Annotated in this window: 721 protein-coding genes, 19 tRNA genes, 2 other RNA genes, 16 pseudogenes and 3 riboswitches (1 of these 761 only partly in view); of the genes and pseudogenes, 405 read left to right on the top strand and 353 right to left on the bottom strand. The window is 63.0% G+C overall.

The window, feature by feature from the left end:
* From AB656_RS03695 to AB656_RS03650, 10 genes are all read left to right on the top strand, one after another.
* Positions 1 to 526, top strand: partial view of an ABC transporter ATP-binding protein gene (locus AB656_RS03695; RefSeq protein ID WP_051905313.1) — the 3' portion only. Its footprint begins 344 nt before the window's first position; 526 of the gene's 870 nt are visible here — the last part of the coding sequence; its start codon lies off the left edge, out of view; its stop codon occupies positions 524 to 526.
* Positions 523 to 1,347: an ABC transporter ATP-binding protein gene (locus tag AB656_RS03690; RefSeq protein ID WP_033503718.1), complete on the top strand. Its 825-nt coding sequence runs from the start codon at positions 523 to 525 to the stop codon at positions 1,345 to 1,347. The genes AB656_RS03695 and AB656_RS03690 overlap by 4 nt, the downstream gene beginning before the upstream one ends.
* Before the next feature lie 123 nt (positions 1,348 to 1,470).
* Positions 1,471 to 3,390, top strand: a complete 1,920-nt coding sequence (recQ, locus tag AB656_RS03685; protein WP_033503719.1) for a DNA helicase RecQ — start codon at positions 1,471 to 1,473, stop codon at positions 3,388 to 3,390.
* A 145-nt stretch (positions 3,391 to 3,535) separates the two neighbouring features.
* Positions 3,536 to 4,018, top strand: a complete 483-nt coding sequence (locus AB656_RS03680; RefSeq protein WP_033503720.1) for an S-ribosylhomocysteine lyase — start codon at positions 3,536 to 3,538, stop codon at positions 4,016 to 4,018.
* Positions 4,019 to 4,239: 221 nt separating this feature from the next.
* Positions 4,240 to 4,857, top strand: coding sequence for a type I phosphoribosyltransferase (locus AB656_RS03675; RefSeq protein WP_033503721.1), 618 nt, complete (start codon positions 4,240 to 4,242; stop codon positions 4,855 to 4,857).
* An 80-nt stretch (positions 4,858 to 4,937) separates the two neighbouring features.
* Positions 4,938 to 6,296 (top strand): alanine racemase, encoded by a 1,359-nt coding sequence (gene alr / locus AB656_RS03670; protein WP_033503722.1) that lies wholly within the window; start codon positions 4,938 to 4,940, stop codon positions 6,294 to 6,296.
* Between the two features lie 93 nt (positions 6,297 to 6,389).
* Positions 6,390 to 6,848: an Ohr family peroxiredoxin gene (locus AB656_RS03665; RefSeq protein ID WP_033503723.1), complete on the top strand. Its 459-nt coding sequence runs from the start codon at positions 6,390 to 6,392 to the stop codon at positions 6,846 to 6,848.
* Between the two features lie 86 nt (positions 6,849 to 6,934).
* A complete protein-coding gene (locus AB656_RS03660; protein ID WP_033503724.1) occupies positions 6,935 to 8,218 on the top strand; it encodes a deoxyguanosinetriphosphate triphosphohydrolase in 1,284 nt (427 codons plus the stop codon).
* A gap of 60 nt (positions 8,219 to 8,278) precedes the next feature.
* Positions 8,279 to 10,393 carry a DNA primase gene (gene dnaG / locus AB656_RS03655; RefSeq protein WP_033503725.1) on the top strand — a complete coding sequence of 705 codons (2,115 nt, stop codon included), beginning with the start codon at positions 8,279 to 8,281 and terminating at the stop codon, positions 10,391 to 10,393.
* 43 nt (positions 10,394 to 10,436) lie between these two features.
* On the top strand, positions 10,437 to 11,138 hold the full coding sequence (locus AB656_RS03650; RefSeq protein ID WP_033503825.1) for an HAD family hydrolase: 702 nt from the start codon (positions 10,437 to 10,439) through the stop codon (positions 11,136 to 11,138).
* Between the two features lie 115 nt (positions 11,139 to 11,253).
* Here the strand turns inward: AB656_RS03650 and AB656_RS03645 are convergent, their stop codons facing one another.
* Both AB656_RS03645 and AB656_RS03640 read right to left on the bottom strand, forming a co-directional pair.
* On the bottom strand, positions 11,254 to 12,033 hold the full coding sequence (locus AB656_RS03645; protein WP_201777337.1) for an ABC transporter permease: 780 nt from the start codon (positions 12,031 to 12,033) through the stop codon (positions 11,254 to 11,256).
* Entirely contained in the window at positions 12,030 to 12,965 is a 936-nt protein-coding gene (locus AB656_RS03640; protein WP_033503726.1) for an ABC transporter ATP-binding protein, read from the bottom strand. Before AB656_RS03640 ends, AB656_RS03645 begins: the two co-directional genes overlap by 4 nt.
* A 153-nt stretch (positions 12,966 to 13,118) precedes the next feature.
* On the opposite strand from AB656_RS03640, the gene AB656_RS03635 reads away from it, so the two are divergent.
* A complete protein-coding gene (locus AB656_RS03635; protein WP_033503727.1) occupies positions 13,119 to 13,793 on the top strand; it encodes a response regulator transcription factor in 675 nt (224 codons plus the stop codon).
* A 99-nt stretch (positions 13,794 to 13,892) separates the two neighbouring features.
* A complete protein-coding gene (locus tag AB656_RS03630) occupies positions 13,893 to 14,876 on the top strand; it encodes a sensor histidine kinase (RefSeq protein WP_052201414.1) in 984 nt (327 codons plus the stop codon).
* A gap of 57 nt (positions 14,877 to 14,933) precedes the next feature.
* Here the strand turns inward: AB656_RS03630 and AB656_RS03625 are convergent, their stop codons facing one another.
* A complete protein-coding gene (locus AB656_RS03625) occupies positions 14,934 to 15,959 on the bottom strand; it encodes a threonine aldolase family protein (protein WP_033503728.1) in 1,026 nt (341 codons plus the stop codon).
* A gap of 184 nt (positions 15,960 to 16,143) precedes the next feature.
* On the opposite strand from AB656_RS03625, the gene AB656_RS03620 reads away from it, so the two are divergent.
* Positions 16,144 to 16,707 (top strand): RBBP9/YdeN family alpha/beta hydrolase, encoded by a 564-nt coding sequence (locus AB656_RS03620; protein ID WP_051905311.1) that lies wholly within the window; start codon positions 16,144 to 16,146, stop codon positions 16,705 to 16,707.
* A 151-nt stretch (positions 16,708 to 16,858) separates the two neighbouring features.
* Here the strand turns inward: AB656_RS03620 and AB656_RS03615 are convergent.
* Positions 16,859 to 16,934: transfer RNA gene (locus AB656_RS03615), tRNA-His, on the bottom strand.
* A gap of 196 nt (positions 16,935 to 17,130) precedes the next feature.
* Here AB656_RS03615 and AB656_RS03610 point away from each other — a divergent pair.
* Both AB656_RS03610 and AB656_RS03605 read left to right on the top strand, forming a co-directional pair.
* The gene (locus tag AB656_RS03610) at positions 17,131 to 19,314 is read left to right on the top strand and encodes an efflux RND transporter permease subunit (protein WP_051905310.1); all 2,184 of its coding nucleotides are present in this window, start codon (positions 17,131 to 17,133) and stop codon (positions 19,312 to 19,314) included.
* Positions 19,311 to 21,464: a hypothetical protein gene (locus AB656_RS03605; protein WP_033503729.1), complete on the top strand. Its 2,154-nt coding sequence runs from the start codon at positions 19,311 to 19,313 to the stop codon at positions 21,462 to 21,464. The genes AB656_RS03610 and AB656_RS03605 overlap by 4 nt, the downstream gene beginning before the upstream one ends.
* A gap of 17 nt (positions 21,465 to 21,481) precedes the next feature.
* Here the strand turns inward: AB656_RS03605 and AB656_RS03600 are convergent, their stop codons facing one another.
* A complete protein-coding gene (locus AB656_RS03600; protein WP_033503730.1) occupies positions 21,482 to 22,381 on the bottom strand; it encodes a YwiC-like family protein in 900 nt (299 codons plus the stop codon).
* Positions 22,382 to 22,548: 167 nt separating this feature from the next.
* Here AB656_RS03600 and AB656_RS03595 point away from each other — a divergent pair, with 167 nt between their 5' ends.
* From AB656_RS03595 to AB656_RS03520, 16 genes and pseudogenes are all read left to right on the top strand, one after another.
* Positions 22,549 to 22,908: a DUF488 domain-containing protein gene (locus AB656_RS03595; protein WP_033503731.1), complete on the top strand. Its 360-nt coding sequence runs from the start codon at positions 22,549 to 22,551 to the stop codon at positions 22,906 to 22,908.
* 545 nt (positions 22,909 to 23,453) lie between these two features.
* On the top strand, positions 23,454 to 23,825 hold the full coding sequence (gene rpsL, locus AB656_RS03590) for a 30S ribosomal protein S12 (protein WP_033503732.1): 372 nt from the start codon (positions 23,454 to 23,456) through the stop codon (positions 23,823 to 23,825).
* A gap of 2 nt (positions 23,826 to 23,827) precedes the next feature.
* Positions 23,828 to 24,298, top strand: a complete 471-nt coding sequence (gene rpsG, locus AB656_RS03585) for a 30S ribosomal protein S7 (RefSeq protein ID WP_033503733.1) — start codon at positions 23,828 to 23,830, stop codon at positions 24,296 to 24,298.
* 26 nt (positions 24,299 to 24,324) lie between these two features.
* The gene (gene fusA / locus AB656_RS03580; RefSeq protein ID WP_033503734.1) at positions 24,325 to 26,451 is read left to right on the top strand and encodes an elongation factor G; all 2,127 of its coding nucleotides are present in this window, start codon (positions 24,325 to 24,327) and stop codon (positions 26,449 to 26,451) included.
* A gap of 190 nt (positions 26,452 to 26,641) precedes the next feature.
* Positions 26,642 to 27,841 (top strand): elongation factor Tu, encoded by a 1,200-nt coding sequence (gene tuf / locus AB656_RS03575; protein WP_033503735.1) that lies wholly within the window; start codon positions 26,642 to 26,644, stop codon positions 27,839 to 27,841.
* A 213-nt stretch (positions 27,842 to 28,054) separates the two neighbouring features.
* Entirely contained in the window at positions 28,055 to 28,618 is a 564-nt protein-coding gene (gene efp / locus AB656_RS03570; protein WP_033503736.1) for an elongation factor P, read from the top strand.
* 13 nt (positions 28,619 to 28,631) lie between these two features.
* Positions 28,632 to 29,216 (top strand): annotated as a pseudogene (nusB, locus tag AB656_RS07605) (transcription antitermination factor NusB); the annotation flags it as partial.
* A 217-nt stretch (positions 29,217 to 29,433) separates the two neighbouring features.
* Complete coding sequence (locus tag AB656_RS03560) at positions 29,434 to 30,462, top strand: DUF1672 family protein (protein WP_033503737.1); 1,029 nt, start codon at positions 29,434 to 29,436, stop codon at positions 30,460 to 30,462.
* 122 nt (positions 30,463 to 30,584) lie between these two features.
* Entirely contained in the window at positions 30,585 to 31,811 is a 1,227-nt protein-coding gene (gene carA / locus AB656_RS03555) for a glutamine-hydrolyzing carbamoyl-phosphate synthase small subunit (protein ID WP_081924866.1), read from the top strand.
* On the top strand, positions 31,804 to 35,175 hold the full coding sequence (carB, locus tag AB656_RS03550; RefSeq protein WP_033503738.1) for a carbamoyl-phosphate synthase large subunit: 3,372 nt from the start codon (positions 31,804 to 31,806) through the stop codon (positions 35,173 to 35,175). The genes carA and carB overlap by 8 nt, the downstream gene beginning before the upstream one ends.
* A gap of 143 nt (positions 35,176 to 35,318) precedes the next feature.
* The gene (gene gmk, locus AB656_RS03545; RefSeq protein ID WP_051905309.1) at positions 35,319 to 35,981 is read left to right on the top strand and encodes a guanylate kinase; all 663 of its coding nucleotides are present in this window, start codon (positions 35,319 to 35,321) and stop codon (positions 35,979 to 35,981) included.
* A 96-nt stretch (positions 35,982 to 36,077) separates the two neighbouring features.
* Entirely contained in the window at positions 36,078 to 36,365 is a 288-nt protein-coding gene (gene rpoZ, locus AB656_RS03540; protein ID WP_033503739.1) for a DNA-directed RNA polymerase subunit omega, read from the top strand.
* 81 nt (positions 36,366 to 36,446) lie between these two features.
* Positions 36,447 to 37,667 carry a methionine adenosyltransferase gene (metK, locus tag AB656_RS03535; RefSeq protein WP_033503740.1) on the top strand — a complete coding sequence of 407 codons (1,221 nt, stop codon included), beginning with the start codon at positions 36,447 to 36,449 and terminating at the stop codon, positions 37,665 to 37,667.
* Positions 37,668 to 37,684: 17 nt separating this feature from the next.
* Positions 37,685 to 39,931: a primosomal protein N' gene (locus tag AB656_RS03530; protein WP_033503741.1), complete on the top strand. Its 2,247-nt coding sequence runs from the start codon at positions 37,685 to 37,687 to the stop codon at positions 39,929 to 39,931.
* A gap of 187 nt (positions 39,932 to 40,118) precedes the next feature.
* Complete coding sequence (gene fmt / locus AB656_RS03525) at positions 40,119 to 41,090, top strand: methionyl-tRNA formyltransferase (RefSeq protein ID WP_033503742.1); 972 nt, start codon at positions 40,119 to 40,121, stop codon at positions 41,088 to 41,090.
* Positions 41,091 to 41,217: 127 nt separating this feature from the next.
* Positions 41,218 to 42,048, top strand: a complete 831-nt coding sequence (locus tag AB656_RS03520; protein WP_033503743.1) for an inositol monophosphatase family protein — start codon at positions 41,218 to 41,220, stop codon at positions 42,046 to 42,048.
* Positions 42,049 to 42,180: 132 nt separating this feature from the next.
* Here the strand turns inward: AB656_RS03520 and AB656_RS03515 are convergent, their stop codons facing one another.
* The 12 genes from AB656_RS03515 to AB656_RS03460 all read right to left on the bottom strand — a co-directional run bounded on the left by AB656_RS03515 (position 42,181) and on the right by AB656_RS03460 (position 54,520).
* Complete coding sequence (locus tag AB656_RS03515) at positions 42,181 to 42,465, bottom strand: HU family DNA-binding protein (protein ID WP_033503744.1); 285 nt, start codon at positions 42,463 to 42,465, stop codon at positions 42,181 to 42,183.
* A 157-nt stretch (positions 42,466 to 42,622) separates the two neighbouring features.
* A complete protein-coding gene (locus tag AB656_RS03510; RefSeq protein WP_033503745.1) occupies positions 42,623 to 45,061 on the bottom strand; it encodes a lysylphosphatidylglycerol synthase transmembrane domain-containing protein in 2,439 nt (812 codons plus the stop codon).
* On the bottom strand, positions 45,058 to 46,503 hold the full coding sequence (purB, locus tag AB656_RS03505; protein WP_033503746.1) for an adenylosuccinate lyase: 1,446 nt from the start codon (positions 46,501 to 46,503) through the stop codon (positions 45,058 to 45,060). The genes AB656_RS03510 and purB overlap by 4 nt, the downstream gene beginning before the upstream one ends.
* A 73-nt stretch (positions 46,504 to 46,576) precedes the next feature.
* Positions 46,577 to 48,025 (bottom strand): esterase/lipase family protein, encoded by a 1,449-nt coding sequence (locus AB656_RS03500; RefSeq protein ID WP_033503747.1) that lies wholly within the window; start codon positions 48,023 to 48,025, stop codon positions 46,577 to 46,579.
* Positions 48,022 to 48,312: a hypothetical protein gene (locus AB656_RS03495; protein ID WP_033503748.1), complete on the bottom strand. Its 291-nt coding sequence runs from the start codon at positions 48,310 to 48,312 to the stop codon at positions 48,022 to 48,024. Before AB656_RS03495 ends, AB656_RS03500 begins: the two co-directional genes overlap by 4 nt.
* A gap of 111 nt (positions 48,313 to 48,423) precedes the next feature.
* Positions 48,424 to 49,005 (bottom strand): DUF6466 family protein, encoded by a 582-nt coding sequence (locus AB656_RS03490; RefSeq protein WP_033503749.1) that lies wholly within the window; start codon positions 49,003 to 49,005, stop codon positions 48,424 to 48,426.
* Complete coding sequence (locus AB656_RS03485; protein ID WP_033503750.1) at positions 49,002 to 50,033, bottom strand: vWA domain-containing protein; 1,032 nt, start codon at positions 50,031 to 50,033, stop codon at positions 49,002 to 49,004. The genes AB656_RS03490 and AB656_RS03485 overlap by 4 nt, the downstream gene beginning before the upstream one ends.
* Positions 50,030 to 51,118: a vWA domain-containing protein gene (locus AB656_RS03480; RefSeq protein ID WP_033503751.1), complete on the bottom strand. Its 1,089-nt coding sequence runs from the start codon at positions 51,116 to 51,118 to the stop codon at positions 50,030 to 50,032. The genes AB656_RS03485 and AB656_RS03480 overlap by 4 nt, the downstream gene beginning before the upstream one ends.
* A gap of 5 nt (positions 51,119 to 51,123) precedes the next feature.
* Complete coding sequence (locus AB656_RS03475; protein WP_033503752.1) at positions 51,124 to 51,672, bottom strand: hypothetical protein; 549 nt, start codon at positions 51,670 to 51,672, stop codon at positions 51,124 to 51,126.
* Entirely contained in the window at positions 51,669 to 52,619 is a 951-nt protein-coding gene (locus AB656_RS03470) for a DUF58 domain-containing protein (protein WP_033503753.1), read from the bottom strand. Before AB656_RS03470 ends, AB656_RS03475 begins: the two co-directional genes overlap by 4 nt.
* A complete protein-coding gene (locus AB656_RS03465) occupies positions 52,616 to 53,686 on the bottom strand; it encodes an AAA family ATPase (protein WP_033503754.1) in 1,071 nt (356 codons plus the stop codon). Before AB656_RS03465 ends, AB656_RS03470 begins: the two co-directional genes overlap by 4 nt.
* A 48-nt stretch (positions 53,687 to 53,734) precedes the next feature.
* Complete coding sequence (locus tag AB656_RS03460) at positions 53,735 to 54,520, bottom strand: uracil-DNA glycosylase (protein WP_081924865.1); 786 nt, start codon at positions 54,518 to 54,520, stop codon at positions 53,735 to 53,737.
* Between the two features lie 154 nt (positions 54,521 to 54,674).
* Here AB656_RS03460 and AB656_RS03455 point away from each other — a divergent pair, with 154 nt between their 5' ends.
* The 3 genes from AB656_RS03455 to groL all read left to right on the top strand — a co-directional run bounded on the left by AB656_RS03455 (position 54,675) and on the right by groL (position 57,803).
* Positions 54,675 to 55,337 (top strand): LytR C-terminal domain-containing protein, encoded by a 663-nt coding sequence (locus tag AB656_RS03455; RefSeq protein WP_033503755.1) that lies wholly within the window; start codon positions 54,675 to 54,677, stop codon positions 55,335 to 55,337.
* A 145-nt stretch (positions 55,338 to 55,482) separates the two neighbouring features.
* Entirely contained in the window at positions 55,483 to 55,689 is a 207-nt protein-coding gene (locus AB656_RS03450) for a cold-shock protein (RefSeq protein ID WP_033503756.1), read from the top strand.
* Between the two features lie 497 nt (positions 55,690 to 56,186).
* Positions 56,187 to 57,803, top strand: a complete 1,617-nt coding sequence (gene groL / locus AB656_RS03445) for a chaperonin GroEL (RefSeq protein WP_033503757.1) — start codon at positions 56,187 to 56,189, stop codon at positions 57,801 to 57,803.
* Positions 57,804 to 57,973: 170 nt separating this feature from the next.
* Here groL and AB656_RS03440 read toward each other — a convergent pair whose 3' ends face one another.
* Positions 57,974 to 58,267 (bottom strand): WXG100 family type VII secretion target, encoded by a 294-nt coding sequence (locus AB656_RS03440; RefSeq protein ID WP_033503758.1) that lies wholly within the window; start codon positions 58,265 to 58,267, stop codon positions 57,974 to 57,976.
* 82 nt (positions 58,268 to 58,349) lie between these two features.
* Here AB656_RS03440 and AB656_RS03435 point away from each other — a divergent pair, with 82 nt between their 5' ends.
* Genes AB656_RS03435 through AB656_RS03425 form a run of 3 tightly spaced genes read left to right on the top strand, consistent with a single transcriptional unit; the run spans position 58,350 to position 61,646 of the window.
* Positions 58,350 to 59,132: a TPM domain-containing protein gene (locus AB656_RS03435; protein ID WP_144418923.1), complete on the top strand. Its 783-nt coding sequence runs from the start codon at positions 58,350 to 58,352 to the stop codon at positions 59,130 to 59,132.
* A 4-nt stretch (positions 59,133 to 59,136) separates the two neighbouring features.
* Positions 59,137 to 59,883 (top strand): response regulator transcription factor, encoded by a 747-nt coding sequence (locus AB656_RS03430; RefSeq protein WP_033503759.1) that lies wholly within the window; start codon positions 59,137 to 59,139, stop codon positions 59,881 to 59,883.
* Positions 59,880 to 61,646, top strand: a complete 1,767-nt coding sequence (locus AB656_RS03425; RefSeq protein ID WP_051905307.1) for a HAMP domain-containing sensor histidine kinase — start codon at positions 59,880 to 59,882, stop codon at positions 61,644 to 61,646. Before AB656_RS03430 ends, AB656_RS03425 begins: the two co-directional genes overlap by 4 nt.
* 152 nt (positions 61,647 to 61,798) lie before the next feature.
* Here AB656_RS03425 and AB656_RS03420 read toward each other — a convergent pair whose 3' ends face one another.
* The 3 genes from AB656_RS03420 to AB656_RS03410 all read right to left on the bottom strand — a co-directional run bounded on the left by AB656_RS03420 (position 61,799) and on the right by AB656_RS03410 (position 64,269).
* Positions 61,799 to 62,143, bottom strand: a complete 345-nt coding sequence (locus tag AB656_RS03420; protein WP_033503760.1) for a hypothetical protein — start codon at positions 62,141 to 62,143, stop codon at positions 61,799 to 61,801.
* A gap of 64 nt (positions 62,144 to 62,207) precedes the next feature.
* Positions 62,208 to 63,071, bottom strand: coding sequence for an ATP-binding cassette domain-containing protein (locus AB656_RS03415; RefSeq protein ID WP_033503836.1), 864 nt, complete (start codon positions 63,069 to 63,071; stop codon positions 62,208 to 62,210).
* Between the two features lie 37 nt (positions 63,072 to 63,108).
* Positions 63,109 to 64,269 carry an ROK family transcriptional regulator gene (locus AB656_RS03410; RefSeq protein ID WP_033503761.1) on the bottom strand — a complete coding sequence of 387 codons (1,161 nt, stop codon included), beginning with the start codon at positions 64,267 to 64,269 and terminating at the stop codon, positions 63,109 to 63,111.
* Positions 64,270 to 64,510: 241 nt separating this feature from the next.
* Here AB656_RS03410 and AB656_RS03405 point away from each other — a divergent pair, with 241 nt between their 5' ends.
* From AB656_RS03405 to AB656_RS03375, 7 genes are all read left to right on the top strand, one after another.
* The gene (locus AB656_RS03405; protein ID WP_033503762.1) at positions 64,511 to 65,686 is read left to right on the top strand and encodes a substrate-binding domain-containing protein; all 1,176 of its coding nucleotides are present in this window, start codon (positions 64,511 to 64,513) and stop codon (positions 65,684 to 65,686) included.
* Between the two features lie 112 nt (positions 65,687 to 65,798).
* Entirely contained in the window at positions 65,799 to 67,355 is a 1,557-nt protein-coding gene (locus tag AB656_RS03400; protein ID WP_033503763.1) for a sugar ABC transporter ATP-binding protein, read from the top strand.
* Entirely contained in the window at positions 67,352 to 68,581 is a 1,230-nt protein-coding gene (gene mmsB, locus AB656_RS03395; RefSeq protein WP_033503764.1) for a multiple monosaccharide ABC transporter permease, read from the top strand. Before AB656_RS03400 ends, mmsB (AB656_RS03395) begins: the two co-directional genes overlap by 4 nt.
* Before the next feature lie 111 nt (positions 68,582 to 68,692).
* A complete protein-coding gene (locus tag AB656_RS03390; RefSeq protein WP_033503765.1) occupies positions 68,693 to 68,938 on the top strand; it encodes a hypothetical protein in 246 nt (81 codons plus the stop codon).
* 204 nt (positions 68,939 to 69,142) lie between these two features.
* Complete coding sequence (locus tag AB656_RS03385) at positions 69,143 to 69,532, top strand: cold-shock protein (RefSeq protein WP_033503766.1); 390 nt, start codon at positions 69,143 to 69,145, stop codon at positions 69,530 to 69,532.
* A gap of 128 nt (positions 69,533 to 69,660) precedes the next feature.
* On the top strand, positions 69,661 to 70,740 hold the full coding sequence (locus AB656_RS03380; protein WP_081924955.1) for a DUF3027 domain-containing protein: 1,080 nt from the start codon (positions 69,661 to 69,663) through the stop codon (positions 70,738 to 70,740).
* Positions 70,741 to 70,835: 95 nt separating this feature from the next.
* Positions 70,836 to 73,478 carry an ATP-dependent Clp protease ATP-binding subunit gene (locus tag AB656_RS03375; protein ID WP_033503767.1) on the top strand — a complete coding sequence of 881 codons (2,643 nt, stop codon included), beginning with the start codon at positions 70,836 to 70,838 and terminating at the stop codon, positions 73,476 to 73,478.
* Between the two features lie 252 nt (positions 73,479 to 73,730).
* Here the strand turns inward: AB656_RS03375 and AB656_RS03370 are convergent, their stop codons facing one another.
* Positions 73,731 to 76,391, bottom strand: a complete 2,661-nt coding sequence (locus tag AB656_RS03370; protein ID WP_051905306.1) for an energy-coupling factor transporter ATPase — start codon at positions 76,389 to 76,391, stop codon at positions 73,731 to 73,733.
* A 28-nt stretch (positions 76,392 to 76,419) separates the two neighbouring features.
* A complete protein-coding gene (locus AB656_RS03365) occupies positions 76,420 to 77,025 on the bottom strand; it encodes an ECF transporter S component (RefSeq protein WP_081924863.1) in 606 nt (201 codons plus the stop codon).
* Between the two features lie 5 nt (positions 77,026 to 77,030).
* Positions 77,031 to 77,168: riboswitch (FMN riboswitch) on the bottom strand.
* 310 nt (positions 77,169 to 77,478) lie between these two features.
* On the opposite strand from AB656_RS03365, the gene AB656_RS03360 reads away from it, so the two are divergent.
* Positions 77,479 to 78,474, top strand: coding sequence for a glycosyltransferase (locus tag AB656_RS03360; RefSeq protein ID WP_033503768.1), 996 nt, complete (start codon positions 77,479 to 77,481; stop codon positions 78,472 to 78,474).
* A 105-nt stretch (positions 78,475 to 78,579) separates the two neighbouring features.
* Here AB656_RS03360 and AB656_RS03355 read toward each other — a convergent pair whose 3' ends face one another.
* Positions 78,580 to 79,320: a histidine phosphatase family protein gene (locus AB656_RS03355; protein ID WP_051905305.1), complete on the bottom strand. Its 741-nt coding sequence runs from the start codon at positions 79,318 to 79,320 to the stop codon at positions 78,580 to 78,582.
* 121 nt (positions 79,321 to 79,441) lie between these two features.
* On the opposite strand from AB656_RS03355, the gene ppgK reads away from it, so the two are divergent.
* Entirely contained in the window at positions 79,442 to 80,242 is an 801-nt protein-coding gene (ppgK, locus tag AB656_RS03350; protein WP_033503769.1) for a polyphosphate--glucose phosphotransferase, read from the top strand.
* 60 nt (positions 80,243 to 80,302) lie between these two features.
* Positions 80,303 to 81,463 carry a pyridoxal phosphate-dependent aminotransferase gene (locus AB656_RS03345; RefSeq protein WP_033503770.1) on the top strand — a complete coding sequence of 387 codons (1,161 nt, stop codon included), beginning with the start codon at positions 80,303 to 80,305 and terminating at the stop codon, positions 81,461 to 81,463.
* A gap of 50 nt (positions 81,464 to 81,513) precedes the next feature.
* Here AB656_RS03345 and AB656_RS03340 read toward each other — a convergent pair whose 3' ends face one another.
* Entirely contained in the window at positions 81,514 to 83,733 is a 2,220-nt protein-coding gene (locus tag AB656_RS03340; protein ID WP_144418922.1) for a hypothetical protein, read from the bottom strand.
* 83 nt (positions 83,734 to 83,816) lie between these two features.
* Between AB656_RS03340 and AB656_RS03335 the strand changes: the two genes are divergently transcribed.
* From AB656_RS03335 to AB656_RS08005, 7 genes and pseudogenes are all read left to right on the top strand, one after another.
* Complete coding sequence (locus AB656_RS03335; protein ID WP_052122807.1) at positions 83,817 to 87,281, top strand: hypothetical protein; 3,465 nt, start codon at positions 83,817 to 83,819, stop codon at positions 87,279 to 87,281.
* Positions 87,282 to 87,304: 23 nt separating this feature from the next.
* The gene (ligA, locus tag AB656_RS03330) at positions 87,305 to 89,908 is read left to right on the top strand and encodes an NAD-dependent DNA ligase LigA (RefSeq protein WP_051905302.1); all 2,604 of its coding nucleotides are present in this window, start codon (positions 87,305 to 87,307) and stop codon (positions 89,906 to 89,908) included.
* Positions 89,909 to 90,056: 148 nt separating this feature from the next.
* Positions 90,057 to 91,214 (top strand): Mrp/NBP35 family ATP-binding protein, encoded by a 1,158-nt coding sequence (locus AB656_RS03325; protein WP_033503771.1) that lies wholly within the window; start codon positions 90,057 to 90,059, stop codon positions 91,212 to 91,214.
* A gap of 150 nt (positions 91,215 to 91,364) precedes the next feature.
* The gene (locus AB656_RS03320; RefSeq protein WP_033503772.1) at positions 91,365 to 92,042 is read left to right on the top strand and encodes a hypothetical protein; all 678 of its coding nucleotides are present in this window, start codon (positions 91,365 to 91,367) and stop codon (positions 92,040 to 92,042) included.
* Between the two features lie 655 nt (positions 92,043 to 92,697).
* Positions 92,698 to 92,937: a hypothetical protein gene (locus tag AB656_RS03310; RefSeq protein WP_144418921.1), complete on the top strand. Its 240-nt coding sequence runs from the start codon at positions 92,698 to 92,700 to the stop codon at positions 92,935 to 92,937.
* 10 nt (positions 92,938 to 92,947) lie between these two features.
* Positions 92,948 to 93,103 (top strand): annotated as a pseudogene (locus tag AB656_RS08180) (ATP-binding cassette domain-containing protein); the annotation flags it as partial.
* The gene (locus AB656_RS08005; RefSeq protein WP_414630302.1) at positions 93,030 to 93,497 is read left to right on the top strand and encodes an ATP-binding cassette domain-containing protein; all 468 of its coding nucleotides are present in this window, start codon (positions 93,030 to 93,032) and stop codon (positions 93,495 to 93,497) included. The pseudogene AB656_RS08180 and the gene AB656_RS08005, both read left to right, overlap by 74 nt.
* Before the next feature lie 79 nt (positions 93,498 to 93,576).
* On the opposite strand, the gene AB656_RS03300 is transcribed toward AB656_RS08005, so the two are convergent.
* From AB656_RS03300 to AB656_RS03280, 5 genes are all read right to left on the bottom strand, one after another.
* Positions 93,577 to 94,884 carry an MFS transporter gene (locus AB656_RS03300; protein ID WP_033503775.1) on the bottom strand — a complete coding sequence of 436 codons (1,308 nt, stop codon included), beginning with the start codon at positions 94,882 to 94,884 and terminating at the stop codon, positions 93,577 to 93,579.
* Between the two features lie 80 nt (positions 94,885 to 94,964).
* Positions 94,965 to 96,401: a type I glutamate--ammonia ligase gene (glnA, locus tag AB656_RS03295; protein WP_033503776.1), complete on the bottom strand. Its 1,437-nt coding sequence runs from the start codon at positions 96,399 to 96,401 to the stop codon at positions 94,965 to 94,967.
* Between the two features lie 136 nt (positions 96,402 to 96,537).
* Positions 96,538 to 97,269 carry a DUF4191 domain-containing protein gene (locus AB656_RS03290; protein ID WP_033503777.1) on the bottom strand — a complete coding sequence of 244 codons (732 nt, stop codon included), beginning with the start codon at positions 97,267 to 97,269 and terminating at the stop codon, positions 96,538 to 96,540.
* Between the two features lie 43 nt (positions 97,270 to 97,312).
* Positions 97,313 to 98,815 carry an FAD-dependent oxidoreductase gene (locus AB656_RS03285; protein WP_052122808.1) on the bottom strand — a complete coding sequence of 501 codons (1,503 nt, stop codon included), beginning with the start codon at positions 98,813 to 98,815 and terminating at the stop codon, positions 97,313 to 97,315.
* Positions 98,816 to 98,905: 90 nt separating this feature from the next.
* Positions 98,906 to 99,526, bottom strand: a complete 621-nt coding sequence (locus AB656_RS03280) for a DUF3043 domain-containing protein (protein ID WP_033503778.1) — start codon at positions 99,524 to 99,526, stop codon at positions 98,906 to 98,908.
* A 76-nt stretch (positions 99,527 to 99,602) separates the two neighbouring features.
* Here AB656_RS03280 and AB656_RS03275 point away from each other — a divergent pair, with 76 nt between their 5' ends.
* From AB656_RS03275 to AB656_RS03265, 3 genes are all read left to right on the top strand, one after another.
* A complete protein-coding gene (locus AB656_RS03275) occupies positions 99,603 to 100,979 on the top strand; it encodes a dipeptidase (protein ID WP_033503779.1) in 1,377 nt (458 codons plus the stop codon).
* 233 nt (positions 100,980 to 101,212) lie between these two features.
* A complete protein-coding gene (locus tag AB656_RS03270) occupies positions 101,213 to 101,866 on the top strand; it encodes an ECF transporter S component (protein ID WP_081924861.1) in 654 nt (217 codons plus the stop codon).
* 19 nt (positions 101,867 to 101,885) lie between these two features.
* Positions 101,886 to 104,405, top strand: coding sequence for an ATP-binding cassette domain-containing protein (locus AB656_RS03265; protein ID WP_033503781.1), 2,520 nt, complete (start codon positions 101,886 to 101,888; stop codon positions 104,403 to 104,405).
* A 123-nt stretch (positions 104,406 to 104,528) separates the two neighbouring features.
* Here the strand turns inward: AB656_RS03265 and AB656_RS03260 are convergent, their stop codons facing one another.
* On the bottom strand, positions 104,529 to 105,149 hold the full coding sequence (locus AB656_RS03260; protein ID WP_033503782.1) for a superoxide dismutase: 621 nt from the start codon (positions 105,147 to 105,149) through the stop codon (positions 104,529 to 104,531).
* Between the two features lie 237 nt (positions 105,150 to 105,386).
* On the opposite strand from AB656_RS03260, the gene AB656_RS03255 reads away from it, so the two are divergent.
* The 6 genes from AB656_RS03255 to tyrS all read left to right on the top strand — a co-directional run bounded on the left by AB656_RS03255 (position 105,387) and on the right by tyrS (position 112,807).
* Positions 105,387 to 106,292 carry a TrmH family RNA methyltransferase gene (locus AB656_RS03255; protein ID WP_033503783.1) on the top strand — a complete coding sequence of 302 codons (906 nt, stop codon included), beginning with the start codon at positions 105,387 to 105,389 and terminating at the stop codon, positions 106,290 to 106,292.
* A 65-nt stretch (positions 106,293 to 106,357) separates the two neighbouring features.
* The gene (pheS, locus tag AB656_RS03250) at positions 106,358 to 107,422 is read left to right on the top strand and encodes a phenylalanine--tRNA ligase subunit alpha (RefSeq protein WP_033503784.1); all 1,065 of its coding nucleotides are present in this window, start codon (positions 106,358 to 106,360) and stop codon (positions 107,420 to 107,422) included.
* Between the two features lie 7 nt (positions 107,423 to 107,429).
* Positions 107,430 to 110,033, top strand: a complete 2,604-nt coding sequence (gene pheT / locus AB656_RS03245) for a phenylalanine--tRNA ligase subunit beta (protein WP_033503785.1) — start codon at positions 107,430 to 107,432, stop codon at positions 110,031 to 110,033.
* A 170-nt stretch (positions 110,034 to 110,203) separates the two neighbouring features.
* On the top strand, positions 110,204 to 110,743 hold the full coding sequence (locus tag AB656_RS03240; RefSeq protein WP_236681905.1) for a hypothetical protein: 540 nt from the start codon (positions 110,204 to 110,206) through the stop codon (positions 110,741 to 110,743).
* Positions 110,744 to 110,824: 81 nt separating this feature from the next.
* Positions 110,825 to 111,382: an arginine repressor gene (locus AB656_RS03235; RefSeq protein WP_033503846.1), complete on the top strand. Its 558-nt coding sequence runs from the start codon at positions 110,825 to 110,827 to the stop codon at positions 111,380 to 111,382.
* Between the two features lie 102 nt (positions 111,383 to 111,484).
* On the top strand, positions 111,485 to 112,807 hold the full coding sequence (tyrS, locus tag AB656_RS03230; protein ID WP_033503787.1) for a tyrosine--tRNA ligase: 1,323 nt from the start codon (positions 111,485 to 111,487) through the stop codon (positions 112,805 to 112,807).
* 123 nt (positions 112,808 to 112,930) lie between these two features.
* Here the strand turns inward: tyrS and AB656_RS08080 are convergent, their stop codons facing one another.
* Positions 112,931 to 113,749 (bottom strand): hypothetical protein, encoded by an 819-nt coding sequence (locus AB656_RS08080; protein WP_236681904.1) that lies wholly within the window; start codon positions 113,747 to 113,749, stop codon positions 112,931 to 112,933.
* Between the two features lie 90 nt (positions 113,750 to 113,839).
* Here AB656_RS08080 and AB656_RS08075 point away from each other — a divergent pair, with 90 nt between their 5' ends.
* The 4 genes from AB656_RS08075 to AB656_RS03210 are packed head-to-tail and all read left to right on the top strand — an operon-like array spanning position 113,840 to position 116,963.
* Complete coding sequence (locus AB656_RS08075) at positions 113,840 to 114,889, top strand: tetratricopeptide repeat protein (RefSeq protein ID WP_236681903.1); 1,050 nt, start codon at positions 113,840 to 113,842, stop codon at positions 114,887 to 114,889.
* Positions 114,886 to 115,956, top strand: a complete 1,071-nt coding sequence (locus AB656_RS03220; RefSeq protein ID WP_033503788.1) for an HAD-IIA family hydrolase — start codon at positions 114,886 to 114,888, stop codon at positions 115,954 to 115,956. Before AB656_RS08075 ends, AB656_RS03220 begins: the two co-directional genes overlap by 4 nt.
* 10 nt (positions 115,957 to 115,966) lie before the next feature.
* The gene (locus AB656_RS03215) at positions 115,967 to 116,173 is read left to right on the top strand and encodes a hypothetical protein (RefSeq protein WP_033503789.1); all 207 of its coding nucleotides are present in this window, start codon (positions 115,967 to 115,969) and stop codon (positions 116,171 to 116,173) included.
* Positions 116,166 to 116,963, top strand: coding sequence for a TlyA family RNA methyltransferase (locus AB656_RS03210; protein ID WP_081924860.1), 798 nt, complete (start codon positions 116,166 to 116,168; stop codon positions 116,961 to 116,963). The genes AB656_RS03215 and AB656_RS03210 overlap by 8 nt, the downstream gene beginning before the upstream one ends.
* Positions 116,964 to 116,975: 12 nt before the next feature.
* Here AB656_RS03210 and AB656_RS03205 read toward each other — a convergent pair whose 3' ends face one another.
* Positions 116,976 to 117,656, bottom strand: coding sequence for a hypothetical protein (locus tag AB656_RS03205; RefSeq protein ID WP_033503791.1), 681 nt, complete (start codon positions 117,654 to 117,656; stop codon positions 116,976 to 116,978).
* A 306-nt stretch (positions 117,657 to 117,962) separates the two neighbouring features.
* On the opposite strand from AB656_RS03205, the gene AB656_RS03200 reads away from it, so the two are divergent.
* Positions 117,963 to 118,036: transfer RNA gene (locus AB656_RS03200), tRNA-Arg, on the top strand.
* 150 nt (positions 118,037 to 118,186) lie between these two features.
* On the opposite strand, the pseudogene AB656_RS03195 reads toward AB656_RS03200, so the two are convergent.
* Positions 118,187 to 119,315: pseudogene (locus AB656_RS03195) on the bottom strand (IS1249 family transposase).
* Between the two features lie 245 nt (positions 119,316 to 119,560).
* On the opposite strand from AB656_RS03195, the gene AB656_RS08205 reads away from it, so the two are divergent.
* The 8 genes from AB656_RS08205 to AB656_RS03160 all read left to right on the top strand — a co-directional run bounded on the left by AB656_RS08205 (position 119,561) and on the right by AB656_RS03160 (position 128,564).
* Positions 119,561 to 119,683 (top strand): transposase-like zinc-binding domain-containing protein, encoded by a 123-nt coding sequence (locus AB656_RS08205; protein ID WP_420796587.1) that lies wholly within the window; start codon positions 119,561 to 119,563, stop codon positions 119,681 to 119,683.
* A gap of 115 nt (positions 119,684 to 119,798) precedes the next feature.
* Complete coding sequence (locus AB656_RS03185; protein ID WP_051905299.1) at positions 119,799 to 120,497, top strand: hypothetical protein; 699 nt, start codon at positions 119,799 to 119,801, stop codon at positions 120,495 to 120,497.
* A 332-nt stretch (positions 120,498 to 120,829) separates the two neighbouring features.
* On the top strand, positions 120,830 to 121,564 hold the full coding sequence (locus tag AB656_RS03180) for a hypothetical protein (protein WP_033503793.1): 735 nt from the start codon (positions 120,830 to 120,832) through the stop codon (positions 121,562 to 121,564).
* The gene (locus AB656_RS08175) at positions 121,506 to 121,847 is read left to right on the top strand and encodes an amidase domain-containing protein (protein WP_081924859.1); all 342 of its coding nucleotides are present in this window, start codon (positions 121,506 to 121,508) and stop codon (positions 121,845 to 121,847) included. Before AB656_RS03180 ends, AB656_RS08175 begins: the two co-directional genes overlap by 59 nt.
* 151 nt (positions 121,848 to 121,998) lie before the next feature.
* On the top strand, positions 121,999 to 122,394 hold the full coding sequence (locus AB656_RS03175; protein ID WP_033503794.1) for a hypothetical protein: 396 nt from the start codon (positions 121,999 to 122,001) through the stop codon (positions 122,392 to 122,394).
* A 1,546-nt stretch (positions 122,395 to 123,940) separates the two neighbouring features.
* Entirely contained in the window at positions 123,941 to 124,903 is a 963-nt protein-coding gene (locus AB656_RS03170; protein WP_033503795.1) for a 3-hydroxyacyl-CoA dehydrogenase family protein, read from the top strand.
* A 1,673-nt stretch (positions 124,904 to 126,576) separates the two neighbouring features.
* Positions 126,577 to 127,269: a hypothetical protein gene (locus tag AB656_RS03165; RefSeq protein WP_051905298.1), complete on the top strand. Its 693-nt coding sequence runs from the start codon at positions 126,577 to 126,579 to the stop codon at positions 127,267 to 127,269.
* Positions 127,270 to 127,550: 281 nt separating this feature from the next.
* A complete protein-coding gene (locus AB656_RS03160) occupies positions 127,551 to 128,564 on the top strand; it encodes a zinc-binding dehydrogenase (protein ID WP_033503796.1) in 1,014 nt (337 codons plus the stop codon).
* 147 nt (positions 128,565 to 128,711) lie between these two features.
* On the opposite strand, the gene AB656_RS03155 is transcribed toward AB656_RS03160, so the two are convergent.
* The 3 genes from AB656_RS03155 to AB656_RS03145 form a co-directional block, all read right to left on the bottom strand.
* Positions 128,712 to 129,314 (bottom strand): Ltp family lipoprotein, encoded by a 603-nt coding sequence (locus AB656_RS03155; protein ID WP_051905297.1) that lies wholly within the window; start codon positions 129,312 to 129,314, stop codon positions 128,712 to 128,714.
* Positions 129,315 to 129,466: 152 nt separating this feature from the next.
* Complete coding sequence (locus AB656_RS03150) at positions 129,467 to 130,423, bottom strand: LysR family transcriptional regulator (protein ID WP_033503797.1); 957 nt, start codon at positions 130,421 to 130,423, stop codon at positions 129,467 to 129,469.
* 284 nt (positions 130,424 to 130,707) lie between these two features.
* Complete coding sequence (locus AB656_RS03145) at positions 130,708 to 132,333, bottom strand: NAD-dependent malic enzyme (protein WP_236681902.1); 1,626 nt, start codon at positions 132,331 to 132,333, stop codon at positions 130,708 to 130,710.
* A 293-nt stretch (positions 132,334 to 132,626) separates the two neighbouring features.
* Here AB656_RS03145 and AB656_RS03140 point away from each other — a divergent pair, with 293 nt between their 5' ends.
* From AB656_RS03140 to mmsB (AB656_RS03115), 6 genes are all read left to right on the top strand, one after another.
* A complete protein-coding gene (locus tag AB656_RS03140) occupies positions 132,627 to 134,090 on the top strand; it encodes a DASS family sodium-coupled anion symporter (protein ID WP_144418919.1) in 1,464 nt (487 codons plus the stop codon).
* Between the two features lie 162 nt (positions 134,091 to 134,252).
* Positions 134,253 to 135,020, top strand: coding sequence for a copper homeostasis protein CutC (locus tag AB656_RS03135; RefSeq protein WP_033503798.1), 768 nt, complete (start codon positions 134,253 to 134,255; stop codon positions 135,018 to 135,020).
* Between the two features lie 162 nt (positions 135,021 to 135,182).
* On the top strand, positions 135,183 to 136,529 hold the full coding sequence (gene xylA, locus AB656_RS03130; RefSeq protein ID WP_033503799.1) for a xylose isomerase: 1,347 nt from the start codon (positions 135,183 to 135,185) through the stop codon (positions 136,527 to 136,529).
* A 286-nt stretch (positions 136,530 to 136,815) separates the two neighbouring features.
* A complete protein-coding gene (locus tag AB656_RS03125; protein WP_033503800.1) occupies positions 136,816 to 137,928 on the top strand; it encodes a substrate-binding domain-containing protein in 1,113 nt (370 codons plus the stop codon).
* Positions 137,929 to 138,011: 83 nt separating this feature from the next.
* Positions 138,012 to 139,571: a sugar ABC transporter ATP-binding protein gene (locus tag AB656_RS03120; protein ID WP_033503801.1), complete on the top strand. Its 1,560-nt coding sequence runs from the start codon at positions 138,012 to 138,014 to the stop codon at positions 139,569 to 139,571.
* 41 nt (positions 139,572 to 139,612) lie between these two features.
* The gene (gene mmsB, locus AB656_RS03115; RefSeq protein ID WP_033503803.1) at positions 139,613 to 140,878 is read left to right on the top strand and encodes a multiple monosaccharide ABC transporter permease; all 1,266 of its coding nucleotides are present in this window, start codon (positions 139,613 to 139,615) and stop codon (positions 140,876 to 140,878) included.
* 600 nt (positions 140,879 to 141,478) lie between these two features.
* On the opposite strand, the gene AB656_RS03110 is transcribed toward mmsB (AB656_RS03115), so the two are convergent.
* Entirely contained in the window at positions 141,479 to 142,996 is a 1,518-nt protein-coding gene (locus tag AB656_RS03110) for a xylulokinase (protein ID WP_033503804.1), read from the bottom strand.
* Positions 142,997 to 143,224: 228 nt separating this feature from the next.
* Here AB656_RS03110 and AB656_RS03105 point away from each other — a divergent pair, with 228 nt between their 5' ends.
* Entirely contained in the window at positions 143,225 to 144,481 is a 1,257-nt protein-coding gene (locus tag AB656_RS03105; RefSeq protein WP_033503805.1) for an ROK family protein, read from the top strand.
* Between the two features lie 35 nt (positions 144,482 to 144,516).
* On the opposite strand, the gene AB656_RS03100 is transcribed toward AB656_RS03105, so the two are convergent.
* Entirely contained in the window at positions 144,517 to 145,413 is an 897-nt protein-coding gene (locus AB656_RS03100; protein ID WP_033503806.1) for a carbohydrate kinase family protein, read from the bottom strand.
* A 141-nt stretch (positions 145,414 to 145,554) separates the two neighbouring features.
* Positions 145,555 to 146,880 (bottom strand): ROK family transcriptional regulator, encoded by a 1,326-nt coding sequence (locus AB656_RS03095; protein WP_081924858.1) that lies wholly within the window; start codon positions 146,878 to 146,880, stop codon positions 145,555 to 145,557.
* A gap of 185 nt (positions 146,881 to 147,065) precedes the next feature.
* Here AB656_RS03095 and AB656_RS03090 point away from each other — a divergent pair, with 185 nt between their 5' ends.
* Positions 147,066 to 150,602: a glycoside hydrolase family 2 gene (locus tag AB656_RS03090; protein WP_033503807.1), complete on the top strand. Its 3,537-nt coding sequence runs from the start codon at positions 147,066 to 147,068 to the stop codon at positions 150,600 to 150,602.
* 1,088 nt (positions 150,603 to 151,690) lie between these two features.
* On the opposite strand, the gene AB656_RS03085 is transcribed toward AB656_RS03090, so the two are convergent.
* Entirely contained in the window at positions 151,691 to 152,203 is a 513-nt protein-coding gene (locus AB656_RS03085; RefSeq protein WP_033503808.1) for an NUDIX hydrolase, read from the bottom strand.
* Positions 152,204 to 152,317: 114 nt separating this feature from the next.
* A complete protein-coding gene (locus AB656_RS03080) occupies positions 152,318 to 153,889 on the bottom strand; it encodes an aminopeptidase P family protein (RefSeq protein ID WP_033503809.1) in 1,572 nt (523 codons plus the stop codon).
* A gap of 223 nt (positions 153,890 to 154,112) precedes the next feature.
* On the opposite strand from AB656_RS03080, the gene AB656_RS03075 reads away from it, so the two are divergent.
* Together AB656_RS03075 and smc are read left to right on the top strand one after the other, a co-directional pair.
* Positions 154,113 to 155,534 carry a bifunctional folylpolyglutamate synthase/dihydrofolate synthase gene (locus AB656_RS03075; protein WP_033503811.1) on the top strand — a complete coding sequence of 474 codons (1,422 nt, stop codon included), beginning with the start codon at positions 154,113 to 154,115 and terminating at the stop codon, positions 155,532 to 155,534.
* A complete protein-coding gene (smc, locus tag AB656_RS03070) occupies positions 155,534 to 159,262 on the top strand; it encodes a chromosome segregation protein SMC (protein WP_033503812.1) in 3,729 nt (1,242 codons plus the stop codon). The genes AB656_RS03075 and smc overlap by 1 nt, the downstream gene beginning before the upstream one ends.
* A 134-nt stretch (positions 159,263 to 159,396) precedes the next feature.
* Here smc and AB656_RS03065 read toward each other — a convergent pair whose 3' ends face one another.
* The 4 genes from AB656_RS03065 to AB656_RS03050 all read right to left on the bottom strand — a co-directional run bounded on the left by AB656_RS03065 (position 159,397) and on the right by AB656_RS03050 (position 163,865).
* Complete coding sequence (locus AB656_RS03065) at positions 159,397 to 160,110, bottom strand: aspartate/glutamate racemase family protein (protein WP_033503813.1); 714 nt, start codon at positions 160,108 to 160,110, stop codon at positions 159,397 to 159,399.
* Positions 160,107 to 161,351 carry a carboxylate--amine ligase gene (locus AB656_RS03060; protein WP_033503855.1) on the bottom strand — a complete coding sequence of 415 codons (1,245 nt, stop codon included), beginning with the start codon at positions 161,349 to 161,351 and terminating at the stop codon, positions 160,107 to 160,109. The genes AB656_RS03065 and AB656_RS03060 overlap by 4 nt, the downstream gene beginning before the upstream one ends.
* 5 nt (positions 161,352 to 161,356) lie before the next feature.
* On the bottom strand, positions 161,357 to 162,961 hold the full coding sequence (locus AB656_RS03055; RefSeq protein ID WP_051905296.1) for a UDP-N-acetylmuramoyl-L-alanyl-D-glutamate--2,6-diaminopimelate ligase: 1,605 nt from the start codon (positions 162,959 to 162,961) through the stop codon (positions 161,357 to 161,359).
* A gap of 142 nt (positions 162,962 to 163,103) precedes the next feature.
* Positions 163,104 to 163,865 carry an exonuclease domain-containing protein gene (locus AB656_RS03050; protein WP_033503814.1) on the bottom strand — a complete coding sequence of 254 codons (762 nt, stop codon included), beginning with the start codon at positions 163,863 to 163,865 and terminating at the stop codon, positions 163,104 to 163,106.
* A 131-nt stretch (positions 163,866 to 163,996) separates the two neighbouring features.
* Here AB656_RS03050 and AB656_RS03045 point away from each other — a divergent pair, with 131 nt between their 5' ends.
* Entirely contained in the window at positions 163,997 to 164,644 is a 648-nt protein-coding gene (locus AB656_RS03045; protein WP_051905432.1) for a sigma-70 family RNA polymerase sigma factor, read from the top strand.
* Positions 164,645 to 164,718: 74 nt separating this feature from the next.
* Positions 164,719 to 165,021 (top strand): hypothetical protein, encoded by a 303-nt coding sequence (locus AB656_RS03040; protein ID WP_236681901.1) that lies wholly within the window; start codon positions 164,719 to 164,721, stop codon positions 165,019 to 165,021.
* 234 nt (positions 165,022 to 165,255) lie between these two features.
* On the opposite strand, the gene AB656_RS08170 is transcribed toward AB656_RS03040, so the two are convergent.
* From AB656_RS08170 to ybaK, 3 genes are all read right to left on the bottom strand, one after another.
* The gene (locus AB656_RS08170; protein ID WP_099327425.1) at positions 165,256 to 165,330 is read right to left on the bottom strand and encodes a 50S ribosomal protein bL37; all 75 of its coding nucleotides are present in this window, start codon (positions 165,328 to 165,330) and stop codon (positions 165,256 to 165,258) included.
* Positions 165,331 to 165,436: 106 nt separating this feature from the next.
* Positions 165,437 to 166,399: an aldose 1-epimerase family protein gene (locus tag AB656_RS03035; RefSeq protein WP_081924857.1), complete on the bottom strand. Its 963-nt coding sequence runs from the start codon at positions 166,397 to 166,399 to the stop codon at positions 165,437 to 165,439.
* A gap of 351 nt (positions 166,400 to 166,750) precedes the next feature.
* Positions 166,751 to 167,260, bottom strand: a complete 510-nt coding sequence (gene ybaK, locus AB656_RS03030; protein ID WP_033503817.1) for a Cys-tRNA(Pro) deacylase — start codon at positions 167,258 to 167,260, stop codon at positions 166,751 to 166,753.
* Positions 167,261 to 167,308: 48 nt separating this feature from the next.
* Here ybaK and AB656_RS03025 point away from each other — a divergent pair, with 48 nt between their 5' ends.
* A complete protein-coding gene (locus AB656_RS03025; RefSeq protein ID WP_051905295.1) occupies positions 167,309 to 167,905 on the top strand; it encodes a DedA family protein in 597 nt (198 codons plus the stop codon).
* 131 nt (positions 167,906 to 168,036) lie between these two features.
* Here the strand turns inward: AB656_RS03025 and gap are convergent, their stop codons facing one another.
* The 3 genes from gap to AB656_RS03010 form a co-directional block, all read right to left on the bottom strand.
* Positions 168,037 to 169,095 carry a type I glyceraldehyde-3-phosphate dehydrogenase gene (gene gap, locus AB656_RS03020; protein ID WP_033503818.1) on the bottom strand — a complete coding sequence of 353 codons (1,059 nt, stop codon included), beginning with the start codon at positions 169,093 to 169,095 and terminating at the stop codon, positions 168,037 to 168,039.
* Between the two features lie 188 nt (positions 169,096 to 169,283).
* Entirely contained in the window at positions 169,284 to 169,739 is a 456-nt protein-coding gene (locus AB656_RS03015; RefSeq protein ID WP_236681900.1) for an arsenate reductase family protein, read from the bottom strand.
* A gap of 7 nt (positions 169,740 to 169,746) precedes the next feature.
* Positions 169,747 to 170,535 (bottom strand): thiamine diphosphokinase, encoded by a 789-nt coding sequence (locus AB656_RS03010; RefSeq protein WP_033503819.1) that lies wholly within the window; start codon positions 170,533 to 170,535, stop codon positions 169,747 to 169,749.
* Between the two features lie 253 nt (positions 170,536 to 170,788).
* Here AB656_RS03010 and msrB point away from each other — a divergent pair, with 253 nt between their 5' ends.
* The 11 genes from msrB to AB656_RS02950 all read left to right on the top strand — a co-directional run bounded on the left by msrB (position 170,789) and on the right by AB656_RS02950 (position 180,926).
* The gene (gene msrB, locus AB656_RS03005) at positions 170,789 to 171,757 is read left to right on the top strand and encodes a peptide-methionine (R)-S-oxide reductase MsrB (protein ID WP_033504943.1); all 969 of its coding nucleotides are present in this window, start codon (positions 170,789 to 170,791) and stop codon (positions 171,755 to 171,757) included.
* A gap of 772 nt (positions 171,758 to 172,529) precedes the next feature.
* Positions 172,530 to 173,276 carry a translation initiation factor IF-3 gene (infC, locus tag AB656_RS02995; RefSeq protein WP_051905294.1) on the top strand — a complete coding sequence of 249 codons (747 nt, stop codon included), beginning with the start codon at positions 172,530 to 172,532 and terminating at the stop codon, positions 173,274 to 173,276.
* Entirely contained in the window at positions 173,257 to 173,451 is a 195-nt protein-coding gene (gene rpmI / locus AB656_RS02990; RefSeq protein WP_033504945.1) for a 50S ribosomal protein L35, read from the top strand. Before infC ends, rpmI begins: the two co-directional genes overlap by 20 nt.
* 64 nt (positions 173,452 to 173,515) lie before the next feature.
* Positions 173,516 to 173,899, top strand: coding sequence for a 50S ribosomal protein L20 (gene rplT, locus AB656_RS02985; RefSeq protein WP_033504946.1), 384 nt, complete (start codon positions 173,516 to 173,518; stop codon positions 173,897 to 173,899).
* A 122-nt stretch (positions 173,900 to 174,021) separates the two neighbouring features.
* Entirely contained in the window at positions 174,022 to 174,948 is a 927-nt protein-coding gene (gene xerD / locus AB656_RS02980; protein WP_033504947.1) for a site-specific tyrosine recombinase XerD, read from the top strand.
* A 130-nt stretch (positions 174,949 to 175,078) separates the two neighbouring features.
* Entirely contained in the window at positions 175,079 to 175,918 is an 840-nt protein-coding gene (locus AB656_RS02975; RefSeq protein ID WP_033504948.1) for a ParA family protein, read from the top strand.
* Positions 175,915 to 176,727: a segregation and condensation protein A gene (locus tag AB656_RS02970; RefSeq protein ID WP_033504949.1), complete on the top strand. Its 813-nt coding sequence runs from the start codon at positions 175,915 to 175,917 to the stop codon at positions 176,725 to 176,727. Before AB656_RS02975 ends, AB656_RS02970 begins: the two co-directional genes overlap by 4 nt.
* The gene (gene scpB, locus AB656_RS02965) at positions 176,724 to 177,413 is read left to right on the top strand and encodes an SMC-Scp complex subunit ScpB (protein WP_081924856.1); all 690 of its coding nucleotides are present in this window, start codon (positions 176,724 to 176,726) and stop codon (positions 177,411 to 177,413) included. Before AB656_RS02970 ends, scpB begins: the two co-directional genes overlap by 4 nt.
* A gap of 91 nt (positions 177,414 to 177,504) precedes the next feature.
* Positions 177,505 to 179,430: a translational GTPase TypA gene (gene typA / locus AB656_RS02960; RefSeq protein ID WP_033504950.1), complete on the top strand. Its 1,926-nt coding sequence runs from the start codon at positions 177,505 to 177,507 to the stop codon at positions 179,428 to 179,430.
* 168 nt (positions 179,431 to 179,598) lie between these two features.
* Complete coding sequence (locus AB656_RS02955) at positions 179,599 to 180,021, top strand: alcohol dehydrogenase (protein ID WP_144418917.1); 423 nt, start codon at positions 179,599 to 179,601, stop codon at positions 180,019 to 180,021.
* A gap of 134 nt (positions 180,022 to 180,155) precedes the next feature.
* Entirely contained in the window at positions 180,156 to 180,926 is a 771-nt protein-coding gene (locus tag AB656_RS02950) for an NAD(P)-binding domain-containing protein (RefSeq protein WP_081924855.1), read from the top strand.
* On the opposite strand, the gene AB656_RS02945 is transcribed toward AB656_RS02950, so the two are convergent.
* The gene (locus tag AB656_RS02945) at positions 180,923 to 181,201 is read right to left on the bottom strand and encodes a DUF6725 family protein (protein WP_033504952.1); all 279 of its coding nucleotides are present in this window, start codon (positions 181,199 to 181,201) and stop codon (positions 180,923 to 180,925) included. The two genes, AB656_RS02950 and AB656_RS02945, sit on opposite strands and share 4 nt — an antisense overlap.
* Before the next feature lie 64 nt (positions 181,202 to 181,265).
* Here AB656_RS02945 and AB656_RS02940 point away from each other — a divergent pair, with 64 nt between their 5' ends.
* From AB656_RS02940 to AB656_RS02865, 16 genes are all read left to right on the top strand, one after another.
* Positions 181,266 to 182,228, top strand: a complete 963-nt coding sequence (locus AB656_RS02940; RefSeq protein ID WP_033504953.1) for a tyrosine recombinase XerC — start codon at positions 181,266 to 181,268, stop codon at positions 182,226 to 182,228.
* Positions 182,229 to 182,430: 202 nt separating this feature from the next.
* A complete protein-coding gene (locus AB656_RS02935; RefSeq protein ID WP_033504954.1) occupies positions 182,431 to 184,083 on the top strand; it encodes a peptide ABC transporter substrate-binding protein in 1,653 nt (550 codons plus the stop codon).
* Positions 184,084 to 184,184: 101 nt separating this feature from the next.
* Positions 184,185 to 185,846, top strand: coding sequence for a peptide ABC transporter substrate-binding protein (locus AB656_RS02930; RefSeq protein ID WP_414630301.1), 1,662 nt, complete (start codon positions 184,185 to 184,187; stop codon positions 185,844 to 185,846).
* An 839-nt stretch (positions 185,847 to 186,685) separates the two neighbouring features.
* Positions 186,686 to 188,347: a peptide ABC transporter substrate-binding protein gene (locus AB656_RS02925; protein ID WP_033504960.1), complete on the top strand. Its 1,662-nt coding sequence runs from the start codon at positions 186,686 to 186,688 to the stop codon at positions 188,345 to 188,347.
* 495 nt (positions 188,348 to 188,842) lie between these two features.
* Positions 188,843 to 190,495 (top strand): peptide ABC transporter substrate-binding protein, encoded by a 1,653-nt coding sequence (locus AB656_RS02920; RefSeq protein WP_033504961.1) that lies wholly within the window; start codon positions 188,843 to 188,845, stop codon positions 190,493 to 190,495.
* A gap of 128 nt (positions 190,496 to 190,623) precedes the next feature.
* Positions 190,624 to 192,288: a peptide ABC transporter substrate-binding protein gene (locus AB656_RS02915; protein ID WP_034983436.1), complete on the top strand. Its 1,665-nt coding sequence runs from the start codon at positions 190,624 to 190,626 to the stop codon at positions 192,286 to 192,288.
* Positions 192,289 to 192,434: 146 nt separating this feature from the next.
* Positions 192,435 to 194,093: a peptide ABC transporter substrate-binding protein gene (locus AB656_RS02910; protein ID WP_034983434.1), complete on the top strand. Its 1,659-nt coding sequence runs from the start codon at positions 192,435 to 192,437 to the stop codon at positions 194,091 to 194,093.
* A 92-nt stretch (positions 194,094 to 194,185) separates the two neighbouring features.
* Entirely contained in the window at positions 194,186 to 195,850 is a 1,665-nt protein-coding gene (locus AB656_RS02905) for a peptide ABC transporter substrate-binding protein (RefSeq protein WP_034983488.1), read from the top strand.
* 192 nt (positions 195,851 to 196,042) lie between these two features.
* A complete protein-coding gene (locus AB656_RS02900) occupies positions 196,043 to 196,969 on the top strand; it encodes an ABC transporter permease (RefSeq protein ID WP_033504123.1) in 927 nt (308 codons plus the stop codon).
* Between the two features lie 23 nt (positions 196,970 to 196,992).
* Positions 196,993 to 197,982, top strand: coding sequence for an ABC transporter permease (locus AB656_RS02895; protein WP_051905291.1), 990 nt, complete (start codon positions 196,993 to 196,995; stop codon positions 197,980 to 197,982).
* Positions 197,983 to 197,995: 13 nt separating this feature from the next.
* Complete coding sequence (locus AB656_RS02890; RefSeq protein WP_033504161.1) at positions 197,996 to 200,017, top strand: dipeptide ABC transporter ATP-binding protein; 2,022 nt, start codon at positions 197,996 to 197,998, stop codon at positions 200,015 to 200,017.
* Between the two features lie 95 nt (positions 200,018 to 200,112).
* Positions 200,113 to 200,901: a DUF3710 domain-containing protein gene (locus tag AB656_RS02885; RefSeq protein WP_033504122.1), complete on the top strand. Its 789-nt coding sequence runs from the start codon at positions 200,113 to 200,115 to the stop codon at positions 200,899 to 200,901.
* Positions 200,902 to 200,905: 4 nt separating this feature from the next.
* Positions 200,906 to 201,649 (top strand): DUF3159 domain-containing protein, encoded by a 744-nt coding sequence (locus AB656_RS02880; RefSeq protein ID WP_051905290.1) that lies wholly within the window; start codon positions 200,906 to 200,908, stop codon positions 201,647 to 201,649.
* Positions 201,650 to 201,726: 77 nt separating this feature from the next.
* Positions 201,727 to 202,986, top strand: a complete 1,260-nt coding sequence (locus tag AB656_RS02875; protein WP_033504121.1) for a class I SAM-dependent RNA methyltransferase — start codon at positions 201,727 to 201,729, stop codon at positions 202,984 to 202,986.
* Positions 202,987 to 203,025: 39 nt separating this feature from the next.
* Positions 203,026 to 203,667, top strand: a complete 642-nt coding sequence (locus AB656_RS02870; RefSeq protein ID WP_033504120.1) for a type 1 periplasmic-binding domain-containing protein — start codon at positions 203,026 to 203,028, stop codon at positions 203,665 to 203,667.
* Positions 203,664 to 206,147, top strand: coding sequence for an HAD-IC family P-type ATPase (locus AB656_RS02865; protein ID WP_033504119.1), 2,484 nt, complete (start codon positions 203,664 to 203,666; stop codon positions 206,145 to 206,147). Before AB656_RS02870 ends, AB656_RS02865 begins: the two co-directional genes overlap by 4 nt.
* 95 nt (positions 206,148 to 206,242) lie before the next feature.
* Here AB656_RS02865 and AB656_RS02860 read toward each other — a convergent pair whose 3' ends face one another.
* Positions 206,243 to 207,109 carry a Bax inhibitor-1/YccA family protein gene (locus AB656_RS02860; protein WP_033504118.1) on the bottom strand — a complete coding sequence of 289 codons (867 nt, stop codon included), beginning with the start codon at positions 207,107 to 207,109 and terminating at the stop codon, positions 206,243 to 206,245.
* Positions 207,110 to 207,304: 195 nt separating this feature from the next.
* Between AB656_RS02860 and AB656_RS02855 the strand changes: the two genes are divergently transcribed.
* Positions 207,305 to 208,144 carry an aldo/keto reductase gene (locus AB656_RS02855; RefSeq protein ID WP_161788284.1) on the top strand — a complete coding sequence of 280 codons (840 nt, stop codon included), beginning with the start codon at positions 207,305 to 207,307 and terminating at the stop codon, positions 208,142 to 208,144.
* A gap of 108 nt (positions 208,145 to 208,252) precedes the next feature.
* Here the strand turns inward: AB656_RS02855 and AB656_RS02850 are convergent, their stop codons facing one another.
* The gene (locus AB656_RS02850; RefSeq protein WP_144418916.1) at positions 208,253 to 209,098 is read right to left on the bottom strand and encodes a GTP pyrophosphokinase; all 846 of its coding nucleotides are present in this window, start codon (positions 209,096 to 209,098) and stop codon (positions 208,253 to 208,255) included.
* Positions 209,099 to 209,170: 72 nt separating this feature from the next.
* Between AB656_RS02850 and miaB the strand changes: the two genes are divergently transcribed.
* The 10 genes from miaB (at position 209,171) to AB656_RS02800 (ending at position 219,612) form a co-directional block, all read left to right on the top strand.
* Positions 209,171 to 210,616, top strand: a complete 1,446-nt coding sequence (gene miaB, locus AB656_RS02845) for a tRNA (N6-isopentenyl adenosine(37)-C2)-methylthiotransferase MiaB (protein ID WP_033504158.1) — start codon at positions 209,171 to 209,173, stop codon at positions 210,614 to 210,616.
* On the top strand, positions 210,600 to 211,625 hold the full coding sequence (gene miaA, locus AB656_RS02840; protein WP_033504116.1) for a tRNA (adenosine(37)-N6)-dimethylallyltransferase MiaA: 1,026 nt from the start codon (positions 210,600 to 210,602) through the stop codon (positions 211,623 to 211,625). The genes miaB and miaA overlap by 17 nt, the downstream gene beginning before the upstream one ends.
* Positions 211,626 to 211,724: 99 nt before the next feature.
* Positions 211,725 to 212,291 carry a MerR family transcriptional regulator gene (locus AB656_RS02835; protein ID WP_081924852.1) on the top strand — a complete coding sequence of 189 codons (567 nt, stop codon included), beginning with the start codon at positions 211,725 to 211,727 and terminating at the stop codon, positions 212,289 to 212,291.
* 67 nt (positions 212,292 to 212,358) lie between these two features.
* Complete coding sequence (locus tag AB656_RS02830; protein ID WP_033504115.1) at positions 212,359 to 215,181, top strand: FtsK/SpoIIIE family DNA translocase; 2,823 nt, start codon at positions 212,359 to 212,361, stop codon at positions 215,179 to 215,181.
* Positions 215,182 to 215,254: 73 nt separating this feature from the next.
* Positions 215,255 to 215,872: a CDP-diacylglycerol--glycerol-3-phosphate 3-phosphatidyltransferase gene (pgsA, locus tag AB656_RS02825; RefSeq protein WP_051905289.1), complete on the top strand. Its 618-nt coding sequence runs from the start codon at positions 215,255 to 215,257 to the stop codon at positions 215,870 to 215,872.
* A complete protein-coding gene (locus AB656_RS02820) occupies positions 215,869 to 216,426 on the top strand; it encodes a CinA family protein (protein WP_033504114.1) in 558 nt (185 codons plus the stop codon). Before pgsA ends, AB656_RS02820 begins: the two co-directional genes overlap by 4 nt.
* Positions 216,427 to 216,526: 100 nt before the next feature.
* A complete protein-coding gene (locus tag AB656_RS02815; RefSeq protein WP_033504113.1) occupies positions 216,527 to 217,045 on the top strand; it encodes a helix-turn-helix domain-containing protein in 519 nt (172 codons plus the stop codon).
* 96 nt (positions 217,046 to 217,141) lie between these two features.
* Positions 217,142 to 217,375, top strand: a complete 234-nt coding sequence (locus AB656_RS02810) for a DUF3046 domain-containing protein (protein ID WP_033504112.1) — start codon at positions 217,142 to 217,144, stop codon at positions 217,373 to 217,375.
* A 175-nt stretch (positions 217,376 to 217,550) separates the two neighbouring features.
* Complete coding sequence (gene recA, locus AB656_RS02805) at positions 217,551 to 218,738, top strand: recombinase RecA (RefSeq protein ID WP_033504111.1); 1,188 nt, start codon at positions 217,551 to 217,553, stop codon at positions 218,736 to 218,738.
* 340 nt (positions 218,739 to 219,078) lie between these two features.
* A complete protein-coding gene (locus tag AB656_RS02800; protein WP_051905428.1) occupies positions 219,079 to 219,612 on the top strand; it encodes a regulatory protein RecX in 534 nt (177 codons plus the stop codon).
* Positions 219,613 to 219,638: 26 nt separating this feature from the next.
* Here AB656_RS02800 and rnpB read toward each other — a convergent pair.
* Positions 219,639 to 219,994: RNase P RNA component class A (gene rnpB, locus AB656_RS07510), an RNA gene on the bottom strand.
* A 166-nt stretch (positions 219,995 to 220,160) separates the two neighbouring features.
* On the opposite strand from rnpB, the gene hpf reads away from it, so the two are divergent.
* The 3 genes and pseudogenes from hpf to AB656_RS08215 form a co-directional block, all read left to right on the top strand.
* A complete protein-coding gene (gene hpf, locus AB656_RS02795) occupies positions 220,161 to 220,829 on the top strand; it encodes a ribosome hibernation-promoting factor, HPF/YfiA family (protein ID WP_033504109.1) in 669 nt (222 codons plus the stop codon).
* 336 nt (positions 220,830 to 221,165) lie between these two features.
* Positions 221,166 to 223,724, top strand: a pseudogene (gene secA / locus AB656_RS02790) (preprotein translocase subunit SecA); the annotation flags it as partial.
* 141 nt (positions 223,725 to 223,865) lie between these two features.
* A pseudogene (locus AB656_RS08215) lies at positions 223,866 to 224,054 on the top strand (SEC-C metal-binding domain-containing protein); the annotation flags it as partial.
* Between the two features lie 87 nt (positions 224,055 to 224,141).
* On the opposite strand, the gene AB656_RS02785 reads toward AB656_RS08215, so the two are convergent.
* Positions 224,142 to 224,696 (bottom strand): hypothetical protein, encoded by a 555-nt coding sequence (locus AB656_RS02785; protein WP_033504154.1) that lies wholly within the window; start codon positions 224,694 to 224,696, stop codon positions 224,142 to 224,144.
* 63 nt (positions 224,697 to 224,759) lie between these two features.
* On the opposite strand from AB656_RS02785, the gene AB656_RS02780 reads away from it, so the two are divergent.
* Positions 224,760 to 225,440: a lysophospholipid acyltransferase family protein gene (locus AB656_RS02780; RefSeq protein ID WP_033504106.1), complete on the top strand. Its 681-nt coding sequence runs from the start codon at positions 224,760 to 224,762 to the stop codon at positions 225,438 to 225,440.
* Positions 225,441 to 225,536: 96 nt separating this feature from the next.
* Here AB656_RS02780 and AB656_RS02775 read toward each other — a convergent pair whose 3' ends face one another.
* Positions 225,537 to 227,693 carry a Stk1 family PASTA domain-containing Ser/Thr kinase gene (locus tag AB656_RS02775; protein WP_033504105.1) on the bottom strand — a complete coding sequence of 719 codons (2,157 nt, stop codon included), beginning with the start codon at positions 227,691 to 227,693 and terminating at the stop codon, positions 225,537 to 225,539.
* 159 nt (positions 227,694 to 227,852) lie between these two features.
* Positions 227,853 to 228,962 (bottom strand): polyprenyl synthetase family protein, encoded by a 1,110-nt coding sequence (locus AB656_RS02770; RefSeq protein WP_033504104.1) that lies wholly within the window; start codon positions 228,960 to 228,962, stop codon positions 227,853 to 227,855.
* Between the two features lie 183 nt (positions 228,963 to 229,145).
* On the opposite strand from AB656_RS02770, the gene AB656_RS02765 reads away from it, so the two are divergent.
* The 4 genes from AB656_RS02765 to AB656_RS02750 all read left to right on the top strand — a co-directional run bounded on the left by AB656_RS02765 (position 229,146) and on the right by AB656_RS02750 (position 238,720).
* Complete coding sequence (locus AB656_RS02765; protein ID WP_052201413.1) at positions 229,146 to 229,784, top strand: DUF4192 family protein; 639 nt, start codon at positions 229,146 to 229,148, stop codon at positions 229,782 to 229,784.
* Positions 229,785 to 229,938: 154 nt separating this feature from the next.
* A complete protein-coding gene (locus tag AB656_RS02760) occupies positions 229,939 to 231,366 on the top strand; it encodes an RNA polymerase sigma factor (protein WP_033504152.1) in 1,428 nt (475 codons plus the stop codon).
* A gap of 50 nt (positions 231,367 to 231,416) precedes the next feature.
* Positions 231,417 to 233,807 (top strand): DNA gyrase subunit B, encoded by a 2,391-nt coding sequence (locus tag AB656_RS02755; RefSeq protein WP_051905285.1) that lies wholly within the window; start codon positions 231,417 to 231,419, stop codon positions 233,805 to 233,807.
* 65 nt (positions 233,808 to 233,872) lie between these two features.
* Positions 233,873 to 238,720: an ATP-dependent helicase gene (locus AB656_RS02750; protein ID WP_033504103.1), complete on the top strand. Its 4,848-nt coding sequence runs from the start codon at positions 233,873 to 233,875 to the stop codon at positions 238,718 to 238,720.
* A 24-nt stretch (positions 238,721 to 238,744) separates the two neighbouring features.
* On the opposite strand, the gene AB656_RS02745 is transcribed toward AB656_RS02750, so the two are convergent.
* Positions 238,745 to 241,363 carry a DNA gyrase/topoisomerase IV subunit A gene (locus AB656_RS02745; protein WP_033504102.1) on the bottom strand — a complete coding sequence of 873 codons (2,619 nt, stop codon included), beginning with the start codon at positions 241,361 to 241,363 and terminating at the stop codon, positions 238,745 to 238,747.
* 127 nt (positions 241,364 to 241,490) lie between these two features.
* Between AB656_RS02745 and AB656_RS02740 the strand changes: the two genes are divergently transcribed.
* Positions 241,491 to 242,714, top strand: coding sequence for an alkaline phosphatase family protein (locus tag AB656_RS02740; protein ID WP_033504101.1), 1,224 nt, complete (start codon positions 241,491 to 241,493; stop codon positions 242,712 to 242,714).
* Positions 242,715 to 242,740: 26 nt separating this feature from the next.
* On the opposite strand, the gene sepH is transcribed toward AB656_RS02740, so the two are convergent.
* Entirely contained in the window at positions 242,741 to 244,165 is a 1,425-nt protein-coding gene (gene sepH / locus AB656_RS02735) for a septation protein SepH (RefSeq protein WP_051905284.1), read from the bottom strand.
* Positions 244,166 to 244,353: 188 nt separating this feature from the next.
* Between sepH and AB656_RS02730 the strand changes: the two genes are divergently transcribed.
* The 3 genes from AB656_RS02730 (at position 244,354) to AB656_RS02720 (ending at position 247,582) form a co-directional block, all read left to right on the top strand.
* Entirely contained in the window at positions 244,354 to 244,647 is a 294-nt protein-coding gene (locus tag AB656_RS02730) for a DUF4193 domain-containing protein (protein ID WP_033504100.1), read from the top strand.
* Positions 244,647 to 245,138, top strand: a complete 492-nt coding sequence (gene dut, locus AB656_RS02725; protein ID WP_033504099.1) for a dUTP diphosphatase — start codon at positions 244,647 to 244,649, stop codon at positions 245,136 to 245,138. The genes AB656_RS02730 and dut overlap by 1 nt, the downstream gene beginning before the upstream one ends.
* Before the next feature lie 92 nt (positions 245,139 to 245,230).
* Positions 245,231 to 247,582 (top strand): RelA/SpoT family protein, encoded by a 2,352-nt coding sequence (locus AB656_RS02720; protein ID WP_033504148.1) that lies wholly within the window; start codon positions 245,231 to 245,233, stop codon positions 247,580 to 247,582.
* A 102-nt stretch (positions 247,583 to 247,684) separates the two neighbouring features.
* Here AB656_RS02720 and AB656_RS02715 read toward each other — a convergent pair whose 3' ends face one another.
* Complete coding sequence (locus tag AB656_RS02715; RefSeq protein ID WP_033504098.1) at positions 247,685 to 249,190, bottom strand: DUF349 domain-containing protein; 1,506 nt, start codon at positions 249,188 to 249,190, stop codon at positions 247,685 to 247,687.
* Positions 249,191 to 249,281: 91 nt separating this feature from the next.
* On the opposite strand from AB656_RS02715, the gene hisS reads away from it, so the two are divergent.
* The 6 genes from hisS (at position 249,282) to AB656_RS02685 (ending at position 256,193) form a co-directional block, all read left to right on the top strand.
* The gene (gene hisS, locus AB656_RS02710; protein WP_033504097.1) at positions 249,282 to 250,682 is read left to right on the top strand and encodes a histidine--tRNA ligase; all 1,401 of its coding nucleotides are present in this window, start codon (positions 249,282 to 249,284) and stop codon (positions 250,680 to 250,682) included.
* A gap of 42 nt (positions 250,683 to 250,724) precedes the next feature.
* Positions 250,725 to 252,521 (top strand): aspartate--tRNA ligase, encoded by a 1,797-nt coding sequence (gene aspS, locus AB656_RS02705; RefSeq protein WP_033504096.1) that lies wholly within the window; start codon positions 250,725 to 250,727, stop codon positions 252,519 to 252,521.
* Between the two features lie 84 nt (positions 252,522 to 252,605).
* A complete protein-coding gene (locus tag AB656_RS02700) occupies positions 252,606 to 253,418 on the top strand; it encodes an amino acid ABC transporter ATP-binding protein (RefSeq protein WP_033504095.1) in 813 nt (270 codons plus the stop codon).
* A gap of 39 nt (positions 253,419 to 253,457) precedes the next feature.
* On the top strand, positions 253,458 to 254,309 hold the full coding sequence (locus AB656_RS02695; protein ID WP_051905283.1) for a glutamate ABC transporter substrate-binding protein: 852 nt from the start codon (positions 253,458 to 253,460) through the stop codon (positions 254,307 to 254,309).
* Positions 254,310 to 254,987: an amino acid ABC transporter permease gene (locus AB656_RS02690; protein WP_033504093.1), complete on the top strand. Its 678-nt coding sequence runs from the start codon at positions 254,310 to 254,312 to the stop codon at positions 254,985 to 254,987. It abuts the gene before it with no gap.
* Between the two features lie 6 nt (positions 254,988 to 254,993).
* Positions 254,994 to 256,193 carry an amino acid ABC transporter permease gene (locus tag AB656_RS02685; RefSeq protein ID WP_081924849.1) on the top strand — a complete coding sequence of 400 codons (1,200 nt, stop codon included), beginning with the start codon at positions 254,994 to 254,996 and terminating at the stop codon, positions 256,191 to 256,193.
* A 158-nt stretch (positions 256,194 to 256,351) separates the two neighbouring features.
* On the opposite strand, the gene AB656_RS02680 is transcribed toward AB656_RS02685, so the two are convergent.
* Both AB656_RS02680 and AB656_RS02675 read right to left on the bottom strand, forming a co-directional pair.
* Positions 256,352 to 258,364: a beta-N-acetylhexosaminidase gene (locus AB656_RS02680; RefSeq protein WP_081924848.1), complete on the bottom strand. Its 2,013-nt coding sequence runs from the start codon at positions 258,362 to 258,364 to the stop codon at positions 256,352 to 256,354.
* 61 nt (positions 258,365 to 258,425) lie between these two features.
* A complete protein-coding gene (locus AB656_RS02675; protein ID WP_033504092.1) occupies positions 258,426 to 259,562 on the bottom strand; it encodes an ROK family transcriptional regulator in 1,137 nt (378 codons plus the stop codon).
* 592 nt (positions 259,563 to 260,154) lie between these two features.
* On the opposite strand from AB656_RS02675, the gene AB656_RS02670 reads away from it, so the two are divergent.
* The 8 genes from AB656_RS02670 to AB656_RS02635 all read left to right on the top strand — a co-directional run bounded on the left by AB656_RS02670 (position 260,155) and on the right by AB656_RS02635 (position 273,867).
* Positions 260,155 to 261,354 (top strand): MFS transporter, encoded by a 1,200-nt coding sequence (locus tag AB656_RS02670; protein WP_033504091.1) that lies wholly within the window; start codon positions 260,155 to 260,157, stop codon positions 261,352 to 261,354.
* Positions 261,355 to 261,407: 53 nt separating this feature from the next.
* On the top strand, positions 261,408 to 262,436 hold the full coding sequence (locus AB656_RS02665; protein WP_033504090.1) for an alpha-L-fucosidase: 1,029 nt from the start codon (positions 261,408 to 261,410) through the stop codon (positions 262,434 to 262,436).
* A gap of 893 nt (positions 262,437 to 263,329) precedes the next feature.
* On the top strand, positions 263,330 to 264,898 hold the full coding sequence (locus AB656_RS02660; protein WP_033504089.1) for a type I restriction-modification system subunit M: 1,569 nt from the start codon (positions 263,330 to 263,332) through the stop codon (positions 264,896 to 264,898).
* Positions 264,895 to 265,821: a restriction endonuclease gene (locus AB656_RS02655; RefSeq protein WP_033504088.1), complete on the top strand. Its 927-nt coding sequence runs from the start codon at positions 264,895 to 264,897 to the stop codon at positions 265,819 to 265,821. The genes AB656_RS02660 and AB656_RS02655 overlap by 4 nt, the downstream gene beginning before the upstream one ends.
* Positions 265,818 to 266,408, top strand: coding sequence for a restriction endonuclease subunit S (locus tag AB656_RS02650; protein ID WP_052201412.1), 591 nt, complete (start codon positions 265,818 to 265,820; stop codon positions 266,406 to 266,408). Before AB656_RS02655 ends, AB656_RS02650 begins: the two co-directional genes overlap by 4 nt.
* Entirely contained in the window at positions 266,405 to 269,512 is a 3,108-nt protein-coding gene (locus tag AB656_RS02645; protein ID WP_033504086.1) for a type I restriction endonuclease subunit R, read from the top strand. Before AB656_RS02650 ends, AB656_RS02645 begins: the two co-directional genes overlap by 4 nt.
* A gap of 204 nt (positions 269,513 to 269,716) precedes the next feature.
* A complete protein-coding gene (locus AB656_RS02640) occupies positions 269,717 to 272,353 on the top strand; it encodes a DEAD/DEAH box helicase (protein WP_081924846.1) in 2,637 nt (878 codons plus the stop codon).
* Between the two features lie 86 nt (positions 272,354 to 272,439).
* Positions 272,440 to 273,867, top strand: coding sequence for a replication-associated recombination protein A (locus AB656_RS02635; RefSeq protein WP_033504084.1), 1,428 nt, complete (start codon positions 272,440 to 272,442; stop codon positions 273,865 to 273,867).
* 77 nt (positions 273,868 to 273,944) lie between these two features.
* On the opposite strand, the gene AB656_RS02630 is transcribed toward AB656_RS02635, so the two are convergent.
* The 6 genes from AB656_RS02630 to AB656_RS02605 form a co-directional block, all read right to left on the bottom strand.
* The gene (locus tag AB656_RS02630; protein WP_051905279.1) at positions 273,945 to 274,385 is read right to left on the bottom strand and encodes a MarR family winged helix-turn-helix transcriptional regulator; all 441 of its coding nucleotides are present in this window, start codon (positions 274,383 to 274,385) and stop codon (positions 273,945 to 273,947) included.
* A 184-nt stretch (positions 274,386 to 274,569) separates the two neighbouring features.
* Positions 274,570 to 275,625: a Gfo/Idh/MocA family protein gene (locus AB656_RS02625; protein WP_051905278.1), complete on the bottom strand. Its 1,056-nt coding sequence runs from the start codon at positions 275,623 to 275,625 to the stop codon at positions 274,570 to 274,572.
* Positions 275,622 to 276,122, bottom strand: coding sequence for a very short patch repair endonuclease (locus tag AB656_RS02620; RefSeq protein WP_051905277.1), 501 nt, complete (start codon positions 276,120 to 276,122; stop codon positions 275,622 to 275,624). Before AB656_RS02620 ends, AB656_RS02625 begins: the two co-directional genes overlap by 4 nt.
* Before the next feature lie 12 nt (positions 276,123 to 276,134).
* The gene (locus tag AB656_RS02615; protein ID WP_033504082.1) at positions 276,135 to 276,674 is read right to left on the bottom strand and encodes a peptidylprolyl isomerase; all 540 of its coding nucleotides are present in this window, start codon (positions 276,672 to 276,674) and stop codon (positions 276,135 to 276,137) included.
* A 65-nt stretch (positions 276,675 to 276,739) separates the two neighbouring features.
* Entirely contained in the window at positions 276,740 to 277,111 is a 372-nt protein-coding gene (locus AB656_RS02610; protein WP_033504081.1) for a YccF domain-containing protein, read from the bottom strand.
* Positions 277,099 to 277,947: a TetR/AcrR family transcriptional regulator gene (locus tag AB656_RS02605; RefSeq protein ID WP_051905276.1), complete on the bottom strand. Its 849-nt coding sequence runs from the start codon at positions 277,945 to 277,947 to the stop codon at positions 277,099 to 277,101. Before AB656_RS02605 ends, AB656_RS02610 begins: the two co-directional genes overlap by 13 nt.
* A 234-nt stretch (positions 277,948 to 278,181) precedes the next feature.
* On the opposite strand from AB656_RS02605, the gene AB656_RS02600 reads away from it, so the two are divergent.
* The 16 genes from AB656_RS02600 (at position 278,182) to AB656_RS02525 (ending at position 297,532) form a co-directional block, all read left to right on the top strand.
* Complete coding sequence (locus tag AB656_RS02600; RefSeq protein WP_033504080.1) at positions 278,182 to 279,906, top strand: MFS transporter; 1,725 nt, start codon at positions 278,182 to 278,184, stop codon at positions 279,904 to 279,906.
* Between the two features lie 399 nt (positions 279,907 to 280,305).
* Positions 280,306 to 281,997, top strand: coding sequence for an NAD+ synthase (locus AB656_RS02595; protein WP_081924845.1), 1,692 nt, complete (start codon positions 280,306 to 280,308; stop codon positions 281,995 to 281,997).
* 95 nt (positions 281,998 to 282,092) lie between these two features.
* Positions 282,093 to 282,311, top strand: coding sequence for a hypothetical protein (locus tag AB656_RS02590; protein ID WP_033504079.1), 219 nt, complete (start codon positions 282,093 to 282,095; stop codon positions 282,309 to 282,311).
* Positions 282,312 to 282,462: 151 nt separating this feature from the next.
* A complete protein-coding gene (gene pflB / locus AB656_RS02585; protein ID WP_033504078.1) occupies positions 282,463 to 284,841 on the top strand; it encodes a formate C-acetyltransferase in 2,379 nt (792 codons plus the stop codon).
* Between the two features lie 181 nt (positions 284,842 to 285,022).
* Complete coding sequence (gene pflA / locus AB656_RS02580; RefSeq protein ID WP_033504077.1) at positions 285,023 to 285,904, top strand: pyruvate formate-lyase-activating protein; 882 nt, start codon at positions 285,023 to 285,025, stop codon at positions 285,902 to 285,904.
* Between the two features lie 71 nt (positions 285,905 to 285,975).
* Positions 285,976 to 287,268, top strand: a complete 1,293-nt coding sequence (locus AB656_RS02575; RefSeq protein WP_033504076.1) for an HRDC domain-containing protein — start codon at positions 285,976 to 285,978, stop codon at positions 287,266 to 287,268.
* A gap of 81 nt (positions 287,269 to 287,349) precedes the next feature.
* Positions 287,350 to 288,756, top strand: a complete 1,407-nt coding sequence (gene tig, locus AB656_RS02570) for a trigger factor (RefSeq protein ID WP_033504075.1) — start codon at positions 287,350 to 287,352, stop codon at positions 288,754 to 288,756.
* Between the two features lie 197 nt (positions 288,757 to 288,953).
* Positions 288,954 to 289,556 carry an ATP-dependent Clp protease proteolytic subunit gene (locus AB656_RS02565; protein WP_033504138.1) on the top strand — a complete coding sequence of 201 codons (603 nt, stop codon included), beginning with the start codon at positions 288,954 to 288,956 and terminating at the stop codon, positions 289,554 to 289,556.
* Entirely contained in the window at positions 289,546 to 290,217 is a 672-nt protein-coding gene (locus AB656_RS02560) for an ATP-dependent Clp protease proteolytic subunit (RefSeq protein ID WP_033504074.1), read from the top strand. Before AB656_RS02565 ends, AB656_RS02560 begins: the two co-directional genes overlap by 11 nt.
* Before the next feature lie 167 nt (positions 290,218 to 290,384).
* Positions 290,385 to 291,770, top strand: a complete 1,386-nt coding sequence (clpX, locus tag AB656_RS02555) for an ATP-dependent Clp protease ATP-binding subunit ClpX (protein WP_051905274.1) — start codon at positions 290,385 to 290,387, stop codon at positions 291,768 to 291,770.
* A gap of 41 nt (positions 291,771 to 291,811) precedes the next feature.
* A complete protein-coding gene (locus tag AB656_RS02550) occupies positions 291,812 to 292,729 on the top strand; it encodes an NAD kinase (protein WP_033504073.1) in 918 nt (305 codons plus the stop codon).
* Complete coding sequence (gene recN, locus AB656_RS02545; RefSeq protein ID WP_033504071.1) at positions 292,729 to 294,459, top strand: DNA repair protein RecN; 1,731 nt, start codon at positions 292,729 to 292,731, stop codon at positions 294,457 to 294,459. Before AB656_RS02550 ends, recN begins: the two co-directional genes overlap by 1 nt.
* Before the next feature lie 45 nt (positions 294,460 to 294,504).
* Positions 294,505 to 295,194 carry an HAD family hydrolase gene (locus tag AB656_RS02540; protein WP_051905273.1) on the top strand — a complete coding sequence of 230 codons (690 nt, stop codon included), beginning with the start codon at positions 294,505 to 294,507 and terminating at the stop codon, positions 295,192 to 295,194.
* 183 nt (positions 295,195 to 295,377) lie between these two features.
* The gene (locus AB656_RS02535; RefSeq protein ID WP_033504070.1) at positions 295,378 to 295,758 is read left to right on the top strand and encodes a GntR family transcriptional regulator; all 381 of its coding nucleotides are present in this window, start codon (positions 295,378 to 295,380) and stop codon (positions 295,756 to 295,758) included.
* Positions 295,759 to 295,796: 38 nt separating this feature from the next.
* Positions 295,797 to 296,807, top strand: coding sequence for an ABC transporter ATP-binding protein (locus AB656_RS02530; RefSeq protein ID WP_081924844.1), 1,011 nt, complete (start codon positions 295,797 to 295,799; stop codon positions 296,805 to 296,807).
* A complete protein-coding gene (locus AB656_RS02525) occupies positions 296,804 to 297,532 on the top strand; it encodes an ABC-2 transporter permease (protein WP_033504069.1) in 729 nt (242 codons plus the stop codon). The genes AB656_RS02530 and AB656_RS02525 overlap by 4 nt, the downstream gene beginning before the upstream one ends.
* A 270-nt stretch (positions 297,533 to 297,802) precedes the next feature.
* Here the strand turns inward: AB656_RS02525 and AB656_RS02520 are convergent, their stop codons facing one another.
* Both AB656_RS02520 and AB656_RS02515 read right to left on the bottom strand, forming a co-directional pair.
* A complete protein-coding gene (locus AB656_RS02520) occupies positions 297,803 to 299,821 on the bottom strand; it encodes an ABC transporter ATP-binding protein (RefSeq protein ID WP_033504068.1) in 2,019 nt (672 codons plus the stop codon).
* Positions 299,818 to 301,635, bottom strand: a complete 1,818-nt coding sequence (locus AB656_RS02515) for an ABC transporter ATP-binding protein (RefSeq protein WP_051905272.1) — start codon at positions 301,633 to 301,635, stop codon at positions 299,818 to 299,820. The genes AB656_RS02520 and AB656_RS02515 overlap by 4 nt, the downstream gene beginning before the upstream one ends.
* Positions 301,636 to 301,908: 273 nt before the next feature.
* Between AB656_RS02515 and glyA the strand changes: the two genes are divergently transcribed.
* From glyA to AB656_RS02450, 13 genes are all read left to right on the top strand, one after another.
* Positions 301,909 to 303,210: a serine hydroxymethyltransferase gene (gene glyA / locus AB656_RS02510; protein ID WP_033504067.1), complete on the top strand. Its 1,302-nt coding sequence runs from the start codon at positions 301,909 to 301,911 to the stop codon at positions 303,208 to 303,210.
* 86 nt (positions 303,211 to 303,296) lie between these two features.
* A complete protein-coding gene (locus AB656_RS02505; protein WP_081924843.1) occupies positions 303,297 to 304,631 on the top strand; it encodes a glutamate-5-semialdehyde dehydrogenase in 1,335 nt (444 codons plus the stop codon).
* Complete coding sequence (locus AB656_RS02500) at positions 304,628 to 305,284, top strand: phosphoribosylglycinamide synthetase (RefSeq protein WP_193786712.1); 657 nt, start codon at positions 304,628 to 304,630, stop codon at positions 305,282 to 305,284. Before AB656_RS02505 ends, AB656_RS02500 begins: the two co-directional genes overlap by 4 nt.
* 56 nt (positions 305,285 to 305,340) lie before the next feature.
* Entirely contained in the window at positions 305,341 to 306,051 is a 711-nt protein-coding gene (gene nadD, locus AB656_RS02495; protein WP_081924948.1) for a nicotinate-nucleotide adenylyltransferase, read from the top strand.
* Positions 306,052 to 306,128: 77 nt separating this feature from the next.
* Positions 306,129 to 307,142 (top strand): ribose-phosphate diphosphokinase, encoded by a 1,014-nt coding sequence (locus AB656_RS02490; protein WP_081924947.1) that lies wholly within the window; start codon positions 306,129 to 306,131, stop codon positions 307,140 to 307,142.
* A gap of 91 nt (positions 307,143 to 307,233) precedes the next feature.
* Positions 307,234 to 307,304 (top strand) — tRNA-Gln (locus tag AB656_RS02485).
* 67 nt (positions 307,305 to 307,371) lie between these two features.
* Positions 307,372 to 308,169, top strand: a complete 798-nt coding sequence (locus AB656_RS02480) for an HAD-IIA family hydrolase (RefSeq protein ID WP_033504128.1) — start codon at positions 307,372 to 307,374, stop codon at positions 308,167 to 308,169.
* On the top strand, positions 308,166 to 309,587 hold the full coding sequence (glmU, locus tag AB656_RS02475) for a bifunctional UDP-N-acetylglucosamine diphosphorylase/glucosamine-1-phosphate N-acetyltransferase GlmU (RefSeq protein WP_033504065.1): 1,422 nt from the start codon (positions 308,166 to 308,168) through the stop codon (positions 309,585 to 309,587). The genes AB656_RS02480 and glmU overlap by 4 nt, the downstream gene beginning before the upstream one ends.
* 68 nt (positions 309,588 to 309,655) lie before the next feature.
* A complete protein-coding gene (rsfS, locus tag AB656_RS02470) occupies positions 309,656 to 310,063 on the top strand; it encodes a ribosome silencing factor (RefSeq protein WP_033504064.1) in 408 nt (135 codons plus the stop codon).
* Positions 310,060 to 310,797: a histidine phosphatase family protein gene (locus AB656_RS02465; protein ID WP_051905270.1), complete on the top strand. Its 738-nt coding sequence runs from the start codon at positions 310,060 to 310,062 to the stop codon at positions 310,795 to 310,797. The genes rsfS and AB656_RS02465 overlap by 4 nt, the downstream gene beginning before the upstream one ends.
* A gap of 484 nt (positions 310,798 to 311,281) precedes the next feature.
* Positions 311,282 to 312,313 (top strand): hypothetical protein, encoded by a 1,032-nt coding sequence (locus tag AB656_RS02460; protein ID WP_051905269.1) that lies wholly within the window; start codon positions 311,282 to 311,284, stop codon positions 312,311 to 312,313.
* 351 nt (positions 312,314 to 312,664) lie between these two features.
* Positions 312,665 to 313,306: a 50S ribosomal protein L25/general stress protein Ctc gene (locus AB656_RS02455; RefSeq protein WP_033504063.1), complete on the top strand. Its 642-nt coding sequence runs from the start codon at positions 312,665 to 312,667 to the stop codon at positions 313,304 to 313,306.
* A 718-nt stretch (positions 313,307 to 314,024) separates the two neighbouring features.
* Positions 314,025 to 315,152 carry a branched-chain amino acid aminotransferase gene (locus AB656_RS02450; protein ID WP_033504061.1) on the top strand — a complete coding sequence of 376 codons (1,128 nt, stop codon included), beginning with the start codon at positions 314,025 to 314,027 and terminating at the stop codon, positions 315,150 to 315,152.
* Positions 315,153 to 315,461: 309 nt separating this feature from the next.
* Here AB656_RS02450 and AB656_RS07805 read toward each other — a convergent pair whose 3' ends face one another.
* From AB656_RS07805 to AB656_RS02440, 3 genes are all read right to left on the bottom strand, one after another.
* Positions 315,462 to 316,523 carry a hypothetical protein gene (locus AB656_RS07805; RefSeq protein WP_144418914.1) on the bottom strand — a complete coding sequence of 354 codons (1,062 nt, stop codon included), beginning with the start codon at positions 316,521 to 316,523 and terminating at the stop codon, positions 315,462 to 315,464.
* A gap of 723 nt (positions 316,524 to 317,246) precedes the next feature.
* Positions 317,247 to 317,507, bottom strand: a complete 261-nt coding sequence (gene rpsT, locus AB656_RS02445; protein WP_033504060.1) for a 30S ribosomal protein S20 — start codon at positions 317,505 to 317,507, stop codon at positions 317,247 to 317,249.
* 83 nt (positions 317,508 to 317,590) lie between these two features.
* The gene (locus AB656_RS02440) at positions 317,591 to 318,181 is read right to left on the bottom strand and encodes a GNAT family N-acetyltransferase (RefSeq protein WP_051905268.1); all 591 of its coding nucleotides are present in this window, start codon (positions 318,179 to 318,181) and stop codon (positions 317,591 to 317,593) included.
* 454 nt (positions 318,182 to 318,635) lie between these two features.
* Here AB656_RS02440 and lepA point away from each other — a divergent pair, with 454 nt between their 5' ends.
* The 17 genes from lepA to AB656_RS02355 all read left to right on the top strand — a co-directional run bounded on the left by lepA (position 318,636) and on the right by AB656_RS02355 (position 340,737).
* The gene (gene lepA, locus AB656_RS02435) at positions 318,636 to 320,510 is read left to right on the top strand and encodes a translation elongation factor 4 (protein WP_033504467.1); all 1,875 of its coding nucleotides are present in this window, start codon (positions 318,636 to 318,638) and stop codon (positions 320,508 to 320,510) included.
* A 383-nt stretch (positions 320,511 to 320,893) separates the two neighbouring features.
* Positions 320,894 to 322,276 (top strand): radical SAM family heme chaperone HemW, encoded by a 1,383-nt coding sequence (gene hemW / locus AB656_RS02430; RefSeq protein ID WP_081924946.1) that lies wholly within the window; start codon positions 320,894 to 320,896, stop codon positions 322,274 to 322,276.
* Between the two features lie 306 nt (positions 322,277 to 322,582).
* Positions 322,583 to 322,945 (top strand): tripartite tricarboxylate transporter TctB family protein, encoded by a 363-nt coding sequence (locus tag AB656_RS02425; RefSeq protein ID WP_414630300.1) that lies wholly within the window; start codon positions 322,583 to 322,585, stop codon positions 322,943 to 322,945.
* Positions 322,946 to 323,524: 579 nt separating this feature from the next.
* Positions 323,525 to 323,782, top strand: a complete 258-nt coding sequence (locus tag AB656_RS07800) for a hypothetical protein (protein ID WP_144418913.1) — start codon at positions 323,525 to 323,527, stop codon at positions 323,780 to 323,782.
* Positions 323,782 to 324,909, top strand: coding sequence for a tRNA (adenine-N1)-methyltransferase (locus tag AB656_RS02415; RefSeq protein ID WP_033504464.1), 1,128 nt, complete (start codon positions 323,782 to 323,784; stop codon positions 324,907 to 324,909). The genes AB656_RS07800 and AB656_RS02415 overlap by 1 nt, the downstream gene beginning before the upstream one ends.
* Complete coding sequence (locus AB656_RS02410; RefSeq protein WP_033504462.1) at positions 324,906 to 325,475, top strand: SixA phosphatase family protein; 570 nt, start codon at positions 324,906 to 324,908, stop codon at positions 325,473 to 325,475. Before AB656_RS02415 ends, AB656_RS02410 begins: the two co-directional genes overlap by 4 nt.
* A gap of 131 nt (positions 325,476 to 325,606) precedes the next feature.
* Positions 325,607 to 327,925, top strand: coding sequence for a 5-methyltetrahydropteroyltriglutamate--homocysteine S-methyltransferase (metE, locus tag AB656_RS02405; RefSeq protein WP_033504461.1), 2,319 nt, complete (start codon positions 325,607 to 325,609; stop codon positions 327,923 to 327,925).
* A gap of 135 nt (positions 327,926 to 328,060) precedes the next feature.
* A complete protein-coding gene (metF, locus tag AB656_RS02400) occupies positions 328,061 to 328,939 on the top strand; it encodes a methylenetetrahydrofolate reductase [NAD(P)H] (protein WP_033504495.1) in 879 nt (292 codons plus the stop codon).
* Between the two features lie 682 nt (positions 328,940 to 329,621).
* A complete protein-coding gene (locus tag AB656_RS02395; protein WP_051905267.1) occupies positions 329,622 to 333,011 on the top strand; it encodes a bifunctional [glutamine synthetase] adenylyltransferase/[glutamine synthetase]-adenylyl-L-tyrosine phosphorylase in 3,390 nt (1,129 codons plus the stop codon).
* 204 nt (positions 333,012 to 333,215) lie between these two features.
* Positions 333,216 to 334,172 (top strand): aspartate carbamoyltransferase, encoded by a 957-nt coding sequence (gene pyrB / locus AB656_RS02390; protein ID WP_033504492.1) that lies wholly within the window; start codon positions 333,216 to 333,218, stop codon positions 334,170 to 334,172.
* Positions 334,172 to 334,591 carry an aspartate carbamoyltransferase regulatory subunit gene (locus AB656_RS02385; RefSeq protein ID WP_033504460.1) on the top strand — a complete coding sequence of 140 codons (420 nt, stop codon included), beginning with the start codon at positions 334,172 to 334,174 and terminating at the stop codon, positions 334,589 to 334,591. The genes pyrB and AB656_RS02385 overlap by 1 nt, the downstream gene beginning before the upstream one ends.
* Positions 334,592 to 336,118 carry a dihydroorotase gene (locus AB656_RS02380; protein WP_236681898.1) on the top strand — a complete coding sequence of 509 codons (1,527 nt, stop codon included), beginning with the start codon at positions 334,592 to 334,594 and terminating at the stop codon, positions 336,116 to 336,118.
* Positions 336,106 to 337,197: an orotidine-5'-phosphate decarboxylase gene (gene pyrF / locus AB656_RS02375; RefSeq protein WP_033504458.1), complete on the top strand. Its 1,092-nt coding sequence runs from the start codon at positions 336,106 to 336,108 to the stop codon at positions 337,195 to 337,197. Before AB656_RS02380 ends, pyrF begins: the two co-directional genes overlap by 13 nt.
* Before the next feature lie 2 nt (positions 337,198 to 337,199).
* Positions 337,200 to 338,024, top strand: a complete 825-nt coding sequence (locus AB656_RS02370; protein ID WP_033504490.1) for an iron-sulfur cluster-binding protein — start codon at positions 337,200 to 337,202, stop codon at positions 338,022 to 338,024.
* Positions 338,009 to 338,965, top strand: coding sequence for a dihydroorotate dehydrogenase (locus AB656_RS02365; RefSeq protein ID WP_033504457.1), 957 nt, complete (start codon positions 338,009 to 338,011; stop codon positions 338,963 to 338,965). The genes AB656_RS02370 and AB656_RS02365 overlap by 16 nt, the downstream gene beginning before the upstream one ends.
* The gene (gene pyrE / locus AB656_RS02360; protein ID WP_051905266.1) at positions 338,956 to 339,693 is read left to right on the top strand and encodes an orotate phosphoribosyltransferase; all 738 of its coding nucleotides are present in this window, start codon (positions 338,956 to 338,958) and stop codon (positions 339,691 to 339,693) included. The genes AB656_RS02365 and pyrE overlap by 10 nt, the downstream gene beginning before the upstream one ends.
* A gap of 99 nt (positions 339,694 to 339,792) precedes the next feature.
* Positions 339,793 to 340,737, top strand: a complete 945-nt coding sequence (locus tag AB656_RS02355) for a thioredoxin domain-containing protein (RefSeq protein ID WP_051905265.1) — start codon at positions 339,793 to 339,795, stop codon at positions 340,735 to 340,737.
* 39 nt (positions 340,738 to 340,776) lie between these two features.
* Here AB656_RS02355 and AB656_RS02350 read toward each other — a convergent pair whose 3' ends face one another.
* The 5 genes from AB656_RS02350 to AB656_RS02330 form a co-directional block, all read right to left on the bottom strand.
* Positions 340,777 to 341,700 (bottom strand): LysR family transcriptional regulator, encoded by a 924-nt coding sequence (locus tag AB656_RS02350; RefSeq protein ID WP_033504456.1) that lies wholly within the window; start codon positions 341,698 to 341,700, stop codon positions 340,777 to 340,779.
* A gap of 55 nt (positions 341,701 to 341,755) precedes the next feature.
* Complete coding sequence (locus AB656_RS02345) at positions 341,756 to 342,541, bottom strand: 2,3-bisphosphoglycerate-dependent phosphoglycerate mutase (RefSeq protein ID WP_033504454.1); 786 nt, start codon at positions 342,539 to 342,541, stop codon at positions 341,756 to 341,758.
* 45 nt (positions 342,542 to 342,586) lie between these two features.
* Positions 342,587 to 344,563: a bifunctional ADP-dependent NAD(P)H-hydrate dehydratase/NAD(P)H-hydrate epimerase gene (locus tag AB656_RS02340; protein WP_081924842.1), complete on the bottom strand. Its 1,977-nt coding sequence runs from the start codon at positions 344,561 to 344,563 to the stop codon at positions 342,587 to 342,589.
* 479 nt (positions 344,564 to 345,042) lie between these two features.
* A complete protein-coding gene (locus AB656_RS02335; protein ID WP_033504453.1) occupies positions 345,043 to 346,644 on the bottom strand; it encodes an ABC-F family ATP-binding cassette domain-containing protein in 1,602 nt (533 codons plus the stop codon).
* Positions 346,645 to 346,762: 118 nt separating this feature from the next.
* The gene (locus AB656_RS02330) at positions 346,763 to 347,704 is read right to left on the bottom strand and encodes a TspO/MBR family protein (protein WP_033504452.1); all 942 of its coding nucleotides are present in this window, start codon (positions 347,702 to 347,704) and stop codon (positions 346,763 to 346,765) included.
* 263 nt (positions 347,705 to 347,967) lie between these two features.
* On the opposite strand from AB656_RS02330, the pseudogene uvrA reads away from it, so the two are divergent.
* The 7 genes and pseudogenes from uvrA to secG form a co-directional block, all read left to right on the top strand.
* Positions 347,968 to 350,853 (top strand): annotated as a pseudogene (gene uvrA, locus AB656_RS02325) (excinuclease ABC subunit UvrA); the annotation flags it as partial.
* 132 nt (positions 350,854 to 350,985) lie between these two features.
* Positions 350,986 to 353,409: an excinuclease ABC subunit UvrC gene (gene uvrC, locus AB656_RS02320; protein WP_051905264.1), complete on the top strand. Its 2,424-nt coding sequence runs from the start codon at positions 350,986 to 350,988 to the stop codon at positions 353,407 to 353,409.
* 201 nt (positions 353,410 to 353,610) lie between these two features.
* Positions 353,611 to 354,465, top strand: a complete 855-nt coding sequence (rapZ, locus tag AB656_RS02315; protein ID WP_236681914.1) for an RNase adapter RapZ — start codon at positions 353,611 to 353,613, stop codon at positions 354,463 to 354,465.
* A gap of 194 nt (positions 354,466 to 354,659) precedes the next feature.
* Positions 354,660 to 355,607 (top strand): DNA-binding protein WhiA, encoded by a 948-nt coding sequence (whiA, locus tag AB656_RS02310; RefSeq protein ID WP_033504449.1) that lies wholly within the window; start codon positions 354,660 to 354,662, stop codon positions 355,605 to 355,607.
* A gap of 135 nt (positions 355,608 to 355,742) precedes the next feature.
* Complete coding sequence (locus AB656_RS02305) at positions 355,743 to 356,948, top strand: phosphoglycerate kinase (RefSeq protein ID WP_033504448.1); 1,206 nt, start codon at positions 355,743 to 355,745, stop codon at positions 356,946 to 356,948.
* Positions 356,949 to 357,044: 96 nt separating this feature from the next.
* Positions 357,045 to 357,839: a triose-phosphate isomerase gene (gene tpiA / locus AB656_RS02300; RefSeq protein WP_033504446.1), complete on the top strand. Its 795-nt coding sequence runs from the start codon at positions 357,045 to 357,047 to the stop codon at positions 357,837 to 357,839.
* Between the two features lie 75 nt (positions 357,840 to 357,914).
* Positions 357,915 to 358,163, top strand: coding sequence for a preprotein translocase subunit SecG (secG, locus tag AB656_RS02295; RefSeq protein ID WP_033504445.1), 249 nt, complete (start codon positions 357,915 to 357,917; stop codon positions 358,161 to 358,163).
* Between the two features lie 523 nt (positions 358,164 to 358,686).
* On the opposite strand, the gene tal is transcribed toward secG, so the two are convergent.
* On the bottom strand, positions 358,687 to 359,796 hold the full coding sequence (gene tal, locus AB656_RS02290; RefSeq protein ID WP_033504444.1) for a transaldolase: 1,110 nt from the start codon (positions 359,794 to 359,796) through the stop codon (positions 358,687 to 358,689).
* 75 nt (positions 359,797 to 359,871) lie between these two features.
* A complete protein-coding gene (tkt, locus tag AB656_RS02285; RefSeq protein ID WP_033504442.1) occupies positions 359,872 to 361,974 on the bottom strand; it encodes a transketolase in 2,103 nt (700 codons plus the stop codon).
* Between the two features lie 262 nt (positions 361,975 to 362,236).
* Between tkt and hrcA the strand changes: the two genes are divergently transcribed.
* Both hrcA and dnaJ read left to right on the top strand, forming a co-directional pair.
* Positions 362,237 to 363,334 (top strand): heat-inducible transcriptional repressor HrcA, encoded by a 1,098-nt coding sequence (gene hrcA / locus AB656_RS02280; protein WP_033504441.1) that lies wholly within the window; start codon positions 362,237 to 362,239, stop codon positions 363,332 to 363,334.
* A 122-nt stretch (positions 363,335 to 363,456) separates the two neighbouring features.
* On the top strand, positions 363,457 to 364,590 hold the full coding sequence (gene dnaJ, locus AB656_RS02275; protein WP_033504440.1) for a molecular chaperone DnaJ: 1,134 nt from the start codon (positions 363,457 to 363,459) through the stop codon (positions 364,588 to 364,590).
* 114 nt (positions 364,591 to 364,704) lie between these two features.
* Here dnaJ and AB656_RS02270 read toward each other — a convergent pair whose 3' ends face one another.
* Positions 364,705 to 365,499: a fructosamine kinase family protein gene (locus AB656_RS02270; RefSeq protein WP_033504438.1), complete on the bottom strand. Its 795-nt coding sequence runs from the start codon at positions 365,497 to 365,499 to the stop codon at positions 364,705 to 364,707.
* A 142-nt stretch (positions 365,500 to 365,641) separates the two neighbouring features.
* On the opposite strand from AB656_RS02270, the gene AB656_RS02265 reads away from it, so the two are divergent.
* Positions 365,642 to 366,517 (top strand): undecaprenyl-diphosphate phosphatase, encoded by an 876-nt coding sequence (locus tag AB656_RS02265; RefSeq protein WP_033504436.1) that lies wholly within the window; start codon positions 365,642 to 365,644, stop codon positions 366,515 to 366,517.
* An 81-nt stretch (positions 366,518 to 366,598) separates the two neighbouring features.
* Here AB656_RS02265 and AB656_RS02260 read toward each other — a convergent pair whose 3' ends face one another.
* Entirely contained in the window at positions 366,599 to 367,510 is a 912-nt protein-coding gene (locus AB656_RS02260; RefSeq protein ID WP_051905263.1) for a class I SAM-dependent methyltransferase, read from the bottom strand.
* A gap of 245 nt (positions 367,511 to 367,755) precedes the next feature.
* On the opposite strand from AB656_RS02260, the gene AB656_RS02255 reads away from it, so the two are divergent.
* Positions 367,756 to 368,097 carry a hypothetical protein gene (locus AB656_RS02255; RefSeq protein ID WP_033504435.1) on the top strand — a complete coding sequence of 114 codons (342 nt, stop codon included), beginning with the start codon at positions 367,756 to 367,758 and terminating at the stop codon, positions 368,095 to 368,097.
* 48 nt (positions 368,098 to 368,145) lie between these two features.
* Here the strand turns inward: AB656_RS02255 and AB656_RS02250 are convergent, their stop codons facing one another.
* Positions 368,146 to 369,642, bottom strand: a complete 1,497-nt coding sequence (locus AB656_RS02250) for an MDR family MFS transporter (protein ID WP_033504434.1) — start codon at positions 369,640 to 369,642, stop codon at positions 368,146 to 368,148.
* A gap of 380 nt (positions 369,643 to 370,022) precedes the next feature.
* On the opposite strand from AB656_RS02250, the gene AB656_RS02245 reads away from it, so the two are divergent.
* From AB656_RS02245 to AB656_RS07590, 17 genes are all read left to right on the top strand, one after another.
* A tRNA-Gly gene (locus AB656_RS02245) sits at positions 370,023 to 370,095 on the top strand.
* A 30-nt stretch (positions 370,096 to 370,125) separates the two neighbouring features.
* Positions 370,126 to 370,196 (top strand) — tRNA-Cys (locus AB656_RS02240).
* Positions 370,197 to 370,217: 21 nt separating this feature from the next.
* Positions 370,218 to 370,289 (top strand) — tRNA-Val (locus AB656_RS02235).
* A 58-nt stretch (positions 370,290 to 370,347) separates the two neighbouring features.
* Positions 370,348 to 370,423 (top strand) — tRNA-Val (locus AB656_RS02230).
* Between the two features lie 162 nt (positions 370,424 to 370,585).
* On the top strand, positions 370,586 to 371,437 hold the full coding sequence (locus AB656_RS02225) for a PAC2 family protein (RefSeq protein ID WP_033504433.1): 852 nt from the start codon (positions 370,586 to 370,588) through the stop codon (positions 371,435 to 371,437).
* A gap of 98 nt (positions 371,438 to 371,535) precedes the next feature.
* Positions 371,536 to 373,578 carry a threonine--tRNA ligase gene (thrS, locus tag AB656_RS02220; RefSeq protein WP_033504432.1) on the top strand — a complete coding sequence of 681 codons (2,043 nt, stop codon included), beginning with the start codon at positions 371,536 to 371,538 and terminating at the stop codon, positions 373,576 to 373,578.
* Between the two features lie 78 nt (positions 373,579 to 373,656).
* Positions 373,657 to 374,328 carry a CDP-alcohol phosphatidyltransferase family protein gene (locus AB656_RS02215; protein ID WP_033504430.1) on the top strand — a complete coding sequence of 224 codons (672 nt, stop codon included), beginning with the start codon at positions 373,657 to 373,659 and terminating at the stop codon, positions 374,326 to 374,328.
* Between the two features lie 6 nt (positions 374,329 to 374,334).
* Complete coding sequence (locus AB656_RS02210; RefSeq protein WP_051905262.1) at positions 374,335 to 375,342, top strand: phosphatidylinositol mannoside acyltransferase; 1,008 nt, start codon at positions 374,335 to 374,337, stop codon at positions 375,340 to 375,342.
* Entirely contained in the window at positions 375,329 to 376,540 is a 1,212-nt protein-coding gene (locus tag AB656_RS02205; protein WP_051905422.1) for a glycosyltransferase family 4 protein, read from the top strand. The genes AB656_RS02210 and AB656_RS02205 overlap by 14 nt, the downstream gene beginning before the upstream one ends.
* A 118-nt stretch (positions 376,541 to 376,658) precedes the next feature.
* On the top strand, positions 376,659 to 377,414 hold the full coding sequence (locus AB656_RS02200) for a YebC/PmpR family DNA-binding transcriptional regulator (RefSeq protein WP_033504429.1): 756 nt from the start codon (positions 376,659 to 376,661) through the stop codon (positions 377,412 to 377,414).
* A gap of 6 nt (positions 377,415 to 377,420) precedes the next feature.
* Entirely contained in the window at positions 377,421 to 378,002 is a 582-nt protein-coding gene (gene ruvC, locus AB656_RS02195; protein ID WP_033504428.1) for a crossover junction endodeoxyribonuclease RuvC, read from the top strand.
* 65 nt (positions 378,003 to 378,067) lie between these two features.
* Complete coding sequence (gene ruvA, locus AB656_RS02190; RefSeq protein ID WP_033504426.1) at positions 378,068 to 378,679, top strand: Holliday junction branch migration protein RuvA; 612 nt, start codon at positions 378,068 to 378,070, stop codon at positions 378,677 to 378,679.
* A 98-nt stretch (positions 378,680 to 378,777) separates the two neighbouring features.
* Complete coding sequence (ruvB, locus tag AB656_RS02185) at positions 378,778 to 379,782, top strand: Holliday junction branch migration DNA helicase RuvB (RefSeq protein WP_236681913.1); 1,005 nt, start codon at positions 378,778 to 378,780, stop codon at positions 379,780 to 379,782.
* Between the two features lie 69 nt (positions 379,783 to 379,851).
* Complete coding sequence (locus AB656_RS02180) at positions 379,852 to 380,322, top strand: preprotein translocase subunit YajC (RefSeq protein ID WP_236681896.1); 471 nt, start codon at positions 379,852 to 379,854, stop codon at positions 380,320 to 380,322.
* 83 nt (positions 380,323 to 380,405) lie between these two features.
* Positions 380,406 to 380,990, top strand: coding sequence for an adenine phosphoribosyltransferase (locus AB656_RS02175; RefSeq protein WP_033504425.1), 585 nt, complete (start codon positions 380,406 to 380,408; stop codon positions 380,988 to 380,990).
* Positions 380,991 to 381,005: 15 nt separating this feature from the next.
* Positions 381,006 to 382,406 (top strand): cell division protein PerM, encoded by a 1,401-nt coding sequence (locus AB656_RS02170; RefSeq protein WP_144418912.1) that lies wholly within the window; start codon positions 381,006 to 381,008, stop codon positions 382,404 to 382,406.
* 370 nt (positions 382,407 to 382,776) lie between these two features.
* Positions 382,777 to 383,178, top strand: a complete 402-nt coding sequence (locus AB656_RS07590; protein ID WP_236681895.1) for a DUF3017 domain-containing protein — start codon at positions 382,777 to 382,779, stop codon at positions 383,176 to 383,178.
* Here AB656_RS07590 and AB656_RS02165 read toward each other — a convergent pair.
* Positions 383,134 to 384,243 carry an MIP/aquaporin family protein gene (locus AB656_RS02165; protein WP_144418911.1) on the bottom strand — a complete coding sequence of 370 codons (1,110 nt, stop codon included), beginning with the start codon at positions 384,241 to 384,243 and terminating at the stop codon, positions 383,134 to 383,136. The two genes, AB656_RS07590 and AB656_RS02165, sit on opposite strands and share 45 nt — an antisense overlap.
* Before the next feature lie 110 nt (positions 384,244 to 384,353).
* Between AB656_RS02165 and AB656_RS02160 the strand changes: the two genes are divergently transcribed.
* The 7 genes from AB656_RS02160 to AB656_RS02130 all read left to right on the top strand — a co-directional run bounded on the left by AB656_RS02160 (position 384,354) and on the right by AB656_RS02130 (position 391,797).
* Positions 384,354 to 385,127, top strand: a complete 774-nt coding sequence (locus AB656_RS02160) for a pseudouridine synthase (RefSeq protein WP_033504424.1) — start codon at positions 384,354 to 384,356, stop codon at positions 385,125 to 385,127.
* Positions 385,124 to 387,286, top strand: a complete 2,163-nt coding sequence (gene der, locus AB656_RS02155) for a bifunctional cytidylate kinase/GTPase Der (RefSeq protein ID WP_051905257.1) — start codon at positions 385,124 to 385,126, stop codon at positions 387,284 to 387,286. The genes AB656_RS02160 and der overlap by 4 nt, the downstream gene beginning before the upstream one ends.
* An 813-nt stretch (positions 387,287 to 388,099) precedes the next feature.
* A complete protein-coding gene (locus tag AB656_RS02150; protein WP_201777335.1) occupies positions 388,100 to 389,716 on the top strand; it encodes an acetolactate synthase large subunit in 1,617 nt (538 codons plus the stop codon).
* Between the two features lie 445 nt (positions 389,717 to 390,161).
* On the top strand, positions 390,162 to 390,395 hold the full coding sequence (locus AB656_RS02145; RefSeq protein ID WP_051905256.1) for a MerR family transcriptional regulator: 234 nt from the start codon (positions 390,162 to 390,164) through the stop codon (positions 390,393 to 390,395).
* Between the two features lie 12 nt (positions 390,396 to 390,407).
* Positions 390,408 to 390,587: a hypothetical protein gene (locus AB656_RS02140; protein ID WP_051905255.1), complete on the top strand. Its 180-nt coding sequence runs from the start codon at positions 390,408 to 390,410 to the stop codon at positions 390,585 to 390,587.
* A 96-nt stretch (positions 390,588 to 390,683) separates the two neighbouring features.
* Complete coding sequence (locus AB656_RS07585; RefSeq protein WP_081924839.1) at positions 390,684 to 391,097, top strand: flavodoxin family protein; 414 nt, start codon at positions 390,684 to 390,686, stop codon at positions 391,095 to 391,097.
* 100 nt (positions 391,098 to 391,197) lie between these two features.
* Positions 391,198 to 391,797 (top strand): flavodoxin family protein, encoded by a 600-nt coding sequence (locus AB656_RS02130; RefSeq protein ID WP_051905253.1) that lies wholly within the window; start codon positions 391,198 to 391,200, stop codon positions 391,795 to 391,797.
* A gap of 901 nt (positions 391,798 to 392,698) precedes the next feature.
* On the opposite strand, the gene AB656_RS02120 is transcribed toward AB656_RS02130, so the two are convergent.
* From AB656_RS02120 to AB656_RS08060, 12 genes are all read right to left on the bottom strand, one after another.
* Positions 392,699 to 392,771: transfer RNA gene (locus tag AB656_RS02120), tRNA-Arg, on the bottom strand.
* Positions 392,772 to 392,897: 126 nt separating this feature from the next.
* Positions 392,898 to 395,318, bottom strand: a complete 2,421-nt coding sequence (gene yicI, locus AB656_RS02115) for an alpha-xylosidase (protein ID WP_033504420.1) — start codon at positions 395,316 to 395,318, stop codon at positions 392,898 to 392,900.
* Positions 395,319 to 396,176: a carbohydrate ABC transporter permease gene (locus tag AB656_RS02110; protein ID WP_033504419.1), complete on the bottom strand. Its 858-nt coding sequence runs from the start codon at positions 396,174 to 396,176 to the stop codon at positions 395,319 to 395,321.
* 3 nt (positions 396,177 to 396,179) lie between these two features.
* Positions 396,180 to 397,088: a carbohydrate ABC transporter permease gene (locus AB656_RS02105; RefSeq protein WP_033504468.1), complete on the bottom strand. Its 909-nt coding sequence runs from the start codon at positions 397,086 to 397,088 to the stop codon at positions 396,180 to 396,182.
* Between the two features lie 223 nt (positions 397,089 to 397,311).
* A complete protein-coding gene (locus tag AB656_RS02100) occupies positions 397,312 to 398,628 on the bottom strand; it encodes an ABC transporter substrate-binding protein (protein WP_033504417.1) in 1,317 nt (438 codons plus the stop codon).
* Between the two features lie 139 nt (positions 398,629 to 398,767).
* Positions 398,768 to 399,796, bottom strand: a complete 1,029-nt coding sequence (locus AB656_RS02095; RefSeq protein WP_033504416.1) for a LacI family DNA-binding transcriptional regulator — start codon at positions 399,794 to 399,796, stop codon at positions 398,768 to 398,770.
* Between the two features lie 711 nt (positions 399,797 to 400,507).
* Positions 400,508 to 400,933, bottom strand: coding sequence for a family 1 glycosylhydrolase (locus tag AB656_RS07795; protein WP_236681894.1), 426 nt, complete (start codon positions 400,931 to 400,933; stop codon positions 400,508 to 400,510).
* Positions 400,875 to 401,489 (bottom strand): carbohydrate ABC transporter permease, encoded by a 615-nt coding sequence (locus AB656_RS02090; protein ID WP_236681893.1) that lies wholly within the window; start codon positions 401,487 to 401,489, stop codon positions 400,875 to 400,877. The genes AB656_RS07795 and AB656_RS02090 overlap by 59 nt, the downstream gene beginning before the upstream one ends.
* 220 nt (positions 401,490 to 401,709) lie before the next feature.
* Positions 401,710 to 402,075, bottom strand: a complete 366-nt coding sequence (locus AB656_RS08070; RefSeq protein ID WP_236681892.1) for a carbohydrate ABC transporter permease — start codon at positions 402,073 to 402,075, stop codon at positions 401,710 to 401,712.
* Positions 402,076 to 402,638: 563 nt separating this feature from the next.
* Positions 402,639 to 403,238 (bottom strand): extracellular solute-binding protein, encoded by a 600-nt coding sequence (locus AB656_RS08065; protein WP_236681891.1) that lies wholly within the window; start codon positions 403,236 to 403,238, stop codon positions 402,639 to 402,641.
* A gap of 15 nt (positions 403,239 to 403,253) precedes the next feature.
* Entirely contained in the window at positions 403,254 to 403,382 is a 129-nt protein-coding gene (locus AB656_RS08135) for a hypothetical protein (protein WP_269078544.1), read from the bottom strand.
* Between the two features lie 225 nt (positions 403,383 to 403,607).
* Positions 403,608 to 403,937, bottom strand: coding sequence for an extracellular solute-binding protein (locus AB656_RS08060; protein ID WP_236681890.1), 330 nt, complete (start codon positions 403,935 to 403,937; stop codon positions 403,608 to 403,610).
* Between the two features lie 180 nt (positions 403,938 to 404,117).
* Here AB656_RS08060 and AB656_RS02075 point away from each other — a divergent pair.
* Positions 404,118 to 405,244, top strand: a pseudogene (locus AB656_RS02075) (IS256 family transposase).
* 85 nt (positions 405,245 to 405,329) lie between these two features.
* On the opposite strand, the gene AB656_RS02070 reads toward AB656_RS02075, so the two are convergent.
* Positions 405,330 to 405,403: transfer RNA gene (locus tag AB656_RS02070), tRNA-Pro, on the bottom strand.
* A gap of 159 nt (positions 405,404 to 405,562) precedes the next feature.
* On the opposite strand from AB656_RS02070, the gene AB656_RS02065 reads away from it, so the two are divergent.
* The 7 genes and pseudogenes from AB656_RS02065 (at position 405,563) to AB656_RS02040 (ending at position 413,445) form a co-directional block, all read left to right on the top strand.
* Positions 405,563 to 406,993: a UTP--glucose-1-phosphate uridylyltransferase gene (locus tag AB656_RS02065; protein WP_033504415.1), complete on the top strand. Its 1,431-nt coding sequence runs from the start codon at positions 405,563 to 405,565 to the stop codon at positions 406,991 to 406,993.
* A 160-nt stretch (positions 406,994 to 407,153) separates the two neighbouring features.
* Positions 407,154 to 408,641: pseudogene (locus AB656_RS02060) on the top strand (WYL domain-containing transcriptional factor); the annotation flags it as partial.
* 93 nt (positions 408,642 to 408,734) lie between these two features.
* Positions 408,735 to 409,115 (top strand): annotated as a pseudogene (locus tag AB656_RS08210) (WYL domain-containing protein); the annotation flags it as partial.
* Positions 409,116 to 409,170: 55 nt separating this feature from the next.
* On the top strand, positions 409,171 to 409,485 hold the full coding sequence (locus tag AB656_RS02055) for a hypothetical protein (protein WP_033503488.1): 315 nt from the start codon (positions 409,171 to 409,173) through the stop codon (positions 409,483 to 409,485).
* Positions 409,486 to 409,560: 75 nt separating this feature from the next.
* Positions 409,561 to 412,233 carry a DEAD/DEAH box helicase gene (locus tag AB656_RS02050; RefSeq protein WP_081924838.1) on the top strand — a complete coding sequence of 891 codons (2,673 nt, stop codon included), beginning with the start codon at positions 409,561 to 409,563 and terminating at the stop codon, positions 412,231 to 412,233.
* A 98-nt stretch (positions 412,234 to 412,331) separates the two neighbouring features.
* Positions 412,332 to 412,679 carry an RNA polymerase-binding protein RbpA gene (locus AB656_RS02045; protein WP_033503486.1) on the top strand — a complete coding sequence of 116 codons (348 nt, stop codon included), beginning with the start codon at positions 412,332 to 412,334 and terminating at the stop codon, positions 412,677 to 412,679.
* Positions 412,680 to 412,713: 34 nt separating this feature from the next.
* Positions 412,714 to 413,445, top strand: a complete 732-nt coding sequence (locus tag AB656_RS02040; protein ID WP_033503526.1) for an HAD hydrolase-like protein — start codon at positions 412,714 to 412,716, stop codon at positions 413,443 to 413,445.
* A 259-nt stretch (positions 413,446 to 413,704) separates the two neighbouring features.
* On the opposite strand, the gene AB656_RS02035 is transcribed toward AB656_RS02040, so the two are convergent.
* The 17 genes and pseudogenes from AB656_RS02035 to AB656_RS01955 all read right to left on the bottom strand — a co-directional run bounded on the left by AB656_RS02035 (position 413,705) and on the right by AB656_RS01955 (position 428,804).
* The gene (locus tag AB656_RS02035; RefSeq protein ID WP_051905250.1) at positions 413,705 to 414,352 is read right to left on the bottom strand and encodes a MerR family transcriptional regulator; all 648 of its coding nucleotides are present in this window, start codon (positions 414,350 to 414,352) and stop codon (positions 413,705 to 413,707) included.
* Between the two features lie 142 nt (positions 414,353 to 414,494).
* Positions 414,495 to 414,932 carry an FHA domain-containing protein gene (locus AB656_RS02030; protein WP_033503484.1) on the bottom strand — a complete coding sequence of 146 codons (438 nt, stop codon included), beginning with the start codon at positions 414,930 to 414,932 and terminating at the stop codon, positions 414,495 to 414,497.
* A 6-nt stretch (positions 414,933 to 414,938) separates the two neighbouring features.
* Positions 414,939 to 415,580 carry a DUF881 domain-containing protein gene (locus tag AB656_RS02025; protein ID WP_236681889.1) on the bottom strand — a complete coding sequence of 214 codons (642 nt, stop codon included), beginning with the start codon at positions 415,578 to 415,580 and terminating at the stop codon, positions 414,939 to 414,941.
* Between the two features lie 132 nt (positions 415,581 to 415,712).
* Complete coding sequence (locus AB656_RS02020) at positions 415,713 to 416,045, bottom strand: small basic family protein (protein ID WP_033503482.1); 333 nt, start codon at positions 416,043 to 416,045, stop codon at positions 415,713 to 415,715.
* A gap of 5 nt (positions 416,046 to 416,050) precedes the next feature.
* Positions 416,051 to 417,004, bottom strand: coding sequence for a DUF881 domain-containing protein (locus AB656_RS02015; RefSeq protein WP_033503480.1), 954 nt, complete (start codon positions 417,002 to 417,004; stop codon positions 416,051 to 416,053).
* Positions 417,001 to 417,618, bottom strand: a complete 618-nt coding sequence (locus tag AB656_RS02010) for a CDP-alcohol phosphatidyltransferase family protein (protein WP_033503478.1) — start codon at positions 417,616 to 417,618, stop codon at positions 417,001 to 417,003. Before AB656_RS02010 ends, AB656_RS02015 begins: the two co-directional genes overlap by 4 nt.
* Positions 417,619 to 417,669: 51 nt before the next feature.
* The gene (gene rpe, locus AB656_RS02005; RefSeq protein WP_193786711.1) at positions 417,670 to 418,344 is read right to left on the bottom strand and encodes a ribulose-phosphate 3-epimerase; all 675 of its coding nucleotides are present in this window, start codon (positions 418,342 to 418,344) and stop codon (positions 417,670 to 417,672) included.
* 1 nt (position 418,345) lies between these two features.
* Positions 418,346 to 419,257 carry a prolipoprotein diacylglyceryl transferase gene (gene lgt / locus AB656_RS02000; RefSeq protein ID WP_033503520.1) on the bottom strand — a complete coding sequence of 304 codons (912 nt, stop codon included), beginning with the start codon at positions 419,255 to 419,257 and terminating at the stop codon, positions 418,346 to 418,348.
* Between the two features lie 109 nt (positions 419,258 to 419,366).
* Positions 419,367 to 420,533: pseudogene (gene rlmN / locus AB656_RS01995) on the bottom strand (dual-specificity RNA methyltransferase RlmN); the annotation flags it as partial.
* A 578-nt stretch (positions 420,534 to 421,111) separates the two neighbouring features.
* Positions 421,112 to 422,107: a phosphatidate cytidylyltransferase gene (locus AB656_RS01990; RefSeq protein WP_033503477.1), complete on the bottom strand. Its 996-nt coding sequence runs from the start codon at positions 422,105 to 422,107 to the stop codon at positions 421,112 to 421,114.
* Between the two features lie 49 nt (positions 422,108 to 422,156).
* Entirely contained in the window at positions 422,157 to 422,711 is a 555-nt protein-coding gene (gene frr / locus AB656_RS01985) for a ribosome recycling factor (RefSeq protein ID WP_033503475.1), read from the bottom strand.
* 45 nt (positions 422,712 to 422,756) lie between these two features.
* Positions 422,757 to 423,515, bottom strand: coding sequence for a UMP kinase (gene pyrH, locus AB656_RS01980; RefSeq protein WP_033503473.1), 759 nt, complete (start codon positions 423,513 to 423,515; stop codon positions 422,757 to 422,759).
* 174 nt (positions 423,516 to 423,689) lie between these two features.
* Positions 423,690 to 424,538 carry a translation elongation factor Ts gene (gene tsf / locus AB656_RS01975; protein ID WP_033503472.1) on the bottom strand — a complete coding sequence of 283 codons (849 nt, stop codon included), beginning with the start codon at positions 424,536 to 424,538 and terminating at the stop codon, positions 423,690 to 423,692.
* Between the two features lie 64 nt (positions 424,539 to 424,602).
* The gene (rpsB, locus tag AB656_RS01970) at positions 424,603 to 425,460 is read right to left on the bottom strand and encodes a 30S ribosomal protein S2 (RefSeq protein ID WP_033503471.1); all 858 of its coding nucleotides are present in this window, start codon (positions 425,458 to 425,460) and stop codon (positions 424,603 to 424,605) included.
* Between the two features lie 249 nt (positions 425,461 to 425,709).
* Entirely contained in the window at positions 425,710 to 426,192 is a 483-nt protein-coding gene (gene def / locus AB656_RS01965) for a peptide deformylase (RefSeq protein ID WP_033503516.1), read from the bottom strand.
* 8 nt (positions 426,193 to 426,200) lie between these two features.
* On the bottom strand, positions 426,201 to 428,216 hold the full coding sequence (locus AB656_RS01960) for an AMP-dependent synthetase/ligase (protein WP_033503469.1): 2,016 nt from the start codon (positions 428,214 to 428,216) through the stop codon (positions 426,201 to 426,203).
* Positions 428,217 to 428,255: 39 nt separating this feature from the next.
* The gene (locus tag AB656_RS01955; RefSeq protein ID WP_152593106.1) at positions 428,256 to 428,804 is read right to left on the bottom strand and encodes a hypothetical protein; all 549 of its coding nucleotides are present in this window, start codon (positions 428,802 to 428,804) and stop codon (positions 428,256 to 428,258) included.
* A 203-nt stretch (positions 428,805 to 429,007) separates the two neighbouring features.
* On the opposite strand from AB656_RS01955, the gene AB656_RS01950 reads away from it, so the two are divergent.
* Positions 429,008 to 430,639 carry a type 1 periplasmic-binding domain-containing protein gene (locus tag AB656_RS01950; RefSeq protein ID WP_033503465.1) on the top strand — a complete coding sequence of 544 codons (1,632 nt, stop codon included), beginning with the start codon at positions 429,008 to 429,010 and terminating at the stop codon, positions 430,637 to 430,639.
* 47 nt (positions 430,640 to 430,686) lie between these two features.
* Here AB656_RS01950 and AB656_RS07930 read toward each other — a convergent pair whose 3' ends face one another.
* The 16 genes from AB656_RS07930 to AB656_RS01875 form a co-directional block, all read right to left on the bottom strand.
* Positions 430,687 to 431,016 (bottom strand): M23 family metallopeptidase, encoded by a 330-nt coding sequence (locus tag AB656_RS07930; RefSeq protein ID WP_161788279.1) that lies wholly within the window; start codon positions 431,014 to 431,016, stop codon positions 430,687 to 430,689.
* A 553-nt stretch (positions 431,017 to 431,569) separates the two neighbouring features.
* Positions 431,570 to 433,336: a pyruvate oxidase gene (spxB, locus tag AB656_RS01945; protein WP_033503463.1), complete on the bottom strand. Its 1,767-nt coding sequence runs from the start codon at positions 433,334 to 433,336 to the stop codon at positions 431,570 to 431,572.
* 208 nt (positions 433,337 to 433,544) lie between these two features.
* Positions 433,545 to 433,617 (bottom strand) — tRNA-Asn (locus AB656_RS01940).
* Positions 433,618 to 433,769: 152 nt separating this feature from the next.
* On the bottom strand, positions 433,770 to 434,093 hold the full coding sequence (locus AB656_RS01935; protein ID WP_033503461.1) for a transcriptional regulator: 324 nt from the start codon (positions 434,091 to 434,093) through the stop codon (positions 433,770 to 433,772).
* The gene (locus AB656_RS01930; RefSeq protein WP_033503459.1) at positions 434,090 to 434,785 is read right to left on the bottom strand and encodes a hypothetical protein; all 696 of its coding nucleotides are present in this window, start codon (positions 434,783 to 434,785) and stop codon (positions 434,090 to 434,092) included. Before AB656_RS01930 ends, AB656_RS01935 begins: the two co-directional genes overlap by 4 nt.
* Positions 434,786 to 434,941: 156 nt before the next feature.
* Entirely contained in the window at positions 434,942 to 435,985 is a 1,044-nt protein-coding gene (tsaD, locus tag AB656_RS01925; RefSeq protein ID WP_033503457.1) for a tRNA (adenosine(37)-N6)-threonylcarbamoyltransferase complex transferase subunit TsaD, read from the bottom strand.
* Positions 435,978 to 436,508: a ribosomal protein S18-alanine N-acetyltransferase gene (gene rimI / locus AB656_RS01920; protein WP_081924834.1), complete on the bottom strand. Its 531-nt coding sequence runs from the start codon at positions 436,506 to 436,508 to the stop codon at positions 435,978 to 435,980. The genes tsaD and rimI overlap by 8 nt, the downstream gene beginning before the upstream one ends.
* Complete coding sequence (tsaB, locus tag AB656_RS01915) at positions 436,508 to 437,311, bottom strand: tRNA (adenosine(37)-N6)-threonylcarbamoyltransferase complex dimerization subunit type 1 TsaB (protein ID WP_051905249.1); 804 nt, start codon at positions 437,309 to 437,311, stop codon at positions 436,508 to 436,510. The genes rimI and tsaB overlap by 1 nt, the downstream gene beginning before the upstream one ends.
* Entirely contained in the window at positions 437,308 to 437,907 is a 600-nt protein-coding gene (gene tsaE / locus AB656_RS01910; protein WP_051905248.1) for a tRNA (adenosine(37)-N6)-threonylcarbamoyltransferase complex ATPase subunit type 1 TsaE, read from the bottom strand. Before tsaE ends, tsaB begins: the two co-directional genes overlap by 4 nt.
* Complete coding sequence (gene holA, locus AB656_RS01905) at positions 437,904 to 438,884, bottom strand: DNA polymerase III subunit delta (RefSeq protein WP_033503456.1); 981 nt, start codon at positions 438,882 to 438,884, stop codon at positions 437,904 to 437,906. Before holA ends, tsaE begins: the two co-directional genes overlap by 4 nt.
* Before the next feature lie 4 nt (positions 438,885 to 438,888).
* Entirely contained in the window at positions 438,889 to 440,856 is a 1,968-nt protein-coding gene (locus AB656_RS01900) for a ComEC/Rec2 family competence protein (protein ID WP_033503454.1), read from the bottom strand.
* On the bottom strand, positions 440,853 to 441,461 hold the full coding sequence (locus AB656_RS01895) for a ComEA family DNA-binding protein (RefSeq protein ID WP_051905247.1): 609 nt from the start codon (positions 441,459 to 441,461) through the stop codon (positions 440,853 to 440,855). The genes AB656_RS01900 and AB656_RS01895 overlap by 4 nt, the downstream gene beginning before the upstream one ends.
* Before the next feature lie 216 nt (positions 441,462 to 441,677).
* Positions 441,678 to 444,659 (bottom strand): leucine--tRNA ligase, encoded by a 2,982-nt coding sequence (leuS, locus tag AB656_RS01890; protein ID WP_033503452.1) that lies wholly within the window; start codon positions 444,657 to 444,659, stop codon positions 441,678 to 441,680.
* Between the two features lie 82 nt (positions 444,660 to 444,741).
* Entirely contained in the window at positions 444,742 to 445,611 is an 870-nt protein-coding gene (locus tag AB656_RS01885; protein WP_033503451.1) for a transporter substrate-binding domain-containing protein, read from the bottom strand.
* Positions 445,612 to 445,621: 10 nt separating this feature from the next.
* Positions 445,622 to 446,572, bottom strand: a complete 951-nt coding sequence (locus AB656_RS01880) for a magnesium transporter CorA family protein (protein WP_033503450.1) — start codon at positions 446,570 to 446,572, stop codon at positions 445,622 to 445,624.
* Between the two features lie 376 nt (positions 446,573 to 446,948).
* On the bottom strand, positions 446,949 to 447,992 hold the full coding sequence (locus tag AB656_RS01875) for a D-2-hydroxyacid dehydrogenase (RefSeq protein WP_081924832.1): 1,044 nt from the start codon (positions 447,990 to 447,992) through the stop codon (positions 446,949 to 446,951).
* A gap of 165 nt (positions 447,993 to 448,157) precedes the next feature.
* On the opposite strand from AB656_RS01875, the gene AB656_RS01870 reads away from it, so the two are divergent.
* Positions 448,158 to 448,230 (top strand) — tRNA-Ala (locus AB656_RS01870).
* 140 nt (positions 448,231 to 448,370) lie between these two features.
* The gene (locus AB656_RS01865) at positions 448,371 to 450,410 is read left to right on the top strand and encodes an AMP-dependent synthetase/ligase (RefSeq protein ID WP_033503448.1); all 2,040 of its coding nucleotides are present in this window, start codon (positions 448,371 to 448,373) and stop codon (positions 450,408 to 450,410) included.
* 66 nt (positions 450,411 to 450,476) lie between these two features.
* On the opposite strand, the gene era is transcribed toward AB656_RS01865, so the two are convergent.
* The 6 genes from era to AB656_RS01835 all read right to left on the bottom strand — a co-directional run bounded on the left by era (position 450,477) and on the right by AB656_RS01835 (position 455,906).
* On the bottom strand, positions 450,477 to 451,490 hold the full coding sequence (gene era / locus AB656_RS01860) for a GTPase Era (protein WP_033503446.1): 1,014 nt from the start codon (positions 451,488 to 451,490) through the stop codon (positions 450,477 to 450,479).
* A gap of 74 nt (positions 451,491 to 451,564) precedes the next feature.
* A complete protein-coding gene (locus tag AB656_RS01855) occupies positions 451,565 to 452,950 on the bottom strand; it encodes a hemolysin family protein (protein WP_033503444.1) in 1,386 nt (461 codons plus the stop codon).
* On the bottom strand, positions 452,947 to 453,510 hold the full coding sequence (gene ybeY, locus AB656_RS01850) for an rRNA maturation RNase YbeY (RefSeq protein WP_033503442.1): 564 nt from the start codon (positions 453,508 to 453,510) through the stop codon (positions 452,947 to 452,949). Before ybeY ends, AB656_RS01855 begins: the two co-directional genes overlap by 4 nt.
* On the bottom strand, positions 453,507 to 454,622 hold the full coding sequence (locus AB656_RS01845; RefSeq protein WP_033503440.1) for a PhoH family protein: 1,116 nt from the start codon (positions 454,620 to 454,622) through the stop codon (positions 453,507 to 453,509). The genes ybeY and AB656_RS01845 overlap by 4 nt, the downstream gene beginning before the upstream one ends.
* A gap of 27 nt (positions 454,623 to 454,649) precedes the next feature.
* Positions 454,650 to 454,997 carry a histidine triad nucleotide-binding protein gene (locus AB656_RS01840; protein ID WP_033503438.1) on the bottom strand — a complete coding sequence of 116 codons (348 nt, stop codon included), beginning with the start codon at positions 454,995 to 454,997 and terminating at the stop codon, positions 454,650 to 454,652.
* Between the two features lie 120 nt (positions 454,998 to 455,117).
* On the bottom strand, positions 455,118 to 455,906 hold the full coding sequence (locus AB656_RS01835; RefSeq protein ID WP_033503506.1) for a 16S rRNA (uracil(1498)-N(3))-methyltransferase: 789 nt from the start codon (positions 455,904 to 455,906) through the stop codon (positions 455,118 to 455,120).
* Between the two features lie 183 nt (positions 455,907 to 456,089).
* Between AB656_RS01835 and AB656_RS01830 the strand changes: the two genes are divergently transcribed.
* Positions 456,090 to 456,180 (top strand) — tRNA-Leu (locus tag AB656_RS01830).
* Between the two features lie 289 nt (positions 456,181 to 456,469).
* Here AB656_RS01830 and AB656_RS01825 read toward each other — a convergent pair.
* A complete protein-coding gene (locus AB656_RS01825; RefSeq protein ID WP_033503436.1) occupies positions 456,470 to 457,285 on the bottom strand; it encodes a DUF1648 domain-containing protein in 816 nt (271 codons plus the stop codon).
* 88 nt (positions 457,286 to 457,373) lie between these two features.
* Positions 457,374 to 457,685 carry a metalloregulator ArsR/SmtB family transcription factor gene (locus AB656_RS01820; protein ID WP_051905246.1) on the bottom strand — a complete coding sequence of 104 codons (312 nt, stop codon included), beginning with the start codon at positions 457,683 to 457,685 and terminating at the stop codon, positions 457,374 to 457,376.
* Between the two features lie 174 nt (positions 457,686 to 457,859).
* Here AB656_RS01820 and AB656_RS01815 point away from each other — a divergent pair, with 174 nt between their 5' ends.
* The gene (locus AB656_RS01815; RefSeq protein WP_033503434.1) at positions 457,860 to 458,714 is read left to right on the top strand and encodes a TrmH family RNA methyltransferase; all 855 of its coding nucleotides are present in this window, start codon (positions 457,860 to 457,862) and stop codon (positions 458,712 to 458,714) included.
* A gap of 48 nt (positions 458,715 to 458,762) precedes the next feature.
* On the opposite strand, the gene hemH is transcribed toward AB656_RS01815, so the two are convergent.
* The 12 genes from hemH to AB656_RS01755 form a co-directional block, all read right to left on the bottom strand.
* Positions 458,763 to 459,707 (bottom strand): ferrochelatase, encoded by a 945-nt coding sequence (gene hemH, locus AB656_RS01810; RefSeq protein WP_033503432.1) that lies wholly within the window; start codon positions 459,705 to 459,707, stop codon positions 458,763 to 458,765.
* A gap of 4 nt (positions 459,708 to 459,711) precedes the next feature.
* Positions 459,712 to 460,527 carry an MFS transporter gene (locus AB656_RS01805; RefSeq protein ID WP_330218332.1) on the bottom strand — a complete coding sequence of 272 codons (816 nt, stop codon included), beginning with the start codon at positions 460,525 to 460,527 and terminating at the stop codon, positions 459,712 to 459,714.
* Between the two features lie 37 nt (positions 460,528 to 460,564).
* A complete protein-coding gene (locus tag AB656_RS01800) occupies positions 460,565 to 461,896 on the bottom strand; it encodes a uracil-xanthine permease family protein (protein WP_033503430.1) in 1,332 nt (443 codons plus the stop codon).
* Between the two features lie 169 nt (positions 461,897 to 462,065).
* On the bottom strand, positions 462,066 to 462,509 hold the full coding sequence (locus AB656_RS01795; protein WP_144418975.1) for a metal-sulfur cluster assembly factor: 444 nt from the start codon (positions 462,507 to 462,509) through the stop codon (positions 462,066 to 462,068).
* An 11-nt stretch (positions 462,510 to 462,520) separates the two neighbouring features.
* Positions 462,521 to 463,129: a Fe-S cluster assembly sulfur transfer protein SufU gene (gene sufU / locus AB656_RS01790; protein WP_033503428.1), complete on the bottom strand. Its 609-nt coding sequence runs from the start codon at positions 463,127 to 463,129 to the stop codon at positions 462,521 to 462,523.
* Positions 463,130 to 463,201: 72 nt separating this feature from the next.
* Positions 463,202 to 464,473 carry a SufS family cysteine desulfurase gene (locus AB656_RS01785; RefSeq protein WP_033503426.1) on the bottom strand — a complete coding sequence of 424 codons (1,272 nt, stop codon included), beginning with the start codon at positions 464,471 to 464,473 and terminating at the stop codon, positions 463,202 to 463,204.
* 93 nt (positions 464,474 to 464,566) lie between these two features.
* Positions 464,567 to 465,346 (bottom strand): Fe-S cluster assembly ATPase SufC, encoded by a 780-nt coding sequence (sufC, locus tag AB656_RS01780; protein WP_033503425.1) that lies wholly within the window; start codon positions 465,344 to 465,346, stop codon positions 464,567 to 464,569.
* A 1-nt stretch (position 465,347) separates the two neighbouring features.
* Positions 465,348 to 466,574: a Fe-S cluster assembly protein SufD gene (gene sufD / locus AB656_RS01775; RefSeq protein WP_033503423.1), complete on the bottom strand. Its 1,227-nt coding sequence runs from the start codon at positions 466,572 to 466,574 to the stop codon at positions 465,348 to 465,350.
* Position 466,575: 1 nt separating this feature from the next.
* Positions 466,576 to 468,030: a Fe-S cluster assembly protein SufB gene (gene sufB / locus AB656_RS01770; protein WP_051905419.1), complete on the bottom strand. Its 1,455-nt coding sequence runs from the start codon at positions 468,028 to 468,030 to the stop codon at positions 466,576 to 466,578.
* Between the two features lie 471 nt (positions 468,031 to 468,501).
* Complete coding sequence (locus AB656_RS01765; RefSeq protein WP_033503421.1) at positions 468,502 to 470,163, bottom strand: CTP synthase; 1,662 nt, start codon at positions 470,161 to 470,163, stop codon at positions 468,502 to 468,504.
* Between the two features lie 96 nt (positions 470,164 to 470,259).
* Positions 470,260 to 472,851 carry an excinuclease ABC subunit UvrA gene (locus AB656_RS01760; RefSeq protein WP_158336154.1) on the bottom strand — a complete coding sequence of 864 codons (2,592 nt, stop codon included), beginning with the start codon at positions 472,849 to 472,851 and terminating at the stop codon, positions 470,260 to 470,262.
* 153 nt (positions 472,852 to 473,004) lie between these two features.
* Entirely contained in the window at positions 473,005 to 474,630 is a 1,626-nt protein-coding gene (locus tag AB656_RS01755) for a bifunctional shikimate kinase/3-dehydroquinate synthase (RefSeq protein WP_269078543.1), read from the bottom strand.
* 190 nt (positions 474,631 to 474,820) lie between these two features.
* Between AB656_RS01755 and AB656_RS01750 the strand changes: the two genes are divergently transcribed.
* The gene (locus AB656_RS01750) at positions 474,821 to 475,312 is read left to right on the top strand and encodes a prepilin peptidase (RefSeq protein WP_033503417.1); all 492 of its coding nucleotides are present in this window, start codon (positions 474,821 to 474,823) and stop codon (positions 475,310 to 475,312) included.
* A 41-nt stretch (positions 475,313 to 475,353) separates the two neighbouring features.
* Here the strand turns inward: AB656_RS01750 and mltG are convergent, their stop codons facing one another.
* The 7 genes from mltG to rpsD all read right to left on the bottom strand — a co-directional run bounded on the left by mltG (position 475,354) and on the right by rpsD (position 482,122).
* The gene (gene mltG / locus AB656_RS01745; RefSeq protein WP_033503416.1) at positions 475,354 to 476,541 is read right to left on the bottom strand and encodes an endolytic transglycosylase MltG; all 1,188 of its coding nucleotides are present in this window, start codon (positions 476,539 to 476,541) and stop codon (positions 475,354 to 475,356) included.
* A complete protein-coding gene (gene ruvX, locus AB656_RS01740; protein WP_033503415.1) occupies positions 476,534 to 477,016 on the bottom strand; it encodes a Holliday junction resolvase RuvX in 483 nt (160 codons plus the stop codon). The genes mltG and ruvX overlap by 8 nt, the downstream gene beginning before the upstream one ends.
* Positions 477,017 to 477,027: 11 nt before the next feature.
* Positions 477,028 to 479,706 carry an alanine--tRNA ligase gene (gene alaS / locus AB656_RS01735; protein ID WP_033503413.1) on the bottom strand — a complete coding sequence of 893 codons (2,679 nt, stop codon included), beginning with the start codon at positions 479,704 to 479,706 and terminating at the stop codon, positions 477,028 to 477,030.
* 105 nt (positions 479,707 to 479,811) lie between these two features.
* Positions 479,812 to 480,060 carry a hypothetical protein gene (locus AB656_RS01730; RefSeq protein WP_033503412.1) on the bottom strand — a complete coding sequence of 83 codons (249 nt, stop codon included), beginning with the start codon at positions 480,058 to 480,060 and terminating at the stop codon, positions 479,812 to 479,814.
* Positions 480,060 to 480,497, bottom strand: a complete 438-nt coding sequence (locus AB656_RS01725) for a DUF948 domain-containing protein (RefSeq protein WP_051905243.1) — start codon at positions 480,495 to 480,497, stop codon at positions 480,060 to 480,062. Before AB656_RS01725 ends, AB656_RS01730 begins: the two co-directional genes overlap by 1 nt.
* 91 nt (positions 480,498 to 480,588) lie before the next feature.
* On the bottom strand, positions 480,589 to 481,260 hold the full coding sequence (locus AB656_RS01720) for a histidine phosphatase family protein (protein ID WP_033503410.1): 672 nt from the start codon (positions 481,258 to 481,260) through the stop codon (positions 480,589 to 480,591).
* Between the two features lie 235 nt (positions 481,261 to 481,495).
* Entirely contained in the window at positions 481,496 to 482,122 is a 627-nt protein-coding gene (gene rpsD, locus AB656_RS01715; protein WP_033503408.1) for a 30S ribosomal protein S4, read from the bottom strand.
* A gap of 385 nt (positions 482,123 to 482,507) precedes the next feature.
* Here rpsD and AB656_RS01710 point away from each other — a divergent pair, with 385 nt between their 5' ends.
* From AB656_RS01710 to AB656_RS01695, 4 genes are all read left to right on the top strand, one after another.
* Positions 482,508 to 483,314, top strand: a complete 807-nt coding sequence (locus AB656_RS01710; RefSeq protein ID WP_051905242.1) for a TetR/AcrR family transcriptional regulator — start codon at positions 482,508 to 482,510, stop codon at positions 483,312 to 483,314.
* A 209-nt stretch (positions 483,315 to 483,523) separates the two neighbouring features.
* Entirely contained in the window at positions 483,524 to 484,876 is a 1,353-nt protein-coding gene (locus AB656_RS01705; RefSeq protein WP_033503407.1) for an MFS transporter, read from the top strand.
* A 660-nt stretch (positions 484,877 to 485,536) separates the two neighbouring features.
* The gene (locus AB656_RS01700; protein WP_033503492.1) at positions 485,537 to 486,877 is read left to right on the top strand and encodes a nucleobase:cation symporter-2 family protein; all 1,341 of its coding nucleotides are present in this window, start codon (positions 485,537 to 485,539) and stop codon (positions 486,875 to 486,877) included.
* Between the two features lie 153 nt (positions 486,878 to 487,030).
* On the top strand, positions 487,031 to 488,224 hold the full coding sequence (locus tag AB656_RS01695) for a CAP domain-containing protein (protein WP_033503405.1): 1,194 nt from the start codon (positions 487,031 to 487,033) through the stop codon (positions 488,222 to 488,224).
* 113 nt (positions 488,225 to 488,337) lie between these two features.
* Here AB656_RS01695 and AB656_RS01690 read toward each other — a convergent pair whose 3' ends face one another.
* Entirely contained in the window at positions 488,338 to 490,989 is a 2,652-nt protein-coding gene (locus AB656_RS01690) for an ATP-dependent helicase (protein ID WP_033503403.1), read from the bottom strand.
* 171 nt (positions 490,990 to 491,160) lie between these two features.
* Positions 491,161 to 491,388: a hypothetical protein gene (locus AB656_RS01685; protein ID WP_033503401.1), complete on the bottom strand. Its 228-nt coding sequence runs from the start codon at positions 491,386 to 491,388 to the stop codon at positions 491,161 to 491,163.
* 231 nt (positions 491,389 to 491,619) lie between these two features.
* On the opposite strand from AB656_RS01685, the gene AB656_RS01680 reads away from it, so the two are divergent.
* On the top strand, positions 491,620 to 492,207 hold the full coding sequence (locus AB656_RS01680; protein ID WP_033503400.1) for a xanthine phosphoribosyltransferase: 588 nt from the start codon (positions 491,620 to 491,622) through the stop codon (positions 492,205 to 492,207).
* 19 nt (positions 492,208 to 492,226) lie between these two features.
* On the opposite strand, the gene AB656_RS01675 is transcribed toward AB656_RS01680, so the two are convergent.
* The 4 genes from AB656_RS01675 to AB656_RS01660 all read right to left on the bottom strand — a co-directional run bounded on the left by AB656_RS01675 (position 492,227) and on the right by AB656_RS01660 (position 497,002).
* Positions 492,227 to 493,411 carry a MalY/PatB family protein gene (locus tag AB656_RS01675; protein WP_033503398.1) on the bottom strand — a complete coding sequence of 395 codons (1,185 nt, stop codon included), beginning with the start codon at positions 493,409 to 493,411 and terminating at the stop codon, positions 492,227 to 492,229.
* An 82-nt stretch (positions 493,412 to 493,493) separates the two neighbouring features.
* A complete protein-coding gene (locus AB656_RS01670) occupies positions 493,494 to 494,642 on the bottom strand; it encodes a PTS sugar transporter subunit IIC (RefSeq protein ID WP_144418908.1) in 1,149 nt (382 codons plus the stop codon).
* A gap of 113 nt (positions 494,643 to 494,755) precedes the next feature.
* Positions 494,756 to 495,748, bottom strand: coding sequence for a D-2-hydroxyacid dehydrogenase (locus AB656_RS01665; RefSeq protein ID WP_033503397.1), 993 nt, complete (start codon positions 495,746 to 495,748; stop codon positions 494,756 to 494,758).
* Positions 495,749 to 495,841: 93 nt separating this feature from the next.
* The gene (locus AB656_RS01660; protein ID WP_033503396.1) at positions 495,842 to 497,002 is read right to left on the bottom strand and encodes an aminotransferase class I/II-fold pyridoxal phosphate-dependent enzyme; all 1,161 of its coding nucleotides are present in this window, start codon (positions 497,000 to 497,002) and stop codon (positions 495,842 to 495,844) included.
* 391 nt (positions 497,003 to 497,393) lie between these two features.
* On the opposite strand from AB656_RS01660, the gene AB656_RS01655 reads away from it, so the two are divergent.
* Positions 497,394 to 498,311, top strand: a complete 918-nt coding sequence (locus AB656_RS01655; RefSeq protein WP_033503395.1) for a glycosylasparaginase — start codon at positions 497,394 to 497,396, stop codon at positions 498,309 to 498,311.
* Between the two features lie 387 nt (positions 498,312 to 498,698).
* On the top strand, positions 498,699 to 499,523 hold the full coding sequence (locus tag AB656_RS01650) for an oxidoreductase (RefSeq protein ID WP_033503343.1): 825 nt from the start codon (positions 498,699 to 498,701) through the stop codon (positions 499,521 to 499,523).
* A 32-nt stretch (positions 499,524 to 499,555) separates the two neighbouring features.
* Here AB656_RS01650 and AB656_RS01645 read toward each other — a convergent pair whose 3' ends face one another.
* Complete coding sequence (locus tag AB656_RS01645) at positions 499,556 to 500,164, bottom strand: NAD(P)H-binding protein (RefSeq protein ID WP_033503341.1); 609 nt, start codon at positions 500,162 to 500,164, stop codon at positions 499,556 to 499,558.
* Between the two features lie 28 nt (positions 500,165 to 500,192).
* Complete coding sequence (locus AB656_RS01640; protein ID WP_033503339.1) at positions 500,193 to 501,236, bottom strand: zinc-binding dehydrogenase; 1,044 nt, start codon at positions 501,234 to 501,236, stop codon at positions 500,193 to 500,195.
* A gap of 521 nt (positions 501,237 to 501,757) precedes the next feature.
* Between AB656_RS01640 and AB656_RS01635 the strand changes: the two genes are divergently transcribed.
* Both AB656_RS01635 and AB656_RS07790 read left to right on the top strand, forming a co-directional pair.
* Complete coding sequence (locus AB656_RS01635; protein ID WP_033503337.1) at positions 501,758 to 502,228, top strand: hypothetical protein; 471 nt, start codon at positions 501,758 to 501,760, stop codon at positions 502,226 to 502,228.
* A 133-nt stretch (positions 502,229 to 502,361) separates the two neighbouring features.
* Positions 502,362 to 502,982 (top strand): hypothetical protein, encoded by a 621-nt coding sequence (locus AB656_RS07790; protein ID WP_144418907.1) that lies wholly within the window; start codon positions 502,362 to 502,364, stop codon positions 502,980 to 502,982.
* A gap of 327 nt (positions 502,983 to 503,309) precedes the next feature.
* Here AB656_RS07790 and guaA read toward each other — a convergent pair whose 3' ends face one another.
* Complete coding sequence (gene guaA / locus AB656_RS01625) at positions 503,310 to 504,872, bottom strand: glutamine-hydrolyzing GMP synthase (RefSeq protein WP_033503333.1); 1,563 nt, start codon at positions 504,870 to 504,872, stop codon at positions 503,310 to 503,312.
* A 366-nt stretch (positions 504,873 to 505,238) separates the two neighbouring features.
* Between guaA and AB656_RS01620 the strand changes: the two genes are divergently transcribed.
* The 3 genes from AB656_RS01620 to AB656_RS01610 all read left to right on the top strand — a co-directional run bounded on the left by AB656_RS01620 (position 505,239) and on the right by AB656_RS01610 (position 511,089).
* Positions 505,239 to 507,713, top strand: coding sequence for a phosphoketolase (locus AB656_RS01620; RefSeq protein WP_033503331.1), 2,475 nt, complete (start codon positions 505,239 to 505,241; stop codon positions 507,711 to 507,713).
* 272 nt (positions 507,714 to 507,985) lie between these two features.
* Entirely contained in the window at positions 507,986 to 509,674 is a 1,689-nt protein-coding gene (gene pta / locus AB656_RS01615) for a phosphate acetyltransferase (protein WP_033503394.1), read from the top strand.
* Between the two features lie 188 nt (positions 509,675 to 509,862).
* A complete protein-coding gene (locus tag AB656_RS01610; protein ID WP_033503330.1) occupies positions 509,863 to 511,089 on the top strand; it encodes an acetate/propionate family kinase in 1,227 nt (408 codons plus the stop codon).
* 137 nt (positions 511,090 to 511,226) lie between these two features.
* Here the strand turns inward: AB656_RS01610 and AB656_RS01605 are convergent, their stop codons facing one another.
* Complete coding sequence (locus AB656_RS01605; RefSeq protein WP_033503329.1) at positions 511,227 to 512,315, bottom strand: hypothetical protein; 1,089 nt, start codon at positions 512,313 to 512,315, stop codon at positions 511,227 to 511,229.
* A gap of 229 nt (positions 512,316 to 512,544) precedes the next feature.
* On the opposite strand from AB656_RS01605, the gene AB656_RS01600 reads away from it, so the two are divergent.
* The 3 genes from AB656_RS01600 to AB656_RS01590 all read left to right on the top strand — a co-directional run bounded on the left by AB656_RS01600 (position 512,545) and on the right by AB656_RS01590 (position 514,734).
* A tRNA-Pro gene (locus tag AB656_RS01600) sits at positions 512,545 to 512,618 on the top strand.
* A gap of 357 nt (positions 512,619 to 512,975) precedes the next feature.
* Positions 512,976 to 513,605 (top strand): TetR/AcrR family transcriptional regulator, encoded by a 630-nt coding sequence (locus AB656_RS01595; protein ID WP_081924825.1) that lies wholly within the window; start codon positions 512,976 to 512,978, stop codon positions 513,603 to 513,605.
* Positions 513,606 to 513,693: 88 nt separating this feature from the next.
* Positions 513,694 to 514,734: a DUF5692 family protein gene (locus AB656_RS01590; protein ID WP_051905241.1), complete on the top strand. Its 1,041-nt coding sequence runs from the start codon at positions 513,694 to 513,696 to the stop codon at positions 514,732 to 514,734.
* A gap of 309 nt (positions 514,735 to 515,043) precedes the next feature.
* Here AB656_RS01590 and AB656_RS01585 read toward each other — a convergent pair whose 3' ends face one another.
* The 5 genes from AB656_RS01585 to AB656_RS01565 form a co-directional block, all read right to left on the bottom strand.
* Complete coding sequence (locus tag AB656_RS01585) at positions 515,044 to 515,694, bottom strand: NUDIX hydrolase (RefSeq protein WP_236681888.1); 651 nt, start codon at positions 515,692 to 515,694, stop codon at positions 515,044 to 515,046.
* 65 nt (positions 515,695 to 515,759) lie between these two features.
* Positions 515,760 to 516,698: a Nif3-like dinuclear metal center hexameric protein gene (locus AB656_RS01580; protein ID WP_051905239.1), complete on the bottom strand. Its 939-nt coding sequence runs from the start codon at positions 516,696 to 516,698 to the stop codon at positions 515,760 to 515,762.
* Between the two features lie 77 nt (positions 516,699 to 516,775).
* Positions 516,776 to 519,691: a DNA polymerase I gene (gene polA / locus AB656_RS01575; protein ID WP_033503327.1), complete on the bottom strand. Its 2,916-nt coding sequence runs from the start codon at positions 519,689 to 519,691 to the stop codon at positions 516,776 to 516,778.
* Positions 519,692 to 519,717: 26 nt separating this feature from the next.
* Complete coding sequence (locus tag AB656_RS01570) at positions 519,718 to 520,350, bottom strand: ANTAR domain-containing response regulator (RefSeq protein ID WP_033503384.1); 633 nt, start codon at positions 520,348 to 520,350, stop codon at positions 519,718 to 519,720.
* 59 nt (positions 520,351 to 520,409) lie between these two features.
* Positions 520,410 to 520,483, bottom strand: a tRNA-Leu gene (locus tag AB656_RS01565).
* A gap of 135 nt (positions 520,484 to 520,618) precedes the next feature.
* Between AB656_RS01565 and AB656_RS01560 the strand changes: the two genes are divergently transcribed.
* On the top strand, positions 520,619 to 521,212 hold the full coding sequence (locus AB656_RS01560) for an NUDIX domain-containing protein (protein WP_033503325.1): 594 nt from the start codon (positions 520,619 to 520,621) through the stop codon (positions 521,210 to 521,212).
* Positions 521,213 to 521,321: 109 nt separating this feature from the next.
* Here the strand turns inward: AB656_RS01560 and pyk are convergent, their stop codons facing one another.
* From pyk to AB656_RS01530, 6 genes are all read right to left on the bottom strand, one after another.
* Positions 521,322 to 522,764, bottom strand: a complete 1,443-nt coding sequence (gene pyk, locus AB656_RS01555; RefSeq protein WP_033503324.1) for a pyruvate kinase — start codon at positions 522,762 to 522,764, stop codon at positions 521,322 to 521,324.
* Between the two features lie 153 nt (positions 522,765 to 522,917).
* A complete protein-coding gene (locus AB656_RS01550) occupies positions 522,918 to 523,919 on the bottom strand; it encodes a TerC family protein (RefSeq protein ID WP_033503323.1) in 1,002 nt (333 codons plus the stop codon).
* A gap of 74 nt (positions 523,920 to 523,993) precedes the next feature.
* The gene (uvrB, locus tag AB656_RS01545) at positions 523,994 to 526,105 is read right to left on the bottom strand and encodes an excinuclease ABC subunit UvrB (protein WP_033503322.1); all 2,112 of its coding nucleotides are present in this window, start codon (positions 526,103 to 526,105) and stop codon (positions 523,994 to 523,996) included.
* A gap of 38 nt (positions 526,106 to 526,143) precedes the next feature.
* Positions 526,144 to 526,776, bottom strand: coding sequence for a dephospho-CoA kinase (gene coaE, locus AB656_RS01540; protein ID WP_033503320.1), 633 nt, complete (start codon positions 526,774 to 526,776; stop codon positions 526,144 to 526,146).
* Between the two features lie 135 nt (positions 526,777 to 526,911).
* On the bottom strand, positions 526,912 to 528,438 hold the full coding sequence (gene rpsA, locus AB656_RS01535) for a 30S ribosomal protein S1 (protein ID WP_033503318.1): 1,527 nt from the start codon (positions 528,436 to 528,438) through the stop codon (positions 526,912 to 526,914).
* Positions 528,439 to 528,569: 131 nt separating this feature from the next.
* On the bottom strand, positions 528,570 to 529,478 hold the full coding sequence (locus AB656_RS01530) for a bifunctional methylenetetrahydrofolate dehydrogenase/methenyltetrahydrofolate cyclohydrolase (protein ID WP_033503316.1): 909 nt from the start codon (positions 529,476 to 529,478) through the stop codon (positions 528,570 to 528,572).
* Between the two features lie 151 nt (positions 529,479 to 529,629).
* Here AB656_RS01530 and AB656_RS01525 point away from each other — a divergent pair, with 151 nt between their 5' ends.
* Positions 529,630 to 530,514: an ABC transporter ATP-binding protein gene (locus AB656_RS01525; protein WP_033503315.1), complete on the top strand. Its 885-nt coding sequence runs from the start codon at positions 529,630 to 529,632 to the stop codon at positions 530,512 to 530,514.
* Positions 530,511 to 531,362, top strand: coding sequence for a metal ABC transporter permease (locus tag AB656_RS01520; protein ID WP_033503314.1), 852 nt, complete (start codon positions 530,511 to 530,513; stop codon positions 531,360 to 531,362). Before AB656_RS01525 ends, AB656_RS01520 begins: the two co-directional genes overlap by 4 nt.
* Positions 531,363 to 531,515: 153 nt before the next feature.
* Here the strand turns inward: AB656_RS01520 and AB656_RS01515 are convergent, their stop codons facing one another.
* The gene (locus AB656_RS01515) at positions 531,516 to 532,142 is read right to left on the bottom strand and encodes a CarD family transcriptional regulator (protein WP_033503312.1); all 627 of its coding nucleotides are present in this window, start codon (positions 532,140 to 532,142) and stop codon (positions 531,516 to 531,518) included.
* Positions 532,143 to 532,373: 231 nt separating this feature from the next.
* On the opposite strand from AB656_RS01515, the gene AB656_RS01510 reads away from it, so the two are divergent.
* The 4 genes from AB656_RS01510 to AB656_RS01495 all read left to right on the top strand — a co-directional run bounded on the left by AB656_RS01510 (position 532,374) and on the right by AB656_RS01495 (position 536,356).
* Positions 532,374 to 533,111 carry a response regulator transcription factor gene (locus AB656_RS01510; RefSeq protein WP_144418972.1) on the top strand — a complete coding sequence of 246 codons (738 nt, stop codon included), beginning with the start codon at positions 532,374 to 532,376 and terminating at the stop codon, positions 533,109 to 533,111.
* A gap of 13 nt (positions 533,112 to 533,124) precedes the next feature.
* Positions 533,125 to 534,267 carry a sensor histidine kinase gene (locus tag AB656_RS01505; protein WP_081924824.1) on the top strand — a complete coding sequence of 381 codons (1,143 nt, stop codon included), beginning with the start codon at positions 533,125 to 533,127 and terminating at the stop codon, positions 534,265 to 534,267.
* A gap of 69 nt (positions 534,268 to 534,336) precedes the next feature.
* Complete coding sequence (locus AB656_RS01500; protein WP_236681887.1) at positions 534,337 to 535,011, top strand: LexA family protein; 675 nt, start codon at positions 534,337 to 534,339, stop codon at positions 535,009 to 535,011.
* A complete protein-coding gene (locus tag AB656_RS01495) occupies positions 535,004 to 536,356 on the top strand; it encodes a Y-family DNA polymerase (RefSeq protein ID WP_051905238.1) in 1,353 nt (450 codons plus the stop codon). The genes AB656_RS01500 and AB656_RS01495 overlap by 8 nt, the downstream gene beginning before the upstream one ends.
* Here the strand turns inward: AB656_RS01495 and AB656_RS01490 are convergent.
* A complete protein-coding gene (locus AB656_RS01490) occupies positions 536,353 to 537,069 on the bottom strand; it encodes a ComF family protein (protein WP_051905237.1) in 717 nt (238 codons plus the stop codon). The genes AB656_RS01495 and AB656_RS01490 overlap by 4 nt on opposite strands.
* 140 nt (positions 537,070 to 537,209) lie before the next feature.
* Positions 537,210 to 538,031 carry an HAD-IIB family hydrolase gene (locus AB656_RS01485; RefSeq protein WP_051905236.1) on the bottom strand — a complete coding sequence of 274 codons (822 nt, stop codon included), beginning with the start codon at positions 538,029 to 538,031 and terminating at the stop codon, positions 537,210 to 537,212.
* Positions 538,032 to 538,133: 102 nt separating this feature from the next.
* On the opposite strand from AB656_RS01485, the gene AB656_RS01480 reads away from it, so the two are divergent.
* The gene (locus AB656_RS01480; protein WP_033503309.1) at positions 538,134 to 538,568 is read left to right on the top strand and encodes a metallopeptidase family protein; all 435 of its coding nucleotides are present in this window, start codon (positions 538,134 to 538,136) and stop codon (positions 538,566 to 538,568) included.
* A 24-nt stretch (positions 538,569 to 538,592) separates the two neighbouring features.
* Here AB656_RS01480 and AB656_RS01475 read toward each other — a convergent pair whose 3' ends face one another.
* Positions 538,593 to 540,164: a DUF5719 family protein gene (locus tag AB656_RS01475; RefSeq protein WP_051905235.1), complete on the bottom strand. Its 1,572-nt coding sequence runs from the start codon at positions 540,162 to 540,164 to the stop codon at positions 538,593 to 538,595.
* The gene (locus AB656_RS01470) at positions 540,161 to 543,382 is read right to left on the bottom strand and encodes a glycosyltransferase family 2 protein (protein WP_033503308.1); all 3,222 of its coding nucleotides are present in this window, start codon (positions 543,380 to 543,382) and stop codon (positions 540,161 to 540,163) included. Before AB656_RS01470 ends, AB656_RS01475 begins: the two co-directional genes overlap by 4 nt.
* Positions 543,383 to 543,684: 302 nt before the next feature.
* Between AB656_RS01470 and AB656_RS01465 the strand changes: the two genes are divergently transcribed.
* The 4 genes from AB656_RS01465 (at position 543,685) to AB656_RS01450 (ending at position 548,984) form a co-directional block, all read left to right on the top strand.
* Entirely contained in the window at positions 543,685 to 545,136 is a 1,452-nt protein-coding gene (locus AB656_RS01465; protein WP_051905234.1) for an LCP family protein, read from the top strand.
* Positions 545,137 to 545,218: 82 nt separating this feature from the next.
* Positions 545,219 to 546,574, top strand: coding sequence for an LCP family protein (locus tag AB656_RS01460; protein WP_051905233.1), 1,356 nt, complete (start codon positions 545,219 to 545,221; stop codon positions 546,572 to 546,574).
* Between the two features lie 78 nt (positions 546,575 to 546,652).
* A complete protein-coding gene (locus tag AB656_RS01455; RefSeq protein WP_051905232.1) occupies positions 546,653 to 548,635 on the top strand; it encodes an FtsK/SpoIIIE domain-containing protein in 1,983 nt (660 codons plus the stop codon).
* A 73-nt stretch (positions 548,636 to 548,708) separates the two neighbouring features.
* Positions 548,709 to 548,984 carry a WhiB family transcriptional regulator gene (locus AB656_RS01450; protein ID WP_033503305.1) on the top strand — a complete coding sequence of 92 codons (276 nt, stop codon included), beginning with the start codon at positions 548,709 to 548,711 and terminating at the stop codon, positions 548,982 to 548,984.
* A gap of 142 nt (positions 548,985 to 549,126) precedes the next feature.
* On the opposite strand, the gene AB656_RS01445 is transcribed toward AB656_RS01450, so the two are convergent.
* Entirely contained in the window at positions 549,127 to 550,629 is a 1,503-nt protein-coding gene (locus AB656_RS01445) for a sensor histidine kinase (RefSeq protein WP_033503304.1), read from the bottom strand.
* Between the two features lie 164 nt (positions 550,630 to 550,793).
* Here AB656_RS01445 and trhA point away from each other — a divergent pair, with 164 nt between their 5' ends.
* Entirely contained in the window at positions 550,794 to 551,690 is an 897-nt protein-coding gene (gene trhA, locus AB656_RS01440; RefSeq protein WP_052122805.1) for a PAQR family membrane homeostasis protein TrhA, read from the top strand.
* Between the two features lie 90 nt (positions 551,691 to 551,780).
* Here trhA and AB656_RS01435 read toward each other — a convergent pair whose 3' ends face one another.
* The 12 genes from AB656_RS01435 to AB656_RS01380 form a co-directional block, all read right to left on the bottom strand.
* Positions 551,781 to 552,260, bottom strand: coding sequence for a GreA/GreB family elongation factor (locus AB656_RS01435; RefSeq protein WP_033503302.1), 480 nt, complete (start codon positions 552,258 to 552,260; stop codon positions 551,781 to 551,783).
* Between the two features lie 219 nt (positions 552,261 to 552,479).
* Entirely contained in the window at positions 552,480 to 552,887 is a 408-nt protein-coding gene (locus AB656_RS01430; RefSeq protein WP_033503300.1) for an FKBP-type peptidyl-prolyl cis-trans isomerase, read from the bottom strand.
* An 86-nt stretch (positions 552,888 to 552,973) separates the two neighbouring features.
* Positions 552,974 to 553,056: transfer RNA gene (locus tag AB656_RS01425), tRNA-Leu, on the bottom strand.
* 26 nt (positions 553,057 to 553,082) lie between these two features.
* Positions 553,083 to 554,102 (bottom strand): Ppx/GppA phosphatase family protein, encoded by a 1,020-nt coding sequence (locus tag AB656_RS01420; protein WP_033503298.1) that lies wholly within the window; start codon positions 554,100 to 554,102, stop codon positions 553,083 to 553,085.
* 87 nt (positions 554,103 to 554,189) lie between these two features.
* The gene (locus tag AB656_RS01415; RefSeq protein ID WP_033503364.1) at positions 554,190 to 554,792 is read right to left on the bottom strand and encodes a DUF501 domain-containing protein; all 603 of its coding nucleotides are present in this window, start codon (positions 554,790 to 554,792) and stop codon (positions 554,190 to 554,192) included.
* Positions 554,793 to 554,842: 50 nt separating this feature from the next.
* Positions 554,843 to 555,421: an FtsB family cell division protein gene (locus AB656_RS01410; protein WP_051905231.1), complete on the bottom strand. Its 579-nt coding sequence runs from the start codon at positions 555,419 to 555,421 to the stop codon at positions 554,843 to 554,845.
* A gap of 97 nt (positions 555,422 to 555,518) precedes the next feature.
* The gene (gene eno, locus AB656_RS01405) at positions 555,519 to 556,814 is read right to left on the bottom strand and encodes a phosphopyruvate hydratase (RefSeq protein ID WP_033503295.1); all 1,296 of its coding nucleotides are present in this window, start codon (positions 556,812 to 556,814) and stop codon (positions 555,519 to 555,521) included.
* A 90-nt stretch (positions 556,815 to 556,904) separates the two neighbouring features.
* Positions 556,905 to 560,468: a transcription-repair coupling factor gene (mfd, locus tag AB656_RS01400; protein WP_033503294.1), complete on the bottom strand. Its 3,564-nt coding sequence runs from the start codon at positions 560,466 to 560,468 to the stop codon at positions 556,905 to 556,907.
* A complete protein-coding gene (pth, locus tag AB656_RS01395) occupies positions 560,458 to 561,057 on the bottom strand; it encodes an aminoacyl-tRNA hydrolase (RefSeq protein WP_033503293.1) in 600 nt (199 codons plus the stop codon). The genes mfd and pth overlap by 11 nt, the downstream gene beginning before the upstream one ends.
* Before the next feature lie 75 nt (positions 561,058 to 561,132).
* Positions 561,133 to 564,390 (bottom strand): UPF0182 family membrane protein, encoded by a 3,258-nt coding sequence (locus AB656_RS01390; protein ID WP_033503292.1) that lies wholly within the window; start codon positions 564,388 to 564,390, stop codon positions 561,133 to 561,135.
* A gap of 54 nt (positions 564,391 to 564,444) precedes the next feature.
* Positions 564,445 to 565,617: a glycosyltransferase family 4 protein gene (locus tag AB656_RS01385; protein ID WP_033503291.1), complete on the bottom strand. Its 1,173-nt coding sequence runs from the start codon at positions 565,615 to 565,617 to the stop codon at positions 564,445 to 564,447.
* Positions 565,614 to 566,246 (bottom strand): NAD(P)H-dependent oxidoreductase, encoded by a 633-nt coding sequence (locus AB656_RS01380; protein WP_033503289.1) that lies wholly within the window; start codon positions 566,244 to 566,246, stop codon positions 565,614 to 565,616. Before AB656_RS01380 ends, AB656_RS01385 begins: the two co-directional genes overlap by 4 nt.
* Before the next feature lie 180 nt (positions 566,247 to 566,426).
* A riboswitch (M-box (ykoK) riboswitch) is annotated at positions 566,427 to 566,586 on the top strand.
* A gap of 294 nt (positions 566,587 to 566,880) precedes the next feature.
* Between AB656_RS01380 and AB656_RS01375 the strand changes: the two genes are divergently transcribed.
* The 5 genes from AB656_RS01375 to AB656_RS01355 all read left to right on the top strand — a co-directional run bounded on the left by AB656_RS01375 (position 566,881) and on the right by AB656_RS01355 (position 571,779).
* On the top strand, positions 566,881 to 568,650 hold the full coding sequence (locus AB656_RS01375; protein WP_033503288.1) for an ABC transporter permease: 1,770 nt from the start codon (positions 566,881 to 566,883) through the stop codon (positions 568,648 to 568,650).
* 108 nt (positions 568,651 to 568,758) lie between these two features.
* Positions 568,759 to 570,135: an ABC transporter ATP-binding protein gene (locus tag AB656_RS01370; protein ID WP_051905230.1), complete on the top strand. Its 1,377-nt coding sequence runs from the start codon at positions 568,759 to 568,761 to the stop codon at positions 570,133 to 570,135.
* A 44-nt stretch (positions 570,136 to 570,179) separates the two neighbouring features.
* Positions 570,180 to 570,629, top strand: coding sequence for a fluoride efflux transporter FluC (locus AB656_RS01365; RefSeq protein WP_051905229.1), 450 nt, complete (start codon positions 570,180 to 570,182; stop codon positions 570,627 to 570,629).
* A complete protein-coding gene (locus AB656_RS01360; protein WP_033503286.1) occupies positions 570,626 to 570,994 on the top strand; it encodes a fluoride efflux transporter FluC in 369 nt (122 codons plus the stop codon). The genes AB656_RS01365 and AB656_RS01360 overlap by 4 nt, the downstream gene beginning before the upstream one ends.
* Before the next feature lie 146 nt (positions 570,995 to 571,140).
* Positions 571,141 to 571,779 (top strand): NAD(P)-dependent oxidoreductase, encoded by a 639-nt coding sequence (locus tag AB656_RS01355; protein WP_144418905.1) that lies wholly within the window; start codon positions 571,141 to 571,143, stop codon positions 571,777 to 571,779.
* Positions 571,780 to 571,882: 103 nt separating this feature from the next.
* Here AB656_RS01355 and ychF read toward each other — a convergent pair whose 3' ends face one another.
* From ychF to AB656_RS01340, 3 genes are all read right to left on the bottom strand, one after another.
* Complete coding sequence (gene ychF, locus AB656_RS01350; protein ID WP_033503284.1) at positions 571,883 to 572,971, bottom strand: redox-regulated ATPase YchF; 1,089 nt, start codon at positions 572,969 to 572,971, stop codon at positions 571,883 to 571,885.
* Positions 572,972 to 573,028: 57 nt separating this feature from the next.
* Complete coding sequence (gene proC, locus AB656_RS01345) at positions 573,029 to 573,829, bottom strand: pyrroline-5-carboxylate reductase (protein WP_033503280.1); 801 nt, start codon at positions 573,827 to 573,829, stop codon at positions 573,029 to 573,031.
* 102 nt (positions 573,830 to 573,931) lie between these two features.
* The gene (locus AB656_RS01340) at positions 573,932 to 575,278 is read right to left on the bottom strand and encodes an alpha/beta fold hydrolase (protein WP_033503278.1); all 1,347 of its coding nucleotides are present in this window, start codon (positions 575,276 to 575,278) and stop codon (positions 573,932 to 573,934) included.
* A 181-nt stretch (positions 575,279 to 575,459) separates the two neighbouring features.
* Between AB656_RS01340 and AB656_RS01335 the strand changes: the two genes are divergently transcribed.
* Both AB656_RS01335 and AB656_RS01330 read left to right on the top strand, forming a co-directional pair.
* Positions 575,460 to 578,012: a sensor histidine kinase gene (locus AB656_RS01335; RefSeq protein ID WP_034982832.1), complete on the top strand. Its 2,553-nt coding sequence runs from the start codon at positions 575,460 to 575,462 to the stop codon at positions 578,010 to 578,012.
* A gap of 200 nt (positions 578,013 to 578,212) precedes the next feature.
* Complete coding sequence (locus tag AB656_RS01330) at positions 578,213 to 578,908, top strand: response regulator (RefSeq protein ID WP_236681911.1); 696 nt, start codon at positions 578,213 to 578,215, stop codon at positions 578,906 to 578,908.
* Between the two features lie 142 nt (positions 578,909 to 579,050).
* Here the strand turns inward: AB656_RS01330 and AB656_RS01325 are convergent, their stop codons facing one another.
* Positions 579,051 to 581,699, bottom strand: a complete 2,649-nt coding sequence (locus AB656_RS01325; protein WP_033503277.1) for an ABC transporter permease — start codon at positions 581,697 to 581,699, stop codon at positions 579,051 to 579,053.
* A gap of 22 nt (positions 581,700 to 581,721) precedes the next feature.
* Positions 581,722 to 582,609: an ABC transporter ATP-binding protein gene (locus AB656_RS01320; protein ID WP_051905416.1), complete on the bottom strand. Its 888-nt coding sequence runs from the start codon at positions 582,607 to 582,609 to the stop codon at positions 581,722 to 581,724.
* Between the two features lie 370 nt (positions 582,610 to 582,979).
* On the opposite strand from AB656_RS01320, the gene AB656_RS01315 reads away from it, so the two are divergent.
* The 4 genes from AB656_RS01315 (at position 582,980) to AB656_RS01300 (ending at position 587,632) form a co-directional block, all read left to right on the top strand.
* Positions 582,980 to 583,858 (top strand): pyridoxamine kinase, encoded by an 879-nt coding sequence (locus AB656_RS01315; RefSeq protein ID WP_033503276.1) that lies wholly within the window; start codon positions 582,980 to 582,982, stop codon positions 583,856 to 583,858.
* Between the two features lie 170 nt (positions 583,859 to 584,028).
* Positions 584,029 to 584,511 (top strand): YraN family protein, encoded by a 483-nt coding sequence (locus AB656_RS07575; protein ID WP_081924820.1) that lies wholly within the window; start codon positions 584,029 to 584,031, stop codon positions 584,509 to 584,511.
* The gene (locus AB656_RS01305) at positions 584,511 to 586,052 is read left to right on the top strand and encodes a YifB family Mg chelatase-like AAA ATPase (protein WP_033503275.1); all 1,542 of its coding nucleotides are present in this window, start codon (positions 584,511 to 584,513) and stop codon (positions 586,050 to 586,052) included. Before AB656_RS07575 ends, AB656_RS01305 begins: the two co-directional genes overlap by 1 nt.
* Positions 586,049 to 587,632 carry a DNA-processing protein DprA gene (locus AB656_RS01300; RefSeq protein WP_051905227.1) on the top strand — a complete coding sequence of 528 codons (1,584 nt, stop codon included), beginning with the start codon at positions 586,049 to 586,051 and terminating at the stop codon, positions 587,630 to 587,632. The genes AB656_RS01305 and AB656_RS01300 overlap by 4 nt, the downstream gene beginning before the upstream one ends.
* A gap of 23 nt (positions 587,633 to 587,655) precedes the next feature.
* Here the strand turns inward: AB656_RS01300 and AB656_RS01295 are convergent, their stop codons facing one another.
* On the bottom strand, positions 587,656 to 588,018 hold the full coding sequence (locus AB656_RS01295; RefSeq protein ID WP_033503273.1) for an MGMT family protein: 363 nt from the start codon (positions 588,016 to 588,018) through the stop codon (positions 587,656 to 587,658).
* Positions 588,019 to 588,114: 96 nt separating this feature from the next.
* Between AB656_RS01295 and AB656_RS01290 the strand changes: the two genes are divergently transcribed.
* From AB656_RS01290 to AB656_RS01280, 3 genes are all read left to right on the top strand, one after another.
* Positions 588,115 to 590,013, top strand: a complete 1,899-nt coding sequence (locus tag AB656_RS01290) for an FAD-binding protein (protein WP_033503271.1) — start codon at positions 588,115 to 588,117, stop codon at positions 590,011 to 590,013.
* A 112-nt stretch (positions 590,014 to 590,125) separates the two neighbouring features.
* Positions 590,126 to 591,094 (top strand): succinate dehydrogenase/fumarate reductase iron-sulfur subunit, encoded by a 969-nt coding sequence (locus AB656_RS01285; RefSeq protein ID WP_051905226.1) that lies wholly within the window; start codon positions 590,126 to 590,128, stop codon positions 591,092 to 591,094.
* A 24-nt stretch (positions 591,095 to 591,118) separates the two neighbouring features.
* Positions 591,119 to 591,796, top strand: a complete 678-nt coding sequence (locus tag AB656_RS01280; RefSeq protein ID WP_033503270.1) for an O-methyltransferase — start codon at positions 591,119 to 591,121, stop codon at positions 591,794 to 591,796.
* 48 nt (positions 591,797 to 591,844) lie between these two features.
* Here the strand turns inward: AB656_RS01280 and AB656_RS01275 are convergent, their stop codons facing one another.
* The 3 genes from AB656_RS01275 to AB656_RS01265 all read right to left on the bottom strand — a co-directional run bounded on the left by AB656_RS01275 (position 591,845) and on the right by AB656_RS01265 (position 595,338).
* Positions 591,845 to 592,624 carry an LOG family protein gene (locus AB656_RS01275; RefSeq protein WP_236681910.1) on the bottom strand — a complete coding sequence of 260 codons (780 nt, stop codon included), beginning with the start codon at positions 592,622 to 592,624 and terminating at the stop codon, positions 591,845 to 591,847.
* Between the two features lie 112 nt (positions 592,625 to 592,736).
* Complete coding sequence (locus AB656_RS01270; RefSeq protein WP_033503268.1) at positions 592,737 to 593,042, bottom strand: YhbY family RNA-binding protein; 306 nt, start codon at positions 593,040 to 593,042, stop codon at positions 592,737 to 592,739.
* A gap of 202 nt (positions 593,043 to 593,244) precedes the next feature.
* Positions 593,245 to 595,338 carry a M12 family metallo-peptidase gene (locus tag AB656_RS01265; RefSeq protein WP_158336153.1) on the bottom strand — a complete coding sequence of 698 codons (2,094 nt, stop codon included), beginning with the start codon at positions 595,336 to 595,338 and terminating at the stop codon, positions 593,245 to 593,247.
* 241 nt (positions 595,339 to 595,579) lie between these two features.
* Between AB656_RS01265 and AB656_RS01260 the strand changes: the two genes are divergently transcribed.
* The gene (locus tag AB656_RS01260; protein ID WP_144418903.1) at positions 595,580 to 597,334 is read left to right on the top strand and encodes a DUF6287 domain-containing protein; all 1,755 of its coding nucleotides are present in this window, start codon (positions 595,580 to 595,582) and stop codon (positions 597,332 to 597,334) included.
* Complete coding sequence (locus AB656_RS01255) at positions 597,327 to 597,644, top strand: hypothetical protein (protein ID WP_033503264.1); 318 nt, start codon at positions 597,327 to 597,329, stop codon at positions 597,642 to 597,644. The genes AB656_RS01260 and AB656_RS01255 overlap by 8 nt, the downstream gene beginning before the upstream one ends.
* Positions 597,645 to 597,850: 206 nt before the next feature.
* Here AB656_RS01255 and AB656_RS01250 read toward each other — a convergent pair whose 3' ends face one another.
* Both AB656_RS01250 and AB656_RS01245 read right to left on the bottom strand, forming a co-directional pair.
* The gene (locus tag AB656_RS01250) at positions 597,851 to 598,090 is read right to left on the bottom strand and encodes a hypothetical protein (protein ID WP_033503262.1); all 240 of its coding nucleotides are present in this window, start codon (positions 598,088 to 598,090) and stop codon (positions 597,851 to 597,853) included.
* 507 nt (positions 598,091 to 598,597) lie between these two features.
* Positions 598,598 to 598,792, bottom strand: coding sequence for a helix-turn-helix domain-containing protein (locus AB656_RS01245; RefSeq protein ID WP_051905225.1), 195 nt, complete (start codon positions 598,790 to 598,792; stop codon positions 598,598 to 598,600).
* A 2,067-nt stretch (positions 598,793 to 600,859) separates the two neighbouring features.
* On the opposite strand from AB656_RS01245, the gene AB656_RS01240 reads away from it, so the two are divergent.
* Entirely contained in the window at positions 600,860 to 601,189 is a 330-nt protein-coding gene (locus AB656_RS01240; RefSeq protein ID WP_033503259.1) for a hypothetical protein, read from the top strand.
* Positions 601,190 to 601,582: 393 nt separating this feature from the next.
* Here the strand turns inward: AB656_RS01240 and AB656_RS01235 are convergent, their stop codons facing one another.
* Positions 601,583 to 602,623, bottom strand: a complete 1,041-nt coding sequence (locus AB656_RS01235) for a hypothetical protein (protein ID WP_144418902.1) — start codon at positions 602,621 to 602,623, stop codon at positions 601,583 to 601,585.
* Between the two features lie 359 nt (positions 602,624 to 602,982).
* On the opposite strand from AB656_RS01235, the gene AB656_RS01230 reads away from it, so the two are divergent.
* The 3 genes from AB656_RS01230 to AB656_RS01220 all read left to right on the top strand — a co-directional run bounded on the left by AB656_RS01230 (position 602,983) and on the right by AB656_RS01220 (position 606,104).
* On the top strand, positions 602,983 to 603,915 hold the full coding sequence (locus AB656_RS01230; RefSeq protein ID WP_033504991.1) for a hypothetical protein: 933 nt from the start codon (positions 602,983 to 602,985) through the stop codon (positions 603,913 to 603,915).
* Positions 603,916 to 603,923: 8 nt separating this feature from the next.
* Positions 603,924 to 604,448 carry a hypothetical protein gene (locus AB656_RS01225; RefSeq protein WP_052201410.1) on the top strand — a complete coding sequence of 175 codons (525 nt, stop codon included), beginning with the start codon at positions 603,924 to 603,926 and terminating at the stop codon, positions 604,446 to 604,448.
* 258 nt (positions 604,449 to 604,706) lie between these two features.
* Positions 604,707 to 606,104, top strand: coding sequence for a 3'-5' exonuclease (locus AB656_RS01220; protein ID WP_051905224.1), 1,398 nt, complete (start codon positions 604,707 to 604,709; stop codon positions 606,102 to 606,104).
* Between the two features lie 177 nt (positions 606,105 to 606,281).
* On the opposite strand, the gene AB656_RS01215 is transcribed toward AB656_RS01220, so the two are convergent.
* The 3 genes from AB656_RS01215 to AB656_RS01205 form a co-directional block, all read right to left on the bottom strand.
* Positions 606,282 to 606,851, bottom strand: coding sequence for a PASTA domain-containing protein (locus tag AB656_RS01215; RefSeq protein WP_158336152.1), 570 nt, complete (start codon positions 606,849 to 606,851; stop codon positions 606,282 to 606,284).
* Positions 606,852 to 606,921: 70 nt separating this feature from the next.
* Positions 606,922 to 607,320: an ImmA/IrrE family metallo-endopeptidase gene (locus tag AB656_RS01210; protein WP_033504582.1), complete on the bottom strand. Its 399-nt coding sequence runs from the start codon at positions 607,318 to 607,320 to the stop codon at positions 606,922 to 606,924.
* A 21-nt stretch (positions 607,321 to 607,341) separates the two neighbouring features.
* Entirely contained in the window at positions 607,342 to 607,779 is a 438-nt protein-coding gene (locus tag AB656_RS01205) for a helix-turn-helix domain-containing protein (RefSeq protein WP_144418901.1), read from the bottom strand.
* Positions 607,780 to 608,189: 410 nt separating this feature from the next.
* Between AB656_RS01205 and AB656_RS07785 the strand changes: the two genes are divergently transcribed.
* Positions 608,190 to 608,480 (top strand): hypothetical protein, encoded by a 291-nt coding sequence (locus AB656_RS07785; protein WP_144418899.1) that lies wholly within the window; start codon positions 608,190 to 608,192, stop codon positions 608,478 to 608,480.
* 227 nt (positions 608,481 to 608,707) lie between these two features.
* Here AB656_RS07785 and AB656_RS07925 read toward each other — a convergent pair whose 3' ends face one another.
* On the bottom strand, positions 608,708 to 608,878 hold the full coding sequence (locus AB656_RS07925; RefSeq protein ID WP_156097183.1) for a hypothetical protein: 171 nt from the start codon (positions 608,876 to 608,878) through the stop codon (positions 608,708 to 608,710).
* 89 nt (positions 608,879 to 608,967) lie between these two features.
* Here AB656_RS07925 and AB656_RS01195 point away from each other — a divergent pair, with 89 nt between their 5' ends.
* Positions 608,968 to 609,177, top strand: coding sequence for a hypothetical protein (locus AB656_RS01195; RefSeq protein WP_033504586.1), 210 nt, complete (start codon positions 608,968 to 608,970; stop codon positions 609,175 to 609,177).
* A 13-nt stretch (positions 609,178 to 609,190) separates the two neighbouring features.
* Here the strand turns inward: AB656_RS01195 and AB656_RS01190 are convergent, their stop codons facing one another.
* Complete coding sequence (locus AB656_RS01190; RefSeq protein ID WP_033504587.1) at positions 609,191 to 609,745, bottom strand: bZIP transcription factor; 555 nt, start codon at positions 609,743 to 609,745, stop codon at positions 609,191 to 609,193.
* Positions 609,746 to 609,916: 171 nt separating this feature from the next.
* On the opposite strand from AB656_RS01190, the gene AB656_RS01185 reads away from it, so the two are divergent.
* The 14 genes and pseudogenes from AB656_RS01185 to AB656_RS07775 all read left to right on the top strand — a co-directional run bounded on the left by AB656_RS01185 (position 609,917) and on the right by AB656_RS07775 (position 616,913).
* Positions 609,917 to 610,261: a hypothetical protein gene (locus tag AB656_RS01185; RefSeq protein ID WP_144418898.1), complete on the top strand. Its 345-nt coding sequence runs from the start codon at positions 609,917 to 609,919 to the stop codon at positions 610,259 to 610,261.
* Positions 610,258 to 610,452 carry a hypothetical protein gene (locus AB656_RS01180; RefSeq protein WP_033504589.1) on the top strand — a complete coding sequence of 65 codons (195 nt, stop codon included), beginning with the start codon at positions 610,258 to 610,260 and terminating at the stop codon, positions 610,450 to 610,452. The genes AB656_RS01185 and AB656_RS01180 overlap by 4 nt, the downstream gene beginning before the upstream one ends.
* A gap of 150 nt (positions 610,453 to 610,602) precedes the next feature.
* A complete protein-coding gene (locus tag AB656_RS01175; protein WP_033504590.1) occupies positions 610,603 to 610,890 on the top strand; it encodes a DivIVA domain-containing protein in 288 nt (95 codons plus the stop codon).
* On the top strand, positions 610,877 to 611,017 hold the full coding sequence (locus AB656_RS07920; protein ID WP_156097182.1) for a hypothetical protein: 141 nt from the start codon (positions 610,877 to 610,879) through the stop codon (positions 611,015 to 611,017). Before AB656_RS01175 ends, AB656_RS07920 begins: the two co-directional genes overlap by 14 nt.
* Positions 611,010 to 611,438: pseudogene (gene ssb, locus AB656_RS01170) on the top strand (single-stranded DNA-binding protein); the annotation flags it as partial. The gene AB656_RS07920 and the pseudogene ssb, both read left to right, overlap by 8 nt.
* Positions 611,431 to 611,646: a hypothetical protein gene (locus tag AB656_RS07780; protein WP_144418896.1), complete on the top strand. Its 216-nt coding sequence runs from the start codon at positions 611,431 to 611,433 to the stop codon at positions 611,644 to 611,646. The pseudogene ssb and the gene AB656_RS07780, both read left to right, overlap by 8 nt.
* Before the next feature lie 120 nt (positions 611,647 to 611,766).
* Positions 611,767 to 612,753: a helix-turn-helix domain-containing protein gene (locus tag AB656_RS01165; RefSeq protein WP_051905222.1), complete on the top strand. Its 987-nt coding sequence runs from the start codon at positions 611,767 to 611,769 to the stop codon at positions 612,751 to 612,753.
* On the top strand, positions 612,750 to 613,355 hold the full coding sequence (locus AB656_RS01160; protein ID WP_033504592.1) for a 3'-5' exonuclease family protein: 606 nt from the start codon (positions 612,750 to 612,752) through the stop codon (positions 613,353 to 613,355). The genes AB656_RS01165 and AB656_RS01160 overlap by 4 nt, the downstream gene beginning before the upstream one ends.
* Positions 613,352 to 613,606, top strand: a complete 255-nt coding sequence (locus tag AB656_RS01155) for a hypothetical protein (RefSeq protein WP_033504593.1) — start codon at positions 613,352 to 613,354, stop codon at positions 613,604 to 613,606. Before AB656_RS01160 ends, AB656_RS01155 begins: the two co-directional genes overlap by 4 nt.
* On the top strand, positions 613,603 to 614,610 hold the full coding sequence (locus tag AB656_RS01150; protein WP_033504649.1) for a DNA-methyltransferase: 1,008 nt from the start codon (positions 613,603 to 613,605) through the stop codon (positions 614,608 to 614,610). The genes AB656_RS01155 and AB656_RS01150 overlap by 4 nt, the downstream gene beginning before the upstream one ends.
* Complete coding sequence (locus AB656_RS01145; RefSeq protein WP_051905221.1) at positions 614,607 to 614,981, top strand: HNH endonuclease; 375 nt, start codon at positions 614,607 to 614,609, stop codon at positions 614,979 to 614,981. Before AB656_RS01150 ends, AB656_RS01145 begins: the two co-directional genes overlap by 4 nt.
* A 15-nt stretch (positions 614,982 to 614,996) precedes the next feature.
* Positions 614,997 to 615,476 (top strand): hypothetical protein, encoded by a 480-nt coding sequence (locus tag AB656_RS01140; RefSeq protein WP_033504594.1) that lies wholly within the window; start codon positions 614,997 to 614,999, stop codon positions 615,474 to 615,476.
* Entirely contained in the window at positions 615,473 to 616,204 is a 732-nt protein-coding gene (locus AB656_RS01135) for a hypothetical protein (protein ID WP_033504595.1), read from the top strand. Before AB656_RS01140 ends, AB656_RS01135 begins: the two co-directional genes overlap by 4 nt.
* Positions 616,205 to 616,346: 142 nt before the next feature.
* Positions 616,347 to 616,913 (top strand): hypothetical protein, encoded by a 567-nt coding sequence (locus AB656_RS07775; protein WP_144418895.1) that lies wholly within the window; start codon positions 616,347 to 616,349, stop codon positions 616,911 to 616,913.
* Positions 616,914 to 617,222: 309 nt separating this feature from the next.
* On the opposite strand, the gene AB656_RS08055 is transcribed toward AB656_RS07775, so the two are convergent.
* Together AB656_RS08055 and AB656_RS07915 are read right to left on the bottom strand one after the other, a co-directional pair.
* Positions 617,223 to 617,420, bottom strand: coding sequence for a helix-turn-helix transcriptional regulator (locus AB656_RS08055; RefSeq protein ID WP_033504596.1), 198 nt, complete (start codon positions 617,418 to 617,420; stop codon positions 617,223 to 617,225).
* Complete coding sequence (locus AB656_RS07915; protein WP_158336151.1) at positions 617,413 to 617,565, bottom strand: hypothetical protein; 153 nt, start codon at positions 617,563 to 617,565, stop codon at positions 617,413 to 617,415. Before AB656_RS07915 ends, AB656_RS08055 begins: the two co-directional genes overlap by 8 nt.
* A gap of 267 nt (positions 617,566 to 617,832) precedes the next feature.
* Between AB656_RS07915 and AB656_RS01130 the strand changes: the two genes are divergently transcribed.
* The 18 genes from AB656_RS01130 to AB656_RS01045 all read left to right on the top strand — a co-directional run bounded on the left by AB656_RS01130 (position 617,833) and on the right by AB656_RS01045 (position 631,106).
* Positions 617,833 to 618,018 carry a hypothetical protein gene (locus AB656_RS01130; RefSeq protein ID WP_033504598.1) on the top strand — a complete coding sequence of 62 codons (186 nt, stop codon included), beginning with the start codon at positions 617,833 to 617,835 and terminating at the stop codon, positions 618,016 to 618,018.
* The gene (locus tag AB656_RS01125) at positions 618,002 to 618,349 is read left to right on the top strand and encodes an HNH endonuclease (protein ID WP_051905220.1); all 348 of its coding nucleotides are present in this window, start codon (positions 618,002 to 618,004) and stop codon (positions 618,347 to 618,349) included. The genes AB656_RS01130 and AB656_RS01125 overlap by 17 nt, the downstream gene beginning before the upstream one ends.
* Before the next feature lie 156 nt (positions 618,350 to 618,505).
* Positions 618,506 to 618,982 (top strand): recombination protein NinG, encoded by a 477-nt coding sequence (locus AB656_RS07910; protein ID WP_152593114.1) that lies wholly within the window; start codon positions 618,506 to 618,508, stop codon positions 618,980 to 618,982.
* A complete protein-coding gene (locus tag AB656_RS01115) occupies positions 618,954 to 620,396 on the top strand; it encodes a terminase (RefSeq protein ID WP_033504600.1) in 1,443 nt (480 codons plus the stop codon). The genes AB656_RS07910 and AB656_RS01115 overlap by 29 nt, the downstream gene beginning before the upstream one ends.
* Before the next feature lies 1 nt (position 620,397).
* A complete protein-coding gene (locus AB656_RS01110; protein ID WP_051905219.1) occupies positions 620,398 to 621,912 on the top strand; it encodes a phage portal protein in 1,515 nt (504 codons plus the stop codon).
* Positions 621,839 to 622,999 (top strand): VG15 protein, encoded by a 1,161-nt coding sequence (locus AB656_RS01105; protein ID WP_033504602.1) that lies wholly within the window; start codon positions 621,839 to 621,841, stop codon positions 622,997 to 622,999. The genes AB656_RS01110 and AB656_RS01105 overlap by 74 nt, the downstream gene beginning before the upstream one ends.
* Positions 622,981 to 623,253 carry a hypothetical protein gene (locus tag AB656_RS01100; protein WP_033504603.1) on the top strand — a complete coding sequence of 91 codons (273 nt, stop codon included), beginning with the start codon at positions 622,981 to 622,983 and terminating at the stop codon, positions 623,251 to 623,253. The genes AB656_RS01105 and AB656_RS01100 overlap by 19 nt, the downstream gene beginning before the upstream one ends.
* Before the next feature lie 87 nt (positions 623,254 to 623,340).
* Entirely contained in the window at positions 623,341 to 623,871 is a 531-nt protein-coding gene (locus AB656_RS01095; RefSeq protein ID WP_033504604.1) for a PspA/IM30 family protein, read from the top strand.
* A 21-nt stretch (positions 623,872 to 623,892) separates the two neighbouring features.
* A complete protein-coding gene (locus AB656_RS01090) occupies positions 623,893 to 624,777 on the top strand; it encodes a phage major capsid protein (protein WP_033504606.1) in 885 nt (294 codons plus the stop codon).
* A gap of 1 nt (position 624,778) precedes the next feature.
* Positions 624,779 to 625,102, top strand: a complete 324-nt coding sequence (locus tag AB656_RS01085) for a hypothetical protein (RefSeq protein ID WP_033504607.1) — start codon at positions 624,779 to 624,781, stop codon at positions 625,100 to 625,102.
* 1 nt (position 625,103) lies between these two features.
* Positions 625,104 to 625,523, top strand: coding sequence for a Gp19/Gp15/Gp42 family protein (locus AB656_RS01080; RefSeq protein WP_033504608.1), 420 nt, complete (start codon positions 625,104 to 625,106; stop codon positions 625,521 to 625,523).
* Complete coding sequence (locus AB656_RS01075; protein ID WP_033504609.1) at positions 625,510 to 625,830, top strand: hypothetical protein; 321 nt, start codon at positions 625,510 to 625,512, stop codon at positions 625,828 to 625,830. Before AB656_RS01080 ends, AB656_RS01075 begins: the two co-directional genes overlap by 14 nt.
* Before the next feature lie 3 nt (positions 625,831 to 625,833).
* Positions 625,834 to 626,079 carry a hypothetical protein gene (locus AB656_RS01070; protein ID WP_033504610.1) on the top strand — a complete coding sequence of 82 codons (246 nt, stop codon included), beginning with the start codon at positions 625,834 to 625,836 and terminating at the stop codon, positions 626,077 to 626,079.
* Positions 626,076 to 626,477, top strand: coding sequence for a hypothetical protein (locus AB656_RS01065; RefSeq protein WP_033504612.1), 402 nt, complete (start codon positions 626,076 to 626,078; stop codon positions 626,475 to 626,477). The genes AB656_RS01070 and AB656_RS01065 overlap by 4 nt, the downstream gene beginning before the upstream one ends.
* 67 nt (positions 626,478 to 626,544) lie before the next feature.
* Positions 626,545 to 627,246 (top strand): phage tail tube protein, encoded by a 702-nt coding sequence (locus tag AB656_RS01060; protein WP_193786710.1) that lies wholly within the window; start codon positions 626,545 to 626,547, stop codon positions 627,244 to 627,246.
* A 110-nt stretch (positions 627,247 to 627,356) separates the two neighbouring features.
* Entirely contained in the window at positions 627,357 to 627,743 is a 387-nt protein-coding gene (locus tag AB656_RS01055) for a hypothetical protein (protein WP_033504613.1), read from the top strand.
* 113 nt (positions 627,744 to 627,856) lie between these two features.
* Positions 627,857 to 628,120: a hypothetical protein gene (locus AB656_RS01050; protein ID WP_033504614.1), complete on the top strand. Its 264-nt coding sequence runs from the start codon at positions 627,857 to 627,859 to the stop codon at positions 628,118 to 628,120.
* A gap of 43 nt (positions 628,121 to 628,163) precedes the next feature.
* Entirely contained in the window at positions 628,164 to 631,106 is a 2,943-nt protein-coding gene (locus AB656_RS01045; RefSeq protein WP_051905218.1) for a tape measure protein, read from the top strand.
* Positions 631,107 to 631,340: 234 nt separating this feature from the next.
* Here the strand turns inward: AB656_RS01045 and AB656_RS07905 are convergent, their stop codons facing one another.
* Positions 631,341 to 631,487 carry a hypothetical protein gene (locus AB656_RS07905; protein WP_156097181.1) on the bottom strand — a complete coding sequence of 49 codons (147 nt, stop codon included), beginning with the start codon at positions 631,485 to 631,487 and terminating at the stop codon, positions 631,341 to 631,343.
* 500 nt (positions 631,488 to 631,987) lie between these two features.
* Here AB656_RS07905 and AB656_RS01035 point away from each other — a divergent pair, with 500 nt between their 5' ends.
* The 7 genes from AB656_RS01035 to AB656_RS01005 all read left to right on the top strand — a co-directional run bounded on the left by AB656_RS01035 (position 631,988) and on the right by AB656_RS01005 (position 637,208).
* Complete coding sequence (locus AB656_RS01035; protein ID WP_144418894.1) at positions 631,988 to 632,971, top strand: hypothetical protein; 984 nt, start codon at positions 631,988 to 631,990, stop codon at positions 632,969 to 632,971.
* 5 nt (positions 632,972 to 632,976) lie between these two features.
* The gene (locus tag AB656_RS01030) at positions 632,977 to 633,552 is read left to right on the top strand and encodes a hypothetical protein (RefSeq protein ID WP_033504617.1); all 576 of its coding nucleotides are present in this window, start codon (positions 632,977 to 632,979) and stop codon (positions 633,550 to 633,552) included.
* A 389-nt stretch (positions 633,553 to 633,941) separates the two neighbouring features.
* Positions 633,942 to 635,075: an SGNH/GDSL hydrolase family protein gene (locus AB656_RS01020; RefSeq protein WP_033504619.1), complete on the top strand. Its 1,134-nt coding sequence runs from the start codon at positions 633,942 to 633,944 to the stop codon at positions 635,073 to 635,075.
* A gap of 251 nt (positions 635,076 to 635,326) precedes the next feature.
* Entirely contained in the window at positions 635,327 to 635,698 is a 372-nt protein-coding gene (locus AB656_RS01015; RefSeq protein WP_033504620.1) for a hypothetical protein, read from the top strand.
* Positions 635,695 to 635,847 (top strand): hypothetical protein, encoded by a 153-nt coding sequence (locus AB656_RS07900; protein ID WP_156097180.1) that lies wholly within the window; start codon positions 635,695 to 635,697, stop codon positions 635,845 to 635,847. Before AB656_RS01015 ends, AB656_RS07900 begins: the two co-directional genes overlap by 4 nt.
* A 67-nt stretch (positions 635,848 to 635,914) precedes the next feature.
* On the top strand, positions 635,915 to 636,913 hold the full coding sequence (locus AB656_RS07770; protein ID WP_051905216.1) for a peptidoglycan recognition protein family protein: 999 nt from the start codon (positions 635,915 to 635,917) through the stop codon (positions 636,911 to 636,913).
* A gap of 10 nt (positions 636,914 to 636,923) precedes the next feature.
* A complete protein-coding gene (locus AB656_RS01005) occupies positions 636,924 to 637,208 on the top strand; it encodes a holin (protein ID WP_201777332.1) in 285 nt (94 codons plus the stop codon).
* Between the two features lie 66 nt (positions 637,209 to 637,274).
* On the opposite strand, the gene AB656_RS01000 is transcribed toward AB656_RS01005, so the two are convergent.
* The 3 genes from AB656_RS01000 to AB656_RS00995 all read right to left on the bottom strand — a co-directional run bounded on the left by AB656_RS01000 (position 637,275) and on the right by AB656_RS00995 (position 640,179).
* Complete coding sequence (locus tag AB656_RS01000) at positions 637,275 to 638,576, bottom strand: site-specific integrase (protein WP_033504621.1); 1,302 nt, start codon at positions 638,574 to 638,576, stop codon at positions 637,275 to 637,277.
* 154 nt (positions 638,577 to 638,730) lie between these two features.
* Positions 638,731 to 639,128: a transfer-messenger RNA gene (gene ssrA, locus AB656_RS07560) on the bottom strand.
* 208 nt (positions 639,129 to 639,336) lie between these two features.
* Positions 639,337 to 640,179 (bottom strand): sugar-binding transcriptional regulator, encoded by an 843-nt coding sequence (locus AB656_RS00995; RefSeq protein ID WP_158336150.1) that lies wholly within the window; start codon positions 640,177 to 640,179, stop codon positions 639,337 to 639,339.
* 76 nt (positions 640,180 to 640,255) lie between these two features.
* On the opposite strand from AB656_RS00995, the gene dtd reads away from it, so the two are divergent.
* Positions 640,256 to 640,741 carry a D-aminoacyl-tRNA deacylase gene (dtd, locus tag AB656_RS00990; protein ID WP_033504622.1) on the top strand — a complete coding sequence of 162 codons (486 nt, stop codon included), beginning with the start codon at positions 640,256 to 640,258 and terminating at the stop codon, positions 640,739 to 640,741.
* Positions 640,742 to 640,755: 14 nt separating this feature from the next.
* Here dtd and AB656_RS07555 read toward each other — a convergent pair whose 3' ends face one another.
* The 12 genes from AB656_RS07555 to mraZ all read right to left on the bottom strand — a co-directional run bounded on the left by AB656_RS07555 (position 640,756) and on the right by mraZ (position 655,786).
* Positions 640,756 to 642,075, bottom strand: coding sequence for a cell division protein FtsQ/DivIB (locus tag AB656_RS07555; RefSeq protein ID WP_081924815.1), 1,320 nt, complete (start codon positions 642,073 to 642,075; stop codon positions 640,756 to 640,758).
* On the bottom strand, positions 642,072 to 643,697 hold the full coding sequence (murC, locus tag AB656_RS00980) for a UDP-N-acetylmuramate--L-alanine ligase (RefSeq protein WP_051905214.1): 1,626 nt from the start codon (positions 643,695 to 643,697) through the stop codon (positions 642,072 to 642,074). Before murC ends, AB656_RS07555 begins: the two co-directional genes overlap by 4 nt.
* Before the next feature lie 110 nt (positions 643,698 to 643,807).
* Entirely contained in the window at positions 643,808 to 644,992 is a 1,185-nt protein-coding gene (locus AB656_RS00975; protein ID WP_033504623.1) for a UDP-N-acetylglucosamine--N-acetylmuramyl-(pentapeptide) pyrophosphoryl-undecaprenol N-acetylglucosamine transferase, read from the bottom strand.
* A gap of 77 nt (positions 644,993 to 645,069) precedes the next feature.
* The gene (locus AB656_RS00970) at positions 645,070 to 646,374 is read right to left on the bottom strand and encodes an FtsW/RodA/SpoVE family cell cycle protein (RefSeq protein WP_236681886.1); all 1,305 of its coding nucleotides are present in this window, start codon (positions 646,372 to 646,374) and stop codon (positions 645,070 to 645,072) included.
* Positions 646,355 to 647,785, bottom strand: coding sequence for a UDP-N-acetylmuramoyl-L-alanine--D-glutamate ligase (murD, locus tag AB656_RS00965; protein WP_033504666.1), 1,431 nt, complete (start codon positions 647,783 to 647,785; stop codon positions 646,355 to 646,357). The genes AB656_RS00970 and murD overlap by 20 nt, the downstream gene beginning before the upstream one ends.
* A gap of 77 nt (positions 647,786 to 647,862) precedes the next feature.
* Positions 647,863 to 648,966 (bottom strand): phospho-N-acetylmuramoyl-pentapeptide-transferase, encoded by a 1,104-nt coding sequence (gene mraY / locus AB656_RS00960; RefSeq protein ID WP_033504624.1) that lies wholly within the window; start codon positions 648,964 to 648,966, stop codon positions 647,863 to 647,865.
* Positions 648,963 to 650,498, bottom strand: coding sequence for a UDP-N-acetylmuramoyl-tripeptide--D-alanyl-D-alanine ligase (locus AB656_RS00955; RefSeq protein WP_033504667.1), 1,536 nt, complete (start codon positions 650,496 to 650,498; stop codon positions 648,963 to 648,965). The genes mraY and AB656_RS00955 overlap by 4 nt, the downstream gene beginning before the upstream one ends.
* A gap of 127 nt (positions 650,499 to 650,625) precedes the next feature.
* Positions 650,626 to 651,720, bottom strand: coding sequence for a hypothetical protein (locus AB656_RS00950; protein ID WP_034982995.1), 1,095 nt, complete (start codon positions 651,718 to 651,720; stop codon positions 650,626 to 650,628).
* Positions 651,721 to 651,778: 58 nt separating this feature from the next.
* A complete protein-coding gene (locus tag AB656_RS00945) occupies positions 651,779 to 653,551 on the bottom strand; it encodes a peptidoglycan D,D-transpeptidase FtsI family protein (protein ID WP_033504670.1) in 1,773 nt (590 codons plus the stop codon).
* A gap of 107 nt (positions 653,552 to 653,658) precedes the next feature.
* Positions 653,659 to 654,183 (bottom strand): cell division protein FtsL, encoded by a 525-nt coding sequence (gene ftsL / locus AB656_RS00940; RefSeq protein ID WP_236681885.1) that lies wholly within the window; start codon positions 654,181 to 654,183, stop codon positions 653,659 to 653,661.
* Positions 654,184 to 654,185: 2 nt separating this feature from the next.
* Positions 654,186 to 655,226, bottom strand: coding sequence for a 16S rRNA (cytosine(1402)-N(4))-methyltransferase RsmH (rsmH, locus tag AB656_RS00935; protein ID WP_236681908.1), 1,041 nt, complete (start codon positions 655,224 to 655,226; stop codon positions 654,186 to 654,188).
* Positions 655,227 to 655,270: 44 nt separating this feature from the next.
* Positions 655,271 to 655,786, bottom strand: coding sequence for a division/cell wall cluster transcriptional repressor MraZ (mraZ, locus tag AB656_RS00930; protein WP_033504626.1), 516 nt, complete (start codon positions 655,784 to 655,786; stop codon positions 655,271 to 655,273).
* A gap of 341 nt (positions 655,787 to 656,127) precedes the next feature.
* On the opposite strand from mraZ, the gene AB656_RS00925 reads away from it, so the two are divergent.
* Positions 656,128 to 658,398, top strand: coding sequence for a HelD family protein (locus AB656_RS00925; RefSeq protein WP_033504627.1), 2,271 nt, complete (start codon positions 656,128 to 656,130; stop codon positions 658,396 to 658,398).
* Positions 658,399 to 658,435: 37 nt separating this feature from the next.
* On the opposite strand, the gene nrdR is transcribed toward AB656_RS00925, so the two are convergent.
* Positions 658,436 to 658,912, bottom strand: a complete 477-nt coding sequence (nrdR, locus tag AB656_RS00920) for a transcriptional regulator NrdR (protein ID WP_033504628.1) — start codon at positions 658,910 to 658,912, stop codon at positions 658,436 to 658,438.
* A 61-nt stretch (positions 658,913 to 658,973) separates the two neighbouring features.
* Positions 658,974 to 659,327, bottom strand: a complete 354-nt coding sequence (locus AB656_RS00915) for a LysM peptidoglycan-binding domain-containing protein (RefSeq protein WP_236681884.1) — start codon at positions 659,325 to 659,327, stop codon at positions 658,974 to 658,976.
* 147 nt (positions 659,328 to 659,474) lie between these two features.
* Between AB656_RS00915 and lexA the strand changes: the two genes are divergently transcribed.
* On the top strand, positions 659,475 to 660,212 hold the full coding sequence (lexA, locus tag AB656_RS00910; protein WP_051905212.1) for a transcriptional repressor LexA: 738 nt from the start codon (positions 659,475 to 659,477) through the stop codon (positions 660,210 to 660,212).
* An 83-nt stretch (positions 660,213 to 660,295) separates the two neighbouring features.
* On the opposite strand, the gene AB656_RS00905 is transcribed toward lexA, so the two are convergent.
* From AB656_RS00905 to hflX, 3 genes are all read right to left on the bottom strand, one after another.
* A complete protein-coding gene (locus AB656_RS00905) occupies positions 660,296 to 661,279 on the bottom strand; it encodes a cation diffusion facilitator family transporter (RefSeq protein ID WP_081924813.1) in 984 nt (327 codons plus the stop codon).
* A gap of 80 nt (positions 661,280 to 661,359) precedes the next feature.
* Positions 661,360 to 662,322, bottom strand: a complete 963-nt coding sequence (locus tag AB656_RS00900) for an L-lactate dehydrogenase (RefSeq protein WP_033504629.1) — start codon at positions 662,320 to 662,322, stop codon at positions 661,360 to 661,362.
* A gap of 191 nt (positions 662,323 to 662,513) precedes the next feature.
* Positions 662,514 to 663,959, bottom strand: a complete 1,446-nt coding sequence (gene hflX, locus AB656_RS00895) for a GTPase HflX (RefSeq protein WP_033504677.1) — start codon at positions 663,957 to 663,959, stop codon at positions 662,514 to 662,516.
* 280 nt (positions 663,960 to 664,239) lie between these two features.
* Between hflX and AB656_RS00890 the strand changes: the two genes are divergently transcribed.
* From AB656_RS00890 to AB656_RS00880, 3 genes are read left to right on the top strand one after another with little or no spacing between them, the layout of a single operon-like run.
* The gene (locus AB656_RS00890) at positions 664,240 to 664,902 is read left to right on the top strand and encodes a class I SAM-dependent methyltransferase (protein WP_081924940.1); all 663 of its coding nucleotides are present in this window, start codon (positions 664,240 to 664,242) and stop codon (positions 664,900 to 664,902) included.
* Entirely contained in the window at positions 664,899 to 669,008 is a 4,110-nt protein-coding gene (hrpA, locus tag AB656_RS00885) for an ATP-dependent RNA helicase HrpA (protein WP_033504632.1), read from the top strand. Before AB656_RS00890 ends, hrpA begins: the two co-directional genes overlap by 4 nt.
* 1 nt (position 669,009) lies before the next feature.
* A complete protein-coding gene (locus AB656_RS00880; RefSeq protein WP_193786709.1) occupies positions 669,010 to 670,020 on the top strand; it encodes a hemagglutinin in 1,011 nt (336 codons plus the stop codon).
* Here the strand turns inward: AB656_RS00880 and AB656_RS00875 are convergent.
* The 11 genes from AB656_RS00875 to AB656_RS00825 all read right to left on the bottom strand — a co-directional run bounded on the left by AB656_RS00875 (position 670,002) and on the right by AB656_RS00825 (position 683,964).
* Positions 670,002 to 671,339, bottom strand: a complete 1,338-nt coding sequence (locus tag AB656_RS00875; RefSeq protein ID WP_033504679.1) for a glutamine synthetase family protein — start codon at positions 671,337 to 671,339, stop codon at positions 670,002 to 670,004. The genes AB656_RS00880 and AB656_RS00875 overlap by 19 nt on opposite strands.
* A gap of 127 nt (positions 671,340 to 671,466) precedes the next feature.
* Positions 671,467 to 672,168, bottom strand: a complete 702-nt coding sequence (locus AB656_RS00870) for a hypothetical protein (RefSeq protein ID WP_033504633.1) — start codon at positions 672,166 to 672,168, stop codon at positions 671,467 to 671,469.
* Between the two features lie 93 nt (positions 672,169 to 672,261).
* Positions 672,262 to 675,825, bottom strand: coding sequence for a DNA polymerase III subunit alpha (gene dnaE / locus AB656_RS00865; protein WP_033504634.1), 3,564 nt, complete (start codon positions 675,823 to 675,825; stop codon positions 672,262 to 672,264).
* 154 nt (positions 675,826 to 675,979) lie between these two features.
* Complete coding sequence (locus AB656_RS00860) at positions 675,980 to 676,903, bottom strand: RluA family pseudouridine synthase (protein ID WP_033504636.1); 924 nt, start codon at positions 676,901 to 676,903, stop codon at positions 675,980 to 675,982.
* Positions 676,900 to 677,448 carry a signal peptidase II gene (locus AB656_RS00855; protein ID WP_051905211.1) on the bottom strand — a complete coding sequence of 183 codons (549 nt, stop codon included), beginning with the start codon at positions 677,446 to 677,448 and terminating at the stop codon, positions 676,900 to 676,902. Before AB656_RS00855 ends, AB656_RS00860 begins: the two co-directional genes overlap by 4 nt.
* Positions 677,449 to 677,464: 16 nt before the next feature.
* On the bottom strand, positions 677,465 to 678,817 hold the full coding sequence (locus tag AB656_RS00850; protein WP_033504637.1) for a DivIVA domain-containing protein: 1,353 nt from the start codon (positions 678,815 to 678,817) through the stop codon (positions 677,465 to 677,467).
* A 158-nt stretch (positions 678,818 to 678,975) separates the two neighbouring features.
* Positions 678,976 to 679,269: a YggT family protein gene (locus tag AB656_RS00845; RefSeq protein WP_033504638.1), complete on the bottom strand. Its 294-nt coding sequence runs from the start codon at positions 679,267 to 679,269 to the stop codon at positions 678,976 to 678,978.
* Between the two features lie 46 nt (positions 679,270 to 679,315).
* A complete protein-coding gene (locus AB656_RS00840) occupies positions 679,316 to 679,807 on the bottom strand; it encodes a cell division protein SepF (RefSeq protein WP_033504639.1) in 492 nt (163 codons plus the stop codon).
* A 46-nt stretch (positions 679,808 to 679,853) separates the two neighbouring features.
* Entirely contained in the window at positions 679,854 to 681,062 is a 1,209-nt protein-coding gene (gene ftsZ, locus AB656_RS00835; RefSeq protein ID WP_051905414.1) for a cell division protein FtsZ, read from the bottom strand.
* Between the two features lie 201 nt (positions 681,063 to 681,263).
* Complete coding sequence (gene dusB / locus AB656_RS00830) at positions 681,264 to 682,427, bottom strand: tRNA dihydrouridine synthase DusB (RefSeq protein ID WP_033504640.1); 1,164 nt, start codon at positions 682,425 to 682,427, stop codon at positions 681,264 to 681,266.
* A gap of 19 nt (positions 682,428 to 682,446) precedes the next feature.
* Positions 682,447 to 683,964: a glycine--tRNA ligase gene (locus tag AB656_RS00825; protein WP_033504641.1), complete on the bottom strand. Its 1,518-nt coding sequence runs from the start codon at positions 683,962 to 683,964 to the stop codon at positions 682,447 to 682,449.
* Positions 683,965 to 684,083: 119 nt separating this feature from the next.
* Positions 684,084 to 684,185, top strand: a riboswitch (TPP riboswitch).
* A gap of 61 nt (positions 684,186 to 684,246) precedes the next feature.
* On the opposite strand from AB656_RS00825, the gene AB656_RS00820 reads away from it, so the two are divergent.
* The 4 genes from AB656_RS00820 (at position 684,247) to AB656_RS00805 (ending at position 688,996) form a co-directional block, all read left to right on the top strand.
* Positions 684,247 to 684,621: an MTH1187 family thiamine-binding protein gene (locus tag AB656_RS00820; protein WP_051905210.1), complete on the top strand. Its 375-nt coding sequence runs from the start codon at positions 684,247 to 684,249 to the stop codon at positions 684,619 to 684,621.
* A 217-nt stretch (positions 684,622 to 684,838) separates the two neighbouring features.
* The gene (locus AB656_RS00815; RefSeq protein ID WP_033504643.1) at positions 684,839 to 685,891 is read left to right on the top strand and encodes a LacI family DNA-binding transcriptional regulator; all 1,053 of its coding nucleotides are present in this window, start codon (positions 684,839 to 684,841) and stop codon (positions 685,889 to 685,891) included.
* Between the two features lie 216 nt (positions 685,892 to 686,107).
* Complete coding sequence (locus tag AB656_RS00810; RefSeq protein ID WP_033504644.1) at positions 686,108 to 687,403, top strand: MFS transporter; 1,296 nt, start codon at positions 686,108 to 686,110, stop codon at positions 687,401 to 687,403.
* A gap of 72 nt (positions 687,404 to 687,475) precedes the next feature.
* Positions 687,476 to 688,996: a glycoside hydrolase family 32 protein gene (locus AB656_RS00805; protein WP_033504645.1), complete on the top strand. Its 1,521-nt coding sequence runs from the start codon at positions 687,476 to 687,478 to the stop codon at positions 688,994 to 688,996.
* A 92-nt stretch (positions 688,997 to 689,088) separates the two neighbouring features.
* On the opposite strand, the gene AB656_RS00800 is transcribed toward AB656_RS00805, so the two are convergent.
* The 7 genes from AB656_RS00800 to AB656_RS00770 form a co-directional block, all read right to left on the bottom strand.
* Entirely contained in the window at positions 689,089 to 690,516 is a 1,428-nt protein-coding gene (locus AB656_RS00800) for an amidohydrolase (RefSeq protein ID WP_034983414.1), read from the bottom strand.
* Between the two features lie 91 nt (positions 690,517 to 690,607).
* Positions 690,608 to 691,816, bottom strand: a complete 1,209-nt coding sequence (locus AB656_RS00795) for an MFS transporter (RefSeq protein ID WP_081924939.1) — start codon at positions 691,814 to 691,816, stop codon at positions 690,608 to 690,610.
* A 186-nt stretch (positions 691,817 to 692,002) separates the two neighbouring features.
* A complete protein-coding gene (locus AB656_RS00790) occupies positions 692,003 to 693,433 on the bottom strand; it encodes an amidohydrolase (RefSeq protein ID WP_034983412.1) in 1,431 nt (476 codons plus the stop codon).
* Between the two features lie 179 nt (positions 693,434 to 693,612).
* The gene (locus AB656_RS00785; RefSeq protein ID WP_033503863.1) at positions 693,613 to 694,407 is read right to left on the bottom strand and encodes an isoprenyl transferase; all 795 of its coding nucleotides are present in this window, start codon (positions 694,405 to 694,407) and stop codon (positions 693,613 to 693,615) included.
* Positions 694,404 to 695,141, bottom strand: a complete 738-nt coding sequence (recO, locus tag AB656_RS00780) for a DNA repair protein RecO (RefSeq protein ID WP_033503915.1) — start codon at positions 695,139 to 695,141, stop codon at positions 694,404 to 694,406. The genes AB656_RS00785 and recO overlap by 4 nt, the downstream gene beginning before the upstream one ends.
* A 144-nt stretch (positions 695,142 to 695,285) precedes the next feature.
* Positions 695,286 to 696,938 (bottom strand): alpha/beta hydrolase family protein, encoded by a 1,653-nt coding sequence (locus tag AB656_RS00775; protein WP_033503865.1) that lies wholly within the window; start codon positions 696,936 to 696,938, stop codon positions 695,286 to 695,288.
* Positions 696,939 to 697,083: 145 nt separating this feature from the next.
* The gene (locus tag AB656_RS00770; RefSeq protein WP_033503867.1) at positions 697,084 to 698,784 is read right to left on the bottom strand and encodes a hypothetical protein; all 1,701 of its coding nucleotides are present in this window, start codon (positions 698,782 to 698,784) and stop codon (positions 697,084 to 697,086) included.
* Between the two features lie 154 nt (positions 698,785 to 698,938).
* Here AB656_RS00770 and AB656_RS00765 point away from each other — a divergent pair.
* Positions 698,939 to 699,012: transfer RNA gene (locus tag AB656_RS00765), tRNA-Val, on the top strand.
* Between the two features lie 182 nt (positions 699,013 to 699,194).
* On the opposite strand, the gene AB656_RS00760 is transcribed toward AB656_RS00765, so the two are convergent.
* Together AB656_RS00760 and AB656_RS00755 are read right to left on the bottom strand one after the other, a co-directional pair.
* Positions 699,195 to 699,611 (bottom strand): DUF3052 domain-containing protein, encoded by a 417-nt coding sequence (locus tag AB656_RS00760; protein ID WP_033503868.1) that lies wholly within the window; start codon positions 699,609 to 699,611, stop codon positions 699,195 to 699,197.
* A gap of 80 nt (positions 699,612 to 699,691) precedes the next feature.
* Positions 699,692 to 700,651 (bottom strand): S16 family serine protease, encoded by a 960-nt coding sequence (locus AB656_RS00755; protein WP_081924809.1) that lies wholly within the window; start codon positions 700,649 to 700,651, stop codon positions 699,692 to 699,694.
* Between the two features lie 126 nt (positions 700,652 to 700,777).
* Here AB656_RS00755 and AB656_RS00750 point away from each other — a divergent pair, with 126 nt between their 5' ends.
* Complete coding sequence (locus AB656_RS00750) at positions 700,778 to 702,433, top strand: zinc-dependent metalloprotease (RefSeq protein ID WP_033503870.1); 1,656 nt, start codon at positions 700,778 to 700,780, stop codon at positions 702,431 to 702,433.
* A gap of 90 nt (positions 702,434 to 702,523) precedes the next feature.
* Here AB656_RS00750 and AB656_RS00745 read toward each other — a convergent pair whose 3' ends face one another.
* Positions 702,524 to 704,053, bottom strand: coding sequence for an ATP-dependent helicase (locus AB656_RS00745; RefSeq protein WP_051905209.1), 1,530 nt, complete (start codon positions 704,051 to 704,053; stop codon positions 702,524 to 702,526).
* 216 nt (positions 704,054 to 704,269) lie between these two features.
* Here AB656_RS00745 and AB656_RS08000 point away from each other — a divergent pair, with 216 nt between their 5' ends.
* Complete coding sequence (locus AB656_RS08000; RefSeq protein WP_051905208.1) at positions 704,270 to 706,063, top strand: phosphotransferase; 1,794 nt, start codon at positions 704,270 to 704,272, stop codon at positions 706,061 to 706,063.
* Positions 706,064 to 706,150: 87 nt separating this feature from the next.
* Positions 706,151 to 706,375 carry a DUF3107 domain-containing protein gene (locus AB656_RS00735; protein ID WP_033503871.1) on the top strand — a complete coding sequence of 75 codons (225 nt, stop codon included), beginning with the start codon at positions 706,151 to 706,153 and terminating at the stop codon, positions 706,373 to 706,375.
* Positions 706,376 to 706,446: 71 nt separating this feature from the next.
* On the opposite strand, the gene AB656_RS00730 is transcribed toward AB656_RS00735, so the two are convergent.
* Positions 706,447 to 707,397 (bottom strand): PHP domain-containing protein, encoded by a 951-nt coding sequence (locus AB656_RS00730; protein WP_236681883.1) that lies wholly within the window; start codon positions 707,395 to 707,397, stop codon positions 706,447 to 706,449.
* A 96-nt stretch (positions 707,398 to 707,493) separates the two neighbouring features.
* Here AB656_RS00730 and AB656_RS00725 point away from each other — a divergent pair, with 96 nt between their 5' ends.
* From AB656_RS00725 to AB656_RS00715, 3 genes are all read left to right on the top strand, one after another.
* Positions 707,494 to 708,144 (top strand): vitamin K epoxide reductase family protein, encoded by a 651-nt coding sequence (locus AB656_RS00725; protein ID WP_033503872.1) that lies wholly within the window; start codon positions 707,494 to 707,496, stop codon positions 708,142 to 708,144.
* A 233-nt stretch (positions 708,145 to 708,377) separates the two neighbouring features.
* Positions 708,378 to 709,160, top strand: a complete 783-nt coding sequence (gene murI, locus AB656_RS00720) for a glutamate racemase (RefSeq protein WP_033503873.1) — start codon at positions 708,378 to 708,380, stop codon at positions 709,158 to 709,160.
* Between the two features lie 161 nt (positions 709,161 to 709,321).
* On the top strand, positions 709,322 to 710,173 hold the full coding sequence (locus AB656_RS00715; protein ID WP_081924808.1) for a patatin-like phospholipase family protein: 852 nt from the start codon (positions 709,322 to 709,324) through the stop codon (positions 710,171 to 710,173).
* A 23-nt stretch (positions 710,174 to 710,196) separates the two neighbouring features.
* Here the strand turns inward: AB656_RS00715 and AB656_RS00710 are convergent, their stop codons facing one another.
* On the bottom strand, positions 710,197 to 713,070 hold the full coding sequence (locus tag AB656_RS00710; RefSeq protein ID WP_033503874.1) for an ABC transporter ATP-binding protein/permease: 2,874 nt from the start codon (positions 713,068 to 713,070) through the stop codon (positions 710,197 to 710,199).
* A gap of 756 nt (positions 713,071 to 713,826) precedes the next feature.
* On the opposite strand from AB656_RS00710, the gene AB656_RS00705 reads away from it, so the two are divergent.
* Together AB656_RS00705 and AB656_RS00700 are read left to right on the top strand one after the other, a co-directional pair.
* Positions 713,827 to 714,768, top strand: coding sequence for an aldo/keto reductase (locus AB656_RS00705; protein WP_033503875.1), 942 nt, complete (start codon positions 713,827 to 713,829; stop codon positions 714,766 to 714,768).
* Between the two features lie 57 nt (positions 714,769 to 714,825).
* The gene (locus AB656_RS00700) at positions 714,826 to 716,031 is read left to right on the top strand and encodes a MalY/PatB family protein (RefSeq protein WP_033503876.1); all 1,206 of its coding nucleotides are present in this window, start codon (positions 714,826 to 714,828) and stop codon (positions 716,029 to 716,031) included.
* A gap of 156 nt (positions 716,032 to 716,187) precedes the next feature.
* Here AB656_RS00700 and ileS read toward each other — a convergent pair whose 3' ends face one another.
* The 4 genes from ileS to AB656_RS00680 form a co-directional block, all read right to left on the bottom strand.
* Positions 716,188 to 719,541 carry an isoleucine--tRNA ligase gene (gene ileS / locus AB656_RS00695; RefSeq protein WP_033503877.1) on the bottom strand — a complete coding sequence of 1,118 codons (3,354 nt, stop codon included), beginning with the start codon at positions 719,539 to 719,541 and terminating at the stop codon, positions 716,188 to 716,190.
* A gap of 320 nt (positions 719,542 to 719,861) precedes the next feature.
* Positions 719,862 to 720,857: a ribokinase gene (locus tag AB656_RS00690; protein ID WP_033503921.1), complete on the bottom strand. Its 996-nt coding sequence runs from the start codon at positions 720,855 to 720,857 to the stop codon at positions 719,862 to 719,864.
* A gap of 616 nt (positions 720,858 to 721,473) precedes the next feature.
* Complete coding sequence (locus AB656_RS00685; protein ID WP_236681882.1) at positions 721,474 to 722,550, bottom strand: LacI family DNA-binding transcriptional regulator; 1,077 nt, start codon at positions 722,548 to 722,550, stop codon at positions 721,474 to 721,476.
* Positions 722,551 to 722,642: 92 nt separating this feature from the next.
* A complete protein-coding gene (locus AB656_RS00680) occupies positions 722,643 to 724,919 on the bottom strand; it encodes an exo-alpha-(1->6)-L-arabinopyranosidase (RefSeq protein WP_236681881.1) in 2,277 nt (758 codons plus the stop codon).
* Positions 724,920 to 725,265: 346 nt separating this feature from the next.
* Between AB656_RS00680 and AB656_RS00675 the strand changes: the two genes are divergently transcribed.
* Entirely contained in the window at positions 725,266 to 725,829 is a 564-nt protein-coding gene (locus tag AB656_RS00675; RefSeq protein WP_033503924.1) for a TetR/AcrR family transcriptional regulator, read from the top strand.
* Positions 725,830 to 725,844: 15 nt separating this feature from the next.
* On the opposite strand, the gene AB656_RS00670 is transcribed toward AB656_RS00675, so the two are convergent.
* The 4 genes from AB656_RS00670 to AB656_RS00655 form a co-directional block, all read right to left on the bottom strand.
* A complete protein-coding gene (locus AB656_RS00670; RefSeq protein ID WP_236681880.1) occupies positions 725,845 to 728,145 on the bottom strand; it encodes a glycoside hydrolase family 3 N-terminal domain-containing protein in 2,301 nt (766 codons plus the stop codon).
* 46 nt (positions 728,146 to 728,191) lie between these two features.
* The gene (locus AB656_RS00665) at positions 728,192 to 730,315 is read right to left on the bottom strand and encodes a beta-galactosidase (RefSeq protein WP_236681879.1); all 2,124 of its coding nucleotides are present in this window, start codon (positions 730,313 to 730,315) and stop codon (positions 728,192 to 728,194) included.
* A gap of 94 nt (positions 730,316 to 730,409) precedes the next feature.
* Entirely contained in the window at positions 730,410 to 731,765 is a 1,356-nt protein-coding gene (locus AB656_RS00660) for a glycoside hydrolase family 30 protein (protein WP_033503880.1), read from the bottom strand.
* Positions 731,766 to 731,875: 110 nt separating this feature from the next.
* Positions 731,876 to 733,210 carry an MFS transporter gene (locus AB656_RS00655; protein WP_033503881.1) on the bottom strand — a complete coding sequence of 445 codons (1,335 nt, stop codon included), beginning with the start codon at positions 733,208 to 733,210 and terminating at the stop codon, positions 731,876 to 731,878.
* 301 nt (positions 733,211 to 733,511) lie between these two features.
* Between AB656_RS00655 and AB656_RS00650 the strand changes: the two genes are divergently transcribed.
* On the top strand, positions 733,512 to 734,129 hold the full coding sequence (locus AB656_RS00650; RefSeq protein WP_033503882.1) for a TetR/AcrR family transcriptional regulator: 618 nt from the start codon (positions 733,512 to 733,514) through the stop codon (positions 734,127 to 734,129).
* 210 nt (positions 734,130 to 734,339) lie between these two features.
* Here the strand turns inward: AB656_RS00650 and AB656_RS07550 are convergent.
* Positions 734,340 to 738,515: pseudogene (locus AB656_RS07550) on the bottom strand (acyl-CoA dehydratase activase-related protein); the annotation flags it as partial.
* A 288-nt stretch (positions 738,516 to 738,803) separates the two neighbouring features.
* Positions 738,804 to 739,676, bottom strand: a pseudogene (locus tag AB656_RS08165) (BadF/BadG/BcrA/BcrD ATPase family protein); the annotation flags it as partial.
* Between the two features lie 276 nt (positions 739,677 to 739,952).
* Here AB656_RS08165 and xseA point away from each other — a divergent pair.
* On the top strand, positions 739,953 to 741,275 hold the full coding sequence (xseA, locus tag AB656_RS00640) for an exodeoxyribonuclease VII large subunit (RefSeq protein ID WP_081924935.1): 1,323 nt from the start codon (positions 739,953 to 739,955) through the stop codon (positions 741,273 to 741,275).
* A gap of 90 nt (positions 741,276 to 741,365) precedes the next feature.
* On the top strand, positions 741,366 to 741,677 hold the full coding sequence (locus AB656_RS00635; RefSeq protein ID WP_051905206.1) for an exodeoxyribonuclease VII small subunit: 312 nt from the start codon (positions 741,366 to 741,368) through the stop codon (positions 741,675 to 741,677).
* Between the two features lie 77 nt (positions 741,678 to 741,754).
* Here AB656_RS00635 and AB656_RS00630 read toward each other — a convergent pair whose 3' ends face one another.
* Entirely contained in the window at positions 741,755 to 742,774 is a 1,020-nt protein-coding gene (locus AB656_RS00630; RefSeq protein WP_236681878.1) for an endonuclease/exonuclease/phosphatase family protein, read from the bottom strand.
* Positions 742,775 to 742,933: 159 nt separating this feature from the next.
* Here AB656_RS00630 and AB656_RS00625 point away from each other — a divergent pair.
* Positions 742,934 to 743,006, top strand: a tRNA-Arg gene (locus tag AB656_RS00625).
* Between the two features lie 292 nt (positions 743,007 to 743,298).
* On the opposite strand, the gene AB656_RS00620 is transcribed toward AB656_RS00625, so the two are convergent.
* The 11 genes from AB656_RS00620 to AB656_RS00565 form a co-directional block, all read right to left on the bottom strand.
* Entirely contained in the window at positions 743,299 to 744,150 is an 852-nt protein-coding gene (locus AB656_RS00620) for an AraC family transcriptional regulator (protein ID WP_051905204.1), read from the bottom strand.
* A 242-nt stretch (positions 744,151 to 744,392) separates the two neighbouring features.
* Positions 744,393 to 745,727 (bottom strand): ABC transporter substrate-binding protein, encoded by a 1,335-nt coding sequence (locus AB656_RS00615; RefSeq protein ID WP_033503883.1) that lies wholly within the window; start codon positions 745,725 to 745,727, stop codon positions 744,393 to 744,395.
* A gap of 88 nt (positions 745,728 to 745,815) precedes the next feature.
* Positions 745,816 to 747,912, bottom strand: coding sequence for a beta-galactosidase (locus tag AB656_RS00610; RefSeq protein WP_033503884.1), 2,097 nt, complete (start codon positions 747,910 to 747,912; stop codon positions 745,816 to 745,818).
* 64 nt (positions 747,913 to 747,976) lie between these two features.
* Positions 747,977 to 748,951, bottom strand: a complete 975-nt coding sequence (locus AB656_RS00605; protein ID WP_033503885.1) for a carbohydrate ABC transporter permease — start codon at positions 748,949 to 748,951, stop codon at positions 747,977 to 747,979.
* The gene (locus AB656_RS00600) at positions 748,948 to 749,784 is read right to left on the bottom strand and encodes a carbohydrate ABC transporter permease (RefSeq protein WP_033503886.1); all 837 of its coding nucleotides are present in this window, start codon (positions 749,782 to 749,784) and stop codon (positions 748,948 to 748,950) included. The genes AB656_RS00605 and AB656_RS00600 overlap by 4 nt, the downstream gene beginning before the upstream one ends.
* A 464-nt stretch (positions 749,785 to 750,248) precedes the next feature.
* Positions 750,249 to 753,620: a DUF5107 domain-containing protein gene (locus tag AB656_RS00595; protein ID WP_051905203.1), complete on the bottom strand. Its 3,372-nt coding sequence runs from the start codon at positions 753,618 to 753,620 to the stop codon at positions 750,249 to 750,251.
* A 559-nt stretch (positions 753,621 to 754,179) separates the two neighbouring features.
* Positions 754,180 to 758,736 (bottom strand): discoidin domain-containing protein, encoded by a 4,557-nt coding sequence (locus tag AB656_RS00590; RefSeq protein ID WP_033503887.1) that lies wholly within the window; start codon positions 758,734 to 758,736, stop codon positions 754,180 to 754,182.
* Positions 758,737 to 761,194: 2,458 nt separating this feature from the next.
* Positions 761,195 to 762,208 carry a LacI family DNA-binding transcriptional regulator gene (locus AB656_RS00585; protein ID WP_051905201.1) on the bottom strand — a complete coding sequence of 338 codons (1,014 nt, stop codon included), beginning with the start codon at positions 762,206 to 762,208 and terminating at the stop codon, positions 761,195 to 761,197.
* 118 nt (positions 762,209 to 762,326) lie between these two features.
* Positions 762,327 to 763,610 carry an oligosaccharide MFS transporter gene (locus AB656_RS00580; RefSeq protein ID WP_033503888.1) on the bottom strand — a complete coding sequence of 428 codons (1,284 nt, stop codon included), beginning with the start codon at positions 763,608 to 763,610 and terminating at the stop codon, positions 762,327 to 762,329.
* A gap of 91 nt (positions 763,611 to 763,701) precedes the next feature.
* A complete protein-coding gene (locus tag AB656_RS00575) occupies positions 763,702 to 764,694 on the bottom strand; it encodes a glycoside hydrolase family 43 protein (protein ID WP_033503889.1) in 993 nt (330 codons plus the stop codon).
* Between the two features lie 1,156 nt (positions 764,695 to 765,850).
* Entirely contained in the window at positions 765,851 to 766,198 is a 348-nt protein-coding gene (locus AB656_RS00565) for a MerR family transcriptional regulator (RefSeq protein ID WP_033503891.1), read from the bottom strand.
* 80 nt (positions 766,199 to 766,278) lie between these two features.
* Here AB656_RS00565 and AB656_RS07545 point away from each other — a divergent pair, with 80 nt between their 5' ends.
* From AB656_RS07545 to AB656_RS08150, 3 genes are all read left to right on the top strand, one after another.
* Positions 766,279 to 766,653: a carboxymuconolactone decarboxylase family protein gene (locus AB656_RS07545; RefSeq protein ID WP_081924805.1), complete on the top strand. Its 375-nt coding sequence runs from the start codon at positions 766,279 to 766,281 to the stop codon at positions 766,651 to 766,653.
* A gap of 229 nt (positions 766,654 to 766,882) precedes the next feature.
* Positions 766,883 to 767,242 (top strand): DUF1516 family protein, encoded by a 360-nt coding sequence (locus AB656_RS00555; RefSeq protein WP_033503933.1) that lies wholly within the window; start codon positions 766,883 to 766,885, stop codon positions 767,240 to 767,242.
* 544 nt (positions 767,243 to 767,786) lie between these two features.
* Positions 767,787 to 768,209, top strand: coding sequence for an alpha/beta hydrolase (locus AB656_RS08150; RefSeq protein WP_330218336.1), 423 nt, complete (start codon positions 767,787 to 767,789; stop codon positions 768,207 to 768,209).
* A 68-nt stretch (positions 768,210 to 768,277) separates the two neighbouring features.
* Here AB656_RS08150 and AB656_RS00550 read toward each other — a convergent pair whose 3' ends face one another.
* Positions 768,278 to 769,159 (bottom strand): LysR family transcriptional regulator, encoded by an 882-nt coding sequence (locus tag AB656_RS00550; protein ID WP_033503894.1) that lies wholly within the window; start codon positions 769,157 to 769,159, stop codon positions 768,278 to 768,280.
* 166 nt (positions 769,160 to 769,325) lie between these two features.
* Here AB656_RS00550 and AB656_RS07755 point away from each other — a divergent pair, with 166 nt between their 5' ends.
* From AB656_RS07755 to AB656_RS00535, 3 genes are all read left to right on the top strand, one after another.
* Entirely contained in the window at positions 769,326 to 769,880 is a 555-nt protein-coding gene (locus AB656_RS07755; RefSeq protein ID WP_144418893.1) for a cyclophilin-like fold protein, read from the top strand.
* Positions 769,881 to 770,049: 169 nt separating this feature from the next.
* Positions 770,050 to 771,114: a zinc-binding dehydrogenase gene (locus AB656_RS00540; RefSeq protein ID WP_033503895.1), complete on the top strand. Its 1,065-nt coding sequence runs from the start codon at positions 770,050 to 770,052 to the stop codon at positions 771,112 to 771,114.
* A 385-nt stretch (positions 771,115 to 771,499) separates the two neighbouring features.
* Positions 771,500 to 772,405 (top strand): DUF3737 family protein, encoded by a 906-nt coding sequence (locus tag AB656_RS00535; RefSeq protein WP_051905199.1) that lies wholly within the window; start codon positions 771,500 to 771,502, stop codon positions 772,403 to 772,405.
* Between the two features lie 135 nt (positions 772,406 to 772,540).
* Here AB656_RS00535 and AB656_RS00530 read toward each other — a convergent pair whose 3' ends face one another.
* The gene (locus tag AB656_RS00530) at positions 772,541 to 772,744 is read right to left on the bottom strand and encodes a hypothetical protein (RefSeq protein ID WP_033503896.1); all 204 of its coding nucleotides are present in this window, start codon (positions 772,742 to 772,744) and stop codon (positions 772,541 to 772,543) included.
* Positions 772,745 to 772,858: 114 nt separating this feature from the next.
* Here AB656_RS00530 and AB656_RS00525 point away from each other — a divergent pair, with 114 nt between their 5' ends.
* Positions 772,859 to 773,527: an SOS response-associated peptidase gene (locus AB656_RS00525; protein ID WP_033503897.1), complete on the top strand. Its 669-nt coding sequence runs from the start codon at positions 772,859 to 772,861 to the stop codon at positions 773,525 to 773,527.
* 65 nt (positions 773,528 to 773,592) lie between these two features.
* On the opposite strand, the gene AB656_RS00520 is transcribed toward AB656_RS00525, so the two are convergent.
* From AB656_RS00520 to pepN, 3 genes are all read right to left on the bottom strand, one after another.
* On the bottom strand, positions 773,593 to 774,246 hold the full coding sequence (locus AB656_RS00520; protein ID WP_033503898.1) for a peptide deformylase: 654 nt from the start codon (positions 774,244 to 774,246) through the stop codon (positions 773,593 to 773,595).
* A gap of 114 nt (positions 774,247 to 774,360) precedes the next feature.
* Positions 774,361 to 775,737 carry a phosphoglucosamine mutase gene (gene glmM / locus AB656_RS00515; protein ID WP_033503899.1) on the bottom strand — a complete coding sequence of 459 codons (1,377 nt, stop codon included), beginning with the start codon at positions 775,735 to 775,737 and terminating at the stop codon, positions 774,361 to 774,363.
* A 169-nt stretch (positions 775,738 to 775,906) separates the two neighbouring features.
* On the bottom strand, positions 775,907 to 778,537 hold the full coding sequence (gene pepN, locus AB656_RS00510; protein ID WP_033503900.1) for an aminopeptidase N: 2,631 nt from the start codon (positions 778,535 to 778,537) through the stop codon (positions 775,907 to 775,909).
* A 685-nt stretch (positions 778,538 to 779,222) separates the two neighbouring features.
* Here pepN and AB656_RS00505 point away from each other — a divergent pair.
* The 5 genes and pseudogenes from AB656_RS00505 to AB656_RS00485 all read left to right on the top strand — a co-directional run bounded on the left by AB656_RS00505 (position 779,223) and on the right by AB656_RS00485 (position 784,913).
* A complete protein-coding gene (locus AB656_RS00505; RefSeq protein WP_051905198.1) occupies positions 779,223 to 779,807 on the top strand; it encodes an aldo/keto reductase in 585 nt (194 codons plus the stop codon).
* A 534-nt stretch (positions 779,808 to 780,341) separates the two neighbouring features.
* Positions 780,342 to 780,916: pseudogene (locus AB656_RS07540) on the top strand (Rossmann-fold NAD(P)-binding domain-containing protein).
* A gap of 99 nt (positions 780,917 to 781,015) precedes the next feature.
* A complete protein-coding gene (locus tag AB656_RS00495; RefSeq protein WP_033503901.1) occupies positions 781,016 to 782,254 on the top strand; it encodes an argininosuccinate synthase in 1,239 nt (412 codons plus the stop codon).
* Between the two features lie 73 nt (positions 782,255 to 782,327).
* Positions 782,328 to 783,872 carry an argininosuccinate lyase gene (argH, locus tag AB656_RS00490; protein ID WP_081924804.1) on the top strand — a complete coding sequence of 515 codons (1,545 nt, stop codon included), beginning with the start codon at positions 782,328 to 782,330 and terminating at the stop codon, positions 783,870 to 783,872.
* A gap of 120 nt (positions 783,873 to 783,992) precedes the next feature.
* On the top strand, positions 783,993 to 784,913 hold the full coding sequence (locus tag AB656_RS00485; protein ID WP_051905196.1) for a Tle-like phospholipase domain-containing protein: 921 nt from the start codon (positions 783,993 to 783,995) through the stop codon (positions 784,911 to 784,913).
* A gap of 119 nt (positions 784,914 to 785,032) precedes the next feature.
* Here AB656_RS00485 and AB656_RS00480 read toward each other — a convergent pair whose 3' ends face one another.
* From AB656_RS00480 to AB656_RS00455, 6 genes are all read right to left on the bottom strand, one after another.
* The gene (locus AB656_RS00480) at positions 785,033 to 786,919 is read right to left on the bottom strand and encodes a ribonuclease J (protein ID WP_033503905.1); all 1,887 of its coding nucleotides are present in this window, start codon (positions 786,917 to 786,919) and stop codon (positions 785,033 to 785,035) included.
* 214 nt (positions 786,920 to 787,133) lie between these two features.
* Positions 787,134 to 788,492, bottom strand: a complete 1,359-nt coding sequence (locus AB656_RS00475; RefSeq protein WP_051905195.1) for an MFS transporter — start codon at positions 788,490 to 788,492, stop codon at positions 787,134 to 787,136.
* Complete coding sequence (locus AB656_RS00470) at positions 788,489 to 789,175, bottom strand: GNAT family N-acetyltransferase (protein WP_144418892.1); 687 nt, start codon at positions 789,173 to 789,175, stop codon at positions 788,489 to 788,491. The genes AB656_RS00475 and AB656_RS00470 overlap by 4 nt, the downstream gene beginning before the upstream one ends.
* 185 nt (positions 789,176 to 789,360) lie before the next feature.
* On the bottom strand, positions 789,361 to 793,785 hold the full coding sequence (locus AB656_RS00465) for an ATP-dependent DNA helicase (RefSeq protein ID WP_033503906.1): 4,425 nt from the start codon (positions 793,783 to 793,785) through the stop codon (positions 789,361 to 789,363).
* Positions 793,782 to 798,392: a PD-(D/E)XK nuclease family protein gene (locus tag AB656_RS00460; protein WP_052122810.1), complete on the bottom strand. Its 4,611-nt coding sequence runs from the start codon at positions 798,390 to 798,392 to the stop codon at positions 793,782 to 793,784. The genes AB656_RS00465 and AB656_RS00460 overlap by 4 nt, the downstream gene beginning before the upstream one ends.
* 97 nt (positions 798,393 to 798,489) lie before the next feature.
* Complete coding sequence (locus tag AB656_RS00455) at positions 798,490 to 799,254, bottom strand: tyrosine-protein phosphatase (RefSeq protein WP_033503907.1); 765 nt, start codon at positions 799,252 to 799,254, stop codon at positions 798,490 to 798,492.
* A 201-nt stretch (positions 799,255 to 799,455) separates the two neighbouring features.
* Between AB656_RS00455 and AB656_RS00450 the strand changes: the two genes are divergently transcribed.
* The 5 genes from AB656_RS00450 to AB656_RS00430 all read left to right on the top strand — a co-directional run bounded on the left by AB656_RS00450 (position 799,456) and on the right by AB656_RS00430 (position 812,166).
* Positions 799,456 to 801,390, top strand: a complete 1,935-nt coding sequence (locus AB656_RS00450; RefSeq protein WP_051905191.1) for a serine/threonine-protein kinase — start codon at positions 799,456 to 799,458, stop codon at positions 801,388 to 801,390.
* A gap of 118 nt (positions 801,391 to 801,508) precedes the next feature.
* Positions 801,509 to 806,899 (top strand): Ig-like domain-containing protein, encoded by a 5,391-nt coding sequence (locus AB656_RS00445; RefSeq protein ID WP_081924802.1) that lies wholly within the window; start codon positions 801,509 to 801,511, stop codon positions 806,897 to 806,899.
* 1 nt (position 806,900) lies between these two features.
* Positions 806,901 to 808,268 carry an AAA family ATPase gene (locus tag AB656_RS00440; protein ID WP_051905189.1) on the top strand — a complete coding sequence of 456 codons (1,368 nt, stop codon included), beginning with the start codon at positions 806,901 to 806,903 and terminating at the stop codon, positions 808,266 to 808,268.
* Positions 808,265 to 809,512 carry a DUF58 domain-containing protein gene (locus AB656_RS00435; RefSeq protein ID WP_033503908.1) on the top strand — a complete coding sequence of 416 codons (1,248 nt, stop codon included), beginning with the start codon at positions 808,265 to 808,267 and terminating at the stop codon, positions 809,510 to 809,512. The genes AB656_RS00440 and AB656_RS00435 overlap by 4 nt, the downstream gene beginning before the upstream one ends.
* A 413-nt stretch (positions 809,513 to 809,925) precedes the next feature.
* Positions 809,926 to 812,166, top strand: coding sequence for a transglutaminase-like domain-containing protein (locus tag AB656_RS00430; protein WP_033503909.1), 2,241 nt, complete (start codon positions 809,926 to 809,928; stop codon positions 812,164 to 812,166).
* Here AB656_RS00430 and AB656_RS00425 read toward each other — a convergent pair.
* From AB656_RS00425 to AB656_RS00385, 9 genes are all read right to left on the bottom strand, one after another.
* Entirely contained in the window at positions 812,063 to 816,268 is a 4,206-nt protein-coding gene (locus AB656_RS00425; RefSeq protein ID WP_236681877.1) for a DNA-directed RNA polymerase subunit beta', read from the bottom strand. The genes AB656_RS00430 and AB656_RS00425 overlap by 104 nt on opposite strands.
* A gap of 102 nt (positions 816,269 to 816,370) precedes the next feature.
* Positions 816,371 to 819,904: a DNA-directed RNA polymerase subunit beta gene (gene rpoB, locus AB656_RS00420; RefSeq protein WP_033503910.1), complete on the bottom strand. Its 3,534-nt coding sequence runs from the start codon at positions 819,902 to 819,904 to the stop codon at positions 816,371 to 816,373.
* 413 nt (positions 819,905 to 820,317) lie between these two features.
* Entirely contained in the window at positions 820,318 to 822,447 is a 2,130-nt protein-coding gene (locus AB656_RS00415) for an isopeptide-forming domain-containing protein (RefSeq protein WP_033503911.1), read from the bottom strand.
* Between the two features lie 267 nt (positions 822,448 to 822,714).
* Positions 822,715 to 823,356, bottom strand: a complete 642-nt coding sequence (locus tag AB656_RS00410) for a hypothetical protein (protein WP_144418890.1) — start codon at positions 823,354 to 823,356, stop codon at positions 822,715 to 822,717.
* 109 nt (positions 823,357 to 823,465) lie between these two features.
* Positions 823,466 to 824,353: a 2-hydroxy-3-oxopropionate reductase gene (gene garR, locus AB656_RS00405; protein WP_033503913.1), complete on the bottom strand. Its 888-nt coding sequence runs from the start codon at positions 824,351 to 824,353 to the stop codon at positions 823,466 to 823,468.
* A 96-nt stretch (positions 824,354 to 824,449) separates the two neighbouring features.
* The gene (locus AB656_RS00400; protein WP_034983406.1) at positions 824,450 to 825,598 is read right to left on the bottom strand and encodes a glycerate kinase; all 1,149 of its coding nucleotides are present in this window, start codon (positions 825,596 to 825,598) and stop codon (positions 824,450 to 824,452) included.
* A gap of 53 nt (positions 825,599 to 825,651) precedes the next feature.
* Positions 825,652 to 826,554: a dihydrodipicolinate synthase family protein gene (locus AB656_RS00395; protein WP_033503948.1), complete on the bottom strand. Its 903-nt coding sequence runs from the start codon at positions 826,552 to 826,554 to the stop codon at positions 825,652 to 825,654.
* A gap of 43 nt (positions 826,555 to 826,597) precedes the next feature.
* Positions 826,598 to 827,887, bottom strand: coding sequence for an enolase C-terminal domain-like protein (locus tag AB656_RS00390; protein WP_269078542.1), 1,290 nt, complete (start codon positions 827,885 to 827,887; stop codon positions 826,598 to 826,600).
* A gap of 87 nt (positions 827,888 to 827,974) precedes the next feature.
* Entirely contained in the window at positions 827,975 to 829,315 is a 1,341-nt protein-coding gene (locus tag AB656_RS00385; protein WP_052201406.1) for an enolase C-terminal domain-like protein, read from the bottom strand.
* A gap of 172 nt (positions 829,316 to 829,487) precedes the next feature.
* Here AB656_RS00385 and AB656_RS00380 point away from each other — a divergent pair, with 172 nt between their 5' ends.
* Complete coding sequence (locus AB656_RS00380) at positions 829,488 to 830,675, top strand: CdaR family transcriptional regulator (protein WP_051905188.1); 1,188 nt, start codon at positions 829,488 to 829,490, stop codon at positions 830,673 to 830,675.
* Here AB656_RS00380 and AB656_RS00375 read toward each other — a convergent pair.
* The gene (locus tag AB656_RS00375) at positions 830,672 to 831,922 is read right to left on the bottom strand and encodes an SLC13 family permease (protein WP_201777331.1); all 1,251 of its coding nucleotides are present in this window, start codon (positions 831,920 to 831,922) and stop codon (positions 830,672 to 830,674) included. The genes AB656_RS00380 and AB656_RS00375 overlap by 4 nt on opposite strands.
* Positions 831,923 to 832,300: 378 nt before the next feature.
* Here AB656_RS00375 and AB656_RS00370 point away from each other — a divergent pair, with 378 nt between their 5' ends.
* A complete protein-coding gene (locus tag AB656_RS00370; RefSeq protein WP_033504827.1) occupies positions 832,301 to 832,723 on the top strand; it encodes a GNAT family N-acetyltransferase in 423 nt (140 codons plus the stop codon).
* Positions 832,724 to 832,767: 44 nt separating this feature from the next.
* Here the strand turns inward: AB656_RS00370 and AB656_RS00365 are convergent, their stop codons facing one another.
* Positions 832,768 to 833,679, bottom strand: a complete 912-nt coding sequence (locus tag AB656_RS00365; RefSeq protein WP_051905186.1) for an HhH-GPD family protein — start codon at positions 833,677 to 833,679, stop codon at positions 832,768 to 832,770.
* 78 nt (positions 833,680 to 833,757) lie between these two features.
* On the opposite strand from AB656_RS00365, the gene AB656_RS00360 reads away from it, so the two are divergent.
* Complete coding sequence (locus tag AB656_RS00360) at positions 833,758 to 834,411, top strand: tRNA (cytidine(34)-2'-O)-methyltransferase (protein ID WP_081924799.1); 654 nt, start codon at positions 833,758 to 833,760, stop codon at positions 834,409 to 834,411.
* A gap of 6 nt (positions 834,412 to 834,417) precedes the next feature.
* On the opposite strand, the gene AB656_RS00355 is transcribed toward AB656_RS00360, so the two are convergent.
* Positions 834,418 to 835,461: a LacI family DNA-binding transcriptional regulator gene (locus AB656_RS00355; RefSeq protein ID WP_033504828.1), complete on the bottom strand. Its 1,044-nt coding sequence runs from the start codon at positions 835,459 to 835,461 to the stop codon at positions 834,418 to 834,420.
* Between the two features lie 248 nt (positions 835,462 to 835,709).
* On the opposite strand from AB656_RS00355, the gene AB656_RS00350 reads away from it, so the two are divergent.
* A complete protein-coding gene (locus AB656_RS00350) occupies positions 835,710 to 837,485 on the top strand; it encodes a glycoside hydrolase family 13 protein (protein WP_033504829.1) in 1,776 nt (591 codons plus the stop codon).
* A 33-nt stretch (positions 837,486 to 837,518) separates the two neighbouring features.
* A complete protein-coding gene (locus AB656_RS00345) occupies positions 837,519 to 838,790 on the top strand; it encodes an MFS transporter (protein WP_033504830.1) in 1,272 nt (423 codons plus the stop codon).
* A 106-nt stretch (positions 838,791 to 838,896) separates the two neighbouring features.
* On the opposite strand, the gene galK is transcribed toward AB656_RS00345, so the two are convergent.
* From galK to AB656_RS00270, 15 genes are all read right to left on the bottom strand, one after another.
* Positions 838,897 to 840,156 carry a galactokinase gene (galK, locus tag AB656_RS00340; protein ID WP_033504831.1) on the bottom strand — a complete coding sequence of 420 codons (1,260 nt, stop codon included), beginning with the start codon at positions 840,154 to 840,156 and terminating at the stop codon, positions 838,897 to 838,899.
* Positions 840,157 to 840,250: 94 nt separating this feature from the next.
* Positions 840,251 to 841,543: a galactose-1-phosphate uridylyltransferase gene (galT, locus tag AB656_RS00335; RefSeq protein WP_033504832.1), complete on the bottom strand. Its 1,293-nt coding sequence runs from the start codon at positions 841,541 to 841,543 to the stop codon at positions 840,251 to 840,253.
* A 41-nt stretch (positions 841,544 to 841,584) separates the two neighbouring features.
* On the bottom strand, positions 841,585 to 842,427 hold the full coding sequence (locus AB656_RS00330; protein ID WP_193786708.1) for a DeoR/GlpR family DNA-binding transcription regulator: 843 nt from the start codon (positions 842,425 to 842,427) through the stop codon (positions 841,585 to 841,587).
* Between the two features lie 232 nt (positions 842,428 to 842,659).
* A complete protein-coding gene (locus AB656_RS00325) occupies positions 842,660 to 843,364 on the bottom strand; it encodes a polyprenol monophosphomannose synthase (protein ID WP_051905184.1) in 705 nt (234 codons plus the stop codon).
* Positions 843,365 to 843,770: 406 nt separating this feature from the next.
* Entirely contained in the window at positions 843,771 to 845,984 is a 2,214-nt protein-coding gene (locus tag AB656_RS00320) for a transglycosylase domain-containing protein (protein WP_033504833.1), read from the bottom strand.
* A 77-nt stretch (positions 845,985 to 846,061) separates the two neighbouring features.
* The gene (locus AB656_RS00315) at positions 846,062 to 846,778 is read right to left on the bottom strand and encodes a Crp/Fnr family transcriptional regulator (RefSeq protein ID WP_033504834.1); all 717 of its coding nucleotides are present in this window, start codon (positions 846,776 to 846,778) and stop codon (positions 846,062 to 846,064) included.
* A gap of 134 nt (positions 846,779 to 846,912) precedes the next feature.
* Positions 846,913 to 848,148 (bottom strand): lipoate--protein ligase family protein, encoded by a 1,236-nt coding sequence (locus AB656_RS00310; RefSeq protein WP_051905183.1) that lies wholly within the window; start codon positions 848,146 to 848,148, stop codon positions 846,913 to 846,915.
* Positions 848,149 to 848,169: 21 nt separating this feature from the next.
* On the bottom strand, positions 848,170 to 848,550 hold the full coding sequence (locus AB656_RS08050) for a TM2 domain-containing protein (RefSeq protein ID WP_236681876.1): 381 nt from the start codon (positions 848,548 to 848,550) through the stop codon (positions 848,170 to 848,172).
* A 961-nt stretch (positions 848,551 to 849,511) separates the two neighbouring features.
* Positions 849,512 to 851,992, bottom strand: coding sequence for a S9 family peptidase (locus tag AB656_RS00300; protein ID WP_034983051.1), 2,481 nt, complete (start codon positions 851,990 to 851,992; stop codon positions 849,512 to 849,514).
* A gap of 7 nt (positions 851,993 to 851,999) precedes the next feature.
* A complete protein-coding gene (locus AB656_RS00295) occupies positions 852,000 to 853,232 on the bottom strand; it encodes an App1 family protein (protein WP_081924795.1) in 1,233 nt (410 codons plus the stop codon).
* Between the two features lie 12 nt (positions 853,233 to 853,244).
* On the bottom strand, positions 853,245 to 853,655 hold the full coding sequence (gene gcvH, locus AB656_RS00290; RefSeq protein WP_033504835.1) for a glycine cleavage system protein GcvH: 411 nt from the start codon (positions 853,653 to 853,655) through the stop codon (positions 853,245 to 853,247).
* Positions 853,656 to 853,738: 83 nt separating this feature from the next.
* On the bottom strand, positions 853,739 to 855,547 hold the full coding sequence (locus AB656_RS00285) for a L,D-transpeptidase (protein ID WP_051905181.1): 1,809 nt from the start codon (positions 855,545 to 855,547) through the stop codon (positions 853,739 to 853,741).
* Between the two features lie 152 nt (positions 855,548 to 855,699).
* Entirely contained in the window at positions 855,700 to 856,737 is a 1,038-nt protein-coding gene (nudC, locus tag AB656_RS00280; RefSeq protein WP_033504836.1) for an NAD(+) diphosphatase, read from the bottom strand.
* Between the two features lie 27 nt (positions 856,738 to 856,764).
* On the bottom strand, positions 856,765 to 857,628 hold the full coding sequence (locus AB656_RS00275; protein ID WP_051905180.1) for an alpha/beta fold hydrolase: 864 nt from the start codon (positions 857,626 to 857,628) through the stop codon (positions 856,765 to 856,767).
* Between the two features lie 206 nt (positions 857,629 to 857,834).
* Entirely contained in the window at positions 857,835 to 858,464 is a 630-nt protein-coding gene (locus AB656_RS00270) for an NUDIX hydrolase family protein (protein WP_033504838.1), read from the bottom strand.
* A gap of 154 nt (positions 858,465 to 858,618) precedes the next feature.
* Here AB656_RS00270 and trxA point away from each other — a divergent pair, with 154 nt between their 5' ends.
* Complete coding sequence (gene trxA, locus AB656_RS00265; RefSeq protein ID WP_033504839.1) at positions 858,619 to 858,975, top strand: thioredoxin; 357 nt, start codon at positions 858,619 to 858,621, stop codon at positions 858,973 to 858,975.
* Positions 858,976 to 859,165: 190 nt separating this feature from the next.
* The gene (locus tag AB656_RS00260; protein ID WP_033504840.1) at positions 859,166 to 860,176 is read left to right on the top strand and encodes an aggregation-promoting factor C-terminal-like domain-containing protein; all 1,011 of its coding nucleotides are present in this window, start codon (positions 859,166 to 859,168) and stop codon (positions 860,174 to 860,176) included.
* Between the two features lie 403 nt (positions 860,177 to 860,579).
* On the opposite strand, the gene AB656_RS00255 is transcribed toward AB656_RS00260, so the two are convergent.
* A complete protein-coding gene (locus tag AB656_RS00255; RefSeq protein ID WP_033504841.1) occupies positions 860,580 to 861,980 on the bottom strand; it encodes an NCS2 family permease in 1,401 nt (466 codons plus the stop codon).
* A gap of 255 nt (positions 861,981 to 862,235) precedes the next feature.
* On the opposite strand from AB656_RS00255, the gene AB656_RS00250 reads away from it, so the two are divergent.
* On the top strand, positions 862,236 to 863,021 hold the full coding sequence (locus tag AB656_RS00250; protein WP_033504842.1) for an acetoin reductase: 786 nt from the start codon (positions 862,236 to 862,238) through the stop codon (positions 863,019 to 863,021).
* A 107-nt stretch (positions 863,022 to 863,128) separates the two neighbouring features.
* Here the strand turns inward: AB656_RS00250 and AB656_RS00245 are convergent, their stop codons facing one another.
* Positions 863,129 to 864,133, bottom strand: coding sequence for an AEC family transporter (locus AB656_RS00245; RefSeq protein ID WP_033504843.1), 1,005 nt, complete (start codon positions 864,131 to 864,133; stop codon positions 863,129 to 863,131).
* Positions 864,134 to 864,914: 781 nt separating this feature from the next.
* On the opposite strand from AB656_RS00245, the gene AB656_RS00240 reads away from it, so the two are divergent.
* Together AB656_RS00240 and AB656_RS00235 are read left to right on the top strand one after the other, a co-directional pair.
* Complete coding sequence (locus tag AB656_RS00240) at positions 864,915 to 867,263, top strand: RCC1 domain-containing protein (protein ID WP_158336149.1); 2,349 nt, start codon at positions 864,915 to 864,917, stop codon at positions 867,261 to 867,263.
* Between the two features lie 269 nt (positions 867,264 to 867,532).
* A complete protein-coding gene (locus AB656_RS00235) occupies positions 867,533 to 868,477 on the top strand; it encodes an AEC family transporter (RefSeq protein ID WP_033504981.1) in 945 nt (314 codons plus the stop codon).
* Positions 868,478 to 868,541: 64 nt separating this feature from the next.
* Here the strand turns inward: AB656_RS00235 and AB656_RS00230 are convergent, their stop codons facing one another.
* The 3 genes from AB656_RS00230 to AB656_RS00220 form a co-directional block, all read right to left on the bottom strand.
* Positions 868,542 to 869,864, bottom strand: coding sequence for a Maf family nucleotide pyrophosphatase (locus AB656_RS00230; RefSeq protein WP_033504980.1), 1,323 nt, complete (start codon positions 869,862 to 869,864; stop codon positions 868,542 to 868,544).
* Positions 869,865 to 869,905: 41 nt separating this feature from the next.
* Positions 869,906 to 871,702 carry an arginine--tRNA ligase gene (gene argS, locus AB656_RS00225; RefSeq protein ID WP_033504979.1) on the bottom strand — a complete coding sequence of 599 codons (1,797 nt, stop codon included), beginning with the start codon at positions 871,700 to 871,702 and terminating at the stop codon, positions 869,906 to 869,908.
* A gap of 683 nt (positions 871,703 to 872,385) precedes the next feature.
* A tRNA-Arg gene (locus AB656_RS00220) sits at positions 872,386 to 872,461 on the bottom strand.
* Positions 872,462 to 872,566: 105 nt separating this feature from the next.
* Between AB656_RS00220 and AB656_RS00215 the strand changes: the two genes are divergently transcribed.
* Positions 872,567 to 873,196 (top strand): CYTH domain-containing protein, encoded by a 630-nt coding sequence (locus AB656_RS00215; RefSeq protein WP_033504978.1) that lies wholly within the window; start codon positions 872,567 to 872,569, stop codon positions 873,194 to 873,196.
* Positions 873,197 to 873,268: 72 nt separating this feature from the next.
* Here AB656_RS00215 and AB656_RS00210 read toward each other — a convergent pair whose 3' ends face one another.
* The 3 genes from AB656_RS00210 to AB656_RS00200 all read right to left on the bottom strand — a co-directional run bounded on the left by AB656_RS00210 (position 873,269) and on the right by AB656_RS00200 (position 876,856).
* Positions 873,269 to 874,228, bottom strand: coding sequence for a tetratricopeptide repeat protein (locus AB656_RS00210; RefSeq protein ID WP_033504977.1), 960 nt, complete (start codon positions 874,226 to 874,228; stop codon positions 873,269 to 873,271).
* 103 nt (positions 874,229 to 874,331) lie between these two features.
* Entirely contained in the window at positions 874,332 to 875,360 is a 1,029-nt protein-coding gene (locus AB656_RS00205; RefSeq protein WP_033504976.1) for a DUF8094 domain-containing protein, read from the bottom strand.
* Positions 875,357 to 876,856, bottom strand: coding sequence for an ICP22 family protein (locus AB656_RS00200; RefSeq protein WP_051905520.1), 1,500 nt, complete (start codon positions 876,854 to 876,856; stop codon positions 875,357 to 875,359). Before AB656_RS00200 ends, AB656_RS00205 begins: the two co-directional genes overlap by 4 nt.
* Positions 876,857 to 876,935: 79 nt before the next feature.
* Here AB656_RS00200 and AB656_RS00195 point away from each other — a divergent pair, with 79 nt between their 5' ends.
* Entirely contained in the window at positions 876,936 to 877,889 is a 954-nt protein-coding gene (locus tag AB656_RS00195) for an FKBP-type peptidyl-prolyl cis-trans isomerase (RefSeq protein ID WP_033504975.1), read from the top strand.
* 135 nt (positions 877,890 to 878,024) lie between these two features.
* Here the strand turns inward: AB656_RS00195 and nrdH are convergent, their stop codons facing one another.
* The 10 genes from nrdH to atpB all read right to left on the bottom strand — a co-directional run bounded on the left by nrdH (position 878,025) and on the right by atpB (position 886,383).
* Entirely contained in the window at positions 878,025 to 878,270 is a 246-nt protein-coding gene (gene nrdH, locus AB656_RS00190; RefSeq protein ID WP_033504974.1) for a glutaredoxin-like protein NrdH, read from the bottom strand.
* A 261-nt stretch (positions 878,271 to 878,531) separates the two neighbouring features.
* Complete coding sequence (nucS, locus tag AB656_RS00185) at positions 878,532 to 879,287, bottom strand: endonuclease NucS (protein WP_033504973.1); 756 nt, start codon at positions 879,285 to 879,287, stop codon at positions 878,532 to 878,534.
* An 11-nt stretch (positions 879,288 to 879,298) separates the two neighbouring features.
* On the bottom strand, positions 879,299 to 879,586 hold the full coding sequence (locus AB656_RS00180) for a F0F1 ATP synthase subunit epsilon (protein WP_033504972.1): 288 nt from the start codon (positions 879,584 to 879,586) through the stop codon (positions 879,299 to 879,301).
* Positions 879,587 to 879,588: 2 nt separating this feature from the next.
* On the bottom strand, positions 879,589 to 881,076 hold the full coding sequence (gene atpD, locus AB656_RS00175) for a F0F1 ATP synthase subunit beta (protein ID WP_033504971.1): 1,488 nt from the start codon (positions 881,074 to 881,076) through the stop codon (positions 879,589 to 879,591).
* An 8-nt stretch (positions 881,077 to 881,084) separates the two neighbouring features.
* Entirely contained in the window at positions 881,085 to 882,017 is a 933-nt protein-coding gene (locus tag AB656_RS00170; RefSeq protein WP_033504970.1) for a F0F1 ATP synthase subunit gamma, read from the bottom strand.
* A 3-nt stretch (positions 882,018 to 882,020) separates the two neighbouring features.
* Positions 882,021 to 883,664, bottom strand: coding sequence for a F0F1 ATP synthase subunit alpha (atpA, locus tag AB656_RS00165; protein ID WP_033504969.1), 1,644 nt, complete (start codon positions 883,662 to 883,664; stop codon positions 882,021 to 882,023).
* A 49-nt stretch (positions 883,665 to 883,713) separates the two neighbouring features.
* Positions 883,714 to 884,541: a F0F1 ATP synthase subunit delta gene (locus tag AB656_RS00160; RefSeq protein ID WP_033504968.1), complete on the bottom strand. Its 828-nt coding sequence runs from the start codon at positions 884,539 to 884,541 to the stop codon at positions 883,714 to 883,716.
* A 60-nt stretch (positions 884,542 to 884,601) separates the two neighbouring features.
* A complete protein-coding gene (locus AB656_RS00155; protein ID WP_033504967.1) occupies positions 884,602 to 885,144 on the bottom strand; it encodes a F0F1 ATP synthase subunit B in 543 nt (180 codons plus the stop codon).
* 66 nt (positions 885,145 to 885,210) lie between these two features.
* Positions 885,211 to 885,438 (bottom strand): ATP synthase F0 subunit C, encoded by a 228-nt coding sequence (gene atpE / locus AB656_RS00150; protein ID WP_033504966.1) that lies wholly within the window; start codon positions 885,436 to 885,438, stop codon positions 885,211 to 885,213.
* 132 nt (positions 885,439 to 885,570) lie between these two features.
* Complete coding sequence (gene atpB, locus AB656_RS00145) at positions 885,571 to 886,383, bottom strand: F0F1 ATP synthase subunit A (RefSeq protein ID WP_033504965.1); 813 nt, start codon at positions 886,381 to 886,383, stop codon at positions 885,571 to 885,573.
* A 295-nt stretch (positions 886,384 to 886,678) separates the two neighbouring features.
* Here atpB and AB656_RS00140 point away from each other — a divergent pair.
* Positions 886,679 to 886,755, top strand: a tRNA-Met gene (locus AB656_RS00140).
* A 137-nt stretch (positions 886,756 to 886,892) separates the two neighbouring features.
* On the opposite strand, the gene AB656_RS07995 is transcribed toward AB656_RS00140, so the two are convergent.
* Entirely contained in the window at positions 886,893 to 887,294 is a 402-nt protein-coding gene (locus AB656_RS07995; protein WP_033504964.1) for a helix-turn-helix domain-containing protein, read from the bottom strand.
* Between the two features lie 100 nt (positions 887,295 to 887,394).
* Between AB656_RS07995 and AB656_RS00130 the strand changes: the two genes are divergently transcribed.
* Positions 887,395 to 888,465 (top strand): hypothetical protein, encoded by a 1,071-nt coding sequence (locus AB656_RS00130; protein ID WP_144418888.1) that lies wholly within the window; start codon positions 887,395 to 887,397, stop codon positions 888,463 to 888,465.
* Between the two features lie 390 nt (positions 888,466 to 888,855).
* On the opposite strand, the gene AB656_RS00125 is transcribed toward AB656_RS00130, so the two are convergent.
* Complete coding sequence (locus AB656_RS00125) at positions 888,856 to 889,443, bottom strand: NADPH-dependent F420 reductase (protein ID WP_033504856.1); 588 nt, start codon at positions 889,441 to 889,443, stop codon at positions 888,856 to 888,858.
* Between the two features lie 148 nt (positions 889,444 to 889,591).
* On the opposite strand from AB656_RS00125, the gene AB656_RS00120 reads away from it, so the two are divergent.
* The 3 genes from AB656_RS00120 to AB656_RS00110 all read left to right on the top strand — a co-directional run bounded on the left by AB656_RS00120 (position 889,592) and on the right by AB656_RS00110 (position 891,594).
* Positions 889,592 to 889,879: a LysR family transcriptional regulator gene (locus AB656_RS00120; RefSeq protein WP_033504857.1), complete on the top strand. Its 288-nt coding sequence runs from the start codon at positions 889,592 to 889,594 to the stop codon at positions 889,877 to 889,879.
* Positions 889,880 to 889,893: 14 nt separating this feature from the next.
* Complete coding sequence (locus AB656_RS00115; protein WP_033504858.1) at positions 889,894 to 890,496, top strand: LysR substrate-binding domain-containing protein; 603 nt, start codon at positions 889,894 to 889,896, stop codon at positions 890,494 to 890,496.
* A 216-nt stretch (positions 890,497 to 890,712) separates the two neighbouring features.
* Positions 890,713 to 891,594 (top strand): hypothetical protein, encoded by an 882-nt coding sequence (locus AB656_RS00110; protein ID WP_033504859.1) that lies wholly within the window; start codon positions 890,713 to 890,715, stop codon positions 891,592 to 891,594.
* Positions 891,595 to 892,001: 407 nt separating this feature from the next.
* Here the strand turns inward: AB656_RS00110 and AB656_RS00105 are convergent, their stop codons facing one another.
* Together AB656_RS00105 and AB656_RS00100 are read right to left on the bottom strand one after the other, a co-directional pair.
* Complete coding sequence (locus tag AB656_RS00105; RefSeq protein ID WP_051905522.1) at positions 892,002 to 895,937, bottom strand: LPXTG cell wall anchor domain-containing protein; 3,936 nt, start codon at positions 895,935 to 895,937, stop codon at positions 892,002 to 892,004.
* A gap of 106 nt (positions 895,938 to 896,043) precedes the next feature.
* Complete coding sequence (locus AB656_RS00100) at positions 896,044 to 896,997, bottom strand: hypothetical protein (RefSeq protein ID WP_051905523.1); 954 nt, start codon at positions 896,995 to 896,997, stop codon at positions 896,044 to 896,046.
* A 286-nt stretch (positions 896,998 to 897,283) separates the two neighbouring features.
* On the opposite strand from AB656_RS00100, the gene AB656_RS00095 reads away from it, so the two are divergent.
* The 4 genes from AB656_RS00095 to AB656_RS00080 all read left to right on the top strand — a co-directional run bounded on the left by AB656_RS00095 (position 897,284) and on the right by AB656_RS00080 (position 900,422).
* Entirely contained in the window at positions 897,284 to 897,775 is a 492-nt protein-coding gene (locus AB656_RS00095; protein ID WP_033504860.1) for an inorganic diphosphatase, read from the top strand.
* 216 nt (positions 897,776 to 897,991) lie between these two features.
* The gene (locus AB656_RS00090) at positions 897,992 to 899,215 is read left to right on the top strand and encodes an ArgE/DapE family deacylase (protein WP_033504861.1); all 1,224 of its coding nucleotides are present in this window, start codon (positions 897,992 to 897,994) and stop codon (positions 899,213 to 899,215) included.
* Positions 899,216 to 899,328: 113 nt separating this feature from the next.
* The gene (locus tag AB656_RS00085) at positions 899,329 to 899,775 is read left to right on the top strand and encodes a DUF3290 domain-containing protein (RefSeq protein WP_033504862.1); all 447 of its coding nucleotides are present in this window, start codon (positions 899,329 to 899,331) and stop codon (positions 899,773 to 899,775) included.
* Positions 899,776 to 899,777: 2 nt separating this feature from the next.
* Positions 899,778 to 900,422: a DUF421 domain-containing protein gene (locus AB656_RS00080; RefSeq protein ID WP_201777330.1), complete on the top strand. Its 645-nt coding sequence runs from the start codon at positions 899,778 to 899,780 to the stop codon at positions 900,420 to 900,422.
* 49 nt (positions 900,423 to 900,471) lie between these two features.
* Here the strand turns inward: AB656_RS00080 and AB656_RS00075 are convergent, their stop codons facing one another.
* Positions 900,472 to 901,293, bottom strand: coding sequence for a hypothetical protein (locus AB656_RS00075; RefSeq protein ID WP_051905524.1), 822 nt, complete (start codon positions 901,291 to 901,293; stop codon positions 900,472 to 900,474).
* Positions 901,294 to 901,518: 225 nt separating this feature from the next.
* Between AB656_RS00075 and AB656_RS00070 the strand changes: the two genes are divergently transcribed.
* The 5 genes from AB656_RS00070 (at position 901,519) to AB656_RS00050 (ending at position 908,958) form a co-directional block, all read left to right on the top strand.
* Entirely contained in the window at positions 901,519 to 902,370 is an 852-nt protein-coding gene (locus AB656_RS00070) for a winged helix-turn-helix transcriptional regulator (RefSeq protein WP_081925024.1), read from the top strand.
* A 77-nt stretch (positions 902,371 to 902,447) separates the two neighbouring features.
* Positions 902,448 to 903,143, top strand: coding sequence for an endonuclease III (gene nth, locus AB656_RS00065; protein ID WP_081925025.1), 696 nt, complete (start codon positions 902,448 to 902,450; stop codon positions 903,141 to 903,143).
* A 51-nt stretch (positions 903,144 to 903,194) separates the two neighbouring features.
* Positions 903,195 to 904,724, top strand: coding sequence for an ABC transporter substrate-binding protein (locus AB656_RS00060; RefSeq protein ID WP_033504863.1), 1,530 nt, complete (start codon positions 903,195 to 903,197; stop codon positions 904,722 to 904,724).
* Between the two features lie 123 nt (positions 904,725 to 904,847).
* Positions 904,848 to 907,604 carry a valine--tRNA ligase gene (gene valS / locus AB656_RS00055; protein ID WP_033504864.1) on the top strand — a complete coding sequence of 919 codons (2,757 nt, stop codon included), beginning with the start codon at positions 904,848 to 904,850 and terminating at the stop codon, positions 907,602 to 907,604.
* A gap of 358 nt (positions 907,605 to 907,962) precedes the next feature.
* Complete coding sequence (locus AB656_RS00050) at positions 907,963 to 908,958, top strand: alcohol dehydrogenase catalytic domain-containing protein (RefSeq protein ID WP_201777329.1); 996 nt, start codon at positions 907,963 to 907,965, stop codon at positions 908,956 to 908,958.
* A 128-nt stretch (positions 908,959 to 909,086) separates the two neighbouring features.
* On the opposite strand, the gene rho is transcribed toward AB656_RS00050, so the two are convergent.
* The 9 genes and pseudogenes from rho to AB656_RS08045 all read right to left on the bottom strand — a co-directional run.
* A complete protein-coding gene (gene rho, locus AB656_RS00045; protein WP_033504865.1) occupies positions 909,087 to 911,021 on the bottom strand; it encodes a transcription termination factor Rho in 1,935 nt (644 codons plus the stop codon).
* A 269-nt stretch (positions 911,022 to 911,290) separates the two neighbouring features.
* A complete protein-coding gene (locus tag AB656_RS00040) occupies positions 911,291 to 912,880 on the bottom strand; it encodes an NAD(P)/FAD-dependent oxidoreductase (RefSeq protein ID WP_033504866.1) in 1,590 nt (529 codons plus the stop codon).
* 139 nt (positions 912,881 to 913,019) lie between these two features.
* Positions 913,020 to 913,331, bottom strand: coding sequence for a DUF2469 domain-containing protein (locus AB656_RS00035; RefSeq protein WP_033504867.1), 312 nt, complete (start codon positions 913,329 to 913,331; stop codon positions 913,020 to 913,022).
* Positions 913,328 to 914,629: a GNAT family N-acetyltransferase gene (locus tag AB656_RS00030; protein WP_033504868.1), complete on the bottom strand. Its 1,302-nt coding sequence runs from the start codon at positions 914,627 to 914,629 to the stop codon at positions 913,328 to 913,330. The genes AB656_RS00035 and AB656_RS00030 overlap by 4 nt, the downstream gene beginning before the upstream one ends.
* Before the next feature lie 91 nt (positions 914,630 to 914,720).
* A complete protein-coding gene (gatB, locus tag AB656_RS00025; RefSeq protein ID WP_033504869.1) occupies positions 914,721 to 916,217 on the bottom strand; it encodes an Asp-tRNA(Asn)/Glu-tRNA(Gln) amidotransferase subunit GatB in 1,497 nt (498 codons plus the stop codon).
* Between the two features lie 21 nt (positions 916,218 to 916,238).
* Positions 916,239 to 917,777: an Asp-tRNA(Asn)/Glu-tRNA(Gln) amidotransferase subunit GatA gene (gene gatA / locus AB656_RS00020; protein WP_033504870.1), complete on the bottom strand. Its 1,539-nt coding sequence runs from the start codon at positions 917,775 to 917,777 to the stop codon at positions 916,239 to 916,241.
* A gap of 3 nt (positions 917,778 to 917,780) precedes the next feature.
* Positions 917,781 to 918,077, bottom strand: coding sequence for an Asp-tRNA(Asn)/Glu-tRNA(Gln) amidotransferase subunit GatC (gene gatC, locus AB656_RS00015; protein WP_033504871.1), 297 nt, complete (start codon positions 918,075 to 918,077; stop codon positions 917,781 to 917,783).
* 67 nt (positions 918,078 to 918,144) lie between these two features.
* Positions 918,145 to 919,221: a YML083C domain-containing protein gene (locus tag AB656_RS00010; RefSeq protein ID WP_033504872.1), complete on the bottom strand. Its 1,077-nt coding sequence runs from the start codon at positions 919,219 to 919,221 to the stop codon at positions 918,145 to 918,147.
* Positions 919,222 to 919,970: 749 nt separating this feature from the next.
* Positions 919,971 to 920,894 (bottom strand): annotated as a pseudogene (locus AB656_RS08045) (ATP-binding cassette domain-containing protein); the annotation flags it as partial.
* 495 nt (positions 920,895 to 921,389) lie between these two features.
* Here AB656_RS08045 and AB656_RS08160 point away from each other — a divergent pair.
* Positions 921,390 to 922,451: pseudogene (locus AB656_RS08160) on the top strand (RCC1 domain-containing protein); the annotation flags it as partial.
* Positions 922,452 to 922,746 lie beyond the last annotated feature (295 nt).

Genomic DNA, 922,746 nt, shown 5'->3' with positions numbered 1-922,746 from the left:
GCTGAGCCGTGCCGAGCGGGCGCAGAGGGTCCAAGACATGCTGGAACGGGTGGGTTTGGGCCCTGAAATAGCGGGCAAGTACCCCAGCCAGCTCTCCGGCGGTCAGCTCCAGCGGGTGGCCATCGCCACGGCCCTGGTCACCGCCCCTAGGCTGATTGTGGCCGACGAGCCTACGACCGCCTTGGATGCGATCACCCAGCGCGCGATTATCGACTTGCTGATTCGCCTGGTGGACTCCAGCGGGGCCTCCATGCTCTTTGTCACCCACGATTTCTCCGTGCTGGCGCGCGCCTGCCGGACCTCCTACGTGCTCGACCAGGGGCAGGTCGTCGAGCACGGTCCTACCAGCAGACTGCTGGCACATCCGCAAGCCGAACGCACCCGCAGCCTGGTCCGGGCCGCCGCGCAATTGAGCTTGGACCCAGTTCTCGGGGGAGTGGATGGAGGCTTTGGCGCGGGCGGGAACTCAGGCGCAGACGCGGACATGGCCGTGCGGTTCAGCGCCGGGCGAGGAGGCAGGCCATGAGTCAAGGCACGGGCCATGAGCGGCGGATCGTCATATCCGGCCAAGGCATCCGTAAAACCTTCGGCGGTCGGCAGGGCGGCAGCCAAGCTTTGCAAGAGGTATCGGTCAGCCTGGGGCAAGGGGAGTGCCTGGCCTTGGTCGGAGGCTCAGGCTCGGGCAAATCCACGCTGACCCGCATCCTGCTAGGGCTTGAAAGCCGCGATGCCGGGAGCGTGTCCTACCAGGGCCAACCGGTGGACGGCCCACGCAGCAGCGGCTACCAGGCGTTGCGGCGGGAGTCGGGGCTGATCTTCCAGAACCCCTTCGCCTCCCTCGACCCACGGTGGAACGCCCTGCGCTCGGTCAGCGAACCTCTGCGCATCCACGCCCGTGAGCTGGGCTTGGGCCGGGCGGCGATCCGCAGCAGGGCCATGCAGGCTTTGGCGGACGCCGGCCTGGATCCGGGTGAATTCGCCGGGCGCTATCCAGCGGACTGCTCGGGCGGACAAGCCCAGCGCATAGCCATAGCCCGCGCCCTGGTGGCCGACCCCCAGCTGATCGTGGCCGACGAACCCATGTCCTCCCTGGACGTCTCCGCACGTCTGGGCGTTCTGGAGGCCTTCAAGACGGTCCGCGCCCGCCGGCCACGGACGGCCATCCTGATGGTCTCGCACGACTTGGGCGTGGTCCAGCATATGGCCGACCGCATCGTGGTCCTCCACCAGGGCCAGGTCGAAGAGGAGGGGCCCGCCGACCGGGTGCTGTCCCAGCCCGGATGCGCCTACACGAGGGAGCTGATCGCCGCCGCCTCCGCACCCGGCTCCTCAGGTTCGGCCTCTTGAGAATCGCGCGCCCTTCGGCCCCTTGTGAATGCGACTTGTCCACAGGCGCGCCTGGGACCCATGGTTGCGCACATCGCGGACTGGGGGCGCGCCTGGGTGGTTAGGGTCATAGACTCGTGAAGTATGACAGACATGGATCAGGCTCTCGCTGCGCTCAAGCAGTATTTTGGCTACGAGTCCTTCCGACCGGGCCAAGCGGGCATGGTCAAGGCGATTCTGGAAGGCCGTGACTGCCTGGGCGTCATGCCCACCGGCGCCGGAAAGTCCATCTGCTATCAGATTCCCGCCACCCTGTTGGATGGCATCACGATCGTCGTCTCGCCGCTGGTCTCGCTGATGCGTGACCAGGTGGACGGGTTGGAGGACGCTGGCATCCACGCCCATTTCGTCAACTCCACACAGACCCCGGACGAGCAGGCGCAGGCGCTCGCCCAGGCCGCCCAGGGCCGCTGCAAGCTCCTGTACGTGGCGCCCGAGCGGCTCAACGCACCACGGTTCGTCGCCTTCGCGGCCCAGGCCAGAATCGACCTGCTGGCGGTCGACGAAGCCCATTGCGTCTCCCAGTGGGGGCAGGATTTTCGGCCTGCGTACTTGGGCATCGGCGACTTTATAGCCAGCCTGCCCGTCCGGCCCCGCGTGGCGGCTTTCACCGCGACCGCCACCGAACGGGTGCGGCGCGACATCGTCTCCATGCTGGACTTGCGCGACCCCTACCAGGCGGTGACCGGCTTCGACCGCCCCAACCTCTTCTTCGACGTGGTCAAGCTGGAGACCAAGGCCAAGGACCGTTGGGTGACCTCCTACGCCAAGGAGCACGGCCAAGAGTCAGGCATCGTCTACTGCGCCACCCGCAAGGAGACCGAGGCCCTGGCCGCAGAGCTGAATCAAGCCGGAATTCCTGCCGCCAGCTACCACGGCGGCATGGCGCCGGCCGCCCGAGACGACGCACAGGCCGCGTTCGTCAACGACGAAGTGCAAGTCGTGGTGGCCACCAACGCCTTCGGCATGGGCATCGACAAGTCCAATGTGCGCTATGTGATTCACCACAACATGCCCGAGTCGATCGAGGCCTACTACCAGGAGGCCGGCCGCGCCGGGCGAGACGGGGAGCCGGCCCGCTGCACCCTCTTGTGGAACGAGGCGGACATCGTGACCCGCCGTCGCCTGCTCGACATGGATTCAGGCAACGACCAGCTCACCGGCGAGGAGGCCGAGGTAGTGCGAGCCAGCCGCCGACGTCTGCTCAACACCATGATTGGCTACTGCCGCACCACCGATTGCCTGCACGCCTACATGCTCCGCTACTTCGGTGAGGAGATGGAAAATGGAGCCGCGGCGCAGGTCAACAGCCAGGCGGACGAGCAGGCCAAAAGCGGCTGCGGCAACTGCTCCAACTGCCTGTCCACCTTCTCCACCGTGGACGTGTCCGACCTGGCTCGTGCCATCTCCCGTTGCGTGCACGACGTGGGCCAGCGCTTCGGCTCAGGCAAAATCGTGCAGGTCCTGGCAGGTTCCAAGTCCCAGGACCTGCTCAGCCGGGGGCTGGACCGCTGCCCCTCCTACGGCGCCTTGGAAAACGTGGGCGCGGCCCGCATCCGAGACGTGCTCAACCAGATGGCCTCGGACGGTTACCTGACCATCACCGAAGGCCGCCTGCCCCTGGTCCAGTTCGGCCCCAAGGCCGGCGAGACCGTGAGCCCGGACTTCCACTACGAGATCAAGCAGGTGCGCCGGGCCGAGCCCAAGGGCGCGGCCAGAGCGTCCGGCGCAGTGTACGGCCGCACGACCGCGCTGGCCGAAGGGGAACCGGAGCCTAGCGAGGAGGAGGGGCGTCTCTTCCAGGCCCTGCGCCAGGTGCGCACGCGGATAGCCCGCGAAATCGGCAAGCCGCCCTACATCGTCTTCTCCGACAAGACCCTGCGCGACATGTGCAGGCGTCGCCCGGTTAGCGAGGAGGCCTTCCTGGAGGTCACCGGCGTAGGCGAGCACAAGCTGGAGCTCTACGGACAGCAATTCCTGCAAGCCCTCCGCGAGTTCTCCTGACGGTTTCGCGGGCTCGCGGGCGGCGCAGGACCGGGCGTGGGTCCAGGGCTGGCGGGGCGCGTGCTTAGTATGGAGTTAGGGAACCCGGCGAGCAGGTGGCGCCGGCGGGAACGAAGATGAGAACATGCACGGAAAGGACTGCATCATGGCAGAGAAACCGGTAGTTGAGAGCTTCCAGCTGGATCATACCAAGGTAAAGGCGCCTTACGTGCGCCTAATCGACGAGGAGGAGGGGCCCAAGGGCGATGTCATCTCCAACTACGACCTGCGTCTGGTTCAGCCTAATGAGCACGCGATTCCCACCGCTGGACTTCACACAATCGAGCACACGATCGCTGTTTTGCTGCGCGAGCGCATCCCCGGTTACATCGACTGCTCGCCTTTCGGCTGCCGCACCGGTTTCCATCTGCTGGCCTGGGGCCGCCACTCCACCGAGGACGTGGCCAAGGCCCTGAAGGAGTCCCTGGAATTCATAGCATCGGAGGCCACTTGGGAGGACGTGCCGGGTACCGAGATCACCTCTTGCGGCAACTACCGAGACCACTCGCTCTTCTCGGCCAAGCAATGGTGCCGCGACATCGTGGATGCCGGCATCTCCTCCGACCCCTTTGAGCGCAAGGTGGTCTGAGGCTCTTGCGCTAGGCGGGCGCCCCTGCGAGCCAGGGCGCCCGCCTTTCGCATACTCTGGGGGCATCCTAGGTGCGATCACCGGGATTTATTCCCCGGTTCGCTTACTGCGGACGGGCACCGGCAGGCCATGACGGTCACTAGACTTTTATGTTCGGCGCGGGCCGACCACAAGGGACGGGCGGCGCCGGCAGGACTCTACGATTAAGAAAGAGGTGCCCCTTGCAGGTTTTCAACCCCGCGCAGCGTTGGCTGCGTCACGCCGGCATGGATGATACCGCGTCGATCGAATCCGTCTTCGCCCGGGCCCGTCAGGCTATGGTTGAGGCTGGCAACCCTAATCAGTGGGGGGCCAAGTATCCCTATCCGGACACGATCAGCGGCGACATCTCGGGCAGGCACGCCATGCTTCTGGTCGACGACATGGCGGACGGCGCTCAGGCGGCGCCGGGAGCGTCGGTCGAGCGCCCCGAGTTGGAGGAACGCCGGGGCGAGCATGAGCGCGTGATCGGCGTCTTCGCCCTGTTCGACGGTGTGGACCCTGCCTACGGGCAGATTGAGGGCAGTTGGCTCGATGACGACCCTTACATGACCGTCCACCGGGTGGCCTCCTCAGGAGAGGCCAAGGGCGTCGCGGCCGACATTCTCTCCTGGTGCATGCGTCACCACAGCAACGTGCGTGTGGACACCGGGCTCCAGAACCACGCCATGCAGCACATCCTGGAATCCAACGGTTTCACCCGCTGCGGCCTGATCACCATGCATGACAGCCGCGACCCGAGCACGGAGCACACGCGCATAGCCTACCAGCGCCACGATAGGCCAGGCGCGCAGGTCTGATCGGGGCCAAACGTGCCGGTATCGTCACGGTCTAGGGGCCGGCGGCATGTCAGCGACTCGCTTGTCGCACAATGAAAACCATGAGTTTGAACGCGGCGCCCCAGTGGGATTTTTCATCCGAAGAAGGCAGGGAGAACTATCAGCGGGCTCTGAAAGCCTACCCAGGGCAGGCCATCGTGGACCTCTCCGCCCTCAAGGCGAACATGGCCAAGCTGGTCAGCTGGGTCTCCGCTTCAGGTTCGGGCGCTCAAGTCATGGGCGTGATCAAGGCCGACGCTTATGGGCACGGGCTCATTCCCTCGGCCTTGGCGGCCTTGGCGGGAGGAGCCACCTGGCTGGGATCAGCCCAGCCCCGGGAGGCGCTGCTGGTGCGTCGCGCGGGCATCGGGCCCGAGCGCTGCCGGATTCTGGTGCTCATGTACAACGGGACCACAGCCCCCCTGGGCGAGTTGATTGCGCACGACATCGACATCTCGGTGGGCTCCTTGACCGGTATCGCGCAGGTGGCTAAAGCGGCCGAAGAGCTGGGTCGTCCCGCCCGCGTCCACGTGGAGGTCGATACCGGTTTCGGTCGCAACGGCTTCGCCCCCGACCGGTTCGACGAGGCTCTGACCGCCCTGAAGACGCATGCTGGCAGGGGCGAGCTGGAGGTTGTGGGCCTGTGGAGCCACCTGGCCGTGGCCGACATGCCGAATGTACCAGGCTTCGTCGCTTCCACCGATGCTCAGGTCAAGGCTTTCGAGGACTTCGACGATCGGATGCGGGCCGCCGGTCTGGAGCCCCGGGTGCGCCATCTGGCGAACACGGCCGCCACCCTGTCCCGGCCTGAGATCCACTACGAGCTGACCCGGCCCGGCATCGGCTTCTACGGCTATGAGCCCGACCCCTCGATGGGCGTCCCCGGTGACTACCAGCTCCAGCCGGCTATGACCCTCCAGGCCCAGCTGGGCACGGTCAAGGACCTGCCAGCCGGCCACGGCATTTCCTACGGGCGCACCTACCTGACGCAGGGCGCCACTTCCACCGCCATCCTGCCCCTGGGTTACGCGGACGGCATCCACCGCTCCGCCTCCGGCTTCGACCGCTCCGGTGCTATGGGCCGTGAGCACCTGGGCGGTCCGGTGCGCCTGATGACCAAGCAGGGGCCCAGATTGGCGCGCGTCAGTGGCCGCGTCTGCATGGACCAGTGCGTGCTCGACCTGCGATCCCGGGCCCGAGACTTGGGCGTGGCCGAGGGCGACACGGTCGTCTTGTTCGGTCCGGGCCGCGGTGAGGCCCAGGTCGAGCCCACCGCCGACGACTGGGCGCGCAGCGCGGACACGATCAGCTACGAGATTTTCACCTGCCTGCGCAATCGCATTCCCCGCCTCTACCTGCACGCGGCCCAAGCCCTGCCAGCCGAGGACCTGCGCCTGCTGGACCCGCGCGCCCTCCTGTGAACGCTTGGAGCCCGGAGGCGCGCTTAGCGCCTGCTGGCGTAATCGGCCGCCGACCCCTTGCATTCAAGGTCGAAAGGTGGTGGACTGAAGGATATGAGCACATATACAGGTAAAGAACTAAGCACCATCTCCTACACCGCCGTCGCCGAGGTGGTCGGCGGCCGCAACGGCCACGCCGAAAGCCACGAGCCCGACCTTTCCCTCGACCTGGACACCCCGGTGGCCATGGGCGGCAAGGGCCAGGGCACCAACCCCGAGCAGCTCTTCGCAATCGGCTGGGGCGCCTGCTTCCAGGGCGCTATGGGCCTGGCTGGCAAGGAGCTGCGGGTGGCGGCCACCAAGCTGGCACGCAGCAAGGTCAGAGTCTCGATTTCATTTGGCGATGAGGGCGAGTCCTTCGGCATCAAGGCCAAGATCGAAGTCAACCTACCAGGAGTGGACCGCGACCTGGCTGAGCGCCTGGTGGACCGCACGCAACAGCTGTGCCCCTACTCCAAGGCCACCCAGGGCAACGTGCCCACTGAGCTGGTCGTTGTTGACTCGCTGGACTGACCCGCCGGCCCGTCGCCGCTAAGCTGGAGTAAAAGCCATGGCGGAGCTGTGGCGCTGGAGGGGCCTGAGTCGCAGGAGGCGTGTCGATGATTACCACCGAGGACGGCGAGCAGGTGCTGGTCGCTGAAGGCTATAGCGCCCAAGACGAGGAGCGCTGGGCCCCTGAGCCGCCTAAATCACAGACCCGCACAGCCTTCGAGCGCGACAGGGCCCGTCTGGTTCATTCCTCGGCCCTGCGCAGGCTGGGCGCCAAGACGCAGATTTTGGTGGCCGGTTCCGACGATTTCGCCCGCACGCGGCTGACCCACACGCTGGAAGTGGCCCAGATAGGCCGGCAAATCGGCGAGATGCTGGGCTGCGATCCTGACGTGGTGGACTGCGCTTGCTTAGCTCATGATTTGGGTCATCCACCTTTCGGCCACAACGGGGAGCGCGCCCTGGCCCAGATTGCCAAATCGATCGGGGGGTTCGAGGGCAATGCGCAGACCATGCGCCTGCTGACCCGTCTGGAGTCCAAGATCTTCCATCCAGATGGTCGGCCGGCCGGCGTCAACCTCACTAGGGCCGCCCTGGACGCGGCGGTCAAGTACCCCTGGACCCTAGCCGAGGCCTCCCAACACCCCAAAGGGGAGCGGAGCCTCAAATACTGCGTTTATCCGGACGACGAGGATGTCTTCCGCTGGCTCAAGCAGGGCGCGCCCCTGGGCGTCACGCCGATGGAGTGCCAGGTGATGGATTTGTCGGACGATATCGCCTACTCGGTACACGACGTGGAAGACGCGATCGTCGGCGGCTCCTTCAATCCGCTGGCCCTGGCTGACCCGCGCGTTATGGACGGAGTGGTCGAATCGGCCCGCTCCTGGTACGGCACTCAGTGGGACCCTGACCTGCTGCTGGTGGCTCTGGAACGGCTCAAAACCAAGCTTCCCATCCATTTCAACGGCTCCAGGCGGGCCCTGGCACAGCTCAAGAACCTGACCTCCTGGCTGATCGGGCGTTTCGCCAGTTCGGTGGAGCGCGCCACCCGCGAGCGCTATGGACCGGGTCCGTTGACCCGGTACTCGGCCACGGTCGTCATTCCCGAGTCCACCTCATACGAGATCGTGGCCCTCAAGGGCATCTCGGTCTACTTCGTCATGGCCCCTCGTGAGCGCTTGCCCATTGACGAGGAGCAGCGGCGGATCGTCACCGACCTGGTGGATGTGATGATGGCCGACTCACCCCGCCCTTCGGATGCCCTGGAGAACTCCTTCCTGGAGGACTGGGTCCAAGCCACTAACGACGACGAGCGCCTGCGCGTGGCCATCGACCAGGTAGCCTCCCTGACCGACGGCTCCGCACTGGCCCTCCACTCCCTGGTTTGCGCTTAAGGAGCGGACCTTCCTCGCTCGGTGGAACGCTCTTCCGCGCTCGCAGGTAGGCTGGAGCGTATGGCCGGTATCATCAAGAAGGAAGACATTGAGAAGGTGCGCGCCAGCGCGGACCTTTACGAGATCGTATCGGCGACCGTGACCCTGAAAGCCTCGGGGTCGGGAACCTACATGGGTTTGTGCCCCTTCCACAACGAGAAAACACCCTCCTTCTCAGTGCGGCCCTCCCTTGGCGTCTGGCATTGCTTCGGCTGCGGCCTGGGCGGCGACGTTTTCGACTACATCGAGCAGACCGAAGACGTGCAGTTCGGCGACGCGATCGAGATCCTGGCCGACAAGTACCGGATTGAACTGCACTACGAGAACGCCCGCCCCTCCAGCCACCAGGGCTCGACCCGCTCCCGCCTCCTGCAGGCCAACGAGGAGGCCCAGCGCTACTTCGTCTCCCAGATCATGACTAAGGAGGCCCTGGCCGCCCGAAAACTCCTGGCCGGCCGCAACTTCTCCCAGGCTGACAGCGCCCGTTTCGGCTGTGGCTACGCCCCGCGCGGTTGGGACAACCTGGTTCGTCACTTGGCCGCTAAGGGCTTCACCCAGCAGGAGATGATCGACGCCGGCTTGGCCCGGCGGGGCCCGCGAGGGGTCTACGACTACCTGCGCGGCCGCGCCACCTGGCCCATCCGCGACTCGGCTGGCCGCACCCTGGGCTTCGGCGCCCGCCGCCTGTACGAAGACGACAACATATCGGCCAAATACTTGAACACGCCTGACACCGAGCTCTACCACAAGAACCAGGTGCTCTACGGGATCGACCTGGCTAAAAAGTCCATTGCCAAGAAGCGCCAGGTGGTCATCGTCGAGGGCTATACGGACGTGATGGCGTGCCACCTGGCCGGAGTGGACACCGCAGTCGCGACATGCGGCACGGCCTTCGGTGAGGAGCACGCCAAGATCATCCGCAGGCTGATTTCCGATGATGCGCTCGGAGGCATCCAGTTGGTCGGCCCGATCCAAGGCTCCCGCGTCATCTTCACTTTCGACGGGGACGCGGCCGGGCAGAAGGCCGCCTTGCACGCCTTCAGCCTGGACGGCTCATTCCTGACCCAGACCTTCGTGGCCGTAGCCCGCGACAACCTGGACCCCTGCGACCTGCGCATCAAGCATGGCGACGAGGAGGTGCGCGCCCTGGTGGCGAACGCCACTCCCTTGTACGATTTCGTGATCAACGCGGCGGTCAGCATGTTCGACACCCAGTACACGACCGGGCAGATGGGGGCGGTTAAGGCCGTCGCCCCGGTCATCGCCCAGATTCGAGACCGCTCCCTGGTCGGCATGTACACCCGTAAGACCGCCCGTCGCATAGGCGTGGACCTGGACCTGCTCACCCGCGAGGTCCGCCAGGCCCGCCGGACCCTGCAAGTGCGTGACGAGGACGCCTACGCCCCCGGCCGCCGCAACTATCAGGAGGATCTCCGTCACCGGCCCAAGCCGGACCCCTACGCTGACCCGACGGCCCGCCATGCCCTGGTCAGCGGCGACGCGGCCAGGCAGGACTACTACCGGGTGGACGATTCGGTCTTCATCTGCGAGCAGCAGTTCATGGGCCTGCTCATCCAGATTCCCCGCGCGATCGACCCGGCTTTCTTCGACAAGCTGGGTGACGACGACTTCGACGTGCCCCTCTTCCGTTCCCTCTACCACGCCATCCAGGCGGCGGGCGGACTGCCAGGGGAGGATGTGCCCCAGGGCCTATGGATGCACAACCTGTCCAAGGCCGCCGGCCCCATGCTCCAGTCCGCGATCAACGAACTGGCGGTCATGCCCCTGCCTCTGCCCCAGGCTGAGGGCCAGGAACCGGCGCCTTCTGGAGGTTTCGGCGCCCGTGGCGACCAATCCGGCCAAGGCGCCCCGGGGCCGGGCAGGCAGGAGGGCCAACCGGCTCCCAACCCGGCTGCGGCCCAGCTGCGCGCCGCCACCCCGGAGGAGAAGCAATACGCGACCGAGCTGCTGGTGCGGCTCCTGGACGCTGGCTACATGCGCCGGATCGCGGCCAGTAAGCACCGGATGAACCAACTACCGGACGGGCAGGAGAAGTTTGAGCTGCTTGGACGAATCACCCAGTTCGAGGCCGCCCGCAAGGAGCTGCAAGACCAGATCTACAACAACTCATTATGACGGGCCCTAGTTTCGGACCAGAGAGGCCTTTACCATGGAGGATATGAGCGAACAGCAGCGAGAGCAGGCCCCCTTACCCAAAGCCGTCTTTTGGGACATGGACGGCACTTTGATTGATTCGGAGCCGTACTGGCACGCCAGCGAGCAGGAGCTGGCCCGGGAGCACGGCGGTGACTGGAGCGAGGAGGACGGCTGGCGGTGCTCGGGCAAGCCCGTCGTCCAGGTGGCGGAGGCCATGCGCGAGCGGGGTGTGGATTTACCGGTCCCGCGCATTCAGGCCCTTATCGAAGAAGGCGTCGCCCGGCGCGAGCGCGAGCGGATGCCTTGGATAGACGGGGCGGTTGATGTGTTGAAGGCCCTGGCCGCGGCTGGCGTGCCCTCGGTCCTGGTCACCTCCTCGCCCCGACGCATAGCCGAAGCGGTCGTCGCGCAGGCGCCGGCTGGCGCTTTCGTTGGCTTCACCTGCGGGGATGACGGTCTGCCCATGAAGCCCGACCCAGCCCCCTACCTGCACGCCGCCGAGGTGGTGGGCATTGACCCGGGGCGGATGGCGGAGTGCGTGGCCTTGGAAGACTCCATCACCGGGCTGAATTCGGCCGCTGCGTCCGGTGCGACCACCCTGGCCTTCACTGGCGCCAGCCCTGGAGGCGCGCCCGATGGTCCCCAGTTCGCTTCCTTCGACTCGTACGCCGGGATTACGCCGCAGGTCTTGGGGGAGTATGCGGCTCGGAGGCAGGCCGAGTAATAAGCGTTACCGTGCCGCTGAAGGATGAGGGCGGGCGCCGGACGCTGCCGGGGTCGGCACCCGCCCGTCGCATAAGCGGCGCCTCGCGGCTCCCGCAGTTTGCAGGGCCAGGCCGTCACAGCTCCTTATCGCGGATAATCAAGGCCGAGCCCATGATCGTGAAGGCAAGCACTCCCACCGACACACCGATGTAGGGCCACAAATCCCCTATCTTAATGGTGGACAAAGCCACGTTCGTGGCGACCGTGACGAAATCAACATACTTGAGCCAGGTCCAGTGGGCGAATTCCGTCAGCATGGCGACGGCCAGCGGCCAGGCGACGATCACGATGGCCGGGATGATCGTCGAGCCTGTTGCCACCAGGAGGATGATCCCCAGGCTGAAGATAACCGAGATGAAGAAGACGACGGCAACGGTCACGACCGCCATGTCGCCGGCCAGTCTCCCAGCGCCCTCGCCCAGGCCGCGACCGGCCGCCAGGCTGGCGACCAGACCGGTCAAGTAGTAGACCAGGGTCAGGCAGAGCATGTCGACGAGCATGACCGTGTACTTGGCCCCGATGAACTGCAGGCGGGAGATGCCGGAGATCAAGGTGTTCTTGTAGGTCTTCTGGGAGAACTCGTAGCCGATGACGATCACGAAGAGGGCGATGTAGGCGTAGAGCAGGACAGAGGTGGACATGGTCAGCGCTTTGACGCTGGTCAGCGCCGACCAGTGGGAATGGGTGATCTGCTCCATCTGCTGGGCGCTGGATTCATCCGAGACCATCATGCCGCCCACCTGCTGGGTCAGGGTCAGCAGGAGGCTGAGCCCAATGGTCAGGGCCAACAGCGCGTAGCAGCCGATTGTGCGCGTCTGCCGGTAAAAGTCCGCTCTCATCTGGTTGATCATCATTGCGCTCCTTCCTTGTCCGCCTGCCGCTGCTTGGCCAGGAGGTTCAGGTAATACTGCTCCAAAGACCCCTCCCGCCGGCTGAATCCTTCGACCATGACGCCCCCCTGCACCAGCATGAGGTTGATGCGGCCCGGGTCGGCCCCGTCCGAGCGGATGAACAGGTGGTGGTCGTCGCTCACTTCGAAGGGGCCGATGCCTGCCGTGTCTAGAATCCGCGCCGCCAGGGGCGCCTTGTCCACGCTGACGAGGAGACCGGCCTGGTTGGCTTCGTCCAGTTCAGAGCGGCTGATTTCCTTGACCATACGGCCCTTGTGGATGATGCCGAAGCGGGTGGAGACCTGGTAGAGCTCGCTGAGGATGTGGCTGGAAATAAGGATGGTGGTCTGCCGCTCTTCGTTCAGCCGCTGCAAGAGCCGGCGAAATTCCATGATGCCCGAGGGGTCCAGCCCGTTGATGGGCTCGTCAAGAATCAGGAAATCAGGGTGGTGGAGGATGGCCATGGCCAAACCCAGCCGCTGACGCTGACCTAGGGAGAGGTGCTTGGCTTTGGTTCTCCGTTTTTCGCCCAACCCTACGAATTCAATGGCCTCGTTGATGTCCGCCGAGCCGGGCAGGCCGTGCTGGATGGCGGCGACTTTGAGGTTTTCGTCCACGGTCAGGGAGCTGAATGCGGCCGGGCTTTCGATGACGGCGCCAATCCGGCTCAGGGCGCGTCGGCTGGCCCCGCCGCTCTCCCCGAAAAGGCTGATTGAGCCGGATTGCATGGGGCTCAGGCCGCAAATCAGCCGCATCAGCGTGGTCTTGCCTGCGCCGTTCTCGCCGATGAGCCCGTAAACGTCGCCCCTGCGGACGCTCAGGCTGACGTGGTCCAGGGCCGTGAACCGACCGAACTTCTTGCCCACGTCGTGGATGTCGAGCGCTGTCTGCGTCATGCGTTGTCCTCTCTCTTGGCCTATGGGACCAGACTAGGGGCGGTTCCTCAAGCGCTTGGCTAAGAAAGCATTAAGGAAAGCTAAAGTTTCGCCACCCTCCATCCGGCGGGTTAGAATGCCCGTGAGTCCCATACGAGCGGAAGGAAGGCCCCGATGACGAGGATTCTGGTCGTGGAGGATCACCGGGACATCCAAAATCTTCTGGCGGACGTGCTGGGCGCCGACTATGAGCTCTCCCAAGCCCTGAGCGGGCCGGAGGCCATAGCCAAGTTCAGCGAGAACGAGCCGGACCTGGTGCTCCTGGACCTGATGCTGCCCGGTGTGACCGGCGAAAGCGTCCTGGGCTGGATTCGTAAGGTGTCCGCGGTGCCGGTCATCGTCCTGACCGCCGTGCAAGACAAGAGCCGGACCGTGGCCCTGCTCCATAAGGGCGCCAACGATTACCTGACCAAGCCTTTCGACATCGACGAGCTGCGGGCGCGGGTCGAGGTCCAGCTGCGCGGCAGGTCCGATCCGGGGCAGCGGGAGGGGCGGTGCCTGTCGTTCGAGGACCTCACCCTGGACTTGGACGCCCACCAGGTCAACCTGGGGGATTCGCCCGTGCCCCTGCCGAAGAAGGAGTTCGCCCTGCTGGCCTTGATGATTAAGCGGCCCCACCAGGTCTTCGACAAGGCCAGCCTGTACGAGGCTGTTTGGGAGCGGTCGTATATCAATGCGGAGAACACGCTCAACGTGCACCTAAGCAACCTGCGCACCAAGCTGAACGAGGCCGCGGGCCGCCCGAGGTTCGTCGTCTCGGTTTGGGGGATAGGGGTGCGCCTTGTCTGAGGACTTTTGCCCGCATGGTGCGTTCGATCCGATGCGCTGGTCGCCTGGAGGGGGAGAGGGCATCGGCTTCGGTCGGCTCCGGGAGCGGGGAGGCGCACGGTGATTGAGGCTATGCTGCTGGCGTTCGCTGGGGTCATCATCGTCGCCCTGGCGGTCGCTCTGGGGCTGCTCGTCGGCGACCTGCGCAGGATTGTGCGGGATTTGGAGTACATCAATGGCGCCGCGACCAACGCCACAGTCACCGCCAACACGGGGTTTGGGCTGACCCGGCGGCTGGTGGGGGCGGTGAACGCGAACCTGGCCCAGACCCGCAGGCTGCACGACCAGCGTTTCAACCAGGAGTTGCGCATCCGCCGTATGCTGACCAACCTGACCCACGACATCAAGACCCCGTTGACCGTGGCCCGGGGCTACGTGCAGCTGCTTGGCGAGCGCAGCGTGGGCGCATCCGCCGGCGCAGGTGGGAACGCAGGCCCGGGCCCTGGCATGGCGGCTGTCGCGGATGTCTGCCATAAGGCATCGTCGAGCCTGGATTCGGTGGACTATTACCTGCATTATTTGATGGACTTCAACCTGATCCAGGAGAAGAGCGAGGGTCTGAGCCTGAGCCGGGTGGATTTGTCCTCGCTGGTGCAGGAGGACCTGTTCGCCGCCTTCGACCACCTGACCGGGCGGGGGGTCGTGGTGGAGCCCGACATCGAACCTGGGCTCAGGCTCACCAGCGACGAGACCCTTCTCCACCGCATCATGCAGAACCTGATCGGCAACTGGCTCAAGTACGCGGTCAGGACCGCCAGTGTGAGCCTGCGCCGGCAGGGGGACGGGTGCATCCTGCTGCGCATGACGAACGAGAGCGAGCAGCCCTATGTCGGCGCCAACCAGCTGCTGAAGCGGTTCGGGACCGCGGAAGCTGGGCGCTTGCGCGAGGACAGTTCCGGCCTGGGTCTGAGCATCGTGCGGGACCTGGCGGCCACCGTGGGCGGTAGGATGGAGGTCGAGACCCAGCCTGGCGTCTTCAGCGTATCCATCCGCCTGCCTGACCAGCTGCATCCAAGCGTGACCGCGTCCGAGGCCAGCGATTAGGCGTTTGCCGGATTGTGCCGGCTGCTGGGCTGGTGGCGCGTCGCCGGTGGTGGAGGGTTACAGGAGAGCGGCCAGGGCTTGGGCGTCTTCGGTCTTGGTGGCCCAGGAGGTGGCGAAGCGTATGACCGTGTGGTTGGCGTCACGGCGCTCCCAGAAGTCGAAATTGACCTGGTGCCTGAGCTCCTCCATCTTGGAGTTTTCCAAGACCACGAACGTCTGGTTGGTGGGGGAGGCGTTATAGAGCTCGTAACCCTTGCTGCGCAAAGCCTGGCGGATGATCTCGGCCGTGTCGATGGCCTGGTGGGAGATGCGGGTGTAGAGGCCGTCGGTGAAGAGGGCGTCGAACTGGACGCCCAGCAGGCGGCCCTTGGCCAGCAGCCCTCCCCGGCGCTTCATCATGGTTTGGAAGTACTCGGGCGCGTTGGCCTGGGGGAAGACCACCGCCTCGCCGCACAGGGCCCCAACCTTGGTGCCGCCGATGTAGAAGACGTCGGCCAGGTCGGCGATGTCCTCCAGCGTCACGTCCGCTCCGGGCGCCACCAGACCATAGCCCATCCGGGCGCCGTCGATGTAGAGGGGGATGCGGTACTCGTGGCAGACGTCGCTCAATTCGGTCAGCTCCGCCTTGGAGTACAGCGTGCCGTATTCGGTGGGCCAGGAGATGTAGACCATGCCGGGGAAGACCATCTGCTCGTGGTTGGCGTCCGCCCAGAAAGTCTCCAGGTACTCACGCAGGGACGGGGCCGGCAGCTTGCCGTCCACCTGGGGGATGGTGAGGACCTTGTGGTCGCTGGCCTCGATCGCGCCGGCCTCGTGCACGTTCACATGGCCGGTGGAGGCCGCCACCACGCCCTCGTACTGCTTGAGCATGGTCGAGATGACGATCTGGTTGGTCTGCGTGCCGCCGGAGATGAAGAAGACCTGGGCGTCCGGCCTGCCGCAGGCCCGTGCGATTTTCTCCTCGGCCGAGCCCGTGTACCGGTCCTTGCCGTAGCCAGGCAGCTGCTCCCTGTTGGTCTCCACCAGGCGCTGCAGCACCTCAGGGCAGGCCCCTTCAGAATAATCGTTGACAAAGTTCAGCATTTTTGAGTCCTTTCGGCAGCGCCTGGCGTGGCGCGTGGCGCTCGCTGCGACCAGTCGGCGCAGGGGTCGGGCGCGCTTGTGCTTCCTATCATTCTACTTACAGGCTTCAGCCAGTATGGGTTCGAAAATTTGTTCTACTATTGGTAATGCGTGCGTACCTCAACCCATCTGAAGGGAGCTTGGCGTGAATGCCATAATCTTCCACGGATCGACGCCGTATGCCTCCGCCGATAGGTACTGGTATTGGTGGCTGGCTGGTGAGCTGGGGGAGCGTGGAATGGATGCGGTCGTTGCGGATTTGCCAATGATGGACAGGGAGCCTTTGGGGGATACGTTGTTCGCTGCTCGTACCATGGACTTGCGGATCGACGCCGGCACCATTCTGATCGGGCATTCGGCGGGCACCAATCGTATCTTCTCCATACTGGAACAGGCGGATGTGCAAGTACGCGCCACCTATCTGCTCGCTGGGTACTGCACGCCTAAACCAAACCGATGCCTGACCTTGAAGGACTCTTACGACTGGAGGAGGATCAAGGACCATGCCGGCGAGGTCTACCTCTTCAACTCGTTTGATGACCCATTCGACTGTGACGAGCATCAAGGCCAACTGTTGTTCGACCACCTTGGCGGCACCTTGATCCTCCGCTCCGACGGCCACTTCTTCCAACCGACCCAACCCCTCCTGCTCAAGCAGCTGGAGCAGCCCGACCAGCCCTCTGCCGCAGCGCAGGAAACCCAGGGGTGATGCGGCGTGAGCACGTGCGGCGAAGTTAGGCGCGCGCGAATATGGTTTTGCAAATTATGGCACACAAATGGCACACAAGAGTTGGTGCCCGAAGCTGGATAATAGGCAAAGCGAAACCCCCTAACCCGTTGCGGGAGTAGGGGGTTTGTGGTGGGGTGGCTAACGCGGCTCGAACGCGCGACCTCCTGAACCACAATCAGGTGCTCTACCAACTGAGCTATAGCCACCATGTGCTCTCACGCTTAGCTGCGGTCGAGCGACAAGAAACTACTGTACACGATGGCTTGACATAGCGCGCCGGAGCGTCGCGATTGGGAGCGGACAGCCTTACGCGGGCAGCGAACGTGCCGGCTTTCATGAATCGAAAAAAGCGTCTAGCGTGATTACCGGGGAGCTGTGTTGCCACTGGGGGCGAGGAGGCGGATGTTGCGGGCAGTGGATTTATGCAAACGGTTTCTGCGGCACCGTAAGGCCGTTGCGGCCGTTTTCGCCCTCTTTACCGCCCTGTGCGCCCTCTGTTATCCGCTGGTGAAAGTCAACTACTCGATGGTGGACTACCTGCCGAGCCAAGCGCCTTCGGTCGTGGCGCTCAAAGACATGCGCTCGGCTTTCGGTTCGGGCATCCCCAACGCGCGGCTCTACGCGGAGGGCCTGGACCCTTACCAGGCTGACCGCCTGTCGCGGGATTTGGCCGACGTCGAAGGGGTCACCCAGGTCATGTGGCTGGGGTCTGCCGTCGATAATAAAGAGCCCGTCCAAGTCCAGGATGCGCGCGTGGTCAAACCGTGGAAGCGGGGCGACGGCTACCTTTACCAACTGACCGTGGACGCGGCTCGCGCTGTGCCCGCCTCCAGCGCCATCCGCCAAGTCGCTTGGAAGGCCGGCGCCAAGCAGGTCAGCCTGGATGGCGAGGTGGCCACAGCGGCCGACACCGAGGTCTCGACCTCGAAGCAGGTGGTCCAAATCATGCTGGTCGCGATCGCCATCGTGATTCTGATTCTCCTGCTCACCTCCCACTCCTGGTTCGAGCCGGTCATCTTCCTGCTGGTCATCGGCGCGGCCATCATCATGAACATGGGATCGAACATCCTCCTGCCCGACATATCCTTCGTCAGCCAGATCTGCGGCGCGGTCCTCCAGCTGGCGGTTTCGATGGACTACGCGATCGTGCTCCTGCACACCTTCCGAAGGCAGGAGGCCCTACGCGCCGACCCGGAGGAGGCGATGGCCTACGCGATGGTAAAGGGGTTCTCCGTGGTCCTGTCCTCGGCGGCGGTCACCTTCTTCGGATTCCTCTCGCTGACCGTCATGCGCTTTGGCGTAGGCGTGAACATGGGCCTGGTCCTGGCCAAGGGCATCGTCTTCAGCTTCCTGTCGGTGATGCTGCTCATGCCCTGCCTGATTCTGCTCATGCTCAAACCGCTCAAGGCCTTGGAGCACCGTTATCTGATGCCCTCTTTCGGGGGTTTCGCGCGCTTGTGCCAGCGGGTCATGATTCCCGCCGCCCTGGTGGTCGTGGCCCTGGCCCTGCCCTCCTACCTGGCCCAGAGCCGGACTAATTTCGTCTACGGGTCGTCGGACTTCATCAACCCCGCCAGCCAGCAGGGCCGGGAGTCGGCGCGGATCAGTCAGGTTTTCGGACAGGAGGAGACCTGGGTGGTCATGGTGCCCGAAGGCCATTGGGCGAAGGAGCAAGCCACGCTGGACGACCTGAAAGCCATGAACCATGTCAACTCGGTCACTTCTTACATCACGGTCGCCGGCCGCGCCACCCCGGTCCAGGTAGCGCCTGAGGCCACGCTCAAGCAGGTGATGAACCACGGCTGGTCGCGCATGGTGGTCTCCCTTGACGTGGAGTCCGATTCCGACACGGCCTACGATATGGTCTCATCGGTCCGCCGCCTGCTGGCCAACCGCTACGGCTCCGACTACCGTCTGATCGGCTCGACCGTCTCCTTATACGACCTGCGCGATACGGTCCGTCAGGATTCCTTGAAAGTCTCGCTCTTCTCAATCGGCTCGATCGCTTTGATCCTGATGTTCATGACGCGCTCGTTGACCATACCCCTGGTTGTCCTGTTGGCCATTGAGGCTTCCATCTGGATGAACCTGGCGGTTCCATACTTCACTGGGCAGACCATTAATTACATCGGCTACCTGGTCATCGACTCAGTCCAGTTGGGCGCGGCCGTCGATTACGCGATCATCTACACCCGCGAATACTTGGAGCGCCGGGCCCAGGTCGGCGCCAAGGACGCCAGCCGCCAAGCCATCCAGGGCTCGGCCATCACGATACTGACCTCCTCGTCAATCCTGGTGTGCGCTGGGGTGGCCGTCCGGCTGATCGCCACGAACGGCGTCATCTCCGAGCTTGGGACCCTCCTGGCCCGGGGCGCTTTCTTCGCCATGGTCCTTATGTTCCTCCTCCTGCCCTGCCTGCTTCGCGTTTTCGACGGACTTATTCGGCACACCTCGATCGGGCTGCGGTTCGCGACGGCCTCCGGGCAGGGCGGCGAGGCGGGTGGGCGACTGCCTGACCCTGGTGAGCCCGGACGGCTGGGGACCCTGGGAGCTGCGGCGGTACCACAGGAAGGAAGGCAAGGATGATGAAGTCAATCATTTCGGTGCGGCGGGCCTGGCGGGCGGGCGTGGCTGCTTTGGCCGCTTGCCTAGCCTTAGCGACCGCCCTGTTCGCGGCGGCGCCGACCGCAGGGGCCCGCTCCGGCGGGGGGCAAGTGGCGGGGCAACCAGCTGTGCAAGAGGCGGGCGCGACGCGGTCCAGCGGCTCTGGTGGCAAGGATGAGGTCATCTATGTCAAGGCTTCGTCCACAGGCCAGACCCAAGGCGTCTATGTGGTCAACTCCTTCAAGCCCGGCAAGGCCAGGAGAATCAGCGACCTCGGCTCCTACCAGTCTGTCACCAACCTGACCACCGACGAGCGGCTGGCCGTAGCCGATGGCGCGGTCTCCTTCACGCCCGCCGCCGATCAGCCCTTCTACTACCAGGGGAATCTGCCCGCTTCCACGCGTCTGCCCTGGCGATTGCGCGTGGACTTTCGGCAGGGCGGTAAGGTCCTCAAACCCAGTCAGGTGGCCGGGGTGAATGGCGACTTGGACCTGACGTTGACGGTCAGCGGCGAAACCGGGGCCGGACCCGTCTCCGACTTCGCGACGGGCTACGTCCTGCAAGCCCAGGGGACCTTCCCCCAGGACGCCTTCGAGGTCACGGATGACGGTGGTGCGACCTTGGCTCACGCTGGCGGCAACACGGTTCTGGCGGCGATGGTCCTGCCGGGCCAGTCCAAGGCTTTCCACATCTCAGGTAAGGCCCACGATTTCCACTACTCAGGTTGGCAGGTCTCGGCCATGCCTTTGAACATGGCCCTGAATGTGAGCGATGAGGACACGACCCAGCTTAGTGAGCAGACGGGCCAGCTGGAGGGGGCGACCAGTCAGTTGGCAGGTGGCGCCGGCAGCCTGGCGGCGGGCGCTCAGGCCCTCCAATCGGGCGCGGGGTCTCTTTCCCAAGGTTCCGGAGCTCTGCGAGCCGGGTCGAAGCAGCTGGCAGGTGGTATCTCCAGCCTGGGCGACGGCCTCAAGAGCGCGGGTCGGGGAGCCGGAGCCCTAAGCGAAGGCTCGTCGGCCCTGGCCCGACAGCTGTCAATGTCGAGCGGTAACCCCGCGTCGCCCACTTTCAGCGACGGCTGGAGGAGCCTACGCTCCGGCATCGTCGCAAGCCAGGGCGGAGCAGGCTCACTGGCCCAAGGTCTGGCCCGCTTGAATGCTGGTTTGAACACGGGCGATCCCAACAGTGGACAGCCATCCCTCGCTGCGGCCGGGCGGACTCTGGCAACCGGCAGTGGGCAGTACCAGCAGGGGCTCCAGCAGGAGCATCAGGCCCAGGTGACCGCTGCCCAAACCGCCGCCGCTCGGCTGACTGCGGCCCAGGGAGCATATCAGACCGCCTTGTCCGCCTTCGCCGCCTCTCCGAGCGATCCGACAAAGCTGGCCGCGCTCAACGCTTCGGTGCAGGCTCTTTCCGCCGCTTCGGCGCAGGCGGGCGCGGCCACGGGAGCCAGCCAGGCGCTCGCTCAGGCATCCAACCAGTACGGCCCGTTGGCCACAGGCACAGGAGCTTTGAACGCTGGAATCCAGTCGGCTGCCCAGGGTGCGGCGACCGCTTCGCAAGGCGCCCAGGCGCTTTCGCGGGGCATGGGGCAGCTTGCTGAGGGTTCGGCCCGTCTGGACGGGCAGTTCGATGCCAGCCGGCCCGGAAGCCTGGCCTCGGGCGCCGTCCAACTCGACCAGGGTCTGGGCGCTTTGAGCGGTGCTTTAGGACAGGCCTCGGGCGCGCCCATGGATGCCTTGGGAACCGGGGCTGGGTCGCTGGCAGGGGGAGCGGCCCAGGTGGACGCTGGTGTCAAGTCCTTGAATTCGGCTCTGGGCGCCGCTGGAGTTGGCGCGCAGGCTCTGGCCGATGGGTCTGCCCAGCTGGCACAGTCGGTGCAAGGGATGGACCGGAAGGTCCTGGACGGCATCCAACAGGCGATTGACAAGAAACTGGGGGTCGGGTTCAAGCCCCACTCCTTCGTGGCGCCTGAGAACACGAATGTGAATAAAGTACAGTTCACCTACCTACTGGAGGGTGTGGAGCGGCAGGCGTCGAAGGAAGGGAAGGACCAGCAAGCCCGCCCAGCCAAGGACCCCAATGGGCAGTCATTCATGGCCAGGGTCAAAGGCCTCTTCGCCAGTAAGTGAATGCGTGGCGCTCGCGCTCAAGCAAGGGCCGAGGCCAAGGCCAGCGCCAGCGCGAAGACCACTAGCGAGGCCACGGCCTCCACGGCCCCTACTCGAGCCGGTTTCCAACCTTGTGGCGCCAGCGGCGGTATCGCTGCGGCGCGCGCCAGCAGGAGCAGTGCCACCAGGGGAGGCCAGGGTCCTAGGATCCGCGTCAGCGGTAGGCTGGCGGCCACCAACAGGATATTCCATCCTACCGAAGCCAGGTAGTAGGTGCGCTTCCCGCGCTCGCGGATCATGGTTTTAACGAACAGTACGGAGCCGAACTCACCGAGAGCGAAGACGATGGCGGCAACCAGGCCTGCGGCCGGCAGCGCCTGCCTGGTCAGCGGGCCATCGGCGAAGCAGTAGACCGCCGGATTGCCCTGGCAGGCCCAGTAAGTTCGGCCCGCGCTTCCGCTCGCTTGGAGCGTGGCGGCCGGGGCGTCGGTGAGCGATGAAGCCATCAGACAGGTGAGGGAGGCGGCGATGACCGCGTCCGCGTCATTCCATAGGGAACGCTCCCGACGCAGGTAAGCGGCCAGGAAAGAGACGACGGCCAGCAGCAGGTAGACGGGGATCCAGCGGGATAAACCGGGGGCCGCCACCAGCAGACAGATGCCAAGCAGGGCCGTCGCCCCCGCGTATGTCAGCGCCGGGGCCTGGTAGCGGCGGGCCAGGCGGGAGGCGATCCAGCGGGCGACGGTGAACTGGGTGCAGTAAGCCAGGGTCCAAGCGAGCAAGAGCAAGAGGCTGTGCCAACTCAAACGGGCTATCAGGCAGCCGCCCAGGGTCGGTAGGAGGGCCATGACCCAGGCTCCGGGTTGGGCGGGCAGCCACAGGCGGGAGCGCCGCGCCCGCGCCTGACCGGAAGTCGATTGATGGGATGAAGTGACCATGCTGCCTCCTCGCGGTGTGGCGGATGGGTCTGCTTCACACTGTAGGTTCGCGTGATTGAGCTGGCAAGGGGTGGGGGATGACTGCCCGGTCGGCGCGTCGCGGCGCTGGTGGGCTCTTGGCTGGCGCCGTCCCGGGCGTTACGATGGGCCGTAGGAGGCGGGCTGACATGGGCGAAGTACGGATTAAGCGGGTTTATGAGGCCGCGGACAAGGCGGATGGGTTCAGGGTGCTGGTGGATCGGCTCTGGCCCCGAGGCCTGTCCAAGGCTAAAGCGGGCTTGGACTTGTGGCTCAAGGAGGTTGCGCCTAGCGCCGATTTACGCCGGTGGTGGCATCATGACCCGGAGCGCTTCGACCAGTTCGCCCAGCGCTACCAGGCAGAGCTGGACGCCAACCCCCAGGCCGTAGGGCAACTCCTGGACCTGGCCTCATCGCAACCCACTCTGACCCTGCTCTATGGGGCCAAGGACAAGGAGCTCAACCAGGCCATCGTCCTACGCGCATACCTGGAGCGACGCCTGGGCTGATGGGCCGTCCATGGTTTGATTCGCGTCCGTCGGCGGGTCTTACGGCGGTGGCGGACGGGTGACGCGATCGCCGGATCGCTCTATGACTTCATAATGGGGGCTCGCTCGCCCTGGGTGAGTCTGGGGCCAGGTGGGAGATGCAAGGCCGCCATCGTGTCGTCGCCCCGGTTGATGTCCAGGTCCCCCTACGGGAGCTGTCGTCTCCGGTCAAGCCCAGAATGCCTTCGCGCTTGGCCCGCCAGCGGCCGTTCCAAGGAGCCGATAAGCGCGATGAGCTCGCTGGATGCGGTAGGTGGGGGGACGTGCTATATTAAATATTGTGTGTGCCAGCGGCATGCCTTATGTGACAGGGGTGGACGCTGGGATATTCCGCCAATCCGTATGATCGCGCGCAGCAATGCGGCCAGCGAGAGGGTTGCGGACCATCGGGCCGGTGGACTGTGGCTGCTTTTACTCCCCGAACGGGTTCGGTTGGGTCGGAGCTGCAGGGTGGCGGCTTCACGAACGGCGAACAGGTAAGAAATCCAGGAATCGGAGAGAATCAGTTGCCAACAATTGAACAGCTCGTCCGTAAAGGACGCAAGGCCAAGAAGAGTAAGTCAAAGACTCTGGCCTTGAAGGGCAGCCCGCTGCGTCGCGGCGTCTGCACCCGTGTGTACACCACCACCCCCAAGAAGCCGAATTCGGCGTTGCGTAAGGTCGCCCGTGTGCGCCTGAGCTCCGGCGTCGAGGTCAGCGCCTACATCCCCGGCGAAGGCCACAACCTGCAGGAGCACTCCATCGTGCTCGTGCGCGGTGGTCGTGTCAAGGACCTGCCGGGTGTGCGCTACCACATCGTGCGCGGAGCGCTCGATACGCAGGGTGTCAAGGATCGCAAGCAGGGTCGTTCCCTGTACGGAGCAAAGAGGGCTAAGTAAGCATGTCACGCAAAGGACCAGCTAAGAAGCACCAGCTGCTGCCCGACCCGATCTATGGTTCGACGGTCGTCGCGCAGCTGATCAACAAGATCCTCCTCGATGGCAAGAAGTCCATCGCCGAGGACATCGTCTACTCGGCTTTGGAGCAAGTCAAGGCCAAGACCGACCAGGAGCCCGTCGCGGTGTTGAAGCGCGCCCTGGACAACATCCGTCCCTCCCTGGAGGTTCGTTCCCGCCGAGTCGGCGGCGCCACCTACCAGGTGCCTGTCGAGGTCAAGCCCAACCGCGCGAATACGCTCTCCCTGCGCTGGCTGACTGACTTCAGCAGGGCCCGCCGCGAGAAGACCATGGCCGAGCGTCTGGCCAATGAGATCCTGGACGCCTCCAACGGCCTGGGTGCCTCCGTCAAGCGGCGTGAGGACACGCACAAGATGGCTGAGGCGAACAAGGCCTTCGCCCACTATCGCTGGTAAGCCAAGAGAGCGAGAGAACTAGGATTATGGCACAAGACGTGCTCACGGACCTCACGAAGGTCCGCAATATCGGCATCATGGCTCACATCGATGCCGGCAAGACCACCACGACCGAACGCATTCTGTACTACACGGGCGTGAACTACAAGATCGGCGAGACCCACGACGGCGCCTCGACGATGGACTGGATGGACCAGGAGAAAGAGCGCGGCATCACCATCACGTCCGCCGCCATCACCGCCTTCTGGAACCGGCAGTCCCACGACCCCGAGAACCGCTACCAGATCAACATCATCGACACCCCCGGCCACGTGGACTTCACGGCCGAGGTGGAGCGCTCTTTGCGCGTCCTCGATGGCGCTGTGGCGGTCTTCGACGGCAAGGAGGGCGTGGAGCCCCAGTCCGAGACCGTCTGGCGGCAGGCCGATAAGTATGGCGTGCCCCGCATCTGCTTCATCAACAAGATGGACAAGCTGGGCGCCGACTTCTACTACTCGGTGGACACCATCAAGGAGAAGCTGGGCGTCAAGCCCCTGGTCATGCAGCTGCCCATCGGCGCGGAGAACGACTTCCGCGGCGTCGTGGACCTGGTGCGCATGGTGGCCTACTACTGGAAGGACGGCCAGGATCTGGGCGCCCACTACGAGACCATCGACATCCCCGATGACCTGAAGGATCGCGCCGAGGAATACCACACCCAGCTGATCGAGGCCGTCGCCGAGTCCGACGAGGCCCTCCTGGAGAAGTACCTGGGCGGCGAGGAGATCAGCCAGCCCGAGATCCGCACGGCCGTGCGCAAGATGACGATCGCCCAGGAGGCCTTCCCAGTCTTCTGCGGGTCCGCCTTCAAGGACAAGGGCGTGCAGCCCATGCTCGACGCTGTGGTGGATTACCTGCCCAGCCCCGAGGATGTACCCGCGATCAAGGGTTACAAGGTCGGCGACGAGTCGGTCGAGATCGATCGTAAGCCCACCGTGGACGAGCCCTTCTCCGCCCTGGCCTTCAAGGTCGCCACCCACCCCTTCTACGGCAAGCTCATCTACGTGCGCGTCTACTCCGGCAGGGTTGCCCAAGGCGATACCGTCCTGGACTCCACCAAGGGCAAGAAGGAGCGCATCGGCAAGCTCTTCCAGATGTCCTCCAACAAGGAGAACCCGGTCGACGAGGCCATCGCGGGCAACATCTACGCCTTCGTCGGCCTGAAGAACGTCACGACCGGCGATACCCTGTGCGACGAGAAGGACCCGATCGCGCTGGAGTCCATGACCTTCCCGGATCCTGTGATCCAGCTGGCCGTGGAGCCTAAGACCAAGGCCGACCAGGAGAAGATGGGCATCGCCCTCCAGAAGCTTTCGGAGGAGGATCCCACATTCCAGGTCAAGACCGACGAAGAGTCCGGCCAGACCCTGATCTCCGGCATGGGCGAGCTCCAGCTCGACATCCTCGTGGACCGCATGCGCCGCGAGTTCCACGTGGACTGCAACGTGGGCAAGCCTCAGGTGGCTTACCGCGAGACCATCCGCAAGGCCGTCATGAACCAGGAGTACACCCACAAGAAGCAGACGGGTGGCTCCGGCCAGTTCGCGAAGGTCCTCATGAACTTCGAGCCCCTGGACACCGCCGAAGGCGAGACCTACGAGTTCGAGAACAAGGTCACCGGAGGCCACATCACCAAGGAGTTCATCCCCTCGATCGATGCAGGTGTGCGCGAGGCCATGGAGTCCGGCATCCTGGCCGGCTTCCCGGTCGTGGGCGTCAAGGCGACCGTCACCGACGGCCAGATCCACGAGGTCGACTCCTCCGAGATGGCCTTCAAGATCGCTGGCTCCATGTGCTTCAAGGAGGCCGCCCCCAAGGCCAAGCCCGTCATCCTGGAGCCGATTATGGCCGTTGAGGTGCGCACCCCCGAGGAGTACATGGGCGATGTGATGGGCGACATCAACTCCCGTCGTGGCTCCATCCAGTCCATGACCGATGCCACCGGTGTCAAGGTCATTGATGCGAAGGTGCCGCTGTCCGAGATGTTCGGCTACATCGGCGACCTGCGGTCCAAGACCCAGGGCCGCGCCATGTTCACCATGCAGATGGACTCCTACGCAGAGGTTCCCAAGACGGTCTCCGATGAGATCATCAAGGCCCAGCGCGGCGAGTGAACCTCGCCTGAGCCCAGACAGGGGGCGGGCTTGAACCCGCCTCCTGTCACCGGTTGGCGCTATACTCTGTAACGCTGACTGGGCGGAGGGCATAAGTGGCGAACATCCCAATTACCCAGTAATATGTAGCGAGTGTCTTGTGCGTGGTTCGCACAGGCAAACTACGAAACGTCCAGGAGGACAAAACACAATGGCAAAGGAAAAGTACGAGCGGACTAAGCCGCACGTGAACATCGGCACCATCGGCCACGTCGATCATGGTAAGACCACTCTGACCGCGGCCATCTCCAAGGTGCTGCATGAGGAGTACCCGGACATCAACCCCGAGTACGATTTCGATCAGATTGACGCCGCGCCTGAGGAGAAGAACCGCGGCATCACGATTAACATCGCGCACATTGAGTACCAGACCGAGAAGCGCCACTATGCGCACGTCGATTGCCCTGGCCACGCTGACTTCGTGAAGAACATGATCACCGGTGCCGCTCAGATGGATGGCGCCATCCTCGTGGTCGCCGCCACCGATGGCCCCATGGCCCAGACCCGCGAGCACGTCCTGCTCGCCCGTCAGGTCGGCGTGCCGAAGATCCTCGTCGCCCTGAACAAGTGCGACATGGTCGACGATGACGAGCTGATTGAGCTGGTCGAGGAAGAGGTCCGCGATCTCCTGGACGAGAACGGCTTCGACCGCGATTGCCCCGTCATCCGTACCTCCGCCTACGGCGCCCTGCACGATGACGCCCCCGATCACGACAAGTGGGTCCAGACCATCAAGGATCTGATGGATGCGGTCGACGATTACATCCCCACCCCTGTCCACGATCTGGACAAGCCCTTCCTGATGCCCATCGAGGACGTCTTCACCATCTCCGGCCGCGGCACCGTGGTGACCGGTCGTGTCGAGCGCGGCAAGCTGCCCGTCAACTCCAACGTGGAGATCGTCGGCATCCGTGACACCCAGTCCACGACCGTCACCTCGATCGAGACCTTCCACAAGCAGATGGACGAGGCCGAGGCTGGCGACAACACCGGTCTGCTCCTGCGCGGCGTTGGCCGTGAGGATGTCGAGCGTGGCCAGGTTGTGGCCGCTCCCGGCACCGTGACCCCCCACCACAAGTTCGAGGGCGAGGTCTACGTGCTGACCAAGGATGAGGGTGGCCGTCACTCGCCGTTCTTCTCCAACTACCGTCCGCAGTTCTACTTCCGCACCACCGACGTCACCGGCGTCATCACGCTGCCCGAGGGCGTCGAGATGGTTCAGCCCGGCGACCACGCGACCTTCACCGTCGAGCTGATTCAGCCCGTCGCTATGGAGGAAGGCCTGACCTTCGCAGTCCGCGAGGGTGGCCACACGGTCGGTTCAGGCCGTGTCACCAAGGTGATCGAGTAGTACCAGGACAGTAACGGCTGACGGCCTAGCGGCCGTCCAAGGCCCCGGAGCGCTCAGTGCGCCCGGGGCCTTGTTTCGTTTGGAGGAACGGCTCCGCAGTGGTGTTCACCTGCCGTGGCATAATGAACAGGTATGCGCGCCGGCAGCCCTGCGGGGCCCTGAGGCGTTTCCAGAAAAGCGTTGCAAAAGCGAGAAAAGAGAAGGTGGCAAGCAGTGGCGCAGACTTCCAATGACATCAAGAATGGGTCGGTCATCAACCTGGACGGCAAGCTGTGGACCGTCATCAAGTTCCAGCACGTCAAGCCCGGCAAGGGTCCGGCTTTCGTGCGGACGACGATCAAAGACGTGCTTTCAGGCAAGATCGTGGACCGTACATTCAACGCGGGCATGAAGATGGAGTTCGAGACCGTCGACAACCGCTCCATGCAGTACTCCTACCGGGACGGCGACGCCTTCGTTTTCATGGACATGTCCACCTACGAGCAGGTGAACATCCCGGAGGCTCTGATCGGCGATCAGGAGCGGTACCTGCTGGAGGGCACCGACTGCGTGATCTCCTTCCATGACGGCACCCCGCTGTCCGTGGAGCTTCCCGCCTCCGTGATTCTGACCGTCACCCAGACCGAGCCCGGCGTCCAGGGCAACCGTTCCAACGCCGGCACCAAGCCCGCCACCGTCGAGACCGGCGCCGAGATCCAAGTGCCCCTGTTCGTGGGCGAGGGCGAGAAGGTCAAGGTGGATACCAGGGATGGTTCATACCTGGGCCGCGAGAACTGAGGGCCCAACTTAGATGGCACGATCCACGGCCCGTAAGCGGGCGTTGAACACACTGTATGAAGCGGATGAGAAAGGGCAGGACATCGAATCCCTGCTCCAGGAGCGCATCAAGCGCCCCGGGGCCCAGACGCCACTGCCTGAGTATGCAATCCAGATCGTGCACGGCGTGGCCAAACACTTCGACGACATCAATCGGATCCTGAACGAGCGCTCGACCTCCTGGCCGGTGCGGCGGATGGCGGTGATTGACCGCAACATCCTGAGAATCGCCTGCTGGGAGATGCTCTATAACCCGGAGATACCCAGCAAGGTGGCCATTGACGAGGCGCTCACCCTGGCCAAGACCCTTTGCGATTCGGATACGCCGGCCTTTGTGCATGGCTTGCTCTCGGCCGTCGAGCGCGATCAGCCGTCCCTGGAGGAGGATGCAGACGCGGCCCGGAAACGCGCCGAAGAGGCCGCTCGCATCTCCGATTTAGCCGAGGCGGAGGCCGCCCAGGCTGAGGCCAAGCAGTCCGAGGCCGCAGAATCTGAAACTGAAGGCTCCGATCCTGGCCGGGCGGAAGGCGCGCAGGCCGAAGCTTCCGGGCCCGCCGCCAGCGAGACCGCGGCAAGCCAGGCTGAAGATGCCGAGGCGCCGGCCGAACGGCCTGACGAGGCCGCCTCCCCCGGTGCCTCCTTGGATGATCTGAGTTTGGAGCTTCCCCCCGAACTGGGCTGAGATCCCAGCGTCCCGCCCGGGCTTCCAAGCTGCTGGTCCGGGCCGAGCCTGGGAATCGACGGGAGTTGGCTGCGTAATAGGGGATGGTCGAGTCATGACAGGTTCAGCGCGAGGCTTCAAACCCCTCCTGCGCCGTGGCGTCGCCCTGCTGTCCTGCCTGCTGGTGGTGGGGCTGCTGAGCGGTTGCTCGCTGGGCGGCATCGAGATCCGCATGGGACGCTCCAAGCCATCCGACGGCTCCACCATGCGGTTGCCGGAGAAGGTGGCCATGACCCCGGTGCAGGACTACACCGGTGGGGGCTTCAAGCCTGAGGACTCGGATAGCATGCGCCAGCCGGTCCAAGACCAGCAGGAGGAGATCAAGCGGATGGTGGTCTCCTATATGCACGACCACTGGAACACGGAAGTGAAGGTGAACGCGGTGTGGCCTACCAGCAGCGGAGCCCAGGTGAACGTGTCCTGCGCCGACCCGCAGTTCACTGTGGCGGTCCAGGTGAAAATGGACAAGCAAGGCCACATCAAAGGCGATCCGGAGGATCTCTGGCAGAACATCAAGGCCTCCATCATCAGCGGCCTGTACTACCGGGCCTGGCAGCAGGAGTACGACCAGTTCAACGCCTTCCTGGGCGGCGAAGCCAAGGCGCTCGGCCTGCTCGGCCTGCGGCCTGAGGCCATTTCCAAGACCCGCTCAGCGGGATACGAGACGCCCTGGCTCTATTTGCAGTTCGAGGGGCCCGACTTTGACGACATCATCAACGCGTACACGAGCGGCGAGAACCTGAGCGCGCAAAGGCTGCGCCCCATGTTCGAGCAAGACATCCTCAACACCGAGCAGAGCGACAACCTGGGGGAGCGGGGCAGGGTCATGGAGACCTCCATCCAGATGTACGCTCCTACGAAGAAGCTGCCGCCGCAGTCGAGCGTGGACCGGGTGGAGCGGGACCTGACCGTGTGGGCGAAGTCGCACACCCTGCCGCCCACCGGTTACACGATCAAGATTTTCGGCAATTCCATAGCGAACTGGTCGGGGATGCCGGACGGCGACAGCGTCAACACCGGCGAGGAACAGAAGGCCAACGGCACCCTGGACACCAGGTACCTCTACTTCAACGGCAATCACTGATCCTCGCCTGCCTCTCCGCGTTCGTCGCATGCGCGCGAAAGCCTGGCATTCGGCCGTTCATCGCCTGATCCAGGGCCCACAGTAAAGTTACTGCGAACATCCGCTGCGATTAAGGGGTTTGGGTGAATCTACAAGATGCCAAAGCCATTGCAGCCGATCGTCATCTCAATCAATTGGCCCTCTTGCTCCTGGAAGACGGTCAAGCGTACGCAGGTGACTCTTACGGCGCACTGGGCCAGACATACGGTGAAATCGTGTTTACTACGGGGATGACGGGGTATCAGGAAACGCTGACGGACCCCTCCTACGACCATCAGATCGTGGTGCAGACCTTCCCCCACATAGGAGATACCGGGGTCAACGGGCAGGACGGTGAGTCCGGCCGGATCTGGGTTTGCGGGTACGTGGTGAGGGAACCCTCGCCCAGGGTCAGCAATTGGAGATCCGAAGGCTCCTTGGACGATGATTTACGCGACCAAGGGGTTGTGGGCATCAGCCACATAGATACGCGCCGGCTCGTGCGGCACCTGCGTTCAGCGGGCGCCATGCGGGCCGGTATTTTTTCCGGCCCGACGCTCCTGGCCGAGGATGGCCGGCCGCTGACAATCGCCGAACTCCTGGATCGGGTGAGGCGGGCGCCCAAGATGGCCGGCGCCCACCTGACCGATGAAGTCAGCGCCGCCGCAGCCTACACGATTGAGCCCAGCGGCCAGTGGCAAGGAAAGTCCCCACGTTGCACGGTGGCGGCCATGGACCTGGGCATCAAGGCGATGACGCCCCAGCTTCTGGCTGAACGGGGCTGCCGGGTGCACGTGCTGCCGGCCAGCAGCAGCCTGGGGGAGATCGAGGCCCTGGAGCCGGACGGCGTCTTCTTCTCCAACGGTCCGGGCGACCCCAGCGCGGCCGAGCGGGAGACGGCCCTCCTGCGCCAGGTCTTGGACGCAGGCCATCCCTGCTTCGGCATCTGCTTCGGCCACCAGCTCCTGGGGCGGGCCCTGGGATTAGGGACCTACAAGCTCAAGTTCGGGCATCGGGGAGTCAACCAGCCAGTCATGGATCTCAAGACCGGCAAGGTGGCGATCACGGCCCACAACCACGGGTTCGCAGTGCGGGCCCCGATTGGCGAGGCCTTCCAGGCCCCGTATGATTCCGGCCGCTACGGACGGGTCCGCGTCTCCCACGTGGACCTGAACGACCAGGTGGTCGAAGGCCTCGAATGCCTGGACATACCGGCCTTCTCCGTGCAGTACCACCCGGAGGCGGCGGCCGGCCCGCACGACGCCGGCTACCTGTTCGACCGTTTCGTGGATTTGATGATCAGCTCAAAGGGGGACGCGGCCCATGCCTAAGCGCGAAGACATCCATTCAGTCATGGTCATCGGCTCCGGGCCGATCGTCATCGGCCAGGCCGCGGAGTTCGATTATTCGGGCACCCAGGCCTGCCGGGTCTTGAAGGAGGAGGGCATCCGGGTGATCCTGGTCAACTCCAACCCGGCCACCATCATGACCGACCCTGAACTGGCCGACGCCACCTACATCGAGCCGATCGACCGCGACATCCTGGAGCGGATCATCGCCAAGGAGCGCCCCGACGCCCTCCTGCCCACGCTGGGCGGGCAGACGGCCCTGAACGCCGCGGAGGAGCTGGGGCGCGCCGGGGTCTTGGAGCGCTATGGGGTAGAGCTGATCGGCGCCTCACTCCAGGCCATCGACCGAGGCGAAGATCGGCAGATGTTCAAGGAGGTGGTCGCTGCCGCAGGCGCTGAATCAGCCAAGTCCCGCATAGCCCACAGCCTGGAGGAGGCGGACGCTGCCGCCGCCGAGCTGGGCTTCCCGCTCGTGGTTCGTCCCTCCTTCACGATGGGTGGCCTCGGTTCGGGCATAGCCCACGACCATGAGGAGCTTCATCGGATCGCCGGGGCCGGCATCCACTATTCGCCCACAAACGAGGTCCTGCTGGAGGAGGGCATCGAAGGCTGGAAGGAGTACGAGCTTGAGCTCATGCGCGACCGCAAGGACAACGTGGTCGTCGTCTGCCCAATCGAGAACGTGGACCCTGTAGGGGTGCACACCGGCGACTCCGTGACCGTGGCCCCGGTCTTCACGCTGACCGACCGCGAGTACCAGCGGATGCGGGACATCGGCATCGCGATCATCCGTGGCGTGGGCGTCGAGACCGGAGGCTGCAACATCCAGTTCGCGCTCAACCCGAGCAACGGCCGCATCATCGTCATCGAGATGAACCCGCGCGTCTCCCGTTCATCCGCCCTGGCTTCCAAGGCCACCGGTTTCCCGATCGCCAAGATCGCCACCAAGCTGGCCCTGGGTTACACCCTGGACGAGATCTCCAACGACATCACCCGCTCCACCCCCGCCTCCTTCGAGCCGGCCATCGACTATGTGGTCACCAAGGTGCCCCGCTTCGCCTTCGAGAAGTTCCCTGGCGCCGATGACGCGCTGACCACCTCGATGAAGTCGGTGGGCGAGTCCATGGCCCTGGCCGGTTCCTTCCAGGAGTCCTTGGGCAAGGCCATGCGCTCGGTCGACAAGCGCAACATGGGCTTCTCCTGGGAGGGCGAACGACCCGACCGGGCTGAGGTCGACAGGCTCCTGGAAGCCATGGCCAGGCCTACGGAGCGGCGCTACCTGTATATTCAGAGGGCCTTTTGGGGCGGTGCCAGCGTCGACGAGGTCTTCCAAGCCACGAAAATCGACCCTTGGTTCCTGGAGCAGATCAGCCAGATCAACCAGCTGGCTTTGGCGGTGCGCGAGGCTGACTTCCTGGACGATGACTTCATGCGCCGGGCGAAGAGGGCGGGCCTGTCCGATTTGCAAATCTCCCGCCTGAGGGGGATGGGCGAGCAGGGCGAGACGGTGATCCGTGAACTCCGCTGGAACTACGGGATCCGTCCGGTCTACAAGACCGTGGACACGTGCGCGGCCGAGTTCGACGCAGCCACCCCTTACTACTACTCGACCTATGCCGAGGAGAGCGAGTTGAAGCCCCGCGATCGCGAGGCGGTCATCATCCTGGGTTCGGGGCCCAACCGGATCGGGCAAGGGGTGGAGTTTGACTACACTTGCGTGCACGCGGTCCAGGAGCTGGGCCGGGACTACGACACGATTATGGTCAACTGCAATCCCGAGACCGTTTCGACCGATTACGATGTGTCCGACAGGCTCTACTTCGAACCGCTGACCTTCGAGGACGTGCTGGAGATCTACCGGGCCGAGCTGCGAATGGGTCCGGTCAAGGGGGTCATCGTGCAGCTGGGCGGGCAGACGCCCTTGTCCCTGGCGGCCCGGCTCAAGGAGGCTGGCGTGCCGATCCTGGGCACCAGCCCCGAGTCGATCGACCTGGCGGAGAACCGTGAGCTTTTCGGGCAGGTCTTGGAGCGCGAGGGCCTGAACGCCCCCCGCTACGGCACGGCCATGTCGCTGGTGGAGGCCCAGCACGCGGCCCACACCATTGGCTACCCGGTGCTGGTGCGGCCCTCCTACGTGCTGGGCGGGCGCGGTATGGAGATCGTCTATGACGACGCCCAGCTGGGCAAGTACGTGGAGCGCGCCCTGAGTCAGGCTCAGGCGGATACGGTGGTCTCCGGCCGGCTGCCTTCGCCCTTGCTGATCGATAAATTCCTGCAAGACGCCATCGAGATAGACGTGGATGCCCTTTACGATGGGCGCGAACTCTACATCGGCGGCATCATGGAGCATGTGGAGGAGGCCGGCGTGCACTCGGGCGACGCCTCCTGCACCTTGCCTCCTTCCACGCTTTCGGACAAGCAGATCACCCGCCTGCGCGAGGCCACGCTGGCTATAGCCGAAGGCTGCGGGGTGAGGGGCCTGCTCAACGTGCAGTTCGCTTTCATGGCCAACACCCTGTACGTGATCGAAGCCAATCCGCGCGCCTCGCGGACCGTGCCGTTCGCCTCCAAGGCCACCGGCACGGCCCTGGCCAAGGCCGCGGCCCGGATCATGGTGGGTGAATCGATTGCTGACCAGCGCGCCCGTGGCCTCCTGCTGCCCAGCAATGACGGAGGGACCAGCCGACCTGGGCAGCCGGTGGCGGTCAAGGAGGCGGTCCTGCCCTTCAAGCGCTTCCGCACGCCGGTGGGCAAGAGCGTGGACGTGCTGCTGGGGCCGGAGATGCATTCGACCGGCGAAGTCATGGGCTTCGACCGGGACTTTCCCCACGCCTTCGCCAAGAGCCAGCTGGCCGCCTACCAGGGAGGGCTGCCGACCTCCGGCAGGGTCTTCCTGTCGGTCAACGACGCCGACAAACGCCAGCTGCCGATGATCGCCAGCCGCCTGCACGAGCTGGGCTTCTCCATCTGCGCCACCCAGGGCACTGCTTCAGTCCTGCGCCGATACGGGATCGACGTGGCCTTGGTCGGCAAAATCAGCGACAGCCCCGAGGCCCGCGAGCCCCAGGATCCTTCGCTCAAGCGCCTGGGGAGCAATGCGGTGGAGCTGATTGAGCAGGGCGCGATTGACATGGTGCTGAACACGCCTTCGACCCGGGACTCCCGCTCCGACGGCTACCTGATCCGCGCGGCCGCAGTGGCCGCCGACCTGCCGCAATTCACGACGGCCACCCAGTTGTCGGCCGTTTTGATGGCGATTGAGGCGGTCAAGCAGGGCGACTACCAGGTCATGAGCATCCAGGAGCATGCCCGCCTCCTCTTCGAGTTGGAGAAGGAGCAAGGCTAAGGGATTGCGCCGCCCCACGCCGGTTCGCTGGCCCAGCGTAGTCTTGAGGTAAGGCCAAGCGGGGCCACCGTCGGGTTGTAAACCTGGCTGTGGCACTGCGGCCGTTAAACAAAGACACATACGGCGGGGAGTGAGCAGTGGCGATGGGCAGGACGGTGTCGACGAGGACGGCAGGCGGCGATCAGGCGGCGCAGGCCCCAGACCTGGGGGACGAGCAGGGCTCTCATGCCCGTCGGCGCCTGGTCGTGCTCACCGGCCCCACAGCCGTGGGCAAGGGTACCGTTGAGGCCCGCCTGCGTCAGGTCCATCCGCGGGTTTGGGTTTCGGTGTCCGCCACGACCCGGGCCCCACGCCCTGGTGAGCGTGACGGCGTCAACTACTGGTTCATGAGCGAGCAGGAGTTCGCCCGTCGTCAGGCGGCGGGGGAGTTCCTGGAGACCGCGCTGGTCCACGGCATGTCTCACTACGGCACCCCCTTGCAGCCGGTCCTGGATCACATGGCCCAAGGCGTGCCGACGATTCTGGAGATTGACCTTCAGGGGGCCCACCGCGTCCGCCAATGCGCGGAAGGCCTGGGGCTGGACGTGGTCTACGTCTTCCTGGCGCCCCCCTCCTTCGACGACTTGATCAAGCGCCTGGACGAGCGCGGAACCGAGGACGCCCAACAGCGGCGCAAGCGTTTGGAGACCGCCCGGGTGGAGATGGCCAGTCAGGGCGAGTTCGACGTCGTCATCGTCAATGACACGGTCGAGCAGGCGGCGGACGCCCTGTGGAGGGTCATCGCGGGGGAGTATGGACTGGACTGACTACGCCGAGCGCACCAGCTGCGCATAAATCGAGGCGGGGCGGTAAAATCGTCGAAGTTGAACAGACATGCACCCACCGCATAGGAGAATCATTTCATGGCATCTTTTGGCACTGAGCCGCAGCCCCAGGGTTTCGCTAACCCCTCTATCGACGAGCTGATGGAGCACACCGACTCCCAGTACGCGCTCTCGATTTTCGCCGCCAAGCGCGCCCGGCAGATCAACTCCTACTTCACCCAGCTCAACGAGGGCCTCCTGCAGAACGTGGGTCCCTTGGTCGAGTACCAGAACCAAGAGAAGCCTTTGTCCATCGCCTTCCGCGAGATCAACGAAGGGCTCCTGGAGGAGACCCTGGGCGAGGATGACCTGACCGAAGGCAACTAAAGCCTGGCAGGCATTGGGGGCAGGCGGGTTAGGCACGCCTGCGGACGGGATGTGCAATAGAAGGAGTGTGGGGTTTCACATATGGCAGAACGACGGTTGATTACAGCTGAATCGGTGACCGAAGGCCACCCGGACAAGGTCTGCGACCAGGTTTCGGACGCGATTCTGGATGACCTGCTCGCCCAAGACCCGCATTCGCACGTGGCGGTCGAGACCTCCGCAGCGACCGGTCTTTTCTTCGTGTTTGGTGAGGTCAGCTCGGCCGGCTACACGGACATCCAGCAGCAGGTCCGTTCGGTTCTGCGCAGGATCGGATACACCAGCTCCCGGATCGGCCTGGATGCCGACTCCTGCGGTGTCACCGTCTCGATCAGCGAGCAGAGCCCCGAGATCAACCAGGGCGTGGCCCGCCTCCAGGGCGCTGAGGAGAGCGTCGCCACCCGCGAGGAGCGCTACGAGGTGCAAGGCGCCGGAGATCAGGGCGTCATGTTCGGTTACGCCTGCGACGAGACCGACGTGCTGATGCCCCTGCCTATCTACCTGGCCCAGCGCATGGCATACCGGCTGGCCCAGGTGCGCAAGGAGAACATCGTCCCCGGTCTGCGCCCTGACGGCAAGACCCAGGTGACGATTGAATACGACGAGAACGACCGGCCCGTGAGCGTGGAGACCGTGCTGATCTCCACCCAGCACGACCCGGACGTCAAGCGCGACTGGCTGGAAGAGCAACTGCGGCGCGAGGTCATTCAGCCGGTCCTGGATGAAGTATGCGGACGGACGGTGGAGCACGGCAGCTACAGGCTCCTGGTCAACCCGACCGGTTCGTTCGTCCTCGGAGGCCCAGCGGCTGACGCTGGTTTGACGGGGCGCAAGATCATCGTCGACACCTACGGTGGCGCGGCCCACCATGGCGGCGGCGCCTTCTCCGGCAAGGATCCGACGAAGGTGGACCGCTCCGCGGCCTACGCCTCCCGCTGGGTGGCCAAGAACATCGTGGCCGCAGGCCTGGCCCACAAGGTCGAGGTGCAGGTGGCGTACGCGATTGGCGTGGCTGACCCGGTTTCGGTCAATGTGGAGACCTACGGCACCGAGCAGGGCGTCACGCGCGAGCAGATTCAGCAAGCGGTGCGTAAGGTCTTCGACCTGCGCCCGGCGGCCATCATCGACGAGCTGGACCTCTTGAGGCCCATCTACTCCAAGACCGCCGCATACGGACATTTCGGCCGCACCGACCCGGACTTCACTTGGGAGCGTACCGACAAGGTGGACGAGCTGAAAGCAGCGGTGGCCGAGCTCGCCTGATCTTATGAAGGAGGGCCTTGAGCCAACCTCAAGCCGAGCAGCTGGCGCTTGACGGGCTGGCGCCTCCGCGCCGCCGTCCTTCGCGCAAGAGGGTGCCGCACGCGGCCGCAGGGCTTCCTATCGCCCGGGTGGTCCTGGACGTGCAGGCACCCCACTTGGGGCGGACCTTCGACTACCTGGTGGATGAGCGGGACGACGAGGCCGCCAAGCCTGGTGTCTTGGTCCGCGTTCGCTTCGGCAGGCAGCTGGTGAACGGTGTCATCTGGGCCCGCTCCCAACACAGCGACGCCCCTACCGAGGCGCTCAAATTCATCGAGCGGGTGGTGGCCAAGCAGGTGGTGGTCTCCGCCTCCATGCGCCGGGACATCGCTGCCATCGCCAAGGCTTACGGGGGAACAAGAGCTAACATCCTGCGTCTGGCGCTGCCGCCCAGGGTAGCCCGAATCGAGCAGGAGCAAGAGGCCCTCGCCCTTGCGGCGGGCGACGGGAAGCCCGCGCGGACCCAGCGCCCTGGGGATGGCCTGGAGACCCTCGGCAGACGCTTGCAGGAGGCTTACCCGGGGCTGACGGGTTTGGACGATGCGCTGGGCTTCCCTGGTTTCGCGTCATTCGTCTTAGACGCCCTGCCTGGCCTCGGAGGCCGGGAGCGAGTGATGGCTTGGGCGTTGGGCACGGCTCTGGGAGCGGGCAGGCAGGCAGTGGCCGTCTTACCTGATGCCCGGCACATGGCAAGCCTCTCTCAAGCCTTGCAATCATTGGGCTTGAAGCCATTCTCCCCAGACCCGGACGGCCAGGGGGGCTGGTCGGGAGACTTCGCCCTGATGGGCTCGTCCATGCCTCCGGCGGAGCGTTACCGCTCCTACCTGGCCCTCGCCACCGGGCAGGTGCCCTGCATCATCGGCTTGCGGGCCGCCATGTACGCTCCGGTCGAAGGCCCGGCCCTCTTCATGATTCTGGACGATGCGGCCTATCAGAGCGCCGACGGGATGACCCCCTACGCCAACGCCCGCGGCGTCCTCCGCTTGCGGGCGAAAGCCCATCGGGGCGTCTTTCTGAGTTTGGGGCACGCCCGCTCAGCCCGTTCCCAGTGGGAGTGTTCGCCGGAGGCGTGGGAGGCCGCATCCGGCGTCACCGGTCCCATTCAAGCCATCGAACCTGAGCGCCGGGCAGTCGACGCGCGGATGCCCTGGGTGCGCTGGCTTAATCGCCAAGAGCTGGCCAGGCTTGCCGACCCGGCCATCGGCGCCCGCGTCCCCCACACAGCGGTCGCCGTGCTCGTCAAGGCCTTGGAACTCGGTCCCGTCCTCCTTTCCATTCCCCAAGACGGCGTGACCCAGTCCCTCTCTTGCGCTTCCTGCCACCTGCAAGCCCGCTGCCCGCGCTGCGCGGGACCCCTGTCCGCCGCAGGCCGGGGGCGGGCGCCCCGCTGCTCTTGGTGCGGCGAGGCCGCCGTGAACTGGCATTGCAAGACCTGCGGCTGCGAACAGCTGCGGACCGTGCGGGTAGGCGCGGCCGGCACAGCTGCGGAGCTCCGCCTCCTCCTGCGCGGCGTTCCCATCGTCATCTCCACGCCCAACCAGCCCCGGGGCATCGTCGAATCCATCGACCAGCGCCCCCGGCTGGTCATCTCCACGCCCGGGGCTGAGCCAGTCATCACGGCCCCAGGCTCGATTCCGGGGTCGGTCGGCTACCAGGCCGTCGCGATCCTTGACGCTTGGACCTCCCTGTACGCGCTTGGCATTGATGCCCGTTTGGACACGCTGACCGCGTGGATGCGCGTGGTAGCGCTCTGCAAGCCCCGAGCCGAAGGCGGACAGGCTTTAATCCTAGGGGAAAGCGACCCGGCCCTGGCGCAAGCCTTGATCACTTGGCGGCCGGACCTGCTGGCGGCGGCTGAGCTGGATGACCGCTCCCAGGCTGGACTTCCGCCTAAAGTCGCCACGGCGACGGTCTGGGGCGGTCGTGACCCGGTCATGTTCGCCTTGGACGCGATTGGGGCTCTCGCCGGTGGTGACCTGCCTCCGATCCTCGTGGGGAAGGAGGAGGTTCCCGGTCTGATGGGGCCGGTCCCGATACCAGCCGAGTCCAAACTCACGGACCGGGCCCTCGATGGAGTGGGCGACCGGGTGCGCGCCCTGGTGCGCGTGCTGCCCGAGCGTCGTGACGAGTTGGCAGAGCGTCTGCGGACCGCAGTCAGCGCTTTCGCGGCTTCCAGGGGGCGTGGCGAGCTTCGCTTCCGCATGGACCCCAAGGATCTGACCTGAGCCTGCCGTATCACATGGCCTTAAGCGTCGAGGGCGCATGATTGCATGAGGGCATTGCGGCTTCGAGGACCCCATCGTTCAGAACCGCGCTAATCGAGATGGGCGCGGGCATCCCGCAGGCCCGATGAGCCGCCGCCAAACCCAGGGGGCGGAGCGGCGCATAACTATACATGAGAGGGGTATGGCAATGAGTGAACCCTTGAGCATCCTATTCGCAGGCACGCCGCAGGTGGCGGTGCCGGCCCTACGGCTTCTGGCCGGGGACCCCGAGCACTTCCATATGGCTGCTGTCCTGACCCGGCCTGATGCGCCCCAAGGTCGAGGCAGGAGGTTGGCGCCTAGCCCCGTCAAGCAGGCGGCCCAAGAGCTGGGGATTCCCGTGCTGGAGTCCAACCCGCGTGACCCTTCATTCCCCGAAGAGGTCAAAGCGACCGGTGCCACTTGCGGCGCGGTCGTGGCTTACGGGCGGATTCTGCGGCAGCCGGTCTTGGACGCCCTGGACTATGGCTGGTACAACCTGCACTTCTCCCTCCTGCCCTTGTGGCGGGGGGCCGCGCCGGTCCAGCGGGCGCTCTGGGCCGGTGACCGGGTGACCGGAGCGACGGTCTTCCGCCTGACGAAAGGTATGGACGAGGGGCCGATCCTGGCTCAGTCGACACTGGAGATTGGCCCCAGGGAGACTTCCGGGGAACTCCTGGGGCGGCTTTCCGAAGATGGGGCCCAGCTCCTGGCCGCCAGCCTCCAGGCGGTCAGCGAGGGCCGCGCGCAGCCCCAGCCACAGCCCCAGGGAGCCTACGAGACGGCTGACAAGATCAGTGGCGAGGACGCGCATATCCGTTTCGACAAGCCCGCTTTCGCCGTGGACCGGCAGATTCGTGCCTGCACGCCCGAGCCCGGCGCCTGGTGCCTCCTGCACGAGGGGGAGGGCGACCAAGGTCTGACCCTGCACGTGCTGCAAGCCCGCCCGGCCCAAGCCGACCAGCGGGCGCCCGAAGGTCTCGGGCCCGGCCGGTTGGCGCTGGGTAAGAGGGCCGTCTGGGTGGGCACCAAGAGCGAACCCTTGGAGCTGCTACAAGTCAAGGCTGCGGGAAAGAAGGCCATGAAGGCGGCGGACTGGGCCCGTGGCGCCCGGCTGAGCGGTCAGGCTTTCTGCGACTGAACCAGTCGCGCTTGCGGCCTCGCCGGCCCTGAGTAGGATTCCAAGTATCACCCAGGCCCAACCTTGGCGCGACAGGCCGCCTCCAGCGACGCCAGCCGGCGCAGGCAATAAGAGAGGCTTTCAGCATATGGAATTGCGTGAGTTGACCATGCGGACCGCGCGCATAGCGATCGAAGCGGGCCGGCATGCCCTCCAAGACCAGATCAACCCCCACGATCTGCGCAATCCTGTGGGCGCCGACGGCGGCTCCCGCTTCGCCTCGGAGATCGACGAACGGCTCATCCGCTATTGCCGCTCCAAAATCGTCGCCTCGGACCCCTGCGACGGCTTCTGGGAGGAGGAAGGCAGCGACCGCAAGCCTGGTGGCCGTTACTGGTGCTTGGGCCATATCGATGGCTCAATCAACTACGTGCGCAACATGGCTGAGTGGACGATCACGGTCTCCCTGTTCGAGGTCGGCGAGGACGGGCTGGCCAAGCCGATTCTGGGCGTGGTCCACGCTCCGGTCCTGGGCTTGACCTATCTGGCGGCGCAGGGCCAGGGGGCCATCCGCGTGCGGAGGACCGCCGTCGGTGACAAGCGCGAGAAGATCATGCCTTCCACGAAGCGTGAGCTTAAAGGCTCGGTCGTCAGCTTCGGCATGTCATATTTTCCCAAGGAGTCCGAGCGCGCCCTGAAAACGGTCGCGCAGATGGCGGGCCGCCCCGCCGACATCAAGCGCGTGGGCCCCACCTCCCTGGACCTGTGCCGGGTGGCCGACGGCTCCTACGACGCTTACTTCGAGCCCATGCTCCACTCTTGGGACATCCCGGCGGTCTCGGCAGGTGCGGTCGTCGTCTGGCAGGCCCAGGGCAGGCTCAGCCAGTGGAACGGTCAGCCGGTCTCCTGGGAGCACAACAACGATGTGGTCGCCTCCAACGGGCTGATTGACCGCGAGCTCTCGCGCTACCTGCGCTGAGCGCGAGGGCCCGCACCGAGGGCCTTGATGAGGGGGAGGGGCGACGGCGTGGGCGCCGCTCTTCCGGCAGGAGCATAGTAAAAGCGCCCATCCCCCGCGAGGAGGGTGGGCGCTTTGGCTGAACTGTGAAGGTTACTTGTTGGACACAGCCTTCTTCAGCAGGGAGCCGGCCGAGATGCGCACGCCATAGGAGGCGGGGATCTTGATGGTCTCGCCGGTGCGCGGGTTGCGACCCGTGCGGGCGGCGCGCTTGACGCGCTCAGCGGAGAAGAGACCGGTGAGCTTCAAGCCCTCGCCGGACTTCATGGCCTCGACGAAGACGTCCTGGAAGGCGTTGACGGCGGCCTCCGCCTGAGCCTTGGTCAGGTTCGACTTCTGCGCGATCTTGGAGACCAGATCAGACTTGTTGTATGCCATAGAAGTATCCTTCTTGTTCAGGGGCCCCACAATTTTGACCGGGAACCCAACGTTCATGTCTGATATTAGCGCAGTTTGGTCGGGAATGCCGTATTTGCGCGGTTTTTGCTGGTATTTTCACGACTGCTGCGCACAGTCGGCCTCGGAAAAAGGCGCATCAAATCAGGTTTCGTTTGCCGAGCCAACTCATGGCCGTCGCTCCCAGGGGGATGCGCAGCCAATAGGTGACCAGGCGGAAGACCAGGGTGGCGGAAATGGCCACGGCGGAGGGGACGCCGGCCAGGCGGAAGGCCGAGAACAGGACCGCCTCAATGGCGCCTAGGCCGCCGGGCGTGGGCACGGCCGAGCCCAGCGTGTTAGCCAGCAGGAAGACGAAGGTGGTTTCAAACACATTGGTATGCCATCCGAAGGCCATCAAGCTGGCCCAGAAGCTCAAACCCAGGGAGGCGGATTGGATGACCGCGCCCAGGGCGGCGAGGGCCAGGCGACGGGGCTGCGTGAGGACGTCAACCAGCTGCCGGGCGTAGGAGGCCACAATCGGCAGCAGTCGTTCGACAATCATCCGGCGGGTGTAGGGAATGGCCATGGCCAGGGCGGTTACGATGGCGACCACGCCAATCACGATGACCAGGGTGTTGGTCGGAATCATGCCAGAAAGGGTGTTGCGACCGGTGAACAGGCCGATTACGACCAGAAGCAGGAAGGTGGTGGCGAACTGGACCGCCACTATAGCGCTCATGATCGCGGTGGCCAAGGTGTTGTTGTATCCGTTGCGGCGCAGGTATTGGAGGTTGACGAAGGCGGGGCCCACGCCAGCCGGCATCGAGACCGAGGTGAACGAGGAGGCCACCTGCGAGATCAGGATGGTCAACGGGTGACGCTTGTCACGGTCAATGAAGACGCCCAAGGTCAGGGCGCAGCCGACCCAGGTCAGGCAACCGAAGCCGAAGGCCATGCCCGCCATCCAAGGATCGGCGTTGCGCGCCGCTTCGATGACCTGCTGGAGGTTGAGTTGGGTGATGACGACGACGACCGCGACGACCAGAAGGACCAGAGCCAGGAAGGAGCGCAGGCTGAAACGGGAGAGGACCACCGGCCCATCCTGTGCCGTGGTGTCGGTCGGGGCCAGGGCGCGCACCGCCTCCCTGAGTCCGGTCAGGGTCTGCTTGCTCCACTCGCCCTGGGCGCGGGTGGCCTTGGGCACAGCCACCATCTGGATGAAGGGAATCAAAGAGATCAGGGTCTTGTCCCCCCAAGCGCTCCGGGCGGTTTGAATGGCGGTATCAGTGCCGATGCGGGAGGCGGCCAGAGCCAGCAGCTGGACTTTGTCCAAGGCCATGTTCGCGGAGGACGAGGCGGGGTCCCCGTTCTGCCAGCCGGCCAGCAGGGCGCGCCCCTCCTGATCGCGGGCCAGGGCGTCAGGGGTGATGCGTCGATGGGTGTAGCCACGGGCATGGGCCTGGGCTAGGTAGTCCATCAGGGATCGGGCGTCTTCCTGGCTCATCTGGCCTGGTCCGATCGGATTCAGGCGCTCGTCGTCGCGTAGGACGAAGACCGAGGATTCACCGTTCTCGGCTAGGCCGTAGGGGTGCATGGCGGGCAGGCCTAGCTCACGGAGGCCGAGGAGCATGGCCATGTGGTGCTGGTTGGAGTCGCGTACCGAGCGGTCGCGGCGCATGGAGACGCCGGAGAGTTTGATCCACTGCCACAGCTGCATCAAGTATCCGGCGGTATGGAGTTGCCCGTCTAGGACTGAAACCGTGTACGTCTGACCTTGAACGGTGCGCGCTTGATAGATGCGTGAAGACTCCACCAGGTCATCGTCAAGGGTGGGCTCCAGGAGGTTGCCTTCTTCGCTGGCTGAGGCCGTGCGTGTCAGGCTGACCACTTCGAGACCGATCGACTTGAGCGTCTGGACCAGATCGGCTCCCCAGACGCCCTTGTTCTGGGTACCGGCGGCGAAGCGGATCACCATGCCGACCGACCGGCCCAGCAGGAGGGAGACTAGGACGGCGCTGATTGAGTTGGCTGAGATGACCACCATGATCAGGGCGACGATATAAAGGGCGTTCCAGCCCCACTTGACCGATGAGCGCATGCGCTGGGGTCCGGCGGCGCTTAGGAAGGCCGCCAGGCCCGCGTACATGTCCGGCAGGAGGACAGGCGAGCCGATCGCCGACTGGGAGCTGAAGGCGTTGATCAGCTCCAGGGAGGTGGAGTGGACGATGAGGGTGGAGGCTATCCAGATGATCCCGTAACCGCAGAAGAGGGCCAGCGGGGCGGTGATGGACTGGAGCCATTCGCGGCTGAAAAGCAGATGGACCAGCACGGCGATGACGACGGCGACGGTGACCGTCTGCTGGAGCAGGGCGGTGGGCACGTCGGCCAGCCAGTCCATCCGAGAGCCGGCCTTGTGCACGTCGGATTCGACGCCGGAGGCCACGCCGCGCAGGTAGACCGCAATCAGGCTGATTATGGCAATCGAAACCAAGCCGGCCGTGGCCCGGATCAGGTCGCCTAGGTCGTGAACCCGGCGGGGGGGCGTGTCCTCTATGTGCGGGGCTTGGTCGGTCCGTGTTTTGGGGCTGTCCTTCATAGGCGCTCGAAATCCACCAGCTCGTCGGCCAGGCCCGTGTAGGTGGCCGGGGTCAGTTGGGCCAGCCGTTCTTGGGCTTGCGAGTCCAAGCCCAAAGCCCGGATGAAGCCCTCGACCTGGGCTTTGCCAATAGTCTTGCCCCGCATCAGCTCCTTGACCCGCTCGTAGGGCTGGTCCATGCCGGGCCGGCCTTCCAGGGCGGCGGCCCTCATCGCGGTCTGAATCGGCTCGCCCAACACCTCCCAGTTGTCCTCCAACTCGGCCTTCATGGCCTCTTGGTTGGGGTGGACCGATCCCATGCCGACGGTCATGTTGTCCAGGGCCAACAGGCTGTGTGCCAGGGCCGAGCCGATGTTGCGTTGGGTGGAGGAATCGGTCAGGTCACGCTGCCAGCGGCTCTCGCTCAAGCTGGTGGCCAGGCTGTCCAGCAGGGCGCAGGAGACTTCCAGGTTGGCCTCCGCGTTCTCGAAGCGGATGGGATTGACCTTGTGGGGCATCGTGGAGGAGCCGGTGGCCCCCCTCACTGGCTCCTGGGCGAAGACCCCCCGCGAAATGTACATCCACATGTCAACGGCCAGGCCATGCAGGATTCTGTTGGCGTGGCTGATGGTCGAGTAGAGCTCGGACTGCCAGTCATGGGATTCGATTTGGGTGGTCAATGGGTTCCAAACCAGGCCCATGCGGCCAGTCACGAACGCTTGGGACAGGGCGATCCAGTCCACTTCGGGGGCCGCCGCCTGGAAGGCACCGTAAGTGCCGGTGGCGCCATTCCACTTGCCTAAGTACTCCTGGCTCTGGATTTGCTTGAGCTGCCGGTGCAGGCGGTGGGCGTAGACAGCCAGCTCCTTGCCCAGGGTGGTGGGCGTGGCCGGCTGGCCGTGGGTCATGGCCAGCAAGGGCAGGGACCGGTGCCGCTGGGCCATGCTGGACAGAAGGTCGACCAGGCCTTGGGCAGCGGGCGTCCATACCCGCTCCACAGCGCCTTTGATCGAACGGGCGTAAGCGACGTTGTTGATGTCCTCGCTGGTGCAGCCGAAGTGGACGAGGGGCTTGAGCCGGCCCAGCCGCTCGCCGCCCTTCAGGCTCTGCGGGGCCTGGTCCAGCTGGAGGTCGATGTAGTATTCGACCGCCTTGACATCGTGCCGGGTCTTGGCTTCGATGCCGGCCAGAGCCTTGATGCCATGCTCGCCGAAGTCCTCCGGTATGGACCGCAGGTAGGCCTGTTGGGCCGGGCTCAGGGGTTCCAGACCTTGCAGGACAGGCTGGAAGCCGTTCTCCTCGCAACCGCAGGCCAGGAGGATCATCCATTCGACCTCGACCCTGATCCGCTCCCGGTTCAGGGCCGCTTCGCTCAGGAATTCAACTAGGGGCGCGGTCTGCCGACGGTAACGCCCATCCAACGGGCTCAAGGGGATTGCTGGTTCAATGGTGGTCAAGTCCATGCCCCCTAGACTACGCGAGAGCCTCAACCGCTGCGACCCTCACGTCGCGCCCGGCTGGCCGTTTCCGGGAGGTTTAATGGCCCATCCGGCCCTGGTAGTACATGGTGCCCTCAAGACTGCCTTGGGTGATCTGCCTGAAATGGCGGTCATGCCGGTTCAAGGCCGGAGTGCCTTGGCTTGCGGCATTCTGCCAGGCCGCTCGTTGGTAGCTCATCCCATGCGTTAATTCGGCCTGCGTGCCGCTATGGGGGACAGGGGTGCCGCTGGCACCGGAGCTGCCGCGCACGGTGAGCCAGCTGTCGCGTTGGGGGTTGCGGGAACCGTCGAGGCTGGAGACCAGCTCATCATCCATCTCCACGGATGTGACCCAGGTCTTGGAGGGCACCGGGTGGTTGGCGATCGGCGAGCCGGCGGTGACCACATGGCTGATGTTGTAGCGCCCGCCCAGGTCCGACGCCACCGCCGCGGCCACGATCCCTCCCTGGGAGTGGCCCACCAAGGCCACCTGGTCCTTGCTGCCCACGCCGGCCCGCTCCAGGGCTTGACTGACCAGGCGGGCGGAAGCGGCCCGTTCGCGCTGGTCACCCCGGGAGCTCATCAACTCCAAATTCTGCTCCCAGCCCATCGGCGAGTCGGGCTTGCCGTCGGTGCCGGGGATGGTGACCACCCATCCGATGCTGCCGTCCGTGTGCCGGTACTTTTGGACCGCGACCGTGCCGTAGCCGATGCCTTTGCCGCCGTCGCCAAGCGTTTGCAGATTGGACAGGGCTTCGCTTATTGAGCTGGACCGACTCAGGAATCGCCCTTGCGGCTCGACTTGGGTGACCGTCAGTTTGTCGCCCTGCACCAGGCGGGTCAGCGCCGAGGTCAGGATGGAGAACTTGCCTGAGATCGCGTTTACGCTCCCCCTCGGCCCTTGATCCTTGTCGTCGAGGATGACGCCAAGGGGCGAGGAATGTTTCAGCCAACCCGCCAGACCGTTCAGGAAGCGCTCCTGGCTGCCTCTGGTGCGGTGGGACACGTCGGCCCAGTTGATGTGGAGCCCGGTTCCTGCGCGCAGGCTGCTGTATGCCGATCCAGCGATAGCCATCGCGGCGGCCGAGGAACCGCACACGAGGGGTTCGGCTTGGAAGGCCAGGTCCAGAAGTTTGGAAATAAGCGAGCTCGTCCGATCCTCGGCGCTTGAGTACAGGGAGTAAGCCGTGATCAGCCCATCCGCGATCGACGACAATTGGTCCGACAACCGATGGAAGGCGACGCTGTGGTCATCGCCGCGCTGGGAGAGGAGGACGAAATCGAAGTCGGCGTGGCCGGGGGGAGTGGGGGCCAACATGCGGCAGGGGGCAGACAGGAGCCTTCCGCTCTGGGTCATCATCTCGCTCCTGAGCGAACCCCAAGCGCTGGCCGCTGCCTTGAGGTCGTCGCCGCCGGCGCACAGGGCTTTCGCCGCTGCGCAGAACTCAGCCAGGTCGGCTTGGCTCAGGCCATGGCCGCTGATCGTGGACGTGATGGACTTGCTCATGAGCGCGCCCTGCTCGCAGCCGCGGCCGTGCCTTCCAGTAAGCCCTCCTGACCGCGGGCCGATTCGGCCGCTCGCCCCAGCGCGGCTCGGAAGGCTTCGCCCGCCTGCCCCTGCCAGTCCAGCGCCTGGGCTGAACCTATGGCGGTCTCGGTCAGGTTCAGGGCTTCCTGGCTGCGACGCACGGTCTGGGTCACGATGTCTTGGCTGTCCTGCACGATGCCGTGGCAGGCGCAACCGGCTGCGCCCTGCTCAAGGGGGTTGGGCCCGGTTCGATTTATGAATCTCATGGTCCCATTCCACCCTGCGGGAGGGCGCAGGGCGACCTCGCCCGGACAATGTGGTCGAATGTGGCGGTCAGCGCGCTCAGGGCCTGTGGTCGAACGTGCGGGAGGGGCGAATCACCAGGGTTTGGCCTGCTGGCCGCTAGGGGAGGAGGGCTTGCTCGTAGGGGCGGGAGCGGCGGATTGAAGGTCCTGGTTGCGCTTGAGCATCTCTTCGACCTTCCGCCTTTGCTCGTCGCTCAGTCCCTGTTGCTCTTGGCTTTGCTTCCTCTTGGCTCCCGAGGCGTTCTGTCCCTGCTGGGCCTGCGAGCCGTTGGACTGCTGCTGGTCAAGCTGGTCCAAGGCGGCGGTCAGCTGACGGGAGAGAGCGGCGTTGCGGTCGATGGCCTGCCTGGTGCCGGGAAGGAGGATTGCGCGGCCCTGTCCTGCCTGGCCGAAGAGATCGTCCACTTGCCCCTGCGCGACCTTCAATTTGCTGGCATCGGCGGTGGGTTTGGCCGCTTGGCTCAGGTTTTCGCTCAGGGCTGCGGACGCCTGGTTGTAGGAGCTGACGGCCTGAGCGTTCCATAGGGCGATCCCGCTGACGACCAGCAGGGCCAAGGCTAGGACGCCGAGGATGACCCGGAGCCTGAAAGTGGCGCGGGGTTCGGGCCCGTTCCCGGTCATCGCGCGGAGTGAGGATTGATGGCCGTCGTTCATAAGAGCCTCCTCGACGTGCGGATCCAGTCGACCATCTCCCAGGCCAGCAAGGCCAGGAGAATCAGGGCCAGCGGCCAGACGCAGGGCGTGACCCGGGTTCGCTCGCCGTGGGTCACCTGCACCCGATAGCGTTGAGCGGTCTTGACCGCAGGGCCGTCCTTGAGCGTATGGCTGGCGTCAATCGGCAGGTAGTGACCGCTCATCTCGTCGGCCATCGCTTTGAGCTGCCCCTCATCCATCTTCGAGATGCCCGGTTGCCCGGTGGCTGGGTCCTTGACCCAGTCCTGGGCGCCGGTCTGGGCCCCCTGCCTGGGCGTACGCGAACTGACCGGCACCTTGCCACCCTGTGCGGAGCCGACTCCCAGCGTGAAAGCATCATCCAAATAAGCCCGGAGCGTGGAGAATGAGCGTCGGCTCTTGGCGGAGGTCTGCTCTCCATCGGTGATCAGGTAAAGCACGATTCTGTCATCGGGGTGACGGTCCTTCGTCTCCTTCAGACTCAGCACCAGCGGGTCGAGCGGCGCATCCAGGCTTGAGCCGGCCGACAGGTCGGTGGGCTCGGTCGTCAGGTTCCTGGCCCAGTTGCCCAAGGCGCGGCCGTCCGGGGTGAGCGGCAGATCCAGGGTGCCTGAGGAGCCGAAGCGTACGGCCGCGAAGGAGGCGTCCGGGTAGGACTGGGTGATGTCGGAAACGGCCCGCTTCGCGGCGTCCAACCGGCTGATGGTGTCCTGGGAGCCGTAGTGGGCGTCTTGGACGGCCATTGAACCAGTCACATCGACCGCTACATAGACGTCGGTTGCGTTAACGGCCTGGTTCCTGGTCGTTTGGACCTGGCTCGGCGTCAGTACGATCAGGGCCATGACCAGGGCGATCAGGCTGCGCCGGCCCACAGTCAGCCAGCTGGCGTCGTAGCTGGCGCGCTGCCTATAGCGGAGTATGGGCCCGCAGACCGCAGCCGCAAGCAAAAGGGCGGTCAACACGCCGCCGGCGATCCAGCCCAGGGAGGGGGCCAGCGTCCATCCGTTCATCGCTTCAGCCTCCAAACCGCGATCAGGTAGGCGCCCAGGGCCAGGCTCAGGGCCAGGGCCCACCAGCGCGGGGTGTCGACCAGGCTTGAGCGTCGGATGGATTGCAGGTCGCCCCCATGCCGACGTTCAATGCGCTCCACCAGCGAGGCGATCGAATCAGCGGAGCCTTGCAAGAGGAAGACTCCACCTTGCCCCTCGATCAAGGCCCGCATCTGCTGGGTGGGGGGGTCGCCCTCGCTCTGCTTTGGCCCCGAGTAAAGACCGTCCACTCCGATGCCGGCGGCGTGGGTGAGCTCCAGGGCCTCCTGGAGCGTGTAGGTCGGATTGCCTGAAACCACGTTGTCGGTGGCCAGCACGATCGAGGACGAGCGGGTCTTCGCGGCGGCGCCAGCGCCATTGACGCTGGTGGAGAAGCCGGGCAGCATGGCCGCGCAGGAGACCAGGCCATCCCCGATCAGGGAGGTGGTGTCCTTGCGGTCCTGCGTGCCTTCCAGCCAGTCCGAGATGGCCTGGTACTGCTTGTCGCTCATCTTGTCGATGTCATCCTGGCTTTGCACTCCCTTAAGGATGGTGTCCGCCTGCTTGAGCTGGCGGGTCACCAGGTCGTAGTCGTCGGTCAGCGGGAAGACCGTGCGCGAGGTGGAGTTGAAGATGCTCAGGGCTATGCGCTCGCCGTGGAAGTCGTTGACCAGGTTCAGGTAGGCTTCGATCACTTGGCGGTCGTAGGGCAGGGTGGAGCCGGAGACATCCAGGCAGAGCACGATGTCGCGGCTTCTGCCGGTCTCCCTGTTCCGGTCCACGTCGGAGGGACGGGCGGCCAGCAGCGTGGTAAGGACCAGGCTCAGGGCGAGCAGGAGCGCGCCTAAACGGTTCATCCTCCGCCAGAGCCGGACCGCCTTAGCCGCGGTTTCGGTCTTGAGGTCCTCGTCAAGGCTCCACACGCTGGCCGTGCCTTGCCTGGGATGGTCTTTTGCGCTCGCCGCCCCCCGCCTCCGGGTCAGAAGGAGCGTGGCTGACGCAATCACGATGAGGGCCAGGCCCAGGGCCGCGATGAGCCAGGGCCAGCGCCAAGTCAGGTTCGCCATACCAGTCACCGCCAACCTTCCACTAGGGCCGAAGCCCACTGGGCGGCCTGGGGCACCTGGGCCTCATAGGCCTGACGGTTGACGCTGGGGTCGGCGAATTCGGGCGGATAGAGAGCGGCGATCGTCTGCCGCAGGAGGTCGAGCTGCCTTCGGTTGCTCCGGGTGCGGGGCTGTCGGCTTAATTCGGCCAGGGTCCGGGCGGTCAGGTCCTGGCCGCTGGCCTCTGAGGCGAACGCGCGCACGATCTCCGCCAGCTGGCTCATGGCTTGGGATTGGTCGATGCGTCCCTGAGCGTGGTCGGTCACCACCTGGTCGATGCGTGTATGCCAGCGTTCCTTGCTTGGGGCTGTCACATGCTTGGCCTGGGGGGTGGGCGCGGCCTTGCGCGGCTTGGAAAGGACGACAATCAGCGCAGCAAGGCCCAGCGCCAGTAGCAGGCACAGGCCTCCCGCGACCAATAAGGGCCGCCAGGTGTCCAACGGAGGCAAAGGCTTGCCCTGGGGAAGGGCGGCCGTAAAGGGGCCCGCCTGGGCGGCTAGCAAGGCCGGGGTCATAGGGCGCCTCCTGCCGTCAGCCAGCTGGGCGCAGCCGAAGGGCCCGAGGCCGCAAGGGCCGTGGACAGGAGGCGAACGAACTGGTTGAACATGCCTTGGCTGGAGCCGGAACGAATCAGCGTGGCGCCCGACCGGGCCAGGTCGCGTTTGAGTGCCAGCGCCTGGTAGTGCCGGTGGGTGTCCACATCCTGACCTTGGCGGGCCCCGCGCAGGAAGGCGGGCACCTGGCGGCTGCTGGAGGCGTCCACCACCCGCGGGAAGCCGGAGGCAGGGGACAAGGGGTTCACGGTGGCGACGCTGACCACGCTGAGCGGATGGGTGCGGCCGAGGGAACGGATGGCGTCCATCTGCCCTTCGCCAATCGCCGTCTCGTCAGTGGCCAGGACCACCAGGGCGTTCCGGTCGCGCACCCGCAGGGCGTAGTCGAGGAGGGCGTCCAGATTGCGTCGGGCCTGCATGGGTTTGCATAGGGCTTGGTCGAGTGTCCGCTCAAACATGGCGAATCCGCCCCGGCTGGGCAGCCTCCTGATGGATTCGGCGTCTGCCATGACCAAGGAGACCTCGTCCGATCGACGCAGGGAGAGGGCGGCGAACATCCTCAAGGCATTGGCAGCGACGGTCGCCGCGCTCTCTCCGGAGGGGGTGGTCGCCCCCATTTGCGCGCCAGCGTCCATCAGGAGCCACACGCGGCTGGTGGTCAGGCGCTCGCGCTCGGTGATCATAGGCCGGCCCATGCGGGCGGAGGAGCGCCAATCAATCAGCCGGGACTCGTCCCCGGGCTCGTAGGGCCGCACGCCCAGGTAATCGTAGCCGGAGCCACGCTCGCCCGAAGGATGCTCACCTTCCAGGATTCCCAAGGCCCGTCGCACGGTCGGGAGGCTCAATTGGGTGCTCAGGGCCTCGATCTTGCGGCGGATGGGGTCCTGGTTGGGTGCGGGCCGAATCATGGGGCGGGCACCGTTTCCAGAATCGTATCAATCACTTGTTCGCTGGTCACCCCATCCGCCATGGCCTCGAAGGTCAGTAGGATGCGGTGGCGCAGGACTTGGTGGGCGAATTCCTTCAGGTCCTCGGGTATGACGTAGTCGCGGCCGCTTATCAGGGCGTGGGCTTGTCCGATCCTGACCAGGGCGATTGAGGCTCGGGGGCTTGCACCCAGGCGGACGCGGGAAGACAGGCCCTGGATGGGCCGGCTCCCGGCGCCTCGGCTGGTGGCGGCGATGTCGACCGCGTACCTCATGATCGGCTCGGCCACATGCACCCGGCGGGCAGCCTGGCGCAGGAAGAGCACGTCATCCAGGGACAGCATGTTCCGCTGGTCCGCCTGGGGCATGTCGGTGCCTCGGCTGGTCAGCATGTGCAGCATCCGCGTCTCTTCATCGGCGTTCGGATAGGTCATGACCGCTTTCATCATGAACCGGTCCATCTGAGCTTCGGGCAGGTTGTAGGTGCCTTCCTCCTCGATGGGGTTCTGGGTGGCGATGACCATGAAGGGCTGGGGCAGGGGGTAGCGCTGGCCGCCGATCGTGGTGGCCCCCTCGGCCATAGCCTCCAGCATGGCGGACTGGGTCTTGGCGTTGGAACGGTTGATTTCGTCCAGGAGCACGAAATTAGCGTGGATGGGCCCTAGCTGGGTGGAGAAGGTCTGCCTGGAGAAGTCGAAGACCTGTGTGCCTACCAGGTCGGATGGCATCAGGTCGGGCGTGCACTGCACCCGCTTGAAGGAGCCCGAGACGGAGGAGGCCAGGGTCTGGGCGGCCGTGGTTTTGGCCAGGCCTGGCACTGATTCAATCAGGATGTGGCCGGAGGCGGCCATCGTGACCAACAAGGCTTCGCGCAGGTCGTCCTGGCCTACCAGGGTGGAAGCGAAGCGGGAACGGATTTGGTCGGCTAACGCGCTGGCCCTTGCTAAGTCGTCCCGGCTCAAAGGAGTGGGCGAGGCCGCTGCTCGAGGCATGGCGGCACTGGCCGACGTGGGAGTGCCGGTGTTTTGTCTGGGAGGGAATAAAGCCATAGGCAGTACTCTAGCGGTCTTTCTTGACGAAAGGGACCCCGCCGATTCCTAGCGCAGCCGCCAATCCACGGGCTCAGCCCCCATCGAGCGCAGGGCTTCGTTGGTCCGTGAGAAAGGCTTGGAGCCGAAAAAGCCATAGCGGGCCGACAGGGGTGAAGGGTGGGGCGATTTGATGACGTAAGCGTTGGTCAGCAGGGGCTCGAGGCTTTGCGCCTGCCTGCCCCACAGGATCGCGACCAGGGGTTTGGGCTTGCCATGCGGGTCCTTGCGGGCGTTCAGGGCCCGGATGGCGGCGTCGGTGACTTCCTCCCAGCCCTTGCCTCGGTGGCTGGCGGGCTTGCCGACGCGCACCGTCAGGCAGCGGTTGAGCAGGAGGACGCCCTGGTGGGTCCAGGGGGTCAAATCGCCGTTGGTGGGACGGGCTACGCCGAGGTCGGAGACCAGTTCGGTGAAGATGTTGCGCAGGCTTCCGGGCACTGGGTCCACATTCGGCTCCACGCAGAAGCTCAGTCCCACCGGATGGCCGGGGGTGGGGTAGGGGTCCTGGCCCACGAGCAGGACCTTGACCGAGTCGAAGGGAATCGTGAAGGCCCGAAGGATGTTCTTGGAGGCCGGCAGGTAGCGGTGGCCTTGGGCCAGTTCGGAGCGCAGGAAGTCCCCCATCCGGTGAATCTGAGGCTCAACGGGGGCGAGCGCCCGCGCCCAGCCTGGTTCGATGAGCTCGGACAGGGGCTTACGATTGGCTGCCGGGCCACCTCCCGTCGTCGATTCAGTGGTTTGCTGGTCCTGCGTCTTCGGGTCTTCGGGCTCGTTAAAGAGCCCCGCTTGTTCCATCGGCTCCATATGCTGTAACTATAATGTGTCCAATCAGCGATTGCCGGGTGGGCCTTTCGGACTGCTGACCGGGCTGACTATTAGACTGTGCCTTATACGTGTCCGGAGGATGCACGCCTTGGTGCATGGCGGACGGACGGAGGAAGGTCGGTCTATGGCAAGCAAACGCGACGAGAACGCCGGTTACCAGCCGTACACGCCGGACGAGTTCGATGACCCGCCGGAGGGGCCGGTCGGGGTCCACCGTGGCCCGCGCTCGCTCGCCGTTCGGGTGGTCCCTGTCATCGTCATTATCCTTTTGGCCGTCTTGTGCGGCTTGGGCGCTTGGACCGTCGTCTCTGGTGGCAAGATGCCCTGGCAGCACCAGCAGACCAGCTCCGCCAAGGTTGACCAGGTCCGCCGTAAAGTCGAAGCCGGGCGGGCGAAGAGCAATGGGGCGCAGGGCCAGCAAGGCAACGAAAGCAAGTCCCCGAGCCAAGCAGCTCCCTCCCAGTCGGCCCAGCCTTCGCCTGCGGCCAGTCAGACTCAGCAGCCAGCGCCGGCTCCTGTGGCCAATAAATCGGCTCAGGTGCGGGTGATCAACGGAACCTCAATCACCGGTTACGCCGCTAGCAGACGCCAGGCCTTGGTCTCCGCCGGCTATACGAGCGTCACCGCGGACAACCCGACAGGGCAGCTGCCCCCGGCCAGTGTCGTCTGGTACCAGAACGAGAGCGACAAAGCGACCGCCGAGGACGTGGCGAAGACGCTGGGCATCGCCAGCGTCCAGCAAGTTCCAAGCGCGTCGGCCCCTATCGTCGCGGTCCTGCGCAACTGAACCGGGAGCGGTGGGAGAGTGGAAAATCGCGGTCCCGCTTCGGCGTTTCTTCCTACTGGTCGGATAAACTGAAAGAGCTGATTTGGCAGCTGCGGTCAGTTTCGTATCTGCTGTGACACAGCGATTTATATTAAGGAAGTTAGTTATGGCACAAGGAACTGTGAAATTCTTCAGCGATCAAAAGGGATATGGTTTCATCACCCCCGATGATGGCAGCGAGGACATTTTCGTCCACTACTCTGCGATTGACTCGCCGGACTCTCACAAGCTTCTTCATGAGGGCGACAAGGTTGAGTACGAAGTCGAGAGGAGCGCGAAGGGTCTGCAGGCCACGACCGCTCGCGTGATCTGATTCTTTAGCAACGGGCCCTACTTGGGATTCCCTGCAGGCTCCGGCTGGTGCCGGGGCCTTTTTCGTGCCCGCGGACGACCCCGGCTCGGTCACGGTCGTGTCTTCGCCTGGACTCTGGATATGCCGTTGCGGTGGGTGCGGGTTTTCGGGCTCGGCGTCGAACCCCTGGAGTGAGGCCGTGCTTTTCCGTGGGCTCGGGTGGACGGAGCGGCGGACGGGCACGTTTTTCTCGGATTTCCGACAGCTTTGGCGCGAAAGCCCATCCAGATGCGCCGCCCCGGGTTTGGGCCGCTCATTGAGGTCAAAGGTGATGCGGTGCGACCGCGGTTCTCGCCGCAAGCGTATTCGACTGGGCGGGGTTGGCACTCGGAGTCGTCGAGTGCTAATCTCGTGCTTAGCACTCGAAGCGTGAGAGTGATAAGTCGGCAGCTGACGGCTGGCCCTTCGCTCCCGCCCAGGGTGGACATGAACACTCAAGCCATGTTGGAGGATTACAGATGGCAAAGATCATCGCGTATGACGAGGAAGCCCGCCAGGGAATGCTCGCCGGCCTGGACAAGCTGGCCGACACCGTCAAGGTCACGCTGGGCCCCAAGGGCCGCAACGTCGTGCTGGATAAGTCCTACGGCGCTCCGACCATCACCAACGACGGCGTTTCGATCGCCAAGGAAATCGACCTGGAAGATCCCTACGAGCGCATCGGCGCCGAGCTGGTCAAGGAAGTCGCTAAGAAGACCGACGACGTGGCCGGCGACGGCACCACGACCGCTACCGTCCTCGCTCAGTCCCTGGTGCACGAAGGCCTGAAGAACGTGGCCGCCGGGTCCAACCCGATCGCCCTGCGTCGCGGTATCGAGAAGGCCGCTGACGCCATCGTCAAGGAACTGATCGCCGAGTCCAAGGATGTCGAGACCAAGGAGCAGATCGCCGCCACGGCCACTATCTCCGCCGCTGACCCCGAGGTCGGCCAGGAAATCGCCGAGGCCCTGGACAAGGTCGGCCAGGACGGCGTCGTGACCGTCGAGGACAACAACCGCTTCGGCCTGGACCTCGAGTTCACCGAGGGCATGCGTTTCGACAAGGGCTACATCGCCCCCTACTTCGTGACCAACAACGACGACCAGACCGCCGTGCTCGATGACCCCTACATCCTGCTCACCTCGGGCAAGGTGTCCAGCCAGCAGGACGTGGTTCACATCGCTGAGCTGGTCATGAAGACCGGCAAGCCGCTGCTGATCGTGGCCGAGGACGTGGACGGCGAGGCGCTGCCCACCCTGATTCTGAACAAGATTCGCGGCACCTTCAACTCCTGCGCGGTCAAGGCCCCTGGCTTCGGGGATCGCCGGAAGGCCATGCTGCAGGATATGGCCATCCTGACGGGCGCCCAGGTGGTGTCCGATGAGCTGGGTCTGAAGCTCGACTCCATCGACACCTCCGTGCTCGGCACCGCCAAGAAGGTCATCGTCTCCAAGGATGAGACCACCATCGTCTCCGGCGGCGGCTCCAAGGAAGAAGTCCAGGCTCGTGTGGCCCAGATTCGCGCCGAGATCGAGAACACCGACTCCGATTACGATCGTGAGAAGCTCCAGGAGCGTCTGGCCAAGCTGGCCGGTGGCGTGGCCGTCATCAAGGTCGGCGCCGCCACCGAGGTGGAGGCCAAGGAGCGCAAGCATCGCATCGAGGACGCCGTGCGAAACGCCAAGGCGGCTGTTGAGGAAGGCCTGCTGCCCGGTGGTGGTGTGGCCCTGATTCAGGCTTCCGCCAAGGTGGAGTCCACTGTCAAGCTCGAGGGCGATGAGGCCACTGGCGCCGCTATCGTCTTCCGCGCCATCGAGGCCCCGATTAAGCAAATCGCAGAAAACTGCGGTCTGTCCGGCGATGTCGTCATCGACAAGGTTCGCACCCTGCCCACTGGTGAGGGCTTCAACGCCGCCACCAACGAGTACGTGAACATGCTGGACGCCGGCGTGGCCGACCCGGTCAAGGTGACCCGTTCCGCCCTGCAGAACGCGGCCTCCATCGCCGGCCTCTTCCTGACCACTGAGGCTGTCGTGGCCAACAAGCCTGAGCCTGCCGCTCCGGCTGCCCCGGCCAACCCTGACATGGGCTACTGAGCCTGAAGCTTCCTGCATAGGGCTTAAGGGGTCGTTCCTAGACGGCCCCGTACACGACCCCGGTCGGATTCGCGAGGCCAACGCGATGGCGCTGGTCCGGCGAATCCGACCGGGGTCTTCTGCGGCTGCCGGGCTCGTCCGGCGACCGGGGGGTGAAAAACCGTAGGGTCTCAGGAGGATGCGAAGAGCCGGGCCGCTTGGGCTTCGGCGTCCGAGTAGACCGAGGAGGCCTGGGTCAGAGCGGATTGCATGCCCTCCAAGGCCTGCTCCATCTGCTGTTGGGCGCTGCGCCACTGGGCCGCGACCGCGTTGAACTGGCTGGCCGCTGCGCCGGTCCACACCGATTGGAGATTGTCCAGGTTCGAGTACATCCCGCTGACTGCGTCCCTGATTGACGCGATCGAGGAGGAGACGGCGGAACCCGCGGACTGGATCTGTTCTGAATCCACTTGATACTGAGGCATGAAGCCTTCCTTTCTTTTGTGACTTTCGTTCGTACGCTGGGCGGCCTCCAGCCCTTCCATATCTGCCGCTACAGTGGACCCTATGACGTGTGAGGACGGTGGATGCGGTTTGCGGGAGCATGTGGTCGAATGTGGGACTCGCGCGGGCGATGTGGATAAGCGTTCGCCCCGGGTCAGGGGCAATCAGCTCTTCACGGCCTTTTTCGCCTGCCTTCTGGTCGTGTTCATGGTTTTGCTGTCCCTGGTTGTCCCAACTGCTTCCGCTAGGGCTGCTGGCTCCACCGGCGAGAAGGGGGAGGTTGGCGCCCTGACCGACCAGATAACCGATACCCAGAACCTTCTGGGATCGAACGTCGGCGCGGTCACTGACGCTATTAATGAGACCCAGAGCAAGACCGGCGTCCATGTTCGCCTCCTTTACCTGCCCTCCTTCTACCCGGGCAGCAACCCGGACAAGTGGGCCAGCCAGGTCTTGGAATCAACCAAGCCACCAGCGAACACGGTCCTTTTGGCGGTGGCCTCGAAGGACGGCAGACTGGTCGTGGCGGTCTCCGCCAACTCCGACGCTTGGCTCAAGGAGCAGTCCACCGTCGATGACCTCTCCCAGGCGGCTTTGGGTCCCATCAGCGACAAGGATACGCCGGACTGGGTGGGTTCCGCCCAGGCGTTGATGCGCCAGGTTGATCGCTCCAAGAGTGACCATGAGCGGCGGACGACCCTGCGTTGGGTCGCTGTCGGCGGGGTGGTCTTGGCCTTGTTGGTGGCAGCGGCGGTCATCTGGTGGTTCCGTCGGCGTCGCCAAAGGAAGCGGTTGGGACGTCACAGTGAATATACAGGAAACGCTCAGGAGCAGGCGGCACGCTAGAGTTATGAGCAAGCCTATTGAAGCATCCATCGTTGTGGTGGACGACGAGCCATCCATTCGGGACCTTCTCGTCGCTTCCCTGCATTTCGCCGGTTTCGAGGTGACGACCGCAGCCTCGGGATCCGAAGCCATCGAAGTGATCGAGCGCACGCAGCCGGACCTGATTGTGTTGGATGTCATGCTGCCCGACATCGACGGGTTCACTGTGACCTCCCGCATCCGGCAAGAGGGCGTCTCCGCCCCGATTCTCTTCCTCACCGCGCGCGACGACACGCAGGACAAAATCATGGGACTCACAGTCGGTGGCGACGATTACGTGACGAAACCCTTCTCCCTGGAGGAGGTGGTCGCCAGGATTCGCGCCATCCTGCGGCGCACCCACGAGCAGGCTGAGGATAGTCCGATCCTGCGCGTAGGCGACCTGGAGATCAACGAGGACTCGCACGACGTGACCCGAGCTGGTCAGCCGATTGAACTGAGCCCCACTGAATACAAGCTTTTGCGCTACCTGATGGACAATGAGGGACGTGTGTTGTCCAAGGCGCAGATTCTCGACCATGTCTGGCAGTATGACTGGGGCGGCGACGCCGCGATCGTCGAATCCTACATCTCATACTTGCGCAAAAAAGTGGATGGCGTCACAGTTACCGGTCCGGACGGCCGATCCAGCAAGGTTGAGCCGCTGATTCAGACCAAGCGCGGCATTGGTTACATGATTCGCGGCCCTAAGGGCTCTATGGACGAGCGATGAGCGCTCAAGGCCGCGATTCCTTGCACGCCTCTCCGGTCGCCTCGACCGCCGCGCCGGAGGGCCAGGGCACAGAGGAGGGCCAGTCCCGTCAGAGGCTGCTGGATTCCATACCCCTGACCACCAAGCTGATTGTCTCCATGTTGGTCCTGCTGGTTGTGGGCACACTCGGCATTTCCCTGGCCATTCGCCAGATGGCGGGCACCTATCTCCTGCAAAAGACCGACACCCAGCTGATTCGACAGGCCAAACTGGGCATCCGCAACGCCACCCTGCTCAACCGCGAGGACTTAAGCAAGCATGGGCTGGGGCCCACTGACTACTTCCTGCAAGTGCGCGACAGTAACATGGTCATCATCTCCGACGACCTGAACCCCATGCGGGTCAACGGCGTGGTGTCCGTCCCCAAGCTGCCGGCCGACGGCCAGGATGGTGGCGTGCAGATGGGGCAACCATTCACCACGCCGGCGGTGATCAGCAAATCCACTGACGGGCCCGTCGACCGAGACGGCCTTAAACGCGCCAACGCCCCCTGGCGGGTGGTGGCCATGCGCTGGAGCCTGGACGACCCGGGCGGCATGGGCGTCAGCAAGGGGGTCTTGTTCATAGGCCTGTCGTTGGGCGACCAACAAGACACGATCCATGCTCTGACCCAATACTGCTGGATGGTCGGCATCCTGATCGTGCTGTTGGGGGCGGTGATCGCGGCCCTCCTGATTCAGAATACGCTGGCCCCGCTTAAACGCATGGAGAAAACCGCGGCCAAGATTGCCGCCGGCGATCTTTCCAGGCGCATCCCAGCTGGTCCTGTCAACACCGAAGTCGGGTCCCTGGCCGCCTCCCTCAACGCCATGCTGGCCCGGATCGAGCGTAGTTTCCGTGAGCAACAGGCGACCACGGAGAAGATGAAGCAGTTCGTCTCCGACGCCAGTCATGAGTTGCGTACCCCCTTGGCCGCCATCCATGGCTACGCCGAGCTCTACCGGATGCAAAGGGAGCTGCCTGGCGCCCTGGAGCGGGCCGACGAGTCGATTGGGCATATCGAGGCCTCTTCCACCCGCATGACCGAGCTTGTCCAGGACCTCCTCTCCCTGGCCCGGATGGATGAAGGCAGGGGAGTGGATACCAGCCTGGACGTCAACCTGACCTCCTTGGTCAACGACGCGGTGGATGACCTGCACGCCTTGGACCCCGACCGCGAAATCACCCGTGGTTTGCTGGACCTTCCAAAGGGCGGCGGCAACGCATTCGTCTTCCGTAAGGCTCCTTGGGAGCGCATCGACTTGGTCGGCGACCCCACCCGTCTGCGGCAGGTGGTGACCAACATCATCGGCAACGTCCACCGCTACACCCCACCGGACAGCCCGGTCGAAATCGGCTTGGGCCGGATTTCGCTGCCCTGGGAGTCGGGGCGGTTGACTTTCATGCCGCCCAGCGAAGACTCCTTGGACGCCCTGATCCAGGCAGCCGGTCCTGCTGGTGCCGACAACGGTGGTGATTACGTGATCATGCGCTTCAGCGATCACGGGCCCGGCGCTAGTCAGGAGGCCTTACCTCGCCTGTTCGAGCGCTTCTACACCGCCGACCCGTCCAGGGCTCGACTTAAAGGTGGCACCGGACTGGGACTGGCAATTGTGCGCTCGATTGTGAAGGCCCACCAAGGCCTCATCTGCGCTTCGGCCACGCCCGGCGGTGGCCTGACCTTCACTGTGGTGCTGCCGCAGGGGCGAGTGGATGCCGCCACGCCACAGGGGGACGCTGACTGAGTTAGGCCCGCTGAGTGGATCCAGAGGCTGCTTTGGCGGGTTTCTTATACGGCCATTCCGCCGTTCACTAGAGAGTAGGAGGCGCCCGCCGTGGTCTTGTTACCGCGGCGGGCGCTTTGTGAGGGATGCCACCGGAATAAATGCCCCCCTGCTCAGCGCTTGCCGGTTTTGCCCTTCTTAGTAGTGCGTGACTTGTGTTTCTTGCTGGTGGGACGGCAGACGGGGAAGCGCTTGATGATCCACGCGTACAAGGGCGGTATGCGCACCAGGCCGACGCCGGCGATCATGGCGATGATGAGAGCCCAGGAGGCGGCGTCTTGGCGGGTCAGGATGAGTGCCAGCACGCCGCAGAGCCCGATGAACCCGGTCATCTGTTGCATGCGCTGCTGGCGGTCGCTCAACTGCTCCTGCTTCCAGGGTAAGGCCCCGAACAGGCCACCGATGACCAGGCCGGCCATAGTGGAGCAGATGATGATGGTGAGGTCGAAAGTGGACATATGGCGGTTTCCTTACGATCGGTGGTAGGAGGGTGGATGGGCGGCGCGCAGTCTCTCTGGTCGGTCAGCCACCCTCCCCGGTCCGGGATATGGCGGCTTTGACGCGCATACTCCTGTCGATCAGCATGCGCCCCTGATGGTCGGTCCGCTTGCGCTTGGTTGGATGGGCGCCGGGCCCCTCGCCGTCGGTGTCGACGCCAGCGATTTGGGCGATGATCTCTTCGTAGCTGGTGTCTTCGGTGTTGTGCACGCCGTTGATCCGGCCCTGGCGCAACACGACGATGCGGTCCGCCACAGCGAACACGTCCGGGAGGTCGTGGCAGATCATCATGACCGAGCGCCCCTCGGTCCGCAGCCGTTTGATGTAGGTGAGCACCTCGGCGGTTTGCATGACGGATAGGGAGGCCGTCGGTTCGTCCAGCAGCACCAGGCTGGGGTTGTTGAGCAAAGTGCGGGCTATGGCCACCGTCTGACGCTGCCCGGTCGAGAGGGAGGCGATGGACTGCCCGATGCCAATCGAGGAAGCGAAGGTGTCCAGAATCCTGCGTGAGCGTGAGCGCATGGCCTCGTCGTCACGGATGCCAGCCCTTCTGGTGAGTTCTCGGCCCAGAAAGAGGTTGTCCGAAACGTTGAGGTTCTCGCAGAACTCCTGCCCTTGGAAGACGGTGCCGATGCCCATGGAGTCAGCTTCATGCACATTGCTGATTGTTACCGGCCCGCCCCGCCAACGGATATCGCCTTTCGTGGGTTGGTACAGGCCGGCGATGACCTTCATCAGTGTGGACTTACCGGCGCCATTGTCGCCGACCACAGCGACCACCTCCTGGGGGAAGATGGTGAAGTCCACTGATTTGAGTGCTTCGATGAACCCAAACCGCATGGTGATGTCGCGGAGTTCCAAGAGTGGTGTGTTAGCTGTTTGTGTCATGTTCCGCCTCATCATTGGCACGCCATCCACCGTCGTCTCATGCTGGTGGCCTGTCCTCTCTGTCCATGACGAGCAGGGCGGCCCCCAGTGCCGGCGCATCCAGTGGATATTGAGAGGATACCACTTGTATAGGGGTCAAAGCGTTAGGGAACAGCAAGCGCTGGAGCGCCTCGGCCAGGGGGTCCAGGAACATGTCGCCGGCGGTGGCCAGCCTGCCGCCGACCACGACGAGTTCGGGGTCCACCGATATGCACAGATCCGCGGTCACCGTGCCGATGCGCACGGCCGCGTCCGATATGACCCTGCGGCAGCCGGGGTCGCCGGCCAGTGCGGAGCCGACCAGGTCTTCCAAGGTCATGTTGCCGTGGGTCACGCTGAGCAGGGAGATCAGCCGTTCCTCGCCAACGACGGTGTTCAGGCATCCGCGGTTGCCGCAGGCGCAGATTGAGCCCAGGGGGTCGACCTGGATGTGCCCGATCTCCCCGGCCAATCCGGTCACACCGCGCATGAGGGAGCCGTTAACCATGATTCCGGCCCCAACGCCGCTGCTCGCGTCAACGTAGATGAAATTGCCTTTGCCGACCGTGGCGCCCATCCTGAACTCGCAGATGGCGCCCGCATTCGCGTCGTTGTCCACCACCACCGGCACTTGCAGCGCAGTTCCGAACGGACCGGCTAGATCGATGCCGTCCCAGCCGGGGAGGATGCCGGGGACGGCGATGACGTGCCGGATGGAGTCGACCGGGGCGGCGACGGTCAGGCCCACGCCCTTGATTTCGTTGGGTGAGGCGCCGATGCTGTGCACAGTCTCGTTGATCAGGATGATAGCTCGCTCGATGGTGGTATCGGCCTTGTGGCTGAAGGCGAGGGGGAGCCGGTGGCTGGCCAGGATGGTCTTGGAGTAGTCAATCACGTCGATCAGGAGTTCGCGCTCACCGATGTGCACGCCTACGAGTAGCCCGTCCTTGCGGGCTGGCGCTACCAGCGTGGCCCTACGCCCGTTCCGTATGGTGTTCTGCGTCTCCAGGCGCCGCTCGTCGACCAGTTGGCGCACCAAGGTGGACACAGTGGCAGTGGACAGCCCAGTGGTCTCTGCCAGTTCCACTTGCGTCATGGCGCCGAACCTGGTGATCGCCTCCTGGATCAAGGCACGGTTGCCCTCCCGTAGGGAGCTTTGAGAACCGAATGCACGTGCCATGACACTCAAGTGTAGCGCTTTCGCGGGCGGTTGTTGGGGTTGCCTAGGTGCACAGGATATCGCGGGGGGAAAGGGGCAGCGGTATTGTATTTGGTTTTAAAATGCAAAACCAGTTTATAGGCGTTATTGAGTTTGACAACTTAACATAAAGCGATACTCTTATCTTTATGCCCGCCATCTCATCGGGGGGCTGGCAAGCGCAGGTGCTTGTCCGAACAAGATGGGGAAAGAGAGTACAAAGATGCACTTGACCAAGAAAGCGTTCGCGGTGGTCGTGGGTGTCGCCGCCTGCCTGTCGTTGTCGGCTTGCAGCCACACCCGTGGAGGCCAGTATGCGGACGGGGCCCAGGGAGGCATAGAGAAGGGCGCCACCATTGGCATCTCCATGCCAACCAAGTCCGAGGAACGTTGGAACAAGGACGGCAACAACCTTAAGAAGAAGCTGGAGGCGGCCGGTTACAAGGTCATCCTCTCCTTCGCTGACGATAAGCCCGCCCAGCAGAACGCCGACATCGAGAATATGGTAAACAACAACGCCAAGATCGTGGTCGTGGCCTCCAAGGATGGCACCGCTGTCGGCCCGGCCGTGGAAAAGGCCCACGACGCCGGCGCCAAGGTCATCGCTTACGACCGCCTGATCATGAACACCAAGGCCGTCGACTACTACGCTACCTTCCAGCTGGAGCAGACCGGTGTGTTGGAGGCCAACTATCTGATCGACAAGCTTGGTCTCAAGACCGGCGCCAAGGGCCCCTTCAATGTGGAGCTCTTCTCTGGCTCGCCCGACGACAACAACGCCAAGTACTTCTTCAAGGGTGCCTGGCAGCTGTTGCAGCCCTACTTCAAGTCCGGCGTGCTGGTGAGCCCCTCCAACCACGGCGGCGGCGTAAACAAGGACTTCAAGCTTTCGGATTGGCAGAAGATCTCCGTGCAGTCGTGGAAAGCCGAGCAGGCCCAGAAGGATATGGAATCCATCCTGGATTCCAGCTACGCGCATGGTGAGAAGCTGGATGCGGTTCTCAGCCCCTACGACGGCATCTCCCAGGGTGTGATCAACGCCATCCAGTCCAAGCGCCCCGACATGCAGCCTGGCGGCGCCAACTGGCCCTACATCACCGGCCAGGACGCTATGGAGATCGCTGTGGCCAACATCGCCAAGGGCACCCAGGGCCAGACCGTGTTCAAGGACGTGAACAAGCTGGCCAACGCCGTGTACGACATGGTGATGGAGATCGCGCAGGGCAAGAAGGTCACCGGCCTGAACGGTAAGTTCAACAACAACACCATCGACGTGCCCTCCGAGTTGCTCGACCCGCAGAACATCACCAAGGACAACCTGCCCGACCTGGTTAAGGCGAAGTATCTCACCCAGGATCGATTCGACAAGCTGGTCTCGGGCGACGTCGCTGCCCAATAGCCGCTGAGGCGGGGCGGTCTGGGATGGAGGCCGCCCCGCCATCCCGGCCCCGCGGCGCGCATCGCGTCAGGTGCCGCCGCCGGGCGTATTCAGACCAACAAGGAGTGATGAAATGTCTGATTCAGACACCATTTTGCATATGGATGGCATCACCAAGACATTCGGTCAGGTCACCGCCTTAAGCCAGGTGAACCTCTCCGTGGAGCGTGGCGAGATCCACGCGATCTGCGGTGAGAACGGCGCGGGCAAGTCCACCCTGATGAATGTGCTTTCTGGTGTGTATCCGTATGGAAGTTACACCGGCACGATCAGCTTTGACGGCAAGACGTGCAAATACCGCAACATCAAGGACTCCGAGGCCGATGGCATCGTCATCATCCACCAGGAGCTGGCCCTGAGCCCCTACCTGTCGGTGGCCGAGAACATTTTCATCGGCAACGAGCAGGCCAAGGGCGGCGTAATCGACTGGAACGCCACGCGTTCCGAGGCCAAGCGGCTGATGGAGCGGGTGGGGCTTCCCGACGACCCGGACACCAAGATCATGGACATGGGTGTCGGCAAGCAGCAGCTGGTCGAGATTGCCAAGGCCCTGTCCAAGAACGTCAAGTTGCTCATCTTGGACGAGCCCACCGCCGCCCTGAACGACGAGGACTCCGCCCACCTGCTGAGCCTGGTGCGCCAGCTGCGCGACGAGCACGGGGTGACGTGCATCATTATCACCCACAAGCTCAACGAGGTGGCCCAGATAGCCGACAACGTCACGATCATCCGAGACGGCTCGACCGTGGGGACCATGTTCGTGACCAAGGAGACGCCGCTGGACCAGGACGAGCTCATCCGCAAGATGGTGGGCAGGCCTCTGACCAACCTGTATCCCGACCATCCAGCCAACAAGCCCGGTCCCGAGTATTTCCGGATCGAGGATTGGACGGTCCACCACCCGCTCGACTCCAGCCGAGTGGTGGTCGACCACGCCAACATAGAGGCCAGGTCCGGCGAGATCGTCGGTCTCGCCGGTCTGATGGGCGCCGGCCGTACCGAGCTGGCCATGTCCGTGTTCGGGCGCTCCTATGGTTCGGGCATCTCCGGCTCGGTCTACATCAAGGGCAAGAAGGTGAATCTGCCCAATGTGCAGGCCGCCATCGACGCCGGACTGGCCTACGCCACCGAGGACCGCAAGGTCTACGGGCTCAACCTGCTGCAGAACATTCGCGAGAACGCCTCCATGGCCTCCCTCAAGCGCATGAGCAAGAACGGCGTGATGGACGACAATGAGGAGGTCAAGGAAGTCGAGAAGTACCGGCGCGAGTTCCGCATCAAGTGCCGCGACATCGACGAGGGCGTGGACACGCTCTCGGGCGGTAACCAGCAGAAGGTGGTGTTGTCCAAATGGGTGATCGCCGACCCGGACATCCTCATCCTCGACGAACCCACCCGAGGCATCGATGTGGGCGCTAAGTATGAGATCTACGAGATCATCGACCAGCTGGCCGATGCCGGCAAGGCCGTCATCGTCATCTCGTCCGAACTGCCCGAGCTGATCGGTATATGCGACCGCATCTACACCGTCAGCCAAGGCGTAATCACCGACAACGTGGATAAGAATGGATTTACCCAGGAATACCTGATGAAGGGTATGACCAAGGAAAAGGAAGTGGCAGTATCATGAGCTCGGCAACCGCAAGTCCGGCCAGCCCGGCCAAGCAGAAGCAGGAGGGCAATGGCCTCCTGGCGACCATTGCCAACAACGCCCGGCAGTACGGCATCGTGGCGGCGTTGCTGGTCATCGTGGTGGTGTTCGAAGTGCTGACCAAGGGCGTGCTTCTCAAGCCCAACAGTTTCGTCTCGCTCATCCAGCAGAACGCTTACGTGATCATCCTGGCCATCGGTATGGTGATGGTCATCATCGCCACCCACATCGACCTGTCCGTTGGATCGCTAGTGGCCTTCATCGGCGGCGTGTGCGCCATCCTGATGGAACGGCAGGGCGTCAACTGGATGCTGGCCATCGTGGTGTCGCTGCTGGTGGGTGTGATCATCGGCATGTGGCAGGGCTTCTGGGTGGCCTACGTGGGTATCCCCGGCTTCATTACCACCTTGGCTGGCATGTTGATCTTCCGTGGCCTGGCCACTGTCATCGTTGGCGAGTCTGTCCCGATCACCTCCGATGCTTTCCGCGGTATCGCCCGCAACTACTTGCCCAACATCTTCGGATTCTGGGGGCAGTTCGACGGTCTGACGGTCGTGGTCGGTCTGCTGTGCATCGTGGCCTACGCCTGGAGCCAGCTGTCCAAGCGCCGCAGGGCCGAGAAGGTTGGTCTGATTCCCGAGCCCATGAGCCTGACGATTATCAAGATCGCCGTAATCTCCGTGGCCATCCTGTTCGTCACCTACCTGCTGGCCTCCTCAGGTAACGCCACTCAGGGCGGCATCCCAATCATGCTGGTCATCGTGGGCGTGCTGGTGCTGGTCTACAACTTCATCCTGACCCGCACGGTCTTCGGCCGTCATGTCTACGCCGTGGGTGGCAACCGGAAGGCCGCCATTCTCTCCGGCATCAACACCAAGCGTGTTGACTTCATCCTTTTCGTCCACATGGGCTTCCTGTCCGCTGTGGCCGCCATCTGCATGCTCTCCCGCCTAGCTTCGGCCACCGCCCAGTCCGGTATGGAGTTCGAGATGGATGCCATCGCCTCCTGCTTCATCGGTGGTACGGCCGTGGCTGGCGGCGTCGGCACCATCCCCGGTGCTGTGGTCGGCGCTTTCGTGATGGGTGTCATCAACCAGGGCCTGTCGATTATGGGTGTGGACACAGCCATTGTGAAAACCATCAAGGGCCTGGTGCTCCTGCTGGCCGTAGCGGTCGACATCATCTCTAAGCGCAAGAAGAGCTGAACCGCGCCCCGAAGGCGCCGCTAGCGTCGATGCTCGGGTCTGGAGTGGTGACACCGGTCCAGACCCGGCCGGTCGGGGCAATGGATTAGGTGCATGAGGAAAGGAACGCACATGAAACTTAATGAGCGATCGCGGGCCAGGCTATACGGTTTCACCGCTGTGGCCTGTGCGGTCTGGCTGATCCAGTCCTTATGGGAGGCGTCTCGTGACGGTACTCTCCTTACCTGGTCCACGGCCGTCTTTTCCCTGTGCCTGCTGCTGGTGACCGCCTACACGGCGTATGAGGCAGTCAAAGGCTGGGGCGCCCCGGCAGCCCGTAGTGAGGATGACGAACGGCGGGAGGACGGGGAACGGTGACGCTCTGAGTCCCTATTCACGTTGGCCGCCGTAACCCCCGGGTTGCGGCGGCCAACGCATCTGTAGGGGCGGGAGGCCCGTCGCTTTGGCGAGTGGGGCGCTTACTCTATCAGGGATACTGTCTGAGATAGACTGGTGGTATTACGGCGGTGGGGCGCAACAGGCTCGCCCGCTACGAGCCTATGCAACTGAAGGAGAGTAGTCATGCCCAGCGGGAAAGTGCGTTGGTACGATGCCAAGCGCGGCTTTGGATTCATAACCGGAGACGAGGGGGAGGATGTGTTCCTGCCGGCCTCGGCCCTGCCCGCTGGAGTGCAGACCCTACGCAAGGGCACCCGGGTGGACTTCTCCGTGGTCGCAGGCCGCAAAGGACCTCAGGCCATGGATGTCCAGCTGGTCGGGTCCGCCCCCTCTTTGGTCAAGGCGACCCGTCCTCAACCGGACGACATGGCCGCGATCGTTGAGGACCTGATTAAGCTGCTCGATTCGGCGGGTGGCCACTTGCGCCGTCACCGCTACCCGGCGGACGAGGAGTCGCGCAAGCTGGCGGCCCTGTTGCGCGCGGTGGCGGACGACTTCGACGTGCAGGTCTAGCGGCTGACTGCGGGCGGCCTGAATGGGCGGTCCGAACGGTTGGTCAAGCGGTCAGCGGACGACAAAGACGATGGATAATGACGGGTGCCTTGGCTCTGGCGGTCGAGGCGGATGGCGAAGGTGTGGCGATGCCCCAAGATCAACGTGACCCCCAGGACCTGGCTAGGGACGTGGCCCTGTCAGTAGCGTCCGATCCCAGCGAGGTTGGTGACTTCATCGGCTCCAGCGAGGGGGAGGATGGGGTCAGCGAATTCCGTTTCGCCTCCCTCATTAAGGGCTATGAGGGTTGGCTGTGGTCGGTCACCCTCTTCCACGACGCCGAGCTGGATCGATGGACGGTCGATGAGTCATCCCTGGTCCCTGGTTCAGACGCCATCCTTCCGCCGGCCTGGGTGCCTTGGAAGGACCGCTTGCTTCCCTCCGACCTGTCGGTGACCGATGCGATGGGCACCGAGAAGGACGACCCTAGGCTTGAACCGGGCCTCCAGCCGGGCGACAAGGGCTACGAGTCCGCCGCGCAAGACGAAAGCGAGAGCCAGGGGAATCAGAAGGACGCTGAGCAAACCGTTCAGGGCTCGCAGGAGCTGGTCGACGCCGGTGGCGCGATTTTCAAGAAGGCTGGGGATCAGCCCGACCAAGCGGACGAGCGAAGCGACCAGGGCGAACAGGATGAGGCTGAACGGGACTGGCTGCGCGCCTCCAAGCAGGACCTGGATTCGGCGGTCGAGCGATTCGCCCTGACGAGGCGGCACGTCTTGAGCCCCCTGGGCAGGGCCCAGACCGCTAAGCGCTGGTACGAAGGACAGCGGGGGCCCAAATCACTGTCCACGCGCACTGCCAAAGGCGCCACCTGCGCTTCCTGCGGTTTCATGATCCCTATTCAAGGCGAACTGGGAACCATGTTCGGCGTCTGCGCCAACCGTTGGAGCCCGGACGACGGCAAGGTCGTCGCCCTGGACCACGGCTGCGGCGAGCACTCCGAGATCGACCCGCCGCAGGCGCCCCCGCTCTGGGTGCAATCCGCTCCGGCCTTTGACGACCTCCATATCGATGTGGTCCGCCAGGCTCCGCGCGAGGAACGGCCCGAGGTGGAGTTGATCGAGCAAATCAGCAACGAGGGGCCCGAAGAAGCCGAAGACGACGCCCAAGAGAGCCCCCACAGCGAGCCGGAGACCGTTCGCAGGCGGCGCAGGACCAAGCGTCAGTAGGGTTTTTGCGTTAAGAGCGCAATAGACGGCGCCGGGTGAATATTCGTCATCTCAAATCGGTAGAGTGAGTAGCAGTCTTCTAGGGAAGGACACGTATGTTTGAGCGGTTTACCGACCGTGCGCGGCGCGTCATTGTACTGGCGCAAGAAGAGGCCCGGGCCCTTCAGCACAACTATATCGGCACTGAGCACCTGCTTTTGGGCCTGATTCGCGAAGGCGACGGTGTAGCCGCCAAGGCGCTCGCCTCCAAGGGAGTTGAGCTGGAAGCCACCCGCAAGCAGGTGGAGGAGATGATCGGCAAGGGCAACGCGGCGCCCAACGGGCACATCCCGTTCACCCCGCACGCCAAGCAGGTGCTGGAGCTCTCCCTGCGTGAAGCCTTGCAACTCGGCCACTCCTACATCGGCACCGAGCATATCCTCCTGGGCCTCATCCGTGAGGGTGAGGGTGTGGGCACCCAAGTTCTGATCAAGATGGGTGTGGACCTGGGCGATTTGCGCACGGCCACGATTGACATGATCCGCGGCAGCCACGAAGGCTCCGGCTCCGACAAGGGCGACCTGGCGAACGCCGGTGGCATCCAGGACAAGCGTGGGCAGACCGGGTCCGCTATCCTGGACCAATTTGGCCGTAACCTGACACAAGAGGCCGCCGAAGGCAAGCTGGACCCGGTGATTGGTCGCTCCAAGGAGATTGAGCGCGTCATGGTCGTGCTCTCCCGCCGTACCAAGAACAACCCGGTCCTGATTGGCGAGCCTGGCGTGGGCAAGACCGCCGTCGTGGAGGGGCTGGCCCAAAAGATCCATGAGGGCGATGTGCCCGAGACGCTCAAGGATAAGCAGGTCTACTCGCTGGATCTGGGTTCCATGGTGGCCGGTTCGCGCTACCGCGGTGACTTCGAGGAGCGCCTGAAGAAGGTCCTGAAGGAAATCAAGACCCGTGGCGACGTGATCCTCTTCATCGATGAGATTCACACGATCGTCGGCGCTGGTTCGGCGGACGGCGCCCTGGGCGCTTCCGACATGCTGAAGCCCCTGCTGGCCCGCGGCGAGCTTCAGACCATCGGCGCGACCACGACCGAAGAGTACCGCAAGTACATTGAGAAGGACGCGGCCCTGGAGCGGCGCTTCCAGCCCATCCAGGTACCCGAGCCTACGATCGCCGAGACCATCGAGATCCTGAAGGGTCTGCGGGAGCGCTACGAGCACCACCACCATGTGACCATCACCGATGGCGCCCTTCAGTCCGCCGCCGAGCTCTCCGCCCGCTACATCCAGGATCGCAACCTGCCGGACAAGGCCATCGACCTGGTGGATGAGGCTGGCGCCCGCTTGCGCATCAAGCGACTGACCGCTCCGCCTGAGCTCAAGGAGCTGGACGCCAAGATCTCCAAGGTCAACGACTCCAAGGACCAGGCCATCAAGGACCAGGACTTCGAGAAGGCCGCCGAGCTGCGAGACAAGCAGGAGAAGCTGGAGGCTGAGCGCAAGGAGAAGGAGAAGGCCTGGCACGAGGGCGAGTCCGACGTCAAGATGGTCGTGGACGAGGATGTGATCGCCGAGGTCGTTTCCTCAACCACCGGCATCCCGGTCTTCAAGCTTACCCAGGCCGAGTCCAAGAAGCTCTTGGGCATGGAGGCCGAACTCCACAAGCGCATCATCGGCCAGGACGAGGCGGTCTCCGCCCTGTCGCGTTCGATTCGCCGCACCCGCGTGGGACTCAAAGATCCCAAGCGGCCCGCAGGCTCCTTCATCTTCGCCGGGCCGACCGGCGTCGGCAAGACCGAGCTGGCCAAGGCCTTGGCCCAGTTCCTCTTTGACGATGAGGACGCCCTGATCAGGGTGGATATGTCAGAGTTCTCGGAGAAGTACGCGTCCTCGCGTCTCTTCGGCGCGCCTCCGGGGTACGTGGGCTACGAGGAGGGTGGCGAACTGACTGAAAAGGTGCGTCGCAAGCCCTTCTCCGTGGTGCTCTTCGACGAGATCGAGAAGGCTCACCCTGACATCTTCAACACCCTCTTGCAGGTATTGGATGATGGACACTTGACCGACGGCCAGGGAAGGACCGTGGACTTCAAGAACACGATCATCATCCTGACCACTAACCTGGGCACCCGCGACATCGCCAAGGCGGCCAACACCGGCTTCAACCTGGGCAACAACACGGAGACGTCTTACCAGCGCATGAAGGATCAGGTGACCAGCGAGCTTAAGCAGCAGTTCAGGCCCGAGTTCCTGAACCGTCTGGACGACATCATCGTCTTCCAGCAGCTGACCGAGCCCCAGGTGCGCCAGATCGTGGACCTGGAAGTCAAGAAGCTCAACGACCGGCTCTTCGAGCGCCACATGTCGCTGGAGCTGACCGACAAGGCGAAGGACCTGCTCGCCGAGAAGGGCTTCGACCCACTCTTGGGGGCCCGCCCCTTGCGCCGCGTCATCCAACGCGACATCGAGGACGCCATGTCGGAGAAGATCCTGATGGGCGACCTGACCGACAACGAGTCGGTCATGGTGGACGCTGAGGGCGAGGGCATCCTGGGCGAGTTCACTTTCAAGGGCAAGCCCTTCGACGGGCCCAAGCACGCGGCTGATTCGGATGGGCGCGAGCCGGAGCTGGTGGGGGCTGCCGTAGCCACGCCTGACGCTGACCTAGCGGCTGACGAGGCTCAAGTTGACAGGCTGGAGGCTGGACGGAATCCGTCAGAGACCGGAGAATCGCAGGGTGACGGCGCTCAGTGACTAGTCCCCGGTAGGCGGGGAGCGAGATCCTGAGACGTACGCAGAGGGTCGCGACGAGTAATTCGTCGCGACCCTCTGCCTGTACTCAGGCTCGTTCAAGATATGCGCAGGCGAGGCAGCTGAGTGGGCATGCCCTCGTCGCGGGGGTGTCTCCCCGTTGCTGGTGGCGCCCTCCAACGAGGCTGTTTCAGGCGTGCTTGGCAGTGGTGTCCTCGGTCCCTCTACCCAGCCCTCTGCCAGCTTCCGCTGTCTTTAAAACAACCCGAGGGCAATCAGGGCGAGTACGTAAGCCAGCATGAGGGCTATGAAGGCCATGTCCGTCTTGCCCAGGGAGAGGAGGCGGTAATGAGTGCGTCCACGCCCGCCCTCGTAGCAACGGGCGTCAAGGGCCCGGCTCAGGTTGTCGGCGTGGCGAAGGGCCCCAGCGAAGACTGGGATGGTAATCGCCATGGTCGCATGTAGGCGCATGGAGGGACCGCCGGATTCGATTGAACCGCCTCGGGCCGCCTGCGATTCGATGATCGATCGCATCTCCTGGTCCAACGTGGGAATGAATCGAAGGGCCAAGGAGAGCACCATCGCGATTTCGTCGGTGTGCAAGCCCAACCGGGTCAACGGTTTGAACAGCGAGGCGAAAGCGTCTGTCATCTGCGTGGGAGTCGTGGTCTGGACCAGCAGGGCCCCCAGGAGGACGATCAAGGTGAAACGGCAGGAGTAGAGCACGGCCACCCAGATTCCACCTATGGTCACCACGAGCGGTCCCCAACGGCCCAGCTCATGCCCGCTGCGGGTGACCAAGAGGTTCAGGACGGCTAGGAAGACCATCAAAACCAGGAAGGCCCTGACCGAGCGCAGAATCGAACGCATTGGGGCCCGGGCGGCCGCGAACAGGGCGGCCGTCGCGCATAGGCCAAGAAGGAGCTGGAGAGGCGTGCTGATGAAAAAGGCGGTCAGCATGGCCAGCAGGAAAGTCACAATCTTGGCCCTGGGGTCCAGGCGGGCGACTAAAGAGGGCCGGGTTTGGCTGGCTGAGCGGGTCCCGGCATTCGTGGAATCCAGAGGGGGGACCGGACTGGTGGAAGCGCCCCCGCCTGCCGCATTCCCGACGCTCGCTTTGGCTGCGGTCCCTTCTGCGACTTTGACCAGCCCATCCGCATCCGCTGGACTGTTTTGTGATTGTGCGCCCAGTCCCTCTTCGCCTGTCGGACCTGCCTTTTTCTGCAGGCTATGGGGAGCATTCTCCAGGAGCAGGTGGTAGTTTTCGAGAACGTCGGCTGTGGCGCCGAAGGACACGACCTGGCCCTCCTCCAGCAGGAGGGCCAGGTCGGCCAGGTTCATGGCCTCCCGCTCGGAGTGCGTGTTCAGTACGATGGTGACCCCTTTTTGGCGCAGGAGCTCCAGGAGATTCATGATGCGGCTGGCAGCCTGGGGGTCCAGGCCAGCTGTCACTTCATCCAGCACGAGCACCTGAGGGGTGCAGGCCACGACTCCTGCGATGGCGACTAGACGCTGTTGGCCGCCGGACAGGTCAAAGGGGGAGCGGTCGGCTAGATTGGAGATGCCTAATAGATTCAAGGCGTCATCCACCCGCTGGTTCACTTCGGCTTCGCTCAAACCCATGTTGCCCGGTCCGTAGGCCACATCCTGCGCTACCGTGTCCGCGAAGAGCTGACGCTCCGGGTATTGCATCACATACCCCACCCGCGTCCGGAGCTTTTTCAGGTTCCTGCGCTGTTGCCGCTTGCCCTGAGGCGCGTCGGGCCCGGCCAGAGGCAGGCCAGCCACCCGGACACTGCCCCGGCTGGGCTTCGCCAGGGCGCAAATCAGGCGGGCCAGGGTGGACTTGCCTGATCCGTTACGGCCTATCACGGCCAGGGCGCGTCCCGCCTGGAGCCGCAGATTCACCCTGGTCAAGCTGTCCTTACTGGCTTGGGGAAATCGGAAGGATACGTCGGACAGTTCGATTGCCAACGCAGCCGCCTGACCAGTGCCTTGGGCGCTCGCGGAGGCGGCGAGGGAGGCTGAGCTCTCGGTCAGGAGGTCGTGGGCCGGACCAGCTAGGCCGTCCCGGCGGGCGCGCTCGGTGCTCCCAGGGTTGATGGCGGACAGGTCCGTGCGTGTGAGCACGTCTTGCGGTTTGCCTTCTGCCGCTAGCTGGCCGTGGTCAAGCACAAGGAGACGATCGGCCTGCTCAGCCTGGTCCAACAGGTGGGTGATATGGACCACGGCCGTGCCGCTGGCGGTCAGACGGCGCATAATCGCCTGGATATCGCGCCGACCGTCCGCATCGAGCATTGCCCCAGGCTCGTCTAAAACCATCATTTTCGGGCCCATAGCCAGGCTTCCGGCCACGGCCAGGCGCTGCTGCTGACCGCCGGACATGCGGGTCGGGTCTCCGCGCGCGCTTGCTTCCATGCCGACCTGGTCCAGTGCTGCAGGCACGGTCCGTAGCATGTCCTGGCGCGGCATGCCCAGGTTCTCCGGGCCGAACGCCGCATCGTCCTCAGCCACCGTGGTGACGATTTGATCCTGGGGGTTCTGAAAGACCATGCCGATGCGCTTACGGGCTTGGCGGTAGGCGTCCGCGTCCAGGAAGCGCTCCCGGCCCTTGCCGTTGGCGAAGACCTGTCGGCCCATCAGCTCGACTTGGCCTAGGTCCGGTGCGGCCTCCCCGGATAGGATCCGCCCCAGGGTGGATTTGCCTGACCCGTTCGCCCCCAGGATGCACAGGAGCTCGCCTGGTCGGACGTCGAGCGTCACGCCGTCCAGGGCCCAACTGGCCCCGCCGTCGTATGAGAAAGACACATCTTTGAGGCGGGCGAGAGCGTCCTCGCCCGCTGGTTCGTCGCCCGCTGGTTCGTCGCCCGCTGGGTCCGCCCCCTGCAGGAAACGCGCGTCGTTGATGACCGTCATGCTTGACCGCATGCCCGTTTACGCGTGGCTACTTGTTGACCAAGACAGAGATGGGCTTGTAAATCAGGAAGGTGACGACGCCGTGGATGGCGAACTTCGTCAGGTTGAAGGGTAGGAGAATCGGCACGATCATGGCCAGCACCGCGTTCATGGACATGTGAGCGTAAAGGGGGGTGATGACCACATTGCAGGCGATGGCCGCAAGGACGGCCAGCACCGCGCCGCACACAATTCCGACCAGGGCGCCTGCGCGGCTGCGCATCCGCCGGTAGATCAGGGCCGCAGGCACGCTCAGGGCCAGGGCCACCACCATCGAGATGATTGCGCCGAAGGGGTTGGTGAACAGATGGGGGAGGAAGCCCAGTACCGAGACGATGGCTGCGGCGGCCGGCCCGAATGCGAAGCCGCATACCAGGACTACGATGCCCGAGGGATCGTACTTGAGCCAGGGCGCGGCCGGGAAGATGGGGAAGGAAAAGAAGCTCAGGACCATAGTCAGGGCCACGAACAGGGCGTAGATAGCGATGCGCTTGGTGGACCAGCGGCCGGATCCGCCGATACTGGTCGAGTGGGCGTCGCGTAAACGGTCCCTGCCATCGGAGGGCTGCTGCTGATTGGGATTGGATACACTCATAGAGAGCCTCGTTTCTTCCATCCGGACTGTGACCGTTGGCTTCGGATTCTCACCGACATCCACCGCTTGCGCGGGTCGCGGGCTCCTGAGTGACGTGACTCAGCTACCGCCAGTAAGGAATTTCACCTTCCCTGAAACTTGGAACAGCTGTCACTATAGCAGTAGCGATCTAGGCAGTCAACGGCTCATCGCCTCGCTCCACTCCTTGCTGGCTTGGGGGTTCGCCGGGTGTGGCGGTGCCGCAGCATGACCGGGTGGCCCCATCCTGTCTTGAAGACCTGGGAAGTTGCGGGCGCGATCGGGTTCGGTGATGTGGTCAGGCCCGGGGCGCGTACGCTGGACCGGAGCGCGACGTCTGCTCGAACTTGTCGTCATCGGCGCGGCCGGTCCGGCCGAGCCTGGGGGGTGGGCTGGCCGGGGTGAAAAGTTGCGGGGCGGTGCCACAATGTGGTTATGACACAAGATTTGAGTAAGGCGGCCATCGTCGTCGTCACCTATAAGCGCCAGGAGTTGCTGGCGAACCTGTTTGACTCCATCCTGCAGCTGACCCAGGCCCCCTGGCGGATTGTGGTGGTGGACAACGAGAACTCAGCGGAGACCCGGATCATGGTCGAGCAGTTCTCCGCTCGCGCGACCGGACGCTGGGGCAAGACCATCATCGATGCCGACGGCAAGCAGGAGCGAGTGGTCTATGTTCCTCAACAACGCAACGGCGGCGGCGCGGGCGGGTTCTCGGCCGGCGTCAAGAAAGCGTACGAACTGGGCGCCAACTGGTTCTGGGTGATGGACGACGACGTGGCTGTGGAGCCCAAGGGCCTGGAACTATTGGCCAAGTGGACCGATCGCTACCAGGTGATTCAAGGCGCACGGCTGGACTACGACGGCGGCCCCTTCTACTGGCAGTACCGTTTCATAACCTCTTTGGGCATACCCGACCCTGTGGCCCCGTCCGCCTTTGGCCCCTCCGGGCGGAAGGCCATGAACACCATGTGCTTCGAGGGCGCTTTCTTCTCCCGCAAGGTCGTCGAGGAGATCGGGCTGCCCGATCCGCGCTTCTTCATCTATTGGGATGACACGATGTACGGCTACCTGGCGAGCAAGGTCACGCAGCCGGTCGCGGTTTCGGACGTCGTAATGCGCCGCACTCGTCCAATCGCCAACTGGGACATGGGGGGCCTGCGTCAGCTCAACTCCACCTCGGACATGAATCGTTACCACATCATGCGCAACCGTGGTTACATGGCCCGTTACTTTATGGCCCATGGGGACTACCGGCCGGCCATGTTCGCCCTGGGCACGGCGGCGACCGCCGTCAAGGAGCTGATCCGGCTGGTGGCCGTGGACCGCAAGAGCCTGTTCAGCGGCGTGCCGCAGCTGGTGCGTGGCTGGCTGGATTCGCGTAAGCTCCTGCATGATCCGGACTGGAAACCTATGCCGCCGCTCAAGTAATGCATCAGGGATGGCAAGGGCCCCGCCAGCGTGCAGATGATGACGCTGGCGGGGCCCTTGGCCGCGCAGGGCGTCCGGCTGGCGGATGCGCTTACGATGGGCAGCCTAGTTCTGGCCGCGCTCGAAATACTTGGTCGAGGCGATTTCGCCGTCAATCGTGAACTCGCCGTGCTGGTAGACCAGACGGGTGACCGAGTTGTTGAGGAAGGGCGGGAAGGGCTTGCCGTCGTTCTTGATGGCGGTGAGGAAAATCTCGATTGAGGAGCCGGAGGAGACGACCAGCACGTTGCCTCCGCCAGCTTGCTCGCGCTCGCGGCCGATCCTGGTCAAGGCGGCGGCCATGCGTTGGGCCACCTGGTCGCTGGTCTCCGCGCGGTCGGCCGGGTCCAGGTTCGTGTCGAGACGGTTCTCCTGGTCCAGTTGCGCGATGCGGTCCTGGAGTTGGGCGGCCGCGTCCCAGCCAAGTTCGGCACGGGCTTCAGCCAGGCGCGCGTAGCCTCGGGGGCCGAAGATGGCCTGCATCAGGTCGGCGGATGGGAAGCCTTCGTAAGAGCCGAAGTTGGCTTCGCGCAGGTCGGGATCGATGCCCACCTGGATTTCGGCGTTGTCGGAGTAGTCCAGGGCGTTGCGGCAGGTGCGCCACTGGCGGGTCAGCATGCCGGCCCAGGCCGCGCTGAAACTGATGCCGCTCAGTCCTCGTCCCAGCTGCTTGGTCCCTTCCACGCCTTGGTTGGTTAGGGGGAAGTCCGACCAGCCTTGCATCAGGCGCATGGCATTGGCGGTGGTCTCCCCGTGGCGGGTTAAGTAGATGGTGACAGGGTTCGTGCTCGTCTGTTCTAGGGCCATGCATTCATGTTCTCTCGCCCGTCAGACCAGGCGCGTCGCCGGGCGGGTGGTCTAGGGGGAGCGGGTGCGCTACAATGCGTATCGTACCGGTTCGATACGCAGACGGCGAAGGAGCGAGCGGATGATTGAGACAGCCCAGGCTTTTGGCATTGACATCGGTGGATCCGGCATTAAGGCGGCCCCGGTGGACCTAGTCGCCGGGGACTTCGCTGAGCCCCGCAAGAAAATCCTGACCCCTGAGCATTCGACCCCCAAAGCCGTCGGTAAGGTGGCGCGCAAGCTCCTGGACCAGTTCGAGGTTCCTGAGAGCGCGCCGGTGGGCGTCGCTTTCCCCGCCCCCGTCAGGCCTGGGCACCCAATCGACTTCATCGCCAACCTGGACCAGGCTTGGCTGGGCCAGGACGTGTGGGAGGTCTTCTCCGAGGCATGCGGCCGACCTGTTTCGGTGGTCAACGACGCTGATGCGGCCGGCCTGGCGGAAGTGCGCTATGGTGCGGCGAAGGGCCAGGATGGTCTGGTCATTGCCACCACCTTGGGCACCGGCATCGGCTCGGCGCTGATATACGACGGCGTGTTGATACCCAACTCCGAGCTGGGCCACCTGACCCTGGAGGGCAAGGACGCTGAGCGCTACGCCGCCTCTTCGGTGCGCGATGTGAAGAAGCTCTCTTACAAAAAGTGGGCTGCCCGCCTGACCAAGTACTACCAGATGCTTGAGCGCTACTTCAGCCCTGACTGTTTCGTAGTAGGCGGCGGGGTCAGCAGGGTCAGCGAGAAATTCCTGCCCTACATCAAGGTAGACACCCCAATCGTGCCCGCCAAATTGCGCAACCAAGCGGGCATCGTCGGCGCCGCTTATTACGCCTCCTACATCGACGAGCAGGTCAAGGCCAAGGCCGGCCAGCCCACGGTCGCCCGGTAGGGGCAACCTGGAACGGAATCGGGGGCGCGGGGCCTCTGACCGCGAAAGGTGGGAGGCCATATGAATGCGCCATTCTCCGGGAGGACGGGGCCCAGCCAGCCTAACCGCATAGCCCTGGCCCAGGCCCAGGCGGTCGCGCGAGGGCAGGCGCCGATTCCCCTGAACGACTCCAACCCTACCCGGCATGGGCTCACGTTGGACAGCCTGCCCGGCGTGTACCGAGCCGAGCCACGAGGCCCTATCGAGCTGCGGCTGGAGCTGGCGCGTTTCCTGGGGCAGCGGGGAACGCCGGTGGACCCAGACGACCTTTACCTGCTCTCATCCACCTCCCAGGCTTACTCCTGGCTGATGAAACTCCTATGCGACGCAGGCGAGGCGATCCTGGAGCCTCGGCCCGGCTACCCCCTGATCGAGTCGATAGCCAGGCTGGAGTGCGTGCAGGCCTTGCCCTACCAGTTGAACTACGATGGCTCCTGGACCATCGATTTGGCCGGGGTGCGCACCGCCCTGGATGGGCCGGACGGGGCGAGGATTCGCGCGATCGTGCTGATCAACCCCAACAACCCTACCGGCTCATACCTGCACCCCCAAGAGCGGGAGGCGCTGATTGGCCTGGCCCGCAGCCGAGGCTTGGCCATCATCGCCGACGAGGTCTTCTTCGACTACCAGCTGGACCCGCTGCCGGGCCGCAGGCGGTTGGCGGGCGAGGAGGGAGCGCTCACTTTCGCCCTTGATGGGCTCTCCAAGATGCTGGCCGCCCCTCAGGCCAAGCTGGGTTGGATTCAAGTCTCCGGTCCCGCTGAGCAAGTGGCCCAGGCAAAAGCGCGTCTGGACCTGATAGCCGACGACTACCTGCCGATGAGCCAACTGATCAGTCAAGCCGCTCCGGGCCTGTTGGCGCAGGCGTCGGCCCAGAGCGAGCGGGTCCGCGATCGGTGCGTAGGCAATCTGCGCTACCTGGGCCAGGCTCTGGACGGCCGCCCGATCTCCCTGCTCAGGGCCGAAGGCGGGTGGAACGTGCTCCTGCGATTCCCGGCCGTGATCGACGAGACGGAGCTGGTTGAAAGGCTGATTGAAGGCTACGGCTACAGCGGGCAGCCTGGCTACTTTTTCGACATGCCCTCTAACGGATACTTGGCCCTCTCGCTCCTGCCCGAACCCCAGGACTTCCGTGCCGGGCTCGAGGCGATCATCAGCGCCGTAGACGATTTGCTGGGCTGAGTCATCGGTTCGCCGTTCGGATTGGCTGGTGGGGCTGGTTCGCTGGCTGGTCAGAAGGCCGCGAACCAAGAGGCCACCTGGTCGAACAGGGGCTGGCCCTCCAAGGCGGTCAAGCAGGAGAGGACGCAGGTCAGCAGACCGAACAGGAGGCAGGCCAAGGCGATCAGACGCAGGACTCGCCTTTCGCGGCCTGGCCGGCGGGCATCGTGGCCTAGGGCTTGAGCTAGGGGCAGGCCGGCGGCAAGGGCCAACAGGCAGGAGAAATCCAACATGTAGCGGGGGTTCAAACCGCCCATGTAGGCGGTGAAAGCCAGGAGCGCCGCGGACAGGCCCAGCAGGACCTCCAGCAGGGGGACGGCAAAGGTCTCCTCCAGTGGTTCGCGCACACGCCGGAAGGCAAGCAGGGCCAGTGCCAGGGCCAGGATTGGGGTCAGGGCGAACAGGCCGCCGAGGCCGGGCTCCGCGTACTGCCAGACCGGTAGGGGGGCGGGGAAGCGCTGGACGTAGGGGAAGGCCTGGGAGCCGGTCAGGGGTTGGAAGAGGTAGTAGAAGACCAACCAGGGTAGGTTGCTGAGGGGCGGGCGATAACGGTTCAAATCCACGACGGTGATTTGGTGGCGGTTGCCGAAATCCAAAGGGGAGCCGAAACGCCAGGCGTTATAGGCCAGCAAGGGCAGAGCGACCAGGACCACGGGCAGGAGGGCGGCGGGCAGGATGGCGGCCGAAAAAGCCGGTTCGATGGTCAGCGGGTCGTCCGTGCGCTGGGAGGCGGAGAGTGGGTTGGTCCGCCGCAGGCCCTTCGACATAGCCTTGATCTCGGGCGCGAATATGGGCAGAGCCAGAAGCCCCCAGGCGATGAAAGTCTGTCGGCAGCCCAGGGTGGCGCCAATGGCCAAGGATCCCGCCGCCAGGCGCGGCAGGCTCAGGCGGACCTCCTGGGCCGTTAGGGCCAGGCACCCCTCCAGGTTGTCCTCGGCCCGCCAAGGGCGGGTGCGGCCACCGCTGACGGGCCGCACCCGCCTGGCTCCCAGCCAGAGCCACAGGCCAAGCGTGGACAGCAGAATGGACGCGTCGAAGGGGATTGCGTAGAAGTCATCCCGGTACAGCAGGTAGGTCAATTGGGAACCGGTCAGGAAAGTCAGCAGGGCAAAGGCGCATGCGCCCAGGCTGGCTCCAGGCACATAGCGGCGGATCAGACGCACCAGCAGGAGGGACCCGGTCAGCGTGAACCCGGCTACTAGGATTGCGGCTGCGGCAGGGGTGGGCAGCATGAGTCCGCCGGGCACGAACAGGCTGGTCAGGGCCCGGTAGGGGGCGAAGAGCAGGAGGGCGGGCAGGGGGCCGAAGTAGGAATACCAGTGTCCCTGGTAAAAGGCGTAATCCCAATAGATCGGACCTTGGCCAGAGGCGAGCAGGCGCTCGCGCACGGCCACGCTGTAGGGGTTGGGCGCCTGGGCCAGACCCTGGGCAACGGGCAGGTCCAGCCAGGGGCGTCCGGCAAGTATGGTGTCGGCCAGATGGCCGTACTGGTTGAAGTCGTAGGTGTAGGAGCCGGGCTCGTGGAAGTCGCCGGGCACGAAGCCCCCAATTTGGATCACAACGGTCCAGGACGCCCACAGTCCCACCGGTGCCATGGCGAGCCAAAAGGCCAGGCGCTGGAGGCGCGAGCCGGTGTCCAGGTGGATTCGCCAGAGACGGGAGTTGGGGAGGAAGGCGATGACCAGGGCCGCCACCAAGGCCATCAGCCCTATGCGGGCAGGGCGCAAGGCGAAGGGGACGCGTGGGTTGACGATCAGCCCGGACACGGCGACCAGGGACCCGCGAGCTTCTGATATCCACAAGCGGGCCTGGGCCGGTTGGGCGACGTTGCTGCGGTTCCTCAAGTAATCGGAGGAGGGGGAGGAGCTCAATGTGGCGGTGCCGGCTGGCGTCCAGGCTTGGCCGCCAGGCGCTCGCAGGTCCAGGCGGACATGCACCCGCTCCAGCATGCGCTCGGACCCGTTGGCGCCCGCCCCGCCTTGCAGGACTTGGAGATACTCCAATGGTTGGGTCTTGGACGAAGTCTCAATCCAGGCTTGGGTGGGATCGGAGACTTTCAAGGCTCCGCCGGGAAGCCTGACCAGGCCTGGGCCCAGGCACGCCGGGGCTGGCCCCTGGTCCGCTGACGCCCCGCCAGTGGCCAGGGAGCGCCAGTGGGGCATGTTGAACAGGCAGCATTCCAGCAGGACGATCAAGGCCAGAGCGGCCCAGACGCTTTTGCTCTTTGCCAAGGCCACCAGTGGGCGGGGTAGGGGTGTATGCACCCCTTTATTCTATAAGCGGCATGTCTGGATTGGCGGGGAGAATGGACGACATGGTCACGAGCAAGGCAATACCAGGCGGCATGGCGGATTTTGGGCGCAGGATGACGCGGCGGCTGCGGGGAGCGGCTGGGGCTCTCCTCGGGCGCCACGAAGATGGCGGGTCCGCCCAGCCCTTGCGTGAGGCGCTTCAGGATGCGGCCAAGGCGGCCGCTGAATCAGGCCGGGGGGTAAGCCCCCAGCAGGTGCGTGACTTCCTGGGCCACCGGTCCCGTCCCATCAGCCCCTTGGCCAAGAGGCGGATCTTGCCCCACATGGATGGGGTCCCTGAAGGCCTCGAATTGGGCTGGGTGCAGGAGCCTGCAGTCCACGGCTCCGGCTTCCGCCTGGGTCTGTTCACCGATCGGAACCATTTCGCGCAGGTGGCCTTGGCGGACGGAAGGGGACGGGTCTTCGCCGGTGAGCGGGAAGACATGGACACCCACGGCATGGAGCCGGTTTTCATGTTCGGCAAGGAGCGCCAGGTGCGGCTCCCGCTCGGTCCGCGCTTCGGGTTGGAGACGGATTCGTCCGCGCAGGTCGTGCAGGCCGTGCAGGGGGGCATCGTCGGCCAAGATGGGTCCGACCGCATGCGTTGGCTGGCCTCCTGGCTCAAGAGGGGCAACCGTTACACCTTGGAGCAGCTGCGCCCAGACCTGCCGGCTGATCTGCGCTATGACCTGGAATACCGCGACGCGATTGCGATTTCCTTCTTCTCCGCTTACCTGCTGCCGAGGATCGGCGGTAAGCCCATGGGCTTCGGCGCTGGCAACATCTTCCGCAGGCTCAACCGTGAGGCGCCTATGGGGGCCATCCGCCGCAGCGTGGGTGACGCCGTCCGTGCGCGGGCCGAAGGGCTGCGCACCTCCGGTCTGGAGGATTACTTTGGCGATTTGATGCGGGAGGCGGGCGCCTTGAGCCCTGTGTCGGGCCTGGAGGCGGTTCATGGCGCCGAGCCCATGCACTTGTATGCGTCCTCGTATTCCGGGGCCTACATGTTCTCCTGGGAGAACGGCTTGGAGCTTTCCGCCGCGCTCAGGGCGCTGCGTATAGAGGGCAACCTCAACCGCTTCGCCGCGGTCTCGGCCTGGTTGGAGCGCAACTGGCGTTTGGGCGTTTACCCGGTTGAGGACACGGTTACCCGGGTGCAGGCCGCCCAGCTGGATCAGGCGCTCTTGGAGGATCCAGCCATCAGCGCCCTGCAAATGGAAGAGGATCTGCCCCGTGATTTCGACCCGGTCAGCGATGACGGACGGCAGCCCGTCATGGGCTTGTTCTCCGCGGCGCGACGGCAGGCCTCAGAGCTGGCCGCCAGGCAGCCCGACCCGGCCGGCCCGCCGAACCATAGGCCTGGTCGCGCCAAGGGCGCCGGTGGATCCGAGTGGGTCTACCGGCAGACCTTCTCCCGCCTGCTGCGCAGTCTAAGGTTGCCTTTCCGCTTCGACGTGGAGTTCCGCTCAAACCTCAAGCGCGGCCAGGTGGCGATTGCTTTCACCAGCGCCGGCCGGACCATGATGCCCTCCTCCCGCTTCGACGCGGCCCACAGGGGTTGGGTGGACTTGGAAGAGGGTGAGCGGGCCGCGATGAGCGCCGACTACAACTTGCGCGTTGGGCTGATGATGGCGGCTCTGGCCTTCGGCGCCGACGACGGGGTGGGCCAGGTCTGGCTCCATATCGATTCCCTGGGGTTGGAGGAAGCGCAGGCTCAGCAAGACACAGCGATTGCGGAGATGATGAGCCAGGCCTTGGCGGCTTTCGAACAGGCTCGGACAGGCGGCCTGCCGGCGACCGGCTCCAAGGCCGACCCCAAGGATGGGGATGTGCACGGCGACCCCAACCATATAATCGCTCACGAGCAGCCTGCGGTCTCCGCGGCCCAGGGCCAAGAGCCGGGCGAAGGGGTGCGTGATTCCATGGGCCAAGAGCCTGGCGGCGAGTCCGCCCAGGGCGTTAAGCCCGGCCAGGAGGAGTCTGAACAGGACCTCAACTCCCAGTTCGCCGACCTGATGCAAGGGTTGGACTTGGACTCCATGGCTTTCGCCGGGCCGGACATCGTCGGTCAGCCGGGCGGGGGTCAAAGCGAGGAGGGCGACTCGGACGCGCCTGAGGGGCAAGGCGGGAGCGACCCCCTGTCCGCAGCGAAGAGCAACCCAACCGTGCGCAACCTGGTGACCGTCACCTTCACCCGCGAGGTTTTCCTGGCCCGTCTGCGCCAGTACGGGCTGAAGGACCCCAAGGCCTTCTACCGCCTGTTCGACGCGGCCATGGCGGTCGATGGCACAGGCGGTCTGGAACCGGTCGAAGCCGTCTTCGACATGCGCGATGAACGCTTCGCCCCACGCGGCTCCCAGGACGAGCCTGAGCTGGAGGACTTCCCCTTCGACGGAGCGGCCGCCGCCATCCTGGGCGCCAGCGGCGCTGAAGGGCTTTCAATCCAGCGGGCCGACCTCTTGGAACGCGCCATGGCCGACTTCCGCCGGCTGGAAGCCAAGCATGGCGAAGGCCCGGCGGCCAAGGCCCAGCAGGCTATGGAAACGGTCAAGACGATTGGCGACCCGGAGTTGGCTGACCTGGCCGACCAAGTCACCTCCTCCCTGATTGATGGGAGGGAGGTGCCCGACCTCTCCTTCGACCTGTCCGAGCGCTTGGACCAGGAGCGGGTCAAGGCCCGTGACTTACTCTTTTCCGGCGACCCGGCCGCCGCCTTGAAATTGGAGGAGAACGTTGTGAGCGGTCTGGACGAGCGGTTCGCCGTCAGCCAGGACCCGCAAGCCGTGCCCTGCTACTTCAACTCCTACGCGGAGCGTGTGGTCTACAACCGCCTGTTCGCGACGCCGGGCGAGCACACCCTGCTGATTCCCGACAACCTCTTCTACGCCCACCTGGAGCTGGCCGACATCCTGGTCCAGCTCAAGCAGGGGCCGCAGGCCTTGAAACACCTGAACGCCATGGTTTCCTACGCTCCCGCCTACCCCCTGCCCCACCTGAAACTGGCTGTGCAACTGGCCCGTGAGGAGGACTGGGCCGGCGCCCGGGCCGCCACCTTGAACGCCCTGCAGGTGGCTTTGGACCGTTCCGATGCGGCCTTCGCATACTACCGGCTCGCCTACGCCGCTTGGATGCGCGACGAATTCGACCTGGCCGCGGCCGCCTACATCATGAGCGAGCACATCAGCCCAGGCCGGGTCTCCGCCCTCCAAGGTGAGTTGGAAGAGCTGACCGCGCGGGCCGATTCCCAGTGCATCCCAGTTCCCAGGGATTACGAGGACGCGCGCAGGGTCCTGGCTGAGCAAGGAATCCCGGTCTGGCCCCACACCAAGGTTGAGCCGATAGTGCGCCAGGCGGCACGCGTGTGCGTGGACGCCGGTCTGTTCGTGCCGGCGCGCACCCTGTCCATGGCCGCGGCGCGCATGAATGACGAGCCCAGCGACGGCTTGGATATGGTAGAGGTGCAGTTCCTGCAATCACTGAATGCGTGAGCTCCTAAGGAGGAAAGTTGACGATGACGAGGACGGGCCAGGCGATGCTGGGATCCGATGAGTGGATTTCCGCTTTGCAAGCGGATGATGCGGATGCGATGAAGCTGGGCCAGTTGAACCTCTCCAGTCTGACAGCAGCCCAGGCCCAACGGCTCTGGGCCCGCTTGGCCTCCTGGGTGGAGGCGGACCAGGTCGCCTACTACGTCAACGATTCACCGGTCTCATCCGACGCGGCCTACGACGCTCGCATGCGATGCTTGCAAGCCCTGGAGAGTGAGTTCCCCTCCCTGGACACGCCCCTTTCGCCCACGCACCGAGTCGGCGGTTCCTTCTCCAACGACTTCACCTCCGTGCGCCATCCCAGTCAGATGCTGAGCCTGGACGATGTCTTCTCAATCGATGAGCTGCGCGAATGGTACCGGGGGGTGCGCAAGGAACTGGATTGGCCTGAAGGCAAGCGGCTGCCGATGAGCGCCGAAGTGAAGATCGACGGTCTGGCCCTGAACCTGATTTACCGCAACGGCGTGCTGATTCAGGGCTTGACCCGAGGTGACGGCGTCACAGGCGAGGACATCACGCTCAATGTGCGTACGATTGGTTCGATCCCCCAGAATCTGGGCGGCGATCGGGCTGATATTCCCGATTTCGTGGAGGTGCGCGGCGAAGTCTTCATGCGCTTCGAGGATTTCGATGACCTCAACCGCGCCCAAGAGGCCCAGGGCAAACCCCCCTTCGCCAACCCCAGGAACGCGGCCGCAGGCTCCCTGCGCCAAAAGGACCCGCACGTCACGGCCCAGCGCAAGTTGAGCTTCTACGCCCACGGGATCGGCCGACTGACCTGGGGGGCTGAGCATCCCGAAGGCACCCACGATGAGGTGGTCGATCAGACCCAGGCCTACGATCTTTATAAGAAGTGGGGCATCCCCGTCTCCCCCCACAACCGCCAGGTGGATTCCTTCGATCAAATCCTGTCGATGATCGACTATTACGGTAAGCACCGGGGTGATATCGAGCATGCCTTGGATGGCATCGTCGTCAAGCTGGAGGACAGGGACCTGCAACGCCGCCTAGGCGCCACATCGCGCGCGCCGCGCTGGGCCATCGCATACAAGTATCCCCCCGAGGAAGTCGACACCGAGCTCTTGGACATCACCGTGCAGGTGGGCCGCACTGGTCGCATCACGCCGGTGGCGATTCTGAAGCCGGTTTACGTAGCCGGTTCCACGGTTTCGCGCACCACCCTGCACAACCCTTCCGAGGTCAAGCACAAGGGGGTGTTGATCGGCGACACGGTCGTGGTTCGCAAGGCCGGCGATGTGATTCCCGAGCTGGTCGGGCCAGTGCTGGACAAGCGCCAAGGCCGCGAGGACACCCTGCGCGAGTTCGTCATGCCCGAGCGCTGCCCTTCCTGCGGAGCCAAGCTGGCCCCGGCGAGGGAGAACGACAAGGACATCCGCTGCCCGAACGTGGAATCCTGCCCGGCCCAGCTGACCGAGCGAATCATCCACATGGCCTCCCGCAAGGCCTTCGACATAGAGCACCTGGGGGAGCAATCGGCCACCGCGTTGACGAACCCGGAGGAGAACCGGCCGGATTCGGTTGATGTCTACGCGCCTGACCTGCGGGCCCAGGTCGTCCGCCCTGGCGAGGAGCCTGAACCTTACATACCGCCGGCAGGCGTGCGGCTGCCGCCCGTCCAGGAGCCGGTGCTCAAGTCCGAGGCCGGGTTATTCTCGCTCAAGGTCGAGGATTTGAAGGACATTGCGGTCTGGCGGCAGGTGCCGATCATCGAGGAGCGCCGGGTGGAGGGCGACCACTGGCGCACTGTTCGCCGTAAAATCGGTGATTCGGGCCTGTGGTACAGGGTTCCTGCCTTCTACAACCTTCCCAAGCCCGCAGCGGGCAACGCTGGAGCCCCTGGTGATTCCGCCGTGTCCGGGGTCGCTGACCATCCCGAGCAGGCCGAAGGCGCGGCCATGAACAGTGTTCCTGGCGAACAGGAGGCAGGCTTCGCGGGGGATGAGGGGCAGGGGCAGCCCGCCCGCAACACCCTGCTGATGCTCAAAGAGATTGATAAAGCGCGCTCTGTGGACCTGTGGAGGGTGCTGGTGGCCTTGTCTATCCGTCACTTGGGCCCCACTTCGGCCCGGGTCATCGCCCGCCGTTACACCAGTCTGGACGCACTGAGTAAGGCCGATGAGAAGGATCTGGCGGAGTTGGACGGGGTGGGTCCCGAAATCGCGCATTCGGTCTTCTCTTGGTTCACTGGCGCCAGACGCGAGGGCGACTGGCGGGGCAAGATCCTCAAGGCCTGGACCGCTGCCGGTGTGGGCTGCCATACCGAGCGAATCGACCAGCCGCAGGTTCTGGCCGGGATGACCATCGTCGTGACCGGCAGTCTGAAAGGCTTCACTAGGGATTCGGCTAAGGAGGCCATCATCGAGCGTGGGGGGAAGGCCACGACCTCGGTCAGCAAGAAGACCACGTATGTGGTCGTCGGCGCCGACCCTGGCTCCAAAGCCGCTAAGGCCGAGGCCCTGGGAGTGGCGATGCTGGACGAGGACGGCTTCCGCAGGCTCCTGGAGACCGGCAGCCCCGACCCGGGCGCGGATCAGACCCAAGATTGAAAACGCATCCGGTAACAGTTCGCGCCAAGGCCTGGCGCGCTCATGGCGACCGCTATAGGGTGGGTGCCGTGAGCGCTTCGCGCGCTTGGAGCGTCATCCGCTCATCCAGCGCAAGTCGAGCCGACTGCTGGACGCACGAAGGAGGACCATGCTCGTCCAATCAGACCTAGAGGCCTTCGCCCGCCGCATCAAAAGCGATGTCTTCGCTCGTCTCAGCAAGGTCATCGACCCGGAGCTGGGCCGCCCAATCACCGACCTGGGTATGATCACCGACATCCTGGTCGAACCCGCGACCGAGGGCCCCGCTCAGATTGGCGGTCCTGACCTGCCGGTCTTCGACGTCACCATCTATGTGGAGCTGACGATCGAGGGCTGCCCCCTGACCCGGGCCATCGCGGACCGGATCGACGCCGCGGTCTCCTCCTACACCAAAGCCATCCTGCGCCCCCACCAAGAGGTCTCCTCGATGAGCGCGGACAAGCTTCAATCCCTGGTCGACCAGCTCAAGGCCGAGCGACGGTCCAACCCCTTCACCAAAGCGGGCTCCAAGACCCGGATCTTCGCCATCGCATCGGGCAAGGGGGGAGTAGGCAAGTCGTCGGTCTCAGCCAATCTGGCCGCCACATTCGCCGCCTTGGGCTACGACACGGCGGCCATCGACGCGGACATTTACGGATTCTCCCTGCCAGGCCTCTTTGGCGTGCACTCCCAGCCCACCAACCTGAACGGTATGCTGATGCCGGTCACCGCCTGGGGGGTCAAACTCATCTCGATCGGCATGTTCGCCGGGTCCGAGCGGGCCATCCTCTGGAGAGGGCCCCGGCTTCAGCGCTCCCTGGAACAGTTCCTGACCGACGTGTGGTGGGGTGAGCCCGATGTGCTGATCCTGGATCTGGCCCCCGGTACCGGCGACATGGCCATTTCCGTGGCCCAGGCCCTGCCCAACGCCGAGCTGGTGGTGGTTACCACCCCGCAACCGTCCGCCTCCGACGTCGCGGTGCGCTCGGGCCTGGTGGCCTTGCAAGTGCCGATCCGGGTGCGGGGTGTGGTGGAGAACATGGCCTGGTACGAGCACGAGGGGGAGCGTCTGCGCATCTTCGGTCAGGGGGGTGGCCGGCGGGTGGCCGACCGGTTGACTGGCGACCTGGGCTATGAGGTCCCCCTTCTCGCTCAGCTCCCCCTGGAGACCGATTTGCGAGAGGCGGGGGAGTCCGGCCGTCCGGTCGTGCTTGGCGAGGACGGGAAGCTGGCCCCAACTCCTATGGCAACCGCTTTCAAGGCCCTGGCCCACCGATTAATCGCCTGAGGTGGATGCTGCCAGGGTGGGTCGGTTCGGTTCCCCGGGACGAGACATCGACGGGTGCGGCACGGCCATTGGCTTTCAATGATGGACGAGACGCGTTGTGCTGTAAACTGGGCCTGAAACAGTCTGATCAAAGGCGAAAGGGACGGACGAATGAGCGAACGGCACGGGGGGAAGGCTGGGGCTGATGGACATCGGAGGAAGGTCATCATCGTAGCCGTGGCGGCAGTGATCCTGGCGCTGGTGGTCCTGCTTGGAGCTTGGGGGATTTCGGTTTCCCACGCCAACGCCCGGGCACAAGCCGAGCGCGAGGCTTCGGCGTCCGCTTCCGCGTCGGCGTCCAGCTCACGGGCGGCGGCCAAACGCAAAGCCTCCGCGCAAGCCAGCGAATCCGCCGCAGCCAAGGCCAAGGAGTCAGCCGCCCCCGCTGCCACTAGTGGCGGCCCCTCGTCGGCCGGGCAGCCCGACCCGCTCGCCCAGCCTAATCCAGGCGGTGAGTGCGTCCAATACCAAGGTGCATACACGAATTCCCTAGGGCAGACGGCCACGCTGGCCCCCAACTGCTCGGTCAGCGCGCCCGATTTCGCCGGTCATGTCACCTCCGTGCAACTTGGCGCGCCTGGAGCGTCCGGTCAAGTCGCCGGCGCCCTGGAGATTGAGTTGGAGCCTAATCACAACCACGCGATGGCCTACACACTCTTCCCTGCCGGTGTGGGAGCGGGCTATCCCGGTGAGGACGTCAGCCATGCTAGGTTGATCAACCATTCCGGCGGCCCGGTGTCAGCCATGTCCTATCAAGACTTCATACAATCCGCCTATATGCTCCGCTGACCATGGATTCAGCCCTGTCGGCTGCCTTCGGGCGTCCGCCCTGGGCGTGGACCCGGCCCATCTGGAGTCTATTTCGCTCCCAACAAAGTCCCAGATAAGCCCCAGCGGGCTTCCGGCTAATGTCGGGACGATTCCCGGTTCCTCCTCAATAGTGTGAATCCGGTAGGTAAGTCGCGATCCCGAGCGGCGACACGAACGAAGGGACGCAAATTGTACATCTTTGCCAACGCGCTCAAAAACATCTGGCGCAATAAGGGCAGGAACCTGCTCTACGCCCTCATACCCCTGGCCATCATCGTGATCTGACGACGGGAGCGATGATCCGCGGGGCCTCGGGCCGATCTGATAGCAGGCTACCGCAGCCAGTACGGGCCAAGGTGACGCTCTCGCAGGACTTCGACACGATGGGTCCGGGCAAGCAGCAGACAGGAGGGCCGCCCAGCCCCTAGCAAGTGGCGAACTTCGGCAAGTCCAGCCTGCGAGTCTCCGGCATCTACGCCGACGGCACCACGAGCGATCAATCCATGCCATTTAAAGATGCATTCAGCAACCGAAAGAACGAGATACTGACCTCCCAAGGACGCGGCCCTGGGAATCGGGGCGGCGGCCACCCAGCCGGGCGCGCAGTCCATGCTCTCCAGCCAGCAGGCGTCATATGAGGCCGACGAGAAAGCGAAAGTCAAGCAGCCGGGCGAGGGCGGGCACGGTCGTCATGGATGCCCACGCCGAGGGTCCGGTTCAAGTCGATTCAGCCAAGATCAGGACCGGCCTGGACAGCTGGTCCGCCTGGCAGAGCGTGGGCGTTTCGCTGGGCATCGTCCTGATAACCAGTCTGGTGAGCGTGGCGGCCACCACCCGCCTGGAGCCCAGAAGCATTCTTACGGAAGGAAACTAGAGGGAGCAGCATGAGCGTTTTAGCATTGGATAAACTGTCATATCACTATGGCAAGTACAACAACCAGGTGCTTAAAGGCGTGGCCGCCTCCTTTGACGAAGACGAGCTGGTCCCGATCATGGGTCGCTCCGGCGCGGGCAAGACCACACTGCTCTCGCTGGTTTACGGCCTGGACACCGCCGCGCCCTGGACAACATCGTGCTCTCCATGCAGATTTCCGGGGTCAAGAGCGCCGACAAAAGGGCGATGCCCTAGCCCTGTTGGCCAAGCTGGGTATCGACGAGACCACTACCAAACGCAAGGTCCTGCGGATGTCGGGCGGTGAGCAGCAGCGGGTGGAAATCGCCTGGACCCTGGCCCTCTGCCCGGACGTGATCATTGCCGACGAGCCCACGGGGAACCTGGACAAGGAATCCGAACGGACCATCATGGGTATCCCGGCCGGGCTTGCCCACCAACGAAGCAAGTGCGTGCTGGTCGTGACCCACTCCCAGGCGGTGGCCGCCTATGCGGACCCATACTGGCGACAGCATGAGGATAGGCTGGAGCGCAAGCGCTGAACCAGGCCGTGCGGATCTTCCCTATCGCAGGTGAGCATGCAGGCGGTGGGAAGGTGCGGCATAAGCGCTGGAATGGGCTTTACATGGTTGGCGCGCCGTCCTGGACGGGGGGATCGGCAGATACGCGCAGGGCCATGAGCCAGGGCATGGAGAAAATCAGCAGGGCGATCGCGCAGATGGTGAGCAAGGGCAAGGGGGCGTGGAAGCGCAGGATCAATGAGGCGAGGGCGGGACCTACGATGTAACCGACCGCCTGGGCGGTGTTGAGGATGCCGAACAGACGGCCGCTGAAGCGCGGGCCACCCAGCTTGGCCGCCACCACGGGCTGGGAGATGCCTAGCAGGACCTCACCCATGCCGAAGACCGAGACACCCAGGCAGGCGATGAGCAAGGCGGAGGCTGCGGTGTTCCGGCTCAGTCCGAAGTCGACCAGGAGCCAGGCCCCAGCCCAGCACAGTGGGACCGCGCGCAGGAGGGCGACGTGGTTCTTGCTCTTGAGCCGGGGCAGGAGGATTACGTTGAAAATCACCACGGCCGAAGTGTTGACAACATCCACCAAAGCCAGGGACCAAGCCGGTATTTGGGAATCCGAAATGATTGTGGTGACCAGTCCAGCGTCGATCTGGGAGTAGCCGAAAATATTCATGAACAGGGCTGCCATGGTCAGCATCCCCATCGTCAGCAGGAGCTGGGGCAAGGGGCCCGTTCCGGGGGCTGGGGACTTGGACCCGCTGGACGGGACGGATGAGTTGGGCAGCGTCACTTGCTCCGACCGCACCATCCTGCTGGCGGTCAAGGCGCGCAGCTGGTAGCGGTGTTCCAAAATGACCAGCGCCACCACCATGAACGCGAAACCGAGGGCTCGGCCGGCGAAGCTCAGCCTGTAAAGCATGTCCGAGCCGTTGGCGGCTATCAGCCCGCCCAGGGCCGCGCCCAGACCTACACCCAGGTTCATCTCCGCCTGGTTGATGCCGTAGACGATTGAGTGGTCGGCCTCGCTGGAGATGTGGGTCAGAATGCTCGTCCAGGCCGTCGCCTGGCTGACGCCTAGGCCTGAGATGAAGGAGGCGATCAGTGCGAAAGCGAAGGTTTGTGAGAGGCAGAAGGCGATCGAACCGGTGATGGCCAGGGCCATGGTCAGGTACATGGCGGTCCAGGCCGAGCGCTTATCGGACAGCCAGCCGACGATGGGGTTGGCGATTAGGGCGCCGATGGCGCTGCAAGTCACGGTCAGCGGAGCTTGGCTCATGCTCGCACCCAGGGAATGGGTGGCGAACAGCAGTTCGATGGCCCAAACCAGGCCCGAACCGATGCTGCAGACCAGGTCGACGATGAGCATGGAGCGCAGGTAGACCGGCAGACTCATGAATTCCCTCAGCCAGCGCATGCGCGTCATCCTCCCTTACTTTCGAGACTACAAGAAACCCCCGATCGCCGGACTGGGGGTTGACTTACCGCGAATCTGTTTTAAATGTGGAAATAGAGCTCATACTCCAGTGGGGTGGGGGCCAGACGCGACCGGTCGATCTCGCCGCGCTTCAAATCCAACCATGTCTCAATCAGGTCCTCGGTGAACACGTCACCCTCGGTCAGGAAGTCGTGGTCCTCCTCCAAGGCGTCCAGGGCTTCGTCCAAGGAAGCAGGCACCTGCTTGATTCGGTCGTGCTCCTCTGGAGGCAGTTCATACAGGTCCTTGTCAATCGGCTCCGGAGGCTCGGTATGGTTCAGGATGCCGTCGATACCAGCCATCAGCTGGGCGGAGAAGGCCAGGTAGGGGTTGCATGAGGGGTCGGGGGCGCGGAATTCAATGCGCTTGGCCGCTGGCGAGGTGCCGGCCAGTGGGATCCTGATGGCCGCCGAACGGTTCCGGGCGGAATAGACGAGGTTGACCGGGGCCTCGTAGCCTGGCACCAGGCGCTTGTAAGAGTTCAAGGTGGGGTTCGTGAAGGCCAGCACCGAGGAGGAGTGGGCGATAAGCCCTCCCACGTACCAACGGGCGATGTCGGACAGGCCGCCGTAGCCCTTCTCGTCGTAGAAGAGGGGGGAGCCGGAACGCCAGAGGGACTGGTGGCAGTGCATGCCGGTGCCATTGTCACCGGCTATCGGCTTGGGCATGAAAGTGGCGGCTTTGCCGTTCATGGCCGCCGTCTCGTGAACCACGTATTTGTACTTCATCAGGTCGTCGGCCGCGCGGGTCAGCGTGTTGTATCGGTAGTTGATCTCCTGCTGGCCGGCGCCGCCCACCTCGTGGTGGGAACGCTCCAGGATCAGCCCCACTTGCTGGAGGTTGGCGACCATGTCGTCTCGCAGGTCCTGGTAGTGGTCGGTGGGTGGCAGGGGGAAGTAGCCACCCTTGACCTTGTTCTTGAAGCCGATGTTGGCCGAGCCGTCAGCCTCGGTGTCCAGACCGGAGTTCCAGGGGGCCTCGATGGAGTCCACCTCGTAGAAGGAGCGGCGCATGGAGTTCTCGTAGCGCACCTTGTCGAAAAGGAAGAACTCGGCTTCGGGGGCGAAGGAGGCGGTGTCCGCTATGCCGGTGGACCTGAGGTAGGCCTCCGCCTTGGAGGCGGTCTGCCTGGGGTCGCGCGAGTATGGCTCATCGGTGACCGGATCGACGATCGAAAAGACCACGTTCATGGTCTTGTGCTTGCGAAAGGGGTCGATGTACGCGGTCTCAGGGTCGGGCACCAGCTTCATGTCCGATTCGTTGATGGCCTGGAAGCCCGCGATCGAAGAGCCATCGAAAGCCATGCCATCGGTGAAGGCGTTGTCGATGAACTCGCTGGCCGGCACCGTGATGTGCTGGAGCACGCCTATCAAATCAGTGAAGCAGATTGAAACGTACTCCACGCCCTCCTGATCGATGAGCGCCTGACAATCTTCCTTCGTCTTCAGCTCGGTCATCTGACCGCTCCTTTCGTAGCGAAACGCAATAGCCAACAGTCTAGGAGCGCGGTCCACGCGCACACGCGAACAGGAGGTTACGGGGATGTTTCCAGGCACGCGGCCCTGACGCTGGCCAAGATGGGGAGGGCCGGCTTTACTTACCGCGCAGGGCCCTGCGCGAGACGTGGACCTTGGTCGGGTCCATCCCCTTGGGCATGTTCAGCGAGGATTGGCGCAACTGCAAGGTGTTCAGTCGGGCTTTGAGCTGGTTGAGCTCCTCCGCGGTCAGCTTGGCCTTTTTGCGCAGGATGGCCTTCTGCAATTTCTCCAGGGGCACTTGCTTGTCGCCGTGGCCGACGGATACCTTGTAAATCGGGATGGCCGAGCCTTGGGTGATCCGCTTGACCTTGTCCTCTTCACGGCCCATGGCCCTCATGACCCGGCCGTAGTCGCCCTCGCCCACCAGGTAGACGCCGGTGCGGCCGCAGCCCCGCCAAATCGCGTCCTTGGTCTTGGGGTCGATCCAAATGGGGTCCTGGGAGAAGGAGAAACCGGCCTTGGAGATGTTGGCCAGGATGGCTCCGGCAGCGCCGGGACGCCCATCCATTTGCCGGTACCCTACGCGGTCCGAGCGGCGGGTCAGCGTGATTGTGGCCAGCAGAACGCCCAGCATGACGCCCAGGAGCATGGTCAAGGTCCACGAGAGCCAGCCAACCTTGAAAATCAGACAGCCGACGAGGGCGACCAGCACGGGTAGGAGGAAAGCGGCGGCTAAATACCAGGGCAGCGCTTTATCGTCGTTGTAGGTGAAAGCGAAAATCTGCCGAATCTGGGCAACCGTGCCGGTCTTCTTTTTTTTGTCCTTCTTCTTCGTGTCTCGCGCCATGCCATCCTCGTCATATCGTCAGGGTTTCATTCAGGAGACTAGTCTACCGCATGTGCAGGGGCCGTCCATCGGCCTTGAGCATGGCTTCGCCCAGAGTCTCGCTGAAGGTGGGGTGGGGGTGGACCAGCCGGGCGGCCTGGCTGACAGGCGTCCGGGCGCCCACCAGCTGCTCGGCCTCGGCGATCAGCTCCGTGGCTATGGGGGAGACCATATGGACCCCGACGACGACCGGCTCGGCCTGAATCCCCTGGTCGGCGGCGTCCATGGGTCGGGCGGTGATCAGGGAGAGCGCGCCGGCTTGGCCGCTCATATGCATCCGAGCGTTGGCCAGCATAGGGTAGGGGGTCTCCCTTACGTCCGTGAAACGACCGCTGTCCTTCGCCTGTTGACGGGTGTAGCCCACGCAGGCGGCCTGGGGGTGGGAGAAGACCACCTGAGGAATTGTGGCCTCGTCCACCGGTTCAGGGTCCAGCCCTGCGATGGCTTCGGCGATGACGATGCCCTGCTCGAAGGCCCGGTGGGCGAAGTGCAGGCCGGGGGTGATGTCCCCCAAGGCCCAGACGCCGGGAACCGTGGTGCGTCCCCAGGGATCTGTGGCGACCAAGCCGCGCTCGGTCAGTTCGATGCCCTGTTCGGCGAACCAGGGGGCGTCCGTGTTCGGGCTGCGCCCTATGGCCAGGAGGGCCTTGTCGGCCTTGATGATCTCCGACTCGCCCTGCCCGGCAGCGGCGTCCGAAGGCTTGGAGCTGATGGCTAAGCCGCCTTGGGGATCCGGGTTGATGGAGGCGCATTGGGAGCCTGTGACGACCCGGATGCCCTGGCGTTTGAGTTCTCGGGTCAGCGTGGAGCCGATGCGGCGCTCCCAGCCTGACAGGACCCGGTCCCGGCGAATAATCAGGGTCGTCTGGGCGCCTGCGGCCTGCCATATGGAGGCGAATTCCACGGCCACGGCGCCGGCACCGATGATGACTGGGCGTTCAGGGAAACGCTCCAGGGCCAGAGCCCGGTCCGAATCCAAAACGTCGCCGGAGAAGGGGATTCCAGCCAGGGGGGTGGGACGCGAGCCGGTGGCGATGACGACGTTTCGCGCGCTCAAGCGACGTTTGGGCCCGTCCTGGCAGCTGACCTCGACCGCGTCGGGGGCGATCAGGGCGCCTGAACCATGGATGACGCTCACGCCTCGTTGGTTCAGGAGCTGGCTCAGCCCACCGGTCATGGCATCCACGCTGCCTTGTTTGAAGGCGTTGAGCTGGGGGTAGTCGATGCCCCGATACTCCACATGGACGCCTATCTGTCTGGCGTGCGCAGCTTCGGCGATGGCATCGGTGGCGGTGACCAGGGCCTTGGTGGGGATGCACCCTCGGTTCAGGCAGGTGCCGCCGACCACCGGGTCCCGCTCGACCAAGGCCACGCTTGCGCCCAACTGGGCTGACCGCAGGGCTGTGGCATAGCCGCCGGGCCCGGACCCTAGGATGACCAGGTCGAAGGCGTCCTCGCCGTCCTGATCGCCAGTGGCTGACTGCTTGTGCTCCGCTTGTGCGTCCATGCGTTCATCATAGGCCGTCCTCCACGGACTGGTCCAGGGTTGCGCTCCGGGCTTGCGACGGGGCTTGAGGCCAGGGCCAGCGGGTTGGGGTCACTCAGGCCAGTGGCCGCGCGTGGGGTAGCGGGGCTTGGGGACCCGCCAGCGTCGGAACTGCCAGGCGCGCATGCAAGCGTAGGAGGCGGAGCGAGAGCCTTTGGCCACGGCGCGCTCGCCGAACTTGTCAATCAGCCGCCTCTTGAGCTTGCGCCACATGACGAACAAATCGAGGATGACTGCGATGATGTAGGCGTACATGACGATCATGGAGGCTGTGTAGAGCTGAGGCCAGGCCATCAGCGCGACCATCGTGATTATGAAGAAGAAGATGATGGCAGGCATCATGAACTCGGCGACGCCGAAGCGGGCGTCCACATAGTCGCGGATGTAGATGCGCCAGGGCAGGCGCTCGGCCTTGGGCATGTGGGCGACATCGCCGGTGCGCATGGCCTCGTATTCGGCGTCCTCCCTGGCCCGCAGCCGCGCTTTTTCGGCTTTTCGGCTGGCCTTGCGGTCTTTGGGGACCAAGGGGCGCAAGTTGCGCTGTTCGGCCTGCCGACGCTTAGGAGTGGGCTTGCCTTTGCCTTCGGTCTGATTCGCGCCGTCCTGGTCTGAGGGGCTTGACTCTTCTGTGGAATCGTCGGAATCACGGCCCTTGAATAGCTTCCATGTCATGCGAACAGGTTACGGTGAAGTCTAGACGCGGGTGGGCGCCAGGGGCTTGCCCGGCACTTATTTGCAGGAGGCGGTCATGGCAACCCTAAGCGCGCAGGATCTCCGGGATCGGGTCGAGGTTGATTGGACCAGGATTGTGGAGCTGCTCAGCCAAAAAGTGGCCCTGCGCTCGGTCTCGGCCGAGGGCATCACCGGCGAGCACATGAAGCGATCGGCCCAGTTCGTTGCCCAGGAGCTCAGCCAGCTGGGCGTGGATGCCCACGTGGTGCAGGCCAGCAACGCCGACGGCACCCCTGGCGCCTTCGAAGTGGTCGGTTCCAAGATGGTGGACCCGGAAGCCCCCACCGTCCTGCTCTACGCCCACCACGATGTGCAGCCGGCCCCTGACAACGGCCAGTGGCTGACCGACCCCTTCACCGCCAGCGAGCGGGGCGACCGGCTCTACGGACGGGGCGCGGCTGACGACGGCGGCGGCATCGCCATCCACTCCGGCGCTCTCAAAGCTTTGGGCGAGGATTTGAAAGTCAACATCAAGGTCTTCATCGAAGGCGAGGAAGAGATGGGCTCGCCCTCCTTCATCCCCTTCATCGAAGCCCACCGCGGCGAATTCGAGTCCGATGTGATCATCGTGGCCGATTCCGGCAACTGGGCCCCCGACCTGCCCAGTCTGACCACCTCCCTGCGCGGAAACCTGGACTTGGACGTCTCGCTCAAGGTTTTGGAGCACCCGGTCCACTCCGGTCAGTTCGGCGGGCCTGTCCTGGACGCCAATACGCTGGCGGCCATGCTGATCGCCTCCATGTACGACGAGCAGGGCGACCTGGCGGTGCCGGGAGTCAAGGCCGACCAACCAATCGGCGGATTGCAGCGCGACATGGACGAGTCCCAGGTGCGCGCCGACGCCGGCATTGTGGACTCCTACCAGCTGGCTGGCACCGGTTCCCTGGCCTCCCGCCTGTGGACCAAGCCCTCGGCCTCGGTCATCGGATTCGACGCCCATCCGGTTGATGGCTCCTTCAATGTGATCGCGGACACGGCCCGCTTCCGCATCTCCTTGCGTACTGCCCCCACCCAGGAGCCGGCCGAGGCCGCGCAGGCTTTGACTGACTTCCTGGTTTCCCACGCCCCCTTCGGCGCCCAGGTGAGCGTCGAGCAAGTCGACGCGGGCATGGGCTGGGCCATGGACGCCGATTCGGCCGCGGTCAAGATTGCCGAGGAGGCTATGGAGGAGGCATTCGGCGTTCCCCCGGTCAACAAGGGCGAGGGCGGCTCCATCCCCTTCATCCCTGAGCTCAAGCGCATCTTCCCGGCCGCCGATGTCCTGGTCACTGGACCGGAGGACCCACAGGCCAACGCCCATAGCCCGAACGAGTCCATCAGCCTTAGCGAGCTGAAGAAGAACATCGTCACCGAGGCCTTGATCCTGGATAAATTGGCCCAAACCGAAGCCTGAACGCACGACCTGCGCACAGCCCCCGTTTGACAAGCCCGCGCCCTAGTATGGGAGCTGACACGGGGGCTGCGTGCTACCGGACCTGCGGGTGCGGCGGCGTGCGGCTGAGATGAGGCCCAGCCTCAACCGGACGAACGTATACCGGGTAATGCCGGCGCACGGATGTCACTTTCCCGTGCCTTATTAGCATGCGCGCCGCGAACGGCGGAGCGATACGACGAAAGGCACATATCATGGCGCAAGCGTATTCAAACGGGGGAGAGCCCCCGACTTCCTCAACCCCAAGTCGTACGGGTCGTTTCCGCTGGCGGGTGGCCGATATAGCGGTGGCCTCGGTCATCGGCGTGGCTTCGGCCTTGATTTACTGGCTGGTGGCCATGCTTGTGGCGGCCCCCACCCCGATCCTGGAGGGGATCGTTCCTGGCCTGGCTGGGGTGTTCAACGGCCTTTGGCTCTTCGCTGGACCCCTGGCCTTGGTCATCGTCCGCAAGCCCGGCGCCGGCGTGTACGCGGAGGTCGTCGCGGCCGTGCTGGAAGCCTTGCTGGGCAGCCAATGGGTGCCGGTTGAAACCTTCCTTATCGGCCTGCTGCAAGGGATCATGGCCGAGCTGGCCTTCCTTTTCTTCGCCTACCGGGTCTGGAACCTGGCCACCACCCTGCTCTCCGGCGCCCTTTCGGCTGTCGGCTGCTGGCTGTACGTCTTCCTGACCAACCTGCAGGCCATCTCACTCACCGGGCCCTACGGCCTGGTCTGCTTCCTGACGACGCTCGCTTCGGGCCTGCTCTTCGCGGGATTCCTGGTTTGGCGCCTTTACCTGGCGATCGCCCATACCGGCGCTTTGGACCGGTTCGAGTCCGGCCGCCTGGCGCGCTCGGACCGTCGGTGACCCGGCAGGAGGCGGAGCCATGAGCGCCAAACTCGCCCCCCTGGGCCAGCCAGCATCCTTGGAATTCCGGGGATGGGGGTATAAGCATGCCTCGCGCTCCTACTTCTCCGTCCAGGATTTTAATCTCAAGATCCCGGCCGGCCAGCGGGTCCTTCTCCTGGGAGCCTCCGGCATCGGTAAGTCCACCCTCCTCCAGGGCGCCGCTGGGCTCTTGGGGGCGGGCGGCGATGCCGGGAAGGGCGAAGGGGTCGCGGTGGAGGACAGCGACGGCGGGCTGCGGCAGGGTCGGATCCTGATCGATGGCCTGCCCGCTGACCAGGGCCGGGGCCGAGTGGGTTTGGTCCTGCAGGACCCAGATGCCCAGGCCGTCTTCCAGAGGGTCGGCGATAATGTGGCGTTCGGTCCCGAGAACATGAACCTGCCCCGGGAGCGCATATGGTCGCGTGTGCAAAACAGCATGGCGGCCGTAGGCCTGGAGGACCTCCAGCTCCACCGGTCGGTCACCCACTTGAGTGGCGGGCAGATGCAGCGGCTGGCCCTGGCGGGCGCCTTGGCCATGGAACCGGGCGTGCTGCTCTTGGATGAGCCGACCGCCAACTTGGATCCAGCGGGCGTCGGCCAGGTCGTGGGCGCGGTCCGCCAGGTCCTGGAGCGCCGAGGATCGACCTTGCTCCTGGTTGAGCATCGCGCCGAGCCTTGGATCGACATGATCGACCGTGTGGTGGTGTTGGGCCTGGACGGGGGAGAAGACGCCAGAGGCTTCAGGCGCACGCTCGTGGTGGCCGACGGTTCGCCATGCCAGGTATTCGGCCGCGCTGATTTGGATTTTGCCGGACTCGGCGTCTGGGTGCCTGAACGCTATGCCCGGCCCCAGGATGCGGTCAAGCCCATTCACCTGGCGGGGGAGCCTTCATACCCAGCTGATCAGGGTGCCGGTCCGCCGCTCCTGTCAGCCAAAGGCCTATTCATAGGCCGCAAGGGCGCCGCGATAGCCCAGGGCATCAATCTGGATTTCAGGGCGGGCCAAATCACCGCCCTGGTAGGCGGCAACGGGGCTGGCAAGTCGACGCTGGCCATGACCCTGGCTGGGTTGCTGGAACCGGTGGCCGGACAGGTGGAGGCATCAGCCCTTCTACGAGGAGAAGACGGGCCCCAGAGCCCTGATCCCGGCTCTTGGCGGTCCAGCGACCTGGCCAGCCGCATCTCCTACGTTTTCCAGAACCCTGAGCACCAATTCGCCCGGGGCTCGGTCCTGGAGGAAGTCATGCTTTCTCCGCTGCGTTCCGGGTTGGATCGAGGGCATGCCGAGAAAACGGCCCATGCCTTGCTCAAGCGATTCCGCCTGAGCCAGTACGCCCACGCCAACCCCTACACGCTCTCGGGCGGTGAGAAACGACGGCTGACCGTGGCCTCGGCCCTGGCGGCCGCCCCCCGCGTCCTGATCCTGGATGAGCCCACCTTCGGTCAGGATCGGGCCACCTGGGCGAGCATGGCCGAGCTGATCGCCGCCCTGAGGTCCCAAGGGGTTTCGATCATCGTGGTGACTCACGACCGTGAGCTCGTCCAGGCCCTGGGCGCCCGGGTGATTGAGCTGCGCCCGCGCGGGGATTCCGCCGTGTGGACGACCCGCAACCTGGACCGATTCCCAGGAGGGGGCGACGCTCAGGAGCCGTTCGGCGGCCCTTCGAACGCCTCAAGCGCTCCAGGCGCAGAGCCAGGCGGGGTGGTCGTGCCGGTGGAGGCGATGGGCGAGCGGATCGAGGATCCGCGCCCGGCCTCCCGGTCGGCCGCCATCGCCTCGCTCAACCCCTCCATCCGTCTGATCGGCGCCTTCCTGCTGGCCCTGCCGCTCCTTTTCAGCCTGGACTGGGTTTCGGCCCTGACCGCGCTGGTGATGGAGGCGGTCCTGCTGACGGCTGCAGGCTTCACGCCTTGGAGGATCGTGCGTTCCACGTGGCCCCTCTTCGTGGGGGCTCCTGGATCGGCCATCGCCGTTCTCCTGTATGGCAAGTCCGGCGGGGCGCAGCTCTGGCAGTGGGGGCTCATGCGCGTCACCGAGCGCTCGGCCCAACTGGCGGGCGCCACGGCCTTGCGTATCCTGGCCATCGGCATCCCGGCCATCATTGTGATGCTGGGGGTGGATGCCACAGACCTGGCCGACTCCTTCAGCCAAGTCCTGCGCCTGCCCGACCGTTTCGTCTACGGCGGGCTGGCCGGTCTGCGCCTCTTCTCGGTCCTGCAGGACGACTGGGCGGCCCTGACGGCCTCCCGACGCTCACGTGGGCTGGGAGACGAGAACAAGGTCAAAGCCTTCCTGCCCCAGGCGTTCGCTCTGCTGGTCCTGTCGATCCGCCGGTCCACGACCCTGGCCGAGGCGATGGAGGCGCGCGGTTTCGGTGGCCCAGGCCCGCGCTCCCATGCCAGGGTCAGCCGGGTCCACCCGCGCGACTGGGCCTTCCTGGCCATCTGCCTGGCCATACCGGCGGTCAGCCTGGCCTTGGCCTGGTTCTGTGGCAGTTTCGCTTTCTTCGGCGGCTGATCCCAGGTAGGCGAAAGCCCGCCGCCCAGGCCTTGCGGCCTAGGCGGCGGGCTTTCGCCAAAGTTACGACAATGACATGGTCGGCAGTCCAGCGTGTCCTTGCCAGTTGAGCTTGAACAGAGCCTATTTGACCAGGGTGGTGTTCAGGGCGCGCACCTCGTCGAAGCGGTTGGAAGCGTCCTGCCAGTTGACGATGTGCCACCAGGCTTTGACGTAGTCGGCCCGCACGTTCTGGTAATCCAGGTAGTAGGCGTGCTCCCACAGGTCGAGCATGACCAGCGGGTAGATGGTGACCGGCAGGTTGCCCTGGTGGTCGTACATCTGCAGAGTGACCAAGCGCTCGCCCAACGCGTCCCAAGCCAGCACAGCCCAGCCTGAGCCTTGGATGCCTGCGCACATGGACTCGAAGTAGGTCTGGAATCCTTGGAAGCCGCCGAACTGCTCCTCGATCGCGGCCTTGAGCTCGCCAGTAGGCTCTTGATCGTTGGCTGGAGCCATGTTCTTCCAGAAGATGGTGTGGTTCTTATGCCCGGCCAGGTTGAAGGCCAGGTTCTTCTCCAGCAGGTTGGACTGGGCCACGTCGCCGGATTCGGCGGCGTCGTGGATCTGCTCCAGGGCTTGATTCGCGCCATTAACATAGGCTTGGTGATGCTTGTCGTGATGGAGCTCCATGATCTTGCCGGAGATGTAGGGCTCAAGGGCCGAATAATCATATGGCAGATCAGGCAGTGTATAAACAGGCATGAACGCCTCCTTTATTCTTGAGATGTCGCCGTATGAGCGCCTTCGCTCGACGCGCATAGGACAGAGCATGTCTGTATCACGCAAGTCGATTTGGCTTGTCCCTATAGCCTATCAGCAAAGGCGGGTCCTGCCAAGACCGCAGAGCCTGCTTCTTCCGTGATGTATGCCACATGCGCTGCATGCGGCAGCGCTGTGGCATGGCGCGGCTTTGGCCTGGACGGTCGCTAGAGTGGGCCTATGCCCGAAAACCGCGAAGTCATCGATAATCCACGCTCCGATAGGGTCCGTCGCGTAAACGATTTGGCCGACCGCCGCCAACGCCAGCGCCACGGGCGTTTTCTGATCGAAGGGCCCCAGTGCGCACGCGAGGCCGTGGCTTGCCGCCCCGACGCCCTCATGGACCTCTACATAGAGGTAGGCCCCGGCGATGGGCTGCAGCCGGTCAGTCCCGCGGTGGCCGCGATTCGCGACCAGGCGCGTTCCCAGGCCCCGGGCGTGTACGTGCATTATGTGACAAGCAGGGTCATGCAGGCCATATCCAAGAACGCCCAAGGCATCGTGGGCGTAGGGTCCCTGGAGGCCATGCGGGATGACCTGGACGCGCTCGCCGCCGATTGGGGGGAGGGCGCAGAAGCGGCCGCCGATGACAATGAAACCTTGATCGCAGCGCTTTGGCAGGTGCGCGACCCTGGTAACGCCGGTGCCGTCATCCGCGCCGCCGACGCCGCCGGCTGCCAGGCCGCGCTCCTGGTGGATGAGTGCGTGGACCCCTTCAATCCCAAGGTGCTGAGGGCCACGGCCGGGTCCATCTTTCACATCCCCGTGCTGCCTGTCAGCACTGACGAGTTCTTCGTTCGCTGCCGTGGCTGGGAGTTGCCTGTGCTCGCCGCGGACATTTATGGCGCGCACGGCCGTCAGCCCCAAGCCTTGCCTGACTTCCTGGCGCGGTCCCCCTCCGGCGCCGCCGGCCGGGCCGTCCTCTTCGGCAATGAGGCCAGGGGGTTGCCCGAGGAGGTGCTGGCCCGCGTCGACGCGATTGTCTCGATTCCGATTTACGGGCGCGCCGAATCCTTGAACCTGGCGACTTCGGCCGCGGTCATGCTTTACGCCCTGGCTATGTCGAGTCGTCTTGAAAGAATGTGACCACAGTGAAAAGACTGGAATGACGGCAGTTTTCGTGGGGTTTTCCCTGCGGGGAAGGGCTCAAGTTGGCAGATGCGCAATTCGATCCGGCCGCGGTGACCGATGAAGTGGCCGAAGGCATCCAGGAGGTCCGCGAAGCTTCCGATTTGGAGGAGCTCAAGGCCCTCAAAGTCAAGTACGCGGGGCCAGGATCAGCTATGGCGCAGGCCAGCCGGGCGATAGGCTCCCTTCCTGGCGATCAGAAGAAGACGGCCGGTCAGCTGATGGGCACGCTCAAGGCCGACTTCGGCCGCGCCTACGGTCTGCAGGAGCAGCGGCTCCAGGCCCAGGCTGAGCACAGGAAGTTGCAGGCCGAGCGGGTGGATATGACCCTGCCGGTGGACCGCCGGCCGCTGGGCGCGCGCCACCCCTTGTCCAAGCTGATGGAGGACGTGGAGGACTTCTTCGTCTCCATGGGCTGGCAGATCTCCTCCGGGCCCGAGGTGGAAAGCGAGTGGTACAACTTCGACGCCCTGAACCTGGGCCCTGATCACCCGGCCAGGCAGATGCAGGACACCTTCTACGTCAAGGGCAATCAGGCCAAGGACGCCGCAGGGTTCGTGGGCTCCAACCTGGTCTTGCGCACGCAAACGTCCAGCGATCAGGTGCGCGGGTTGATTGAGCGCGGTGTGCCGCTCTACATCGCCAGCCCGGGCCGCGTCTTCCGGACCGACGAGTTGGACGCCACTCACACCCCGGTCTTCCACCAGTGCGAGGCCCTGGCCGTGGACGAGGGCCTGACGATGGCGGACTTGAAGGGCGTGCTCGACAAGCTGGCCGTGGCCATGTTCGGCGAGGGCGCCAAGACCCGCCTGCGCCCCTCCTACTTCCCCTTCACCGAGCCTTCGGCCGAGATGGATCTGTGGTTCCCCGACAAGAAGGGTGGCCCAGGCTGGATTGAGTGGGGCGGTTGCGGCATGGTCAACCCGAACGTGCTGCGCTCGGCCGGCATCGACCCTGAGCGGTACTCGGGCTTCGCTTTTGGCGTGGGTATGGAGCGCACCCTGCTCCTGCGTCACGACATCAACGATATGCACGACCTCGTTGAGGGCGATGCGCGCTTCAGCGACCAATTCGTGATGGGGGAGTGATTCAGACATGCCGATGGTTGACATTGATTGGTTGAAAGAGCATGTGCAGGTCCCCGAAGGCCTGACTTATGAACAATTGGCCAAGGACCTCGTCAAGGTTGGCCTTGAGGAGGAGGAGATTCACCGCTCCACCGTCACCGGCCCGATCGTGGTCGGCTACGTGGTCTCCGCCGAACCCGAACCCCAGAAAAACGGCAAGGTCATCAACTGGTGCCAGGTCGACGTGGGCCCTGTTTACAACGCGGTTGACGAGGCCGGGAACAAGGTGCCGCGCGGCATCGTTTGCGGCGCGCCCAACATGGCCGCTGGCGAGAAGGTCGTCGTCACCCTGCCCGGTGCCGTCCTGCCTGGTGATTTCCGCATCGAGCCCCGCAAGACCTATGGGCATATCTCGGACGGCATGTGCGCTTCCGAGCGCGAGCTGGGGCTGGGCTCGGACCATGATGGCATCATCCTCTTGCGCAAGTACGGTTTTACCAAGGAGGAGTGCGCGGCGCTGCAACCCGGCGATGACGCGATGGGGCTCCTGCACCTGAACAATCCGGTGCTGGAGATCAACATCACGCCCGACCGTGGCTACGCCCTGTCCTACCGGGGTGTGGCCCGCGAGTACCACCATTCGACGGGCGCGGCTTACACCGACCCGGTGGCCGAGCTGGACGCCAAGCTGAGCGCCCATGCCGACGCTTCTCAGGCTCCGGTTCAAGTGGAGATCGACGACCAGGCGCCCATCCACGGCCAGCCGGGTTGCGATCGTTACTACCTGCGCGCTGTGCGAGGCTACGAGCCTGGTTCGCCCACTCCCAACTGGATGCGCCGTCGGCTGGTTCGCGCCGGCATGCGCTGCATCTCCCTGCCGGTGGACGTGACCAACTACGCCATGCTTGACCTGGGGCAGCCCCTGCACGCCTACGATATGGATAAAATCGAGGGCCCGATTGTGGTGCGTCGGGCCAAAGCGGGGGAGCGGCTGACCACCCTGGACGGCAAGGACCGTGAGCTCAACCCGGAAGACCTGCTCATCACCGACTCCCCGCAGGGTAAGCGCGGATCGCGCGTGCTGGGCCTGGCTGGGGTAATGGGCGGTCTCTACGGCGAAGTGACGGCGGAGACCCGCAATATCCTGATTGAGGCGGCTCACTTCGACACGGTCTCAATCGCCCGTACGGCCCGCCGCCACAAGCTGCCTTCCGAAGCGTCCAAACGTTTCGAACGTGGGGTGGACTGGCGCATGCAACCCGCCGCTGCGCAAATGGTGGCCGATCTGCTGGCCGAATACGGCTCGGCTCAGCCGGACGCCGTGGCCGTGGACGTGGACCGGACCCATGACCTGCCTGGAATCGACTTCCCCATAGCGGACGTCAAACGCTTGGTCGATTTGGACGCCCCAGTCGAGCGGATCGTGGATATCCTGACTGATGTGGGTTGCAAGACGGAGCCCAGGGGTGAGGGTCGGCTGATGGTCACCCCGCCTTCCTGGCGCCCCGACCTGACCCAGTCCTGCGACCTGGTGGAGGAGGTGGCTCGTTTGGTGGGCTACGACCAGATACCGGTGAGCGTGCCCTCCCCGCATGTCGCCGGACGGGTGGGGCTGACTGAGGAGCAGCGCCGCCAGCGCTGGGTGGCGGACACCCTCGCCGAGTACGGGTTGACTGAGGTCCTGAACTACCCCTTCGTAGGACCAGAGGATTTCAAGGCCTTCGGTTACGAGGAAGATGACCTACGGGAGGTCAGCGTGGAGCTGGCCAACCCCCTGGCCGCCGATCGCCCTTACCTGCGCCGCGAACTCTTGCTGCCCCTGGCTAATACGGTTCAGCGCAACATTCGTCGGGGCAACGAGGATGTGCGCCTCTTCGAGTTGGGTTCCATTTATCTGCGGGATCCCCAGGCGCCGTCGATTCCGGCCCTGCCTGGCGGCCGCAAGCCTAGTGAGGATGAGCTGCGCGCTTTGGATGCAGGTCTGCCCACCCAGCGTTTGCATGTTGCTGCCCTGCTGACAGGGAACGCCTTGAACGACGGCTGGCTGGGGGATAAGCGCCCGGTGGACTGGACCGACGCGGTGGAATCCGCCAGGCGGGTCTTGGACCGCCTGGGAGCCGATTACCGGCTGGAGCAGCCGGCAGCTGAGGATGCCCCCCAACAGTGGCATCCCGGCCGGGTGGCTCAGGTGATCGTGGCAGAGGGCAGGGCTATAGGCGTGGTCGGTGAGCTTCATCCCCGCGTCAACCAGGCTTTGGGGTTGCCGGAGCACACGGCGGCTTTCGAGCTGGACCTGGATGGTGTCTTCGAGGGCTTGGATTTCAAGCCCCTGCAAGCCAAGCCCATCTCCACTTTCCCGCCCGTCAAGCAGGACCTGGCTTTCACGGTGCCTGATTCGGTCGACGCCGCCCAGTTGAGTGAGGCGATTGAGGAAGCGGCTGGCGATTTGCTGGAGTCGATTCAGCTCTTCGACGTGTTCACCGGCGACCAAATCGGGCAGGGGGTCAAATCCCTGGCCTTCGCGGTCACCTTCCGCGCGCCCGACCGTACGCTCACCTCTCAGGAGAGCGAGAAGGTGCGCGCGGCTATTGTGGAGAGGACCGAAGCCCTCGGCGCTCGGCTTAGGGCATGAGCGGCCCCGCCCGCCGCGCCTGGCGCGGTAAGATGCGAGGAGCGTAAGGAGCCAGCACGGATACAGATTACAAGAGCGGCGGCCAGCAAGGCCAGCCTCAGGCGCAAGGCCAGACCACTTCTTCTATCCAGCCTGCCTATGGGCAGAGGGTAGAGCCTGAGTACGGCGCTATGTCCAGCCAGTACCCAGGCTGGAACCCTTACATCTATGGTCAGCCTGAGCCCGAGTCCAGCCAGGGCGGCCAGGAGTCCGACAATCGGCGGCCCGTTCCTGCGGCCTTGGGGGGCCGTCCCGGTCAGCCGCCGCAGGCCCACCAGGGGCCGCGGGACGCGCAAAGGGGGCAAGGCGCCCCGGGGAAGCGCCATGGCAAGCGCTTTCTCAATGGCATCGACCTTGATGATCCCTCGCAGAACCCAGCTTACGGTCATTGGGATCCTTATGCGGTCATCGCTTTCATCATGGCCCTCTTCCTGCCGGTGCCCCTGCTGTCGGCCCTGATGGGTGGCATCGCCATCTACCGGACCAGGACCTTCCGCATGAAAGGCTTCGGGCTGGCCGTGGCGGCGGTCGTCATCAACCTGATTTACACCTGTCTGGTGGCTTGGATGGCACTGTCCGGCATGAGCGCCGATGCCTTCTACCAGCAGATGATGCAGTCCCTGATGCCTGGTCAGGGAGGTGGGGGGTCGAGCGACCAGCTCACCACCTGAGACGTCCTTGCTGTGGCTTCCGCCGCTTCGGCTGCCGGCGCATAGGTATTCGTCAACCGGTATGGTATGTACAGTGAATACATGCATGACGAGGAGGCAAGCGTGCGACCTGCAAGCAAAACGGCCCGGCTGGACGCGATTCGCCAGCTGGTGGAACAAGGCCAGGTCACTTCCCAGCAGCAGCTAGTCAAGCTCTTGAATTTGCAAGGGATTGAAGTGACTCAGGCAACCTTAAGCCGGGATTTGGAGGAGCTGGGCGCGGCTAAGATTCGGTACCCCGACGGCGCCCTGGCCTACTGGATTCCCGATGCGGCCGACCAGGGCCTGTTGGGTGCGGCGGCCGTGTCCATGGGGTCGCCCAGTGAGCCTAATAAGACCGATTCGTATTTGACCCGGGTACTGACCGGGCTGATCACCTCGGTCAAGCGGGCCGGGAACCTCTTGGTGGTACGCACCCCGTCGGGAGCGGCCCAATACGCGGCCAGCGCCTTCGACCGGCAGCCCCTGCCCGGGGTACTTGGCACCATAGCCGGAGACGACACGGTCCTGATTATCGCTGCCGACGACGCAGCCGCCGAGGAGCGCAGCGCCTGGCTTTTGAATCTGACATCCAGCCAAGCGGAGAAGCCCGAGACCTGATCCTGGCGCCAGGCGCGCAAGGCTTGCGGTGTCGGCCTCATCTGCGAAAATAAGGCTGTCCCGACTTCATATACGAACACGTCGATAGGGAGCAGTTGTCTCATGGCTAAGGTCACCAATTTCAAGGAAGCGGGCTTCGATTCGCTCTTTGAGGAACTCACATGGCGAGGGCTGGTCGCCCAGTGCACCGATGAGGATGCGCTCGCCGAGCTCTTGGCTGGAGGACCTGTCACGTATTATTGCGGCTTCGACCCTACCGCTCCTTCCCTGCACGTGGGCAACCTGGTCCAACTGCTTAATATGCGTCACATGCAAGCGGCGGGGCACCGCCCCATAGCCCTGGTGGGTGGGGCGACTGGACTGATTGGCGACCCCAGGCAGTCAGGCGAGCGCACACTCAACCCCAAGGAGACCGTGGCTCGTTGGGCCAAGCGCCTCCAGGTCCAAATCGGGCGTTTCCTCGAAGCTGGGGGCTCCAACCCGGTGAGGTTCGTGTCCAATTATGAGTGGACCGGCTCCATGAGCGTTATCGACTTCCTGCGCGACGTTGGCAAGAACTTCCGCATGGGCACCATGCTGGCTAAGGACACGGTGGCGCGTCGGCTCAACTCCGACGAGGGCATCTCCTTCACTGAGTTCAGCTACCAGGTCTTGCAGGGCAACGACTTCCTGGAGCTCTTCGACCGCTATGACTGCCGCCTTCAGCTGGGCGGCAGCGACCAGTGGGGCAACCTCACCTCAGGGCTCGACCTCATTCACAAGGTGCGGGGCGAATCCGTGCAAGTGATGACCAGCCCGCTGATCACCGACTCCCAGGGCAAGAAGTTCGGCAAGTCCGAGGGCAACGCGGTCTGGTTGGACCCGACCATGTTCTCCCCTTACCGCTTCTACCAATTCTGGTTCAACCAGCCCGATAGTGAAGTGGTCAAGCTTCTGAAGACTTTCACCTTCCTGCCTAAGGCCGAGATTGAGCGCTTGGCCGGCGAGGTCCAGAGCAATCCTGGGGCCCGTGAAGCTCAGAGGGTCCTGGCCTGGGAGGTCACCTCCTATGTCCATGGCGATAAGGCGGCGCAGGGCGCCTTCGACGCGTCCGGTGCTTTGTTCGGCCGTGGCGCGGCTTTGACCGACTTGGATGAGGAAACGCTCGAAGGGGCCCTGCAAGGTCTGATGGTGGATGATGGGCAAGGCGGCAAGGCATTCGCTCAGGCCGCTTCCGGCGATCGCTTGGTCGACGCGGCCGTGAGCGCAGGACTGTTCGCCTCCGTCTCCGAGGCCCGGAAAACCATTAAGTCCGGCGGTGTCTACCTGAACAATGAGCGGGTGGATGATCAGGGGCGCCAGCTGGGTGATGAAGACTTCCTAAGCGGCCGTTTCGCCCTGGTACGTAGGGGCAAGAAGGCCTTGGGCGCGCTCGAACGGCGCTGACGCAGCTCGCTGGGCGAGGAAGAACGAGGGGCCGGTTCCGTCGGCCCCATTTGACTATGAGGATGTGACATGACAGACGAAGGCAGGGGCGGCCGCGGCCGTGCAGGCGGCGACGGCAGGAACTCACGCTCGGGTTACGGGCACTCGGGGGGCGGCCGTTCCGGTGGTTTCCACCGCGGCGGGCAAGGACAAGGTCACGGCGGTTATAGGGGTCATGGCTCGGACGGCGGCCGTTCCAATGGCCATGGCTACGACCATCCTGACGCCAGGCGCGGCGGGCAGCGGTTCGACCACGGGAACTCCGACGGCAGGCCCAGGCGCGACGACCGCCGGGGCTACCGGGGGCATGACGATAGGCGCGGCGGTTACACGCCTTACGACCATGACAATCGCCGCAAGCAGTATGGCGAGCGGGATTCGGATGACCGTCGTGGCGGTTTCCGTCGTGATGACCGGGGTGGCAACGACCACGGACGTTATCAGGGTCATGGCGATGATCGCCGCGGTGGCTACAAGCGGTACGACCGTGACGATAAGCGTCAGTCTTATGGCAATCGGGACCGCGATGACCGTCGTGGCGGTTTCCGTCGTGATGACCGGGGTGGCAACGACCACGGACGTTATCAGGGTCATGGCGATGATCGCCGCGGTGGCTACAAGCGGTACGATCGCGACGATCGCCGCCAGTCCTATGGCAATCGAGGCCGCGACGATGGGCGTGGCGGTTTCCGTCGTGATGACCGGCGCGGCGACGACCACGGTTACCGTGATGGAGGCAGGGATCGCTCCTACGGTGATCGGCGTCAGGGAGGTCAAGGCCACGGCTACGACCGGAGCCGCGACCAGCAGCACGGCGAACGGCGTTCCGGCTGGCAGAATCGTCGGGATTCCGGCTCTGACCGCCGCCAAGACCGCAGGTTCGAGCGCAGCGGGCGTGACCACTTCCAGGATGGCCCCCGCCGCAACTCGGACGGGACGGTCTCTTATCCCTCGCAGAACCCGTACACCGACCCGAGGCCGGACGAGCCGAAGATGCCCAAGGGCTTGGAATGGTCCATGCTTTCCAAGGACGATAAGGTGCGGCTGCGCGGCCTGAGCAAGGAGCACGCGGAGAACACCGGCCTGCACATCCTGGCCGCCTACGCTTTGGAGGAGTCTGACCCCGAGCGGGCCTTGGCCCACGCCAAGTGGGTGGCCAAGCAAGCCTCCCGGGTGGACATCGCGCGCGAGACGCTGGCCCTGGTGGCCTACCGGCAGGGCGACTATAAACTGGCCCTCAAGGAGTTCCGTACCGCCTACCGCATGAACGGCTACACGGACTACCTGCCTTTCATCGCCGACTGTGAACGCGGTCTGGGCCACCCCCGCAAGGCCGTCGAAGAAGCCACGTCCGAAGCGGCTAAAGAGTTGCGCGGCGAGTCCAAAGCGGAGATGTTCCTGGTCTATGCAGGCGCCCTGGGCGACCTGGGCCTGTGGGACAAAGCCATCGAGACCGTGCGAGCGCTGGCCCGGGCCAAGGGTCTGTCCGGCGATTACCTGATGCGGGCCCTCCAGGCTGAGCAGAACTTCCTGGAGCAGATCGGACGCGCCGACGAATCCCACAAGCTGGACCCGGTTCTGGATCGCTTGGAGGCCGAGTACGCCGAGAGCGACGAAGATGAGGAAGAGCAGGAGATCATCGTCGACAACGACCTGGAGCACGCCACCGCTTCCATGCTGGAGGACCTGGACATACCGCTGTATGGCGGCGAGGATGAGGCTGAAGACGGGCAGGCTTCCAACCAGGAGGATTCGCCGGAGACACTCGGCCAGGCCGAGCCGGACCAGGACGACACGGCCCGGGCTAGCGCGGCCGAATCCGCTGGTTCAACCTCTGAGCCAGATGCTGAACAGCCGGACGACCAGGCTACGGATGGGGCCGCTGTTGACGCTGCCGAATCTGCCGTGAGCGAGTCCCCGCGCGTGCCTGCCGCGCCTGATCAATCCGCGTCGGAGCCTGGGGCCGAGCCTGAGCCGCCGAGCGAGACGAACATTCCCGCTGCGGAGAGCGGAGAGGATTGGACGCAGGAGGACCAGGCATGACTGCCGGCTTCCTTAAAGGTACTGACCTGCCGCTGAGCCAGACCTACCGGCTGGCCTTGCTGGACTTGGATGGCGTCGTGTACCGGGGCGCGGACCCCGTGGAGCATGCGGCCCAGGGCATCAAGGCGGCCGTCCAAGCAGGCATGGCGATGGCCTACACCACCAACAATCCCTCCCGCTACCCGTCCGTGGTGGCCGACCAGCTCAGAGGCTTCGGCCTTGCGCTGTCCGATGACCAAGTCATAACCTCCGGCATCGTCGGCGCCCGCATGTTGCGCAAGCACCTGCCCGCCGGCGCAAAGGTTCTGGTCATTGGAGGCGACCACTTGCGCGACGAAATCCGCGCAAATGGCATGCGAATCGCTGACTCCAGCGACGATGACCCCCAGGCGGTCATCCAATCTTGGTACCCCGCGTTGACCGGTGAGGACCTGAACCAGGCCTGTTATGCGATTGAGCACGGAGCCCGCTACTTCGTGACCAACCGTGACTTGACCATCCCGAGGGAGCGCGGCATCGCCCCAGGTAACGGCGCCCTGCAATTGCCGGTCATCGCCGCCACCGGCCAGGAGCCCGAGGACTCAGCTGGCAAACCCGAGCCCGCCATATACGACGAGGCCCGCCGTTTATTCTCTACTAGCGACGAGCCGGTCCCCGCGGCCGACTCCCTGCCGGTAGGGGACCGCTTGGACACGGACATCGAGGCGGCTGACCGCGGTGGCTATGATTCCCTCGTCGTCCTGACGGGCGTGGCGACGCCTCAAGCGATCATCACCGCACGCCCGGATCAGCGGCCTACTTATATCGCCCAAGATCTCCGTGGCCTTACGCGACCACAACCCGAGCCGCTGGCCGACGCCGACGGGGCATGGACCTGCGGGGGCAGTCGGGCGCGCTTGGACGACGGGGCTGTGACGTTAACGTCCGTGGACGAAAACGGCAAAGCGCTCGATCCGGCCAGTCAGCTGGATGCTTTGCGCGCCGCTGCCTGCGCGGTCTGGTCAGCCATGGACGATGGCCTGGACCCCAGCGGTCTGAGCATCCCCGATTTCCACCTGAACCAGTGAGGCTGGCGTCATGAGCGCAGAGGCGACCCCCATGGAACCGTCCGCCCAAGGCGTGGCGGCGGCGTCCCCAGCGGGCGTGGACGAGGCTAGGGAGGCCCTCTTCCGGCGCTACCCGCAACTGCGGGCGGTCGTTGATTCGCCGCCCGAACAGCAGGTTGACGCTTACCGCACGGTGTTGGGCGAGTTGCAAAACCGCCTGCGTGACTTGCATGAGTGAAAGGCCTGAAGTGACAGCTTCCGCTCCCGAACAATGGCCGTCATCGAGGCCAGCCCGCCGCTTGGACCAGGTTCTGGCTCTCCGAGGACTGGTCGATTCGCGCTCGCGGGCCACCGCCCTGATCAGGCAGGGGGCTGTCCGGGTCAATGGCGAGGTCTGCCGCAAGCCCTCCCGTCTGGTTCAGCCGACGGACCTCCTCCAGGCCGACAAGGGCGACGATTACGTCTCCCGAGGCGCTTTCAAACTCCTAGGCGCCTTCCAAGCCTTCTCCGCTTCTGGCCTGCCTGAGCCCAGGGGCAAGCTCTGTCTGGACATCGGGGCGTCGACGGGCGGATTCACGGATGTGCTCCTGCGGCGCGGTGCCCAGCGAGTGATCGCCCTTGACGTAGGTCATGACCAATTGGACCCACGGTTGGTTGGCGACGAGCGTGTGGTTGAGCTTAGCGGAGTCAACATCCGACAGGTTGAGGCGAGCGACCTGCCCTTCCAGCCCGAGTTCGTCGTTTCCGATGTCTCCTTCATTTCCCTGACTTACGTGATTCCGGTGATCGCCCGAGTCTCTCGTCCCGGCGCCCAAGTGATCTTGTTGGTCAAACCTCAGTTCGAGGTGGGGCGCGGCAAGTTGGGCCACGGCGGGGTGGTTCGGCAGGAGGGGCGGCGGCAGGAGGCCCTGGCCCGGGTGGAGCTCAGCGCGACTGAGCATGGTTTCTCGGTGCGTGGCCGAGCTCCTTCGCCTATCGCTGGCACCCACGGCAATGAGGAATACCTGCTCTGGTTGACCCGGGCCTGACCATAGGCCCGGTTAATGCCCAGCCACGTGTTTGCGTTTGGGGCCGCCTTGGATCAGCACGGCGGCTGATGACTGGTCCATGGTCAGCGTCGTCAGGCAGACGGCCTCGCGTACCAGGGACCCCTCTCTGAGCTCGGCCTCATACGCCTGGAGCAGGTGGCAACCGCAGCGATGGATGTTCGCCTCCCGGCAGATGATCATCGGCACCCGTGAGGCGCGGACCATCCATTTGACGTGTTCCAAGGGCACGACCTTGGGATGCATGTTCCTTATCGTGACGTTCGAGGCGAGCATGGTCTGAGCCTGCACAACGCCCAGGATGTCGATTTGCCGTGCCGCGACCCATCGCTGCCCTTCCATCAACCCGGTGAATTTCAACGTCTGTTTGACGACGATATCGCCTTCGGTGCGTATCAACCCTTTGAAATCAAGCCGGGCGGTCCTGATGCTGCCTTCGCCGAGGATTCGGCCTTGCCCCGAGAGACTACCGGTCTTGAGTTCGCCGGTCGGCAGCTGGAAGGAACCGTCAATCACCAGGGTTCCACCGCATATGTTCGCGCAAATCAGGTCACCGGTCACATGCATACTTTGAAAATGAGTGCCGGGTTCCACGAAGACCCGTCCGCCTGTCTCGATATGCCCGTACATGCCCCGCTTAACCGTCCCGCCGTGCATGAGTGTGAGGTTCTGCATAGGTATCAGTGCTCCATCCCTTAGTTCTAAGGCCGGCGCATCCCCTACTCGTTTTATCGCCGGCCGCATCCACATTGATACAGCATCGGTTCCCCCCGTCCCGAGTCCCCGAAAATGAGGTAAACACTATGCTATCCCTATAGCGTCATCGCCTGGAAGTGGATAACCGGTTCGTAGTTAGTCTGCTTACGCGCTCTTTTCGCGTGCAACCCAGGTTGACGGCCAACGACACACCCACTTGGATAGAGCGGGGGGTTGCGCTATTATAGGGGAGTTGTCGCGGTGAGCTTATCGCCACAGCAACATGCGCCAGTAGCCCAGCGGATTAGAGCAGCTGACTACGGATCAGCAGGTCGCAGGTTCGAATCCTGTCTGGCGCACAAGAATTCAATGGTTCCAAGGCTTCACAGCCTCGGGACCATTCTTGTTTTTGGACGCGGGCGCATTTCGGGCACATTGCTTGTGCAAGGTACCCTCCTGGCTTACTCCGGCCGTACCGTGTTGGGGTTATACGCCATATTGTGTGCGGGTTAGTCTGTGCCGTTGGGGTATCTGACGGGTGTGTGGAATTCGTTCCAGTCGATGGCTCGTGGTGTTCGGGCATGCCGGTGGTTGCGTGCAGGCCTTGCTGGCTGTGTTGCCAGGCGAGGTTGTTGGGTCGTTCGAGGTCCTGGTCGTTGTAGGCGTTGTTGACGAGCCAGGCGTCGCTTTGGGGCATGGCGGTGTGTTGGTGGCACACCAGCAGATGGCCCGTGTCTCGCGTTCCAGGCTCAGGCCGTTGTGGTTCCTGAGCATGGTTCTCAGCTGTTTGTTCCATGATTCGAGCAGGTTGTTGGTCGTGGGTACGGGACTCTGGCACTGGTCGGCCATGGCGATGAAGGTGCCCATGGTGTCCTCTTTGATCCTGCGGTTGAGGAGGTTGCGGGCCTTGACCAGCCGTTGGTGGGTGTCGGCCTGGGAGCCGTCCCCGTGGGTGCTGGTCTCCTTGAGCCACTGGTGCCACGTGGTCTCCCGGTCGTTGTAGCCCAGCAGCCATTGCCTCATGCGGTCCCCGTCCTTGACGTGGCTCAGGGCGATGGCGATGCGCCGCAGCTGTCTGCCGGCCCTGAGCCGTGGTCTCATGCCGGTTAGGGTGGTGACGTTCATGGCGATGTGGAACAGGCGGCGCTGCGTGGACGTGCCCGGCCAGATGTGCCGCATGGCCTTGGCGATGCCGCCGCCCCCGTCGCATACTAGGACCCTGGGCGCGGCGATGCGGCCCATGAGCAGGCCCCAGGCCACGCTGTCCTCATGCCGGGCCATCCTCCAGCCAATCACATGGCCGTCGGCCACCGCGATCAGGACCACGGCCCGCCGGTGCAGCCAGATCCCGTCGACCCGCACCACGTCATGATGCTCCCAGACCAGGGGTACGGGCGGCATCAGAGACCACATGAGTCGGTTGCGCCGCTGCTGGGTGCGCGCGCTGACCGGGCCCTCGCTTAGCGTCCGTTTGGAGAACAGCCAGTCCAGGCCACTCCTCAGGTCGGCGGCCCGCCGGTCATAGGTGCGGCTCGTCGAGGAGCCGCACTCCTCGCACCGCCATCTGGTGCGTCCCACGCTGGTGGCGCCGTTGGTGCGCATCCTCCCTCCGCAGGCGGGGCAATCCGGTGTGTTCATGCCTTCCAAGCCAAGCAGACACATTCGAATTGGCACAACGCATACTGGCACAAGGGCTTACATGGTGAAAACGCGCACAAAATGGACACCCCAGAAAGTCCGGGTTAAGTAGCGGAATGTGGGTCTAATGGTGCTTGTTGGGCCTTGTGGGAGTAGGTGTGGCGGGCCGGTGTTAATGGTTGGGGTGTTGATGGGTGGGCCTGCTTGACTTTTGCCTGGCTTCGTGGGCTGGTTCGCTGGGGCGCATGGTCAGAAGGAAATCAGCCAGGGCCAGGTTGTGCCCGGTATGCGCAAGGCCCATGAGGAAGAAGGGCCGGACGGCCTTGGGCAGCCAGCGGTGGAAGTGCGGCCCGTGCTCTGCCCCCTGAGCGCGACCGCGCCCCGGGCCGGCACCGGACGCTCGGCGTCCTTCAGGCTGTTCCTGCACTGGGTGTCGGGCAGGCGCTCCATGGCCGACCTGGCCGCGGACGCCGGGGTGAGCCGGTGGGCCCTGGCCAGGCGCGTGTCCTGGTGCTGGGACCTGGAACCCGCCCTGCCCCCGGTGCGCGCAAGGCACCGCAGCCTGACCTGCGACGGCGACAGGGGCTGCCTGGCCCAGGTCGGGGCGAGCTGGCCCGGCACCCGGGTCCAGCGCTGCCTGGTCCACGTGATCCGCGACCCCCGCAGGGGGCCGCCTCCTGGCTGGCCCTGCTCAACCATCGGCACCTGGAGCACGGCCACAGCATCAAGGAGAGGGCCCTGGCCTCGGGGGACCCCCACCACCCCAAGGCCCTGGCCGGCAGGAAGTGGCGGTGCACCCACGAGCGGCCGCGCCGTGCCCACCTGCGCCTGGACCAACTCAACCGACAGGGATCCTTGCTCGCCTTCACCGACCCCGACCTGACTGGCAAGGGCCCCGTGCAGGCCACCAGCGACCTGGTCGGGTCCATCAACGCCGCCGTGCGCGGGCGCACCGGCTGCAGCGAGGAGCACGTGAGACGCATCGTGGAACGGACCATATACCTGGCCGGCCCCGGCCCCGATCCCATGTCCATCATGAGGCAAGGACCCAAACCCGCAACCAGGAAAAGACAGGAGGAGCGACCATCGCCCTACGGCACCGCCACCATCGCCGAGGAGGGACTCCACACCAGGAAGGGATGGGCCGGACGAAGCGCATGGCCCCCAACACACGGCCTATAGGCCCAACACACCGGAATCAACCAACCAAAAAGCCCACGTTTTGCTACTTTATCCTCATATTAATGCGGTTTCCGGTCAGGTGAGGTTATGCAGGATTCAGGGCAAGAATTTCGTGATTCCTACCATACTATGATTGCTTCTTTGCTCTTTGCTGTTAACTATGATAGAGGAAAAACGTTTTTTATTTTTTCTAGACCATATTTAAGAGATATAATAAAACTATAGATAAAGAAGCAAGGCTTTAACTACACTTTGATATAGTGGTAGCGTCTGCTGACGAGGTTCTCAATGAGTGAGTTCTCTGCCGCAGATGCTAGTAGAAAGAATTAATTATGATTAACATGGGGAGAGCGAAAGTTGTCAGCATCGTGGTGGCAACAGCTCTACCTGTGGCACTTGGCGGGCTTGTGCTTGCTCCTGTTTCAGCAAGTGCTAGTGAACCTGAGCTGGATCGGAATCAGATTTCTGTGCTATTGGGTGGGTATGCGTCACAGATAAAGGATAGCTATTCGGGTATTAGTCTGAGGACGCTTTCGGAGGATAAGCAGTCTCAATTGGCAGCCGAGAACAGCTCGTATAAAGACGTCGCCCAGGATGCCGGCATGAAGGTGTATGACGCTCAGGTGTCGACTAGTGTGGTGTCTTCTGAGCAGGTGGGTGACGGCTATGAGACTGTGGTGGATATGACGTCTAATGTGAAATTGGTTCCTGCAGCGGGAACCGACATCACTATTGCTGGCGAGCATAGGGATCACCTTGATTCGAGCTTTACTGATCGGCATGTCATTACCCTTGGTAAGGATTCATCCAATCCTGCCCCTTATTCGGTGGTTTCGGATGAAATTGTTGATCCGTTGGAATCGGATGATGGAACGGAACCTGAAGCAATTAATACCCCAAATTCGATGCCTAGCGGCAATATGCGTTCGGCACCATATGCGAAGGATATGTTTACCAACAAAGCCGGTCTGAACTATATCAGGATGATGCAGTACGCGGAGCAATGGACTGCGACTGATAGAAAATCCAGACTTTCCGATATACAAGGAAGAGGGGCATGGAGGTAATTGCACTAATTTCCTTTCTCAGGCGGTCTACGCTGGCGCCCTTCGGACGGCGTGGGGGTCATCTTTGGATGTGAAGAATGAGAAAGTGTGGACATGGAACCTTGCTGGCATCGCCCACGCCTCTCGTACATGGTCTGGCGCACAGATGAATTACACCTATATGCGTTACCATTCCGGCGCTTTCACTTCCGAGTCGAATCCTTATCGTGTCGGCGGGGTGGGCTTATCTACGCGAACCTCGGCAACGGCCCTGATGGCTTCAACCACGCCATGGTGGTGGTAGGGAACACGTCGGGCGCGAACTCCGTCCCGGTTATTTGCCAGAAGTCACGGAATCAGCACGATATGCTTTTCAGTGAATCCGTGCGACGTGCTCCTGCAAACACCAGCTGGGCTGGCTTGCAATGGAAGGCTGATTAATTAGGCTCTAAGTTATGCGCAAGAAACGTTTGAAAATGGCCTTTTGCTGCGGACTGGTTTATCTGTTGTGTTGGGCTGTGTCTTTGTTTGCGCTTCATCAGTCTAATGATGCGCTGCTGGATGCTTTTCATGTCAACGATGAGGCTCATATGTCCGCCGGCCTGGCACAGGACGTTGTCAGGCGGGAGACTTTCGATGAGAATTCTCCCGCTTTGCGATGGGAATTTCCTTTGGAGCCGAAGGTTGACAGGTCGAAAGCGGTTATGTCCTTTTCGCCGTCTGTCTGGGATTTGTGGTATCGCACATGGGAAGAGCATGAGGACAAGTGCAAGATTGATGAAAGTACGTTGAGCTACTTGGCCTACATCACCCAGATAAACAGTGATTTCAAACAATATCGGCAGCACTGACTGTGGGAGGTTGTCTCCACAGTCAGTGAGACGCTAGTGAACTTGGTAATCTCGGAGGGGTATGGTTGGAGCACGGAGTGATATCGGCCAAGACTTGGAGGAGTATAGTTTTCTCTGGCTTATCGTATTGTTCAGCGCGTCTGGCCCATTCCAGTTCAATGGGAAGCTCCACAATGCTTGTGGAGAACAGGCTGGCGTCTAAAAACCAGCCTGTCCAAATATGACCTGTCGAAGAGCTTTGGGAGCCTTGTCAGAACGGGAAGCGAGCCGCTTTGTTGCGGCCCGCTTTCTCCGTGTTTGGCAAAGTTGTCCGCAGAAATAAGGCATACGAACAAAAAAGATTTAGTGTACGTCCGAGATTGCCCTCCGCGGAACAGGGACAAGTATCAATCTCCTGTAGACCGTGAGGTCCAACAAGTTGTTCTTGTGCTGTGAGCTATGGCCTGAGTTCGACGTAGATTACGCTGAACGGGGTATCGTCTACGCTGAACCCAGTCCATAGTCGGTGTGACCGAATCCAATCGGGCACATTTCGGGCACATTTATACACTAACGTACCCGTTTCAGTTAGTACTTGGAATCTGCTAGTATCGGCAGTATTCTAAGCGTAATTAGTAACAGTTAAGGGCAGCTAGCATGTACGCATACAGCAGCCTTTCTCGACAGCAGGTCGCAGGTTCGAATCCTGTCTGGCGCACCACAGCGAAAGCCCTCTGGAAACATTAGCCTTCAGGGGCTTTTTCATACCCTCGGGAACCGGACGAAAAACGCCAGGCGCGCGGTAAGTGTACGGCTGTATGCAAAACGCAGATTCCCATACGGCGGGCCGTAATAACCGGGGGAGGGGAAGCCCCGTGGGAAACGCGACAGCCGCCCAGCACACGGAAGAATCCCGTCGAAGCGTGGCCGCTTATATGTGTGGCGGGTTAGGTGAGGCTAGGTGAGGTTAGGCCAGCTGGTGTTCCCCAGCCGTCTGCGCCGCCTTGCGTGTAGGAGAGCGTTCCATCCGTGGACGGGAGGGAACGATTCCTCCGTGCGCTGCTCGGTTTCGCTCCACTTGGTTCCATCCGTGGACGGGAGGGAACGATGACTTCCCACAGGCTTTGACTCCTCGATTGATGGATTCGATTGATGGATATTGGGCAAGTTCTCGGTTTGGGGGCTACGGACGATGAGTATGGTGCTTTGGAACCGTGTCTTGGGCATGCGGGGAGGACCCCACGCGGGTTTTAAGCGTAGGCCTCGCTGTGCCACCGGTACGAGCCGTTGGAGTGTCTGGCTGGGTCCGTGGAATCCGTTCCGGTCCATGACTGCCGTAGTCGTCGGGTCCGCCCGCCCCAGGCCCGGTCTCCTGGTTTTGGGCGGGTTACGGTCGGTGGCGTTCATCCTTTGGTGAGGACGGTGGAGGGGCGTGGCGTTTTTCATGTGGCATTGCCGTTCGTCGGCGCGGCATGGAGCGGGGCACCGTCAGCAAACGCCGGAAGGACGATGGTCTCGAAGGCCTACCATGGAGACGTACGCATTCACGGAAGAAAGGACTTCACTGATGAACGTGGAGGATATCAAGGTCATCGGCAATATCGGCGCTGGAACCATGGGGCATGCGACCGCGCTTCAATTCGCTATGAACGGCTACGCGGTCAAGCTGGTCGACAGCAGCCAAGAAGCCCTGGAGAGAGGAACCGCCCTCATCGAGCATGACCTTGACACCTTCATCCAGGCGGGCTTGGTCCAGGAGACGGAGCGGCAAGCCATTCTTGATCGTATCCGGTCCGGCACGGATTATGCGGCCTTGTCGGACGCGGACTTCGTGATCGAGTCGGTCCTGGAGGACATGGGCGTCAAGCGTGAGGTTTGGGCCAAGGTCGAATCGGTGGTATCCGAACAGGCGGTCCTTGCCACCAACACCTCGGGGCTGAGCCCCTCGGCCATCGCGACCGTCCTCAAGCGCCCCCAGCGCTTCCTGGTGGCGCACTTCTGGAACCCGGCCCAGCTCATGCCCTTGGTCGAAGTGGTTCCCTCCAAGGAGACCGATAAGGCCGCGGTCGATCTGACCGTCGAGCTCATCAACGGGATCGGCAAGCACGCAGTGGCTTTGTCCACCGAATCCTTGGGGTTCGTCGGGAACCGCATCCAGGCTGCCGTGATCCGCGAATGCATGAACATCGTCAACCGTGGAATAGCGACACCGGAAGCCGTGGACGAGATCGTCAAGTACAGCCTTGGGCGTCGCTGGAGCGTCCTCGGGCCCATAGCCAGCGCCGACCTGGGTGGCCTCGACATCTTCGACGGCCTCTCCAAGTACATGTATGCCGACCTGGACAACAACGCCGGCGAAGACCCGACCCTCAAGGCTAAGGTCGCCGAGGGGCACTTGGGCGCCAAGACCGGGCAGGGCTTCTATTCTTGGCAGGGTGCGGACAGCCAGGCCCTTATCCAGGAACGCGACAGGAGCCTTCTGAAGGCTCTGGTCGACGACCAGAAGAACGGTGGGGCGCAAGAGCGGTGAGCCCATGCTCCTGCCTGCCCTCACCCGCTGCTTCGGTGCAGCGGGTGGGGGCAGACGCAAACCTCGACAAGACAGCGAATTCACCGTTCCGCCAAACCCCATGTGGGGGGGCAGTCTGTCGGTAGCATGGCGAATCCTTGGGCTTGAACAAGCGCATCGGATTGGCGCCCCGCAGTAGCCAAGATGCCGCTAAGGGGAAACAGCGCCTCCCTTAGATGGTTCGAATGCGCTGGAGGTAAATCATCGAAAATGGGCTGCGGGCAAATCGGCGAACCGTTCTATTCCATCAAGAGACAAGATAACGTTTTCCTACCATTGTCCTGTAGCTTAAAGAAAACGTGTTGGCTCGCATCCCGCACCACCCTGGAGGCTTCCATCAGGTATACCTCAATATGACCGGATCTGATCAACTCCCACTCCGCTGACATCAGCTCCCAGCATGACCGCAACCGTCAATCGGCTTTCGGACTTGAATGGGTTGCCCCAAGCAGGTCAAACGACAATGAATCCGAAACTGAGAGTCAACCGCGCCTTTTCTCCGGCGTCCAGTGCTATGCGCAGTGCGATAGGGATACCAACGGTCCCCCCGGAATGCACTGTGCAGTGCCTTCTAAGAAGCCTGGCACGACTTACCAAGACGGGACCGGCACAGTCCAGCGGCCCCCGGTCTTGCTTATGATGGCGGTATTCCCATTCTTAAATCAGGGTAACGAACCAGGCGGAGTCGCTATTTCACCAACGTAATCAGCGGCCAGCAGCACGTTAGGGTAGTTCGTCTCGGACTATGGGCGATGAATGCGGTGTTTCGGAATTCTGTTTCTGGGGTTGTGGGGATTAACCGTGTGGTTGTGGGTCTTGGGTTTTGAGCCGAGGTCGGGTTGCGTGATCAGTCGCGCTGTCAGGGTGTCTGGTTGGGGCGACGGTCTTGGTAAGCATGATTGGATTGATGCGATGCCATGCGGTACCAGCAGGCGGCGTCCGGTGGTGGTCGACTATCACTATGGGTCCCCTCACTGATGCATTCGGTTTCCATATTGGGATGAAGCCCATCGCCTGTTTTGCAGCGCAACGTCCCTGATCCAATATTGCAACTACAAAATGAAGCTCCACAGCTCTGATGCGGCGCGTACCGAAAGCTGTTGGGCTTTGTGACTCATTCCTCTGGCGCCGTGGCGTCCTCTTAGTGGATGTCGTAGGGATGGCCGTTCCTGAGATGGGTCCATTGACTGCTTCCAGGGTTGTAGACCAGCCGGTTGGCCATGGGGCCTAGGCTTTTTCGGCCCGGTTCCCAGCCTATGGGCCCGGCGATGAGCTTGTTGGGCCCGGCAGGGAAGCCTGGTCACGCTTGCGGGGATTGCTTTTCCCCATCCCTTGCGTCGATGAGGAAATCGGGGGCTAGGAGCTCTGATATGGCGACGGCCGTCCGTCTAAAAAACTGAATTCAGGCCAATCAAACAGGGCTGAATATGGTATTTGCTTTGCGCGTAAGGCTGATTTTCACAAATTCCGCCAGATCATGACGGTTTTGTCCGTCGTCGCGGATTCGTCCTGGTCCTACACAACCATTTGCGTGAGCGGGCATGTCTGATGGTCTAGGCTGGTTCCCGTAGATACGGCAGGTTTTTCATCAAAATGTGCGGTGGATCGATGGATGCTCGGATAAGGAGGCTGATGTGAAGGGATTGATTCTGGTCGCGTCCCTATTGGGGGACTGGCTCCTGTATACGTTCCCTCTCTATCAGGGGCTCATGGAGTTGGGGGAGTATGACGAACTCATGGACCGCTATGGGAGGGTCAGCAAGCGGCGCCAGACGGTGTCGGCCTGGTGGTGGCTGATACCGATCATCAAGGTCCATATGGAGAGGAAACGGGCCGTCGGCATTCTCGGTGAGCTCTCGAAGGGCAGGCACGAGCGCGAGAAGGTCATGGGATTCATGCACAAGGCAACCGCCTGGTTCTATGTGGCGCTTGCGGGTTGGCTGAAGATGGCCGTGTCCGCGTATGAGCTGCTTGAAGGGTTCAGGCTTGAGCCCATGATCCCTATGCTTATCGCTTCCGTCCTCCTGTTGACCGCGGCCGGCATAGCCAATGTCTACTACCGAATCAGCGATCGGCATAGGTGGAACGTGGAGCATCGTCTCAGGACCGCCGAGCGCCCTGAACGAATCAGCAGGCGCGAGCGCGAGCGCGCCCGTGAACGCGAGCGCGACCGTGAGCGTGAGCAGGCCCATGAGCGTGAGCGTGCCCGCGCGCGTGACCGTGAGCTTGAGCGTGAACGCGAGCGTGAGGGCGCCCATGAGCGTGCCCGTGAGCGTGCCCGCGAGCGCGAGCTCGAGCGTGAGCGCCGCCGCTCCTCAAAGCGCTAAGGATTGAGGCGGTTTGTGGGAGCTGGAGTAGGAAGTCCGTCCCCCTCTCTTGGTGGGCTGATATCGTATCCCTGATACCGAACCGGCGAACGCGTCAATCAAGTCCTTTCTTGCTTGGATGCTGCCCGCCTTGGCTTATTGGAGCGCGGCCCGTTGGGCCAATGGGCCAGCCTGCGACGGTCGGCGTGCGGGCTTAGAGTGGGATGCGTGGCTGTGATGCCAGTCGAATCGGGCGACGGAAGTTATGGTTAGCGCCGGGCGCCGTAACGGAAGGAAGACCAGTGAAGGCTGTATACGCAAGCGGTGTATCCGCCGATAATCCGCTCTCCATGCTCAAGGTGGGGGCCATGCCCGATCCTGTGGAACGCGAACTGTGGTCCACCGTCTCGGTGAAGGCCGCCAGCCTCAACCATCACGACCTCTGGAGCCTGGCTGGCGTAGGCCTGTCCAAGGACGCCACGCCTATGATCCTAGGCACCGACGCCGCAGGGGTGCTGGACCAGGATCTTCCAGCGCCCGGCGGACACGGTCTGTCGGCTGGAAGCCCTGTCGTCCTCTACACCCTGGTCGGCGGCGACCAGGCTGGGGTGGGGCCGGGGGAGAGGCGCAGCATCCTGTCCGAACGCTACCCCGGGACCATGGCGCAGCGGGCGTCGGTCCCCAGTGCCCACCTGCTGCCCAAGCCGCCGAACCTGAGCTTCGGCGAGGCTGCGGCCTTAGGGACAAGCTGGCTCACCGCCTATTCCATGCTCTTCTCCGCAGCCGCCGTTAAACCAGGCGACAGCATCCTGATTCAGGGAGCTGGTGGTGGCGTCTCAACGGCCGCCCTGCAGCTGGCTCACGCTGCGGGGATTGAGGTCTTCGTCAGTTCGCGCTCGCAAGACCATAGGGATAAAGCGCTCAGCCTGGGCGCCGACCTGGCCGTGGAGACTGGCGCCAGGCTGCCGCGCAAGGTCGACGCGGTCATCGAATCGGTCGGGGCCGCGACCTGGTCCCACTCGGTCAAGTCGGTGCGCCCGGGTGGCGTAATCGCAGTGTGCGGCGCCACGACCGGCGACCAGCCTGGGGCCGAGCTGACCCGCGTTTTCTTCCAAGATATCCGTATCGTTGGCAACACGATGGGGTCCTTAGGGGATTTCGCTCGCCTCCTGCGCTTCGTCGAACATGCCGGCATCCACCCCGTCATCGACTCCGTATATGCCCTGGATCAAGCGCCGCAAGCCTTCAGCAAGCTGGCCGGGGGAAGGGTCTTCGGCAAGATCGTCCTGGATGTGGACGGCGCCGACCAGCGGTAACCCTCAGCTCTAGTCAGCACCGCGAATCTCGTGCGGGCGCTTTGTCCCAAGCTGGGGTGGATCCTGCCTCGTTCCGCGCACGCTCACGGGCGCGGTCTTGCGCACGAACGGCGGCAAGAGAGGGAGGGCGCGCTTCGCGGGCTGCGGTTAGTGATCCTCGCTCAGGATCGAGTCGACGATCTCCTTGGGGAAAAGCTGGTCGAGCGCGTACTCGGCGTCAGCCGGCGTGAACTTGTAGTGGGCGTTGGTCAGTCGTTTCATCAGGACTTCGGGATCATGCACCCCCTGGGACTGCAGCTGCTTGGCTATGAAGAGCGCGTTCTCCGGGTAGTTTGCCTGCACGTGCTCAATCGCGTACTGGGCCTCGTCCTGCGAGTATTTATCGCGTTTGGAGGTCAGCTGGTCGCGGATGCCTTCTTCCGACAGATGCATGCTATCCGCGTACTGCTGTGCTTTGATTGCGGCCTCCCGGTAGGAGGCGGGCAGAGGGGTTGGCGCAGGCTTGTGCGTGTGCTTGGGGGAGGGGGATTTGGTAGGGGTTTGGGAGTGGGTCGCCGAGGCGATGATGGAGGGGATATTGACGACATCGCTCTGAGCGATGAGGAAACCAACCAGGGCCAAGATGATGAGCAGAATCTTCCAAACCCGGGAAGGACGCAGGTGGGACTTTCCCTCTTTCTCAAGGGTGGCAGCCTCGATTTCGGGAGCAGGTGGGACCTGGGTGGTGGGGGGAGAAGGAGGAATTGACATTGCTGTGCATGCCCTCTTTCTGCTCGTTGCCCTCTCAACGGATGGCACCCTTCGTTCTCATACTAGCGCGTAAGGGGGCCGAATCCTTTACCGCCGGCCTGATGATATCCCGAGGCCCGGTTTTGAGGTGACGCAAGCGCCGAGCCCGAGGCTCAGGAGGGGGTGGAGGCGGAGAGCTGGCACCGGGCGTAGTCGTTGAACGCCTTGAGGCCGGCTTCTTCCTCGGGCGCGATGTAGCGGCTCTGGTCGCGGAAGAGGAAGATGTTGAACTGGGGGGCGTTCGGGTCAGTGAAGGGCAGGAATTCCAGGCCGTCTCCTCCCTCCAGGCCTGCTGAGGTGATGAAGCTGAACGCGATGCCGGCTTCGGCGATCGTCTTCAGGGTTTCCACGTCCCCGACCTCGATGATCCGGGAGGCCGGCACGTGCCGGCGCAGGAGACTTTCGGCGGCTTGCGCGTGGATGAACTCATGATTCAAGGTCACGAAGCGGACCGACTCGGGTAGGTCGTCCAGGTCGTCCGCGCGCAGGCCGTGGCTGAACTCGCCGCCGACGAGTTGCTCCAAAGCGCTGTGGCTGCCTGCCAGTCCGAAAGGGTAGGAGACCATGCTCACGGTCAGGACGTCTGGTATCGAGAGCCGGTCCTGCACCGAGGCGACGGTCCCGTAATCGACCTGGTGCTCGCGCATCTGCTCCAGGAGGCGACCGGACCCGACCGTGCACAGGGAGACGGGGCCGGTCAGCAAGGTCGAAGGGAGGGGTTGGTCGCCTGATTGCCAAGCCAGCAAGGAGGAAATGATGGGAGGCATGCCGATTCGCCAGGTCCGGGTCCTGCCGGTTTCGCGTACTGCGGCGCCCATGCTGTCCAGTTCAGCCAGAATTTGCTTGACGTGATTGACGGCGACCTGTCCTGCCGCTGTGAGCTGGATGCCGCCAGCCCCGAAACGACGGCGCTCCACCAGGGACTTGCCCAATTGTCTCTCCAGCCTCTTGATGGCCAGAGAGACCGAGGGTTGGGAGATATGGGCCTGGTAGGCGGTCTCGGTGAAGCTGTGGTTGCTGGCCAACATGGCCAGAAGCTCCAAATCGCGTATGCTCGCTACCTGCGCCATCCTTGTCACCTGCCTCTCATGCGTGCTAGCATCCCCCGGCTTAGCCTGGTTCTCTGTCGCGGCAACTGGCGCGGCGCCCCTCGCTGGCCGCCGGGCCTGAACCTACCTTCAATCGTAGCGTCCTGAGATGCCTGCCTCTGCCGGATTTTGGCGGTTAGCGCGACGATGTGGGCGGGGCCCATCACTTATGCCGCATAGTTCCCAAAGCAAGTGGCCTCCCCTGCTTCTCAGGGGAGGCCACGTACGCGACTATCCGTTTTACCTGGTTCAGGAGGGTCTGTTCGTCAGTCCTCGAAAGACCAGCGGGCGTCAATCACAGCCTTGGCCACATCCGCCACAGGCTCCCTGTTCAGGCCTTCGTCCACTGCCTGCTGGGCCACGGCGGTCGCCACCCGCTGCGAAATCTCCTTCAGGTCCTTGACCGCTGGCAGGACTGCCGCGCCCGGCTGGTTGGCATCAATCATATCTGAGATGGCGTAGGCGCCGGCCAGCAACATACGGCGGCTGATGCGCTTGGCCTTGGCCACGATCGCCCCAAAGCAGATACCCGGGTACATCAGCGCGTTGTTGCCCTGGCCGATGTAGTAGGTGACTCCCTGGTAATCCACTGGGGCGGAGGGGGTTCCGGTCGTGACGAAAGCCTTGCCGTGGGTCCAGGCGATGATGTCCGATGCTTTGGCTTCAGCCAGTTCGGTGGGGTTGGAAATCGGGCAAATTAGCGGGCGCTCCACGTGGGAGGCCATCGCTGTGACGACCTCTTGGGTGAAGGCTCCAGGTTGTGTGGAAGTGCCTACAAGCACCGTTGGCTGGAAGACATCGACGGCTTGGGGCAGCGAGCGGGTGTCGGTGATGGCCGGGAACTCGCGGGGGGTGCGAGCGTACTTCTTTTGGCCCTCGGTCAGGTCGTCCTGGTCGGAGATGATCATACCCTGGCGGTCGAAGAGCATGACCGAACGGCGGGCTTCCTCCGCGTCCATCCCGTGGTTCAGAATCAGGTCGTCCACAATCTGGTCGGCGATGCCCACGCCTGCGGTGCCGGCGCCGTAGATTACCGTGCGCGTGTCCTTGGGCGCCAGTCCGGAGATGCGACGGGCCGCTAGCAGGGCCGCCAGCACGGTAACGCCTGTGCCTTGGATGTCATCGTTCAGGGTCAGAATCTGGTCCTGGTAGCGCTTGAGGATTGGGGCGGCCTCGGGCCGGCCGAAGTCCTCCCAGTGGATGAGCGCGCCAGGGTAGCGTTTGAGGGACTCCTGCACGAAGGTTTCGATGAAGTCGTCGTACCGTTGGCCACGCACCCGTTCGATGTGGTTGCCGACATAGTCGGGGTTGTCTAGCAGCTCCTTGCGGTTGGTGCCCACGTCCACCATGACCGGCAGCACGTGCGAGGGGTCGATGCCAGCAGCGGCCGTATAGACCGCTAGCTTGCCTGTCAGAATTTCGGCGCCCTGGGCGCCCCAGTCGCCGATGCCGAGGATGCCTTCGGCGTCGGTGCAGACCACCAGGTCGATTTCGCGGCCCTGGGCGTACTGGTCCAGCGCGGCGCCGATCCGGTCGGGGTGCTCGATCGATATGTAGGCCACGTCCGATCCGGAGTAGTACTTGTCGTACTGCTGGATGGACTGGGCCACGGTGGGCGCGTACACGATGGGCATGTACTCGGTCAGGTGCTTGTCCATGGAGCGGTAGAAGAGGTTGCGGTCCGTGCGGCAGATGCTCATCAGATACAAGCGCTTGGCCAGGTCGGTAGGCTCCTGGAGGAAGCGCTCGTACACAATTTTTTCCTGCTGATCGGGCGACTGGACGGAGGCTGGCAGCAGGCCGTCCATGCCCAGCTGCTTGCGCTCGTCGGCGGTGAACCGCAGGCCCTTGTTGGCATAGGAGTCATTGAGGGTATCGAAACCGGTCATCATTCACACACCTTTGCTGGTTTACGGTCGCGCCCCTTCGCGCAACCTTGATACCCAGCAGCCTAAAAAAGCCGAATGGTGAGCGCAAATAAGCTATTTCAATGTGAGCAAAAAGGCGTTAATTCGCGCTTTTGTGCGTTTTTGAGCGGCGTGTGGGAGGAGTTGACTATATAAATGATTCCTATTTGTGCGCTCTGATTCTAAAGGATATGGTGAGTGAATTCTTCCGGCCGGCGGCAAAGAAGCGCAGCCGGCGGGGCATCCGCATGACACGTGTGAATATGAAGGAGCTCACCATGTCGAATACAGATAAGCAGCAGGCTGTCGAGCCCGAAGCCAAGCCTGCGTTTAACACCGGGCAGCTGGTGCGCTCGCTGATTTGCGTGGGCGTCGGCCTGGTCATCTTCCTGATTCCGCCGCCCCAGGGGCTCACCGGCCAGGCGATGCACATGCTCGGTGTGTTCGTCGGCACCATTCTGGGTCTTATCCTCCAGCCGCTGCCCACTTCGTCGGTCGCCATCATCGGCATGACCGTGGGCATGCTTACTGGCGCCTTGGATGTCAAGAAAGCGGCGTTCGCCGGTCTAGGGTCGCCCTCCATCTGGCTGATCGTGGCGGCCTTCTTCATCGCCCAGGGGTTCGTGTCCACGGGCCTGGGCCGGCGGATTGCGCTGATCTTCCTCTCCATGCTGGGTAAGTCCAGCCTGGGCATCTCTTATGGCTTGGCGGCCGCCGATTTGGTGCTGGCCCCGGCAACGCCCTCGAACACGGCCCGTTTGGGAGGCATCCTCTTCCCAATCATCACCTCGGTTTCCGACGTGCAGGACTCCACCCCCAAGTCGGATGAGTCCCGCAGGAAAATCGGCGCCTTCCTGGCCCTGACCGCCAATAACGTCAACGCCATCACCTCGGCCATGTTCGCCACCGCCATGGCGGCTGGCCCGGTGGTCTTCCAGCTGGCGCAGAAGGCGGGCGTCTCCATTAACTGGGGCATGTGGGCCCTGGCCTGCATCGTGCCTGGCCTGGTCTGCCTGATCGCCATCCCGGCGCTGATTTACAAGCTCTTCCCGCCCACCATCAAGCACGTGCCCCAGGCACAGGCCGACGCCAAGGCCGAGCTCAAGGAGATGGGACCGCTCTCCATGCATGAGTGGATCATGTTGGTCACCTTCATCGTGATGCTGGTGCTCTGGGCCACGGGTTCAATCTTCCATGTGGAGGCCACCACGGTCGCCTTCCTCGGTGTTGCCGTGCTGCTGTGCACCAAGATCATCACTTGGAACGACATGGTTTCCAATAAATCCGCCTGGTCCACGCTGATCTTCTTCGGCGTGCTGGTCGGCATGGCGCAGCCGCTCAACGACTTGGGCGTCACTGGCTGGGCTGGCAAACTGATCGCCAACCTGGTCCACGGTATGCCCTGGATGCTGGTGTTGGCCATCCTGACCGTCTTCTACTTCATCATCCACTACATGTTCGCCTCCGAGCTGGCGCAGGTCGCCGCCATCTACACGCTCTTCCTGGGTGTGGCCGTGGCGGCCGGCGTCCCTGCCACCGCAGCGGCTCTGATGCTGGGCGTGGCTTCGGGCCTGATCGGCGCTATGACTCATTACGCTTCCGGGCCCGCTGCGCTGATTTACGGCGCCGGTTACGTCAAGACATCGGAGTTCCTGCGCATAGGTTTGATCTGCGGCCTGGTGACCGTCGTTGTCTTCCTGACTATCGGCATGGGCTGGTGGAAGGTTATCGGCATTTGGTGAACCGAATGGCCGCAGCTTGCGCCATTCGCTAGTCGGACATGGGTTCGGAAGCGAAGTGCCCGCATCCGGGCCCTTGCGCTGTCTGCTCCTTGTCCGCGTTGCTTGCGAGCCTGGCCTGGGGATATGGTTGGAGGCGGATGATTCTGGCGGGAGGCGGTTCCGATGGCGGGCGCGACAGTGAAGCTGGAGATAGCGGTGCAGGACGTGGCTGGAGCGCGCGTGGCTCGTGACGCGGGGGCTGACCGGGTGGAACTGTGCATGGCCTTGGGCGCTACTGGGGGGCTGACGCCAAGCGAAGGGCTGGTTGACCGCTGCGCGAGGGTGGGGCTGCCTGGGGGAGTGCAGGTCTTGATTCGTCCGCGCGGTGGTGATTTCGTCTATGGCGAGGACGAGCGTGCGGTGCAGGAGGCGGATGCCCGCTTGGCGATCAGGGCAGGTGCCGCGGGAATCGTGACCGGCGCCCTGTACCCAGGTGGCGGCTTGGACAGGGAATTCGCGGCGCGCATGGCCGATTTGGTCAGGAGCGAGGAAGCGGTGGTCGGAAGGCATGTGGACTTGACCTTCCATCGGGCTTTCGACGCGGCCCAGGATCGTTCCGAAGTATTGGAAGCCTTGATTGGGCTGGGCTATGACCGTGTGCTCACTTCAGGTGGCGCCCCTAGCGTGCGTCTGGGGCTCAAAGAATTGACCCGCCTGGCGGGGCATGCCGATGGGCGTATCGAAATCATGGCGGGCGGAGGGCTGAAGCCTGAGGTGATCGCCCCAGCGCTCGCCGCCGGGGTCGATGCCATCCACCTGTCCGCCCGCCGTCTGGTCACTTCCTCAGGAGGTCCTGGTGGTGGAGGCGCGTCCGCTCGGGTGGAGCAGACCGACCCGGAACAAGTCCAGCGGGTCGCTGAGGTCTTGGGGGCGGCGCTGAGCCGGGGCTGACTCCTGAAGGCGGACGGCTCTTGGTCTTCCTGGCGGATCCGAAAAATGTATGTTCAGATGGTTAATTCAATGAATTGACAAAAGGCAGTCAGCGCCCTACCATAGGGATGACGGGGCGTAAGGCGCCGCACACCAGGATTTCCAAGTGCAAAGGAGCATCCCATGGGTTTGTGGGACATTGACAAGATCGAGTACGTGGGCCGGTCCGCCGGCGTCCAGGAAGGGCTGGGCTTCCATTATTACGACAAAAACAGGGTGGTGGCCGGCAAGCCGATGAAGGATTGGCTGCGCTTCGCCGTCGCCTGGTGGCACACCTTCAATCAGGGATTGGTGGACCCCTTCGGGGACCCCACCGCAATCCGTCCGTATTACAAGTACACTGACCCGATGGATCAGGCCTTGGCGAAGGTGGATTACGCTTTCGAGCTCTTCGACAAGCTGGGCGTTGAATTCTTCTGCTTCCATGACCGCGACCTCGCTCCCGAGGGGGAGACCCTGCGCGAGTCCGACGCCAATCTGGACAAGGTGGTCGATAAGATCGAAGCGAACATGAAGGACTCCGGGGTCAAGCTCCTGTGGAACACGTCCTCGCTCTTTACCAACCGCCGCTTCGAGGCTGGCGCAGGCACGTCGCCTTTCGCTGACATCTACGCATACTCGGCCGGGCAGTTGAAGCACAGCCTGGAGATCGGCAAGCGCCTGGGCGCCGAGAACTATGTGTTCTGGGGCGGCCGCGAGGGCTACGAGAACCTGTGGAACACGCAAATGAAGCGCGAGCAGGATCATATGGCCAAGCTCTTCCACATGTGCGTGGACTACGCGCACGAAATCGGGATGGACGCTCAGTTCCTCATCGAGCCCAAGCCCAAGGAGCCCACCCTTCACCAGTACGACTACGATGCGGCCACGACGATCAACTTCCTGCGCACCTATGGCCTGGATAAGGACTTCAAGCTCAACTTGGAAGGCAACCACGCAAACCTGGCCATGCACACCTACCAGCATGAGATTCGTGTGGCGCGCGAGGCCGGATTCCTGGGTTCGCTGGACGCCAACCAAGGCGACAAGCTGATCGGTTGGGACATGGATGAGTTCCCATCCGACCTGTATGAGACCACCGCGGTGATGTGGGAGGTCCTGGCGGCCGGCGGCATCGGCCCCCACGGCGGGCTCAACTTCGACGCTAAGCCCAGGCGCACCTCCTTCACCCCTGAGGATCTCTTCCGCACGCACGTCGTCGGCATGGACTCGTTCGCCGCCGGCCTCCTGGTCGCCGCGAAGATGCACGAGGACAAGTTCATCGAGAACCTGCAGGCCCAGCGCTACTCCTCCTTCGATTCGGGCATCGGCAAGAGCGTGGAGGAGGGCGAAGCCTCGCTGGCCTCCCTGGAGAACTACGCAATCGACAAGCCCCAGTCCGAGCTGCTTGACTCCTGCCACGCCGATCACCTGGAGTCGGTCAAGGCCACCATCAACAACTACATGATCGAGGCATTGTCCGAGGCCTGAGCCGCTGCGGCGGCGCGGTGAGTATATTTAGCTGTTACTTGCCGCGCCGTCCGGCATGTCTGTATACAGCCACGCTCTCGTCATTGGGGATGGAAGAGTGCGAGTAGTCCTTGCTTAAACGAGCGAGGAAGGCGGATGCAGCTACGTACGTCAGTGCTTTTAGGCAACTCTCGTAGCAGTTAGTTAAATCAATAAATAATATGCTATACCTGTGTAATAGCCGAATGAATGAGTATCGGCTATTGCGGCAATAGGTCACTCCTAATCAAAGGTGAAAGGGAATGCGATGAAAAAACTGGTAAAGGCAATTGGCATCGCCGCCATCGTGGCATTGTTGATTCCGGCCTCAGCGTGCGGCGCTTCCAGGGGAGGCTCGGGCGAATCTGCTTCCGGTGGTGACCCATCGAAGGTCACTATCGGTATTTCCATGCCTGAGCAGCAGTTGGAACGCTGGCAGATTGATGGCGACAACCTGAAGAAGCAACTGGAAAGCTATGGGTACAAGGTCACTTTACAGTTCGCGGATGGAAAGACGGATCTTCAGTCTTCCCAGATTCAAAATATGGCGAACCAGGGCGCTAAGTATGTGGTTATAGCTTCCATTGACGGTACGGCTACCGGGGCTGCAGCAGAGCAAGCGGCAGCTAATGGCGCCAAGGTCATAGCTTACGACAGGCTAATCATGAATACCGATGCTGTCGACTATTACGCGACTTTCTCGCTGACCGATGTAGGCAAGATGCAAGGCGAGTACATCGTGGATAAGCTGGGTGTGAAGGAAGGTAAGAAGGGCCCCTTCAACGTTGAACTCATGTCCGGCTCTCCAACCGATAACAATGCTAAATACTATTACGAAGGCGCTTGGTCTGTGTTGGAGCCATACTTTAAGTCAGGAGTGTTCAAGGCAAAGTCCGGCAAGGTGCCAGGCTCCGTTAAGGATTGGCAATCCATCGGCATTGATAATTGGGATCGCCAGAAGGGGCAAGCGGAGATGGAGAACCGCATTAACTCCTTCTACAACGATGGCACGAAACTGGATGCCGTGTTGGCTCCCAATGATGCTATAGCCCTGGGCACTGTCAATGCCGTCGAGGGCGCAGGCTGGAACTACTTCCCGATTATCACAGGACAGGATGCTGAAAAGGCCAATGTGCGCGCCATCGTGCAGGGCAAGCAATCCATGACGGTCTACAAGGATACGCGCAAGCTGGCTAAGGCCACCGCCGCTATGATCAAGGATTTGGTCGATGGCAAGACGCCCAAGGCCGCTGGCAAGTTCAACAACGGTAACAAGGATGTGCCCTCACAGTTGCTGACGCCCGTTTCCGTGGACAAGAGCAACATCAAGAAGGAGCTGGTTGATTCCGGCTACATCTCCGCGTCTGACGCAGGTATGTGATAGCGGGTGATCCCGCTCGCGGCGCGCCGAACCTTTACGGGGCGGCGCGAGCGGGAACCATTGAATTGCACAAGGAGACGAATGTGAGTACTGAGCAAGATGTGATTTTGCAGATGCGTCATATCGTGAAGCGCTTCGGACCGGTCACGGCTCTGGACGATGTGAATATCACAGTGAAACGCGGGCAAATTTTCTCGGTGTGCGGGGAGAACGGCGCAGGAAAATCCACGCTAATGAATGTGCTGTCTGGGGTGTACCCATACGGAAGCTACGAGGGTGAAGTGGTGTACGACGGGCAGACTTGCCAGTTCAACACCATAAGGGACTCGGAAGCCAAGGGCATCGTCATCATTCACCAGGAGCTGGCCCTCGTTCCGTACATGTCGATTACAGACAACATATTCCTCGGCAACCCCATCACGAAAGAGGCGGCCATCGACGATACCGCTCAGCGGAAGGTGGCATCAGAGGCCCTGCAAGCTGTGGGGCTGGATGAGAACCCGGACACGCTCATAGCCAACATCGGTGTGGGCAAGCAGCAGTTGGTCGAAATCGCTAAGGCGCTGACCAAGAATGTTAAACTGTTGATTCTTGATGAGCCAACAGCGGCGTTGAATGATGAGGATTCCGCGCATCTTCTGGGCCTCATCGACGATTTGCGTCGTAACAAGGGCATCACGGCCATCATCATCTCTCACAAGCTCAACGAAATCGCGGAATCGGCGGATGCCGTGCAAGTCATTCGTGACGGCAAAACCATTTCCCATGTTGATATCGACAAAGAACATCCGCTTGACCAGGATCTACTCATTCGGGACATGGTGGGTAGGCCTTTGACTAATCGCTATCCTGAACATGAGTCCTCAATCGGGGAGGAAGTGTTCCGGGTGGAGAACTGGAGGGTCCATCACCCATTGGACGTCGAACGTCTGGTTGCAAAGGACGTTTGCTTGAACATGCGGGCAGGCGAGATCGTTGGTCTTGCTGGATTGATTGGCGCTGGCAGGACCGAGACCGCCATGAGCATCTTCGGTCACCAGTACGGCGTCAAAGCCTCAGGCCATCTGTATATGGGAGGACAAGAGGTTTCGTTCCCAACTGTTCGCTCGGCTATCGACCACGGAGTCGCATATGCAACCGAAGACCGCAAGACTTATGGGCTGAATTTGATCAAATCCATACGCGAGAACACGTCGTTGGCATCTTTGAAAGCCATGAGCCATGCCGGTGTCATAGATCGGGAGCGAGAGGCGCGTGTGAGCGAGGATTATCGCAAACAGCTGCGTATCAAGACCCCGAGTATTGAGGTACCCACCGGTAATCTTTCTGGCGGTAATCAGCAGAAAGTAGTGCTTGCTAAGTGGATGGCCACAAATCCCAAGCTGCTGATTCTTGACGAACCAACGAGAGGCATCGATGTAGGCGCAAAGTACGATATTTACGAAATCATCGATCAGCTAGCCGACAAGGGCAGCGCGGTTTTGGTCATATCCTCCGAACTGCCTGAATTGTTGGGTATCTGCGATCGGATTTACACCATGAGTCAGGGCATCATCACGGCCTGCCTTGATGCTAAGCGCACCAACCAAGAAGAGTTGATGCGGTTCATGACATCCAAAGAGCCTATGCAACAGGCTGTCTGAACCAACGTGCGTTCTCATAATCAGTGAAAGGAATATTCGTCATGTCATCCTCAACCGTCTCACCTTCTGCGCCTGAGAACAGTGCCGGACAGATGCGGAAAAATGGCGCATCAGGTAGCGATCCGAAGGAAGCCTCCATTAAGGAGCTATTGTTCGGCAACGTTCGCTCGTACGGTATTTATCTCGCGCTAATCCTCGTTATTATCATCTTCCAGATACTGACGGGCGGGCGTCTGCTCTTCCCTAACAACGTAGTGGCCCTCTTCCAGCAGAACGCTTATGTTCTGATAACCGCTATCGGCATGCTCATGGTAATCATCGGTACGCATATCGATTTGTCAGTCGGCTCTGTTGTGGCCTTCATCGGAGGCGTGGGAGCCTATGCGATGAAGAACTGGGGCATGAACTGGATTCTGGCCGTAGCGTTCATGTTGCTGATAGGGTTGGTCATCGGCGCTTGGCATGGGTTCTGGGTGGCCTATGTTGGAGTTCCTGCTTTCGTGACGACCCTAGGCGGCATGTTGATCTTCCGTGGTCTTGCCACGGTGGTTGCAGGAGAATCCATACCGTTGCAGTCCCGTCCCTTCCGCGCCATAGCTAAGGATTACCTACCTAACATCTTCGGTTTCTGGGGTGGATTGGATGGGCTGACCATTGTTGTAGGCCTAGTAGCCATCGTCCTGGTGGCCGTCAGCCAAATACGCAAGCGCCGTAAAGCTATCAGCGCGGGATTGACGGCCGAGCCGATGGGCTGGGTGATTCTGAAATGCGCCATTGCAGTGCTGGCAATAGGATTCGCGACCTATCTCTTCGCCAGCTCCGGTAATAGCACCCAGGGTGGCATTCCCATCGTGCTGGTCATCATCGGCCTGCTGATTGGCATTTATTGGTTCGTGCTGAACCGCACTGTCTTCGGCCGTGACATCTACGCTGTCGGTGGCAACCGCAAGGCGGCCATGCTCTCCGGTATCGACACGCGGAAGGTGGACTTCAAGATTTTCTTGAACATGGGTCTCCTGACCGGTATTGCAGCCATAATCACGCTGTCCCGGTTGGCTTCGGCAACTGCCGCGACAGGCCAAGAGTTCGAGATGGATGCCATCGCAGCTTGCTTCATTGGTGGTGCTGCTGTTGCCGGTGGCGTTGGAACGATTCCTGGCGCTATGGTCGGTGCTCTCATCATGGGTGTACTCAACCAGGGCCTGTCGATTATGGGAGCTGATGCCGCCATAGTCAAGACGATCAAAGGTCTCGTCGTTATCGCCGCTGTTGCTTACGACTTGATCAGCAAGCGCAAGAAGGCCTAACGGCGATTGTGGGGTCTATAAGATCCCGCTTGTCGAATATGATGGGTTGCCGCACCAGTGCTGCGAAGGTGCGGCAACCCTTCTGCCGAATATCAGGGAATGTAGGGCTACATACAGCCCTCTCAAAGTAGGGCGGATGCAATGAAAACCATTACTATGCAGATGCGATTGTATGCCTGCGCCAGTGTCGCCTGCATACTCTGGTTGGCGCAGTCGGTGAAAGACAGTTATGTTGATGGGTCCTTGTGGAGTGCGTCGAATCTTTTCCTGTCACTATGTATCGCGGCTGCGAGCGCATATACAGGGGGTAGGGCCTTTGTCTTGTGGAGACGTCACAAGCGAGAGGAAACGCGTGCGTCAGGCAATACGCCGCAGCAAGGGGATAAAGTAAGCCATGCTGCTGCGGCGTCCGACTGCGACGAAAATGAAGGCCAATCCGATGCGGAAGGTGCTGCAGGCCGGTAGTCACCGCGGACGTTCCCGCGGTCATTGAATCTGAGGTGATGGTTTTACGGCGTGGATCGTCCTGCCATCTGTATCAACAATGCCCGGCAACGCAAATTTGTGTTGCCGGGCATCGCTTCTTTTGCGGTTAGGTGCTCATCCGCGACAGTGGGTGTATTGGGCGTAGACGGTGGGGGTGGGGGCGGCGGTAAGCGTGCTTTCGATGCGGACGGGCCAGGCTGGGGGCTGGGGTGAGTCGGAAAGCGCCCAGGCGGCTTGGCGGGCGGCCCCTATGGCCACGTACTGGTCGGGCTGGGGCAGGAGGACGCTCTGGCCCAGAATCTGCGGGGCGTAAGCGCGCACGGCCGGGGATTGGGCGCCGCCGCCAATCAAAAGGATGCGTTTGACGCTCGTGCCCAGGCGTTTGAGCAGCTCCAGGCAGTCGCGCTGTGAGCATAGGAGGCCTTCCACGAAAGCCCGGGCTAGGTTCTCGCGCGTGGTGTTGGCCATGGTCATGCCTCGGAGGCTGGCCGTGGCGTCGGGGAGGTTAGGGGTGCGCTCGCCATCGAAGTAGGGCACGAGTGTGATGCCGTCGGCGCCGGGGGTGGATTGGGATGCCAGGTTTGCTAAGCCTTCGTAATCCACGCCTAAGGCGGCGCATCCGGCATCCAGGATTCGTGAGCCGTTAATGGTGCAAGCCAGGGGCAGCCAGTGGCCGGTCGCATCGGCGAAACCCGTCACTGCGGCGCTCATGTCGTAAGCGGGGACCGGGCTGATGGCCGCCGCCACCCCGGAGGTGCCCAAGGATATGGAGACATCGCCCACTTCCATTGACAACCCTAAGGAGGCCATGGCGTTGTCGCCGCCGCCGGGGGCTATGATGCAGCCGCCGGGCACGTTCCTTCCGGCGATGGCGGGGTCAGCCAGGCAGGCGGTCTCATGTGGTCCCAAGACGCGTGGCAGCAACACGCCCTGGGCCAGTTCGGCGGGCAAGGCCAGGGCCAAGATATCGCGCCTGTAGGAGTCGGATACCGAATCGAAGTAGCCTGTGCCCGAGGCATCCGAGCGGTCGGTGCAGAGCGCGTCCAAGCCTACGCCTGCGGAGGGTTGCGCGCTGGCCGGACCATGCCCGGCGATTCTCCAGCTCAGCCAATCGTGGGGCAGGCAGATGGCCGCGATGCGGCCAGCCGCTTCGGGCTCATGCTGGGTTACCCAAGCCAGCTTGGTGATGGTCAGCGAGGCGACGGGGGAGGATCCGACGGCTTTCACCCAGCGTTGCTGGCCGCGTTGGATGGGATCGGGGGAGAAGTCGGCTTCGGTGGGGTTGTTGAAGTCAATCGGCGCCTGGCCGACCTGCTCGATGAGGACACGGGCTTGCGGTGCCGAACGGGTGTCGTTCCAGAGTAGCGCGTCGCGCAGGACTTGACCGCGCTCATCTAGGAGCACCATGCCGTGCTGCTGGCCGCCTACGGAGAGCGCGGATACGTCGTCTAGACCGCCGGCTTGTGTCGCTGCCTGTTGGAAGGCGCACCACCAGGCTTCCGGATTGACCGAGGTGCCCTCTGGGTGCCGGGCTTGTCCGAAGCGCACCTGCTCACCGGTCGCCGCATCGCTGACCCGCACCTTGCAGGATTGGGTGGATGTGTCCACGCCTGCTACCAGTATCCGTCCCATGACACCCTCCTTGCCGCGTTCTGGTCCATGCCTTATCAGCTATGGTAGGCCTCGGTCAGGATAATTGTTCAATCGTCGAATTAAAAGCTATTCGGGGGTGACTTTGGCAACCGCGAGCAGGTGCGTTGGCCGCTATGAAGGAGTTTGGCGGCGCCGGGACTTGGTGGTGTGAGAATATGGAGAGCAGGGCGCGATGCGGGCCGCGGCTCGGAAGGGACAGGCGTATTCATGACTTCACTGCGCAGCATCAACCAGGAGGACTTGCGCAACCACAATCTTTCGGTCATCATCGATAGCATCTTGCGCGCGCCAACGCCCTTGAGCCGGGCGGACCTGGCCAAGGTCACCGGGCTGACCAAGGCCACCATGTCCTTGCTGGGCGGGATGCTTCTGGCCCAGGGCGTGGTGCGCGAGACCGAGCCTGACGCCTCGCAAATCACTTACGGGCGGCCCAGCAAACCCCTGGCCATCGCGCCCGGGCGCTGGGCGGGCATCGGTCTGCAGGTCAATACAGATGGTTATGGCTGTATGGCTTTAGATTTGTCTGGGCGGCCTGTCAACACGGTCTGGGTGGATGATGACATGCGCCAGGCTGACCCTGACGACATTTTCGCCAAGTTGGACTGCCTCAGCCGGCCCATTGAAAGCGGCCTCGCGGAGGATGGCTACCGCATGGTGGGCGCCGGACTGGCTCTGCCTGGCCTGGTCGCCGATGGCAAACTCCTGCTGATGGCGCGGAACCTGGGCTGGGAACGTCTGGACCTGGGCAGGTTCAGGCTGGTGCGCCGACTGGACCCAGTGGTAGGCAACGAGGCCAAGATGGCGGCCTTGGCGCAGATTCCGGGGTACGCCACTCCCAGGCCAGCGCCCAAAGCCAGCAACGAAGGTGCCTCCAAGCCGCTGACCCCTACCGATTCCTTTATCTATATCTCAACAGACATCGGCATCGGTGGCGCGGTTGTGCGCGGCGGTGCCGTCGAGCCTGGAGATCACGGCTTCGCTGGCGAGCTGGGCCATGTATCGGTCGATTTAAACGGCCCCACGTGCCGCTGTGGGCGGCGTGGGTGCCTGGAAACTTACGCAGGTAGAAGGGCCTTGGTTGAAGCTGCGGGTATAGCTGGGGGCGATGATGCGGTCAGCCCCAAGGCCGCGACCGAGCTTTACCGGCGCTGGCAGGAGGGCGATGCCGAAGCGGCCGACGCGATTGACAGGGCCCTGGACGCGCTGGTGTCGGTCATGGCCTCGGCCATCAACTATTCGGATGTGGACACTGTGATCCTGGGCGGCTTCTGGTCCAAATTCGGCGGCGTTCTGGCTCAAAGCCTTCAGGACCGGTTGGCCTCCCAAGTGTTGGCCAGGGATCGGATCAAGCCGCGGGTCATGATGTCTAAAGAGGCCCGTCAACCTGCTCTCAAAGGAGCCGCTGAAATGGGGCTACGCCGCTTCATTGGCGACCCCCTGTCCTACTTCGACCAGCAGGCCTGAGTGCCAAATCCAGGCTTGCTGGTCGTTCAGGAGGTTTACTCGCCCTGCTGGGCCAGGTAGTCGGGTATTTGCTCAGGGTAGGCGGGCCAGGCGCCGGACTGGGTGCAGACGAAGGCCGCGGTGTTCACGGCCGCCCGATGGGCTTGGGCTAGGGACTTGCCTTCCAAGCGGTTGGTCGCGAAGGTGCCGGAGAAGGCGTCGCCCGCTCCCACCGTGTCGGCCACGGTGACGTGCGGGGTGTTGAGCTTGGAAGAGGAGCCGTCCCGCAGAAAAATGGTCGAGTAGTCGCCGCCGGCCGTCAGGATCACGGTGTCCATCTCGTAGTGGTCGAAGAACCAGCGGACCGGTTCGGCGTCGCTCTCACCCGGGATGTGGAACATGTCGCGCAGGACGACCAGCTCCACGTCGTTGATCTTGAACATGGTCGCCATGCCCAGCAGCTGTTCGATTAAATCCTTGCGGTAGTAGGCGCCGCGCAGGTTGATGTCAAAGAAGCGCATGGCGTCGGGGCGGGTGGCCTCCAAAAGTTGGCAGAAGGTCCGCCTGGACTGCGGGCTGCGCATCCCTAGCGTGCCGTAGCAGATTGCGTCGGCTCGACCGGCTAGCGCCTCCAGCTCATCCGTCAGCTCCATGTGGTCCCAGGCCACGTCCTCCTTGAAGACGTAGCGGGGGATGCCCTCGGTCAGCTGCACTTCCACCGTGGAAGTGGGCCACTTATTGTGTTGGAGCAGGGCCTTCACCCCGGCCTGGGCGACCGCGTCCTCAAGCTCCCGGCCTAGCTCGTCTCGGCCTACCGCGCTGATTGCGTATCCTTGTGCGCCGTTCTTGCTGGCGTGGTAGCTGAAGTTCACCGGGGCGCCACCCGCCCTCTTGCCGGAGGGGAGCACATCCCACAGAATCTCCCCGAGGCTCAGTACGATTGGTTGCTGCATTGCGGGTTTCCTTTCCTTGCCGCGTCGTGCGCCGGACTTGGCTCACCGCCCTGTGCCGCGCTGCGCTGTTCACTGCTCGTCGCTCACCATTGTTTTCGCGCTCTGCCGTTCCTGTATTCGTGGATTTCGTCATGCGTTACGTCATGGTTGGCTCTCCTTCGCTGGACGTATCACGGGTTTGTGCCCCGATTTGCCCGCCCGCTGTTTGCTTAGCGAAGCATATGCTGTGGGCGCTTGGAGGAAACGGTCGACGGCTACCGCCGCCGCCCCGAGCAGGGTGGCGTCCGCTGGCAGGCTGGAGAGGCAAATGCGGGTGCTTTGCCGAAGCTCGGGCAGGGCCCGTTCGCTTACGATCCGCCGCACGGTGTCCAACAATGGCCGTCCGGCTCCAGCCACCAGGTCGCCGATGACGATGCGTGAGGGGTTGAAGGCGTTGATGATGGATACGCACCCGTAGCCCACGCAGGTGCAGACCCGCTCCAGCAGTTCGCTCGCTGGCTCGTCGCCTTGGGCGGCTCGTTGGAAGAGGAGCTGGCAGGCCTGGGCGTGGTCCAAGCCACCGACCTGGGGGAAGCTGCCTGAGTACTCCGGCGCGCACATGGTTTCATGAATGGCGACGGCGGAGCAGTAGCGCTCCAGGCAACCGCGATTGCCGCACTCGCACGGCCGTCCGTTCACGTCGATCGAGACGTGGCCCAGCTCCGTCGCGCCGCCGCGCTCGCCGTTGATGAGGCGGCCGGACTCAATGACGCCAAGCCCCACGCCCTCGCCCACGAGATAGTAAGCAAGGTTCGTGGCGGCGGTGGGGCGCGCGGCCGGGCCGTTCGGACCGGTGAGTCGAGGCGTCCGGTGGTCCGGCGCGAAGAGGTTTTGGGCCAGAGCGCCAGCCCGGGCGTCTTGCTCGATGAATGTAGGCACCGGGAAAGCCTGGCTGAATTCGTTGAGGAAGTTCACCCCCCGCCAACCCTGCATGGAGGTGACCAGCGCGATTCGTCCTTCGTGGCGCAGGTAGGGGCCGGGGACGGCCATGCCGACGGCGATGATCGAGGGGTCGGCCGCCAGGACCTGGTTCACCTGGACGGTGACGGCCTGGACGGTGCCGGGGATATCGCGATCGCTCATCAGTGGCAGTGCCCCCTGCTGCAGGGGTTTGCCAGCCAGGTCGAAAACGCCCCAATCCACCCGGCTTCTGGCGAATTTGACGCCAATCACCCTGTACGCGGCGGTTTTGAGCGCCAGGCCGATTGAACGGCGGTGGCGGGCTCCAGGTAGGTCGCCGGTCTCGGTCACCAGCCCCGACTCGATCATGCGGGCCACCAGCTTGGAAATGGCGGGCGCGGTCAGCCCTAGCGCCTTAGCGATGTACGCCCGGGAGAGGATTCCACACTGGTGAAGGAGCCGGGCGATGCGTGCCTGGTTGGCTTCAGCGATTGAGGATGGTGCGCCGAAGGTGGCGTGTTTGCTCATGCCTGCCTCCTTGCGCGCGGTGGACCGCTCAGTCCGAATGTAACGTTGTTTATATAGTAACAGCGTTACCGCATGCTTTCAACCCAGCACTCGCTGATTTATCGGAGTCGGCCCATGCCGGTAGATTTAGAGTCAATCCAGTCCGCTCTTGGCGGGTCGGTTCGACGACAAAACGGGGAAGTGGCATGTTCATCAAGCGCTACTACGAGGATCCTTCCACCCTTCATCTAGGCTGCGAAACGCCTCGGGCGTACTTCGTGCCCGATGAGATCGGCGCAGACCGACGTGGTGAGCGCCGGGAGGGCTCACCGCGCTTCCTCAAGCTGGACGGCGAGTGGGCCTTCCGCTACTACCCGAGCATCCATGCGCTCGACGACGACGTGTCCCAGGCCGCCGCGGACGGCTCCAGGGCCTTCTTCCAAGCTGACTTCGACACCGCCCAGGACGCTGGCCCCGGCCTCTATCAAGCCATCCCGGTGCCCTCACTCTGGCAGTGCGAAGGTTACGGCCAGCAGCAGTACACGAACGTCGAATACCCCTTCCCCTTCGACCCGCCGCGAGTGCCCGAGGACAATCCCTGCGGCGTTTATCTGCGAGATTTCGACTATGAGCCCAATGCCAAGGCGCCTCGCGCGTTCCTGAACTTCGAGGGGGTGGACTCCTGCTGCTATGTCTGGCTTAACGGCGCATTCGTCGGGTACAGTCAGGTCTCCCATTCCACTTCCGAGTTCGAGGTCACCCGGCTGTTGAGGCCCGGGCGCAACCGGCTGGCCGTGCTGGTGCTCAAGTGGTGCGACGGCTCTTACCTGGAGGATCAAGATAAATTCCGCATGAGCGGCATCTTCCGCTCGGTCTACATTCTGCGTCGGCCACAGGCGGGCATCCGCGACTATTTCGTGCGCACCGACCTGGCCGGCGATTTCGGCTCAGCCACGGTCAGGGTTGATTTGGACTTCCTGCGTGCGCAAGGGGCCGACGTCTCTGCGGGCAGCGGTGCGGATCAGGGCCAGGCCTGCCAGGTGGAAGGCTCCCTGTACGACCCTGACGGCCGCCTGCTGGGCCGCGCCCAGGCGGTGGCCTCGGATGAGCAGGGCAAGTCCCACCTGGAGTTCGCCGTGCAACACCCCGTTCTCTGGAATGCGGAGGAGCCCAGCCTCTATCGGCTGGAGCTGAGTTCGCTGCCTGCCAGGCAGCCCCAAGGTTCGGCCGCGGACCAGCCCTGCGAGGTTATCACCGACTACGTAGGACTGCGCGAGGTCAGCGTCAAGGGCGGCGTGGTCTTGGTCGACGGGCTGCCTATCACGATTCACGGGGTCAACCGCCACGACTCCGATCCTGCCACGGGCTTCGTCATATCGCAGGAGCAGATGATGAAGGACCTGCGACTGATGAAGGAGCATAATGTCAACGCCATCCGAACCTCCCATTATCCGAACGCTCCGCATTATTACGCCCTCTTCGACCAGCTGGGCTTCTATGTGATCGCCGAGGCGGACATCGAAGCCCACGGCATCGATGCGCTCTACAGGCAGCAGGGGAGCGAGGAGGCGGACCACTGGAATGGTTTGATCGGAGACGATCCCGCCTTCGCTGAGTCGATTGTCGACCGGGTGGAGCGCAGCGTTGAGCGCGACAAGAACCATCCCAGCGTCATCATTTGGTCCATGGGCAACGAATCCGGCTATGGGTGCGGGTTCGAACGGGCCCTGGCCTGGACCAAGCGGCGGGACCCCAGCCGCCTGACCCACTACGAGTCCGCCATTCATGGCGCTGCGCGTGAGGGGTTGGACTACTCGAATTTGGATCTTCACTCGCGCATGTATCCCAGCATCGAGCAGATTGACGACTACTTCGAGACCGGCGGCGCACACACGCCGCACACCCATTGGGCGGTCGCCTCCAACGGGGACGATGGGCAGCGGGGGAGCCGGCCTTACTTCCTGTGCGAATACTCGCATGCTATGGGCAACGGCCCGGGTGATTTAGAGGACTATTTCCAGGCTTTCCAACGGCATCCAGGTCTCCTGGGCGGTTGCGTCTGGGAGTGGTGCGACCACGCGATCGACGCCGGGCGCGCCAAGGACGGGCGCAAAATCTACCTCTATGGCGGCGATCACGGGGAATACCCGAACGCGGGGAACTTCTGCATGGACGGCCTGGTCTACCCGGACCGGAGGCCGCGCACGGGTTTGAAGGAATTCAAGAACGTCTTCCGCCCCGCCAGGGTGGTGGACGTTGACCAGGATTCACGCACGTTGACCCTGCACAATTACATGGACTTCGTCAACCTCGCTGACTATCTGACGATTTCCTGGACCTTGCTGCGCGACGGTGAGCCCTTCGAGCGTGGCTACTTCGGGCAGGGGACTTGGTGGGCCGGCGAGGATGATGTTGCAGGCTTCGAGGAAGGGGCTGACTTGGCTGATGTCGTCGGTGGCGGCGATGCCAGCACCAGCATAAGCGGCGCCCTTGGTGGGTCCGTCGACCCAGAAGACCTGTTGCTCGATGCCATCGACTGCGGTCCCGTGCCCTCAATCGAGCCGAGGGGCCAAGGGCTCCTGCGACTGCCTGACTCGCCTTTGCCAGACACCGGCAAGCTGACCCTCCTGCTGGAGTACCGGCTGAACAAGCCTCAAGGCTTACTCCCGGCAGGCTTCGCCCTGGGCTTCGACCAGGTGGATGTAGCTGTAGAAGGCAGGAGCAACCATGTGCTCACGGCCTTAGCTGACCGCTTCCAGTCCTCGGTGGGTCAAGGTGACGTGAGCGCCGGCGATGACCCAGCTCCTCAGACCGGTTCGAGCTCCGCTGCAGGCCTAGGCTCAGTCGCAGCACCTCTCTCCGGCACCCGTCTGAGCGGCTCTACGCCCACCTTGGGGGAGACCTCTTCACTGCTGGCGGTGGAAGGGGAAGGCTGGCGTTACACCTTCGACAAGCGCACCGGTCTGCCCGCGTCTATGGACTTCGCCAACCGTCACCTGTTGGACCGGCCCATGGGACTCAACATTTGGCGGGCCCCCACAGACAACGATGCCCAGGTCAAGCAGGAGTGGCGCAAGGCTGGCTATGACCGCGCCTACGCCCGTTCCCTGCAGACCGAGGCTGCCCTGGATCCCCGCACGGGAACGGTGAGCGTGAGTTCCGAAATGCTCCTGGTCGCCCCGGTGATCCAACCAATCGCACGCATTCATGCGGACTGGTCCATCACCGCCCAGGGCGCGCTCAGCCTGTCCATGCGCGTCCGCCGCGCCCCCGCCTTCCCCTTCCTGCCCCGGTTCGGCATCCGCCTCTTCCTGCCCAAGCCCATGAACCGCGCCAGCTATTGCGGCTACGGCCCTACCGAGTCCTACGCGGACAAGCACCAAGCCGCCCACTATGGCGTCTTCACCTCCACGGCCCCGGGCTTGTTCGAGCCCTACCTGAAACCCCAGGAAAACGGCTCGCACTGGGCTTGCGACTACCTGCAAGTGGAGTCCCTGGACGCCGCCCTGACGGTCCTGTCCGAGCACCCCTTCTCTTTCAACCTCTCCCCATACACCCAGGAGGAGCTGACCACCAAAGCCCACAACTACGAGCTGGAAGAGGCTGCATCAACGATTCTTTGCCTGGACTACACTCAATCCGGCCTAGGCTCCAACTCCTGCGGCCCCGCATTGCCCGACCGTTACAGGCTGGATGCTACCGATTTCACCTACACCCTTCACCTACTGCCCCAGGCGAAGTGAGAATTTGCTGCCGCGGTGTTCTTTGGTTAAGAGTGTAGAGAGGGTTCGGTTTTAGCAAGTCATGGCATCTCGCTTCGTAATCCTGCCTTGGTCTTAGAAGGGGTGATACGCCTGATTTTATGTAGAGATTCCCGCTATATCAGTACAAGTATTCAGTCGGGTAATTTACTGGTAGACGTTAGTGCCTTGATTATGGGGATATATCTCTTGAGAATGGGGATTCGGATGGAACGCCCATGTTTTATGAGGCCGTGCGGCCATAGAGTTAGTTGATGATTGAAGGACTCAAAATGCGCTAGAAGATGAAGCATCGTCTGCTGCAATGACAAGTGGGAGACGAATCCCACTCAAGTGTGGCAAAATCGCTCTAGCGGAGCCACCCGCTTTCTTTTCATAACCTGGAGCACGAAACAGACCGCATTGGTCGATTGCTATTCATGATCATTTTGATGCGGCTTTCAATCAGGATAGTGGCCCTGATGAGGGAAGGCTGTCGATTATTCACGCCAACATGAGGGTTCTGGTGATGGCAACCACTAAAACTGTTGGTTGTGTGAATCGGGATCTTGCCCGCGTGCTTTGCAGTTGGAAACTGACCACGACTGAGTGCACTGGCTATAGAGGTGAGACATGAGATGGGAATATTCTGCCAAGATTTGTCCCATGCTTCGAGGCGGTTTGGCAAAGCGCATCTCATGGGAAACCTGTGAGCTCCGTCGCCATACCAGGGATACAGACGGAGAAGTCTGTGGCAGTAGTCGATTCCCGTACTTTTTCGGAGATTCTCGCGCTTCCTTTGTTTATGATTTTCTGAGTGATGGTTGTGGCACTGCTTAGAAGAAGACATTCGATCCAGAGCAGTCATGTGTTGCTTTTGAGAAGTCCACCAACGTCTATGAGTTTGGCAATCGGCTTGTTCAAAAGCGTCGGGAATCAGCAAATGCTCAGGTAAGCCCTGAATCAGGCGCGCAAAATCCTCAACATTATAATCCTGGTCTGCGGGGGAACCCGCGGCTTTTTTTATCAAGCGGGCGCAGCTGCATATGTTCGACCTTTTGGATTTTCTGTGTGAAGTGATTGGCCAGGATTCACCGGCCGCCGGCGAAGAGGGCGCTGGGGTCGCCGCCGGCGGCGTTTTCTAGGTAGTGTTGGACCAGGGCCATTCGCTCCACGGTAGTTTTGGCCAGGGGAGAAGGAAGATGCTTGGGGTCGAACCAGCCGACCTCCAGGCTCTCCTCATCTCCTACGAACGGCTCGCAGTTGCCAGCAGGTGCGGGTTCGCACAGGAAGCAGTGGTCCATGTACATGGCACGGTCGCCGTTGGCGTAGGTCAGGACCTCGCTGGAGGACTTGACCGAGACCAGGGCGGTGACGACCACATCCACGCCTGTCTCCTCCTTGACCTCGCGCACCACGGTGTCGGCGGGCTCCTCGCCGGGCTCGTTGATGCCGTAGACCAGGGCCCACTCGCCGGTGTCCGAGCGCCGGCCCAGCAGGATGCGCCCGTCGGGCCGGCGCACGTAGGCGGTGACGCCGTTGAGCCAGAGCAGGTCGTGGCCGATTTTGGAGCGCAGGGCCAGGACGAAATCGGGAGTAGGCATCAGAGTCTTCTTTCCATACCCGGACCCGCCCGGAATTCCCGTCGAGCCGCAGGATCCGGGCGGACCTGAATTTGACCTGCCCGTGAACCTGCGGGGTAGCTGGTTTGTTGCGATTTACCGGTCTTGCTTGGCCTGCTGGGCCATCCACGCCTCCACCTCGTCCACGGTCTTGGGAATCTGCTTGGAGAGCCAGACCGGCCCGTCCTCCGTCATGAGGACATCATCCTCGATGCGCACGCCGATGCCTCGGAACTCAGGCGGCACCAGCAGGTCGTTGTCCTTGAAGTACAACCCTGGCTCAATCGTGAAGATCATGCCGGGTTCGATGGCCGCCCCCTGGTAGGACTCGTAGCGGGCCTCGGCGCAGTCGTGCACGTCCAGTCCCAGGTGGTGGGCGCAACCGCAGGCGTGCCAACGGCGGTGCTGCTGGCCTTGGGGGGAGAGCGACTCCTCCACGGAAACCTTGAGGATGCCCCACTCGTGCAGGCGGGTGGCCAGCACGCGCATGACCGTATGGTGGATATCCGAGTATGTGGCGCCAGGCTGGGCCGCCTCGAAGGCGGTCTGCTGGGCTTCCAGCACGGTTTCGTAGATGCGGCGCTGGATGGGGCTGAAGTGACCGCCCACCGGGAAGGTGCGGGTGATGTCCGCCGTATAGAGGGAGTTGACCTCCACGCCGGCGTCAATCAGGAGCAGGTCGCCCTGGCGAACGGTGCCGTTATTGCGCATCCAGTGCAAGACCGGAGCGTGGGAGCCCGAGGCGATGATCGAACCGTAGCCTACGTCGTTGCCCTCCTCGCGGGCGTTGGCGTTGAAAGCGCCTTCCAACATGCGCTCCGAGCGGGGCTTGCCGACCACTTCGGGCAGGCGGCTCAGGATTTTGTCGAAGCCGTCCTTGGTGGCCGCGATGGCCTTGCGCATCTCGCCCACCTCATAGGCATCCTTGATCATGCGGGCCTCGGAGGCGAACTCCTCGAACTTGTTGTCGGAAGCCACCCCCTCATCCGGGCTGCACTGCCCCTTGGCCTTGCGCACCGCCTCCACCTGGGCGGTGACGCCCTGGTCGGTGTGGCGCAGGACCCGCAGGCGGACGGACCCGTCATCGGGGCCCACGCCAGAGGCGATCGCGCTTTCGAACTCGGCGATGTCCCGGGTGGGCAGGCCTGTCATGACCGAGAGTTCCTGGAGCCCGGCGCGCGGGCCCACCCAGTACTCGCCGTACTGGGAGGAACGGTAGTAATCGCGGGTGGACTGGTCGGCCCGAGGGTGCACGAACAATTCCGCCTGGTGGGTCGCTCCCGCCTGGGCTTGCGCGGAGTCGGCAGGCAGCGGGTCCAGGACCAGGATGGCGCCCGGCTCCAAGTCCTCTCCCAATCCTGTGTAATAAGCGAAAGCTGAGTCGGGGCGGAAGGGGTAGTCGTTGTCGTTGTTGCGGGTCTTATAGTCGCCGGCCGGGATGACCAGGCGTTCGCCGGGGAAGCGCTTACCGAGCTTGGTCAGGCGCGCGCCGATGTACTGGGAGGACTCCAGCGGCTTGACGGCGGCCTCTTGCTCGCCCCAACCCTGGGTCATGAACTCTTGGAAAGTCGCTGAATTAGGGCGCAGGGTGCGGTTGTTCACCCGGTCCGCCATGTCCTGCTCGTTGATGTCCACGTCCGACTCGTCCGGCGTTGTGCTGCCTGCCATGCCATGCCTCCTTGATATGCGCTTGGGGATTGGACCGCGCCCAATTCGCGTCACCTGCCAGCTGATAGGGCCCATCCTAGTTGCACCAGGCGAACTCGCCGGTCTTAGCCTGGGGCCGAGCCGGGCGGGCGCGGACCTGGGAGCCACTTAGAATGGGATTCAGTCATAAAAAGTACGAGAGGCGCGGGTTCTTACGCGCCAGTCGGAGGCGAGAGTTCCGGTTATGTCTTATGAGCATCCCAACAGCCAGGGTCGCAGCATCCGCGAGGTGGAGCGGGAGATCATGGCTCGCCCGGCCGAGCACAACACGACCAATCTGAACCTGGACCGAATGCGAGCCATCCTCGACCTGATGGGGAACCCCGAGCGTTCCTTCCGCGTGGTCCATATCACCGGGACCAACGGCAAGGGGTCCACCGCACGCATGACCGAGGCCATCGCCAGAGCTTACGGCCTGCGCACCGGCCTGTACACTTCGCCCCACCTTGAGCGGATCAACGAGCGGATCGCGATTGATGGGCGCGAGTTGAGCGATGACGACTTCGTCGACGTTTACGAGCAAATCAAGGATTTGGTGGCGATCGTCGACGCCAAGAGCGCCCAGGAGGGCGGTCCGGCCATGAGCTTCTTCGAGGTGCTGACCGCCATGGCCGTTTGGGCTTTCGCCGATGCGCCGGTGGATGTGGCCGTAGTCGAAGTCGGCATGGGGGGCATGTGGGACGCGACGAACGCCCTGGACGCGGATGCCGCTATCATCGGTCCGGTCGACATGGACCACATGCAGTGGCTGGGCGACACGGTCGAGCAGATCGCCACGGAGAAGGCCGGCATCATCAAGCCTGGTTCCACGGTCATCGTCGGCCCGCAGCCCCACGAGGACGAGGTCATGCCGATCATAGAGGCGGCGGCGCGCGAACGCCAAGCGTCCGAGATCCTGCGCGACGGGCGCGAGTTGGAGGTCGTGGCCAGGCAGCCGGCCGTCGGCGGGCAAGTCGCCACCCTGCGCACCCCCAACGGCACTTATGAGGACCTGCCAATCGACAAGTTCGGCGACCACCAGGCCCACAACGCCTTGTCCGCCTTGGCTGCGGCCGAGGTCGTCGCCCCGGTCAACGGAGCTTTGAACTCCGACCTGGTGGCTGAGGCCTTAAGCCAGGTCAAAGTGCCCGGACGGATAGAGCAGGCGCGCTCCTCGCCCACAATCATCATTGACGGGGGCCACAACCTCAATGCGGCCCAATCCCTGCGCGCGGCGATCGAGGAGAACTACAGCTTCGAGCAGGTCGTCGGCGTCGTCGCCATGATGCGCGACAAGCAGGTGGAGGAATACTTGGGCGTCCTGGAGCCCTTGCTCAGCCAGATCGTGGTGACCGAGAACTCCTGGCGGGAGCGGGTCATGCCGGCCGAAGAGCTGGAGGTCATCGCCAAGCGGGTCTTCGGCCCAGACCGGGTCTTGCGTCGCGATGCCCTGCCCGACGCCATCCAAACAGCCGTGAATCTGGTGGACGAGCAAGACGAGCTGGGCGTCGGCTATGGGCACGGAGTCCTGATTTGCGGGTCCTTCGTCACAGCTGGCGACGCGCGCGCCCTGTTGAAGGAGCACATGAGCCCCGACCTGCGCAAACCCAAGGCGGAGAGGGCCTGATGTACCTCAAAGAGCTCAGCCTGCGAGGGTTCAAATCCTTTGCCGCACCCACAACCCTGCGCTTCGAGCCGGGCATCACCGCCGTGGTGGGCCCCAACGGTTCGGGCAAATCGAACATAGTGGATGCCCTGGCTTGGGTGATGGGTGAGCAGGGGGCCAAGGCCCTACGCGGCTCCTCGATGGAGGACGTGATTTTCGCCGGTACCTCCTCGCGGCCGCCCCTGGGCCGGGCTCAGGTGAGCCTGACCATCGACAACTCCGACCGCACTTTGGGCATCGACTACACCGAAGTGACGATCTCCCGCACCATCTTCCGCAACGGGGGCTCGGAGTATGCGATCAACGGCTCGGCCTGCCGCCTGCTCGACATCCAGGAGCTTCTGTCGGACACAGGCTTGGGCCAGCAGATGCATGTAATCGTCGGCCAGGGGCGGCTGGATGCCATCCTGCGCGCCGACCCCAGCGGGCACCGGGCCTTCATCGAGGAAGCCGCCGGCATCTTGAAGCACCGCAAGCGCAAGGAACGGGCCTTGCGTAAGCTGGCTAACACCGACGACAACCTCGCCCGCCTGGATGACCTGCTGTCTGAAATCCACAGGCAGCTGGGTCCACTGGGGCGGCAGGCCCGGGTCTCGCGGAGGGCCGACGGCATCGAAGTCAGCCTGCGCGATGCCCAAGCGCGGATTTACGCGGAGGACGCTGTCAAAGCCAGGCAGTCCCTCGACGACGTCCGGGAGGAGCTTGGCAGGGTCAGGGAGGAGCTGGCCGAGCGCCAGCGGCATCTGGCTCAGGTGAAACTGAGAATCGAGCAGGTGGAAGCTCTGAGTCAGAAGTCCAACCCGCGGATCAGCCGGATTAACCAGGTTTGGCACGACCTGACCCAGCTCCAGGAGCGCTACAGCTCCTTGATCTCCCTGGCTGGTGAACGAGCGCGTTCCTTGCAGGGGCAGATGGAGGGCGCTGGACAGGGGCCCGACCCGGAGCTCCTGGCCCGCAGGGCCGAGGAACTCGACGCCCAGGGCCGGCGGCAGGCCTCCCGCTTGGAAGAGAGCCGGCTGACCTTGGACCAGGCGGTGGAGGTGAGGGCCAGCCAGGAGCAGCAGTTGGCCGCGGCCCGGCAGACCCTGACCGAACTGCAACGCACGGCCCGCCAGCACGATGCCCAGTTGACCAGCCTCAAGGCCCTGGTCGCCAAGGAGGAGTCCGCTCTGCAACTGGTTGAAGGGCGCCTGTCCGACGCCCAAGTCCAACGTGACGCCGCAGCTGCTCAGTTGACCCAGGCCCACGAGCAGGAGGAGTCCCTGGAACTTGAAGCCCAGGCCGGGGCGGGACAGGGCGAAGACGGCCTGGCGGCCCAGGAGGAGGCCGAAAGGGCCCGCGCCGCCGCCAGGCAGGGCTTGAATGACGCCCAGGAGACCCAGCGCAAGATCAACTCGCAGAGAATAGCGCTCGAAGCCAAGGCCGACGCGCTGAGCGACACCTTGGAATCGCGCTCGGCCTCGGAGCGGCTCTCCGCTGAAGGCGGCGTGCGAATGCTTGGCCGACTGGCGGACTTCATCCAGGTGGAGGAGGGGTGGGAGGAGCCTGTGGCTCACGCCCTAGCCGACTATTCAGGCGCGATTGTGGTCCGCGACGGGCAGGGAGTCCAACATGCTTTGGAGAAGGCCCACCAGGACAAGCTGGGTAAGGCCGTGCTGCTGACTCCCCTGGACGTGGGGCACGAGCAGGGGCAGGACCTCGGGCAGGCCCGCGCTCCCGCCAGCACCGCGCGGAGGGATCGAATTCGCAGCGCCGCCAGTTTGGTCAGCGCCCGATCCGATGTGCTTGACTCGAATCAGGCCCAGGGTGTGCTGGCGGCTGTCCGCCTCCTGCTGTCCCGTACAGCCGCGGTGGAGACTGGCCGTGATGCCATGGAACTGCTGGCATCCGCAGGCTCCACAGCGAAGGGGGCCTGGGACGAAGTGCTGACCCGTGAGGGGGACGTGTTCACCGCTGTCGGTGCCATTGGCGGATCTGGTCCAGCCACGAGTGATTTGGCCTTGGTCGCCCGGAGGGACAAGGCCTTGGCAGGGGCGCAGGGATTGAGCGGGCAGTTGGATGCCGCCCAGAAGGCCGTGGACAGGGCTCAGCAGAGCTTGACCCAGGCTGAAGACAGACTGGAGGAGGCCAAAGCCAAGAGGACCGAAGATCGGCTCAAGGCTGAGCAGGGCGCCAAGGCCCTGGCGTCCGCCAGGACGCTGACCAGGCAGCAGGAGGCGCGGCTCCAGACGGCGGAGCATCGCATCGAGGTACTGGGGTTGGAGGTCAAAAGCCACCAGGCCAAGTTGGAGGATCTGCAAGGGACGCTTCAACAAGCCGAACGTTCCGGATCGGAGCAGGTCAATGTGGACGAGTTGACCGAGCGGGCCCGGCGGCTGGAGGAGGCCCTGGACCAGGCCCGTGCCGCCGAGATGAAAGCGCAAATGGCTTGGAACGACGCTAAGGGCAAGGGTGAATCACTAGCGCGGCAGTCGCAACTTCTGCGCACCCAGGCCCAGGAGGCGCAGCAGCGGCGGGAACGGGTGGCTCGGCTCAACCAGGAGCGGGCGGAGCGGATCAGCCTCCTGGGCGAAGTGGGCCACGACGCGCGCGCGGTCGTAGGACTGTTGGCAGCCAGCCTTGAGCAAACGGTGGAGGAACGCGATCGCCTGCAATCCCAGGTTTCCTCCCATGACAGCGAGCTCAAGGACCTGCGGACCCAGCGCGATGGCCTAGAGCCGCAGGTGGAGGTCCTGCGGGCCAAGGAGCATGACCTTGATGTGAGCCGGGAGCGTCTGGCCACCCAGTCCGGTCAGTTGATTCAAAAAATCAGCGACGACTTGGGTATGGGTGTCGATGAGCTGATTCGGGACTATGGGCCCGAGCGTCCTGTACCGGTATTGGATGAGACCGGGGCACCGGTCCCGATGTCTGGCTCGCTGGAGGAACACCGGGAGAATGCGGGCAACGACCAGAAAGGGGCAGACGCTCTCGCCGGGCATGTGCATGTCGGGGCTTGCGAGACCGTGCCCTATGTGCGCGAGGAGCAGATCAAGCGGCTGAATAAGGCCAAGCGTGATTTGGCCGCCCTGGGGAAGGTCAACCCCCTGGCTGCCGAGGAGTACGAGTCCTTGAAGGCGCGCAACCAGTACCTGAACGACCAGCGCCAGGACGTGGTTAGCTCCCGGGACGATTTAAAGGATTTGATCAAGGATCTGGATCGGACGATGATCGACGTCTTCAAGTCAGCCTTTGACGATACGGCCGCTGCATTCGAGCAGATGTTCGCCACACTCTTCCCGGGGGGCAAGGGGAGACTGCGTATGGAAAACCCGGACGACCTGCTGACCACCGGCGTGCTGGTAGAAGCCAGTCCGGCCGGCAAGAAGGTCAAGCAGCTCTCCCTCCTGTCCGGCGGCGAGCGTTCGCTGACGGCCTTGGCCCTCCTCTTCGCCATCTTCACGGCCCGACCCAGCCCCTTCTATGTGATGGACGAGGTGGAGGCGGCCCTGGACGACGTGAACCTCTCCCGCCTGCTCAAGGCCTTCAACCAGTTGCGCGAGCACGCCCAGCTGATCATCATCACCCACCAACAGCGCACCATGTCAATCGCTGACGCCCTGTACGGGGTGACCATGCGGGCCGATGGTGTGACGGCGGTCATCTCCCAGAAACTGGCCCAGGGCCAGGAGGCCCTCGCCGGCGACTGAAACGCGAACACCGCGCTGAGCGCCTCTAGAGCCTGGGCCGGGCTGTGGACCGATTGCCAAGCGCATTGACGGATCGGGTCAGAGCCGAGGCTTGAGGGCCAAGGCCGCAGCGTTGACAGCCAGGCGCTGGCGGTCTACTTGCCCTGCTCCGCCTTAGCCCGACGCACCACCAGGTCCACGGTGACCGCTTGCGCGTCGACAATCGGCAGCTCTGGCAAGGGGAAGGCCTCGTTCAGCGCCGAGAGCTCGGTGCAGCCCAGGAGGACTGCGTCGCAGCCGCAGCCATCCAGTAGTTCGTGGATTACGCCCTCATAGTGGCCCCGATCGAGCCTGCCGCCTTTGACGTCCTCGTAAATCAGCGCGTTCACACGCTCTTGCAGACCGTCCCCAGGCTCCACCAGCTGGTAGCCTGCGTCCTTGGCCAGTCGGCGGTAGAGACCCGAATCACGGGTGCCTTCGGTGCCCATGAACCCCAAACGGGGGTGATTGGCCGCAGGGTAGTGCTCGCTCGCCCACTCTATCGTTGTGCGGGGCATATGGATGATCGGCACGCTCGTGCCCGCTTGGAGCCGCTCGTGGAAGTAGTGGGCCGTGTTGCAAGCGATCACGATGAAAGAGGCGCCCATGTCGCTGGCCTGCCGCACATCCTCGGCCAGGGCGGGGTAGGGGTCCGGCTGGTTGTGGTCGTTGATGTAGGCAGTCCGATCAGGTACCGAGGCGTCGTTGAAGACCAGATAGTTCAGGAAATCCTGGTCGCGGCCGGCGCCGGTAGCCCTGTCCAGGGTCCGGGTGAAGCTCTCAGTCGCCAGCGTCCCCATGCCGCCTAGGATGGCGAAGAAATTCCTCATCGCAAATCCCCCTTCCGCCTGAAATACTGCTTATAGCGCTTCTTGTAAATGCTGAACATGTGCCGGATCATCAGCCAGCGCAAGGGCGACATGTCCCGCCGGTACTCCAGGGTGGTGCCCCAGTCGCCGCGCTTGATCATGTCGATGCCTCGGCTCTTATCCTCGCCCGGCTCAATGTAGTTGGTGAAGATGGACTTGGGGATCTCCATCCATAGCTTGGAGCCCCGCGCGTACAAGGTGCGCCCGTCGAACGGGGCGTCCTCCACCAGGTCTTGCACAAAGTAGGTAGCCAGGTTGGCTCCATTGAGGGTCACGAAGTAAGAGGAGCGGCCCTGGCGCAGGTTGATCTCGAAGAGCTTGTAACGTCCGTCGCGCTCGTCGTATTTCATGTCGAAGTTGGCCACGCCCTGGTAGCCGATCGACTCCAGGAAGGCCTTGATGGGCCCGAACACTTTTTCCTGGTAATCGGGGATGATGGCCGCGTAATTGCCCACCGCCTCCGGGGTCGGGTCCTCCAGCAGGGGATGGCCCAGGCACATCATCCGCACGCGATGGTGCTGGTCCACGTAGGCGTTCAGGACCCTCATGCGGGAGTCGTCGCCGGGGATGAAGTCCTGGATGATCATTTCGCCAGTGTATCCGGCTTCGTAGGAGCGGCGAATCGTGGTCTCCAGCTCCTGTGGATCGTCGATGATGAAGGCTTTCTTGCGGCCTGGAAAGTTCACCGAGAGCCAGGCGTCAGAATCAGCCGGCTTCATGGCAACGGGGTAGTTGAAAGGCAGGTTGCGGTAATCGCCGCGTTCCACGCCCTCCGCGTCCAGGCTGATCGTGGCAGGGTGTGCCAGCCCGTGCTTCTCGCACAGCTGGTAGAAGGAGGATTTGAGTGAGAGCTGTCGGTTGAGTTCCGGCCTCAGGGTGTTGAAGGCGTAGTAAGGCTCCAGCTGCTCGCGGGCGCCGGCCAGTAGGTTGGCGTAGGTGTCGCCGCAGGGGATAAGGAGCAAGCGAACGCCGGGCCGTTCGCGCTGCATCCGCTGAGCGTATTCTCTCAGGGTCTGAACGAATGCCGCCGGACGGTCGAAGCCTGGAACCAAGTGCACGTCAATGATTCGGCTGTACTTGGTGGGGCTCAGCTGGAAATGGGCGAAGGCTGTGGAGGTCATGCCGTAGGCCTCGTGGAAGGCCCGGGCCATGCCGTAGGCGTTGATGTCGGAGCCTAGGATCACTGGTTGGAAGTCGCTCATGGCGCTCACTCGCTCGCTTTCTCTTGCTGGGTTTGGGGGTCGCCGGATTTGAGCAGGCGGGCCAGGACGTGGTCGTCGCCTTCGTAGGGCACATGCTTGCCCTGGCGCTTGATCCATCGCTCCTCGCCCTTGCCGATGACCAGGATCGCATCCAGACGCTCCGGGTGGCTCTGGGCTCCTCTCACGGCCTCAGCTATGGCCTCGCCTCGGTCCTGGATGATTGAGGCGTCCAACTGAGGATTGGTTACGTTATCCATCATCTGTTGGCAGATGCTTTCCGCAGGTTCGGACGCCAGCTCGGTGTCCTCCTCGGTCAAAATCAGCCGGTCGACCCTGTATTGGGCGGCATCGACGATCTCCTTGCGCCGGTCCACGGCCTTGCCGCCGGCTGATCCGGTGACCAGGGTGATCGACAGGGGCTGCCCGCCGTACTTATCGTGGACGAAGTCCAGGACGGCGCTGGTGGAGGCGTAATTGTGGGCGTAATCCACATAAGCCACAATCCCCGGCGCGCTCAAGCGCTCCATGCGTCCGGAGATGCGCACCTGGCTCAAGGTCTGGAGGTCGGATTCGCTCATCGGCACGCCTAGGGCATCGACGATCGCCAGGGCTGCGGCCGCGTTGGCCCCGTTGAACAGGCCGTCCATGGCCAGTGTGAAGGAACCGGCTGGGTGGCCCTGCCGGAGGGCTTGGAAGGCGTTGACGCCGGGATTCCGCCGGTCGACCTGAGCCACCCAAGTAGCGGCCTGCCCAGGATCGGTCCCGGATGGACCGGTCCCCGCGTCCAGGGCGAACGTGGTGATTGGAATGCCGGCCTTCGCCGCGTCCTCCTTCACCAGTCCCTCATAAGCGTGGTCGGCCCCCAAGACCAGGAGACGGCTGTTATAGGCGATCTGCCGCTTGCAGTACAGGTAGTCCTCGAAGGTAGGGTGCTCGACGGGGCTGATGTGGTCGGACGAGATGTTGAGGAAGGCACCCACGTCGAAGGTCAATCCGTGGACTCGGTCCACCTTATAAGCCTGCGAGGAGACCTCCATGACCATGTAGCGCATACCCGCGTCGGCCGCCTGCCTCATCATGCGGAAGAGGTCGAGGGACTCGGGCGTGGTCAGCTCGGACTCGGTGTAGGTGCGCCCGTCCAAGCAGTTGTCCACGGAGGATAGCAGGGCCGCCCGGCCGCCTGAGGCCTGAGACAGCAAGGCCTGCACGTAGTACGCGGTCGTGGTCTTGCCTTTGGTGCCGGTGATGCCCACCAATTTGAGGAGCTCCTGGGGGCGGCCGTAAAACTCGGCCGCCAGCAGGCTCATGGCCTGGCGAACATTCGAGACGATAAGGCCCGGGGCCTGCGTCCGTTGGGAGAAGTCCTCCTCAGCCAGGTAGGCGGCCAATCCGGCCTGGTCCAGACCATCCATGAACCGAGCCTGGAAGTGGCCCTTGCAGCACAGGAGGGCGCCTGGGCCCACTTGCCGGGAGTCGTAGGTGATCGAGGTGAAATCCTGATCCGCCGACGGCCCCTGCGCCGACAGGGTCCACCCCTCGGGCCCGATCAGCTCCCGCAGAAGCCCGTGGTCCTTGAGGATTGCGAGTGCTGAATTCAAGCTAAGTGCCATGCTCTGCTAGTGCCTCCTGAGTGCTGGATTCGCTCACAGTCTACCGCCGGGCCTAGGCCTCGTCGGCGTCTTTGCTTCACCTGGCGCGTCCGTGTCTTCCTGCGCTCGTGGGCCGACACCAGCCTGGTCCGTCGCGGGGTGGTTAGAGCCAGCTGGCGTTCATCATCCGCCGCCTGTTGCCCCGTGCTTGGGCCCAACGTTGGTAGGATTCGCACCAGTCCGCATGGGCCTTGCGCTGCCAGTCCATCAGCTCTCCCAGGGTCAGATGGGCGACTTGCGGGTAGAGCGTCGTCATGGGCTTGACCAAGTCGACGGCGGCGATGGTGTCGGCTGCGGCGTTATGGAAGTTGCCCCGGGGAACCACCCCGTAGTACTCGCAAGTGTATGAGAGGGACCGGCGCCCCCGGCGCTTGGAGACGGCCCGGTCAATGACCAGGGGGTCCACGACCAGCATGGAGTCGGTTTCGAACGGTTGCAACTCGCCTTCGCACCAGCGGGTTATATCGCCGTTAAGCATTTGGATGTCGAAGGGGGCGTTGTAGGCCAGAAGCGGGATGCGCTTGGCCTGGGCTTGGGCTATCAGACGGCCTATTTGTCCGATTGCTTGCATCGGCTCGTCCCCATGCTCGGACAGGTACTCGTTCGTGAAGCCGTTGACCTTGCTGGCTCCGGAACTGATGCTGCGGTGGGGGTTGATTATCCATTCGGCCACCATGTCGCCCTCGAAGCCCAGAGCCGGGTTGCGCAGGATCAGGCAAGCCGATACGATGGCATCTTTGCCCGGTGTGACTCCGGTGGTTTCGGTGTCCAGGCCCAGGAGCCAGGACTCGGCCAGACTGGTCTGATCGTCCTGCTGGCTGGCTGCGGTCAAGTGCTGCTCAAAAGCGGTAAGCGTGTCGGACATACTGCCTATTCTCCTTCTCTCATCTGGCAAAACCCGCCGATGGTCCGCGGTGTCCACAGAGATGGCACAATGGAAGTGTGGCGGAACTGTCTGAGCTGGAGGGGCGCAAGAGGCGCTTCGAACAGCTCGCTATGCCTGCGGTCGACGTGCTGTACCGGCAGGCCATGAAGCTGACCAATAACCCCGAGGACGCACAAGACCTGGTGCAGGACACCTTCGAGCGTGGCTTCAAGGCCTTTGACCGGTTTGAGCCCGGCAGTAACTTCGAGGCTTGGATGACCACGATCGAGCGTAACGCTTTCTTCAATCAGTACCATAAAGCCAAACGGCGCCCCCAACGCGCGAATGGCTCAACCGGCGAATACAACGACTGGGATATTTACTCAGCTTCTGAGCATAGCTCTGAAGGCTTAAAGTCGGCTGAGCAAGAATATTTGGAGACTTTCGCGCCCGAGGAGATCATGGCAGCCTTGAATACGCTGAGTCCGGAGCGCCGGCGGGTCTTCATCGACGCGGCGATCGACGGAAAATCATACCAACAGGTGGCCGATGAGCAGGGCATTAAGATCGGCACTGTGATGAGCCGGCTGAACCGCGCGCGCACCCAGCTCAAGCAGGAGCTGCAAAAATACGCGGCGGAACGCGGGTACGGCCTGGAATCCGGCGCGAATGGCGACGGCGGCGGTCGCAAGGCTTTAGCGGGCTCGACCAGCTCAATCGCAACGGCTGACACGGACCCAGGACAGGGTCCGAAGGGGCATAGGGCCGACACGCCTTGAGCGGAACGGTGCGAACGGGGCTTAAACGGGTTTACGATAATTTATCAGGAAACACACAGGCGGAAGGGGTAGCGATGGTTGCGCGCATCGAGATGAGCCATTACTCCTCCAAGGACAGGCAGGTCAGCGTGACCCACGCCAGCCTGCGTATCTCCGCTGTGGGGTCCGGCGAGAGCGCCCTTCCTGGTGACTGTTTCGATCCGCGCGCTTGCTGCGATGAGCAGGAGCGGCGGCTCATCGAGGAGTTGCGCGCCTATCTGCGTCCCCAAAGCGCACCGGCCTGTTTGATTGAGCGCCTCCAGCGCATGTTCGACACCTTGGTGGAAGCCCCTGAAGAGGATGGTGAATTGGACCGCACGGCGCAGCGTTCGGTCTGATGGCGGGCGTCGTTCGTTGGGCAGCGTGAAGCCGCTTTTCCTGGGCGGTTAGCGGATTTCAGGCAATCGTTCGGCCGATTCCTTCTCCCTTGGTCGGCTAAGACTCACGGCTAGCGGCGGCTTCCGGCTTCCGAGGCCCCCCCCCCCCCGAACCGATACGACGACGCCCGCGGATTCAAGTGCTGTGATTTGAATCCGCGGGCGTCCTGCCATTCGCTCAAGTGGCGAGCGAAATCAGGTGTTTGGCCGCTTGCCGTGGTTGGCGGCCTTCTTGCGGCGATCCCTGCGCTTGCGTCCGCGCATGCCCATGATGGACTCCTTTGCTGCTGATCGAATAAGCCTCGACATAGTATCGCACAGGCTCCCGACCGCCGCCAGCCGTTAGGGGGATGCGGACGGGAGCCTGCGGTTGGAATCAGGCCTGCTCAGCCCGGTATCCGACCTGGGTGGTGTAGGTCTGGCCCGGCTCCAGGGCCACCAGATCCTTACCGGTCCGGAAAGCGTTCGCATAGGCGGTCATCGGTTCAACGGCCACGCCGGCCGGGCGGAAGGAGGCATCGAAGCCGGTGCCGGTGCAGACCTGCCAGGCGTTGATGGTCTTATCCCCCCAGAGGGTCAGACGGATGCCGTCCGGACGGGTCAGAACCGCCGCCGAACGCCCCTGCCTGTCACGTTGTGGGTCGCACCAGGCGTCGTCGAAGGAGCGGCCCTTGAGGCTGGGGCCGTCGGTGAGGTCGTAGTCGCCCTGGACGGTCTCCTCGCCGGTGGGAATCAGCCTGTCGTTGACGCGCACATGGGTGCGGCAGGGCACCAGCAAGGAGCATGCCTCGTTGTCGGCCTGGATCGCGTCGCCGCGGTGGTCTTGACCATTGGACAGCCAAGGGTGGATTCCGAAGGCCCAAGGGGCGCGTTCTCCGCCTTGGTTTTTGGCGCTTACAATCATGGTCAGCCCATCCTCGTCCAGGACGTAGGAGACGGTGACTAGGAGGTCGAACGGGTAGTAGGGCAGGGAGGGTGTGCGCCAGGACAGGCTGACGCTGGACTCGCTGAGCTCATCCAGCTGCCAGTAGTACCGGTAACCGTAGCCGTGGATGGCTGTGCCACGCTCATGCTCGTCAATCGGCATGTGGTAGGTCTTGCCATCGAAGCGGTATTCGCCGTCCTCGATCCTGTTGGGGAAGGGGACCAGGACGCACCCGTTGGAGCACGGAATCGCCTGATCCTGCCTGAAGGAGGCGATCAGGTCCTTGCCACGGTATCGCAGGACCCGCAGTGTGGCTCCCTGCTGGGTGACGATCGCCTGGTAATCCCCGTGCGAAATCGAATACTGTTGCCCGGTCCTTGGCATCACTGCCTGCTTGGCGTCCTCGCTCATCATTGACCTTCCCAATAGGAGAATGCGTTACCGCTCACATTCTACCGTCGCCTCCCCTCCTTCCGCCAGGCTTGTTTCGCGCGTGTGGACGGTTCCCCGTTCGCCCGCCGGTCGGTCGGTCTTCAAGCGCACGGTGCCTGGTAGGTTCCGCCTGACGCTTACCCCAGGCTTGGGGGTGTCGTTCCGTCTTTACGCAGGAACGTCGCGGTCGACGGCAACCATTACGTCTCGGCAGAGCGGGCTCGTTCGGCAACCCATGGGCATGAGGCGCCGCCCAGTCCAATCTTTGGTAGCCTTAGGGGCAGCGCCATCTTCCACTGTGTCAGCACAAGGCGCTTACGGCTTGGATAGCGGTCAGTCACAGGCCAGGGGAGCGGTGCTGGCCCCCAACAAGGCGATCAGATCGCCCGGCGAGACCGCCACGTCGAAGCCGCGTTTGCCACCTGAGACTAGGATGCGGTCGAAGGCCAGGGCGCCCTGATCCAGCACCGTACGGTGCTCGCTGCGCTGTCCGAAGGGGGAAATGCCGCCAACGACATAGCCGGATTCGCGTTCGGCCGTGCGTTGGTTGGCTAGGCGGGCCTTCTTGGCGCCTACCGCTGCGGCCAGGGCCTTGAGGTTCAACCGTCCTGACACCGGTACGATGCCGATCACACGCTCGGAGCCTGTGTCGGCCATCAGGGTCTTGTAGACCTGGCCTGGGTCCATCCCCAGCTTAGCCGCCGCTTCGGCGCCATAGCCGCCATCCATATGGTCGGCCGAATGCTCGTATTCGTAGGGAGTGAAGGCCACGCCTGCCGCCTCCAACTGTGCCACCGCCGGGGTGGAGGCATCCGTCCCCTGTCGTTTCGATCTCTTGCCCATGCCTGTATAGTAAGGCTCAGTCGCCTACATCGGGAGGGAAGTGGGGGCATGGAGGCCTTCAATGCTTGGCTCCTGGCCACGGTCTCTTTGGGCTGGGGGTTGTGGGCGCTCGCGTTCGCGGCCTTTTTCGATGCTCTGATCATCCCCATCCCCACCGAGCTGATGGTGCTTGCCCTCGCTTCGGCCTATCGGTCCACCGGGGCTCCCGCGCCCTGGTCCGTCTTCGCGGTTTGCGCCCTGGCCTTCGCGGGGGGAGACGTTTGCACTTATTGGCTGGGCCGGTCGGTGCCCCTGCGCAGAATCGTTTTCTTCCGTAGCTCCCTGGGCAAATCGGTCGTCTCCTGGGCCCACCGGGCCTTCGAATACGGTGGAGGATTCTTCACCGTGGCCTCCCGGTTCGTGCCCTCGGGGCGCACGGTCATCAACCTGATCGCCGGGGCCGCCCGCTACCCCCTGGCCCGCTACTTGCCTCTGGCGGCCTTGGCTGGGTTCCTCTGGTCGATTTACATGTGGACGCTAGGCTACCTGGCCGCGGGCTGGCTGTCCGATAATCCCTTGGCGGTCATGGGCCTGGGATTCCTGGCTGGCATGGTCGTCGGAGCGGCCTGCGACGCGGTCATGAAGTTGGTCTCCCGCGCTCGCTGAGGCTCCGGGCGATGGGGTTGCAGGGGTTTTGGATATGCGATGGTAAAAGGCGGTAAAGGCAAGGGCCCGGCCACGCTGGTAATTCGCGTGGCCGGGCCCTTGGGCTTGACTGTATCAGTCAGCGCTCATGCTTACTTGGCGATCTTGGCGAAGTAGAGCAGGGTGCGGATCATGTTGCAGGTGAAACCGTACTCGTTGTCGTACAGGGAGACGGTGCGGACCAGCTGCTCGTCACCGGCGTTGTTCACGTCGGTCTGGGTGCCGTCGATGACGCCCGCGTGGGTGTCACCGATGACATCGGAGGAGACGATCGCATCGTCGTTGTACTCGTAGTACTCGCAGTCGGCGGGGAAGGCCTTCTTGAAGGCGTCGTTGATCTCCTCGACCGTGACCTTCTTGTTCAGGATTGTGGTCAGCTCGGTGACGGAGCCGTCAGGCACGGCCACGCGCTGGGCGTGACCCTGGAGCTTGCCGTCCACGGAGGGGATGACCTTGCCGATGGCCTTGGCGGCACCGGTGGAGTGCTCGATCGTGTTGATCGCGGCGGCGCGGGTGTTGCGCGGCTTGGAGCCCTTGGGGCCGTCCAGGAGCATCTGGGTGCCGGTGTAGGCGTGGATGGTGGTCATGTATCCGATCTTGATGCCGAATTCGTCGTCCAGCACCTTGACCATCGAGGCCATGGAGTTGGTGGTGCAGGATCCGGCGGACACGATGTTGTCGTCGGGCTTCAGGATGTCTTCGTTCACGCCGTAGACCACGGTGGGGGTGGTGGCGTCCTTGGCCGGAGCGGAAATCAGAACCTTCTTGGCGCCAGCGTTCAGGTGGGCCTGAGACTTCTCGGCGGAGGTGTAGAAGCCGGTGCATTCCAGCACGTACTCCACACCGTCGTTCTTGACCCAGGGGATGTTGTTGGCGTCCTTCTCGGCGTAGACCTTGTACTCCTTGCCATCCACGACAATGGCGTCGTCGGTGGCGGAGACCTCAACCGGGCTGCCGTCGTCGTGACGGAAGCGGCCCTGGGTGCTGTCGTACTTGAGCAGGTAAGCCAGGATGGCTGGGGTGGTGAGGTCGTTGATGGCCGCGACCTCGATGTTGCCGGCCTCGCCGCCACGGGCCTGAAGCTCGAAGATGCGACGGAATGCCAGGCGACCGATACGACCGAAGCCGTTAATACCAATCTTGACTGTCATGTATACTCCCTCAGACTCTGACCAGTCGCCGGCCTAATGTGAATCGGCCAGCGGCGGTCATTTGTTGCTAACGACTCATATTCTAACGCTCAGCATGTACTTCCACCTTGCGAATATCTTTCTTGTGAGTCCTTCTAAACGAACATTCAAAATGTGGTAATTTGTTGTGGCTTTCCATGTTCATTCGCTCAATTCTTGTGCGGCTGGGCGTTAAGATGACCCTCCCAATCGCTCATGCGGAAGCCCACAAGAACCTGCCCGTCGTCCACCAGAATCGGGCGCTTGACCAGCATGCCGTCGGTGGCCAGCAGATGGAGGGCCTCGTCGTCGCCCAGGGCGTCGGGTCGCTGGTCCGCTTCCAACCGCCGGTAGGACATGCCCGAGGTGTTGAAGAAACGCTTGACGGGCAGCCCGCTGAGTTGCCACCAGCGTTTGAGCTCCTCGTACGTGGGGTTGTCTGTCTTGATATCGCGCTCGACGTAATCCACCCCGTGCCCATCCAACCAGGCGCGGGCCTTGGCGCAGGTTGAGCAGCGCGGATAGCAGATGAATAGGGTTTGCGCGTGGTCGGCCATGGTGAACGCTTCCTTGTATGTGGTGGCTGTGGTTAATCGCTTATCTACGTTGCCGGAGCCGCCCGGCATGCGGGGTTCATGCGTCGCCGGGCGGCTCCACTGGTCTGATGCGGTTGAGCCGGGCCGAGGGCGAGGTGTCCAGTGGGCCCAGATTGCCAGCGGGTTCCAGACTGGTGTGCCAGCTGGGCCTGGGCGCGGACAGCGGGTAGCTGACGATCAGACTGCCCTGGCCCACTTCGATCCGAGCCGGATGGCCGTCCAGGAACTCGTTGCTGACCCCGGAACCGCAGCTCATGCCCTGGTCCAGTTCCGCCCGCTCCAAGCCGTATTTGAGTCCTGTTTCGCTGACTTCGCGCGAGATGTCGGAGGCGGAGAAGACCGAGACCATGCGGCCGTCCTCCGGGCTGGGCCACCAGGCGGGGAAGTCCAGCCGGCCGTCGCGAATGACGGTGAGGGCCAGTCCATCGCCTACCAGCACCCCGTGGCCACCGCTCTGGGCCAGCAAGCATAGGCAGGCCACGTTCGCGATCGAATGGTCGATTCTGCCGCCCAGCCCGCCCAGGATGGTGAAGCGACGGAAGCTGCGCGCCCAGCCGAGTTTGAGGGCCGCCTGCATGTCGGTGTCGTCTTTTTCGGCCGGCAGACGAATGACACCGCCATCCGCTCCCTGGGGAGGAGAGGAGATTGAGTCGAAATCTCCCACGATCAGGTCGGGCTCCAGTCCCGCGGCCCGGGCCCGGTCGGCGCCGCCGTCCGCCGCGATTACCAGGCCGTGGCTTTCTAGGCACCCCGGTTCGGCCAGGCTGTCGTAGTAGTCGCCTGCGCCGAACACCAGGCAGACATCCCTGCCGTTTGCCTGAGACATTCCCGCCTCGCTCTCCGCTCGCCCTATGCCACCGTCCCACGGCTGGCGCCCTATGGTTCCCAGCCTAGCGAGTGGGGGCGGAAACCGGCAGGGAGGGGTGGCGGGGGCCTGTGAGGGGAGGGGGGCACGGGCGGCTATACGAGAGGGTGTGGGATGGAAGGATAGTGGGAGCCGTGACGGAATACGGGAGGGGTGGGAGCTGTTGTGCGGGTACTGGGCTGGAGGAGCTGGCGCAGAAGCGAGGGGATGAACGATGAGCGAAGTTAAGGCACGCCAATTGGAGTCGGCCTACCTGGCGGGTGGCTGTTTCTGGGGGCTTGAGCGCTATCTGCAGGGCGTGTCCGGAGTCCGTTCCACCCGGGTGGGATACGCGCAATCGCGAGTGGAGTCGCCGAGCTACGAGCAGGTGTGCGCGGGCGGCACGGACGCGGTCGAATGCGTGGAGGTGGTTTACGACCCCCAGATGCTGACCTTGCGTACGCTGACCCTGCTGTTCGTGGATGTGATCGACCCGTTTTCGCGCGATCGGCAAGGCAATGACCGCGGGCGGCAGTACCGGTCCGGCATGTATTGGGAGCCGGACCGCCGGGCCGAGCAGGAGCCAGTGTTCCGACGGGCGCTCAAGCAGCTGGCTGATAGGGAGGGGCGCGAGCCTGTGGTGGAGGTGGAGGAGTTGCGCAACTTCTACTTGGCTGAGGAGTCCCACCAGGACTACTTGCGCAAGCATCCGGATGGCTACTGCCACATATCCGCCGATCGGATCGCCGGGGTGGCCAGGCGGCAGCGGTTCATCGAACAGATCTGGGCGCTGGACCCCCTGCAGTACCGAGTGACCCAGCAGGCGGCCACTGAGCGGCCTTTCGAGAACGCTTACGACGCTGACTTCCGTCCGGGCATTTACGTGGACCGGGTGAGCGGAGAACCGTTGTTCTCCTCGGCTGACAAGTTCGACGCGGGCTGCGGCTGGCCCTCATTCTCCAAGCCCATCAATCGGCGGTCGTTGACCGAACGCAAGGATTTCAAGCTGCTGGGCAGACCGAGGATTGAAGTGCGCGCCCAGGCTTCCGACTCCCACCTGGGCCATGTGTTCACAGACGGGCCCCGGGAGCTCGGTGGCTTGCGTTACTGCATGAATTCGTCGGCCCTGCGCTTCATTCCCCGCGAGGACATGGAGGCTCAAGGGTATGGCGCCTATTTGGAGGTCGTGGACCGCGCCGGGTGAGCTGGTGGCCCTCGTGGCCCCGTCGTCTTCCTCGAGCGTGCGTCGCGCCCTGGCTGACGCACTATACTCAGACGCAAGCCAGCGATGCGCGGATGGCGTCCAGCTCAAAGCAGAGCGACGCCATTCACCGTGTCCCGCATATTGGCCCAGGCCAAGGACCAGGGAATTATAGAGTTCACAGTCAATCGCGAGGGTGATTCGGCCCTGGAGCTGCGGCAGCGGTCGCAGGAGAAGTTCCGGGTGCATGCGGTGGTGGTTGGCACCGGTGAGATTCTCGATGTGTCCCGGCGGCGGGTGGCTGTCGGGGACGCGGCCCAATCCTTGTTGTGGAAGATGGCCTCGTCCGATATGGTCGTTGGAGTCGCCTGGGAACGTACTACGGAGGCGCTGTCCTTGCAACTCATTCCCAAGCACCTTTCAGGTGTGCGGATTCCGCAGCTGCATGGGTTCGGTAGCGCGCTACGACGTTCGTGGTCCTTTGCGGGTTCAATGATGTTGGGCCAGCCTCCTTCGTCGCGCCTTGGGCGTGGGGAGGGGGGAAGCGTCGGGAAACCCTGTCCGTCTTCTTGTGCTATAGTGATTCCAGGCTTGAGCAATCAAGAAAGCGGAACTTCCCACCTGGGGGCCTTTTACGGCTCCGGGTTGATGAGATCGGACCTCGTCCGGTGACCAGGGCACTGCCCGAAGGCGCCGCGTCCAGCTGCATGGACGCATGACCCGGTCCATCTTCGGGAGCTTCGCGGCAATGTGAGAAGCAGCGGTAGAAGGAGTCATCATTAGCGAAGAACCACGGATTAACGACGACATACGGGCATCCCAGGTGCGTCTGATCGGTCCGAACGGCGAGCAGGTGGGGATTATCGCGACCTCGGTCGCCCTCAACCTGGCCAAGGAAGCCAGCCTCGATTTGGTCGAGGTGGCGCCTCAGGCCAAACCCCCGGTGGCCAAGCTCATTGACTACGGAAAGTACAAGTACACCGAGAAGGTCAAGGCCCGCCAGGCCCGTCGCAACCAGACGGCGGCCGAAATCAAGGAGATTCGCTTCCGCCTGAAGATCGACGAGCATGATTTCCAGGTCAAAAAGGGCCATGTGGCCCGCTTCCTGTCCGCAGGCGACAAGGTCAAGGTCACGATTATGCTGCGTGGCCGTGAGCAGCGCCGGCCGATTGGTGGCGTCGAACTGCTCAAGCGCTTGGCCGATGAGGTCGCTGATTTGGGTTCGATCGAGTCTTCGCCCAAGCAGGAGGGTCGCAATATCATCATGACCCTCTCGCCCAAGGGCAAGAAAGTCCACACCCAGTCCGAGCAGCGCCGTCGCGGCAATCAGGCCCGAGCCGAGCGTCAAGCCCGGCAGGCCGCCCGCTTGGCCGCAAAGCAGGAGGGCCAGGGGGCTAAGGTCCAGGCTGAAGGAGAGGCGCAGGCCGAGGTGGCCCGAATCGACTCCGAGCCGGACGACAAGCAGACTTCCACGAAGAAGATAACATCCAAGGAGGGCAGCAATGCCGAAGATGAAAAGTAATTCCGCCGCATCAAAGCGGGTCCGCGTCACTGGCACGGGCAAGCTCATGCAGGCTGGGAGCAGCATGCGCCACAATCTTGAGCACAAGTCGGCCCGCAAGCGCCGCGCCCTCTCGCGCGATGCCGTGCTTGCCAAGAGCCAGGCCAAGAACATGAGGAAGATGCTGAACAAGTAAGCCGCCGAGCTGAATGAGCATCATCGGTAAGTCTCAAGAGATCTTAGAAAGCTGAGGAAAGAACATGGCACGTGTCAAGAGGGCAGTAAACGCGCATAAGAAGCGTAGGGTCGTACTGGATAGGGCTTCGGGCTATCGTGGACAGCGCTCCCGCCTCTACCGCAAGGCCAAGGAACAGCTCCTCCATTCCTACAACTACAACTACCGCGACCGCAAGGCCCGCAAGGGTGACTTCCGCAAGCTGTGGATTCAGCGCATCAACGCTGGTTGCCGCGCTCAGGGCATTACTTACAACCGCTTCATCCAGGGCCTGCGCCTGGCTGGCATTGACCTGGACCGTCGCGCCCTGGCCGAGCTGGCGGTCTCCGACATCGACACCTTCAACGCGATAGTGGAAGAGGCTAAGAAGGCTCTGCCCGCCGATGTGAACGCGCCCGTCGCCGCCTGAGCCACGGCTCAGCGCAGAGTCAGGCCTTAAGGGCCGGACGATTGGAGCCCCGCCTTGCGCGGGGTTTCCGCGTATTCTAGGCCAGTGTTTGGCTGGATGAGCAGGGGATTACAGTGAGCTCCATGAACGGGAACCCCACAGAGCTTAGCGGATTGACCGAGCAGTTCATGGTCCATACCGGCGTCGAACGCGGCCTGGCTCCGGCCACCGTCCAGGCCTACCGCGGCGATTTAGCCCTTTACACGGCGTGGTTGCGCGGGCGTGGCAAGGGTGATGTGCGGCGGGTGGAGCGCAGTGATGTGCAGGATTTCCTGGCTTCGCTCGACGGTGAATCCTCTGCCAGCAAAGCCCGCAGGCTAGCCGCCGTCCACGAGTTCCACCGCTTCGCCCTGGGCCAGGGGCTTGTGGACGTGGATGTCTCCCAGGGCGTCAAGGCTCCCGGGGGGGCCTCGCGTCTGCCCGATGTGCTCTCAATCGACGAAGTCTCCCGCCTCCTGGCCGCCGCTGCGGTCCCCGGGGACGAGGATCCGGTGTCGTTACGCGACCGGGCCCTGCTGGAGTTCATGTACGCCACTGGTTGCCGGGTCAGTGAGGCCGTGGGGGCCGACCTGGGGGACTTGGACCTGGCGCAAAGCTTGGTCCGGCTGACGGGCAAGGGGTCCAAGCAACGGCTGGTGCCGGTCGGGTCCTACGCCCGCCGGGCCCTGGAGGCCTACCTGTCCGTGGGCCGGCCCGGCTTGGGTCGCAAGGCGAGCAAGGCACCGGAGATGAGCGCCGTCTTCCTCAACAAACGGGGCCGCCGACTGTCACGCCAGTCGGTCTGGCAGGTGGTCCGGCAGGCCGCCGACCGAGCCGGCATCGACCGACCCGTCCATCCTCATACCCTGCGTCACTCGTTCGCCACCCACCTGATTGAGGGGGGCGCGGATGTGCGCACGGTCCAGGAGCTGCTGGGACACGCTTCGGTCACGACGACCCAGATATACACCCATGTGAGCCCCCAGCGCCTTATCGAGGCCTACCAGACCGCCCATCCGAGGGCGCGTTGAGGTAGGGGGGCGAATATACTGAAAGCGTATATAGCGGAGGATGAGGGGCTTGGGGCTTGGTGGGAGTCGGTTCTGACTGGCTTGGAAGCGCCGGAAGCCACTCCTTAACGGATGTTGGTAGTGTAAAGGTATGCCTACGGATTTATTAGGACGCGAATACGAGACGTTCGCAGCCCCCCGGCCGCTCAGCCAGCATGGCCCGGCACGGGTCATAGCCATGTGCAATCAAAAGGGCGGGGTCGGCAAGACGACTAGTTCGATCAACATAGGCGGAGCCTTGAGCACTTACGGGCGCCGGGTGCTGATTGTGGACTTCGACCCACAAGGGGCCGCGACTGTGGGCCTCGGCATCAACGCCAATAGCGTGGAGAACACTATATACACGGCTCTGTTCGATCCGAGCCTGGACGTGCACGAAGTGGTCATGCACAGCCGCTTCGACAACCTGGACATCATTCCCGCCAACATCGACCTGTCGGCCGCCGAGGTGCAGTTGGTCACCGAGGTGGGGCGCGAGCAGGTCCTGGCTTCGACCCTGAAGCCACTGATCGACGAGTACGACGTGATCATCGTGGACTGCCAGCCTTCGCTAGGCTTGCTGACCGTCAACGCCCTCACCGCTGCCGACGGGGTCATCATTCCTGTGGCCGCGGAGTTCTTTGCTTTGCGCGGGGTCGCCTTGCTCATGCAGTCGATTGAGAAGGTGCGCACCCGCATCAATCCTGACCTTCAGGTCTACGGGGTCCTGGTCACCATGTACACCCGCACTCTGCACTCGGATGAGGTCCTTCAACGAATTTATGAGGCTTTCAAAGACAAGGTGTTCCATTCGGTGATCACCAGGTCGATCAAGCTGCCGGACGCCACCGTCTCAGGCGCGCCAATCACCATGTACGCCCCCCAGCACAAGACGGCCAAGGAGTACCGGGAGGTGGCCCGGGAACTGGTCGCGCGCGGCATCGTGGCGTGAACGACCAGCGTGAGGCGGCCCCAGGATTCTCGGTTGAGCTCGATGTCTACCAGGGTCCTTTTGACGCTCTGCTCGGCATGTTGGCCAACCGGCGGCTGGAGCTGACTGAGGTCTCCCTGGGAGTCATCACCGAGGAGTTTCTGAGCTATGTGCGGCGGCTGGACCTAGCCCAGAGCATGGATGAGGCAAGCTCCTTCCTGGATGTGGCATCGATTCTGGTGGAGGCCAAGTCAGCGGCTCTACTGCCTGACCGCAGCGGTCAGGCAACTGACGAGCAGTCGATGGAAGCCCTTCGCGAACGCGATCTCCTCTTCGCACGCCTCTTGCAATACAAGGCCTTCAAAGAGGCCGCCGAGCGCTTTGGCGATCAGATGCAGGAAAACGTCGCCGCATATCCCCACCCAGGTCAGGTGGACGCTGATATCGCGGCGGCCCTGCCAGCCTTGGTTTGGACGACGACTGGGGAGCAGCTGGCGCGTCTGGCGGCGCGCGCCTTGGCCAACGCGCCGGTCAGCGAGGTCGCTGTGGCCCAGCTCCACGTGCCCCTGGTGGACTTGCGAGAGCAGGCCCGACTGGTGCGCGACCGGCTGGTCCAGGCGGATGGAAGGCCGGTGGCGTTCGCCACGTTGATTGCGGACGCCCACAGTCGGCTGGAAGTCGTGGGCCGTTTTCTGGCCGTACTGGTGCTTTTCCGCCAGCAGGACCTGCAATACAAGCAAGCAGGGCCATTCGAGCCTCTCTCCCTACGCTGGGTCGGCGGTCCAACGAGCGAGTGGCTGGAGCGGATGAGCGAGGAGGATTTCGCATGAGTGAGCAGGAGCGGGCGCGGCCCCAGGAGGACCCGGAGGATCACAGGGCAAAGCCTCTGAACCCAGCCGATTTCCCTGGTGGCCTTGACGCCTGCCTTGAGGCTGTTTTAATGGCCGTCGACCAGCCCCAGCAGGCTCAGGATCTGGCTTGCGCCCTGCAAGCCGGGGCGGCAGAGGTTGAATCCTGCCTGGAGGGGTTGAGCCACCGCTTGGAGCGGGAGGGGCATGGCTTCCAGTTGCGGCGTTCCGCCCGTGGCTGGCGCTTCGCTACTTTGCCTGTCTACCAACCGGTAGTCGCTGCCTTCGCCACCCAGGGGCAAAGCGCTCACCTGAGTCAGGCCGCGCTGGAGGCTTTGGCGATCATCGCCTACAGGCAGCCCATCACCCGAGCTCAGGTGGCGGGCATCCGAGGGGTCAATTCGGACGGGGTCATCCGTTCCTTGCTGGTGCGTGGCCTGGTAAGGGAGGAAGGGTTGGATCCTGAGAGCCGTGCCGCCCTGCTGGTGACCACGGGGCTTTTCTTAGAGCTTATGGGCGTGGATTCGGTCGACGAGCTGCCTTCCCTGGCTCCTTTCCTGCCGGATGAGGGCACGGCGGTCCAGGAGATGGCGGCCTTGCGTGGGGTTCGGCCGGACCAGGGGAGCGGCCCTGGGGTCGTTCCTGATCATGGGCAGCGGCAGGTTTGAAGCGATGCTGTACTTTTCTGTCACCTGATGCGCGTATCATTGCGAGGGTTTGTCTGCCAAGAGTTGAGCAGCGTTTGAGAATGAGGTTTTGATGGCGGTTCGTGGAGATATTCGTAACGTAGCAATCGTGGCTCACGTCGATCACGGTAAGACGACTCTGGTGAATGCCATGCTGCAGCAGTCGCACGTCTTCTCCGAGCGCGAGGAGGTGCCCGACCGTGTCATGGACTCCAACGATTTGGAGCGTGAGAAAGGCATCACCATCCTGGCCAAGAACACGGCCGTCAAGTACACAGGCCCGTTGGCGGCTGAGTTGAACGAGCCTAATGGCATTACGATCAACGTCGTTGACACCCCTGGACACGCCGATTTCGGCGGCGAGGTCGAGCGCGGCATCTCGATGGTTGACGGCGTCGTCCTGCTGGTCGATGCCTCCGAAGGGCCGCTGCCCCAGACCCGCTTCGTCTTGCGCAAGGCCCTGGAGGCCAAGCTGCCGGTCATCCTGTGCGTCAATAAGGTGGACCGTCCCGACGCCCGCATCTCCGAAGTGGTCTCCGAGTCCACCGACCTTCTGCTGGGCCTGGCCCAGGATGTCTCCGAGGAGGGCGTGGACCTGGATTTGGACTCCTTGCTGGACCTGCCGGTCATCTACTGCGCGGCTAAGGCCGGCAAGGCCTCGGTCAACCAGCCCGCCGACGGTGGTCTGCCTGACAACGATGACCTGGAGCCCTTGTTCGATGCCATCCTGAAGAACATTCCAGCTCCCGTGTACGAGGAAGGCGCCCCCCTGCAGGCGCACGTGACCAACATCGACGCCTCGGACTACCTGGGTCGCCTGGGCCTGGTCCGAATCTATAACGGCACCCTCAAGAAGGGAGCCCAGTACGGCCTGTCCCGTGTGGATGGCTCGGTGGAGCGCTTTAAGCTCACTGAGATCCTACGCACCCAGGGCCTGGATCGCGTGCCTGACGAGGAAGCTGGACCCGGCGACATCGTGGCTGTGGCAGGCGTGGACGACATCATGATCGGCGAGACCATCGTCGACCCCGACGACCCCAAGCCTCTGCCCCTCATTCATGTGGACGACCCCGCCATTTCAATGACTTTTGGCACCAACGATTCGCCGCTGGTCGGAACTGAGGGCAAGGACCACAAGCTGACCGCACGTATGCTCAAGGACCGCTTGGACCGCGAGCTTATCGGCAACGTCTCGATTAAGGTCCTGCCCACCGATCGACCGGATGCTTGGGAGGTGCAGGGTCGCGGCGAGCTGGCCCTGGCCATCCTGGCAGAGCAGATGCGCCGCGAGGGCTTCGAGCTGACCGTGGGCCGCCCGCAGGTGGTCACGCAGATGATTGACGGCAAGCTCAACGAACCTATGGAGTCCGACACGATTGACGTGCCCGAGGAGTACATGGGTGCGGTCACCCAGCTGATGGCGGACCGCAAGGGTCGGATGGACTCCATGTCCAATCACGGCTCGGGCTGGGTGCGTATGCAGTTCACGGTTCCTTCCCGCGGTCTGATAGGCTTCCGCACCGCTTTGCTCTCCGCCACCCGTGGCACCGGCATCTCTTCATCCATTTCAGCCGGGTACGCCCCCTGGGCCGGTGAGATCTCCACTCGTCAAAACGGCTCGATGGTGGCGGATCGTGCTGGCAAGGCCAGCCCCTACGCCATGCAGAAGCTCCAGGCACGTGGCAACTTCTTCGTCTCGCCCCAGTCCCCGGTCTACGAGGGGCAGATTGTCGGCGTGACCAACAAGCCCGGCGATTTGGACATCAACGTCACCCTGGAGAAGCATATGACCAATATGCGCTCCTCCACCGCCGACGTGTTGGAGACTCTGACCCCTCCCATTCAGATGAGCTTGGAGGAATCTTTGGATTTCGCCAACGACGACGAGTGCGTAGAAGTGACGCCCGAAGCGATTCGCGTTCGCAAAATCATCCTGGACCGTGACGCCTGGTACAAGTGGAACGCCCGCCAGCGCAGGGCCAACCAGAAGCAGAAGTAAGCGCTTCCGGCGGGTCCGTCCGGCAGGTTCGCCTAGAACCGCGCCAAACGGCGGGGCTCCAAGCCCCGTCCGACCTGGGGCGGTTTTCGCTGTCCAGGCGTCCACTGGTAACCGCCCGCTCCTGACGGACCCTTGGCCTGGTTGGCCTCTAGGGATAGGCTGGCGGACATGAGTCATTCACAAGAGAAGACCACGCCCATGGCGCTTACCTATCTGGCAGCCCTGGCTTTGGGCGCCGTATCCGGTCTGGTCGGCACCTTGGCCCACCGCAGCGGGGCCGTGGGGTCGCTGCCCTACGGCCTGGTGATTGCCTTCCTGATTTTGGCGGCTTCCTCCTGGTGGGCGAGGTCCTGGGCTGGCGCGACCGGATTGGGCTTGCACTTGGTGGGCGCCTCCTGCCTGATTTGGTTGCTGATGGGTCGCGGTCCGGGCGGCGACGTCCTGGTGCCAATCGGCAGCCCCGCTTTCATTGGTTTCTTCGACCGTCATGCGGGTAGGATTTGGCTGATCGGCTCCCTGGTCCTCCAACTGGCGGTCCTCGTCGCGCCCAGGCGTTGGTTCATGGTTACGCCCGTTTCTGGCAGGCGGTAAGCGTGAATGCTTTCAATGCGTACAGCGGCCTGAGCCGACAAGGTGCGCTGCAAGGGGAAGAGGGGCCGTCAGGCGCCCGCTCTGTGGCTTGTCCGGCCCATCGCGCGGCGGCTTCAGGCGGGGGAGTTTACGACATGCATCCGCTTCCAGGCATGGCACCCTCGCCCATCCTTACCTCGGCCCATAAGGTCGGTGTCGTGGGCCTGGGGCCTATTGGCTTGGCTTTGGCTCAGCGCCTGACCGGCCGGGGCCGTTTCGTCGTAGCCTGGGACCCGGACGTCCAGTCCGGACAGTCCGCGCCAAGCGACGGTATTCGCATGATGAGATCTTTGGAGGAACTGGCCTCGGGTAAACCAGATGTCCTCGCCCTGGCTGTCGAGTCGACGCTTCTGCCCTCGATCCTCACAAATGTGGCCCCCGTCCTGGCTCAAGCCAGTGTCTTGATCGACCTGAACCGTAATCAGACTCAGGCGCGCAAGCGAGTCATGGCTGTCGGTTTGCAGGACCAGTATGTCGGCGCTCACCCTATAATAAGGGAGAACGCGGTGCGGCCCCTTGACCCCTTCAACGACGCGGTCTGGGCCCTATGCGTCGATCGGGGCACGGATTACAACCGTTTCCTGACCGTGGCCGACATGATCACCCAAGGCCTGGGCAATCCGTTGATCTGCATGGACGACAGCACCCACGATCGGCTTACAGCCGTTGATTCGCAACCGCTGACGGTCCCTGGCCAGGCTCAGGCCGAGCCCCCTGCCGCAGAGACCTCCATTCTGGAGTTGGACGAGCGTGGCTGGCAGGGGCAGCTCCAGGATTCGGCCCGGCGAGGTTGGCAGGTAACGGCTTTCACCAGCGTTCACCAGGCTGTGCTGTCCCGGTGCCCGCTCGGACTTGCGCAAGCTTAGGCAGGGTCTTCGGCGCTTCCTGGGGCCATCGCGCCCTTCCGGCGCTCGGGTATGGGCTTAAGGGCAACGATGGTGCTCGCGTCGATCGAGACCTCTTGCTCTGGCCGTCTGCCGTTCGCGGTCGCATCCCTCGTCACGGCGAGGGTTCGCCCATTCCAGGAACGTACGTGACCTATGTAGTCCCTGAAGGCCATGCGCCCGTTCGGCTGGTCGGGGGCTTCGGCGACGCGGACCACGAGCCTGGCCCCGGTGGGTATCTGATCTGGTAGTCTCATATCGCTCCTTCCGTCGTTATTCTATCGGGCTGATTACAATGGGATGCGCAACAGGAGGCCCACTATGCGCTTCGACGAGCACCTAACCGCTTTCACGGCCTACCTGCGCCAGGTTGAGGGTGAAAGCCCCAACACGATCAAGGCCTATCGCGCCGATGTCCAGGAGTTCCTTGCGCTGATTGAACGGCGCGGTTTGACCAGCCTGGACCAGGTCAGCGTCGAGACGCTACGTTCCTGGATGGCTCATGAGGATCGGACCCACTCGCGCTCGACCATGGCCCGCAAATCCGTGGCGATTCGCCGCTTTTTCGCTTTCCTAGCGGACCGCGGCGTCATGCGGAGCGACCCGGCTTCGGCACTCGCCACCCCGAAGATTCCCGAGCGCCTGCCACAGGTCCTGAGCGAGGACCAGGCCGCCCGCATGATGGATGAGGCGGGCAGCGGGATAGACCGGGCTGACCAGTCAGCCAGCGCATCCCAGGCAGACCGTCGCAGGCAAGCGCTGGCTGTCAGGGATAAGGCCATCGTCGAACTCCTCTATGCCACTGGTATGAGAGTAGCCGAGCTGACCGGCCTGGACCTGGGCGATGTGAACTGGGAGGCCCGCACGGTCACGGTCATGGGCAAAGGCTCCAAGGAACGAGTTGTGCCTTTCGGTCTGCCCGCCGCTAAGGCCCTGCGCGCCTGGCTGGATCAGGGCAGGCCCAGCTTGGAGGCCGCGAGCGGTCGGAAGGCGGACGATCCGTTGGCGATCCGCCCCCTCTTCCTTGGGGCCCGTGGCGGTCGAATAGGCCAGCGCCAGGTGCGGGAACTGGTTCATCGTATTTCCGTCCAAGCCGGGTTACCGTCCATCTCCCCGCACTCCTTGCGGCATTCAGCGGCCACCCACTTGCTGGATGGCGGTGCGGACCTGCGCGAGGTTCAGGAGATGCTGGGCCATTCCTCTCTGCGCACCACCCAGCGTTACACGCATGTTTCCATCGGACAGCTCCGCCAACGCTACGATTTGGCCTTCCCGCGCGCTTAAGCGCCGCCAGTAAGGATTGGCGCTTGACAAGGTCGTTCGTCCGAATAGTGGATGGATTCAGTCCCCGTAACATGCATGTCATACACTTTCATGCACCAAGCGGCTATACCCCCGTCGTCTTCGGTTGTTAAGCGTCGCAGTACCCTCTGCACGCACGGAAACCTTTCGACATCGTCCCCCATACCGAACGGGAGTCGCAATCATGTCCCCTCGCGGAAAGAAAATGGCCCTTGTGGCCTCGGCTTGTGCCGTAGCCATGTCCTTTAGCGCTTGCGGAGGATCGTCCAATTCCAGCTCCTCTCCTCAGGCTGGCGATCCTAACGCGATGATTCGCGTGTTCTCGGCAGAGCCGCAGAGCCCACTGATCCCAGGCGATACCAATGAGGTGGGCGGCAGCAAGCCTGGCAACCTCATGTTCTCCCAGCTGGTGGCCTTCGACCCTGACGGGAAGGCCGTCAATGAGGTGGCCGAATCGATTAAGCCTAACGCCGACAACACCGCATACACCATCAAAATCAAGCCCGGCTGGACCTTCACCGACGGCACGCCTGTGACTTCGCGGTCTTTCACCAGGGCTTGGAGCTATGTAGCGAACTCGGCTAACGCTATGAAGGATTCCAGTTCCTTCGCCACCATCAAGGGTTACAAGGAGCTGCAGGGCGCAGGCCACAAGGGCGATGAGCAATTGGAAGGCCTTAAGGTCACAGATGACCGCACTTTCACTGTGGACCTGAACCAGCCTGACTCCACGTTCGCGATCAAGGTGGGTTACCTGGCTTACGCGCCTTTGCCTGAGTCCTTCTACAAGGATCCGAAGGGGTTCGGCGAGCATCCGGTGGGTAACGGCCAGTACAAGTTCAAGTCCTGGGAGCACAACAAGTCGATTCAGGTGGTGAAGAACCCCGACTACAAGGGTCAGTTCAAGCCGCGCAACGGGGGAGTCGAGTTCGTCGTCTACACCTCAGGGGATTCGGCCTACGCCGATGTGCAGGCCGGCAATCTGGACCTGGTGGAGAACGTTCCCACCTCCGCCAGTAAGACCTTCACCACCGATTCCTCGGTACAGTCCTACAACAAACCGGGCGCGGTCATCGAAAAGTTCACAATCCCCGCTGGCTTGGAGCACTTCAGGACGGACCAGGAGGAGGGCCGTCTGCGTCGGCAGGCCATCTCAATGGCAATCGACCGTGAATCCATTTGCAAGAAAGTGATCAACGGCACGGCCACGCCTGCAGCCGACTTTACCTCGCCCAGGATTCCCGGCTTCACCAAGGACCTGAAGAACGAGGGGAACGTCCAGTTCAACCCCAAGAAGGCCAAGGAGCTTTGGGCCAAGGCGGATGCCATTTCGCCCTGGCCGGCGGACCATAAGTTCTCCTTCACCTATAACGCGGATGGCGATCATGGCCCCATCTACAAGGCCGTGGCGAACATGGTCAAGACCAACCTCGGCATTGATGCGCAGGACACGCCGATACCAACCTTCCAAGAGCTGCGGCAGAACGCGGTGGGCCGCAAGATACAGGGGGCCTTCCGCACTGGTTGGGCTCCCTCGTACCCCTCGCCGGAGGACTACCTGACTCCCAACTTCGCTTCGGTTTCCGCCGAAGGCAAGGGCTCGAACGATGGCGACTATAAGAACCCGGAGTTCGACGACCTGCTCGACAAGGCGGCAGAAGCGAGTTCCGCCAAGGATGCCAATGCTTTGTACGCCCAGGCTCAAGGCCTGCTCCTGCGGGACTTGCCCAGCATCCCCTTGCATAATCGCAACGCTAATGCTGTGGCCTCCAAGCAGGTCAAGTCCTTCCGGATAAGCTGGCAGAACATACCTGTCTACTGGCAAGTCACCAAGTAGACAGGTGCAGGTCCCGGGGCCGCTTCGCGCATGAGCGGCCCCGGATCGGCAGGAATCATGCGTACTAGGTCTAGTGATTACAAGAATGAAGGGAAGTCCTCGTGACCCATACCATCCGCAAACTCGCCGCCGCAGCGACGGCTTGCATCGCAACCCTGTCCTTGGCTGCTTGTGGCGGCTCTTCGGCGTCTTCAGGAGCTGATGACCAGGGTGATGCCTCGGCTGTCATTACCGCTTACGACACGGAGCCTCAGGGGCCGCTGATTCCCGCTGACACCAACGAGCGAGGAGGCAGCAAGCCCCTGTCCCTGATTCTCGCCCGGTTGGTGGCCTTCAGCCCGGACGGTAAGGCCGTCAACGAAGTGGCCGATTCGATCAAACCGAATTCCGGCAACACCCAGTTCACGGTCAAGCTCAAGCCGGGTTGGAAGTTCTCCGATGGCAGTCCAGTGACCGCGCAGTCCTTCACCAAGGCCTGGAGCTATGGGGCCAACGTGGCCAACGCACAGAAGAACGCGAGCTATTTCTCCACGATCAAGGGGTATGACGATCTGCAGAAGTCTGGCGTCAAGTCCGATGAACAGCTGTCGGGTCTGAAGGTCCAGGACGATTTGACCTTCATCGTCGACCTGTCCGAGCCTGACTCGATTTTCCCGATCAAGGTGGGATACAACGCCTTCTCGCCCTTGCCTGAGTCCTTCTACAAGGATCCGAAGGGCTTCGGTGAGCATCCAGTGGGCAACGGCCAATACAAGTTCAAGTCCTGGGAGCACAACAAGTCGATTCAGCTCGTGAAGAACCCCGACTATAAGGGCCAGTTCAGGCCGCGTAACGGGGGCGTGAACTTCATGATGTACACAGCCAACGACTCCGCTTATTCGGACATTCAAGCCGGGAACCTGGATGTGATGGAGAACGTGCCATCTTCAGCCAGTAAGACCTTCACCACCGATTCCTCGGTTCAGGCCTACAACAAGCCCGGATCAGTCATCGAATCCGTTGGAATCTCGGGCAACCTGGATCACTTCAAGCACGATGAGGAAGGCATCCTGCGCCGGCAGGCCGTCTCCATGTCGATTGACCGTGACGCGATCTGCAAGAAGGTGCTTAACGGCACCGCCACGCCGGCTAAGAGCTACTCGGCCCCCACGATCCCCGGATACTCCACCTCGCTGAAGAACTCCGAGAACATCAAGTACAACGCGGCGAAGGCCAAGAGCTTGTGGCAACAAGCCGACAAGATCTCCCCCTGGCCCACGAGCGCTAAGTTGGACTTCACTTACAACGCCGATCAGGGCTTCGGGCCGGTGTACAAGGCCTTGGCGAACATGGTTAGGACCAACCTTGGCATCAACTGCGAGGATGTGCCCATCCCCACCTTCCAGGAGTTCCGGCAGAACGTGACCGAGCGTAAGATTCAGGGCGCTTACCACGCCGGATGGTCGCCTGACTACCCGTCGGTGGAGAACTACCTGAACCCGATCTACGGTTCCGCCGCAGCGGACGGCAAGGGCGCCAACGACAGCGATTACAAGAGCAGCCAGTTCGACAGCCTGATGAACCAGGCGGCCAAGGCAACTTCCCAGTCTGAGGTCGAGTCCTTCTACGACCAGGCACAGGGGGTTCTTCTCCACGACCTGCCCGGCATCCCGGTCTACTACGCCAACGCCAACGGCGCAGCGGCAAAGCAGGTCAAGGGCTTCTCGATCAACTGGCAGAACTTCCCTGTTTACTGGCAGATGAGCGTCCCGTCCTCCAAATGAGCGGACCCAGCAAAGAGCATAAAGGTAGTACGCTCGTGCCATAACCCCTTTCCGCCCGGCCCCAAGCACCTGCTTGGTGCCGGGCGCTGTGGTGTGTTCCGTCTTGAAAGAACCAGGGCCGTAGCCTATTCAGTGAGGAGCGGAGGGAAATGCTGGAGTTCGGCTTTGCTCCGCGCGCCCCGGCTGTTCTCGCGTCTGGAGCATTCGTGAGGTAAAAGCGCCAAAATGGCTGGTTGCTGCGGGGCACCACCATTGCCATGGGCAACGCGGGTTATGTCCGTCTCAGGCGCGTGCCGAAGCGAGCGGGGTGGGCCTGGCGGAGCAATGCGTCGGGACTCACCTTACGACCGGCAACGAACGCCCGAGCTGTGCGGCCAGTGACCAGGATCCCTTGGAGGAAGCGCCCTGGGCCCAGGGCGATGTGAGCCGTCGCGGACTGTGAACGATATGGCTGCTCAGGGCATAGGGAATCGCCTCATCCGCCTGGATGACAGCACTTACGATAGGGGCCAGCGTGATGCGCATCCTTCAATTAGTGGGCATGCGTGGGCGTTACGACTGAGTGTTTTCGCGGGCTTAAGTCTCCCCGTTCAATGCCTGTCGCGTATAGGTGGGAACGGTCATTCGCCGCACGAAAGCCGCCCGCGAATGAGCATGGGATGACGACTCTTGAAAAGAAACTGTCCAACTGGTGGACACTTTGCCCTCTTTCGTAACGATGATTGTCTACTGTGACCCCTAACGAAACAACAGGAGAGTTCTTTCTGCATTTTCGTTGGTGGTTGGGGGAGACCAGCCATATTCGGCAGTCACACACCTGAGAAGAAGAGGATGGTTTCGTGCACAACACTAAACAGAAGATAACGATTACCGCCGCAGCCTGTATCGTGGCCCTATCCCTGGGCGCCTGCGGAAGTGCGTCCGAAGGTTCGGACTCCTCGGCGAAATCCGATTCCAACGCGATTATCACCGCGTTTGATACTGAGCCTCAGAACGGGCTGATTCCAGGGGATACCAACGAGCGTGGTGGCGGCAGGCCCAGCTCCATGCTTTTCTCTGGCCTGGTGGGCGTCACTCCAGACGGCAAGTCGGTCAATGAGGTGGCTGACTCGATAACCCCGAGCGCTGATAAGACCCAGTACACCGTTAAGCTCAAGCCGGGTTGGAAGTTCAGCGACGGCTCTCCAGTCAAGGCTTCCTCCTTCACCAAGGCCTGGAGCTACACGGCTAATGCGGTCAATGCGCAGAAGGGTTCCAGCTTCCTCTCCCTGATTAAGGGATACGATGAGCTGCAGGACACCAACATTAAATCTGACGCCCAGTTGAGCGGTCTGAAGGTTATTGATGACCTGACGTTCACCGTTGATTTGACCCAGCCTGATTCCGTATTCCCAATCAAGGTGGGCTATGATGCCTTCTTCCCGCTACCTGAGTCCTTCTACAAGGACCCGAAGGGCTTTGGCGAGCACCCGGTGGGTAATGGTCCTTACAAGTTCCAATCCTGGGAGCACAACAAGTCCATTCAGTTGGTAAAGAACCCTTATTACAAGGGTCAGTTCAAGCCTCGCAACGGCGGCATCACCTTCAAAATATATACGTCCACCGACGCCGCTTACGCCGATATTCAGGCTGGGAATCTGGACTTAATGGAGAACGTGCCCGCCTCAGCCAGCAAGACCTTCACCTCTGATACGAACGTGCAGTCCTTCAACAAGGCTGGTTCCAGTATCGCCGCCGTGGCCCTGCCCTCTAACTTGGAGCACTTCAAGGAAGATCAGGAAGGCATCCTGCGTCGCCAGGCCATCTCCATGTCCATCGACCGCGAGTCCATCTGCAAGAAGGTGCTCAACGGCACCGCTTCCCCAGCGGCCTCCTATTCGGCGCCCACGATTCCCGGATACACGACGGATCTGGAAAACTCCGGCAACATCAAGTACAACCCGAAGAAGGCCAAGGAGCTGTGGGACCAGGCAAACAAGATTTCCAAGATTCCTGCCGACTACAAGCTCACCTTTAGCTACAATGCCGACGAGACCAGCTACAAGTCGGTCTACAAGGCCGTGGCGAACATGGTGAAGTCCAACCTGGGCATCGACACAGAAGATGTGCCCGTGGCAACCTTCCAGGAGTACCGTCAGAACGTGACCGCTCGTAAGATGACTGGTGCTTTCCACGCTGGCTGGACCCCAGACTACCCATCGGTGGAGAACTACCTGCACCCGATCTATGCCTCTGACTCGGCTGATGGCAAGGGAGCAAACGATACCGACTACAAGAACCCCGAATTCGATGACTTGATCAAGCAGTCCGCTAAGGCCGCTGACAGCAAAGAGGAGAACGCCCTCTACGCCAAGGCTCAAGGCATCCTTTTGAGGGATATGCCCGGTATTCCGCTCTACTACCTGAACCGCACTGGCGCTGCCTCCAAGCAGGTGAAGGACTTCACCATGAGCTGGCAGAACTACCCGGTCTACTGGATGGCTAGCGTCACCAGCAAGTAGACTCTCTCCTCAAGTCTGACCGGTCACCTGGGCCCTGGGGCTCCAGTGGCCGGTCAGCTTGCCTGTGGAGCTGCCTGTAGTGACGGAAGCGGCTCCAAAGTCTTGAGTATGACGGCTGTGAGCTGAAATCCAGAACACGGCAGAAACGTTTTCGTAACATTGCTGAATCCTGCCGCTCCTTAACCCAGATAGCGGAAAGTGAGCTGTGAGAGTCCTATAAATGCTCCTGGCAAAGAGGGTGTAAAGCCTTGAAAACCTCACGGGCGCAGCTTGTCCGCTGGCGGCCTGTGGTTCCTTGGTTTATGGACCAGATCCTCTCGCCCAACCCTTGCGAGAGCACTGAGAACATGTCTTGCGAACGAAACATTTACGTAAGAGAATAGTTGAATTAGCTTCATGGGCTAGGTGCAAGCCTAATTCGTGGGGTGAGGCCAAGTTTCCATCCTGGGCGCACAAAGCCGCAGGGTGTTGGACTGAAGGAGAAGAAGCACAGTTATGAAGAAGAGCCCGAAGCTCACCATAGTTGCAGCGTCAGCTTGCGCGCTATCATTAGCGCTTGCAGGTTGCGGCGGCACGTCAGGCCAGGACGACAAGTCTAGGGTCTCTAGTGTTGATGCCATCATTTCTGCTTACGGTTGTGAGCCCGCGAAGCCGTTGATTCCCTCCGATACGGGGGAGGCTTGTGGTGGGAACCCGCTCGATATGATGTTCTCCAAGCTCGTGCGCTTCGATAAGTCCGGCAAGGCTCACAATGAGATCGCCAAGGAAATCAAGGCCAACGCGGACATGACCCAGTACAAGGTCACGATCAACGACGGCTGGAAGTTCTCCGACGGCACGCCGGTCACCGCTTCCTCCTTCACCAAGGCCTGGTCCTGGGGCGCCAACGTCAACAACGCACAGCTGGATGCCTCTTTCTTCGACAACATCCAGGGCTATGACGAGGCGCAGGCCAAGGGCACCCCGGCGAATGCCCAGCTCTCCGGCCTCAAGGTCCTCGACGACCATACTTTCACGGTCGATCTGAAGTCCCCCTCATCCACCTTCCCGATTCAGGTGGGTTACACCGCGTTCGCCCCGCTGCCCGAAGTCTTTTACAAGGACACCAAAGCCTTCGGCGAGAAGCCTGTGACGGTCGGTCCTTACAACTTCCAGTCCTGGGAACACAACAAGGCCATCAAACTGGTCAAGAACAAGGGCTACAAGGGCACGGCCCAGGTCAAGAACGGCGGCCTGGAATTCCGCATCTACACGGATGTGGACGCTGGCTATGCGGATGTGCAGGCCGGCAACTTGGACGTCATTGACTCGATTCCCACTTCGGCTCAGAAGACCTTCCAATCCGATTCCACAGTTCAGGCCTACAACGAGCCCGGTTCGGTGACTCAAGGCTTCACGATCCCCTCCTTCATGGACCACTTCAAGGAGGACCAAGAGGGCCGTCTGCGTCGGCAGGCCATCTCGATGTCGATTGATCGTAAGCAGATCATCGATAAGGTCTTGGGGGGCATGGGTACCCAGCCCACCGATTTCACCGCGCCTTCAATCCCCGGCTACTCCAAGGATTTGAAGGGCTCCGAAGTCCTGAAATACAATCCCAAGGAAGCCAAGAAGCTTTGGGCCCAGGCGGACGCCATCTCCAAATGGCCCGCTGACCAGACCTTCAAGCTGGCTTACAACTCGGACGGCGGCGCCAAGGACACCTACGACGCAATCGCCAATTCCATCAAGAACACTTTAGGCATCAAGGCCGAAGGCACCCCTGTTCCCACCTTCTCGGAGTTCCGCAACAACGTATCCGCCCGAAAGTACCACGATGCCGTCCTGCGCTCCTCCTGGCAGCCTGACTATCCTTCGCCCGAGAACTACCTGAAGCCCCTCTACGCCTCTTCGGCGGCGGACGGCAACGGGTCCAACGACGGCGATTACAAAAACCCCAAGTTCGATGACATGCTCACCCAGGCGGCTCAGGCCAAGAGCGTGGACGAAGCCAACAAGATTTATCAGCGGGCCGAAGGGCTCCTGATGGAGGATTTGCCGGCCGTCCCGATTTACTACGCCAACGCCAAGGGCGCAGCGGCCAAGAACGTGAACGGGTTCACGATGAATTGGAAGAACTTACCTGTCTACGAGGAACTAACAAAATAATTCCGTAGTAGTCGGGTGGTGGCGCTTGGTCCGCGGGGAGCGGTCCAAGCGCCGCGTATAAGAAGGCGGTAACCTCCGCTTTCGCCAGCAGCAAAAGAAGATGTACCTGACAAAGGAAGAAGATCAAGATGAAGAAAGCCTCAGCGTTTTCACTTGTAGCTGCTTCCGCATGCTCGCTGGCTCTCGTGCTCAGCGGTTGCGGGGGTTCGAATGAATCCAGCGATAAATCAACGGATGCGAACCAGGCGTCGGACAGCAAAGCGATAATCAGCGTCTTTGGTTCCGAGCCGGCAAAACCGCTGATTCCCTCCGACACTAATGAGGTGGGCGGCGGCCATCCAATCGGGCAGATGTTCTCGACCCTGGTCCGCTTCGACACCAAGGGCAAGATGGTCAACGAAGTGGCCAAGGAAATCAAGCCAAACGCTGATATGACCCAATACAGGATCACGATTCAGGATGGTTGGAAGTTCTCGGACGGCACCTCGATCACCGCGACTTCCTTCACCAGGGCTTGGTCTTGGGCGGCTAATGCCGCCAATGCCCAGGTAGCCTCCGATAGCTATAGCGAAATCAAGGGGTTCGATGAACTTCAGCAAAAGGGTGTTGCCGCTGATGCCCAGCTCTCCGGCCTCAAGGTTGTCGATGACCACACCTTTACGGTCGATTTGAACGCCCCTTCCTCCACCTTCCCCGTCAAGATAGGCAACGGCCCGTTCGCCCCTCTGCCTGATAGCTTCTACAAGGACCCCAAGGCCTTCGGCGAGAAGCCTGTTTCCAACGGGCCGTACAAGTTCCAGTCCTGGGAGCACAACAAGTCCATTAGGCTGGTCAAAAACCCTTACTACAAGGGTGGCATCAAGGTGAAGAACGCGGGCATCGAGTTCCGTGTCTACTCTGACCCGTCAGCTGCTTATGCGGATGTGCAGTCCGGCAACCTTGACGTGCTCGACACGATTCCCTCCGCGGATGTCAAGACCTTCCAGACCGACAACATGGTCCAGGCAGTGAACACCCCTGGTGCCGTCATTCAACAGTTCACGATCCCCTCTTACATGAAGCACTTCGGCGAGGGCAAGGAAGGCAAGCTGCGCCGTCAGGCGATTTCGATGTCGATTGACCGCAAGCAGCTGCTCGACAAGGTGTTGGGCGACACCGGCACTGTGGCCACGGACTTCATCGCTCCTACGATTCCGGGTTCCTCCAAGACCTTGAAGGGCGAGGATGTGTTGAAGTACAACCCGACGAAGGCTAAGGAGTTGTGGGCTGAGGCCAACAAGATCTCGGCTTGGTCCGATTCGGATACGTTCAAGATGGCCTACAATTCGGATGGTGGTCACAAGGAGATTTACGACGCGCTCGCCAATTCGATCAAGAATTCGCTGGGCATCAAGGCCGAGGGCAACCCCCAGCCCACGTTCAGTGAGTTCCGCAACAACGTTACCCAGCGTAAGTTCACCGATTCGGCCTTCCGTTCCGGCTGGCAGCCTGATTACCCCTCGCCCGAAGACTACTTGAAGCCGAACTACTCGACTGGCGCGGCCGATGGCAATGGTTCGAACGACGGTGATTACAAGAACCCGAAGTTCGACGAGCTCTTGAAGAAAGCGGCTTCGGCTAGGAGCGTGGACTCCGCTAATAAGCTCTTCCAGCAGTCCGAGGAGATCCTCCTGGAGGACCTGCCGGTCGTGCCGCTCTACAACGCTAACTCCAAAGGTGTTGCCGCTAAGAACGTGCACGGCTTCACCTTCAATTGGCAGGGCATCCCCGATTATCCGAGCATGACTAAGTAACCCTGGATGGAGTGGGAGGGGGGAGGGGTAAACCTCCTCCCTCCCAGACTGAATTCTTGCGCGGCGCGGTTCAGGCGTCGGGGGCGCATATTACAACCACGCCGCGCATGTTCATGTGAAGTTCACATGCAGTAAGGAAGGTAATCATGATAAGGAAATCACGCACGGCGGTTTTGCTGGCGTCAGCCTGCTCAATCGCAATCGCCTTGAGCGCTTGTGGCGGTTCGTCGGATTCCGGCAAGGCGTCTGAATCGCCGGAAGGGTCGACGGACGCGATGATCAGCGTTTTCGGATCCGAGCCGGCCAAACCGCTGATCCCCTCGGATACCACCGAGGTGGGCGGCGGGAACCCGATGGACCTGCTTTTCTCAGGACTGGTTCGCTTCGACTCCAAGGGCAAGACTCACAACGAGGTCGCTCAGGAGATCAAGCCCAACGCGGATATGACACAGTACACGATTACCCTGAAGCCAGGTTGGAAGTTCACTGATGGCACTCCGGTCACCGCTTCCTCCTTCACTAAGGCCTGGTCGTGGGGCGCGAACGTGAACAACGCCCAGCTGGGTTCCAGTTTCTACGGCGTTATCAAGGGATTCGACGCCTTGCAGGCCAAGGGCGTGCCAGCGGACGCGCAGCTGGAGGGCCTCAAGGTTCAGAACGACCATAGCTTCACGGTTGAGCTATCCGTTCCCTCTTCCACCTTCCCGACCCAGCTCGGCATGTCCTACTTCGCTCCGCTGCCTGAGTCCTTCTTCAAGGACCCCAAGGCCTTCGGCGAGAAGCCGGTCTCTGACGGGCCGTACAAGTTCCAGTCCTGGGAGCACAACAAGTCGGTCAAACTTGTGAAGAACAAGGATTACAAGGGCGACACGAAGGTGAAGAACGGCGGCATCGAGTTCCGCTCATACACAGATCCGACCGCTGCCTATGCGGATGTGCAGTCCGGCAACCTTGACGTGCTCGACACGATTCCCTCCGCGGACATCAAGACCTTCCAGACCGATTCCCAAGTCCAGGCCGTAAACGAACCTGGTCCCGTCTTCCAGGATTTCACGATTCCTACCTACATGAAGCACTTCGGTCAGGACAAGGAAGGCAAGCTGCGCCGTCAGGCGATCTCGATGTCGATTGACCGCAAGCAGCTGCTCGACAAGGTGTTGGGCGACACCGGCACTGTGGCCACCGACTTCTCGGCCCCTACGATTCCGGGTTCCTCCAAGACCTTGAAGGGCGAGGATGTGTTGAAGTACAACCCGACGAAGGCTAAGGAGTTGTGGGCTGAGGCCAACAAGATCTCGGCTTGGTCCGATTCGGATACGTTCAAGATGGCCTACAATTCCGATGGTGGTCACAAGGAGATTTACGACGCGCTCGCCAATTCGATCAAGAATTCGCTGGGCATCAAGGCCGAGGGCAACCCCCAGCCCACGTTCAACGAGTTCCGCAACAACGTGTCGGCCCGTAAGTTCACCGATTCGGCCTTCCGTTCCGGCTGGCAGCCTGATTACCCCTCGTTGGAGAACTATCTGCAGCCGATCTACTCCACGGCCGCGGCCGATGGCAATGGTTCGAACGACGGCGATTACAAGAACCCGAAGTTCGACGACCTGCTCAAGAAGGGTTCGCAGGCCAAGACCGCGGATGAAGCCAACAAGTGCTTCCAGCAGTCCGAGGAGATCCTCCTGGAGGACCTGCCGGTCGTGCCGCTCTACAACGCTAACTCCAAAGGTGTTGCCGCTAAGAACGTGCACGGCTTCACCTTCACCTGGAAGGCCACTCCCGACTACACGAATCTGACCAAGTAGTCCCCGCCTCTGGATGGGAGGGCGGCGAATGCCACCTCCCATCCAGAGAACCATCCCACCCAAATCCCTGATTGAGAAAGAATGATTCAATGATGAGGAAGACCAGCCTGACCGCCTTGACGACCTCCGTCTGCTCTTTGGCATTGATTTTGAGCGGGTGCGGTAGTTCGAATAACGCTAATAATGACAACAACCCACAGGCCGGCAGCACTACGGACGCGATAATCAGCGTCTTTGGTTCCGAGCCCGCCAAGCCCCTGATTCCTTCGAACACGAATGAGGTGGGCGGCGGCAACCCGCTGGACATGCTTTTCTCCAAGCTCGTGCGCTTCGATGACAAAGGCAAACCTGTCAACGACATCGCCAAGGAAATCAAGCCCAACGCCGACATGACCAAGTACACGATCACCATTAAGGATGGGTGGAAGTTCACCGACGGCACTCCAGTCACCGCTTCCTCCTTCACTAAGGCTTGGTCCTGGGGCGCCAACGCGGCCAATGGGCAGTTGAGCTCCAGTTTCTTCAACCCAATCAAGGGTTTCGACGACTTGCAAGCCAGTGGTGTGGATCCTTCCGCACAACTCTCAGGCCTTAAAGTACTTGACGATCACACGTTCACTGTGGAGCTGAACGCTCCTTCTTCGACCTTCCCGATCCTGGTGGGCTACACCTCGTATGCCCCTCTGCCCGAGGTCTTTTACAAAGACACGAAGGCCTTCGGCGAGAAGCCCGTCTCGGTAGGACCTTACAAATTCAAGTCCTGGGAGCACAACAAGTCGATTGTCCTGGTCAAAAACCCGGATTACCAGGGAGACATCAAAGTCAAGAACGGTGGTCTGGAATTCCGGAACTACACCGATCCAACCGCGGCCTATGCCGACGTACAGTCCGGCAACCTGGACGTGATGGACACCATCCCTACATCCGCTTTGAAAACCTACATGTCTGACCAGAGCGTGCAGGCAAAGTCTGAGCCGGGTTCGGTTTTCCAATACATCACCATCCCTTCGGCCATGAATCACTTCAAGGAGGACGAGGAAGGTCGCCTTCGTCGGCAGGCCATCTCCATGTCTATTGACCGTCAGAAGATCATTGACAAGGTTCTGGCAGGCACCGCCAAGCCCGCGACGGACTTCATCGCTCCGCCCATCCCTGGATACTCCGCTTCGCTCAAGGGCGGTGACGTCTTGAAGTACAATCCGAAGAAGGCCAAGGAGCTCTGGACGAAGGCGAATGCCATATCGCCCTGGGCGCCCAACGATTCCTTCAAGATGGCCTATAACTCAGACGGCGGTCACAAGGATATATACGACGCGATCGCCAATTCGATCAAGAACTCCTTGGGCATCGACGCGGCCGGTTCGCCCATCCCGACTTTCTCCGAGTTCAACGGCAACATCACCCGACGCACCTTCGCCGCCAACGGCATGGCGTTCCGCACGGGTTGGCAGCCGGACTACCCGTCCCCGGAGGATTATTTGAAGCCCAAGTTCGCTTCGAGCTCGGCCGGCGGTCATGGCTCCAATCATGGGGACTATAAAAACCGGCAAGTCGATGATCTTTTGAACCAGGCCGCCGCAGCCAAAAGCACAGACGCGGCCAACAAGGTTTTCCAGCAAGCCGAGGAGATCCTACTCAAGGACCTCCCGACGATTCCCCTCTATTACGCCAACTCCAAAGGGGTGGCCGCCAAAGGGATTCACGGCTTCGCTTTCACTTGGAAGGGGACCCCGGTCTACCCTGATTTAACGAAATGACAGGCAGGGGCTGGCCAGCGCGCATGACCTGGACCAGCCCCGACAGCCTGAGACAAGCGAGCTTTCCGGTCGGCGTTTCCGCCATTTCGTAATGTTTCCGGTTAAGTGCTGCTGCTACACTGCAAAAAGTATTTTCATGCGGGCGGAGCTTACATGCACACCCTGCCCGCGAATTGCAAAGGAGAAAAGCCGATGGGCAAATATCTTCTGCGTCGAATTCTGCAGATGATTCCCGTTGTTCTCGGTACGACTCTGTTGATTTACGCGCTGGTTTTCGCGTTGCCTGGTGACCCTGTCGCCGCGATGTTCGGAGACAAGCCGGTCAATCAGGCCGTAGCCGCCCAGATACGATCGGAATACAACCTGGACAAGCCATTCTTCGTCCAGTACCTGCTCTTCCTGAAGAATGCGCTGACCCTGAACTTCGGCAAGACCTTCGCAGGCCAGCCAGTCATAAGCGTGATCGGGCGAGCCTTCCCGGTAACAATCAAGCTGGCGCTGATGGCCTTTGTCTTCGAGGGGATCTTCGGCATTCTCTTCGGCATCGTCTCCGGCCTCACCAAAGGCAAGTGGTCCGATCAGATCATCCTGATCATCTCCCTCCTGCTGATTTCAGTGCCTACCTTCGTCACCGGCTTCATCCTGCAGTACCTCTTCGGCGTGAAGTGGCACCTCCTGCCGGCTACGGCCGGCGCGTCGCCTGGCTTCATCGACCTGTTGATGCCCGCCATAGTGCTTGGATCGGTCTCGATGGCATCGATAATCCGACTGACCCGCACTGAGATTTCAACAAACATCTCAGAGGACTACGTGCGCACCGCCCGAGCCAAGGGCATGAGCGACTTCCAAGTCACCGTTCGCCACGTCCTGCGCAACTCGCTGATCCCTGTGGTCACCTACCTGGGGGCCGACATCGGCGGTCTGATGGGCGGCGCGATGATCACCGAGCGCATCTTCAACATCCAAGGCGTGGGCAATACGCTCTATCAGGCCATCTTGCGCGGCGAGGGCACCTTGGTGGTCTCGATCGTGACGATCATGGTGATGATCTTCGTATTGTGCAGCCTCGTGGTCGACATGCTCTATGCGGTGCTTGATCCGCGCATCCGGTACGCGTGAAGGGTGAAGGATTGATGACAGACATGACAATGAACAGCGCAAGCCGCGACTCAAACGCTGAGGTCTTCTTTCCAGACCCCTTGCCAGGACAGGAGCGTTTCGTAGCGCCCCTGGACCAGACCCCCCTCAAGGATGTTGACTCGATCAACGAGGCGGTTCCGGCCACCAGCATGTGGGCGGACGCTTGGAAGACCCTGAGGCGAAACCCCATATTCATCATCTCCGCTGTCTTGGTAATTTTCGTGCTACTGGTAGCGCTCTTCCCGGCGCTTTTCACCAAGCAGAGCCCGGTCTCCTGCAACCTGCAGAACTCATTGGAGGGCGGTGGCTCCGGTCATCCGTTCGGATATGACCTCCAGGGCTGCGATGTGTACTCCCGCGTGATTTACGGCGCCCGCACCTCGGTCTCGATCGGTGTGGCGACCACGATTCTGGTAACCATCATGGGCGGCTTGGTAGGTGCCATCGCCGGCTTCTGCGGCGGCTGGGTGGACGCGGTCCTGAGCCGTGTGACCGACATCTTCTTCGCGATTCCTATGCTCCTGGGCGCCATCGTCCTCCTGCAGATGTTCCGCACCTCGACCTCCATCTGGAAGATCGTCTTCACCCTCACCCTCTTCGGCTGGGTGAACATGGCCCGCATCACCAGAAGCGCGGTCCTTGAAGCCAAGAACCTGGAGTTCAACACGGCTTCGACGGCCTTGGGCTCCTCGCCTATACGCAACCTTTTCCGGCACATCATCCCTAACTCGCTGGCTCCGGTCATCGTGATGGCGACCATGTCCCTGGGCTCCTACATCGTCTCCGAGGCCACCCTGTCCTTCTTGGGCATCGGTCTGCCTTCGTCGGTGGTCTCCTGGGGTGGCGACATCTCGACGGCGCAGAACCTTCTGAGGACCAATCCTTCCGTGCTCTTCTATCCATCGGCCGCCCTGGCCATCACCGTCCTCGCCTTCATCATGATGGGCGACGCGGTCAAGGACGCCCTGGATCCGAAGAGCCGTACGGCGTGAGTTGGAGAACAGCATGAGTGAACACAGTCAAGCAGACAGCATCAAAGCCAAATTGGCCCAGGCGCAGGTGGAGGGTGGCCCCCTTCTCGATGTCAAGGACCTCCAGGTCGACTTCAACGCCGACGGACGCTCGGTGCATGCGGTCACCGATGCCTCCTTCAACGTCTACCCCGGTCAATGGGTGGCGATTGTGGGGGAGTCCGGCTCAGGCAAGTCCACCTCCGCTATGGCGGTCCTGGGCCTGCTGCCGGGCACCGGCAAGGTGATCGGCGGCTCGATGAAGCTCCATGGCAAGGAGCTGGTCGGGCTGAGCAAAAAGGACTATGAGCAGGTGCGCGGCCAGCAAATCGGCCTGGTGCCTCAGGATCCTATGAGCAACCTGAACCCGGTCTGGAGGATTGGGACCCAGGTCAAGGAGGCTCTGGTCGCCAACCATATGGACGTGACCCGAGAGAAGCGTTCACAACTGGCCAAGATGCTCGCGTCCTCCGAGGACGTGACCCTGAAAAACCAGGACGATGAGCTCTTCATCGCCTCGAAGGACCTGCCGGAACTGCTCAAGGCGGCTCGGGAGGCCGTCATCAACGCGGGCAAGTCCGACGTCGATAAGGCTATGGATTACTTCAAGTCGGAGTGGGATCCCGGCTCCGAGACCCGCTGGGGCGTGGCTAAGGATTTGATCGGCGCTGGCGTCAGCGACGAGGAAGCCTGGTCGATCGCCAAGCAGTACGTCAAGGGTTCCGATACCGCCGACCGTATTGCAGGCCTCCTGTCCGAGGCCGGTCTGCCTGATGCCGCCACACGCGCCCGCCAGTACCCGCATGAGTTCTCAGGCGGTATGCGCCAAAGGGCCCTGATCGCGATGGGCCTGGCCTCGCGGCCTGACCTTCTGATCGCGGACGAGCCCACATCCGCCTTGGATGTGACTGTTCAGAAGAAGATTCTGGACCACTTGCAGGGTCTGACGGACTCCCTGGGCACCGCAGTGCTCTTCATCACCCACGATTTGGGCTTGGCCGCCGAGCGCGCCCAGCACATCGTGGTGATGTACAAGGGGCGGGTGGTCGAGTCCGGACCCAGCCTGGAAGTGCTGCAGCACCCCCAGCACCCATACACCAAGCGTTTGGTCGATGCGGCTCCCTCCTTGGCCTCCCAGCGGATCATCTCCGCTAAGGAGCGCGGCCAGGATGCTGAGAGTTTCATGGAGCACCACGCCAAGGGTGAGCAGACCCTGGAGAAGAGCGAGCATATCATCACAGTGGAGCACCTGACCCGTGAGTTCAGGCTGCCCCGCCGCATGGAGATGTTCAAGGCAGTGGACGATGTGTCCTTCTCGGTCAAGCGTGGCACCACGCTGGCCATTGTGGGCGAGTCCGGCTCAGGCAAGTCGACCGTGGCGAACATGGTCCTCCACCTGCTCAAACCCTCCTCCGGTAAGGTGATCTACGAAGGCAGCGATACCGCATCCTTCAACTCCCACCAGATGCTGGACTTCCGCAGGCATGTACAACCGGTCTTTCAGAACCCGTACGGTTCCCTGGACCCCATGTATTCCATCTACCGCTCCATCGAGGAGCCCTTGCGCATCCACGGCATCGGCGATAAGAAGAGCCGGGAGAAGCGAATCAAGGAGCTTCTGGAGATGGTGGAGATGCCATCCTCAGTCATGGGGCGTTACCCCAATGAGCTGTCCGGCGGCCAGCGTCAGCGCATCGCGATCGCCAGGGCCATGGCGCTGAACCCGGATGTGATTATCTGCGACGAAGCCGTGTCGGCCCTTGACGTGCTGGTCCAGGACCAGGTCCTACGGCTTCTGAACGACCTGCAAGCCGAGCGTGGGTTGAGCTATCTGTTCATCACTCACGACTTGGCCGTGGTCCGCCAGATTGCGGATGAGGTGGTTGTCATGCAGCACGGACGGTTGGTTGAGCACGCTACGACAGACGAGGTCTTCGACCACCCCCAGCAGCAATACACCAAGGACCTGCTGGATGCCATTCCAGGCGGCAAGTTGAGCCTTGGTCTGGACGACTAGGTAGTTAGCGGAGGAAGCGGGCTGGCCCTGTTCGGGGTCGGCCCGCTTCTTTGCTAGGCTGGTAACGGTTGTGGCAGGAAAGAAACGAGGAAAGCATGGGATTGTTCGGTTTCGGCAGGAAGCGGAAGGCGGCTCAAGACGAGGATCACGGCGAAGCGGCAGGCAAGGCCGACGTTGAGGACCCTGAGCAGGATGCACGCCTGACAGGCCAGGAGCGGGGTGTGGACCGCGGCCCGTGGGATGTGAACGACGAGGACGTGATTGACTACGACGATTATCTCGACATCGGCTCGATCTTTTTGCCTTTCCTCCAAGGCGTGCAGCTCCGGATTAAAAGCAGCCGAGAGTCCGGCGAGATCCTAGCCGCCACGGTGACCTTCGGCAAGTCAAGCCTTGAACTGGAAGCCTTCGCCGCCCCCAAGACCCTAGGCCTGTGGGATTTGATGCGTTCCGACCTGGCGAAGGCGAATTCCCAGGCTAAGGAGGTCGAAGGCGTCTTCGGCCATGAGCTCCTCCTCCCAGTGACCGTCAAGGGTAAGGGAATGATGACCCGGTTCGTGGGTGTCGATGGGCCACGCTGGATGCTGCGCGGCATCTTTTCCGGCCCGGCCACTAAAGGCGGCAAGGAGAAGGAGACCTTGGACCGTTACTTCATGGACGTGGTCGTAGACAGGGGCGAGGAGCCCCTGGCGCCGCGCGACAGAATTCCCATGCACGCTCCGGTCTCACCGGCCGAGCGTGCCGCGGCGAAGGCTGAGGATGAAGGTGCCGGCGAAGGCGAGGCGAAGATTCCTGATAAGCCGACGGGACCTTTCGACTCGGACCAGCAGACGGAAGTGAAAACCACGCTCTCACGTGGACCTATGTTCTCGGAGGTGCGCTGACACAGTGAAGGAGCCTGGGCGGACGGGTTTGGCGGCGGTGGCCTCGGACGACTTCAGCGTCTATCGGGCGATTGGCGGTTGGCGGGGAGCCGTAGAATCGGTCCTGCCTGGTCTGGTTTTCCTGCTGCTGTTCATCACCAGCGGTGACCTCAAAGTCACCGTCCTGGTCTCCGGCCTGCTTGCTCTGATCCAGCTGGCGCTGCGCCTGATTTTTCGCCAATCCTGGCTGGGCGCCCTGACCGGACTGCTCGCCGTGGGCATCTGCTTGGCCTGGGCCTGGTTGAGCCGCGATGCCCGCAGCTATTATTTACCCGGTTTCATCACTAATGTCGCTTGGATCGTGGCCCTGGCTTTGACCATGGCATGCCGGGCACCGGGAGTGGGCTTGCTGGTCGAATACGTCCGTCGCCCGATCCTGGCCGGCTGGCGGGAGTGGCTGAATGCTTGGCGGCGGGACCCGGAGCTCTATAAGGGCTATTGGCTTGCCAGCCTCATGTGGCTCCTCTTGTTCGCGGCGCGCCTGGCAGTGCAGCTGCCCCTCTACCTGAGCCATCGACTGGCTTGGCTGGGCACGGCCAGATTGGTCATGGGCCTGCCCTTGTTCGCTTTGGGCATATGGCTGACCTGGCTGCTCTTGGCCGGCCCCTTCCATCGGCGCAAACTCGCTGAGGAAGCGGAACGGACAGGGCAAGCGGGGCAAGAGAGGCAGACGGGATCGACCGAGAAGCCGGATCAGGTCAGCCGGTAAGGCTGAACGATAATCGCAGCGGGCTGACGGAAGGCCCGCTTGGACGCAGCCATAGGTTGCAGTGGGGGAGTGCTTTCATGCCGGAAACCGTTCGAGTCGAACGTTACGCGGATCAGGGTCGGTGCGTGGGCCACCTGGACGGGCGCGTCATCTTCCTGCGCTTCGCCCTGCCGGGTGAGCTGGTTGAAGTCAGTGTTGATCAACCGGTTAGAGCCAAGGCGCGCTTTCTGACCGGCGAGGTGACCCGAGTGATTGAGGCCAGCCCGGATCGCGTGACCCCCGCTTGGCCGCTCGCCGGGCCGCTGGCCCAGGAAGGGGGCGTTGGCGGTGCCGACTTGGTGCACGCCGGCCTGCCTGCCCAATTGGCTTGGAAACGAAGCTTGATTGAGCAGCAGATGCAGCGGATGGGTCATGTGGACGCCTCGGTCGAAGTGGTCCGCGCACCCGGAGATGAGGAGGCTGGCGGCCTGCACTGGCGCACCAGGATTGACCTGATCGCCGATGAGCAGGGCAAGCCCTCCATGAGGCGGCGGGAATCCCATGAGCGCGTGGCGATAGACGCGATGCCTTTGGCACGGATCGAGCTCAACGATTTGGCCACCCAGCTGGGCGTATGGCGGGGCGGATTCGAACCGGGTTCGTCGATTCGGCTGGCCTTGCCCCAGCATGAGCGTGACGGTCAGGACGGGAACTACGCTTTACTGGTGGATGACAAGGTCAAGGCAGGCCGTCGCAAACTTGAGGAGCACGTCGAAGTTCAAGGCCGCGATTTCACCTATGAGGTGGATGCCGCTGGATTCTGGCAGATTCACCGACAGGCGCCGGCCCTGCTGGCTGACGCGGTGCTGCGCGCTGTGCAAGGTGGGTTGCAGGCTCAGTCGGCCCAGGTCATCTGGGACCTGTATTCGGGTTCCGGGCTCTTCAGCCTGCCCCTGGCGACCATGGCCGGTGAACATGGCCGCGTTCTCGCGGTCGAGGGATCACGTGTGGCGGTAGCCCAAGCCAGGTATAACGCGCAGCGGGCAGGCTTGGACAGCCGAATCGAAGCCCTGGCCGGCGATGTGGCCAAGAGGATCACGGGCAGGATTCCCCAAGGGTTCGAGCGGCCGGATGCAGTCGTGCTCGATCCTCCGCGAGCTGGAGCCAAGGCGGCCGTTTGCCGGCTCATCGCGGACAGCGGCGCCCCTCTGGTCGTCTACGTGGCTTGCGACCCGACCAGTCTGGCCAGGGACACGGCCACCTTGACCGCTGCGGGCTACCAGCTCGCCTCCATCCAGGCTTACGACCTGTACCCGATGACCCACCATGTGGAGACCCTGGCTGTCTTCACCCGGTGAGCTCACCAGCGTTACATGACCTGGCTAAAATGACGGCTCATGAGCAAGCGCGACAGGTTGGATGGGTTCAGTGGGCTCTTTCGCCCAGCTCTGGCCCTCCTCTGCTCCTTAGCCCTGCTGGGGGGCCTCGCAGGTTGCGCGCCGCGTGACCGAGCCGTCGGCGACAGCTGGCGGCAGGGGGTGAGCGCTGAGCATGACGGGCCGGATCGTTCGGCCGTGCTGGTGGCCGTAATCGGCCCTGCCAACGCGGAGCGGGATTCGCGCTGGCAGGACCTGAGCCGCAGGCTCTTCCAATCGCTGGAGAGGGCCGGGATGCACGCATACTACGCACCGGCCTGGGATCAGGCAGGTCAGGAGCAGGGAGTGCGCGATGCGGTCGCTCGCAGGGTCTCCCTGATTGCGGTTGAGCGGCCAGGGGCGGGGGATTGGTCCCGGAGCCTGATTCTGGCCAGAAACAAAGGAGTCCCGGTCGTCGTCCTCGACGGCGGACAGGAGCCCGGGGACACCACCCTATACGCGGCGCGGGTGGATATCGATGAGGGCTCACCCAGCGCGCGGCCACTGCCCAGCGTCCTGCAGACCATAGCGGATGACCGCCAGCATGCCCGTCGGCTTGTGGCAAACTTGAATGATGAACCGACCCAGCGCACATCGCCGGATCAGATGGAGGCGAAGCAGTGAGCGTAGCGCAAGGACCCACACCCTCTTTCCCTCAGGTGGACCTGCCTGGCCTGAGCCAGAGCGAGGTTGACGAACGAACCGCTGCAGGACAAGTTAACGTCTCCGAAGACCATTCGTCGCGGACGCTCGGGCAAATCATACGCTCCAACGTATTCACCCTCTTCAATGGGATCATCCTGGCGGCCATGATCGTGGTCCTGGCGACCGGACAGTGGAGGGACGCGGTCTTTGGGGTCGTGATCATCATCAACACTGGCATCGGTGTGGCCACAGAGCTCAAGGCCAAGCGGACCTTGGACAAGCTCTCCATTTTGGTGGCTTCCGACTACTACGCTCATCGGGGCGGCCGGAATGTGAGCGTGCCGCACGACTCACTGGTGGTCGGCGACCTTCTGTGGGTGCGCTCCGGCGATCAGGTGCCCGCCGACACCCGGATCGTGAAGACATGGGGCCTGGAGCTTGACGAGTCGATGCTGACTGGCGAGTCGCGCACCGTGCGCAAATCGGAGGGAGAGCAGGCCTATTCGGGTTCGACGGCCGTCTCCGGCTTGGCCCTGACAGAAGTCAGTGCGGTCGGAACCTCATCGTATGCGGCTAAACTGACCGCTCAGGCCAAGGTTTACAAGAAGACCCATTCCGACCTGAATGAAGGAATCAACACAATCCTCAAGGCCATGACCGTCGTCGTGGTGCCCCTGTGCATCCTCTTGGTCTGGACCCAGATGCGCACGGTCGGAGGCTTCCAAGAGGCCATGACGACCGGCGCCTGGCGAGGGGCCGTGGTCTCAGCCGTGGCGGGCGTGGTCGGCATGATCCCCGAAGGGCTCGTCCTGCTGACTTCCCTGAACTTCGCCCTGGCCGCCATCCGCCTGGCCCGTCAGAACACCCTGGTCCAGGAGCTGGAATCAGTCGAGACCCTAGCTCGGGTTGATGCGCTCAACCTTGACAAGACAGGCACAATCACCGACGGCGGTATCGTGTACGATTCCCTGACCGTGCTGGGCGAGGACCAAGGGTTGCAAGCACCGCCGATGGGGCGTCAGCAGGAGTTGGAGCAAGCCCTCGTGGACGTGGCCCAGGAGGAGAATCCCAACGCCACCGGTTCGGCCATTCTCCAGGGCCTTTCGTCGTACCGGCTCTCGGACCAGGTGGGGGAGCGGGTGCCTTTCTCCTCAGCCCGCAAGTGGTCGGCGGTGGCCTGGAAGGAAGGGCCAAGCTGGTACTTCGGCGCGCCTGAAGTCTTGTTGGCCTCACAGAAGGGCGAATACCCACTGGTGGAGGCGGCGGTTCGGGCGCTGGCCGATCAAGGGTTGCGGGTGCTGATGCTGGCTTCACGCGAGAGTGGGGCGCAGGAGCCAACCCCCTCCTTGGAGGACTCGGGCCTGCCGCAGGACCTGCGGCCAGCGGCCCTGATCACCTGTTCCGAAAGCATTCGTGAGGACGCTGAGCCTACCTTGACCTGGTTCCGTGAGCAGGGGGTGCGCTGCCGGATCATCTCCGGTGACAACCCCGCCACGGTCGCAGCGATCGCAGGCAAGGTGAAACTGACTGGAGATCGCCCGCCTAAGGCCATGGACGCCCGTGAGCTGCCCTCCGATACGGCCCAGCTGGCCCGGGTCTTGGAGGATGTGGACGTGCTGGGCCGGGTGCTGCCCGACCAGAAGAAGGCCATCGTCCAGGCCCTGCACCTGGGTGGGCGCACCGTGGCCATGACCGGCGACGGGGTGAACGATTCCCTGGCCCTGAAGGAGGCGGACCTGGGGATAGCCATGGGCAATGCGGCCCCTGCCACTAAAGCCGTGGCGCAGGTGGTGCTGGTGGATTCCAAGTTCTCCCACCTGCCCGATGTAGTGGCCCGGGGCCGGCAGGTCATGGCCAATATGGAGCGGGTTGCCGGGCTGTTCCTGGTCAAGACCGTCTACTCTGCCCTGATTTCACTGGGCGTGGTACTGACCGCCATCCCCTTCCCCTACCTGCCCAGGCACATTACGTACATCGGCGCCTTGACCATTGGCATGCCGGCCTTCTTCTTGGCTCTGGCACCCAACACCCGTCGCTATAAGCCGGGCTTTCTCAAGCGGGTGGTCGCCTTCGCCCTGCCCGGCGGCATCGCCACGGCGCTCGTAGTGCTGGCTATGGCCTGGTCCTTGCCCCCTGCGATGGGTTGGAGTCTGTCCATCCCGAGCGACCTCTCCCAACTGCGTACGGTCTGCGCGATTGTCCTGTTCGCGATGGGCATCCTTGTGCTGGCCAGGGTGGCCCAGCCGCTCAACTCCTGGAGGGGGGTCCTGGTCGCCCTCTTCGCGGCAGCAGGCGTCATCGGCGCCTTCATCTCCCTGGTGGCACGCTTCTTCGCGATCGTGATCCCCTCGGGCCGGTCGGCGGCCGCTACGCTCGTGGGGTTGATCGTGGGGTGCGCCGCTATGGCCCTGTCCGTAGGGTTCCTGCCTAAATACCTGGATAAAGTACTCAAATTGTGATCCCGGCAAACCAGCCCAGGTAACGGCTGAGCCCGTATCCCTAGCGGGATGCCTGGGTTACGGGCTCAGCCTTATATCCTCTGTTTGTGCAGCGCTCAGTTCTTGGAGCTGAAGAGCTGGAGGATGTAAAGGAAGAGGTTGACGAAGTCCAGGTAGAGGTTCAGGGCGCACAGGATCGATACCCGTTCCACCATCTGCGTCCCTTGGTTCTCATAGGCCGAGAAGATAGCCCGTGTCTGCTGGGCGTCGTGAATCGTGAGCGCGGCGAATAGAGCGATGCCCAAGGCGGCGATCACCTTCAAGGCCGTGTTCGAAGGCGCGATGAACATCAGGACGACCTGCACCAGCAGGAGGGAGATCAGCCCAGCGAACAGGGCTGGCCCCCAACCCAGCATGTTCTTACGGGTGGTCAGGCCCAGCATGGTCAGGACGAAGAAGAAAGCCGAGCAAGACACGAGGGTGACTAAAAGCGTGGGTACCGAGTAGGTGGCGAACAAGGAACTCAGGGTCAGCCCCATGAGGGCGGCGTATGAGTAGAACATGACCCTGCCGGTCGATGGCTTCATCCGCATGACACGGGCGGACAGAACCCAGGCGAACGCCACCTGGGCGACGCACAAAGCCACCCAGCCGAGACTGCCGGTGGCGTATACGAAGCTGTACAGCAGGCCTGAGGCGTAGGTCAGGTAGGCCACAGCCGCAGTGACCAGCAGGCCCACGGCCATTTGCGCGTATGCCTTGGTCATCGAGTTATGCTCCGCGCGCTCGTATGAATACGTAGGCTCGGTCAGGATGGCCGCGCTCCCGTCCGGCTGGCGTACGTACTGGGACCCGTAAGGCTGACCCTGCATGTTTTGCTGGAAGTATGGCTGCTGGCCCTGGTTCTGGTAGGGCTCTTGGGTGGGGTAGGGCTGGCCCTGATAGGCCTGATCAGAGTTTTGAGGCTGTCGACCGAATGTCATGGGCTCCTCCTTCAAAAACGGATGCGGCGCGGAGGGCGCCGCCTGCGAGCTCAAGCTTAGTGGCGAATCCTTACTGACGCCTGGGAATGCGCTGCCACCGAACATCGGGTCCCTGGCGGGGTACGGGCTCATGGCATACGATGGCAGGGAAGGCCGATACCGGCGTCGACAGCGAGGAAGACGAGGAGCATGGCGATGAGCGAAAGCAACGAACAGCCAATGATAACGCTGAACAATGGGGTGCCGATTCCGCAGCTTGGGTTGGGGGTCTTCCAGACGCCCGAGGGGGAGCAGACCGCCAACGCCGTGCGCTGGGCCCTCCAGGCCGGCTACCGGCATATCGACACGGCGAAAATCTACGGGAATGAGGCTTCGGTGGGCCAAGGGCTGCGCGAATCCGGACTTAAACGGCGCGAGGTCTTCCTGACCACTAAGCTGTGGAACGAGGACGTGCGGGCGGGCCGGGCCAAGCAGGCCTATGAGGAGAGCCTGGACCGTTTAGGGGTCGACATGATCGACCTCTACCTGATTCATTGGCCGGCCGAAGGTTGGCAGCAGGCATGGGAGGACATGCAGGAGCTCTACCTGCAGCGGCGCGTGCGGGCCATCGGCGTATGCAACTTCCAACAGCACCATTTGGAGGAGCTTCGCTCAATCAGCGATGTCAAACCAGCGGTCGACCAGATCGAGTCCTCGCCGATATTCGTCAACCAGGAGCTGATCGACTACGCGAACGGTGAATGGCGCGTTGACGTTGAGGCGTGGAGCCCGCTAGGCGGCACCGGCACCCACCTGCTGGAGGACCCGAGGCTGGTTTCGATTGCGGCGAAATACAGCAAGTCCCCGGCCCAGGTGGTCATCCGGTGGCACCTGCAGCGGGGTGTCATCGTCATCCCCAAGTCCGTTCACCAAGAGCGGATCGAGAGCAACTTCGATGTCTTCGATTTCCAGCTCTCCGATGAGGACATGCAGGCCGTGTCAAGCATGGACACCGGTCAGCGCGTAGGCGCGGACCCGGACCACTTCGACTTCTGATTCATGCAGGACGGGGTCGGGCCGGTCTCCCCGCGCCCCACCGCGCTTCGTGAGGCCGGCCCGACTTGGTCTCGGTATGGGGCTGATCCCGGTTATCGCGTCAGGCCCTCACTCCGTTGCGGCCCGGCGCTGTTCCTTCCCCTCTGACCGCAAACGCTCCAGGCGCTCGTCATCGCCCTCCTGCTCCTGGGGGGAACCGGATATGTCGCGGTGGATGGACTGCATCTGCACTTCGATGTTCTGCAGGGAGCGGGCGCAGTCCAGCAGGGTCTGCGAGTGCTCGGCCAGACGGGAGTCGGGCAGGTCGGACTTATAGCGTAGCTGGTGCTCCAAACTGGCCCAGTAGTCCATCGCGATCGTGCGGAATTGCACTTCGACCGGCGTGTAGTGGGGGCCTGAGGTCAGAAAGACCGGGACCGCGTAAATAATATGCAGGCTTCGGTAGCCGTTCTGCTTGGGGCCGCGAATGTAGTCCTTGACCCTGAGGACCTGGATGTCGGACTGATCGGACAGGTAGCGCGAGACGGAGTACACATCGTCCCGGTAGTTGCAGATGACGCGTACGCCTGCCACGTCGAAAATATGGTCGCGCACCGATTCCACGGTGATGGGCAGCTGCCGGCGCTCCAACTTGCCGATCAGCGAGTTGGGGGACTTCAGACGGCGCTCCATGTGGTGGATCGGGTTGTGGGAGAACTGGACTTGGAACTCCGAGTCCAGGACCTCCAACTTGGTGGAAATCTCCCGCATGGCGCCCTCGTAGACCTGCATCAGGTCCACGAATTCGATGATGTCGTCAGTCGTTAGCTGCGCTTTATGCTCCTCGTCGAGCGCAGCCAGACGCTGCCGTAGTTCGGATGTGTTGATCGCGCTGCCGCGTTCAAGTATCACATTCGCCTCCCAGATCGTGCGGGGCCGGCCCGGCTCGCCGACGGCGACCGTGGACCAGCTCATCCCATTATGCAACCGGCCCACGTCTTAGCCTGCGAATCAGCTGGCAAAGGTCTGGCTGTAGAATCGGCCACTATGGATGAAGGCATGATGACGCCGGCCGAGCGTGGGATGGCGCTCGCTGAGGAACCCGACGGTCCGCGTGGCAAGGGGCTCTACTACGTGCGCACATTAGGCTGTCAGATGAACGTTCACGATTCCGAGCGAATCGCCGGCGTGCTCGAAGCCCAGGGCTACCGTCCAGCCAGTCTGGAACAGGCGCGGGCCTTGGACTTGGACCTCCTGGTGCTCAACACGTGCGCGGTCAGGGAGAATGCCAGCAAACGCATGTATGGCACGATCGGCAAGTGGGCCCGTCTGAAGCAAGCCAACCCGCAGGCGCAGATCGCTGTCGGCGGTTGCATGGCGCAGAAGGACCGCGAGCGTATCGCCCGGAGGGCGCCTTGGGTCGATGCGGTCTTCGGCACCAAGAACATCGGCGACCTCCCCGGGCTCTTGGACCGAGCCCGGGGGCAGCACCGTCCACAGGTCCAGGTGTCCGATCGCTTATCCGCATTTCCCGCCGACCTGCCTGCGGTCCGCGGGTCCAAGTCTTCGGCCTGGGTGGCGATTTCGGTGGGCTGCAACAACACCTGCACGTTCTGCATCGTGCCGCAGGTGCGCGGGCGGGAGAGGGACCGCCCGCTCGGCGACGTCCTCGCCGAAGTGGAGCGTTGCGTGGCGGCAGGGGCCAAGGAGGTCACCCTCCTGGGGCAGAACGTTAATTCCTATGGATACTCGATGGGCCAGCGCGATGCCTTTTCCCGGCTCCTGCGCGCCTGTGGAGGGGTCGAAGGCTTGGAGCGCGTGCGTTTCACCTCCCCTCATCCGGCTGCGTTCACCGACGAGGTGATTGCCGCGATGGCCGAAACGCCCAATGTGATGCACCAGCTGCACATGCCCCTGCAGTCCGGCTCCGACAGGATTTTGCGGGCCATGCGCCGCTCCTACCGCAGCGAACGCTTCCTATCGATTTTGGACAAGGTTCGGCGAGCCATGCCGGACGCTCAGATTTCGACCGATGTGATCGTCGGTTTCCCAGGTGAGAGCGAGGAGGATTTCCAAGCGACGATGGACCTGATGGGCCGGGCCAGGTTCTCCTCGGCCTTCATCTTCGAGTATTCGCCCAGACCGGGTACGCCGGCGGCTGCTATGGAGCAGGTGCCCAAGCCGGTGGTCCAGGAACGTTTCGACCGGCTCCTGGCCCTGCAGGAGCGCATCACCCAGGGGAACCTCGACTCGTTCGTTGGCCGGCGCGCGGAGGTGATGATCGCCCAGCGTCAAGGCCGCCGTGATGGTATGACCCACCGGGTGACCGGGCGTGAGCGCGGTGGGGTCTTGGTCCACGTGGGCGTGCCTGAAGGGCAACCGGTCCCGGAAGTGGGCGATTTGGTGGCTTGCACGATCACCGGTGCCGGCAAGCACTATTTGACCGCTGACCCAGATCCGAGCCAGGGGCAGGCCTATGCGCTCAGCCATTGACGAAAAGGGCGGGGCGCCACCCATCATCTCGATCGTCGGGCCGACGGCTTCAGGCAAAACGTCCTTGGCCGTGCGGCTGGCCCAGGCCCTGGGCGAGCAGGGGGAACGGGCGGAGATCATCAACGCCGACCCCTATCAGATGTACCGCGGGATGGATGTGGGAACCGCCAAGCCGAGCGCCGCTGAACGGGCGGCTGTGCCCCACCATCTGATTGACATCATCGAGCCTGAGGAAGCCATGTCCGCCGCCCGCTTCCAGACCCTGGCCCGGGCTGCCATCGCCGATTTTCGCGCCCGTGGGATCCGCCCGATTTTGGTAGGCGGCTCCGGTCTGTACGCGCGGGCCGCGATTGATGACATCGCTTTTCCTGGCACCGATCCGGTTGTGCGCGGCAAGCTGGAGGAACGGGCTCGGAAGGAGGGGCCGGGCGTCCTTTTCAAGGAGTTGGAGGAGCGTGACCCAGCGGCAGCCGCCCGGATGGACTCGCGTAACGCTCGGCGCACGATTCGTGCTCTGGAAGTTATGGAGATCACGGGCCGCCCCTACTCGGCCGGCTTGCCCCAGTACCGTTACCTGCTGGCGGCGGTCCAGCTGGGTCTGGACGTGGACCGGGAGGCTCTGGACCGAAGGATTGGCCAGCGCACGGAACAAATGCGCCAAGGCGGGCTGATCGAAGAGGTCCGCGCCCTCCGCCCCCGCTTGGGCGCGACGGCCTCACGGGCTTTGGGCTACCAGCAGGTGGAGGACTTCCTGGATGGGGCGATCAACGAGGATGATGCCTTCGACTTGATCGCGCGCAAGACCCGTCGCCTGGCGCGTAAGCAGATGGGTTGGTTCGGCCGCGACCCGCGCGTCCACTGGTTGGACGCTTTGGCTCCCGACCTGCTTGAGCGGGCCCTGGCTGTGGTCGCGGCAGCCGACAAGGATGATGGATCGAAGCGTGATGGGTCCGACGATTCGGTCATCAGACACCCCTTAGGTTCGCTGGTAGCGCACGACGGCGCTTGAACCCTGCGAGGCGCGAGTCCCGGGCTTGGGCCCTTGGCGGCCGGCGTTCCCTGATTTCATCGTTTGACTTCAAGTGCTTGAATTTTATAGACTCCGATTATGACCTCTTTCGCCGCCGCTGAAGCGCCTGCCGGGGCGCCGACCTCTCATACCATCCGTGAGGCTTCGCTGATGTCGGGCCTGCCTGAATCGACCCTGCGCTACTACGAGTCGATTGGCATTGTGGGACCGATCGAGCGCGATCCGAGCAGCGGGCACCGCGTGTACTCCGACGAGGACCTGGACCTGCTGCTGGCAATCTCCTGCCTGAACGTGACGGGGATGCCCCTGAGCCGGATGCGCGAGTACCTGGCGAACCGGAGCCAGGGGGCTCAACGTGCCGGCGAGCAAGTCGAGCTCCTGGCCGAGCAGGCCCGCCAGTTGGACCAGGAGATGGCAGAGCTCGAACTCAGGCGCCGTTATGTACAGGTCAAAACCCACTATTGGCAGGCTCTGGGCCAAGGCGACCCGCAAGGCGCCCAGGAGGTCCTGGACCGTGGGACCGATGTCGTGAACGCCATTCGTTCCTTCGCCCGCCAGCGCAAGGGTGCCCTGCGCCAGGCCCCGGTTTGCGACGAGCCAGCGAAGTCGCGTGCTCAGGGGGCCACGGCGGCCCAGCCTCGTTAGGATTCTTTGTGCAAGCAGGGCCCATGGCACGCCATGGAGGACCCATCGCGGGTAGTCTGGGAAGGCTATGACACGAATGAACGCCTCAGACAAGCGCAGGGAACAGACCCAATCGCATCCCAAGACCAAGGGTTCGGCCCAAGGCCGGAACCGTCGTCCCTCGTCATCCCAAGAGGAGGACGAGGAGGCGGAATCCGGCTGGACCAAAGCCATCCTGTGGTTGCCCCGAGCTTTGGGCAAGGCGGTGCGGGCCCTGACCGGCGATACACGGTACGACCCCGCCTACAGCAGGGATGGTCTGTGCTTCCTGATCCTGATCGCAGCCATCCTCTTCTGCGCCTCCGAATGGTTCAGGGTGGATGGCGCCCTGGGCCGTGGGCTGCATTTCGTCGCCTCCGCCGCCCTGGGCCTGCCCTCGGTCATCCTGCCGGTCGCGTTGATCTGGGCCTTCTGGAGGCTGATCGCCCACTCTGGTAAGGGTTCGGGCAATGTCCACTCGCTGGGTGGCTTGATCCTCCTGCTCTGGTCGGTCTGCTCAATCCTTGACATCGTTATGATTTCGTCGATTCGCGGCTTCGACTTGGATGCGATTCGCCGCTCCGGGGGCCTGCTGGGATTCGTTGTCGGGTCGCCTTTGGCCTGGGGGCTTTCCCCTGTTTTCGCGACGATCATCTTCGCCCTGGTGGGTTTGTTCTCCCTCCTGCTCATCTTCCAGGTCCACATTGATGCCTTCCTGCGTCCGGTGTCCGCATGCTTCGGCGCCAGACGGGCGGATAAGGAAGCGGAGAGTGAGGGTGACCAGGAGCTCTTCCCCAACGAGGTGAGGGTGGGGCAGGAGACGCTGGCTTCCACGCCGGGCGTTCCCAGCCGCCTTGAAGGCGAGAAGAAGGGCGACACGCCGGCTCAGGGACCTTCGCCGCGCCGGGGGTGGCTCTCCCGTCTCCTGCACCGGGGTCGTAAGGGCCAGGGGCAGGACGGCCTGGACCACTACGAGGCCGACGATCCCTTCGACAAGGCGGCACAGGTACAAGGGCAGGCAGATCTGGTCCGCCTGGAGCCTGGGTCAAGTGCCGGCATGGAGCCAGTAAGCACGACTGCTGCCGAGGCCATGCCGGCGTCTGTGGCCGGCTCGGGTCCCGCTTTCCCGGGATTCCAGGACGCCGCCACCAGTTCCCTTCCGGCCGAGCCCGCGGCCCCTACGGTCACGCCAGCCCAGTTGTCCGGAGTAGGGGCAGCGGATCCTTGGGCCGCTGCGGCGCAAGCGGTCCGTGAGCTCGACCAATCGGCCGCGGGGGGCGTTGATGGTGGCCAGCGGGCTGACAGCCCGTCTGGGGCCACGGGGAGCGGAAGTCAGGAGGAGGATGAACCTCAGGCCCCCTATGTCCTGCCTTCGACCGACCTGCTGGTCCGGGGCAAGCCTCATGCGGCCCGGACCCAGGCTAATGACACGGTGATCAAGGCCCTTCAGTCCACTTTCCGCCAGTTCGACATCGACGCTACGGTGGTCGGCTTCCTGCGCGGTCCCTCGGTCACCCAGTACGAGGTGGAGCTTGGGCCTGGCGTGAAGGTGGAGAAAGTCACCAATTTACGACGGAACATCGCGTACGCGGTGGCCTCCTCGGATGTGCGCATCCTCTCGCCCATCCCTGGCAAGTCGGCCATCGGGATCGAAATCCCTAATGTGGACCGCGAGATCGTCCACCTGGGCGATGTGCTGCGCTCCCAGGAGGCCCAGGGCGACGACAACCCCATGCTGACCGCCGTGGGCAAGGATGTGGAAGGCCACTTCGTGACCGCCGATCTGACCAAGATGCCCCACCTACTAGTGGCCGGCGCAACCGGGTCAGGTAAGTCATCCTTCGTCAACTCCATGCTCACCTCCGTGATCATGCGCGCCACCCCCGAGCAGGTGCGGCTGATCCTCGTCGACCCCAAGCGGGTGGAGCTTTCGGCCTACGCGGGCATTCCCCACCTGCTCACGCCCATCATCACCGATCCCAAGAAGGCGGCGCAGGCCCTGGAATGGGTGGTCAAGGAGATGGACGCCCGCTACGATGACCTTCAATTCTTCGGTTTCCGCCACGTCAAAGACTTCAACCAAGCTGTTCGTGCGGGCAAGGTCCATGCCCCCGCCGGTTCCAATCGCAAGGTGGCGCCCTACCCCTACCTGCTGGTGGTGGTGGACGAGATGGCCGACCTCATGATGGTCGCGAAAAACGACGTGGAGTCCTCCATCCAGCGCATCACCCAGTTGGCCCGCGCCGCCGGCGTCCACCTGGTCCTGGCTACCCAGAGGCCGTCGGTTGATGTGGTGACCGGTTTGATCAAGGCCAACATCCCCTCCCGGTTGGCTTTCGCGACATCCTCCTCGACCGACTCGCGCGTGATTCTGGACGCCACGGGGGCCGAGACCCTGATCGGACAGGGCGACGCGCTCTTCCTGCCGATGGGCCAAGCCAAGCCCACCCGCGTCCAGGGCGCCTGGGTCTCCGAGTCCGAGATCCGCAAGGCCGTGGACTTCGTGCGCACCCAGCGCAAGCCCAAGTACCGCCAAGACATCGAGCAGATGGCCCAGGGCGAGGAGCGCAAGAAGGAGATAGCCGAGGACATCGGCGATGATATGGATGAGCTCCTTCAGGCTGCGGAGTTGGTCATCACCACCCAGTTCGGATCCACGTCCATGCTTCAGCGCAAACTGCGGGTTGGCTTTGCCCGGGCCGGCCGTCTGATGGATCTGCTGGAGTCGCGGGGGATCGTGGGGCCCTCCGAGGGTTCGAAGGCCCGGGAGGTGCTCATTCAGCCGCCGCAGCTCCAAGAGGCCCTGGCTTTCATTCGCGGCGACAGCGCGTCAATCGACCAAGCGCAGCCGCAGGGGGTGGATGCCGGCTGATTGTTCGCTCGGGGCTTTCGTTCTGGACGGGCGCCTAGGGTAGGATGTGCTGGTAGACACTCAAGGAGAGGTAATGCGGGATGATTCGCGGTCCAAGACGGACGGGCGCAGGCATAGCCTGCTCGATGGGTGGAGCAGTCCTCCCAATATCGTGACTTATGCCCGCATCGCGCTTGTAATCGTCTTCATTATCGTTGACATCCAAGCCGGGCCTTGGGGGGAGCGCGGCGTAGGCCGGCGCTGGGCGGCCACCATCCTGTTCATCGTGGCGGCTTCCACCGATAAGCTCGACGGGTACCTGGCTCGCAAGTACAACCAAGTCACCGAGCTGGGCAAGTTGATGGACCCGATCGCCGACAAGCTGCTCATCTGTTCGGCCTTGGTCGTCGCTTCGGTCTTCGGCGAGATCTGGTGGCTGGTCACCGCCCTCTTCCTGATTCGGGAGTTGGGCATCACCATCATGCGTTTCTTTGTCATTGACGCAGGCGGCCAGGTCATCGCCGCCTCCCAGGTTGGGAAGTTCAAGACCTTGTTCGAATGCGTCGGACTGGCCTTGCTCTTGGCCCCGCTGGGCCGCTTGGGCGTCTGGTATGTGATTTCGGCCAGGGGAGTGATTCTCCTGGCCCTGGCCCTGTGCTTGTACTCGGGCTTCGAGTATGTGCATGGCGTCCTGACGGGAGGTCGGCGATGAGTGAGCAGCAGGAGGGTTTGGCGACCGAGGTTCTCAATGCCTGTAGGAGGGCCGGGCTCTTCCTGGCTGGCGCGGAGTCGCTGACCGGGGGTTTGCTGGCCGATGCCTTTGTGAGTGTGCCTGGCGCCTCGGATGTCTTTTTGGGCTCGGCGGTCACTTACGACATAGAGGCCAAGGCCTCCATTCTGGGCGTGGATTCGGCCTTGCTGGCTGCGCACGGTGCGGTCCACCCCAAGGTCGCTGAGCAGATGGCCCTGGGCGCCGCCAAGGTTTACACACAGCCGGGGCGTGAAGGACGGGTGGTCGGCATGGCCACGACCGGCGTGGCCGGTCCTGGCCCCGATGGCGACCAGCCCGCCGGCCTTGTCTACATAGCGTTGGCCCTGCCCATTGGCTTCCTGCCCCAGTCGCAGGCCGCTGGCCTGGTTGTGGACGGCTACCACCTGCGCTCCTTCGAGCTGCGCTTGACGGGCTCCCGGCAGGAGGTCCGGCGAGGCACCGTTTCGCAAGTGCTCTTTCGTTTGGCGCAGTCCTTGGGCGCATCCGTGAGATAGGTCACAGGGCAAGCCCCTGGGTTTCATGCTGGGAATAATTCCCTGTCCCTATCGTTTGTGCCTGGTGATGATGAATACACCACAGGCGAAAGGGGATGCTATGAACAAGGCAGAGACCGTGTTGACCAGGTCCGAGGACAGGTTCAAGCTGAGTGCCACGGCTCCCACCCAGGACAGGAACGCTCGCGTGCGGGATTTGACGCCAGCGCAGCGGCGCGCCGTCGCCTTCGCTCAGCAGCAAGTGCTGCGGGCCAAGGCGGCCAAGAAGGCAAAGGAAGAGCGTCAGGCGAGTCTGAGCAAGATGTGGATGCAAGAAGATGGTGTGAGCGCCAGCCAGCAGGACGAAGCGCAGGGGCAGGATGATCAGCGTGAGGGCCAGGGGGTTTCGCTCCGGCAGGCTCTGGGCCATGTGCTGCGCGAGCTGCGTACCAATGACCACAAGACCCTGCGTGAGGTCAGTGAGAAGGCCGGCGTCTCGCTCGGCTACCTCTCCGAGGTCGAGCGTGGGCAAAAGGAAGCCAGCTCGGAGTTGTTGAGCTCTATCGCTGAGGCCCTCGGGTTGGGTGTGCCCCAGACCTTGCGTCTGGTGGCCGATTACCTGGAGACCCATCAGGGCTGATGGCGCGGTCGGGCGCCGATGACTGCGGCGGGGCGTGCGGTTCTTGAGAGCCGGATGCCCCGCCGTGTTCGTGCTTAAGGGTGAAAGGGAGGTGCAGTGAGGGAACGTGAATTCTGGACCTTGCTGGAGGAGGTCTTCGGCCGCGTCTACGGGCGGAGTTTAGCCGAGGACCAGCGCCTGGCGGCGTTGGATTCCATGACGGTTTACGAGGCCCTGGAGGCGGGTGTGGAACCCCGGGTCGTCTGGAACGTCCTGTGCGACCAGATGGAGGTCCCCGATCCCCAGCGTTGGGGCAAGGACCATAACGCGCCGCCCCTGCCGGCCGCCTGAGGTCATTTCGAACATTTGTTCGCATCTTCGGGTATGCTGGTAGCTGTCACGAGGGGTGGCCAAGCGCCGGCGGCGGGGGTTGATCACGTTCGACCACATTGCGCGAACAGCTGGCCATGGGGTCGAGCCTTCGTTTAGGGTGGGCCTGACGAAACGATTGATGAAGGAGAGCCAGATGGCACATCAGACCAACAGCAAAGCCAAGTCCAAGTCCAAAGTCGAGGATGTCGACGGCATGGATCCGCGGCGCAAGGCGGCCCTGGACACGGCTCTGGCGCAGGTGGAGAAGAATTTCGGCAAGGGATCAGCCATGCGTCTGGGCGACAAGCCGGTCCAAGACGTGGAAGTGATCCCCACTGGTTCCCTGGCTCTGGATATGGCTTTGGGCATCGGTGGCCTGCCCAGGGGCAGGATTGTCGAGATTTACGGACCGGAGTCCTCCGGTAAGACAACCCTGGCTTTGCATGCGGTGGCCAATGCCCAGAAGAACGGCGGGGTAGCGGCCTTCATCGACGCCGAGCACGCGTTGGACCCGGAGTACGCCCGCAAGCTCGGCGTGGACACCGACTCGCTGATCGTCTCGCAACCGGATAACGGCGAGCAGGCACTGGAAATCGCCGACATGTTGATCCGCTCCGGCGCCCTGGACGTGATCGTGATTGACTCGGTGGCGGCCCTGGTGCCCAAGGCCGAGATCGATGGCGATATGGGCGACAGCCATGTCGGCCTGCAAGCCCGACTGATGAGCCAGGCCCTGCGCAAGATGACCGGAGCGCTCTCCCAGGCCAACACCACCGCCATCTTCATCAACCAGTTGCGCGAGAAAATCGGCGTTTTCTTCGGCAGCCCCGAGACCACAACCGGTGGCAAGGCCCTGAAATTCTACTCTTCGGTTCGCCTGGACATCCGTCGGATTCAGACCTTGAAGAACGGTGACGAGGCCGTGGGCAACCGCACCAAGGTCAAGGTGGTCAAGAATAAGATGGCTCCGCCCTTCAAGATCGCCGAGTTCGACATCCTCTACGGGGAGGGCATCTCCAAGGAAGGCTCGGTCATCGACATGGCCCTCCAAGCCAATGTGATCAAGAAATCCGGTTCCTGGTTTACCTACGAGGGCGACCAACTGGGGCAGGGCCGGGAGAACGTCCGCCAATTCCTGAAGGACAACCCAGGGCTGACCCAGGAGATCGAAGACAAGGTCAAGATCGCCTTTGGTTTGAAGCCCAAGGCGGAAGATGGGGGCGCCGACGCTCAGGGTGGTGGAAACCAGCCTGCTGCGGTTGCCGATGCATCGGGGATTGAGAAAGCGCCGACCGAGGCCGGCTCGCCCAGTGCCCCTGTTCTGACGGCCCAGGCGGTCTGAGGATTCAATCGTGATTGAAGCGGCGGCCTTCCTTAAGGAGCATCCCCAACTGATCACGGAGCCGAAGGGGGATCCCACCCAGGGCGGTTCTGATGCCGCCCCCGATGACGACGCGACTGATTCGTCTATTTCCGGGCTTTCCTCCACGCGCAGCCGGGACGCTTCAGGCCCAGGTAGCCAGAGGGGTGCAGGGACAGGTGAAATCAAGTTGCCTCCGGCGAGGGGCGGTGGGCATTTCGGCGTCAGTGCAGCTGAGGATGGCCGCAATGCAGGTGTGCCTGCGGGCGGCCATGCTGGCGGACGTTCATTGAAAGGCAAGCATGGACGGCGATCTCAACGCTTGCCAAAACGCGGTGGGTTCGGCGCCCGAGGCTCAGCGACCGCCGGTGATGGCCCCCGTGACCCTGCGGATGCCGACGCCTGCCGTGAGGCCGCTCTGACGCTTTTGGACGCCGCCGCGCGCCCTCGTAAGGCGTTGGCCCAACGCCTGGCTGGCAAGGGGTACGACGAGCTTGTCATCGAGACGACGGTCAGTCGGTTGGAAGAGCTGGGCCTGGTCGATGACGAGGCCTACGCCGAGGGCTTCCTGCGCTACTGCTTAAAACGAAACCTTGGCGAGCGCGGGGCGGTACGCGAGATGGTCAGAAAAGGCCTGGAACGCCCCCTGGCTGAGCAGGTGGTGGCGAAGGCCGTCAGGCAGGGCCTCTTCATCGATTCGGCCTATGAGCTGGGGAGGAAAGTGGCCTGCAAGACCCAGGGCATGGACTTGCAAAAACGCAAGCGTCGGCTTTGGGCTGCCGCCGGACGCAAGGGCCATAGCCCGGAAGCCATCCGCCAGGTGGCGGCGGATTTGTTCACCAACGAAGACCTGTAAGGGGCTTGCTGCCCATGGGGAGATGAAGCGTGAGGCCCCTCATACCCCGGGTTCTGTCGTCCCCGAAGGGACGGATGGCCATCCATCTCGACCTGACGTCGCCGCCAGGCTCCAGCGGCCTACCCGAAGGCGGGGCGAGCAACCCTTGATGCCTTCTGCTTGGCCTTGCTCCCGATGAGGCTTGCCATGCGACTCCTGTTACCAGGAGCCCGGTGGTCTCTTACACCGCCCTTTCACCCTTACCCGCCTTGCGGTGGGCGGTCTGCTCTCTGTTGCGCTCTCTCTCAGGTCACCCTGGGCGGACGTTATCCGCCATCGTGCTCTGTGGAGCCCGGAAGTTCCTCAGCGGCCAGGAAGCCGCCGCGGCCATCGAGAGACCTCACGCCCCATCAGCATAGCCGATGGGGCGTGACCGCGTGTCATCAAGCGGGGGTCCTGCCTGCGGCCGGCAGGTTTCATCGGCTACAATCGGGGTAAGCCGGGATGTGTGGCAGCATCACCGGTCCCCGCAACGGGCCCGTCCCGTTCCTTGATGCAAGGAGGTCCACATGGACATCGTCATTACCGGACGCCATACGCAGATCAAGCAGAAGTTCCGTGACGTCGTCGAAAGCAAGATGAATCGTGTGACCGCTATCGCCCCCGACGCCCAGCGCGTCCAGGTCGTACTGACCCATGAGGGCAACCCCCGGCAGGCTGATTCCGCCAAGCGCGTGGAGCTGACAGTAATCGCCGGCAAGACCGTAGTCAGGGCTGAAGCATCCTCAGCCGATGAATTCGCGGCCCTGGACAGGGCCTTGGATAAGCTCACCCTGCGCTTGCGCCGCACCCGCGATCGCCGCAAGGACCACCGTCGTGGCCTGGAACACGCGCCACTGCCGATGGAGGTTGAAGTCGAGCAGCCCCAGGAGCCGGCCGAGGCCCCTAACCCCGATAACTCAGCCCAACAGGACGCTATGGCTTCCGACTTGGGCCCGGGGGAGTCGGTCGAAGTCCAGGTGGGCGACACTCCAATCGTGATCCGTCGCAAGCTCCACATTGCCGAGCCCATGTCGATTGACGAGGCCCTGTACGAGATGGAGTTGATTGGTCATGACTTCTTCCTCTTCGTCAACAAGGAGACAGGCCGACCCTCAGTGGTCTACCACCGTCACGGCTGGTCCTACGGCGTCTTCGAGATTGACACCCCCGAGAACGTAGCCGGCGGCAAAAAGTAACGACTGAGCAGGATCAGCGGGGCATTCCGCTGGGCCTCGCATTCACGGCGCCCAGGCGGGCAAGCCCGCTTGGGCGCTTCGCATACGCGCCAATCGCGCATGGGCCAGCTCACGACCGGGCTGGCATCCGAATAGTCATGAAGGCCTCGGCGTCATCGGGGTCAGCCCGGGATGGTCTGGTTGGAAGCCGCATGCGTTCGGGGCCGAGAGCTGGACCCACCGCCGGCCAGTCGAGAAAATCCGCCTCGTCGCGTAAGATGGGGACGGCTTTGGTCTGACCTGGGGTGAATCAGGCAGGTCCTGGGTATTGTTGGGAAGAACCATAGGGAGCGCAACGTGGTAGCAGTCTTGGACAAAGTCCTACGCATGGGCGAGGGGCACCAGCTTCGCAAGCTTGAGGGCGTGGCGAAGGCGACCAACGCTTTGGAGGATGAGATCTCCGCCTTGAGTGACGAGGAACTCAAGGGCCAGACCGCCAAGTTCAGAGAGCGCCTGGACAGGGGCGAAAAGCTGGACGACCTGATGCCCCAGGCTTTCGCCACAGTGCGTGAGGTCTCCAAGCGCACCCTGGGCCAGCGGCACTTCGATGTGCAGCTTATGGGCGGCGCCGCCCTGCACTGGGGCAATATCGCCGAGATGAAGACCGGTGAGGGCAAGACCTTGGTCGCCACCCTGCCCGCCTATCTGAACGCCTTGTCCGGCGAAGGCGTGCACGTGGTCACCGTCAATGATTACCTGGCCTCCTACCAGTCCGAGCTTATGGGCCGCATCTTCCGCTTCCTGGGCATGAAGGTCGGTTGCATCATCACGGACCAGAAGCCCGCTGAACGCCGCAAGCAGTACGAGGCCGACATCACTTACGGCACCAACAACGAGTTCGGCTTCGACTACCTTCGCGATAACATGGCCTGGGACAAGGCCGAGCTGGTCCAGCGCGGCCACCACTACGCGATCGTCGATGAGGTGGACTCCATCCTGATTGATGAGGCCCGTACCCCTCTGATCATCTCTGGCCCGGCCGAGGGTGACGTGACCCGTTGGTACCGGCAGTTCGCCAAGCTGGTTCCCCGGCTGACCCGTGACGAGGACTACGAGGTCGACGAGAAGAAGAAGGTCGTCGGCATTCTCGACCCGGGCATCACCAAGGTCGAGGACTACCTGGGCATCGATAACCTGTATGAGCCTGGCAACACCGCCCTGATCGGCTACCTTAACAACGCCATCAAGGCGAAGGAGCTTTTCCTGAAGGACCGCGATTACGTGGTCCAAGGCGGCGAGGTCCTGATCGTCGATGAGCATACGGGTCGCCTCCTGCACGGCCGCCGCTACAACGAAGGCCTCCATCAGGCCATTGAGGCCAAGGAGGGTGTGGAGGTCAAGGCCGAGAACCAGACCTTCGCCACCATCACCTTGCAGAACTACTTCCGCATGTACGACAAGCTGGCGGGCATGACCGGTACGGCCGAGACCGAGGCCGCCGAGTTCATGAACACCTACAAGCTGGGCGTGCTTCCCATTCCGACCAATAAGCCCATGGTTCGCAAGGATCAGGACGATTTGATTTACCGGACTAAGAAGGAGAAGCTGGCCGCCATCGTCAAGGATGTGGCCAAGCGTCACGCCAAGGGGCAACCGATTCTGCTGGGCACCGCCTCGGTCGAGTCCTCCGAGGTCGTTTCCTCCCTGCTGGACGTGGCTGGCATTGACCACCAGGTCCTCAACGCTAAGCAGCATGCGAAAGAGGCCGGGGTCGTGGCTGTCGCAGGCCGCAAGGGCGCCGTCACCGTCGCCACGAACATGGCAGGGCGAGGCACCGACATCATGCTGGGCGGCAACGTGGAGTTCCTGGCTGATGCCAAGCTCAAGGAGCAGGGTTACTCCCCGGACGACACGCCCGAAGAGTATGAGAAGCTCTGGCCCGAGACCTTGGAGGCCGTCAGGGAGCAGGTCAAGGACGAGCATGAGGAGGTCGTCGGGCTCGGTGGCCTGTACGTGCTGGGCACCGAACGCCACGAGTCCCGCCGGATCGACAACCAGCTGCGCGGTCGTTCAGGCCGTCAGGGCGACCCGGGCGAGTCCCGCTTCTACCTGTCGCTGGAAGACGACTTGATGCGCCTGTTCAACACCCAGCTGGTGGCGCGAGTCATGTCCAAGGGTATGCCTGAGGGTGAGCCGATCGAGTCCAAGTCCGTCTCCAAGGGCGTGCGCAACGCTCAGAAGTCGGTGGAGTCTCGCAACTACGAGATTCGCAAGAACGTGCTCAAGTACGACGACGTGATGAACAAGCAGCGTAAGGTCATCTACGCCGAGCGTCAGGCCGTGCTCCAGGGCGAGGACATCAGCGATGACATCCACCGCTTCATCGCCGACACGATCGGCTCCTACATCCACGGTGCCCAGAACGGCTCCGACAAGCCCGCGGACTGGGATTGGAAGGGGATGAGCGAAGCCCTGGGCGGCCTGTGCGGGATTAGCTTGAATGAGGACGATGCCAAGGATTCCTTGGGTAAGCTCAAGGGCGATAAGGCCGTCAAGAAGCTGCTGGATCAGCTGGTCGAGGAGGCGGACGGGCTTTACGCCAAGCGCGAGGAGGAGCTGGGCGCCGACTCCATGCGGCAGCTGGAGCGCAGGGTCGTCCTTTCCGTCCTGGACCAGAAGTGGCGAGAGCACCTCTACGAGATGGACTACCTGAAGGACGGCATCGGCCTGCGCGGCATGGGCCAGCGCGACCCCCTGGTCGAGTACCAGCGCGAGGGCTTCCAGATGTACAACTCCATGATCGACGCGATCAAGGAGGAGTCCGTCCAGCTTCTTTACAACGTGGATTTGGGCCAGGTAGCCGAATCCGAGCGTGCGATGGCCGAAGCTCAACGCCAGCAAGAGTCCAACGAGTCTGACCAAGAGGATAGCGAGGACATCAATTACGAGTCCCCGGCAGACCCGGACGCTGTTGATGACGACGCCGATGAACGGGCCACTGCGGCCGACCAGGACCGTCAGGAGCACGGTGAGGGCGAGGATAGCGAGGAAGCGGCTGGTCCCGTGGGCCCTGCCCCTCTGAGCCACGCCGAGCAAGCGGTCCCCGCCAGCAAGCGGCCTAAGGCTGAGGAAGAGCACACGCCCTGGGCCGACGGGCGCACCTTCCCCGGCACCTCGCGCAACGCTCCTTGCCCCTGTGGCTCCGGGCGTAAGTACAAGATGTGCCACGGGCAGAACGAGCAGTAAAGCAGCTCGCTAGTTAGCGGTCGATACCAGCAGGTCCCCTCCAGCGAAACCGGAGGGGACCTGCTTTATTCGTACGCCTTATCGGGCTCAGACCCGGGCTCCGTCATCATCCGGAGCGCGACGCTGGCGGAAGTCCCGACGCCCCGCGATTAGCCCAGCTATGCCGATCAGGGTGCACAGTCCGAAAACAGGCCCTAGGACGGACGGCGGATGGGGCAGGAAGAGGGAGGCGGCCAGGCCCAGGACCCCTATCAGGGTGAGAACCGTGTAAAGGATGCCAGTCGCCTTGGGGGCGCCTAAGTCCGGGTTCGGCGGAATGAAATCGGAGCTCTGGTCCATGACCTCATCCACATCCAGCCAGCTGGAGGAGAAGTCGCGCGGGCCGCGTCCTGCGCCTGGGCCACTGTCAACAAAGGCCGAACGGTCCAAATCCGAGGCTTTCAGGGCTGCCTGCTTGTCAGCCTTACGCGCCTTGCGCTCGAACTTGCGGGCCGTTGAGGAAGCTTCCACGTCGCCCAAATCCTCGCTGTGAGCCGCCAGGAAATCCTGCCAGTCGTCGCCGGTTCGACCGTCACCGCCGCGGTGAATCCCGGAAGGCGTTTTGGGCTTGTCATCGCCGTTGCTATCCTTGTGCTGGGTCATATACCCAAGAGTAACCGCGGCGGAAGTCATCCGCCACCCTGACTGGCCGACAAGGGAGGCTTTGTGCATTATTGGTTCTTCGTCAGGCTCTTAGGTCCCCTGGCCCGCGCATGGCTCCATCCGGATGTACGCGGTGTGGAGAACATTCCCAAGTCAGGACCGGTCATCATCGCATCCAACCACCTGGCCGTCATCGATGATGGCCTCCTGCCGGTGGCTTGCCCACGGATGATTCACTTCATGGCCAAGTCCGAGTACTTTACAGGCAGGGGTCTGAAAGGCCGCTTCAAGAAGTGGTGGTTCAGCTCGGTGGGCGTTTTCCCGGTGGACCGCTCGGGCGGTTCCAAGTCGTTGGGCGCACTGGAGAGGGCGCGCGGGATCCTTGAGCAAGGGCATATTTTCGGCATCCACCCTGAGGGTACCCGCAGCCCTGATGGTCGCCTCTACCGGGGGCACACCGGCGTAGCGCGCCTGGCCTTCGAGACCGGCGCCGTGATTGTGCCTGCCGCCCTGATCGGCACTAGGGAGCTTCAACGGCCCGGCAAGACCCTGCCCAGCCGGGGTAAGACCACGGTGATTTTCGGACGCCCCATCCGCGTGCCTCGCGAATCGGTCAACCAGCTGACCCACGAGGAGATCAGGAGGCTGACCGACCAGGTCATGCATGAGATCGACCGGATGAGTGGGCAGGAGTACGTGGACATCTACGCCCAAGTGGTCAAGAAGAGGATTCCGTCCAACTGAGGTCGCTCCGCCACCTGCCAGTGCGGGAGGTGCCGCGCACGGGCGCATGTCCGCTGACACATTCGCCTGGGGCCGGGGTTGGCCTACGAGCGTGCCTCAGACCACGGTGAGGGTGATGACGGTGGGCTTGCCGTCAGTGCCATGCAGGCGCACCTGCTCGCCAGGCCCCGGACTCTGCAGTCGGACCGTGTGCGACAGGTCGCCTAGGGGGGCCGAGATATTGACCTCCAGCCCGAGATCTTTCAAGGCCTTGCTGGCATCATTCTCGTTTTTGCCGCGCAAGTCGGGCAGGGTCACCATCTGCGGGCCCTTCGAGACCACGAGGTCAACTTGATCGCCCCAGTGCAGGAAGTCACCCGCGTTGTGGGAGGCGGAGATGATCTGCCCGGAGGCGATGGTGTCCGACCACTGCTCCGAATAGTTCGTCTTGAGTCTGAGCTCGTTCAGGGCCTGGCTGGCATCATCCCGGTTCTTGCCGACCACGGTGGGCATGGTCACCGGCATACGTCCCTTGGAGAGCGTGATGCTGACGGTTTCGTTGTGCTTGGTCGTGCTTCCAGGGGCCGGGTCCACCCTCAGGGCCGCGCCTTCGGGCACGTCCATCGAGTACTCGTCATTGGCATCCTGGTGGTTGATCTGGCTGAAGCCCGCCTGTTTCAGTGCTTCCAAAGGGTGCGCGCCAACCTGTGAGGATGGGACAAGGATGTCTTGGGGAATGGTTGCCATCTTTACCCCGCGCGAGACGATCAGGCTGACTTCGCCCCCGCGCTTGCTCACCTTGTCGTCCGCCTGGCCCGGATTGGCATCGATGACATGGCCCTGAGGCACAGTGTCCGAAAAATCATTCTTGATCGTGTAAGGGATGCCGGCTACCTTAAGGGTCTGCTCGTAGTGGGCGGCGTCGGCGCCCTTGATCGAGCATGGCTGGCCCTCCTGGCAGGAGACATCATTGGGGCGGGGGAGCTTCCAGTAGGACCCGGGGCCGCGGAAGTACCACCATGCGCCGCCGCCACCGCAGGCGGCCAACAGGGCCAGGATGACGATGACGACGATGGCGACCCAACGGCCGCGCCGATGGGTGGGTTTGCTGTCCATCTCGCCCAGCTCCTGGACCGCGGTCATCGGCGCGGTCTGCCGCTTGGTTGAAGGCGAGGCCGCGGCGTACCGGCGGGTTGCGCTGGGATCCTCATCCGTACCCGACCTGAGTGAGCCTTCGTCGAAGGCCACCGTGGGCTCGTCCGCGTCGGCGAAGAGGTCATCGGCCTGATCGCCCTGCTGATCCTCTCCGCCGGTGGTGCCAGGCTCCGCCGCTGCCGCCCGGACTGACGTGCCCGCGAGCGCAGGTTTGTCCGCTGATTCGGTCGGATCGGCTGGCATCAACCGGTAACGCCAGGCTTCCAGGTCCAAACCAGCCATATCCTGTTTGAGCTCAGCCAGGGCCGCGCTGGCCTCCGCAGGCCGGTCCTCCTGCTTGCGGGCCAAAAGCCTCGAGACGAAAGCGGACGCGGCCGGGTCGATGCCGGGGCAGACCTGGGATAGAGGTGGCACATCCTCGTGGACGTGCTTGAACACCACGGTCACCGGGTTATCGCTGACGAAGGGGACCGATCCGGTCAGCATCTCCCAAGCCACGATCCCCACCGCGTACAGGTCGCCTTGCGGGGTGGCCAGGTTCTGTTCGATCGTCTCCGGCGGCAGGTAGGCCGCGGTGCCCAGGAGCATGCCGGTGGAGGAAAGGGTGGCCTGGGAGGCGGCCCTGGCCAGGCCGAAATCCGTGATCTCCACGTGGCCCCGGTCGTTGATCAGAATGTTCTCCGGCTTGATGTCGCGGTGCACGACCCCGGCCTCATGGGCGGAGGCCAGACCATCCAAGACCTCGGAGACGATGCGGATGGTCTCCTTCAGCGTGAACGTGCCTTGCTGGTTCATCTCGTAGCGCAGGTTGACCCCGTGCACGTACTCCATGACCAGGTAGTCCAGGCCGTCCACTTGCCCGGTGTCGTAAACCTGGACGATATGGGGGTTGGCGATCGCTGCCGCCGAAGTCGCCTCCCGGCGGAAGCGCTCCTCGAACTGGGCCCGGTGAAGGCCTTGAGCCAGCTGGGCATGCATGATTTTGACGGCTACATGCCGGTTCAGCCGTTGGTCCAGGGCCTCATAGACCGTGGCCATGCCGCCCTCGGCGATTTTGCCAATGATGCGGTATCGGCCTTCGATGATTCGACCCGTGTTCGCCTCTGCCGCTTGACTCATAGTCGTATCGTATGGCCTTCCTGGATGCGTGGAGCGTTCTAGGACCTCTTCTTGGCGAAAAATCCACCCTGGGCGGCCCTGGGCCCCGAACGAGGCCAGGCCCGCGTTCAGGCCCTGTCCTTTATGCTAGCGCCTGGTCTTGGCAGCGACCAGGGGCGCTTAGGGCAAAAATCGGTCACAGGCCTTGGCCAGCACCCGACCGCTGGCCTCGTCAAGGTTCAAAACCGCATTAAAATCGCTCAGGGCTTGCCCTGCCTCGGCCCTGAGCGTGGCAATGCGCTCACTGGCACGGTCGATCGCCCCGCTGGAGCGGAAGAGGTCAGCCGCCCATCGCACGTCCTCCTGGCTTCGGGCCGGAGCCTGGTAGATATCGCACAGGCGGGACCGCTCACCGTCGCTGGCCGATTCGAGGGCATCTGCCAGCAGAACGGTGCGCTTCCCCTCGCGGATGTCCCCGCAGGCGGGTTTGCCGGAAGCGGCGGAGGGTTCGGTCACATCGAGCAGGTCATCGGCCAACTGGAAGGCCACGCCCAGGCCGACGCCCAGCTTCCGGGCCAAGCTCCGGGACAATTCGGGCTCGCGGCCGGCGGCAAGGAGGCCTAGCTGGAGGGGGGCGACCGTTGTGTAGGAGGCGGTCTTGGCCTCTATGGTCGCCAGGGCGGCCTCACGCAGGCTCCCCGGGTCTTCCAACGGCAGCGACTCCATAGCCAGGTCCATGACCTGCCCTTGGTCCACCTGCCCCTCCATGGCGAGGAAAGTTTGCCGGCAAGCGTGTGGGTGGGGCAGACTTTCGCAAGCTTGGTCAGCGCTGGCGCTCGCGGCCGCCGCGAGCAGGTCACCCATGAGCAGGGCCAGGGAGGAGCCGGCGCGCCGCCCGTTCGAGCCCATGTCCCCGGTCAGCCCCGACCAGTCCTCGTTCAGCGCTACCTGCGCGGATGGCTGACCTCGTCGCAGGTCGGCTTGGTCAATCAAATCGTCGTGGACAAGGACGGAGGTCTGGAAGAGCTCCAGCGCGCAGGCTAGGTCCAGGACCGGTCGCTCCAAGCGGTCCGCATCCGCTGTGGACGCCGCAACAGCTTGGCAGGTGTCCAGGAGGAGCAAGGCCCGCAGACGCTTGCCGCCATGGCTGGAGCGCAAAGCCTGGCGGCGCACCCTCTCGATGGCCTGCCGGGGCAAGCCGGAACTCCGCCCCGCCCAGGCGTCAAGAAAGCCCGAGACCAGGTCTAGCGCACGTTCAGTGACTTTTCGCGCCATTCGCTCGTCTGTCATGCCACTGAGCCTAACGGCAAGGGTGGCCCCAGGGGAAGGGACGAGACTGGTTAGCCACATTCGACCACATTGGTCTGGCGGTTAGGGAGGACATGTCGCCGCGTGCCAAGCTGGGCGGAGCGGACGGCCGGGCCTATGGAGCCTGGTCGAGTCGGTGGCTAGCGTCATGAAAGGCGGCGAGTTATGGATGCAGCGAGTCAGGGAATTCAGGCGAGCGCGGACCAGTGCGGGATGGAAGAGAGGATGAGCCAGCTCCTGGGGCGTTACCGGCGTGAACGGCGCGAACGGGGTGTGCAGGAGGCTGACCGGCGCTGGATGGAGCGGCCCCTGCGCGTCTGGGTGGACGGGCTCGGGCAGGCTCCTCCCGAAAAAGCCAGTCTGGACGTTGCCTCGATGATGGACATCGGGGTCGCCATCGCGCAGACCATGACCATCCGCGACGCTATCGTCATCTCCATGCTCTGCCCTCGCTCCCGGTTGGAGGGGTCCGATTTGATTAACCTGTGCGCAAGGCCTGATCTGGATGAGAGCGTGCGCTTCCTGTGCCGTTGCCTGGATTCAGCCTTCACTGATCCAGCCGTCCGTCCCGACCGCCCCCGCTGTCAGGCCGGGCTGGTCATGCTTGATCAGATGGCGCGAGGGCTGCCGGGCGCCTTCCAAGTGCAGCCCCTAGCGATCATGGCCTATGTGATGTGGTGGATGGGGAGGGGCGACGCCATGGACTGCGCGCTGAGGGCCTTGAGCTTGGACGAGGGTTGCACGCTGGCCTCGATCATCCTGGCGGCCCTCCGCCATCAAGTGCGTCCGGCTTGGGCAGGGTAGGGGTCGTTAAAGTCCGGATGGTGGAACAGTCCTGGCGAGGCGGGAATAATCGTCCGGTTGAAATGGTTCACTGTAGTAGTTGACGATTTGCCCTTGCCTGAAGTGCGCCTCAGCGCGGGCGGTGGGATGAGCGGGAATGTTCAGGAGGAATAAGTTGGCCACGAAGGACACGACATCCGGCGATAGCGAGCGTAGCGGGCAGGAGGAGTCCGGTCAGGTGGCTGCTCCCGCGAAGACCAAGGCCCGCAAGGTCCCTAGCAAGGGTGGGGCCAAGTCTTCGTCCTCCTCCACTCGGAAGGCCAAAGGCTCATCCAAATCAGCCGCCTCCTCCAGCAAGGCTCGATCCTCCAAGACCACCACTAAAGCCACGGTTAAGACCAAGGCCTCAAAATCCAGCGAACACGACGAAGCCCTGGAGGACAAGGCGCCAGAGGAGCTGGAAGAGGACCAGGAGCTTGACATCGACGATTTGGAAGAGGGCCAAGAGGACCAGGTCGAGGACGAAGAGCCGGACGGCGAAGTTGACGGCAATGAGGACGAGGAGGAGAGCCCCAAGCCAGTGGTCACGCCTCCTGACATCAAGGGCGCTTTCGTGGTCTCCGACTCCGACGATGACGAGAACGTGACCCCCTCCGGCAATCCCAAGCGTCGCGTTGTCACCGCCGGGGCCACCGCGGACCCAGTCAAGGATTACTTGAAGCAGATTGGCCGCGTCTCGCTGCTGAACGCCGAACAGGAGGTGGACCTCTCCGAGCGGATCGAGGCTGGCCTGTACGCCCAGCACCTCTTGGACACCGAAGGCGAGGATATGACCTTCAAGCGTAAGCGCGAGCTCAAGTGGGCCGCCAACGACGGCAAGAAGGCCAAGGACCACCTGTTGGAGGCCAACCTGCGTCTGGTGGTCTCCCTGGCCAAGCGCTACACAGGCCGTGGAATGCTCTTCCTGGACCTGATTCAGGAGGGCAACTTAGGACTGATCCGCGCCGTGGAGAAGTTCGACTACACCAAGGGATACAAGTTCTCCACCTACGCCACCTGGTGGATTCGCCAGGCCATCACCCGAGCCATGGCGGACCAGGCGCGCACCATCCGCGTGCCCGTCCACATGGTCGAGGTCATCAACAAGCTTTCCCGGGTCCAGCGGCAGATGCTGCAGGACCTGGGCCGTGAGCCCACGCCCGACGAGTTGGCCCGTGAGTTGGACATGCCGGTCGAAAAGGTCCAAGAGGTCCAGAAGTACGGCCGTGAGCCCATCTCCCTGCACACCCCTCTGGGCGAGGACGGTGATTCCGAGTTCGGCGACCTGATTGAGGATACGGACGCCATCGCGCCTTCGGACGCCGTGGCCTTCTCTTTGCTCCAGGAGCAGTTCAAACAGGTGCTGGAGACCTTGAGCCCGCGTGAGGCCGGCGTGATTAAAATGCGCTACGGCCTGGAGGACGGTCAGCCTAAGACCCTGGATGATATCGGCCGGGTCTACGGGGTCACGCGCGAACGCATCCGTCAGATCGAATCCAAGACCATGTCCAAACTGCGCCACCCCTCGCGTTCGCAGACCTTGCGTGACTTCCTGGACCAGTGATCTAGGCGGTCGGCGTATAGGAGAGGACAGGGATTACAGCGAAGAGGGTTATGTCACAGGCAGGACGGGACACCAAAGCCGCGAAAGCGCAGGAAGAAGCCTACAGCGCGGATTCTCTGACCGTGCTGGAGGGCTTGGACGCGGTACGCAAACGGCCGGGTATGTACATCGGCACGACCGACAGCCAAGGCCTCATGCATTGTCTCTGGGAGATCATCGACAACTCGGTGGACGAGGCGCTGGCCGGGGCCTGCGACGAGATCACAGTTACGCTCCACGACGATGGGTCGATCGAAGTGGCCGACAATGGCCGCGGCATCCCTGTCGATGTGGAGCGTAAGACCGGTCTGTCCGGAGTGGAGGTGGTGCTGACCAAACTGCATGCCGGCGCCAAGTTCGGCAACGCCTCCTACACGGCGGTTGGCGGTTTGCATGGCGTGGGCTCATCAGTGGTGAACGCCCTAAGCTCCCGGCTGGATGTGGAAGTCGACCGCGGCGGCAAGACCTACCGGATGGAGTTCCACCAGGGACATCCGGGGGTGTACACGGAGGAGGATGGCCAGCGCCCTTCGCCTGATTCCCCCTTCAAACGCACCCGAAAGGGCAGGCCCACCCAGCTGCGCGTCGTGGGCAAGGTACCGCCCAAGCGGACCGGAACCCGTATCCGCTACTGGGCGGACCCGGAGATTTTCAACAGCACCGCCGAATTCAGCTACCAGCAGCTGATCGACCGTGTGCGGCAGACCAGCTTCCTGGTGCCAGGGCTCAAGATCACTGTCATCGATGAGAACATCCAGGAGACGGGGGACCCTAGCAGGGACGAGCTGCTGGAGGTCGACCAGCCTGTGGCTCCAGCGGGCGAAGACTCCCAGGCTGTCCAGGAACAGGCGGCTGGGCCTCAAGCCGAGGCGGCCGAATCAGTTGATGAGGCTGAGGACGCAACCTTCGCTGGAGCTGAACCTGCGCCGAACCAGGACGAGTCGGGTGAGCCCCCGCTTGGGCGGGACCTGCCGGAAGCCGGGGTCGAGCTGCGACCCGTGAACCCCGCAGGCCATAAGCGGGTGGAGGAGTTCCTCCACACAGGCGGCGTGGTCGATTTCGTGGACTACCTTTCCAACGGCGAGCCGGTCAGTGACATTTGGCGCATCCATGGCGAGGGCTCATACCAGGAGGAGACCCAGAAGGTCGGGCCGAACGGGGAGCTCCACGCCGAACGGATCGAGCGGGCCTGCGGGGTGGATATCGCCCTGCGCTGGGTCAACGACTACGACTCCACCATCCGCTCATTCGTCAACGTGGTCGCCACCCCCGGCGGCGGCATGCACGTGGATGGTTTCATGAACGCGATGACCCGGCAGGTGCGCAAGGTCATGGAGGCCAACGCCCGCAAGCTCAAGGTCAATCTGAAAGACCCGCACGCCAAGATCGAGCGAGACGACGTGCTGGCCGGACTGGTCGCCGTGGTCACCGTGCGCATCGCCGAGCCGCAGTTCCAGGGGCAGACCAAGGATGTCTTGGGCACGGCCCAAGTCAAGCCAGTTGTGACCAGGATGACCGACGACCAGTTCGGTCAGATGATCTCCGGCTCCAAGCGCGGGTTCAAGGAGCAGGCCGGCCGGGTCATGGAGAAGATCGTCGGCGAGATGCACGCCCGCATCCAGGCCAGGAAGACCAAGGAAGTGACCCGGCGCAAGAACGCGCTGGAGTCCGCCTCGATGCCTTCCAAGCTCTCGGACTGCATGCCCGGCAACGACGACATCGCCGAGCTTTTCATCGTGGAGGGCGATTCGGCCCTGGGCACGGCAAAGGCCGCCCGCAACTCCGCCTTCCAAGCCCTGCTGCCTATCCGCGGCAAGATCTTGAACGTGCAGAAGGCATCGATCTCACAGATTCTGGGCAACAAGGAATGCGCTTCGATCATCCAGGTGGTGGGCGCCGGTTCGGGAGCGAACTTCGACATCTCCCAGTCGCGGTACAACAAGGTGATCATGATGACCGACGCCGACGTGGATGGGGCCCACATCCGCATCCTCCTGCTCACCCTCTTCTACCGCTACATGCGCCCGCTGATCGAGGAGGGTCACGTCTACGCCGCCGTGCCGCCCCTGCACCGCATCTCACTGGCCGGCAAACGCAAGGGGGAATACCTCTACACTTACTCGGACGATGAGTTGGAAGGCAAGTTAGCCGAGCTGCAACGCCAGGGGATCGCCTACAAGGAAGACATCCAGCGTTATAAGGGCTTGGGGGAGATGGACGCCGACCAGCTGGCCGACACGACCATGGACCCGCGCACCCGGATGCTGCGGCGCATCCGCATGGAGGACGCCGAGCAGGCGGCCCGGATCTTCCCCCTGCTGATGGGTGATGAAGTGCCGCCGCGCAAGCGCTTCATCGTCGAGAACGCAGACGACTTCGATCGCACCAAGATCGATACCTGACCGTCGGCTCATGGACCACTCGCGGCTGGCCTGCTACCGGGTGCGAGCGTGAGGGGAGGGTAAAGATGAGCGAGTTGAACAAGGCCCTGGCCGCTTTCTCACCGCAGACCCAATCCTGGTTCCTCCACGCCTTTGGCCAGCCCACGCCCGCCCAGGAGGCTGCTTGGCCGGCCATCCGCTCGGGCGCGAACTCGCTGATTGTGGCGCCGACCGGTTCTGGGAAGACCCTGGCCGCCTTCCTTTGGGCCATTGACCAGCTCATGAGGCGGCCGCCAGCCGGCGAGGCGGCGGCGGTCAAAGACAAACCGGGCGTGAGCGTCCTTTACATCTCGCCTCTGAAAGCTCTGGGCGCGGATGTGGCGCGCAATCTGGAGACACCGCTCGCCGGCATCGCCGCGGCCTACCAGGAGGAGGGTCTGGAGGCGCCTACGGTCAGCGTGGCTGTGCGCTCAGGCGACACAGATACCAAGGGACGACGAGCCATCGCGGCCCATCCGCCGGACATCCTGGTCACCACCCCCGAATCCCTCTACCTGCTGCTCACCTCCAAGGCCCGCAAGATCCTGACCAGCGTCAGAACCGTCATCATCGACGAGATTCACGCCCTTGCCGCTTCCAAGCGCGGAGTCCACTTGGCCTTGAGCCTGGAGCGTCTGGACCTGCTGACCGGGCGGCCCGCTCAAAGGATCGGCCTGTCGGCCACGGTCCGCCCAGTAGAGCGGGTGGCTGCTTTTCTGGGAGGCTGCCGGCCAGCCGACGTCGTTGCACCCGCTTCGCCATCCCGTTTGGACTTGCAGGTGGTCGACCCTGTGAAGGACATGGCCGACCTGGACAGTGCGCCCGCCTCGGGCGGGGGCGACATGGAAGCGGGGAGCGCTGCGGGTGAGCGCTCGATTTGGTCGGCGGTCGAGCGCTCCATATTCCAGGCGGTGCTCGCCCATCGTACGACTTTGGTCTTCGTCAACTCCCGTGGGCAGGCGGAAAGGCTGACCGCTCGCCTCAATGAGCTGGCCACTCCGGCGCCCGCCCCCGCTTCTGCGGCAAGCGAAGGTTTGGCGGGCTCCCAAGGCAAGGACGGGAGCGGCGTTCATTACGCATCGACAGGGGGATCCATCTCCCAGCGTGTGTGCACCAGCTCGAGTCCCATTGCGATGGCCCACCATGGATCAGTCTCCAAGGAGCGCCGGAGGATGATTGAAGAAGCCCTGAAGGCAGGTGACCTGCGCTGCGTCGTAGCCACGTCTTCCCTGGAATTGGGCATAGACATGGGAGCGATCGACCTGGTCATCCAAGTGGCTCCGCCCCTATCCGTAGCTTCCGGCTTGCAACGTGTCGGACGGGCGGACCATCAGGTGGGAGCCGAGTCGCACGCCTTGATTTACCCGCTTAACCGCCGGGAGATCCTTGGTGCGGCCGCCAGCGTCGAGGCCATGCTGGAGGGCGCGATTGAGCCCACTAAGGTGCCCGACAACCCGCTGGATGTGTTGGCCCAGCAGACAGTGGCAGCCGTCTCGATGGATGACATGGCGGTTGATGACTGGTACCACGTGGTCAGGCAGGCTGCGCCCTACAGCCAGTTGGACCGGGCTGTATTCGAAAGCGTCCTGGCCATGCTCGCCGGTGTTGGCGCCGATGAGCGCTTTCGCGCTTTCCGTCCGTCCTTGGCATGGGACCAGCGATCCGGCGTCCTGTCGGCCAGGCCCGGCGCCCAGCGCTTGGCCGTCACTTCGGGCGGCACGATACCAGACCGTGGCAGCTACACGGTGGTCTTGCCCCAGGAGGAGACGGGCTCTGGCCGAGCTCCTCGGAGGGTGGGGGAGCTGGATGAGGAGATGGTTTACGAGTCGAGGGTGGGCGACATCATCACCTTGGGCACCAGTTCCTGGCGCATCCAGCAAATCACCAACGACCGGGTCATCGTCCAACCGGCGCCTGGCCGTTCCGCCCGCCTGCCCTTCTGGCACGGCGAGGGTGTGGGCCGCGACGCTGGTTTCGGCCGTCGTTTGGGTCGGCTCACGCGCGACCTTGCGGCGGGACTGATTCCGGCATCCCAGTCTCCAAGGGGGATGGCGGGATTCGATTCCAGGACCAGCCGACGGTTGTCCCGGGCTGGCGTGGACGCCAACGGACAAGGTAATCTGGCCTCTCTCTTGGCCGAGCAGGAGGGGTCTACCGGCCTGCTGCCCAGCGACCGGGAGCTCCTGGTGGAGCGCTGCAAGGACGAAGAAGGCGACTGGCGGATCATCCTGCATTCCCCCTATGGCGCCCGGGTCCACGAGCCCTGGGCCCTCGCCATCAGCGCCAGGCTCAAGCGGGAGCGGGGCTACGACGGTTCCGTCTACGCGTCCGATGACGGCATCGTCATGCGCCTGGCTCAGGAGGATGGGGATTTGCCGGCCGAGGATTTATTCGTCTTCGACCCCGACCGTTTGGAGGAGGAAGTCCGCACGGCGGTAACCCAGTCGGCCCTCTTCGCTGGGCGCTTCCGCCAGGTGGCCGCCCGCTCCCTCTTCATGCCCAAGGCCCAACCTGGGCGCAGGGTGCCTCTCTGGCTTCAACGACTCCGGTCCTCCCAGCTCCTCCAAGCCGCCCGCGAGCAAGGCAGCTTCCCCTTGCTCGCGGAGACCATGCGCGAGTGCCTGGAGGATGTCTACGACCTGCCCTCCTTGCGGACCCTGATGAAAGCCTTGGAGTCCGGGCAGGTGGGGCTGGGTGATGTGAGCACCAGTACTCCCTCGCCATTCGCGACCGGGCTCTTGTTCGGCTATGTCAGCGCTTACATGTACCAATACGACTTGCCCCAGGCCGAACAAGACGCCGCCATGCTCTCCCTGGATTCCGTTCTCCTGGCCAAGCTGATCGGCGGCTCACAGGTTCAGGACCTGATTGATCCCAGTCAGGTTGCCACCCTTGAGGCTGACCTGCAATGCCTGTCTCCGCACAGGCGCAAGAAGGACGCGGAAGGGGCGGCTGACCTCCTGCGTTCGCTAGGGCCTCTGAGCCTGAAGGAGCTCTCGGCCCGGCTCAAACCCGCTGACGAGTCCGGCTCGCCCGGTGCGGGGGACGATCGCGGCAGGGCGCTTGGGTTCCTGGACCGGTTGCACGAGCAAGGCAGGGCGCGTTCGGTCACGGTCGGGGGTGAAACCTACTGGGCGAGCCCCGATGACGCTGTGCGTCTGGAATCGTTGCGAGACGGGCGGGAGGACGCCCCGAAGGCCATGCGTGAGCTGACCCTTGTCTACGCTGCCACTCACGGGCCCTTTACCAGGCAAGATTTGGTGGAACGCTACGGGTTTGACCCCTCGGCCCTGAGCCGGCTCTTGGCCGACCTGGAGGGGGAGGGGCTGATTATGCAGTGGCGGTCCACTGCCGCTCAAGGCTCCAATGGAGGACCTGGCAACGAGCGCGGAGCGGGACGGCAATGGCTTCACCAGAGGGTTTTCCAATCCCTACGTTCGCGTTCCTTGAAGCAGGCACGTCGGGCTGTGCGACCGGTGAAGCCCGCAGCTTACAGCAGTTTCCTACTGAAACGGCAGGGGGTGGGTCCGCTGGGCCGAGGCCGCTACCGGGGTGCCTCAGGCCTTCTGAGTTTGTTAGAGGTTTATGAGGGGGTCTACCTGCCGGCCGACATGTGGGAGAGCAGTTTTCTGCCGACGCGGGTGGCTGATTACGAGCCGGCGATGATCGACGAGCTCCTAGCCGCTGGAGACCTTATCTGGTTGGGTCGCAGGCAGGCAGGCGAGTCGGTCGGCTCCCTCGCTTGGTACCTGTCCGATTCACCCCTCCTGGCCCTCCCAATGTCACGGGCGGTAACGGGAACCGGGGGAGCGAAGCACGGGCAAGGTGAGGCAGCCGTTGCCACGGACCTGGGCCAGGATTCCTCCCAGCCTATCCTCAAAGCTCTCGCCGCTGGCGGCTCTTACCATTTCAGGCAGTTGGAAGCCATCTGCCAGCAGGGTGGACCTGAGTCGCTGGACCCCGAGCGGCTTGCGGTGGCCCTCTGGCGCTTGGTCTGGCAGGGGAGGCTGACCAACTCCACTTTGGCTCCCATCCGACAGCTTCTGGGCGAGCGAGCAGCGCGTCACCCCAGGCCGAGCGCCAGCCTGCGCCGCAGGGCCCGGGCGGCTGTCAATCCTCGGACGCTGGCGGGGGGCCGGTCCCTGGCTGGCGCGGACCGCGACCAGCGTTTGCTCCAGGCGGCCTCACAGGGCCTATGGTCCCTGCCTCAGGCGGTGGCGATGGGCCCGTCCCAGCCAGCGGCGACCGAAGACTTGACCCGCCAGGCATTGGAGGCCGCTCAGCAGGTCCTGGACCGCGACGGGCTTGCGACCTCACCGACGGTCAATCAGCAGGACGCGCCCATGCGGTTCACTGACCTCTATCCGGTATTCAAGCGCATGGAGGATGCTGGACAGCTGCTGCGGGGAGCGTTCGTGCAAGGCTTGGGACCCACCCAGTTCGCTGAGCGCGAGGTGGTCAGCGCGCTTCGGGACCAAGCGGGGGAACCCTCCTCGCGGACGGGTACGGAAGCTGGGACGGCCCTGGTGATTGATTCCCGCGATCCAGCAAACCTCTATGGTGGCGTATTGCCCTGGCCGCCACTGGCTGAGCCCAAAGGCTCCCAGGTTGTGCGCCCTAGCCGCAGGCCCGGCGCGCTGGTCGCCTTCTGGCAGGGCCGACCCGCCCTCTACGCGGGGGTGCAGGGTCGTCACCTGCTCGTTTTCGAAGGCGTAAACCAGCCCGGACTGGAGCGGGCCTGTGAAGAACTGGCGGTCTGCCTGCGTTCCCAGCGACGACCCGCCTCATTCAAGGACGTCAATGGCCTGCCGTTCCAGGTCGCCTCGCCAATCAGCCGGAGCCTCCAAAATGCCGGATTCACCTTCGGCCCGCAGGGCATGAAGCTCTACCGCTAGAAGGAAGCGGCAGAGCCGGCCGATTCAAGCGACGTAGGCGATTGGCGCCGCCAGGTCCTGTCCTGAAGCATCACGGCGCATATCCACGTCAGGTAGGTCGACCGGACGGCCCGAGGCGGTCGAAGCGCGCAGGGGCCAGGGGCCTACGCAGGCCAGGATCAACTGGTCCTGCCCCTTGAGGAAACGCTGGGAGCGCACGCCGCCGGTGCCGCGCCCCTTGACCGGGTACATCTGCAGGGGGGTGACTTTAGCGGCGCCGTTCTCAGTGCCCGGCAGGGCCTCGCCCGAACCCGCCACAGTCAGGACCACGGCCCCGGACTGGCTGGTTAAGCCGTTCTCTCCCTCGCGATAGGTCCAGGAGACCTGCCCCGCGGGCACGACCGCGAAGGCGGCCACCTTGCGGCCCTCGGCCAGACGGATGCCGGTCATGCCAGCAGAAGTCCTACCTTGCGGGCGAACCTTGGCGGCCTCGTAAGTGAGCAGGCAGGAGTCGGAGGAGATGAGGACCATGCGGTCGTCATCGGCCGCTGGAGCCGCGAACAGGAGACTGTCGCCCTCCTTCAGGTCGATAATCGACCAGGAATCCATCGTGCTGGGGGAGACGCGGTTCCAACGCTTGACCACGCCTTGCCGGGTGCCAAGCCCTAGCGGGCGTTGGTCGGACAGGTCAATCGCGGCCACAGTGCGTTCACCCTCGACCGGGCTGGTCGAATGAGTGCCGCCAATGAGCTCATCGGCGCGCACTCCGCCTGCCAGGCTCAGCGAGGTGGTCATGGGCACCTGGGGCAGGTCGGCCACCGGTGCCGTGACCAGACGGCCAGCTGATGTGACCAATGCATAGTCGGCCAGCGTGTGGGTGACGAAGATGGAGACGATTTGATCGTCGTCTGCCCGTCCATCGGCTGCGGATCGGGCGCGCCATAGGTCAAGGGCCCCCTCGCCTGAGCGGGCGATCAAGCCGGACGCGCTCAGCAGGAGGGTGCAGGGCTCGTCCTTGACCTGCATTGCGACCGGGTCCGCGGTCGAAGCGGCCTTTGCGCTGACCGTGGCCAAGCCCAGGTCGGAGGTTCGTTCGCCCTGGGTGAGCTTGGGATCGGACCCGCCTTGAAGGGCCACGGGCTCCAGATCGCCGGAAGGCTCCGCGTCCAGGATGACGGTGCGCCGTGGGCTGCCCCAGGCCTGGACCGCCTGGTCCATCTCGTCTACCACCACTTTGTCGAGTTCGGCGGCGGAACTCAGAATCAGCTCCAGGGCCTCCAGCTGCTCTTTGAGTTCGTCGCGCTCGCCCTCCAACTCGATTCGGCTCATCTTGGTCAGTCGGCGCAAACGGAGCTCCAGGATGTATTTGGCCTGGACCTCGTCCAGGTCGAAGACCGCCATCAGGCGTGTCTTGGCCGTGTCGGCATCCTCCGAGGTGCGAATCACCTGGATGACCTCATCAATGTCGATCATGGCCAGGAGCAGGCCCTCCACCAGATGCAGGCGCTCCTGGGCGCGCTGCTTACGGTACTTGGATCGGCGGTGCACGACCTGACGGCGGTGCTTGATCCAGACCTCAAGGAGTTCCTTCAGACCCATCGTGTGGGGGCGGCCATCCACAAGTGCCACGTTGTTGATTGTGAAGGAGTCCTCCAAGGGGGTGTACTTGAAGAGCTGGGCCAGTACCTTGGCTGGGTCGAAACCGGATTTGAGCTCAATGACCAACCGGGTGCCGTTGTGCCGGTCGGTCAGGTCAATCGCGCCGGAGATCCCCTCGATCCGGTGGTTCTTGACCCCCTCGGAGATGCGCTCCAGAACCCGCTCGGGTCCCACCATGAACGGCAGTTCGGTCACGACGATGGCCTTCTTGCGGGCGGTCACGTTCTCGGTATGGGTCACGGAGCGGGTCACGAAAGCGCCGCGGCCGCTCTCGTAGGCCTGACGGATGCCCTCGCGCCCCACGATCACGCCCCCGCCGGGCAGGTCGGGTCCAGGCAGGTAGGTCATCAGCTCATCCAAGCTGGCCTGCGGGTGGGTCATTAGGTGCTTGGCCGCCGCGACCACTTCGCCCAGGTTATGGGTGATCATGTTGGTGGCCATGCCCACGGCGATGCCGGAGGAACCGTTGACCAGCAGGTTGGGGATGGCCGAGGGCAAGACGGTCGGCTCTTTGAGTTTGTTGTCGTAGTTAGGAGTGAAATCGACCGTATCCTCGTCGATATCGGCATTCATGCCGAGCGCTGCGGACGCCAGGCGGGCCTCGGTGTAACGGGAGGCCGCAGGGCCGTCGTCGAGGGAGCCGAAGTTGCCATGGCCATCCACCAGGGGTAAACGCATGGCGAAAGGCTGGGCGAGGCGGACCATCGCCTCGTAAATCGAGGAATCGCCGTGGGGGTGGAGCTTACCCATCACCTCGCCGACGGCGCGTGCGGACTTCATGTAAGGCTTGTCGGGCGTGAGCCCCATCTGGCCCATCTGGTAGATGATGCGGCGCTGGACCGGCTTCAATCCATCCCGGGCGTCCGGCAGGGCCCGGGCGTAGATGACCGAGTAGGCATACTCCAGGAAGGATTTGCTCATCTCCTCGCCCAGGGGCGTTTCAACGATGTGTTCCTTGATCTGCCGCATGTCGTACCCGGGGTTGCTCTTGCGATGCGATGCCATATACTGCCAGCTCCTGCCTTGTGCGTCCGCTGCCCCATAATAGCGGCAGCCAGACCCAAGGCACTGGTCCGACCGCCGCCCGCTTTTTCTAGCTGCGCCTGATGCGAACTCGTGGTTGAATGGGGGTATGGCTGATTTTTCATGCATGGGCGACCTGACCGACTTGGCAGACGACATCACTTACGGGGATGGGTCCGGCCCCGCAGCCGGCCGTGGGCAGGCAGCTCACCTCTCCTCTGTCCTGCCGGCTCTCTCCTCGGTCCTGGGCGTGCCTGTCTCCACCCCTGTTCACCCGGACCCCGCGGCCTTGCAAGAGGTCCTAGGCCTGCCGTCCGCCCGGTCCGCGGTTGTGGTCTTGGTGGATGGGCTGGGTTATTGGAACCTAAAGCGCCGCCTGGGGCACGCTCCCTACTTGCGTTCCTTGCTGTCGCAGGAGGCCAACGACAGGCCCATCGCCACTTGCCTGCCTTCCACGACGGCCGCGGCCATGGGGGTCTTCGGCACTGGCACCTGTCCGGGCCTGACCGGCATGGCCGGTTACACCCAGCTCAACCCGAGCAACGGCGAGTTGAGCCAATTGATTCAGTTCCGCAACGCCCTGGAGCCCGAGGACATGCAACGCCAGCCCACCATATTCGAGCGTCTGAAGGCCCAGGGGCTGCGCGTCACTACGTCAGGTCTGCCCAAGTTCGCTGACTCTGGCCTGACCCGCGCAGCCCTGCGGGGGACCGATTACATTGTTGGGCGAACCTCCACCCAGCGGGTTTATACGGCCGCTAATGCCGCCAGGGAACCTGGCCTGACCTACCTCTATTTGCGCGAGGTGGATAAGGTAGGGCATTCCTACGGCTGGGAGGGCGACGAGTGGGTCGCGGCCCTGGAGCAGACCGACGCCGACCTTGCCCTCCTGAGCCGGTCAGTACCAGCGGGCACCGTAATCGTCATCGTCGCTGACCACGGGATGGTCACAGCCGACCCGAACCTGCGCTTCGATATGGCCGAGCGGGAGGACCTTCAGGCCGGGGTCAGGTTGGTGGGCGGCGAGCCTCGTCAGGTCATGCTCTACTTGGAGGAGGGCGTTGACCCTGAGCTGGCAGCGCAGCGTTGGCGCGAAGCTTTAGCTGGTAGGGCGCTAGTGCGTACCAAGGCCCAAGCGCTCGCCGCAGGTCTGTTCGGCCCGGTGGAGGCGCGCAATGAGCCGGTTATCGGTGACCTGCTGATTTCCTGCATAGGAGGCACCACTTTGGTGGACTCGCGCACGCAGGGCGAACAGGCTACCTACATGCCCGGCGTGCATGGTTCACAGACCTATTTGGAGACTGACATCCCCTGCTTGGTGGACTTGGTTTAGGGGAGGGGGGGCAAGGACAGCAGGGGTCAGTCCCCGAAGAGGATTTCGTCCCAGGAGGGGACGGCTGAGCGGCCGGATTTCTTGTGGGGGCTACGGGTTTCCGGCTCTTCCCTGACACGCCGGGATTGCGCGTGCCCTGGCTCCTGGACCGCCTGCTCAGTCCCCTGAGGGCTGGTCGCCCCAGGGGACTGGGGCGCTGCATCTGGTTGGCTGGAGTTGGCTGATGTCGCCTGGGACGGAAGCGCCGCGCTGGAGCTGACTGCTGGTTCCGGCGCTTGGGCCTCGCCCTTGGGGTTGTTGCGCGAGGAGACTTTAGGCTTCTTTTTCGCCTTCACCCGCTTGCTTCCCCCGTACATCCAAGCGGTCAAGGCGCTGGGCTCGCTGGCCGACGACCCGGCGGATTCCTCCTCCCGGTCCTCGGTGCTGGTTTCGGCTGGGGGAGGCGCGGGGTAGCGCTGGTCCTCCGGGGCTGCGGCGGCTTCATCGTCCTTCTGCACCCCTTGACCGGTCTGAACCTGAGCCCTTGGGGACGCGGGTGCTTGAGCGGCGGGTTGGAGGGGAAGCGCCTGCTCCTGTCGACCTGCCGCCGGCTCGGATTGCGCCACAGTCACGGGTTCGGTTTCGGGCGCCGGTTCGGTTTCAGATGCCGGCTTGGGCTCAGTCGCCGGTTCCGGCTCGGCCTGGTCTTCAGGGGCGGGCACTATGTTCATTTCTACGGTCTGTGTCTGGGCATGGTCCGTCCGCTGGGCCAGGGGGCCATCATCGGTAGGGTCTTGGCCGCGAGGCGCCTGCACCGGTGGCAGGGGCGCGTATCCGTCCTGCGCGGCGACGTCCTCGGGCGTGGGCGCCGGGGCCGGCATGAAGGCGTCGGAACCTTCCAAGAGCTGGCGAGCCGGGGTGTTCAGGCAGGTGATCGTGTTCTCTTTCATATTCCAGGTCCAGTCGGCCTGGATGGCTTGCCCTCCCGCCTGGAAGGACGCGCGTATCTTCCAAGGCCCCTGGCTTCGGCGTGTCGCGGTCCACGACACGGCCCCCAGCGGCACATTGGCGGCGTCCAAGGCCCGGCTGATGGCTTCCTCATTGGAGTATCCGGCCCCGCGCTTGGGTGAGGACATGGAGAGGAACTGCTCGATAGCGTACTTTTTCTCGACCTCGATCGGGCTCGCGAAACGCCGTACCAGAGCTTCGTTCACAGCGAACTCCTGGGCTACGCGCTCGGTGGAGGTGCCAGCTCGAATCGCGGTTTGGATCGCGGAGATGGGCAGGGCGGCCGAGGCTTGTGGGACCGGCGTGCCGTGCTCCTCCTCCAGGACCTGCTTGGCTTCAAGAATGGCGCGATCCAGGGCGTTATCGACGGTGACAGCGAACAGGCCGCGCTCGCACTTGAACACTAAATCGCCCTGATCGCTGACGTGATCGAAGCGGGCTGTCCTGATCTCTTCCTGAGGCATGCCGCCACCTTCTTTTCCCATGCTATGAGCGTCCCTCCACTATTGTGCCCTATAGGTGGTATTTTACGAGCATCGTATTCGTGTATCCTATCCGCAGTATGGCCGTGTATCCTATGAGCGGCAAAAGGGGCTGCCGGGCGCGAGCCGGCGGACGTGGCGGAAATGGTTCATGACTGAAAGGACGTGCGATGGCACAAGACTACGATTCCCCGCGCGAGAAAGACGAGGACGAGGCTTCGATCGAGGAGCTCGGCAAGAAGAGCCAGGAGGCGCCCGCCGACATTGACGACGATGAGAACGCCATCGCCGAGGATTACGAGCTGCCCGGCGCTGACTTGAGCAACGAGGACTCTTCGGTGACTGTGATCCCCATGCAGGGAGACGAGTTCATCTGCTCGGTCTGCTTCCTGGTCAAGCACCGCTCCCAGCTGGCCTACATGACCAAGGACGGCCAGCCTGTGTGCAAGGAGTGCGCCGCCTGATGACGACTGACGGCGCAGCAGCCAACCCTCAGGGCCTGAGAGTCCTGATTCAAGCAATGGGATCCGGGCCAGGCCCTGGCGAGGACGACCTGGGCGCATACCTGAGCTATGCCCTGGAGGGGGATGCCGGCGCCGACTTGCGCGCCCGGGAGCCGTTGACCTTAGCCCCCTTCCAGCGGGCCTTGGTGCCCACTGGAATCGCCCTGGCCCTGCCAGCTGGTTATGTGGGCCTGGTCCACCCCCGTTCGGGTCTGGCGGTCAAGCAGGGGGTCACGGTCCTGAACGCGCCGGGGACGATTGACGAGGGCTACCGAGGGGAGATCAAGGTGCCCCTGATCAACCTTGATCCCGAGCGTACAGCGGTCTTCCAGAGGGGCGAGCGAATAGCCCAGTTGGTCATCCAACGGTACGAGCACGCCGATTTCCATCAGGTCGAGCACCTGCCTGACTCCGAGCGCGGCGACCGGGGCTTCGGGTCGACCGGCCTGTGACTTGTCCGCAGGATGGTGGAACCGGTGCCCGTATGCGATTAGCTCGTGTAGGATAGGTGCACATCATCGGCGAGAGGAGTGACATGGCCGCTATGGAAGGCAGAGTGTGCGACAACGATGTCAGTAGGGAGGGCTCCGGCTCCTCCTCGCGCGCGCTCGGCTGCGAGATTTCCAGCGACCCCCTCAACCCCCTCCAGCCGATTGCCCAGGCCTGCCGGGGCCACCACCCGGGCGTGGACCTGTCCATGCTGCCGAAGGCCTACCAGCGTGCGGTCAAGCAGCACGCCAACCAGCGGCGCAAGTCCGGCGAGCCTTACATCATCCACCCCCTCGCCGTCTCCCAGATACTGGCCGATTTAGGCATGGGACCCACGGTGGTCTCGGCCGGGCTCCTGCATGACACGGTGGAGGACACCGATTACACCTTGGACGAGTGCCGCAAGGAGTTCGGCGACACCGTCGCGGGGTTGGTGGACGGCGTGACGAAGATTTCCAAGATGGACTACGGTGACCTGGCCCAGGCCGAAACCATCCGCAAGATGATAGTGGCCATGAGCCGGGATGTGCGCGTGCTGGTGGTCAAGCTGGCCGACCGCGTCCACAACGCCCGCACCTGGCGTTACGTCAAACCTTCGTCGGCCCAGCGCAAAGCGCGGGAAACCTTGGACGTCTACGCCCCGCTGGCCAACCGCCTGGGCATGAACGCCATCAAGACCGAGCTGGAAGAGCTTAGCTTCAAGACCCTTTACCCGAAGATATACAACGAAATCGTGGTTTTGGTCTCAAGGCGGGCCGGTCAGCGCGATGTCTACCTGAAGCAGATCCTCGACGAGATTCACGAGGACTTGGACGCCCAAGGGGTCCAGGCCTATGTGACGGGCCGGCCTAAGGATTACTTCTCCATCTACCAGAAGATGATCGTGCGTGGGCACGATTTCGAGAACATCTACGACTTGTTGGGCGTGCGCATCATCGTGGACTCCATTCGTGACTGCTACGCGGCCCTGGGCGCGGTCCATGCGCGGTGGAGCCCTGTGCCTGGGCGGTTTAAAGACTACATCGCCATGCCCAAGATGAACATGTACCAGTCCTTGCACACCACAGTGGTGGGTCCGGGGGGCAAGCCGGTCGAGATTCAGATCCGCACCTGGGACATGCACCGCAGGGCCGAGTTCGGCATCGCCGCCCACTGGAAGTACAAGGAGAACGGGCAGGCGGGACGAGAGCTCTCAGCCCCTGACAAGACCGACGTCAAGCGGGAGCGCAGCGAGCAAGGCGGGTTGAGCGAGGCGGACAACCTCAAGTGGATTCAGCAGTTGGCCGACTGGACCAGCGAGACGCCGGATTCCAACGAGTTCCTCGGCTCCCTCAAAGACGACCTGGGCGCGGCTGAGGTCTACGTTTTCACGCCCAAGGGGAAGATCCTCTCGCTGCCATCCGAGTCCACGCCGGTTGACTTCGCCTATGCCGTCCACACGGAAGTGGGGCACCGCACCATGGGCGCACGGGTCAACGGACGCCTGGTGCCCTTGGATACCAAGCTGGAAAACGGTGACACCGTCGAGATCCTGACGTCAAAATCGGATACCGATGGCCCCTCCCGCGACTGGCTCTCCTTCGTCAAATCCCCAAGGGCGCGCAATAAGATCCGTCAGTGGTTCAGCAAGGAGCGCCGTACCGAGACGATCGAGGAAGGCAAGGACGAGCTGACCCGGGCCATGCGCAAGCGCAACCTCCCGGTATCCGCCCTGGTCACGCCCGAGTCGATGATCGGCGTGGCCGACGAACTCAGCCTATCCGGTGAGGAAGCGGTCTACGCGGCCATCGGAGACGGCCAGGTGTCCACACAGAATGTCATCTCACGCTTGGTCCACGATGTGGGCCGAGCCGTGGTTGAGGACGAAGTGGAGCAGGAAGCCCTGCCGCTGAGCCAGGTGAGCCGGGCTCATGCGGTCTCTTCCTCCGAGGGCATCTCAGTCAAGGGCGTGGACGACGTGTGGGTCAAACTGGCCCGCTGCTGCACGCCGGTCCCGGGTGACCGCATTGTCGGGTTCATTACCCGCAACCAGGGGGTCTCCGTCCACCGGGACGACTGCCAGAACATGCTGGACTTGCAGAAGCATCACCCTGAGCGGATCGTGGACGTGGCCTGGTCCAGCAACCAGGGGACTTTTATGGTCAAGGTGCAGGTGGAGGCTTTGGACCGGCCGCACCTGCTCTCGGACATCACCCAGGTTCTGGCCGACCACGGGGTCAACATCCTGTCCGGCTCACAGACCACCGGGCGCGACCGGGTGGCGGTCAACCAGTTCGTCTTCGAGATGGCGGACCCCCAGCACTTGAACACACTCCTGTCCGCGGTGCGTAAGATCGATGGCGTTTTTGACGCCTACCGAATCACCGGCGCCAAGGATTCGTCCTCCTCGCGTATGCGCAAGGTCTGACCGTTAATCAGGCTGAGGATTCAGTAGATACGGATAGGCCCGGCCCCCGCTTGATAGTGGGGGCCGGGCCTATCTCGCGTACGGCGCCGACCGCGTCGCACCCTACTTGACGGCCTTGAGCCACTGCTCCTTGGTGGCTTTTTCGGCCTGCAAGGCCTGCTTCTTGGCCGGGTCGGCCTCCTGAGCGATCCGCTGGTCCAACTCAGCGAGCTGGGACTCCAGCTGGGTCTCGAAGGAGGACTTGCGGGCGTCGGCCTCGGGGTCGGAACGTTGCCAGACGGCGTCCTCGACCGACTTGATTTGCCGATCCACCGCGTCCAGGCGGCTCTCGATCCGGTGCATGTCGGCCCGTGGCACGTAGCCGATCTGGTCCCACTCCTCCTGAATCCTGGCCAGGGCCTGGCGGGCTTGCTTGGCCGCTGATTCGTCCTTGACCGGGAGCAGCGCCTCGGCGCGGGTCAACAGCGCCTCCTTGGCTTTCAGATTCTCCTGCTCGTCGGTGGAGGTCTTCTCACGGTCGGCTTGACGGGCGTTGAAGAAGACGTCAGCGGACTGGCGGAAGCGCGCCCACAAGGCGTCGTCTTCGTTGCGTCCCGCGCGCCCGGCGGCCTTCCAGCGGTCCATCATCGCATTGAATTCCCTGGAGGTGCCTCCCCAATCCGTGGAGTCCTTGATCGCGTCGGCCTGGGCGATGATCTCCTCTTTGATCCGCTTGGCCTCGGCCCGGTGGGCATCGCGTTCCTGGGCCCACTTGCGCCTGGCCTGGTTGAAGGCGGAGCGAGCGGAAGAGAAACGCTTCCAGAGGGCATCGGCGTGTTTCTTATCGATGCGGATCGTAGTGCGCTGGTGGGTCTGCCAACGCTCAAAGAGGTCATGGAACTTGTCCGCCGTCTGCCGCCAGTTCGTCTGGTCCCCCAGGCCAGCGACGATGGCCTCGGCCTCTTCGACGAGCGCGGTACGCTCCTGAATGGCCTTGTCCAGGGAGGCCTTACGCTCCTCACTCAGCTGGGCCTTCTTGGCTTTGCCCTCGTCCTCCAGGGTGCTCAGTTGCTGACGCAAGGCCGCGATGTCACCGACCACCGCCGGCTCCTTGGTCTCCTCCTGGAGGGACTTCAGTGATTCGTCGATTTCCCGGGACTTGATGTTGGCGGCCTTGAGCCGGGTGGCGAACAAGTCCAGCCTCTCTTTGAGGTCAAGGTAGCGGCGGGCGTAGAGTTCCAAGGCCTCGTCCGGGCTGGCTGCGTCCGGGAATTGCCCGACCTCGCGTTCGGCCTCGCCCTCACGGACGAACACCGAACCCTGTTCGTCCACCCGGCCGAAGGCTTCCGCGGCCTTGAGCTCATCCGCGTTATAACTGGGCGCGCTGGGCGTTGCGGGGATGTGCGGAGTCTTCTTGGCGAAGGCCGCGGGGGAGGGGGCTCCAGGCTTTGGCGCAGTGGGCTGGGCGGGTTGAGCGCCCGCTTGGGACGGGGCCGCCTCCTCCTGCTGGTCGCTTGGGGCGGGCTGGGGTGTTTGAGCGGCGGCCGGGACAGTCTGCTCGCCTTGCCGCTGATTCTGCCTTTCGGTCGCAGGGGTGTTCTCGGGTGTGGTGACAGTCTCGTCGGCCATTGCCAGCTCCTTTAAGCTTGTGAGGTGGAGACGGGGGGAAGCACCGCGCGTTAGCGCCACTTCTCCCCTCTACCTCCTATTATAGGGAGCTATGGCTAAAGGCGCATCATTATCCGGATTTCCCGAGTGGCTCCCCTCCCAGCGGGTGGTGGAGCAGACCATGATTGACACGCTACGGCATGTCTTCGAGCTCAACGGCTTCGTGGGCATCGAGACCAGGGCGGTCGAACCCGGCTCCTCCTTGCTCAAAAAAGGCGATACCAGCAAGGAGATATATCTGCTGAGCCGTTTGCAGGAGGTGGGGCACGAGGACGGTAAGCCGGTCGAGGACCGTTTGGGGCTCCACTTCGACCTGACCGTGCCCCTGTCTCGCTACGTGCTGGAGCATTCGGGGGATTTGACCTTCCCCTTCAAGCGCTGGCAGATTCAAAAGGTATGGCGTGGTGAGCGGCCCCAGGAAGGTCGTTTCCGTGAGTTCGTCCAGGCCGACATCGACGTGATCGGCAATGGGGAGCTGCCTGACCACTACGAGGTGGAACTGCCCTTGGTGATGGTCTCCGCCCTCGAGGCGCTCCGCCCCTACGGCTGCCCCAAGGCCACGGTGCACGCCAACAATCGCAAGCTCTCAGAAGGCTTCTACCGAGGCTTGGGCCTGACCGACATCGAGGGCGTCCTGCGCGAGATCGACAAGCTTGACAAGATCGGCCCTGATGAGGTCTGCAAGCTCCTGGTCTCCCAGTGCGGGGCCAGCCAGGCCCAGGCTACCGCTTGCCTGGAGCTGGCCGGGCTGACCGCCGACGACGGCGAGGAGCTCAGGGATGGATTCGACCGCCTATGCTCCAGCCACGGCATCGAGGAGGACAGCCAGTCGTACGCTCTGGCCCGGCAGGGGCTGGACACCCTGGCCATGATTGTGGACGAAGCGGCTCGAATCCGCCCCGGGGCCGTCGTCGCTGACCTTAAAATCGCCCGCGGCCTGGACTACTACACCGGCTCGGTCTATGAGACCTTCCTGGAGGGTGCCGAATCCTTGGGCTCCATCTGCTCAGGCGGCCGCTACGACAACCTGGCCTCCCAAGGTTCGCGCGTCTACCCGGGCGTAGGCCTGTCGATAGGACTGTCCCGTCTCCTGTCCTACATGCTCTCCCAAGCCGGGGCCCATGCGTCACGGGTGTCCCCGGCGGCGGTCCTGGTGGCGGTCTGGAATGAGGATGACCGCTCCCGCAGCAATCACATAGCAGACGCCCTGCGCCAGCGGGGGATCGCAGCCGATGTGGCCCCTACCGCCGCCAAGATCGGCAAGCAGATCAAATACGCCGATCATCTGGGCATCCCCTACGTCTGGTTCCCGGCCCAGCCCGGTGACGAAGCTGACGGGGACCAGGTCAAGAACATCGTCACTGGCAGTCAGGAGCCCGCGCAAGTCGTGTCGTGGACGCCGGATAGCCTGTTTTCCCAGCAGAGCGTGCAATCACTGTCTGACGCAGACTGACCGCAGAGGGCGGGCCCAGCCTGGATGGAGGAACGAGGAAGCATGAGCCAGTCGGCTTACAGAACCCACTACGCCACTGAAGTCACCGAGAAGGAGATCGGGCATGCAGTCACGGTCGCTGGATGGGTGGATCGGCGCCGGGATCACGGCGGAGTGGCCTTCATAGACCTGCGCGATCGGACAGGCCTGGTCCAAATCGTCATCTACGACGAGGAGCAGGCGCGGCCCTTGCGTTCCGAGTATGTGATTGAGGTGACCGGCGAAGTCCGCGCCCGCCCGGAAGGCAACGACAACGAGCACCTGGCCACTGGGCACATCGAGATCGTCGCGCAGTCCATCACCGTCCTGGCCAAGTCCGACGCCTTGCCCTTCCAGGTGTCCACAGCCCTGGAGAACGAAGCGGAGAATAAGCTTCCCGGTGAGGACATCCGGCTGAAGTACCGCTACCTGGACCTGCGTCGCCCCTCCATGCAAAGGACCATCCGCCTGCGCTCGAAAATGAGCGCCGCGGCACGGGCGGCCCTGGACAAGATGGATTTCTGCGAGATCGAGACGCCCACTTTGATCAAGTCCACGCCTGAGGGGGCGCGCGACTTCTTGGTCCCGGCCCGCCTGGTGCCTGGGTCCTGGTACGCCCTGCCCCAGTCTCCACAGCTGTTGAAGCAGCTGCTGATGGTTGGCGGTTTTGAGCGCTACTACCAGATCGCCCGCTGCTACCGTGACGAGGATTTCCGAGCCGACCGCCAGCCGGAGTTCACCCAGTTGGACATCGAGATGTCCTTCGCCTCCCAGGATGACGTGATGGCCATGGCCGAGCAGGTCATTGCCGCGATTTGGAAGGCCGCGGGCTACGAGGTCAAGTTGCCGATTGGGCGCATCTCCTGGCAAGACGCTATGGATAAGTACGGCTCGGACAAGCCCGACCTGCGCTTCGGTAACCAGATCGTCGAGATGACCGACTACTTCAAGGACACACCGTTCCGTGTCTTCCAGGCTCCCTATGTAGGAGCTGTCGTCTTTGAGGGCGGGGCCAGCCTGCCCCGTCGGCAGTTCGACGCCTGGCAGGATTGGGCCCGCCAGCGTGGGGCCAAGGGTCTGGCCTACGTGCAGTTCTCCGGCGGTGGAGAGCTCAAGGGCCCAGTGGCCAAGAACCTTTCAGCCGCCGAGCGCGAAGGGTTGCAAGCGGCGGTGGGCGCCAAGGACGGGGACGCGGTCTTCTTCGCCGCTGGCCCGCGCGCCTCCTCCCAGCTGCTCTTGGGCGCGGTGCGTGTGGAGATCGCCCGCAGGCAAGGACTCCTCAAGCCTGACGAGTTCGCCCTGACCTGGGTGGTGGACTTCCCCCTGTTCAAGCCCACCGACGACCCGGATGACGATGATGTGGCTGTGGGCCACTCGAAGTGGACCTCCATGCACCACCCGTTCACTATGCCCTCAGCTGACTGGATCGACCGTTTCGACCTGGACCCTGAGCATGCGATGAGCGATTCCTACGACATCGTGTGCAACGGCGAGGAGATCGGTGGCGGTTCGGTGCGTATCCATCGCACCGACATCCAGGACCGGGTCTTGAAGGTCCTGGGAATCGGTGCACAAGAGGCGCAGGAGAAGTTCGGCTTCCTGCTTGAGGCCTTCAAGTACGGTGCGCCGCCCCACGCCGGTATCGCCTTCGGATGGGACCGCGTGGCGCAAATCCTGGCTGGGGTCGGCTCGATTCGCGACGTCATCGCCTTCCCCAAATCCGGTGGCGGCCAGGATCCCATGACCGGAGCCCCAGCTCCGATTCCGCCTGAGCAGCGGGCTGAGACCGGTGTGGACTACGACCCGGAGGCCGAGCAGTAGTCCTTCAACCCTGCAGCCGGTCGTTTACGCGCCTGTAATCGAAAGCCCCGCGCCTGTTACCTGCTATGGCTACAATGCTGATATATGAGCGAATCCAATACACAGCAAACGGCGGCGGGGCTTGCGCCCGTTCAAGCCGTGCAGGCGGACTCCGAGGGCGCTCGGCCGCTGGTGGAGCTGGCCCATGTCGAGAAGCACTACGGCCGCCTCCATGTTCTGAAAGACATCAACCTGCAGGTCTGCCAGGGCGAGGTCCTTGTCGTGGTCGGCCCCTCCGGATCCGGCAAATCAACCATGTGCCGCACAATCAACAGGCTGGAATCCATCGACTCGGGAGTCATCCGGATCGATGGCGAACTCCTGCCTGAGGAAGGCAAGGACCTGGCCCGACTGCGGGCCGAGGTGGGCATGGTCTTCCAGTCCTTTAACCTCTTTGCGAATAAGACCATACTGGAGAACGTGACCCTGGCGCCGATCAAGGTGCGGCACATGGCCCGCAAGGACGCCGAGGACTATGCCATGGACCTTCTGGCTCGCGTGGGCGTGCAGTCCCAGGCTTCCAAGATGCCCTCCCAGCTCTCCGGCGGCCAGCAGCAGCGCGTCGCCATCGCTCGCGCCTTGGCCATGAAACCGAAGATCATGCTCTTCGACGAGCCGACCTCGGCCCTCGACCCGGAGATGGTCAACGAGGTCCTGGACGTGATGATCGAGCTGGCCCAGGAGGGCATGACGATGATTTGCGTCACACACGAGATGGGCTTCGCCCGCAAGGCAGCCGACAGGATCGTCTTTATGGCGGATGGGCGCATCCTGGAAGAAGGCAAGCCTGACGAATTCTTCGACCACCCCCAGAGCGAGCGGGCCCAGGAATTCCTCTCCAAGATCCTGACCCACTGAGTTTTGGCGCTAATGTATGAGACGAGAGAAGACGAACGGATGAGCAGTACGGTATGGAAGCTCAGCGCGCGCGGGCGGGCGGTGGCGAAAGCCCTGCTAGCGGCCTTGTGCGCCCTCGCTTGCGTCTTCTCCCTGACGGCCTGCGGGTCGGACAAGGAGGAGGGCAAGATTCGGATAGGCATCAAGTTCGACCAGCCGGGCCTGGGCTTCAAGAAGTCCGGCACCTATGTGGGCTTCGACGTGGACGTGGCCAAGTACATCGCCAAGAAGCTCGGCTACAGCGAGGACGACATCATCTGGAAGGAGGCCCCCTCCAAGCAGAGGGAGGCCATGCTTCAGAACGGCGACGTGGACATGATCCTGGCCACGTACTCAATCACTGACGAGCGCAAGAAGGCCGTCTCCTTCGCCGGCCCCTACTTTGTGGCGGGCCAGGACCTGATGGTGCGCACCGGTGAGACCGGCATCAAAGGGCCCCAGGACCTGAACGGTAAGCGCCTGTGCTCGGTGACCGGCTCCACTTCGGCGGTCACAGTCAAGGAGCGGTTCGCCTCCCAGGTGCAGCTGATGGAGCAGCCTGGCTACGCCGAGTGCGCCACCGCCCTCTTCTCCGGCATCGTGGACGCGGTCACTACCGACGACATCATCCTGGCGGGCCTGGCATCGTCGGCCCGCGGCCGTCTGCAGCTGGTCGGCAAACCCTTCACCCAGGAGTATTACGGGGTGGGCATCAAGAAGGGCGACAAGGCCTTGGCTACCAAAATCAACGCCGCCCTGAGCGAGATGATCGCCAACGGTTCCTGGCAGCGTGCCCTGGAGGAGAATACCCGGGGCGCGCACTTCAAGCCGGACCTTAAATACAACCCTCCAAGGCCGAAGGAGGGCGAGTAAATGGGAGCCATCATCCAACTCTTCAGCGAGTACGACATCCCAGGAGCCTTCCTGGTCAACATCGAGCTGACCCTGTGGTCCGCCCTCTTCTCCCTGATCCTAGGCATCATCCTGGTCATCATGCGCATAGCCCCGGTCTCCTCGCTTAGGAAGGTGGCTTCGGGCTATGTGGAGTTCTTCCAGAACATGCCTCTGACCATCATCATGGTGTTCATGGTCCTTGGGGCCTTCGCACAGCTCAAGCTGAGTTTCTCGGACAAGTTCTCGGTCAACTTCTTCTGGCTGGCGGTTGTTGGCCTTTCCTTGTACACGGCGGCTTTCGTCTGCGAGTCCCTGCGCTCAGGCATCAACACGGTGCCCTTGGGCCAGGCTGAGGCGGCTCGGGCCTTGGGTCTGAGTTTCACCCAGTCGGCCACCCAGGTGATCATGCCCCAGGCTTTCCGTGGATCGGTGGCGCCCTTGGGCAACACTTTCATCGCCCTGCTCAAGAACTCGACCGTCGCGGCCGCCGCCTCCGTGGCCACTGAATCCTCCTCCCTGATGAGCGAAATGATTGAATTCCATGCCAACTCGATCGTCGCCATCTTCCTGATTTTCGCCCTGGGATACGTAATCCTGGTCCTGCCGGTCGGGGCCTTGACCACCTTCTTATCCAACAAGCTAGCCGTCAGGAGGTGATTCACCTTGGCCAAGTTAAATAATGAAAGCTCCCTCCTGTTCGACCAACCAGGGCCCAAGGGCTTGCGCAAGATTAAAATCGTCAACTGGATCGCGGCCGTGGTTTTCGCCTTGATCGTCGTTCTGATTCTCTTGCGCCTGCACAATCCGCCGGATGGCGAGAACCAGCTCGCATGGGACCTGTGGAAGCCTGCCTTGGACACCGAAGCCTGGACCGACTTCTACCTGCCTGGTCTCTGGCTGACCATCAAAGCCTCGATCGTGGCGGTGATCGGCTCGGTCGTTTTCGGCTTTCTCTTCGGCATCGGCCGCCTCCTGCCCTCTGTGATCGTGCGGGCGGTCTCGGGGGTCGTCGTGGAGTTCTGCAGGGCCGTGCCTGTCCTGATGCTGATGATTTTCTTCTGGCGCTGGTTCGCATTCTCCGGCGTCAGCGAGGCCTCCTACTGGGCCGTGGTGCTCGCCTTGATTCTCTACAACGGTTCAGTCGTGGCCGAGCTGGTCCGCTCCGGCGTGGGCAACCTGCCCGGCGGCCAGAGGGAAGCCTGCTTGGCTTTGGGGCTGACGCAGACCCAGTCGCTGATGCAGGTGGAGGTGCCTCAGGCCGTCTACGCCATGCTGCCAGCAGCGGTCACCCAGCTGGTCGTCGTGTTGAAGGACACGGCACTGGGCTCGATCATCATGTACACCGACCTCCTTCAGGAGTCCCGGCGTCTGGGTTCGATGCACTTCAACATCCTCCAAACCCTGGTCGTGGCAGCTGTCATCTACTTTGTGGCATGCTCCTTCCTGTCCAAGTTGGCGCGAATCCTGCCAGAGCGCATGCAGAAGCGCACCGCTGCCCCTGCAGCGCCGGTTGATGTCGAACCGGTTCCGCCCCTGGCCATTATGGACGCCTCGAACGTCAACCAGATCGCGGTCGCCAAAGAGGTGGATCAGGACCGCTTCGGCGGCGCGCCTCTCCAGCACCATGTGCATCATCGCGGAACAAACGCCTCCATCCGTCACTGGCGGGAGACGCGGTACATGCAAGGCTATGATGACACCCACCTGGAGTCACAGGCGGAGGCTAAGGCCCACGGAATCACCGATTTCCTACGCAGCAAGCTGTCGCGTCAGGAGGGCGCAGGCCAACGCGATTCAAGCCAGCATGGTGAGAACCACGACGACGAGGGTCCATCCGGTCAGGATGACGGCGGAAAGCGTTAACGGCGGGGCAGATTCAAGCGCTGGCATTGCCTATGGCGAAAGCGGCGGCTCGGGGTTAGCCAGAGAGTGAGGAACTCCTGGATGAACCCCGAGCCGCCGTTCATGCATCAGGAGGCCGACGCCTGACTTCGGCTGGTGCCGCGAGGTGGGATGGGTGTTCAACCTTGACGGAGCATGTCAGCGAAGGCCCAGACCACGGTCGCCACCTTTCTCAGCTCGGCCTCGCGGCTCACTTTCCGCCAGCGGGACCGATAGGCCTCGAACCATGTCTCCAGGCCTCCCGCCAGAGCCCGCGCCTCGCTCTCACCAGCTCCGCTCGCATCCGCCAGCAGACCCTCACGCCGGGCCAGCTGCCAGCCCAGCAGATTGAAGAGACGCTGCCCCTCAATCGCCAGCTGGAGAGGCTGGCCCGCAGGGCTCTTCAAGGAAGAGGCCAGATCGCGCGCCGCCTGACTCAAACGGTCATTGGTCTGCGGCACGGCGGTAAGGGAGTCGGCCGAAATCTCCAAGTAGCGGCGGCGGGCGCCGGCTAAACCGGTCTGATCGGCCCCTTGCCAGGCCTGCTGTCCCTTGATCAGGCCCACAACCCGGCTCACATCCTGGTTGATGCCACCCTTGCCGTCGTCCAACTCCAAGTAAGTGACCAAATCGCTCCAGGAGAAGGCTTGGCAGGTGCTGGCATGCTCCAGGGCCGCCATGCTCGCTCCGGACCGGTCTGCAAAGAACAAGCTGGTGATGGCACGGTCGCACGAGCGCTGGTCCTGGCCCTGGGTGTCCCAGGAGCACTGGGCGCTGTAGGCCATGCCAGGCAGGGACATGACTGGATCGTTGATATGACCGTAGTCACCCCAATCGGTCACCATCGAGCCTACGGCGCCGTATCGCTGGCCGTAAGCGGACAGGCGGGAGATATTGGACCAGGCGTCGGACACACGCGGCAGCAAACCGTTCCACGCTTGCACCGCGGAGCACACGTACTGAGGCAAACCCATATCGGCCACCAGCTTGACCTTGCTGTCATCCACCCTTGGACTGTAGAGCCAGTTGAGCAGGAGGCAGCTCTTGGGCAGACGAGGCAGGATCGCGGGCATCGAGACCGCGATGTCGCCCCAGAACATGGGCTCTCGGCCCTGGGAACTCAAGTGGTCGCACAGGCGGGTCAGGTAGTCAGCGTAAAGCTTATCGACGCCCACCTGGTCAGCCAAGGGCTTTGAACGGCCTCGGCCCAGGTCGAAAGTCTCATCGCCGCCGATGTTGAATTGGCGGCTGGTGAAGAGCTGGGCGTAGGCGTCGATGATGGCGGTGGAGAATGCGAAGGAATCAGGTTCCGCCACGTTAAGCGTATGGTGCTCCTGGCGTTCGATGAAGGAGAAGGGCCGGTCCGCGTCTTCGGGGAATTCGCCCAAGCGGCGCAGTGTGCGGGTGCGCAGGTTGACGTAGTGATGGCCGAAGGTGGATAACGAGGGGACCAGCTCAATTCCCTGCAAACGGCAGTAAGCATCCAGGTCGATGATGTCCTGCGGGAGCAGGGGGGAGCAGCCTCGCCAGGATTCGCTCATCCCATCGAAGGCGAACGCGTGCTCCACGTAGAGTTGGAGCTGGTTGTACTTGCATAGCGCCAGCGCATCGACCCACCCTTTGAGGCAGTTCATGGTGGGGACACGGCCACGGGTGACGTCCAGGCTGTAGGAACGCACCGGGAAGACTGGTGAGTCCTCAATCGTCAGGCAGGGCAGGAGAGCGCCGGTCTGCCGCAGTATCTGGCGTAAGGTTTGGACCGCATAGCGCAGCCCGTCCAGGTCGCCGCCCAGAAGGCTGATGGGCGCCGACGATGCTCCTTCACCAGCTGGGTGCCCGCCGATTGTCAACCGGTAGGCCTGCTTGCTCAGTGAAGGGTCCAAGCCCAGGGTCAGGTCCGCTGACCATAGGCAGCCTTGGGCATGATCCCAGGAGTAGCTGCAAGCCGCTTCGATTTCGTCGGTCAGTTGCTCGGCGAGCAAGGCCCCTGTCTGGCAGGACTGAGCGTCCATAGGCCCTTGGTAGCACACCCGCCCCTGGAAGGGGAGGAGGAACTCCCCACCGGTGGCCGTCAGCGATCGCGGGCGGGGAATCAGGGCCAAACCCGCGTCCGGTGCGCAGGCTGTCGGCGGTGCTGGATTGTGAGGTGTCATGGGTCATGCCTTCTTCCCGTTGGGCTTGGTCTGTGCGCTTTCCCCATAGCGCGAGTCGGTCCTAAAAGACGCCTAGGCGCTCGCGGAGCACGCCGGCCACGCCGCCCAAGGCGGCGGCATCCGAACCCAAGGCTGAAGGGCGGACGCGCACCGCTTCGATGAATCGTGAACGCACCCGGTCGTTGATGGTGTTCTGGACCGTTTCCAGCATCGTCGCGGTCGCGATGGACGCGGGACCGGCCACGACGATGTCGTCGATATTGGTCAACGCTACCGGCATTGACAGGGCGGAACCCAGGGCTTGACCAGCCAGGGTTATGATCTCTTCGCGCCGTTCGGGCGCTTGGGCTATCCTGGCGGTCAGTGATGGCACCGAGGTCGTGGTCTCCAGACAGCCGCGTTTGCCGCAGGCGCAGGGTATGCCGTTCTCGTCGATAACGACGTGCCCGATCTCGCCGGCTACATAGTGCGACCCGTGCACGATTCGGTCGTCGATTAAGACGCCTGCCCCCACGCCGCGGGCGATTTGGACCAGGATCATGTTCGCCGGGCCACCTCCGAAACAACGTTCGCCGAAGACCGCGCTGTCCGCGTCATTGGCCAGGCAGACCTCCAGGCCGAGCCCCTCGCGCAGAGCCTGGGCCAGGCTCAGGTCGGCCCAGCCGAGGTTGGGGGCGGCCAAGACCCTGCCTGCCGTGTCGACTGTGCCAGGGCTTGCTATGCCGAGGCCGAGGATGGGAGCTTTGGACTGGTCTTGCAAACGCTTGCACAAGTCCATGATTGGGTTCAAGGGCATGGGCTTGGCATCAGGCGCCGGTATGCTGGCGCGGGCCAGCACGTGGCCTTCCAGGTCGGTCAGAATGCCCTTGAGGGTGCCCGCCTGGGCCAGGTCAAGTCCAATGACGTTCATGCCCTGGACTTGGATGCCGACCAGTAGGGCGGGCTTACCGGGCTTTGAGGAGGGCTTGTAGCCGCCCTCGACCAGCAGGCCATCATCAATCAGGGTGGCCACCACATCCGAAACCGACACCTTGGATAGGCCAGTGATTTTTGCCAGGTCAGCACGGGAGCGCCATCGGTTCGGGTAGAGGGCGCGCAGGACGGCGCGGCGGTTGCTGCGCCGGATATCCGAGGGCAGCGAGGCCAACCGATGCCTGCCGCTTGCGGCGTTGTGGCCTGTGGATGTCCTTACGCTCATCGGGCTCGCCCTCCTGTCCGCCTGCGTTCGTCGCATGAGACTACTCTACCGAGTCCGCGTAACACGTACCGGGAAGGTGGCGGCATCCGCTCAGTAGGCGGCTGAGTCATCGCTCATAGGAACGCGTAATCAGCTTTCGTGCTTCGACGCGGGGGGGGGCGCTCCGCTGGGCTCTCGTTCGCGGCAAGCCTTCCGAAATCGCCCGGCATGGGTGGAGCCGCGCCAGCCTCAACCGAATAGCCGCCCCAAGGCGTCTTTTGGCCAGCTGTTCCGCTTCGGGGCGCCATCGTGCGGCAAGGCCGGGAATACTATGGGTTTCGGACCGGTCCGGGGGAGGTGTCTCCTGTCTGCGTGGGTTGTTTCCGCAACCCCTCGTTCGCCCGTCAGCTGTCCGTCACTGCAGTGCTTACGCGGCCGCCGTCGTTTTGCTTGGCATATGCAATAAGTATATAATCTTTACTATTCCTGGAGTGGGCTACAGGGCAAAGATGACTCGGTGGTCGGAACCATGGTTGGAAGAAGGCAGCGAAGCAATTCCGCTAAGGCTATCCATGCGATGAAGCGATGATCGTCATACCTGAAAGGAACATAAATGAGAACGGGCGACAAACCGGTGAACACCAGTTCACCTTTGCTGATGCTGGGCGTTTTGTCCATATCTTTCCTGATGTCGGTGTCCAATGCAGTGTCCGGGACAATACCGCTGATGAAACAGTACTTCTCGAATATCTCAGAGGCGAATGTCGAGCTGCTCGTGGTTATTCCCACCGGCGGCGTCCTTCTGGGGACTGTGGTCAGCGGCCTCATCTCGAATAAACTGGGCAAGAAGTACACCGTACTGATGGGGCTGATCGTCTCCCTGATCTTCGGCGTCATACCTGCGTTCTTCTACAGCTACCCCGCCATATTCCTCTCCAGGGCCATGTTTGGCGTAGGCATGGGTATCTTCACGCCCCTGAGCGTGTCCTACATCACCGACATCTTCCCTGAGCGGATCAGGAACAGGCTCCTTGGTTGGAGGAATTCCGTCGGAGCCATTGGCGATGCGATCATGCTCTTCATCGCGGGCTTTTTGATCAACGTCTCCTGGCATGCGACTTACCTGGTGTTCCTCTTCCTGATCGTGCCGATTGTGCTGGTCGCCCTCTTCGTGCCCAAGCGGCTCGACCGTGTCACCGTCGAAGAAGGCAAGGAGGTCGAGGAAGATTCGGACATCAGGCCTTCCACCAATGGCGGCGTCATTCAACTGGCCATCGTCTTCCTCTTCGTCTGCCTCTTCTACTCGTCGATTTCCTTGAAACTGGCCAGCCACATGGTTGATTCCCATATCGGTTCCGCGGCTGACGCCACCAGGATCTTCGGATTCCTGGTTCTCTGCTCGATCGTTTCGGGCATTGCCTTCGAACAATTGGCTAAGTGGTGCGGCAAGGCCACGGTCTTCATCTTCGAGATGCTGACGGCTGTGGTGCTGATCGCCATGCCTTTCGCCAACTCCATCCCGGTCCTGCTGGTCCTGGTCCTGGTGGCGGGCTTCTGCAATGGCATCATCAATCCGGCCCTTACGGCCAGGATGGTGGCCTATTCGCCGAAGGGGTCAATGAATCTGACCACCTCCATCATCCTGATCGGCATCAACATTGGTTCGCTGGTGGCGCCGTACTTCTTCCAAGCGCTCGGCTTGATCCTGGGCAACAGGGATTCCGGATTCATGATTCTGTGCGCTGGAGTCTGCTACATCCTGTTGGCCTTCTATGACGTCTTCATCGTTAGGAAGGACAAGCTGACCATTTGATTGGTCGTATGGGCAGGCAGGTTTCCGCGATTCGGGAAAGAGGTAAGCAAAGTATGATCGATAACACTGAGTGGTTCAAGCAAGCCAAGTACGGCATGATGATTCATTGGGGCCTGTACTCCCTCCTTGGCGGGGAGTACCAGGGGCGTTCATCCAGCAATTACGCTGAGTGGATCCAGTCGAAGCTGCAGATTCCGAACAAGGACTACGAGCGTTTGACCCGGGCCTTTAATCCAGTCTACTTCGATGCCGACGCCATCGTGGATCTGGCCAAGAGGTGCGGAATGCAGTACCTGGTGGTCACGACCAAGCATCATGACGGATTCGCCATGTACCGGTCACTGGTGGACCCCTACAACGTTTACGACGCCACACCCTTCCATCGGGACGTGATAGGGGAGCTCTCCCTGGCTTGTCGCAAGGCCGGCCTTCGCTTCGGTCTCTACTACTCGCAAGACCTTGACTGGCACGATCCTGATGGCGGAGGCTATCTGTCGAACGACATCGAGACGGCCGGCACGACTTGGGACAACAGTTGGGACTTCCAGGGGGAGAAGGACTATCAGCGGGCATTCGACCACAAGATCCTCCCGCAGATCGAGGAGATCATGAGCAACTACGGCGATATCGCTGTTGCCTGGTTCGATGTCCCCATGACCCTAAGCGATGAGCAGAGCCAGACCATCTATGAGACGGTCAAACGTCTCCAACCAGACTGCCTGATCAATTCCCGACTGGGCAACGGTCGTTACGATTACGTCTCGCTGGGGGACAACGAGATCCCTGACGACGATGACGCCAGCGTCAAGACCGTGGACGACGGCTCGGTGGACTACAATTCCATCGTCGGTTTCAAACCTTCCAAGCTGGGCCTGTACGAGACCGCCGGGACCATCAATGATTCCTGGGGCTTCTCCTATCACGACCAGAATTGGAAGAGCGCGCAGACCATCCACGCCTATAAGAACCATCTGAATAAGTACGGAATCAACTACCTGCTCAATATCGGGCTTGACGGCCTCGGCAGGGTGCCCATGGCCGCCGAGAAGGCTCTTCTTGGTGCGCGCGCCTTGGAAGCATAAGCTGCTGATTCCTTGGAATTAGCGGGTGACCCTGTGCTGGAAGGCGTGATGCCGGACAGCGCGGGGTCTTGTCAGCACGAGGTCCGGTCGATGCCCACGGGAGCTCGGAAGCGCTTCACCGTGATCGGGCTGAATCTGAGGGCGCTCCATCGCGGGTGGCAGGAGGAGGCCCGTGCAGACAGTTGCGGCATTCGGCGGCTGCGCAGTCACGCACCGCTAGTCGTGATTCAGCGCCCTAATGGCACACCCCCGGACCTCGGTGCACCTGGGTTTCCTTCAGTGCCGGGAACTCCTGATTGGAATGCGTAATCCAGGCGGCTGCCAGAGCGCGACCCTCGAATACCGCGGACGATATTTGCAGCCTGGCGAACCAAGGCGGATCAGCTTTGCCTTGCGGAGCCTTCCCAGACCCCCACCGGCCATGCTCGAAGACCGTCAATTCACCGACGGAGGAGGAAACTCGAGCTGAGTGAATGCGTCCCCTTAATGTTTCGCCGACACAAGGCTCAGGCAAGCAAGTGCCGCCGACTTGCGGCGATCGCCAGGCGTGCGTTGGCCAGCCCCGCAAGAAGTCAGACGACCGTTAAGGAGCAGGCCGGAATCCAGTCAAAGTTCGTGGGCTCATGGGGCCGGGCCCAGGGAGCAGGCTTCGCAATTATTCTAGTCCGCCGAACAATCCATCTAAGAACCCACCGAAGCATATTGGAAAGAACTCGGCGCCTGACTACCCCGCCGCCCTTCCCGGCGCGTATGGGCTGGGAGAAGGAGGAGCCAACTACGGTAAAAAGCTAACAAGTCATAAGATGACCTTATTCTGAACTCTGTTGTTCGGTTGGGTCTACTCCAATCCATTTGAACGATGAGGTATCGACTTATAAGGGAAGAAGGACTAGATGGCGCGTGGCTCCAAGGAAGCAGAGCGTGCAGAGCTGCATAAGACGATTTGGAAGATGGCCAATGAGCTGCGTGGGTCAGTGGACGGCTGGGATTTCAAATCCTATGTGCTGGGCCTGCTGTTCTATCGCTTCATCTCGGAGAATCTGACGGTCTACCTCAACAAGGGCGAGCGCGAAGCCGGCAACACTGATTTCGACTACGCCAAGATCACTGACGATGAGGCTGAATTCGGACGGGCTGACACGGTACAGGAGAAGGGCTTCTACATCCTTCCCTCCGAGCTGTTCGCAAACGTGCGAGCCAAGGCCGAGACCGACGAGAATCTTAACGAGACGCTCGAGCGGGTCTTCAAGAACAGCGAAGGCTCGGCAGTGGGCACTCCCAGCGAGGATGACCTCAAGGGCCTTTTTGACGATCTTGATGTCAACAGCAACAAGCTCGGTCCCACCGTCGCGGACTGCAACAAGAAGCTGGCTCGACTCCTTAACGCCATCGGAGACATGCAGTTGGGAGTCGATGAGGGCACTCAGATCGACACTTTCGGTGACGCCTATGAGTATCTGATGAACATGTACGCCTCCCAGGCCGGTAAGTCGGGTGGGGAGTTCTTCACTCCGCAGGAGGTATCGGAGCTTCTGGCCCGCATCACCGTGGTCGGCAAGACCGAGGTGGATGGGGTCTATGATCCGGCGTGCGGGTCCGGTTCCCTCCTGCTCCAGTTTGCCAAGGTCTTAGGAGAGAGGAACGTCCATCGAGGTTTCTTCGGTCAGGAAATCAATCTGACCACCTACAACCTGGCACGCATCAACATGTTCCTCCATGGCATCAACTACGAGAAGTTCGATCTGGCGCATGGAGACACCCTGACGAACCCCGCCCATTGGGATGACGAGCCCTTTGAAGCCATCGTGTCGAATCCGCCTTATTCCATCCATTGGGAGGGCAAGAACAATCCTCTGCTCATCAACGACGAACGCTTCGCGCCCGCAGGGGTGCTGGCCCCACCTTCCAAGGCCGACCTGGCCTTTACCATGCACATCCTCTCATGGCTGTCCACAGACGGTACGGCGGCCATTGTCGAGTTTCCGGGCGTGCTCTACCGTGGTGGGGCTGAGCGCAAGATACGCAAGTACCTGGTCGACAACAACTATGTGGATACGGTGATTCAGCTGCCGTCGAACCTCTTCTTCGGCACCACCATAGCCACCTGCATCATCGTGCTCAAGAAGTCCAAAAGAGACAATGGCATACAGTTCATCGACGCCTCCGACCAGTTCGAGCACTCAGGCAACCAGAACAAGCTCACAACCGATAATCGTCAGCAGATACTGGATTGGTACACACAACGCAAGGATGTGGAACACCGCACCAAGCTGGTCCAAAATTCGGAAATCGGCGAGAACGAATACAACATCGCCGTATCCAGCTACGTGCAGCCAGAGGACACCAGCGAGCACATCGACATCCATGAACTCAACCAGCGCATTGACGAGATAGTCAAACGCGAGCAGGCGCTGAGAACGCAGATAGACGCAATCGTGGCGGATTTGGAGGGCTCGGCATGACAGGATTACCGACTTGGGAACAGTTCATCCACCCGGTCCTGGCTGTTTTATCTACTGGAGAGACTCTTCCAGTCCATGAACTGCGCCATAAAGTAACAACGCTCTGCGCATTAAGTGATTCACAAAAAACGGCAAAGCTCTCTTCTGGTCAGCCAGTTGCCGAAAATCGCATAACCTGGGCCGTATCGTATCTCAATCGTGTCGATGCAATTGAGAGGCCATCTCGTGGGCAATACAGAATTACTGAAATCGGCCACACCTTACTTAAGCAGTATCCAGTAGCCATCACCGAAAAAGACTTGAGGGCCTTAGCGAAGCCTGACGATAATTGGTGGGTACGAAAAGGCGCTACCGAAATCATTGAAGATACCGCAGTTCCGAAAGCGAACCGTCTGAGTGACTGTACAGCATTAGACCCAATCGAGATGATCGAGGAAGGTGTCGAGCGCATCAATAGCGATGTGGCTGCCGAGCTGCTTTCGATGATTCAATCACGAGAACCGGCCTTCTTCGAATATGTCGTTATGGACCTTCTCATTGCCATGGGATATGGTGGCACGCACGGAAAAGGGACAGTTACTCGGCTGACCAACGATGGTGGCATTGACGGAATCATCGATCAGGATGCCCTTGGGTTGAGTAAAATCTACATCCAGGCCAAACGATACGGAAGCACTAATTCCGTGCACCGTCCGGAAGTGCAAAGTTTTGTCGGGGCATTGAGCGGTAAGGCTGACGGAGGCCTGTTCATCACCACCAGCAGCTTTAGCTCAGGGGCGGTCCAATATGCCCAGGAAGTTCCAAGCCGGATCATTCTGATCGACGGCAAACGGCTCACTCAACTCATGATTGCTTACGGCATTGGAGTGGAAACAAAGGAGACGGTAAAGGTTGTACGAATCGATGAGGACTATTTCGCATGAGCAGAATCAATGACCTTATTCAAGAACTCTGCCCAGACGGAGTTGAATTCAAACCACTTGCCTCGTTGGGCCGGAGAAACCACGGAACCCAAATTACTGCAGGTAGGATGCGCCAACTTGCGAATCAGCCAGGCCCCTTACGAATATTCGCCGGAGGCGAGACGATCGCGGATGTCCGAGAAGATTGCGTTCCCCAAAAAGATATTATCAATGAACCAAGCATCATCGTTAAATCACGTGGTCACATCGGTTTTAGCTATTATGACAAGCCATTTACCCATAAATCGGAACTTTGGTCCTATAGTCTGCAAGATTCATGCGTGGACCAAAAATTTGTTTACTACTTTCTACTCACCAAGGTTAACCGATTACAGCAGCTGGCCGAATCAACTTCTGTCAAAATTCCACAACTGAGCGTAAAAGACACCGACGATTTGCCCATACCAGTTCCACCTCTGGAAGTGCAGAAGGAGATTGTACGGATTCTTGACTCATTCACCTCGCTGGAAGCAGAGCTGGAAATGAGGCACAAGCAATACGAATATTACCGGGATCAGCTGTTGACTTTTAAGGAGTTGGGGGCATGAACGAAGCAGCCGCATATCTGATTGATCCGATTGCCTTGTCTTCGGAGAGTACCGTCGTTGCCGAATATGAGGCTCCGGCTGCTGAGCAGGCTGAATACCAGTCGGAGGCCGAGCTCGAGAAGGAGTTCATCCGAATCCTACAATCGCAGGCATACGAGTATCTGCCCATACACACCGAGGACGATCTGATCTCCAACCTCCGTGCTCGGCTCGAGGATCTGAACCATATCGTCTTCACCGACGAGGAGTGGGAGCGGTTCTTCAAGACCAGCATCACCGACAGCAACGAGGGCATAACGGAGAAGACGGTGCACATCCAGCGTGACAGCGTTCAGGTGCTCCGCCGAGACGACGGCAGCAGCAAGAACATCATGCTGATCGACAAGAAGGACATCCACAACAACAAGCTTCAGGTCATCAACCAATACGAGGTCCCCGGTCAAGCAGACGGAGGTAAGGCCAAGTACTCGAACCGGTATGATGTGACCATCCTCGTCAATGGTCTGCCTTTGATCCATGTGGAGCTCAAGCGGCGGGGCGTGGACCTGCGGGAGGCCTTCAACCAGATCAACCGCTACCAGCGTGATTCCTTCTGGGCTGGGTCCGGCCTCTTCGAGTATGTGCAGATCTTCATCATCAGCAACGGCACCCTTACCAAGTACTACTCCAACACCACACGGCGTCAGCAAATCGGTGAGGCTGCAAAACAGGGCAAGTCGACGCGGAGGCAGACCTCCAACAGCTATGAGTTCACCAGTTGGTGGGCGGATGCCACCAACAAACCGATCATGGACCTGCGCTCCTTCACCAAGACCTTCCTGTCGAAGCACACCATTCTGAACGTCCTGACCAAGTACTGCGTCCTCACCGCCGACAACCTGCTGCTGGTCATGCGCCCCTACCAGATCGTCGCCACGGAGCGCATCCTGCGGCGCATCGTGCAGTCCACCAATTACCGCAAGCTGGGCACCAGAGCAGCAGGTGGCTACGTCTGGCATACGACGGGATCAGGCAAAACCCTGACCAGTTTCAAGACGGCGCAGTTGGCAACCCAGATGGCCGATGTGGACAAGGTTCTCTTCGTTGTCGATCGAAAGGACCTCGACTACCAGACCATGCGGGAGTATGACCGTTTCGAGAAGGGGGCCGCGAATTCCAACACCTCCACCAAGGTGCTCAAGAAGCAGCTGGAGGACTCCAACGCCCGCATCATCATCACAACCATTCAGAAGCTGTCGACCTTCATCAAGGCCAACCCTGACCATCCGGTCTACGGTCAGCATGTCGTGATCATCTTCGACGAGTGCCATCGCTCCCAGTTCGGCGACATGCACACCATGATCACCCACGCCTTCAAGCGATACAACCTCTTCGGTTTCACTGGCACACCCATCTTCGCCAAGAACTCAGGAACCGGCGGCAAACCCAAGCTCAGAACGACCGAACAGGCCTTTGGCGACAAGCTTCACACCTACACCATCGTCGATGCGATCCGTGACAAGAACGTCCTTCCCTTCCGCATCGACTACGTCGACAGCATCGGGGAAGGAAGGGTGACGGATACCCAGGTCGCCGGAATCGACACCGAGCGGGCATTGCTCGACAGCAGACGAATCTACCAGATCGTCAGATACACTCTCGATCACTTCGCCCAGAAGACCAGACGGATGGACAGCTACCAGCATTCAGTGGTGACCAACATCGAGGATGTGATTGTCTCCCATCGCAAGGTTGAGGAAATCAAACAGTCCCGGCGGGTGCATGGGTTCAACGCCTTGTTCGCCACAGCCTCCATTGAAGCCGCCAAACGCTACTACATCGAATTCCAGCATCAGCAGGCCGATCTTGCCCCGGACCAACGGCTCAAGATTGGACTGATCTACTCCTATGCACCCAACGAGGCGGAAACGGACGGCATCCTGGACGACGAGGATTGCAGCGCCCAGGCCCTAAGCAAGGATGACCGTGACTTCCTCGAAGACGTCATCGCTGACTACAACGACATGTTCCAGACGAGTTACGACACAAGCTCAGAGAAGTTCCAGAACTACTACAAAGACCTCTCCATGCGGCTGAAGAACCGCGAGATCGACATGGTCATCGTGGTCAACATGTTCCTCACCGGCTTCGATGCGACCACCTTGAACACGCTCTTCGTCGACAAGAACCTGAAGATGCACGGACTGATCCAGGCTTTCTCCAGGACCAACCGAATTCTTAACTCCGTAAAGACATACGGCAATATCGTCTCTTTCCGAAACCTTGAGAAGGAAACCGATGAGGCTTTGGAACTCTTCGGCAACAAGGACGCCCAAGGCATCGTGCTGCTCAAGCCCTTCAAGGACTACTACGAGGAATACAAACAAAAGGTCCAGGAGCTGCTCGGTTCCTATCCGATAGGGCAGCGGATAGGGAGCGAACAGGAGCAGAAGAACTTCGTTGGGCTCTTCGGCAGCATCCTCAGGTTGCAGAACATCCTCACCAGTTTCGATGACTTCGAGGGTCAGGAGATCCTGTCCGAACGGGAGAGCCAGGATTACCGGAGCGTCTACCTGGATCTATACTCGACTTTCCGGTCAGCAGAAAAGGCCGACAAAGAGAACATCAACGATGATCTGACCTTCGAAATCGAGCTGGTCAAGCAGACCGAGGTGAACGTCGACTACATCCTCATGCTGGTGGACAAATACCGGCAGAAGCATGGCAACGGCGAGGACAAGGAGATACGAACCGAGATCAACAAGGCCGTCTCAGCCAGCCCTTCGCTGCGCAACAAGAAGGATCTGATCGACGCCTTTGTCGGTTCGGTATCCATGAATGGGACGGTGGATGAGCAGTGGCGAACCTTCCTCAACCGCAGACGTCAGGAGGAGCTTCAGTCCATCATTGATGAAGAGCACCTCAAGGCTGAACCGACGAAGCAGTTCATCAAGGAGTCTTTCCGTAACGGCACCTTGCAGACAAGCGGCACGTCCATTACGGCCATCCTTCCGCCCATCTCACGATTCGTCGCCAGGGGAGGCCTTGGAGAGAAGAAACAGCATGTCATCGACAAGCTCAGCGTCTTCTTCAAACGATTCTCCGGATTGGGACAAGACGAATAGATGGCCCTTGATGACCTAGGCCGTCCAGGATCAAAGAAACGATATCCACTGATGGAGAGGGCGTCGAACCGCCTGCCCCGGTTTTCATAACCACGTGTTTTTTTAACGCCTCGAGGCGCGGCGACGTTCGCGCTCAAGCTCGCGTTCCTGGGCGCGTTCGCGCTCCAGCAGGGTCTGCCCGGGGCTCTGGCTAGACTTGAGCCTATGTCTGTTTCCCGGTCTTTCCCATCCGCTGCCTCCCCCTCTCAGCCCCCATCAGGTCCAGCGGGAGAGGATTTGACGTCGCCTGGCGCCTTGGCGACCCTGGTCCCTGCCTCAGGTGAGGCCAGGAACCTGAGCGAGGACGACCTCTACGAGCGCTTCTTCGACTGGGTCCGGGCCAAGGGGATAGAGCCTTGGCCGCATCAGGAGGAGGCGGTCATGGACCTCCTGGCCGGCGATCACGTCATTCTGAACACGCCTACCGGATCAGGAAAGTCGATGGTGGCGCTGGCCATGCACTTCATCGCCCTGTGCACCGGCCGCCGTTCCTATTACACCGCGCCCATCAAAGCCCTGGTATCGGAGAAGTTCTTCGACCTGGTACGCGATTTAGGCCGCGACAACGTCGGCATGATCACCGGCGACAGCCGCATCAACGCGGACGCTCCGGTCATATGCTGCACAGCGGAGATCCTGGCCAACCAGGCCCTGCGCGAGGGCCGGTCGGCGGACGTGGGCTGCGTGGCAATGGATGAATTCCACTTTTACGGCGACCCAGAGCGGGGCTGGGCTTGGCAGGTGCCCCTGCTGACGCTTCCCGATACGCAGTTCCTGCTCATGTCCGCCACCCTGGGCGATGTGAGCGCGATCGCGGATTCCCTACGCGAGCGCACCGGGACCGAGGTGGACGTGATCGCCGATGCGCCCCGGCCCGTGCCCCTGTCCTACCGCTATGTGGACACGCCTCCAGCCACCACCGTCGACGGTCTGATCACACAGCGGGACACGCCGATTTATATCGTTCACTTCTCCCAGGATGCGGCCCTGGAAACCGCGCAAGCCCTCTCCAGCTCCGGGGTGTCCAGCAAGCAGGACCGTGAGAGGATCAAGGATGCCATAGCCGGCACCAAATTCACGACCGGCTTCGGGAAAATCCTCTCCCGCCTCTTGCGCACCGGGGTGGGCGTCCACCATGCGGGAATGCTGCCACGGTACCGGCGCCTGGTCGAGCAGTTGGCCCAGGCCGGGTTGCTGCCGGTCATCTGCGGCACCGACACCCTAGGTGTGGGCATCAACGTGCCTATCCACACCGTGCTTTTGACCGCCCTGACCAAGTACGACGGCAGCCGGATGCGCCGTCTGCGCTCACGCGAATTCCACCAAATAGCCGGGCGGGCCGGACGGATGGGCTTCGACACCCAGGGCTTGGTCGTGGCCGAGGCGCCCGAGTATGAGATCGAGAACGCACGGGCCCTGGCCAAGGCGGGAGACGATCCGAAGAAGCTCAAGAAGATCAAGCGCAAGAAAGCGCCGGAGGGTTTCGTCGCCTGGAGCGAAACCACCTTCGACCACCTGATTTCCTCCCAGCCTGAGACCTTGAAGGCTCGGTTGAAGATCACCCATTCGATGGTCCTGAACGAGGTGGCCCAAGGCGGCGACGCGCGCGCTCGCGTGGACCAGGTAATCGACGATTCCCTCCAGACCCCCAGGGAGAAGGAGGACCTGCGCGCCAGGGCCGATGAGATTTTCCAAACTTTGGAGGATTCCGGCGTGATCGAGGTCCTGACCGGTCGGGATGGGCGGCCCGACTACGACACGACCGTCGACCTGCCTGAGGATTTCGCTCTGGACCAGCCACTCTCGCCCTTCCTCTTGGCAGCCCTGGAGTTGCTGGACCCGGATTCGCCTGACTACGACATGGACCTGATCTCGATGGTCGAGGCCACCCTGGAGGACCCCCGCCAGGTTCTGCGTGCCCAGCAGCGGCAGGCGCGCGACGCGGCGATGCAGGAGATGAAGGCCGAGGGCATGGACTACGAGGACCGCGTGGACAAGCTCCAGGAGGTCACCTACCCCAAACCCTTGGAAGAGCTGCTAGGGCAGGCCTTCGACCGCTATCGGCGCGATGTGCCCTGGGCCAACGACTTCGAACTGAGCCCTAAGTCAGTTTTGCGCGACATGCTGGAGACCGCCTCCGACTTCAACTCCTACATAGCCCGCTACGGCATTTCGCGCTCCGAGGGGACCCTTCTGCGCTATTTGTCGGATGCATACCGCGCTCTGAGCCGTACCGTGCCCGACGAGATGTTGGACGAGCGCCTGGACGACGTGATCGCCTGGCTCGGGCTGGTGGTGCGTTCGGTCGACTCCTCCCTGGTGGACGAATGGGAGGCGGCCGGGCAGAGCGCGGTTGGGCCAACCGCCGACTTGAACGCGGCGCCGCCCCAGGGGGAGGGGCAGGTGGTTCAGGACCGCCGGGCCCTGCGGGTCCTGGTGCGTAACGCGATGTTCCACCGGACCGAGCTCGTCGCCTTCGACCACCCCCAGGAGTTGGCCCGGTTGGACGCGGATTGGGGTTACGGCTTACGCGCTTGGCAGGACGCCTTGGATGACCTGTACGAGGCGCACGAGGCAATCAATATCGACGAGCAGGCGCGCTCGGCCGATTTCCTCACCCTGGAAGAGTCCAAGGAGCAATCCGAACACGTCTGGAAGGTCCGTCAGGTCTTCGATGATGTGGAGGGCGATCATGACTGGGGCATAGCCGGGGTAGTGGACCTTGACGCCACCCAGGCTGAAGGGCAGGCGGTCTTCATCGATTACCAGGTAGGTCCCATCGAGGACTTGCTCGAGATGTGAGCGCTTGACGACTTGTGCGCACCGGCACTGGGCGTACGGGGCGTTTAGACTGGTGTTGGTTCCTCGGAGGGAGGCTGGCGATAATCATGGTAGACGATTTGTTCAGCGCTGCCGAAGCGCCCGACGAGCACACCCTGCCCCTTGCGGTGCGGATGCGGCCGCGGACGCTGGAAGAGGTCGTAGGTCAGGACAAGGCCATAGCGCCCGGCACCCCGTTGGAACGCCTGGCCAGGCCAGGGGCGTCCGCCCAGCAGCGCCTGACCGCGCCGGCTTCGGTCATCCTCTTCGGCCCTCCGGGGGTAGGCAAAACCACCCTGGCTTACATCGTGGCCCGACAGTCCGGGCGAGCTTTCCGGGAGCTGTCCGCGGTCACATCCGGTGTCAAGGAGCTGCGGGCCCTGTTAACCGAGGCTCGCGAGCGTCTGGTTTCCAGCAGCCAGGAGACGGTACTGTTCGTGGATGAAGTCCATCGCTTCTCCAAGTCCCAGCAGGACGCCCTCTTGCCTGCCGTGGAGAACCGAGACGTGACCCTGGTGGCCGCCACCACCGAAAATCCCTCATTCTCTGTTATCTCGCCCCTCCTCTCCCGCTCCGTCGTTGTCAAACTGGAGGCCCTGGAGCCGGTCGACATAGGCGACCTGATTGACCGGGCCGTCGCAGACGAGCGCGGCCTTAAAGGCGAAGTCAGAGTCGATCGGGGCGCGCGGGAGCGCATCGTCTCCCTGGCTGGCGGCGACGCACGCAAGGCACTGACGGTCCTGGAGGCGGCCGCCGGGGCTCTCACTGGCGACAAACCGCGTAAGAAAGGCGCACGCAAGCCTGTCATCAGCGAGAGCGTCGTCTCTTCGGTGATGGACGTGGCGGCGGTCAGGTACGACAAACAGGGTGACGATCACTACGATGTTGCTTCGGCTTTCATCAAGTCCATGCGAGGCTCGGATCCGGACGCCGCCCTGCACTACCTGGCCAGGATGATTCGGGCGGGGGAGGACCCCCGCTTCATCGCACGGCGGATCATGATCGCCGCCGCCGAGGAAGTGGGCATGGCCGCCCCGCAGATTCTCCAGACCACCGTGGCCGCCGCCCAGGCTGTGGCGATGGTGGGCATGCCCGAGGCCAGGATCATCCTGTCCGAAGCGGTCATCGCGGTAGCCACGGCCCCTAAGTCCAACGCCTCGTACATGGCCATCGACCAGGCGCTAGCGGACGTGGATGCAGGGCGTATCGGCCAAGTCCCCCTCCACCTGCGTAATGCACCGACCAAGCTGATGAAGCAGTGGGGCAACAAGGAGGGCTATCGCTACGCCCATGATTGGCCGGGCGCGGTGGCCCCCCAGCAATACATGCCGGACGAGCTGGCTGGTCGCGTTTACTATCAGCCCAACGACCGAGGCTACGAGCGGGAACTGGGCCCCCGCCTGGAACGGATCCGGGCCATCCTCAACGCTGACACGGGCTCCAAGGGCGCCGGCCAGGATCACCAGGGAAGCGACGGCGCTAAGGGGTCGGACTAGACGTCCCCGGCCACTCGCGTCCGGGGCCTATCCGACTTCGCGTGGAGGGAACCCACCCAACCTTGGGTGGCTGAGGATTAACGGGTTTCGGCCAGGAGCCTTTGGCTGACCGACGCCAGACCCTGGTAGAGGGACTGGGGGTCCATGCCCGGCTCCTGCTGGAAGAAGCGCGCCCACCAGGCGTTAATCGCCTGAATTTGCTCTTTGGATTGCTTGACGCCCTGCCGGGTCAGCGTCACCACTTTGGCGCGGCGGTCCGCTGGGTTGGCCTGGCACGAGACCAGCCCCTGCTCCTCCAGGGCCTTCACGTCCCGGGCCAGCAGGGAGGGGTCCACGCCCATGAATCCAGCGATTTGCCGCTGGCAGAGGCCGAGGTGGTCATAGAGGAACATGAGCAGGTCGCTCTGGGTGCCTGTGCAGCTGGGATTGACGATCTTCTTCTTGTATTCAGCCTTGGATTGCCTGTAGATGCTGGCGATATAGACGCTGATCATGTGGTATTGCTGCTGCTTGGCCATAGCTATGATGGTCCTCCCCCGATGTGTGGCCGGTTCCTCGCGCTAAGCGGCACCGTGGTTCCTGGAACCGTTCCAGCACCGCCTCCCCTCGGCGAGTGCGTGCCATTCGATGAATGAGTCCCCGAGTTTACCTTACCTCGTACCTGTCTGTAACCCCGGCGCGACTGTCAGTGTCGGATCAACTTCAACGGGAAGGGCGCTCAAAGGGGAAGGACATCCCCCAGATTCCACGGATTCGATCCATGAGCTCCATCATCCGCAGGGTGTCGGCATGGGGCATCTGCGGGCACTCGCTAGCCCCGTCCAGAATCGCTCGCGCGGCTGCGGCGACTTCGTACTCGTAGCCGGTCAGCTGGGCTGGCACGGACCGGTGAGCGACCAGCTGGTGGTCTGCGTCGTATACGTCTATGCCCTCGATGTTATTGATGTTCCGACAAACCAGATAGCCCTCAGTGCCCCAGATCGCGCCTGAGCGGTCGGAGGCCATGGTCATGGAGGAGGCCGCCAGCCCCATCGTCCCATCGCGGTAGAGCAACGTGGTGGCGTTGTGCTCGTCTACCCCGGTGGGATGCATCAGAGCCGTTGACTCCACGCGGTCGAGGGGCTTAGGGCCGAAGACCATATCCAGGAAGTTGAGCGGGTAGACGCCCACGTCCAGTAGGGCGCCCCCTGCCAAGGCCGGGTCGGTCATCCTGGGTTTATGGGTGGTCGGGTAGCACAGGTTGGCCGATGCGGCTTTGACTTGTCCAATCGCGCCCGATTCGATGATGTTGTCCACGATCTTGCGCGAAGGCATGTAGCGCGTCCAAATGGCCTCAGTGCACAGCAGTCCCAGCTCGCGGGCTTCATCCAATACGGGTCCGGCTTGCGCCGCGTTGGCGGTGAAGGACTTCTCGACTAGGATGTTCTGACCCGCCTGGAGGCAGGCATGCGCTTGTTCGGCGTGAAGGGAGTGCGGCGTGGCGATGTAGACCAAATCCACGTCCGGGTCGTCCAGGAGCCCCTGGTAGGACCCGTAGGCCTTGGGTATGCCGTGCTCTTTGGCGAAGGCCTCGGCCCTCTCTTCGGAGCGTGAGGCTACAGCCCACGGCTCCACCAGCCCTTGATAGCGCTTGTCCTGCGCCATTCGCGTCAACGTATCAGCCATATGTTGGGCGATGCGTCCGGCCCCCAGAATAGCCACTTTGACCCGCAGGCCACGCTCGCTGGCCTGCGTCCCCATGCCATTTAATGCACTCATACTGACCCCTTGTCTGTCTGAGTGGGCTTCTTTGGGCCGCCGTCTTCTTCTTCTTCGGGGCCCGTCCCGGTGATGGCCTTGTAGAGAGCCTCCAGGCTGGCTTGGCGCCGGTCCGGTTTCAACTCGCACTCCCAGATGGTGAAAATCCGCCAACCTTGCTTGGCTAAGGCCGCTCGCTGTTCTTGGTCACGTTCCCGGTTGCGCAGGAGCTTCGCCGCCCAGTACTCCACGCGCGACTTGGGTAAGGAATAATTCTCGCAGCCTTCGTACAGGTGCCAGAAGCAACCATTGACGAAGACCATGGCCCGCCATTTGGGAAGGACCACGTCCGGGTGACCCGGGTAGCGCTTATCGTTCTTGCGAAAGCGCAGCCCCTGCGCGAACAAATACGAGCGCACCATGCGCTCAATCGAAGTGTCCTTGCCGCGGATGCGGGACATCGTGTAGGAACGGGTGCCGCGGGGGAACTTGCTGCCGCCCCGCCCGAGCGTAGTCAAGCGTCGCGGTCTCTAGAGGATTTCGATCGTTTCGATCATGACCGGTTCCAGCGGGCGGTCAGAGCCGTCCGTTGCGGTCTGGTCCAGGGCATCCACCACCTTTTTGGAGGGCTCATCCGCAACTTGTCCGAAGATCGTGTGATGGCCGTCCAGCCAAGGGGTGGGCACGCTGGTGATGAAGAACTGGGAGCCGTTGGTGCCGTGGGCGCGGCCGGTGCGCGGATCGCGGCGCAGGCCGGCGTTAGCCATAGCCAGCTTATAAGGCTCAGCGAAGTTCAGCGAGGGGTCGATTTCGTCGTCGAATTCGTAGCCGGGGCCGCCGGTGCCGGTGCCCAAGGGGCAACCGCCCTGAATCATGAAGTCCTTGATGATCCGGTGGAAGGTCAGGCCGTTGTAGAAGGGGTCCTGCCGGGTTTCGCCGGTGATTGGATCCTTCCACTCCTTGGAGCCGGAGGCCAGGCCCAGGAAGTTCTCCACGGTCTGGGGGGCTTTGTCGTCGAAGAGGTCCAGGCGGATGTCGCCTGCGGATGTATGCATGATGATAGTGCTCATGGTCTTTATTCTCCCACTGCCTTGCGACCCGCAGACAGCGCTTGGGTTTGATGAGGACGGGCCGCTCAGTACAGGCGCTTGGATACCCGCGACCCGAAAGGCATCAGAGCCAATTGGGCCATTTTGATCGACTGGATGCCAAAAGGTATGCCGATGATCGTGACTATATTCGCAAGGCCGGCGACCACGTAGCCGACAGCCATCCACCAGCCGACCAGCAGCACCCAGATGACGTTAGCCAGGATGGAGCCCAGACCGCCTCCGTAGGTCACGGTCTTGCCGAAGGGCGACAAGGTCAGCTTGGCCATCTTGAAGGCCTGGACACCCAGCGGGATGCCGACCACGGTCAGGCACAGGAGAACGCCGACGAGGGCCCATCCCGCCGCCAGCGCCAGGCCGCCAAGTATGAGCCAGATGATATTGCCTATGAGTCGCATGATGCGGTCCCGCCTTCCTTTTCGCTCCTACCCGCAGCAGGGCCATCGGCCGCTGATAGTTGGTCAACAGGTTCAAGGCCGGGCGCATTCCCGCTCGTTCCAGCGCCAGGATCGGCCAAGGTCCTGGTGACCGCGCTGACCGAGGCCAACACGTCGGCCACTATGCGCCCGTTATCCTGGCTTTCGCCCCGCCCGCCCTGAGGGTCCGCGGGCCGGTTCGGCGGGGTGCCCTGCGCACTCTCCTGGGCATCAATTAGCCTCATGCCGGATTGCACCAAGCCTCGCGTGAGCTCCACGCCGGTCTGGGCACGATCCGGCACGAGCTCGCGCCAGGCTTCGACCAGGGGATCGTTGACCAAATGGTAAAAACGGATCATGGCTTGGCGGGGATCGTCCCGGCCGGCTTCCGTGTCGGAGGCGATGTCGTCTCGCCCCGGTTCGCTGGAAGCGTACAGGAAGCTCCTGCGCAGGCTCTCGTCGTCCACTGCACCGAACAGGTCCATCAGCCAGCTGTGCCCGTGAGCGACGGCCTGGCGCAAGTTGGCCTCGGCCCAGGCCAGGATCACACCATCCGGGCGCTCCCGCCCCTCCAGGGCCTGGTTCAAAGCCTCGGCCCACGAGGGTAGGCGGCGCACCAGGACCATGTCGGCCAGTTGGTCCGCGTTGGAGGCGTAGCGGTAAAGGGAGTTGCGGGCTATGCCGGCGCGCTCGCTGACTGCGCCCATGGTCAGGGCCTGCCGTCCGCCGGACTTGAGGAGGGACTCAGCTGCATCCAGGATCAGCCCTTGCAGGCGTTGGCGGTGCTCGCCCAGGCTGGCTTCCTTGATCTTGGGCATAGCGCTCCCTTCCTCGGGTCCGGCCCACTTGCGGCATCTAAGGCGATTTTAGGACGACCCCCCTATGGAGGCGCTCCTCGTCCCCGGGTCGGCGGGTTCGGTGAGCGTTGATTTGCCTGGAAGCGGATGGAAGGGGTATTGTCGAGCCTGTTAGCGACAATGTGTCGCAAAACATCCCCTCGCTGCGAACGGTCCCACGCTGCGGCCAGGGGAGATGCGCTCGGTGCGAAAGGGATGCACAAAATGGAACAAGCCCAGATGCAAGCGGCTGCTGAGGTCAGTAAGCCAGCGCAGGCAAGTCAGTCGGTGCGGCAAGGGGAGCCTAAGCCGCCGTGGAAAGCCCTGTGGGTGCTCGCTCTGGGCCTGGCGATGATCGTCTTGGATTCGTCCATCGTGAACGTCTCCATCCCCGCCATCATCTCCGCGATCCATATCGACCTGACCGATGCCCAGTGGATCACGGCCCTTTACTCGATCGTCCTGGCCGCCCTGCTCCTGCCTTCGGGTCGATTGGGCGATATGTACGGCCGCAAGCGTCTCCTGCAGGTAGGCACCGTGGTCTTCGTGGGCGGCTCCCTGCTCGCGGCCTCCTCCCAGACCGGCACCGTCCTGCTCCTGGCCCGCGTGGTCCAAGGCATCGGCGGCGCCCTGGTCATGCCTTCCACCTTGTCTTCCGTGTCAGCCAATTTCCGTGGCAAATACCGGGCCACGGCCTTCGGCGTCTGGGGCGCGGTCATGTCATCAGCAGCCGCCATCGGACCTCTTATGGGAGGCCTGTTCACCCAGACCATCGGTTGGCGTTGGATTTTCCTGGTCAACTTGCCCCTGGGCGCTATCGTCTTCGTCTTCTCCATCCCCTTCGTGCCAGAGTCCAAGGGACAGGGTCGCGGCGAAGGATCCAGCCTGGGCCTGCTGTCCGATGTCGGCGGCATCCTCCTGTCCGCGTTCGGCTCGGCATTCGTGATCTTCGGCCTGATTGAGGGCGAGACGTACGGTTGGCTCAGGCCGGCCAAGTCCCTGTCTGTCGGCCCGATCACCTGGTCGCAGTCCGCGCCGATTTCGATTATCCCTGTTTGCCTGGTTCTCGGTCTCGCGCTCCTGGCCTGGTTCGCCGTGCATGAGCTCAGGCGCAAGAGCGGTGGCCGCCTGGTCATGCTTGATGTGACCCTCTTTAAGATCGCCACCTTCGGTTGGGGCAATTTCACCGCCGCCATCATCAACGCCGGTGAGTTCGTCGTCATCTTCACCCTGCCGCTCTACCTGATCAACGCCCGCTCCCTCAACACCCTTCAAACGGGCGGTATCATCGCGGTCCTGGCCCTGGGCTCCATCGTCTCCGGCGGCATGGCCCGCTTCGTTTCCGCAAAACTGGGCGCGGGCGGCACCGTCCAGCTCGGGTTGGTCCTGGAGATGGTGGGAGTCATCGCTGCCATCGCCACGATGGGCGGCTCCACCCCCATATGGCTGCTTATGGTCGGGCTGGTCATCTACGGGCTAGGCCTGGGCTTCGCCTCCGCCCAGCTGACCAGTCTGGTTCTCTCCGGCGTCCCCATCGCCCAATCCGGTGAAGGCTCGGCCACCCAGTCCACTATCCGCCAATTGGGTACGGCCCTGGGCGCCGCCGTCTCGGGCACGGCGCTGTCGGTTGCGGTCGGATTCACCACCCCAGGCAAGCTCGCCTCCATTCCCGGCCTGCCCTCCAGCGCCCGTGATGGCTTGGTCGCCGCTGTTAAATCCTCCGCCGGCAACATGATTTCAGGCATGCGCGCTCAGGGCACCCACGGCGAATTGGGCTCCCTGGGACCCCAGGTCACCAGCGCCCTGACCTCAGGGTTCATCGAGGGCGGGCAGCTGGCCATGACCTTCGCCTGCATCCTCCTCCTGGTCGGTCTCTTGGCCTCCATCAAGGTTCGCCGCGCCGCCGAAGCCGTGGACTCCGCCAAGGCCGCTTCTAAGTAAACCTGGGGCTGACAGCGAAAAACCCGGCCTCTCTTGCGTCCAGCGCAAGAGGTCGGGTTTTCTCGCATCCGCCGTCCTGCGTTACCAGGTTCTCGACGCTTCGCGACGCCCTATTCCCACGAATGCATCAATGCCGAGTTCGCTGAGGGCCGGGCGGGGCAAGCCTTCCAAGTCCGCTCCAAGCGTCCGCCGTCCATGGGAATGTGCAAGGACGAGAATGCGGGAGCCCCGTTTTGGTCGATGCGTCGTTTCATGCGCATTCCTTCCGCTTGCCGCAAGCGTAGAGCGAGGTGTCGGTTTGCCGGCATGGGGCCGCTGGCGATCCTCCCTGCCTGGCCGTCACGGCAGAGAGGTACCGGAGGAAGGCTTGACAGGTAGCCCAGAAGGTAGGCTGGGAGTATGACACGAGTGGATGAATTCGAACGGGTGGAATACGGGGTCGCCGGAAGCAAGCGGAGCCTGAAGATGGCTTTGGCGCAGATAGATACGTGCGTGGGTGACCTGGACGGTAACGCGGCCAAGGTCCTGGAGTACGCACGGCGGGCGGCGCGGGATGAGGCGCGGCTTGTGGTCTTTCCCGAGATGACGCTGACCGGGTATCCGATCGAGGATCTGGCGCTGCGCGCCACATTCCGACGCGCGGCCTGGGACAAGGCCAACGAGCTAGCAGGACAGCTCAGCGAACAGGGGCTGGGGGACCTCTATATCGTAGTAGGCACCGTGGGCACGGACCACGAGAAGGATCTACCGCGTAACCGGATGGTGGTGCTCCACGATGGCGTGGTCTGGGCGGGCTATGACAAGCACTTCCTGCCTAATTACGGGGTCTTCGATGAGTTTCGCATCTTCTCGCCTGGCCAGCGCTCGGTCGTGCTGACCATAGACGGGCAACGGATCGGCGTGGCCATCTGCGAGGACATCTGGCAGGACGGGGGGCCAATTCAGGCTCTCGCGGGCCGAAACCTTGACCTCTTGCTCACCATCAACGGCTCGCCCTACGAGGAGGGCAAGGGGCATGTACGTCGCGAGCTGGCCGAACGCCGGGCCCGGGAGGTCGCCGCCCCCGTGGCATACGTCAACCAGGTGGGCGGCCAGGACGATCTTATCTTCGACGGCGGATCCTTCGTGATTGACCAGGACGGCCGGCTGCTGGAGCATTCGCCCCAGTTCCGCGAGGACCTGTGCTACTGGACCCTACCCGCGGCGGGGGAGAGCGCGCAAGTGGGCTCCCAGCTGACCCCCGACATGGACGGCGACGAGGAAGTCTACCGGGCCTGTGTGCTGGGGCTCAGGGATTATATGGCCAAGAACCATTTCACTGGGGTTTGCCTGGGCTTGTCAGGCGGGATTGATTCGGCCCTCGTGGCCACCATCGCCGCGGACGCATGCGGGGGCTCGAACATTTGGGGCATTTCAATGCCCAGCAGGTATTCCTCCGACGGCTCCAAGGATGACGCGGCCGACTTGGCCGAGCGGCTGGGGGCCCACTACGAGGTACAGGCCATAGAAACCCTCTTCTCCGCGTTTCAGGATCAGTTGAACTTGACGGGCGTAGCGGCCGAGAACCTTCAGGCACGCATCCGTGGCGTCATCGTGATGGCCTACTCCAACGCGAAGGGGCTGCTGGCGCTTGCCACCGGCAACAAGTCCGAGCTGGCCTGCGGCTATTCCACCATCTATGGAGATGCCGTCGGCGGTTACGCGCCCATCAAGGATTTGTTGAAGACGCGGGTTTGGCAGTTGTCGCGCTGGCGGAACGCCCAGGCCAAGGCGGCTGGCGAACCTGAACCGATTCCGGTCGCTTCGATCACCAAGGCCCCCTCGGCCGAGCTGCGCGAGGGTCAAAAGGACTCTGATTCCTTGCCTGATTACGGGCTCTTAGACAAGGTGCTGGAGGCCTACATTGAGAAGGCCCATGGCCGCGCCGACCTGCTGGCCGACGGGTTCGACCCGAAGACGGTCGACACTGTCATGCGTTTGGTGGACCGGGCCGAGTGGAAACGTCGCCAGTACCCGCTGGGGCCCAAGCTGACGGCCCTGGCCTTCGGCCGTGATCGCAGGCTTCCGGTCACCAATGCTTTCGCTGAATGAGACCAGAGGATAGCGCGTGGACCCCGTCAGGGGATGGCCGCGAAGTGAAGTTCGTCCGGGGCTCAATGGCGTAGTGCCAGGGAAAGGAAGTGCGCATGGTGAGTGAGCAAAAGGAATGGTTTTTCAATACGGCAACCGGTCAGGCCGAGCTTGGCAAGGTATCACCGGGGGAGCGGAGGATGGGTCCTTACCCGACGCGGGAAGCGGCTCTGGAAGCTTGGAAAATAGCGCAAGAGCGCAATGAACGCTGGGAGGAGGAGGACCGGCGCTGGCGAAATGACTGGAGCGACGAACGGGGCAGCAAAGGGCAATAAGGTGAGGTTGTCAATAAAAAATACGGAATTTGCCCTCTAGTGTGATAAACCTCACGGCATTATGGGCCTCATTCAAAGGCGCCGCCTCATATAATGAGAGCTGAAGGCAGCAGCGTGAAGACGCGCGCTGACACGTCAACAAGGAGTTGCAATGACAGCAGTTGATACGAAGACGGCCGTCTCTCCCGAGGAACTTCAAGCGAAGGCTTGGAAGGGCTTCAAGGGCGATGACTGGCGGAAGGACATTGACGTCCGTGACTTCATCCAGGAGAACTACACGCCATACACCGGCGATGAGTCCTTCCTGAAGCCTGCCACCGAGAAAACCAAGGCTCTGTGGAAGTACTTGGACGACAACTTCCTCGCCGTGGAGCGCAAGCAGCGCGTCTACGACGTGGACACTCACACTCCGGCCGGCATTGACGCTTTCCCCGCCGGCTACATCGATGGCAAGTCCGCCGAGGATACCCAGGACAACGTCATCGTCGGTCTGCAGACTGACGTACCGACCAAGCGCGCCATGATGCCGAACGGTGGCTGGCGTATGGTTGAGCAGGCCATCAAGGAAGCCGGTAAGGAGCCTGACCCTGAGGTCAAGAAGATCTTCACCCGCTACCGCAAGACCCACAACGATGGCGTGTTCGATGTCTATACCCGCCGCATCAAGGTAGCTCGCCACAACAAGATTCTCACCGGTCTACCGGACGCATACGGCCGTGGCCGCATCATCGGTGATTACCGCCGCGTCGCTCTCTACGGCGTCAACGAGCTGATTGCCCGCAAGCAGGCCGACAAGGATTCGATTCCTTACCGCAACGACTTCACCGAGGACGAGATTGAGCATTGGATTCGCTTCCGCGAGGAGCACTCCGAGCAGATTAAGGCCCTGAAGCAGCTGCTGAACCTGGGTCAGGAGTATGGCCTGGACCTGTCCCGCCCCGCGCAGACCGCCAAGGAAGCCGTGCAGTGGACCTACATGGGCTACCTGGCCTCCGTGAAGAGCCAGGACGGCGCCGCTATGTCCATTGGTCGTCTTTCCGCCTTCTTCGACATCTACTTCGAGCGTGACCTGGCCGCTGGCCTGATCGACGAGACCGATGCCCAGGAGATCATCGATAACATCGTGATGAAGCTGCGCATCGTTCGCTTCCTGCGCACACGCGATTACGATCAGATTTTCTCCGGTGATCCTTACTGGGCCACCTGGTCCGACGCCGGCTTCTCCGACGACGGCCGTCCACTGGTCACCAAGACCTCCTTCCGTCTGCTCGCAACACTGACCATGGATCACCTGGGGCCCGGGCCTGAACCGAACATCACGATCTTTTGGGATCCGAAGCTGCCTGAGGGCTATAAGCGCTTCTGCGCGCGTATCTCCATCGATACCTCGGCCATTCAGTACGAGTCCGACAAGGACATCCGCGCCCACTGGGGTGACGATGCGGCCATCGCTTGCTGCGTCTCACCGATGCGTGTCGGCAAGCAAATGCAGTTCTTCGGCGCTCGTGTGAACTCTGCCAAGGCTTTGCTCTACGCAATCAACGGCGGCCGCGATGAGATGACCGGCATGCAGGTGATCGACAAGGGCATCATCGACCCGATCACGCCCGAAGCCGACGGGACTCTGGACTTCCAGAAGGTCAAGGACAACTACGAGAAGGCTCTTGAGTGGCTGTCCGAGACCTACGTCGAGGCCCTCAACATCATCCACTACATGCACGATAAGTACGCCTACGAGTCCATCGAGATGGCTCTGCACGACAAGGAAGTGTACCGCACCCTCGGTTGCGGTATGTCCGGTCTGTCGATCGCCGCGGACTCCCTGTCCGCCATCCGCTACGCCAAGGTCTACCCGATTTATAACAAGGACGCCAAGGGCACCCCGGAGTACGTCGAGGGCGCTGACGACGATTTGGTCGTCAACTACAAGACCGTCGGCGAGTTCCCGATTTACGGCAACGACGATGATCGCGCCGATGACCTGGCCAAGTGGACGGTAGCCACCGTCATGGGCCAGATCAAGAAGCTCCCGGTCTACCGTGGCGCTGTCCCCACTCAGTCGATTCTGACCATTACCTCCAACGTAGAGTATGGCCACAACACCGGCTCCTTCCCCTCCGGGCACAAGAAGGGCACGCCGTACGCACCCGGCGCGAACCCTGAGAACGGTATGGATTCCCACGGCATGCTGCCCTCGATGTTCTCGGTCGGTAAGATTGATTACGATGACGCGCTGGACGGCATCTCGCTGACCAACACGATCACCCCTGACGGCCTGGGCCGCGACGAGGATGAGCGCATTAAGAACCTGGTCGGCATCCTGGATTCCGGTAACGGTCACGGCCTCTACCACGCGAACATCAACGTGCTTCGCAAGGAGCAGCTGGAGGACGCCGTGGAGCATCCTGAAAAGTACCCGCACCTGACCGTGCGCGTCTCCGGCTACGCAGTCAACTTCGTCAAGCTGACCCGTGAGCAGCAGCTGGACGTCATCTCCCGCACCTTCCACCAGGGAGCTGTGGTCGACTGACATCCGGCCTGATGCCAGCTAGCCTGGCGCTGGCATTGAGCAGGAAGCTCAAGTAAGCAGTAAGGGGCGGGGCCCGTGGCTCCGCCCCTCTTTTATCGCCGTACCCGACCTATCGTTGGTTCCAATCTTGATATAGTGGTTCCCGGTAGCAGCCGGACGCAAGGACGCAGGGAGGCAGTTGATGACTCAAGGCACGCAATTCCGCACGACGAAGCCGCACATGCTTAAAGAGTCGAAGGTCTACCAAACCCAAACCTTAATGGGTGGTCTCTCGGGCTTTGAATCGCCGATCGGCCTGGACAGAAGGGACAGGATCGACGCCCTGCGCACCGGTGACATAGGCTTCGTGCACTCCTGGGACATCAACACTTCAGTCGACGGTCCGGGCACCCGCATGACCGTCTTCATGTCGGGCTGCCCCCTGCGCTGCCAGTACTGCCAGAACCCCGATACTTGGAAGATGCGCGACGGCCAACCGGTCTACCTGCAAGCGATGATCGACAAGGTCGCCCGTTACGAGGACCTCTTCAAGGCTACAGGCGGTGGCATCACCTTCTCCGGCGGCGAATCGATGATGCAGGCGGCTTTCGTCTCACGCGTCTTTCGCGCGGCCAAGGAGATGGGCGTCCACACCTGCTTGGACACCTCCGGCTTCCTGAACCGCAACTACACCGACGAGATGATCAAGGACATCGACCTGTGCCTCCTGGATGTCAAGTCCGGCGATGAGAAGACTTACAAAGAGGTCACCGGAGGCACCCTGGCGCCCACGATTGAATTCGGCAAGCGCTTGGAAGCTGCAGGCTCCAAGATTTGGGTCCGCTTCGTCCTTGTGCCCGGTCTGACGGATTCCGTCGAGAACGTTGAGAATGTGGCCAAGGTCTGCGAGCAATTCCGTGGCGCTATCGAGCATATCGACGTGCTGCCCTTCCACCAGCTGGGTCGGCCCAAGTGGCACGAGATGCGCATCCCCTACCCCCTGGAGGAGAAGAAGGGACCCTCGCACGCTTTGCAGGACAGGGTCAGGAAGCAGTTGGAGGACCACAGTTTCGTCGTCTACTGAAAGCACTTTCAGGCCTCGCGCTAAGCTGTGTACACCGTAACCGATAGGCCCCAGAGAGGCGTAAGAAGACGTTGGCCCTAGAGCGAGAATCACATCTGCTGCCAGAACCCCGGGAGGGTGTACCTGATGTCATAGACGGCTTGGACGCCTTCCGCTTGATGTGCGAGGAATACTCGCAGGCTGAGGGCCCTTTGGCGGCTGATGCCGAACGGGCTTCAGGGTTTCGGTACAGCCAGGAGGATTACCTGGTCCAATTCAAACGCGAGGGCGCAGGCATAGCCTTGGTCGACCCTGTGGCGGTGGAGAAGGCAGGCGGCTCCTGGCAGGACTTCAATCAGGCCGTGGGCGACGCTGAGTGGATCATCCACGACAGCCGACAGGACCTGCCTGGTTTCGTGGACATCGGCATGGCTCCTCGTGCCCTGTTCGACACCGAGCTGGCGGCTCGGATGCTGGGCCTCAAGCATGTGAGCCTGGCAGCGGTCACGGAGCATTACCTGGGCCTCACCCTGGCCAAAGAGCACTCCGCCGCCGACTGGTCGTACAGGCCGTTGCCACGCGATTGGCGTAACTACGCCGCCCTGGATGTGGAGCTCCTGATAGAGCTGGACCAGGCCATGAGTCGTGAGTTGAAGGCTCAGGGCAAGGATGAGTGGGCGCAAGAGGAGTTCGCCTGGCTCCTGGTTGACGGCGCCAAGCGCAAGGACCGCGGCGAGCAACCCTGGCGGCACATATCCCATATCAATGTCCTACGCAAGGATCGCCGCGGACTGGCCGTTGCGAGGGCCCTGTGGACCGAGCGTGACCGGCTGGCGCGAGAATTGGACATATCGCCCTCCCTGCTGCTGTCGGATGCCGCGATCATCGAGGCCGCGCGTATGAAGCCGCGCAATGGTCGCCAGTTCCGCGCCATTCGATCCTTGAATGAGCGGGTGCGCATGCGCACCGGTGGCGAGCAAGACAAAATGTTTGAACGATACGCCCCGATTCAGCGCTCAGTAAAGCCCTCGGTCTGGAGGCGCGCCATCCTGCAAGCCCTGCAAGAGGGGGAGGACGAACTTCCCCGACCGCCCAAGCCCCGACACGGCAACGGGGAGGAGGGCAAGGCGCCGCGTTCAATGAAGGTCTGGCAGCGCCATCCGGCGCGCTACGCCCGCCTATGCGCCGCTCGCAAGGCTGTAGCGACCATTGCCCAAGACGTGCGAACCCCGGCGGACGTGATCATCAAGCCCCAGTACCTGCGGGATTTATGCTGGAGGGATGAGCTCGTCGGCGGGGATGTGGCGGCGTTTCTGGCCGGTGAGGGCGCGCGCCCCTGGCAGGTCGGTCTGGTCAGCGAGTCCGTAAGTAGCGCTATTATGTAACGGTTGCTGAATTGGCAGGGAACTGGCAGACATCGGCAGATCAACCGGTTGTGATACGTACGTGATGAATTGGAGCGCAGCGTGAAAATCAGCGTCAGGAATCTTGAGCCTACCAAGGTCAGGCTCACCATCACCGTCGACAGGGATGAGTTCGATCCTTACCTGGACGCGGCCCGCAAGGAGATCGGCAAGCAGGTCAACGTGCCTGGCTTCCGCAAGGGGCATGTGCCCGGCCCGATCATCGACCAGAGGATCGGTTTCGCGGCCGTCGTCGGCGAGGCCATCAACCATGGCGTGCCCGAGCTTTACTCCAAGGCCTTGTCCGAGAAGCAGATGCACGCCATGGACCAGCCGCAAATCGACGTGAAGGACGTGCCTGAGTCCGCCAAGGACGACACCAAGCTCAAGTTCACCGCTGAGGTGGAGATTCGTCCCCAGTTCGACCTGCCCGACCTGGAGGGCATGGAGATCGAGGTAGCCAAGCCTGAGGTCACCGATGAAGACGTGGACAAGCGCCTGGACAATCTGCGCAAGCGCTTCGGCACGCTCGTCTCGGTGGACCGCCCGGCTCAGAAGGGCGACTACGCTTCGATCGACCTGGAAGCGGTGATCGACGGCGAGTCCGTGGACTCCCAGCAGGGCGTCTCCTATGAGCTTGGTTCCAACACCATGCTGGACGGTCTGGATGAGGCTTTGGACGGCCTGTCCGCCGGCGAGGAAACCACCTTCGACGGCACCCTGGAAGCGGGCGACCACCAAGGCGAGAAGGCCCAAATCAAGGTCAAGGTCAACTCGGTCAAGGCCGAGGAGCTGCCTGAGCTGGACGATGACTTCGCCAAGGAAGCCTCCGAGTTCGACACCCTGGACGAGCTCAAGGCGGACGTGCGCAAGCAGTGCGAGACCGATGCCGAAGGCCGTCAGGCCACCGATGCCCGTGATGCCTTCATCGCCAAGCTGGAGGACGGTCTGGATATTCCGGTGCCCAAGGGCATCAAGGAGTCCATGGTCGCCGATCAGCTCAAGAATGGTGGCAAGGGCGCCGATTCCGCCTCCAAGGAGGAGAAGGACGAAGCCGAGAAGAACGTGGAGAAGGAGCTGCGCGACCAGATGGTCTTGGATGCGCTGGCTGAAAAGCTTCAGGTTTCGGTCACTCAGGTGGATGTGACCAACTTCCTGGCCTCCATCGCCCAGCAGTACGGCATGGATCCCTCCGCCTTCATCAATGCGATCGTACAGAACGGGCAGCTGGGTTCGGCCGTGCAGGAAGTCGGTCGTTCCAAGGGAATGCTTGCCGGTATGAGGGCCGTCACCTTCAAGGATTCCGACGGCAAGGCCCTGGACCTGTCGCGCTTCCTGGGCGAGGATGAGGACGACGCCGCTCAGGCTGAGGCCGAGGAGGACGAGAGCGTGCAGGCCGCTTCCGCGGCTGCCGCTGTGGCCGACCAGATCAGCCACGAGGATTCCAACGAAGGCGATAGCCAGGAGTGAGCTTGGCCGTTCGCGGACGGTGAGTGTGTGAGGGCCGCGCCTAGCGTGGACCGAGGTAGCCTCGGTTTTGCGCCAGGCGCGGCTTTTGCGCAAGAAGCGCAACGTCCGGCGCGGGTCGCCGCAAGGCGGTAGGCTCGAAACATGGAATGCACATCAAAGGAGACACGGTGAGCAATACTCTTGCAACTCTGCCCGTCATGGAGGAGGGGGAGGCGCCATCGCCGACCGACCCCATTTTCAACCGCCTGCTGAAAGACCGCATCATCTGGCTGGGCGACGAGGTCAAGGACGCTAACGCAAACGTGATTTGCGCTCAGATGCTGATGCTTGCGGCCGAGGATCCCAAGAAAGACATCTGGCTCTACATCAACTCCCCAGGCGGTTCCATCACTGCTGGAATGGCGATTTACGACACCATGCAGCTAATCGAGCCCGACGTGGCCACTGTGGCGGTCGGCATGGCCGCTTCGATGGGACAGTTCCTGCTGTCCTCAGGCACCAAGGGCAAGCGCTTCATCACCTCCCACGCTCGCGTGCTGATGCACCAGCCTTCCGGCGGGGTGGGCGGCACGGCCACCGATGTGCGCATTAACGCCGAGCTGATCATGGACATGAAGAAGACCCTCTCGCAGTTGACCGCCGACCAGACCGGGCATACGGTCGAGGAGATTTACCGCGATAACGAATACGACCACTGGTTCAACGCCCAAGAGGCGCTGGAATATGGCTTTGTCGACAAAATCGTGACCACGCATGGCACGATGAGGTCCGACAAGGGGGGAGTGAGACATGGCATCTGAAGAAGCACGATTCGTAGCCCGGGCCCAGCGCTTGGCGGGACCTTCCGGAAGGGCCGCCCTGAGCCCCCAGAGCCGGTATGTCCTGCCTCAGTTCGAGGAGAAGACCCCCTACGGGTACAAACGACAGGACCCTTACACCCGCCTGTTCGACGACCGAATCATCTTCATGGGCGTGCAGGTGGACGACACCTCGGCTGATGACATCATGGCCCAGCTCCTGGTTCTGGAGAGCCAGGACCCCAACAGGGACGTGATTATTTACGTCAATTCGCCTGGTGGGTCGATGACGGCCATGACCGCCATTTACGACACCATGCAGTACATCAAGCCCGACGTGCAGACCGTTTGCCTAGGGCAGGCTGCCTCAGCGGCAGCGGTCCTGCTGGCGGCGGGGACCGAGGGCAAGCGGCTGATCCTGCCGAACGCTCGCGTGCTCATCCACCAGCCTGCGATGGAGCAGGACTTCGGCAAGGCCACGGAGATCGAGATTCAGGCTCGTGAGATGCTGCGCATGCGTGAATGGCTGGAGGAAACCCTGGCCAAGCACACTGGCCAGGATATCGAGAAGATCCGCAAGGACATCGAGGTCGACACGATTCTGACTGCTCAGGCAGCCAAGGAATACGGCATGGTTGACGAGGTGCTGGAGCACCGCAAGTAAGCCGCGTTGAGCGGCTGGCAAGCCCCCCGCCGGGGAAAGGACCCGGTCCGGGGGCTTCCTTGTCCCCGGTGGATAGGCAGGCGCATTCGACCACATGGCACTGAGGCCTGGTCGTGGGTGGGAGACGTCGCGTAGTATGGATGTGCTGGATGGCAGGAAGGAGAGCTATGGGGCGCGTCGTCAGTTACAACGAGGGGCTGTTCCGCTGCGATTTCTGCGGTAAGAGCGAAAAGCAGGTGGGACGCCTGATCAAGGGGCCTTCCTCCGCCATTTGCGATGAGTGCGTGGCCCTATGCGTGCAGATTCTGTCTGAGGATCAGGCCAAAGGCCAGCGGTCCGAGCAGCACGAGTTGCCGGTTCCTTCCAGCATTTTCGCCTACTTGAACCGTTATGTGGTAGGTCAGGAGGCAGCTAAACGCACGTTGTCCGTGGCGGTCTACAACCACTATAAACGGGTACGGATGGACCGGGATCGGGCCTTGGCGAGTATGAGCTTGTCCGCCGCCGCGATTGAAACAGGCGGAACGGAGGCTGGGGACATCGGCGTCAGCAAGGCGGACCGGAGCAATGCGCTGGAGCAGGTGGAGGTGGACAAATCCAATATTCTGCTTCTGGGGCCAACTGGGGTCGGTAAGACCTACCTGGCTCGTTCCTTGGCGCGGATGATGAATGTGCCGTTCGTCATCACCGATGCGACTACGTTGACCGAGGCCGGTTATGTGGGCGATGACGTGGAGACGGTGCTCCAACGTTTGATTCAGGCTGCCGACGGCGATGTGGAGCGCGCTCAGCAGGGCATCATCTACATCGACGAGATAGACAAGATAGCTCGCAAGTCAGGGCAGAACACGTCCATCACACGCGATGTCTCAGGCGAAGGGGTGCAGCAGGCCCTCTTGAAAATCATCGAGGGAACGGTCGCCAATGTGCCCTTGGAAGGTTCCCGAAAGCAGCGTGAGCAGGAGAGCGTTCAGCTGGACACGCGTGGGATTCTTTTCATCTGCGGCGGTGCATTCGTCGGTCTGGAGGATATCATCCAGGACCGCTTAGGCTTGCGGGAGTCCGGCTTCGCCGCGCCCAGCCGAGACCAGGAGCTGAACCGGGAGCAAATTCTTCAGCAAGTGAATGCGGACGACTTGGAAGCCTTCGGACTCCTGCCGGAATTCGTCGGGAGACTGCCTGTCGTCACTACTTTGGGGCGCTTGGACCAGGACCAGCTGCGGCAAGTGCTGACCCAACCGGACAATGCGTTGGTCAAGCAATACCAGCGCATGTTCCTGGACGACGGAGTGGATTTGTCCTTCACCGAGGGTGCTCTGGAACGCATCGCCCAAATCGCCTTCCAGGCCGGGGTGGGAGCGCGAGGTTTGCGCGCGATCATCGAGCGGACCTTGGAGGGGACCATGTTCGAGATTCCTGAGCTGCAAGGTGTGACCGGCGTGGTGGTGGATGCTGAGGCGGTGGACGGGCAACGGCCGCCCCGGTATCTGCTGGAGGAGCAGGCGAACCCGATGGGCGAGTTTCGGGACCAGCGGCTCGCTTCGGGCGCGTAGGCGGCTGGGCCTGGGCGGCGTAGCGAATAGTAAGGAGAGGGATGATGGGCAGAAGGAAAGCCGTTGTGGTGACCCACCAGCGGGTGCGTTCCGGCCCCATTGTGGTCGAGGCCCTAGGGCAGCTGGGCCAGGCGGGCTTCGATGTCTCCATCATCGATAACAGCGAGGCGCCTGCTTTCGGCCAGCCCTGCCAGCGGGTGGACGAGGACACCGAGATCGTCATCGTCCTGGGCGGGGACGGCACGATTCTGAGGGCGGCTGAACTCGTCAAGACCTCCGGTGTGCCGATCTTAGGCGTCAACCTGGGCCATGTGGGCTTCCTGGCGGAATTCGAGAGTTTTCAGATCGAGGAGGCCATGAAACGTGTGGCGGATCACGACTACTCGCTGGATGAGCGCATGGTCGAGCATGTGGACCTGTGGTTGCCCGGAGCGGACAAGCCTTTGGAAGACTGGGCCTTGAACGACATGACCCTAGAGCGCTACGACCGAGGCAAGATGATTGAAGTCAGCGTGCGGGTGGACGATGTGGAGATGTCCTCCTACGGCTGCGATGGTGAGATAGTCGCTACTCCGACCGGCTCCACAGCATACGCCTTCTCTGTGGGAGGTCCGGTGGTGTGGCCGGATGCGCAATCCTTGCAAATGGTGCCAATCGCGGCGCACGCCCTCTTCGCCCGGTCGCTGATCATCGGCCCGAGCTCCGAATTCTCCATCGATTTACTGGAGGACTCGCCTTCGGATGGGTGGATATGCTGCGACGGACGCCGGCAGCTCATGGTGCCCCGAGGGTCACGGGTGCAGGTGCGCCGTTCGCGCGATGTGCTCCGCTTGGCCCGCCTGTCCGGGGTGCCGTTCACCCAGCGTCTGGTGAGTAAGTTCGACTTGCCTGTCGTTGGGTGGCGGGAGCAGAGCCGCAAGGCTCAAAGCACCGGGAATGGCCCAGGGAAGGGACTGTGATGCTGGACGAGTTGGAGGTGCGCGACCTGGGGCCCATCCGTCACGCCCGCCTGGCGCCGGCCGCGGGCATGACCGCCATCACGGGGGAGACCGGGGCTGGCAAGTCCATGCTCTTGAACGCGATAGGTCTGATTTCCGGTGCGCTGGCCCAGAACGCCCGGGTGACGCCTGGGCGGGAGACAGCCTGGGCCCAGGGTATCTTCGACCTAGGCCCCGGATCGCCTGCTCTGGGGTTCGCGGAAGAGGCGGGTCTGGAGCCTGAGGAAGGTTTGCTTTACCTGGCTCGGTCGGTGCCGGCCCAGGGGCGCTCCAGGTCTTTGGCCAACGGTCGTACCGTGCCGCGTTCCCTCTTGACGGATTTGAGCGAGCGCCTGGTGACCATCCATGGACAGTCAGACCAGATGCGCATGGCTTCGCCCGCTCGGCAGCGTGACTTTCTGGACGCTTACGCGGGAGATCAGCCTCAGCTCGATGCTTACCGGGCGGCATGGGAACGTGCGCAGACCTTGACGAAAAAGCTGGATAAGCTTCAGGAACAGCAGGCCGGGGTCATTCAGCAAGCCGACTACCTGCGCCAGTCGATTGAACGGATCGACTCGGTGGACCCCCGGCCCGGTGAGGACGCAGATCTGAAGGAGCAGCGGGACAGGATCGAGCACGGCGCGCAGATCGCCCAGGGGGTCACCGGTGCTCTCAGCGCCTTGGATGCCTCCCAGCTGGATGTGGACGTGGAAGCGCCCAGTGTGGCCAGTCTGGTGGAGCAAGCCATTCAATCCCTGCAATCCACAGGGGTCAACGACCTCTTTGAGGACAGTCTGGCCCGCTTGCGTTCCATTAGCGCGGACCTATCGGATCTGGTCTTCAACCTGACCCGGCAGCTCGACAGTGAGGGAGGGGCCGGTGACTTGGATAAAATCAACGCCCGCATCCACGACCTCGAAGAGCTTAAAGGCCGTTGGGGGCCATCAATCGAGGATGTGATTGCTTGGCGGGACAAGGCCCGGTTCGATTTAGAGGATATGGACGCTTCGCCTGAGCAGATGCAGGCATTACGGGAGGAGAGGCAGGCGGCCCTCCAAGCCGCGGCTGAAGCTGGGAGGAATTTGAGCGCTAAGCGGTCTGCCGCCGGTCGCACCCTGGGATCCAAGGTGGGTAAGGAGCTCGGCGCTCTGGCTATGGGGGGCGCGGCCTTGGACGTGCGTGTGCGGCCTCGGTCCGATGGGGGCATGGATGCGCATGGGATGGACGAAGTGTCCTTCCTTTTCACTCCTTTTCCCGGGTCCCAGCAGTTGCCGATGGGCTCCTCCGCATCGGGTGGCGAGCTCAGTCGGCTCATGCTGGCTATGGAGCTGGTCGCGGCTGACGCCAAGAACGTCCAAGGCGGGAAGGAAACCGCGCAGGATGCAACGAGCGGCGCTCGGATGACGTTCATCTTCGATGAAGTGGATGCCGGCGTGGGAGGCAAGGCGGCCGTGGAACTCGGCAAACGTTTAGCGCGACTGGCTACGAGTTCCCAAGTCATTGTCGTCACCCACCTTGCCCAGGTGGCCTCATGGGCTGATCGACAGTTTGTCGTCGCCAAAGGGCAAGGGGACTCCGGGGTTCAGACCCAGGTGCGGCAGGTGGACGGCGGGGATCGGGAGCAGGAAATCGCCCGCATGTTGGCGGGCAGCGAGTCCCGCACTTCGATTCAACATGCTCGGGAGCTCCTGGCCGCCAGCCGTCTCTAGCTTTTTATGAGTCGAATACTTCGGCTTGACGGGGAGGTTGTGGGCATGGGCCAGTCTGGGCGGACTGACGGATGCGGGCTCTGCAATAAGGGCAAGGGCGCCATTTTCGACTTGGATGGCACTCTTTTGGATTCGATGGGTGTATGGCTGGAGATCGACCGCCGATTCTTCGAGCGCCGTGGCCTCGGCATGCCGGCGGATTACGCGTCGACGGTCGCTTCCATGCAGACCGACGCGATCGCTCGGTACACCATTGACCGCTTCGGCCTGGACGAACGGCCGCAGGCCCTTGTGGACGAGTGGGAAAATGACGCTCGGATTCTCTACGCCACTGCTGTGAAGCCTAAGCCTCATGCCGTAGGCTACCTGCGTGCTCTCAAGGCCACTGGGGCTCGGCTGGCTGTGGCTACCAGCCTGCCTCACAGCCTGCGGTGGGTGGCCTTGGAACACGCCGGCATGGCCGATTGCTTCGATTGCGCATGCAGCGTGGATGACGCGGGTTCGGTCGGCAAGGCGGAGCCCGATATCTACCGGCTTGCCGCCCGTCAGTTGGGGGTGGAGCCTACGGATTGCACGGTTTTCGAGGACCTGCTGCTGGCCCTTCGTTCCGCGAGGAGCGTAGGCATGAAGGTGTGGGCCGTGTATGACGATTCCTCGGCGTCTGACTGGGGGCGCATCCAAGCCGTGGCCGACGGCGCTATTCGCGACTTCTCCCAGGCGCCCGCCTGCCTGTAAGGAGTGCGGAACTGGGGTCGCGCCTCGCCAAATGGAGCCGATTCCGCTAACTGTTATGCAGTTGACTTGCACAGTTGCTTCTACTGTTATAGAGTTATGTATGACAGTAAAACAGTAGTACGTCGCTTACCAGGTACGCAGGGGCGTCTGCTGTCTGCCGACTTTTAACGGAGGGGGGCTTGGATGAAACTGATCATCTCATCCGTGTCCGGTGAACCCATCTATCAGCAGATAGAGGACCAAATTCGCTCTGCCGTCCTGGACGGCAGCCTGCGGGCGGGGGAGTCGCTGCCATCCTTGCGCTCCCTGGCCAAGGACCTGCGCATCTCGGTGCTGACCGTGACCCGGGCCTACAACGAACTCGCCCAGGAGGGCATCCTGGAGAACATCCAGGGCAAGGGCACGTTCGTCTTGGACCGGAGCAATGAACGTATGCACGAACGGTTGGTCAAGCAGGTGCGCTCGGACCTCGACAATGCGGCGCAAGCCGCGCGGGCCGCGGGAATCGGTGGGGACGACTTGCACGACTTGCTGGACCAGGCCATGGCGCAGTTGGATTCCTGAAGCTGAACTTGGGAAGCGAACACCAGAAAGGACAAAGCATGAACGAGAGGATGCGAAACCAACCCGCCTACGCCCTCCGCGTAAATGACGTAGGCAAACACTACCGGCGCACCAAGGATGAGGCTGAGGGGCATTCGTTCAGCCTCAACGATGTTACCTTTGACCTCCCCATGGGCTACATCATGGGGCTCATCGGTCCCAATGGAGCCGGAAAGTCCACGTTGATCCGACTCATCCTCAACATGATCACGAGGGATCGGGGGACCATCGAGATCCTGGGCATGGATAACATCGCTCATGAGGAATCGGTCAAAGCCCAACTGGGAGTGGTGTTCGACACCTCCTACTTCGTGAACCTGTGGACTGTGGACACCTGTGGTAAAGCCATGGCGCCCCTGTACCCGACTTGGCAGGAGGACGCTTTCCGGCAGTACCTGGAGCGCTTCGGGCTCGCTCCCAAGAAGAAGGTCAAGGATTTGTCCCGCGGCATGCAGATGAAACTCATGCTGGCCGTGGCTTTGAGCCATGACGCCAGGCTCCTGGTCCTGGACGAGCCTACAGCCGGTCTGGATGTGCTGGCCCGGGATGAGCTGATGGACCTCCTGGCCGACTACATCGCCGACGGCCAGCACTCGGTCCTCTTCTCCTCCCACATCACCTCCGACCTGGAGCGGGTCGCCGACTTCATCACCTACATCAACGGCGGCTCCCTCTGCTACACCGGTCCGCGTGACGAGTTCGAGGACGCCTTCGTCCTGATCCACGGGGCTCCCGGCGACCTGACAACGGCCCAGCGGCGGTTGGCGGTCGGTGTCCGCGAGTTCGCCACTGGCTTTGACGCGCTGGTGGCGGCGGAAAATGCGCAAGCCTTCCTGACTGCGGAAGGGGGTCGCCATGCAGTCGCTGGACCCGATGCAAGCCGCTATAGCCAGGAACGCCCGGAATTTGATGACATCATGCGCCTGACCAGCGAGCGGGTGTCCGATGGAAACAGCAAGGGAATCCGTGAGCAACTACCTGAAGACGAGCGACAGGAGGTACGGTTATGAATGGCATCATCGCGCAAGTCCGACTCGACAATAGGCGGTTGGAGTCCTACGGCAAAGTGTATGGGATTGCGCTGATCATCGCCCTGCCTGTCATCATGGCGCTGGTGATGGGGTTATCGGGTGCGAAGACCACGGAATCCGTCGACGGGATGTTCGGCGGCATCTGCGGGAGCGTAGGCTGTGTGACGGCTTTGTACAGCATGTACCCCTTCTTGGTAACCGAACAATCCGGAGACATCCGCTTCGATGGAATGATTCCTATCTCACGCTCACGGCAAGTGCTGGGACGCTACATCATGTCAGCCTTCGACCTCTTGGCCTACCTGGTTGGGATCCTGCTGGTGCCGGTCGTGTTCGATCTCACAGGTACCGCCCTGGATATGCCGGTCGTGTTCGATCTGACAGGTACCGCCCTGGATATGCCGGTCCTGGCGGTCTGCGGGATCTGCTTATTGACGGTCTTGCTCCTGATCTGCATCTTCCTTCCACTCCTGTATCGGTTCAACAGCATGAGCGTCTTAAAGGGCATGAGCCTGTCACTGATCGGATTAGTGGCCTTGGGCTTCCTGATTTCGCGCATCCCGCAGGATTGGGCTGCCCGTATCGCCGTTTTCCTGACCACCAGCGTCCTGCGTACGGTCATTCTCGGTGTCCTAGTGGCTGTCCTCGCTGTCTTGATCTCGATAGCCTGCTCCCTGCGCATCTACGGCAAGAAGGAGCTATGAGGGCCGTTAGATAGCAACAGGGCGGAGCAAGCGTCGATATACGCGCACCAGCAGGGCCGATAACCCAACCCCCATAAAACCCGTTGAGCAATTTTGGGCACAAGCGAACGCGAAAGTGGCGATTGAAAGGTTTAAGCTGTTCGCTTCTGCCCAAAATCCCATTCAAGTCGGGCGCGGCAGCGCGGAGTGTCGCTGGTGGGCTCCGCATATGGTTGTGCCCGCCGGGTGGGTCCCGGCGGGCACAACCATATGCGGTTAACCGCACAACGGTTATTCCAATTCGAAAGCTCCGGTGTAGAGCTGATAGTACTCGCCGTGCTGCGCGATCAATTCCTCGTGGTTGCCGCGTTCGATGATGCGTCCGTGGTCCAGGACCATGATCACATCCGAGTTGCGCACTGTAGAGAGTCTGTGGGCGATCACGAAAGTGGTGCGGCCTTTCATCAGCGCGTCCATGCCCTCCTGGACGACCTCCTCGGTACGGGTATCGATGGAGGAGGTCGCCTCGTCCAAGATCATCGCCGGTGGATCAGCCACGGCGGCGCGGGCGATTGAAATCAGCTGGCGTTGGCCTTGGGACAAGCCGGAGCCATCGCCCTCCAGCACGGTCTGGTAGCCTTTGGGGAGCATGCGGATGAACCCGTCCGCATTGGTCAGCTTGGCGGCCTCGATGCATTCCTCGTCCGTCGCGTCCAAGCGGCCGTAGCGGATGTTGTCGAGCACGGTGCCGGTGAAGAGGTTCACGTCTTGCAGGACGATGCCGAGGGAACGGCGCAGGTCAGGCTTGCGGATGTTCTTGACGTCGATGCCGTCATAGAGGATCTGCCCTTCCTGAATGTCGTAGAAGCGGTTGATCAGGTTGGTGATTGTGGTCTTGCCTGCGCCTGTAGCACCCACCAGGGCCATCTTTTGGCCGGGCTTGGCGAACCAGGTGATGTCGTGCAGGACCGGCTTGGCTGGATCGTAGCCGAAGGTCACATCGGTGAAGCGCACGTCTCCCTTGAGCAAGGTATAGCGTCCGTCGGGGGAGGTGACCGCGACCTCTTTCGCTTTCATCGCCACCTGCCGGGCATCGCCTCTGAGTTTGGCGGCTGCAGCCAGGGAACGGGTTCCGTCGTCGTCGTCGGCTCGCTTCCAAGCCCAATGACCGGTCTCGTAATCAACTTCCGTCATCGTGCGCTCATCAGAGCCCAACTCCACCGAGACCAACTGCACGCTCCCGTCGTCGGTTTCTACGGGCTCATCCATCAGTGAGAAAATCCGGGAGGCGCCGGCCAGGGCCATCATGACCATGTTGAACTGCATGGAGACCTGGCCGATGGGGTTGATGAAGGAGCGCGAAAGGGTCAGCAGGGAGATGATCGTGCCCAAAGTTAGGGGGCCCGCCCCAGACAGGCCGAAATTGCCCCAACCGAACACACCGGCCAGGCCGCCTAGGATCGCCAGGATCACGTAGAGCATGTAGCCCATGTTGCCCACTACAGGCATGGTCACGTTGCCATAGGTGTTCGCTTCGGCGGCCGCCTCGAACAGCTCTTCGTTACGGGCCTGGAAGTCGTCGGCGGTGGTGCGCTCATGGTTGAAGACCTTGACCACTTTCTGACCGTTAACCGCCTCCTCGACGAAGGCGTTGACCTGGCCGATCGCCCGTTGCTGCTTGACGAAATACAGGCCTGATCGGGTGACGATCCCGCGTACGATGACAATCAGCAGCACGCTGAAAGCCAAGGTGAACAGGGTGAAGGGCACTGAGAGCCAGAGCATAGAGGCCAGGGCGGCCAGAGCCGCGATCGCGGAGGAGAACATCTGCGGGAAGGACTGGGAGATCGCCTGGCGCAGGGTGTCGGTGTCGTTGGTGTATCGGCTCATCGTGTCGCCGTGCTCATGGGAGTCGAAATAGCGAATAGGCAGATGCTGCTGGTGGGCGAACATCTGATCGCGGATATCCCTGAGAGTGCCCTGCTCCACCTTGACGATCAGCCAGGACCACAGCCAGGAGCAGAAGGTGCCGACCGCGTACAGGCACGCCATCAGGGTTAGCATACGGATCAGGGGAGCCCAGTTAGGATTATCGGCACCCACCAGAGGCAGGATGTAATGGTCGATCAGCGTCTGGAGGAAGAGGGCCGAGGCGGCCTGGGAAGCCGCCGAGACCAGGATGCATACGACGATGACGGCCACCTGCCACTTGTAGTGCAGGATGTAGGAGAAAATGCGCTTGCTGGTTCCTGGTGCGGCTTTCTGCATGGCCGGACGCCCCTGGCGCTTATCTGCTTGTTGCTGGCTCATGCCCGCACCTCCTGCCCAGGCTCGCTGGTCTGCGATTCATAGATGGAACGGTACTCGGAGCAGGTCTTGAGCAGCTGCTCGTGGGTGCCCCTATCCAGGATGCGCCCGCCGTCCAAGACGACGATTAAGTCGGATTGCTCAACCGAGGCGATCCGCTGGGCGATGATGATTTTGGTCGTTCGAGGGATTTCCTCGCGCAAGGCCGTTCTGATGAGTTGGTCGGTCTTGGTGTCCACGGCGGAGGTGGAATCGTCCAGTATCAGGATCTTTGGTCTCTTCAGCAGGGCCCTGGCAATGCACAGGCGCTGGCGCTGGCCGCCCGAGACGTTCGTGCCGCCTTGGTCGAGCATCGTGTCGTATTTATCGGGGAATTCCTGGATGAAGGAGTCCGCTTGGGCCAGTTTGCAGACCCGCCGCAGCTGCTCGTCGCTGGCGTCCGGGTTCCCCCAGCGCAAGTTCTCGGCGATTGTGCCGGAGAAGAGGACGTTCTTCTGCAGGACCATCGCCACTTGGTCACGCAAGGCCTCCAGGTCGTATTCGCGCACGTCGTGTCCGCCCACTTTGAGCGTGCCCTGGGTCACGTCGTACAAGCGGGGAATCAGCTGGACCAAGCTCGACTTGGCTGACCCCGTGCCGCCGACGATGCCGATGGTCTGTCCGGACGTGATCGACAGGCTCACATCGTCCAGGACCGGTTTTTCGGAGGAATTGGAGTAGCGGAAGCCCACATGGTCGAATTCCACCGATCCGTTGGGCACCTCCATCACCGGGTGGGCGGGGTTCTCCACGGTGGAGCGCTCCACGAGGACCTGGCAGATGCGCTCCGCGGAAGCCTGTGAGATGATGACCATGACGACGATCATCGAGATCATGTTCATGGCCATAAGGATCTGCATGGTATAGGTGACCAGGGCGGTCAGGTCGCCGGTGGTCAGGCCGTGCGCCGCGTTGTTGCCAGAGGCGACGATTTGCTGGGCGCCCAGCCATGAGATCAGGATTAGGGCCGTGTAAATGCAGAAGTTGAGCAGGGGGACCGTGAAGCTCATGATGTGCTCGGCCCTGCAGTAAGCCCGGTAGATGGCCATGGAGATGCGGCTGAACTTGCGCTCCTCGTGGTCCTCGCGGTTGTAGGACTTGACCACGCGGATGCCTTGCAGATTCTCCTCGACCACGCCGTTGAGCCGGTCGTACCTATGGAAGACCCGCTCGAAAATCGGGTGGACCCATACGGACAGGCCGATGAGCCCGATGCCCAGAATCGGGATGGCAGCCAGGAAGATCATCGAGATCGAGTGGGAGATGCGGAAGGAGAAGAACCAGGCGACGATCACCATGACCGGCGCACGCACCCCGACGCGGATGATCATCTGGTAAGCGTATTGCAGGTTGGTCACGTCCGTGGTCAGACGGGTGATAATCGAGCCTGTGGAGAAGCGGTCGATGTTGGTAAATGAGAAGGACTGCACCTTGTCGAAAAGGTCATGGCGCAGGTTCTTGGCGAAGCCGGCCGAGGCGATGGCCGCATACTTGCCCGACATGAAGCCCGAGAAGAGCGAGACCAGCGAACAGCAAACAAGAATAAGCCCGAATTTGGCGATGTTCGGCATGGAGCGGGCGGAGACGCCGTAGTCAATCAGGCCGGCCATGACCGTCGGGATTACGATTTCCAGGACGCTCTCGACGAAGACGTATGCTGGAGCGAGCCAACTGGCCTTCCGATACTCACGCAGGGAGCGCAGCAACGTGCGCACCAAATGCTTCGGCCGCTCCTGCACGTCCGTGATTACGGCCCCTTTTTCTGTGGCTTCGCTCACAACCCCTCCTCTTTTGCTCCCGCTTTGTATACAATCGCCACAGCCGAACGCCTCCAGCGCGAGGGTACGCCCCTAGGGCGGTAGCCAGTTCGGGTGCAGAGGAGCCTTAGGACCTGCGCAAGGACTGGAGAACGGCTCTTTCGATCACTGTGCGAATTTCGCGCCGTAATCAATGCAAGCAATAAGTAACAGTATATGGATTCGGCAGACAGCGCGGGCCAGGTTTCGGCCCTGGATACCAGCGTCGTAAGCGATATGTAAGGAGACGCAGGAATGACAGACAGTAGGGAGCAGGCGACTGAGGCGTTCACCATGGGGATCGGACAGGCCGATCCCCAGATAGCCGCTCTGCTGGAGGCTGAACTGAAGCGGCAGCGCGGGGGGCTCGAGATGATCGCCTCCGAGAACTTCGTGCCTAAGGCCGTGCTGCAGGCCCAGGGCAGCGTGCTGACGAACAAGTACGCGGAGGGCTATCCCGGTAGGCGCTACTACGGGGGATGCGAGTTCCTGGATCAGGTGGAGGAGCTGGCGCGCAGCCGCGCGTGTGAGCTCTTCGGGGCTGAGTACGCCAATGTTCAGCCTCATTCAGGCGCCCAAGCCAACGCTGCGGTATACCAGGCGCTGGCCAAGCCCGGCGACACAGTGCTGGGCTTGGCCCTGGACCACGGCGGGCACCTGACGCACGGGACCAGGATGAACTTCTCCGGCCGTTTCTACAAGGCCGAGACCTACACGGTGAATCCGGACACCTACCTGATCGACCCGCAGATCGTGCTTGAACGCGCCTTGCAGACGCATCCCTCCGTGATTATCGCCGGTTGGTCCGCCTACCCCAGGATCGAGGACTTCCAAGCTCTGAGGCAGGTGGCCGATCAGGTGGGGGCCAAGCTGTGGGTGGACATGGCGCACTTCGCCGGACTGGTGGCCGCTGGCCTCCACCCCTCGCCGGTGCCTTGGGCGGACGTCGTCTCCTCCACGGCCCACAAGACTTTGGGAGGGCCGCGCTCCGGCTTCATACTGGCCCGGAGCGCCTATGGCAAGGTCTTGGATTCAGCCGTTTTCCCAGGTCAGCAGGGCGGTCCGCTCATGCACGTAATCGCAGCCAAGGCTGTGGCCTTCAAATTGGCGGGGACGAGGGCTTTCCGAGAGCGGATGTCGCGGACCTTGGAGGGCGCGCGGATCATCGCCGACCGCCTGAACGGGCGAGACCTGGCCGAACGCGGCGTGAGCGTGCTGACCGGAGGCACCGACGTCCACCTGGTCATGGTGGACTTGCGAGCCAGCGAGCTCAGCGGCAAGGAGGCCGAGGACCTCTTGGCCCGCGTGGGAATCGCAGTCAACAGAAACACGGTCCCCTTCGACCCACGGCCGGCATCGGTCTCCTCGGGCTTGCGCATCGGCACGGCCGCCCTGGCTACGCGCGGTTTCGGCCCTGTTCAGTTCGAGCGCGTCGCCGAGATCATCGCCCAAGCCCTGGTTGCTGGACGGGACGCTGACGTGGAGGGCCTTAAAGCCCAAGTGGACGCGCTCGCTCAGGACTTTCCCTTGTACGAAGGCCTGGATCAGGTCGGGTGAGGCAAGGCGGGGCGCTGGCAGGGATACAATCAGAGACAAACCGGAGCGTAGCGCGTGCGGCGAAGCTAAGGAGGCCCACGGAAGTCATGGAATCTCATGCGGATTACGGGGACGACGGGTCCGGCCTGGCTCATGACCAGGAGGTCATGGACCGCGTGTGCGCTTTGGCTGATCGGGCGGCTCAAGCCCAAGCGGGGTTGGCTCAAACCGACGGGGAGGCCAGGCGGGAGTTGCTCGGTGTCCTGGCCGACGCCTTGCTCGCCGGAGCCGATGCCATAACCCAGGCCAATCAAGAGGACATGGATGAGGCCTTCGCTTCGGGCATGGATCAAGGTCTTCTGGATCGTTTGCGCTACGACCGCGAGCGCGTAGCCGCCTCGGCCCATGCCATGCGTCAGGTGGCCGACCAGCCGGACCCCCTAGGACGGGTCGTGCGCGGCCACCGGATGCCCAACGGTTTACGCTTGGAGCAAGTACGCGTACCCCTAGGCGTGGTTGCTATGGTTTATGAGGCCCGGCCCAATGTAACCACGGACGTGGTGGCCCTCTGCCTCAAATCCGGCAATGCCGTCCTTCTTCGAGGAGGCCATGCCGCCAAGCGCACCAACCAAGCGATTGTGGATGTCTTGCGCCAGGCCCTGGCGGACCAAGGCCAGAGACCGGACCTGGTGGCCAGCGTGGACCAGTACGGCCGGGCGGGCGCTCGGGCCCTGATGGAGGCGCGCGGACATATCGACCTGCTGGTGCCCAGGGGCGGCAGGGCGCTGATCGCCAGCGTGGTCGGGCACTCAAAGGTGCCGACGATCGAGACCGGGGCCGGCAACGTGCACATATACGTGGACCGTTCTGCGGATTTGGATCAGGCTATCCCCATCATCATGAACGCCAAGGTACAGCGCGTCGGGGTCTGCAACGCCGCCGAGAAGCTGATTATCCACCGCGATGTCGCGGCCCGCTTCCTGCCGCGTATCGCGCAGGCCCTGACAGGTGCCCATGTGGAGCTCCGGTTGGACGCGATCAGCATGGATTTGCTCGCCGCTGATGGGGGCGACCTGCCGGACGAGCTGGTTAGGCGGGCGAATTCCGAGGATTGGGACCAGGAGTACCTGGCCTTGCGCATGGGTGTCAAGGTGGTCGATTCGATCGAGGAGGCCATCGCCCACATCAATGCGCACTCCACCGGCCATACGGATGCCATCCTGGCCCAGGATTACGCGGCGATCGAGCATTTTTCCAGCCAGGTGGATTCGGCGGTGGTCATGGTCAACGCCTCCACCCGCTTCACTGATGGAGGCGAATTCGGTATGGGGGCCGAGCTGGGCATTTCCACCCAAAAGCTCCACGCCCGCGGACCGATGGGGCTGGATGAGTTGACAACGACCAAATGGATAGGCTACGGGACAGGGCAGGTGCGCGCGTGAACGGAACCATTGAACAGCTCAAGGCCAAGGAGGCGGGCAATCCGAAGATCTGGCTGAGGGTTGCCTCCGAACGGCTCAGTCAGCTACGATACGTCTACCTGGTGCAGATCGAGGACGGCATTCCTAGCGCGAACCAACGCTCTTGCTTGGAATACGCGGACGCTGTCCTGATCGGCTGGCCCGATGAGGACGCCGACCAGGTGGTGGATCTGGCTGATGGGGAGCTGGATCAGGTGCGTGAGATCATCGCCGAAATGGAGGGGAAGATTCCAGGCTTCCGTAGGCTTGAGCGTGAGGGGAGGATTGATGATCTCTCCCGTTCCCTGGTCACGATCACTGAGTGCGTGGCCCAGGTGCGCCGCCACTTCCAGCCCGACTTCCCCTTGCCCACTTACCGGGAGATTCATCAGGTGGTGCAGCAGGAGTGGAATGAGGATATGAGCCGCATCGACCCGGATCAGGTCACCTCGCCCCAGGAGGTCAAGCAGATGCAGGAGCACCCGGAGCAGGAGGAGACCAACAGCCACGTAGGCACGGGGCTGGCTCAGGGGCAATCAGACCAGGACGGGGCGAGGTCTGATGGGGACGTCGCCGCCACAGACCGGGCGGAAGGGCCTGATGGCGCCGTCGCGGGTCACGCGGGGGAACGGTGAGCGTGGAAGCTTCCAAGGCCAACCGTCGTCCGGCGGCGCCTCCCATCGAGCGCCGGATGGCCCAGCTGAACCCGCAGGAGAGCGCAACCGACCAAGGGGCTGGCCTGGCGTCGGCGCGGCCAGCCCACTCCAAGCGCTGCCGTCGACGCAGGCGGGTGGGCATCATGGGAGGCACCTTCGATCCGATACATAACGGGCACTTGGTCGCGGCCTCCGAGGTGGCTTGGGTCTACGACCTGGACGAAGTGGTTTTCGTGCCCACCGGCAGGCCCGTTTTCAAGCTGGACCGGGAGGTGACCAGCGCGGAAGACCGCTACCTGATGACTGTAATCGCCACAGCGTCCAATCCCAAATTCACGGTTTCCCGGGTTGACATCGACCGTCCGGGTGTGACGTATACCATTGACACCCTGCGTGACATTCACGCCATGCGACCTGATTGTGAACTCTACTTCATCACAGGCGCCGACGCCGTGGCCGAGATCATGCGCTGGAAGGAAGCCAACCAAATGTGGTCCCTGGCCCGCTTCGTGGCCGTCTCCAGACCCGGTTACTCCTCATCGCTCAAAGGCTTGGAACTACCGGCCCACACCGTCGACATGATTGAGATCCCGGCTCTGGCGATCTCCTCGACTGACGTACGCAAGCGGGCCGCCCGCGACATGCCGGTTTGGTACCTGGTGCCCGACGGCGTGGTCCAGTACATCAACAAGCATGGGCTCTATCGGGGTAAGCCGCGACGCTCGAGAGGAAGCGGGCAAAGCTGACACGGCCGCGCCGATCTGTCACCGTCGCTGGCTACCATGGAGTCGTTGCTTCAACGACACCAACGTTTGGAGATATGGTGAGCACAATCCTCAAAGGCAGGCCCGGCAAGAACCTCATCCTGGTGACAGGCAGGACCCACCGTAAGCTGGCCACCGATGTAGCCGACCAGCTGGGCATCGAGGTCCTGGAGACCACAGCGTACGACTTCGCCAACGGTGAGATGTATGTGCGGTACACGGAGTCGGTGCGCGGGGCGGACGTATTCGTCCTGCAGAGCCACGCCGACCCGATTAACAAGTCGATCATGGAGCAGCTGATCATGATTGACGCTCTCAAGCGCGCATCAGCCCGTTCCATTACCGCGGTCTGCCCCCTGCTGGGCTATTCTCGCCAAGACAAGAAGCACCTCGGTCGAGAGCCCATCTCCTGCCGGTTGATGTTTGACCTCTTCAAGGCAGCCGGCGCCGACCGCATCATGTCCGTGGACCTGCACGCAGCCCAATCCCAGGGCTTCTTCGATGGCCCTGTGGACCACTTGATCGCCATGCCGGTCCTGGTGGACTATGTTCGCGACAGGCTTGACCTAGGCAACGCGGCGGTCGTCTCCCCGGACGCCGGGCGCATCCGTGTGGCCGAGCAGTGGGCCCAGCGACTGGGTGGGGTCCCCCTGGCCTTCATTCACAAGACCCGTGACATCACCCAGCCCAACAAGGCGGTCGCCAATCGGGTGGTCGGTGACGTCAGGGGCCTGGATTGCGTCCTGGTTGATGATTTAATCGATACCGGCGGTACAATCGCCCAGGCTTGCTCGGTTCTGCGCGAGGCGGGCGCCAAGTCCATCACGGTCGTCGCCACGCACGGGGTCATGTCCGGCCCCGCCGTGGACAGGCTCAAGGCCTGCGACGCCCGCGAGGTGGTCCTGACCGACACCGTGCCGATTCCCGAGGAGAAGCGTTGGGACGGGTTGACCGTCCTCTCAATCGCACCCCTGCTGGCCTCAGCCATTAAAGCGGTCTTCGAGGATGGCTCGGTGGCCCGCTTGTTCGACACTTACCCGGCCCACCACGGGCAGGGATTCCTATTCGCCTGAGACCAGCCTCTGGATTCGGCGCTCGTGTCGCCGCCCGCGTGGCGAATCCAGGGGGTATGACATAATGATGTACGGCAGGGAAACCTGTCCTTCCCCCATGGTGTAATGGCAGCACACGGGTCTTTGGAACCCTTAGTCTTGGTTCGAATCCAGGTGGGGGAGCTTGCAGCTCGCCGATCCCTTCGGGGCAGGCCCCGGGCAGGACGGCGGCCGACTGAAAGGACACGGTTTGGCAGTCAAACAAATTGAGACTTGGCTCACAGACATGGACGGCGTGCTCGTCCACGAGAACACAGCTCTGCCGGGAGCGGCGGAATTCATAGAGACCCTCAAGCAGAACGACCGGCGTTTCCTGGTGTTGACCAACAACCCCATCTACACGCCCCGCGACCTCTCCGCCCGTTTGGGGCGCTCCGGCATTGACGTGCCCGAGGAGAACATCTGGACCTCCGCCTTGGCGACCGCCGACTTCTGCGCGCGCACCATCCCCGGCGGTTCCGCTTACGTGATCGGCGAGGCGGGTTTGACCACCGCCCTGCACGAGGCCGGCTACATTCTATCCGACCAGGACCCGGACTACGTGATCCTGGGAGAGACCCGCACGTACTCCTTCGAGTCGATTACCACAGCCATCCGGCTGATTCTGGGCGGCGCCCGCTTCATCTGCACCAATCCCGACGCGACCGGCCCCAGCGATTCGGGCATCTTGCCCGCCGCGGGTTCAGTGGCGGCCCTGGTGACCCGAGCCACCAACCGTGAGCCCTATTTCGTAGGCAAGCCCAACCCGATCATGTTCCGCACCGCCCTGAACCGGGTGGGCGGCCACTCGGAGACCACCGCGATGATCGGCGACCGAATGGATACCGACGTGGTGGCTGGCGTCGAAGCAGGTTTGAACACCTTCCTGGTCCTGACAGGCATCACCCACCGCAAGGAGGTGGAAACCTTCCCCTTCCGCCCTGATCGCGTGGTTGATTCCATTCAAGACCTGATTCCGATTGCTCAGAGCGGGGAAGTGGAGCTTTGAGCGCTTCGCAAGCCCTGTCAGCGGCCATTATCCTCGCTGCGGGTGAGGGCACCCGTATGCGTTCCTCCAAGCCCAAGGTCCTGCATGAGCTGGCTGGCAAGACTTTCCTGAACCGGGTCATGGATTCAGTGCGCCAGCTCGAGCCTGGCATCATGGGCCTGGTCGTGCGCTACCAGGGCGAGAGGGTGGCTCAGGCGGCCCGTTCCTACGACCCTGCTGTGAGCGTCATCCAGCAGGACGAGATACCAGGTACCGGCCGCGCCGTACAGTGCGCCTTGAACGCGCTGGAGGGTCACGTGGATCCGAAAGGCAGGGTGCTGATCGTCGCCTCCGACATGCCCTTGCTTGACGCGGGCACCTTGCGAGACCTGGTGGACCAGCATGTCAGGCTGGGGGATGGGGCCACGATTCTCACGACCCGCTTGGACGACCCTACGGGCTATGGGCGCATCATCCGTGACCAGGACGGGCAGGTCCTACGCATCGTCGAGCAGAAAGACGCCACCGGCACCGAGCTGGCGGTCACTGAAGTGAACACCTCGGTCTACGTTTTCGAGTTGGACGTGTTGACTCAGGCGATTGCCGGATTGAACAACCGCAACGAGCAAGGCGAGTTCTACCTCACCGATGCCTTGGAGGCCGCCCGTCGCCTGGGGCGTGTGGGAGCTTACCCGGCGCCTGACCCGCTGAGCGTGGAGGGGGTTAACGATCGCGTCCAGCTGGCCCACTTGGCAAAGGCTCACAATCGCCGCGTATGCGAGCGGTGGATGCGCGAAGGGGTCACGATTCTGGACCCAGAGACCACATGGATCGACGATGAGGCGCGCATTGGGCGCGACGCGACGATCCTGCCCGGCTGCTTCCTGCAAGGGGGAACCAGGATCGCTGATGAGGCGGTCATCGGCCCCTACACTACGCTGATCGACGCTGAAGTGGGACAAGGGGCCACGGTGGAGCGCTCCCGTGTGCAGGGCAGTGTGATTGGCCCGAAGGCGACCATAGGCCCTTGGACTTACTTGCGGCCCGGCAATGAGCTGGCCGAGGGAACCAAGGTCGGCGCTTTCGTGGAGATGAAGAAGGCCAGCATCGACAAAGGCACCAAGGTGCCGCACTTGAGCTACGTGGGCGATGCGCATATAGGCGAGGGAAGCAATGTTGGCGGTGGCACGATCACCGCCAACTACGATGGTGTCCATAAGAACCGCACCGAAATCGGCGCTGGAGTCCACGTGGGGGCGGGCAATATGCTCGTCGCTCCGGTCCACGTGGGCGACGGCGTCACCACAGGCGCCGGCGCGGTAATCCGACATACGGTGCCGGACGGGGCGATGGTGTACTCCGAAAATTCCCAACATGTTGTGGAAAACTGGAAACCAGCATGGGAGCGAGGTGCCGGCAGCGGAGCGGACTCCGAATGAGGGGAGTGGACGCGATAGGATAAAAACCAGCGGGATGATCGGTCCCGCTCTTACTGAAAGGTGGGCCTGTGCCGGCTCTGCAGGAATCAATAGACGCCGTTCGAGTGGCTGCTAAGGCCGCTAACGATGGAAAGGCTATGGACATCATCGCTTTCGATGTGTCGCAGCCTTTGGCAATCACTGACATTTTCATGGTCGCTTCGGGCGATAATGAGCGCCATGTGCTTGCGGTCGCTGACACTATCGAGCGCCATTTGCACGATGAGCTGGGTCTGACTCCCCAGGCCAGGGAGGGTTTGGACGAGGCTAAGTGGATTCTGCTGGATTACTCGGACTTCGTCATCCACATCATGCATAGGCAGGCACGCAAGTTCTACGATTTGGAACGCTTGTGGAGTGACTGCCCGCCGGTGCCTTTGGACCTGGAGCACCCCCTTTCCACCGGTGACTTTGACCAGAAGGCGAGCCGGGCGTGAATGAGGTGAGCGAAGCGTCGGCGGCAGGCAGGCACGTAGGTAGCATCACTTTAGTTCGTCATGGGCAAACAGACTACAATGCCGTCCACCGTATGCAGGGGCAGATCGACATCCCCTTGAATTCGGTCGGGCTTTGGCAAGCCAAGCAAGCCGGTGAGGCGCTCAGGCAGGACTACGTAGAAAACAAGCCGGACCGCAAACAGCTGGTCATCGCCTCCGACCTGGCTCGCGCCTACGCGACCGCCCAGGCTTTCGCTGAGCCCCTGGGACTGACGATTCACGCGGATCAGCGGCTCAGGGAGCGTAGTTTTGGCTCCTGGGAGGGCGAGACTGCGGAAGACGTGCGCGAGCGGTGGCCTGAGGATTTTCACTCCTGGATGCTATCCGGCGGCGGCGAACTCAAGCATGGTGCCGAGCCCAAGAGCGCTGTGGGGCAACGTGGCCTGGAAGCCTTGGAGGACTGGATTGGTAGCGCCGGTGAGGACACCGACCTGTTCGTCTTCACTCACGGCTCATGGATCGCGCAGACCATTCAGACCCTGATGGGCATCAGCCAGGTCCGCCCGGACTTCGCGAGCCTGGGATCCATGCGCAACGCCCACTGGGCCAGGTTCGTGCCGAGGGCGTTGGAGGATGGCCACTTGCGCTGGAGTCTGCTGGACTACAACCGCGGGCCGGTCATCGCGCGCCAGGTCGACTGGAGTGATCCGAACGACGCCGTGAGCTTGGACTAACTGGCTTTCGCCCAGGGTCTTGCTGAGGTATCGCGGGGGTTGGCTTCCTGGATTGTCCTTGCAGGGGGTCGCCTAGCGCTTGCACAAGTTTTCTTGGAACAAGCATCAGCTTTCCCGCCCTTGACTTTCTGGCGCCCAGGCTTGTTCCGCAGCCGTTTCATCAGCGGCGATTCAGATTATTTCCGTTGTCAGATACTTCTTCGAGGTACCTGCCGTTGAGCGCGTGGGATGCGAAGAGGCTGAGAAAGCGGCGGTTTATTGCATCGTGGCTCACAGGGTCGTGGATGCGATGAATAGGGGGAAGCAGGCTTCTCCCAGCCCTGGTCAGTTTCGGACTAGCTACGGATAATACCGGTGGGCTATGATGGGCCAGCGGTGCAGGTCAAGCTGGCCTACCGTAGTCGGCTCGCTCATGAGCACTTGGTAGCGGTCGTGTTTGGGCATATTCGCACGGGTCTTTGTGGCTGTGAGGAAAGGAGTGAGAGTGAAGAGGTTCTTTCACGATCTATCTTGGGCGCAAGTGTTCGCTGGAGCACTGGCGGCGGTCACTTCCTTTTTCCTATCAGCGAAGATTGGCATCGCTGGTTCTGCCATCGGCGTAGCGGTCGGTTCCGTGGTTTCCGCTGTTGCCTCCCAGATTTACAAGAACGTGCTGGATGCCTCCACGCATAAGCTCCAAACCACTGTGATTGGCGCGGATGGAGAAGAAGACGCCGGGTCCGATGCGGTGGATGCAGGAAAGGACGGAGCCCATGATGATGCGAGCGCTACCACGGTGCTGCCTCCTGCCCGCGGGCGGGCAGGCACGCTAGGAGACGCGCGGGCGGCGACCGGCAAGACAGGCGCCGATACGGGCGCATCTGGGGAGACAACTGTCCTGCCAGTGATCGATGGCAGCGATAAGACGACGGTCATGCCTGCCGTTGGCGCGGGACGTACCGCTTCGAGTGCGAAAACCGGTGGCGCGCGCACAGCCCGCTCGGCTCAGTCCGGTCCGGCTGGCCTCGCGGGTTCCGGTGGTGCTGCCAGGAACAGGCCTGCAAGCCATCTGTTGCAGAATTCCCAGGTTCAGCGCAAGAAGCGGATGGTCATCATCGTGTCGGTCGTCAGCGCTCTGATTGCGGTACTCATTTCCGCTCTAATCATCAATGCGCTGACCAAGGGGGAGGGCACCGACCACGTGGTCCGCGATATTGTCCGCCCCAACCAAACCGTCCAAACGCCTGCGCCAAGCTCAACAGCGCCCGATCAGTACGGTAACGGTTCTTCGCCTTCCACTGAAACCACTCAACCCCAGGAAACCCCCAGCGGCGCCCCCTCTCCCTCGTCCTCGCCGACGATGGGTGGTGAAGGCAACGGCAACGGCGCGTCTCCTCGCCCCAGCCAGACAGCGCAGCCTTCGCAGCAGCCCAGCCAAACGCCCAGCCCGAGCGACAAGCCGTCTTCCACGCCGCAAGTGACGCCGACGCCCAGTCAGAGTGGCAATGCGGCCAAGGTTACGTCCGACGAGAAGTGAGGGGCGGCGACGCGCGACATAGGCATGAATGGACGCGCAGGTTGACGCGTGGCTTGCCAGCAGGGATGAGGATCCCCCCCCCCCGCTCGAGCCCTATCTGTTGACCGGTGCTTGTTCCAACGCAGGTCGATTCGCTGATTGTTGCTCTTGATTGACCTACTGACAATGATTATTGGGTGTTCCAGGTCTGGGCGCTATGCTATAGTTCAGTAGTTGCTTTGGCGAGGGATGCGACGCACTCGCGTTCATCCGTTATCGACTCGGCGTTGTTCGCAAGCTCCTTTTGGCTGGCGACGGGATACGGCGCGTCGATGCGTCAGACCGTTGGCTGTACTGATAAAAGGAGACGACATGGCTAATACGATTACCCTCGAGGGTGAAGAGCGTACCGAGTTCGGTAAGGGGGCCGCTCGCCGAATGCGCGTTGCCCAGCAGATTCCCGCTACTATTTATGCAGGCGGTGCCGAGCCTTCCTTCGTGAAGCTGCCGATGCGGGAGACCACGCTGGCGTTGCGTCGCGCCAACGCCCTGTTTACGATTAAGTTCGGCGACGAGACCAAGATGGCTGTCGTCAAAGACGTGCAGCGTAACCCTGTCAAGCGTCAGGTGGAGCACATCGACTTCTATGAGGTCCGTGCGGGCGAGAAGGTCGTTGTGGAAGTTCCGGTCTTCATCAGCGGTGAGACCAAGGGCGCTGCTGTTGCTTTCATCGACATGCAGAACCTCCAGATTCGCGCCGATGTGGCCAACCTGCCTGAGCGCATTGACGTCAGCGTGGAAGGCCTCGCCGATGGCGACAAGATTCTCGCCAAGGATCTGAAGCTGCCCGAAGGCGCTGAGCTGGTTATCGATGATCCTGAGGATTCCGTCGTAACCGTTGAGGTCCCGAAGGAAGAGTCTGTAGAAACGCCGGAGGCTGCCGCCGCCGAGGGCGATGCCGCCGCGGAGAATGCCACGGCCGACGGCGCTGACTCGAGCGACAAGGCCGAGTAGCCGAAACATGCGGGTCACCGAGGCATCCTAACAACCGCCGTTCACATAGACCCGTCATCGCTCTCAATCCTCGGGGGCCGCACAACGACAAGCGCGGCCCCCGAGCGCATTCCACCCCCCTCATACACCCCTGTACCCCCCCCCCTCCCTGCCCCAACCCCATACGCACCCACGCCCCTAGCCCCTTCAATGCGCAAATCCCCACAGTCCTCGCTAGCCTCACGCCCCACGCAACTGTCGCGACTAACAACTGCAACCTTCCTTATCATTTTGGGCAGGTCTTCACTGAATTCAGTGGATTCATGACTATTTTCGTGAGGAATTACCCAAAAACGCAGAATGCCGGCTGTCGGCTTCGAGCCCTCGTAAGGGAGCCGCGCGAGGGCACGCCCATTCCAAAACCGGCATTTTGGGCAGATGCTCATGAAAACTCATGATTGTCCTCCTGTTTTCGTGAAGAATTGCCCAAAATGCAATCAGAAGGCTCGCTGGGGTGAACGTAATGACGGGGTGAGGCGGGCAAGCGGAGTTGGAAGTTGAGGAACGGACTTAATGAGACTTTACGTTTTGAGTATGAGACGGTTATGGTCAACATGTGGACTATTCCGATGTGCTCTTCCAGGCTGACGCCTAAGATGCACCTTATACCGGCGAATCGCCACAAGCGTAGGGCCAGGTCTGTATCTGCAACTTCCTATTTGCTGAGAAGAAGTGTCACATGACTAGCCAATCACATCATGATCCAGAATATTTGAGCGGACTCGCGTCAACGTTTGAGGTCGTGCCTAACGAGCACCCAGCCTCCGATGAACAGCGCGAGGCAATGATTGACAAACCCGCTTTCGGACAGCTGTTCTCCGACAGTATGGTACGTATGACATGGAAACAAGATGGAGGCTGGTCGGATAGGAAAGTAGAAGCCTATGGCCCGTTGAAATTGGATCCTGCTGCAACGGTCTTGCACTATGCGCAGGAAGTGTTCGAGGGGCTGAAGGCCTATCATCATGCCGACGGTTCTATCTGGTTGTTCAGGCCGGATGCCAACGCTGAGCGCTTTCAAAACTCATCGAAGCGCCTCGCTCTGCCGGCCTTGAGCACAGAGGACTTCCTGGGTTCGGTCGCCGCGCTTGTGAAGCAGGATGCGGCCTGGGTGCCAACAAGGCGTGAGTACACGCTTTACTTGCGCCCGTTCATGTACGCATCCGAGTGCTATCTCGGCGTCAGGGCACCGCATCAGGTGGATTACTGCGCCATCGCCTCACCATCGGGACCTTACTTCCCGGGCGGTGTGAAACCGGTCAGCATCTGGGTGGAGGACAGGTGGTTCCGCACGGGTCCGGGTGGCACGGGATTTGCTAAGTGCGGCGGTAATTATGCGGCTTCACTGGTTGGGGAGAATCGTGGGGCTCAACATGGTTGCGAACAGGTTTGCTTCGTTGACGCGGCGTCCGGCACCTACTTGGAGGAGCTCGGCGGGATGAACATGTTCACCGTCCATAAGGACGGACACTTAGAGACGCCAAGCCTAACGGGAACGATTCTACCGGGCGTGACGCGTCGCTCTGTGATTCAGCTCGCCCAAGATGAGGGGCATGCGGTGACTGAAACTATGATTGGGTTGACCGACTTGCTCGATGACATTCGTAGCGGGGAAGTGACTGAAGTATTCGCTTGCGGTACGGCCGCAATCATCACCCCCATAGGACGGTTCAAGTCTGAGAACTTTGATGAAACCGTTGCGGATGGGGGCTCGGGGCCCTTGACCATGCATCTGCGCGACGAGCTCCTTGGCATTCAACTAGGTGAGGGGGAAGATCCCCATAATTGGATGTGGCGCGTCTGCTGATTCCGCCGTATTCAGGGTGGGGGCTAAGCGTTGGCACGCGCTGCCGGCTTGGCGCCCCACCTTTTTCGCAGATGCGCTTCTGCCGTACCCTGCTATTTTTGCGCCGCTTGACAAAACTCCAGAACAGGAGTGTGGGAACAGCAGGGGCCGGTCAGGCAGTCGTTCCAATTAGACTGCCCGCTCCGGGCAGAAATTCAGAAGGAACGTATGGTTTCCATTTCCGGGGGTTTGCGCCGTGCCCTAAAGTTCGGACGGTTTGGCGGCCGTCGGCTGTCATGGCTGCGTGCTTGCCTGAGTTGACGGTATTGGCTAGTCATGCCGGCCCAACAGGTGTGGGTCTGATCCCAGCAGCTGCCGAATAAACGGTGGACCTCCTGGTTCTCCGTTTTCTCTGAGATCAGTTGATCGTCCAATCGCGGTACTCCCGCCGCATCCAGTTTTCGTTGCACTAGAATCCCATGCCTTTCTTGTATGTGCTTGTAGGAGAAGCGAACAATCACATAACCCAACAGTGATAATTCCGTCTCCCTGTCTTTTCTCCTTCAAAATCACATCAGCCACGGAACCGCCACCTGTCATGGCTGGATTGATGTACTTCTCCCGGCCATCCAGTTCACCGGCGACCAATCGGCCATTCCTGGTGGTCCACAGGAAGTCGAGCCGGAGCCTCTTGCCTGCTTGGAAGGGGCGCTCGACCGAGACTTGTTGTTTGGGAGCCGCATACCCCCAGCCATCGAAGCGGGCTCGGGCTATGGACTCGCCGCCGTTTTCGCTAAGAGGCCCTGCTTGCGCGAAGACATAGAGCGCACGATCCCTGCCCCAGGTGTGGGGCCGTGCGTTGGCGTAGGCTTCCAGTTGGCGGCGTTTCACCCCGTACAACCTCATGGCCGTTTCACAGATGGCCAGAGCATTGCCGTAATCCAGCCGTCGAGCGCAGTCATAGACTGTCTGCACGAGCGGCGTTACTGATACGCCATTGCGTTTCTTGGGTTTCGGGACCAGGCAGAAGTGAGATTTTATGCTGCCGCCGACGCGGACATGAGTGTGGTTCTTAGCTGCGACATGCATTTGCGCATGCAGGAAAACTGTTTCCGTCAGTCCCCAGACAAGCGCTGCGGATAGGTAGCAGAATGTCCACTCTGGCCGGCGGCGAGCTGTGGCGCGGATCAGGTGGAGGGCTTGCTCATACCGTGTCAACGAAACCCAATAGGGCGTTGGCGCATACAGATGTGGTTTGGGCCGCTTAACGCTGCCTCGTTTAACGGCACGAAGCAGGCGCATGCGCTCGCGGTTCGATGCAGGCACAAGGCAGCATCTTCTGCTCTTGGACAAGAGTCCGAGCTGTTCGACGGATGCTTGGTTCGTATTCATGGGTTTGAGTCTATGGGTGGTTCGAAGAGAGTTCCAAATCGTCCTGACCAATGTGGTCGAATGTGGATAAGTCCACCCATTCGGGCATTCAAGCCACGTTTCCCGCTCACTACCTTTTCTTAGGCAACCGATATATGCGGGTACTCTGCGCCGAACTCCCTGTGCATTGTTGGACTATCCCGAGAACGGATGTTTAGGGGGTGGTCTTTTTTAGCATTTTGGGCGGATCGTCACGTGATAGCTCAGGCTGTAACGTTTCACTTGTGAGGAACCGACCAAAATAGTCGCGAAGAGAGGGTTACAGAGGATTAGCGTTATTGGATTGACTGCGCGGCGAATCCGAGGCGATTTCTTCGGCGAATGGTAACGTGCCTTGTTGGAGACCACGGTTTAGCAAGCGTTATCAATTGCCCGCAAGGGCAGCGTAAGGAGAATTGCGCTTGCTCTTGGACAACGGCTACTAGTTCGTTGGGGCATTCATGGGCGCTGAACCGGCTTTGTGACTCATGTTTCGCTTGTTCTCGATTTGCTGATAAGTAAGCGGTGCATGCCTTGTAGGTACCATTATCGTGAATTCGAATCTGTAATAGTGAGCATATGAGCAGAGTTGGCTCTCATATGTGGCCTTCCAGACATAAGCTCGAGCGCCATAGCCATTGGTGGTACGACAAAGGCGCCCACCCCGTACGAGGAGTGGACGCCTTTGCTGGAAGACTGCAGCAATCACATAGCGTTGATAGCGGTCGCGAGGCCGGACTTGCGATTGGCCGCCTGGTTGCGGTGGATGACACCCTTGCCAGCCGCCTTGTCCAGGCGCCGAGCTGCGACCGAGAAAGCGGACTGCGCGCCCGCCTTGTCGCCTTCGTCAATGGCCTTGCGGACGCTGCGGATGGAGGTCTTGATGGCGCTCTTGACTTCCTTGTTGCGCAGATGCGCTTTCTCGTTAGTGCGAATCCGCTTCTTCTGCGATTTAATGTTTGCCAATGTTGCTCCAAACGACATGTGCTACCGATACAGACGAAAAATAATACTACCATGCGGCCTGGAAAACCAGGGAACGATAGCGATCAGCAATCAGGTTGGGCGCAAGACACCTCCATACTGACCGCACTGAGGCGAAGGCCTAGCTTCTCGCAGAAGGAGATGGCGCTCTCGTTCGCTGCGGAAAGATTGACGGTGAGCTTGAATAAGCCGTTGCGGTTAGCCCACTGCTTCGCCTCGGTGAGCAATGATTTTCCGATGCCCTCGCCTTGGAAGCGCTGATCCACACACAGCTGGCTGATATAGCCGCATGGACGGCCGCTGGTGGGGTCCGGGCGGACTGAAAGGTTGATGAAGCCAATGATCCTACTGCTCTGGCCTTGGACTCGCGACGGATTTGGCTTAGTCCTGGGTGGGTTGGCGCTGCCTGCTGGCTCGGGAGAGGATTGAGGGGGGACTATTCGCTGCAATTCCTCGGCTGAATCCGCAACGGCGACAATGATGGAGTCATCGTCCTGTTTGCGCTCGTCCATAAGTTGTTCAGCGAGGAGCTGACGTTCAAAAAGCTTGTAGTCGAGCATGCTGAGACCTAGCGGATTCCCGCGCACGGCTATCAGTTCAGCTAACTCGAGTAGACGAGCATCGTCTTCATGCTTGCGGTAGGGCCTCAGTCTCATTCTTTTCTCCTTTGCGGGACACGATTATTCTATGCCAGAGCAAAGCCATGCGAGCCGAATCTCGACTAACTAAATCCGTGATGCGGCTTGCTTTATTTCAAACCAGGGGAGTGCCGCGCTTAGATCTCAATCGGATAAGGCTTCTCTTCTCTGCCCAATCAGGTCATCTGTCGCTCAGCCAACCGAGTATGACCGCGCAACTGGTATTTTGGGCAATTCGTCACGGTACACAGGCAAATGAAACGATTAACTAGTGAGGAGCTGCCCAAAATGTAAACAGAGTCATTTTTTTTTGGGGGGGGGGGGGAAGGGGTAAGGGAGAGTCGGGTTTTTGAGAGGATGAAAGGAGTGCCGCACTTAGTCGTCGTTTAGGGAAGAAAAGCATTGGACTAAGGGAAAAGCCTAGGGCTCGGGATAGGATGAGTTGTTCGAGCATTGCGAGGAGAGGAGCCCGGTGGTTACCTTTACCAACCAGCCAGGATTCACTAATCAGGCGCTGATTCGCAACTTTTGCATCATCGCGCACATCGACCACGGCAAATCGACGGTTGCCGACCGAATCCTCCAACTGAGCGGAGTGGTATCGCAGCGGGAGATGCATGATCGCTTCCTCGATCGCATGGACATCGAGCAAGAGCGTGGTATCACGATTAAATCTCAGGCCGTGCGGGTCCCGTGGGTGAAAGACGGCGTCGAGTACACTTTGGGCATGATTGACACGCCGGGCCACGTGGACTTTACCTACGAAGTGTCGCGCGCGCTGGAGGCATGCGAGGGGGCCGTCCTGCTGGTGGACGCCACGCAAGGCATCGAAGCGCAGACCTTGTCGAACCTCTACATGGCGATCGACCACGATCTGACCATCATCCCTGTTCTCAATAAAATCGACCTGCCGTCAGCGGAGCCCGACCGGCATGCCGAGGAAATAGCGAATCTCCTCGGTTGCGATACCAGCGAGGTGATGCGCGTCTCCGGGAAGACCGGCGAGGGGGTCCGCGAGCTCCTCGACCGTATCGTTACGGAAGTCCCGGCGCCAAAAGGCGACCCCGCCGCGCCGGCGCGGGCTTTGATCTTCGATTCGGTATACGACTCTTATCGCGGCATCGTCACCTACATCCGAATGGTGGACGGGGAGCTTAAAGCCAGGCAGCGGATTAGGATGATGAGCCTGGGCACCGTGCACGACCCCGTGGAGTTGGGTGTCATCAGTCCGGACATGATAGCCACCAAAGCCTTGGGCGCCGGCGAAGTTGGTTACGTCATCACCGGCGTCAAGGACGTGGCCCAATCCAAGGTGGGAGACACGATCACCCTCGAATCCCGGCAGGCGGATGAGCCGTTGCCGGGCTACCGGGACCCGCAGCCGATGGTCTACTCGGGGCTCTTCCCAATCGATAACGCGCAATTCCCTGAGTTGCGCGAGGCGCTCGACAAGCTCAAACTCAACGATGCGGCCCTGGTCTACGAGCCTGAGACGTCTGTCGCCCTGGGCTTCGGCTTCCGCTGCGGATTCCTGGGTTTGCTCCACATGGAGATCGTTTCCGAACGCTTGAGCCGGGAATTCGGACTCGACCTCATTTCCACCGCTCCGAACGTGACTTACCAGGTGACGATGGAGGACGGTTCGGAGCACATGGTGAAGAATCCCAACGAGTTCCCGGAAGGCAAGGTCAAACGTATCGTCGAACCTGTCGCCGCTGCGGATATCATCACTCCCAAAGAGTTCATCGGCGCGGTCATGGATCTCTGCCAGGACCATCGTGGGCAGATGGGGACCATGGAGTATTTGAGCCCGGAACGGGTTGAAATGCACTACCGGATGCCGTTGGCGGAGATTGTTTTCGATTTCTTCGATCAACTCAAAAGCCGCACCAAAGGCTACGCGAGCCTGGATTACCACGAGGATGGCGAGCAAGCCGCCGACCTGGTTAAGGTGGACATCCTGATTCAAGGGGAGAAGATCGACGCATTCTCCTCAATAGTCCACCGGGATAAGGCTTATACGTACGGCGTTATGATGACCAAGAAGTTGCGCGAGTTGATTCCACGCCAGCAGTTCGAGATTCCGATTCAGGCCGCGATAGGTTCGCGCATCATCGCCCGAGAGACCATTCGGGCGCTCCGTAAGGATGTGCTGGCGAAATGCTACGGCGGCGACATCACTCGAAAGAGGAAGCTGCTGGAAAAGCAGAAAGCGGGTAAGAAGCGGATGAAGCTCCTCGGTCATGTGGAGGTGCCACAAGAGGCTTTCATCGCGGCTTTGAGCACCGGCGAGGCGGAGGACCGGGACAGCAAGGACAAGATTCGAGCGGCGCAGAAGGACCAGTGACCAACCCTCTGGGGCGGTTACGGTCATGGTGCAATCAGGACGCCTCGAGCTCGTTGTGGTTGATGCGAAGGCTGTGATTGCCTTGGTTTGCCTTGTTGGATTAATATGCAATCGGTTGAGGTTGGCTGTCCCGCCGCCTGCGCTCTACCCCCCCTCCCCCGTCGCTCGGTGCATGCTGCCGTATTTGACGGTAAACCTCTCAACTGCAATATTTGGGCAAGTCCACACGTTCCTGAGACCGAAAACGCGTATTTTCGTGATGAACCGCCCAAAATGGGAAAGAAGCAGGCACGTGGGGATCGGCGGAGGAAGAGGGAGGGGAAGATGACAATGGGTGAGGCGGATATGAGGGGCTGGACGTGGATGAATGGAAGATGGTGAAGATGAAGCGACAGCAAGACGCTACGGCGAGACAGGCGGCGAAGCCATTCGAATTGTATATTCATGTGCCTTTCTGCCTGCGGCGGTGCGGGTACTGCGATTTCAACACGTATACCGCAGTCGACTTGGGTGAAGGAGCCAGCCGAGGTGGTTATGCGAGTGTGGCGATCCGGGAGATGCGACTGATCCGCGATTGGCAAGAAGAGCACGGGCTCGTGGAACCCGCACTGTCGAGCGTGTTCTTCGGGGGTGGAACGCCTACGGTTCTGCCGGCGGAGGATTTGGTGCGTATGCTCCATGCGGCACGGTCCCTCTGGGGTTTGCAGCCGGACGCGGAGATCACGACGGAGGCCAATCCAGACACCGTCGACGAGCGCTACCTCGCCCAACTCGCCCAAGGCGGTTTCACCCGTGTCTCTTTCGGTATGCAATCGGCTGTGCCACGCGTCCTGCGCATCCTGGAACGCACGCACACCCCAGCTAATGTGACCGCGGGGGTTGCAGCCGCACGCCGTTTGGGATTGGAGTGCAGCGTTGACCTGATTTACGGAGCCCCGGGCGAGAGCATCGACGAGTGGGAACAAAGCGTGCAGGAGGCGCTCTCCTTGGGTGTCAACCATATTTCGGCATATGCGCTCACCCTGGAACCAACGACGAAAATGGGCCGGCAGGTCGCGGCAGGTCAACTGGCCCATCCTGATGACGATGACGAAGCCGACAAGTACGAGCTGGCGGATGACTTGTTCCAAGCGGCGGGGCTGCAATGGTACGAAGTCTCCAACTGGGCGCGGCCTGGCCATGAGTCGCGTCATAATTTAGGCTACTGGCGCAACGTGGATTGGGCCGGAATCGGACCTGGAGCCCATTCGCACTATAACTGGATCGAGCTGGATCCGGTTTCAGAGATTTCAGAGACTGGCGGCAGTGCTGGCGGGAGGAGCGAGGAAGGTGCCTGGCGCAAAACCGGGCAAAGAGGGGACGACGGTTCAGGCGAAGGTCCGCAGGCGTTTCGCTTCGCTGGTCCTTCACCCGCCGCGGACTGCAGCAAAGTTGCTGGGGAGTCCGTCCGCGTTTGGGATATTCGGCATCCGAGGGCCTGGGCGAGAGCGGTGAATCAGGAGCGCCAGCCCTGGTCTGGCGGCGAAGTGATTGGACCCCGCGAACGACTCGAAGAGGGCGTGATGCTGGGATTACGGATTCGTGAAGGACTGTCACTGGAAAAGCTGGAGCGCTTAGCGGGCGGGCGCTTGGACTTACGCCGGCTCGCGCCTGCTTTACATGGCGGGCTGGCGCAGGCGCGTGGTGGGCGAATCGTACCAACACGCCGCGGCCGCTTGCTCAATGACGATTTGATCGCTGACGTGCTAGAAGCGGTTGGCGCTTAAGGGCGCGGGTCCGCTGCCGGTTTCTTGCAGGGTAAAGCATGGCCTCCGCTGTGAGGTCCGGTTTGGGCGCCGTCGGGGATTTACCCTTGTCTCGCGGTTTGGGGTCTGGTCTAATATTATGCTTACGCGAGGCCTTCCCCGTCTGCTCGTCGGGGCCAAGGTCTGCTAGGCAATACCGGGGAAGAGCTTACTAAACGTGGAGGCGATTTGATGTCGAACCGTGCTGAACGGCGGGCACGTGCGAAGAGCGCTCGCAGGGGAGATGGGGACCAATACACGCGTGGGGCGATGAAGAGCCGCCGGGGCATGTTGGACGAGCAGGCGTTGCAGGAGAAGGCTCGCAGACTGGCCGCGGGCGATAACGGGGAGTGGAAACCCAGTGGTCGTAATGATTTGGCCCCGGTGGCGGAGCAAGTTGATCCTAGTCTGCGCGATCCGAAACTGGTCGAGAAGCCGCGTTCGGTTCGGCATTGGTTCCGCCTGCTCAGCTGGTGCTTGATCGTGCTTTCGATTATCGCCTTCCTGGTTGCGATGTGGGTTCCGAATATGCCGATGTGGGCCATTATCACGATTTGCGCGGTGTTCACTGTCGGTGTCATCAGCCTGTTCTTCGTTGGTGGTTCGTATAAGGAGAACCCGCGCTTGGATTCGTACGGCACTGCCGTCTGACAGCCAGTCGGCTTGGACTTGCTCGGGCCGCGAACCGCACTAGCGGTGTCGCGGCCCTTTTTCTTCTCCGTAAACGTCGCCCGGTACATCTCGCTCGATCTCCGCCCGGGGCTCCGAAAGTCGCCTATGCGACTCTGCTTCCGACGCGGTCTGGCCGGAGCTCCCTCCTCGTGTTTCTTTTTGGGCAACTCCTCACGGAATCAGGCATTATTCACAGGAAAATCGTGAGGGGGCTGCCCAAAAATGGAATATTGCCGATGCGGGGCTCGCTGATTGGGCTTATGGTGCGCACGGATTGAGTCGGCTCCAACATCGCGCGGGCATATCACCTTGGGTCTTGGCTCGGTTTTCATGATGTCTTATTTTGGGCAGCTCATCACATTTATCGGGCTGAATGTGCCTTTCTGCGTGAGGGGATGCCCAAAATAGGAAAAGATGGTGTGGGGATGTGGGGAGGGATTTGGCGAGCAAATGAGGATGGGGTGGGTGGAGCTCAGGGGTATGCTGGTCATAGTTTCTTACGCGGCATCCCCTCCGCTGGGTGTGCGGATTCGTCCGGGCGGGGTAAGGAAAGCGACGGTGGTGTTCAAGAAGTTGGCAGATGATCCGGTGTTGCGGGTGCGACGGCTTTGGCTGCTGCCCTTTATAGGGTGCGTGCTGGATGGTTGGGCTCGTCGTTTGGTTGACCCTCCGCTGTGTTTCAATGGGTTCTATGGCGGAGTTTCCAGCAGACGCGAGGCGGGCAGCTGGCAGGCTCCCCGTGAACGGTTTGCGCAGGTGGAAGGCTTGCCCGCCTGGCGTGGCAATGCGCGGTTCATGAACGGAGGAGAGAACTGATGGCAGTACGCCGCGGACCTGTACGGGCGGGTGAGAAAGTCCAGCTGACCGATCGCAAAGGCAAGATGCTCACCCTGCTGTTGGAACGAGGCGCGGTGACCCAAACCGACCGCGGCTTCTTGGCGCACGACAGGTTGATCGGACTGAGCGAAGGCTCGCTCGTATCAACGATTTCCGCCCAGGAACTCAAGGCATGCGGCAATAGCGATCCTGCCGGCGAAGCAGGGAACGATCCGCGCAAGCCGTGGAAATCAGCGCGAGCGGTTGGCGGATGGGTCTACACCATGATGCGGCCCAGGCTGTCAGACTTCCTGCTCTCCATGCCCCGGGGCGCTCAGATCATGTACCCCAAAGACATAGCCCAAGTCCTTCTGGCTGGCGATATTCGCTCAGGTATGAGGGTCCTGGAATCTGGAGCCGGGTCAGGGGCCATGAGCATCGCACTACTGGATGCCGTGGGCTCGCAAGGCGGGCTGACCACCATCGAACTGCGCGCCGAATTCGCCCGCGTGGCTGTCGGCAACGCCACCGTCTACTTTGGCGGTAAACCCGACTGCTGGGACCTGCGCGTCGGCGACTTTGACCAAGTGGCGCCCCTCCTGCCCGCAGGCGCATACGACCGAATCGTCTTGGATATGTTGGACCCTTGGAACCGTTTGGATGCAGCCTGGCGGGCCCTGGCCCCCGGGGGCGTGCTGACCGCTTACGTGACGACGGCCACCCAGCTGGGCCGCCTGTCCGAAGCCTTGCGCGCCAGCGGCTCCTGGACAGAACCGGAGATAAGCGAGACCCTGGAACGCGGGTGGAAGGCGGACGGGCTCGCCGTACGTCCGCAGCACCAGATGATCGGGCACAGCGGATTCCTGGTGGTGACCAGGGCGATGGCGGCAGGTTTCCAAGCGTTGCACAAGCGGGAGCGCGGCAACAAAAATGTGCACGCAGACATCGATCAAACCATCCCGGAGCAGCCGAATATCCAGGCAAGCGCGGGCGCAGGTGCCGATGGAGGCTGGTCCGATTTGAGCCTGCGCGACATTTCCGACCGCAAACTGCGTAAGGTCCTACGCGACTTGGAGCGGCAGGAGGCCCAAGTCGAGGCCGCCGCACGCAGACAGGAGGAGCCATGAAGGTGGACCCGCAGGCGCTTGCGGACCAAGCGAAGAGCTCCGGTCACTTGTTGCTCATCATGCGTCATGCTCAAGCCGAGCCGTGCGGCGCAGGAGGGGACCGCTCCAGGCCCTTGAGCCTGCAGGGGCGGAAGCAAGCGGAAACAGTAGGACGCAGCCTGTCTGCATTGGGTCTCATCCCTGATCGGATCGCGTGCTCCGGCGCATTGCGAGCCAGGCAGACCCTCGACCTCATGCTTAGTTCCTTCGGCGATGGGCCTTCGGTGGACTACCGGGAGAGTCTCTATACGGGCGGCACCCAGGGCCTCTTGGACGAGCTCGTGGCCTCGAAGCAGGAGGAGCGCTTCCTGCTGATCGTCACTCATGAGCCCTCCGTCTCCTATTGCGCCCAACTCTTTGCCGATCCGGCAAGCGACCAGGGCGCTCTAGGGCTTCTTGGTCTGGGCATGCCGCCTGCCTGTGCGGCTGTTCTTGCAGCGGCTCAGCCCCTGCGGGACTGGAGCCCGTCCACGGCTGATTTGCTTGGGACAGTCGGGCCCAACGACCTGCGCAAGTACCCTGTGTGACTCCTACCCCCCCCCTGAAGTGCTGGGGGTATAGGGCCGGCTTATGACGACATCATAATTCTCCTAATTACAGGCCCAGCCGCGCCGCTGCTAGGCTGACTCCTAGCCACTAGCGCAGACTTGGAGGGTCTATGTCTTTGATTACATCCGTCGTTGGGTTCCCACGTATCGGCGCGCATAGGGAGCTGAAGAAAGCCATAGAAGGCTACTGGAAAGGCCGCACGGATCTGGATGAAGTCCGCTCCACGGGCAGGGCCTTACGGGCTTCGCATTGGCGGATACAGTCAGATCAGGGCGTCGATCTGATTCCCAGCAACGACTTCTCCTACTATGACCAGATGCTGGACACCGCTATCCTTCTTGGCGCCGTGCCCACCCGGTATCGGCGGCTGGGGCTTGCAGAGGAGGACACCCTGTTCGCGATGGGGCGCGGCTACCAGGGGCCTCAGGGCGATGTGACCGCGCTGCCGATGAAAAAATGGTTCACGACCAACTACCACTACCTGGTGCCCGAGATCGAGGATTCCACCCGGATTCAGCTGAGCTCGACTAAGCCTTTTGACGAGTTCAAGGAAGCCAAGGAGCTGGGGCGTATCACCAAACCGGTGCTGGTTGGTCCCTACACCTTCTTGAAACTGGCACGGGGCCCGCAAGGTCAGCGCCTGGATTATCGTCACGAATTGATTGATTCGGTTGCTGCGGTCTACGCCGAGGTGCTGACGCGATTCATCGATCTGGGCGCCGAATGGGTGCAACTGGACGAGCCCTACCTGGTCCTGGACAAGCAGGACGGCGACATAAGCCTATTCAAGTCGCTCTACGACCGAATCATGCCCGCGCGACACAATGGCAGCGGGGCCGTGAAACTCCTCCTGCAAACCTACTTCGGGCATGTGGACGACTGCTACGAGGTGCTGCAGAGCATGGGATTCGACGGAATCGGACTGGACCTGGTCGAAGGGCGGGAAGGCAATCTCGCCGCTCTGGAGCGCTGCGGGGTCTCGCAGGGGACCACGATCTTCGCCGGAGTGATTGGCGGTCGCAATATTTGGCGCAATGATTACGCCCGATCCCTGGGGCTGCTAGACGCGGTAGGGCGGGTGACTGACCACCTGGCGGTCTCCACCGCTTCCTCCCTCCTCCACGTACCCTTCAGCCTGGATGGCGAGGACGGTCTGGATGAACCCGTTCGGCGGCATTTCGCTTTCGCCGTTGAGAAGCTCGGCGAGCTTAAGGAAGTCTCCGATCTGGCGGATATGGACGATGCGGGCCGACGGGCGTCCCCGGCATTGGCGGGCAACCAGGTCCTCTTCGACGGATCCCGCGTGCAGGCCGACCCCGTCGTAGCGGAGCGGATCGCAGCCCTGCAACCGCAGGATTTCACCCGCCAACCAGCCCGCGCCGAGCGCCAGCGCCTGCAGAGAAGCGCGTTAGGTCTGCCCATGCTGCCGACCACGACAATCGGCTCCTTCCCGCAAACCGCCCAGGTCCGTGCTGAACGGGCGCGCCTGCGCAAGGGCGAGATTGGTCAGGAGGAGTACGACGCTTTCATCGCTGGGGAAATCGACCGCGTCATCGCCAAACAGGAGCAAATCGGCTTGGATGTGCTCGTCCATGGCGAGTTTGAACGCAACGATATGGTTGAATACTTCGGACAGAATCTTAACGGTTTCCTCTTTACTCGTAATGCTTGGGTTCAATCCTATGGCACCCGGTGCGTCAAGCCGCCTATCGTGTGGGGGGATGTCTCGCGGGCTCGACCCATCACGGTGCGTTGGTCGGCGTACGCTCAGTCCCGCACCGATCATGTGGTCAAGGGGATGCTGACCGGTCCGGTGACGATGCTCAACTGGTCTTGGCCAAGGGAGGATGTCAGCCACGAACTCCAGACCCAACAGCTGGCCCTGGCCATACGCGACGAGGTGCTGGATTTGCAAGCGAGCGGCGTCAAGGTCATCCAGATTGACGAGGCCGCCCTGCGAGAGAAGCTGCCCCTGCGGCGGTCCGACTGGCATTCGTCCTATCTGGATTGGGCGATCCCCGCTTTCCGCCTGGTCCATTCCGGCGTTGACCCGACCACGCAGATTCACACGCACATGTGCTATTCGGAATTCAATGACATCATTGAGGACATTGATGCGATGGACGCTGATGTGATCTCGTTCGAGGCTTCCCGCTCCGACTTGACTGTCTTGGACGCGATTCAGGCGGCCCACTTCGAGACCGAGGCTGGTCCTGGCGTCTACGATATTCACTCGCCGCGCATCCCCTCCCAAGGGGAGATTGAGGAGCGAATCAATCTCATTCTGGGGAAGATGGATGCCGGTAAGGTGTGGATCAACCCGGACTGCGGGCTCAAGACCCGAGGCGAGGCTGAGACTTGGCCCAGCTTGGAGCATATGGTGGCCGCCGCCAAGGCTGTGCGGGCGAGACTGGCGGTGGAGCGCTGATTCGGCGCTTTTCGGTCGGGGAAGGGTGGCGCGCAGGAGGCGTCACTCGCCCCGGCCTGCTGTGAGGGTGAAGGCGCGCGGCGGCGCGTAGGGCTTTTCGGGCCCGTTCCGCTCGTATGCAGGAGAGGTATGAATATGCATCAACCGATTTTTTCATTGGAGGTCTTCCCCCCTAAGCGCGACGCCGCTGTGGGGACGATTTACGACACTTTGGACGGCCTTGAGGAACTCGAGCCGGACTTCATCTCAGTGACTTACGGCACCGGCAGGCAGTCGGATCGTACCGCAACCGCGCGCATTTGCCGGACCATCCGCCAGGGGTATGGCATATCAGCCGTTGCTCATTTGACGGCCCAGTACTCGGATGAGGGCGTTGTCCGCGAGGCTTTGGATATGTTCGAACAGGCTGGTGTCTCAGCTGTCCTGCTCCTGCGAGGGGACTGCGTCCAAGGGCGGAAACCTGCTGGGGTGTTCACCCACGCCTGTGATTTAATCGCCTACGTGCGCCGAACTAAGCCGAATCTGCGGATTTCGGCTGCCTGCTATCCTGAAACGCATCCTGAGGCCGTCTCCCCAGCTGAGGACATTCGGCATTTGAAGGAGAAAGTCGATGCTGGTGCGGATCATCTGATCTCCCAGCTCTTCTACGATAATGAAGACTTCATGCGCTTCTTGGATCGGGCACGGGAGGCTGGCGTCTGTGTCCCGATCGAGGCGGGCATCATGCCGATTACCAAAGCCGCCCAGGTGCGTCGCATGAGCTCGACCTGCGGATTCCGGATACCTCCCGCCGCGGAGCGCTTGCTGGATAAGTGGGGCGGAGACACCGAGGCGTTGCAGGAGGCCGGCATAGCTTACGCCTCCCAGCAAATCAGTGATTTAGTCGCCCAAGGCGCGGACGGAATCCACCTTTACTCGATGAACCAGCCTGTAGTCACCCGGCGCATCTGGCGCAACGTCCGTGCCCTCTTCGCCAAGGTGCCCTGCGACCAGCTGGAGTTGGGCAAGTCCTGACCGCTCTGCGCCTCGAACCTACTCAACCGCTATCTGCGCGTCGTCGTTAGCGCCTCCAGGCGGTTGAGCACCCACAACGCTGAAATTCGCCAAATTCCTCCGCCCGTGCCATCCCTAAATTCATTTTGGGCAAGTTCGCACGTAAATCAGCGACATCAGGCTTGATTCCGTGAGGATTTGCCCAAAATAATTATTGGGTTCGCGGCTCAGGGTGGAGGTTAGCCAGGGAAGGGGGCCTCGAAGGCAGGATGCGTGCTTTGGCACAGCAGATACTTGAGGGCATGCTTAGTGGATTTATCGAACAGACCCAGCTTTAAGGACGCGCCTTACCAGCAAACGGGCTTGATGCCCGTTGGTTGTTATGCCCTGAGCCTGTCGCGTCGAAAAGAGCGGCGGCAATGCCCGGTGATGATTCGGAATGCATTTTGGGCAGGTCCTCACGTTTTTCCTTCGAAATCCATAAGAAAACGTGAGGACCTGCCCAAAATTATCGGACGGGGCTTTGGAAGGGTTCGGGCGGGTTGGGGAGGGGATTGGTGTGGGAGGGGATGATGGACGATGAGTTGTCGGGCTGGGGTTGGATTGATTGGGTGGGGGAGACGGATATATTGGTGAGTATTCGGTAGAGGCGGGGCAACGGGATGAACCGCGCGACCGGTTCGAGAGTGGGAGGCGGCTGACGATGGTGGCGACGGGAGAGGATGGAGCGGCGGGCGATCTGAATTCGGTCAAGCTTATTCGCGCGGGGCTGCGCAATGTGGGGCGGGCCCGGCGGGAATTGGACAAGCTCGCGCGTTTAGGGCTGGGCTCCCAGGGCGTCGATTTACTGTTAGAGTACTTGGGCCATGCCTGCGACCCTGACAAGGCGCTGGAAGCCCTGACGCACATAGGGGAGGAAAGCGCAGGCCCCGGGGCGGTGACTGGTTGGGCCCTCGACGGGAGTGAAGCGCAGGCCTTGCAGGAACACGGCGGCGGAACCACGCCTCTTGAGCCCTCGGGCGTAAACAGTGCGCTCGCGGTTGGTCCATCATCCCCGGCTGGCGCTACTCCACTTAAATCCCCCAACTCCTCGCACCTGGGCGGCGCCATTGCGCCAGCTCCTTCGCTCCCTGGCGTCGCCCCCGCGCCCGCCTGGCCCGGCAGCGGCATTTACGAGCCTGGGATGCAAGGGGTTGGGACTTCCGTTGTGGGCGCGGAGGCCAACGAATATGGCTCGGAACTGAGCATGAGTCACTTGGCTCGGAGGCCGGAGGCCTTGAATCGCCTGGTGTTGGTGCTCGGAGCCTCGCAGGCTATGGGGAGGCTGATGCAACACCGGCCCGCCCTGGTGGCGGCAGCGGCCCATGGGCAATTGGGCGGGGCTAGCTTGCGTCAGGAGGTGGCGCATGCCGCCGGCGCAGGCAAGAGGATTAACTACGCCCCAGCCGTCAGTGCGCTCAGAGCAGGTTACTATCGGCGGCTGGCGGCGATCATGGCGGATGATTTGAGGGCCCGGGACCCGGTCGCCGCCCAGCCCCAGGTCAGCCGCGCCCTGTCGGACCTGGCCGGCGAAACCTTGGACGCGGCCTTGGCGATTGCCCGCCGTAAGGTGCCAGGGGCGGACTCCTGCCGTTTCGCGGTGATCGGCATGGGAAAGCTCGGCGCCCAGGAGCTCAACTACGTGTCGGACGTTGACCTGATTTACCTGGTCGAGCCAGCGGGGCCGGAAACCGGTTCCAGCGCGCACGACCTGGTGGAGACCGGCAGCGCCATAGCCATGGCTCTCCAACGAATCTGCCAATCGGTCATTCCCGGTGTCGTCGAGCCGCCCCTGTGGAAGGTGGACACCGCCCTGCGACCGGAAGGCAAGGACGGTCCCTTGGTGCGCACCCTCGACTCCCACCGCGAATACTACGGGTCATGGGCGGATAACTGGGAGTTCCAGGCCCTGCTCAAGGCCCGTCCCGTGGCTGGGGACGCGGACCTGGGCGAGCGCTACCAGGCCATGTGCGACGAGCTGGTCTGGTCCGCCTCGCAGCGTCCCAATTTCGTATACGACTGTCAGGAAATGCGCTCGCGGGTGGAGACGCTGATCCCAGCCAAGCTCAAGGACAGGGAGATCAAGCTGGGCGCTGGGGGCCTGCGTGATGTCGAGTTCACCGTGCAGATGCTCCAGCTGGTCCATGGCCGTACCGATTCCAGTTTGCGCGTCAGGTCCACGCTGGACGCCTTGGACGCCCTGGCGGCTGGCGGGTACATCTCCTCCCACCACGCTCGCCGCCTGGCCGCTGATTACCGATTCGAGCGTGTCTTGGAGCATCGTCAGCAGATGTGGCTGCTCAAGCGCACCCACCTCTTCCCGGACCTGGGTTCCCATAACCAGGGCGGCCTCAAATCGCGGCGCAAGCTCACCCTGAAGGATTTGGAGAGCAATGAGGAGCTGAGCCGGCTGAGCCGGGCTTTCGACCTGCACCCGGACGAGCTGGTCGACCGCTACGACCGCACCCGCCGTGAGGTCCGTCGGCTCCACCTGGCCATCTACTTCCGTCCCATGCTTCCAATCGAGGCCCAGCTAGACGATGACGAGGTGAGTTTGAAGCCCGAGGCCGCCAAGGAGCGTTTCGCGTCGATTGGCTTCGCCGACCCGGATGCCGCCCTCCGCCACGTCCAGGCCCTGACTCGGGGGCTGACCCGGTCGGCTAAGATCAACCGCATCCTCCTGCCCGCTGTATTCGCCTGGCTGGGAGCGGGGCAGGATCCGGACATGGGACTGCTGGGTTGGCGCACCCTGGAGGAACGCTTCGGCAACAAAAGCACTTACCTAGGTTTCCTGCGCGACTCCTCCTCGGCCGCCCGCCGACTCTGCCACGTGCTGGCCAACTCCCGCTACCTGTCAGGCGCCCTGTGCAAGTCTGTGGAATCGGTCACCTGGCTGGGGGATGACCACCTGCTGGAACCCAGAGGCTTGGACTCGCTGACCATCTCGTGCGACGCTTACCTTCAGCGGCACGCCGACGATATGGCCGGTTTCGCTGACGCTGTTCGCGCCATGCGCCGGCGGGAGATTGAGCGAATCGGCCTGGGCTGGTTGAGCCGGGTGAACGACGAAAGCGCCTGTCTGGAGGGGATGAGCGACGTCCACGACGCGATGATGCAATCATCCCTGGACTGGGCCCTGCAAAACCAGAAGCGGCAGCAGGGTCTGGACCACGCGCCCGCCCGAATCTGCGTGATCGCTCTGGGGCGCTACGGCGGCAGGGAAGTGAACTTCAACTCCGATGCTGACGCCATGCTGATTTACGAACCTGCGGCGGAGGCTGACGATGCTCAGGCCGGTGCCTTCGCCCGGGCCGTTTCGGATGACTTGCGGGCCATTTTGGGTTCAATGACCCTGAGCCTTGAGCCCAAGGTGGACTTGGATCTGGATTTGCGGCCCGAAGGGAAGATTGGGCCTATTGTGCGTTCCTTGGAATCCTGCCGGCGCTACTACCAGCAGTGGTCGGCGGTTTGGGAGCATCAGGCCCTCCTGCGAGCCCGTCGAGCCGCGGGAGACGAGAATTTGGCCGATCGCTTCCTCTTCGAGGTGGCCGATCCCCTGCGTTATCCGGCTTCGCCCCCATCCGTGGAGCAAGTGGCCGAGATCCGCAAGCTCAAAGCCCGCATGGAAGCTGAACGCTTGCCGCGTGGTGTCCGTCGCGATCGCCACCTGAAACTGGGCGCCGGAGGGCTCTCGGACGTGGAATGGACCGTCCAGCTCTACCAACTCGAATACGCCGGCCAGTGCCCGGGCCTGAGGACCACATCCACGCTTGAAGCCCTCGACGAGTTGAAGGAACTGGGGCTCATCGCGTCGAAGGACGCCAAGACCCTTCGGGAAGGCTGGCGTCTGTGCACCGGCGCCAGGAACGGCTCCTATCTGTGGTCAGGGCGGGCCAGCCAGGCCGACATTCTGCCCGACGACACTTACACCCTGGGAGCCATGGCCGTTTACCAAGGCTATCCCGCCCACCGCGGAGCCGACTTCGTCAACCAGCTCCTGGCGGCCATGCGCCGCTCGCGCGAAGTGATGGTCCGTCTTTTCTACGGCCAATGACTCGCCGAGGGAAGCGGCTTATCCTACGCCTCGCCGGCTTGGTCGGCCTCATGGAGTACTGTGGTACAGGTCACACAAGGTGGCCACCTTTTCGGGAAAGGTGCGCCGTTGTCTGAACGACGGGTAGGCCCCAAGGTTGGGCAGGATAAGTTCTCTCCGCATTCCAAACATCAGCGAGCTGGATCGACGCGATCGATCGAGTCCCTGTCGGGCACCAGTTTGGTGACCTTGGACGATATGGGGCTTGATCAAATCCGGGATTTGATCAGCCGGGCCGCCTACATCGACGGCCATCGTCGGCAAGTGGCTAAGACCTGTGAAGGAAAGGTCTTAGCCACTCTTTTTTATGAGCCGTCCACGCGCACGCGCCTGAGCTTCGAGACAGCCATGCTGAGGCTGGGCGGCCAGGTGATCGGTTTCGCCGGAGCCCAAGTGTCCTCCGCCTCCAAGGGTGAGACCATTTCCGACACCCTGAAAGTCGTGTCTAACTACGCCGATCTGGTGGCTATCCGCCACCCCAAGGAGGGTGCGGCGCTGGTGGCGGCCAGGGCGGCCAGCGTGCCGGTCATCAACGCAGGCGACGGTGGGCATATGCACCCCACGCAGACGCTGGCGGATCTGGCTACCATCCAAGCCCGATTCGGCAAGCTGACCGGTTTGACCGTCGGCTTGTGCGGCGATTTGACCTTTGGCCGCACCGTGCACTCCCTTGTCGAGACGCTCAGCCGCTTCGGGGGCGTCCGCTTCGTGCTGATCAGCCCTGACGAGTTGCGCTGCCCTAAGTACGTGCTCGACCGGATCGACGCCTCGCCAAGCTGCGAGTATGAGCAGACCAGTGACCTGCTCAGCGTGATTGGAGACCTGGACGTGCTCTACATGACCCGCGTCCAGAAGGAGCGCTTCTTCAACGAGGACGATTACCTGCGCCTGTGCGACACCTACATCCTCGACAAGGACAAGCTCGCACACGCCAAGCCAAGCATGGCGGTCCTCCACCCGCTGCCCCGGGTCAACGAGATCGCCCAGGAGGTGGACCAGGATCCGCGAGCGGCGTACTTCCAGCAGGTAAAGGAAGGGATGCTGGTGCGAATGGCCCTGGAAGCGGCCCTGTTGGGTGATGAGCTGCCTGGATACCAGGCGTGGAAGGAAGTGGAGGCCTGATGGAAGTCACCAGCATCAACCGAGGCGTAATCATCGACCATGTGCCTGCCGGCAGGGCGCTTAAAGTCTTGCATTACCTGGGTTTGGACCCCACCAGAACACGCCTGGCGCTGATCATGAACGCCCCGAGCGAGCGCTTCGGCTCCAAGGACATCATCAAAATCGAAGGTGGCTCCGAGCTGAATCTGACGGTCCTGGGCTTCGTCGCCCCTCAAGCCACTGTCAACCGTGTGGAGGACGGGCGGATTGTCGATAAGTGCAGCCCTGAACGGCCGGAGCACCTGACTGGCGTGATCCGCTGCATCAACCCGCGCTGCGTCACCACCGTCGAGACCGGTCTGATCCAGTCCTTCCACCTGGACAGCGTTGGCGGTGGAGTCTACCGCTGCGATTACTGCGATGAGAAGGCGGAGCTTTAAGTGCGCGCGGACCAGGGGTCGGACGCCCCCAACCTGCTGCTTCGCGGCCTCAAAGCCTGGGATACCGGCCAAGGCTTGGACCTCCTCCTGCCTTGGCCTGATGTGGAGCGTTTCGCCGCAGGTGCGGACGAGGTCCAAGCTTGGCGGAGGCTGGGCGAGCGCGCGCAGGGCCGGACCCTTGCGGTCGATCTGACCGGGGCTCTCTTGGCCCCGGGGCTGGTCGACCCCCATGTCCACTTCCGCGATCCCGGCGGCACCGACAAGGAGGATATGATCACTGGCTGCTCGGCGGCCGCGGCCGGCGGTTATAGTTCGGTCCTGATCATGCCCAACACCCAGCCGGCTATGGACGGGCCCGAGGTCATCGGTTACCTCCAGGGGTACGAGTCGGAGCGTGGCCGCCGCCTGCCCGTAGGCTACCGTTTGTGCGCGGCGGCCTCGCGGGACCGAGAGGGGTTGGTGCCGAACCCGCCCTCCGCTTGGGCCGACTATCTGCCGGGCGGTCCCGTGTCCCAGAGCGATCCGAACGCGGCCCTGCACCCGGTAGTGGCCCTGAGCGACGACGGTGCCGCCGTGACTGATGGCATCGCCGAGCAGGTCGCCCTCTCCGCGCGGGCCGCGGGCATTCCCCTCCTGGACCACTGCGAGCGCCACCGCACGGGATTCATCAACCAGGGGCCGGTCTCGCGCAGACTGGGTCTGGAGGGGGTTCCGGCCTCCACCGAGCTCGCCATCGTCAACCGGGACATCAAGCTGGCCCGGACCACTGGCGCGCGCATCCACCTCCAGCACGTGTCCACCGCTGGCGCCTTCCAGGCCATACGCGAAGCCAAACGGCAAGGGTTACCGGTCAGCTGCGAGACCGCGCCCCACTACCTGGCCCTGTCCGACGAGGACGTGCCACGCCTGGGAGCCATGGGAAAAATGAACCCTCCCTTGCGCTCCGAGGCGGACAGGCAGGCCAGCCTGGAGGCGATGGCCGACGGGACCGTCGACATGATCGCCACCGACCACGCCCCCCATACCAGGGCGGAGAAAGAGCGGGGCCTGGAGTCAGCGCCCAACGGGGTCATAGGTCTGGAGAGCGCTTACGGGGTCTGCCACAGCGTTTTGGTGGACGGAGGGTGGATCGACGAGGCCAGGCTCATCGAGCTGATGAGCCTGGCCCCCGCGCGATTAATGGGCATGGCATCCACCGACATCGGAGCCATCATGCACAAGGTTAACGGCCAGAGGAGCCAGGAGGGGGCCTCAGCGCCTGTGCTTGACCTCACGGCCGATGCCCAGGCAGCCCAGGCGGATCTAGTCGTCCTGGCCCCGGAAGAGTCGTGGACGGTAGAGGCCAACCGTTTCCTGTCCAAAGCCCGCAACACCCCCTTCGAGGGGATGACGGTGAGCGGCAGGCCGCTCATGACGATCGTCGGAGGGCGACCGACGCACTCAGTCATCAACCCGAAGGCGTTCAAGGCAGTCGTTGCCCAGGCCCCGAGGAAGAACCCGGAAGGAAGGCAATCATGGACCGCTTAGCCGCAGCCATAGCCGGTAAGGAAGGCAACCCCAGCTTAGTGGGCTTGGACCCACGGCCCGCCCTCCTGCCCGACCAGCTCATACGCCAGGCCGTGGAAACCACCCGCGCCAAGTCGGGAATCCCTGACTTGACCCCCGCCGGCGTTGACGACCTGGAGCCCGACGATCGCAGGCGCCTTGACGAATCCTGGGCCTATGAACTGGCCCAGGCCTACGTACGTTTCAATCTGTCGGTCCTGGACGCGGTGGCCGACCTGGTGCCAGCCGTCAAACCCCAGATCGCCATGTACGAGGCCCTAGGGGCTCCCGGCATCGAGGCTTACCTGTCCACCTGCCGGGCCGCTCGGGAACGGGGGCTCTACGTGATCGGCGATGTGAAGCGAGGCGACATCGGATCAACTGCGTCCGCCTACGCCTGCCACCTGTCCGGTCTTCCCCTGACTTGGGGCCAGGCCTGTCTCCAAGTGGAGGCAGGGACGGACCCGGCCCATCGGGAGGCCCCCGCCCCCTCTCCCTGGCAGGAGGACGCGATCACCGTCAACCCCTACCTGGGTTCCGACGGCATCGAACCTTTCGTGCAGGCTGCGCAGGCCCACGACAAGGACATCTTCGTTTTAGTGCGCACCTCGAACCCATCCTCCAGCCAAATCCAGGAACTCCCCCTCGCGGATGGGCAAGAGGGGCGCAACCTGTGCCAGCGGGTCGGCGAGCTAGTGGAGGAGTGGGGGGCCTCCAGCGTCGGTTCCTGCGGCTATTCCCGTATCGGTGCGGTCGTGGGCGCAACTCAGCCACAGGTGGGAGCGCTCTTGCGCCAAGCTATGCCGCACACCTTCTTCCTGTTGCCGGGCTATGGGGCCCAAGGCGGAACGGCAAAGGATGCAGCGGCCATGTTCGGGCCGGACGGGTCCGGCGCGATAGTCAACTCCTCCCGGGGCATCATAGGCGCCTGGAAACGCAGCGGATCCTGGAGCCCCTCGCTCAGCCTGGAGGTGGCCTTGGGACTGGTCTCCTCCGAGGCTCGGAAGGCCGCTGTGACGATGAAAACAGAACTGACCCAAGCCGTGAAGGAGACCAAGTGAGTATTCAAACGACTCAGTTCAGACCTACCGAACAGGTGGTCGCCCAAGCCCAGGCGGAAGGCAAACGCCCAGGCAGGCGCACCGCTAAGGTCAGCGCGGCGCTCAGCCTGGAGGGCGGCGCGGCCCGGCTATTGACCGTCCGCGACCCTTACGCGGCCAGGACCGCTTCGGCGGGCCAATTCGTCAATCTCTATGCTCCCGATCCCTCGGCCATGCTGCCCCGCCCCTTCGGCGTCGCGAGGACTGACGGCGACGAGCTGGACTTGGTCTATCAGGTAATCGGTCGGGGGACCGCCGCGCTCGCCCGCCTGAAGCCGGGCGATGAAGTTGACCTGCTGGGGCCTCTTGGCAGGCCGTACGACCTGAGCCGACCAGGCGACTACTTGCTGGTCGGTGGCGGTTTGGGCGTTCCTCCGCTGATCGCGGCTGCCCAAGCGCTGAGCCAGCGGGCTGACGCTCGGGCCATAGCCGTCTTCGGCTACCAGAATGAGCGATTCGCGGACCCTCTGGTGGCAGCCAGCGCTGACCGAACCCTGTCGATCAGTGAGCCGGAGGGCGATGTCATCACGCTCTTGGACCGTTTCGAGCCCCAGCTCGACCCAGCCAGATCCGCGATCATCTCCTGCGGGCCGACAGCGATGATGAAAGCGGTGGCGGCCTGGGCGGCTGCCCGTTCGATCCCCGCACAGTTCAGTTTGGAGGAGCGGATGGGCTGCGGGTACGGAGCTTGTGTGGCCTGTGCTGTGGACACAGTGGACGGCAGACTCAAGGTCTGCGCGGACGGACCGGTCTTCACCGGAGAGCAGTTAGGATGGACGAACGCATGAGCATGGATGGATTCGACCCCCTGGAGCCATACACTTACCGTCATCCCACACAGGTGGCTGGGGTCGTCTGGAAGAACCCGGTCGGCGCGGCTTCCGGCACCTTCAAGCTCGATGCCTGCCAAGACTTCTACGATGTCAGCCAGCTGGGAGCCATATCCACGAAGGGCGTCTCGCCTGTAGCCTGGGAGGGTAATCCCACCCCGCGTACCGCAGAGTCGCCATCTGGCATGGTTAACGCGGTGGGCTTGCAGAATCCCGGGGTGGACGACTACCTGGTCGACGAACTGCCCAGGTTGAAGGACCTGGGAGCCTTGGTGGTGACCAACGTGGCCGGGCACAGCGACGACGACTACGCGCAAGTGGTGGCTAAACTGGCCGACTCGCCGGCCGACATGCTGGAGATCAACGTCTCCTGCCCTAACGTCACGCACGGAGGCATGTCGGCCGGCACCGATCCAGTCGGTCTGGAACGTCTCATCAGCCGGCTCAGGGCCATGACCGACAAACCGATGGTGGTCAAACTCACGCCGAATGTGACGGACATCGCCGCGGTCGCGCGCGCCGCCGCGAATGGGGGAGCGGACGCCTTGAGCCTAATCAACACCCTGGTTGGTATGAGACTGGACACGACCACGGGCCGGCCCATCATCGACAACGTCACCGGAGGGGTTTCAGGCCCCGCAATCCTGCCGATCGCATTGGCCTGCGTATGGAAGGTGCGCCAGGCCCTGCCCGAGATGCCCATCATCGGCATGGGCGGCATCGCCAGCGGCTCGGACGCGCTCGAATTCCTCTACGCGGGGGCCAACGCGGTCGAGGTGGGTGCGGCCGCCCTGGTGGATCCTGTGGCGCCGGTGCGCATAGCGCGGCAATTGGACGAACTGCTCGACCAGCGACCCGAGCTGGCCGAAACCTTAGAGAAGGGATCATCATGGAAGTAAGCGTGAACGGACAGGCAAGCAAGGGCGACGAGGGGGAAGAGGGGCTGTCCCAGGCCTTTACCCGTTTCCTGTTGAGCAGCGGGGCCCTGCGTTTCGGCGACTTCACGCTGAAGTCCGGTCGGCGCTCGCCGTATTTCATCAATGCGGGAGCTTTCAACGATGGCGCCAAGATTGCGCTCCTAGGCGAGTTCTACGCCCGTCGCATCCTTAAAGGCGTGCGCGATGGCCAGCTTCCCGGCGACTTCGGCACAATCTTCGGCCCGGCCTACAAGGGGATACCCCTGGCCGTTTCGACCGCCATCGCCCTGAGTTCGGCGCACGGCCGCACGGTCGGGTACACCTTCGACCGCAAGGAGAAGAAGGACCACGGGGACGGCGGCTCCTTCGTCGGCGCCCCGCTCGAAGACGGGATGCGGGTGCTGCTGGTGGACGATGTGATGACCGCCGGCACTGCGGTGCGCGAGTGCGTTCCCAAGCTCAAGGCCGCCGCGAACGTGCAGGTGGTGGGCCTGGTCATCAGCGTCGACAGGATGGAGGTGGCCGACGACTCGGGGCGCTCGGCCGTCGAAGCGGTCATGGATGAGCTGGGCTTCCCCGTCCTTTCGATTGCTAACGTGGGCCAGGTCTTCCAAGCCGCCCGGGGCATGCAGGATGAACAAGGAAGGCCTGTGATGAATGAGCGACTCTACGAGCGTGCCCAGGCCTACCTGGAGCGTTACGGGGTCTGATTCAAGCTGGGGCGGGAACCGCGAGCGACTTGCCAAGGTGCTCAGGTATCATCATGGCAGGGAATCAGGAGCTCATGACGCAAGGAGACAGGACCTACGATGGTACAAGAGCCCAACGTCGACAAACAACCTGATCGCAGTGAAAGCGGGGACGACGGAGGGAGCGTGAGCTCATCTCATCGGCGGCTCTTGACTGTACTGGCGGCTGTCCTGGTCCTGGCGGCCCTGGTCGCGGTCGGCGCGTTCGTCGTTCACCGGTCCGGTCACGGGGGCGGAGCCGAGCCCGCCGCTACGACCACCGGCGCCCCGACCAAGAACGACGCTTACCAGGCCCTAGCCGCAGTCAGGGTCAAACCCTCCAAAGCCGACGACCTAGGGGGCATCCTGGTCAGCAAGGAGGGCGTGGGCAAGCCCATCAGCGCGGTCCCGACCGTTGACATCTACATGGACTTCCTCTGCCCGCCCTGCGGCCGCCTCCACCGCTCCTTGGACCCCACGCTGATCGCTATGGTCAAGGCGGGCCAGATTAACCTGGGCATCCACTTCCTGGACTTCCTGGACCAGCAACGCTCCGACCAGTACTCCACCAGGGCCGCTTCCGCCGCCGCGAGCGTGGCCCAGGAGGACCCGGAGCGTTTCTTGGACGTGGTGGCCTCCTTCTACAAGCAAGACTTCCAACCCAGCGAGCAGGGCGGCGCCGACGTGAGCGACGACCAGATCGCCAAGCGGATAATGAGCGTAGGCGTGCCTGAGGCTGTCGCCCGTAAGGCCGCCAGCGGCGAATACCGCGAATGGGTCCACCAGCTCAATGACTACACGATCACCCGACATGAACTGGAGAACCCTGAGGGCGAAAGCAAAGGCAGGCTTTCCACACCCACGGTGATCATCAATGGCGTCTTCATGCAAATCAGCCATATCAAGCCAGGTGATGACGAAGCCCGCAAGGCCTTGTGCCAGGCCCTGGGTTTGGATGAGAACCAAGTGGGCCGAGCCGGTTCCTTGCCTTCGATTGGTGGTACGGGCCGACCGCATCAGATGTGATTCGTTTCCTCGCGGCTGACGGCTTTCCCCCCCCCGCCTTCAACCAATCAATTCGAAACCGTGGTGGGTGATGACCTCGCCCAGCTTGTCCAAATAGAGTTGTGCCGCTTCGGGTGGTTTGGTTCGCTCGTTGTTGATCCACCCCAGGAGCATGGTCTCATCCGATTCCAGCGGGATGGTCGTGATCTTCTCGGTGTTCAGGTCCTCGTTGTCGATGCCGGTGCACACCGTGTAAGCGTTGAGCCCGACGATGAAGTTGAGCATGGTCGCGCGGTCCGACACCGTTATTTGCTGGGGGGAATAGTCGGGCCAAACCGGCTCCTCGGCGAAATAGAAGGATCCTTCGTCGCCCTGCTCGTATTGGAGGAAGGGGTATGGCTCCAAGTTCTCCATGGTCAGTCGGGAGCGGCCCGCCAGCGGGTTCCGGCGCGAAATGAAGACGTGGGGCCTGCAGCGGAAGAGCGGGTGGAAGACCAGGTGCTTCTCCCTCAGGAGCTTGGTGATGACCCGCTTATTGAAGCCGGACTGGTAGATGATGCCGATCTCCGAACGCAAGGAGGCCACCTGGTCGATGATATCCCGGGTACGGGTCTCCCTGATGGTGAACTCGTACTCATCGGCCTCAATCGAATTGATCATCTCCACGAACGCTTCGACCGCGAACATGTAATGCTGGGTGGAAACACGGCACAGTTGCTTGCGAGGCTTTGTCTGCTGGTACCGTTGCTCCAAGAGGCCCACCTGGTCCAGGACCTGGCGGGCGTAGGTCAGGAATTCGGCGCCGTCCACGGTCAGCGCGATTCCCTGGGAGTGGCGGGTGAAGATTTCGACGCCCAGCTCGCCCTCCAGCTCTTTGACCGAGGAAGAGAGGGCAGGCTGGGAGATGAAGAGCTCGTGGGAGGCTTCGTTCATCGAACCGCACTCGACGATTTTGATGATGTACTTGAGCTGGAGGAGGGTCATGGGCCCAGTATAACGGCGGGGGAGGGCCTGCCTGCGCCGTCTGCGATCCTCCGGATCAAGCCTTGCCCAGCGCTTCTACCTGCGCCATGCCCTTTCGAGCCGCATCCGGGTCCAGGTAGCGGCCAGACCCGACTGGCTCCGGTTCCCTGCTCTGATCCGTCTCGAATTCATAAACCATCGGCACTCCGGTGGGTACGTTGATGGAGCGGATGTCCTGGTCGGAGACCGCTTCCAGCCCCTTGACGACCGACCGTACGACGGAGCCGTGGGTGACGACCAGCACCGTCCTGCCCTGGGCCAGCAAGGGCACGATTCGCGCACGCCAGTAAGGCTCCAGCCGCTGGCCTAGATCCTTCAGGGACTCCGAGGCAATCGACGCCGGGTCCAAGTCATCCAGACCGTCGGCCCACGGTTTGCCGTAGCGAGGGTCCTGGCCCTGCCAGTAAGGCGATGAGGGGTCAAGGGCTGGAGGCGCCACATCGTAGGAGCGGCGGTAGGTGGCGAAACGCTTTTCGCCGTACTTGGACAGCATGTCAGGACGGGTCTGCCCTTGGAAGGCGCCATAGTGGCGCTCGTTGAGCCGCCAGGTGCGCTGGACCGGTATCCAGAGCCGGTCGATTTGGTCCAATAGCAGGTTGGCTGTGATGATCGAGCGACCGAGGAGGGAAGTGAAAACCACCTCCGGCTCCAGACCATACTCCTTGATCAGCTGGCCTGCTCGTTCCGCCTGCCGTCGCCCCTGCTCGCTCAGAGGAACGTCCACCCAGCCGGCGAACCGGTTCACCTGGGGCAGGGTCCACTCGCTCTGCCCGTGCCGCATGATAATCAAGCGCCCACGCATGTTTCCTCCTTTTACCTTCCTCTAAGGCTTTTCCCTAGAAATTCCCTAGAACCACAACGAATCAATGCCAGCCGAGGCGGCCTGGCCGAATTCCGCAGGCCCTGCCCAGCCAGCTTGCAACAGTGCCCAGTCCGCCGGGCCATCCGCGGGTATCCCGTCAGGGGCATCTGCGTCATCGTCCGCGTCGTCCTCCCCCTGGCTCGTGTACGGCAGGGCCAGCAGGAGGCCTTGCGCCTCCTCCAGATGCGACACGATATCGGTGGCGTGGATGGGGTGGCCCAGGGGACTCCAGGGTCCAGCCCCCTTGGACTCAGCCTTCCAGCCATCCTGGGCCCTTTCCAGGAAGTCGGATGGGTTCTCGGGGTCGTAGACAAGGGGCTGCCGCCAACCGCGCTGAAGCCCACCGGAAGCCAGCGAGCCCGCCAAGCCGTGCAGGAAAGCGCCGGAAGCCGCGATTGGGACGGTCTGCCAGGGCTCCTCCTCCAAGCGGTCAGCGGCGCCGGCCAGCGTCGCGCCAAGAACGCCGGCTAAGACATCCCCTGAACCCGCGGTGGAGAGCCAGACGGGGCCGAAGCCGGTGGTCATGACCCGCATCCGCCCCTCCTGATCCTCGCCGACTATTATGCTGACGGCCCCTTTCAACAGGACCGTAGCTCCGGTCAACTCCCAGGCTTTGATGGCCCAATTCAGGGGTTCGGCGGCGATGTCCGAGGCGCTGAGACTCTCGCCGCAAGAGTTGAGAAGCTTGGCCAGCTCGCCAAAGTGGGGGGTGAGCACCAGGGTAGGGGGCGTCTTCCCCCCAGGCAGGAGGTCCAGGGCGCCCGCGTCGGCCACAGCCGGAATCTCGGTATCGCCCTCGGAGTCCTCATCTGATGGTCTGGCCGCGAAACGGGTCCGCAGGATGCCTCCGATGGTCTCGCGTTGGGGTTCCTCGTCGTTGGCTGCTTGCTCGGTGGGCACGCCTGAGCCCAGGACCAGGGATTGGACCCGGCCAGGGCCGCTCACCGCTTCGGGCAAGGCCGCTAGCACCGCGTCAGTGGGTCTGCTAGGGCCCATATAGCGCACCATGCCCGCGCCAGCCGCGGCCGCAGCGCGGGTCGAAAGGATCGCGGCGCCAGGGTAGCGCTCCGAACCAGTGACCAGGCCGACCACCCCGCGCGTGTACTTGCTGTCGTCGATGCGGGGGGCGCGTATCACGTCGGCGGCGCCTTGAGCCGTCATGGCCTCAACGTCGGGGCGGATCGAGTCCAGGTCGAAGCCGAAGTCGACCAAGACCGTCCTGCCGCAGGTGTACGCGGCGGGAGGCAGGAGGCAGCAGGGTTTCAAAGCGCCGAATGTTACCGTCACATCAGCTGGTATATAGGAGCCAGGCAGGCTCCCATCGTCCACGCCTATGCCTGAAGGCAAGTCCACCGCCAGGACCAGCGGCCGTTTGCTTTTGCCGTCCTGGGGGATGCCGACGTCTGGGGCCAGGCCGCCGTCCGCCTGCCCAAGCTCGCAGGCCAGGGCGTCAGCCACCCCGTGCAGGGCCCCATTCAGGCCGATACCGGTCATGGCGTCGATCACCAGGTCGGCGCTCCGAGCCAGACTTACCGCCTGCTCCAGTCTTTCCGCCGCCTCATCCGCGGACGCAGGGGCGTCCGAGCCGGGGATGTCGGAATCCTGGCTCAGGGCGAGGACAACCCCACCGGCTTGAAGGAAAGCCGTCAGCCCCTGATCGTGCAGGTCGTTACTCGTGGCCACGGCGGTCACGTCTGAACCTGCTGAAGCAAGCAGGGCGCCCGCGTAAAGTCCGTCGCCGCCGTTGTCCCCTCCGCCTGCCAGGAGGACGACCCGGGCCTGGTCCAGCTCCATGCCGGACATGGCCAGCAGCAGTCGTGCATTAAGAGCGACGGCTTTCGCGGCCATCCTCATCAGCGGCACGCCATCGTCCAGCAGGGGTCGCTCCAGGGAGCGCACCGTGCTTGACTGATAGGCCGTCGTCGTCAGTTTGTCCAACACCCAGCTCTCCTCGTTCGACATCCGTGCGTCCTTCCCCTTGCTGATGACTTCCAGGGCGGCTCATTCCACCCCTACCACCACTCTATCCGGCTTGCTGGCCCGCGGCACGCGCTGGCCCGTGTCAGTCGTCATCATGCCGCGAGCTCCGTGGAAAGGGACAATGAGATACCGGTGGTCGCCTAGCGAGTCGCCTTGGCTGTGACCGTGCCCTCCCTGTGCTGGGTTGATTGAGTGGTCGCACCGTCCTGGGGCCCTTTGCGCATCACGGCCTACGCGGCTCCGGGCTAGGCTTGTGAAGCTCCGACGCCGTATCCTTCGGCCCAGATGCGCCGTCTGGCCTGCGCTCACGGATGATTCGACCGTGGGGGCCTCCTGCGGGACGGCATGGTGGCGCTTCCGATTGCGGCCGCCGCCACACCGGCTTCCTCCCGACGCTGGTTATGTTCCCTGTCGCCGATCAGGCCTTGCGCGACAGGCGGGGCGCTGGGGTAAACCGCCGCCTATTCTTCGGCCACGAGGTCCAGGTAGCTGTCGTTCCACAGGTCCTCATCCCCGTCGGGCATCAGCAGGACCCGCTCCGGGTTCAGGGCCTGGACGGCCCCCTCGTCATGGGTCACCAGGACGATAGCGCCCTCATACTTGGCGATGGCCTTGAGAATCTCCTCGCGTGAGGCTGGGTCCAAGTTGTTGGTGGGCTCGTCCAGGAGGAGGACGTTGGCCCGCGATGTCACCAGGGTGGCCAGGGCCAGGCGGGTCTTTTCGCCGCCGGAGAGCACCGAAGCCGGCTTCATCGCGTCGTCGCCGGAAAAGAGGAAGGAGCCTAGGATGGTCCTGGCTTGGGTGTCGTCCAGGTCCGGGGCCACGTGCTGGAGGTTCTCCAGAACGCTCAGATCCTCTTCCAGGGTGTCGTGCTCCTGGGCGAAGTAGCCGATCTTGGCCCCGTGCCCCAGTTCGACCTCTCCGGTATCCGGCGTCTCGATGCCGGCGAGGATGCGCAGGGTCGTGGTCTTGCCGGCGCCGTTGTAACCCAGGATGACCACGCGTGAGCCCTTGTCGATGGCCAGGTTGATGCCGGCGAAGACGATATTGGAACCGTAGGCCTTGGAGATCTCTTTGGCCATGATCGGCGTTCGCCCGCAGGGCGCGGGCTCGGGGAAGCGCAGGTCAGCCACTTTCTCGCCCCGCTCGGCCTCCTGGGTGCCTTCCAAGAGGCGCTCGGCCCGGCGCATCATGTTCTGGGCGGCCACGGCCTTGGTCGCCTTGGCGTGCAGGCGGATGCCTTGTTTCATCAGGCGGTCGGCCTTCTTTTCGGCCACCTCGCGCTCCCGCCGCCGGCGCTCTTCGTCAACCACCCGCTGCTTCAGGTAAGCTTTCCAGCTCATCGAATACATGTCGATGCGGGAGCGCTGGGCGTCCAAGTGCCAGACTTTGTTGACGGTCTCGTCCAGGAGCTCGGTGGAGTGGGAGATGACCAGGAAGCCGCCATCGAATTTCCTCAGGTAGTCCTTGAGCCATTCGATCGAATCGGCGTCCAAGTGGTTGGTGGGTTCGTCCAGGATCAGCGTGTCGGCACCGGAGAAGAGGATGCGGGCCAGCTCCACCCGGCGCCGCTGACCGCCGGAGAGCGTCCCCAGTCTCTGATGCAAGGTGTCCTGGCTCAGCCCCAGGCTCTCACCCATCACGATGGCCTCCGACTGGGCTGCGTAGCCCCCGGCTGCGTCAAAATCTTGCTGGGCTTTGTCGTAGCGCCGCATGGCCTTCTCCATGACCTTGAGATCGGGGCTGGTCATCTCGGCCTCGGCCTTGCGCAAACGCTTGATGATCGAGGCGATCTCGCGGGCGGACATGACCCGGTCCAGGGCGGTCTGCTCTGGGTCGCCAGCGTGCGTGTCCTGCGGCAGGTAGCCCAGCTGCCCGCTCACCCGCACGGACCCTGCCGATGGCAGCATATCGCCGGTAATCACCCGGGTCAGCGTGGTCTTACCGGCGCCGTTGCGCCCCACCAGGCCGATGCGGTCCCCTTTGGACACGTGGAAGTCGGTGGCTTCGAGCAGGAGGCGGGCTCCTATGCGAATCTCAAGTCCCTGTGCCTCTATAGCCATGCCTTGCCCGACGCTTTCTCTGAAGTGGATGTGCGGGTCGGTCCGCGCGTCCCAGCTAGGCAACGCGGTCCCAATCCCCGCCGACCATCATAGCGAAGGGGCTGATATGACCTTGTGCTCAGCGGCGAACAAGCTTGAAGGTGCTCCAAGGGAAGTAGGCCAGCGCTTCGCCCAGAGCGGTCAGGGCGATGACCAGAACGCCCACGGCCACGCTGCGCGAAAGGATGTTGATGCCGATGGCCAGTCCCGACCATAGGAGCACCAGGCCGCAAACCCAGTCACCCGCCTTCTGCTGCATCAGGAAGACGGCGATGAGGAGGAGCACCAGCAGAATGACTACAGTGAAGATTTGTATGATATCCGATACTCCTCCGGAGAGCACCTGCACTGTGTAGCAGGCGTTCAGCAGCGTGGCTATCGTCAACCAGGAGGCGTACAAGGACAGGGGCGTCCAGTCCAAGATGCGGGCCGCCTTGGCCGTGTCTTCCTCATGCTGATCCCGGCGGACGATTCCGTAGAGGACCCATGTCAGGGCGGTCAGGACCACGATGATCAGGAGGCTGGCCGTGAAGGCCCGGAAATGCCAGCAGGCCAACCAGGCGATGTTGAGGGCGCAAGTGGCTACGAACAGCAGGCCAGACAAGCTGAAGGGCAGGGGGCCCAGGGCTTTTCGGGATGGGCCTGCCAAGCAAAAACGAATCAGCCAGAGGGCAAGGACTATGTAGATGAGCCCCCAGATGGCGAAGGCCCAGCCAGCGGGCATGAACCAGACGTTGCCTTCGTGGGCGACCTGTCCGACGTTGACGCCGTTGAGGTGGAAAATCTCGGCATAGCCGTTGAAGGCAACCATGATCAACCAGGCGGCCCATAGGACGATGCTCTCGATCAGCCTACGGTGCTTGGCGTGCGCGTCGTCGGCCCGAGCGACCGAGCCCTCGGCCTGGCGTTCGGATTCCAGGGCGGATGGGGTCCTGGACTCTTGAGCGCGAACGCCCTGCCCCGACCCCGCCTTGGGCGTCGTGGATGCTTCTTTTTGCTCCGATGGACCATACGTACCCATGTCTGCTCCTTCCACCGGGGCTGCCCCTCAGCCCCTGCACTACTTCCCTCATACCATCCTAGCGGGGGCTGGCCCCTTGCCGTCCGGAGGCAGCCAAGCGCCCGCCGGCCACCCCTTCGCTATAATCGAACGCTTGTTCGAAATATCGGAGCAGATGCGGTACGATGTAATCTCTGGAGCAGTCGGATTGAAGGAACGGGATGAAGCAAGTGCAGCAGCCGAACGTGACCGAGGGCCAATCCCAAGCAGCCGGAGGACCGAGGATGATCCCCGGGGACGGCAGCCTGATCGCGGACCTCACGGATTTGCCCAACGACCGCAAGATCGTCGTGCAAGGGGCCCGGGCCCACAATCTGAAGAACGTCAACTTGACCATTCCTCGCAACAAGATGGTGGTTTTCACCGGTTTGTCCGGTTCCGGCAAGTCCTCCCTGGCTTTCGACACGCTCTTCGCCGAGGGGCAGCGGCGCTATGTGGAGTCCCTGTCGTCATACGCCCGTCAATTCCTGGGGCAGATGGACAAGCCGGACGTGGACTTCATCGAAGGACTGAGCCCCGCCGTCTCCATTGACCAGAAGACCACCAATCGTAACCCACGCTCGACCGTGGGCACGATTACCGAAGTCTACGATTACTTCCGTCTGCTCTTCGCCCGCACTGGCATACCCCACTGCCCAGTCTGCGGGGCAGAGGTTCGCGCCCAGACGCCCCAGCAGATCGTGGACGCGCTGATGGCCAAGCCGGAGGGGACCCGCTTCCAGATTCTTGCGCCCATCGCACGTGGGCGCAAGGGCGAGTTCGTCGAGACCCTGGGCCTTTTACGCTCTGACGGCTACGCCCGAGCCATCATCGACGGCCAAGTGCACCAGCTCTCGGACGACATCAAGCTGGCCAAGCAGAAGAAGCACACGATTGAGGTGGTCGTGGACCGCCTGGTGGTCAAGAGTTCGGTCCGTCAGCGTCTGACCGACTCGGTGGAGACCGCCTTGAAACTCGCCAAGGGTCGTATCGTCGTCGATTTCGTGGATTTGGACCCCAAAGACAAGGACCGGCGACAGCCCTTCTCCGAGAACCGGTCTTGCCCCAACGGGCATGAGCTGGAGCTGGATGAGATCGAGCCCCGCACCTTCTCATTCAACGCACCCTACGGAGCCTGCCCGGCCTGCACGGGCCTCGGGTTCAAACTGGAGATTGACCCCGATCTGGTGGTGCCGGACCCCGATAAGTCCTTGAAGGACGGGGCCGTGGAACCTTGGTCGAGCACCAAGACCCAACAGCGCTTCTATGGTCACATGCTTGACGGCCTGGCTGAGGAGATGGGCTTTTCCACATCCACCGCTTGGAAGGACCTTCCGGAGGATGTGCGGCAGGCGGTCCTGTACGGGCGCGACTTCAAGGTGAAGGTCTCCTACCGCAACCGCTGGGGGCGCTTGCGCGAGTACACGACCGGCTTCGAGGGCGTGGTGCGAACCCTGATGCGTCGTCGCGATGAGACGGACTCCGATTCGATGAAACAGTACTACGAATCCTACATGCGGGAGGTGCCTTGCCCGGTTTGCCTGGGCAAGCGGCTCAAGCCCGAGGTCTTGGCGGTCACTGTCGATGGGCTCTCGATAGCCCAGGTGTGCGACATGCCCATCTCCCAATCCTGCGAGTGGGTTGAGGGGCTGCACATGGACGGGGCCCAGGCTAAGATCGCCGGTGAAGTCCTGAAGGAGATTCGAGCCCGCCTGCGCTTCCTGAACGATGTGGGGCTCAACTATCTGACCCTGTCGCGCGCGGCCGCCACCCTCTCCGGAGGCGAGGCCCAGCGCATCCGCCTGGCCACGCAAATAGGTTCAGGCCTGGTGGGCGTGATGTACGTGCTCGACGAGCCTTCAATCGGTCTTCACCAGAGGGATAACGAGCGTCTGATCGCCACCCTCAAGCACCTGCGCGATCTGGGCAACACCTTGATTGTGGTTGAGCACGACGAGGACACGATCCGGGAAGCGGACTGGTTGGTGGACATCGGCCCGGGGGCTGGCGAGCACGGGGGAGAGGTCATCTACTCAGGGCCGTCCAACGGTCTGACCCAGGCCAGGCGCTCGATCACCGGCGACTATATCGCCGGCCGCCGTAAGATCGAGCTTCCCCCTCGCCGGAGGAAGATTGACCGTACCAAGCGCCTGACCGTCGTAGGCGCCCGGGAGAACAATTTGAAGGACCTCACCGTCAGGTTCCCGCTCGGCGTCATGACCCTGGTGACGGGAGTCTCCGGTTCGGGCAAGTCCACTTTGGTCAACTCAATCCTCTACCCGGTCTTGGCCGACAAGCTCAATAACGCCCGCATCGTGCCAGGCAAGCATACGCGGGTGGAGGGCGTGGACCATCTGCGCAAGGTCATCCACGTGGATCAGAACCCAATCGGCCGCACCCCTCGCTCCAATCCAGCCACCTATACGGGGGTCTGGGATAAGATTCGTCAGCTCTTCGCCGAGACGCCCGAGGCCCAGGTGCGCGGCTACGGGCCTGGCCGATTCTCCTTCAACGTCAAAGGCGGGCGCTGCGAGGCCTGCCACGGCGACGGCACCATAAAAATCGAGATGAACTTCCTCCCCGATGTGTATGTGCAGTGCGAGACCTGCCATGGCAAGCGATACAACAGGGAGACACTGGAGGTCACCTACAAGGGCAAGACCGTCTCGGACGTCCTCGACATGCCCATTGAGGAAGCCGCCGACTTCTTCGCAGCCTACCCCTCCATTTCGCGCTATCTGAGGACCCTGGTCGACGTTGGCCTAGGCTACATCCGCCTGGGGCAGCCGGCGCCCACCCTCTCGGGCGGCGAGTCCCAGAGGGTCAAGCTGGCCACTGAACTCCAGAAGCGCTCGGACGGCCGCACCATATACATCCTGGACGAACCGACCACAGGCCTGCACTTCGAGGACGTCCGTAAGCTCTTGGGCGTGCTGCAGGGTCTGGTTGACAAGGGTAATACGGTCATCGTGATCGAGCACAACCTCGATGTGATCAAGACCGCCGACTGGATCATCGACCTTGGTCCTGAGGGTGGCGACGGTGGCGGACGGGTTGTGGCAGAAGGCACCCCAGAGCAAGTGGCAGCCAACCCGGCCAGCTGGACGGGAAGGTTCCTGAAACCCATGCTGGACCCAGCCAAGGTGGCTAAGGCCGAGCGGCAGGCCAAAGCCAAGAAACACACGGCCAACGCAGCCAGGGCAGCCGTCAAAGGCAGGGCCGGCGGGTCCGCGCGGAACGCAAAAGGTAAAGCGAAGGCCTGAATGTCCAGAAGCTGTTTTGAACGCCATGCGCCAGGGGTTTGGCGTAAGACCGCCCAGACCTTGATGGAATCATCGCTGACCGGCTCCGACCCTGCGCGAGAAGGCCTCAACAAGAACGGCGCGCCCTTGCTGGGCGACAGCAGGGACCTCTTCCGCCCCAAGGCGGGTGACATCCCCGCCCAGCCCGGCGTTTACAAGTGGCGCGACGGCGACGGCCGGGTCATCTACGTGGGCAAGGCCAAGAACCTGCGCAACAGACTGAGCAACTACTTCCAACCCCTGGTCAACCTTCACCCTCGCACCCAAACCATGGTCCTGACGGCGAGGAGCCTGGAGTGGACCGTTGTGGGCACTGAGCTGGAATCACTGACGCTTGAGTACACGTGGATCAAGGAGTTCGATCCCCGGTTCAACGTGGTCTTCCGCGACGATAAGACCTACCCCTACCTGGCCGTATCCGTGGGCGAGGAGGTGCCACGGGTCTGGATGACGCGGATACGCAAGCGGAGGGACACCCGCTACTTCGGCCCCTATGCCAAAGTCTGGGACGTGCGGCACACCTTGGATGCCTTATTGAAGACCTACCCGGTGCGCACCTGCTCGTCGGGTGTCTTCCGCCGGGCCCAGATGACCGGCAGGCCTTGCCTCCTGGCATCGATAGGCAAGTGCTCAGCCCCATGCGTGGGGCGGATCAGCCCCGAGGACCATCGCGCGCTGGTGGCTGAACTCGTGGGCGTGATGACCGGGCGTCTGGGCAAATCCTACAAGGCCGGGCTCAAACGACGGATGACCCAGGCCAGCGATGAGCTCGACTTCGAGAAAGCCGCCCGGATCCGCGACCAAATCGCCATGCTGGACACTGTGATCGAGCAGAATTCCGTGGTCTTCAACTCCGATGTGGATGCCGATGTGTTCGGCATAGCCTCGGATGAACTTGAAGCCTCGGTCCATGCTTTCTTCGTGCGCGCTGGCGCCATCCGCGGCGAACGATCGTGGTCCGTGGAGCGGGTGGAGGATGTCAGCGACGGGGAGCTGATGAGCGATTTGATCATCCAGGTATACTCCGACCTGGTTTCCGAGCACCGGCAGGAGGAAGACCCCTCCCTGCCCGTCCTGGTCCTGCCCGAGGGCGAAGACAATTCGATTGAGGTCAGTCAGAGCCGCGATGCCTTGGGCTCCACCCAACGCGTGACGGCTCTAGCGGTGGCAGATCGGGCTAAGGCCACTAAGGCAAGGCATGAACGGCAGGAGATCACCGGCCGGGCCGACCTGCTGGAGCCTATCGCGCCTGTCCCCAGGGAAGTGGTCGTGCCGGTCAAACCCGCCCGGGTCGACGACCTGGAGTCCTGGCTTTCCAACCTTCGCGGTGGGGCCGTGACCATTCGTGTGGCAAGCCGGGGCGAGAAAAAAGCCCTGATGGACCGGGCCGGGGCCAACGCCCAGCAATCCCTCCAGCGTTCCAAGATGAGTCGCATTTCCGATCTGGGCGACCGGACGGCGGCCATGAACGACGTCGCCAAGGCTCTTGGACTCAAGCAGGCCCCTTTGAGAATCGAATGCTACGACATCTCGAACACGGTTGGTGGCGCCTTCCAGGTGGCGTCGATGGTGGTCTTCGAGGACGCCGTGGCGAAGAAGTCCGAATACCGCAGGTTCGCCATCCGTGGCGATGACGGCAAGGGGGCCTTGGACGATACCAGCGCTATCTACGAGACCTTGACACGACGCTTCAGGCACGGCAACATAGCCGGCGACACTGGTGAGACCATTGAGAATGAGCGCCAGGCCGAGCAGGCGGCCCAAGGCCGGCAAACGGCTCCGGACAGGAAAGACACGGTCGCGTCCGCTGAAGTCGTCCAGCAGAACGCCCAACCTCGTCACTTCGCTTACAAGCCCAACCTGATCGTCGTCGACGGCGGTAAGCCTCAGGTGCAGGCGGCGGCTCGCGCCTTGGCCGACTGCGGCGTGGACGACGTGGCCCTGTGCGGCTTAGCCAAGCGTCTGGAGGAGGTCTGGGTGGCTGACGATGACTACCCCATCATCCTCAAGCGACAGTCCCAGGGCATGTACCTGCTCCAGCGGGTTCGTGACGAATCTCACCGTTTCGCTATCACCTACCACCGGCAGACCCGGCGAAAAGGTTCCTTGCGCTCAGCCCTGGATGACATCCCAGGCGTTGGGGAGGCCTACCAAAAGCGCCTGCTCAAGGCTTTTGGTTCGGTCCGGCGGATGCGGCAAGCCACGGTGGAGGAGCTGGAGGGGGTCAAGGGAATCGGGCGCAAGAAGGCCGAGACCATTTACCAGGCCCTCCACACAGACCAAGAATCCGCTGGGAGCGCGGAAGCAGGTGTTTCCTCGCCCGCTGAGAAACCAGAGCATGGGGAGGTCACCCACGGTCCAGGGCTTGGTGCCCAGGCGGGGTAGGGGTAGCCTTGATCGTGGAAGGGACGCCGCGTCGCGGGTCGCCCGAGCCGCCGCGTCGGCCACGCCCTGTCCGCCGACTCGCGTCGTCAGGAGCGCTGGCGGGACCAAGGAAGGGGTCATGGGATGAACGAGGTCAGACAGTCCGCGGGCGGGCGTTCCCAGGATGACTCAGCGCGGCCGCCCTTGGAGGACTTCGAAGTCATGCTCATCACCGGCATGTCTGGTGCAGGTCGGTCCCGGGCCGCCGACAGCCTGGAGGATATGGGTTGGTACGTGGTTGATAACCTGCCACCCAAGCTATTGGTCCCCATGGTCGATCTGATGACCTCGGCGGGCAGCAAGGTCCACCGCCTGGCAGCGGTCATTGACGTGCGTTCCCGTTCATACTTCGACGATCTGAACGCGGTGCTGGGGCACTTGGACGACTTAGGGGTCAGGTGCCGCATCCTCTTCCTTGACGCCTCCTACCAGGTCCTGATCAAGCGCTACGAGTCGGTCCGCCGCCCCCACCCGCTCCAGGGCAACGGCCGCCTGATCGATGGGGTGCGTAAGGAGCGTCGGTTGATGGAGGGGCTTAAGGAGCGGGCAGATGTCGTGATCGATACCTCCAGCCTGACCATCCACCAGCTCTCCACTAAGCTCTACGATTCCTTGCTCGGCCAGGGCCCCGCTACGGTTGCCGTTCACATCTTCAGTTTCGGCTTTAAATACGGCATTCCGATCGACGCGGACTTCGTGGCCGATGTGCGTTTCCTGCCCAACCCCTTCTGGGTGCCGGAGCTGCGCGAGCTTACCGGACACGACCGGCCGGTGCGCGACTATGTGATGGACAGCCAGGGGGCTAAGGACTTCCTGGACGCCTATACCAAGGCGATCATGACCGCGATTCGCGGTTATGCCAGGGAGGACAAGCATTTCGTCAACATCGCGATAGGCTGCACAGGCGGCCAGCATCGGTCGGTGGCGATCAGCGAAGAGCTAGCTGCCCGCCTGCGCTCCCAGGGCCTGGACGTGACGGTCTCCGCCAGGGAGTTACCTCGTAAGAACAAGCTTTAGGCCGATTCCGGCCTTAATTCTTGCTTATGGTCCCGTACCGCGGGTACCCTTGGGCTTGCTTCGGGACAGGCCCCGGGCCTTGGACATCAGTGGTACTTGTCCAAGATATTCGGTATCACAGTAGTCCTGTGGCCTCGTTCGTTCCGGTTCGGGCGGGCCCAGAACAATCGCATAGAATCGTAGGAGGACGGGTCTTGGCCCTACTGGATGACGTCAAAAGCGAGCTCGCTAGCATAGACAACGAGCTACCCCAAGCCAAGAAAGCCCAGTCCGCAGCGATGATTCGTTTCGCCGGTGGCTTGCATATCATCCAACGCCATATCGTTGTTGAGGCGCAATTCGACTCCCTGCCCGCCGCCCGCTGGCTCCAGAACATGATCAAAGACGTGTACGGTCATGATTCGGACCTGATTGAAGTCGCTCGGCAGACCCCCTCAGGCCAGGCTCTGCGGTACTCGGTGCGGGTCCTCAAGGCCGGCGGCGCCCTGGCTCTTCAAACCGGCCTCCTGGACCGGCGCAAGCGTCCGGTGCGCGGCTTGCCCGAGGACATCGTCTTGGGCAACATCTCCCAAATCAAAGCGGCCTGGCGCGGCGCCTTCATGGCTCACGGAGAGCTTTCGGACCCAGGTAAAGCCTCATACCTGGAGATTGTCTGCCCGGGTTCCGAAGCTGCCCTGGCCCTGGTCCAGGTCGCCCGACGCTTGGGGATCAAGGCCAAGGCTCGCCAGGTCCGCTCCTCTGAGCGCGTCACCTTGCGCGACCCTGACGCGATTGAGCGGATGCTCATTCTCATCGGCGCTCCCAAGGCGGCCCGCGAATGGACCGGCAAACGCTCGGATGGCGAATCCAGAGGCAAGGCCAACCGCTTGGCCAACTTCGACGACGCGAATATGCGTCGGTCGGCGAAGGCCGCGGTGGAGGCTTCCGCCAAAGTCACTGAAGCCTTCAAGATCCTAGGCGACGATATCCCTGAAAACCTGCGCGCCGCCGGTCAGCTGCGTCTGGACCACCGGGACGCCAGCCTCGAGGAATTGGGCCGTTTGGCCGATCCTCCAGTCACAAAGGATGCGATCGCCGGGCGAATTCGCCGCTTGCTCCAGCTGGCCCAAAAAGTACGCAAACAGCGCGAAGAGCAGGCTTGAACGCTGGTCGGGGCAGTCCCTAACGCTTATCCGTTCGCTGCACTATCATGAGCAAGTGGAGTCACATTGTGACAGCATAGGCCGTTTACGGCGCCGAGGAGTGCGCGGCGTGATGGCGGCCAGGAAAGGAAATCCATGAAGACCCTGCAAGACCTCGGTAATCTTAAAGGCAAGCGCGTCCTGGTCCGCGCTGATTTCAACGTACCTCTGAACGGCACGACGATCACTGACGACGGTCGTATCCGCGCCGCCTTGCCTACAATCAAAAATCTGAAGGACCAAGGCGCCAAGGTCATCGTTATGGCCCACTTGGGCCGGCCCAAGGGCAAGGTCGTCCCTGAGCTCTCCCTTGCTCCTGTGGCCAAGCGCCTGGGTGAACTCCTGGGCATTGAGGTCCCTCTGGCAAAGGACACCTATGGCGAGGACGCCCAGGCCAAGGTCACTGCCATGAACGACGGCGATGTCATCCTTTTGGAGAACGTGCGTTTCAACCCGGAGGAAACCAGCAAGGACGACGCCGAGCGCGCCGCCTATGCCAAGAAGATCGCCGCCTTGGGCGATGTCTTCGTCTCCGACGGCTTCGGCGTGGTCCACAGGGCCCAGGGCTCCGACTACGATGTGGCGGCTGACCTGCCCTCCGCTGCCGGCCTGCTGGTCCAAAAGGAAGTGGAAGCCCTGTCCAAGGGCACCGAGAACCCGGAGCGGCCTTACACGGTCGTGCTGGGTGGTTCCAAGGTCTCCGACAAGCTCGGTGTGATCGAGAACCTGCTCAACAAGGCCGACCGTCTGGTTATCGGCGGCGGCATGGTCTTCACCTTCCTTAAGGCTCAGGGCTACGAGGTTGGCTCCTCCCTGCTGGAGGAGGACCAGGTCGACAAGGTCAAGGGATACATCGAAACGGCCAAGAGCCGTGGCGTGGAGCTGGTCTTCCCCACCGACATCGTGGTCAACAAGTCCTTCCCCGCCGGCGATGCGGCGATCGACCCCCAGGTCGTTCCGGCTGACGCGATTCCTTCCGACATGATGGGCCTGGACATCGGCCCTGATTCCTGCAAGCTCTTCCACGACAAGATCGTCGATTCCAAGACCGTCGTCTGGAACGGCCCCATGGGCGTCTTTGAGGTCCCTCAATTCGCCGAGGGAACCCGGGCCGTGGCCCAGGGCATGATTGATGCCACCAAGGCAGGAGCCTTCACTATCGTCGGCGGCGGCGACTCAGCGTCGGCCGTGCGCAACCTTGGCTTCCCCGAGGACGGCTTCTCCCACATCTCCACTGGCGGAGGCGCCTCCCTGGAGTTCCTGGAGGGCAAGGAGCTTCCGGGTCTCAAGGTCCTGGAGTAGTCTATAGGGACTCCTTGTTCCGGTGAGTGCCGGGTGGCGGTGAGCGTCGCCCGGCACTCACCGCATTCAGTCCCCTGAATCATGAGAGAGGGCGTCATGGCGCGCATACCGCTGGTGGCCGGCAACTGGAAGATGAATTTCGATCACTTGGAGGCAACCTACTTCCTTCAGAAGCTGGCTTGGCTGCTCAGGGACGCGAAGTTCGACTACCGGCGCTGCGAACTGGCTCTGATGCCCGCATTCACCGCCTTGCGTTCGGTCCAAGTCCTGGTCGAGGCCGACGATTTGAAGATTCACTACGGCGCTCAGACCGTATCCGTCACCTCGCAGGGTGCCTTCACCGGCGATGTCTCCGCCGACATGTTAGCGCAGCTTGGCTGCTCCTATGTGATTGTCGGCCACTCTGAGCGGCGCAAGTACCACCCCGAGGATGATGCGAACATCGTCGACCAGGTGAGGGCCGTCCTGGCAGCGGGCATGCAACCAATCCTGTGCGTGGGCGAGAGCTACGAGGAGCGCCGCCAGGGCATCGAACTCGAGTTCGCTGTCGGCCAAGTCCAAGATGTGACGCGCGACCTGTCCAAGGACGATGTCGCCAAGTTGATCGTGGCCTATGAGCCGGTCTGGGCCGTTGGCACCGGCATGGTCGCCACCCCGGACGTGGCCCGGGAGGCGGCGAGGGCGATACGCTCGCATGTGGAGTCCGCCTTCGGCTCCCAGCCAGCGCAGGCCATGCGGATCCTCTACGGGGGGTCGGTCACGTCCAAGAACGTCCAGGAACTGATAGGCCAGCCGGATGTGGACGGCTTCCTCATCGGTGGCGCGGCTTTGGACGTGGATGAGTTCGCTCGAATCGCCCGGATGACCCTGAAGGCCACTCGCCAGCGTTGAGCCGGGAAACGGTTTGGTTCGGGGCTCTCCAGCCCTTGCGCTAGACTATTATTAGCACACATGTGGAGGTAACCTGTGACCATTGTCAAGATCGCCCTGAAAGTAATCGTCGTCATCGCCAGCATCTTGCTGACTCTGCTTATCCTGATGCACAAAGGTAAGGGCGGCGGCCTGTCCGACATGTTCGGCGGCGGCATCAGCTCCAATGCAGGCACCTCAGGAGTGGCCGAGAAGAACTTGAACCGCCTGACCATCATCGTGGCCCTAATTTGGGTGGCCATCATCATCGCCTTAGGCTTGATGGCTAAATACCACATTGGCTGATTCATACTTATCACGCCCCTTTGTCCTTGATGGACGGAGGGGCGTTTCCATATCGGTCCGCAAACGATCGTGGCAGAAGCCTGGCATTGGTCCAGCGACTTACTCCTGTCACGCCTGAATGCCACTCCCATCCATGAACAAGCCGTTCCTAGGCGAGCACGGATGACGAAGACGAATCCGGGTTGCTTTCGCACCCGCTGCGGGTTGTCACATCCCAGGTGGGCACCTCCTGCAGCCGTGTGGAGGCTCTGACCAGGCAGGCGCTTTCGGCCTGCGTCGCCACACCCGATGGATTCGCGATTTCGACCGCTCATTGCAAACCAATGAATTCAGCTTTAGCGGCGATCCTGATTCGCGGCACGGTCATGTGAATCCGTAGAAGGGCTGTTCAAGGTTTGATCCTCTGTCGGTTTGGGAATAAAGCTGAGGCCGCTGGCGCAATGATCCGCCAGTGGCCTCAGTGATTAGGAGGGTCGAGCTGTCAGCGCATTATCCGCGACAGCCCCATCACAGCACTCAGCCCTCAACCGTTGACACGGTCGATACCCGCCTGCACATCGGTCAGGACCGAGGACCAGGAATCGATGAAGGCAGCGACGCCATCAGCCTCCAGCTTATCGGTCACATCCTTGATCGAGATGCCGAGGTTGGATAGCTGATCCATGACCTTGTGGCTCTCCTCATAGGTGCCTTCGATTGAAGGCGCGCCATTGCCGTGGTCGGCCAACGCGTCCAGTGTCTTCTCCGGCATGGTGTTGACCACGTGCGGGGCGACCAGCTCGTCCACGTACTTGCAGTCGGAGTAGGCGGCGTTCTTGGTGCCGGTGGAAGCCCAGAGCGGACGCTGCTTCTTGGCGCCCTTGGCCTCCAAGGCGGCCCAGCGGGGGTCGGCGGCGAATTTACGCTCGAAGAGCTCGTAGGCCAGGCGGGCGTTGGCGACAGCGGCCTTGCCTTCCAGGGCCTTGGCTTCATCGGAGCCGTTAGCTTCCAGGAGCTTGTCGACCGCGGTGTCAACGCGGGAGACGAAGAAGGAGGCGACCGAGCCCATGTGCTTGAGGTCGTGGCCATTCTGGTCAGCTTGCACCATGCCCTCGATGAAGGCCTCAATGACCTGCTCGTAACGCTCCAGGGAGAAAATCAGCGTGACGTTGACCGAGATGCCCTTGGCCAGGGTGGCGGTGATGGCCGGCAGGCCTTCCAGCGTCGCCGGGATCTTAATCATCGCGTTGGGGCGGTTAACCTTCTTCCACAGGATTTCGGCCTGCTTTTCGGTCTCCTCGGTGTTGTGGGCCAGACGGGGGTCCACCTCAATCGAGACGCGGCCGTCCACATAGTCCGACTTCTCGGCGACATCGTGGAAGATGTCGGTCGCGTTGCGCACGTCGGTAGTGGTCAGCTCCTGCACGGCCTCTTCCACGTTGACGCGGCCCATCTCCTTGAGCTGTGCGTCGTAAGGGCCGACCTGGTGGAGAGCCTTCTGGAAGATGGAGGGGTTGGTGGTGACGCCAACGACGTTCTTCTCAGCGATCAGCTGCTGAAGGTTGCCGGACTCGATGCGAGTGCGGCTCAGATCGTCCAGCCAAATCGAGACTCCAGAGTCGGAGGTACGTTGGGTGTTTGCATTTTCTACCATTGTTGTGTTTCTCCTTTTAGGTCCCCGCCGATTAGGACGGCGGGGGAACGGTGTATTTGTTGGGCCTTCGCTGGATCAGTGGGCGGACTTGACCGCTTCGATGGACGCCAGGGCGGCTTCAACCACGTGCTCGGGCGTGATGCCCAGGTCGCGCATGTTCTCGTCGCCGGAGCCTTGCAGGCCGAACTGCTCGATCGAGACGGGCTTGCCATAGGAGCCGAGGTACTTGTACCAGGGCATGGCCAGTCCGGCTTCAACCGAGACGCGGGCCTTGACCGATGCGGGCAGGATCGCTTCCTTGTACTCCTCGTCCTGCTCCTCGAACCAATCCAGGGAGGGCACGGAGATGACGCGTGCCCTGACGCCCTCGCCGGCCAGGGTCTTGGCGGCGGCGGCCGCGTGCTGAACCTCGGAACCGGATGCCATGAGCAGCACGTCGGGCTGTCCATCGCAGTCGATTAGCACGTAAGCGCCCTTGCGCACGCCCTGGGCGGCCTTGGCCTGGGTCTCAGCGAGCGTGGGGACGCTCTGCCGGGTCAGGATCATGGCCGTGGGGTGCGTGTTGTCCTTTTCGAAGAAGGCGCGGTAGGCTTCAGCGGTCTCGAAGGCATCGGCCGGGCGCACAACCTCCATCTGGGGGATGGCGCGCATGGCGGCAAGGTGCTCGATTGGCTGGTGGGTGGGGCCATCCTCGCCGAGCGCCACGGAGTCGTGGGTCCAGACGTACAGGTTGGGGATGTCCATCAGGGCAGCCAAGCGCACAGCCGGGCGCTCGTAGTCGGAGAACTGGAAGAAGGTGCCATTGAAGGGGCGGGTGTCCGAACCCAGCAGGATGCCATTGGTGATGGCGCCCATGGCGAACTCGCGCACGCCGAAGTGGAGCTGGCGACCGTAGGGGTTGGCCTCAGGCCACTGCTTGGTGGACATGTCGGCAGGGTCGAAGGACGCGGCGCCGTCGATGTTGGTGTTGTTGGAGCCACCCAGGTCGGCGGACCCGCCCCAGAGCTCGGGCATGACCTTGGCGATCGCGTTCAGGACAGCGCCGGAAGCCTTACGGGTGGCCAGCTTGGAGCCGGTCTCAAAGGCTGCTTCGGCTTGATCAATGGCCTGATCGAAGTCCTCGGGCAGCTTACCGGAGTGGATGCGATCGTAGAGGGAAGCCTTGTCGGGGTTGGCCTTACGCCAAGCCTCGAAACGCTCGTCCCATTCCTTATGGGCGGCCAGGCCGCGCTGGGCGACCTCGCGGGCGTGGGCCAGGGCCTCTTCGTCGATGTGGAAGGACTCGTCCGGGTCATACCCCAGGGCATGCTTGAGGCCTGCGACGGCTTCTGCGCCCAAGGCGGATCCGTGGGCTGACGGATCGTTGGTCTTGCTGGGGGTGGGCCAGGCCATCAGAGTGTCGACCTTGATGAACTTGGGTCGGTCGGTCACCTGCTCGGCCTTCTCCAGCACGGCCGCGAAGCCCTCGACATCCTCCTTGTAGGAGCCGTCGGGCTGCACGAAGGAGAACTCATCGGTGTACCAGCCGTAGGCTTCGTAGCGTTTAAGCACATCCTCGCCCAGGGAGATCTTGGTATCGCCCTCAATCTGGATGTGGTTGGCGTCGAAGATGACAGTCAGGTTGCCCAGCTTCTGATCGCCCGCCAAGGAGGAAGCCTCGGAGGAGACGCCCTCCTCCAGGTCGCCCTCGCCGCAGATGACCCAGACCTTGTGGTCGAATGGGGACTGCCCGGAAGGCGCCTCGGGGTCCAGCAGGCCGCGCTCGAAGCGCTGGCCGTATGCAAAACCTACGGCGGAAGCCAGGCCTTGGCCCAGGGGACCAGTGGTCATTTCGATGCCTGGTGTCAGGCCGTACTCAGGGTGACCGGGGGTTCGGGTACCTGCAGTGCGGAACTTCTTCAAATCGTCCAGAGTCAGCCCGTAGCCGGAGAAGAAGAGCTGAACGTACTGGGTCAGCGAGGCGTGGCCTCCAGAGAGGATGAATCGGTCACGACCGGCCCACTCGGGGTCGTTGGGGTCGTGGATCATGAAGCGCTGGTAGATCGCGTAGGCGATCGGCGCCAAGGAGATGGGGGAGCCGGGGTGGCCCGATCCAGCCTTCTCCACGGCATCGGCTGACAGGGCCTTGGCCATGTCGACGGCGCGCTTGTCGAGATCAGTCCATGTGAAATCGGTCATATCTGATCAACTTTCCTTCCAATTGGTAGGCCGACATGTTCCGACTTGTGCCGAAAATGTTCGTTTACCGTGGCATTTCTCTCTTATCGTATCCTCCTGAGCCGACACCCAAGACCTTCTTCCTTCCGCTAGATGCAAGCGTTCTCAGCTCTGGACGAAGGCCTTGGCAGTCAAGGGTCGCGAGTGCTAATACAATGGGAATCGAGCATCATTCCCGGTGCCCTGGCCTGACACGAGTAATCGGGATGGGTGAGGAGGAGACATGGCGGCGAACAGGCGGATGCTGGTGTTGCGGGCTGTGGTCGAGGACTACATCCGCTCCCAGGAACCGGTCGGCTCCGGCGCCGTCGCTCGTGACCATAAGCTCGGTGTCAGCTCCGCTACGGTCCGCAATGACATGGCCGCCTTGGAGGATGAAGGTTACCTGGTGCAGCCCCACACCTCGGCCGGTCGTGTGCCGACGCAGAAGGGTTACCGCTACTTCGTGGACCGTTTGGCCAGGATGGTGCCGTTGAGCGGGGCCCAGCGCAAGGCCATCGACACCTTCCTGTCCGGCTCGGTCAGCTTGGACGACGCGCTTCAACGGGCCGCCCGGCTCTTGGCGCAGATCACCGGACAGGTAGCCGTGGTCGCTTCGCCCTCCCTTGCTAAATCACGGCTGCGTCGGCTCGAGCTGATCGGCATCTCCGGCCGCGCCCTGCTCGTGGTGGTGATCACCGACAACGGGCGCGTCGCCCAGCACACGCTGAGCCTGCACCAGGATCAGGACCTCGGAGAGGACCTGTTGGCTAAGTTCTCCGAGTCCTTGAATAAGGAGTGCCGCGGCATGACCTTGTCCAAGGCATCCGAACGGTTGGAGACCCAGTCCGAGCAGGTGCACGAGGCGGGGAGCAGGCGGCTCCTGGAAGGCCTGGCCCAAGTCCTGGAAGGCATGGCGGACGAGGAGGAGTCCTCAGGGCTCTACATGGCCGGTCGCTCCCAGTTGACGCGACGCCAAACCTTGACCGTCGCCGAACTTGCGCCGCTCCTGGACGCCTTGGAGGAGCAGGTGGTTCTGATGAGGCTGATGAGCGCTCAGAGCGAGCTCTCCCGCACCCACGGCGGCGTATCGGTGGCAATAGGGTCGGAGACCCGCACGCCGGGTTTGCTGCACGCATCGATCGTGACCAGTGGCTACGGGCACGCAACAGGAACCGACCAATGGCATGAAGGGACAAACGGGCAGGGCGATGGCCCAATCGCTTTCGTCGGTTCGATTGGCCCCACGCACATGGATTATACGGTCACGATGAGCGCGGTGCGCGCGGTGGCCGCCTATTTGACCTCATTCCTGACCTCCGGTGAGGGTGAAGACGGCTGAGGGCGGTGAAAACGCGGCGTGGACCGGCTTGTGGACGCCGCATGGGCCAGGTCTGAGCATCGGGCCCTGACCGACCCTAATGGCACAATGGCAAGGACATCCAAGGACAGAAGGAACGATCGTTGGCAGACTACTACGAGGTATTGGGCGTGAGCCGTGAGGCGAGCGATGCGGAGATCAAAAAGGCTTACCGCAAGATGAGCCGCAAATATCACCCCGACATCGCCGGCCCTGAATTCGAAGACAAGTTCAAAGAAGTCAACTCCGCCTACGAGGTTCTTTCCGACCCGGACAAGCGCAGGATGTATGACGCTGGCGTCGACCCGAGTGACCCCAACGCCCAGGCGGGCGCGGCCGGATTCGATATGGGTGGCCTCTTCGGACAGTTCTTCGGCTCCGGTTTCGACAGTTCCTCCCAGGGCCCGATTCCGCGCGCCCAACCTGGCCGCGATGCCCTCGCCGAGGTCTCGATCGACTTGAAAACCGCGGTTTTCGGCGGCATGGCCCATGCTCAGATTCACACTTTCGGCCTCTGCCAGACCTGCTCCGGCTCAGGAGCTGAGGACGGCAGCCAGCCGGTCACCTGCCCCGAGTGCAAAGGGCGCGGATACGTGCAGAAGGTGGCCCGCACCCTTCTCGGTCAGATGATGACGACCGCCCCCTGCGAGCGCTGCGAGGGACACGGCACGATCATCGAGCACCCCTGCCCGCAGTGCCAGGGCCACGGGCGCGTCCGGGTCCGCCGTGACGTAGGAGTGACCATACCCGCTGGCATCCAGGACGGTTCCCGTTTGCGTCTGGGATCCCAAGGCGAAGTGGGCGAAGGCGGCGGCGCCGCCGGGGATCTTTACATCGACGTGAACATCAGGCCTGATAAGCTCTACACCCGCGATGGCGACGACCTGCACTGCTGGATTAGCGTGCCGATGACCTGGGCGGTCCTGGGCCACACGGCAGGCCTGGAGACCTTCGACGGCCCCCGCGAGGTCGAGGTGCCCGCCGGCTGCCAGCCCGGCGAAACAATCACTGTGAAAGGCTTAGGCGTCACCAAGATGGGGTCCCAGGAGCGCGGCGACATCCTCGTCCACGTTCTGGTGGTCATCCCCGACAAGCTCAACGAGCGCGAGTCCGAACTCATCGAGCGTTTCGCCGACAGCCACGACTCAGGGGAGCAGGAGCTTTCCCAGTCCTCCAAGCCCATCTTGGGCGGAGGGAGGAAGGGGCTGTTCAGCAAGCTCAAGGACATGTTCAGTTAAGGCTGCCTGCAGGGGTCGCGGCATTAGCGGCGTGAATGAAGTTGGGGCCCGGACCCTGCTCAGGTGCAGGGTCCGGGCCCCAACTTGAACCGCGGGCTTGAGCTCCAGAGCGGCTCACTCCAGCAAGGATCGGCACATGGATCGGTACTCGCTGACGTAACCGCCGCCGAAGAAGACGCAGTGGCCGGCGATCGGATAGAGCTGCCAGAGGGTGTAGCGTTCCCTGAAGCCCGCAGCCAGCGGGTGGACGGAGCGGTAACCATCCTCGATTTGGCTCAGGTAGGGCATGCCGAACAGGTGAAGCATGGCCAGGTCCTCCTCCCGGTGGCCGCCGTGGGCCGCGGGGTCGATGAGCACCGCTTCGCTACGCCCACGGTCAGCGGTCCACATGACGTTGCCGCTCCATAGGTCGCCGTGCACCCGAGCCGGCTTGTCGTCGGCGGCGGCTGCCAGGAGGCGGGGGAGGGCGTCGATGACGCGTTCAGTCAGTTCCATGTCCGACTCGTTCAGGGCGCCGCGCTCGATGCCCATACGGACCATGGGCCTGAGCCGCCCCTCCGCCAAGTAAGTGGCCGGATCAGTCCATTGCCCGCTGTCCATCGGCACTGGGTCTTGGAGGGGGCCAAAGTAGCAAGTGCCCTCGTAGCCGTCGGGCGCCGATCCGAACCACTGGGCGCCGGCCTGGTGCAAGTTGGCCAACCGGGCTCCGAACCGGTAAGCGGCCTCCGGATTGGGGGCGGCGCTCTCCACGCGCTCGATGTCCAAATAGTCCCGGCCCCAGCCGAACACCTTGACCACGCGTGGACCACCATGATCCTGGGCCTGGCCAAGCCACTGGAGGCCCTTGCCTTCGCACTCGAAGAATCCCGTTGGAGCCCCGCCGCGCGTCTTCCTATAGGTCTGAGCCATGAACGCCTCCTTTAGACTGCTGTCCTGTACACCATTGTGGGCATTCTGCGCGACATCCCAACTAGGGCTGGAGCTTGGGCAGGCGGGCCGGTAAGCTAGTCCTTCGGGGTCGCGTCCGCTTCCGTTATCAGGTGAGGGGTCCATGAACTTTTTCCAAGCTATATTGTTCGGCCTAGTCCAGGCATTGACTGAATACTTCCCGGTCTCATCGAGCGCCCATATCCGCATCCTCGGCGCTTTGATGGGTCAGGACCCAGGCGCCGCCTTCACGGCCATCATCCAATTCGGCACTGAGTTCGCCGTCCTGCTCTACTTCCGGCACGACATCGCCCGCATCCTCCGCCACTGGTACAACTGCCTACGGGGCAAGGACGGCCCTTCCTGGCGTGAGCGCCTTGGCTCCAAGGACCAGGACGCCGCTATGGGCTGGAACATCATCATCGGCACAATCCCGATCGTGATCGCCGGCCTGCTCTTCCAAAAGACGATAGAGACCAAGCTGCGCAATTTGTGGATCACGGTCATCGTGCTGATTCTTTTCGGCCTCCTGCTGGACTACTACGACCGGCACGGCAAGCAAAGCAAGACGATGGAGCAGATGACCGCCAGGGATGCCCTTTTGTTCGGCATCGGCCAGATGCTGGCCCTGATTCCCGGCGTCTCCCGCTCCGGCGGCACCATGACCTTCGGTCGCGCCCTGGGCTACACGCGAGAGGCCGCGGCCCGCGTCTCCTTCCTGATGGCCATCCCCGCCGTATTCGGCGCCGGCATTCTGGAGACCTTCAAGTCGGTTAAGGATATTCACGCGGATGCGGCCTTCCCCGGTTGGGGGGCCACCATCTGCGCCACCATCGTCTCATTCGTGATCGGCTACCTGGTCATCATCGCTTTCCTGAAGATCGTCTCCATGTTCTCCTACCGGGGCTTCGTCATCTACCGGATCTGCCTCGCAGTCCTCGTTGCGATCCTCCTGCTCACGGGAGTCATCCCCGCCGTGGGAGGCGCCGCAGCCGCCTGATTAAGGGCCTGCGTTCACCGCGTTATCCAGGGAAGGCCCCCGGACCGTCGTTCGAATCGGTTCGGGGTCTTCGTCATGCCATCAAGACCCGTCGGCGGCTCCCGCTGTCTGGCTGAGGCGAGGTTTCCTGGCCACGATCGAGAAGCTGAGCGGGATTCGGGGCGAGCCCTCCGGAAGCCGCCAGAGCCCCTCGTCCTCCTTCCACTCCAGGCTGGGCATGGCCTGCCACTCGCAACCCGGATATTCACCCAGCGCCTCGATAGTCAGCCCAGCGGCCAGCAAGACTCCGGTCATCTCCTGGAAATCGTGCGACCAGTTGTGGTTGCTCGTGTGCGCTATACGTCCGGCAGAGCCAGGCGTATAGGAGCCGTCGCTCTGGTAGGCGTCCTCGCTGCCGGATAGGTAATCGCTGGTGATGCGCAGCTCCTGCTCGTCCAGTGCGAGCAGCAAGGGGTGCGCGTCACGGATCATGAATATCCCGCCCGGCTTCAACAGGTGGGCGATTGACCTGGCCCAGTCGCCCAGTTCGGGCAGCCAGGTGACGGTGCCCACGCTGGTCACAATCAGGTCGAACCGTTTATTGGGCAGGGCTTGGTCAGCATAGCGGGCGTCCGCCTCCACGTATGTGATTGATTCGCCGGCTCGCTCAGCCAGCCGCCGGGCCTGCTCCAGCGAGGCGGGCGAGAAATCCAGTCCGTGCACGTCTCTGGCCCCCAACCGCCGCCAGCTCAAGGTGTCGGTGCCGATGTGGCATTGCAGGTGAAGTAGGCTGAGCCCTGACACGCCTCCTTGGGGCAGATGGGGTTCAAGCACGGCCAGGTCCCTATGGACGACTGGGGTGATGGCGTTGGCATCCTGGGCCAGGGCGTCCAGGTCGCCGTACCCGCCTCCGGCGTGGACGATGGCACGATCGTCCCAATTTGCTCGGTTCTCGGCCACGGCTTGCTGCTGATGCCTGGCTTGCGTGAGTGAGTCCCTTTCAAAATGTTTCATGCGCGTGTCCTTGCATATGAGGTGTCTTGGCGATGCTTATAGCGCCCCCAACCGTGGGGAAGGGATATGGTTACAGGTAGTCACGCGAAAAGCGTCGCGGAATCGCTCGGCTCCGAGGTGACGGCAGGCGCTATCGCCTGAACTGCCCATACCAGCTTAAAACTATCATGGGCCCTGGCGGGCGTCAACCCCGATTCCGCCCGCTTGCTGGTGGGGCGTCGAACCGCGCAGAAGCGAGGAGAACTATGTCGCACAAGTCAGAAGGCATCGTCGTCCTGTGGGTCGCCCTGTTGGCGGACGCCTTGATCGTGCCTATGGCCAAGCGCTACGACCAAAGGCCCTTGGGCGTAGCGCTGATTATCATGGTCACCTTGGCTGGCCTTGCTTACTGCATTCACCAGTACCGGCGGGAGGATGACTTGCCTCGCTCGCAGGCATCCAAGCGAGCGGAGGGCTCCGCGGGCCCCCAAGGTGGAGGAAAGCCCTTGGCTCCCGCTCGGGGGCAGCGTAAGCGGGAATCAGCCCAGGATGGCTTCGCGGGGAAGAGCGCAGCGGAAAAACACAGCGCTGGGCGCAAGGAACGGTAGGTGTATCGTTTGGCGCTGTCGTGGCGCAGGAGCAAGGCCTTCAGCCGCTTACGCCTCGCTGACTTTGGTCTGCATGAGCAAACGGTTGGACTTACGGTCGAACAGGTTGATGACCAAGCCAGCCAGCAGGGTGATCAGGCCGACGATGAAAATCCAGCGCAGGCCGTCGTAGACGATCGCCCGAGCTGGTTGGAGGTACTCGGCGGGCAGTTGTCCGGCGGTCTGCGGGTTGAGCATCCGGTCCATCATGTCGGCGGTCAGCCCAGGGGTGCGCGATACGCCTTGGGCCATGACCACATTCATCACGATGCCGAACAGGGAGATCATCAAGGTTTGCCCCAGGCTGCGCGCCAGGGTGTTGAAAGAGGTTGCCGTACCCACCTCATCGGCTGAAACCACCGATTGCGAGGTCATCGTACTGATTGTGATAGCCAGGCCGAAGCCGTAGCCGAAGACCGCGGAGATGGCCAGGAAGACGGCGTAAGCGGTATTGATGGGCACGAGGATCGAAGCCACGCAGCCCACGATGAGGAAGCCCAGCGACAGGCTGGTTATCCAGTGCGGCGGGTGGCGGATCAGGAGCTTGCCAGCCATGAACGATCCCAGCAGCCACAGGATGGAGGAGGGGGTCAACGCGAAGCCGGCGATAGTGGGATTGAAGCCTAGAATCGATTGCATGCGAATCGGCAGGTAGGTCTCAAAGCCCATCAGGAAGCCTGAAATCAGCAGGACCACCACGTTCTGGATTACGAAGGTGCGGTTGCTGAAAAGCTTCAAGGGCAGGATTGGATCAGCCTGCCGACGCTCAACCACAATCAGGATGACACCAGCGATCACAGCCAGGACCAAGGGAAGGACGCTGGCCAAGGCACTGACCGAGCCTCCCAAATTCTGCAAGCCCAGCATGAGGCCGACCAAGCATAAAGTGAGCAAAGCTATGCCCCAGTAATCGATGGGGCTCTTACGGGATTGAACTTCCTCCTTGAGGAAGACCTGAATCAGGATCGCCGCGATCAGACCAATCGGCACGTTCACCGCGAAGACCCAGTGCCAGGAAAGCTGTTGGACCAGGAAACCGCCCAGGAGCGGCGCCACGATGGAAGCCACACCCCAGGCTGAGGAGTTGAACCCAATCATCTTGGCCCGCTTCTCGATCGGGAAGATGTCAGCCAGGATCGTGAAGGTCAGCGGCTGGATGGCACCGGCGCCCAAGCCCTGAACCACGCGCGCGGCAATCAGCTGGAGCATCGATCGCGATAGGCCGCATAGGAGCGAACCGACGACGAAGACCAGGAGGCCTGTGGTGATAAGGGGCCGTCGTCCGAAGCGATCGGAGAGCTTGCCATATATAGGGGTGGTCACCGCGCACATGAGCATGTAGATTGAGAACACCCAATTCATCAGGCTCAGTCCGTGCAGATCGGACACAATCGTGGGCATGGCGGTCGAGACAATGGTGCCCTCAACTGCAGTCATGAAAGTGGACATGAACACCGCGGCCGTAACCGGCCCCACCTTCGTACCAGCCTTGTTTTCCTGACTCACCTATTCGCCGCAACCCTTTCGTCAACTCGTGCCGCATGCGTTTGCGCATGCCTGAAGCGTTCGCAATTATCCAACGATCCCCGGATTTTCGCTTCGGCCCTACGCGATACGCCTCGGTTGCATCCCCGTCCCCGCTCCCAGGCGCGCCGCTCGACGCAGAGCCGTGCTGGTGGGGGAGGGGATGCATGTGCAGACGACCATGGGCAGGACTCTCCCGCCACCCTCACGACGGGGCCCGACCGCCAGAAGGACGGCTGTTAGTCCCTACGGAAGGACAGCCCACGTATTCCAAGGCGACACGCTGTCCTTGCATATTCGGCCCCGAGCCGGTACAGTAGTGCCTCGTGCTCAGGTGGTCCCCACAAGGAACACATTGAGACGCGGGCATAGCTTAGTTGGTAAAGCGCGACCTTGCCAAGGTCGAGACCGCGGGTCCGAGTCCCGTTGCCCGCTCGAGGCTTCGAGTAGTTGCACCCCTCATACGGTGGGTTAGCCAAGCGGTTAGGCAGCGGCCTGCAAAGCCGTATAGACGAGTTCGACTCTCGTACCCACCTCTCTCGAAAGAGACAAGACCCGGGCGGTTGGCGCAGAGGTAGCGCACTTCCCTGACACGGAAGGGGTCACAAGTTCGAATCTTGTATCGCCCACTCGGCTGGCTGATTTGGCCAGTCCGTATGTCCAGTCGCGCAGGCTGGGTCAAGTATCGGGTGATTGGCGCAGCGGCTAGCGCACTTCCTTCACACGGAAGGGGTCGCAGGTTCGATTCCTGCATCACCCACCAGAGCATTTGGTCTTCTTTCTTCTTTTACTTTCTCTAAAATATGCGACGACACGCTTGAGTCGAATAGCGTGGCCTTGCCAGCCCTTGATTCACGGACTCGATTCGTTCTCGCTGATGGCATACTGACCCGGAGCCCTCCGCAGGCAGGTTAGGGTGGAAGGTATGAGTGAAGAAGCCAAGCCGCGCCAGTACCCTTACCTCCTGGCCGCTTTCGACGGATGGAACGATGCCTGTTCCGCATCGACCAACGTGATTCGCCATCTGCTCAACACCTACGAGTCCCGTGAGGTGGGCACGATTGGCTGCGAGGATTTCTATGACTACCAAGTGGCCCGCCCCATGCTCTGCCATGTGCAGGGCAGGCGCTCGATTTGTTGGCCCGAAACCAAGTTTTACGAGGTCAGGCTGGCCGACGACACCTCCCTTCTGGTGGAGACAGGTCCCGAGCCGAACTACCGCTGGGCGGAATTCTGCCGGCGCAGCATACGCATGGCCGAGGATTACGACGTCGGAGGGATCATCACATTAGGATCCATGTTCGCTGACTGCCCCCACACCCGGGAACTGCCCATGGACGACCTAGCCAGTGACGAGGCGGACGTTGACACAGAGGGGCACTCAGGACCGGTTGGGGTGCCTACAGTCCTGGACGCCCTGGCCAGTGAGTCCGGCTTCGCGACAGAATCCATTTGGGTCTCCGTCCCCCAATACCTGGGTTCCGACGAATGCGCCCAGGGCACCCTTCAGCTCCTGCGAAGGGTTTCGGGGATGCTCGGCATCAACCTTGATGAGGGCGATTTACCCAAGAAAGCCCAGCGATGGCGGGCCCAGGCTTCGGTGCTTACCCGCTGCAACGACGACTTGGCCGAGTATGTGCGCCGCCTCGAAGTGGAGAGCGACTCAAGGGTCGCCGCTTCCATTCCCGACCAGGTGGACGAGCCCACGGCCCAGGAGCTGGTACGCGAAGCCGAGGAGTTCCTTAAGTCGGTTGGCGGCCAGGACCAAGGGGTCTGAAGGCGGCCTTGTCGGCGCGAGGGCCTATTGTTGCTTCCGTAATATAAGTCCAGGCCTGCACCCTGTACCGCGGGCCCCGATAGCGAGGACGGCACTGAATGAACCAGTCGAACATCTCCATCAATCTGAGCGATCACGCGAAGGAGGTGGCGACCGGCACCACCGGTACCCAGCTCTTCGCGGACGACAAGGACATCATCGCGGTCATGGTCAATGGCCAACCGCGTGACTTGGCCACTACTTTCAACGATGGCGATGCTGTCGAGCCTATTACCCTAGGCAGCGACCAGGGGCTGGCGATCATGCGCCATTCCGCGGCGCACGTGATGGCACAAGCCGTGCAAGAGGTAAGGCCCGACGCCAAGTTGGGCATCGGACCGGTCATCAAAGACGGCTTCTACTATGACTTCGATGTCGAACAGCCTTTCACCCCCGATGACCTGAAAGAGATAGAGCGGCGGATGAAGAGGATCATCAAGTCCTCGCAATCCTTCCGTCGGCGGGTTGTCTCGGAGGATGAGGCCCGGGCCGAGGAGGCCGGTCAGCCCTACAAGCAGGAGCTGATCGGATTGACCGAAGCCCAGATTCAGGGCGACGAGGCCAGCGAGGTGTGCGACGGCGAGCTGAGCATGTACGACAACCTGGACCACGAAGGAGCTGTGGTCTGGAAGGACTTGTGCCGGGGCCCCCATCTGCCCAATACCCGCTATATCAAAGCCTTGAAGCTGATGCGCACCGCTGCCGCCTACTGGCGCGGCGACGAGAAGAACCCCATGCTCCAGCGCATTTACGGCACGGCCTGGGCTTCCAAGGAGGACCTCAAAGCCTACATGGGCCGTCTGGAGGAGGCCGCAAAGCGCGACCACCGCAAGCTGGGATCTGAGATGGACCTCTTCTCCTTCCCTGACGAGATTGGCCCAGGCCTGCCGGTCTTCCACCCCAAGGGCGCCGCGGTGATCAACGCTATGGAGGACTACTCGCGCGAGATGCACAGGAAGAACGGCTACTCCTTCGTGCAGACACCGCATATCACCAAGGGTCATCTCTACGAGATTTCCGGACACTTGCAGTGGTACAAGGACGGCATGTACCCACCCATGCACCTGGACGAGGAGCGGGACGGCGACGGCAAGGTCGTCAAGCAGGGCTTCGACTACTACCTGAAGCCCATGAACTGCCCCATGCATAACCTGATTTTCAAGTCCCGCCAGCGCTCCTACAAGGAGCTGCCCCTGCGCCTGTTCGAATTCGGCACGGTCTACCGCTATGAGAAGTCCGGAGAGGTCCACGGACTGACGCGGGTCCGTGGCTTGACCCAGGACGATTCCCACATCTACTGCACACGCGAGCAAATGAGGGGGGAGCTCAAAAGCATCCTGGAATTCGTGCTCAAGGTGCTCAAGGACTTTGGCCTGAACGACTTCTACCTGGAGCTTTCCACCAAGGATCCCGATAAGTTCGTTGGCTCCGACGAAGTCTGGGAGGAAGCCACCTCCACCCTGGCCCAAGTGGGCAAGGAATCCGGCCTGGAGCTCCGGGACGACCCCGGCGGCGCCGCTTTCTACGGACCGAAGATTTCCGTCCAGGCCCGGGATGCGATCGGCAGGACCTGGCAGGTCTCCACGATTCAGCTGGACTTCAACCTGCCTGAGCGCTTTGGTCTGGAGTACATCGCCGCAGACGGTTCCCACCAGCGGCCGGTCATGATTCACCGTGCCCTCTTCGGCTCCATTGAGCGCTTCTTCGCAATCCTCCTGGAGCACTACGCCGGCGCCTTCCCAGCTTGGCTGGCGCCTGTGCAAGTCCAGGCCGTTCCAGTCTCCGATGACTGCATCCCCCACCTGCAAACGGTGGTGGACCGCCTCAAGGAGCATTTGGTTCGCTGCGAGCTGGACCGTTCCGACGATCGTTTCGGCAAAAAGATCCGCAATGCGGCAAAGTCAAAGGCACCCTTCATCCTGATCGCCGGCGAGGAGGACGTCTCCAAAGGCGCGGTCTCCTTCCGCTTCCGAGACGGCAGTCAGCTCAATGGCGTGCCGGTGGACGACGCGATCGCATGGATTCGACAGGCCATTTCTCGGCGTGCGCAAATCAGTGCGGTCGATGACTTTGTGGAGCGCACCGACGCGGTCAAGGCCTGAGTCCGCAAGGGCAGGGTCCGCCGCAGGCAATGCCGGGCCCTGCCGTTCGGTTTCACCGGCCTGAGGGTGAGGAGAGGGATGTTTGAGCACTTACGCGGCCCCTGGAAGAGGGCAATCGCGCCGATAGCCCGGGGGATTGTGCGTCTGGGGATCAGCGCCAATGGCGTGACGGTGATAGGGGCCGTAGGCACCGTCGTGGTCGCTTTCGCCACCGGTCTGTCCGGATGGCTTCTGCCGGGGGCCATAGGGCTGGCCATCCTGGTCGCGTTCGATTCCCTTGACGGCTCGGTAGCTTCCATCACCGGCGGCGGCACTCAATTCGGCGCCTTCCTGGATTCCACATTGGACAGGGTCGCCGACTGGGCCGTGCTGGCCGCAATCATCATCAGCATGCGCAAGCACGAGCTGGACTGGATCGCCGCGCGGCGGCCGGGCCCTGACCTGTGGGCCCAGATCGGCATGGCCGCCGCCCTGTTCGCCATCATGACCTCGTTCGTCACTTCGTACGCCCGCGCCCGGGCCGAAGCCGAGGGCTACGAGGCCAAGAACGGCATCGCCACCCGCTCGGACCGCCTGGTCATCATCTTGGTGGGCATGGCCCTGACCGGCGCCGGCCTGCCTCTGGCCTGCCTGACCTGCTCCCTCCTCCTGCTCGACGTTCTCGGCTTGATCACCGTCTGCCAGCGCATCGGAAAGGTCAGAGGCGACATGAGCCTGGCCCCCAAACCCGCCGACCCCAATCACGAGTGAGTCGCTATGATCTCGCGCATGCTCATTTTCCTGGCACGTCACGCGAAGATGCTACCGGAAGGTCTCCTGCGAGTCCTGGCCAACGCAGTGGCCGACGTGGCATGGGTCCTACGCTTGGGCGGCGTCCCCCAGTTGGAGCGTAACCTCGGTCACATCGCCGGCCCCCTCCCATCCCAGCGCTTACGGAAGTTGAGCCGCCGCGCTTTGCGCTCTTATTTCGCCTACTTCTGCGAAGCCTTGACCATCGGTGCGCGCACGTCCCAGGAATTGCTGGCCCGGATTCGCATCGAGGGGACCGGCTACCCCAGTTGCTTAAAGGACATGCCTGTGAGCTCCCTGCCCATAGCCATGGGCCACCAGGGAAACTGGGAATACGCGGGCTACTGGGCCGGCCAAGACGTAGGACCGGTCACGACTGTGGCTGAGCGGCTCACTGACCATGACCTGCTTGAAGCCTTCGCCGGCATCCGCAGGGGTTTGGGCATCCACATTTACTTGACGGGCCAGCCCGGATTGACCCAGCGGCTGACGGACTGCCTCAAGCGGCCTGGACAGGTGGTGCCGCTGCTCGCGGACCGCGACCTGAGCCGCAATGGCGTCTTCGTTCATGCCTTCGATTCGATTATCCGTGTGGCAGCTGGGCCGGCGGTCATAGCCCTGGATTCCCGCCTGCCCTTGTACACGGTCAATATGCACCGGGAGCGTCTGTCAGGGGAGAGCCGGGTCCGAGCACACAGCCCCTATGGGTACGTCTGCCAGGTTGATGGGCCAATCGCGATAGAGCCCTACCTGCGGATGCCGCGTGCCCAGGCGGTGCAGGCCCTCAGCCAGGCCTGGGTCGACCAGTGGGCGCTGGATATCCGCGCCCACCCGCAGGATTGGCATATGATGCAACCGATTTTCATAGAGGACTTGAACCTTTCCCGCTTGCACGGGGTTCCTGACGACTTGCTCGCGCCCATGCGCAGCCATGCGGGCGATCGGACTGTTGGGCGGGGCCATGCGCGCTCATGACGACACGCCAGTGGGCGAGCCCGACCCCCTGGGCGGCCGCAAGCTCAGGGTGGGCATCATATCGCCTTACTCCTTTGAAACGCCTGGCGGTGTGCAGCTTCACATCCGAGACTTCGCCCAGCAGCTCATAGCCCTAGGACACGAGGTTGAGGTCCTGGCTCCCGGCCGACGGACCCCCGATATGCCAGCGTGGGTGCACACCACCGGCTCCTCGTTCTCGGTGCCTTATAACGGTTCGGTCGCCAATCTCAGCTACTTCGGCTTGGCGGGGCGCCGGACCCGCGAGTGGGTGCGGCAGGGCCGTTTCGACGTCCTTCACCTGCACGAACCGGAGGTGCCTAGCCTCAGCCACAAGCCGTTGGCCCCAGGTTTCGACCCCTGCCCTTACGTGGCGACTTTCCATGCCTCCTTCGACTCCTACCCACTGGCGTTGAAGTTGGCCAGTCCCTACCTGCGCTCGTATTTGAGCGGCATCAGGCAGGCCATTTGCGTGAGCGAAGCAGCCCGGGACACGGCCGGGCGTTACTTGAACCCCGCAACCCAGGTACAGGTCATCCCAAACGGCATCAGGGCATCCTTCTTCGCCGCAGCCCGGCCGAAGCCCGCCTGGCGAGGCAGCGCCAAGCGACCGGTGATCGGCTTCCTGGGCAGGATGGGGGAGGAGCGCAAGGGCTTTAAAGTGTTCGCCCAAGCGGCCCAAAGCCTGTTGGAGATCGAGCCGAACGCCCGCTTCCTGTGCGCCGGCGACGGCCAGGACTCCGCCCGCCAGATAGCGCGGCAGGTGCAGCCCGGCCTTGAGGATCGCATGGAGTTCCTGGGGCGGGTCTCGGACGAGGAGAAGGCTTCGTTCTATAAGAGCTTGGATGTCTATGTGGCCCCTCAGACAGGCGGCGAGTCCTTCGGCATCGTCCTGGCGGAGGCGATGGCGGCGGGCTGTCCTGTCGTGGCCTCGGATTTAGAGGCATTTGAAGCCGTCTCCCAACGGGGTTGCTCCGCTTTGCATTTCCACAACGGAGACGGCCGGGCCTGCGCCCAGCGCATCGCGTCCTTGCTGTCCGATCCAACCCGCCGCGAGGCTTTGGCAAAGGCGGGCTTGGAGCGCTCCCGCACCTACGACTGGCAGCAGGTGACCACGCGGATCCTGACGGTGTACGCCAAAGCCATGCAGCCAACCCCGTCGATGACTAAGCGGCGCTGAACGGGCGGAAAGCTCTGGGCGCAGCGCACCCTCCCGACCGTCCACCCGCGCTAGCATTGTCAAAGAGAACGCTTAGAATTATGCAAGTTCAAAGCATCTGTATTTTGTCAGGAGCGATATGTCAGGGCATTCCAAGTGGGCGACCACCAAGCATAAGAAGGCCGCCATCGACGCCAAGCGCGGCAAGCTCTTCGCCAAGCTAATCAAAAACATCGAGATCGCGGCACGTACCGGTGGCGGGGATCCTGATGGGAACCCCACTCTTTACGACGCGATCGTAAAAGCGAAGAAGTCGTCGGTTCCCGCGGACAACATCTCTCGCGCAGTCAAGCGTGGCTCCGGTGAGGAAGCCGGCGCCGCCAACTATGAGTCAATCGTCTACGAAGGCTATGCGCCCGCCGGGGTGGGGCTGATCATCGAGTGCCTGACCGACAACCGCAATCGTGCCGCGGCCGAGGTTCGCTCCACGCTGACCAAGAACGGGGGCTCACTGGCCCAGAACGGCTCGGTCTCATTCAACTTCGAGCGTAAAGGCCAGATCGTGGTGCCGGCCGAAGGGGTCGACTTCGATGATCTCTTCGAGAAAGGCGCTGAGGCCGGAGCCGAGGATGTACAGGATGATGGTGAGTCCTACACGGTAATCACCGCTCCTGGCGACCTGGTCACTGTGCGCAAGGCCCTGCAGGATGCTGGAATCGACTATGATTCAGCCGACCTGGTCCTCAACCCCAAGACTGAGGTGAGCTTGGACGTGGATGCGGCCCGTAAGGTCTCCAAACTGATCGACAGCCTGGACGACCTCGACGACGTGCAGGACATCTACAGCAATTGGACCGCCTCGGACGAGGTCATGGCCCAGTTGGATGAGGAATAAGGCCCGGTGATTGTCTTTGGCGTCGACCCTGGCCTCACCCGCTGCGGTGTCGGCGTCATAGAAGCGAAAGTCTCCCGTCGTCTCTCGTTCGTCCATACGGATGTGGTGAGATCGGATCCCGAGCTCTCCCAGGACCTTCGGCTCCTGGCGATTTACAATGGGCTGGCGACCAGGATTGACGAATACAGCCCGGATGTGGTTTCGATTGAGCGGGTTTTCGCCCAGTCCAATCGAAACACGGTACTAGGCACGGCCCAGGCTGCCGGGCTGGCCATGCTCGCTGCGGCCCAGAGGGGCATACCGGTCGCTTTGCACACGCCGACGGAGGTTAAGCTGGCTGTCACAGGAAACGGCCAGGCCGAGAAAATTCAGGTGGAGCGCATGGTGGCGCGCATCCTGCGACTGGATCGACTACCTAAACCGGCTGATGCAGCTGATGCCTTAGCCCAGGCCATCTGCCACGCCCTGCGACCGGCTGGCGCCCTCCAAGGCGGAGAGCGCGAGCAGCACCTGACCCAAGCCCAGAGGCAGTGGGCGCAGGCTCAACAGCGTTCCAAGAGGTGCGGACCCGTCCAAAGGGACATGTAAGCTGAATCGAACATGCGTTCGAGCTGGTCTCCTCTGCGGGGCCGACGGAGGAGGCCAAGGCAGGCATGTTGGCTATGTTGACTGGGTCCGTGGCCCAGATAGAGCAATCGCTCGCCGTGATTGACGTCGGCGGGGTCGGCTACGAGGTCCGTATGCCGTCTTCGGATCTGGCTGCGCTGCGTACCGGAGCGCAGGCGACTGTGTACACCTCGCTCAACATCTCGCAAGATGCGGTCACCCTCTATGGTTTTCTGTCCCGCTCGTCCAAGACCCTTTTCACCCAGCTGCTCAAGGTCAGCGGCATCGGCCCTAGGGTGGCCATATCCCTCCTGTCGTCCTTGACGCCCGACCAACTCGCCCAAGCCGTCTCCCAGGGGGACGCGGCCGCCCTGTCCCGGGCGCCGGGCTTGGGCAAAAAGGGCGCGCAAAAAATCATACTGGAACTTTCAGGAAAGATGGACGTGGATGCCCTGAACACCGGCAAGCAAGCCGAGGCCCAGGATCAAGGCCTGCGCCAGGTGATCGAAGGCCTTGTCTCCCTGGGATGGGTCCAACGGGATGCCGAACGCGCCGTTGAGGAGGCCTGCCAGGTAAATGGGTATGAAAAGCCCCTGGACCGCGCCGACGTGCCCTTGGTGCTCAAGGCCGCCTTGTCCCTTCTGGATAGGGGGCGTTGATGGTCGGCAGAGGTAAGGCGCGGACCCGTGCGACTGGTGACGATTCGCGGGCTGACGGCGTGATAGTGAACTCTGACAGCGAGGAGGAGTCCCTGCGTATGGTCTCGGCCAGCCCGATTGAGGGCGAGCCGGTATCGGATGAGGAACTGAGGCCGCAGAGCCTGGATGGTTTCATCGGCCAACCCAGGCTCAAAGCGCAGCTGGGCCTCTTCTTGGCCGCCGCCCAAAAGCGGCAGGTCGCACCGGACCACATCCTTCTGGCCGGACCCCCTGGCTTGGGCAAGACGACCCTGGCCATGATAGTGGCCCATGAGCTCGACGTCCCCATCCGCATCACCTCCGGCCCTGCCGTTCAGCATGCCGGGGACCTGGCCTCGATCCTCAGCTCCCTGGAGGCCGGGGAGGTCTTGTTCATCGACGAGATTCACCGCTTGCCGCGCGCGGCTGAGGAACTCTTGTATATCGCTATGGAGGACTTCCGTGTGGATGTGATGGTGGGGAAAGGACCTGGCGCCTCGTCGATCCCCTTGACCCTGCCGCGCTTCACGGTGATAGGAGCGACGACCCGAGAGGGGATGCTGCCCTCACCCCTGAGGGCGCGGTTCGGTTTCACCGCCCATTTGGACTTCTACCCATCCGAGGAGTTGGAGCGGCTGATAGGCCGTTCAGCCAAGGTTTTAGGCATCAACGTCAACGGACAGGCCAGCGCCCAGCTGGCCAAACGCTCCCGGGGCACGCCCCGCATCGCCAACCGTCTCCTGAGGCGGGTCAGGGACTGGGCGATCGTCCATGACTTGGATCAAATCGGTCCTGACGACGTCAAGGAGGCCTTGTCTCTCTATCAGATTGACTCCGAAGGCCTGGACCGGCTGGATTTAGCCGTTTTGAACGCAATCGTGCGCTCCTTTGACGGTGGTCCGGTCGGGCTCAACAACCTCGCCGCTATGGTTGGGGAGGAGTCCGAGACGGTGGAGACGGTCTGTGAGCCCTACCTGGTCCGAGAGGGTTTCCTGGTCAGAACCCCCAAGGGTCGTGTGGCCACCGACAAGGCGTGGGATCACTTGGGATTGAAACGCCTTCCTGATGTCACCAAGCTGTTTTAGAATAATATTCCTGGCGCTTCGCGGCGCTGGCCGACGCCCTTCCTGATTCGCGCACATAAGGAGCCAACCGTGCAGTCAAACATGTCGTCCATGCTGTTTCTGATCCTGCTGATCGCCTTGATGTTCGGCATGACCTGGTGGTCCTCCCGTAAGAACAAGCAGCGCCAAGGACAGATTCAGGATTTCCGCGAGACCTTGAAGCCTGGCGTGGAGGTCGCCACCGCTTCTGGTCTGTTGGGCAAGATCGTGTCAGTGGATATGGAGAAGGAGCAAGTCGTCGTCGACTCCGAAGGCTCCCTCTCCCGCTGGCGGATTCAAGCAATCACGAAGCCGCCGATCGTGCCGGCTTACGTTCACGACGATGAGGTGGATGAGAACGGCGACCCCCTGCCCGAGGACGATTCGTCCGACGACGAAAAGCAGGTCGTGAATGGTGATTCAGGGTCCACTCCCGCCGGGCAAGAGGCCCAGGACGGCTCGCGGCAGCCTTCCGAGCAGGACGATGACGCCAGCGAAGGCGTCTCCCAGCACAAGGGCTGAAGCCCCGCTCAAACCAAGCCCGTAAGACGCTTTCGCCTGCGGTCAGCTTCGGCTGCGCGGACGATACCGACAGAAAGAAGATCATGGCTCAGTCGAGCGACATCAGTATCGGGCAACTCCAGGCGGTTAGCCAAGAGGATGCCCTCTATGTGGTATCCCTGATGAGGACCATTCCTGACTTCCCCAAGCAGGGCATTCTCTTCCGAGACTTCCTGCCGGCCCTTGCCGACCCTCGTGGTCTCAAGGTGCTGGCCGAGGCCCTGGTGAAGACTTTACCCGTGGCGGCGAGCGATTTCGATTTAGTGGCAGGATTGGAAGCCCGCGGTTTCCTTCTGGGCCCACAGCTGGCCATGAGCTTGGGCAAGGGATTCCTAGCCCTGCGCAAGAAGGGCAAACTGCCCCCACCAACTCTTTCCCAGGAGTACTCGCTGGAATACGGCAATGCCACGATTGAGATGGAAAAGGGCTCCATAGTCCCAGGCCAGAAGGTTCTGATCGTCGATGACCTGATTGCGACTGGTGGTTCCGCCAAGGCGGCGGCCGACCTGATCAAGCGGGCAGGAGGTCAGGTGGCCGGCTTCAGCTTCATCATGGAGCTAGAAGGGCTCGCCGGACGGCGGGAGCTCCAGGATTACCCCGTCACGACCCTGGTTTCCATGCCCGCGTAAGTGCGGACGGCATTAATGAAAGAAAGCCTGAAAGCCGGATTGAGGGGGGTGTACGCCTCCCTGGCAGCCCTGGCCATTTACGCGACAGTGGTAGGCTCCTGCACGGCCTTGATTCTGTTGGTTATCTCGATGGAAGAGGGCGGCTCCACCTTATCCGCCCAAACCATACCCCTGACCCAGGCGGTCATGTTGCTAAGCCAGGGAAGTGGTTTCACGGCTGGCGTGCTTACCTTGACCATCATGCCATTAGGGCTGACCGCTGTACTCTTGGCTCTCACGAGTTCGTTGATTCATCATTTCGGTCTCTCATGGCCTGCCTTCTTCAGCGGAGGGGTCGTCTGGCTCCTGCTGACCGCCCTCCAGCAAGCGCCACGGGGGCTGGTCCTGGTCGATGACACGCTGACCCTGGAGCTTAAGAGCGGGGCGGTCTACCTCCTGGCCTACGCCCTGGCTTTCGCACAAGGAGGCGATGCCTGGGACCGGCTGGCATCCTGGACCCGTAATCATATGCCCGCAACTGCACGGCGGACTCTGAGCATTGGACTGAGATTGGCCGTTTGGGTGATTGTCTGTCTGCTGATTGGAGCCTTGGCGCTCGTCATTTCTTGGATAGTCCTTTACCATGACTCAGTTGGCCGCCTGTTCTCGCTGTCGCGCATGGGCACCGGATCGCGGATTGTGACCAGTTTCGCCGCCCTTGCATGGCTGCCTAACCTGATCATGTGGGCTCTCTCCTGGGCCTGCGGCTCAGGTTTCTCGGTAGGGGATTTGGCTGTGTTCACCCCTTGGTCGGGGCAGGCTCGGGCCCTGCCTTCTTTACCGATTTTCGGTCTTTTCCCAGATCCAATAAGCAGCCAAACACCGAGGACTTTGCTCCTGTTGACCCCTGCCCTGATGTCCTTCCTGCTCGCCATGTTTTTTTTGATGAGCCGTCGGGGTTTAGGGCTTCCAGCGGCCTTTCGCCGCCAAGGGCTGCAGAGGCTGGATGGGACCCTGGTCGCCAGCTTCGCTCGGTGCTTCCTGAGCCTGGCAGTGGCACTTGCCCTGTGCACCGGGGCTGTCAGCCTGGGTTTCCTGTGCTCCAGCGGTTCATTAGGCCAGCACCGCCTAGCTTGGGTGGGTGTGACGGTGCCCGAAGCCACATTGACCCTGGTGCGGGGTTTGTCCGTCGGCTTCTTGTGCGCCTGGCTGCTCTTCCTGCTGGTGGCTGCCTTGACGGTGGCTTGGAACAGCGGTGTGCGAGGCGTGGAACGCAGCGTCCAATTGAACCAAGCGGCCAAGTCCGGGCAATCGGCCGAAGACGCCGCTGATGTTCAACCCAAACGGCGCAGCGTTTCGCGCTTAGCGACCAGCAACCATGCTTCTGTCCATCCCAAGGAAGCCAACAGGCGCGAATCGCCGGGTTCACGGCCCTAAGCTTACCCGCGCCGACGGATTTGCAGCGAGAGCGCACGCCCCTGGAATGCAGGCAACGAAGGGTGCCCGTCGTTGGCGTGGATGATTGTGGAGGGATGCGCTGGACGTGCCGGTCTCGTTCAAAGGGTCATGAGTCATCCCGTAAAACCACCAGCCTTTCCACAAGAGACCGGCTAAGCGCTATCGGCTGAGAGTAGGGATTACGGCTGGACGCTAGCCTGCTTGCCTCCGGCGGCCGTCTTGAGCCCGGTAGCTGCGGGAATCACCAGCCCTGCCAACGAGCGCCTGATGCTGGATGGGACTAGACGCCGATGCGCTAAGCTGGTTCCGACAACTGCAGCAGACAGAGTGGAGACGATGGATGATCGTAGTGGCAAGACACAAGCGTGACCCCAGTAGACCATACGCCACCTCCTCGCATGATTCGGCGGGGCTGACAGACAACGACAAGACGATGGAAGAAGGCAAACAACCCCTGGAGCAGGAGGCTCCCCACAAGCCTCACGTTTCGGAAGCTGGGGAGGGCAAACCCATCGCCGAATGGGCGGTTGGCCTGCTTGTCGCTCTTTCGGCGATTCTCGCTGCTTGCGGGAGGACTTTCGTTGGTACGCTGCTGATGGCCCTGACTGCACTGTGCTTGGGGGTTATGCGGCTGCGGCTGAGGGGTAGAAGCCCTTGGAAGGTGCGCTCAGTAGCATTCGATGCCTTCATCTGCATCGGTTTGGGTTTAGGACTGGTCGCCACCTACTTGAGCGTCATGCTGCTCCTGTGAGCTGTCGCCGGATTCAGCGGCCATGGCCCCACCCGCTGGCTCGGCAGCTGAGTTCTGGTCTTCGCTCCGGCTCTCGTCCGTCTTGGTATCGTGGGCGTCAGCGCCCTCGTCCCCCGCTTCGGTGTGAACGGATTCCTGCGGCGCGTCGGCTCCACCCACCAAGGCCGCTGGCATGTCAATCGAGCTTTCAGGCGCCGTGTCGAGCTTGGCCCGGGCGCCGTCCAAGACCATGTGGCACAGAATCACGACCAGACCGACGACCGCTCCTGCCATCAGAGGGCAGACGATGAAGATCGGCAATTGACTGATGGGGTCGGCCTCCAGGCCTGTGCCATGGGCGAAAAGGGCGATGCCGGTCGAACGGGCTGGATTCAAACCGGCTCCGGTCACTGGATACGTAATCATGACCGCGACCCCGTACGCCATGGCGGACCGCCAGACATGCCCGCGCTTGGGCCGCCCGTCATCCCGAAGGCTGGTGATGGCCACTGCGACCACGATCAGACTGGCGATCAGTTCGGCGACGATCGCCAGCGTCACGTTGAAGGACAGGTGGAATTTACCAAGCATGTCAGCGGAGGGGGAGCCCTTATCGAAGCCGTTGACCGCCACGGTCAGCCAGGCCCTGCCGTCATTCTCCGTGGTGAGCGGCAGGAGAGACACAACCACACCGCCGGCGGCGATGGCGCCCAGGAATTGGGCCAGGATGTATGACAACCCCTGTATCCAACCGATTTGGGCGGTGAACATAGCGGCGAAGGTGACCGCAGGATTGAAATGCGCGCCGCAGAATTTGCCGAAAATGGACCCCGCAGCCAGGAATGCCAGCGCCCAGGTCGTGGCCGCCTCAAGAGCCGAGGTTCCTGCGGGAATCCGCCCCCAGGAACAGACCGCGTACACCGCGAAGCAAATCAGGAAGCTGCCGGTGAATTCGGCCACCGCTCGCAAGGCGGCGAGTGTGGTTGGCTTCAGGAGTTGCGCTGCCGTCGTTTCCGTATCCGGGTCCATCATGCATCCTTCGTGTTGCGTGTCGCCCGTCGCTGGCAAGCCCTTGCTTTCGCTCAAAGGTTCCTTGGGGCTATTTGCGGCGACGGCTGAAATCACAGCTTTAGGGTAAGCTGTGATGAGTTTTTGTCATTCACTATGCCATGTTATCAGGCCACGTTGGGAGAACGATGCCACATCCATACAGCCGCGCCATGAAGGCGCACGAAGCTTCCGATGAAGGGGTCCGCCTGCAAAAGGTCCTGGCCCAAGCCGGTTTCGGATCGCGCCGCAAATGCGAGCAAATCATCACCGAAGGCCGGGTCGAGGTGGACGGGGCTCTGGTCACCGAGCTGGGCAGCCGCGTGGACCCCGACAAGCAGCAGGTCAAGGTGGATGGTTCGCGCATCCACATCTCCGGCAAGCATGTCACCCTGGCTTTAAACAAGCCACGCAAGGTCCTGTCCGCTATGGACGACCCCAAAGGCCGCTACACCCTGCGCGACATCATCGGTGACCGCTATGAACGCGTCTTCCACATGGGCCGCCTGGACTATGACTCAGAGGGTCTGATCCTGATGACCGACGACGGCGAGCTCGCTCAGCATGTCATGCACCCCAAGTACGAGGTGGAGAAGACTTACATGGCCACCGTGCGCGGCAAGCTGGGCGGCAACGTCTGCCGCCGGCTCGTCACCCAGGGTGTGCTCCTCAACGATGGGCTGATCAAACTGGATCATTGCGCGATAGTGGACCGCTCACGCGATCACACGATGGTCAAAGTGATCCTGCACTCAGGGAAGAACCGAATCGTCAGGCGCATTTTCGACGCGGCCGGTTACCCGGTCTCGCGCCTGGTGCGCACTCAGATCGGCCCCATCCGCTTGGGCGACGTCAAGCCGGGTTCCTACCGGGTCCTCTCCCGGGCAGAAATCATGGCCTTGGACAAGGAGGTTGGACTGTGATTACGGTCGCTATTGACGGACCTGCGGGTGTCGGCAAATCCTCCACATCCAAGGCCCTGGCAGAACGCTTCGGTTTGGCATACTTGGATACCGGCGCCATGTACCGCGCCGCCGCCCTGTGGTGCCTGGATCAGGACTTGGATTTGGACGCCCCCGAACCTGACGCGCAGGCCATTGTCGAGGCTGTGGCCGCCTTGTTCACCGACGGGCACTTCGGAATCAGCATGGATCCCGCGGACCCTTGGATTCGCTTGGATGGCGAGGATGTGGGCGAACGCATCCGTTCGGCTCGGATTTCCTCGCATGTCTCCGTCGTCTCTGGCATCCGTGCGGTGCGGCGGGTCTTGATCGCGGCCCAGCGGGCCTACATGCGCGGGGAAGAGGATGAGGGCGCTTACTCCCAGGGCCGCGGAGTCGTCGCCGAGGGCCGGGACATCACTACGGTGGTGGCGCCAGAGGCCGAAGTGCGAGTCCTGCTGACTGCACGCGAAAGTGTGCGTGCGGCCAGGAGAAGCGGCCAGTTCTCCCAAACCCCGGGAGGGGAGGGTGCGGACGATGTGGCTGCCCGCGACCGCAAGGACTCCAAGGTCACTGCCTTCACCGAACCGGCCCCCGGGGTCACTGAACTGGACAACTCCGATATGACCTTCGAGCAGACGCTGGACGCGCTGTCAAGGATCGTCCAAGCCGCAATCGACCAAGACCCGGCCTCGTACCGGCAGGGCCTGGATGACTACGAGCTGGCTGAGGAGGATAAGGCTATCATCGAAGCCGAGAGCTCAGACCGTGAGGAGGAGCAAGGTCCAAGGGCCGTCGGTGTGCTGGCCGTCGTTGGACGTCCGAACGTAGGCAAGTCCACCTTGGTCAACCGCATCCTGGGGCGTCGAGCAGCTGTCGTTGAGGACACGCCGGGCGTGACCCGCGATAGGGTCACCTACGAGGCTGAGTGGGCCGGCACGGACTTCCAAATCGTCGACACCGGCGGCTGGGAGGCTGATGCCCAAGGCATCGGTTCGGCAATCGCTGATCAGTCCCAGCTGGCTGTCTCCTTGGCTGATGCCGTCTGCTTCGTGGTGGACGGGCAGGTAGGGCTCACCGACATGGACTCCCGCCTGGTAACCATGCTGCGCAAGGCCGGAAAGCCGGTCGTGCTCGCGGTCAACAAGCTGGACTCGTCCGACGCCGACTACACGGCCTCTGAGTTCTGGAAACTCGGCATGGGCGAGCCTTACGCCATCTCCGCCATGCATGGCCGGGGCGTGGGTGATCTTTTGGATGCCGCTGTGGCCGAGCTCAAGCAGGCCGAACGCACCTCCGGCTTCCTCACTCCCTCCAACCTGCGCCGGGTGGCCCTGGTCGGTCGGCCGAATGTAGGCAAGTCCTCCCTGCTCAACCAGTTGGCCGGGCGGGAGCGGGCTGTGGTCAACGAGCTGGCAGGAACTACTCGCGACCCGATTGACGAGGTCGTACAGGTGGACGGGCAGGACTGGCTTTTCATTGACACCGCCGGAATCAAGCGCCGTCTTCACAAGATTTCTGGTGCCGAGTACTACTCTTCCTTGCGTACCCAGGCGGCGATTGAGCGTTCCGAGCTGGCACTGGTCCTTTTCGACGCCTCCCAGCCGATCGCTGACCAGGATCTGAAAGTCATGAGCCAGGCCGTGGACGCCGGACGCGCCGTGGTTCTGGTCTTTAACAAGTGGGATTTGCTGGATGACTTCGGGCGGCAGCGCTTGGAGCGCTTGTGGGCCACCGAGTTCGACAGGGTCACCTGGGCCGAGAGGGTCAACCTGTCAGCAAAGACCGGATGGCACGCCAATCGCCTGGCTAAGGCCATGCGCACCGCGCTGGACTCCTGGGACCAGCGCATACCCACCGGAAAGCTCAATGCCTTCCTGGGCACGGTTCAGGCCGCTCACCCGCACCCCCTCCGGGGCGGTAAACAGCCGCGCATCCTGTTCGCCACGCAAGCGGCAACGCGACCTCCGCGCTTCGTCATCTTTGCCACTGGATTCCTTGAAGCTTCGTACAGACGATTCCTGGAGCGCCGCCTGCGCGAGGAGTTCGGCTTCGCAGGCACACCGATTCAGCTATCGGTCCACATTCGGGAGAAGAAGCAGGTGACCGGAAAGAGCAGGGGAAGCAGCAAGCACAGGTGAGCGGGAGCGTAACCTGTGTCAACCAATACGAGGAGGCCACCTCATGAGGACTACCCTTACAGCATGGTCCGGCGGCATGCGGTGGCCTCATCTTTCGGCATGTGAATTAACCGCTCTTCCTCCAGCATGGACCGCTCGCTGACAGACTGCGTGCTGAGGGGTGCTTGCGGTCTTCCTGAGGTCTGTCTGAGAAGCCGCTGGCTCCAAGGCCGCCAGGCCCTGTCCGAGGGTCGCGGACCGGAATGTCCGGAACCACACCGAATCAGCCCGACAGACCCTGCAGGAAGCCCTGACTTACCAGGAACGGCTGGTCGGTATACGCCCAGACTCGGATGAACGCAACAATCCGCCGCCCACGTTCGTCCGCCAGCACAGGACAGGCTCCTGGGCGTTCAGGATGCATGCGAAAGGCCTTGCGAGCAGTATACGACCCTTGGCACCGCTGAAATGCGCCCGCCGCTGCAAGGGGCCTGCCCGCGCCGACCGCCAGGCATAGGGACAGCAATGACACGCTTACCTGTGGTGCGCCAATGAAATCCAGGGCCTTACCCTGCTTGGAGCAGACGCCATCGGATACGGTAGCCGCTGGCACCCGCCCTCAGAAGTCGACGATTGCCTGCTTGCCACTCGTTAAGCGAGCAGGAGATGGCGTCCACCCTGGCCTTGACCACCGCGCTCTCTGTAATCACCCTTGGCGTCATCATATTGGCCCGAGGCATTCAATACGGCATGTAATACGACGCGCACTCAGTCAGATATTCAATGTAGGAGGAAACCATGGTTCAGCAAACAGTCGCACAGCAAATCGTGTAAGTGCTCGAGGAACGCGGGGTCAAATACGTGTTCGGCATCCCTGGCGAGGAGAACATACGCCTGGTGGATGCGATTCACGAATCCCCGTCCATCCAGTTCATCCTCGTGCGCCACGAGCAGGGCGCTTCCTTCATGGCCGAAGTCTACGGCCGACTGACCGGCCAGCCAGGCATCGCCACGGCGACGCTTGGCCCCGGTGCGATCAACCTGCTCCTGGGCGTGGCCGATGCCCAGAGCAATTCGACGCCTCTGATCGCAATCGCTGCCCAGGGCGGCCTGGAGCACATTTACAAGGAGTCGCACCAAGTAATCGACCTGCGAGCCATGTTCACCCCAGTCACGAAGTGGTCGGAGAACATTTACGAGGCCCAATCAGCGCCTGAAGTAATCGCCAAGGCATACAACGAAGCCATGAACGGTCGCCCTGGAGCGACCTTCGTGGCCATGCCGGAAAACGTCGAGGCGGCTGAGGCCGTAGGCCAGACTCACGTGCCCGCCATGCCGCACCCGGTCAGTTTGCCTATGCAGGAGGACATCAAGGCGGCCGCCGACATGGTGCGATCCGCTCAGCATCCCATCGTCCTAGCGGGCATGGGCGTAGTGCGCGATCATGCCATTGCTGAGATGAACGCCTTCATGACGGCTACCGGCCTGCCCGTCGCCACTACGTACATGGGCAAGGGCGCCGTTGACGACCACGACTCACACTCGCTCGGGGTGGTGGGCTTCATGGCCCACGATTACGAGAACTTCGCATTCGACCAGGCCGATGTCATCGTCTCCGTCGGATACGAACTCTCGGAGTTCAAGCCCGAGAAGATCAACCCGCGCGGCGAGGTCCCGGTCATCCACATCAACGCTTTCAGCGCGGACACGGACGCCCATTACCCGGTGAAGATCAACATTAACGCCGATATCGCGTCCAGCCTGCAGATGCTGCAGCAAGAGCTGGGGGATTACCATGCACCGACCTTCTCCGCCGCCATCCGTGACGCCATCGAGGAGGAACTGGCCTTCGGCGCTAAGGAGTCCGGCGCATCCCTGACACCGCAGCAAATCGTTTCAGCCACCCGCGAGGCGGTCGATGACGACGGCATCGTGCTCACCGACACCGGCGCCTTGAAAATGTGGATGGCACGCCTGTACAAGACCTACGCGCCTAACACGCTGTTGATCGACAATGGGCTGTCTACCATGTCATGGACGCTGCCCGGTGCCATCGGAGCGAAGCTGGCTGAACCCAATAAGCACGTGTTGGCGATGATGGGCGACGGCAGTTTCATGATGAACTCCCAGGAGCTGGAAACCGCCCACCGCTACCAAATCCCGCTGACCGCCATGGTCTGGGTGGACAAGGCCTACGGCCTGATCAAGTGGAAGATGGATCTGGGACTGGGTCACCACAGCGAGGTCGATTTCAATAACCCCGACTTCCAGCAGTACGTGGAGAGCTTCGGTGGCAACGCCCATCTGATCGAGAGCCGTCAGCAGCTGGTTGATACCCTCAAGTCCACGTTGGCGGCCGACGAGGGCATCAACGTGCTTTTCGTGCCCGTGGATTACAGCGAGAACATGAAGCTCATCGACAAGCTCGGCAAGGTGACGATCTCGCTGTGACGAGCGGCGACTAAGCCGGGACTCAGGATCTGTCAAACAGCGTAGACCTGCACCGACGATAGAGCCGGTTGTGGTATGGACGGTATCGCTTTCGCGGCCGTCCATACCGTGCATATGGAGCCGTTTGTCCGCTCCAGTGGCTTCCGTGGCCCAACCATTACATGTGAATCCCCTCAATCCTCAGGATATACGCGAAAGGCGGCGTGAGCGGTATATGCCTTTGGCAGCCACGGAGGCGCCCGCTGCCGCCAATGGTGATTCTCAGCGGAACCGACGATGACGCACTGGTCGCCAAGACCGCCGTAGCCGCGCGGGATTACACTGGATGCCATCCGCGAGCCGTCCTGCCTAGGCTCCGGGTATGATCCAATCGACGCCATAACGCCTGTACAGTCACTGACGGGCCAACGGTCAAGACAATGAGGGGGAGTCGGCGGTGAGCGCAATGAGCATTCAAGAGGTCAGCGACCTTATGGGCATCAGTAGCTATACCCTGCGGTATTACGAAAAAATCGGCCTGCTCTCCTTCGTCCGGCGCGACGCTCATGGGGTCCGCCAGTTTGAACCCGAGGACTTACTGACCCTCAATACCGTCCGCTGCCTCAAGGAAACGGGCATGCCGCTGAAAGAAATCAAACATTACCTTACCTTGATCCAGGAGGGCATGGCCTCTGCCTAGGAGCGACGGGATATGTTTGTGCGCCAGAAGCAAAAGACGCAGGATGGAATCGCAGCACTCACCAAAGCTCTGGAGACCATCGAGATGAAGCTCCACTATTACAACGAAGCTTTGGAACATGGCACCTTGGCGGTATACCAGGAGCAGCGGTCACAAAAGTTGTCCAGCATCCTCTCAGGCAACCAAGGCTAAGCGCTCAGAAGAAATCGATTTGCCTTAGAGGGCACTCTAAGCAGTAGCGTCGGAGCTATACGTTCGCACACTATGCAAAGGACGTGAGTGCCATGAATATCGTATTCGTCAACGGGAGCAGCAATAAGTCCGGCAATACCAGCAAGATGGGGGGAGCGCGTCCTGAAAGGCAAGCGCTGTCAGCAGATTGACCTCGTCGATTACCGCATCAGCCAACTGGGGCAAGAGGACCACACCGACCAATTCGCCGCGGTGTTCGACCAACTGAAGCAGGCGGATTGGATTGTGCTAGGCACGCCCGTCTACTGGCATGACATAAGCGGATATTTGAAAACCCTCATCGAGCGGATCTCCCAAACTACCGATTTTGAGGAGGCCTTGAGAGACAAGCAAATCTCAGTCCTGGTTCAAGGCGCTGACCCTTCCGACACCATCGGCCCGGTCACGCACATCATTACCCGATTCGCCCATGTCGCAGGAATGACCTTCGCGGACTTAGAGGACCGCTGAGCCCCTGGACCGGGGTTCAGCGACGGCGTTCTGCAACAAGACCAGGACAAGGAGCGTGAAGAACCATGAATGACAAAACCAAACGAGTGTTTCAGGCGGAATGGTATTCCTGCTGCGAGCGGCCATTGGGGCTGTCGCGGTTTGGGGTTTCACCCTGCGCCAGAATTCAGCAGCCCCTGCGGCTTCTGTCTCCTTGGGCAGCGGCTCGGCCAAGGGCGCTTCTCCTCGCGGGAGAAAGGATTTCGCTAAGCCTCAGCACTCCGTTAGCGGCAGCAAGATCGTCTTCATCAACGCCAGTCAGAACGCGCAAGGCAATACCTCATCCTTGGCTCAACGAATGCTGGGAAAGCAACCCTACACGCAGATTAACCTGTCTGAACACCACATCCCTCAGGTCGGGCAGGGCGACGGCGACTTCGACGCGATCTGGAACCAGCTCAAGGGGGCGGATATCATCGTCGTGGGCACTCCGGTTTACTGGTCGAACATGTCCGGCTATCTCAAAACCTTCATCGATCACCTGCAGATCAACAGCGACCTGGAAGGCAGCGACCTCTATGTGATTGTCCAGGGAGGCGGATGCCGTGCAGACCAACACCATCAACTCCACCTACGCCACAATGAACCGGGTCGCGGTACGGTTCAAGATGAATTTCGTGGGCATTGCGCAGAAGGACAAGCAAGCGCAAGAACTCCATGACGTGATGAGCGGCAAATAACGAGTCGCCCGAGTGTTCTTCTCTAGCACGCACCCGGAAGCAACCATGACTGGTAGCGCTCTCTTTGTGAACGCTATGAAAGGGGAAGCGCAGGAGGGGTCGCGTCATCCAGCGCCCGTAGGAATTCCTGAGCAGCCAAGAACCGTTGAAGGCAGCAGGCTTAGGAGATCATGTCCAGTCGGTAACCGGCGTATTGCCTAATGCCATACCCGCAGATCGGATGGCTTGAGAGGTCCCATGAACGATCTGGACAATTCCTGGGACCGTCGCCTGCGCCACCGGAGTCGCGCCAATCCGGCGGCTCTCAACCGCCGCATCCGGGACCGAGCCCAACACGATCTTGCCCGCCGAACAAACGAGGAGGCGGACAGCGGGGAACCGCAGCCCCCTTCACCGCCGTACGGCGCCTTCCCATCCGCCAGGCTGACATACCAGCGCTGAACCCGCGCCGTGGTGATGTCCTTCAAGGCCACATTCCCCCAATGGGGCAGGACCCACAGGTATGAGCCAAACACGAGAGACGACGAATGGGAACGCGGCCATGACGCCGGGCAGGCTGCTGACACCGGTGAGCACGTTGAACGCCTGGAGGGCGCTGGAAATCGAACTCCCGTATGTGCATACCGGACGGCTGCTCAGATACCCACCGGAGGATGTGGCGCACCTGATACGCCGCAATATCGACCGGAACGAGTTCGACACACCTGCCAGACACCCTAACGGCAGGGTACGGCGGACGCACAACCAAGTACATACCCAAATCCTAAAACAACACGTTCAGCTCCCATAGACCTGCTTATACGATGTGCCCGAAATATGTCCGATTCCGAAAAAACAGGAATGGTCCCGAGGCCGTGGAACCTTGGAACCATTGCCTTCCCGTGCGCCAGACAGGATTCGAACCTGCGACCTGCTGATCCGTAGTCAGCTGCTCTAATTCCATTGGGCTACTGGCATGTCATCTTGAACAATCGCTTTTTTCTGACAACTCATATGTCACGCCGCATTTCGAGCTGGCATCCATCCTGGTGTGTCGCTGCAGTCCGCAGTACATGGACCGCAGCGACACACAAATGCCTGCCTATGCGACAGTCAGAACCACTCGCCCATCCTGCGAGCGCACACCCTCGCCCCTGCCCAGGCAACCGGTGAAGTCGCGACCGTCTGAGGAAGCGATAGTCACCTGATTCCCATTGCGCTCGGCGAAGAAGACAACATCGTCGCCTGCCTCGTCCCGGACACGGGTCTGGGCCTTGCCGTCCTGGGCCAGGAAAACGGAAACCGTGGCATCGGTTCCATAGGCGTACTCAGTGCTGGCCTGACCCTCCCGGGTGACCAGGACGGTTCCGTCTCGAACCCAGAACGGCACGGTATCGAAACCATCCTGCTCACTGATCCAACGACCGGCCTGGCGGCAGTCTTCCTGCTTGCCGGTGAACCAGTTGGTCCACACTCCCTTGGGCAGGTAGCAGTCCACGTCTCCGGAGTAGGAGAAGACCGGGGCTACCAGCAGAGAAGGACCCAACATGTACTGTCGGTCACAGTCCCGGGCGGTCAGATCATCGGGAAACTCTATGAACATAGACCGCATGACCGGCAGGCCTTCCTCATGCGCCCCGAGTCCTACCTGGTAGAGGTAAGGCATGAGCGATATCTTCATGTTCGTGAACTCACGCAACACACTCACGGCGGTCTGCTCAGGAGGATTGACCACACCCCGGCGTTCGTCCTCCTGGTCGAAGAGCCAAGGCACCCGATAGACGGTGGAGCCGTGCAGACGGGAGTGGGAGGAGAGCAGCCCGAATGCTATCCAACGCTTGTAAACCGCTGGATCGGGATGGGTACCCTCGAAACCGCCGATATCGTGGCTCCAGAAGCCGAAACCGGAGCTGGCCAGTGAGAGACCGGCTCGGAGGGTCTGGGCCATGCCGTTAAAAGTGGACTCACAGTCCCCGCCCCAATGGACCGGTTGCTGCTGCCCACCGACGGTCGCCGACCTGGCGTACAGGCAGGCCTGCCCCTTGCCACGGGCCTCCTCGATGGCATCGAAAACCGTCTGGTTGTACAGCTGGGTGTACCAGTTGTGCATAGTGGTAGGATTAGACCCATCGAACCAGACCACATCCGAGGGGATGCGCTCACCGAAATCAGTCTTGATGGCATCGACCCCCTGGTTCAGGAGGGTCTTTATCTTCTCCTTGTACCAGTCGCGGGCCTGGGGATTGGTGAAGTCCACCAGTCCCATGCCGGCCTGCCATAGGTCGGTCTGCCAGATGTTACCGTTGGGTTTACGTACCAGGTAGCCCTTGGCGGCCCCTTCATCGAAGAGTGCGCTTTCCTGACCGATATAGGGATTGATCCAGGCGCAGACGTGCAGACCCCTGTCCTGGTGGAGGCGGCTCAGGGTTCCCTCGATATCGGGGAAGAACCGCTTGTCCCATTGGAAGTCGGTCCAGTGGAACTCACGCATCCAGTAGCAGTCGTAGTGGAAGACGCTGAGCGGTATGTCCCTCCCGGCCATGCCGTCAATCATGGAGGTGACCGTCTGCTCATCGTACTTGGTGGTGAAGGAGGTGGTCAGCCAGAGGCCATATGACCAGGCTGGAACTTTGGCGGCCCTGCCGACCAGGGCGGTGTACCTCTCCAGAATCCGCTTGGGATGAGGCCCTGCAATCAGGTAGAAGTCGATGGTCTCGCCGGGCACACTGAACTGTACGGTCTCGGTGTTCTCAGTGGCCACCTCGAAGGAGACGTGCCCCCTGTTGTTGACCAGGACGCCATACCCATTGCTGGTCATGTAGAAGGGGATGTCCTTATAACCCTGCTCGCTGGCGGTGCCGCCGTCCTCGTTCCAGATGTCTACGGTCTGACCGTTCTTCAGATAGGGGCCAAACCGTTCGCCGAAGCCATAGACCCGCTCACCCACACCCAGGCCAAGCTGGATGGAGGTGAAGACCGGCGACTCGTCATAGGCACTGGCCGTGGGGGAAACGCCGAACTCCCCAACCGGTTGGGTGGACACCGCCGCGTCAGGCCCAAGAAGGAACCTGGCCAGGGACTTGCCCCGGGCATGGGTCAGCTCCCTTTCACCGCACCTAAAGGTCATATCGAAGGAGTCGCCCTTGGTCACGGTCAGGCTCAGGTCACCGCTGTCCAGGCGGACGGTGGCACCTTCCTCGCCGATCTCACCATCGCCAAGGCCCTGGGCGCTGGCGGTTACGCTTCCCCCGTCGGAATCCTGCTCATTGATTGGGAACCCGGGGCAGACCCTGCTGCCCTTCCAGTGCGAGGCTTGGACACGAATTATGCCCTCTGCCGGTGATGAGGCATGAATGCGGAAGATTGGAAGATTGAGTGTATTCGCCCTATCATGAATTACCTGCGTAGTGGCCAGCACGTCTATGCTTTTGCCATCATCGCCCACCGATAGTTCATAAGGCGAACGGGCATACAGAGCCTCGACCCCAGGCCGAGTCAACCAGTATCCATTGGTGAATTTCATTTATTTCACTGCTCCTGTCGTAATGCCCCTGGAGAGGGTGCGCTGGAAGACGAGGTAGAAGATTAGTGTGGGTACGATGCTAATCAATGAGGCCGCAGCCGTGGTTGTCACATCCATAAGCCTGTCTCCTGTCAGGGAGGCGATGGCAATCGGGACGGTCTGCTTGGAGTTGTCAATCAAGAAGGCCATGGGGATCATGTACTCGTTCCAGGTCCAGATGAAGAAGAAGACCAGCATGACACTCAGCGTGGGCGTGGATATGGGGAAGACGATGTCCTTGAGCACCCTCCACCTGCTGGCACCGTCGATGGTGGCGGCCTCAAGGATGGCCTTGGGGAAGGTGCCATAGACCGAGGAGAGCAGGTAGGTACCGAAAGCGCTCTGTATGACGGTGAATATGATTACGATGGCCCACTGGGAGTTGTAGAGGCCCATGCCTTTGAACATGATGTAAAGCGGGTAGAGCAGGGCCTCCTGGGGCATCATGTTGGCAAGCATGATCAGCAGAGTGATCCACCGCCGACCCTTGACCCGTCCAATGCCCAGTGCGAAGGAATTCAGCACGGAGAGACCGACCGCTAGAACCGACACCAGTCCGCTGATCCAGATGCTGTTCCAAACCTTTTGGGGGAACCTGACCCTGGTCCAGAACTTCTCCAGGCCGGCCAGGCTGAATTCGCTGGGCCATGAGAGCGGGCCTGATGCGTTGTAATCGGCCGCGGTCTTAAAGGCGTTGAGGAGAAGGATGAAGAAGGGGAAAAGCATGATCAGACCGCCGATGATCAGCAGGACCAGAATGGCCCAGTCTCCCATCGTCCGGTTCTTCCTTGCTTTGGGAAGCGTGGTATGTGCACTCATGTCTTACTCCTCATCCTCTTTCTCAACTCGCTGCTGAAGGTTGGTGAAGACAATCGATATGATGATGATGACCACCGTCAGGGCAGTTGCTATGGCCGCTCCGTACCCGACCTGCTGGGACTGGAAGAACTGGGTATAGGAGTAATAGGAGGGCACGATGGTGCTGTCGCCAGGGCCTCCCTTGGTCAGCATGTATACAGGAGCGAAGACCTTCAGGGCTGCGATGGTGCAGGTCAGGGCAACCACGAAAATCTCGGGCTTGATGGCCGGCAGGGTGATGACCTTGAACCGCTGCCACCAGTTGGCCCCATCCAGACTGGCCGCCTCGTACAGTTCCGGATTGACCCTCTGCAGACCAGACATGAAGATGACCAACGGATAACCCAGCTGAATCCAAATCATGATGATCATCAGGAATATCAAAGCCGTATCAGGCGATCCCAGCCAGTTGTGTTGTAAGCGCCCCAGGCCTATCCCCTTCAGAATGGCATTGAGTGCCCCGTTCTCTGGCCGGAAAATCCAGCCCATGACAAGAGCGGCCACGGAGATGGGCAGCAACTGGGGGAAGTAATAGATGGCCCTCATGGTCGAAGCGGTCTTGGCGCCGAAACGCTTCTGCACCACGTCGAACACCAGAGAGGCCAGAATCAGACCAATCAGGATGGGAATGACCACCATGGCCACAATCATCCAGATCGAGTTGCGAAAGGAAGCCCAGAAGGTGGCATCCCTTATGAGTCTGGACCAGTTATCCAACCCAGCCCACTTCGGCGGACGTATGCCTCGGTAGCTGGTGAAGCTCAGATAGATGTTCCAGATGGCCGGCACGATAATAATCCAAAGCAGGACCAACAGGCCTGGTATCAGATACAACCAGAAGCGGTTAGACGGATTACCCGGTATCCGGGACATCCCGCGCTCTTCCTCGGTCCTGGCGGAGACCGATTTGGCGCCTTTCTTTCTTCGTGATCCCATGTTTCACTTCCTCATACACAAATGATGTCCGAGTGATGTCCCGCAGGGCCGTAAATCCACTCCCTGATGGGAGCTGATCCGTTGACCGGCGCTGCGGGACTACCTGGTGAATAAAACCAGGCTCAGATCGACTGATCGGGTAATCCGAGCGATCTTGCGTTTACTTCTGCTTCACGCCTGACGTCTCAACACCCTTGTCGTACTTGCCTTGAAGTTCCTCAAGCACGTCCTTGGGGGCCTTGGTACCGTTGACCAGCTCCTGCAGGCCGGCATCGAGCTCGTCATAGAGTGAGGAAGTGGGCCAATCGGGATAGTAACCCAGACGGTCATCCTTGATGACCTCGTTGAACCCTGATATCAGTTCCTTGCTCTTGGGATCGACTATCTTATTGGAATTAGCGGCGATGGGCAGGCCACCGGAGTTGCCCATCAAGTTCTGGTTTTCCTCGCTCAGGGTCATGTTGATGAACTCGGCAGCTGCGTCCTTCTTCTTAGAACGCTCGGGAATAACCCAGATATTACCTGATCCGCCAGGAATCTTCTTGGCTTCGGGGAAGAGACCGACCTTCCACTTGAGGTTTGGAACATCATTCTGGAAGCGTCCGAACCACCATGATCCCGAGAAGAACATGGGGTAGGTGCCCTTCATGAAGTTCTGCCCGGCATCCTCTGCCTTGAGACCGGTGGAGTCCTTGCTGATGTACCCCTTGTCGACCCAGTCCTTGATGGTGTCAGTGGCATAGGTCATAGCGGGACCCTCCCAGTCGACCTTGCCGTCATAGCGCTGGTAGGCGTTGATTAGCTTGGTATCCGCCTTCTGCAGGACCAGCTGCCACCAGAGGTGCTGCAAAGGATACTCAGCCACGCCCTCGGACAACGGTGTTACGCCGTTGTCCTTGAATTTCTGCATGGCCGCTTCCAGCTCGGACATGGTCGTGGGAATGGCGATGTTGTACTTTTCGAACATGTCCGTGTTGTAGTACATCATCACGTCCTCGCCGTAGGTGGTGATGCCATACCAATCACCTGATCCCATGACGCCCTTCTCGTCATACTTACCGGGGGCGGCGAGTGATCCGGTAATCTTCTTATCCCAGTCGTACTTCTTGACGTAGTCGTTCAGGTTGGACAGCAGTCCCTGGCTCGAGAGCAGGCCGGCCGTGGCGTTGCCCTTGTTATACTCCATGACATCGGGGGCATCGTCGGAATTCAGAATCTGGCTGGCATTCTGCCTGATCTGCTCGAAGGTCTTCTTCTCGAAGTTGACCTTGACTCCGGTCTTCTTCTGGTAATCGGCGATGGCCTGCTTCCAGGCTTTGCCCTGTGCGCCGGTATCCTCCTCGTAGTACCAGATCTTGATGGAATCAGGGCGCTCCTCCTGGGCGCTGTTACTGCCGCCGCAACCAGACAAGGATGCAAGTCCCACGAGACTCGCCACGGCTGTTGTCGCCGCCATGATTTTTTTAGACACCTTCATTGGAGTCTTCTCCTTTCGGCCTCATTGCTCAAGGGTTATCCGCGATGTATAACCTGTACTTAATATATTTATGGCACTATCATCGGCCGACTATTTCGACATTTTTCGACAAGTCGTTTCAGTTGGAGGTACGGGCCGTTCAGCCTCTACCGGGAACTGGGCCGACCGATCCTCGGCGAAGGTAAATCGAAGGAATCAGCTCAACCGTCCCGATACTGGATTCACGCCCTTCAATACGATCCATGAGCATGTCCACTCCGCGGGAGCATGTCTGGTTGGGCTGCATGGGAATCTCATCTATGGGCTGTTCCATGACCGAAGCGTTGCCGAAGGTGCTCAAGGCTAGGAGCGATACATCGCCGGGAATGGACTTGCCTCGTATGGACAAGGAACCGATGACGTTATTCATGTGACTGATGTTGGTTTGGGCCATAATCGCCGTTATGCCCGGGGTCTGCTTGTAGGCTGACGCAATCACCTCCTCCACGTGCACTGCGTCATCGCCGGTGGAGTATTGGAAGTCTAGGTGCATTCCCAGCACCTTTGCTCGCATTTCAACGGATTCCCTGGTCCGGACCAGGAAGTTCGATCCTTGGCGGTAGCTTTCTTCACCGGCTCCGATCATGAGCACATTCCGATGCTCCAACCGGTAGAACTCATCAATGGCCATCCTTCCCATGGCCTCGAAATCGGTATCCACGGAAACAAGGTCCGCATGATCCTTCGCGCAACCGATAGAGACATAGGGCACCATGGATGTTCGCGCATGAGCCACTCGCTCATCGTCGGTATTGACGTCCAGCAGCAGTACCCCGTCGACGATGCCGCTGTACGACATCCGCAGCAGTTCATCCTCCTCGTTTTCATCCATAAGCAGCACGACATTGTAGTGGTAGCGACGCGCCCTGCCTACAACGGCGAAGAAAAATGCGGCATAGTTGCTGTAGTCGGTGTAGCTGTGCATGGGGGAACTCAGTGCTATCAACCTGGTCCGGGCCCCTTGGCGCAGCATGGCGGCCCCCCGCCTGGGACGGTAATCCAAGAGACGAGCAGCCTCAAGAACCTTTAACTTGGTCTCATCGCTGACTCGTCGTTTTCCCGAGAGGACATATGAAACGGTACTGATGGAAACTCCGGCTTCAGCGGCGACATCCTTAATCCCAGCCACGAGACCTCCTGGGGAAAGGGGAAGTGAGCATGACCAAATATATCATTGCTTATCCGCCGCTTAGGCGGAATCGCTCCGAAACGATACGAAACAGGCCATCCCGTCAATACGAATAGGGAAGGGGCAGGCTTCAGTCGTATCCGATAGTCGGAGCAGGTATTCGATATTGCCACGCGCTCGGGTATGGGCGATGCCCCCCTGACCCCGAAACCTAATTTCAGGACATGACATACTTGGTCAACCGTTCCACAGCCTGGACGTGACGGTCCTCCTCATTAGCCACACCATTTGACGCTGGCGTCCAGCTTGGTGTGTCGCTACAGTCCAGTGGGGGGGGGGAACAAACATACCGTTTACCTGAACCAGTCCACAGATTAAAAGCAGAACCCGAATTGATGACAGCATGAGCAATCAATTCGGATTCACGCCCCTACGGAAAATCTGGACCCGAACAATGATCGAGACAGGTCAAACTCGATGCACTTCCTGGCAGGAACCACAGCTTGGAGATATTGACAATCCAAAAGCAACCAACCCATCAACAAACAGGCAATCCACATATAACTTACTTCCCTGATGGTGGACGACTCAAGGATGGCTCAGCGCACCAGTTTGCGCAACTCTGCCCAACCACTTCATTGAAGGCTTGGGAATCCTCTCGAAGGTGTCAGGATCGCTTGAAGCCAAACCAGAGGTGGGTTTAACCGAGCTCTATTCGTAGTTGTCGAGCAAAGACCAATGCAGATAGCCCCGCATGTCTATCCCATCGTCCATGGCCTTATGGAGCCCAGCCAAGGCATAGTATGCATATTCGATGCGCCGAGAGTCGTCACCGATGGCAATCCTGTTTCCGGTAGCCACTACCGGAACGTGGTCAGCCACATCCCAAGTATGGTGGACTGCGTGTTCCACGGATTGGGGGTAAAACTCGCAGCCGGTCAGGATACGCTCTACACCGTCGACGATGGGCAGGGGCCTCTCTGGTCCAATGATTGTCCAGAGGCAAGCCTGGGCATGGAAAGCTGGAATTACTTGATGCCGGTCATAGCTACACCTTGGATGAAGTAGCGCTGCAGGGCTACAAAGAGCAGCAGAATCGGCGTAATGACCAAACCGCGCCCGCCAACAAGACTCCATAATTGGTGGCGTTTTGCCCTGTCGAGTACAAGGAAAGCGCCACCGGCAAGGTATAACGATCGTTGGTCTGCATAGCGACCAATAGCCACAGGAAGTTGTTCCAAGAGGATAGGAAGGTCAAAATACTCAGGGTTGCAAAAGGCAGCTCGCACCGGAGAAGGACCATGGACCAGAAGATCCTTAGCTCACCAGCACCATCCACCCGGGCCGCTTCTAGAAGGGCATCCGGAATCCCCATCATGAACTGTCTCACCAGGAATACACCAATGGGCTGGGTCAGGAAAGGCAGGATCAGGGCCCAATAGGTATTGGGCAACCCCATGTCGGACACAATGACAAAGAGCGGTACACAAGTCAAGACACTGGGCACCATGAGGGTGATCACGACGGCACCGAAGGGAATGCGTTTGCCCGCGAAATCCATCTTTGCCAGCGCATATCCGACCATGAAGCAGAAGACCACGCTCCCCAGGACCGTAATCACCGCTACAATCATGCTGTTGACAAAGTAGGTCACAAAGTTGAGCTGTCCGAACCACTTGGCATAGTTCTCCACCGTCGAGTTCTCCGGCCAGAAAGTAGGAGGGGTAGAGAGGATCTCCCCCTAGCCCTTAATCGAACCCAAGGCCATCCATATGACGGCGAATATCCAGGCCAAACCGACCACGGCCAGAACCGTATAGGTAAGACTGCGTCCCCTCATAAACCTCTTCCATAGGGAGGGCTTGGTCCGGCCCGCTTGAGCAGAACCGGAATATGCAGAAGTCATGATTGCCTCATTCCTGCGTGCGGAGCACCCGGAACTGCAGGGCGCTGACCAAGGCGATGATGATGAAGAGGATGTAACTGGCCGCTGATGACAAGCCGCACTGCCCGAAGCTGAACTGCGGGTAGACATAGTAGGAAGCGGACAGTGCCGAGTTCAGGGGCCCACCCTGGGTCATGACGAAAAATTCCTCGAAGAACTGCAGGTAGGTCACTAACAGGAGCACGGCCCCCAAGAGCAGAGTCGGCCTCAGGAGGGGCATGGTGATGCTCCAGAATGTCCTCGTCTTGGATGCGCCATCTATGGCCGCCGCCTCCTTGACATCCTCAGGAACGGCCTGGAGTACGGCAAGGAAGATGATCATCAGGGTACCCATGTTGCGTCATGTGGTCATGACAATCAGAGCTGGCAGAGAGAAACGGATGTCATGCAAACAATCCGGGCCCTGAATCCCGACCAGGGCCAGGGCGTCGTTGAGCAGTCCACTGCGTTGCAGGATATATCGCCAAACCACTGAAACAGCCACCACACTGGACGCGACCAGAGCATAATACAGAGCTCGGAAGAAACTGTTCAAGTGCTTGGCGCCCTTATTAAAGGCTACAGCAAAACAAAGCGCCAGGGCCATGGTTATGGGGCAGCCAGACCACCACGAAAATGCCGGCGATATCGAGGGGCCGCAAGAACTGGGAATCCTTGAACAGCGTCGCGTGCTGCTGAAGCCCGACAAAGTTGACATTGAAAGAAGTCTTGAGGTCCCTTGCTGTGATATCGGTAAACGACATCATCAAAGAGGACAGAAGTGGGCAAGAGCATGAAAACCACGAAGACAAGGGTGAAGGACAAGGCGGACCCCATGCGACGAGGGTCCGCCTACGACGGAGGAGCGAGGACGAACGCCCACCCCCGTATCCTTCGACGGATGCTTACGACTCATGTTCAGTTGCCCATCCCGGCTGATTCCGCCTCGGACTGGAACTGTTCCAGACCATTGTCAACACTGAAGGCACCCTTGTTGATTTGCTCCATGATTTTATCGACCGAAGCACTGACCTGTGCACAGGTGATGACGGACGGGGTAGCCTTCATGCTCTTCATTTGGATGGCAAAAGAGGTCAGCTTCTCATCATTCTTCAGCTCCGGATCCTCCCAAGCCTTGGACGAGGTCGGAAGATCGGCGGAAAGCTTGTACCACTTGGCCTGGGTCTCAGGCTTGCTCATCCACTTGGTCATCTTCCAGGCGGCATCCTTGTTCTTAGAGTCCTTGAATACAACCATGTCGCGGCCTCCCGAATAGGAAACCGACTCCTTCTCACCCTTGGGCAGAGGAGCAGTGGTGAACTTGTTCCCCATATCAGGACCACCTACCTGCTCCACCTGGCCGATGGCAGTGAAGCCTTCCATCATCATGGAGGTTTTGCCCGAGGCGAAGGCGGCCATGTTGGTACCCGCACTGGTATCGGCATTCACATCTGCAATACCTTCCTTGAAGAGATTGCTGGTATAGGTGATAGCCTTTCGCATCTCCGGGGTGTTCAAGGTCCACCTCTTACCTTACTCGTCGGTCAGCGAGGTGCCAGCAGAAAAAGCGAATGGAAGATCAGCGATGAAGTTGTCCGTTCCAGCAGGGTTCAGGTAGAGACCGAAGTGCGTGCCGTCCAGCTTCTTCATGTCTTTGCCCATTGCGCTGAGCTCATCCCAGGTCTTGGGAGCGTGGCCCTAACCGGCCTGCTGGGCCAGATCAGTGCGGTATAGAGGACATGGGTGTCGATATACCAAAGCACACCCAGCTGCTTACCCATCGACCTTACCGCCCTCAACGGGGCCGGATGCCATGTCATCCATGGAGAGGTTGCTTGGCACGGTCGAGAGGGCATTGCTGAAATCGGCCATCCAAGTGTTGATTATCTAGGCCAAATCTGGACCATTGCCAGCCGCAATGGCTGTCTGAAACTTGTCGTGAGCGGAGTCCCAAGGTATAGAGGTCACTTTGACATGAACGTTCGGAGTTCTCCTTTTCAGAGTCTTTGACCAGCTCAGGAAGCTTCTTCCCTTCGGCTCCCATCGCCAAAGCGTCAAAACGCCCTTTGCTGGCTTGCTGTCGATACTGGAAACAGTGGAATCGGTGTCTTTGGCGTCCCCACCTTCGGTACGTCCACAGGCTAAATTCCGGCAATTGTAGCCAGGCTGCAGACCACGGCATCCGTCACACGAGCCTCTCTTACTTATTCTCTGCATTACATTCCTCCTCGAATAAATACAAATCTAAGCACTTAGGGCCTATGGGAACTTAACGTGTTGTTTATGTTGGGAGTTTGGGCTTGTGGCAGTGGTCGTGTCGGATGGCGTCAATAAACCCGGGGTCTTCATGGGGAGGGGAGGTGCCGGGGGGGGCGTGGCGTCCCGTTCAATTGGTGCATAAGGACCAGGTCGAAGAGGGCCAGACATTGCCCGATACACCGCGGGCCGATGGGCAAGCACTGGCGCGCGGCGTCAGGTTCGCCGCGGCGGATGTGCCCGTCCCGCTCGCTGACGTCCACCGCACGGCCCACGGACCGTCTGCGGTCCGCCCAGCCGGAAGGAGTTCCTGGACCGGCTGCCTCCTCGGGCGGGGCACAGGAACAGACGGGGGTCACGGGGGCCCGGGCGCGGCGCAAACAGGTCGGCTGGCGCCGGAGCATACCCCGTCATCGAGCCGCACGGGGATGGCCCAGCACACGGTCACGGCCCACGGCACCTACATGGCCCACCGCCGAAGCCGGGTCATAGCGACTGACGGGGCCAGCGGACAGGCCATCGACCGGCGATGCTGCCACTACGAGAACACCGAGGCGCCCACGGCCCCCTTCTCCCGCATCCCGCAGCCGGACGCGCTCATCGCCGAAGGCCTGCGCGGCGCGCAGAAGGTCCGCGGGGCCATCTAGCTCGGCACACGCATGCAACGCTGCCCAGTGCACGCGCAGCGCAGCACCAGGGCCGATCTGACATGCACCCCGCTCCCGGTGGGGCGAGGCCCCCAACGCCTGGCACGAGCGGCGGAAGAGGTCCATCAACGAACGCGCCATGGCCAAGAACGACCCGAACCAACCCCAAGTCCGCAAACGGCTCTTGGCGACGAACCCGCCAGGAGCTGAGGCGACGCTACCGGCGCCTGGAACGCTTGCCCCTTAAGGGCCGGCGCTTCGCCTTCCTGGAACCCGGCCCGACCGAAAGTGCCCAGTGGAACGCCGCCAACCGGCTGGAGGGTGGCCCCAACTGCCTGATCAAACGCACCCTCCTGCAACCGCCACGGCCAGCCCGAGGGGCACATGGGACGTGCCCGCGAACGGCGATGCCACATGAGAGGCGCCGACCCCGACCCCACCAGCCTGATCAGGGACAAGCACCACCAGCCGCAATCGGCATGGGAACAAAGGACCGGACAGCAGACGGACGGGCCCGACAACTACGGTCCCGCCATCAATCGGAACGAGTTCGACACACCCGTCAGACACCCAACAGCAGGATCCGATGGACGCGCAACCAGGCACATACCCAAACCCTAAAACAACACGTTCAGCTCCCGTAGACCCCGATTGGTGGCATACGAAAAATTCCAAGGCCCGAAAGCCTTGGAATTTTGCTATCTCGTCGGGCCGGCGGGATTTGAACCCGCGACCCCTTGACCCCCAGTCAAGTGCGCTACCAAACTGCGCTACGGCCCGAACAGTGCTACAAGCACCGAAGAAAAACTGTAGCACACAGGGTAGGTCTTGCCAATCGCTCGGCGCGTCAGGCAGTTAGCTTATCCCACTTGCATCCACCGCCTTTGGCCGTCCGCATGACCATCGATTACACTGGTCCTAACGCAAGGGAGGAGACTGATGGATTCCAAGGCATTAGAACACTGCCGCGCGAAGATGCACGATAAGCAGATGAGCGACGTGGCTATTGCGCAATTCGAACACATGTATAAGACCTGGAGCGACGGGGATGTGGACCACTGCATCCGCGAGCATGATGTGACTCCGCTCAAAGACGTGCCGACCTTTAAACAAGTGCGCGAATCCATGGACATGGACTTCGCTTTGGAGGCATTCTCCAAAGCCGCTTTCCTCAAACTGAACGGGGGACTGGGCACTTCCATGGGCTTGGAGAAGGCCAAGTCGTTGTTGCCCGTGCGCCGGCACAAAGCCCGGCAAATGCGTTTCCTCGACATCATCCTGGGCCAGGTCATCACGGCCCGCAAACGGTTGGACGTGCCACTGCCGTTGACGCTGATGAACTCCTTCCGCACCTCCGCGGACACCCTACGGGTGGTGCACCGCAACAAGAACTTCGCGCAAAGCGAGGTCCCCATCGAAATCATCCAGCACAGCGAGCCCAAGATAGACCTGGCGACCGGCGAGCCTGTGTCATACCCGGACAACCCGGAGTTGGAATGGTGCCCGCCGGGGCATGGTGACCTTTTCTCCACGATTTGGGAGTCCGGCCTGCTTGACACCCTTCAGGCCCAGGGCATCGAGTACCTCTTCATCTCCAATTCCGACAACCTAGGCGCCCGCCCCTCCCGCACCCTGGCCGGTCACTTCGCCCAGTCCGGTTCGCCCTTCATGGTCGAGGTGGCCCAGCGCACGGAAGCCGACAGGAAGGGTGGCCACCTGGTGGTTGACAAGAAGAGCGGCCGCCTGCTGCTCAGGGAGATGACCCAGGTCGACCCACGGGACAAGGCTTCGGCCATGAGCATCCGCAAGCACCCCTACTTCAACACCAACAGCATCTGGGTGCGGGTGGACGCGCTCAAGGCCAAGCTGGAGGAGCACCAGGGGATCCTGCCCCTGCCGGTCATCATCAACAAGAAGACCGTGGACCCAGCCGATCCGTCCACACCGGCCGTCATCCAGCTGGAGACCGCGATGGGGGCAGCCGCCTCGCTCTTCGAGGGAGCCACCTGCGTGAAAGTCGATCGTATGCGCTTCCTGCCAGTCAAAACCACCAGCGACTTGTTCATCATGCGTTCGGACCGTTTCCACTTAACCGACTCTTACGAAATGGAGGACGGCAACTACATCTTCCCCAATGTGCAGCTGGACCAGCGCTACTACCGCAACATCTCGGACTTCAACGAGCGTTTCCCCTACGGTGTGCCGGCGCTGGCCGCGGCCCAATCGGTGTCCATTCAAGGCGACTGGACTTTCGGGCGCGACGTCACCTTGTACTCGGACGCGAAGTTAGAGGACCCAGGGCGGCCCTCATACGTGCCCAATGGGCAGTTCATCGGGCCGCAAGGGGTGGAACCGGACGACTGGATCTAGGCGCTCCGCCCGACTGATGAACACGCGGTCAGCTAGACACGAAAAGACAGACCGATTTGAACATTCCGGTTTTCACAGCGTGTAAAAGAACCTATGATAGAAGGTGTGCGTGCAATTGCACGCACACCTTCAACAACATATTAATGATACGCGAGGACTGATGGCAGAGGGAATGAACGGCAGACGGCGATTCTCGGATAAGTGGGGCAAGCACGAGCTAGATGTCCTCGCCGTATTGTCATCCGCTTTCCCCCAATGGCTCACTTCCCGGCAGATCGCTCAGCGGGTCAAGGCCTATGCCGACTCCTACGGGGAGCTGGCCGATCAGGCCGCTAAAGCAGCCTTCGCCAAGCAGTTCCAGAGGGACCGGGCCAAGCTGGCCGCGATGGGCATCGCCATCGAATCCCGCCAGCCCGAGTACTCGTCCAAATCCGAGGGCCAGGACTTCGCCTCCTACCGGCTTCAGCTGGGCGATGAGCCCCGAATCCGCATGCAGTTCGACCAAGAGGACCTGCCTGTCCTGGCTGCGGCCAACTACCTGGCCCGCTCAATCGCCATGTCGCAAGAAGCCTCACAGCCGGCGCGCCCAGTCTCGAGGACCACACCCCGCGTGCCTCAGGTGCCGATTCCTGGCCTAGGCTTGGATTCAATCGCACCTGGTCTGGGCACCCAGCATCTCCCGGACTCGCTGGTCAAGGTCATCGACTCCAGGCGGTTCGCGGCCACGATAGATGTGGATGGCGAGAAGCTGAACGTAGCCTACACCGACTCGGATGATTTGGCCATGTTCGTCCTGGAGCACCCCGGTGCCACCATCGTCAGCCCCCAGGAGGCAGTGGACGCCTTCCGCCGCAGGCTGCACGCGGCGACCAATTTCGAGCTCGCCGACGAGTCCATCGGCGATACGGCGGCCACGGTGGTGACCCCAGCCATCAGCCGGCTCCAGCAGGCAGCGGAGGAGGCCGAGGGCGAAGGCGATGGACAGCCGCGCCCCCGCAAATCCTCCTCCGCTTTCCAGACCGGCTCCGAAGTGGACCGTCGCCTGAGGCTTATGCTCTTCCTCTCCGCCCACTTAGGCGAGGAGTTCTCGTTGGCAGAGCTAGCCGAGCGCTTCATCGGCAAGGCCAGCGGACCCGAGGAACTTAAGAAATCCATTAACACCATCCACCAGGATATCAACACCCTGACCACCGTCTCGGACGACGGCGAGATGGCGGGATCCCAGTTCTTTGACATTGACTGGACCCTGTTGGACGAGGCAGGCGTCGTTTCGGCGACCAACTCCCTGGGCTTAGAGCGTCTGGCTGGCATCTCCCCGCAGTATTTGAGCATGTTGACCGCCTCACTGAACTACCTGGCCCATTCGCCACTGCTGCCAGAACGCTCCCGCCAGCAGGCCGAGGCCCTTTACCAGCGCCTGCGCAAGCACGTGGGACCGGGGGAGACCCCCTGGCTCTCACTGACCGGCTACGAGACTGAGCCACCAAGCTTCTCACTGGTCCAAAGAGCCATTAAGACCGATTCCCTGCTTGACATGGAGTACACCGACGGTGCGGGGCGCATACGGCGCAAAGTAGTGGCCCCGGCGAAAATCTTCGTCGATGAAGGCCTGTATTACGCTGCGGTCTGGACCGACATCGGCGACGCCGCGGAAGGGACCACAGCGGAAAAGGACGCCTACCCAAGCGCTGATGGCAAGGCCGGAAAGACCCGTCCCCGGCTCAAGCAGGGTACCGGCCGCGACCGGCAGTGGCAGGTCCTCAGGCTCTCGCGGGTCGAGCACGCGGAGCTGGTGACGCCAAAACACAAGGTCGAATTCCCGGATGTGCCAGTCTCCGAACTGCGCAGGTGGAGCTTCGACAACGGCACGCCAGCGGTCTTCATCACTGACGCAACCGACCTGCCCTACATCAAATCACTGTCCGGCGCCACAGTCGAAACCTGCGGCCAGGGCCAGAAGGTTCACTTGATCGTCTCTTCGGACTCCTGGTTCGTCGCTTTCTGCATTGCGCACGCCCGGCATATTACGGCCGTGGCCCCCCAGACCCTGCGTAAGATGATTCTGGCACGTGCGCAACGCGAGCTTTCGCTCTCCGCCGTCGTGCCTGAACCGCAGGACTGACCCCCGGGCTGGGCGAGCGCAGCTCCCGGCTCCTGATTCCTTGAAGGAGGAAACGATGCCCTGGTGGATTTGGCTGGCCATAGTGATCCTGATGATCGTCATGCTGGTCTCTGGTGGAATTTACGTTTTCCGCCGTGCGCGATCAGCGGCCCATGTTGTGGGTTCGCTCGTCGCCGCCAGCAGCCAGCGCCTGGGCCCCTCCCGTCTGCAGGCCCCGGAGCGCCCCGAGCAAGACCCAGCTTTCACCGAACCCTTGTCGACTTCAGCGGATCGCTACGCAAGCGCCCACGCCAAGGTTCTGGAGCGCAAAGAGGCGGCCCGCGAGCGCCACAACGATACTTGGAAGTCATGGCAAACCTTTAACGACTAGGCGGTTGGGTAGGGGGTCTGTATACAGTGATACAGGCATTTCAAGTCCAACTAATGGTGTGGGGGAGAGAGCCCGATGTCACGTCATGTTCACGCCGCTCCCGCGACGGACGGAACTGGTTACGCTGACAGTGGGGCCGTGCGGGGGCGCGGCCGAACACGCAAGCGCCCAGAGCAAGAAAGCGGTCAGGACCCAGCTAACCGCTACGCGCAGTTCAAGGCCCGGCAGCATCGGGCCGCCAGCGCCGCCGGGCGGTTCGCCGCCGGATTGTCCTTTGACTTGGACGACTTCCAGATTGAGGCCATCGACGCTTTGGAGGCCGGCAATAATGTATTGGTGGCTGCGCCTACTGGCGCCGGTAAAACCATCATCGCGGATTTCGCGGTCCACCTGGCCCAAGAGCAGAACGTCAAGGCCTTCTACACGACGCCCATCAAAGCGTTGAGCAATCAGAAATACCACGATTTGGTGGATTTGTACGGCGAGGACAAGGTGGGGCTGCTCACGGGAGACACCTCCATCAACTCCGAGGCCGACATCGTGGTGATGACCACCGAGGTCTTGCGCAACATGCTCTACGAGTGCTCGACCACGCTGAACGCCCTGCGCTATGTCGTCTTGGATGAGGTCCATTACCTGGCCGACCGTTTCCGGGGACCAGTCTGGGAGGAAGTCATCATCCATCTGCCGCGCACTGTCAAAGTGGTCGGCCTGTCCGCCACGGTCTCGAACGTGGAGGACTTCTCCTCATGGATCGCCTCGGTACGGGGCAAGACACAACTGGTGGTCTCGGAGCGACGCCCGGTGCCCCTGGAGCAGCACGTCATCGTGCAGGAGGACGAGCGCACCGAACCTGAGGTCATTGATCTCTACCGGCGAGACAAGTCCGGCAAGCAGAGCGCGAAAATCAACCCCCGCCTGGTTTCGCGCCTCTCGCAGTTGGACGACCTGGCCCTGCGCTCCCGCCGGAGCGAACGACCCGGGCGGAGGCGGGGTGGCCAGGGACGCCGAGGGGCGGAGTCCGTCAGGCAGCCGAACCGGCATACACCCCGCCGCTGGGCGGTCGTTGATGAATTGGACTACCTGGGGATGCTGCCAGGCATCTATTTCATCTTCTCACGCAACGGTTGCGACGATGCGGTCAGGCAGTGCCTGGACGCTGGCCTCAAACTGACCACCGACGAGGAAGCCCTGCGCATTCGCCGAATTGTGGACGGCATGGTCGAAGGGCAGCTGAGCCATGCTGATTTAAAGGCCCTGGGCTACTCGCAGTTCCGGTTCGCCCTGGAGCAGGGGATAGCAGCGCACCACGCAGGGGTGATCACGCTCTTCCGCCAGGTCGTCGAGCGCCTCTTCGAGCTGGGCTTGGTCAAGGCGGTGTTCGCCACGGAAACCCTGGCCCTGGGCATCAACATGCCTGCCCGTTGCGTGGTCGTGGAAAAGCTGGAGAAATATGACGGTACAGGCCATGTGGCGTTGACGCCAGGGGAGTTCACCCAACTGACCGGGCGCGCGGGGCGACGGGGGATCGACTCGATAGGCCATGCGATCGTTGTGGACCATCAAGGGTTCAAGCCGGAGACCATGGCCTCCCTGTCGAGCAAGCGCGTCTACCCCCTGCACTCCTCCTTCCGCCCTACCTTCAACATGGCGGTCAACCTGCTCAACTCGAGCGACTATGAGACGGCCCGTACAACCTTGGCCCACTCCTTCGCCCAGTGGGAGGCGAATGAATCAGCCTCCGAGTTGAAGGTGCAAATCCGTAAGCTCAAGGAAGCGATGGAGGGCTACGAACAGGCCGCTCACTGCGACTACGGCGATGTCACCGACTTCGCCCTGATCCGGGCTGGCCTGTCGTGCGTACAGAAGAAAGGCAGACGCGCCCTGAAACGCCAGGTGTTCGCCTCTGATTTGGAGCGGCGCGAGGCCTTCGCCGCGGTGGACCGCAAGATCAATGAGCTCAAAGAGGCTGAACGCGAGCATCCATGCCGCGGATGCCCCCACCTCCAGGACCACCTGAAGTGGACGCGCCGCTGGCTGCGGGAGCGGCGCGAACTCGGTTTGGCCAAAGACCGCTATGCTTCGCGCACGGGATCAGTGGCCCGCCAATTTGACAGAATCTGCCAGATCCTACAACGCATGGGTTACTTGAGGCAGGTCGAACACCGGGTGGGCGCTGAAGGCGAAGCCAGTTGGCGCAATGATTACCGACTGACCCAGAGTGGGCAGCTCCTGCGTCGAATCTACAGCGAGCAGGACTTGGTCCTGGCGCAGACACTCCTGTCCGGTGCCTTGGATGAGCTGGAGCCACGCGAATTGGCCGCCGCGCTGTCGGCCCTGGTCTACGAGTCCCGTGGGGGAGGGCTGACCAGGGAGCTGGGCCGCTACCCAGGTGAGCCAGAGGGGCGTCTAGCGGCCGCGGCCGCCGACATGGAGGGCATCTGGAAGCAAGTGGCGGACGCCTGTGATGAGGCTGGTCTAGCCACCGAACTACCGGAATTGGACTTCGGCTTGGCTGGCGTCATATACGAGTGGGCCGGGGGAGAGAGTCTGGCCCGGATCCTTCAGGGCAGCGACTTGACCGCGGGCGATTTCGTGCGTAACGCCAAGCGCCTGTCTGACGTACTCACCCAAATCATCCAGGTTGAGCCCTATTTGGAGCCTCACTCGAGGGGGATCGCTCAGACGGCCCGCCGCGCGGTGCAAGCGGTAAACCGTGGGATCGTTGCCTATACAGGTGTAGATTGAACGCCCCGACCCGCCGGGATGGGAATAAGAGCGAGGTCCGAGCTGTTTTGTAGTTTGGGAGTGGTATTGTCCCTGGAAGCCCTATACATGGAGGAAGCATGGCCGAACGCAGTCTTCGCGGTATGAGTATTGGCGCTAAATCGTTGGAGTCCGACGACAATGTGGACTTTGCGCCCCGCCGCGAGGTGGCCTATGTCTGCCCCAAGGGGCACCGGACGATTCTGCCCTTAGCTGAAGGTGCCGAAGTGCCTGACGAGTGGGAGTGCCGCTGCGGGCAGATCGCCCGCCGTGAGGGGGAGGACGAGACCGAAGTCAACCATACCGGCAAGCCCACCCGCACGCACTGGGACATGTTGATGGAGCGCCGATCCGAGGATGAGCTCAAGGTCCTGCTCGATAAGCGTCTGAAGATGCGCCGTGAAGGCTGGTTCCCTGACTACGAGTGAAGGCGGGAAGCTCTCAATGGCCTCGGAAGGACAAATAGGCGAGCACGCCCGAACCATAGTGCTTCTGGATCTGGATGGCACGCTGACGGCATCCCATCCGGGCATCATCGCGTCGGTGGTGAAGACTTTCGAGGACTTGGGTCTGCCGGTTCCTTCGCAGGCCGAGCTCAGACGCTTCATCGGTCCATCGATTCCTGCATCCCTGCGCCGCAACCATGTCGACGAGTCGCTCATTGGGCGCGCGGTGAGCATCTACCGCAGTTATTACACCGACAGGGCGATCTTCGAGGACCCTTCAGGCTCTGGCCGCCTAGTAACGGGCACCCTGTGCAACTCCGTGTTTCCGGACGTGCCGGATCAGCTACGGGCCCTGCGCCGAGCGGGCTTCCACCTGTCTGTAGCCACATGCAAACCCGAGGCGCAGGCTAAGTCCATCTGCGGGCATTTCGGACTGGAGCCACTCCTAGATGACGTATTCGGGGCTTCCCAGGATTCATCCAGGGTTCGCAAGGATCAAGTCATCAGTTATGGATTCGATTCATTAGGATTCAACCCAGAGGCCGGCGACCAGGCGTTGATGGTCGGCGACCGGTGGACGGACGCTGACGGGGCCCACGCTGTCGGGCTTGACTGCCTTGGATGCGGTTGGGGCTACGCCGAGGCCGGCGAGTTAGCTGAGCACGGCTGTTACCGAGTCATCGAGCACGTGCACGATCTTGCTCAAGCGGTTGAGGAATACTTCCTGCCGGCGACCGCCAAGGTTTGAACGCAGCAGTTGTCATGGATTTGCTCGTTGAGCACAGACCAAGCAAGCGGCGCTCCCGAGCCTCCGATTCTAGCAAAACCCTAAAAGCCGATAATGTACGTTATGTCAAATTAGCAATCAGTGCGAACCACCGTAGGATGCGATCCGCTATTGCGCTTCTCCCCTTCGTAAGGCACTCATGGGTTAGTCATCAAATGAACAAGTGATCAACCGCCCAGACGAAAATGCTCCGCCAGGAACAACCGCATATGGGTTGGGCTCATGCGAGGCGCAGCGGCGCGTACTCACGGCGCTCGGCCTGCTGGAGCTCGATACGCTGGCGCAAACGTTCAATCGCCATCTCTTCCAGTGGCCTGCGCAGCTTCCCTTGGAAGACGGAATCCTCGTCAAGGTCCACATAATCCTTGTCGACCAGGTCATCGCGAACCTGCCGCCAGATTGAGCCTACCGCCATTGCAAAGACCGCTTTGCCGGAGGTCATGATTTCGAATAGTTGCTCGGAACTCTGGCAATCCTCGACCGACTCACCATCACAGACGATGGTGACGTCCTCCAAGCTTTGGGTGGATTTGCGGGAAAGGAAGCCGACAGCCACGGTCGCATTCGGCAGCACTACGCCTATGTCGAGCAAGTGCTTAAGGACGGCCAGAATCACGATGTCCTTAAAGGAGTACAGACGCCGGGAACCCGAGCCGTGGGACTGAGTGATTGAAGGCTCCATGATTCCCTTACGCGCCCAGTAGTCCAGCTGCCTATAGGTGATTCCAGCCACCTCAGAGGCGACCGAACCCCGGTAGCCCCGTGTGACGGGCTCGTCGCCGGTGGCGGCGAACAGTTCGCCCTGGATAGCTTGAACCCTCTCCTGCCCGGTTCCGTTCGGCGCGCTTGTTCCCCTCTTAACGCTCATCACTCTTCTTCCTTCGTGAGTGCCTACTCCCCTAGATGAATCCAGTGTAAGCGAAAATGAGAAGCAGGAACCAATCGGAAGTTCAATCCCCCTGAAACGCCTACAAATCACTTGTGATGGGGGGGGGCGAACCCCTCCCCCGCTAACCGACAATCGCTGATCGGGTGAAATAGACCAAGCGGAACTTGCCTACCATAATTTCATCGCCATTATGCAGCAAAGCTTGATCAACCCGCTGGCGGTTGACGTACGTGCCGTTCAGGCTGCCGGCGTCGCGGACCGTATAGCCCTCTGGTGAACGGTCGAACACGGCATGGGAGCGTGAGACCGTGGAGTCGTCAAGGAGGATGTCGGCCTTAGGGTCTCGACCTACGCTGACCTGGTCTTCGTCGAGCAGGTAGCGTGAGCCGGAGACGGCGCCGCGCGTCGAAATCAGGAGGGCCGTGCCCGGACCCAGTCGGGAGATGGTGTCCAGGTCCTCTTGGGTGAGCGGTCGGTCACCGGTCGAAGTAACGGGTACGTGCAGTGCGGGCATGCCGATGATGGTTGTTTCGCCCGCGGTGGGAATCGGTTCTGTCATAAAGACCTATTGTACCGTTTGAGCGTACTGATAGTGCTGCGGTTGCCGTATCTGGTCAATTCTGACACTGTTAGACTGGGTAACTGATACCTGCGCATGGAACTGGATACGGTAAGGCGCGGTCAGATTGTGGCCGTCGCAGACGACCCCATCCTTGCTGTCCTTCACGTAGGTGGACGTGACTACGCGCACGCCATTGAGGGCGATCACTTCGGCGCCGGCGTTGCGTAGCTCTTCAATCAAGGTGAACATGGTGGAGGCGTCCACCCGGTCGTTCCCCTCCTGGATTGAAATCTCGACCCCCTTGCCCTCTGCGGGCAGGTGACCGGCCAGAATGCCGGAGGCGGTCTCGTTCTGCTTGGCGATTCGAGCGGCCTCCTGCTGCTTGTCCGCCGCGGATTGAATGGACCGCAGTTGCTCGCCCAACTGGCTTTTGCGCTCCTCCAGCTTGTCGACTTGGGTGCTGGTCTCGTCCAGGAGACGCACCAGCTCGTCCTCGCTCAATCCCTCATAAGTGGATTTGGTGTTGTGCACCTGGACGGCGTAGCCGAAACCCAGCAAGGCGCAGAGGAAGGCAACCAGCAGACTGGTCAGAACCTTGACCCGTGTGGCCCTTGACCCCAGGGCGCGCGGGGGCTTACGACGCACAACTGGGAAGGAACCGGTGCGTGTGTCATCGCCTTTTCTCCAACTGAACCGGCCTGGCGCCGGAGGGGCTCCGGGTGGGATGCTAGGGGGCGTACGTCCCGGGCGTTTGGCGAGGTTGAATTTCATCGGCGCTCAGCCCTTGAAAATGAAGCGCCGGATGGCGGAGACATTGGAGAAGATGCGGATGCCCAGGACCACGATGACCGCTGTGGAAAGCTGGGAGCCGACACCCAGCTGATTGCCCAGGAAGACAAGGAGGGTGGCCGTAATCACATTCGAGAAGAAGGAGACGACGAAGACGCGGTCGGAGAAGGAGCGTTCAAAGTAGGATCGGGCCGCGCCCAGCAGGGCGTCCAAGGCGGCCACGACCATGATTGGCAGGTAGGGCTGGAGGGTCACCGGTATGTCCGGCTGCAGGAAGACGCCGGCTACGATGCCGACAATCAATCCTAGAATTGCGGCCATGACTGTTACCTGCCCTTCCTCGCGTATTGCAAATCTGGCACCCCCGCTCCCTTCAGTGTAATATCCCTGGCGGATGAAACCTGGAGTGTGATGTTAGCTGCGCGTAGTTTGGACAAGTAATCGCGCTGATCCCCCTCGTCGAAATGGGACTTCAGAGCGCGCGAATCGCCGATGGCCTCTATACGGTAGGGGCTTTGGACCGAGTCGGTCCCTATCAAGACCGTTTGGCCCGCCAGGCGGATGGAGGTCTGGGCGCCGATTCTGTGGCCGTTGATCGCGATGGCCTCGGCCCCCGCTGACCACAGCTGGGTGGTGAACCATTGGAGGTCCGAGTCGGTGACCACCTTGGTTTGATCGCCCTTGTCATTGTCTTTGCTGGAAAGGGGGTTGGACAAGGTCATGGTGACACCTGGTCCGTGCACGGCCACCGATCCGTTGAGAATATCACTGGCCGACCCGTTCCCTGCCGCTCCCCCAGCGCCGACTTTGGCCGAAAGCTGGTCGATTTGACCGCGCAGACCGTCGATTTGGCCCGATAAGTTGTCGGAACGTTGGGATACGTCCTGAATCTGAGAAATAAGCTTCTCCCGGACCTTCTGCCGAGGGTCCCTATGCAGGACCTGGACCACCGACGCCACCCCCAGGCCAACGGCCGCGCAAATCAGGAAGACGACGACCCGGTTGACCCACAGAGCGAGGGAGGAACGGCTTGGCCGAGGCGTCAACCTGGCATCCTCGAACAGTGGATCCATAGGTCGGTTGGTCAAGTCATCAATCAGGCGCAAAGATTCATCTTGGAGCTGACGCTTACGCCCTGGTGCCGGTCTGGCGGTCTCGTCTTCCTCAACAAAGTGGGAGCCGATACGGGCCGTGGCCTTAGAGAAAACGGCACGGCGATGAATGAGGGCCCGCTCGGGCGGCACTTGGAAGGAGGCTCGCTGCGGGCTGGGCTCACTCATGACCGGCTATCCTCCTTCAGCAAGCCGAATCCCTGACGAGCGTATATCAGGCCAGCCAACCAATACAGGCCGACCCCCCAAATCACCGCGCCCAAGGCCACCAGGTGGAGGACTTGGAAGAAGTGGGTCCGCCAGGCATCCGCGAGAATCAAGGCGGGTATGGCCAGCATGAGCACGGCCGTCCCGGTTTTGCCTGCGAAGTGGACCGGCAAGGGGCCGTAATCGTGCTGGGCCAGGAGCAGGACCTGCAGGCCCATCAGCACGTCGCGCAGCCCCACCAGAATCAAGAGCCACCAGGGCAGGATGTTCGCTATGGACAGCGCGAGGACGGAGCACAGGATCAGCAGCCGGTCCGCTATCGGATCCAGGATTTGGCCAAGCTTGGAGACCTGGTTGAAACGACGGGCGATGATGCCGTCCACCCCGTCGGAAAGGGCGGAGACCAACAAGACGACCAAGGCGATAATCAGATGGCGCCTGGCCACCAGGTAGGCGATGACCGGGATGGAGAGAATGCGTAGGAAAGAGATGACGTTGGGCACAGTCCAAATCACGTCACGCGGGTCGGGACTGTACTTGCTGCGCGAAAAACGCTCGATAATCGGGTGACTCATCGCCGGCTCCTCACTGGCTCGGACTCTGCCATGAAAGGTCCTGGCCACCCGTCAGGAGCGGTAAGCGCCCTGCGCGGCCCGACGAATCGAGTCAATCGCCTGGGCCCGGTCCTGGGCTCCGTAGACCGCGGATCCAGCCACCAGCACATCGGCCCCGGCTTGGGCGACCACAGGAGCGGTCGTAACGCTCACACCGCCGTCCACCTGGATGCGCGTAGGCAGGCCCAGCTCGGTGATCCGGTCACGCAGACGGCGGACCTTGCCCATTTGGTTGGAGAGGAATTTCTGGCCCCCGAAACCAGGCTCTACAGTCATGACCAGAATCATGTCGAACTCATCCAGGATGTCGAACAGAGGTTCCACAGGCTCGGCCGGTCGCACCGCGAAACAGGCTTTGACGCCCATCTCCCGCAGCTGACGGGCCAGGCGGACCGGAGCATGCGTGGCGCCCATATGGAAGGTGACCGAAGCCGCGCCCAGTTTGGCGAACTCCGGGGCCCAACGGTCCGGGTCCTCGATCATCAGGTGGACGTCGACCGGAAGGTCGCTCACCTGGCATATACGCTCCACGATCGGCTCGCCCAAGGTCAGGTTAGGTACGAAGTGGTGGTCCATGACGTCGACATGTACCAGGTCCGCACTGGAAATCGCTTTCAAGTCGCGTTCCAAGTTGACGAAGTCTGCCGACAGGATGCTGGGTGCTATCTGGATGCTCATATTTTCCATCTTATGCGGAGTGAACGACCGCGCGACGCTCCTCCAATTCGGTGATGGTTCGGAGCTTCTCGGACAGGAGATCCACCGGTTTGCCCCTCCTGTTGACCATCGCGAAGGCGACCGCTCCGCAGATGAACACCAGGATCGAGACCCACACGTTGACCCGCAGGCCGAGAATCTCGTGCGCGAAATCGATGCGCAGGTACTCGATCCAAGTGCGACCGGCCGTGTACCACATGATGTAGAGGGTGAACAGGGCTCCAGCCTTGAGCTGGCGGAAGGCCTTGTGCCCAATCCAAATCAGGAGGGCGGCCCCAATCAGGTTCCAAATCATCTCATAGAGGAACGTGGGGTGGAAGAGAGTACCGGTCGGGCAAGTGGCGCCGTCGTAGCACTGCTCCTGGGAGCCGATCGAGTTGCCTGTCTCGTTGAGCTTGAGCCCCCAAGGCAGGGTGGTTGGAGCTCCGTAAAGCTCCTGGTTGAACCAGTTGCCCAAACGCCCAATGGCTTGGGCTACTAGCAGGGCGGGAGCAGCGGCGTCGCATAGGAGGGCCGCTGGGTAATGCTTGTGCCGGCACCAGGCCCAAGCCGCTAGGCCACCCAGGAGGACCGCCCCCCAAATGCCTAAGCCACCCTGGCGCAGGTTAAAGATATTCACCCAGTTGCCTTGGGGACCGAAAAAACGTTCGGGCGTGGTAATCACGTGGTACAAGCGGGCGCCCACAATGCCCGCTGGCACCGCGCAGATTGTGATGTCGAGAATTTGGTCGTAGTTGCCGCCCATCTTCTTCCAGCGCGCCCCGGCTATGCAGGCGGCGGCCGCGATGGCGGCGATCATTGTCAGCGCATAGTAGTGAATGGGAAAGGAGCCGATGGAGAAAGTGGAGACCGGCGGAGAGGGGATGTAAGCGAAGGTCGTCATGGTTCCCATCCTAGGCCTTGCGGGCAACCGAAGCAGCAACGGGTGAACTGTCGGTCCGCGGTGTACCCGACGCGCTCGGTTCACTCGATTGGCCGGACGCTTGGCCTGCCTTAGCGGCCAGCTGCCCGCAGGCCCCATCAATATCCGAGCCTCGGGTGTCACGCAGAGTGGCCGCGATACCCGCCGAGTGGAGGATTTCAAGGAAACGACGCTCATCCTCGGGCTTGGAAGCAGTCCATCGCGATCCCTCGATTGGGTTCAGGGGTATGGGGTTGACGTGGGCCCAGTCGTCGCCGTAATGGTTGAGGCGTTTGGCGAGGAGCCGGGCATGTTCGGCCTGGTCGTTAATCCCCTTCATCAGGGCGTATTCGATGCTGACCCGACGCTTGGAAGCCAAATAGTAGTCATGGGCGGCATCGAGCACTTGCGTGGTGTTAAACCGACGGTTCATCGGCACCAGCTCATCGCGCAGCTCGTCCGAGGGTGCGTGCAGGGAGAGGGCCAGCCGTACGGGAATCCCCTCCTGGGCCAGTTTGCGCATGCCGGGGACCACGCCGACCGTTGAGACTGTGATGTTTCGCGCTGAGATGCCGAAACCCTCCGGGGGCAGGGCGCTGATCTGCCGGATCGCTGCCAGAACCGAGCGGTAGTTGCCCATAGGCTCCCCCATGCCCATGAAGACGACGTTGGACAGACGGGCTGGCCCTCTAGTGAGCTTGCCGTCACGCGCAGCCGCCGCCGCGGCCCTCACTTGCTCCAGAATCTCGCCGGTAGACATATTGCGCGTCAATCCCAACTGCCCGGTCGCGCAGAAGGGGCAACCCATTCCGCATCCCACCTGGCTGGAGATGCATAGGGTGACCCGCTTGGGGTAGCGCATCAGGACCGATTCGATGCTGGAGCCGTCAAACAGTCTCCACAGGGTCTTGACGGTCATGCCCTGGTCGGCCACCTGACTGGTGACCGGGGTGATCAACTCTGGGAAGAACCTTCTGGCCGCATCGTCACGCGCAGCCGCTGGAAAGTCGGTGAAATCGGCGGGATTAGTGCTCAAATGATTGAAGTAGTGGTTGGCGAGCTGCCGAACGCGGAAACGCGGCAGGCCCAGCTCCTTCGCGGCTTCGATGCGCTGCTCGTCCGTCATGTCCGCCAAGTGCAGGGGCGGCTTGCCCCTCCGAGCATGATTGGGCGCCAGCACGTCCCGGAAATCCCCTCGCTCGGCGCCCGGCGTCAGTCCTGTCTCCGGCTGTTCACCTGTCTGATCCACACCGGGCATCTGCACCATCCTTTGAACGATTCCTCACCCGCTCGGCCAACTGCACGCCTCCACGGACACCGCAAGCTGCGGCGAAACCGGGCGTCATGCGTCCACCCGGGCAATCCTACAGGCAACAGCCCCCAGGCCTATAGACCACGACGCCACGGCACAGACCAGGGGCGCAATGTGGAGCGGAGAGGCCTTATGGAAGGCCAATCTCATCTTCCTAGAAGGCGTCCAAGAGGGGTCGGGGTCACAGTGTAGATACGTTAGGCGGCTCCCTGACTACGATGAAAGAGATGACGTCCTAACCGTCTTCGAAAGGCCTGCGGTTGTGGGTAAGGCTGTTCATGCGCCGGCATATTCCGTAACCGTTCAGGATGGCGAAGAAACTAGGTGGTCGTACCGTAAAATCCACTCGGGAAGGCTTTCCCCGACGCCCTGGCGCCCTATGAAGGCGTTCTTCGCGGTCACACCGGGAGTTTCCGGACGATAGGAGACGCACCGCCGTTCGTTTCCGTCGTCACTGGTCTCCGGCGGTCAAATACCCCAGACCGTGTGCGGCGATGGACGGCAGCCAGGAGGGGATGCCGGCCCTACAGGCCGGTAATCCAGAGGAAAGCAGCGATGAAGGGGGCGGACATCAGAATCGAATCGACCCGGTCCAGCACTCCCCCATGCCCTTTCAAGAGATGACCCATATCCTTGATGCCCAAATCACGCTTGATCAGGGAGGCGCTCAGATCGCCGAAGGTGCCTGTGACACCTACCATGGCGCCTAGGCAGATGGCAGGGAACCAGAGCTGCGACCAGGTCCGGCTCGGGAAGGTGCAAGCGAAGATGGCGCATGAGGCGACGGCGCACAAGAGCATGGAGCCGCCCAACCCCTCCCAGGATTTCTTCGGCGAAATCCGTGGGGAAAGCTTGTGTTTGCCTAACCAGGCCCCGAAAAAGAGACCGCCGATGTCACTGACAGCCGGCAGGAAGACCGCCATCATGGCGTGGGCAACTGGATGCCCGAAAGTCGTTGGCAGCACAATCAAGCAAGCCAGGAAAGTGATGTAGACCACGGTCAACAACGCCACGCTGGCGTTAATGTAGCGGCTTCCTCGCTCATGCGGGCCCAGACCTGCAGCAGCATCCCTTCCGAAGCCGTCCTCTCCGGGGCGCTTGGGCAGGTCGGCCTGTTCGCGCTTGCCCAGGACCGCCCGCTCAAGCCGACGACTGGCCCGGCCGCGCAAGCCTGAGCCAATCGTGACTATCACAGCGGTCAAGAGGACCCCGATGATCATGGCGGCCACGTGGTCGCTGCTATAGAACATGGCCAGCATGGTGGCCGCCGAACAAATCCAGAGGGCCAAAATCGGCAGGTCGATGCCGGCCGTGGCGAAATCCACCCGCAGCTCCCATAGGCCCAAGGTCATGAAAAAGACGATGAGCAGCATGAAAGCATCCGGCCTGATCAGGACACAGGCCACGATTACCAGCACCAGCAGCACGCCTGTGGCTATGGCCTGAGGCATATTGCGACCGGTACGCCGATTGATGGAGTCGAGGGTCTGATCCGCCTCCTGCTCCTGCGACTGATTCATGGTCTCCTTCTCGCCAATGCTACCGACGACCCTGCCTTAGGCGCTGGGGTCAGACCTCCAGAATCTCCTTCTGCTTGCTCTCCAGAAGCTGGTCGATCTGAGTGCTCATCTGCTTGGTCAGCGTGTCCAGCTCCTTCTGAAGCCGGTCGCCCTCATCCTCACCCAGGTCGCCATCCTTGACGGAGGCCTCAATGCCCTCCTTGGTCTTACGGCGTATGTTGCGCAGGGCGACCTTGCCGTCCTCCGCCTTGGTTTTTGCGATCTTGACGTAATCCTTACGACGGTCCTCGGTCAGCTCAGGAAGGGTGATTCTGATGACATTGCCGTCACGGTTCGGGTTGACGCCCAGCTCTGAGTCACGTATCGCCTTCTCGACTGCGGCGGCCTGCGAGCTGTCGAAGGGGGTGACCGCCAAGGTCCTCGGCTCGGGGACGGCAACCGAGGCCAGCGATTTAATCGGCGTGGGTGCTCCGTAGTAATCCACCATGATGCCGTTGAGGAGGGAGGGGTTGGCCCGCCCGGTACGAATGCCGGAGAAGTTCTCCTTAGTCGATTCGATGGTCTTGTCCATCTGGCTCTTGGCCTGGTCTACCACTGTTGCCATGTTGCGCTCCTTATTGTGTCTTTGACGATTCTTGCGGCTTTTCCCTCAGCGAGTCAGGGACTCCTGACCGCACACCAGCGTGCCCAGTTGCTCACCCTCCAGGGTGCGGGTGACGTTGCCCTCCCCCTCCAGGCCGAAGACACGTATGGACATGTTGTTGTCACGGGCCATCGACAGGGCCGAGGCATCCATGACCGCCAGGTTGTCGACCAGGGCGCGCTGGTAGCTCAAGCGTACGAACATGTTGGCATTCGGGTCCTTACGTGGGTCCGCCGTGTAGACGCCATCCACCCCGTTCTTACCCATCAGAACCTGGCAGCAGTGAATCTCCAAGGCCCGCTGGATGGAGACCGTGTCAGTGGAGAAATAAGGCAGACCCGCGCCGGCGCCGAAAATCACGACCCGGCCTTTCTCCAGGTGACGGATGGCCTTCAAGGGGATGTAGGGTTCGGCCACTTGCCCCATGGTGATGGCAGTCTGCACGCGAGTGGCCTGGCCGGCCTGCTCCAGGAAGTCCTGGAGGGCCAGGCAGTTCATGACGGTGCCGAGCATGCCCATGTAATCACCGCGAGAGCGCTCAATACCCGCCTGACTGAGCTCGGCGCCCCGGAAGAAGTTGCCGCCACCCACGACGATGGCCACTTGGACACCTGAGCGCACAGCCGCCACGATTTCCCGAGCGATTCGCTGGACGACTTTGACGTCCACGCCAACCGCGCCTCCCCCGAAAGCCTCTCCGGAGAGTTTGAGAAGGACCCTGCGAGCCCCGCCCGCCTCATTGTCTTGCGCCTGGGAGCAGGTCATAGAAAGCCTTTCTAGCTTGAATCATGACGGCCCGCCAAGCGCCGCCATCTCAGAAGAGTTTACCGTCTCAGAGCGACAAGGGGCGCGTACGCGAGGAGGGCCGCCCCCGCTAAGGGACGGCCCTCCTCCTCCGACTCAGAGCCTAAAGTCTATGACAGGAGCGAACTCGCCGCGTCACTCCTCGCCCTTGCCTACCTCCAGCCGGGCAAAGGCGACAGCCTGGCCACCGGCCTGCCTGAAGAGGTCACCGACCGTCTTCGAAGGATCCTTGACGTACTGCTGCTCCAGCAGGACGTTCTCCTTGTAGAAGGCGTTCAGTCGTCCTTCGACGATCTTCGGGATGATCTGCTCGGGCTTGCCTTCGGCCTGGGACTTCTCAGTGGCCACGCGACGCTCGGACTCGACCACATCCGCCGGCACATCCTCGCGACGCAGCCAGGATGGGCTCATCGCGGAAATCTGGAGGGCTGCCTCGTGAGCCACGGAAGCGCCAGCCTCATCAGTGGCGATGACAGCCACGATCGACGGGGGCATCTCGACGGACTTGCGGTGGGCGTAGACCTCCACATGAGGGCCTTCGACCTTGGCGAACTGCCCGACCTTCACGTGCTCGTGGAAGAGTGCCGCTGCCTGCTCGACCGTGTCGTGGACCGTGCCGTCCTTAGATTGCGCTGCCTCGGCTTCCTGAGCGTTGGAAGCGCCGGACTTAGCCACATCGGCGATGACCTCGTCGCCGAATTCGACGAACTGAGGGGTCTTGGCCACGAAGTCGGTCTCTGAGTTCAACTCGATGGCGTAGCCGATTTGACCGGCCCCTCCATCGACGACCGTGGAGGCGATCAGGCCTTCCTGGGCCTTGCGGCCTTCGCGGGCACCGGCGGCCTGGATGCCCTTGGCGCGGATGATCTCCTTGGCCCGATCCACATCGCCATCGGCTTCGGTGAGCGCCTTCTTGACGTCCATCATGCCGGCACCGGTCTGGTCGCGCAGTCCCTTGATGAGTGCAGCAGTGATTGTTGCCATCTTATCTCCTCTAATCTCCGCCCCGCCGATTCAGCGGACCGGTCGGGGCGTCCGAATGAATTTATCAGGCCTGGGGCGCGGCTTCGGCGGCCGGCTGCTCAAGCTCGGCTTGGGCGCTCGGCGCAGCCTGCTCGGACTGGGCCTGAGCGTCCCCGTCCTTGCTCTTGAGCAGGTCCTTCTCCCATTCGGCCATAGGCTGGTCGCTGGCCTCCTCGGTCTTAGCAGCTTTGTTGGAGCGCTCCAACAGGCCATCGGCGACTGCGTCCGCCATCAGGGTGGTCAACAGGTTAACGCCGCGGATCGCGTCGTCGTTGGCGGGAATCGGGTAGTTGACCTTCTCGGGATCGGTGTTGGTGTCCACCAGGGCGACGACCGGGATGCTCAGCTTGCGCGCCTCTTCGACGGCCAAGGCCTCCTTGTTGATGTCGACCACGAACAGGGCGGAAGGGGTGCGGTTCATGTTGCGGATGCCCCCGAGCTGACGCTCAAGCTTGTCCTTCTCACGGCTCAGGAGGAGGAGCTCCTTCTTGGTCAGGCCGGAGCCATGCACGTCGGAGAAGTCCATCTCCTCCAGCTCCTTGAGCCGGTCCACGCGCTTGGTGACGGTCTGGAAGTTGGTCAGCATGCCGCCCAGCCAACGCTCGCAGACGTAGGGCATGTTCACCCTCGTGGCCTGGGTTTTGATGGCCTCCTGGGCCTGCTTCTTGGTGCCTACGAAGAGGATGGTGCCATTGTGGGCCACGGTCTGCTTGATGAAGTCATAAGCCTGGTCGATCCGGTCGAGGGTCTTGAACAGATCGATGATGTGGATCCCGTTGCGCTCCATCAAGATGTACTGCTTCATCTTGGGGTTCCAGCGCCGGGTCTGGTGACCGAAGTGGACGCCCGCCTTAAGCATCTCGCTCATAGTGATCTGTGCCATCGTATTGCCTTTCGTTGTCGGTTCTTTCCTGGCCATGCGGACCTGCATGCAGCCCATGATGGGCCGACCGACACAGGGCGTCGCGGGCATGGCGCGATTTCGCGCGTCTGGTTAGGGTTCAGTCAACATCAGCCCTCCCCGCCCGTGACAGCGTGGAAAGCATAGCACGACGCGCATGTTTGAACATAGCATAAGGGGTTCTCATTCAGCGGCCGGCTGACCGGGGGGCGCCCCACCCCCCGGTCGTGCCTAGCTCTGCGCGCGCAGACGGCGCATGGCTTGGCGGCGCACGTCCTTCTCCAGGCGGTCGATGTACACGTGGCCCTCCAGGTGGTCGCACTCGTGCTGGAGCATACGCCCCATGATGCCGCGGCCCTCCAACGTGATCTCTTTGCCGTCCAGGTCGATGCCGCGCACCTTGGCGTAGTCGGCGCGGCGAGTCGAGTACCAGAGATTGGGCAGGGACAGGCAGCCCTCCTCGCCCAGCTGATCGCCGCTGGTCTCGACGATGACCGGATTGATCACATAGCCCAAGCGGCCACCGATATTGAAGGAGAAAGCCCTCAGACTGACACCGATTTGGTTGGCCGACAGGCCAGCCCTGCCTGGGTCGTTGACGGTGTCGACCAAGTCGGTCACCAGTCGCCGCACCGCAGGGGTGATACGCTCAATCGGCTCGCAGGGCGTTCTGAGTACAGGGTCCGGCACAACGCGAATCTCTCGGATGGTCACAGCCGCGCTCACTCCCCTTCATGCTGGTCGCTGTCGCTGTCTTGACGAGGCTCGGCCTCGTCCTGCTCACCGGCCTTGGCCTCACGCAGGCGTTCGGTGACCGTAGCCAGAGACCCGCTCACGCTGTCCTTGGCCTTGGAGAGCACAGGAGCCACCGCCTCGGGCGCCTTGACGCGCAGCTTTGGCGCCGAGGCGGGCTTGGCGCCTGCGGGCTTGGGAGCGTAAAGCACGTGGTCGATCACGTCGGCGTAGTGCTCCAGGACCTTGGGGCGAACCACCTTGAGGGAGGGGGTCATCGTGCCGTCCTCCTCAGTGAAGTCCTGGTCGAGGATGACGAACTTGCGCACTGACTCGGCCCGGGATACATCGCTGTTGGCCTGGTCCACATACTGCTGGATGAAAGCCCGCACCGCATCGTTGTGCGAGGCCTGCTCCACCCCCATCGACTCGTCCAAATGCTGGGATTTAAGCCAGGCGCCCAGCATTCCGGCATCCAGGGTGACGAGCGCGCCAACGAACGGGCGACCGTCGCCGACCACTACGGCCTGGGAGACGATCGGGCAGGTGCAGATGGTCTCCTCCATAGGCGCGGGCGAGACGTTCTTGCCGCCGGCGGTGATGATGATGTCTTTCTTGCGGCCGGTGATGAAGACGAAGCCATGATCGTCGATCCTCGCCAGGTCGCCGGTGTGCAGCCAGCCATCCGGCTCCTTAACCGTGGCGTCCATCTGCGGGTTCTTATAGTAGCCCATGAACACGCAGGGGCCTTTGACCATCAGCTCGTCGTCATCATTCAACCGCACCGCGATGCCGGGGCCCGGCCGGCCGACGGAGCCCACTTCATTGGCGTCCTCGAAGTTGACGCAGCAAGGGGCGGCGGTCTCAGTCATGCCATAGCCCTGAATGAAGGTGATGCCGTCGATCCCGTTGAAGAAGTGGGCCAGGTCGGCGTTCATCGGCGCGCCGCCACAAGCCAGGAAGCTCAAGTTCGAGCCCAGGGCCGAACGAATGCTGCCACCCACGGCCTTCATATAGAAGGAGTGTTGCATACGCGCGGTCAGCGAATGGCCACGGCCTCCCTGCTCATCCTTGGACCAGTTGACGAAGTGTTGGAAAGCACCAGCGAAAATGCGGCCAGTCAGCCCAGTGCCGGCCTTCTGGGATGCTGCGTTGTACACCTTCTCGAAGACCCTGGGCACGGCCAGCAGGTAGGTCGGCCGGAAGGAGCGCAGGTCCGTCAGGAGGTGACGGGTGTTGGAGACATAACCGACTACGCCCTGGGCGCCGATCGCCACGTACTGGATGTACCGGGCGAAGCAATGGGCCAGGGGCAGGAAAAGCATGAGCCTGGTGGGGGCCGCCAGCATGTGGTAGAGGACCTCCCAGCCCGCGAACACGATATGGGTGAAGTTCCTGCTGGAGAGCATGACGCCCTTGGACTTGCCGGTGGAGCCCGAGGTGTAGACGATTGTGGCCAGGTCGTCGGCGCTCACCTGGGAGATCGCCTGGTCCAGTTCCTGGTCGGTGACCGACTGGCCGAAATCGCACACGGCGTTCAGGCCCTCGGCCTGGAAGTTGAAGACATACTTGACGCTAGGCAGGTCGTCGCGCAGCCGCTCCAGGACCTGGGCGTGTTCGGCGTCGCCGGCGAAAGCGATGACGCAGTCCACATCCTTGACGATCGACTCGGCCTGCTTAGGCGAATCGGTCTCGTAGATAGGCACCGAGACCGCGCCGATTGCTGCGCATGCGAAGTCGGTGACCCCCCAGTCATAGCAGGTGGCCGAGTAAATCACGACCATGGATCCCTTGCGCACGCCCAGGGCCAGAAGCCCCTTGGCGACCTGGCGAACCCGCTCCTGCATCTGCCCCGCGGTCACGTCGTGCCAGGCGCGGCTGTCCGGGTCCTGCCACTGGGCGATCAAGTCCTGGGGATCGCGCTCGACGCGGTGGGCCAGGAGAGAATAAATAGTGTCCTTGTCGGTCGTCGGATGCATATCCTCGACTTTGTATTCACGCAACATACTCTCAACTATATGAGTTGGGCCCGTCAATGGCCTGATTCAGCCCAGGTCGAGCAAGGTGCAAATCCAACCGCCTCCCCGGGCCTCCAAGGAGACATTGGCCCGGAAGTGCTCCTTGACATGGGACAGGGATACCACGGCTTCAAATCGTCCAGGCCACACCGCGAACAATTCAGCCTCCATCGGCACGATCGGCGGGAAGGACCAACCGAAATCCGCCTTTCGCACTCTGCCGAAATCCGAGCCCTCCAAGATGCGGGCGAATAAGGTCAGGCGCTCCAGGCAGGTGGGGGTGAGCGAACCGGACAACAAGCGGGGGTCGAAGTGCCCACGCGCCACATCGAAGGCCTTGCAAGCGAGCAAGGAGGCCTGGCCTGCCAGGGAGTGGACCAGGGACAGGTCCGGGGGCCTCCATGCCAGTTCGGCGTCCACGTACCGCACCGGAAGGGTCAGTCCCGTCCCGCCGCCTATGGGGATGGAGGTCCGTATGGACATCCGGTCGGAGCCCTGCCTCTTGGGCCAGCATTGCGCAGGATGGGACATCGTCACAGGGCCAAGCCCGGCTCGGCCAGAAACCGCTTCGCTCATAGCATCCACTTTCTCTCCATGTGGCCGATCCTGGGGTCACGGCCCGCGCCATCAGTTTCGCAAGCATGCTCCGCCAGCGGCAAGCGCAGCCCTGTGGAGTGTGCGCATGTGGATGCAAGGCCATACAATGGGGACCTGTCAGCCCGCCTCTGCCTAGTCTCGGTGGTTAGGGGCGCACACACGAAACATACGAAGGAGCGGTGGTGGAGCTCACACGCGCACAAGCAGTGGTCACCAAAACGGTAAGCGCAGCGGTGGGCGTGTGCCTGCTGGTCAGCGCGTCGGCCTGCTCCTGGAGCGAACCGGCCCCTGAGGCCTCCCCCAAGCAGCCGACCGCCAGCACGCAGACGACGCAAGCGGCGGCGATTTTCACCCCTTCCGACGGCCTTACACTGTCCCAGCACACACCGATAAACAAGTGGGCGGCATTCACCCCTGAGCTCAAAGACGCGCTGACCAAGCTGGGATTCGACAAGGACCAGGTCACGACCAGCACCGGCAAGAACCTGGACGAGCAGAGCCGGCAGGTGCAGGACTACGTGGTATCCCACCTCTCCCACCGCGCCCGCAGCGACGGTGCCCCATCGCCCTCCAAGTCGGCGGCGGCCCGGGCTACAACCCTGGTCGTGGCGCCGGCGGCCCAGCCCGATGCCCTTGCCAGGCAGTACGGCGATTACGTCGGATACCCCATCCAGCAACCGCAGAAGGAACAGGCGGGTTCCAGGAAAACCGACCAGTCCGAAAACCCCGGCAGCGGCGACAAGGCGGAAGACGAGCGCCAGCAGGAGGACAACGCTTACCAGCGGCTGGTATCCTCTCTCAAACTGGCCCAAAAGGATGGCATGCACGTGGTCTTGCTCTCCAGCGACCTGCCCACGCTCACGCCCGACCTGCTGGTGGGCATGTCCAATGCCGAGGCGGTAGGGCGCCTGCAGGCCCAGCAGTTGGTTAGCAAGCTTGAGCTCGACAAGGCCAGCAGAACCGACCCACGCGCAGTGGAGGTGATGCTCCCCCGAAGCGCTTCCGATCGGGAGGACCCACAGGCCAACGCCTCGGCCGACCGCTTCGCCCAGGATGCTTTCAAGGGGGTATGGGGGGTGCTGGCTCCGTACTTCCGGGACGGACGGGCCATCAGCCCCTCCGGGCTTTTGGACGGCAAGAGCAGCGAACAGGACTGGCGCGCAGTGGCGTTCGACCCGGGTTCGGACATCGGGATCTCGGATAAGCAGTTGACCGCTCGGATGGAGAAAGCGGAGGCTGCTGGCAAGAGCCAGCGCATCGATGGTGTCATCGCCATGAACGACTTCATCGCTTCCGGCGCGATCTCCGCCCTGACCGACATGGGGTACACCGGCTCCTCCGCCGACGTCAACCCCGAAATCTCGATCGGTGACATCGTCGGCAATATGACCGGTAAGAAGGACCTCCAACGCCACGCGGTTCCGCACCCCAGACCCTCCGACAGCTCCAACTCCAGCGAGCAGGGCGATCAAGAGGGACGGGACCGATCCAATGAGGCCTCGCAGAACGAACACCGGTGGCCGATCATCACGGGCTACGGCGCCTACACCTACAATATCCCCCAGATCGTGAAGGGCCGGCAGTGGATGACCGGCATTGAGGACCGGCAAGGATTGGCCAATGAACTGGCTGTGGTCTGCCGCAGCTTAAACGCAGGCCAAGGACTGACGGGCTTGGAATACGTCAGCCAGCAGAACCGGCAAGGGCGGCAGCTTCCCGTGCTGTCCCGGCCCCTGCTCGCCGTCTCGGCATCGAATTTGAAGAGCTCGCTCATTGACACCGGCTATATCAAACTGGCCGATGCCGGGCTCTGACGGCGAGGTTGCATAAGCTTATTTTGGGCCCAGCAGACGCTCACCGGTCATGGTTTCAGCACGATCCTGTGAGCGTGGGTTCGCCCGATTGGATCCAGGTAGCTCTTACGATCATGGCGTAACCCCCAGTGCAGGCAGCGCCCATCGCAATGGTCGGAACCGCCTTCGACCCTAGCGAACGCCTGTCCACGTGCCACCCGGCTCCCCAAGGGCTTCTGGGTTGTGGCAGGTTCGAAACTGGAGGTCAATCCCCCTATTCTGAGGCTGACGACATCCTTGCCGCCCACCGTCCCAGCAAAGGAGATGACACCGGATTCGGGCGCCAATATAGGCTCGGAGACCGCGGCCTGCAAGTCTACGCCTCGGTGACCGGGCATCCAGGGCTTGGACGGATTGTCAAAAGCCGCAAGAATCCTTGGCGGGCCGCCATCGGCGGGCGCTAACGGCCAAAGCCAAGCTGGACCGCACCCTCCGGAGCCCTCCCCTGCCACTCCCCGCTGTGGGGAACCGGACGGAGGAAGGGCTGCCGAAGCTAGGGGCGAAACCGGTAGCAGGCCCAGGCCCAGCACGAGCAGCGCCATGGCAAGAGCTCGAAGCCTGAGCGCGCGACGCACCGCCAACCAACGCCTCATGGCTCGGCGGCGGACTGCCAGCCGTCGGTTTGACTCCGATTCACTCATCACAATGGGCTCCCTGCGCTTCAGACCGACGACCGCCGGTCAGGAACCCTATTCTCGCCCCGGTAGCCGGCGGAGGCCAGGCTCACAAGGCAATGTGGTCGAATGTGCCGAGGTCCCGCTCGCAGGCGGGCTTGATGACGACAAACCGCGCGAGGCGAAGCCGACCGGACCGGGGCCCTCACTCGGTTCGGCCGACTCATCGGCTCAGGTAACCCTCCCCCCTCCATAAGCGCTCACGCCGCTGGAGCACTTACTTGCTCTCCTGGGCCATCCAGTATGCCAGGGACTTGAGCGAACCAGCCTGCAGACGGTCCTGGAACCGCTTAACCTGCTCGGGATCCTCGCAAGTCTCGGAGAAGTGCATGTAGCGGGTGTCCAATGGACGCTCGCGGGTGAGCTTGACGTCGATGACCGAGGGCTTGTCGGCGGCCCTAGCCTCGGCGAACGCCCGTTTAGCATCGTCCAGGGTGCGCACTGTGAAGCCCAGTGCCCCGTAGCCCTCGCCCACCTTGGCCCAGTCCGTGTCCGGCAGGTCCACGCCAGACAAGGGCTGATGGGAGTCATCCAGCTGCTCGGCCTCGATGAAGCCCAAGGACTCGTTGGAGAAGACCACGTTGATGACCGGCGCGTTGTACTTGAGCTGGGCCAGAACCTCCTCGCTCAGCATGGCGAAACCGCCGTCGCCCGACAGGGAGTAGACGGTGGAATCCGGGTACTCCAGCTTGGCCGCCAAAGCGCCTGGGACCGCGAAGCCCATCGTGGCGTGCTTGCCGGAGACGCACCAACGGTTGGACGGCTTGATCTTGGCCAGGCGTAGGAAGTTGATGTCCACATTGCCCACGTCGGGGATGAAGATGTCATCATCCTCCATCTGCTCGTTAATGATGTTGAAAATGGGCTCGGGTCGTAGCGGGGTAGAGGCATCGTCCTTGAAGGAGTCGATCCACTCGTTCCAGTTCTCCTTGCTCTTGATGCAGGCCCGGAAGAAGGGCTTGGACTCCTGCTCCTGACCGGCGTCCAAAATCGCTCGCAGGGCCAGCTTGGCGTCCGCTTGGATGGCCAGGGCCACCTCGGGCTCAAAGCGCTTGCCCAACTTGGCGCCGTCGGTGTCGATCTGAACGATCCTTGTGTGAGGCGATACGAGTTGGGAGCCGAAGGGGTTGTCGGAGCCCACCCAGAGCATCACGTCACAGGCGTACTGGGCCTCATTGGCGGTTTTTGTGGCTACGCGGCCAGCGGACTGCAGGTAAGCCGGGTAGCCGTCCTCTACGATGCCCTTTGCAGGAAAAGTTGAAGTCAGAGGCATCCTGAACTTCTCTGACATTTCAATCAGCTCGTCATGAGCGTCCTTGGCCCCTATACCAAAATACAGCAGAGGGCGTTCGGCCGACTGGACGAGCTTGACCGCCTCCTGAATCAAATCGGGGCGGGGCGGAATCGGAGCCGGTTCGCGGAAGTTCTTCGCGGTGGCCACCGGCAGATCGACGATGTCGTCCCAGGCCAGGTCCTTGGGGATGATGACCACCGAGACGCCCTTGTACTTATAAGCGCGGCGGATGGCCTCATCAACCAGGACGGGCAGACCCTGGGCGTTGGTGGCGGCCTTGTCGAAGACTGCCACGTCGGTGAACATCGGCACTTCGTCCATGGCTTGGAAGAAGTCCGTGTTCATGAATTGCTGGGGCACCTCGCCGACGAGCGCCAAGACGGGTACGCCGTCCTCCCTAGCGTCGTACAGGCCGTTGAGCAGGTGGGCCGCACCGGGGCCGGAGGACCCGAAGCAGACGCCGATGCGTCCAGTCAGCTTGGCTTCGGCGGCGGCCGCGATAGCGCCCGCTTCCTCATGACGAACTTGGATGAAATCCACGCGCTCGCGCTCGTTGTGGAGGGCATTCATCATCGAGTCGAAAGAGCCTCCGGGAAGACCATAGATGCGCGGCACCCCCCACTGCTCCAGAACTCGCAATACCGCGTCGCCCGCGTTGATCCTGCCTTCGGCAGTCGTTCCGTTTGACATGCACAACCTCCTGTACGGGGCAGACGAGATGGGTCAGTCTGCTTGGAATACCTTGGAGCGGGTCATCGTCAACACCGCGCAAGGGCTACTACAAGCCTATTACGAATCACGGTTCCAAAGGGAGGGCTTACGCGAATGCGTATGAAACTTCACAAGGAGGCAGGAAACCTGCAAATTAAGGAGAACCAATCACTCTCCAGGAGACGAGCTCCCGCGGCTGGGCTTGAACCAGCGACATTCTGATTAACAGTCAGACGCTCTGCCAACTGAGCTACGCGGGAATGCGGCGTTCAACTTTCGCTGAACACAATTTATGTATAGTAGCGGAGCGCCCGCCCTTCCGCAAACTTGGCGTGTCGAATCGGATGGGTCAGGGGCGCCAAGGGAGGGAAGGATACGGTCCAGACGCCTGGGTACCTGGACCGCCGGGACTTCACCCCTCCGACTCGCCCTTTGCGGTGCCTTCCCCTGTCAGCAGCGCGCGCAGTTGCAGCAAGTAGTTCTGGTAGGCGGCCCGGCCCTTGTCCGTCAAAGACAGGTAGGTGGCTGGCTTACGGCCTTCGAAGGTCTTGGCGATGCGCACGTAACCGGCCTGCTCAAGCTTGCCCGCGTGGACCGAGAGGTTGCCTGCGGTCATATCCAACAGTTGACGCAGGTTCTCGAACGACATCTCCCCATCCGCTTCCATATGGGACAGGACAGCCATAATGCGCAAACGCGAGGCGGCGTGGATGACCGGATCAAGATCCCCGCTCATGCTCGCCCACCCTCAACCCCGGAAGTGCTGTGCCGCCGGGAGTTGATGCGCACAACCAGAGCCAGCGTAAGGAAACTGCCTCCGCCCAGCAAGGCCATCACGAAGAAGCCCACGGTGCTGGTCAGCAGGAGCATGGCGACCGAGAGCACCAGCATGAAGAGCCCGCCAAGGTACATGGGCAGGTCGAAGTTGCCTAAGAGACCGCCAGCCATATATTGCAGGCCGACGATGAAAGCCGCCACGCTATTGTAAAGAAGCCATGACATCGAGTCGCTCAGGTCGAAATGCACTACGATCAGGCCGCAAATCGACATGCCCGCCGCGAAGGCGAACAGCCAGGACCAGGCATAGGCTGCGCCTTTCAGCTGCGATTGCCCACGCCATCCCCGACTGGCCCGGACATGGAAGGCCACGAAGAGCACAGCTCCGCAAAGCAGCGCGATGGCGAACAGGACGTAGGCCCACCCTTGCGGCTCCCCGTGGTGGGTCATGGATGAGAAGGCCAGAACCAGGTAGCCCACCAGCCATGCCAGCCCCCAGACCAGGAAGATCACCTGTTTTCGGCCGGCGAACCGGGCGTTCAGCTTGGACTGGTCACTTGCGATGATGCGCATAGCGGTGGCGGGATCGCTGATTGATTCAGGGTCGCCGGCCACGCTTGGACAATGGTTGGCTTCATCGAACTTCGTCATTGTGCTGCCTTTCTGTTGTGCGTCATCAATTGAACATCCCCCGATAAAAAGTACTTTATATCATAAAGTACTTTTATACAACAGAACATCACTTTGGCAACGTATTGTTCCTTGGCCCCCTCTCCCCCCGGCCCGATCAGCGCGATAACAACCGGCTTACATGCAGATTTTCGACAGGGGCATGACCGAGTCGATGGAGAAACCCGCTGGCGATGGACGCACGCCAGCCTGGACCAGGTTGGACCCCAACATGGCGACCATAGCGCCGTTGTCGGTGCAGAGCTTAACTTCAGGAATGCGTACTTGCACGCCCCGCTCCGCTCCCTCCTGCGCTAGTTTGGCCCTGAGTTGGGAGTTGGCGCTGAAACCGCCACCTACAATCAGGCTGTGTGAACCGTAAAGCTCGCAGGCGTCCAGGGCTTTACGGGACAATACCGATGCTACCGAATCGGCCAGGGAGGCGCATACATCGTCAATTGGTACAGGACGACCTGCGTCCTCCTGCTCCTCCACCCAGCGGGCGACCGCGGTTTTGACCCCCGAGAAGCTGAAATCGTAAGGGTGCTCCGCCCCCGCCCTGCCCTGTGTCAGCCCCTGTGGGACCCGGATGGCCTTGGGGTTGCCGGTTTGCGCATGCCGGTCGATGTGCGGTCCGCCTGGGTAGGGAAAACCTAGAATACGGGCGATTTTGTCAAAGCACTCCCCCGCGGCGTCATCCAGGGTGCTGCCTACCACATCCACCTGCCGCGCCACGTCACGCACATGCAGGAGGGAGGTGTGACCCCCTGAGACGATTAAAGCCAGTGTGCCTTCGGGGAAGTCGCCGAATTGAAGCTGGGTGACCGCTATATGGCCGATGACGTGGTTGATCCCGTAGAGGGGCTTGCCGGCCGCCCAGGCCAAAGCCTTAGCGCCGGAGACGCCCACAGCCAGGCAACCAGCCAAACCTGGACCCGCCGATACCGCTATAGCGTCCACATCCGCCAACTCCATCCGGGCATCCGATAACGCCTGGCTTACCACCGGCACGAAGGCCTCAGCATGGGCCCGGGAGGCAATCTCGGGAATCACCCCACCATACCGGGCGTGCTCGTTCATCGACGAGGCGACCACGTTGGACAGCAATTCCCGCCCGCGCACGACTGCGGCTGCCGTCTCATCACAGGTCGATTCGATCCCCAGCACCACCGCTTCACTCATAGTCCCGTCCCATCCCTGTCTTGTCTGTCTGGCCCATCCGTGCCTGAGCGCCCTCGTGGCCCACCGGCAACCCGCTCACGGCGGGGCTCCGCAAATCCACCGACATGGCATATGCGTCAATCCCCTCGGGTTGGTAGTAGCGTTTGCGCAAACGCAGTCGGCGGAAGCCGAAACGCCGGTAGAGGGCCAAGGCGGGCTCATTGTCGACACGCACTTCCAAGAGCATTCTGGCGGCCGACTGGTGCCGCGCCTGGTCAATCAAGCGCGACAATAATCCAGAGCCCAAGCCTGCGCCCCGACAATCCGGGCGCACACCGATGGTCATCAACTCCGCGTCTGCGCCATCATGCCAAAAACCGCCATAGGCCTGAATTTCGCCATCCTGCTCGTACAGCAGATAGGTCCGGGCCGGCGCGTTGAGCTCTTGCTCAAGCATCCCGCGAGTCCAGGCACCCGGGCCGAACACCGTCTTCTCAAGGGTCACCAGGGCGTCCAAGTCGGGCGCTTCCACCTGCCGGTACATCAGGCCCCCATCACGCGCTTGAGCGGCTTAGGGACCGAGACGTCAGGACGGCGTAAGTAAAGGGGTTCGACAGGCCGTGGTTCGCGCTGCCTGAGCGCGCAGCGAGCGAAGACCCGTAAGCCTTCGGCCCCTCCTTCGAAAATGACGTCCTGCGCCACCCGGCCCACGTAATCCAGGGCCTGCCAGCTGCTCTCGTACCGGTCCAACCCGCGTCCAGCCACATCCACTTGGACCGCCCTTCCGGGTTCTTGGACCAGCAGGTCCGCGCATACCTGATTGACCCGCTCAACGATGCGGTCGGGATGGTCGATGTCCATGCTGATCAGCGGCTTCCCAGGCGCACCTGATCCAGGGTCGGGTTGGTCGTATAAGGCAAAGTAAAGCTGACGCCGACGAGCATCGTTGACCGCCAGCGTCAGCCGTCTGACAGCCGACTCAACCAAGCCGACCTGATCCCTCCCATTATACGTCCACGCCGCCTGCGCCGAGAGGATGTCCTGCCCCAGCAGACGCGCTCCGGTCGCGAAAGACAAGGCCTTAGCCGCGACAATCCCAGTGCGTAATCCAGTGAAGGGTGCAGGGCCTACTCCAACGATGATCGCGCGCAAATCGTTCGCCTTCAAACCGGCCTGGCGCATGACACGGTCCAAGGTCGGCTCCAGAAGCTCGACGTGCCGGCGGGACTCCTCCTCCACAACCGGCTCCCCGCCTTCCAGCCCTATGGTCATCCCGTAGGAGGTGTCGATAATCAGCGTGGGACCTTCCTGCCCCGCGCCCTGTGCCTTACCATCACTGCCGCTCATGCTTCCATCACCCTCCGCACGCATCCCATCCTCTCCTTCCAGGAATCACCGACCGGCCGGATGCGAACCATCCGCAGGCCCTTGCTGGTAAGGGCCTCGTCACCCACGTCGTCGGCTTTCAAAGGCCGCTCGATATTCACTTCGAGCCGGGCGGGGGCCAGGGCGGAAGCCATCTGCTGGCCCCACTCCATCAGCACCACGGTCCGCTCGCCTGGGTCCTCCAGCTCCTCGTCCAGACCCAAGGACTCCAATTGGTCCAGGAGCAGGTTTGTGCTGTCTTGTCCCGGCTCGTATCCGGCCGAGCCCAGCCGGTAGGCATCCACGTGCACCAAGCGCAGAGGACTGCCATCAGCGGCCTGGCCCTGGAGCTCACGAGCGATGGTGAAGGTCGGTGAGACGATTGGGCCATCAGCCTTAAGCCCCCGTCCAAAGCCTTGCGCCAATGTGGTTTTACCGGCTCCGAGAGGGCCTGAGAGCACCAGCACATCACCGCCGCGCACGATATGGGCCAGGGCCGCGCCTATCGCGCGCATCCGCTCAGCCGTAGGGGCCTTCAGAAGCAGGGCACGACCGTCATCCGCGTTAATCTCGCTCATGCTTCCTTCCCCTTGGAGGCCACTACCCTAAGGGCCCGCTCCACCGCATAGCCAGGGTCGCCGCCCACCCCTTTGCGTCGTTCATCCGCCTGGGCCAACGCTTCAATCGCCCGGGCCAAGCTGGACGAAGTCCAACTCTTCAACTGCCGTCGAACCTGGCGCACCTGCCAGGGCGGCGCGCCCACTTGGCTCTGGTCGATCTTGCCAGCGTCCAGGGCGGCGACCTTGGCCAGTAAGCGCACTTTGAAAGCCAAGGCTCCAATCATGGCCAGAGCATCCACTCCCTGCCGCAAGGCTTCGCGCATGGCGACGATGGCTTGCGCGCCATTGCCGCCCATGGCCAGTTCGGCAATCAGGAAGGAGCCCGCCTGGGGGTCGTCGGTCAAATACTCCTGGACCACGGCCAAGGTCAGTGGGTCCTGGTCGAAATCGAAGCAGAGCTGCTCGCACATAGCGGCCAACTCCGCGGTGCGATCGCCTAAGACGCTGACCAGCAATTGGGCGGCTTGGGGCTCCAGACGCCTACCCCGCCGCTTGAATTCATCGAGGACGAAACCTAGTTTGTCGTCGGCCCGTTTCAGGTTGGGCACCTGCTCCTTGCGTGCCCCGGCCTTATCCAACGCCGCCAGCAGCCTTCTGCCTTTATTACCTCCCGAATGGCGGCAAATCACGACGCTGTCGGATTCGGGATCCTTGACGGCTTGAGCGCAAAAGGCGACCATCGCCTCGCCTAATGCATCCCGGGCATCATCCAGGTTGTTGACCAGCACGACTCCAGCCTCGGATAGGAGTGAGGGGCTGATCGCCTCATCGAAGGCGTAGGCATCGCATTGGCCGGCGTCCAACTCGACCACCTCAGCCTGAGACCGGACGGCTTTCGCCTGATCACGCAGCGAGCGCATGGCTCGGTCAGCCAGGAAAGCGTCCCCGCCGGTCAGGATTGTGAACGGCCAGACAGCCGACTGATCTTGTGTCATACTGCTAATTTCTCTTTATCGGTGGACAAGCGGGAGACCCAGGTCCGGCCCTGGTCACCTTGGTGAAGGACAAGGCCGTTAAGCGCTGCCAGCTGTCGTGGAACCAGGAGCGCAGACGCAGCCAGGCGGTCGGACGGTAGGATGCGCCGCCCAGAGCTGGGCCCGGCTCCAAACGGTTCGACCCCATTACAGGATCGCGGCTCAGCCCCAGCCGGCGCCGGAGCAGGACGGCCGATAATGCCAGAAGCACCAGGGCTCCTTCGGTCAGCGCGATGGCTAGGGAGCCAATCAAACCACCCGGCCAGGGCAGGACGGCAAGGCCAGCCTCGCCTATGCCGGTGGCGGTTCGCTCCATGACCCAGGTGCCCCAGGAGGACAGGCGAACCAGCACCACGGCCAGCGGCGGGCACGGCATGGCCAAGCACAGACCCAGCAGCCCGCACAGGGTCGCCACGTCAACGAATGGCGTCACAATCAGGTTGGCCAGGACGGATAGGACCGGCAGCTGCGGCGACATAAGGACTTGTATCGGCAGCGTGGCGGCCTGGGCGCTCAGGGTCACGGACAAGGGTTGCGCCAGAAAAGAGGGCAGATGGTCCCGACAAGCGTCGGCCAGGGGGCCGCTGACAGTCGCTATGCCCAGGACAGCGGCGCAGGAAAGCGCGTACCCAAACGAGCGGGCCATTGACGGATGGACCAACAGGGTCAGCATGGCGGTCCAGCACAGAGCGGCCACCGACTGCCCCTTGCGCCCCAACCCCATGGCCAGGGCCGACAGCAGGCTCATGGCCTGCGCCCGGAGCACGGAGTCGGAGGGGTACATCGCCCGGGCCAGCGACAAGCAAGCGGCAGCCAGAGCCACCGCTTGGAACCAGCGCGGCGCACGCATCCGGCGCAGGAACCATCGGACCAGTGAGGCTATGAGGAGAAAGTGACTGCCTGAGACGGCCATCAGGTGCATGATGCCCGAGCGTTTGAAGTTCATGCTCAGCCGGCTGGCGTACGCCGGAACGGTGTGATCGCCGGACCCACCACCGAACAGGTAGGACTCCTGGCCCAACACCCCCAAGGTCAGCCCTGGCACCAGAACCCTGCCTTGGTCGTCAAGACCCCTGGTCAGCGCGAGGAAGGCGTCCTGCATGGCGGACATGCCCGCGGACAGGCGGTCCGGCGCCTCCAACTGGCGCAAGGCGCCGCCAGCCTGGGGTGGCGAGCGGGAACCTTTGGACCGGTTCGCCTCTTCCTTGGGAAGGGTCAGCCAGAGACGTGACCTGCCGAAACCCGCCAATCGCAGCTCACCGTGCACCTGGTAGACCCCACCCTGACGGAGGGCGCAACCAGCCCCATTGGCGTAGAGCCGGGCAGGCGCTCTCGAGCCGAGGACCAAACCGGAAGCATCCAACCCCTCAATGGTCACATCGGCCCTGCACTCCTGGCCCAGTCGTTCCGAAGCCATAGTCGGCGAGCGCGACCTGACCCTCGCGGTGATGATGGTTGGGCCGGACAACGCCTCGCGGACCGCCCCGTCCCCTTCCGCCACCATGGCCGAGGAAAGGCCGGCTCCGCCCTCCACAGCCGCAGTAACGACCATCAGGAGGACCAGCGTGACCAGACTGCCTAAGCGGTCGACGAGAGTGCCACGGGTGCGGCGGATGCGAATCGGGCGCGACGGTTGGAGCCCGCGCCAACCCACCCAAACCAAGGCTACGGCTACGACGCAGACGATTCCGGTCACCCCCAGGGCCAAGAAGTACCGGCCAACCGGCTGTGACGCGCCCTCCTGGGACTTGGCCGCGCTCTGCGAACGCGCGGCGGCGGAAGGACTCAGCCAACGGTCGAAGAGGAGCTGCGCGGCTAGGCTGGCCGACCAGGCCGCCAGCAGACAGGGCAGCATCCGCCAGTCTTGGCTCCCCCGTTCCCGCCTTGCATCCATCAGGGCCTCACTGTTGGGCTGCCTGTCATCCTGATTCATCGCACGACCAGCCTGTCCCTGATTTTCTCCAGGGTCTTGGGGCCTATTCCGCTGACTTGGAGAAGCTGGTCGACCGAGCTGAACCGGCCTATGCTCGTCCGGTAGTCGATGATCCTCTTGGCCATGACCGGTCCTATTCCGTTGACACTGTCGAGTTGGTTGACGTCCGCCGTATTGAGGTCCACAACCCCCGGCGGCAGGGGCCCGGCCTGGGACTGGACCGTTGCATCAGGAGCTTGGGTGCCTCGCTGGGGTGAAGGCTGGGGCTTGGTGGCCGACGTGGGGGGATGGAAAGACTTTGATGAACCGGTGGCAGGAGGCGAATTGGCATGGGACGCAGCAAACGAGCCCGTCTGCTCCAAGTTGCGGGCCTGCTGGATGAAGAGGGTCAAGCTGGCGCACAAGGCTACAGTCAGGACCAGAATCACAATCATGGCATGGACCGGCTTGACCAGCAGACGGGGCCGGTCCCGAGCAGCTTCCGAATCAACAGCCCATGACCGGGCGTCGCCATCCCCCGGACGCACCCCGCTCAAGGCGGCCAGGCTGCCCTTCGCCAGTGGAATCCAGCCATCGGAGGCGGTTAAGGCTGCAGGCCTGTGCATACGCGGTTCCGATGAGTCCGCGTCCATCCCAGGCGACGATGCCAGGGACGGGGGCGGCGGCGGAAGACGCCTGCGCTTCGGCGCTCGCGCCTGTAGTCCCGTCCGCTGAAGACGGTGATCCTGACTGCCTTGATGGTTGCGCATGGGCCCATCATGCCAAGGCCCTCCCGTCGAAATCCAGACGGGAGGGCCTATGTGGTCGAATGTGCGCAGCGATCAGTCGGCAGGCACAATCGAAACGATCCGGGGGGCCTTGACGATGACCTTGCGGGGCTCCTTGCCAGCCAAGCGGTCCTGGATGGCGGGCAGGGCCAGGGCCTGCGCCTGAAGCTCGTCGGCGCTGATGGAGGGGCTCACCTGGAGCTTGCCGCGCACCTTGCCCTTGACCTGAACCACCGCAGTGACCTGCTCTTGGGCCAAGTAGCGCTGCTCATAGCTGGGCCAAGGGGCGTGGGCCAGGGACTCGCTGTGACCCAACCGGCTCCAGAGCTCCTCGCAGATGTGAGGGGCGATTGGCGAGAGCATCAGGACCAGGGGCTCGATGACCGCCCGGGGTTTGTCGCTCAGACCGGTCAGATGGTTGTTGAGCACAATCAGTTTGGAAATCGCCGTGTTGGGGCGCATGCCCTCCATCTCCTCGGTCACGTCACGAATCGTGCGGTGCAGGAGCTTGAGCGTCTCTTCATCCGGTTCCGCCTCGCTGACGCTCAACTGCCCGGTGGGTTCGTCGATCACGTTGCGCCACAGGCGTTGGAGGAATCGCATGCCGCCGATCACGTTGCGCGTGTTCCAGGGGCGGGACTCGGCCAGCGGCCCCATGCTCATCTCGTAGAGGCGGAAGGTGTCGGCCCCGTAGGTGGCGTACATGTCGTCCGGGGTGATGATGTTCTTCAGGCTCTTGCCCATTTTGCCGAACTCGCGGTTGGCGTGCTGGCCCTGCCAGCTGTATACGGTCCGGCCATCCTCCTCGTGCCCCTCCACTTCGGCGGCGGGCAGGTACTGGCCACGGTCGTCGGTGTAGGCGTACGCCTGGATCATGCCCTGGTTGAAGAGCTTATGGAAGGGCTCAGGCGAGCTCACGTAGCCCAGGTCGTAGAGCACTTTGTGCCAGAACCGCGCGTAGAGCAGATGGAGGACCGCGTGCTCCACGCCGCCAACATACAGGTCCACGCCGCCGGAAGCGCCGGCGCTGGCGTTGTGGTTGGGCCCCAGCCAGTAGTCGAACTCCTCCGGCTCGACCAGGTGGCGCTCGTCACCGGGGTCGATGTAGCGCATGTAGTACCAGCAGGAACCGGCCCAATTGGGCATCGTGTTGGTGTCGCGGTAGTAGGTCTTCGGCCCCTGGCCCAAGTCCATGGTCACCTTGACCCAGCCTTCGTTGCGGCTCAGGGGGGCCTCCGGGCTGGATTCCGCATCGTCAGGGTCGAAGGTCTTCGGGCTGTAGTCGGGCACCTCCGGCAGCTTGACCGGCAGCTGGTCGTCGGGAATCAAGTGGGGCAGCCCGTCCTCGTCGTAGACCACCGGGAAGGGCTCGCCCCAGTAACGCTGACGGGAGAAGAGCCAGTCGCGCAGCCGGTAGGAGGTTTCCCCGCGACCCACGCCGGCCGCTTCCAGCCAGGCGGTGGCCTTTTCGATCGCGGCATCGACACGCAGGCCGTCCAGGCTCAGGGCGTCGCCCTTGGCGTAGGTGGACTCCACACTGGAGTTGACGACGACACCATCGTGGGAGACGAACGGGGCCTTGCCTCGGTAATCGTCCAGGCTCTCCCCCGACTCGGGCAGGGGCTGGACCGTATAGATGACCGGCAGTCCATACTTGGCGGCGAAATCATAGTCGCGCTGGTCGCCACCGGGCACGGCCATAATCGCTCCGGTGCCGTAATCCATCAGCACGTAGTCGGCGGTGAAGACAGGGAGGCGCGCGCCGGTGATTGGATTCACCACGTACAGGCCGGTGAACAAACCTGATTTGGCCCCGGCCTCATCCACGCGATCCTTGGCGGTCTTGGCCTGCGCGGCCTTGCGGTATGCGGCCACAGCGGCGGTCGGGGTCTCGTATCCGCCCTTCCAAGAGTCGGGAATGCCGGCTCCCCAGTCCTGGGGCACATGCTCCAGGAGGGCGTGCTCAGGCGAGACGACCGCGAATGTGGCCCCGAACAGGGTGTCAGGGCGCGTCGTGTAGACCTCCATGCTCTGGGGGCTGTCGCCTCCTTCCACCTGGAAGCGGATCAGGGCCCCGTGCGACTCGCCAATCCAGTTGCGCTGCATGAGCTTGACCTTCTCAGGCCAATCCAGGAGTCCCAAGTCCTCGATCAACCGGTGGCCGTATGCCGTGATGCGCATCGACCACTGTTTGAGCTCGCGCTGGAATACCGGGAAGTTGCCGCGCTCGGAGCGCCCTTCGGCCGTGACCTCCTCGTTAGCCAGGACCGTGCCCAAGCCCGGGCACCAGTTGACCGGCGATTTGGAGATGTACGCCAGGCGGTACCCGTTGAGGATCTCGGAGCGCTCGGCCTCGGCCAGCTGGTCCCAAACCGCTCCCCCGCCCTCATGACCGGGAATCGGCTTGGCACCGGAGCGGAAGGCCTCCTCCAGTTCGCTGATCGGTCGGGCCGACCCCAGGCCGCCGTCCCGCCGTTGGAAGTCAGGGTCGTACCAGGATTCATAAATACGCGAGAATATCCACTGGGTCCAGCGGATGTAGCCGTTGTCGATCGTGGCGAAACTGCGTCGGTCGTCGAAGCTGAGCCCCAGCCTGTGCAGCTGCCAACGCATGTTGGCGATGTTCTGCTCGGTAGTGACCCGAGGGTGCTGGCCGGTTTGGACCGCGTATTGCTCAGCCGGCAGGCCGAAGGCGTCGTAGCCCATGGCGTGCAGGACGTTCTCCCCCTTCATTCGATGGTAGCGGGAGACCACGTCGGTGGCTATGTATCCCAAGGGGTGGCCCACGTGCAGCCCCTTGCCCGAAGGGTAGGGGAACATGTCAATCACGAAATAGGGGGTGGCTCCATCAGCGTTCCGGCCCCGGCCATCGGTCAGGCCTCCGGAGACGTTGGCCGCCCAGAACTCGCCGTCCTTGTCCCAGCGTTCCTGCCACTTGCCTTCGATGGTCTGGGCCATTTGGGCGTTGTATCGGTAGGCGGGCTCGCTAGTCGCCCCATCGTCTGCCTGTTTTTCACTGTTCTCATTCGCGCTCATAGGCACTGATTATCCACATTCGCGTGGACACGGGCCAGCGGTCGTCCGCTCTGTGGACGCGTGCGCCTGGATGCGTCTTCGTTCAACGGTTGGAGCGGGGAGCTGCGGAGCCGGCTCGCCATGGATCGCTGGCGGTCAAATCGACATGGTAGTCGATCGCGGAGGCGGCCGATCGCACCGCCCTCCCCCATGAGCCGTCCGAGTGCATCTTGTTGAGCGCTTTGTCGATTGCCGCGACCAGTTCAGGTTGCCCTCGCCGGACGGCCACGCCATAGTTTTCGGCCCCGAGACGGGCTCCAGCCAAGGTCAGCTGCCCGCCGCCCATGACCGAGGACGCGCCGGCCAGGGCGATATCGTCACCTGATACCGCATCCGCCTGCCCGCTCAGCAAGGCGGTGACGCATGCCCCGATCCTCTCGCGTTCCTGGATTCGAGCCTGGGGGGCCTGGTTGCTGATCGCCTGCTCCGAGGTGGAGCCGGACAAAACGCACACCTTGCGGTCGCGCAGGTCTTGGACGCCGCCCAGGTGCGAGTCGGCCTTGCGCACCAGCAGGTCCTGGGCCGCCACAAAATAGGGACCGGCGAAGTCCACCTGCTCCTGGCGGGCGGAGGTGATCGAATAGGCGGCCACGACCATGTCCACCTGGCCTGCCTCCAAAACCTCCTCGCGGTCGCTGGGCAACACGTCATGCCACACGATCTGCGAGGGAACGAACCCCAGCTCATGCACCAGGTAGCGCGCTACATCCAAGTCCAGACCCGAGCGGTTGCCGGAGCGCACGAAGCCCAGTCCAGGCTGGTCGGCGAGCACCCCCACGTGAATCTTCGGCCCGATGGAGCTGACGTCGTAAGCGGAGGCCCGCCCCCCGCACCCACCGAGCCCCACGGTCAGGGCGAAAGCCCCGAGGGCCACGGCCAGCCGTCTCAGTCCCCTCAACCCTTTGCCGGCCATATCCCCGTCCTCATTTGAACATCCGCGAGCGGGTCAGGAACCAGGTGACCAGGGCCGTGAGCGCCGCTGATAGCAGGACCACTGCGACGAACCCCCAAGGCTTATCGGTCAATGGCATGCCTGACATGCCGTTCTGGAAGTTCATGCCGTACATGGAGAAGATCAAGGTGGGCACCGACAGTGAGATCGAGATGATCGTGAAGATGCGCATGACGTTGTTCAAGTTGTTCGACACAATCGAGCCGAAGGCATCGGTCATGCCGGAAAGCACGGAAGAGTATATATTGGCCATTTCGATGGCCTGTTTGTTCTCAGTGATCACATCGCCCAGGAGGTCCTCATCGTCCGGGTATTGCTTGATGCGGTCCAGGCTGGTCAGCTTCTCCAGCACGATCTCATTGGACTTCAGGCTTGTGGCGAAATAGACCAGGGCCTTGCTGAGCTCCAGGAGCATCAGAATCTCCCGGTTCTGCATGGAGTAGCGCAGCTTGAGCTCGAGCTTATCGGACTCGCGGTCGATGATGCGCAGGTAGCGCAGGTACATGCCGGCGTTGCGGTAGAGGATTTGCAGGATGAAGCGGGATTTCATGAAGGTATTGAAACCGCGGATCGTGCCTTCCATGAAGGGATGAAGCAGGACGGTGTCTTGCATGCACACCGTGATGATCAGGTCCTCGGTCACGATGATCGACAGGGGGATCGTCTCGTAGAAATCACGACCCTCGCGCTCCTCCATCGTGGGGATGTCAACGATGATCATCGTGTAGTCATCCTCCACGTCCACGCGGCTTCGCTCCTCGTCATCAAGCGGTGCGCGCAGGTCGGCCAGACTGATGCCGGTGTCTTGGGCCACGCCAGCCAGCTCCACATCGGTGGGCTCAGACAGGCAAATCCAAGAGCCTTTGCGGGCGGCACCTATCTGCTCGATCTGCCCGGCCATCGTGCTGAATACCCTCATCATCGCTGTCACCGCCTTCCGCTGCGTAACCCATGACCTTCCCGATTGCCTATGGTACTGGGCCCTGCCCCGTGGCGGGGCGCTAGAGACTCGCCTACCGGGCCAGCCCTCCTAGGATAGCCCGGCTGTTGACCTCAACACGATGCGACGCCTTCGGGCAGCCACGAAACAACCAGGGTGGTCTCCAAACCCCTAGGGGAAGCGCAAGCCCGGGTGGCGCCTATGGGATTCAGACATGGCGTCGGCCGTCACCAGCGTTTTCGGATCACGGTCGCCCTGGTGGCAGCCATTGTCGAGGGCCGGCGCCGTTTGGCGCGCCGACGGCCGGGATCAGGGCTTGGGCCGCCGCCAACCTGGAGCCGCCCATTGTGGGGCTCCATCAGCGCTCGCGGTTGCGTAAGGCCCGCCCCTGCATGTAACGGGTCAAGTTGTCCAAAGCAATGGCAACGATGCGCTCCCCATTGGCCGACAGGTTAGTGCCGCCGGACACGTGCGGGGTGATCACGCAACGCTCCTGCCGCCACAACGGGTGCCCGGCTGGCAGGGGCTCAGGTTCGGTGACGTCCAAGCCGGCGCCCCTGATCGACCCCTCCTCCAAGGCCTGGGACAGGGCGGCGCAATCCACCGCATCGCCTCTCCCTCCGTTGATCAGTATGGCTTGCGGGCTCATCAAGTCCAGGCGACGGGCATCAATCAAGTGGTGGGTGTCGGGCGAGGCAGGCACCGCCAGGGCCACGACATCGGCCCGGGGCAGCAGGTCGTCCAGTTCGTCGAAACCGTGCATGGCGTCGATGCCTTCGGCCGGGTGCTCGGGGCTCCTCCGTACACCGAGGGTCTTGGCCCCGACCGCCTGGGCCAGACAAGCGAAATGTGAACCCAAATCACCGGTGCCAACCACCAGGACGGTCGCCCCGCGCGGCGACAAGGCTTGACCCAAGTAGCCCCAGCGCTCCAGCCGCTGCTGGTCCCTGTAGAGGCCGAGCCCCTTCATCAGGGACCACATCAGCGCGAACATGTGCTCGGAGACGGACTGGCCGAAGGCGCCTGAAGCCCCCGAAAGCATGGCTCCCGAAGGCAGGACCCCCTCCTTCTGGTAGGCGTCGACGCCGGCCGTGGCGGTCTGCAGCCATTCCAAACTCCCACAAGAGGCCACCTGCGCGGCTGGTGGGTTGCCGATCACAACGGTCGCCCATTGGACCAAATCAGCGGGCAGGTCCATCTTCCAACTTGGCTGGTCCCTGTTGGAAGCATCTGCGATGAAGCGCTGCTGGGCTCCACGCCCGGCTTGCTGGAATCGGGCTCGCTCTTGGTCGGTCAGGGGCAAGCAGTTGACGATTCGCACCTGCGCGGGGTCCGGGGCCTGGCCTTGACGGCCTGGGGCCGATGCGGACGGACCGGAGTCAAAATGCTGTGTTGCATCCATGCCACCATCATAGGCGTCAAAGCGGCTGGACGCAGGCCGCGCAAGGGGCGCCGGCCCAGCCCCATCGGTCGCTGCCGGCAACGTTGAACCCTAGCGATGGCGCCGCGACACACTGACTTGCACGCTCAAGCAACGTGGGTGTATGCTGTCAAAGGTTCGCGACACGGGGCTATGGCGCAGCTGGTAGCGCGTCTCCATGGCATGGAGAAGGTCGGGGGTTCGATTCCCCCTAGCTCCACGGGCAGCCCGGAATCCGCTTTCGGATTCCGGGCTTTTTTATATTTGTCCGGAGCCGCATAGGCCGGGGTTTCCTCCAGACGCCCAATTTCCAAGTGGCAGGATAGGCTTGAGTGTATAGATTAGCGGTTAGGAGCACAGGTGGCATTGTTCGAGACGATTAAGTCCTACGCGCACAAGCGGTCCGAGAAGGCTTCAGGCAATGGTGGCCCCGAACCGCAGAAGGCCTTAGCCGACAATCCCGGCAATCAGAGCCTCGTCCATGCGCCCGGCAGCGATGTGGGCCTGCCCAACACGCATGACTGGTCCAACGGTTACCCCACCACTACGTACATGGACGCGAAATCAGGGCTGCTCACCGCGTGTACGGCGGGCGCCGGCGAAGTGCCCGACGACATGACCGTCTACACCCTGTACGAGGGCCGCGCCAAGCGGGCTCCGGACTCCCCCATGCTCCACTTCCGTCAAGACGGCGAGTGGGTGTACCGCACTGGTTCCGAGGTTTTGAACGACATCCGCACGGCCGCCAAAGGCTTGATTCATTCGGGGCTGAAGAAGGGCGATACGGTCGCCTTCATGTGCCAAACCTCCTATGAATGGGACATCGTCGACGCGGCGGTCCTGTCCATCGGCGGCGTCATCGCTACGATTTACGACACCGATTCGGCCGAGCAGATTCGTCTGATCGTCGACAACTCCGACGCCCGGCTGCTGATCGTCCAGACCAAGGCCATGCGGGAGAAGGCCGATGGGGCCATCGAGGAGTGCCCTTCCCTGGAACGCATCGCCTGCCTGGAGACTGGCGCCCTCCAAGAGCTCCAGGCCTACGGCAACTCCGTATCGGACGAAGAGCTGGACGAGCGCATCCGCTCGGTCAAGAAGACCGACCTGTGCTCGATCGTCTACACCTCCGGATCCACAGCGGCCCCCAAGGGCGTTGAAATGACCCACGAGCACTACTGCACCCTGGCCCGCAACCTCACCTCATTCATCCCCAACCTGACCGATGACCCAGACGGGTCCATCCTCCTCTTCCTCCCCCAGGCCCACACCTTCGCACGGGCCATATCATACGGGGTCATCTCGGCCTCCATGCAGGTCTACATCTCCCAGGGGCTCAATAACCTGCTCTCCGACTTGCAGGAGTCCAAGCCAACCGTTGTCATCGGCGTGCCCAGGGTCTTCGAGAAGATCTACAACGCTGCCACGCAGAAAGCCGGGCACGGGCCCAAGGGCGTCGTCTTCGCCCAAGCCGCCTGCGCCGCCCGAGACTACATGTCCGATGTGGCCAAGCGGGGCAAGCCCACCCGCAAGGACGCCCTACGAAGGGCCGCCTTCGACCCGCTGGTCTACTCATCCTTGCGTGAGGTGCTGGGAGGGCGGGCCAAGTGGATCGTCTCCGGCGGAGCGCCGCTGGACCACTCCCTCCTCAGCTTCTTCCGTGGCGCGAAGATTCCCGTCTACGAGGGTTACGGCCTTACCGAGACCACCGCCCCCTGCGCCTTCAGCCCCCTGGGCACCCCTTACCGGCAGGGTTCAGTGGGCATCCCCTTCCCAGGTTTCTCGATTCGCATCGCCCAGGACGGCGAGATCCAAGTCAAGGGGACCTGCGTCTTCCACCGCTACCACAAGAACCCACAGGCCACGGCTGGGGTCTTCACAGCGGACGGCTGGTACGGCACCGGCGACCTGGGACGTCTGAGCAACGATGGCTTCCTTTACATCACCGGCAGGAAGAAGGATCTGATCATCACGGCGGGCGGCAAGAACGTCTCCCCCAGGCCCATTGAGGAGATCATCGAACGCTCCCCAATCGTCTCCCAGGCCCTGATCTTGGGCGACAAACGGCCCTTCATCTCCGCCCTGGTCACACTGGATGAGGAGGCCCTGCGCTCCTGGCTAAGCTCCGAGGGCCTGGGTTCCGACATGTCGATGGAGGAGGCCGCTTCCAACGCGGCGGTCCGCGCCGAAGTGGAAGAATACGTGGACAAGGCGAATGAGGGGGTCTCGCGGGCGGAGTCGGTGCGCAAGTTCATCATCCTGCCCGAGGAGTTCTCCCAGGAGAACGGGCTGATGACACCGTCCATGAAGGTCATCCGGCCCAAGGTCCTGGAACGTTACGCCGACCTGCTCAGGACGCGCATGTACACGCCTAAGAAGCCAAAAAATACTAAAAAGTAGGGTCCATCCACTTACGATAGCGCCCCGTTTCGCCTTGCCCACCCAGGCGAAACGGGGCGCTATCGTTCAGAAGCCGAGGCGTTGAAGTTGCTTGGGGTCGCCTTGCCAGTTCTTCGCCACCCGCACGTGCAGATCCAGCTTGGCCTTCACTCCTAGGATTCGGTTGACCTGCGTGCGCAGGCGCTTTTTGACACGAACCAGGTTTTCGGCGCCACGTCCGATGATGATGGGCTTTTGGGAGTCGCGCTCCACGAAAATCGAGACACGCACCAGGGCTTTGTCCGAGGTGTGTCCGGCTGGGTCCAAGGGCTGGCCAGGCATCTCGATCTCGTCGACGACGACGGCCAGGGAGTGGGGCAGCTCGTCGTCGAGCTCCTCCAGGAAGGCCCCGCGAATCAGCTCGGCTATCGTGTCCTCCGGCTTCTCCTCACTCACCTGTTCAGCCGGATACATCTGAGGTCCGGCTGGCATGGCGGCGATCAGGACCCGCTTGACTTCATCCAGGTTGTCATTGGCCAGGGCCGATACAGGGACCACGTCGGAGAAATCGGCGAAGGTGCTGATCTCAATCAGCTTGGCCATAAGGGCCTTGCGGTCCAGCTCGTCGATCTTGGTGACCACTGCGATCAGCGGCCGACGCCACTTCCATCCTCCATCGGGCTTCTGGTTTGCGAAATCCTGGCGCAGACGACTCAGGATCCGCCGGTCACCCGGCCCAATCTCCTGGTCGGCCGGCAGCAGGAAGGCAATCGCGTCCACCTGCGAGAGGGAGTCCTGGACCACCTCATTGAGCCGCTTGCCCAACAGGGTCTTCGGCTTGTGTATGCCTGGGGTGTCCACAAGCACGATTTGGGCCCCTTCGGTGGTCACAATCCCCCGGATGGCCTTGCGCGTGGTCTCCGGACGCGAGGAGGCGATCGCGACTTGCCGCCCCACCAAAGCGTTGATCAAAGTGGATTTGCCAACGTTGGGCCGACCCACGACGGCCGCGAAGCCCGACCGGTAGGGTTCCGCCCCCGCTTTGGGCCGGTCCGCCTCCCGCGTGTGGCCGCCCTGGTTGGCGTCGCCTGCTTGACTCATATCCGTAACTCCCTGCTTCCGATTGAACGTTTGAACCCGCTGCCCGGTCTGGCCGCGCACTGTGAGATTTCAGACTACTCCTGGCTTGCGGCCGCGTCTTCACGCTCGGCCTGCCCGCCCTGTTCTGCCGAACGCGCGGCTGGCTCCACGATGATGGTGGCGATCTTCTTGCGCCGACCAGCCGCGTCCGCCGCGGTTAGTTTCAGACCTCGCGTCACGGCCGAAGAGCCGACGATGGGCACTGATCCAAGGAGTTTGGTCAACAGCCCGTAGACCGTGTCCACATCGTCCTCGTCTATGTCTATCTCGAAGATCTCCTCCAGGACGGCGATTGGGGTGCGGGCGGGCAGCTTCCAGACGTTGGGCCCGATTTTCTGGGGTTCCTCGCGTTGAATCCGGTCGTGCTCGTCCTCAAGCTCGCCGACGATCTGCTCAATCGCATCCTCGATCGTGACCAGGCCTGCGACGCCGCCATATTCATCGACAACCACAGCCAGGTGGTGGCGACTGCGCTGCATGGAGTGGAAGAGGTCGTCCACTGGCTTGGACTCGGGAACCAGGTTCGCTTCACGTGCCAAGGACCCTGCAGTACGGGAGCCGGCTTCGCGCTCGAAGGCGATGATTTTGACCACGTCTTTGAGATAGAGGACGCCTTTCAAATCGTCCACGTCCTCACCAATCACCGGAACCCTGGAGAAGCCGGAACGGGAGAAGAGCTTGAGCGCCGAAGACAGTGACGTGTCCTGACCGATGCAGATCATGTCGGTGCGGGGCACCATGATCTCGCGCGTCAGCGTGCTTGACAGCGTCAGGACGTTATCCAGCATTTCCGAGATCTCCGGGTCGAAAGCGCCGGCTTCGACCAGCTGATCGACCATAGCCCGTCCCTGCTCAATCTGGATTTTCTCCAGTTCCTCGTCATCCGAAAGGTCGCTGAAACGGCCCGTCTTGCCTCCACGTTCCTCCCTGGCGGAACGGGCGAAGGGGGTTAAGCGCACAGCCAGGCCGATGGCCCGCACATGCCGCAGCATGATGTCCACAGGCTTGCGGGCCCCGCTGACCCGAGGGCGGGTCATGACCGAAACCATGGCTACGAGAATGGCGAAAACAAAACCGCATAGGAGGTTGGCCCACAGGGGCAGGGCGAACAAAGCCGCCAAGCAGGAGGCCAGGATGCCGGTCAGGATATTGCAGGAGACGCGGAAGAAGGCGCAGGATCCGGTGGTGGCGTGGCGGTCGACGATCAGGGACTGGACCCGGTGAACCTTATCGATGCGCTTCATGCGTGAGAATTGACTGAGCTCACCGTCGGTCTGCAGTCCCAGAATCAGGTTGTTCAGACTGGACTTAGTGACCCTTGAGACCGCGCCCTCAGCAGCGGCCATGACCAGGGACAGCCAGACCAGCAGAAGGGCGGCCAAGACCAGACCAATCGCCGATAGGACCATTTGAGCGCTCATGAGGCCCGCCTGCCTTGGTCGTGCCCACCCGAAGCGCCCGGATGGGCGCGTTCGTAAACCTCCAGGGCGTCAGGCGCGCCGGCTGGCAGCGCGGCCCGCTCGATCGGCCCTGGCCGCTGGGCAAGGAATGTGAGCAGGAGCTGGCGTTGCAGGCCGAACATCTGATGCTCCTGGACCCGGGTCGTATGGTCGTAGCCCAAGAGGTGAAGGCAACCGTGGGCGGCCAACAGGAGCATCTCCTCCATGGTCGAATGGCCGGCAGCTACGGCCTGCTTACTGGCCACCCAGGGGCAGATCACGATGTCGCCCAAGATGCCTTCGGGCAGGGAGCCGCCCTCGCCGGGGCGCAGCTCGTCCATCGGGAAGCTCATCACGTCGGTCGGCCCTTCCAGTCCCATCCAACGCTCATGGAGGACGGCCATAGGTTCCGGGTCGTTGAAGATTATCGTCATGTCCGATTGGGTGGACACGCGCATCTGGTCCAAGACCCACAACCCTAGGTCAGAGAAGATCTTCGGCTCAATCAGCCACTGGGTCTCGTTGGTCACTTCCACGCTCATGACCGTCCCTCCCCCGGATCGCTAGTCGTTTGCTTCCGCTGCGGGCGAGCGCTGGCGTAACGCTCATAAGCCTCGACAATACGGCCGACCAGCTGGTGGCGGACCACGTCGCCGGCGGCCAGGTGCACGAAGGCGATGCCTTCGACGCCCCCCAGAATCTCCTCGATTGACACCAGGCCAGAAGCGGGGAGGCCCAAGTCCACCTGGGTCACGTCACCGGTGATGACCATCTTCGAGTTGAAGCCCAGCCGGGTCAGGAACATCTTCATCTGCTGGCGGGTCGTGTTCTGGGCCTCGTCCAGAATCACGAACGCATCATTGAGCGTCCGACCACGCATGTAAGCCAGGGGGGCGACCTCAATCGCCCCGTTCTCCATGAAATGGCGCATCCGCTCGCCACCCAGCATATCGGACAAGGCGTCATACAAAGGCCTCAGATAGGGGTCGACCTTCTCGGTGAGCCCGCCAGGCAAGAAACCTAAGTTCTCCCCCGCCTCCACTGCTGGCCGAGTCAGGATGATCCGGCTGACCTGCCGCGAGCGGAAGGCCTGGACCGCCTTGGCCACCGCCAGGTATGTCTTGCCGGTACCTGCGGGGCCGATGCCGAAGGTGATCGTATGACTGGCGATCGCGTTCACATAGCCGGTCTGTCCTCGTGTCTTGGGTCGCACCGGCCGCCCTGCCGCGTAGGCGATGACGCCAGGGACGCGAGCACGCCGCCCCTCCCCTTCAAACAGCCCCTCCCAATCGGCCTCGTGGAGCCAGGAATCAGCTCTGCGTCCTTCCTTGACCACGGGGGCGGACGATCCGGCAGTGGGCGCGGGCGCGGCTTCGCCGTAGCGGTCCCGGTCCAAGAGCTCCTGCACGGCTCCCGCGTCGAGGGGGGCCGAGTACGCAGAATCAATCACGGTCTCCAACAGCCGCTGAGCCCGTAGAGCCTGGCCCTCAGCTTCGGCTGAGTCCGCTTGCAGGAGGATGCGATTGCCCCTAGCAAGAATGTTGACGGTTGGGAAGGCCCGCTCGACCTCCCGCAAGACTGAGTCGCCCGGTCCGAGCACCGCCACCGGGTCCACCCCGGAGGGAATCGTGATTGCGCGTTTGGTCACAGCCACCCTGAATGCCCCGTCCCACCCATCGCTTTACTCATCCATGACCTCTCCGGTCAGTACGTGGGCGTGGACGTGGAAGACCGACTGGCCCGCGTCCTTCCCGGTGTTGAAAATCAATCGGTAGGCCCCGTGGAAGGCCTGATCGGCGATGTCTTGAGCCTTGATCACCATGCTGGCCAGAAGCTCGGGGTCCGCCGCGGCCAGCTCGGCCACGTTGGCATAATGGCGTTTGGGCACAATCAGAACATGAACAGCAGCCTTGGGATTGACGTCCTTGAACGCGTACAGACTCTCGTCCTCATAGACCTTCTCGCTGGGCACCCGCCCGGCGATGATGCCGCAGAAAAGGCAGTCATCCTCCGCATGGCTCTCAACCATTCGCGCTCCTAACCCTCGCCTGAGCCCCAGCCGGGCCCTGTGCCATGCCTACCATCTTATGGCGTAAGCCGGATAAACGCCCCGCTCGCGCGTAGGGATCAAATCCCTGCAGCGGTGGGCTCAGCCGTTGAAGCGCCCCAGGGCATCGCAGACAGCGGTCAGGGCCACAACACCAGCCGTGGAAGCGCGCAGAATATTGTGGCCCAAGGTCGTGGCGATCGCGCCGACTCGGGTCAGCTCGTCCGCCTCCTGCTCGCTCACACCTCCCTCAGGTCCGACGATGACTGCCACCCTTGGCTCGTCGTTGTCCTTGGCCAAGCGTTCCAGGCCCCGGCGCGTCTGCGCCCAGGAGCGGGTCGCGTCCTGGTGGAGGAGGATGACCAGGGCGCCTGACTCGCACTCACGACGGCAGTACGCGACCAGGGACTTGGTGGTGAGGCAGGGCTCCAGGACCGGTCTCCAGGACCTGCGGGACTGCTCGCTTGCGGCGTCTAAGAGGGCGCCCCACTTACGCTCCATCTTGCCGCTCTTCCACTTGACAATCGAACGGTCCGCCTGCCAAGGCAGCACCCGGTCCACACCGATTTGGCAAGCCATGTCCACAGCCTGCTCGTCACGGCCTCCCTTTGCCAGGGCCTGAACCAAAGTCAGGCAGGTCCTGGGCCTTGGCTCCTTGCCCACGCCGGTCACCTCGACCAGGCCAGTGGAAGGGTCCTCCACCAGTGCGCTGATGCGCAGACCAGCGCCGTCGGAGAGCTGGAGCCGGTCCCCCAGGCCGAGGCGCATGGCGGAGAAGGCATGGCGACGCACGCTCGGTGGCAGGGTCAGCCTCCACCCGGTATGCAACTCGTCGGCTTTGACTGGCGTATCGTCGCAAAGGGGGTCGAAGAGGAAAAGGGGGTCGGTCATGGTAGGCCATCCTAGCGGCAAGGCCGGAAGACGGGCCAGCTCAACCAGCGCGGCGAAGCCAATCCGGCGACCCTGCGAGCGCCTGGCCGGCGGCGCGTAAGCCATGCCCGGCGACACGCCCTCGATGGCGTCCGTGCGAGCGAGGGGGTGGAGTGCTATAGTTTTCATGTTGTCTTCGCACTCGTCCGGGTGGCGGAATGGTAGACGCGCTAGCTTGAGGTGCTAGTGCCTATTTTATACAGGCATGCGGGTTCGACTCCCGCTCCGGACACCAGGCCGATGAGCCTATTCCCCCGAATATCACACAGTTTCCCCAGAGCCTTCGCTCGCCCGTAAGGACATCGTGTAGCGTGGCGCGAGTCTCGCCACCGCCGCTGAACAAGCCGCGTTCGGGAACCGCCCCTCCCTGCTCATGATGATTCCCCCATCAGCCTCCTACCGTCGTTTTCCACCAGGGCAGGAAAGGGCGCGCCCGGCTCGGAAGGCTTGCCCTAACCTTGTCCCGGGATCAAGGGTGTGCCGCGAGCCGTTCCAGGGGCGAGGGGTTGGCCTGCACCGGCCGGTCAGCGCCTGGTGGAGGTCCCGTCCGAGCCATGCTTCTTGCCGGCTTGGGCGCTGTAGGCCAACATGAACACGGATGTGGCGACCATGCCGGATAGGAGCACCACCCATCCCAGGGCCGCACCCTGCGCAACAGCAGCCAGCAGGGTGGCAGCCCCTAAGGCGATGAAACACCAACCACAGGCCCGCTGCACCCGCCTCCAGGCGTCGCGGCTGGCGTAAGCGCCCGGCATGCGCGCGCCGATGAACCGGTTGGGTTTGACCTGCGGCATGATGTCGCCCACCAGGATCATGCATACCCCCAGACAACCGCATGCCATGCGGGGGAAATCCAGGGAGAGGGCGGGCGGCTCAGCGGCCGTCGCCGACCAGTCGACGTAAATCACACCGAGAGTGATGGCGTTGAACATCAGTTGGGAGATGAGCCCGAGTCTTAGAAAGAGTCGAACATTGCTTCGGGGTTCGTCGCCACTCCTTTCGGCCGCCCGACCCACGTACCGGACCGCGATCAGCCAGACCACGCTGAAGACCAGGCAGAAGACGGCCATGCCCACGATCTCCCACTTACTCCCCCAACGGTCGATCTGCCCATCCGCCCCCCAGTGCAACGGCACTTGTTCGGGAAGCCGGGGCACGAATGCCACGGTAGCCAAACCAGGAGTCAGCCCAAGCACTAACAGGGCCAGGCCGAGAAAACCTTGCCTCGCCAGCAAGGTCTTACGCGATCCAGGGCCCTTGCTGGGGGACCGGCCAGGACCGTCGCTGTCGGTCTCGCTGACTTTCGATGGTGGCGCCAGGGGCTCGTGATTGTTGCTCATGGTAGATGCTCGATTCCGATTGGCCCGTTCCCCGATTGAACTGAACAGGGCCGGGCGATGCGACGGTGGGTTGCGCCGGAGCTGGTCCTCACCCTTGGCTCGTGGCCTTTGCCTGAGCGGCCAGCGCGGGCAGTTTGGTGCCGGTGCGCAGCTGGTAGAGCCAGAGGATGGTCTCGTCCAAGGCGGTCAAATTGAGCTCGTATACGATGCGAGTGCCGTCTTTCCTCCCGCTGATCAAGCCTGCTCCCTTGAGCTTTTTCAGGTGGTAGGAGAGCTTGGACAGTTTAAGCCCCACCTGCTCGCCGATCGCGCCGGCCTGGGCCCCTCCCTGCTGCAAGAGCCGAAGGATGCGCCGGTCCATCGGATCGGACAAGGCGGACATCGTCTCCTGGATCCCCATACATGCTCCTTCTAAGAAGTTTAAACAATAGCATACTCCTATTTCAATATATTTTGAAGTTGTCTAGGCTCCGCCTCCTTACCCGGCAATCCCTGCGCGACAGAGGCCGGCAGTGCCCTCGGTTATGATGAAAGCCGTAAGAAAAGGGCTGGAAACGGACGGAGATGGGCGGCTATGCGAATCGTGCCGGTGGAGTCGATCGGGGATGAACGACTGGGGGCGTACACCCACCTGACCGAGCTCCAGCTACGCAACCGGCTGGAGCCCAGCAAGGGCCTGTTCATCGCCGAGTCCCCCAAGGTCATCGCGCGCGCCCTGGACGCCCAAGTGGAGCCCATCTCATTCCTGGTGGAAGAACCATGGCTGGAGGGTATGAAACCCCTGTTCGAGCGGGCCGACGCCCGGTGGGGCACCCAAGTCCCGGTCTACGTGGCATCGCCCGCCCAATTGAAGTCGATCACGGGATACCGCCTGCACCGCGGGGCCTTGGCCGCCATGCGCCGCTGGCCCCTGCCCTCCCTCGACGAGGTCTGCCGGGGCGCCCGCCGTGTAGCCATCATGGAGAACATCGTGGACCACACGAACGTGGGCGCGCTCATGCGTTCGGCCGCGGCCCTGGATGTGGACGCCGTGCTGGTCACGCCCTCCTGCGGCGACCCCCTCTACCGGCGGGCGGCCAGGGTCTCGATGGGCACCGTCTTCCAGGTGCCGTGGACCCGCATAGGCGGAGACGACCCGGACGGCTGGCCTGAGCGCGGAATCGAACAGCTACGTGAGCTCGGCTTCACCAGCGCCGCCATGGCCCTGCGGGAGGATTCACTCAGCCTGGATGAGCTGGTCGCCCGCCTGGATCAGGGCCAGGTGGACAAGCTGGCCCTGATCTTCGGCACCGAAGGCGACGGCCTGTCCGACCGCACCATCGCCGCTGCTGACCTGACCGTCCGCATCCCCATGAGCCACGGCGTCGACTCCTTAAACGTGGCCGCATCCTCCGCCGTCGCCTTTTACGCCACCCGCCCCAGTCGCTAACCCCGCGATGAACGCGTCCCAGGTGTGCGCCGATGTCCGCGTCCGGCTTCAGCCCTGCGGCTCCTCCAGGTCCAGGACGGTGGACCGAAGGGTCTTGAGCAGCTTGATGTCGTCATTAGGCATGGAGAGCCTGATCAGCCGCCCGCCCTCATCTTGGATGATTTTTTTCAGCGTAATGTCGATGTCGTAGCGAATCTCCAGGTTCTCGGCCACGAAACCTATGGAAGCCGAAATCACCGTCTTGACCCCATCCTCGGCGACCAGTTCCCGCGCCACGCTCTCGAAAGCCGGCCCCATCCAGGGCTCCTTGGTCCTACCGGCGCTCTGCCAGGCAAGGGTCCATTGGTCCTGGCGGAGACCAGCCTGAGCCGCGATGGCCTTGGCGAAATCGGTGACCTCCCGCCCGTAGGGGTCCCCTCGCTCGATGATCCGCCTGAGCAGACTGTGAGCGCTGAAAAGCAACCTGGTGTCCGGCCGGTCAGTCAACGCCTTCAAATCCTCCAGCTGCTGGCTCCAGAAGTCGATGAGCTCCCCCTGCCGCCACCAACTCTTGACCGGCGCGTAGTCGATGTCCGGGTGTTCTTTCAGGGCCGCCCTGACGATGTTGTGGTAGCCTTCGCTGGAAAAGGACGAGTACTCCGGCGCCAATGGCAGGCCGATAATCCTCTCGGCGCCATCCGCCACTATGCGCTCCACGGTCTGCGCGATGAACGGCTCGATGTACCTGAGCCCCACGTAAACCCGGTATTTTCCAGGCGCCTCCTCGTCCAGCAAGGCTTGCAAACCGTCACCTTGGGCCTGGGTGATCCTAGCTAGCGGCGAAGGCAGGCCGATGGCCAAGTAACGGCGCGTCAGCTCGTCCAGCAGGGCCTTGGGGGGATTTGGATTGGCGTGATTGTGACGGATGTTCCTGTAATAGGGCTCAATGTCCGCCTGCTCGCTCGGCGTGCCATAGGCCATCAGCAGCACCGCCGTCATCGCTTGCTTATTCATATCGTCACTCATCCTTCGCTTTCAATGGTATGAAGAGGGTGATCAGCACGGCCAATAAGGCGATCACAGCCGCGACCATAAACATATTCCTGAACGAGGGCAATCCGGCCTGCCCTCCGCTTTTGCCCACCTCTATGGCGGTGGCGAAAATCAGCGGCGCGATCGCGGTGCCGATCTTCTTGGTGGCCGACAGTCCCCCCATGGCCCGCATACGGTTGGCGCTGTCGGCCATGTTTCCGGCGATCACTTGCAGGGGCGAGGACATCATCGCCCCCAGCCCAATGCCCAACGCCAGGGAGAGCACGCGGAACATCGGCAGGCTGGTCAAGGTGAACGTGATCAGGATGGACACGACGCCAATCAGCAGGCTGGAAACCACCAGAGTGAACCGTTTGCCTTTGTTGTCGACCAGGAGCCCGCCCAGCCAGGAACCGATGATGCTGCCAAGGCCTACACCGACCATCACCATGCCAGCGCGCCGCACCGGCATCCCGAAGACAACGTGCACGTAAGTGGGAATGTAGACGAAGAGGGAGAAGAGCATCCCGCCCAGGGCGCCTAGCAGCAGGGTCAGGCTGTAGGCCGGGCGCTTGAGCAGGCCGATGGGCAGGAAGGGCATGATGTCAGCCGCCAGTTGGCGTTCACGCCATATGAACAGGACCCCGCAGGCCATGACCAGCAGCAAGCACAGGCCAATGACGCCCATGTAGGTGCCACCGTATTGGCCCAGTGTGACACCGATGGGTGGACATGAGCATTGAAACAGGTAAGGGGAATGGCAACGGGCGGGTCCCCGGCGCAAGCTTGGTTGGCAGGCCACTTGGGAATCCGCCCGATGGGTTCAGCCCAGTCCCGGGCTACCGCCGCTGTTGTGAGGGCTCGGAGGACTCAGTCTCAGGGTCCTCGTGAATGTAGTCGTCGCCCGCCACGGTGCCGCGCAGTCTACCCAGGGCCTTGAGACCATGGTAGATGACCAGGGTGGCGATGGAGCCAATGGCGATGCCGTTGAAGGAGACGCCCTGGATGGCGAACGTGAAATCGGCGATGCCGATGACCATGACGACCGCGCCGACGGTCATGTTGACCGACTTGGCGAAGTCAACTTTGTTGTCGACCCAAATACGGACGCCCAACATGCCGATCATGCCATACAGGAGGGTCGTGACCCCACCCAGGACCCCCCCGGGGATCGTATTGATGATGGCGCCGAATTTGGGGCACAAACTCAGCAGGAAGGCGAACAAAGCGGCGCACCAGTAAGCAGCGGTCGAGTAGACCTTGGTGGCGGCCATGACGCCGATGTTCTCCGCGTAGGTGGTGGTTCCCGAGCCCCCGCCCAGACCAGCGAAGAAGGTGCCGATCCCATCGGCCATCAGGGCCGTGCCGATATGCTCGTCGTAATCGCGCCCGGTCATCAGGGAGACCGACTTGACGTGGCCGATGTTCTCGGCCACCAGGACCAGGGACACCGGTAAGAACATGGCCAGGACGCTCAAATCGGCCTGGGGCAGATGGAACTGAGGCAGGCCGAACCAAGCCGCCTGTTTGACCGCCGTGAAGTCCACCTGCCCCTGACTGACCGCGAAGACATAGCCGACGATGACGCCTAGCAGGATGTTCAAACGGCCAAGCAGGCCTCTGAAGAGGACCGCGATCAGCATGACCGCCAGAAGGGTGACCAAGGCCGTCACAGGAGCGGCCTTGAAGTTCTTCCAAGCCGAGGGCGCCAGATTGAAGCCGATGATTGCGACGATCGCACCGGTGACGGTCGGCGGCATGATGATGTCTATCCACTTGGCTCCAGCGAAGTGGACGATCAAACCGATCAACGCCAGCAGGGCGCCGGTGACCATGATTCCGAAGGAGGCCACGGCCAATCCCTTATGGGCGGCGGTCACCGCCATGACCGGCGCGATGAAGCCGAAGGAGCTGCCCAAGTAGCTGGGCAGCGCATTGGCGTTTATTAACAAAAACAGCGCCGTGGAAAGCGCTGTAAAGAACAATGTGGTCGACGGATCGAAGCCCGTCAAAATCGGAACCAGGAAGGTGGACCCGAACATCGCTATCACGTGTTGGGCCCCGATGCCCGCAGTACGCGGCCAGGTCAATCGCTCGTCTGGCTCCACAACCTCTCCGGGAGCCAATGTCTTACCATCGCCGTGAAGCTTCCAGCCCATGAAAATCGACATGCAACATGCTTTCTTCTCATTCGCCGTGCCGGTCACGGCGGACCGGAAACCCCATTGTATTACCAGGGCGGGACCTAGCAGGATCACGGAATCCGGGAAGGGGCGCTATTCATCGGAGAACTTCGCGAAAGACGCGGCCCCACACTGGCTCAGCGTGAAACGGCGGGCTTCAGTAAGCGATGGGGAGGTTGTCGATATTGAACCCGATGGCGGCCAGCTGCTCCCGCCCCTCCGGGGTGATCATCTTCAGGCTCCAGCGTGGGGTCCACGTCCAGTCGACCCGGAACTCCTCGACCAGGCCCGCCAGCATCTGGGCGCACTCGTCCTCGATCACACTGGTCAGCGGACAGGCTGGGGTGGTCAAGGTCATGGTGATGATGGCCCTGCCTTTCTCATCAATCTCCACGCCGTAGACCAGGCCTAAGTCAACCACGTCAATGCCCAGCTCAGGGTCAATCACCTGGTGCAAGGCCTCACGCACATCCCTGGCCGTGGCCCGGCCAATCTCGTCCGCGGCCTTCAGGGCGATGCCTCCCTCGCCCGGCTCCCGCTCGTTCAGGGGGGCCTGCTCCGGATCGGCGGCCTGCGGGGACTCGCCCCCAGTGTCTTCCATTGTCGCTTCCGTCATGATCTCTCCTTGTCCCCGGCGCTATCGCCCGCACCTTCATCAATCCGTGTCAACGCAGTCGCCACCGACGCTTTCAAGCCCTCCCAAGCTAGGAGGGCGCACTTGATGCGCATGGGATAGCGGGAGACGCCCTGGAAGGCAATCGCGTCACCCAGCTCTTCCTGGGCTGCTTCGTCGTCCAAACCGGCCCCACGCGACTCCATGAGCTGGTGGAAGGCACGCGCCAGACCCATAGCCTCATCCACGCTCCGCCCCTGGACCAGGTCCACCATGATTGACAGGGAGGCCTGGGAGATTGAGCAGCCCTGACCCTCCCACACCACGCGCTCGATACGATTGGGACCGCCGTCAGAGCCGTCCGAGACTTCCACATGCACCGTGGCCGTGTCGCCACAGGTGGGGTTGAACTGCTGGGACTGAGCGGGCACGCAGTATTCGTGCTCCAACTTGAGCGTGACAGCGCCATCACCGGAACCGTCGTATGCGGCTGGGTCATCACGATCCGCTGAATCGATCCTGCCATGTGGGTGCTTGGCCGCGTCCAGGATGACCTCCTGGTACATCTGCTCAAGCTCTTGCTCGCTCATGCCGTAATCGTCCGCCATGCTCCCCAACCTACCTGCATCCCTGGTCCTGCACCGCCCATCTGAGCCTCAGGTGAACGCCTCCCACCGCTTTCACACGCCGAAGAAGGCCCTCACCCCGCTTACCGCCTCATAGAGCCGATCCGCGTCCTCCACGCTGTTGTAGACGCCGGTGGAAGCCCGGTTGGAAGCGAACAAACCGAAATGCCGGTGGACGGGCTGAGCACAGTGGTGGCCCACTCGGATGGCTATGCCGCGTGAGTCAACGTACTGGCCCACGTCGTGGGGGTGGACGCCAGCAACGTCGAAAGCGACCGTGCCTATGCGGGCTTCGGGGCTTGTGGGCCCTAGGATTCGCACCCCCTCGATGTCACCCAGCTTCAGCAGCTCGGCGGTAATCGCACTCTCATGCTCAGCGATCCGCTCGAGCCCCACCTGGAGCATCCACTCGGCGGCCACGCCGGCGGCCACGACCTGGGCGACCGGCTGCGTACCCGCTTCGAAACGGGCCGGCGGCGCCATGTATTGGGCGGGTTTATCGAGAAAGGCCAACTCCACCATGGAACCGCCGAAGCTGGCCGGCGGCAAGGCTTCCAGAAGCTCCCTGCGTCCGTACAGGAAGCCCACGCCGGTGGGCCCGTACATTTTGTGGGCGCTCCAGACAGCGAAGTCAACGCCCAGGGCGTGCACATCAATCGGCAGGTGGGGCACGGACTGGCAGACGTCCAGGATCACGAGCGCACCCACCTCGTGGGCCCGACGGATGATCGGCTCCAATTCCGTGATTGCCCCGGTCACGTTGGACACATGGGTGATGGCGACGACCTTGGCCCTCTCGCTAATGACGCTGTCAGCGGTGTCGGAGCGAATCCTGCCTTCCTCGTCCAGGCCGAACCACTTGAGGCTGGCGCCAGTGCGCCGGCAGAGCTCCTGGAAGGGCAAAAGGACCGAATGATGTTCGGCTTCGCTGACCACCACCTCGTCGCCCGGCCCAAGGGCGAACCGTTTCGCGGCCTCTCCCCCGCTGCCCTGACTGGCGTTGCCGAAGGCGGTGGCCAGCAGGTTCAGGCCCGCCGTCGCGCCGGCCGTCACCACGATCTCCTCATGCCCTTCCCGGGCATCCGCCCCAACCAGGCGCGCGATCTGGGACCGGGCTCGCTCGAAGTCCATCGTCGAGCGAGCGGCCAGCTCGTGAGCGCCCCGGTGAACGCCCGCGTTATCGCTCTCATAGAAGCGGGACTCGGCCTCAATGACCTGCCGGGGCTTCTGAGCCGTGGCCGCCGAATCCAGGTAGACCAGTGGGTGACCGTGCACCTCCTGATCCAGAGCTGGGAACTGCCCGCGAATCTCCGCGAAACCTTCCATGGCCACTCCTTCACTCACCCAGCCGTTCCACGCCGCCAGCCAATCACAACCATGCGAGGCGTCGTCAGCGAAATCGTCAATCAGCTCGCGGCCTCAGGCCAGAGCCGACTCCGAGTCGGACCCCTCAGGCAAGTACTGGTCGTAGCCGGTTTCCTCCAGCTCATCGGCCAGTTCAGGACCGCCTGTCTTGACGAAACGGCCATCGGAGAAAACGTGGACGATGTCCGGTTTGATGTACTTGAGGATGCGCGTGTAGTGGGTCACCATCATGATGCCCAGCCCCGTGCTCCCCTTGGCCCGGTTGACCCCCTCGGAGACGATGCGCAGAGCGTCAACGTCCAAACCCGAGTCGGTCTCGTCCAAAATGGCGAACTTGGGCTTCAGAAGCTCCAACTGCAGGACCTCGGCCCGTTTCTTCTCGCCGCCGGAAAAGCCCTCATTGACCGAACGCTGGGCGAACTTGGGGTCCATCCGCAGACGCTTCATCGCCTCGTTCAGTTCCTTGGTCCACGTGCGAATCGCCGGCGCCTTGCCGTCAACCTCGGTCTTGGCGGTGCGCAGGAAGTTCGTCATGGAGACGCCTGAGACCTCGACCGGGTACTGCATGGCCAGGAAGAGCCCGGCCTTGGCCCTCTCATCAGGGGTCATCTTCAGCAGGTCCTCGCCATCCAGGAGGGCCTGGCCGGAATCAACCAGGTACTTGGGGTGGCCAGCCAGCGTGTATGCCAGTGTGGACTTGCCGGAGCCGTTTGGTCCCATGATCGCGTGGGTTTCGCCCGAATTGATGGTCAGCGTGGCGCCCTTGAGAATCTGCTTGCGTCCCTCTTTGGTCTCCACGGAGACGTGCAAATCCTTGATTTCCAGTGTCGACATATCAGTTACCCTCCAAAACGTGCTTCATCTCTTCGTTCTCCCCCTTGGACAGCCGCCGGTCGATGACGTTCATCAGATGTCCGGAGACGGATGGGATGCCTATCTCCTCGACCAGTTCCCCGAAGAAGCCGCGGACCACCAGCTTGCGGGCCTCCCGCTCGGGCACGCCCCTCGACTGGAGGTAGAAGAGCTGCTCATCCTCGAAGCGGCCGACCGAGGAGGCGTGCCCTGCCCCGACGATGTCGCCGTTCTCAATCTCCAAGTTGGGCTCCGAATCAGCCACCGCACCGGGAGTGAGAACCAGATTCCGGTTCAGCTCATAGGAGTCGGTGCCGGAAGCGGTCGGCTGAATCAGGGCGTTGCCCACCCAGGTGGAGTGGGCTTTAGGGCCGTCCAAAGCGCCCTTGTAAACCACGCGGGACTTGCACCGTGGGTGGTTGTGGACCACCATGGTCCGGTGCTCGATGTGCTGGCCGGGGTCCACGAAGTAGATGCCCAGCATGTTCAGATCGCCGCCCTCGCCGCCGAACTCCTGGTCCATGCGGATGCGGACCACGTCGCCGCCTAGGGTGACGACCGAGTGGCGCAGGCTGGCGCCGGGACCCATGTGGATGCGCTGATCGCTGACCTCCTTGGCCGTCGGAGCCCACTCCTGAATGAAGGTGGTGGAGACCTGGGAATCGCGGCCCGTGATGATCTCGACCCCCTCAGCCAAGCGGGCGTCGCCCTCGTGCTCGACGACCACGTCGGCATGGGCCTGATCAGCGACCTGGATGACCAGATGGAAAGCGTCCAAGTCCTGACCGCCGCCAGTGACCTTAACCAGCACAGGCTGGCTGATTCGCCCCTGGAGGGAGACCACGGTCGCCTTGGACCCGCAGGCCCATTCGATGGCCGACGCCCGATCGCTGGGCTTGAGGACGGTCCCGGAAGGCGCCTGACCCATGCCGACTGTGTTGACCGTGACCTGAGATTGGTCCAGGGGGCCTCCGTCCATCGCGCTGACCTCAACCGCGGTGCGGCCCGAGGCATGGAAGGGTTGGAAGAACTCCTCCAGGCGCTCAACCGGAGTGAACCGCCAGTCATCCTGCTTGCGCGTGGGGATGGCGAAATCGCCCGGGTTGAAGGAGCGCGGGGACCTATCGGCGCTGGAGGGCATCCTAGCTGGGGCCGCGTAGGGGTCCCCACTTGGGCCTTGCGGGATGTTCGTTGCTTCACGCTGTGCCATATCAGCCGACCGACCCTTCCATCTGCAGCTCCACCAGCCTGTTCAACTCCAAGGCGTATTCCATAGGCAGCTCACGGGATATGGGCTCCACGAAGCCACGCACGATCATGCCACGGGCCTCCTCCTCGCTCAGGCCACGGCTCATCAGGTAGAAAAGCTGGTCTTCGGAAATCTTGGAGACCGTAGCCTCGTGGGACATGGTCACGTCGTCCTCACGTACATCCACATGTGGGTAGGTGTCGGAGCGCGAGTACTCATCCACGAGCAAGGCGTCGCAGACCACTGAGGAGGAGGAGTGCTCCGCCCCCTTGGCGATTTTGACCAATCCACGGTATGCGGCACGGCCCAGGTTGCGCGAGATGGACTTGGAGACGATGGTGGATGAGGTGTGCGGAGCCAAGTGGATCATCTTGGCGCCGGTGTCCTGGTACTGGCCTTGCCCCGCGAAGCCGAGGGACATGGTCTCGCCCCTGGCGTACGGTTCGGCCAGGATGCAGGCGGGGTACTTCATGGTCGCCTTGGAACCGATGTTGCCATCCACCCATTCCATGCTGCCGCCTTCGCGCACATAGGCTCGTTGGGTGACAAGGTTGTAAACGTTGTTGGACCAGTTCTGCACGGTCGTGTAGCGCACGCGGGCGTGGGGTTCGACGATGATCTCCACGATGGCGGCATGCAGGGAGTCGGTCGTGTAAATAGGCGCTGTGCAACCCTCTACATAGTGCACGTACGATCCCTCGTCAGCGATGATCAGCGTACGCTCGAACTGCCCCATGTTCGGCGTGTTGATGCGGAAGTAAGCCTGGAGGGGGATGTCCACGTGGACTCCCTTGGGGACGTAGACGAAAGAGCCGCCCGACCATGCCGCGGTGTTCAGGGCGGCGAACTTGTTGTCGTCAGCCGGGATCACGGTGCCGAAGTACTTTTTGAAAAGGTCCGGGTGCTCCTGGAGGGCCGTGTCGGTGTCCATGAAGATGACGCCTTGTTCCTTCAGGTCCTCACGAATCGAGTTATAGATGACCTCGGACTCGTACTGGGCGGCCACGCCGGAGACCAGCCTATTCTTCTCGGCCTCAGGGATGCCCAAACGGTCGTAAGTGCTCTTGATGTCTGCAGGCAGGTCCTCCCAAGACTGGGCCTGCTTATCCAGCGGCTTCACGTAGTACTTGAAGTCCTGGGCGTCGAAATCGCTCAGGTCCACGCCCCACTTAGGCATGGGCTTGTCGATGAAAGCCCTGTACCCTTGCAAGCGACGTTCGAGCATCCACTCGGGTTCGTGCTTGTCCGCAGAGATGGCCCGGACCACGTCCTCGTCAATGCCCTTGTGGGCGGCCTCGCCAGCGGCATCCGAGTCATGCCAACCATAGTTGTAATCCCCGAATTGGGAGAGGATCTCGTCATCCTGCTTGATTTTATCTTCATTGACGCGGGATCGGTCAGCGACATACTGACTCATCTCCACATCCCGCACCGTATCCGCTTGCTTCGAGCTGTCACTCACGCGTACGGACCTCCTTACACCCCGCGGACCGCATCGGAGCGGCCTGGCTGATTGAATCCAGAATATCCTTCTCGGTGGCAAACCGCCAGACCTCATTTGCGCGCGGCATAGACCGCGTTGGCGGGAAGACCGCAGGCGTAGCTTCCTCCCACAGCATGGCCTCGGCGCAAGGGGCGCTCTGACGCTCCTGCCTGCGCGGTCCATCGTCCCTGACTGGGCCCATCGAGCAGCGCTCGACTACCAAGCTCCGGCGGACACCCCGAGAGAACGACCCGGCGGGGATTGAGTTGCCGCACATTCGCGATGGACTGCCCGCGGACCGTGATGGGTATTCAAAGAGGAAGGGGACCCGCCCGGCAGAGAAACGCGCGGGGGCCCCGCACCTAGCGGGGTCCCCGCGTGATCAGGCGCGACGACTACCACCGCTCAGTTGCGCGCGGCTTGGTGGTCGAGACTGGCCTTCACCAGCCCGGCGAACAAGGGGTGGGGCTTAGTGGGCCTTGACTTGAACTCCGGATGGGCCTGGGTGCCCACGTAGAAGGGGTGGACGGAGGGGTCCAATTCAACGAACTCGGTCAGCTCGCCGTCGGGGCTGGTGCCGCAGATATGCAGACCCGCCTGGTTCAGGCGCTCCTTGTAAGCCACATTCACCTCATAGCGGTGCCGGTGACGCTCACTGACCTCAGTGGCCCCGTAGAGCCCGGCGACCAGGGAGTCTGGGTCCAGCACGGCCGGGTAAGCGCCCAAGCGCATGGTGTGGCCCAGGTCGCCGTGACCCTCGACGATTGACTTCTGCTCCTCCATCGTCGCAATGACCGGGTTGGCGCAGTCGGACTCGAACTCGGAGGAATTCGCGTCCTCCATGCCCAGCACATGACGGGCGTACTCAATCACCATAGATTGCAGCCCCAGGCACAGGCCCAGTGCGGGAAGCTTGTTCTCGCGGGCGTAGCGCAGGGCGCCGATCTTGCCTTCGATGCCACGGATGCCGAAGCCGCCGGGGATCACGATCCCGTCGACGCCGTCCAGGGCTTTCTGGGCCCCAGCCAGGGTCTCGCAGTCGTCGGCCGCCACCCACTTGACGTTCACCTTGGAACGGTTGGCGAAACCGCCGGCCTTCAGGGCCTCGGAGACGGACAAGTAGGCGTCGGGCAGATCGATGTACTTACCGACGATCGCCACGTTCACCTCGGAACTGGGGTGGTGGACCCGCTCCAACAGGTCATCCCACTCGGCCCAGTCCACGTCGTGGAAGGGCAGGCCCAGCTCGCGCACCACGTAGGCGTCCAGCCCTTCGTCATGCAGGATCTTGGGTACGTCGTAGATGGAGGGAGCGTCCACGCAGTTGACCACGCCCTCCTCGTCCACGTCGCACATCAGGGAGATCTTGTCCTTGATCGACTGGTTGAGCGGCCGGTCGGAGCGCAGGACCAGGGCGTCAGGGGCGATGCCCAGCTGGCGCAAGGCCATGACCGAGTGCTGGGTGGGCTTCGTCTTGAGCTCATGGGCCGCGGCGATGTAGGGCACCAGGGAGACGTGCACGAACATGCAGTTGTCAGGGCCAATGTCGCGGCGAACCTCGCGGGCGGCCTCCATGAAGGGCTGGGACTCAATGTCGCCGACCGTGCCGCCGATCTCGGTGATGATGACGTCCACGTCATCGCTTGCCTGGGCCCGCATCCGGCTCTTGATCTCGTTGGTGATGTGAGGAATCACCTGCACGCACTGGCCCAGGTACTCGCCGGCCCGTTCCTTGCGCAGGACCGACTGGTAGATCTGCCCGGTGGTGACGTTGGCCTTTTGGCTCAGGAAAACATCAAGGAAGCGCTCGTAATGGCCGATGTCCAGGTCGGTCTCAGCGCCGTCCTCGGTCACGTAAACCTCGCCGTGCTGGAAGGGGTTCATCGTGCCTGGGTCCACGTTGATGTAAGGGTCGAGCTTCTGCTGAAGAACGCGGATGCCGCGGCTGCGCAGGAGCCTGCCAAGGGAGGAAGCGGTGAGTCCTTTGCCGAGTGAGGACACGACACCGCCGGTGACGAAAATGTGCTTGGTGACGTGCTCTTGAGAATTTCCATGTTGTCTGACCATGGAACTTCAATCTATCATCCATAGCCGACCTAAAGGGGCGGACATGCTTGCGGCGAAGAGCGGGCGGCGGCGACCCGCTCTCCCGCTTGGCCGGACTCAGGACACGCCCAGATGCTCAGCCAGGTAGGCGCCGGTGACGCTCTTGGGGTCGCGGGCCAGTTGGCTGGGGGTCCCGGCCGCCACGATCGATCCGCCCTCCTGCCCGCCGCCAGGGCCCATGTCGATCACATAGTCGGCGTTGGCGATCATGTCCAGGTCATGCTCGATGAAGACGACCGTGGCTCCCCCATCCACCAGCCGCTGCAGGACGCCGATCAGGGTGCGTACGTCCAGGGGGTGCAAGCCTGTCGTGGGCTCGTCCAGGACGAACAAAGAGGTGGTCTGCCGCTTGCCGAGTTCATTGGAGAGCTTCAGGCGTTGGGCCTCGCCTCCCGATAGCGAGGGCGTGTCCTCCCCCAGCTTCAGGTAGCCCAAGCCTAGGTCGTCCAGGGTGCCCAAGGCCTTGCGGATGCGCTGGTAAAGGCCTGCGGGCGCCCGGTCGAAGGCTTGCAAAGCTTGGGTGACGTCCATGTCCAGCAACTGGGGCAGGCTCATCGGTTCCGGGTGGGCCGGGGTGGTCAACCTGATCTCCTGGGTCTGAGGCTTATAGCGTGACCCGCCGCACACAGGGCAGGTGATCGTCACATCGGGCAGGAACTGCACGTCCAGGCTGATTTGGCCAGTCCCATCGCACTGGGGGCAGCGCAAGGAGCCAGTGTTGTATGAGAATGCGGAGAGCTTGAGCCCTCGGCGCTTGGCCTCGCTCGTATCGGCGAAAGCTCGGCGCAGCATGTCCATGACGGAAGTGTAAGTGGCTACGGTGGAGCGCACGTTGATCCCTATTGGCGAGGAATCAACCAGCCTAACCCGCTCTATGCCAGCCGCTTCCACCGTTTCCACGTGTCTAGGCAGCCTCCCGCCCTCCTCCTGCGCCTGCAGGGCCGGCAAGAGCGATTCGAGGACCATCGTCGTCTTGCCTGAGCCGGAAACCCCTGTCACCGCCGTCATCCGCCCACGGGGAATAGCCACATCCATGGCATGAACGGTGTGAATCGGCTTGGTTCGCATACGAATCCAGTCCGTTTGCCCCGTATTCCCTCTTTCCTTGTCAGCCCTCGCCTTCGCGGCCGGCAAAGGCTGACGCTCCCGGACCAGGACCGGTTCACGGCCGGTCAGGAAGCCTGCTATGCGCGATTCAGGATTGGCCGCGATCCTTTCCGGCGAGCCTTGGGCGATGACCCGGCCGCCCAGACGGCCGGCCCCTGGGCCCATCTCGATGAAGTAGTCGGCCGCCTTGAGCACGCGCACGTCATGGTCCACGAAAACCACTGAGTTACCAGCCGCGACCAGGTCGCGCATCACGCCGATCAGTCCTTCGATGTTCGCTGGGTGCAGACCAGTTGAGGGTTCATCCAGCACGTAGAGCACACCCGTGGTCTCATTACGCACGGCCCTGGAAAGCTGGGCCCGTTGCCGCTCGCCCGTGGACAGGGACGCGGAGGGACGGTCCAAGGTCAAATAGCCCAGACCCAGTTGCATCAGCCGACGCCCCATGCTTTCCAGCGTGTCGACCAAGTCGCTGGCCATAGTGCGCATGTCCGCGGGCAGGCTCTTCGGCACGTCGGACGCCCAGGCCAGCACGTCTCCTAGCGACCAGGCGGTGACCTCGGCCAGCCCCCGTCCCTGAATGCGCGGGGCGCGGGCCAACGGATCCAAACGACTGCCCTGGCAGTCAGGACAGGTACGCTCTTTCAGGAACTTGGCGACCTTGGCCATGCGCTTGTCGTCACCGGCCCGCTCCAGCTCCTTGGTGACGGTCAGGCGGGCGTTGCGGAAGGTGAAGTCCAGCTCGTGCACCCCCTTGACCGAGGTGATTGTGATGTGCTTCTTCTCTTCCGGGCCCTCGAAGACTATCCTCTTCTCCCAGTCCTTCAACTCCTTGAAAGGCACGTCGGTGCGCACGCCGAACTCGCGGACAATATCGGGCTGCACATTGAAGCCGAACGTCCGCCAGGGCACGACGGCACCATGGTCAATGCTCAAGTTCGGGTCCGGCACCAAAGCGGCATCGTCCACTTCGTGAATCGTGCCAGTCCCCTGGCAGGTAGGGCAGGCGCCCAGGGAGTTGAAGGCCAGTTCCTCGGCCGACGGGGGCGTGACCCGGGCTTTGCACACCGGGCAGAGGATCGGGATCTCGGCGGCCACCTTCATGGTCGGCTCCACGTAGTGCCCGTTGGGGCAACGATGGGAGGCCAAGCGGGAGAACATGAGCCTCAGGACGTTCAGCAGCTCGGTGGAGGTCCCGAAGGTCGAACGCATCCCCCCTGCCCCAGGCCGCTGCCTCAGGGCCAGCGCGGGCGGCAGGAAACGCACCGAGTCCACCCTGGGCTTCTCCGCCTGGGTCATCCGCCGCCTGGTATAGGTCGAGAGAGCGTCCAGGTACCGCCGCGACCCCTCGGCGTAGAGCACACCAAGCGCCAGGGAGGACTTGCCGGAGCCGGAGACGCCAGCGATGCCGACCAGACGGTTCAGGGGCACCCGTACATTGACCTTGCGCAGGTTGTGGACCCTGGCCCCCTCCACCTCAATCGCCTGCGGCGGTTGTGGACCCCTCCCCGCCCCGCTCATGGCCTTTTCCGCTCGTACCATTCTCGCTACCCCTCCCTCGCCTGTGACGCTGCCGCGACCCGGGGGCGAAGCGCAATGGGCCGTTCGGCCTGAATCACCAGCCCCCTCATGCACTTCGCCTTACGCCGCTCACCCGACATGCGCCGGCAGGACCGACCACAGCCGGGTGGGCGCCTACTCTTGTATCCGTTCGAAAGCCTCCCGCAAGGCCTGCTCGGGCGGATCATCCAGGTGGACCGGGCGGCCCACCCCCTCCAGGATGACGAACCGCAGCCGATCCCCCCGGGCCTTCTTATCACGGCGCATAGCGTCCAAGACCTTCTCCCAGGGGCCTCCCGACCATGCGGTCTTGAGCCCCAGACGACCCAAGAGCTCACGGTGGAGGTCCACCAGTTCCTGGTCGCAGCGGCCCAAGATGCGCGAGAGCTCAGCGGCGAAGACCATGCCCACGGCCACGGCCTGCCCGTGCCGCCAGGTGTAATGCTCCACCTGTTCGATCGCATGGCCCAATGTGTGCCCGTAACTGAGGAATTCGCGCGGACCCGTCTCGTCCATATCCACCGAGACATATCTGGCTTTGACCGTCGCCGAGCGTTCTATCAGCTCAGCAGGCACCGCTTCAATCCATGAAGCGGGCTCCTCGCCGGTGAATGCCCGCAACTGGTCGGCATGGTCATCCAGCAGGCTCAGGATCGAGCGATCCATGATGAACCCGCACTTGGCCGTCTCGCCCAATCCTTCAACAAAGGCTTCGCGGGGCAGGGTCTTCAGGGTCTTCAAATCAGCCAAGACGCCCTCGGGCGCGCGGAAGGCGCCGATGAGGTTCTTGCCATGAGCCGTGTTTATCGCGCTTTTGCCGCCAGCCGAGGCATCCACCATAGCCAGCAGTGAAGTGGGGCAGTTGACGTAGGCGATGCCCTGCATCCAAGAGGCGGCGACGAACCCAGCCAGATCAGCCACTGCTCCCCCGCCCACGCCGACGACCGCGTCGGAACGGGTGAAGCCATCCTGGGCCAAGCGATCCCAGGTCTTGTCCGCGACCTGCAAGGTCTTGCCGGCCTCCGCGTCCGGGATTGTAATCTCGCTGACCCGGTAGCCCGCCTGACGCAGGAGGGCGCGGGCATGGTCGGCGTGCCGCTGGACCGAACGGGTGTGAATGAGCGCCACCCGAACCGCCTGTGACCCCAGCAGGAAACGCAGACGGGAGCTGACGCCCGGCCCTATACGCACATCGTAGGGGTGGGCTCCGGAGATGTGGACCACCCGCTCGTACAGGGCTTCGGCCAGGGACTGGGCCATGGCCTCGGGAGTGCTGCCGTGGGATGGTAAGGTGGTTGTGGCCAAGCTCTCGTATATAGGGGCACGCTCATGGTGGAGCTGCTTCCAACGCTCATGCGGGTCTCGCGCCAGGAGGGAGCGCCTGGAGTTGCGCGCCACACGGGCGCTGGCCTCTTGAGGGTCGGCGTCCAGGTAGATGATGCAACCGCCGCGGCCACGGTAATCCATCAGTTCCTCGTAGATGTCCGTCGTCATCGGCGAACCTCCGCTCAAGGCCAACAGACCACCGTCGAAGCTCTTGAGCAGTCGGCAGACCACCTGCCGTTCGACGCGGCGGAAGCGCGGCTCCCCGTCCTGCTCGATGATGTTGGCGATCGAGCGACCCGCCCGGCGCTCGACTTCATGGTCCGAGTCCTTGAAGGGCAAGTCGGTGATAGTGGCTGCCAGCCGTCCAACTTGCGTCTTACCTGAGCCCGGCATTCCGATGATCACGGCTTTGGGGCCGGCGCCCTCCACGCTCACCTGTGAGTCCCCAGTGGGGACCGCGGGCTCGCGGCCACGCTTACGGCATCCCAGAAGACGCGGACGAACCTTGATCCGTCCGCATCAGGCCTTGGTTCCCTTGACGGCTTGTGCGGCTCCCCCGAGCTTTGCCGACGCAACATGGACTCTCCTTTTGTCTCCGCCCGTTTATTGTTGTATATCTTAGAAGATGGTCTACCTTGTTCCATTGCCCGGTCTGATAGTGGCCTGCGCCCTCGCTGTCGAGGATGTGCGCTCCAGGCGGGTGCCGCGCCTGGGCGTCCTGGCAGGTGTCCTCATCCAACTGCTCGCCTTGATCGTCTACTGCGCGATTGGGAGCAAGGAGCTATGGCCGGTGATCCTGGCCATTTCCGTGGGCCTGGCTTCGACCTTGCTACAGACCGCGATGGCCTTGGCCAAGCCCGGCTCCCTAGGCTTGGGTGACGTGACCGCCACTGCTTTGAGCGGCCTGGCTTTGGGTGTCTTGGGCTGGCGGACGGCCCTGCTCTGGTGGCTGGTGATGGGACTGATCGGGCTGACCGCCCTGGCCTTCCACACCCGCTGGCAGGCCGGAAGGACCAGCCGAGGCGAAACTGACCGTGGGCGGGGCCTGCCGTTCGTGGCCGTCATCGCGGCAGCGGCGCTCCTGGCCGACCTGCTGTCCTGGTTCTGGGCTCTCTAGCGGCCTGGTCTGCAACCCTTGAGCTCCCGGCTGAGGCTATTTCAGCCGTTGTGGTGGGACTCCCACTCCTTGTATTCCCTGGCGAACCCATCGAATTCGCTGGAGGAATCGGTGAACTTGGTCTCCCCCGTGTCCATGTTGACCGTCACGAAGTAGAGCCAATTGCCCGCCTCAGGATTCATGGCCGCTTGGATGGCCGCGTCACCGGCGTTGCCGATCGGCGTGGGCGGCAGGCCCGGATGCACGCGGGTGTTGTAGGGGTCGGAGGTGTCGTTGAGCATGTCGTTGGTCAGCTTAAGCGCCGAAACGTTCTTGCTGTATGCCACGGTGGAGTCCATGCCCAGGCTCATGCCGGTGCCCAGGCGGTTATCGATCACGCGGGCCACCTTGCCGTAGTACTCAGGCTTGTTGACCTCGGCCTCGGTGATCGAGGCTATGTTGAGGACCCGCTCCCTGTCCGCCCCCTGAGGCACCCCGAGGGCGTTCAGTTTCGCGACGCGCTTGTCGACCATGGTCTTGAGGATCTCTTGGGCGGATTTCAGCTTTTTCACGTCGTAGGCCCCAGGCTCGAGCCAGCCCTCGAAGCTGCCTGCGGCCTCCTGGGGCAGGATGCCTTGGCCCTGAGCCGCGATGATCTGGTCGAAGTCGGACTTGCTGACCCCGCTGATTTGGGCGGCCCGTTCAATCACATCCCGGGACCGGTCGCCGGCGCGTACCTGGAGGAATCCGCCGGCCTGCTTGGGATCGGTCAGGATCGCGGCGGCATCGGCCGCTTTCATGTGGGTCCTCAGTTGGAAGGTGCCAGGTTGAATCGACGAGGACGATCCGGCGTTAGCCAAGGCTTGCAGGAAGGCGTCTGGCGATTTGACCACTCCAGCCGTGACCAGGTTGCGTGCGATTTCGTCGGCGCCCTGGCCGGATTCGACCGAGAACTCCACCGGGTCGTTCCCTGGCCCTGGCCAGTCGGCCGCCACGCTCTTGGTCGGTTCGATCCTCGCGGGGGCATGGTGGATGTAGTTGACTCCGGTGACGACGCAGACAACGACGACGACCACGGCCGCTAGGGCCACGAACAGCCGGGCCTTGCGTCTGCGCCTGTCGCGCTTTCGGTTCTGTCGCGCCTGCCGGCGGGAGGCGGGGGGAGGCGGTGGCACAGGAGCAGGGATGGGGTCGCCGCCGCCCACCCATTGCGCCTTGCTTGCGAAGAAGTCACTCATGTCGTCAGCCAATATCGCTCCTTGTCGCTTCCGCGTGCTCATCCAGGGCGGCTTGCAGCAATACGACCGCGGATTGCTGATCCACCTTGGGGCGGTGCAGTCGTCCATCCAAACCGGCTTGGGACAACTGCCTGTGAGCGCTGACCGTGGTCAGGCGCTCATCGCGCAGGACCAGCTCAGGCGGTTCTACCGCTAGCTGCCCACTGCTGGCGTACTCATCCATCCGCCCTTGTAGGGCATGGACCCAACGCTTGGCTTTTTTAGCCGACCGGCCCTCCTGCCCGCTCAGGAGCAGGGGGTAACCGATAATCAGGCGGGTGGCTTGCGCCTCCTCCACCTGAGCTATCACTTCATCCAGGGCCTGGAAGTAGTCGCCAGCCACTTCGATATTGCCCGCGGGGTGGGCCAGTGTGAGCTCGGGGTCGGACAGGGCCAGGCCAACTCGCGCCTCGCCCAAGTCCACGCCCATCCATCGCTTCCGGCTCATCGCTACTACCTTCAGGCGCCCAGCGCCTGCCCGTTCAAGGCTTGCAGGGCCTGGTCGATCTTGCTGGCGTCCTGGCCGCCGCCCTGGGCGAAGTCAGGCTTGCCCCCACCACCACCGCCTAGGGTCTTGGAAGCACTGCGCACCAGGTCGCCGGCCTTGATGCCCCGCTTCCTGGCGAGCTCGTTGGTGGCCGCCACAATGATGGGCTTGCCCTCTTCGTTCACACCCGCCAGGGCCACGACCACAGGCTCTTGGTCCCCGATCTGAGCCCGAACATCAGCGGCGGTCTTGCGGAGGGCATCGACCGATCCGAAGTGCCCTACATTCCCGACGGCCAATTTGACCGGGGCCGCCGACCTCTGGGCCTGCTTCACCAAGGCGGGCACGGCACCTGCAAGCTGATCCTCGTACATGCGAGCCAGGCGACGGTCGGATTCCTTGAACTTGGCCAGTAGGGCGGAGACACGCTCGGCCAGCTCGTCAGGCCTGGCGCCCAACTTGTCGGAGAGTTGGGAGACCAGGGCGTGCTCACGCGCATTGTACTCGTACGCGCCCTGCCCCACGACCGCGTCAACGCGCCGCACACCGGTGCCGACCGAGGCTTCGGACATAATCGAGACCTGGCCGATTTTGCCCACACGATCCACGTGGGTCCCACCGCACAGCTCCCGGGACCACCCATCCTCTCCGATTGTGACCACACGGACCACATCGCCGTACTTCTCGCCGAACAAGTGCAGAGCGCCCAAAGCGATAGCGTCGTCGTATTTCATCTCTTTGGTGGTGACCGTCAAATCGTCGCGCAGACGGTCATTGACCCGGGCCTCGACTGCATCCATGGCCTCGTGCGACGGGGCCTTGGGCCACTGGAAGTCGAAGCGCAAACGGTTCGGGGCATCCTCGGAACCGCGCTGGGTGGCCTGGGGACCCAGCTCCTCGCGCAGGGCCTTGTGGACCATATGCGTGGCGGTGTGGGAGCGGGCGATGGCCCCGCGCCTGTCGGGGTCAATCGTAGCGGTCACTTGAGCGTCCAGGGTCAGGGTGCCTTCCGTCAGCCGGCAACGGTGGGCGATCAACCCCTTGACCGGCTTCTGGACGTCGTCCACTTCCAGGACGGCCCCATCGTCGGACAGGATCTCGCCCTGATCGGCCAACTGGCCCCCAGCCTCCGCGTAGAAGGGGGTGCGGTCCAGAATCACTTCCAGCGAAGCCGGCGCCGTGGCCGCCGGCACTGCTCCCTTGCCTTCTTGGATGATGCCAATCACCCGGGAGCGGGAGGTGAAGTCGGTGTAGCCCAGGAACTCGATCGGCTGGGTCAGTTCCTTCTTCATATCGTCATAGACCGACAGGTCCACATTGTGGCGCTTCTGCAGGGCGTCGGCACGGGCCCGGGACTTCTGCTCCTGCATAAGCTCCCGGAACTTGGCCTCGTCCACCTTGACGCCCTGCTCCTGGGCCATCTCCAAAGTCAATTCGATGGGGAACCCATAGGTGTCGTGCAGGGTGAAGGCATCCTCGCCTGAGACGGTGGAATCCTGGGCGGCCTTGGCCTTGCTCACGGCCATGTCCAAGATCGTGGTCCCCTTGACCAAGGTGCGACGGAAGGCGTCCTCCTCGCCGTACGCGGCCTCAGACACCTCCCTGAAGGTGGAGTTGAGCTCCGGGTAGGAGGGCGCCATGGCCTCCTTGGAGACCGGGAAGAGCAAGGGAAGGACCGGTTCGTCGACGCCTAGCATGCGCATGGAGCGCACTGTGCGGCGCAGGAGGCGGCGCAGCACGTAGCCGCGGCCCACGTTCGAGGGGCGGACGCCGTCGCTCATGATCATCAAGGCTGAACGCACATGGTCGGCCACCACGCGCAGGCGCACATCGGCTTCCTCGTCCTGCCCGTACTCGTGGCCGCTGATCTTGCCCGCCGCTTGGATGACCGGGAAGACCTCGTCGGTCTCGTAAATGTTTTGCTTGCCTTGCAACAGGTAGGCCAGACGCTCCAGTCCGGCGCCAGTGTCGATGTTCTTGTGCTCCAGCTCACCGGCTATATGCAGGTCGGTTGGGGACTTGACGTTGTCCACCTGGAAGCTCTCGAAGACCAGGTTCCAAATCTCGATGAAGCGGTTATCGTCGGCCGCAGGGCCTCCGTCCTTGCCGAACTGGGATCCGCGGTCGACGTAGATCTCCGAGCAGGGGCCGCCAGGGCCGGGGCCACCGGTGGTCCAGAAGTTATCCTCCATACCGAAGACCTGCATGTGCTCAGGATCGAAACCCTCGTTCCTCCAGATTGAGCGGGCTTCCTCGTCGTCGGTGTAGGTGGTGACCCATAGCTTTTCGGGGTCGAAGCCGTAGCCGCCTTCGCTCTGGGGAGTGGTCAGCAGGGTCCATGCGTAATGGATGGCCTCTTCCTTGAAATAATCACCGAAGGAGAAGTTTCCCAGCATTTGGAAGAAGGTGCCATGGCGGGTGGTCTTGCCTACCTCGTCGATATCCAGGGTGCGCACGCACTTCTGGTTGGAGGCCATACGCGGGGAGGGCGGTGTCTGCTCCCCCATCAGGTAGGGGATGAAGGGGACCATGCCGGCGATGGTGAAAAGAATCGACGGGTCCGGTGAGATCAACGAAGCCGACGGTTGGACCAGATGCCCCTGCCCCTGGAAGTAATCGAGGAAACGTTTCGCGATTTCAGATGTGCGCATGGGTTTGTTGTGCTCCTTGCAGGGTGCACCCTGCTGATTCGAGGATGTCCAAATATGGCAAAAGCCCTTACTGGGCTGCGGCGCCGCTTATTCAGCGCTAGTGGGTCAGCGCCCCTGGCTGCGGGAACGGTCGATGTAACGTTTGTTGAGCTCGGCCTCGCGGCTGTCCTTGACCGCGCGGAACTGAGAGGTCAAGCTCGCCAGGGTCCGTTCCGCCACATGCTCCTGGTCCGGGCCAAGCACGAATTCGCGGGCCTTCTGTGGCGTGTTGGCCTTGACATAAGCCTCGGCCTTGGAAGCGGCGATGACACCAAGGACGACTCCTGCGCCTACCCATACGATTCGTTTGAGCATCAGACCCCCTCGTTCCGTCCATTGCCGGGCTTACCGGCCACACCGCCTGCGACGTCTTGGGCATGACGCTCGGCCTTCCGCTTGCCACCGGAGAAGAAGGAGCTGGCGGTCACGCGCAAGGCGTAGATACCGGCTGCCAACTTGATCAAAGGCTTGCCCAGCATGGACCCATACAAGTCGGACAGGGCGCCCAGGTTGCCGGCGGTGGTCGACGCCGCGGCCGAAATCCGGTTGACGTCTTCCAGGGACTGGTTGACCTGGCGAACCGTGGTGGCGGACTCGTCGATGGCTGGCATCGCGTGCACGCCGGTCTGCCGAACGGTGTCAGCAATCTGATCGAAGAGTTTGCCCAGGCGAATCAGCGGGTAAATCAGGAACCCCGCGAGAATCGCAAACGCGATGGCCGCTATCAGGCCTGCAATCTGGCCGACATCCATCTTGTAACCTCTTTCCCGGGTGACGCTTTTACTCGCTAAGGCTACCACGCCGCCGGTATACACCGCAGTCTTTGTCCACCCGCTTGCCGACTTATTGGTTGTAAGAGGAGACCTCTACCGCCTGGTCGAAGGGGGCTTCAGGGTCGTAGTCGAAGACGGTGACCGAGCCATTGGCGGGCCGCTCGCTCAGGTCGTAGCCCTCAGGGGCGAACCGGTGCATCAAGCTCAACAAGGAGTTGCCATGCCAAACCAGCAGGACCTTATCGCCGTCGGCGAGAGTCTCATCCCGCCCCAGCAGACGGAAGCCCGCCTCCACCCGCTGCCAGTACTCCTGGTCCGATTCGGCGTCGTGAAAGGGGTCCGCCTCTTTGAGGAAGTCCCGGGTCGCCCCCAGCCCGTAGCGTTCCACTATCTCCTGGTAGCTCTTGGCGCCATGCGGGGCGCCCGCCGCCCACCAGGCCATCCCCATGTCTTGACCTTCAAAGTAACCGTAGAACTGCTCTCGGAAGTTCATCGCGCACCGCAAGGCAGGCTTGGGCTCCGAAGCCTGGTTGAGGTCGATGATGCGTTGGGCGGTCACCTGGGCGCGGGTCGTGTCCGAGCTGTAGGCCGCTTGGAAGGCCACATCCTCCAGCTTGTGCCCAGCGCGTTCGGCGTCACTCAAACCGGACGGCGTCAGCGGTGAGTTCGACCAACCCTGGAGGCGGTTGTAGCGGTTGAAGTAAGTCTGCCCATGACGAACAGCGTATATGTGGAGCACCATGTCTCCCATTATGGCACCGGGCCCGGAACCAGCCCGAAGCCAGCCCCTACCCGCCAATCTGCGCTCCCCCAACCCTGCTCCCAGCATTTTTGGGCAGCTCCTCACGCTGGCGGGCCGCTGAGCCAGGGCCTGGCGTGAGGACCCGCCCAAGATTCGGCTGGCTACGGGATTGGGAGGGCCCGAGTACGAGAAAACCCCGCGCCGGTTGGGCGCGGGGGTCTGTGGAACAGCTACATCAGCGGGCGTAGAACTCCACCACGTACTGGATGTTGACCTGCACCGGAATCTCCTCGACCTTGGGTTCACGGGTCAGGGTGGCCTTCAGAGAGGCCAAATCCACATCCAGGTAGCCAGGGACCGCGGGGAGCACGTCGCGGTGAACGCCCTCGGCGGCAATCTGGAAGGGCACCGTGGTCTGGCTCTTGGGCTTGACCTGGATGGTCTGGCCGGGCTTGACACGGTAGGAGGGACGATCGACGATGTTGCCGTCGACCATGATGTGGCGGTGCACCACGTACTGGCGGGCCTGGGCGGTGGTGCGGGCGATGCCGGCACGCAGGACCAGGGCGTCCAGACGGGACTCCAGGTCGCGCATCATGGCGTCGCCGGTCTGACCCGACTCCTTGGTCCCGCGCTCGTAAGCAGCGCGCAGCTGCTTCTCGGAGACGCCGTACTGGGCCCGCAGACGCTGCTTTTCGCGCAGGCGGATGGCGTAATCCGACTCGGTGCGGCGGCGGGTGCGGCCGTGCTCACCGGGGGCGTAGGGGCGCTTCTCGAACAGGCGCTGGGCCTTGGGGGTCAGCGCGATGCCCAGGGCGCGGGACAGGCGGACCTGCCGACGCGAACGCTGAACGTTAGTCATAGTATTTCCTTCGCTATTCTGTCGTTATCTGAACGCAGACGGCTCGCGCCGCCGAGTCAGGCCTCTCCAATGCTGAACGGCCGATGGCCGCCGACCCATTGACGGGCTGAGACTCCAGATAGGTTTCCGCATAAGCGCGGACACCAAGAGAACATTCTGCCACACAGGCCGGACCGCATGCCGATGGGATCTCAGTACTTCCGGCGCACGCTGAGGGAAAGTCCGGCCGGCACAGACTATACATACCAACAGTTTGTATATACGGACGCCCACTGCTACGATGCATACCAACGGTCGGTTACTTGCCCCTCTGGAAAACCAGCAACCGGCAGCCGACAGCGGATTGACCATCGTGTCGCCCGTCAGGCCCACGGAAGGAAGCATCATGGCCCGCAACGCCCACCCGGAAGAGACCGTCCAGAAAATACTGGACGTGGCCACCGACCTGTTCATCCGCCAAGGCTACGACGAGACCAGCATGCAGGACATCATCAACCACCTGGGAGGCCTGAGCAAGGGGGCCATCTACCACCACTTCGCCTCCAAAGAGGACCTCTTCGACGCGGTCGTCAACCGCATCTTCGCCCAGGTCAGTCCGCAGAAGGCGGCCCGCTGGCAGGAGCAGACCGAACTCAGCGCCGGGCGAGGAAAACGCGCCACCAGCGGCGAAGACGCGCCGAACGGCCTGGAGATCCTGCAGGAGGAGCACGATCCGACCATCGTAGGCCCGCAGCTGGCGGCCATCGAGCCCATCATGCGCTCCTTCAACCCCGAGAAGAACCCCAAGCTGATAGGCCTGCAATTCCTAGGACTCATGCGCTCGGCCCGCACCGTCATGAGCGGGGTCTTCGCCCGTGGCGACGAGGACGGATCCATGCAGGTCAAACACCCCCAGCAGGTGGCGGAACTCCAGATGCTGCTGGCCAACATGTGGATGTACCCCCTCTTCACCAGCGGTTCCAGCCAGGAACTCAGGGCGCGGGTGGAGGTCTACTTGACCGCCATGAAGGCCCTGGGAGCCCCCGTCGAGGACCGGGGCCTAGCCGACCTGATTGCTTCTTACGGCAGCGATGCAGGCAGGGCCGAACAGACCGCGGAGCCCCAGCCCAGCGAAGAAGACCAGTCCAGGAAACGGCAGCGCCAATCCCGGCAGGGCAAGCCGACGAAGCGGCCGAAGTCCCAGCGACGATAAGCATCGGCGGCAGGTCCAAGCCGCCGTCCGCCGCTCCCACACAACCCGCTCCAGGCATAGAAATGGCCCCGCCCCACCCCTCCAGACAAGGCCAGCAGATCATCAATGAACTCTCGCAAACTATAAATACCAACCGTCGGTATATATCTGGCGACAACATCCACCACCAGCAGCCACACCAATCGACACACCGAACAGGACCCTCCCCCATGAACCACAAGCCCACAGCCGCCGCTCAGAATAACATCTTCACCCCGCTCTTCCTTTCCCTGCTCGTCACTGAAATCCTCTCCTCCCTCGGTCAGGTGACCCTGACCTTCGCGCTCCCCCTCCACCTGCTCAACCTGACCGGCTCCGCCTCCCTCTATGGCCTGGTCATCGCCCTCGCGCTGATCCCCGCCGTCGCCCTGACCCCCGTCGGCGGCGCGGTGGCCGACCGCTTGGACAAGCGCCGGACGATGGCCCTGCTCGACTTCCTGACCGCCGGCATCTCCCTGGCCTACCTCCTCCTGTCCCGCAGCTTCGACCTGGTGGCCCTCACCATCGCCGCGATGATGCTGGCCTACGGCTTCCATGCCCTCTACGGGCCGGTCGTGCAGGCCTGGGTGCCCTTCATCGTCAACCTGGGCGAGCACCCCCATGGCGATGCCCAGCCAGGCGGTAAGACCCACAGCAGCGGCAAACAGGAGCGCGAGCGCTTGACACAAGCCACCGGCATCATCTCCCAAACCACCTCCCTGACCACGATGCTGGGCCCCATCTTCGCTGGGGTGCTGCTCAGCTTCGCGGGCATCGTCCCGGTCGTAATCATGGCCGGCGCCGCCTGCCTGGCCTCCAGCGTTTGGATCCTCCTGGCTGCGCGCACCCCCAGCAGCCCCGCCCAGGCCAAGGCCGGCGGCTCAGCCGAGGGCAAGGCGGGCCAGGCGCTCAGTCACCCCTTGAGGCTCCTGCTGGCGGACTTCGCCCAAGCGATCCGCTTTCTGGGCGGGCAGCGTACCCTGCTTGTGGCCAATGTCCTTGTAACCTTCGCCAATCTCGTCTTCTGCGCCTTCGTCAACGTGGCCCTGCCCTACATCGTGACCCAGGAGCTGGGCTTAAGCAACCAGCTGCAGGGCCTGGCGGAGGGCGCCATATCGGCGGGCGCTCTGGCTGGCGCGGTGGTGACCTCCACCAAGCCTGGCTGGTTCTCGATGCGCCTGCTGCCGGCGCTGATCGCCCTCAGCGGCCTGTGCTTGCTGCCCGCGGCCCTTAGCATGGGACTGTCCGCCCCAGCGCGTGTCTCCTACCTGACCCTCCTCCTGTCGCTGACCGTCGCAATGGGCCTCCTCCAGTGCGTATCGGTCACCATCATCTCCTTCGAGCAGACCGCGACGCCCCGGCAGCTGGTGGGCAAGGTCATCGGCGTCACGATGAGCCTGTCTATGGCCGCCATGCCCCTGGGCCAGGCCCTCTACGGGCCGCTGATCGACCACTTGCCTCTACCTGCGCTCATGCTCGCCATCGCCGTCTTGATGGCCGCATCCTCCTTATTCGCCACCCGCTTCGCCCGCCGCGTAGCCTGAACCGCGAGCGCAGGCCCGTCGATGGCGGATAGGGCCCATCTCAATAAGTGGAACGCACCCGTCCGCCATATGACACGGCTCCACAGCCCTGGTCAGGGCCCGAAGTATGCTCCTGGGTATCGGAGCCTTTCGCCGTACGGGCAAGCGGCTCCCGCCCCCAGCAATTGTCCTCCAAACCGCCCAGCGGCCACAGCGCTTGCAGGTAGCCCCGTAAGAGATGAGAGGCGTATGCAGACAAGTCCCCGCGTCGTCCGACGCTGCTACGGGTTCAACATCTGCCATGCCGCAGCGGACGGAGCAGCCCCGATCCAAGGGCAGGAGTCCGGGTCCAAGCGGCTAACAATACTTCGGAAGGCCATGCATCCCACGGGTGCATGGCCTTCCTGCGTCCGCGCCCCCGGCCAGCGCCACCCGCCGCCCGCAGCGGCTAGGGGCGGCCTCGGCCCTTAGCCGGGCGAATGCGAGTCAGTTAAATCCAGCACAATTACCTGCCCTAACCATCATCCAGATTGCAGTCACCTCCGCGGTAACAACGAGAAGAAGGTAAGCGTGAGCGCCACACCCCAGCAGCAGACAGACAGCACAGAGCGCGCGGCCCAAGCCGAAAGCGCACCCGAAGCCAAGCGGGGGCGGACGTCCGCCCCCAGCGCGCAGGGCGGGATCCAAAGCCCGGAGCAGGACCAGACCAGCCCCTTGACCAGCCTGAACGGCAAGATCTCCTTCTGGCGGGGCCTGCCCTTCGGCTTGCAGCACGTCATGGCCATGTTCGTAGCCAACCTGGCGCCCATTTTCCTGGTGGCGGCAGCCGCCAAGATGCCGCCTGATCAATCGGCGATGGTCATCCAGAACGGCCTGCTGGTCGCCGGCTTGGGCACCTGCCTCCAGCTCTATCCCTTGTGGAAGGTCGGCGGGCGCCTTCCTATGGTGACCGGCATCTCCTTTACATACGTGGCCGCGGCGGTGTCCATCGTCTCCCACCAGGGCTACGGCGTGGTCGTGGGCGCGGTCATGGTCGGCGGCCTGGTGGAGCTGATCCTGGGGCTCACGGCCAACTGGTGGCGCCGCTTCGTGCCGCCCATTGTCTCGGCCGTGGTCGTCACCTCCATCGGCTTCTCCCTGCTCTCTGTGGGCGCGCAATCCTTCGGTGGCGGAGCCGGGGCCAAGGACTTCGGCTCCTGGCAGAACCTGACTCTGGCCACGATCTCCCTGGTGGCCTGCCTGGGTTTCCAACTGCTGACCAGGGGCACGGCCAAGCAGCTTTCAGTCCTCTTCGGCCTGGTGATCGGCTATGCCGTGGCGCTGGCCATGGGCATGGTGAACTTTTCCGGTTTCCAGCACCTTCAGGTCGTTTCCCTGCCTCGAGTCATGCCTTTCAAACCTGAGTTCGACGCCGGAGCCATCATCTCCTTCGCCCTGCTCTACGTCGTCTCCTCAGTCGAGGTGATCGGCGACACGACCGCCCTGTGCCGGGTGGGCCTGGACCGCACGCCCAGCGACCGCGAGATGAGCGGCGCCATCGCGGGCGACGGCGCCATCTCTATCGTCTCCGGCTTCTTCGGCTGCCTGCCGCTGACCTCCTTCGCCCAGAACATCGGCCTGGTGGCCATGACCAAAGTCGTCAACCGCAAGGTCATCTTCTCAGGCGGACTCCTGCTGGTCCTGGCCTCGTTCGTGCCCGGCATCGCAGCAGTCTTCAACTCCTTGCCCCAGGCCGTCCTGGGCGGTTGCACAATCATGATGTTCGGCAACATCATCCTCTCCGGCTTCCAGATGATCGCCGAAGCCGGTTTCTCCCAACGCAACATCACCATCGCGGCCTTATCCCTCACTGTAGGTATCGGCTTCACGCAGGTCCATGAGATTTTCGCGGCCTTCCCACCGCTCTTCCAATCCATCTTCTCCACCAACTGCATAGCGGTCGCCTTTGTCGTCGCCGTCATCGCCAACCTGGCCCTGCCTTCGGAGGAGCACTTCATCGTCTCTTCCAAGGGCAAGGATTAGCTTCACCCGCTATCCCTGGGCCTAGCGCAAGCCTGTCTTGTGTTCGGGGCTCGCTTTTAGGTACGATGCTGGGTAGGGAAGAGCTGATAGGCTCGCTTAGCCATGCACAGTCGCGTAGCTACGGGCGCGGAGAGAGAACGAGGAAATACTAATATGCATGCAGCGAATGATTGGATTGCCCGGCTGATCAAGCTGGGACTGACGGTGGCCGTGTCAGGCGCCGTCGCCCTCGGTGCGGCGAGCCCCGCATTGGCCGATGACACCGCTGAGCTCAAGCAGCTCAAGGAGCAGCTGGCCGCGGCCTCCACCAACCTGGACGAAGCCAAGGCCAATCTCAAGACCAAGCAGGATATGGCCTCTCAAGCCACAGCGCTGAAGGAAGAAGGAACCGCAGGCTACTTCAAATACGTCGGAGCCACAGGAGCCTATGATGTCCTGACCGACAGCGGTTTGAACGGCAAGCTCGGCCCCAGCATCCACCTGGGTGCATCCGACGACGCCACCTCATTGGATAATATGGGCGCCACGTTTGAATACCTCGACAAGTGCAACGAACTGCGGGCCGGGGAAGGCAAAGGCGCTCTCAAGGTCTCAGACACCCTGATGGCTATGTCCCAGGCGGATACTGACTGGTCGTCGACCAACACCGAACACGCGAGGGTATTCGACATCGGCGAGAACCTGGCCTGGAACAGCCCGGAAAACGACCCCTTCGCCAGGTGGTATACGGCAGAAAAGCAGAATAAGACCAACGGCAACGGCATAACCGGCCACTATGACAACATCGTCAACGGTTCCTACCAAATCACCGGCTTCGCGATTCACAGGAATTCCTCCAACCCCTACGGTGGAAACACCTATGGCCAGGTATTCTTCTTCGGCTTGACCCCGCGCATGGTGCGCTCCGCCAACGCCTGGGCTGGATCGCGGTCGATGACGGTCCAGGACTACTACGCGAACTTCCAGTCCTACCGGTCATTCCTGTCGAACGCCGGCGCAAACGTCAACGCCGCCCAAGAGGCCGTGAACGCCGCGCAGAAGACCTACGATGACATCGCAGCCAGGATTCAATCCTTGAGCTCCCCTCCTCAGCCCAACCAGCCCAACCAACATGGTTCGTCCTCCAACTCTGGCGGCGCACCAGGTGCCCCCAGCGCTCCCGGTTCCGCCTCCCCCAGCAACCCTGGAGGCTCGACTTCCGGCTCACGTGATCCACTCAGCAGCCGGAGCGGCCAACTGGGCTTGGCGCGTACTGGTGCCAGCGTTTTCGGTGTCGCAGCCGTAGGCCTTGGACTGTGCCTGGCCGCAGGAGGCGCCGTGCTCCTGAAGCGAAAGGCAGCCCACTGATTCCAGCCGGCTTGCCGAGGCGTTTTGAAGCACATGAAAGGCCCCCGACCATCACGCCATGGTCGGGGGCCTTTCCGTATGGCCATTCCTTGTCGGACTAGGGCAGTCTCCGCTCAGAGCTTCTCGATTGGAGCGACCCGCAGCATGAGTCGCTTAACGCCATCGGAGCCGAAATCCACGGTCAGCACCGAATTATGGCCTTTGTCCTGCACATCGACGACGGTGCCCAAACCGTACTGATCGTGAGCGACCTTGTCTCCCCGGTGGAAGTCGTCGATTGAGAGCTTGGAGCCGGAGGGTTGGGCCGACCCCGCCTGGGACGACCTCGTGGGCTTGGTCCTTCTGGTGGTCACCCGCCCGCTTTGGGACCACGCCTTGGAGGAGCCTGACGACCCGTGGGCACGGCCAGAGCCGTAGGAGCCCCGTGATCCCGTTGACCTGCCGGAGCCGTAGTAGCCACTGCCCGAATGCCCGCCCTGCGAGCCGCGAGCGCCACGGGAACCATACGAACCCGACCCGTACGAGCCGTAGGAGCCGCCAGTGGATGACGACCCACGAGACGAACCGTAAACGGAGGACGAGGTGAAAGCGCCGTCCTCGAAACCTCCGAATTCGTCGTCCTCGCCGTCCCGCTCCCAACCTCCCCGCATGCGCTCGACGGCGGACTGCTTGCGCTTCCAGTCAATCAAGCTCTCAGGGATATCGTCCAGGAACTGGCTGGGGAGCATTTCGTTGGCTTGCCCCCACTGGGCGCGAACCGACGCCCGGGTCAGGTAGAGCCGTCGCTTGGCGCGGGTGATGCCCACGTAGGCGAGCCGTCGCTCCTCCTCCATCTCGCTGACGTCCTCCAGGCTGCGTGAGTGCGGGAAGGTCCCCTGTTCCATACCGGTCAGAAAGACCACAGGGTATTCCAGGCCTTTGGCGGTGTGCAGGGTCATGAGTGTGAGTTTGCCGGTCTCCTCCCCTTCGCCCGGCAGTTGGTCGGAGTCGGCGACCAAGGCCGTGGTCTCCAGGAAGCCTGCAAGGGTCGCATCGGGCGTTTTCTGTTCGAACTCAGCAGCCACGGACTGCAACTGAGAGAGGTTCTCGACCCGGGAGGCGTCCTGGGGGTCCACAGACTTACGCAGCTCAGGAAGCAGGCCGGAGACTTCGAGGACCTCCGCCACGATTTGCGAGGGCTTGGAGTCGTGTTCGGCCGCGAATGCAGTCAGCTCGCGCATGATCGCGCGGAAAGCCTCCAACTTTTTAGCGGTCAGCGTCGGCAGGCCTTCAATCGACTCGTAATGCTCGATGCCCGACCAGAAGCTGGACGCATGGGCGTCGGCGTACATCGAGACCAGAGCCTCGGCTCTTGGTCCCAGACCGCGCTTAGGCACGTTCATGATTCGGCGTAGGTTCACATCGTCGTCAGGGTTGGCGATCGCCTGCAAATACGCCAGGGCATCCTTGACCTCACGACGCTCGTAAAACTTGGTGCCACCGACCAGCTGGTAGGGCAGCCCCGCGTTGATCAGGGCCTCCTCAAGGGGACGGGATTGGGCGTTGGCCCGGTACATGATCGCCATATCCGAGTAAGGGACGCCTTCCTCAGCGCGCAGGCGGGCCGTCTCGGTCGCTATCCAGGCCGCCTCCTGCTGGGCGTTGTCGGCCGCGTACCCGACAATCGGATCACCTTCACCCAGGGCCGTCCACAGCTTCTTGGGCCGACGGGAGGTGTTCTTGGAAATCACCGCGTTCGCGGCGTCCAAAATGGTCTGCGTGGAGCGGTAGTTCTGCTCCAGCATGATGGTCTTGGCTCCGGGGAAGTCCTTCTCGAAGTCGCGGATGTTGCTGATGTCGGCCCCGCGGAAAGCGTAGATGGACTGGTCAGAGTCGCCGACGACGGTAATCCAGGCCGGCCCATCCTTACCGGCGGCCACAGGCCTGGACCCGGACGGCCCTGGCCCCTGGGTCCGCGCATCCCCGGCGTCATCCACCCCAGCCAACTCCCGCAGGAGCACATATTGGGCATGGTTGGTGTCCTGGTACTCGTCGACCAGGATGTAGCGGAACTTATGCCGGTAGTACTGGGCCACCAGTGGCGCCGAACGTAGGAGATCGACCGTGCGCACGATTAAATCGTCGAAGTCGACCGCGTTAGCCAGGGCCAGCCGGTGCTCGTACTCGGCGTAGAAGATTGCGTAGAGCTCTTCCTCATTGCCGAAGCGGGCTGTGAACTGGCCGCGCTGACCCGGCCGATAATCGGGAGCGAACTCCTTGAGCCGCTCCTGCCAGGTCTCCAGGCTGTTCTTGCAATCGGAGATATGACTCAGGATCGAACGGGGCGTGAAGCGTTTCAGGTCCACGTTCAGGTCGTGGCCGATCAGCTTGATCAGGCGTTCGGAGTCAGCCGAATCGTATATCGAAAAACCGGACTTGAGTCCGATCTCACGGCCGTCCCGGCGCAGGATTCGCACGCACGCTGAGTGGAAGGTGGATACCCACATACGCTGGGCCACCGGCCCGATTAGCTGCCCCAAGCGCTCGCGCATCTCCGAGGCCGCCTTGTTGGTGAAAGTGATGGCGAGGACCTGGCTTGGCCAAGCTCCGAACTGACTGAGAATCCAGGCGATTCGCCGGGTCAGCACGCGGGTTTTGCCCGAACCCGCGCCGGCCCCGATCAGTAAGGCCGGTCCACGGTATTGGACCGCCTCCGCCTGCTGGGGGTTGAGCCCAGCCAGGAGCTCATCGGCGGACCGTTGGACCAGATCAGGATCTTCAAACACTTGCAACCCCTCAATACGCGCTTGCCTCTGTCAACACCGGCCGGACCGACCGACGGCCGCCGAGTTCTCATTTGTAGCACACACGACGGTCATGGGGCTGCCCGCACGCACGCAAAGAAGCGCCCCGGGGGCTATCAACCTCCCGGGGCGATGAACGCACAGCGGTTCGCGCTAGTTGCGCATCTTGTCCTTCGCGTCATTCTTCATCTCGGTCGCGCCCTGCTCAGCCTTGGCCTTTCCTACCTTGGCGTCGGCCTTGGCCTTGTCGGCCGCGTCGGACACCTTGTCCTTAGCGGTCTCAGCCGCCTCGGACACCTTGTCCTTGGCCGAATCGGCCGCCTCGGAGATTTTGTCGCCCGCTGATTTCATGGCGTCCTTGGCATTGTCTAATACACTCATTGGTTCTCCTTCCAGACACACGCACCTCGTGGCACGTGATCGCTTAATTCTCTTTTATTGTACCAGTGCTATGCCCGAAAATCGGTTGTTTTCGGTCTTTCCGGCATCCTCACGCTAGCCGGGGCCCAACCGGCGCAGGTCATGCTGGAAGGTTATGCTGGTTCCATCGAGCAGCGCCCCTCCAGGGACGGCTCTTGACCTTCCGTCCGCCTACCAACTATAAGGACTGCTATGAAGCAATTAGAGGAACGCATTCGTCATGACGGCACAGTCAAGCCGGGTAACGTGCTCAAAGTGGATGCCTTCCTGAACCACCAGTGCGACGTGGCCCTCTTCGATGCAATGGGCGCCGAATGGGCCCGCCTGTTCGCAGGCCGCCAGATTGACAAAATCCTCACCATCGAGGCCTCGGGCATCGGCATCGCCTGCCTAGCCGCCCGTCACTTTGGCGACGTACCGGTCGTGTTCGCTAAGAAGACCCAGTCCATCAACCTGGATGGCGACCAATACGTCTCCTCCATCTATTCGTTCACCAAACAGCGTGAGTACCCGGTCATCGTGGCAAAACGCTTCCTCCATGCCGGCGATCACGTCCTGCTGATCGACGACTTCCTCGCCAAGGGCAACGCCCTGCACGGCCTGATCGACATCTGCCAGCACGCGGGCGCTAAGGTCGAAGGCATAGGAATCGCAATTGAGAAAGGCTTCCAGGAAGGCGGCCGCAAACTACGCGAAGAGGGCTATGACTTAAAGTCCCTGGCTATCGTGGAGGGCATGGACCCTGAAACCGGCGAAATTCGCTTCGCTGAGAGCGAGTGAAAGAACCAGCCGAATCCGCTTACCGCCTGGCCCGGAAGTCGCGCACTCCCCTGGCCAGGCGCTCCAGGCCGTCCTCCAGCTCACTGGGCGGGCAAGCCAAGTTCATCCGCAGGAAGTGGTCCCCATTCCCCCTATAGATTGATCCGCTGGATAGGTAGAGGCCAGTGTCCTCACGGATGAAGGCGGCCACCTGATCGGCTTTCGCCCCCAGGGCGCTGATATCCATCCAGAGCAGGTAGGTAGCGTTCTCGTTGGCCGCCTCGACCCCGTCGATGCCTTCGAGGCAGGCGACGGCCCGAGAGCGGCTGCGTTCCAGCTGACCTAAGAGGGCATGCAGCCAGGGGCCCGCCTCCTCATAGGCGGCGATTGTGCCCGGCACCGCCAGGAGATTGGGCTCAGCCAGCTCGTCGTTGTTGATGCCCCGGCTGATCGACTCGCGCATGCGCTCGCCCGGAGCGACGATCGTGGCCGCGTGCAGGGCGGCCAGGTTGAAGCTTTTGGATGGGGAAACAAGGCTGACCGCGTGTCCCAGGAGTTCAGGAGGCAAAGCGAACAGGGGGGTGTACTGGGGCTGGCCGAAGACCAGGTCACCGTGGATCTCGTCGCTGACCAGGCTCACCCCATGACGTTCGCACAGGCTCGCTGTGCGCTCCAACTCCTGGCGGGACCACACCTTGCCAGCTGGGTTGTGAGGGTTGCACAGGATCATCATCCTGGTCAAGGGTTCGGCCAGCTTGGCCTCCAAGTCCTGCTCGTCGACATGGTAGCGGTGGCTGCCGGGGTCGTAGACCAGGTCACTCGAAAGCACGTGCCGGCCGTTGTTCTCGATCGAATGGAAGAAGATGTCATAGACCGGAGCCTGAACCAACACTTGATCGCCCGGCTGAGTCAGGCGGCGCACCAGCGAGGAGAGCGCAGGCACAACACCGTTGACGAAGAGCATCCACTCAGTGCAAGGACGCGCCCCATGCTCGCGGCCGTACCAGTCGGCCACAGCCTGGTAGTAGCTCTCGGACACCTCCTCATAGCCGAAGACGCCCTGGTCCAGCTTCCGGCGCATGGCATTGATGATCTCCGGAGCCGTGCGGAAGTCCATGTCCGCCACCCACATCGGCAGCTCGCCGGTAGCCACGTCCCACTTGTAGGAATTAGTCCCCCTGCGGTCCACCAGGCTGGTGAAGTCGTACTCGTCCGGTTTGCTCATAGGGCTCGCCCCTCCCTTTAGAGCGGGGCGCTCCCCCGCTGTCCGACCCCACCCATCCTAACGGTTGGTGGGGTCGCGGCGATCAGGAGTAGGTGATTGCGTAGTATTCGGGCTTCTGGTAGTCCAGGAGCCGGGTGAAAATCAGGTCGCTTAAGTAGCCCAGGGCTACGGGCAGGATCGCGAAGAGCAGGGCCGCTTCCAGGACATGGGCTGTGGTGAAGCCTCCTTGGGCCTCGATCGCGGCCAGGGGGCCGATCAATCCCGACAGGCCGAAACCAGCTGAAGCGGGGGTACCCTGGATCCCACAGGCCGCGCCGACACCACCCATGATCGCGGCGTTGATCGTCAAGGGCAGCAGGAGCTTGGGCCGCGAGAGCAAATTGGCCATTTGAATCTTGGGCGATCCCAGGAAATGGGCCAGGCTGGTGCCCACGGAGTTGGTTTCACGCCCGTAAATGGCCAGAGCCAGGGCCGCCGCTGTGATTCCCAGGTTCGCCGAACCCGCAGCGATGCCGGTCACGCCTATCGCGGCGGCGATGCCGACCGAGGAGATCGGGCTGACGATAATCAGAGCGAAGGCCGCGCCCATCAGCACGCCCATAGGCACCGGCTGGAAGGAGGTCAAGGCGTTCACGCCTGCGCCGACCCAGCGGGTTAGCGAGGAGACCGGCCCGTAGGTAAGCATCCCGATGCCGCCCGCGATCAGGATCACCAGCGTCGGCAGCAAGAGGATCGTATAGGTCTTGAGCATGTCGCCAAGTAGTTTGAGCACCAGATACCCTACAGCTATGGTCACAGCCAAGTTGATCACGTCCCCAGGGCCGGCCAGGGCCAACCCTTTGCCAGAGACTTTCCAATTGCCGGCTCCGAGGGCGGCGGCCAGGGCCAAGGAGGAGGTCTGGATGGGGGTGAACTTGGCGATCATCCCCACGCACACGGCACTGACAGCCGGCAGGAGGACCTGGGCCATGCCGGTCATGGTCGGAATCGGTCGCAGCCAGGGCGCGACCGGCAGGAGGTACTTGACCAGGGCGTTCAGCAGTGCTCCGGGCACCAGGGCCACGATGATACCGGTTGACAAGCCGTTCAGGATGTCCATGATCATGGCCTTGGCCTTGGTCGAGAACGAATCCTGGGCCGGGGTCGGGGTTTCTTGGCTGTTAGTGGCCTTTATGCTGGATGCTGGCGTTGGACCGTCGGAGGTGGCCGGGCTCACGCTTGTGGTGTTCATACTGGTTGTCTTTCCATAGGGTCCGCGGCTGCGGACGGCTCGGGGTTACATTGGGAGCTGGAGTTGTTGATGGGGCGGGCGGCGACCGGAACAGGCCCGGCCGCCGTCTGCGATCAGTCGACCTGGTGTTCGCTGATTCCCCCGGACAGGATGGTTTTGACGTCATCCAGAGCGATTTCGACCATGTTCTTGACCGCCGCGTCAGTGTAGAAACCGATGTGCGGTGAGACTTCTACGTTATCCATAGCCTCCAAGGTCCTCAAATCGGGGTTATCGTAGCCTTCGGCGGAGCGATCCTCACCGAAGATGCCAGCCTCGCCTTCGACTGAATCCATCGCGGCTCCGGCGATTCCACCGGATTTGAGAGCCTCGATCAAGGCCTTCGTGTCGACGATGGGTCCGCGCGCAGCGTCGATCAGGAAGGCCGTGGACTTCATCTTGGCTAGGGCATCCGCGTCGATCAGATGATGGGTGCTCTGGTCCAGGGGCGTATGGACGGTGACGACATCCGAGCGCATCAACAGTTCGTCCAAGCCGACGTAGTCCAGCGCATCGGCCAGTTCGGGCCGGTGGATGGGGTCGTTGGCGATTACGGTGGCGCCCAGGGCCTTGAAGATGCGGGCCACGGTTGAGCCGATCTTGCCAGCGCCGATGATGCCGATGGTCATGTTGTGAATCTCATGGGCCTCAAGACCGGTCCAGGAGAAGTCACCGCGTTCCTGCCGGGCCGTTGACTCGCCCAGGTGCCGGACCAGGCGCATGACGTGCGCCAGGACCAACTCCGCCACCGAACGGGGCGAGTAGGCCGGGACGTTAGTCACTACCAGGCCATTCGCACGTGCCTGGTCCAGGTCGATGATGTCGTATCCGGTGATGCGCAGGCCAATCTGCCGCAGGCCGTAAGCCTTGAGCTTGGCATAAACCTCCGGCCCACCAATCGAGCCATGCTGCTGAATGACCAGGCCGTCGTAGCCTTTGACCAGGTCCACTGTGGAAGCGTTGAACTCCACCTCGTTCGTGTCCACCTGGATGCGATTGGCTTGGGACCACGCCTCAATGACGGGCATCTCGTCGGGCCTCACCGAGTACATCAGAATTTTCGGCATGATTACCTTTCTTCCTTTACCGCTCTACCGTTCTTGCACTACATTTCATGAACCCCAGAGGCCTTGTCTCCCCCCCCCCTGGACGGCCGCCTGTCAGTGGGCGCGCATATAGGCCGCGATTCGCTCCGTCGCCGTTCGCAAGTCTTCCATCGAAGCCGCGTAGGAGATACGCACGTATCCATCCCCGCCGGGACCAAAGCTGGCCCCCGGGATGACCGCCACCCCGGCTTCGCGGGCCAGGGAATAAGCGAACTTCCAGGAGTCCTTCATTCGCTCGGGCAGCTTGACAAACAGATAGAAGGCCCCTTGCGGGTCGGTGGACTCCAGACCCGCCTGGCGCAGTGCCGGGACCAGGAAGTCCCTGCGCTCACGGTAAGCCTGACGCATAGGTTCGGCGTCGTCCTGTCCGTGCCCCAGGGCTTCAAGGGCCGCGTACTGGGCGTTGGCGGTGGCGCAGGTGATTGAGAATTCGCTGACCTTGCCGATTTGCTCAATCAGGTCGGCCGGCCCAGCCGCCAGGCCGATTCGCCAGCCAGTCATCGCATGGGACTTGGACACACCGTTGAGCACAATCGTGCGCTCAGGCATGACTTGCCCCATTGACACGTGGGTGCCTTCGTAGGTCAATTCGGAGTAAATCTCGTCGGATAGGACGAGCAGCCCATGGGCGCGAGCCACCTGGGCTAGGCCCTGGAGTTGCTCACGGTTGTAGGTCACGCCTGTGGGGTTGGTCGGGAAGTTCAGGACCAGGGCCTTTGCCGTATCAGGGTGCTCTTGAATGGCGGCCTCCAACTTGGCCGGCGTCAGGATGAAGCCGTCGTCGGAAGTGTCGATGAAAACGACTGAGCCTCCGGCCAGTTGGGTGATCGGTATGTAGAGAGGGAAGATCGGAGTGGGAATGAAGACCGTGTCACCAGGGTTCAGGATGGCGGTAAGGGTGGAGTAAATTCCTCCGGTCGCACCGGCGGTGACCAGGATTTGCGTGTCCGGATCGTACCGGGTCCCGTACTTGGCTTCCAGGAAGTCAGCGGCCGCCTGCCGCAGTTGAGGCAGGCCCCGGCTAGGCGTGTAGTGGGACTCGTTGGCCTGAATGGACCGGATCGCAGCTTCCTTCACGTGCTCCGGCGTCGGGAAGTCAGGCTCCCCGAGCGTCAGTTTCACAATCCCATCAATCGCGCTGATCTCGGCGTTGAACCCCAGTATGTCGCTGGGCTTCTGGGCTCTGACCCGTTCGTTCATCTCCACTGTGCTCATGGTTGTATTGCCTCCGTCCGTTGTTTACGAAAAACCCCGCAGCTTCTCCGGCTGCGGGGGGTAACAATCGCCAAAGGTTTAGAGCGAGACCGCACAGTCAGATTCGCCGCTGATCTGTGCGCCCGTTCACTTGAAGCCTGGGGCTACAGAATCAGTCTGCGCCACCAATAGCTAAATCGAGACAGGGTTGACATTGACAGATGTGCCATAACAAACCCTCCTCAAAAAGTAAACGTGGGTTTTAGCTTACCCTATCAGCGGAATGTGTCAAACCGTCCGTCCATCATGCGGACGGCCTGATGAGCGGGCGCGCTGCGATTGGTCTTGTATGATGTGTTGGAACAAGTCGGCAAAACCGCCGGCAAATTGCTTACGGGCGAGCGGAGGGGCAATGACCTGGGCGACGATTGCGACTTGGCAGATGGCCTACGGTGGCGTAGGCAAGGCCGCGGAAATACTACGGAAGCAAGGCGCAGCGGCTGACGCGCTCGAAGAGCTGATCAAAACCGTGGAGGCCGACCCGGCATACACTTCCGTAGGCTACGGCGGACTCCCCAACGACCAGGGCGTTGTGGAATGCGACGCGGCTTTCATGGATGGCGACACGCTAGCCCAAGGGGCCGTGGCTGGCATCCGGGGCGTCATGCATGCGGTCAGCGTCGCGCGTGCCTTGAGCCGGCAACATGTCAACTCCTTCCTGGTAGGCGAAGGCGCCTCCAACTTCGCCCGCGAGCAGGGCCTGTCCGTGCCATCGATGCTCACCCAACAGGCGGAATCCACATGGCGCGAGCGCAAGGACCAGGTGGACCGCGGTCTGATCACACCCTACGACGGGCACGACACGGTCGGGGCACTCACCCTGTCGGGCTCCGGGTCGATGGCCGCCGCCACCTCCACCTCAGGACTCTTCATGAAGCGGCCAGGTCGGATAGGCGATTCAGCTCTGTCCGGATCGGGCTACTACGTGGATAGCGAGGTTGGGGGCGCGGCCGCGACCGGTCTGGGCGAGGACATCATGAAGGGCTGCCTCTCCTACGAAATCGTGCGGCAGATGGCCGAAGGCGCCAGCCCCCAGGAGGCCTGCGACCGGGCCGTCTACCCCTTTATCGCCAAGCTGCGCCGCCGCTATGGCAAGGCCGGCGCTTGCTCCCTGATCGCTCTGGACAACAGGGGCCGGTGGGGGGTCGCCAGCAACGTGGAATTCACCTTCTGCATAGCCTCCAGCGACCACGCCCCACAAGTCATGCTGGCCAACCCCGCTCCCAGGGGCAGCACGCTCTTCGAACCCGTAGGAGACGGCCGGGACTAGAGCCACAGTGTAGAAGATGGCGGCTGATCCAAGACCAGAGGATTCAAGCTGCCGATGCATGGTCGATGAATCGAGGCATCATGCTCGCGCATTGATCCTGGAAGCCAATAGGGCGACATCCGCCCTGGTTCCGGGCCGACCGATATTGACCCGCTTAAGCGATCTTTGAGCAGCGTGTCGCACCACAGGACATCATCACGGAGATAACCGGCAAGGGCAATCTCAATGGGTTAGGGCGGGAAGGCTATGACGAACCCTTTAACGATGCCGGAAGCGCGATTGCCGCCTGCGGAATCGCTCTTGGGAGGGGGGGGGCGAACGGGCGCAATAAGCTGGTTGGATATATAACGGAGAAGACTCAGTTGCAGGGACACAAGGGGGCGTGGCATGTCTCGAAGCGTGGTGCTGATCACCGGGGCTACCAGCGGAATCGGCCTCGCTACGGCGCGGATGCTGGCCGAGCGCGGGTACGAGGTCTATGGCGCCGGCCGACGGATCGAACTGTTGGAAGGGCTTAGAGTCCTGGGCGTGGTGCCCGTACGCATGGACATGAGCGACCAGGCTTCGATCGAGGCCGGTGCCCAAGCGATCCTGGAGCGTGAGGGCAGCATCGATGTTTTAATCAACAACGCTGGCTATGGCTCCTATGGGCCAGTCGAGCAGGTGCCGATCGAGGAGGTCCGGCGGCAGTTCGAAGTCAACCTCTTCGGCCTGGCCCGACTGACCCAGCTGGTCTTGCCTGGCATGCGGGCGGCTGGACGAGGCCGCGTCGTGAACACCTCGTCGATGGCCGGGCGGATGGTCACCTACATGGGCGCCTGGTATCACGCTACGAAATACGCGCTGGAAGCTTTCAGCGACGCCCTGCGGATGGAAACCCGGGGTTTCGGAATCGACGTAGTGGTCGTTGAGCCAGGTGCGGTCGCCACCCAATGGGGCCCGATCGCCGCTGACCACCTCCAAGCCGCCGCCAGCCATGGACCATACAGCCAGCAGGCTTCCCGGGCAGCCGCCGGTCTGCGCAAACTCTACGCGAGCGCCCTGATAACCAAACCAGAGGCCGTCGCCCGCACCTTGGTCCACGCAGCCACGGTCAAGCGTCCGCGAGCCCGCTACACACTGGGTTTTGGAGCCAAGCCTTTGGTGGCCCTCCACGCCCTCCTGCCCGCCCGGGCCTTTGACTGGATGATGGTCCACGCCGAAGACCTCTAAGCGGGCCCTTACCGTCCGCCCGGCGGTGCTTGTCAGGGCTTCTTGTTGATGCCTAAGCTCTCCCGGTGCCCCAGGCCGGGCTCGTGAATCAAACGGGCCACCAGGTCAGCGATGCTGGACACGCACACGTCGTGACCGCCAAAAGGCTCACCCTTGTGGGTGATTTGGTAGTCCGGGTCATCGCCGCCGATGAACCAGCCCGGCCTGATGACCGTATAGTCCAGGTCGGAGCCCTCCACCAGATCAGCTGCTTGCCGGTAATCGCGCAGGATAGGGTTCTTCGACAGGTTCCCCGAAGCACCGACCGAATCCGGAATCTCGTCGTAGATGCCCATCGACGAGATGAAGATGAGGCGCTTGACGCCCGCCTGGTCCATTCCCTCCACCAGGGAGTGCGCCATCGAGGTCAGGTCCCCACTCAGCGCCGCCAAGACGGCGTCCTGTCCTTTGAGCGCGCCTTCCAGCAGCTCGGGGTCTGTGACCGAACCGCTCACGATGCGCTCTCGGCTGGCGTCGATTGGCTGAAGGGATCGAGTGTGCCGAGCCATCAGGGTCAGCCTGTCGCTCGTGCCCTCAAGCAGACGCTTCCTGCTCGCGGCGCCGACCGTGCCCGTCGCTCCTATTATCAATACCGCTGTCATTGACCTTCCTTTTCGCCTGTCCCCCACCTCACTCGTCGCTGACGACGAGCAGGGATTTTACAGCCTTGCGCTGGTCCATCGCCTCGTATGCCTGCTGGATATGCTCCAAGTCGAAGCGTTGGGTGAAGACCTTGCCTGGTTGGATTCGTCCGTCGAGAACCGCATCCAAGAGCTGGGCCTTGTCGTAGCTGGTTACGGCGGCCACTCCACCACGAACACCTACATTGCGCCAGAAGAGACCAGCGGTGTTGACGGTGGAGTCCTGAGGCACTCCGACCCTGCCCACCACGGCACCTGGCTTGGCGGCCCCGAGCGCGGAAGCCACGGACTGCTCGCTGCCCACGCATTCGAGCACCGCGTCGGCGCCCGCGCCATCGCTCAGCGCACGAATCGCCTCGACGGCTTCATCACCGCGCTGGGGCAGAATATCGGTGGCCCCGAACTCCCGGGCCAACGCCTGGCGGTCAGCGTGCCTGCTCATCGCTATGATGCGCTCGGCCCCCCGCAGCTTCGCGGCGATCACCCCGCACAGCCCTACCGCCCCATCGCCGAACACCACGACCGTGTCGCCGCGGCTTACTTCAGCCGTGACCGCGGCATGATAGCCGGTCGCCATCACGTCGGCCAGGGTCAGCAAGGAGTTGAGCATGCCGTCGCTGTAGTCGGCGGGGGCACCTGGGATCTTGATGAGCGCCCAGTCCGCGTTGGAGAAGCGCAGTCGTTCGCCCTGGTAGCCTCCATTGCCACCGGGCTCCTGGTTCATGCAGTTGCCGTCGAATCCGGCAACGCAAGCCGGGCAGTGCCCGCAACCATGCGTGAAGGGGGCGATCACGAAGTCTTCCTCATGGATATGGGTGACCTGCTGGCCCACCGCTTCGACCACGCCGATGGCCTCGTGGCCCACCAGCGTGCCGGGCTGCCGCTTGGACAGCCCCCTGAACCACCACAGGTCCGACCCGCACACGCAGGCGCGCACAATACGGATAATCGCGTCACCCGGCTTCTCGATGACCGGATCGTCAACCTCGTCCAGACGCACCTGGCCCGGCTCAATAAAACGTGCTGCTCTCATTCCGTCTCTTTCCTCCACCGCCAACGTTTGGCGGCCTTCCAAGCAGCATAAGCGCTTTAAGGGGCTTGAAGTCAAGCCAGTCCTAAGGGACGCCCCCTCCCCCGAATCGAGAGCCCGGCATTATTCGCGCACTATGCCACGAATTCATCGAAAATGCGCTGAATAGCAGGCGTGGGTGCTTTGCTGTTATTCTCGCCATATTCACATGGATTGATCCACTCGTATGGATGGAGTTCCTTGTAGGACGCGCGATAGAAAACCAAGTCCGCGATATGTTGGGGCTAAGGGAGGCTCATATTCGCGTGCTTGGCAGCGAAAATCGTAATCACCGTATAACCAATCATAAAGCTGAAGCTCTGACGCTTGCTTTTCTCGCCTAAGCGCCGCTTTCCGTGGCTCGAATGTAATAAGACCCTGATCAATGGGGTACATTCCTCCATCGCGATTGCCTGACACGGAATCGCTTAAGCGGCGTACCTATAATAAACGCAATGCGAATGCGCCTGTAAAAGGAAGGGGCCGTGCTGTTGGATAAGAGCGATATGCGCTGTGCGAGAGCGGCGAGGATATTCGCCCGCAAGAGCGATCATTACCCATACTCCGACCGCTATATTGCCGAAGTGCATGACTCGCCCAACAAAACAGGCAGGACCGAGCGCGAGCACATGGTTGCCTGGTTTCGCTGCAACTCAACCAAGGGCAGCGGCTCATATACGCGCATAAAACCTAACATGAGCGCCAAACGGTGCTACAACAGGCTCATGAATCCGGCGTCGCTTCTCTGGATCGCGGAGGCGGCCGGCATCAATGGGGAGATTGTAGAGAAGGCCTTTAACGCCGCCATGGAAGCGGGCGATTATAGGCGCGCTTGCTCCGCCATAAGGCGAATCATCAGCTGGGAAATGATTTACGAGAAGTTGCAAGCAGGTACCCTTCTTGCATCCGTGGGTTTCAAGAGGTTAAGGTCGATTGCGACTTCCTCTGATTGCTGAGACGCGCCGATTGAAGGAAGCGCCTTATAGGGAGCGGCGGCTCACATGTGCGCGATCGTTTGAGGGGTTGTGGGCGCAGCTCCGCGGCTGTGGTGACGTGGAGACGTGTATTCGTTCAGGGATGAACGGATAGGTGACGAGGGCGAATTTTACAGCTATCACGATGCGAATGACCTCAGATGAAACCAGGCGGCATACCGTGGCGACCTTACGCATGCTATGGGGGCGTACGGGATCTGCTGGAACCCTGGCCATCGGAGTCGCCGCAGGCGGTGTTGCCTTCTATCTCGCTCCTGTACTGGCACCCGCACTCGCAGCCGCATTGGGGGCGGAGACAGTTGCCCTTTCCGGAGCGGTACTCACGAACGCCAGCCTCGCCTTTCTTGGTGGGGGTGCAATTGCCTCCGGTGGTCTAGGGATGGCTGGCGGAACTGCGCTCATCGCCGGTAGCGGAGCTTTGCTGGGGGTCGTAGGAGGAAAAACAGGAATAACTGCCGCCACGTCCTTGGTCTTCACGACAAATGGACATTTCGTGCACGACGAGTGCGCAAAACTGCCTGCCTTCTGTGAGGAGGTGCTGATTAAACGATACGGTGATCTGACTTCGGTAGGGGGAATAAATACCACGCTGAACATGCACATGATAAATCTGCAGGCACAAATCGAGGAAATCAAACGCAATGTTCCACCTGATGATCCGTCAGACGACTCGGATGATGCAACCGGGAAGGATCAGCTCGAGGAAGATGCTTAAGCTTCTGAAGCGCAGCCTGAAATATTATTCGCGCAGCAATACCGAGCTGTCAAAGGCTCTCAAGAAGGCCAGCGACAAAACCAGTCGGGTGTAATCCGAGCTTCTTCACTTGCGGACTGCTGCCGGGTCTGATTTGTTTGTTTTAGCGCCAATTCTCGAAGTTAAGGCGCCGATCTTGGGACGCGGAAAAGCCCCGGACCTCTTGGGTTCCGGGGCTGATCCATTAGCTTGATTTCAAATCATTGACGGGCGTGGGCAAACCTGCAATGGTTCTCATTTGCGCACAAGCATGAACCTGCGCAAGCCACCTTTGAAGCGAAGCTTTCATTACTCCCACTCGATGGTTGCCGGCGGCTTGGAGGTGACGTCCAGGACCACGCGGTTGACGCCCGGGCATTCGTTGGTGATCCTGGTGGAGATGCGGGCGAGCACATCGTAAGGCAGGCGCGACCAGTCCGCGGTCATCGCGTCCTCGGAGGAAACCGGGCGCAGCACGACCGGCGACCCGTAAGTGCGCTCATCGCCCTGGACGCCCACCGAGTGCACGTCAGCCAGGAGCACGACCGGGCACTGCCAGATGTCCCTGTCCAGACCGGCGGCGGACAGCTCCTCGCGGGCGATCGCATCCGCCTCCCGGAGCAGGTCCAGGCGGGGGCGTGTGATTTCGCCGATGATGCGGATGCCCAGCCCGGGGCCGGGGAAGGGCTGCCGCCAGACGATCTCGTCAGGCAGGCCCAGCTGGCTGCCGATGGCGCGCACCTCATCCTTGAAGAGGGTGCGCAATGGCTCAATCAGCTCGAAGTGGATGTCTTTGGGCAGACCGCCCACATTGTGGTGGGACTTGATGTTGGCAGCCCCATCCCCGCCGCCGGATTCGACCACGTCCGGGTAGAGGGTGCCCTGCACCAGGAACTTGACTTCCTTCCCCGCCTTGCCGGCCTCTTCGATGACCTGGCGCTGGGCCTTTTCGAAAGTGCGGATGAACTTCTCCCCGATGATCTTGCGCTTGCGTTCAGGCTCGCTCACCCCTTTCAGGGCGCCCAGGAAGTCCTCGGATGCGTCAACGGCGATCAGCTTGATGCCAGTGGCCGCGACGAAGTCATGTTTCACCTGCTGGGCTTCGCCCTTGCGCAGCAGCCCGTGGTCGACGAAGACGCAAGTCAACTGGTCGCCGATCGCCTTGTGAACCAGGGCCGCTGCCACTGCCGAGTCCACCCCGCCGGACAGGCCGCAGATGACCTGGTCGGAGCCGACCTTGGCTCGGATGGCGGCCACTTGGTCCTCGATGATGCTGGAAGGGTCCCAATCATCGGCCAGGCCAGCGCACTGATGCAGGAAGGTGGAGATGAGCTCCTGACCCAAGGGGGTGTGCTTGACCTCAGGATGCCATTGAACCCCGTAGAGCTTGCGGGCGGGGTCCTGCATGGCGGCGACTGGCGCTCCTGCGGTGTGAGCCAGCACCTGGAAGCCCTCCGGCGCTTGTTCGACGGCCACACCATGGCTCATCCAGGTGGTCTGCTTGTCCGGGGAACCAGCCAGCAGCCCTTCAGCCCGGTCGATCACCGTCTCGGTCTTACCGTACTCCCCCAGGGCCGCCTTGTTCACGACGCCGCCGAGCTCGTGGGCCATGACCTGGAAGCCATAGCAGATGCCCAGCACCGGCACGCCGGCCTCGAAAATGGCGGGATCCAGCGTAGGCGCGCCCTCGACATAGACCGAAGCGGGCCCACCGGAAAGGATGATGGCCTTGGGATCCATGGCCAGCATCCGCTCCACCGGCATCGAGTGCGGCACCAGCTCGGAGTAAACATGCGCCTCGCGCACCCTCCTAGCGATGAGCTGGGCGTACTGAGCCCCGAAATCGACTACCAGAACGGGTCCTGCTGCCATGACGCTCCTTATTATTATCTTCTTGCATTTGCTTGTGCCTCGATTATGAACGCCCTTTCAGACAAGCCGACCTCAGCTTGCAGCCCACAGCGCAAGACCGGGACCGCCGCTTCCCGCCCAGGCGGCCCACGACAATCGGACAGCCTACGCAAAAGCCTGCAATTCCGCCACTTTCGAGCAAATGAACATGAATGTGCCCCCATCCGAACATATATGAACACGCCTGCAACTAAAAAGTCCAGAAAGTCGCCTCTTCCACGTACCATGAGAGCGATTGGGAAATAAGGGGTCGGACTGGCCAGAGGGCCTGTCGGCGCTTTACTACCGAACGAAAAGAATCAATCGCACTATAGTGCAGGAGTACACATGACGAATCCTGTTATCGGCACCCCTTGGAAGAAGCTCGACGCTCCGGTTTCCGAGGAGACCCTGGAAGCTGTCGACAAGTATTGGCGTGCAGCCAACTACCTCTCCATCGGCCAGATTTACCTTCGCAGCAACCCGCTGATGAGGGAGCCGTTCACCCGCGAAGACGTCAAGCACCGTCTCGTCGGCCACTGGGGCACCACTCCTGGCTTGAACTTCCTGCTGGGCCACCTGAACCGCCTGATCGCTGACCACCAGCAGAACACGGTCTTCATCATGGGCCCGGGCCACGGTGGCCCCGCCGGCACCTCGCAGTCCTACCTGGACGGCACCTACAGCGAGTACTTCCCTAACATCACCAAGGACGAGGCTGGCCTGCAGAAGTTCTTCCGCCAGTTCTCCTACCCGGGCGGCATCCCCTCCCACTTCGCGCCTGAGACCCCCGGGTCCATCCACGAGGGCGGCGAGCTGGGTTACGCCCTGTCCCACGCCTATGGAGCGGTCATGAACAACCCCTCCCTCTTCGTGCCCGCGGTCGTGGGCGACGGCGAGGCTGAGACCGGCGCCCTGGCCACCTCCTGGCAGTCCAACAAGCTGGTCAACCCCCGCACCGATGGCATAGTGCTGCCGATCCTGCACCTGAATGGTTACAAGATCGCCAACCCGACCATCCTTTCGCGCATCTCCGATGAGGAGCTCCACGAGTTCTTCCACGGCATGGGTTACGAGCCTCACGAGTTCGTCGCCGGCTTCGACGACGAGAGCCACATGTCCATCCACCGCCGGTTCGCCGACCTGCTGGAGTCCGTCTTCGACGACATCTGCGAGATCAAGGCCCTGGCCCAGACCGACGACATGACCCGGCCCTTCTATCCGATGATCATCTTCCGCACGCCCAAGGGTTGGACCTGCCCCAAGTTCATCGACGGCAAGAAGACCGAAGGCTCTTGGCGCGCCCATCAGGTGCCGCTGGCCTCCGCCCGCGACACCGAGGCCCACTTCCAGGTCCTCAAGGGCTGGCTGGAGTCTTACAAGCCCGCCGAGCTCTTCGACGATAAGGGAGCCGTCCGCCCCGAGGTCACCTCCTTCATGCCTAAGGGCGACCTGCGCATCGGCGAGAACCCGAACGCCAACGGCGGCCGTCTGCTGAAGCCCCTGGACCTGCCCGACATCCACGATTACGAAATCGACGTCAAGAGCCACGGCCATGGCTGGGGCGCCACCGAGGCCACCCGCGTGCTGGGCTACTACACCCGCGACGTGCTGGCCAAGAACCCCACCGATTTCCGCATCTTCGGCCCCGACGAGACGGCCTCCAACCGTCTGGCCGCCGCTTACGAGGTGACCAACAAGCAGTGGGACGCCGAGTACCTCTCCGAGCTGACCGACGAGCACATGGCCCACACCGGCCAGGTGATCGAGCAGCTGTCGGAGAACCAGATGGAAGGCTTCCTGGAGGGCTACCTGCTCACCGGCCGTCACGGCATCTGGTCCACCTACGAGTCCTTCGTGCATGTGATCGACTCCATGATCAACCAGCACGCCAAGTGGCTGGAAGCCACGGTCCGTGAGATTCCTTGGCGCAAGCCCATCGCTGGCCTCAACGTCCTGGTCACCTCCCACGTGTGGCGCCAGGATCACAACGGCTTCTCCCACCAGGACCCCGGTTTCGTGGACATCCTGCTGAACAAATCCTTCAACAACGACCACGTGGTCAACATCTACTTCCCGTCCGATGCGAACATGCTGCTGGCTGTGGGCGAGCGTGCCTACAAGTCCACCAACTGCATCAACGCGATCTTCGCCGGTAAGCAGCCCGCGGCCACCTACCAGAGCGTGGACGAGGCCAAGGCTGAGCTGGAGAAGGGCGCCGCACGTTGGGATTGGGCTTCCAACGCCAAGGACGCCGAGGATGCTGACGTGGTCATCGCCACGGCTGGTGACATCCCCACCCAAGAGGCCCTGGCAGCCGACGACATGCTCCAGAAGATGGGCATCAAGGTCCAGTTCGTCAACGTGGTGGACCTGCTCAAGCTCCAGGACGTCGAAGAGAACGACCAGGCGATCTCCGACGAGGAGTTCACCGAGCTCTTCAGCAAGGACAAGCCGGTCCTGTTCGCCTTCCACGCCTACCCGGGCTCGATCTACCGCCTGATCCACGGCCGTCCCAACCACGACAACTTCACGGTGCACGGTTACAAGGAGCAGGGTTCTACCACTACGCCCTTCGACATGGTGCGCGTCAACGACATGGATCGTTGGTGCTTGGCGGCCTCCGCCCTTGAGCTGGTGGATGCCAAGAAGTACGCCGGTCAGATCGACGAGTGGACCAAGTTCCGCACCGAGGCCTTCCAGTTCGCGGTGGACAATGGCTACGACCACCCCGCTTACACCGATTTCGTCTGGCCTGACGCCAACCGCGCCGGTCAGAAGAACATCTCGGCGACCGCTGCCACGGCCGGGGACAACGAGTGAGCCTTACGGCCCGCCACTAGGTTGGACAGGGTCCAGGTGCATTAGCTACCAGCCCATGTTCAACCCCGTTAGGGGCGCCAGTGACGCGCATACGCGCCGCTGGCGCCCTTTCTCTTATTTACGAGGCCTCCCCTCCTCCCCCGACCCCAGTGCGACGGCCCAAGGCAGCTTGTTGGGCTTGTAGCCTATACTGGTGGCGGGCGCAAGGCGTGAACGAAGCGGTCACAGCCAACGCTCATGGCGAGATTAATCATGGACAGGAGGGGACTTCAGTGAGTCCTATCAATATCAGTATCATCAGCCCCGAAGCAGGCACCGGCCGCAACGTTGTGGCTTACGGCGTGGCCCAAGCTTTGGCGGCCTCCAAGAAGGTCGCCCTCTTACGGCCCATCGCCTGCCGGAAGGAGCGGCTGACCGAAACCCTGCTCAAGGCCTGCGGCAGTGAAGCCAGTCGTGGCCTGTCCGTGGCCACCTGCCCCGGCAAGGCCCGCACGGATCGGGAGCAGGCCCGCGCCGACGCGGTCGCCGCCTATAGCGCGCTCACCGCGAAGGAGCAGCCCGAGGCCGTGTTGATTGTAGGTTCCGATAAGACCCCCGTCGCCGATCCGACCCGCATGGTCTTGGACGCCGACATCGCAGCCGATTTGCGATCCCCGGTCTTCCTGGCCGTCTGCACGATTGAGCGCACCCCCGAGCAGGTCTTCCAAAGCGTGGCGACCTGCCGCGGCATCGTCGAGGGGGCAGGCAGCCGCCTGGCGGGGGTCTTTGTCACCGGATGCGAGCAGGACGATAAACCCGGACTCCAGGAGCGCTTTGCCGGTTACGATCAGCCCTGCTGGCTGGTTGATCGAATGGAGTTCGATCCCGCGCCCGAGGCCACCGAAAGCCATGAGCAGGCGCTGAAGGCCTTCCAATCCTGCGCGCCCGCCGATCAAATCGTCAAGGCCGCCGAAGGGCCCTCCGTCCAAGTGACCACACCCATCGCCTTCCAGAACGACCTGTTGGAGCGCGCCAAGGCCGGCCAGAAGACCATCGTCCTGCCCGAGGGCGGCGAGGACCGCATTCTCAAGGCGGCCGATTACCTGCTGGAGCGCGGCATCGTCAAGCTGATCATCGTCGGCGAGCAAGCGGCCATCCTCAAGCGCGCAGGCGAGCTGGGCCTGGAGCACCTAGGGCAGGCCTCTTTCCAAAGCATGGACGACGAGGCCGTGCTGACCCCCATGATCAGCAAGCTGTGCGCCCTGCGCGCCAAGAAAGGCATGACCGAGGAGCAGGCCCGACAGCAGCTGAAAGACCCCTCTTACTTCGGCACTATGCTGGTCGTCCAGGGTCTCGCCGACGGCTTGGTCTCCGGCTCCGTCAACTCGACCGCCAATACAGTGCGCCCGGCCCTTCAGGTCATCAAGACCAAGCCCGGCGCTTCCCTGGTCTCCGGCGCCTTCCTCATGTGCTTCAAGGACCACGTGGCAGTCTTCGCCGACTGCGCCATCAATCTGAACCCCACCGCCGAGCAGCTGGCGGACATCGCCATCCAGTCGGCCCAGACCGCACGGGCTTTCGGGATTGAGCCACGGGTCGGCATGCTCTCTTACTCCACTTTGGGTTCCGGCAAGGGCCCGGACGTGGACCTGGTCGAGGAGGCCACGAGGCTGGCCAAGGAGAAGGCGCCCGACCTGCCGATCGTCGGCTCGATTCAGTTCGACGCCGCTTGGTCGCCCACCGTGGCCGCCGCCAAGGCCAAGGGCAACGAAGTCGCAGGCCATGTTAACGTATTCGTCTTCCCCTCACTGGCGGCCGGCAACATCGGCTACAAAGCGGTGCAACGCTCCTCGGGCGCCCTGGCCATCGGCCCGGTCCTGCAGGGGCTCAACAGGCCGGTCAACGACCTCTCTCGCGGCGCTCTGGTCCAGGACATCATCAACACCGTGGCTCTGACCGCGGTCGAGGCCCAAGACGAGTGAGGCCTTCGACGCAGCACCTGCGCTGAAGACATAGCAGACATAGAAGGAAAGCGGGCCCGCCTGCCACAGACGGCCCGCTTTCTCAATTGCTTGCGCCGACCAGCATTGTAAGCCCCGGCGCGTAATCTGAACCAAGGAAATGGGGAGTTCTTCGCTCCCCTAACGTACAGCATCAGGAGGATGCCACAATGGCGAGAACCGTCCTAGTCATCAATTCGGGCTCCAGCTCAATCAAGTACCAGCTGGTGGACCTGGAAACCGGCGAGGGCTTGGCCTCGGGTCTGGTCGAGAAGATCGGCGAGCCCATCGACGGCCATTACAAGCACGAGTACCAGGGCAGCAAGCACGAGCTTGAGGAGCCGATTCCGGACCACGGGACCGGTCTGAAGCGGGTCCTGGGCTTCTTCGAGGAATATGGCCCCAACTTGACTGAGTCCGGCATCGTCGCGGTCGGCCACCGCGTGGTCCAGGGTGGTTCCATCTTCCCCAAGCCGGCCCTGGTGACCGACAAGACCATCGCCCAGGTCAAAGACCTGGCTGTGCTGGCCCCTCTCCACAACGGGCCTGAAGCCACAGGCGCCGAAGTGATGAGCAGGCTCCTGCCTGATACGCCGCAGGTCTTCGTGTTCGACTCCTCCTTCTTCTTCGAGCTGCCGAAGAAGGCGTCCACCTACGCCCTGAACAAGGAAGTCGCTGAGAAGTACCACATTCACCGCTATGGCGCTCACGGCACCAGCCACCAGTACGTCGGCTCCATGGCTCCCAAGGTTGCGGGCAAGCCGGCGGAAGGCCTCAAGCAGATCGTCCTCCACATCGGCAACGGCGCTTCGGCTTCGGCTCAGGTTTCGGGCCGCCCGGTCGAGACTTCGATGGGCCTGACCCCGCTGGAAGGCCTGGTCATGGGTAGCCGCACCGGCGATATCGATCCGGCCGTGGTCTTCCACCTGATTCGTAACGCCAACATGGACGTCGACCAGCTGGACACCCTGTTCAATAAGCAGTCCGGCATGACCGGCATGACCGGTTTCGGCGACATGCGTGAGGTCCACCGGCTGGTGGCTGAGGGCAATGAGGACGCCAAGCTGGCCCTGGATGTCTACGTCCACCGCATCGTCGGCTACATCGGCAACTACACGGCTCAGATGGGCGGTCTGGATGTGCTCACCTTCACCGCAGGCGTCGGCGAGAACGACGAGATCGTCCGCGCCGCGGTCATCAACCAGCTGGCCCCCTTCGGCGTCAAGCTGGATGCGGCCAAGAACGATGTACGTTCAAAGGAGCCTCGCATCATCTCCACGCCCGACAGCACAGTGACGATTTGCGTGATCCCGACCAACGAGGAACTCTCAATCGCCCGCCAGTCCGAAGTCATCGCCCGAGATGGCGACTCATACGGCAACGTCTTCGGCAAGTGATGTGACCGCTCGGTAAGCGCAAGAATACCCCAAGGGCCCAGGAGGCGGAAAACCGCTTCATGGGCCCTTGGGGTGTATTCAGACTCGCCCAGCCGCTAGGCTGACGCCACGCTCATCGCCCGCGCCAGCCTGACTTTTTACTTGCCTGCTTTATTCTGCAAAATCTGATAGAGATCGTTCAAAGACGCATCCGGGCTGACCTTCTTCTCTTCATCCCTCAGATTGCTTCTCACCTCCAGGGACTTTGGCGTGTCCTTCTCTATGTCCCTCGCCTGCTGCTCCAAATCCGTAAGCTTCGACATGCTCTGACTCAAATTGTCGGAGTTCAGGTTGTTGACCAGATCGCCGGTTTGCTTGAGGACATCCTGGAGTTGGGACAAGCTACCGGAAGTCTCCTTCGCGTAATCCGATAAGGTTTTATTGGGCGCTTTCACTACGGCGTCAAGACTGGCCTTGCACGAGGAGATGAAATCGTTCACCTTGTTCAGGTATTCCGTGGTGTCCGAGGTACTGGCCAATTCCGGCTCTTGCCCGCAGGCCTTTCCTGCCTTGGCGTATGCGGGCGCGGAAGCGGCCAAATCGCCCACGAAAGCGTCGTACCGCTTGGACTTCTCCAGATAGGTCTGGTACTTGGCGTTCACGTCCTTGTCCTTGACGGCCTTCTGTTTGGCGAAGTCCTTGTTCATCTGATCGAGCTTGTCGATGGAGTTCTTCAGCTTATCGACATCCTGCTGACTGAACTCCTTGTTGGGATCACCCGCAGCGATATAAGCCTCGCCCAACTGATCGGCGATTTTGTTCTTTTGGCTGCGGATGTCCGCGGCAGCGTTGGCCGCCTGCCGGTAGTCAGCCGGCTTGGGCGCCCAAGGCTTCATGACCAGGACGGCGGCTGCCAGGGCTGCGATTACAACAACCACGACGGCCACAATCAACCAAGTGCGCTTAGTCTTGGTCGCGCCTTGACCCGGCTGCTCCGCCGCCATCTTGTAGTCGGGAGCGGGTTGACCCTGCTGGCCCTGAACATCTGCCCCACCGGGGGCGCCCGAAGTCGCAGAAGCAGCCTGCTCTGGGGACGCAGGCGCCTGGCCCTGCGCCATCGATGAAGACTGCGCCGAGGCTTCGGACTGTGCCTGAGGTCCTGGCTGAGCTCCCTGGCCCGGCGCGGTAGCGGGACCGTTCTGAGCCTGCGGCTCCTGGGGCTCCTGCGGATTCTCATTCTCGTTCATGCTGATTCTCGTGTCCTTCTCTTATCAGTGACGACCGCGGGCTGAGCACCCAACCTCCGGTCCTGCTGCGCGCCCGGACTTCTCCTCAAGTCATACAAGACACGACTTCCTCTAATTTTATCCCCTTCCCAGTCGCTCTCGCCACCATCGCGGTTGAATGCCCACGGGAAAGTCCTCGTCCCTCCCCTCGCGCTATACTATTGGATTGCGCCTGGTTCGTTCCAGGCCTCGGGCTATAGCGCAGCTTGGTAGCGCGCCTGCTTTGGGTGCAGGATGTCGTGGGTTCAAATCCCGCTAGCCCGACTTAGCCCCGATTCGGTGACAGCGCTGCCGCAGGCCCGGCTCATTCCGAATCAACGCCCGGCCCCCTGTTCATCCGAGTCCTCTCCTCTCCCGACGGCCCATATAGCGGGCTCCTACGATGACGGCAAGACACGCTCCATCTCTTTCCAAGGGCCCATCGACGGTATGGCCCATGCCATTAGTCCGTCTCAGGAATGCGATGCCCCCGTTCGGCCACAAGGATTCCCGCGAATTGACACAGTGTCAAGAGACGTTCTATACTGGGTTCATCAGCGTTGACACATTGTCAAGAACATTGCGGTTCTCGGCTCTTGAAGCGTTTACGCGGACCTCGGCAACAACGACAAGGAGAGCGTGATGACAGCAGTCGGCTTGGCAGGTCAGCAGGCCACCGCTAACTTCCCAGCCAAGGCTGGATCCCAAGTCCCCAGGCGCCGTGAGCAAATCGTGCGAACCTTCCACGACATTTGCCTGGAAAAAGGCTACGCTCACATCACGATCGGTGACATAACCCGTAAGATCGGCATCACCCGTTCCCTCTTCTACCATTACTTCCGCAACAAGGAAGACGTGGCCGCGGCAGTGCTCGACGACGCGACCAACACCATTATCGCCAAGCTGGACACTTGGAACGGGGAACGCGAGACAGGCAACATCGACAAGGCCTTGGACGACCTGGTGACGCTCATGCGGGCCATCATCAACGATGAAGGCCCCTTTAGCAAGAGAATGGTCCAGTCAGGCAACGGCGCCCTCTACATCCAGTTCGTTGACCAGATGTCCGAGCGCGTGGCTGACTACATCTGCTCGACCACGGTCAAGGACTTCGAGCGCATCCACTCCGGCTTGCCCGTCCGCCACATCAAGGAGACCTTGATGATCCTCATCTCCGGTTCCGTCGCTCTCCTGCGCGAGCAGCCGCAGGTAGACGATGCCACCATCAAAGAGATTGTCGCCCAGACCTTGCACCTGGAAGCCTACATATAAAGGATTTTGCGGCCGGCGACCGGCCTCCACGGTTGGCGGGAACGCAGGAAAAAGAAGAATTCACGAGAGAACAAAGGAAGTGAGCACCGTGTTATTCCAAGTCTACGGCTCCAACGCCATCTATCAATGGCTCGGCTGGGCACTGGTATTCTGTGCTTTGATTGGCGCCAACGAAATCGCGCGGCGGACCAAAACCGGAGGGCTCGTCTGCTTCGTGGGAATCCCCGTGGCTTTGAGCGCCTACTTCATCGCCATTTACGTGGGGGCCGCCAGGGGCGCCAGCTGGGCGTTGAACAACCCCACGTACACAGAGATGAACGGGTGGTTCCACTACGCTAAGCTCTATGCCGCCACCGCCGGCTGCATCGGCTTCATGATCCTCAAGTATGGCTGGGGCAAACTGGGTAAAGTCAACTGGTTCAAGTGCTTCCCGTTCATCATCGTAGCCATCAACATCCTGATCGCCGTGGCCTCCGACTTCGAGTCCGCCTTCCGCGGCTGGGGCGGCACGTTCGTCTCCAGCGAAGGCGTCACGCTGATGGGCGGCTGGTTTAACGTCTTCAACGGCATCGCCGGCCTGATCAACATCTTCTGCATGACCGGTTGGTTCGGCATCTACGCTTCCAAGAAGAAGCAGGACATGCTCTGGCCCGACATGACCTGGATCTTCATCGTCGCTTACGATATTTGGAACTTCTGCTACACCTACAACTGCCTTCCCACCCACGCATGGTACTGCGGCCTGGCCCTGCTCCTGGCCCCCACCTTCGCCAACTTCCTATGGAACAAGGGCGCCTGGATCCAGAACCGCGCCAACACACTGGCCATCTGGTGCATGTTCGCCCAGGTCTTCCCGTTCTTCCTGGATCAGAACCACTCCCGCTTCGCCGTACAGTCGGTCAACAACCCGAGTGTGAACCTGACCGTCTCGCTCATCTCCTTGGCCGCTAACGTCCTGGCCTTGGGCTACATCCTCCGGCGCGCCAAGAAGCAGCACATCAACCCCTGGACCAAAGAGGTCTTCAAGGGCACCCGCGACTTCGACCAGGCCATGTCCCGCGCCGAACAGCCCGCTCTCCCCTCCACTGCTAAGGTCCAGCCTGCCATCAATCACACCCTGGTCGACTGACACCGCCATGGCTGGATGACGGTTCACACCCAGCAGTGAAACCCTGTATGGCCCGGTAGGAGCGCTCCTGCCGGGCCATACAGGGTTTCATGGAGCGCCGGCGGAAACCGTAGCGCTGAGCCCTAGGGCGGACTTGCGCGCAAATGCTCACCGGTGAACGTTCCTCACGATTAGCAACAGCGGGCCGCAGGATGCAAAGCGCAAGAACGGTGGTGGCCCCATCCGCCATGGGCTACGCCAGTTTCGCCTTCATCTCTGGAATCCCGTCGCCACCGCACCGTCATACGAGACGGGGACGCTCACGGCTGCTCAGCACACGCTCCTCAAGCGGTGAAGGGCCTCGGCTTGGATGGCGATGACCGCGTTGGATGCGGTGACAGGCAAGGCGCGCAGCTCCGGCCAAGACACCCAGGCGGATTGGACATGCTCGTCCGCGTCGAAACGGGTCAGCTCCTTCCTCCAGGAGCGCAGGCGGATAATCATAATGTGGACCAACTCATCGCTCATGCCTTCGGAAGAGTAGCAATCCGCCACCCGCTCGATCTGGTAAGCGCCCTGCCCAGCTGGTTCCACCCCGGTTTCCTCCCTGAGTTCGCGTAGGGCCGCGGTGGCAGGATCCTCACCAGGATCCATGAATCCGGCGGGCAGGCCGAACGTATAGCCCGAAACCCCCACCCGATACTCCCGTTCCAGCAGGTAACGGTCGGTGATCGCGTCCTGCACCAGCATGACCACGCAGGGGGCATGATGCACGAGCTGCCGACGGATCATGGTCCGGCCCCCGTCGGCCTTGGCCAGGGCGATGCGCTGGTCCTGGATGGTGAAAATAGGTCCCTCGAATACGGTCCTGCTGCTGACCAACCGGGTCGGTGCGTCCATATCGACCCCATCCCGACCGGTCGCGAAACGCTCTGCAGGATTAAGAATCGCTCTGCCTCGCCCGTCAACATCCATCGTCATCCTTGCTCCTCCTACTGGCGCTCACGCCTCACGGCATACCCGAACGCCGCCAGCACTCCTGCCGGCTACTGAATCGAAAACGTCCATGGATCCGTTGACCGATCGATGACCTGCAGATCCAAACAGGCTCCGGTCGCCTCATGAACCGCCTGCTGAATGTCCTTTGCCGCATAGGTGAACCAGAGACTCTCAATCGCCGCATGGGGAGTGTTGATTAAAAGTGGGCGCGCAGTCCCACCGGCATCCTCGCGGCGACGCAGCCGGGCCTCATAGACGGCCTGCTGGTAGGCGTCTGTAGCCGGATGATGGCGCAGGTCACTCGTCACATAGACATCAACCCCGCTGGCGCGGACCTCGTCGAACATGGAATCACCTGACCCCGGCAGAAGGGCGACGGTCTGCATGCGGGCGTCCGGCTCGCCTGCCACCTGAACGCCTAGCTGAGTGCGGGGCAGAAGGCCGGCGACCCGCCTGGCGAAGTCCTCCAAGCGCATGGTGGCGGGCAAACGGCCCACCCGGCCCAGACCGACCGATTCATGCTTGGTGGATCCGTCGCGTATGCTCCAGTCGTTCGGGTCGAGGCCTACCTCCTTCAGGGGGCGCTGGTCAAGTATCCCCATGAGATCGGCGGCCGCCTGGGCCACGCCTCGCACCGCGGCGTCGGCGTTCGTATGCCCTACCCACAGGCCGCAGCGCGATTCAATCAAGCGTGTGACGATTCCGCCACGGAAGCCGAACCCTCCCACCTCGTGCACCGAGCGAAAGAAAAGGGGGTGATGGCAGATCAAGAGCTGGGCTCCAGATGCGATGGCTTCCTCCACTACGTCCAAGGTTGGATCGACCGCGCAAAAGACCTTACTGACCGGCCAGTCCGCGCTGCCAACAATCAGACCGGGATGGTCCCAATCTTCGGCGTAGGAGAGCGGATAGAGCCGTTCAAGGATCTGAACGACCTCCCCCAGACTCACGGTTGACGCCGCTTTCGCGCGAACCTGCTCCGCCATGTCAGGCCTCCCTTCCCCGCACTGATGCGAGCCTCAACGCGCCCTTCAGACGTATAACGGACAGCCGCTTGGCCGGGTCAGTGAGCGGCCTGCTGCCAGTCCGCCCCGATACCGGTGGACACATCCAAGGGTACGGCCAACTTGACGGCGTGCTCCATGGCATCCGTCACCAGGTCGGTCACCTGCTCCTGCTCTCCATGAGCGACCTCGAGCACGAGTTCGTCGTGGATTTGCAGGATGATACGGCTCTTGCATCCAGCCTGGGCCAGGGAGTGCTGGGCTTTAATCATCGCTATCTTCATGATGTCCGCCGCCGAACCTTGAATCGGCGCGTTCAAGGCGGCGCGCTCTGCCGCCTCACGTGTGGTCCGTCGCTTGGACCGTAGACCAGGGAAGTAGCGGCGGCGGCCGAAGATGGTCTCGGTGTAGCCCTTGACTGAAGCGTCGGAGACCAGGGACTCCAGGTAGTCATGGACCTTGCCGAAGGTGGAGAAGTACTGGGAGCGCAGGACGTCCGCCTCGGCCGGGCTGACGTTGAGCTGCTGGGCCAGGCCGTAGGTGGACAGCCCGTAGGCCAGCCCGTAGCTCATGGCTTTGACGTGGGAGCGCTGGTCAGGCGTAACCTCGTCCATGCTGATCCCATAAACCAGGGAGGCCACGTACTTGTGGAAGTCAGCGCCTGACTTGAAAGCGTCAATAAGCGCCTCGTCACCGGACAAGTCAGCCATGATGCGCAGCTCCACCTGCGAGTAGTCGCAGCTCAGCAGGGACTCGAAGCGCTCGCCAGGCACGAAGGCGGAGCGAATCTCACGGCCCGCGGCGTTCTTATTCGGTATGTTCTGGAGGTTGGGGTCCACCGAGCTCAAGCGTCCGGTCGCGGCCACGGTCTGTTCGAATGTGGTGTGGATGCGGCCGTCACGGGGGTTGACCGTCTCCATCAGGGAATTGACGATCTGCTTGAGCTTGTTGGTCTCCCGGTGTCGCAGGAGGGCGCCCAAAAAATCGTTGGCGCGTTCATTGCCCACCGAAGTCAAATACAGGCGTTGGAGGGAAGCCGCGTTGGTCGAATAAGACCCGTTCTTGGTACGTTTGATCGGCTTGAGGCCCAAATCCTCAAACAGGACCTTTTGCAGCTGCTTGGGGCTCTGGAGGTTGACCTCTTCGCCGGCCCGATCCCAAGCGATGGCTTGCGCCTCTTGAGCTTCAGCGCCGAACTGATCTCCCATGCCCTTCAAGCGGTCCAAGTCAACCTTCGCGCCCTGGTCCTCCATACCGGTCAGAACCGTGGAGGTGGGCATCTCGATGATGCGCAGGAGGTTGAATTGGCGGCGCTCTTCAATCAGCGGCTTCAGGTGCTCGGCCAGCAATCTGACGTACTCGACCCGATTCAGGGCGATTTGCTCATCGGTGGGCTTGTCGCGCTCGGCATCCTCGTCGCCGTCGAAGTCCAAGGCCCCTTGTTCCACCTCGGGCTGCTCGTCATCGTTCATCAGCACATGAAGGAAGTGGGCGAAAGCCTTCTCCAAATCAACCGCATGGAAGTCAGGCTCCACCAGGTAACCGGCCAGCTTGGCGTCGAACAGAGGCATCGGCAGCGTCAACCCAGCAGCGCTGAGCAGGTGGGTGTGCTCCTTATAGCCGTATACCGTGCAGCTGGAGATTCGTTCGGCGAGCATCGTCGCAAGGGCCTGGTTCAGGTCTCCTGACACTTGCTGGTCCTCGAGCACGATGGCGTGCCCGTCCGGTGCAAGGACGGTCAGGCGTTCCAGCTTGGCGGCGCCGGGCTTGGATGATCCCTCGGCATGGAGATACCACGATTGCTTGGACAGGTCCGGGCAGGCCGTATCCTGGGCTTGGGCGGCTTTCAGACCGTCACCCGCCGCCTGAATGACCGGCTCCGCATCCGGCATGGTTTCAGCGAGTTCGCTGGACTCCTTCGGGCTGGGCAGGTGCTCGCGGCACCAAGCTTCGAATGCTTCCACATCCTCGACAGGATCAGCCTTGGGGGTTTGGAAGGCCAGGCCGGTCTCGGACTCGTCGGTCTTCTTGCTGTTGTCAGGCAGTCCCGTTCCCTCGAAATCCTCCACACAGTTGAATCCCTTGAGAATTTTGTTGCGGGTGTGCGAGCCGAATTCCAAGCGGTCGAAGAGGGCGTTGACCTTATCGGTATGAATGCGTCCGAAACCCAAGTCGTCAACCGTGACGCCCAGGTCCAAATCCCGCACCAGGGCATTGACCTTGCGGTTGAGTCTGATTTGCCCGATGCACTTGCGCAGGGCCTCGCCCTTCTTGCCTTTGATCTTCTCAGCGTTATCCAGGACGGCTTCCAGGTCGCCGTACTCGTTGAGCCAGCGGGCCGCGAAGGTGTCGCCGACACCCGGTACCCCGGGGATGTTGTCGGACTGCTCGCCGCGTAGGGCCGCCAGATCCGGGTAGACCTCGGGGCTCACGTGGTACTTCTCCTGAATGGCCTCAGGGGTCATGCGCTTAAGCTGACGGAAATGATAACCAGGGAAAAGAACGGTGACATGGTCGTCAGCCAGTTGGAAGGCGTCCCGGTCTCCCGACAGGACCAGGGTCCGGTAGCCCGCGTCCTCCCCCATCGTAGCCAGGGTGCCGATGATGTCGTCGCCCTCGTAGCCCTGCTTCTCGATGTATCGCACGCTCAAGGTCTCCAGGAAGTTCTGGATCAGGGGCAACTGACTCAGGAGTTCCTCTGGCGCCGCCTGCCGCGTGCCCTTATAGCCGGGCATCATCTTGTTGCGGAAGGTCCCGCCTGCCATGTCGAAAGCCACGCACATCCGGGTGGGCTGCTCGGCGGTGATCACCTCGGAGAGCATGATCGCGAAGCCCCAAACGGCGTTGGTCGGCTGCCCGTTCGAGGTGGTGAAGGAATCGACCGGAAGAGCGTAATAAGCCCGGAAGGCCAGGGAGTGCCCATCCACTACAAGCAGGGGTCCTTTGCCGCTCGCCTTTTGATCTGCGCCACTCATGCGCGCCGCCCCTTCACCTGTGCTCGCTAGTCGTCGCCTTGCACCTGGTCAATCACCGCATCCGCTACTTCCTGCATCGTCAGCCTGCGGTCCATCGAAGTCTTCTGAATCCAACGGAAGGCTTCGGACTCAGTGAGCCCCATGTTCTCCATCAGCAGACCCTTGGCCCGATCCACCCGCTTGCGGGCTTCGAAACGGGCCTTCATGTCGGTGACCTCATCCTTCAAGGCATTGATCTGGTCATGCCGGGAGATGGCCACCTCGATGGCAGGCAGCAGCTTCTCCGGCGCGAAGGGCTTGACCACATAGGCCATAGCGCCTGCGTCGGCGGCTTTCTCCACCAGGCTCTGCTGGGAGAAGGCCGTGAGCATGACGACGGGAGCGAGGTTCTCCTCGCCGATCTCGGTCGCCGCCTCGATTCCGTCCTTACCAGGCATCTTGACGTCCATGACCACCACGTCGGGCTTGAACTCACGTGTCAAGTCAACAGCTTCCTGGCCGCTGGCCGCCTGCCCTACGACCTCATAGCCGGCATCCTCAAGCGCCTCCACCGTGTCCAGCCGGATTAAAGCTTCATCCTCCGCGACGACGACCGTCCGCCCTTCAGGCTCGTCGCTGTATGTCTTGCTCTCAGCAGCCAATGTCAACCTCGTTTCCATGTCTGTCTTCCCAACCCGCGCCTGCATGTGCGGCGCCTGGCCGAGGTTCGCGTGCATCGTGCCCCCGGTGAGACTCGAACTCACACTGCACGGATTTTGAGGCCGTTTCCTCTACCAATTGGGATACGGGGGCTAAATTCTTTCTTGTCAGAATGTACCACACCCACCAGACGACGCACGGACGCCGTGTTGCCTGGACCGCAGAGGGGCCAAGGCCTACAATAAGAAGCGAGCGAGGATGCCACAATCCTTTTGAAGAAGGGCGCTTATGAACACACAGGTTTATCGCAGGTTCGATCCGTGGAGGCCCTCCCCCGTGCAAGAGGTGGATCGACGCCAGATCATGGACAGTCACTACTACAGCGTCGACGAAGTCTCCTATCTGTCGATTGACGGGGAACGCTTCAAACGCTGCATTGTCAACGAAAAGAACGGCGACACGATCGCGGTCATGGCTTTGACCGACGATGGCAGGATTCCGCTGGTGGAGCAATATCGCCTGCCTTCCCACCGCTGGACTTTGGAGCTGCCGGCCGGGCACCCCTTGAACGACAAGGAGCGGCCGGTCGACGTAGCGGCCCGCAAGCTGCGCGAGGAAGCCGGGTACGAAGCGAAGAACTTCCATCAGTTCGCCCGATTCGTCAATACGCCCTCGTACTCCAGCCACTACACCTCGCTCTTTTACGCCCAAGGCTTGACGCCAGCCGCACGAGGAAGCTTGAAACCGGAGACGCCCCACCAGGATGTCCGCCTGTTCACTGTGGACGAAGCCTACCGGATGGTCATCGCCGGAACGGTGATCGACGCGAAAACCGTGATAGCGATCCTACGGGCTCGGATAGGCCTAACCGACCTGACCTGATCGGCTAAGGGATCAGCGAAGGCCCGGCGACCTCTCCTCGTGGAGGTCGCCGGGCCTTCGCTGATAGCGGGGCCGAGCGTGTGAACTCAGCTGGCGCTTATCGATGCGTTCACTCGGCCTTGCCGACTGTGTGCACGTAGATGGAGTCGGTGGAGCCTGGCTCGTGCTCGACCTGACCGCAGGACAGGACAACCACCTTGTCGCCGTCGGCCAGCTTGCCGGCGCCCTTGAGGATCTTGTCCAGGTAGCCCATGAGCTTCTCACGGGTCAGACCGTGGTAGTCCTGCTCGCACAGGAAGGCCTCGGTGCCCCAGGACAGGGCCAGCCAGTGGAAGGTGTGCTCGTTGTTGGTCAGTGCGTAAATCGGGGCGGCCGGACGCTCACGGGAGACGCGGTGGACGGTGTCACCGGTCTGAGTGAACGCTACGATGGCCTTGGCGTTGAGCTTGTCGGCCAGATCGACGGCTGCCGAGGAGACGGCGCCGGAATTCGACATGTCCAGGTCCTTCATAACCGGGATGCGGTCGAAGCCATGAGCGGTGGCGTAGCCAGAGATACGGGCCATCGTGGAGACGGTCACGTCCGGGTAATCGCCAACGGCGGTCTCGTTGGAGGTCATCGTCGCGTCCGCGCCATCCAGGATGGCGTTGGCGCAGTCGGAAGCCTCGGCGCGGGTGGGGATCGGGGAATGGACCATCGAGCCCAGGACCTCAGTGGCCACGATGACGGGCTTGGCGTACTGACGCGCCAGCTCAATGCAGCGCTTGGTGACCAAGGGGACCTCCTCGAAAGGCATCTCCACAGCCATATCGCCACGGGCGACCATGATGCCATCGAAGGCCTTGACGATCTCCTCCAGATTCTCGACGGCCTGAGGCTTCTCGATCTTGGCGACGATCGGGATGCGGCGGCCTTCTTCGTCCATGATCTCGTGGGCGCGGTTGATGTCGGTGGCGAAGCGGACGAAGGACATGGCGATGATGTCAGCGCCGGTCTGGATGCCCCAACGCAGGTCGGCCTCGTCCTTCTCGGTCAGAGCGGGCAGGCTCACGGCCACGCCGGGCAGGTTGATGCCCTTGTGGGAGGAGACCGGGCCGGCGACGATGACCTTGGTGTGCACGTTGTTGCCCTCGACCTCGGTGACTTCCAAGCGGACCTTGCCGTCATCGATCAGGATGGGATCGCCCTTGTGGCAGTCGCCGGGCAGGCCCTTGAAGGTGGTGGAGGTCATGTGCTCGTCGCCCTCGACATCGTCGGTGGTGATGATGAACTCCTGGCCTTCCTTGAGCTGGACCTTATCCTCGCCCTCGGCGTTCTTCTTGAACCAACCGCAGCGAATCTTGGGGCCTTGCAGATCGACCAGGGCCGCCACGTTGCGCCCAGTCTTCTTGCTGGCCTCGCGCAGGTTGTTGTAGACCTTCAGATGGTCCTCGGGCGTGCCGTGGGAACGGTTGAGCCGGGCCACATCCATACCGGCCTCGACGAGCTTGGTAATCTCCTCCAAGGACTCCGAGGCTGGTCCGATGGTGTCTACGATCTTGGCTTTGCGCATACGATGCCTGCCTACCTTTTCATTCAGTGTTGTTCCAGGCCTGAGGATGACCCCCAGGCACTCACTAGGGCCAGTCTACTCGGCTCAGGCGACGGGTGGCAGGTTTTCTACGTTAGCGCTCACAATACCTGTGAATCAAGCGATTAGCCGACCTCACTCGTCACCGTCTTTGTGCCAGGAGGTCTTCAAGGAGGACCTGCGGGCCTTAATCAAGGAGGCCAGCGAGGCGCCGCCTATGGCCAGGACGATGACGGCCAAGGAGAGCCAGGTGGGTACTTCAGGAACCGCGTCAAGCGGTTGGCCACCATTGATGAAGGGCAGGGAGTTGCCATGCAGGGCCTCCATGATCAGCTTGACGCCGATGAAGGCCAGCACGATCGACAGACCGATCGGCAGGTAGGCCAGCTTGTCAAGCATGGCCCCCAGCAGGAAGTAGAGCTGTTGAAGTCCCAGAAGGGCGAAGACATTGGAGGTGAAAACGATGAAGGGATCGTGGGTCAGGCCGAAAATCGCCGGAATCGAATCGAAGGCGAACATCACGTCGGTCGTGCCGATGGCCAGGAAGACAATCAGCATGGGGGTGAAATACGTCACGCCATCGCGCTTGACGGTCAAACGCTCACCATCGTAGGCATCGCTGATGCGCATGACCCGGCGCAGGGAACCCACCAGGCGGTTCTCCTTATAACCCCCCTCGTCCTGGCCCCTGGCGACCTTGAAGGAGGTGTAGAGCAGGAAGACGCCGAAGATGAAGAATATCCAAGTGAAGCGGTCAATCAGGGTGACACCGACGAGGATGAAGACGCCGCGCAGGACCAAGGCGATGGCGATGCCCACGCTCAACACGTACTTTTGGAGCTGGCGGGGCACCGCGAACTGGCCCATGATAATCACGAAAACAAAGAGATTGTCGATGGACAGGGAGTACTCCGTCAACCAGCCTGAGTAGAACTCGATGGCCGGCTGGGGGCCGGAAATCAACCAGAGCACGCCGCCGAAGAGCAGGGCCGCGACAACGAAGAAGGCTATGTGCTGCACGCACTCCTTCGTAGAGGGCACATGAGGCCTGCGGCCAATCACGAAAAGATCAACCACGACGAAAACGGCAAGGAGGATGAGTGTGACGACCATGAATGCAAGTGGGGTCTCAGACATAGGCCTACTGTACCGGTACTTTGCGACAGACTCTGCCACCACGTGGGCGCGAGGGGCGGGCGAGGCTTGGCGAATTACTTGCTGGCCTCGGTCATTTGCCGCAGCTCTTTCTTCAAATCGCGAATCTCATCGCGCAGGCGGGCTGCCAGCTCGAACTGGAGCTGCTCGGCGGCCGTGTGCATCTGTTCGCTCAGTTGACGAATCAAATCGGCCAGGTCCTGCGCCGGCAGACCGGCCTTGAGTATCTCCTGGTGGCGCTTGTCCGCCTCCTCCTTGCTGAAGGAAGGCACGCCCAAGTGTGAGTTGCCAGCCTTTCCTGCGTTACGGTAACCACCCTCCAAGAGGGTCTGCGTGTCGACATCCTCCTTGGCCAACATGTCGTTGACATCGGAGATCTTTTTGATCAGGGGCTTGGGATCGACCCCGTGCGCCTTGTTATAGGCGATTTGCTTGGCCCGCCTGCGGTTGGTTTCGTCGATGGCTTTCTTCATGGAATCGGTCTGCTCATCGGCGTACATGATCACGGTGCCCGACACGTTCCTCGCGGCGCGACCAATCGTCTGGATCAGGGAGCGGTAGGAGCGCAGGAAGCCTTCCTTGTCGGCGTCAAGGATGGCCACCAGGGACACCTCCGGCAGGTCCAGTCCCTCGCGCAGGAGGTTGATGCCCACAATCACGTCGATCTTGCCTTCGCGCAGTTCACGCAGGAGCTCCACCCGGCGCAGGGTGTCCACATCCGAGTGCAGGTATTCAACCTTGATGTCGCGCTCCAACAGGTAGTCAGTCAGGTCCTCGGCCATCTTCTTGGTCAGGGTGGTCACCAGGACGCGCTCATGACGAGCCACCCGGTCCTTGATCTCCGCCAAGAGGTCATCCACTTGGCCCTTGACCGGCCGCACCTCCACCTCGGGGTCCAGGAGCCCGGTAGGCCTGATGATCTGTTCAACCACGCCATCCGACAAACCCATTTCATAGTCGCCCGGCGTGGCCGACAGGTAGACGGTCTGACCAACCTTATCAAGGAACTCAGGCCACTTGAGCGGCCGGTTATCCATGGCTGAAGGCAGGCGGAAGCCATGCTCCACAAGGGTGCGCTTGCGGGAGGCGTCCCCCTCGTACATGGCCCCGATTTGCGGGACGGTGACGTGGGATTCGTCGATGACCAGGAGGAAGTCGTCAGGGAAGAAATCCAGTAGGGTGTGCGGGGCCGTGCCGGGTTCCCGCCCGTCGAAGTGGCGGGAGTAGTTCTCCACGCCCGAGCAAGTGCCGATTTGGGTAAGCATCTCCAAGTCGTAGGTGGTGCGCATGGTTAGCCGTTGGGCCTCCAGCTCCTTGCCTTGCTTGCGCAGCTGGCCCACCCGCCAGTCCAACTCCTCCTTGATGGTCTTCAGGGCCCGCTGCATCCGCTCAGGGCCCGCCACGTAGTGGGAGGCGGGAAAGATGTGAACCTGGCTCTCGTGAGCTATTTCGTCGCCAGTCAATGGGTGCAAGGTGGAGATGCGGTCTATCTCGTCGCCGAAGAACTCGATGCGCACGGCCAGCTCCTCGTAGACCGGGATGATCTCGACCGTGTCGCCCCGGACCCGGAAAGTGCCCCGGGTGAAGGCGATGTCATTACGCTTGTACTGCATATCCACGAACTTGCGCAGGAGCTCCTCCCGGCTGATTTGCTGCCCTTCTCGCAGGAAGAGCATACGGCCGGCGTATTCCTCGGGAGTGCCCAGGCCATAGATGCAGGAGACCGTGGCCACGACCACGCAGTCCCGGCGGGTCAGGAGGTTGGCGGTGGCGGCATGGCGCAAGCGTTCCACGTCGTCGTTGATGTTCGAATCCTTCTCGATGTAGGTATCGGTCTGCGGAATGTAGGCCTCGGGCTGGTAGTAATCGTAATAGGAGACGAAGTATGAGACCGCGTTGTCGGGCATGAGCTCGCGGAACTCCGCGCACAACTGGGCGGCCAGGGTCTTGTTGGGCTCCAGGATCAGGGTTGGGCGCTGAAGCCTCTCAATCAGCCAGGCCGTGGTCGCCGTCTTGCCGGTGCCAGTGGCCCCCATCAGGACCACGTCGTTCTCACCATTCTCAATGCGGTTGGCCAACTCATCAATGGCCTGGGGCTGGTCGCCCGAGGGCTGGTAGGGCGACTTGACCACGAACGGCTTGTCGGTGCGCTCTATGTTGAACCCCATGCTGCTCCTTCTCCTGCGATGGCAAGACCTCTGCGCGCTCAAGCCCTTCGGCCCGGCTCCCCTTGGGTCTGGGCTTGGTGGCTCAATTCTTCATATATTGTATCAACCTGTTCGAACATCTGTTCGATAGCGAGCGAGGAATCGATCACGGTATCAGCAAGGCCACGCCGGTCAGCCTCGCTGGCTTGGGCATTCACCCGGGCAATCGCTTGGCTGCGGCTCATATGCCGCTCGTTCACCATCCGCGCAACGCGCACCTGCTCCGGCGCTTCAACCGTGATGATCCGGTCGAACGTCAGGGGAATCGACCCGATGATTTCCGTCAAAAGGGGGATGTCATGGACGACGACGCGGTCACTGCCCCTCCAAGGCTCCTCCTCATGCATGGCTTGCTGGCGGATCAAGGGGTGGGTCAAGGCATCCAAGCGCGCCAGCAAGTCACCCGAAGCGAACACTCGGTCAGCCAACCAGGCTCGGTCCACCGAGCCGTCACTCCCAATGGCCCGCCCGCCGAAGGCTTTCCTGATCGGCTCGACGGCCGCGCCGCCTGCCTCCATGATCCGGTGGGCGATCCGGTCATAGTCGATGACCCAAGCCCCCAGCTCTCCCAAGCGACGGGAAACCGTGCTCTTGCCTGCGGCTATCCCTCCCGTCAGCCCTACTCTCAGCATGGGTCCCCTCCCCTAAACCGCCAAGCCGAACCCAGCTTGGCGCCACACGTATCCGCATACGGCGGAAGGCCTGACCCCACAGGGTGCCAGGCCTTCCGCCGTATCGTAACCGCGACCCATCACAGGGTCAACGGCTCACTGCTTCTCCTTGAGGAGCTGCTCGCGCAGGGCGGCCAGCTGGTCATCGGAAGCCAGGGTGCCCTCCGAGGAAGCCTCGGAGGTGTAGTTAGTGGCAGCGCCGTCGGACGCGGGCTGATGGCCCTTGCCGGAAGGCTGGCTGGAGGAGGAAGCGGAAGCGGATTCGGAGCTCTTGGCGTCCTCAGCCGCTGAGGCTTCGGCGTTCTCCATCTCCTTGGTCACGAAGGCCTTGTGCTGCTCCCACAGGTCGTGAGCGGCCGCGTACTGGGCCTCCCACTCCTCGCGCTGCTTCTCGTAACCGGCGATCCACTCGTTGGTGGTCGGGTCGAAGCCCTCGGGGTACTTGTAGTTGCCCTCATCGTCGTACTCTGCGGGCATGCCGTAGATGGCCGGATCGAAGTCCTCGGAAGCCGGGTCGACGGAATCGTCGGCCTGCTTGAGGGACAGGGAGATGCGGCGGCGATCCAGGTCCACGTCGATGACCTTGACGAAAATCTCCTCGCCCTGCTTGACCACGGACTCGGGGTTCTCCACGTGGCGGTTGGCCAGCTCGGAAATGTGCACCAGGCCCTCGATACCGTCGTCGACGGAGACGAAGACACCGAACTGCACAATCTTGGTGACCTTGCCCTTGACGATTTGCCCGGGTACATGAGTACGGGCGAAGCGCTGCCAGGGGTCTTCCTGGGTGGCCTTGAGCGACAGGGAGATGCGCTCGCGGTCCATGTCGACATCCAAGACCTCGACGGTGACCTTCTGTCCGACCTTGACGACCTCGGAGGGGTGGTCGATGTGCTTCCAAGAGAGCTCGGAAACGTGGATCAGGCCGTCCACACCGCCCAGGTCGACGAAGGCGCCGAAGTTGACGATGGAGGAGACCGTGCCCTCGCGGATCTGGCCCTTCTTGAGCTGGGCCATGAAGGTCTCGCGCACTTCGGACTGCGTCTCTTCCAGGTACTGACGGCGGGAGATGACCACGTTGTTGCGGTTCTTGTCCAGCTCCAGGATCTTGGCCTGAATCTTCTGGCCAATGTAGGGGGACAGGTCGCGTACACGGCGCATCTCGACCAGGGAGGCGGGAAGGAAGCCACGCAGGCCGATGTCCACGATCAGGCCGCCCTTGACAGCCTCGATGACCGTGCCCTCGACCACACCGTCGGAATCCTTGATCTTCTCGATGTCACCCCAGGCGCGCTCGTACTGGGCACGCTTCTTGGACAGGATGAGCCGGCCTTCCTTGTCCTCCTTGGTGACGACCAAGGCCTCAACCTCGTCGCCGACCTGGACGACCTCATCCGGGTCCACATCCTTCTTGATGGAAAGCTCGCGGGCGGGAATCACGCCCTCGGTCTTGTAGCCGATGTCCAGCAGTACCTCATCGTGGTCAATCTTGACGACCGTGCCTTGAACCAGGTCCCCATCGTCGAAGTTCTTGATCGTGGAGTCGACTGCCTTGATGAAGTCCTCTTTGGAACCGATGTCGTTGATAGCGACCTGAGGGACCTCTTGTGTATTCTCTGCCATTAATGAGTAGTTTTCTTATAGTTAAGCGGGAAATTACCGACCATATTCAGTTATGAGTCTTCAATTGTGAACCTTCGGCAGGCATCCGCATGCACCCGGCCTCTTCCATCATAGGTGACGGGGCGGTCAAATCAGCCGATGATCCCCGGGCGTGTCGCCATTCCTGCGGCCCTGCGCTCGGCGGCCTCGACCACATTGGCCAGGAGCATTGCCCGGGTCATGGGCCCCACTCCCCCGGGATTGGGCGTGTACGCGCTGGATACGTCGCGGGCCGCGGGATCGATGTCGCCCTTGATCAGCCAACGCCCCCGCTCCTGGTCCCAGGCCCGTGTGACGCCCACGTCGACAAGGACGGCGCCCGGCTTGACGTCCTGGGCACGGACCAGGCCAGCTCGCCCAGCCGCCGCGATGATCACATCGGCCCGGCGCAGCTGCTCGGGCAGGTTCTTGGTGCCCGTGTGGCACAAGGTGACCGTGGCGTTGATCTCGCGCCTGGTCAGGAGGAGTTCGATTGTACGGCCCACGGTCAATCCTCGGCCGACCACGCACACCTGAGCACCGTTCAGGTCGATCCGGTAAGCCTCCAGCAGGGTGAGGATGCCGCGCGGGGTGCAGGGCAGCGGCGTGTTCAAAGGCCCGGAGGCGCGCAGGACCAGCTGGCCCAAGTTGACCGGATGCATCCCGTCCGCGTCCTTGGCCGGGTCGATCCGGGCGATGACCTCCGTCTGATCCACACCAGCGGGCAGGGGCAGTTGGACGATGAAACCGGTGCAGGCCGGGTCCGCGTTCAACTCATCCACGGCCTGAACGATCTGCGCGGTGCTGGCCGTGGCCGGCAGCCTACGGCGGATGGAGCGGATGCCCACCTGGGCGCAGTCGCGGTGCTTGCCTTCCACGTATTTCACGGACCCGGGATCCTCCCCCACCAGCAAGGTCCCCAGGCCAGGGGTCTCCCCCTGCGCGCTCAGGACCGCCACTCGCTCAGCAAGCCCTGCGCGGATCCGTTCAGCCTGAGCCTTACCGTCCAACTTCACCGCCATGGGTCCCTCCCCCGTTCACTCTGCGCCACCTGTGCCCAATCAGCCTAGCCGCAGGCGCAGTCGGATGGAAGGGCCCATTGTCTATATTGAGAACAATAATCAATAAGCAGTGGAGGGGGGGATACGCCACACCTTCCCGGAGAGGCGGAGCATGCAGACGGACAGCAAGGAAGAAGACGCCATCGTCTTGGTCAACGCGGCGGCCAGACGCGGAGGACGCGAAATCTGGAGCCACGGTAGCTTCACGATACCGTCCGGCACCATCACCGCGATCGTCGGCACCAACGGGGCCGGCAAGACCACGCTGATGCAGACCGAGCTGGGGCTCCTCCCCCTGGCCGCAGGGTCCATCCAAGTCCTAGGCCAGCCCGCGGGCAAGGAGAGCGATCGAATCGGATACGTGCCCCAGTCCTACACCAGCGAAGTGGATGCCAACCTGACCGTCGAGCAATCGGTCCTGCTTGGAGTCAACGGCACCCGCTTCGGCGCCCGGCCCACCAGTTCCGCCGAACGCCGCCAGGCGCACCAAGCCATGACTTTCACCGGGATAGAGGACAGAGCCAACTCGCGGCTCTCCGAGCTCTCCGGCGGCCTGCGCCAGCGCGTGGCCATAGCCCAGGCGCTGGCCTGCGACCCCCTGCTCCTGATGTTGGATGAGCCCCTGGCGAACCTTGATCTGGCCAGCCAGAGGGAGACGGTCCACGTCCTGGCCCGGCTCAACCGACAGTTGGGCATGACGATTCAAGTGGTGGCCCACGACCTGAACATGCTCCTGCCAATCCTGGACGGAGCCGTCTACCTGCTGGACGGGCACCCCCACTACGCAGGCATCCACGACCTGCTCGACTCCGACCTCCTGACCCACCTGTACGGCACCCAAGTGGAAGTGGTCAGCACCCCCCAGGGCGAGATGTTCATCAGCCCAAGCACCGACGAGACCGCCCAGGGAAGCCACGACCTGCACCGGCCGACCGAAATCGTCCAGGAACACCACCACCAGGCCCGACCTTCGGCAGCGGAAGGGAGGCGGTCATGAGCGCCTTCGCCTTCGACCCGCGCTGGATGCAAACCCTCTCGGCCCCCTTCATGCTCAAGGCGATCGTAGCCGGCGTCCTGATCGCCATCGCCGCTGGGGCTATGGGTTACTTCACGATAGCCCGCCACTCCACCTTCGCCGCGCATGCCCTGGCCCACATAGGCCTGCCCGGCGCCACAGGCGCTGTCTTATTGGGCCTTCCGGTCTCGGCCGGGCTGGGTTTGTTCGCCTTGGGCGGGGCCTTGGTCATCGGCGCCCTAGGCAAGAAAGCCTCCCAGCGGGAGATCGCCACCGGCACGGTCCTGGCCTTCGCCACCGGTCTGGGCCTCTTCTTCGCCCGCCTATCCTCATCCGCCTCCCAGCAAATGCAGGCCATCCTGTTCGGATCGATTCTGACGGTCACCCAGGGGCAGATCATCGGTTTCGCTGCATTCGACCTGGTTTTGATCGCCGTCCTGTCCCTGGTCTACCGTCCCCTCCTCTTCTCCTCGCTGGACGAGCAGGTGGCCCAGGCCAAGGGGGTGCCGATCGCGGCCATGAATCTGGTCTACATGGCCCTGATGGCCGGCGTCATCACGATAGCTGTGCCAGCCGTAGGCACCCTGCTTATTTTCGCCCTGATTGTGACCCCTGCGGCCACCGCCAACATCCTGGCGGCCTCGCCCCTGCGAGCCATGGTCGTCTCCGGCCTCATCTGCTTGGTCTCGCTCTGGGGCGGCCTGGTCATATCGGCCATGTTCCCGACCCCGCCCTCCTTCGTCATCGTGACCCTTTCCACCCTGATGTGGGCGCTGGCCAAGGCAGGCAAGGCCCTGACGAACCAGCGCGCGACCGGACGGACCCGGTAAGCCGACCTGCCCGACCGCGCAGGTCGGGCCAGGGGACGGGAGCGAATGCGAAAACGCTTACCCGACGCCGATGCGGCACAAGACACACGCAAGAGGGACGGCCGGGATCAGTCCCCGGCCGTCCCTCTTGAACGAGTTAGCGGCGAAACGCGACTACTTCTTGGCCTTAGGCTTTGCTTTGGCCTTAGCCGCCTTGGACTTGGCCTGCTGAGCCACCCGGGCCAAGGTCTGGTCGGCGGGTTCCTTGGGCGCCTTGCTGTGATGCTTTTCATCGCCCGGACGAGGCTCCTGGTAGCCCAGGTTGACATCCAGCAAACGCTGGGCCTCCTCCTCGGTGATTTCCTCGGACAGGGCGATCTCGGAAGTCAGGATGGAGCGGGCCTTGCCAAGCATCCGCTTCTCCCCTGCCGACAGGCCGTGCTCATCCACGTCACGCTGGGAGAGGTCACGAACCACCTCGGCGATCTTGTTGACCTCGCCGGTCGCGATCTTCTCCACATTCAGCTTGTATCGGCGCGACCAGTTCATCTCCTTCTCTTCGACGATAGGGGTGCGCAGAATCAGGAAGACCTTAGACACCGCCTTGCCGTCGACGATGTCGCGCACGCCCACCTTCTTGGCGTTCTCCACGGGCACGTCGATGACCAGGCCGTCCGAGGAAAGGACGGAGAGTTGGAGGTACTTGCGGGTGACCCCTTTGACTGTCCGCTCCAACACGGCATCCACCCGGGCGGCGCCGTGACGCGGATAAACGACCATATCGCCGACCTTGTAATCCATGGACCCTCCAAGCGGCGCCAGCGGGCCAACAGCCTGAGCCAACGCCAATAAACACGCAATGATGCCAATATATTTTCACATCCACCGTGGACTTCACCGCCGCCGCCCCAACCGCCAGCGCGACGCGCGAGCCGGGGGAAAGCGCTGGGTCTACACTTTTTTAGCCCTATGACTATCCTGGAGGAAGATACACGTTCAGCGCGTCAGTAAGTAAAGGCAGAAGCGAGCATGATGAAGAACACGAGCCGCTATGCGGCAGCGACCACCATCCTGGTAGTTGAGGACGAACCGACGCTGGCCACCGCCATCGCCCAGCGCGTCACAGCCGAGGGCTGGACGGCCAGGGTGGCCTCGGACGGGGCCAGCGCTGTTCAAGCGGCCTCGCAATTCAAGCCCGACCTGGTGATCATGGATATCATGCTGCCGGTCATGGATGGGTTGGAGGCCACCAAGCGCATCGTCGCCGAGCGCCCGGTGCCGGTTCTTATCCTGACCGCCCGGGATGACGAGGCCGACAAGGTGACCGGCCTGGGTGCCGGCGCCGATGACTACATGACCAAGCCCTTCTCCATGCGGGAGCTGATCGCGCGCTGCAAGGCCCTCCTACGCCGGGTTGAGCGGGCCAAAGTCATCGCCAAGAACTCGGAGAACGAGAAACTCCTGGACTTCGGCTCCCTGGTCATCGACCCGGCCCAGCGCATCGTCAGCCAGAACGGCGAGCAGGTCCACTTGACCCCCACCGAGTTTGACCTGCTGGCCACGCTGGCCCGCAAGCCCAAGTCGGTCCTGACCAGAGAGAAGCTCCTTGAGGAGGTCTGGGACTGGGTGGACGCCTCGGGCACCCGTACCGTCGACTCGCACGTCAAGGCCCTGCGCCATAAGCTCGGCGCCCAGCTCATCCGCACCGTGCATGGTGTGGGATACGCCTTCGAGCCGCCTGAGGACAACGGCGAGCGAGGCCGGTCCTGAAGGAATCGCTGCGATGAAATCCAAGCGAACGCGAGGCCCCGCTGCCTCTGGCGCGTCCGCCCCCAAGCGCCTCCTGGCTTCGGCCGTAGGGGCCCGGCCCGGGCGGGACCGGCCAATCGGAGCTTTTTCCTCTTTGAAAGTGGAACTGTCGGTCCTGATTACCATCTCCACGGCCATCGCCTTTGTAATGGCCTGGTTCTTACTCAAGATAGGGCTGTCCGGCTGGATTGCCATGCCCCTGACCCTGGTGGTCGCCCTGGGCATCACTTACTACTTCTCGCGTGGGTTGACCGCTCCCCTGCGCCAGATGCGCGATGCGGCCGAGGCCATGGCAGAGGGGGATTACACGGTCCGCGTGCAGAGCGCCGAGGGCTCGCGGGACGAGGTAGGGCTCCTGACCCGTTCCTTCAATGAGATGGCCGAGGAGCTTCAGCACGCTGACCAAATGCGCCGGGACATGGTAGCGAACGTCTCCCACGAGCTGCGCACACCGGTCTCCGCCCTCCAGGCGATGGTGGAGAACATGGCCGATGGGGTCACCGAGCCCACACCGGCCAACCTGGAAGGCATCCTGGACCAAACCCACCGCCTGTCCGACCTCATCGCCTTCCTGCTGGACCTCTCGCGTATGGAGGCGGGCGCCGCCAGCCTGGAGGTCGAGAAGTTCAACTTCGCTGACTTCATCGACGACACAGTGGGCCCCCTGGAAATCGCCGACGCCGGGCACGCCCACGACATCCACATCGACATGCCCGCCGACATCACGATGGAGGGCGATCAGAACCGCCTGCGCCAGCTCTTCACCAACGTCATCTCCAACGCTTTGAAGCATTCGGCCGACGGGACCACGGTCCTGATCGAGGCCCATGAGGACCAGGCCCAGGACACGGTTGTGACCAATGTGGTCAACTTCGGCTCCCAGATTCCACTGGAGGCCCGCTCCGACATCTTCCGGCGCTTCGTCAAGGGGCGCACCGGTCCCGGCACCGAATCCGGGGGCACCGGGCTGGGACTGTCGATAGCCCGCTGGGCCGCCCAGCTGCACGGCGGTCAGATTCACGTGGTGGACGACACGCGCGGGGTCGATTTCGAGGTCACCCTGCCCAAATACCACATTGAGCAGGAGGAGGCCGGGACGGACCTGGACCTGTCCTGATTCCTGTCCATTCGTCGGAGCATACTGATTCGAACAAATGTTCTCATGTTCTCAGGCGAGGTGATGACGATGGGAAAACAGCCTGGTAAAGCTCCCATGGAAGCGCGCCCACAGCAGGGCGCGCGAACCGTCTCGCTCAGGGGCGTCCACTCTGTCACGCGGATGCCTCACCCGGTTCCCCTAGCGCTGGAGGCGGTCCATGCAGGCTTCCCTTCAGTGGCTCAGGACTACTTTTCCACTGAATTCTCTTTCGACGAGCACGTCTTCATCCATCCAGACTCCACGTTTGTGGTGCGGGTGGCAGGCGACTCGATGACTGGCGCGGGCATTTTCGATGGGGACCTCCTGGTCGTGGACCGGGGTCTGGACCCCTGCGACGGGGATGTGGTCATCGCGATCCTGGATGACGAATTGACCGTCAAACGCCTGCGCAGCGAAGGTGGGCGGACCTGGCTGCAGGCGGAGAACCCGGCCTACCCGGATTTCAAGCCCCAGGGAGGTGAAGTTTTGGTCGTCTGGGGGGTAGTGACCGGCAACTACCACTGGCAGCGGGAGGAGACCCCTGCACGGGCCAACCGCAATCCAGCGCCTTCCGTCAGCTGCCCAAGGCCCGGCGCGCCCACAGCCGGAGCGCCCTCGTCCGCCCGGGCGGGGCATGGGCGCCAAAGCGGCGGTCCGAGCTCGGGACAGGGCACACGCAGATCCGCCCCCTACCCCAGTGCCGGATGGGGCGGCCATGCCTGAAGACTTCAATCAAGACCAACTCTACGACCACGCTCGCCTGACCCCGCAATTCGTGCTGGCCGACGCTAACTCCTTTTTCGCTTCCTGCGAATCCGTCTTCAATCCCAGTCTGGCCGGTCGGCCTGTGGTCGTCCTGTCCAACAACGACGGCTGTGTGGTGGCCCGCTCCCCTGCGGCCAAACGACTCGGGATCGCCAACGGCACCCCCTGGTTCAAGATCCGCGAGCAGGCCGAGCGCGACGGGGTGGTGGCCCGCTCCTCCAACTACGAGCTCTACGCCTCCCTCTCCCACCGGATGATGTCCATCATGGCGAACTTCCTGCCTGAGCAGGAGGTCTACTCGATCGATGAGTGTTTCATGCTCTCCCTCTGGGACGGCCAACGAACCCAAGCCATCTGCGCGGACTTGCGCGAGACCGTCCTGCGGTCGGTCGGCATCCCGGTCAGCGTGGGCGTGGCACCCACCAAGACCCTTGCTAAAGTGGCCAATCATTGGGCTAAGAACCACCCCGGAGCCAACGGGGTCACCCTGTGGAGTCAAGTGCTGGCCCAAGACGGTGACCGGGCCCTGGCCTCGGTGCCAGTGGCCGATGTGTGGGGGGTTGGCCGACGGCTGACCAAAAAGCTGGAGTCCACGGGCATCCTGACCGCCCTGGACCTCCAACGCGCGGACCCAACGGCGATGAGGCGGCGCTTCTCCGTGCTCTTGGAGCGCACAGTCCTGGAGCTGCGCGGCACACCGGCGATCGAACGCGAGGAGGATGCCAATGGCGGAGCCCGCTCCCAGCAAATCCTGTGCTCGCGCATGTTCTCAAAACCTGTGGTCGGCTTCGGCACCCTCAGCCAAGCCCTGGGCGTCTACGCGCAGAAAGCCTGCTCCCGCCTGCGCCGGCAGGGAAGCCTATGCTCCCGGGTGCGCGTCTTCTGCTCCTCCAGTCCTTACGCGCCCGGCCAATACTCAGCGATGAGCGGGCAGACGCGCCTGGAGGATCCATCGGACGACCCCGTGGTCATCACCCGGGCCGCCAGGACCGCCTTGGCGGGACGAGTCGACCCTCATGCCGCCTACATACGCGCTGGCGTCGTTTTGGAGAACCTGCGAGACGCTAAAGGCTACCAGACCTTGGATGGCTTGGAAGCCAACCGGGACCGGGGACTGGGTCCGGCCCTGGATGAGGCGGCCCGCCGCTTCGGCCCTTTTCGGGTCGGCATCGGCTTCGGGGGCGTGCGCGGCAAAGGACGGCAGGATGAGGACACCGGAGCCGAGTGGGCCATGAACCGGCGGATGCTCTCACCCCGCTGCACCACCCGCTGGGACGAGATGGCGACCGTCCACGCTCGCTAGATGACGGGCACAGGCTCAACGGCCCGGCTGGGGTCAGATCCCCGACCGGCCCGCGCCAGGGCCAGGGCTGTCAAGGGGTAAGCCCCGGCGGTCCGAAGGGCCGCAGCGCACTGGCGGATGGTGGAACCACTGGTGACGATATCATCAACCAGGATGACTGACTGGCCAGTCAACTCAATGCCAGCCCGGGTGTGAATACGCCCGCTCAGGCGGGAGGCCCGCGCCGAGGACCCGTGGAGCTCTACGGACTTACCCCGCACCGACCCCATAATCAGCGCCAACTGAACCTGAGCTGGCAGACCGGCTTGGCGCAGCGAGGCAGCCGCGGCCCCGGCCACCGGCGGCATGTGGACCCGTCCCCGCCTGCGGACCGATTTGGATGACGAGGGGGCGGGGACAATCAGCACTTGCGAGGGAACCGGACCGAGGTTCCCAGTCCAGGCCCGCTCCAGGGACTGGACCGCCAGCTCGCCCATAGCGCGCCCTAAGGGCCTGGTGACCTCCTCATCGTCATGGTCCTTCCACTCCAGGATTGCCCGCCGGGCCCGCCCCTGGTAGCCAGCACAGGCCAGGCCGCTCCCCCAGACGAAGCCAGCGGCCGGGAAACTCCGATACTGCCGGAAGAGAGCGGCGCAGGCCGGGCACAAGACCTCGTCCGGGCAGTCGCAACCAGCGCAACCTCGGGGCACGATCAAATCACGGACTGCGGCCAACAGGCCCGGAACCCAAAGCCTCGGAACATGTGCGCTTCCATCCATGCGGGCCAGGATAAGAGGCTAGGAGGCCGATAGGCAAGGACAGCGCACCCATGTGGTCGAATGTGCCGGCGAACGTCAGAGGGGCGAAGTAGAGGTCAGGCCCGCAAAAGCGGCTCCATCGCCTCCAAAAGCTCAAGCGTGTCATCGGGATCGTTGACTCTCAGGGCCATGGTCCCAGCCTGGGCCGCCGGGTAATCGTTGCCGTCCGGATCCATCCGATCGCCCACGAAAACCATCCGGTCCACTGGCACCGACAGGATTCCCGCTAACTGTCCCACGGCGTAAGCCTTGTCAATGCCCTTGGCGGAAATGTCGACGCTGGTGGAGCCTCCCGAGCGCACTTGCAGGTCGGGCAGGTCAGCGGCCACGGCCTGGGCCAAGGCGTTCTTGCGCTCATTGGTCGGGTCCCAAGCCTCCTTAGCGTCCACCGGCGCCTCCTGGCCCAAGGCGGAGAAAGTGATCTGGCTACCGCGGTCCTCGATGCGAGGCCCCCAGGTCCGCTCCTCCCAGTCGCCCAGCTGGCGGGCCCTGCGCTCCAGGCTGTTCACGGCTGCCTCCCGCTCCTGAGCGCTCAAATCATGGGCATAAACCTGCTGCCAGCCCGAGCCGCCCCATCGGTAGTAGCGGGTGCCGGAAGTGGGCATCAGATGGAGGGCGCTCAGATCGGCGGCGGCCGGCAAAGCATCCAAGACCTGGTCCCGGAATTGCTCGAAGCGCCCGCCCGACACGATGGCCGTTGGGCGCAGGTTGGTCATGGCGGCGAAGCGGACGGCCATGTCCGGGTCCATCCTGGTCTTGGAACGGGCCAAAGTGGTGTCCAGGTCGAAAGCCAGAACCTGTGCCCTGGCGCAGATGGCGGACAAGTCCTGCTGGCGCCAAGGCCGCACGACGATTGGTGAGCGCTGGCCCAAGCCCATGAGCGACTCCTTACCCCTTGAAGCTGGCAGCGACCCCGCGCCGCTGGACAAGCAGTATCCTAGCAAGGCCTCCATATCAGGCGGAAGGGCTATGGTGGTCCCATGAATTCCGCCCGAACACCCTGGACGCAGGGCTCCTACCGTGACCTGCACGGCCGGGGTGTGCGTCGACCCACTTTCGGCTCCCGGCTCCCCCGTTCCCGCACCAACGCGGGCCTTTTCGACACGATGGTCGCCTCACAAATCAAACGCCTGGGCATGGCCTGGCCGCAGCTGGTGGGGCCGGTCCAGTTCGCTGTCGAAGATGTGCCGCCTTCGGACCCCCTGCCCTGGGACAACGAGCCCTGCGCCTTATCCCGGTCATTCGCTCCCAGCCATGGCGTCGATGCCAGAATAGTCCTCTACCGCCTGCCCATGCAGACCAAGGCCCACAGCCGCTACGAGCTGGAACTGATGATTCGCGACGAAATGGTCCTGCGCCTGTCGGAACTCTACGGCCGCCACCCGGAGGACATCGACCCCTCTTGGGGGGCCTAAGCCGGGCCGGCCGATTCAGCCCCCCTACCTGACTAAGGTCCTGTCCTGCTGGGCGCGCACACGCAGGGTCTGCGGCTCCAAAGCCTGCGCCCCGACCACAGCCAAGCCCGTCACCCCAGCCTGGGAGACCGCGTCCACCCCTACACGAGCCGACCAGGCCAAGGTGGCGTTCGAATCCTCCAAGCGCGCAAGAGCGGTGCCATGCCCCAGGTCCGCCATGCTGACGATGGTTCCCTGCCCAGGGTTCAAGTTCAGGCTCCGCGAGCCGGTTCGCTTGCCAGCGCCGTCGAGACCTACGAGCGTGGCCGAGGACTCGCGGCCGCTGACATTGACCAGCGCCAGACTGCCGACCGCTTGATCAGGCAAGGCTATGGCGCTGACCTTCCGGGCACTGGCGGGTGCCAACATGGCGAAGTCGGATTGGCCATCCTGCCCCTGCCTGGTCAGCTTAGCGGCGCTAAGCACTGGCGCATCCGCATCCAGACTCAAGCCCACCGCGCCTTCGGGTGCCTGGCCCATGTCAATCGCGGCCACTCGTCCGCCAGGCAGATCGGCTTCCTTAGCTTGGGTGGAGCCAGTGCTTAAGACCCAGGAAGCCTTGATATGGGCCTTGCCCTGGCTCATCAACAGAAGCTGGGGCTGATCGCCGCCCTCCACCCCCGGCAGGACGGCCTGACGCGACTCCTGGCCGATGTCTGTGGCGAAATCCGAGCCCAGAGCGTCGGTGCCGGACATGGCGCTCAGCCGAACCGTGGCGGCGACCGGGGCGTCGGTGCCGGTCAAACGCACGAAAAGCGCGTCCTGACCCGGCGCGGCCGCCGCCAAATCGTACACAGAATCCCCACCAGCCTTGACGGTAACCACTCCGCGCGTGTTCAAGGCCAGGGGTCCGCGCGCGCTGGTCCCATACGCTTCCAAGTTCACGCTGGCGGCCTTAGTCGAGGGGTTGTACACAACCAGCTGCTGCGACCATCCCTTCTGACTGGCTGGCAGCAAGAAGGAGCGCTCGAAGCCTGTGGGCAGGCAAGAAGCCGCCTGCACACCCCTGAGATCACCGGAAGTAGCCCAAGAGACCATCGACGACGCGGCGCCGGCCCCCTGAACGGCTTTGAGCAAGCGCGTGGATTGGATGCTGCCTCCTTCGCCGGCTGGGCTTGAGGCCGTCTGAACCTGGTCGTCGTCACTGGGGTCGGCGTCGTTCAGCTTGAGCTCGTCGTCGGATCCCACTGTGCGCGCGTAGGAGGCATAGACAGGACCAAAAGCCGCATACCGGGAAGCCGAGGCGATGTTGCCTTCATCCGGCTTAGCTTCGCCGAAACCAGTGGTGTCCGCCAAACTCATACGGGCGGGGCAGTAATCCGTCAAGTTCAGCTGACTGACCTGTCTGGAACCGATGTCCGCGACCCGCCCCTGGTCACTCAGCGCGCTCGGGGGCCTCAGCAGCAGGAGAGCCAGGGCCAAGGCGATGATGATCAGAGCCGTCAAAGCGGAGGTTACGACTCTCCCCATCCGCCGCCCTTGCGGGACTTGAGCCTTTGGGACGTCCTGGGCCTTGCTGTCCTGCTGGGCCGACTGCGGCGATGCGTTCGTGCTCATGCTGCGCTCCCTTCGCTCAGGGTCCATCGAGGCAGGGCGACCAAGCAGTAGGCCAGAAGGACCAAGCCCAACGACCAAAGCCAGACCGGCCGCCACCACAAGCCGGCAGCAGCTCGCTCACCCTCCAGGTGGACCCCCTGATGACTGGCGTCGACGCGGGTCAGGCGGAAGTAAGTGCCTGAAGGCCCGGTGACCACTTGCTGGGTTCCGTCAGCCCCGGTGATGTTAGCCGTCAAGGTCTCGGCGGGTGAAGCCGAACCGCCCATAGCTTCCTCAGCCTGCCCGGACGGCACGAAGATGCCTCCGAAGCCCAGCTGACTGATCGTCTCAATCGCCTGGGAATCCGCGCTGGCCATCAAGGCGGCGGCAGCCGAGGAGAGTCTCCGGTCAGCTTGGTCCTGCCGACCGCTCAGGGGCATGGATTGGGCGGCAGCCGAAGAGTCCACCATATCGCCCCTGGCCGTGCGCATGGAGACAAAGCCCACTTGGCGCTCGTTGACCGGCGCCAGGGCGAGGACCCGGTGAGACTCGGAACGGCTCAGGTAATCCACCGCCACCATCGGCAAACCTCCCTGCCTGGCTGCAAGGGACGAGACAGATGCGCTATGCAGCCCCACAGCGCCACAGAAAGCCAGGATGGCCAGGAGGACGACGGCAAGGACGGCCCTGGCTACTCGTGTGAGGGACCAGCGGCCCAGTAACCGTCTGATCAGACCATGGAAGCTGACGGCGGACGCTGACTGGGAGACGTCGCCGTTGGCCTCAGCCTCCAACTCGGAAGCGTCGGTGGCTGACCCCAAAGCCGTATAGGCATGGTAACCGTTACTCCAGCGTACATTCATCGCGGTGAACGGCGTGACCGCGCCCCCAGCAATCATCGCAACACAGGCCAGCAGACCTAGAAGAGCGAGCATCAGACCAGGCAAGGGCGACCCAGCGACTGGCCCGGACCAATCCTGCCCCACCGCCACGCAGGCGGAAACCGTAGCCAGGGCCGCGCCCACGATGGACAGGAACCACATGAGCCGGGAGACACGGGAAATCGAGGACAGGCAAAGACTGACCAGGGCGATTGCTGCAACGAGGGCCAAGACGCCGAGAAAGGCCAAGGATTGCCATGAATTACGAGCCAACCAAGTCGATGGTCCGCCAGAGACATCCACCCGCAGCAAGCCTGTGACCAGGTCCACCACGCTCGCTGCCCTGGGATGCCCGAAGCGGGATGAGGAGGCTTGGGTCACATCGCCGAACAACTGCCGCCAGCCTCCCTGGCCCCAGTGCCCTACCGCGTTGACCAGGGTTGGCGCCATAGCCAGGGCCGCAGGGAGGGGGATCATGACCAGCATGGTCCTGTGGCTAACCACCAGGCAGACGAAGAGGATGAAGACGACCACCAAGGCCAGCAGGAGCTGAGGTTCGGCCAGCACAACAGCCATGAAGCACAGGGAGGCGCAAGCCGCGCTCCTGGCGGAGGGGTGTGGTTGAGCCGGCTGCTCGGTGTGGTACATGCCCACAGCCCGGAAGGTGAAAGCGAAGGCCGCGGGCAGGAAAGCCAGAACGACCAGGCCTGGCAGGTCACCGTCGGCGTAAAGGGGCAGGGCGAAAGCCAAAGCGGCCCAAAGCAGACCGGAGATGGCCCGAATCGGGTTGGATCGGGTGAAGACACCAGCCAAAGCCCAGAAAGACAGGGCCGCCAAAGGCAGGCAAGCGAAGAAGAGGAAGGCCACGGCCACCCAGACCCGACCGCCGGTCAGAACGGCCAGCGGCAGCAGCAGGAGAAGGAAAGGCGTGGGCGGGCTGGGTGCGCCCAGGGCCAAACCCCAGGTCCACGGCACGGTCGCCGCGCGAGCCAGCTGCCCCAACCCTGCCGACGAGCTCAGCAAGTAGTCGGAGGTCAGGGCACCTCCTTGGAAAAGGGATTTGAGGACAGGCCAAGCGGCCCAAGCCGTGTAAACCATCACAACGACAACCATGCCCAGGGCCCAGAGGACACGGATTCGCTGAAGCCTGCGTAAGTGCGCACGAGCCAGGTTGCTGAGCAGAGGACGGGCCAACTGGTCCTCATAAGCCCTGGTGCGTGCCCTCCACTGTTTGACCTGCGCGTGGGAGGCCTGAAGTGGTTCCAAATGCTTGAACGATGTGTTGACGACCCGGGACAAGTGAAGGCGGGCCGAGAAGAGATGGCCCAAGTGGCCCAGCACACGCCAGGGGGCGCAGAGCTCGCAGACCGCCGCATAGGGCCGTTGGGCGGTCAGGCTGAGCGCAGCGAACCAGAAAGCGGCCAGAAGACGGGCGATCCAGAGCACAGGCCAGGTCAGAGGCCGATGCCCCGAGTACAAGTATGATTCGCGGGCATCGATGACCTGCATGGAGCTGTCGCGCGGGTTCTCCTGCTCGCTTTGCTCGCCATCCTTGCCGCGCAAACCCTCGTAGCGGGCCCGACGATGAGCGATCCGCGCGGCCGGGGCCACCACCACCCGGCCCCCGGACAGGCAGGCCCTCCGGCAGAAGTCAGCGGATAAGCCGAAGGTGCTGGCCCAGGAGCCCAAACCCGAGAGGGATGATAGGGTCTGCAAGGGCACCAGGGCGCCGGCCAGGCTGACCGCGAAGACATCCTGCCGGGCGTCGTACTGCTCCTGGTCGGGTTCGCCGTCCACAACCAGGCTGTTCAGCCCTCCCTTAACCGCATAGGACCCCACGTTGTGCAGGCCCCGGCCCTCCCAGTCCAGTTGTTTGGCGCCCAGCAAGGAGGCCGCGGGCGTATCACGCCAGGTGCCAACCAAGGTTTCCAAGCAGTCCTCGTCCAAGGGACGGGAGTCATCATGCAAGAGCCAAAGAGCGCGCACACTGGCGGGAAGATTAGCGTAGCCCAAAGCACGGCGCACCGCGTCACCGTACGACCTGGCCCCGTGAGCCCTCACCACTTCAATCCGCACCGTACGAGCGGGAGCCTGTCCTTGGCCCCGATCAAGCGTCAGCGTGGAGTACAAGGGCTCAGTGGTACGACCCGAGCAGTCGGCGATGATGACCAGGGAAGGCATGAGCCTCTGGCTGAACAGGCCGGACAGGGTGGCGGGCAGGTAGGTCATATCGGCCTCCACGCTCACCAGAGCCGCGACCGACGGATCCACCTCCTGCCGGACGGAGCGGGGCCGTTCGGCCAAGACGCTGGCGAGGACCTGCTGGACGTCGGAGAACACAGGAGTGGACGAAGTCATAGGCTCCAGTCTACGCAAGGCCTTGTATGAGGCCCTGAGTCCGGCAGTTCTTGCACATTTTTCACATTCGCTCCGCCCGCAGGCCCAAGCCAAGTCAGCAGAGCGCCTTCCCGCCCAGCGGCGGGCCCGGGACCCCGTCCACGCACGCCGGCAGTCGGCCTCTGGAGCTCTTGGCCGGGCCTTCCAGGCCAGCCCAAGTCTTACAATTGGCGGGAGTATGCGCGCACGACAGCTCGTAGGACCCGTCTGCCCAAGCGCGCGGCGAGCATGGAACCAGCAGCGCAGAGCAGGAAGGCGCGAACGTGACCTCACACAAGGAGAGCAACCACGACCTGCCCAACATCCGTGGGCGGGCTCGTTCGGGCCCCAAACACTCGCTTGGATTCCGAATCTCCCACCGGGCCCGCAAGGCCGTAGCCATCAGCGCGTGCGCCGCCATCGCTTTCGTAGCCGCCTTCGTCGCCGCTGCCGCGATCGAGATCCTCGGCAGCGTCAACGTCGTCCCCTCGGTCCACCAGCTCAAGGCCGGTGCCAAGACCCCAAAGCCCGAGGACATTTACAAGGGTAAGACCCTGAACGTACTCGTCCTCGGCCAGGACACACGCTCAGGCGCCGGAAACGCCGCCATCGGCGGCGATGACCCCGAAGACGCCGAGAACCACCAGTCGGACACAGCCATCGTTGCGCAAATCGCCGCTGACCGCTCCTACATTAACCTGGTGCCCATCCCCCGCGACTCAATGGTCAACGCCCCAGCTTGCACGACGAGCTCCGGGAAGACCATTCCCGCCCGGCACTACGTGATGTTCAATTCAATCTTCGCCACCGGCTACCAGCAGGGTGGCGACGTGGCCTCGGCCGCCTCTTGCGCGCTGACGGCGGTCAACACCCTGACCGGTCTGGACGTCCAACAGTTCGTCGTCGCTGATTTCAACGGACTCAAGGACGTGATCGACGCCCTGGGCGGTGTCAATATCTGCGTGCCGCAAGACACTTGGGACGGCTACACCGGCGTCGACATCAAGCGCGGACTGCAACACTTGGATGGCACCCAAGCCACCCAGTACGCGCGTATGCGTCACGGCACCGGCACGGACGGCTCCGACATCATGCGCACCACCCGCCAGCAGTACCTGATCAAGTCGCTGATGAACGAGGCCAAGAGCAGCGATGTCTACTCCAACTTCGGCAAAATGTTCCAACTATCTAAGACCTCCCTGTCGGCCTTGCAGTTCAGCCAGGGCCTGGGCAATGTGATGACCCTGTACGGTCTGGCGGACAGCATGCAACACATCGACGCCTCGCATGTCTACTCAAGGACCCTGCCTGTCGAACCCGATCCCGACTACCCCCAAGCCCGGGTGCGTTGGTCCAGCGACGCCAAGACCGTATGGGCCGCACTCCGAGCGGAGAAACCCCTGACCGATGCCGAGCTCAACCAGGTCAGGCAGCAGAATCTGGATGCCGCTGGCAAACAGGCACCATCCCAACGCGAACAGGGACAGCGGCCCCAGGCTCAGACGCAGACCCAGGGCGCCCAGGGAACGTCCCCCTCGGCTTCGGCAAACCAACAAGAGACCCCCGACCCCAAAACAGGTTTAATCACCCGCGGCGGCCAGCTGATCGACCCAGTAACTGGGGGAATCGTAGATTCCGAAGATGGAACGATCCGGGATGCGGGCAGCGGCCAGTACATCGGCATCGCCGACCGCTACCTGTCCGCCACCGTATGTGCCGTTCCTGCGCAGAAGTGAGCGGGAAATCCTCGGTGAATTCTAGCGGCATGTTAAGTCTAAGTCTGAAGAGACCGGGGGCGAGACTAGGGGATGGATCCTGATGAGCGAGAGAGAACAACGTCAATCGTCGGCACAGGAACCCCCCTCCTTCCTTCCCGCCGGTAGCTCCCAGCAATTTCGCCGCCAGCACGTGCAAGCCAGACAACCCCAGCAGACCAAGCAAGCCAGCCAGGCGCGCGAACCCCGTCGGAGCGGGGGCACAGCTCGTTCGGGCGCCGCTCCAGCCACCCCCAGGACCAGTCAGAGCATTGGGCGCGGGAAGTCCTCCCTGCCCGTAGCCTATTCCAGCGACGGGCCTCGTGCGGCCAATCCGACCCCCCCTCGCTCGGCAAGGCGCTCATCTGGCTCCTCCCGCATGGCCGGCGGAGCCAACGCATCCATGCCCCGCCCGCTGACTTCAGTCGCTCCAGCCACGAGACCTGCGGCGTTCACCGCAACAGCGGGCAAGCCCGGCCGTCATCGCGTGCGCAAGACCATAGCCATCCTTCTGGTCCTGATCCTGGGGCTCACGGCTGCTGGCTGCGGCTACACCTGGATGTGGGTGGACCGGCAGCTCCAGCATAAAAACATGCTCACACAGATGGCTTCGGGGCCGGCCACATCCTGGCTCATCCTTGGCTCGGACGAGCGCGACGGCACTCAAGGCACTGGCAGCTCAGACGATACTCCGGGATTCCGCACCGACACGATTCTGGTGCTGACCAAGCCGAAGCACGGTCCCGCTTCACTGATCTCAATCCCCCGTGACTCGTTGGTGAAGGCGGGAGACGAGGATATGAAAATCAACGCTGTCGCTAACCTGCAGGGCTACCCAGCACTGACCGGGCAGGTCGAAGTCATCACCGGCCACAAAATCGACCATGCCGCTCTGATTCGCTTCGGAGGCTTGGAAGGCGTCGTCAACGCCATTGGCGGCGTCAACCTGTGCTATGACCAGAGCGTCAACGATCCGTATTCCGGGCTCAATTGGACCGCGGGATGCCACGACGTTGACGGCGGGACCGCTTTGGCCTTCTCCCGCATGCGCTACGCGGATTCCAAGGGAGATTTCGGCCGGGCCGAGCGTCAACGGAAGGTGATTGGCGCCATCGCCCAGAAAGCGGCTTCGCCGAAGACCCTGAGCAATCCCTCCACCGACTCCAAGCTAGCCAAGGCGGCCCTAGGCGCTGTCATCGTGGATGAGAACGCTAACCCCCTGACCTTGGCGCGCATGCTCCTGGCCTTCCGTGACGCATCCGGGGCCGATGGGATCAACGGCTCGGTCTATTGGACAGACCCTGACTACTATCCAGGCGGTCTTGGCTCCACCGTGCTGCTGGATGACAAACGCAACCTGGACCTCTTCGACCGTCTCAACAAAGGCACCCACCAACCCGGCACCGTTGGCGGCATGTAAGCGGGCGTCAGGCACATTCGACCACATGCGTCTGACAGACTGGACCTGTTAGGCCACTAGGGAGCAGACTCATGACCCATGAGCGGATTCCCCCACACGCGGCGCCCACGCGCGAACGACGGCCCAGATAAATGCCAAGCCGCGATTTCCAAACTGCGTTTGGCTGGCCAAGTGGCGCCAATCCTGGCCCAGGTGGCACTCGTCGCGCTGATGGGAGCCCAGGGGCGCTGGATGTACGCGGCCCTTTTCGCCCCCAGCCTCCTAGCCAGCCTGGCGGCGGGCTTATCCACCTACTTGGGTGAACGACAGGAGCGTCAATCCCCTCGGTCGGCCCACAGGACGGTCTCTTCCAATGAACCTTGGTCAGCGGGAATCACAAACGACCTCAATCCCTGCTTCGAAACCCTCTCCCCTCCCCGCTTGGAGCGCATCCTGCCAGGACATGAGGCGCGGGACTCTGGCGGAGCCCTCTGGCAGGGGGTCGTCCGCCGCTGGCTCCTCGCAGGGGAACGCACGGACCTGACCGAGTCGCTCTGCGAGGCGGTCATCGGCGTCTGCCCCGACGGCGACTTCCGCCTGAATCTGCCCAAGCAGGGCCCGCACGCCCTTGTGGCCGGTACGACCGGATCAGGCAAGTCCGTCTTCCTACAGGCCTGGTGCCTGTCCTTAGCCTGCGCCCTGCCGCCCAACCAACTCAATTTCGTCTTCTTGGATTTCAAAGGTGGCTCCGCCTTCAACCAGCTGAGCCGACTACCCCACACAGCGGGTTCGGTCTCCGACCTGGACCTGGACCACGCGGTCCGGGCCATCGAGGGCATCGAACGCGAACTCAAGCGCCGCGAGCACCTGATTGCAGCCGAAGGGGGCACTGGAGCCAGCGACCTACGCCAACCGCCACCCCGCCTGGTTGTGGTCATCGACGAGTTCCAGGCCTTGCGCCAGCAGCTGCCGAATTATATGGACCACCTGGTCCAGCTGGCCTCCCTGGGGCGCTCCCTGGGCATGAACCTGATCGCCTGCACGCAAAACCCGATGGGCCAGGTGAGCGCCCATATGAAGTCGAACATGAACCTGAACATCAGCCTGCGGGTGCGTGAACCCCTTCAATCCAAGGAGCTGCTTGGGGCGGATTGCGCGGCGAGAATCAGCCCCAACCTGCCGGGGGCCGGTTTCTGGAGCGATGGCGATCGGTTGGAACCCTTCCGCTGCTCGCCGTGCGCGGATGTGGGCCTGGTGGTTGATCATGTGCGCTTGGCCGCCGCTTTCGCTGGCCTTAACCCAGCGAAAGCCCTTTTCACCACCCCCCTGCCTCAGCAGCTGCCGGCGCACGCAAGGGGCAAGTATGGCCCGCGTGTCAGGGACCGCTGCCCACTCCTGCCGATTGGCTTGACCGACGATGGGGTGATGACCTCTCCCTGTCTGCTCCCGATCGAGGGGAACATTGCCGTTATCGGTGGGGCAGGCCGGGGGAAGACCACCTGCTTGAAAACCATCCTCTCCCAACTTGAAGCCCTGGCTGGCCACGACCTGGGACGGGGGCCCCTTCAACTGACCTGGACCCAGCCGAGGTCTCAGGGCTTCGTCAGCCGACGAATCAGAGCGAACCCATCCGCTCCAGAATCGTGGGCAAGTCCCTGCCAGGTGCCCGGGTCGGGGCCAGTCATGCGCGCAAATGGGCAACAACGACAGGCAGACAGGTGCCAGCCCCCACGCGCACCGCACGCCCTCTGGCTGATTGACGGAGCCGACAAACTCATGGACCCCTTGAACCAGGAGCCCCTGGCCCGCCGCCTGCAAGCAGCGCTGGAGGACTCTCGCGTTGACGTGTTGCTGAGCCTGGAGTCGCCCCGCCCCCTGCGCAAGCCCGAGCTTTTCCCGGTGCGTATCCTTTTCCCCAGCGGCGACCGTGGAACGGATCTGATGGCAGGCATCCCAACCTCCCTCCTGGCGCGTCTGGGCTCCAAGGCGTCCGCCACACCGGGCCGAGCGGTCCTGGTCGGACGGGGCCAGGCCAGGGCCCTCCAATGCATGCCCTGTGGGAAATCGCCGCCAAAACCTTGAAAAGTCGGCGTAATCGTGCTTCCCTATAAGAAGTTCGAGTTCCAAAGTATGGAAGGCAAGGGGTACATCAAGCATGAGCAGCGCATTTGATTGGCGGGCCAAAGCGGCATGCCGTGACAAGGATCCGGAGCTCTTCTTCCCGGTGGGAAACACGGGCGCCGCCTACCAGCAGATTGAAGAGGCCAAGGCCGTCTGCCGGACCTGCGAGGTCATCGACGCTTGCCTGAAGTGCGCTCTGGACACCAACCAGGATTACGGGGTCTGGGGCGGTTTGAGCGAGGATGAGCGGCGGGCCTTGAAGCGCCGGGCCATGCGCGCCCGCCGAACCCAGGCCATGCAGCAGTCCTGAGCTTGGCGCAGGCATGAGGCTGGAAGCTTCGCCTTACAGCCTGTGACCGCTTGTAAGCAACCTTATGGAGGGGCTTGGCGATAGAGCATCGCCAAGTCCCTCCATTTCGTATGTCTTGGTCCGTCGCAGCAATCGACCGCGCTCAGAGGCTCTTGTCGCCAGTCTTCTGGGCCACGCGCAGCTTGATGTTAATCACCACGCGGGTGCCGCCATCGCGGCGAGGCCCCCAGCGCACCGTGCCACCGAAGTCGTTAGTCACGAACGTGTTAATGATTTGCGTGCCAAGTCCCGAACCGGATGGGCGGGCCAACCCAGCCTTGGATTCCGTGTCGTAGCCATTGCCGTCATCCTCGACCACGACATTCAGGTTATCGCCTCCGCGACCTACGGAAATCGTGATGTGACCGCTCTTGCGGCCCTCGAAACCGTGCTCGACCGCATTGTTGACCAGCTCGGTCAGCACCAGCGACAGGGGCGTGGCGTCCTGGGCCGGCATCATGCCAAACTTGCCGATGTAGGATATGGCGATTTTCTGGTCGGAGGTGGTCGCCAGGTCCACGCTGAGCTTCAGCAGGTTGGCTATCACCTTGTCGAAGTCGACGATCTCGTCGGCGGTCTGGCTCAGCCCCTCGTGCACAACCGCTATGGTCTGCACCCGCCGCTGGGCTTCCTCCAGCTCCTTGCGCACCTCCTCGGACTTGGTCCGCCGGCTCTGGAGCCGTAAAAGGGCGGAGACTGTTTGCAGGTTGTTCTTGACCCGGTGGTGGATTTCGGAGATTGTGGCGTCCTTGGTCTGCAATTCCTTCTCCCGCCTTCTTAACTCGGTCACATCCCTGCACAGGACGATGCCTCCCACACGCCCTTCCTTGCCATACAAGGGCAGGGAGCGCATGGAGACGGCGGAACGGTTGACCACTAGTTCAGAATCGACGGCCGCCTTGCCGGTCAGCACCAATGGCAGTGACTCAGGCAGGGGGTCGTTCTGTTGAATCAGCGAAGTGCCGATCTCGCTCAGGTACTGACCGGGCATGGTCTCGACCGATCCGAGGCGGCGGAAGCAGGAGATGGCGTTGGGCGAGGCGTAGCGCACAATCCCATCGGCGGTCAGGATGATGAAGCCGTCGGCTACGCGCGCGTTATGGCGCTGGTTCAAGACCGAGTCCGAGTAGGGGAACCGCCCCCGGGTAACCATATCGAACAAGGCCTTGCCGGCGTTGATGCTCTCCCCCTCGTAGCGGCCGTTTGATTCGCGGGTGGCCATGTTCGTCTCCCTGGCCACCAGCCCCAGGGTCTTCCCTTGGTGGCGGATGGGGGCGTAAACGTCGCAGACCGTAACTTTGCCAATCGTGCGCATCTTGTTGGAACGCAGGACTTTCTTCGAGTTCATGGCCGTGTCCAACTCCGCTGTGCGGTCCTCGGGCAGCAAGTCGCCTACGACATCCTCGGTGAGCAGGGACATGACCGTGGAGGGTCGGCACTGCTCAGCGACTACATAGCGCCCATCCTTGCGCCGCAGGAGGAGCAGCAGGTCCGCAAAGCTCAGGTCGGCGATCACCTGCCAGTCGGCCACCAGCAAATGAAGCCACTCACGGTCGGCTTCGTCGAAGTCCTGAAACGTGGAGAGAATCTCGGAGAAATCAGCCATACCTTCATCATAGCGAAAGGGGTCCGGCCTGCCAGACCCTCTCGCCGTCAGGTGAGCCAGCCGCGCCAAGGTCTGAACCCGCTGAACGGGGTCCGGGATAGACTGGTGGAGAGGGAGACGGGCGCGTGGGCTCAGGGGCCGTGCGCCATGGTTGAAGGAGCGCGATGGCGAATCATCCCCAGGAGCAGGGCGGTCAACGGGTTGCGGCCCAGCGTGAGCAGCGCCGGTTGGGGCTTCCCGATGCCCGCCAGCAAGCCCATCTGGCCCGGGGGGACCGTATGAAAGCCAATGCGGATGCGGCGAGGGACAAAGCTCGGGACCGAGCCTCACGGATCATCCAGGCGGGCGACCTCAAGGCCGCCAAAATCGAAGGCATACCTGCACGGGGAATCGCACGTAAGGTCCGGCTGGACGTGCACGGTCGCCCTAAGCCCTTGATGCGCGGCTGGATTCATGCAGCCGCCAGTCCACTAGCTCTGGCCTCGGGCATCGTCTTGATTTGTATCGCGCCCGGTGTTGGGATCAAGTGGGCTTGCGTGGTCTTCATGCTCTGCTCGCTGGCCCTGTTCGGCAATTCCGCCCTTTACCACCTGGGCGATTGGTCACCAAGGGTCACCGACATCCTGCGACGCTTGGACCATGCGAACATCTTCCTTTTGATCGCCGGGACCTACACGCCGGTCGCCTTCGCCCTGGACGGTTTCTGGCGGCGGGTCATCCTGGTTGGCATCTGGTCGGCCACCATAGTAGTCATGTTCATCCACGTGGTCTGGATTTCCGCCCCACGCTGGCTCTACACCACGGTTTATGTGATTTTCGGCGTTGCGGGCGTGGCCTTCCTGGGCCTCTTCTGGAAGTCGCCGTCCGCAGGCCCTGCGGTCGTCTGGCTCCTTATCGCCGGCGGCTTGTGCTACATCGCCGGCGCCGTCGTCTACGCCCTGTGCAAGCCCGACCCCTGGCCCAAAGTCTTCGGCTTCCATGAGATCTTCCACAGTGGCACTGTAGCCGGCTACGCCTGCCATGTGGTAGCCATCTACCTTGTCGTATGCCAGCTCAGGTAGCCTTGGGGCCCCTGAGCCAGCCTCACGCCTTGGTCAGGCGGCACCAGCGCGGGGCCCCAAGGGAGCCGGGGGAGGCGGAACCTCAGTGCCTCACTTGAGCGGCTGGGCATCCTTGATGTCCACGCTGATCTCCTTGCCATTCGGCGCCTTGTAAGAGACCTTATCGCCCTTCTTATGGCCCATGATGGCCGCGCCAATCGGGGATTCCGGGCTAATCACGTCGTAGTCGGTGGCCACGGCGATGTCGCGTGAGCCCAGCACATAGATTTGCTCGGACCCGGCCAGCTCCAGCGTGACAACCGAACCGTTGCCGACCATCCCTGCCTTGGGGGCTTTCAGGATCTTCGCGTTGCGCAGCTTGACGATCAGCTCGTTGATGCGCCCCTCGTTCTTGCCTTGCTCCTCACGGGCGGCCTGGTAACCTCCATTTTCGCTCAAATCGCCTTCAGCCCGCGCGGCGGCGATGCGCTCGGTGATCTCATCGCGGTACTCCCCCTGCCGGTGTTTGAGCTCATCTTGGAGCTTGTCGTACGCTTCCTGGGTGAGCAGGATCGTCTCTTCCTCAGCCATCTTATTCTCCTTTACTATTCACGGTTTTGTGAGCGCCTCCCCCTGCGGAGCTCCGGCGCCCGCGCCATAGGCGCGAACGCTGTAGATCTTGATTTCCCTTCTTGGCCTATGCTTCATCGAGTGCCGCTGGCGCTGGACGCTCGGCAGGTGCGGCTGTGCACAAGCCGGGCGCATATAAGAAAAAGCGCCGGCCCTGACCGGCGCTTGACGGTCGGAGCGTCAACGGGTCGATATGATGTCGATCACGAAGACGAGCGTGTCTCCCCCACCGATGCCGGCCTGGGGCATACCCTGCGGCCCATAGCCGTACTGGGAAGGAATCGAGACCAAGATCCGGGAGCCCACATTGTGACCGGGCAGGCTCTGATCCCAGCCTTTAATCACCTGACCCACGCCAATGGCGAAGGAGGCGGGCTGATGACGGTCGAAAGAGGAGTCGAACGGCGAGTCCGAACCCCATACCAGGCCGTGGTAGTTGACGGTGACCGTATCGCCCTTACGAACGAGCGGCCCGTCCCCTTCCACAAGCTCCACGACTTTCAGGCCTGCGGGGGCTTCGCCCTCGAATTCGACCGTCGGGTACGCACCGAAATCTGCGTTAACCCGCGGCATGCCTTCTGCTGTCATGTCTGTCCTCCGAACTAGTGAGCTCACCCTAGGGTATCGGCTCTAAGTGTAAGTTACAAGTCATGGACCCGCTAGGACCCCGCTCGTGCCCCGGGTGGGAATCGAACCCACACACCCGCGAGGGCGGCGGATTTTAAGTCCGCTGCGTCTACCGTTTCGCCACCGGGGCTCGCCTCACCTTGGCCACTATACCCTTCAGGCCGAACAGGAACGCGCCCGTTCAGCCAACAGCCGTCGGCCCAGGTCCAAGACCATCCCATCCAGGAGCCCATGCTCGGAGGCGACGAAGCCCGTGCCCAGGTCAGGCGCCTCCTGACGCAGACGGTCCAAGAGCTGATTCAGGATCAGGGCCCCGCCGCCGATCACATCGACGCGCCCAGGGTGGATGGCTTTGAGCTCAGCCCGCTGGCTTCGGCTCATGGCCAGGACCCGGCGGCCCGCCTCCTGAATGTCGGCCATGCGCACCTGAGCCCCGTCCACGATTTGGCTGTCGTAGGTTTTGAGGCCCAAGGCCAGGGCGGCCATAGTGGTAACAGTTCCTGAGACCCCGATCAAGGTGCGTACCCCTCCCACCGGCACTTGCTTGAAGGCCTGGTCGATGTGGGCGTCCACATCCGCCTGGGCTGCGCGGATCTGTCCAGCAGCGGCTGGGTCGGATTTCAAGTGGCGCTCGGTCATGCGCACCGAACCGATGTTCATCGAGTAGGAGGCCTGGGCCTGGTCGGCCGGCGCCTGACCACCATCGCCGCCAACCACCAGCTCGGTCGAGCCGCCGCCCAGGTCGACGACCAAATACGGGGCCGGGGACATGTCAGCTGGCTGCCGACGGGCCTCCAACACGCTCACCGCGCCCAGGAAACTCAGCCTGGCCTCCTCGGACCCAGCGATCACCTCCGGCCTGACCCCCAGGATGTCTTGGATGCCGTCCTCGAATTCCGACCGGTTCTCAGCGTCCCGACTCGCGGAGGTGGCGACGAAACGCATGGCATCCATCTGATGACCTGCGAGAATCCGCGCGAACTCCCTGGCTGCGACCCAAGCGCGTTCCAGAGCCTCCTGGGAGAACCGGCGGTGCTCGTCCACGCCCTCGCCCAAGCGAATCACCCGCATGGTTCTCGGCAGCAGCGGGTGCAGGCCCGCCTCATCCACCTGAGCCAGCATGAGCCGGATCGAATTGGTCCCGCAGTCCACTCCAGCCACTGTCACCGCATCCATGCCTGGCGCGCTCCCTTCCTCGTAGCCAGCTAACGCCGGCCCCGCAACACTTTTACCTTGTGGTCCAGTCTGTCCAAGCCAGGCGGTCTACCGCCCCTCTGGACCGGCGCCCTGCCCTTCCGCGCATCCCCAGGGACGCTCACAACGACAGACGACGGGATCGAAGAGCCCCTTGACCTCCGCCAGCGTTTGATCGCCCACAGGGTTGACCCCCTCCCCCATGACCAGGGACTGGGCGACCAAGGCATGCAGGCACTTGACCCGACTGGGCATCCCACCGGCCGAAACACCTTCGATATGGCTCTCATCGTCGCCCAAGCCTTGTGCCAGGGCCCGGCGGAAGGCCAAGTAGGTGCGGTGGGCACGCCCGTATCCAACGCGCAGGTCCTCGTCTTGGGCCAAGGCCTCGTTCCAAGCGGCCATCCTGCCCTCGGCCTCAAGCTGCGAGACAGCTTTGACCGCCTCAGGGGCGGTCAGATAGCAGGTGGTCGGAAATGGGATGCCACCCGGCAGCAGGGGCCTGGTAATCACTGCCAGCGGGTTGCCGCAGACGCAGCTGGCGCCCACGGCCACAATGCCCCGCGGGTAGCGACCCAGCTCCTTTTCCACGCGCTCGATTTGCTCTGGGCTGGCCCGGTGGCTCAAAGCCCGACCGACCAAGTCTTCAATCGCCTCGACGCTCAGGGCCATGACCTCGACCCCATCAATCGATGTGTTTTCGCTCGCCCCCGTATTCGCGCTCAACGCTGGTCCTCCCGGCCGCTATCGCTGGCTCCCCCCGGACTGGTCCGCCCCTGGCCGCCGCTATCCGACTGGGACTGGGTTTGAGTCTTGGCCTGGGCCGATGCGTCGGCCTTGCCTAGAGAATAAGCCATCTCACGGTACCAGGGCAGGGGGGGCCTGACCTGGCCTTTGTCCGAGGGGCTCGTGCTCTTGCTCTTGGCGCTGGGCACCTTCCCCCCTATGACGGATTCCGGGTTGAGCACCCGTATCGCCTGCTCGCCGGGGAAAACGAACCCCAGCCGATCCCTGGCCTGCGCGGTGACGTAAGCCTGGTCGTTCCATCGGGCTATGTCGTTCTCCAACTGGCTCTTCTGCGCAACCAGGGTCGCCTGCTGGTTCTTCAGACCGTTAAGCTCGGAGAGGTTCACCGCATAGGTGTGGAAAGTGGAGACCAGCTGGATGGCACCGATGAAGACGATGATCAGACTGATGCACAGGGAGACTGGGCTTCTCCCCCGCTTGCCGCCTTTACGGTCTTGAGAACCGCTGACGCCCGCTGATGCCCGCTGTGAACGCGGAAGGCTTGCTTTGGTCATACCCACAAAAATACCCGTGGCAGCCGACTCGGCGAGCCACGGGCGAACACGACCGGTGCCCCAACACCATCACCGTGAGGCACCGGTCTCGGAAGGCTTACTTCATGTACTGCTTGCAGGCCTTGAAGGCGGAGTAACCCGCGTACTCAGCGGTGGAGCCCAGCTCCTCCTCGATCTCAAGCAGACGGTTGTACTTGGCGATGCGCTCACCACGGGCCGGAGCACCGGTCTTGATCTGGCGGGTGTTCTTCGCCACGGCCAGATCGGCGATCGTGGTGTCGGAAGTCTCGCCGGAACGGTGGGAGACCATCGAGGTGAAGCCGTTGGCGGTGGCCAGCTCAATCGCGTCGAGGGTCTCGGTGACGGTGCCAATCTGGTTGAGCTTGACCAGGAGGCTGTTGGCGGCCTTCAAGTCGATGCCCTTCTGTAGGCGCTTGGGGTTGGTCACCAGCAGGTCATCGCCGACGAACTGCAGGCGGTCGCCCATGGCCGCGGTGATCTTCTGCCAGGCAGCCCAGTCCTCCTCAGCGAAGGGATCCTCGATGGAGACCAGCGGGTACTTCTCCACCAAGCCCTGGTAGTAGTCCAGCATGTAGTCGGCGTCGCGGTCCTCGCCGTCGAAGTGGTACTTGTCCTTGTCCTTGCTGTAGAACTCGGAGGAAGCCACATCCAGGCACAGGCCAATCTGCTTGCCGGGCTCGTAACCGGCGGCGGAGATGGCGTCCATGATGTACTTCAAAGAGTCCTCGTTGGACTTCATCTTGGGAGCGAAGCCGCCCTCGTCGCCCAGTCCGGTCTCGTGGCCATCCTTCTTCAGGATGCCCTTGAGGGTGTGGTACACCTCGACGCCTGCGCGCAGGGCCTCACGGTACGAGTCGAAGCCGTAGGGGGAGATCATGTACTCCTGGATGTCCGTGGCGAAGTCGGCGTGGGCGCCGCCGTTCATGATGTTCATGTTCGGCACCGGGAGGATGTGGCCGTTGGTGCCGCCGAGGTAGCGGTAGAGCGGCAGTTCGGCGGACTCGGCGGCCGCGTACATAGCGGCCAGGGAGACGCCCAGGATGGCGTTGGCGCCCAGCTTGCCCTTGTTGGGGGTGCCGTCGAGGGCGATCATGGTCTCGTCCAGCGCGCGCTGGTCGGAAGCATCCATGCCAATGACGTTCGGGGCGATGGTCTCATTGACGGCCTTGACCGCGTCCAGGACGCCCTTGCCCTGGTAACGCTTCTTGTCGCCGTCGCGACGCTCCCAAGCCTCGGCCTCGCCGGTCGAAGCGCCGGAGGGGACCAGGCCACGGCCTTCCGCGCCGTCTTCGGTCTCAAGAATCACCTCGACGGTCGGGTTGCCACGGGAATCAAGAATCTCGCGTGCGTACACGCTTTCAATTGCTGCCACAACTGCTCCTTTATGGTTACAACTCTGTTGTGTTGACACTTCCAGGTTAGTGCCTTTGATGGACGAGGGGCAAGGAAAACGTGTGAGCGCTCACAATGCTTCTGACGCTTGCGTTTTAGGCTCATGCTTATAGGCCAAGTCATCGAGGAGGCGGTCGGTCCACTCCAAGATCTGCTCCGAATCCATGGGTTTAGCGCCCAGGCCGCCAGCGAACGGAGCGGGTACTTGGAGGACATGTGTGACCGCATGGTAGCGCGAGCCCTTGTAGAGACGGGAGATGCGCATCTGAAGGGATTCGGGCATGTCAAGCTTGCTGACGCGCACACGCGAGGACTGACCGTTGATCTCACTGATGCCCAGGGCCCGGGCCTTGGAGCGCAAGCGGGCCACCGCGAACAGGGTCTCGAACTCGGTGGGCGGGGGGCCGTAACGGTCGCTCAACTCCTCATACAGGTCTTGCAAATCCTGCTCGTCCTGGGCGGAAGCCAGCTTACGGTATGCCTCCAGCCGCAGTTTGTCCGAGTCGATGTAGTCAGTGGGTATCGAAGCCTCCAGCGGCAGATCGATCGAGACCGAGACCGGTTCTGCACGTTCAGGCTCCTTATACTCATCGACGGCCTGGGAGACCATGCGCACATACAGGTCGAAGCCCACGCCCTCGATGTGGCCGGACTGCTCTGAACCCAGCAGGTTGCCCGTGCCGCGCAGCTCCAGGTCCTTCATGGCCACGTCGTAGCCCGATCCCAGGGCCGTGTTCTGAGCGATCGTGGTCAGGCGGTCGTGAGCGGCCTGTGTCATCGGCTTGGCCGGATCATACAGGAAGTAGGCGTAAGCGCGCTCCCGCCCGCGCCCCACGCGCCCGCGCAGCTGGTGGAGCTGACTCAAGCCGAAACGGTCCGCCCGGTCCACCAGAAGCGTGTTCGCATTAGGGATGTCCAGACCGGTCTCAACGATCGTCGTGCATACCAGCACGTCCACGTCCCGGCGCCAGAAGTCCCGGATGACCGCGTCCAGCTGCTTCTCCCCCATTTTGCCGTGGGCCACGGCCACCCGGGCCTCGGGCACTAACTCATGGACCTTGGCCGAGACCTTCGCGATGTCCTCCACACGGTTATGGACGTAGAAGACCTGGCCTCCGCGTAGGAGTTCGCGCCGGATCGCGGCCGTCACCTGCGCGTCCTCGTAGGCGCCCACGTAGGTCAGGACCGGCAGACGGTCCTCGGGCGGTGTGACCAGGGTGGACATCTCCCGGATGCCGGTCACCGCCATTTCCAAAGTCCTGGGAATCGGCGTGGCTGACAGTGAGAGCACGTCCACGTTCGTGCGGATGGCCTTCAAGGTCTCCTTGTCTTCGACGCCGAAACGCTGCTCCTCGTCGATGATCATCAGCCCAAGGTCCTTGAAGCGGATCTTCGGATTCAGGAGCTTGTGGGTGCCGATCACCACGTCCACAGTGCCGTCAGCCAGGCCCGCCATAGCCTCCTTGTTCTCTTTCGGGCTCTGGAAGCGGCTCATCTGCGCCACGGTGACCGGGAAGCCCTCGAAGCGCTCGGTGAAGGTCTGATAGTGCTGCTGGACCAGCAGAGTGGTGGGCACCAGCACAACCACCTGCTTGGCGTCCTGAACGGCTTTGAACGCGGCCCGTATCGCGATCTCGGTCTTACCGAAGCCTACATCCCCGCAAATCAGCCGGTCCATAGGCACTGGCCGCTCCATGTCCCGCTTGACCTCATCGATGGCGGTCAGCTGGTCCGGGGTCTCCTGGTAGGGGAAGGCGTCCTCCAGCTCCTTCTGCCAGGGGGTGTCTGGACTGAAGGCAAAACCATGGGTCCGCTGGCGGGCCGAATAGAGCTTGACCAGGTCATCGGCGATCTCGTGGACATGCTTCTTGGCCTTGGCCTTGGTCTGCGCCCAGTCCGAACCGCCGAGCTTGTTGAGCTTGGGGGCCTCCGAGCCTATATACTTGCTGACCTGGTCCAGCTGGTCGGCTGGCACGAAAAGCTTGTCAGCAGGGCCGCCGCGCTTGGATGGCGCGTACTCCAGGACCAGGTACTCGCGGGTGCCCTTGCTTGCTTTGAGCCCTACCTGCCGCTGGCGCATACCCAGGAAGCGACCGATGCCGTGGGCTTCATGGACCACATAGTCGCCGGGCTTGAGCTCGGTCAAGTCAATGGCCTTGCCTCGACGCTTGGCTGACTTAGGGGGCGCGACCACCGAGGAACGACCGGTCAAATCCCGCTCGGTCAGCAGGGCCAGGTGGGCTGCGCCATCGACGAAACCGTCCGTGGCAAGGGAGCGCACATAGTCCACGCCGGCGGCACCGGTCGCCTCGACCGCCCGCTTCAGGCGGCTCAAGGTCCCTTGCCCGGCGGCGGTGACCACCACACGATCGCCGGTCTTCAACAGGCCCTCGATGCCTGAACGAGCCTTGTCCTCATCACCGCGGAACTCCTGCGGCGCCTGCGCGGACAGGGATTCGCCCTCACCCACGACCGAGTCGGCGTTGAAGTCGGTGAGGGCGATGAGCTGCCGCGCACCAGAGCCCAAGGAAGCGACCGCCTCGTCGTAGTCGATGAAGGAAGCCTGGTCGAAGCAGATCGGAGCGCCGGCGCCATGGCCGGAGGCGGCCACGTGCCAGGAGGCGGCCAGGAACTCGTTGGCGGTCTTAGCCAGGTCTTGGGCCGATCGGCGCAGGAGCTCAGGGTCGGACAGGAAAACGACGGCCCGGCGTGGCAGGAGTGATTCGACCGTGGCCAGCTGGTCCACCAGGGCCGGCAGCAGGGATTCCATACCCTCCACCGGGATGCCCTCGGCGATGGATTCCAGCATGTCGTCCGCGTTGGGGATGCGCCCCTTGAGGGACGCGGCGCGCTGACGGACTTGGTCGGTCAACTCCAGCTCCCGGCAGGGGGTGGCCCAGACCTGCCCCAGGTCGTCCCCGTAGGTGCGCTGGTCGGAGGCGTGGAAGGAATGAATTGAATCGACCGTATCGCCAAAGTACTCGATGCGCGCCGGATGAGCGGCGGTGGGGACGAAAACGTCAAGGATGCCGCCGCGCACCGCGTACTCGCCGCGGTTCATGACCAGGTCCGCCCGCGTGTAGGCGGCGCGCTGGAGACGGCTGGCGGCTTCATCCAGGGGCAAATCACGCTCCGTTCGGAAGACCAGGGGTTCCACCTCGCCCAGGCCCTGAACCACCGGTTGGATCAGGGAGCGCACTGGCATGACTAGGATGCGGATATGGCCGAAAAGCTCGTCATCCTCCTGGGGGTGGGCCAGGCGGCGGAAGACGGCCATGCGGCCGGCCACCGTATCGGCCCGAGGGGAGAGCCTTTCGTGGGGCAAGGTCTCCCAAGCCTGCAGGAGCGCGATATCACGAGCGTCACCCGGGTACCAGGAGCGCAGGGCGGATGCCATTTCTTCAGCGTCTCGGCCGGAAGGCACGACGACGATGACGGTGGAAGACCCCGCTGCCGCAGCCGCCAGGGCTGGACGAATCCCCGACGGCGCCTGGAGGACGATGCTCCCATCGGGGCGCTCCTCTCCGGTTTCAATCCGGCCGCCAGCCAGATGGTCGAATGCGGGGTCGGCACGCAAGACCTCCAATAGGGGGGCCAGGGAGCCATCCAACCGCTGGGAGCGATCATCGGCCATTGAAGCGCTCCTGAGCCTGGGCCACGCCCTGGGCCATGACCGTCTCCACCGCATCAGCCCCATCAGCCAGGAAGTCATCCAAAAGGCTGCGCTGCGCCGGGGAGAATCGCCCCAGGACCCAGTCGACCGTGCGTTCGTGGGCTCCGGGCCCCCGCTGGGCGTGGCCGACGCCAAGACGCACGCGCGCATAGGCGTTGGTCCCCAGGGACCGGTCGATGGAACGAATGCCGTTATGACCGCCGGCTGAACCGCCGGCTTTGACCTTGATGCGGCCGAAGTCCAAGTCCATGTCGTCGTGAATGACGACTATCCGCTCTGGGACTATGTCGTAGTAGGAGGCGATCGAGGAAACTGCGTCGCCCGAATCGTTCATGAAGGTCAGCGGCTTGGCCAGGAAGAACTTCACCGCCTGCCCGTCCAAGCGCATGACCCCTTTGCCCAGTTGGGCCAAACCCTTGTGGTCAGTAAAGGGGACGGACCAGCGCTCGGCCAGCACATCGGCGCACATGAAGCCCATGTTGTGACGGGTCCCCTTGTATTTGGAGCCTGGATTACCCAGGCCGGCGACCAGCCAGAATTGCGAAGCCATGCGCGCTCACTTCCGTTCGAGGTACTGCGAACCTTGAGCATTGTACACAGCTTGCCTGACCTGCGCCGGCCGGCTTCATCCCTGCTTCTCAGCTTCCAAAGCCTTGTTCAGGGCCTCCTTGAGCCGGTTCTGGGCTTCGCCATAGGCGCTGAAGTCGCCGTTCTTCAGGGCGGCGTCGGAGTCCTTCATCGCTTGGTCGGCGTCCGACAGGGATTGCTGGAGCGCCTGGGAGCCACCAGCGCCCTGCTTGGGCGAACCCTGCTGAGGCTGCTGGGATTGCTGGCCTGGTTGCTCCTGGTTCTGACCGGTGCCGCCGTCGGGACTGGACTGGCTGTCGTCCTTGCCGGCATTGGCCGCGTCGCCGGCCGAGGCGCCGGAGTTGCCTTTGAAGGTCTTATCCAAAGCCGCGTCCAGGGTCGCCGCCGAGCTGACCTTATCTCCGAAGGCCACCAGCACCCGCTTGAGCAAGGGGAACGAGGTGGCGCCCGAGGACTGCACATAAACCGGCTGGATGTAGATGAGGCCGTTGCCCACCGGCAAGGTCAGCAGGTTGCCGCGCTTAACCTTGGTCGAGCCTGATTGCAGGAGGTTCAGCTCGGTGGAAATCGCCGCGTCCGAGTTGAAGTTGTTCTGGGCCTGGCCCGGGCCTGGAACATTCGAGTTCTTGGGCAGCTCCAGGAGGCGCAAGGTCCCGTAATCAGGGCCGATCCGCCCCCGCTGCCGACCTGCGTCCGAGTCCACCGACAGGAAACCGGTCAGAATCTCCCTCGTGGATGTGCCGGCAGGAATGTAGGTGGAGGTCAGGGAGAAGGTGGGCGATGAGGTACCGGGGGTCTGCATGGTCAGGTAGTAGGGCGGCTGCTTGACGCCGTTCCTTTGTTCGTCATCCGTCCCAGTCGGGTCCACAGGGGTCTGCCAGAAGTCCTCGCCGGAGAAGTACTGGCTGGCCTGGTTTACATGGTACTGGGAGAGAAGCTGGCGCTGGACCTTGAACAGACTCTCCGGGTAGCGCATGTGGCTCATCAGGTCGCCTGAAATCTCGTTCAAGGGCTTGTATTGACTGGGGAAGATTTTCTGCCAGGCCTTCAGGACCGGGTCTTTGGCATCCCATGCGTACAAGTCCACCGACCCGTCGTAGGCGTCGACGGTGGCCTTGACCGAATTGCGTATGTAGTTGGCGTTCTGGGAGCCCAGGCCCTTGACAGCCTGGGAGCTCAGGGTCGTGGTGTCCTGGGTGATGGGGCCCAGGTCCACCTTTTGCGAGTATGGGTACATGTCGGAGGTGGTGTAGCCGTCCACGATCCACTTGACCCGCCCGCCGACCACAGCCGGGTAGACGCGCCCGTCCAGGGTCAGGTAGGGAGCCACCTTGGCCACGCGCTCCTTGGGACTGCGGTCGTACAGGATTTGCGAGGAGGGGGTCACCCGGTCGGAGAAGAGAATCTGGTCGGAGCCGAAGCGGATCGAGTAGAGCAAACGGGTCATGAAATTGCCCACCGAGGGGCCGCCGTTGCCGGTGAAGGTGTTCGTGGCGCCGTTGGAACCCGTCGGATAATCGAACTCCCAACCCTTGGTCCTGCTGCCGTTAGGCGAGCCGACGATTGAGTATTCGGGCGCGTTGGGTGAGAAGTATATCCGGGGCTCGTAGTGCTCCTGATCAGTCAGCTTGCCATGGGTGGGGATGTCTTGCTCGAAGAATTCGGGCTGGCCATCGGCGGTGAGCTTATTGCCGTAAGCGGCCACAACCCCGTAGCCGTGGGTGAAGACCGTGTGGTCATTGACCCAGTTGCGGTTGTCGTTGCCCTCCAGGTCGAGCTCGCGGGCTCCGATCACTGTGTCTTGGCTGACCCCGTCGATCTCATATTTGTCGACGGCGAGGGTGTCCTCGAAGGTGTAATACTGCTTGGACTGCTGGAGTTGCCGGAAGGTGGGCGACACCACCTGCGGGTCCAAGAGGCGGATCTGGGCTGTGGTGTCGGCGTCCTGAGCCAGTGCTCCCGGACGCACCTGGGTGGTGGCTTGGTACTGTTGGGTCTTCAGCCGTTTGAGCCCATAAGCCTCAGAGGTGGCGGCGATGTTGCGCTGGATGAACTTGGATTCCATCTCCTGGGCGTTGGGGCTCACCCGGAAGCGCTGGACCACCATCGGCCACACGCCGGTCAGTAGGATCGCCGCGACCACTAGCGCGCCGATGGCTGTGGCCGGCAGGCGCCACTGCTTAAGGGCCTGACCCGCCGAGTTGGCGGAGGAACGGCCCTCTCCCAAGGTCTTGGCCGTCAACAGCCACACTCCCAGGATGATGCCGACCAAAGCCACCAGTACGGCCATGATCAAGGTGACGGGGATGTTGGCGTTGACCGAGGTGTAAGAGGCGCCGGTAATCTGGGAGGCGCCCGCCGCCTGGTCGCCCTGCTCGGTCAGGCGGTCGAAAACGCCCAGGGCTATATTGCCGGCCCAGACCAGCATAATCAGGATCAGCCAGGCAGCCAGCTGGTGGCGGGCCTTGCGGGTCATCTCGACGATTCCGCGCCCATGCACCGGCATGGTGAGGCGCACGCCACCCATCAGGAAGTGGGTGATCAGCGAGAACAAACCCGCCAGCACGACGATCAGCAAGAGGGCGGAGGCCAGGAGCTCCAAGCCAGGCAGGGTGAAGACATAGAAGCCGTTGTCCAGGCCGAACTGGGGGTCGGTTGCGCCGAAGGACTGGCGGCTGAACAGGAGCAAGACCTGGGTCCAGTCGGCATTGAATTGGAAGCCGAAGATTACGCCCACGGCGAGGGAGACCAGCCCGGCGATCCTGCGGGCCCGCTTAGAGGAGACCCCGTGGCCCACTTCGATCAGGTCGCCCTTGATGCGGATCGTGGAACCGTCCGGCGAGTCTGGCCTGGCTCGGATGGCCAAGGCGGCGGAGCACAGGGTGACCAAGGCCAGGACCAGGGCGTAGGCCAGCCAGAGGCCGACTTTAACCCCCAGCTGGGTCCAAATCACTCGGGCGGCACCCAACTGGGAGTACCACATCAAATCGGTGATGAAGCGGGCGGTGGCGAACAGGAGAATGACCAAGGCCACAACCACCCCGACCGCGACCATCGTGATCTTCGACCCCCGGCTCAGGCCTGGGCCCGAAGAGGGCCTGCGATTCAGACGGGGCATGCGAGGCATGCCAGGGCCGCCTGGCCCCCGCCGACCGCCTGACCCCTCTCGCGGACCGGAGCGACCGTCCTCCTCGACGTTAAGGATGACGAAATCATCGTCCGAGCGGCCCGGCCGGCGAGACCGAGGGTCCCGATCGGGGTCGAACATGGCGCCGAACATATCAAAGAAGGACATACGCCAAGCTTACATGCAGGCGACGTCCTTTCCGAAAGCGGGGCACCGGCGTCTTCAGTCCCTCCCCCGGTCCGCCAGGGCCCGGGCATAGACCCCCTCGACCTGGGCGGCCACGGTCTTGACGTCGTAGCGTTTCAGCAGGCCACGTTCGCGCCGGGCCAAGGCCTCGGACCAGGCGGGTTCGGCGAGGGCCCGGGCAATGCGCTCGGCCAGGGCCCGGCCCGGTTGACCACCCTCGTCGCCGACCGGCACCAAGGCGTCCTCGTCATCCAGGAGCGTGGAACGATATCCCGGGTTGTCACCGGCCAAGGAGAGCGCTGCCCCGGAGGCGATGGCCTCCAGCAGGACAATGCCGAAGGATTCCCCGCCGGTCGAAGGGAAGACCGCCAGGTCAGCTGAAGCCAGCAGGGCCGGTTTGTCTCCTTCCTCGATGAATCCGGGGAACTCCACCGGGGTCCTGAGCTCCTCTGCCCGCCGTCGGCATTCCTCCAGCAGGGGGCCTTTACCGGCCATCGTGACGTGCAGCCCGGGGGGAAAGACTTCGGCGGCCTCGCCCCAGGCCAGGGCGTCCAGCAGGGCCCTCGCCCCCTTGCGTGGCACGAACCGCCCCAGGAAGACCAAGTGCGGCCCTTGGCCATGCAGGCGCTCCACCCGCTCGCGTCCCACGGACCTTCCCCGCTCCTGCAGGCCTGTCACGTCCACCGGATTAGGTATGACGACCCCTCGCACGCCAGCGGTCAGCTGGGCATAGCGGGCCGCGACCTGCGAGACCGCGATGACCTCGTCAATCAAGCGGTGGCTGCGGCTGTTGATGGCCCCCAGGGCTTTGCCAGCCGCCAGCTGGACCCGAGTATCCACCGCGATGTGGTAAGTGGCCACCAAACCGGTCCTTGGGTCGGCCCGCTCCAACACCCGACCCGCAAGCAAGGGGCTGTATGGGGCCTGGACATGGAGGATGTCGAAGGGGCCCGCCGCCAGGGCACGGCGAATGGCATCGCCCGGGGCCAACAGAGGGATACGCATACGGTTGCCGTTAAAGGAGACCTGCACATTTCGGCTCAGCGGATGCACATGCCTGACCGGTGGATGCTCGGTCTGCCCCACTAAGTAATGGACCTCGTGGCCCCGGCGCTCCAGTTCACGCCCCAGGGTCAGAATGTGCTGCTGCACGCCGTCGAACGCGTCCAGGCTGTCGTCGAAGACAAAACCGACCTTCAGCGGCCTCATGCCCGCTCGCCGACCTTGGACGCCCCGCCTTCCACAGCCAGCTTCCGCCCCATCAGGGTGACACGAATCAAACGATGCTTGATTTCCTCACGCACCTGCGGGTCATCGTCACCGCTGGTCAAGCGGTCGATATAGACCTTCTCGATGTCGTCCACACCGCAGTAGCCGTTCAGCGTGCGCTGGACCAGCTGGGTGTCGATCGCCGCGTCCACCCCGTCGGAACGGAAGCGGGCCTCCTCTCCCCCGCACAGCATGATCAGCCTGACCTTCTTGCCTGCCAAGGCCCCAGGCGTACCGTCCGCATGGTAGGCGAACCGGCGGCAAAGCACCCGGTCGAAGAAGCCCTTCATCAGCGCAGGCAGGGAGAACCAGTAGATGGGAAAAACAAAAGCCAGCACATCGGCGTCCGCTATCCGGTTCTGCATGGCCGCCACATCAGCAGGCAGGGGACCCTGGTCCAGGTAGTGCAGGCGGTCCTCCATCGAATAGACCGGATTGAAGCCCTCAGCGTAAAGATCGATTAAATCAGTGTCGGCGCCAGCCTCAGCCGCACCGTCCAGGAAGGCGTTGCCCATCGCCTCGGTCAGGCTCCTCGGCTCAGGGTTGGCGGTAATTGCGACGGCTTTCATGCCGGGCCTCCTTATGCGCAATAGGACTGAAAACGCTGCCAGCGGGCCCGTCAGGCAATCCGCCCAGCCGCCCGTACCAGGCACCATTGTCCGCTCAGGCGCAGACCTGCCGCCCCTGCAGACCGCCCTTACACCCTGCGGACGACGATTTGACAAGCCTAGCCAGGACCTTTATCTTAGGGGTGCAGTCGGTAGGCGAAGCTACCACATGGACATGGGTTGCTGCCGCAAAGGAATGGAGACACTCCGCGCTGGTCAGCAGTCCCCGTCGAATCAAGGCGGGGACTAACGCAATCCCGAACGCCATGCGAAGCCGAAGCTTGAACGACCGGAGTCTCAAGGAGCTTAAAGCCCCACCTCCTATGCCGTCCTCAAGAGCCTACGCAGACGTCAGGCAGTCAGCATCGGAAAGGAGGCGAGGCGTATGGACGACGTTCCGCATCACAGTAATGGCCGCATGGCGGCATCAGTCGGCACCAGCGCTTGCATTCGTCCGTATCAACCGCAAGCCTTATCGCGCTTCCCTCTTCCCCCGCACCTGGCCTACCGGTAGCAGCGAGCCGCCTAAGGGCTGGGCGAGCTTAGCCGGTCGGTTGTCGCGTGAGGCCGTACAGGAACGAGAAAGAGACTGCTTATGACTCCGTTTACCAATCCCATCCGCGGCCTGTCCTCCGCTCCGACTGAGCGCAGCCAGGCTTCCCGTCGAAGCCGCCTGGTCTCCAGCGTCCTCGTCGCCATCGGCGTACTGGCCTTCTTTGGCGCGTTGGGATACCTCCTGCCCGCTCTAGGCGCGCCCATAGGCCCCCAGGGCATCCCCGAGCACATCTCCACCGACGCCAAGTACCTGCCCTATTACGCCATGCGCTCGGTCCTGCGCATGTTCCTCGCCCTGTTCGTCTCCCTGGTCTTCTCCTACATATACGGGCTGGCGGCTGCCAGGAGCAAGCGGGCGCGCGCGATCCTGATGCCCTTGCTCGACATCCTTCAGTCCGTACCCATCCTGGGTTTCCTATCCGCCACGATCTCCATCTGGCTGGTGCTCTTCCCCGGTTCGATCATGGGCGTGGAGGCGGCCTCGATTTTCGCCATCTTCACCTCGCAGGCTTGGAACATGACCTTCTCCTTCTACGGTTCATTGCTGAACGAGCCCACCGAGCTGGACGAGGCGGCGCGTTCCCTGCGGCTGACCCGATGGCAGCGGTTCTGGAAGCTGGACGTGCCTTATTCGATGATCCCCATGCTTTGGAACTGCATGATGAGCGTGGGCGGGGGCTGGTTCTTCCTGACCGCTTCCGAAATGATTTCGGTCAATAACCGCACTATGGCCCTGCCCGGCATCGGCTCCTACGTAGAGGAGGCCGCCGGCCAGAAGGAGCTGGGAAAGGTGGGCTTGGCGATCGTGACGATGGTCGTGGTGGTGCTCCTGATCGACTTCCTCCTGTGGAAGCCGTTGACCGCTTGGGCGGAGAAGTTCCGCATGGCCGACAGCGAATCGACCGAGCCCAAGCGCAGCATCGTCCTGACCGTCCTGCGCCTATCAGGGATCAGCGACCTGCTGGGCCGGATCGGCCGCCCCATCAGCGGATTCCTGGACCGTCTGACCCGTCCGCTGGGGGTCACGGGAGGCCACTGGTCAACAGGGCAGTACCGGAGGCGGACCCTGTTCTCCAATGGCCTGTATGCCGTGGTCCTCGGTCTCCTCGGCGCATGGGGCCTGTTCAAGCTCTACCAGCTGGTCGTACCGGCCTTAGGCTTCTCGGAGGTGGGCCACGTCTTCGTCCTGGGCTTCCTCACCATGCTCAGAGTGACCCTGCTGATTATCGTGAGCTCAGCCATTTGGGTGCCAATCGGGGCCATGATCGGCTTGAACCCCAAGCTCTCCCGCATCCTGCAGCCAGTGGTGCAGATCTGCGCCTCCTTCCCCGCCAACTTCATCTTCCCCTTCGTGACCATGTGGTTCCTGGCCTGGCATATCGACATCAACTGGGGGTCCATCCTGCTGATGGCCCTAGGCACCCAGTGGTACATCCTGTTCAACGTTATCGCCGGCGCCTCGGCCATCCCCGATGACCTGCGGGAGATGTCACGCTCCTTGCGCCAGCCAGCCTGGCAGCGCTGGAAGACCCTGATCCTTCCTGGGGTCTTCAACTCCTGGTGCACCGGAGGCATCACCGCGTCCGGCGGCGCCTGGAACGCCTCAATCGTCTCGGAAGTGGTCTCCTATGCCAAGCACACCCTGACCGCCACCGGCGTGGGCTCTTACGTAGCCGAAGCCACCGCGGTGGGCGACACCCCCAGGATCATCGCCGGCGTAGCCGTCATGAGCGTTTTCGTGGTCGCCCTGAACAAGGTCTGCTGGTCCCCTATCCAGGCTCTGGCTCAGCGCCGCTACGCCATCACCTAAGCCAGGCAGCCGCCGCCAGCCGCGCGACTTGAGCGCTCCGACCCACGCGGACGAGCCGCACAGACATATTGACTGAATTCCCGATGAGAACTTGCAGGGAGCACCATTATGGAGAAAATAACCAACATCATCGAAGCCCGTCATGTCAATAAGGAGTTCGAGTCCGACCAGGGCAATGAGCTCAAGGTCCTAGACGATATGTCCTTCACCCTGCACGAGGGGGAAGTCGTAGCCATCCTGGGCCGCTCCGGCGCGGGCAAGTCCACCTTCCTGCGCATCCTGGCGGGACTGATCCCGGCCAGCTCAGGTTCGGTGACCTACCGGGGACACGAACTGGACGGCCCCAACCCGGGCGTGGCCCTGGTCTTCCAGTCCTTCGCCCTGATGCCTTGGCTGACCGTCGAGGCCAACGTGGAGCTGGGCTTGCAAGCCCGGGGCGTGCCCAGAGACACCCGCAAGAAGCTGGCCCTGGCCGCAATCGACTCAATCGGCCTGGACGGCTTCGAAAGCGCCTACCCCAAGGAGCTCTCGGGCGGCATGCGCCAGCGGGTTGGCATCGCGCGCGCCCTGGTCTTGAAGCCCGACGCGCTCTTCATGGACGAGCCCTTCTCCGCCCTCGACGTGCTGACCGCGGAGAACCTGCGCCAGGAGGTCCTGAAGGTCTGGTCCTCCGAGTCCGACTCGATCAAGTCGGTTCTCATGGTGACCCACAACATCGAGGAGGCCGTGCAGATGGCCGACCGGGTCGTCGTACTGGGCTCCCACCCGGGCCATATCATCGCCGAGGTGCCGATTACGCTGCCCCGTCCTCGTGACAAGCAGTCCGACGAGTTCCAGACCACGGTCGACTACCTCTACGCCGTGCTGACCGGCCGCTCCGACAAAGGCGACATACGGCGCAAGCTCCAGTCCAAGGTCCGCGACAAGGAGGCGATCAATAACTCGGTGCGCGAGGAAGAGATGGGCAAAAAGGTCTTGCCCGACGCCACCCCCGGCGGGCTCGCCGGCCTGGTCGACGTAATGTCCGAGCATCCTGACGGCATCGACATGGCGGACCTGGCGGCCAAGCTCAACTTCGAAGTGGACGACCTCTTCCCATTGATCGACGCAGGGCTCCTGCTGGGCATCTTCGACGCCGACAACGGCCATGTGAGCCTGACCAAGCTGGGCCGCGACTGGCAGCATGCGGACATCTTGCAGGCCAAGGAGATGTTCTCCTCGATGATTCTGGAGCATGTGCCGCTGGTACGCGTGATCGACCGCGCCTTGAAGAATTCGGAGAGCAAGACCTTGCATGGTTCGCTGATCCTGGACCTCCTGCGCTCCCACCACTCTGACAAGGAGGCCGTCCAGCAGTTCGAGACCGCGATCAGCTGGGGCCGCTACGGCGAACTCTTCGACTACGACGCGGATGACGACCGCCTGACCCTGGACCCGGAGAACAAGGCGCCCGCCACGGTCGGCGAGGGCGATGACCGGGCCTGACGCCACGGACTAGCATGATAGGCGACGGCAACGGAAGGGAGAGCATGACAAGCACGACCGACAAGCCCTTCTCGCCCTCCTCCTTCCATGCCTCCAGCCTGCTGCTGGTGGCGGCGGGAGGGGCGGCGGGAACCGGCCTGCGTTACGCCCTGGGCGGCTTACGCTCATTCTCCTGGTATTTCTACACCGGCACGTTCGCGGCCAATATGCTGGCCTGCCTGGCTTACTGCCTGCTCAGCTCATACCTGGCCGGCGCCCCATGGATTGGTGAGCGACGGCGTGAGCGAATCAGCAGAACCTTGGGCATGGGGGTGTGCGGCGGGCTGTCCACCATGTCCACGTTGATGGTGGAGGTCTTCACCACCGGCCGCGACCTCCATTTCTGGTCCGCGGCCCTTTACCTACTGGCCACGTTCGCCGCTGGCCTGGGCCTGGCCTGGGTCGGAGGCCGCTGCGGATCGCGACTGGCGGCATGGCGTCAGGTCCGACAATGACGGTTCTGCTGGTCTGCCTAGGTGGCGGCGTGGGCGCCGGCGCCCGCTACCTGCTCGACACGGCCATCAAGCGCTCGAGCCACGGCCCCTTCCCCTGGTCCACACTGGTCATCAACCTGATCGCCTCCTGCTTCGCCGGCCTGGTTGCCGCGTTCAGCTCCCGGCTCCTGCTCGACCCGACCGCCCACCTCCTGCTCGCCACCGGCCTGTTGGGTGGCTTTTCCACCTTCTCCACCGCGATTGCAGACACCCTGTCCCTGACACGGACCCACCGGTTTGGGCAGGCCGGCCTCTCTCTGCTCACCTCGATGATCGCTCCCCTGCTGGCAGTCGCAGGCGGTTTCGCTGTGGGCATGGCCCTGTAAGCGACAGGGCGGCGGCCACGCCCCGCGGAGGACGAGTTCGCGGCGGTGAGTCGACGGCAGGTCCGGCAGCAAGGTTGTACGGTAGTGCGTGTAGGCAGACGACGGGCAAGCCAGAGGCATCCGCCCTAGAAGGAAGATGAAGGGTTATGAGCGATTTGAACATGGCAGTGGTAGCGGCGAACGGTAAGGCGGGTTCGGCGATTGTACACGAGGCCGTAAGGCGCGGCATCAACGTGACAGCGCTGGTGCGTCACAAGAATACGACCGAGGCCCAGCACACCCTGCGCCAGGATCTGTTTGACCTGACCGCGGCCGACTTGAAACCTTTCGGCGTGGTTGTGGATGCCTTCGGTGTTTTCAAACTAGAGGACCTGCCTGAGCACATGACCTCGCTCAAGCACTTGTGCGATGCGCTGACGGGCTTGTCCACCCGCCTGCTGGTGGTGGGTGGGGCAGGCAGCCTCTACCTCAATCCAGAGCACACCCAGGAGCTCAAGGACACCCCCGACTTCCCGCGCGAGGCCTACCCGCTGGCCAAGATCATGAGCCAGAGCCTGGAGCAGCTGCGCCTGCGCTCGGACGTGACCTGGACCTACCTGAGCCCGGCGGCCGACTTCCGGGCCGACGGCCCGCGCACCGGCAAGTACCTCCTGCGGGGCGAGGAATACTCCACCAACGAACGCGGCGAATCCTCCATCTCCTACGCCGACTACGCGATTGGTTTAGTCGACGAGGCCGAATCGGCCGCCCACCCCTTCCAGCGCATCTCCTTGATCGGACAGTGAGCAGGCAGACTGGCATCCGCATAAGGGTAGGCCCCGCTACCGGCGACGCCGACAACGGGGCCTACCCCTTTTGGTTCGGAGTGTGAAGTTCGCACCCCTCACCTCACACATTGAACTTGAATTCGACGATGTCGCCAGGCTGCATCACGTAATCACGGCCCTCTTGGCGCAGCTTGCCTTCCTCCTTGATCGCGGACATCGAGCCCTCTGCGGCCACGAAGTCGTCGTAGGAGACGATGTCGGCTTTGATGAAGCCCTTTTCGAAGTCGGAGTGGATGACGCCAGCGGCCTGGGGGGCTGTCCAACCTTGGTGGATCTGCCAGGCGCGCACTTCCTTCTCACCGGCGGTCAGGAAGGTCTGCAGGCCCAGCACGTCGAAGCCCACACGGGCCAGCTGATCCAGGCCGGACTCCTTGAGGCCGGCGTCGGTCAGCATTTCGCGGGCGTCGGCCTCGTCCAGCTCGGTCAGGTCGGCCTCGAACTGGGCGTTGAGGAAGATGGCCTGGGCCGGAGCCACTGAAGCCGCCAGCTTGGCCTGCATGTCCGTGTTCTGCAACTCGTCGTCGTCCAGGTTGAACACGTAGATGAAGGGCTTGGCGGTCATCAGATGCAAATCGTAGATGTCGGCCTTGTCGATCTTGCCGGCGGCGGCCGCGTGGTCGATGGTCTCGCCCTCGCCTAGGATCTGCTGGGCGTGCTTGACCGCGTCCAGGTAGGACTGCTCGATCTTGCCGCCGCGCAGGTCCTTCTCCAGCTTGGGCAGGGCGTTCTCGATGGTCTGCATGTCGGCCAGGACGAGCTCGGTGTTGATGGTCTCGATGTCGTCGGACGGGTCCACATGGCCGTTGACGTGCACGATGTCGTCGTCCTCGAAGGCGCGCACGACCTCGCAGATGGCGTCCGCCTCGCGGATGTTGGCCAGGAACTGGTTACCCAGGCCCTCGCCCTCTGAGGCCCCCTTGACGATGCCGGCGATGTCCACGAACGTAACGGTCGCGGGCACGATTTTATTGGAATGCACCAGTTCGGCCAGCTTGGGCAGGCGGGCGTCGGGCAGGGGCACGATGCCGGTGTTGGGCTCGATGGTGGCGAAGGGGTAGTTCTCCGCCAGCACGTTGTTACGGGTCAGGGCGTTAAAGAGCGTGGACTTGCCCACATTGGGCAGGCCGACGATTCCGATGGTAAGAGACATGACTCCCAGTCTATTCGCACATATGACTTATACGGGGCACGGCGGGCGGGTTTCGGCTTATTCGCCTTCGATGGCGTCCACGGCATCGATGACCGCGCCCCGGAAACCGTCCTTCTCCAAGGCGGCCACGCCTTTGATGGTGGTGCCGCCAGGCGAGGTGACCTGGTCTTTCATGGCGCCGGGATTGGTGCCGGTGGCCAGGTAGAGGGCGCCGGTCCCCTCCACCATCTGGGCGGCCAGCCGGTAAGCGGACAGGCGGGAAAGGCCATGCTTAACGCCGGCGTCGGCCAGAGCCTCCATGTACATGGCGGTGAAGGCGGGCGCGCAACCGGCAACGGTCGTGGCGATGCCCAGCTGATCGGTGGGCACCTCCTCGATCAAGGCCACTGGCCCGAACACATCCTTGAACGTCCGGTACTGTTCGGCGGTCAGGCTATGGGTGGTCTCAGTGGCTAGAATGCCCTTACCCACGGCTATCGGCGTGTTCGGCACTGCGCAAATCAAGTGGGTGTCGGCCTTGAGCACGTCCTGATACCAGGAGTAGGTGTAGCCGCCCACAATCGAGAGCACGAAGCGGCCATCCTCGTCCAGGTCGTCGACGATCGGGGCCAGCGCGTCCTCCACCTGCTTGGGTTTGACCGCCACGACGACAATATCCGAAGCTTGCACCACCTCAGCGGCGGTGCGCACCGGACGGGCGCCGATGCGCTCGGCCGCTGCCTGCAGGCTGCCGAAATGCGGGGTGGTCGCCACGACCTGCGAGCCATCAATCACGCCGGCGCCGACCAACCCCTGGGCGATGGCCTGGGCCATGTTGCCATAACCGATGAAACCAATCGTCACGTTCGAGCTTGCCATATCCATCCCTCAGCTCTCAACGGGCCCGCCTGATCCGCGCGCCCTCCAGTCGTTCATACCCGTCCAATCCTAACGCGCCGGCGCAGGAGCGCCCGTCGAGGCCTACAGCACGCCTTCCAAGTCGCCACGCTCCAAGGCCAGCCGCAACAGCTTGCTGAACATGCCGGACTGGTGCAGGCCGTCGTGCTCGTACTCGCTAGTGATCCAGGCGTGCGAATTACCCAGCCGTGAAAGGGTGTCCAGCTGAAGCTCACGGTCCACATACATGTCGTTGTAGTAGACCGCCGCCTGGAGAGGCACCTCGTTGACCTCCAACTGAGCGGCGTCATACACCCTCGGCCAGGAGCCCTCCCCCATCAGCAGCTGGACCGCCTGGCGGAAGGGGCGCAGCGCCCGTTCCTGTTCGAACATCCAGGGGAAGATGGCCTCGCCTGTGAACAAGAGGGGGCGAGCGCCGACCCCGAATTCCGGGCTCTGGTCGCGCACCTGCTGGGCGGCCCATCCGACCGGCCCGCACTCGCCGTCCGCGTAAATGAACTCCTGCAATGGCCAGTAGAGCGGGGTTGAGGCAGTGGCCTCTTCCACGCCCGCCAGGAAGGTGTCAGACAGGCGGGCCGAACGAGCTGCGGATAGGCTGCCGTCACCGTCGGGGAAGGCCGTGTCCAGGAGCCAGTGGAGACGCTCGAAGGCCGGCTTCTTGCCTAAGTCGGCGCCCAGGGTCTGGAAGCGCTCGACCGTGAGCGGGTCGCCGCTGGGCAGGGTCACGCCACCGTCAGCCAGCCGGTCCGCGATAGCCGCCACCCGTTCGACGTCCTGCGGATAACGCTCGTAGAACTCCCGGCTTTTGGCCGCCATGCGCGGGAAGGTGTGCTCGTAGACCTCGCGCGCCGACGCAGGCACATGCGGTATCCCGCCTGTGGTGAAGCAGGCCGCCAAGCCCTGGGGGAAGGCCGAGAGATAGGCCAGCGTCAGGAAACCGCCATAGGACTGGCCGAGCGACACCCAGCGCCGACCGCCAAACTCGGTCAGGCGCATGTGCTCGAAGTCGCGCACGATCGAGTCGGCCAGGAACAAGCGCAGGTATGCCGCTTGTTCCTCCGGTCCGCCAAGCGCGGCGAATGAGCTGGCGTCCACCGGACTGGAGCGGCCGGTCCCCCGCTGGTCGGGCAGGACCACGCGGAAGCGTTTGAGGGCCGCGCCGATCCACGGGTCGTCGTCTTGGCTCAGCGGGCGGGGGGCGGGGGCACCAGGACCTCCTTGGAGGTACACCAGGAGCGGCAGGTCCTCGTGAGTGCGCTCGGGGTCGGTCAGCACACGATAGAAGACGCCGATCCTGGGGCCTGGACCCAAATCGGCGCCCGGAGTGTGGCCCGTCCAATCCAACGGCACCTGGAGCGAGCCCTCCTCGACCTGCATGCCGGCCGCGTAATAGGAAGCCAAGCGTGTCATATCCCCCCTTTACTGCCTTGCCCGTCTCGCGTACGCACCTTGCCGGATGCCCCGCACCGTCTACCTCAGGGTAGTACGTATAGTATTCGCGCAGTATTACGCCTCCCGCCCACGGCGGCGGGTCCTGGAATCATCCTCTGGACCGAGGGTGGGCGGTGGCGCAGGAGGCTAGGCTGGGCCTATGAACACAGCGAAGGCATGGTGCAGCAGTTTGGTGTCCTGGTGGCGGTCCCACCTGCTGGCCCGGGACGGCCTGCTGGCCCTGGCCGTCATCTTCCTGTCCTTACTCTTCGCGGCCTCACCAATCATGGGCGACGGCTTCCTTGCCCCCACCAGCCGACCAGTAGCGATTCTGTTCGGCCTGCTGCTGGTGCTGCCCCTGGTCATCCGCCGGAGCCGACCGGACCTGGCGGCCAACATCTTCGTCTGTATCGTCCTGGCGCAGCTGGCAGTAGGGCCCACGCTCATCCCAGCCGACGCGACCGGACTCATCATGCTCTACTCCGCCCTGGTCTACGGGGACCGGCGGCGCAGCAGACGGTACGTGATCCTGGCCGCGGCGCTGGTGACCCTGGAATCCGTGCTCTACGCCACGGTCAACAACTTGGGGCCGCTCTCCCGGTTGGGCTCGCGACCGGCCTCGCCCGCGGAAGGGCAAGCGCGGACCCCCGTGTGCCAGACCAAGCCGGGAGAATCCATCTGGGCCTGCGGCCCCCAGATAGCGCTGAACCTGGGGCTCGGCCTGCTCTCCTTAGCCCTGCTGCTGCTCCTGGTGGTTTTCCTGGCTTTTTGGGATCGATCGCGCAAGCAGGCGCTGACGGCCATGCGTGAGCGCAATGCGGCCATAGAGTACCGGCAGCGGGAGCAGGCGCGCTTGGCGGCCTCAGCCGAGCGGGCGCGCATAGCCCGCGATATGCACGATCTGGTGGCGCACACGCTGTCAATCGTGATTGTGCAATCCGACGCCGGACGGTACGCGGGGACACGGGATCCTGCACTAGCCCTGCGGGTGATGGGAACGATCCGTCAGGAGGCCGGGCGGGCCTTACACGACATGAATCGACTCTTCGGCAGTTTCACCGACGACGGGCAAGAGGATACGCCGTCCGCGCCGGACAGCGATGCCCGCACGGGTACGGGCGCGCATACGCGGACGGCCGCGACGACCGGTGGTGGCAGGCGCGGCCATACCGCAGGGCAATCCCACGATCGAAGGCCGGCAAGCGGGGACGGGTCCGAAATCAATGCCGCTGAGTACTACGACGGCATTGACGATTTGGTGCGCCAAGCCCGGCAAGCCAGCCCCGGTCTGACCCTGGAACGGACCGTAGAAGGCAAGCCGGAGCCGGACAAGCTGGGCGCGAAGGCATCGCTAGCGGCCTACCGCTGCGTGCAGGAGGCGCTGTCGAACATCCGAAAGCACGCCGGTCCTCGCGCGCGGGCGCAAATCAGCGAACATTGGTCCTCGGACGGCCTGAGGCTCGTGGCTCGCGACGACGGGCGGGGCGCGGCCGACGCTCTTGAAACCGGGGACCACCAGGGGTATGGCCTAATCGGCATGAGCGAGCGGGTGGAAGCCCTGGGCGGACGGATGCTGGCCGGCCCCCGTCCGGCTGGCGGGTTCAGCGTGGACGTGACCATACCCCTGGGATCAGGCGGAAGCATGGCCACGAGCGCTCACGATGGCACCGATAGGCGGACGGACGAGCCCGTGGAAGTCACGGGATTGGTCGCGGATAAGGGCGATTTGGAGCGGGGGCCCGGCGAGAGCCGTAACCGCATCGAACGGCTGTCCGCTTGGACCGCCGAGCACTACCTATTGGTGGACGGTCTGCTGATCCTGCCCCTGCTGCTGTTGCTGACCGCCTCCAACGCCACCTACTTCACACTCGACGCCAATCTGGACTCCCCGGGCCGGTACATCCCCCTGCCCGCGGCCATCATCGAGACCGTCTGCATCAGTCTGCCGCTAGTGGTGCGCCGCCGGCTGCCTAATGCGAGCGCCGCGCTGGTAGCCTCGGTCGCCACTCTCGAGCTGCTGGCCGTGCCTTGGATCGCGACGGCCAACACACTGGTCCTGGTCTCCATCTATTCAGTGGCGGCTTATGGGCGAGGCAAGACGCGGCTGTGGGTGCCGGCGACCCTGGTAGCCGACCTGGTGCTGCTGTTCGTACGCCTGCGCTGCGAGGTCCGGTACAGCTCCCCCAGCATCCTCGCTTGGGTCTTGGGGGACCGCTCCGGGCCGCGCGCGGCCGTCAACGGCTCGCCCAGCGAGGTGGCGGCGGCGCTGCTCGCGACCACTGCGATCACCTGCGCCTGCGCCCTGGTACTGGGGCTGTGGCGGCGGGCGTCCGGCTCCAGCCTGATTTTGCAGCGGGAACGGCAGGAGGCGCTCCTGCAGGGCGAGGCCCAGCGGCGCAGACTGGCCGCCAACGCCGAGCGGGCCCGCATCGGCGCGCAAATCCAAGCGGAGGTGGCCACCACCCTGAGCCAGGTGATTGGCCGGGCCAACGCTGGTATCGCCATGATCCGAAAAGCGGATGGCCAGGGTTCCGGTGTCAGCCCTGAAGCCATTGACCAGGCCTTTGAGGAAATCGGCCGTGCGGGCCGGGCCGCTCTGGCCCGCATGCGCCAGCTTTTGGACATCCTACGCCAGACCAGCAGCTCCGACGCGAGCCAGGAATCCAAAGAGAATGAGCCCGCCCTCCGACTCCATCCCGTCGAATCCTCCTGAGGCCTGACTCTGGAGGCGGGCGGCCAGGGAGCTGCGTGAATCATGCCGTGGGAGGGGTCTGGCTGTAGATGCGCTCGTCTAGCATGGACAGCGAGGAAACCAAGGTGGAAGTGGGCTTGAACGTGGGCGGACGAGGGGCAAGCGGACCGATTCGGGTGGCCATAGCCGACGATCAGGATCTGGTGCGGGCCGGTTTCGCCATGGTCATCGGATCCCAGGACGACATGGAAGTGGTGGGGCAGGCGTCCCAGGGCGAGCAGGCGGTGGACTTAGTCCAGCGCCTCACACCGGACGTGGTCCTGATGGACGTGCGCATGCCGGGCATGGACGGCCTTGAAGCCACCAAGCGCATCTGCCAACTGACGCCGTCCCCAGCGTCGATGGGCGATGACCCTTGCCGCAGGTTGACCCGGGTGATCATCCTGACCACCTTCGACTTGGATGAATACGTGATGGCCGCCATCCAGGCGGGCGCCTCAGGCTTCCTGCTCAAGGACACCGAGCCTGAGACCCTGCTGGCCTCCATCCGCACCGTCCACCAGGGCAACGCCATCATTGCCCCATCAGCCACAAAACGTTTGATCGAGCGCATGGCCCAGGGCGCGTACGACAGCGCTGGATTCGACCCACAGAGCCCCAAAAGGCAATCCGTCACTGGCCGGACCGGCTACGCTCCCTCCAGCGATTACCGGGACCCTGAACTCAACGAGCTCACCGAGCGCGAACTGGAAGTATTGGCGGAGATCGCCCATGGCCTATCCAACCAGGAGATAGCCAACCAGCTCTTCATCTCCCTGCCCACGGTAAAGACGCATGTGGCGCACATCCTGCAGAAGATCCACGCCCGGGACCGGGTCCAGGCCGTGGTCTTCGCCTATGACAACCACCTGGTCTGAGGGCGGCGGGCGGCAAGCGGGCCGGGCGCGCTTGGAAATAAGCCCGGCCAACCCAAGTAAGGGCTTGGGGGCGGTATCCGATGCTGATGCCGGATACCGCCCCCGAGCCTTACCTCCAGTGAGCTTGCAGCCCCTTCTTCCCCTAGGCTTCCACCAGGGCCTCCACCGGCGGGGTCCTGGTGGCGCGCCTGGCCGGCAAGACGCTCGCCAGCAGGGCCGCGATGACCGCGACCACCAGGATCATGCCATACATCCCCCAATCCAAGGGTAGGGAGACCTTGCCCAGGGATTGGAAAACGATGTACGAGCCGGTCCAGCCGAACAGCGTACCCAAGACGAGGCCGGCGAGCGTGGAGCCCACCGCGATGAGCAAGGCCTCGATTGAGAGCGAGCGCTTGAGCTGGCGGCGGGTCATGCCGATGGCGCGCAAGGTGGCAGACTCCTTGGTGCGCTCGATGACCGAGAGGGAGAGCGTGTTGGCCACGCCAATCAGCGCGATGACCACCGCCACCGCCAACAAGGCCACCATGATGAGCAGGAAGATGTTGACGATCTGCTCATAGGTGGCTTTCATGGCGATGCCGCCCGAGACCGCCGCGTTCGCAGTCGTGCTCATGGCCTCGCGTATGTCTTCCATAAAGCTCCCCACCGGCTGGCCGCCATCGGCCTTGACCCAGATCTCATACTGGCTAGGCGCACCCAGTCCGACGGGCTGGTCGATAAGCGCGATTCCATAGATTCCTGAGTCGCCACCCAAGCCGTTGAAGGAGCCGGGCACCACCTGGAAGGAATGACCGCTGGCGGTGTAAGCGCCATCCTTACCTTGGACCGTCGATACGGTATCCCCTTCCTTCAGCGCGTTCTTGCCTCCGACTTGGCCCTGGGGCATCACCAGTTTCGCCCCGCCCGCCATCAGCGATTCCTGGGATGCGTTCATCAGGCGTTCGGACTGGCCCGGCTTGAGGCCGAAGATGGCTATGGACGACTTCTCCGCATGGCTTTCGGCGGTCTTTCCTGAGCCGAGGGCGCCCTGGTAGACCGGCACGATGTCGGCGGCCTTCACGCCCTTGACCTTACGCACCTTATCGAGGCTGCCCTGGTCCTCCTTTTCCAAGGCGATCTCCACGTCCACGCTATAGCGGGAGTCCAGGGTCGCCGCCATGGTCCGCTTGGCCGAAGTGGCGCCGGTGCCCAGGCAGGCGACCAGCGTGACGCCTATGAGCAGGGCCGTGCCGGTGGCCGCTACACGAGCCGGGTTGCGCGAGATGTTGCCCACCGCCACCTTGGACGAAGGGCCGACATGCGCCAGGGCAGAGCCAATGCCTTTGAGCATCCATGGAATCCACCGGTTGGCGCACAGGAGGACGCCAATGAAGAACAAGGCCACGCCAGCAACAGCGATGCCCAACGCCGCATCCGCGTTATCGCCGGACACCATCGTGCCCTTGACCCCACGCGAATCCTGCACCGCCTGGTAGACGATCCAAGCGGCCATGGCCGCGCCGACGACCATCATGAGGCCTGCCAGGGCGAAGCGGATCCTCCCGCGGCTCTTGCCGTTCCCACTCACCTCGGCCGGGCGCAGGGCCTCAAGGGGCGTGACCCGCGTGGCGGTCGCCGCGGAACTGAGGGAAGCGAGCATGGTCATGGCGGTGCCGAACACGATGGGCACCACGATGACCGCCGGCGTCACGACCACAGCCAAGGTCAGGGCGCCCAGTCTCAGGCCCAGGGCATGGGCCGCCGCCATGACTCCGATGGCGCCGACAGCGCCCAGCGTAGAGGCGATCAACCCCAGAATGCTTGACTGCATGAGAACCGAAGCCCTCACCTGCCCCTTCTTGGCGCCGATCGTGCGCAAGAGCGCCAAGGTCCGGCGTTGGCGGGCCACCATTACCTGGAAGGTGTTGGCGATGACCAACGCTGCCACGAACATCGCCAGGACGCCGAAACTCAGCAGGAAGGTCTTCATGATATTGGTCTGCCCACTCAACTGCTTGATTTGGGAATCCTCAAAAGCGGCACGGGTCTGCAGCTGGAAACCCTTGGGCAGCTGCCCTCGGATCCGCTCCAGGGTGGCCTGCCCCGCTTGGGCTTCATCAATGGACAGATAGACGTACGGAGCCTGGTAGCCGTCGACGCCCACGGGGCTGGGGTCTCCCTTGAGACGGGCCATGGTACCCTCACCCATGACGCTCGCGCCTCCATAGTAGGAATACGCACCATCCGTATCCTCATTCAGCCCCACCAGCTTGAGCCGCAGGTCGCCGGCGCCGCCGGAATTACCAGGACCGCCTGCGGCGGGCCTTACGCTGACGACGTCCCCCATCTTAAGATTCAAACGCTGGGCGGCTTGCTTAGGCAGGGCGATTTCGGAATCCCCCTGCGGCCAACGCCCCTCAACGATCGGCATGGGCATGATTGAACCAGGATGACTCATGGCGATGCCGGCCGAATTCGTGTGTTTATCGGCAGGGCTGGAAGAAAGCTCTACGGGCGCGAATACGTCCGCCCTGGCGCCCTCGACCCCCTTGAGGCCCAGGATCTCCTTAAGATGGAAGTCCTTAACCTTCTTGCCACCCGAATCGGCGTCGCTGACAGCGGCATTGGGCGCGATGGCGTAGTTGGCCTCCCCGAATGACGAGGACACCTGTTTGCGTACGGACGCGTCCATGGAGTTGCCGAACAGGAAGGTGGCGGCGATGAAGAGGCTGCCGACCAGTATGGCGATGCCTGCGGGAACCAGCATGCGCCCGTCGCGCTTCATCATTTTCCAGGATACTGACCACATGATGTTTGCCTTCCTCTCGCGCTCAGTTGGCCCGGTGGCTGGCGGCGGGCGCCTGCGGCTGAACCATCGGCCCAACCGAACCGATCGCCGCCACCATCTCGGCCTGTCGGTTCAGCAGCTCGCTCATCCGATCGGCGGTGGGCTGGCCCTCATCGGCCACGATCCGTCCGTCGGCGAAAACAATGGCGCGGTCCGCGTAGGAGGCCGCTACCGGATCGTGCGTGACCATGATGACGGTCTGACCCAACTCACGCACCGAACGCTTGAGGAAGCTCAGGACCTCGGCCGAGGAGACGGAATCCAGGTTGCCGGTGGGCTCGTCGGCGAAGACGATGGCCGGTTTGGCGATCAGGGCGCGGGCTATGGCCACCCGCTGCTGCTGGCCACCGGAAAGCTCGCTGGGCCGGTGGTTCAAGCGCCCTTCCAACCCCAGGGTCCGCACCAGAAGGTCGAGCCACCCCCTGTCTGGCTTGACGCCCTCCAGGGTCAGCGGCATCAGGATGTTCTGCTCCGCGGTGAACATGGGCAGGAGGTTGAAGGACTGGAAGATGAAGCCAATCGAGTGGCGGCGCAGGAGGGTCAGCTGGTTGTCGCCCAGCTTGGTGATGTCCACAAAGCTATGCCCGTCGATCCGACCCCCCTTGGTCGCGCGCCTGTGTGAGCCGGATTCGCCGCCGGAGCCCACCCCGTAGAGCAGGACCCGGCCCGAAGTGGCGGAATCCAGCCCAGCCAGGGTGTGCATCAGCGTGGACTTGCCCGAGCCGGATGGCCCCATGATCGCGGTGAAGCGGCCGCGCTGGAAGGCCACGTCCACCCCGCGTAGGGCATGGACCAGGTTCTCCCCGCTTCCATAATCCTTGACCAATCCAATGGCCTGCACCGCAGTGCCCTCCACTGGCCTCGGCGGCATGCCCTGCGCCTCCGTCGGCGTCGCGCCCTGGTTCCCTGACAGATTCGTCATCTTCAATCCCTTCATAGTGCGTCGCGCAAGTCCTCCCTGCGCTTCCTGCCCTCAATCTATCCAGCGCCGACAGCCGCCGGAATCATCCCAGGGGCTGAACTTGCAGCGGATAAGCGCTCCCAACGCGACCCCTGGTCTCATCCTCAAGGATGACAAGCCGCCAAGGGGTCTGTGATCCAACAGCGGGGCCCGCTTCCGTCTATTAACCATCCGACCCCCTTGCCGACAGTTGGCGGTAGAATCTGCTGGCGAAAGCCATAAGCACCATCACCCGGCACCGTCATCCGCGCCCATGCCATCGCCGAACGAAGGAAGCAGCATGAACGAGAACACCCTGTACACCCGCCAACGCTATTACGTTCCGCGCGTTGCCGCCCTGCATGACATGTGCGGCTACGGCAAATGCTCACTGACCGCGGCGATCCCCATCCTGTCAGCGGCCGGCTGCGATGTGTGCCCCGTACCCACGGCCCTGTTCTCCGCCCACACCAAGTTCGAGCACTACACCTTCCACGACACGACGGACATGCTGCCTGGCTACTTGGATGCTTGGCGGCAGGAAGGCGTGGACCTGGACGGCATCTACTCCGGGTTCCTGGGATCGGCTGAGCAGGTGGGCATCATCCAGCGCATGTACCGTCAATACCCCAAAGCCCTGCGGCTGGTGGACCCGGTCATGGGCGACGGCGGCCAGATGTACCCCACCTATACGGATGAGCTCTGCCTGGCCACAGCCGGCCTGGTGGACGGCGCGGACGTACTCATGCCCAACCTGACCGAGGCCTCCTTGCTGACCGGATTGCCTTACGAGGGGCAAAACCTGACCGAGGCCCAGGTGGACGCGCGTTTGGAAGCCCTGCTGGCCATGGGAGCGCGCAACGTGGTGCTCAAAGGTATCGATCGGGAGGATGGAGGCCTGCGCAACTACGTGGCTTCGGCCGCTCAGGGCGGAGCGCAGGGCAAGGTGGAGTCCGTCCACGCCAAACTGCCCTACATGATCCACGGGACCGGCGATGCGTTCGCCTCGGCCCTGTGCGGAGCCCTGTTCGCCGGACGCGCCCTGGACGAAGCCGCGCGAATCGCCGGCGAATTCGTCCGCTCAGCCATGTCCCATACGCAGGCTCAGCCTGATTACGAGGCGCGCGGCGTCAGCTTCGAGCTCGACCTGAACCAGATGACTGCCCTGGTTGAGCCGTGAGATTGAGATGACCCATGACCGTCCCATTCGCCCGGTCAGCCAGGGTTGGGGCGGGCCCGCTGAAACCTCCCGGGGGTAAGGCTCACCCACGTTCGACCACACTAGGGCACGTTCGACCACATTGACCGCCCCGGCTCGCTCCCCCTCCCCGCCAATGGTGGACTGGGGGCATGGATAGCATACGCGAAACGAATCAGACCCCGGACCGTCACTCACCGGACCCCGGCTCGAACCTAGCCCAGACCGAGGCCGCCTTATGCGCGCCCTCCATCAGCCCCCACCGCCTCGGCGCCCTCGGCGAGGACTACGTGGCCTATTGGCTGGAGAGCATGGGCTGGCGGGTGCTGGACCGTAACTGGTCCTGCCGCTTCGGAGAGCTCGATATCGTAGCCTTGGACCCGGAACGGCGCCTGGCAATCGTGGAGGTCAAAACCAGACGCAGCCGGGCCTATGGCCTCCCCGAAGAGGCCGTCGCCGCCAGCAAGCGCTCCCACCTGCGTCATGCGGCCATCCTCTGGCTCGATAAGCACGATGACGACCTACTCTGCCGCCACCGGGGCGTGCGCTTCGACGTGGCCGCCCTGAGCGTGGGGCCGAGCGCGGCAGGAGGCAGCGCCCAAGCCCGGGTCCGCCTGATCAAGGGGGCCTTCTGATGAGGATCGGAACCGGCCTGTCCGTAGGGCTGGTGGGGCTTAAAGCCTTCACCATCCAAGCCCAAGCCTTCATCTCGCCGGGCCTGCCCTATTTCTCGATCATCGGCCTGCCTGACGCCTCCTTGAGCGAGTCGCGCGAACGGGTCAAGTCGGCCTGCGCGGCGGCCGGTTTCAAGTGGCCCGAAACCCGAGTGACCGTCAACCTCTCCCCCGCATCCATGCCCAAACACGGTTCCATCCACGACCTAGCCATCGCCGTCGCCGTCCTGGACGCAGCCGGCACGATTCCTGGGCAGGCCTTCGAAGGGGCGCTGACCCTGGGCGAGTTGAATCTGGACGGCTCGGTCCTGCCTGTCAACGGCCTGCTGCCTATCCTCCTGCACGCCCGGGAGCAGGGAGTCAAGCGCGCCTACCTGCCGTACGGGAACTTGGAGGAGGCGCGGATGGTGCCCGGCATTGATGTAGTGGGGGTGCGTCACTTGGGCGAGTTGATCGAGCAGGTGGGCGGCAAGGCGAAATACCACCCATCCGACTGCCCGCAAACCCCTACCGGTTCGAGCGAGCCCGGGGCGGGGAATTCCCCCAGCCAAGGCAAGCGACTCGATATGGCGCAGGTCGTAGGTCAGGAGCAGACTAAGTGGGCCCTGACCGTAGCAGCCGCTGGCGGCCACCACATGCTGATGACCGGACCACCTGGCTCCGGCAAGACCATGCTGGCCTCCCGCCTGCCCTCGATCATGCCTCCACTGGCGCAAAAAGAGCAGTTGGAAGTGGCTTCAATCCGCTCCATATGCGGCGATTTGCAGCAATACGGCATCTCAGACGTGCCTCCCTTCGAAGCGCCCCACCACACGGCTTCCACAGCATCCCTAGTCGGCGGCGGCTCCGGCGTGGCCCTGCCCGGGGCCATCACCCGGGCTCACTGTGGGGTGCTCTTCATGGATGAAGCCCCCGAATTCTCACCGCGCGCTCTCCAAACCCTGCGCGAGCCGCTGGAGACTGGCCGCGTCTTCCTCTCGCGCGCCAAGGGTACGGCCTCCTACCCGGCCCGTTTCCAGCTGGTCATGGCCGCCAACCCCTGCCCCTGCGGCTACGGCTACGGTACCGGCGAGCGCTGCACCTGTTCATCGCGCGAGCGCACCCGCTACTGGAACCGGCTCTCCGGACCCATCCTGGATCGAATCGACATCCAGGTGACGGTGCCTCCGGTCTCCTCCCTGCTGACCAGTGCGACCGAGCCTAGACGCACCAGCGCCCAAATCCGCGCTTTGGCCACCCAAGCCAGGGCGGCGGCGCGAGCCCGGTTCGCCAAGCAGGGCTGGACCTGCAACGCGCAAGCCTCCGGCGAGTGGCTGCGCCGGGAGACATCCGCCAAAGCGATCAGCCTGGTCAACGCAGCCCTGGAGGGCAAACGGCTGAGCCTGCGCGGCGCCGATCGGGCCATGCGTCTGGCCTGGACCATTGCCGATCTGGACGGGCGGACCAGCCCCAGGGCCGAGGACGTGAACGCTGGAATCATGATGAGAACGAGGCTGCAATGAACGCGAACGCTTTTGCCCCGACCGTGCAGGCCGCCCCGGAGGCGCAGGCGCCGAACCTTTCCGCCGAGACCCTGGCCAGAGCCATGCTCACCTACTGCATCGACAGTCCGGATGCCCTGCTCTACGCGGCCCTGCTTGGAGCCGGAAGCGCCTGTGCCTTGCTGGAGGCTTTGGAAGCGCCACCGGCTCGGGCGGTCAACGAAACGACCGCAACAAGCGCGACGGGCGCTATGAGCGCGCGACAAACGGCTCCGGCCAGGGCCCAAGGCAACCTGGACGGCATGTTCATCTCCGGATCAGCCCGATGGGGGCACCGTGCCAGCCAGCGCGACGTAGGCAAGTTCCACAGGGCCGTCGCCCAATGGCGGACCCGCTTGGCGGATTTGGCTGGCCTGGGCGTCCACGAGCTGGAACGACGCTTCAGCGGTGGTGGCGCTTACTGGATCATCGGACCAGACCACCCCTGCTGGCCAGCCCAGCTGGGCGACCTGGCCCTGCGCTCGGATTGGGCGCCTCCCCTGTGCCTGTGGGGACGGGGGGACCCGGCGGCTTTGGTCTCCTGCCCCAGACCCATAGCCATCGTAGGCTCACGCTCCTGTAACGCTTACGGGCGGTTCGTGGCTCGGCATGTCGGTCTGAAAGCAGCGGAGAGCGGCCACCTCGTCGTCTCCGGCGGCGCTATGGGAGCGGACGCGAACGCCCACTGGGGCGCCCTGGCGGCGACCAGACCGTACGGCCCACGACCTGGTCGCACGGTAGCCGTCTTCGCTGGCGGTTTGGGCCATATGGGCCCTCGGAGCAATCAGCGCCTCTTCAGGGCGATCGAGAATCAAGGAGGCGCGCTGATCAGCGAGCTGTGCCCAGACACCATACCGGAGGCACGACGGTTCTTGCTACGCAATCGGATTATCGCCGCCCTGGCCCACAGCGTCGTCGTAGCACAGGCCCGGCACCGGTCCGGAGCCTTGAACACCGCATCCTGGGCGGCCGAGCTGGGACGCGAGGTCTACGCAGCCCCCGGCAGCATCGACAACCCGGAGAACACAGGCTGCAACCGGCTCATTCACGAGGGCAAGGCCATGATTCTGATCTCGGCCACCGACCTGAGCGACGTCTGCCATGCCGCCCACGACCCTTGCCTACCAGAGAGCCCGGGCAAGCGTGACCGACAGTCCACTCCAGCGCCTGCACCGCCCGCTCCCGCAAACCAGCGCGACCGAACCCAAGGCAAAGAAAGATGGGAGGAACCCCAAGCCGCTCTCGAAATGGCAGGAAGCCGAAGTCGGACGGGGAAACAGACAGGAGATGGAAGCGGGGCCCAAGCTTCCATCCCGGAGGAGCCGACACAGCCCACAGACGACCAGGCGCGGTTGGTGAAAGCCATCAGAGCATGCCAAGCTCGGGGAATCGAAGCCAGCTGCGAGAACATCGCGGCCCTTCTGGCTCACAGGCAGGGCTCGGACGGCCCACCTTCAATCCAGACGGTCATGCAGACTGCCGGCTCGATGGAACTACTAGGTCTCATCACCATCGTCGGCGGTGTCCTCGCCCCGGTCAGCAGACGCAAAACCAAGGGATGAGAGCGTGGACGCCATTGAGCAGTTCACTTCGTCCAACCGGACCGTTCCAAGTCCACCACCCAACCATCCGCTCCGGCATTTTCCCCGGCGCGCGGCGGTTTGAAGGCCACACCCTCGCCTTCAAGCAGTTCCCGCTGACGCTCAGGGCCGCCGAAGGCGAACCCTGGGGCCAGAGAACCATCGCGGAAAACCACCCGGTGGCAAGGCACCTCTCCTGGGGTCGGATTCGAGTGGAGGGCGTAACCCACGTACCGGGCCGACCGTGGTCTACCAGCCAACGCCGCCACCTGCCCATAGGTGGCCACCATGCCCTCGGGAATGCGCTGAACCACCGCGTAGACCCGGTCGAAGAAAGAGGGTTCCGACCCCGACGCTGAATCCGCCATGCCTTCATCCTTCCAAGCTGACCTGACAAGCTCTCATCCGCCGGAATACGGGGTTTCATAGCCTCCAAGACCTGGCCCTGTGAGAGAATCGGAGGCATGAGCCCAGTGAACATCGAGCAGGAGTACGACGCAGTCATCGTAGGAGCGGGGGCCGCCGGCCTCTCCGCGGCTCTGGGCCTGTTAGAGGTGGCCGACGATAACGGCGAGCCCCTCAAGCTCCTGGTGGTCTCGAAACTCCAGCCCCTGCGCTCCCATACAGGATCAGCCGAGGGAGGCATAGCCGCGAGCCTAGGCAACGAGGAGGCCGACGACTGGCGCTGGCACTATTACGACACTGTCAAAGGCGGCGATTGGCTGGTCGACCAAGACGCGGCCAAACTCCTGGCCCAAGAGGCCAAGGCCACTCTCATCGATCTGGAACGAGCCGGCGTCGCCTTCTCCCGCCGGGCTGATGGACGAATCAGCCAGCGGCGGTTCGGCGGTCACACCGCCAACTACGGGGGCCGTCCGGTCAAGCGCGCGGCCTACGCGGCCGACCGCATCGGGCATCGAATCCTATCCTCCCTCTGGCAGCAGTGCCTCAAGCACGGGGTCGCTTTCGCTGAAGAGTGGTACGTGTGCGACCTGGCCTTATCCGACTCCGGCGATGAAGCCCTGGGCCTCGTCGCTTGGGACGAGCGCACTGGGCAGGTGCACGCCATCCGCGCCCGCAAGGTCATCCTGTGCACCGGCGGCGCGGGCCGTCTCTTCCACACCAGCTCCAACTCCTACGACCTGACCGGCGACGGGATGTCGCTGGCCTTGCGCGCTGGCCTGCAACTGGAGGATATGGAGTTCGTCCAGTTCCATCCTACGGGCCTGGGCCATACCGGAATCCTCCTGTCTGAAGCCTCCCGCGCTGAGGGCGGTGTCTTGCGCAACGCGAAGGGGGAAGCCTTCATGGCCCGCTACGCGCCCGAGCACCGGGACCTGGCTGCCCGCGACGTGGTCAGCCGGGCGATTGTGGCCGAAACCGACCAGGGACGGGGGGTGGCGGACCCGCGCGAACCCCAGGGGCCCAAGGACTGCGTATGGTTGGATTTGCGTGCGATTCCAGCGCAAGACATGCGCGACAAACTCCCTCAGGTGGACGAGACGATCCGCCGGTATGCGGGCCTGGATCCGACCCGCGACCTGGTACCGGTCAAACCGACCGCCCACTACATGATGGGCGGCCTGCCGATTGATTTGGACGGCCGGATCTACCGCTGGAACGATGGCCGCAGGTTCCCTGTAGCCGGGCTCTTCGCGGCGGGCGAATGCGCCTGCGTAGGCGTGCACGGGGCCAACCGCCTAGGCGGCAACTCGCTCTTGGACGCTTGCCTCTTCGGACGGCGGGCCGGGCGCAGCGCGGCACAGGACATTCTGGCTGAGCGACAGTCCTCGTCGGCTGCGGCACCGGCCCAGCAGCCCGATTCGGTCCAATCGGACCGCTTGGACCTCCTGGCATCGCAACGACGGCGCGAAACCGCGGGTTTACTCGACAGCGCCACCCAAACCGTCGACTCGGCCGCCACCCCAACCACAGCTGGGAGCGCGAACGACGGCGATGCGTCCACCGATTCCAACCCCTACCAGCTCATCGAGTCACTTGGGCGGCTCATGGATCAGGCAGCCGCTGTACGCTGCGACTCGGACAGCCTCAGCAGCGCGCAGGCGCGCCTTGACGGCGACTTGTCCAGCCAGGTCGAAAACTTAAGCCTGCACGACCCCTCCCCAAATTTCAATCAGGAGCTGGTCGCCATCTTCGAAGTCAGGAACCTGACCGGACTGGCACGGGCGGTCCTGAAAAGCAGTCTGGAGCGTCAAGAGTCCCGGGGCTCCTTGAGTCGCCTGGACTTCCCCCGCCGCGACGATGAGCATTACCTGCAGCACTCCCTGATCGACGCCGACGGCCATATCAGCTGGCAACCGGTGCATATACAGGACTTTCCACCTGGCTCGCGCAGTTATTGAACCCCAGGCAAGCAAGCCCAGAAACGACCGCTCGTCCCAACGAACAGGATGAGGGCGCGATCACAAGGCCTGGAGCAGCAAGCGACCAGAGAGCACAGAGAGGACGAACGGCATGGAAGGCAAGCGGCAACGGGGCATCGCGGCCCCCACGACCTTAACGATACGGGTCCACCGGTCCAAGCCCCTGCCCCGAGCGCAGGCCCAGGGTGGCCGCGCGCGCAGGAGCAACCCCTTCGCCAGCAGCGGCTCGAATGCGCCTACCCGCAGGTCCGCCGCCAAACGCTGGGTCCAGGACTATCGAATCACCGCCCAACCCCAAGACACGCTCCTGGACTGTCTGCTGTCAATCAAGCGCCAGCAGGACCCCAGCCTGGCCTTCCGCTACTCCTGCGGGCACGGCATGTGCGGTTCGGACGGCGTGTTGATTAACGGTAGGCCAGGGCTCCTGTGCGAGGCGACCGTCGCCGGAAGCGCGCGGTCAGACCCCCAAGGCACCGCTCCCTTCCGCCCCACAACCAGGTTCCTGCCCCAACATCAGGGCCCCGCCACGAGCGGCGAAAACCCCCCATCGCCTCAGAACGCCCTTGAAGTCGGCGACGAGCTGATTGAGCTGGCCCCCCTGCCTGGTTTCCCGGTCCTACGCGACTTAGTGGTCGACACGGACGCCATGTTCCGCCAAATCAAGGCGGTCCACCCCTGGCTTGGGACCGGGACGGTCGCAGAGAACGACCAGCCCTCCCCCGGGGCGCCAGCAGTCGAGGTGAAGCAGACTCCGAGCCAGCTCAAGGCCTACGAGCTTCTGAGCGATTGCATCTCCTGCGGCCTGTGCGAGGCCGCCTGCCCTATCTACGCCGGAGGCGAGGCCTTCATAGGACCCGCAGCCCTAGTAGCAGCGGCCCGCTTCATCAACGATTCGCGCGACGATCACGCCCAGGACCGCCTGAATGGTTTGGACAGGGAGGACGGCCTGGGCGCTTGCCAGTCGATCCGCGCCTGCGCCCGACCCTGCCCCCGGGGCATCGACGTGGGGGAAACCATTTGGAAGCTGATTGAATCCACTGAGTCCGCCAGTCACTTGTGAGGGGGCCTGGTTAAAGTGAGTGATATGGATAAGTCTTTCTACACGAACCACGCCAAGGCCTGGCAATACGCCGAAAGCAGCAGACTCAACGCTGAGTCGGACTACTTGGTGGCGGCTCGGGCGCAAGCGACGCAGGCCGGCTTCACGCAAGGGTCCGTGGCCCAAGGCGCCTTCCTGGAAGTGGTGGCCCGGGCCAGCCAGGCGCGCTCGATTATCCTCGTAGGCACCGGTTCGGTGGTTGAGGCCCTCCGTCTGATCGAGGGGCTCGGAGACGCTGGACAGTTCACCGCAGTGGACTCCTCCTCCCAAGGCGCGGACCTGATTCGGCGTGCTTTCCGCTCGCTCAGCGGGCGAACCGGGGTGCGTCTCCGGGCCGTGAACGCCCGCGCCAAGACTTACTTCCTCCGGCTGAACCCCCAGGATTACGACCTGATTGTGGTGGCTGGCGACGATGTCAATTACATCGACTCCTTGCAGGAGGCCCCGCGGCTCCTGCGGGCCCGGGGGCAGATCCTATTCACCGATGCCATGTGCTTCTTGGAGAACGAGGATGAGGGAGGCGTGATGAACCCCTCCAACCAGTCCCCACGGGCGGTGCTCCTGCGCCAACTGGCCGAAAGCTGCGAGCAGAATCAGGACGGCGAGTTGGATGCGTGCCTGCTGCCAATCGGCACCGGCGTCCTTCTGGCTTCAAAGCGCTGAACCCAGCGGAGGCGGGGCCCAACCATCCTTGGATTGGCAGCCCCTCCTTCAGAGACCGCTCTTATAACTGTCCACGATTACACGCACGGCCTCCTCCGGGTCGTCGGTGCGTACCAGCAAGTCGGGGTCCAGGTCGGAGATCATACCGCGCTCGCGCACTGTGCCGGCGATCCAGTCGAAGAGCCCTTCCCAATAGTCCGTGTCGAACAAGACGATCGACTTTCGAGTCACCTTGTGGGTTTGCACCAGGGTCAGCAGTTCGAACATCTCGTCCATGGTGCCGAATCCGCCTGGGCAGACGATCGCGCCTGAGGAGTATTTGACGAACATGGTCTTGCGTACGAAGAAGTAGCGGAAGGTCATGCCCAGGTTCACCCACTGGTTAATCCCCTGCTCGTGGGGCAATTCGATGCCCAGCCCCACCGACTTGCCGCCGGCTTCGGCCGCGCCCCGGTTGGCGGCTTCCATGATGCCGGGCCCGCCGCCGGTGATCACGGCCATGCCCTGTTCGGCTATGTCGTGTCCCATCTTGCGCGCCGCCTGGTAGGCCGGATCGTCACTAGGGATGCGCGCGGACCCGAAAATCGCCGCCGCCGGCCCCAACTCGGCCAGGGCCCCGAACCCGTCCACGAACTCGGACTGAATCCTCAGCACCCGCCAGGGGTCCATATGCAGCCAATCGGTATTCGCATCAGGAGTCAACAGACTCGTATTCGAATTATCCTCGGGAATCATCGACCCCCGCATGATCACCGACCCGCGATGATACGTCTCCCCAAACGGCCCCCCGTCCGCTTTCGCCTTCTCAGGGTCAGAGCCCGCACCCATCCGCTCTGACTGCTCGCGTCCTGTCATCTTCCCACCCTCCATTCATTCCCCAACCGTGCGGCCTCACAGGCCACGACGGACCCGCCCCTCCGGTTCCGCCATTCGCACAGCCCTAGCCGCGGACCAGTTGGATAGGCTTGATCCCCTCTTTGTCGCTGGCGCGGTAGAGCACGAAACGACGGCCAATCACCTGGACCAGGTCAGCGCCCAACCGCTCGGACAGGACCTTGCCTGCCTCGCCAGCGTCGACTGGAGCGCCGTCCTGCACCACGCACTTAATCAGCTCGTGAGCGTCCAGGGTTTGCGAAACCTGCTGGGCGGCGGCCTCGGTCACACCCTCCTTGCCGATCCACAGGGTCGGGTTGATCCCATTCGCCAGGGCCCGTAGCTGCTTGACCTGCTTCTTGCTCAACGCCATGCGTCCGCTCGCTTTCCACACCGTCCGCGCACGGCGGACCGAAATCATCAATACCCTATTCCTACCCCACAGCCCCTACTTGCGGTCGCCGCCCGTGCCAACGCCGCATCCTCCGCCCGCCGCCGGCTGCAAGAGCCCCCAACGCGTTTCGGCCCCCTAGCGCTTGAAGATAGGGGGCCGAAACGCATTCCGGGCTCGAGAATCAGCGCATGCGGCGCTTGATGCTCAGCATGGCCCCGCCCAGCAGGAGGAACACCCCGCCCGCGGCCGCTACAATGACCACATCGGAGCCTGTAGCCGCCAACTCATGAGAGTCGGCGGAGCCAGCGTAAACTTGCCGCTGTTGGGAGACGGCTGAATTTGACGCCCCGCTGGCTGGTCCGCCGCCACCAGGCGAAGGAGCCACAGGCGAGGACCCGCTGCCGCCGCCACCCGGCGAGGGCGCCACAGGAGAAGACCCGCTGCCGCCGTCACCTGGCGAAGGAGCCAAGGTGCGCACCCGGTAGATGACCCTCACATCAGCCAAATCGGCCAGCCCGAAGTTCGTCACCGCGTTCGATCCGTCCGAGGTCCACCGCCGCCCAGTCAGCGAGTAATTCCACTGCAGGGCCGCCGTCGACGGCATGTTCACCGCCGGTATGGTGGCGGTTCTCGCCCACGTCCTCCCCCCGTCCACGGAAACCTCGTACCCTTGCAATTCCGGCACATTTACTGCTGGCGCCTGTCCCCAGGGCTGCCACTTGTCCATGTCCGTCGTGTCGAAGCCGCCACAGAACGAAGCCCCTTTCACATCGGAGTACACCCCGTAATAGTCCACCGTTTGGGTCTGGTCGGCTATCGGCGCCGCCACCCGGGAGGGCGCACCGTGCTCATCTACCACGGAAACCCTGATTTTGCGATGGGTGACTGGCCTTATCTGCTGACCGTCTTGCATGGCCTGCTTAATATAATTCGTGCCCGCTGCGATCAGGTCTTTCACCATCCGGTACTCCACTGAGCTGGACATGGTCCCATCAAGCATCGAGTCGCCGTTGTCGCGCTGGTATTGCATGATGAGCGGCCCATTGTTGTAGTAATGCTGTCCGGGTGCGCAGCCGCCTCCCGGGTTATTGAGGGTAAAAGTGGTACCGGTCGGATCCGTGGGATGGTCCAAACCCAGCATATGCCCGAGCTCATGCACGAGGAGCTTCCTCCAGTCTTCGGCATGTATGCTGTGCCATTGCTGTTCAGCCGCAGCTCGGTTAGGAGCATGCACACACGAGCCAACATAATTCCCCATAGAGCAGCTTTCTGCATCCCAAGTCACAACATTGCGACGCTTGAAAGTACCAGCTCTGGTTTCTTCACGGCTAAAGTAATAACCCCAATCGCTATAGTCTAAGGGCGCACGATCGGCTAGGGAAGAATAGCCCTCATTATATTCGTTCATGTTAATTCTTAGTCCGGTGGTACCGGCCGCCGCCGCGAAATCGGGCGAATTATCCGTCTTGATGAACAAGTATTGAATATAGTCACGGGCCGGATTAATCACGGCTTTTCCGCTAGGATTGGACGCATTGGTCGTTGTCTGGGATTTGAGCAGGAAAAAGTCCTGACCGAGTAGCGTGTTCCAATCCTTCATGGAACTTTGAAGGGCACCGACGCCCAGGAACCGGGCGATGCCCGCGTCCACATTCTCATCGTCCAGTATGATATGCGGTTTCCCATCAATGATGGATAGCCGTTCACCGACAGCCGCGCCCTGAGCCTGGTCTTGGAACATGTTGGTTTCCCGGTAGCACAGGCTCATGGAATTGCCGCCGTCGTTGCTCACGTCGCACCAATAGGGGATCCAAGTTTCATAATTCTGCGCAATACCATTGATCGTCACGCCGGTCACCTCTCCCGCCGGACTGACCACCGGCTTTACATCCGGCGAGTACACGGGCGTCTGCTGGGCCACCCGAGTCTGCGGATTCTCAAAGAAGGTGATGCCTTTAGCGGCCGGTTCGACCGGTGCTTCGCTGCGCTGTCCGAGCGGCACGTTCTCGGGCGTGCCCGATCGGACCAGACTCCTGGAGCCGATGCGAGCCTGGGGTGCCGGGGTTCCAACGCCGGGTCTGACGCCAATCATCGTCTCCGGATTGTCCCCGTAGTAGCGAGGAGCCCTCTGGTCCACCAGGGCCTGCGCGTCCGCCGCTTGCCCGGTGTCCCCTACCTGCGCGGATTGCGCGGTCAACGCCGGTACGGCTACCAGCCCCACCGATAAGGCAAGGGCGCCCAGCCCAGCGCACAGGCTTGCGTATGTCCGTTTCATATGAAAACCCTTCATACGGATGCTGGTTTGTTCGAGATTCCTTCACCAGCGATAACCTTATTCACAAGAACACCAAACACTCGGAGAATCTCCTTCCCCTGTCCAGGGCGCCCTATCCGGTTCTGCGCTGCCGATAAAATGGCGAAAGCGGGGCGCAAACAGGACGCGCCTGCAGCGAGCATCGACGAGGAGAGACGATGGGATTCTGCGGTAATTGCGGGGGCGCATAGACGACGGGGCCTTGTTCTGCAGCAATTGCGGGGCGAAAGTGGAGCCTGCGCAAGAGAACGAAAAGACGCCCCGAAGCGAGCGGAAACCAGCCGGCGACGCGCCACAAGAAGCGATAACTCAAGGGTCCAGCGAGCAGGAAAGCGGAAACGAAGCCGATACCGCGCACACTGATGCCATACCCGAGCAGAACGACGGCGAAGCGGCCGTCGCCCAAGGTGAGGCTGATGGGACGCGGATGCAAACGCTGCCAGCGGAGTTTGCGGATTTCCAGGAGACCGAAGCGCCGACCACGGTCATCCAGACCCCTGCCCCACCCGCCATGGTCGCCGCAGGCGTTGGCGGCACGGAAGCCGCTGCCCCTGCGGCAACGGTCGAGCGGCACAAGTCACACGGCTTCAAAATCGCCGCTTTCGTGATTGCTGCAGCACTGCTGATTGGGGCCGGCGGTTTCGGCGGCTACCAGTATTACTCCTCCCATTCCCGCCCACAGGCCCTGGCCCGTTATGACGACTCGCTCAACAAATTGACCGAGGCCCGCAAGGGCCTGTCCGCCGCGATCAAGTCCGCCGATCGCTCAGCCGGTAAGGTAAGCAAAAGCCAGGTGACCGACGCCTCCACCATCTCCTCGTACCACCAGAGCATGTCCGCGGCCACCGGAATGCAGACCACCAAACCGCGCCTAATCAAGAACACGAACGTCGCAGACGCCCAGGAGCTCAACGAGGCCGCAGCCAGCAACACCGAAAGCGCCAGCCGGTGCACCGACGCGGCCGCCGGCCTGACCAAGGCCGCCCAGGCAGTCACAGACTCCAAATCCACCGCCGATAAGGCCTTGAGCGAGGTGGAGAAAGCCGTGGCCGCCGCCGAACGGCAGAAAACCGAGAATGACAAGCTGTCCGGCCCTCCGCAGCTCAATCTGGAGGCCATCGCCAGGGGCGACTACTCCAGCATGGAGGGCACCTGGACCAACCCCGCTGGCGCCTGGATGACCATTTCCGACGGCAAGCTGAGCCCGCAGACACCCGTGGATGGCACCAACCCGCCCTACCAGCTGCATGAGTGCCAGCCGGGGCAGGACGACTGCATCATGCGCTCCATGCCCTCGACCCAGCACCAGCTGGCCCAGGATGGAGCGATAGCCAACCATCACGGGAGTTACCCCGACACACACTACCTCCTGCTAGTCGTGCAGAAAGGCGCCAAACTCTACAACACCGCCTACTACGAGCCGCTGGTGAGCGACGACCCCACCGAACAGTCCCGGGACCGCATCATTGCGACCACCGATTGGAGCCAGGGGGCTGGCGCGGCCTGCCCCGACGCCAACTGCGCCTACTACCGGTCCGGCGATGACCATAAGCTGTCCAAGGCGGACGAAAACAAGCTCAAGCAGAAAATCTCCACGGCGCAAACGGCGGTTGACGGTTTGGACGACTCCTGGGCCAAAGACGCCAAGGCTGGCTTCCAATGCCGCTTGGACGTGGCCGGCGGGGCGAACAAGACCTGTACGGTCAGCGGCTCGGAACAAGCCTCCGACGCGGATGGCGACCCGTCCGACACCGCCGAACCGGAGGCCTCTCATCCCCCCACATCGTCCGGGGTGGCCGACACGCAAGCTATTAGGAATGGTGATTTCTCCTCCATCGCCGGCCATTGGTGCAACGCCGAAAACGACTACCATCGCCAAAGACGGCTCCTATACGCCCGTACCCAACCGTCAGTACGGCAAACTGACGTACTCCTTCAACAGCAACTGGGTGGCTAACGCCGACGGGCGCGGCGCGGGCGCGAGCGGCGTATTCGAGATGATGGATTTCAACGGCCCTGAACGCATCGAGGCGTACAAGGTCTACGGCGAATGCACCACGGCCGAGTCCATCTGGCCGGTCGACCTGCTCTACTTCCCCAAAGGCGTGGCCCCCTGCCCCAACAACGACGTATGCCAAAGCTTCGACCCCGGAAACTCCTCACCCGACGCGGCCAACCTGGACACCACCCAGCCCTACCTCCACCTGATGCACACCCACATGAACCCCATGCCCGATAACTCCACCGCCTACCGCCTCAAGCGCTGACGCAGGAAGGCGCGTAAGGGCCCTTTGCCTTACCCCCAAGTGCTTTCGCACCCTCCTGTATGCCTTGCTTGATATCTTTGACTCTTCTTCAAAGCCTTCACCGAGAGCTGATGGACCGCCTTGGAGCAACGTGCCAAGACGGTCCATGTTGATGCTTGCGGCGACTCATCTGCCGGCGAGCCAATCCGCGCCGAACCTGCCGGCGGTCAACTCCCCATGCTCTCAGACGCGGCTTCCTCGACAAGGTTGCCGAAAAACTCCCTCACTTCGCCGGGACTGTTGAGGCTGACGCCGCTGTCGGCGTCGTCACCCGCCACATACGCCTCGGCGAGATCTTGTAGCCGACTGGACAGCGTGGCGCCCTCCCGTCGGGCGATGTTCTCCCCGGCGTTGGCTTCCTCAGGCCTCAGCGAGATTGTGTCAGTGACTTCGTGGACTCGTGCCATGCCGTCTCCTCCCCTATGTTGTCCCTCCAGTCTAGCCGCGCAGCCCGGCCGGACAGTGACCGTGCTCACTCCGCACCTCCTTGCAGGCGCTGCACTCCAGCATGCTCCGAAGCGTATTCCCGCCATGCTTCCACGGTCTGGCTGGTGGTTTTCCGCAGTTCAACCGATAGCCGTGTCCACATGCACCCCAGCGCAACGAAACGCCTGCCGCCGGAAGTCTCCGTCAAAGCGCTCGGTCTTGATTCATGAGCGCTATTCGCCCTGCTCGCAAGCACCGGCGCTTCTCTTATCAACCTGCCGCGACTATCTACAATCCCTGCTATTAAGGCTGGTACATCCCGTAGAGCATACACCAACTTCCCGCGCGCCCGTGCCTTGCTTGCCCTTCCCACGATTCCCCACTTCCTTGTGAGGTTGCTACCTATAGCGCCCCATATTGTCGTTGATTCCCGAGACCGATTGAGACTACGGGCACGAGATCCGACAGTGTCAGCTGTCGGACCTCTCTCATTCCTCCGGCCTGATGTAGTCAGTGACCTCTTCCAGCGTCGCGCCCAGGATGCGCGCGAACTTTTTCGCGCTGGATGATGACATATCCTGCCCACGCTCGTACTCACTGACACGCTGCTGGGGGATTGACATGGCGTTAGCCAGCTGGACTTGCGTCCAGCCCTTGCGGCTCCGCAATTCCCTTAGTCCCATATAGTGACCTCCTTGCGAGGCCAATTGTACACGCCGAAGCGTGTAAATATGTTATGGGTCGTCTCTCTTCAATTTTCAAGCTTCTCGGCTGTATCGCCCCCGCGCTGTACCTCGCACCGTATCGGGCTGATTCCTCACACTCCCACGAGTCACCTCGGTGACTGCCGTTTTAAGTTCTCCCCAAGCTCTTCGCTCGTGTGTTCCGTGCTTGGTAGCTACTGCTATACACGATTTAACGTGTATTACAAAACCGAAAAAGGGGAGGTAAAAACGCTGCAATGACAGCGTTTCTTCGGCATGTCGCGCTGACGGTCGCGAGAGCGGCGGCGTCCGATGTCCTTGTCCCCGCGCAGGCAGTGCCCATCGACATGCGCACCCATACTTCCTTGTGAGGCTACTACTGTAGATAGCGCCCCACGTTGATAGTCGATTCGGATGATTGATTGAGACTAAGGGCACAGGGGTCTGACAGCTAGCACTGTCGGGCCCCTTTTCGTTCGCCGCTCTAGGCCAGTAGCTCTTGGACGTCTCCGCCCAGCGCGTCGGCTAGCTTTACGGCGGTGGTCAGCTCCATCTTATGTGGGTTTTTTATCTTGCCACGTGGATTGGCGGCCGACCATCGCTCATAAGCGCTGATATTGGTCTGCGGTACTCCTGTCACATCGGCCAGCTGGACCTGTGTCCAGCCTCAGCGCTTACGCATCTCCCTTAGTCCCATGCGTGCCACCTTTCTTCAGGTGGCATCGATAATAGTACTGTCTAGCACTACTGTCAATACAATAATCCGCCCTTTAATTTTGCGAGTCCCCGGCCACGCTTGTCGTCGCCTTCAATTTGCCCCAAGCCTTTGATGTGTTCCGTGTTGGGCGATTACCGCTATAGTACCGATCGGCACTACATGCAAATGGGCCGCCGCGCCCGGTGGTATCAAGCCGTTCTTTCGTCGTGTCGCAATGCAGATCAGATGGGGGTAGCGATGCTGGGCGTGCATGCAGCCGTACGCCACAACCCTACCCGCCCCCACCGCAGTAGGGTGCGCCCGTATGTACGCCTGCCCGCGGGTAGATAGGTGTGCGCGTGTGCGTGCCGGCGTGACGTGCGTGCGTGGGCGTGGGCGTGTGGGCGTGCGCGGAAGCGTGGGCGCGTGGGTGTGCGCATGCAAGTGTGGGCCTGCTAGCCGGCCGGCGGCGCTGATTGGCAGGCCGTCGGCGGTGGCCCCAGGTGAGGGGAAGGCCCCCGGTTGGTTTAAGCATGGCCGCAGGGGGTTCTAGTTCTGACTGTGAATGCCCCCGTGGCAATTGTTGAGCTTAGCGTGACGTGCAACGCAACTTGTCGCGGGGAGGGCACTCCCGATTCCAGTTTTTCGTCGATACTACTAGGTTTTGGGGAGGATTAAAAATAGTTAAAGAAGTCCCGATTCGGTTAGAAAAAAGAGCTGGTGCAACCTAAACTATGAATAGTCTTGGATTAGTGCCTCCGCAGGTGCTGGCCAGGATGACGGACCCGTCTTCCTACTCCTCGTTTCAAAAGGCACTGCGTTCCAGCGCCGCTCCTGTGCTGGCGGGTGCGGGCCCGTAGGTTCCCCCAATTAAAACAGCGGTCCCCGACCGTCGCCTGGCGTAACCCCTTGCTTGAAGCCTCGGACAGGCGGGACGGACCACCTGACCGTCGGTCCCGCTTTCGACGGGGTAAGCGGTCGAGCAGGTGGGTCGCTCGTTGGCTGAAGCTGGGGAATCGAAGTGGCATAACGCCCGCATGGGCGATCGTCTTGTCCCGGGTGGCCTACGCGCCTGCGTTGGCTATCAAAGTCGCCTGTCTGCTGCCGTGTGGGTTTTGACAGGCGACTTTGATAGGCAATCATGAATCTGGACAGCGAGGCTCAGTGGCAATGCGCACCGCACTCGCCATCGTCGTTAATCGCGGGACCGGTAGCTCCGTTGTTTATGTCATCCCGGATTCCTCCGGGATGGCTCGAAGCCGGCGGAGCTGCTCGCGCCGGCGCCCGGTTGGGGCGCGAGCCGCCGGTGCTGGGTCGGCATCCTCCTCCGCTGTTACCGGATCGAACGGTTGCGGGACGCCATCGACTCGTCCAAGGAGCACGTCAAGGAGCGCAAGGAGACCGTGGACGACGTGACCGCCACCGACGCCGTGCGCGCCCTCGACGAGCGGATCGAGCTCGAACAAACACGCTCCAAGGAGGCCCTCAAGGACCTCAAAGCCCAACGCAAGGAAGCGCTCAAGCATGCCGCCGGCCAGGCCATCGACGATGCCAAGGACGCGCTGAAAATGGCCCGGGCCGAACAAAAGTCCCATAAGGAGTGGCTCTCCGCATCCCAAGGCCAACTGGCGATCGTCGCCGAAGCCATGGCCTCTAAACTCACCGGCATTGACGAGTGAACTTCATGATGCTGTACTGATGACGTTGAATCTTTCGACTCAATCACAACACACAACGACGACCTCTGTTGCGGGCTTTCTACCTCAGCCCGTAACAGAGGTTGTTTCATATACACACCGTTATAAGCGGCGAAGTCCGATTACGAGACGACCTGCTGTTGTTGACAACCAAGCCCCGTAATAATACGCTAAAGGTCCACGAGTCCACGGTAACGGTCGCTTCGTTAGTCACCGCACCGACATCCAACCAGTTGTCCAGACATTGGTGATCCATTCATGGTGGTCCTCCGTTCATGCGGACTCGACTATCAGTCACGCGGTCGCCCGCTGGAATCACATGATTCCAGCGGGCGATTGTGATTATTGGCCGTCCGTGTGAACGATATGAATCAATCAGAAGCAACGAGCGAAGCAGTTACCATTGCTATCAATTGCAGGGCCGGTGGCTCCATTGTTAAGATCATTCCAGAAACTGTCGCCGCCACCTGATGCCGGTGGTGTCACCGGAGCTGGCGCCGGTGCTGCCGGTGCTGGCGCCCGGTTGGGGCGTGAACTGCCGCCGCTGGGCCGGTACCCGCCGCCGTTGCTGGGTCGGTATGCGCCGCCGCCATTCCAGTGTTGCGGTCCGGTGTAGCCGCCGCCGGAGTAGCCCTGTCCGGGTGATGGCGCGGATTGCGCTTGCGCGGCGTTCGCCGCGTCGGCTGTTGCTTGGTCGGCTTGGTCTTTGGCTGTTTTGGAGTCGTTGACGGCTTTGGTTTGGTCATTGATGGCTTGGATGGCCTTGCGTTGGTCGTCCACGCTGGCTTTGGCGTTGGCTTGCACGGCCTTGGCTTGGTTCAGGGCGGTCTTCAATGCGTCCCTGGTGGCGTTGTCGGCGACTTGCCCGTCGGTGGAGCCCAGGAGCTGGTCGCCGTCGCCGATGGCTTTGTCCAAATGGGCCTTGACGGTCTTCCTCACATCAGCGTTCATGGCCGCCGCAGCGGTGGCGATGGCCTTGTCGTCCTTGCCCGCCTTGCCGGTGGCCTGGCGGGTGGTTGCCGCGTTGCCGTTCAGGGTTCCGGCGTTGGCGTCGGCGGGGCAGGAGGGGATGGCCGGTTTGCTGTCCTTGGCCGGCTTGGCCTTGCCCTTGCCGGCTTCGTCCCCTGTGGCGTTGGTGACGGCTTGGATGATCTTGGCGTCGGACACGTCCCCGGCCGGGGTGGCTTTGACCTGCTGGCTGGCCGCGGACCTCGTCTTGTCCAGTCGCTTGACAGCGGCCTGGTATTGGCTGCGGGCGTTCTCGCAGTCGGCCAGGGCGCGTGAGTGGGTCACGTGCCGGTAGGCGAATGCGCCCGCGATGATGAGCGCCACGACAGCGACGGCCGCGATGATGATCCAAAGCCTGCGGTGCTTGCGGCTAGCCTCGGGCATCGTTTCGGCTGTTGTTGCATCCATGGTTCGTTCCCCTTTTTTATCCCCTCTAATGCGATTCCCCCGCCTTTGCATAGTCTACACTATGAGACATTTACCACTTACGCCTGGGCTTGAGGCCCCCGAAATGAAGCCATGCAAGGCCAACCCCACCACCCCAGCCCCAACCCCTCCCAACAACGAAAAAGCGCCACCCCTCACGGGATGGCGCTTCGATATTGGTGGAGCTGCGGGGAATTGAATTATATCCTTCAAAAATCAATGGTTAGAGGACCTTCCAGAGTACAGCAGATTTCTTGTCCAATTAGATGTCCAATTAGGTGCCGTCTTCCGCTTCCTGCCGTGTCAGAATAGTTCTTGACCGTTACGAGAAGGGACTGGGCATGGCGAAGAAGAATCCGATAGAGCGCAAAGTCTATTTCTTCCAACTCCAAAGACGATTCGGAAACATAATCACCAATGGCATCCCCAGCGTCCCAGCACTCGATTGGCACGAGTTGTTGTCCGCCTATCAGGAATTACCAGGAGAAAAACACTGGTTCGCCTCGAAACGAATCTTAATGTTGGCTCTCGAAGGCAAGAAATACCCGATTCTCACCATAGGAGAGAGACTCAGCACTCAGTTCGTGCAAAAAATAGACAATCAAAACGATCAGATGCTTGACTTAGCAGACGATGACATACAGGCAGGAAAGACAGATCTCGCTCAGATGTCAGCCATAGTATTCTACCCTAAACACGATGCAATCGGGTACATTACTGGCGCTGGCAGACCCAAAGAAAAGCTAGTCGAGGAGTTCCTGAACGCGACATTGAACCAAAATGGGGAGAACTTCGAGTGGAGAGTCGTGCCTGTCTACACAGCCGACGGCTTACGTGAATTCAAGGAGAAAATGGGAGGCGTGCACCAGGTCCATGCCAAGTTTGTTACGCAACGAAATCTATTCAACTTGGAGCGTAACGGCGGCCAATTGCTGAGCATGACGCAACCTTTAGCGAATGATCTTCAAACCGACGTCAGCATTGATGTAACGATTAAAATACCACCTACTTCAAGTAAAGATGCCAGACGAAAGCTCAAGGAAGTTGTAACCGAAATCGCTCCGGTTGTTTCAGAACAGCGCCAGACGCTTTTCGTGAAAGGCACGACAATCGATGAGGTCGCAATCGATTACAACCTCCTCCGCCACCCGTTGATCATGAAGGCCGATATACCAGAATGTGACGAGCCACGACAGTTTTCCCAGCTTGTCGATACCCTCGTGGATGTCTGCTCCAAGAATGAGGATGAGGTATACAAGTTGATAGAAAGGTAAAGCGTAGAATGACCAGAATGGCACGAGGCCCATGGTTCAAGGTGAAAGCGTGGGTTCAACGCACGCCGGCACTTGATACCATACCCATGCTTGCATCATTTACGCTCGTGTACTTCCTTTTCCCTCCAGCAAAAAAGGATCTGACGGCTTTCTACGCAGGCATATCGGCTTTAGCCGGCATCCTCATGTCCTCCATTACATTCACAATAATGCTCGCGTACGGATCCGACAGCGAGCTCATGAAGGTTGCGCGTAAGAACTATAGGGAGAACTTCTCCCACAATTGGCTTGGGATGATTGTCTTCTCATTGCTGGCAGCCCTGCTTCCGCTTCTCTCGATCCTTGTCGACAAGCCGCTCGGTCAGGCTCTGGCGGTGGCTTCCGTTGCCCTGATTCTTTCCGAAACCGCACGCTGCATCTTCTGGGTAAGGTTCACACTACTGATGGACTCCCGGTCCGCCGAACAGGAACGGGCTAAATTCACCCAAGCGGACGCGCTGGAATCCATCAAAAAATACGGGCAGAGCAAATAACGTCTTTGTCGCAATTTACTGCACCCCGGCCTTCATGAAGCCGCGCATCGCGATCATCTTTCGCCCCAGGCCGCCGGACCAGAATAGTTCAAACAGACCCTTCCCCCGTCCGCGTCGCAATGCGGACGGGGGACTTTATGCGACGTCGCATACCCACCATGTCTTATCCGACACTCAGGTATAAGAGCAGCTTCCGATAATATCTCTTTTAGGGACGAACCATAGTGAAGTGGCTCATGGAGCGACGAAGGAGTGAGGATGTTCATCACGCTGCTGTTGATCATACTGGGGCTCGGGGTCGCACTGTTCGGCTATGTGGGCATCTGGGGGATTTCGCGGCTTTCGCAACACCCGGAGAATCTGTCTGGCAGCATCCTCTCGCTGATTATCGCGGCTATCCTGATTCTGCTAATGTATCTTCTCCTCCGTTTTCGACGCAGCCGAAAGCGCAGGAGCCGCGGAAAGCATACCCAGGCGGGTAAAGCACAAGGGCAGACTCCTAGCCGGATCGCGTCAAGCAGGCAAGAGCCGAATCAGCAACAACAGGGAATCCCCCCACACCCACCAGCGCATCCAGAGCCATCTCAACCGGCAACCCCCACCCTTGCGCACAAGGAACCCACCTTCTCCCCCAACCTCGTTTATCCAGCCACAGGGTTTTCGCATGCGGCCAAGAACGCCGACTACGCGGTCATCGACACGGAGACCACCGGCTTGCACAAGGGAAAGGAAATCATCGACATCGGAGTCATGTTGGTCCAAAACGGTAAGGTGACAGCAACCTATTCCCAACTGATACGCCCACAAACCATGGTGAGTGCTGCCATCGTCAGCCTCACCGGAATAACCAACGAGATGCTTGCGCAAGCCCCAGTGGCCTCCCAGGTGCTTCCCCCACTACTCGATGCGATACGCCATCTACCAATCATGGGGCACAACATCAGCTTCGACATCAACCTGATCAACTCCACCGCCGAATCACTCGGAATCAAACCACTGGAAGCTCCTCGGATAGTGGACACCATGACCATCGGCAAGCATGTGTTCCCGAACGCAGCCAACCTCACCCTTGAAACACTCCTCGATCTGCTGGGCATCCACGAAGAGGAAGAGCATCGAGCGCTCGCAGACGCCAAGCAGACCTTCCACTGCTACACTCTAATGGAAAGCGCTTCCAGTCCACGCCCCATCATGAAGGAACAAAACGATCGGGCCAGACGGCGTAGCCGCGAAAAAACTACATCATTCCTGCGAGCCAGCTATCTTGCCAGCGAAAACACCACACCCAGAAATATCAAACCCTCCGGCCAGGAACTCGAAGCAGCCGGCAGCATCAGCGTCTGCGGCGAAAAAGACCATATGCCCCTGCTCAGCAAATACGGTGACGGCGCATGGATATGGCTCACCGTTCGCAAAGGCTACATCCCCAAAGGAAAATACAAAGGATACCCCACCATCTACGTCAGCCTCGACGGCGAGGAAATCGGATACATCACCGCCTATCAAATGGCACGCCACTACCTGCAGATACCAAACGGGCAATCCGTAGCCCTCGCACACATCCGGAAAAAGAACGATACGCTGGAACTCAGACTAGAGATGCCTCGGCCACACGACCCCATCGATCTGACACCATACAGCAGCAAAACCGAATAGCACTCACGTTCTTCGCCTCCTGCAATCAGGCCCTGACGTTGTTGTCGAGCCACATCTTGCAATCACTCAGGACCTAGACGGTTACGCCAAGGTCCGAAGCCATGAGGAACGCATCGCCCTCATAGGCAAGCTCCACGCTCGCGCACTCCACGGGAGCCACGACTGAGAGTAAATCCTCTACTGAGCCAACCAACCGAATACTTCCGGGTGATCATTGGAACCGCGTACGTTACAAGTTACTGTCACATCCCGCTTGGCGTTGTACCCGTTCTTAACGGTCGCTTTGTACTGGAGCATGACGCTATCGGGCGACCACATCGGTTCCGCGCCAGCGGTCATGTAGTGAGGTTTGTATCCGTAGGGGAATTCCTGTTGGCCGCGTTGATCGCAGGCTGACTGCGCATATGTCTGGGTGAGCCCGCCAGAAGTGGACTTCTCGGCAGGTGCTGGCGAGTTTTGCTGCTGCGCCTTTTTCTCAGCCTTCTCTTTCCGCTTCTGCGCGGCCCGCTCCTGCGCCGCGTCAGCGGAACTCCTCACCGTGAGTTTTACTTTCGTGGCGTCAGTCTTCGTGCCGCCCTTGGGATCCTGTTCGGTGACGGTTCCATCAACCGCGGGCTGCCCGCTTCCATCCTGAGCTTCGTAGGCGAACCCTTCCTTAGCGAGGGCGGAGGTGGCCTCGGTGAAATTCTTCCCCGTCACGTCCGGCACCGTCTTCTGAGCACCGCAGCCAGATAGGCCCAAAATCATCGTCAACGCTCCAACCACAGCCACAATGCCGCGGGCACGTATTCCAGCCGTCATTCGTTCTTCCCTTCTGTCAGGCCCTGACGTTGTTGTCGAGCCACATCCTGTAATCATTAAGGACCTGGACGGTTACGCCCAAGTCCGATGCTATCAGGAAAGCGTCGCCGTCATATGCAGCTTCGGCGCTTGCATATTCCAATGGGCTTATCAGGCGCAGGGCCGTCTCCTTGCGTGCACGTCGCTCGGCTTTGCTGCAGTTCGTGCCACAGCCGGCGTCGTGGTACCGGGCGTGAGAGAGCTCATGGCACAGGACGCAGCGTTTCTGCCAGTCCGCCATGCCGTCATCTATGACTATGGTGCGCTCGCGGTCCCAGTAGAAGCCGCACAGGCCATGTTGCAAAGTGCGCTCCTCCACCGTCGCCCCCAGCGTCATCGCTTCGAGCAGCAGGTCGTCATAGCTTGGCCGCATCATTTCCCTCCCCTACAATCTTGCTCAATCTCGTGGGGTCTCCCTTTCCAGCTCCTTGTTCGGATCGTAGTTCGCGGCAATATCGTAATCCTCAGGGTGCGCTGCCACTCGATCCAGCCTGGCTTTTCGTTCTTCAAGTTCATCCGCACGTTCACTCAGCCGCATCGCCTTTTCCAGGGTGCTCGCGGGGCTGAGATTAAAAACTTGGCACAAGGCTATGAACTCGCGCAACGACGGCGATCCGTGTCGGTGGCCAAAAAGATCGCCAATCCTTGGGGCACTCACATCTATGGCACGAGCAAGCGCTCTATCCGATATCTGGAATGGAGACTCATCCCTCTTCTTCGAGATAAGATTCATCACTCCGACATCTGTAGTCGTCCACACACTCGCATACTTTGCCATATCCAACAGATTACGCACGTAAAAGCTTTTTAACAAACCAGCATGCAGGTTTGACATAATGATAGAAAGCTCTTACAGTTACAGACATGAAAGAAAGCTCTTACAAACTGGCTGCCCAAGCCATTGACGGTTTGCGGAAAAAGGCCCTGATGAACGAGCAGCCCAAAACTGAACTAGCTTCGGCACTTCATATATCCAGACCCACCCTAAATGCCCGATTTGAAGCTGGCGACATGATGCTCAGTAAATTCATACAGCTGTCCAGGGAAGTCGGAGTCGAACCAAGCGCGGCACTTAGCTATTGCGACGAGCACTCCTCTCAATCCTCGGCGCTCGCGGGAGAAGAGGAGAAATGAAGCTACCGAGAGCTTTGGTAATCACGTCTTGCTTGTCGATTGGATTAGCGGGAATCAGCATCGCGCTTTTCTCCGCTTACGAGGGAATCGTCAAATGGAAGGAGATGAACCATGTCCAAGCGCTTACTTCACGGTGACATCGAGCTCACCCTGCTTGGCTTTTATGCTCGCATCATCCTGTCGGCGAATGCGCACACCACTAATCACCCAACCGATAATCGCCACCGTCAGGGTCACAACCCAGCCGCCGACAGTGACCGCGTTACCGACAACCCAATCCCATACCACACCCATAAAGCAAAACCCTCACCCTCGATCCAACCACAAACGATCCTATACAACGCCGACCACCACACAAATAAAGCCAATTCCTGTGCGCTCGCAGGAGAGGAGGAGAAATGACGCAGAATCATGTGGGTGCGACGGCAGGTCCGTTCACAGGAACATCATCCGTTCCGTTCGAAGGTATACGGGATTCCATATGGGATGAGCCGGGAAACAGCCGAGCTGGGGATGCCCCCATGTCGGCAGAGGAGTTCGAGAGGCGCAATCCCGGCCTGCTGGGCGCTGTGCAGAACGTCGTCCACCGGGAGATGAAGCTCGCTGCGACGGACGACAGGAAACATGAATCAGGGAATGTTCAGCGCCTTCTTGATCTTCATCTGATCACTGCGTATGTACCGCTGGTACTCGGCTATGCCCTGCACGGCATCGGCCAGAGCAGCCAACGCCAGCTGAGTGTTCCCCGCCTGCGCTGCTTCCCTGGCATCCTTCGCCGAATCAATGGGATCTCGCTGCATACCTTCACCTCCCTTCTTTGCGTAGGTGCCTTCATTGTCTCATTTAGACATCTGAGGGCAGCATTGCCGCTCGCAGGAGAGGAGGAGCGATGACTTACGTGAAGGTAATCCCCGACAAGGAAAACGCCGCAGAAATCACCGACCTATTACATGAGACGCCGGTCTCGTCGACTTCCGGATTGACTGACGACCCCATAACCATTGAGTTCTGCGGGGGCGACAAATGCCTGATCAAGTACGAGAAATTCAGATTCGTCGGCGCGGACGATGCTCGGCGTTTCATGGGAGGCCTGCTATGAATACCTCCACGTTTCACACTGGACGGCGGGTGGCCCTTATGTCCGCGCTTCCGACGAAATGCCAGCCGATTGTAATGGATGCCGTCCCTGAGTTCGTGCCGGGGACGAAGCAGTCGAATCCATCGCCAGCGCCGCACTCAAAAGGCACATCGCGCTCGCACCTGAATGGGAGTCGGTCATCGTCTGGCCCAACCGTATCGACCACTACATCCCTCGCCCCCTCGTTGGTGACACGGTACTGCATTCCGCGAACGTTGACCGCGGAACTCCAGGGGTCGGCATCCGCCGGGTTGGCCGCTTCGAAAAGCCGATTCGCTTCTTTGAGCTGGTCCACTTGCTCGCTAAGAGCCAGCGCGGATTGTTGCTGCGCCTCGAGTTGCCCTTCCAGAACCTTGATTCGAGCGTTTGACGCATCCAGCCGTTCCCGGGACGCGGCGGCCTCGCGCTCGTTCTGTCGCCGTGTCCTGGCGGCCGTTATGGCCCATCCCGCCACGGTAAGCGCAATTGTTAGCAGCCACCCGCAAATCACTGCCCAGTTGTCCAGCAGCCAATTCGCAAAGGTCCCCATATAGTTCTTCCCCTTCGGTGGGAGCCGCACCCTACATGCGGCTTTGCAATCCATCTTAGGGGACCGGCCGGGGCGGCGGGCTTCCCTATCCCCCGCCCCGGCATCACTCAGAAAAGGAAGAAGCCGCTGGTGAAGCAGCGGCTTGTAGACAAGAAAGGTTGGAGCACCTACATGTCTGATCACAGTATACCAACGCAAGCAACAGAGCGCAGTGAGACAAGCGATAACGTCTTGCCGGGGAACGGCGACACCGTGGTGGTGCAGATAGGTCTGGCCGACCTGGTGGCCGCTTTCCGCGAGGTGGCGGTCGAGCTGTCCAAGGACACCTACCAGATCGCGGTGCCGGTCAGGACGGCCACCAGGATGCTGGGGATGCAGGATGACGGTTTCACCAGGGACCTGATCAAGGCCGGTCGGCTGCGGGCCCGTAAGGAGCGCGGCAAACGCACGAAGCTGGTGAGCGTGCAGTCGATCCGCCAGTACATGGGTGACGTGCCGAAGGGGGGTCAACGATGAACGTTCGTGGCGTGGTGTGCCTGCTGCTGGGTGCGGTCGGCGTGGTCATGTCCGTCTGGGGTTCGGCCTGGGTTGTTGCGGCCGCTTGCCGGGGCGTGCTGTCGCTGACGCATCTGGCCGCGGCCGCGTTCGGCCTGGTGGCCGCTAGGTACGGCTTGGGGAGGTGGGAAGCATGCGCGTGGAACCGTTGACGATCGATGACGTGATGGCGCTCCCCCAATCCGGTGATCCGGTGACAAGTGCGGAAGCGGCGGACCAGGAAGGTCGCAGCGAGGCCGGTGGACGGTGTTCCAGGTATCGGCTTACCGCCGTAGGCCTGGATGAGGCGAAGGAGGCGCGTGATGTTGACGCCGAAGGACGTGCATGACAAGGAGTTCACCACCCATCGCCTATGCGAGGGGTACGACATGGATCAGGTCGACGCTTTCCTTGATGAGGTGGCGGAGACCATCACCGCTATTGGTCGGGAATGGGTGAACGAACGCTCAGCCCGCATAGCCGTCGAGTCAAGGTGCATGGCTCGCGAGGCGAGGGCCAAGGCCGCTTACGTGGCTCGCGCCCGCCGCCGGTCCCGAGGAGGCACAGGCTTGTCCACGGCGCTGCGAAGGAGCTGGCGTGAGCAAATTTGACCGTCTGTACATCTATTTCTGCCGCTACCCCTCATTCCGTCGCGCCTTATACCACAGCGACCCGGAGATGTGGCGGCGACTGGACCTGATACGGCAAGACCACGAGGAGGACCCAGGAAATGAGTAACGAGACGACACTGACGATACGAGGCAACCTGACCGCCGACCCGGAACTGCGAAGCACAGGGTCAGGCAAGCGGGTGGCGAACTTCACGATCGCCTCCACGCCCAGGACCTTCAACCGGCAATCCAAAGAGTGGGAGGACGGGCCAACGCTCTTCCAACGCTGCACCGCCTGGGGCGACCTGGCCGAGCACATCTCACAGAGCCTGCGTAAAGGCTCCGCCGCGCTCGCGGTCGGCAGGCTCTCCCAACGCGACTACCAGGCCAAGGACGGCTCCACCCGCACGGTGACCGAGCTGACCGTGGACGATATAGGACCCAGCCTGGTCCGGGCCACGGCCCAGGTCACCCGTACTCAGGGCGCGTCCGGCTTCCAAGGCCATACCGCCCAGCCTGGCCAGGAGTTCGGGGGTGACGATGACCAGCCCGAGTTCTGACGCGCTCGCCAGGCCACTAACCCGTCATGCGATACGCACGGCTGTCCATGACCAGTTCGACGCCCCACGCAGCATGAGCGCCTGGCACGCCTTCGACACCTGGCTACGGCAGGTCCGAGAGCAGGCATGGGAGGAAGGCCGCCAGGCCGGCCAACGATCCATCCTGCCGCCGAACCCATACACGCCGCAGACATGAGACAGACGATAGCGACCATCCTGCTGATTATCGCGGCCGCGGCCATCAGCTGGATCAGCAACAGACACGGCCAATAAGAGATACAACCACCCGCGCTCGCGGGCTTGGAAAGGAGTGGTCATGAGTGTGCAGGCCATGAGTTGGGCGTTGCGTGACGCTCCAGTGGGTGCGGACAGCACAGGCAGGCTGATCTTGGTGATCCTGGCCGATTTCGCCCGGCCCGACGGTTCTGGCGCTTATCCCAGTGTGGAGACGGTAAGCAGGATCGCGCGCGTCTCGCCCAGGTGCGTGCGCCAGCATCTGTCCCGGTTGAAGGAGGCTGGGGTCATCCGCGCCGGGGACCAGCGCATTCTGTCGCATATCCGCGCGGACCGGCGCACCACGGTGTGGGATCTATGCATGACGCCGGCGGGCGAGTCCGGCATGAGCGTGGAGCGTGAGCGGGCCATCGATGAGGAGCTCGGCCAGGACGGGGTGAACGAGCGTGCAGCCCGTGAAACCGACGGGGTGAAGGCTGGTTCATCCCGTCAAATTCCACGGGGTGAAGAATCACGTCGCCACGGGGTGAACCAGCCTTCACCCAACCCATTAGAAGAACCATTATTAAACACCCCTGTAGCCCCCAAGGGGGCAGCACCGGCGAAATCGAAACCTAAATCCAAGCGCGTGCCATTCCCTGCTGACTGGTCTCCGGATTCAGCCGACCGCCTGTTTGCTCGACAGTGTGGTGTGGATGCGGATCGTACCGCCAGGGACTTCCGTCTGTGGGCCGAGGCGAAGGGCGGACGGCTCAAGGACTGGCACAAGCGCTACCGGCTGTGGGTCGCCCAGGAGCAGTCCCGCCATCCGAGCGCCGTGGACGACAAGCCCACGCCCATGCCGGAGCGGCACGTTCGGGCACCCCACCGGCACGCTCCAGGCTGTGAGCACGTGCAGGCCCTCCTGGAGCCCTACCACCTGAGCCGCAAAAACCAGGGCGGCTTCGGCAGCTCGCCCTGGATCCGCGCGGCAAGCGCATTGGCCGACCTGCTCAACCAAGGGAAGACCGCCGCCCAGGCCTTGCACGCCCTGAACATGCCCACCGACGAATTGGAGGAGATTGCATGAGCGAACATGAGCAAAGCGCACGCCCCGACCGGCTGCTGTGGATCGATATCGAGACCGGAGGCCTGGACCCTCTGACCAATCCCATTCTGGAGGTCGAGATGCGAATCACGGATCTTCGGGGATCCAGCGAGACCCTCGACTCCGACCATTGGATCGTGGACCCGGAGGGAGGCAAAGCCAGCACCATTGACCCGTGGGCCTTGGAGCACCACTCCCGCAATGGCCTGCTCGATGCCGTCAGGACCGAGGGCATGAGCCGCGCCGGAACCATGGGAAGCATCTATGGATTCCTTGGCACGTACAGCAAGGATTTCGTACTGCATCCGGCCGGCAGCAGCGTCCACTTCGACCTGGACTTCCTCACCACCCAGCATCAGCTGATCCCCGGGCTCCTCAGCCATCAATGGCTCGACATCACCAGCCTGCGCCTCGCCCTGCGAACCATCAACCCCGCTCTCCTCGACGACATCAGCTCACGCTCGCCCAAGACGGACCACCGCACCAAGCATTGCCTGGATCGGGATCTGGCCGAGTACCGGATGATGCTGGCTGCTTTCAATCCTGCGATGCCAGCTGATCCGTGGGATGGAGGCAGGCGATGAGACGGGTAGGTGGTTGCAGCCGTTGGTTCTGGACGGTGTGGGACCTGTTGTTCGCTTTGTGCGACATGTTCACCGCCGGCAGGTATTTCCAGGAAGGCGCGTGGGGCCGCATGGCCGAGGCCTTGACATTGGCTGCGCTCATGCTCGCCGCGCTCGCTGGCACTTGGTGGCTGTCAGCTCCCCGGCGTTATTGCCTGGCGCGGTTCGAGGACGGGGATCACGTAATCACGATTTGGCGGGAGCGGCCATGAGTGGGGTGTGTTGTGGACGGCCGGCGTATTTTGCGGACGATTCTTTGTGCCTGTACCTGGGTGATGCTGTCGCGGTGTTGTCGGATATGCCGGATGGTTGCGTGGATTGCGTAGTCACGTCGCCACCGTATTTCGGTCTGCGTGATTATGGTGTCGCCGGCCAGCTGGGACTGGAGCCCACGGTCGCACAGTATGTGGAGCGTGTGCAATCCGTATTTCATGAGTTATCGCGTGTGCTGGCCGCTGATGGAACCGTGTGGCTTAATCTTGCGGATTGTTATTCCGGTTCGGGCAAGGAGCGTGCGGGCGGCGGCAGACCTTCACCCGCTAGCGGCAAGCAGGCCACGGACCGTGGATGCAGAGTCGGCACTCTTACCAAAACATGCCACGAGGCTCGTCCCAAAAGTCTGCTAGGAATCCCATGGCGCGTGGCGTATGCCCTGATGGATGACGGCTGGATTCTGCGCAACGAAATCATCTGGCACAAGCGCAATGCCATGCCATCCAGCACCAAGGACCGTCTGACCGTTAAACATGAGAGCTTATTCCTACTAAGCAAATCAGACAAGTACTATTTCGACCTCAACGCCATCAAGGCGCCGGCCACCAAACAAAGCGGGAGCGCTTTGACATGGGGACGCACCACCAAGGAGGCTGACCGCCCGGGGCAAGAGTACCGACAACACCGCCAACAGCGGACGGAATCCTCATGCACCGGCGTCAGCAACCCCGGGGACGTGTGGGACATACCCAACACACCCTTCCACGGCGCGCACTACGCCACCTTCCCCCTGGAACTACCCATGCGATGCATCAAAGCGGGATGCAAGCAGGGGGGAACAGTACTGGACCCATTCAGCGGATCGGGCACCACCGGCCAGGCGGCGCAAGCCTTGGGACATCCCTACGTCGGCATCGACATCAACGCCGAATACCTGGACCTGAGCCTACACACCAGACTCGCCAACCGACCAATCATCAACCAGGCAGGAGAACCAGTATGAGCCAACCCAGCGACCAGGTCAAGCGAATGGTGGACCGCAGGGACGGGTGGCGGTGCGCGCGCTGCGGCGCAAGCCTGGAAAGCGTCCCAGGGTCACGCCACCACCGCCGACCGCGCTCGCATGCGTGGGCCGGTCTGCACCTGGCGTCCAACCTGATTCTCTTGTGCGGGTCGGGTACGACGGGATGCCACGGGTGGGTGCACGCCAACCCCGCCCAAGCGTATGAAAGGGGGCTGCTGGTCCACTCCTGGCAATACCCGCGCGACCAACCCTTGCACATTAGTGGGCGCGGGTGGGTGCTGCTGGATGACGAAGGTGGCTGGACGCCTGCGCAAACACCGAATGACACGGAGGGAAACAACCATGAGTGAAGCGAGGAGGCAAGCATGAGCGCGACGTACGGTATCGAGCGCGGGACTGGCGCTATTTGGTCCAGTGGGCGAGATGGCCGGTCCGATTACGCTCGCGTCAGTCATGAGGCCTGGTCCCCACTCGCGAGCCAGCCCGACCTGCTGGCCGCCATTGACGGGGATGAGCTGCGACTGGGCTTTGAGCGCGACTTCGACGGCGACTACACGACCATGCCCATCAGCGTCGCCCGCAGGCTTGGACGGTGGCTCCTGGACCACACGCCCCAGGACGTGGATGCCGCCAGCGCGGGAGGGCGCACGTCCCGCCTGCAAGCCCAAGCATGGCAGCAAGGCTACGACAAGGGACACCTGGACGCGCTGACCGGACGAGACACCAGCAACCCATACGAGAAGGGCCACACGGCCCGGCAGACGGCCAAGCTGATCGGGCATCCGGTGGCTGAAGTGCAGGCCGTCATCGACGAGGTGAAGACGACACAAAAGGAGCATGCATGAGCCAGACCGTCAGCCAGGACCCCGACGGGGAGCGGTTCGGCCGTGACCTGCGCCTGCTACGCGAGCGGTTGCCTGACCTGCGGCAGATCGCCGCGCGCAAGGCGTCCGTGATGGCCAGGCAGTCTCGGGGAGGGCAGCGCACCGTGGCCCCGGTCCCGCTGAACTTGGGCGCGTGGAACCTCATGGAGGACATCGAGCGCTACGCCAGGAGCCTGGGGCGTGCGGTGGGGGTGCGCCAGCGGCATGTGCCGGCGGAGGGGCTACTGGCCGCGGCCATCGAGCGTCAGGACCAACTGCGGGCCCGCCCCGACGCCACCATCATCAAGCGCGTGGCCGCCGTGCTTGTGACACGTATGGACCGCCAGTTCACGCCGCCCGAGGACCGCACGCTGATCGGCTATTGCGACCGGTGCGGGGCCGAGCTGTGGTGCGGCGAAGAGGACATCGCGGGCGGATGGACCGTGTGCCCCTCCTGCGGCAGGACCCTGAAAGTCAAGGAGGTGCAGCAGATCAGGATACTGCGCCTGGCCTCATGTGGGACCCAAGGAACCGCAGCAGGATTGTGCGACCTATTGAAAGGCTGTGGGGTAGACATCAAGAGAAACACGGTCAGCCAGTGGCGCAAGCGGGGTATCATCCGCCAGGTGGGCGTGCAGAATGGCAAGCCCGTGTATCTGCTATGGGACGTATGGCAGGCCTTGACCAGACGGACTGTCACCGAAAATTGACAAGAGTGCTGTCACCGCCAATACTAGTAGTGTTGGTCATTTGTGGCGAAGCCAGGGTGATTTTCACAAAACTGAAGATAATGCTTGACGAAGGCCCATGAAAGAGCACTTTCAGGGGTCTTCGCCATTGTAGAATCAGAATATGACGATTAGCTCGAGCGCTATTACAACTCTTATTGGTGCTTTCTTTGGATTGATATCGGGTATTTTTGCACCGTTTCTGCCAAAATGGTTTGAGATTCATCGCAATAAAAAAGACCAATCAAACGAAAAACTAAACTCTCTTGCCGACAAGTTATTGAGCAACTGTTTAATTCTTGAACGGCTAAGCGAACGACTTGCAGAGCTGTCTTGGAGACTTGATTTAAGTCTATCATCCGATGGTTCCAGTGCGCTGGAATACTTCACACCTGATGACGGTTCCAAAATGGATCGTTATCGTGATTCTCAGCAGAAAGTACTGGACGAAATTAGAGGTATCAAATTCGCACTTATAGCGAATTATCCGCCTCTCGAAAAAGGCGCAAACAGTTTAGTTAAGGCATCCAACTTCATGCTTGATTACACTTTGGATCCCTCTAATACGAAATTGCCTCGCTTGTTCGTAGGAGGTGATGAAGAAGAAATGGACTTGAACCCTCAGATAACCATTAATTTGGAAAAGGCCATTCAAACTTTCACCAAAGACGTGCAAGGCGAACTGCGCTAAAGATGTACAAGATGGCAAAAGATGCTGATACCTTCTTATTGCTGCCTTTCCCTAACCCCAGCACCCGACCTTGAACTGAGATTGAGTTTCTGCCTGAACAGAGACAGTCTCGCGAAACCATATATAGACCTGTCAATCCGAATAATCCTTGCCTGCAGTCTTCGTGATTCTACTGCGGGCATCATGCGGCGTTGCACAACAGGTAGCCCGACGGTCTCCAAACCATGGACGGGAGTTCGAGCCTTCACGCCGTGCCGACCCGGCCACGCCACACGCCACACCGACAACACTGACGCGAGCCGGATGACCTCACTTCTTTCTCGGTCGTCCTCCTCCGACCCCGCGACCGGGACGGTTGCGGTTCCATTCATCGATGGTCTCCGCTTTCCATCCACGTGTGCGTCCCACGATTACGTCGGGTTCGGGGAGCCTGTAATTCGCCAGGGCCCCCGTCGTTATTCCAAGCCGTCCGGCTATTTCCGTCAGGGACAAGAACCGTTCACTCATCGTCACGCCCAGCCATCAGACCCAGGCACCCGCCGACCACGGCCAAGCCGGCCATAAGCCAGACGGGCCACCCGAACCCGGCCGATGCCGCTGCTGCCAGAGAGAACGCCGGGCTTGAGTATCCGTATGTGCTTATCTTCCTCATGATGGTCTCCATGGATTAGACTGGTAGGCCGGGGTTCCGGTTCGTAAGGCTAACCGGAACCCCTTTGCCGTCACTTTCTGCGTCTGCAGCGCTTGCCATCGGATTTGATGGCGGATATCAGCGCCGCAAGCCCGCCGAGGAAGGTCCCCAGCGCGGTGACTGCCTGCCAGATATCATCCATGTCCAACCTCCTTTCCTTGTCGAGAATTACTATAGTAGCACAGTTATTAAAGAATAGCATGGTAAACCACAAGGAAAGGAAACAAAATGTACCGCCTCAGCACCTCACCAGACCAAGAACCCACCCCACTGCCGCAAGCCAAGGGCTACCGGGTCGACAAAAAGACCGGCACCCTGACGGTATGGGGCCGGCACTTCAGAACCATCGCCGCCTACCCACAAGGTGCATGGGTAGCCATCAGCCAGACACCAGACAATGGTCAGGCGCAATAACCGCAGAACCAATGGGTGGCGACGTGACCAGGTTACGGCAAGGGTCAAGGCGGCCTATGACACCTGCCACCTGTGCGGCCGTCCGGTCGACAAAAGTCTGCCGGCGGGATTGCCCGGCAGTCCCGAGGTGGATGAGCTGGTGCCGGTCAGCCGTGGCGGCTCGGCCACCGACTTCTCCAACTGTTGCCTTGCCCACCGTTGGTGCAATCGCATCAGATCCAACCACACCGTCGACTGGGCACGTGAGCGTATCAGACAGCTTCAACGAACAGGCCGTTCCGAGGACATTCGAGCCACCTCCCTGCCTTTGGAGACCAGCGGCGACTGGTGAACCCTGGGGGATGGACCCCCCGGGGGTCGGGTGAGGCCTCCTCGGGTGCAGTGCTGTTCCCTCCCCGGGCAATACCCAAGAAGATAAGAAGCGTCGCAGAATCCAAAACGTCGCAATGAAGGACCACTACTGCCGACTTACGAGGAGGCGAGGACTGTGAGCAGCGGAAAAACGTCGCACGAGTCCCTATCCGCAGAGATCCGCAAATGCCCGCAGTGCTCCAAAGCATTCATCCCCTCCCGGAAGGATCAGAAGTATTGCTCACCAGCCTGCCGCAAGCAAGCCAGTCGAAACCGCACCCGGTCAACACCAGCATCAAGTAGGACGACCAAGCAAGCCAAGGCCACCCCACGCAGACGTAAAAACCCTGAGCACTTGTCTCAGGAAGACTTCGAGGAAATGGTTGACCCGCTGCCCACTTACGAGGACATGCTGCGCCTGACCGTGCGCCGGCTGAAGAAAGCCATCGAATCGGACAAGACCTCCAGCAGGGACCTTCCGGCCCTCTCCAGGCAGCTGCTCTCGGCTTCCAAGGAGCTGGAGGATTACCAGGAGGACGACGGCCCGGCCTTCCCCCTGATCAACGAGGAAAGCGAGGCGCAAGATGTCCCGTTCAGCGCCGAAGCTATCTGAGTCCGCCCGCCACCTGCTCATCCCCTCCGGCATCGTCTCCTCGGAATGGCCCAGGGTCAGGGACCTGGCTCAGGCGCTGCTAAGCATCGAGTTCGACCGTTGGCAGGACGGATTGGGCATGCTCATTCTGGCTAAGCGAGCAGATGGCAAGTACGCGGCCGGCGTCGGCGGCGTGGTCATGAGCCTGTGCCGACAGGTGGGCAAGACTTTCCTAATCGGCTCCATCGTCTTCATGCTGTGCATCCTGCACCCGGGGCTCATGGTCCTATGGACCGCCCATCGCTCACGCACCTCAGACGAGACGTTCGGCGACATGCGCGCCATGGCCCAGCGCAAAGGGGTACGCCGGCACATCTCCCGCATCCGCAGCGCCAACGGCCAGCAGGAGGTCGCCTTCAGCAACGGGTCACGCATACTATTCGGCGCACGCGAACGCGGCTTCGGCCGCGGTTTCAAGGGCGTGGGCGTGGTTATCTTCGACGAGGCGCAGATTCTGACCGAGACCGCCATGAGTGACATGGTGCCCGCCATGAACACCGCCGACAATGGCCTGCTGATCATGATGGGCACCCCGCCCAAGCCCGGCGACCCGTCCGAGGCGTTCACCGCGCGCCGGCAGGAAGCGCTCAACGACGGCGACGACATGCTCTACCTCGAATTCAGCGCCGACCCCGACGCCGACCCCGATGACCGCGACCAATGGTCCAAAGCGAACCCGTCCTACCCCAGGCGCACGCCGGCCAGCTCCATCCTGCGCCTGCAGAAACAGCTCAGCCCCGACAGCTTCCGTCGCGAGGGCCTGGGCATCTGGGACACCGCGACCATCAGCAGCGCCATCGACCCCACGCAATGGCGGCAGGCCGCCACCAGCACACCGGACACCACCGGACTGGTCGGCTACGCCATAGACATGCCACCAGACCGCTCAAGCCTGGCCATCGGCGGCTGCGTCAAACACAGCGACGGCACTGCTCACATCGAATTGAAGGCTTTCGAGTCCACCCAGTCGAAAGGCACCGCCTGGGCTGTGGACTGGATCGCTGACCGCTGGAGTCGCACTGCCGCCCTCGTCATCGATGCCCAATCCCCTGCCATGGCCCTCCTGCCCGACTTGAAAGCCCGCCACGTCAAGGTCATTACCACCACCGCCACCGACATGGGACGCGCCTGCGGACGCATGCTAGACATGCTGCGCGACGGCAAGCTCACTCACCTGGACGACGGTAAACAACCCGCCCTCGACCTCGCTGTCAGTAACGCCACCACCCGCAACATCGGCAGCTCGGGCGCGGTCGGCTGGAACAAGCTCGGCAGCGACATCGACATCAGCCCTTTGGTCGCCTGCACGCTGGCGCTCTACGGCACCTTCATCACCAAACGACGTCCCGGACGAGTGCAGAAAGTGATGGTCTGACATGGATTTCTACCTTGCCAACGGCACCAGGGCCAACATCGCGCCGAAAATCACCGGCAGCCGCTACCTGGCCGTCGAATCCTCCGACATACCCGACATCCTTGGGGTCGACGACGAGGACATGGCCACCGTCCGCGAACTGCTGAGGGTATGGCGCAGCAAGTATCCGCGCAACCTCATCCGCAGCGCCTACTACGACGCCAAGGAACGGTTCAGCGACTTCGGCATCAGCATCCCCGACCAGATCAAGAACAGAGCGCAGGCTATGATCGGTTGGCCCGAACTGGCCGTGCGCTCGCTGTCCGACCTGAGCGACTTCCAAGGTTTCAGCGTCCCGAACGGGCGTGATGATCACGGCATCGAGGACATGCTCGAGGACAACGAGCTCGACGTGACCGCCGGCGAGGCGATCGTCAGCGCCTACAAGCACTCGTGCAGCTTCATCACCATCGCCGTCGACCCCGAGGACACCGATCGCATCCTGTTCACCCCGCGTTCGGCCGATTGGTCGTCGGGCATCTGGGACCGGGCCAACAACCGCCTGTCCGCCGCGCTGACCATCACCAGCGACGACAGGCAGGGACGTATCAACGGTTTCAACGTGTGGCTGCCCGGCAAGGTGTACGAATGCCATGGCGACGTCCTGCCCTGGCGGGCGGAGCGGTACGAGACGCACTTCCAACAGCCGACCGTGGTCGCCCTGGCGTACGACCGGCAGATGGACCGCCCCTTCGGGCGCTCCCGCATCAGCCGAAGCCTCATGGCCCTGACCGACATCGGGTTCCGCACCATCGTGCGCATGGAAGCCAGCGCCGAGTTCTACTCCGTGCCGAAACTCTGGTTCCTGGGCGCGAACAAGGACGCCTTTTCCGAGAACACGTGGAAGAGCCTTATCAGCGCGATCAACGCGATCGGCTACGACGAGGACGGTAACAGGCCTGAGATACAGCAGGTGCAGCAGGCATCGATGCAACCGCATTCCGACATGCTCAAGACCGTGGCCATGCTCGTCGCCGCAGAGACCCGCCTGCCGGTGGACTATCTCGGCATCACGCTCGACAACCCCAGTTCGGCCGAGGCGATGGCCAGCGCCGAACGACGGCTGACACGCGTGGCCGACCGGCAGAACAAGGCGTTCGGCAGGCAGCTGAAAAAAGCGATGTCAATGGCCGTGTGCCTGCGCGAGGGACTGCGCACACCTCCCGACGACCTGCACAAAGTGCACCCGGTGTGGGCACCCACACGCGAGGTGTCCGACGGCGCGCGCGCCGACAGCTTCAGCAAGATCGCACCACTCGTCGATGGGTACGCCGACAGCGACGTGGGACTCGCCCGGCTGGGCCTTTCCCACGATGAGATCCGGCAGCTGCGCGACAGCCAGCAGGACAAGCGGACGAAGGACAACATCGCCCGCATAAGATTCGGCGGCAAGGAGGGCCAGAATGGACCTGAACGATCTGAGCCTGCCTCCGGACCGGAAACAGGAGCTGCAACGCCTGCTGGACAGAGCGCATGAAAACTACATCGACGATATCGAGAACCTGACCGATTCGGCCACGGACAGCATCGAGGAGATGCTTCGCACCGATCCGATGAACGTCAAGGAATTTGTACGGGAATACGCTCGCGACGCCTCACAGCTCGCGAACGACTACTATGATGTGCAACGCCGATTGTGGTCGGAGTACGCCGGCGTCGACTTCCCCGGGTTCGACCATGCGGAACTCATCGACCCCGACCGTGCCCTGTGGCAGGTGCAGGGCGGGTTTTCCGACACCGATTACAATGGCCTGAACTACACCCAGGTCAAGGAGGGCCGTTCGCGGGCCGGCGCGAGCATCGACGACCTGTGGCCCTCGATGTCCACCGTGGACGACGCACAGCAGTTCGTCGCCGACATGATCGCCGCCTCCGCCCGGCTTACCACGCAGCGCAACGTCCGCATCGACCCGACCAAGCCGCGTTGGGCGAGAGTGCCGCGCGGGTCGAAGACCTGCGCGTTCTGCGTGATGCTCGCCTCCCGTGGCTTCGCCTACCTCTCCGAGGATTCGGCCGGCAGGCAGATGCAGTATCACGACAAATGCGACTGCGACATCGTGCCCAGCTGGGGCCGTCAGATCCTTAAAGGATACGACCCCAAACGCTTCGCCGAGATGTACCAGACAGCCAAAAGCGCCGCTTCATCCGCCGACTACCGGCAAGCGCTCCGGCAGATGCGCCGAATGTATCCGGATCAGGTCAAGGATGGCACCTGGCCGCTTTCCGCCCCCTGGCCCATGGAAGTAATCCGCCCACAAGGACATGGTTGGGATCACGTGTTCGACGGACATGGACCTGGCACTAGGGTACCCCACAAAACGCATTTCCCTGACGATTGGAGTGAGAGCCGAGTCAAATGGGCGGTAATGGAATCCATTGCAAACCCAGACTATGTCAGCGCCGCGAAAGACGGCAACCGTGAATATCTCTCCAAACTTATGGACGGCCAGCATATTAGAGTATGGTTGCAGAAGAGGCGAAACACGCACGGACGATTCGCGTTGCACACCGCTTATCCGATGACCGAGCATGAATGGAGGAAGATATGGCGGATGACCAACTAATCGCACAATCGGTTGCCGAAATGAAGCCCTATGTATTCCCCCTGCTCGATCAGCAAGACAGGATATCCTGCGACGGCGCGGTCCTCGCGGGAGAGCCCTACGAGGCCCTTGCCTGGTTCTTTTCCAGCATCACCGCCCAAGACGCGCGGAAGATTCCCGACGATACGCTTTTCTCCGCCTTCAACCTGCTTGATGACGAGGACAAGGAATTGTACCTGCATCTGCTTCCTCAACGACAAACCGCCGCCATCTAGCGCCGACTGATAGATTTTCCCAACCACCCGCACGGGTGGTTTTTTTATGCCCGAAACGGGCCCCAACCAACAACAAAGGAGACAACCATGCATGGCTTCCCGCTCTGCAAGCACATCCGCACCATCGACTCCGGCAGCGCTGGCGGCTCCGCCCCAACCGAATCCGAAAAGGACCCTGTCGAAAGCGGCGAACCGACCGATTGGGAGGCCAAGTACAACGAGGCCATGAAACACTCCCGTGACTGGGAGAAGCGCGCCAAGGACAACAAGGCCGCCGCGGACGAGCTGGAACAGCTCAAGGCCAGCCAGATGACCGACGCGCAGAAAGCCGAAGCCCATATCAAGGAGCTCGAAGGCAAGGTCACCGCCTACGAGGCCGAGAAGCGACAGGCCCAGTGGCGCGCTCAAGTCGCCAAGGAAACCAATGTGCCCGCAGACCTCATCAGGGGCGGAAGCCTTGAAGAGATGCAGGATTTCGCCAAGCGGCTCGACGGTTACCTCCATCCGAAACCAAAAGGCGCAGCCGTACACAACCAAAACGGCACACCAAACCACGGTGCCGACCCGGAACGGGCCGAAAAGCTCAACTACATCAACCAGATGTTCGGCACCAAATAACAACGAACGAAAGGAATACCAATGGCATTGGAAAGCACCAAGGTCACGCTGCCGAGCAACGTAGCCCTCGCAATCACCAAGAAGGCCAAGGACACCAGCACCATCGCCGCCCTCAGCCCCAGCACCCCGCAACTGTTCCTGGACGACAAGTTCATGGTGTTCTCCGGACAGTCCGAAGCCGAGGTCGTGGCCGAAGGCCAGAAGAAAGGCAGCTACGAGCAGACCCTCACCCCGATCGTGGGCAAACGGTTCAAGGTCGTGACCACCACCCGCATCAACGAGGAGCTCAAATGGGCCGACGACGACGCCAAACTCCAGATCATCGACAGCATCCAATCCGACCAGGCCGCAGCGATGGGCCGCGCGCTCGACTACGTGGTCTTCCACGGGCTCGACCCCAAGTCCAAGACCGAACTCGAAGGTTACAGCAAGCTGCGCGACACCGCCATACAGGTCAATGCGAAGGATGACGACGTGTCCAGCCTGGACGCGCTCGCCGAAGCCGTGAGCGATGAGTACGACATCAACGGCATCGCTCTGTCCAAGACGTGGGCCGCAAGCCTGCGCAAGCTGAGGGTGCCCGCCACCGGCATGCGCCTCTACCCCGAAATCCCCATCAACCTGCAGGTCGGCGGCCTTGACGGCATCCCCGCCTCCACAAGCGGCACGGTCAACGGACGGCTCTGCACGACCGACACGAACGTGCTTGCCTTCCTTGGCGATTTCAGCCTGATCAAGTGGGGCATGGTGCGCAACATCACCTCGGAGATCATCGAGTACGGCGACCCCGACGGCGTCGGACAGGACCTCAAGCACTACGGTCAGATCGCCTACCGTACGCAGGCGGTCTACTCCTACACAGTGCTCGACCCGCAGGGCATCGCCGTATTGAAGAAGGCGGCGTGACATGGCCTATCCGGTACAGAACCTCATCGTGCAGGCGGGCGGGAAGAAAAAACACAAGGCCGGCCCGCTCGACGCGCCGGTAGCATTGTGGAACCCTGACGGCACTCCGTTCATCCCCGGCACCGCGCCAGGAACGCAAGGCCTGGAACCGCAGCCCGGCCCCGTAGGACCCCAAGGCGACATGGGGCCGGCTGGCCCTAAGGGCGACGACGGATTATCCCTGACCGCCATCGAGCTCACCGCCGACAAGGACGGAACGATCACCGGAGGCACCGGCACCCTCTCGGACGGCAGCACCATCCCCATCACCGTCAAGCGGGCGTGACATGGACGACGACACCGACGAGCCGAAACCGTTCGCCACGACCGACGACCTGGCCAAGCGATGGCATGAGCTGACGGACGCGGAAACCCGGTCAGCCATGGAACTCCTGGACGACGCAAGCGACAAAATCCGGCAGCGCGTGCCCGAAACCAACGACACCATGTGGATCGAAACCCACATGCGCACGCTCAGACGAATTTGCTGCGCGATGGTCAAACGCGCCATGCAACAGGACTCGGCCGGCGTGCCCGGCGGTGTCTCGCAGACCTCGGAAACGGTTGGACCGTTCGCCAACAGCTACTCATGGAGCAATCCTGATGGCAACCTCTACCTCACCAAAGAGGAACTCAGGGACCTGGGCGTCGCCAAACAGCAGGCGTTTTCGATTGACATGTGCGAGGCTACCGATGGAAACCATTGACATCTGGCGCGGGAAACCCGCCAAAGACGCGGACGGCAACACCATCCAAGAGCCACTGGTCAAAATCGGCAGCCTACAGGCGCTCGTGGCACCCATCACGACACCCGAAACGCCAACCGAAACATCACCGGGCGTCGCCCACGCCTACACGCTGTACGTGCGCTCGCAGCAGCCGACGGGCGTCACCGCCACGGACCTCATCGGGGTGCGCGGCGAACGCCTGCCGGTTGACGGCGACCCGGCCGTATGGGTAGACCGGCAGGGGCGGCATGTCGGCGATGTCATCACCGTCAAACGCAGGGAGTGACCGATGGGGAAAGCGAAATTCGTGTTCAACCGCAAGGCCTTCAGCGACCAAGTATTGAAATCCCGAGGGATACAGCAGGTCACTCATGACGCTTGCGTGAAAGCCGTAGGTTCCAATCCGCGCGGCCGCATCAAGGTGCGCGACCAGACCCAAGGCAGGACGCGAAACGGCGTGACGGTCATCACTGATGCGAAGAACGAGTCCGTCAATGGCGCTCTCACCCAGACATTGGGAAGGATTCGGATATGAGCGTATTCAATCCTCCTGTGCATCCGGTCAGGACTGAAGAGACGCTGCTGCCACTGCTGAGGGGCGAATACCCTGATGTCAGTTTCGGGTCGGTGCGCAACAGTGACGATCCTCCTCGTGAGTGCGTGCTGGTCGGCGACCCCCAAGGCTTGGCTACACCGGTGACGCAATGGGTGAGGGTGAGGCTCACCGTCATCGTCCGCCGCGACGATGGCAGCGGCGATTTCGCCGCCGAGCAGCATCTGGCCGCCGACATCATCCGCACCATCACCATGCAGGGCTGCAGGCCGCCCATCGTCAGCGCGAAACTGGATGCCGGCCCCATGCGTCTTGCGGACGGTGATGCATCCCCAATCTACTGTTATGCGGTCCTGCTCATGCAGGCCGCTGTCAGCTGACCAATCAACGAGCATGCCGCCACATGCCCTTTCAGCCAAAAAAAAATCATAGAAAGGCACATGGCTTATGGCTGTAAAAGACTTCGTATCCAGCGGCAACAACGCCGATCTGGTCAAACTCATCAAGGATTACGCGCTCTACCTGTTCCGTAAAGACGAGAGCTTCACTCCCCCAGCATCGGTCGACTGGACGCCGCCGGCCGGCAAGCGGCCGGTGGGGTACAACGCCGAGGACGGTGCCGTCCTGCATCCCGAACCGGGGGACACGACCGAGATCAAGGCGCATAACGGCGACGTGGTCATCACCGACACCGCGCCGGGCAACTGGACGCTGCAGATCCCCGGCATCGAATCCACGAAGGACATCGTGGAGGCGTATTTCGGCACCAAGGCCGATGAAAACGGCGCGCTGCACGTGAAGGACGCGAGCACCCCGGAGGAGTTCAGCTGGGTGCTGGTCGCGCTCGACCAGCACGAGAACCCGATCGTCGTCTACGGGCAGCGCGCGAAAGTCACCGACCGCGACGACCTGCCGTTCAGCGACACAGACAACGTGGTGTACAACATCACCCTCTCCATGCTCAAAGGCAAGGACGGCTACCAGTTCCACGCCTTCGGCATCCTGCCATCGGCCGCGCGGCCTAAAAACCTCGCCGCGAACCAGGATGGGAACACCAGCGGGCCCGCAGCCGACCCTGGTCCGGACACCGAACGATTTGAAACGGATCAGGACGCCCCGGAGACCGGCGCATCCGAAGGCCTGGCCTGACAGGCCTCATTGAATCTTCCCGCACCGCAGGATGGCGGTCCCACGGTGCGGGACCCCTCTTCCGCCCACCGGCCGCCACATCACATACCAAAAGACACAAGGAGACCGCCATGAGCGATAAACCCGAATACGCGATCGTCGAACCCGACATCGAAGAGGACGATACCGAATACCCCGACGTGCACCTGGAAGCGCTCGGGCTGAAGTTCGACCTGCCCAATCTGAACAGCAAGGCTGAACTGCCGCTGGAAATCATCCAGATGATTTTCATCCTCAAAAGCAAAGTCGTCCTTTCCGATGAGGAGCAATACCAGGCAATGGCGGTCTTCCTCGCCTACTTCGAGCAAATACACCCCACCTTATGGAACCGGCTGCGCAGATCCGACAATGCCATGGGGTGGCTGACCGGCATCGTCAAAGCCTGGGCCGCCGAAAGCGGAATCGACCCAAAAGCGCTTACCTCCTCGTCCTCCACGCGCAGTACCGAGGAGCGTTAGACGCCGATTGGCTGCGCCGCTACCGGCTGATATGGCGACCGGCGACCCTGTCTGACTGGCTTGCGTCACCCGAGCCTAAACCCAGGCCGAACATCGGTTTCGGCCGTGCCTGGATGCTGTCGCGCGAGATCCTTCGCGACCACACCAGCTCCAGTTACGCGGCGCTCTCCGGATGGTCATACATACCCACCGGAGCCGAGATCGCCCTCTGGGACCAGATGGAACTCGAAGGGCGGCTCAAACGCAAAGGCTACCGGCCCTGGACCGACCAGCGCGCTGATCCCTTCCGCCTGGACCATATGGAGGGCACCAGGCAACGCCGGGAACGGCTGGAACGGCGAAAACACCTCCAGGACACCTTCCACATATCCAACTAACCCGACCGCCATCGGGCCCAACAGAATTACGAGGACACTACCGATGGCACAGGATGTGGGAACCGTATACGTCCAGGTCGAACCCTCCGGCAGGGGCTTCGGCCGGCAAATCGAAGGCGACCTGGGCGACAGCATCGACAAGGCGAGCCAGCACGGCTCCACCAGCCTCATCAGCAAGGTGGGCGGGGCTTTCGGCAAGATCGGCAAAACCGGACTCGGCGTCATAGGCACCATCACCGGCGGCATCGCCGGCCTCGCAGCAAAAGGCGGCTTCGAACGCGCCCTCGCCATCGAGAACGCACAGGCCAAACTCAAAGGCCTCGGCCACTCAGCCGGTGATGTGAGCGGCATCATGAACGATGCGCTCACCGCCGTCAAAGGCACAGCATTCGGACTTGGCGACGCCGCCACGGTGGCCGCAAGCCTGAGCGCCTCCGGCATCAAATCCGGCAGCCAGATGACCAATGTGCTTAAAACCGTGGCCGACACCGCTCAGGTCTCTGGACGCAGCCTCACCGACATCGGCACCATCTTCGGATCCGTCGCCGCACGAGGCAAACTCCAAGGCGACGACATGCTGCAGCTGATGAGCAGCGGCATCCCCGTCCTCCAACTCTTGGGCAAGCACCTGGGCAAGACCAGCGCCGAAGTCTCCGACATGGTCTCATCCGGCAAAATCGACTTCCAAACCTTCGCGGACGCCATACAGGAAGGACTTGGAGGCGCGGCGCAGGCCGCAGGCACTACATTCCAGGGCGCGATGGCGAACATGCACGCGGCTATGGGACGCCTTGGGGAAGAGTTCCAAACGCCTGTCCTTAACGCGATGCGAGACGTCCTCAACAAACTCAACCCCGCCATCGACGCAACGGCCAAAGCGCTCAAACCACTGGCCGACAATTTCGGCAGTTTCGTGGCACCAGCCATAGCCACCGCCGGCAAGATCCTTGACGCTTACACCGCAAGCCTGAACAGCGGCAGCACCAGCATCGGCGACATAGCAAGCAAGTTGGCATCGCTCGCCGGCGGGTTCGGCGTGCTCGCAGGGGTGGGCGGCAACGTCAAGACCATCAGCGGAGCGTTCGACAAGCTGGGCCACGCTGGCGACAAAGGCATCAGCGACCTGCTGGGCAAGGTCAAGGGTCTGCCGGAAGGCCTGCAGGGGGCTATGGGTGGACTGCAGCAGTTCAAGGGCTATTTCAACAAGGATCTACGCGAGGCCATGACCATCGATGGCGACCCGTTCGCCAACGCCCTGAACCGCATCGGCAAAGGCGTGGACGGGTTGACCGCCCCCTTCCGCAGTTTGGGCTCCAAGCTGGCTGACACGAGAATCGGCGGTACGATTGCCGGCCTGGGGTCATCCATCGGCACCGGATTCGGCAAACTGACCAGTACAGCCGATCTGCATCTCAAGGTGTTCTCCACACGCTTGGGGCAAGGGTTCTCTTCCGCGTTCGACACGTTGGGCGACAGCAAAATCGGAGCCGCTTTCGGCCGGGTGGGAGAGGGCATCAAGGGGGCCTTCGCCCCGCTGGCGTCAGGCGTGGGCAACCTCTTCGGCGGCCTGGGGGACATCATCGCAGGCCCCTTGCAATCAAGCCTAGGCAAAGTCGGCAGCATGGTCGGCAACTTCTTCGCCCCGGGGAACTTCCTGAAATTCTTCGGCATCGGGGCCATCATCGCCGGCCTGGTCGCCGGCCTGGGCCTGCTTGATCAGGGCATGAACGGAGGCCTGTCCACTGCAATCGACTCCATCGCCAAGCAAGCACCCGCGATGATCGGACACTTCACGGCGACAATCCTAGACGCCCTTCCCGAGATCATGGCATCCGGGTCCGAGGTGGTGGTCAGCTTGCTGAACGGCATAACCACGGCCGCGCCCTCGCTTATCGCCGGGGCTGCGCAGATCATAGCCGCGCTCGTGCGAGGTTTGGCGCAGAACCTGCCGCAGATCATCCCCGCGGCCTTGACCATGATCATGACGCTCATTACATCCTTGGTGCAGCAGCTGCCTCTGATCATGTCGGCGGGCATGCAGCTGCTCAACGGCATCATCCAAGGCCTGGTGGCCGCATTGCCTCAGCTCGCTGAGCAAATACCCACACTTATCAGCACAATCCTGACATCGTTGACGACCTTGCTGCCTCTGCTGCTGACAGGCGGAATGAACATCCTGCTCGGCCTCATCCAAGGCCTGGTGGATGCTCTCCCGCAGCTAGTGGCGCAGGTACCCACGATCATCAACGCGATCATCACGACGCTGACCCAGAACCTGCCGCAGATCATCCAAATAGGGGTCCAAGTGCTCCTGTCCCTGATCAACGGACTGGTTAACGCCCTTCCCCAACTCGTGTCCCAGATACCAGTGATCATAGCCAGCATCGTCAACACGCTGGCGCAGAACCTGCCGCAGATCATCTCGGCCGGCATCCAGATCATCATCACCCTGGCCAGCGGCCTGGTCCAAGCCATACCGAAGCTGCTCGCGGCCCTGCCGCAAATCATCAGCGGCATCAAGAACGGCTTCGCGCAGGTCAACTGGGGCGAAGTAGGAATAAACATCATCAAAGGCATAGTCGACGGACTCTCCGGAGCCGCCAAACAACTGGCCCAGGCCGCGGCCGACGCGGCCGGAAACGCCCTGAACTGGGTCAAGGAGAAGCTGGGCATCCACTCGCCATCACGGGTCTTCCGCGACCAGGTGGGCGTGATGATCGGCCGAGGCATGGCCCTAGGCATCTCCGACAGCCAAGCCACCGTCAACCATAGTTTTGACAAACTAGCCGCTGGTCTCACCCTGAGCAATCAGACTCTCTCAATGGATGCCGCATCCACCAACCTCACGCACCCCAATGGGCCTGACCAAGCATCAAATTCTGGTGCTCAGGTCACCGTGGATATCGACGCCCGAGGCACCGACCCGGACCTGTTGTTCGCCATGTTCGATACCCGAGCTGAGGCAGCTGTAAGCAGATGGGGGTGATATATGAGAATCCAACTCATCACCGGTCAGGACACCCTGACCCTAACCGATAATCGACTCGACCAGCGGGCTGACGCGTGGATTAGACAGGATGGTATAGATGGTCTGACCGGCACTCCGAAACCACGGGAGACCGCCCAGGCCATACCCCAGCAAGATGGCTCCTACTGGCCAGCGCGCCTAACCTCAGAGTCACGCACCCTCACTATCCGCTGTGCAACAGCGCAACGGTCCTCACTCAGCCTCGCCAGACTCGTAGACCGTATCAACGCGCTCGCCTGCCAGCCGCTGACGGTAAGGGTTGAGGATGCTATGGGCTGGCGAGAGCTGACCGGCTGGCTGGCTGATGACCCAGGATCTACGCTGCTGGTCAGCCTGCAATCGATGACATTCAGTCTGGTCGTATACTGTCCTGACCCTCTCAAATACGGGCCACGCGTCCAGGTCGAAGCTTCGCATGGTGTCGCGCAGGTGGAGAACGCGGGGTCTGCTCCTACCTGGCCGACAGTGTCTGCAGAAGGGATTACCGGGTGGACGCTCAGCCTAGCTGGCCGCAAGGTGAGCTGGAGTGGCAGCACGGCTCCTATGGATCTAGCCTTCGCGAGCATGAATCCCTCTCAAGGCCTGGTCACCTATGACGATGCCTTCCCCTTGCCCCCAGGTATCAGCAATATTAGCGTGCAAACTCAAGGTGCTGGTCAGCTCACTGTATCTTTACGACCTGCTTGGAGGTGACAGAAATGAATGCGCCTTTGACGGTGCACGCCTACTCTGCGCAGACTGGCAACCATTTAGGCCGGCTACCGTATGCAGCATGCAGCTGGTCGGACTCGATATCGGAGCCTGGCCAGATGCAAGTGGATGTGACTATGGGCTCTACCATGACAGTGAGCTCACAAGGGGCGTCGCTCTATGAGATGCTGCGGCCGTGGAAGACCCTGCTGGCTGTACAGCGCGCACCATCTGATGTCAAGCATGCTGGGGTCATCACATCAAGGAAGTGGGATCCAGCCAGCCGCAAGCTCTCCCTCAGCGTCGGCGGCGGCTGGACGCTCCTAGGTAAAAGGCTCGTCCTCGACCACGCGCTGGACGATGCCTTCCACGACGGCGACGTGCTCGTGGACGAGGAGCATCCCGCCGGGCATTGGGCGATGACCTTCACCGGCTCCTACCGCGACATCGCCGCCGGCCTAGTGAGCGAGGCGCTGAAATGGGGCAGCCTGCCTATCACCCTGCCCAGCAAGCAGGGCGGCGACCATACCCGCACCTACTACGGGTGGGACCTAGCCACAGTGGCTGACCGTCTATCCGATTTAGCTGACCTGCAGGACGGCGACGAGATCCGCTTCCGCCCGACAGTGGACATGGCCGGGCGCTTAAGCTTCGCTCTCGAGGCCACTCCCGACCTGGCTGACAGGCATTGGCAGTGGACTGCATCCGTTCCCGGTCAGCGGGTGCGCCTGACCGGTTATCAGGAAGACGGGTCAGGCATGTGCTCCGACGTGTGGGCTATGGGCGGTAAAAGCTCCGACAAAACCGTCATGGCTCGCGCTACCCGTAATGACCTACCCAGTCACGGCTGGCCCGTCCTGCAGACAAAGAACAGCGAGCACACCACTGTCTCCGAGCTAGCGACCCTGAAGCACTACGCCACAGCGCAAGCCTGGTACGGGACCGGCATGAACGAGACCATAGGCCTGTCCGTGGGCGAGGAATACCCCGTGCACGTCGGCGACTGGGCCGACGTACGAGTTGAGGACGACTTCCTAGGAGACAGGGTCTTGCACCTAAAGATCACCGATGTGAAAGGATCATCCGACAGCGACTGGCTCGACCTGCAGGCACGCACCAGAACGGAAGGATAAACATCATGGGCAAATACCAGCCAGGCAACCTTGACGGCTTCCTCGCCCGCGACCGCCGCCAGCGCCGCCAAGAGCGCGAAAAAGATGAAGCGAACAGGCCCACAGGCACCGAGCTCGGTCAGGTCACGAAGCGACTGGATGAGCAGCAGAAACAGATCAAGAAACTACTTGAATCGCAGCCAGTGATTGACATCCAGGAAAAGAACACGTCAAACTTCGGCTTAAACACTACCTGGTCCACCGTAGTAATCCTGGAAATACCAGTACCACAAGGCACAAGCAGGTGCGTGCTACAAGTCTCAGTAAACGCAAACGTATCAGGCGAAAACCCACAAGGCGCGCCAATAGGCTTGGCAAGACTACTCGTAAACACCGATGTCATGCTCTCAGAACGCGTACCAACCACAGTCGCAGACAAACTCATCATGATTACCTGCAGCCTGACAGCCAACAAGGAATATACTGCCCTACCCAGCAGCATCTCCGTAGTACTGCAGATGCAAGGCCTCAACGGCAGCTACCCAGCTTTCGCCACCAACACCGCCCGACTCAACACCTACACGCAATTCATGCGAACCTGAGAGGAGCATTATGGGTAACGGAGTACTAGCTGAAAACATAGGCAGACAAGACATCCTACTCCTACGCGGCGCAACAAACCGTATCGGCGCTCGCTGGCAGCGACAGTCCAAGCTTAATGGGCCCTTCGAATCGGTAGACCTCTCAGATTGGCAATGCTCCTATCAGATGCTCTCCCTAGACGGGCAGTTCTGGTATGAGCGAGGATGTGACGCGCACGGGGTAGATGGATTGGCGGCCGTGTATGTGCCGCCTGACGCTTTTACTGGCGCGGCATGGCAGGCCCGACGGATGGGAGCGTGGAAGATTATCGCCAGTCGAGCTGGGGTCACGGAAATTCTGGGCTGGGGCTACTGGACTTTAGAAGATTGACATATAGAAGGAGCTGTTTGTGGTTGATCAGATTACAGATAAGAAGACGGTAGGGATTCCAGGGCCTGTGGGGGATATCACCCCACAGGCCCGGCAGGCGAGGGATGAGGCGGTCAAGGCGCGTGACGAGGCGGAGGCGTTCGCCGACCAGGCGGGCTTGCAGGCGGATGCGGCCTTGGCGGGCCTGATCGGGCGGAAGGGGTCGAGGACGCAGGACGCACTCCTGGCCTGGCATGGTGGGCTGGTGACGCCCCGCACGATCCTGGTGGGCGTCGGGGACTCGTACATGGCGGGCTTCCGTACCTCCAACCAGGCGACCATGAGCATGACGCGCCGTTGCGCGGACATGCTCGGCCTGGAGTGCCGTAACTACGCGGTGAGCGGGTCGGGCATGCTGGGCGGTTCCGGCGACCGGTTCACGGCGCAGCTGGACACGGCCGCGGCGGACCTGCAGGACAGCCTGGACCGGGTGGCGGTGGTGCTGATCGGCGGCGGGCGCAACGACGGCAGCGTGTCGGGCCAGGATTCCTACCAGGAGGCGATCCGGGCGACCCTGCAGCATGCAGTGGACCTGTTCCCCGGCGCGCAGGTCGTGTTCGTGCCGGCGATGTGGGACTCGTCCTGGCCGACCAACGAGCTGAGGCGCGTGTACGACCGGTCGATGCGGGCCGCGGTGCAGGTGCCGCAGGTGCAGACGGTGCGTGGGGCCTGGTCGTGGGGGATCGCGGACCCGGGCTATGTGGACATCCACCCGGGCGACGCCCTGGCGGACACGTTCGGCAGGCTGATCGCGTCGGCGGTCCTGCATGGCGGCGACACCATGTGGCGGGATCGGGAGCTGCGCCTGGTGGCGGGCACGGACAACATCACCGGAGCTGGGGGTTCGGCGGTCCTCACCAGTGGAGTGCTGCACGCGCGCATACGCGCGGGGCGGCCCCAGCATAATTCCGGTGCCCGGCTGCTGTTCTGGATCGACAACGCCTCCCGTCTGGGCGTGTGGACGACCTTCACGGGCCTGACCGACGACAACCTGGTGTGGCAGGGCAAGTGGGATGGCAGGGACTTCACCTGGGTTGGCGACATTTTCGGCGCGAGTAACGACAACAAATTCTACAACGCCCAGTTCTCGTATAACCCGCTGACCGCCGTGTAAGGGGGATCCGCATCACTCATGTCCGAGCTTATGCAGACGCTGCTGGAGGCCGTGATCCCGGTGCCCCTGACCGGCATTTGGGGGGCGTTGTAATCCCATCACAAGCCAACAAACAGGCCGCGGCGAAAGGGCAGGATATGCCGGCGCAGGCCGCTCTCGTAACCCACACAACAACATCAGAAACCCACACGGCCCAGGCTCATTACGGAGGCTGGGCCGTGTGGGTTTCCACCCAGCGAAAGGTACCCCTAATGCCCATCGACCTGTCCGACGCAATCATCGTGGCCCTCATCAACAGCGCAGCCCTCATCTGGGTGGGCTGGTTGCAATACCGGCAGAACAAGGAGCTCAAAGCCCAACGCCAGACCCAGGCCCAGGACGACCGACAGAAAGCGATGGAGCAAGGGATGCGCGCCCTCATGAAAGGCGAGCTGGTCGCCATCCACGAACGCTTCGTCCAGGCAGGCCGGCCCATGCCCGTCGAAATCAAGGACGAGGCCGACCAGGTCTACGACGCCTACCACGCTCTGGGAGGCAACGGCACCGGCACCGAACTGCACCGACAGATCATGGTGGCCAACGTGTCCGACGACCACCCCTACCACCAGGAAGGGCCCGCATGAGACGCCGCACCATCACCGCCATCGCCCTGACCCTCCTGGCCGGCATGGCCCTGGCGGGCGTCGCTCTCACCGATTTGGTCTGGCTGGCTGGCATGGCCCTGGACCGCCTCCTGCGCCTCCTGCTCGCCATCCTCGTGCTGGCCGCGTGATCGGCCCCGCAACACCTTTGCCGCCCCTAATCCCAGGGACGGCCTCACCTATCGGAAGGGAGCCATCATGGCTTACCAGGACATCACCCAATACGACGCGGCGTGCTACACGCCGGGCCGGCCCTACGGAATCGACTCCATCACCATCCACTGGTGGGGCGACCCCGCCTCCAACCCCACCTTCGAGGGCGTCATCCAAACCTTCACGTCCGGCGCTCGCGGCACGTCGGCGCATTACGTCGCCGAGGCCGGCCGCGTGGCCTGCCTGGTCGCCCCCGGGGACCGGGCCTGGGCGTGCGGCGATGGGGTGGGCGTCGGCTCCGGTGGCAACGACAAGTCCATCAGCATCGAGTGCAACCCGCGCCAGTCGGACGGCGACTACCAAACCATCGCGGAGCTGGTGCGCGACCTGCGCGCCGCCTACGGTGACCTGCCCCTGCATCCGCACAATCATTGGTTCAACACCGCCTGCCCGGGCACGTATGACCTTGGACGCATCGACCGGATAGCCCGTGGCCTGCCCGACACTGGGTCCACGCCCCCACGGCCCGACCGTCGCCCCGAGCCGACGGCTCCCGCCTCCAGCGGTGACACCAACCCCACCAGGCCGCTCACGGTCCCCATCCACTATCGACTGCGTGTGGCCGGCGGCGGCTGGCTGCCCGAGGTCACCGATTTCGGCCTGGGGGCTGACGGCTATGCGGGTCTGCCCTGCACGAGCCACGACCTGCTCGCCATCCGCGTGGACCGAGGCCAGTTGCGCTACCGCGTCCACGCCGGGCGCGACTGGCTGGACTGGATCGACCACGGCGACATCAACGACACCGTGAACGGATGCGCGGGCGTGCCCGGCCAGGCCATCGACGGGGTGCAGTGTTACTACACCAGCCCCGACGGCCTAGTCAGCCAGGTCTACTACCGCGCGCAGACCGCCGCGAGGGCCGGCTGGCTGGACGTGTGCTGCGACGATGGCAGCACCTACGACGCGTACGACGGCTGGGCCGGCATGCTCGGCGAACCCCTCGACCGCCTCCAACTCGCCATATCCGACGCCAACCCCTTCTAAGGAGACCATCATGACCAACACCATGCCCCAACACGCGACAGCCAACCAGCCTGACCCGCCGGCAGCATCCTCGCTGGCCGACTGGGCGCGGGCCGCGTGCGTACGCGCCGTCAAGACCGCCGCCCAGGCCGCCGTGGCCGCGATCCCAGCCAGCGCAGCCACCATCGGCGGCGTGGACTGGAGCCTGATCGCCGGCACCGCGGCCCTGGCCGCCGTGCTGAGCGTGCTGACCAGCATCGCCGGCCTGCCCGAGGTTGACTCCGGTGCTAGCGTCCGGAAAATCGCCAGCAAGTAGACAACCACCATAACCAAGCGCCCCCGTTCTCCGGGTTTGCCGGAGGCGGGGGCGCTTTTCTGCGTTCTAGAGTTGTGCCTCCAGCGTTTTCAACTTTTCGCGCAGGCTTCGCCTCTCCCGCTGCATCTTCCGAATCCTCTTTTCGAGATCTGCGATCCGCGCTCGCAGAATCTCCGGCGTCTCGTCCGGCAGGAGTTTGTCGCCCAGGCGCTCGGCCAGCAGGTCCTTTCGGGTGTCGAGGGAATGCTGGTAGCGCATGGCAGTGTTCACGTCAGCGTGGCCGGCCGCATCCATGAGCTCGCGGACGGTGGCACCCTCGGCCGCCAGCCAGGTCAGGCCGGTGTGGCGCAGGTCGTGGAAGCGCAGATCAGGTCGGCCGGCTTCCTTCCTGGCGTCGTCATACCAGGCGCGCAAAGAGTTGGGATGCACGGGTGCGGAAGAATCCTTCACTTTCGGGAAGAGCCATGCCGTTCCCGCTGAGCCTACGTATTCCGCGAGGAAGTCCTGGAGCAATGGAACCAGTTGGGGCGGTATGCGCTCGTCGCGGATACTGCGGTCGGTCTTGGGTGTGTCGGTCGTCTTCGAGCGATCCATGGTCACGCGCCCGCGACGGATATGCAGCGTCCGTGAGGTGAGGTCGATGTCCCGCCGTTGCAGCGCACACACCTCGCCTATGCGCAGCCCGTCACCGAACACGGCCAAGTAAACGGCCATACGATAGCGTTCAGGCATGGCGTCATAAATGGCCTTGACCTGTTCCGGCGTGGCGGGCACAGTCTGGCTGCGCCGTTCGGGCTTGGGCAGGGACTTGGTGCACGGGTACACGGGAATCAAGGCTGGCTCTCCGTGCAGGCCGGGTTGGCTTGCGGATCTGAGGATGGCTTGCAGCGCCTTCAACGCGTTGGACTTCATAGCGGTCTGCTCTGCGGGCATGGAGGCTAGCCAACGGTCTATTTCGGCCTGGGTGATGTCGATGAGGCGCATGGCACCGAACCAAGGCAGAATGTGGTTCTCAACATCCTTCCTCAGCCGGTACCGGGTGCCTGCTTTCAACGGCCGCCCCTTGAAGGTGCGGTCCTCGAGCCATTGTGGGAAGTACTCCCCCAGTGTAAGACGGGCCGACTTCTCCCGTTGTTTGACTGCCACAGGAGGCTCCCATACTCCGGCCTCTATCTTCTTGTGCGCCATGCTCAACCAGGCTCGCGCCTCGTCCTCCTGGCCAGGCGGAAATGACTTGCTTTGCCGCTCGGCCAGATTGGGCCATGTGGCGAACGCTTCCTGCGGGGTCAGGAAGGATGCCACGATCCGTGTGAGCCGTTGCTTGGATGGCTTGTAGGCGATGCTGCCGAATGCCCTCGTTCTTCCCATGACCAATCCTGTCCAATTAGCTGTCCAATTAGAAGCCCCTTTTAAGCCTCTTTAACCCCGCGTAACCCATTATAGGAGCGCGCGCAAGAATGGCTCAAAACTACTGATATTGCAACGAAAAAGCGCCACCCCTCACGGGATGGCGCTTCGATGTTGGTGGAGCTGCGGGGAATTGAACCCCGGTCCGGTGACCGTACCCTCAGTCTTCTACGTGCGTAGTCTGCTGGCCGTATGGCTGTTTTTCTGCCCCCACCCATACCGCAGACGGCGGATGGCGGGCATAGTCACAGTAAAAGTCCCTGAGCCGTCCTGTGACGCGGCAGCTCAAGCAAGTCTCCTAAATGACGCTCAGCATCTCCCCGGAAACGAAAGAGAGTGAACGGAGCCGTAGCTCGCTGGTTAATCCTGGTTTAAAACTCAGGCAGCGAGAGCGAACTCAGTGCGGTTAGATTTAGCACTTGATTGTTGCGGGAGGGCATTAACGAGTGGACCCCCGCGTTCTCGGCACGCTTCCCTGCGACGAACAGGTCACCGTCGAAACCGATCAGCCCCAATATTCAATTATCAAACATGGCGTTGCCGCCAGGCCTTCCACTATACCCTACACTCCCCCGCCTCCATGTATTCCCGCGCCCCTATCCAAGTCAGCCTTCGGCAAGGACGCCGGAAAGCTCCCATCGATCGACCGCACGAAACCGACGGACGCTCTCATGCGCATGGCAGCGAGCGCCTGGAGTCACTAGGGTCGCGCGGCATCGCACTAGGCCAGAAAACTCAGGGCGGATTCGTAGTCAGTGATCAGGACGTTGGCGTAGCCACCCAGCAAGGTGCCCCGTATGGCCGAGATCTTGGGCGCGGCGCCGACCACCAAGATGGAGTACTCCTTCTCCTTCACCTCGCCAAGGGGCAAACTCACCGTTTTAGCATCAATGTCAGCGTCAGCCAGGGAGCCGTCGGCGGTGATGAAGTGGGAGATGACATCGCCGACCGCATGGGCCTGCAGGCGCGCTGTCTCGCTCTTATCCAAGTAGCCCAGCTTGAACAGCATGGCATCGTTTCGAACGGTGCCGCAGGTGAATATGGCGATGTTGGTCGCTTTCCCGGCAGCGAACACATCCGCTATGAACCGGTCCCGCATCACGATGTCCTTGGTCACGGCGCTGTCGAAGATCACCGGCAATGGCAGCGCCAAGGTGTTGGTCTGGAAGGCGGCACCGAAGTTCCTGCTGATATCGTTGGCATAGTTGTTCATATCCGAGACGGATACGCTGCCTTTGAGCTGAACCACCGAAACATCCTTGCAGCTGCTGGGACGCAGATGATTGGCCACCTCCTCCAGGGCCCTCCCCCAGCTGATGCCTATGCGATCGTGGTCTCGGACAATGGAGGCCAGGTATCCCGCCGCCCGTTCGCCTAACTTCTCGTTGAGTATCCTCCGGTCGTGCGACGCGTCGTAGACGAGCAAGGCTTTTTTAAGACCATACTTAGCCTCCAAACGAGATGCAGCGGCTTCGCGGTCCTTCGCGGGATCGGCTATCTCCAGTCGCACCAGTCCTTGGTCACGTGAGAATCGCAGGAGACGGGAGACTGTCGGCCTTGACAAATCAAGCTTGCAAACCGGCTGGCGGCCGTCCTCAAGGCGGAACATCATCGGGTCGGGGCTGGCTTAGACTTAAGGCATGAAGATTATCGTGCAGCGGGTGAGCGAAGCCGGTGTTGATGTCGTCGACGAAATCAGCGGGAAACCGGACACGTCTTTCGAGGAGCAGAGGATAGGCCACGGCTTGCTGCTGCTGGTCGGCGTGGCGGACTCGGACGGGGACGCGCAGGTAGAGTATGCGGCGCGCAAGATCGCGAATATGCGCATATTCGGGGACGAGGTCGGAAAGATGAACAAGTCGGTGCTGGACGTGGGCGGTCAGGTGCTGTCAGTCTCGCAGTTCACGCTCTTTGCCGATATCAAGAAAGGCAACAGGCCCAGCTTTGTGGACTCGGGCGAACCTGGAAACGCTAAAGCCATATGGGAGCAGCTCAACCGGGCGCTGGAGGGGCATGGGCTGGCCGTAAAGACCGGGCGGTTCGGAGCGCATATGCGCGTGCGCTTGCTCAACGATGGTCCGGTCACCATCCCGATTGACACCGACCTGCTGATGGCAGGCAAATAAGCGCGGTTTACTTGCTATTTGATGATGGGCCGCAGGGGGGCGGAGACATCGACCTGGTGTTTGTCTCCTATCTTCGAAGGGTCATTGATGATTTTGTCCACTACCGCCATTTTGAGTTTGAGGTCTGAGGCATCGCCCCAGATGATGGCGCGCTGACCGCCGTCCAGCTCGGTGGTGACGGAATCCTGGGTCTTGGCGGTGACCTTGGTGACCGCTTGCCGCATCGGCTCAGGAAGGGCGGCCAGAATCTTCAAGGCCTGCTGCACGGCGTGATCGGACACTCCCTTGTCGACCGAGCTCACTTCGATTTGCGGGATGCCCTTGGCGGATGCGCCGACCGCATTGAGAACCCGACCGTTCTTGTCGACCGCGGTAATCTTGCCGTCCGCTGACTTCAGGACCGCGGCTGGCTCCTGGGCTTTGAAGGTCACGTCCATCCCATGGGGGAAACGTTTTGAGGCTTTGGCGTCGGTAACCCCGGGCAGGGCCTTGATTTCCCCTTCGATCCCACCTGAGGAGACGAGGACCAGCGAGCGCCCGTCCTGACGCCTGACAATATCAACTATTTCCTCGTTGGAAACCCACTGATTACCGCCCGAGACATGGATATGTTCCGCTTGCATGACCAGCGCTGGCGAAAAGCATAGGAGCCAGACCAGGGCGGTGACCGCCGTGACGCAGGCGAGCGCAACGCCCCATCGAATGGCCAGCGTACGCCTGCGGGCCCTCTGCCGTTCAAGCAAGCGGGCTTTGAAGTCCACCACCTTGGGTTTGACGAAGACGCCGATGCCTTGGCTCTTTGGGCTGGTCATCGTCTCCAGGATCGCATCGTCGGACTGAAGGGCGCGCGCGTCGACGAAATCACCGGAAGAGGACCTGGTGCGGCCGCTGGCGACCCGACGGTCTGCCCGCGCTGAAACCGGGCCGGTGCCGGTGCCTGATCCGACCACTTCGCGGGGTTCGCGCGTCCGGCGGGCCAACTCGCGACCACCAGCCGAACGCGTTACGCCTTTGCTGATGCCGTCGGTCCGCAAGGCGCGTTTCGGCGCTTTGGACGCCCTGGAGGCTTTGGAGGCCCTTGATGCGCCTTGGCCGATGCGCACGGGAACATCACCCTGCGTGGTTGAGGCCTTCCGAGCGCCCTTCGAGCGCTGAGCCGCACCGCTCGCTGAACGGCGGCGGAGCCGGGGCTTGCCTTTCTGCGCCCCTGCCTTGTCCGCTCGATTCGCTGCTGAGCGACCGGCGGCCAAACGACTGGAGGAAGCTCCTTGACCGCGTTGAACCTCCTCCCCCTCGCCCGAGGAAGCGCCTGAGCTCGCAATACGCCGACTCATGTAGGACTCTTCCCTCCGCGCTCGGGTTCATCGGCCAGGCGGTTCAGGATCACTGCGCCCATCCGCGTCACATCGCCGGCCCCTACGGTGATTATCACATCGCCTTTGCGAGCGCGGTCCGCCAACCGTTCCGCGCCTTCCCGAAGATTCTCGACGGTCTCCATGCGGCAGCCCCGGCCCTGCCCCGCTGAATCAGCCTTAGATGAGCCCTCCAGCCGCTGCCAGTTGCGCACAATCGTCTCCGGCCCTACGTCCGGGAAGTCCTCCTGGCGCTCGCGGGCCGGGTAAATGCCAGTGACGACCACATCGTCCGCCGCCGCGAGGGCCTGGGCGAACTGACTGGCGAAAAATCGCGTGCGCGAATACAGGTGGGGTTGGAAGAGGACGTGGATGCGCGAGCGCGGGTAACGGCGGCGGGCAGCCGCCAAAAGAGCGGCGATCTCGGTGGGATGGTGCGCGTAGTCGTCCACAACGGTGACGCCGCGTTCCTGCCCTTTGACCTCGAAACGACGGGAGGCGCCCTGGAAGGAAGAGGCGGCCGTGCATGCATCGGTGGGGTTCATGCCAAGCAGGATGGCCGCGATGATGGCTGCGCTGGCGTTGCGGGCGTTGTGGATGCCTGGCACAGCCAGCTCGACGGACAGGGTCCGCCCGTCCACGTCCTCGTCGGAGCGATCCCCCAACCCGGGGGGAAGCTCCAGTTGGAAGCGTTCGGCACCCGAGCCGGCACTCTCCCGCTCAGCCTCGATACGGGCCACATGGGCCCAGGAATCCCAGCCTTCTTCGTCAATCTGATCCTCGTCAGCCGTTGTATAGACCACCACCCGGGCCGGGCAGTCGCCGCGCAAGTGCGCCAGGAGGCTTCGCGCTCCGTCATCGTCCCCACAGACCACGACCCAGCCTTGAGCATGGCGCGCATGCTCGGCGAAGGCCGCTTGGAAGGCTTCGGCGCTGCCATAGTGGTCCAGATGGTCGGCTTCCACATTCGTGATCACAGCAATGTGAGGATGGTATTTCTCAAAGGAGCCATCCGACTCGTCGGCCTCTGCCACCAAAACCTGGCCGGAGCCCAAGTGGCCCCCGTCCTGCGGGCCTTGGGCGGATTGAATGGAACCGCCCACCGCATAGGAGGGGTCAGCCAGGGGTCCGCGGCCCGCAGTGGACAGGATATGGGCCAGCAAAGCGCTGGTCGTGGTCTTGCCGTGGGCTCCGGCCACGGTTACCCCGGTATGGGAGGCCAGCAGGAGGGCGAGGATATCGGAGCGGTGGGCCAGGACGCTGCCGTTGGCGCGCGCGGCCATGATCTCCGGGTTATCCGGCTTGATGGCTGAGGACCAGACCACCGTGCGCGCCCCAGTCACATTGCCGGCCGCCTGCCCGATGGACACCGGTATGCCCAAGCCCTCCAGCTCGCGGGTCTTGGCTGAGGACTGCCGGTCAGAGCCGGTGACCTCCAGCCCCGCCTGCTTGAGCATCAGGGCCAAGACGCTCATGCCGGCGCCGCCGATACCGATAAAGTGGGTACGGCCCAAGTCCTGGAGCGTGGGCTTGCCCGATTCGAAAACCCGGCTGGTGGGGTCGAGCGCGTCGGGTCTCAATGAACTAGTGGACTGCTGGGACAAGAGGCATCTCCTAAATCGTCATCTGCATCCATTATGCCTGTCGGCCTGCTCAGTCGGCTGCCTTTGGCGACCTTCCGCCAGGAACGCTCACAAGGCCTGTGCTCAGTCCCCTAACCGTGCGCGTCGGCCAGGTCCAAGACCCTGTGGGCCATGGCCTGAGCGGCGTCACGAATGCCGTACGACCATGCCGAGCGCCCCATTTCCTGCAGGCGGGGTTGGTTGGCCAACAGGGGCGGCAACTCGCGGCTCACCCAGTCGGAGGTCAGCTCGTGATCCTCAACCAGGAGGCCGCCTCCGGCTTGCACGACCGGCTGGGCGTTGAAGCGCTGCTCCCCATTGCCGACCGGCAGGGGGACATAGACCGCCGGCAGGCCCAGGGCGGTCAGCTCGCTGACCGTGCCCGCACCTGAGCGGCAGAGAATCAAATCAGCGCATGCGAAAGCGAGATCGATGCGCTCTAAGTAGGCGGCGACATGGTAGTCACCCCGGCCCGCGTGCGAGGGGTCCAGGTCGTTGACGGCCTCGTCCCCCGCTAGCTTAGCCACGCTCTCCTGCACAGCCTCGGCCTTGCCCTTACCGGTCAGGTGCACCACCTGCGCCGTCCGCAAGAGAGCCGGAGCCGCAGCGCTGACCGCCCGATTCAGGCTCAAGGCCCCCAAGGAGCCGCCGGTGACGACCAGGACCGGGCGCTCGGGATCCAGCCCTAGACTGGCGGCCGCCTGCCGCCGCGCCTGCTCCCGCGACCGCTCCACCTGCTCGCACAGGCTGGCAATGGCCGGGCGCAATGGCAGCCCCACCCGTTCGATCCTGGCCCCGCGACGCGGCTTCAAACCAGTGCAATCGTAAGCGGTGCCAATGTAATCAGCCCAGCACGCGCCCAACTTGTTGGCCATGCCAGCCCTGGCGTTCTGCTCATGCAGGGCGATTGGCAGCCCCATCTGATGGGCCGCCCGGTAGGCCGGCGCGGACGCATAACCGCCGAAACCCACCACCACGTCGGCCTGGCGGGTTTGCAGAATCGTCCGGGTCCGCCTCACCTGCCGCCTCCAGCGGCCCGGGAAGCGCAGGGCCTGCATATTAGGTTTACGAGGGAAAGGCAGTTTGTCGATCGCATCGAGGTCGAGGCCCGCCTCGGGCACCAGGTGTTGCTCCAGGCCGACCGCGGTGCCGATGACCGATACGCGGGCGCGGGGCCGTTCCGCCTTGATCGCCGCCGCCACCGAGAGCAGGGGGTTGACATGGCCCGCTGTGCCGCCCCCGGCTAAGACCACGTGAACCGCTGACTGTGAGCTCATGCCCTCTCCTCCACCAGAATCGTCCAGATACGAGCATAGCCGGACCACTGACGAATGATCCGGGGCGATCGGAGCCTTTAAATCTTCGAGACCGCGGCTTGGATGTCGGGGTGGGTTCGCATCATCGGAACCGCCACGCCCGCCGCCACCAAGCACAGGACGAGGGCCGTGCCTCCGGCGGAGACGAACGGGAGAGGCAGGCCCATGACCGGCAGGAGGCCTAGGACGACGGAGATGTTGATCAGGGCCTGGCCGACGATCCAGAAAGCCATGCAGACCAAGACTATGCGAGCGTAGGGATCCGGCGTGGTCAAGGCTACGCGCAACATGCACCAACCCACCGCCACGAAAGCCAGAATGACGATAACGGCCCCGATGAATCCTGTTTCCTCGCCGATCACCGCGAAGATGAAGTCGTTATGGGCTTCGGGCAGGTAGTTCCATTTTTCACGCGAATTGCCCAGTCCGACGCCGGTCAACCCGCCCGATGCCATCGCGTACAAGCCGTGGACTGATTGGTAGCACACGCCTTTCAAATCGTCGGAAGAGCACTCGCCGTATGCGGCCATGATCCGCTGCATGCGGTTACCGTGCCCCAGGACGAAGAAGCCGATAATCCCGGCTACGCCGGCGACCGCGGCAGTGAAGAACCACTTAAGGGGGAAGCCCGAGACGAAGAAAGCGACCAGGCCGATGAATACGATGATCATGGCCGTGCCCAGATCCTTGCCCGCCATGATCAGGCCAAAGGCGGCCAGGAAACCAGCCGCCGGACGCCAGTAGGCCTTCAGGCCCTCGCCCTGCCCGCTGCGGTCGGCCGCGTCGATCAGCGCGCCGGGCAGCCAAATGCACAGGGCCAGTTTCAACACCTCTGCCGGTTGCAAGGAGAAGCCACCGATGAAAATCCAGCCTGCGTTGCCACCCGCCGCCCGACCCAAGGGGGTGAAGGTGAGCATTTGCAAGAAGAGGCCGAACCACACAGCGGGCAGGCTGACCTTGCGGTAGGTGGAGGCCTTGAACCGCATGGCCACGAAGGCGAGGGCGAAACCCCCCAGGCAGAAGCCGGACTGACGGATGGCTTGACTCCAAGGCGAATTGCCTTGGGCCACCATATCGACGGAGGAACTGGAGAAGACCATCATCAGGCCGAAGACGGTCAGGGCCACCACTATGGTGATGAACCCGTAGTAGCACCACAAGGGGTTGAGCAGGGCCCGGACGCCCTGGTAGGAGGTTTGCGCACGCGCTGCCGGGGTTTTGCTTGCGGTTTTCGCAGGACCCGCCGGTCGCCTCACACGCCCGCCATCACTGGTACGCCCCTTGCCAGAGGAGGCGGATCGGGGCTTGACCTGTAGGTTGAAATCAGGCAGCCTCATGGCCATTGACCCATCGTTCGGCCTCTAAGGCGAACATCCGCCCTCGCTCGGCATAGGACTTGAATTGATCCATTGACGCGCAGGCCGGCGCCAACAAGACCACATGGCCTGGCTTGGCGAACCGGCCGGCGGCCGCGACGGCCCGGGCCATGACCGAATCGGCGGGGTCTGGCTCCACCCGCTCTACCGGCAGCTTCGGGGCTTGCGAGGACAAGGCTTGGAGGATGGGCTCGGGATCGCGGCCGATGACGACGGCAGCCGCCAGGCGCGAGGCTTGGCTGGCCACTAGGTCCTCGAAACGCGCTCCCTTGGCCAGGCCTCCGGCGATCCAGACCACGGACCCGGGCTGGTAGCTGGACAGGGAGGCTCGGGCGGCGTGAGCGTTGGTGGCCTTGGAATCGTCGACGAAGCGGATGGCATCGGCGCCCGCTCCTAGCTGGGCTACCGTTTCGATGCGGTGATCGCCTGGTTTGAAGCAGGCCATGGCCTTGGTAGCGGCGGCCCGATCGGCGCCCGCGCCAAGAGCCAGGGCGAACGCGCACAGGGCATCGGCCAGCAGGTGGGGGTAAACGCGCCCGTCCGGCTCGCTCATCCCCTGCAAGCCGCGCAGGGGGGCGATGCGCTCGGCTTGGCCCACCGGGCCACCGGCCACTCCGCTCATGTCGACAATCCAACCATCCGAGACGCCGATCATCCCCGCTTCGGGCTGCCCCAGCGTGAAGCCCACACGCAGGCAACCTGGGGCCAACTGGGCGGCTGCGGCGATCACGCTCACCCGCCGGTCGTCAGCGTTGTAGACCAGGGCCTTGCGCACGCCCCGGTAAATCTTAGCCTTGTCGGCCGCGTAGGCCTCGAAGCCCCCATGCCAGTCCAAGTGGTCCGCCGCAAGGTTGGTGATGGCGGCGCACTCCAGGGCCAGGGAGTTGGTGAAGTGGAGCTGGAAGGAGCTTAATTCCACGCACAGGACGTCGTGGCTGGGGTCCAGGGCGGCCTGGGAGACGGCCTTGCCGATGTTGCCGACCGCAGGCGCGTCATAGCCCGAAGAACTCATCATAGCCGCGGTCATGCTGGTGGTGGAGGTCTTGCCGTTCGTTCCGGTGATGCCGATCCAGGGGGCGGGCCGCCCGGTCTTGGCGGCGGGCGCACGCAGGTCCCAGGCCAGCTCCACCTCGCTGATGACCGGGATCCCACGCTCCTGGGCCTCTTGGATGAAAGGGGTGCGCGGATTGAAAACCGGGGAGGTCATGACCACATCCACCTGGCTCCAGTCCACCTGGTCGAAGGAGGATAAGTCAGCGTCCTGGGCTCGTTCATCCACGCTGGTCACCGCCCGGGCCCTCCCCTGCAAGGCTTGGACCGCGCTGCGGCCGGATACGCCCAATCCAGCCACCAGCACACGCTTATCGCTGATATTCATCGTCGCATCCTCCAGGTTCATCCACATAATCCACGCGGCTCACTCATCCGTTCGCCCAAACCGCCTGCGCCCAGGACTCATAGGGCCAAGCCCGACCTGGCCAGCCAATCCGCGTAGAACAGGACCAAGGCCATCAGCACGAAAATCAACTCGATCATCCAGAAGCGGACCACGACCTTGGACTCCTGCCAACCCAGCAGCTCGAAATGATGATGGATGGGCGCCATCTTGAACACGCGCCTGTGGGTCATCTTGAAGAAGCCCACCTGGATCACGTCGGAGGCGGTCTCCATCACGAACAAGCCACCCAGAATCACGGCCAGAAGCTCAGTGTGGGTGGCGATGGACAGGGCCGCGAACAGGCCGCCCAGGGCCAGGGAGCCCGTATCGCCCATGAAGATGGAGGCCGGATTCGTGTTATACCACAGGAAGCCGAAGCAAGCCACGGCAGCGCAGCAGGCGATGATCGTCAGATCCAAGGGGTCGGACACCGCGTACGAATGACCGGCGTGGCTGCCGCCCCTCACATGGTAGGACTCCCAGAAAGCGATCATGGCATAACCAGTGAAGGCGATCATCGAGGAACCGGAAGCCAGGCCATCCAAGCCATCGGTCAGGTTGAACGCATTGCTCCAAGCCGTCATCAACAGGTTCACCCACAAGACGAACAGGATGATGGCCACCGCGCGTCCGGCGAACTCGAAGGAGATGATCGGGCGTTCCACGAACGATATGCCCGCCTGGGCGGAGTGGAAACCGGTCTTAGTGGGCAGCAGAAGCGCCAGGACGGCGTAAATCGTGGCCAGGATGAACTGACCTATGAACTTGCCGGCCACAGACAGACCAAGGTTCTGCTTCTTGCGTACCTTAGTGAAGTCGTCAATGAAGCCGAGCATCCCCATCGAAAGCATGGCGAACAGGACCAGCATAGCCGATAGGGAAGGCTTATCGCCCCTGGACAGGTAGCGGTAGAAGGCGGAGCCCGCCCAACCCAAGACGATGGCCAGGTTGACGATCAATCCGCCCATCGTGGGGGTCCCGCGTTTGACCAGGTGGGACTGGGGCCCGTCCTGACGGATGTACTGCCCGTAGTGACGCTCGTGCAGCAGGCGCACCAGCAAGGGCGTCCCCCCGAAGGTGACGATCAGGGAGATGATGATGCCTATGATCAGGGAAATCACTGCTGCTCTCCGAATCTTCCGCTCTGCCAACGCTCAGCCAGGGCATCCAGCCCAGACATGTGGGAGCCCTTCAGCAAGACCACGCAACCAGGATGGCCGCTGGCCAAGTCACGCACGAACCGGTCGGCCTGGCCGGTGTCCGGCGCCTGGAAGAGCCGCATCCCGGCATGCTTGGACCCTTGCGCGGCGGATGCCCGCCTGGCCCCCTCCACCATAGCGCCAGCCATGTCGGTCAGCTGGCCGCGCTCGCCGCCGACCGCCACCAGAGCGTCTAATCCCAGGCTGACGCACAGGGCGCCCACCTGACGGTGGAGGTCCATGGTGCCCTCGCCCAGTTCCAGCATCCCGCCCAGAACGGCGACCCGGTAAGGCTCCGCTTGCGCCGCGCCGTCCTGGCCCCCGGTTGGTTCCTTCCACGAGGCCAGGGCCCTCAGACCGGCGCTCATGGAGTCAGGATTCGCATTAAAGGAGTCGTCGATCAGCGTGAAGCGCGCCCCATCCTCCTCCACCTGGCTGACCGCCATTCGGTGGGGGCTGCGCCTACCTTGGGCGCTCAGGGACGCGCTGATGTCCTCCAGCGGCAGGCCAAGCTCATGTGCCACGCATGCCGCGGCCAGGGCGTTCATCACATTGTGCTCGCCGCTCAGGGCCAGGCTGGCGGCGACCGGCCGCTCTCCCCTGGCCTCAAGCTGGAAGGAGGGACGGTCCAGGTCGTCGGTGGTGATGTCCCTGGCGGTCATGTCGAGACCTGGATCGTCAGGCCGCTCAGCTCCGCCCAAGCCGAATCGCAGGACGCGGCCGGGCGCCAGCTGGGCCATCGCGGCCACCCGCTCGTCGTCGGCGTTGAGCACCGCCAGGCCATGCGGGCGCAGCCCTCGTACCAGCTCGCTCTTGGCTTGGGCTATCCGTTCAACCGAGCCGAACACGCCCAGGTGCGCCACACCGACTTTGAGGACCACCGCTATATCTGGCGGGGCTATCGATGTCAGGTAAGCGATGTCGCCCACTTGGCTGGCGCCCATCTCCGCCACCAAATAGCGGGTGTCAGGCCCCACGCGCAGGGCGGTCAGGGGCAGGCCTATCTCGTTGTTGAAGGAGCCTACCGGGGCCACAGTGGGTCCGAGCTTAGCCAGCATGGCGGCCAGGAGGTCTTTGGTCGTGGTCTTGCCCACTGATCCGGTGATGGCCACCAGCGTGAAGGGAGCGTCCAAAGCCCGGCGGCGCTCCACATTGCTGGCCGCTAACTGACCCAAGGCTTGGACGGTATCCTCGACGACGACCTGGGGCAGGTCCGCATCCGCCTGCTCCTCGCTCACCAGGGCCCCGATGGCGCCTTGCTCGGCTGCCTGGCCCAGGAAGCGGTGGCCGTCCACCCTTTCGCCGGCTATCGCCACGAACAGGGAGCCTGGACCCACCTGCCGCGAGTCCGTCGTCACATTCGCTATCGGCAGGTCCAGCCCGCCCTTCGCCGCAGCGGGCGTAATCCGCCCGTGGACGGCTTGGGCCACCTGCTTCAGGGTCATGGGCATCAGCACCGGCCGCTCAGCCTTTTCCATCGTCACCTCTCGTCCCTTCCAGACCACCCGCGGCATCGGCCATCGCACCGCCAAGCGGACCTGGGTCCATTCCGTACATGCATGTTCTCGTGGCCTTTCGCCCCTAGGAAAGCTCCTGGGAGGCTTCAAGCGCGCTGCGGATGTGACTGCGTTTGACACCAGCGGCCACAGTCATCGCAATATTCAATGAGAGCTGGTTGAGATGGGCCTGATCGCCGCCAGGAAGAGCTTGGCGGGCCATCTCGTCGGACTCATCGCCCCGCCTGGCCACCTGCGTGCTACCCCCGAATGAGAATCCATAGCGCCGGGCGGCCGCGGAAGCCCTGCCCCGCCTGCCGTCATGGAAGCGGGCCAGGGCTCCGACGGGCCCACCAGACGGTCCGGCATCGTCAGGGAAAGCCAGCACGTCTATTTGCACGCCGCGTAAGGCATCCTCTTGCAACGTGGCTGGGTCGGCCTCAATCACGACCGCCGCGGCCCCGTCTTCCAGACAGATGGCGAGAGCGCGTTGCAGATCGAACATGCTCAAGGGCCCCTGCAGATCCAGGGGGCGGTCCAGGGATGCTGAGCCTGAGGCGGCGATCATCCCGACCGGATTTCCCAGCGTATGCAAGAAGTCAGCCAGATCCGCGGCCTGGCCGTACACATCGTCGCCGACCATGGCGAAGACCGCCAAGGACGCGGAAGGGTCGCCAGCGGCATTGGACAGGATTCGGCCCAGTTGGTCAGGCGCCAAGTCGCCAATAAGCAACGGAATGTCGGCGCTAGGAGTCTCCTGCCCTGGGCTGCGGGTAGGCAGGAGGACCGCGTAGGCGCCCGCAAGCTCGGCCTGCGCGACCAGCGCCGCTTCGTCAGCGGTGGTTGGCGTCGGCTGGACAGGTGACCCGCCCTGCTCCTGCGACCCGACCTGAACAGATGGCCCTGCAGGCGCAGCGTGCCGCCCCTGTTTGGTCTCCCGGCCGGACTGCGCATCGTCGCCCAGGCCAGCGTCGGATGGCAGACCCTCCGCAGTGGTCTCGGCCTCATTGGGCCGTAAGTACGGCATATAGAGGCTGCCGGGCCGTACCGAAGCCAAGTCGTCGGCCAAGGAGGTCACGGTCACATCTTCAGCCGCCGGGGGTAGGAGCTCCAGACCGTAGTGGCCACGCAAATAGCCCAGGGTCATCCGTTGGCGGATCGACTCGCTCAGCGCGCTCATGACTCCGCCTCTCCGCCATAGGGCTCGCGAGCATCAGGCGCGCTCCCTCTCATGCTTATCACCATTGAACAGGGATAGCATCCGTGCGCGGGGCTGAGGGAGGCAGCTCATATTTCTGCATAAGGAATTCACCAATTTGAGCGAAGACCGGTCCAGCGGTCAGACCGCCGAAGGTGCCCTGAGGGTCCTTCATCACGACGGTGACCACGAAGCGAGGATTGTCGGCCGGTATGACGCCCACCCAATCGCTGATGATCGAGGTGAGCCTGCCATCCTGGCCAGCCACCTCGGCGGTGCCGGTCTTGGAGGCCACCCGGTAGCCGTCCACCGCGGCCACGTTCTTGAACTTGTCAGCCACGGATTCCATGCCGTTCATCACCTGGGCCGCCACCTGTTCATCGATTACGCGCGTTGCCTGGCTGGAGGGCGACTGCCCGGGCTTGCCGTCCTCGTCGGAAACCGACTTGATCAGGCTCTGCTGGTTGCGCACGCCCTTGTTGGCGATGGTGGCGACGGCGTTGGTCAGCTGAATGGCGTTGGTGGCGTAGCCCTGACCGAAGAGGACCGTGTTGCGCGTGCGCCGGTCCCAAGCGCTCGGCGGCGTCAGCAGGCCCTTGGACTCGCCCTGCAGGCCCAACCCTGAGGACTGCCCTATGCCGAACTTGGTCAGGTATTCGTAGCGCTGCTGGTCGGTGTACTTATCGCTGGCCATTACCATGCCAACGTTCGAGGAATTCTGCAGGATGCCGGCCATGGTCCAGCGCTCGGGCCCATGCTCGGTCGCGTCGTGATACTCCTGGCCGTCCACCTTGATCCGGTCGGGCACGGTGAACTTGTCGGTCATCTGCCGCGTGCCTTCCTGGAGCATCCCGGAGAGCGTGATCGTCTTGCCGATCGACCCGGGCTCGAAGGTCTGCGTGACGACGAGCGGCGGGTTCATCTTGGCCTCAGCGGAGCCGGCCGCCTTGCTCTCAGTGTCCGCCAGCGCGATTATCCGCCCGGCGGAAGGCTCTTGGACCACGGCCATCACCCAGCCCGCATGGTACTTGGCCTTGCCGTCCGCCAGGGCCTTCTGCACGTACCACTGCACGTCCCCGTCTATGGTCAAACGCACATCCTTGCCGTCAACCGGCGGCTGGGACTTGGACTCAGTGCCGGGGATCTGCTGGCCGTACATGCCCTGCTGGTAGACCTCGTATCCGTCCTTACCGGTCAGGGCCGCGTCCTCCATGTACTCGATCCCGGCCACCCCCTTGCCGTTCGCGTCCACACCGCCCAGGAGGGAGCCCATCAGGTCGCGGTGGGGGTACGAGCGCTGGTTGCTCAGCTCCGCGGAAATCACGCCGGCCAGCCCCAGCTTATCGATCGCGCGCTTGACCTGAGGGGTCACATCCTTTTTCAGGACCACGTAACTGTTGGAGCCCACAAGCTTGGCGCCGAGCTCCATCTGGTTCATGCCCAGGGTCGGGGCCAGGATGCGCGCCACGGCAGCCGGACCGGTCGCGCCCACCGGCTTGCCGTTGATGGCGTGGCAGTTGCCCTCGGTCTGCTTGGTGCAATCCACTGGTATGAAGTCGGCGGCGGCCTTGGGGCTGCCGACGATGGTGTAGCGTTCCACGCTCTGGGCCAGGATCATGCCGTTGGCATCAAGGATGCGTCCACGCTGGGCTTTCAGGGTGTGGGGCACGGTCCTGCTGCGGGTCGCCGCCTCGGCGGTGGCCTGCCCCTGGAAGAGCTGGATCCAGGCCAGTTTGCCCAGGGCGACAGCGGTCACTAAGGCCAGGATGAGCGCGACGACTATCGAGCGTATGGCGAAGGAACGGGCGTCCAAGCCACGGGTGCCCCGCCCCTGGACGGGATTGGACTGCGGGCGGGAGGGGGAAGCCGACCGCCTGGGGAAGCCGGATGCCCCTGGGCCCTGGCCCCCTGGCAGGCGGATCACCGCTGGCCAGCCCTATCCGTCGGCGCCTTCCCCTGAACCTGGGCTTGGCCCTGCTGAGAGTTCTTCGTCTGCATCTGCGGGCTGGGTTGGTACCCGTTCAAATCGATGGAGTTGGTCCCCTGCTGGGGCACCATGCCCATCTGTTGGGCCCTGTCAGGCAGCGAGGCTTGGAGTTGATCCAACTTGTCTTGGTCATCCTGCACATCCTGGGTCAGCTTGCTGATCGAGGTTTGCACGGCGCTGGCCTCGAACGAGTTCTGGACCATCTGGGTGCGCAGGAGGAGGGAGCCCAGCAGGCATGCCATCAGGAAGACCGCGGAAAGCACGAACTGAATCAGCGGCGTGGAGCGCGTGCCGGCCCAGGTGATGACACGGCGAGCGCGGTCCCCCCAACCGTCCGGGGCTGCGGAGCGTCCGCCTTCGATCAGGCTCAGTTGGGGACGGCGGGGCTCGGCCTGGGTGGCTGGGCGGCGCTTGTCGGGCGCGGTTTTAGAACGCACGGAACGTGCTGAAGCGGCCATGATCATCGTCTCCTTGAAGGGTGCATGTTGGCTCGGTAGACGGGTTGACTGGACTCCTCCCGCCAGCGTTCGATCCGCTCGGCCGGTATAGGTCGGCTAACTTCCACCGCCCGCAACCGCACTGAGGCGGAACGGGGGTTGGCAGCCACCTGATCGGCATCGGCCTTGCGGGCGCCGTGGGTCAGGTCCAGGAAGACGGGGCGGGCGGACTGCGGTACGACCGGGAGCCCTTGGGGCAGCTTGGCTTGGAGCCCAGAGGCCATGAAACGTTTGACGCTGCGGTCCTCCAAGGAGTGGTAGGACTCCACGACCAAGCGGCCGCCGACCCGAAGCCGGGCCACAGCTTGGGGCAAGGTTCGGACCAGCTTGTCCAGCTCGCCGTTCACCTCGATCCTCAAGGCTTGGAAGACCCGCTTGGCGGGGTTGCCGGGAGCCCGGTGGGCGCGGGGTACGGCCTGGTCGACCAGTCGGTCCAACTGGGCTGAGGTGCGCACTGGCTGCCGTTGGCGGGCTTGGGCCAGCGCCCGGGCGATCCGTCGGGCGTGGTGCTCCTCCCCGTAGTCTTGGAAAATCCGGGCCAGGTCCTCTTCGGAATAATCGGCCAGGATTTGGGCGGCGGTCAAACTCTGGCTCGGATCCATCCGCATATCCAAAGGCGCGTCCTGGCTGTAAGAGAAGCCCCGGGAGCGTTCGTCGATTTGCAGGCTGGACAATCCCAGGTCCATGAAGACCGCGCTCACCCGCTTCAGTCCCCGGTCCTTCAAGATGTCCTCCAGCTGATCGAAGGCGGCGTGCACGGGCACGAAGCGGTCCCCCAACCCTTCCCGGGCCATGCGTTCGCTGGCCAGACCCAAGGCCTCCTGGTCACGGTCGATGCCGATCAGGTGGGCGGCGGGCGCCGCTTTCAGGAAGGCGCAGGCGTGGCCAGCGAGCCCCAACGTGCAATCCACGACCCAGGGATCTGGACCGTCCAGGGCCGGAGTGACCAGGGCGACGCACTCGTCCAACAGCACCGGGGCGTGAATGGTCTCTATCGGCCCCAGCGGCGAGGAACCGCTGGCGATTCCGGTCTCGCTTGTCCCCGCCATCAGAAGTCCACCGCCGGTAACACATCGTCCGCTATGTCTGAGTAGCCCTGCTCCTTGCTGGCCAGATAGGTTTGCCAGGATTCCTGGTCCCAAATCTCAGCCCGGGTGCCCACGCCGATCACGACGACGGACTGGTCCAGATGGGCGTATTCGCGCAGCATCGGGGGAACGAGAATCCGTCCCTGCTTGTCGGGCTCCTGATCCACGGCGCCGGATAGGAAGACGCGCAGGTATTCGCGCGCGGAGCGGTCTCCCATCGAAGTGCGCTGGATGCGGACGGCGATTCGCCGGAATTCGTCGGCCGGCAGTAAGTAGACGCACCGCTCCTGGCCTCGGGCCATGACTAGGCCTGCGCCCAGCCTGTTGCGGAATTTGGCGGGCAGGGCCAGGCGCCCTTTGGCGTCCATTTTCGGCGTGTAAGTGCCTAGGAGCAGGGGCAAGGGCTGGAGTGGCTCGGGATCGCGTTCCGAGGCTGGGTTCGGCGATACGGGACGGTCGTATTCCTGTCCTACCATCGCTGCCACCTCCTCGGCATTGTTGGCCCGTTGTATCGCGTCTGCGCCCCAGACCGAGCGCCCCCAAACGCAATATTCCCCACTCTACCCCACCTATCACCATTTTCTACCACTTCCTAGCCATATCTCCACCACTGAGGCGAAGAAAACCTCAAACCGCGGTCAAAGACCTCGGATAAGCCCAAAGCCTGACGCGCCGCCCATGCCGACCCATCAGCCCCGCGCCCCTCCCCTGAGGCGACGGAGCAGGGGTGGGGAAGTAGAGGCCAGACGATACACTGAATAACTTGGTTTGAAGCGTCTTCGCGCCTTGAGCGCGCATGGGAACAGACAGGAAGCGCATGTCAACCTATTCCTCACAACTCCATGACGAACAGCGGTCCGTGGACCGCGCTTACGGCCGTCTGGACGCCTTGCGCACCCAAACCAGGTCCCGCCTGGACTCAGTGCGCGCGGCTGGCTCCCACGGCTCCCCCACCCAGCGCACGGAGCGCGACTCCTTCGCCTCCCTGTACGAGGACCGGCTGGCCCAACTACGAGCCGTCGAGGATCGCCTGGTCTTCGGGCGGCTCGACGACAAGGACGGCCAGCGACGCTACATCGGTCGCATCGGCCTGTCCAGCGAAAGCCACGATCCGATCCTGACCGACTGGCGGGCTGAAGCGGCCCGCCCCTTCTACGAGGCGACGCCCTCCTCCCACGGCGACATCGTCCTGCGTCGGCACATCAGCCTGAGCTTCCGCACCGTGACGAGCATCGAAGACGAGGTTCTGGACCTGAATTCGCCCGAGGTGGGTCAGGCCGCCAACCAGGGCACCCTGGCCGGCGAGGGGGCCCTCCTGGCCACCCTGTCCAGCCGCCGCACCGGGCGGATGACCGACATCGTAGCGACCATTCAGGCCGAACAGGACCGCATCATCCGCTCCGACATGGCCCATGCCCTGGTCGTCCAAGGAGGCCCTGGCACCGGCAAGACCGCCGTGGCCCTCCACCGGGCGGCCTATCTCCTGTACACCCACCGTTCCACCTTGGAACGGTCAGGCGTCCTGGTGGTCGGCCCCTCCCCTGACTTCCTGCGCTACATCGATCAGGTCCTGCCCTCGCTGGGCGAGACCGGAGTGCTCAGCCGCACGATAGCGGACCTGATCCCAGGGGTAGTGGCCCAAGCGAACGACAGACCCGAAGTGGCCAGGCTCAAGGGCGATGGACGGATGGCTTCCGTCATCGCCGGCGCCGTTCGCAGCCGGGAGCGGGTGCCAGCCGAGCTGCCGACCGTTCGGATCGAAGGCATCGCCGTCCCCATGCTGGCGGTTGACGTCCAGCAGGCCTTGACCGATGCCCGGCGAACGCGCCAGAGCCACAATAAGGCCCGCGAGACTTTCGTCAAGTCCATCCTCCAAACGATGGAGAACCGCTACGCGCAGAGCCTGGACTACACACCCGAGAGCGACGAGCTCTCCCGGGTCCGCTCCCTTCTGCGCTTGAGCGACCCCGTACGCAAGGCGATCAACCTGGCCTGGCTGCCAATGCGGCCGGAGTGGCTCCTGGAGAACCTCTGGTCCCGGCCAGCCTTCCTGGCTCGACTGGCGCCTTGGCTGAGCCCCAGCCAGGTGGAAGCCCTGACGAGACCCAAGGGATCGCCCTTGACAGTCTCCGACATCCCTCTGTTGGACGAGGCGATGGAGCTCCTGGGCCCTGATCCCCGGCAGGCCGCCAGGCAGGCGGCCGAGGCCTCACAGCAGGCCGAGGAACAACAGTTCGCCAAGGACACGCTGGCCCAGAATGGAATAGGCAACGGGCTGGTGACCTCGCGGATGCTCTTGGACAACATCAACGGTTTGGACTCCCAGGCGGCAGCCCAGCGAGCGGCCGAGGACCGCCAGTGGGCCTTTGGGCATATCGTCGTCGACGAAGCCCAGGAGCTGACCAGCATGGATTGGCGGATGTTGATCCGTCGCTGCCCTTCGCGCTCATTCACGATTGTCGGCGACGTGGCTCAGACCTCGGCCTTGGGAGGCACCCGCTCCTGGGAAAGGACCATGAACCAGCTTTTCGGCGAAGATGGCTGGGACCTGAGCGAGTTGACGATTGACTACCGCAACCCCAGGGAGGTTTCGGAGCTGGCCGGCGAATACGCTCGCTCGGAGGGGCTGCGCGTCTCCACGCTCAAGGCCGTGCGCACCGTGCCCGATGCTGTGCGCCGAATCACGGTCACTGACGATAACGGTGCGGTGGAAGCCGCCGCCCAGGCCGCAGCCGAAATGGCCGGCAGGTTCATTGCCGAGGACGGCACCGGTCGGGTGGCGGTCATCGGCTCCCAAGACCAAGTGGCCCCCTTGAAAGCCGCCGTGGGCAAGGCCTACCGAGCTTCCGCGGGCGGCGAAGCAGCCGACCGTTTAGCTGCCGAGGATTCCTGGGACCGCCAAATTTTGGTGACTGACACGCGAGGGACCAAGGGTTTGGAATTCGACGGGGTCGTCCTGACTGACCCCGAACGCATCGCCGACGAGGCCCCCTCCCGCCTGACGGCGGCATCGGACATCTACGTGGCGATGACGCGGCCCACCCAGCAGCTGGTCATCGTGGAACGCAAGGAAGGCGAAGAACGCTGAGGAAGACGCTGGTCTCTACCGCCAAACCCAACGACCTTCAGCGGCCCTCGGCCACCTGCAGGTCGGCCTCGTCTTCGGCCTTCAACTCGTCGATGGCCCGTTGGAAGTCCTCCAGACCGTTGAAACTCTGGTAGACCGAGGCGAAACGCAGGTAGGCGACCTCGTCCAGCTTGCGCAAGGGTCCGAGTATGGCCTTGCCCACTTCCTCTGAGTCCACTTGGGCCAAACCACGCGAGCGCAAATCCTCCTCGACTTGCTGCCCCAGCTGCTTGAGGGCGTCCTCCTCGATGTGACGACCTTGACAGGCCTTGCGTACGCCGGCTATGACCTTGTCCCTGTTAAAGGGCTCGCTATTGCCTGAGTGCTTTTTGACCAGCAGGGCCGAGGTCTCAATGGTGGTGAAACGCCTGGAGCACCTGGGGCACTCGCGCCGTCGTCGTATGGCGTAGCCGTCGTCGCTGATGCGGGTATCAACGACTTTCGTGTCTGGGTTCTGGCAAAAAGGACAATGCATACCAACCGATGATAGCCCGCTTGGCGCGCAAAAAGAAGCCTCGACGAGTCGAGGCGGGCGTTCATCGCTTCGGCACGACGAGCCGCTGGCCGGTTTGGAGGGTGGGTGAGCTCAAGCCGTTGAGCTCCATCAATTGGTCCACGGTCTCGGAAACATCCCCACCGGCGGGCGTCACCATCTTGGCGTAGGTCCATAAGGTATCACCCGGACGCACTGTGTAAGCGGTGACCTCCTGAACGACCGCGTCCGAACGAGCCTGATTGCCGATGGCCAGTCCAGCCCCGCTCAGGGCCAGGGCCAGACCCAGGATCATGGCCCCCAGACGGCGGAACCTGGACGGCTCCCGCCCGCTGGAACGCCGACCGAAGGTGGGCAGAGACCCTGGATTCACCCGGGTGATCATCGCTGCGCTCATGCTCGACTCCTTTGCGAACATTTGTTCTATCGAACAGATGTTCTAATCTTGCCGCGAGGCGAGCCCAGACGCAAGCCTTGTTCGAACATTTGTTTGAATTCTTATGTTTTTTCGGCTATACTTCCGCAAAGAGCGAAAGGAGTCACTGTGGGCACCATCCCCTTCACAGGCGGCGAGGCGGCGCGTCATAGCGTCCGGCAACCTGGCGGTCAACCGTCCCTTACCGCTAGGCAAACGCGCGTCCTGGAGGCCATCCGCACCCACCTCGCCTCCAAAGGCTTCGCACCCTCCTACCGGGAGATCGGATTGGCCGCCGGCCTGAAGAGCCCATCGTCGGTCAAGCACCAGCTGCAAGTCCTCGAAGAGCTCGGTTATATCCGCACCAACGCCAACAAAGGCCGGGCCATTGAATTGGTTGAGCGGCCAGAGCCAACCGCTGACGGCACAAGCTCAAGCTCCGTCATCATCGACTTCCCCGCTATCATCGAGGGCCGCGATGAGGCCATCGAGCGCTCCCGTGACGTGCCGCTGGTCGGGCGAATAGCCGCGGGCCAGCCAATCACCGCTGAGCAACATGTGGACGATGTGATGCGCCTGCCCGAGCGCTTGACCGGTTCCGGCCAGCTTTTCATGCTGGAGGTTCATGGTGATTCGATGATCGAAGCGGCTATTTGCGATGGCGACTTCGTAGTCGTGCGCGAGCAGTCCGAGGCCGAGAACGGCGACATCGTCGCCGCCCTACTGGACGACGAGGCCACAGTCAAGACCTTCCGCCGTGAGGATGGGCACGTCTGGCTGATGCCCCACAACCCGGCGTACTCCCCCATCGACGGCTCGGAAGCCACAATCATGGGCAAGGTCGTCACAGTCCTACGTCGCATCTAGGGGGCTGAGGCGCCTTGCTTGACTGACCGGCCTCGGGACCAAGCGCGTCTAGGCCCATGAAAGCGCAGCAGCCGGCATACGGCTCACATCTCCAAGTGTTCGCCCGCATCCTCCCGGTAGCCCTGGGGCTCGATCTGGAAGGTCGTGTGCTCCACGCTGATCGGAAAGTGCTTGCGCAAGCATTCCTGCATGCTTTCCATGATTTCGCAGGCCTTCCGCATGGTCGTGCCAGTCTCGACCGTGACGTGGGCGGAGAGCTGGGTCATGCCGGTGGAAACGGCGCTGGCGTGCAGGTCGTGGACGGATACGACGCCAGGCACCCCCTCAAGGTGCCGGCGCACTTCGTCCATATCCAAATCGTCCGGCGTCTGCTCCAAGAGCACCTTCACGCTGCTTACCAGCAGGGAGAGCGAACGTGGAATCATCATCAGCGCGATGACTCCACCCGCGACCGCGTCGAAAGCGCCCCAGCCGGTCAGCAGCAGGACCACCGCCGAGACAACGACCGCGAACGAGCCCAAGGCATCGTTCATCACCTCCAGGAAGGCGGCTTTCATATTGAGATTGTCCCCACGCTGACGGAAGAGCACCAAGAGGGAACTCAGATTGGCCAGCACACCTACGACACCGAAGAAGAGCAGGAAAGCGGGCGTCCTGACCTGATGGGCTTCAGCCCCGAAGAGCCGACGACCAGCCTCGACCAGCGCATAGACCCCGACGACGAAGAGGACCATCGAACCCACGGCCGCGGTGATGACCTCCAATCGGGCCCAGCCCCAGGTACGTCTGGCCGTAGGCCTTCGCTGCATGAGCACGGCGGTCAGGGTGGAGGCGCCCAGGGTGGCGATGTCAGTGACCATATGGGCCGCATCGACTGAAAGGGCCAGGCTGTGGGTCATAGCGGCGCCGACGACCTCGACCAGGAAGACGCTGGCCGACAGGCTGAGGGTGACCATCAGCCTGCGACTGTGCTTTTTGGCAGCCAAAAGGCCGACATGGCCCCCGCCAGCGCCAGCCTGCGCCGAATCAGCTGCGGTTCGATCAGTGCACTGGTGCGTGCGAGCCATGCCGGCCTCCGTCTGGTAATGAGAATGAGTGGCGTCTACCCCACTGGAGGGGTGGCCCACTGTATCAGACTGACGCAGGCTTAGAAGCCAAACTGAGAAGCGGTCTCCTTAAGGGTCTCGGCGGAGCGCTTGAGGGCGGCCAGCTCCCCGTCGGACAGCGGGGTATTGATGTGGGTGTTGATCCCCTGCCTGGTCAGGACCGAAGGCACCGACATGCACACGCCGGATATGCCGTGGAAGTCGTCCAGCATCGAGGAGACCGGCAGGATTCGGTGGGTGTCGTTCATGATTGACTCGATGATATCCACGCCCGACATGGCGATGGCGAAGTTCGTGGCGCCCTTGCCTTCGATGATCCGGTAGGCGGCGTTCTTCACCTCCTGGTGAATCTCCTCGCGCTTGGCGGCGTCCAGCGGTTCATGCCCGGGCAGTTCCTTCCACTCGCACATGGGCACTCCACCGATTGTGGCGGAGGACCACAGGGGCACCTCGGAGTCGCCGTGCTCGCCGGCGATGTAAGCGTGGACGTTCTTGACGTTGACCCCGGTCTGCTGGGCGATCAGGTAGCGCAGGCGGGCCGAATCCAGGTTCGTGCCGGAACCGAACATCTGGTGGTTGGGCAGGCCGGAGAGCTCAATCGAGGCCCGGGTGACGATGTCGACCGGGTTGGTGATCAGCATGAACAGGGCGTTCGGGGCCACCTTGACCAGGGAGGGAATGATCGAGCGCATGATGTCAATCGTCGCTCCGGCCAAGTCAAGCCTGGTCTGCCCTGGCTTCTGGCGTGCCCCCGCCGTGATGACGACCATGTCGGCGTCCCGGCAGATCTCAGGATCGTCGGAGCCGGCAATGGAGACTGTGGGGTAGAAACTGGAGCCGTGCTGCATGTCCAACACCTCAGCCTGCACCCGCTGCAGGTTAATGTCCTCCAGGACTATCTCACGCGCCACACCCCGCTGGGCCGCCGCGAACGCCAGGGTCGAACCGACCGCCCCTGCGCCGACAATAGCGAGCTTAGTGGGTTTGATGGGTGATTCTGCCATATTTGTCAGACCTCTCTATACGAGACCCCCCGCAAGGGTGATCACTGTTCACTGATTCACTGTATCCATAATCGCTGACCTTTTCCAGGCCACGGCCGTCCTTGCCTGGCGCACGCTGTTTCAAACGCCAAGAGCCCGTAGGCGAAAGCTCGGACGAGTGCCAACCCCTTACGCCTCGTAGGCTTCCAGGCCTATCCATCCGGCTCGATGGCTTGGCTCATGATCTGCGCGGCCAGGCGGTCGTCCACATCAGCCACGAGGTCCACCCCGTCGCCACGGTAGGACACGGATAGCACTTTCCCATACTGGCGCACGCGGGACAGGAGCGACCCCGACGCATAGGGCAACCGTGCCTCCACGCGCACATGGGGCTTGGGCAGCATGGCCTCCACCCGTTCGCTCAAAGCCTCAACCCCCTCGCCGGTGCCTGCGGAGACCAGGAAGGCGTCAGGCTCCAAGCGGCCGATCCGTTGCCGGGTGGACGGATCCATCAGGTCGGCCTTATTGAAGACCAGGACGCGGGCGATGCCCTCAGCGCCCGGAATGGTGGCCAGCACCTTGTCGACCGCCTCGATTTGGGAGAAGGGGTCTGGATGGGAGCCATCCACCACGTGCACGATCACATCGGCCTGGCCCACTTCCTCCAGGGTGGATTTGAAAGCCTCGACCAGCTGAGTGGGCAGGCGACGGACGAAACCGACCGTATCCACCAGGGCGTAGAGCCTGCCGTCCCGGGCCCTGGCCCGGCGCACCGCAGTGTCCAAGGTGGCGAACAAAGCGTTTTCCACCAACTCCTTGGAGCCGGTCATACGATTAATCAAGGAGGATTTGCCGGCGTTGGTGTAGCCCACCACGGCCACGGTCGGCAGCTCATAACGCCGCCGAGAGCCCCGCTTGACCTCCCTGGCCGGCGCCATCTGCTTGATTTGTCGTTTAAGCCGGGAGATGCGGTGGCGGATGACCCGGCGGTCGGTCTCGATTTTGGTCTCGCCTGGCCCACGGGAGCCGATGCCGCCTGACTGGCCCGCCGCCTGGCCGCCGGCCTGCCTGGACAGGGAGCCGCCCCAGCCGCGCAGCCTGGGCAGCATGTACTCCAGCTGCGCCAGCTCCACTTGCGCCTTGCCCTCCCTGCTGGAGGCGTGCTGAGCGAAGATATCCAAGATGAGGGCGGTGCGGTCCACGACCTTGACCTTGGTGGCGTCCTCCAAAGCCCGCCGCTGGGAAGGCTGCAGGTCGTCGTCCACGATGATCGTGTCGGCCTCCTGGCTGGCCACCACATCCGCCAATTGCCGGGCTTTGCCCGAACCTATGTACGTGGCGGGGTCGGGTTTGTCGCGCTGCTGGAGGAGCCCGTCCAAAACTTCGGCGCCCGCCGTCTGGGCCAGTGCGGCCAGCTCCCTCAGGGACTCCTCGGCGGTCTCCAAGCTGCTGCTTGCCGAGGAGTAGACCCCGACCAGAACCACCCGCTCCAGGCGGACCTTGCGGTATTCGACCTCGCTGACATCCTCAAGCTCGCCAAGGCCCTCAACGTGTTTGAACTGATTGCGCCGCTCACGCTCCTGCCAGGCCTCATCGGCCTCGCCCTCCTCCGGGCCTGACTGCCCCTGGTCAAGCAGGACTTGGGAACGGCCGTGCAAGGGCGCGTCCGCGCGCGTGTCCTGCCACTCTCCGTCAGTCTGAAAAGCCTGCGCGGCCTTGGATTGTTCGGACTCTTGGGTCACTGCCACCTCTTCTGATGGAATATCCTCCCACTCTATAACCTGCCCAGCACTAATCCACCCTCAGCGAGCCCTTCCCAGCCGCTTCGCTCCCGCCCCCCGGATCTCACCCAGGATTTCACCCCCCGCTTGACGGACCATATGGGCGGATACAATCGGAATGCATCCAGCAGCCCAAGCGGGGGGCGGCTCGGCGAGCATGGACCAAGGAAGAGGAGCGGCGAACGTGAGCCAGGGACGGCAGGCAGGACACACAGGGGACGAACAATACTTCTCGGCCCAACCTGGCTCGCCCGACGTTCGCAGGACCATCAACGTCACGCTGGCCGGGCGTCCCGTCAAAGTCCAGGTCTCGAACGGGGTCTTCTCCTCCTCCCGCCTGGACCTTGGCACATCGGTCCTGCTCAAGCGCGCGCCCGAGCCGCCCGAAAGCGGGGACTTCCTGGACCTGGGCTGCGGCTGGGGCCCCATAGCCCTTGAACTGGCCCTCCTGCGCGGCAAGGCCAGGGTCTGGGCGGTCGATGTCAACGAGCGCGCCCTGGACCTGACCCGCGCGAACGCTCAGACAAACGGCCTGACGAACATCCGCGCCACCCTGCCCGACGACCTGCCGGGCGGCCAGGGATTCGACTTGATTTGGTCCAACCCGCCCATCCGCGTGGGCAAGGCCGTCCTCCACCAGCTTCTGATGGACTACCTACCCCGGCTCAACCCCGGAGGCGCCGCCTACCTCGTGGTGCAGCGCAACCTGGGCTCTGACTCGTTGATCACCTGGCTGTCCTCCCAGATGCCGACGGACTGGGGCGTCGCCAAATACGCCTCCGCCAAGGGATACCGGGTGATTGAGGTCGCCCGTCCATGAAGTTCACCTACCCCAGCGAACTACCGGTCTCAGCCTCGCGCGATCGTATTGAGCAGGCCATCAAATCCAGTCAGGTGGTCATCGTCTCCGGTCAGACCGGTTCGGGAAAGACCACGCAGATTCCCAAAATCCTCCTCCAAATGGGCCGAGGCTCCCACGGTCACCAAATCGTGCACACCCAGCCCCGACGCATCGCGGCGCGCACCGTGGCCGAGCGCATCGCCGACGAGCTGGGCGTCAAACTCGGCGACGAGGTGGGCTACCAAGTGCGCTTCGAGGACGAATCCTCGCGCTCCACCCGCCTGCGAGTGGTGACCGACGGCATCCTGCTGGCCCAGATTCAGCGCGACCCCAAGCTGAGCGCATACGACACCATCGTCATCGACGAGGCGCACGAGCGCAGCCTGAACATCGACTTCCTGCTGGGTTACCTGACCGCGTTGCTCCCCCAACGCCGCGATTTAAAGCTGGTCATCACCTCGGCCACCATCGATTCGGTCAAGTTCCAGGAGCACTTCGCCAAGGCCCTGCACACCAAAGTGCCGGTCATCGAGGTCTCCGGGCGCACGTACCCCGTCCAGACCGTCTACGAGCCCCTGGGCGCCCCGCCGGCCCTCATGAGCCAAGTACCCGGCTTCGCGGCCCCACGGGTGGCCCCGGACTCCGGCGACCCCCTAGAGACGGCAGAAGCCGACCTTCCGGGGGCGGTGGCCCGGGCTTGCGCCGAGCTCGTCATCCTTTCCAGCCACGCCACCGGCCCCAGGGATATCCTGGTCTTCGCCGCCGGCGAGCACGACATCCACGAGTACGAGGCCGCCCTGCGCCGCCACTGGGGCCCGCGCGCCTCAGACCAGCGCCGACCCGACGCGATAGAGATCCTGCCCTTGTACGCCCGACTGTCCGCCAAGGAGCAGCACCGCGCCTTCCAGCCCCACACCCACCAGCGCATCATCATCGCCACCAATGTGGCCGAGACCTCGTTGACCGTGCCAGGCATCCGCTACGTGGTGGACCCAGGCCTGGCCCGCATCTCGCGCTATTCCAAGTCAGCCAAGGTCCAGCGCTTGCCGATCGAGCCGATCTCCCAGGCTTCAGCCGACCAGAGGGCGGGCCGCTGCGGACGAGTGGCCGACGGCATCGCCATCCGCCTCTACTCGCGCGAAGACTACGAATCCCGCCCACGCTTCACCGACCCTGAAATCCTGCGCACCTCCCTGGGCGCCGTCGTCCTGCACATGCTTTCAGTCGGCGTAGCGCACACGGCCCAGGATGTGACCGGTTTCGGCTTCATCGACCCACCGGACGTCAAGGCGGTCTCCGACGGCTTCAACGAGCTGACCGAACTCGGCGCCATCGACCGCGACCATGGGCGCATCAGGCTGAACCGGCTGGGCCGCAGGCTCTCCCGCATCCCAATCGACATCCGCCTGGGCCGCATGATCCTTCAAGCCGACCGTGAGGCCACACCCAACACGCTGGCCGCGGTCATCGTGGTCGTCGCCTTCCTGAGCCTGCAGGACCCGCGTGAGCGACCCGAGGACAAACGCGACGAAGCCGACCGCCTCCACGCCCGCTTCCAGGACCCTTCCTCGGACTTCGTGACCGTGCTGAACCTCTGGGAGCACTGCTTCCCAGACGGCAAGGCCTCCTCCTCTACCCTGCGCCGCCTTTCCAAGAACGAGTTCCTGAGCTTCCCCCGCTTGCGCCAGTGGCACGACCTGTACCGGCAGCTGGACCAGACCTGCCAGGACATGCGCATGAAGGTGGGCCAGCCCCGACCGGCTTCCGGCCCTAAGAGCGAGGCCCTTGCCCTGCCCTTGGCCCAGCAGGGGCGGGGATCGCTGGCCTGCTCCTGGGACGGAGAAGGCCTCCACCGCTGCATGTTGTCCGGCCTTCTTTCAAGCCTGGGGATGCAGGTGGTGACCGAGCCCAAGGCCTCCCAATTCGCCGGCTTGAAAGGCGCGGCCCGGGCCAAGGCCATCAAGCGGGCCCAGAAGCGCTCGCGCAACGAGTACCGAGGGGCGCGCGGCACCCGTTTCGCGATTTTCCCCTCATCCGCCCTGGCGAAGACCCCTCCACCTTGGATCATGGCAGCAGGCCTGGTGGAGACCTCCCGCCTATGGGCACGCTACTGCGCCGCCGTGGACCCAGCCTGGGCCGAGTCCTTGGCCGGCGACTTGACTCGCGTCACCTACGCCGAACCCCACTGGTCCGCCACCAAGGGGGCCGCTGTGGCCTCCTCGACGGTCCTGCTCTACGGCCTGCCGATCGTATCGGGCCGGCCGGTCCTGTGGGGTTCGATCAACCCTTCGGAGGCTCGGGACTTCTTGATCCGCCAAGGCCTCGTGGAAGGCGACATCCGCGAGCGCTTCTCCTACGACGACTTCATCGAGGGCAACCGTCGCGTCCTGCAAGAGGAGGGCGAACAAGCCTCCAAGACCCGCCTGGTCGCCCAAAGCGCCACCGATGAGGACCTTTACGACTTTTATAATGAGCGCCTCCCGCAGGAAGCCACTTCCCTGGCCGCCCTGGCCAAGTGGTGGAAGGGCGCTCGAGCCAAGGACCCGGATATGCTGACATTCGACCCGACCCAGGTCGAGCGTCTGCGTCAGGGCGAATCCTCGGCCCGCCCGGGCGACTACCCGGACCACTGGCACACGGTGGGCACCGATGGCTCCCCGATTGACCTGCGTCTGTCGTATGTCTACGACCCCCAGTCCCCTGAGGACGGGGTCACCCTGCACGTGCCGCTGGCCGCCCTGGGCCAGCTGACCCCTGAACAGTTCACGTGGAACGTGCCTGGCCTCCTGGATGAGCTGATTGTGGCCACCATCAAATCCCTGCCCAAGGCCCTGCGCCGCCAGTTCGTGCCCGCCCCGGACACAGCCCGGGCCATCCGCGCCTGGATTGACGAGCGCTACCCACGCCTGCCGGGCAGCGCGCCTTTGGACCCGGCCCAGGAGCCGCCCACTGAATCCGACGCCAAGCCCATCGCCGCTCCCTGGCCACCCTTCGATCAGGTGTTCACCCAGGCCGCGATCGATGTGGTCGGCGCCCAGGTCCACCCCCAGGTCTTCTCGCCCGAGCAGCTGGACCGCCTGCCCCCATACCTACGCATGACCTTCGCGGTCGAGGAGCCGACGCAAACCGGCCGTGGCGGGCATGGCAACCATGACCGCCACGGTCGGCGCCCAGGGCAGCGCTCCGGCGCCCCTCAGGGCAAGGTCCTCGGTCGCTCTAAGTCCCTGGGCGACCTCCAGCGCCGCTTCGCCGAACCCGCGCGGCGGTCTGCCCAGGCCCGGGTCTCCACTCAGGCCCGCAAGGCTGCCCGGCAGGGGCAGGTGGTCAAGCGCGCCGACCTGCTCCAACGTTCCGGTGCCACCACCATCCCCCGTTCCGACATGCTCTGGCAAGGGGCCCTGAAGACCCTGAAGCTTCCTGACGAGCGGATTTCCTCGCGTTGGCTGAGCCGTGAGGCCCTGATGCTGGCGGCCGCCCCCTACCCGTCAACCAAGGCCCTGGTCGATGACCTGCAACTGGCTGCGGTAAAGCGCCTTCTGCCACGTGTGGCGGACTTGCCCGACGACCAAGCGCTCACCGAGGCGGTCTACAAGATCTCCGGCGTTTTCGAGGACACGGTCTATCGCCTGGCCCAAGACATCATCGTCATCCTCCAGCGCTACGCCGAGGTGGACAAAGCGGTCTCCGGGCCCGCCGACCTGCCCATGCTCTCGGTCCTGCAATGGATCCGCGACCATGCCGCCTCCCTGGTGCACACCGGCTTCATCGGCGCCGCACCCCCGCAAGCGCTGCCCTCCTTCGAGCGGTACTTGCACGCCGACCTGATTCGCCTGACCAAGGCCCGGGTCGATAAGGACCGCGATGTACGCTGGGCCTGGCAGGCGGATGAGGCCAAGCAGCTAGTCGATAAGGCACGCGCCCGGGCGGATGGGCTACCCGCCGGCCCTCGACGCGAGGAGATGGCGGAGCAGACCGACCGCGCCCGTTGGATGTTGGAGGACTTCTACGTATCCCTGTGGGCCCAGGAGCTTGGCGCCCCTCGCCCGGTCAGCATCCAGCGCATTCGCAAAGCATTGGAGGCTTGAGATGAGCACTCGCGCATCGTCGAAGAATTCCAAGTCCAAAGGCAGGGGCAAGGGAGGTTTCGAGCGCCTCTACGCCCGCTGGCGGCGCCAGTCCCTCGCCCGCAGGGTGGAGACGGGCGCCGCTGCGACGCTGGCGGCCCTCCTGGTCCTGGCCCTGGTCATCACCGGGCTGGCTTTCCTCAGCTACCAGGCTCGGGTCTCCGTGGTCCGCCATGGACAGGAGGAATCCAACGACCTCTATGGGTTCAATCCTGGGCTGATTATCTCCGACCAGCGCTTCTTCGATACAACCAGTATGAACGCGGACGACGTGCAGGCCTTCCTGGACAAGAAAGGCGCCACCTGCACCGCCCAGACCACCAGAAGCTCACAACCCTGCCTCAAGTCCTACAAGGTGGACGTTCCGTCCAAGCCGGCCGATGATTTGTGCGACGAGTACCAGGGCGGCAAAGCCCAGTCAGCGGCCACCATCATCGATGGGGCCGCCCGCTCCTGCAGGATCAGCCAGAAGGTCCTGCTGACCATGCTGCAAAAGGAGCAGCACCTGGTCTCGGCCACTGCCCCCACGCCCTTGCAGTACAAGGCGGCCATGGGCTTGTCCTGCCCCGACGACGCGGACTGCGACCCGGCTTACGCGGGCTTCTTCAACCAAGTGTATGGAGCCGCCCACCGCTACCGCTACTACCAGGCTCACATGGACGAGTACCAGTTCAAGCCTGGGCGGATCAACTCGGTGCGCTACTCCCCCAAGGCCTCCTGCGGCGCTTCAGACGTCTACATCGAGAATGATGCGACCGCCCTGCTCTACATCTACACGCCTTACCAACCCAACCAAGCCGCCCTCAAGGCCGGCGTGGGCGAGGGCGATGCATGCTCAGCCTACGGCAACAGGAACTTCTCAGTCATCTACCAGAACTGGTTCGACCCGCCTAAGCAGTCAACCCCGTCGGCCTCGCCCAAGCCAAAGCCGGTCCTGCGCGAGGCCGGGCGGTTCTACAGGCGGGGCAGGTAGAACTCCAACTCGTAGGGCGTGACCTGCCGGTTGTACTCGTTCCACTCGCGACGCTTGTTGCGCAGGAAGTACTCGAAAGCGTGCTCGCCCAAGACAGAGGCCACGAACTCGGACTTCTCCATTATTTTCAGCGCCGTGTCCAGTGAGTCGGGCAGGGGCTGGATGCCCATGGCCTGCCGTTCGGCGTCGGTCAGCTCCCACACGTCGTCGGAGGTGGGATCGCCCAGGGTCATCTTGCGCTCGATGCCGTCCAACCCGGCGGCCAACAGCACTGAGAAGGCCAGGTAAGGGTTGGCCACCGGGTCCAGGGCGCGGAATTCCATGCGGGCGGAGTTGCCCTTGCCGGGCTTGTACTGCGGAATGCGCAGCAGGGCGGAACGGTTGTTGTGCCCCCAGCAGATGTAGGAGGGCGCCTCGGCACCGCCCCACAGCCGCTTGTAGGAGTTGACGTACTGGTCGGTCACCGCGCAAATCTCAGCCGCGTGCGCCAGGATGCCAGCGGCGAACTGCCGGGCCTGGGCGGACATGTTGAACTCCTGTCCCACCTCGTAGAAAGCGTTCATGTCGCCCTCGAACAGGCTCAAGTGGGTATGCATCCCCGACCCGGGCTTGTCGGTGAAAGGCTTAGGGATGAAAGAGGCATGCATCCCCCACTCCAGGGAGATCTCCTTGACCACGGTGCGGAAGGTCATGATGTTGTCCGCAGTGGCCAGGGCGTCGGCGTAGCGCAGATCGATCTCGTTCTGCCCCGGCCCGGCCTCATGGTGGGAGTACTCGACCGAGATACCCATCTGCTCCAACATGCTCACGCAGGAGCGGCGAAAATCCATAGCCGGGCTCCGGGGCACGTGGTCGAAGTAACCGCCCTCGTCGATTGGGACGGGTGGCTGCGACCAGTCCTCCTGGGCCTTGAACAGGTAGAACTCGATTTCGGGATGGGTGTAGAAGGTGAACCCCTTCTCTTTGGCGCGGGCCAGGGAGCGCTTGAGCACGTGACGGGGATCGCCCCGGCTTGGCTCGCCGTCGGGGGTCAGGATGTCGCAGAAAATCCTGGCCGTGCCTTGTCCATTGCCCCGGGCGGGCATGATCTGGAAAGTGGAGGGGTCAGGCTTGACGATCATGTCATCCTCGGAGACCCGTGTCATGCCCTCAATCGCGGAGCCGTCGAACCCCAGTCCCTCATCGAAGGCCTTCTCCAATTCGGCCGGCGCGATGGCCACCGATTTCAGGGTCCCCAACACGTCAGTGAACCACAGGCGGATGAAGCGAACATCGCGTTCCTCGACCGTACGCAGGGCGAACTCTTCTTGTTTTTCCATGGCCATATGCTCCCATGCCAATATTTCCATGACCCCCGGCTCATGTTAACGACGTGTGGCCTGCCGGTGAAGCGCAACGTCCTCTGCCGCAACGCCAGCCGCTTCCTCGCGGCCAGCGCGCCGGGTCCTATTCTACCCTGCCGGAGGCTGGGCCGCCTCCACGGCGGAAGCGGGTATGGGAGGCGATGACCCCCATGGCATGGGCCTGGTCCATGTCGCCGGAGTCGAAGGACTTGATTCCCTGGGCCGTGAGCATGTCCACGTCGGCGGCGCCAATCAGCAGGTCCTCCACGAACCCGGCCGCCGAGGCGAAGAGGACCGGAGGCGGGAAGGCTTCACCCGAACGCCCATCCACCCACAGTTTGGCCTCCAGCTTGTCGGCCCTGTTGACCACCAGCATGGCGCTCAAGCCGGAGATCACACAGGTCAGGTCCTTGACCGCCGCCTCGGGCCCGTCCCCATCCAGATTGCGCAAGACCGCCACTGCGCCCTCGCTGTCTTCCAAGCAGACGGCGGAGATGTCGGAAATCTGGCAGAAGGCGGCCAAGAGCTCAGCCGAGGCCAGGCGGGTGACGATAAGGGCGGCCTTGGCCTTGTTCCCAATCAGCCCTTCCAACTCCTCATCGAAGCCACCCGAGGTCAGGGGGTCGGCCTCCTGGGGCCCTGCCTGGCCGTCAAGCGGCCCGTCTGAGGCCTGGGACCCTCCGGCGGCGTCCTCTTGAAACTCCTGCTCGAATCCCGCCAGGGCGCGCTCGATCTCCTCGTCGCTCAGGTGATCGTCCTCGCCGCCTGCCGAAAACTCCGGCCGGTCCGAATCCCGCTCGCTCATGGCGCCTCCTCGACTGCTTGACTTGCTTCCACTAACCTACACGCGCCGGCTGAAATCGCCGGCCGACAGTCCTCCAAGGCCCGTCCGGCCCAATCATGCGGCCGGCAGGCAGGAAGGGCCGAACACGGTCTTGATCTCCGCCAGCATCGACGTGTCGTGCTTGCTGCGGAAGTCGTCGCCGAAGGTGAAGAGTTTGACGTTGCCCTTGGCGTCACACACGGCCAGTTGCACCTGGCAGTAGCCAGGATGGTCCTTGATGATGCGCGCCAGCCGCTGCATCCGCCCACGGTCGATCGCCCCCTGGGGCAGGGTGATCACGAGCGGCCGCTCGTCCGCCGCCTCCAGGGTCGGCACCTCCACGTCCAAGGCCCGCATGCTCACCCCATCATCGCGGATCTCAACCTGGCCGCGCACGCGTATCACCGTATCCAGCGCCAAGTCCTCACTGGCCTTTTCGTAGGATTTGCCGAAGAAGTTGCAGACGATCGAGCTCTCCAAATCCTCAATCGTGACGCGCGCCCAGGGGTTGCCCCGCTTGGATACGCGCCGATCCACCGAAGTGATCAACCCTGCTATGGCCACGCTCTGGTTTTCGCCCAGGGTCGAGGCCCGGTCCACCAGCTGGGCGATCGACATGTCCCGCAACCCGGCCAGCACCGAAGCCATGCCGGACAGGGGATGGTCGGACACATACAGGCCCAGCATCTCACGCTCGAAGTTGAGCTTGGTCTTCTTGTCCCACTCCTCGATGTCAGGTACGGAGACATCCGCGTCGCCCAGGATGTCGGCCTCGGACGTGTCCTCCTCGTCAGCGAACAGGTCAAACTGCCCTTCGGCCTGCTTGCGCTTGAGCGGCACCACCTGATCGATGGCCACCTCATGAATCTGGAAGAGGGCCCGGCGGTTGCCGTCGGTCTCGTCGAAAGCGCCGGCCTTGATCAGGGATTCGACCGTGCGCTTGTTGAGCGCCTCCATCGAGACCCGCTTGACGAAGTCCAGGAAATTGACGAACTTGCCCCGCTTACCCTCACGCTCGCTGATGATCTCCTTGACGGCCTTGTCGCCCACGTTACGGATGGCGCCCAAGCCGAAGCGCACCACGTCGCCGACGGCGGAGTACTCGGAAACCGACTCGTTGATGTCCGGCGGCAGGACCTTGATGCCCATGCGTCGGGCCTCGCCCAGGTAGAGGGCGGTCTTGTCCTTGTTGCTGCGCTCGCCCTGGAGAAGGGCTGCCATGAACTCCACCGGGTAGTGGGTCTTCAGATAGGCTGTCCAATACGCGATCAAGGCGTAGGCGGCGGAGTGGGCCTTGTTGAACGCGTAGCCGGAGAAGGGAACCAGGATGTCCCAAACCGCTTGGGCGGCCTCCTCGGAGTAGCCGTGCTCCTTCATGCCCTCGAAGAAGGGCACCTGCTCCTTGGCCAAGACCTCGGGTTTCTTCTTGCCCATGGCCCGGCGCAGCACGTCGGCCCGACCCAAGGAGTAGCCGGCCAGGATGCGGGCCGCGGACTGCACCTGCTCCTGGTAGACGATCAGGCCGTAGGTCTCGTCCAGGACCTCCTTCAGCGGCTCGGCCACCTCCGGGTGGATGGGCTCGATCTTCTGCTGGCCGTTCTTGCGCTTGGCGTAGTTGATATGCGAATCCATATCCATAGGGCCCGGTCGGTAGAGGGCGATCAGGGCGGAGATGTCGTTGAAGTTATCGGGCTTCAGGAGCCGCAGGAGGGAGCGCATGCCGTCGCCATCGAGCTGGAAGACGCCCAGGGTGTCGCCTCTGGAGAGCAGCTCGTAAGTCTCCTTGTCATCCAACGGGATCTCCTGGTAGGAGATGGGCTCCTTCCCGTTGCGCGCGATGTTGTTCAGGCAGTCGCGGATCACGCTCAAGTTGGACAGCCCCAGGAAGTCCATCTTGACCAGGCCCAGGGTCTCGCAGGTGTGGTACTCGAAGGTGGTGGTCACGGTGCCGTCGTTGCGTTCCATGAGCGGCGAAGTGTTGGTGATCGGTTCGGCGCCCATGATCGTGGCGCAGGCGTGCACGCCGGTCTGGCGGATGATGCCTTCCAAGCCCTTGGCTTCGTCGGTGATCCGGTGCACGTCCGGGTCCGAGTCGTAGAGCTCGCGGAACTCGCGCGCCTCCGGGTAACGTTTGGAGCCAGGGTCGAAGATGTCCTTGAGACTCATGTCCTTGCCGTTGGCCGAAGGCGGCAGGGCCTTGGTCACCTTGTCGCCCATCGAGTACTCGTAGCCCATGATGCGCGCCGAGTCCTTCAAGGCGTTCTTGGTCTTGATCGTGCCGTAAGTCACGCACTGGGCAACCTTGTCGGAACCGTACTTGTCGGCCACGTACTCCAGCACTTTCATGCGGCCTTCGGGGTCGAAATCCACATCGATATCAGGCAGGGAGACGCGCTCCGGGTTCAGGAAGCGCTCGAAAATCAGACCGTGCCGCAGGGGGTCCAACTCGGTGATGCCCATCGCGTAGGCCACCATCGAGCCTGCCGCCGAACCGCGCCCCGGGCCCACCATGATCCCGTGCTCCTTGGCCCAATTGATGTAATCGGAGACCACCAGGAAGTAGCCGCAGAACTGCATTTGGCAGATGACGCCGCACTCGTAGTCGGCCTGCTTGGAGACTTCGGCGGGCACCCCGCCCGGATAGCGCTTCTTCAGGCCCTCATCCACCTGCTTGAGGAAGAGCGAGGTCTCGTCCCAGCCCTCAGGGCAGTCGAACCGGGGCATGAAGGCCCCGTCCTCGTGGTCGTCGAACATCACATTGCAGCGTTCGGCGATTTCCAACGTATTGTCGCAAGCCTGGGGGAATTCCTTGAAGAGGTCGCGCATCTCCCGGGCTGAGCGTATGTAGTAGCCCGATCCGTCGAACTTGAAGCGCCCTGGCTCGTCCAGGTGGGCGCCGGAGTTGATGCAAAGGAGCGCGTCCTGCGCGCCCGCGTCCTCCTCCTTGACGTAGTGGGCGTCATTGGTGGCCACCACAGGGGCGCCGATGGATTTCGCGATCCTCAGCAGGTCCTTGGTCACCCGCTTCTCGATCTCCAGGCCGTGGTCCATCAGCTCCACGTAGTAGTTGTCCTTGCCGAAGATATCCTGGAACTCCCCCGCCGCCCGAAGAGCCTCGTCGTACTGGCCCAAACGCAGGCGGGTCTGCACGATACCGGAGGGGCAGCCGGTCGTGGCGATGACGCCCTTGGAGTAGGTGGAGAGCACTTCCTTGTCCATGCGGGGCCACTTGCCGACCAGGCCTTCCAGATTGGCTACCGATGACGCCTTGATCAGGTTGACCAAACCGGTGTCGGATTCGGCCCACATGGTCATGTGGGTGATGTAGCCGCCACCGGACACGTCGTCCGAGCGCTGGGTCTCATCGCCCCAATGCACGCGGGTCTTGTCCTGCCTCGCGGTCTCGGGGGTCACGTAGGCCTCGATGCCGATAATCGGTTTGATGTCGTTGTCCACCGCGTTCCGCCAGAGTTCGTAAGCGCCGTGCATGTTGCCGTGGTCGGTAATCGCTATGGCCTTCTGCCCCATGGCCTTGACCTGTTGCACCAGCTCAGGCACCTTCGAGGCACCGTCCAAAGTGGAGTAGTGCGTGTGGTTGTGCAGGTGGATGAAACTGTCCGGAGCAACTGTGGAAGCCATACTCCTAATCTACTAAAGGCCCCGACACAAGCCCGCCCATTCACAGCGAGGCGGGTGGCCAGGGAAGTTCCGCCCAGGCGCGGTTTGCCACGGTTTCCTCCCCTTGTCCGGCTCGCCTAGCGGTGAGCTGAAGGCATAGGGGTCCGTGCGCGGGTCATCTCGCGGTCTCCCGGCGCAGGGTCTCCAGGCTGGCCGCCAGGTCGGCGGGGTAGGTCGAATCGACCGTGGTCCACAGGCCGGTGCGGGGGTGGCGGAATTCCAGCCGTATGGCGTGCAACCACTGTCGCTCCAAGCCCAGGCGCTCAGCAAGTTCGGGATTCGCTCCATACATGCTGTCGCCGACCAGCGGGTGGCCGATTGACGAAAAGTGGACGCGAATCTGGTGGGTGCGTCCGGTCTCCAGATTGACCTTGGCCAGGGTGGCTTCGCCGAAGCGCTCCAGCACGTCCCAGTGGGTCACCGCCTCTTTGCCGGCTGGGGTGACGGTGAAGCGGAAGTCGCGCACCTTGGCCCTGCCGATCGGCGCTTCGATCGTGGCCTTGTCTTGGGCCAGGTTGCCCTGGGCCAAGGCATGGTAGATCTTCACCACCTCGTGCTGGGCGAACTGCCGGCGCATGGCCCTGTAGGCCAAGTCCGACTTGCACACCAGCATCAGGCCGCTGGTTCCCGCGTCCAGGCGGGAGACGATGCCCTGGCGGCCTGAAGCGCCCAGGGAGGTGATCCTCACGCCGCGATCCAGCAAGGTGCCGAGCACGGTGGGTCCGTTCCAACCGGCGGAGCTGTGCGCGGCCACCCCGACCGGTTTGTCGACCACGATCAAGTCCTCGTCCTCGTAGGCGATGGCCATGTCCTCGCACACCGGTTCGATCTGGTGCTCGGGCTCCGGCTCGTCCAGCTCCACCAGATCACCCGCCTGCAGGGTGGCGGCCTTGTGGGCCTTACGCCCCAACAAGCTGACACGGCCCTCAAGGATCAGCTCCCCGGCCTTGGCCCTGGACACGCCCATCATCTTGGCCAGGGCCGTATCCAAGCGCAAGCCAACCAGAGCGTCAGGCGCGGGCAGGAGTTTGGAGGTCACTGCTGCGCCCCCCGCTCTTGGGCCTCCCTGTCCGAGGCGGGGGCTGCGGCTGAGAATCGCGGACCGAAGATGATCATCACAATGACGGCCACTGCCGCCAGGGCCAGGTAGATGTCGGCTATGTTGCCGACCGACCATCCGTAGTCCAGGAAGTCGACGACCGCCCCATCCAGGAAGCCACGAGCGTAGGCCACCCGATCGATCAGGTTGCCGGCCGCCCCGGCGAAGGCGAAGGCCAAGGCCAAGGTCCAGGCCATCGATCCAGTGCGTAGGAGGAGGATGATAAAGGCCAGGCAGGCGCAAATGGCGAGCAGGGATATGACCCATGTGGCCCGGGAGCCCAGCCCCAGTGAGGCGCCAGGGTTTCGCAGAAGCCGTAAGGAGAGCAGGCCAGGAATGATTTCAACCCGCCTGCCCCCTCCCAGCTTCAGGAGGGCCAGGGCTTTTGAGGCCTGGTCGAGGGCCATCGCCACTAAGGCCAGGCATGCGAAGACGGCCACGCGAGTGCGTAGCCGTCTGGGAGTCTTGGTAAGCGCTGTGGTCACTAAGGGTGCAGGGCTCTCAGAGACGCTGGTTGCCAGCGCTGCCGGTGCCTTCGACAAGCTGGTAGTTGTTGGTATCCGAGACCTGCGAAACCAGCTGGCCGAGGAACTCGGTCAGGCGGCTGCGGTACTCCGCCTCGAACTGCTTGAGGCTCTGGATGTTGCCCTCGATGACCTTGGATTGGGCCATGAGCTTGTCCTGCACGCTGGCCGCATAGCGCTCCGCGGATTCGCGGGTGCTCTTGTCGTAAGCCTGGGCGCGCTGCTGCACCTGGGTCTCGTACTCGTCGGCCTCGTTGCGCTTGCTGCGGGAGTAAGCGTCGGCGTCCTCGCGAATCTTGCCTGAATAGCTGTCCGCCTCGCCCTTGACGCGCTGGGAGTAGGAATCGGCCTCGGAGTGGATGCGACGGCCGTAATCGTCCGCATCGGACCGGGTCTTGCGTGCATATGCGTCAGCCTTGGACATGGCTTCGTCCACCTTGGACTGGGAGGCGGAGACGATTTCGGCGCCCTTCGCCTTGCCTTTGTCGACGTACTGGTCGTGCAGCTGCATGGCAAGGGTCAGCATGGCGGTGGCTCGCTCCGCCTCCGAAGAGGCGTTGGCGCCTGCGCCGGCGATCTGCTGGAGGCTGCCGGTCTCCGGGGCGGGCTCGACCTTGGAAACCTGGGCGCGAAGGTCGGACTCACGCTTACGGGCATCCTCAAGCTGGCGAGTGAGCTGCGCGGTCTTGCTGCTCTCCTCTTGGATGGACTGCTGGAAGCGGGCGATCTGCTGACGGGAACCGGTCACGTTCTGCTGCGCGGCAGCCAAGTCGCGCTTGGTGGAAGCCAGTTCCTGGTTGAGCTCTTCGGCCTGATGGCGGGCTTCGTCGCGTTCCCTCTGGAGGGTGGAGAGCTGGTCGTTGGAAGGCTGGTTGGCGCCGGCGCGTGCCGCCTGAGCGGTCAACTGGTCAATCTGCTGGTTGAGTTGGTTGACCTGGTTGCGCAGTTGCTCGTTCTGGGCGCCCAGGGTGCGGGCGCGTTCCTCGGCCTCAGCCGCACGACGCTGGGCCGCTGGGTCTGGCTGCTGGGCCGCCGAGACGCCGGTCTGCTGCGAAGCAGAGGCCGCGCGCGCCTTGAGATCCCGGTTCTCGGCCTGGAGAGATTGAATCTGCGCGGTCAGCTCGGAAATCTTGGAGTTCAAGTTGGCCACGTCGGGCCCGAAGGACTGGGTGGAGGCCCCGCCGCCTTGCACGGCTTGCTTGCCAAGCGCTTCGACGGTCTCGGTCACCTGATCGAGGAAGTCATCCACTTCATCGACGTCATACCCTTCCTTGAACCGCACTGTTTGGAAGGTATGCTCCCGTATGTCTTTTGGCGTCAAAAGAGCCATGTGTTTCTCCACCTCGCTTCAGGCAACAATCTACCGACATTGCTGTTCTTGTACACATGCTAGCACGTGCAGATGTATACAAACAGCCGGAAACCTCACTCCGGCCGCGTCCCCCTTTATATTTGACGACTATATCAGCCTTGTGAGCACACGCTGGATCAGATCAAAGCGTTCACCAGCACTTGCAGGACAATCAACAGGAACCACAAGAGCACGAAACTCACGTCCAATTGGATGCGTCCCAAGGGCAGGGGCGGGATGTACCGGCGGAGCCAACGCAGAGGCGGCTCGGTGAGCTGGTAGACGATGGACACCAGGGAGCCGACCAGGCCATGTGGATACCACCGAGGGGCCAGCACAAAGGCCCAATCAATGAGCATGCGCACGAAGAGGACGAAGATGTAAGCATCAATCAGCCAGTTGATCAGGTACGCCAAAAGGCCTATCAGCATAGGCGGCGGGTCTCCTTAGGTACGAAGCCAGGCCGGGCGGTCCGCCTCAGCCTGCGAAGATGTCGTGGGAGTTGGAGGTGGATTCAGCTTCCTCCACCTTGATGTTGACCTGAGCCGGGCTCAGGAGGAAGACGCGGGGGGTGACACGCTCAATGGAACCACGGACTCCGAAAACCACGCCGGCGGAAAAGTCCACAATCCGGTAGGCCACGGACTCGCTGACCCCAGTCAGATTGAGCACGACCGGCACGCCGTCCCGGATGGCACGCCCGACCATCTGCGCGTCCTCGTAGTTCCTCGGGTGGATGGTGGTGATGCGGTTGAGCCGACTCTGGAAGGGACTGGAACTGGCGGGCGCGGCTGAAACGGCTGCCGAGCCAGCGGAGGAGACGGCTGTGTTGGTAATCGGAGTGACGGAGTGGTCGGTATCGAAGCTGGAGTCCATGCCGTCGCCCACCTGGCCGTTCTCCTCCTCGTCGTCATCCACGACGTCCGCCATACCGAAGTACGACATGGCGCTCTTCATCAATCCTGCCATGAGTTTCCGCTCCTTTTACAGTTCGTGCCCTTGGATTCACGCTCCCTCAGCGCAGGAAATCCGGGATGTCCAGGTAGCCCATGTCCGTAGGCTTGGACTGGTCGTCGTCACCATCCTCGGGTTCATGGTTGTCCTGATTCGACTTATCATCGGCGGGCTGCCAAGCCTGGTTCTCGTTCTCGGTCTCGGAAGACTGGCCCGCCTGGCCCAGGGGCTGGGAATCGCCCTGGTCCGTGACGCCGGCGGTTTCCTTCCCACCTGCGGACTCCGGCTTGAAGCGGGAGGACTGCTGAGTGCTGGGGTCGAAACCGGCCGCGATGACCGTCACGCGGGCTTCGTCACCGTAGGCGTCATCCAAGGCCAGACCGAAGATGATCTGGGCCTCGGGATGTATCGCGCTGCGCACCAGCTCGACGGCGGCCGAAGCCTCTTGCAGGGTGAGGTCAGTGGGGCCGGAAACGTTCACCAGAGCCCCGTGGGCGCCCTCGATCGACTCCTCCAGCAGAGGCGAGGAGATGGCGATCTCGGCGGCCTGGGTGGCGCGGTCCTCTCCCCGGGCGGCACCGATGCCGAAAAGGGCGGTGCCAGCGTCCTTGAGGATGGCGGTCACGTCGGAGAAGTCCACGTGGATGTAAGAGTTCATCGTAATCAGGTCGGTGATGCCCTGCACGCCGGCCAGGAGCGCGGTATCGGCGGTCTTAAAGGCATCCATGACCGAAACCGTACGATCGGACAGGTCAAGCAGGCGGTCGTTCGGGATGACGATCAGCGCATCGACCTCCTTGCGCAGGTTCTCGATGCCGGACTCCGCGGAAGCAGCGCGGCGGGGGCCTTCGAAGGTGAAGGGGCGAGTGACGACGGCGATGGTGAGCGCACCCTGCTGGCGGGACGCGCGGGCCACGATTGGGCTGGCGCCTGTGCCGGTGCCGCCACCTTCGCCTGCCGTGACAAAGACCATGTCGGAGCCTTTGAGTACCTCTTCGATGTCGGACTGGTGGTCCTTGGCCGCCTTGGCGCCTTTCTCAGGATCAGCCCCAGCGCCCAGGCCTCGTGAATTGGAGTCGGACAAGGAGATTTTGACGTTCGCTTCGGAGCGCAAGAGGTCCTTGGCATCGGTATTGATGGCGACGAATTCGACGTTTTGCAAGCCCTCGGCAATCATACGATTGACCGCATTGCCGCCTGCGCCACCGACACCGACGACCTTGATATTGGTCTTGTCATTGAAATTGTCAGTCTGGGCAATCTCGCTCACCATATGCTCCTGTCACTCCGCGTTAGGGCCAACTCTAGCGCAAACCAGATACGCCAACACGCTCACCCCGCATCAGCCCTATTCTAGACTACCTCTCGGTTGTCTGAGCTGAGAATTTCCAGCCCTTTCACGCGACTTCCCCTCAATCCCTGCACAAACCTAGCAGAGCCCCTCCGACCACCGCGGTCGGCCGTGGCGCACTTAATACGAGGCATCCATCGGATCGTCGCCGAAGAGGACCCGGCGCTCCTCGCTGGTGGTGGTCCGCGAGTCCAGCCAGCCGGAGGGCAGGCGGACCTTTTTAGCATAGCGCACACGGCCGCGCGGCTTGGCGGCCACGGTCTTCGGATAAGGCTCGTCCTGGGGCAGCTCGGCTATTCGCGCGTCCAAGTCAGCCAAGGTCTCGCAGGCCATGAATGCTCGACGCGTGGCTCCCCCCACCGGGAAACCCTTGACGTACCAGGCCACGTGCTTGCGCATATCGTGGACGGCCATGCGCTCGTCGCCATCGTAGAAGTCGACCAGCAGGCGGGCATGGCGTGCCATGACCTGCCCCACCTGTCCAAGGGTGGGCTCGAACCGCTCGTCGGAACCGGCGAAAGCGTTGGCGATGTCCCGGAAGAGCCAGGGCCTGCCCTGGCATCCGCGCCCGACGGCCACGCCAGCGCATCCGGTCTGGCTCACCATGTCCTCGGCGTCCTCGGCGCACCAGATGTCGCCGTTGCCGAAGACCAGAATGTCCAACGCCTGGACCAGCTGGCCAATGCGATCCCAGTCGGAGTGCCCGCCGTAGTATTCGGCGGTAGTGCGCGCGTGCAGGGTCACGGCGGCGCAGCCCTCCTCCTGGGCGATGCGGCCGGCCTCCAGGAAGGTGGCGTGCTCGGCGTCGATGCCCACGCGGATCTTCGCGGTCACTGGGATGCCGGCAGGCTCGCAGACAGCCACGATTCGACGAATCAGCTCCGCGAACAGGTCGAGTTTCCAGGGTAGCGCTGAGCCTCCGCCCCGTCGGGTGACCTTGGGCACCGGGCAGCCGAAGTTCAGATCGATGTGGTCGGCCATGCCTCCATCCACGACTATGCGCGCGGCCTGCTCGGCGATCGCCGGGTCCACCCCGTAGAGCTGCAGGGAGCGCACCCGCTCGCTGGGCGCGAACCGGCACAGGCGAAAAGCCTTGGGATTGCCGGCCACCAGGGCCCGGGCGGTCACCATCTCCGCCACATAGAGCCCGTCAGGGCCATACTCTTCGCACAGGACTCGGAAGGGCCAGTTGGTCACGCCGGCCATCGGCGAGAGCACCACCGGCGTGGGGACGCTAATCGGCCCCAGGCGCACTGGGGCGAGGTTGATCCGCTCTTGACTCATCGCTTGCAGCGCCCTTGGCTCAGTACTCGCCACCGGCCTCGGCCACTTGCACCGGCTGGGACTCGTCCTCACCGGACTCCTGGCTCACATCCACCGAGCCATCAGCCGCGGTGGCGCCGGTGATCGAAGCGGGTCCCTCCGGGTAACGCACCCGCTTTTCGCTGACCCGCTCGCGCACATAATCCTGCACTCGATCCAGCGCCACGCGCTCCTGGTTCATCGTGTCGCGGTCGCGGATCGTGACCGCATGGTCGTCCAGGGTATCGAAGTCCACGGTGATGCACAGGGGGGTGCCGATTTCATCCTGGCGGCGGTAACGGCGGCCGATGGCCCCGGCCTCGTCGTAAGCCACCATCCATTCGTTCTGGCGCAAATCCCCGGCCAGGTTGTGGGCGATGGCCTGCAGGTCGGGCTTCTTGGACAGCGGCAGCACCGCGGCCTTGTAGGGGGCCAGGCGCGGGTCCAGGCGCAAGACTGTGCGCCGGTCCACGCCACCCTTGGTGTTCGGGGCCTCGTCCACGTCGTAGGCGTCGACCAGAAAGGCCATGAGAGAACGGGTCAGACCCGCGGCAGGCTCGATCACATAGGGGATGTACTTCTCGCCCGAAGCAGGGTCGAAGTAGCGCAGGTCCTCGCCCGAGTGCTCGGCGTGCGCCTTGAGGTCGAAGTCGGTGCGGTTGGCCACGCCTTCCAACTCGCCCCAGGTGGACCCGGTGAAGCCGAACTTGTACTCGATGTCGACCGTGCGCTTGGAGTAATGGGCCAGTTTCTCCTTGGGGTGCTCGTAGTGGCGCAGGTTCTCGGGGTTGATGCCCAAGTCCGTGTACCAGCGGGTGCGGGCGTCGATCCAGTACTGGTGCCAGTCCTCGTCCGTGCCGGGGGTGACGAAGAACTCCATCTCCATCTGCTCGAACTCGCGCGTGCGGAAGATGAAGTTGCCTGGCGTGATTTCGTTGCGGAAGGACTTGCCTATGTTGGCGATGCCGAAAGGCGGCTTGGAGCGGGAGGCGCCCATCACGTTCTTGAAGTCCACGAAGATGCCCTGGGCGGTCTCCGGGCGCAGGTAATGCAGCGAGTTCTCGTCGGCCACGGGGCCCAGGTGGGTCTGAAGCATCATGTTGAAGTCGCGCGGCTCGGTCCACTGGCCCTTGGCCCCGCAGTCGGGGCAGGGAATGTCGGCCAGCCCGTTCTCTGGCGCGTGCCCGTGCTTCTCGGCGTAGGCCTCTTCCAAGGTGTCGGCCCGGTGGCGCTTGTGACAGCTCAGGCACTCGATCAGCGGGTCGTTGAAGACGGAGACATGGCCTGAGGCCACCCAGACCGCTGTCGGTAGAATCACGGAGGTGTCCACCCCCACGACGTCGTCGCGGGTGACGACCATGGCGCGCCACCACTCACGCTTGATGTTGTCCTTCAGGGCCACACCTAGGGGACCGTAATCCCAAGCCGAGCGCGTGCCGCCGTAAATCTCGCCGGCGGGGAAGACGAACCCGCGCCGCTTCGCCAGGGAAACGACTTCATCAAGTTTTGACGCTGCCACTAGTCACACCTTCTCTTGCATACGAATGAAAACGCAATGACCTTACATTATCCTGCGCTGATGACTGTTTTCACCCTCCTGACGCGCTCCCCCGCTGTCGTCCAAGCGGCCTAAGCTGAAAGACGATGCAGGGGAACTCCTCTGGGAGTTGAGAAGGCCGTGAGGCCGACCCTTGGAACCTGTTGGCTAAAACCAGCGGAGGGAGCATGACGCGGCCGAGTCGCCGTATCCACTGGACCCCTGCACCGACGCTGGGATCCATCACACGGAAGGCGGATGGCTATGACGAATGAGCGTAAGGAAGACGGGGACAAGGGCCGGAGCGGGTCCCACGAGTACATCAACACGGTGGCTGCGGTGGCGATAGCGCCGTCGGGCGCTGGCGAGGAGCTCTCCAAGTATGTGGCCCAGGCTGTGGGCGTCATCCGCGACTCCGGTTTGAAGAACGAGACCAACGCCATGTTCACCAACATCGAGGGCGACCTGGACGACGTGCTGCGCGTGGTCCGCGACGCCGCCCTCAGGCTCGCCTCACAAGGCCACCGCACCGGCGTGAGCCTTAAGCTCGATATCCGCCCAGGCTTCCGCAACCAGATGGAACGCAAGCCCCAGCTGGTCGACGAGCTCCTCTCCGGTCAGGCTCAATCAGAGAGATAAGCCTTCCCCACCCGTTCAAACGTTCCCGCTGGGGTCACCGGCCGTCGACCCACCCACCCGGAACCGAAGGAGACAGCGAAACTCGAAACCTGCGAGTGCCAGCATAACCCGGTGGCGCCCAGGGCCGTGAGCGTAAGCGCGGCGCCGCCGGCGGCACGCTTGCGGCAAGGGCCTCGGTTAAGCTGGGGTCGTTCACATGCGCGAGAAAGGACCGTCGATGACCACGATGAAAGAGGTCGCCCAGGCCACTGGCGTGTCGGTCTCGACGGTCTCGCTGGTCCTGAACAACCTTGACAAGGGCCGGGTCAAGCCTGACACAGCCGAACGGGTGCGCGGGCAAGCCAAGGCGATGGGCTACAGGTCCAACGCTCTGGCCCGCTCCCTGCGCACCTCCCGCACCCGCATTTTGGGCTTCATCTCGCAGGAAGTGGCCACGACCCCTTTCGCTGGCGGGTTGATTATGGGCGCCCAGGACGCGGCGGCAAAGCTGGGTTACATGCTCATCACGGTTTCGACCGACGGCGTGGCCCAGGAGGAGCGCCAGATCGCCGCGCTCAAGCGTTACGGGGCCGACGGCTTTCTCTACGCCAAGATGTACGACCGGGTCGCGGATGTGCCGGCTTCGCTGGCGAAGCTGCCAGTGGTAGTGGCCAACGCGAGCGAACGCACGGGCCACTTCCCCGCTGTGGCCCCGGACGAGTTTCAGATCGGCTATGACGCCACCCGCCGCTTGGTCGAGGCGGGCTGCGAGCGCATTGCTTACATAGGGGACAAGGACCCAATCCTGGCGCAGGGCTTGCGTTTCATGGGCTACAAGGCGGCGTTGGAGGAGGCCGGGCGGGTGTTCGACCCGGCTTTGGCCGTGCACGTGGGTTTCAACCAGGAGGCCCTGGACGCGGTGGAGGGCCTGGTCAGAGCAAGTGAACCGGATGGCTTTTTCTGCTTCAACGACGCGCGCGCCTGGTACGTGTATGAAGCCGCGGCCCGTCGAGGTTTGCGGGTCGGGGCCGACTGGAGCGTAGTGGGCGTGGATAACCATCGGGTGTTCGCCGAGACGCTGGCTCCTCGGCTGACGACGATTGAGCTGCCCCACTACGAGATGGGCTACTGGGCGGTCTACAAACTGGTCTCAATCATCGAGGGCAAAACGCTGGAGATGGACGAGGCCGAAGCACCCGGCGCGAGAGCCCCCCTGCCGGCGTTGGACGTTCCAAGCCCGGCGCTCATCCACTGCCGCTTGGTGGAAAAGGACTCAGTGGCGAGCCACTAGGGACAGCTAAGGCACACTGAAGCCGGTTGCCAATGCTAGGTATACGTCAAGGAGCAATAGACGTGCCTCTTTGAGCCCGTAATGCGTCAATCGTTTGACGTCAAACGATTGACGCATTACAATGACCTTCCGGGGGCATCGAAGCAAGCTGCGCTTCGTGCAACATCGAAATCCCCGGCAGCGATGCCGGCCCCGAGACTCTATGAAAGAGGCACAATGTCCAAGAAATTGTCAGCCTGGCGCAACCCTTCCTATATGGAGAGCTCCGTAGGCATCTTCCTGTTCTTCTGCTCCTGGGGCATCTGGTGGTCCTTCTACCAGCGGTGGCTGGCCACCGGGCTGCACATGACCAACACCCAGGTCGGCACGGTCTACTCGATCAACTCGGTGGGCACCCTGGTCATCATGTTCGCCTACGGTCTGATCCAGGACGAGCTTGGCGTCAAGCGGCAGCTGACCATCTTCATCTCCGCCATCGCGGCCCTGGTCGGCCCCTTTGTGCAGTTCATCTACGCTCCGCTCATGCATACCAACATGATGCTGGGCGCCATCCTGGGCTCGATTGTCCTGTCGGCGGGGTTCATGTCCGGCTGCTCGCTGATCGAGGCCGTGACCGAGCGCTACTCACGCAAGTTCGGCTTTGAATACGGCCAATCGCGCGCCTGGGGGTCCTTCGGTTACGCGATTGTGGCCCTGATCGCCGGATTCGTCTTCAACATCAACCCGCTGATCAACTTCTGGCTGGGTTCAGCGTTCGGCGTCGGCATGCTCCTGGTCTACACCTTCTGGGTGCCGTCCGAGCAAAAGGTCGAGATGAAGAAGGAAGCCGACCCCAACGAAAAGACCAACCCCTCCCTGCAGGACATGTTCTCGGTCCTGGGGATGCCCACCCTCTGGCTGCTGATCGTCTTCATGATGTTCACCAACACCTTCTACACGGTCTTCGACCAGCAGATGTTCCCCACCTATTACGCCAACCTGTTCGCGACGCCGGAGATCGGCAACTCGGTGTACGGCACCCTCAACGGCTTCCAGGTCTTCCTGGAGTCCGCGATGATGGGCGTGGTCCCCATCATCATGCGCAAGATCGGCGTGCGTAACTCCCTGCTCCTGGGCGCGACCGTGATGTTCCTGCGCATTGGCCTGTGCGGGTTCTTCCATGATCCAATCATGGTTTCGATCGTCAAGCTCTTCCACTCGATCGAAGTGCCGCTCTTCTCGCTGCCCGCCTTCCGCTACTTCACCCTGCACTTCAACCCCAAGCTGTCGGCCACCCTGTACATGGTCGGTTTCCAGATCGCCTCTCAGGTGGGCCAGGTAATCTTGTCCACGCCGCTGGGCATGCTCCACGACCGCGTGGGCGATCGTATGACTTTCTACACGATCTCCCTGGTGGTGCTCGCGGCGCTGATTTACGGCATATTCATCCTGAAGCGCGATGATCAAGAAGTGGACGGCGACCCCTTCTTCACCGACAAGCAACTGGCTGCCCAGGCTCAGGCCGCGGCCTGAGCTTGAGCGCGGAAGCGATGACGAAAGTCAACGGCAACAAGGTAAGCAACCACATTGAAAGGATGCTCAAGGATGAACATTGAGAATATGACGACGTACGACCAGAGCGAGCAGCTGGCCCGGGCCGAAGCCGGGGTGGAGGAGCTCTTCAAGTCCCGCAAGGACCGCTGGTACCCGGTCAGCCACATAGCCTCCAAGGCCGGCTGGATCAACGACCCCAACGGCCTGTGCTACTTCCAGGGCCGCTACCACGCCTACTACCAGCTCAACCCCTTCGCCAGCGTGTGGGGCTCCTGCCACTGGGGGCATGTCTCCAGCAAGGATCTGGTCACCTGGCGGCGTGAGCCCATCGCGATGGCCCCCTCCTTCGAGGCTGAGCGGGACGGGGTCTTCTCCGGTTCGGCGGTCATCTCCGACGATGGCAAGCTGGTCATCTACTACACCGGTCACCGTTGGCGCAACGGGATCAATGAGGGTGAGGGCAACCTGCAGGAGCAGTGCATGGCCGTGTCCGAGGACGGCGTGCACTTCACCAAGCTGGGCGTGGTCGTGCCCTGCCCCGACGACCGCATCCTGCACTTCCGCGACCCCAAGGTCTGGAAGCAGGGAGGCGAGTGGCGCATGGTCTTCGGCGTCTCAACGCCCGAGCACCGGGGCGAGATCTGGATGTACAAGTCCGCCGACATGGTCAACTGGGAGTTCGACCGGCCGATCTACCAGCACCCGGACCCGGACGTGTTCATGCTGGAGTGCCCGGACATGTTCCCCCTGGACGACAAGTGGGTGATCTGCTACTCGGCCATGGGACTCTCTCCCAAGGGCTTTGAGGCTCGCAACCACAACAACGCCGGCTACGTGATCGGCACTTGGGAGCCGGGCGGCGACTTCCACCAGGAAAGTGAGTTCCACCTGTGGGACGACGGGCATAACTATTACGCCCCGCAGACCTTCGGGTGCCCGGACGGCCGCCGCCTGGTCTTCGGCTGGATGAGCCCCTTCACCCAGCCCATCCCCATGGAGGACGACGGCTGGTGCGGGCAGTTCACACTGCCGCGCGAGGTGAGCCTGGCCGGCGACCATCTGCGCACCCAGCCCATCCGCGAATTCTCCCGTCTGGACGAGGACAAGCGCGAGTTCGGGCCCATCGAGCTGGCCGTGAACGAGAGCCGGACCCTGGTGACGGACAGCGAGACCGCCGACATCGAGATGGAGATCAACCTGGCCGGCTCCCAGGCCGAGCGGATTGGCTTGGAGCTCCACCGCACCGGCAACGGCGATCATACCCTGGTCTGCTATGACGACCAGCTGGAGCGCGTGGTCCTGGACCGCCATTGCAACACCTATGGCGACCGCGGCTACCGCGCCGCACCGCTCGACAAGGCGCACGGCTCGCTTAAGCTGCGCATCATCGTGGACCGGGGCTCCATCGAGGTCTACGTGAACGATGGCCTGGAGGTCATGTCCTCCTACTCCTTCCCCGCTGACGGACCGCGCGAAATCCGCCTGGTGGCTGAATCCGGCGAAGGCAAGGCCGTGATTCCCTCCCTGTCAATCGCCAAGCTGGGCACCATCTGGGAGACGCCTGACCGCTGATAGCGGCTGAGCCATACGACGAAGGCCCGCCCCCCTGGTTCGGGGGGCGGGCCTTCCTGATCCACGCGAGATCCGCGCGAATCACCAGGGCATCAGCGAGGCATCACGTCGTCGGGGATGATCGATTGGTAATGGCTTCCGCCCATGGTCTTATCGAAGTCGGCCTTGGCCTTCGCGAGCAGATTGGGGTCGGTCAGGGCGTCGTAGGCGGTCAGCGCAATCGTCTTGCCAGCCATCAGCAGACCCTTGTGGGCGACGGACGACTTGCCATTGGACACCCACTGCCAGCTGTGCGGAGAGGTGCCTTGCGGCTCGAAACCACCGTTGAACTGGGCGGTCGGCGCAATCCAGCTCACGTCTCCCACATCGGTGGAGATGCCGGCGCTATCGCTGAAGTGCAGGGGGAGCTTTTTAAGCAACATCGGCGAATCCGCCAGCTGCCGGGCCTCATCATCGGGCATATCAGGGAAGCTCGCCTGGATGCGCTCCAGCTTCCGCGGGCCGGAATCGGGGACGGTTTCGGCGAGCTTGCGCTCGTAGTCCATCTCCTCGTCGGTTAGCTGGAGGGGCCCGACGATGTCCAGGTTTTTGTCCATGGCGATTGAGAGCGGGTGGTTGGGGATGTAGTTAGCGCAGGCCGAGTCCATCTCCATCGTGACCTTGGTGTCGGTCATCATGGCCGCGCCCTGGGCGATCCTGGTCACCCGGTCCCAGATCTCCTTGGCCTGCCCAAGCTTGGGGGCTCGCACGAAATAGTAGAGTCTGGCGTGGGACTGGACCACGTTCGCCGACTCGCCACCGGCATCGATGAAGGCGTAGTGCACGCGGGCCGGGTCGATTATGTGCTCTCGCAGGAATTGCACGCCCACGTTCATCAGCTCGGCGGCATCCAGGGCGCTACGGCCCAGTTCAGGGGCTCCCGAAGCATGGGAGGGCACGCCGGCGAAGTCATAGTAGGCCTGGATGACCGCCAAACTGGAGTTGGCCCACACCTGGGTGAAGTCCATGGGATGCCAGGTCAGAGCCGCGTCCAGTCCGTCGAAGATGCCATCGCGGGCCATGAATGCCTTACCATAGCCGGACTCTTCAGCCGGGCAGCCAAAGAGCTTGATGGTGCCTTTGAGGCCCTTCTCCTCCATGAAGGTCTTGACGCCCACCGCCGCCGCCAGGGCCGCGGCGCCCAAGATGTTGTGGCCGCAGCCCTGACCGTTGCCGCCTTCAACTACCGGCGTGGGCTCGGGCACATCGGCCTGCTGGCTCAGACCACCCAGAGCGTCATACTCCGCGGTGATGCCAATCACCGGCTTGCCCGAACCCCAACTGGCGATGTAGGAGTAGTCCATGTGGGCGACCCCCTTCTCAATCGAGAAGCCCTCCTTCTCCAGCACCTTATAATGCTGCTGGACCGACTCCTTGACCGCGAAACGGGTCTCCGGCGTCTCCCAGATGTGGTCGGCCGCCTCGATGAATTCGTCCTTTTCCTCCTCAATGATTTGCATGATCCGCTGCTTATCATCCATATGAACCTCCTTGTTGACCATGATGACATGCAATATAAGGGTATGACAGCGAACGCGGCGGCGGGCGTCGTTGCCCGCCGCCGTGGGTACATCACTTGGCGGCAGTCTTGGGGGCCTTGACCAAGAGGACCATCAGGCCAGCGGCGATGGACGCCGCGGCCATGAAGGTGAAGGCCCAGACGAAGGATCCGCCCGCGGCCTTGACCAGGAAGCCGATAATCATGGGGGCTAGGAAGCCGCCAAGAGTGCCACCGGTGTTGACGACGCCGATCGAGGATCCGATGATGCGCGGATCCATGATCTTGTGGGGCCAGGTGAAGATGCCGGTGAAGGCCACCACCGAGACGCAAGAGACCATAATCAGCAGCACAAGCGAAATCCACAGATTCTTGGAGTACACGAAACCGATGACCAGGAGGGCGCTGAGCACCGTGGCGCCGATGATGGCCATCTTCTCGCGGCCCAGGAAGACCTTGGAGAGCAGCTGGCCGGCGTAGATGGTAGCGGCGGTCGAGAAGATCGCGTTGACCGCCAGCAGCAGGCCGGTCTGGCTGATTGACAGGTGGAAGGTTGTCTTGATGTAGGTGGGCATCCAGGAGATGTTGCCGTACAGCAGGATGTTGAGCAGCAGCATCGCCAGGAAGAGGACCAGGACGTTGCGGTTCTTCAGGACCTCAAGGAAGCCGACTTTCTTCTCGCCGGGCGCGGTGTCGACGTTTGGCTCCCTCGGCTTGGACGGCACGAAAATCAGGATGCACAGGCAGGCCAGCAGGTAGAGGGTGCCCAGCACACCGTAAGCCAGGTGCCAGTTGGCGGAGATCAGGTTGGCACCCAACGTGAAGGCCAGGATGCCACCAATGCCCGAGGTGGACAAAATCAGGGATTGCACGAAGGTGCGCCGCTCTTGCGGGAAGTTCTCGGCGATCGATTTGGAGCAAGACGGCGGGTAGCCGCCGTGGCCCATGCCGGCGAAGAATCGTACGGCGATGAAGAAGGCCAGACCGTTGGCGATGCCGAACAGGTAGCTGAACACGCCGATGATGGCCATCGATGCCATCAGCACACGCTTGGCGCCGAGCTTATCAGCCAACCATCCGCTCGGAATCTGCATAAGCGAGTAACCCAGGAAGAAAGCGGACATGATGATGCCCGTTTGCCCGGAATCCAGGTGATACTGCTCGGAGATAGGGATGATGGCGGTCGAGATCATGTTCTTGTCCATATACACGATCGAGTAACCAGCCATTAGCGAGAAAATGAGGGTTCCACTCGCCATTCTCGAGGATTGTTTGCGTTCCATCGGTATTCGTCTCTCCATGATGTCCTGGGCGCCGTTGAAGCGGCACACTCAGTAGGGCCCAACCGGACCCTTTCATCTCTCTCGGGACCCCCCCCACCATCCAGGAGGCCCCACCCCTAACTCTGACTAGGGCGTGGCCCGGAACCACCTCGCAGGGTAGGTCCGGACCCGCGCCTTGGGCAAATGTCAGTGGGGCATCACATCAGCTGGAATGACCGGGCTATAGGTCTGCCCTTCGAAGGTCTTATCGAAGTCCTCCTTGGCTCGCTCGACCAATTCAGGGTCGGTCAGGGCGTCGTAGGCGGTCAACGCCAGGGTCTTGCCCGCCGCCAGCAGCCCCTTGTGAGCCACCGAAGACTTGCCATTAGCCGCCCACTGCCAGGAGTGCGCGGAAGTGCCCTGGGGTTCAAAGCCGCCGGTGAACTGCGCGGTGGGAGCCTGCCAGCTGACGTCGCCCACATCGGTGGAACCGGACGCCTTCGAAGAGAAGTGCAGGGGGTACTTCTTCAAGGCGATGGTCGACTCGGCCATCCACTTGATCTCATCGGCGGGCAGGTCGGGGAATGCGGCCTGGGTGCGGGCCAGCACCTGTTGTTTGCCGGAGGGCGAGACCGTATCGGTGTATCGCCGCTCGTAATCGAGCTCATCCTGCGTCAGGGGCAGCGGGCCCACGATGTCTAGGTTGCGGTCGATCGCCTCGGTCAGCGGATGGTTGGGGATGTAGTTGTAGCAGGCTGCGTCGAACTCCTCCTTGAGCTCGGTCTCAGTCATCAGGGCGGCGCCCTGAGCGATCTTCCGCACCCGCTTGAAGAGGTCCTCGGTCTGCTCCATCTTGGGAGCGCGCACGAAGTAGTAAAGCCTGGCGTGGGACTGGACCACGTTCGCCGACTCGCCACCGGCGTCAATGAAGGCGTAGTGCACGCGGGCATCATCAATCATGTGCTCGCGCAGGTACTGGACGCCGGTGTTCATCAGCTCGGCCGCGTCCAATGCGCTGCGGCCCTGTTCGGGCGCGGCGGCCGCATGGGCCGGGATGCCGGTGAAGTCGAAGTAGGCCTGGATGACGGCCAGGCTGGAGGAACCCCAGGCGGAGGTGACATCCATGGGATGCCAGGACAGGGCCAGGTCCAGACCATCGAACACACCGTCGCGGGCCATGAACGCTTTGCCGTAGCCCGACTCCTCGGCCGGGCAGCCGAAGATCTTAATGGTGCCCTTGAGGCCCTTCTCCTCCATGAATGTCTTGATGCCGACGCCGCCAGCGACCGCGGCCATGCCCAGGATGTTGTGACCGCAGCCCTGGCCGTTGCCGCCGGGGACGACAGGTATGTGCTCGCCTACGTCTGCCTTCTGGCTCAGGCCGCCCAGTGCGTCGTACTCACCGGTGATGCCGATCACCGGATTGCCAGATCCCCAGGTGGCCACGTAAGCGTAATCCATATGGCCCACGCCCTTCTCAATCGAGAAGCCTTCTTGCTCCAGCACCTTATAGTGCTGCTGGACCGACTCCTTGACCGCGAAACGGGTCTCGGGGGTCTCCCAGATGTGATCGGCGGCCTCGATGAATTCCTGCCGCTTATCCTCGATGATCCGCATGATTCTTTGCTTATCGTCCATGACGGCGCTCCTTCGCAATCGTCGCGGTTGCGGATCCCCCATGCACGGTATCCCGAACCGCGTTGTGCTATCACCATACGCCTCGCGGGAACGGACACGCTGATAATGACACTTGATTTCCATCAATCAGTATGTTAAAAACTGTTGTATTTCTAGCTTAACACCCCACCGCCGAAGGTCTACTTAGACTGCACGCCGCCAAATCTCCTGTCACGACGGATGTAATCATCGATGGCCCGCCAGAGCACATCGCGCCCACAGTCAGGGAAAAGCTCGTGGGCAAAGGCCAATTCCGCGTATGCGGCCTGCCAGGGCAGGAAGTTGGAGGTGCGCTGCTCGCCCGAGGTGCGGATGACCAGGTCGCAGTCGGGAAGGTCGGGGTTGTAGAGGTGCTCGGCGATCATCTTCTCCGTCACCTTCGAACCCGTGATGCGGCCCGCAGCCACCTCCTGGGCAATGGCGGTGGCGGCATCGGCCAGCTCGGCCCGACCTCCATAGTTGATGCAGAAGACCACATCGATCGTGGTGTTGTGTTTGGTGCGCTCCATGGCGGCTTCCAGCTCGTCGATGACGGACTTCCACAGGCGGGGCCGACGGCCGGACCAGCGCACCCGCACCCCCCATTCATCCATCTGCGCCACTCGACGGTGGATGATGTCTCGCGAAAAACCCATAAGGAAGCGCACTTCGCTAGGACTGCGCTTCCAGTTCTCGGTGGAGAAGGTATACAAACTCAGGTATCTGACGCCAGCTTCGATGGCTCCGGCAATGGTGTCAAAGACGACCGGCTCCGCGGCTTTGTGGCCTTCTGTGCGCACCATACCACGCTGCTTGGCCCAGCGCCCGTTGCCGTCCATGATGACGCCTACATGCTGGGGCACTTTGTCTTTCGGGAAATCGGGCACCCGCCCCGGATTGGAGAAGGGGGCGGCGGGCACGCTCAGGGACTGATAATCTACACCTTCAAAGCTCATAGGGCCGAATGTAGTAGGCGCAAGGAGCGGATGGGGCGCTCCAGGTAGTATTCGCCCCATTTCTCAACAAGCCGATCAGTCAGCGGGTCCAAGGGGCCGTTGGCCAGGCTGGCCCAATCACCCTCGGTGAGCGCCTCCAGCTGGGCCAGGACGGCCGGCGTCACGCGCACCGACTCGGGCGTGTGATCGGCTTGGCAGACCGCTCCCCCGCCGGGCACCGAGAAGAAGTTCAGGTCCGCCTGCCCGACTGGTCGCGAGCAGACGATGCAAGAATCGAAGCGGGGCCGCCAACCAGCCAAGGCCAAGGCGCGCATCAAGTAGGAGGCGGAAATCAGCCTGGGGCCGTGCAGGCCGGATGCCAGGGCGTTCAGCGCCGCAATCAACAGGAGGTATTGGGCGCAAGCGGGCTCATGCTCGGTGGAGACCAGCTTGTCCGCCGATTCCAGCATCACCCCACCGTTAGAGTACAAGTCATAGTCGGCGCAGATCGGATCGGCGTAGGCGGCGATCGAAGCGGCCTGTGAGACCACATCCAGGCTGTGGCCCTGGGCCAGCAGGAGGTCTGCCCGCATAAAAGGCTCCAGGCGGGCGCCAAAGCGCGATTTGGTCCGTCTCACACCCTTGGCCACGGCCCGGACCTTGCCGTTGGAACGGGTGAGAATCGTGACGATGCGATCGGCTTCGCCAAGCTTGACGGTCTTCAAGACCACACCTTCATCCCGGTAAGTCGCTATCACGCACCCCCTTCCCGCTGCCCTGTCATCTGCCCCTTATCAGCTCTTACGCCGTCATCCTGGTCTGCCCGTCGGACAAGGGCTCCCTTTCATCCTGCTGGCGAACAGGCCGTCCTCGACCTTGCCCGCCGCCGGCAGCGGCCATCAGTAGATGAACAGCCCCCAGAAGGCGAAGACCAATAGCAGGGAGAGCATGGCCAGGGCCGTTGTCCAGAAGAAAACGAGGCCGAACCGACTGGAGGCCAGGACCGGACCCGAATCGTTCGCCTTGAGCTTGCGGGCTATGGCAGCTCCGCTGAATCCTTCGCGTCTGACTTGAGCGGGGATGCGGCGCACGCCCTTGAGCGTCGCCGCCTCGTACAGACGCACCAGGACCCAGGACCAGGCTAAAACCACCAGCGCGCTGACCAGCTGGATGACCGGCCAGGACCAGTCGCTCACGCCTGCGGGGTCGGGCACACCGCCCCAGCCCAAACGGACCAAGGCCTGGATAACCTGACCTAGGCCGGCGGCGAAGAGCAGGAGGGCCGCCAGGGTAGAGCCAATGATGCCCGCCAGGGTGCCGCCAAAGCCATGGGAGAAGCCCAAGACCAGGCGCTTGTCGCGCTTGAGCAGGCGATAGAGCTTAACACCGGCCGCCGCCACGGCCATCAGGGCGCTGGCCAACAGGAAGAGGACTGCGCTGGCGTGGACGATGACCATGTAGACCGTCAGCTTACGCCTGCCGTACAGGTCCAAGGGCACCGCGATTGACTGGTGGATGGTCGATCCGGCGACCGGCTCGGTGGTCTGCTTGAGCCCGTGGGCCTGACCCTGGGTCCAGTCCACGACATCACGCATGTAGTGGTCGGCCAGCGGCGTGCCGGCCACGGCTTCGTCACCCAAGCGCAGCACGTGGTTGGAGACCGCGTAGGAGCGCACGGTCACATCCCAATTGCCTTGCTCGTGGGCGACGGCCATGATTTTCTGGGCCCCCTCCACCTGGGCGGTCATCACGTCCTTGGTGCCGTACGCCACCAGTGTGGGCACGGCATAGGCCCGCTTTGACTGGGTCCTGATGTCGAGGTTACCCAAGCCGAAAAGGGAGCCGTCAGTAGAGAAGAGGCGTCTGACCACCGACTGGTAACCGGGGTTGGAACCAGCGATGGCGAAGTCCTGAGCCACGAAAAAGCCCAAGGCGTGGCGGGGCGAGTACACCATGGGACTCAACAGGATTTGGAAGGCTATGCGCGGGTCGTCCTCCAGCAGGTAAGTGGAAATCCAAGTGGATTCGCTGGTGGCGTAGATGCCGACCTTATCGGGGTCCACGCTCGACTGCGCGCGTAGGTAATTCGCCACTTGATCGTAGGCCTTGGCGGAGGCTGGATAATCGCGGTCGATGTCCGTAGTGGACCAGACTGGTTTGTCGATGACCGCGGTCACGAAGCCTGCGGATGCCATCGACGCCGCCACATCGCCGAAGGAGTTATCGCAGGTGCCGTAGCCAGCACCGTGCATGAAAAGAACCGCAGCCCTTTTGCCCGCCGCCCCGATCGGCTCACGCACCAGCACGTGGATTCGCTGGACCTCGCCAGTGGCTTCGCGCTTGGCGTTCACCCAAGCGTACCGCTGGGAAACCCGGTAAGCCCCCACCTGCTCCATGGGCGCATGGCCGGGATTGTCGAAGGCCACGGCTGTGTCGGGGGTCAAGGTGACCAGGTTCTGGTCCACTGGCTCATACTTCCACGGCACCGCGGTCAGATGGGAGATGGAAACCAGGATGCCCATCAGGATGACGAAGACGGGCAGGCTGGCCATGAGCCGCCTACGCCAGGTCCACTGAGCGCCCGGAGCTTGGGCCCCGGGCTGACTGGGCTGGCTATCTGACTTCGACACGGATGTCATTCTATCGGAGGGCTGTGAAGAGCCCGGATGGGCAATCGGGCGCGGGCAGGGTCCTGACTCACCGCTTGGTGTCGTCCTGTTGATCCCGGCCATCAATCGAGGGGAAGGAGATGTCGGGAATGTCCATGTCCACCTCGGGCAGGCGCACGTCGAACAGGGACTCCTCGGGGCTCGGGGTCCGCGGCCGGTCTTGCTTGGGGGCTTTGGGCGCAGGCGCCGGCGCCGGCGACGGGCCTGGGGCCGATGCCGGAGCGTCCGTCTCAGGACCGGGGCTGGTCTCATCCGAATCGGGCTGACCGAAATCGGTGTCATCGTCCCAGTCAGTCAACGGATTGAAGCTGGTCGTCTCTTCCAAGGGGGCGGCCTGGCTGACCGGTCGGCTGGGAGGGAGGGGGCTGACCGCTGGAGCGACCGGCGTCGTAGCCGGTCGAGCGGTGGCGGAAGCGCTCGCGGCGGGCGCTGCCTTGGCCAGGGCCGCCAGCGAAGAGCTGGATTGGGCGGCAGGAGCGGCAGAAGCGGCAGAAGCAGCAGGAACTGGTGGCGCTGCAGGCTCCACAGTAACGGCAGCTGGCCTCTGCCTGACGCCGGATTGAGGGGCGGGCACCGACTGGGCGCTTGGCCGCGCTGGGTTGGATGGCGCTGGTTGAGGTTGCTGACCAGGCACGGCCGGGGCTGGACGCGCGCTGGAAGCTGGCGTCCTATGGACCTGCCCGGCGGCGGTGGACGCTTCACTTCGGGCTGGCGCTGGCACCGGCGCAGCGGAACGGACCGGAGCCGGGGCGGGCGGCACAGGAACAGCTGGTCCGGCCGCATCCGGCTGCTCGAATATGGCTTGTTCAGCTTCGTGCAGCTGATCGAACTGGTCGTCCTTGTCCTCGCTGCTTGCGCCCTCCACGACTGGGAGCCCAACGGGCTCAGAGCTTCCGGACCGCCTCGCGGACCGATCGGCAGGAGCCGGCCCTTCCTGCGGCAGGGGGGCCATCCCCACGATCGTTTCGGCGGCGCCAGCGTCCTCGATGGGGAACAACGTGGCGGTCTCTTCGCCAGCTTCCACGTCCGCAGCCGGTTCTGTCTCGACGGGCCGATGCGCAGTCGCTGCCTTGGGCGCAGCCAGGTTCTCCCCCACTCCCAGGCGGATGTAGGACTCCAGCTCTTGCAGGAGCTCGACCGCCCGGACCAGGTAGTAGTCCACCTGGCGCTCGTCGTAACCGTGCTTGCTCTTGCGCTGGGTGAAGATTACGTTCGATACACGGTCGGCGGTGATGTCGACCAGCTTGCTCTCTTCCTCTGGGTCGGCGGATTCCAGACCCAGTTGGCTGGCGGTCTTAGCCACCACCTGATCCACCAACCGGTCCACTTGCTTGCGGTCGTATGCCGGCTCACCGTCGCGGCCAGGCGCGAACCGCTCCCCTTCGGCCCGCAGGGCGTGGACCGCGAGCTTCTGCTGCAACTGCGTGGCCTCTTCCAGCCACCTGCGCTGCCCATACTGGCTGATCTGCCAGGAGACGCAGCGGTCGGAGACGGCTTTGCCCAGCCGGGCCAAAGCGGCGTCCACCTGGGAAATGATGTAGCCGTCCTTGCATAAATCAAAGGAGACATTGCCGATGTCCCGCTGGGTCAACTTAGGTACATCGCTCTCGTAGAGCTCGTGCGCCCGGGCCAGGAAAGCGTCCACCTGCGCGGTGTCGTATCCCCACTTGTGCTTGCCCGCACGCGCGATCATCGCGTCGCTCCGATTGGATTCAGGCTCTTGTGCCATCGGGACATCGACCTCCTGCCCTTTCTCGCCGGGGACGAATACTCTGCCCACCAGCTTACGTGTCCGTTGCGACGGGCACCGAAAATATCCATATGTCAGGATAGGATTATTCCCGGTATTTGCCCACCATCCCAAGGTGGGGTGCGAATGCCCGGGGCGATTAGCTCAGTTGGTTAGAGCGCCACCTTTACACGGTGGATGTCGGGGGTTCGAGTCCCTCATCGCCCACAAGCCTCGTCCCGCCTGAGCAGTGATTCCTCAATCCCCAAATCCGCCGCGCCACTCCCCGTGAGTGCATCGGAATCGAGCCGCAATGGCGCGGCAATAAAAAAGAAAAACAGACGCAGTGAACAGCTCGCCGGCGGCCCTCCCCATGGCCCGCCGAAAGGCTGGTGGCGCCTACCTGTCGCTTACCGGCCCTTACCGAAAGCCCGCAACCTGGTAGCGTTCCAGTCCTTGCTGACCGTTAACGGCATGGCCGCGTTCATCCCAGCCGTCTTGGCCGCATTAGGCAAGGTACTTGGGCCAGGCGCCCCATCCCTACCCGGTTTGGGGGTCAAGACCCAGACGGGGGTGTCATCCTCCAGGGCGGTGGAAGCATCGACGATGGTGTCAGCCAAATCGTCTTCCTCATCCCCATCACGCCACCAGATGATCACACCATCCACCTGTGCGTCGTAATCCTCGTCTACCAGCTCCTCGCCGGTCAGATCCTCTATCCACTGGCGGATGTCGTCATCGACGTCATCATCCCAGAGCCACTCCTGGACGATTGAGCCCGGGTGGAAGTCGAAATCTTCTGCTCTCTTGGTTGTAGTCTCAGCCACCCTATTAGCATAGCAACCCGCCCCGGACACCTTCAAATCAAGCGGCCTCACCATCCCAGGGCGCGGGCAGAGGCCGGAATCTAGCGCTTAGCCGGGGCGGACGCGGTGCAGTGAGGCAGGGAGTCCGCTTGGCCCTGACCGATTTTTGTGAGCGCGCTGTATGCCTCGGACAGGGTGGACACACGCACGTCGCGCAGACCGGAGGGGACGTGGCCCGCCACTTCATCGCAGTTTCCGGCCGGGGCGAGGAACCAGGTGGCGCCGTCGCGCTTGGCGCCCAGCATCTTGAGTTGAATGCCGCCGATGCGGCCCACCCTGCCGTGTTTGTCCATCGTGCCGGTGCCGGCGATGACCTGGCCCCCGGTCTCGTCCTGAGCGGTGAGCTTGTCGATCGCGCCCAAGGTGTACATGAGCCCAGCAGAGGGGCCACCGATGCGGTCCACATGCATGGAAAGTTTGACCCCGGAGACATCCACCCCCCGCGAACTCAGGAAAGCCAAGGCCTGGGAGCTGGCCGCGCCCTGGGACACAGCCATGTCTTTCTTGCTCTCCTTGTCGTACTCCTGCCTGGACTGGCCGGAGGGGAAGACCACTTCCTCAGGAAGCACGGTGGCGTGGGGGTCGAACCAGGCGATGAGGGTATCCAAACCGGTGACGGGCGCGCCGGGGATGCCCGAAGCGTTGACCGTGGTCAGCAGGAGCTTGCCCCCGGACGTGGACGAATACGTGCGGGCGCCCGAGACGCTGATGACTGGCTCGGAGCCTGAGTTACCGAGCACGTCTTGGGTGGGGCCGGGGGTCTCAAGCACGTAGGGGCTGGGGGCGGCTAGCACGAAAACCGCTAGGAAAGCGACCACCACAAGGGCCCAGGACCTGCGATCCACGCGTTTGATCCAGAGCTTGAGCGTGTGCGGCCGGCCGGGGGCGCCGGGACCAGCAGCCTCCGTGCCACCTTGCTTCCGTGGGCCGTACTGGGGGTCGGAGCCGTTGGGTTGTGCGCTAGGCGCGTATGAAGCGCCCACGACATGCGAATCTGCCATGGCTCCCATATTATGGAGGAACAAGGCCAAAACGCCACTGCGCCCAAGACCGCGACGGCGCGGGCGCCTGATGCGGGCCCTGCGAACGGGCTTCAGCCCGAAGGTATCAAAGAACGGAAAGAGCGCATGGACGAGAATGAGATTCACCAGTGGATGATCGAGTGCTTCGGCCCCATCCAAGGCGAACTAGCCTGGACTCAGTTCTCCCAGCTGCCTGAGCAGGTACGCTCGCAAATCTCCTCCCAGAACGGCGGGCAACTGCCCGACCCGCAGGAGGTCCGCGCCATGATGGAGGCGTTCTCCGTCAGCGGGCTCAACACGCCCGGGGACATGAAGCGCTCCACCGAGGACGGGCCGATCAACGTCAAACTGGCCAAGGCGATCGCCCTGGGACGGGTGCGGGCCAAGAAGTCGGATTCGACGGTCTCCGCCGGGCAGGCGCAGAAGGTCTCCCAGGCCATGAGCCAAGCCAACCTCTGGCTGGACGCGGTGTGCGACTTCAATCCGGCCCCTGGCCAGGCCCAGGCACTGACCCGCGCCTCCTGGGTGGAGGGGACCATGGACTCCTGGGCCCGGTTCGCGGCCCCCGTCGCCCGTTCGATGAACGATGCCCTGCTGGAAGTGCTGGGCTCACGCTTCGGCGACCTGCCCGAAGGCGAGGTGGCGGGCATGTTCGCCGGGCCCGTGCCCATTCCCATGCCCGAAGGGCTGAAAGACCCGAAGACTTTGATCAGCCTCCTGGGCAATACCTCCTTCGCCATGCAACTGGGCCAGGCGGCGGGCGAAATGTCCAGCGAGGTGCACGGCTCCTTTGACCAGGGCATCGCGCTGTTGGAAAACCCAGCAGGCGGCCTGATCGCGCAGAACATCGTGGGGTACGCCGCCGCCCTGGAGCTGGACGAGGATGAGGTCATGAACTTCCTGGCCCTCCAAGAGGCCGCGCACGCCCGGCTCTACGCATCGGTGCCCTGGCTCATGCCCCGCTTCGAAGCGCTGATCGGCAAGTACGCGCGCGGCGTGGACATAGACCTGGACGCGATGCAGGACCAAATCGACCAGGCCGCAAGCCTGAACCCGGAGTCCATGGCCGAGGCCATCAACCTAGGCAAGGTGGGGATGCAGGACACGCCGGAGCAAGAGGAGGCCATGCGCGGCTTGGAGACCCTGCTGGCGCTGGTGGACGGCTGGGTGGACTGCCTGGTCTGGCAAGCCGGCAAGGCCCAGATCCCCCACCTGGAGCAACTGCGCGAGATGATGCGCCGCCAGCGGGCCGTGGCTGGACCTGCCGAACAGACCTTCGAGACTTTAATCGGGCTGAAGTTCCGGCCTAAGCGCCTGCGGGAGGCTGCCGAGGTCTGGGAACGCGTCACCGCCCAGTCCGGTGTCCAGGCCCGCGAGGCCATGTGGGGCCACCCGGACCTGCTGCCCTCCCTGCCAGGCGATGACGACCAGACCAGCGTTTCTGGAGCGGCCACGGACTCCGCCAATGGCCAGAGCGCCGCGTCTCCGGCAGCGAACCCCGGGCAGGCTGCGGATGGCCACGCCCAGGCTGGCGCCGGACAATCCAGCACTGCGGGTGGCCAGGGCGGCGGCGAGACTGGTGGCAAGTCAGGCGGCATCGATTGGGACGCCGAGCTGGCCAAGCTCTTGGACGACACCGGCGAGACAGGCGACACGAAGGACTCCAACGACCCGGAAGGGCAGGATGATCCAGGCGAACCCGGCGATGGCCAGGGCGCCGATGGCGCGAACGGCGCGGACGACCCGCAGGGCGCTCAGTAGCGACCAGACAGCGAGACGGTTGAGACGCCGGCAGACCCCAGGTGCTGGGTCCGGCCGGCGCTTCTTAAAAGCCTGCTGGGTGGAACGCTTTCACGCCCGCAGGAAACGCGAAGGCGAGCGCCCGCCGCCCCCTTGGGCCTCCTTGCGCTCAGCGAAGGAGAGGTGGAGGGTCCGCCCTGCTCGGGTGACCGCCACGTACATGAGCCGCCGCTCCTCCTCCAGCTCAGGGCCCGCCTGGGGCGAGCCGAACGGAATCAGCCCCTCCGAACAACCGACCAGGAAGATGTGGTCGAACTCCAGTCCTTTGGCTGCATGGATGGTAGAGATGGTCACCTCGCCGGGCCCTTCTCCGCGAAGGACCTTGACCAGCTCGTCGTCGTCCAGCTGGGCCAATTCGGCGGCTGTGGACGAGCGCTGCCAGCCGGAGTCGGCGCGCACCCGGTAGTTGATGCCCGCGTGCTTAAGGGCCACGCGGATGACCGCCTGCTGGGCGTTGATCCTGGTCAGGACCGCGCACTGGCCAGGCTTGGCCCCCCGGCTGACCAGGTGCTGGATACGCCGGACCACGCCCTGAGCCTCGTCCTCGTCGCTACGGTAGCGGGTCATCGCCACCTTGGGCCCGGACTCCTTGGCGGCGGTCAGGCGCAGGTAATTGCCGCGCTCGGGCGAGGCGGCCAGGACCTTGTTCGCCATGCCAACCACCTGGGGGGTGGACCGATAGTCCACACCCAACTCCACATCCGCGCTGACCGGTGCGAATTCGTGGTCAAAGTCCATCAAATAATAGGAGGAGGCGCCGGCGAAAGAGTAAATGGTCTGAGCTGGGTCCCCGACGACGCATACAGAACGCCCTTGCCCCAACCACAGGTCCAGGAGCTGGTGCTGCAGGGGTGAGACATCCTGGTATTCGTCCACGGTCAGCCAGCCCACGCCGCGACGTATGCGCTCGGCAACCTCGTCGAACTCCTCCATCACGTGGCAGCACATGAGCAGGATGTCGTTGAAATCCATAGCCCCATGGTTGGCTTTCTCAGTCTCGAAAGCGTCCATCACATCGGCCATGCGCGCGGGCTCCAGGCCTGCGGGCGGCACCCGTCCCACGGCCGCGCAGACCCTGGCGTAGTCATCCGGGGCGACCAGGCTCACTTTGCCCCAGCTCGCCTCCTCCAACAAATCGCGCAATTCTACCGGATCTGGGTCCGGCCGACCGGTCACCCGTTGATAGGCCGTGGACATAAAGGGACGCAGGTCCGGTACCAGCTGAGGAAAGTGATCGCCGCTGATGTCCGCCCAAGCCCGGTTCAACTGGTGGAGGGCCGCCGAGTGGAAAGTGGCCGCGCGGATGCCGTCAGGGGCTCCCAGGCCCCTCAAGCGGCCCCGCAGCTCTTCAGCGGCCTTAACCGAGAAAGTGACCGCCAGGGTCCGCCGGGGGTCCCAGGCCCCGCTCGCGCAGGCATAGGCTATGCGCCGCGTAATCGTCCGGGTCTTACCCGCCCCAGCCCCGGCGATGATCCTCACCGGCCCGTCCACGGCCCTCGCCGCCCGCGTCTGCTCCTCGTCCAGCCCGTCGAGGATCCGCTCAGCCTGCTGTCGTTCGTTCACACCCCCATTGTGCCCCATCACCTCCACCCAGCGGCCAATTCGCCCAAGGCCAAGCTGCGCGATGTGCGTATGTGAGTAAGCGCTCCAAGCCCGGACCTTGCGGTGGATAAGCCCGGCGCGACGGTGTAGCGAGCGCGGACACGGGCACCCGACCGACAAAGGCACCGTTTGTATTAGGCTGGAAGCGTGACGGAACGAACGAAGTTAACCCTCGTAGCCCTGGCCTCTGCGGTCATGCCCGAAGCCTATTTCACAGGCGCTCGGGCGTCCGACCAAGCCAGCCCACAAGACGAGGCGGAGGGGATTGACTGCGCCATTGTGCAGAACGCCTCCGGCCGCCTGTACGACATCTGGGCCACAAGCAGCGAGCAGGGCAAGATCAGGCTGAACAAGCGGGTGAAAGCGGCGGAGGCCCTGGAGGACGTGCGGGGGGTACGCGCCCTGGGCTTCGGTGTGGAGCAGGTGGTCCGCTACGAGAACGGGGCCAACCCCAAGGGGCCAACCGGCGATGTGGCAGTGGCAATCATGACCCACGCACCCGGTCACACCCAGAGCTTGAAGTTGCTGACCAACGAGGAGTGCTCGGCGGTGGGCACCGCTATCGGCGCCATTCATCGGATCGACCCGCGCGCCCTGCGCGAGCGCTTCTACCCCGCCTACAGCACCGACCAAATCGCCGACCAGCTCAAGTCTTGGATCGCCAGCCTGCGTAAGGCAGGCCATGTGCCGCGCGAAATCACCGATTCCTGGTCGCGTATCGTCCGCACCGAAGGCTTGTGGTCCTTCGACACCTGCATGGTCCACGGCGGGTTCGCCGACGGGGACTTGCTCTTCTCCAACTCGGGCCTCAGCGCCGTCCACAACTGGCAGAACATGCAGGTCAACGACCCTGCTCGCGACTTGGCCTGGACCTTCGCCAAGCTGGACCAGGCGGGCCGCGACGCGGTCATCTCCGCTTACGGGCGGATGATGGGATCGCGCCTTGACGACTTGATCATGCTGCGCGCCAACCTCTGGCTGCAGATGGAGCAAGTGGGCGACTTCATCCTGGCTCTGGAGCAAGCGGACAACGACCGAATCATCCGCTTCAAGGCCCAGGTGGAGCGTTTGGCCCAGCAATTGGCCGACAGCCTGCCCAAGACGTACAGTCCCGCGACTGCCGGGCAACTCCCCGAGCGCGGTGGCGGCCATGGCGAGGACATGGACGATGCACCCTCCACGGTGACCATTGGCGCCCTTCTGGACGCTGACCAGGCCAATCCGGCCGACCCTGCGACGGACAGCGGCCCCGCCCCGGTCAAGACCACGCCATCCGTGGAGGACGACGCCACCGTCGTCCGTCCCGTCTACCGCCGTCCGGCGGAAGGCCAGGATGGCGCCCTTGTGAACGCTCCCACAGGCCGCCACGCCGCGGTGCGTCCCCCTACCCTGCCGGACATGACCAGCAGCCACCGCAGGCCCACCACACTGCCTCAAGAACCGAGCGAGGACTCCTCCCACGGCCGCCACAGCATCCAGCCCCGGTCCGACGACGAGGCCCGTGAGGACGGCCCGACCAACACGCGCACCGAAGCGATCGACCTGTCACGAATGCGGGAGTTGGCTCATGCCCAGGCCGAGCGCGCCCACCGGCTGGAAGAGCGGAAACGCCACAGCCAGGAGACAGAAATCACCCACAAGAGCGACAACATGAGCGGCAAAGACGGCGCTATCGACAGCGCCAGCGCCGCGGGAGGCAACGATTCCAACGGCGGCGATGGTTGGAACGCCGCCGCTTCCGAGCACGCGCATAAGAACGACCGCTCCGGCGAGGAGCAGGAAGCGCCGACCATCGTCATCGAGCAAAGCAACCCAGCCGGGCAGTCCACCACCCGTTCAGTGGGCCTGGCTGGCACCGGCTCCGATGACGCGACCGACGGCGAGCATCCCGACAGGTCGGGCGACGACAGCCAGGAACGGCGCCCAGCGGCAGCTTCGGATGCAAAGCCAGCCGAGGGCGAACGCTCCAGCGAACGGTCGGACGCTTAAGGCGTAACCGGCGCCCGAGGCGAATAATGGAAACCAAAGGCCCGTCAATCAAGTGATTACGGGCCTAACTCAAGAGGAAGAGGCAAGATGGACATCGAATTCGGCATCAGGAACGTGGCCCGGCCCGTAACCTTCTCCACCGACGCGCAGGCGGACGAAGTCGCCGACAGCATCCAAGAGGCGCTCAAAACCAATGAGTCAATCGACCTGGTGGACGATAAGGGCCGACACGTCATCGTACCCGCCGGAGCCCTAGGCTACGCAATCATCGGCTCCGACACAGCCCGCCCGGTCGGCTTCGGCGCCCTCTAAACCGCGCTCTGCCGTGGAGGCCTCGTCAGCGCGCGGACCCTACCGCCATCGCCCGCCCCGCACTTGCGCATTCAACCGAGCGCGGAGCGGGCGATGATCGTTTCCACGGTGCTCCGATCCGTCGTGTGCTCACCCAACCGGTTGGGTTTGCCAGCCCCGTGCCAGTCAGAGCCTCCGGTGACCAGCAGCCCCAGACGACGGGCCAGCCCTAGCAATCGGTCGCGCTGAGCCATCGAATTGTCCCGATGCCAAACTTCCAGACCGTCGAGTCCCAAGGCCGCCAGCCGCTCGATTTGCTGGTCGGAGAGCAGGACGGCGTTGCGCTTGGTCGCGCCTGGGTGCGCGACGACCGCCACTCCCCCCGCCGCTTTGACCGCTTCGACCGCCTGGGGGGCACTGGGCGAAGGCGTGGGCCGATAGTAGGGGCTGCGCGAGGAGCATGCTCCTTGGAAGGCCTCGGACCGGGTGCGGTAGACCCCGGCGGCCACGAGCGCGTCGGCTATGTGGGGTCGGCCCACCGTCGTGCGCCCGCCCTCCTTGACCTGGACCAACACGCTGTCCCAGGTGATGGGAAAGTCCCTGCTCATAGCCTCGACCATCTTGCGCGCCCGTTCCAAACGCGCCTGGCGGGTCATCCGGAAGAGCCTAGAAAGCGACTCGTCATCAGGATCGTAGCCGTAAGCGAGCAGGTGGACCGAAACGCCATCATCATCAGCGGTAATCTCGGTGCCAGGCAGAACAGGAAAACCTTGGGAGCGGGCCGCAGCGGCCGAAGCCGACCAGCCTTGGGTCGTGTCGTGGTCAGTGATGGCCACGCCCTCCAGGCCTAAGGTCCGAGCTTGGAACACCAGCTGCTCGGGGGGCTCGGTTCCGTCGGAGAAGACCGTGTGACAGTGCAAGTCCCAGCCGGCGCCTTCGCCCGCCTCCCTCTTCCCCGCGGATCCCGGTCCGGATTCGGGACCTGAGCCCACATGGGTCAAACCGTATTCGCTCAGCGCATGCCTCATAGCTTCGTTGGTCATAGCTTCATCGTATGCTGCTTTCCATTCACTTTCATCTTTTCCCCTGACCGCCGCCCGCAACCGGGGACGGCTCGAACGGGCGGTGAGGAGCGGGTCATGAACGCACAAGACCGGGCCTTGGAGCCCGCTGGTTGGCGGCAGGGCAGGATCTGGACCTACCTGATCGCCCTGCTGGCCTCGGCGGCCGCCTTGTTCGCCTCCTTCGCCCTGGCGGCCGAGACCCTGCAACTGGCCAGGCATCCGGGCATCAAACTGGACTGCGATGTCAACGCCACCGTCTCATGCTCCACGGTGGCCCTCTCCTGGCAATCGGAGCTGGTACGGTTCGGCTCCCTGAGTCTTCCGAACGCCTTTCTCGGCATCGCCGCCGAGTCGGTATTCACCACTTTGGCGGTGGTCGGCCTGGCCGGGTGCCGGCAACCGGCCTGGCTGACCCGCTGCACCTGGTTGGGCTCCCTGACCGCGCTCGCCTACGCCTACTGGCTTCTGAGCCAGTCAATGTTCGTCATCAAGGCCCTGTGCCCCTGGTGCCTGTCCCTGATGGCCGCCAGCACCATGCAGTTCATGGCCTTCAGTCACAGCACGGTCACCGTCCAAGCCCTGCCCAGGACCGATGGGCCCTGGCCTGGCCTGGCCCGCTCCCTGCGCAAGTACTACCGGCTGGGCTTCGATCTGATGGTCGACGCGGTTTGGGTCGCTGCTTTGGTCGCGCTGATTGCCTGGAAGAGCGGCTCCGCCCTCCTCTAGGCAATCCGATCGCGCGCAGTCCGAACCCAGCTGCGCCGAAGCCGCACCGCAGCGAATCCAGGCCCATCCCTACCCAGTCGGCGCAGGCCCCAACCCAGAAGCTCCCCCACCTTGACGACCCGCCTGCAGCCGTTTTCCTCTGAGCGCACAGGATCATCCGGCCCTGTCATCCGACCGGACGCAGGAGTAGGCTCTTGGGCAGGCATGAGCTCACCACGGCAGGGAGGATTGGCATGGATCGCGAGGCGCCTATCGGCATCTTCGACTCGGGCTTGGGGGGCCTGACCGTCGCGGCCGCCGTTCACGCGCTCCTGCCCAGCGAGGACATCCTCTTCTACGGAGATTCGGCCCACGCCCCCTACGGCATCAAGAGCCCCGAAGCGGTGCGCGAGCGCTGCTTCACCATCGGGGACCACTTGCTGGATCAGGGAGCCAAGGCCATCGTCATCGCCTGCAACACGGCCACTTCCGTGTGCGTCGACGACCTGCGCAAGCGCTACAAGGTACCGGTCGTCGGCATGGAGCCGGCCTTGAAACTAGCCTGCGACCGAGGCGGCGGCCGTCCCCAGCGAATCATCGTCGCAGCCACCCCGCTGACGTTGAAGGAAGACAAATTCGCCCGTCTCATGGCCCGCTTCCAAGCCGACCACACCATCATGACCCAGCCCTGCCCCGACCTGGTGACAATCGTGGAGTCCGGCCGCTTGGACGACCCGGACGCCATCCGCCAGGCCCTGGACCGTTACTTCGGTGGCTATGATTTGACCCAGGTGGATTCGATTGTGCTGGGCTGCACCCACTTCGTCTTTTACCGGCGCAACTTCGAGCGCTACTGCCCGTCCTCGGTGGCCATCGTCGACGGTAATGAAGGCACGGCCCGCCACCTGCGTGATTTGCTGGAAGAGCGCGGCGCGCTCAACCAGGCCACGAGTCGCGGCCGAGTGGCAATCGGCAACTCCGACCCATCGCCTCGGCTGGAGTCCCTGTCGCGCCAACTCTTCAAGCGCCTGTCTTGAGTCGGGGTTTGTCCCAAGCGGGCGCATATGCTTGGGGCGTTGTTGCATGGTCAGCCCGACCGGAAGGGAAAGCCGCGTAACGAGGAGAACGGCGCGGGCCTCCAGCCAGGACCGGAACCGCAGGATAAGCTAAGACACAAGGAACGAGGAAAGGGGCCGGCATGGGTGCTCATCGCACGGCGATCATCGACGTGGGCGGCGGTTTCAGGGGTGTGTACGCGGCAGGGGTCTTGGATCGGATCATGGACCTGGGCTTGACGTTCGACCACTGCTATGGGGTATCGGCCGGTTCAGCCAACCTTTCCTCCTACTTGGCAGGCCAGCCGGGCCGCACCTACCGCTTCTACTCCGTCTACTCGGCGCGGAAGGAATACGCCTCCCCCTCCAACTTCGTCAAAAGCCGCAACTTCGCGAACCTGGATTACGTGTACAGCACACTGTCCAACTCCGATGGCGAATACCCCCTGGACTACCCGGCCCTGGCGGCGAACCCAACCGAATTCACGGTCGTGGCCATGGATGCCCTGACTGGAAAGCCCCGTTACTTCGACAAGAGGGACATCCACCAAGACGACTACTCGATCATGAAGGCCTCGTCCTCGGTGCCGGTGGCCAACCAGCCTTACATGGTCAACGGTGAGCCTTACTACGACGGCGGCATGGCCGACCCCATCCCAGTGCAACGTGCGCTGGACGACGGGGCCGACAAGGTGGTCGTGGTGCTCACCCGCCAGAGGGACTTCCACCGCTCCCCCAAGCCCGACTCCCTACCCGCCCGGTTCCTGGAGCGCACCTACCCGAATGCGGCCGAAAGCCTGAGGAACCGCTACCGTACCTACAACGAACAGCTGGACTTTGCCCACGAACTCGAGGGCCAGGGCAAGGCCCTGATCGTCGCGCCCGACGAGTTGTGCGGATTGAACACGCTCAACCGCAACCAGGAGGGCATGGAGCGCATGTACCGCAAGGGTTACGCCGACGGCGCCGCGATTCCAGGCTTCCTCGAAAGCTGAGCCTGCCGCGCCGCCGGACGCCCCTACTCGGTGCGCAGGGCCGTGGCTGGGTCTTGCTTGGCGGCTTTCCTGGCTGGTATGAGTCCGCCCAGCAGGGTCAACAGCACGCTCAAGACCACTAGGATCACGCCCGCCCGGACCGGCAGGAAGGCATTGACCTCGCTGGTGCCCATCAAGCGGTGAATCAGCGCGTTGCCGGGTATGAGCAGCAAGAGGGTCACCCCCACGCCCAATATGCCGGAGAGCAGGCCGATGATGCCGGTCTCCGCGTCGAACACCTGGGAGACGTTGCGCTTGGACGCCCCCATAGCCCGTAGGATCCCAATCTCCTTGGTCCGCTCCAACACCGAGATGTAGGTGATGATGCCGATCATGATCGAGGAGACGATCAGCGAGACCGAGACGAAGGCGATGAGAACGCCGGAGATCACGTTGATAATGGTCGTCACCGAGCTCATCATCAGCCCCACATAGTCGGTATAAGTGATTTTGTCCGCCTTTTTGGCTCGGTCGTTGTAGCTGTTGATCGCGTCGGTGATGGCCTGCTTGGCCTCGAAGGAGTCGGCGTAGATCTTGATTGAGGACGGTGCGGAGCGGCTGATGAGGCCGAAGGATGTCATGTTGTCCTTGTAGGAGCCCACTTGGGGGCGCACGTACTGCTCGTAGATGGAGACCAGCTTATCGGTGCCGGCCGTGGCCATGTAGCGGTCGAAGGAGGCTGCGGCGGCGGCTTGCCGAGCTGCCTGCTGGGCTGCTGGCGTACCGGCCACGGCCTGCCCGTCCCTGCCCTGGGCCCGGGTCTGCCCCTGAGCACCTGACTGCCCTGCCACCTGGCCTTGCACCTGGCCAGCCTGCCCGGACTGCCCCGAGCTCATCACAGCCGTCCCCATCGCCGCCTTGGAGACTTGATCCAGGGAAGCCACGTAATCCTTCGCTTGCTGAGCCTTGGCCCCATCGTCAGGGGCGCTGAAAGCCAGACCGTTCAGCGCATTGTGCTCCCGGTCGGCCTGTTGGGCGGAGACGACCGGGCTCTTGGCCGCGTAATCAATCAGGTAATCGGTCAAGGCACGCGGGTAGCCCACCCCGGCTGGCAGCGGCGTGGCCGATGCCTTGTGGACCGGCTTGACGATGCCCACAATCTTGAGTTTCAGGGCTTTCTCGGCCAGTTTGGCCACCTCGCCGGCATCGTCGCCCACGTACCGGTAGTGGCCGTCCGCGTCCTGCACGTACTGGTCGGAGGCGGGCACCAGGTCCAGGCTCTGCTTCATGGCTTGATCGTAATCGAGCTTAGCCGTGTCGGTCTTGACCTTCTGCCCGTTATTGAGCTTGGCCATCATGTCGTTGTAGTCGCCCGCCGGCTTCAGCCCCAGCTCGTACAGGGTGGCCAAAGGGATGCGGTCGTTCGAGTCCAGGACCAGCACCACCTGGTCCTTGTCTTTGGGCCAGGAGCCTTTGAGCACCTGGTAGTTGTCTTGAATCACGCGGCCGATCGGGGCGCGCGCCTCGTCTTGTCCGGGCATGATCTCGGTGAAGGAGGACGGGGATGACTTGGCCTGGGCCTTACCGGTCAAAGCCGCCATCTGCATGGACTGCACCTGTGAGGGATCGCTTGAATTAGGGTTCATGGAGGCCATCTGTGATGCCATGCCACCGCCCTGACCGCCGATTGTGACCCCGGAGGCGGAGACCAGCGTGCCCTTGGGGTCGTGGTCATAGACCGAGAATTTTGCATCGTAGGAGTACTGCATGCCAACCCGGCCTATGTGGGAGCGAATCTCGCTCTTGGGGTTGTCCAGGTATTGCTTGAAGGCGGACAGGTTGTTGGTCGAGATCGAGGAGGTCAGGGCGGATGCGGAGGTGATGGCCGAATCGTCCGGGTAGATGGCGTCGCCTGCGCCCTTGCCGGCCTGTTTGGATTGGGCGCCCTCCTGGGAGGAGCCGACGATCTTGTTCAAGTCGAAAGACTGCTCCTGGATGGAGATCGGGTAGGCGGTCATCGTGTCTTCCTGGACTTTATCGATATATGCATGGACCCCAGTGGACACGGCGAGAATCAGCGCTATGCCAATGATGCCAATCGACCCAGCGAAGGAGGTCAGGAAGGTCCGCGCCTTCTTGGAGCGCAAGTTATTGAAGGACAGGGCCAGGGAAGTGCCCAGAGACATGGAGGCCTTGCCCATCTTGCGGTGGCGGGCCCGCTTGAGCCCCGAGCCTTCGATCTGCAGGGGGTCGGAATCGGACACGATGGAGCCGTCGTGCAGCTCGACGATGCGGGTGGCGTACTCGCGGGCCAGTTCCGGGTTGTGGGTCACCATGACCACTAACCGATCCTTGGCCACTTGCTTGAGTAAATCCATTATCTGCACCGAAGTCTGCGAATCCAGGGCGCCGGTCGGCTCGTCGGCGAGCACTATCGAAGGGTCGTTAACCAAGGCGCGGGCGATCGCCACCCGCTGCATCTGCCCGCCGGACAACTGGTTGGGCCGCTTGTCCAGGTGATCGCCCAACCCCACCTGTTCCAGGGCCTGCCTGGCCCGTCCCCGGCGTTCGGCGCGAGGCACGCCTGAGATGGTCAGCGCCAACTCGACGTTCGAGATGATGGACTGGTGAGGGATCAGATTATAGGACTGGAAGACGAAACCGACCGTATGGTTGCGGTAGGAGTCCCAATCCCGGTCCTTGTAACGCTTGGTGGAGACTCCATTAATCACCAAATCGCCCGAATCGCAGCGGTCCAGGCCGCCGATGACGTTAAGCAGGGTGGTCTTGCCCGACCCGGACGGCCCCAAGACCGCCACGAACTCGCTGTCCCGCAGGTTCAGGCTCACCCCGTCCAGGGCTTTTTGGGTCAGTCCCCCGGTACAGTATTCCTTAGAGATATCCTTAATCAGCAGCATGAACTCACCCTTCCGGCGCTTCCGGCGCGTCCGGTCGGTCAGCGGCCGACCCGGTGCGATCATTCTCCCATAGGCCCCAGGCAAAGGAAAACGCACGATAGGGGCGCAGGGCCCCGACCAGAGGCGGGGCTCGTGGGAGAGGCCCCTCCGCGGACGCACGGGTCCGGCTTGGCATGGCCCCGCCCTGCAGGCTGGCTTCTCGGCGGCGAGGTGGCCCGCGCCTTGATTCCAACCTGGGGAGGCTGCCGTGACCACCGGATGTTAGTTTTCTCCTCATGCCGAGCGGCCTCAACCGGGTCCACAGCCGACTTAGCCCGAATCAAAGGCCCGTCGTGGTTCCCCTGGGCCCCGGTGACCGTTTCGGCCTTAAGCCGGTTAACGACCGGACTGACTTTGGCGACCATCCAACGGGACTCACCAGAGCATCCCATCAAACGCCCGCTAGTCGGGCACCACGAACAGCATGACCCCCGGAAGCACAATGCTCGGCAGCAGCGCAAGGAACGCACAGTCCACGACCGCCTTCCGAGCGCAGGACAGGCCTGAGACCGGAAGGTTCCGCCTTCCGCTTATCCGCAAAACCCCGCCACGACCCATGCCCCACCTATTCGCGCCGCCAGGCCGGGGCCACGCCGGTTGCGCAGGAAGCGCGAAGTCAGACCAGGCGAGCACAATCGAAAGCGAAACGGCAATGAACGATGATCAGCGCCCCAGGCCGGCACCCGGTTTGCGAGGGCGCGGGAAAGGCAGGCAGCGATGGCGCGCATCAACGACAGGGAGGTCTTCCCACTGGTCCTTGGCGGTAACACCTTCGGCTGGACCAGTTCCGAAGCTGATTCAAGGCGGGTCCTGGACGCTTATGCGGACGCGGGCGGCAACCTGATCGACACGGCGGATGTGTATTCGGCATGGGCTCCGGGCCACTCAGGCGGTGAATCCGAGATCGTGCTGGGCCGTTGGCTGGCCCTTTCCGGCAAGCGCGACCAGGTCATGGTGGCCAGCAAGGTCAGCCAGCACCCCCAGTATCAAGGGCTATCGGCCAAGAATGTGCAAGCAGCGGCCGAGGAATCCCTGCTGCGCCTGGGCGTGGACGTGATCGACCTCTACTACGCCCACTTCGACGATGAGCAGACCCCCTTGGAGGAGACGGCCGCGGCCTTCGACAAGCTGGTCAAGGAGGGCAAGATCCGAGCCATCGGCCTGTCCAACTACACGCCCGAGCGCATCCGCGAGTGGTTCCGCATCGCCAAGGAGAACGGTCTGACAGCGCCGGTGGCCCTGGAACCCCAGTACAACCTGGTGCACCGCAAGGACTACGAGGACGGGCTGATGGAAGTGGCGCGAGATGAGAACCTGGCGGTCTTCTCCTACTTCTCACTGGCCGCTGGCTTCCTGACCGGCAAATACCGCACTATGGACGACCTGAAGGGCAGGCAGCGCGAAGGCATGGTCAAGGACTACTTCACGCCCGCTGGCCTGGACGTGGTCGCCGAGCTGGATCGAATCGCCAGCGCGCGCGGCGTGGAATTGGCGACGGTAGCCCTGGCTTGGCTCAAGGCACGCCCGCAAGTCGCCGCGCCCATCGCCTCCGCCCGCATTCCCGAGCAACTCCCGGCCCTGCTGGCCGCCGCTGAGTTGGACCTGTCCGCGGACGAGACGCGCGCCTTGGACGAGGTCAGCGCTAAGGTTGGTTCCTGAAGGCGAGCAATGCCGCTGGCTGGGCTCCACTCGGGGCGGCGGAAAGGACGGTGGAGCATGAAGTATGATTTCACATCGATCATGGACAGGCACGGCAAGGACGCGATCTCGGTTGACGGCCTAGGCCAGGGATCCGCCCCCAAACCGCCCAAAGAGGGTTTCGACGTCATCCCCATGTGGGTGGCGGACATGAACTTCCCGACTGTTCCCACCATCCCCCAGGCGATCATCGAGAGAGCCAAGCACCCCGCTTACGGCTACTTCGCGCCCACGGACGAGTATTTCGACTCAATCATCCGCTGGCAGTCCCGCCGCAACGGAGTCACCGGTTTGAGCCGGGAGCACATCGGCTACGAGAACGGCGTCCTGGGCGGTGTCATCTCCACCCTGACGGCCTTCGCGTCCCCCGGGGACCCGGTCTTGGTCCACTCCCCCACCTACATCGGGTTCACCGGCGCTTGCTCGAACAACGGCTTGCGTATCGTCCACTCCCCGCTCAAGAAGGATTCAGGGGGCGTGTGGCGCATGGATTACGCTGACATGGACGCGAAACTCAAGGAGAACAACATCCATGTGGCCATCTTCTGCAACCCCCACAACCCCTGCGGGCGGGTCTGGGAGCCGGAGGAGATCACACAAGCCATGGAGGTTTACCGGGCCAACGACTGCGTGGTCGTCTCCGACGAGATTTGGTCTGATATCATGATCGGCGGCCACAAGCACACCCCGACCCAGTCCGTCTCGGACGACGCCCGCAATCGCGTCGCCGCCATGTACGCGCCTTCCAAGACCTTCAATCTGGCCGGGTTAGTCGGCTCATACCACATCATCTACAACAAGTACCTGCGCGACCGTGTGCTGGCCAAGGACTCCAAGTCCCACTACAACGACATGAACGTGCTCTCCATGCACGCCCTGATCGGCGCCTACCAGCCGGAAGGCTACGAGTGGGTGGACGAGCTGTGCCAGACCTTGACCGCCAACGTGGACTACGCCTGCGACTACATAGCACGGCATTTCGACGGGGTAGAAGCCTCCAAGCCGGAGGGCACCTACATGCTTTTTCTGGACTGCACCAAGTGGTGCGAGAGACACCGGACCAGCTTGGACGATTTGGAGAAGCGCCTGTGGGATGTCGGCGTCGCCGTGCAGGATGGCCGCATGTTCCAGCACCCCTGCGCCATCCGCGTCAACCTGGCCCTGCCGTTGAGCCGGGTCAAAGAGGCCTTCGGGCGGATGGATAAGTACGCCTTTAACGCCTGAGCCTACAGGCCGGACGACCCAGCGGTCCGTCTTCCTTAACTGTTTCAGGTGTGCGCCGTATCGCGCGCTACGTGCGCCCCATACTACCTCTCAGGACGGCCCAAGAGAGTCCCGCCGGCTGGGAGCACCTGCGGGACTCTCTTGGGCCGTCTGGAATCAGGCCTTGGTTACCTGGACCTGGGGCTCCTGGACGGAGTCGCTGGACTCGATGGCCACGCTGGTGGCCAGGGTTTCGGAGGCGATCAAGGACTCGAACCGGCTTGCCTTGGAAGCTTCCGCCGTGGGCAAGGTCAGGGTCAGGCTGATCCGGTCGGCGATGTCGAGCCCGGCGGCCTTACGAGCATCCTGGACCTCGCGGATCAAATCGCGCGCATAGCCCTCGGCCTCGAGTTCCTCGCTCAACTGGGTATCGAGAATCACGAAACCACCGGTAGGCAGGGCCGCCGAAGCCTTGGAGCCGACGCCCTCGCCTTCGCCCTCCTCCACACGGTTGGTCAGCTCGTACTCAGCCGGTTCCAGGGGTACATCGCCAGCGGGGGTCACCGCGACCACCTGGCCGCCATTCTGCCGCCAATCACCGGCCTTGGACGCCTTGATGACCTCCTGAACCTGCTTGCCCAGGCGAGGGCCGGCAGCACGCGCATTGACCTTGAGCTCCTGGACCAGCCGCAGTCCGCGCGACTCGGCTTGGGCGAGCGTAGAGAAGTCGATGGCTTTGACATTGAGCTCCGACTTGAGCACATCCTCGTAGGGGCTGACCGCCTCCGGCGCCTCCACAATCACAGCCAGGCGAGCCAAGGGTTGGCGGACGCGAATCCGCTCGGACTTACGCAAGGAGAGTACGGAGGAAACAATTTCGCGCACCTTCTCCATAGCGGTCAGGAGCCCTGGGTCGGCCTTCAAAACCAGGCCCAGCTCGGTGGGCTCACCAGTGGCTTCATCCGCTACGAACGGCCAGTCGGCCAGATGAACCGACTCGCCGCCGGTCAGGCCCCGCCAAACCTCCTCGGCCTCCATAGGGGCCAGGGGCGCGATGACCCGAGTGAAGACCTCGAGGACGGTGTACAGGGTGTTGAAGGCCTGCTTGTCCTCCTGCCAGAAGCGGTCACGGTTGTTGCGGATGTACCAGTTGGTCAGCAGGTCGATGAACTCGCTGGCCTCAGCGCAGGCGTCGGCGATGGCGAAATCGTTCAGCGAGCGCTCCACTCCCTCGACCAACCGGCGGCAGGCCGCCAGCAGGTAGCGGTCCATGGCCGCCAGGCCGTCCGCCTCCTCAGGCAGCAGCCGATGGGCGTCGTATCCAGCTCCCCCGTTGGCCGCGTTGGCATAGAGGGTGTAGAAGTAGTACGAGCTCCAGATCGGCAGCATGACTTGGCGGACCGTATCGCGGATGCCTTTGGCGGTCACGATCAGGTTGCCGCCGCGCAGGATGGGCGAGCTCATGAGGAACCAGCGCATGGCGTCGGAACCGTAGTCGTTGAACACGCCGTTGACATCCGGGTAGTTGCGCAGGTGCTTGCTCATCTTCTGCCCGTCGTCGCCCAGGACGATGCCGTGGCAGATGACGTTCTTGAAGGCGGGCTTGCCGAACAGGGCCGTCGCCATCACATGCAGCACGTAGAACCATCCGCGGGTCTGCCCGATGTACTCCACCACGTAGTCCGCCGGGAAATGCTGCTCGAAGTACTCCTTGTTCTCAAAGGGGTAGTGGAACTGGGCGAAGGGCATGGATCCGGACTCGAACCAGCAGTCCATCACGTCGGTGATTCGGCGCATGGTGGACTTGCCGCTAGGGTCGTCCGGGTTGGGCCGGGTCAGACGGTCGATGTACGGCCGGTGCATGTTGATCTCGCCCTTGCCGTCGCGTGGGTAATCGCCGAAGTCCCGCTTGAGCTCGTCCAGGGACCCATATACGTCCACGCGCGGGTGGGTCGGGTCGTCCGAGACCCACACAGGGATGGGCGAACCCCAGAAGCGGTTGCGGGAGATGGACCAGTCCCGGGCATTGGCCAGCCACTTACCGAACTGCCCATCCTTCACGTTGCTGGGAATCCAGTTGATTTGCTGGTTCAGGTCCAGCATCTGGTCCTTGATCTTAGTGACCGAGACGAACCAGGAGGAGACCGGCTTGTAAATCAGCGGAGTGCCGCAGCGCCAGCAGTGCGGGTAGGAGTGCACGTAGGACTTCTCCTGGAAGAGCAGGGCCCGGTGGTCCTCGGGCACGCGAGCCAGGGGACCGTCGCCGGCGCGCAGGTTGCGCAGGATGGGCTTGTTCGCGTCGAACACGTACTCGCCCTCGTAGTCGGGGCAGGCGGCGGTGAACCTGCAGCCGGCGTCCAGCACGTCGGTGGAATGGATGCCGTGCTCGTTGAGCGTGTTCATATCGTCTTCGCCGTAGGGGGCTTGGTGGACCAGGCCGGTGCCTTCAGCGGTGTCCACATAGTCGGCGGTGAAAATCTGGTAGGCGTTGGCCCCGGGCACACCGCCCTCGGCCACGGCCTGGTCGCCGGCGAAGTAGGGGAAGACCGGCCAGTAGCGCCAACCCACCATGTCGGAGCCCTTGAGCTCCCGCAGGACCTTATACCCCTCCCCCAGCTCCTTGTCGTAGTTGCCAAGCAGGTCGCGGCCCAGGTAGAACTTCTTGCCAGCGAACTTGCCCTCGACCGGCTGCACCTCGACGTAGTCGATGTCCGCGCCTACCACAATTGAGAAGTTGGTGGGAACCGTCCAAGGCGTGGTGGTCCAGAAGACGGCGTAGGCGTCGTCCTCGTCGCGCAGGCGGACGGCCACGGACACGGTGGTGTCCTGCCGGTCCTGGTAAACGTCCGCGTCCATGCGCAGCTCGTGGGCGGACAGGGGCGTGCGGTCCTTGGGGCAGTAAGGCAGCACGCGGTAGCCCTGGTAGGCCAGGCCCTTGTTGTAGAGCTGTTTGAAGGCCCACATGACCGATTCCATGTAAGGGATGTCGAGCGTCTTGTAGCCGTGGTCAAAATCCACCCACCGTGCCTGACGGTGCACGTAGTCCTTCCACTCCTGGGTGTACTTCAGGACCGAGGCGCGGCAAGCGTCGTTGAACTTCTCGATGCCCATCTGCTCGATCTGGTCCACCGACTCGATGCCCAGCTCCTTCTGGGCCTCCAGCTCGGCGGGCAGGCCATGGGTGTCCCAGCCGAAGACGCGCTTGACCTTGCGGCCTTTCATGGTCTGGTAGCGGGGAATCACGTCTTTGGCGTAGCCAGTGAGCAGGTGGCCGTAGTGAGGCAGGCCGTTGGCGAAGGGCGGGCCGTCGAAGAAGACGAACTCGTTCTGGCTGTGGTCGCCGGAGGGGCGGGCGTCCACGGATTTGCGGAAGCTGTCGTCACGGTCCCAGTACTCCAGGACGCCTTCCTCCATATCAGGGAAGGACGGGCTGGGACCCACGCGGTCGGCGGCTCCCCCTTCGACCGCTTTCGGGTAGACTGATGCCGCCCGCTGACTACTGTTCCCGCCTTCACTCGTGGATTGGCTCACCGCGCACGCTCCTCGGCCCTAAGTTGCTCTTACTGGCCGAGGACGGAGGGACTGCTGCCAGCCGCCTGCGCGGTACCACCTCGCTTGCCGCGCACCGGGCTCGAAACCCGCTTGCACGACCACTCATAGGGGGATTTGCGGACCCCACCCGTCGGTTCTACTGGATAACGCCGGCCGGTTCGTGCCACCTAGCGCCATCGTTCTTCCGAAGGCTCCCCGCTGATGACGGATCACTGCCCTTGTGAGGATTCATCCTAACACGGCCGGCGGCCAACAAACATCCCAACCCCTCCAAGGAGCGGACGCGCTGCGCCGGGCGCTCAGCGGCCACCCTGGGCGAAATAGGCGCGCACCTGCTCCAGGTTACCGTACGAAGCCTGCGCTCCACGGCCGGTGGCGGCGTACGCGGACACGTAAGCGGCCATCTTGGCTGAATCCAACAGGCTGGAGCCGGTGGCCAGGCCCGCCAGGACCGCGCCCATGAAGGAGTCGCCGCAGCCGGTTGTGTCCACGGCCTTGACCGAAACCGCGTCCACATGCTCCGCCGAACCATCCTCCAAGACCATGGAGCCAGCCGACCCGAGCGTCACGATTACGGACTCGAAGCCCACGCCCTTCAGGCGGGAGGCGATCTCGGCCCAGTCCAACCGCTTCCACCAGCCCTCGCCGGACAGGACCGGCATCTGATCGCCTTCGTGGCGAATCAGCTGCCACATCTCGTGCTCATTGACCAGCAGCAGGTCCACATTCGCGATCAGCTCAGCGGGCAGGAGGCCTTGGAAGGGCGAGTCGTTCAAAACGACGGTCAACCCGGCCTGGTGGGCGATCTCAGCGGCGCGGGTGACCGCCTCCATCGGGCTCTCCAGGCACAGGCCCAGCACCGAGCCTTGTGCGAGCTGACTCTGGACCGAGTCCACGTATGCGGGGTCGACGTGCTCGTTCGCCCCTGCCGACAGGACGATCGTGTTCTCCCCATGCTTGTCCACGGTGATGACCGTGGCGCCCGAAGGCCCGTCCCAGCGAACGACCGAGCTCATGTCCACGCCGGCGGAGACCAGTTGGGATTCCAAGAAGTCGCCGTTGGCGTCGGTGCCAAGCTTGCCCAACATCACGGCCCGAGCGCCCAAGCGGGCCACCGCAGCGGCCTGGTTGGAGGATTTGCCACCCGGCAGTATGGTCAGCGGACCGCCGACCACGGTCTCGCCACCAGCTGGCAGGCGTTCGGTCGTCACAGTGTAATCGGCGTTCATCGAGCCGAAGATGACGACAGAGCCGCCGCTGAAATCCTTATGCTCTAGCAGTTCCTGGCCTTGCATTATCTTCGATACCACCTTCACTCGTGCGTCCTTGCTTGCGCAGTTTCATCTCATAACCATACAGCCGAAGGGGGAAGTGAGAAGAACCAAGGCTTGCAAACGACTAACCAGCGCATCTGAAATCAGTCCTCGGAGCCTCCTGCTGCGGCTGCCGGCAGGGGTGGAGACCGAAGACCTATTCTCGTTTACATCAGCTGGGCGACGGAACCACCCCATCGCCGCTGCGGTACAGCGACGGTCTCACTGCCACAATCTTTCTGCATCACCGCCAGTATAAAACGTTTTATCACCTCTGTCTATCTCGTCGTGTTTCGCATATTACCGCCACTTTCCCCGCCTGGAGCCCGTCGTCCTTTATCAGCGCATGGACCTGCCCTGAAACCGGCTCGATGGTGGTGACGAATCCTCCGTCCAGCTCGCCTTCCCCGGTTAGGGCGGAACCGGCAGCGGCAGCCGTAGCGCAGGCATGCCAGCCAGGCCCATCCCCCGGAACCTGATGCACTCGGCCAAGCCAACCCTGACGACGGGCGGTTCATCTCACTAATCGAGCCCACAGCCCGGGCACGGACGGCCGCGATGGATGCCGCGACCCCCGCCGCTCGTCGCCTAGGCCAAATCACGAGAGCCTGCCCACCGAATCGCGCCGCTTGAAGACCGTGGGGATGCTGACCAACTGGGAGCGCTGGGAGCTCGTGGACCGTCCTGCCGCGATGCGGTCCATCAGTATCTCGACCCCCCGGCGGCCCATCAGTTGGACCTGCTGGGAGATCACGGAAATCTGCGGCGAGAGCAGACGAAAGGCATCGATGTCATCAAAGGAGACCAGCGAGATGCGCGAGCCTATCTCGATGCCCAGGCCGCGCAGGAGGCTGATTGAGCCTATCGCGTCGGGTGAGTATCCGAAAATCACCGCGCTGGCCTTGAAGGCCAAGATCCGGTCAATCGTACTCTGCCTGGACGCCGCACTGTCGTCGCACGAAAAGACCGCGCTGTCGTCAGGCCCGCAATAGGTGGGCGCGAGGGAGCGGAAGGCCTGGGCGCGTTCATTGACCGAAAAGGAGCCCAGGGAGGGGTGGGCCACATAGGCGACCCGTCGATGCCCGTAGCGGCGCAAGAGCTCCAGGGCCTCGCGCAGGCCCGAGTAGGGGTCGGAAACCACGTAGGGCACCGTATCCATGCCCGGCACGCGGCGGTCGACGAAGACCAGCGGCAGCTCGCGGCTGACCAGCGCCTCGATGCCGGAGGAGTCCGCCCCCTGCGGCACTGCGATGACCCCATCGATGCGCTGGCCCAGGATGCGCATGATGAAATCGTCCTGGCGCTTGACCGACTCGGCGGACGTGCCGATCAGAGCGCCGAACCCGTGCTCATAGAGCATGGTCTCCATGGATGAGACCAGGTCGGCGAAGTAGGGATTGCGCAGGTCGGGCACCAGCAGACCCACCATTTGGGTGCTGTCCGAACGCATGGCTTGAGCGCGGGAGTCGGGGATGTAGCCCAGGTCCTGAGCGGCTCGACGCACCGCCTTCTTCGTCTCCGCCGAGAATCGTCCCTTGCCGTTGAGGACCTGCGAGACCGCGGCCGTGGAGACCTTGGCCTGGCGGGCCACGTCCCGGATGGTGACGAATCCCATGCTTGTGCGACCTCCCTGTTCACTGATGGCGGCCCGATGAGCCACGTCACGCCTGCTCATTCTAGACTACCTTGGCGGCCCCAATCGCCAGCGGGGCCGGGACCGCTCTGGCCCCAGCCCCGCCGGTAGTCCGTCTGGCTTGGTCACACGCCTTAAGCGGCGTGGGTGGCCTGCGCGTAGTTATCCAACAGGTAGTTGGTCAACTTGGAGCCGTTCCCACCCATCAGTACGAACAGGGAGTTAATCGGCATGGAGGCCAGGAAGATAGCGGCCGAAGCGTTGTCGATGGGCAGTTCAGGCAGCTCGCCGGAGCGGCCCAATGCCTCCATCCGTTCCATGATCGGACCGCCGACCGGGTCCTCCCGCCATTCGTCCATAGTCGACCACTCGGTCAAGGGCAGGCGCTTGCCGTCGCCGGGCAGGCTGATTGTGACGGTGGCTGCGATGTCGCGGCTGGAGGTGCCCACTTCGACACCGTAGTCACCGGCCTCAATCCGCCATCCGGCGTGGGTCTCGGACCAGTACGCGAAGGCGCGCTCGTCAAGGTCGATGCTGATTTCCTGGCTTTCGCCCGCTTTGAGGAAGACCTTGCGGAAGGCCTTGAGTTCGTGGCTGGGGCGGGCGACTTTCGCCTTGCCTGGCGCCACATAGACCTGCACGGTTTCGGCGGCGTCCCGATCGGAGGTGTTGGTCACGCGCACGCTCACCGTGGCGGTGTTGCCCTGCCTGGCGGTCACATGCACGTCGGAGAGCTCGAAGCTCGCGTAAGACAGGCCGAAACCGAACGGGTACGCCACCGGCTTGTGGAAGGAGTCGTAGTAGCGGTAGCCCACGTACACACCTTCGCCGTAATCCACATGCCCCTCCTCGCCAGGCCAGTTGAGCATGGTCGGATCGTCAGCCAGGTCCATCGGGATGGTCTGGGCCAGCTTGCCCGAAGGGCTGTAGTCCCCGTAAATCAGGTCAGCCAAGGCGCGGCCGCCGTCTTGGCCAAGCAGCCAGCCTTCCAGAATCGCCTGCGCCTGGTCGCGCCAGGGGGCGATCGAGACGACCGAGCCGTTGGAGAGCACCACGGCAACGTGAGGGTTCACCGCCGAAACCGCCTTGAGCAGGTCCAGCTGCTTGGCTGGCAGGTCCAGATTGGTGCGGTCGGCGCCCTCGGACTCCTCCTGCTCGGGCAGACCCAGGAAAAGCAGAACGGACTTGGCCTTACGGGCTGATTCGACGGCCTGGCTGGTCAGCGACTCGTCCTGGGGCTCGTCGTCCAGGGTGAATCCTGGCGCGAAGTCCACCTTCGCGCCCCGCTCGCCCGCCGCGTCCAGGAAGGAGGAGACGGCGGTCGGGGTGATGTGGGAGGAGCCGCCGCCCTGGTAGCGCGGAGTGCGGGCGAACTCGCCGATGACCGCCACCGTGCCGTTCGGGTCCAGGGGCAGCAGAGCGCCCTCGTTCTTGAGCAATACAGCGGATTCACGCGCGGCTCGGCGGGCCACGTCCCTGTGCTCGTCCACGCTGTAGCGGTAGTCGGTCCGGCTCATGGCGGGCGCGGCCTTAGCGGCCAAGTCGATCATGCCTTGGGCCATGCTGTCCAACTGGTCCACGGGCAGGCTGCCGTCGCGGGCGGCGGACACCACCCGGTCGTCAGTGTAGGAGGGGGGCATCTCCAGATTGAGCCCAGCGTTCAGGGAGGCCACGCGGTCGTGGTCCGCGCCCCAGTCGCTCATCACGATGCCCGTAAAGCCCCACTCCTTGCGCAGCACGTCGGTCAGCAGCCAGTGGTCCTGGGAGGCATGGACTCCGTTGATCTGGTTGTAGGCGCACATGACCGTCCAGGGCTGGGCGGTCTTGACGATGTACTCGAACGCCGGCAGGTAGATCTCGCGCAGGGCCCGCTGGGAGACACGGGCGGAGATTCGCAGGCGGTCGGTCTCCTGGTTGTTGACGGCAAAGTGCTTGAGGGAAGTGCCCACGCCCTGCGACTGCACGCCGGAGACGATGCCCACAGCCTCATGCCCGGCCAGGAAGGGATCTTCGGACCAGAATTCGAAGCAACGCCCACCCAGGGGGTTGCGCTTGATGTTGACGCCCGGCCCCAGGATGACGGCCACCTGCTCCTGAATGCACTCCTGGCCCATGGCCCGGCCCACCTCTTCCACCAGTTGCGGGTTCCAGGAGGAGGCCATGCCAGCAGCGGGAGGGAAGCAGGTGGCGGGCACGGACTCGTTCAAGTCGACCGCGCCGGTCTTCTCCTCAGTCTTGCGCAGGCCGTGGGGGCCGTCAGTGATCATGTAGCCGGGGACGCCCTTGGATTCGATGCCCTGCAAGTGCCAGGCGTCGCCTCCCGAGGTCAGGCTGGCCTTTTCCTCCAGGCTCAGGTCCGAGGCCTTGGGGAAGGCGGGTTGGGGCCGGGATGCGTTTGTATCGGTCATCATCGCTCCTTTGCAGTAGATACCTACCAATTGGTAAGTACTCTATCACTTGCGACCCGCCGAGCCAAGGCCAACACACACGCTTCCCACACCTACCATTCGGTAAGCGCCTTATAGCGATATACTCGCAGTAACACCCACGAACCCAGGCGGCAGAACGCGCTTGGGCACTGACCGCACCCGGACCAGCGGGCAAGGCGGCACGAGAAGGACCGGATTCATGGATACAGCGCAGCAGGCGGGCGAACCAGAGGGACCGACGACGGGCTCCCCGACTGGGGATGGGGCCGACCGCGCGGGATTCAGCCTGCCGGTGCGCGAACTGGCCAGGCAACTGGGCATCGAACACATGGACGGACGGGCCGCCGTGACCCTGGCGGCCATCCGTTCCTTCGCCCTGCGCGGTTACTACGGCACCACCATCCAGTCAATCGCCAACGAAGTCGGCATGACCAAGGCTGGCGTGCTCCACCACGTGGGCTCCAAGGAAGGCCTGCTGGAGATGGTCCTGGACGACTTGTACGACGGGCAAACGGCCCAGGTGATCAGCCACACGCTCAGCCAGCCCCGGCCGCTCATCGCGCGCATGTGGCGGGAGACGGTCGCCATTAACGCCCGCCGCCCGCTGCTGGTGCATATGTTCTCCACCCTGACCACCGAGGCCTTGGATCCAGACCATCCGGCCCACGAATACTTCCAGGCCCGCGAACGCACCATCGTGGACACCGCGCTGAACATCCGCTGGTCCCTGCCCAAGGATGTGGATGCCGCCAGCCTGATCCGCGCCGGGTTCTCGATGATGGACGGCCTGCAACTGCGTTGGCTGCGTGCCCCTGGCCAGGACCTGGAAGCCATGTGGGCGGAATGCGAGCCTGTCCTCTTCCCCCTCCCCCTCTGGAAGGGCTACATCTAAGGGGGGGGGGTCTCCTTACCGCACGGTGAAGGTGACGGACTGAAGGTCATCCATCCGCGAGGAGTGGCCCAGCAAGGCCTGGAACTCGCCAGGCTCCACGACGCGGTCGCCTGATGCGTCCACAATCGTGCATTCTGAGACAGGCAGGTCGAAAACGACCCGCTTGGTCTGCCCAGGCTCCAAATCCACCCGCTGGAAGCCCTTGAGCTCGCGCCCGGCCCACGAGACCGAAGTAACCAGGTCGCTCACATAGAGCTGGACCAGCTCGGTGCCAGGGCGCTCACCGCTGTTGGTCACCGGCAGGCTGAGGTGCAGCACGTCGTCGGCCCCCACCTGGGCCGGGCCATCCAATTCAGGCTTCCCATAGGAGAAGGTGGTGTACGACAATCCCTCGCCGAATGCCCAGAGCGGGTCCTGGGTCAGGTCGGCGTAACGATTGCCGTGCTGGCCGCGCACCTGGTTGTAGTAGACGGGCAGCTGGCCTGCGTGACGGGGGAAGGTGATCGGCAGGCGGCCCGAGGGCCCGGTCAGGCCCAGCACAATCTCCGCCAGCGCCTGTCCGCCTTTCATGCCGGGGCTGGGTTGCCAGAGGATGGCCTGCGCCGCGAGTCCGCTGGGCGGCAGAATCAAGGGCTTGGACGACATGAGCACCACGACCATGGGCTTGCCCGTGGCGGCGAGCGCGTCCAGGAGGTCCTTCTGGTCGCCGTAGAGCTCCAGGGTGGCGGTCGAGCATCCCTCGCCCACCAGCTGGATGACGTCTCCCACCACGGCGATCACCACGTCGGAACGCTGGGCGACCTCCACAGCTTGGGCGATCAGTTCCGGGTCCGCGGGCGCTGGGGCGGCGATCTTAGGCCGGGGCTGTCCATCCGGGTAGGTGGGACCCTCAGGGTCGTCCACCAGGTTCAGAATCCGGGCTCCAGGGGCGTAGTCCACCTGCCAACCGTCCGGCACCTGCTCGCGCAGACCGTCCAGGATGGTGGTGATCATCCGCCGTGGCTGGCTGTCGATCCAGTCGCACTGGCCCGAGCCGCCAGCCCAGTCCCCCAGTTGGGTCTGTGCGTCGTCGGCCAGGGGACCCACGACTGCGATACGCCGGGCCCCCGAGGCGCTTCCATCGCCGCCAGACAGGGGCAGCAGGCCGTCGTTCTTGAGCAGCACCACCGATTCACGGGCCGCCTCCAGGTTGAGCTCCTGGTGCTCCTCGGAGCCGATGACCGCCCGCTGCCGCTCCAGGTCGGGAAGACGCGGATCCTCAAAGAGCCCCAGGCGGAACTTCAGCGCCAGCACCCGGCTCACGGCCTGGTCCAGCTCCTCCTCGGACAGCAGCCCCTGGCAGAGCGCATCCAGGGCGCCCTCGTAGAAGCCGGGAGTGTTCATGATCAGGTCGTTGCCGGCCTTGACGGCGGCGGCCGCGGCGTGCGTGTAGTCGGGCTCCACTTTCTGCTCCCAGACCATGCGGCCCACATTGTCCCAGTCGGTGACCAGGGTTCCGCTGTAACCCCACTCCCCCCGCAGCACCTGGTTCAGCAGCCAATCGTTGATGGTCACCGGAATCCCGTCGATGGACTGATAGCCCATCATGAACGAAGCGCAACCTTCCCGGGCCATGCGCTCGAACGGCGGCAGGAACCACGAGCGCAGCTTACGGTGCGACAAGTCGGCTTCGGAGGCGTCGCGGCCGCCCTGGGTCTCGGAATAACCGGCGAAATGCTTGGCCGTGGCCAGGATCGCATCTCGGGGCAGTTCACCTTCCATGGCCGAACCACCCTGGTAACCGCGCACCATGGCGGACCCCATCTCGCCGATCAGATAGGGGTCCTCGCCGAAGGTCTCGTCCACCCTGCCCCATCGGGTGTCACGGGCTATGCACAAGACGGGTGAAAAGGTCCAATGGATACCGGTGGTGGAGACCTCCTCGGCGGCTGCGCGGGCTATGCGCCTTGCCATCTCAGTGTCGAAGGTGGTCGCCATGCCCAGCTGGACCGGGAATATGGTGGCGCCTTCAAAGAAGGAGTGCCCATGGATGCAGTCGTCGCCTATGATCAGCGGGATGCGCAGGCGGGTCTGCTCCACCAGCCGTCTGGCCTCCTGCAGCCGCTCGGCCGAGGCGTGCAGCAGGGAGCCCACGTGCCGCTCCAATATGGGTCCTTCGACCCCTCCCCGGGCATCCAGCTGCATCACCTGGCCCACCTTTTCCTCCAGGGTCATCCGCCCCAGCAGGTCCGCCAACCGCTCATCTATGCCAAGTGAGGGGTTCCTGTACGGCGCCCCGTCCAATGCGGTCTCGTCCTCCATGATTGTGCGCTCCATCCTTCTTGTATGCTTCTTCGTACCCGTTACCGGTCTCCTGCCGCGCTCAGCCCGTGGTACCCACGATGACGGCCAGGTCCCAGGGGTTTACCTTCAGGTCCTCCCCTGCCGCCACCTGGGTCCCCTTGTCAGGTCCCAGCAGCAACCTTCCGGCGCTGGGGGCAGCCAGCGCGGCCGGTCGAGGACTGTAGTTGAGCAGATAGGTCACGCTCTCGCCTCGGCCGTTAACCCCCTGGCGCACGGCGATGCGACCCGCCAGATCCTGGGTCGGGCCCCACAGCCCCGCCCGTTTGACCGCTTGGGCCAGCACCGCTTTCATCGCCTGCGGCGCGAGCAGACTGCCAACCCACTCCGCCTGGCCCTGCCCGAACCGGTGACGGGTTATGGCGGCGTAGGACGACCATACCGGATGGTCGTAGCCAGCCAGCACTTCGGTGTCCGCATCCGGTTTAAGCAGCTCGATCAGGGCCTGGCAGCAGCCGGGCGCGAAGGCGCCCTCCTTGGCGGAGTCCGTGGCTCCCAGACCGTCGGCCAGGGTCAATCCGACTTCCTTGGCCCGGGTGAACTGGTTGTAGGTCATGCCGAACACGTCCGCAAGCATGTGCGGGGCCCGATCATGCCAGACTTTCAGGTACTCGTCCGCCACGAAAGAGCGCACGGTGGACAGGAGGAAGCCGCCCTGCCGCGCATACTCCCGCAGGCGTTCAAGCGTGTATCCCGGGGTGCTGTACAGGGCCGGGGTCACGATCATGGCGTATCGGGAAAGCTCGTCAGCGCTGGCGTCGCAGTTGACGAAGTCGCATTCCACGTTGAGCTCAAAGAGGGCGTCGTAGACCCGGCGGACCACGTCATTGTAAGTGTACTCGGTGCCCCCGGGGAAACCGGTGTCCAGGGAGAACCAGTTCAGGGCGGTCAGGGCCTCGTTGGAGACCATGATGGCCACGCGGTTGCGCTTGCGCAGGTGCCTCAGGCTCTCGCCCACCTGCGGATCGGCGATTTCACGGCCGAACACCCCGGCCTCCTCGTAGGTGGGATTGGGCTCCAAATCGTGAGAGAGCAGCCCCTTCCAGTAAGTCTCGAAGGAGTTGTGGATGGAATGCCAGTGCCAGTACATCACGCCATCCGCGCCGGAAGCCAAATGGCTGTATGCTTGGAGCCTCAACTGCCCGGGGTAGGGCAGCCAGCCGTTTTGCCCCTGGGCCTCCGTCTCCAAGACCAGGTAGTTGGCGCCGCCCTTGATCGAGCGCGTCATATCGCCGCCGAAGGCGATTTCCTTGCCGGTCAGATCGTCCTCGGTTGGATGGTAGATGTCCACGCCGGCGATATCGAGCGCCTTGGCGGCCTGGAAGTGGTCCACGGCGGGCTGGACCCCGTAGGAGTAGCCCCGCCACTCGAAGTCGAAATTATGGGTCACGAACTGCCCGGGCCGGGCGTATTCGCGCACGATATCCGCCTGCCAGGACAGGTACTCACTGACCAGAGAGCGGCGGAACTTATCGAACTCGGCCGCCAAGGAACCGTTGATCGTAGCCGTCACGTCGGGGAAGTCCTGCCAGGAGTCGACCCGGTTGGACCAGTAGTCCAGACCGAACTCGCGGTTGAGGGCGTCCAGGTCGTCATGGAAGACCTTGCGCAGGTGCTTGACGAACAGGGCCTGCATGTCGGGCGAGACGCAATCGTAATACTTGGTCTCGTTGTCAACCTGGTAGCCGATCACGCTGGGGTGGTCGGCCACGTGGGCGACGAGGGTGCGGATGACCCGCTCGCCGTACCAGCGGTAGGCCGGGTTGACGATATCCATGATCTGCCGCGCCCCGTAGGTCTGCTGCCCTTGGGGCGTGCGCGCCAGCACGTCAGGATGCATGTGCACCAGCCAGGCGGGCACCGCATACGTAGGTGTGCCCACGATGACCTGGATGCCGTGCCGGCCCGCCGCCTCCAGGGCCCGGTCCACATGGGTGAAGTCGAACTCTCCGGGCTGGGGCTCCAGGGTGGACCATGTGGATTCAGCGATACGGATCGTGGTGATGCCGGCCGCCTCCATCATCCGCATATCGGTCTCTATCCGATCCTCCGGCATGTACTCGTCGTAATACGCCGCGCCGAACAGTATGCGGTCCACCTGCATGGCCGGCCTGCCATCAGTCCCAGCGGATGGCTTGTCCGTCATCGTTCCGGTTTCCTTCATTGCCTCACCTGTCTCCATCGCCCTGTTTCCCCTTGCCTTACGCTAATCCACCCAGCCCGCGGTCCGGCGGACCGCCTTATTTGATTACGAACGTGTTGAACGAACGGGGCTCCAAGGTGGCCTTGAACCCCGAACCCTCCTGCACGTCCTGCCCCTCGATTCCGGCGCAGGAGAACGGCATGGACCGCTCCAGCGCGTTCTGGGCCACCACCACCCGGCTCCCGTCAGGGTTGGCGAAGGCGATCGACATGGCCCCGAAATGCCCCCGGCTTTCCAACAGCCGGGCGCCGGGCTGGACGTAGTGGGAGAAGTGCCTCATCACGTAGTACTCCGGGTTACGCCGGACCTCGTGGGTCGTGGAATCCACGGTGAACAGGGAGTTCTGCCTCCAGCCCCAGGTGCTCAGACCGTCGCCAAGGACCATGTTCCAGTAAGTGTAAGCGGTGGCGCCTGACTTGAAGTAGCGGTTGATCAGGGAGAAGACGTACTCGGCGTACTCCCAGGAATTCTCTCCCATGCCGCACTCGGACTCGGTCTGGATCAGCTCGATCTCGGGCCAGCACTGGTGGGTGCGCTCGATGTCGTGCTGGCCGGCCCACTGGTAGCCGATGCCCTTGATATAGCGGCGGCAGTCATCGTCGAAGAGGATATTGTCCACAAAGCGGCTGTAGTTCTCCAGCTCGATGCCCGAGGCCGAGAACTTCATGTCCTCCGGACCGTTCAGGGTGCCCAGGAAGATGTCGGTGCCGGGCGCCTCCTTGGCGAACAGCGGGCCCAGGTAGTCACGGATGAACAGGCGCAGATCGTCGCTTGACCACAGGCAGGAGGGGAACTTCTGATCGGCGAAGACCTCGTTCTGCACGTGCAGCTGGTTGATGTGGATGCCGCGACGCTCGTACTCCTGCACGTAACGCAGCAGATAGTGGGCGTAGGCGTCCAGGTTCTCGGTGCTGGTGACGATGCTCCCGAAGTTGTAGGCCTTGGAGGTCTTCATCCAGGTGGGCGGGCTCCAGGGGCTGGCGAACAGGCCCATATTCGGCTGGTAGCGCTGGGCTTGGCGGATGTAAGGGATCAGCGTGGACTCATCGCGCTCCACGCTGAAGTCCTTGAGCCCATAGTCGCCCTCGGTCTCGTCGTAGCTGTACCAGGAGTCGGCGAAGTCGTTCGCGGCCACCGGCGTGCGGTTGAAGGAGAAGTTGAGTTCGTCCGGGCTGAAGAGCTCACGGATCACGCCTTCGCGCTCCTCCTGACCCACTTGCTGCAGGGGTAGCCAGCCCAACTCGTTGAAACAGCCGCCAAATCCACGCAGCTCCTGCAGGCCGCGACCGGTCAGCTCCATGTCGTCCGATGACCCCAAAGGGACGGGCTCGATCGCCGCTTCGGACAGCTTGCGCTGGGGGGTGCTTGAAATCCACTCGATTGTCCGAGTCATGCGTTTCCTCCTATTAGTGCTCCGGCGCCCAGGTCCCCGCGACCATGCGACATGGACGAGGGCGCCGACATTCATTCATTGATTATCGTTGACCTTCCAGGTCCTGCGACTCACTTGACCGTCCTGATGGCCATGATGAAGACGCAGCCGACCAATGCCGAGACGATGGCGGTCGGGAAAGCGGCCGCGTAGCCGAAGTGCAGCACAATGGCGGACATGACCAGCGGGCCTGCCATCTGGCCCAGGGTGGTGGACAGGTTGAGAATGCCCAAATCCTTGCCGGCCTGGTCCTTGCTGGGCAGCACATCCACGTTCAGAGCCTGGTCCACTGAGGAGTAGACGCCGTAGCCGAAACCGGCGATGCCGGCGTAGAGGTACATGCCCATGGCCGAGGGCATGACCCATGGCATGGCGATACCGATGGCGAACAAACCGGAGGCCACCACGACCGGCACCTTACGGCGGCCGATGGCGTCCGAGATGGGGCCGGAGACCAGCGAACCGACCAGGGTGACAATCATGGTGATGACCGACATGACGGCGATCGTACCGGCCGCTTCCTTCACGGTCTGCCCCACGTACTTCTCCACGATGTACATCTGGTAGGTGGAGATCATCTGGTAGCTCAGCAACATGCACAGACGGCCCACGAACGCCTTGTAAAAGTCATGGGCGCCGTGCAGACGGGGAGGCTGGAAGGACTTGACGACGTCGATGAGCGAACCGCTGTCCTTGGGCAGGTAGTCGGCGCTCTGCTCCTTGGGCATGATCAGGATGGACACGATGCCGCCCAGGAACATGAGCAGGCCCGCGAGCGCGAAACCGGACACCATGTGGGAGACGAACGCGGCGCCCAGCAGGGAGCCGATTGGCGAGCCGACCGTGGAGCCGGCGCCGTAGAAGGCGGACAGGGTGCCGCGCACGCCGGAGGGCACGCGGTCGGACAGGACGGCGACCAGGGGCGCGATCATGCAGTTCAGACCAAACATGCACAGGCAGTAGACGATGGTCAGGAGCACCGGGTTGGTCGTCATGCCGGTCAGGAAGAGCGTCACGCCACCCAACACGGCGCCACCCAGCACCCAGGGCGTGCGACGCCCGTAACGGGAACGGGAGCGGTCGGAGAAGTTACCGAACAGCAGATTGGAGACCAGGGAGGCCACGGCCGTGCAGGCGTTGACCACACCAATCAGGTACTCAGGCGAGACGCCCGGCACCTGCTTCAGGTGTTCAGGCAGCAGCACGAAGCTGACTATGCCCAGGCCCGACATCCAGAAGACGCCGAAAAGCAGGAAGCTCAAGCCGAAGCGTATGATGGTCTTCTTATCTACTGGTTTTCCCGTTTCCGGCGAAAGCGTCGGGTCCTTTTCGGCTGCCGCGATCGCGGCCTGGTGGGCTGCCAGCCGTTCCTGGGCGGAAGCCGTTCTTATTGCAGAGTCGTTCATCCGACGACCCCTTTCCTTCTCCATGGTCTGCATTGACGTACCTAGCGAGCGGAGGATCGCAACCACTTCGTTATCTACCATCCGTTAGATAATTTAAATCTAATACTCGTTCAACAAATTTGTCAAATGAATGATTGAACGCCACTCCTGGCCTGGGAAGGTCTGCCTGGGGAACGGCTACGGTTACGATGAACGGGAAAGAAGAACGCGGCTTAAGGCCCGCAGGAAAGGTTCGCGGGCACACCGGCAGGCCCTGACGGGTATGCGACGGCGGCGACAGGAATACGATGGGGGCGCAGGGATGGCCAGGAAAGTACGCAAGACGCCGCAGGCCCGCCGCGAGGAAATCACCAACGCCACAGCCCGGCTGGTGAGCGAGAAGGGCTACAACGGCATCACCCTTAAGGACGTGGCCGACGCGGTGGGCATGTCGCAACCGGGCGTCCTGCACTATGCGGGCTCCAAGGAGGGCCTGCTCTCCTTGATAGTGACGGAAGTCTACGCGGTCTACGGCACGCCTGAGGAGTTTCTTACCACCGGACTGCCCGGCTCCGACCCTGCCTCCCCGCACTTCCCGGCCTACCTGCGCTACCTGGTCAAGCACAACGTCAGCCAACCCGAGCTGGTCCAGCTGTTCATGGTGCTCCAAGCCGAGTCTTTCGACCCCTCCCACCCCCTGCACGACTATTTCAAATTCCGGGCCGAGCGCGTCTGGAAACATTACTCGCAAACCCATTGGAAGCTGCCCGAAGGCATGGACTGGAAGCGCGACATGAAGCCCTACGTGCGCATGAGTCTGGAGGCCATGGACGGCATTCAGCTCCGCTGGCTGCGCGAGCCCCCCATGGACTACCTCAAGGAATGGTCCGCCTTCGAGCGCGCCATCTACCCCTCCCCCACCTGGGACCTTTACCGGTGAACGCTTCGTAAGCGCGGGAACTGGCGCGGCGGGCAGCCGACGCCACGCGGGGTCGCCTTACGCTTTATGGGTCCCATATCCCAAGGAGAAAGAAGCTGAGGCTTTCCGCCGCTTCGGGTCGAGTCCCACCCCAATCAGCCGCTCATGCTTCCGCCGGAACGAACAATGAGACCCTTCATCACCGAGGTTCCATGCGCGCACCGGTTGCCCTTAGCGCACTTCCATCGTCTCCAGGACCTTGTCTGATTCCTGGCCGGGTGCCGGTTGGGAGGAATCATCGAGGAAAGCGTCCAGGGCCTCGTCATTCACAGGCTGCGCGGCGGGGTCTTCGTGCTGGGTGGCCTCACGCTTCTTGGCGGCGGCAATCATGAGCTTGATGCGGTTGAGCTGGTTGGCTTCGGAAGCGCCGGGATCGTAGTCGATAGAGACGATGTTGGCCTCGGGGTACTTACGGCGGATCTTGCCGAACATGCCTCGGCCCGTCACATGGTTAGGCAGGCAGGCGAAAGGCTGCGCGCACACAATGTTGGGCGCCCCCTCCTCGATCAGTTCGATGATCTCGCCGGTCAGCAGCCAGCCTTCGCCAGCCTGCACGCCCAGGGAGGTGACCGTGTCGGCCTTGGCCCGTAAATCGGTGATGTGGCTGGGGATGTCGAACTTGCCGTGCGAGGCCTTGAAGCCTTGGATCATCGGCGCCCGGTAGGCGTCCGCCGCCCTCAGGGCCATCCGCTTGAGCTTAATGGGGCCGCCGGTGCCCAGTCGCTCCTCGTTCCACTCCGCGTTGGACATGCCGTTGACCATGAAGTCACAGATGCCCGGCAGCACGGCCTCGCAGCCCTGGTCCTCAATCAGATCGACCACGTGGTTGTTGGCGTCCGGGTGGTACTTGACCAGGATCTCGCCCACCACGCCCACGCGGGGCTTGCGCTCCGCCTGACGCAGGGGCAGGCGGTCGAAGGCCGCGATCATCTGCTTCATCAGGCTGGAATACGGCAGGAAACCACGCCCGTACTCGCGCTGAGCCGTGGCTGACCATCCGTGGTGCTCCAGGGTCTCCTTGCAAATCGTGTCCCAAGTCTTATAGAGCCGGTTCGCCGAACCGGGCTCGACCTCGTAGGGGCGCACCCGAAGGAGGCATTCGATGAGGGCGTCGCCCAGGTAGAAGGCCTTGACCGCCCGGTGCAGGAGGGAGGGCGTGACCTTGAGGCCCGGGTTGGACCGGAACCCTTGGACGCTTAGGGTGATGATCGGCACGTAGCCGTAGCCCGCGTCCGCCATAGCCTTGCGCAGGAGCCCGAAATAGTTGGTGGCCCGGCACATGCCTCCGGTCTGGGTGACGATCACAGCGCACCCGTGCGGGTCCAACCGGCCGGACAGGAAGGCGTTGACCAACTGACCGACCACGATGATCGCGGGGAAGCAGGCGTCGTTGTTGACGTACTTGACGCCTGTGTTGATGTCCTCGCTGCTGGCGTGCTTAAGCAGCTCGACCTTGTACTTGCCGCTGGCGAACACCGCCTCCAGCAGGGAGAAGTGGACCGGCGACATTTGCGGGCACACGATCGTATAATCGTGGCCCATGGCCTTGGTGAATACGTTGACATGAGCGTACTTGGACAGGCTGGGCTTGCGGGCCGCCCCCGACCCGGCGGCATCCTGCCACCGGCGCCCGGAGACCGCATCACCGGTATCCAAGGCCTGGGTCGGAGCTTGCACAGGACGCGCTGTGGTCGTCCATGGAGAATCGGGACCCTTTCCCCTCTGACCGCTTTGAGAGTCCTGGCGGGAGCGACGCTCGCTAAGGCTGGTGAGCCCGTAGGGGTGGAGCCTGATCAACCCCTCCCCGCTGCGGTCGCGCAGGGCCAGGAAGCGAGCCAGGGAAGCGATCGCGGCCTGGGACTGCTGGACGCTGATCCTGCGGGCGCCGGTGGAGCGGAAACCGTCGGGATCCGCATGGTTATGAGCGATAGCGTCCCCCTCGTCCAGGAAACCAGTTTCCACAATATTGCCTTCATCCTTCGGCCCCGCGTCCCGCTCGACGGGAGCCGCCGGAGTGGCCACCCCAGTACCCTCGCCGCCCTGGGTCTTGCCGCGCCGAACCCGCTCCTCCATAGCCGCCTTGAGCGAACGCAGACGAATCTTGGCCGCGCCCAAGTTCGACACCTCGTCGATTTTCAGCTGGGTGTACACGTCGTCCTTGTCGGCCAGGATCTCTTGCACCTGGTCGGTGGTGATCGCGTCCACGCCGCAGCCGAAGGAGACCAGCTGCACTAGCTGCAAATCCGGGTATTCGGAGACGAAGCGGGCGGCCGAGTAAAGCCGGGAGTGATACGCCCACTGGTCGGTCACGCGCAGGGGCATCTTGGAGTTGTCCGGCCCGCTTACGGGCACCGTCTTGCGGAACTGCCGAGCCCGGCTGCTGTTAGAGGCCAGGGCCCGCTCCCCCGCGTCGGAGAGCACATAATCGCTGAGCTTGGGCAGGTGGTTGGCGTCCAGCTCGCAAATCGAATCCTCGGACAACACCGCCATACCCAGGGAGCAGATGGTCTCGGGAATGCCATGGTTGACCTCCGGGTCCACGTGGTACGGCCGACCGGACAGGACCACGCCGCGTACATCATGCTCACGCATGTAAGCCAGGGCGCGCATGCCCTCCTGGCGCACATCCTCCTTGAAGCGGGCGTCCTCGCGGAAGGCCTCCTGCACGGCAACGCGCGCCTCGTCCTCCCTGACTCCCGCCCAGGCGAACTCCTTGGTCACGCGCTCAACCAGCTTCTCCCGGTTGGACAGGTTGAAATATGGGGCCATGAAGCGTACACCGGGCTGGTTCAGCTCGGCCATGTTCGCCTCGATCACGATTGGGTAGTTGGCCACTATCGGGCAGTTGTAGTGGTTGTCAGTGCCGCCAACCAGCTCCTGCTCGTAGGTGACGCATGGGTAGAAGATGGTCTTGAGGCCCTTGTCCAGCAAGGATTTTACATGCCCGTGGACCAGCTTGGCCGGATAGCAGATGTTCTCCGATGCGATGGACTCCATGCCCTCCTCGAAGAGCTCATGGTTGGAGCGCCCCGAAATCATGACCCTGAAGCCCAGGGAGGTGAGGAGGGTGAACCAGAAGGGGTAATCCTCGTACATGTTGAGCACGCGTGGGATGCCGATGTCGCCGCGAGTGGCCTTCTCCGGGGTCAGACGACGGTAGGCGAAGGCTCGCTTGTACTTGAAATCGTACAAATTCGGCCGGTCGGAACGCTGTTTGGACTTGTCGCCGCCCCGCTCGCAACGGTTTCCGGTCACGTAGCGGCCACCGTCCTCGAACTCGGTGATCGTGAGCTTGCAGTGGTTCTGGCAGAGCTTGCAGATGTCATGGGTGGTGGTCATCGACAGGTGGTCGAGCTCCTCGCCGGCCAGCAGGCTGCTCACAGGGCGGTCCGAACCCTCCCCCTCATAGTCGGCGCAATGCATCCGGGCCGTCAGCGCCGCACCATAAGCGCCCATCAGACCGGCGATGTTGGGCCGTACCACCTGACGGCCGGTCAGAAGCTCGAAGGCACGCAAGACCGCGTCATTCAGGAAGGTACCGCCCTGCACGACCACAATCGGGCCAAGGGCGTCCGCATCGCGCAGCTTGATGACCTTGTACAAGGCGTTGCGCACCACCGAGTAGCACAAGCCGGCGGCGATATCCTCAGGCGAGGCGCCCTCCTTCTGAGCCTGCTTGACCGACGAGTTCATGAACACAGTGCAGCGCGAACCCAAGTCCACCGGGGCCTTGGAGGCGAGCGCCTGCTGGGTGAACTCCTGGATCGTGATGCCCATCGACTGGGCGAAAGTCTGCAGGAAGGAGCCGCAGCCGGCCGAGCAGGCCTCGTTGACGCAAATCGAGTCGATCACACCGTCGTTGACCGCTATGTACTTCATGTCCTGGCCGCCGATGTCAATCACGGCGGTGACGCCGGGGCTGACCTCCTCCGCCGCCCGGTAGTGGGCCATCGTCTCGACCACGCCTTCGTCCACGTGCAGACCGGCGGAAATCAGGCCTTCCCCATAGCCTGTGGAGCACGCGCGGGCGATCCAAGCGCCCTCAGGCAACGCGGCGCTCACCTGCTTGACGATCTGCGCCGCCGCAGTCAGCGGGCTCTCCTCATGCACACCGTAAGTGGACCAGACGATGCTTTTGTCGTCATTGATCAAGGCGGCTTTGATCGTAGTCGAACCGGCGTCAATCCCCAGGAAGTGAGGTCCTTTCGCCCCTTCCAAACTGCCGGTGGCTATGGTTTCGGCCGAGTGGCGACGTTCGAAAGCCTCCCGGTCCTCGGCGTCTTTGAAGAGGGGCGCGACCGTGCGGGCCATGGAAGGGAGCGAATCGAGGGACTCCAGGGCAGAGAGCACCGCGTCCAGGGTGGACAGGTCGAGATGGCCCTCCTCCTGCTCCAGGGCGGCCCGTGAGCTCTCCACACGGGCGGCCGAGTCCGTGTCCGAACCCGCCTGCTTGGGTTGGACGCTGAGTGTGCTGCGGCCGTCAACCTTGGCGTCCTCAAGGGCCATTTTCTCCAGGGGGCTCGCGTTGGCCGACCGAGCTCGCTTGACCTCCTCCGGGTCCAGCCCCCAGGCCGGACCGAAGGGATCATTCACGTCGGTGGCAGGCGTGTAATCGCTGGAAACAAGCCGTTCCTGCTCATCATCGCACGCCTGGCCAGCCTGCCCGGCGACTAAGGCCGCCCCGTAAGCCACGTATAAGTGGGCGTCCTCGGGGTTGATGTAGGAGCTGACTTTGCCTTCCAGCAGGCGTTTGAACGCCCCCCGCAGCTCGGGCATGAAGAAGAGAGGGCCACCGAGGAAGACCACGTTGCCACGTATAGGACGGCCGCAAGCCAGGCCGGAGATGGTCTGCGTGGCCACGGCGTTGAAGATGGACGCGGCCAGGTCCTCCTTGGCTGCGCCGTCGTTGATTAAGGGTTGGAGGTCGGACTTGGCGAAGACCCCGCAGCGCGAGGCGATCGGGTAGATGGTCTGGCAGCGTGAGGCCATCTCGTTCAGACCAGCCGCGTCCGTGTTCAGCAGGGTGGCCATCTGGTCGATGAATGCGCCAGTGCCCCCCGCGCATGAGCCGTTCATCCGCTGCTCCGGCGTGGGCTTCAGGTAGGTGATCTTGGCGTCCTCGCCGCCCAGCTCGATGATGACATCGGCCTCCGGGTAGGTGGCGGAGATCGCCTCCGTCTCGGCGATGACCTCCTGGGAGAATTCGGCTCCCAACTGCCGGGCCAGTTCCAGGCCGCCCGAACCGGTGATCGCCAGCCTGATGGGGCTGTCTTCCATGTCGCGATGGGCCAGGGAGAGCTTGATGTCGGTGACCAGCTCGGCCACGCACTGACGCACGTTGGCATGGTGGCGGCGATAGTCGGTGAACAAGGCATCGCTCAAACGGTCCGAAGCACCCAGGACGACGGCCTTGACCGTGGTGGAACCAATGTCAAGCCCCAAACGCAAGGGAACTGGGTCCTCCCGCGCTCCGTCCGCCCGTTGCGCTCCTGTCAGACCTTGCGTCATAAAGCCAGAACCCCGCATCCTGCCGCCTGGAAAGACGGACGCCCGACCCTCCGCGCCCGCTCATAACGGCTTCATACATAAGATGCTATCGCCAAGCCTGACCATGCGAGTCCCGCATAGGCAGATACACCTACGCCAATAGCATAAGGGAGAAGGCCGCCTGGACGCATACATGGCGCGGGCAGCGCCGTGCGCAGCGCCAGGATTGTCCCTGACCCGCGGGATTGTGGAAGCTAGACGAAGTGCCGACATGAGGAGGCGGATGTGCGCTCGGATATGGCCATACACACAGCTTTCGCGCCCGGCTGGGCCGATGCCGGCGGAGGCGCGCCAGCGGGTTCGATCAACCGGCCCAAACCTTTGAGCGAACTTCCTCGCCTGGCCAGGGACACGACCGCCGATGACCCTTGGCCGGTGAGCGTGCTCAGCCAGAAGTACCACGATGCCGTGGCCCGCTGGCCCGGGGCCTGGGTGGAGGGGCAGATCGTGGAGATCAACACCCGCCGGGCCGGGTCCGCCTACCTGACCGTGCGCGACAACTTCGAGGACATCTCCGTGTCCGTTATGGGCTTCCGCGCCTTCGCTGCCAAGGCCCGCGACTTCCGCCAGGGCGACCGGGTGGTGGTGCATGGCAAGCCCGACCTGTGGGTCAAGCAAACCCGCTTGAGCTTCATGGCGGACGACATCCGACGGGTGGGCACCGGCGACCTCAAAGAGCAAATCGAGCAACTGCGCCGGCAGCTCAAGGGCGAAGGGCTTTTCGATGCCGAGAATAAAGTGCGGCTGCCCGAATTCCCCCAGCGAATCGGTCTGATTTGCGCACCCCAAGCCCGGGCGGAGGGCGATGTGATCACCAACGCCCGCCTCCGCTGGCCCACGATCGAGTTCTCAGTGGTTCACGCCCATGTGCAAGGCCCCCAGTGCCCGCCCGAGGTGGTGGCGGCCATCCAGAAACTGGACGCCGACCCGAGCGTGGACGTGATCATCGTGGCGCGGGGCGGCGGCTCCTTTGAGGACCTGTTGGGTTTCTCCGACGAGTCCGTGGTGCGCGCCACCGCAGCCTGCAGGACGCCGATCGTGTCCGCGATCGGCCACGAGGACGATTGGACCTTGATCGACCTGGCCGCCGACCTGCGCGCCTCCACGCCCACCGACGCCGCCAAACGCGTGGTGCCGGACGTGATGGAGCAAGAGGGCATTATCGCCGAAGCCAGGATGCGGATTGAATCACGTATCCGGGCCTTAGTGGACAACGAGACCAGGCTGATTGAGGGCTACGCCAACCGGCCCAGCCTGACCCAGCCGCTGACGATGCTGGACAAGCCCCAGCGATTCGTGGATGAGGCCAAGGTGCGCCTGGACATTGCCTTGCGAAGGATCGCGGACGACGCCTCGCTCACAGTGGAGAAACTCCAGTCTTCTTTGACCGCCCTCTCCCCCCAATCCACTCTGGACCGGGGCTACGCGGTGGTGCAGACGGCTCAGGGGGCCGTCGCCTCCGACGCCTCAGTCATCCCAGACGGAGCCACCATCAAGGTCACCCTCAAGCGGGGAGCCCTGGAGGCCACGAAAACCGCCACCCTATCCCAGGAAGACTGAACGGCTGACCGCGGCCAGCCCCTAGCGCGACCGCACACGACCAAACCAAGAGCAAGTAAGACGAACAGCGTCAACACGAAGGAGCCAATCATGGCGGAGAACACCGCGAAGAGCAACGCAGACAACGAGGAGACCCTGGCCTCCACCCTGTCCGACAAGGAGCGCGAAACCATCGCCAAACTCCCCTACGAGCAGGCCCGGGACCAGTTAATTCAGGCGGTGCAAGCCCTGGAGGCCGGCGGCCTGGACCTCGACGCCTCCATGCGCCAGTGGGAAATCGGCGAGGCCTTAGCCAAGCGGGCCCAGGAGTTGCTGGGACAGGTGCGCGCCAAGCTGGACGCGGCCCAAACCGAGCAAGCCTCTGCCGGGGCATCCGCCGGCACCCAGTCCAACCTGGAGTAAACAGCGCGATTCCTGTACCGGGAGGCGGCCATTGCGTTCCGTCCCCTCAGGCTCTCAGCGACTCGGTTTTCAGCCTCTCACCGCCCCACCCAGATGCTGCCCACCAGCCCACGGTGGTCGGAACCCGGAATCGGCAGGGTCTTCAGCTGGCCCGCTTGGATGCCCTGGTCTATAACGATGTGGTCGATGGCCGTGAAGAGCGGCGTCCTCGCCCGGTCGGCCGGCCAGGTCATCGTCAGACCGTGGCCTGAGTAGCGGGCCGCGTCCTGGAAGCGGTCGCCCAGGAAGTCGCGGAAGGGGGCGTGGTCGTAGCTGGCGTTGAAGTCGCCCATAAAGACATATGTGGTGTGCACGTGGGCTTTCATGGCGCTCAGCTCGTCCAAGCTGCGCTTCCACTGGCCCCACTCGCCCGGCGAGGGTGACGTGGTGTGCACGCAGACGAAGCGGACCTCCCGGCCGCCGCCGAAAGTCACGGTGCCGGCCGGCATTTGCGAGGCCGATGAGTTCACGTCGTCGCGGGCCGGGGAGCCCAGGGGCGAGGCCGACCACAGACCGTTGCCGTACTTGTGGTCCGCGGAGGCGATCTTGGCGTAGGGCAGGACTTCCTTGATGCCAGCCCTGTTCAGCCTGTCCACGAACTCATCGGTGGTCTCCTGCAAGGCCAAAACCTCCACCCGGTTGGCCCGGACGGCCTGGACTATGGCCTGGGCGTCGGCGCGGCCCTTGTAAACGTTAACGGTCATCACGCGCGCCGCATCGTCGTCAGTGAGCGGTTGTTCGGACGATCCAGCGACTATGGCCCGCTTAGGCAAGTCGTGGTCGGCTGCGAAGAAGGGGTAGACCCAGCCCACACCCGCGCTCAGACTGGCCAGGGCGAGTAGAGCGGTCAGCCAACGCCTGGTGGTCAGGGCGAGGACCAAAGCCAGGGCCGCGACCAGAGCGAACCAGGGGGTCAGCGAGACCAGCTCCGGCAAGAAGGGCCAGTCGGCGAACCGGCTGGGCAGGAGCCTGGCCCCGGTGCCGATTAAGGCGAGGACGGTCAAGACGCGCGCCAGCAGCGTCAATAGCAGTCGCGCCCCAGGAATTCGTCCTATCACCGCCATCCGCTCGCTCCCGTCAGCCAGTATCAATCCTTACTGATTGTGAGCGAAACCCGCGACCTGCAGAGCCCTGAGCGAACGGCCGCGCCCGCCCCGGCAATCGGCCCCGCCGAGACGCTCGTACGGCCTGGCCCCGTGCTACAGTGGTGTTTCGTTGCCCCGGTAGCTCAGGGGATAGAGCACTTCTCTCCTAAAGAAGGTGTCGTGCGTTCGAATCGCATCCGGGGCACTCTGGCGGCTCAGGCAAGAGGGAACAGAGCCGCATCACCACCGATGTTGTGTAATACGCTGCATCACATAAGCATGTTATAAGCCCACAGGTGCCATTCGGAAAGAGCCCTACCACCGACGCTTCTCTCCTTATACGTCGCCGTTAATCAGCATCCAAGGAAACTAAAACATCAAGGTCCACAACACACGGCAGCTATAAGCTGGATTATTTTACTTCTACTATTCATCGTTACATGCACGATTGAAGCCACAAGGCGCGTACATGCCTGTGTTAACTCGAATAGCATTCGTCACCCTTGTTTCAGTCTGCGATATTCCATCGGAGTCATACCTGCGCTCTTCTTGAATGCAGCACACAGCGATGATTCGGAAGTGAACCCACACTGCTGGCAGATTTGACGAATGGACATCAGACTGTTGACCAGCAGGTATTGCACCGCATGAATCCTGGCATCCACCAGGTAGGCATGGGGCGTGATACCGGTTTCCTGCTTGAAGAGTCGGATGAAGTGATACTCACTGAGGAAGACACGCTCGGCCAACTCGGAAATGGTAAGCGGCTCATACAGATGAGTGGATACGTATGCAATCGTGTCTTCCACCACCTCCGTTTGCTTGCGCTTAAATGAACGAGGCTGTTCATCCGCGAACTCGGTAAGGAGGTCGGTGATGCATTTGGACATTCTGGCTTCGGAATATCCATTTTCGGCGGTCAACAGGGTGTTGATGGTTCTCATCCGTTCCAGAGCGTACGTCTCGGAGGAAAGCATAAAAACGTTACCCAACTTTCTGACGATGTATTCGTAGTAGGGCTGGGCCATGACACCATCAAAGTGAAGCCATTGTGCCGTCGTCCTGATATCGGTGCTATAGGCATGGCGTTCGTAGCAGTTAATCAGTACAAAGCTATCCTCTTCAGCCACAAAAGAACCCTCGGGTAGGTCGAAGAACAACCTGCCACTGTCGACATAAATGATCAAATAGCTGTCGAAAGATCTCCGCTCCAACCTGTAGCCAGGTTCATAGAAAAAATCGCCCATCCGTAGGGGGTAGAAAAAAGTGGCGCGGGCGATGGCCGACGGGGTGTGAATCAGAAAATCCGAAGCACTTGCGTCAATACCATGCTCAGCGGGTTTCGCCACAATGCACTCTTCCTTTTCGCCAAGGTTCTTATCGCTGACACTGCCCTCATTGCCCCGATACACAGTCTAAGCAGCGGTCACGCTGCAACCTGTTCTCGCCCTTTAACGCTATGCCTCTGCAGCGAGTCAAGCGGTAAGCAAGAAGGCATGGGCACAGTACGGAGCAACACAGACAGTATCAAGAATGCCGTTGCCCTGTATCTTATCAATACAAGGCAACGGCATCAGCCGATATCAAATGATTATTTGACGTTGAAGCCTTGCTGCTTTCCATATTCTTTCAGGTGCTTCTGCCAAGCGGACACGCCTTGCTTCAAGGTGATCTTTTTGTCGGTGTAGGCGGAGCCCACATCATCGGCAAAAACGGTCCGGGCATAGACCTCGAACGGCAGTGTATCGTGACCTGGAATTACGTCACCAGCGGCCTTCGCCAGAACCTCATTGTACTTCTGACCACCGAAGTACGCGATATCCTCCCCCTTGGCGTTCTTGACCGTGGTTGCGTCCTTGAACTTTTGCGACTTAGTGGTTTTCACATCGTCAGGGAAGGAGCCTCCCGCCACACGCGCATCGATGCTGGCCTGATTCCGGGAGATGAAATCGATGTACTTATACGCGGCATCGGTCTTCTTGCTGGACGACATGATAGCCAAGGACGAGCCACCATGGTTGGAATTGACCGGTGAACCATCCTGGGTTGGCATAGTGGTAACCCGCCACTTGCCCGCTTGATCGGGGGCCACATTAACCAAGGTGGTTGGAATCCAGCACCCTATCAGAGCGGAGGCAAGCTTGCCGTTGTTCAGACTTTTGTTCCAATCTTCAGTCCAGATGACAGTCTTGGTGTCGACCAGGTCCTCATCAATCATCTTCTGCCACCACTTGATGAAATCCTGAGTGCCCTTATCATTGTCCAAATCGATGGAGAGGTCCTTTCCATCGGCTGAAAGCTTATAGGGGTGTCCATTGGCTTGCCAAATCATCGCATCGAAGAAGCCAGAATCGCCTGAATCGGCGGCAATGTATGAACCGACCGAACGAATCTTCTTGGCGGCCTCATAGTACTGGTCCCAGGTCTTGATCTGAGTCGCGTCGACGCCGGCCTTATCGAATACGTCCTTGTTGTAGAAGAAAGCCATGGCGCCAGAGCCGAAAGGCAACCCATAAGGCTTCTTGTTGACCAGGACCGAATTCCAAGTGCCCGGATTATAGAACTTGGAATAGCCCTGCGTCCGGTCACTCAAATCGGTCAGGCGATTATTAATGGCATATTGGCTCAAAGCGTAAAGTTCGATTTGCGCCACGTCAGGAGCCCCTTTGCCAGCCTGGAAGGCATTGTCGAGCGCCGTGTACTGCTCCTTTGCGGTCCCGGCATTCTGCAATTTGATCTTGATGTTCGGGTACTTCTTCTCGAATTCCTTGGTCGCCGCCTTTAGTGTGGGCTCCCATGCCCAAACATTTAGTTCCACGTTCTCGTCTGTGGCGCTTTGCTTGCCGCCGCAGGCAGAGGCACCGAGGAACATGGCCACTACACCAGCACAGGCCACTAAGCGCTTCAGACCCTTAGCATGTTTCATTGTGTGACTCTTTTCTTTTGATTACTTTTCGTCAATCATTGACGCTGGCCTCATACCCTGTAACAGGCATAAGTTCCAAACTCACCAATCACTTCCTGGTCCCCTTGCTGACCACTACCCCGTTGGGTTCAAGGATTGCGGTTTCCTTAGAAGCATCAACCTCGGCATGGGACCAAATGATAGGCACGCCCTCCAGCTGGGCCGCGACCTTGTCTCTAGTCCGGTTAAAGTAAAAGGCGAAAGCCTGGCCGGTCTCCTGGTTCAGGCGTTCAAGTCTCAGAAGATTGCCTGATCCAGCCGAATCAGGCAACGCAATCCCCATAGCTTTGCACAGCTCAGGAAGGCTTAGCGCAAGATTCTCACGGCCCAGACGGCAACCCACATATGCGGCTTGCCCCTTTCCAAAAGCGTTAACAGTGATGGCCGGTACCCCAATCATGCCAGACCAAGGATCATCACCACTATAGGTGACGAGCACACGGGTCGTGTCCTCGACTGAGGTGATGTAATCAGCAATATCATGGGCCCTCGCACCGTTACTGAGGGTCAGATGGTCGAGAGCCCCATCCTTGCCATCGCCCATGGGCACGAACTCTTCCGATCGGACGCCCACCACATCTCGAATGGAGCCGGGATAACCCCCCAACCAGATATGATCGTTTTGGTCGCTGATACCTGTGTAATAGGTCACAATGATTTTGCCGCCAGCCGCCACATAGTCACGGACTCTGCGGGAGTTGTCGGCATCCAGGATGTAAAGGCTGGGGAGAACCACCGCCTCATATGTGTCCCAATCTCCACGCACCGGTACCACATCCGCCCGCACGCCCACATCGGCAAGGGCCCTGAACCAATCCAAGGGCTCTGTCCAATGATGCACGTTCTGTGAGGGAGTGGCCGAATGCTCTGTAGCCCACTGACTCTGGTAATCGAATACCACAGCGACGGGAGATTTGACCACTCCCGCATCCAACAGACCTTCCTCGGTCAAGGCTCGCAAATCCTGACCAAGCTCACAAGTATCCCTGAAAACCTCGGTATCGGTTCCAGCATGAGAAATCATGGCCGAATGGAACTTCTCCGCTCCGGCTTGGGACTGCCGCCATTGGAAGAAGCAGATCCCATCCGCCCCCATGCCCAAGTGCACCAATGAATCCCGTATGAGCTGACCTGGTTCTTTTCTCTCGTTGATGGTCCGCCAATTCACAGCCCCGGTTGATTGCTCCATGAGGAGCCAGGGATGGCGACGAGCCACCCCACTGATAAGGGAACCGGAATACGCCAATTCATCCAGGTGCGCCTCACCAGGCGTGAAGTAGTGGTCATTGGAAACAAAGTCCACTTGATAACCCCAGTCATCATAATCTAGGGTCATGTTGCCGGCACTGATCATGAAGTTGGTGCTAAGAGGCTTGTCAGGCGTGATTTCAGCAAGGGCATCACGTTCCGCCTCATAGAAACTCTTGAGAGCATCCGAGCTGAACCGCTTAAAGTCCAGAAGCCTACTAGGGTTGGTAAAATTCCCCTTGCCTATGAAACGGGGCGGGATGATTTGGGTAAAGTCATTAAGTTCCTGTGACCAGAAAGCGGTCCCCCATGCCTTGTTTAGGTTCTCAATGGTGCCATACCGTTCTTTGCACCAGAGCTGGAAAGCGTTCTTGGCATCATCGGAATAGTCGAATCGATTATGGCAACCATACTCGTTGCCCACATGCCAAGCTACGACGGTAGGGTCGTCTTTGTAATGAGTCGCCAGGGCACGGCAAAGGGTCAGGGCATACTCGCGGTATACCGGGCTCGTGGGTTTCCAATGCTGACGAGCACCAGGCCAGCAGACATCTCCACGCTCATCCTGCCAAAGCACCTCGGGATGAGCCTGCGTGAGCCACATTGGCGGAGAAGCCGTGGAAGTGGCCAAATCCACCGCAACGCCGGAACTCCCAAGCATGTCAATGACCTTGTCCAACCAGGCAAAATCGAAGACACCCTCTTCGGGCTCAAGCTTGGCCCAGGAAAAAATCGCCAGCGAGACAATGTTGACGCCGGCCTTGACCATATAGGCCATATCTTTTTCCCAAACGTCCTCCGGCCATTGATCGGGGTTGTAATCGCCGCCGAACCAAATCCTGGGTCTGTCGCCCTTGACTGGTTGAGGCCACTTGAACTTCCGATGCTGTTCGGTCATCTGCTTCTCCGTTTCATATACCAATATGCTTCGTTATTTCCGGGCTGCCATCGTCGGCGCCCGTCTATTCCTTGACGGCTCCTGCAGCCAATCCAGATTGCCAGTACCGTTGAAGAATCAGGAAAGCGATCATTAGGGGGATCACCGTAACCAGAGACCCTGTGATGACCAGATTCTGTATTGCATGTCCACCGGCTGTATTGGCCTGATTCTTCCACTGATTAAGTCCAATGGTCAGGGGATACCATTCGGAATCCTTCAACATAATCAATGGCAGAAAATAGTTGTTCCAGGTCGCTACGATGGCGAACAAGGCCGTGGTCACGATTCCCGGGGCCAAAAGAGGCAGACTGATGGTCAGGAAGGTCCTGAACTCACCCGCACCATCTACCCTCGCCGATTCCAGGAGCTCCGTCGGCACTGCCTGTTCTGAGAAAATCCACATAAGGTAAAGGCCAAATGGACTAATGAGGCTAGGCAAGATCATGGCCCAGGGAGTATTGGTCAAACCCATCTTTGCGAACAGGAGGAACTGCGGAACCGCCAAGGCGATACCGGGAACACTGATAGAACCAAGAACCACGGCGAAAACAGCCTTACGACCAGGGAAAACGAACTTCGCCAAGGCATACCCACCCATAATGGCCAGGATGGTTGCCCCACCTGCACCAACCACTACGTAGAGAAGGGTATTCAGGAGCCACCGTCCGAAAATACCGTCTTCATATGTAAAGACGGTGACGACGTTGTCCCAAAGCGCAAAGGTGTGACCAAACCAAAGCCCGAAGGTTGACGTGAAATCCGGTTGCGTCTTGGTGGCGTTGATAATCAAATACGCAAAAGGAAAAAGACAGTAGACGGCGAAGACACCTGTCGCCAATGTCAGCGGCAGGGAACGACGGGGGTTGGAAGGGTTGGAGAATCCAGCTTCCGCTGCCCGCTTGCGCTCCGCCCGTTCATCCCTCGCTATGCGTTTCGCCCGCTGCCGCTCTCGAGCTCGAATTGCTGAAGGCGATTCATCCATAATATCAGCGGTCATTTCATTTGCTCCTTCAGACTGTTCAGCTGCACAACGTAAGCGATCGCCATAGTGATGACCGCCATGACGATGGCCAAGGCCGCGGCGTAATTCGACTGGTTACCCGCAAAACTGAGACTGTAGGCGTACATGTTCGGTGTGTAGTAGCTGGTAATAGTATTTCCCGGCACCATGTTCTGCATGATTGACGGTTCATTGAAGAGCTGGAAGGAACCAATAATACTGAAAATCACAGTAATGGCCAGACTGCCACGCAACTCCGGCATCTTAATCCGGCGTACGATTTGCCACTCACTCGCCCCATCGATTGCTGCGGCCTCGTAAAGAGAATGCGGGACGGTGGATAAGGAGGAATAGAAAATCAGCATGTTATAGCCCGTATATTCCCAAGTCACGATATTGCCAATCGAGACAAGCAGAATATTAGGAGCCAACAAGTCCATGTGTAAGCCGGTCCATGCATTGAATGAACCCACAAGACCGTATTTCGCTCCGTACATGAAACCCCATATCAGCGTGGACACCACAGCCGGAACCGCATACGGCAGGAAAGTGGATATACGGAAGAATTTTGTGCCGTGCAACCTCATAGAGTCAATTGCCAAAGCCAGAAGCGCGGCCAAAAACAGGCAGAGCGGAGCCTGAATCAGCGTGAAAGCGCTGACACGTTCAACTGAACTCCAGAAGTTACCATCCGCGAAGAGCCGTTTGTAGTTGCTTAGCCCAACGAAAACGGTTCCTCCTACCATCCGCCTTTCAAAGAAAGAAATATAAATGGCGTAGATAATCGGGATGACGAAAACCAGCATGAAAGCCAGCGCGAAAGGTCCCATAAACTTCCATCCGCGCCAATCACGTCGGTGTCTGTTACTTGTGCCGGGTTGTCGATCTTTCGGAGAATTCACAGAACTCGCCGCAGAAATGGAATGTGTCATTCTTCTCCTTTGAGATGTTTGATTTGACAGAATCAGCCAACCCTACGTCAACGATGACGGTCTTCCTTTTTGCTGTCCTCACTTAGTTGAAAGGCATCGCTTTCAACTATTTGCAGAGAGGGCAAAGCACAAGTTTCTGATTACTGGACGTTCAGCTGTTCAATACCGCTGACTACATAAGCGACCCTGATTATAGTGATATTCTGCTGGAAACAAACACAGCAGTTTTCTCATACGCACATCTTCGTGCCCTCTTTTCAGTACTCTATTATACAACTAAACAACGTAGTTCCAGTCTATAAATAAGTACTGAGGAACGTATAAGAAAACTGCTGCATTATATTAGAAAATTGCTTTCGCTTTTACTTCGCTTCCTTGCTCCTAAACTGTGCGGCCAACCGGTCCACCGTTATGGCTTTCATGAATGCCGTGGCCTGCATATGAGTGGGGTCATCAGCGAGAACCCGTCCAAACCAGTAAACTGACTCTTTCTCGTTGCCCATGCCTAGGTTCGCCAGAGCAATAAGGTACTGGCAATGCACGTGGTTCATAAGGCCATAGTCCCTTTCGAACACCCGGAAATCAGGGAGGGAAACGGCAAAGAAATCAACATGGTCACTTTCGTTCAGGTGCTGTTCACCATAATCCAACAGCCGATAGAAACGCGCATTCGCCTGGCCAGCCTCACCCAAAGCCAGGTGGGCAAGTCCTTGGAACAGGATCATTTCAGACGGCTGATCATTGTAGTACAGAGCTCCCTTGACCTCATTCGGACCTGTGGAAGCCTTTCTGAATTCGGCAGTCGCCTCTTCGTCCTTATTCAGTTGCTGATTAACCAGGCCCAGGAAGTAATGGATATCGTTGTCCTTCTGCCCTTCCAGCTTTCCTTCCCCTAAATTTTCAGGGTAACGCTGTGCCATTATGAGTTTTTCTTGCGCCAATTGCCAATCTTTCGCCTTCATAGCTTGCAGGGCTATGAGGATCAGCGAAAGACGATACTGGGCGGTCACCTTTCCTTCGCCGCCTTCCCAGGGATGGAAATGCCGCTTTGACATAAGCTTGAAGGCTTGTTCATAAGAACCGGTCAGATTGAGAATCTCCATATACTCGACGTATAAGTCATCACGGGATTCAACCAAGGTCATATGATTTTCGAAGAGCTCACGACGCTGCAGATAGGTCCAGCCCATTGCCTGATGCAGTTGATCCAACTCCAAAAAAACTCGCGCGTCCGACTCGTCAAGGCGGAAGGCCTCTTCCATCTGTTCAAGGGCATCATGCTTCCGGCCAAGCTTGTTATAATAGGCGAGAGCCAGATTCCTGTGGACCGTGGGGAAAGACGGATCAGCAGCACAGGACCGTTCCCACATGGAGACCGCCCGACTGGTCTGCAATTTGTCATAGTACAGGCAGCCGAGATAATAAGCGGCCCTGGGGTTGGCTCCCATACCAATGGCGTCCCTCAAGACGAAGATGTCTTCAAGCGCATTGGGGAAACAATATAGCCCCCGCAACTTTTCGGCTGTTTGAATATGCCGCGCAGACTGCTCAAGTCTACCCAAACGATGCTCACAGTAGGCCAGATAGTAATTCACCAAGGCATCTTGTTCATCCGACCGCAGCAACGCCGCGCAAGCCTCCTCGTAGGCGCCGAATGACATATAGGTGCGAGCCAGATTCAAATAGTTATAGGTCCGATTCCCCATCAAGGAAAACACCTCATCGCTATCTCCCAGCAAATGCCGTTCGAAACCTGACACGAAGTCAAAAGCGTTGTGCTTCAGATTCTCGTCGAGACTTTCTAACGCATCCTGTTCCCTCCCTTGACGACGCAGGAGGAAGGATTTCAATGCCAGGGCCTTGGAACTGAGGGCATTATATTCCAGACTACGATTGACGAATGCCAAACCCTGCGCCCACTCAGCTGTCCTTGCGCACATCATGGCCAGGTAATAATAACCCTGGCTGGCCTGGGTCTCATCCCAGGTTGCCTTGTACCAGGCATCGTAAGCTTCCTGATCATTGCCCAGGAAGAACTCGGCAAGGCCCAAATCCGTGAAAGCCCGGCCGTCATAAGGGTTGGGATTATGCTCAGTAAGTCGCTTGATTGACGTCTTGAAATGCTGTCTGGCTTCTTCAAATGCCCCCCGCCTTAGCAGCAGTTCCCCATAGGCCACATTGATTCTGGTATCGTTGGGATCGCGTTTAAGGCCTTCAAGGTAATACGGATCCGGTCGGCTAGTGGCATGCCGATATTGCTCCAAATGCTGACCCGTGAGCAAAAGTTCCTCGTTGGTGGCCATAGCGGAAGGCTCACTCGGCGCTTTTGCCGGTGAGGGGATTGTTGGTATCTTCGGTCGAAGCGGTCGGTAAGCGACTAGGCTTCTCCCTTGCTCGTCCGTGACGCTGATTGAGATCTCCCAGGGCTTTTTGCCTTGAGTATTGAACAAGCCTTCGCATGTATGGTCAGGTCCAATTTCTGCTCTTGTTTCCGCGAGCACTTGATTGTCGTCTCCAACCACCTTGACGATGACTTCTGCATGTCTTGACGTAGCTGAAACCTTAAAGCGTCCTTGCCCATCCTGGAGGCCGGCGCCATCGACCCCTTCTGATTCCCGCTCAGCCTCAATCGGATCGGCAGGGCCAAATTCCAAATTCACTGCCGCATCGAGGGTTGCGTTCTTGACCAGACCCAGGGACCGATAAGGCATGAAATACTGGGTGAAATGCTTGGTCTCATACGGCTTAAGCCAAGTGAAGTCAGGTTGATTATCAGTGAACACGCCGGTCATAAGCTCCACATACGGGCCGTTGGCGTCAGTAAGGTTCCTGTCCCACGCATGACCGAAATCGCCAGAGCCCCAAGTCCATTGCTTCTTACCGGGGCTGATATGGTGATCGGCCACATGAAGGATGCCTGCTTCCTCCTTGAAATCATAACCGCCGACAAAATCGAAATCGGAGTGTGCCGCCATATAGCTGGTAGGTACAGGAATGTTCTTGTAACGGCTTATATCCACACCCTGGGAGTAGTCATGCTTATAGTACGTCCCCGTCGCAATAGGATAACGGCTGACATCACGCTTGCCATGATCCATCACAGCAACAACGTCAGGCGGCATTACGGTCTTGGTGTGCTCATTCACTGGCACGGCAGGGTTCGCCCACCACAAGAAGCTCTGGGGCAGGGGTGTGCCATTATAGAGGTCAGCGGATATCTCAATGTAGGATTTCCCCGGATACAAGGCAATAGTGGTGACTACTTCTGTGCCATGAATTCTGTCCACGTCATGGCATTGCACCCCCCTGCCATCATGATCCAGCTCTACCAGCCGGTAATCGACCGGCATGAATGTCGTTGGTCGATGGTGCTGAGGCCAGTTGAATTCAATGCCGCCTGAAATCCATGGGCCCAAAAGACCGACCAAGGCAGGCTTGACCACGTCATTTCGGTAAACGAAATCGTAGTTATTGGTCTTATCAGTGGCATACTGGATGCGTCCGCCCAATTCAGGCAGTACGGTGACTTTGAGAAATTCGTTTTCCAGATTAACGGCATTGTAGACTTTGTCTTTTTTATCGTCAGTGATGGATTCAATCACCGGGTAGGGGTAGACCTTACCCGTCGAACCCTGGTATACGCGACCTTCTATAAATTGCGGGTTAGAATCCGGCTTACCTACCTCATAGGTCGGTATGGTGAGCTGAACATTGGTGGCGGACACCGGCTTCATTGCTCTCTCCTTAATCGTCGTTATCGTGCATCAACCAGCACGATCCGGTAAATGATGCATCTAGTACAAGGCTAAAAGACAACAACAAGCTTGTACGCGTTAGAATTGTCAGACAATAGAGAAAAATTGCGGTTGTGAACGTCATTATGATTGGTTAATACAATCTTCATCGATTGTTTGAACTCAGAAGTCCACAACATAATTCTCTATTAATTAAAAAATATCAATGCATAAAGGGTCAGGCGAGCTGAAGACTGGTACGATAATCCATAAATCGTGTAAAAGGCATCCGACCGATATTCCATTGCGAACCCGTGTCCGGTGGCTGGAACCAGGCAAACGAAGAGGCACCTTCCTATTCGTTTTCCCAAAGGCACGACAGACTTGCGTTCCCCATAACCGCGGCAAGAATTCGTCTACCAGCACCGGAAATCGATGAGGCTTGCTTCCACTTCCCCTTCCCCTGAAACAGCATCGCCTCTTACTGAAAACAAGGCATGATGCTGCGTCCGCGCCTCAAACGCACAGACTCGAGCGCAGCATCATTCCCCTCTCTCCTTTACCTCTTACCCGACCAGTATCGCCTCCCTATATAAGCGGCCAGCGCGGCAAACGTCAATAACGTGGCAAGCAGCAATATCGGCACCACTGCGGTCCCTGAATTCGCCAAAGCAGGATGAAGGCGTCCGTCCGACTGCGATTGCTGTCCGTTCACGCCATAGCTGCCTTCACCGGAAGAGATCTCCCCAGTTCTTCTTACAGAGACCCCGAAACTGGCGTTCACTCCCCGGTAAGCCACCGTGACAGTCTTCCTTCCAGGAACTGACGAGTCGAACCCCCTTATGGACAAATCGGGATCGCTCAGGACAAGGGGCTTGACCTGCTTGTCCCCTGTATCATGCGCAACATAGACGGCGCCAACTTCCAATCCACGCGAATCGAATGGCTCGCCTATGCCGTAGTCCGTTTTCATTGGCGGAGTAATCTTCAATTCACGCAAGTCGAAAGACCGGAATAGCACGGAATAGGTTCTAGCTTGGGATCCATCGGCGGGCGCAACTGTGATCAGGGTCCTGCCACCTACCTGTGACTGAGCATCAGATTGTAGAACCACATTAGCGGCGTTGTCTCGGCTGAAAGCCTGCAGCACAGGGTTGCGTTGCGCACCAACCGGTAAATCAACCACATAATCACTTTGGCGAGGCGAGAAACCTTTGATCGTCTGTCCATCCAGACGCAGATCGGCTAGGTCGCTGTCGTTCCCGGGTTCAGGTTCGAAGGTCGAGACGCTCTCAGTGCCGTACACCTCCATTTCCGCCACATTAATGTAGGTCCGGTTGTCCTGGAGAACATTAACCAAACGCACCGCTTTGGCCTCAACGGGAGTCATCAAGACAAAATCCGCCGTAGGAGTATCAGCGTCAGTCGAGGAATCGCCACTACCGGGTTGCGGAAGATACCACCCCGACCTGGTTCCTACACTGTGCCACGCGCCAGATTTATCCTTATACTCCAATGTCTGAGCCTTGGGCCACGATGCGCGCCCATCACGATAGAAAGTCGTAGTGATGTGAGTGATGGTGCGAACACGGCCAAAGGTGAAGGTGGCCGTCGGGTCAATGTTCGCAGGTGCCGACCGGGTGGACCAGCCCTTGCCGACATGGCCATCAATGGCTTTACCGGCCGTGTCGCCCTCGTCGGCGTTGACAGTGAAATGAGTACCTGCGCCCCAGGCCAAATTCCTGATTGGGCCGACCCATGGCCGGGCCCGGGCCTCTATTTCCGTAGCATCCATCCAAGCATTGTCAACGGTATTAACGATGCGGACCTTGCTTGCCCCCACCATACTGTTCGCTTGGAAGGTCAGGGTTTGTCCTGGCTGGGGATTGAGAGCAATTTGCCCAAGGGGTTTCCACGTGATGCCGTTATCCGTGTACTCGGCTTTGGCCGACACGGGCGGGTGGTCCTTGTAAGTGATCGTCACCCGGTCCAATTGGCGGACCTGCCCGAAGTCCAGGTTGGCGGTAGGACTGTGACGGTAGTTACCAGCCGAATTCCAAGTAGCCCATGCCTCTTCCTTCGTATTGCCATCTGTGAGCTTCCTCCACTGGTCTTCTTTCCCGTACTCGACATCCTGGTCCGTGACGGTCAGATTGCAACTGACATCAGCGACGTTTTGAGGTATAGCTGCTTCCAGATATAGGGCGAAAGACAGAGGCAGGGAACGGCCTTGTCCTATTGCGAGAGCACCATGAATGCCCACTGCCGACCCCTCTTTGGCCCGGTCCAGTTTCCCCTGGAGATCCGTATAATCCCAAGTCACCGCTTGAGGATCGACCTTTATGGCCGGCGAAGCTTTGACATGACCATATACAGCAGTGGTTTCCATCACTTTGCGGACGGCACTCGCGTCTGAGCCGAAGAGCACGGTCGCCGAAGCAGGATCGGTCACTGTCAGCGCACCAACGAACACTGATGCATTGCAAGGAAAAGTATTACCGAAGAAATCAGTTGCGACCCCTTGGACCCGGTAGGTTCCTTCCTTGTTGACGTTCACTGTAGAGGTCCGCCATACCACAGAGACGGGTTCCCCCTTTCCCCAAGGGTAATAGGGAACCACCGTCCCCGGCATGGACACAGGTCCTCCGAGAGGTACCTGGACAGTCGTATCCTGCGCCCCAGTAGGCATCGTGGACCGGAAGTACCAAGCCTGGTTGCAGTCCCCGGTCGACTCCGCCACAGTGACTGATGCTCCTGCATCAGTCTCCTGACCGGCCACATCCAAAGCAACCTTGTCTGCTTGGTTAACCAGACTGAACGTCTTGCCGTTCTCGGTATCGAGTATCCAGATGTATTTCGCATCGGCGCCTACCGATTCCCGCGTACCGGTTTGCATTCGGCCATCGGCACCCAGGAACCGGCTTCCATTAGCGGAAGAGAGAAGATATCGCTTCAGCATAGGAGCGCCAATGGGAGAAGCGACACTGGAGACAGTGAATGATTGGGCCCGGCCCTGTGCGGGGGTTTTGGCCATGTCTTCGAGCGTGAGTTGGCCATCGTCCGCCGCAGAGAGCATCTTCCCTGATTGCTGCCCTTGAAGTTGGATAGTGCTGCCATCCATCACCTGAGCCTGGGGGGAGACCCCGGATAAACCTGTCAACTGTATGGAAGCGATGGATCGGGCAGGCAGATTCACCGTAGCCGTCTTGGTCGTCGTATTTATACTGACTGCATGCGGTTGCTCCTTATTGGAGTAGCGGTTCATATAGTCCATGTTGGCTGTATATATATCCTGCTGATGGTCCGGAGTCGTGGTGAGGAAAAGCCTTCCCGCCGCTTTCGAGTCGATTCGGTCGTAATTGGATAGGTCGATGACCAGAGTCTGGGGCTGATCACCACCATTGCGGTGAATTACGGTCTGAACCTTGCCATCGGCTGAGCTGGCTGTCATATTGTCCTTGGTGGCATTGTTGGCAGTGATGGCATCGCCTTGATGGATGAATTGGGTGTAAGCCCGCACTGCATTGTACTTCGCGTTGACCACTATACGACAGGGATGGATTCCTGCGGTGCTGCCCCCATTATTGTCCACCTCTCTGCGGGAGTAGAGCTTGCCGTCCGTTCCAGCCACGGAGCAATCGTAATCAAGAAAAACGCTACCCCAATTGGTGTCCTCGCCCTTGGGATTGGCCGTATTCCCATTCATGTCCTTATCACCGGTGGCAACGTTGTAGAGATCCTCGCCGATTTGCCAGAAAGTGTAGTCCCTTGATTGCAGGGCATAGACATCGCTATTTATCTTGCCGGCCATTCCCAGGGCATTATCGAAACCGTACGGGTTGAAGCCTCCGGATTGCCAGGACCCATCCACCTCACTCATCGAAAGAGCCTTGCCGTCGCCCTGAGCTATATCACGGGCTACCCGCTGATGGTTCGTGCCATAGGCATGGGTGTTATACTGGCCTATAGCATTTCTGACCTCTTGGGGATAGTGACGGTAAGAATCGACAAACTGCCCTGAATCCGTCGCATCAGTTGCGGAGACTTGCGTTTGCCGCAGGCCCTGGGCGTCAAGGGCCGACCTGAGGGACCGAATAGTCCTGCCCGCGGTCTCGACATCCACGTGCATCCCTTCTTGGGGCTTTTTCACCTCACTTGTATAAGGGGTTTTGCTCTTGTCCTTGTCTTGGTAGTAACGGTTCCAATACCGGTCGATTAAAGCGGTGTCTTGTGATGGCCAAGTATCTGAAGCTCTCCCTTGAGGCGAACTCCAATATCCCGTCTCCGACTCGTTAAGCGGTTCTACCGTATTAATCGAGACCTGGTTCCCGTTCGCTGCTTTGAGCTGGGAAAGGTGCCGAGTAACCGCAGCCAAGTATTGGGCATATTTGTCAGCATCGACCAGGTTGTTGGCATTTCCACTCGTCCCCCCGCTGACATACCCATTTCCAGTCATGAACCACGGAGCCGCATTGGCCGCCGCTTCGACCTGGTTGATATCCTTGTGCTCCGCGCCTCGCTTCAGCCACCATTCCTGAGCTTTGGTAGCGTAAGCCTCCGAGGAGTTCCTGGATGCAGGACCCCATACATAGGAGTCGTCCTTTTCCGGATCAAACGCACCATCAATGGCGTTCTTATTCCGCATCGTAGTACTCACCCCGCCGTAAAGCCCCAAGGATCCATTAGGATCTTGGACCCAGTAACCGGGCATTGCGGCCCCCTGCCTCATAAATGGGTAGCCATAAGCCACATCGGAGGCGTTGCCCCCGCCTATGTTGTATCGCGCCTTATTGAGGCCGAGACCTTGCCGACCGAAAATGCTCGTATAAAAATCCTCACGAAGCTGCCGTCCATACTCTAGCGCTTTGCTGTCGGATTGAGGATTGCCGCTGGATTGGCTGATTGAACCAGGCTCTCCATAGTTGCCTGTCGCATTGGCGAACCAGGCAAGTGATGTTCCCCACCCTTGGAAAGGGCCACTAGCATACCAAGGATTGGGAGTCACGTTAACCGTTTGTCTGGATTCAGACGCAAACGCAGGCATCGCCGACGGTACAACTGCCAGGAGAACGACACCGGCCACCAATCCTGCAAGCGTCTTGCGGAATACGTTCATGCGCTCTACACCTTTATCTTTCTCTTTTGACCTCGTCTGGCCTCCTCGGTTAATCCGCAAACCCGTCTTGCGAATACGAATACCGATGCAGAGGCGTCAATTCCGTCACTCGACATGGTCACGCGGACTGCCTCGTCGCAGACCATGACACAGCGGTAATCCTGTTCTCCGACTTTTCCATGCGTCGGCTGACGAGCAAGACTATCGATACCTGCACTATAAACACATGGGAAGCGCGCATCCTTTTTAAAGCAAAAAGGCGATATTATTTGCAAATTTTCAACAACTACGCGTAAGCAGCATCATTGCTGCTCCATATGTTCGGATTGAATTCATCTTTATTCCGCTTCCACTTTTCCACTTCTCTTTTGTAATGCCTGATTAGCTTTGGCATTAGAGGGGGGGGGATTGAGCCGGATGCTGCAGAAGACCCTCGCACACAAGTAGGCTCCTCCTGTCTGATAAAAAAGCCGGAAACTCATTTGACTGATGGCACAATCTTCATCTTTTCACCCATCGTTCACCTGCCGAGGACGAACTGGGTACTCGCCAACCATGATGGGCCGCAAGTCGCGTTCGACGCCTCCTCCCGGATCGAGCGCAACACCTGCACACAACCCATAAGGCCAGGGCCCCTCGGGGAAGTCGCCCCCTCATACCAAAGCGCGGAAGCCCTCGGCTGTGATTCCCCCGACCGGTCAGCTTTTGAAATATGGCAGAAAATGGGATATACTTGCCCCTCCCCCAGGTTCCGCGTCATCGAATCGCGCAGACCCTAGTTTCCGCCCCGTTTCCAGTGGTGCAGCCTCTCCTGCGGGTAGGTAAATCCTCGAACAGCCCCCATCCACAGCGGGCTTGGTGTTCGCCGCCCGTGGGATGCCGCCATACCCGCATTCCCTTGTTGTGCGGTAATGCTGCCGTTCCAGCCATGCGACAACCCGACCAGCCTTGTTCCTCTTCAGAAGCCCCCCCCACGCCCCGCGAGTACGCGTCATCACTCATCTCTCATACTTATCGCTGCTACGGGGTAAAACATGAAAAAGAGAACCGTGAGATTGCGAAAGAGTCAACAATTTAGAGAGCACGCCTACAGGAAACCTCTGCGGAATGCAAGCATCCCCCATCCTGGACTGCCCGTAATTAAAGAAAATAGGCGGCGGAAACAGACAAAGAAAAACCCAATCCTTTCCGGAACCCTAAACGAAAAGTGCGTGGCACAAGAAACCACCGGAAGAGGCGATAATCCAAACAGGCCCCACAACGGAAACAAACGAATCGCTTCCAACTCAGGATGATGTCGGTATGGGTTCTTTGCTTCATTGTTGATAAGGATCGATTCGACCCGTAACCTTCCAGAAGACCCCGGTTAAACATTCCCGCGAATGAACTGGTGCGCGATGAATCTCACATGCTATATCGCTTGTTTTCTTGCATTCACCCTAAAGCCCTTCCACTCTTCCTCCAGGGTCGCTCGACTTAGTTGGCTGAACGTCAGATATAGGGTAAGCGCATAATTCACCACTTCATCACCGGGATAAGCAAGCGGAATATCAACATAGATCATACGGTCCATTTGTTCTTCACTATGCTTCAGGGGTATCTCCTTTTAGGATGCATCCGTATGAAGCCGTCCAACATCGTTGGATATTTCAAAGAAGTGAGGCGACCTGAAAAGCAGATCCAGGTCCCCTCCCAAGGAATTGGCATGTCCTCACCGGGTATGGGCCGGGCAGCGCCACGGTACTGTTTCTCCCCAACTATATGACAGCACCGCTATACCAGGAGGATAAGGAAGAACCATGAAAGACTGAACGAAGCTCGCCTTGAGCATTGACAGCATGCCGCGAAGAACGGTAAATGGCTCGTCAAGCGGCAAGAGCGCTCCCAGTCGCCAATAGTGAGCTCATACTTGGAGTCCTCCGACAACCCGCGGGGCTCAACCATCTTGGACCCGCGCGCCGCAGCATAATCGGAAGCGGCAGGGGGGGGGGCTGCTACCTGCGGCATTTTTGAGGAGCAACGCCTTCAAGACCGCTGTTCGATTGCAACGTGTTCGAGAAGGAAGGTCATCCACCAGGATTCCATATTGGCGGTGATTCATTCCAAACGCTGCGACCACGGGATGCTCATACCCGCCCACACGATTCCGCCCTTACTGCATGTTGCGGCAGGAAACGAGTGCTGAAGCGCAGCCTTAAGTTCCCTTGAGCCAGTGTATGGATTTCGCCCGCGTAGGCGCCCTGGACGAGGCTGCCATACTGGGTGGGGTCGGTTGCGACTTTCATGACAACAAGGGCTCTCCCCTAGCTGCCGGCGCCAAGCAGGAGTGAGCCGATTGCATCCTCACCAGCAGCATCGACTCCCCTATCGCCGCCGTCGCCTCAACCGAGCTCCTGACCCACGTCGCCCAGGAGAGCACGAGAGCGCACGGTAGCCAGTCAGGCAGCCGAGGACTGAATCAACGGGTGGTTTGGCGGACCACCAGCTCCAGCGGGAGGATGGTGCCTACTGGGGAGCCTCCATGAATCAGGTCAATCAGTTGGTCAACCATCTTACGACCGATCTCGCCGAAAGGCTGGCGCAGGGTGGTCAGTGGAGGCTCGGAGATTTGCGCCAGCTGCTGGTCATCGAAGCCGATCACCTGCACGTTCGCTGGCACGTCGCGGCCTTGGGAACGCAAGGCTTGCATGGCACCAATCGCCATCAAATCGGAAGCGACGAAGAGACCATCGACCTGAGGGGCCCGCTTCAGGAGTCTGAGCGCAGCATCGTAACCACTGGCTTTGGAATAATCGCCCCGCTCGATCCACTCGGGGTTCTGACCCCGGGAGCGCATGGCGTCCTCGAAGCCCCGCACACGCTCCAGGGCGCCGGTAGGCCCCTCCGGTCCGGCGATCATGGCTACGGACTTGGCGCCACGCTCCAGTAGATAGTGCGTGGCCCGGGCCGCCCCATGGTAGTCATCCACATGCACATAGCTGGTCGAATCGCTGTCCACCTCCGGGCACTCAGCGACTACAAACGGCATATCCATCGCGTGCAGGGAATGAATCAGCCCCTTGCGCACCCCATAGTGCCAGGCCACTAAGAGCACGCCGTCCACATGACCCCCTCGCAGGAACTTCAGGTTGCGCTTGTTCTCCTCCTGGTTATCGGTAGTCATCATAATCAAGGACATGCCTTTGCGCCCCAGTTCATCGGCGATGGCCCGCAGAAGGGTGGAGAAGTTCGGGTCTGCGAACAGCAGCTCCTGAGGTTCACCCAGTAGGAACGCCACCGAGTTGGAACGGCCCGTGGCCAGGGACCGCGCTCGCTCATTCGCTACGTAATCCGTGCGGTCGATGACGGCCTGCACCTTCGCGGCTGCCTGCTCGCTAACCCAGTGTCCGCCATTCAGGTAGCGCGAGACCGTAGCCCGGGAGACGCCAGCCTCCTGCGCTATGTCCCTGATGGTCATCTTCTTGCCGCTCAAGGCCTGCCCCTCCGACTAAACTCTTTCAGGCCAGGCCTGGCGCCTGACAACGGACGAAGGTCCCACGCCGCGCCAGAGCGAAGCGTAGGACCTTCCCCATAGTACAACCGGCTTACGGTCAGTCGGCGACCGACCCCTTGGCGGCGGTGGAACGAATGACCTTGCTGTCCGAACGCATCAGCGAGGAGCCCAGGATAATCAAGACCGCGATCACTATGGCCAGCGCCAGGTAAGCGTGCTTGAATCCCATGCCGGTGATCATGGCTCCCATGGCGATTGAGAAGATGGAGACGCCGATTTGCTTGGCGGTGCCGAAACCGTACATGTATACCGTGGCGGACATCTTCTTATCGAAGACGCGCGTGATGTACTTCATGACCGAAACCAGCATGAAGGGCATCTCCAACGAGGCCAGCAGACGCCAGAAGATCAGCATCGGCACGTTCGGGATGAAGGCGCAACCCAACACGCGCACGAACAGGATCGTGCCGTAGATGATCAGACCGGTCTTGGCGCCGATCTTGTTAATCAAGGCCGGCATGAAGAGCATGAAGAAGGCCTCAAGCAGGATCTGCACAGAGACGACCTTGGCGAACAAAGCCTCGCCCTGGGCCAGAGTTCCCATGTTGGACTCCACGAACATCTTGGAGAAGTAGTTGGCGAACTGCTGATCGAAGACGTCATACATGGTGGCCGAACCGATGATCAGCAGGACCAGGCCCCAGAAGCTGCGGTTAGCCCACGTGTTCCGGGCGAAGTCGTCCTTGCTGATCGCCAGGTCCTCCTCGCCGCCCTCAGCGTCCACGCCCTCAGCGCGCTCCATAGCATCCTTGGGCACGCGCACCAGGCTGATCAGCACAATCAGCACAGCGCCGCAGAAGGTCATGCCCCAGAAAATCGAGGAGGGATTGGCTGAGTACATGTAACCCCCTACGAAGGAGGCGCAGGCGCCGGCCAGGGAGCCGAAGAGGCGGGCGTGGCCGTACTCGAAGCCATAGGCTCGCGAGGAGCGTTCATTGTAGGCTTCGATAATACCCACGCCGCCGTTCAGGCACAGGCTCAGATAGGCTCCGGCCGCGACCGCGCCGACGATTTCGTTGGTATGAATCAGCGGCAGGAAGACCCAGTTGAACAGAGGGCCCAGGAAGAGGATGCATATGACCACGAAGTAGAAGAGGTTCTTGCGCAGGGCCAGCTTATCCTGCAAGGGGCCGAAGATGGGCTGCAGGATCAGTGCGCCCACTGCGGCGATTGTGTTGAGCATGCCGATGTGGGTGGCGTTCATGCCGGCTGTGTCCTGCAACCACATGGGCAGGAACGTGGCTGAAAGCTGCCAGGTGGCGAAGTAGAAGAAATAAAGGAGCCCGAAGTTCCAGAAGATTGGTTTGCGTAAGGATTTCATGATGGTGTGTGTCGCCTTCCGTCGTTGGTATTTGACTGGCCGCCGCCAGCTCGCCGCAAGTCGCGGCCTTACGATGCCGTCAGTGCCGCTCTCAGTGGGAGCCGTCGGGAGGCAGCACATCCCGACCGGTCGGCACCCAACGGGTCATGGCCTCAGGCTTGCCGAAAACCGGGCCAGACTCGCTCCAGGAGATGGTCTTGGCACAGGCGTGGCGGTTGGGCTCATTCAAGGGATCGCCCTCGATCTTGGTGTAATTGCGCACGTGGTAGACCATCACATCGGCCACTCCGTCCTCCGCCTTAGTGAAGGAGTTATGACCAGGGCCGTACATGTGCGCCTCTGCGTTTGTCGTGAACACAGGCTGAGGCGACTTGCTCCAGGAAGAGGCATCCAGCAGATTGGAGTCCAGGCTGGCGGTCAGCATCCCCATCGCGTACTCAGGACCAGTGCCGGATGCCGAGTAGGTGATGTAAATACGACCTGCGTGCATGATGACCGCAGGTCCCTCGCAGACCTTGAAGCGTATGCACTCCCAATCGAATTCCGGCTTGGCGAGCATGACCGGCTCGGTGGCCAGGGTCCAGGGGTTGGCCATGCGGGCTATATAGAGGTTGGAATGCCCATCGATTCGAAGGTCCTGCTGGCCCCAGACCAGATACTGGCTGCCGTCGAACTCGAAGCTGGTGGCATCCAGACTGAAAGTGTCCATGCCGGTATCGACCTTGCCGCGCTCGATCCAGTTGCCAGTGGTGGGGTCCTCAGCCTCGTTCTCCAGGCAGAAGATGCGGTGGTTGAAGGTGTCGTCGGATTGGCCGTCGTTGGGGGCGGCGCCGAAGTAGATGTACCACTTGTCGTCAATCCGGTGCAGTTCGGGCGCCCAGATTAAGTGGCTCATGGGACCGGTCTCATGCTTGCGCCAGATCACGGTCTCCTCTGCCGTTTGTAAGTCGTCCAGCCGATCCGCCTTCCGCAGGGCGATCCTGTCGAAGCTCGGGTAGGAACCAGTGAAATAGTAGATGCCATCAAACCTTATGACATACGGGTCAGCCCTTTGCAGGACGATGGGATTATGGATGTCAGCCATCGTTCTCCTTTCTGCTTCTTTGCATGCACTGCACAATCGGCCAACGGAAGCGCGCCTCCGTGGCCCACTAAGACTGTAACCGGTCTCAGTTATCGCAGTATAGGAGCATCCTCCGATCAAAGCAAGTCGCCCCGTCGAAGCCCATGGCTTCGGCAAGCATGAACAATTGCTCTGCTTTTACAGCAGCTATAGGGAATTCTATACAGCCTTCAGATATGCAACTCAGTTCGGGGTGGCCACATATGCCTTACAATCTGAAAAACAGTATTAACACACTAGGTCACAGGTACTCATGGTTCCAGCTAGCAACTGGGCACGACATACCCTATAACCATTATCCCTACTATGGATATCCACCAAGAAGAAGCACTGCAGAATAACTTAGTAAAAGTAAGAAACAAAACTTGGTTTAGCCGGCAACTATGTAAAAACTAAAATATAGTTACCATCTAATTTTGTAATACTCGCATTCAGATTCGTCATCGAGCTTTGCTCATCGCAAGGCAAGTGGCATGAGCAAAGCTCATGCCACGCGGCAGCCGCCGGAGGCATTGATGGTCGAGCTGTCCAGCTCGACAGGGCTTGGGGCAGCCGCCCCACTATGCATGCTGGGCAGTACTTGTAAGATCAACGAAAATCAAATCGCGCAAGTATTCAGAGCGGTGAGCATACCCTTTCTTCTTGTACTGGACATCCACGGGACCTCTCACTGACTTGGGCATTTTCAAGATCGCCGATACTGTCTCTTACTGTCTCTTCTCGCGGACCGTCACCCAAACGGGGGCGACCCTGGCCAAATAATATTTGCTTCGCATTCTCGGGGTTTCAGCTCCGGAAGCCCGCATCAGTATGCCGTCGAGCATGCATTGACCTTCTTCGCCAGAGAACCTTTGAGCCTAATCCCAATCTACATTTGCTACATCTTTAGCAGTCAACATATTGCGTTCTCCTTTCACATTGTTCTTTGATCAGCATTAACGTGGAATACTTTCAAGCCTTGATGGTTTGGCAGTACAGCCATAATCACTTCGATATAGGGCACGAGAGAATCTCCCAGGACGGGTCTGTTCGGCCTTGTAAGTCACGGCCGCGGCGAGGCAGCCGGTCCGATGCGCACCGAGCCGTGATGCATGTTCGGCCGTAGTGCGCCGCGATGTCACATCATCCGCTGGTAGGTGTCGATCTTCCGGTCGATGAAGCCCATTTGCTCCTGGAGTTCCCGCATTTTCGACTGAAGCCGTTCACGTTGGGAATAGAGCATCTCCAGACGTCGCGGGATGGTTGAGTCGCCCTGCTTGCGCAAGCGGGAATATTCCTCCACCTGGACCAGGGGCATGCCTACCTCCAGGAGACGTTGCACGAAAGCGATCCAGGCAAGGTCGCTCTCAGTATAATCCCGGTATCCTTCCAAGGATCGCTCTGGTTGCACAATCCCCCGGCGCTCGTAGTAGCGCAGTGTGGATATGGGCAGATTCACCTTACCCGCTACTTCGCTGATTCTCATGACCGCTCCCCGTTTGCCCTGAACCCTGGTTCATACTTTACTCTGTGAACGACCATGAACATCAAGGTGAAGGAATGAACATGACGGAGTCACGATTCGAACGCGGTTCGAGGATATTAGAAACGATCGATGGGGAAGGAGGCCAGGCCGTCGTCGATTCGTTGCAAGACATAGCGCCCGAGCTGGGGCGGTGGATCGTCGAATTCGCGTTCGGTGATGTGTATGCGAGCGACGGGCTGGATGCCAAGCAACGTGAGCTCGTCACCTTGGGTAGTCTCGTGACCCAAGGCGGCGCCGAACCACAGTTGAAGGTCCATATCGCGGCCGCCCTGCATGTGGGGCTGACGCAGGCGGAGATCGTTCAGGCCATCCTTCAGACGGTGCCGTATGTGGGATTCCCGAGGGTCATCAATGCCGTCAATGTAGCCAGAGGCGTTTTCCAGGATCATGCCTGAAACGTTCTGATTTGCGCTCATGGGCCGATGCTTCCCTGCCCCGTGCCGACGGCTGTGGTGATGAGGTTGCGACGGATGAGGTTGCGCGATGGACGATGGTTGGCTGGCGGGAAGATGACGGAGTCCCGGCCGAAGCGTAGTTGCGTCCGCCGCGACATTCCAAGGAGGACGCGGATTGGTGTATTTTGAGGGAAGGTGTTGTGGCGGCGGGCGCTATGGGGAGGTAGATATGGTCTGGGTCTGGATGCATTTGTTCGGTGGTGTGGTTTTGGTTGTCTCGGTGGCGGCGGGATTGCTGGGGCCGGCGAAAATGACCAGGGGATGGGCGATGATCGCCCGCGTGTGCTATATCCTCATCATCCTGAGCGGGGTGCTCATGCTTGCGCGCAGTTGGCCCCATGTCGATGTGCTGTTGGTCGTCAAAATCATCCTGGCGCTCGTCATGATCGCCTTGGCTGAGATAGGCTTCGCCAGGAAGAGCAAGGACGCCGCGTCCGCTGTGGCAATTCTGACACCGATCGTGTTGGCGGTGGTTGCGCTGGCGTTTGGACTCTTCCTCACGCATGGCTTCCCGATTGTCATGAGGTAGCTCCGTGCTGCAGCTTAAACACTTAATGGCAAACAGAATGGACTCCTAAGTCATGAAAGTGTGCATGTGAGGCATTGCTGCCGTTCCGTCTCAACAGTAAGGGTAGTGCGCTCTTTAAGCTGGGGTCCCGGTTCGAATCCGCCTGGCATCCGTTGAACAAAGAACTTTGACTCGACAGATTGTGGCAACGCCTAATATCCGCATGCGCCATCTGCGTTATCAGGGCATTATTGCTGAGTGGTTCAATATCCGGTCCATAAAAACTTTTAACCTTGTTTGGTTTTAACAAAATCCGGAATATCCGCTGTTCAGCACTACGATATTATGTATTATTTTTATTAATATAGAATCTCCGAATTTTGTTGAACAGGCGATGCGCTGCGTGAGACAAATAGCCAATCCGCAAAGGGTTTCACCATTTGTATGCATACGACTGGCTTAATAGTCATGCTGCTGCAGATTAAATGCATGAACGCATATTTTCGTTATAGTTCAAAAGGGATTCTACTATGCCCATTGAAGGGAGCGACATCCAAGGCCGAATATCCATCATGACCCGAACAGGCCCGATAACAAGCCGGTAAGCGGTTGGCCGGTAATAGTCTTCTTACGGGGTGCGGCTTTCCACAAGCCTGATCCGCTTAGCTTCAACGGCCTGCACACCCGGCTATGCGAAAAAGGCTACATGGTGGCAGTGCCAGAATATCGCCCCAGCGAGGAGACCCCCTTCGCCGCGCAGACGCAAGACGCGAAAACCGCTATAAGATTCATCCGCGCCCAAGCCGGCACATTGGGTGCGGATTCGGGGAGAATAGCTCCGTGTCGCCATGCGGGCCTTGGGCAAAGACGTGACCTTCTACAAGCTGGATCAGGCCAGTCATGCCTCATATGGCTTCCGCAGCGACAAAGCCATACAACTAGTATTGGAATGGATGAAAAACAGACTCTAGGCCAAGTCAAGGCATAATCGCATTGGGTCTCTCACTGCTTTACGGCCATGTGAGACCCTTCTCCTTTTTAAAAATAGCCGAGGGCCTACAAGGCCAGACTTCCTTGCAGAAAATCCAGGTAGGCGCGGGCGGCGGGGGTGAAGCGGCGGTCGGCCTTCCATACCAGGTTCATGCGGGAGGTCAGCCGGGGCTTGAGCGGGCGGAAGGCCAGGTTGCTCTCGCCGGTGACGTTGATGATCCCGTCCAGGCCCAGGGCGTAGCCGCAGCCTTGGGCGACGAATAAGGAAGCGTTGTAGAGCAGGTTGTAGGTGCCCACGATGTCCAGGTCCTCCTCGATCAGGCTCCCCCAGCCGCTGAACTCGCGATCGAAATGGACTTGACGGGAGACGATCAACGGCAAGGCTTTCAAATCCTCGGCCGTGACGCCATCATGGCTGGCCAGCTCGCAGTCCCGAGGCATCAGCAGGCCCCACTGGTCGGCTCCAGGCAGGTTGAGGTAGGAGTAGTGGGTGATGCCTATCGGCTCGAATACGAGGGCGAAATCCAGGAGCCCCGACTCCAGCTGGTCGGTGACCGCATCCCTGTTGCCGCTGTAGATGTGGAAACGGGTCTGGGGGAAACGCTCACGCAGACCGCGCGCCGCTTTGGCCAGGACCTTGAAACCCTGGGACTCGCCGGCGCCGATGTAAATGGACCCTCCGACCGGTTGGTCCATGGAGGTCAGCTCGCTCTCGGCGCGATCGGCCAAGAGCACGATCTCTCGCGCGCGATCGCGCAGAAGCTCACCGGCTGGGGTGAGCGTGATCGTGCGGCTGCCCCGGTCGAAGAGCTTGTGACCCAGCGAGCATTCCAAATCCTTGATTTGCCGGGAGAGTGAAGGCTGGGAAATGCCCAGGTATTCGGCGGCGCCGGTGATGCTCCGCTCTTCCACTATGGCCAGGAAGTAGCGCAGGACCCGTAAGTTCATATCCCACCTCGTTTTATATCCAGCGACTAGTCGACCGCATGTTCCAAGCCAACCCTACAACCCATGCTCAATAAGCATGAAATCTCATTACTTATAAACATTTGATATATACCCTCGGCACTTCTAGGCTGACAAGCAATTGCAGATAATCAGAGAGGGGACAGCCATGACGCGACGGACACGCATACGCAAAAGCGCCCTGGCGGCTTGCCTGACGGGCCCTGCTCGCCATGTCCGGTTCAGCTTGCTACGCAAGCGGGCCGATCCCCTCATCCACCAAGCAGCCACGGGTTCGGTCCCGAGCTCCCCCGGCGCCGTGCCTACCAGGCTGCAAGCCAACGATCAGGACCAAGCGGATCAGAAGGAGGCCCCCATCAACATCACCATCGACGGCACCGTCTTCCAGGCGCGGCTTGCAAGCGGCTGCGCGGCCCAGGAGTTCACCCGACGGATGCCGACCACCCTGCGAATGAACGAGCTCAACGGCACCGAAAAATACCACTTCTTCGACCGGCCCATCCCCAGCGAGCCCCAGGCGGTCGGCGAAATCCGAGCCGGGGACCTGATGCTCTACGGTTCGGACTGCCTGACCCTATTCTTCAAGACCTTCCGCACCTCCTACGCCTACACCAGACTGGGATGGGTGGAGCAGCCCGAAAGCCTTGCGCAGACACTCAGACCCGGCACGGTCAGCGTGAACTTCAGCTTCACCACCGTCTGAACCAGCCAACCAACCGTTGGCCCCAGCGGCGACGCGCGGCAGCGGACGTCGAGGACCATGCCAGCCGCAGTGGAGGCGGCGCCGGGAACAGGCCCAATCTGCCCATGCGGCCCCGAGGCCCGACGGACCCCCGCGAGAACCTTTGATTCCTAAGCTAAGGAGCGAAACGATGAAAGCAGCGATTTTCCAAGGCACCCGCCAGATTGAATGCCAAGAGGCAGTCAAGCCCAGCCCCACCAATCCCGATGAGCTCGTCATGCGTGTGGTGCGCGCCTGCGTGTGCGGGTCCGACCTGTGGTGGTACCGGGGCACCAGCCCCCGCCCGGCAGGCAGCAGCGTCGGCCACGAGGCGATCGGCGTCGTGGACCAGGTGGGTTCGCGCGTCTCGTCCGTGCGGCCCGGAGATTTCATCATCGTCCCCTTCGCCTACTCCTGCGGGGTCTGCCCCGTTTGCAAGGCCGGTTTCGAAGCCACTTGCCCGAACGGTGGGTTCTTTGACGCCGGCGAGCCTGGCTTGGGTGCACAGGCCGAATACATGCGAGTGCCCCTGGCTGACGGCACGGTTGTAATGGTCCCAGGCGGCCGTGAGCGTGCGCGCGGCTTCTCCGATCAGATGCTGGACAACCTGTTGACCCTCTCCGACGTGATGGGCACCGGTTACCATGCGGCGGCTATGGCGGAGGTCAAACCGGGAGACACAGTAGCCGTGGTCGGCGACGGTGCCGTGGGCCTGTGCGGGGTCATCGCCGCCAAGTTGCGCGGAGCCAATCGCATCATCGCCCTATCCGGCCACAAGGAACGCCAGGATATGGCCCGCGAGTTCGGCGCTGATGACATCGTGAGCGAACGCGGGCGGGAAGCCGTGGACAAAGTCAGAGAATTGACCGACGGTTGGGGCGCGGACGCGGTACTTGAATGCGTCGGCTCAAGGCAATCCACCGCCACTGCCCTGGCCATAGCCCGCAACGGTGCCGTGGTCGGAAGGGTGGGCGTTCCTCATGACGAGCATGTGGACGCCGAGGAAACCTTCTACCACAACACCGGCCTACGCGGAGGACCCGCCTCGGTCCGCACCTGGGACCAGAAGGTCCTGCTTGATGCGGTGCTGGCCGGAAGCATAAACCCCGGCCGCGTGTTCACCGCCGAATATGACCTGGACCACGTGGCCCAAGCTTACCGGGACATGGACCAGCGGACTACAATCAAGTCCCTCCTACGGGTCTCGCAAGTCTGAGCCCGCCAGCCGAGGAAGCCCCGGGGGTCAACGAAGGAGGCGGTGGGTGAACCAGCAAGAAAACAAACGCACTGGCCCCCCGTCAGGAGGACCGATAGCCAGTGTCCTGGGCGGCAGGTGGCAGCACATGTGGCCGGTGGATGGCGCACATTGCCATCCACCGCCCATTGAATCTACTCGTTCACCCGCCCAGCCTCCTTCCCCCCTGCGCTTCTTCCAGGTCATCATCCAGGAGCGAATCTCAAACACCACCCGACAAACCCCTAGAATCATAAGCGATAGGCATACGCACGTGCGAACAATAGACATCTGATATGAATTTCCTTGAGGGGTTAAAACGCGGCAACATCTTGAAGAGACAAGATCAGGAAAGGACGAAGGCATCTTGGAAGCAAGAAACCAGCATGAGACAGGCGACCCCAGCCACCAACGGCCGTCCACCCGCCAAGAACGCTTGACCGGAGAGCGCGCCGCCTTCCGCGCCCATGATCACGACTTCGTGGATACGACCTTCGCCGACGGTGAATCCCCTCTCAAGCATGCGAGCGATATCAACCTCACGGGCGCGCTTTTCCAGTGGAAGTACCCTCTGTGGTACAGCGAGCACGTGCGCATGCAGGATTGCACCCTGTTCGAGATGGCCCGCTCCGGCATCTGGTACACCCACGACATCACCATCCGCGATTCGACAATCGAGGCCCCCAAAACCTTCCGCCGCTCCAGCGGCATCCGACTGCGGCACGTGTCCATGCCCAACGCGGACGAGACCCTATGGACATGCTCGGACATCGACCTGGAGGGCGTGACCGCCCAGGGCGACTACTTCGGCAAGGACAGCAACGGCATACACGCCAGCGACTTCAACCTGTCCGGCAACTACGCCTTCGACGGGGGCTGCGACATCACAATCGAGCACTCCCGGCTGCTCTCCAAGGACGCCTTCTGGAACACCCACGACGTGACGGTCAAGGACTCCTATATCTATGGTGAATACCTGGGTTGGAACTCACGCAACCTAACCTTCGAAAACTGCACGATCGAAAGCCTGCAAGGCCTGTGCTACATAGAAAACCTGACCCTGCGGCGCTGCAAGCTTCTGAACACCACACTGGCGTTCGAATACTCCACCGTCCATGCTCAAGTGGATGGCCGGATAGACAGCATCCTCAACCCCTCGGGCGGCGTCATCAGCGCTGACTCAGTGGGCCAGCTGACCCTGGACCCGGCCTGCATCGACCCAGCCCGCACCCGGGTGGAGTGCGCCGGTCAAGAACAAACCTCGGCTCGCTGACCGGCCGGCAAACACCAGACTTCCCGCCCAAACGAACGCAGCGCGTGAAAAGGGCTTAACCCTCAGGAATGCATGAAGCCCGCCCCGCTGGCGTCGCCAGCGGGGCGGGCTTGCGGATGGCCCTGAGCGTCCGGCTCAGATGCCGAAGACCTCCTTGACGATCTTCTCGATCGTGTCACCGGAGAGCTCGGCCACCTCGTTCTTGGTCTGGTTGATCCGGCCGAAGAGCGCATCGGCGTGCTCGATGTCGAGCTGCTTACCGGCCTCGTTGGCGATCTCGATCACATCGTTCACGGTCTGCGCATCGGTCAGCTTGCCAACCAGTGTCTTCTCATCCATATGAGCACCTTCATCCTATCTAGGCTTGCTTGTGTACAAGGCCCATTCTAGTGCTCCTGCGCCAGCGAGGCCCAGGCCCGGCCAGAGCGCACGCGGGCCGATAGAATAAGGTTCGTGTGCGGACGATTCGCGGCTAATGTGGACTACCAAGCTTTGGAACGGGACTTTTCAGCGACCCCTGGCCCAAGCCTTCCCCCTGCCTCCTGGAACATCTCACCGGGGCAGCGGATCGCGCTGATCGCTCAAGACATGCGCGGCGAACGCCACCTGAACGCGGCTCTGTGGAACTTACTGCCGCCTTGGGCCGCGTCCCCTAAGCTGGCCTACCCCACCCACAACGCCCGCGTGGAGTCAGCGCTGGACAAGCCCACCTACGCGCAGGCCGCGCGCAGCCATCGGGCGTTGATACCAGCCTCAGGCTACTACGAGTGGAGCGCCTCCCACGACCCCCATTACTTCAGCTTCCCGGACGGGGAACCGTTGCTGATTGGCGGGCTCTACTCCTGGTGGCGGGCGGATGAGCGTTCAGCCTGGCTCCTGACTGGGACCATCCTGACCACCCAGGCCCAGGGCGGCGCAGCCGAGGTCCACGACCGGATGCCGGTCCTGATCGACCGTAACCTGGCGGACGACTGGCTGGACCCGGAGGTGGACGGCGAGCGCATCCTGCCGACAGCGGCCCGAGCCGGCCTGGCCCTGTCCGCCCGGCTCCTGCACTGGCAAGTGGCGCCCCTCACCGGGGATGGGCCGCAGCTGACCGAGGGCATCACCCTCCGTCTCTGAGCGGGTGGGGGGGGGGCATTCACAGGCCGGTGCGCTGGACCACTGATGCGGGCCGGCGCGCTCCGTTACAGCTCGAAGCCGAGCTCCTTGGCGGCTTGGGTGGGGACTGGATCGTAAGCCCAGTATTCGCCCAAATTATCGTCGCTGGACAGGGACCGGGTCTGGGCCTGGTCGATGTACACCTCGCCGCGTAGGTGGTCGGTCTCGTGCTGGAAGATGCGGGCGGGCCAGCCGTGCAGACGCTCCTCGTGACGCTTGCCGGTCTCGTCCTCCCAGCTGGCTTGCACGTCCAGCCAGCGTTCGCGCACCGCCTGATAGCCGGAGAAGGACAAGCAGCCCTCGTAGAAGGACGCTTTCTTATCGCCGATCGGCTCATAATGCGGGTTGATGATCGCACGGAAGGGCAGTTCGGCGATCTCACGCGGGTCGTCCTCACTGTCGCGCTGGTGGTCTTCGATCACCGCGAAAGCCAGGCCCAACCCAATCTGGGGAGCGGCCAGACCCACCCCCGGCGCGTCAAGCATGGTTCGGCGCATGGATTCAATCAGCTTTAGCAGGGTCTTGCGCTTGAGCTGACCACGGTATTCGACAGCCTCCTGGCGCAGGACCGGCTCGCCCAACTGCACGATCGGCACAATCAGGTCCTCACCCGCCTGGGCCAGCATCCGCTCCACCTCGCGGTTGAGTTCGGCGTCCACATTCGCGTTCCTGGTAAACATGCTTCCTCCACGATTCGCGCCGACGGCGACCCGCCAACGTCAAAGTAGTAGCGTCCAGCGCGCGGGGCGCGGGCCACAGGCCGGAAAAGGGCTTTAAAGGCCTATTGTCGCCCCTTACAGGGACAGTTCGTCGGTCACCACTTGCGCCAGCCGGCGGCAGACCCCGTCCGCCTGCTCCTGACTGGCGGCCTCCACCATCACGCGCACCAGAGGTTCGGTGCCCGAGGGCCGCAGGAGCACGCGGCCGGTGTCGCCCAGGGCGGCCTCCTCACGCGCCACAGCGGCCTGGACCTTGGCATTGGTGGGAGCGGCGGCCTTGTCCACACCCGGCACGTTGATCAGCTGCTGGGGCAGCTGGGGGAAGTCGGCGGCCAGCTCCTTCAAGCTCTTGCCCGAGCGGACCACTTCCCTGGCCAAGGTCAGCGCCGTGAGCGTGCCGTCGCCGGTCGTGGCGAACTCGCGATTGATCACATGGCCGGACTGCTCGCCGCCCAGGGTGTAGCCGCCGCGCAGCATCTCCTCCAGCACGTAGCGGTCGCCCACCCCGGTCTGCACGGTGGCGATGCCCATGTCTTTCAGGGCCAGCTTGAGTCCCAGGTTGCTCATCACGGTGACGACCAAGGTGTCGTTGGCCAACTTGCCGTCACACTGCTTGGCCCGGGCCAGGATGCCCATTATCTGGTCGCCGTTCACCATGTTGCCGTCTTCATCCACCGCCAGGCAGCGGTCGGCGTCACCATCGAAAGCCACACCCATAGCGGCGTCCGAGGCCCTGACCATGGTCTGCAGCTGCTCTGGATGGGTGGAGCCCGCGTGCTTGTTGATGTTGTACCCGTCGGGCGAGGCGTTAATCACGACCACGTCCGCTCCGGCCCGGCGCAGAGCCTCCGGCGCCACGACCGAAGTGGCGCCGTTGGCGCAGTCAGCCACCAACCGCAGCCCGTCCAGGGGCTTGGGCTGGGTCTTGTCGGGACCGATCGGGGCCACTGATTCCACCAGGTGGTCGATGTACATGTTCGTGGCGGTCACCGTGTCGTGGGAGACGCGACCCACGCCCTCGCCGGTGGGCCGCTTCCAGTCCTGGCCCAGCACCGCCTCGATCTCGTCCTCTTTCGCGTCGGGCAGCTTGAAACCGCCCCGGGCGAAGAACTTGATGCCGTTATCGGGCATGGGGTTGTGGGAGGCGGAGATGACCGCACCCATCTCCACGTTGAGCACCGAGGTCAGGTAGGCGATGCCAGGGGTGGGGATGATGCCCACATCGATCACGTCGAACCCGCCGGCCGACATGCCTGCTGCCAGGGCGGAAGCCAAGAAGTCACCGGAGACTCGGGTGTCCCGCCCGATCAGGGCCCGTCGTCGCCCGCCGGAGCGCTCACCGCCAGCGCCCAGCACGCGCACCGCCGCGTCGCCCATGTTCAGGGCCAACTGAGCGGTCAAATCCCGGTTCGCCAGTCCTCGTACCCCATCAGTTCCAAACAGCCTCGGCATTGTACTCCTCTTGTCTCACGCGCGGACGGGCCCCCAGGCCCGCGAAAAGCATACCCGACCAGCTTAGCCCGCCCGCCAGCCCCAAGCCCGCAAGCCCGTAAAGGCCCCCGAAGCCTTCACCCGCCAAGCACGGCGCGTGAGGCTTTGGGGGCCTTTGTCGATCAGCGGGTCAGCGGGCGCGCTTGGACAAGTGTTGGTTGTAGGCGCGTACGCGCAAAACTCGGCGGGAGGCTTCCACGTTCTGGATTATCATGCCTCGCAGCGCCTTGGGGGCGTCCGTGTGGTCGGCCAGCCAGTGCTCGCCAGCGCGCACCAGGGCGGCCGGGTCCGCCTTGTAGGGGTAGAGGCCGCCCGCGGAGAGCGGGTTGAGCAAGGTTTCGGCGATATGGAAGGTCTTGTGGGACCAGACCCAGTCGACTACCTTAAAGAACTTGTCCACATAGGGCGCGAACAGATCCTCGTCCCCGGAGCCGGAGAAGCCGTCCGCCACCGCCTCGATCTGGGCGTTGGTCAGGTCGGCGTTGTGCAAGGCTTGATCCCAGGCCCATGCTTTGGCCGCCTTGGAAGGCCGGGCCGCGCGGGCGCCCATGGCGAACTCTCGGTTCTCCGTGGAGTCGCGCCTGTCGAGCTCAGCCTGGATGTCCGCCTCGGAAGCCATGTTCTGGGCGGCCATAGCGTGAATCACGGCCCAGCGCATGTTGTTGTCCACTTCCAAGCCTTTCAGCTCGCTCTCGCCAGCAAGTAAGGCGCGGGCGTGGTCGCCGAAGTCTTCGTCATCGCCGTAACCCAGGTAGGCCTGGACCAGTTGCAACTGCTCGTCGGAACCGGGCTCAGCCGCCATGGCCAGCTTCCATAGGCCTTGCGCCACATGTTCCAGCACCTCGGGCCGGGTCTTGTCCGCCACATACGAGTGGGCCGTGGTCGACAGCTGCGCCAGGGCGTAGCGGAAGGTGGTGGACTGGCGCTCGGTGGCCAACGTCCGCAAGACCACGTCGATGAAATCCTCGGCCGGGTATTGCCCGTCGCGGGTCATGTCCCAGAATCCGAGCAAAACGATGGCTCGGGCCAGCGAATCGTTGAAGGCGCCCAGGTGGTCCCGCGCGAACGCCAGCGAATCCGCGTCCAAGCGCAGCTTGGCGTAAGTCAGGTCGTCATCGTTGACCAAGATGAAATCGGGCCGGCGCTTGCCTACCAGCTCGGCGATAGGCGTGGAAGCGCCGTCGATATCCACCTCGAAACGGTCGGTTCTCATCACCTGACCGTCCTCGCCCATGCTGTAGAAGCCGACGGCAAGGCGGTGGGGGCGCAGGACCGGATGCTCTTCGGGCGCGCTCTGCTCAATGGCGAAGGAAGTGATGACGCCTGACTCGTCGCAGGCCAGCTTCGTCGTCAGCGTGTTAATCCCGGACTCCTGCAGCCACTTGGCGGACCAAGCCTTGAGGTCGCGCCCGGAGGTGGCTTCCAGCTCGGCCAGCAGGTCGGCCAGGGTGGCATTGCCATAGGCGTGCTTGTCCAAGTAGTTGTGGATGCCCTCGAAGAAGCGCTCCCTGCCCACGTAGGCCACCAGCTGCTTCAAGACGGAAGCGCCCTTGGCGTAGGTGATGCCGTCGAAGTTCACCTCGGTGTCGTGCAGGTCATTGATCGGCGCCACGATCGGGTGGGTCGTGGGCAGCTGGTCCTCGGTCAAGGCCCAGGACTTTTCGCCCGAGCAGAAGGTGGCCCAGTCGTCGGACCATTCGGTCGCCTCGGCGGTGCACAGGGTGGACATGAACTCGGCGAAGGACTCGTTGAGCCACAGGTCGTTCCACCACTTCATCGTCACCAGGTCGCCGAACCACATGTGCGCCAGCTCGTGCAGGACGGTCTCCACGCGCCGGTTGATTTTCGCGCCGGTGGCCTTGGACTCGAAGATGTACTGGTCGCGGAAGGTCACCAGCCCGATGTTCTCCATAGCGCCGGCGTTGTACTCGGGCACGAAGATCTGGTCGTACTTGGCGTAGGGGTAGGGCACGCCCCAGGTCTTGGCGTAGAAGGCGAAGCCCTTCTGGGTGACATCGAAGAGGTAGTCCACGTCTTTTTCGAGCGCGGGCCGCAAGGCCTGGCGGCAGTAGAGCCCCATAGGCACCGTGCGCCCATCCTCGTTGGCGAACTCGGTGGTCCACTTGGCGTAGGGTCCGGCGCAGATAGCGGTTAAGTAAGAGCTCATCTTGGGCGTGGTCTCGAACACCCAGCGCTTGCAGCCCTCTGCTGGCGCCTTTTCCAAGGTGCCCGGCTGGGTCTGCTGGTCCACTGGCTCGCAGGAGGAGGCGGGCATGTTCCCCAAGACGATCCAGGACTGCGGGGCGACGACCGAGAAGTCGAAGGTGGCCTTAAGGTCGGGCTGATCGAAGACCGCGTACATGCGGCGGGCGTCCGGCACCTCGAACTGGCTGTAGAGGTAGACGCGCCCGTCGGAGGGGTCCACGGACCGGTGGAGGCCCTCGCCGGTATGGGAGTAATCGCACAGGGCTTTCACCCTCGCCTCGTTGTGGGCCTTCAAACCCTTGAGCTCAATGCGGCTGTCCTTCCAGACTTCGGCCGGGTCCAAAGCCACCCCGTTGAGCTCCACCGAATCGACCCGGGAGCCGATCAGGTCCAAAAACGTAGAGGCCCCGCGCTTGGCGGCGTCGAAGCTGATGACCGCTTCTGAAATAAAGCTCTTGGGCCCCTGGGTCAGATCCAGGCTGACTGCGTATTTAGGGTTGGAAACGATGCTCGCGCGCTCTTGCGCTTCCACTCGGGTCAGATTTGCTCCTGGCATTCCTGCGTCCTTTTCTGCTGTGCTTTCCACGTCATGCCCACTCACCCGCGCCCAGCCCGGCCCAATCGGCCAGTCCCGCGCCGCAAAGGCACCTTTTACCACTTTAACCGCAGCCATGCGCAAATCCTCAGCCTTCCGCGACCCCACTCGCTCTAGGCGTACAGGCCCGCCTTATAAGCGCGTGGCGCCCTGTTCCTTCAGGTCCTCACCGGTTTTGCTGGCGTTTGGAGCAGCGACACTACGTTGAGCAACCAGAAAAATCGCTTTGCTAAACTGACGGTTCGGGACTCGGGATAAGTCAAGCTAAGTTGCATTTTTTGATACTTATTCGCGGGTTTGAGGATAGTTGGGTATATCCGGTACCCGGTTGGAGGGGTTATGCGCTCGCTTCATGAGTGTCATCATAGCTCTCATCTCCTTAGCCGTCCTGGTGGGAGGAGCCGCGACTCTAGCGAGCCCTCGGCCTGCTCACGCAGACGACGTCAGCCAAGGTTTCTCCCTCTCACCCACCGAAGGCCCGATTGCGGGCGGGAATGAAGTCGCTGTCAAACCGCCCTTTCAGAGCAGCATGAAGTTCAAACAAATAAGCGCCGAAAGCACCCACGCAGTCGCTATTGGAGATGGCGGGAACACTTAGGCGTGGAGAAGCAACGAAGTAGCGTTGCTGGGCGGGGACCGTCCTGTAATGGCCTCCTCAGTACCAATAAAAGTTAAGACCCCAGCTAATGTAAGCTTCACGCACGTCAGCGCGGGCGGCAGCCACAGCCTGGCCATCGATGGATCAGGGCACGCCTGGAGCTGGGGATCCAACCAGAACGGGCAGCTGGGCATGACCGCCAACAGCGGCACCTTCCAAGACAACCCCACACCCGTCCACCTGAACGCCGTGGACCAGCGCGAGACCAACCCGCTCAACCAGCAGAAGGACATGGCCAAGCTTGCGGCCGAGCACGGCACGCTCATCCAGGCTTGGGCGCCTCTGGCCCAGGGCAACAAGGCGGCTTTCGACAGCCCGATCCTCAAATCCATCGCGGCCACCCACGGCAAGACGGTGGCCCAGGTCATGCTCCGCTGGCTCCTTCAGCGCGGCATCCCTATGGTGGCCAAGAGCACCCATGAGTCCCGCCTGCGCGAAAACATCAACATCTTCGACTTCCAGCTCAGCGAGGCCGAAATGTCCCAAATCGCCACTATGGACCAGGCCCGCCCACTAGGAGGCCTGAGCCATCAAGACCCCGAAATGCTTTCCAACCTCATGCGCTTCAAGTAGGTCGACTCACCCGCTACGAGCGAGCGTGGTTTGATTCAACGAATCAGGACCGCCCTCTCCCGGCTGACTAACAGGCCAACGGAGAAAGGGCGGTCCTGTCGTGCGGCAGCAATTACAGCGAAACGGTGGGCCGGAACGCAAGAGCAGGCAATGATGCATAACGACACGCCATATTTATAGTTATACACTGCAGCGCAATAGTATATAAGAAAGATTGGAGCACCAGTGAACGGGCGCTTGCGATGGACCGTACCGCTGCGGCCTCTTGGCCGTTGTGCAGCCGACTCCCGCCCCCGCCCGTGCGGCGATGAAGTGGCGCCCGAAAGACGGCCCGACCGTCAACGCAACGACGTTTAGCGCCCGCCCGTCGAGCCGGTGCGGCCGCCCAGGCGGAGATGGACCAGGGCCCAGCATCCTCACGGCCCTGCCACCGGCACCGCCCGACGGCTGATGGCGGAAAAGGGAACGCCCAACGACAAGCGCTACGACGATACCAGGCAGGGGCCAAGTCACCCCCACCAGCGAGGAGCGAACATGAGCGGAACACTACGGCACTTCCTACGTGACGACGACCTGAGCCAGGCCGAGCAACGGCAAGTCCTGGAATTGAGCATGCGTTTCTGGCGGGACCGGCACTATCGCACGCCGTTCGCAGGCCCCCAGGCGGTGGCCATCCTCTTCGACAAGCCCAGCACGCGGACCCGCTCCAGCTTTTTGATCGGCGTGGCCGAGATGGGCGGCTACCCGCTGGTGATCGACCAGGCCGGCTCCCAGTTGGGCAGAGGAGAATCAGTTTCGATGCGGCCACGGGAGCCGACTGCTTCTTTACCGGCACCTGGGTCTCGATGGGGGAAGAGGACGGGTACGCCGCGCGGTCCAAGCCTTTCCTGGACTACCAGGTGAACGACGAACTGATGGCCGCCGCCAAGGACGACGCCCTCTTCCGGCACTGCCTGCCCGCCTACCGGGGCAAGGAAGTCGCCGCTTCCGTGATTGACGGGCCACGCTCGGCGGTCTGGCAGGAGTCGGAGAACCGCCTGCACGCCCAAAAAGCCCTCCTGACCTGGCTGATTGGCCAGAAGCGGGGCGACCCCTCCCTTCTGGCTTGAACCCGTGGAAGCGAACCAATCCACCAATTGTGTAATTTTATGCAATCTAATGTATAATCATTTATATCTTCTGAGGAAAGCCTTGAGGAAAGGGTTGCGATGAGCGGTAACAATAGAATCGTCTTGGCGTATTCGGGCGGATTGGACACCTCGGTAGCCATCCCCTACCTGAAGGAGCGCACCGGCAAGGACGTCGTCGCCGTCTCCCTGGATGTAGGCCAGGGCGGCGAGGGGTTGAAGACCATCAAGGCGCGCGCCCTGGCCTGCGGCGCGGTCGAGGCTTACGTCGTGGACGCGCGCGGGGAATTCGCTGACCAATACTGCATGCTCGCGCTCAAAGCGAACGCCATGTACGAGGGGGTCTACCCGCTGGTCTCCGCCATCTCGCGGCCGCTGATTTCCAAGCACCTGGTGAGGGCCGCCCATCAGTTCGGCGCGGACACGATCTGCCATGGCTGCACTGGCAAGGGCAACGACCAAGTGCGATTCGAGGTCTCCATACAATCCATGGACCCGCAACTCAAGGCCATCAGCCCCATCCGCGACCTCTCGCTGACGCGCGACGTGGAAATCGCCTTCGCCAACGACCACCAGCTGCCCATCACCCAAACCGAGGAGAGCCCTTACTCAATCGACCAGAACGTATGGGGACGCGCCATCGAGACCGGCTTCCTGGAGGACCCTTGGAACGGCCCGACCGAGGAGTGCTACACCTACACCGCCGACCCGTCCGTCCCCCACGAGCCGGACGAAGTGGTCATCGACTTCGAGCAGGGCGTACCGGTCAAGATCGACGGGCACAAGGTAACGCCGCTGCAAGCAATCACGGAGATGAACCAGCGGGCCGGAGCCCAGGGCATCGGCCGCATCGATCTGATTGAGGACCGGCTGGTGGGCATCAAGTCCCGCGAGCTCTACGAATGCCCCGGCGCAGTGGCGCTGATTACCGCCCACCAAGAACTGGAGAACTGCTGCCTGGAGCGCGAGCAGCACCGAATCAAGCGCGACATCGACAAGCGCTGGGCCGAGCTGGTCTACGACGCGCAATGGTTCTCGCCGGCGGTCAAATCGCTCAATGCCTTCATCGAGGACACCCAGCAGTATGTATCCGGGCAGATTCGCATGATTATGCGTGCTGGGACGGCAGTGGTGACCGGGCGCCGGTCGGATTCCTCCCTCTATGATTACAAGCTGGCTACCTACGATTCCGGCGACACCTTCGACCAGTCCTCCTCCAACGGGTTCATCGACCTGTACGGCTTGCCTTCGCGGGTGGCCGCCGCGCGCGACATCCGCTTCGGCAATGGCATCGAAGAGCCGGACGAAACGGTGCAGTGAGCGCCCACTGGAGCGATCAGAACGCAGCGGAAGCAGCGGAAGCAGTAAGCAGGAGCAAGGGCGAGGAGCGGTGATGGGGCAGGGACCGGATACGCACGGCGGCACCAGCGAAGGCACTGGCACGCGGCCAGGTACGGCCACTCAGGATGGAATCGAGGGTCGTTTGGCCCTCTGGGGCGGAAGGTTCAAGTCCGGCCCCTCCCCCGAGCTGGCGGTTCTGTCCAAATCGACTCAGTTCGACTGGAGGCTGGCCGACGACGATATCGCAGGCTCCCATGCACACGCCCGCGCGCTGGGACGGGTCGGCCTGCTCAGCCAGCAGGAACTGGAGAGCATGGAATCCGCTCTTGACCTGCTGCAGGCGCGGGTTGATTCCGGCGCGTTCATCCCGGACGAAGCGGATGAGGACGAAGCGACCGCCTTGGAGCGCGGGCTGATTGATATAGCCGGCGACGAACTGGGCGGCAAACTGCGCGCCGGCCGCTCACGCAATGATCAGATCGCGGCGCTCATTCGCATGTGGCTGCGCCGGCAGTCAAGGGCCTTGGCCAGCGAGCTCGTGAGCCTCTGCCGGACCCTGATCGATCAGGCCAAGGCCGCCGGAGACACAGTGATGCCAGGCCGCACGCACATGCAACATGCCCAGCCGATATTGTTGGCGCATCAACTCATAGCTCACGCATGGCCCCTCCTACGCGACCTGGAACGCTTGCGCGACTGGGACCATCGGGCGGATGCCAGCCCGTATGGTTCAGGCGCGTTAGCCGGCAACACCTTGGGATTGGACCCTGCGGCCGTGGCCAAGGAGCTGGGGTTCTCCCACGTGACCGAGAACTCGATCGACGGCACAGCCAGCCGAGACGTGGTCGCTGAATTCGCCTTCATAGCGGCCATGATTGGTGTGGACCTGAGCCGGTTGAGCGAGGAAATCATCATCTGGAACACCCAGGAGTTCGCCTTCGTGCGCCTAGACGACGCCTACTCCACCGGCTCATCGATCATGCCGCAAAAGAAGAACCCCGACATAGCCGAGCTCGCCCGAGGCAAATCCGGCAGACTCATCGGCGACCTGACCGGGTTGCTGACCACGCTTAAAGGGCTGCCAACCGCTTACGCCCGCGATTTGCAGGAAGACAAGGAAGCCGTCTTCGACCAGGTGGATACGCTGCTGACCGTCCTGCCCGCCTTCACCGGCATGGTGAGGACCCTGACCTTCGACCATGAGCGCCTGGAGGCCGAGGCCCCGACAGGATTCGCCCTGGCTACCGACATCGCCGAGTGGCTGGTCAAGCAAGGCGTCCCCTTCCGCCATGCCCACGAACTGTCGGGAGCCTGCGTGCAGGTCGCGGAACAACGCGGCGTGGAACTGTGGGACTTAAGCGACGAGGACTTCCAACGGGCGTTCAAGGACTTCCTGCCGGCACCACTCGCCCCGCAGGTACGCCAGGTCCTCTCCACCCAAGGTTCCGTACAGGCGCGCCAAGGTCAAGGCGGCACCGCCCCAGCTCGGGTCACCGAGCAGATCGCCCAAGCCGAGGCCCAACTGACCGCACTGACCGCTTTCGCCGCCAGCAGCAGCGACGGCCCGGCGTACAAAGCACCAGGCAGCCTCCACTAACCAGGGCCCAGACGTGCCTTCCCCCAGTGAACGTGAGCCCGGAATAGAGGGGGCGTCGACATGGTTTGATGTGGTAAGGCGCGGACCCTGCCGGTCCGAGGAAACGATTGGGGATTGGCCATGGGTTGGGAGCGGGCGGAGAATCCAGGCGGATTCAATCTGTACCAACTGAACCTGTTGTGCCAGTACTCGTATGGGGTGGGACGCGGAGACGAACGCACCTTGGTCGGGTGGCATGACTTCCATGACGAGCGGCTGGGCTCGTACTGGGTGCTGGATTCGCTCTTCAGCCCAAGCAACGGATTCGAGGGGCTCGTGGCGGCGCCTGATAACGGACGCGGGCAGGCGGACGGCACCCACGTGACGGTGGTATTCGCCGGCACGAACATCAACGACGATGCCCGTCATGACCTGTGGGCCATGCCCGGCACTTTCATACTGCGCACGGGAAATCATTTTGCCCAGACCGAGGAAGCAGGCATCTTGCTTAGGCAGGCCCGTAGGCAGGCACAGAGGTTAGGACACCCTGAGACGGAGCCGGTCCTGACCGGACACAGCCTGGGCGGAGGACTGGCCCTTCTGCTAGCCATCCGCCAGGGACTGCAGGCCCGGGTCTTCTGCGCGGTCGATCCTTGGAGGGTGCTCACCCGGCAGGAGCGGCAGGCGGCCGCCAAAGCCCGTGCGATCGGCAGTCTGGTGGACTACCGGCTGTCCAACGATCGTCTGACCGGCCCCCTGAACCACCTACTGTCCGGCCGGGATGATCGGAGCGCCCAAGTGGTCTGGGGCGGGCAGGGACACGACTTGCTCGGCCACTGGCTCAGCGGCTTCTCATTCGACGGCTCCGGCGCGCTCGTGACAGGGTTACCGCCTGTTGGCTTGCCTGAGAGACTGACAGGCTTGCGCAAGCGACTGGCCGACTGGCTCATCCGCCAGCCCCAGCGACTTTGTGGGACGCCCCGTCGCGCCGCCAGATGGATGCGCCGCTCAGCCAAGTGCTGGATACGAGTCCTCCCCCGCTTCTTCGGGCGCGGAATCTGACCCGCGACCCCTCCAGATGCGCATAAACCCCCGCCCGGACGAATCCGAGACGGGGGCTTACCCGCACCTTTAGCGAGGTCAACTCCATGAACGCCACAACCGCCAGCGTAACTGACTGGCTACCTGCCGCTCTCCTGCACGTCGATGGCGATATCAGCAACGACCGGCACGATGACCGGGCGGCGATGGAGCTTGCGGGAGATCCAACCGCCCAGGGTGCGGCGCATCAGCTGCTGGAGCTTGTAGGTGTCGTGGGTGCCGGAGGACATCGCATCCTCCAACTGGGCCACGATCTGGTCCTCGATAGCGCGGAACTCGCGCTCGTCCTCGGCCACGGCGTTCAGGTAGACCTTCGGTCCGGAGACCACCTCGTTGGTCTCGGAGTCGACCACTGCGAAAGCGGAGACGAAGCCCTCGGTGCCTAGGATGCGGCGCTGCTCAAGCTCATCGTCGGTCAGCTCGCCGACCGAGTCGCCGTCCACATACACGTAGCCGCAAGGCACGGAGCCCACAACGGCGGCTTTCCCGTGGTAGAGGTCGACCACGTCGCCGTCCTCGGCCAGGACCACGTTCTGCGGGTCCACACCGGTCTTGACCGCAATCAGGCCGTTGGCCACCAGGTGGCGGTTCTCGCCGTGGATGGGCATGGCGCACTTGGGCTGCACGATGTTGTAGAAGTGCAGGAGCTCGCCCTCGTCCGAATGCCCTGAGACGTGGATGGCGGCGTTGTCGCGGTTGACCACGCGGGCGCCCTTGCGGATCAGCTTGTTGATCACCTTGTAGACGCCATGCTCGTTACCAGGAATCAGTGAGGAGGCCATGATGACCGTGTCGAACTCGTTGATATGGATGTCGCGGTGGGTGCCGTCAGCGATGCGGCCCAGCGCGGCCATGGGCTCCCCCTGGGAGCCGGTGCACATGTAGACGATCTTGTCGTCGGGAATCTTATGGGCTTCCTTCAGGTCCACGACCGTGTCCTCGGGCAGGTGCAGGTAGCCCAGGTCGGAGGCGATCCCCATGTTGCGCACCATCGAGCGGCCGGCGAAGACCACCTTGCGCCCGTGCTTATGGGCGGCGTCCACCACCTGCTGGACGCGGTGGACGTGGGAGGAGAAGGAGGCGACGATGATCTTGCGCTGAGCCTCGTCGAAGGCCTTGTCCAAGGCCGGGGCGATCGAGATCTCGGGCTTGACGAAGCCGGGGACCTCCGCGTTGGTCGAATCGACCATCAGCAGGTCCACGCCGGACTCGCCCAGGCGTGCGAACTCGCGCAAGTCGGTCAGTCGGTGGTCCAAAGGCAAGGGGTCGATCTTCATATCACCGGTGTCGACGATATGGCCGGCCGGGGTACGCACGGAGACGGCGAGCGCGTCCGGGATGGAGTGGGTGACGGCCACGAATTCCAGGTTGAAGGGGCCCACCTTGAGCTTGTCCCGGCCCTTGACCTCAACCTCGGTGGGGTGCTGGTGGTGCTCCTCGCACTTGGCGTCCACGAAGGCCAGGGTCAGCTTGGAGCCGATCAAGGGGATGTCAGGACGCAGGTTCAGCAGGTAAGGCACACCGCCGATGTGGTCCTCATGACCGTGGGTGAGGACCAGGGCGTCGATCTGGTCCAGCTTGTCCTTGATGTAGGAGAAGTCAGGCAGGATCAGGTCCACGCCGGGCTGCTCCTCCTCGGGGAAAAGCACGCCGCAGTCGATGAGCAGGATGTGCCCGTTGTATTCGATGACGTTCATGTTGCGGCCGATTTCGCCCAGGCCGCCCAAAGGCGTGATGCGCATGGAGCCCTTGCGATACTTGGGAGGCGCGATCAACGCTGGTTCCTGGGGCTTGGCGTCCCTGCGGCCGCCGGAACGGGAGCCGCCCCTGCGCGGGTTGGAGCGGGAACCGGCCTGGCCGCGGCCGCCGGACTTCCTGCCGGCACCTGACTTGGCGCCGGAGCGGGAGCGGGTCCTCGACCCCTTCTCGCTCTTTAATTCATTGTCTTGTGTTGCTCTATTAGCCATTTCCACTTAGATTCCTATTAGTGCCCCCACCTGTGCGGGAGCGACGGTTCATGCTGCCCTAGGGCTCCACGGCGTTCCGCCAGCCGCGCCAGAGCCCCTCACAGGACCCAGGGTCGCGTGCGCCAGGCACAGCGTTGCTCAAACCTTAGGCGCGCCGACTGGGGTTCCTGCTCGGCAGGTCCGGCGGACGGCGACGCATCTCACTATTCTCAGGTTATCGCTGCGCCGGGACGCTTGGGTTCGTCGAGCCTGCGCCAGCGCGCTCCGGGTGGCGATTGAAAGCCCAACCCACCAGGGCCAGGGGTACCGCGCAGGCGGTCACGATCCAGGGGATCATCATGCCACCGGCCGGTCCGGCCGTGTCCAAGACCATGCCCGCCAGTGTGGAGCCCAGCGAACTGCCGATCGAGGAACCGGTCGACAACCAGGACAGGCCTTCTGTCAGGGCGGAGGAGTCGACGGTGCCGCGCACGATCAGATTGCCGATAGCGTAAATAGGCGAGACGCACAGGCCGGTCACCAGCTCGACAGCGCCCAGGACGAGCAGGTTGCCCATGGTCAGCCGGAAGCCGATGAAGCCAATGGTCAACAGCGTTAAGTACAGGGTCAGATAGCGCCAGCGCGAGCCTCTGAGCTTGACCGAGCCGAAAATCAGCGCCCCGCACAAGGATCCGGCCGCGATCAGCGACAGTTGCAGGCCCACGATCGACTCCCTGCCCATCTGCTTGGTCAGCGCGGTCACGGTCACGTCAACCGCCGAGAACGACATATTGAAGACCACGAAGATGACGAACAGGAGCAGGACCACAGGATGGGACATGGCGCTGCGGGGCTTGTACCGGCCTTGGTGAGCGCCAGGCTTGACCACGCCGCCAGCGTCCACTGGGGAAGCGACGGCGCCCTGGCCCCCGGCCCCGATCAACTGGGACTGCGGGACGCGCGTGACCGCCGGCGGTTCGGTGGAACGCAGGGAGAAGAAGATGAGGCCACCCACCAGCAGGGCGGCGATCGGCACGAACAGCTGGGCCACCGGATTGACGGAGGTGGCCAGCCAGGCCGCCAGGATCGGCCCCAGGATGAACACACACTCGTCCACGCCGGACTCCAGGGCGTAGGCGGTGTTGAGCAGTTCCTCGCCCCGCTCCCCCTGCGGCCCCAGGGCCCAAGCCCAGCGGGTGCGGACCAAGGCGCCGAAGGAGAACTGGGTCAGACCCATCACTATGGCCATGACGAACAGGGCCCCCAGCGCTATGCGGTTGAGTGCGCCCAGGGCGAAGGCCAGCATGGCCACGATCTGCACGCTCAGTACGACCAGGCCCACCCGCCGCTGGCCGAAGCGGTCGAACAGGCGGGCGTAGAAGGGGGTGACCAGGGCGGCGGAGAGCGTGAAGACCGCGCTCATAAGCCCGGCCGAGGTCCAGTTGTTATAAATGTGGTTCAGGGCCAGCACAATGCCTAGGCCCATCATCGATATGGGCATGCGGGCCAGGGCGGCCGCCGTGCAGAACCCCTTGGCTCCAGGCAAGCGGAAAAGGGTCAGGTAGGGTGAGGATCCGCGGGTCTTAGCGCTCATTTGGACCCACCGCCGCCCTGGTTGCGCAAACCCCACCGGGCTTGCTGGTCAGCCACCGAAGCCGCGTAGACGAAAATGTCCTCGTAGAATCCGCTGCGCTCGTCCGTCTCCTCGGGATGGTCCGCGCTCCAGCGTGCGGCCGCGCGCTCCATGCCGATATGGTCGTAGTAAGACACATCGCAGGAGGAATCCGTGTGCAGGAAAAAGCGCTTCACCCCGGCCTGTCCCAGGTAGGCGAGCATGTCGCGCCAGAGCAGGCCCCCCACCCCGTGGCCGCGGGCCTGGGCGGCCACAAGGAAGAGCTTGAGTTCGGCCTGGGCGCTGGAACGCACCTCGATCGAATCCTCCACCCTTTCCTCCAAGCGGTGCCAGGCTTGCATGCGTTCCAAGGTCCGAGCGCCCTGATCGCTGGCGGACAAGGCGGCGTCGGCCTGGGTCAGCTGGGCTGGAGCCTGGGGGAAGAGGATGGGCTGACCGGCCAAGCCCAGCAAGGTGACGCCCATGAACCGGCCGTCCAGGCAGGCCACGCGCGCCCGGCTCGTGGTCAGCAGGTAGCGCAGGACGAAGTGACGGGATTCCAGTCGGGAGAGGGATTCGCCATCACTGTCGGCCTGGCTCCAGGTTCGCTCGAACTCGTCGGCCACCTGATCCAAATCCTCCCACGTCATATCGCGTAGGCTCACAGCCCCAGTCTTCGGGGACCGTTGGATTCCTGACTCTTGCTCTAAGGTCTGTCTCATTTGCTGTCGCACCTGTGTCCTGCTTTATGCAGCCTTGTGTGGCTCGTGTCTTGCTTACTTGGGGCTCTTGTCTGGCGGTAAACGCCGCAGTCCCTCTCACCGCTGCCGCCCGGTCCCGTCTGGAGGGCTCAGTCGTCGTCGGACTGCTCGGGCAGCCCGGAGCGCACCTGGTCTTCAATCTCGCGCTCGCCTTTAGGGTCCGCCACTATCGTGCGCACCGAGGGATCGGCCTCGCTTATATAGTAAAGACAAGCATCGATAGAGTCCAAAGGCATGTCCTCCAAGCGAGAAAACAGGAGCCGGTAAAGGTCCAGCTGCTCCAGTTTCAGGCGGCGCTCATCGGCGTTGCGGGGGCGGTGCCCTGTCTTCCAATCCACGATCGTGAAGCGCTTGGAACCGTCGGCGGCCTCCAGGCCACCGTCGAAGACCGCATCCAGTTTGCCTTTGACCACCCGTCCGGCGATCAGGGCCACGATTGGCCTCTCCACCCAGTGCGGGCGACGGTGGGCCCAGGGGGAATCGGCGAGGCGACGCTCCCAAACCAGCAGGTTGGCCTGGCGGTCGGCCTGTTTGGACGGCAGCGGCTGGTCTGAGAATTCGAGGGCGGCCTCCTTGTCCGCCAATTGGGCCAGGAGCCGACGACGTTCGGCCAGCTGGTCGTCTGACAGGGCAGCGCCCGCTCCCCCGGCGGCGGTTGGGGTGTCAATCCCCGCTTGTTCGCCGGGCCGAGCCCCAGAGTCCAAATCCGCGTAGGGGTCAATGGCTTGGCCACCGGGGAGGGCATCGACGGCCCCAGGGTCAGGCAGGGCGTCCGGCAGCAGGAAGGAAGCGGCCCAGGCATGGAAGGCGGTGCCGGCCTGCGCCAGCGGGGAGTCCACCTGCGGGACGGGGCGGACCACGGAGCGCCAGTAGCGACGCTCGGACCGCTCGTCCAGAGCGCCGGAGCGAGCCTGGATTGAGGTGACCGATTCGACCCGCTGGCCGGTTACCTCGGAGCCCACCCGTCGCAGGGCCTGGTCGTCACGGACCAACAGGTCGCCGGCAACGCCCAAGCGCCCGCTGCCGGCCTTGAGCAGACGTACGGCGTGCGCGTAGAGCGAGGAGCCGTCAGTCAGCAGGCCCTCGACTGGCGCCCCGGGTCCTCCGGCGGCTTGCTCACCCGTCCGCGAAGTACCGGTCCGGGCCACGAAGGCGGCCGATTCGGCCAGGGCCTGACCGATGCGCGGGCTCAGCCCCACCGGCCATATCGAACCCTGCCCCTGCCCCTGGCGGCCAGCCAAATCAGGCGCTTCTGCCAAGGCCTGGCCCACCACCGCGCGCTCGTACTCGACGGCGTGGTCGCCAACGAAACGGCCCAGGGGCATCAGGCGCTCGCCCTTGACGGGCATGGCGGGGGCGGACGAGTGGGTGCCGCTACCGACTCGCCCAGCCTCACCCTGCCCCGCCAGCCAGGAGGCGCCGGGTGCCAGACCAGGTTGGTCAGCCAGACCGGCGTTTAATTCCAGCCAGAAGTTAGAAGCCGCCTCCAGCATCTGCTCTTGAGGGTCCTTAGGCGGTTTACGCCTGCCGGGGCCACCGCTGGTTTTCTCCCCTTGGCCATCCTGACCCTCCTCACCTGGTTGAGGCACCGCCGTCAGCAGGGCCCGCTCGGGGTCCGCGGGCTTGGCGCTGAAGGTGAGCAGGAGGTCGTGGCGGGCGCGGGTCAGGGCCACGTAGGCCAGGCGGCGCTCGTCGTCATGCAGGCGGCGGCCGTACTCCTCGCTCTGGGACAGGCAGGCGGGCTGAGGGGCATCAGGGGCGTCCTGCCCGGGTCCTTGCGGCAGCGGAGCCTGGTCGTCATCAGCGAAGCCGGTATTGGCCCGAAGTCCGCCTACCGCCTCGTCTTCCAGACTGGTCAAGTCCAAAGCGGCCAAGGCCTGCTCGGGGGCCTCCCCAGGTTCGGCCCAGTGGGGGAAGCTGGGCAGGATCGCGGCATCCGCCCTCACCGGCGCCGGCACCGCGGTCGGGTCATTCAGCCAGGTTTGCGCAGTGGACTCGTAAGCCATTGGCAGGTTCTCGCCCTCCCAGTCGGCCAGCGGTTTGACCTTCAACCGGTCGCCCTGGTTGCTGGGGAAGGCCTCCTTCCTCATGCCGACCACAGCTACCGCGTCCCATTCCAGGCCCTTGGCCTGGTGGATGGTCATGAGGACCACGTCCGCATGACGGTCCGCCCCTGACGCAGGCTCGCCAGGACTGGTGCGCATGGCGTCGATCCAAGCGACGAAACCCGCCAAGGTAGGGCTCAGCCGGTCCGGCAGCTCCTGGCAGTAGGCGTCCACCTGGTCGAAAAGGGCGCTCAAGCCGGACTTGGCCGCTGAAGCGTCGATTGGAGCCTCAGGAGTGGCCAAGGCTTGTGAGACCACCAGGTCAACGTCCAGGCCAAGCGCGCGGGAGGCGGCTAGGACCGCCTGCCGCAGGGGGGCTCCGGTTCGAGCCTGGGCCTCCCGCAGCACGTCGGCGGCCTGGAGCAGCAGGTAGCGGCCCCGTTCACTGATCCTGGCGGCCCGGCGGGAAGCCAGCAGGGCAGGCAGGTCGTCTCGCAGGAGCAGGTCAGTCAGGAAGACCCCGGCAGGCAGGAGGTCGCGCTGGCCCCGTACCGCTGCGCTCATCTTGGCGCCCCGCAGGCCCTCCGGTGCCCGGCCCGCCTGAACCAAGGCCTGGTAAAGGCTCTCCGTATTCAGCTGGCCAGTCAAATCGGCCAGGGCGGACAAGTCCCCGACGGTCATGTTGAAACGGGGCGAAGCCAACAGGCGCAGAAGGGAAGCGGAATCAGTGTGGTCGCAAAGCACGCGCAGGAGGGCCAGCAAGTCCCTCGATTCAGGGCGGTCGAACAAGGCCGAATAGCCGACCACCTGCACGCTCAACCCCGCCTCCTCCAAGGCGCTGCGGTAGGCGGGCAGGTTGGTCTTGGAGCGGAAGAGGACCGCCACGTGCGGGGCCGAATCGTCGACGCCGGACTTGTCTGGCTTGGCGTAGCGGGCCTTGGCCTCGCGCACGAAGCGCACCACACCGTCGACCTCCTGCCCCAGGCTCATGTAGCCCACCAGGCCCAGGCTGCCTGCGTCCGCCCCATCGCGAGCCTGCAAGGACTCCACGTCCACCTCGCGCAAGCGGGCGCTGGAAGCGGGCTGGCCGGCCACGTCAATGCGCAAAGGCTCGGTCAGGCGGTTAGCGGACTCCAGGATGACCCGGGCGTTGCGGAAGGTGCGCGACAGGGACAATGGACGCTGGGCTTGATGACCGTAGACGCCAGCGCTGGCCAGGTCACCAGGGGTCGGGTCCGCCGCCTCCATGCCGAACTCGCGCTGGAAGGTCCTGAAAGCGCCCGGGCTGGCTCCCCGCCAGGCGTAAATCGATTGGAAGGGGTCGCCCACAGCGGTGACCGCCGAGCGTTGGGGCCCCGCTGGAGGCTGATCATCCCCTGAATCCCCCTGAGGGCCTTCCCCGTCCTCCAAGTCCTGGGAGGGGTGGAAAAGAGCGGCCAAGAGCAGGGCCTGGGTAGTGGACGTGTCCTGGTATTCGTCCAGGAAAACGTGGGTGTAGCGCCGCCGGTAGATGGCGCCGATCGCGGGGAAGCGCGTCACCAGCTGGAAGGCGGCCAAGGTGAAGTCGCTGAACTCGGCCATCCCCGCTTGGCGTTTGGCTTCCTGGTAGCCCTCGGCCAGGGTCAGCAGGCGCTCGCGTTCGAGGGCGGCCCGCCGAAGGGCCGCCGCCTGGAAGACCCGCTCCTGGCCCCGTGCCTCCCGCATGCGCGCGATCTTGTCCTGGTAGGTCTCCGGCGTGTCCTTCTTCGTCCACTTGGGCACCCTGACCGCGGCCTTGCCCGCTATGGAGGCTTCGATCACACGCTGGGAGCCAATCAAATCGTCAATCCGGGCGATGAAGGCCTGGTCCCAAGCGCGCACCCGGTCCACCGCCTCCTGGAAGCTGGGGCACTGCCGGCTGATCATGGCGGTGGAGCAGGACTGGGTCAGGGCCAGCACCTGCTTGACCGCTCGGTCGAAGGCGCCCAGCCCGTCCTCATCCCTATCCTCGGCCTCCGACTGGGCGGAATCCAAGGCTTGCTCCACGTCCTCGGCCCGGCTCGGGAAAATCAAGTCGAGGTGCTCCTGAACCACGCGCGCGGCCAGCTGGAAGGCGCCAGCATCGGAGAGCGGCTGGGTTCCTTGGTCCATACCCACCAGAAGCCCGTACTGGCGCACTATCGACTGGAAGAAAGCGTCGTAGGTGCGCACATCCGGCTTCAGGAAGGCCTTGTCCGGGTCCAGGCCTCCCCGTCCGCCCTCGCCGACCTGGCCCGCCACGGCCATCGAGACCCGCGAGAGCAACTCCGAGGCCGCCTTGTTGGTAAACGTGAGGCCCAAGATGGACTCGGGGGGCACATCCCGCTCAATCAGCGAGACGATGCGGCCGGTCATGGTGGTCGTCTTACCCGAACCCGCCCCGGCGATGACCAGCAGGTCCTGATCCTCGGGGGCGTCGATGATCTCATCCTGCTCGCGGGTGCGGTTCATCGCCTGTCCTCCATCACTGAGCCCGCCAAAGCCTGCCAGGCGGGGCAAGACTCGTTCTGCTTGCGGCTGTTATGGCAGCGGTCAGCGTCGAAAACCGCATCCTGCAAGCCCGAGGAGAGCTTGACGCCGGCCGCGAACAGGACCCGGCTGACCATAGTCAGGGCCCAAAGCCCCTGGCTGCCCGAGCGTTGGCGCACGAAGTCCCAGGTGGGCCGGCTCACACCTTCAGGCGCCTGCTGGGGCAAGGGGTGCATGTCGGCCAGGGCTTCCAGTTTCGAAAGCCTGGGGCGCTGCGCGAACATGTTGTTGAAGCCCCCTTGCTTGAAGAGGGCGGGTTGGTAGGCGGCCTCGGGATTCTTGAAAAAAGGCGCGGGAACCGGACTGGTGGACACATCGAAGAGCACGGCCTGACTGACTGGCGCCACGGTCGGCGCCTGAGGCCGGCCGACGCCGCTCTCACCCTCCTGGTAGGCCAGGCCCAGCTGGTAGCAGACCAGTTGGAGGTCGTTGAAAATCTGCTTGGCGTTGTGAGAGGAGCGGCCGGTTTTGTAGTCCACCAGGCGCAAGTGCTCCTCTCCCTCAATGGATCGGCGCTCCAGGCGGTCGATCCGGCCGGTCAGCGTAATCAGGCTGTCCGCTTTCAAAGCCTGGGGGAAACCTCCCACCAGAGCCGAGGCCAGGGCGAAGAACTCATCGCCGCCCAGTGCGCAGTCCTGGAAGGTGGCGTTCCAGACCGGCGCGAAATCGACCGGCCGGAAGGAGGCCCGGAAGTCCTGTTCCTGGCTGGAGGATGTCAGGACCCCCACCGGCACGCCCGCCTTGCCTTCCTGCGCGTACCCTTCCTTGGCGCTCATAACGAAGTAGCTGGCGATGTTCGTGAGGATGCCCTGTGCATGGCTGTCGCGCCGGCGGGCGTCGTAGGAGTCCTTGGGGCTCGGATAGGCGGGCAGGCTCCGGGACAATTCATGGTAAATATCCATCATTTGCCCCTGGGTGCGGTTAATCAACTCAGCATCTGAAACCGCGTCCACGCCCAAATCGCCCCGCTCGGGTTGGTCCAAGCCCTGATCAGCGGCTTCCTGGGCCACCTGGTGGATCAGGCTGCCGAAGCTCATGGCCACCGATCCCGGGCGAGGTCCCGAGACGCGATCGTCCAGAACCCACTCCAGCGGGCAGGCCCAGATCCGGTCCACTGCCGAGGGGGAAAGCGTCACGCGGCTGGAGCCACCACCAGGCCCAGCCGCCTCGGCGGATGCGCCTCCAGTCGATGAAGGTCCATCAGATGGGAGCCCGCCGGCCGAAGGCCCAGCAGACGAAGGCTCAGCGAAGGAAACGCCTGGGGCGGCGCTTGGGTCGGAGGGCGGTCCGGCGACCGGTCTCGTCCGCGCATACAGGAAAGGCCAAGAGGCGGGGTCGGCCTCGTGCAGACCATGCTCGGCCAACAGACGCAGGGCCGCCGCAGCGTCGCGGGCCAGGGGATCTTGCTCGCTGATGGGCGCGCCCAAAGCCTGGCGGGACAGGATGGACCGGGCCACGGCCACCAGGCCTCGCGGCCCCACTTCCAGTCCAGATAAGCCGGTGGAAGCGTCTGCTTCGCCTCCCACCGGGGAGAAGTCGGCTTGGCTCGGGTCGGACAGGCGGGGATAGCGCTCGGGCAGGAAACCGTAGAGGAAGGCTGAGGGGACGTTCTGGTCATTCCAGACCGCGGAGAACCGCACCTGTGTGCGCGCCCGGCTGATCGCCGCCAACAGCCCCTTCTCCTCCGTGTAGAGGGTGGCCCTGAGCCGGGGGTCGTGGCCGCCGGCGTCGGTTTTCGCGCTTCGGATGGAGTCGTGCAGGATCAGGTCAGCCAGGTCTTCTCCGCCGAAGAGGGTGTCGCGCGGGGCCAAGTTGGGCCAGACCCCCTCTTGGAGGGCGGGCAGCCAGACCACCGGCCAGGAGGTGGCCAGGGCCGCGGCGCCGGCCGGCGTGGTTAAGCGGACCGCATGTTCGACCGGCCCCACGCAGGCCAGGGAGTCCGCCTCGATCTGCATGTCTTTCACCTGGGCCAAAAAATCGTTGATATTGTCAATCTCTTGCGAAGAGGAGGCGAACTGGAAGAGCCGCATCATGGCATCCAAGCGGTCGTTCGCCTCCTCTCCTTCCTGGGAGGCGGCGAGGGCCTGGGCCTGCCAGTCGTCAGCGACGCCAACTGCGCTCCAGGCCTGCCAGAGCGCGTATTCGGGGGCCGGATCGTCCAGGGCGGCCAGGTCGCGCGCGGTGCGGTCGGCCAGGTCCAGGGCGTGGGCCAGGGCCTTCAGGTCGGGATCCGAGCGCCGGGGGTCGGCTATGGCGGCCAGAGCTTCCAGGACCGATTGGCGCAGGCTTTCGGGCCCCGAATCGCCGTGCGCATCAGGGGCGCCTTCCGCTGGGGCTTGGCCTGCGGCATCACCGGAAGCCTGGCCGTCAATCGCGGAGTCAAGCAGGAGCAGGAGGCCAATCGCGTCGGCATCCACAAGGAAGCCGCTCTGACCAGGACCCGCCCCCACGCTGGGTGCTGACGCACCCCCCATCAGGGAGTCGTCCACACTGATGCCGCTGGCCTCCTCGGCCGCGGCGATTTCCCGCTCCCTGCCACTGGCGTAGGAGCGCCAGACCTGGGCCAATAGGCTCAGGGCAGCGACCGGCCGACTTTGCCCGGTGCCAGCGGCCGCGCCCGGAGCCTCCGGCGAGTCCTGGGATTTAGCGGGATTTGTTGCCTCGGCGGCCAAGGCGGCCCCGCCGGCAGCGGTTATCTCAGCGGCCCCAGACGACGTCTGCTGGTCGGGCCCGATCCGGGTCAGGCAGGAAAGGACGGAGAGGAGGGCATCGACCCGCTCCACCCGGACCGGGCGCGGGCTCTGGCCCCCTGGCAGCGGCGCCGACAGAAGCGGGCTGGCCAGGAGCCTGCGCAGGCGTTGACCCACCCAGGAGGCTTGATCAGTGGCGGACAAGTCCTGCCAGCCGGGCACCGTTCCGGCCTGAGCCTGGGCGAGCTCGATCAGGGCGAAGAGACCCTGCACCGTTGGCTCATCCTTCAGGGGCCTGGCGATCGAGGAGTAGCGCACCGGAACGCCCTCGGCGCGCAGCTTGGCCCCCAGCGAGCGCACAGTGGCGTTGTCGTGGGCGATGACGGCCATGTCGTTCCAGTCCCAATGACCGGACAAGTACTCGTGCTTGATCTGCCAGACGACATCGTCCTCCTCCTCATCCGGCGTACGCAGGAGGCGGGTGACGACCGTGCCATCGGCCAGCAGCGGGCTGTCCGGGTCCAACGGGCCGATGGGTCCGGCGCCCGGCCAGGCGGGCATCTTGCCGGGGCGGTCGGGCAGGCCTGTATCGCCGCCTTCTTCACTTAGGATGCTCAGGCTGACGCGGGCGGCCAGCAGGTCCGCGTACGAGGCCGGGCCGTCCGCCTTGACCCCCTCGGCCTCGCTGGGGCTGTGTTCCGGAAGGGTGATCGGCCGGTAAGGCAGGGACAAGCGGACCGCGCCCAGGCGCCCCAGGTCGGGGTCCAACAAGGCTTGTGCCGGGCCGTTCCCCGCTCCCGAACCGGCTAGGGAAACCGGCCGGCTGCCGACCCGCGCGTCCAAGAACTCCGGGTAGGAGCCGCGGAAGCTCTGGACCGATTCGTCGCAGTCACCGGCCAGGACCAGGCGCACCCCCCGCTGGACCAGGGCCTGGATGAATCCCATGCCCGCCATGGTCAGGTCCTGCCAGTCATCCACGACCACCAGGGCCGGCAACCCAAGACCCTCATCCTCCTCCACCGCCCGCCGAGCGGACACCAGGAGCATGGAAGGGTCCAAACGGTACTGGTCGGGATAAGCGGCATCCACCTGTTCCATGTACTCCTGCCCCAGGGCGAACGCCAGACGCCACTGGACGCCGAGCCGGTCACGCTCGTCCAGGTCCAGCGCCTGGCTGGACAGCGCATCCAGAATCGGCCCCTGGTCGCTAGGGCCGACCCCCAGCTCGATTGTGCGTGCCAGCATGTCTCGCAGCTGGGCGATGAAGTCATCGTCAATCCGCCCGGCTAAGTCATCCGCCCTAACCGTCGCCTGGGTCAGCACCCCAGACCAGCCTCTGGCCCCGTTTAAACCCGCTTGGCTGGAGAAGTAGCGCTCAAGCAACCGGCAGGAGGGGCAGTCGTCGCCGGCTTCCACGTGCGCTATGTGACGGGCCATCACTTGCCGCAGGAGAGCGTCCTGCTCGGCGCCGTTCAAGAGCTTGGGCAGCGCCCGACCCTCCTGGCTGGCGGAAGATTGGCTGAGCAAGCGGAAGGCGAGCGCCTGGAGGGTGCCGACCGGACGGCTCTGGGAGGATGCGCCCCGACGCGCGATCACGGCCTTGCTGATTTGGTCGGCGGCGTGGCGGCCCGAGACCACCATCACCGCTCCCCCGTCCCCATAGGCGGCCAGGGCGGCCAACAGGGTCTCCTGGGCGAACGTGGTCTTGCCGGAGCGGGGCGGGCCAGCCAGGCACAGGACCGTGCTGGACAGGCCGTCCTCGCCGTTGAGGTCGCCGGCGATCAGCCGTTCCACGGCCTGGAGCGCTTGGCCCATGTCCACCTGCTTCGCTCTCGTCATGTCTCCAGCCTAAGGTCCACCCTGGTCCGGCCCGCTACGCCTCGGGCGATCAAGTCCGGAGCCGTCCCAGCGTTCAATGGGCGGTGGGCCCGGTAGGTCAGTCGGCCCGTAGAGCCTGCCGGAGGGCGTCGATGTCCTCCTGGTGGCCGCCGTTAGCCAGGAGGTAGGCGGCCACGGACCCGTATTCACGCTCGACTTTGTCCAGTATCTCCTCAATCAGGGCCGGTGGCGTGATTACCATCGTCGGGCGGATGCTCTCCGGCACATTCACGCCAGCCCGCTCGATCATGGCCAGCATGGACTCCTGCCAGGCGCCACTCAGGTTGGCTTGCGAGGAGGCGTAATCAGCCACGACTTGCTCCCTTCGAGCGCCAGCCAGGGTCAGGATGAACGCGATTGACGTGCCGGTGCGGTCCTTGCCTGCCGAGCAGTGGATCAGGGTGCCTTTGCCGGCCGCCGCGGCCTGGGCTGTGCGATGAACCACCCGGGCGTAGTCCGGGCCGTTGTGGGCGATCAGCGACAGGTAGGTCTGCCGAAGCAAAGCGGCCGCATCCTTGCCCTGGCTCTCACGCCGCTCGATGTCGCCCGCGTCCTCGGGCATGGCTCCGTCCAGCATCTCGATGTGAACGCGCTCAACGCCCTTGATCTCGGGGTCGGGCAGCAATCTGGCCTCCTGGTCGGAGCGCAAGTCCAGGTCCAGAGCCACCGGTGAGTCCTCCAACTGCCTGCGGCCCTGCTCGCTCATCCCGGCCAAGGCCTCGGACCGGTAAAGAAGTCCTGAGGCTATGTGGCCGCTGTCCGTCTCCATGCCTCCCAAGTCCCGGAAGTTGTAGAGTCCGTCAATTCGCGTGATGTTGTCCATTGATTCCGCCTTGTCTTCACTCGTTCGCCCCGTAGGTCCCTTCTCTGGATGGTGGGACGCGTTGGGCGCGATGGGTTTTGAGCCACTGTACACCAACCGCGCCCGAGCCCCCGGAACCCAACCGGGCCAGGGACGCGCGGGCCGCTCCCCCCGTGCGCATAGAATTACCTGGATAAACGGCCTGTGGGAGGAGGTGGGAGGATGGCGGACCCTGAGGACACCGAGTCCGCCGTCGAGGGCGCCCCGCAAATCAGCGGTTACCTCTACCTGCGGCCCCTGGGCCAGGGGGGCACCTGCTGGGTCTACCTTTACCGGCAGCTGGAGCCCCGACGGCTGGTGGCAGTCAAGGTAAGCAAGCGGCGGGCCTCAGACCGGTCGCACGCCCTCTTCCTCAAAGAGGCAACGTTCATGGCGCGCCTGTCGGCCCACCCGGCCATCCTGACCATCCTCTCAGCCGGCGTCAGCCATGACGGGCGCGACTATATCGTGATGGAGTACGCGCCCGGCGGCAACTACAAGCGGATCATGAAAACCACCCGCCTGGACGAGCGCGGCGCCCTGGACCTCGGCGTGCGCATCGCCTCCGCCCTCTACGCCGCCCATCAGCAGGGCATCATCCACCGCGACGTGAAGCCTGGCAACTTCCTGGTCACCACGCGCGGCCTGCCGGTCCTGTCCGATTTCGGCATCTCGGCCTCCACCTACACGGCCTCCCAAGCCAAAGGGCTGTCCGTGCCCTGGGCCGCTCCCGAAATCATAGCCCACAAGTCCGGAGGCTCCGAGGCTTCGGACATCTACTCCCTGGGCGCCTCCATCTTCGGCCTGCTCACGGGAAAATCTCCCTACGAGTATGGTTTCCGGGTACGCGATGAGCAGGAGCTCGCCCAGCTCATCGAGCATGAGGGACCGCCCAGGCTACGGCGGGGCGAGGCTTCGCCGGACTTCGAGCGGGTGCTTGACAAGGCCATGGCCCACGACCGCGAGGAACGCTACTTCTCCTCCCTGGATTTCGGCCGCGACATGCAGGTGCTCCAGGCCCGGCTCTACGGCCATATGACGCCTCTGGTCGCGCGGGGGGCGGACCCCTACCCCAGTCAAGAGGAGCTGGGCATGGCGGGGCGCCTCAGTGCGAGAAAGCAAAAGAGGGACGCGACGCTGGCGACGACTGGGGCTGGCGACGGGAACACGGATCTTGGCAGCGCTGATTCCGAGGACTTGGATTCAGCAGAAGGCGGTGAAAGCGGCGAGCGCGCGCGGATCGGCTACGCGGATGGCTCCGGGTTCAAGCAATCGGATGGACGGAGCGACGCGAGCAAGGGTGAATCCGATGGGAATCAAGCGGACGCTCGGGCCTTCGACGAGGACCAGGCTCCCGCCACCGCCGCGCGGGTCGTGCGGAAGCCGTCTGGCGGACGAATCGCGACTTCCACGAACGCCCGAAGGCCAGTAAGCGCTCGGACGGGGTCGGCCGGCCGCCTGGATGCGCTGGGTGGCTCGCGACCAGCCGCCCCAGAGGCAAACCGTGTCAAGGGGAAGGGGAGCGAGCGTTCCGAACTGGGCTGGTTGCGGAGTCTGAGGGCCCAACCAGCGCATGCTCGAGGACCGTCAAGCGCTTCCGGCCACCCGATCAGCGGTCAGCAGGCATGGGGGCTGCGCCGGGCAGCCGTCTTCGCCCTGGCTTGCCTCCTGGCTGCGGTCCTGTCCTTGGGCGTTGGCTTCCTGGCGGCCAAACGGGCTGGCGAAGCAGGCGGGGCCGCAGGGACCGGCAATGCCGGGTTCAGCGCCTCTTCTTCCTTGCCCTCCTCCACCGGGTCCAGCGGGGATCAGATCGGCCAATCCGCCCCTGCCAGCGTGCCCACGGTGACTGCGGGACGAGGGGATCTGCATGAGGGCCTGGCGCTTTTCTCCTGGTCGAACCCGGCTCCAGAGCCCGGCGACGCTTACCTGTGGAAGACTGTGCCCGCCACCGCCCCCGAGGACGGCCAGGCCGATTGGCGCGGGGCCGAGCGCAGCAGCGAGCCCAAGACCCAGGTCAATGCGGGGCAGGAACGGGCCGTCTGCATCCAAGTGGCCCTTTTACGCGCCGACCAACGCATCTCCAACCAGCCAGCTCGCATCTGCGCCACCCTCCCCTGAGCGCCTAGGCACCGCTCGAACCGACGCGGCTCGCGCACATTCGACCACAAGCACGCACATTCGACCACATGGGCTGTCCACAGGCGCTTCTGCGCCCTGAGCGGCCTAGCCTGGCCCCATGACTGACGCATATGGATGGGCGACGATACGACCCCGCCCCACTAAGGACCGCCGCTGGCGGCAAAACCCGTCCTGGGGAAAATCCAAGGGCGACCCCCGCACGGCTCTTCGCCTCCGGTCAGCCTTGGCCCTCCTCCTGGCTGCTGCCCTGGCCACGGCGGTCATCCTGGTGCCGGTCAGCAATCGGCAGCAGGCGGACTTGGACGACGGCACGGTCTGGGTGGCTTCGGCCAGCAAAGGCAAACTGGCCCGTTTCAACCCCCGCATCCGCGAGGCCGACGCCATGCTGCCCGCTCCCTCCCCCAGCCTGGACCTGGCCCAGAGCGGCGGACGCACCTTTCTGCGACAGGGACGACGCCTATCCACAATCGACCCGGTGAGCCTCAAAACGTCCGGCTCTACCGATGCCCCAGCCAGCGTCAAGCCACTCCTGTCCGCGGGCACCCTCGCAGCCTTCGACCAACGAACCGGTCAGGTTTGGGCAGGAAGCGCCTCCTTCCCTCCCCCCGACCTGGCGCACGCGGACCCGGTCATGGCCCTGGGCCGGGGAGGCCAAGCGGCCATAGGGGCGGACGGCACGCTCTATGGGTACCGGGCTGACGACGGCGCCGTACTGACCTTGAGCAACCCCGCCGCCCGCACGATCCACCAGGGCCCCTCCCTGACTGGCGGACGGAGGCTGAGCGCGGACGCCCTAGCCGTCGTCCAAGGACAGGCGGTCGTACTCTCCGGCCGCACCATGCGCTGGAAGAACGGCAGCGTCCAGCTGCCCGGTCAAGGGCCGCTCGAGCTCCAGTCCTCTCCCGTTGACCAGGACCAGAAAGGCTCTTGGATCGCCGCCACCGACCAGGGGCATGTGTTCATCGCGGACTTGGATCAAGCGGACGGAAGCTTGGAAACCATCGCCACCGGTTCCACCGGGCGGCCCGCCAGGCCGGTCTCCTCAGGAGGCTGCCTGTGGGCGGCGTGGTCCAGCCAAGCCCGCAATTTCACCCGTTTATGCGGGACCGACGGGGGCCGGCCATCCGCCCCTAGCAAGCCTGGGGATGGGCCCATTCGCAGCCTGGATTCGATCACGCCCGGCACACGGCTGATGTTCCGCGCCAATAAGCGCCAAGTGGTGCTCAACGACATCGAATCAGGCTCGGTCTGGGACCCTGACACCGCCGCCCAGGCAGTCAACCTGAGCTGGGACCCAGCCGACCCTAAGGCGGCCGAGGTCCACCAAACAGGTCGCCAGAAAGATGCCGACCCAACGGACTTCAGCGCATCCTGCAAGGCGCAGGAAGGCTCAATCAGGGCCGAGGACGACCACCTAGCCGTGCGCGCAGGCTCCCGGGCCCTCTTGGACCCTTTAGCCAACGACCAGGAGACCGGCTGCGCGCTGGCCTCGATCAGCCGCGCCACGGCCAGCGACCAGCGCCTGCGGGCCGAGCCTGCCGGCGGGGGCCGCTTCCTGCAAGTGGACGCCTCGGATTTGCCACCTGGCAGTGTGCGCGTCTCTTACACGGCCAGCGACGGACGGGGCCACTCCTCATCGGCCTCCATCGCGCTCCAGGTTTTGCCCCGGTCCGACAACCGTCCGCCCGCCTGGACCGGCCCGTCGCCCGACTGCCGGATAGCGGAAGGATCAGGGACCAGCCTGAACGCCTTGGCAGGGTTCACGGACCCGGACGGCGACCCCTTGGCCCTGCTCGCGGTCCAAACCCGGCCTGCCTCCCCCCTGACCGCGACCGTCCGGGCCGACGGCCGACTGGACGTGCATGCGGCCAACGACGCCGCCGGGCCGGCCAGCTTGGAGGTTCAGGTTTCGGATGGGCGTGCGACGAGCAGCGCCCTCATCGATTGCCAAGTCTCTGCCACGGGTAGCCAAGCCCCAGTGGCCGGTCCCCTGGTCCTCCGGCTCGTGGCCGGTCAGACAAGCGAGATCAACCTGTCCCCCGCCGTCCAAGCCGACCCGAACTCGCCGTTGCAACTCGACGATATCCAGCACTGTCCCGGCGTCGAGACCAATCCCCTGCCCGGCTCCCTGACCGTGCGCGCACGGGCCGAGCGACCTGGCGACTACTACCTGCCCTACACCGTCAGCCAAGCTGGGCGCAAGTCCCAAGGGCTCATCCGCCTGCAAGCCATAGAGGCCTCAAGCAAAGGCGCCACGGCCATCACTGCCGACGACACAGCGGTCCTGGATCAAACCGGTCAGGCCAGCCTGGACCCCCTGGCCAATGACTTCGACCCCACGGGAGGGCCCTTGATCTTGACCGGGGTCGATACCAGCGACGCCAGCGGAATCAAGGCGGGCGTGGCCGAGGGCCGGTGGGTCAGACTGGAGGCCAAGCGTAGCCTGACCGGCCCGGTGACGATTCGCTACCAGGCGGCCAACCAAGCCGGCTCCAGTCAGGCGAGCATCACGATTCTACCCGCCGCGCGGCAGTCGGCCCAGCCCGCCCTCAGGGCCAGCGACATCCAGGCCCAGGTGCGTCAGGGAGGGAGCCTGACCATCGCCGTCATGGACCACGTGAGCTCGCCCACGGGCGCGCAAGTCAGCCTGTCGCCCAAACTGGAGGCCGATGCAGGCAACCCGCCCGGCCAAGCTTTCGTCAGCGGCGAAAGCGTGCGGTACCTGGCCGGCGACCAGGCTGGCCGAGCCCGGCTGACTTACACGGTCAGCGAGCCTGGCGGCGGCTCCGCCAGGGGGAGCATCACCATAGACATCCACCCCAGCCGCGCCGAAGGCAAGGCGCCCAGCAGGCCCCGTGACCTGGAGGCCCGCACCGTGGCCGGCGGTCAAGTGCGCATACCGATACCCCTGACCGGCATCGACCAGGACGGCGATGACACCGCGCTTGTGGGCCTGGGCTCGCAGCTGCCCCGGCGGGGCCGCGTCTTGGGCTCCAGCGACAGATCCTTGCTCTACGAGGCCTACCCGGACTCTCGTGGGACCGACGAGTTCACCTACCAGGTCGAAGACTGGACCGGACAGCCCGCACAGGCGCGCATACGGGTCGGCATCGCCCCCAGCGACCAGGCGCCAGGATTGATGGCCCGAGACGACCACGTCCGACTGCGGCCAGGCGTCCAAACCGACGTGCCCGTGACCGGCAACGACGTGAGCTCGGACGGGCTGGAAGCCAGGCTGGACCCCCAGCTGGAGGGAGCCGGTCCCTTACGAGCCAGCGCCCGGCAGGGCGGTATCCATCTGACCAGCCCCAGTCAGACCGGCGAATCCTATCTGACCTACACCGTGCGCAATGCCGCTGGAATGGCCGACCAGGCCAGCCTGCGGGTCTCCACCAGCCCGGACGCCCCGATCCTACCGCCCCAGGCGCGCGACTGCTCGCTGACATCGGCGGACTGGGAGGGAGGGAGGTTCGCGCGCAGCATGGACGCTCTGATCGCCAATCCCTCCGGACCCAACAGCGACCTGACGCTGAGTCTAGGCCCCCAAGCCCAGGATCAAGCCAACCTGCGGGAGTCCTCCGGTTCCTGGACGCTCACAGCCAACCCCTCCCCGAGCGCGCGCGCCATCCCATACACAGTGACCAACACCCGCTACAACGTCTCCTCCATCGCCCTGATTCGCCTCCCCGCCGTCGGCTCGCTCAGGCCCAGCCCCAACCCTCACGCCCCGCCCTTGACCGTAGCAGCCGGCTCCAGCCTGACCATCGCCGTCTCCGCTTACGCGCAGGCGGGCTCAGCCCCTGTACGGGTCGTTTCCCCCAAGTCCGTGCAAGCCACCAAGTCGGATGGGTCAGACCCCTACCTGGACCCGGACCACCTGCGTTTCACCCCCGCTCACGGTTACTCGGGCCCCGCCTCAATCACCTTCACCGCCGCAGCCCAAGGCCCGTCCTCAGCCGTAGGCAGCCAAGCCGTGCTCACCCTCCCGATCGAGGTCAACGGCGAGCACGGCGCGCCGCCGACGTTCACCTCGCCACTGATCGACCTGGAGGCGGGCGGCCAGACCCAGCACCTGGCGCTCAAAAAGCTGACGCGCACCACCTCACAGGCCCAGGCCAAGGCGCTGATTTACGACAGTCCCGGTTTCAAAGGGCCAATCCAGGCCAGGCTGCGTCCGGACGGCGACCTGACCTTCTCGGCCAGTCGGAATGCCGCCCTGGGGCAGCGGGTAAGGCTGCCGTTCACTATCCGCTACCCAGGCGGCAAGTTGGAGACGGCCCTGACCCTGCGAATCGTGGCCAGCCGTAAGCCTTTGGCATCAGTGCCCGACCGCCGGATCAGCCTGGCCGCCGGCCATGGCATACGGTTGAACGCGCTCGACGGGGCATACAACCCCTTGCCTGACCGCCCCCTCTCACTAGCCGCAGCGACCAGCGACCAGCCTGGTTTGACCGCCCGCATCCAAACCGGTGGGTGGGTCGAGCTCAACGCCAGCGACCCCGTCGAAGCCGCCAACGGACGGGTTATACTGACGGTCTCCGATGGGACCGGAGCGCCCGAACGGCGGGTGACCGCCAGCATAATAGTGGACTTCATCAATCGTCCTCGCCCACCCTCCTTGCTCGCTTCGAGCCTTGTGGTTGGGGACGGCTCCGTTTCGCTGGCTTGGATTCCTGGGGCCGCTATGGGGTCACCCATCCTCGAATACCAGGTGACCTATCAGAGCCCGGCCGGCTCAGGCTCCCACTCTTGCGGTCAAGCCAACTCCTGCACACTCGGCGGTCTGGTCAACGCTCAAACTTACTCCTTCATGGTGCGCGCCCGCAATGCCCAAGGTTGGTCGAATCCCTCGGCCCCGCTGGCAGCCCGGCCGGACGCTAGGCCGCAAGCCCCGGAAGGCCTGATCGTGGACGGCAGCGCGCAAGAGGAGCTGCGCGTCTCCTGGCGTCCTGCGCGCAACCGGGGCAGCAGGATCACCAGTTACCAGGTCAACGCTTCCGGCCCGGGTTGTGGGCCAATCATGGGTCGGTCACCCTCATCCACTCAGGCGGTCCTGGCTGTGCCCCATGACGCCGCGGGATCAACCTGCACCATCAGCGTCAACGCCAGTAATCAAGCGGGCTCCGGGCCTGCGGCTACAGCGGTCGGAGCCAGCTGGTCAAGTCCAGACGCGCCCGTCTTCGAACAGGTCCTCCACGATCAGCCCGGCTGGCCGCCCGGAAGGGTCCAAGTCACGCTCAAGGCTGGGCGTCTGCATGGCGGGGCCTGCCAGGCCGTGGATCTGACGGCCAGTCAAGGAGCGCGGGCGATGACCGTCTCCTGGCCATGCGCGCAGGAGGGCGCCAGCCTTGGTGGTGTCCTGAATTTGCCAGTCGATCCGGGCCTGAACACCATCACCTTGGAAGCCGTGACCCGGGCCCAAGGGCAGCCGCCCTCCAACACATCCCCGACCGCCCGTGCACTGATCACCCTGGAAGGCAGGCGATGATATGGCCGCAGGCACTGACACCCCCTCACTCAGGGACATCACCGAGCCGAGCGACGGCACCCGTCTGACTGACGCCACGCGCTTGCCTGACGCCAGCCGCCCGCCGGCCCGCGGTCCCCTGCCCGACGCCACCCGTTCGCCCGGCAGCGGTCACCTGAACGATGCCACCCGTCTGAGCCCCACGTTCGGGGCAGCCGCCGATCAGCGGGCGCCGGACGACACCAGCATCCCCCTAGCACCCGCCCGCTCCAACCCGTCCGACCAGACCAAGCTACCTGGTCTGAGCGCCTGCGCCGAAGGCCACCCCCACGACGACACCAACCTCACCACCGGCCGAGGCGGGAGCGCGGGAACTGGAACGGACCCTGACCGGCCCCAGCGCATCCGCGAGCGCAGTCCATCCATCCACCCAGCCGATACGGACGACTTCCGTCGAACCTTCGAGAAACTCCTTACCGCCATCAGCGAGGCCGTGGTCGGTAAAGACAAAGCGGTCCGGCTCTGTCTGACAGCCGCGATCGCCGGGGGTCACTTGCTCCTGGAGGATGAGCCGGGCACCGGCAAGACCCAGTTGGCCCGGGCCTTGGCCCAGGTTCTAGGCCTGGACCGCAGGCGGATTCAATTCACCCCCGACCTCCTGCCCTCCGACTTGCTTGGGGTCAGCGTCTACCAGCGGCGCAGCGGGGATTTCACCTTCCGCCCCGGCCCCGTCTTCACGTCCGTCCTGCTGGCGGACGAAATCAACCGGGCCTCGCCCAAGGTACAATCCGCGCTTTTGGAGGTCATGGAGGAGGGCCGGGTGAGCGTGGACGGGCACACCTATGCGATGGACAACCCCTTCCTGGTTATCGCCACACAGAACCCTCAAGGCCAGCTAGGCACCTATCCCCTGCCCGGGGCCCAACTGGACCGCTTCATGCTGCGGGTCAGCCTAGGCCCGCCCAGCCACGAGGCCAGCCTGGAAATTCTGACCCAGTCCCGACTACGGGACAGGGCCTCCCGTCTGGATCCAATCATTGACCGCGCTGGCTTCAACAGGCTGCAAGCCACCGCGGCCTCCGTCCACTGCAGCGCCCCGATATTCGAATACGTCACCCGTCTTCTGGAGGCCTGCAGCCATAGCAAGTCAATCGAGACCGGGCCATCCATCCGCGCCGGTCTGGCCTTGGTGCGCGGGGCCCAGGTGTGGGCCGCGTCGCTCGGACGCGATTACGTTATCCCTGACGACCTGCTGACCCTCGCGCAGCCGGTGCTGGCTCACCGTATCAAACTGAACCGGCAGGCCCGGATGGACGGCGCCGACCTCTTCCAAACAATAGATGAAGTCATTCAATCCGTGCCTGTGCCCGAGGGCGGGCTGGACGCATGAGAGCGCGCGAGAATCAGCCACGCACGGACTGCGGGCCTGTGGAAAGCTGGCTCCGTCTGACCCCCCTGGGTCGGGCCGTGTGCTTGCTGACAGCGGGCAGCGCCTTGGCCTTCCTGGCTTTGGGTTGGGCCGAACTGCTGAGCATGGCCGCCACCGGAATCGCCCTTCTGACCATCGGCCTGGTCCTATCCCGCAACTCCCCAGACCTGAGAGCGGGATTCGAGTCTGAATCCCTGACCCTGCTGGCAGGGCAGGAGACCACAATCTCCCTTTCCGCCTGCAACACGGGCCGCAGAAGTTCCACCGGAGCCCAAGTGCGCCTGAAAGCGGGCGCGGCCTCTTACATATGGCCACTGCCGCGACTGGCACCAGGTCAAAGCGCGCGGCGCACAGTGACCCTGCGCGCCGCCCGCCGAGGAATGGGGTGGATCGGCCCCCTGACCATCCAGCGGAACGACCCCCTCGGCCTGTCCACCAGAGGCCTGACCGCAGCAGGCCCCCTACGACTGGTCGTCCACCCCCGCACCGTGCCGCTGGAGGCAGCCAGTGGAGCTGGCCTCCTCTCCGACCAAGAAGGGGGATCCGATTGGTCCGAGGAGGGCGTGGACTTCCACAGCTTGCGTGACTACGAACCTGGCGATGACCTGCGCAGGGTCCACTGGCCTTCCGCCGCCCGCACAGGCAGGCTCCTGGTCCGCCGCTACCTGCCCCGCCAAAGCCCGGCGCTGGGACTCTGGCTGGACGCCAATCCGAACGCCTACGCTAGCGCACCGGAATTCGAGCTTGCGGTCAGCCTTCTGGCCTCGCTCGGGTTGGCGGCCCTAGGCGGCGGCTGCGCCCCCCGGCTGACCCTAGGATCAGTCGTGTGGACACCAAAGGAGGCGGATGACTGGTTGGACGGGTGCAGCGCCCTGCACTGGGTCGGACCGGATGGAAACCCCTTGGAACCAGCGGCGCTGAGCCAACGCGATGATTCAGCGGAGCTCGCTGACTCGCAACCCCTATCCGCCGCGATCTGCGTCCTAGGATCCCGCACCGTCGCAAGTCAGGTCCAGCGGGCGCTCCTGGGCATGGGCGACCCAGTCAGCGGACGAATCCTGCTGCTGACCGCGAACCTGGGCTCGCACGCTGACGGCGCGCAATCCGGCGGCGCGGCAATCAGCAGCGCAATCGACGGATGGAAGGTCCGAGCTTCCATTGGCTGTTTGGAGCAGCTCCCGGCATTGTTGGAGGCACTGGCATGACTGGTCTTGGTTGTGGTTCACCTGTTACAGGCCAATGGGAGCCGGAGCTATCGTTGACCTCGCCAAACAGCGCTGATTGGCCCAGCTCCACCCACAACAGTCGGACGAATCCGCGCCCTAGACGGTTGGCCTGCCAGTTAGCGGCTCTGGAGGCGTGCAATCTGCTGGCCTCGCTCCAGTTGGCGCCTGTCTACGGGTCCTGGGGACTGTGGCTGATCCTGGGTTTGCCGGCCTGTCTGTTGGCGGGCGCTTGCTCCTGGTGCTCGCGTCTTCCCCGACTGCCTGGGCTGGCCCAGGTCGGTTTGCTCCTTGCGGCACAGCTATTGGTTGGCCCCAGCCTGGCCATGCCAGGGCGTCATCTGTGGGGATTCCTGCCGACTGGAAGCCTCATAGGCCAGGGGTTAGCGGCGTCCGTGAGCGGCTTCAAGCTCTTGATTTGCGAAGACCCTCCCCTGGGACGCGCCCAAGGGGCCGGCATGGCCCTGTGGACCCTCCTGCTGTGGACCGGATACCTGGCCGGCCGCCTGGCCTTAGTGCCATCCCAGGTGCATGGATGGCCGCGAACCCGTGCCTGCGGAGCCGTAGTCCCCTTGGCCACAATGGCGGCCAGCGCCTTCCTGGGGACCAGGGAAGGCTGGCATACAGGCCCGACCGGCCTAGCTCTCGCCCTAGCGCTGGCCTTCTGGTCTTCGGACCGCCCGCTTCGGAGGCGTGCCGCGGCGAAACTGGTCTGTGCCCTGACCGCATGCGGCTTGTCCCTGAGCGTCCAAGGGCTTGCGCCGGGCAGACGGCTGGTCCTGCGCGAGCACTACCAGCCCCCTACCTCAATCGTCACGCGGACCAGTCCCCTGAGCACCTACCGAGCTTATCTGAAGGACTTTCGCCAAGAGCCGCTGCTGGAGGTCGAGGGTCTGCCCAGCCCCGCACCGATTCGTCTGGCGGTCTTGGACGCCTTCGACGGCCAGGTATGGACCGTGGGCGGGACGGGGTCCACCGAGGGTGGCGGCTACCGCAGGTTAGGCCGTCAGCAGCCCAACGCCGCGGATAATCAGCAAGAGCAGCCAACGGCGGGACCGCCTTTTGTGGCGACCTTCCACGTTCACGCAGGTTTAGGGCCCGGTCTGATGCCCAGCGTCGGCCATGCCGAGCGCTTCGACCGAGCACAGGCCGTACCTCTGGACCAGGCTTACTACGACGCAGCTTCTGCGGCGGCCTTGGCCCCCGCTGGACTGGCCGGCCCTTTCTCCTACCGGGAACAGGGCCACTTGCCCCCGCGACCTCCCTCCCGCCAGGCAATCGCCAGCGCGCGCGCCGCCCCGGTCACCCAGCCTCCCCTGAACCGACCGCCCGCCGGCCTAACCCAGGCCGCCAATCGCTTCGCTGGCACAACCCCAGGCGTAAGCGCGGGGCGCAAGGCGCTGAATCTGGCCGACGCCCTGCGCTCCGAAGGCTGGTTCTCCCATGGTTTAGCCGGTGATTATCCTTCGCAAGCGGGCCATGGCAGCTACCGAATCGAGCGGATGCTCAGAGCGGACGCCCTGGTCGGCGACAGCGAGCAGTACGCTTCCCTGATGGCCCTGATGGCCCGGCAGGAGGGCCTGAGCGCCCGCGTCGTCTTAGGCTTCCTCCCCCAGCAAGGGCAAGCGGCGATCGATGCCGAAGCCCAAAGCGTTCCTTCGCCCAAGCCGAACGGCCCTCTGACCTTCACCGGCGAGGACATGCAAGCCTGGGTGGAGGTGGATTTGGAGGGGTTGGGCTGGGTGGCCTTCCACCCCACTCCCCCGCAGAGCCGACGCCCACAGACCGACCGGTCGGAGCGCCAGAAGGAACCGAACCGGGCCCGACCTCCCCTTCCCCTGTCCGACCCCTTGCGCGAGGGGCCGCCAAGCGTGGACAATCCTCAGAACGCGGGTTCGGGCGGTCAGGGGACCAAGCACGAGGGATGGTGGGAACGGGTCGGTCCCCTACTGAGGGCTATGGCCCTATGGACGCTGCCCCTATGGGTTTGCACCGGCCTGCTAGCAGGTTTATCAGCGGCGAGCAGACGCTCTCTCAGGCTGCTGAAGCTGACCGGAACTCCTCGCGAGCGCATCCTGGCAGGCTGGCGGTTCCTCATCGCTCTGGCCAGGCGGCTGGGCGTTCCAGTCAGTGGAAGAACCCGCAGCCAGCAGGCCCAAACGCTGGATCGATCACTGCATGCTGCCCTAGGCGAGCGTCCCCCGGCAGGGCGGGCGTCAGGCCCGGAAGCCAACCCGGCCAATGCGTTGGCTCTGCTGGCCGACCAAGCGGCCTTCAGCACAGCCGATTGCTCGCCCCAAGAGGCCGATCTCTACTGGCAGAGCGTAGATCGCGCGGCGGTACGGCTCCTGAGTTCCAAGGGCCGCTTCCGCCGCTGGGCCTGGCGCCTCATCCCCCTGCCTTGGGGCTTGCGCGTCTGGAGACCACTGAAACACACAAGAGCCGCCGCGACGGGGCCAACACGCAGTTCGGGCCCGTACCCAGCGTCTGCGCGCCAGGTGCGGGCCCGAACTTATCTACCTGCGACCGCTATCACTTGTCAGCCGAAGAGAAAGAGGCCTTGGTGGTTCCGCTGCCGGAGCCGGACCCCTTGCCTTCCTGATCGTTGGAGGCTTGGTCGCCTTGGGCATCGGTGAAGCCCAGATCGTTGCTGCCCTTGGCGGTTGTTTGATCCTGGTCGGCCTTGTCAGCCTCAGCCTCGGCGGCGGTCTGGGCGTTGGTTGGCAGGTCGCCGTCCTCGTCCAGGCTGCTCTGCCCGCCTTGGTCGTTCAGGAAATCATCCGGGTTGAAATCGTCGCCCAGCTTCAGGTCGCCGAAGTCGATGTTGGAGAAGTCCACATCAGCCAGGTCAGCATCGGACAGGTCGCCCGTCGAGTCGCCGCCCAGCCCGAAGTTGGGGTAGATGGTGTCACGGATGGCCTTGTCCGGCTCCACCTTGGCGTTTCGGTAACGCGCCAAGCCGGTGCCGGCCGGGATCAGCTTGCCGATGATCACGTTCTCCTTCAGCCCCTTGAGATCGTCGACCTTCTGGTTCAGGGCGGCCTCGGTGAGCACGCGGGTCGTCTCCTGGAAGGAGGCGGCCGACAGCCAAGAGTCGGTGGCCAGGGAGGCCTTGGTGATGCCCATCAGCTCGGGGCGGCCCGCTGCAGGCTTGCCCCCAGCCTTGACGGCCTTCACGTTGGCGGCCTTGAACTTGGCCTGATCGGCCAGCTCGCCGGGCAGCAGGTCGGTGTCACCGGAGTCGATGACGGTCACCCGCCGCAGCATCTGGTGGACGATGACCTCGATGTGCTTGTCGTGGATGTCCACGCCCTGGGAGCGGTAGACGGTGTGCACCTCGTTGACGATGTTCACCTGGGCGGCGCGAGGGCCGAGGATCCGCAGGATCTTCTTCGGATCGACCGAGCCTTCGATCAGCTGGGTGCCAGCGTCGACGTGCTGCCCATCCTTGACCAGCATGGGCGCGCGCCGGGTCACCGGGTAAGTCAGCGGCTCGATCGTGCCATCGTCCGGACTCAGCGTCACCTGGCGGCCGCGATCGGTGTCCTCCACCTTGACGGTTCCGGGGAACTCCGCGATCGGGGCTTCGCCCTTAGGAGTGCGGGCCTCGAAGAGCTCGGTCACACGGGGCAGACCCTGGGTAATATCGGAGGCCGAAGCGACGCCGCCGGAGTGGAAGGAACGCAGGGTCAGCTGCGTACCCGGCTCACCGATGGACTGGGCGGCCACGATGCCCACGGCCTCGCCGACATCGACCAAGCGCATGGTGGCCAGAGACCAGCCGTAGCACTTGGCGCACACGCCACGGGTGGACTCGCAGGTCAGCACGGAGCGGGCCTTGACCTCCTCCACGCCGTGGGCGACCAGGTCGCGCAGGGTGTCCATGGACAGCGGGTCGTCGCGCTTGTAGAGCACGGTCTTGCCGTCCTTGGGATCCAGCACATCCTCGGCCAGCAGGCGGGAGTAAGGCCCACCGTCCGCGGCCTTGACCAGGACCAGGTTGCCAGCCTCGTCGCGCTCGGCCACCTTCATGGTCAAGCCACGCTTGGTTCCGCAGTCTTCCTCGCGCACGATCACGTCCTGGGACACGTCCACCAGGCGGCGGGTCAGGTAGCCCGACTCCGCCGTACGCAGTGCCGTATCCGCCAGACCCTTGCGGGCGCCGTGCTGGGAGATGAAGTACTCCAGCACGGACAGGCCGTCGTGGTAGTTGGACTTGACCGGTCGGGGGATGATCTCACCCTTGGGGTTGGCCACCAGGCCTCGCATGCCTGCGATCTGACGAATCTGCATCCAGTTGCCGCGCGCGCCCGACTGCACCATGATGTTCACGTTGTTGTCATCATGGAAGTTGTCGCGCATGGCGTCGGCCACCTGGTCGGTGCACTCTGTCCACAGGTTGATCAGCTCCTGTCGGCGCTCCTCGTTGGTCAGCAAGCCCATGTCGTACTGGGAGTTGACCTTGGCGGCCTGCCCCTCGTATTCCTTGATGATTTTGCTGCGGTCGGGCGGCACGACGATGTCCGAGAAGGCCATGGTCACGCCGGACCACGGGGCCCGGGTGAAGCCCAGGTCCTTCAGGGCGTCGAGCGTCGCGGCCACCTGGGCCGTCGAATAGCGGGTGGCGATGTCATCGACGATGCCAGCCAGCTTGCCTTTGGCCACCTGCTCGTTGATGAACGGGTAGTCCACAGGCAGGGTGTGGTTGAACAAGACGCGACCATAGTTGGTCGCGAACAGCCTGGAGCCGTCCTTGAAGACCTCCTCCTTGACCACATCGGGGCTGCCGGGTTCGGGGTCCACGACTTTGAGGTCGCCCGGCTCCCAACCCTTGGGTATGATGAAGTCGGAGGGCACCCGCAGCAGGATCTTGGACTGCATGTCGATCTCGCCCAAGTCCAGGGCCATGCGCGCCTCGGCCAGCGAGGAGAAGATCCGCCCCTGGCCCTTAGCGCCTTCGCGCACAGTGGTCAGGTAGTACAGGCCCAGAATCATATCCTGCGAAGGCATGGTCACGGTGTGGCCGTCGGCCGGCTTCAGGATGTTATCGGAGGCCAGCATCAGCGAGCGGGCCTCGGCCTGGGCTTCGGCGGACAGCGGCAGGTGGACTGCCATCTGGTCGCCGTCGAAGTCGGCGTTGAAGGCCGCGCACGCCAGCGGCGGCAGGTGGATGGCCTTGCCCTCCACCAGGATCGGCTCGAAGGCCTGAATGCCCAGGCGGTGCAGGGTAGGTGCGCGGTTGAGCAGCACAGGGTGCTCGGCGATGACCTCCTCCAGCACGCCCCACACGGCCGCGTCGCCACGATCGACCAGACGCTTGGCGGACTTCATGTTCTGCGCGTAGTTCAGGTCCACCAGCCGCTTGATCACGAAGGGCTTGAAGAGCTCCAGCGCCATCGGCTTAGGCAGGCCGCACTGGTGCATACGCAGGGAGGGCCCGACCACGATCACGGAGCGGCCCGAGTAATCCACGCGCTTACCCAGCAGGTTCTGACGGAATCGGCCCTGCTTGCCCTTGAGCATGTCCGCAAGGGACTTGAGCGGGCGGTTGGAGGCGCCGGTGACCGGGCGGCCGCGCCGGCCGTTGTCGAAGAGCGAGTCCACAGCCTCCTGGAGCATGCGCTTCTCATTGCTGAGCATGATCTCAGGCGCGCCCAGCTCGATCAGCCTCTTCAGTCGGTTGTTGCGGTTGATTACGCGCCGGTAGAGGTCGTTCAGGTCGGAGGTGGCGAAGCGGCCGCCGTCCAACTGCACCATAGGACGCAGGTCGGGCGGAATCACGGGAATCGCGTCCAGGACCATGGCCTCGGGCTTGTTGCCGGTGGTCAGGAAGGCGTTAACGACCTTGAGCCGCTTCAGGGCCCGGGCCTTGCGCTGGCCGGAGCCGGTGGCGATCTCCTCGCGCAGCTCCTTGGCGGCGCCTTCCAGGTCGAAGTCCTTCAGGCGCTGCTTGATGGCCTCGGCGCCCATGCAACCCTCGAAGTAGTCGCCGTAGCGATCTTCCATCTCCCGCCACAGGTCCACGTCGCCCTCCATGTCGCCGGGCCTCAGGTCCTTAAAGCGGTCGAAGACGGCGGTGATGCGCGCGATCTGCTCATCGTAACGCTTGCGGATAGCGGTCATATCGCGCTCGGCACCGTTACGCAACCGGGTCTTCATGGCGCCCTTGGCCTCGTCCGAGCGTTCCAGCTCGGCCAGGTCCTCTTCCAGCTTCTTGGAGCGCTTGTCGATCTCCAGATCGCGCTTCTTCTCCAGCTGGCCGATCTCGTTGTCGAACTCTTCCTGCAAGTCCGGCAGGTCCTGGTGGCGCTGGTCCTGATCCACCTTGGTGACCATGTAGGCCGCGAAGTAGATGACCTTCTCCAGGTCCTTGGGCGCGATGTCCAGCAGGTAGCCCAGCCGGCTCGGCACGCCCTTGAAGTACCAGATATGGGTCACAGGGGCGGCCAACTCAATGTGGCCCATCCGCTCGCGGCGCACGCGGGAGCGAGTGACTTCCACGCCGCAGCGCTCGCAGACGATGCCCTTGAAACGCACGCGCTTGTACTTGCCGCAGGCGCACTCCCAGTCGCGGGTGGGCCCGAAGATCTGCTCGCCGAACAAGCCGTCCTTCTCAGGCTTGAGGGTGCGGTAGTTGATGGTTTCAGGCTTCTTGACCTCGCCATAGCTCCAGCCACGGATGTCGTCGGCGGTGGCCAGTCCGATCCTCAGTTTGTCAAATGCATTGACGTCCAACACTATGTTGTCCTGTCTTTCAAATCCATGCAGCCCTAGGCTGCTTTACGACTCTCGGGGGTCGCCGGACGCCCGTCGGGGCGGCGCCGGCGACCCGTAGCGCGTTCAGCGGAATTCAGGCTCGGGCGCCGACTGATCGGCCTTGGCGGCGGCATCCGGTCGGGCGCCGATGTTGAAGCCCAACTCGCTGCCCTCACCTGGGTCGTCGTCCTCGTCCTTCATCTCGATCGCGTTGCCTTCAGCGTTCAGGACCTCCACGTTCAAGGCCAGGGACTGCATCTCCTTGAGCAGCACCTTAAAGGACTCGGGGATGCCTGCCGGCGGCAGGTTCTCGCCGCGCACGATCGCCCCGTAAGCCCGCACGCGACCGTCCACGTCGTCGGACTTGGTGGTCATCATTTCGTGCAGGGTGTAGGCGGCGCCGTAAGCCTCCAGCGCCCAGACCTCCATCTCACCGAAGCGCTGGCCGCCGAACTGGGCCTTACCGCCCAAGGGCTGCTGGGTGATCATCGAGTATGGTCCGGTGGAGCGTGCGTGGATCTTGTCGTCCACCAGGTGGTGGAGCTTGAGCATGTACATGTAGCCCACGGAGATCGGCTCGGGGAAAGGCTCGCCGGTTCGCCCGTCATAGAGCACCGCCTTGCCGTTCTCGCCGACCAGCTTCTCGCCGTCACGGTCAGGCAGGGTGGTCTTGAGCAGGCCCATGATCGTCTCTGGGCGTACGCCGTCGAAGACGGGAGTGGCCACCGGAGTCCCCGGGTCGCCCTTCTCGGCGCCGGCGGGCACGAATTTCTTCCACTCGGCATCCGGATTCGGGTCCAGGCTGATGTCCCAGCCTGCGTGAGCGATCCAGCCCAGGTGGAGTTCCAGCACCTGGCCCAGGTTCATTCGGCTAGGCACACCCAGTGGGTTGAGCATGATGTCGACTGGGGTGCCGTCGGGCAGGAAGGGCATGTCCTCTTCGGGCAGGATGCGCGAGATGACGCCCTTGTTGCCATGGCGGCCCGAGAGCTTGTCGCCCTGGGTGATCTTACGGTGCTGGGCCACGTAGACCCGGATCATCCGGTTGACGCCGTTAGGCAGCTCGTCGCCGTCCTCCTCGGCCTCCTCGCGGGTGATCTCCTTGATCTGGATGACCGTGCCGGTCTCACCGTGGGGGACGCGCAGGGAGGTGTCACGCACCTCACGGCTCTTCTCGCCGAAGATGGCGCGCAGCAAGCGCTCCTCCGGCGTCAGCTCGGTCTCTCCCTTGGGCGTGACCTTGCCAACCAGGATGTCCCCGGCCTCGACCTCGGCGCCGATGCGGATAATGCCGCGCTCGTCCAGGTTGGACACCGCGTCCTCGCCCACGTTAGGCAGGTCGCGGGTGATCTCCTCGGCGCCCAGCTTGGTCTCGCGCGCGTCGATCTCGTACTCCTCGATGTGGATGGAGCTCAAGGTGTCATCGCGCACCAGCCGCTGGGAGATGATCACAGCGTCCTCGTAGTTGTAGCCGTTCCAGGGCATGAAGGCCACAAGCACGTTCTTGCCCAGGGCCATCTCGCCCTTCTGGGTGGCGGGGCCGTCAGCCAGCACCGTGCCGGCCTCCACGCGCTCGCCGTCCTTGATCAGCGGCACCTGGTTGTAGCAGTTGGTCTGGTTCGACCGCTGGAACTTGGCCAGGCGGTAGGAGGACTGGGTGCCATCGTCGTTCATCACGCGAATCATGTCGGCGGACACGTAGGTGACCGCACCCGGCTTGTCAGCCAAGACCACGTCGCCCGAGTCCACGGCGGAGCGCCACTCGGAGCCGGTGCCCACCAGGGGCCGCTCGGACTTGACCAGCGGCACGGCCTGACGCTGCATGTTGGTGCCCATCAGGGCGCGGTGCCCCTCGTCGTGCTCCAGGAAGGGGATCAGCGAGGCGCCGACTGAGACCATCTGCCGTGGCGAGACGTCCATCAGGTCAACTTCGCTGACCGGCACATCGGTGGCCTCCGCCTCGGCGTTTCGCACCAAGGCCTGGTCCTCGACGAAGTGCCCGTCCTCGGTCAGCTCCTGGTTGGCCTGGGCGATCGTGTGCTCGCTCTCCTGGTCCGCGGTCATGTAGACCACGTCGTCGGTCACCTTGCCGTCGACCACCTTGCGGTAAGGGGTCTCAATGAATCCGAAGGGGTTCACGCGGGCGAAGGTCGCCAGCGAGCCGATCAGGCCGATGTTCGGGCCCTCAGGGGACTCAATCGGGCACATGCGCCCGTAGTGGGAGGGGTGCACGTCGCGCACTTCCATCGAGGCGCGGTCTCGCGAGAGGCCGCCAGGGCCCAGGGCCGACAGGCGGCGCTTGTTGGTCACTCCCGACAGCGGGTTGTTCTGGTCCATGAACTGCGAGAGCTGGGAGGTTCCGAAGAACTCCTTGATCGTGGCGTTCAGAGGCCGGATGTTGATCAGGGATTGTGGCGTGATCGCCTCGGCGTCCTGGGTCGTCATGCGTTCGCGCACCACGCGCTCCATGCGGCTCAGGCCGGTGCGCAGCTGGTTCTGGATCAACTCGCCCACCTGCCGCACGCGGCGGTTGCCGAAGTGGTCGATGTCGTCCACGTCCACACGCAGCTCGACGTCCTCGCCGTCGCGCTTGCCGGGGAAGGTCTGCCCACCGTCGTGCAGGGTCTCCAGGTACTTGATCGTGGCGACGATGTCCTCAGGGTGCAGGGCGCGGTCGTTGTAGTCGGACTCCATGCCCAGCTTGCGGTTGATCTTGTAGCGGCCCACGCGCGCCAGGTCGTAGCGCTTGGTGTTGAAGTAGAAGGACTCCAGCAGGTTCTTGCCAGCCTCAGGCGAGGCGGTGTCCGCGGGGCGAATCTTGCGGTACAGGTCGGTCAGGGCCTCGTCCTGGGTCTCTATGGGCTCCTTCTCCAGGGCGTCGAGCACCAGCGGGTACCCCTTGAAGGCCTTGCGTATCTCGGCCTTGGACATGCCGATGGCCATCAAGAAGACGATGGCTGACTGCTTGCGCTTGCGGTCCACGCGGACGCCGAGCACATCGCGCTTGTCGATCTCGAACTCCAGCCAGGCCCCGCGGCTGGGGATGATCTTGGCCCCGAACACTTCCTTGTCGGAAGTGCGGTCAGGCGTGCGGTCGAAGTAGACGCCGGGTGAGCGCACCAGCTGGGTGACGATCACACGCTCGGTGCCGCCGATGATGAAGGTGCCGTGGGGGGTCTGCAAGGGGAAGTCCCCCATGAAGACCGTCTGGCTCTTGATCTCGCCGGTGTCGCCGTTCTCGAATTCAGCGTTGACGTACAGGGGCGCGGAATAGGTGTAGTCCTTCTCCTTGCACTCCTGCACCGTGTGGCGCGGCTCCTCGAAGTAGGGGTCGGAGAAGGCCAGGCTCATGGTCTGGGCGAAGTTCTCGATCGGGGAGATCTCCTGGAAGACCTCGTCAAGACCGGACACGTGGGGCACCACGTGCGTGCCAGCGGCTTCGTCCTCCTCCACGCGCCGCTTCCAGCGCTCGTTGCCGATCAGCCAGTCGAAGCTGTCGGTCTGGACGCCCAGCAGGTAGGGGACGTCGATGGGCTCTTTGATCGAGCCGAAGTTGACGCGGTCGGAGGCCTTGTGCAGCTTAATGGCCTCTGCGTCGGCGCGCGCTTGAACTTTCATACTACTGTTTGCAGCTTTAGGTGCAGCCAAAATGGACTTTCCTTATCGTTCGCCGTATTCGATAATGCTTGCCATACCCCACGGAGAACGCCGGATAGCCGCTATATGCCGATTCGCGGGCGCCTCCTCGATGACGCATGCCCGCTATATGACACACCTCATACAAAGAATCTACTGTATCACGGTCCTGCCGAGTTCGCAAGGGGCGAACAAGGTATGTCGGGCCCTCTCCATCCGAGCGGTTCAAGCCAGCCCATCACAATCTGAGCACCCGTCCCCTGGGCGGCGCGCCCTCCTGGCCCTCGACCCGCTCACCGCCAGGTTCTCGCCTGGCGGTGAGCGGCCACCAGCGGCGGGAGCGCAAGCGCCAAGCGCTCAGTTCCGCGCCTGGGTCCGGATGACCGCAAGGCGAATCATGCGGCGCGATGGTGGCCGGGGGGCAGGGGGTCTGAAATGAATCGCCTATGGATTTGGTAGCCAATCAGCGTCATCAACGCGAGACCAGCGAGCAGCATCAGCCCTATGCCCACACCGCCGGTCAGAGGCAGCGCCCCCACTTGGGTGGGGTCTTTTTCGTCTGACTTCCAGTTGACGATGCCCAGGGTCAGGTTCTTTCCCTCAGCGTTTTCGAACTTTGCCGACACCTTTGCGCGATCCGCCTGATAGTCCCCGAAGAGGTTCGTGGGTACATCACCGGCCATGCCATGACGAGCTTGCACGATCTCCTCAAAGCTTTCGCCGGAGTAGGCGGAAAAGTCGACCGTGATGAAGGTCTTCCTGGCGAACTGGTAGCTGGGAGCGTTATTGTATGGATTGCTGCTCGGATTGAAGGATAACGAGGAGTTGCTCAACTCGTGCTCCTTCCCCGCCCGATATTCGACCAGACCGAACTTGAGCCGGCTGTTCTCCGTCGTGACTCTACCGTCCTCCCCAAGGATGGGCAGTCCGGCGAAGGTGACGATTCCTTGCCCTTTCGGCTGATACTTGGCGTAGTGGCCGGTAAGAAGGCTCTGCTCTTCGCTGATCTTGTTGGCAGTGGCTTCGATGACGCTCACGCCTTCTGGCTTAGGATCGCTTTCCTTGTAGAACTTGCCATCGGAGTAGAGGAAACCGGCACCGTCGTCGGGCTTGGTCAAGCGGAAGACGGCACCGACCAGGCCTTTGTCCACCTGGCGGTTGGTTTTCGCGAATTGCAGGCCAGCGGTGGCCACCTCCGCGGAGGCGGCGATCGGCGTTGGCTTGGTGACGTTGTCGATGTGGTCCGCGTGCACAGCATTGAGGATTAAACCCGCTGGCGAAGCCTCGGAATCCCCTACCCCAGTCACTTTCGTCTTGTAGGTGATGGTCATCTTCATGTTGCGGTGACTGACGGGCTGGCTCGGCTGGAAAACCTGTGACAAGTCCGGTCCGCCCCACTTGTAGTAGAGGAAAGTGGTCCCCGAGGACCAGGAGTCGAACATGAGCGCCGGTGGGGACCCGTTCCCCTGCGGACCCGGGCAGCGCCCCGCCGCCACATGGGTTACTCCGTCGGAGTTCCCTGACCCGAGAGGGTTGAGCGGCAGGCGTAAAGAACCATTGGCGGTTGTGTCCATCCGTGTCGAGTTCAGAGCGCCATTCTCATCCTCCCAGCTTCCTACCACCTGCGATGAGCCCGTCTGGTATTGAAGCGAGGAGGGCAGGCGGTCTTCCATTTCATAGCACTCGTCGGGGGCGGAGAGGTTCGGCGTCGGGCAGGAGAGCATCTCCTGCAAGTCGAGCCTGCCGTCCTGGTTAGGATGGCTACCAGTGTTGCCGTCGTAGAAACGCTGGGTGATCTCCCAGGTGATGGTGTCGCCGACCTGGGCCACCAGGTCGGAGCGATTGTGACCGGCGGAATCCATGACCCCAACCGCCCTTTTGGTGAGCTGTTGCTCTGTCTTGTTCTTGGGGAACAGGTGCAAATGGTAGACGAAGCCCTCTTCGTTTGAGGTGGAGGTCACCTGGCCTGAGCCGTCCATCGTTCGAGTCGTGTTGGTGGCCCGGTAGGGCAGGTCGAGGATGCTGGCCTCGGTCTTCGCGTACCCCGACGGGCTACCGTCGTCGTAAGGCGAACTCGTCTCCTCCAAGAGGTAATAGTGCACGCCCCCGGGGAATTCAGCAGGTATCCCGTTTCTGATCCAGACACCTGAGCCGGTGCCTCCGCCCACCGCGATGCGGCCTTTCGCGTCCGTCGTACCCGTGCAGACATTGCTCGTTCTGGTGTAAGACCTATTCTGGTCGGGCCTCATGCCAGCGACGCCACCAGGACCAGGAGTGACCTCGGTCAGCTTGAAGACGACGCCGATGCCGGGTGCCATGACCGCTTTCCCCGCATCCTGGCTGGATCCGGTCGCCTTGTGCGCATCCATCTGGGTCAGGCGCTTGGTCAGGGTGAGCTTTGGGCGTTTGCCGGTGACGGGTGTGGCGCCGGCCACGAAATCGTCGTTCGCGCTGTCGTACATGGAGACTGTGGTGCTTGCATACGCAGGCCAGGCCAGCAGCAGGGCCACAGCGGCGCTGACCATGCCCGCCAACAGCCTTATTCCAACCCGTTTACCTCGCACGTTACACCGCCCTGACTGTGGGGAGTCCCGCCCCCCGGTCTCCTCCAGCTCCCTGGCAAGAGCGCCCCCCCCATGAACCAACCATTGCACAGCCGACCGTAGCGCCTTTCCCTGGGCACGTACCAGCGACATTCCAACTATACATTGCCGGAATGGAAGCGACCCAGGGTTAACGCAAAGCTTGCACAAAGGCCAAGGGCAGGCCGCGAGCGCCTTACCGCGCAACCCTTATTGCACGATGAGCGGCACAGGCTGGGAGCTTATTTTGTCGTTGGATTTGAGGACCAGTTGAGCCTTGTATGTCCCCTGTTTGACGCGCGGCAGGTTCTCGTCGGGCTGGCACTGGTCACCGGTGGCGTCAGCGTTCCAGCGCAGGGGCTGGTCGTCGTGGTCGCCCTGGGCCATCAGCAGCAGGCGGCTGTCGGCCGGACAGGAGTCGGAACGCCAGATGGTTTGGTCACCCGAGGTGATGACCAGCACGCGCGAAGCGTTGGATCCGTCCACCAAGCAGGGGCGGGAGCCCTTGTGCCGCATAGTAGCGGTGAAGTCCACATAGCCGCCCACCGTGGTCGACGGTTCGGGAGCGTTCAGGGCCAGCTCCAGGTCCGAGGGTGTGCAGGTGGGCACGCTGGACTTCTTGTCCTTCGCTTCGCCCTTTCCGCTCTTGGCAGCGCTCTTCCCAGCCGCCGCGGCCGATGACTGGGCCGCCGAAGCCTGTGCCCCCGCCTGCCGCGACGCTTTGATCGAACGCACCCCGGCCATGACGCCCCAGACGAGTCCGGCCAGCAGCGCCAGCGCAATCAGCCCCGCTACGATGCGCCGCCGCATAAAGACCCTGCGCTGTTCCGCGCTGACGTTTCTTTTCTCCATACCCTCCCATTCTACTGACCTGGCGGATACGCGAAACCTGGACCGCGCACGCACGGCCCAGGTCAATCAATCGCACTGCTCCCCCGGCATAGGCCGGGACGTCTGACGCTCAGTCCTCCTGGAGTTTGATGTCGTTGACCATCTCATACCATTCGGCCACGGCGCTGTGATCCTCCTTCTCGTGCCCATGGGCCTTGAGGGACTGCATGATCTCCATGGCCAAGGCGCTGAAAGGCGAGGATACGTTAACCGAGTGGGCGGTGTCCATCACGTTCTGCAGGTCCTTAATGTGCAGCTCGATGCGGAAACCGGGGTTGAAATCGCCGTCGAAGATCTTCTGCGACTTCTGGTCCATGACCACGCTGCCGGCCAGGCCGGTGCGGATGGCCTTGTAAACGTTCTCGGGCGAGACGCCGGCCTTCTTGGCCAGGCAGTACGCCTCGGAGATGCCTGCGATGTTAATCGCCACAATCATCTGGTTGGCCAGCTTGGTGATGTTGCCAGCGCCGACGCCGCCCACCAGGGTGACGGTGGAGGCCATGGTCTTCAGCAGGCTCTCGTACTTATCGAACACGGCTTGCTCGCCGCCCACCATGACCGCGATGGTGCCGTCCACGGCCTTGGGCTCACCGCCGGAGACGGGGGCGTCCATAAAGTCCACGCCCTTCTCGGCCAGGCGCTTGGCGAAATCCCTGCTCGCCAGCGGCGCGATGGAGCTCATGTCGATGACGGCCTTGCCCTCACTCAGGCCCTCGGCGATGCCGCCCTCGTCGAACAGGGCGCTCTCCACATTGGGTGAGTTGGGCAGCATGGTGATGACCACATCGGTGCGCTCAGCCACGTCCTTGCCGTTGGCTCCGGCTTGGCCACCAGCCTCGACGATGGCGGAGATGCCGGCCTCGTTGCGGTCGTACGCCACCACCTCGTAGCCGTTCTTGAGCACGTTGATGGCCATGGGCTTGCCCATGATGCCCAGTCCCACGAATCCAACCTTCATTGCTGTTCCTTTCTTTTGTTTCCTTACATGCATGTATGCAGTCGCGACCACACCCAGTCCCGCCGGGATCGGCCGCAAGTCTCGTAGCCGGGGCGATCACGCGCGTTTCGGCGCGCCCAGAAGGTAGGCCCGGATGGCGCTTTCCCCCGCAAGCGGCAGGGCCGTGTCCACCCGTGCGATCGCCTGGTGGAGGCTCATCGGCTGAGTGACGGCGGAAATCACCAAATCGATGCCGCGCTCGTACAGGTCCCCCAGGTCATCGGCCCGACTGCCCACGACCGCCACCACCGGAAGCCCATGGCGCTTGGCCCGCTGGGCCACCCCCACGGGCGCCTTGCCATGGGCGGACTGCGAATCCATCCGGCCTTCGCCGGTGATGACCAGGTCAACCCCGTCCATCACGTCCTCCAAGCCGATCATGTCGAGCACCTGGTCGATGCCGCTCTCGATCGAGGCCCCGCAGAAGGCCGCCAAAGCCGCTCCCAGACCACCAGCCGCGCCAGCTCCGGGCAAGTTGGCCACGTCATGCCCGGCGTGCCGCAGCACCCGTCCATAAGCATCCATCCAGGAATCCAGCTTGTCCAACTCTTCCGCGCCCATGCCCTTTTGCGGCCCGTAGACATGCACCGCTCCGGCGGGCCCGGTCAGAGGATTGGAAACGTCGGTCAGGGCGGTGACCTCCACCTCCCGCAGGCGGGCGTCGAGCCTAGACTCATCAACGGCGACCAAGCTTTCCAGACCCGCCAGCCCATCAGCCACTTCGTCGCCTTGAGCGTCCAGGAAGCGCACGCCCAGCGCCTTAGCCATGCCGGTGCCCCCGTCGCTCGTGGCACTGCCGCCCAGCCCTACGAGGATATGGCGGGCGCCCGCCTCGACAGCGTCCATGATCACCTGTCCGACGCCATAGGTGGAGGCCTTGCGGGCGTTCTCACTGGACTGGTCCATCAATCCCAAGCCACTGGACTGGGCCATCTCGATCACAGCGACCTGTCCGGGCCCCAGGGCGTACTTGGCCGAGACCGGTTCACCCAGTGGCCCGCGCACCCGGACGGACCGCCCTTGGAATCCCTGAGCCGTCATGATGGCCTCAAGCGTGCCTTCGCCACCGTCCGCCACCGGATACTTCAACACCTCGGCCCCAGGCCTGACCCGGCGCACACCAAGTTCGATGAGGTCCTCGACCCTGGAACTGCCGGCGGACCCTTTGAATGAGTCCACCGCCAGCAAGACACGTATATCTCTCATGCTCAGCAGCTCTCCCTATCGACTTGCGCCCCGTAGCTCGCACCCGACCTGTCTCAGTCCAAGTACCCGGTCTCGCGCATGGCCGCTTTCATGCCTTCCAAGGCCTTGCCCTCGGCGGCCTCAGTAGGCAGGATGGAGGGTCCCACATCCATGCCCATCAGATTGGCCATGTCTTTGGTAGGCGAGGGGAAGCTGGCCGCGTCCTGGGATATGCGCAAGGGATTGAGCTTGAACTGCGCAGCCAGCGCCGCCCGCTGGTCTCCAGCCACATAGTTGTCGTAGATGCCGCAGACCAAATCAGGGAAGATGTTGGCCGTCGAGCAGACCGCGCCGGCGGCCCCCACACACAGGCTGGGAAAGACGATGGTGTCCTTACCGGCGAACACCGAGAACTCGATGTCGGCGTCCCGCCTCACCAGCTCCTCGATATTGGTGATGTTGCCACTGGAGTCCTTGACTCCGATGATGTTCCCGAAGTCGTGGGCCAGCCTCACCATCAGGCCGATGGACAGCGCGTACCCCGCCCGCCCAGGGTTGTTGTATATGAACATGGGGGTGGGCGCGATGGCCTGGGCGATGGCCGCGTAGTGGTGGTAGAGCGCCTGCTTGGTCGGCTCGATGAACATGGGCTGCAGCACCGAGACCGCCGCCACGTCCAACCCGGCCGCCGCCTGGGCTAGCGCGACCGCCCTGCTGGTGCGGATGTGGCCCACGCCGAACATGACCGGCACACGGCCCGCAGCCTGATCCAGGATGACCGTGGCGGCATCCAGCATCTCCTGGTCCTCGAACATGTAGAACTCGGAATTGCTGCCAAAAGCGAGGATGCCATCCACTCCATGCTCAATCACGAAGTCGGTCTGCCGACGTAATTTGGCTTCGTCGATCGCGCCATGCCCATTGATTGGCGTCAGAATGGGCACGAAAATCCCAGCGAAATCATGCTTGCTCATCATTCAGCTCTCCACTCCAGTTTTCTCCGATACCAGTCTAGATAATTCAGCGCACCATCGAAGGGCGCTTGGGATCAAACTGCCAGCCGGGGATGAGGTACTGCATGCCGACGGCGTCGTCACGGGTGCCGCAGTCATTGTCCACATACAGCTGATGGGCGGCCTCCACAGCGGCCCGATCCACCTCCACACCCAAACCAGGCACATCACGCCTGACCTCAACCTCGCCATTCTCGATGACCGGCGGGTTCGTGGTCAGATGCTGACCATCCTGCCAAATGTAATGCGTGTCGCAAGCGTTGATCTCACCAGGAGCCGCCGCCGCGGCCTGCGCCACCATAGCCAACGAGATATCGAAATGGTTATTGGAATGCACGCCCCAGGTCAAATCCATGTCATTGCACAACTGAGCCACACGCACACACCCCTGCATGGTCCAGAAATGCGGATCAGCCAACGGAATCGTCACCGAATCCAAACGAATCGCCGCCTTCATCTCCCGCCAATCCGTATCACACATGTTCGTAGCCGTCGCCAACCCCGTCTGCCGATGGAACTCAGCCATCACCTCACGAGCCGAGAAACGATCCTCCGCACCACAAGGATCCTCCACATACGTCAACGTACCCACCATGTCGCGGCACAGGTCCACCGCCTCAGGCAGGGACCAGGCACCGTTCGGGTCCAGGGTGATGCGGGCGTTCGGGAAGGCCTTCTTCAGCGCCTTGATCGCCTTGATCTCCTCTCGACCGTCGAACACGCCTCCCTTGAGCTTGAAGTCACGGAAGCCGTAGCGGCCGTGGGTGGCCTGGGCCTGCGCGACGATGGCATCTGGGTCCAGGGCAGGCTCGCGGCGGATGCGCCCCCAATCATCGGAGTTGTCATCGTCATGGAGGTAAGGCAGATCGGTCTTGCGATAGTCGGCCACGTAGAACAGGTAGCTCAGGAAGCGCACGCGGTCGCGCACCTGGCCGTCGCCCAGCAGCGCCGCGACCGGCACCTCCATGTGCTTGCCCAGGATGTCAAGCAAAGGCGTCTCCACGGCGGTCTGCACATGCACGGTGGTGCGCAGGTCGAAGGTCTGGGCGCCGCGCCCTCCTTTGTCGAGCGCCGCGTACTTATCGTGGATGGCGGTGACGATATTCTTGTACTGGCTGATCGGCTGGCCCACGACCATGGGCTTGACCTCCTCCAGCACATCGGTGATCTTCTTGCTGCCGGGCACCTCCCCCACTCCGACATACCCGTCAGAGTCGGTCATGATGACCACGTTACGCGTGAAGAACGGCCCGTGGGCCCCGGAAAGGTTGAGCAGCATGCTGTCATAACCTGCCACGGGGAAAACTTCCATGTTTTCAATAGTGGGTACCATGTCTACACTCCTGATTCAAATAGGGTATTGCCTCTAAAACTTAACTTTGCTTCAACGGACCATGGCTGGCCGATGCTGGTCGTACTGCCAGCCGGGGATGAGGTACTGCATGCCGACGGCGTCGTCACGGGTGCCGCAGTCATTGTCCACATACAGCTGATGGGCGGCCTCCACAGCGGCCCGATCCACCTCCACACCCAAACCAGGCACATCACGCCTGACCTCAACCTCGCCATTCTCGATGACCGGCGGGTTCGTGGTCAGATGCTGACCATCCTGCCAAATGTAATGCGTGTCGCAAGCGTTGATCTCACCAGGAGCCGCCGCCGCGGCCTGCGCCACCATAGCCAACGAGATATCGAAATGGTTATTGGAATGCACGCCCCAGGTCAAATCCATGTCATTGCACAACTGAGCCACACGCACACACCCCTGCATGGTCCAGAAATGCGGATCAGCCAACGGAATCGTCACCGAATCCAAACGAATCGCCGCCTTCATCTCCCGCCAATCCGTATCACACATGTTCGTAGCCGTCGCCAACCCCGTCTGCCGATGGAACTCAGCCATCACCTCACGAGCCGAGAAACGATCCTCCGCACCACAAGGATCCTCCACATACGTCAACGTACCTTCCATCCCTTTGCAGAGGCGGACGGATTCGTCCAGGGACCAGGCGGCATTGGGGTCGATGGTAATGCGGGCATGGGGGAAACGGCTCTTGAGCTGGCGAATCGTCTCAATTTCCCGTTCGCCCTCAAAGACGCCGCCCTTGAGCTTGAAGTCACGGAATCCATAGCGCTCCTGGGCTGCCTCCGCTTGGGCCACGATGGCCTCGGGGGTCATGGCGGCCTCCCGCCGGCTCCTCCCCCAGGTGTCGCTGTCATCGTCATGGCGCAGGTAGGGCAGGTCGGTGGCATCGGGATCGCCTATGTAGAAAAGGTAACCGAGGAAGCGCACGCGGTCGCGCACCTGGCCGTCGCCCAGCAGCGCCGCGACCGGCACCTCCATGTGCTTGCCCAGGATGTCGAGCAGAGGCGTCTCCACGCCGGTGACCACATTCGTCACCTTCTTGAAAATCAGCGCGTGGGCGGTCTCAGCCCCTCCGACCACCGGGCCGGCGACCTGGTTGGAAAGCATCCGGCCGCACTCTTGGACGATCTGCTTGTAGTGGCTGATGGGCCTCCCCTCCACCAGGGGTATGCAAGACCGCAACCGCCGGGTGATGACCTCGCCCCCGGGCACTTCGGCCACGCCTGTGTAGCCGTCCGAATCGGTCATCACCACTACATTGCGGGTGAAGAAAGGCTGGTGGGCCCCGGCCTGGTTGAGCAGCATGCTGTCATAGCCCGCAACCGGAATGACTTCCATAGTCTCAACGGTAGGTATCATCTGTTCTCCATTCGTTGATCCATAGCGTCGAATAACACCAAAGCTTTTATACGTAAATTATGGGTTCTCCAAGCCCGTTTCCGCACTAGTCCACGAGCTCGAATGACCCGCCCCCGCTCCAGGAAAAATGTTCCGTGTACTATATTTTGCAGCACCGGCTTCAGGAGAGACCATGGACATCGACCCACAGATCGCGGAGACCATCGTCAGCAACATCAAAGGCGTGCTTAACCACGAGATCAACCTGTTCGACACCAGCGGCACCATCATCGCCAGCACCGACCGCTCCCGGATCGGCACCGGCCACGACGGCGCCCGACTGGCCGTGGAGGTCAAGCACACCATCTCCATCGACAATGAGCACCAGTTCGAAGGAGCCAGGAACGGCATCAACGTGCCGGTCCTGCTCAATGACTCGGTGGTGGCGGTGATAGGCATCACCGGCCGACGCGAGGAAGTGGAGCCTTTCGGCAACATCATCAAGAAGATGACCGAGATTCTGATCCGGGAGAACATGGAGAAGGTCACCCAGTTCGACCACCGGATGATGATGTCGAACCTTGTCAACGTGCTGAGCGGGCGGCGACAGGACCCAGGATTGGCCGCCTATCTGGCCTCGGTGCTTGGCGTGGAGCTGGACCGGCCGCGACGCGCCGTGGTGGGCGGACCCCAGGAGGGCGACCTGGGCGAGGGCCAGGACCGCGTGTTCGTCTTACTGTCCCAGAAGCTGGAAGACCGACCGGACTGCCTGCTCTCCGTCTCCCACCAGCAAGTGAGCCTCCTGGTGGACCTGCCGGAGGACGGCCCCGATACGACCGAGGACTTGGCCAAGGACCTGCAGGAGACACTTGCGGACCGGCTGGGATTGCAACTGGCGTTCGGAATGGGCGGAAGGGAGCCGCGGCACGAAGACTACTGGAAAAGCTACTCCCAGGCCGAGCGAACGCTGGACTGGCTGCTGTTCACCCGTCGCACCAGCATCACCGACTTCGCCGACCTGGACCTGGGCCGCCTGGTCAGCGCGCTAAGTCCCGAAGAGGCGCAAGGCTTCGTGGATAGGGTGTTCGGCAACCTGAACGATCGACGCATTGACGACTTCCAGACCATCTTCGCCGCCTACACCCGCCACAACGGCAGCATCATCCACGCCGCCGACGATCTGTACTTGCACAAGAACACCATGCAGAACCGGCTGAACACCATCGCGAGCGAGACCGGGTACAACCCCCGCGTATTGAAGGACTACGCGGTATTGTCCGCTGCATTCACCCTGCGCAAATACCTGCGCTTCAAACGCAGGAGGGGCCTGCCCGGCTACCGGACAGACCCCCCGAACGACTCCTCCCGAGCTCGGGCTTAGGGAAGGAACACACCCGTCGCCACACCAAAGATGACGACGACGATGTTGATGCCCCACAGCTTCCAGAAGCTGAACTTGATGTGCTCGTCGATCGTGATGCCGGTCAAGTCGGTGGCGATGTAAAGCTGGGGCTGGGCGATGACCGAGATCATCGAGCCGAAGTTCATGAACAGGGTCGCGATCACCACATCAATCGGGACCGAGTACTGGGCCGAGAAGGCGGCCACCAGCGGCATGAGGGCGTAGAACCAAGTGTCGTTGGTGAACAGCAGCATGAGCGGGGTGCTGAACAGGGCGATGATGATGTAGAAGTAGGGTCCGATTGCCGAGGGTACGATCGCCATCAGGGCCTTCACCATGGCGTTCAGCATGCCGCTCTCCTGCATGACGCCGACCACCACGCCGGACAGCAGCACCGCTGGGGCGACCGGGAAGAGCGTGGAGGCGTACTTCTTCAGAAGAGTGCCCTGCTGGTCCAGGTCATGGAAGTTCATGGCCAGGGCCACAACCAGGCCGAACGCGAACACGAAGTACTGCGGGATGGAAGGTATCGCGATCAGCACAGTGATCAGGAATGCGGTCAGCAGCAGGTTCCACCAGAACATGTTGTGCTTGGTCAGCTCGGTGTCCTTGAACTGGGAGAGCAACTCCTCATTGCTGACGGTCACCTCCTCCTTGTTGCCCTTGCGCGCCCGCAGGCCGAAGTACACAGCCATGGCAATCAGCAGGACCAGCATGAACAGTTGGATGGGCAAGAGCTTGATGAACAGGTGGGCCGGAGCTCCCTGCTTGTTGCCCATCAAGGTCGCCGCGCGCAGTATCTTTGGGTTCCACGGCGTGTTGCACATGATCAGGATGGCAACGGAGATCAGGAAGGGCAGAATTCGCTTGTCGACGTGGAACTTCTCGAACAAAGGCAGCATCAGGGGGACGGTGATTAGGAAGACGGAGGTGATCGATCCATCCAGCTCGCAGATGCAGGCCACGACCACGGTAAGCACGCATACGATGGGCGCCGAGACCTTGACCCGCCGCATGATGCCTTTAACGATGTCGTCAAACAGGCCCGTGTCGGAGATGAGCATGAAATAGGGCAGGGAGAACATCATCATCAGGGTGATGCTGTAGGTCTTCCCTATGCCTTTCTCTATCCACTTGCCAATCAGCAGCGGGCTTCCCCCGGTAATGAGGATGGCCAGCAGGCCAGCCACCAAGGGAATGATTGTGAACGCCAGCAGGATGCTCATTTTCTTTTTCAGTAACACGACCGTGATGACTATCATGGTCGCGAAACCAAGTATGGCTAAGTAGATGTTCACAGTTGCCCTCCATTCGGTATGGTCCGTGACTGACGACCCAACTCCCTTGTCGCACCCTGGAGCCGTCGTCGCGTCCTGCATAAGTGTCGCTTATATAAGCATGAGGAAAAACCACCCTTTCCCTCAACGACCCGAAGCACATCAATCCGGGCTCGGCAATCGACCCACATTGGTACACAGAACATCCAGCCCCAGAACGGGCCCCAGTAAGATAGTCCCTACTGGGCGTACCGCGCCCACCCAAGGCATCCGGGGTCTGAACCGGCCTGCAAGGACGCACGAAAGAACACGAAAGGGCGGAACCTCATGATTAGAGCAGCCACCACGGCGGATTTAAAGGACGTCTACGCCTTGATTAGCGAATCCAGCCAGAACACCCTGGATTACCAGATGTTCGCCCGCACCTACATCAGCCAGCTGGAGAACTTCGACCACAAGCTGGGCATCTACGAGGAGGACGGCCAGGTGATGGGGTTCGTGGGCATCCTGTGCACCTGGCAGCTCCACATCGGCAAGCGCGTGGCAGAGACCAAGGAGCTCGTGGTCTCCAAGGCCCACCAAGACAAGGACATCCGTGATCAACTCCTGGCCTGGGCCGAACAGCTGGCCAAGGACACCGGCTGCGGACTGCTGACCATGTGCTCGCGGCTTGAGCACACCGCCTCCCATCAGTTCTACGAGGAGAACGGTTTCCACAAGACCTATTACCGTTTCGACAAGGATCTGTAGGCCGCTTTACCCCACCTCTTCGGCGGGCTTTCCAGGCGGCTCGGTCACTCAGGCAGACTGACCGAGCCGCCTTGGTGTATCTCAACCAGGCCATCCTCATCCAGGGAGGCCAGGCATGCGCCTAGTTGGGCCTGGTCAGGCCACAGGCTATCCAATCGGCTGATGGGCAAACTGCCACCAGGGGGCAACTCGCGCAAGGCGGCTAGAATCAGGCCTCGCACTTGGCGGTCGGTCCCCTTGAATCTCTGGCGGGGCCGGGTGCGCCGCTCCCCCAGTCCAGGCCTGCCAGCCGCCAGGAAGGCGCATATGCCATTCAAGGGGCATTCCTCGCAAGCCGGCGACTTAGCGGCGCAGACGGTCGCGCCCAGCTCCATCACCGACTGGTTCCACACCACCGATTCAGCGTCATCCTCCGGCAGCGCCCTCTGAGCCAAGGTCCGCTCGTCCGCGCTGGCCGCTCCGCCACGGGACTCCTTACCAGCGAACACCCGGCCAAGCACCCGGCGGATATTGGTATCAATCACCGCGATTCGCTTGCCGTAGGCGAAGGACACCACCGCGCTGGCCGTGTAATCGCCCACACCCGGCAAAGTCAGCAAAGTCTCGTAATCCTGGGGAAGCTTGCCGCCATACTCCTCAACCACGGTCTTAGCGCAAGCCTGCAAGCGCAGGGCCCGGCGTGGGTAGCCCAGCCTCCCCCAGGCCGTGATCACCTCCGCGCCGCTCGCCGCCGCCAGCGCCTCGGGCGTGGGCCAGGCCCGCATCCACTCCACCCAGTATGGGACCACCCGGCTCATCTGCGTCTGCTGGCTCATTACCTCCGACACCAGAATCCCCCAAGGCGTGGTCCTCCCGAACCGCCAAGGCAAGTCCCGCGCGTTCCCCTCCCACCAGGCCGCGAGCAACCGATAGGCCCGCCGCGCGTCCGTCAGTTCCACCTGCGCCGTCTGTGTCATAAGCACCCATTGTCCGTAGCGCTCCTGACTTTTCCGCGTCTGCCCCCGGCTGTCGCTTGAAACGGTTACTTTGGGACCATGAACGAATGCGAGCATGAGACCGCCAACCAGTCGCAGGAGCGGGTGGAGGGCATGTATGAGTATGGCTATCGCAAAGCCGGGTATGGACCGGACGAGCTGGTGACTGACGCGCACGGCAACCCAATCGCGGTCACGGATGCGATGCTGCGGGCCGAGGACGCCGCCAAGCAGACGACCTCCACGCCCCACCTGTGCTACTACTCGCCGAGGATCCCCGGCAACACGGGATCAGCCATCCGCCTGTGCGCTGTGACCGGCACCATCCTCCACCTGGTGGAGCCCTTAGGATTCAACCTCAAAGACACTAAACTGCGCCGGGCCGGCCTGGATTACCACGACATGGCCCATGTAGTCCTTCATCCGGACTTCGACGACCTGGTGCGCACCATGCCGGATTCGCGCATCATCGCCTTCACCGCACACGCGACCAAGCTCTACACGGAAGTGGACTACCGGCCCAGCGACATCCTGCTCTTCGGCCCGGAGCCCGGCGACATCCCGGACCCGATGGACATCATGGCGGGCCCGCATGTGGCCGAGCAGGTTCGCCTACCCATGCGTCCCAGCCTGCGCTCGCTTAACCTGACCAATTGCGCCTCGATCGCCGTCTATGAGGCCTGGCGTCAGCTGAACTTCGCCGGCGGCCGCTGACCGGCCCTACCCACGCCCCCGGGGCGCCCTGGCCGTGGTCCCCCGCAGCATGAGGATCGGCTCGGCCATGGAGTGCCGTTCGCCGGGCTCCCTCCCCCGCATGAGCTCCAAGGCCTTCCCGGCAGCATCCTTGGCCATCTCCTCCGGGTTCTGATGCACGGTCGTCAAATCGGCGGCAGCAGCGACGGCGGCATCGTCGAACCCCACGACCGACAGGTCCTCCGGCACGCGCACCCCGTACTCCCGCAAGACCCGGACCAGCGCCACCGCGTACTCATCGCTCTCCACGCACACGGCGGTAGGCATCGGGTCCAAGGCCAGAATCCGCGCCGCCCCAGAGTTTACCGCCTCTTCGTATGAGCGGTAGTCAGCCGTTTTGCCAACGTCGATCCGGTGCAGGTCGGCCGGGTCCATCCCCATGCCCAACGCCGCTTCCATGAAGGCGTCACCGCGCAGCTGCGAGCTGAATTGGAAGTCGCCAGGCGCAGGCATGCCCACGTAACCCAGTCGCCGGTGCCCCAGTCCTTTGAGCAAGGCCACGGCGTCGCGCATGCCCTTGCGGTCGTCCAGGAGCACGGAAGCGTCGAACCCGTCGATGGTCCTGGAATCCAGACCGATCGTCGGGATGGTGAGCCGTTTGAGGATATCGGTCTCGCGCTCCCCAAGGTTGATCGAGGCCACGATGATCGCGTCCACGTTGCGATCGGCGGGCAGCCGCGAGAAGAAGGCGCCCAGCTGTTGGTAGGTGCTCACGGTGCAGGGGACCACGTCGTAGCGGCTCGGATACAGCACCTCGTAGGCGCCCTGCAGCACGGACGAGTCGAACCAGGTGCTGAGCTTGTCGGAGAAAAGCAAGCATACGCGCATGGTCTTGCCGGACGCGAGCGAGGAGGCGTTGCGGGAGAACGAGAAATGCAGGCGTTCGGCCTCCTGCCGCACCCGCTCGCGCGTGCGCTCATCCACCTTGTCCAACCCGCGCAAGGCCCTCGATACCGTCGAATCCGAGACTCCGGCGGCGAGCGCCACATCGTGCAGGGTCACGCGTACCATGCTCGCGCCCCTTCCTCTGTCCGCTCCCACTTCCGCCCTCTTCCTTGGCCCACGCCTCATGGGCCATGCTAGCAGCCGGCTAGGCCCGGCGACTGGCATGGCCACGGCCGCAGCCCTCCCTCTTCACCACTTGACAAGACGAAATGCAAGCGTTATTACTTAAATTGTCCGGCCAAGGACACGTCAAGGAAGAGCCTAGAACCGGCAAAACACTAGAGTATTGGCTAAACAATCAGTGAGGATTCACTATGCCCGACCGCAACGATACCAACAATAATGCAAGCGCTTTTACCAAAGTTGACCTCTGGTGGAAGCAGGCCGTCGTCTATCAGGTCTACCCCCGTTCCTTCAAGGACTCCACGGGCTCCGGCTTGGGTGACATAGCCGGCGTCACCAGCCAAATGGACTACCTCTCCCAACTGGGCATCGACGCCATCTGGCTCTCCCCCTTCTACCCCTCGGAGCTGGCCGACGGCGGCTATGACGTCCAGGACTACCGCGATGTGGACCCAAAGCTGGGCACCATGGACGACTTCGACGCCATGGTCGAGGCTGCCCACTCCCATGGCATCAAAGTCGTGGTGGACATCGTGCCCAACCACTCCTCCCACCTCCACCCCTGGTTCCAAGCGGCCCTGAAGGCGGGCCCAGGCTCCCCTGAGCGCGATCGCTACGTGTTCCGCGACGGCCGGGGCGAGCACGGCGAACTGCCCCCCACCAACTGGATCGCCAACTTCGGCGGATCGGCCTGGACCCGTGTGAGCGATGGCCAGTGGTACCTCCACCTGTTCGCCAAGGAGCAGCCCGACTTCAACTGGGACAACCGCGAGGTGCGCGACGACTTCCTCAAGACCCTGACCTTCTGGTGCGACCACGGCACCGACGGCTTCCGCGTTGACGTGGCCGAGGGCCTGGCCAAGGACCTGGACCGCGACGACCTGGACGACTACGACGTGGATGCCATGCACATCACCGTGACCGACGGCAGCCATCCGGTCTATGACCGCGACGAGGTCCATGAGATCTTCCGCGAGTGGCGCAAGGAGGTCTTCGACAAGTACACCCCCGCCCGGTTCGCGGTCGGCGAGGCCTGGGTGCCTTCCTCCCGGCAGCACCTGTACGCCCGTCCGGACGAGCTGGGCCAGGTCTTCAACTTCGCCTTCGCCGAGTGCAACTGGTCGCGCGCTGAGCTGCATGACGCCATCCAGGCCGGCATCGACCTGGCGGCCCGCACCAACGGCTCCACCTCCACGTGGGTGATGAGCAACCACGACGTGCCCCGCCACGCCAGCCGTTACGCACTGCCCCAGGTGGAGACCGACAACGGCTTGTACCACGCAATCGCCAACGACTGGCTCCTGCGCGACGGAAGGACCTACCACGAGGACCGCGAGCTGGGCACCAAGCGCGCCAAGGCCGCGATCATGCTGGAGATGGCCCTGCCCGGTTCCGCTTACGTCTACCAGGGCGAGGAGCTGGGCCTGTTCGAGGTGGCGGACATCCCCTGGAACGAGCTGGAGGACCCCTGGGCGTCCGGCACCCGTCAGGCCCTGACCAAGAAGGGCCGCGATGGCTGCCGCGTGCCTCTGCCCTGGACCTCCGACGCGGATGGCACCTTCGGCTTCTCACCGGACCAGTGCGAGGACGGCCAGCCTGTCGCCACCCCGCACCTGCCGCAGCCGGCCTGGTTCGCCGACTATGCGGTCACCGCCGAAGAGGGCGACGACGACTCCATGCTCTCCCACTACCGCAAGGTCCTGGCCCTGCGCCACCAGTGCCAGTGCGAGGACACCTCCCTGCGCTGGCTGGATGGCTTCGACCGCTCCTCCGGGCTGCCGGACGGCGCCAACGGCCTGACCGGGGGCGTGATCGCCTACGCACGGGCCAACGGCTGGGCCAACGTCACCAACTTCAGCCGCGAGGCCGTGGAACTGCCCCAAGGCAAGGTCCTCCTCACCTCCCAGCCCCTGGACGACCAGGGCAGGCTTCCCCAGGACGCGTCCGCCTGGATGATGCTCGACTGAACCGTCCATCCCACTAACGACTAAGGATTTCCCATGAGTCAACCTGAAACAACGGCCCAGGCGCCGCAAAGGTCCGGCAAGGGCTCCACGCTCACCGCGGCCCGCTACATCATCGGCCTTTTCATTTACAATACCCTGCTCTATGTGGGCTTCACCATGGTGGCGAGTGTGCTGATGCCCCAGCGTTTGAAAGACATCGGCATCGCCGACCCAAGCACCCTCCTGGGCCAAATCAACAGCGTGGGCGCGGTCCTGTCCATGTTCATCAACGTGTTCATCGGTGCCATGTCGGACCGCACCCGCTCCCGCTTCGGCCGCAGGACCCCTTGGATCGTGAGCGGCGCCGTGCTCACCGGCGTCTGTTTCTACGCCACCGGCCTGCCGACCCTGGGCATCGGGGTGGGCATCGCCTACTGCGTCTCCCTGATCGGTCTGAACATGATGATCGCCCCAATCACCGCCATCCTCTCCGACCGCGTGCCCGACAAGGACCGCGCGACCGCCTCGGCGGCCTTCGGAGGCGGCGCCGTAATCGGCCAGGGACTGGGCACTCTGCTGGCCTCGGCTTTCATCTCCTCCACCACGACCGGCTTCCTGGTCTCGGGCATCTCCCTCCTGCTGGCCGGCTGGCTCTCCATGGCCATCATCCCCCGGGAGCCCTCCAACAAGACCGAGCCTCGCAAGGACGAGCCCATCGGACAGGTGATCGTCCACGCCTTCACCCCGCCCATCAAGGGCGCCTCGGACTTCTGGAAGGCCTTCCTATGCCGCACTGGACTCCTGGTCGCTTATCAGATGATCACCTCCTACCAGCTGTACATCCTGGAGGACCACATCGGACAGACCAAGACCCAGGCAGCAGGCACGATCGCCACCATGTCGGTCATCACCATGGTCGTCTCGCTGATCGCTACGGCCCTGTCCGGCCCGATCTCCGATCTGATCAAGCGCCGCAAGCCGCCGATCGTCTTCGCTTGCGCCCTCTACGCCATCGGTATCGCCATGCCTTGGGTGCTGCGCTCCTCGCTGGGCATGCTCCTGTTCGCCGGCATCGCGGGCTTCGGCTACGGCATGTACTCGGCCGTGGACCAGGCTTTGAACGTGGATGTGCTACCCAACAAGGAGACTGCGGGCAAGGATCTGGGCTTCATCAACATCGCCACTTGCGCGGGCCAAGCCATCGGCTCGGTCTTCACGTCCACCTTGGTGGCCATCGCCGGCGGTTACAGTCTGGTCTTCCCCGTCGCCATCGCGATGACCGTGGTATCCGCCGTCTGTGTGATGCTGATCAAGCGCGTCAAGTGATCCCATAGCGGGGCGAAGTAAGGGCCTGCTAGCACGAATTACAATGTTGGGCCCCGGCCGTATGGCACGGTCGGGGCCCAACGCATATCAACGTTCCGGTACGGAATCAGGCCTCGCGCTCAGCCGGCTGGGAGGGCAGCGCGGCCAGGGCACGGGGCTGGCGGAAGCCCCGGCGACTGAATTCCTCGGCCACCGCAGCGGCCATTTCACGCGAGCGTCCGGCGTCCACCAGGGCGATGATCGAACCGCCGAAGCCGCCGCCGGTCATACGCGCCCCATAAGCGCCGTTGGCCCGGGCCACATCCACCGCCAGGTCGAGTTCAGGCACGGTCACCTCATAATCGTCACGCAGGGAATCATGGGAGGCGTTGAAGAGCTCCCCGGCCCGCCGGATATCGCCTGCGCGGAAGGCCCGGATGAACTCGCCCACGCGCCCAATCTCAGTGACGACATGCCTCACACGCTTGCGCTGAGTAGGGTCATCCAGCTTATCCAAGACGTCTTTCAAGGCCCGCTCAGGGTCATCGGCGGCCTCCACCTGGTCGGCCACCACCCGCAGGTTCTCCACGCCCAACGTTTGGGCCGCGAGCTCACAAGAGCGCCGACGGGCATCGTACTGGCCGTCGTTGAGCTGGTGGGGGGCCTGGGTGTCCAACACCAGCAGCTCCAGGTCCCGGGACCTCAGGTCAAAAGGCACCTGCTTGGCTGATTCCAGCGCGGAAAGCCCAGGCTGGAAGTCCAGCTCGATCGCGTAGCCCGCCTGGCAACGCATGGAGGCCGACTGGTCCAGCCCACCGGTGGAAGCGCCAGCCATCTCGTTCTCGGAAACCATGGCCGCGTCGATCAGCGTCAGCCGCCCCGCGTCGCTTCCACCGAAGCCCAGCCCGTACACGTCATCCAGAGCCAGCGCGGTGGAGCAGGTCATGGCCGCCGACGAGCTCAGACCCGAGCCCACCGGCACGCACGAGACGAACGCCGCGTCGAATCCACGCACCTGCCCGAACCCAGCCCGTCGCAGAGCCCAGGCCACGCCCACTGGATAAGCGGCCCATCCTTCCACCCCTCCGGCCTCAAGGCCCTCCAGGGACGTTTGCTCAACCCGGTCCTGCGCGAATGAGGAGACCAGGCGCACCTGGTCGTCATCCCGTGGGCTCAGGGCCAGGAAGGTGCGGTGGGGCAAGGCGATTGGCAGGCAGAGGCCTGCGTTATAGTCGGTGTGCTCGCCAATCAGATTGACCCTGCCTGGGGCCGACCAGACCCCTTTGGGTTCCTGGCCGTAAGCCTGCTGGAAGAGCGCGCCGGCTTGACTGGCGCCCTCCCCATCGGGCCCTTCGGACAGGGCCTCGACGAATTCAACTGCGCTCATAGTTATTCGCTCCTTTGCGCTTGTCCTTGCATCCGCTTGTCCAGCGCGCCCATTGCCTGCCCAAGGCTTGGAACGGTTGCCGGCGCTGCTGGCATCAGTCTTCATCACTCAGGTCCACCGGTCCGGTTTCGCGGAAACGGGCGGCGATCCGCTCTGGCGTGGTGTCGGAAATCCAAGCGGCCATGCCCGACTCGGAGCCCGCCAGGTACTTAACCTTATTCACCGCCCGCCGGAAGGAGAAGAACTGGAGGTTAAGTCGGTAGTCCGACCTGCGAGGATCCTTGACCGGCCCTTGGTGCCATGCCGCGATGTAGGGCAGGTCCATGCCCTTGCCGTCGCCCTTGTCGAAGAAGGCGTTGCCTCGTTTGAGCAGGGCGGAGTACATCTGGGCCAGGTCCCAGCGCTCCTGGTCGTCCAGCTGGTCGATGGAGAGCACTCCGTCGCGCACCGGGGCCACATGCACCTCCAGGGGCCAGCGGGCCGCGGCCGGCACATAGGCCACCCAGGAATGGTTGCGCATCACGATGCGCTCGCCCGCGCCGAGCTCAGCGGCCAGGATGTCGCCGAGCAGGTTGCCGCCGGTACGCTCGTGGTAGGCCTGGCTCTGTTTGAGTTCGTCCTCCATGCGCGGAGGAATGAAGGGGTAGGCGTAAATCTGCCCGTGGGGGTGGGCCAGGGAGACGCCGATCTCCTGCCCGTGGTTCTCGAAGGGAAAGACCTGCTCGATGCCGTCCAGGGCGCTCAATTCGGCCGTGCGGAAGGCCCAAGCCTCCACCACAGTACGCAGGCGCTTGACCGGCAGTTGGGCGGGCAGGGAATTCTCGTCGGGGTCGAAGCAGACGACCTCGCAGCGGCCATTGGCCTCGCGCACCGGCCACAGCTGGTTGCCATCCACGTAAGTGGTCTGAGGATCCAGACCAGGCACCTGCATCATCGAGGGGAAGCGGTTCTCAAAGATGACCACGTCGTAGTCGGTGTCGGGTACTTCGCCGTCCTGGTAGGGGTCGCCAGGCTTGCGCGCGGCCAGCGGGTTGCCTTTGGCCGTAGCGCCGGGTCCGGCGGTGATAGGACGGTTCATGCGGGCGGTGGCCATGGGAATCCAGTCGCCGGTCAGGGGGTCGCGGCGCATCTGCGGGGCCTGCACCGGGATTGGCTTGCCTTCCGCGTCCACGCCTGGGGCGAACCGATCGGCCAGGTGACGGGGGTCCTTGAGCTCACGGGTCTTGGCGCCGGATACATGCTCGGGGTCATCGTCCAGGTAGAAGAACTGGCGCCCATCAGCCAGCAAGGTGGGCGTGATGCGGATGTGCTCGCGCGCATACTCCCCCGGACGGTACCGCTGAGGCTCGTACCCTGTCGACTCCGACTCTTGCCCGCTCCGGCTCATCTGAACCTGCCTTCCTGTTCGTTGGGTTTACAGTTCCCGCTTCACTCCTGGGCCAGGGGGCCCGGGGCCGTGTCCGCCTCGCCGCCGCCGGTGGAAGCCAGGACCAGCTCACGCACCAAAGCGCGGGTCTCATCCGCGGCAGCCGGGTCCAAGCCGTCGTCGGTCACTACGGTGCTCACCTGGTCGAAGGAGGCGAAAAGGGAGAGTGAGGTGCAAGACCACTTAGTGTGGTCGGTCAGGATGATGGTGCGGTCGGCTATGTCCATCAATGCCATGTCAGTGGCGGCCTCCAGTGAGTTAGGCATCAGGAAGCCCCGGGGGATGGAGACCGAATGGGTGCCCAGGAACACCGTGTTCACGCGCAGGGACGCCACGACCTTGTCGGCGATGGGGCCGACCAGTGAGTTGGAGCGGGTGATCACGCCTCCAGTGACGATGACCTCCACCTCCTTGCTCTCCATGGCCTGGACCAGTTCGGCCACAGGAATCGAGTTGGTCAGAATCGTGATGCCCTCGGACCGGCGCGATTCGAGCAGGTGTTGGGCGAAGACGTAGGCGGTGGTGCCGCCGCCGATGGCGATCACGTCGCCGGGCGAGACGTAGGAGATGGCGCGGCGGGCGATTGTGTCTTTGAGCCCCATGTCCATCTGGGATTTGACCGAGAAGAGAGGCTCGGCCAGCAGGGAGGAGGTGGTGACGGCGCCACCGTGAACCCGTTTCAGGAGCCCCTTGTCGGCCAGGTCGGCGATGTCACGGCGGATGGTCATGGCGGAGACGCCAAGCTCTTTGGACAGCGCCGTTATCCTCACCGCGCCGCGCGTACGAAGGCGGTTGAGGATCAAATGCTGGCGCTGTGAGGAAATCATATGAACATTATCGCACACATTCGCCCAAATGAGCAAGCCGACGGCAAGCCCCCTCCAAGCCCCGGACACGGGCCCACGAAAGCGCGCCGCTCTTGACCTTAGAGCCATAAGGAAAATGCGACCATCCAGGAGAGAAACGCACATCAGCGCCTCTTACTGCCCTTAGCAACCCAGCGAACGCACAAACATGCACGGTCAAACGACACGTCGATCAGCGCTCCCGCCGGCTACCCAGGCGTCAGGCGAGCCTTCACAGGCCCCTGCGCACCCTGTCCCAGCCCCAGGCAGTCACCCGAAGCATGGCTTCCGCCACGATCGACGGACTCATTTTGGAGGACCCGAGGGTGCGCTCGACGAACACGATTGGCACTTCGACCACAATACCCCCCTGGTCAAGCACCCGGCGCAGCATGTCGATTTGGAAGACATAGCCGGAGGATTCAACCCTCTCAAAGTCGGCCCCGCGCAGGGCCCAGGACCTGTAGGCGCGGAAGCCAGCGGTCACATCGCGCACCCGGATGTCCAAGGCATGGCGGGCGTACCAGGAGCCAGCCCGCGAAATCACGTCCCGGTACCAGGGCCAGCCGACGGTAGTCCCACCCCGCACACGCCTGGAGCCGATAACCAGGGCCACCTGGGGACGCTCTTCCAGCACGGCGAGTAGGCGGGGCAGGTCCTGGGCCCGGTGGGAGCCATCCATATCCATCTCACAGATGACCTCGAATCCACGCTCCAGCCCCCAAGCAAACCCCGCTAGGTAGGCGGGGCCAAGACCGCGCGCGCCCTGCCGATGGATGACGTTGACCCGCTCATCCTGGGCCCGCAAGCGGTCGGCCAGACGCCCGGTGCCGTCCGGCGAGGCGTCGTCCACGACCAGCACCCTGGCCTGGGGACAAGCGGCCAGGACCTGTCCGACCGTGCGCTCGATGTTGTCTGCCTCATTGTAGGTAGGCATGACGACCAGGACCCCCCGCCCGGACGCCAGATCCACCTGAGGCCCGGAACGGGGCGGGTGGGTGGCGTCTGCCGCTTGGGCGCGTGCTTGTGAAGGGCTCATCGCTTGCCCCCGCAAGCGATGAGCAAGCATGCCTGGGGGTAGGACGCCGCCCGATCAGGCAGACCCATCTTGCAGTCGACACGCAAGGTCCAGCAGTGCCCGAGTATGGGGGCACGGCCGTTTCCGACCCCGCCCGACGAAGCGTGCCGGTCAACGCTGAACTCCCGCGCGCGTGCCCCGCTGAACGTCCCTGAATCTTCCGCCACGACCCAACCTCGGCTTTCTTAACGCAATCGTGCTCCGCCGAACTGAGCCACGCACCCCCTTCAGCGCTCGGCTCGCGGACCCGCCTAAGCCAGCGCTTTCATTGGCGTTGCGGTTGGGCCGACTGCTGTAGCGGTTGCTGCTGCCGCTGCCCGTTCTGGGCCTGAGGCTGGGCTCCAGACGTGTACCTGGGGTCGGGGTTGCCGTAGCTGTTGTCCGCAGGGATGCCGGCCGCGCTCAGATAGCTGTTCATGAAGGCCTTCCAGGCAGGCGTGGCGATGTACATGCCGTACCAAGACCCACGGGAGACCCCGTTGATGGTCTTGCCATTGAAGGAGACCGAGCCCTCGGCGTTGCCCACGGCCACGTAGGAGGCCACCTGAGGCACGAAACCTCCGGTGAGCATGTAGGTGTCCTCGTTGGTGCCGGTCTTGGCGAAGGTCTTGCGGCCGCCGTCCAGCTGGGTCGTGTTCGCCTCGCCGCCGGGCTGGACCACGCCCTGGTTGAGCGCGTAAGCGGTGGTCTCGGCTATGGCCGGGTCAATGGCCTGGTGGCAGTTGGCCGAAGGCACCTGAATCTGCTTGCCCCGCTTATCGATCACCCGCTTGATGGCAATCGGAGAGCACTCCACGCCCTTGGCCGCGATCGTGGCGTATACGTTCGCCATGGTCAGCGGGGAGGCGGAGGAGGACCCGATGGTCATGGTCGGCTGGAAGGAGTTGGTCGAGTGGACGTCCATCTGGTCTTTGGGCGAATTACGGTAGCCCATCTCCTGGGCAGTGTCCGCGATCGAGCACAGGCCGATCTGCTGGGCCATCGAAGCCTGGGTGGTGTTGTGGGAGCGGACCAGGCCCTGCAGGGGGGACTCGGGGCTGGTGGTGCCGCCTCCGGAGTTCTCCACGTGCCAGGAATCAGTGCCGAAGCCGTACTGCTGGCCGTCCGAACCGGTGCAGTTGAAGGAGCTCTTGGGATAGGAAGTCGAGGTGCGCAGGGCCTGGTTAATCGACTTGCCGGCCTTCATCCAGGCCACCATATTGATTGGCTTCCAGGTTGAGCCCACTTGGAAGCCCCAGCCGCCGCCGTCCACCTGGTCCACCGCATAGTTGATGGCCGTGCGCGTGCCGCCGCCGGAGTTCTCGGTCGCGTCGTAAATGCGGTTGAGCCCGAAGCCCAGCACCTCGCCGGTGCCCGGCTTAATGGCCGCGATAGCCACCTCGAAGCCGGAGGGGTCCTCGACCGGGATCGTGGAACGCGCGGCGTGCATAGCCGCGTTGTTCGCGTTCACATCCATCGTGGTGTAGATGTCAAGCCCGCCCTCTTTCAAAAGCTTGTTACGCGACTCCTGGGACTTGCCGAACTCCTTCGAGTTGAGGATCTGCTTGGTCACATAGTCGCAGAAAAAGGCCGCGTCGCCTGCGGCCTGGCAGCCAGCGTCCACATTCTGCACGTGGAGGGTCTGCTCCAGGGGCTTAGCCTTGGCCTCGCTATTCTCAGCGGGGCTGATGTAGCCCTCCTGGGCCATCAGATCCAGCACGGTGTCCCTCTGCTCCTGCGAGGCCTTGGGGTCCACCGTTGGGTCGAACTTGGCTGGGTTCTTGGTCACAGCGGCGATGGTGGCCGCCTCCCCCGCGTCCAGGTCCTTGGCGGACTTGTTGAAGTAGCGCCGGGCCGCGGTCTCCACCCCATACGTGTTAGTGCCGAACTGGGCGATGTTCAAGTAACCCTGGAGGATTTCGGCCTTGGAGTATTTCTTCTCCATCTGCTCGGCAATGAGCATCTCGCGCATCTTGCGGGCGATCGTCTCCTCGCGCGCGTGGTACTCGGCGATCGGGTCGTTGTTCTCCTCGGCCTGGTTCATCAGCACGTTCTTCACGTACTGCTGGGTCAGCGAAGATCCGCCCTGGGTGTCGCCCTGCTTGACGTAGGTCTGGATGAAGGCGCGCAAGACGCCCTGGGTGTCCACTCCTGAATGCTCGAAGAAGCGGCGGTCCTCACGGGCCACGACGGCTTTCTGCATGGGGTCGGAGACCTGCTTGAGCGGCACGACCACCCTGTTCTGCGCGTAGAAGGTGGCCAGCACCGTGTGCCCGTCCGAGGCGTAGAGCCGGGACTGCTGGGGCAAGTCGTTCGCATTGAAATCGACGTTCTCCACGCTCAGCGAGGGCATCATGGCCTTAGCGGCCGCGTTCACCCCATAGACGCCGGGCAGCAGGAAACCTGAGACCACCACTCCGCCCGCCAGGCAGAAGACCACATAAGCCAATAGGAGCGAGAGAAAGCGGTGAACCGTCATCGACTTCTTGTTTTCAGGCATGTCTTCCATCCTAGAACTCCGGCTCTACCTGCCCCGACACCCGCGCCGCCGGTTCACAAGCGACCGCCAGCGCGGTTTCACATGCGGGAACGGCGAATCAGAGCGCCCGGATGGTAGATGATGATCGTGCGACCTTTACGAGAAATCCACTTCCGGTTCGAGAAGTCCATCAGGGCCTTGTTGACGGTCTCCCGGGAGGCGCCCACCAGCTGGGCCAGCTCCTCCTGGGTCAAGTCGTGGGGCACCATCAGCCCCTTCTCAAAGGGCTCGCCGAAGCGGGTGGCCAGGTCAATCAGGGTCTTGGCCAGGCGGCCCGGCACATCCATGAAGACCAGGTCGGATATGCGCTCATTGTTGGCCCGCAACCGGCCCGCCAGGACCTGGAGCATGTCCACGGCCACTCGAGGGTGCTGGTTGAGCCAAGTGAATAGGTCGTCGCGCTCCAAGGCCGCCACCTTGGTGTCGTTGACCATGACGACCGCCGAGGCCGTCCTGGGCCCGCCGGAGGGGTCGAAGACCGGAATCTCGCCCAGAATCTCACCGCGACCGTGGATGCTCAGCAGCTGGACGCGGTGATCGCTGGACTGGCGAACCAGTTTAACCCGCCCTCGTTCCAGCATGTACATGCGGTGGTCGGTATCGCCCTGGCGGAAAATCGAGGCCCCTTTAGGCAGTGTGTACGTCTTCAGAGCGCCCAGGAGCTGATCCGCCTCACTGCGCGGAACCTGTTCGAACAGCGGGGTCAGCAGCAGGGCGCTGTCCTCGTTGGCTATCTCGTTGACCTTACGAACCACCGCCGACCAACTTTCTGTCTCGCTTCACGAATCTACATTGAACTCGCCGGACGCCGCCTTCCGCTGTCATACGCATGACTCATACGGGCCCGGAGCCCTCCGAAGCCGCCTAGCGGGAGGGTAGTCCTTAACCATCATACGATACTGGTCGTCCAGTCCTCCTGGGCGAAGCGTTCAGAGGCCAGCTCGCGGCCCCGGGAGACCACCCCCGAGCCTAGCTGAGCCAGGGTCGCGCGGGGCGACATGGCCATCAAGTTAGCCAGCAGGGCGTCGGTCAACTGGGCGCGGCCCAGGGTCGTCCGGGAGGCCAGGGGGTCCACGCGCGCCTGGACCGAGCGCACGGCCTTGTCGGACAGCTTCTCCGGGGAGACGTTGAGCACGCGCGACATAGCCCCGGCGTCAATCCGGTAGGAGAGCATCGTGTGGTGGAGGATGGCCCCCGAGCGCTTGCCTGCGGCCGGCAGCCAGCGCTGGGCGGCTCCACCTATCTTGCCGTTGGGCGAGGCGATGTCGTTCATGCCGGACCATCCGGACTCGACTCCCAGGTGGCCCAAGCCTTCGAGCAGCCATAGGTCGTTGAGCCGGTAGGTCCAGGATCGCTCCAAGCCGTGAGCGAACTCGGAAGGCAGGCTCAGGGAGTAGGTGATCACGTCGGAAGGCCAGGCGAACATGGCCCCTCCCCCGGTCACCCGCCGCACCACGCGCACGCCCATCCTCCTGGCCTGCCGCGTGTCCACCTCCGAGTAGAGGGACTGGAAGCGCCCAATCATGACGGCCGGCGACGACAGGTTCCAGATGCGCAGGGTGGCCGGTTCCACACGGTCGCGCACCGCCTCGGTCAGGGCCAGGTCCAGGGCCGCTTGCTCAGCCGGGGGCCGGGGCGTGTCAACGCATATGCGCAACGGCAGGCGCCGCCAGCGGTCCATCAGGTCGTCCACCCGGTAGGAATCCAAGTCCTGCACGCGCACGAAGCCGCTGGGCCTAGGGGGTCGGCGGCGTGGCGGTGCCGCGTCAGCGGGTTGCAGCCCGGCCAAGCGCAGCGCGCGTATGTAAGCCACGGTCAGCGTATGGGCGTTGGCCCCAATCAGGTGGCTTCCAGGGTGGGCAGCGATGAGGCCGCTCAGCTTTCCCTCCACCGCCCGCTCAGCGACCGGTGGGGCCATCGCCAGCAGCGCTTGTTCCAAATCGCCGATCAGACTGGAGTGACCCGAGTCATCCTCCAGGAAGAAGTCTCCGTTGATGCGGCAGGAGCCAATTGAGGGCTGGTCGGACAGGCCGGGGCCGCGTTGCAAACGAATCGTCACTGCCGTCAACTTGCCTGCCGGCAGTTTGCATTCCCCCCGGTAGGATTGCGGCGTGCCCAGGGCCATGGCCCCTCCCCTCAACTGCGGTCAGTCGATCAGCTCCACCCCGTACGCGTCCTGATGGCGGCGGGAACCCGGTTTGGAGATCAGAATCAGGATTCCCTCCAGGATGCCCCACGCGCAGGAGACGATGGGCCCGCTGAAGAAGAAGAAAACGCCCACGCAGGAGATCATCAGCTGGGCCACGCCCCGGCCGGTGTTGCCCAAGTAGAAGTTCTGCAAGCCGAACACGCCCAAAAAGATGCCCAATACGCCGGCCACCAGCTTGCTGTGGGACTGGCGAGGCTGCTCCTGGACGTACGGCGACCAGCCCTGGCCGGCTGCTGGAGACGGGACCCCTTGTGGGTAACTCGGCTGGGGGGCGTAACCGGGCCGTCCGTAAGCAGGGGCGTAGGCGGGCTGATTCACGCTTGGCTGGCCATAGGCCGGCTGCGAGGAGCCGGGTTGGGCGAACCCCGGCTGAAGGGCCTCAGGGTGGCGCGGTTGAACGTCAGCGTTTGCGCTGTAGCCCGCTGAAGGACCTGCCTGGGCCGAGGGAGCCGACTGGCTTTGCTGGGCGGGTGCTGACGGAGCCCAAGGCGACTGGACGCCCTGCTGGGGCCATTCAGTCGGTTCCCGGGAGGATGAGGACGGGGCATAAGCCGGTGCCTGGAAGCCGGGGCCCGCCAATCCCTCTTGGTCGGCGCCGTAGCTCGCAGCGACGGCATCGGAGTCATTCTCGGTGGTATTCGCTTGTGTGCTAGGGGCAGCAGCAAGCCGAGGCGATGGCCGCGTAGTCGCCGACGGCATGTTAGGCACCGGCCACCCCACCTGGGGTTGGGAAGGCCACCCGGCTTCCGCGAGCGCCGAAGCACCCGCCGGAGATTCAGCCGATGAGAACCCGTCCGGTGTCAATCCTCCAGGTCTCTGACCGTAGGGAGCCGCTTGGCTGCAAGCGGGGCGGAAAGACTGATCGGCGCCTGGGCTCGCCTGACCCGGCGCGCCTGCATGGACGGCCGAAGGCGCGGCTGTGGGCGTGGAGAAGGGCGAAGTTGAAGGAGCCTCTGACTCCTGCTGTGATTGCGAGGGTTGAGCCCAAAGCCGGGCATCCGTCCGACCGCTGACCGTCGCGCTTGGTTGCGCACTGCCGCCTTGGCCGGCCCTCACCCCGGCATCGTGCGCTGAGGACACCTGTCGCGCTTTGGGAGACTGCTTATTACCTTCAGCGTGCTTTCCGCTCATCGCCCACCTTTGATTCTCTCTGCACCCTGTATGCATCGTCTTGCGCGCACAAGGCGGACAGAGGCCTTGGGACCCCGGTCTCACTTCTTCTCTTCCCTGGTTCCAACTATAGCCGCCAGGCCGCCTGAAAGCCGCCCCTGGCAGCCATTCAAACCAAATCAGGCCGCAGGATGGACAGGCAGAAGGCGTTCTCCTCCGCCAGCTCCTCCCACTGCCGGTAGCGACCGGAGGCTCCCCCGTGGCCGCCCTCGCTCTCCACCTTCACGATCGCATCCGCCCCGACGGCGCTCTCCTGAAGGCGGGCCGCCCACTTGAGCGGCTCCACGTACAGGACCCTGGTGTCGTTCAGGGAGGTGGTGGCCATCACACGGGGGAAGTGCTCGCTGCCGAAGCTGGCGAGGCGCTCGGCCTTGTCGGGCACGTTCTCGTAGGGGCTGTATGACTTCATGTACCGGTAGACGGCCTCATCGTGCAAGGGGTCGCCCCACTCGTCCCACTCGGTCACGGTCAGCGGCAGGGAGGGGTCCAGAATCGAGGTCAGAGCGTCGACGAAGGGCACGTCCGCCTCGACTCCCGCGTAAAGCTGTGGGGCCATGTTCGCCACCGCGCCGACCAGCAGGCCGCCAGCCGAGCCTCCTTCGGCCACCGTGCGCGTCTGATCCGCCCATCCCGCCGCTTGCAGGGCGGCGGTGGCGTCCACGAAGTCCTCGAAGGTGTGCCGCTTGGACAGCCTGCGGCCCTGCTCGTACCAGGCGCGCCCCATCTCACCGCCGCCGCGAACGTGCACGCAAGCGTAGAGGACCCCACGGTCCAGCAGGCTCAGGCGACCGACCGAGAAGCCAGGGTCGGAGGCGATCTCATACGCCCCGTAACCAGTGATGAACAGAGGCGAACCCTGCCCAGCGACGGCAGCGGCTGGCTTCACGGTCGCGTCGGCTCCAGATTCGGCGCCCTGGGCGGGCCGAGGCCAGGGCATCGAGCGCAGGTCGCCAGGCGCGCTCAAGGTCAACCGGGTCAGCCCCTCGGGACCGGCCTGGTCCATGCCGGGCACCAGGCCACGCTTCCAGACCAAGGAGACCGGGACCTGGGCCCCGTCGCGCGCCTGAACCCAGACCCGCCGCTCCCCGTAGGAGGCGGGATCGAAGTCGCCCAGCACCTTGGCGCGCTTGAGCAGGCGGTCATGCCCGCTCGCCGGGTCCAGTTCGCGCAGCTCGGCGGGCTTGGCGTAAGAAGCGACCGTATAGCGCAGGGTCGGGGCCTGGTAGGAGGGGTTGTCACCGGCGGCTACCGCCCAGACCCGGTCCTCCCAACCGTCGGCGGGCTTGACCTCCCGGAAGCGCCAAGGGCGGCCAGCCCGGTAGTCCTCGATGGCCCGTTCGATGGGGATGACGGCCAGGCGCATCAAGCTGTCGGCCCGGTAGCCCAGCAGGGCGAACCGTTCATAGATGGCCACGCCTTCGATGCTCAGCCCGCGAGCCCCCTGGAGGATGGCCGGGTTGACCGGGTCCCGGTAGGGCTGGTCAACCGGGCCTTGGAAACCCTCAGGAGCGGCTTCGCACCCGTAGGGGCTGCCCTGGGCCAGCACCGTGCCTTCAGACAGGCTGTAAGGCGGTTGGTGGGCGGACATGTCAATCAGGTGGACGCTGAAGTTCGGGTCATCGGCGTTGTGGTAGACCAGAGCCAGCGGCAGGTTGGCCCCACCAGGCCCCGCCCCGAGGAAGGAAGCGAAGGACACGTCGTACTCCACCCCCTCGCGCCTGGGGATGAAAGGCCTGAACTCGCCGGTCGGGTTGTCCAAGGGGAGCAGGAGGACCTCGCTGGTCGTCTTGGAGCTGGTCCCAATCACCAGCTGGCTCTCATCGAAACTCAGGCCCACGCCCACCCAAAAGCGCTCATCCGCTTCCGTGAACACGCACACATCATCTGCCGCGCTGGAGCCCACCTCGTGCCGCCAAACCGAGTAGGGACGCCAGGCCTCATCCACCTTGGCGTAGAAGACCCAGCGGCGGTCCGGAGTGAGGACGGGGCCGGAGGACACTTGATCGATCCGGTCGGGCAGGTCGGCGCCGCTGGACAAGTCGCGCAGGCGCAGGTCGTAGCGCTCGTCGCCCCTGGTGTCCACGCAGTAGAGGAGCAGGCGACCGTCCTCGCTCAAGTCCAAGCCGCCCAAGCGGTAGAAGTCGTGGCCTTCGGCCTCCTTATTGGCGTCGAAGAAGACCTCCTCCCCCGGAAGGGAGCCTGACTGACCCTTAGGATTGACCACCGGCGGCTCCCAGTCATCGGGATCGACCACCGGCAGACGGCACTGGACCGCGTACTGGGACCCCTCCTGAGTGCGGGCGAAGTACCAGTAACCGTGAATCCTTGTGGGCACCGACATGTCGGTCTGCTCCACCCGCGATTTCAGCTCGTCGAAGAGCTGGCCCTTGAGCCCTGAGAGCGGGGCTAGGCGGGCCTGGCAGTAGGCTTTCTGATTCTTGATCAGGGTCTGGACGGCGGGGTCGTCCTTGTCTCGCAGCCATTCATAGGGGTCGTTGAAGGCATCGCCGTGGACCTGGCGCAGGTGGGGCCGGCTGGGGGTCGCCGGCGGCTGGGGGAAGGCTGGTGGTGCTGAGTTTGGGCAAGTCATGAGCCGATTATAAGCGTCCGTCCCGGCGAGCCTGCTCCAGGTAGGGCAACATGGTCTTCATCAGGTTGGCGCCGGTGGACCCGTAGAAGACCGGCACGTCCATCTCGGGCACCGACGCGGCGCTGGAACGGCCCGGGACGCCCAGGCCGGCCTCGCGTGAGCTCAACCGTCGGATGCCGATGGCCAGCACCCGTCCCGGGTAGCGTTTGACCACCTGCGCGTAGGTGGCCGGGTCCGTCTGACCGTCATCGCCGAAGAGGATGAAGCGCATATGCGGGAAGTCGGCCATCAGCTGCTGGATGAACTCGTGCTTGTGCTGCACAGCCGAGGGCACGAAAGTCTTAGGCCTCGGGTCCAGGTCGCGCAGGAGGAGGGGGCCTCGTGGGAAACCGTGGTCCTCCAAGAAGCGGCGGATCGTGCGCTCCACGTTCCACGGGGAGGCGGACAGGTAGAAGAAGGGCATACCTGGGGAAAGGTCGTTGATCCGGTTGTAGAGCACGCTCATCCCGGGCACCGACGCGCGCTTGACTGGGTTGGCCAGAAGCATGTTGTAGGCGGCTTTGAACATGCTGGGCACCTGGGTGATCATGATTGTGTCATCCACGTCCGAAATCACGCCGATTCCAGTGGAGGAGGCCACCGTGTAGAGGGGGCCGGGAACGAGAGGCCGGCCATCCACACGGTAGGTCACGAAATGCGGGCCAGGGGCCAAGCTGTGCTCGGCCACCAGGTCCAGGAAGCCGGATCGGTCGGACAAGGCGTAGCGGCTGCTCCTGTTGCGTCGGGAGTCGGGGGCATCGTAGAGCTCGGAGTCCCCGACTTGAACGGTCTCGATAGGCGTGCTATCAATGGCTATCTTCACCCTGGTGCGGGGGGCGGGTACGGTCAAGGCGGCGCGGATTCCCCGGCTCAGAGAGCCGGCCAAAGAGCCGGGAGGGGCTAGGACGGTCCTGCAGATCAACCGGGAGTAGCTCTCGGTTCCGTAGCCCACATAAGGGTCCACGCGAGGATGCCAACCCAAGCGCCGGCAGCATGCGGTTGAAAGCCGGACCCAAATGTCGAATCCGGTGGTCAATCCCATCCTCGCCAAGCGCACCGGCAAGGATTGTCGTTCGAAACGCTCCCGAGGGGAGGCCGCGTCGAATGAGGTGGCGACATGGCGGGCCCGGATGGGCTTACGAGCCGCCTTAGCCCCGCTCTTCTTGGCGCTTCGGGCCCCTCCGCCTGAGCTGCCTACCATTGCTGGCTGGGCTTACTGGGCCAAGTCGATCAGCTTGCCGTACTCGTCGGCACTCATCAAATCAGGCTGATCGTCGTCCAACTCCAGCTTCAGAATCCACCCCTCACCGTAAGGGTCGGAGTTAATTACACCAGGATCGTCGGCGGCGGCCCGGTTGACATAGGCAATCGTGCCGGCTACCGGGCAGACCAAAGGTTCAACGGCCTTGGCGGACTCCAGCTCGACGATCTCGTCGCCCGCCTCCACGTGGGCGCCGGTCTCAGGCAGGTCCAGGAAGACCAGGTCGCCCAACTGTTCGGCCGCATACTCGGTCACGCCGAGCACCGCCGGTGAGCTGGAGTCATCCAACCACACGTGGTCCTGTGAATAGTGCAACTGCTCGGGTAGGCTCAATCGCTCCGAGTTCTTCTGAGATGCTGTCATGACTCTACCCTACATGGAGGGGGACCGCAGACGCCAGCCCGGCCCCCTGCCCTCTGGTATATGCTTCTGCTGTGCGCGCGGTTTCAGCGCACCGGCGCGGTCGGCTGAGAACCGATGACCTTGACCATCGTGCCAGCCGGGCAGTTGTCGTAAATCCACTTGGCGTCCTGCTCATACATGTTGATGCAGCCGTGGGAGCCACGGTTGGCGGCGTCCCCGTGGGCGATCGCATCGTAGTTCCAGGCCGCTGTGTGGAAACCTTCGGAACCGTTGTAGTAGGAGACCCAGCGCACGCCTGGCGAGACATAGCCTGGACCGCGCATGGTCTGCACATCGTAGCGGATGTTGATGAAGAAGGTGCCCGGGTCGGACTCGTCGCCGTTGCGCGGCAGGCCCGAGCAAATCAGGAAGGTCTTGACCGGGGTGGTTCCCTTGTAGGCGGTGGCCGTCTGGGTGGACAGGTTGACCTCCACCCACATGTCGCCATCAGGCACGTCATAGCGGGCGGTACGGGTCTCTTCCTTGTGCTGCTCTATGTCAGCCGCAGCCTTGATCGGCGCGATTTGGCCAGTTTGCAGCTGGTTCATGATTTGCGCGGCGGTGGCGTCCGTGTCCTTGATCTTGACGCCATCGACACCTTTGGTGGTCACGGCCACCACGTCGCCCTTGGTGTTCTTGACGTTCTTCTCGGTCACCATGTTCTTGTTGAGCTTGGCGGGCAGCTCGGTCGCCGCGTAAGCCTTGACCGCGTCCTGGTCGTAGGCCAGGGCCATCGTGCCCTTGTCGAAGTCGGTCTGGGGCTTGATCCACTGGGCCACCTGATCGGTGGGCACCGTGAACTGGTCGCCAGCCCCGTTATCGATCGCCATCGGCGTGGCCAGACGCTTGTTGGCCTCGGAGGCGGCCTGCGTGGCCACGTCGCGGGTGATGGGCATGTCCACATCGTGGTAACTGATCGCTACGGACTGGGCGCCACCAGGCTCTTCGGCGCTGCGGTTCACGGCCTTCTTGACCGAGTCCATCTGCGGGGCGCGCCCTTTCTTGCCTTCCTGGACCGTGAAGGTTTTGGAGCCGTCGTCGAAAGCGATGGTGGAGGGCACAGCCTGCTGATCCTTGCTCACAAAGGCTTTGGTCAGGTAGTCGTTCATCTTCACCTGGTCGAGCGAGTACGACAGAGGCACGGACTGGCGCTGGAAGGGGTTGATACGAGCGAAGTCGCTGCCGCTCTTGGCGCCCAGCAGCGCCGACACGGTCTTGTCGGCGTCGACCTTGACCCCAAGGTCCTTGAGCGAGGCCGCGGCCCGACCGCCTTTGCCGTCGGTCAGGGTCATATGCGTATCAGCGGTCTTGGAAACCACCAGATCCTTGAGCTGGCCAGCGTCCTTGCCTGCTACGCTTTGCCCCCCAAAGCTGATGCCTGGGGCCGCCCTGTGGCTGTAGTACGAGCGCGCACCGAAGTACCCACCGGTCAGGGCGATAATCAAGGCCGCCAGCAGCCCCAGGAGTACAAACGGCCAAATACGGCGCTTGCGTGGTTCGTCCGCGATTTGGGCCCCGGACACCCCGGACAGGGCTCCCCCGTCCATGCCGAAGTCCTCTGGACCGGATGGCTGCATGTAGGCGTTCTGGAAGACCGGCACGGTGACCGTAGCGTCCATACCTGGCGTTCCCATGCCATTGGCCACGCCTGTCGCAGCGGCGTCCTGGACCATGCCCTCCGGGTAGGACCCCACCGGTATCGCCGGAGCCGAGCCGAACCCGGTGGGCAAAGGTGGAATGACCGTTGTGCGTTCCCCTGGGCTTACTGCCCCCGCATATGCATCCATGCCCGCGTAGGCGTCCTGAGCTCCATAAGACGAATTCTGCGTGTTACCATGCATGTCGTCGGCCATAGCTCACCTTTCGATAACCTTTCCAATTGATTCAATTATAAACCAAGGACCCCGGCCTGCGGAAGGCTGGCGCCTCTTCCACCCGCTCACCCCACGGGCCCATCCCCTGGCCCCGCGGCGCCGCGTAAACCCTGCGACGACCGTCCCCACGCTTACAGCGGGCGCCCGTACCACTGCTCAACCATGCTACGGGCTATCGAAGCCTTGCCTGGCGGGGTCATGCGACCAGACGCCAGCGCCTCTGCGTACTCCTGGCGCGTCATCCACTGCGCGTCCTCGGTCTCCTGCCCGTCCACGTGGATGTCCGAGCCCAGGGCCAAGGCCTTGAACCCCACCATCAGCGAGGCAGGGAAGGGCCAAGGCTGCGAGCCCAGGTAGCGCACCTCGCCCAGGGGCAGTCGCAGCTCCTCCATAGCCTCTCGCCGCACCGCGTGCTCCAAGTTCTCGCCCGCCTCCACGAACCCGGCGCACAGGGAGTAGAAACCTGGATCCCAGGCCGTGTTGTGCTCAAGGAGCAGGCGGTCCTGGCTATCCACAATCGAGGTGATGACAGCCGGTTCGACCCGGGGGAAAAGCACCCGCCCCTGCCCCTCGCCCTCGCAGCGCTGGGCCCAGCCGTTCTGGTCAGGCCAGGTCGGGGCCCCGCAGTTGGGGCAGTGCTTCTGCCGGCTGTGCCAAGCGGCCAAAGACAGTGCGGAGGTGGCCAGTCCCGCGTCGCGCCCGCTGGTCCGTGGGGCGAAGGCGTACAGGCCAATCCAGTCGAAGCGGCCGCCGGCCTTGTCCAGGAAGGCCGAACCTTCCCGGGAGCCCTGTCCGTCATCAGCCAGCCGCCGGGCCAGGCCCAAATCCAAGGCAAACCAGTGCTCACCGCGCAGCGAGCCCAGGAAGTACAGGGCGCTGGGTCGGTCCTGGCTGGGTGCCAGGCCGCTGGGCAGGTACTCGCCGGCCAGGGCCGCCAGACGCAGCTGGCCTCCGCCGACCCGGCTGCTCTCCAGACTGCGCGCAGGCAGAGCCATGCGCTCACCATCAACCAGGACGACCCGCACCCTCCCGCCGCCGCACAAGTGACGGAAGAGGTCGGACCGGCCGCGCAACTCGGTGCGGTAATCCAGCTGGGATTGGGCCAGGGGTAAAAAGGTCAGGGCACTGGTCAGTGCGAGGGGGGAGAAATACGCTTGATCAGGTTGCAAGGGAGGCCTTTCCTGTCTCAGTGTGTCTCAGTGGTTGGCACGGCGGTCGGCCACGCGGCGCGCCAGGGCCAGCAGGGCGTCCGCCACGCGGTCGGGGCGTTCGGCGGCGCTGAAGTGTCCGCAGTCGGCTATGGCGGTGAAGGAAGGGTCGGCTGGCCTCAGCGTGTCCACAATGGCCTGCATGGAGGATGGGGGGCTGGACGGGTCCAATTCCCCGCAAACCACAGCGGCGGGGACGCGTACCTGGCTTAGGATTGCGCGCTGGTCAGGCCGTCCGGCCGCCATCCGCTGCCGCCAGGCTATGCCCTCCGGGCTCTGATCCTGGACCCAGCCGGTGAAACGGGCCGTGTACTCAGGCGAACGCTTGATGGTGGAGTCACCCGGACCGGACTGGGCGAAGCTCATCACGGCATGCACGTTGCCCTCCCGCTCGGCCTGGGCGGCCACATGCAGGCGGTTGGCGCGCGAGCTGGGCTTATCCGCGTCGGCGGTCGTGTCGCACAGGGCCAAGCCCGCCACCATCTGCGGGCGCAAGCGAACCAGGGCCTCCGCCAGGTATCCTCCCATCGACAGCCCCACCCAGATGGCCTCCCGGTGCCCCAGCGAGGTCAGCAGGTCCGCGTACGCCTCGCTCATGCGGTCCAGGGCCTGGCTGTAGGCGCCGTCTGGATCGGTCGGCCCGCTCTCCTGAGCCGAGGGCACAGGGCTGTCGCCGGCGCCGGGCATGTCTGGCGCGTAGACCGGGAAGGGCTCCATCCCAGCCCGGTCCGCGCGATCAATCAGCAGGCGGGCGCACTCGTCCCACATCCGATGGTCCACAGGAAAGGCGTGGAGAAGCACGATCGGGGTTCCCTCCCCTTCCTCACGGTAGGCGTGGTTGGCAATCTTCATGCTTGACCTTCTCTTCATTTACGCTCTGCGCCGCCCTGTATATGCCCTCGTGGGCCCGTGTCCCGCTGAGCCGGGGGACCACTCGATTCCGTTACCGATATAGGGCCTGCTGGGGACTTCCCCTGCCGCACGGTCCGCCCTATGCCCCGCCCAAACGACCGCGCCCATCCCTAAGCGCCGACCGGCCGCGTCTTGCGCGGGATCGCTCAGAGCACCCCGGCCCAGGCGAGCGATTGCCTGAGGATTTTGCCATGCCCGCCGGGCATTTGGCTGGCGAACGTGTCCAGCATGTCCGAGTGGGGCTCCACCCACTCCACGTCCAGCGTCTCGTCCTGGCTCTTGCAATCCCCGGCGACCGGCACCAGGTAGCACAGGGCGATCGCGTGCTGGCGGGGGTCGTGGAATTCCGACACGCCCGGCGTGGGGAAGAACTCGGCCACGGTGAAGGGCTGAATGCCGACCGGCAGCTCGGGCAGGGCCAGCTCGCCCAGGTCCTTGGAGATGTTGCGCGCCAGGGCCTCGCGGATGGACTCGTGGTAGAGCACACGGCCGGTGATCAGGGTGCGTTCTATGCTCCCGTCGTCGCCTACGCACAGGAGGGTGCCCACCTGGACCACCCGCCCGGTCGCGTCGGTGCGCGCTGGCACGACCTCCACGTAAGGCATGGGCATCCTGCGACGGGCCCACTCTATCTCCTCCGGCCCCAACCAGCCCGGGGGGTTGCCCCGGCCTGAGCCGCGGATGAAGTCCTCGGGCGTGATGTTGGAGAACTCGCCCCTGGTCCGGCCCGCGTCGAAGTCCGAGTCGTCGGGTATCTCGTCATGTAGCACTGGCATGCCCCCATTATCCTGCCCCCGGGCGGACCTTTCAAGCCCGGATGCGGCTGCGCGGCGAGTGAGCCAAGAGCTTATCTTCCAAGCCTGATGGAATGCTGGTGGTGAAGGATTGGTTTGCTTCGGAAAGAGCCAAGGCCCGACAAAAGGAGCAATTATGGCGACGGTAACCCTTACTGCACAGAACTTCCAAGACACCATCGAGCGCAACGACCTGGTCTTCGTGGACTTTTGGGCCACCTGGTGCGGCCCCTGCAAGGCCTTCGGCCCCATCTTCCAGAAGGCTTCCGAGGCCAACAGCGACATCGTCTTCGGCAAGGTCGACATCGACCAGAACCAGGATCTGGCGGCCGCTGCGGACATCCAGGCGGTCCCCACGCTGATGATCGCCAAGCAGGGCCAGATCATCTTCAAGCAGGCTGGCGCCCTGCGCGCCTCCGACCTGGACGACGTGATCCGCCAGGCCCGCGAAGTCAAGCTCGATGAGGACGCCGAGGAGCCCGCCGGGAAGTGAACGCGCCCCGGCCCTTCGACCTCCGAGCTGTACAGATGACTGCGCGCGAGCTAAAATACGTCGAGAATGTGTACCGGCGGAGTTTTGGTCCGTTGACCCTGTAGTCAAGAGCGTGGGCTGACGCGGATGGGTTCGCGTTTGGAGCGCGCACCGGCCGCCGAGGATTTGCAAGCAAAGTTGAAGGAGCGTAATGGCGTCGCATCGCAAGAAGCGAACGGCAGGGCTGAAAGCGCTGACCAAACGTCAGTGGATGCGGGTCATCGCGGGGTGCTCCGCGGTGGTCATGCTGGTTGGCATCGGCATCGCCACGACTACTTTCCACCAGTCCCAGAACCGGGCACCCAATCCCGGCGCGACCGCCTTCTCCGCGACCGAGAACGGGTCAGCAGAGGTTTCGCGTGATAATGTGCGCAAGGCTCTCAACCGTGGGAGCGGCGGTTCCGACTCCGGCACTTCCTACGTGAGCGTGAAGATCAACGGGGTCAAGCGGGTCATCCTGGGCGACCACTTCACCACGGTCAAGTCGGTGCTGGACGCCGGCGACATCACACTGGATCCTGGCGACCAGGTCACCCCCTCCTTGCAGACGAAGGTGAACGAGTCCACGACCATCGAGATCGAGCGCGCTGACGCTTCGGTCAAGAGCGAAGACTCCGCCATCCCCTTCAACACGATCGAGGAGAGGACCGACTCCCTGCCCGCTGGCACCCGCAAGGTCAAGACCGAGGGCCAGAACGGCGTCATGGAGACGACCTCCCTGATCACCAAGGCAGGCAGCAAGAGCCTTTCCTCGAACATCTTCGCTTCCTTCGTCAAGCAGGCCCCGGTCGATAAGGTCATCCTGGTCGGCACCGGCAGCGGCTCGGCAAGCGCCCCAAGCGCTTCGGCTGGGTCCTCCACCACAGCTCCGGTCGGTGATTCCCAGGCGCTGGCGCACGGGCTGGTCCTCTCCCGCGGCTGGGGCGAGGGAGAGTTCACCTGCCTGGTGCAGCTGTGGAACAAGGAGTCCGGCTGGCGCACGAACGCCGCTAACCCCTCGGGCGCTTACGGCATCCCCCAGGCCCTGCCTGGCTCGAAGATGGGCCCAGGCTGGGAGAGCGACGCCAACGTGCAGATCAACTGGGGTCTGGGCTACATCGCCAGCCGCTACGGCACCCCCTGCGGCGCCTGGGCTAAGTCCCAAGCCTCCGGCTGGTACTAAACCACTCCGTATGACGAGGGCCCGTCCGCATCGCGCGGACGGGCCCTCGTCGTATGTCAGCGAGCTTTCCACGCATCCAGGGGAAGGGGTGGGGGGCTGCGAAAGCAATCGGGGAATCACGGAGCCCGCGCAGGGGCAAGCGGTCGCCGGGTGAACAGGCAGATCGTACGTATCCATCCGCTGCGCCCTTGGGCTTGCCGGATGCCGGGACGCCCGGTGCGCCCCCTGCTCCTCCCCTCCCCTAGGTTCTGGTTTCAACCTGCCAAAAGGCGGCCTGTATCCCTTCGACACCGGTGCCCAGGCCCCGCACGCCGGGAGCGCCGGCGGTCCCCTGGCCCTTATACAGTGAACGCCCACCCAAGTGAAGCCCGGGTGGGCGTTCGTGCGTACATCCAACGCTGCTTTAGAAGATGGCTTGGAGGACGAAGTCCAGTATGAACAGGGCGCCTACGCCCCAGATGATCGGATGGACTTGCTTGGCCTTACCCTTGCAGGTCATGGTCAGGCAGTAGGTGATGAAGCCAGCGGCCACACCGTAGGAGATCGAGTAGGAGTAGCCCATGAAGATGGCGGAGAAGAAGGCGGGGATGGCCTCGGACAGGTCGGTCCAGTCAATCTCGCCGAACGTGGACATCATCATGCATCCTACGATGACCAGGACGGGGGCGGTCGCTGCCGAGGGCACCGCGGAGACGAGCGGAGCGAACAGGGCGGACAGGGCGAAGCAGGCCGCGATGACCACCGAGGTCAGGCCCGTGCGCCCGCCTGCGGCTATGCCCGATGCGGACTCCACGTAAGTGGTGGTGTTCGAGGTGCCGAAGAGGGAGCCGATCGAGGTGGCCGTGGCGTCCGCGAACAGGGCCTTGTCCATCTTGGAGGAGAAGCCATGGCCGGACTCCAAGGACCGCTCGTCCGCCTCGGAGAAGATGCCCGAACGGCGGCCGGTGCCCACGAAGGTGCCGATTGTGTCGAAGGTGTCGGACAGGGAGAAGGCGAAGATGGTGACCAACACGATCGGCAGTTTGGCCGGGTCGGAGAAGAGGGCTGGGAATCCGGCGGGAGTGAAGATGGCCAGGAAGGTCTGCGGCAGCTGGGAGGAGGCCTGACCGAGGTTGACCGAGCGGGCGGCGGTCGTCACCCCCATGGGGATGCCGATCAGGGTGACCACGATGATGGCGATGACGAAAGAGGCCTTGTTGAGAAAAGCCCAGCGGCCCTTGAACTTGCAGACCATCAGGACGATCGTCAGCACCAGACCGATGACGAATAGGATCGCCGAGGGCGTGTTGAAGGTGGCCAGGCTGGGGTTGGCGCCGGCCGCGGAGGACTTGTCAGGGCTGAACTTGATGATGCCAACGTTGAGCAGGCCTACGTAAGCGATGAACACGCCAATGCCGCCGCCGATCGCGTGTTGGAGGACGGGCGGAATCGCGCGAATAATCATCTTGCGCAGCTTGGTGACGGTGACGATTATGTTCAGCACGCCGCAGATGAAGACCATCGACAGGGTCTCCTGCCAGCTGAAGCCCAGCCCCTTGACCACGGTGAAGGTGAAGAAGGCGCAGAGCCCGACCCCCGGAGCCACGCCGTAGGGCACGTTCGCCACCAGGCCCATGACCAGGGTGCCGATGATGGCGGCGATGATCGTAGCGATGAAGACGGCCCCCCAGGGCATCCCCGCCGTGGACAGGACCGAGGGGTTGACCGCGATGATGTACGCCATCGCGAAGAAGGTGGTGATGCCGGCTACCACCTCTGTAGAAACTGTGGTATCATTCTCTTTGAGCCTGAACAGCTCGTGCATAGTTCTCCTATGTAATGTCATGATTTGGCGATCCGACATGCAGAAGAATAACACGAGCTCCAGGCTTTTTGCTTTTCCCGTCTCACAATGTGACTCCCCAGCGCCGTGCCCCGTATACGGATTGACGCGCCCTCAGGCGGCATGATAAAGTCACGAAAAGGGGATGGAGGACGTCGCAGAGTCCTCCGACTTGTGCGTCGCGTGCTTGTGCGGCGCGAATGAAGCGCCATTGGCGCGGATAGAAAAGAGACATGGATGTCAGAGCCAAAAGTAGCTGTAGTGACCGGCGCAGCCCGAGGAATCGGCCGTAGCATCGCCATCCAGCTTGCCAAGGACGGGTTCGACGTAGCCGTCGCCGACCTCAAGCAGCAAGAGCAGACCGCCCAGGAGACGATCGCCGCGATCGAAGCGGAGGGTCGCAAGACCTTCTTCCGGGCGACTGACGTGTCCAAGCGCGACGAGGTCTTCGGCCTGGTCGACGATGCCGCGGACCAGCTGGGCGGCTTCGACGTGATGGTCAACAACGCGGGCATCTGCCAGGTCACCCCCTTCACCGAAATCACCACCGAGCAGCTAGAGGCTATGGCGCGCGTTGACATCTTCAGCGTCGTCTACGGCATCCAGGCGGCTGCGGCCAAGTTCGAGGAACTGGGCAAGAAGCACGGCCGCATCATCTCCGCCTCCTCCATTGCTGGCTTCGAGGGCTTCCCGATTCTCGGCGCCTACTCCGGGGCAAAGTTCGCGGTGCGCGGCCTGACCCAGACCGCCGCCCAGGAGCTAGCGCCCAGGGGTATCACCGTCAACGGCTACGCCCCCGGCGTGGTCGATACACCCATGTGGGGCCAAATCGACGAGGAGATGGGCAAGCTGAACGGCAAGCCCAAGGGCGAGAACTTGAAAGGCATGGTGGATTCAATCGCCATGCAGCGCCTGGAGCACCCCGACGACGTGGCTGGCGTGATCTCCTTCCTGGCCAGCGATAAGTCCGCTTACATGACTGGTCAGACCATCATCGTAGACGGCGGCATGCAGTACCGCTGATTCCCCGGGTCCCCGCGAACTGTACAATTCTCGCCCCCGGCCGGCTTTGCAGAGCCCCGGTCGGGGGCGTTTTTCATGCCCCCTCCGCCCCCAGGCCAGCCGGGCGCTTACAGGGCCGCGGTCAACAGGTGCGCGCCGACCATAGCGACGGTGCTGATTACAGCGGTGAGGGCCAGGGTGAAGCCGGCCAGGCGGGCGTTGCCCAGCACCTTATCGGTGAACATGGTGGCGAAAATGGCGGTGGGAGACAAGCAGCACAGGGCGATGGCCTCGCGCACCACCGGGTCGAAAGGCAGCAGGAACCATGCGGCCACGGCGAAGATCAGCCCCAAGGGCAGCCGCCAGGCCAGCACCTGCCCCACGGCTTTGATGTCACCGCGTCCGTCCGGCAGTTCCATCAGCATCCCCACCATCAGCATGGAGACCAGCGCGTTCGCCCCGGAAAAGGGCTGCGTCACCTGCGCCACCCAGCTAGGCAGGTTCAGACCCAGCAGCATCATCAACGCCATCAGCAGGTACACATCGAAGCAGACCGAACCGAAGAACCCCTTACCAATGCCGACCAGCAGGGCCTTGCGCCGCAGCCGCCGGACGTCCGGGTCGTCCGAGCGCGGCCTGGGCATGACCGGCGCGTCCACCTCCCCTTGCTCGGACAGCGGCCTGCCGGGCTCGATGTGCAGGAGCGATTGGGTCATGACCGAAGTGCCTGCCGCCACCATCACGTCGTTGCCCAGGTCGAACATGGCAGCGGGCACCAAGGCCGCCGAGCCTATCAGTGTTTGCAGGAGCGGAAAGCAGAAGCAGCCGATGTTGAAGCCGGAGGTGTTGAGCATCAGGAAGGCGCGCCGGTCCGCGGGCGTACGCCGGGTGGTCAGGTAGACGCCCAGCGGCGGCAGCAGCGCGGCCAGCACGGCGAAGGCGGACAGCAGCAGGAAGCTCACCTGGTGGGGGTTGGTGGCAAATGAGTAGATGATGGCTCCAGGCAGGATCAGATTGAATTCGGCGGTCTGGAGGACTCGGTAGTCGCGCTCGCGGAAGAGCCTTAAGCGTTTGAAGAGGTAGCCAGCCAGGATAATCCCCAGCAGCGTCGCCGGTTGAATCAGGATCCTCATGCCCCCCACCTCCCAGTCTCAGACGCCGCGGTTTCCTTAATATTATCCCCGGGGGCGGGTCGCTGGACGAAAGCGAGGGGTCACCTGGTTTCAACGCGACACATCTTCGGTTACGGGAGGAGGGGTATGCGGAGTCTTCACAACGGCTCCTGCCAACGCTGGCCTACAAGTCGGCTCATACGGGGACGGCGCCCTACGCGGATTGGAACGATTTGACCATCTCATCCGCCGCTACGATTTCGTGCTCGACCCACTGACCACGGCCCCATCGGAGCGGACACGAGTAATCAATTTTTTGGGGAGGAGCTCTTCGCCTTTGGGGAGGAGCCCCTCGCCCACCTTGCGCTACGCCACCTTCTCTCAGCCCTTGCAACGGACAGGCGCTCCCCCTCACCACCGGCAAGCTGGCCCCGCCTGTGGTCCGCTCGTAACGTTCTCTGGCCCGCCAACTGTTTTTGTCGGGTGGTTTGGCTGCTACACTGGGAGCCCAGTCCAGTGAAGGGGTTTTCACGCGTTCGGATCGGTTGAGGAGCTAGGTCCGCCGCATTCCAACCCGCAATCAACATATATGGGCCTGTTTTGGAGGGGTGATGAGTCGTTTCCGCGCCGCCAGCGCCGCATTCGCGGCCCTGGCCATGATCCTCCTGGGGGGGGGGGTAATTCGGCGGCCCGGCCCGCCCACGCTGAACCCAACCACCTGACCCGATCAGGAGCCCCCACCTCGCAAACCGTGGACGGCTTCACCCTGTCCCCCACCAAAGGCCCCGCCAACCAAGACGCCATGGCCACGCTGACACCGCCAGCCCCACCAACCAACGTGCGCTTCACCCGAATCAGCGCAGGCGACAATCACAGCCTGGCCCTCGACTCGAACGGCAACACCTACGCCTGGGGACAGAACTACTACGGCAAGCTGGGCGACGGCACCACCATAACCCAGCGAAACCAGCCCGTACGCGTGCACGCGCCAGCCGGCGTGACCTTCACCCAAATCAGCGCAGGCTGGGGGCACAGCATGGCCATCGGATCGGACAACTACACCTATGCATGGGGTTACAACAATGAAGGCGAACTGGGCGACGGCACCCCCAACCTACGCAGCACGCCCGTGCGCGTGAGCACGCCAGCCGGCGTGCGCTTCACCCGAATCAGCGCAGGCTACTGGCACAGCCTGGCCATCGGCTCAGACGGCAACACCTACACATACGGCAGCGCTTACGCATGGGGAAATAACAGCGAAGGCGAGCTGGGCCATGGCACCGGCGGCAACCAACACACGCCCGCACCGGTGAGCACGCCCTCCAGTGGCAACCCCACGAACACCTGGAAAACCATCAGCGCAGGCAACAGTCACAGCCTGGCCCTCGACTCGGACGGCCACGCCTACGCATGGGGATACAACCGGTTCGGTCAGCTAGGCGACGGCACCACCAACGACCACAGCAAGCCCGCGCCGGTGCTCACGCCCCGGTATGTGATCGACGGCGTCGCCTTCGGCGGGGCAAGCGTCACCAGTAAGACCGTCAACGCCACCACCGGCGCCTGGGACATGCACGTGCCCCAACACACCCCGGGCGCCGTCGACGTGACCGTCGCCTACCATCTCGACGGCCTCGACGTGAACGGCAACATCGCCAACCCCAGATACCAGTCCGGCACGGTCACCCTGCGTTACACGTACGCCACCCCGTACACCGTCAGCTTCCAACTGGGCGGGGCGCCGGGAACCCCGCCCGCCAGCCAGTACTCGTACCCGGACGACCCGCAGCCCATCAACTGGCCGGTCCCCGACCCGGTTTGGGCGGGCCACTGGTTCGACGGGTGGGCCAAACCCGACGGCAGCCCCTGGGACTTCACCCAACCCGTCAGAAACGACCTGACCCTGACCGCCACATGGAGGACCCCACGGTTCACCATGACCCCCACCCGGGGCCCGGACACCGGCGGCACCACCGTCCACATCACACCACCCGACCCGCCCCAACCCCTCCGGTTCACCCAAATCAGCGCGGGCAGCTTCCACAGCCTGGCCATCGGCACCGACGGCAACACCTACGCCTGGGGGTACAACTTCAACGGCCAGCTCGGCGACGGCACCCGCGCCAGCCGCAGCGCGCCCGTGCGGGTGAGCACGCCCCCGGGCGTGCGGTTCACCGCCGTCAGCGCCGGCGGCTACCACAGCCTCGCCATCAGCAGCGACGGCCGCCTCTACAGCTGGGGATCCAACAGCAACGGCCAACTCGGCGACGGCGGCAGCAGCGACCGCAACACGCCCGCCCCCGTCAACCCGGCCACCGACAACACCGCCACCTGGAAAACCATCAGCGCCGGCGGCTACCACAACCTCGCCCTCCGCGCGGACGGCCACGCCTACAGCTGGGGAGCCAACACCCACGGGCAACTCGGCGACGGCGCCAACGACCCGAACCCCCACAGCACGCCCGCGCCCGTCAACCCCGCCGCCGACAACACCGCCACCTGGAAAACCATCAGCGCCGGCGACAGCCACAACCTCGCCCTCAACCGCGACGGCCACGCCTACAACTGGGGAGCCGACAACAACGGCCAACTCGGCGACGACAACACCACCGACCAACGACAACCCACGCCCGCCAGCCCGGCCGCCGACAACACCGACACCTGGACCGCCATCAGCGCCGGCGGCTACCACAGCCTCGCCCTCAACAGGGACGGCCACGCCTACAACTGGGGAGCCAACGGCTACGGCCAACTCGGCGACACCACCACCACCGAACGACACACCCCCACCCCAACCACACGCGCCATCACCATCACCGGCACCACCTTCGAGCCCACCAACGCCCCCACACCCACCTGGAACCCCACCACCCACACCTGGGACACCACCAGCCCAACCCACCCCGAAGGACAAGCCACCGTCACCATCCACTGGACCCTCGACGGCGCCACCCAACCCAACCACACCCTCACCTACGACTACACCCACTACTACACCCTGCCCAAAGCAGGCGGCGCCCCCACCCAACAACTCGCGGGAGCCACCCTCCTCACCCTCACCACCCTCACCGCCCTCACCCTCACCAGCCACCACATCACCCGCAAACACCACCACACCAACCAACCCACCACAACCACCAGCAGCAAATAACCAATCATGGAAGGCGCGCCGCTCAGCGGGGGAACGCGAGCGACGCGCCTTCCCCCTGCTCGTGGTAGTCAACCCCACGGCTTGACGCTTTCCTGCATTTGACAAGGGATGGGAAGAAATCCCCCGACCACCCTTAACCCAGCCAGCGGCAACCCCGGTAGCCGTCAACCACGGCAATTAGCGCGCAAGCCCGCCTGGGCGCAGGCAGGCGACAGGACGCGGGACATGGTAGAAAGTGTGTAGTCGCAATCGTCGTGGAGGGGGAATTCATGCCTGGGCTCTTGAGCGCGATGGAGGGGTTCTTCATCATCGGCGTGGTCATCGCGGTGGGCTATGTGGCGGCGCGCTTCCGAGTGGGCGGACCCACAGCACAGATGGTCCTCAACAAGTACTCCTTCTTCGTCTCCTCGCCCTGCCTGATGTTCGCGATCATGGCCAAGGAGCACCTGGGCGTCATCTTCCACCCGAGCATCATCGTGGCTTTCCTCTCAGCAGCCACGGTCGGCCTGCTCTTCGTGCTCCTCAACGCGCTCTTCTTCCGCATGGACGCGGCCAGCACCACAATCGGCGCCCTGAACTCGCTCTACCTGAACTCCAACAACATCGGCCTGCCGGTCGCCACCTACATCTTGGGCAACCCCAGCCTGGTGGCGCCGATCCTGCTCATGCAGCAGGTGGTTTTCACCCCAATCGGCCTGATTGTGCTCGACGCCACCACCTCCGGGCGGGTCTCGCTTACATCAATCGCCAAGCAGCCCCTGAAACAGCCCCTCCTCATCGGCTCCTTGGGCGGCATCGTCATCTCCGCCCTGTCTGACCACGTAGGGCATTTCATCCTGCCCGAATTCGTGTTCAAGCCCATCGACATGATCGGCGCCTCGGCGGTGCCCATGATCCTGATGGCGTTCGGCATGTCCCTGCACGGCAGCAAGCCCATGAAGGAGAAGACCGACCGACCAGCCACGCTCACCGTAGTGGTCCTGAAGAACCTGGTCATGCCGCTGGTCGCCTTCCTTCTGTCTTACTTCGTCATGGGCTTCCGGGGGGTCGAGCTCTACGGCTGCGTGGTCCTGGCGGCCCTGCCGACCGGCCAGAACGTGTACAACTACGCGGCCCGCTACGAGGTGGGCATGGGCTTCGCGCGCGACGGCATCCTCCTGTCCACCATCTCCTCGCCCATCGTGATAGCCCTCATAGCCGCCATCCTCTCCTGAGAGCCCTGGGTCCGGACCCACAGCGCAGGACAGCGCGCCCCGTCAGGCGGTCCGCTGCATGTGCCTACCTAACCGGCGGCAAGGCTTGCAAACGCTCCATGAAGGCGGGCCAGTCGCGGCCGAAGGCCTCCAGGAGCTCGCGGTCGGCCACCTGGTCCAGGGACACCCAAGCCAACTCCAGGCTTTCGTCGTCGTTCACGCGCGGCTCAACCTGGTGGCCTTCACGCTCCGTAGCGAAGACCGTGGTATAAGCCCAGGGGCCGTGGTCCTCCACGTAGGAACCGATTACGTCGATGTCCTCGGGGTGGATGTTCGCCTCCTCGTGCGACTCGCGTAGGGCGCCCTCCACCGGGCTCTCCCCGTCGGCGATGGCTCCGCCGGGCACCCCCCAGGTGCCGCCCTCGGCCGACCAGGCGGCGCGGTGCTGGAGGAGGACCTGGCTGACCAGGCCCGTCTGCGGGTCCCGCCGGGCCAGGAGCACTCCGGCGGCGCCGTTGAGCCCCCAGTGCAGGCGGCCGCAAGCGCAATCGACCCAGCCATCTCCAGGCTGGTGAATGTTGCCGTCCGGCACCTTCGCCGTCTCCGGGTGCACGGCCTGCTGGCGCTCCCTGTCCTCGCGCTCGTTCCACAAGTCCGACCACTTAAATCCTAGGCTCTCCACCAGCGAGCGCATGGTAGGCAGGCTGAGCCCCATGACCCCGCTGGGGTCGCCTTGGATGGACGCGATGAAGGCGGAACCCAAGCCTTCCAAGGTGAAGGACCCGGCTACCTCCAAGGGTTCGCCGGTGGCCACGTAAGCCGCCATATCGGCGTCGGTGTAGTCCCCGAAGGTCACCTGGGCCTCGGAGCTGGCCTGGACCCGGCGCCCGGAGGCCAGGTCAATCAGGCAGTGACTGGTCCACAGGGTCCCGGTCTCGCCACGCATGGCCTTGAGCCGCTCCAGGGCGCGCTCGGGGGTGTGCGGCTTGCCCAAGGCCTCGCCTTGGAACTCGAACAGGGAATCGCAGCCGATGATCAGAGGGCCCGCTGCCGCGTTCAACATGCCTTGCCCAGCGGCCACCGCCTGCTGCATGGGCTGGCGGGAGTGGATGGAGCCGTAGCCCTCATCGAGCGGGCGCGAGAGCAACTGCTCGCCCCGGGCCCGGGATTCGGTTTCAATCACGGCCTGCAAACGCTCCTGCACGGCACCGGCTTTGGCGCCGGCCAGGATGGTGACCCGTTCCCGGGCGGGCAGGAAGTGCAGGCTGACGCCTCGCTCGCTGGCCGCGGTTTTAAGGGCCGCGGATTCGTCCACCTGCGACACCCGAATGGTGGGCCGGATGCCTGCGCGAAGGAGCAAATCACGGCGGGAGGGCGACTGGGAGGCGAGAATCACGGGTATGGTCATGCTGCTTATCCTTCCGGCAGGCGACTTGCCTGCGCGCGGGTTCACATCTTTTCGGGAGCGGATACGCCCAGCAAGCCCAGGCCGTTAGCGATGACCCGCTGGACCGCGTCGTTGAGCTTCAAACGCGCGGCGGCGCGGGCGGGCTCCGGGTTCTTGGCCTTTTCCAACTCGGCGGCGCGCTCCCCGCCCTCCCGGTTCTCCGGGTCGGTCAGCGGCATGGGAACCACACGCTCCAGGTTGTACCAGCGGTGGTAGGCGCCCGCCAAGTCCTCCAAATAGTGGGCGATGCGGTGGGGGGCCCGCTGGTCGGCGGCGGTCTGCACCACGGACGGGTACATGGCCAGCTGGGCCAGCACGGCCTCGTCGGCTTCGGAGTCGAGCAGGCTCAGGTCGGCGAGCGTCGTGTCAATGCTGGCGGCTGCGGCGTTGCGGTCCACGTTCTTGGAGCGGGCGTGGGCGTACTGCACGTAGTAGACCGGGTTTTCGTTGGTGTGCGAGGCCAGGAGGTCCAGGTCGATGTCCACCGACTGGTTGTAGTCGGTGCGGGCCAGGGAGTAGCGGGCGGCGTCCACACCCACGGCCTCCACCAGGTCGTCGATGGTGACGACGTTGCCGGCGCGCTTGGACATGCGCACGGCCTTGCCGTCCTTGATCACATTGACCATCTGCCCTATCAGAATCTGCATGTTCACGCCGGGCTCGTCGCCAAAGGCCGCGCACATGGCCATCATGCGGCCGATGTAGCCGTGGTGGTCGGCGCCCAGCATGTAGATGGCCACGTCGGCCGGGCTCACCTGCCTGTGGCGCTTGTTGTAGTAGTAGGCGATGTCGGCGGCGAAGTAGGCGTAGTTGCCGTCCGACTTGATGATCACGCGGTCTTTGTCGTCGCCGTGCTTGGTGGAGGCGAACCAGGTGGCGCCGTCCTGCTCGTAGATGTCGCCCTTGGAGCGCAAAACGTCGAAGGCCCGCTCCACTTCGCCGTCCTCGTACAGGCTGTTCTCGTGGAACCACACGTCGAAATTCACGCGGAAATCCTTCATGGACTGCTGGATTTCGGCGAACATCATCGGCACGGCCCGCTTGCGGAACTCCTCGCGCTGGGGCGAATCGCCCTCGCCCAACGGTTCGCCCTCACTGTTCGCGCCGGCGTCCACGCGCCCCAGGTTCAGGATGTCAACGCCGTCCGCCTGGGCCTGCTCAATCACCCGCTGGGCGATTTCGTCGATGTAGGCGCCCTTGTATCCGTCGGCGGGCGCGGGCTCGCCGTGGGCCGCCGCCACCAGGGACTTGGCGAAGCGGTTGATCTGCTCGCCGTGGTCGTTGAAGTAGTACTCGCTCACCACCTGCGCGCCGTTGGCTTTGAGCACGCGCGCCAGGGAGTCTCCCACGGCCGCCCAGCGGGTGCCGCCGATGTGGATGGGCCCGGTCGGGTTGGCCGAGACGAACTCCAGGTTGAGCGTCTTGCCCGCCAGGTGCCCGTTGGAACCGTAGGCCTCACCAGCCTCCAGCACCGTGTCCACCACGGCCGCCGAAGCCGCCGCGTCCAGCGTGATGTTGATGAAGCCGGGCCCTGCCACCTCGACGGAGGCGATGCCGTGCCCGTTGACCAGCTCGTTGGCAACCGACTGCGCCAAATCGCGCGGGTTCATGCCGGCCTTCTTGGCCAGTTGCATGGCCACATTGGTGGACCAGTCGCCGTGCGCCCGGTCCTTAGGCCGCATGACCGCGAGCTTCCCGACCTCCGGTATATCCTCGGCTCCCAAGGCGCCAAGCGCGGTCTGCTCAGCCAAACTCCGGCACACAGCATTAATCTCAATAGCAAGTTCTTCAGGGCTCATGCCCCCAAGTCTAGCGAAAGCACTGACCGGCCCCGCCATATACCAGGGAAGTCATTCTTACCTCATGTGTTTCAGTACGCCGGTGCACTTTATGCAACATAGCCGGCCGACGGCCATCGTTAAAATACAATTCCGTTGGAAAATAGCCGATTCCGGCTTCCCGTAGTTCATCGGCTTAAATGCAAAACATCTACCACACGGCCAATTCTCATTAATTTACACGCGAATCGTTATCACTCGACTCAGCAAGATAGAACGGCAGGTACCGTGCCGCTTTCCTCGATTTTGCCGTTGGATCCAGAAATATCAACCCAGCTTCTACAGTCTCACGTATCAACTGAGAAACAAGTGCGGTCTTACGGCTAGACAGCCCGACTCGCAACTGATAGCGCAGCAGTACTGCATCAACTTGTCGTTATTGTATTGGTGGGCAGCCTCTTTCAACTCAAGATGTCGAGATTCATCGCCCGTAAGATATTGGCGGAGTTCATCTTCATCTGAAACTGCCATATGCCCGTACCTATCTAACTTAAATAGAAAATCGTTGGAAAATCAGCCATCAGGGCTTATTGTAGCTGACAAAATTAAATAAAATCGGTCACTTCTGTCCGGGTGCTTCCGCCGCATCCAACCACACACAGCAAACTCCTGCAACCTTCTAGGAATCGCAGGGGGGTTGCTACTGGTGGGCTCGAAGGGATTCGAACCCTCGACCTTCTGCTCCGGAGGCAGACGCTCTATCCGCTGAGCTACGAGCCCAAGTCGCTGCCCTGACGCGCTGGCGCCAGGAACGACGTTCGCTATTCTAGCCCATCCCACGGCCATTCGCACCCGTCGCGCGCCGCCGCCCGGTAGAATGGTCGCATGGATGAAGACAGGGACGATTTTGAGTTCGAGCGCCGGTTCTTCTGCCGCCAACTGCCGGAGGACCTGGATGACGGCGACGCGCCCACGCTGATCGTGCAGTCCTACTTCGTGCACGAGGACAATTACGCCCTGCGGGTGCGCCTCCAGGCCGAGGGCGTGCGCCGGCGCATGGACGCCCGCACCGATGCCCTGAATGTGCTGTTGGAGGAGCGCGACCACTTCGCCGCCGCCTCGATGACCGTCAAGGGGCCGGCCGTGGGCGGCACCCGCTACGAGGCCGAGCGCCCGCTCGACCCGAGCATAGCGGCGGAGCTGGTGGTGCGCGGGGGCTCGCTGATCGTCAAGAACCGCTACGGGGTCTGGCTGAACGAGGACTGGTGGAACGTGGACATCTTCGGCGGGGGCAACGCCCCCCTGGCCGTGGCCGAGGTCGAGCGCTCCGGGCCGGTGACCGACCTCGTGATTCCGCCCTTCTGCATCACCGAAATCACCGATGACCCGCGCTTCTCCAACGACGGCCTAGCCGAACGGCCCTACCGCACCTGGGCCTCCGCCTTCGAGCAGGAGCTCCAGGAGAACGGCTCCCACTTCCTGGAGAACTTCGGCTCCAACCGAAGCTTGGACTAACCAAGCGGTCGGCGATTAGGGAAACAGGTCCGGGCTTACGTTCGGTCCTTGCCCCAGGCTCAGGCCCAAGACTCAGTACATGGATGTGGCCAGGCGGCGCCGGGACGCAGCCAGGCGTGGATCCGAGGGTTCGAGTATCGAGAAGTACTCCAGGAGCCGGTCGTGGACCGGGGTCATCTGCGCCTTGTGGGTGGCGATGAAGTCGATCAGCCGCCCCATAGCGTCCTCCACCTTGCCACCAATCATGTCCACGTCGGCAGCGGCCATCTGGGCATCCGCATCGTCCGGCCGGTCCGCGGCCGCCTGACGGGCCTCGCGCACGTCCACCTGGGCCGAGCGATCCATCAGCAGGGCCTTGGCCCGTTCTCGCGCAGCCAGCTGATCGCCGGGATCGCCCTCCAAGACCTTGGCGTAAGCCCGGGCAGCGCCCGCATAGTCGCCTTCCTGGGCCATACGGTGGGCCTCCTGGTGGGCCGGGGGCACAGTCGGCGCTGTGGGCTCCTGCCCCTCCTGGCCATCGCTATCGCCACCCTCTTGGTAGGGGGCGGAACCAGTGATCCCCTGCTGCTGGGCCAGCTGGATAATCTGTGGAATCAGCTGGTCGGTGATCTGCTGCAACTCCTCGGCCGACGGCAGGCCTTCCAAAATCGGCATGGGGCGGCCGGCCAGCAGGGCGTAAAGGGCTGGAGCGCCCTTGGCTTGAAGGGCTTGGGCGATCTGCGCCTGGGCGGAGACGTCGACGCGGGCCAGCTGAAGCTTGCCCCCCTGGCCGTTGACCGCGTCCGCCAAGGCCCGAGCCATAGGGAAGAGCCGGTCGTCGGTGGGCAGCCAGAGCAGGAGAAGGATGGGGTAGGTCGCGGATGTCTGCACCATAGCCGGGAATGAGGCCTCGGTCACGTCAATCACATACCCGCCGGCCGCTGGAGCGCCTCCAGCCTGCCCGGGCTGGGCATCCACCTGGTGCTTCAAAGACCCCAGGTCCACTGCGCCCGCTAGCGACAATCCCGGCTGAGGCTGATCATGCTGAGCCATGCGACCATCTCCTTATGCTTGAAGGATACGTATATTTCCAAACCTAGCCCTGCGCCCGCCCAAGCCGCGCCCTCTTCCCCAGCGGCTTAGCGGCTCGTGGGAGCTAGATGGCCTCCACTTTAATCGGCTGGCGCTCGGCGCCCACCGCCTTAATCGGCTCCGAAGACGAGGAGGGCGGCACGTAGAGGGCGACTACGTTCACGTAGGTCACTTTCATCGTGCTCGTGGCTTTGCCTCCACCGAAAAGCGCCTTCTCCGCGTCCGAGGCGGGCAGGGATTCGCGCCCCTCGCCGGCCTTGCGCGTCCAAACCGAATCAATCTGCGCCACAACCAGGTCGCCCCCGTCCGAGGAGCGCATGACCCTGATCTGCCCTTGCACGGGTTGGAAGACCTGCTCCTGCTCGCCCTTGTTCGCATCGATGCCTTGCTGGACGGTCTGCGTCAGCTTGTCGATCGACTCGCGCAAGTAATCGGAGGAGAACTCCTGAGCGTGCTTGCTGTCCTTGCCATGCTGAAGCAGGTCGGCGTAGTGGTCGACGGCCTGGGCGGGCGTCTGCTTGAGGCTCTTGTCGTCCGCGGCTCCCATCTGGGCGCCGATCGTAGGCACCGGGAACTTGGGCAGTTGCGCCCCCTGGAAGAGGCGGGCCACCCCCCAGAGCTTGTAGTTCTGCCGGGCGGACTGCTGGTCCATGACCAGGAGCCGCTTGGACTGCTGGTCCTCGGTCGTAGTGGTGATGGCGAACACCGACCGGGGCCAGCCTGTGTCGCCGGGGATCACGGTCTGGGCGATCTTGCTTGGGATCGTGGTCTTGGGGTCGAGCTTGCCCGTGGCCTTGGCGATTGAAAGCTCGGAGGAGCGAATCTCCAGTTGGGGGCCGGTCACGCGCGCGTCCAAGCCTGTGGGGTCCTTGGCCTCGTTCGCCTTGTTCAGCGTCTCGATGATGGTGCCACGAATCTTGGCCTCTTGCTCGGTGGTCAAGTCGGGCATGGGCGTGGCAGATGAGCTGGCGGTGTCCTGAGCGCTGGGCTTGGGCACTTGGCCCTCGCAAGCGGTCAACCCAACCAGGGCCGCGCCTGACAGGACGGCAGCCAGGGCCTTGCTCGCCCACTGCTTACGGCTGGGTCGAATCATTGTGATCCCCCCTTCCGTTCCTGGGGCCCAGGGCTGCTCTTGGCGCCCCGCGCCTTCAATCGTTGGGCCCGGGTGCGGCTGCGGATATCGCCTTGGTCCACTTCCGTGGTCTCATCGCTGATGCCGCTTTCCTGGCCTGGATTGGTGCGGTCATCGATGTCCTCGCCCTTCCCGGCGATTTTTGCGGGTCCGGAGGACGGCGAGGCGCCCACCGTGGTGTCGTCAATTTCGGCGGAAGCGCGCGACGGACCGGCCTGACGGGTTTCGTCCGAGACCTCAGCCCCGTCTTCGCCCTCGCTCACTTCGGGCTGCGCATCGGCTGCGCCTTCAGCCTGAGCCCCGTCGCCAGGGTCGGCTTTGGCAGCGGTGTCTTGCGCATCGCCCGCGTCCGTAGACCCGTCGCTGGATACCTCGTCAGCCAGACGGCTCAAGTAGGCCTGTAGGGAATCCTCGCCACCAGCTCCACCGGTCGGAGCGGATTGCCCCTGCGCCTGGTCGCTGCCGCCAGCAGGGGCTTCATCAGCCTCGGCGCCGGATTCGCCGCCGTCCGGGTTTGCCTGGTGATCGGCCACCATATTCTTGGAGGCCACATCCACGATCTTGGGCTGTTGACCCGTCCGGTCCTCTTGCCCGCCCTCAGGTCGTGAGTGACGCTTGGAGCCGGGCTTACGCCGCTTGAAGACCGATGCCAAGGGGGCCAAAACACCGCCGAACGCTTGAGCTACGGTGACTTCGGGCTCCTCCTTGCCTCCCTTGCCCTTGCGGAGCTTGGCGGGGTCCATCGCTAAGACCGACGCGGACAGGACCGCGAGAAGGGTCAGCAGCCCGCCTGCGATGTAGAAGGGCAGGGAGAAGTTAGGCAGCTTGTTCCGGCCCCAGTGCATCTTCACATCCACGCGCGGGCGGACGCTCTGGTCCGCCTTCTCCTGCGCTTGCTTGCTCCCCCGGTCCGCTTCCACGCTAATGATCGCCACCTGCCCTGGTTGGGCATCGGCCGTCATGGTGACCGCCGCGCCGCCGCACTTGACTTGCTGCCACATATCCGAATGCTGGAAGTCCACTTGCCCGTCGTCTTTGGCTTGCTTGCCCGGCGCCCGCGCGCCGTCGGTCTCCAGCTTGGTCCAGCTATCCAAGCCCTTGACGCGCGTGTACGACTGACCGGCCATCCAGCCGGTCGCGTCTTGGACCGACCCTATGGCCATGCAGACCTGGATGCCAGGCTTGCGCCCGTCACCCAGGGACGCGGTCACGCTCACCTGGTCGTCCACCAGCTGGAGCACGCCCGGATCGGTCACCACGTATGCGGAATCGACCTCGGTCGAAGCGTCCACTTGTTGGTTTGGCTTCCAGATCGTCGCGTTCAAGGCCCCGAAGACGAAACAGGCCACGGCAAGCAGCCCGAAGATAGGCGTGACAACGCCGCGCATGATCTTGGCCCTCTTGGTGGTGGCGCGCTTGACCGCCTCGCCTGGCTCTTCGCTCGTTGATATGCTCATAACATGCCCCATTCTACAGGGGACGGCGGGCAAGAGGCCTTGACGCGAAAATCAGCCTGGGAGGATAGGCTGGGTTTCTATGAACATACACAAGCTTCGTTCAGCGGTCAAAATGGCCGCCTGCTGCTGCGCCCTGGCCTTGGGCCTGGGCTTGACCGCCTGCGGATCCAGTAATCCGGCACCCTCCAGCGGGGGGTCATCCTCATCCGCCTCAGCTGGCGGCAAACTCGAAGGGGTCTCCGCTGACGGCAAACTGGGCCAGAAACCCAAGATCTCCTTCAAAACCCCCTTGGAGGTGACCGACAAATCCTGGCAAATCGTCCAGGAGGGCGATGGTGAAGCCATGCAGGACGGCGACCACCTGTGCGTGCGCTCAGTGGCGGTCAGCGCCAAGGACGGCAAGGAGCTGGACTCCACCTGGGAGAAGGGTTCGCCCGACTGCCAAATCTCGGTGAACCGCAAATCCTACCCGCAGTACTATGACGCCTTCAAGGCGATGAAGGTCAACGGCACCCTGGCCGTGGGCATTAACGACGCTTCGGGCCAGTCCACCGGCGACAACAAGTACGTGATGGCCCTGACGATCGTCTCCAAGTTCAAGCCGCTGACCCGCGCTAAGGGCGAAGCCGTCAAGGACATACCCGCCGACCTGCCCAAGATTTCCCTGGACTCCAGCGGCAAGCCCAGCTTGAACCTGAACGGTTATCAGCCCTCAGGCAAACTGGTCTCACAGACCCTGATCAAGGGGACCGGACCGGTCGTCAAAGACACGCAGTCGGTCACAGCCCACTACACCGGCTGGTTGGCTTCCAACGGCAAGCAGTTCGACTCCTCCTGGGACCGGGGCGAACCGGCCGATTTCAGCCTGGACCAAGTGGTCAAGGGCTGGAAGCAAGGCCTGGCCGGGCAGACGGTCGGCTCCCAGACGCTCCTGGTCGTGCCGCCGAACCTGGGCTACGGCGACAAGGCCCAGAAGGGCATCCCTGCCAATTCCACGCTGATTTTCGTCGTGGACATCCTGGCCGCTTACTGACGTACCCAGTCCCTGGCCCGGCCCTCCAGGCCCGGGCATCACGAGAGGCGGGGCAGCGAACACCGGTTCGTCGCCCCGCCTCTTTCACGTACCGCCGCCCTGGACCAGGCTGCAAGAGCCCGCCCGGAATTCGACTCAGGCCTCGACCTTGGCCGACTGCTCGGCCAGCTGCTTAATCATGTCGGGCCGGTAGCCGCTCCAAGTCCCCTGGTCGCTGACGACGATCGGAGTCTGTTTGAATCCCCGGGCCATGAAGGACTCGACCAGCTCGGGCTGGGAGGTCAGGTCAACCGCGTCGAAGGCCACGCCCCGCTTGGCCAGCTGGCGCTTGGTCGCGTCGCACTGGGGGCAATGGGCTTTGGTGTAGACCGTGACTGACATGATGTCCTCTCTAAAAAATAACCTGCGTATTCGCTCTGCGTCCGCCGCCCGTTCAACCGGGCCTCCTGTGTACTCTAGTCAAGGGACCCCGGGCCAGCAAACCACAATACATAGAGGCGTGTCTTACCTGGAAACCCTATATTTAGTAGCTTCCAGCGGATACGTAAGGCTCACGAGAGCTGAGAGCAATACTGCCATATAAGTCACATTTGACGGGCTCGACGCCCAACCACCCCGACCACGAAAGGGGGCCCCAGGCAGTCAGAAGAGGGTGATCTCGCCGCTTTCGGCGCCCTTCATCTCCTCGTAGTCGAGGATCAGGCATTCGAAGCCCCTGTCCTCGGCCAGCACACGCGCTTGAGGGGTGATGGTCTGAGCGGCGAAGATGCCACGCACCGGGGCCAACAAGGGGTCCCTGTTCAGGAGCTTGACGTACCTGGTCAACTGTTCGACCCCGTCGATGCCTCCGTGGCGCTTGATCTCGATGGCCACATGCATCCCCTGGCCGTCCGTGGCCATGATGTCGACCGGGCCGATGGGCGTGGGATACTCGCGGCGCACCAACCTGGCACCTTCGCCAATCCGCTCGATCTGCTGGGCCAGGTAGCGCTGGAGATGGTCCTCCACCCCGTCCTTGACCAGGCCCGGGTCCTTCCCCAGGTCGAAATCCTGGTCGCTGTAAGTGTGGTAGATGCTGATTGTCAGCACGTCACTGGACTTGCTTGCGCACACGCGCAATATGCGCTCAACGCCCGGCGCTTCCTCCTGGCCTACAGGCAGGTCGTCGGGCTGGACTGGGTCGTCTTCGCCTGGTGCGGCGGCCTGCTCGTCTTGCGGGCGAACCTCTTTGAGCGTGCAGGGCGCGCACATCCAATTGAGCGGCTTATAGGAGCCGAGCTCGGAGAAAATCAAACATGAGAAATCCGCTTTAACCAGCAGGACCCGCTTGGCCCGGGGCAGGCTCGCCGTGAGCCGCCCCGAGTACTCAGCTGAGCAATCCGCTACGATGACGCGCACTCAGCGCTCACTCAAGCGGACTGGGACTCATCGTCGCAGCGGTCCACCGCGACGGTGAGCTTGTTGGAATCGAAGGAGACGAAGCCGGCGCTGACTGGGAAGTCGGTGCGCTGACCGTCCTCCTGGACCACGGTCAGCGTGCCCTTCTTGGTGAGGACCAGGACCGGCTCATGGTCGGGTAGGATGCCCATCGCGCCCTCGGTGGCCGGAATCGTGACCGACCGGGCCCGCCCAGACCAGACGGGCCTATCGGAGGCCACGACGTTCACCACGATGGTGCCCTTGGAGGAAGCAGCCATGATTACTTGTATTCCTTCTGCATCTCGTGCCAGTTGCGCTCCAGGTCCTCCAGACCGCCGATGCCGGAGAAGGCCTGCTCGGGCACATCGTCATAGGCGCCGTCGCAGATGCGGGTGAAGGCCTCGATGGTCTCGGAGGCCGGCACATAGGAACCCTTACGGCCGGTGAACTTCTCCGCCACGTAGAAGTTCTGGCCCAGGAACTGCTCGATCTTGCGGGCGCGGTTGACGGTGGTCTTGTCCTCCTCGCCCAGCTCGTCGATGCCGATCAGGGCGATGATGTCCTGGAGCTCCTTGTTGCGCTGCAAAATGGCCTTGACGCGGTTGGCGCAGTCGTAGTGAGCCTGGCCCACGTAACGCGGATCAAGGATTCGCGAGGTGGAGGCCAACGGGTCCACGGCTGGGTAGATGCCCTTGGAGGCGATGTCGCGCGAAAGCTCGGTCGTCGCATCCAAGTGGGCGAAGGTCGTGGCCGGGGCGGGGTCGGTGTAGTCGTCGGCGGGCACGTAAATGGCCTGCAGGGACGTGATCGAGTGGCCTCGGGTGGAGGTGATGCGCTCCTGTAGGGCGCCCATCTCGTCGGCCAGGTTGGGCTGGTAACCCACGGCGGAAGGCATACGGCCCAGCAGGGTCGAGACCTCGGAGCCGGCCTGGGTGAAGCGGAAGATGTTGTCGATGAAGAGCAACACGTCCTGGTTCTGCACGTCGCGGAAGTACTCGGACATGGTCAGAGCGGTCAGCGGCACGCGCAGACGGGTCCCCGGGGGCTCATCCATCTGGCCGAAGACCAGCGCGGTCTTCTCCAAGACGCCAGCCTCCTCCATCTCGCCGATCAGGTCGTTGCCCTCACGGGTGCGCTCACCGACTCCAGCGAACACGGAGACACCGCCGTGGTTCTGCGCCACGCGCTGGATCATCTCCTGAATCAGCACGGTCTTGCCGACGCCAGCGCCGCCGAACAGGCCGATTTTGCCACCCTCCACGTAGGGGGTCAGCAGGTCGATGACCTTGATGCCAGTCTCGAACATCTGGGTCTTGGACTCCAGCTCGTCGAAGGCCGGAGGATTGCGGTGGATGGGCCAGCGCTCCTTGACCGTGATGGTCTCACCCTCTTTTTTGTTGAGGATGTTGCCCGCCACGTCGAACACGTGGCCCTTGGTCACGTCGCCGACCGGCACCTCGATGGGGCCGCCGGTATCGGTGACCTTGGCGCCGCGCACCAGGCCGTCGGTGGGCTTCAGGGCCACCGTACGCACGGTCGAATCGCCCAGGTGCTGCTCCACCTCAAGCATGATCGTCTTCAGGGACTCGCCCTCGGTGTCCGAGGACTGGCTCAAGTCCACGGTCAGGGCGTTGTAGATGTCCGGCAGATGGCCCGCCGGGAACTCCACATCGATGACCGAGCCCTGCACGCGGGTGACCCGGCCTTCAGTGGCCTTGTCGAGCGCAGGGTCCTGGGCCGCTGTGGTCTGCTCTTGCTGTGCAACCATTGGCGTTCCTACTCTTCCTCTTTATTCAAAGCATCGGCGGAACCGATGATTTCGGTAAGTTCCTGGGTGATCGAGGCCTGGCGTGAGGCGTTGAGCTTGCGGGTCAAGTCGTCGATCAGGCCGCGCGCGTTGTCCGTCGCCGTGTGCATGGCGTTCTGCCGGCTGGCGGTCTCCGAGGCCGCGGCTGTCAGCAGACACTCGTGGATGCGTCCCTGTATGTACTTGGGCAGCACCGAGTCCAGGACCTTTTCGGCCGAGGGCTCGAAGTGGTAGAGGGCGGTCATCTCGTGCTTGTCTTCGCCCGGAAGGGGCGCGTCGACGGCGCTGGAGGCATCGCTGGCTTGGACGAGCTCAAGGGGCAGCATCCGCAGGACCCGCACCCGTTGAACCACCATGTTGACGAACTCGGTGAACACGATGTAGAGCTCCGAGACCCCACCCTGGTCCGCCGTCGCCATATAAGCGTCCATCAGCGTGGAGGAAATCTCCTCCGCGATCCGAACCCCGGGCTTGTCGGTGTCCCCCTCCCAAGTCTTCGCGATCTGGCGATTGCGGTACTTGTAATAGGAGACCCCGCGGCGGCCGTAGACGAAGAGCTCGGGCTGCCGACCGGACTTATCCAGCTTGCTGAGCAGGTTCTCCGTCTCGCGGATGATCGAGGACGTGTAAGCCCCCGCCATGCCGCGATCGGCCGTCAGCGCGAGCACCGCCACGCGGGGGTTCTTCTCGTTCTTCTTGATGATCGGGTGTCGGATGTCATCGTTGTGGGCCACCAAAGCCTGCACCGCGTCGAAAATCGCATCAGAGTACGGCTTCGCATCCAGGGCCACCTTACGGGCCTTGGCGATGTGCGAAGACGCGATCATCTCCTGGGCGTTGAAAATCTTCTCCAGCGACGATGTGGAGGCGATCCTGGACTTGAATGCGAGCTGAGAGACCATGTTCTACCGCTCCCCCGCTTTGCTCTCCTGGACCTGCAGCTTCTCCTGCTCCACCTTGACCTCCTGGGACTCGCTAGACGCCTCGCCGCCCAGGGTCTTGCCATCATGCGTGACGAAGGTCTTGGCGAACTCATCGGTGGCCTGATCCAGGGCCTTCTCCATGTCGTCGGTGAAGTCGCCGGTCTCGCGAATGGTCTTCAGGATGTCGGTGTTGTGGTCCAGGTAGTCCAGCAGGCCGTGCTCGAAGGGCAGCACATCCTCCAGGTCCAGCTCATCCAGCTTGCCGTGGGTGCCAATCCAGACCGAAACGACCTGGTTCTCCATCGGATAGGGGGAGAACTGAGGCTGCTTCAAAAGCTCGGTCAGGCGGGCGCCACGGGTCAGCTGCGCCTTCGACGCCGCGTCCAAATCGGAGGCGAACATGGCGAAGGACTGAAGCGAGCGATACTGGGCCAGCGAAATCTTCAGGGTGCCGGAGACCTTCTTCAGGGCCTTGGTCTGAGCCGCGCCACCGACGCGGGAGACCGAGATGCCGACGTCCACTGCGGGGCGCTGATTGGCGTTGAAGAGGTCGGACTGCAAGAAGATCTGACCGTCGGTAATCGAAATCACGTTGGTCGGAATGTAGGCCGAGACGTCGTTCGCCTTAGTCTCGATGATCGGCAGGCCGGTCATCGAACCGCCGCCCAGGTCGTCGGAGAGCTTGGCGCAGCGCTCCAGCAGCCGGGAGTGCAGGTAGAACACGTCGCCAGGGTAGGCCTCGCGCCCCGGCGGGCGACGCAGCAGCAGGGAGATTGAACGGTAGGCTTCGGCCTGCTTGCTCAAATCGTCGAAGACGATGAGCACGTGCTTGCCGTTGTACATCCAGTGCTGGCCGATGGCCGACCCAGTGTAGGGTGCGATGTACTTGAAGCCGGCGGAGTCAGAAGCCGGGGAGGCCACGATCGTCGTGTACTCCATGGCGCCGGCCTCCTCCAGGGAGGAGCGCACCGAAGCGATCGTCGTGCCCTTCTGGCCGATGGCCACGTAGATGCAGCGCACCTGTTTCTTGGGGTCGCCGGAATCCCAGTTGGCCTTCTGGTTGATGATTGTATCCAGCGCGATGGCGGTCTTGCCGGTCTGGCGGTCGCCGATGATCAGCTGACGCTGTCCGCGCCCGATTGGAGTCATGGCGTCGATGGCCTTCAGGCCGGTGGCCAGGGGCTCATCCACCGGGTGGCGGTGCATGACGTCGGGGGCCTGAGCCTCCAGGATGCGCCTGCCCTCGGTCTTGATCTCGCCCAGCCCGTCAATCGGCTGCCCCAGAGGGTTCACTGTGCGGCCCAAGTAGCCGTCGCCGACTGGCACCGAAAGCACTTCCCCGGTCCGGCGGACTTCCTGGCCCTCTTCGATGCCTGCGAAGTCGCCGAGAATCACCACGCCGATCTCGCGGGCGTCGAGGTTGAACGCCAAGCCGAGCGTGCCGTCCTCAAAGGTCAGCAGCTCGTTGGCCATGCAACCAGGCAGCCCTTCCACGTGCGCGATGCCATCGCCAGCCGTCCGTACATGCCCAACCTCCTGGGTGGGCGTGTCCGAGGGCTGGTAGGACTCAACGAAATCGTCAAGCGCCTTGCGCACCACGGCGGGATCAATGGTCAATTCTGCCATGATCACTCCTTTTGTCGTATCTGTTCAAGTCTGTCATACCTCCGGTCGCTTACCCGGCCACAGCCATCTGGCGCTTGAGCCCCTTGAGCTGGGCGGCGACCGTATGGTCGGTCACCTCCGAGCCGTACTCCACACGCATGCCGCCCAGGACCGCAGGGTCCACGACCGCATTGATGTGGATGTTCCTGCCCAGTTTCCTGGCGTACACCTCGGCCACCTTATCGCTCTGCTCCTGGCTCAGCGGGACCGCAGTGACCACGGTGACCATCGTCTCCTTCATATGCGAAGAGAAACGGTCGATCAGCCAGTTGAGCGTCTCGAGGAAGCGGCGGCCTCTCAGGTCACGCGTGGCGTGTTCGCTCAGCTGAATGGTCACCTGGTGCAGGTTCTTGCCAGCCAGCAGTTCATCCAACAGGGCGACGCGCGCCTTGGAATCGCTGTACTCGTCGGACAGGCGGAAGAGCACGATCGGCAGGTCGATCAGGGCTGAGTGAATCTGAGCCAGCTCGCCGGCCACTTGCGCGGTCTCGCCTTTGACGGCCGTGTAGCAGGCCACGGCGTCCACGGCCAGATCCTCGGCCGCATTGGCGATGTGGGCCAGCTTGCTCCAACGGCGGCCCGACAGGTCGCGTAGGATCTCCACCGTAGCGTCCTGAGCCCTTCCCTTGAGGAGCTCGTCCACCACGCGGACCTTGTCCTGAGCTGGCCGCGAAGGGTCTGTCAGGGCGCGTTCCAGGCGCGGATCGGCGTCGAGCAGGTTCACGAAACCGAAGAGCTCCTCGGCCACGTCGAACGCGCCTGCGCCTAGTCCCTCCAGGAGGGGCGCGAACTTGGTCCTCGCCTCCTGATCGGAGACGAGCGAAGCTTCTCCTCGCATGTCACCTCCTCCTCGTCCGCCGCTGGCGCTCGGCCAGCCGCTGGGTCTTTCTGCCAGTCATCATGCCTTCGTCAAGTCCGAATCCCGCCCGCCAGCGTCGGCGATGATCGAGTCGATCATCGAGGACTGCACGGCGGAGTCTTGGAGCTGGGAGCCCAGGATCTTGCCTGCGAGGGCGGTGGCCAACGTGCCCACCTCGCCCTTCAGGGAGACCAGGGCCTGCTGCTGCTGGGACTGAATCGAGCGCTCGGCGTTGGCGGTAATCTGCTCGGCCTCGCTCTCGGCCCGGGTGCGGGCGTCGGCCACGATGTGGGAGGCCTCGGCCCTGGCGTCGTCACGGATCTTGGAAGCCTCCACGCGGGCCTGGTTCAGCTGGTCCTCGTAGCTCTTCTTCGCTTGGTCCGCTGCTTCCTGAGCCTTCTTCGCCTTCTCGATGCCGCCTTGGATCTGCGCGGCGCGGTCGTCGAAGATGGCCTGGAACTTGGGCATGAAGTACTTGTAGAAGAAGACCGCCAGGATGATGAGGATGACCAGTGACCAGAAAATGTCATAAGTCTTGGGGATGAACAGGCTTACACCCCCGTTGGCCGCTATCGGCTCCATCTGCGTCTCCTTTCTTTAGTCTTGCCTTGCACTGCTTTGCTTGCCTACCCTCTGCGGGCCAGCTCGCTAGGCGATGAAGATCGCCACGAAGCCCAGCAAGCCGAGCACCTCGATCAGGGCCAGACCGATGAACATGACGGTCTGGAGCTTGCCGCTCATCTCGGGCTGGCGAGCCATGCTCTCCAGGGTCTTGCCGACCACGATGCCCAGACCCAGGCCGGGGCCGATGGCCGCGAGGCCGTAGCCGATGATGCTGACGCTGCCAGTGACCTCAGCGAGAGTGATGATGTCCATATTTATGTTCCTTTCCTAAACCGTCGCCGGTTGTGGGTTTACAGTGGCGAAAGCGATCCCTAGGCGCGGGCGTCCGTAGACGCGCCGCGATTCAAGGTCCGTCCCGTCCTTGCGCCTTCCATCCCATTCATATCAGTCCACCTCGGGGTAGCTCTGATTGATGTAGACCGTCGACAGAATGGCGAAGACGTATGCCTGGAGGGCCGCCACGAAAATCTCGAAAGCGGTGAGCGCGAAGCCCAAGGCGAACCAGCCCGCGCCCGCCAGGACGAGCAGCTTGTTGCTGGCCACGATGATGTAGAACTGGGCGAACGCCAGGCTGATCGCCACCAGCAAGTGGCCGGCGATCATGTTGGCGAAGAGTCGAATGGTGAGGGAGGCCGGCTTGATGACCAGCATCTCCAGCAGCTGGATGGGCGTGAGCAGGATGTAAATCGGCCAGGGCACACCCGCAGGGAACAGCTCCTGCTTGAGGTACTTGCCCAGGCCCTGGGAGCGCACGCCTGCCACTATGTACTGGATCAGCGTCCAGACGGCGAATACCAGAGGCATGGTGATCGTAGCCGTGGCTGCGATGTTCAAGCCAGGGATGATGCCGCACAGGTTGAAGCACATGACCGTCAGGAAGATGGTCGTAATCATCGGCACGTAGCGGCGGCCGCGCAGCTCGCCCATCACCTCGTAGACGATGGAATCGCGCACGAACTCGATCAGCCATTCGACCGCGCCCTGCCAGCGCGAGGGAATCAGCTTGGCCCTAGCGGCGGTGATGCCCAAAACCAGGAGGATGACGACCATAGCGATGAAGCGGACGAAAATAATGCGGTTCATCGCGAACGGAGTGCCTTGGAAGAGGATTTCGGGCGGCATGAAGTCGTCGATACCGGGAAGCTCCGGCTTCGAAGCCGCCAGTATAAGCGGGCCGCTCCCTACTGCTTCTACCATCTATCGCCTCCTGAAATGGCAATCTGCGCTTACTATAGCGCCCGACATCGCCATTCACCGTCTATTGACCGCGTTTTGACCCGACTAGAGCCTAATCTTCCTCAGTCTAGGCGCATTTAAACGCAAATGCCAAACCACATAACTACCCGCAACAAATTACCCCTTTTAGCCGCGCAAGGTAAATGAGGGCCGAGAAGCCTTGGCACTACGCCCTTCGCCCGGCGTTTCACCCATACCGAAACTTGACAATCGCAATCGAGTCACTATAGTAGATAGAGCTGCGCAAGGCAGCCGACGCGGGGTGGAGCAGCTCGGTAGCTCGCTGGGCTCATAACCCAGAGGTCTCAGGTTCAAATCCTGACCCCGCTACCATTAAGCTCGGAATCTCTATGATTCCGAGCTTTCGCTTTTCCGGTCCCGAGCACTGTTCATCAAGGCGTGTTCAATAGGGACCCTTACGCGGCGGCGCGCGCAAATCAGTAAGGCGCAGGAGTGGTACCGCCCCCTCCTTATACAGCCGGCCGCGCTTCATCCGGGTCCCCCCTTCCACCGCCGTCGTAAGGGACGACCAGGGGACTGATGAAGGCGGGGAATTCCTTCGGAGTGACTCCCAAAGCCCAGGCCAGGGACCACAGGGTGTCCACGCGAAAGCTCTTGACCTGCCGACGGCCGTTCAGGAGCTCGATGACGGTGGAGCGGTCCAGGCCCGAACGTTCGGCGATCGCGTTGATGGAGACGCCCCGCTCGGCTTTCAGGTCTCGGACCATCGCGCGCCAATTCTCCCAGTCCAGGAGCGGGGGAGGAATCAGCCCCGGGGCCTGGGAGGCCACATCAGGCACGGCGGCCAGTGAGGTGGCCACCAGGTCGGGGACACCACCAAGCGAATCTAGGTAGTGGGATTTATCCTTCATACGCCCATTCCAACGGGCTTTCCTCGCTCTATAAAGTGGTATTCATCCCACTGTGTTATGCTGAGAGCATCATTGTTGGAGAAGTTAAGGGGAACCAATCATGGATGCAACTACAGACGAAACTATGCCCGAGGCCAGCCACAAGCGTCGCAGGCTTTGGATCATCGTCGCGGTCGTCGCCGTCGTGGCGCTCGTCGTCGCGGGCGTGTTGGCCTACCGGCAGGCGACCCGTTCAAGGGCCCTGTCCGCCTGCGAGAACGCCAGCAGTCAGTACCAGAGCGCCGTCAAGCAGCTGGATAAGACGAGATCCGCCGCCAGCCAGCAGGTCAAGGCCACCCCGGCCGGGGACGTGTCGGACGCCAAGGTCATCCAAGCCGTCACCAACGCCATGGGGGACGAAGCCAGCAAGGGCAAGGATAAGGCGAAGCCGGTCAAGGACAGCAAGCGGGCCATCCCCTCCTGCCCCGCCGACGCCAACGCCGGAACCCTGAACGGCAACACGGCGACCATCCGCCAAGCCGCCGACCAGGCGGGCAAGGACGGCAAGGCCATCGCCACGGCGAACGCCGCTTTGACCGCTGACGTGAGGAAGACCGTCAAAGCCCATTTGGACAAGGCCATCGGCGACGGCGACCAGCTCCTGGGCTCCACCGACGGGCAGGTCGCCGACAACGCCACCAGGGACGCATTGAAGACCGCCCTCGACCAAGCCAAGGCCGTGCAAGCCAACGCCAAAGCCAGCGTGGACGACCAACGCAAGGCCATCCAAGCCATCAACGACCAAACCAAAGCCGTCAACGACTCCAAAACAGCCAAAGACCAAGCCGACCAGGCCGCAGCCGACGCGCAAGCTACGGCATCGGCCGCGAATTCGGTACAAGCGCAGGCCGCGCCGTCATCAGGACAGGGCTATTCAGGCGGTGGTTATACGGGAACGCGCAGCTGGGGTGGAGGTAATGGGTACCACTCCGGTAATGGCGGTGGATACCGATCCAATGGCGGTGGTTCGCGTTCAACCTGGACGCCCGCACCATCAGCGCCGGCGCCATCCGCGCCAGCGCCAGCACCGGCAGCACCAAGTCATAGTGGCGGAATTTGGGATGATATAAATAACGGAGCTACTGGTCCCGCGATTGATAGCCATGGTAATTGCTTCGCTCGTTGCTTCTGATTGATTCATATCGTTCACGTAGACGGTCGATAATCACAATCGCCCGCTGGAATCGTGTGATTCCAGCGGGCGATTGTGTGACTGATAGTCGAGTCCGCATGAACGGAGGACCCAGGCGCGTAGGCCGCCTGGGATAAGACGATCGCCCATCCGGGCGTTATACGCAAGCAACGCGTTGCAGCTATGCACTGCCCATTCGCGTGGGCCACGCGTAGCTGCAACGCGGCTTGCGAAGGGGACGTTGCGGGCCCCCTTCAATCCCTCCCCTTGGCGTCGGGCCGCCCGGGCAGCCGACGCGCGGCGCGGCCCTCGACCGCTTAAGCCCGTCGAGGGCCGCGCCGGCAGTCAGGCGACCCGTCTCGCCTACGCAGGGATTCCAACAAGAAGGGGTTACGCGCGCATGAGTTTCAGAGCGATGCCAGTGCCCTGGCCCTGCATGTACGCCAGGCGAATCAGCACCTCGGCCACGGGCTCGATGTAGCGGGAGCAGGTGATGTCGCCGACGTATTGGGCGTCGAACCCGACTGAGCGGAGCAGGTCCACGACCGTACCGGCGCTGGCCTCCTCCCCGGCGACCGGGACGAACATCTGGTCCTTGCCGAAAGCGGTCAGGTCATGGTTGGGGGCCAGCACAGCGTTGAGCGCCTTGACGACCTTCGCCTTCGGCAGGGCCCTGGCGACCTGCTCGCCGGCGGAATCGCCGAACCCAACGGTGAGGTTCGCGAAGTCGGGGGTAAGGGGGTTGGTCATGTCGACGACCGTCTTGCCGTCCAGGGCGTCGACCCAGGCTTGCTGCAGGGACAGGGCGGCCGCCAAGGGAACGGCGAGGAAGACGAAGTCCGCCTGTCGAATAGCCTGCACGACATCCTCGACGCTGGTGGAGGTATTGACTGAGGCGACCGCATGGCCAGCGTCCCGCAGGCCCTTGCCAATGGCGGTGCCGACGTTGCCTGATCCGAGAATTACCATGTTCGACATTTGATTTCCTAATCATTGCATTTTCCGGTTTCCCGGTTTACGGAGTCAATCATTTCTCAGACCGATACTGGCAGCAAGGGCCAAAGCGCGAAGGGAACTATCGTAGAATACGATAGCTGTTCATTCGTGTTGAGGGGGCGGGGAGCACTTGGAAATCAGGCAGTTGGAAATTTTCCTCACGGCCGCCCGGGAAGAGAATTTCAGCAGGGCCGCCGAGGCCCTTTTCCTGCCGCAATCGGTGGTCAGCGAGCAAATCGGCAGACTTGAACGCGAGCTGGGAGTGAAGCTCTTCGACAGGTCCCACCGTGCGGTGCGCCTTACCTCCGAAGGGAGGACCGCCGTCGACCTCGCCTCGGTCGTCATGCGTGACGTGGGTCGGCTGCGCCGGGAGGTGAGCTCCCAGGGGAATCCAGCGGCCTCATCACCATCTCCCTGACCATCGGCAAGGGCATGACGGAGCGCGTCACCAAGGTCGCCAACGCCCTCCGGGCCAAAAAGGTGCAACTGGAGATAGTGGAAGCCAAACCCGCCCAAAGGGTCTCCCTGCTGGAAAGCGGCCAGGTGAACGCGGCGATTCTGCGTGGTCGCAGGGCCGGAGCCATGAGCAACTCCGAGCTGATTTGCGAGGATTACCTAGTGGCGGCCGTGAACAGGGCGCATGAGTCATTCGGAGCTTCCCGCATACCCCTGGAGTCTCTGCGCCATACTCCCATGGCCCTGACCACCCGCCAGGAGAACCCCATGCTGGTGGACCTGGTCGCGCACGCCTTCCAAATCGAGCCGAAACTCTTACCGCGCGCTTTCACCTTCAGCACGGTCGAAGCCGCCTTCGTGCAGATGTCCATCTACGACAAGCCTGCCTGGGTGCCGATTTACGAGGATTACGAGTCCCAGCACGACTACCAGGGGATATGGTCGGCACCGATTGACCCGCCCCTGACGGTTCCCGCCTATCTGATCACCAGCCCATCCTCCAGCGAGGCTCAGCATGAGGCAATCCGCCTCCTGCTGAAGTTCTGCCGACGCTTCGTGAAGAGGGATGCTGAAGCCTGAGCCCTGGCGAGGAAATGCCCTTGAGCGAACGCGGAGAAGGATTCCAAGGACGCGCTCGGTGCGCCAATAAGCCCGCAGACGCATCACCGGTCCTGCGGATGACCAGCCTGGCGCGATCCGCGAATGGAAGGAGGGGCGGCTAGCCTATAGAGCACGGACGCCTAGGGCAAGGCTGACGCGGATTCGCTCGTGCAGGGGCGGAATGGAGGGGATGAGATGGCTTCTATAGCTGAGTTCGTCAGGGTCTTTAAGCAGACCCACCCCGAGTACCTGTGCGAATTCGGCCCCACGGTGTACAGCAAGGCCAACCCCGACCACCTGGTGCGGGTCAGGGAGTCGAACGGCCACCTGGTATGCACTCAAGCGCAGATTTTCGGCTCGAAAACATACAATCTGGGCGAATTCGTGGGAGAGGACGACGAGCGCGAGCTGGCCGACCATGTGGTCCAAGTGCTCCACAGCATGGATACGGAATTCGACTACTGCCTGCGTAAGACTTGGAAATTCGGCGCGCGCATCCTCGACGACGAGAGCCGCGCGGCCGCCTGCAAGGCCTGGACCGACCTGCTAGGCTACGCGGACTTCTACCGGATCGAAGACTTAATCCAGTACCGTAATCTCGTAGAGCCCATCGTCGAGGTGCTCACCGACCAGCAGGAGGGGCTGCTCTTCCTCTGTAGCCTGATGATCGACCTGATGCACCCGGGTTACCTGGGCGAGCTCTACGGCAAGCAAGAGCAGCACGAGCGGATTCTTGACCAATACCGGCTGCTGATAGTGGACATGATTTACGGCTGGGAGATTCCCGGCAGCAGGGCCATCAAGGCCAGGAAACTGCTCCGCCCGCTGGTGGAGCGCCTGCCCTCGTCCAGCGTGAGCCAGGAACTGCGGGGCCGCTACCGGGAGGAGCTGCTGCTCTTGGACTGGTGGCTGGGCGACATCGAGGAAGCCATGAGCAAGGCCCGGCCCAAGGTCCTGCTAGGGGCGGTCGAGCAGAGCCGGAACGGGAAAGTGGATACAAGCTGCAGCATGGCCTTGTGGGTCGTTACCCAAAGCCTCCCCGGCTGGGTCTGGCAGGCCGAGGACTCCCGCTTCTGAGCCCACAGAGCCAGAGGATTCGCCAGCGCAATTGGCGCCATCCAACCATCACGCGCCACTGTAACCGAGCTCTTGGGAAATGCGGTTGGAGCAATCCAAGACCAGAGGGCCTAGGGCCCTCATACGCTTTTTTAGGGGGGGGGGCATAAACGCGGCAGCAGCAAAGGTCTTCTCGTCCGCCTTTGGTTCGATGCCCTCTTCCACACCGCAGGTACCAGGAAGGAAGGTCTTGTGACACTCGGGTCCTTTGACCTGATTGGCGCCCTCCTCTCTAGGATCGTAGGCGCTCCGAGAACAAGGCTCCCCCAAGACTGACGAGCACGGCCTAACCGCTCGATAGATAGGCTGACATCAGGGTCTGGGGTCGGCGGCGAAATCAGCACCGGCCCCAGACCCTTCCGCATGGCTCAAGCGCTGGCATGGTGGGCTTCGGTTGAGCGATGGCGTCTCCTCCTGGCAAAGGCCAGGGGGGGCAGACTGGCGCCGAACAGGGACAGACCCAAGCAGAAGAGGACCAGCACGTTGGAACCGGTCAGCGCCAGTGTCGCCGGCCTCAGCCCGTTCCAGTCGTCCGGCTGGGAGACCACGTCCGCTCCCCCGCAGCCGCCCTGCTTCTGGGTGCCAGGCTTATCGTCCCAGGGGTCGTCGTCCAAAACCGGGCAGTCCACGACCGGTTTGCCGCTGGCGAGAGCCCTATCGGTGTGCCTGTCACCATCCTTGACACCCTTGAGCCTGCCGGTCACGTCCACATGGTCGCCTGGTTTGAGGACCAGCTGATCGAAGCCCTCTGGATATTCGAAGCCTTCCACAGTCCCCGAGCCGAGGACCGTCTGATCATGCAGGGCCAAACCCGTCAGCGGCAGCTGACCTGTGTTAGTGATGCGGAAGACGATGACCGTCCCGTCCTTGGCGTCCTCCAAGGCCTCCTGGGGGTCGTTCCTGTCACCCGCCGCAGGGCCGCTGGCCTGGTCGAACTTCTCAACCGAGATGGCCGGCACCAGGTCGGGGGTCTTCGTCTCCACCTCGTTGGAGGGGCGTTGAACGCCGTTCAGGGTCTCAGTGAACCAGTTCTTGACCGATTCGGAGGCCTTGTAGCGAGTGAACTGCACGTAAGCTGACCAGGCTTGCTCCTCCACGTCGCGCGAAGCCAGCTCCAAGTACCGCTTGCTGGCCGTTATGGTCAGCTGGCTGCCTGTATCCTCGAAGTCGAACAACCCGCCGCCGAACGCTTTAGCGTCAAAGCCCTTGCCCGCGATCCGCTGACCGCGCTTGGCCAGCAGGCTCCCGTCCGCCGCCTTCAAATCCCGGTTGGCGTAGACGGACCACTGCCCGGTGGGCTTGTCGTGGTCCTTGTCGTACTTGTCGACGATGGACCAATCCGTCAGCTTGGGATACGCCCGATGGGCCGGCAGCACACTGGAATCCAACCGGTAGAGGAACTGGCTGTTGAAGTATACCTTCTGGTGGTCGATGCTGCCCCCACCTACCGTGACCACCACATCTTTGACCGGATTGACCGGCTTTAAGGGGTTGGAGACCGTATTGGTCACGTCCTGGCGGTCGTTGGAGACCTGCTTGGCCGTGTTGCTGACCGTGTAGCCGTCCTTGACGCTGATGACGGTGACCGGCAGGACCAGCTGGTAGCTGTGACCCAAGACCCGCTGATCAATGCCGGGATCCTTGACCGGGTCCAGCTTGCGGCCGGCGTACGCCTTGAGGTCCCCGGGCTGCGGATCGCCTTTAATGGTCTCACCGGTAGCGGGCACCAGAGTGTCCACCGTCCTGAAGAACGCGTAGACAATGCCGTCCTTGACTTGGATGTTGAGCTTGGCGGTCACGTCGGCACCCGAGTCATCCAAAACTTGGATGCCCGCCTCGTCCACCTTCAAGTGCTCCTGGTCATAGTCATCGATCACGCCCAATCGCTGCACCCGGTAGGCCGCCTGGTCAAGGCCACGGGCATCGATTCCCACCCGATAGTAGAGTTTGTCGCCCAGCAAAGCGGTTCTGCCGTCGATGATGACCGAGGGATCCTTTTGGGTCACCTGTTTGTCGGGCTTGGGGTCCGGTGGCAGGTTGACGACCTTGTTGCTCGGGGTGAGCGAATTGTTCAAGGTCAACCCCCACTGGTTATCCACCTTGGTATCGGCCGGCGCGCTCTTATCAACGGTCCCCTCGAAACGCACGATGATGCGCGGATGAAGGCCCGGCCTCCAGTTAGCGCGCACATAAGCGTCTGAGAAGACCAGGCGCACGGCATGGGCGGCGTCATCCCACTGGCTCGCGTACTGGCTCTTGGGCACGAACCCGCCGGTCGTCAGGTCGGTGATCTCCAAGGTCTGCTTGTCCACGTCCAGGTACCGGCTGTACGCATCGGTCACCGCCACCTGCGTCGGCTGGTAGGCCAGGTCGGCCGGCAGCTGCGGCTCGGTCTGCAAACGGTACTCCAGTTTCTGCCCGGGGAAGACGACCTTGCCGTCCACGCTGGACTGGTCGCCGCCCTGGCTTGACTCCGAGACCACGTCCTTCTTCACCGGGGGCACGTACCCGCAGATCCTGGGCTCGTTGGTCGGCGCCTCCTGATCGTTGACCGTCTCCGAACCCTTGTTGATGAACTCCGGCGATGGGCCGGCGTCGCCCGGATCGGGTTGCGTAGGACGTATAGGCCCAGGCCCGGCAGTGTCAGCCTTGTCTCCGGTAGGCACGAAGCCCCTGGTCAACTGGCCCGCCGAGGGCGAGCAGAAGGTGAGCTCGTCGCCGGGCCGCTTGCCATGGTCCTTGCGCACCTGCTCCGCGCCCTTGCCATGCGCGAAATTCACCCCGAACGGCGTGAACAAGGTCACCTGCAACGGCCGGCCCATGCCCTTAAGCTTGGCCAAATAGGATGGCTTCGCGGACGCCACGGCGCCGGAAGCGCTCATCGTGATGTCGAACTGGGCGGTCACGTCCCGGCCCTGGTTGATGATGTCGGCCACGCTGGACCGCCGGTAATGCCCGTCAGGCCCGGCCTCGGCGTCGGCCTCGTACACCCGGACCGCGCCCACGCCCCCGGCCTGGCCCACCAGGTACGAGGCCGCGCCCCAATCATCCGCCAGCTTGAACGCGCGGGGAGCCTCGATCAGGTTCGGGTCCACGGTGCCGTTGACCACGGCGCCCACCTGGTCCCCGTCCAGGAACGTGTGACCATCCGCCCCGGTCGTATTCGACTTGGACGGGTCGATCACGGCCCGCCACCTGCCGCTGGCCGGGTCCTGGAAGACCCAGGACTTGTCCGGGTCCGGCTTCCAGGTCGGGAACTCGCCCGGGGGCGTGCGCTGGTCCGCCTCCGTGGAGAAGCCCTTCCAGTACACCGAGCCGTCATCCCTGACGCCGCTGGTCTCCGGCCCATGCACCGTCACGTCCAGCTCGTACCGCCACGTATGGTTGTCGGGGATGCTCCCGCCCTTCCAGGTCGCCGTCGCGGTGTCCCCGGCCGGCGTGGACCCGTTCGCCGTGTTGAACGCGAACCGCCCGGAGAGGTCCTCGCCCGTCGTCGCGTCCACGACCCTCTGGTTGTTGACCGTGTACCGCTGCCCGTTCGCCGCGATCGCGTCCCTGAACACGAACTGCTTGCCGTTGACGCCCGTGCCCGACGCGATCACCGTATGGTTGACCATCGAATCCGCGCTCGTGCCACGCTCCACCGTCTTCGCCGGCGGCGCCGGCGGCACATCCGCAGGCTTCGGCTCATACTGGTTCAACGCGATCACCACCGTACTCACCGAATCACCCGTATACCCATCAACCAACGAATTCACCGAAGTACCAGGCTGATCAAAGAAAGGATCGGCAGTCGAATACTGGACACCGTGGTTGCTGTAGACGCGCCCTTGCACCATAGATGCCCAGCTTTGCAGCCAATCGGATTTCAGGTGGTGGACTTCGCCGCTGAATTGCTTGTTGCTGCCGGTCATGACGCCCACGCCCACCACGCGGCACTGGCCCTGATTGAGCTGGTCGGGATGGGCCTCGTTGAAGCGCGCGAGGCAGTTCGCGTTAGCCTCGCTCAACGCCTGCTGCGCGTGGCCGACGCCGCCGGGCAGCATGGTCACGCCCATCTGGCCGAACGCCCGGTACACGCTGCCCAGATCCCCGGCCGACCCGAACGCGCCATCATTACTATCCTGATACGCCCAACTGACCTGCGCGGCCATCTCGCCGCCGCCGTTGCCGTCGGACTTGCCGCCGCCGCCACCGGCGAACGCCACCCCAGCGGGCAACGCGGCCAGGGCCGCCACCGCCGAAACGACGGCCACGCCCTTCCTCACCCTGCCGGGATTCCTCAATAACCCCAGTTTCTTCATATGCTTTCCCTTACCATGAAGGGGACGGGCACACGTGCTCGTCCAACCCAGCCAGCGGGGCGACGACCTACCAAGCAATCAGCCCCGCTGGCACATTCTTAATCAATCAGCCAATACCACAAGCCTGACCCTTCTGGCACACAGGATTACCCATGTGATGCATCCAGTTGTTCACATCAGCGCTAACCCCTCCGCCTTGTGGCGCGGCGGGCGCTGCCGGTGCTGGCGCGGACCAGCCGCCGCCGCGATTAACGGAAGGCCGGTAGGAAGACCCACCCCCGCTGTAGGAGGGGGCCGACCGTTGGACCGGGGCCGACTGCTGGACGGCCTGAGCCGGCGCCGCCTGAGCCGCTTGCGCGGCCTGAGCGTCCGCCTCGGCCTTCGCCTGCGCGCTGGCGTTGACCTGGTCGAGCGCGGCCTGGATGGCGGCCTGCGCCTGCTGGTAGTCGGACGGCTTCGAGGAGGAGACCTTGCCCGCCGCGTCCAACGCCTGCAGCAGCCGCTCACGGGTGGCGTCATCGGCCACCTGCCCGTCGGTCTGCGCCAAACGCGCCGAACCCTCGTCCTGCTTCGCTTTCAACGCGGCCTTAGCGTCCGCCAAACTCTTCGCATCCCGCGAAGCCAACACCGCCTTCGCAGCCCGTTGGACCCGCACGCTGGCCCACTGGCGCCGATTCATCTGATCCCGCATCCGCTCACTGGCTGAGCGGAGCCCGGCCACACCCTGCGAAACCTGGCAGGCTTCCGGTTTGACCGGTTCAAGCCCTTTGACCGCTGCCTGCAAGGCGGTCAGCGTCTCGCGATTGGTCACCTGCCCCTCCTGAACCGCGCGCGCCTGGACCACCAGCCCTGGCTCTCTGGCCTTGGCCTGTTCAGATAAGCCCGCCGCCGCCTGTTGGCAGTCCGCCAGGGCCCGCCGCCACTGGTCGCGCGACCACCAGCCCAGCCCGGCCGCCAGCAGGAGGGCCACGACCACAATCGCGCCAGCGAGCGCCATCATCCGTCCCCGGGACCACCGCCGCCCTTCGGCCGCTTCGGCTCCCCTTCCGTCCTCGTCCATGTCCGTGCCTTTCCGTCCGTGGATACGCTGATATCCGACACTGCTCTTGCTCTATCAAAACACACCCAGCCCTTTCCCACCTAAGCCGCGCGCCCAGGCATGGGGATAAGTCTGACAGCCGCGCCCATCCGCGTCGAACCGCTGCAGGCTTGTGGTCGAATGTGGCCGCCAGTCGCCGCTTGTGGATAAGTCCGAGCCGGCGGCCTTGGGTAAGCGCCTGGGTAGAGTAAGCGGTGAGTGTCGGCGGGTTTGCGAGGCGCAAATCCCAGGAGTAAGGAGACAGGCTATGGCAGAGACGTTCGACGTGTTGGTGGAGATTCCGCGCGGTTCGCGCAACAAGTACGAGGTGGACCACGAGTCCGGCCGCATCAAGCTGGACCGCACCCTGTTCACCTCTATGGGCTACCCGGACGATTACGGCTATATCGAGGGCACGCTGGGCGAGGACGGCGACCCGCTGGACGCCCTGGTGATGATTCCCAACTCCGTCTTCCCCGGCTGCGTGGTGGAGTGCCGCGCCGTGGGCCTGTACCACATGGTGGACGAGGCCGGCGGCGACGACAAGGTCTTGTGCGTGCCCGCCGACGTGCGTTTCGACGACATCAAGGACATCGACGACGTGTCCGACTTCCACAAGGCCGAGATCAAGCACTTCTTCGAGCAGTACAAGGCCCTGGAGCCCGGCAAGGAAGTCATGCCCGGTGATTTCTGGACCAACGCCGAGGCCGCCGACAAGGAGATCGTCGCGGCCCGCAAGCGCTTGGCCGACCAGGGCTGAGGCCTTCGGAGGAACCGCAACCGCCGCCGGAGGGACGGGGTATGGGCGCCAAGCCCGAACCCTCGCCCCGCCGGCGGCGGCGTATCTGGACGCTCAACATTCGACCACATGCGCGAACAAACCCGTGCAAGCGCACGAAAAGCTATAGAGTGGGAGCAGGACGGGATCGAGCACGGGGGTCGACCCCCTAAAGCGGAAACGCAGAAGGAGCATTCGATGACAAACGAAGAGAAGTTAGAGCTGCTGCGCAAGCTGGTGGCCTTCCAATCCGTGAACGGGCATGAGCTGCCGGTGGCGGAATTCATCAAGTCCCTGCTCGCCAAGGAGGGCATCGAATCCGAGATTGTGCCGACCGGCGAGGATCGCGCCGACCTGGTGGCCTCCATCGGCTCGGGTCATCCGGTCCTGGCGATCTCCGGCCACATGGATGTAGTCGACGTGGATCGGGGCAACTGGAAGACCGACCCCTTCGTCCTGACCCAGGCCGATGACGGAGACAGCCTTTACGGGCGCGGCGCCACCGACATGAAGAGCGGCCTGGCGGCCATGATCATCTCGATGATCGAGCTCAAGCGCGAAGACGCTCCGCTCAAAGGCACACTCAAGTTTTTGGTCACCTCCGGCGAGGAAGTCGGCCAAGAGGGGGCGGAAATCCTCCAACGCAAGGGCTACATGAAGGGCGTGGACGCCCTTTTGATCGGCGAGCCCTCGGGCTACTTGGCCGTCTACGCCAACAAGGGAGAGCTGGACCTGACCATCAAGGCGCAGGGGAGGGCGGCCCACAGCTCCATCCCCGCCCTGGGCGTCAACGCGGTCGAGGCCCTGCTGCAAGTCCTGGACCAAATCAAGGAGCGCATGGCGCAGGCCAGCGCATCCGCCAACAACGACGTGCTAGGCGGCACGGTCTTCAACATCGACACGATTCGCGGCGGCAACCAGGTCAACGCCATCCCCGCCAACGCCGAGGCGGAGATTAACATCCGCACGATTCCCGAGTTCGACAACGAGGTCATCCTCAAGACCATCAATGAAGTCATCGACTCCTTCAACGCCTCCAGCCAGGCGCACGTGAGCATGGATGTGGACATGGACATCGTGCCGATCATCGGCAACGTGGACTCCAAACTGATCAAGCTGGCCCAGGAAGTGGCCAAGCCCTACATGGCCAAAGTCGAATGGACCGAGGAGGGCGAGCGCAAGGCCCGTGCCCTGTCCAAGGCGGTAGGCGCCCCCTTCTCCAAGACCGACCTGGTGACCTTGGGCGTCTCAGGCGGCACCGACGGCTCCAAGTTCCTGATCGACCAGCCGATTGGCTTCGACTACCTGATGTTCGGTCCCGGCTCAGGTACCCAGCACCAAGACAACGAGTGGGTTTCCAAGGCTATGTACCTGGACTTCACCCACTTGTACAAGGAGCTTTTCAAGCGCTACCTGTCGTGAGCGCTCACAGCCGCGGCGAACGCGAACGCTGGCCCCTGGGGGCAATCTGGGGGTAGGGCCGTCCTACAATTGCCCTGTAGGCGTATTCAGCCTTTAAGGACGGCGAACAGCACATGACCTTCTATACCTATGACTACTTAAAGGGGGGCCAGACCAACTGGGCGATCGCCAAGATCGTGGTGATCGCCTTGCTGGCCTTGGCCTTTTTAGTCTTTATGGTCAAGTACACCCGCAATAAGTGGGACATGAAGTACAAGGACCTCTCGATCATATTGGGCACCCTCCTGCTGCTGGCGGTCGCGATCCAGTACTCGGATTTCACCAACTTGCGCACAGCCAGCGTGCAGAGCGGGCAATTGACGGTGGTCATCGAGAAATCCGCGAAGAAACTGGGGGTGGACCCGCATTCAGTAGCCATCAACGACACCTCGCGCAACAACAATATGCTGGTTAAAACCCCCAAGGGCTACTACTCGCTGGTCTTTAACGGCTCCGGCTCGGAATTCCTGTTGGTCAAAGCCAACCTTTACGAGCCTGACATCACAGTGAAAGGGGAGTAGCCGTGGACATCAACTTCTATATCGAGGTGGCGGCCAAGCTGATTATCGGCCTGCTCTTCATCACCCTGCTGATCAACGTGACCGGCAAAGGCAACCTGGCTCCGACCTCACCGACCGACCAGTTGCAGAACTACGTGCTGGGCGGCATTATCGGCGGCGTGATTTACAGCAGCACGATCACAATGGCCCAGTACATCGTGATCCTGCTGATTTGGGCCTCGCTGATCCTCATCACCCGCTACGCCAAGACCCACATCCACGCGGTCGGCAAGTACATAGACGGCGAGCCGGTCACAATCGTCAAAGACGGCCAGCTCCTGGTCAAAAACTGCTTGAAAGTCCACCTGACCGCCAAGGAAGTGGACTTCAAGCTGCGCACCGGCGGGGTCTCCGACATCCACGACGTGCAGCGGGCGATCGTTGAGCAGAACGGCTCCCTGACGATTCTGCACAAGGGCGATAAGGATGTGCGCTACCCAGTCATCGTGGACGGCAGGACCAACCCGGACGTGCTGGAGCTGATGGACCGCGACGAAGAATGGCTGGAGGGCAAGCTCAAGGAGCAAGGCGTCAAGAGGGTCAGCGACGTCTTCCTCGCCAAATACCAGGACCAGAAGCTCGACGTGGTCACCTACTCCGGCCGGTAATCAGTACCAGCAACCCGGACCAGGGCCGGGGAGGCTGTGCGTACCGGGCCTAGCCCAACAGGTGAACGGTGTAGAGGGCGACGACCACCAGCCCCCCGGCCAGCATCATCGGAATCAACGCGATAGCCAGCCAGGACTGGGCCTCGCGCCGCCTCCTGGCCCCCAGGTCAACCCACCAGCCCCAGGAGGCGGCGCACAAGCCGACGGCCAGGACCAGGGCGACCAGCACGGCCAGCGAGCAGAGCAAGGCCTTCCGATCGCCCAGTCCAGCGGGCAGGTCCACCGATAGGTGGGACATCAGCGAAGGCAGGAAAATCCAGCCAGGCACGCAAATGCAGGTCAGACCGCTGATAACGTTGGCCGACAGGCCACGAATCACCTCCGTACGGTTCAAACGGAGCATCTGCCGACCGAAAGCGAGAACCACCAGGAGAATCAACAGCAGGCAAGCCAGGTCCACCCACTTGTCCAACACGGCCCACTGCGCATCCAAACCTTCGCTCCCGCTGACCACAGCGATCATGTTCCAATAGCAGGCGCCAATCAATGAGGCCGCTCCCAGGATGAAGGGAAAGAGGCTGTCGAACAGGCTATCGGCCCCGCCTCGGGCAAGGGAATAGGCGGAAAGGCAGATCACTGCCACACCTAGGCAGAGCAAATTAGCGACCGAGATCAGCGACTCGGAGCCGAACGGGGAGCGGGCCAGAACCGAAGGCAGCAGGAGCACGAGCAAAAGCAGGGCTTGGGTCAGTGGAATGCCAGGCTTGAGCGCAGCGTGATGGCCGCGCCGCCGGGGGGAGCGCTTACGGGAATCACCCCCGCTCGTGGGCCCTGTGCCTACGCGCGCGTGCTTTCCGCCTTTACCGCCCATCGTTATAAGCCTCCACGAAGTTCAATCCCCAGCCATTGCCTTCCAAAGCCGGGGCCGGCGTATCCCGAACCGACAAGACTAATCTACCCTGCCTTCCCCACTTTTGGCTGTCGGCCTTCGTAATCGAACCACTTCGACATACCCGACTGTACAATGAGTCCCACACCCTGAAGAGGGCCGCACGCAAGGCGGGAGGAGGGTAAGGCCGTGACGGATTTGACGCTGATGACCTTTGCTAAGGACCCCGCTACTGTGCTGCCCGCCTTGGCTTTGCTTTCCTATCGCGTCCGCGTGCTTCCGCTGGATGCCGACTCCCTGGTCAAAATGCCGGAGGACACCATACTCTTCGTTGACGCCTGCGACGACCTGGCCTCCGCCAAGACCCTGTGCAGCCTGATGAGAGCCTCAGGCCTGGGCACGCCGGTCATCCTGGTACTGAGCGAAGGCGGTTTCACCGTCGTCAACCGGGACTGGGGGCTGACGGACATCGTGGTGCGCACCGCGTCCCCAGCCGAAGTGGAAGCGCGTCTGCGACTGGTCATCGAAGGGGGCAGGCGCTCCCATCCCTCCGCTCCCATCCCTGCCGCCAGCCAAGCGGAACCGGAGCCTGAGGAAGGGCAAATCCGCGCCGGCGACCTGCTGGTGGACACGGACGGCTACACGGCCCGCCTGCGCGGCCAGCCGATTGACCTGGCCTACAAGGAGTTCGAGCTGCTCAAATACTTGGTGCAGCATCCGGGTCGGGTCTTCACCCGCGCCCAGCTCCTCCAAGAGGTATGGGGGTATGACTATTACGGCGGCACCCGCACCGTGGACGTGCACATCCGCCGCTTGCGCGCCAAGTTGGGCGGTGAGTACGAGCATCTGATCGGCACAGTGCGCAATGTGGGCTACCGGTTCGACCCCGCCGATACTGACGGGCAGGAGCCGGGCAAAGATGGCAGCGGGCGCCAAACGCCCAAGGGAGGCCAGGAGCCGACGCAGGACACGACGCCCCCGGACCGGCAGACCCACAAGGCGTCGCGAAGCAAGCACCCTCACGCTAACAGTGGGCACGGGGGCGGAAAGACGGTGTGAAACGCATGGCAGCAGCGGCGACGGCAGCGAAACATCCCGGCAGCTGGCGGGAGGGCAAGCGCTCCCGAATCCAGCGAATGCACCAAGAGTATGAGATCCTATGCGAGGAGTTCCCCGACGCGGTCTGCGCCCTGGACCACCGTGACGCCTTCGAGCTCCTGGTAGCCACGGTCCTGAGCGCCCAAACCACCGACAAGCGGGTCAATACGGTCACTCCAGAACTTTTCCGACGCTTTCCCGACGCCAAGGCCCTGGCCGGAGCAGACCTGGGCGAGGTGGAAGCCATCATCCATCCCGTCGGTTTTTACCACGCCAAAGCCGTCCACCTGATCGGCCTGTCCCAGATGCTGGTGGACGACTACCAAGGCCAGGTGCCGGCGGCCATGGACGAGCTGGTCAAACTGCCTGGCGTGGGCCGCAAGACCGCAAACGTGGTGCTAGGCAACGCGTTCGGCATCCCCGGCTTCCCAGTGGACACCCACGTGACCCGCGTCACGGCCCGCCTGCGCTGGCGGGAGGACTGGCGCTCCACCCATCCGGACCCAGTCAGGATCGAGCGCGAAATCTGCGAGTGCTTCCCGCCCGAGGACTGGACCAACCTCTCCCACCGGCTCATCTTCCACGGACGAGTCACCTGCCACTCCCGCAAACCCGACTGCGCCAACTGCCCCCTGGCCGCCTCCTGCCCCTCCGCGGAGCTCTTCCTGGGTGCGCCAGTCGAGTCCGACCAAGTGCCCCGCTTCCACCAGGGACGTCGGGTCGACCAGGGCTGAAGCCGTAGCGCCTCACCGGACCCGGGGGCCCGGCCCGTTAGAATCAGGAGTATGACGCAGGAACAGCACAAGAGACTCAAGCCAGGCCTGACCTTCCTCATCACCCTCGTAGCCCTGAGCCTTGTGGCCGCACTCATCTGGCCCCTCGTGAACCGCTGGGAGAGACGGACGGTGGCCGAACAAGGAGGGACGGTGCGCATCGGAGCCCGCCAAGCGCCCGGGTCCTTGGACATCCGCACCGAGCCTGGCCAGGGCGTGGAGCAGGCCCTCCTGGGCAACGTCTACCAGACCTTGGTGGGCCTGGACGACCAGGGCAAGCCCGAGCCGGGCGTGGCTGACCACTGGCGGGTCTCGGCGGACGGCCTGACCTACACCTTCCACCTGCGCGCCGGCGAGGAGTTCGAGGACGGCTCCGCCCTGGACTCCGACGCGGCCCTCTGGTCCCTCCAGCAGATCCTGGCGAACAAGTACGTGGGGTGGCAGAGCCTGAACAACCTGGCCCAGGTGACCAACCCCTCCTCCGACGAGCTGCGGGTGGAGCTCAAGAGCCCCGACGCCCGCCTGCCCCGCATCCTGGCAAGCCGCGCCGGAATCGTCTACAACCGCGGCGCCCGGGTCAACTACGCCAGCCAGTCGGCCGGATCGGGCCCCTACGCGGTGGAGGATTACCAGAACGGCCAGGAGCTCACCTTGAGCCGCAGCAAGACCTACAATGGCCCCCACAAGGCGGCGATTGGCACCGTGATCCTGTCGTACAAGGAGGGCTCCAGCGGCCAGGCCCAGCAGGTGGCGGACGGTAAGCTCGACGCCGCCGTGGATCTCAGCCCGCAGGAGGCGGGCACGGCCAAGGGCCTCAAGGGCTTCGCAACCTCCACCGGGGTCAGCCAGAGCAATCTGGTCCTGGCTTTCAATGATTCCCAGACATCCATCCTCTCCGACCAGCGCTTCAAGGAGGCCGTGCGCTATGGGGTGGACCGGCCGGCCATCGCGGCGGGCTCCAACGGCACAGCCAAGGCGTTGAACGGGCCGGTCAACGACCTCTCCGCCGGTTACGACGCGGGCTACGCCCCATTCCAGCACGACGCGGCCAAGGCCCGCTCCCTGGCCGGCTACTTCAACCCCTCCTTCTACCACGGCCGCCTTCGTCTGGTCTACGAGCAGAGTCTGGGCGGGCAGGTGGGACAGCAGGTCAAGGACCAACTGGCTGAAGCGGGCATCCCTGCAGAGGTGACCATGCTGGACCAAGCCGCCTTCCAAGACCAGGTTATGACCAAGCGCGACTACGAGCTGACCCTGCTGACTATGTCGAACGACGACATATCCCAGTTCGCCGACCCGAACTCCACCATGCTCTTCGACGACCCCGAGTGCCAGCAGCTCTTCCGCCTGGCGACTGGAGCGTCCTCCGAGCAGGACTACGCCTCCCGGCTCAAGCAGTACGCCCGGTCGCTGGCTGACAAGTCGCCCAGCGACTGGCTTACCGCCAAGACCCCGGTGAATGTGCGGGCCTTCCGGCTCAAAGGCTTGAACGAGAACATGAGCGACGACCGCCTGGCCGCCTGGCGGATTGACCGCGGCTGAGCGCCCCCAAGGGAGCAGGGCTTCCATAGGCACCGAACCCTACTGCCGACTGGGCACAGGCACATTCGACCACATTGCGGATGCGGACGCGCGCTTGTCAGCGTTCGCCCATAAACTGGGCCTATGTCAAAACGCCAAGGAACCGTAGAAGCTAAGCTGACCCCCCTGCCCGACCGGGTGGGTGTGGATGGGTTGGAAGATAAGTGGAGCGAGCGCTGGGAACAGGCCGGCACCTATAAGTTCGGCGAAAGCCGCGACCGCGAGTCGGTCTACTCGATCGACACCCCGCCCCCCACGGTCTCCGGACACTTGCACGTGGGGCATGTCTTCTCCTACACGCACACCGACGTCATCGCCCGTTTCAAGCGTATGCGCGGCTTCGACGTGTTCTACCCGATGGGCTGGGACGACAACGGCCTGCCCACCGAGCGCCGGGTGCAAAACTATTACGGCGTGCGCGTGGACACCTCGCTCAAGTACGACCCCGACTTCAAGCCGCCCTTCGAGGGCACCGAGGGCAAGAAGATCCAAGCCAAGGACCAGGTGCCCATCTCACGGCGGAACTTCATCGAACTGTGCGAACGGCTCTCGGCCGAGGACGAGCAGCTCTTCGAACGGCTCTGGCGCTCCTTGGGCCTGTCGGTCGACTGGTCGCAGACCTACCACACAATCGGCGAACGACCTCGTCGAGTGGCGCAGAAGGCCTTCCTGCGCAATCTTAAGCGCGGCGAGGCCTACCAGCAGGAGGCTCCGGGCCTGTGGGACGTGACCTTCCAGACGGCCGTGGCCCAAGCCGAGCTGGAGAGCCGCGAGTACGACGGTTTCTACCACCGCGTGGCCTTCCGCTTCGCCGATGGCACCCCTATATACATCGAGACCACGCGCCCGGAGCTGCTTGCGGCCTGCGGAGCCCTGATCGCCCACCCCGACGACAAGCGCTACCAACCCTACTTCGGCCAGAAGGTCTACTCCCCCTTGTTCAAGGTGGAGGTGCCAATCCTGGCCCATCCGGCGGCTGAAATGGACAAGGGCGCCGGCATCGCCATGTGCTGCACCTTCGGCGATGTGACCGATGTCGAATGGTGGCGGGACTTGAAGCTGCCCACCCGTTCAATCATCCAACGCAATGGGCGCATCATCATGTTCACGCCGGACTGGATCGAGGACCAGGACGGTCGGGCGCTCTTCAAGTCGATCGAAGGCAAGACCACGTTCACGGCCCGCAAGATGATCGTTGACGCCTTGCGGGAGTCAGGCGACTTGGACGGGGAGCCCAAGCTCACCAAGCGCATGACCAACTTCTACGAAAAGGGCGACAAGCCCCTGGAGATCGTCACCTCCCGCCAGTGGTACTTGAAGAATGGGGGCACCGACGCCAAGCTGAACGCTGAGCTGATCGAGCGCGGCAAGGAGCTGAATTTCCACCCCGGGTTCATGCGGGTGCGCTATGACAACTGGGTGAGCGGGCTCAACGGGGACTGGCTAATCTCCCGCCAGCGCTTCTTCGGCGTCCCCTTCCCCCTGTGGTATCCGGTCGGAGAGGACGGGGAAACCGACTTCGCCCACCCAATCACCCCGGCCGAGGACCGGCTGCCGATTGACCCTTCGATCGACGCGCCCGAAGGCTTCGACGAATCCCAGCGTGACCAACCCGGCGGTTTCACAGCCGAGAAGGACATCATGGACACCTGGGCCACCTCCTCGCTGACCCCGCAGATCGTCACCCATTGGGCCGAACCGGACCAAGCCAGCCAGGACCTCTTCAAGGCCACCTTCCCGATGGACCTGCGCCCCCAGGGCCAGGACATCATCCGCACCTGGCTTTTCTCCTCGGTGGACCGTGCTCACTTGGAGAACGGCTGCCTGCCCTGGAAGCACGCCACGCTTTCGGGGTGGATTCTGGACCCGGACCACAAAAAGATGTCCAAGTCCAAGGGCAACGTGGTCGTTCCCGACCAGCCGATTAAGCAGTACGGAGCCGATGCGGTGCGCTACTGGGCCTCCTGCGCCCGGCTAGGCCTGGACGCCACCTACGACGAGGGGCAGATGAAGATTGGCCGCCGCCTGGCCATCAAGCTGCTCAATGCCAGCAAGTTCGCGCTTTCGATTGGCCGAGAAGACGAGAACCATCACGTAGGGCAGCCCGCCCAAGCCTCCTGGGACCCGGCAGATGTGACCGTAGCCCTGGATAGGGCCGTGATGGCCCGCTTGGCGCAAGTGGTCGATGAGGCCACCCAGTCTCTGGAAGCCTACGAGCACTCCAAGGCCTTGGAAGTAATCGAGTCCTTCTTCTGGAATTTCTGCGACGACTATATCGAGCTGGCCAAGAACCGCGCTTATGGCAAGCCGGACGATCAGGGCGTGGAGCCTGACGAGGCCGACGTCCGCTCAGCCCGGACCACGCTGGGCCTGGCCCTGGACGCCTTCGCCCGTCTCTTCGCGCCCTTCCTGCCCTTCGCCACGGAAGAGGTCTGGCAGTGGATGCACGAGGGGTCTGGTTCGGTTCACAGGGCCTCCTGGCCCACCGCTGAAGCCTACCGGGCCGCCGCTGCCGGCGTCTCCCCCGACCTCCTGACCTGGGCGGGCGACGCCCTAGCCGAGCTGCGCAAGATCAAGTCCGAGGCCAAGGTGTCGATGAAGACCCCGATCCTCTCCGCCAAACTGGCCGTAGCGCCTGAGGGCTTGGAAGCGGTCAAGGCGGCCCTGGACGACATCGCCCAAGCAGGCCGAATGACCGGGCCGATTGAAGCGGTCGAGGACGCCTCCCTGAGCAAGGGGGCAACCGGCGCCGAAAACGGCGAGGGCGAGTCCACCTCAGCCGTGCAAGTGGCGCAGAGCGAGCTGGGCGAACCTCCAGCCAAGAAGCCACGCAAGCAGTGACCGGCTACTGAACCTCGAATTCCGATCAGTCAGGTCCCCATTTGGCTCTACGCCAGATGGGGACCTGAACTTTTCCTAAGCACTGGCGGCAAGCCATCCCCCACCTCCCCTAAGCCGCGCCTTGCACTATTTTGTGAAGTGGGTACTGACGGAGAGCGCGGCGGGGAAAGCGCTTCAGCGGGGGAACAACAGGACGTCATCCACTCACAGGCGGCACAAGATACAACAGCAGGAAAGAGAGCAGTCACATGGAAGTCACCGGCGCCGTGCTCAACGCCATGGAAGCGCCTAAGCCATATGCTCAGTCACGTCCGTTGACGGTCGAACAACTTGAGCTGGACGCCCCCAGCGCGACGAAGTGCTGGTCAAGGTCACGGCATCCGGCATCTGCCATTCGGATCTTTCGGTCGTGAACGGCTCCAGACCACGCCCCACACCGATGCTGCTGGGCCATGAGAACACGGGCATCATCCAGGAGCTGGGGCCCGGTGTGGAAGGTCTGTCGGTCGGCCAGCACGTCACCCTCGCCTTCCTGCCCCGCTGCGGCAAGTGCGCCAACTGCCTGACCGGCGGCCGCCTGCCCTGCATTCCCGGGTCTGAAGCCAACCAGGCCGGCACCCTGATGAACGGTGGCATCCGCCTGCACAGGGGTGAGGAACCCGTTTACCATCACTTGGGCGTGTCTGGATTCGCCACCTACGCCGTAGTGGACCGCCGGTCGGTCGTTCCGGTCCCCGCAGAGCTCCCTAAGGCCATAGCGGCCGTTCTGGGCTGCGATGTGCTCACCGGAGGCGGGGCGGTTTTGAACGCCGGCGACCCCCAGGATGCGCAGGATGTGATGGTGCTGGGCCTGGGCGGGGTCGGCATGAGCGCCATCCTGACCGCCGCGGCTTTGGGTCGTGGGCGCGTAATTGGCGTGGATATCAACAAGGCCAAATTCGACGATGCCCTGAGCATGGGCGCCACCGACGTGTATACGGTCGAGGAAGCGATCAACAAGGGCGTCAAGGCACCGATCGTGATTGAGGCCGCCGGCGCGCCCGGGGTGCTGGACCAGGCGTTCGACTTGACGGCGATGGGCGGCAAGACCATCACCGTAGGCTTCCCTAAGCCGACGACGCGGGTCAGCCTGCCCTCCAGCGTAATCACTGGCGAAGCGCACACCATCATCGGCAGCTACCTCGGTTCGGCCGTGCCTGCCAACGACATCCCCCGTTACGCCCAATTGTGGTTGGACGGCAAGCTGCCGGTCGAGAAACTCATCAGTAACCATATCCGGTTGGACGACATTAACGAAGCGATGGATGAGCTGGACCGAGGCCAGGCCTTACGCCAAGTCATCGAATTCGACTGATTGATCCTACCGCTCCAGCCGCCGGTCCGGCGGCTGGAGCGGCCTGCGCATACCGAGGAGGGGCCGAAACGCATCAGCGTCTCGGCCCCTCCCCTCAAAACCTCAGCCGCGAAGTCGCGGCGTTCAGCTTACTTCTGCTGCCCCAGCATGGTCTGGGTGATGGCACCGAGGAAGTCCCGGTTGGTCGGGGTCTTCTTCAAGCGTGGGACCAGAGTCTGGTAGGCCTGCTCGATCTCCATGCCGCCCAGGAGGCGACGGAGGCGGTAGACCACAGCCAATTCGTCGGGCGCGGTGATCAGTTCCTCGCGGCGGGTGCCGGAGGCGTTGATGTCGATGGCGGGGAACATGCGCTTGTCGGCCAGCTCGCGGGACAGACGCAGCTCCATGTTGCCGGTACCCTTGAACTCCTCGAAGATGACCTCGTCCATCTTGGAGCCGGTCTCCACCAACGCCGAGGAGATGATTGTCAGGGAGCCGCCGTTCTCGATGTTGCGGGCGGCGCCGAAGAAGCGCTTGGGCGGGTAGAGCGCCTGGGCGTCCACGCCGCCGGAGAGGATGTGACCCGAGGCGGGTGCCGCGATGTTGTAAGCGCGGGCCAGACGGGTCATCGAATCCAGCAGGACCACCACGTCCTGGCCCAGCTCCACCAGGCGCTTAGCGCGCTCGATGGCCAGCTCAGCCACGGTCGTGTGGTCGGCGGCGGGACGGTCGAAGGTGGAGGAGATGACCTCGCCCTGGACCGTGCGCTCCATGTCGGTGACTTCCTCGGGACGCTCGTCCACCAGGACCACCATCAGGTGGACCTCCGGGTTGTTCTTGGCGATCGCATTGGCGATATTCTGCAAGGTGATCGTCTTGCCAGCCTTGGGCGGGGAGACGATCAGTCCGCGCTGGCCCTTGCCGATCGGGGCCACGATGTCGATCAGACGGCCGGTGATTTGGTTGGAGGTCGTCTCCATCCGCATGCGCTCCTGCGGGTAGAGGGGGGTGAGCTTGTTGAAGTGGGGGCGTTCGATCGCTTCTTCCACGCTCATGCCGTTGACCGTCTCAATGGACTGCAGGGGCATGAACTTCTGCCGCTGGTTGCGCCGCTCGCCCTCGCGGGGAGGCCGAGTGGTGCCTTGGACGGCGTCGCCCTTGCGCAGGCCGTATTTCTTGACCTGGCCTATCGATACATACACGTCGTTGGGGCCGGGCAGGTAGCCGGAAGTGCGGATGAAGGCGTACGAATCCAGCACGTCGACGATGCCCGCCACGGGCACCAAGTCCTCGTTCCTGAAGTCATCCCGGCTCTCACGAGCCTCATAGTCGCGGTTGGAACGGCGGTCCTTGCGGCCCCGACGGTCATCACGGCCGGAGCGGTCAGCGCGCCCCTCGTGGTCATGGCGGTCATAACTGTTGTGCCGGTAGTCGCGTTCATGCTCGTCACGGTTCCGCTTATTGCGGGTGGGCCGATTCTCTCGCGCAGGCAAGGCGGCCAGGATGTCATCCAGATCGCGCACCTTGCTGTGGTCGCGGCTGCCCCTGTCGCGCTCGCGACTGCGGTCGTCGCGCTCGTCGCGGCCCCGGCCACGGGTGTGGGAGTCCCCGGAACGGTGACGGCGGCGGTTGATGATGACCGATTCGTCATCGGCCACCGTGTGCTCCGCGCGGTCGGAACGCTCGGCGCGGTCAGCGCGTGACCGGCGGCCAACGCCCTCGTCGATTCCCAGAGCGTCGAACAAATCGCCCACCTGGCCCTTGGCTGAGCCCTGGGGCTCACGCCCTCGAACTTCGTCAGCGTCCAGCTTGGCATCCGACACCGTCGTCGTCTGCGCCGCGCTCTCGGTCGGAGGAAGGGGCCCGTTCTCAGCGGACCGTTCGGACTCGGTCTTGGAAGCCGAAGCCTTGGCCACGGGTCGGACGGATACGCCTGCGGGGGGCTCGCCACCGGAGCGCGCCGCCTCAATCGTGTCGATCAGCGCGTTCTTCCGCATGCCAGAGATGCCGCGCAGACCCAGCTGCTTGGCAAGTTCTCTGAGCTCAGGCAGCTTCATGGTATGAATATCTTGGCTCGTTGCCACTGTAATATTGCCTTTCCTACCGCCGCACAACCCAGAATCCCAGCATGCGACTTCAAGAAGTTGGCGGATGAACCGCCTATGAATGTTCGTAGCTATCCCAGCAAACCGAACTAATCTAAGCCTACAACGCCCTCTAGTCAGACGCAAACACGCCGCGCCGCGCACAGAAACAAGGGTCCGGAAACGCGAAAGCGGCCGGTAGCGCTACGCCACCGACCGCTTTTCAGCTTGCAGCCCCGAAGGGCGCACACGAACCGCGCCCTCAGGGTTTACTTTTGCTCGTGGTAGGACTTCTCGGTGTTCACATTCCACACATTGGTCTTGGAAGTGCGACCGGTCTTGATGTTCTTCACCGCTTCCATCGACGTAGCCATCGAATGGTCCTGGTTGTTGTAGTGGTGCTGGCCGTTGCGCCCCACGCAGTAGAGGTTGCCGAAGGAGTCGAGCCACTCGATCAGCTCAGGCATGCGGTCGTAGGTGTCGAAGTAGGCGGGGTAGGCCTTCTTGACCCGCTCGCGGTGGGAGTCCATCACATCGCGGGCGCCGCCGATCACGCCCATGCGGGTCAGCTCCTTGATGGCGAAAGCGGTGGCCTCCTCGTCGGACATGTTCCAGAAATCGTCGCCCTCCTCGCAGAAGTACTCCAGGCCGATCCAGACCGTATCGTCCGGCTTTTCGACCATGTAGGGGCTCCAGTTGTTGAAGATCTGGAAGCGGCCCATCTTGTAGCCCGGGTCCTGCACATAAATCCAGCAGTCCGGCACGATCGGCGGATGGCCAAGGGTGGGGATCGAAGTGGTGTTGCGGATGCGCAGGTGCTTGATCAGTAGGCCTACGGTCACGAAATCACGGTAGGGCAAGCCGTTAGCCACCTTCACCATGTCGTCGGGGGCACCATCCGGGGAGGCGCTGATCGCGTTGACCAGGTCCTTGACCGGCATCGAGGAGATGAACTGGTCGGCGTGCAGACTGACCCGTTTGCCGTCCTTATCCTTGTAGACCACGCCGCTGATCGCCCCGGCCTCTTGATCGACCTCGACCACGGTCGCGTCTGTGATCACTTTCACGCCGTGTTCCACGTTGCGCCGCTCCACGGTCTCCCACAGTTGGCCCGGCCCCAGCTTGGGGTACCAGAACTCCTCGATCAGCGAGGTCTCCACCTTGCTGGAGTCGCGCTTCCTGGGAACCATCTTCTGGAAGGCGTTCTTGAGGACGGCGATAATGCTCAGCCCTTTGACCCGCTGAGCGCCCCAGTCTGCGGAAATCTCGCGCGGGTGACGGCCCCAGAGCTTCTCGGTGTAGCCCTCGAAGAACATCGAATAGAGTTTGCGCCCAAAACGATTGATGTAAAAGTTCTCCAGGTTGTCCTCGGGCAGCTTATGGAAGATCGAAGCCAGGTAGGAGAAGCCGGCCTGGAGCGTGATCTTGAGGCCCAGCGCCTTGAACAGGCGGGGCGACAGGGAGATCGGATAGCCCAGGAAGTGGCGGTTCCAGTAGATGCGCGAGACACGGTGGCGCTTGAGCATCACCCTGTCGGTCTTCTCCGGGTCCGGCCCACCGGGCTCCAGGTCGTGGTGGCGACCCAGCTTCTTGTCGTCGTAGGAGGGGGCGCCTTGCAGGGGCAGCACGTCCTTCCACCAGTCCATGATCCGCTGGTCCTTGGAGAAGAAGCGGTGGCCGCCGATGTCCATGCGGTTGCCCTTGTGGCGCACAGTACGCGAGATACCACCGAAGGTATCGCTGGCCTCCAGCACAGTCACATCGTAACGCTGGTCGCCGCCGTCCTTGACGAGCTCCCAGGCCGCTGTCAGCCCCGCAGGGCCGCCTCCGACGATGACGACGGACTGCTTGTGCACCATATGTTGACCTCCTGAAAAGCATGGCACGGCGTACGCTCACCAGCCTTGTAGGCCGGTTGTTGGACGGTCTTACGATACTCTCACCGATTGAAGAGCCTGCATAGACCGAAAAACGTACATTGGGCCACGTTAGCAGCACCTACAGCGAGTCAGGTATGTCGATGTCGCTTTTCTGCACTTCTTCCACGTTCACGTCTTTGAAGGTAACGATGCGCACTTTCTTGACGAAACGGGAGGAACGGTAGACGTCCCAAACCCAGGCATCGGTCAGCTGCACGTCGAAATAGACGTCTTGACCGGCGGAGCGCACATTGAAATCCACCTTGTTCGCCAGGTAGAAGCGCCGCTCGGTCTCCACCACGTAGGTGAAGAGCTTGATGACGTCACGGTACTCCCGGTAGAGGGCCAGCTCGGCGTCGGTCTCGTAGTTGTCTAAATCCTCAGCGCTCAACTCTTGCCTCCCGCGTTTCGCTTGCCGCCGTGGCCCAAGTTGCGCCACCAGGCCTGCTTGGAGCCCTTCTTTCGGCTGGAGTCCGAATAAGCCCAGGTGGTGGCGTCGTCTTGCGACGCCGGTTCCACTGGCTCCCCTGGCTCCTCTTGAGGCTCCCCCGAGCCCGTCGTCTCTTGCCCGCCCTCTTCGGGGGCGGCGGACCGCTCCCGGCCAGGCTCCTGGACGGTGGCCTGAGGGTCGCCCCCGCTTAGCTCAGCCTCGACGCCCGCAGCCCCATCGTCCCCAGACCCGCTGGTCTGCGTGCTCTCCTGCGCTTGGAGTTGGTCCTGACCTGGGACGCGGGCTTGGGCGTCCGCTTCAGCTTCAGCTTCCGCCCCCGCTTCGGCTTTGGCGCGCGCCCTGGCCTTGGCGCCCGCTAGTTGCGCCCGCCTGGCCTTCCGGCGTTCTTCCTCGGACTGCGCCACGGCCTCCTCGACCGCGAGGTCCGCCACCTCACCGGACTCCAGGGCCCGTCGGTGGTTGACCAGCGCCTCGGCCACGCCGGGGTTGCCCTCAATCACGTGCATTCCGAAAGCGTCCAGGGAGCGGATGGGATCGTATTCGTCGACCAGTGCATCCATGACTATCTGGTCCTGGTACTTGCCGCCCTGCTCGTCCCACAGGGCGTCACGGGAGGTGCCTGAGACCATGAATCCCAGGGATTGGTAGACGGAAATCGAGCGGGTGTTCTTCTCCGGCACGGCCACCCAGATGCGGTGCAGGCCTAAGCCTGCGGGCCGGGCTGCGTAGCCGTAGGTCATCACCCTGGGCATGGCGTCGCGAGAGTAACCCCGACCCCGGTAGTCCCTGCCCAAGACTACCTGGATGCGGGCCGAGCGCGACCAGCCGTCGACGTCAATCAGGAAAATCATGCCGATGACGCCATCGGTGGCGCTTGCGTCGGTGGCCCCGTCCTTGTCGTGGTCGGCCTCGGTGATCATGGCCCAGGCCACCGTACGCCTGGATTCAGGATCGCCCACACCGGATTCGCGCGGCGTCTGGCCCTTGGACCAGGCCACCGACCGACGTACCCAGGCGTTGACGACCGCCCGCTCGGCCTCGGGCCCCTTGCCGGTGATTCCCGTGGAGTTGTAAAAAGCCTGCAACTCATCCATGCGCGTCAAATCAGCGATCGTCGCCGGGCGCAGGTGGACCATCTCCCCGTTGATATAGGGGATGTCAATCCGGCTGGGCAACTCCCGCTCGACCTGCCGACCCTCCGGCTCCTGTAGGACCCCGCGCGCGTCCGCACCCGACATCTTGTCACCTCCAAAACCGCCACCCCTAGGGGCGGGCGGCTGACAGTCCAGCGCGCCCCTCACGACCATCGGGGAGCGCGCGGGGGCGTCTTCACTTTGCGATGCGCTGCATCACAATCTTGCTGACCGCCTTGGCGTCGGCCTGGCCCTTGGTGGCGCGCATGACCGCGCCGATGATGGCGCCCATGGGCTTCATGTTGCCGGACTTGAGCTTGGCAGCGATGTCTGGGTTGGCCTTCAGCGCCTCATCAACGGCCGCCTCGAGCGCTCCGTCATCGGAGACCACCTGGTAGCCGTGCTTGGCCACGACCTCAGCCGGCTTGCCTTCGCCAGCCAGCACCCCGGAGACGGTCTGCTTGGCCAGTTTGTCGTTGAGCTTGCCTGACTGGATCAGCCCTTCCACCTCGGCCACGTCCTGGGGGCCGATCGGCAGCTCTTGCAGGCTCACGCCCCGTTCGTTGGCCTCGCGTGAGATTTCGCCCATCCACCACTTGCGGGCGCCGGACGGGCTGGCCCCGGCTTCGATGGTCTCCTCGATCAAGTCCAGGGCGTCGGCATTGACCGCGTCACGCATCTGCAGGTCGGTGAAGCCCCACTCCTGCTTGAGTCGAGCCCGGCGCTCGCGCGGCATCTCGGGCAGGTCCTTGGCCAGCTCCTCGATGTGCTCGCGCGTCACATGCACCATCACCAGGTCGGGGTCGGGGAAGTAGCGGTAATCGTTCGCGTCGGACTTGACGCGCCCGCCAGCCGTGGCCTGCTTGGCCTCGTCCCAATGGCGGGTCTCCTGCAGGATCTCGCCGCCGTCCTCCAGAATCGCGGCCTGCCGGCGAATCTCGTAGGTCAGCGTCTTCTCGATGCCCTTGAAGGTGTTGACGTTCTTGGTCTCGGACCTGGTGCCCAGGGGCTCGCCCGGCTTGTGCAGGGACACGTTCACGTCGGCGCGCATGTTGCCCTGCTCCATGCGGGCGTGGGAGATGCCCAAGGCTCGCACGATGTCGCGGATGGCCCGTACGTATGCGCCCGCCACCTCAGGGGTGCGCGCGCCTGCGCCTTCGATGGGCTTGGTCACGATCTCGACCAGGGGCACGCCTGCGCGGTTGTAGTCCACCAGCGAGTGGTCAGCGCCCTCGATGCGGCCGTCGGAACCGCCCACATGGGTGTTCTTACCGGCATCGTCCTCGACGTGCGCCCGCTCGATGTCCATCCGGAAGATGGAGCCGTCGTCCAGCTCCACGTCCAGGTAGCCTTCGCCGTTCAGGGGCTTGTCGTATTGCGAGATCTGGTAGTCGCGGGGCATGTCCGGGTAGAAGTAGTTCTTGCGCGCGAACTGGCTCCACTCGGCTATATCGCAGTGCAGGGCCAGGCCCAGCTTGACCGCGTAGTCTATGGCCTTCTTGTTGACCACCGGCAGGGAACCGGGAAGGCCTAGGGAGACCGGGGTCAGCTGCGAGTTGGGCTCGCCGCCGAACTCGATATGGGCGGGGCAGAAGAGCTTGGTGTTGGTGCTCAGCTCCACGTGGACTTCCAGGCCGAAGACGGGCTCGTACTTGGCCACGGCATCGGCGTACTTCATCAGTTTCTCAGCCATTGTATGGATTCCTTCCGATGCCTACTCGCCAGCCAGCCAGGGGGTCTTCAAGCTCTGGTGGATGGGCCCGCCCCACTGGGCTTGCAGGGCCGCCTCCAGGGCCGCGGCCGGCTTGTACATGACTTCGTCGCGCATCTGCGGGGCGAAGAACTGGAAGCCGACCGGCAGGCCGTCGTCCGAGAGCCCAGCCGGGATGGACATGGCCGGCGAACCCGCCATGTTCGCGGGAATCGTCGCCACATCGCTCAGATACATGGACAGCGGGTCGCTCATGCGCTCGCCGAACTTGAAAGCGGTGGTGGGGGAGGCCGGGGAGACCAGCACGTCGGCCTTCTGGAAGGCCTGCTCGAAGTCGCGGATGATCAGCGTGCGCACTTTCTGCGCGGAGCCGTACCAAGCGTCGTAGTAGCCAGCCGAGAGGGCGTAGATGCCCAGGATGATGCGACGCTTGACCTCATCGCCGAATCCGGCCTCGCGCGTGGCGGCCATCATGTTCGCCGCGGTCTGCTCCACGCCTTCGCCGGGCATGACCCGCAGCCCGTAGCGCATGCCGTCGTAGCGGGCCAGGTTGGAGGAGACCTCCGAAGGCATGATGATGTAGTAAGCGGCCAGTGCGTAGGAGAAGTGGGGGCAGGAGACCTCCACGACCTCGGCGCCCATGTCTTGCAGGAGCTTCACGCCCTCGTTGAAGCGGGCCTCGACGCCGGGCTGGTAGCCGTCGCCGGAGAGTTCCTTGACCAGGCCGACCTTCATGCCCTTCAGATCCATCTTGGCGCCTTCGCGGGCGGCTTGGGCCAGGGGCGGGACAGGCTTGGGAATCGACGTGGAGTCACGCTTGTCGTAGCCGCCGATGACCTCTTGGAGGAGGGCGGCGTCAAGCACGGAGCGGGAGACCGGGCCGATTTGGTCCAGGGAGGAAGCCATGGCGATGGCCCCGTAGCGGGAGACGCCGCCGTAGGTGGGCTTAACGCCGACGGTGCCGGTCAGGGCCGAGGGCTGGCGGATGGAGCCGCCGGTGTCGGTGCCCAGGGCCAGCGGGGCCTCGAAGGCGCCCACGGCCGAAGCCGAGCCGCCGCCGGAGCCGCCAGGCACGCGCCCGGTGTCCCAAGGATTGCGGGTGGGCTTGAAGGCGGAGTGCTCAGTGGAAGACCCCTGGGCGAACTCGTCCAGGTTGGTCTTGCCCAAGATGGGCATGCCCGCGGCCTTGAGCTTCTCGACGACTGTCGCGTCGTAGGGGGGCACCCAGCCTTCCAGAATCTTGGAGGCGGCCGTGGTGGGGATGCCTCGGGTCACGATCATATCTTTAATCGCGATCGGCACGCCCGCCAGCTCCGGCAGGCCTTCGGTGTCGCCGGCGGCGATGCGCTTGTCGAGCGCGTCCGCCTGCTCCAGGGCCTGGTCCCGGGAGACTTCCAGGAAGGCGTCGACGCTGGGCTCGGCCGCGTCGATCACGCTCAGCTCGGCCTCGACCAGCTCGCACGAGGAGACCTCTTTGGCTCGTATCTTCGCCGCCATCTGCGTGGCGGACAGCCTGACCAGCTCTTCATTCGCTGCGCTCATCGCTCACTCCTCCCCTAGGATGCGCGGGGCCACGAACATGCCCGCCTCGGCCTTGGGCGCGCCCGCGAGGGCTTCGGCCTGGGTCAGGGGCTCCTCGGGCTCGTCGGGCCGCAGGTAGGCCTCCAACGGAATCGGGTTGGCTGTGGGCGGCACGTCGTCACCGGCCACTTCCTGCACCTTGGCGATGGACTCTGCTATGACGTTGAGCTCGCCCTTGAGGCGCTCTATCTCCTCGTCGGTCAGGGCGATTCGGGCCAGGTCGCCCAAGTGCTCGATCTGTTCGCGTGTAAATGTAGGCATAGCTCCCATACTATGCGTTTCGGCTGACACGCGCACGGGCTGGACCGAAAGTCGCAAACCCCTTGGTCTACTTGATGTCCCGGCTGCGCATAGCGACCAGACCGGCGGTGTAGAAGGCGGCCGCCCAGACCAGCATGATCAGGCCCGACTGCCACCAGGAGGGGTGGAAGACGCCAGGGACGGCCGAGCCTGATGGCTGGTTGAGGCCGGCCGCAAGGCAGTCACTGATCAGCTGGGTCGGCAGCAGGCTGGCGATGGTGCCCATCCAATTCAGCAAGCGGCTGATGGAGGAGAAGACGCTCAGCAGGCCCGGCAGGACCATCTGCAAGCCGATCAGCACGACGACTCCGGCCACCGTGGACCGGCACAGGGCGCCGAGGCCCACAGCGAGCACGGTGAACGCGCCGATCAGGGCCGGTGCGCCCAAGAGGCTGACCCAAGGCAGGGCGCCTCGCCCCTCGCCCAGGGGGGTGAGGGCGAGCGGGGAAAGGACCAGGCGGGTCAGGCCCAGCGAGAGCAGGACGCCGATTTGGCTGGAGGCCCAGGCGAGCGCGGCGGCGACGACCGCCTTGGCGCCCACCATCATCCCCCGGTGAGGGTTAGCGGACAGGGTGGAGTCCACCGAGGACGTGGTGAACTCGGCGGTGACGGCCATGACCCCGAAAACGCCCATCACGATTACGCAGGTGCCAGTCATGGAGCTGACGCTGGTCCACAGGTCGTCCCAGCCCACGGGGGCGGGGACGGCGAGCGGTTTACCGTTCTTCGGATTGGTCCCCGCCATGATCTTCAGGGCCCAGGCGCTCATGCCGCCGCCCAAGGGCAGGAGGACCAGGTTGATGGCCAGTAGGATCCAGGTGGAGACCAGCGAGGTCAGTTTGACGAATTCGCTCTTGACGCTGTGCATCAGGCTCACCTGGTAGACCGGCCCGGCAGCGCCTTGGCTCGCTGGCTGAGCCTGGCCCCGCGCCCGCGCCCATGCTGAGCCCCGCGCCGGCATCTGGGCGGGAATCCGACCCGAACCCTGCGCAGGACCTTGGTCCGGGCCTTGGCTCGGAGCCTGCATAGGGACCCGCCCGAAGGCTCCAGGGGAAACACGGGAGGCGGTCTGAGCGGCGGCCTGCGGCCGGGGTTGAACATGCATCGGAGCCATGCTCATGGGCGAAACATCAGGAATGGGTCGGTTTACGGCCTGGCGTCCGCCGACCCCCAGTCCAGGCGCCGCGGGCGCTGCCGACGGCCTGGGGACCGCCTCGGAAACCGGCCTGTCGGCCGGCCCTGCGACCGCAGCTGCGTGCAGGGGACGGGTATGTGCTGCGGCGCGTCTCACCGGGCGCCTCCTTCTTGCAAGCGGTTAGGGCTTTTCACCCCACCAAACCGCAGCCCTTGCGCCGCCTGCAGCCAGGCGGTTTGCGGGCGTGCTATCCCGGTTTGGGTCACCGCAGTGGGCAGGGGCGGCACATGGTAGTGGGCCGGGGCCTCGGGATCGGCGACCAGTCCCGGCAAGGACTGGCCCTGGGGCTTGCGATGGCGGGCCGAGCTGGGCGTGCCGGGACTAGTGGCGACGGGGTTGGCGGCGACGGGCGGTCCTGGCCGTCGGTGCCGACCGGGCGCTTGAGCGACGCCCTGGCGCATGGTGCGGGCGTCTCCGCGACTCCGACCTCGGCCAGGAGCTCCTCCAAGCTCGGGCGCAACCGGAGCGGATGGCCCTTGCATCAGCGGCGTCCAAGCCGTGGGCTGAGCCGCGTGCCGGCCCCGCCCCGGCCCGGGGAGCGCAGCGCCCTGACCAGGTGTAGGCCCCGGTGCCCAAGCTCCAGGCCCGCCAGCTGACGGCCCGGGCCCAAGCCCAGGCCCGGGAGCCGAAGCTCCAGGCCAGGTGAGCCCACCCGCGCGGTACTCCTCGGAACCCCGGGTCAGGGCCATGTAGGCCTCCTCCAGCGAAGCCCGCTCCTGGGCGAGCTCGTAAATCACGATTTGATGGGTTGCGACCAGCCGCGCCAATCGCGCCAGATCGATGCCGGTCACCCGCAAGGCTTGCGCCCCAGCGGGCAGGGCGCTCTGGGCCGGCAGGGCCTCCACATGCGCCTGCCCGTGCGTGGCGTTGTCCAGCAGGGCGCTCAGCCTGCCGGCTTCGGGCGTGACGATGCGGACGGAGCGCGTGGAGTGCTTGGCGAGGAAGTCGGCCACCGAGCTGCGCTCCAGTACCCTCCCCCGCCCGATGATCACCAGGTCGTCGGCGGTTTGCGCCACCTCACTCATCAGGTGGGAGCTTAGGAGCACGGCCCGCCCCTGGCTGGCGTAGTAGCGGCAGAGCTGGCGCACCCAAACCACGCCCTCCGGGTCCAGCCCGTTGACCGGTTCGTCGAGAATCAGATTGTGAGGGTCGCCCAGCAGGGCGGCCGCGATTGAGAGCCGCTGGCTCATGCCCAGGGAGAAGGCGCCCGTCTTCGTCTTGCCCACGGAGGCGAGGCCGGCTATATCCATCACCTGGTCCACCCGCTTCGCCGGAATGCCGTTGCTCAGGGCCAGGGCCAGCAAGTGGGCGCGGGCGGTCCGCCCCTTGTGGGCCGAGCGCGGGTTCAGCACGGCGCCCACCTCGCGCAGGGGCGAACGCATGGAAGCGAAGGGGCGCCCGTCAATCAGGGCCACGCCCGAGTCCGGTCGAATCAGCCCCAGGGCCGCGCGCATGGTGGTGGATTTGCCTGCCCCGTTGGGCCCCAGGAAGCCAGTGACCTTGCCGTCCTGAGCGACGAACGACACGCCGTCGATGGCTCTCTTCGCGCCAAACCGCTTGGTCAACCGCTGAATCTCTATCATGCTTAGAGCTTACCAATGGCTGGCGCGCCCTTGGGACTCACAGCCGGGCAAGGAGCGCGCATGGCCCGCCCCTGCCCGTTTTTGTTGAGTGGTTTGGCTGCTATACTGGGAGGCCAGCGAAGGGGTTTTCGCGCGTTCGGATCGGTCGGGGAGCCGGGTCCGCCGCGTCCCAACCAGCAATCAACACAGGCGAGTTTCGTCACGGCCCAGGCGCCACGTCGCGCCCCCTGGGCCTGTTTTGGAGGGGTGATGAGTCGTTTCCGCGCCGCCAGCGCCGCATTCGCGGCCCTGGCCATGATCCTCCTGGGGGGGGGGGCTGTCAATTCCAGCATCCGACCCGCCCGCGCTGAACCCGACCACCTGACCCGATCAGGAGCCCCCGCCTCGCAAACCGTGGACGGCTTCACCCTGTCCCCCACCAAAGGCCCCGCCAACCAAGACGCCACCGCCACCCTCACACCCCCAGCCCCGCCCACCAACGTGCGCTTCACCCGAATCAGCGCAGGCGGCTGGCACAGCTTGGCGATCGGCTCGGACGGCAACACCTACGCCTGGGGATACAACACTTACGGCCAGCTGGGCGACGGCAACACCCAGAACAGCCAGCCCGTACGCGTGCACACGCCAGCCGGCGTGCGCTTCACCCAAATCAACGCGGGCACCTATCACAGCCTGGCGATCGGCACGGACGGCAACACCTACGCCTGGGGAAACAACCAGCACGGCCAGCTGGGCAACGAAACCGGTAGCAACAGCAACAAACCAGTGCGCGTGCACACGCCAACCGGCGTGACCTTCACCCAAATCAACGCAGGCGGCGAGCACAGCTTGGCCATCGGCTCGGACGGCAACACCTACGCCTGGGGAGACAACACTTACGGCCAGCTGGGCGACGAAACCGGTAGCAACAGCAACAAACCAGTGCGCGTGCACACGCCAACCGGCGTGACCTTCACCCAAATCAACGCAGGCATGTGGCACAGCCTGGCCCTCGGCTCGGACGGCCACACGTACGCCTGGGGATGGAACTACTACGGCCAGCTGGGCGACAACACCACCAACAACCGCGGCCTGCCCGCGCGCGTGAACACGCCAACCGGCGTGCGCTTCAACCAAATCAACGCGTCCGGCTGGCACAGCCTGGCCCTCGGCTCGGACGGCAAAACCTACGCATGGGGGTGGAGCAGCGCCGGCGAACTGGGCGACGGCGACACCACCCGACACCGCAGCAGCACGCCCGCGCAAGTGATCGCGCCAACCGGCGTGACCTTCACCCAAATCAGCACAGGCGACGGTCAAAGCTTGGCCATCGGCTCGAACGGCAACACCTACGCATGGGGAGACAACCAGTTCGGCCAGCTGGGCGACGGCACCCCCACCAACCGCGGCCGGCCCGTGCTCGTGACCCCGCCAACCGGCGTGACCTTCACCCAAATCAGCACAGGCGGCTGGTACAGCCTGGCCATCGGCTCGGACGGCCACACCTACAGCTGGGGAGACAACCGGTTCGGTCAGCTGGGCGACGGCACCACCAACGACCACAGCAAGCCCGGGCCGGTGCTCATGCCCCGGTATGTGATCGACGGCGTCACGTTCGACGGGGCAAGCGTCACCCGGAAGACCGTCAACCCCGCCACCGGCGCCTGGGACATGCACGTGCCCACGCATGCCCCGGGCGCCGTCACCGTGACCGTCGCCTACCATCTCGACGGCCTCGACGTGAACGGCAACATCGCCAACCCCAGATACCAGTCCGGCACGGTCACCCTGCGTTACACGTACGCCACCCCGTACACCGTCAGCTTCCAACTGGGCGGGGCGCCGGGAACCCCGCCCGCCAGCCAGTACTCGT

Source organism: Bifidobacterium actinocoloniiforme DSM 22766, assembly GCF_001263395.1.
GTDB classification, from domain to species: Bacteria; Actinomycetota; Actinomycetes; order Actinomycetales; family Bifidobacteriaceae; genus Bombiscardovia; species Bombiscardovia actinocoloniiformis.
This window is presented reverse-complemented; position numbering and strand designations above follow the sequence as displayed.

Excerpts from the sequence above, each read along its gene's own strand:
- smc (WP_033503812.1), top strand. The coding sequence starts at position 155,534 with ATGTACCTCAAAGAGCTCAGCCTGCGAGGGTTCAAATCCTTTGCCGCA.
- hemH (WP_033503432.1), bottom strand. The coding sequence starts at position 459,707 with ATGAATAAGCAAGCGATGACGGCGGTGCTGCTGATGGCCTATGGCACG.
- AB656_RS01410 (WP_051905231.1), bottom strand. The coding sequence starts at position 555,421 with ATGACCAAAGCAAGCCTTCCGCGTTCACAGCGGGCATCAGCGGGCGTC.
- AB656_RS03275 (WP_033503779.1), top strand. The coding sequence starts at position 99,603 with ATGGCAACCCTAAGCGCGCAGGATCTCCGGGATCGGGTCGAGGTTGAT.
- AB656_RS02820 (WP_033504114.1), top strand. The coding sequence starts at position 215,869 with ATGAGTGAGCAGCAGGAGGGTTTGGCGACCGAGGTTCTCAATGCCTGT.
- AB656_RS02410 (WP_033504462.1), top strand. The coding sequence starts at position 324,906 with ATGAAGGTGGACCCGCAGGCGCTTGCGGACCAAGCGAAGAGCTCCGGT.
- fmt (WP_033503742.1), top strand. The coding sequence starts at position 40,119 with ATGAGTGAACCCTTGAGCATCCTATTCGCAGGCACGCCGCAGGTGGCG.
- AB656_RS02365 (WP_033504457.1), top strand. The coding sequence starts at position 338,009 with ATGGACGAACGCATGAGCATGGATGGATTCGACCCCCTGGAGCCATAC.
- AB656_RS01360 (WP_033503286.1), top strand. The coding sequence starts at position 570,626 with ATGACGGTTCTGCTGGTCTGCCTAGGTGGCGGCGTGGGCGCCGGCGCC.
- AB656_RS01795 (WP_144418975.1), bottom strand. The coding sequence starts at position 462,509 with ATGGAAGACACTGGGGGCGAGTCCCCGCAGGCCGCCGATCCGGAGCAG.
- ybeY (WP_033503442.1), bottom strand. The coding sequence starts at position 453,510 with ATGAGCGTGGAAGTGACCAACGAGACCCAGTGGCTGATTGAGCCGAAG.
- AB656_RS02340 (WP_081924842.1), bottom strand. The coding sequence starts at position 344,563 with ATGTCGAACGAGGAGAGCTGGGTGTTGGACAAACTGACGACGACGGCC.
- AB656_RS02010 (WP_033503478.1), bottom strand. The coding sequence starts at position 417,618 with ATGAGTCACCCGATTATCGAGCGTTTTTCGCGCAGCAAGTACAGTCCC.
- AB656_RS03335 (WP_052122807.1), top strand. The coding sequence starts at position 83,817 with ATGGTCACGAGCAAGGCAATACCAGGCGGCATGGCGGATTTTGGGCGC.
- nrdR (WP_033504628.1), bottom strand. The coding sequence starts at position 658,912 with ATGCATTGTCCTTTTTGCCAGAACCCAGACACGAAAGTCGTTGATACC.
- AB656_RS01935 (WP_033503461.1), bottom strand. The coding sequence starts at position 434,093 with ATGAGCGGGGATCTTGATCCGGTCATCCACGCCGCCTCGCGTTTGCGC.
- purB (WP_033503746.1), bottom strand. The coding sequence starts at position 46,503 with ATGGACTTGACCACCATTGAACCAGCAATCCCCTTGAGCCCGTTGGAT.
- polA (WP_033503327.1), bottom strand. The coding sequence starts at position 519,691 with ATGAGTGGCGCAGATCAAAAGGCGAGCGGCAAAGGACCCCTGCTTGTA.
- AB656_RS03235 (WP_033503846.1), top strand. The coding sequence starts at position 110,825 with ATGCATGACGAGGAGGCAAGCGTGCGACCTGCAAGCAAAACGGCCCGG.
- AB656_RS01135 (WP_033504595.1), top strand. The coding sequence starts at position 615,473 with ATGAGCCAGACCGTCAGCCAGGACCCCGACGGGGAGCGGTTCGGCCGT.
- AB656_RS02265 (WP_033504436.1), top strand. The coding sequence starts at position 365,642 with ATGAACTTTTTCCAAGCTATATTGTTCGGCCTAGTCCAGGCATTGACT.
- AB656_RS00605 (WP_033503885.1), bottom strand. The coding sequence starts at position 748,951 with ATGACCGCTGATATTATGGATGAATCGCCTTCAGCAATTCGAGCTCGA.
- AB656_RS01160 (WP_033504592.1), top strand. The coding sequence starts at position 612,750 with ATGAGCGAACATGAGCAAAGCGCACGCCCCGACCGGCTGCTGTGGATC.
- rpsD (WP_033503408.1), bottom strand. The coding sequence starts at position 482,122 with ATGACTAACGTTCAGCGTTCGCGTCGGCAGGTCCGCCTGTCCCGCGCC.
- recA (WP_033504111.1), top strand. The coding sequence starts at position 217,551 with ATGGCACATCAGACCAACAGCAAAGCCAAGTCCAAGTCCAAAGTCGAG.
- metK (WP_033503740.1), top strand. The coding sequence starts at position 36,447 with ATGGCAGAACGACGGTTGATTACAGCTGAATCGGTGACCGAAGGCCAC.
- AB656_RS00495 (WP_033503901.1), top strand. The coding sequence starts at position 781,016 with ATGAGCGGTAACAATAGAATCGTCTTGGCGTATTCGGGCGGATTGGAC.
- AB656_RS02700 (WP_033504095.1), top strand. The coding sequence starts at position 252,606 with ATGAGCGAATCCAATACACAGCAAACGGCGGCGGGGCTTGCGCCCGTT.
- AB656_RS00820 (WP_051905210.1), top strand. The coding sequence starts at position 684,247 with ATGACGAATGAGCGTAAGGAAGACGGGGACAAGGGCCGGAGCGGGTCC.
- AB656_RS03050 (WP_033503814.1), bottom strand. The coding sequence starts at position 163,865 with ATGTCCGACACGCTTACCGCTTTTGAGCAGCACTTGACCGCAGCCAGC.
- AB656_RS02425 (WP_414630300.1), top strand. The coding sequence starts at position 322,583 with ATGTTGGACGAGCAGGCGTTGCAGGAGAAGGCTCGCAGACTGGCCGCG.
- AB656_RS03155 (WP_051905297.1), bottom strand. The coding sequence starts at position 129,314 with ATGTCAATTCCTCCTTCTCCCCCCACCACCCAGGTCCCACCTGCTCCC.
- AB656_RS01855 (WP_033503444.1), bottom strand. The coding sequence starts at position 452,950 with ATGAGCGCTCAAATGGTCCTATCGGCGATTGGTCTGGTCTTGGCCGCC.
- AB656_RS00655 (WP_033503881.1), bottom strand. The coding sequence starts at position 733,210 with ATGAACGACTCTGCAATAAGAACGGCTTCCGCCCAGGAACGGCTGGCA.
- AB656_RS02855 (WP_161788284.1), top strand. The coding sequence starts at position 207,305 with ATGAGCGAAAGCAACGAACAGCCAATGATAACGCTGAACAATGGGGTG.
- AB656_RS00840 (WP_033504639.1), bottom strand. The coding sequence starts at position 679,807 with ATGGCAGGATTGATGAAGAGCGCCATGTCGTACTTCGGTATGGCGGAC.
- AB656_RS03410 (WP_033503761.1), bottom strand. The coding sequence starts at position 64,269 with ATGGCACGTGCATTCGGTTCTCAAAGCTCCCTACGGGAGGGCAACCGT.
- AB656_RS03490 (WP_033503749.1), bottom strand. The coding sequence starts at position 49,005 with ATGAACGACGGCCATCAATCCTCACTCCGCGCGATGACCGGGAACGGG.
- AB656_RS03150 (WP_033503797.1), bottom strand. The coding sequence starts at position 130,423 with ATGGCGCAGGTAGCGAGCATACGCGATTTGGAGCTTCTGGCCATGTTG.
- AB656_RS01250 (WP_033503262.1), bottom strand. The coding sequence starts at position 598,090 with ATGGCACGAGTCCACGAAGTCACTGACACAATCTCGCTGAGGCCTGAG.
- AB656_RS01510 (WP_144418972.1), top strand. The coding sequence starts at position 532,374 with ATGAAGAACACGAGCCGCTATGCGGCAGCGACCACCATCCTGGTAGTT.
- AB656_RS00355 (WP_033504828.1), bottom strand. The coding sequence starts at position 835,461 with ATGGTACGCGTGACCCTGCACGATGTGGCGCTCGCCGCCGGAGTCTCG.
- AB656_RS00530 (WP_033503896.1), bottom strand. The coding sequence starts at position 772,744 with ATGGATGAGAAGACACTGGTTGGCAAGCTGACCGATGCGCAGACCGTG.
- AB656_RS02550 (WP_033504073.1), top strand. The coding sequence starts at position 291,812 with ATGATGGGCAGAAGGAAAGCCGTTGTGGTGACCCACCAGCGGGTGCGT.
- AB656_RS00970 (WP_236681886.1), bottom strand. The coding sequence starts at position 646,374 with ATGGCCATGAGGCTGCCTGATTTCAACCTACAGGTCAAGCCCCGATCC.
- AB656_RS01470 (WP_033503308.1), bottom strand. The coding sequence starts at position 543,382 with ATGACTTCGTCCACTCCTGTGTTCTCCGACGTCCAGCAGGTCCTCGCC.
- AB656_RS02630 (WP_051905279.1), bottom strand. The coding sequence starts at position 274,385 with ATGGCCAAGCAGCAGCAATACCACATGATCAGCGTCTATATCGCCAGC.
- AB656_RS00905 (WP_081924813.1), bottom strand. The coding sequence starts at position 661,279 with ATGGCTCGCACGCACCAGTGCACTGATCGAACCGCAGCTGATTCGGCG.
- AB656_RS03310 (WP_144418921.1), top strand. The coding sequence starts at position 92,698 with ATGAGGCCGACGAGAAAGCGAAAGTCAAGCAGCCGGGCGAGGGCGGGC.
- AB656_RS02505 (WP_081924843.1), top strand. The coding sequence starts at position 303,297 with ATGGAATCTCATGCGGATTACGGGGACGACGGGTCCGGCCTGGCTCAT.
- AB656_RS07575 (WP_081924820.1), top strand. The coding sequence starts at position 584,029 with ATGGATAGCATACGCGAAACGAATCAGACCCCGGACCGTCACTCACCG.
- AB656_RS01710 (WP_051905242.1), top strand. The coding sequence starts at position 482,508 with ATGGCCCGCAACGCCCACCCGGAAGAGACCGTCCAGAAAATACTGGAC.
- AB656_RS01290 (WP_033503271.1), top strand. The coding sequence starts at position 588,115 with ATGAGCCCAGTGAACATCGAGCAGGAGTACGACGCAGTCATCGTAGGA.
- AB656_RS01300 (WP_051905227.1), top strand. The coding sequence starts at position 586,049 with ATGAACGCGAACGCTTTTGCCCCGACCGTGCAGGCCGCCCCGGAGGCG.
- yicI (WP_033504420.1), bottom strand. The coding sequence starts at position 395,318 with ATGAAATTCACCAATGGATACTGGTTGACTCGGCCTGGGGTCGAGGCT.
- AB656_RS03455 (WP_033503755.1), top strand. The coding sequence starts at position 54,675 with ATGGCAAGCAAACGCGACGAGAACGCCGGTTACCAGCCGTACACGCCG.
- AB656_RS00230 (WP_033504980.1), bottom strand. The coding sequence starts at position 869,864 with ATGACCATACCCGTGATTCTCGCCTCCCAGTCGCCCTCCCGCCGTGAT.
- AB656_RS00775 (WP_033503865.1), bottom strand. The coding sequence starts at position 696,938 with ATGGCCAGCCTGCCCGTCTTCGTCATCCTGATGGGCATCCTGGTTTCC.
- AB656_RS02815 (WP_033504113.1), top strand. The coding sequence starts at position 216,527 with ATGAACAAGGCAGAGACCGTGTTGACCAGGTCCGAGGACAGGTTCAAG.
- AB656_RS02730 (WP_033504100.1), top strand. The coding sequence starts at position 244,354 with ATGGCACAAGACTACGATTCCCCGCGCGAGAAAGACGAGGACGAGGCT.
- fusA (WP_033503734.1), top strand. The coding sequence starts at position 24,325 with ATGGCACAAGACGTGCTCACGGACCTCACGAAGGTCCGCAATATCGGC.
- AB656_RS03100 (WP_033503806.1), bottom strand. The coding sequence starts at position 145,413 with ATGCAGCAACCAATCGTACTGAGCCTCGGGGAGATTCTGTGGGATGTG.
- AB656_RS01125 (WP_051905220.1), top strand. The coding sequence starts at position 618,002 with ATGGTCAGGCGCAATAACCGCAGAACCAATGGGTGGCGACGTGACCAG.
- AB656_RS01225 (WP_052201410.1), top strand. The coding sequence starts at position 603,924 with ATGACCAGAATGGCACGAGGCCCATGGTTCAAGGTGAAAGCGTGGGTT.
- AB656_RS03035 (WP_081924857.1), bottom strand. The coding sequence starts at position 166,399 with ATGATGAGCGAGGACGCCAAGCAGGCAGTGATGCCAAGGACCGGGCAA.
- AB656_RS01365 (WP_051905229.1), top strand. The coding sequence starts at position 570,180 with ATGACAAGCACGACCGACAAGCCCTTCTCGCCCTCCTCCTTCCATGCC.
- AB656_RS02130 (WP_051905253.1), top strand. The coding sequence starts at position 391,198 with ATGGTATTCCTGCTGCGAGCGGCCATTGGGGCTGTCGCGGTTTGGGGT.
- AB656_RS03415 (WP_033503836.1), bottom strand. The coding sequence starts at position 63,071 with ATGACACAAACAGCTAACACACCACTCTTGGAACTCCGCGACATCACC.
- aspS (WP_033504096.1), top strand. The coding sequence starts at position 250,725 with ATGAGCCAGTCGGCTTACAGAACCCACTACGCCACTGAAGTCACCGAG.
- AB656_RS01005 (WP_201777332.1), top strand. The coding sequence starts at position 636,924 with ATGACCAACACCATGCCCCAACACGCGACAGCCAACCAGCCTGACCCG.
- tuf (WP_033503735.1), top strand. The coding sequence starts at position 26,642 with ATGGCAAAGGAAAAGTACGAGCGGACTAAGCCGCACGTGAACATCGGC.
- hemW (WP_081924946.1), top strand. The coding sequence starts at position 320,894 with ATGAAGCGACAGCAAGACGCTACGGCGAGACAGGCGGCGAAGCCATTC.
- gatA (WP_033504870.1), bottom strand. The coding sequence starts at position 917,777 with ATGAGCGCAGCGAATGAAGAGCTGGTCAGGCTGTCCGCCACGCAGATG.
- AB656_RS01530 (WP_033503316.1), bottom strand. The coding sequence starts at position 529,478 with ATGGCGGTGAAGTTGGACGGTAAGGCTCAGGCTGAACGGATCCGCGCA.
- dusB (WP_033504640.1), bottom strand. The coding sequence starts at position 682,427 with ATGAGTCAAGAGCGGATCAACCTCGCCCCAGTGCGCCTGGGGCCGATT.
- sepH (WP_051905284.1), bottom strand. The coding sequence starts at position 244,165 with ATGCCTCAGGAAGAGATCAGGACAGCCCGCTTCGATCACGTCAGCGAT.
- atpD (WP_033504971.1), bottom strand. The coding sequence starts at position 881,076 with ATGGTTGCACAGCAAGAGCAGACCACAGCGGCCCAGGACCCTGCGCTC.
- AB656_RS02200 (WP_033504429.1), top strand. The coding sequence starts at position 376,659 with ATGTCAGGGCATTCCAAGTGGGCGACCACCAAGCATAAGAAGGCCGCC.
- AB656_RS01325 (WP_033503277.1), bottom strand. The coding sequence starts at position 581,699 with ATGTGGTCAGTATCCTGGAAAATGATGAAGCGCGACGGGCGCATGCTG.
- rpsG (WP_033503733.1), top strand. The coding sequence starts at position 23,828 with ATGTCACGCAAAGGACCAGCTAAGAAGCACCAGCTGCTGCCCGACCCG.
- AB656_RS00400 (WP_034983406.1), bottom strand. The coding sequence starts at position 825,598 with ATGAGAGATATACGTGTCTTGCTGGCGGTGGACTCATTCAAAGGGTCC.
- AB656_RS00950 (WP_034982995.1), bottom strand. The coding sequence starts at position 651,720 with ATGAGCGCGCTGAGCGAGTCGATCCGCCAACGGATGACCCTGGGCTAT.
- AB656_RS01730 (WP_033503412.1), bottom strand. The coding sequence starts at position 480,060 with ATGCTCAAACGAATCGTATGGGTAGGCGCAGGAGTCGTCCTTGGTGTC.
- xerD (WP_033504947.1), top strand. The coding sequence starts at position 174,022 with ATGAACGGGAACCCCACAGAGCTTAGCGGATTGACCGAGCAGTTCATG.
- AB656_RS00770 (WP_033503867.1), bottom strand. The coding sequence starts at position 698,784 with ATGGCACAAGAGCCTGAATCCAATCGGAGCGACGCGATGATCGCGCGT.
- AB656_RS01485 (WP_051905236.1), bottom strand. The coding sequence starts at position 538,031 with ATGGGCTTGGGCCAGCGCTCACCAATCGTCGTGCGGCCTTGGCGCCAG.
- AB656_RS00250 (WP_033504842.1), top strand. The coding sequence starts at position 862,236 with ATGTCAGAGCCAAAAGTAGCTGTAGTGACCGGCGCAGCCCGAGGAATC.
- AB656_RS01570 (WP_033503384.1), bottom strand. The coding sequence starts at position 520,350 with ATGGAAACGAGGTTGACATTGGCTGCTGAGAGCAAGACATACAGCGAC.
- ybaK (WP_033503817.1), bottom strand. The coding sequence starts at position 167,260 with ATGGGCAAGAGATCGAAACGACAGGGGACGGATGCCTCCACCCCGGCG.
- AB656_RS08135 (WP_269078544.1), bottom strand. The coding sequence starts at position 403,382 with ATGGGCAAAGACATGAAGAAGCTGGACGGCACGCACTTCGGTCTCTAC.
- AB656_RS01375 (WP_033503288.1), top strand. The coding sequence starts at position 566,881 with ATGACTCCGTTTACCAATCCCATCCGCGGCCTGTCCTCCGCTCCGACT.
- AB656_RS07795 (WP_236681894.1), bottom strand. The coding sequence starts at position 400,933 with ATGGAGTCTTGTTGGCGGGCGCGGTTTGGTCATTACGCCGATTCTGCT.
- AB656_RS00410 (WP_144418890.1), bottom strand. The coding sequence starts at position 823,356 with ATGGAGAAAAGAAACGTCAGCGCGGAACAGCGCAGGGTCTTTATGCGG.
- nth (WP_081925025.1), top strand. The coding sequence starts at position 902,448 with ATGCACCAAGAGTATGAGATCCTATGCGAGGAGTTCCCCGACGCGGTC.
- AB656_RS00380 (WP_051905188.1), top strand. The coding sequence starts at position 829,488 with ATGGACATCGACCCACAGATCGCGGAGACCATCGTCAGCAACATCAAA.
- AB656_RS01275 (WP_236681910.1), bottom strand. The coding sequence starts at position 592,624 with ATGGGTGCGGGCTCTGACCCTGAGAAGGCGAAAGCGGACGGGGGGCCG.
- pflB (WP_033504078.1), top strand. The coding sequence starts at position 282,463 with ATGACAGCAGTTGATACGAAGACGGCCGTCTCTCCCGAGGAACTTCAA.
- AB656_RS03660 (WP_033503724.1), top strand. The coding sequence starts at position 6,935 with ATGATTACCACCGAGGACGGCGAGCAGGTGCTGGTCGCTGAAGGCTAT.
- AB656_RS02590 (WP_033504079.1), top strand. The coding sequence starts at position 282,093 with ATGGTGAGTGAGCAAAAGGAATGGTTTTTCAATACGGCAACCGGTCAG.
- AB656_RS01420 (WP_033503298.1), bottom strand. The coding sequence starts at position 554,102 with ATGGATGCGGTGACAGTGGCTGGAGTGGACTGCGGGACCAATTCGATC.
- AB656_RS00445 (WP_081924802.1), top strand. The coding sequence starts at position 801,509 with ATGACTGACGCATATGGATGGGCGACGATACGACCCCGCCCCACTAAG.
- AB656_RS01295 (WP_033503273.1), bottom strand. The coding sequence starts at position 588,018 with ATGGCGGATTCAGCGTCGGGGTCGGAACCCTCTTTCTTCGACCGGGTC.
- AB656_RS01105 (WP_033504602.1), top strand. The coding sequence starts at position 621,839 with ATGGACCTGAACGATCTGAGCCTGCCTCCGGACCGGAAACAGGAGCTG.
- rpmI (WP_033504945.1), top strand. The coding sequence starts at position 173,257 with ATGCCGAAGATGAAAAGTAATTCCGCCGCATCAAAGCGGGTCCGCGTC.
- AB656_RS03605 (WP_033503729.1), top strand. The coding sequence starts at position 19,311 with ATGATGAAGTCAATCATTTCGGTGCGGCGGGCCTGGCGGGCGGGCGTG.
- ruvB (WP_236681913.1), top strand. The coding sequence starts at position 378,778 with ATGGTCTCGGCCAGCCCGATTGAGGGCGAGCCGGTATCGGATGAGGAA.
- AB656_RS01435 (WP_033503302.1), bottom strand. The coding sequence starts at position 552,260 with ATGGCTGAGGAAGAGACGATCCTGCTCACCCAGGAAGCGTACGACAAG.
- msrB (WP_033504943.1), top strand. The coding sequence starts at position 170,789 with ATGAGCGAAGTTAAGGCACGCCAATTGGAGTCGGCCTACCTGGCGGGT.
- AB656_RS01100 (WP_033504603.1), top strand. The coding sequence starts at position 622,981 with ATGGCGGATGACCAACTAATCGCACAATCGGTTGCCGAAATGAAGCCC.
- lgt (WP_033503520.1), bottom strand. The coding sequence starts at position 419,257 with ATGACGACCTTCGCTTACATCCCCTCTCCGCCGGTCTCCACTTTCTCC.
- AB656_RS00635 (WP_051905206.1), top strand. The coding sequence starts at position 741,366 with ATGGCGGAGAACACCGCGAAGAGCAACGCAGACAACGAGGAGACCCTG.
- AB656_RS00010 (WP_033504872.1), bottom strand. The coding sequence starts at position 919,221 with ATGCATGTTCAACCCCGGCCGCAGGCCGCCGCTCAGACCGCCTCCCGT.
- AB656_RS03360 (WP_033503768.1), top strand. The coding sequence starts at position 77,479 with ATGACACAAGATTTGAGTAAGGCGGCCATCGTCGTCGTCACCTATAAG.
- AB656_RS01670 (WP_144418908.1), bottom strand. The coding sequence starts at position 494,642 with ATGAACACCACAAGCGTGAGCCCGGCCACCTCCGACGGTCCAACGCCA.
- AB656_RS00440 (WP_051905189.1), top strand. The coding sequence starts at position 806,901 with ATGGCCGCAGGCACTGACACCCCCTCACTCAGGGACATCACCGAGCCG.
- AB656_RS02850 (WP_144418916.1), bottom strand. The coding sequence starts at position 209,098 with ATGAGCTGGTCCACGGTCGCCGTCGGCGAGCCGGGCCGGCCCCGCACG.
- AB656_RS01595 (WP_081924825.1), top strand. The coding sequence starts at position 512,976 with ATGACAGCAGTCGGCTTGGCAGGTCAGCAGGCCACCGCTAACTTCCCA.
- AB656_RS03560 (WP_033503737.1), top strand. The coding sequence starts at position 29,434 with ATGACAGGTTCAGCGCGAGGCTTCAAACCCCTCCTGCGCCGTGGCGTC.
- AB656_RS00850 (WP_033504637.1), bottom strand. The coding sequence starts at position 678,817 with ATGGCTCTTTTGACGCCAAAAGACATACGGGAGCATACCTTCCAAACA.
- AB656_RS03435 (WP_144418923.1), top strand. The coding sequence starts at position 58,350 with ATGACGTGTGAGGACGGTGGATGCGGTTTGCGGGAGCATGTGGTCGAA.
- AB656_RS03640 (WP_033503726.1), bottom strand. The coding sequence starts at position 12,965 with ATGACGCAGACAGCGCTCGACATCCACGACGTGGGCAAGAAGTTCGGT.
- AB656_RS03690 (WP_033503718.1), top strand. The coding sequence starts at position 523 with ATGAGTCAAGGCACGGGCCATGAGCGGCGGATCGTCATATCCGGCCAA.
- AB656_RS00480 (WP_033503905.1), bottom strand. The coding sequence starts at position 786,919 with ATGGCTAATAGAGCAACACAAGACAATGAATTAAAGAGCGAGAAGGGG.
- AB656_RS03400 (WP_033503763.1), top strand. The coding sequence starts at position 65,799 with ATGTCTGATTCAGACACCATTTTGCATATGGATGGCATCACCAAGACA.
- alr (WP_033503722.1), top strand. The coding sequence starts at position 4,938 with ATGAGTTTGAACGCGGCGCCCCAGTGGGATTTTTCATCCGAAGAAGGC.
- AB656_RS00160 (WP_033504968.1), bottom strand. The coding sequence starts at position 884,541 with ATGCGAGGAGAAGCTTCGCTCGTCTCCGATCAGGAGGCGAGGACCAAG.
- AB656_RS00505 (WP_051905198.1), top strand. The coding sequence starts at position 779,223 with ATGGCCTCCTCAGTACCAATAAAAGTTAAGACCCCAGCTAATGTAAGC.
- AB656_RS00370 (WP_033504827.1), top strand. The coding sequence starts at position 832,301 with ATGATTAGAGCAGCCACCACGGCGGATTTAAAGGACGTCTACGCCTTG.
- AB656_RS02065 (WP_033504415.1), top strand. The coding sequence starts at position 405,563 with ATGGATTCCAAGGCATTAGAACACTGCCGCGCGAAGATGCACGATAAG.
- AB656_RS02715 (WP_033504098.1), bottom strand. The coding sequence starts at position 249,190 with ATGGCCGACGAGACTGTCACCACACCCGAGAACACCCCTGCGACCGAA.
- AB656_RS00040 (WP_033504866.1), bottom strand. The coding sequence starts at position 912,880 with ATGGTGCACAAGCAGTCCGTCGTCATCGTCGGAGGCGGCCCTGCGGGG.
- AB656_RS01060 (WP_193786710.1), top strand. The coding sequence starts at position 626,545 with ATGGCTGTAAAAGACTTCGTATCCAGCGGCAACAACGCCGATCTGGTC.
- AB656_RS00110 (WP_033504859.1), top strand. The coding sequence starts at position 890,713 with ATGGCTTCTATAGCTGAGTTCGTCAGGGTCTTTAAGCAGACCCACCCC.
- AB656_RS03065 (WP_033503813.1), bottom strand. The coding sequence starts at position 160,110 with ATGAGGAATTTCTTCGCCATCCTAGGCGGCATGGGGACGCTGGCGACT.
- carB (WP_033503738.1), top strand. The coding sequence starts at position 31,804 with ATGCCTAAGCGCGAAGACATCCATTCAGTCATGGTCATCGGCTCCGGG.
- AB656_RS02915 (WP_034983436.1), top strand. The coding sequence starts at position 190,624 with ATGAAGAAAGCCTCAGCGTTTTCACTTGTAGCTGCTTCCGCATGCTCG.
- AB656_RS01800 (WP_033503430.1), bottom strand. The coding sequence starts at position 461,896 with ATGTCGATTTTCATGGGCTGGAAGCTTCACGGCGATGGTAAGACATTG.
- AB656_RS01075 (WP_033504609.1), top strand. The coding sequence starts at position 625,510 with ATGGAAACCATTGACATCTGGCGCGGGAAACCCGCCAAAGACGCGGAC.
- AB656_RS01675 (WP_033503398.1), bottom strand. The coding sequence starts at position 493,411 with ATGAGCAAACCGGACGAGTACGACTTCACCAGCCTGGTGGACCGCAGG.
- AB656_RS02640 (WP_081924846.1), top strand. The coding sequence starts at position 269,717 with ATGTCTGTTTCCCGGTCTTTCCCATCCGCTGCCTCCCCCTCTCAGCCC.
- AB656_RS01150 (WP_033504649.1), top strand. The coding sequence starts at position 613,603 with ATGAGTGGGGTGTGTTGTGGACGGCCGGCGTATTTTGCGGACGATTCT.
- groL (WP_033503757.1), top strand. The coding sequence starts at position 56,187 with ATGGCAAAGATCATCGCGTATGACGAGGAAGCCCGCCAGGGAATGCTC.
- AB656_RS00365 (WP_051905186.1), bottom strand. The coding sequence starts at position 833,679 with ATGACACAGACGGCGCAGGTGGAACTGACGGACGCGCGGCGGGCCTAT.
- hrcA (WP_033504441.1), top strand. The coding sequence starts at position 362,237 with ATGGCGGCGAACAGGCGGATGCTGGTGTTGCGGGCTGTGGTCGAGGAC.
- rplT (WP_033504946.1), top strand. The coding sequence starts at position 173,516 with ATGGCACGTGTCAAGAGGGCAGTAAACGCGCATAAGAAGCGTAGGGTC.
- AB656_RS03045 (WP_051905432.1), top strand. The coding sequence starts at position 163,997 with ATGCCTGCGGTCGACGTGCTGTACCGGCAGGCCATGAAGCTGACCAAT.
- sufC (WP_033503425.1), bottom strand. The coding sequence starts at position 465,346 with ATGTCGACACTGGAAATCAAGGATTTGCACGTCTCCGTGGAGACCAAA.
- AB656_RS07785 (WP_144418899.1), top strand. The coding sequence starts at position 608,190 with ATGTCCAAGCGCTTACTTCACGGTGACATCGAGCTCACCCTGCTTGGC.
- AB656_RS01165 (WP_051905222.1), top strand. The coding sequence starts at position 611,767 with ATGAGTGTGCAGGCCATGAGTTGGGCGTTGCGTGACGCTCCAGTGGGT.
- AB656_RS00455 (WP_033503907.1), bottom strand. The coding sequence starts at position 799,254 with ATGGACAACATCACGCGAATTGACGGACTCTACAACTTCCGGGACTTG.
- proC (WP_033503280.1), bottom strand. The coding sequence starts at position 573,829 with ATGGCAAGCTCGAACGTGACGATTGGTTTCATCGGTTATGGCAACATG.
- AB656_RS00900 (WP_033504629.1), bottom strand. The coding sequence starts at position 662,322 with ATGGCAGAATCACCCATCAAACCCACTAAGCTCGCTATTGTCGGCGCA.
- AB656_RS01080 (WP_033504608.1), top strand. The coding sequence starts at position 625,104 with ATGGACGACGACACCGACGAGCCGAAACCGTTCGCCACGACCGACGAC.
- galT (WP_033504832.1), bottom strand. The coding sequence starts at position 841,543 with ATGAGCCGGAGCGGGCAAGAGTCGGAGTCGACAGGGTACGAGCCTCAG.
- mraZ (WP_033504626.1), bottom strand. The coding sequence starts at position 655,786 with ATGGTAGGACAGGAATACGACCGTCCCGTATCGCCGAACCCAGCCTCG.
- AB656_RS03475 (WP_033503752.1), bottom strand. The coding sequence starts at position 51,672 with ATGACCCCGGCCTTGCTAGCCGCCCAGGCGGGCCCCTTTACGGCCGCC.
- AB656_RS00550 (WP_033503894.1), bottom strand. The coding sequence starts at position 769,159 with ATGAACTTACGGGTCCTGCGCTACTTCCTGGCCATAGTGGAAGAGCGG.
- AB656_RS01480 (WP_033503309.1), top strand. The coding sequence starts at position 538,134 with ATGAATTCCGCCCGAACACCCTGGACGCAGGGCTCCTACCGTGACCTG.
- AB656_RS01655 (WP_033503395.1), top strand. The coding sequence starts at position 497,394 with ATGACCTGGGCGACGATTGCGACTTGGCAGATGGCCTACGGTGGCGTA.
- AB656_RS03220 (WP_033503788.1), top strand. The coding sequence starts at position 114,886 with ATGACTGCCGGCTTCCTTAAAGGTACTGACCTGCCGCTGAGCCAGACC.
- mmsB (WP_033503764.1), top strand. The coding sequence starts at position 67,352 with ATGAGCTCGGCAACCGCAAGTCCGGCCAGCCCGGCCAAGCAGAAGCAG.
- AB656_RS01070 (WP_033504610.1), top strand. The coding sequence starts at position 625,834 with ATGGGGAAAGCGAAATTCGTGTTCAACCGCAAGGCCTTCAGCGACCAA.
- glnA (WP_033503776.1), bottom strand. The coding sequence starts at position 96,401 with ATGACCGAGCTGAAGACGAAGGAAGATTGTCAGGCGCTCATCGATCAG.
- AB656_RS01380 (WP_033503289.1), bottom strand. The coding sequence starts at position 566,246 with ATGAAAGCCGTCGCAATTACCGCCAACCCTGAGCCGAGGAGCCTGACC.
- AB656_RS01185 (WP_144418898.1), top strand. The coding sequence starts at position 609,917 with ATGTCTGATCACAGTATACCAACGCAAGCAACAGAGCGCAGTGAGACA.
- AB656_RS00880 (WP_193786709.1), top strand. The coding sequence starts at position 669,010 with ATGAGCACTCGCGCATCGTCGAAGAATTCCAAGTCCAAAGGCAGGGGC.
- ychF (WP_033503284.1), bottom strand. The coding sequence starts at position 572,971 with ATGTCTCTTACCATCGGAATCGTCGGCCTGCCCAATGTGGGCAAGTCC.
- AB656_RS01785 (WP_033503426.1), bottom strand. The coding sequence starts at position 464,473 with ATGGAAGGTTTCGCGGAGATTCGCGGGCAGTTCCCAGCTCTGGATCAG.
- AB656_RS00685 (WP_236681882.1), bottom strand. The coding sequence starts at position 722,550 with ATGAGCAGGCGTGACGTGGCTCATCGGGCCGCCATCAGTGAACAGGGA.
- tsaD (WP_033503457.1), bottom strand. The coding sequence starts at position 435,985 with ATGAGTGAAGCGGTGGTGCTGGGGATCGAATCGACCTGTGATGAGACG.
- AB656_RS01090 (WP_033504606.1), top strand. The coding sequence starts at position 623,893 with ATGGCATTGGAAAGCACCAAGGTCACGCTGCCGAGCAACGTAGCCCTC.
- miaA (WP_033504116.1), top strand. The coding sequence starts at position 210,600 with ATGCGCTCAGCCATTGACGAAAAGGGCGGGGCGCCACCCATCATCTCG.
- AB656_RS00680 (WP_236681881.1), bottom strand. The coding sequence starts at position 724,919 with ATGATGACCGATACAAACGCATCCCGGCCCCAACCCGCCTTCCCCAAG.
- AB656_RS01065 (WP_033504612.1), top strand. The coding sequence starts at position 626,076 with ATGAGCGTATTCAATCCTCCTGTGCATCCGGTCAGGACTGAAGAGACG.
- AB656_RS02755 (WP_051905285.1), top strand. The coding sequence starts at position 231,417 with ATGTCACAGGCAGGACGGGACACCAAAGCCGCGAAAGCGCAGGAAGAA.
- AB656_RS01725 (WP_051905243.1), bottom strand. The coding sequence starts at position 480,497 with ATGGATGTCGGCCAGATTGCAGGCCTGATAGCGGCCATCGCGTTTGCG.
- AB656_RS07780 (WP_144418896.1), top strand. The coding sequence starts at position 611,431 with ATGACCAGCCCGAGTTCTGACGCGCTCGCCAGGCCACTAACCCGTCAT.
- AB656_RS02920 (WP_033504961.1), top strand. The coding sequence starts at position 188,843 with ATGAAGAAGAGCCCGAAGCTCACCATAGTTGCAGCGTCAGCTTGCGCG.
- AB656_RS02955 (WP_144418917.1), top strand. The coding sequence starts at position 179,599 with ATGAGTCATTCACAAGAGAAGACCACGCCCATGGCGCTTACCTATCTG.
- AB656_RS01695 (WP_033503405.1), top strand. The coding sequence starts at position 487,031 with ATGCATGCAGCGAATGATTGGATTGCCCGGCTGATCAAGCTGGGACTG.
- tsaB (WP_051905249.1), bottom strand. The coding sequence starts at position 437,311 with ATGAGCGGCAGTGATGGTAAGGCACAGGGCGCGGGGCAGGAAGGTCCC.
- AB656_RS03125 (WP_033503800.1), top strand. The coding sequence starts at position 136,816 with ATGAAAAAACTGGTAAAGGCAATTGGCATCGCCGCCATCGTGGCATTG.
- era (WP_033503446.1), bottom strand. The coding sequence starts at position 451,490 with ATGAGTCAAGCAGGCGACGCCAACCAGGGCGGCCACACGCGGGAGGCG.
- AB656_RS00890 (WP_081924940.1), top strand. The coding sequence starts at position 664,240 with ATGGACCAAGGAAGAGGAGCGGCGAACGTGAGCCAGGGACGGCAGGCA.
- AB656_RS01390 (WP_033503292.1), bottom strand. The coding sequence starts at position 564,390 with ATGTCCTTCTTTGATATGTTCGGCGCCATGTTCGACCCCGATCGGGAC.
- AB656_RS00595 (WP_051905203.1), bottom strand. The coding sequence starts at position 753,620 with ATGAAGCCGGTGTCCGCCACCAATGTTCAGCTCACCATACCGACCTAT.
- AB656_RS03135 (WP_033503798.1), top strand. The coding sequence starts at position 134,253 with ATGGCGGGCGCGACAGTGAAGCTGGAGATAGCGGTGCAGGACGTGGCT.
- AB656_RS03470 (WP_033503753.1), bottom strand. The coding sequence starts at position 52,619 with ATGATTCGGCCCGCACCCAACCAGGACCCCATCCGCCGCAAGATCGAG.
- AB656_RS02105 (WP_033504468.1), bottom strand. The coding sequence starts at position 397,088 with ATGTCCCGGATACCGGGTAATCCGTCTAACCGCTTCTGGTTGTATCTG.
- pyrH (WP_033503473.1), bottom strand. The coding sequence starts at position 423,515 with ATGACCTGCTCCCAGGCGCAAGACAATGAGGCGGGCGGGGCTCGCAGG.
- AB656_RS03430 (WP_033503759.1), top strand. The coding sequence starts at position 59,137 with ATGAGCAAGCCTATTGAAGCATCCATCGTTGTGGTGGACGACGAGCCA.
- AB656_RS01760 (WP_158336154.1), bottom strand. The coding sequence starts at position 472,851 with ATGGTACGAGCGGAAAAGGCCATGAGCGGGGCGGGGAGGGGTCCACAA.
- AB656_RS02205 (WP_051905422.1), top strand. The coding sequence starts at position 375,329 with ATGCGCGCTCATGACGACACGCCAGTGGGCGAGCCCGACCCCCTGGGC.
- AB656_RS01550 (WP_033503323.1), bottom strand. The coding sequence starts at position 523,919 with ATGTCTGAGACCCCACTTGCATTCATGGTCGTCACACTCATCCTCCTT.
- AB656_RS02645 (WP_033504086.1), top strand. The coding sequence starts at position 266,405 with ATGAACGAAGCAGCCGCATATCTGATTGATCCGATTGCCTTGTCTTCG.
- AB656_RS01450 (WP_033503305.1), top strand. The coding sequence starts at position 548,709 with ATGAGCAGCGCATTTGATTGGCGGGCCAAAGCGGCATGCCGTGACAAG.
- AB656_RS02680 (WP_081924848.1), bottom strand. The coding sequence starts at position 258,364 with ATGACACCTCACAATCCAGCACCGCCGACAGCCTGCGCACCGGACGCG.
- AB656_RS03635 (WP_033503727.1), top strand. The coding sequence starts at position 13,119 with ATGACGAGGATTCTGGTCGTGGAGGATCACCGGGACATCCAAAATCTT.
- AB656_RS02720 (WP_033504148.1), top strand. The coding sequence starts at position 245,231 with ATGGAAGGCAGAGTGTGCGACAACGATGTCAGTAGGGAGGGCTCCGGC.
- sufB (WP_051905419.1), bottom strand. The coding sequence starts at position 468,030 with ATGAGTCAGTATGTCGCTGACCGATCCCGCGTCAATGAAGATAAAATC.
- AB656_RS03325 (WP_033503771.1), top strand. The coding sequence starts at position 90,057 with ATGCTCGTCCAATCAGACCTAGAGGCCTTCGCCCGCCGCATCAAAAGC.
- AB656_RS08060 (WP_236681890.1), bottom strand. The coding sequence starts at position 403,937 with ATGCAGAGAATAAGTAAGAGAGGCTCGTGTGACGGATGCCGTGGTCTG.
- AB656_RS03645 (WP_201777337.1), bottom strand. The coding sequence starts at position 12,033 with ATGATGATCAACCAGATGAGAGCGGACTTTTACCGGCAGACGCGCACA.
- metF (WP_033504495.1), top strand. The coding sequence starts at position 328,061 with ATGCATCAACCGATTTTTTCATTGGAGGTCTTCCCCCCTAAGCGCGAC.
- AB656_RS01415 (WP_033503364.1), bottom strand. The coding sequence starts at position 554,792 with ATGGCCCTGAGCGTCGAGGCGATTGAAGACTTGGTCGGTCGGGCTTTG.
- AB656_RS00130 (WP_144418888.1), top strand. The coding sequence starts at position 887,395 with ATGGATGCAACTACAGACGAAACTATGCCCGAGGCCAGCCACAAGCGT.
- AB656_RS02385 (WP_033504460.1), top strand. The coding sequence starts at position 334,172 with ATGGAAGTCACCAGCATCAACCGAGGCGTAATCATCGACCATGTGCCT.
- gmk (WP_051905309.1), top strand. The coding sequence starts at position 35,319 with ATGGGCAGGACGGTGTCGACGAGGACGGCAGGCGGCGATCAGGCGGCG.
- AB656_RS00710 (WP_033503874.1), bottom strand. The coding sequence starts at position 713,070 with ATGCTGCTGATTAAGGATATCTCTAAGGAATACTGTACCGGGGGACTG.
- AB656_RS03600 (WP_033503730.1), bottom strand. The coding sequence starts at position 22,381 with ATGGTCACTTCATCCCATCAATCGACTTCCGGTCAGGCGCGGGCGCGG.
- AB656_RS08055 (WP_033504596.1), bottom strand. The coding sequence starts at position 617,420 with ATGAGTGAACGGTTCTTGTCCCTGACGGAAATAGCCGGACGGCTTGGA.
- AB656_RS01095 (WP_033504604.1), top strand. The coding sequence starts at position 623,341 with ATGCATGGCTTCCCGCTCTGCAAGCACATCCGCACCATCGACTCCGGC.
- AB656_RS01265 (WP_158336153.1), bottom strand. The coding sequence starts at position 595,338 with ATGAAACGGACATACGCAAGCCTGTGCGCTGGGCTGGGCGCCCTTGCC.
- trhA (WP_052122805.1), top strand. The coding sequence starts at position 550,794 with ATGGCGAATCATCCCCAGGAGCAGGGCGGTCAACGGGTTGCGGCCCAG.
- AB656_RS01205 (WP_144418901.1), bottom strand. The coding sequence starts at position 607,779 with ATGTCAAACCTGCATGCTGGTTTGTTAAAAAGCTTTTACGTGCGTAAT.
- AB656_RS03015 (WP_236681900.1), bottom strand. The coding sequence starts at position 169,739 with ATGCCGGGCGGCTCCGGCAACGTAGATAAGCGATTAACCACAGCCACC.
- recQ (WP_033503719.1), top strand. The coding sequence starts at position 1,471 with ATGACAGACATGGATCAGGCTCTCGCTGCGCTCAAGCAGTATTTTGGC.
- AB656_RS02355 (WP_051905265.1), top strand. The coding sequence starts at position 339,793 with ATGGTACAAGAGCCCAACGTCGACAAACAACCTGATCGCAGTGAAAGC.
- scpB (WP_081924856.1), top strand. The coding sequence starts at position 176,724 with ATGAGTGAGCAGGAGCGGGCGCGGCCCCAGGAGGACCCGGAGGATCAC.
- AB656_RS02945 (WP_033504952.1), bottom strand. The coding sequence starts at position 181,201 with ATGAGACTACCAGATCAGATACCCACCGGGGCCAGGCTCGTGGTCCGC.
- AB656_RS02045 (WP_033503486.1), top strand. The coding sequence starts at position 412,332 with ATGGCCGAACGCAGTCTTCGCGGTATGAGTATTGGCGCTAAATCGTTG.
- AB656_RS00925 (WP_033504627.1), top strand. The coding sequence starts at position 656,128 with ATGTCAACCTATTCCTCACAACTCCATGACGAACAGCGGTCCGTGGAC.
- AB656_RS01235 (WP_144418902.1), bottom strand. The coding sequence starts at position 602,623 with ATGGATGCAACAACAGCCGAAACGATGCCCGAGGCTAGCCGCAAGCAC.
- AB656_RS02100 (WP_033504417.1), bottom strand. The coding sequence starts at position 398,628 with ATGAAGGTGTCTAAAAAAATCATGGCGGCGACAACAGCCGTGGCGAGT.
- AB656_RS03085 (WP_033503808.1), bottom strand. The coding sequence starts at position 152,203 with ATGCCTACTCCCGATTTCGTCCTGGCCCTGCGCTCCAAAATCGGCCAC.
- pflA (WP_033504077.1), top strand. The coding sequence starts at position 285,023 with ATGACTCAAGGCACGCAATTCCGCACGACGAAGCCGCACATGCTTAAA.
- AB656_RS01900 (WP_033503454.1), bottom strand. The coding sequence starts at position 440,856 with ATGAATCAGGATGACAGGCAGCCCAACAGTGAGGCCCTGATGGATGCA.
- AB656_RS03300 (WP_033503775.1), bottom strand. The coding sequence starts at position 94,884 with ATGCGCTGGCTGAGGGAATTCATGAGTCTGCCGGTCTACCTGCGCTCC.
- AB656_RS03650 (WP_033503825.1), top strand. The coding sequence starts at position 10,437 with ATGAGCGAACAGCAGCGAGAGCAGGCCCCCTTACCCAAAGCCGTCTTT.
- AB656_RS01685 (WP_033503401.1), bottom strand. The coding sequence starts at position 491,388 with ATGAGTGTATTAGACAATGCCAAGGACGCCATGAAATCAGCGGGCGAC.
- AB656_RS03025 (WP_051905295.1), top strand. The coding sequence starts at position 167,309 with ATGGAGGCCTTCAATGCTTGGCTCCTGGCCACGGTCTCTTTGGGCTGG.
- pgsA (WP_051905289.1), top strand. The coding sequence starts at position 215,255 with ATGCGGGATGATTCGCGGTCCAAGACGGACGGGCGCAGGCATAGCCTG.
- AB656_RS08070 (WP_236681892.1), bottom strand. The coding sequence starts at position 402,075 with ATGGGTACCCTGATGATCATCTTCCTTGCCGTACTCCAGGCCGTTCCT.
- recN (WP_033504071.1), top strand. The coding sequence starts at position 292,729 with ATGCTGGACGAGTTGGAGGTGCGCGACCTGGGGCCCATCCGTCACGCC.
- AB656_RS00385 (WP_052201406.1), bottom strand. The coding sequence starts at position 829,315 with ATGATACCTACCGTTGAGACTATGGAAGTCATTCCGGTTGCGGGCTAT.
- AB656_RS02940 (WP_033504953.1), top strand. The coding sequence starts at position 181,266 with ATGCGCTTCGACGAGCACCTAACCGCTTTCACGGCCTACCTGCGCCAG.
- AB656_RS03515 (WP_033503744.1), bottom strand. The coding sequence starts at position 42,465 with ATGGCATACAACAAGTCTGATCTGGTCTCCAAGATCGCGCAGAAGTCG.
- AB656_RS07925 (WP_156097183.1), bottom strand. The coding sequence starts at position 608,878 with ATGCAGCGAGATCCCATTGATTCGGCGAAGGATGCCAGGGAAGCAGCG.
- AB656_RS00345 (WP_033504830.1), top strand. The coding sequence starts at position 837,519 with ATGAGTCAACCTGAAACAACGGCCCAGGCGCCGCAAAGGTCCGGCAAG.
- AB656_RS00215 (WP_033504978.1), top strand. The coding sequence starts at position 872,567 with ATGGATGAAGACAGGGACGATTTTGAGTTCGAGCGCCGGTTCTTCTGC.
- AB656_RS03485 (WP_033503750.1), bottom strand. The coding sequence starts at position 50,033 with ATGAACGGATGGACGCTGGCCCCCTCCCTGGGCTGGATCGCCGGCGGC.
- AB656_RS02260 (WP_051905263.1), bottom strand. The coding sequence starts at position 367,510 with ATGAAACATTTTGAAAGGGACTCACTCACGCAAGCCAGGCATCAGCAG.
- AB656_RS03460 (WP_081924865.1), bottom strand. The coding sequence starts at position 54,520 with ATGGAACAAGCGGGGCTCTTTAACGAGCCCGAAGACCCGAAGACGCAG.
- AB656_RS00095 (WP_033504860.1), top strand. The coding sequence starts at position 897,284 with ATGGCAGAGACGTTCGACGTGTTGGTGGAGATTCCGCGCGGTTCGCGC.
- AB656_RS00675 (WP_033503924.1), top strand. The coding sequence starts at position 725,266 with ATGGACGGACGGGCCGCCGTGACCCTGGCGGCCATCCGTTCCTTCGCC.
- xseA (WP_081924935.1), top strand. The coding sequence starts at position 739,953 with ATGGCCATACACACAGCTTTCGCGCCCGGCTGGGCCGATGCCGGCGGA.
- AB656_RS01175 (WP_033504590.1), top strand. The coding sequence starts at position 610,603 with ATGTTGACGCCGAAGGACGTGCATGACAAGGAGTTCACCACCCATCGC.
- AB656_RS01110 (WP_051905219.1), top strand. The coding sequence starts at position 620,398 with ATGGATTTCTACCTTGCCAACGGCACCAGGGCCAACATCGCGCCGAAA.
- AB656_RS01750 (WP_033503417.1), top strand. The coding sequence starts at position 474,821 with ATGGTCTACCTTGTTCCATTGCCCGGTCTGATAGTGGCCTGCGCCCTC.
- AB656_RS01015 (WP_033504620.1), top strand. The coding sequence starts at position 635,327 with ATGCCCATCGACCTGTCCGACGCAATCATCGTGGCCCTCATCAACAGC.
- AB656_RS00580 (WP_033503888.1), bottom strand. The coding sequence starts at position 763,610 with ATGAAATCCTTACGCAAACCAATCTTCTGGAACTTCGGGCTCCTTTAT.
- AB656_RS00565 (WP_033503891.1), bottom strand. The coding sequence starts at position 766,198 with ATGAGAATCAGCGAAGTAGCGGGTAAGGTGAATCTGCCCATATCCACA.
- murI (WP_033503873.1), top strand. The coding sequence starts at position 708,378 with ATGGATCGCGAGGCGCCTATCGGCATCTTCGACTCGGGCTTGGGGGGC.
- AB656_RS01455 (WP_051905232.1), top strand. The coding sequence starts at position 546,653 with ATGAGCGGATTCCCCCACACGCGGCGCCCACGCGCGAACGACGGCCCA.
- AB656_RS02770 (WP_033504104.1), bottom strand. The coding sequence starts at position 228,962 with ATGACAGACGAGCGAATGGCGCGAAAAGTCACTGAACGTGCGCTAGAC.
- AB656_RS01495 (WP_051905238.1), top strand. The coding sequence starts at position 535,004 with ATGCCTGAAGACTTCAATCAAGACCAACTCTACGACCACGCTCGCCTG.
- AB656_RS00200 (WP_051905520.1), bottom strand. The coding sequence starts at position 876,856 with ATGAGCATATCAACGAGCGAAGAGCCAGGCGAGGCGGTCAAGCGCGCC.
- AB656_RS01580 (WP_051905239.1), bottom strand. The coding sequence starts at position 516,698 with ATGGCGGAGCAGGTTCGCGCGAAAGCGGCGTCAACCGTGAGTCTGGGG.
- AB656_RS01895 (WP_051905247.1), bottom strand. The coding sequence starts at position 441,461 with ATGCACAGGCCTGCAGCCTTAACCGCCTCCGATGGCTGGATTCCACTG.
- AB656_RS02055 (WP_033503488.1), top strand. The coding sequence starts at position 409,171 with ATGCCCTGGTGGATTTGGCTGGCCATAGTGATCCTGATGATCGTCATG.
- AB656_RS01385 (WP_033503291.1), bottom strand. The coding sequence starts at position 565,617 with ATGAGGCCGCTGAAGGTCGGTTTTGTCTTCGACGACAGCCTGGACGCG.
- leuS (WP_033503452.1), bottom strand. The coding sequence starts at position 444,659 with ATGAGCGCGAATGAGAACAGTGAAAAACAGGCAGACGATGGGGCGACT.
- AB656_RS00790 (WP_034983412.1), bottom strand. The coding sequence starts at position 693,433 with ATGGACGATAAGCAAAGAATCATGCGGATCATCGAGGATAAGCGGCAG.
- AB656_RS02350 (WP_033504456.1), bottom strand. The coding sequence starts at position 341,700 with ATGACCCTCCTCCAGCTCAAGTACATCATCAAAATCGTCGAGTGCGGT.
- AB656_RS00170 (WP_033504970.1), bottom strand. The coding sequence starts at position 882,017 with ATGGTCTCTCAGCTCGCATTCAAGTCCAGGATCGCCTCCACATCGTCG.
- AB656_RS02950 (WP_081924855.1), top strand. The coding sequence starts at position 180,156 with ATGCATCCGCTTCCAGGCATGGCACCCTCGCCCATCCTTACCTCGGCC.
- AB656_RS00540 (WP_033503895.1), top strand. The coding sequence starts at position 770,050 with ATGAAAGCAGCGATTTTCCAAGGCACCCGCCAGATTGAATGCCAAGAG.
- AB656_RS01130 (WP_033504598.1), top strand. The coding sequence starts at position 617,833 with ATGTACCGCCTCAGCACCTCACCAGACCAAGAACCCACCCCACTGCCG.
- miaB (WP_033504158.1), top strand. The coding sequence starts at position 209,171 with ATGGATGAAGGCATGATGACGCCGGCCGAGCGTGGGATGGCGCTCGCT.
- AB656_RS07915 (WP_158336151.1), bottom strand. The coding sequence starts at position 617,565 with ATGAGGAAGATAAGCACATACGGATACTCAAGCCCGGCGTTCTCTCTG.
- AB656_RS03355 (WP_051905305.1), bottom strand. The coding sequence starts at position 79,320 with ATGGCCCTAGAACAGACGAGCACGAACCCTGTCACCATCTACTTAACC.
- AB656_RS00975 (WP_033504623.1), bottom strand. The coding sequence starts at position 644,992 with ATGAGCTCACAGTCAGCGGTTCACGTGGTCTTAGCCGGGGGCGGCACA.
- AB656_RS02215 (WP_033504430.1), top strand. The coding sequence starts at position 373,657 with ATGTTTGAGCACTTACGCGGCCCCTGGAAGAGGGCAATCGCGCCGATA.
- mmsB (WP_033503803.1), top strand. The coding sequence starts at position 139,613 with ATGTCATCCTCAACCGTCTCACCTTCTGCGCCTGAGAACAGTGCCGGA.
- AB656_RS00520 (WP_033503898.1), bottom strand. The coding sequence starts at position 774,246 with ATGTTTACCAGGAACGCGAATGTGGACGCCGAACTCAACCGCGAGGTG.
- AB656_RS01035 (WP_144418894.1), top strand. The coding sequence starts at position 631,988 with ATGACAGTGAGCTCACAAGGGGCGTCGCTCTATGAGATGCTGCGGCCG.
- metE (WP_033504461.1), top strand. The coding sequence starts at position 325,607 with ATGTCTTTGATTACATCCGTCGTTGGGTTCCCACGTATCGGCGCGCAT.
- typA (WP_033504950.1), top strand. The coding sequence starts at position 177,505 with ATGGCGGTTCGTGGAGATATTCGTAACGTAGCAATCGTGGCTCACGTC.
- AB656_RS01085 (WP_033504607.1), top strand. The coding sequence starts at position 624,779 with ATGGCCTATCCGGTACAGAACCTCATCGTGCAGGCGGGCGGGAAGAAA.
- ruvX (WP_033503415.1), bottom strand. The coding sequence starts at position 477,016 with ATGAGCCGGAAGCGATGGATGGGCGTGGACTTGGGCGAGGCGCGAGTT.
- AB656_RS02015 (WP_033503480.1), bottom strand. The coding sequence starts at position 417,004 with ATGAGTGAGCCCAGCCCGCAGCGAGCCTCCTTCCAAGTGCCGCCCGAG.
- AB656_RS07995 (WP_033504964.1), bottom strand. The coding sequence starts at position 887,294 with ATGAAGGATAAATCCCACTACCTAGATTCGCTTGGTGGTGTCCCCGAC.
- AB656_RS01605 (WP_033503329.1), bottom strand. The coding sequence starts at position 512,315 with ATGAACGAGAATGAGAATCCGCAGGAGCCCCAGGAGCCGCAGGCTCAG.
- AB656_RS01000 (WP_033504621.1), bottom strand. The coding sequence starts at position 638,576 with ATGGGAAGAACGAGGGCATTCGGCAGCATCGCCTACAAGCCATCCAAG.
- AB656_RS02870 (WP_033504120.1), top strand. The coding sequence starts at position 203,026 with ATGAGCAAGCGCGACAGGTTGGATGGGTTCAGTGGGCTCTTTCGCCCA.
- glmM (WP_033503899.1), bottom strand. The coding sequence starts at position 775,737 with ATGCCGAGGCTGTTTGGAACTGATGGGGTACGAGGACTGGCGAACCGG.
- AB656_RS03145 (WP_236681902.1), bottom strand. The coding sequence starts at position 132,333 with ATGATGACCGGTTTCGATACCCTCAATGACTCCTATGCCAACAAGGGC.
- AB656_RS02835 (WP_081924852.1), top strand. The coding sequence starts at position 211,725 with ATGACCTCTTTCGCCGCCGCTGAAGCGCCTGCCGGGGCGCCGACCTCT.
- AB656_RS01355 (WP_144418905.1), top strand. The coding sequence starts at position 571,141 with ATGAGCGATTTGAACATGGCAGTGGTAGCGGCGAACGGTAAGGCGGGT.
- AB656_RS01880 (WP_033503450.1), bottom strand. The coding sequence starts at position 446,572 with ATGATGAGGGTATTCAGCACGATGGCCGGGCAGATCGAGCAGATAGGT.
- AB656_RS00325 (WP_051905184.1), bottom strand. The coding sequence starts at position 843,364 with ATGCCTACCTACAATGAGGCAGACAACATCGAGCGCACGGTCGGACAG.
- AB656_RS00205 (WP_033504976.1), bottom strand. The coding sequence starts at position 875,360 with ATGATTCGACCCAGCCGTAAGCAGTGGGCGAGCAAGGCCCTGGCTGCC.
- AB656_RS00240 (WP_158336149.1), top strand. The coding sequence starts at position 864,915 with ATGGCCACGCTGACACCGCCAGCCCCACCAACCAACGTGCGCTTCACC.
- AB656_RS02210 (WP_051905262.1), top strand. The coding sequence starts at position 374,335 with ATGATCTCGCGCATGCTCATTTTCCTGGCACGTCACGCGAAGATGCTA.
- argH (WP_081924804.1), top strand. The coding sequence starts at position 782,328 with ATGGGGCAGGGACCGGATACGCACGGCGGCACCAGCGAAGGCACTGGC.
- AB656_RS00485 (WP_051905196.1), top strand. The coding sequence starts at position 783,993 with ATGGGTTGGGAGCGGGCGGAGAATCCAGGCGGATTCAATCTGTACCAA.
- AB656_RS02600 (WP_033504080.1), top strand. The coding sequence starts at position 278,182 with ATGCACAAAATGGAACAAGCCCAGATGCAAGCGGCTGCTGAGGTCAGT.
- AB656_RS01030 (WP_033504617.1), top strand. The coding sequence starts at position 632,977 with ATGGGCAAATACCAGCCAGGCAACCTTGACGGCTTCCTCGCCCGCGAC.
- AB656_RS02650 (WP_052201412.1), top strand. The coding sequence starts at position 265,818 with ATGAGCAGAATCAATGACCTTATTCAAGAACTCTGCCCAGACGGAGTT.
- AB656_RS03425 (WP_051905307.1), top strand. The coding sequence starts at position 59,880 with ATGAGCGCTCAAGGCCGCGATTCCTTGCACGCCTCTCCGGTCGCCTCG.
- coaE (WP_033503320.1), bottom strand. The coding sequence starts at position 526,776 with ATGCTGAGAGTAGGGCTGACGGGAGGGATAGCCGCAGGCAAGAGCACG.
- AB656_RS03265 (WP_033503781.1), top strand. The coding sequence starts at position 101,886 with ATGAGCGCCAAACTCGCCCCCCTGGGCCAGCCAGCATCCTTGGAATTC.
- AB656_RS00660 (WP_033503880.1), bottom strand. The coding sequence starts at position 731,765 with ATGACTCGGACAATCGAGTGGATTTCAAGCACCCCCCAGCGCAAGCTG.
- AB656_RS02750 (WP_033504103.1), top strand. The coding sequence starts at position 233,873 with ATGAGCGAGTTGAACAAGGCCCTGGCCGCTTTCTCACCGCAGACCCAA.
- AB656_RS00875 (WP_033504679.1), bottom strand. The coding sequence starts at position 671,339 with ATGGAAAAACAAGAAGAGTTCGCCCTGCGTACGGTCGAGGAACGCGAT.
- AB656_RS02305 (WP_033504448.1), top strand. The coding sequence starts at position 355,743 with ATGAAGACCCTGCAAGACCTCGGTAATCTTAAAGGCAAGCGCGTCCTG.
- AB656_RS02395 (WP_051905267.1), top strand. The coding sequence starts at position 329,622 with ATGGTGGCGACGGGAGAGGATGGAGCGGCGGGCGATCTGAATTCGGTC.
- galK (WP_033504831.1), bottom strand. The coding sequence starts at position 840,156 with ATGAGCGCAGTTGAATTCGTCGAGGCCCTGTCCGAAGGGCCCGATGGG.
- gatB (WP_033504869.1), bottom strand. The coding sequence starts at position 916,217 with ATGGCTGAGAAACTGATGAAGTACGCCGATGCCGTGGCCAAGTACGAG.
- atpA (WP_033504969.1), bottom strand. The coding sequence starts at position 883,664 with ATGGCAGAATTGACCATTGATCCCGCCGTGGTGCGCAAGGCGCTTGAC.
- AB656_RS00555 (WP_033503933.1), top strand. The coding sequence starts at position 766,883 with ATGGTCTGGGTCTGGATGCATTTGTTCGGTGGTGTGGTTTTGGTTGTC.
- AB656_RS00210 (WP_033504977.1), bottom strand. The coding sequence starts at position 874,228 with ATGGCTCAGCATGATCAGCCTCAGCCGGGATTGTCGCTAGCGGGCGCA.
- AB656_RS03240 (WP_236681905.1), top strand. The coding sequence starts at position 110,204 with ATGTCCAGCCAGTACCCAGGCTGGAACCCTTACATCTATGGTCAGCCT.
- murD (WP_033504666.1), bottom strand. The coding sequence starts at position 647,785 with ATGAATATCAGCGATAAGCGTGTGCTGGTGGCTGGATTGGGCGTATCC.
- AB656_RS03680 (WP_033503720.1), top strand. The coding sequence starts at position 3,536 with ATGGCAGAGAAACCGGTAGTTGAGAGCTTCCAGCTGGATCATACCAAG.
- AB656_RS01990 (WP_033503477.1), bottom strand. The coding sequence starts at position 422,107 with ATGAATCAGTCGCAGGAGCAGGAGGCGGATCAGACCCTCGACTCCATC.
- AB656_RS01560 (WP_033503325.1), top strand. The coding sequence starts at position 520,619 with ATGAACACACAGGTTTATCGCAGGTTCGATCCGTGGAGGCCCTCCCCC.
- AB656_RS01245 (WP_051905225.1), bottom strand. The coding sequence starts at position 598,792 with ATGGGACTAAGGGAATTGCGGAGCCGCAAGGGCTGGACGCAAGTCCAG.
- AB656_RS01370 (WP_051905230.1), top strand. The coding sequence starts at position 568,759 with ATGGAGAAAATAACCAACATCATCGAAGCCCGTCATGTCAATAAGGAG.
- AB656_RS00115 (WP_033504858.1), top strand. The coding sequence starts at position 889,894 with ATGACGGAGCGCGTCACCAAGGTCGCCAACGCCCTCCGGGCCAAAAAG.
- AB656_RS00705 (WP_033503875.1), top strand. The coding sequence starts at position 713,827 with ATGGCGCGCATCAACGACAGGGAGGTCTTCCCACTGGTCCTTGGCGGT.
- AB656_RS00085 (WP_033504862.1), top strand. The coding sequence starts at position 899,329 with ATGACCTTCTATACCTATGACTACTTAAAGGGGGGCCAGACCAACTGG.
- AB656_RS01050 (WP_033504614.1), top strand. The coding sequence starts at position 627,857 with ATGCTGTCGCGCGAGATCCTTCGCGACCACACCAGCTCCAGTTACGCG.
- AB656_RS01115 (WP_033504600.1), top strand. The coding sequence starts at position 618,954 with ATGTCCCGTTCAGCGCCGAAGCTATCTGAGTCCGCCCGCCACCTGCTC.
- pyrE (WP_051905266.1), top strand. The coding sequence starts at position 338,956 with ATGGAAGTAAGCGTGAACGGACAGGCAAGCAAGGGCGACGAGGGGGAA.
- AB656_RS03495 (WP_033503748.1), bottom strand. The coding sequence starts at position 48,312 with ATGAGATTCATAAATCGAACCGGGCCCAACCCCCTTGAGCAGGGCGCA.
- AB656_RS01315 (WP_033503276.1), top strand. The coding sequence starts at position 582,980 with ATGAACGAGAACACCCTGTACACCCGCCAACGCTATTACGTTCCGCGC.
- AB656_RS02145 (WP_051905256.1), top strand. The coding sequence starts at position 390,162 with ATGAGCATTCAAGAGGTCAGCGACCTTATGGGCATCAGTAGCTATACC.
- AB656_RS02885 (WP_033504122.1), top strand. The coding sequence starts at position 200,113 with ATGGGATTGTTCGGTTTCGGCAGGAAGCGGAAGGCGGCTCAAGACGAG.
- AB656_RS02020 (WP_033503482.1), bottom strand. The coding sequence starts at position 416,045 with ATGGCCGCAATTCTAGGATTGATTGTCGGCATCGTAGCCGGCGTCTTC.
- pyk (WP_033503324.1), bottom strand. The coding sequence starts at position 522,764 with ATGCGCAAAGCCAAGATCGTAGACACCATCGGACCAGCCTCGGAGTCC.
- AB656_RS01155 (WP_033504593.1), top strand. The coding sequence starts at position 613,352 with ATGAGACGGGTAGGTGGTTGCAGCCGTTGGTTCTGGACGGTGTGGGAC.
- thrS (WP_033504432.1), top strand. The coding sequence starts at position 371,536 with ATGAACCAGTCGAACATCTCCATCAATCTGAGCGATCACGCGAAGGAG.
- AB656_RS03385 (WP_033503766.1), top strand. The coding sequence starts at position 69,143 with ATGCCCAGCGGGAAAGTGCGTTGGTACGATGCCAAGCGCGGCTTTGGA.
- AB656_RS00060 (WP_033504863.1), top strand. The coding sequence starts at position 903,195 with ATGACGCAGGAACAGCACAAGAGACTCAAGCCAGGCCTGACCTTCCTC.
- AB656_RS02830 (WP_033504115.1), top strand. The coding sequence starts at position 212,359 with ATGACACGAATGAACGCCTCAGACAAGCGCAGGGAACAGACCCAATCG.
- rapZ (WP_236681914.1), top strand. The coding sequence starts at position 353,611 with ATGCTCATCACCGGCATGTCTGGTGCAGGTCGGTCCCGGGCCGCCGAC.
- xylA (WP_033503799.1), top strand. The coding sequence starts at position 135,183 with ATGGGTTTGTGGGACATTGACAAGATCGAGTACGTGGGCCGGTCCGCC.
- AB656_RS01195 (WP_033504586.1), top strand. The coding sequence starts at position 608,968 with ATGACTTACGTGAAGGTAATCCCCGACAAGGAAAACGCCGCAGAAATC.
- dut (WP_033504099.1), top strand. The coding sequence starts at position 244,647 with ATGACGACTGACGGCGCAGCAGCCAACCCTCAGGGCCTGAGAGTCCTG.
- AB656_RS02525 (WP_033504069.1), top strand. The coding sequence starts at position 296,804 with ATGAATGGCATCATCGCGCAAGTCCGACTCGACAATAGGCGGTTGGAG.
- AB656_RS02455 (WP_033504063.1), top strand. The coding sequence starts at position 312,665 with ATGGCTAATACGATTACCCTCGAGGGTGAAGAGCGTACCGAGTTCGGT.
- AB656_RS00270 (WP_033504838.1), bottom strand. The coding sequence starts at position 858,464 with ATGCCAGTGCTACATGACGAGATACCCGACGACTCGGACTTCGACGCG.
- AB656_RS00155 (WP_033504967.1), bottom strand. The coding sequence starts at position 885,144 with ATGGAGCCGATAGCGGCCAACGGGGGTGTAAGCCTGTTCATCCCCAAG.
- AB656_RS02785 (WP_033504154.1), bottom strand. The coding sequence starts at position 224,696 with ATGACCCAGCACAAGGATAGCAACGGCGATGACAAGCCCAAAACGCCT.
- AB656_RS03110 (WP_033503804.1), bottom strand. The coding sequence starts at position 142,996 with ATGGGACGGATACTGGTAGCAGGCGTGGACACATCCACCCAATCCTGC.
- AB656_RS02140 (WP_051905255.1), top strand. The coding sequence starts at position 390,408 with ATGTTTGTGCGCCAGAAGCAAAAGACGCAGGATGGAATCGCAGCACTC.
- AB656_RS00100 (WP_051905523.1), bottom strand. The coding sequence starts at position 896,997 with ATGGACGAGGACGGAAGGGGAGCCGAAGCGGCCGAAGGGCGGCGGTGG.
- AB656_RS00075 (WP_051905524.1), bottom strand. The coding sequence starts at position 901,293 with ATGGGCGGTAAAGGCGGAAAGCACGCGCGCGTAGGCACAGGGCCCACG.
- AB656_RS00195 (WP_033504975.1), top strand. The coding sequence starts at position 876,936 with ATGAACATACACAAGCTTCGTTCAGCGGTCAAAATGGCCGCCTGCTGC.
- AB656_RS01190 (WP_033504587.1), bottom strand. The coding sequence starts at position 609,745 with ATGGGGACCTTTGCGAATTGGCTGCTGGACAACTGGGCAGTGATTTGC.
- guaA (WP_033503333.1), bottom strand. The coding sequence starts at position 504,872 with ATGGCAGCAGGACCCGTTCTGGTAGTCGATTTCGGGGCTCAGTACGCC.
- gatC (WP_033504871.1), bottom strand. The coding sequence starts at position 918,077 with ATGCCTACATTTACACGCGAACAGATCGAGCACTTGGGCGACCTGGCC.
- spxB (WP_033503463.1), bottom strand. The coding sequence starts at position 433,336 with ATGTCAAACGGAACGACTGCCGAAGGCAGGATCAACGCGGGCGACGCG.
- AB656_RS00915 (WP_236681884.1), bottom strand. The coding sequence starts at position 659,327 with ATGAGCGCAGCGATGATCACCCGGGTGAATCCAGGGTCTCTGCCCACC.
- AB656_RS00285 (WP_051905181.1), bottom strand. The coding sequence starts at position 855,547 with ATGGCCGACGACATGCATGGTAACACGCAGAATTCGTCTTATGGAGCT.
- AB656_RS03520 (WP_033503743.1), top strand. The coding sequence starts at position 41,218 with ATGGAATTGCGTGAGTTGACCATGCGGACCGCGCGCATAGCGATCGAA.
- AB656_RS02610 (WP_033504081.1), bottom strand. The coding sequence starts at position 277,111 with ATGCGACTCATAGGCAATATCATCTGGCTCATACTTGGCGGCCTGGCG.
- AB656_RS02560 (WP_033504074.1), top strand. The coding sequence starts at position 289,546 with ATGGCATCTGAAGAAGCACGATTCGTAGCCCGGGCCCAGCGCTTGGCG.
- AB656_RS00700 (WP_033503876.1), top strand. The coding sequence starts at position 714,826 with ATGAAGTATGATTTCACATCGATCATGGACAGGCACGGCAAGGACGCG.
- garR (WP_033503913.1), bottom strand. The coding sequence starts at position 824,353 with ATGAAGGTTGGATTCGTGGGACTGGGCATCATGGGCAAGCCCATGGCC.
- AB656_RS03055 (WP_051905296.1), bottom strand. The coding sequence starts at position 162,961 with ATGGCACTTAGCTTGAATTCAGCACTCGCAATCCTCAAGGACCACGGG.
- AB656_RS00475 (WP_051905195.1), bottom strand. The coding sequence starts at position 788,492 with ATGAGCGCTAAGACCCGCGGATCCTCACCCTACCTGACCCTTTTCCGC.
- AB656_RS03510 (WP_033503745.1), bottom strand. The coding sequence starts at position 45,061 with ATGAAGGACAGCCCCAAAACACGGACCGACCAAGCCCCGCACATAGAG.
- AB656_RS02775 (WP_033504105.1), bottom strand. The coding sequence starts at position 227,693 with ATGAGTCAAGCGGCAGAGGCGAACACGGGTCGAATCATCGAAGGCCGA.
- AB656_RS03075 (WP_033503811.1), top strand. The coding sequence starts at position 154,113 with ATGTCTTATGAGCATCCCAACAGCCAGGGTCGCAGCATCCGCGAGGTG.
- AB656_RS03060 (WP_033503855.1), bottom strand. The coding sequence starts at position 161,351 with ATGAGCGACTTCCAACCAGTGATCCTAGGCTCCGACATCAACGCCTAC.
- AB656_RS02695 (WP_051905283.1), top strand. The coding sequence starts at position 253,458 with ATGAGCAGTACGGTATGGAAGCTCAGCGCGCGCGGGCGGGCGGTGGCG.
- AB656_RS02765 (WP_052201413.1), top strand. The coding sequence starts at position 229,146 with ATGGATGCAGCGAGTCAGGGAATTCAGGCGAGCGCGGACCAGTGCGGG.
- argS (WP_033504979.1), bottom strand. The coding sequence starts at position 871,702 with ATGAGCCCTGAAGAACTTGCTATTGAGATTAATGCTGTGTGCCGGAGT.
- AB656_RS02900 (WP_033504123.1), top strand. The coding sequence starts at position 196,043 with ATGGGCAAATATCTTCTGCGTCGAATTCTGCAGATGATTCCCGTTGTT.
- holA (WP_033503456.1), bottom strand. The coding sequence starts at position 438,884 with ATGACACAAGATCAGTCGGCTGTCTGGCCGTTCACAATCCTGACCGGC.
- AB656_RS02225 (WP_033504433.1), top strand. The coding sequence starts at position 370,586 with ATGAGTGAAGAAGCCAAGCCGCGCCAGTACCCTTACCTCCTGGCCGCT.
- atpE (WP_033504966.1), bottom strand. The coding sequence starts at position 885,438 with ATGGACATCATCACTCTCGCTGAGGTCACTGGCAGCGTCAGCATCATC.
- AB656_RS03180 (WP_033503793.1), top strand. The coding sequence starts at position 120,830 with ATGATTAACATGGGGAGAGCGAAAGTTGTCAGCATCGTGGTGGCAACA.
- AB656_RS03370 (WP_051905306.1), bottom strand. The coding sequence starts at position 76,391 with ATGACGGTCATCAACGACGCGCGTTTCCTGCAGGGGGCGGACCCAGCG.
- AB656_RS01285 (WP_051905226.1), top strand. The coding sequence starts at position 590,126 with ATGGAAGGCAAGCGGCAACGGGGCATCGCGGCCCCCACGACCTTAACG.
- AB656_RS01210 (WP_033504582.1), bottom strand. The coding sequence starts at position 607,320 with ATGATGCGGCCAAGCTATGACGACCTGCTGCTCGAAGCGATGACGCTG.
- ruvA (WP_033504426.1), top strand. The coding sequence starts at position 378,068 with ATGTTGGCTATGTTGACTGGGTCCGTGGCCCAGATAGAGCAATCGCTC.
- AB656_RS01610 (WP_033503330.1), top strand. The coding sequence starts at position 509,863 with ATGGCGAGAACCGTCCTAGTCATCAATTCGGGCTCCAGCTCAATCAAG.
- pheT (WP_033503785.1), top strand. The coding sequence starts at position 107,430 with ATGCCGATGGTTGACATTGATTGGTTGAAAGAGCATGTGCAGGTCCCC.
- rpe (WP_193786711.1), bottom strand. The coding sequence starts at position 418,344 with ATGGAAAATATGAGCATCCAGATAGCACCCAGCATCCTGTCGGCAGAC.
- AB656_RS00650 (WP_033503882.1), top strand. The coding sequence starts at position 733,512 with ATGGCCAGGAAAGTACGCAAGACGCCGCAGGCCCGCCGCGAGGAAATC.
- AB656_RS01930 (WP_033503459.1), bottom strand. The coding sequence starts at position 434,785 with ATGACGAAGTTCGATGAAGCCAACCATTGTCCAAGCGTGGCCGGCGAC.
- rimI (WP_081924834.1), bottom strand. The coding sequence starts at position 436,508 with ATGTACCGGCAGGTGGAAGCGCCCGACTTGGACGCCCTGGTGACCCTT.
- AB656_RS01520 (WP_033503314.1), top strand. The coding sequence starts at position 530,511 with ATGAGCGCCTTCGCCTTCGACCCGCGCTGGATGCAAACCCTCTCGGCC.
- AB656_RS01320 (WP_051905416.1), bottom strand. The coding sequence starts at position 582,609 with ATGCCGCCGAGGCCAGTGGAGGGCACTGCGGTGCAGGCCATTGGATTG.
- AB656_RS03140 (WP_144418919.1), top strand. The coding sequence starts at position 132,627 with ATGTCGAATACAGATAAGCAGCAGGCTGTCGAGCCCGAAGCCAAGCCT.
- AB656_RS07930 (WP_161788279.1), bottom strand. The coding sequence starts at position 431,016 with ATGCCCGGTCACCGAGGCGTAGACTTGCAGGCCGCGGTCTCCGAGCCT.
- AB656_RS02905 (WP_034983488.1), top strand. The coding sequence starts at position 194,186 with ATGAGGAAGACCAGCCTGACCGCCTTGACGACCTCCGTCTGCTCTTTG.
- AB656_RS02050 (WP_081924838.1), top strand. The coding sequence starts at position 409,561 with ATGTCACGTCATGTTCACGCCGCTCCCGCGACGGACGGAACTGGTTAC.
- AB656_RS01665 (WP_033503397.1), bottom strand. The coding sequence starts at position 495,748 with ATGCCGAAAATTCTGATGTACTCGGTGAGGCCCGACGAGATGCCCGTC.
- AB656_RS02665 (WP_033504090.1), top strand. The coding sequence starts at position 261,408 with ATGATCGATAACACTGAGTGGTTCAAGCAAGCCAAGTACGGCATGATG.
- mfd (WP_033503294.1), bottom strand. The coding sequence starts at position 560,468 with ATGGCCGATGATCGCTCCCAGCGGTTGGATGGCTCCCTGGCCCCCCTA.
- AB656_RS01140 (WP_033504594.1), top strand. The coding sequence starts at position 614,997 with ATGAGCGCGACGTACGGTATCGAGCGCGGGACTGGCGCTATTTGGTCC.
- AB656_RS02030 (WP_033503484.1), bottom strand. The coding sequence starts at position 414,932 with ATGACAGAACCGATTCCCACCGCGGGCGAAACAACCATCATCGGCATG.
- AB656_RS03290 (WP_033503777.1), bottom strand. The coding sequence starts at position 97,269 with ATGGCGCGAGACACGAAGAAGAAGGACAAAAAAAAGAAGACCGGCACG.
- AB656_RS02655 (WP_033504088.1), top strand. The coding sequence starts at position 264,895 with ATGACAGGATTACCGACTTGGGAACAGTTCATCCACCCGGTCCTGGCT.
- hrpA (WP_033504632.1), top strand. The coding sequence starts at position 664,899 with ATGAAGTTCACCTACCCCAGCGAACTACCGGTCTCAGCCTCGCGCGAT.
- AB656_RS03105 (WP_033503805.1), top strand. The coding sequence starts at position 143,225 with ATGACTTCACTGCGCAGCATCAACCAGGAGGACTTGCGCAACCACAAT.
- AB656_RS01055 (WP_033504613.1), top strand. The coding sequence starts at position 627,357 with ATGAGCGATAAACCCGAATACGCGATCGTCGAACCCGACATCGAAGAG.
- AB656_RS00755 (WP_081924809.1), bottom strand. The coding sequence starts at position 700,651 with ATGGCAGATTCGCATGTCGTGGGCGCTTCATACGCGCCTAGCGCACAA.
- pyrF (WP_033504458.1), top strand. The coding sequence starts at position 336,106 with ATGGACCGCTTAGCCGCAGCCATAGCCGGTAAGGAAGGCAACCCCAGC.
- AB656_RS02345 (WP_033504454.1), bottom strand. The coding sequence starts at position 342,541 with ATGCGTGGGCGCTTGATTATCATGCGGCACGGGCAGAGCGAGTGGACC.
- AB656_RS03595 (WP_033503731.1), top strand. The coding sequence starts at position 22,549 with ATGGGCGAAGTACGGATTAAGCGGGTTTATGAGGCCGCGGACAAGGCG.
- tal (WP_033504444.1), bottom strand. The coding sequence starts at position 359,796 with ATGGTAGAAAATGCAAACACCCAACGTACCTCCGACTCTGGAGTCTCG.
- AB656_RS00295 (WP_081924795.1), bottom strand. The coding sequence starts at position 853,232 with ATGGTAGGCAGCTCAGGCGGAGGGGCCCGAAGCGCCAAGAAGAGCGGG.
- AB656_RS01875 (WP_081924832.1), bottom strand. The coding sequence starts at position 447,992 with ATGGATGCAACACAGCATTTTGACTCCGGTCCGTCCGCATCGGCCCCA.
- AB656_RS02890 (WP_033504161.1), top strand. The coding sequence starts at position 197,996 with ATGAGTGAACACAGTCAAGCAGACAGCATCAAAGCCAAATTGGCCCAG.
- AB656_RS00310 (WP_051905183.1), bottom strand. The coding sequence starts at position 848,148 with ATGGCCCTGGGCACGCCGCAATCCTACCGGGGGGAATGCAAACTGCCG.
- AB656_RS00360 (WP_081924799.1), top strand. The coding sequence starts at position 833,758 with ATGAACGAATGCGAGCATGAGACCGCCAACCAGTCGCAGGAGCGGGTG.
- AB656_RS07900 (WP_156097180.1), top strand. The coding sequence starts at position 635,695 with ATGAGACGCCGCACCATCACCGCCATCGCCCTGACCCTCCTGGCCGGC.
- AB656_RS02860 (WP_033504118.1), bottom strand. The coding sequence starts at position 207,109 with ATGACATTCGGTCGACAGCCTCAAAACTCTGATCAGGCCTATCAGGGC.
- AB656_RS00750 (WP_033503870.1), top strand. The coding sequence starts at position 700,778 with ATGGACGAGAATGAGATTCACCAGTGGATGATCGAGTGCTTCGGCCCC.
- AB656_RS01335 (WP_034982832.1), top strand. The coding sequence starts at position 575,460 with ATGAACACAGCGAAGGCATGGTGCAGCAGTTTGGTGTCCTGGTGGCGG.
- atpB (WP_033504965.1), bottom strand. The coding sequence starts at position 886,383 with ATGGTAGAAGCAGTAGGGAGCGGCCCGCTTATACTGGCGGCTTCGAAG.
- AB656_RS03345 (WP_033503770.1), top strand. The coding sequence starts at position 80,303 with ATGAATGCGCCATTCTCCGGGAGGACGGGGCCCAGCCAGCCTAACCGC.
- AB656_RS01650 (WP_033503343.1), top strand. The coding sequence starts at position 498,699 with ATGTCTCGAAGCGTGGTGCTGATCACCGGGGCTACCAGCGGAATCGGC.
- AB656_RS00300 (WP_034983051.1), bottom strand. The coding sequence starts at position 851,992 with ATGACTTGCCCAAACTCAGCACCACCAGCCTTCCCCCAGCCGCCGGCG.
- AB656_RS02110 (WP_033504419.1), bottom strand. The coding sequence starts at position 396,176 with ATGAGTGCACATACCACGCTTCCCAAAGCAAGGAAGAACCGGACGATG.
- AB656_RS01445 (WP_033503304.1), bottom strand. The coding sequence starts at position 550,629 with ATGGCTGATTTCTCCGAGATTCTCTCCACGTTTCAGGACTTCGACGAA.
- AB656_RS01180 (WP_033504589.1), top strand. The coding sequence starts at position 610,258 with ATGAACGTTCGTGGCGTGGTGTGCCTGCTGCTGGGTGCGGTCGGCGTG.
- AB656_RS00415 (WP_033503911.1), bottom strand. The coding sequence starts at position 822,447 with ATGGTCAGCGCCGCTGTGGCCCTGCTGCTGGCCTGGCCTGCGTATGCA.
- AB656_RS02255 (WP_033504435.1), top strand. The coding sequence starts at position 367,756 with ATGTCGCACAAGTCAGAAGGCATCGTCGTCCTGTGGGTCGCCCTGTTG.
- AB656_RS01820 (WP_051905246.1), bottom strand. The coding sequence starts at position 457,685 with ATGGGGATCCAGGAGACGATGTCCGCCTTGTCCGATCCGATGGACCGG.
- AB656_RS02975 (WP_033504948.1), top strand. The coding sequence starts at position 175,079 with ATGCCTACGGATTTATTAGGACGCGAATACGAGACGTTCGCAGCCCCC.
- gcvH (WP_033504835.1), bottom strand. The coding sequence starts at position 853,655 with ATGACAGCATCTCAGAAGAACTCGGAGCGATTGAGCCTACCCGAGCAG.
- AB656_RS00725 (WP_033503872.1), top strand. The coding sequence starts at position 707,494 with ATGAACGCACAAGACCGGGCCTTGGAGCCCGCTGGTTGGCGGCAGGGC.
- AB656_RS01215 (WP_158336152.1), bottom strand. The coding sequence starts at position 606,851 with ATGATTTTGGGCCTATCTGGCTGCGGTGCTCAGAAGACGGTGCCGGAC.
- AB656_RS01460 (WP_051905233.1), top strand. The coding sequence starts at position 545,219 with ATGAGCGAGAGAGAACAACGTCAATCGTCGGCACAGGAACCCCCCTCC.
- AB656_RS03465 (WP_033503754.1), bottom strand. The coding sequence starts at position 53,686 with ATGGCTTTATTCCCTCCCAGACAAAACACCGGCACTCCCACGTCGGCC.
- AB656_RS01280 (WP_033503270.1), top strand. The coding sequence starts at position 591,119 with ATGGATAAGTCTTTCTACACGAACCACGCCAAGGCCTGGCAATACGCC.
- AB656_RS00735 (WP_033503871.1), top strand. The coding sequence starts at position 706,151 with ATGGACATCGAATTCGGCATCAGGAACGTGGCCCGGCCCGTAACCTTC.
- AB656_RS02615 (WP_033504082.1), bottom strand. The coding sequence starts at position 276,674 with ATGAGCACTATCATCATGCATACATCCGCAGGCGACATCCGCCTGGAC.
- AB656_RS01525 (WP_033503315.1), top strand. The coding sequence starts at position 529,630 with ATGCAGACGGACAGCAAGGAAGAAGACGCCATCGTCTTGGTCAACGCG.
- AB656_RS02440 (WP_051905268.1), bottom strand. The coding sequence starts at position 318,181 with ATGAGACTGAGGCCCTACCGCAAGCATGAAGACGATGCTCGTCTACTC.
- AB656_RS02660 (WP_033504089.1), top strand. The coding sequence starts at position 263,330 with ATGGCGCGTGGCTCCAAGGAAGCAGAGCGTGCAGAGCTGCATAAGACG.
- AB656_RS00460 (WP_052122810.1), bottom strand. The coding sequence starts at position 798,392 with ATGACGAGAGCGAAGCAGGTGGACATGGGCCAAGCGCTCCAGGCCGTG.
- AB656_RS00235 (WP_033504981.1), top strand. The coding sequence starts at position 867,533 with ATGCCTGGGCTCTTGAGCGCGATGGAGGGGTTCTTCATCATCGGCGTG.
- AB656_RS02910 (WP_034983434.1), top strand. The coding sequence starts at position 192,435 with ATGATAAGGAAATCACGCACGGCGGTTTTGCTGGCGTCAGCCTGCTCA.
- AB656_RS02330 (WP_033504452.1), bottom strand. The coding sequence starts at position 347,704 with ATGGGTACGTATGGTCCATCGGAGCAAAAAGAAGCATCCACGACGCCC.
- AB656_RS07555 (WP_081924815.1), bottom strand. The coding sequence starts at position 642,075 with ATGAGTCGGCGTATTGCGAGCTCAGGCGCTTCCTCGGGCGAGGGGGAG.
- AB656_RS07755 (WP_144418893.1), top strand. The coding sequence starts at position 769,326 with ATGACGCGACGGACACGCATACGCAAAAGCGCCCTGGCGGCTTGCCTG.
- AB656_RS02740 (WP_033504101.1), top strand. The coding sequence starts at position 241,491 with ATGGCTGATTTTTCATGCATGGGCGACCTGACCGACTTGGCAGACGAC.
- AB656_RS02745 (WP_033504102.1), bottom strand. The coding sequence starts at position 241,363 with ATGGCATCGCATCGCAAGAGCAACCCCGGGTACGACATGCGGCAGATC.
- AB656_RS00180 (WP_033504972.1), bottom strand. The coding sequence starts at position 879,586 with ATGGCTGCTTCCTCCAAGGGCACCATCGTGGTGAACGTCGTGGCCTCC.
- AB656_RS01270 (WP_033503268.1), bottom strand. The coding sequence starts at position 593,042 with ATGGCGTTGAGCAAGAAGCAGGTCAAGCAGCTACGGGCCCTGGCGAAT.
- AB656_RS01960 (WP_033503469.1), bottom strand. The coding sequence starts at position 428,216 with ATGTTGCGTGAATACAAAGTCGAGGATATGCATCCGACGACCGACAAG.
- tsaE (WP_051905248.1), bottom strand. The coding sequence starts at position 437,907 with ATGAGCGAGATTAACGCGGATGACGGTCGTGCCCTGCTTCTGAAGGCC.
- AB656_RS01430 (WP_033503300.1), bottom strand. The coding sequence starts at position 552,887 with ATGACAGCAGAAGGCATGCCGCGGGTTAACGCAGATTTCGGTGCGTAC.
- AB656_RS00665 (WP_236681879.1), bottom strand. The coding sequence starts at position 730,315 with ATGACGGACAAGCCATCCGCTGGGACTGATGGCAGGCCGGCCATGCAG.
- AB656_RS03625 (WP_033503728.1), bottom strand. The coding sequence starts at position 15,959 with ATGCTGAACTTTGTCAACGATTATTCTGAAGGGGCCTGCCCTGAGGTG.
- AB656_RS00610 (WP_033503884.1), bottom strand. The coding sequence starts at position 747,912 with ATGACCGAACAGCATCGGAAGTTCAAGTGGCCTCAACCAGTCAAGGGC.
- AB656_RS03040 (WP_236681901.1), top strand. The coding sequence starts at position 164,719 with ATGGTTGCGCGCATCGAGATGAGCCATTACTCCTCCAAGGACAGGCAG.
- AB656_RS00245 (WP_033504843.1), bottom strand. The coding sequence starts at position 864,133 with ATGAGGATCCTGATTCAACCGGCGACGCTGCTGGGGATTATCCTGGCT.
- AB656_RS01330 (WP_236681911.1), top strand. The coding sequence starts at position 578,213 with ATGGTCATCGGATCCCAGGACGACATGGAAGTGGTGGGGCAGGCGTCC.
- rpoB (WP_033503910.1), bottom strand. The coding sequence starts at position 819,904 with ATGAAAGTTCAAGCGCGCGCCGACGCAGAGGCCATTAAGCTGCACAAG.
- AB656_RS01045 (WP_051905218.1), top strand. The coding sequence starts at position 628,164 with ATGGCACAGGATGTGGGAACCGTATACGTCCAGGTCGAACCCTCCGGC.
- AB656_RS00670 (WP_236681880.1), bottom strand. The coding sequence starts at position 728,145 with ATGGAGCGCACAATCATGGAGGACGAGACCGCATTGGACGGGGCGCCG.
- AB656_RS00575 (WP_033503889.1), bottom strand. The coding sequence starts at position 764,694 with ATGGCTGACATCCATAATCCCATCGTCCTGCAAAGGGCTGACCCGTAT.
- AB656_RS03610 (WP_051905310.1), top strand. The coding sequence starts at position 17,131 with ATGTTGCGGGCAGTGGATTTATGCAAACGGTTTCTGCGGCACCGTAAG.
- dnaG (WP_033503725.1), top strand. The coding sequence starts at position 8,279 with ATGGCCGGTATCATCAAGAAGGAAGACATTGAGAAGGTGCGCGCCAGC.
- AB656_RS00715 (WP_081924808.1), top strand. The coding sequence starts at position 709,322 with ATGGGTGCTCATCGCACGGCGATCATCGACGTGGGCGGCGGTTTCAGG.
- AB656_RS02565 (WP_033504138.1), top strand. The coding sequence starts at position 288,954 with ATGGAGGAGGGGGAGGCGCCATCGCCGACCGACCCCATTTTCAACCGC.
- sufU (WP_033503428.1), bottom strand. The coding sequence starts at position 463,129 with ATGGCGGACGATTACGGCATGAGCGAGCAAGAGCTTGAGCAGATGTAC.
- AB656_RS03380 (WP_081924955.1), top strand. The coding sequence starts at position 69,661 with ATGCCCCAAGATCAACGTGACCCCCAGGACCTGGCTAGGGACGTGGCC.
- AB656_RS00785 (WP_033503863.1), bottom strand. The coding sequence starts at position 694,407 with ATGAGCTTTGAAGGTGTAGATTATCAGTCCCTGAGCGTGCCCGCCGCC.
- AB656_RS02595 (WP_081924845.1), top strand. The coding sequence starts at position 280,306 with ATGACACGAGTGGATGAATTCGAACGGGTGGAATACGGGGTCGCCGGA.
- nrdH (WP_033504974.1), bottom strand. The coding sequence starts at position 878,270 with ATGTCAGTCACGGTCTACACCAAAGCCCATTGCCCCCAGTGCGACGCG.
- AB656_RS01515 (WP_033503312.1), bottom strand. The coding sequence starts at position 532,142 with ATGGATTACAAGGTCGGCGATATGGTCGTTTATCCGCGTCACGGCGCC.
- AB656_RS02690 (WP_033504093.1), top strand. The coding sequence starts at position 254,310 with ATGGGAGCCATCATCCAACTCTTCAGCGAGTACGACATCCCAGGAGCC.
- AB656_RS03285 (WP_052122808.1), bottom strand. The coding sequence starts at position 98,815 with ATGGACGCACAAGCGGAGCACAAGCAGTCAGCCACTGGCGATCAGGAC.
- AB656_RS00260 (WP_033504840.1), top strand. The coding sequence starts at position 859,166 with ATGGCGTCGCATCGCAAGAAGCGAACGGCAGGGCTGAAAGCGCTGACC.
- AB656_RS00615 (WP_033503883.1), bottom strand. The coding sequence starts at position 745,727 with ATGAAACATGCTAAGGGTCTGAAGCGCTTAGTGGCCTGTGCTGGTGTA.
- AB656_RS02270 (WP_033504438.1), bottom strand. The coding sequence starts at position 365,499 with ATGGCTCAGACCTATAGGAAGACGCGCGGCGGGGCTCCAACGGGATTC.
- AB656_RS03320 (WP_033503772.1), top strand. The coding sequence starts at position 91,365 with ATGAGCGAACGGCACGGGGGGAAGGCTGGGGCTGATGGACATCGGAGG.
- AB656_RS07545 (WP_081924805.1), top strand. The coding sequence starts at position 766,279 with ATGACGGAGTCACGATTCGAACGCGGTTCGAGGATATTAGAAACGATC.
- AB656_RS00105 (WP_051905522.1), bottom strand. The coding sequence starts at position 895,937 with ATGAAGAAACTGGGGTTATTGAGGAATCCCGGCAGGGTGAGGAAGGGC.
- AB656_RS01220 (WP_051905224.1), top strand. The coding sequence starts at position 604,707 with ATGTTCATCACGCTGCTGTTGATCATACTGGGGCTCGGGGTCGCACTG.
- ftsL (WP_236681885.1), bottom strand. The coding sequence starts at position 654,183 with ATGGCCGCTTCAGCACGTTCCGTGCGTTCTAAAACCGCGCCCGACAAG.
- AB656_RS00275 (WP_051905180.1), bottom strand. The coding sequence starts at position 857,628 with ATGAAGATTGCCAACCACGCCTACCGTGAGGAAGGGGAGGGAACCCCG.
- AB656_RS01475 (WP_051905235.1), bottom strand. The coding sequence starts at position 540,164 with ATGAGCACGAACGCATCGCCGCAGTCGGCCCAGCAGGACAGCAAGGCC.
- frr (WP_033503475.1), bottom strand. The coding sequence starts at position 422,711 with ATGGCAACAGTGGTAGACCAGGCCAAGAGCCAGATGGACAAGACCATC.
- AB656_RS00810 (WP_033504644.1), top strand. The coding sequence starts at position 686,108 with ATGTCCAAGAAATTGTCAGCCTGGCGCAACCCTTCCTATATGGAGAGC.
- uvrB (WP_033503322.1), bottom strand. The coding sequence starts at position 526,105 with ATGGGGTTCAACATAGAGCGCACCGACAAGCCGTTCGTGGTCAAGTCG.
- AB656_RS00395 (WP_033503948.1), bottom strand. The coding sequence starts at position 826,554 with ATGATGAGCAAGCATGATTTCGCTGGGATTTTCGTGCCCATTCTGACG.
- AB656_RS01815 (WP_033503434.1), top strand. The coding sequence starts at position 457,860 with ATGCGAATCGTGCCGGTGGAGTCGATCGGGGATGAACGACTGGGGGCG.
- pepN (WP_033503900.1), bottom strand. The coding sequence starts at position 778,537 with ATGCCAGGAGCAAATCTGACCCGAGTGGAAGCGCAAGAGCGCGCGAGC.
- AB656_RS03215 (WP_033503789.1), top strand. The coding sequence starts at position 115,967 with ATGAGCGCAGAGGCGACCCCCATGGAACCGTCCGCCCAAGGCGTGGCG.
- AB656_RS03205 (WP_033503791.1), bottom strand. The coding sequence starts at position 117,656 with ATGCAGAACCTCACACTCATGCACGGCGGGACGGTTAAGCGGGGCATG.
- AB656_RS02540 (WP_051905273.1), top strand. The coding sequence starts at position 294,505 with ATGGGCCAGTCTGGGCGGACTGACGGATGCGGGCTCTGCAATAAGGGC.
- AB656_RS08000 (WP_051905208.1), top strand. The coding sequence starts at position 704,270 with ATGCCCGAAGCCTATTTCACAGGCGCTCGGGCGTCCGACCAAGCCAGC.
- AB656_RS03095 (WP_081924858.1), bottom strand. The coding sequence starts at position 146,880 with ATGAGCAAACACGCCACCTTCGGCGCACCATCCTCAATCGCTGAAGCC.
- AB656_RS01230 (WP_033504991.1), top strand. The coding sequence starts at position 602,983 with ATGGCGAAGAAGAATCCGATAGAGCGCAAAGTCTATTTCTTCCAACTC.
- AB656_RS00730 (WP_236681883.1), bottom strand. The coding sequence starts at position 707,397 with ATGACCAACGAAGCTATGAGGCATGCGCTGAGCGAATACGGTTTGACC.
- AB656_RS03450 (WP_033503756.1), top strand. The coding sequence starts at position 55,483 with ATGGCACAAGGAACTGTGAAATTCTTCAGCGATCAAAAGGGATATGGT.
- AB656_RS02530 (WP_081924844.1), top strand. The coding sequence starts at position 295,797 with ATGAACGAGAGGATGCGAAACCAACCCGCCTACGCCCTCCGCGTAAAT.
- AB656_RS08205 (WP_420796587.1), top strand. The coding sequence starts at position 119,561 with ATGGTCAGAAGGAAATCAGCCAGGGCCAGGTTGTGCCCGGTATGCGCA.
- AB656_RS00805 (WP_033504645.1), top strand. The coding sequence starts at position 687,476 with ATGAACATTGAGAATATGACGACGTACGACCAGAGCGAGCAGCTGGCC.
- pth (WP_033503293.1), bottom strand. The coding sequence starts at position 561,057 with ATGGCTTCGCAATTCTGGCTGGTCGCCGGCCTGGGTAATCCAGGCTCC.
- rpsA (WP_033503318.1), bottom strand. The coding sequence starts at position 528,438 with ATGGCAGAGAATACACAAGAGGTCCCTCAGGTCGCTATCAACGACATC.
- tpiA (WP_033504446.1), top strand. The coding sequence starts at position 357,045 with ATGGCGCGCATACCGCTGGTGGCCGGCAACTGGAAGATGAATTTCGAT.
- AB656_RS01640 (WP_033503339.1), bottom strand. The coding sequence starts at position 501,236 with ATGAGAGCAGCACGTTTTATTGAGCCGGGCCAGGTGCGTCTGGACGAG.
- AB656_RS00125 (WP_033504856.1), bottom strand. The coding sequence starts at position 889,443 with ATGTCGAACATGGTAATTCTCGGATCAGGCAACGTCGGCACCGCCATT.
- AB656_RS02670 (WP_033504091.1), top strand. The coding sequence starts at position 260,155 with ATGAGAACGGGCGACAAACCGGTGAACACCAGTTCACCTTTGCTGATG.
- AB656_RS01680 (WP_033503400.1), top strand. The coding sequence starts at position 491,620 with ATGAAGCAATTAGAGGAACGCATTCGTCATGACGGCACAGTCAAGCCG.
- tyrS (WP_033503787.1), top strand. The coding sequence starts at position 111,485 with ATGGCTAAGGTCACCAATTTCAAGGAAGCGGGCTTCGATTCGCTCTTT.
- AB656_RS00255 (WP_033504841.1), bottom strand. The coding sequence starts at position 861,980 with ATGCACGAGCTGTTCAGGCTCAAAGAGAATGATACCACAGTTTCTACA.
- AB656_RS02415 (WP_033504464.1), top strand. The coding sequence starts at position 323,782 with ATGGCAGTACGCCGCGGACCTGTACGGGCGGGTGAGAAAGTCCAGCTG.
- AB656_RS01305 (WP_033503275.1), top strand. The coding sequence starts at position 584,511 with ATGAGGATCGGAACCGGCCTGTCCGTAGGGCTGGTGGGGCTTAAAGCC.
- sufD (WP_033503423.1), bottom strand. The coding sequence starts at position 466,574 with ATGGCACAGCGTGAAGCAACGAACATCCCGCAAGGCCCAAGTGGGGAC.
- AB656_RS02875 (WP_033504121.1), top strand. The coding sequence starts at position 201,727 with ATGCCGGAAACCGTTCGAGTCGAACGTTACGCGGATCAGGGTCGGTGC.
- AB656_RS01885 (WP_033503451.1), bottom strand. The coding sequence starts at position 445,611 with ATGGCCGGCAAAGGGTTGAGGGGACTGAGACGGCTGGCCGTGGCCCTC.
- AB656_RS03665 (WP_033503723.1), top strand. The coding sequence starts at position 6,390 with ATGAGCACATATACAGGTAAAGAACTAAGCACCATCTCCTACACCGCC.
- AB656_RS03080 (WP_033503809.1), bottom strand. The coding sequence starts at position 153,889 with ATGGCAGGCAGCACAACGCCGGACGAGTCGGACGTGGACATCAACGAG.
- AB656_RS00800 (WP_034983414.1), bottom strand. The coding sequence starts at position 690,516 with ATGGATGATAAGCAGCGGATCATGCAAATCATTGAGGAGGAAAAGGAC.
- AB656_RS07805 (WP_144418914.1), bottom strand. The coding sequence starts at position 316,523 with ATGAATACGAACCAAGCATCCGTCGAACAGCTCGGACTCTTGTCCAAG.
- AB656_RS03260 (WP_033503782.1), bottom strand. The coding sequence starts at position 105,149 with ATGCCTGTTTATACACTGCCTGATCTGCCATATGATTATTCGGCCCTT.
- AB656_RS00690 (WP_033503921.1), bottom strand. The coding sequence starts at position 720,857 with ATGCAAGGCCAGGAACTGCTAGAGCATAAGGATTTCAGCGGCGGCTCT.
- AB656_RS00090 (WP_033504861.1), top strand. The coding sequence starts at position 897,992 with ATGACAAACGAAGAGAAGTTAGAGCTGCTGCGCAAGCTGGTGGCCTTC.
- AB656_RS00375 (WP_201777331.1), bottom strand. The coding sequence starts at position 831,922 with ATGAGCATCCTGCTGGCGTTCACAATCATTCCCTTGGTGGCTGGCCTG.
- AB656_RS02035 (WP_051905250.1), bottom strand. The coding sequence starts at position 414,352 with ATGAGCGTTAAGAGGGGAACAAGCGCGCCGAACGGAACCGGGCAGGAG.
- AB656_RS00465 (WP_033503906.1), bottom strand. The coding sequence starts at position 793,785 with ATGAACCGCACCCGCGAGCAGGATGAGATCATCGACGCCCCCGAGGAT.
- AB656_RS02605 (WP_051905276.1), bottom strand. The coding sequence starts at position 277,947 with ATGCCCAAGATCAAGGAAGCCAGCCTGGGCGAGCACCGCCAACGCCTG.
- AB656_RS00450 (WP_051905191.1), top strand. The coding sequence starts at position 799,456 with ATGGCGGACCCTGAGGACACCGAGTCCGCCGTCGAGGGCGCCCCGCAA.
- AB656_RS02170 (WP_144418912.1), top strand. The coding sequence starts at position 381,006 with ATGAAAGAAAGCCTGAAAGCCGGATTGAGGGGGGTGTACGCCTCCCTG.
- AB656_RS01645 (WP_033503341.1), bottom strand. The coding sequence starts at position 500,164 with ATGACAGCGGTATTGATAATAGGAGCGACGGGCACGGTCGGCGCCGCG.
- AB656_RS03175 (WP_033503794.1), top strand. The coding sequence starts at position 121,999 with ATGCGCAAGAAACGTTTGAAAATGGCCTTTTGCTGCGGACTGGTTTAT.
- hpf (WP_033504109.1), top strand. The coding sequence starts at position 220,161 with ATGGACATCGTCATTACCGGACGCCATACGCAGATCAAGCAGAAGTTC.
- ligA (WP_051905302.1), top strand. The coding sequence starts at position 87,305 with ATGACGAGGACGGGCCAGGCGATGCTGGGATCCGATGAGTGGATTTCC.
- AB656_RS03210 (WP_081924860.1), top strand. The coding sequence starts at position 116,166 with ATGAGTGAAAGGCCTGAAGTGACAGCTTCCGCTCCCGAACAATGGCCG.
- AB656_RS00320 (WP_033504833.1), bottom strand. The coding sequence starts at position 845,984 with ATGCCTGAAAACAAGAAGTCGATGACGGTTCACCGCTTTCTCTCGCTC.
- tkt (WP_033504442.1), bottom strand. The coding sequence starts at position 361,974 with ATGACCGATTTCACATGGACTGATCTCGACAAGCGCGCCGTCGACATG.
- AB656_RS02520 (WP_033504068.1), bottom strand. The coding sequence starts at position 299,821 with ATGAGCCAGCAACAAGCAGATAAGCGCCAGGGGCGTCCGGCCATGCAG.
- AB656_RS03170 (WP_033503795.1), top strand. The coding sequence starts at position 123,941 with ATGAACGTGGAGGATATCAAGGTCATCGGCAATATCGGCGCTGGAACC.
- AB656_RS03010 (WP_033503819.1), bottom strand. The coding sequence starts at position 170,535 with ATGTCTCAGGCAAACGGCAGGGATGTCTGCCTGGTGTTCGGCGCAGGC.
- AB656_RS01720 (WP_033503410.1), bottom strand. The coding sequence starts at position 481,260 with ATGGTGCTCCACATATACGCTGTTCGTCATGGGCAGACTTACTTCAAC.
- AB656_RS02625 (WP_051905278.1), bottom strand. The coding sequence starts at position 275,625 with ATGAGTGCATTAAATGGCATGGGGACGCAGGCCAGCGAGCGTGGCCTG.
- hisS (WP_033504097.1), top strand. The coding sequence starts at position 249,282 with ATGGCTAAAGGCGCATCATTATCCGGATTTCCCGAGTGGCTCCCCTCC.
- clpX (WP_051905274.1), top strand. The coding sequence starts at position 290,385 with ATGGGGCGCGTCGTCAGTTACAACGAGGGGCTGTTCCGCTGCGATTTC.
- AB656_RS00030 (WP_033504868.1), bottom strand. The coding sequence starts at position 914,629 with ATGTCGGGTGCGGACGCGCGCGGGGTCCTACAGGAGCCGGAGGGTCGG.
- AB656_RS02635 (WP_033504084.1), top strand. The coding sequence starts at position 272,440 with ATGGTAGACGATTTGTTCAGCGCTGCCGAAGCGCCCGACGAGCACACC.
- ppgK (WP_033503769.1), top strand. The coding sequence starts at position 79,442 with ATGATTGAGACAGCCCAGGCTTTTGGCATTGACATCGGTGGATCCGGC.
- AB656_RS00435 (WP_033503908.1), top strand. The coding sequence starts at position 808,265 with ATGAGAGCGCGCGAGAATCAGCCACGCACGGACTGCGGGCCTGTGGAA.
- AB656_RS02895 (WP_051905291.1), top strand. The coding sequence starts at position 196,993 with ATGACAATGAACAGCGCAAGCCGCGACTCAAACGCTGAGGTCTTCTTT.
- trxA (WP_033504839.1), top strand. The coding sequence starts at position 858,619 with ATGGCGACGGTAACCCTTACTGCACAGAACTTCCAAGACACCATCGAG.
- AB656_RS00845 (WP_033504638.1), bottom strand. The coding sequence starts at position 679,269 with ATGCTGATAGGCCTTTTGGCGTACCTGATCAACTGGCTGATTGATGCT.
- AB656_RS01505 (WP_081924824.1), top strand. The coding sequence starts at position 533,125 with ATGAAATCCAAGCGAACGCGAGGCCCCGCTGCCTCTGGCGCGTCCGCC.
- AB656_RS00870 (WP_033504633.1), bottom strand. The coding sequence starts at position 672,168 with ATGAGCGAGCGGGATTCGGACCGGCCGGAGTTTTCGGCAGGCGGCGAG.
- AB656_RS07770 (WP_051905216.1), top strand. The coding sequence starts at position 635,915 with ATGGCTTACCAGGACATCACCCAATACGACGCGGCGTGCTACACGCCG.
- AB656_RS00350 (WP_033504829.1), top strand. The coding sequence starts at position 835,710 with ATGCCCGACCGCAACGATACCAACAATAATGCAAGCGCTTTTACCAAA.
- AB656_RS01340 (WP_033503278.1), bottom strand. The coding sequence starts at position 575,278 with ATGACACGCTTGGCTTCCTATTACGCGGCCGGCATGCAGGTCGAGGAG.
- AB656_RS01835 (WP_033503506.1), bottom strand. The coding sequence starts at position 455,906 with ATGACCGACCCCCTTTTCCTCTTCGACCCCCTTTGCGACGATACGCCA.
- AB656_RS03390 (WP_033503765.1), top strand. The coding sequence starts at position 68,693 with ATGAAACTTAATGAGCGATCGCGGGCCAGGCTATACGGTTTCACCGCT.
- AB656_RS00600 (WP_033503886.1), bottom strand. The coding sequence starts at position 749,784 with ATGGGACCTTTCGCGCTGGCTTTCATGCTGGTTTTCGTCATCCCGATT.
- AB656_RS00070 (WP_081925024.1), top strand. The coding sequence starts at position 901,519 with ATGACCTTTGCTAAGGACCCCGCTACTGTGCTGCCCGCCTTGGCTTTG.
- AB656_RS00745 (WP_051905209.1), bottom strand. The coding sequence starts at position 704,053 with ATGGGGCACAATGGGGGTGTGAACGAACGACAGCAGGCTGAGCGGATC.
- AB656_RS01620 (WP_033503331.1), top strand. The coding sequence starts at position 505,239 with ATGACGAATCCTGTTATCGGCACCCCTTGGAAGAAGCTCGACGCTCCG.
- AB656_RS01585 (WP_236681888.1), bottom strand. The coding sequence starts at position 515,694 with ATGACGATGGATGTTGACGGGCGAGGCAGAGCGATTCTTAATCCTGCA.
- AB656_RS03500 (WP_033503747.1), bottom strand. The coding sequence starts at position 48,025 with ATGAGCAAGTCCATCACGTCCACGATCAGCGGCCATGGCCTGAGCCAA.
- AB656_RS03440 (WP_033503758.1), bottom strand. The coding sequence starts at position 58,267 with ATGCCTCAGTATCAAGTGGATTCAGAACAGATCCAGTCCGCGGGTTCC.
- AB656_RS02675 (WP_033504092.1), bottom strand. The coding sequence starts at position 259,562 with ATGAGCGTAAGGACATCCACAGGCCACAACGCCGCAAGCGGCAGGCAT.
- dnaE (WP_033504634.1), bottom strand. The coding sequence starts at position 675,825 with ATGGCTTCCACAGTTGCTCCGGACAGTTTCATCCACCTGCACAACCAC.
- AB656_RS03375 (WP_033503767.1), top strand. The coding sequence starts at position 70,836 with ATGTTTGAGCGGTTTACCGACCGTGCGCGGCGCGTCATTGTACTGGCG.
- AB656_RS00590 (WP_033503887.1), bottom strand. The coding sequence starts at position 758,736 with ATGAACGTATTCCGCAAGACGCTTGCAGGATTGGTGGCCGGTGTCGTT.
- AB656_RS00815 (WP_033504643.1), top strand. The coding sequence starts at position 684,839 with ATGACCACGATGAAAGAGGTCGCCCAGGCCACTGGCGTGTCGGTCTCG.
- AB656_RS01955 (WP_152593106.1), bottom strand. The coding sequence starts at position 428,804 with ATGAGCGAAGCGGTTTCTGGCCGAGCCGGGCTTGGCCCTGTGACGATG.
- AB656_RS00795 (WP_081924939.1), bottom strand. The coding sequence starts at position 691,816 with ATGGAACGCAAACAATCCTCGAGAATGGCGAGTGGAACCCTCATTTTC.
- uvrC (WP_051905264.1), top strand. The coding sequence starts at position 350,986 with ATGTCCAGAAGCTGTTTTGAACGCCATGCGCCAGGGGTTTGGCGTAAG.
- AB656_RS03270 (WP_081924861.1), top strand. The coding sequence starts at position 101,213 with ATGGCGCAAGCGTATTCAAACGGGGGAGAGCCCCCGACTTCCTCAACC.
- AB656_RS01705 (WP_033503407.1), top strand. The coding sequence starts at position 483,524 with ATGAACCACAAGCCCACAGCCGCCGCTCAGAATAACATCTTCACCCCG.
- AB656_RS03420 (WP_033503760.1), bottom strand. The coding sequence starts at position 62,143 with ATGTCCACTTTCGACCTCACCATCATCATCTGCTCCACTATGGCCGGC.
- AB656_RS02175 (WP_033504425.1), top strand. The coding sequence starts at position 380,406 with ATGGCTCAGTCGAGCGACATCAGTATCGGGCAACTCCAGGCGGTTAGC.
- AB656_RS03365 (WP_081924863.1), bottom strand. The coding sequence starts at position 77,025 with ATGAGTGTATCCAATCCCAATCAGCAGCAGCCCTCCGATGGCAGGGAC.
- AB656_RS03405 (WP_033503762.1), top strand. The coding sequence starts at position 64,511 with ATGCACTTGACCAAGAAAGCGTTCGCGGTGGTCGTGGGTGTCGCCGCC.
- AB656_RS01145 (WP_051905221.1), top strand. The coding sequence starts at position 614,607 with ATGAGCCAACCCAGCGACCAGGTCAAGCGAATGGTGGACCGCAGGGAC.
- rpsB (WP_033503471.1), bottom strand. The coding sequence starts at position 425,460 with ATGGCACAGATCACTATGAGCGAGATGCTTAAGGCGGGCGTCCACTTC.
- AB656_RS01765 (WP_033503421.1), bottom strand. The coding sequence starts at position 470,163 with ATGGTCAGACAACATGGAAATTCTCAAGAGCACGTCACCAAGCACATT.
- gap (WP_033503818.1), bottom strand. The coding sequence starts at position 169,095 with ATGACAGTCAAGATTGGTATTAACGGCTTCGGTCGTATCGGTCGCCTG.
- AB656_RS07775 (WP_144418895.1), top strand. The coding sequence starts at position 616,347 with ATGACGATTAGCTCGAGCGCTATTACAACTCTTATTGGTGCTTTCTTT.
- AB656_RS01825 (WP_033503436.1), bottom strand. The coding sequence starts at position 457,285 with ATGAGCAACAATCACGAGCCCCTGGCGCCACCATCGAAAGTCAGCGAG.
- tsf (WP_033503472.1), bottom strand. The coding sequence starts at position 424,538 with ATGGCAACAATCACTGCTGCACTCATCAAGGGACTGCGCGACCAGACC.
- nadD (WP_081924948.1), top strand. The coding sequence starts at position 305,341 with ATGGCCCAGCTGAACCCGCAGGAGAGCGCAACCGACCAAGGGGCTGGC.
- AB656_RS03280 (WP_033503778.1), bottom strand. The coding sequence starts at position 99,526 with ATGACATGGAAGCTATTCAAGGGCCGTGATTCCGACGATTCCACAGAA.
- AB656_RS02450 (WP_033504061.1), top strand. The coding sequence starts at position 314,025 with ATGACTAGCCAATCACATCATGATCCAGAATATTTGAGCGGACTCGCG.
- AB656_RS02335 (WP_033504453.1), bottom strand. The coding sequence starts at position 346,644 with ATGGCTATAGAGGCACAGGGACTTGAGATTCGCATAGGAGCCCGCCTC.
- AB656_RS01660 (WP_033503396.1), bottom strand. The coding sequence starts at position 497,002 with ATGAGCACAGTGGAGATGAACGAACGGGTCAGAGCCCAGAAGCCCAGC.
- AB656_RS02935 (WP_033504954.1), top strand. The coding sequence starts at position 182,431 with ATGTCCCCTCGCGGAAAGAAAATGGCCCTTGTGGCCTCGGCTTGTGCC.
- AB656_RS03255 (WP_033503783.1), top strand. The coding sequence starts at position 105,387 with ATGCCCGAAAACCGCGAAGTCATCGATAATCCACGCTCCGATAGGGTC.
- valS (WP_033504864.1), top strand. The coding sequence starts at position 904,848 with ATGTCAAAACGCCAAGGAACCGTAGAAGCTAAGCTGACCCCCCTGCCC.
- dtd (WP_033504622.1), top strand. The coding sequence starts at position 640,256 with ATGAAGATTATCGTGCAGCGGGTGAGCGAAGCCGGTGTTGATGTCGTC.
- AB656_RS03480 (WP_033503751.1), bottom strand. The coding sequence starts at position 51,118 with ATGGCGAACCTGACTTGGCGCTGGCCCTGGCTCATCGCGGCCCTGGGC.
- glyA (WP_033504067.1), top strand. The coding sequence starts at position 301,909 with ATGACAGACAGTAGGGAGCAGGCGACTGAGGCGTTCACCATGGGGATC.
- rpoZ (WP_033503739.1), top strand. The coding sequence starts at position 36,078 with ATGGCATCTTTTGGCACTGAGCCGCAGCCCCAGGGTTTCGCTAACCCC.
- alaS (WP_033503413.1), bottom strand. The coding sequence starts at position 479,706 with ATGCGCACATCTGAAATCGCGAAACGTTTCCTCGATTACTTCCAGGGG.
- AB656_RS02160 (WP_033504424.1), top strand. The coding sequence starts at position 384,354 with ATGCCACATCCATACAGCCGCGCCATGAAGGCGCACGAAGCTTCCGAT.
- AB656_RS02535 (WP_033504070.1), top strand. The coding sequence starts at position 295,378 with ATGAAACTGATCATCTCATCCGTGTCCGGTGAACCCATCTATCAGCAG.
- AB656_RS01500 (WP_236681887.1), top strand. The coding sequence starts at position 534,337 with ATGGGAAAACAGCCTGGTAAAGCTCCCATGGAAGCGCGCCCACAGCAG.
- AB656_RS08075 (WP_236681903.1), top strand. The coding sequence starts at position 113,840 with ATGCCCAAGGGCTTGGAATGGTCCATGCTTTCCAAGGACGATAAGGTG.
- AB656_RS01840 (WP_033503438.1), bottom strand. The coding sequence starts at position 454,997 with ATGGTTGAGAGCCATGCGGAGGATGACTGCCTTTTCTGCGGCATCATC.
- AB656_RS03090 (WP_033503807.1), top strand. The coding sequence starts at position 147,066 with ATGTTCATCAAGCGCTACTACGAGGATCCTTCCACCCTTCATCTAGGC.